836 protein-coding genes, 7 tRNA genes, 1 other RNA gene, 15 pseudogenes and 2 riboswitches (2 of these 861 only partly in view) are annotated in these 922746 nt (G+C 60.0%); of the genes and pseudogenes, 379 read left to right on the top strand and 480 right to left on the bottom strand.

Annotation, left to right across the window (positions count from 1 at the left end):
- From fadA to K0P33_RS09435, 3 genes are all read right to left on the bottom strand, one after another.
- Positions 1 to 412 carry the start of an acetyl-CoA C-acyltransferase FadA gene (gene fadA, locus K0P33_RS09445; protein ID WP_026136849.1) on the bottom strand. 764 nt of this gene lie to the left of the window's left edge, so the window shows 412 of its 1176 coding nt (coding positions 1-412); it begins with the start codon at positions 410 to 412; its stop codon lies off the left edge, out of view.
- Between the two features lie 29 nt (positions 413 to 441).
- Entirely contained in the window at positions 442 to 2589 is a 2148-nt protein-coding gene (fadB, locus tag K0P33_RS09440) for a fatty acid oxidation complex subunit alpha FadB (protein ID WP_083359563.1), read from the bottom strand.
- 494 nt (positions 2590 to 3083) lie between these two features.
- Entirely contained in the window at positions 3084 to 3521 is a 438-nt protein-coding gene (locus K0P33_RS09435) for a hypothetical protein (RefSeq protein ID WP_242154977.1), read from the bottom strand.
- Positions 3522 to 3626: 105 nt separating this feature from the next.
- Between K0P33_RS09435 and K0P33_RS09430 the strand changes: the two genes are divergently transcribed.
- Positions 3627 to 4067, top strand: a complete 441-nt coding sequence (locus K0P33_RS09430) for a universal stress protein (RefSeq protein ID WP_094951165.1) — start codon at positions 3627 to 3629, stop codon at positions 4065 to 4067.
- A gap of 94 nt (positions 4068 to 4161) precedes the next feature.
- On the opposite strand, the gene K0P33_RS09425 is transcribed toward K0P33_RS09430, so the two are convergent.
- Positions 4162 to 6078: an ATP-binding cassette domain-containing protein gene (locus K0P33_RS09425; RefSeq protein WP_094951166.1), complete on the bottom strand. Its 1917-nt coding sequence runs from the start codon at positions 6076 to 6078 to the stop codon at positions 4162 to 4164.
- Between the two features lie 213 nt (positions 6079 to 6291).
- On the opposite strand from K0P33_RS09425, the gene K0P33_RS09420 reads away from it, so the two are divergent.
- Entirely contained in the window at positions 6292 to 8220 is a 1929-nt protein-coding gene (locus tag K0P33_RS09420; protein WP_242154976.1) for a transglycosylase SLT domain-containing protein, read from the top strand.
- Positions 8221 to 8318: 98 nt separating this feature from the next.
- Here the strand turns inward: K0P33_RS09420 and K0P33_RS09415 are convergent, their stop codons facing one another.
- A complete protein-coding gene (locus K0P33_RS09415) occupies positions 8319 to 10106 on the bottom strand; it encodes an ABC transporter transmembrane domain-containing protein (RefSeq protein WP_242156023.1) in 1788 nt (595 codons plus the stop codon).
- A 242-nt stretch (positions 10107 to 10348) separates the two neighbouring features.
- Here K0P33_RS09415 and K0P33_RS09410 point away from each other — a divergent pair, with 242 nt between their 5' ends.
- Positions 10349 to 10522: a PA1571 family protein gene (locus tag K0P33_RS09410; protein ID WP_176462939.1), complete on the top strand. Its 174-nt coding sequence runs from the start codon at positions 10349 to 10351 to the stop codon at positions 10520 to 10522.
- 54 nt (positions 10523 to 10576) lie between these two features.
- On the opposite strand, the gene pdxB is transcribed toward K0P33_RS09410, so the two are convergent.
- On the bottom strand, positions 10577 to 11719 hold the full coding sequence (gene pdxB / locus K0P33_RS09405; protein ID WP_242154975.1) for a 4-phosphoerythronate dehydrogenase PdxB: 1143 nt from the start codon (positions 11717 to 11719) through the stop codon (positions 10577 to 10579).
- Positions 11720 to 12021: 302 nt separating this feature from the next.
- On the opposite strand from pdxB, the gene K0P33_RS09400 reads away from it, so the two are divergent.
- Positions 12022 to 13416: an MATE family efflux transporter gene (locus tag K0P33_RS09400; protein WP_242154974.1), complete on the top strand. Its 1395-nt coding sequence runs from the start codon at positions 12022 to 12024 to the stop codon at positions 13414 to 13416.
- On the opposite strand, the gene tusA is transcribed toward K0P33_RS09400, so the two are convergent.
- A complete protein-coding gene (tusA, locus tag K0P33_RS09395; protein ID WP_094951171.1) occupies positions 13413 to 13658 on the bottom strand; it encodes a sulfurtransferase TusA in 246 nt (81 codons plus the stop codon). The genes K0P33_RS09400 and tusA overlap by 4 nt on opposite strands.
- Before the next feature lie 125 nt (positions 13659 to 13783).
- Positions 13784 to 14860 carry a 23S rRNA (cytidine(2498)-2'-O)-methyltransferase RlmM gene (rlmM, locus tag K0P33_RS09390; RefSeq protein ID WP_094951172.1) on the bottom strand — a complete coding sequence of 359 codons (1077 nt, stop codon included), beginning with the start codon at positions 14858 to 14860 and terminating at the stop codon, positions 13784 to 13786.
- 196 nt (positions 14861 to 15056) lie between these two features.
- Here rlmM and acnA point away from each other — a divergent pair, with 196 nt between their 5' ends.
- Positions 15057 to 17798, top strand: a complete 2742-nt coding sequence (gene acnA, locus K0P33_RS09385) for an aconitate hydratase AcnA (RefSeq protein ID WP_242154973.1) — start codon at positions 15057 to 15059, stop codon at positions 17796 to 17798.
- A gap of 189 nt (positions 17799 to 17987) precedes the next feature.
- Here acnA and K0P33_RS09380 read toward each other — a convergent pair whose 3' ends face one another.
- Together K0P33_RS09380 and cysK are read right to left on the bottom strand one after the other, a co-directional pair.
- Positions 17988 to 18926 (bottom strand): aspartyl/asparaginyl beta-hydroxylase domain-containing protein, encoded by a 939-nt coding sequence (locus K0P33_RS09380; RefSeq protein WP_094951174.1) that lies wholly within the window; start codon positions 18924 to 18926, stop codon positions 17988 to 17990.
- A 230-nt stretch (positions 18927 to 19156) separates the two neighbouring features.
- Positions 19157 to 20131, bottom strand: a complete 975-nt coding sequence (gene cysK / locus K0P33_RS09375; RefSeq protein WP_094951175.1) for a cysteine synthase A — start codon at positions 20129 to 20131, stop codon at positions 19157 to 19159.
- A gap of 122 nt (positions 20132 to 20253) precedes the next feature.
- Here cysK and K0P33_RS09370 point away from each other — a divergent pair, with 122 nt between their 5' ends.
- The 3 genes from K0P33_RS09370 (at position 20254) to K0P33_RS09360 (ending at position 23581) form a co-directional block, all read left to right on the top strand.
- Entirely contained in the window at positions 20254 to 21327 is a 1074-nt protein-coding gene (locus tag K0P33_RS09370) for a DUF748 domain-containing protein (RefSeq protein ID WP_094951176.1), read from the top strand.
- Between the two features lie 230 nt (positions 21328 to 21557).
- Positions 21558 to 22403, top strand: coding sequence for a MoxR family ATPase (locus K0P33_RS09365; protein WP_003189627.1), 846 nt, complete (start codon positions 21558 to 21560; stop codon positions 22401 to 22403).
- Complete coding sequence (locus K0P33_RS09360) at positions 22403 to 23581, top strand: VWA domain-containing protein (RefSeq protein ID WP_094951177.1); 1179 nt, start codon at positions 22403 to 22405, stop codon at positions 23579 to 23581. The genes K0P33_RS09365 and K0P33_RS09360 overlap by 1 nt, the downstream gene beginning before the upstream one ends.
- A gap of 120 nt (positions 23582 to 23701) precedes the next feature.
- On the opposite strand, the gene K0P33_RS09355 is transcribed toward K0P33_RS09360, so the two are convergent.
- From K0P33_RS09355 to K0P33_RS09345, 3 genes are read right to left on the bottom strand one after another with little or no spacing between them, the layout of a single operon-like run.
- Complete coding sequence (locus K0P33_RS09355) at positions 23702 to 24616, bottom strand: biotin-dependent carboxyltransferase family protein (RefSeq protein ID WP_242154970.1); 915 nt, start codon at positions 24614 to 24616, stop codon at positions 23702 to 23704.
- Complete coding sequence (locus K0P33_RS09350; protein ID WP_242154968.1) at positions 24613 to 25317, bottom strand: allophanate hydrolase subunit 1; 705 nt, start codon at positions 25315 to 25317, stop codon at positions 24613 to 24615. The genes K0P33_RS09355 and K0P33_RS09350 overlap by 4 nt, the downstream gene beginning before the upstream one ends.
- Positions 25314 to 26054, bottom strand: a complete 741-nt coding sequence (locus K0P33_RS09345; RefSeq protein WP_094951180.1) for a 5-oxoprolinase subunit PxpA — start codon at positions 26052 to 26054, stop codon at positions 25314 to 25316. Before K0P33_RS09345 ends, K0P33_RS09350 begins: the two co-directional genes overlap by 4 nt.
- Positions 26055 to 26228: 174 nt before the next feature.
- On the opposite strand from K0P33_RS09345, the gene K0P33_RS09340 reads away from it, so the two are divergent.
- Complete coding sequence (locus tag K0P33_RS09340) at positions 26229 to 27149, top strand: LysR family transcriptional regulator (protein ID WP_242154966.1); 921 nt, start codon at positions 26229 to 26231, stop codon at positions 27147 to 27149.
- Between the two features lie 47 nt (positions 27150 to 27196).
- Here the strand turns inward: K0P33_RS09340 and K0P33_RS09335 are convergent, their stop codons facing one another.
- Genes K0P33_RS09335 through K0P33_RS09325 form a run of 3 tightly spaced genes read right to left on the bottom strand, consistent with a single transcriptional unit; the run spans position 27197 to position 29094 of the window.
- A complete protein-coding gene (locus K0P33_RS09335; protein ID WP_094951182.1) occupies positions 27197 to 27739 on the bottom strand; it encodes a DUF2937 family protein in 543 nt (180 codons plus the stop codon).
- An 11-nt stretch (positions 27740 to 27750) separates the two neighbouring features.
- Positions 27751 to 28527: a class II glutamine amidotransferase gene (locus K0P33_RS09330; RefSeq protein ID WP_094951183.1), complete on the bottom strand. Its 777-nt coding sequence runs from the start codon at positions 28525 to 28527 to the stop codon at positions 27751 to 27753.
- Positions 28528 to 28557: 30 nt separating this feature from the next.
- Positions 28558 to 29094, bottom strand: a complete 537-nt coding sequence (locus K0P33_RS09325; protein WP_094951184.1) for an MFS transporter — start codon at positions 29092 to 29094, stop codon at positions 28558 to 28560.
- A 21-nt stretch (positions 29095 to 29115) separates the two neighbouring features.
- Between K0P33_RS09325 and K0P33_RS09320 the strand changes: the two genes are divergently transcribed.
- Both K0P33_RS09320 and K0P33_RS09315 read left to right on the top strand, forming a co-directional pair.
- On the top strand, positions 29116 to 31170 hold the full coding sequence (locus K0P33_RS09320) for a S9 family peptidase (RefSeq protein WP_242154964.1): 2055 nt from the start codon (positions 29116 to 29118) through the stop codon (positions 31168 to 31170).
- Between the two features lie 70 nt (positions 31171 to 31240).
- Positions 31241 to 31714: pseudogene (locus K0P33_RS09315) on the top strand (cyclic nucleotide-binding domain-containing protein).
- Here K0P33_RS09315 and K0P33_RS09310 read toward each other — a convergent pair.
- Positions 31711 to 31995 carry a hypothetical protein gene (locus K0P33_RS09310; protein ID WP_083359588.1) on the bottom strand — a complete coding sequence of 95 codons (285 nt, stop codon included), beginning with the start codon at positions 31993 to 31995 and terminating at the stop codon, positions 31711 to 31713. The pseudogene K0P33_RS09315 and the gene K0P33_RS09310 overlap by 4 nt on opposite strands.
- A 78-nt stretch (positions 31996 to 32073) precedes the next feature.
- Between K0P33_RS09310 and K0P33_RS09305 the strand changes: the two genes are divergently transcribed.
- The gene (locus K0P33_RS09305) at positions 32074 to 32760 is read left to right on the top strand and encodes a hypothetical protein (RefSeq protein ID WP_058411058.1); all 687 of its coding nucleotides are present in this window, start codon (positions 32074 to 32076) and stop codon (positions 32758 to 32760) included.
- 1081 nt (positions 32761 to 33841) lie between these two features.
- Here K0P33_RS09305 and rarD read toward each other — a convergent pair.
- Positions 33842 to 34726, bottom strand: a complete 885-nt coding sequence (gene rarD / locus K0P33_RS09300; RefSeq protein ID WP_242154962.1) for an EamA family transporter RarD — start codon at positions 34724 to 34726, stop codon at positions 33842 to 33844.
- 552 nt (positions 34727 to 35278) lie between these two features.
- Positions 35279 to 36193, bottom strand: coding sequence for a ParB/Srx family N-terminal domain-containing protein (locus tag K0P33_RS09295; RefSeq protein WP_242154960.1), 915 nt, complete (start codon positions 36191 to 36193; stop codon positions 35279 to 35281).
- A gap of 151 nt (positions 36194 to 36344) precedes the next feature.
- Here K0P33_RS09295 and K0P33_RS09290 point away from each other — a divergent pair, with 151 nt between their 5' ends.
- From K0P33_RS09290 to K0P33_RS09280, 3 genes are all read left to right on the top strand, one after another.
- A complete protein-coding gene (locus tag K0P33_RS09290; RefSeq protein ID WP_003210675.1) occupies positions 36345 to 36719 on the top strand; it encodes a YajD family HNH nuclease in 375 nt (124 codons plus the stop codon).
- A 169-nt stretch (positions 36720 to 36888) separates the two neighbouring features.
- Complete coding sequence (locus tag K0P33_RS09285) at positions 36889 to 37356, top strand: RNA methyltransferase (RefSeq protein ID WP_003189607.1); 468 nt, start codon at positions 36889 to 36891, stop codon at positions 37354 to 37356.
- A gap of 68 nt (positions 37357 to 37424) precedes the next feature.
- Positions 37425 to 37766, top strand: a complete 342-nt coding sequence (locus K0P33_RS09280) for a DUF2892 domain-containing protein (protein WP_094953866.1) — start codon at positions 37425 to 37427, stop codon at positions 37764 to 37766.
- Positions 37767 to 38983: 1217 nt separating this feature from the next.
- Here K0P33_RS09280 and K0P33_RS09275 read toward each other — a convergent pair.
- The gene (locus K0P33_RS09275) at positions 38984 to 40204 is read right to left on the bottom strand and encodes a hypothetical protein (RefSeq protein ID WP_242154958.1); all 1221 of its coding nucleotides are present in this window, start codon (positions 40202 to 40204) and stop codon (positions 38984 to 38986) included.
- Between the two features lie 14 nt (positions 40205 to 40218).
- Positions 40219 to 40668, bottom strand: coding sequence for a YcgN family cysteine cluster protein (locus tag K0P33_RS09270; protein WP_094949885.1), 450 nt, complete (start codon positions 40666 to 40668; stop codon positions 40219 to 40221).
- Between the two features lie 153 nt (positions 40669 to 40821).
- On the opposite strand from K0P33_RS09270, the gene K0P33_RS09265 reads away from it, so the two are divergent.
- Together K0P33_RS09265 and K0P33_RS09260 are read left to right on the top strand one after the other, a co-directional pair.
- Positions 40822 to 41406 (top strand): nitroreductase family protein, encoded by a 585-nt coding sequence (locus K0P33_RS09265; RefSeq protein WP_083359593.1) that lies wholly within the window; start codon positions 40822 to 40824, stop codon positions 41404 to 41406.
- Positions 41407 to 41532: 126 nt separating this feature from the next.
- Positions 41533 to 42908 (top strand): annotated as a pseudogene (locus K0P33_RS09260) (IS3 family transposase).
- A 64-nt stretch (positions 42909 to 42972) separates the two neighbouring features.
- On the opposite strand, the gene K0P33_RS09255 reads toward K0P33_RS09260, so the two are convergent.
- From K0P33_RS09255 to K0P33_RS09235, 5 genes are all read right to left on the bottom strand, one after another.
- Positions 42973 to 43905, bottom strand: a complete 933-nt coding sequence (locus tag K0P33_RS09255) for a D-2-hydroxyacid dehydrogenase (RefSeq protein ID WP_094949886.1) — start codon at positions 43903 to 43905, stop codon at positions 42973 to 42975.
- Positions 43906 to 44012: 107 nt separating this feature from the next.
- Entirely contained in the window at positions 44013 to 44306 is a 294-nt protein-coding gene (locus tag K0P33_RS09250) for a YcgL domain-containing protein (protein WP_083359595.1), read from the bottom strand.
- The gene (gene rnd, locus K0P33_RS09245; protein WP_242154956.1) at positions 44303 to 45436 is read right to left on the bottom strand and encodes a ribonuclease D; all 1134 of its coding nucleotides are present in this window, start codon (positions 45434 to 45436) and stop codon (positions 44303 to 44305) included. The genes K0P33_RS09250 and rnd overlap by 4 nt, the downstream gene beginning before the upstream one ends.
- Before the next feature lie 122 nt (positions 45437 to 45558).
- Complete coding sequence (locus tag K0P33_RS09240) at positions 45559 to 46158, bottom strand: class I SAM-dependent methyltransferase (protein WP_242154954.1); 600 nt, start codon at positions 46156 to 46158, stop codon at positions 45559 to 45561.
- A 176-nt stretch (positions 46159 to 46334) separates the two neighbouring features.
- Positions 46335 to 47705 carry a glutamine synthetase family protein gene (locus K0P33_RS09235; protein WP_242154944.1) on the bottom strand — a complete coding sequence of 457 codons (1371 nt, stop codon included), beginning with the start codon at positions 47703 to 47705 and terminating at the stop codon, positions 46335 to 46337.
- Between the two features lie 414 nt (positions 47706 to 48119).
- Here K0P33_RS09235 and K0P33_RS09230 point away from each other — a divergent pair, with 414 nt between their 5' ends.
- The 3 genes and pseudogenes from K0P33_RS09230 (at position 48120) to K0P33_RS09220 (ending at position 51146) form a co-directional block, all read left to right on the top strand.
- Complete coding sequence (locus tag K0P33_RS09230; protein WP_094949890.1) at positions 48120 to 48893, top strand: transporter substrate-binding domain-containing protein; 774 nt, start codon at positions 48120 to 48122, stop codon at positions 48891 to 48893.
- A gap of 50 nt (positions 48894 to 48943) precedes the next feature.
- Positions 48944 to 49780 carry a cache domain-containing protein gene (locus K0P33_RS09225; protein WP_242154942.1) on the top strand — a complete coding sequence of 279 codons (837 nt, stop codon included), beginning with the start codon at positions 48944 to 48946 and terminating at the stop codon, positions 49778 to 49780.
- A gap of 427 nt (positions 49781 to 50207) precedes the next feature.
- Positions 50208 to 51146 (top strand): annotated as a pseudogene (locus tag K0P33_RS09220) (IS110 family transposase).
- A 1023-nt stretch (positions 51147 to 52169) separates the two neighbouring features.
- On the opposite strand, the gene K0P33_RS09215 reads toward K0P33_RS09220, so the two are convergent.
- Together K0P33_RS09215 and pobA are read right to left on the bottom strand one after the other, a co-directional pair.
- Entirely contained in the window at positions 52170 to 53687 is a 1518-nt protein-coding gene (locus tag K0P33_RS09215) for an MDR family MFS transporter (protein WP_242154939.1), read from the bottom strand.
- 67 nt (positions 53688 to 53754) lie between these two features.
- A complete protein-coding gene (pobA, locus tag K0P33_RS09210) occupies positions 53755 to 54939 on the bottom strand; it encodes a 4-hydroxybenzoate 3-monooxygenase (RefSeq protein ID WP_176463002.1) in 1185 nt (394 codons plus the stop codon).
- A gap of 190 nt (positions 54940 to 55129) precedes the next feature.
- On the opposite strand from pobA, the gene K0P33_RS09205 reads away from it, so the two are divergent.
- Positions 55130 to 56005 (top strand): helix-turn-helix domain-containing protein, encoded by an 876-nt coding sequence (locus K0P33_RS09205; protein ID WP_094953222.1) that lies wholly within the window; start codon positions 55130 to 55132, stop codon positions 56003 to 56005.
- Between the two features lie 65 nt (positions 56006 to 56070).
- Here the strand turns inward: K0P33_RS09205 and K0P33_RS09200 are convergent, their stop codons facing one another.
- A complete protein-coding gene (locus K0P33_RS09200) occupies positions 56071 to 56247 on the bottom strand; it encodes a hypothetical protein (protein ID WP_242154937.1) in 177 nt (58 codons plus the stop codon).
- A 99-nt stretch (positions 56248 to 56346) separates the two neighbouring features.
- Entirely contained in the window at positions 56347 to 57252 is a 906-nt protein-coding gene (locus K0P33_RS09195) for a LysR family transcriptional regulator (RefSeq protein WP_094953223.1), read from the bottom strand.
- A gap of 106 nt (positions 57253 to 57358) precedes the next feature.
- Here K0P33_RS09195 and K0P33_RS09190 point away from each other — a divergent pair, with 106 nt between their 5' ends.
- Together K0P33_RS09190 and K0P33_RS09185 are read left to right on the top strand one after the other, a co-directional pair.
- A complete protein-coding gene (locus tag K0P33_RS09190; protein WP_094953225.1) occupies positions 57359 to 58225 on the top strand; it encodes an MBL fold metallo-hydrolase in 867 nt (288 codons plus the stop codon).
- A gap of 34 nt (positions 58226 to 58259) precedes the next feature.
- Positions 58260 to 58874 (top strand): NAD(P)-dependent oxidoreductase, encoded by a 615-nt coding sequence (locus K0P33_RS09185; RefSeq protein WP_242154935.1) that lies wholly within the window; start codon positions 58260 to 58262, stop codon positions 58872 to 58874.
- Between the two features lie 136 nt (positions 58875 to 59010).
- On the opposite strand, the gene K0P33_RS09180 is transcribed toward K0P33_RS09185, so the two are convergent.
- On the bottom strand, positions 59011 to 59883 hold the full coding sequence (locus tag K0P33_RS09180) for a LysR substrate-binding domain-containing protein (protein WP_242154933.1): 873 nt from the start codon (positions 59881 to 59883) through the stop codon (positions 59011 to 59013).
- Between the two features lie 111 nt (positions 59884 to 59994).
- Here K0P33_RS09180 and K0P33_RS09175 point away from each other — a divergent pair, with 111 nt between their 5' ends.
- The 4 genes from K0P33_RS09175 (at position 59995) to K0P33_RS09160 (ending at position 65460) form a co-directional block, all read left to right on the top strand.
- On the top strand, positions 59995 to 61620 hold the full coding sequence (locus K0P33_RS09175; RefSeq protein WP_242154931.1) for a 5-guanidino-2-oxopentanoate decarboxylase: 1626 nt from the start codon (positions 59995 to 59997) through the stop codon (positions 61618 to 61620).
- Positions 61617 to 63059, top strand: coding sequence for an aldehyde dehydrogenase family protein (locus K0P33_RS09170; RefSeq protein WP_242154929.1), 1443 nt, complete (start codon positions 61617 to 61619; stop codon positions 63057 to 63059). The genes K0P33_RS09175 and K0P33_RS09170 overlap by 4 nt, the downstream gene beginning before the upstream one ends.
- Before the next feature lie 137 nt (positions 63060 to 63196).
- Positions 63197 to 64384, top strand: coding sequence for a cyanate transporter (locus tag K0P33_RS09165; protein ID WP_242154927.1), 1188 nt, complete (start codon positions 63197 to 63199; stop codon positions 64382 to 64384).
- A gap of 140 nt (positions 64385 to 64524) precedes the next feature.
- Positions 64525 to 65460, top strand: a complete 936-nt coding sequence (locus K0P33_RS09160; protein ID WP_094953234.1) for a LysR family transcriptional regulator — start codon at positions 64525 to 64527, stop codon at positions 65458 to 65460.
- A 3-nt stretch (positions 65461 to 65463) separates the two neighbouring features.
- Here K0P33_RS09160 and K0P33_RS09155 read toward each other — a convergent pair whose 3' ends face one another.
- The 3 genes from K0P33_RS09155 to K0P33_RS09145 form a co-directional block, all read right to left on the bottom strand.
- Entirely contained in the window at positions 65464 to 65826 is a 363-nt protein-coding gene (locus K0P33_RS09155; protein ID WP_094953235.1) for a 5-carboxymethyl-2-hydroxymuconate Delta-isomerase, read from the bottom strand.
- 70 nt (positions 65827 to 65896) lie between these two features.
- On the bottom strand, positions 65897 to 67084 hold the full coding sequence (locus tag K0P33_RS09150; protein WP_242154925.1) for a low temperature requirement protein A: 1188 nt from the start codon (positions 67082 to 67084) through the stop codon (positions 65897 to 65899).
- Positions 67085 to 67110: 26 nt separating this feature from the next.
- Entirely contained in the window at positions 67111 to 68046 is a 936-nt protein-coding gene (locus K0P33_RS09145; protein WP_242154923.1) for a LysR substrate-binding domain-containing protein, read from the bottom strand.
- Between the two features lie 130 nt (positions 68047 to 68176).
- On the opposite strand from K0P33_RS09145, the gene K0P33_RS09140 reads away from it, so the two are divergent.
- Both K0P33_RS09140 and K0P33_RS09135 read left to right on the top strand, forming a co-directional pair.
- Positions 68177 to 68356 (top strand): hypothetical protein, encoded by a 180-nt coding sequence (locus K0P33_RS09140; protein ID WP_094953239.1) that lies wholly within the window; start codon positions 68177 to 68179, stop codon positions 68354 to 68356.
- Between the two features lie 43 nt (positions 68357 to 68399).
- Positions 68400 to 68792: a VOC family protein gene (locus K0P33_RS09135; RefSeq protein ID WP_094953241.1), complete on the top strand. Its 393-nt coding sequence runs from the start codon at positions 68400 to 68402 to the stop codon at positions 68790 to 68792.
- Positions 68793 to 68917: 125 nt separating this feature from the next.
- Here K0P33_RS09135 and K0P33_RS09130 read toward each other — a convergent pair.
- Together K0P33_RS09130 and K0P33_RS09125 are read right to left on the bottom strand one after the other, a co-directional pair.
- Positions 68918 to 70293, bottom strand: a pseudogene (locus tag K0P33_RS09130) (IS3 family transposase).
- Positions 70294 to 70397: 104 nt separating this feature from the next.
- Positions 70398 to 70655: a hypothetical protein gene (locus K0P33_RS09125; protein ID WP_242156165.1), complete on the bottom strand. Its 258-nt coding sequence runs from the start codon at positions 70653 to 70655 to the stop codon at positions 70398 to 70400.
- An 83-nt stretch (positions 70656 to 70738) separates the two neighbouring features.
- Here K0P33_RS09125 and K0P33_RS09120 point away from each other — a divergent pair, with 83 nt between their 5' ends.
- On the top strand, positions 70739 to 72043 hold the full coding sequence (locus K0P33_RS09120) for an MFS transporter (protein WP_094952682.1): 1305 nt from the start codon (positions 70739 to 70741) through the stop codon (positions 72041 to 72043).
- Positions 72043 to 72801, top strand: coding sequence for a substrate-binding domain-containing protein (locus K0P33_RS09115; RefSeq protein ID WP_242154921.1), 759 nt, complete (start codon positions 72043 to 72045; stop codon positions 72799 to 72801). The genes K0P33_RS09120 and K0P33_RS09115 overlap by 1 nt, the downstream gene beginning before the upstream one ends.
- Here K0P33_RS09115 and K0P33_RS09110 read toward each other — a convergent pair.
- A complete protein-coding gene (locus K0P33_RS09110; RefSeq protein WP_094952685.1) occupies positions 72793 to 73695 on the bottom strand; it encodes a LysR family transcriptional regulator in 903 nt (300 codons plus the stop codon). The genes K0P33_RS09115 and K0P33_RS09110 overlap by 9 nt on opposite strands.
- A 209-nt stretch (positions 73696 to 73904) precedes the next feature.
- Between K0P33_RS09110 and K0P33_RS09105 the strand changes: the two genes are divergently transcribed.
- The 3 genes from K0P33_RS09105 (at position 73905) to K0P33_RS09095 (ending at position 75601) form a co-directional block, all read left to right on the top strand.
- Positions 73905 to 74321 (top strand): type II toxin-antitoxin system ParD family antitoxin, encoded by a 417-nt coding sequence (locus K0P33_RS09105; RefSeq protein ID WP_242154918.1) that lies wholly within the window; start codon positions 73905 to 73907, stop codon positions 74319 to 74321.
- A complete protein-coding gene (locus tag K0P33_RS09100) occupies positions 74318 to 74656 on the top strand; it encodes a type II toxin-antitoxin system RelE/ParE family toxin (RefSeq protein ID WP_242154916.1) in 339 nt (112 codons plus the stop codon). Before K0P33_RS09105 ends, K0P33_RS09100 begins: the two co-directional genes overlap by 4 nt.
- Before the next feature lie 111 nt (positions 74657 to 74767).
- Positions 74768 to 75601, top strand: a complete 834-nt coding sequence (locus K0P33_RS09095; RefSeq protein WP_242156022.1) for a hypothetical protein — start codon at positions 74768 to 74770, stop codon at positions 75599 to 75601.
- Here the strand turns inward: K0P33_RS09095 and K0P33_RS09090 are convergent.
- Both K0P33_RS09090 and K0P33_RS09085 read right to left on the bottom strand, forming a co-directional pair.
- Positions 75514 to 76164, bottom strand: coding sequence for a cytochrome b (locus K0P33_RS09090; RefSeq protein WP_242154915.1), 651 nt, complete (start codon positions 76162 to 76164; stop codon positions 75514 to 75516). The two genes, K0P33_RS09095 and K0P33_RS09090, sit on opposite strands and share 88 nt — an antisense overlap.
- A 167-nt stretch (positions 76165 to 76331) precedes the next feature.
- Entirely contained in the window at positions 76332 to 76586 is a 255-nt protein-coding gene (locus K0P33_RS09085; protein ID WP_242154912.1) for a hypothetical protein, read from the bottom strand.
- A 276-nt stretch (positions 76587 to 76862) separates the two neighbouring features.
- Here K0P33_RS09085 and K0P33_RS09080 point away from each other — a divergent pair, with 276 nt between their 5' ends.
- On the top strand, positions 76863 to 78089 hold the full coding sequence (locus tag K0P33_RS09080) for an MFS transporter (protein ID WP_242154910.1): 1227 nt from the start codon (positions 76863 to 76865) through the stop codon (positions 78087 to 78089).
- A gap of 58 nt (positions 78090 to 78147) precedes the next feature.
- Here K0P33_RS09080 and K0P33_RS09075 read toward each other — a convergent pair.
- From K0P33_RS09075 to dapA, 5 genes are all read right to left on the bottom strand, one after another.
- A tRNA-Ser gene (locus K0P33_RS09075) sits at positions 78148 to 78237 on the bottom strand.
- Positions 78238 to 78320: 83 nt separating this feature from the next.
- Positions 78321 to 79034, bottom strand: a complete 714-nt coding sequence (purC, locus tag K0P33_RS09070; RefSeq protein WP_094952673.1) for a phosphoribosylaminoimidazolesuccinocarboxamide synthase — start codon at positions 79032 to 79034, stop codon at positions 78321 to 78323.
- A 27-nt stretch (positions 79035 to 79061) separates the two neighbouring features.
- Positions 79062 to 79820 carry an MBL fold metallo-hydrolase gene (locus tag K0P33_RS09065; RefSeq protein ID WP_094952672.1) on the bottom strand — a complete coding sequence of 253 codons (759 nt, stop codon included), beginning with the start codon at positions 79818 to 79820 and terminating at the stop codon, positions 79062 to 79064.
- Positions 79821 to 79824: 4 nt separating this feature from the next.
- A complete protein-coding gene (bamC, locus tag K0P33_RS09060) occupies positions 79825 to 80940 on the bottom strand; it encodes an outer membrane protein assembly factor BamC (protein WP_242154907.1) in 1116 nt (371 codons plus the stop codon).
- Between the two features lie 17 nt (positions 80941 to 80957).
- Positions 80958 to 81836, bottom strand: coding sequence for a 4-hydroxy-tetrahydrodipicolinate synthase (dapA, locus tag K0P33_RS09055; protein ID WP_094952670.1), 879 nt, complete (start codon positions 81834 to 81836; stop codon positions 80958 to 80960).
- A 273-nt stretch (positions 81837 to 82109) separates the two neighbouring features.
- On the opposite strand from dapA, the gene K0P33_RS09050 reads away from it, so the two are divergent.
- On the top strand, positions 82110 to 82670 hold the full coding sequence (locus K0P33_RS09050) for a glycine cleavage system protein R (protein ID WP_003172487.1): 561 nt from the start codon (positions 82110 to 82112) through the stop codon (positions 82668 to 82670).
- 10 nt (positions 82671 to 82680) lie between these two features.
- A complete protein-coding gene (locus tag K0P33_RS09045) occupies positions 82681 to 83154 on the top strand; it encodes a peroxiredoxin (protein WP_242154906.1) in 474 nt (157 codons plus the stop codon).
- A 36-nt stretch (positions 83155 to 83190) separates the two neighbouring features.
- On the opposite strand, the gene K0P33_RS09040 is transcribed toward K0P33_RS09045, so the two are convergent.
- Together K0P33_RS09040 and K0P33_RS09035 are read right to left on the bottom strand one after the other, a co-directional pair.
- Positions 83191 to 84261 carry an AI-2E family transporter gene (locus tag K0P33_RS09040; RefSeq protein WP_094952668.1) on the bottom strand — a complete coding sequence of 357 codons (1071 nt, stop codon included), beginning with the start codon at positions 84259 to 84261 and terminating at the stop codon, positions 83191 to 83193.
- A gap of 31 nt (positions 84262 to 84292) precedes the next feature.
- Positions 84293 to 84532, bottom strand: a complete 240-nt coding sequence (locus tag K0P33_RS09035) for a sulfurtransferase TusA family protein (RefSeq protein WP_010212198.1) — start codon at positions 84530 to 84532, stop codon at positions 84293 to 84295.
- A 95-nt stretch (positions 84533 to 84627) separates the two neighbouring features.
- On the opposite strand from K0P33_RS09035, the gene K0P33_RS09030 reads away from it, so the two are divergent.
- Complete coding sequence (locus K0P33_RS09030) at positions 84628 to 86061, top strand: M48 family metalloprotease (protein ID WP_242154903.1); 1434 nt, start codon at positions 84628 to 84630, stop codon at positions 86059 to 86061.
- 56 nt (positions 86062 to 86117) lie between these two features.
- Here K0P33_RS09030 and K0P33_RS09025 read toward each other — a convergent pair whose 3' ends face one another.
- From K0P33_RS09025 to rpoE, 4 genes are all read right to left on the bottom strand, one after another.
- Positions 86118 to 87554 (bottom strand): DegQ family serine endoprotease, encoded by a 1437-nt coding sequence (locus tag K0P33_RS09025; RefSeq protein WP_094952666.1) that lies wholly within the window; start codon positions 87552 to 87554, stop codon positions 86118 to 86120.
- A gap of 234 nt (positions 87555 to 87788) precedes the next feature.
- A complete protein-coding gene (locus K0P33_RS09020) occupies positions 87789 to 88748 on the bottom strand; it encodes a MucB/RseB C-terminal domain-containing protein (protein WP_242156020.1) in 960 nt (319 codons plus the stop codon).
- Positions 88749 to 88764: 16 nt separating this feature from the next.
- Positions 88765 to 89352, bottom strand: coding sequence for an RseA family anti-sigma factor (locus K0P33_RS09015; protein WP_034096393.1), 588 nt, complete (start codon positions 89350 to 89352; stop codon positions 88765 to 88767).
- Positions 89353 to 89384: 32 nt separating this feature from the next.
- Complete coding sequence (gene rpoE / locus K0P33_RS09010; RefSeq protein ID WP_003172477.1) at positions 89385 to 89966, bottom strand: RNA polymerase sigma factor RpoE; 582 nt, start codon at positions 89964 to 89966, stop codon at positions 89385 to 89387.
- 462 nt (positions 89967 to 90428) lie between these two features.
- Here rpoE and nadB point away from each other — a divergent pair, with 462 nt between their 5' ends.
- Positions 90429 to 92045: an L-aspartate oxidase gene (gene nadB / locus K0P33_RS09005; RefSeq protein WP_242154901.1), complete on the top strand. Its 1617-nt coding sequence runs from the start codon at positions 90429 to 90431 to the stop codon at positions 92043 to 92045.
- Here the strand turns inward: nadB and K0P33_RS09000 are convergent.
- Positions 92014 to 92460 carry a protein YgfX gene (locus K0P33_RS09000; RefSeq protein WP_094950995.1) on the bottom strand — a complete coding sequence of 149 codons (447 nt, stop codon included), beginning with the start codon at positions 92458 to 92460 and terminating at the stop codon, positions 92014 to 92016. The two genes, nadB and K0P33_RS09000, sit on opposite strands and share 32 nt — an antisense overlap.
- Positions 92444 to 92698 carry a succinate dehydrogenase assembly factor 2 gene (locus tag K0P33_RS08995; protein ID WP_094950996.1) on the bottom strand — a complete coding sequence of 85 codons (255 nt, stop codon included), beginning with the start codon at positions 92696 to 92698 and terminating at the stop codon, positions 92444 to 92446. The genes K0P33_RS09000 and K0P33_RS08995 overlap by 17 nt, the downstream gene beginning before the upstream one ends.
- A gap of 140 nt (positions 92699 to 92838) precedes the next feature.
- Here K0P33_RS08995 and K0P33_RS08990 point away from each other — a divergent pair, with 140 nt between their 5' ends.
- Both K0P33_RS08990 and K0P33_RS08985 read left to right on the top strand, forming a co-directional pair.
- Positions 92839 to 93780: a folate-binding protein gene (locus K0P33_RS08990; RefSeq protein WP_242154899.1), complete on the top strand. Its 942-nt coding sequence runs from the start codon at positions 92839 to 92841 to the stop codon at positions 93778 to 93780.
- A 36-nt stretch (positions 93781 to 93816) separates the two neighbouring features.
- Positions 93817 to 94638 carry an HDOD domain-containing protein gene (locus tag K0P33_RS08985; protein WP_242154897.1) on the top strand — a complete coding sequence of 274 codons (822 nt, stop codon included), beginning with the start codon at positions 93817 to 93819 and terminating at the stop codon, positions 94636 to 94638.
- On the opposite strand, the gene K0P33_RS08980 is transcribed toward K0P33_RS08985, so the two are convergent.
- Complete coding sequence (locus tag K0P33_RS08980; RefSeq protein ID WP_094950999.1) at positions 94639 to 96024, bottom strand: sensor histidine kinase; 1386 nt, start codon at positions 96022 to 96024, stop codon at positions 94639 to 94641. It abuts the gene before it with no gap.
- Entirely contained in the window at positions 96017 to 96688 is a 672-nt protein-coding gene (locus K0P33_RS08975) for a response regulator (RefSeq protein WP_083359659.1), read from the bottom strand. Before K0P33_RS08975 ends, K0P33_RS08980 begins: the two co-directional genes overlap by 8 nt.
- Before the next feature lie 235 nt (positions 96689 to 96923).
- Here K0P33_RS08975 and K0P33_RS08970 point away from each other — a divergent pair, with 235 nt between their 5' ends.
- The 5 genes from K0P33_RS08970 to K0P33_RS08950 are packed head-to-tail and all read left to right on the top strand — an operon-like array spanning position 96924 to position 102309.
- A complete protein-coding gene (locus K0P33_RS08970) occupies positions 96924 to 98213 on the top strand; it encodes an OprD family porin (RefSeq protein WP_242154895.1) in 1290 nt (429 codons plus the stop codon).
- Between the two features lie 41 nt (positions 98214 to 98254).
- Entirely contained in the window at positions 98255 to 99244 is a 990-nt protein-coding gene (locus tag K0P33_RS08965; RefSeq protein WP_242156018.1) for a tripartite tricarboxylate transporter substrate binding protein, read from the top strand.
- A gap of 60 nt (positions 99245 to 99304) precedes the next feature.
- The gene (locus K0P33_RS08960) at positions 99305 to 99763 is read left to right on the top strand and encodes a tripartite tricarboxylate transporter TctB family protein (protein ID WP_094951001.1); all 459 of its coding nucleotides are present in this window, start codon (positions 99305 to 99307) and stop codon (positions 99761 to 99763) included.
- A 1-nt stretch (position 99764) separates the two neighbouring features.
- The gene (locus K0P33_RS08955; RefSeq protein ID WP_094951002.1) at positions 99765 to 101279 is read left to right on the top strand and encodes a tripartite tricarboxylate transporter permease; all 1515 of its coding nucleotides are present in this window, start codon (positions 99765 to 99767) and stop codon (positions 101277 to 101279) included.
- On the top strand, positions 101272 to 102309 hold the full coding sequence (locus tag K0P33_RS08950) for an AbrB family transcriptional regulator (protein ID WP_242154893.1): 1038 nt from the start codon (positions 101272 to 101274) through the stop codon (positions 102307 to 102309). The genes K0P33_RS08955 and K0P33_RS08950 overlap by 8 nt, the downstream gene beginning before the upstream one ends.
- Positions 102310 to 102432: 123 nt before the next feature.
- Here K0P33_RS08950 and ung read toward each other — a convergent pair whose 3' ends face one another.
- A complete protein-coding gene (gene ung / locus K0P33_RS08945) occupies positions 102433 to 103125 on the bottom strand; it encodes a uracil-DNA glycosylase (RefSeq protein WP_094951005.1) in 693 nt (230 codons plus the stop codon).
- Between the two features lie 135 nt (positions 103126 to 103260).
- Here ung and K0P33_RS08940 point away from each other — a divergent pair, with 135 nt between their 5' ends.
- Positions 103261 to 104373: an enoyl-CoA hydratase/isomerase family protein gene (locus K0P33_RS08940; protein ID WP_242154891.1), complete on the top strand. Its 1113-nt coding sequence runs from the start codon at positions 103261 to 103263 to the stop codon at positions 104371 to 104373.
- Here the strand turns inward: K0P33_RS08940 and K0P33_RS08935 are convergent.
- Positions 104370 to 104729, bottom strand: coding sequence for a hypothetical protein (locus K0P33_RS08935; RefSeq protein ID WP_094951007.1), 360 nt, complete (start codon positions 104727 to 104729; stop codon positions 104370 to 104372). The two genes, K0P33_RS08940 and K0P33_RS08935, sit on opposite strands and share 4 nt — an antisense overlap.
- Before the next feature lie 313 nt (positions 104730 to 105042).
- Positions 105043 to 105144: riboswitch (guanidine-I (ykkC/yxkD leader) on the top strand.
- 61 nt (positions 105145 to 105205) lie between these two features.
- Here K0P33_RS08935 and K0P33_RS08930 point away from each other — a divergent pair.
- The 15 genes and pseudogenes from K0P33_RS08930 (at position 105206) to K0P33_RS08860 (ending at position 119260) form a co-directional block, all read left to right on the top strand.
- Positions 105206 to 106273, top strand: coding sequence for a putative urea ABC transporter substrate-binding protein (locus K0P33_RS08930; protein ID WP_094951008.1), 1068 nt, complete (start codon positions 105206 to 105208; stop codon positions 106271 to 106273).
- A 12-nt stretch (positions 106274 to 106285) separates the two neighbouring features.
- Entirely contained in the window at positions 106286 to 107101 is an 816-nt protein-coding gene (locus K0P33_RS08925; RefSeq protein WP_094951009.1) for an ABC transporter permease, read from the top strand.
- Entirely contained in the window at positions 107098 to 107862 is a 765-nt protein-coding gene (locus K0P33_RS08920; protein ID WP_094951010.1) for an ABC transporter ATP-binding protein, read from the top strand. Before K0P33_RS08925 ends, K0P33_RS08920 begins: the two co-directional genes overlap by 4 nt.
- Entirely contained in the window at positions 107859 to 108584 is a 726-nt protein-coding gene (locus K0P33_RS08915) for an urea amidolyase associated protein UAAP1 (protein ID WP_094951011.1), read from the top strand. The genes K0P33_RS08920 and K0P33_RS08915 overlap by 4 nt, the downstream gene beginning before the upstream one ends.
- A 9-nt stretch (positions 108585 to 108593) precedes the next feature.
- On the top strand, positions 108594 to 109223 hold the full coding sequence (locus K0P33_RS08910; protein WP_094951012.1) for an urea amidolyase associated protein UAAP2: 630 nt from the start codon (positions 108594 to 108596) through the stop codon (positions 109221 to 109223).
- Positions 109224 to 109482: 259 nt separating this feature from the next.
- Positions 109483 to 113106 (top strand): urea carboxylase, encoded by a 3624-nt coding sequence (uca, locus tag K0P33_RS08905; RefSeq protein WP_242156016.1) that lies wholly within the window; start codon positions 109483 to 109485, stop codon positions 113104 to 113106.
- Between the two features lie 28 nt (positions 113107 to 113134).
- The gene (gene atzF, locus K0P33_RS08900) at positions 113135 to 114907 is read left to right on the top strand and encodes an allophanate hydrolase (RefSeq protein ID WP_242154889.1); all 1773 of its coding nucleotides are present in this window, start codon (positions 113135 to 113137) and stop codon (positions 114905 to 114907) included.
- Between the two features lie 51 nt (positions 114908 to 114958).
- The gene (locus K0P33_RS08895) at positions 114959 to 115171 is read left to right on the top strand and encodes a cysteine-rich CWC family protein (protein ID WP_094951014.1); all 213 of its coding nucleotides are present in this window, start codon (positions 114959 to 114961) and stop codon (positions 115169 to 115171) included.
- Entirely contained in the window at positions 115171 to 115863 is a 693-nt protein-coding gene (locus tag K0P33_RS08890) for a 16S rRNA pseudouridine(516) synthase (protein WP_242154886.1), read from the top strand. The genes K0P33_RS08895 and K0P33_RS08890 overlap by 1 nt, the downstream gene beginning before the upstream one ends.
- Before the next feature lie 303 nt (positions 115864 to 116166).
- Positions 116167 to 117051 carry an alpha/beta hydrolase gene (locus K0P33_RS08885; protein WP_242154885.1) on the top strand — a complete coding sequence of 295 codons (885 nt, stop codon included), beginning with the start codon at positions 116167 to 116169 and terminating at the stop codon, positions 117049 to 117051.
- Between the two features lie 164 nt (positions 117052 to 117215).
- Positions 117216 to 117289: transfer RNA gene (locus tag K0P33_RS08880), tRNA-Gly, on the top strand.
- Between the two features lie 198 nt (positions 117290 to 117487).
- On the top strand, positions 117488 to 118012 hold the full coding sequence (locus tag K0P33_RS08875) for a DUF3833 domain-containing protein (RefSeq protein WP_094951017.1): 525 nt from the start codon (positions 117488 to 117490) through the stop codon (positions 118010 to 118012).
- A 23-nt stretch (positions 118013 to 118035) separates the two neighbouring features.
- A complete protein-coding gene (locus tag K0P33_RS08870; RefSeq protein WP_094951018.1) occupies positions 118036 to 118341 on the top strand; it encodes a DUF6482 family protein in 306 nt (101 codons plus the stop codon).
- A gap of 366 nt (positions 118342 to 118707) precedes the next feature.
- Positions 118708 to 118949 (top strand): annotated as a pseudogene (locus K0P33_RS08865) (type II toxin-antitoxin system RelE/ParE family toxin).
- A gap of 2 nt (positions 118950 to 118951) precedes the next feature.
- On the top strand, positions 118952 to 119260 hold the full coding sequence (locus K0P33_RS08860) for an addiction module antidote protein (RefSeq protein WP_094951019.1): 309 nt from the start codon (positions 118952 to 118954) through the stop codon (positions 119258 to 119260).
- Here K0P33_RS08860 and K0P33_RS08855 read toward each other — a convergent pair.
- Together K0P33_RS08855 and K0P33_RS08850 are read right to left on the bottom strand one after the other, a co-directional pair.
- Entirely contained in the window at positions 119245 to 120444 is a 1200-nt protein-coding gene (locus tag K0P33_RS08855; protein WP_242154882.1) for an MFS transporter, read from the bottom strand. The genes K0P33_RS08860 and K0P33_RS08855 overlap by 16 nt on opposite strands.
- The gene (locus K0P33_RS08850) at positions 120441 to 121604 is read right to left on the bottom strand and encodes an MFS transporter (RefSeq protein WP_242154880.1); all 1164 of its coding nucleotides are present in this window, start codon (positions 121602 to 121604) and stop codon (positions 120441 to 120443) included. Before K0P33_RS08850 ends, K0P33_RS08855 begins: the two co-directional genes overlap by 4 nt.
- Before the next feature lie 95 nt (positions 121605 to 121699).
- On the opposite strand from K0P33_RS08850, the gene K0P33_RS08845 reads away from it, so the two are divergent.
- The 4 genes from K0P33_RS08845 (at position 121700) to K0P33_RS08830 (ending at position 124187) form a co-directional block, all read left to right on the top strand.
- The gene (locus tag K0P33_RS08845) at positions 121700 to 122593 is read left to right on the top strand and encodes a LysR family transcriptional regulator (RefSeq protein ID WP_094951022.1); all 894 of its coding nucleotides are present in this window, start codon (positions 121700 to 121702) and stop codon (positions 122591 to 122593) included.
- 168 nt (positions 122594 to 122761) lie between these two features.
- Positions 122762 to 122944 (top strand): type II toxin-antitoxin system HicA family toxin, encoded by a 183-nt coding sequence (locus tag K0P33_RS08840; protein WP_242154878.1) that lies wholly within the window; start codon positions 122762 to 122764, stop codon positions 122942 to 122944.
- Between the two features lie 22 nt (positions 122945 to 122966).
- Positions 122967 to 123377 (top strand): type II toxin-antitoxin system HicB family antitoxin, encoded by a 411-nt coding sequence (locus tag K0P33_RS08835; protein WP_094951024.1) that lies wholly within the window; start codon positions 122967 to 122969, stop codon positions 123375 to 123377.
- A 309-nt stretch (positions 123378 to 123686) separates the two neighbouring features.
- Entirely contained in the window at positions 123687 to 124187 is a 501-nt protein-coding gene (locus tag K0P33_RS08830) for a methylated-DNA--[protein]-cysteine S-methyltransferase (RefSeq protein ID WP_094951025.1), read from the top strand.
- Here the strand turns inward: K0P33_RS08830 and K0P33_RS08825 are convergent, their stop codons facing one another.
- The gene (locus K0P33_RS08825; protein ID WP_242154877.1) at positions 124188 to 124970 is read right to left on the bottom strand and encodes a GNAT family N-acetyltransferase; all 783 of its coding nucleotides are present in this window, start codon (positions 124968 to 124970) and stop codon (positions 124188 to 124190) included.
- A 177-nt stretch (positions 124971 to 125147) separates the two neighbouring features.
- On the opposite strand from K0P33_RS08825, the gene K0P33_RS08820 reads away from it, so the two are divergent.
- Positions 125148 to 125573, top strand: a complete 426-nt coding sequence (locus K0P33_RS08820) for a low affinity iron permease family protein (RefSeq protein ID WP_094951027.1) — start codon at positions 125148 to 125150, stop codon at positions 125571 to 125573.
- 53 nt (positions 125574 to 125626) lie between these two features.
- Here K0P33_RS08820 and K0P33_RS08815 read toward each other — a convergent pair whose 3' ends face one another.
- The 4 genes from K0P33_RS08815 to K0P33_RS08800 form a co-directional block, all read right to left on the bottom strand.
- Positions 125627 to 126154 carry a DUF4142 domain-containing protein gene (locus tag K0P33_RS08815; RefSeq protein ID WP_094951028.1) on the bottom strand — a complete coding sequence of 176 codons (528 nt, stop codon included), beginning with the start codon at positions 126152 to 126154 and terminating at the stop codon, positions 125627 to 125629.
- A 119-nt stretch (positions 126155 to 126273) separates the two neighbouring features.
- Positions 126274 to 126915 carry a LysE family translocator gene (locus K0P33_RS08810; protein WP_094951029.1) on the bottom strand — a complete coding sequence of 214 codons (642 nt, stop codon included), beginning with the start codon at positions 126913 to 126915 and terminating at the stop codon, positions 126274 to 126276.
- A gap of 54 nt (positions 126916 to 126969) precedes the next feature.
- Entirely contained in the window at positions 126970 to 127380 is a 411-nt protein-coding gene (gene fos / locus K0P33_RS08805; RefSeq protein WP_242154875.1) for a fosfomycin resistance glutathione transferase, read from the bottom strand.
- Between the two features lie 13 nt (positions 127381 to 127393).
- A complete protein-coding gene (locus K0P33_RS08800; protein WP_242154873.1) occupies positions 127394 to 128311 on the bottom strand; it encodes a LysR family transcriptional regulator in 918 nt (305 codons plus the stop codon).
- Between the two features lie 77 nt (positions 128312 to 128388).
- Between K0P33_RS08800 and K0P33_RS08795 the strand changes: the two genes are divergently transcribed.
- Positions 128389 to 128877, top strand: coding sequence for a DMT family transporter (locus K0P33_RS08795; protein ID WP_094951032.1), 489 nt, complete (start codon positions 128389 to 128391; stop codon positions 128875 to 128877).
- Here the strand turns inward: K0P33_RS08795 and K0P33_RS08790 are convergent, their stop codons facing one another.
- From K0P33_RS08790 to yiaY, 6 genes are all read right to left on the bottom strand, one after another.
- Positions 128878 to 130209, bottom strand: coding sequence for an MFS transporter (locus tag K0P33_RS08790; protein WP_242154871.1), 1332 nt, complete (start codon positions 130207 to 130209; stop codon positions 128878 to 128880).
- 59 nt (positions 130210 to 130268) lie between these two features.
- Complete coding sequence (locus K0P33_RS08785; protein WP_094951034.1) at positions 130269 to 131210, bottom strand: hydroxymethylglutaryl-CoA lyase; 942 nt, start codon at positions 131208 to 131210, stop codon at positions 130269 to 130271.
- Complete coding sequence (locus K0P33_RS08780; protein WP_242154869.1) at positions 131207 to 132400, bottom strand: CaiB/BaiF CoA-transferase family protein; 1194 nt, start codon at positions 132398 to 132400, stop codon at positions 131207 to 131209. Before K0P33_RS08780 ends, K0P33_RS08785 begins: the two co-directional genes overlap by 4 nt.
- Positions 132401 to 132617: 217 nt before the next feature.
- The gene (locus K0P33_RS08775) at positions 132618 to 133529 is read right to left on the bottom strand and encodes a LysR family transcriptional regulator (protein ID WP_242154867.1); all 912 of its coding nucleotides are present in this window, start codon (positions 133527 to 133529) and stop codon (positions 132618 to 132620) included.
- Entirely contained in the window at positions 133529 to 134203 is a 675-nt protein-coding gene (locus K0P33_RS08770) for an NAD(P)H-binding protein (RefSeq protein WP_094951037.1), read from the bottom strand. The genes K0P33_RS08775 and K0P33_RS08770 overlap by 1 nt, the downstream gene beginning before the upstream one ends.
- Positions 134204 to 134294: 91 nt before the next feature.
- A complete protein-coding gene (gene yiaY / locus K0P33_RS08765) occupies positions 134295 to 135443 on the bottom strand; it encodes an L-threonine dehydrogenase (protein WP_094951038.1) in 1149 nt (382 codons plus the stop codon).
- 123 nt (positions 135444 to 135566) lie between these two features.
- Here yiaY and K0P33_RS08760 point away from each other — a divergent pair, with 123 nt between their 5' ends.
- Positions 135567 to 136583, top strand: a complete 1017-nt coding sequence (locus K0P33_RS08760) for a DUF4917 family protein (protein WP_094951039.1) — start codon at positions 135567 to 135569, stop codon at positions 136581 to 136583.
- 81 nt (positions 136584 to 136664) lie between these two features.
- On the opposite strand, the pseudogene K0P33_RS08755 reads toward K0P33_RS08760, so the two are convergent.
- Positions 136665 to 136805, bottom strand: a pseudogene (locus tag K0P33_RS08755) (cupin domain-containing protein); the annotation flags it as partial.
- A gap of 16 nt (positions 136806 to 136821) precedes the next feature.
- Between K0P33_RS08755 and K0P33_RS08750 the strand changes: the two are divergent.
- Positions 136822 to 137004 (top strand): annotated as a pseudogene (locus K0P33_RS08750) (dihydrodipicolinate synthase family protein); the annotation flags it as partial.
- A 52-nt stretch (positions 137005 to 137056) separates the two neighbouring features.
- On the opposite strand, the gene K0P33_RS08745 reads toward K0P33_RS08750, so the two are convergent.
- Positions 137057 to 137389: a YegP family protein gene (locus tag K0P33_RS08745; protein WP_094951040.1), complete on the bottom strand. Its 333-nt coding sequence runs from the start codon at positions 137387 to 137389 to the stop codon at positions 137057 to 137059.
- Positions 137390 to 137553: 164 nt separating this feature from the next.
- Between K0P33_RS08745 and K0P33_RS08740 the strand changes: the two genes are divergently transcribed.
- The 3 genes from K0P33_RS08740 to K0P33_RS08730 all read left to right on the top strand — a co-directional run bounded on the left by K0P33_RS08740 (position 137554) and on the right by K0P33_RS08730 (position 141745).
- The gene (locus K0P33_RS08740; RefSeq protein ID WP_242154865.1) at positions 137554 to 138093 is read left to right on the top strand and encodes a sigma-70 family RNA polymerase sigma factor; all 540 of its coding nucleotides are present in this window, start codon (positions 137554 to 137556) and stop codon (positions 138091 to 138093) included.
- Positions 138090 to 139058, top strand: coding sequence for a FecR domain-containing protein (locus K0P33_RS08735; RefSeq protein WP_094951042.1), 969 nt, complete (start codon positions 138090 to 138092; stop codon positions 139056 to 139058). The genes K0P33_RS08740 and K0P33_RS08735 overlap by 4 nt, the downstream gene beginning before the upstream one ends.
- 128 nt (positions 139059 to 139186) lie before the next feature.
- Positions 139187 to 141745, top strand: a complete 2559-nt coding sequence (locus K0P33_RS08730; RefSeq protein ID WP_242154863.1) for a TonB-dependent receptor — start codon at positions 139187 to 139189, stop codon at positions 141743 to 141745.
- A 981-nt stretch (positions 141746 to 142726) separates the two neighbouring features.
- On the opposite strand, the gene K0P33_RS08725 is transcribed toward K0P33_RS08730, so the two are convergent.
- Positions 142727 to 144034 (bottom strand): IS4 family transposase, encoded by a 1308-nt coding sequence (locus K0P33_RS08725; RefSeq protein ID WP_242149530.1) that lies wholly within the window; start codon positions 144032 to 144034, stop codon positions 142727 to 142729.
- Between the two features lie 356 nt (positions 144035 to 144390).
- On the opposite strand from K0P33_RS08725, the pseudogene K0P33_RS08720 reads away from it, so the two are divergent.
- Positions 144391 to 145290 (top strand): annotated as a pseudogene (locus tag K0P33_RS08720) (DMT family transporter).
- A gap of 135 nt (positions 145291 to 145425) precedes the next feature.
- On the opposite strand, the gene K0P33_RS08715 reads toward K0P33_RS08720, so the two are convergent.
- The 5 genes from K0P33_RS08715 to K0P33_RS08695 all read right to left on the bottom strand — a co-directional run bounded on the left by K0P33_RS08715 (position 145426) and on the right by K0P33_RS08695 (position 149144).
- Complete coding sequence (locus tag K0P33_RS08715) at positions 145426 to 146643, bottom strand: SAM-dependent methyltransferase (RefSeq protein ID WP_094953061.1); 1218 nt, start codon at positions 146641 to 146643, stop codon at positions 145426 to 145428.
- A gap of 246 nt (positions 146644 to 146889) precedes the next feature.
- The gene (locus K0P33_RS08710; RefSeq protein WP_094953060.1) at positions 146890 to 147507 is read right to left on the bottom strand and encodes a TPM domain-containing protein; all 618 of its coding nucleotides are present in this window, start codon (positions 147505 to 147507) and stop codon (positions 146890 to 146892) included.
- A gap of 31 nt (positions 147508 to 147538) precedes the next feature.
- Positions 147539 to 148270: a YgcG family protein gene (locus K0P33_RS08705; protein WP_242154861.1), complete on the bottom strand. Its 732-nt coding sequence runs from the start codon at positions 148268 to 148270 to the stop codon at positions 147539 to 147541.
- Between the two features lie 18 nt (positions 148271 to 148288).
- The gene (locus K0P33_RS08700; protein ID WP_094953058.1) at positions 148289 to 148900 is read right to left on the bottom strand and encodes a LemA family protein; all 612 of its coding nucleotides are present in this window, start codon (positions 148898 to 148900) and stop codon (positions 148289 to 148291) included.
- A gap of 43 nt (positions 148901 to 148943) precedes the next feature.
- On the bottom strand, positions 148944 to 149144 hold the full coding sequence (locus K0P33_RS08695) for a hypothetical protein (RefSeq protein ID WP_242154859.1): 201 nt from the start codon (positions 149142 to 149144) through the stop codon (positions 148944 to 148946).
- Here K0P33_RS08695 and bglX point away from each other — a divergent pair.
- The 3 genes from bglX to K0P33_RS08680 all read left to right on the top strand — a co-directional run bounded on the left by bglX (position 149143) and on the right by K0P33_RS08680 (position 157875).
- Positions 149143 to 151434 carry a beta-glucosidase BglX gene (gene bglX / locus K0P33_RS08690; RefSeq protein ID WP_094953057.1) on the top strand — a complete coding sequence of 764 codons (2292 nt, stop codon included), beginning with the start codon at positions 149143 to 149145 and terminating at the stop codon, positions 151432 to 151434. The two genes, K0P33_RS08695 and bglX, sit on opposite strands and share 2 nt — an antisense overlap.
- 164 nt (positions 151435 to 151598) lie before the next feature.
- Positions 151599 to 154652, top strand: coding sequence for an autotransporter serine protease (locus tag K0P33_RS08685; protein WP_242154857.1), 3054 nt, complete (start codon positions 151599 to 151601; stop codon positions 154650 to 154652).
- A 283-nt stretch (positions 154653 to 154935) separates the two neighbouring features.
- Positions 154936 to 157875, top strand: coding sequence for an autotransporter serine protease (locus K0P33_RS08680; RefSeq protein WP_242154855.1), 2940 nt, complete (start codon positions 154936 to 154938; stop codon positions 157873 to 157875).
- Between the two features lie 18 nt (positions 157876 to 157893).
- Here K0P33_RS08680 and K0P33_RS08675 read toward each other — a convergent pair whose 3' ends face one another.
- The 8 genes from K0P33_RS08675 to K0P33_RS08640 form a co-directional block, all read right to left on the bottom strand.
- Positions 157894 to 159051: a phosphatidylserine/phosphatidylglycerophosphate/cardiolipin synthase family protein gene (locus tag K0P33_RS08675; RefSeq protein ID WP_094953055.1), complete on the bottom strand. Its 1158-nt coding sequence runs from the start codon at positions 159049 to 159051 to the stop codon at positions 157894 to 157896.
- A 1-nt stretch (position 159052) separates the two neighbouring features.
- Positions 159053 to 159634 (bottom strand): YceI family protein, encoded by a 582-nt coding sequence (locus tag K0P33_RS08670; RefSeq protein WP_242154853.1) that lies wholly within the window; start codon positions 159632 to 159634, stop codon positions 159053 to 159055.
- Positions 159635 to 159761: 127 nt separating this feature from the next.
- Positions 159762 to 160520: a helix-turn-helix domain-containing protein gene (locus K0P33_RS08665; protein ID WP_242154851.1), complete on the bottom strand. Its 759-nt coding sequence runs from the start codon at positions 160518 to 160520 to the stop codon at positions 159762 to 159764.
- A gap of 64 nt (positions 160521 to 160584) precedes the next feature.
- Complete coding sequence (locus K0P33_RS08660; protein WP_242154849.1) at positions 160585 to 162027, bottom strand: amidase; 1443 nt, start codon at positions 162025 to 162027, stop codon at positions 160585 to 160587.
- Complete coding sequence (locus K0P33_RS08655; protein WP_094953051.1) at positions 162024 to 163334, bottom strand: citrate-proton symporter; 1311 nt, start codon at positions 163332 to 163334, stop codon at positions 162024 to 162026. Before K0P33_RS08655 ends, K0P33_RS08660 begins: the two co-directional genes overlap by 4 nt.
- A gap of 59 nt (positions 163335 to 163393) precedes the next feature.
- The gene (locus K0P33_RS08650; RefSeq protein WP_242154847.1) at positions 163394 to 164569 is read right to left on the bottom strand and encodes a M20 aminoacylase family protein; all 1176 of its coding nucleotides are present in this window, start codon (positions 164567 to 164569) and stop codon (positions 163394 to 163396) included.
- Between the two features lie 1208 nt (positions 164570 to 165777).
- On the bottom strand, positions 165778 to 166092 hold the full coding sequence (locus K0P33_RS08645) for an amidase (protein WP_242154844.1): 315 nt from the start codon (positions 166090 to 166092) through the stop codon (positions 165778 to 165780).
- The gene (locus K0P33_RS08640) at positions 166089 to 167171 is read right to left on the bottom strand and encodes a serine hydrolase (RefSeq protein ID WP_242154842.1); all 1083 of its coding nucleotides are present in this window, start codon (positions 167169 to 167171) and stop codon (positions 166089 to 166091) included. The genes K0P33_RS08645 and K0P33_RS08640 overlap by 4 nt, the downstream gene beginning before the upstream one ends.
- A gap of 185 nt (positions 167172 to 167356) precedes the next feature.
- Here K0P33_RS08640 and olsB point away from each other — a divergent pair, with 185 nt between their 5' ends.
- Positions 167357 to 168112, top strand: a complete 756-nt coding sequence (gene olsB / locus K0P33_RS08635; protein ID WP_003172415.1) for an L-ornithine N(alpha)-acyltransferase — start codon at positions 167357 to 167359, stop codon at positions 168110 to 168112.
- Positions 168112 to 168903 carry a lysophospholipid acyltransferase family protein gene (locus K0P33_RS08630; protein ID WP_242154840.1) on the top strand — a complete coding sequence of 264 codons (792 nt, stop codon included), beginning with the start codon at positions 168112 to 168114 and terminating at the stop codon, positions 168901 to 168903. Before olsB ends, K0P33_RS08630 begins: the two co-directional genes overlap by 1 nt.
- A gap of 268 nt (positions 168904 to 169171) precedes the next feature.
- Here K0P33_RS08630 and K0P33_RS08625 read toward each other — a convergent pair whose 3' ends face one another.
- On the bottom strand, positions 169172 to 169756 hold the full coding sequence (locus K0P33_RS08625; protein WP_094951585.1) for an ACP phosphodiesterase: 585 nt from the start codon (positions 169754 to 169756) through the stop codon (positions 169172 to 169174).
- A 155-nt stretch (positions 169757 to 169911) separates the two neighbouring features.
- On the opposite strand from K0P33_RS08625, the gene K0P33_RS08620 reads away from it, so the two are divergent.
- The 3 genes from K0P33_RS08620 to K0P33_RS08610 are packed head-to-tail and all read left to right on the top strand — an operon-like array spanning position 169912 to position 172505.
- Positions 169912 to 170241, top strand: coding sequence for a helix-turn-helix transcriptional regulator (locus K0P33_RS08620; protein ID WP_094951584.1), 330 nt, complete (start codon positions 169912 to 169914; stop codon positions 170239 to 170241).
- A 10-nt stretch (positions 170242 to 170251) separates the two neighbouring features.
- Positions 170252 to 171418: an MFS transporter gene (locus K0P33_RS08615; protein WP_242154839.1), complete on the top strand. Its 1167-nt coding sequence runs from the start codon at positions 170252 to 170254 to the stop codon at positions 171416 to 171418.
- 31 nt (positions 171419 to 171449) lie between these two features.
- Positions 171450 to 172505: an alkene reductase gene (locus tag K0P33_RS08610; protein WP_242154836.1), complete on the top strand. Its 1056-nt coding sequence runs from the start codon at positions 171450 to 171452 to the stop codon at positions 172503 to 172505.
- Positions 172506 to 172927: 422 nt separating this feature from the next.
- Here K0P33_RS08610 and K0P33_RS08605 read toward each other — a convergent pair whose 3' ends face one another.
- Complete coding sequence (locus K0P33_RS08605) at positions 172928 to 173560, bottom strand: TetR family transcriptional regulator (protein WP_094951581.1); 633 nt, start codon at positions 173558 to 173560, stop codon at positions 172928 to 172930.
- Between the two features lie 286 nt (positions 173561 to 173846).
- Between K0P33_RS08605 and K0P33_RS08600 the strand changes: the two genes are divergently transcribed.
- The 3 genes from K0P33_RS08600 to adeC are packed head-to-tail and all read left to right on the top strand — an operon-like array spanning position 173847 to position 179620.
- Positions 173847 to 175001, top strand: a complete 1155-nt coding sequence (locus K0P33_RS08600) for an efflux RND transporter periplasmic adaptor subunit (RefSeq protein ID WP_242154835.1) — start codon at positions 173847 to 173849, stop codon at positions 174999 to 175001.
- A 3-nt stretch (positions 175002 to 175004) separates the two neighbouring features.
- Positions 175005 to 178166 carry an efflux RND transporter permease subunit gene (locus K0P33_RS08595; RefSeq protein WP_242154833.1) on the top strand — a complete coding sequence of 1054 codons (3162 nt, stop codon included), beginning with the start codon at positions 175005 to 175007 and terminating at the stop codon, positions 178164 to 178166.
- Positions 178163 to 179620 (top strand): AdeC/AdeK/OprM family multidrug efflux complex outer membrane factor, encoded by a 1458-nt coding sequence (gene adeC, locus K0P33_RS08590; RefSeq protein ID WP_094951578.1) that lies wholly within the window; start codon positions 178163 to 178165, stop codon positions 179618 to 179620. Before K0P33_RS08595 ends, adeC begins: the two co-directional genes overlap by 4 nt.
- 82 nt (positions 179621 to 179702) lie before the next feature.
- Here adeC and K0P33_RS08585 read toward each other — a convergent pair whose 3' ends face one another.
- Positions 179703 to 180233, bottom strand: a complete 531-nt coding sequence (locus K0P33_RS08585; protein WP_242154831.1) for a hypothetical protein — start codon at positions 180231 to 180233, stop codon at positions 179703 to 179705.
- A 111-nt stretch (positions 180234 to 180344) separates the two neighbouring features.
- Here K0P33_RS08585 and K0P33_RS08580 point away from each other — a divergent pair, with 111 nt between their 5' ends.
- From K0P33_RS08580 to K0P33_RS08555, 6 genes are all read left to right on the top strand, one after another.
- The gene (locus K0P33_RS08580; RefSeq protein ID WP_094951576.1) at positions 180345 to 182042 is read left to right on the top strand and encodes a molecular chaperone HscC; all 1698 of its coding nucleotides are present in this window, start codon (positions 180345 to 180347) and stop codon (positions 182040 to 182042) included.
- Positions 182043 to 182053: 11 nt separating this feature from the next.
- Positions 182054 to 183736, top strand: a complete 1683-nt coding sequence (locus K0P33_RS08575; RefSeq protein WP_242154829.1) for a J domain-containing protein — start codon at positions 182054 to 182056, stop codon at positions 183734 to 183736.
- 154 nt (positions 183737 to 183890) lie between these two features.
- Positions 183891 to 185141 (top strand): OprD family porin, encoded by a 1251-nt coding sequence (locus K0P33_RS08570; RefSeq protein WP_094951574.1) that lies wholly within the window; start codon positions 183891 to 183893, stop codon positions 185139 to 185141.
- Positions 185142 to 185438: 297 nt separating this feature from the next.
- Entirely contained in the window at positions 185439 to 186557 is a 1119-nt protein-coding gene (locus tag K0P33_RS08565) for a hypothetical protein (protein WP_242154826.1), read from the top strand.
- 348 nt (positions 186558 to 186905) lie between these two features.
- Positions 186906 to 188291: a M91 family zinc metallopeptidase gene (locus K0P33_RS08560; RefSeq protein WP_242154824.1), complete on the top strand. Its 1386-nt coding sequence runs from the start codon at positions 186906 to 186908 to the stop codon at positions 188289 to 188291.
- Positions 188292 to 188450: 159 nt separating this feature from the next.
- Entirely contained in the window at positions 188451 to 189335 is an 885-nt protein-coding gene (locus K0P33_RS08555; protein ID WP_242154822.1) for a polysaccharide deacetylase family protein, read from the top strand.
- A gap of 416 nt (positions 189336 to 189751) precedes the next feature.
- On the opposite strand, the gene pcaC is transcribed toward K0P33_RS08555, so the two are convergent.
- The 11 genes from pcaC to pcaR all read right to left on the bottom strand — a co-directional run bounded on the left by pcaC (position 189752) and on the right by pcaR (position 200679).
- Positions 189752 to 190150: a 4-carboxymuconolactone decarboxylase gene (gene pcaC, locus K0P33_RS08550; RefSeq protein WP_056857455.1), complete on the bottom strand. Its 399-nt coding sequence runs from the start codon at positions 190148 to 190150 to the stop codon at positions 189752 to 189754.
- A gap of 89 nt (positions 190151 to 190239) precedes the next feature.
- Complete coding sequence (gene pcaD / locus K0P33_RS08545; RefSeq protein WP_094951570.1) at positions 190240 to 191031, bottom strand: 3-oxoadipate enol-lactonase; 792 nt, start codon at positions 191029 to 191031, stop codon at positions 190240 to 190242.
- Positions 191032 to 191041: 10 nt separating this feature from the next.
- On the bottom strand, positions 191042 to 192406 hold the full coding sequence (locus tag K0P33_RS08540; RefSeq protein ID WP_242154820.1) for a 3-carboxy-cis,cis-muconate cycloisomerase: 1365 nt from the start codon (positions 192404 to 192406) through the stop codon (positions 191042 to 191044).
- A gap of 10 nt (positions 192407 to 192416) precedes the next feature.
- Positions 192417 to 193712, bottom strand: a complete 1296-nt coding sequence (locus tag K0P33_RS08535) for an MFS family transporter (protein ID WP_094951568.1) — start codon at positions 193710 to 193712, stop codon at positions 192417 to 192419.
- A gap of 206 nt (positions 193713 to 193918) precedes the next feature.
- Entirely contained in the window at positions 193919 to 194485 is a 567-nt protein-coding gene (gene pcaG / locus K0P33_RS08530; protein ID WP_094951567.1) for a protocatechuate 3,4-dioxygenase subunit alpha, read from the bottom strand.
- A 1-nt stretch (position 194486) separates the two neighbouring features.
- Entirely contained in the window at positions 194487 to 195191 is a 705-nt protein-coding gene (pcaH, locus tag K0P33_RS08525) for a protocatechuate 3,4-dioxygenase subunit beta (RefSeq protein WP_094951566.1), read from the bottom strand.
- Positions 195192 to 195208: 17 nt separating this feature from the next.
- Positions 195209 to 196414, bottom strand: coding sequence for a 3-oxoadipyl-CoA thiolase (gene pcaF / locus K0P33_RS08520; protein ID WP_242156014.1), 1206 nt, complete (start codon positions 196412 to 196414; stop codon positions 195209 to 195211).
- Entirely contained in the window at positions 196411 to 197190 is a 780-nt protein-coding gene (locus tag K0P33_RS08515; RefSeq protein ID WP_242154818.1) for a CoA-transferase subunit beta, read from the bottom strand. The genes pcaF and K0P33_RS08515 overlap by 4 nt, the downstream gene beginning before the upstream one ends.
- Positions 197190 to 198047, bottom strand: coding sequence for a CoA transferase subunit A (locus tag K0P33_RS08510; RefSeq protein WP_094951563.1), 858 nt, complete (start codon positions 198045 to 198047; stop codon positions 197190 to 197192). Before K0P33_RS08510 ends, K0P33_RS08515 begins: the two co-directional genes overlap by 1 nt.
- A gap of 300 nt (positions 198048 to 198347) precedes the next feature.
- Complete coding sequence (locus K0P33_RS08505) at positions 198348 to 199688, bottom strand: MFS transporter (protein ID WP_094951562.1); 1341 nt, start codon at positions 199686 to 199688, stop codon at positions 198348 to 198350.
- Between the two features lie 148 nt (positions 199689 to 199836).
- Complete coding sequence (gene pcaR, locus K0P33_RS08500; protein ID WP_025855315.1) at positions 199837 to 200679, bottom strand: pca regulon transcriptional regulator PcaR; 843 nt, start codon at positions 200677 to 200679, stop codon at positions 199837 to 199839.
- Positions 200680 to 201226: 547 nt separating this feature from the next.
- On the opposite strand from pcaR, the gene K0P33_RS08495 reads away from it, so the two are divergent.
- Positions 201227 to 201427, top strand: coding sequence for a hypothetical protein (locus K0P33_RS08495; RefSeq protein WP_003189295.1), 201 nt, complete (start codon positions 201227 to 201229; stop codon positions 201425 to 201427).
- A 323-nt stretch (positions 201428 to 201750) separates the two neighbouring features.
- Entirely contained in the window at positions 201751 to 203226 is a 1476-nt protein-coding gene (locus K0P33_RS08490; RefSeq protein ID WP_094951561.1) for an inorganic phosphate transporter, read from the top strand.
- Between the two features lie 305 nt (positions 203227 to 203531).
- Here K0P33_RS08490 and ccoM read toward each other — a convergent pair whose 3' ends face one another.
- From ccoM to K0P33_RS08480, 3 genes are all read right to left on the bottom strand, one after another.
- On the bottom strand, positions 203532 to 203648 hold the full coding sequence (gene ccoM / locus K0P33_RS31325) for a cytochrome c oxidase subunit CcoM (RefSeq protein WP_017137226.1): 117 nt from the start codon (positions 203646 to 203648) through the stop codon (positions 203532 to 203534).
- A gap of 143 nt (positions 203649 to 203791) precedes the next feature.
- Positions 203792 to 203953, bottom strand: a complete 162-nt coding sequence (locus K0P33_RS08485; protein ID WP_094951560.1) for a hypothetical protein — start codon at positions 203951 to 203953, stop codon at positions 203792 to 203794.
- A 101-nt stretch (positions 203954 to 204054) separates the two neighbouring features.
- Positions 204055 to 204540 (bottom strand): lipocalin-like domain-containing protein, encoded by a 486-nt coding sequence (locus K0P33_RS08480; protein ID WP_094951559.1) that lies wholly within the window; start codon positions 204538 to 204540, stop codon positions 204055 to 204057.
- A 158-nt stretch (positions 204541 to 204698) separates the two neighbouring features.
- Here K0P33_RS08480 and K0P33_RS08475 point away from each other — a divergent pair, with 158 nt between their 5' ends.
- From K0P33_RS08475 to K0P33_RS08465, 3 genes are all read left to right on the top strand, one after another.
- Positions 204699 to 205571 (top strand): LysR substrate-binding domain-containing protein, encoded by an 873-nt coding sequence (locus tag K0P33_RS08475; RefSeq protein ID WP_094951558.1) that lies wholly within the window; start codon positions 204699 to 204701, stop codon positions 205569 to 205571.
- Between the two features lie 91 nt (positions 205572 to 205662).
- The gene (locus K0P33_RS08470; RefSeq protein ID WP_242154816.1) at positions 205663 to 206133 is read left to right on the top strand and encodes a RidA family protein; all 471 of its coding nucleotides are present in this window, start codon (positions 205663 to 205665) and stop codon (positions 206131 to 206133) included.
- Entirely contained in the window at positions 206130 to 207311 is a 1182-nt protein-coding gene (locus tag K0P33_RS08465; RefSeq protein WP_094951556.1) for an aminotransferase class V-fold PLP-dependent enzyme, read from the top strand. Before K0P33_RS08470 ends, K0P33_RS08465 begins: the two co-directional genes overlap by 4 nt.
- Here K0P33_RS08465 and K0P33_RS08460 read toward each other — a convergent pair.
- Positions 207308 to 207649, bottom strand: a complete 342-nt coding sequence (locus K0P33_RS08460) for an aspartate-semialdehyde dehydrogenase (protein WP_242154814.1) — start codon at positions 207647 to 207649, stop codon at positions 207308 to 207310. The two genes, K0P33_RS08465 and K0P33_RS08460, sit on opposite strands and share 4 nt — an antisense overlap.
- A gap of 217 nt (positions 207650 to 207866) precedes the next feature.
- On the opposite strand from K0P33_RS08460, the gene rapA reads away from it, so the two are divergent.
- Entirely contained in the window at positions 207867 to 210713 is a 2847-nt protein-coding gene (gene rapA / locus K0P33_RS08455; RefSeq protein WP_094951554.1) for an RNA polymerase-associated protein RapA, read from the top strand.
- 1133 nt (positions 210714 to 211846) lie between these two features.
- Here rapA and K0P33_RS08450 read toward each other — a convergent pair.
- Positions 211847 to 213193 carry an MFS transporter gene (locus tag K0P33_RS08450; protein ID WP_094952951.1) on the bottom strand — a complete coding sequence of 449 codons (1347 nt, stop codon included), beginning with the start codon at positions 213191 to 213193 and terminating at the stop codon, positions 211847 to 211849.
- Positions 213194 to 213445: 252 nt separating this feature from the next.
- On the opposite strand from K0P33_RS08450, the gene K0P33_RS08445 reads away from it, so the two are divergent.
- The 3 genes from K0P33_RS08445 to K0P33_RS08435 all read left to right on the top strand — a co-directional run bounded on the left by K0P33_RS08445 (position 213446) and on the right by K0P33_RS08435 (position 218596).
- Positions 213446 to 213811, top strand: coding sequence for a YkgJ family cysteine cluster protein (locus K0P33_RS08445; protein WP_094952952.1), 366 nt, complete (start codon positions 213446 to 213448; stop codon positions 213809 to 213811).
- A gap of 139 nt (positions 213812 to 213950) precedes the next feature.
- Positions 213951 to 216215, top strand: a complete 2265-nt coding sequence (locus tag K0P33_RS08440) for a bifunctional diguanylate cyclase/phosphodiesterase (RefSeq protein WP_242154812.1) — start codon at positions 213951 to 213953, stop codon at positions 216213 to 216215.
- Between the two features lie 203 nt (positions 216216 to 216418).
- Positions 216419 to 218596 (top strand): hypothetical protein, encoded by a 2178-nt coding sequence (locus tag K0P33_RS08435; RefSeq protein WP_242154811.1) that lies wholly within the window; start codon positions 216419 to 216421, stop codon positions 218594 to 218596.
- Positions 218597 to 218904: 308 nt separating this feature from the next.
- Here the strand turns inward: K0P33_RS08435 and K0P33_RS08430 are convergent, their stop codons facing one another.
- Positions 218905 to 219207, bottom strand: coding sequence for a DUF2288 domain-containing protein (locus tag K0P33_RS08430; protein WP_003211652.1), 303 nt, complete (start codon positions 219205 to 219207; stop codon positions 218905 to 218907).
- Positions 219208 to 219561: 354 nt separating this feature from the next.
- On the opposite strand from K0P33_RS08430, the gene K0P33_RS08425 reads away from it, so the two are divergent.
- The 5 genes from K0P33_RS08425 to K0P33_RS08405 all read left to right on the top strand — a co-directional run bounded on the left by K0P33_RS08425 (position 219562) and on the right by K0P33_RS08405 (position 224558).
- Positions 219562 to 220689 (top strand): branched-chain amino acid ABC transporter substrate-binding protein, encoded by a 1128-nt coding sequence (locus K0P33_RS08425; RefSeq protein ID WP_094952955.1) that lies wholly within the window; start codon positions 219562 to 219564, stop codon positions 220687 to 220689.
- Between the two features lie 228 nt (positions 220690 to 220917).
- A complete protein-coding gene (livH, locus tag K0P33_RS08420) occupies positions 220918 to 221841 on the top strand; it encodes a high-affinity branched-chain amino acid ABC transporter permease LivH (RefSeq protein ID WP_003231100.1) in 924 nt (307 codons plus the stop codon).
- Complete coding sequence (locus K0P33_RS08415; protein ID WP_242154809.1) at positions 221838 to 223091, top strand: high-affinity branched-chain amino acid ABC transporter permease LivM; 1254 nt, start codon at positions 221838 to 221840, stop codon at positions 223089 to 223091. Before livH ends, K0P33_RS08415 begins: the two co-directional genes overlap by 4 nt.
- Positions 223088 to 223855: a high-affinity branched-chain amino acid ABC transporter ATP-binding protein LivG gene (gene livG, locus K0P33_RS08410; RefSeq protein WP_010212365.1), complete on the top strand. Its 768-nt coding sequence runs from the start codon at positions 223088 to 223090 to the stop codon at positions 223853 to 223855. The genes K0P33_RS08415 and livG overlap by 4 nt, the downstream gene beginning before the upstream one ends.
- Position 223856: 1 nt before the next feature.
- Positions 223857 to 224558 (top strand): ABC transporter ATP-binding protein, encoded by a 702-nt coding sequence (locus K0P33_RS08405; protein WP_094952956.1) that lies wholly within the window; start codon positions 223857 to 223859, stop codon positions 224556 to 224558.
- A gap of 51 nt (positions 224559 to 224609) precedes the next feature.
- On the opposite strand, the gene K0P33_RS08400 is transcribed toward K0P33_RS08405, so the two are convergent.
- Positions 224610 to 225902: an MFS transporter gene (locus tag K0P33_RS08400; RefSeq protein ID WP_242154806.1), complete on the bottom strand. Its 1293-nt coding sequence runs from the start codon at positions 225900 to 225902 to the stop codon at positions 224610 to 224612.
- On the opposite strand from K0P33_RS08400, the gene K0P33_RS08395 reads away from it, so the two are divergent.
- The 5 genes from K0P33_RS08395 to K0P33_RS08375 all read left to right on the top strand — a co-directional run bounded on the left by K0P33_RS08395 (position 225796) and on the right by K0P33_RS08375 (position 228583).
- The gene (locus tag K0P33_RS08395) at positions 225796 to 226056 is read left to right on the top strand and encodes a hypothetical protein (protein WP_176462993.1); all 261 of its coding nucleotides are present in this window, start codon (positions 225796 to 225798) and stop codon (positions 226054 to 226056) included. The genes K0P33_RS08400 and K0P33_RS08395 overlap by 107 nt on opposite strands.
- A 69-nt stretch (positions 226057 to 226125) precedes the next feature.
- Positions 226126 to 226425: a DUF2282 domain-containing protein gene (locus K0P33_RS08390; protein WP_083359753.1), complete on the top strand. Its 300-nt coding sequence runs from the start codon at positions 226126 to 226128 to the stop codon at positions 226423 to 226425.
- Between the two features lie 24 nt (positions 226426 to 226449).
- Positions 226450 to 227328, top strand: coding sequence for a DUF692 domain-containing protein (locus K0P33_RS08385; protein ID WP_242154804.1), 879 nt, complete (start codon positions 226450 to 226452; stop codon positions 227326 to 227328).
- Positions 227325 to 228101: a DNA-binding domain-containing protein gene (locus K0P33_RS08380; RefSeq protein WP_242154802.1), complete on the top strand. Its 777-nt coding sequence runs from the start codon at positions 227325 to 227327 to the stop codon at positions 228099 to 228101. The genes K0P33_RS08385 and K0P33_RS08380 overlap by 4 nt, the downstream gene beginning before the upstream one ends.
- The gene (locus K0P33_RS08375) at positions 228098 to 228583 is read left to right on the top strand and encodes a DoxX family protein (RefSeq protein WP_094952959.1); all 486 of its coding nucleotides are present in this window, start codon (positions 228098 to 228100) and stop codon (positions 228581 to 228583) included. Before K0P33_RS08380 ends, K0P33_RS08375 begins: the two co-directional genes overlap by 4 nt.
- On the opposite strand, the gene K0P33_RS08370 is transcribed toward K0P33_RS08375, so the two are convergent.
- On the bottom strand, positions 228574 to 229488 hold the full coding sequence (locus K0P33_RS08370; RefSeq protein ID WP_094952960.1) for a LysR family transcriptional regulator: 915 nt from the start codon (positions 229486 to 229488) through the stop codon (positions 228574 to 228576). The genes K0P33_RS08375 and K0P33_RS08370 overlap by 10 nt on opposite strands.
- Before the next feature lie 103 nt (positions 229489 to 229591).
- Between K0P33_RS08370 and K0P33_RS08365 the strand changes: the two genes are divergently transcribed.
- Positions 229592 to 230191, top strand: a complete 600-nt coding sequence (locus tag K0P33_RS08365; protein ID WP_094952961.1) for a short chain dehydrogenase — start codon at positions 229592 to 229594, stop codon at positions 230189 to 230191.
- Between the two features lie 46 nt (positions 230192 to 230237).
- Here K0P33_RS08365 and K0P33_RS08360 read toward each other — a convergent pair whose 3' ends face one another.
- Entirely contained in the window at positions 230238 to 230597 is a 360-nt protein-coding gene (locus K0P33_RS08360) for a hypothetical protein (protein ID WP_141240606.1), read from the bottom strand.
- Positions 230598 to 230757: 160 nt separating this feature from the next.
- Here K0P33_RS08360 and K0P33_RS08355 point away from each other — a divergent pair, with 160 nt between their 5' ends.
- Positions 230758 to 231429, top strand: coding sequence for a hypothetical protein (locus K0P33_RS08355; RefSeq protein ID WP_242154799.1), 672 nt, complete (start codon positions 230758 to 230760; stop codon positions 231427 to 231429).
- 106 nt (positions 231430 to 231535) lie between these two features.
- Positions 231536 to 233149 carry an NAD(P)/FAD-dependent oxidoreductase gene (locus K0P33_RS08350; protein ID WP_094952964.1) on the top strand — a complete coding sequence of 538 codons (1614 nt, stop codon included), beginning with the start codon at positions 231536 to 231538 and terminating at the stop codon, positions 233147 to 233149.
- Between the two features lie 135 nt (positions 233150 to 233284).
- On the opposite strand, the gene K0P33_RS08345 is transcribed toward K0P33_RS08350, so the two are convergent.
- Positions 233285 to 234379: a PLP-dependent cysteine synthase family protein gene (locus K0P33_RS08345; protein WP_094950008.1), complete on the bottom strand. Its 1095-nt coding sequence runs from the start codon at positions 234377 to 234379 to the stop codon at positions 233285 to 233287.
- 216 nt (positions 234380 to 234595) lie between these two features.
- Between K0P33_RS08345 and nhaA the strand changes: the two genes are divergently transcribed.
- A complete protein-coding gene (gene nhaA / locus K0P33_RS08340; RefSeq protein WP_242154797.1) occupies positions 234596 to 235771 on the top strand; it encodes a Na+/H+ antiporter NhaA in 1176 nt (391 codons plus the stop codon).
- 198 nt (positions 235772 to 235969) lie between these two features.
- Positions 235970 to 237592: a methyl-accepting chemotaxis protein gene (locus K0P33_RS08335; RefSeq protein WP_242154795.1), complete on the top strand. Its 1623-nt coding sequence runs from the start codon at positions 235970 to 235972 to the stop codon at positions 237590 to 237592.
- An 811-nt stretch (positions 237593 to 238403) separates the two neighbouring features.
- Here K0P33_RS08335 and K0P33_RS08325 read toward each other — a convergent pair.
- The 6 genes from K0P33_RS08325 to dinG all read right to left on the bottom strand — a co-directional run bounded on the left by K0P33_RS08325 (position 238404) and on the right by dinG (position 246863).
- Positions 238404 to 238868, bottom strand: coding sequence for a glycine zipper 2TM domain-containing protein (locus K0P33_RS08325; protein WP_003189251.1), 465 nt, complete (start codon positions 238866 to 238868; stop codon positions 238404 to 238406).
- 260 nt (positions 238869 to 239128) lie between these two features.
- Positions 239129 to 239776, bottom strand: a complete 648-nt coding sequence (gene pdxH / locus K0P33_RS08320; protein ID WP_094950011.1) for a pyridoxamine 5'-phosphate oxidase — start codon at positions 239774 to 239776, stop codon at positions 239129 to 239131.
- A 27-nt stretch (positions 239777 to 239803) separates the two neighbouring features.
- Positions 239804 to 240952, bottom strand: coding sequence for an OmpA family protein (locus tag K0P33_RS08315; RefSeq protein WP_242154791.1), 1149 nt, complete (start codon positions 240950 to 240952; stop codon positions 239804 to 239806).
- 143 nt (positions 240953 to 241095) lie between these two features.
- Positions 241096 to 242241, bottom strand: coding sequence for a serine hydrolase domain-containing protein (locus K0P33_RS08310; RefSeq protein WP_242156012.1), 1146 nt, complete (start codon positions 242239 to 242241; stop codon positions 241096 to 241098).
- Between the two features lie 81 nt (positions 242242 to 242322).
- The gene (locus K0P33_RS08305) at positions 242323 to 244620 is read right to left on the bottom strand and encodes a beta-galactosidase (RefSeq protein ID WP_242154789.1); all 2298 of its coding nucleotides are present in this window, start codon (positions 244618 to 244620) and stop codon (positions 242323 to 242325) included.
- 98 nt (positions 244621 to 244718) lie between these two features.
- The gene (gene dinG / locus K0P33_RS08300; protein ID WP_094950015.1) at positions 244719 to 246863 is read right to left on the bottom strand and encodes an ATP-dependent DNA helicase DinG; all 2145 of its coding nucleotides are present in this window, start codon (positions 246861 to 246863) and stop codon (positions 244719 to 244721) included.
- 99 nt (positions 246864 to 246962) lie between these two features.
- Here dinG and K0P33_RS08295 point away from each other — a divergent pair, with 99 nt between their 5' ends.
- A complete protein-coding gene (locus tag K0P33_RS08295; RefSeq protein ID WP_242154787.1) occupies positions 246963 to 247427 on the top strand; it encodes a CopD family protein in 465 nt (154 codons plus the stop codon).
- A 102-nt stretch (positions 247428 to 247529) separates the two neighbouring features.
- On the opposite strand, the gene K0P33_RS08290 is transcribed toward K0P33_RS08295, so the two are convergent.
- From K0P33_RS08290 to K0P33_RS08280, 3 genes are all read right to left on the bottom strand, one after another.
- Positions 247530 to 248288, bottom strand: coding sequence for a hypothetical protein (locus K0P33_RS08290; RefSeq protein ID WP_094950017.1), 759 nt, complete (start codon positions 248286 to 248288; stop codon positions 247530 to 247532).
- Positions 248281 to 248574, bottom strand: a complete 294-nt coding sequence (locus K0P33_RS08285) for a DUF1145 domain-containing protein (RefSeq protein ID WP_094950018.1) — start codon at positions 248572 to 248574, stop codon at positions 248281 to 248283. The genes K0P33_RS08290 and K0P33_RS08285 overlap by 8 nt, the downstream gene beginning before the upstream one ends.
- A gap of 160 nt (positions 248575 to 248734) precedes the next feature.
- Positions 248735 to 249430, bottom strand: a complete 696-nt coding sequence (locus K0P33_RS08280; protein ID WP_094950019.1) for an OmpA family protein — start codon at positions 249428 to 249430, stop codon at positions 248735 to 248737.
- 190 nt (positions 249431 to 249620) lie between these two features.
- Between K0P33_RS08280 and K0P33_RS08275 the strand changes: the two genes are divergently transcribed.
- The 14 genes from K0P33_RS08275 (at position 249621) to pdeM (ending at position 264425) form a co-directional block, all read left to right on the top strand.
- Positions 249621 to 250118, top strand: coding sequence for a DUF6231 family protein (locus K0P33_RS08275; RefSeq protein WP_094950020.1), 498 nt, complete (start codon positions 249621 to 249623; stop codon positions 250116 to 250118).
- 2 nt (positions 250119 to 250120) lie between these two features.
- Entirely contained in the window at positions 250121 to 250591 is a 471-nt protein-coding gene (locus K0P33_RS08270) for a YchJ family protein (protein WP_094950021.1), read from the top strand.
- Positions 250592 to 250610: 19 nt separating this feature from the next.
- On the top strand, positions 250611 to 251093 hold the full coding sequence (locus K0P33_RS08265; protein WP_094950022.1) for an LEA type 2 family protein: 483 nt from the start codon (positions 250611 to 250613) through the stop codon (positions 251091 to 251093).
- Positions 251090 to 251290, top strand: coding sequence for an SEC-C metal-binding domain-containing protein (locus tag K0P33_RS08260; protein WP_003189235.1), 201 nt, complete (start codon positions 251090 to 251092; stop codon positions 251288 to 251290). Before K0P33_RS08265 ends, K0P33_RS08260 begins: the two co-directional genes overlap by 4 nt.
- A 156-nt stretch (positions 251291 to 251446) precedes the next feature.
- Entirely contained in the window at positions 251447 to 253888 is a 2442-nt protein-coding gene (locus tag K0P33_RS08255) for a penicillin acylase family protein (RefSeq protein ID WP_242154785.1), read from the top strand.
- Between the two features lie 192 nt (positions 253889 to 254080).
- Entirely contained in the window at positions 254081 to 255085 is a 1005-nt protein-coding gene (locus tag K0P33_RS08250) for a ligase-associated DNA damage response exonuclease (protein WP_094950024.1), read from the top strand.
- A complete protein-coding gene (locus K0P33_RS08245; protein ID WP_094950025.1) occupies positions 255082 to 256716 on the top strand; it encodes an ATP-dependent DNA ligase in 1635 nt (544 codons plus the stop codon). Before K0P33_RS08250 ends, K0P33_RS08245 begins: the two co-directional genes overlap by 4 nt.
- A 340-nt stretch (positions 256717 to 257056) precedes the next feature.
- Positions 257057 to 257836, top strand: a complete 780-nt coding sequence (locus K0P33_RS08240) for a transporter substrate-binding domain-containing protein (RefSeq protein WP_094950026.1) — start codon at positions 257057 to 257059, stop codon at positions 257834 to 257836.
- 59 nt (positions 257837 to 257895) lie between these two features.
- Entirely contained in the window at positions 257896 to 258624 is a 729-nt protein-coding gene (locus K0P33_RS08235; protein WP_094950027.1) for an ABC transporter permease, read from the top strand.
- The gene (locus K0P33_RS08230) at positions 258621 to 259331 is read left to right on the top strand and encodes a histidine ABC transporter permease HisM (protein WP_242154783.1); all 711 of its coding nucleotides are present in this window, start codon (positions 258621 to 258623) and stop codon (positions 259329 to 259331) included. The genes K0P33_RS08235 and K0P33_RS08230 overlap by 4 nt, the downstream gene beginning before the upstream one ends.
- Before the next feature lie 9 nt (positions 259332 to 259340).
- On the top strand, positions 259341 to 260459 hold the full coding sequence (locus K0P33_RS08225) for a succinylglutamate desuccinylase/aspartoacylase family protein (RefSeq protein ID WP_242154780.1): 1119 nt from the start codon (positions 259341 to 259343) through the stop codon (positions 260457 to 260459).
- A 13-nt stretch (positions 260460 to 260472) separates the two neighbouring features.
- Positions 260473 to 261237: an ATP-binding cassette domain-containing protein gene (locus K0P33_RS08220; protein WP_094950030.1), complete on the top strand. Its 765-nt coding sequence runs from the start codon at positions 260473 to 260475 to the stop codon at positions 261235 to 261237.
- Positions 261238 to 261294: 57 nt separating this feature from the next.
- Complete coding sequence (locus K0P33_RS08215) at positions 261295 to 263775, top strand: ligase-associated DNA damage response DEXH box helicase (protein WP_242154778.1); 2481 nt, start codon at positions 261295 to 261297, stop codon at positions 263773 to 263775.
- Positions 263775 to 264425 (top strand): ligase-associated DNA damage response endonuclease PdeM, encoded by a 651-nt coding sequence (gene pdeM, locus K0P33_RS08210; RefSeq protein WP_242154776.1) that lies wholly within the window; start codon positions 263775 to 263777, stop codon positions 264423 to 264425. Before K0P33_RS08215 ends, pdeM begins: the two co-directional genes overlap by 1 nt.
- Before the next feature lie 30 nt (positions 264426 to 264455).
- On the opposite strand, the gene K0P33_RS08205 is transcribed toward pdeM, so the two are convergent.
- Positions 264456 to 264656, bottom strand: a complete 201-nt coding sequence (locus tag K0P33_RS08205; protein WP_094950032.1) for a hypothetical protein — start codon at positions 264654 to 264656, stop codon at positions 264456 to 264458.
- A 107-nt stretch (positions 264657 to 264763) separates the two neighbouring features.
- On the bottom strand, positions 264764 to 265330 hold the full coding sequence (gene dcd, locus K0P33_RS08200) for a dCTP deaminase (RefSeq protein WP_003189215.1): 567 nt from the start codon (positions 265328 to 265330) through the stop codon (positions 264764 to 264766).
- A 389-nt stretch (positions 265331 to 265719) separates the two neighbouring features.
- Here dcd and K0P33_RS08195 point away from each other — a divergent pair, with 389 nt between their 5' ends.
- Positions 265720 to 265929, top strand: coding sequence for a cold-shock protein (locus tag K0P33_RS08195; RefSeq protein ID WP_002554837.1), 210 nt, complete (start codon positions 265720 to 265722; stop codon positions 265927 to 265929).
- Positions 265930 to 266192: 263 nt separating this feature from the next.
- Here K0P33_RS08195 and rpoS read toward each other — a convergent pair whose 3' ends face one another.
- From rpoS to K0P33_RS08155, 8 genes are all read right to left on the bottom strand, one after another.
- Complete coding sequence (gene rpoS / locus K0P33_RS08190; protein ID WP_242154774.1) at positions 266193 to 267200, bottom strand: RNA polymerase sigma factor RpoS; 1008 nt, start codon at positions 267198 to 267200, stop codon at positions 266193 to 266195.
- A 106-nt stretch (positions 267201 to 267306) separates the two neighbouring features.
- On the bottom strand, positions 267307 to 268143 hold the full coding sequence (locus K0P33_RS08185; RefSeq protein WP_242154772.1) for a peptidoglycan DD-metalloendopeptidase family protein: 837 nt from the start codon (positions 268141 to 268143) through the stop codon (positions 267307 to 267309).
- A 209-nt stretch (positions 268144 to 268352) separates the two neighbouring features.
- The gene (locus K0P33_RS08180; RefSeq protein ID WP_169850588.1) at positions 268353 to 268988 is read right to left on the bottom strand and encodes a protein-L-isoaspartate(D-aspartate) O-methyltransferase; all 636 of its coding nucleotides are present in this window, start codon (positions 268986 to 268988) and stop codon (positions 268353 to 268355) included.
- A 41-nt stretch (positions 268989 to 269029) separates the two neighbouring features.
- Positions 269030 to 269779, bottom strand: coding sequence for a 5'/3'-nucleotidase SurE (gene surE, locus K0P33_RS08175; protein WP_094950035.1), 750 nt, complete (start codon positions 269777 to 269779; stop codon positions 269030 to 269032).
- Positions 269767 to 270825: a tRNA pseudouridine(13) synthase TruD gene (truD, locus tag K0P33_RS08170; protein ID WP_094950036.1), complete on the bottom strand. Its 1059-nt coding sequence runs from the start codon at positions 270823 to 270825 to the stop codon at positions 269767 to 269769. The genes surE and truD overlap by 13 nt, the downstream gene beginning before the upstream one ends.
- The gene (gene ispF, locus K0P33_RS08165) at positions 270822 to 271295 is read right to left on the bottom strand and encodes a 2-C-methyl-D-erythritol 2,4-cyclodiphosphate synthase (protein WP_092487654.1); all 474 of its coding nucleotides are present in this window, start codon (positions 271293 to 271295) and stop codon (positions 270822 to 270824) included. Before ispF ends, truD begins: the two co-directional genes overlap by 4 nt.
- 54 nt (positions 271296 to 271349) lie before the next feature.
- Positions 271350 to 272195, bottom strand: a complete 846-nt coding sequence (fghA, locus tag K0P33_RS08160) for an S-formylglutathione hydrolase (protein WP_078047218.1) — start codon at positions 272193 to 272195, stop codon at positions 271350 to 271352.
- A gap of 8 nt (positions 272196 to 272203) precedes the next feature.
- Positions 272204 to 273316: an S-(hydroxymethyl)glutathione dehydrogenase/class III alcohol dehydrogenase gene (locus K0P33_RS08155; protein WP_012722612.1), complete on the bottom strand. Its 1113-nt coding sequence runs from the start codon at positions 273314 to 273316 to the stop codon at positions 272204 to 272206.
- A 109-nt stretch (positions 273317 to 273425) separates the two neighbouring features.
- Between K0P33_RS08155 and K0P33_RS08150 the strand changes: the two genes are divergently transcribed.
- On the top strand, positions 273426 to 274322 hold the full coding sequence (locus K0P33_RS08150) for a LysR substrate-binding domain-containing protein (RefSeq protein WP_094950037.1): 897 nt from the start codon (positions 273426 to 273428) through the stop codon (positions 274320 to 274322).
- A 69-nt stretch (positions 274323 to 274391) separates the two neighbouring features.
- Positions 274392 to 277430: a DUF6543 domain-containing protein gene (locus tag K0P33_RS08145; RefSeq protein WP_094950038.1), complete on the top strand. Its 3039-nt coding sequence runs from the start codon at positions 274392 to 274394 to the stop codon at positions 277428 to 277430.
- 3 nt (positions 277431 to 277433) lie between these two features.
- On the opposite strand, the gene ispD is transcribed toward K0P33_RS08145, so the two are convergent.
- From ispD to rpsB, 23 genes are all read right to left on the bottom strand, one after another.
- Entirely contained in the window at positions 277434 to 278144 is a 711-nt protein-coding gene (gene ispD / locus K0P33_RS08140; RefSeq protein ID WP_094950039.1) for a 2-C-methyl-D-erythritol 4-phosphate cytidylyltransferase, read from the bottom strand.
- Positions 278141 to 278419: a cell division protein FtsB gene (gene ftsB / locus K0P33_RS08135; protein WP_057723188.1), complete on the bottom strand. Its 279-nt coding sequence runs from the start codon at positions 278417 to 278419 to the stop codon at positions 278141 to 278143. Before ftsB ends, ispD begins: the two co-directional genes overlap by 4 nt.
- Positions 278420 to 278590: 171 nt before the next feature.
- A complete protein-coding gene (gene eno, locus K0P33_RS08130; protein WP_094950040.1) occupies positions 278591 to 279880 on the bottom strand; it encodes a phosphopyruvate hydratase in 1290 nt (429 codons plus the stop codon).
- Positions 279881 to 280036: 156 nt separating this feature from the next.
- Positions 280037 to 280882 (bottom strand): 3-deoxy-8-phosphooctulonate synthase, encoded by an 846-nt coding sequence (gene kdsA / locus K0P33_RS08125; RefSeq protein WP_064451165.1) that lies wholly within the window; start codon positions 280880 to 280882, stop codon positions 280037 to 280039.
- A 5-nt stretch (positions 280883 to 280887) separates the two neighbouring features.
- Complete coding sequence (locus tag K0P33_RS08120) at positions 280888 to 282519, bottom strand: CTP synthase (protein ID WP_094950041.1); 1632 nt, start codon at positions 282517 to 282519, stop codon at positions 280888 to 280890.
- A 273-nt stretch (positions 282520 to 282792) separates the two neighbouring features.
- Entirely contained in the window at positions 282793 to 284112 is a 1320-nt protein-coding gene (tilS, locus tag K0P33_RS08115; protein WP_094950042.1) for a tRNA lysidine(34) synthetase TilS, read from the bottom strand.
- A gap of 164 nt (positions 284113 to 284276) precedes the next feature.
- A complete protein-coding gene (locus K0P33_RS08110) occupies positions 284277 to 285224 on the bottom strand; it encodes an acetyl-CoA carboxylase carboxyltransferase subunit alpha (RefSeq protein ID WP_064451162.1) in 948 nt (315 codons plus the stop codon).
- Between the two features lie 129 nt (positions 285225 to 285353).
- Positions 285354 to 288875, bottom strand: a complete 3522-nt coding sequence (gene dnaE / locus K0P33_RS08105; protein ID WP_242154769.1) for a DNA polymerase III subunit alpha — start codon at positions 288873 to 288875, stop codon at positions 285354 to 285356.
- A gap of 214 nt (positions 288876 to 289089) precedes the next feature.
- Positions 289090 to 289722 (bottom strand): ribonuclease HII, encoded by a 633-nt coding sequence (gene rnhB, locus K0P33_RS08100; protein WP_094950044.1) that lies wholly within the window; start codon positions 289720 to 289722, stop codon positions 289090 to 289092.
- The gene (gene lpxB, locus K0P33_RS08095; protein ID WP_242156010.1) at positions 289719 to 290861 is read right to left on the bottom strand and encodes a lipid-A-disaccharide synthase; all 1143 of its coding nucleotides are present in this window, start codon (positions 290859 to 290861) and stop codon (positions 289719 to 289721) included. Before lpxB ends, rnhB begins: the two co-directional genes overlap by 4 nt.
- The gene (gene lpxA, locus K0P33_RS08090) at positions 290861 to 291637 is read right to left on the bottom strand and encodes an acyl-ACP--UDP-N-acetylglucosamine O-acyltransferase (RefSeq protein ID WP_094950046.1); all 777 of its coding nucleotides are present in this window, start codon (positions 291635 to 291637) and stop codon (positions 290861 to 290863) included. Before lpxA ends, lpxB begins: the two co-directional genes overlap by 1 nt.
- Entirely contained in the window at positions 291634 to 292074 is a 441-nt protein-coding gene (gene fabZ, locus K0P33_RS08085; protein WP_003172281.1) for a 3-hydroxyacyl-ACP dehydratase FabZ, read from the bottom strand. Before fabZ ends, lpxA begins: the two co-directional genes overlap by 4 nt.
- A gap of 111 nt (positions 292075 to 292185) precedes the next feature.
- A complete protein-coding gene (lpxD, locus tag K0P33_RS08080) occupies positions 292186 to 293241 on the bottom strand; it encodes a UDP-3-O-(3-hydroxymyristoyl)glucosamine N-acyltransferase (RefSeq protein WP_242154767.1) in 1056 nt (351 codons plus the stop codon).
- A gap of 3 nt (positions 293242 to 293244) precedes the next feature.
- On the bottom strand, positions 293245 to 293748 hold the full coding sequence (locus K0P33_RS08075) for an OmpH family outer membrane protein (RefSeq protein ID WP_003172279.1): 504 nt from the start codon (positions 293746 to 293748) through the stop codon (positions 293245 to 293247).
- Positions 293749 to 293793: 45 nt separating this feature from the next.
- Positions 293794 to 296181 (bottom strand): outer membrane protein assembly factor BamA, encoded by a 2388-nt coding sequence (gene bamA / locus K0P33_RS08070; RefSeq protein WP_242154765.1) that lies wholly within the window; start codon positions 296179 to 296181, stop codon positions 293794 to 293796.
- A gap of 74 nt (positions 296182 to 296255) precedes the next feature.
- Positions 296256 to 297608: a sigma E protease regulator RseP gene (gene rseP / locus K0P33_RS08065; protein WP_094950049.1), complete on the bottom strand. Its 1353-nt coding sequence runs from the start codon at positions 297606 to 297608 to the stop codon at positions 296256 to 296258.
- Positions 297609 to 297661: 53 nt separating this feature from the next.
- A complete protein-coding gene (gene ispC / locus K0P33_RS08060) occupies positions 297662 to 298852 on the bottom strand; it encodes a 1-deoxy-D-xylulose-5-phosphate reductoisomerase (protein WP_242154764.1) in 1191 nt (396 codons plus the stop codon).
- Entirely contained in the window at positions 298849 to 299658 is an 810-nt protein-coding gene (locus K0P33_RS08055; protein ID WP_094950051.1) for a phosphatidate cytidylyltransferase, read from the bottom strand. Before K0P33_RS08055 ends, ispC begins: the two co-directional genes overlap by 4 nt.
- Entirely contained in the window at positions 299659 to 300414 is a 756-nt protein-coding gene (uppS, locus tag K0P33_RS08050; protein ID WP_242154761.1) for a polyprenyl diphosphate synthase, read from the bottom strand.
- A gap of 17 nt (positions 300415 to 300431) precedes the next feature.
- Positions 300432 to 300989: a ribosome recycling factor gene (frr, locus tag K0P33_RS08045; protein WP_242154758.1), complete on the bottom strand. Its 558-nt coding sequence runs from the start codon at positions 300987 to 300989 to the stop codon at positions 300432 to 300434.
- Positions 300986 to 301729 carry a UMP kinase gene (pyrH, locus tag K0P33_RS08040; protein ID WP_048719949.1) on the bottom strand — a complete coding sequence of 248 codons (744 nt, stop codon included), beginning with the start codon at positions 301727 to 301729 and terminating at the stop codon, positions 300986 to 300988. The genes frr and pyrH overlap by 4 nt, the downstream gene beginning before the upstream one ends.
- Before the next feature lie 211 nt (positions 301730 to 301940).
- Positions 301941 to 302804, bottom strand: a complete 864-nt coding sequence (gene tsf, locus K0P33_RS08035; RefSeq protein ID WP_094950053.1) for a translation elongation factor Ts — start codon at positions 302802 to 302804, stop codon at positions 301941 to 301943.
- A gap of 191 nt (positions 302805 to 302995) precedes the next feature.
- Positions 302996 to 303733, bottom strand: coding sequence for a 30S ribosomal protein S2 (gene rpsB, locus K0P33_RS08030; RefSeq protein ID WP_003219330.1), 738 nt, complete (start codon positions 303731 to 303733; stop codon positions 302996 to 302998).
- Positions 303734 to 304119: 386 nt separating this feature from the next.
- Between rpsB and map the strand changes: the two genes are divergently transcribed.
- The 4 genes from map to K0P33_RS08010 all read left to right on the top strand — a co-directional run bounded on the left by map (position 304120) and on the right by K0P33_RS08010 (position 309903).
- On the top strand, positions 304120 to 304902 hold the full coding sequence (gene map, locus K0P33_RS08025; RefSeq protein ID WP_094950054.1) for a type I methionyl aminopeptidase: 783 nt from the start codon (positions 304120 to 304122) through the stop codon (positions 304900 to 304902).
- Positions 304903 to 304965: 63 nt separating this feature from the next.
- Complete coding sequence (locus K0P33_RS08020) at positions 304966 to 307668, top strand: [protein-PII] uridylyltransferase (RefSeq protein WP_242154756.1); 2703 nt, start codon at positions 304966 to 304968, stop codon at positions 307666 to 307668.
- A gap of 150 nt (positions 307669 to 307818) precedes the next feature.
- The gene (gene dapC / locus K0P33_RS08015) at positions 307819 to 309018 is read left to right on the top strand and encodes a succinyldiaminopimelate transaminase (RefSeq protein ID WP_242154754.1); all 1200 of its coding nucleotides are present in this window, start codon (positions 307819 to 307821) and stop codon (positions 309016 to 309018) included.
- A gap of 120 nt (positions 309019 to 309138) precedes the next feature.
- Positions 309139 to 309903 carry a M12 family metallopeptidase gene (locus K0P33_RS08010; protein WP_094950057.1) on the top strand — a complete coding sequence of 255 codons (765 nt, stop codon included), beginning with the start codon at positions 309139 to 309141 and terminating at the stop codon, positions 309901 to 309903.
- A 489-nt stretch (positions 309904 to 310392) separates the two neighbouring features.
- Here K0P33_RS08010 and K0P33_RS08005 read toward each other — a convergent pair whose 3' ends face one another.
- Positions 310393 to 312036, bottom strand: a complete 1644-nt coding sequence (locus tag K0P33_RS08005; RefSeq protein ID WP_094950058.1) for a Na+/H+ antiporter — start codon at positions 312034 to 312036, stop codon at positions 310393 to 310395.
- A 225-nt stretch (positions 312037 to 312261) separates the two neighbouring features.
- Here K0P33_RS08005 and K0P33_RS08000 point away from each other — a divergent pair, with 225 nt between their 5' ends.
- The 4 genes from K0P33_RS08000 to K0P33_RS07985 all read left to right on the top strand — a co-directional run bounded on the left by K0P33_RS08000 (position 312262) and on the right by K0P33_RS07985 (position 315366).
- Positions 312262 to 312624 carry an ArsC family reductase gene (locus K0P33_RS08000; RefSeq protein ID WP_003189147.1) on the top strand — a complete coding sequence of 121 codons (363 nt, stop codon included), beginning with the start codon at positions 312262 to 312264 and terminating at the stop codon, positions 312622 to 312624.
- Positions 312625 to 312657: 33 nt separating this feature from the next.
- Positions 312658 to 313692, top strand: coding sequence for a 2,3,4,5-tetrahydropyridine-2,6-dicarboxylate N-succinyltransferase (gene dapD / locus K0P33_RS07995; protein ID WP_242154752.1), 1035 nt, complete (start codon positions 312658 to 312660; stop codon positions 313690 to 313692).
- A gap of 64 nt (positions 313693 to 313756) precedes the next feature.
- Positions 313757 to 314962 carry a cysteine desulfurase gene (locus K0P33_RS07990; RefSeq protein ID WP_242154751.1) on the top strand — a complete coding sequence of 402 codons (1206 nt, stop codon included), beginning with the start codon at positions 313757 to 313759 and terminating at the stop codon, positions 314960 to 314962.
- Positions 314959 to 315366, top strand: coding sequence for a SufE family protein (locus tag K0P33_RS07985; RefSeq protein ID WP_242154749.1), 408 nt, complete (start codon positions 314959 to 314961; stop codon positions 315364 to 315366). Before K0P33_RS07990 ends, K0P33_RS07985 begins: the two co-directional genes overlap by 4 nt.
- A gap of 47 nt (positions 315367 to 315413) precedes the next feature.
- Here the strand turns inward: K0P33_RS07985 and tcdA are convergent, their stop codons facing one another.
- Positions 315414 to 316229, bottom strand: a complete 816-nt coding sequence (gene tcdA, locus K0P33_RS07980) for a tRNA cyclic N6-threonylcarbamoyladenosine(37) synthase TcdA (RefSeq protein ID WP_094950062.1) — start codon at positions 316227 to 316229, stop codon at positions 315414 to 315416.
- A 211-nt stretch (positions 316230 to 316440) separates the two neighbouring features.
- Here tcdA and K0P33_RS07975 point away from each other — a divergent pair, with 211 nt between their 5' ends.
- The 4 genes from K0P33_RS07975 to K0P33_RS07960 all read left to right on the top strand — a co-directional run bounded on the left by K0P33_RS07975 (position 316441) and on the right by K0P33_RS07960 (position 321678).
- Positions 316441 to 319032: a glycosyltransferase gene (locus K0P33_RS07975; RefSeq protein WP_094950063.1), complete on the top strand. Its 2592-nt coding sequence runs from the start codon at positions 316441 to 316443 to the stop codon at positions 319030 to 319032.
- A 253-nt stretch (positions 319033 to 319285) separates the two neighbouring features.
- The gene (gene dapE / locus K0P33_RS07970; RefSeq protein WP_242154747.1) at positions 319286 to 320437 is read left to right on the top strand and encodes a succinyl-diaminopimelate desuccinylase; all 1152 of its coding nucleotides are present in this window, start codon (positions 319286 to 319288) and stop codon (positions 320435 to 320437) included.
- A complete protein-coding gene (locus tag K0P33_RS07965; protein WP_242154745.1) occupies positions 320437 to 321246 on the top strand; it encodes a putative RNA methyltransferase in 810 nt (269 codons plus the stop codon). Before dapE ends, K0P33_RS07965 begins: the two co-directional genes overlap by 1 nt.
- 54 nt (positions 321247 to 321300) lie before the next feature.
- Complete coding sequence (locus tag K0P33_RS07960; RefSeq protein WP_242154743.1) at positions 321301 to 321678, top strand: hypothetical protein; 378 nt, start codon at positions 321301 to 321303, stop codon at positions 321676 to 321678.
- A gap of 86 nt (positions 321679 to 321764) precedes the next feature.
- Here the strand turns inward: K0P33_RS07960 and K0P33_RS07955 are convergent, their stop codons facing one another.
- Positions 321765 to 321974 carry a cold-shock protein gene (locus tag K0P33_RS07955; protein WP_032891681.1) on the bottom strand — a complete coding sequence of 70 codons (210 nt, stop codon included), beginning with the start codon at positions 321972 to 321974 and terminating at the stop codon, positions 321765 to 321767.
- Positions 321975 to 322154: 180 nt separating this feature from the next.
- Here K0P33_RS07955 and plsB point away from each other — a divergent pair, with 180 nt between their 5' ends.
- From plsB to K0P33_RS07940, 3 genes are read left to right on the top strand one after another with little or no spacing between them, the layout of a single operon-like run.
- A complete protein-coding gene (gene plsB / locus K0P33_RS07950; RefSeq protein ID WP_242154741.1) occupies positions 322155 to 324674 on the top strand; it encodes a glycerol-3-phosphate 1-O-acyltransferase PlsB in 2520 nt (839 codons plus the stop codon).
- Positions 324675 to 324725: 51 nt separating this feature from the next.
- The gene (locus K0P33_RS07945) at positions 324726 to 325127 is read left to right on the top strand and encodes a YbaY family lipoprotein (RefSeq protein ID WP_094950068.1); all 402 of its coding nucleotides are present in this window, start codon (positions 324726 to 324728) and stop codon (positions 325125 to 325127) included.
- Positions 325128 to 325153: 26 nt separating this feature from the next.
- Entirely contained in the window at positions 325154 to 325843 is a 690-nt protein-coding gene (locus K0P33_RS07940) for a DUF4197 domain-containing protein (RefSeq protein WP_094950069.1), read from the top strand.
- Positions 325844 to 326341: 498 nt separating this feature from the next.
- Here the strand turns inward: K0P33_RS07940 and K0P33_RS07935 are convergent, their stop codons facing one another.
- Genes K0P33_RS07935 through K0P33_RS07920 form a run of 4 tightly spaced genes read right to left on the bottom strand, consistent with a single transcriptional unit; the run spans position 326342 to position 329750 of the window.
- Complete coding sequence (locus tag K0P33_RS07935; RefSeq protein WP_242154734.1) at positions 326342 to 326935, bottom strand: threonine transporter RhtB; 594 nt, start codon at positions 326933 to 326935, stop codon at positions 326342 to 326344.
- 41 nt (positions 326936 to 326976) lie between these two features.
- On the bottom strand, positions 326977 to 327591 hold the full coding sequence (locus tag K0P33_RS07930) for a LysE family translocator (RefSeq protein ID WP_094950071.1): 615 nt from the start codon (positions 327589 to 327591) through the stop codon (positions 326977 to 326979).
- 33 nt (positions 327592 to 327624) lie between these two features.
- Entirely contained in the window at positions 327625 to 328941 is a 1317-nt protein-coding gene (locus tag K0P33_RS07925) for a serine hydroxymethyltransferase (RefSeq protein WP_242154732.1), read from the bottom strand.
- 44 nt (positions 328942 to 328985) lie between these two features.
- Positions 328986 to 329750, bottom strand: coding sequence for an ArpA protein (locus tag K0P33_RS07920; RefSeq protein ID WP_242154731.1), 765 nt, complete (start codon positions 329748 to 329750; stop codon positions 328986 to 328988).
- Between the two features lie 51 nt (positions 329751 to 329801).
- On the opposite strand from K0P33_RS07920, the gene K0P33_RS07915 reads away from it, so the two are divergent.
- Positions 329802 to 330374 carry an Lrp/AsnC family transcriptional regulator gene (locus K0P33_RS07915; protein WP_242154728.1) on the top strand — a complete coding sequence of 191 codons (573 nt, stop codon included), beginning with the start codon at positions 329802 to 329804 and terminating at the stop codon, positions 330372 to 330374.
- Between the two features lie 104 nt (positions 330375 to 330478).
- On the opposite strand, the gene K0P33_RS07910 is transcribed toward K0P33_RS07915, so the two are convergent.
- Positions 330479 to 333544 (bottom strand): efflux RND transporter permease subunit, encoded by a 3066-nt coding sequence (locus K0P33_RS07910; protein ID WP_094950074.1) that lies wholly within the window; start codon positions 333542 to 333544, stop codon positions 330479 to 330481.
- Positions 333545 to 333550: 6 nt separating this feature from the next.
- Positions 333551 to 334654 (bottom strand): efflux RND transporter periplasmic adaptor subunit, encoded by a 1104-nt coding sequence (locus tag K0P33_RS07905; RefSeq protein WP_094950075.1) that lies wholly within the window; start codon positions 334652 to 334654, stop codon positions 333551 to 333553.
- Between the two features lie 93 nt (positions 334655 to 334747).
- Between K0P33_RS07905 and K0P33_RS07900 the strand changes: the two genes are divergently transcribed.
- On the top strand, positions 334748 to 335383 hold the full coding sequence (locus K0P33_RS07900) for a TetR/AcrR family transcriptional regulator (protein WP_094950076.1): 636 nt from the start codon (positions 334748 to 334750) through the stop codon (positions 335381 to 335383).
- A gap of 290 nt (positions 335384 to 335673) precedes the next feature.
- Here K0P33_RS07900 and K0P33_RS07895 read toward each other — a convergent pair whose 3' ends face one another.
- On the bottom strand, positions 335674 to 336456 hold the full coding sequence (locus K0P33_RS07895) for a class I SAM-dependent methyltransferase (RefSeq protein ID WP_242154726.1): 783 nt from the start codon (positions 336454 to 336456) through the stop codon (positions 335674 to 335676).
- A 96-nt stretch (positions 336457 to 336552) separates the two neighbouring features.
- Between K0P33_RS07895 and K0P33_RS07890 the strand changes: the two genes are divergently transcribed.
- The gene (locus tag K0P33_RS07890; protein WP_242154724.1) at positions 336553 to 337173 is read left to right on the top strand and encodes an energy transducer TonB; all 621 of its coding nucleotides are present in this window, start codon (positions 336553 to 336555) and stop codon (positions 337171 to 337173) included.
- 3 nt (positions 337174 to 337176) lie between these two features.
- Here the strand turns inward: K0P33_RS07890 and K0P33_RS07885 are convergent, their stop codons facing one another.
- The 7 genes from K0P33_RS07885 to ppc form a co-directional block, all read right to left on the bottom strand.
- Positions 337177 to 337875 carry an extensin family protein gene (locus tag K0P33_RS07885; RefSeq protein WP_242154722.1) on the bottom strand — a complete coding sequence of 233 codons (699 nt, stop codon included), beginning with the start codon at positions 337873 to 337875 and terminating at the stop codon, positions 337177 to 337179.
- A 3-nt stretch (positions 337876 to 337878) separates the two neighbouring features.
- Complete coding sequence (locus K0P33_RS07880; RefSeq protein ID WP_094949995.1) at positions 337879 to 338706, bottom strand: isocitrate lyase/phosphoenolpyruvate mutase family protein; 828 nt, start codon at positions 338704 to 338706, stop codon at positions 337879 to 337881.
- Positions 338707 to 338733: 27 nt separating this feature from the next.
- Entirely contained in the window at positions 338734 to 339594 is an 861-nt protein-coding gene (locus tag K0P33_RS07875; RefSeq protein ID WP_094949994.1) for a DUF72 domain-containing protein, read from the bottom strand.
- Positions 339594 to 339908 (bottom strand): hypothetical protein, encoded by a 315-nt coding sequence (locus K0P33_RS07870; protein WP_094949993.1) that lies wholly within the window; start codon positions 339906 to 339908, stop codon positions 339594 to 339596. Before K0P33_RS07870 ends, K0P33_RS07875 begins: the two co-directional genes overlap by 1 nt.
- Positions 339909 to 340068: 160 nt before the next feature.
- Entirely contained in the window at positions 340069 to 340755 is a 687-nt protein-coding gene (gene tsaB / locus K0P33_RS07865; RefSeq protein WP_094949992.1) for a tRNA (adenosine(37)-N6)-threonylcarbamoyltransferase complex dimerization subunit type 1 TsaB, read from the bottom strand.
- Positions 340756 to 340845: 90 nt separating this feature from the next.
- Positions 340846 to 341493: an adenylate kinase gene (gene adk, locus K0P33_RS07860; protein WP_242154720.1), complete on the bottom strand. Its 648-nt coding sequence runs from the start codon at positions 341491 to 341493 to the stop codon at positions 340846 to 340848.
- A 279-nt stretch (positions 341494 to 341772) separates the two neighbouring features.
- Positions 341773 to 344418, bottom strand: coding sequence for a phosphoenolpyruvate carboxylase (gene ppc, locus K0P33_RS07855; RefSeq protein ID WP_094949990.1), 2646 nt, complete (start codon positions 344416 to 344418; stop codon positions 341773 to 341775).
- A gap of 184 nt (positions 344419 to 344602) precedes the next feature.
- Here ppc and K0P33_RS07850 point away from each other — a divergent pair, with 184 nt between their 5' ends.
- The 3 genes from K0P33_RS07850 to K0P33_RS07840 all read left to right on the top strand — a co-directional run bounded on the left by K0P33_RS07850 (position 344603) and on the right by K0P33_RS07840 (position 346499).
- Positions 344603 to 344947 (top strand): pilin assembly protein, encoded by a 345-nt coding sequence (locus K0P33_RS07850; RefSeq protein ID WP_094949989.1) that lies wholly within the window; start codon positions 344603 to 344605, stop codon positions 344945 to 344947.
- Between the two features lie 284 nt (positions 344948 to 345231).
- A complete protein-coding gene (locus K0P33_RS07845; protein ID WP_094949988.1) occupies positions 345232 to 345657 on the top strand; it encodes a DUF4398 domain-containing protein in 426 nt (141 codons plus the stop codon).
- A gap of 56 nt (positions 345658 to 345713) precedes the next feature.
- Entirely contained in the window at positions 345714 to 346499 is a 786-nt protein-coding gene (locus K0P33_RS07840) for an OmpA family protein (RefSeq protein ID WP_094949987.1), read from the top strand.
- A gap of 51 nt (positions 346500 to 346550) precedes the next feature.
- Here K0P33_RS07840 and K0P33_RS07835 read toward each other — a convergent pair whose 3' ends face one another.
- The 16 genes from K0P33_RS07835 to K0P33_RS07760 all read right to left on the bottom strand — a co-directional run bounded on the left by K0P33_RS07835 (position 346551) and on the right by K0P33_RS07760 (position 363501).
- A complete protein-coding gene (locus K0P33_RS07835) occupies positions 346551 to 346880 on the bottom strand; it encodes a hypothetical protein (RefSeq protein WP_094949986.1) in 330 nt (109 codons plus the stop codon).
- Positions 346881 to 347003: 123 nt separating this feature from the next.
- The gene (locus K0P33_RS07830; RefSeq protein ID WP_094949985.1) at positions 347004 to 347330 is read right to left on the bottom strand and encodes a hypothetical protein; all 327 of its coding nucleotides are present in this window, start codon (positions 347328 to 347330) and stop codon (positions 347004 to 347006) included.
- The gene (locus K0P33_RS07825) at positions 347327 to 348232 is read right to left on the bottom strand and encodes an alpha/beta hydrolase (RefSeq protein WP_242154718.1); all 906 of its coding nucleotides are present in this window, start codon (positions 348230 to 348232) and stop codon (positions 347327 to 347329) included. The genes K0P33_RS07830 and K0P33_RS07825 overlap by 4 nt, the downstream gene beginning before the upstream one ends.
- A gap of 78 nt (positions 348233 to 348310) precedes the next feature.
- A complete protein-coding gene (locus K0P33_RS07820; RefSeq protein WP_094949983.1) occupies positions 348311 to 349588 on the bottom strand; it encodes a flavohemoglobin expression-modulating QEGLA motif protein in 1278 nt (425 codons plus the stop codon).
- Between the two features lie 21 nt (positions 349589 to 349609).
- Complete coding sequence (locus tag K0P33_RS07815; RefSeq protein WP_094949982.1) at positions 349610 to 350170, bottom strand: hypothetical protein; 561 nt, start codon at positions 350168 to 350170, stop codon at positions 349610 to 349612.
- Between the two features lie 124 nt (positions 350171 to 350294).
- Positions 350295 to 351011 carry a TetR family transcriptional regulator gene (locus K0P33_RS07810; protein WP_242154715.1) on the bottom strand — a complete coding sequence of 239 codons (717 nt, stop codon included), beginning with the start codon at positions 351009 to 351011 and terminating at the stop codon, positions 350295 to 350297.
- Positions 351012 to 351216: 205 nt separating this feature from the next.
- Complete coding sequence (gene lysS, locus K0P33_RS07805; protein ID WP_094949981.1) at positions 351217 to 352719, bottom strand: lysine--tRNA ligase; 1503 nt, start codon at positions 352717 to 352719, stop codon at positions 351217 to 351219.
- Positions 352720 to 352797: 78 nt separating this feature from the next.
- Positions 352798 to 353893 (bottom strand): peptide chain release factor 2 gene (prfB, locus tag K0P33_RS07800; RefSeq protein WP_141240520.1). Its coding sequence is split into 2 segments (ribosomal slippage): positions 352798 to 353820 and positions 353822 to 353893, totalling 1095 coding nucleotides; the frame shifts between segments, so codons are not numbered across the junction.
- 234 nt (positions 353894 to 354127) lie between these two features.
- On the bottom strand, positions 354128 to 355129 hold the full coding sequence (locus K0P33_RS07795) for a diguanylate cyclase (protein ID WP_094949980.1): 1002 nt from the start codon (positions 355127 to 355129) through the stop codon (positions 354128 to 354130).
- Between the two features lie 52 nt (positions 355130 to 355181).
- The gene (locus K0P33_RS07790; protein ID WP_094949979.1) at positions 355182 to 356192 is read right to left on the bottom strand and encodes a chemotaxis response regulator protein-glutamate methylesterase; all 1011 of its coding nucleotides are present in this window, start codon (positions 356190 to 356192) and stop codon (positions 355182 to 355184) included.
- Positions 356189 to 358453 carry a hybrid sensor histidine kinase/response regulator gene (locus tag K0P33_RS07785; protein ID WP_242154713.1) on the bottom strand — a complete coding sequence of 755 codons (2265 nt, stop codon included), beginning with the start codon at positions 358451 to 358453 and terminating at the stop codon, positions 356189 to 356191. The genes K0P33_RS07790 and K0P33_RS07785 overlap by 4 nt, the downstream gene beginning before the upstream one ends.
- Positions 358450 to 359151 (bottom strand): chemotaxis protein CheW, encoded by a 702-nt coding sequence (locus K0P33_RS07780; RefSeq protein WP_242154711.1) that lies wholly within the window; start codon positions 359149 to 359151, stop codon positions 358450 to 358452. Before K0P33_RS07780 ends, K0P33_RS07785 begins: the two co-directional genes overlap by 4 nt.
- Positions 359148 to 360410, bottom strand: a complete 1263-nt coding sequence (locus tag K0P33_RS07775; protein WP_242154709.1) for a protein-glutamate O-methyltransferase CheR — start codon at positions 360408 to 360410, stop codon at positions 359148 to 359150. The genes K0P33_RS07780 and K0P33_RS07775 overlap by 4 nt, the downstream gene beginning before the upstream one ends.
- The gene (locus tag K0P33_RS07770) at positions 360407 to 360919 is read right to left on the bottom strand and encodes a chemotaxis protein CheW (protein WP_094949975.1); all 513 of its coding nucleotides are present in this window, start codon (positions 360917 to 360919) and stop codon (positions 360407 to 360409) included. The genes K0P33_RS07775 and K0P33_RS07770 overlap by 4 nt, the downstream gene beginning before the upstream one ends.
- Entirely contained in the window at positions 360919 to 362541 is a 1623-nt protein-coding gene (locus K0P33_RS07765; RefSeq protein WP_094949974.1) for a methyl-accepting chemotaxis protein, read from the bottom strand. Before K0P33_RS07765 ends, K0P33_RS07770 begins: the two co-directional genes overlap by 1 nt.
- A gap of 249 nt (positions 362542 to 362790) precedes the next feature.
- Entirely contained in the window at positions 362791 to 363501 is a 711-nt protein-coding gene (locus K0P33_RS07760; RefSeq protein WP_242154707.1) for a tellurite resistance TerB family protein, read from the bottom strand.
- Positions 363502 to 363805: 304 nt separating this feature from the next.
- Here K0P33_RS07760 and K0P33_RS07755 point away from each other — a divergent pair, with 304 nt between their 5' ends.
- Positions 363806 to 365431 carry a glucan biosynthesis protein D gene (locus K0P33_RS07755; RefSeq protein ID WP_094949972.1) on the top strand — a complete coding sequence of 542 codons (1626 nt, stop codon included), beginning with the start codon at positions 363806 to 363808 and terminating at the stop codon, positions 365429 to 365431.
- A gap of 98 nt (positions 365432 to 365529) precedes the next feature.
- Here K0P33_RS07755 and K0P33_RS07750 read toward each other — a convergent pair whose 3' ends face one another.
- The 3 genes from K0P33_RS07750 to K0P33_RS07740 all read right to left on the bottom strand — a co-directional run bounded on the left by K0P33_RS07750 (position 365530) and on the right by K0P33_RS07740 (position 369152).
- A complete protein-coding gene (locus tag K0P33_RS07750; RefSeq protein WP_094949971.1) occupies positions 365530 to 365715 on the bottom strand; it encodes a hypothetical protein in 186 nt (61 codons plus the stop codon).
- A 302-nt stretch (positions 365716 to 366017) separates the two neighbouring features.
- On the bottom strand, positions 366018 to 367124 hold the full coding sequence (locus tag K0P33_RS07745; protein ID WP_094949970.1) for an NADH:flavin oxidoreductase/NADH oxidase: 1107 nt from the start codon (positions 367122 to 367124) through the stop codon (positions 366018 to 366020).
- Between the two features lie 126 nt (positions 367125 to 367250).
- Positions 367251 to 369152 (bottom strand): potassium transporter Kup, encoded by a 1902-nt coding sequence (locus K0P33_RS07740; RefSeq protein WP_094949969.1) that lies wholly within the window; start codon positions 369150 to 369152, stop codon positions 367251 to 367253.
- Between the two features lie 300 nt (positions 369153 to 369452).
- Here K0P33_RS07740 and rimO point away from each other — a divergent pair, with 300 nt between their 5' ends.
- The 5 genes from rimO to tsaA all read left to right on the top strand — a co-directional run bounded on the left by rimO (position 369453) and on the right by tsaA (position 373453).
- Positions 369453 to 370781, top strand: coding sequence for a 30S ribosomal protein S12 methylthiotransferase RimO (gene rimO / locus K0P33_RS07735; protein ID WP_242156009.1), 1329 nt, complete (start codon positions 369453 to 369455; stop codon positions 370779 to 370781).
- 112 nt (positions 370782 to 370893) lie between these two features.
- Positions 370894 to 371382: a GNAT family N-acetyltransferase gene (locus K0P33_RS07730; protein ID WP_242154705.1), complete on the top strand. Its 489-nt coding sequence runs from the start codon at positions 370894 to 370896 to the stop codon at positions 371380 to 371382.
- Positions 371383 to 371513: 131 nt separating this feature from the next.
- Positions 371514 to 372224 carry an rRNA pseudouridine synthase gene (locus K0P33_RS07725; RefSeq protein WP_094949930.1) on the top strand — a complete coding sequence of 237 codons (711 nt, stop codon included), beginning with the start codon at positions 371514 to 371516 and terminating at the stop codon, positions 372222 to 372224.
- A gap of 68 nt (positions 372225 to 372292) precedes the next feature.
- Positions 372293 to 372754: a DUF1456 family protein gene (locus tag K0P33_RS07720; RefSeq protein ID WP_083359865.1), complete on the top strand. Its 462-nt coding sequence runs from the start codon at positions 372293 to 372295 to the stop codon at positions 372752 to 372754.
- Between the two features lie 3 nt (positions 372755 to 372757).
- A complete protein-coding gene (tsaA, locus tag K0P33_RS07715) occupies positions 372758 to 373453 on the top strand; it encodes a tRNA (N6-threonylcarbamoyladenosine(37)-N6)-methyltransferase TrmO (protein ID WP_094949929.1) in 696 nt (231 codons plus the stop codon).
- Between the two features lie 149 nt (positions 373454 to 373602).
- On the opposite strand, the gene fpr is transcribed toward tsaA, so the two are convergent.
- Positions 373603 to 374382: a ferredoxin-NADP reductase gene (fpr, locus tag K0P33_RS07710; protein WP_003189055.1), complete on the bottom strand. Its 780-nt coding sequence runs from the start codon at positions 374380 to 374382 to the stop codon at positions 373603 to 373605.
- Positions 374383 to 374506: 124 nt separating this feature from the next.
- Between fpr and K0P33_RS07705 the strand changes: the two genes are divergently transcribed.
- Positions 374507 to 375433, top strand: coding sequence for a LysR family transcriptional regulator (locus K0P33_RS07705; protein WP_169368331.1), 927 nt, complete (start codon positions 374507 to 374509; stop codon positions 375431 to 375433).
- Between the two features lie 3 nt (positions 375434 to 375436).
- On the opposite strand, the gene K0P33_RS07700 is transcribed toward K0P33_RS07705, so the two are convergent.
- The 3 genes from K0P33_RS07700 to K0P33_RS07690 all read right to left on the bottom strand — a co-directional run bounded on the left by K0P33_RS07700 (position 375437) and on the right by K0P33_RS07690 (position 377497).
- Positions 375437 to 375799: a diacylglycerol kinase gene (locus K0P33_RS07700; protein ID WP_094949927.1), complete on the bottom strand. Its 363-nt coding sequence runs from the start codon at positions 375797 to 375799 to the stop codon at positions 375437 to 375439.
- A gap of 75 nt (positions 375800 to 375874) precedes the next feature.
- Positions 375875 to 376525 (bottom strand): response regulator transcription factor ErdR, encoded by a 651-nt coding sequence (gene erdR / locus K0P33_RS07695; RefSeq protein ID WP_094949926.1) that lies wholly within the window; start codon positions 376523 to 376525, stop codon positions 375875 to 375877.
- A gap of 252 nt (positions 376526 to 376777) precedes the next feature.
- Positions 376778 to 377497 (bottom strand): tRNA-uridine aminocarboxypropyltransferase, encoded by a 720-nt coding sequence (locus K0P33_RS07690; RefSeq protein ID WP_242154702.1) that lies wholly within the window; start codon positions 377495 to 377497, stop codon positions 376778 to 376780.
- A 199-nt stretch (positions 377498 to 377696) separates the two neighbouring features.
- Between K0P33_RS07690 and K0P33_RS07685 the strand changes: the two genes are divergently transcribed.
- Entirely contained in the window at positions 377697 to 378137 is a 441-nt protein-coding gene (locus tag K0P33_RS07685) for a PA3611 family quorum-sensing-regulated virulence factor (protein WP_094949925.1), read from the top strand.
- A 376-nt stretch (positions 378138 to 378513) separates the two neighbouring features.
- Positions 378514 to 379626 (top strand): TIGR00730 family Rossman fold protein, encoded by a 1113-nt coding sequence (locus K0P33_RS07680; protein WP_094949924.1) that lies wholly within the window; start codon positions 378514 to 378516, stop codon positions 379624 to 379626.
- Between the two features lie 149 nt (positions 379627 to 379775).
- On the opposite strand, the gene recX is transcribed toward K0P33_RS07680, so the two are convergent.
- From recX to K0P33_RS07530, 31 genes and pseudogenes are all read right to left on the bottom strand, one after another.
- Positions 379776 to 380243, bottom strand: coding sequence for a recombination regulator RecX (recX, locus tag K0P33_RS07675; RefSeq protein WP_242154700.1), 468 nt, complete (start codon positions 380241 to 380243; stop codon positions 379776 to 379778).
- An 8-nt stretch (positions 380244 to 380251) separates the two neighbouring features.
- A complete protein-coding gene (gene recA / locus K0P33_RS07670) occupies positions 380252 to 381310 on the bottom strand; it encodes a recombinase RecA (RefSeq protein ID WP_094949922.1) in 1059 nt (352 codons plus the stop codon).
- A gap of 83 nt (positions 381311 to 381393) precedes the next feature.
- Positions 381394 to 381894, bottom strand: a complete 501-nt coding sequence (locus tag K0P33_RS07665) for a CinA family protein (protein ID WP_094949921.1) — start codon at positions 381892 to 381894, stop codon at positions 381394 to 381396.
- Positions 381895 to 381976: 82 nt separating this feature from the next.
- A pseudogene (locus K0P33_RS07660) lies at positions 381977 to 382069 on the bottom strand (lysis protein); the annotation flags it as partial.
- On the bottom strand, positions 382024 to 382152 hold the full coding sequence (locus K0P33_RS31320; protein ID WP_256589235.1) for a hypothetical protein: 129 nt from the start codon (positions 382150 to 382152) through the stop codon (positions 382024 to 382026). The pseudogene K0P33_RS07660 and the gene K0P33_RS31320, both read right to left, overlap by 46 nt.
- Positions 382140 to 382691 (bottom strand): glycoside hydrolase family 19 protein, encoded by a 552-nt coding sequence (locus K0P33_RS07655; RefSeq protein WP_094949920.1) that lies wholly within the window; start codon positions 382689 to 382691, stop codon positions 382140 to 382142. Before K0P33_RS07655 ends, K0P33_RS31320 begins: the two co-directional genes overlap by 13 nt.
- A complete protein-coding gene (locus K0P33_RS07650) occupies positions 382688 to 382879 on the bottom strand; it encodes a hypothetical protein (RefSeq protein ID WP_094949919.1) in 192 nt (63 codons plus the stop codon). The genes K0P33_RS07655 and K0P33_RS07650 overlap by 4 nt, the downstream gene beginning before the upstream one ends.
- On the bottom strand, positions 382872 to 383225 hold the full coding sequence (locus K0P33_RS07645; protein WP_094949918.1) for a hypothetical protein: 354 nt from the start codon (positions 383223 to 383225) through the stop codon (positions 382872 to 382874). Before K0P33_RS07645 ends, K0P33_RS07650 begins: the two co-directional genes overlap by 8 nt.
- Positions 383222 to 384274 carry a hypothetical protein gene (locus tag K0P33_RS07640; RefSeq protein ID WP_242154698.1) on the bottom strand — a complete coding sequence of 351 codons (1053 nt, stop codon included), beginning with the start codon at positions 384272 to 384274 and terminating at the stop codon, positions 383222 to 383224. Before K0P33_RS07640 ends, K0P33_RS07645 begins: the two co-directional genes overlap by 4 nt.
- Positions 384275 to 384364: 90 nt before the next feature.
- Complete coding sequence (locus K0P33_RS07635; protein WP_094949916.1) at positions 384365 to 384709, bottom strand: hypothetical protein; 345 nt, start codon at positions 384707 to 384709, stop codon at positions 384365 to 384367.
- On the bottom strand, positions 384706 to 385770 hold the full coding sequence (locus tag K0P33_RS07630; protein ID WP_094949915.1) for a hypothetical protein: 1065 nt from the start codon (positions 385768 to 385770) through the stop codon (positions 384706 to 384708). Before K0P33_RS07630 ends, K0P33_RS07635 begins: the two co-directional genes overlap by 4 nt.
- 67 nt (positions 385771 to 385837) lie before the next feature.
- Positions 385838 to 386050 carry a hypothetical protein gene (locus K0P33_RS07625; protein ID WP_094949914.1) on the bottom strand — a complete coding sequence of 71 codons (213 nt, stop codon included), beginning with the start codon at positions 386048 to 386050 and terminating at the stop codon, positions 385838 to 385840.
- Positions 386043 to 386399: a hypothetical protein gene (locus K0P33_RS07620; protein WP_094949912.1), complete on the bottom strand. Its 357-nt coding sequence runs from the start codon at positions 386397 to 386399 to the stop codon at positions 386043 to 386045. The genes K0P33_RS07625 and K0P33_RS07620 overlap by 8 nt, the downstream gene beginning before the upstream one ends.
- Positions 386396 to 387391 carry a pyocin knob domain-containing protein gene (locus tag K0P33_RS07615; protein ID WP_094949911.1) on the bottom strand — a complete coding sequence of 332 codons (996 nt, stop codon included), beginning with the start codon at positions 387389 to 387391 and terminating at the stop codon, positions 386396 to 386398. The genes K0P33_RS07620 and K0P33_RS07615 overlap by 4 nt, the downstream gene beginning before the upstream one ends.
- Positions 387392 to 387462: 71 nt before the next feature.
- A complete protein-coding gene (locus tag K0P33_RS07610; protein WP_094949910.1) occupies positions 387463 to 387789 on the bottom strand; it encodes a hypothetical protein in 327 nt (108 codons plus the stop codon).
- A gap of 2 nt (positions 387790 to 387791) precedes the next feature.
- The gene (locus K0P33_RS07605) at positions 387792 to 388820 is read right to left on the bottom strand and encodes a pyocin knob domain-containing protein (RefSeq protein ID WP_094949909.1); all 1029 of its coding nucleotides are present in this window, start codon (positions 388818 to 388820) and stop codon (positions 387792 to 387794) included.
- Positions 388821 to 388893: 73 nt separating this feature from the next.
- Positions 388894 to 389604 carry a hypothetical protein gene (locus tag K0P33_RS07600; protein ID WP_094949908.1) on the bottom strand — a complete coding sequence of 237 codons (711 nt, stop codon included), beginning with the start codon at positions 389602 to 389604 and terminating at the stop codon, positions 388894 to 388896.
- Positions 389604 to 389873, bottom strand: a complete 270-nt coding sequence (locus tag K0P33_RS07595) for a hypothetical protein (protein ID WP_094949907.1) — start codon at positions 389871 to 389873, stop codon at positions 389604 to 389606. The genes K0P33_RS07600 and K0P33_RS07595 overlap by 1 nt, the downstream gene beginning before the upstream one ends.
- Positions 389874 to 389902: 29 nt before the next feature.
- A complete protein-coding gene (locus K0P33_RS07590; protein ID WP_094949906.1) occupies positions 389903 to 393757 on the bottom strand; it encodes a phage tail protein in 3855 nt (1284 codons plus the stop codon).
- Between the two features lie 56 nt (positions 393758 to 393813).
- Positions 393814 to 394422, bottom strand: coding sequence for a tail assembly protein (locus K0P33_RS07585; protein WP_094949905.1), 609 nt, complete (start codon positions 394420 to 394422; stop codon positions 393814 to 393816).
- Between the two features lie 31 nt (positions 394423 to 394453).
- A complete protein-coding gene (locus K0P33_RS07580) occupies positions 394454 to 395086 on the bottom strand; it encodes a tail assembly protein (protein ID WP_094949904.1) in 633 nt (210 codons plus the stop codon).
- A gap of 33 nt (positions 395087 to 395119) precedes the next feature.
- On the bottom strand, positions 395120 to 395893 hold the full coding sequence (locus tag K0P33_RS07575; RefSeq protein WP_094949903.1) for a Mov34/MPN/PAD-1 family protein: 774 nt from the start codon (positions 395891 to 395893) through the stop codon (positions 395120 to 395122).
- A 2-nt stretch (positions 395894 to 395895) separates the two neighbouring features.
- Positions 395896 to 396579, bottom strand: coding sequence for a phage minor tail protein L (locus K0P33_RS07570; RefSeq protein ID WP_094949902.1), 684 nt, complete (start codon positions 396577 to 396579; stop codon positions 395896 to 395898).
- Positions 396580 to 396638: 59 nt separating this feature from the next.
- Positions 396639 to 396977 carry a phage tail protein gene (locus tag K0P33_RS07565; RefSeq protein WP_094949901.1) on the bottom strand — a complete coding sequence of 113 codons (339 nt, stop codon included), beginning with the start codon at positions 396975 to 396977 and terminating at the stop codon, positions 396639 to 396641.
- 28 nt (positions 396978 to 397005) lie between these two features.
- The gene (locus K0P33_RS07560; RefSeq protein WP_094949900.1) at positions 397006 to 398232 is read right to left on the bottom strand and encodes a phage tail tape measure C-terminal domain-containing protein; all 1227 of its coding nucleotides are present in this window, start codon (positions 398230 to 398232) and stop codon (positions 397006 to 397008) included.
- A 63-nt stretch (positions 398233 to 398295) separates the two neighbouring features.
- Entirely contained in the window at positions 398296 to 398550 is a 255-nt protein-coding gene (locus tag K0P33_RS07555) for a hypothetical protein (RefSeq protein WP_094949899.1), read from the bottom strand.
- A 29-nt stretch (positions 398551 to 398579) separates the two neighbouring features.
- The gene (locus tag K0P33_RS07550) at positions 398580 to 398930 is read right to left on the bottom strand and encodes a phage tail assembly chaperone family protein, TAC (RefSeq protein WP_094949898.1); all 351 of its coding nucleotides are present in this window, start codon (positions 398928 to 398930) and stop codon (positions 398580 to 398582) included.
- A gap of 8 nt (positions 398931 to 398938) precedes the next feature.
- Positions 398939 to 399430, bottom strand: a complete 492-nt coding sequence (locus tag K0P33_RS07545; RefSeq protein ID WP_094949897.1) for a phage tail tube protein — start codon at positions 399428 to 399430, stop codon at positions 398939 to 398941.
- A gap of 82 nt (positions 399431 to 399512) precedes the next feature.
- The gene (locus tag K0P33_RS07540; RefSeq protein ID WP_242154690.1) at positions 399513 to 399710 is read right to left on the bottom strand and encodes a hypothetical protein; all 198 of its coding nucleotides are present in this window, start codon (positions 399708 to 399710) and stop codon (positions 399513 to 399515) included.
- A gap of 63 nt (positions 399711 to 399773) precedes the next feature.
- Complete coding sequence (locus K0P33_RS07535) at positions 399774 to 400112, bottom strand: phage holin family protein (protein ID WP_094949895.1); 339 nt, start codon at positions 400110 to 400112, stop codon at positions 399774 to 399776.
- Between the two features lie 597 nt (positions 400113 to 400709).
- Entirely contained in the window at positions 400710 to 401444 is a 735-nt protein-coding gene (locus tag K0P33_RS07530) for an XRE family transcriptional regulator (RefSeq protein WP_073637233.1), read from the bottom strand.
- 281 nt (positions 401445 to 401725) lie between these two features.
- On the opposite strand from K0P33_RS07530, the gene K0P33_RS07525 reads away from it, so the two are divergent.
- Complete coding sequence (locus K0P33_RS07525) at positions 401726 to 402175, top strand: hypothetical protein (RefSeq protein WP_242154687.1); 450 nt, start codon at positions 401726 to 401728, stop codon at positions 402173 to 402175.
- Positions 402176 to 402344: 169 nt separating this feature from the next.
- Here K0P33_RS07525 and K0P33_RS07520 read toward each other — a convergent pair whose 3' ends face one another.
- Positions 402345 to 403058, bottom strand: a complete 714-nt coding sequence (locus tag K0P33_RS07520; RefSeq protein ID WP_242154686.1) for a hypothetical protein — start codon at positions 403056 to 403058, stop codon at positions 402345 to 402347.
- 217 nt (positions 403059 to 403275) lie between these two features.
- On the opposite strand from K0P33_RS07520, the gene K0P33_RS07515 reads away from it, so the two are divergent.
- Together K0P33_RS07515 and K0P33_RS07510 are read left to right on the top strand one after the other, a co-directional pair.
- Positions 403276 to 403536 carry a DUF3630 family protein gene (locus K0P33_RS07515; protein ID WP_064053293.1) on the top strand — a complete coding sequence of 87 codons (261 nt, stop codon included), beginning with the start codon at positions 403276 to 403278 and terminating at the stop codon, positions 403534 to 403536.
- A gap of 200 nt (positions 403537 to 403736) precedes the next feature.
- Positions 403737 to 404195 (top strand): hypothetical protein, encoded by a 459-nt coding sequence (locus K0P33_RS07510; protein WP_242154684.1) that lies wholly within the window; start codon positions 403737 to 403739, stop codon positions 404193 to 404195.
- Positions 404196 to 404349: 154 nt separating this feature from the next.
- On the opposite strand, the gene K0P33_RS07505 is transcribed toward K0P33_RS07510, so the two are convergent.
- Positions 404350 to 404664 carry a hypothetical protein gene (locus tag K0P33_RS07505; protein ID WP_017530066.1) on the bottom strand — a complete coding sequence of 105 codons (315 nt, stop codon included), beginning with the start codon at positions 404662 to 404664 and terminating at the stop codon, positions 404350 to 404352.
- Positions 404665 to 405158: 494 nt separating this feature from the next.
- Here K0P33_RS07505 and K0P33_RS07500 point away from each other — a divergent pair, with 494 nt between their 5' ends.
- The 3 genes from K0P33_RS07500 (at position 405159) to fdxA (ending at position 408872) form a co-directional block, all read left to right on the top strand.
- On the top strand, positions 405159 to 405440 hold the full coding sequence (locus K0P33_RS07500) for a DUF3077 domain-containing protein (protein ID WP_242154682.1): 282 nt from the start codon (positions 405159 to 405161) through the stop codon (positions 405438 to 405440).
- A 374-nt stretch (positions 405441 to 405814) separates the two neighbouring features.
- Positions 405815 to 408406, top strand: coding sequence for a DNA mismatch repair protein MutS (gene mutS, locus K0P33_RS07495; RefSeq protein ID WP_242154680.1), 2592 nt, complete (start codon positions 405815 to 405817; stop codon positions 408404 to 408406).
- Between the two features lie 142 nt (positions 408407 to 408548).
- Positions 408549 to 408872, top strand: coding sequence for a ferredoxin FdxA (fdxA, locus tag K0P33_RS07490; protein WP_094952854.1), 324 nt, complete (start codon positions 408549 to 408551; stop codon positions 408870 to 408872).
- A 497-nt stretch (positions 408873 to 409369) separates the two neighbouring features.
- Here the strand turns inward: fdxA and apbC are convergent, their stop codons facing one another.
- Complete coding sequence (gene apbC / locus K0P33_RS07485) at positions 409370 to 410464, bottom strand: iron-sulfur cluster carrier protein ApbC (protein ID WP_094952853.1); 1095 nt, start codon at positions 410462 to 410464, stop codon at positions 409370 to 409372.
- 172 nt (positions 410465 to 410636) lie between these two features.
- Here apbC and metG point away from each other — a divergent pair, with 172 nt between their 5' ends.
- The 4 genes from metG (at position 410637) to K0P33_RS07465 (ending at position 415149) form a co-directional block, all read left to right on the top strand.
- Complete coding sequence (gene metG / locus K0P33_RS07480) at positions 410637 to 412688, top strand: methionine--tRNA ligase (RefSeq protein ID WP_242154678.1); 2052 nt, start codon at positions 410637 to 410639, stop codon at positions 412686 to 412688.
- A 269-nt stretch (positions 412689 to 412957) separates the two neighbouring features.
- Positions 412958 to 414121, top strand: coding sequence for an electron transport complex subunit RsxB (gene rsxB / locus K0P33_RS07475; protein ID WP_242154676.1), 1164 nt, complete (start codon positions 412958 to 412960; stop codon positions 414119 to 414121).
- 102 nt (positions 414122 to 414223) lie between these two features.
- On the top strand, positions 414224 to 414862 hold the full coding sequence (nth, locus tag K0P33_RS07470; protein ID WP_094952850.1) for an endonuclease III: 639 nt from the start codon (positions 414224 to 414226) through the stop codon (positions 414860 to 414862).
- A 107-nt stretch (positions 414863 to 414969) separates the two neighbouring features.
- Positions 414970 to 415149: a hypothetical protein gene (locus K0P33_RS07465; protein WP_083359900.1), complete on the top strand. Its 180-nt coding sequence runs from the start codon at positions 414970 to 414972 to the stop codon at positions 415147 to 415149.
- Between the two features lie 82 nt (positions 415150 to 415231).
- Here K0P33_RS07465 and K0P33_RS07460 read toward each other — a convergent pair whose 3' ends face one another.
- From K0P33_RS07460 to K0P33_RS07450, 3 genes are all read right to left on the bottom strand, one after another.
- A complete protein-coding gene (locus K0P33_RS07460) occupies positions 415232 to 415864 on the bottom strand; it encodes a response regulator transcription factor (protein WP_094952849.1) in 633 nt (210 codons plus the stop codon).
- Positions 415865 to 416498: 634 nt separating this feature from the next.
- A complete protein-coding gene (locus K0P33_RS07455; protein ID WP_017738284.1) occupies positions 416499 to 417716 on the bottom strand; it encodes an argininosuccinate synthase in 1218 nt (405 codons plus the stop codon).
- 142 nt (positions 417717 to 417858) lie between these two features.
- On the bottom strand, positions 417859 to 418767 hold the full coding sequence (locus K0P33_RS07450) for an OmpA family protein (protein WP_094952848.1): 909 nt from the start codon (positions 418765 to 418767) through the stop codon (positions 417859 to 417861).
- 156 nt (positions 418768 to 418923) lie between these two features.
- Here K0P33_RS07450 and pyrC point away from each other — a divergent pair, with 156 nt between their 5' ends.
- Both pyrC and rnt read left to right on the top strand, forming a co-directional pair.
- Positions 418924 to 419970, top strand: a complete 1047-nt coding sequence (gene pyrC, locus K0P33_RS07445) for a dihydroorotase (RefSeq protein WP_094952847.1) — start codon at positions 418924 to 418926, stop codon at positions 419968 to 419970.
- Positions 419967 to 420638, top strand: a complete 672-nt coding sequence (gene rnt / locus K0P33_RS07440) for a ribonuclease T (protein ID WP_017137041.1) — start codon at positions 419967 to 419969, stop codon at positions 420636 to 420638. The genes pyrC and rnt overlap by 4 nt, the downstream gene beginning before the upstream one ends.
- 102 nt (positions 420639 to 420740) lie before the next feature.
- On the opposite strand, the gene K0P33_RS07435 is transcribed toward rnt, so the two are convergent.
- On the bottom strand, positions 420741 to 421343 hold the full coding sequence (locus tag K0P33_RS07435; RefSeq protein WP_003172097.1) for a peroxiredoxin: 603 nt from the start codon (positions 421341 to 421343) through the stop codon (positions 420741 to 420743).
- Positions 421344 to 421587: 244 nt separating this feature from the next.
- Between K0P33_RS07435 and K0P33_RS07430 the strand changes: the two genes are divergently transcribed.
- Positions 421588 to 421806, top strand: coding sequence for a bacterioferritin-associated ferredoxin (locus K0P33_RS07430; protein ID WP_010564137.1), 219 nt, complete (start codon positions 421588 to 421590; stop codon positions 421804 to 421806).
- Between the two features lie 201 nt (positions 421807 to 422007).
- Positions 422008 to 422478, top strand: coding sequence for a bacterioferritin (bfr, locus tag K0P33_RS07425; protein WP_017738288.1), 471 nt, complete (start codon positions 422008 to 422010; stop codon positions 422476 to 422478).
- An 82-nt stretch (positions 422479 to 422560) separates the two neighbouring features.
- Here the strand turns inward: bfr and grxD are convergent, their stop codons facing one another.
- Positions 422561 to 422899: a Grx4 family monothiol glutaredoxin gene (gene grxD / locus K0P33_RS07420; RefSeq protein WP_058421605.1), complete on the bottom strand. Its 339-nt coding sequence runs from the start codon at positions 422897 to 422899 to the stop codon at positions 422561 to 422563.
- Positions 422900 to 422985: 86 nt separating this feature from the next.
- The gene (locus K0P33_RS07415) at positions 422986 to 425094 is read right to left on the bottom strand and encodes a molybdopterin oxidoreductase family protein (protein WP_094952846.1); all 2109 of its coding nucleotides are present in this window, start codon (positions 425092 to 425094) and stop codon (positions 422986 to 422988) included.
- Between the two features lie 433 nt (positions 425095 to 425527).
- Between K0P33_RS07415 and argF the strand changes: the two genes are divergently transcribed.
- Positions 425528 to 426448, top strand: a complete 921-nt coding sequence (argF, locus tag K0P33_RS07410) for an ornithine carbamoyltransferase (protein WP_242154673.1) — start codon at positions 425528 to 425530, stop codon at positions 426446 to 426448.
- A complete protein-coding gene (locus K0P33_RS07405) occupies positions 426445 to 427554 on the top strand; it encodes an ABC transporter ATP-binding protein (protein WP_094952844.1) in 1110 nt (369 codons plus the stop codon). Before argF ends, K0P33_RS07405 begins: the two co-directional genes overlap by 4 nt.
- A gap of 272 nt (positions 427555 to 427826) precedes the next feature.
- Here the strand turns inward: K0P33_RS07405 and ybaK are convergent, their stop codons facing one another.
- A complete protein-coding gene (gene ybaK, locus K0P33_RS07400) occupies positions 427827 to 428297 on the bottom strand; it encodes a Cys-tRNA(Pro) deacylase (protein ID WP_094953447.1) in 471 nt (156 codons plus the stop codon).
- 327 nt (positions 428298 to 428624) lie between these two features.
- Here ybaK and K0P33_RS07395 point away from each other — a divergent pair, with 327 nt between their 5' ends.
- From K0P33_RS07395 to K0P33_RS07345, 11 genes are all read left to right on the top strand, one after another.
- On the top strand, positions 428625 to 429479 hold the full coding sequence (locus K0P33_RS07395; RefSeq protein ID WP_094953448.1) for an MIP/aquaporin family protein: 855 nt from the start codon (positions 428625 to 428627) through the stop codon (positions 429477 to 429479).
- 81 nt (positions 429480 to 429560) lie between these two features.
- Positions 429561 to 431066: a glycerol kinase GlpK gene (gene glpK / locus K0P33_RS07390; protein WP_094953449.1), complete on the top strand. Its 1506-nt coding sequence runs from the start codon at positions 429561 to 429563 to the stop codon at positions 431064 to 431066.
- A 95-nt stretch (positions 431067 to 431161) separates the two neighbouring features.
- Complete coding sequence (locus K0P33_RS07385; protein ID WP_049709759.1) at positions 431162 to 431917, top strand: DeoR/GlpR family transcriptional regulator; 756 nt, start codon at positions 431162 to 431164, stop codon at positions 431915 to 431917.
- Between the two features lie 287 nt (positions 431918 to 432204).
- Positions 432205 to 433743, top strand: a complete 1539-nt coding sequence (gene glpD, locus K0P33_RS07380; protein ID WP_242154671.1) for a glycerol-3-phosphate dehydrogenase — start codon at positions 432205 to 432207, stop codon at positions 433741 to 433743.
- Positions 433744 to 434061: 318 nt separating this feature from the next.
- Positions 434062 to 434988: a glutamate/aspartate ABC transporter substrate-binding protein gene (locus tag K0P33_RS07375; RefSeq protein WP_094953451.1), complete on the top strand. Its 927-nt coding sequence runs from the start codon at positions 434062 to 434064 to the stop codon at positions 434986 to 434988.
- Positions 434989 to 435182: 194 nt separating this feature from the next.
- Complete coding sequence (locus K0P33_RS07370) at positions 435183 to 435929, top strand: amino acid ABC transporter permease (RefSeq protein WP_003208731.1); 747 nt, start codon at positions 435183 to 435185, stop codon at positions 435927 to 435929.
- The gene (locus tag K0P33_RS07365) at positions 435929 to 436600 is read left to right on the top strand and encodes an ABC transporter permease subunit (protein ID WP_094953452.1); all 672 of its coding nucleotides are present in this window, start codon (positions 435929 to 435931) and stop codon (positions 436598 to 436600) included. Before K0P33_RS07370 ends, K0P33_RS07365 begins: the two co-directional genes overlap by 1 nt.
- Entirely contained in the window at positions 436597 to 437331 is a 735-nt protein-coding gene (locus tag K0P33_RS07360) for an amino acid ABC transporter ATP-binding protein (RefSeq protein ID WP_003208734.1), read from the top strand. Before K0P33_RS07365 ends, K0P33_RS07360 begins: the two co-directional genes overlap by 4 nt.
- A 209-nt stretch (positions 437332 to 437540) precedes the next feature.
- Entirely contained in the window at positions 437541 to 439433 is a 1893-nt protein-coding gene (locus K0P33_RS07355; RefSeq protein WP_242154669.1) for an ATP-binding protein, read from the top strand.
- A 6-nt stretch (positions 439434 to 439439) separates the two neighbouring features.
- Entirely contained in the window at positions 439440 to 440789 is a 1350-nt protein-coding gene (locus tag K0P33_RS07350; RefSeq protein ID WP_094953454.1) for a sigma-54 dependent transcriptional regulator, read from the top strand.
- Positions 440789 to 441127 (top strand): GlpM family protein, encoded by a 339-nt coding sequence (locus K0P33_RS07345; protein ID WP_094953455.1) that lies wholly within the window; start codon positions 440789 to 440791, stop codon positions 441125 to 441127. Before K0P33_RS07350 ends, K0P33_RS07345 begins: the two co-directional genes overlap by 1 nt.
- A 1016-nt stretch (positions 441128 to 442143) precedes the next feature.
- Here K0P33_RS07345 and K0P33_RS07340 read toward each other — a convergent pair.
- The 6 genes from K0P33_RS07340 to K0P33_RS07315 are packed head-to-tail and all read right to left on the bottom strand — an operon-like array spanning position 442144 to position 449409.
- Positions 442144 to 443541 (bottom strand): sigma-54 dependent transcriptional regulator, encoded by a 1398-nt coding sequence (locus tag K0P33_RS07340; RefSeq protein WP_094953704.1) that lies wholly within the window; start codon positions 443539 to 443541, stop codon positions 442144 to 442146.
- A complete protein-coding gene (locus K0P33_RS07335; RefSeq protein ID WP_242154667.1) occupies positions 443531 to 445309 on the bottom strand; it encodes a HAMP domain-containing sensor histidine kinase in 1779 nt (592 codons plus the stop codon). Before K0P33_RS07335 ends, K0P33_RS07340 begins: the two co-directional genes overlap by 11 nt.
- Entirely contained in the window at positions 445309 to 446433 is a 1125-nt protein-coding gene (locus tag K0P33_RS07330) for a GNAT family N-acetyltransferase (protein ID WP_242154665.1), read from the bottom strand. The genes K0P33_RS07335 and K0P33_RS07330 overlap by 1 nt, the downstream gene beginning before the upstream one ends.
- Positions 446434 to 446448: 15 nt before the next feature.
- Positions 446449 to 447315 carry an alpha/beta fold hydrolase gene (locus K0P33_RS07325; protein WP_094953701.1) on the bottom strand — a complete coding sequence of 289 codons (867 nt, stop codon included), beginning with the start codon at positions 447313 to 447315 and terminating at the stop codon, positions 446449 to 446451.
- Positions 447312 to 448706 (bottom strand): aminotransferase class III-fold pyridoxal phosphate-dependent enzyme, encoded by a 1395-nt coding sequence (locus K0P33_RS07320; RefSeq protein WP_083359925.1) that lies wholly within the window; start codon positions 448704 to 448706, stop codon positions 447312 to 447314. Before K0P33_RS07320 ends, K0P33_RS07325 begins: the two co-directional genes overlap by 4 nt.
- On the bottom strand, positions 448699 to 449409 hold the full coding sequence (locus K0P33_RS07315) for an MtnX-like HAD-IB family phosphatase (RefSeq protein WP_094953700.1): 711 nt from the start codon (positions 449407 to 449409) through the stop codon (positions 448699 to 448701). Before K0P33_RS07315 ends, K0P33_RS07320 begins: the two co-directional genes overlap by 8 nt.
- A 240-nt stretch (positions 449410 to 449649) precedes the next feature.
- Here K0P33_RS07315 and K0P33_RS07310 point away from each other — a divergent pair, with 240 nt between their 5' ends.
- Complete coding sequence (locus K0P33_RS07310; protein WP_242154663.1) at positions 449650 to 450420, top strand: MipA/OmpV family protein; 771 nt, start codon at positions 449650 to 449652, stop codon at positions 450418 to 450420.
- A gap of 980 nt (positions 450421 to 451400) precedes the next feature.
- On the opposite strand, the gene K0P33_RS07305 is transcribed toward K0P33_RS07310, so the two are convergent.
- Together K0P33_RS07305 and K0P33_RS07300 are read right to left on the bottom strand one after the other, a co-directional pair.
- Positions 451401 to 452054, bottom strand: a complete 654-nt coding sequence (locus tag K0P33_RS07305) for a DsbA family oxidoreductase (RefSeq protein WP_242154661.1) — start codon at positions 452052 to 452054, stop codon at positions 451401 to 451403.
- Between the two features lie 55 nt (positions 452055 to 452109).
- Positions 452110 to 453129 (bottom strand): alpha/beta hydrolase, encoded by a 1020-nt coding sequence (locus K0P33_RS07300; protein WP_094950909.1) that lies wholly within the window; start codon positions 453127 to 453129, stop codon positions 452110 to 452112.
- A gap of 227 nt (positions 453130 to 453356) precedes the next feature.
- On the opposite strand from K0P33_RS07300, the gene K0P33_RS07295 reads away from it, so the two are divergent.
- Positions 453357 to 454016, top strand: coding sequence for a hypothetical protein (locus tag K0P33_RS07295; RefSeq protein WP_242154659.1), 660 nt, complete (start codon positions 453357 to 453359; stop codon positions 454014 to 454016).
- A gap of 211 nt (positions 454017 to 454227) precedes the next feature.
- Positions 454228 to 455145, top strand: a complete 918-nt coding sequence (gene metR / locus K0P33_RS07290) for a transcriptional regulator MetR (RefSeq protein ID WP_242154658.1) — start codon at positions 454228 to 454230, stop codon at positions 455143 to 455145.
- 552 nt (positions 455146 to 455697) lie between these two features.
- Here the strand turns inward: metR and K0P33_RS07285 are convergent.
- Both K0P33_RS07285 and K0P33_RS07280 read right to left on the bottom strand, forming a co-directional pair.
- Positions 455698 to 456204: a GNAT family N-acetyltransferase gene (locus tag K0P33_RS07285; RefSeq protein WP_242154656.1), complete on the bottom strand. Its 507-nt coding sequence runs from the start codon at positions 456202 to 456204 to the stop codon at positions 455698 to 455700.
- Positions 456201 to 456614: an NUDIX domain-containing protein gene (locus K0P33_RS07280; RefSeq protein WP_094950912.1), complete on the bottom strand. Its 414-nt coding sequence runs from the start codon at positions 456612 to 456614 to the stop codon at positions 456201 to 456203. The genes K0P33_RS07285 and K0P33_RS07280 overlap by 4 nt, the downstream gene beginning before the upstream one ends.
- A 231-nt stretch (positions 456615 to 456845) precedes the next feature.
- Between K0P33_RS07280 and K0P33_RS07275 the strand changes: the two genes are divergently transcribed.
- Complete coding sequence (locus K0P33_RS07275) at positions 456846 to 461036, top strand: hypothetical protein (protein WP_242154654.1); 4191 nt, start codon at positions 456846 to 456848, stop codon at positions 461034 to 461036.
- Positions 461037 to 461063: 27 nt separating this feature from the next.
- Here the strand turns inward: K0P33_RS07275 and K0P33_RS07270 are convergent, their stop codons facing one another.
- Positions 461064 to 462410: an HD domain-containing phosphohydrolase gene (locus K0P33_RS07270; RefSeq protein WP_094950914.1), complete on the bottom strand. Its 1347-nt coding sequence runs from the start codon at positions 462408 to 462410 to the stop codon at positions 461064 to 461066.
- A gap of 257 nt (positions 462411 to 462667) precedes the next feature.
- On the opposite strand from K0P33_RS07270, the gene K0P33_RS07265 reads away from it, so the two are divergent.
- From K0P33_RS07265 to K0P33_RS07250, 4 genes are all read left to right on the top strand, one after another.
- On the top strand, positions 462668 to 464542 hold the full coding sequence (locus K0P33_RS07265; RefSeq protein ID WP_242154651.1) for a GGDEF and EAL domain-containing protein: 1875 nt from the start codon (positions 462668 to 462670) through the stop codon (positions 464540 to 464542).
- Positions 464543 to 464608: 66 nt separating this feature from the next.
- A complete protein-coding gene (locus K0P33_RS07260; protein WP_242156005.1) occupies positions 464609 to 465556 on the top strand; it encodes a cytochrome c peroxidase in 948 nt (315 codons plus the stop codon).
- A complete protein-coding gene (locus tag K0P33_RS07255; protein ID WP_242154649.1) occupies positions 465553 to 467364 on the top strand; it encodes a DAHL domain-containing protein in 1812 nt (603 codons plus the stop codon). Before K0P33_RS07260 ends, K0P33_RS07255 begins: the two co-directional genes overlap by 4 nt.
- Positions 467361 to 468746, top strand: a complete 1386-nt coding sequence (locus K0P33_RS07250; protein WP_094950917.1) for an ATP-binding protein — start codon at positions 467361 to 467363, stop codon at positions 468744 to 468746. Before K0P33_RS07255 ends, K0P33_RS07250 begins: the two co-directional genes overlap by 4 nt.
- A gap of 6 nt (positions 468747 to 468752) precedes the next feature.
- Here K0P33_RS07250 and K0P33_RS07245 read toward each other — a convergent pair whose 3' ends face one another.
- The 3 genes from K0P33_RS07245 to K0P33_RS07235 form a co-directional block, all read right to left on the bottom strand.
- On the bottom strand, positions 468753 to 469025 hold the full coding sequence (locus K0P33_RS07245) for a type B 50S ribosomal protein L31 (RefSeq protein ID WP_094950918.1): 273 nt from the start codon (positions 469023 to 469025) through the stop codon (positions 468753 to 468755).
- Between the two features lie 100 nt (positions 469026 to 469125).
- Positions 469126 to 470451 carry an APC family permease gene (locus K0P33_RS07240; protein ID WP_242154647.1) on the bottom strand — a complete coding sequence of 442 codons (1326 nt, stop codon included), beginning with the start codon at positions 470449 to 470451 and terminating at the stop codon, positions 469126 to 469128.
- 140 nt (positions 470452 to 470591) lie between these two features.
- The gene (locus tag K0P33_RS07235; RefSeq protein WP_242154645.1) at positions 470592 to 471413 is read right to left on the bottom strand and encodes a carbon-nitrogen hydrolase family protein; all 822 of its coding nucleotides are present in this window, start codon (positions 471411 to 471413) and stop codon (positions 470592 to 470594) included.
- 93 nt (positions 471414 to 471506) lie between these two features.
- Here K0P33_RS07235 and K0P33_RS07230 point away from each other — a divergent pair, with 93 nt between their 5' ends.
- The 7 genes from K0P33_RS07230 (at position 471507) to K0P33_RS07200 (ending at position 477055) form a co-directional block, all read left to right on the top strand.
- Entirely contained in the window at positions 471507 to 472271 is a 765-nt protein-coding gene (locus tag K0P33_RS07230) for a LuxR C-terminal-related transcriptional regulator (protein WP_094950921.1), read from the top strand.
- Between the two features lie 26 nt (positions 472272 to 472297).
- Positions 472298 to 473917 carry an FMN-binding glutamate synthase family protein gene (locus tag K0P33_RS07225; RefSeq protein ID WP_242154643.1) on the top strand — a complete coding sequence of 540 codons (1620 nt, stop codon included), beginning with the start codon at positions 472298 to 472300 and terminating at the stop codon, positions 473915 to 473917.
- An 11-nt stretch (positions 473918 to 473928) separates the two neighbouring features.
- Positions 473929 to 474213: a putative quinol monooxygenase gene (locus tag K0P33_RS07220; protein WP_094950923.1), complete on the top strand. Its 285-nt coding sequence runs from the start codon at positions 473929 to 473931 to the stop codon at positions 474211 to 474213.
- A 58-nt stretch (positions 474214 to 474271) separates the two neighbouring features.
- Positions 474272 to 474568: a cupin domain-containing protein gene (locus K0P33_RS07215; protein WP_094950924.1), complete on the top strand. Its 297-nt coding sequence runs from the start codon at positions 474272 to 474274 to the stop codon at positions 474566 to 474568.
- A 131-nt stretch (positions 474569 to 474699) separates the two neighbouring features.
- Entirely contained in the window at positions 474700 to 475830 is a 1131-nt protein-coding gene (locus K0P33_RS07210) for an OpgC domain-containing protein (RefSeq protein ID WP_094950925.1), read from the top strand.
- Positions 475831 to 475893: 63 nt separating this feature from the next.
- Positions 475894 to 476922: a hypothetical protein gene (locus K0P33_RS07205; protein ID WP_242154641.1), complete on the top strand. Its 1029-nt coding sequence runs from the start codon at positions 475894 to 475896 to the stop codon at positions 476920 to 476922.
- Positions 476906 to 477055, top strand: a complete 150-nt coding sequence (locus tag K0P33_RS07200) for a hypothetical protein (protein WP_242154639.1) — start codon at positions 476906 to 476908, stop codon at positions 477053 to 477055. The genes K0P33_RS07205 and K0P33_RS07200 overlap by 17 nt, the downstream gene beginning before the upstream one ends.
- Positions 477056 to 477130: 75 nt before the next feature.
- On the opposite strand, the gene K0P33_RS07195 is transcribed toward K0P33_RS07200, so the two are convergent.
- The 3 genes from K0P33_RS07195 to K0P33_RS07185 form a co-directional block, all read right to left on the bottom strand.
- A complete protein-coding gene (locus tag K0P33_RS07195; protein WP_242154637.1) occupies positions 477131 to 482335 on the bottom strand; it encodes a DUF6543 domain-containing protein in 5205 nt (1734 codons plus the stop codon).
- A gap of 111 nt (positions 482336 to 482446) precedes the next feature.
- A complete protein-coding gene (locus K0P33_RS07190; RefSeq protein ID WP_242154635.1) occupies positions 482447 to 484471 on the bottom strand; it encodes a M3 family metallopeptidase in 2025 nt (674 codons plus the stop codon).
- A 153-nt stretch (positions 484472 to 484624) separates the two neighbouring features.
- Positions 484625 to 486046 (bottom strand): amino acid permease, encoded by a 1422-nt coding sequence (locus K0P33_RS07185; RefSeq protein WP_094950929.1) that lies wholly within the window; start codon positions 486044 to 486046, stop codon positions 484625 to 484627.
- Positions 486047 to 486443: 397 nt separating this feature from the next.
- On the opposite strand from K0P33_RS07185, the gene K0P33_RS07180 reads away from it, so the two are divergent.
- Entirely contained in the window at positions 486444 to 489566 is a 3123-nt protein-coding gene (locus K0P33_RS07180; RefSeq protein ID WP_242154633.1) for a transglycosylase domain-containing protein, read from the top strand.
- Here K0P33_RS07180 and K0P33_RS07175 read toward each other — a convergent pair.
- Positions 489475 to 494163 carry a hypothetical protein gene (locus K0P33_RS07175; protein WP_242154631.1) on the bottom strand — a complete coding sequence of 1563 codons (4689 nt, stop codon included), beginning with the start codon at positions 494161 to 494163 and terminating at the stop codon, positions 489475 to 489477. The two genes, K0P33_RS07180 and K0P33_RS07175, sit on opposite strands and share 92 nt — an antisense overlap.
- 135 nt (positions 494164 to 494298) lie before the next feature.
- Between K0P33_RS07175 and K0P33_RS07170 the strand changes: the two genes are divergently transcribed.
- On the top strand, positions 494299 to 499365 hold the full coding sequence (locus K0P33_RS07170; protein ID WP_242154629.1) for a DUF6543 domain-containing protein: 5067 nt from the start codon (positions 494299 to 494301) through the stop codon (positions 499363 to 499365).
- A gap of 194 nt (positions 499366 to 499559) precedes the next feature.
- Here K0P33_RS07170 and K0P33_RS07165 read toward each other — a convergent pair whose 3' ends face one another.
- From K0P33_RS07165 to K0P33_RS07100, 14 genes are all read right to left on the bottom strand, one after another.
- On the bottom strand, positions 499560 to 500006 hold the full coding sequence (locus K0P33_RS07165; RefSeq protein ID WP_242154627.1) for a CS1 type fimbrial major subunit: 447 nt from the start codon (positions 500004 to 500006) through the stop codon (positions 499560 to 499562).
- A gap of 47 nt (positions 500007 to 500053) precedes the next feature.
- Positions 500054 to 500794 (bottom strand): molecular chaperone, encoded by a 741-nt coding sequence (locus tag K0P33_RS07160; protein ID WP_242154625.1) that lies wholly within the window; start codon positions 500792 to 500794, stop codon positions 500054 to 500056.
- 41 nt (positions 500795 to 500835) lie between these two features.
- A complete protein-coding gene (locus K0P33_RS07155) occupies positions 500836 to 501861 on the bottom strand; it encodes a hypothetical protein (RefSeq protein ID WP_242154624.1) in 1026 nt (341 codons plus the stop codon).
- A gap of 219 nt (positions 501862 to 502080) precedes the next feature.
- Positions 502081 to 504600: a CS1-pili formation C-terminal domain-containing protein gene (locus K0P33_RS07150; RefSeq protein ID WP_242154622.1), complete on the bottom strand. Its 2520-nt coding sequence runs from the start codon at positions 504598 to 504600 to the stop codon at positions 502081 to 502083.
- 98 nt (positions 504601 to 504698) lie between these two features.
- On the bottom strand, positions 504699 to 505193 hold the full coding sequence (locus K0P33_RS07145; RefSeq protein ID WP_242154620.1) for a CS1 type fimbrial major subunit: 495 nt from the start codon (positions 505191 to 505193) through the stop codon (positions 504699 to 504701).
- 339 nt (positions 505194 to 505532) lie between these two features.
- Positions 505533 to 506489 (bottom strand): fimbrial protein, encoded by a 957-nt coding sequence (locus K0P33_RS07140; RefSeq protein ID WP_242154618.1) that lies wholly within the window; start codon positions 506487 to 506489, stop codon positions 505533 to 505535.
- A gap of 86 nt (positions 506490 to 506575) precedes the next feature.
- Positions 506576 to 507124: a fimbrial protein gene (locus K0P33_RS07135; RefSeq protein ID WP_242154616.1), complete on the bottom strand. Its 549-nt coding sequence runs from the start codon at positions 507122 to 507124 to the stop codon at positions 506576 to 506578.
- An 11-nt stretch (positions 507125 to 507135) separates the two neighbouring features.
- Positions 507136 to 507615, bottom strand: a complete 480-nt coding sequence (locus tag K0P33_RS07130; RefSeq protein ID WP_242154614.1) for a fimbrial protein — start codon at positions 507613 to 507615, stop codon at positions 507136 to 507138.
- Positions 507616 to 507644: 29 nt separating this feature from the next.
- A complete protein-coding gene (locus tag K0P33_RS07125; RefSeq protein ID WP_242154613.1) occupies positions 507645 to 508139 on the bottom strand; it encodes a fimbrial protein in 495 nt (164 codons plus the stop codon).
- Positions 508140 to 508149: 10 nt separating this feature from the next.
- Positions 508150 to 508722, bottom strand: coding sequence for a fimbrial protein (locus K0P33_RS07120; RefSeq protein WP_242154611.1), 573 nt, complete (start codon positions 508720 to 508722; stop codon positions 508150 to 508152).
- Positions 508723 to 508743: 21 nt separating this feature from the next.
- Positions 508744 to 509505, bottom strand: a complete 762-nt coding sequence (locus tag K0P33_RS07115) for a fimbria/pilus periplasmic chaperone (protein WP_094950941.1) — start codon at positions 509503 to 509505, stop codon at positions 508744 to 508746.
- Positions 509502 to 512129, bottom strand: coding sequence for an outer membrane usher protein (locus K0P33_RS07110; RefSeq protein ID WP_155295938.1), 2628 nt, complete (start codon positions 512127 to 512129; stop codon positions 509502 to 509504). Before K0P33_RS07110 ends, K0P33_RS07115 begins: the two co-directional genes overlap by 4 nt.
- Before the next feature lie 19 nt (positions 512130 to 512148).
- Entirely contained in the window at positions 512149 to 512709 is a 561-nt protein-coding gene (locus tag K0P33_RS07105; RefSeq protein WP_094950942.1) for a fimbrial protein, read from the bottom strand.
- A gap of 51 nt (positions 512710 to 512760) precedes the next feature.
- Positions 512761 to 513282 carry a fimbrial protein gene (locus K0P33_RS07100; RefSeq protein ID WP_094950943.1) on the bottom strand — a complete coding sequence of 174 codons (522 nt, stop codon included), beginning with the start codon at positions 513280 to 513282 and terminating at the stop codon, positions 512761 to 512763.
- Positions 513283 to 513808: 526 nt separating this feature from the next.
- Here K0P33_RS07100 and K0P33_RS07095 point away from each other — a divergent pair.
- Together K0P33_RS07095 and K0P33_RS07090 are read left to right on the top strand one after the other, a co-directional pair.
- Entirely contained in the window at positions 513809 to 514330 is a 522-nt protein-coding gene (locus tag K0P33_RS07095; protein ID WP_094950944.1) for a PadR family transcriptional regulator, read from the top strand.
- Complete coding sequence (locus K0P33_RS07090) at positions 514327 to 515094, top strand: siderophore-interacting protein (protein ID WP_094950945.1); 768 nt, start codon at positions 514327 to 514329, stop codon at positions 515092 to 515094. Before K0P33_RS07095 ends, K0P33_RS07090 begins: the two co-directional genes overlap by 4 nt.
- 123 nt (positions 515095 to 515217) lie before the next feature.
- On the opposite strand, the gene K0P33_RS07085 is transcribed toward K0P33_RS07090, so the two are convergent.
- Both K0P33_RS07085 and K0P33_RS07080 read right to left on the bottom strand, forming a co-directional pair.
- Positions 515218 to 515844 (bottom strand): Pr6Pr family membrane protein, encoded by a 627-nt coding sequence (locus K0P33_RS07085; RefSeq protein ID WP_242154610.1) that lies wholly within the window; start codon positions 515842 to 515844, stop codon positions 515218 to 515220.
- A gap of 4 nt (positions 515845 to 515848) precedes the next feature.
- Complete coding sequence (locus tag K0P33_RS07080; RefSeq protein ID WP_048720273.1) at positions 515849 to 516082, bottom strand: VF530 family protein; 234 nt, start codon at positions 516080 to 516082, stop codon at positions 515849 to 515851.
- Positions 516083 to 516406: 324 nt separating this feature from the next.
- Between K0P33_RS07080 and K0P33_RS07075 the strand changes: the two genes are divergently transcribed.
- The 4 genes from K0P33_RS07075 (at position 516407) to K0P33_RS07060 (ending at position 523900) form a co-directional block, all read left to right on the top strand.
- A complete protein-coding gene (locus K0P33_RS07075) occupies positions 516407 to 518425 on the top strand; it encodes a TonB-dependent receptor (RefSeq protein ID WP_242154608.1) in 2019 nt (672 codons plus the stop codon).
- A gap of 548 nt (positions 518426 to 518973) precedes the next feature.
- Positions 518974 to 521391, top strand: a complete 2418-nt coding sequence (locus K0P33_RS07070; RefSeq protein ID WP_242154606.1) for a glucose/quinate/shikimate family membrane-bound PQQ-dependent dehydrogenase — start codon at positions 518974 to 518976, stop codon at positions 521389 to 521391.
- A gap of 219 nt (positions 521392 to 521610) precedes the next feature.
- Positions 521611 to 522456 (top strand): 2OG-Fe(II) oxygenase, encoded by an 846-nt coding sequence (locus tag K0P33_RS07065; protein ID WP_094952988.1) that lies wholly within the window; start codon positions 521611 to 521613, stop codon positions 522454 to 522456.
- Between the two features lie 34 nt (positions 522457 to 522490).
- A complete protein-coding gene (locus K0P33_RS07060) occupies positions 522491 to 523900 on the top strand; it encodes a pyridoxal-dependent decarboxylase (protein ID WP_242154604.1) in 1410 nt (469 codons plus the stop codon).
- 7 nt (positions 523901 to 523907) lie between these two features.
- Here the strand turns inward: K0P33_RS07060 and K0P33_RS07055 are convergent, their stop codons facing one another.
- The 9 genes from K0P33_RS07055 to K0P33_RS07015 all read right to left on the bottom strand — a co-directional run bounded on the left by K0P33_RS07055 (position 523908) and on the right by K0P33_RS07015 (position 534157).
- Positions 523908 to 526244: a GGDEF domain-containing protein gene (locus K0P33_RS07055; RefSeq protein ID WP_094952990.1), complete on the bottom strand. Its 2337-nt coding sequence runs from the start codon at positions 526242 to 526244 to the stop codon at positions 523908 to 523910.
- Between the two features lie 207 nt (positions 526245 to 526451).
- On the bottom strand, positions 526452 to 527627 hold the full coding sequence (locus K0P33_RS07050) for an extracellular solute-binding protein (protein WP_242154603.1): 1176 nt from the start codon (positions 527625 to 527627) through the stop codon (positions 526452 to 526454).
- Entirely contained in the window at positions 527624 to 528598 is a 975-nt protein-coding gene (locus K0P33_RS07045) for a GTP-binding protein (protein WP_094952992.1), read from the bottom strand. The genes K0P33_RS07050 and K0P33_RS07045 overlap by 4 nt, the downstream gene beginning before the upstream one ends.
- The gene (locus tag K0P33_RS07040; protein ID WP_094952993.1) at positions 528595 to 528891 is read right to left on the bottom strand and encodes a hypothetical protein; all 297 of its coding nucleotides are present in this window, start codon (positions 528889 to 528891) and stop codon (positions 528595 to 528597) included. The genes K0P33_RS07045 and K0P33_RS07040 overlap by 4 nt, the downstream gene beginning before the upstream one ends.
- A gap of 13 nt (positions 528892 to 528904) precedes the next feature.
- Positions 528905 to 529654, bottom strand: a complete 750-nt coding sequence (locus tag K0P33_RS07035) for an SDR family NAD(P)-dependent oxidoreductase (RefSeq protein ID WP_094952994.1) — start codon at positions 529652 to 529654, stop codon at positions 528905 to 528907.
- A gap of 138 nt (positions 529655 to 529792) precedes the next feature.
- A complete protein-coding gene (locus K0P33_RS07030; RefSeq protein ID WP_094952995.1) occupies positions 529793 to 530554 on the bottom strand; it encodes an SDR family NAD(P)-dependent oxidoreductase in 762 nt (253 codons plus the stop codon).
- Positions 530555 to 530564: 10 nt separating this feature from the next.
- Positions 530565 to 531905, bottom strand: a complete 1341-nt coding sequence (locus tag K0P33_RS07025) for an MFS transporter (protein ID WP_242154601.1) — start codon at positions 531903 to 531905, stop codon at positions 530565 to 530567.
- Between the two features lie 30 nt (positions 531906 to 531935).
- Complete coding sequence (locus K0P33_RS07020) at positions 531936 to 532814, bottom strand: polysaccharide deacetylase (RefSeq protein WP_053254585.1); 879 nt, start codon at positions 532812 to 532814, stop codon at positions 531936 to 531938.
- 11 nt (positions 532815 to 532825) lie between these two features.
- Complete coding sequence (locus K0P33_RS07015; protein WP_242154599.1) at positions 532826 to 534157, bottom strand: amidase; 1332 nt, start codon at positions 534155 to 534157, stop codon at positions 532826 to 532828.
- A gap of 349 nt (positions 534158 to 534506) precedes the next feature.
- Here K0P33_RS07015 and K0P33_RS07010 point away from each other — a divergent pair, with 349 nt between their 5' ends.
- From K0P33_RS07010 to cmoB, 6 genes are all read left to right on the top strand, one after another.
- Positions 534507 to 535496: a GntR family transcriptional regulator gene (locus tag K0P33_RS07010; protein WP_094952998.1), complete on the top strand. Its 990-nt coding sequence runs from the start codon at positions 534507 to 534509 to the stop codon at positions 535494 to 535496.
- 1231 nt (positions 535497 to 536727) lie between these two features.
- Positions 536728 to 539151, top strand: a complete 2424-nt coding sequence (lon, locus tag K0P33_RS07005) for an endopeptidase La (protein ID WP_094951358.1) — start codon at positions 536728 to 536730, stop codon at positions 539149 to 539151.
- A gap of 181 nt (positions 539152 to 539332) precedes the next feature.
- Positions 539333 to 539722: a protease inhibitor I42 family protein gene (locus K0P33_RS07000; RefSeq protein WP_094951359.1), complete on the top strand. Its 390-nt coding sequence runs from the start codon at positions 539333 to 539335 to the stop codon at positions 539720 to 539722.
- A 1-nt stretch (position 539723) separates the two neighbouring features.
- Entirely contained in the window at positions 539724 to 540380 is a 657-nt protein-coding gene (locus K0P33_RS06995; protein ID WP_094951360.1) for a lysoplasmalogenase, read from the top strand.
- Between the two features lie 36 nt (positions 540381 to 540416).
- Positions 540417 to 541160 carry a carboxy-S-adenosyl-L-methionine synthase CmoA gene (cmoA, locus tag K0P33_RS06990; protein ID WP_242154597.1) on the top strand — a complete coding sequence of 248 codons (744 nt, stop codon included), beginning with the start codon at positions 540417 to 540419 and terminating at the stop codon, positions 541158 to 541160.
- Positions 541157 to 542113, top strand: coding sequence for a tRNA 5-methoxyuridine(34)/uridine 5-oxyacetic acid(34) synthase CmoB (gene cmoB, locus K0P33_RS06985; protein WP_242154594.1), 957 nt, complete (start codon positions 541157 to 541159; stop codon positions 542111 to 542113). The genes cmoA and cmoB overlap by 4 nt, the downstream gene beginning before the upstream one ends.
- Positions 542114 to 542191: 78 nt before the next feature.
- Here cmoB and tadA read toward each other — a convergent pair whose 3' ends face one another.
- From tadA to lptF, 10 genes are all read right to left on the bottom strand, one after another.
- Positions 542192 to 542689, bottom strand: coding sequence for a tRNA adenosine(34) deaminase TadA (tadA, locus tag K0P33_RS06980; protein WP_094951363.1), 498 nt, complete (start codon positions 542687 to 542689; stop codon positions 542192 to 542194).
- The gene (locus K0P33_RS06975; RefSeq protein WP_094951364.1) at positions 542689 to 544065 is read right to left on the bottom strand and encodes a multicopper oxidase family protein; all 1377 of its coding nucleotides are present in this window, start codon (positions 544063 to 544065) and stop codon (positions 542689 to 542691) included. Before K0P33_RS06975 ends, tadA begins: the two co-directional genes overlap by 1 nt.
- A 146-nt stretch (positions 544066 to 544211) precedes the next feature.
- Positions 544212 to 544955, bottom strand: coding sequence for a pyridoxine 5'-phosphate synthase (gene pdxJ / locus K0P33_RS06970; RefSeq protein WP_094951365.1), 744 nt, complete (start codon positions 544953 to 544955; stop codon positions 544212 to 544214).
- Positions 544956 to 545006: 51 nt separating this feature from the next.
- Positions 545007 to 545696, bottom strand: a complete 690-nt coding sequence (gene recO / locus K0P33_RS06965; RefSeq protein WP_242154592.1) for a DNA repair protein RecO — start codon at positions 545694 to 545696, stop codon at positions 545007 to 545009.
- Between the two features lie 194 nt (positions 545697 to 545890).
- Positions 545891 to 546793 (bottom strand): GTPase Era, encoded by a 903-nt coding sequence (gene era, locus K0P33_RS06960; protein ID WP_032886448.1) that lies wholly within the window; start codon positions 546791 to 546793, stop codon positions 545891 to 545893.
- Entirely contained in the window at positions 546786 to 547475 is a 690-nt protein-coding gene (gene rnc / locus K0P33_RS06955; RefSeq protein ID WP_094951369.1) for a ribonuclease III, read from the bottom strand. Before rnc ends, era begins: the two co-directional genes overlap by 8 nt.
- A gap of 152 nt (positions 547476 to 547627) precedes the next feature.
- The gene (gene lepB, locus K0P33_RS06950; RefSeq protein WP_094951370.1) at positions 547628 to 548482 is read right to left on the bottom strand and encodes a signal peptidase I; all 855 of its coding nucleotides are present in this window, start codon (positions 548480 to 548482) and stop codon (positions 547628 to 547630) included.
- Positions 548483 to 548487: 5 nt separating this feature from the next.
- Positions 548488 to 550287, bottom strand: a complete 1800-nt coding sequence (gene lepA, locus K0P33_RS06945) for a translation elongation factor 4 (protein WP_094951371.1) — start codon at positions 550285 to 550287, stop codon at positions 548488 to 548490.
- A gap of 151 nt (positions 550288 to 550438) precedes the next feature.
- A complete protein-coding gene (gene lptG, locus K0P33_RS06940; RefSeq protein ID WP_094951372.1) occupies positions 550439 to 551518 on the bottom strand; it encodes an LPS export ABC transporter permease LptG in 1080 nt (359 codons plus the stop codon).
- Positions 551511 to 552629: an LPS export ABC transporter permease LptF gene (lptF, locus tag K0P33_RS06935; RefSeq protein WP_094951373.1), complete on the bottom strand. Its 1119-nt coding sequence runs from the start codon at positions 552627 to 552629 to the stop codon at positions 551511 to 551513. The genes lptG and lptF overlap by 8 nt, the downstream gene beginning before the upstream one ends.
- 282 nt (positions 552630 to 552911) lie before the next feature.
- Between lptF and K0P33_RS06930 the strand changes: the two genes are divergently transcribed.
- The 4 genes from K0P33_RS06930 to K0P33_RS06915 all read left to right on the top strand — a co-directional run bounded on the left by K0P33_RS06930 (position 552912) and on the right by K0P33_RS06915 (position 558343).
- The gene (locus tag K0P33_RS06930) at positions 552912 to 554402 is read left to right on the top strand and encodes a leucyl aminopeptidase (RefSeq protein ID WP_094951374.1); all 1491 of its coding nucleotides are present in this window, start codon (positions 552912 to 552914) and stop codon (positions 554400 to 554402) included.
- A gap of 51 nt (positions 554403 to 554453) precedes the next feature.
- The gene (locus K0P33_RS06925) at positions 554454 to 554882 is read left to right on the top strand and encodes a DNA polymerase III subunit chi (RefSeq protein WP_094951375.1); all 429 of its coding nucleotides are present in this window, start codon (positions 554454 to 554456) and stop codon (positions 554880 to 554882) included.
- Between the two features lie 7 nt (positions 554883 to 554889).
- Complete coding sequence (locus K0P33_RS06920; protein WP_094951376.1) at positions 554890 to 555285, top strand: DNA polymerase III subunit chi; 396 nt, start codon at positions 554890 to 554892, stop codon at positions 555283 to 555285.
- 211 nt (positions 555286 to 555496) lie between these two features.
- Positions 555497 to 558343: a valine--tRNA ligase gene (locus K0P33_RS06915; protein ID WP_094951377.1), complete on the top strand. Its 2847-nt coding sequence runs from the start codon at positions 555497 to 555499 to the stop codon at positions 558341 to 558343.
- 614 nt (positions 558344 to 558957) lie between these two features.
- On the opposite strand, the gene K0P33_RS06910 is transcribed toward K0P33_RS06915, so the two are convergent.
- Positions 558958 to 559389, bottom strand: coding sequence for a hypothetical protein (locus K0P33_RS06910; RefSeq protein WP_141240562.1), 432 nt, complete (start codon positions 559387 to 559389; stop codon positions 558958 to 558960).
- Between the two features lie 249 nt (positions 559390 to 559638).
- Here K0P33_RS06910 and rlmF point away from each other — a divergent pair, with 249 nt between their 5' ends.
- Positions 559639 to 560658: a 23S rRNA (adenine(1618)-N(6))-methyltransferase RlmF gene (gene rlmF, locus K0P33_RS06905; RefSeq protein WP_094951378.1), complete on the top strand. Its 1020-nt coding sequence runs from the start codon at positions 559639 to 559641 to the stop codon at positions 560656 to 560658.
- 116 nt (positions 560659 to 560774) lie between these two features.
- Here the strand turns inward: rlmF and K0P33_RS06900 are convergent, their stop codons facing one another.
- Positions 560775 to 561056: an HU family DNA-binding protein gene (locus K0P33_RS06900; protein ID WP_003188840.1), complete on the bottom strand. Its 282-nt coding sequence runs from the start codon at positions 561054 to 561056 to the stop codon at positions 560775 to 560777.
- A gap of 396 nt (positions 561057 to 561452) precedes the next feature.
- Here K0P33_RS06900 and yejK point away from each other — a divergent pair, with 396 nt between their 5' ends.
- Both yejK and K0P33_RS06890 read left to right on the top strand, forming a co-directional pair.
- A complete protein-coding gene (gene yejK / locus K0P33_RS06895) occupies positions 561453 to 562457 on the top strand; it encodes a nucleoid-associated protein YejK (RefSeq protein WP_048720332.1) in 1005 nt (334 codons plus the stop codon).
- On the top strand, positions 562457 to 562807 hold the full coding sequence (locus K0P33_RS06890) for a glutaredoxin family protein (protein ID WP_064450852.1): 351 nt from the start codon (positions 562457 to 562459) through the stop codon (positions 562805 to 562807). Before yejK ends, K0P33_RS06890 begins: the two co-directional genes overlap by 1 nt.
- Positions 562808 to 562881: 74 nt before the next feature.
- Here K0P33_RS06890 and K0P33_RS06885 read toward each other — a convergent pair whose 3' ends face one another.
- The 6 genes from K0P33_RS06885 to K0P33_RS06860 form a co-directional block, all read right to left on the bottom strand.
- Positions 562882 to 565122: a TonB-dependent receptor gene (locus tag K0P33_RS06885; RefSeq protein WP_242154590.1), complete on the bottom strand. Its 2241-nt coding sequence runs from the start codon at positions 565120 to 565122 to the stop codon at positions 562882 to 562884.
- 250 nt (positions 565123 to 565372) lie between these two features.
- A complete protein-coding gene (locus tag K0P33_RS06880) occupies positions 565373 to 566350 on the bottom strand; it encodes a FecR family protein (protein ID WP_242154588.1) in 978 nt (325 codons plus the stop codon).
- Positions 566347 to 566925, bottom strand: a complete 579-nt coding sequence (locus tag K0P33_RS06875) for an RNA polymerase sigma factor (protein ID WP_094951381.1) — start codon at positions 566923 to 566925, stop codon at positions 566347 to 566349. Before K0P33_RS06875 ends, K0P33_RS06880 begins: the two co-directional genes overlap by 4 nt.
- Positions 566926 to 566932: 7 nt before the next feature.
- Entirely contained in the window at positions 566933 to 567259 is a 327-nt protein-coding gene (locus K0P33_RS06870) for a DUF3325 domain-containing protein (protein WP_094951382.1), read from the bottom strand.
- The gene (locus tag K0P33_RS06865; RefSeq protein WP_242154586.1) at positions 567260 to 568834 is read right to left on the bottom strand and encodes a PepSY-associated TM helix domain-containing protein; all 1575 of its coding nucleotides are present in this window, start codon (positions 568832 to 568834) and stop codon (positions 567260 to 567262) included. It lies immediately after the preceding gene.
- Positions 568831 to 569133: a DUF3649 domain-containing protein gene (locus tag K0P33_RS06860; RefSeq protein WP_094951384.1), complete on the bottom strand. Its 303-nt coding sequence runs from the start codon at positions 569131 to 569133 to the stop codon at positions 568831 to 568833. The genes K0P33_RS06865 and K0P33_RS06860 overlap by 4 nt, the downstream gene beginning before the upstream one ends.
- A 170-nt stretch (positions 569134 to 569303) precedes the next feature.
- Here K0P33_RS06860 and K0P33_RS06855 point away from each other — a divergent pair, with 170 nt between their 5' ends.
- The 3 genes from K0P33_RS06855 to fecA all read left to right on the top strand — a co-directional run bounded on the left by K0P33_RS06855 (position 569304) and on the right by fecA (position 573157).
- Positions 569304 to 569792 carry a sigma-70 family RNA polymerase sigma factor gene (locus tag K0P33_RS06855; RefSeq protein WP_094951385.1) on the top strand — a complete coding sequence of 163 codons (489 nt, stop codon included), beginning with the start codon at positions 569304 to 569306 and terminating at the stop codon, positions 569790 to 569792.
- Positions 569789 to 570730 carry a FecR family protein gene (locus K0P33_RS06850; RefSeq protein ID WP_242154584.1) on the top strand — a complete coding sequence of 314 codons (942 nt, stop codon included), beginning with the start codon at positions 569789 to 569791 and terminating at the stop codon, positions 570728 to 570730. The genes K0P33_RS06855 and K0P33_RS06850 overlap by 4 nt, the downstream gene beginning before the upstream one ends.
- A 90-nt stretch (positions 570731 to 570820) precedes the next feature.
- Positions 570821 to 573157: a TonB-dependent Fe(3+) dicitrate receptor FecA gene (gene fecA / locus K0P33_RS06845; RefSeq protein ID WP_242154582.1), complete on the top strand. Its 2337-nt coding sequence runs from the start codon at positions 570821 to 570823 to the stop codon at positions 573155 to 573157.
- A 300-nt stretch (positions 573158 to 573457) separates the two neighbouring features.
- Here fecA and K0P33_RS06840 read toward each other — a convergent pair whose 3' ends face one another.
- The gene (locus K0P33_RS06840; protein WP_094951388.1) at positions 573458 to 574330 is read right to left on the bottom strand and encodes a LysR family transcriptional regulator; all 873 of its coding nucleotides are present in this window, start codon (positions 574328 to 574330) and stop codon (positions 573458 to 573460) included.
- Between the two features lie 106 nt (positions 574331 to 574436).
- Between K0P33_RS06840 and K0P33_RS06835 the strand changes: the two genes are divergently transcribed.
- On the top strand, positions 574437 to 575948 hold the full coding sequence (locus K0P33_RS06835; protein WP_094951389.1) for an MFS transporter: 1512 nt from the start codon (positions 574437 to 574439) through the stop codon (positions 575946 to 575948).
- A gap of 59 nt (positions 575949 to 576007) precedes the next feature.
- Here the strand turns inward: K0P33_RS06835 and K0P33_RS06830 are convergent, their stop codons facing one another.
- Both K0P33_RS06830 and K0P33_RS06825 read right to left on the bottom strand, forming a co-directional pair.
- Entirely contained in the window at positions 576008 to 576418 is a 411-nt protein-coding gene (locus K0P33_RS06830; RefSeq protein ID WP_094951390.1) for an HPF/RaiA family ribosome-associated protein, read from the bottom strand.
- A 213-nt stretch (positions 576419 to 576631) separates the two neighbouring features.
- Positions 576632 to 577579: a LysR substrate-binding domain-containing protein gene (locus tag K0P33_RS06825; protein WP_094951391.1), complete on the bottom strand. Its 948-nt coding sequence runs from the start codon at positions 577577 to 577579 to the stop codon at positions 576632 to 576634.
- Positions 577580 to 577716: 137 nt separating this feature from the next.
- Between K0P33_RS06825 and K0P33_RS06820 the strand changes: the two genes are divergently transcribed.
- The 3 genes from K0P33_RS06820 to K0P33_RS06810 all read left to right on the top strand — a co-directional run bounded on the left by K0P33_RS06820 (position 577717) and on the right by K0P33_RS06810 (position 581042).
- Positions 577717 to 579093 (top strand): L-serine ammonia-lyase, encoded by a 1377-nt coding sequence (locus K0P33_RS06820; RefSeq protein ID WP_094951392.1) that lies wholly within the window; start codon positions 577717 to 577719, stop codon positions 579091 to 579093.
- Between the two features lie 61 nt (positions 579094 to 579154).
- Positions 579155 to 580441 (top strand): serine/threonine transporter, encoded by a 1287-nt coding sequence (locus K0P33_RS06815; RefSeq protein ID WP_242154580.1) that lies wholly within the window; start codon positions 579155 to 579157, stop codon positions 580439 to 580441.
- A 286-nt stretch (positions 580442 to 580727) separates the two neighbouring features.
- Entirely contained in the window at positions 580728 to 581042 is a 315-nt protein-coding gene (locus K0P33_RS06810; protein WP_094951394.1) for a DUF3509 domain-containing protein, read from the top strand.
- Here K0P33_RS06810 and K0P33_RS06805 read toward each other — a convergent pair.
- The gene (locus K0P33_RS06805) at positions 581039 to 581527 is read right to left on the bottom strand and encodes a phosphate-starvation-inducible PsiE family protein (protein ID WP_094951395.1); all 489 of its coding nucleotides are present in this window, start codon (positions 581525 to 581527) and stop codon (positions 581039 to 581041) included. The genes K0P33_RS06810 and K0P33_RS06805 overlap by 4 nt on opposite strands.
- A 284-nt stretch (positions 581528 to 581811) precedes the next feature.
- Positions 581812 to 582072: a DUF6124 family protein gene (locus K0P33_RS06800; protein WP_242154578.1), complete on the bottom strand. Its 261-nt coding sequence runs from the start codon at positions 582070 to 582072 to the stop codon at positions 581812 to 581814.
- 273 nt (positions 582073 to 582345) lie between these two features.
- Between K0P33_RS06800 and K0P33_RS06795 the strand changes: the two genes are divergently transcribed.
- On the top strand, positions 582346 to 582606 hold the full coding sequence (locus K0P33_RS06795) for a YebG family protein (protein WP_003188807.1): 261 nt from the start codon (positions 582346 to 582348) through the stop codon (positions 582604 to 582606).
- Between the two features lie 55 nt (positions 582607 to 582661).
- Here the strand turns inward: K0P33_RS06795 and K0P33_RS06790 are convergent, their stop codons facing one another.
- Positions 582662 to 583681, bottom strand: coding sequence for a Glu/Leu/Phe/Val dehydrogenase dimerization domain-containing protein (locus K0P33_RS06790; RefSeq protein ID WP_094951396.1), 1020 nt, complete (start codon positions 583679 to 583681; stop codon positions 582662 to 582664).
- A 187-nt stretch (positions 583682 to 583868) separates the two neighbouring features.
- Here K0P33_RS06790 and K0P33_RS06785 point away from each other — a divergent pair, with 187 nt between their 5' ends.
- Positions 583869 to 584672: a tetratricopeptide repeat protein gene (locus K0P33_RS06785; protein WP_094951397.1), complete on the top strand. Its 804-nt coding sequence runs from the start codon at positions 583869 to 583871 to the stop codon at positions 584670 to 584672.
- 727 nt (positions 584673 to 585399) lie between these two features.
- Positions 585400 to 586775, top strand: a pseudogene (locus K0P33_RS06780) (IS3 family transposase).
- Positions 586776 to 587370: 595 nt separating this feature from the next.
- Here K0P33_RS06780 and K0P33_RS06775 read toward each other — a convergent pair.
- From K0P33_RS06775 to hmgA, 4 genes are all read right to left on the bottom strand, one after another.
- On the bottom strand, positions 587371 to 588741 hold the full coding sequence (locus K0P33_RS06775; RefSeq protein ID WP_242154576.1) for an aromatic acid/H+ symport family MFS transporter: 1371 nt from the start codon (positions 588739 to 588741) through the stop codon (positions 587371 to 587373).
- A 75-nt stretch (positions 588742 to 588816) separates the two neighbouring features.
- Positions 588817 to 589461: a maleylacetoacetate isomerase gene (maiA, locus tag K0P33_RS06770; RefSeq protein WP_094951896.1), complete on the bottom strand. Its 645-nt coding sequence runs from the start codon at positions 589459 to 589461 to the stop codon at positions 588817 to 588819.
- Between the two features lie 12 nt (positions 589462 to 589473).
- Positions 589474 to 590760, bottom strand: a complete 1287-nt coding sequence (gene fahA / locus K0P33_RS06765) for a fumarylacetoacetase (protein WP_094951897.1) — start codon at positions 590758 to 590760, stop codon at positions 589474 to 589476.
- 3 nt (positions 590761 to 590763) lie between these two features.
- Positions 590764 to 592047, bottom strand: a complete 1284-nt coding sequence (gene hmgA, locus K0P33_RS06760; RefSeq protein WP_094951898.1) for a homogentisate 1,2-dioxygenase — start codon at positions 592045 to 592047, stop codon at positions 590764 to 590766.
- A 120-nt stretch (positions 592048 to 592167) separates the two neighbouring features.
- Between hmgA and K0P33_RS06755 the strand changes: the two genes are divergently transcribed.
- Positions 592168 to 592947, top strand: a complete 780-nt coding sequence (locus K0P33_RS06755; protein ID WP_094951899.1) for an IclR family transcriptional regulator — start codon at positions 592168 to 592170, stop codon at positions 592945 to 592947.
- A 1-nt stretch (position 592948) separates the two neighbouring features.
- Here K0P33_RS06755 and dacB read toward each other — a convergent pair whose 3' ends face one another.
- The 8 genes from dacB to K0P33_RS06715 all read right to left on the bottom strand — a co-directional run bounded on the left by dacB (position 592949) and on the right by K0P33_RS06715 (position 601516).
- Positions 592949 to 594400, bottom strand: coding sequence for a D-alanyl-D-alanine carboxypeptidase/D-alanyl-D-alanine-endopeptidase (gene dacB, locus K0P33_RS06750; protein ID WP_242154574.1), 1452 nt, complete (start codon positions 594398 to 594400; stop codon positions 592949 to 592951).
- 143 nt (positions 594401 to 594543) lie between these two features.
- Complete coding sequence (locus K0P33_RS06745; RefSeq protein WP_094951901.1) at positions 594544 to 596964, bottom strand: TonB-dependent receptor; 2421 nt, start codon at positions 596962 to 596964, stop codon at positions 594544 to 594546.
- Between the two features lie 233 nt (positions 596965 to 597197).
- On the bottom strand, positions 597198 to 598133 hold the full coding sequence (locus K0P33_RS06740) for a glutathione S-transferase family protein (protein ID WP_242154572.1): 936 nt from the start codon (positions 598131 to 598133) through the stop codon (positions 597198 to 597200).
- Positions 598134 to 598209: 76 nt separating this feature from the next.
- The gene (locus tag K0P33_RS06735; protein WP_025855645.1) at positions 598210 to 598485 is read right to left on the bottom strand and encodes a GIY-YIG nuclease family protein; all 276 of its coding nucleotides are present in this window, start codon (positions 598483 to 598485) and stop codon (positions 598210 to 598212) included.
- Positions 598486 to 598521: 36 nt separating this feature from the next.
- Positions 598522 to 598992, bottom strand: coding sequence for a nuclear transport factor 2 family protein (locus tag K0P33_RS06730; RefSeq protein WP_094951929.1), 471 nt, complete (start codon positions 598990 to 598992; stop codon positions 598522 to 598524).
- Between the two features lie 100 nt (positions 598993 to 599092).
- Positions 599093 to 599737 carry a DUF1120 domain-containing protein gene (locus K0P33_RS06725; RefSeq protein ID WP_242154570.1) on the bottom strand — a complete coding sequence of 215 codons (645 nt, stop codon included), beginning with the start codon at positions 599735 to 599737 and terminating at the stop codon, positions 599093 to 599095.
- Between the two features lie 226 nt (positions 599738 to 599963).
- Positions 599964 to 600599, bottom strand: a complete 636-nt coding sequence (locus tag K0P33_RS06720) for a response regulator transcription factor (protein ID WP_242154567.1) — start codon at positions 600597 to 600599, stop codon at positions 599964 to 599966.
- Positions 600600 to 600793: 194 nt separating this feature from the next.
- Positions 600794 to 601516, bottom strand: a complete 723-nt coding sequence (locus K0P33_RS06715) for a response regulator (protein WP_242154565.1) — start codon at positions 601514 to 601516, stop codon at positions 600794 to 600796.
- 537 nt (positions 601517 to 602053) lie between these two features.
- On the opposite strand from K0P33_RS06715, the gene K0P33_RS06710 reads away from it, so the two are divergent.
- From K0P33_RS06710 to K0P33_RS06655, 12 genes are all read left to right on the top strand, one after another.
- Positions 602054 to 602683 carry a DUF1120 domain-containing protein gene (locus K0P33_RS06710; protein WP_094951906.1) on the top strand — a complete coding sequence of 210 codons (630 nt, stop codon included), beginning with the start codon at positions 602054 to 602056 and terminating at the stop codon, positions 602681 to 602683.
- A 29-nt stretch (positions 602684 to 602712) separates the two neighbouring features.
- The gene (locus tag K0P33_RS06705) at positions 602713 to 603342 is read left to right on the top strand and encodes a DUF1120 domain-containing protein (RefSeq protein ID WP_094951907.1); all 630 of its coding nucleotides are present in this window, start codon (positions 602713 to 602715) and stop codon (positions 603340 to 603342) included.
- Positions 603343 to 603371: 29 nt separating this feature from the next.
- Positions 603372 to 604010, top strand: a complete 639-nt coding sequence (locus K0P33_RS06700) for a DUF1120 domain-containing protein (RefSeq protein WP_094951908.1) — start codon at positions 603372 to 603374, stop codon at positions 604008 to 604010.
- Between the two features lie 40 nt (positions 604011 to 604050).
- Positions 604051 to 604674 carry a DUF1120 domain-containing protein gene (locus K0P33_RS06695; protein WP_094951909.1) on the top strand — a complete coding sequence of 208 codons (624 nt, stop codon included), beginning with the start codon at positions 604051 to 604053 and terminating at the stop codon, positions 604672 to 604674.
- Between the two features lie 38 nt (positions 604675 to 604712).
- Positions 604713 to 605336 carry a DUF1120 domain-containing protein gene (locus K0P33_RS06690; protein ID WP_242154562.1) on the top strand — a complete coding sequence of 208 codons (624 nt, stop codon included), beginning with the start codon at positions 604713 to 604715 and terminating at the stop codon, positions 605334 to 605336.
- Positions 605337 to 605424: 88 nt separating this feature from the next.
- Positions 605425 to 606054: a DUF1120 domain-containing protein gene (locus tag K0P33_RS06685; protein WP_242154560.1), complete on the top strand. Its 630-nt coding sequence runs from the start codon at positions 605425 to 605427 to the stop codon at positions 606052 to 606054.
- A 2-nt stretch (positions 606055 to 606056) separates the two neighbouring features.
- A complete protein-coding gene (locus K0P33_RS06680) occupies positions 606057 to 606794 on the top strand; it encodes a fimbria/pilus chaperone family protein (RefSeq protein ID WP_094951912.1) in 738 nt (245 codons plus the stop codon).
- An 81-nt stretch (positions 606795 to 606875) separates the two neighbouring features.
- On the top strand, positions 606876 to 609344 hold the full coding sequence (locus K0P33_RS06675) for a fimbria/pilus outer membrane usher protein (protein ID WP_242154558.1): 2469 nt from the start codon (positions 606876 to 606878) through the stop codon (positions 609342 to 609344).
- An 11-nt stretch (positions 609345 to 609355) separates the two neighbouring features.
- Positions 609356 to 610486, top strand: coding sequence for a DUF1120 domain-containing protein (locus K0P33_RS06670; protein WP_242154556.1), 1131 nt, complete (start codon positions 609356 to 609358; stop codon positions 610484 to 610486).
- Between the two features lie 7 nt (positions 610487 to 610493).
- Positions 610494 to 611120 carry a DUF1120 domain-containing protein gene (locus K0P33_RS06665; RefSeq protein ID WP_094951915.1) on the top strand — a complete coding sequence of 209 codons (627 nt, stop codon included), beginning with the start codon at positions 610494 to 610496 and terminating at the stop codon, positions 611118 to 611120.
- 10 nt (positions 611121 to 611130) lie between these two features.
- Positions 611131 to 611781, top strand: coding sequence for a DUF1120 domain-containing protein (locus K0P33_RS06660; RefSeq protein ID WP_094951916.1), 651 nt, complete (start codon positions 611131 to 611133; stop codon positions 611779 to 611781).
- A gap of 36 nt (positions 611782 to 611817) precedes the next feature.
- Positions 611818 to 612429, top strand: coding sequence for a DUF1120 domain-containing protein (locus K0P33_RS06655; protein ID WP_094951917.1), 612 nt, complete (start codon positions 611818 to 611820; stop codon positions 612427 to 612429).
- A 34-nt stretch (positions 612430 to 612463) separates the two neighbouring features.
- Here K0P33_RS06655 and K0P33_RS06650 read toward each other — a convergent pair whose 3' ends face one another.
- Entirely contained in the window at positions 612464 to 613729 is a 1266-nt protein-coding gene (locus K0P33_RS06650; RefSeq protein ID WP_094951918.1) for a CynX/NimT family MFS transporter, read from the bottom strand.
- Entirely contained in the window at positions 613719 to 614378 is a 660-nt protein-coding gene (locus tag K0P33_RS06645; RefSeq protein ID WP_094951930.1) for a FadR/GntR family transcriptional regulator, read from the bottom strand. The genes K0P33_RS06650 and K0P33_RS06645 overlap by 11 nt, the downstream gene beginning before the upstream one ends.
- 159 nt (positions 614379 to 614537) lie before the next feature.
- Between K0P33_RS06645 and K0P33_RS06640 the strand changes: the two genes are divergently transcribed.
- Both K0P33_RS06640 and K0P33_RS06635 read left to right on the top strand, forming a co-directional pair.
- A complete protein-coding gene (locus K0P33_RS06640) occupies positions 614538 to 614849 on the top strand; it encodes a type II toxin-antitoxin system MqsR family toxin (protein WP_242154553.1) in 312 nt (103 codons plus the stop codon).
- Positions 614846 to 615334: a type II toxin-antitoxin system MqsA family antitoxin gene (locus K0P33_RS06635; protein WP_094951920.1), complete on the top strand. Its 489-nt coding sequence runs from the start codon at positions 614846 to 614848 to the stop codon at positions 615332 to 615334. The genes K0P33_RS06640 and K0P33_RS06635 overlap by 4 nt, the downstream gene beginning before the upstream one ends.
- A gap of 52 nt (positions 615335 to 615386) precedes the next feature.
- Here K0P33_RS06635 and K0P33_RS06630 read toward each other — a convergent pair whose 3' ends face one another.
- The 4 genes from K0P33_RS06630 to K0P33_RS06615 form a co-directional block, all read right to left on the bottom strand.
- On the bottom strand, positions 615387 to 616151 hold the full coding sequence (locus K0P33_RS06630) for an amino acid ABC transporter ATP-binding protein (protein WP_003171943.1): 765 nt from the start codon (positions 616149 to 616151) through the stop codon (positions 615387 to 615389).
- A gap of 11 nt (positions 616152 to 616162) precedes the next feature.
- Positions 616163 to 617260, bottom strand: coding sequence for an amino acid ABC transporter permease (locus K0P33_RS06625; protein WP_094951921.1), 1098 nt, complete (start codon positions 617258 to 617260; stop codon positions 616163 to 616165).
- A gap of 10 nt (positions 617261 to 617270) precedes the next feature.
- Positions 617271 to 618452: an amino acid ABC transporter permease gene (locus tag K0P33_RS06620; protein ID WP_094951922.1), complete on the bottom strand. Its 1182-nt coding sequence runs from the start codon at positions 618450 to 618452 to the stop codon at positions 617271 to 617273.
- A 72-nt stretch (positions 618453 to 618524) separates the two neighbouring features.
- The gene (locus tag K0P33_RS06615) at positions 618525 to 619556 is read right to left on the bottom strand and encodes an amino acid ABC transporter substrate-binding protein (RefSeq protein WP_094951923.1); all 1032 of its coding nucleotides are present in this window, start codon (positions 619554 to 619556) and stop codon (positions 618525 to 618527) included.
- Positions 619557 to 619903: 347 nt separating this feature from the next.
- Here K0P33_RS06615 and K0P33_RS06610 point away from each other — a divergent pair, with 347 nt between their 5' ends.
- Complete coding sequence (locus K0P33_RS06610; RefSeq protein ID WP_094951924.1) at positions 619904 to 620560, top strand: alpha/beta hydrolase; 657 nt, start codon at positions 619904 to 619906, stop codon at positions 620558 to 620560.
- 96 nt (positions 620561 to 620656) lie between these two features.
- Entirely contained in the window at positions 620657 to 622126 is a 1470-nt protein-coding gene (gene rhlB, locus K0P33_RS06605; protein ID WP_094951925.1) for an ATP-dependent RNA helicase RhlB, read from the top strand.
- A 62-nt stretch (positions 622127 to 622188) separates the two neighbouring features.
- On the opposite strand, the gene moaE is transcribed toward rhlB, so the two are convergent.
- Genes moaE through moaC form a run of 3 tightly spaced genes read right to left on the bottom strand, consistent with a single transcriptional unit; the run spans position 622189 to position 623353 of the window.
- Positions 622189 to 622638: a molybdopterin synthase catalytic subunit MoaE gene (moaE, locus tag K0P33_RS06600; RefSeq protein ID WP_094951926.1), complete on the bottom strand. Its 450-nt coding sequence runs from the start codon at positions 622636 to 622638 to the stop codon at positions 622189 to 622191.
- 2 nt (positions 622639 to 622640) lie between these two features.
- Positions 622641 to 622883 (bottom strand): molybdopterin converting factor subunit 1, encoded by a 243-nt coding sequence (moaD, locus tag K0P33_RS06595; RefSeq protein ID WP_242154551.1) that lies wholly within the window; start codon positions 622881 to 622883, stop codon positions 622641 to 622643.
- Positions 622880 to 623353 (bottom strand): cyclic pyranopterin monophosphate synthase MoaC, encoded by a 474-nt coding sequence (moaC, locus tag K0P33_RS06590; RefSeq protein WP_056858942.1) that lies wholly within the window; start codon positions 623351 to 623353, stop codon positions 622880 to 622882. Before moaC ends, moaD begins: the two co-directional genes overlap by 4 nt.
- 452 nt (positions 623354 to 623805) lie before the next feature.
- Here moaC and K0P33_RS06585 point away from each other — a divergent pair, with 452 nt between their 5' ends.
- Positions 623806 to 624747, top strand: coding sequence for an IS110 family transposase (locus K0P33_RS06585; protein WP_094953916.1), 942 nt, complete (start codon positions 623806 to 623808; stop codon positions 624745 to 624747).
- A 918-nt stretch (positions 624748 to 625665) separates the two neighbouring features.
- Here K0P33_RS06585 and K0P33_RS06580 read toward each other — a convergent pair.
- From K0P33_RS06580 to K0P33_RS06570, 3 genes are all read right to left on the bottom strand, one after another.
- Positions 625666 to 629403 (bottom strand): autotransporter serine protease, encoded by a 3738-nt coding sequence (locus K0P33_RS06580; RefSeq protein WP_242154549.1) that lies wholly within the window; start codon positions 629401 to 629403, stop codon positions 625666 to 625668.
- Positions 629404 to 629716: 313 nt separating this feature from the next.
- Positions 629717 to 631111, bottom strand: a complete 1395-nt coding sequence (locus K0P33_RS06575; protein WP_012722339.1) for a PhoH family protein — start codon at positions 631109 to 631111, stop codon at positions 629717 to 629719.
- Positions 631112 to 631459: 348 nt separating this feature from the next.
- Positions 631460 to 632584 (bottom strand): polysaccharide deacetylase family protein, encoded by a 1125-nt coding sequence (locus K0P33_RS06570; RefSeq protein WP_094952165.1) that lies wholly within the window; start codon positions 632582 to 632584, stop codon positions 631460 to 631462.
- A gap of 132 nt (positions 632585 to 632716) precedes the next feature.
- Here K0P33_RS06570 and yaaA point away from each other — a divergent pair, with 132 nt between their 5' ends.
- The 13 genes from yaaA (at position 632717) to K0P33_RS06505 (ending at position 650920) form a co-directional block, all read left to right on the top strand.
- Positions 632717 to 633496 (top strand): peroxide stress protein YaaA, encoded by a 780-nt coding sequence (gene yaaA / locus K0P33_RS06565; protein ID WP_242154546.1) that lies wholly within the window; start codon positions 632717 to 632719, stop codon positions 633494 to 633496.
- Positions 633497 to 634398: 902 nt separating this feature from the next.
- A complete protein-coding gene (locus K0P33_RS06560; protein WP_094952169.1) occupies positions 634399 to 635715 on the top strand; it encodes a nucleotide sugar dehydrogenase in 1317 nt (438 codons plus the stop codon).
- Between the two features lie 83 nt (positions 635716 to 635798).
- Entirely contained in the window at positions 635799 to 637280 is a 1482-nt protein-coding gene (gene alg8, locus K0P33_RS06555; protein ID WP_176462977.1) for a mannuronan synthase, read from the top strand.
- 37 nt (positions 637281 to 637317) lie between these two features.
- Positions 637318 to 638484, top strand: a complete 1167-nt coding sequence (locus K0P33_RS06550; RefSeq protein ID WP_094952162.1) for an alginate biosynthesis protein Alg44 — start codon at positions 637318 to 637320, stop codon at positions 638482 to 638484.
- A 14-nt stretch (positions 638485 to 638498) separates the two neighbouring features.
- Entirely contained in the window at positions 638499 to 640016 is a 1518-nt protein-coding gene (gene algK / locus K0P33_RS06545) for an alginate biosynthesis TPR repeat lipoprotein AlgK (RefSeq protein WP_242154544.1), read from the top strand.
- Positions 640013 to 641500, top strand: a complete 1488-nt coding sequence (locus K0P33_RS06540) for an alginate export family protein (RefSeq protein WP_094952161.1) — start codon at positions 640013 to 640015, stop codon at positions 641498 to 641500. Before algK ends, K0P33_RS06540 begins: the two co-directional genes overlap by 4 nt.
- Positions 641500 to 643089, top strand: coding sequence for a mannuronan 5-epimerase AlgG (gene algG, locus K0P33_RS06535; RefSeq protein ID WP_094952160.1), 1590 nt, complete (start codon positions 641500 to 641502; stop codon positions 643087 to 643089). The genes K0P33_RS06540 and algG overlap by 1 nt, the downstream gene beginning before the upstream one ends.
- Positions 643090 to 643100: 11 nt before the next feature.
- On the top strand, positions 643101 to 644546 hold the full coding sequence (locus K0P33_RS06530; protein ID WP_094952167.1) for an alginate O-acetyltransferase: 1446 nt from the start codon (positions 643101 to 643103) through the stop codon (positions 644544 to 644546).
- A gap of 24 nt (positions 644547 to 644570) precedes the next feature.
- On the top strand, positions 644571 to 645680 hold the full coding sequence (locus K0P33_RS06525) for a mannuronate-specific alginate lyase (RefSeq protein WP_094952159.1): 1110 nt from the start codon (positions 644571 to 644573) through the stop codon (positions 645678 to 645680).
- 240 nt (positions 645681 to 645920) lie between these two features.
- Positions 645921 to 647453, top strand: coding sequence for an MBOAT family protein (locus K0P33_RS06520; protein WP_242154542.1), 1533 nt, complete (start codon positions 645921 to 645923; stop codon positions 647451 to 647453).
- 11 nt (positions 647454 to 647464) lie between these two features.
- Entirely contained in the window at positions 647465 to 648649 is a 1185-nt protein-coding gene (locus K0P33_RS06515) for an alginate O-acetyltransferase (protein ID WP_242154540.1), read from the top strand.
- A gap of 16 nt (positions 648650 to 648665) precedes the next feature.
- Positions 648666 to 649319 carry an alginate O-acetyltransferase AlgF gene (locus tag K0P33_RS06510; protein WP_094952156.1) on the top strand — a complete coding sequence of 218 codons (654 nt, stop codon included), beginning with the start codon at positions 648666 to 648668 and terminating at the stop codon, positions 649317 to 649319.
- A gap of 149 nt (positions 649320 to 649468) precedes the next feature.
- The gene (locus K0P33_RS06505; protein ID WP_094952155.1) at positions 649469 to 650920 is read left to right on the top strand and encodes a mannose-1-phosphate guanylyltransferase/mannose-6-phosphate isomerase; all 1452 of its coding nucleotides are present in this window, start codon (positions 649469 to 649471) and stop codon (positions 650918 to 650920) included.
- 137 nt (positions 650921 to 651057) lie between these two features.
- Here the strand turns inward: K0P33_RS06505 and K0P33_RS06500 are convergent, their stop codons facing one another.
- On the bottom strand, positions 651058 to 654774 hold the full coding sequence (locus K0P33_RS06500) for a DUF6543 domain-containing protein (protein WP_094952154.1): 3717 nt from the start codon (positions 654772 to 654774) through the stop codon (positions 651058 to 651060).
- Between the two features lie 253 nt (positions 654775 to 655027).
- Here K0P33_RS06500 and K0P33_RS06495 point away from each other — a divergent pair, with 253 nt between their 5' ends.
- On the top strand, positions 655028 to 655492 hold the full coding sequence (locus K0P33_RS06495; protein ID WP_094952153.1) for a multidrug transporter: 465 nt from the start codon (positions 655028 to 655030) through the stop codon (positions 655490 to 655492).
- Positions 655493 to 655506: 14 nt separating this feature from the next.
- Positions 655507 to 656319: an SDR family oxidoreductase gene (locus K0P33_RS06490; RefSeq protein ID WP_242154538.1), complete on the top strand. Its 813-nt coding sequence runs from the start codon at positions 655507 to 655509 to the stop codon at positions 656317 to 656319.
- On the opposite strand, the gene K0P33_RS06485 is transcribed toward K0P33_RS06490, so the two are convergent.
- On the bottom strand, positions 656316 to 657173 hold the full coding sequence (locus tag K0P33_RS06485; protein ID WP_094952151.1) for a LysR family transcriptional regulator: 858 nt from the start codon (positions 657171 to 657173) through the stop codon (positions 656316 to 656318). The genes K0P33_RS06490 and K0P33_RS06485 overlap by 4 nt on opposite strands.
- 111 nt (positions 657174 to 657284) lie before the next feature.
- Between K0P33_RS06485 and K0P33_RS06480 the strand changes: the two genes are divergently transcribed.
- Together K0P33_RS06480 and K0P33_RS06475 are read left to right on the top strand one after the other, a co-directional pair.
- Complete coding sequence (locus K0P33_RS06480; RefSeq protein WP_242154536.1) at positions 657285 to 658475, top strand: MFS transporter; 1191 nt, start codon at positions 657285 to 657287, stop codon at positions 658473 to 658475.
- Positions 658472 to 658873 carry a DUF4440 domain-containing protein gene (locus K0P33_RS06475; RefSeq protein ID WP_094952149.1) on the top strand — a complete coding sequence of 134 codons (402 nt, stop codon included), beginning with the start codon at positions 658472 to 658474 and terminating at the stop codon, positions 658871 to 658873. The genes K0P33_RS06480 and K0P33_RS06475 overlap by 4 nt, the downstream gene beginning before the upstream one ends.
- Positions 658874 to 660009: 1136 nt before the next feature.
- On the opposite strand, the gene K0P33_RS06470 is transcribed toward K0P33_RS06475, so the two are convergent.
- Genes K0P33_RS06470 through K0P33_RS06455 form a run of 4 tightly spaced genes read right to left on the bottom strand, consistent with a single transcriptional unit; the run spans position 660010 to position 664770 of the window.
- The gene (locus K0P33_RS06470; protein WP_094951313.1) at positions 660010 to 660870 is read right to left on the bottom strand and encodes an HlyD family secretion protein; all 861 of its coding nucleotides are present in this window, start codon (positions 660868 to 660870) and stop codon (positions 660010 to 660012) included.
- Between the two features lie 10 nt (positions 660871 to 660880).
- Positions 660881 to 661081 (bottom strand): DUF1656 domain-containing protein, encoded by a 201-nt coding sequence (locus K0P33_RS06465; protein WP_094951312.1) that lies wholly within the window; start codon positions 661079 to 661081, stop codon positions 660881 to 660883.
- On the bottom strand, positions 661071 to 663248 hold the full coding sequence (locus K0P33_RS06460) for an FUSC family protein (RefSeq protein WP_242154534.1): 2178 nt from the start codon (positions 663246 to 663248) through the stop codon (positions 661071 to 661073). Before K0P33_RS06460 ends, K0P33_RS06465 begins: the two co-directional genes overlap by 11 nt.
- Positions 663249 to 663258: 10 nt before the next feature.
- Positions 663259 to 664770, bottom strand: coding sequence for an efflux transporter outer membrane subunit (locus K0P33_RS06455; protein WP_242156003.1), 1512 nt, complete (start codon positions 664768 to 664770; stop codon positions 663259 to 663261).
- Positions 664771 to 665000: 230 nt separating this feature from the next.
- Here K0P33_RS06455 and K0P33_RS06450 point away from each other — a divergent pair, with 230 nt between their 5' ends.
- The 5 genes from K0P33_RS06450 to K0P33_RS06430 all read left to right on the top strand — a co-directional run bounded on the left by K0P33_RS06450 (position 665001) and on the right by K0P33_RS06430 (position 669475).
- Positions 665001 to 665969, top strand: a complete 969-nt coding sequence (locus K0P33_RS06450) for a LysR family transcriptional regulator (RefSeq protein ID WP_094951310.1) — start codon at positions 665001 to 665003, stop codon at positions 665967 to 665969.
- Between the two features lie 202 nt (positions 665970 to 666171).
- Positions 666172 to 667146 (top strand): D-glycerate dehydrogenase, encoded by a 975-nt coding sequence (locus K0P33_RS06445; protein WP_094951309.1) that lies wholly within the window; start codon positions 666172 to 666174, stop codon positions 667144 to 667146.
- Between the two features lie 91 nt (positions 667147 to 667237).
- Complete coding sequence (locus tag K0P33_RS06440) at positions 667238 to 668140, top strand: chemotaxis protein (protein ID WP_094951308.1); 903 nt, start codon at positions 667238 to 667240, stop codon at positions 668138 to 668140.
- A gap of 3 nt (positions 668141 to 668143) precedes the next feature.
- A complete protein-coding gene (locus K0P33_RS06435) occupies positions 668144 to 668626 on the top strand; it encodes a GNAT family N-acetyltransferase (protein ID WP_094951307.1) in 483 nt (160 codons plus the stop codon).
- Positions 668627 to 668734: 108 nt separating this feature from the next.
- Positions 668735 to 669475, top strand: coding sequence for a YkgJ family cysteine cluster protein (locus K0P33_RS06430; RefSeq protein WP_094951306.1), 741 nt, complete (start codon positions 668735 to 668737; stop codon positions 669473 to 669475).
- Here the strand turns inward: K0P33_RS06430 and K0P33_RS06425 are convergent.
- The 4 genes and pseudogenes from K0P33_RS06425 to K0P33_RS06410 form a co-directional block, all read right to left on the bottom strand.
- Entirely contained in the window at positions 669472 to 670596 is a 1125-nt protein-coding gene (locus K0P33_RS06425; RefSeq protein ID WP_242156002.1) for a transporter substrate-binding domain-containing protein, read from the bottom strand. The two genes, K0P33_RS06430 and K0P33_RS06425, sit on opposite strands and share 4 nt — an antisense overlap.
- A gap of 323 nt (positions 670597 to 670919) precedes the next feature.
- A pseudogene (locus K0P33_RS06420) lies at positions 670920 to 671264 on the bottom strand (PAS domain-containing protein); the annotation flags it as partial.
- Between the two features lie 50 nt (positions 671265 to 671314).
- Entirely contained in the window at positions 671315 to 672097 is a 783-nt protein-coding gene (locus K0P33_RS06415) for a transporter substrate-binding domain-containing protein (protein WP_094951305.1), read from the bottom strand.
- Between the two features lie 161 nt (positions 672098 to 672258).
- Positions 672259 to 672492: a hypothetical protein gene (locus tag K0P33_RS06410; protein WP_094951304.1), complete on the bottom strand. Its 234-nt coding sequence runs from the start codon at positions 672490 to 672492 to the stop codon at positions 672259 to 672261.
- Between the two features lie 215 nt (positions 672493 to 672707).
- Between K0P33_RS06410 and K0P33_RS06405 the strand changes: the two genes are divergently transcribed.
- The 6 genes from K0P33_RS06405 (at position 672708) to K0P33_RS06380 (ending at position 682229) form a co-directional block, all read left to right on the top strand.
- Positions 672708 to 673874, top strand: a complete 1167-nt coding sequence (locus K0P33_RS06405) for an efflux RND transporter periplasmic adaptor subunit (protein ID WP_242154532.1) — start codon at positions 672708 to 672710, stop codon at positions 673872 to 673874.
- Positions 673871 to 676972: a multidrug efflux RND transporter permease subunit gene (locus K0P33_RS06400; RefSeq protein WP_242154530.1), complete on the top strand. Its 3102-nt coding sequence runs from the start codon at positions 673871 to 673873 to the stop codon at positions 676970 to 676972. Before K0P33_RS06405 ends, K0P33_RS06400 begins: the two co-directional genes overlap by 4 nt.
- Before the next feature lie 25 nt (positions 676973 to 676997).
- Positions 676998 to 677675 carry a heavy metal response regulator transcription factor gene (locus tag K0P33_RS06395; protein WP_094951301.1) on the top strand — a complete coding sequence of 226 codons (678 nt, stop codon included), beginning with the start codon at positions 676998 to 677000 and terminating at the stop codon, positions 677673 to 677675.
- Entirely contained in the window at positions 677665 to 679029 is a 1365-nt protein-coding gene (locus tag K0P33_RS06390) for a heavy metal sensor histidine kinase (protein WP_242154528.1), read from the top strand. The genes K0P33_RS06395 and K0P33_RS06390 overlap by 11 nt, the downstream gene beginning before the upstream one ends.
- Before the next feature lie 294 nt (positions 679030 to 679323).
- On the top strand, positions 679324 to 680646 hold the full coding sequence (locus K0P33_RS06385; protein WP_242154527.1) for an OprD family porin: 1323 nt from the start codon (positions 679324 to 679326) through the stop codon (positions 680644 to 680646).
- A gap of 86 nt (positions 680647 to 680732) precedes the next feature.
- Entirely contained in the window at positions 680733 to 682229 is a 1497-nt protein-coding gene (locus tag K0P33_RS06380) for a sensor domain-containing diguanylate cyclase (RefSeq protein WP_242154525.1), read from the top strand.
- 42 nt (positions 682230 to 682271) lie between these two features.
- Here K0P33_RS06380 and K0P33_RS06375 read toward each other — a convergent pair whose 3' ends face one another.
- The 19 genes from K0P33_RS06375 to rsmI form a co-directional block, all read right to left on the bottom strand.
- Positions 682272 to 683321 (bottom strand): hypothetical protein, encoded by a 1050-nt coding sequence (locus tag K0P33_RS06375; protein WP_094951297.1) that lies wholly within the window; start codon positions 683319 to 683321, stop codon positions 682272 to 682274.
- A 251-nt stretch (positions 683322 to 683572) separates the two neighbouring features.
- On the bottom strand, positions 683573 to 684484 hold the full coding sequence (gene lpxC, locus K0P33_RS06370; protein ID WP_003171886.1) for a UDP-3-O-acyl-N-acetylglucosamine deacetylase: 912 nt from the start codon (positions 684482 to 684484) through the stop codon (positions 683573 to 683575).
- Positions 684485 to 684596: 112 nt separating this feature from the next.
- Positions 684597 to 685811: a cell division protein FtsZ gene (gene ftsZ, locus K0P33_RS06365; protein ID WP_242154523.1), complete on the bottom strand. Its 1215-nt coding sequence runs from the start codon at positions 685809 to 685811 to the stop codon at positions 684597 to 684599.
- Positions 685812 to 685885: 74 nt separating this feature from the next.
- Complete coding sequence (gene ftsA / locus K0P33_RS06360) at positions 685886 to 687148, bottom strand: cell division protein FtsA (RefSeq protein WP_017738691.1); 1263 nt, start codon at positions 687146 to 687148, stop codon at positions 685886 to 685888.
- A 15-nt stretch (positions 687149 to 687163) separates the two neighbouring features.
- Entirely contained in the window at positions 687164 to 688033 is an 870-nt protein-coding gene (locus K0P33_RS06355) for a cell division protein FtsQ/DivIB (RefSeq protein ID WP_094951295.1), read from the bottom strand.
- Positions 688034 to 688037: 4 nt separating this feature from the next.
- The gene (locus K0P33_RS06350) at positions 688038 to 688994 is read right to left on the bottom strand and encodes a D-alanine--D-alanine ligase (RefSeq protein WP_094951294.1); all 957 of its coding nucleotides are present in this window, start codon (positions 688992 to 688994) and stop codon (positions 688038 to 688040) included.
- A complete protein-coding gene (gene murC, locus K0P33_RS06345; RefSeq protein ID WP_094951293.1) occupies positions 688991 to 690436 on the bottom strand; it encodes a UDP-N-acetylmuramate--L-alanine ligase in 1446 nt (481 codons plus the stop codon). The genes K0P33_RS06350 and murC overlap by 4 nt, the downstream gene beginning before the upstream one ends.
- On the bottom strand, positions 690429 to 691499 hold the full coding sequence (murG, locus tag K0P33_RS06340) for an undecaprenyldiphospho-muramoylpentapeptide beta-N-acetylglucosaminyltransferase (protein ID WP_242154521.1): 1071 nt from the start codon (positions 691497 to 691499) through the stop codon (positions 690429 to 690431). Before murG ends, murC begins: the two co-directional genes overlap by 8 nt.
- Positions 691489 to 692700 carry a putative lipid II flippase FtsW gene (gene ftsW / locus K0P33_RS06335; protein ID WP_176462946.1) on the bottom strand — a complete coding sequence of 404 codons (1212 nt, stop codon included), beginning with the start codon at positions 692698 to 692700 and terminating at the stop codon, positions 691489 to 691491. Before ftsW ends, murG begins: the two co-directional genes overlap by 11 nt.
- 2 nt (positions 692701 to 692702) lie before the next feature.
- Positions 692703 to 694049, bottom strand: coding sequence for a UDP-N-acetylmuramoyl-L-alanine--D-glutamate ligase (murD, locus tag K0P33_RS06330; RefSeq protein WP_242154514.1), 1347 nt, complete (start codon positions 694047 to 694049; stop codon positions 692703 to 692705).
- Positions 694050 to 694055: 6 nt separating this feature from the next.
- Positions 694056 to 695138 (bottom strand): phospho-N-acetylmuramoyl-pentapeptide-transferase, encoded by a 1083-nt coding sequence (mraY, locus tag K0P33_RS06325; RefSeq protein WP_094951289.1) that lies wholly within the window; start codon positions 695136 to 695138, stop codon positions 694056 to 694058.
- Positions 695138 to 696508: a UDP-N-acetylmuramoyl-tripeptide--D-alanyl-D-alanine ligase gene (gene murF / locus K0P33_RS06320; protein ID WP_242154512.1), complete on the bottom strand. Its 1371-nt coding sequence runs from the start codon at positions 696506 to 696508 to the stop codon at positions 695138 to 695140. Before murF ends, mraY begins: the two co-directional genes overlap by 1 nt.
- Positions 696501 to 697964 (bottom strand): UDP-N-acetylmuramoyl-L-alanyl-D-glutamate--2,6-diaminopimelate ligase, encoded by a 1464-nt coding sequence (locus tag K0P33_RS06315; RefSeq protein ID WP_094951287.1) that lies wholly within the window; start codon positions 697962 to 697964, stop codon positions 696501 to 696503. The genes murF and K0P33_RS06315 overlap by 8 nt, the downstream gene beginning before the upstream one ends.
- The gene (locus K0P33_RS06310) at positions 697964 to 699706 is read right to left on the bottom strand and encodes a penicillin-binding protein 2 (protein WP_242156001.1); all 1743 of its coding nucleotides are present in this window, start codon (positions 699704 to 699706) and stop codon (positions 697964 to 697966) included. The genes K0P33_RS06315 and K0P33_RS06310 overlap by 1 nt, the downstream gene beginning before the upstream one ends.
- Complete coding sequence (gene ftsL, locus K0P33_RS06305; protein WP_003216203.1) at positions 699706 to 699999, bottom strand: cell division protein FtsL; 294 nt, start codon at positions 699997 to 699999, stop codon at positions 699706 to 699708. The genes K0P33_RS06310 and ftsL overlap by 1 nt, the downstream gene beginning before the upstream one ends.
- Positions 699996 to 700937: a 16S rRNA (cytosine(1402)-N(4))-methyltransferase RsmH gene (gene rsmH, locus K0P33_RS06300; RefSeq protein ID WP_242156000.1), complete on the bottom strand. Its 942-nt coding sequence runs from the start codon at positions 700935 to 700937 to the stop codon at positions 699996 to 699998. The genes ftsL and rsmH overlap by 4 nt, the downstream gene beginning before the upstream one ends.
- A gap of 2 nt (positions 700938 to 700939) precedes the next feature.
- Entirely contained in the window at positions 700940 to 701395 is a 456-nt protein-coding gene (gene mraZ, locus K0P33_RS06295; protein WP_122427928.1) for a division/cell wall cluster transcriptional repressor MraZ, read from the bottom strand.
- 355 nt (positions 701396 to 701750) lie between these two features.
- Positions 701751 to 702104, bottom strand: an RNA gene (gene rnpB, locus K0P33_RS06290) — RNase P RNA component class A.
- A 96-nt stretch (positions 702105 to 702200) separates the two neighbouring features.
- Positions 702201 to 703106, bottom strand: a complete 906-nt coding sequence (rsmI, locus tag K0P33_RS06285) for a 16S rRNA (cytidine(1402)-2'-O)-methyltransferase (RefSeq protein ID WP_176462944.1) — start codon at positions 703104 to 703106, stop codon at positions 702201 to 702203.
- A gap of 165 nt (positions 703107 to 703271) precedes the next feature.
- Between rsmI and K0P33_RS06280 the strand changes: the two genes are divergently transcribed.
- From K0P33_RS06280 to K0P33_RS06265, 4 genes are all read left to right on the top strand, one after another.
- On the top strand, positions 703272 to 705083 hold the full coding sequence (locus K0P33_RS06280; RefSeq protein WP_242154510.1) for a penicillin-binding protein activator: 1812 nt from the start codon (positions 703272 to 703274) through the stop codon (positions 705081 to 705083).
- Entirely contained in the window at positions 705083 to 705454 is a 372-nt protein-coding gene (locus K0P33_RS06275) for a YraN family protein (RefSeq protein ID WP_094951282.1), read from the top strand. The genes K0P33_RS06280 and K0P33_RS06275 overlap by 1 nt, the downstream gene beginning before the upstream one ends.
- A 92-nt stretch (positions 705455 to 705546) precedes the next feature.
- On the top strand, positions 705547 to 706140 hold the full coding sequence (locus K0P33_RS06270; RefSeq protein WP_003216190.1) for a phosphoheptose isomerase: 594 nt from the start codon (positions 705547 to 705549) through the stop codon (positions 706138 to 706140).
- Positions 706137 to 706718, top strand: coding sequence for a BON domain-containing protein (locus K0P33_RS06265; RefSeq protein WP_094951281.1), 582 nt, complete (start codon positions 706137 to 706139; stop codon positions 706716 to 706718). Before K0P33_RS06270 ends, K0P33_RS06265 begins: the two co-directional genes overlap by 4 nt.
- Positions 706719 to 706786: 68 nt before the next feature.
- On the opposite strand, the gene K0P33_RS06260 is transcribed toward K0P33_RS06265, so the two are convergent.
- Positions 706787 to 707563: an OmpA family protein gene (locus K0P33_RS06260; RefSeq protein ID WP_242154508.1), complete on the bottom strand. Its 777-nt coding sequence runs from the start codon at positions 707561 to 707563 to the stop codon at positions 706787 to 706789.
- Positions 707564 to 708667: 1104 nt separating this feature from the next.
- Here K0P33_RS06260 and K0P33_RS06255 point away from each other — a divergent pair.
- The 5 genes from K0P33_RS06255 (at position 708668) to K0P33_RS06235 (ending at position 714231) form a co-directional block, all read left to right on the top strand.
- Positions 708668 to 709066 (top strand): hypothetical protein, encoded by a 399-nt coding sequence (locus K0P33_RS06255; protein ID WP_242154506.1) that lies wholly within the window; start codon positions 708668 to 708670, stop codon positions 709064 to 709066.
- Complete coding sequence (locus tag K0P33_RS06250) at positions 709041 to 710357, top strand: FAD-binding oxidoreductase (protein ID WP_242154504.1); 1317 nt, start codon at positions 709041 to 709043, stop codon at positions 710355 to 710357. Before K0P33_RS06255 ends, K0P33_RS06250 begins: the two co-directional genes overlap by 26 nt.
- Before the next feature lie 62 nt (positions 710358 to 710419).
- Complete coding sequence (locus tag K0P33_RS06245) at positions 710420 to 711334, top strand: LysR substrate-binding domain-containing protein (RefSeq protein ID WP_242155999.1); 915 nt, start codon at positions 710420 to 710422, stop codon at positions 711332 to 711334.
- Between the two features lie 606 nt (positions 711335 to 711940).
- Positions 711941 to 712195, top strand: coding sequence for a hypothetical protein (locus tag K0P33_RS06240; protein ID WP_242154502.1), 255 nt, complete (start codon positions 711941 to 711943; stop codon positions 712193 to 712195).
- Complete coding sequence (locus K0P33_RS06235; protein ID WP_242154500.1) at positions 712192 to 714231, top strand: S9 family peptidase; 2040 nt, start codon at positions 712192 to 712194, stop codon at positions 714229 to 714231. Before K0P33_RS06240 ends, K0P33_RS06235 begins: the two co-directional genes overlap by 4 nt.
- A gap of 49 nt (positions 714232 to 714280) precedes the next feature.
- Here K0P33_RS06235 and K0P33_RS06230 read toward each other — a convergent pair.
- A pseudogene (locus K0P33_RS06230) lies at positions 714281 to 714497 on the bottom strand (MBL fold metallo-hydrolase); the annotation flags it as partial.
- Positions 714498 to 714669: 172 nt separating this feature from the next.
- Between K0P33_RS06230 and K0P33_RS06225 the strand changes: the two are divergent.
- The 4 genes from K0P33_RS06225 to K0P33_RS06210 are packed head-to-tail and all read left to right on the top strand — an operon-like array spanning position 714670 to position 718118.
- Entirely contained in the window at positions 714670 to 715260 is a 591-nt protein-coding gene (locus K0P33_RS06225; protein ID WP_242154497.1) for a paraquat-inducible protein A, read from the top strand.
- On the top strand, positions 715257 to 715901 hold the full coding sequence (locus K0P33_RS06220) for a paraquat-inducible protein A (RefSeq protein WP_094953764.1): 645 nt from the start codon (positions 715257 to 715259) through the stop codon (positions 715899 to 715901). Before K0P33_RS06225 ends, K0P33_RS06220 begins: the two co-directional genes overlap by 4 nt.
- Complete coding sequence (locus K0P33_RS06215; RefSeq protein ID WP_242154495.1) at positions 715882 to 717543, top strand: MlaD family protein; 1662 nt, start codon at positions 715882 to 715884, stop codon at positions 717541 to 717543. The genes K0P33_RS06220 and K0P33_RS06215 overlap by 20 nt, the downstream gene beginning before the upstream one ends.
- A gap of 14 nt (positions 717544 to 717557) precedes the next feature.
- Positions 717558 to 718118, top strand: a complete 561-nt coding sequence (locus K0P33_RS06210) for a PqiC family protein (protein WP_242154493.1) — start codon at positions 717558 to 717560, stop codon at positions 718116 to 718118.
- A 1175-nt stretch (positions 718119 to 719293) separates the two neighbouring features.
- Here the strand turns inward: K0P33_RS06210 and K0P33_RS06205 are convergent.
- The 4 genes from K0P33_RS06205 to K0P33_RS06190 form a co-directional block, all read right to left on the bottom strand.
- Positions 719294 to 722023, bottom strand: coding sequence for a LuxR C-terminal-related transcriptional regulator (locus tag K0P33_RS06205; protein WP_242154491.1), 2730 nt, complete (start codon positions 722021 to 722023; stop codon positions 719294 to 719296).
- Positions 722024 to 722308: 285 nt separating this feature from the next.
- A complete protein-coding gene (locus tag K0P33_RS06200; protein ID WP_094953688.1) occupies positions 722309 to 723673 on the bottom strand; it encodes a DUF1329 domain-containing protein in 1365 nt (454 codons plus the stop codon).
- 43 nt (positions 723674 to 723716) lie between these two features.
- Positions 723717 to 725576 carry a DUF1302 domain-containing protein gene (locus tag K0P33_RS06195; RefSeq protein ID WP_094953687.1) on the bottom strand — a complete coding sequence of 620 codons (1860 nt, stop codon included), beginning with the start codon at positions 725574 to 725576 and terminating at the stop codon, positions 723717 to 723719.
- A gap of 333 nt (positions 725577 to 725909) precedes the next feature.
- Positions 725910 to 727592: a fatty acid--CoA ligase gene (locus tag K0P33_RS06190; protein WP_094953686.1), complete on the bottom strand. Its 1683-nt coding sequence runs from the start codon at positions 727590 to 727592 to the stop codon at positions 725910 to 725912.
- A gap of 752 nt (positions 727593 to 728344) precedes the next feature.
- On the opposite strand from K0P33_RS06190, the gene K0P33_RS06185 reads away from it, so the two are divergent.
- Positions 728345 to 728785, top strand: a complete 441-nt coding sequence (locus K0P33_RS06185; protein ID WP_242154488.1) for a hypothetical protein — start codon at positions 728345 to 728347, stop codon at positions 728783 to 728785.
- 277 nt (positions 728786 to 729062) lie between these two features.
- Here K0P33_RS06185 and K0P33_RS06180 read toward each other — a convergent pair whose 3' ends face one another.
- Positions 729063 to 729695, bottom strand: a complete 633-nt coding sequence (locus K0P33_RS06180; RefSeq protein WP_083360097.1) for a LysE family transporter — start codon at positions 729693 to 729695, stop codon at positions 729063 to 729065.
- 84 nt (positions 729696 to 729779) lie between these two features.
- Between K0P33_RS06180 and K0P33_RS06175 the strand changes: the two genes are divergently transcribed.
- The 3 genes from K0P33_RS06175 (at position 729780) to K0P33_RS06165 (ending at position 732619) form a co-directional block, all read left to right on the top strand.
- Positions 729780 to 730745 (top strand): 2-hydroxyacid dehydrogenase, encoded by a 966-nt coding sequence (locus K0P33_RS06175; protein WP_094953015.1) that lies wholly within the window; start codon positions 729780 to 729782, stop codon positions 730743 to 730745.
- A 30-nt stretch (positions 730746 to 730775) separates the two neighbouring features.
- A complete protein-coding gene (locus K0P33_RS06170; protein ID WP_242154486.1) occupies positions 730776 to 731774 on the top strand; it encodes a class I SAM-dependent methyltransferase in 999 nt (332 codons plus the stop codon).
- A 51-nt stretch (positions 731775 to 731825) separates the two neighbouring features.
- Positions 731826 to 731945: riboswitch (yybP-ykoY riboswitch) on the top strand.
- A gap of 89 nt (positions 731946 to 732034) precedes the next feature.
- On the top strand, positions 732035 to 732619 hold the full coding sequence (locus K0P33_RS06165; RefSeq protein ID WP_004372026.1) for a TMEM165/GDT1 family protein: 585 nt from the start codon (positions 732035 to 732037) through the stop codon (positions 732617 to 732619).
- A gap of 123 nt (positions 732620 to 732742) precedes the next feature.
- Here the strand turns inward: K0P33_RS06165 and K0P33_RS06160 are convergent, their stop codons facing one another.
- On the bottom strand, positions 732743 to 733561 hold the full coding sequence (locus K0P33_RS06160) for a M48 family metallopeptidase (protein WP_094953017.1): 819 nt from the start codon (positions 733559 to 733561) through the stop codon (positions 732743 to 732745).
- 226 nt (positions 733562 to 733787) lie between these two features.
- Between K0P33_RS06160 and K0P33_RS06155 the strand changes: the two genes are divergently transcribed.
- Positions 733788 to 735926: a methyl-accepting chemotaxis protein gene (locus tag K0P33_RS06155; RefSeq protein ID WP_242154484.1), complete on the top strand. Its 2139-nt coding sequence runs from the start codon at positions 733788 to 733790 to the stop codon at positions 735924 to 735926.
- Positions 735927 to 736233: 307 nt separating this feature from the next.
- Here the strand turns inward: K0P33_RS06155 and K0P33_RS06150 are convergent, their stop codons facing one another.
- Genes K0P33_RS06150 through K0P33_RS06140 form a run of 3 tightly spaced genes read right to left on the bottom strand, consistent with a single transcriptional unit; the run spans position 736234 to position 737345 of the window.
- A complete protein-coding gene (locus tag K0P33_RS06150) occupies positions 736234 to 736854 on the bottom strand; it encodes an SOS response-associated peptidase (RefSeq protein ID WP_094953019.1) in 621 nt (206 codons plus the stop codon).
- 36 nt (positions 736855 to 736890) lie between these two features.
- Positions 736891 to 737151, bottom strand: a complete 261-nt coding sequence (locus K0P33_RS06145; RefSeq protein ID WP_094953020.1) for a DUF2007 domain-containing protein — start codon at positions 737149 to 737151, stop codon at positions 736891 to 736893.
- Positions 737152 to 737162: 11 nt separating this feature from the next.
- Positions 737163 to 737345 carry a CPXCG motif-containing cysteine-rich protein gene (locus K0P33_RS06140; RefSeq protein ID WP_094953021.1) on the bottom strand — a complete coding sequence of 61 codons (183 nt, stop codon included), beginning with the start codon at positions 737343 to 737345 and terminating at the stop codon, positions 737163 to 737165.
- Positions 737346 to 737476: 131 nt separating this feature from the next.
- Between K0P33_RS06140 and K0P33_RS06135 the strand changes: the two genes are divergently transcribed.
- Positions 737477 to 738640 (top strand): 1-acyl-sn-glycerol-3-phosphate acyltransferase, encoded by a 1164-nt coding sequence (locus K0P33_RS06135; protein WP_176462995.1) that lies wholly within the window; start codon positions 737477 to 737479, stop codon positions 738638 to 738640.
- A gap of 122 nt (positions 738641 to 738762) precedes the next feature.
- Here the strand turns inward: K0P33_RS06135 and K0P33_RS06130 are convergent, their stop codons facing one another.
- Positions 738763 to 739020 (bottom strand): hypothetical protein, encoded by a 258-nt coding sequence (locus K0P33_RS06130; RefSeq protein WP_094953023.1) that lies wholly within the window; start codon positions 739018 to 739020, stop codon positions 738763 to 738765.
- A 183-nt stretch (positions 739021 to 739203) separates the two neighbouring features.
- Between K0P33_RS06130 and K0P33_RS06125 the strand changes: the two genes are divergently transcribed.
- Positions 739204 to 739413 (top strand): hypothetical protein, encoded by a 210-nt coding sequence (locus K0P33_RS06125; RefSeq protein ID WP_083360107.1) that lies wholly within the window; start codon positions 739204 to 739206, stop codon positions 739411 to 739413.
- Positions 739414 to 739472: 59 nt separating this feature from the next.
- Here the strand turns inward: K0P33_RS06125 and K0P33_RS06120 are convergent, their stop codons facing one another.
- Positions 739473 to 740057 (bottom strand): YajG family lipoprotein, encoded by a 585-nt coding sequence (locus K0P33_RS06120; RefSeq protein ID WP_094953024.1) that lies wholly within the window; start codon positions 740055 to 740057, stop codon positions 739473 to 739475.
- 182 nt (positions 740058 to 740239) lie between these two features.
- Between K0P33_RS06120 and K0P33_RS06115 the strand changes: the two genes are divergently transcribed.
- Positions 740240 to 740473 (top strand): hypothetical protein, encoded by a 234-nt coding sequence (locus tag K0P33_RS06115; RefSeq protein WP_242154481.1) that lies wholly within the window; start codon positions 740240 to 740242, stop codon positions 740471 to 740473.
- A gap of 724 nt (positions 740474 to 741197) precedes the next feature.
- Positions 741198 to 742706: a malate dehydrogenase (quinone) gene (gene mqo, locus K0P33_RS06110; protein WP_094953026.1), complete on the top strand. Its 1509-nt coding sequence runs from the start codon at positions 741198 to 741200 to the stop codon at positions 742704 to 742706.
- A gap of 96 nt (positions 742707 to 742802) precedes the next feature.
- Here mqo and K0P33_RS06105 read toward each other — a convergent pair whose 3' ends face one another.
- On the bottom strand, positions 742803 to 743090 hold the full coding sequence (locus K0P33_RS06105) for a PA4642 family protein (protein ID WP_094953027.1): 288 nt from the start codon (positions 743088 to 743090) through the stop codon (positions 742803 to 742805).
- Positions 743091 to 743252: 162 nt separating this feature from the next.
- Complete coding sequence (locus K0P33_RS06100) at positions 743253 to 743738, bottom strand: hypothetical protein (protein WP_094953028.1); 486 nt, start codon at positions 743736 to 743738, stop codon at positions 743253 to 743255.
- Between the two features lie 162 nt (positions 743739 to 743900).
- On the opposite strand from K0P33_RS06100, the gene K0P33_RS06095 reads away from it, so the two are divergent.
- Entirely contained in the window at positions 743901 to 745094 is a 1194-nt protein-coding gene (locus tag K0P33_RS06095; protein ID WP_242154479.1) for a M20 aminoacylase family protein, read from the top strand.
- On the opposite strand, the gene K0P33_RS06090 is transcribed toward K0P33_RS06095, so the two are convergent.
- On the bottom strand, positions 745080 to 745565 hold the full coding sequence (locus tag K0P33_RS06090) for a WbuC family cupin fold metalloprotein (RefSeq protein ID WP_094953030.1): 486 nt from the start codon (positions 745563 to 745565) through the stop codon (positions 745080 to 745082). The genes K0P33_RS06095 and K0P33_RS06090 overlap by 15 nt on opposite strands.
- A gap of 3 nt (positions 745566 to 745568) precedes the next feature.
- Positions 745569 to 746126 carry a hypoxanthine-guanine phosphoribosyltransferase gene (locus K0P33_RS06085; RefSeq protein WP_034102221.1) on the bottom strand — a complete coding sequence of 186 codons (558 nt, stop codon included), beginning with the start codon at positions 746124 to 746126 and terminating at the stop codon, positions 745569 to 745571.
- Positions 746127 to 746290: 164 nt separating this feature from the next.
- Between K0P33_RS06085 and upp the strand changes: the two genes are divergently transcribed.
- Positions 746291 to 746929: a uracil phosphoribosyltransferase gene (upp, locus tag K0P33_RS06080; protein WP_017138223.1), complete on the top strand. Its 639-nt coding sequence runs from the start codon at positions 746291 to 746293 to the stop codon at positions 746927 to 746929.
- A 2-nt stretch (positions 746930 to 746931) separates the two neighbouring features.
- Positions 746932 to 748206: a uracil-xanthine permease family protein gene (locus tag K0P33_RS06075; RefSeq protein WP_094953031.1), complete on the top strand. Its 1275-nt coding sequence runs from the start codon at positions 746932 to 746934 to the stop codon at positions 748204 to 748206.
- A gap of 65 nt (positions 748207 to 748271) precedes the next feature.
- Here K0P33_RS06075 and hisC read toward each other — a convergent pair whose 3' ends face one another.
- The 10 genes from hisC to K0P33_RS06025 form a co-directional block, all read right to left on the bottom strand.
- Positions 748272 to 749324 (bottom strand): histidinol-phosphate transaminase, encoded by a 1053-nt coding sequence (hisC, locus tag K0P33_RS06070; RefSeq protein ID WP_094950442.1) that lies wholly within the window; start codon positions 749322 to 749324, stop codon positions 748272 to 748274.
- 3 nt (positions 749325 to 749327) lie between these two features.
- Complete coding sequence (hisD, locus tag K0P33_RS06065; protein ID WP_094950441.1) at positions 749328 to 750647, bottom strand: histidinol dehydrogenase; 1320 nt, start codon at positions 750645 to 750647, stop codon at positions 749328 to 749330.
- Between the two features lie 127 nt (positions 750648 to 750774).
- Positions 750775 to 751410, bottom strand: coding sequence for an ATP phosphoribosyltransferase (gene hisG / locus K0P33_RS06060; RefSeq protein ID WP_083360118.1), 636 nt, complete (start codon positions 751408 to 751410; stop codon positions 750775 to 750777).
- A gap of 234 nt (positions 751411 to 751644) precedes the next feature.
- On the bottom strand, positions 751645 to 752910 hold the full coding sequence (gene murA, locus K0P33_RS06055; RefSeq protein WP_094950440.1) for a UDP-N-acetylglucosamine 1-carboxyvinyltransferase: 1266 nt from the start codon (positions 752908 to 752910) through the stop codon (positions 751645 to 751647).
- Between the two features lie 23 nt (positions 752911 to 752933).
- Positions 752934 to 753188 carry a BolA family protein gene (locus K0P33_RS06050; RefSeq protein WP_094950439.1) on the bottom strand — a complete coding sequence of 85 codons (255 nt, stop codon included), beginning with the start codon at positions 753186 to 753188 and terminating at the stop codon, positions 752934 to 752936.
- Between the two features lie 114 nt (positions 753189 to 753302).
- Positions 753303 to 753608: an STAS domain-containing protein gene (locus K0P33_RS06045; RefSeq protein ID WP_094950438.1), complete on the bottom strand. Its 306-nt coding sequence runs from the start codon at positions 753606 to 753608 to the stop codon at positions 753303 to 753305.
- Positions 753605 to 754252: an ABC transporter substrate-binding protein gene (locus K0P33_RS06040; protein ID WP_094950437.1), complete on the bottom strand. Its 648-nt coding sequence runs from the start codon at positions 754250 to 754252 to the stop codon at positions 753605 to 753607. Before K0P33_RS06040 ends, K0P33_RS06045 begins: the two co-directional genes overlap by 4 nt.
- Before the next feature lie 11 nt (positions 754253 to 754263).
- The gene (mlaD, locus tag K0P33_RS06035; protein ID WP_094950436.1) at positions 754264 to 754731 is read right to left on the bottom strand and encodes an outer membrane lipid asymmetry maintenance protein MlaD; all 468 of its coding nucleotides are present in this window, start codon (positions 754729 to 754731) and stop codon (positions 754264 to 754266) included.
- Positions 754731 to 755528, bottom strand: a complete 798-nt coding sequence (mlaE, locus tag K0P33_RS06030; RefSeq protein WP_094950435.1) for a lipid asymmetry maintenance ABC transporter permease subunit MlaE — start codon at positions 755526 to 755528, stop codon at positions 754731 to 754733. The genes mlaD and mlaE overlap by 1 nt, the downstream gene beginning before the upstream one ends.
- Positions 755528 to 756337 carry an ATP-binding cassette domain-containing protein gene (locus K0P33_RS06025; RefSeq protein WP_003171811.1) on the bottom strand — a complete coding sequence of 270 codons (810 nt, stop codon included), beginning with the start codon at positions 756335 to 756337 and terminating at the stop codon, positions 755528 to 755530. Before K0P33_RS06025 ends, mlaE begins: the two co-directional genes overlap by 1 nt.
- A gap of 302 nt (positions 756338 to 756639) precedes the next feature.
- Between K0P33_RS06025 and K0P33_RS06020 the strand changes: the two genes are divergently transcribed.
- The 10 genes from K0P33_RS06020 to K0P33_RS05975 all read left to right on the top strand — a co-directional run bounded on the left by K0P33_RS06020 (position 756640) and on the right by K0P33_RS05975 (position 763668).
- Entirely contained in the window at positions 756640 to 757614 is a 975-nt protein-coding gene (locus K0P33_RS06020; RefSeq protein WP_094950434.1) for a KpsF/GutQ family sugar-phosphate isomerase, read from the top strand.
- Positions 757615 to 758139, top strand: coding sequence for an HAD family hydrolase (locus K0P33_RS06015; protein WP_094950433.1), 525 nt, complete (start codon positions 757615 to 757617; stop codon positions 758137 to 758139).
- A gap of 8 nt (positions 758140 to 758147) precedes the next feature.
- Entirely contained in the window at positions 758148 to 758720 is a 573-nt protein-coding gene (gene lptC / locus K0P33_RS06010; protein WP_242154477.1) for an LPS export ABC transporter periplasmic protein LptC, read from the top strand.
- Entirely contained in the window at positions 758707 to 759255 is a 549-nt protein-coding gene (gene lptA, locus K0P33_RS06005; RefSeq protein ID WP_094950431.1) for a lipopolysaccharide transport periplasmic protein LptA, read from the top strand. The genes lptC and lptA overlap by 14 nt, the downstream gene beginning before the upstream one ends.
- Positions 759256 to 759258: 3 nt before the next feature.
- On the top strand, positions 759259 to 759984 hold the full coding sequence (lptB, locus tag K0P33_RS06000) for an LPS export ABC transporter ATP-binding protein (RefSeq protein WP_094950430.1): 726 nt from the start codon (positions 759259 to 759261) through the stop codon (positions 759982 to 759984).
- 184 nt (positions 759985 to 760168) lie between these two features.
- On the top strand, positions 760169 to 761662 hold the full coding sequence (locus K0P33_RS05995) for an RNA polymerase factor sigma-54 (RefSeq protein ID WP_094950429.1): 1494 nt from the start codon (positions 760169 to 760171) through the stop codon (positions 761660 to 761662).
- A gap of 75 nt (positions 761663 to 761737) precedes the next feature.
- Positions 761738 to 762043, top strand: coding sequence for a ribosome-associated translation inhibitor RaiA (gene raiA / locus K0P33_RS05990; RefSeq protein WP_010170586.1), 306 nt, complete (start codon positions 761738 to 761740; stop codon positions 762041 to 762043).
- Between the two features lie 12 nt (positions 762044 to 762055).
- Positions 762056 to 762520 carry a PTS IIA-like nitrogen regulatory protein PtsN gene (gene ptsN, locus K0P33_RS05985; RefSeq protein ID WP_094950428.1) on the top strand — a complete coding sequence of 155 codons (465 nt, stop codon included), beginning with the start codon at positions 762056 to 762058 and terminating at the stop codon, positions 762518 to 762520.
- Positions 762521 to 762522: 2 nt separating this feature from the next.
- Positions 762523 to 763380 (top strand): RNase adapter RapZ, encoded by an 858-nt coding sequence (gene rapZ, locus K0P33_RS05980; protein WP_083360130.1) that lies wholly within the window; start codon positions 762523 to 762525, stop codon positions 763378 to 763380.
- A 15-nt stretch (positions 763381 to 763395) separates the two neighbouring features.
- A complete protein-coding gene (locus tag K0P33_RS05975) occupies positions 763396 to 763668 on the top strand; it encodes an HPr family phosphocarrier protein (RefSeq protein WP_094950427.1) in 273 nt (90 codons plus the stop codon).
- Positions 763669 to 763705: 37 nt separating this feature from the next.
- On the opposite strand, the gene K0P33_RS05970 is transcribed toward K0P33_RS05975, so the two are convergent.
- From K0P33_RS05970 to pmbA, 6 genes are all read right to left on the bottom strand, one after another.
- Positions 763706 to 764599: a ZIP family metal transporter gene (locus K0P33_RS05970; RefSeq protein ID WP_242154475.1), complete on the bottom strand. Its 894-nt coding sequence runs from the start codon at positions 764597 to 764599 to the stop codon at positions 763706 to 763708.
- Positions 764600 to 764631: 32 nt separating this feature from the next.
- On the bottom strand, positions 764632 to 765243 hold the full coding sequence (locus K0P33_RS05965) for a superoxide dismutase (RefSeq protein ID WP_242154473.1): 612 nt from the start codon (positions 765241 to 765243) through the stop codon (positions 764632 to 764634).
- 1 nt (position 765244) lies between these two features.
- Positions 765245 to 765688, bottom strand: a complete 444-nt coding sequence (locus K0P33_RS05960) for a hypothetical protein (protein WP_094950424.1) — start codon at positions 765686 to 765688, stop codon at positions 765245 to 765247.
- A gap of 27 nt (positions 765689 to 765715) precedes the next feature.
- Positions 765716 to 767092 carry a class II fumarate hydratase gene (locus tag K0P33_RS05955; RefSeq protein WP_094950423.1) on the bottom strand — a complete coding sequence of 459 codons (1377 nt, stop codon included), beginning with the start codon at positions 767090 to 767092 and terminating at the stop codon, positions 765716 to 765718.
- Positions 767085 to 767480: a FagA protein gene (locus tag K0P33_RS05950; protein WP_242154471.1), complete on the bottom strand. Its 396-nt coding sequence runs from the start codon at positions 767478 to 767480 to the stop codon at positions 767085 to 767087. Before K0P33_RS05950 ends, K0P33_RS05955 begins: the two co-directional genes overlap by 8 nt.
- A 147-nt stretch (positions 767481 to 767627) precedes the next feature.
- Positions 767628 to 768974, bottom strand: a complete 1347-nt coding sequence (gene pmbA / locus K0P33_RS05945) for a metalloprotease PmbA (RefSeq protein WP_094950421.1) — start codon at positions 768972 to 768974, stop codon at positions 767628 to 767630.
- Positions 768975 to 769082: 108 nt separating this feature from the next.
- Here pmbA and yjgA point away from each other — a divergent pair, with 108 nt between their 5' ends.
- Positions 769083 to 769604 carry a ribosome biogenesis factor YjgA gene (yjgA, locus tag K0P33_RS05940; protein ID WP_064450713.1) on the top strand — a complete coding sequence of 174 codons (522 nt, stop codon included), beginning with the start codon at positions 769083 to 769085 and terminating at the stop codon, positions 769602 to 769604.
- 45 nt (positions 769605 to 769649) lie between these two features.
- Here yjgA and tldD read toward each other — a convergent pair whose 3' ends face one another.
- The 8 genes from tldD to mreB form a co-directional block, all read right to left on the bottom strand.
- Positions 769650 to 771092 carry a metalloprotease TldD gene (tldD, locus tag K0P33_RS05935; protein ID WP_094950420.1) on the bottom strand — a complete coding sequence of 481 codons (1443 nt, stop codon included), beginning with the start codon at positions 771090 to 771092 and terminating at the stop codon, positions 769650 to 769652.
- A gap of 16 nt (positions 771093 to 771108) precedes the next feature.
- Entirely contained in the window at positions 771109 to 771957 is an 849-nt protein-coding gene (locus K0P33_RS05930; protein WP_094950419.1) for a carbon-nitrogen hydrolase family protein, read from the bottom strand.
- 48 nt (positions 771958 to 772005) lie between these two features.
- Positions 772006 to 775821 (bottom strand): YhdP family protein, encoded by a 3816-nt coding sequence (locus K0P33_RS05925; RefSeq protein ID WP_242154469.1) that lies wholly within the window; start codon positions 775819 to 775821, stop codon positions 772006 to 772008.
- Between the two features lie 76 nt (positions 775822 to 775897).
- Positions 775898 to 777355, bottom strand: coding sequence for a ribonuclease G (rng, locus tag K0P33_RS05920; protein WP_053254407.1), 1458 nt, complete (start codon positions 777353 to 777355; stop codon positions 775898 to 775900).
- Between the two features lie 70 nt (positions 777356 to 777425).
- A complete protein-coding gene (locus tag K0P33_RS05915) occupies positions 777426 to 778022 on the bottom strand; it encodes a Maf family protein (protein ID WP_094950417.1) in 597 nt (198 codons plus the stop codon).
- 51 nt (positions 778023 to 778073) lie between these two features.
- A complete protein-coding gene (gene mreD, locus K0P33_RS05910; RefSeq protein WP_094950416.1) occupies positions 778074 to 778562 on the bottom strand; it encodes a rod shape-determining protein MreD in 489 nt (162 codons plus the stop codon).
- Entirely contained in the window at positions 778562 to 779707 is a 1146-nt protein-coding gene (mreC, locus tag K0P33_RS05905) for a rod shape-determining protein MreC (protein ID WP_094950415.1), read from the bottom strand. Before mreC ends, mreD begins: the two co-directional genes overlap by 1 nt.
- 139 nt (positions 779708 to 779846) lie before the next feature.
- Entirely contained in the window at positions 779847 to 780884 is a 1038-nt protein-coding gene (gene mreB, locus K0P33_RS05900) for a rod shape-determining protein MreB (protein ID WP_002555108.1), read from the bottom strand.
- Positions 780885 to 781094: 210 nt separating this feature from the next.
- Here mreB and gatC point away from each other — a divergent pair, with 210 nt between their 5' ends.
- The 6 genes from gatC to K0P33_RS05870 all read left to right on the top strand — a co-directional run bounded on the left by gatC (position 781095) and on the right by K0P33_RS05870 (position 786338).
- On the top strand, positions 781095 to 781382 hold the full coding sequence (gatC, locus tag K0P33_RS05895) for an Asp-tRNA(Asn)/Glu-tRNA(Gln) amidotransferase subunit GatC (protein ID WP_083360145.1): 288 nt from the start codon (positions 781095 to 781097) through the stop codon (positions 781380 to 781382).
- 16 nt (positions 781383 to 781398) lie between these two features.
- A complete protein-coding gene (gatA, locus tag K0P33_RS05890; RefSeq protein ID WP_242154465.1) occupies positions 781399 to 782850 on the top strand; it encodes an Asp-tRNA(Asn)/Glu-tRNA(Gln) amidotransferase subunit GatA in 1452 nt (483 codons plus the stop codon).
- A 10-nt stretch (positions 782851 to 782860) separates the two neighbouring features.
- Positions 782861 to 784306 carry an Asp-tRNA(Asn)/Glu-tRNA(Gln) amidotransferase subunit GatB gene (gene gatB / locus K0P33_RS05885; RefSeq protein ID WP_094950413.1) on the top strand — a complete coding sequence of 482 codons (1446 nt, stop codon included), beginning with the start codon at positions 782861 to 782863 and terminating at the stop codon, positions 784304 to 784306.
- A gap of 173 nt (positions 784307 to 784479) precedes the next feature.
- Complete coding sequence (locus K0P33_RS05880; protein ID WP_242154463.1) at positions 784480 to 784851, top strand: septal ring lytic transglycosylase RlpA family protein; 372 nt, start codon at positions 784480 to 784482, stop codon at positions 784849 to 784851.
- 60 nt (positions 784852 to 784911) lie between these two features.
- Positions 784912 to 785958, top strand: coding sequence for a calcium/sodium antiporter (locus K0P33_RS05875; protein WP_094950445.1), 1047 nt, complete (start codon positions 784912 to 784914; stop codon positions 785956 to 785958).
- Complete coding sequence (locus K0P33_RS05870) at positions 785955 to 786338, top strand: carboxymuconolactone decarboxylase family protein (protein ID WP_094950411.1); 384 nt, start codon at positions 785955 to 785957, stop codon at positions 786336 to 786338. Before K0P33_RS05875 ends, K0P33_RS05870 begins: the two co-directional genes overlap by 4 nt.
- A gap of 134 nt (positions 786339 to 786472) precedes the next feature.
- Here K0P33_RS05870 and K0P33_RS05865 read toward each other — a convergent pair whose 3' ends face one another.
- Positions 786473 to 787414 carry an AEC family transporter gene (locus K0P33_RS05865; RefSeq protein WP_094950410.1) on the bottom strand — a complete coding sequence of 314 codons (942 nt, stop codon included), beginning with the start codon at positions 787412 to 787414 and terminating at the stop codon, positions 786473 to 786475.
- A gap of 160 nt (positions 787415 to 787574) precedes the next feature.
- Between K0P33_RS05865 and K0P33_RS05860 the strand changes: the two genes are divergently transcribed.
- Positions 787575 to 788603 (top strand): IS110 family transposase, encoded by a 1029-nt coding sequence (locus K0P33_RS05860; RefSeq protein WP_242152133.1) that lies wholly within the window; start codon positions 787575 to 787577, stop codon positions 788601 to 788603.
- Between the two features lie 291 nt (positions 788604 to 788894).
- Here the strand turns inward: K0P33_RS05860 and garD are convergent, their stop codons facing one another.
- The 4 genes from garD to kdgD form a co-directional block, all read right to left on the bottom strand.
- Positions 788895 to 790448 (bottom strand): galactarate dehydratase, encoded by a 1554-nt coding sequence (gene garD / locus K0P33_RS05855; protein ID WP_094950409.1) that lies wholly within the window; start codon positions 790446 to 790448, stop codon positions 788895 to 788897.
- 11 nt (positions 790449 to 790459) lie between these two features.
- The gene (locus tag K0P33_RS05850) at positions 790460 to 791824 is read right to left on the bottom strand and encodes an MFS transporter (RefSeq protein WP_094950408.1); all 1365 of its coding nucleotides are present in this window, start codon (positions 791822 to 791824) and stop codon (positions 790460 to 790462) included.
- 183 nt (positions 791825 to 792007) lie between these two features.
- Positions 792008 to 793453 carry an aldehyde dehydrogenase family protein gene (locus K0P33_RS05845; RefSeq protein WP_242154461.1) on the bottom strand — a complete coding sequence of 482 codons (1446 nt, stop codon included), beginning with the start codon at positions 793451 to 793453 and terminating at the stop codon, positions 792008 to 792010.
- A 54-nt stretch (positions 793454 to 793507) separates the two neighbouring features.
- Complete coding sequence (kdgD, locus tag K0P33_RS05840; RefSeq protein WP_064450699.1) at positions 793508 to 794419, bottom strand: 5-dehydro-4-deoxyglucarate dehydratase; 912 nt, start codon at positions 794417 to 794419, stop codon at positions 793508 to 793510.
- A 236-nt stretch (positions 794420 to 794655) separates the two neighbouring features.
- Between kdgD and K0P33_RS05835 the strand changes: the two genes are divergently transcribed.
- On the top strand, positions 794656 to 795813 hold the full coding sequence (locus K0P33_RS05835; RefSeq protein WP_094950406.1) for a phospholipase: 1158 nt from the start codon (positions 794656 to 794658) through the stop codon (positions 795811 to 795813).
- 133 nt (positions 795814 to 795946) lie between these two features.
- Here K0P33_RS05835 and K0P33_RS05830 read toward each other — a convergent pair whose 3' ends face one another.
- The 8 genes from K0P33_RS05830 to rplM all read right to left on the bottom strand — a co-directional run bounded on the left by K0P33_RS05830 (position 795947) and on the right by rplM (position 801744).
- Positions 795947 to 796693 carry a FadR/GntR family transcriptional regulator gene (locus K0P33_RS05830; protein WP_083360156.1) on the bottom strand — a complete coding sequence of 249 codons (747 nt, stop codon included), beginning with the start codon at positions 796691 to 796693 and terminating at the stop codon, positions 795947 to 795949.
- A 159-nt stretch (positions 796694 to 796852) separates the two neighbouring features.
- Positions 796853 to 797272: a ClpXP protease specificity-enhancing factor gene (locus K0P33_RS05825; RefSeq protein ID WP_094950405.1), complete on the bottom strand. Its 420-nt coding sequence runs from the start codon at positions 797270 to 797272 to the stop codon at positions 796853 to 796855.
- A gap of 17 nt (positions 797273 to 797289) precedes the next feature.
- On the bottom strand, positions 797290 to 797907 hold the full coding sequence (locus tag K0P33_RS05820; RefSeq protein ID WP_027604841.1) for a glutathione S-transferase N-terminal domain-containing protein: 618 nt from the start codon (positions 797905 to 797907) through the stop codon (positions 797290 to 797292).
- 149 nt (positions 797908 to 798056) lie between these two features.
- Positions 798057 to 798836 carry a cytochrome c1 gene (locus K0P33_RS05815; RefSeq protein ID WP_094950404.1) on the bottom strand — a complete coding sequence of 260 codons (780 nt, stop codon included), beginning with the start codon at positions 798834 to 798836 and terminating at the stop codon, positions 798057 to 798059.
- On the bottom strand, positions 798836 to 800047 hold the full coding sequence (locus K0P33_RS05810; RefSeq protein ID WP_094950403.1) for a cytochrome bc complex cytochrome b subunit: 1212 nt from the start codon (positions 800045 to 800047) through the stop codon (positions 798836 to 798838). The genes K0P33_RS05815 and K0P33_RS05810 overlap by 1 nt, the downstream gene beginning before the upstream one ends.
- The gene (gene petA / locus K0P33_RS05805) at positions 800047 to 800643 is read right to left on the bottom strand and encodes a ubiquinol-cytochrome c reductase iron-sulfur subunit (protein WP_094950402.1); all 597 of its coding nucleotides are present in this window, start codon (positions 800641 to 800643) and stop codon (positions 800047 to 800049) included. Before petA ends, K0P33_RS05810 begins: the two co-directional genes overlap by 1 nt.
- Before the next feature lie 265 nt (positions 800644 to 800908).
- On the bottom strand, positions 800909 to 801301 hold the full coding sequence (gene rpsI / locus K0P33_RS05800; RefSeq protein ID WP_003216038.1) for a 30S ribosomal protein S9: 393 nt from the start codon (positions 801299 to 801301) through the stop codon (positions 800909 to 800911).
- 14 nt (positions 801302 to 801315) lie between these two features.
- Positions 801316 to 801744 carry a 50S ribosomal protein L13 gene (gene rplM, locus K0P33_RS05795; protein ID WP_003171742.1) on the bottom strand — a complete coding sequence of 143 codons (429 nt, stop codon included), beginning with the start codon at positions 801742 to 801744 and terminating at the stop codon, positions 801316 to 801318.
- 248 nt (positions 801745 to 801992) lie between these two features.
- Between rplM and K0P33_RS05790 the strand changes: the two genes are divergently transcribed.
- Positions 801993 to 803033, top strand: coding sequence for an NADP(H)-dependent aldo-keto reductase (locus K0P33_RS05790; RefSeq protein ID WP_094950401.1), 1041 nt, complete (start codon positions 801993 to 801995; stop codon positions 803031 to 803033).
- A 116-nt stretch (positions 803034 to 803149) separates the two neighbouring features.
- On the opposite strand, the gene K0P33_RS05785 is transcribed toward K0P33_RS05790, so the two are convergent.
- The gene (locus K0P33_RS05785) at positions 803150 to 804286 is read right to left on the bottom strand and encodes an acyl-CoA dehydrogenase family protein (protein WP_094950400.1); all 1137 of its coding nucleotides are present in this window, start codon (positions 804284 to 804286) and stop codon (positions 803150 to 803152) included.
- 220 nt (positions 804287 to 804506) lie between these two features.
- Between K0P33_RS05785 and K0P33_RS05780 the strand changes: the two genes are divergently transcribed.
- Positions 804507 to 805427, top strand: a complete 921-nt coding sequence (locus tag K0P33_RS05780; RefSeq protein ID WP_176462922.1) for a GlxA family transcriptional regulator — start codon at positions 804507 to 804509, stop codon at positions 805425 to 805427.
- 274 nt (positions 805428 to 805701) lie between these two features.
- Positions 805702 to 805935 (top strand): hypothetical protein, encoded by a 234-nt coding sequence (locus K0P33_RS05775; protein ID WP_094950398.1) that lies wholly within the window; start codon positions 805702 to 805704, stop codon positions 805933 to 805935.
- A 60-nt stretch (positions 805936 to 805995) separates the two neighbouring features.
- Here K0P33_RS05775 and zapE read toward each other — a convergent pair whose 3' ends face one another.
- The 3 genes from zapE to K0P33_RS05760 all read right to left on the bottom strand — a co-directional run bounded on the left by zapE (position 805996) and on the right by K0P33_RS05760 (position 809179).
- The gene (gene zapE, locus K0P33_RS05770; protein ID WP_012722199.1) at positions 805996 to 807090 is read right to left on the bottom strand and encodes a cell division protein ZapE; all 1095 of its coding nucleotides are present in this window, start codon (positions 807088 to 807090) and stop codon (positions 805996 to 805998) included.
- 79 nt (positions 807091 to 807169) lie between these two features.
- Positions 807170 to 808525: a tryptophan--tRNA ligase gene (locus K0P33_RS05765; RefSeq protein WP_094950397.1), complete on the bottom strand. Its 1356-nt coding sequence runs from the start codon at positions 808523 to 808525 to the stop codon at positions 807170 to 807172.
- A 24-nt stretch (positions 808526 to 808549) separates the two neighbouring features.
- Entirely contained in the window at positions 808550 to 809179 is a 630-nt protein-coding gene (locus K0P33_RS05760; RefSeq protein WP_242154459.1) for an alpha/beta fold hydrolase, read from the bottom strand.
- A 147-nt stretch (positions 809180 to 809326) separates the two neighbouring features.
- On the opposite strand from K0P33_RS05760, the gene K0P33_RS05755 reads away from it, so the two are divergent.
- Positions 809327 to 809764, top strand: a complete 438-nt coding sequence (locus K0P33_RS05755) for a DUF1043 family protein (protein ID WP_094950395.1) — start codon at positions 809327 to 809329, stop codon at positions 809762 to 809764.
- Positions 809765 to 809944: 180 nt separating this feature from the next.
- Here the strand turns inward: K0P33_RS05755 and K0P33_RS05750 are convergent.
- The 3 genes and pseudogenes from K0P33_RS05750 to K0P33_RS05740 all read right to left on the bottom strand — a co-directional run bounded on the left by K0P33_RS05750 (position 809945) and on the right by K0P33_RS05740 (position 813585).
- Positions 809945 to 811669 (bottom strand): annotated as a pseudogene (locus K0P33_RS05750) (ABC transporter ATP-binding protein/permease).
- A 100-nt stretch (positions 811670 to 811769) separates the two neighbouring features.
- Positions 811770 to 812330 carry a response regulator transcription factor gene (locus tag K0P33_RS05745; RefSeq protein ID WP_003171731.1) on the bottom strand — a complete coding sequence of 187 codons (561 nt, stop codon included), beginning with the start codon at positions 812328 to 812330 and terminating at the stop codon, positions 811770 to 811772.
- Complete coding sequence (locus tag K0P33_RS05740) at positions 812323 to 813585, bottom strand: ATP-binding protein (RefSeq protein ID WP_242154457.1); 1263 nt, start codon at positions 813583 to 813585, stop codon at positions 812323 to 812325. The genes K0P33_RS05745 and K0P33_RS05740 overlap by 8 nt, the downstream gene beginning before the upstream one ends.
- 205 nt (positions 813586 to 813790) lie before the next feature.
- On the opposite strand from K0P33_RS05740, the gene K0P33_RS05735 reads away from it, so the two are divergent.
- The 11 genes from K0P33_RS05735 to K0P33_RS05685 all read left to right on the top strand — a co-directional run bounded on the left by K0P33_RS05735 (position 813791) and on the right by K0P33_RS05685 (position 828577).
- Positions 813791 to 814507 (top strand): SIMPL domain-containing protein, encoded by a 717-nt coding sequence (locus K0P33_RS05735; RefSeq protein ID WP_094950392.1) that lies wholly within the window; start codon positions 813791 to 813793, stop codon positions 814505 to 814507.
- Positions 814508 to 814597: 90 nt separating this feature from the next.
- Positions 814598 to 816199, top strand: coding sequence for an ABC transporter substrate-binding protein (locus tag K0P33_RS05730; protein WP_242154454.1), 1602 nt, complete (start codon positions 814598 to 814600; stop codon positions 816197 to 816199).
- Between the two features lie 258 nt (positions 816200 to 816457).
- On the top strand, positions 816458 to 818086 hold the full coding sequence (locus K0P33_RS05725) for an ABC transporter substrate-binding protein (RefSeq protein ID WP_094950390.1): 1629 nt from the start codon (positions 816458 to 816460) through the stop codon (positions 818084 to 818086).
- A gap of 303 nt (positions 818087 to 818389) precedes the next feature.
- Positions 818390 to 819994 (top strand): ABC transporter substrate-binding protein, encoded by a 1605-nt coding sequence (locus K0P33_RS05720; protein WP_094950389.1) that lies wholly within the window; start codon positions 818390 to 818392, stop codon positions 819992 to 819994.
- A 170-nt stretch (positions 819995 to 820164) separates the two neighbouring features.
- Positions 820165 to 821559 (top strand): OprD family outer membrane porin, encoded by a 1395-nt coding sequence (locus tag K0P33_RS05715; protein WP_094950388.1) that lies wholly within the window; start codon positions 820165 to 820167, stop codon positions 821557 to 821559.
- Between the two features lie 80 nt (positions 821560 to 821639).
- Positions 821640 to 823238 (top strand): ABC transporter substrate-binding protein, encoded by a 1599-nt coding sequence (locus K0P33_RS05710; protein ID WP_242154452.1) that lies wholly within the window; start codon positions 821640 to 821642, stop codon positions 823236 to 823238.
- A 73-nt stretch (positions 823239 to 823311) separates the two neighbouring features.
- Positions 823312 to 824322, top strand: a complete 1011-nt coding sequence (locus K0P33_RS05705) for an ABC transporter permease subunit (RefSeq protein WP_094950443.1) — start codon at positions 823312 to 823314, stop codon at positions 824320 to 824322.
- A gap of 10 nt (positions 824323 to 824332) precedes the next feature.
- Positions 824333 to 825244 (top strand): ABC transporter permease subunit, encoded by a 912-nt coding sequence (locus K0P33_RS05700; protein ID WP_094950444.1) that lies wholly within the window; start codon positions 824333 to 824335, stop codon positions 825242 to 825244.
- Between the two features lie 10 nt (positions 825245 to 825254).
- Positions 825255 to 826223 (top strand): ABC transporter ATP-binding protein, encoded by a 969-nt coding sequence (locus K0P33_RS05695; protein WP_094950386.1) that lies wholly within the window; start codon positions 825255 to 825257, stop codon positions 826221 to 826223.
- Positions 826223 to 827194: a peptide ABC transporter ATP-binding protein gene (locus K0P33_RS05690; RefSeq protein ID WP_094950385.1), complete on the top strand. Its 972-nt coding sequence runs from the start codon at positions 826223 to 826225 to the stop codon at positions 827192 to 827194. Before K0P33_RS05695 ends, K0P33_RS05690 begins: the two co-directional genes overlap by 1 nt.
- A gap of 246 nt (positions 827195 to 827440) precedes the next feature.
- On the top strand, positions 827441 to 828577 hold the full coding sequence (locus tag K0P33_RS05685) for a hypothetical protein (RefSeq protein ID WP_242154450.1): 1137 nt from the start codon (positions 827441 to 827443) through the stop codon (positions 828575 to 828577).
- A gap of 88 nt (positions 828578 to 828665) precedes the next feature.
- On the opposite strand, the gene K0P33_RS05680 is transcribed toward K0P33_RS05685, so the two are convergent.
- Together K0P33_RS05680 and K0P33_RS05675 are read right to left on the bottom strand one after the other, a co-directional pair.
- A complete protein-coding gene (locus K0P33_RS05680; RefSeq protein ID WP_094953912.1) occupies positions 828666 to 828926 on the bottom strand; it encodes a hypothetical protein in 261 nt (86 codons plus the stop codon).
- Positions 828927 to 829023: 97 nt separating this feature from the next.
- A complete protein-coding gene (locus tag K0P33_RS05675; protein ID WP_094953911.1) occupies positions 829024 to 829299 on the bottom strand; it encodes a hypothetical protein in 276 nt (91 codons plus the stop codon).
- 245 nt (positions 829300 to 829544) lie between these two features.
- On the opposite strand from K0P33_RS05675, the gene K0P33_RS05670 reads away from it, so the two are divergent.
- Complete coding sequence (locus tag K0P33_RS05670) at positions 829545 to 829874, top strand: hypothetical protein (RefSeq protein WP_242154448.1); 330 nt, start codon at positions 829545 to 829547, stop codon at positions 829872 to 829874.
- 94 nt (positions 829875 to 829968) lie between these two features.
- On the opposite strand, the gene K0P33_RS05665 is transcribed toward K0P33_RS05670, so the two are convergent.
- Entirely contained in the window at positions 829969 to 831552 is a 1584-nt protein-coding gene (locus K0P33_RS05665; RefSeq protein ID WP_094948977.1) for a peptide chain release factor 3, read from the bottom strand.
- A gap of 330 nt (positions 831553 to 831882) precedes the next feature.
- Between K0P33_RS05665 and K0P33_RS05660 the strand changes: the two genes are divergently transcribed.
- The 5 genes from K0P33_RS05660 (at position 831883) to K0P33_RS05640 (ending at position 836947) form a co-directional block, all read left to right on the top strand.
- Complete coding sequence (locus K0P33_RS05660) at positions 831883 to 832599, top strand: ABC transporter permease (protein ID WP_094948976.1); 717 nt, start codon at positions 831883 to 831885, stop codon at positions 832597 to 832599.
- Between the two features lie 20 nt (positions 832600 to 832619).
- Positions 832620 to 833516, top strand: coding sequence for a glycine betaine ABC transporter substrate-binding protein (locus tag K0P33_RS05655; protein ID WP_094948975.1), 897 nt, complete (start codon positions 832620 to 832622; stop codon positions 833514 to 833516).
- 11 nt (positions 833517 to 833527) lie between these two features.
- Positions 833528 to 834181 (top strand): ABC transporter permease, encoded by a 654-nt coding sequence (locus tag K0P33_RS05650; RefSeq protein ID WP_094948974.1) that lies wholly within the window; start codon positions 833528 to 833530, stop codon positions 834179 to 834181.
- Complete coding sequence (locus tag K0P33_RS05645) at positions 834178 to 835335, top strand: ABC transporter ATP-binding protein (RefSeq protein ID WP_242154446.1); 1158 nt, start codon at positions 834178 to 834180, stop codon at positions 835333 to 835335. The genes K0P33_RS05650 and K0P33_RS05645 overlap by 4 nt, the downstream gene beginning before the upstream one ends.
- 448 nt (positions 835336 to 835783) lie before the next feature.
- The gene (locus K0P33_RS05640; protein WP_083360185.1) at positions 835784 to 836947 is read left to right on the top strand and encodes a type III PLP-dependent enzyme; all 1164 of its coding nucleotides are present in this window, start codon (positions 835784 to 835786) and stop codon (positions 836945 to 836947) included.
- Between the two features lie 67 nt (positions 836948 to 837014).
- Here K0P33_RS05640 and K0P33_RS05635 read toward each other — a convergent pair.
- From K0P33_RS05635 to K0P33_RS05620, 4 genes and pseudogenes are all read right to left on the bottom strand, one after another.
- Positions 837015 to 837212, bottom strand: a pseudogene (locus K0P33_RS05635) (type II toxin-antitoxin system RelE/ParE family toxin); the annotation flags it as partial.
- A gap of 2 nt (positions 837213 to 837214) precedes the next feature.
- Positions 837215 to 837331, bottom strand: a pseudogene (locus K0P33_RS05630) (ribbon-helix-helix domain-containing protein); the annotation flags it as partial.
- Between the two features lie 65 nt (positions 837332 to 837396).
- Positions 837397 to 838182: a tetratricopeptide repeat protein gene (locus K0P33_RS05625; protein ID WP_242154444.1), complete on the bottom strand. Its 786-nt coding sequence runs from the start codon at positions 838180 to 838182 to the stop codon at positions 837397 to 837399.
- A gap of 1 nt (position 838183) precedes the next feature.
- Complete coding sequence (locus K0P33_RS05620; RefSeq protein ID WP_242154442.1) at positions 838184 to 838864, bottom strand: Fe2+-dependent dioxygenase; 681 nt, start codon at positions 838862 to 838864, stop codon at positions 838184 to 838186.
- A gap of 207 nt (positions 838865 to 839071) precedes the next feature.
- Here K0P33_RS05620 and K0P33_RS05615 point away from each other — a divergent pair, with 207 nt between their 5' ends.
- Both K0P33_RS05615 and K0P33_RS05610 read left to right on the top strand, forming a co-directional pair.
- Positions 839072 to 841354 (top strand): TonB-dependent siderophore receptor, encoded by a 2283-nt coding sequence (locus K0P33_RS05615; protein WP_242154440.1) that lies wholly within the window; start codon positions 839072 to 839074, stop codon positions 841352 to 841354.
- Positions 841355 to 841490: 136 nt separating this feature from the next.
- Positions 841491 to 844016, top strand: coding sequence for a sulfite reductase flavoprotein subunit alpha (locus K0P33_RS05610; protein WP_242154438.1), 2526 nt, complete (start codon positions 841491 to 841493; stop codon positions 844014 to 844016).
- A gap of 117 nt (positions 844017 to 844133) precedes the next feature.
- Here K0P33_RS05610 and K0P33_RS05605 read toward each other — a convergent pair whose 3' ends face one another.
- The 7 genes from K0P33_RS05605 to K0P33_RS05575 all read right to left on the bottom strand — a co-directional run bounded on the left by K0P33_RS05605 (position 844134) and on the right by K0P33_RS05575 (position 852667).
- Positions 844134 to 845675, bottom strand: coding sequence for an alkaline phosphatase D family protein (locus tag K0P33_RS05605; protein WP_094948967.1), 1542 nt, complete (start codon positions 845673 to 845675; stop codon positions 844134 to 844136).
- Positions 845676 to 845768: 93 nt separating this feature from the next.
- Complete coding sequence (gene gntB, locus K0P33_RS05600; RefSeq protein ID WP_242154437.1) at positions 845769 to 846755, bottom strand: guanitoxin biosynthesis L-arginine gamma (S) hydroxylase; 987 nt, start codon at positions 846753 to 846755, stop codon at positions 845769 to 845771.
- A 247-nt stretch (positions 846756 to 847002) separates the two neighbouring features.
- Positions 847003 to 848118, bottom strand: a complete 1116-nt coding sequence (locus K0P33_RS05595; protein WP_242154434.1) for an aminotransferase class V-fold PLP-dependent enzyme — start codon at positions 848116 to 848118, stop codon at positions 847003 to 847005.
- Positions 848118 to 849335, bottom strand: a complete 1218-nt coding sequence (locus tag K0P33_RS05590) for an MFS transporter (protein ID WP_242154432.1) — start codon at positions 849333 to 849335, stop codon at positions 848118 to 848120. Before K0P33_RS05590 ends, K0P33_RS05595 begins: the two co-directional genes overlap by 1 nt.
- Positions 849332 to 850636: a hypothetical protein gene (locus K0P33_RS05585; protein WP_242154430.1), complete on the bottom strand. Its 1305-nt coding sequence runs from the start codon at positions 850634 to 850636 to the stop codon at positions 849332 to 849334. Before K0P33_RS05585 ends, K0P33_RS05590 begins: the two co-directional genes overlap by 4 nt.
- On the bottom strand, positions 850633 to 851694 hold the full coding sequence (locus K0P33_RS05580) for a GntG family PLP-dependent aldolase (protein WP_242154428.1): 1062 nt from the start codon (positions 851692 to 851694) through the stop codon (positions 850633 to 850635). The genes K0P33_RS05585 and K0P33_RS05580 overlap by 4 nt, the downstream gene beginning before the upstream one ends.
- Positions 851695 to 851704: 10 nt before the next feature.
- Positions 851705 to 852667 (bottom strand): proline dehydrogenase family protein, encoded by a 963-nt coding sequence (locus K0P33_RS05575; protein WP_242154426.1) that lies wholly within the window; start codon positions 852665 to 852667, stop codon positions 851705 to 851707.
- 559 nt (positions 852668 to 853226) lie between these two features.
- Here K0P33_RS05575 and K0P33_RS05570 point away from each other — a divergent pair.
- Positions 853227 to 854168, top strand: coding sequence for a LysR family transcriptional regulator (locus K0P33_RS05570; RefSeq protein WP_242154424.1), 942 nt, complete (start codon positions 853227 to 853229; stop codon positions 854166 to 854168).
- 108 nt (positions 854169 to 854276) lie between these two features.
- On the opposite strand, the gene K0P33_RS05565 is transcribed toward K0P33_RS05570, so the two are convergent.
- From K0P33_RS05565 to ptsP, 3 genes are read right to left on the bottom strand one after another with little or no spacing between them, the layout of a single operon-like run.
- Entirely contained in the window at positions 854277 to 855986 is a 1710-nt protein-coding gene (locus tag K0P33_RS05565; protein WP_242154422.1) for a PTS fructose-like transporter subunit IIB, read from the bottom strand.
- A gap of 11 nt (positions 855987 to 855997) precedes the next feature.
- A complete protein-coding gene (gene pfkB / locus K0P33_RS05560; protein ID WP_242154420.1) occupies positions 855998 to 856939 on the bottom strand; it encodes a 1-phosphofructokinase in 942 nt (313 codons plus the stop codon).
- Positions 856940 to 859798: a phosphoenolpyruvate--protein phosphotransferase gene (ptsP, locus tag K0P33_RS05555; protein ID WP_242154418.1), complete on the bottom strand. Its 2859-nt coding sequence runs from the start codon at positions 859796 to 859798 to the stop codon at positions 856940 to 856942.
- A gap of 294 nt (positions 859799 to 860092) precedes the next feature.
- Here ptsP and cra point away from each other — a divergent pair, with 294 nt between their 5' ends.
- On the top strand, positions 860093 to 861088 hold the full coding sequence (cra, locus tag K0P33_RS05550) for a catabolite repressor/activator (RefSeq protein ID WP_242154416.1): 996 nt from the start codon (positions 860093 to 860095) through the stop codon (positions 861086 to 861088).
- A gap of 2 nt (positions 861089 to 861090) precedes the next feature.
- Positions 861091 to 861867, top strand: a complete 777-nt coding sequence (locus K0P33_RS05545; protein ID WP_094948955.1) for a TatD family hydrolase — start codon at positions 861091 to 861093, stop codon at positions 861865 to 861867.
- On the opposite strand, the gene K0P33_RS05540 is transcribed toward K0P33_RS05545, so the two are convergent.
- From K0P33_RS05540 to K0P33_RS05520, 5 genes are all read right to left on the bottom strand, one after another.
- Positions 861814 to 862242, bottom strand: coding sequence for a hypothetical protein (locus tag K0P33_RS05540; protein WP_094948954.1), 429 nt, complete (start codon positions 862240 to 862242; stop codon positions 861814 to 861816). The genes K0P33_RS05545 and K0P33_RS05540 overlap by 54 nt on opposite strands.
- A gap of 127 nt (positions 862243 to 862369) precedes the next feature.
- Complete coding sequence (locus K0P33_RS05535; protein ID WP_242154414.1) at positions 862370 to 864400, bottom strand: methyl-accepting chemotaxis protein; 2031 nt, start codon at positions 864398 to 864400, stop codon at positions 862370 to 862372.
- A gap of 196 nt (positions 864401 to 864596) precedes the next feature.
- The gene (gene ampE, locus K0P33_RS05530) at positions 864597 to 865433 is read right to left on the bottom strand and encodes a regulatory signaling modulator protein AmpE (protein ID WP_242154411.1); all 837 of its coding nucleotides are present in this window, start codon (positions 865431 to 865433) and stop codon (positions 864597 to 864599) included.
- Entirely contained in the window at positions 865430 to 865993 is a 564-nt protein-coding gene (ampD, locus tag K0P33_RS05525; protein ID WP_094948951.1) for a 1,6-anhydro-N-acetylmuramyl-L-alanine amidase AmpD, read from the bottom strand. Before ampD ends, ampE begins: the two co-directional genes overlap by 4 nt.
- Before the next feature lie 61 nt (positions 865994 to 866054).
- Positions 866055 to 868211 (bottom strand): DUF1631 domain-containing protein, encoded by a 2157-nt coding sequence (locus K0P33_RS05520; RefSeq protein ID WP_242154409.1) that lies wholly within the window; start codon positions 868209 to 868211, stop codon positions 866055 to 866057.
- 243 nt (positions 868212 to 868454) lie between these two features.
- Here K0P33_RS05520 and nadC point away from each other — a divergent pair, with 243 nt between their 5' ends.
- Complete coding sequence (gene nadC / locus K0P33_RS05515) at positions 868455 to 869303, top strand: carboxylating nicotinate-nucleotide diphosphorylase (RefSeq protein WP_094948949.1); 849 nt, start codon at positions 868455 to 868457, stop codon at positions 869301 to 869303.
- Between the two features lie 145 nt (positions 869304 to 869448).
- Here nadC and K0P33_RS05510 read toward each other — a convergent pair whose 3' ends face one another.
- Complete coding sequence (locus tag K0P33_RS05510; RefSeq protein WP_094948948.1) at positions 869449 to 869754, bottom strand: DUF6388 family protein; 306 nt, start codon at positions 869752 to 869754, stop codon at positions 869449 to 869451.
- A 458-nt stretch (positions 869755 to 870212) separates the two neighbouring features.
- Here K0P33_RS05510 and K0P33_RS05505 point away from each other — a divergent pair, with 458 nt between their 5' ends.
- A complete protein-coding gene (locus K0P33_RS05505; RefSeq protein ID WP_242154407.1) occupies positions 870213 to 871304 on the top strand; it encodes an acyltransferase in 1092 nt (363 codons plus the stop codon).
- A gap of 31 nt (positions 871305 to 871335) precedes the next feature.
- Here the strand turns inward: K0P33_RS05505 and K0P33_RS05500 are convergent, their stop codons facing one another.
- The 29 genes from K0P33_RS05500 to K0P33_RS05360 form a co-directional block, all read right to left on the bottom strand.
- Positions 871336 to 873546: a hypothetical protein gene (locus K0P33_RS05500; RefSeq protein ID WP_242154405.1), complete on the bottom strand. Its 2211-nt coding sequence runs from the start codon at positions 873544 to 873546 to the stop codon at positions 871336 to 871338.
- 26 nt (positions 873547 to 873572) lie between these two features.
- On the bottom strand, positions 873573 to 875186 hold the full coding sequence (terL, locus tag K0P33_RS05495; protein ID WP_242154403.1) for a phage terminase large subunit: 1614 nt from the start codon (positions 875184 to 875186) through the stop codon (positions 873573 to 873575).
- On the bottom strand, positions 875176 to 875508 hold the full coding sequence (locus tag K0P33_RS05490; RefSeq protein ID WP_242154401.1) for a hypothetical protein: 333 nt from the start codon (positions 875506 to 875508) through the stop codon (positions 875176 to 875178). Before K0P33_RS05490 ends, terL begins: the two co-directional genes overlap by 11 nt.
- A complete protein-coding gene (locus K0P33_RS05485; RefSeq protein ID WP_242154399.1) occupies positions 875508 to 877952 on the bottom strand; it encodes a hypothetical protein in 2445 nt (814 codons plus the stop codon). The genes K0P33_RS05490 and K0P33_RS05485 overlap by 1 nt, the downstream gene beginning before the upstream one ends.
- Before the next feature lie 75 nt (positions 877953 to 878027).
- Positions 878028 to 879923: a hypothetical protein gene (locus tag K0P33_RS05480; RefSeq protein WP_242154397.1), complete on the bottom strand. Its 1896-nt coding sequence runs from the start codon at positions 879921 to 879923 to the stop codon at positions 878028 to 878030.
- Positions 879920 to 881941, bottom strand: coding sequence for a hypothetical protein (locus tag K0P33_RS05475; RefSeq protein ID WP_242154395.1), 2022 nt, complete (start codon positions 881939 to 881941; stop codon positions 879920 to 879922). Before K0P33_RS05475 ends, K0P33_RS05480 begins: the two co-directional genes overlap by 4 nt.
- Positions 881941 to 882438, bottom strand: a complete 498-nt coding sequence (locus K0P33_RS05470) for a hypothetical protein (protein WP_242154393.1) — start codon at positions 882436 to 882438, stop codon at positions 881941 to 881943. The genes K0P33_RS05475 and K0P33_RS05470 overlap by 1 nt, the downstream gene beginning before the upstream one ends.
- 22 nt (positions 882439 to 882460) lie before the next feature.
- Complete coding sequence (locus tag K0P33_RS05465; protein ID WP_242154391.1) at positions 882461 to 882904, bottom strand: GNAT family N-acetyltransferase; 444 nt, start codon at positions 882902 to 882904, stop codon at positions 882461 to 882463.
- Between the two features lie 9 nt (positions 882905 to 882913).
- Entirely contained in the window at positions 882914 to 885064 is a 2151-nt protein-coding gene (locus K0P33_RS05460) for a hypothetical protein (RefSeq protein ID WP_242154389.1), read from the bottom strand.
- On the bottom strand, positions 885064 to 885651 hold the full coding sequence (locus K0P33_RS05455) for a hypothetical protein (RefSeq protein ID WP_242154387.1): 588 nt from the start codon (positions 885649 to 885651) through the stop codon (positions 885064 to 885066). Before K0P33_RS05455 ends, K0P33_RS05460 begins: the two co-directional genes overlap by 1 nt.
- Before the next feature lie 72 nt (positions 885652 to 885723).
- Positions 885724 to 886185, bottom strand: coding sequence for a hypothetical protein (locus K0P33_RS05450; RefSeq protein ID WP_242154385.1), 462 nt, complete (start codon positions 886183 to 886185; stop codon positions 885724 to 885726).
- A 45-nt stretch (positions 886186 to 886230) separates the two neighbouring features.
- Positions 886231 to 887097 (bottom strand): phage capsid protein, encoded by an 867-nt coding sequence (locus K0P33_RS05445; protein WP_242154383.1) that lies wholly within the window; start codon positions 887095 to 887097, stop codon positions 886231 to 886233.
- Positions 887098 to 887295: 198 nt separating this feature from the next.
- Positions 887296 to 888144 carry a hypothetical protein gene (locus K0P33_RS05440; RefSeq protein WP_242154381.1) on the bottom strand — a complete coding sequence of 283 codons (849 nt, stop codon included), beginning with the start codon at positions 888142 to 888144 and terminating at the stop codon, positions 887296 to 887298.
- Between the two features lie 2 nt (positions 888145 to 888146).
- The gene (locus K0P33_RS05435) at positions 888147 to 888392 is read right to left on the bottom strand and encodes a hypothetical protein (protein WP_242154379.1); all 246 of its coding nucleotides are present in this window, start codon (positions 888390 to 888392) and stop codon (positions 888147 to 888149) included.
- Positions 888389 to 889984 carry a portal protein gene (locus K0P33_RS05430; protein WP_242154377.1) on the bottom strand — a complete coding sequence of 532 codons (1596 nt, stop codon included), beginning with the start codon at positions 889982 to 889984 and terminating at the stop codon, positions 888389 to 888391. Before K0P33_RS05430 ends, K0P33_RS05435 begins: the two co-directional genes overlap by 4 nt.
- Complete coding sequence (locus K0P33_RS05425) at positions 889981 to 890184, bottom strand: hypothetical protein (protein ID WP_242154375.1); 204 nt, start codon at positions 890182 to 890184, stop codon at positions 889981 to 889983. The genes K0P33_RS05430 and K0P33_RS05425 overlap by 4 nt, the downstream gene beginning before the upstream one ends.
- Before the next feature lie 4 nt (positions 890185 to 890188).
- The gene (locus K0P33_RS05420) at positions 890189 to 890581 is read right to left on the bottom strand and encodes a hypothetical protein (protein WP_242154373.1); all 393 of its coding nucleotides are present in this window, start codon (positions 890579 to 890581) and stop codon (positions 890189 to 890191) included.
- A gap of 71 nt (positions 890582 to 890652) precedes the next feature.
- Positions 890653 to 891105, bottom strand: coding sequence for a lysis system i-spanin subunit Rz (locus K0P33_RS05415; protein WP_242154371.1), 453 nt, complete (start codon positions 891103 to 891105; stop codon positions 890653 to 890655).
- Positions 891102 to 891572 (bottom strand): lysozyme, encoded by a 471-nt coding sequence (locus tag K0P33_RS05410; RefSeq protein WP_242154369.1) that lies wholly within the window; start codon positions 891570 to 891572, stop codon positions 891102 to 891104. Before K0P33_RS05410 ends, K0P33_RS05415 begins: the two co-directional genes overlap by 4 nt.
- On the bottom strand, positions 891569 to 891820 hold the full coding sequence (locus tag K0P33_RS05405) for a holin (protein WP_242154367.1): 252 nt from the start codon (positions 891818 to 891820) through the stop codon (positions 891569 to 891571). Before K0P33_RS05405 ends, K0P33_RS05410 begins: the two co-directional genes overlap by 4 nt.
- A gap of 116 nt (positions 891821 to 891936) precedes the next feature.
- Positions 891937 to 892146 carry a hypothetical protein gene (locus K0P33_RS05400; RefSeq protein ID WP_242154365.1) on the bottom strand — a complete coding sequence of 70 codons (210 nt, stop codon included), beginning with the start codon at positions 892144 to 892146 and terminating at the stop codon, positions 891937 to 891939.
- A gap of 15 nt (positions 892147 to 892161) precedes the next feature.
- A complete protein-coding gene (locus tag K0P33_RS05395; protein ID WP_242154363.1) occupies positions 892162 to 892422 on the bottom strand; it encodes a hypothetical protein in 261 nt (86 codons plus the stop codon).
- A 298-nt stretch (positions 892423 to 892720) separates the two neighbouring features.
- Positions 892721 to 892993: a hypothetical protein gene (locus K0P33_RS05390; RefSeq protein ID WP_242154361.1), complete on the bottom strand. Its 273-nt coding sequence runs from the start codon at positions 892991 to 892993 to the stop codon at positions 892721 to 892723.
- Positions 892990 to 893433, bottom strand: a complete 444-nt coding sequence (locus tag K0P33_RS05385) for a RusA family crossover junction endodeoxyribonuclease (RefSeq protein WP_242154359.1) — start codon at positions 893431 to 893433, stop codon at positions 892990 to 892992. The genes K0P33_RS05390 and K0P33_RS05385 overlap by 4 nt, the downstream gene beginning before the upstream one ends.
- The gene (dnaB, locus tag K0P33_RS05380) at positions 893430 to 894854 is read right to left on the bottom strand and encodes a replicative DNA helicase (RefSeq protein ID WP_242154357.1); all 1425 of its coding nucleotides are present in this window, start codon (positions 894852 to 894854) and stop codon (positions 893430 to 893432) included. Before dnaB ends, K0P33_RS05385 begins: the two co-directional genes overlap by 4 nt.
- Entirely contained in the window at positions 894847 to 895779 is a 933-nt protein-coding gene (locus tag K0P33_RS05375) for a DUF1376 domain-containing protein (RefSeq protein ID WP_242154355.1), read from the bottom strand. Before K0P33_RS05375 ends, dnaB begins: the two co-directional genes overlap by 8 nt.
- 43 nt (positions 895780 to 895822) lie before the next feature.
- A complete protein-coding gene (locus K0P33_RS05370; protein WP_242154353.1) occupies positions 895823 to 895987 on the bottom strand; it encodes a hypothetical protein in 165 nt (54 codons plus the stop codon).
- Between the two features lie 2 nt (positions 895988 to 895989).
- Positions 895990 to 896301, bottom strand: coding sequence for a transposase family protein (locus K0P33_RS05365; RefSeq protein ID WP_223513920.1), 312 nt, complete (start codon positions 896299 to 896301; stop codon positions 895990 to 895992).
- 2 nt (positions 896302 to 896303) lie between these two features.
- Positions 896304 to 896540, bottom strand: a complete 237-nt coding sequence (locus tag K0P33_RS05360; protein ID WP_242154351.1) for a helix-turn-helix transcriptional regulator — start codon at positions 896538 to 896540, stop codon at positions 896304 to 896306.
- A 114-nt stretch (positions 896541 to 896654) separates the two neighbouring features.
- Between K0P33_RS05360 and K0P33_RS05355 the strand changes: the two genes are divergently transcribed.
- The 17 genes from K0P33_RS05355 to K0P33_RS05275 all read left to right on the top strand — a co-directional run bounded on the left by K0P33_RS05355 (position 896655) and on the right by K0P33_RS05275 (position 906149).
- Complete coding sequence (locus tag K0P33_RS05355; RefSeq protein WP_242154350.1) at positions 896655 to 897308, top strand: XRE family transcriptional regulator; 654 nt, start codon at positions 896655 to 896657, stop codon at positions 897306 to 897308.
- A gap of 525 nt (positions 897309 to 897833) precedes the next feature.
- Positions 897834 to 898073 (top strand): hypothetical protein, encoded by a 240-nt coding sequence (locus K0P33_RS05350; RefSeq protein ID WP_242154348.1) that lies wholly within the window; start codon positions 897834 to 897836, stop codon positions 898071 to 898073.
- Between the two features lie 68 nt (positions 898074 to 898141).
- Complete coding sequence (locus K0P33_RS05345) at positions 898142 to 898429, top strand: hypothetical protein (protein ID WP_242154346.1); 288 nt, start codon at positions 898142 to 898144, stop codon at positions 898427 to 898429.
- Positions 898426 to 898659, top strand: coding sequence for a hypothetical protein (locus K0P33_RS05340; protein WP_242154344.1), 234 nt, complete (start codon positions 898426 to 898428; stop codon positions 898657 to 898659). The genes K0P33_RS05345 and K0P33_RS05340 overlap by 4 nt, the downstream gene beginning before the upstream one ends.
- A 256-nt stretch (positions 898660 to 898915) precedes the next feature.
- Positions 898916 to 899146 carry a hypothetical protein gene (locus K0P33_RS05335; protein ID WP_242154342.1) on the top strand — a complete coding sequence of 77 codons (231 nt, stop codon included), beginning with the start codon at positions 898916 to 898918 and terminating at the stop codon, positions 899144 to 899146.
- A 61-nt stretch (positions 899147 to 899207) separates the two neighbouring features.
- Positions 899208 to 899969 carry a recombinase RecT gene (locus K0P33_RS05330; protein WP_242154340.1) on the top strand — a complete coding sequence of 254 codons (762 nt, stop codon included), beginning with the start codon at positions 899208 to 899210 and terminating at the stop codon, positions 899967 to 899969.
- Positions 899956 to 901623 (top strand): YqaJ viral recombinase family protein, encoded by a 1668-nt coding sequence (locus K0P33_RS05325; protein WP_242154337.1) that lies wholly within the window; start codon positions 899956 to 899958, stop codon positions 901621 to 901623. The genes K0P33_RS05330 and K0P33_RS05325 overlap by 14 nt, the downstream gene beginning before the upstream one ends.
- Entirely contained in the window at positions 901623 to 901823 is a 201-nt protein-coding gene (locus tag K0P33_RS05320) for a hypothetical protein (RefSeq protein ID WP_242154335.1), read from the top strand. The genes K0P33_RS05325 and K0P33_RS05320 overlap by 1 nt, the downstream gene beginning before the upstream one ends.
- Positions 901824 to 901832: 9 nt before the next feature.
- Positions 901833 to 902642, top strand: a complete 810-nt coding sequence (locus K0P33_RS05315; protein ID WP_242154332.1) for a DNA translocase FtsK — start codon at positions 901833 to 901835, stop codon at positions 902640 to 902642.
- A gap of 63 nt (positions 902643 to 902705) precedes the next feature.
- A complete protein-coding gene (locus K0P33_RS05310) occupies positions 902706 to 903314 on the top strand; it encodes a 3'-5' exonuclease (protein WP_242154331.1) in 609 nt (202 codons plus the stop codon).
- Positions 903315 to 903673: 359 nt separating this feature from the next.
- Positions 903674 to 904135, top strand: a complete 462-nt coding sequence (locus tag K0P33_RS05305; RefSeq protein ID WP_242155997.1) for a class I SAM-dependent methyltransferase — start codon at positions 903674 to 903676, stop codon at positions 904133 to 904135.
- Positions 904136 to 904209: 74 nt separating this feature from the next.
- On the top strand, positions 904210 to 904503 hold the full coding sequence (locus K0P33_RS05300) for a hypothetical protein (protein ID WP_242154329.1): 294 nt from the start codon (positions 904210 to 904212) through the stop codon (positions 904501 to 904503).
- Complete coding sequence (locus K0P33_RS05295) at positions 904496 to 904873, top strand: hypothetical protein (RefSeq protein ID WP_242154327.1); 378 nt, start codon at positions 904496 to 904498, stop codon at positions 904871 to 904873. The genes K0P33_RS05300 and K0P33_RS05295 overlap by 8 nt, the downstream gene beginning before the upstream one ends.
- The gene (locus tag K0P33_RS05290) at positions 904860 to 905063 is read left to right on the top strand and encodes a hypothetical protein (RefSeq protein WP_242154325.1); all 204 of its coding nucleotides are present in this window, start codon (positions 904860 to 904862) and stop codon (positions 905061 to 905063) included. The genes K0P33_RS05295 and K0P33_RS05290 overlap by 14 nt, the downstream gene beginning before the upstream one ends.
- A 67-nt stretch (positions 905064 to 905130) precedes the next feature.
- Positions 905131 to 905313: a hypothetical protein gene (locus K0P33_RS05285; protein WP_242154323.1), complete on the top strand. Its 183-nt coding sequence runs from the start codon at positions 905131 to 905133 to the stop codon at positions 905311 to 905313.
- Entirely contained in the window at positions 905310 to 905849 is a 540-nt protein-coding gene (locus K0P33_RS05280; protein WP_242154321.1) for a hypothetical protein, read from the top strand. The genes K0P33_RS05285 and K0P33_RS05280 overlap by 4 nt, the downstream gene beginning before the upstream one ends.
- 57 nt (positions 905850 to 905906) lie before the next feature.
- Complete coding sequence (locus K0P33_RS05275) at positions 905907 to 906149, top strand: AlpA family transcriptional regulator (RefSeq protein ID WP_242154319.1); 243 nt, start codon at positions 905907 to 905909, stop codon at positions 906147 to 906149.
- On the opposite strand, the gene K0P33_RS05270 is transcribed toward K0P33_RS05275, so the two are convergent.
- From K0P33_RS05270 to K0P33_RS05260, 3 genes are all read right to left on the bottom strand, one after another.
- Positions 906119 to 907351, bottom strand: coding sequence for an integrase arm-type DNA-binding domain-containing protein (locus K0P33_RS05270; RefSeq protein WP_242154317.1), 1233 nt, complete (start codon positions 907349 to 907351; stop codon positions 906119 to 906121). The two genes, K0P33_RS05275 and K0P33_RS05270, sit on opposite strands and share 31 nt — an antisense overlap.
- A gap of 167 nt (positions 907352 to 907518) precedes the next feature.
- Positions 907519 to 907591, bottom strand: a tRNA-Thr gene (locus K0P33_RS05265).
- Between the two features lie 64 nt (positions 907592 to 907655).
- Positions 907656 to 908069 (bottom strand): pilin, encoded by a 414-nt coding sequence (locus K0P33_RS05260; RefSeq protein WP_277933795.1) that lies wholly within the window; start codon positions 908067 to 908069, stop codon positions 907656 to 907658.
- Positions 908070 to 908272: 203 nt separating this feature from the next.
- On the opposite strand from K0P33_RS05260, the gene K0P33_RS05255 reads away from it, so the two are divergent.
- From K0P33_RS05255 to yacG, 4 genes are read left to right on the top strand one after another with little or no spacing between them, the layout of a single operon-like run.
- Complete coding sequence (locus K0P33_RS05255) at positions 908273 to 909481, top strand: type II secretion system F family protein (RefSeq protein ID WP_242154314.1); 1209 nt, start codon at positions 908273 to 908275, stop codon at positions 909479 to 909481.
- Entirely contained in the window at positions 909478 to 910344 is an 867-nt protein-coding gene (locus K0P33_RS05250) for an A24 family peptidase (RefSeq protein ID WP_277933789.1), read from the top strand. The genes K0P33_RS05255 and K0P33_RS05250 overlap by 4 nt, the downstream gene beginning before the upstream one ends.
- A complete protein-coding gene (coaE, locus tag K0P33_RS05245; RefSeq protein ID WP_094948944.1) occupies positions 910341 to 910964 on the top strand; it encodes a dephospho-CoA kinase in 624 nt (207 codons plus the stop codon). The genes K0P33_RS05250 and coaE overlap by 4 nt, the downstream gene beginning before the upstream one ends.
- Positions 910961 to 911161, top strand: coding sequence for a DNA gyrase inhibitor YacG (gene yacG / locus K0P33_RS05240; protein ID WP_094948943.1), 201 nt, complete (start codon positions 910961 to 910963; stop codon positions 911159 to 911161). The genes coaE and yacG overlap by 4 nt, the downstream gene beginning before the upstream one ends.
- Here the strand turns inward: yacG and K0P33_RS05235 are convergent.
- The 3 genes from K0P33_RS05235 to K0P33_RS05225 all read right to left on the bottom strand — a co-directional run bounded on the left by K0P33_RS05235 (position 911158) and on the right by K0P33_RS05225 (position 912593).
- Complete coding sequence (locus tag K0P33_RS05235) at positions 911158 to 911373, bottom strand: hypothetical protein (RefSeq protein ID WP_003171680.1); 216 nt, start codon at positions 911371 to 911373, stop codon at positions 911158 to 911160. The two genes, yacG and K0P33_RS05235, sit on opposite strands and share 4 nt — an antisense overlap.
- Positions 911374 to 911439: 66 nt before the next feature.
- Positions 911440 to 912129, bottom strand: coding sequence for an energy-coupling factor ABC transporter permease (locus tag K0P33_RS05230; RefSeq protein WP_242154312.1), 690 nt, complete (start codon positions 912127 to 912129; stop codon positions 911440 to 911442).
- Positions 912126 to 912593: an FAD/FMN-containing dehydrogenase gene (locus K0P33_RS05225; protein ID WP_242154311.1), complete on the bottom strand. Its 468-nt coding sequence runs from the start codon at positions 912591 to 912593 to the stop codon at positions 912126 to 912128. Before K0P33_RS05225 ends, K0P33_RS05230 begins: the two co-directional genes overlap by 4 nt.
- A gap of 100 nt (positions 912594 to 912693) precedes the next feature.
- Between K0P33_RS05225 and K0P33_RS05220 the strand changes: the two genes are divergently transcribed.
- The 3 genes from K0P33_RS05220 (at position 912694) to K0P33_RS05210 (ending at position 914945) form a co-directional block, all read left to right on the top strand.
- Positions 912694 to 913323 carry a DUF1780 domain-containing protein gene (locus K0P33_RS05220; protein ID WP_083360208.1) on the top strand — a complete coding sequence of 210 codons (630 nt, stop codon included), beginning with the start codon at positions 912694 to 912696 and terminating at the stop codon, positions 913321 to 913323.
- 89 nt (positions 913324 to 913412) lie between these two features.
- Positions 913413 to 913586 (top strand): DUF3094 family protein, encoded by a 174-nt coding sequence (locus tag K0P33_RS05215; RefSeq protein WP_048724181.1) that lies wholly within the window; start codon positions 913413 to 913415, stop codon positions 913584 to 913586.
- Positions 913587 to 913646: 60 nt separating this feature from the next.
- A complete protein-coding gene (locus tag K0P33_RS05210) occupies positions 913647 to 914945 on the top strand; it encodes an NAD(P)/FAD-dependent oxidoreductase (protein ID WP_242154309.1) in 1299 nt (432 codons plus the stop codon).
- 59 nt (positions 914946 to 915004) lie between these two features.
- Here the strand turns inward: K0P33_RS05210 and K0P33_RS05205 are convergent, their stop codons facing one another.
- From K0P33_RS05205 to rluD, 9 genes are all read right to left on the bottom strand, one after another.
- Positions 915005 to 915892, bottom strand: a complete 888-nt coding sequence (locus tag K0P33_RS05205; protein WP_242154307.1) for a LysR family transcriptional regulator — start codon at positions 915890 to 915892, stop codon at positions 915005 to 915007.
- A gap of 31 nt (positions 915893 to 915923) precedes the next feature.
- On the bottom strand, positions 915924 to 916658 hold the full coding sequence (locus K0P33_RS05200; protein ID WP_094948940.1) for a cysteine hydrolase family protein: 735 nt from the start codon (positions 916656 to 916658) through the stop codon (positions 915924 to 915926).
- A 164-nt stretch (positions 916659 to 916822) separates the two neighbouring features.
- Positions 916823 to 916899, bottom strand: a tRNA-Pro gene (locus K0P33_RS05195).
- 94 nt (positions 916900 to 916993) lie between these two features.
- A tRNA-Lys gene (locus K0P33_RS05190) sits at positions 916994 to 917069 on the bottom strand.
- A 5-nt stretch (positions 917070 to 917074) separates the two neighbouring features.
- A tRNA-Pro gene (locus K0P33_RS05185) sits at positions 917075 to 917151 on the bottom strand.
- A gap of 10 nt (positions 917152 to 917161) precedes the next feature.
- Positions 917162 to 917237 (bottom strand) — tRNA-Asn (locus tag K0P33_RS05180).
- Positions 917238 to 917540: 303 nt separating this feature from the next.
- The gene (gene clpB, locus K0P33_RS05175; protein WP_083360211.1) at positions 917541 to 920105 is read right to left on the bottom strand and encodes an ATP-dependent chaperone ClpB; all 2565 of its coding nucleotides are present in this window, start codon (positions 920103 to 920105) and stop codon (positions 917541 to 917543) included.
- Positions 920106 to 920252: 147 nt separating this feature from the next.
- Positions 920253 to 920978 carry a peptidoglycan editing factor PgeF gene (pgeF, locus tag K0P33_RS05170; protein WP_242154305.1) on the bottom strand — a complete coding sequence of 242 codons (726 nt, stop codon included), beginning with the start codon at positions 920976 to 920978 and terminating at the stop codon, positions 920253 to 920255.
- On the bottom strand, positions 920975 to 921937 hold the full coding sequence (gene rluD, locus K0P33_RS05165) for a 23S rRNA pseudouridine(1911/1915/1917) synthase RluD (protein ID WP_005784662.1): 963 nt from the start codon (positions 921935 to 921937) through the stop codon (positions 920975 to 920977). The genes pgeF and rluD overlap by 4 nt, the downstream gene beginning before the upstream one ends.
- Before the next feature lie 149 nt (positions 921938 to 922086).
- Here rluD and K0P33_RS05160 point away from each other — a divergent pair, with 149 nt between their 5' ends.
- On the top strand, positions 922087 to 922746 hold the 5' portion of the coding sequence (locus tag K0P33_RS05160; RefSeq protein ID WP_094948938.1) for an outer membrane protein assembly factor BamD. It continues 366 nt past the right edge of the window; 660 of the gene's 1026 nt are visible here — the first part of the coding sequence; the start codon lies at positions 922087 to 922089; the stop codon falls past the right edge of the window.

Here is a 922746-nt window from a genome sequence, read left to right as displayed (position 1 = left end):
GGTTAGGGTCAACGCCGTGCATCATGCTGACGTGGCCCATGTGCTCCACGCCGCCGACCACGAACACATCGCCGTTACCGGTCATGATCGCTTGCGCTGCGGTGTGCAGCGCGCTCATCGACGAGCCGCACAGGCGGCTGACAGTCTGGCCAGCGGCTGTGTGCGGGATCTGGGTCATCAACGACGCCATGCGCGCGATGTTCCAGCCCTGTTCCAGGGTCTGGTTGACGCAGCCCCAGATCACGTCTTCGACTTCGTTCGGGTCGACCTTGACGTTGCGTTCCAGCAATTTGCTGATCAGGTGCGCCGACATGTCTTCGGCACGGGTGTTGCGGTGCATGCCGCCCTTGGAGCGGCCCATCGGTGTGCGACCGAAGTCGACAATCACCACGTCTCTTGGATTCAAGCTCATAAATATTCTCGCTCTATTCGTCTGGGCGCTTAACCGAAGAAGCTCTGGCCATTCTTGGCCATTTCACGCAGCTTCGCGGTCGGGTGGTACAGCGGGCCCAAATCAGCGTATTTGTCAGCCAGGGCAACGAACTCGGCCACACCGATCGAGTCGATGTAACGCAGCGCACCACCACGGAATGGAGGGAAACCAATACCGTACACCAGGCCCATATCGGCTTCGGCGGCGGTTTCAACGATGCCGTCTTCCAGGCAACGCACGGTTTCCAGGCACAGGGCGATCATCATCCAGTTGATGATGTCCTCATCGGACACCTCACGCTGTTCGTAGATGACCGGCGCGAGTACTTCGTGAACCGACGGGTCGGCCACTTTCTTCTGCTTGCCCTTCTTGTCAGCCTCGTAGGCGTAGAAGCCCTTGCCGTTCTTCTGGCCCAGGCGCTTGGCCTCGTAGAGCGCGTCGATCGCCGAGCGGCGGTCGTCTTTCATGCGATCCGGGAAGCCTTCAGCCATGACGTCACGACCGTGGTGGCCGGTGTCGATGCCGACCACGTCCATCAGGTACGCCGGGCCCATTGGCCAGCCGAATTTTTCCATGACTTTGTCGATACGCACGAAGTCCACACCGGCGCTGACCAACTTGGCGAAACCGCCGAAGTAGGGGAACAGCACGCGGTTGACCAAAAAGCCCGGGCAGTCGTTGACCACAATCGGGTTCTTGCCCATTTTCTTGGCGTAGGCAACGGTGGTGGCAACTGCCAGCTCGCTGGACTTCTCGCCACGGATCACTTCCACCAGCGGCATCATGTGCACCGGGTTGAAGAAGTGCATGCCGACGAAGTTTTCCGGACGCTTGAGGGCTTTGGCCAGCAAGCTGATGGAAATGGTCGAGGTGTTCGAGGCCAGGATAGTGTCTTCCTTAACCTGGGCTTCCACTTCAGCCAGTACGGCTTGCTTGACCTTCGGGTTCTCGACAACCGCTTCGACCACCAGGTCGACGTGGCCGAAATCGCCGTAGGACAGCGTAGGACGAATGCCATTAAGCACTTCAGCCATTTTCGCAGCGGTCATGCGGCCTTTATCAACGCGGCCCACCAGCAGCTTGGCGGCTTCTGCCAGGCCTTGCTCGATGCCGTGCTCGTTGATGTCTTTCATCAGGATCGGCGTGCCTTTGGACGCCGACTGATAGGCGATACCGCCACCCATGATACCGGCGCCGAGTACGGCAGCCTGTTTCACGTCTTTGGCGATTTCGTCGTAGGCCTTGGCCTTTTTCTTCAGTTCCTGATCGTTCAGGAACAGGCCGATCAGGCTCTGGGCAGCCGAGGTTTTCGCCAGTTTGACGAAGCCTGCAGCTTCCACTTCCAAGGCTTTGTCGCGACCGAAGTTCGCGGCTTTCTGGATGGTCTTGATCGCTTCAACCGGCGCCGGGTAGTTCGGGCCGGCTTGGCCCGCCACGAAACCTTTGGCGGTTTCGAACGACATCATTTGTTCGATGGCGTTGAGCTTGAGCTTTTCCAGCTTCGGCTGACGCTTGGCCTTGTAGTCAAATTCGCCGCTGATGGCGCCCTTGATCAGGTTCAGTGCCGCTTCGGCCAGTTTGTCCGGGGCAACCACAGCATCGACGGCGCCGACTTTCAGCGCGTCTTCTGCACGGTTTTCCTTACCCGCGGCAATCCACTCGATGGCGTTGTCGGCACCGATGATGCGCGGCAGGCGTACGGTGCCGCCGAAACCTGGGTAGATGCCCAGTTTGACTTCAGGCAAGCCGATTTTGGCGGTCGCCGACATGACGCGAAAGTCTGCCGCCAGGCACATTTCCAGGCCGCCGCCCAACGCGATGCCATTGATTGCGGCAACGGTCGGCACGTTGAGGTCTTCGAAATCGCTGAAGATCTTGTTGGCTTCGAGGTTGCCAGCCACCAGCTCGGCATCGGGCAGCTTGAAGTTGTCGACGAATTCGGTGATGTCAGCGCCGACGATAAACACGTCCTTGCCGCTGGAGACGATCACGCCCTTGACCGAAGCATCTGCTTTGATGGTGTCTACGGCCTGACGCAGTTCGTTCAGGGTTAGACGGTTGAACTTGTTGACGGACTCACCCTTGAGGTCGAATTTCAATTCGACGATGCCACTTTCAAGAGCCTTAACCGTGATGGCTTTACCTTCGTAAATCATCAACTGATCTCCACGATATGGAAGCTGAACAGTACTCACTGGACGCTGGCCTATGGTTAAACATTGATAGTTGCGTCAATGCTCACACCCATTCGCCAGGCACACCCGCCAATGCGCTAGTCGGGGTTCTGTATGAGCGGTCTGACAGACAAACGCTCAATTCATACGCCCGTTTGATTTGGGTACGCCACCTTCATCCAATTCTGGGCAATTGTCAATCGCTCGAAAGGCTAGGGAAAACGCGACTTTCCAGTCAGTTCAGAACCCCCACCCTAAGCCCGCGCCTCGTCAATATTCAAATATTCACGAAATCAATAGTCTGAAATTTGTGGGAAAAGGCTGTACACAACGGGATATGCCGCTAGGCTAGCGACAAGCTTAATGCGCCTGGATGAACATCCGACGCGTGAATCACAGATTTCCGGCCTGCCTGGCCAACTCCAGCCCGATGATGATGTCGGGCTTTTTATTGCCTGGCTTTTATCTGACAGACATCAAGCCAGGGCCTTGAGCAACGTATCAATGTCCTTCAACACACTCGCCTCGCCCTTCTCGCCCCAGCACAAGGCGATCATCTGCTTGTCGGCCTCGACCTTGTAGACGTTGTCCGGCAGCGTCGCAAAATGCGCCAACAACTTTTCATCGACGCACACCTCACGCCACTGATTGACCCACACACCCGGCTCCAACTGCCAATAACTCCAGATGGCCGGCGTACGCCCGCGCCGTGGGCGGCAGTACTGCGCGCATGGGCTCGGCGGCTCCTGCTTGAGCCAGTGCGGCCACTCCTGGGGTGCCAACTGCATGGCCAGGCCGATGCGGCGCGCCTCCATCCGCAGGGCCATGCGCCCACTCTGATGGCGTGAGGGGCGCAGCCATGCCAGAGGGCTCAGAACCACTAGAAGGATTGACACCACTATCCAGACCGTCATATCTGTACTCCCGAATTTCTAAATGAGCGGATTTGATTTGACGCAACCCCATCCGCTTGAAAGCAGCCATACTGAACTTATTGCAGTCCCCTGGAGGAACGCCCCATGTCATACGAACATATTCTGGTCGCCGTAGACCTGACCGAAGAGTGCGATCCAGTCATCAAGCGCGCCCGCGCCTTCGCGGTCGCCAGCGACGCCAAACTGTCGCTGGTGCACATCGTCGAGCCGATGGCCATGGCCTTTGGAGGCGACGTGCCCATGGATCTGTCCCAGTTGCAGCAACAACAGTTTGACCAGGCCAAAGAACGCCTGGAGCGGTTGATCCTCAAATACCCGGAAGTGACCAAGGAGAACTCGCACCTCACCTACGGCCAGCCGCGCCAGGAAATCCACCACCTGGCCAAGGAACAGGGCTGCGACCTGATCGTGGTCGGCAGCCATGGCCGCCATGGCTTGGCATTGCTGCTGGGCTCGACCGCCAATGATGTGTTGCACGGCGCGCCGTGTGATGTGCTGGCGGTGAAGCTGGTAAAAAGCGCTTAAGAGCGACACAGCTCCCACATTTGAAGTGTATTTCATACAAAAAAACCGGCGCTCATATAAATGAGCGCCGGTTTTTTTAATGCGCTTGAATCACTCAGGCATCCAGCTCAGCCCAACGCTCAACCAACACTTCCAGCTCCTGGTTCAACGTCTCCAGGGAAGCAATGACCTTGGCGGTTTCGGCCGCCGGGCGCAGGTAGAAACCTGCGTCAGCCATGTCCGCTTCTACTGCGGCAATCTGCTGTTCCTTGGCGTCGATATCACCCGGCAAGGCTTCCAGCTCGCGTTGCAGCTTGTAGCTGAGCTTCTTCTTGGCCGCCGGCGCAGCTTCCTGGGCCGGTTCAGCAGCGGCAACCGCCACCACTGCCGAGGTCAAGTCGGCTTTGCCGGACTTGCTCTCGGTCACGCCCAGCAGGCGCGGCGAGCCGCCCTGACGCAGCCAGTCCTGATAACCACCGACGTATTCACGCACTTTGCCTTCACCTTCGAAGACCAGGGTGCTGGTGACCACGTTGTCGAGGAATGCCCGGTCGTGGCTGACCATCAGCACAGTGCCGTTGAAGGTCAGCAAGACCTCTTCCAGCAGCTCGAGGGTTTCCACGTCAAGGTCGTTAGTCGGTTCGTCGAGTACCAGCAGGTTGGCCGGCTTGCTGAACAGCTTGGCCAGCAGCAGGCGCGCACGCTCACCACCGGACAAGGCTTTCACCGGCGTACGTGCACGCTGTGGGCTGAACAGGAAGTCGCCCAGGTAGCTCAGCACGTGGCGGCTCTGGCCGTCGATGTCGATAAAGTCGCGGCCTTCGGCGACGTTGTCGATCACGGTTTTTTCCAGGTCCAACTGGTGGCGCAACTGGTCGAAGTAGGCCACGTCGATCTTGGTGCCCTCCTCTACCGTGCCGCTGGTCGGTTGCAGGCCATTGAGCATCAGTTTGAGCAAGGTGGTCTTGCCGGTACCGTTGGCGCCCAGCAGGCCGATACGGTCGCCGCGCTGCAGGACCATGGAGAAGTCCTTGATCAGGAACGGGCCATCCGGGTGATGGAAGCTGACGTTCTCCAGCACCATAACCTGCTTGCCCGACTTGTCGGCGGTGTCGAGCTGAATATTGGCCTTGCCAGTGCGTTCGCGACGCTCGCTACGCTCATTGCGCAGAGCCTTGAGGGCACGTACGCGACCTTCGTTACGGGTGCGACGGGCCTTGATGCCCTGGCGGATCCAGACTTCTTCCTGAGCCAGCTTTTTGTCGAACAACGCGTTGGCGGTTTCTTCAGCGGACAGTGCGGCTTCCTTGTGCACCAGGAAACTGGCGTAGTCGCCGTTCCAGTCGATCAGGCCGCCACGGTCCAGTTCAAGGATGCGCGTTGCCAGGCTCTGCAGGAAGGCACGGTCGTGCGTGATAAACAGCACGGCGCCCTGGAAGTCCTTGATGGCTTCTTCCAGCCAGGCGATTGCGCCGATGTCCAGGTGGTTGGTGGGTTCGTCGAGCAGCAGCAGGTCCGGCTCGGACACCAGGGCCTGGGCCAGCAGCACGCGACGACGCCAGCCACCGGACAACTCGGCGAGGGTCTTGTCGGCCGGCAGTTGCAGGCGGCTAAGGGTGCTGTCGACCAGTTGCTGCAAGCGCCAGCCATCACGGGCTTCGAGGTCTTGCTGGACGTGCATCAGCTTGTCCAGGTCTTCTTCGGTGACGCAGTTCTGCGCCAGGTGATGGTATTGCGCGAGCAACTCACCGACGCCGTCGAGGCCTTCGGCAACCACGTCGAACACTGTCCGTCCGTCGGCCACCGGCAATTCTTGCGGCAATTCGCCGATCTTCAGGCCCGGGGCGCGCCAAACAGAGCCGTCATCGGGCTTCTGGTCGCCTTTAACCAGCTTCATCATGCTGGACTTGCCGGTGCCGTTGCGGCCGATGATGCACACCCGCTCACCACGGGCGATCTGCCAGGACACCTTGTCCAACAACGGCATAGCGCCGAAAGCAAGGGACACATCGCTGAATTTGAGCAGGGTCATACGCTTCTCCAAAAACTGGGCGCGCATTCTACCTGACTTGAGGGTTGGATGCGGCCGGCATTTTCGCTATCGACACGTTCTGTAGGACATTTACGCTGAACTTCAGCCAGCCGGCCGGCAAAGCTTTCGCCGGCCGCTGGCAAAAGGCTAAGCTAGGGGTAATCAGTGTCGGCAGTGCCGGTGCTAGTCGTGATTTCTCTGCACGGACGTCTCATGCGCAGTCGCCTTTTCAACTTTTTATCTTGTCTGCTTCTTTCCGCCACCGCCGTTCAATCCGCCCAGGCCGTGGACCTCACCACCCAACGTCAATATTACGATGAAGCCAAACGCGCCCTCGCCAAAGGCGACAGCGGCCCGTACATGCAATACAGCCAGGCGTTGGCCGACTACCCGCTCACGCCGTACCTGGCCTACGACGAGCTGACCGCGCGCCTGAAAACCGCAAGCAACGAGGAAATCGAACAGTTCCTCGCCAAAAACGGCGACCTGCCCCAGGCTAACTGGATGAAACTGCGCTGGTTGCGCTGGTTGGCCGACCGTGGCGACTGGCAGACCTTTGAAAAGTACTACGACGCCAAACTCAATTTCGTTGAACTGGACTGCCTGCATGGCCAGTACCAGCTCACCCATAACTTGAAAGCCGAAGGCTACAAGACCACCGAAAAACTCTGGCTGACCGGCAAATCCCAACCCGCCGCCTGTGACGCCACCTTCGGCCAGTGGGCCGCCGCTGGCCAACTCACCGAACAAAAAATCTGGGACCGCGCCAAGCTCGCCGCCGAAGCGCGCAACTACGCGCTGGCCAACAGCCTGGTGAAAACCCTGCCAACCCTCGGCGCCCAGGGCCGCCTGATGGTCGACGTAGCGCAAAAGCCCGACATGCTCAGCGATCCATCGCGCTTCCTGCCCGCCAGCGAGGCCATGTCTGACGCCGTAGGCCTGGGCCTGCGCCGCTTGGCACGCCAGGACCCGGAGAAGGCCATGGCCCTGCTCGACGGGTATGCCAGCAGCATGCACTTCTCCCGTGAAGAAAAAGTGGCAATCGCCCGCGAGATCGGCCTGACCCTGGCTAAACGCTTCGACCCGCGCGCCCTTGAGGTGATGACCAAGTACGACCCGGAGTTGCGTGACAACACCGTCTCCGAATGGCGCCTGCGCCTGCTGTTGCGCCTGGCCCGTTGGGAAGACGCCTACCAGTTGACCCGCAAACTCCCACAAGACCTGGCCACCACCAACCGCTGGCGCTACTGGCAGGCTCGCAGCCTGGAACTGGCCGAGCCAAAAAACCCGCAAGCCCTGGTGCTGTACAAAAACCTGTCGCGGGAGCGGGATTTCTATGGCTTCCTCGCCGCCGACCGCTCCAAGGCGCCGTACCAGTTGAACAACAAGCCACTGGTGATGAGCCAGGCGCTGATCAACAAGGTGCGTAACACGCCCGGCGTGCGCCGTGCCCTGGAGTTCTATGCGCGCGGCCAGATCGTCGATGGCCGCCGCGAGTGGTATCACGTCAGCCGTCACTTCAACCGCGATGAAATGGTCGCCCAGGCCAAGCTGGCCTATGACATGAAGTGGTACTTCCCGGCGATCCGCACCATCAGCCAGGCACAGTACTGGGACGATTTGGATATCCGCTTCCCGATGGCCCACCGGGACACCTTGGTGCGCGAAGCCAAGGTGCGTGGCCTGCATTCGAGCTGGGTGTTTGCTATCACCCGCCAGGAAAGCGCCTTCATGGACGACGCCCGCTCCGGCGTCGGCGCCAGCGGCCTGATGCAACTGATGCCCGGCACCGCCAAGGAAACCGCGCGCAAGTTCAGCATCCCGCTGGCCTCACCGGCCCAGGTGCTCGACCCGGACAAAAACATCCAGCTCGGCGCGGCCTACCTGAGCCAAGTGCACAGCCAGTTCAACGGCAACCGCGTACTCGCCTCCGCCGCCTACAACGCCGGCCCCGGCCGTGTTCGCCAATGGCTGCGTGGTGCCGACCACCTGAGCTTCGACGTGTGGGTGGAAAGCATCCCATTCGACGAAACCCGCCAGTATGTGCAGAACGTGCTGTCTTATTCGGTGATCTACGGGCAAAAGCTCAACTCACCGCAGCCGCTGGTGGATTGGCATGAGCGGTATTTTGATGATCAGTAACACCTAGGCCGGAGGTCGCCATACTGTTGGCGACTCAACCCCCGTGGCGAGCGGGGGTCTTGTGGCGAGCGGGCTTGCCACAGCAAACCCGCTCGCCATCAGCCGTCGCTATTGGCGACCTCAAGCCCATCACTGAACTGCAACGCCGCCAACCGCGCATACAGCGGATTGCTCGCTATCAACTGCTGGTGCGTGCCTACCGCCACTAGCTTGCCCTGGTCCATCACCGCGATCCGATCGGCGTTCTTCACCGTCGCCAACCGATGCGCAATCACCAACGTGGTGCGGCCCTGCATCAGTTGCGGCAACGCCTGCTGGATCAAGTGTTCACTCTGGGCATCCAGCGCGCTGGTGGCTTCGTCCAACAGCAGGATCGGTGCGTCCACCAGCAACGCGCGGGCGATGGCCAGGCGTTGGCGCTGACCGCCGGAGAGGCCCATGCCGCCGTCGCCGAGATGGGTCTGGTAGCCGTCGGGCATTTGCAGGATGAAGTCGTGGGCGTGGGCGATGCGCGCGGCAGCCTCGACCTGGGCGGTGGTGGCGGACGGGTTGCCGTAGCGAATGTTTTCTTCGACGCTGCCGAAAAACAGCGCCGGGCTCTGGGACACCAACGCGAAGTGGCGGCGCAGGTCCATCGGGTCGAGTTCGGTCAGTGCGTGGCCTTCCAGCAGGATGCAGCCTTGCTGGGGGTCGTAGAAACGCAGCAGCAGGTCGAAAATCGTCGATTTACCGGCACCGGACGGGCCGACCAAGGCCAGGGTTTCGCCGGGATTGATGGTCAGGCTCACACCATCGATGGCGTAGCTGTCGGGCCGCGACGGGTAGGAAAAGCGCAGGTCTTGCAGTTCCATGCGGCCGCTGACGCGCTGCGGCAATTGCACAGTACCGGCGGCAGGCGCCTGAATTTCGTTACTCGACTGCAACAACTCGCCAATCCGCTCGGCGGCACCGGCGGCGCGCTGCAGCTCGCCGAGCACTTCGCTCAGGGTGCCAACAGCGCTGCCGACGATCAGGCTGTAGAACACGAACGCCGCCAGCTCACCACCGGAAATACGCCCGCTGATCACGTCCATACCACCGACCCAGAGCATCACGCCCACAGCGCCCAGCACCAGCATGATCACCAAAGTAATCAGCCAGGCGCGCTGTGCGATGCGCTTGCGCGCCGTGGCAAATGCCTCCTCCACGGTCACGGCGAAGCGCTGTTCGTCCTGCACTTGGTGGTTGTAGGCCTGCACGGTCTTGATCTGGCCGAGGGTCTCGGACACATAGCTGCCCACGTCGGCGATGCGGTCCTGGCTCAGGCGCGAGAGGCTGCGCACACGGCGCCCGAAGATCAGGATCGGCGCCAGCACCAGCGGCAGCGCGATCACCACGATACTGGTGAGCTTGGGGTTGGTGACAAACAGCAACACGATGCCGCCGATGACCATCAAGGCGTTGCGCAGAAACAATGACAGCGACGAGCCGATCACTGATTGCAGCAAGGTGGTGTCGGTGGTCAGCCGTGACTGGATTTCCGAACTGCGGTTGTTTTCGTAAAAGCCTGGGTGCAGGTAGATCAGGTGGTTGAACACCTGCCGGCGAATGTCCGCCACCACCCGTTCGCCGATCCACGACACCAGGTAAAACCGCGCAAACGTGCCCACGGCCAGGCCCAACACCAGAATCATGAACAAGCCGATGGACTGGTTGAGCAGGTGCGGCGATTGCGTCATAAAGCCCTGATCCACCAACAGGCGAATGCCCTGGCCCATGGACAAGGTGATGCCCGCCGTGACGATCAGCGCCAACAGGGCACCCAGCGCGTGCCAGCGGTAGGGCGCAATGAAGCGGCTGGCCAGGCGGATCGCGCGGCGTTGACGGACTGAAAGCATGGAGGGCAGCACCTGTGCAGGAAAAGTATCTACAGCACAACATTGGGGGAACTTGGCTGAATAACAATGAGTCAGGTTAATTATGCCCGCCGATGCTGACCGCTAGAGGCTATCGGTCTAACCCCTGGCTGGAAATTTGTATCGGTTTCTGGTGGACTGGATGTTCTAACCGATGACCTTGTAAGGAGTTGTAATAGCTCGGTCACGCGGGGGAATTAAAGTAGGTACACAACCTGATGAGGAGACAGGCCATGACCTTGCAAAATAGCAGCGATGCCAAGATTGAAGTGATCCGCCAACCGCAGTATCTGCCTTGCTCCGTGATCGACGCCCAAGGCCGCGAAGTGCAGATTACCGAAGAGATGATCCAGCAAGCGTGCCGCGAGCTGGAACAGCGACTGGTCAAGCCTGCCAAGCAAGGCTGATACGCCTAAGCTCTTTGTGACCCGGCCTTGATGGCCGGGTTTTTTATGCCTGTTTTAAAGGGTGATGGCGCCCAATGCCGAGACGATGTTCGACAGCGCCGCCGACTCGCCATTGATGCGCACCTTCAGGCCATCAATCTCACGGCGCTGCGGGTAGTGCTTGCGCAGCAGGTCGAACGCCTTGCGCTGCTCCTGCACGGTGCCTACGAGGCTGCGACGGAAATCCGCATCATCGCGGCGCGGGTCGTACACACTGCGGCACAAGGTCGCCAGCGCCCAGGCCGGGTCGGTCGATGCGTTCAAGTGCACCTCGGCCAGCCACGGTTGCGGCAGCAGATCACTTAAATGAATGCTCGGCTCCTGGCCCAGATGGGCACAGAACGCCTGGTAAATCTGCGCGGTGCCGCGCTGTTTGCCATCGAGACTGTAGCCGGCGATATGCGGAGTGGCCAGCACGCACAGGTCGGCCAGGTCGACATCCACTTCGGGCTCGCCTTCCCACACGTCCAACACCGCTTGCAGGTCCTCACGCTCCAGCAACACTTCCCGCAGCGCAGCGTTGTCCACCACCGGGCCACGGCTGGCGTTGATCAGCCAGGTGCCGGGCTTGAGGCGGTTGAGCCGCTCGCGATCGAATAAGTGCCAAGTGCAGCCGTTGCCGGATTTGGTCAGCGGCGTGTGCAGGCTGATCACGTCGCACTGCTGGATGATCTGCTCCAGGCTGACGTAATCACCGTCTTGGGCAATCTGGCGCGGCGGGTCGCACACCAGCACGTTCCAGCCCAGGCCCTTGAGCACCTTGACCAACCGCCCGCCCACTTCACCGGCACCGACAACGCCGTAGGTACGCTGATTCAGGTCGGCGCCCTCGATCTCAGCCAGGGTCTGCAGGCTGCCCAGCACATAGTCCACCACGCCGCGCGCGTTACAGCCGGGCGCGCTGGACCAACTGATGCCGGCCTGTTTGAAGTAATCCAGGTCCAAATGATCGGTGCCGATGGTGCACGTGCCGACAAAGCGTACCTTTGTGCCTTCCAACAACGCGCGGTTGACGTTGGTCACCGAACGCACCAGCAGCACATCGGCCTGCTCGACCGTGGCGCGGTCGATGGAACGGCCGGGCACCCGGCGAATCTCGCCAAACCCTTCGAAGAATGCATCGAGCAGCGGGATATTTTCGTCGGCAACAATCAACATGGCAGGCTCCTTTCGCGGACCAGCAGTGTACAGGGATGCGATCTGTGTAACACCGCAGATGCCAGGTGGGCAGTGCTTATGTGGGAGCCGGGCCTGTGTGGGAGCTGGCTTGCCTGCGATGCAGACACCACGGTCTATCAGCTATACCGAGATGATGCTATCGCGGGCAAGCCCAGTTCCCACAGGGGTTCAGCGCCTGCCTGAAGATCGCTTACAAATCCCTAACACAGGTTTTTTCCTGACCCGTGCGTCAGCGCGTAGACTTCGCCGTCCTTTGCAACTCTTTTACTGGACAGCCGCACGTGAACACCGCCACCGCCGCCCTCTCCCGCCCCGCCCGCGTCAACCGTGAGGTGCGCAGCCTGCTGACCCTGGCCCTGCCGATCATGATCGGCCAGCTCGCGACCACCGCCATGGGCTTCGTCGATGCGGTGATGGCCGGGCGTGTAAGCCCTCGGGACCTGGCGGCCGTGGCCCTGGGTAACTCGATCTGGATTCCGGTGTACCTGCTGATGACCGGCACCTTGCTGGCCACCACGCCGAAAGTCGCCCAACACTTCGGCGCCGGCCGCCACACCGAGATTGGCCCGTTGGTGCGCCAATCCTTGTGGCTGGCCGTGCTGGTCGGGCTCACCGCGCTGCTGATGCTGGTCAGCGCCGAGCCGATCCTGCATGCGATGAACGTCGACCCCGAGCTGATCAAACCCTGCATGGCCTACTTGCACGGCATCGCTTCCGGCATGCCCGCCATCGCTCTGTATTACGTGTTTCGCTGCTTCAGTGATGGCCTGGGCCGAACGCGGCCGAGCATGGTCATGGGCCTGTGCGGGCTGGCGCTGAATATTCCGCTGAACTACGTGTTCATCTATGGCCATTTCGGCGTGCCGGCCATGGGCGGCGTGGGCTGTGGCTGGGCCACGGCGATTGTGATGTGGGTGATGATGCTCGGCCTGGCCGCCTGGACCCGCTGGGCGCCGGCTTACCAGAGCAGCGAGTTGTTCAAGCGCTTCGACTGGCCAAAATGGTCGGTGATCAAGCGCGTGCTGAGCATCGGCCTGCCGATTGGCATCGCGGTATTTGCCGAATCCAGCATCTTTGCGGTGATCGCCCTGCTGATCGGCAGCCTGGGTGCCAACGTGGTGGCCGGCCACCAGATCGCGCTGAACTTCAGCTCGCTGGTATTCATGATCCCTTACTCGCTGAGCATGGCCGTGACCGTGCGTGTTGGCCAAGCCCTGGGCCGTGGCGAGCCGCGTGAAGCGCGCTTTGCCGCCGGGGTCGGCATGGGTACGGCACTGACCTACGCCTGCCTGTCGTGCAGCCTGATGCTACTGTTTCGCGAGCAGATTGCGACGATCTACACGCCGGACCCGCTGGTGATTCACGTGGCGTCGATGCTGATTGTGTTTGCCGCGCTGTTCCAGTTTTCCGACGCGATCCAGGTCACGGCCGCCGGCGCGTTGCGCGGCTACCAGGACACACGGGTGACCATGGTGCTGACCTTGTTTGCTTACTGGGGTGTGGGGCTGCCGGTGGGTTACGCCCTGGGGCTGACCGACTGGCTGGGCGCCGCCAGGGGCCCGAGTGGCTTGTGGCAGGGGCTGATCGTGGGCTTGAGCTGCGCCGCCGCGATGCTGGTGATCCGCCTGGCACGCAGCGCGCGCCGGCGGATTCGCCACGTTGCGGCGCTGGCTTAATCGACCTTCTTGCGAATCCAGTACAGGTACGTACCGGCCTGCTCCTGCTGATCCACCAGCTCGTGGTCCAGGAACACGCAAAACTTGGGAATATCGCGACGGGTCGACGGGTCGGTCGCGATGACCTTGAGCAAACCGCCGGGCGGCAGGTCGCGGATGTGTTGGTGCAGCATCATCACCGGTTCCGGGCAGTTGAGGCCGGTGGCGTCGAGCGTACCGTCGACAGGTAAATCAACACTCATAGTTCACTCCTGAAACTGGCCCGATCACTGTGGGAGCGGGCTTGCCCGCGATGACCGGGGCACATTCAACATAGACGTCTACTGTTATACCGCTATCGCAGGCAAGCCAGCTCCCACATTAGAACTCAGCGGGCCTTAGGTTTCTTCACATCCACCAGCCGACGCAAATGGCACGTCACTTCCTCACGGTCGTGGTACAGCTGCTTGCAGCCGATCTCAACACGAATGCCACGCGCCTTGAAGCCTTCTTCAATGCGCTCCAGCAGGCGTTTCACCTCGGCGTAACGCTGCTTCATCGGCAACTTCAGGTTCACCACTGCCTCACGGCAATAGCCCTCGCCTATCCAGGTTTCCAGCAGCGCCGCGTTACGCGCCGGCTTCTCGACGATATCGCAGACCATCCAATCCACCGGCTGCTTGGGCACGAAGGTGAAGCCGTCGGCCATCAAATGCTGCACAAGTCCCGTGTCCATGAGGCTTTCGGCCATCGGGCCGTTATCGATGGCGGTCACCAGCATGCCACGGTTGACCAATTGCCAGGTCCAGCCGCCGGGGGCTGCGCCGAGGTCAACGCCAGTCATGTCGCCGTGCAGGCGCTCGTCCCACTGGTCGCGGGGGATGAAGTGGTGCCAGGCCTCTTCCAGCTTCAAGGTCGAACGGCTAGGTGCGTCACGCGGGAACTTGAGGCGCGGGATGCCCATCGGCCACATCGCCGAGTTGTTCGACTCGGCCAGGCCCATGAACACTTCGCGACCGCTCTTGAAGGTCAGCAGCAGGCGCGGCTTGCTCGGGTCGTCAATCAGCTTGCCGGCATTCAACAAGGCTTTGCGCAGGTGCACTTCGAATTTCTTGCAGAAGTTCGACAGTTCCTTGCCGTCGTTGGTGTCGACCATCTCCAGCCACAGGCTGCCGCACAGCGGGAAGCCTTGCAGGTGGGCGAGGATCACGCTGATGCGGTCGGTTTCCGGCAGGTCGATAAACACCCCGCGCGCCCACTGCCTTGGGAAGATCAGCTCGGCAAAGCGCTGGCCGTGCATCAGGCGCTGGGCGCCGTCTTCTTCGGTGCAGACAAATTCGGCGCAGGCGCTGCCGGTCTTGGTCTTGGCATAGCCGGAAACGTTCAGGCGCGCGGCGTGTTCCGCGATCTCGGAACAGACTTCGCCTTCAAAACCCGGGCGGCAGTGCATAAAAAGGGTGTTCATCAACTCTCCTGGTGACTCAACCGGCATTGCGCTATCGCACTACCTGTCATGAAAACGCGCGCATGATAGCCGAGTTCGGAACCTTGGACTTAACGATAGAGTCCAGTTATTAGCCTGCTAATGAAAACAGGGCTAAGTTGAACGCTCTGTTCGTCCCGTCAGGTCCGTAGCCGTGCGGACCATAAGGAGTCATGTAATGCCATCCCTTGATAGCCTGAGAACCCTTAAAACCCTGCAAATTGACGCCAAGACCTACCATTACTTCAGCTTGCCCGAAGCGGCCAAGAGCCTGGGTGACCTGGATAAGCTGCCGATGTCCCTAAAGGTGCTGCTGGAAAACCTGCTGCGCTGGGAAGACGCCAAGACCGTCACCGGCACCGACCTCAAGGCCATCGCCGCCTGGCTCAAAGAGCGCCGGTCCGACCGCGAGATTCAATACCGCCCAGCCCGGGTACTGATGCAAGACTTTACCGGCGTACCTGCCGTGGTCGACCTGGCGGCCATGCGCGCCGCCGTGGCCAAGGCCGGTGGCGACCCGCAGCGCATCAACCCGTTGTCTCCCGTGGATTTGGTCATCGACCACTCGGTGATGGTCGACAAGTTCGGCACCAGCAGCGCCTTCGAGCAAAACGTCGACATCGAAATGCAGCGTAACGGCGAACGCTACGCCTTCCTGCGTTGGGGCCAAAGTGCCTTCGATAACTTCAGCGTGGTGCCGCCGGGCACCGGCATCTGCCACCAAGTCAACCTTGAATACCTCGGCCGCACCGTGTGGACCAAGGACGAAGACGGCCGCACCTATGCCTTCCCCGACACACTGGTGGGCACCGACTCGCACACCACCATGATCAACGGCCTGGGCGTACTCGGCTGGGGCGTGGGCGGGATCGAAGCTGAAGCGGCAATGCTTGGCCAGCCGGTGTCGATGCTGATTCCAGAAGTGATCGGCTTCAAGCTCACCGGCAAACTGAAAGAAGGCATTACCGCCACCGACCTGGTGCTGACGGTCACCCAGATGCTGCGTAAAAAAGGTGTGGTGGGTAAGTTCGTCGAGTTCTACGGCGACGGCTTGGCCGACCTGCCGCTGGCCGACCGTGCCACCATCGCCAACATGGCCCCGGAATACGGCGCCACCTGCGGCTTTTTCCCGGTGGACGACGTAACCCTGGACTACCTGCGCCTGTCCGGCCGCCCGGCAGAAACCGTCAAGCTGGTTGAGGCTTACACCAAGGCCCAGGGCCTGTGGCGCAACGCCGGTCAGGAGCCCGTGTTCACCGACACCCTGGCGCTGGACATGGGCAGCGTCGAAGCCAGCCTCGCCGGGCCGAAACGCCCGCAGGACCGGGTTTCGCTGCCGAATGTGGCCCAAGCCTTCAGCGACTTCCTCGACCTGCAATTCAAACCCACCAACAAAGAAGAAGGCCGCCTGGAAAGTGAAGGCGGTGGCGGTGTTGCCGTGGGCAATGCCGACTTGGTAGGCGAAACCGATTATGAATACGACGGCCGCACCTATCGCCTGAAAAACGGCGCGGTGGTGATTGCCGCGATCACGTCCTGTACCAACACCTCCAACCCGAGCGTGATGATGGCCGCAGGTCTGGTGGCGAAAAAAGCCGTGGAGAAAGGCCTGACCAGTAAACCCTGGGTGAAAACCTCGCTGGCGCCCGGTTCCAAAGTGGTCACCGACTACTACAAGGCGGCGGGCCTCACCCACTACCTCGATCAGCTTGGCTTCGATCTGGTGGGCTATGGCTGCACCACCTGCATCGGCAACTCCGGCCCACTGCCGGAGCCCATCGAAAAAGCCATCCAGAAAGCCGACCTCGCCGTGGCCTCGGTGCTGTCCGGCAACCGTAACTTCGAGGGCCGCGTTCACCCTCTGGTGAAAACCAACTGGCTGGCCTCGCCGCCCCTGGTGGTCGCCTATGCGTTGGCCGGCACCGTGCGTATCGACATCAGCAGCGAGCCGCTGGGCGAAGGCAAAGACGGCAAGCCGGTGTACCTGAAGGACATCTGGCCGAGCAGCCAGGAAATCGCCGACGCCGTGGCCCAAGTCAGCACCGGCATGTTCCACAAGGAATACGCTGCGGTATTCGCCGGTGACGAGCAGTGGCAAGCCATTGAAGTGCCGCAGGCCGCGACTTACGTGTGGCAGAAGGATTCCACCTACATTCAGCACCCACCGTTCTTTGACGACATTGCCGGGCCACTGCCGGTGATCAAAGACGTCAAAGGCGCCAACGTGTTGGCATTGCTCGGCGATTCGGTAACCACCGACCACATCTCCCCTGCCGGTAATATCAAGACCGACAGCCCCGCCGGCCGCTACCTGCGCGAGCAAGGCGTGGAGCCACGTGACTTCAACTCCTACGGTTCACGCCGGGGCAACCATGAAGTGATGATGCGCGGCACTTTTGCCAACATCCGTATCCGCAATGAAATGCTCGGCGGCGAAGAAGGCGGCAACACGCTGTACATCCCCACCGGCGAGAAAATGCCGATCTACGACGCGGCCATGCAATACCAGGCCTCGGGCACGCCATTGGTGGTGATCGCCGGCCAAGAGTACGGCACCGGTTCAAGCCGCGACTGGGCGGCCAAGGGCACCAACCTGCTGGGCGTCAAAGCGGTGATCGCCGAGAGTTTTGAGCGGATTCACCGTTCCAACCTAGTGGGCATGGGCGTGCTGCCATTGCAGTTCAAGCTGGACCAGAACCGCAAAGCGCTCAAGCTCACCGGCAAGGAGAAGATCGACATACTCGGGCTGACCGATGCCGACATCGAACCGCGGATGAGCCTGACATTGGTGATTACGCGCGAGGATGGCAGCAGCGAGAAGGTCGAGGTGCTGTGCCGGATTGATACCTTGAATGAAGTGGAATACTTCAAGGCGGGTGGGATTCTGCACTATGTACTGCGCCAGTTGATCGCCTCTTAAGGCGATCCTCAGATCGATGTAGATCAATATGGGAGCTGGCTTGCCTTAGATGGCGGTGGGTCAGCCTACCTCTGTGTAGCTGGCAGAACGATATCGCAGGCAAGCCAGCTCCCACAGTTTTGATCACATTCCAGGCATAAAAAAAGGCGCTGCATCTTTCGATACAGCGCCTTTTCTATGCCGCGTGGTTTAGCCGAACAACCACTTCCACAGCAGCACCAATACCACTACAGCCAGCACCGGCCGCGCAATGCGGTAGGCCTTGGGATGCTTGCGCTTCCACTGCTTGACCACACCACTGAACTTGTCGCTGAAGGTCTTGCTCCAGGCGTAGGCCTGGTTGATCCCACCCACGCGTTCGTCGTCGAGGTTCTGCGGGGCGGTTGCGCGGCCCAGTTGCTTGCTGACCCAGCGGTTGATGCGGGTCATCACGCGGTTGCTCAGCGGGCGTTCGATGTCGCAGAACAGGATTACGCGGGTCTGGTCGGTTTCGTTTTTCACCCAGTGCACGTAGGTTTCGTCGAACATCACGTCTTCACCGTCGCGCCAGGCATAGACCTGGCCGTCGACGAAGATGCGGCAGTCATCGGAGTTCGGCGTGGACAAGCCCAGGTGATAACGCAGGGAACCGGCAAACGGGTCACGGTGCGGGTTGAGGTGGCTACCGCCCGGCAACAGCGCGAACATCGCGCCCTTGACGTTGGGGATACTGCTAACCAAAGCCACGGTTTTCGGGCACAGCGCCTCGGCCGAGGGCAGCGGTTTGTCGTACCACTTGAGGTAGAAACGCTTCCAGCCCTTCTTGAAGAACGAACCGAAACCGGCGTCGTTGTTCTTTTCAGCGGCGCGGATGTAACCCTCGTCGAACAGGTGCATGGCCTCTTCGCGGATCACTTCCCAGTTGTCCTTGAGCACATCCAGCTCCGGGAACTTGCTGCGGTCCAGGTACGGTTTGGACGGCACGGCCGAGAACAGGTACATCAGGGCGTTATACGGGGCGAACAGCGCCGAATGGTTGACGAACTGACGCAACATCGGCAAACGGGCCTTGCCACGCAAGTGCACATACAGCGTGCTGCCGATAAACAGCAGCAACACCGACAGTTTGGCGGCCAAAGAAAAGGTCATGCAGCAACTCCTGGAAATAAGCGCCTGGCCAGCAACCTCCCGTCAACGGGAAACCAGACGTAGCAGCCGGCCATGATAAACAGTTGAGCCATTATGCAGAAGGCCCAGGCCGACCGGCTGATATAAATCAACACCCTAGGGCCCTTGTGGCTTGCAGGTTTGTTGTGGCTAGCCGGGCTGTCGTGGCGAGCGGGCTTGCCACAACAAGCCCGCTCACTTCACGGAAGCTATCAAGCCTGGTTTTCCTGCTCAGTAAACAAATCACTGAACAGCATGCTCGACAGGTAGCGCTCACCGGAGTCCGGCAGGATCACCACGATGGTCTTGCCCTGCATGTCCGGTTTCTCGGCCAAACGTACCGCCACGGCCATGGCGGCGCCGCAGGAGATACCACACAGAATCCCTTCTTCCTGCATCAAACGCAGGGCCATGGCCTTGGATTCCTCATCGGTCACCAGTTCCACGCGGTCAACCATCGACAAATCGAGGTTCTTCGGCACAAACCCGGCGCCGATGCCCTGGATCTTGTGGGCGCTTGGCTTGATCTCCTCACCGGCCAGCGCCTGGGTGATCACCGGCGAGACGAGCGGCTCCACCGCCACTGACAAAATCGGCTTGCCCGCAATGTTCTTGATATAGCGCGACACGCCGGTAATGGTGCCACCGGTGCCTACGCCGGCGACCAGCACGTCCACAGCGCCATCGGTGTCGTTCCAGATCTCCGGGCCGGTGGTTTTCTCGTGGATCGCCGGGTTGGCCGGGTTTTCGAACTGGCCCGGCATAAAGTAGGTGGCCGGGTCGCTGGCGACGATCTCAGCGGCTTTTGCGATGGCGCCTGGCATGCCCTTGGCCGGCTCAGTCAACACCAGCTCGGCGCCAAGGGCCTTGAGCACTTTACGCCGCTCGATGCTCATGGACGCCGGCATGGTCAGCAGCAGCTTGTAGCCACGGGCCGCCGCGACAAACGCCAGGCCGATACCGGTGTTGCCGGAGGTCGGTTCTACGATGGTCATGCCCGGCTTGAGCTTACCGGTGCTTTCAGCGTCCCAGATCATGTTTGCGCCAATGCGGCACTTCACCGAATAACCCGGGTTACGCCCCTCGATCTTGGCCAGGATGGTCACGCCACGCGGTGCGATGCGGTTGATCTGAACCAGGGGCGTGTTACCGATGGAGTGCGCGTTGTCTGCAAAGATACGGCTCATGGCGGTCCTTAAAGCAATTTCAGGAAGGCCCCAAGGGTATGCCTCAGGGTGGGAGGCGTCCAGTCAGAGGAACGTTGCGCCCGTGCGCGCGGTCCATCGCCTATAACGTTGGAGAACCTGATATGAAACGTCGTTACAGTGGGCTGCTATGGATCGTCGCCGTACTGGTGGTAGTGCTGATCGCCCTGGACCTCGCCCTGCCCTACCTGGTGCGCAACTACCTCAACGACAAACTCGCCGACATGGGCGATTACCGTGGCCAAGTCACTGACGTGGACGTGGCGTTGTGGCGCGGCGCGTACAAGATCAATGGCCTGCAGATCGTTAAAGTCGACGGCAAAGTGCCGGTTCCGTTCGTGAAAGCGCCGGTGATCGACTTGTCTGTGAGCTGGCATTCGCTGTGGTACGACCATGCCGTGGTTGCCGAGGTGCAGTTCATCAAGCCGGAGCTGAACTTCGTCGACGGTGGCAACCAACAGGCGTCCCAGACCGGTAAAGGCACCGACTGGCGCGAACAGCTGGGCAAGCTGTTGCCGATTACCCTGAACGAAGTGCGCATCGAAGACGCCAAGATCGCCTTCCACAACTTCAACTCCAAGCCGCCGGTGAATATCAACGCCACCTCGGTCAACGCCAGCTTTTACAACTTGACCAATGTGGTCGACATCAAAGGCAAGCGCGACGCCAGCTTCGAAGGCAAAGCCCTGCTGCAAGGCCAGGCGCCGCTGGAAGCCAATGCCACCTTTGACCCGCTGAGCAACTTTGAAGACTTCGAATTTCGCTTTCGCGCCAAGGACTTGCAACTCAAGCGCATGAATGACTTCGCCTCGGCGTACGGCAAATTCGACTTCAAGGCCGGCACCGGCGATGTGGTGATCGAAGCCCAGGCCGAAAAAGGCCAACTGAGCGGCTATATCAAGCCCCTGCTGCGCGACGTAGAGGTGTTCGACTGGAAACAGGATGTCGAAAACAAAGACAAAAACATCTTCCGCTCGATCTGGGAGGCCGTGGTCGGCGCCAGCGAGACCGTCTTGAAGAACCAGAACAAAAACCAGTTTGCCACCCGCGTCGAACTCAGCGGCAGCGTGCACCAGCAAAATGTCAGCGCGTTCTCTGCGTTTTTGGCGATTTTGCGCAATGGATTCATCCAGGCGTTCAATGCACGCTATGAACAGCCCAAACCTAGCGCTAATTAAATGTGGGAGCGGGCTTGTGTGGGAGCGGGCTTGCCTGCGATAGCATCAACTCGGTGTAACAGATAACCCGAGTTGCCTGCATCGCGGGCAAGCCCGCTCCCACACAAGCCCGCTCCCGCATGTGGACTGTGATGTGACCGGCCATTCAGAGACTGAATAACCCGTCTGCGTTCACAGTCGCCGGGGCCGCGCGGTATAGTCGGGGCATTGATGAATTCGAGGAATGACCGATGAAGTTCGAAGGCACCCAGGCCTATGTGGCTACCGATGACCTGAAACTGGCCGTCAACGCCGCCATCACCCTGGAGCGGCCGTTGCTGGTCAAGGGCGAGCCCGGCACCGGCAAGACCATGCTTGCTGAGCAACTGGCCGAATCCTTCGGCGCCAGGCTGATCACCTGGCACATCAAGTCCACCACCAAGGCGCATCAGGGCCTCTACGAGTACGACGCGGTCAGCCGTCTGCGCGACTCGCAGTTGGGCGTGGACAAGGTGCACGACGTGCGCAACTACCTGAAAAAGGGCAAGCTCTGGGAAGCCTTCGAGTCCGAGGAACGGGTGATTCTGCTGATCGATGAAATCGACAAGGCCGACATCGAGTTCCCTAACGACTTGCTGCAAGAACTCGACAAGATGGAGTTCTACGTCTACGAAATCGACGAGACTATCAAGGCCAAGAAACGCCCGATCATCATCATTACCTCCAACAACGAAAAAGAGCTGCCGGACGCGTTCCTGCGCCGCTGCTTCTTCCACTACATCGCTTTCCCCGACCGCACTACCCTGCAAAAGATCGTCGATGTGCACTACCCCGACATCAAGAAAGACCTGGTCAGCGAAGCGCTGGACGTGTTCTTCGACGTACGCAAAGTGCCGGGCCTGAAGAAAAAGCCCTCCACTTCCGAACTGGTCGACTGGCTCAAGTTGCTGATGGCCGACAACATTGGCGAAGCCGTGCTGCGCGAACGCGACCCGACCAAGGCCATCCCACCGCTGGCCGGTGCGCTGGTGAAGAACGAGCAAGACGTACAATTGCTGGAACGTCTGGCATTCATGAGCCGTCGCGGTAATCGATAATGTTGCTCAACCTGTTCAATGAAATGCGTGCCGCCAAGGTGCCGGTGTCGGTGCGCGAGCTGCTCGACCTGATCAACGCGCTGAAACAGCGGGTGGTCTTCGCCGACATGGACGAGTTTTATTACTTGGCCCGGGCGATCCTGGTCAAGGACGAGCGGCATTTCGACAAGTTCGACCGTGCGTTCGGCGCCTATTTCAACGGCCTGGAAAAGCTCGACGACCACTTGCAGGCGCTGATCCCCGAAGACTGGCTGCGCAAGGAGTTCGAACGCTCACTGAGCGATGAAGAGCGCGCGCAAATCCAGTCCCTCGGCGGCCTGGACAAGCTGATCGAAGAATTCAAAAAACGCCTGGAAGAACAGAAAGAACGCCACGCCGGCGGTAACAAATGGATCGGCACCGGCGGCACCAGCCCGTTCGGCTCCGGCGGCTACAACCCGGAAGGCATTCGCGTGGGTGACGCTGGCAAGCGCCAGGGCAAGGCGGTGAAAGTCTGGGACCAGCGCGAGTACAAGAACCTCGACGATCAGGTGGAACTGGGCACGCGCAACATCAAAATCGCCCTGCGCCGCCTGCGCAAATTCGCGCGCCAGGGTGCGGCCGAAGAGCTCGACATCGACGGCACCATCGACCACACCGCCCGCGATGCCGGGCTGCTGAATATCCAGATGCGTCCGGAGCGGCGTAACACCATCAAGCTGCTGTTGCTGTTCGACATCGGCGGTTCGATGGATGCGCATGTGAAGATCTGCGAAGAGCTGTTCTCCGCGTGCAAGACCGAGTTCAAGCACCTGGAGTACTTCTACTTCCACAACTTCGTGTACGAGTCGGTGTGGAAGAACAACGGGCGCCGCACCTCGGAGCGCACCTCTACCCAGGATTTGCTGCACAAGTACGGCGCCGATTACAAAGTGATCTTTATCGGCGATGCGTCGATGGCGCCGTATGAAATCACCCAGGCCGGCGGCAGCGTCGAGCACTGGAATGAAGAGCCTGGGTATGTGTGGATGCAGCGCTTCATGGCCAAGTACAAGAAGCTGATCTGGATTAACCCATACCCGAAAGACACGTGGGGGTATACGGCGTCGACGGGAATTGTGCGGGAGTTGGTGGAAGATCAGATGTATCCGCTGACCCTTCGGGGCTTGGAAGAAGGGATGCGCTTTCTCTCCAAATAGGCGGTGAAGCTACCGACGCTATCGCAGCGATGCGGCGACCCGACAAGCCAGCTCCCACAGGTGAGTGCATTTCACCTTGGAATACATTCCCCTGTGGGATCTGGCTTGCCTGCGATGCTTTTATCGATTCAAAAAGCGCTGCAAAAAGTCGATGTGTTGCCGATACGCCGTCTCCTGCACCACTGGCGCCAACTTGACCTTCTCCCCCGGCAAACACTGCGCCAGCCGCGCCAGCGCCAATGGCGTCAACGCGCCTAACCGCGGATAGCCACCAATCGTCTGCCGATCATTGAGCAACACAATCGGCTGCCCATCCGGCGGCACCTGGATCGCCCCCAGCGGAATGCCCTCAGAGATCAACGACGGCCCCTGATACTGCAACGGCGTGCCCAACAAACGCATGCCCATGCGATCCGCACGGCTGTCCAGAGCCCATTCGGTGTTGAACGCATCGAACAAACTCTGCCCGCTGAACTGCCCGATCTGCGCGCCGACAATCACCTCCAGCGGCGCCTTGGCGGGCAAACCAGGCACACTCAATACCTTCATCGCACCGCCCGTGCCGGAATAGGCCAAGCGCCCGCCTTCGGCCAACGCCTTGCCGAAACCGTCCACCCCGCCCAATTCTTCACGAACCACCGTGGCGCAACTGCCGAGCACATCCGGCGCATCAAACCCACCCGGCGCCGCCAGGTAAGCCCGCGCGCCACTGAACGGCTGGGTGAAGCGCAGGCGCTGGCCCTTTTGCAGGATAAAACTGCGCCCCGGGCTGATCGCGCGCTCGTCGATGTACGCGCCCAAATCCGCCCCGGCCAATGCCAGCAGGCAATAATCCTCAGCCTGCACGATGAACCCGCCCAAGGTGATTTCCACCACCGGCGCATCCAGCGCATTGCCCAGCAGCCAGTTGGCCCACGACATCGACACCCAGTCCAGCGCGCCGCCCTGGGTCACGCCCAGGTGGCGCACGCCAAAGCGACCGGCGTCCTGCAACAGGCACAGCGGCGTGCTGGCCTCGATTAACAAGCGGCTCATGCCTGCGCCTCCAACGGCGTGTCATCGCCACCCAGGTGGATAAATTCGGCGTGGCCAACCGCCTCAAAACGCACAGTGTCGCCGGGTTGCATCAGGCTGTAGCCGTCGCGCTCGCGGTCGAACAGTTTCGCCGGGGTGCGGCCGATCAAGTTCCAGCCGCCCGGGGAAACCACCGGGTACGCTGCGGTTTGCCGTTCGGCGATGCCGACGCTGCCGGCCGCCACGCGTTTGCGCGGGGTATTCAGGCGTGGCGTGGCAAGGCTTTCATCCACCAGCCCCATAAAGGCAAAACCGGGCGCGAAGCCGAGGGCGAACACTTGGTATTCGTGGGCGCTGTGGCGACGGATCACTTCGTCTACCGCAAGGCCACTGCGCTGGCTGAGCAAGGTCAGTTCCGGGCCAACACTCAAGTCGTACCACACCGGCAACACGTGACACTGGCCGCTGCCCTGGGCCTGGGGTTGCAGGTCGGTCAGCGCCAGGTCGATCAACTCCCGTGCCTGGGCCGGGCTCAAGGCGCTGAGATCGTAATGCACCATCAGCGTGGTGTAGGACGGCACCAGATCCACCAATGCCGCGCCGAAACCCTCGCGCAGCCGTTGAGTGGCGGCGAGCATCCACGGCATGTTGGCTTCGGCAATTGCATCAAACAGACGCACCATCAGGCAGTCGATCGCTACCACTTCAATGCGTGGCTTCATGCTGGCTTCAACGCCTCGCGGATGCGCTTCACAGCGGCAACCGAACTGGCGTTATCGCCATGCACACACAGGGTGTTGGCTTGCAAAACCAACGCGCTGCCGTCGCTGGCGGTCAAGGCCTCGCCACGGGAAAGGGTCAGGGCCTGCTGCACGATGGTTTCAGCGTCATGGTGGACGGCGCCGGGCAACTGGCGCGAGACCAGGTGCCCTTTGTGGTCGTAGGCACGGTCGGCGAAGGCTTCGAACCACAGGGTCACGCCGTATTCATCGCCCAGGGCCTGGGCCGCGCTGTTGTCGCGGGTAGCCAGCAGCATCAGCGGCAGGTCGCCATAGGCGGCTACGGCCTGGATCACTGCGCGCAATTGCGTGGGGTTGGCCATCATGTCGTTGTACATCGCGCCATGGGGTTTGACGTAGCTGACCCGCGCGCCTTGCGCGCGGCAAATACCGTCGAGGGCGCCGATCTGGTAGTGCAACAGGTCCTGGATTTCCTGCGGCGTGTAGGCCATGGAGCGGCGGCCGAAGCCTTGCAGGTCCTGGTACGCCGGGTGCGCACCCACTTGCACGCCGTGCTTGAGCGCCAGGCTGACGGTCTTGCGCATGATGCTCGGGTCGCCGGCATGGAAGCCGCACGCCACGTTGGCGCAATCAATAAACGGCATGACCTCGGCGTCCAGACCCATGGTCCAGTTGCCAAAGCTTTCGCCGATGTCGCAATTCAATAGCAAGCGGCTCACGGTCAGTGCTCCTGTCGGTTTTGTATTTTTTGTAGTGTGGGATTTTTTACGTAGAACTCGCAACTTGTCCTGACACCCAACGACGCTTATCGTGGAATAGCTCGATTTTTGGCGCTGGCACGGTGCGGCGTCCAACTAATAAAAACCGATCCATGCATAAGAAAAGTTGATCCCATGAATTTGAAGTTCCTCGAAACCTTCGTCTGGGTGGCCAAACTCAAGAGCTTTCGCCTGACCGCCGAGAAGCTGTTCACCACCCAGGCCTCGATCTCCAGCCGCATTGCCGTGCTCGAAAGCGAGTTGGGCGTGAAGCTGTTTCTGCGCGATTCGCGCGGCGTGAGCCTGACCCCGGAAGGCTTGAAGGTGCTCGATTACGCCGAGCAGATGATGGTGACCATGCAGGGTTTGAAGCAGTCCCTGGAAACCACCAGCAGCAAGGTCGGGCGGATTCGCATCGGCGCGATGGACACCGTGATTCACACCTGGCTCAGCCCATTGGTGGCCGAATTGATGGACCATTTTCCGCGGGTGGAGATCGAATTAGTCGCCGATACCGCGCTGAACCTCAGCGATCAGCTGCAAAAAGGCTTCCTCGATTTAATCCTGCAAACCGACCTGCTACGCCTGGAAACCGTGCGCAGCCTGGAACTGGCCAGCCACCCGATGGCCTGGATCGTCGCCAGCCACTCCCTCTACAACCGCGACTACGCCTCCCTCGCCGAACTGGCCCAGGAGCGCATCATCACCTACTCGAAAAACTCCCACCCGCACCAGGACGTGCTGAGCCTGATGCAAGCCAACGGCGTGGCCGCGCCGCGCATGAACTGTGTGAATTCAGTGTCGGCGATTACCCGCCTGCTGCGTGATGGCTTCGGTATTGGCGCGCTGCCACCGGTGCTGGTCAGCGAAGAATTGGCGCGCGGGGAATTGGTGATGCTGCCGATGGCGCAGAAACTGCCGAATTTACAGGTGGTGGTGTCGTGGCGTGTGGGCGTGGAGCTGGTGGAGGAGATTGTCGGGCTGTGCCAGAAGGTGGTGGCCAGGTATGCCGAGGAAGTCGGCGAAGAGCACATGCTACTGGCCAAACCGGATTAAAACTGTGGGAGCTGGCTTGCCTGCTCCCACATTGACCGAGTTGGTTTTTAGAGACCTTTGAGGTCTCGTTCTTCAATCGGCCGGCTCTGGCGCAGGCGCTTGCCGCCCAACACCACCCAGTCGATCAACCGGAACAGGCATTCAATGCCGAACGACAACAGCATCGCCCCGCCCAAGCCCCAGCCCATGGCCTCCGGCGTCAGCAGGATCTGGTAGCTATAGCCGTTCCAGGTTTCCTGGCGAATATCCGGGTCCGCCGCCACCGCCACTTGCAGCACGCGGATGTACCACGGGCCTTGCATGGCCTGAAATTGCTTATCCAATGCCACCTGGCGATCAAGCATGGCGCCCAGGCTGTTGGCGTCGCTCTGGAACACCGGGTCATCACTGGCGCGGTAATGCGCCACCAACGCCTTCAAGTCACCATTGAAAAACTGGCGTGCCGTGGTTTCAAACCCGCTGAGGCCGGTCTGGGCCTCGATCAGGTGGGCCTCGACGCGCTTGGCGTAATCGTTGATGAAACCCGGCACCTGCACACCGACCAACAAGCCAATGGCAAACAGCACCAACCGCAAATAACTGAGCAGCATGGTCGATATCCTTACTCGGTAATGCCCTGGCTGACGCATTCACCGCGTCGCCACAGGCTCCATTGGCCCGGTTCGTAGCGGGTCCAGTTTTCATTGTCGGTCAGCGGCTCGGTGGCGATCACCGTGACCACATCATTTGGCGTGGTTTCGGCCTGAAAATCGACGATCACGTCGACATCCTTCAAGCGTGCCGGGCCAAACGGTGCGCGCCGGGTAATCTGTGCCAGTTTGGTCGAGCAGTAGCAAAACAGCCAATCGCCGTCGCTGAGCAGGCAGTTGAATACACCTTTGCTGCGGTATTCGGCGCAGGCGGCGATCAAGTCAGGCAGCACTTGTTCGATCTCCACCGGCTCCGGGAAAGCTTCGCGCACCCGGTTGAGCAGGTCACAGAACGCCGCTTCGCTGTCGGTATCGCCCACTGGCCGATAAAACGTGGCGCGCGGGTTGAAGTCCGCCAGTTGGCCGTTGTGCGCAAAACACCAGTTGCGGCCCCACAGTTCGCGCACGAACGGGTGGGTGTTGGCCAGGCTCACCTTGCCCACATTGGCCTGGCGGATATGGCCAATCACCACTTCGCTTTTGATGGGGTAACGCTGCACCAGCAGCGCGACTTCCGACTCGCAGCTGGCAGCCGGGTCCTGGAACAGGCGCAAGCCACGGCCTTCGTAGAAGGCGATGCCCCAGCCGTCGCGGTGGGGGCCGGTACGCCCGCCCCGCTGCATCAGCCCGGTAAAGCTGAACACGATGTCGGTGGGGACGTTGGCACTCATGCCCAATAATTCACACATGCCAGGGCTCTCGCTGCAGGGCAGACAACGTTAAAGGCGCGGTTCGACCCGCATACTGCTGGCAGGCGCCGGGCGCCGGAACGGCTCGTCGTCTTCGTCCACGGGCTCGGCAGCCAAGGCTGCGTCGGTAGCCGCCTTGCGCTCGCGGCGGGCGTTGGCGGCGCGTTCGATGGGCCAGCGGATCAACACAAACACGATGTACACGCCCAGCGCGATCATCGTGTACATGAACAGATCGGAAATGGCCCGCCAGGCGTTATTGCCGACATGCAGCACCAGGTCCAGGGCGGTAATCGCCACGGCCGGCGCAAACTGGGTCTTGACCGGGTCGACAATGGTCGGGCTGAGCAGCAGCACCGCCATCAGCAACTGCAGCGGCTCGCGCAGCCAGCGCCAGATCCAGCGGGTCATGCGCCACCACACCAACAGGCAGCCCAAAGCGGCGAAGGCGTAGAGGCCCCAAGCGGTCAGATAGTCGTTCTCGGTCATGGTGTCCATGGCAAGGTAGGCAAACAGGCGGCTATGATAACGGCTTTTGCGTGTCGCGGCTGCAATGCCTGCCACCATCCGCCAGACAGAGAGTGATCCATGCCTTCACCGACCCACATCACTGCCGCCCCGATTGCCCGCAAGGCCGAAGGCCAGGACCCGTACGCCTGGCTGCAAGCGCGTGACACGCCTGAAGTGCTTGATTACCTCAACGCCGAAAACGCCTGGCAGGAAGCCCAGCTCGCCGACCAGCAGGCACTGCGCGAAAGCCTGTTCGAAGAGATCAAGGGCCGCATGCTCGAAACCGACCTGTCGCTGCCCTCGCCGTGGGGACCGTACCTGTATTACACCCGCACCACCGCCGGTGATGAATACGCCCGTCATTACCGCTGCCGCCGCCCGGCAGATGACAGCAACGTGGTGGACGACAGCAGCGAAGAACTGCTGCTCGACCCCAACGTGCTGGCCAATGGCGGCTTTTTCTCCCTGGGCACGTTCAGCATCAGCCCCGACCACCAGCGCCTGGCCTACAGCCTCGACACCAGCGGTGAAGAGATTTACACCCTGTACGTGAAGGAATTGGCCAACGGCAAGGTCAGCGAACTGGAGTTCCAGGACTGCGACGGCAGCATGACCTGGGCCAATGACAGCCTGACCCTGTTTTTCGGCGAGCTGGACGACACCCATCGCCCGCACAAGCTCTACCGCTACCGCCTGGACGGCACGGCGGCGCAGGAAGTGTTCCATGAGCCCGACGGGCGTTTCTTCTTGCATTGCTACCGTTCCAGCTCCGAACGCCAGTTGCTGCTGGCCCTGGGCAGCAAGACCACCAGCGAAATTTGGGCGCTGGACGCCGACCTGCCACACCTGGACTTCACCTGCCTGGCACCGCGGGTCGAGGACCATGAATACGATGTCGACCACGGCCAACTGAATGGCGCGTGGACTTGGTTCATCCGTAGCAACCGTGATGGCATCAACTACGCACTGTTTGTGGCTACCGACATTGGCGACGTGCCGACCGAGGATGAGTGGCAGAACCTGATCCCCCACAGCGATGAGGTGATGCTCGACGGCGTCAGCCTGAACGCCAGTGCCATGACGTTGAGCCTGCGCATCGGAGGCCTGCCGGTGATCGAAGTGCATCCCCAAGGCTTGCCGGCCTATCGCGTGGAATTACCCGACGCCGCCTACAGCCTTTACGTACAAAACAGTCTGGAATTTGCCAGCAACAAGATCCGCCTGCGCTATGAAGCCCTGAACCGTCCGGCGCAGGTGCGCCAGCTTGAATTGGCGAGCGGCGCGCAAGTGGTGCTTAAGGAAACCCCGGTACTCGGTGTGTTCAATGCCGACGATTACGTCAGCCAGCGGCTGTGGGCCACGTCTGCCGATGGCACCCAGGTGCCGATCAGCTTGGTGGTCAAGCGCGACCAGCTCGGCAAGCCTGTGCCTCTGTACCTGTATGGCTACGGCGCTTACGGCCAAAGCCTCGACCCGTGGTTCTCGCATGCACGCCTAAGCCTGCTGGACCGCGGCGTGGCGTTTGCCATCGCGCATGTACGCGGCGGCGGCGAACTGGGTGAAGCCTGGTACCGCAACGGCAAGCAGGAACACAAACAGAACACCTTCAGCGACTTCATCGCCTGCGCCGAGCACTTGATCGCCGAGGGCCTGACCACCTCAAAACAACTGGCCATCAGCGGCGGCAGTGCCGGCGGCCTGTTGATCGGCGCGGTGCTCAATCAACGCCCGGACTTGTTCCAAGCGGCGATTGCCGAAGTGCCGTTCGTCGATGTACTCAACACCATGCTCGACCCCGAGCTGCCGCTGACCATCACCGAGTACGACGAGTGGGGCAACCCTGAAGAGCCTGAAGTGTATGAACGCATCAAGGCCTACGCGCCGTATGAGAATGTCAGCGCCCAGGCCTACCCCGCCACGTTGGTGATCGCCGGTTACAACGACAGCCGTGTGCAGTACTGGGAAGCGGCCAAGTGGGTGGCCAAGCTGCGTGACACCAAGACGGACGACAACCTGCTGTTGCTCAAGACCGAATTGGGCGCTGGCCACGGCGGGATGAGCGGTCGTTACCAGGGATTACGTGACGTAGCGCTCGAATATGCATTTGTGTTCAAGGCGCTAGGGCTGGTTTAAGGAACTTAGTGTGGCGGCCCTGTCTGAACACACAGACCGCCTACTTGATTGATGGACCAAGATTGCAGCTATGCCATTACCGACATTAATGAACAATGAAATCCGCGACATGCTCATGGACTGCGGCCTGTTCGACGCCTTGATGCCGGAAGACTTTCACGTCGCCGCCGGCTACTTCAATATCAGCAGCATTGCCCGCGATGAGGTGATTTTCCTTGAGGGCGATGCCGGCACGTTCATGTGCATCCTCCACAGCGGCCAGGTGGCCGTGCAGAAAACCAATCACGAAGGCCAGCGCCTGACCATCGCCACCCTGCGCAGTGGCAGGGCCTTTGGCGAAATGGCGGTGCTCGATGGCGAGCGGCGTTCGGCCAGTTGTATCGCGGCAAGTGACAGCGTGCTGTTGAACCTGGGCAAGGATTCCCTGGAAAAAATGCTCAACTAAGCGCCCAGGGTTGCGGCCAAGATCATCCGTGCGATTGCGATAGCCTTGTCCAAGCGCCTGCGCATGGCCGACGGGCAACTACTCTCGCAACAGTTTTAACCGCCGGGCGTCTTCGGCTTGCTGTCATTTTGCAGCAGGCCGGGCACGCTCTGGTCTTTGGGCGGCGTGGGCAACACGATCGGCACCAGTGCTGGTGAGCCGTTGGCGGTGGCCTTGGGCGCCACAGGCGGGGTGACTTGCGGGTACAACGTCGGTGTTGGCGTACCCGGCGCACCTGGGGTTGGCGCGGGTGCGACCGGCACGGTTTGCAACTCCTGAGCCTGCGCCGCACCCAATGTGAGCGCGCCAAGCACAATGACCGTTAGAATGCTGCACTTCATCGATGGCTCCATGGCCTGACCGGAATGTCGTAAGGCTACTCCCAACCGCGCAAGAATGCCCTTCCCAATGAGATTTCCATGAAACGTTTCGTTCTGCTGGACACCACCCCGATCCCCGATAACGGCGGTGCCTTATGCCTGTTCGAGTACGGCGAGGATTTTGTCATCAAGATCCAGGGCGGTGACGGCGGCCAGTTGATGAACACGCGCATGCACGGCTCCGAAGACGCGCTGGCGGAGATTCCCTGCCGCAAAGTCGCCGGGCGCCCGGGTTCGCGAGTGCTGATCGGCGGTTTGGGCATGGGCTTTACCCTGGCCTCGGCGCTCAAGCATTTGGGCAAGACCGCCGAAGTGGTGGTCGCCGAACTGGTGCCCGGCGTGGTGGAGTGGAACCGTGGGCCGCTGGGGGAAAAGTCCGGCCGCCCGCTGCTCGACCCGCGCACCGTGATCCGTATGGAAGACGTGGCCAAGGTGCTGCAGGCCGAGCCCCAGGGCTTTGACGCGATCATGCTCGACGTCGACAACGGCCCCGAAGGCCTCACGCAAAAAGCCAACAGCTGGCTGTACTCCGCCGGTGGCCTGGCCGCTTGTGCCAAAGCCCTGCGGCCCAAGGGCGTGCTGGCGGTGTGGTCGGCCAGCGCCGACAAGCTGTTCAGCGACAAATTGCGCAAGGCAGGCTTCAAGGCCGAAGAAGTGCAGGTGTTTGCCCACGGCAACAAGGGCACCCGCCACACCATCTGGATTGCCGAGAAGCTCAAGGGCTAGGCCTCCCGCATAGGTATCTACACATCTTTTTATGGGTTGAATTCTTTGGTTGTCGCGGGGGTGCTGGGTACATATCCGTTATTTGGGTAACGGCTGCTATGGGTTCCGCCCTTACGGCGGGTCACTTTTGGAAAAGAGCCCCAAAAGTAACCAAAAGGGCTCTTGCCCCACCACTCGGCACCTCGCTTAGGCTCGGTGTGCCCTCACTCCGGCTTTGGACCGTGGGCCGCCGCCATGGGCCATCCTTGGCCCATCGCGGCTAAACCGGCGTCCTGCCGGTTTACCCACGCTCCAAAGCCTGCGTTCGGCCAGCGTGGTTTAACGGGGCGCCTAAGATCAAAAGCAGATCAAGATCAAAAGCAAGAGCACGGCGGCCTAGTAGCCGACCTGAGTGGTAGAAGCAAAAGCAGGGCAGAAGCACAGCAAAAGCAAGGCAGTGCACTCTCTGCCTGATGTACTGAGATCCCAATGTGGGAGCGGGCTTTTGACCGAGTTCGACTGCCAGCACCGCAGTGCTCTGCTTTTCTGTGGGAGCTGGCTTGCCTGCGATGCAGACACCTCGGTCCATCAAGTACACCGAGTTGATGCCATCGCAGGCAAGCCAGCTCCCACATTAGATTGAGTTCAGCCTCCAAGATCAGGTCGGCTAGCAGGCCGCCTCGGTTTTGCTTTTGATTTAACCACTCAGGTCGGCTACTAGGCCGCCGTGCTCTTGCTTTTGATCTTGATCTTAGGCGCCCCGTTAAACCACGATGGCCGAACGCAGGCTTGAATCCGTGGGTAACCCGGCAGGACGCCGGGTTAGCCGCGATGGGCCAAGGATGGCCCATGGCGGCGGCCCACGGATTCAAGCCGGAGTGAGGGCATGCCGAGCCTAGGCGAGGCACCGAGTGGTGGGGCAAAGACCTTTTGCTTACTTTTGGGTCTTTCCAAAAGTGAGCCGCTGTAAGAGCGGAACCCTAAGCAGCCGTTACCGCAGCAACGGATATGTACTCATATCTACCTAAAAAACCCTAGCGCAACACAAAAAGTTGCGTAGATACCTATGCCTCCCGAATTAAACCACTGCGCGGGCCGTCGCTCAGATCGACCGGCGCAGTCGGCTCAAATGCCTCAAGCCTTCCAACACCAGCACCACCACTGCCAACCAGATCGGCAGGTAGGTCATCCATTGGCCCGGTTTGAGCGCGTCTCCCAGCATCAGCGAGACCGCCACCAACAGCACCGGCTCGGCATAACTGAGCAAGCCGAACAGGCTGAACGGCAACAAGCGACTGGCCATGATGTAGGAATAACCGGCCGCCGCGCTGACCAAGCCCATCACCGGTACCAGCCAATACAGCGCCGGGCGCTGCCCCAGGGTCTCGCTGATTGACCCATCCTTGAGCACGAACCACAGCGCCACAGGGACCATCAGCGTCATGTCCAACCATAACCCGCCCAGGTTATCGGTGCCGCAGCGCCGACGCAGGACGAAGTAAAGCGGGTAGCCCACGCACACCACCAAGGTGATCCAGGAGAACCCGCCCGTGCGATACAACTCATTGGCCACACCCACCGCAGCCAACGCAGCGGCAATCTTTTGCAAATGTGAAAGGCGTTCGCCATAGACGATACGCCCAGTGATGACCATGGTCAGCGGCAGCAGGAAGTACCCCAGCGACACATCCAGGCCGTGCCCATTGAGCGGGGCCCACATGAAGATCCACAACTGCACGCCCACCAACGCACTGGTCACCAGCACACAGGGCAGCAAGGCGGGCTTTGCACGCAATCGCTGGTAGATCAGCGGCACCCATTTCCAATCCCCGGATAGGCACAGCAGCAGCGTCATGAACGGCAACGAGATGAGCATTCGCCAGCCGAATATCTGCTGGCCATCCAAGGGATCAAGAAGGGAGGTAAAGAAATACAGCACGCCAAACAGGAAGGAAGCGGACACCGCCAGAACAACACCTTTAGACACAACAGCCTCTATAACAAATTGCATTTATTTAATTGAAACAAGCAGGCGCACTCACCGGCGTGAGTACACGCAAGACAACCATCAGAACTTTATTAACGGGCACCGAAAACGTATAACTCATACACAGTATAAAACCTGAGCCATACAGTTATAAACATACAGAGCACGTCGATTTTTTTATTATTCTCACGACAATCATCAGACACTTTAACCCGCCTGACTTCAGTCACTGGAAGCAGCACACGCTGGACGAGTGCCGCTGATTTGAAACGCACGACATCCGCCGCATAGGTTGATGTCGGGTTGGGAAGCCCCGCGCTGCGGGACCTTCACAGTCGTCAGGTAAGACCTGAGGGTTGGAGAACCTGGCACCACCACCGAACACACTAACGGCAGTAGGCCAAGAGACGCCACATTAAAGAAGCTGACAAAGTTAGTCCAACACTTTCTAGCCCGCGAATAACTTTTTTCTTATTTAACCACCCCACGGCATTTAGTTCGATATCTGCCGCACGCTTACTGTATATTTAGCCGCCATACGCCCCAGGCTAATTACTGACCTCTTCTGTCGATAACGTACGGCACTTTCTTTTCGAGCGTATTCTCCAACTCGCTGCGATTAAGTGTGGTGAAGCCGCCCAATTGATGCGCGGTGAAGCCGCTGTCGCCGACCCGCGAGCCCGGCGTCAGGCTGACCATGCGCTGGGCGACGGCTTCGACCGCGGTCTTGTAGCCATCCTTCTTGTTCAGGTTGAAGGCACTCAGGTCGATCTGTGTGCGCAGCCAGTTGCCCCAGTAAAACTCCAGAAACTCCGGTGCAATCGCGCCATCCTCCGGCTTGCCGTAGGCGGCTTTGCGAGTGAAGTACACCAGGCTGCGGAACGTGTCGTCCTGCAGGTTCTTGAAGCCCAGGTGCGCCGGCAGTTGCTGCGCCGGCAGGGTTTGGCCTTGATTGTCTTTGAGCCAGACCTTGCGCGCCGCCTCCATGCGCTGCCAGAAGGTGGCGATGTTGGGGCTGTTGCTGAAGTCGTCGGTGACCTTTACCCACATTTTCAGCTGCGGGCCGCCACCGGGCACTTCCCACAGGGTGGTGAAGCTGTGGTGGCCGTCGGTCAGGTACAACTGGCCACCGGGGCCGACCACAACGGTTTTCATGTCCTGCGGGTGAGTGCCCACCGGGTCCTTGCAGGTGAAGCTGGCGGGTTGCTGCAGGTCGGCCTTTTTCGGCACGTTGTCGGCGGCGCCCTGGCCATTGGTTTCGCAGTATTCATCGAACACCTTGGCCTTCTTGTCGGCAAACAAGCCCAAGCTGTAATAAATCTGGTCGAAGCCCACTACGGCCTGGGTGGGGTGCAGTTGTTCGAGGGACACCTCGATCACCTGGCCGGGTTTTGGCGTCGAGAACGCCTGGGCGTGAGCCGCCAGCAGGCTGAACAGCAGCGCAACGGTCCCTGTGTATAAACGCATAGGTTTCAGATCCTTGTGAGTGAAGTGAGCCGATACTACAAACGACTGCCATCGCCAGGCGGTACTGCTGCTGAAAAAGCCAGCAGTCATTTACCTCGCGAGCGGCTAGAATCAACGTTATCCGTGACCCACCAAATAGCCAGGAGCCATGATGAGCTCGACCAACCCGCCCTCCCACACTGCCAAGCTGGACCGCATCCTCGCCGATGCCCAGCGCGACCGGGAAATGGGCTACCGCGACAAAGCCTTGAAGATGTACCCGCACGTGTGCGGCCGCTGCGCCCGTGAATTCGCCGGCAAGCGCCTGAGCGAGCTGACCGTACACCATCGCAACCACAATCATGATGACAACCCCCAGGACGGTTCCAACTGGGAGTTGCTGTGCCTGTACTGCCACGACAACGAACACTCGCGCTACACCGACCAGCAGTACTTCGGCGAAGGCTCCACCAGCAGCCCGACGATTGCCAAGGCCACGCACAACCCGTTTGCGGCGTTGGCGGGGTTGATGAAGAAGGACGACTGAGGTTCTTCTTTGCCTGTCAGGGCCCCATCGCAGGCAAGCCAGCGCCCACATTTGACTGTATTCACACCGCCAAAATGTGGGAGCGGGCTTGCCCGCGACGGCGATGCCCCAAGCACTCCATCACGCCAAGGCCGTATAATCGCCGTTTTTCTCCAAGGCACCCTTCCCCGTGGGCAATAAACGCTACAGCTGCATCGGTTTGTACAACCCCAAATCCCCCGAAAACGTCGGTTCGGTGATGCGTGCCGCCGGCTGCTACGGCGTGGCCTCGGTGTTCTACACCGGCGTGCGTTACGAGCGCGCCCGGGACTTCATCACCGACACCAAGAAGGTCCACCACGACATTCCGCTGATCGGCATCGATGACCTGAAAAAGATTCTGCCGTTAGGCTGCATCCCCGTCGCCGTGGAGTTGGTCGAAGGCGCCCGCCCGTTGCCCGAATACACCCACCCCGACCGCGCGCTGTATATCTTCGGCCCCGAAGACGGCTCGCTGGACAAAGAGATCCGCGACTGGTGCGAAGACGTGGTGTACATCCCGACCACCGGCTGCATGAACCTCGCTGCCACCGTCAACGTGGTGCTCTACGACCGCCTGGCCAAGGGCAATAACACCCGCTCGGGCCCCAAGTACTGATTTTTCGGGAACATCCGGCGCCCGCAAACAGTCAGCTACTTATCACTTGCCCTTGTTGGAGACAGACCATGAGCGACAGCAAAAACCTGCGACCTATCATCGAACACGCGCCATTTGAAACCCAACCCAGCCAAAACGTGCACGGCTGGGAGCGCATCGGCTCGGTGGCCGGCGGCGTGATGATGGTCGGCAAAGGCCTGCGCCGTGGCGGGATCTTCGGGCTGATCCAGGTGGCGATTGGCGGTGTGGCGCTGGTGCGCGGGGTCACCGGGCACAGTTCGCTCAAAGACAAGCTGGAACAGGGCCGCCAGGAAATGAACAGCGTGCGCACGAAGATCGAGCGCGCTGGGGAAGAGCTGAAAAACCTGAAGACCAAGGCCGAAGTGGCGGCCGAGAAAGCCACCAAATAATCAGGCTGAACCCACTCTCCAAAATATTGGAGATCCAAATGTGGGAGGGCTTGTGTGGGAGCCGGGCTTGCCCGCGATGCAGGCACCGAGGTGTATCAGTTACACCGCGGTGATGCTATCGCAGCATAGGTATCTACCCATCTTTTTATGGGTTGAATTCTTTTGTGGTCGCGGCGGCGCTGGGTACATATCCGTTATTTGGGTGATGGCCGATATTGGTTCCGCTCTTACAGCGGGTCACTTTTGGAAAAGAGCCCCAAAAGTAACCAAAAGGGCTCTTGCCCCACCACTCGGCACCTCGCCTAGGCTCGGTGTGCCCTCACTCCGGCTTTGGACCGTGGGCCGCCGCCATGGGCCATCCTTGGCCCATCGCGGCTAAACCGGCGTCCTGCCGGTTTACCCACGCTCCAAAGCCTGCGTTCGGCCAGCGTGGTTTAACGGGGCGCCTCAGATCAAGATCAAAAGCAAGAGCACGGCGGCCTAGTAGCCGACCTGAGTGGTTAAATCAAAAGCAAAACCGAGGCGGCCTGACAGCCGACCTGATCTCTGAAACTGAACTCAATCTAATGTGGGAGCTGGCTTGCCTGCGATGGCATCGGCTGGTTATGCCTGACACACCGAGGTGCTTGCATCGCAGGCAAGCCAGCTCCCACAGAAAAGCAGAGCACTGCGGTGCTGGCAGCCAAGCCCGCTCCCACAGTTGGATCTCGGTACATCAGACAGAGAGTGTGCTGCTGTGCTTTTGCCCTGCTTTTGCTTCTACCACTCAGGTCGGCTACTAGGCCGCCGTGCTCTTGCTTTTGATCTTGATCTTGATCTTGATCTGAGGCGCCCCGTTAAACCACGATGGCCGAACGCAGGCTTGAATCCGTGGGTAACCCGGCAGGACGCCGGGTTAGCCGCGATGGGCCAAGGATGGCCCATCGCGGCGGCCCACGGATTCAAGCCGGAGTGAGGGCATGCCGAGCCTAGGCGAGGCACCGAGTGGTGGGGCAAGAGCCCTTTTGGTTACTTTTGGGGCTCTTTTCCAAAAGTGACCCGCCGTAAGGGCGGAACCAATAGCCGCCGTTACCGCAGCAACGGATATGTACTCAATCTACCTAAACCATCACAGGCTAAAAGCAACACAAAAAGTTGCGTAGATACCCATGGCTATCGCAGGCAAGCCAGCTCCCACACAAGCCCTCCCCCATTTTTAATTTGCGCATGGATGGAAATCAGCGCAGCAGCTTGGTATCCAACACCACCGACGACTCGCCGATCACGCTTTCGGCCAATTGCACAAACTCCGCCGTGGTGATGCTGTTCGCCCGCATCACCGCCTGCGCGAGGTCATCCAGCGAGCGCTTGTTGTGGGTCTTCACACGGATCTCGCGGTCCAGCTCCTGCAACACCACAACCGCCCGCGCCACCGTCGCACCACTGATGTGTTCGCCACGCAGAGTGCTAACCTGCGCGCCTTCCTTAGCCAACCGCGCCTGGATCGCCGCGTAGCGCTCATCGGTGATCCCGCCCGCGCGGCGTAGCAGTTCAATGGCGTAGTACTCGCCAAGCCCTTCGCTGATCCAATCACTGGTGTCGTGGTCGTTGAAACGGCCGATGGCTTGCACCACCTCACGGATCAATGCACTGCTGCCATTTTCGCTGACCAACGGCGTGCGGCTGTTGAGGTAGATCGAGTCGCGCGCCGAGAACACGCCACGGCGCATTGGGTCGCTGGCGCCCACCACCAGCAGCTTGGCCGGGTGACGCGGGAACGCCGCCTCAACCTGCGGCCAAACGAACGTCAGCAATGTCAGCACATCCATGCGACGCATGGCCTGGCCCTTGGGCGAAGCCACGGTGACTTCGGTTTCGCCCAGGCGCACGCGGCGGCTGCCGAGGGTGCCGGCGAGCATCCAGCCGGTGGGCCGGTCGAGCAAGCGGGAAACATTGTCGATACGGAATTTGTTCTTGCCGATACGCGGCCAGGCGGTTTCGACGCTTTTCCAGCCTGACGGCAGCTCGAACATCAGGCGCGACACCAGCTCAATGCCGTCCTGCTGGTCGAGCCGTGCAGCCGGCACCAGGTCTTCCCCCCGAAACAGCGCCCAGCTCGGCGTCATCCGCGCTTCATACAGGCCTGGCTTGCGCGCGTGGGTGAGGCGCACTCGGTAGGTCAGGCTGGCCTTGTCGGCGCTGGGCTGCCACAGCCCACGGTGACCGGTGACTTTCCATTGGCCATCGGCCTTGAAGTCGCTGTAGTCGCCATCGCGGCCCAGGTCGAAGTCCAGGCTGCGCACCGCCGAGCCTTGGGACAGGCTCACACGCACCTCGGCCTGATCACTCTGGGGCAGCAGTTTGACGTGGTAGTCCAGGTCGACTTTCTTCGCGCACCACGCAGGCAGGCTCAGCGCCAGCAACACGAAAGAGGCCGCCAGCTTGGTTACCACCGTCATACACACTCCTTTTTTCAGCCCGCGCGAAAGATCAGGTAATCCTCCCAGTCATCTTCAGGCACGCTGCCTTCGGCGAGCATACGGCCGGACTGGGAAATGCGTTCGTGGTGCACGGCATCGCGGTCGCCACAGACCAAGTGGTGCCACAGAGGCAGGTCCTTGCGCTCGCTGACCAGGCGGTAGCCGCAGGTCGGTGGCAGCCACTTGAACTGGTCGGCCTGGCCCGGGGTGAGCTGAATACAGTCGGGCACCGAGGCGCGGCGGTTGGGGTAGTCGGTGCACTGGCAGGTTTTCAGGTCCAGCAGTTTGCAGGCGATGCGCGTGTAATAGACGCTGTTGTCGTCTTCATCCTCAAGCTTTTGCAGGCAGCACAGGCCACAGCCGTCGCACAACGACTCCCATTCCTCCTGGTCGAGCTGATCAAGGGTTTTGCGTATCCAGAAAGGTTCGACTTTGGCGGCCATGGCTCTACATCAGTATCGTTAGGTGAAAAGGCCGCCAGTCTAGTGCCCACGGCCTCTGGGGCCAAGCGCTTACGACTGGCGGTGTAACAACACTTGTCAGTCTAGTGGCCGCGCAGTAGCTTTGAGCGCCGAATTGACGATCAGGAACAGCCCATGACACGCGTTGCCGATTACCCGATCCACACCCAGTTCACCGAACGCTGGTCGCCCCGCGCCTTTACCGGCGAGAGCATCCCGCAGGACACCCTGCTGAGCTTTTTCGAAGCCGCGCGCTGGGCGCCGTCGGCTTACAACTCGCAGCCATGGCGTTTTCTCTACGCGCGCCGTGACACGCCGGACTGGGAGCGTTTCCTGGGTTTGCTCAATGAATTCAACCGCGGCTGGGCGCAACACGCCTCGGCCCTGGTGATCATCGCCTCGAAAACCGACTTCACCGCCCCCGGCGCCACCGAAGAAACCCCGGCGCTGTGGCACACCTTCGACACCGGTTCGGCCTGGGGCCACCTGGCGCTGCAAGCCAGCCTCAGCGGCTGGCATACTCACGGCATGGCCGGTTTCGATCAGGAACTGACCCGCAAAGAGCTGAAGATTCCAGCCGGTTATGCACTGCACGCGGCGGTGGCCGTGGGCAAGCTGGGGGACAAGTCGAGCTTGCCGGAGTACCTGCAAGGGCGTGAAGCGCCAAGCCCGCGCAAGCCGCTGAGCGAGCTGGTATCGGAAGGTGATTTCAGCCTGTAAGCCTTACTGAAATCCCTGTGGGAGCGGGCTTGCCTGCGATAGCAGTGGGCCAGTCACTGCATGGCAGGCTGGTACACTGAAGTGCGCCCCAGAAGTTGGACACTCGTCCAACTCCTGAGGCTTTTCATGAGCAAATACACGACGCAGTTCAAGCTTTCCGCCATTACCACTTTCCTTGAGCAGGGCCGAGGCTTTCGCCGCATAGCCGCTCAATTTCAAATGGATCCCACCTTGCTTCGTCGTTGGGTGGAGGCTTACCGATTACATGGCGAAGCCTGTCTAAGCAGAACCGGCGAACGCTACAGTCCCTTGTTCAAGTTTTCAGTGCTGCAACGCATGTGGCGCGACTCCTTATCCTTGCGCCGCGCAGCGGCGCTCTTCAACCTGGGTAACTCAAGCCAGGTGGGCAGATGGCAACAGCAGTATTACAGTGGCGGTATTGAAGCCCTGGAGTCAGGGAAAAAAGGATCGATTACCGCTATGCCCAAGCCGCCTTCTAAACCGCGTAAAACTACCACCCCACTCACCGACGCACAGCTTGCACACAAGGCATTACTCGATGAACTGCAGTATTTGCGCATGGAGAACGCCTACCTAAAAAAGCTTGGAGAGTTGGGCGAGGCGGTGATGAGGCGAGAGAGAGAAGCGAAGAAAAAGCCCGATTAGTCACTGAGCTCAAACAAGCTTTCCCCTTGAGTGATTTGCTCAAGCTGGTAGGTCTTGCGCGAAGTACGTACTACTACCAACTCAAGGCGATGGGCGTTGCGGACCGGTTTATCTCGATCAAAGCCTCTATCCAGACTATCCAAGACGAGAATGAGGGCCGCCTTGGTTACCGTCGGATGACTTTAGAGCTACGTAAGCAAACGCCGTTGATCAACGGTAAAACGGTACGACGGCTGATGGGAGAGTTAGGCCTGAAATGCACAGTGCGACCGAAAAAATACAAATCGTATAAAGGGCCAATGGGAGAGGTATCGCCCAATATCCTGGCTCGTCAGTTCGAAGCTGAGCAACCAAATCAGAAATGGGTAACCGATGTCACCGAGTTCAAAGTGGCCGGCAAAAAGCTGTATCTGTCCCCAGTACTGGACTTGTACAACGGAGAGATTGTGGCCTATAAGACCGCCGTCCGCCCCCAATACGCCTTGGTAGGCGACATGCTGGAGCTTGCCCTTGAGCGCTTGCCCGAAGGCGCCAAACCCATGCTGCACTCGGATCAGGGCTGGCACTATCGACACTCAAAGTATCGGGAAAAACTGGAAAAAGCTGGGTTGGAACAGAGTATGTCTCGCAAAGGGAACTGCTATGACAACGCCACAATGGAAAGCTTTTTCGGTACCCTGAAGTCGGAGTTTTACTATCGGGAAAGCTTCGACAGCGTTGCTCAGCTGCAGGCCGGGCTGGATAAGTACATCCATTACTACAACCATAAGCGAATCAAAACGAAGCTTGGCGGACTGAGCCCTGTGGCTTACAGAACCCGGTCCGCGGTAGCCTAACCATTAGCTGTCCAACTTTTGGGGCGCACTTCACACCGTCATCGCGGGCAAGCCCGCTCCCACATTAATAACCGCGCTCGAAATCCACTTCGCCGCGCAATGCTTCCTTGGCCTGATAAGCCCGCAGGTTCTGCACAAACAACTCCACCATCATGCTCGGCGAGGTCGGCGCGGAACTGTGCCCGGTCAACAACAGACCCCAGGCGGTCCAGAACGGATGACGTTGCGGCAGGGGTTCCTGGCGGCACACATCGATTACAGCGCCAGCCAAATGCCCTTCTTTCAACGCCTCGACCAGATCCGCATCGACCACGGCCACGCCACGCCCAACGTTGATAAACAACCCGGTCGACTTGAATTGCTTGAACAGCGCCGCGTCGTACAGGTCATGGGTGTTGGCCGTGTTGGGCAGCAGGTTGATCACATAATCCACCTCGCCTACCAGGCGGCCCAGCTGATCCAGCCCGGCCACTTCGATAAACGGCGCCTGCTCACGCGCGGAGCTGGCGATGCCGTAAAGCTTGACGCCAAACGGCAGCAGAAAGTCGGCAACGCTTTGGCCGATATCGCCGGTGCCGACGATCAGCGCCTTGCGCCCCGCCAGGCTCTGGCCCATGCGGTTGTCCCATTTGCGCTCGACCTGGCTGACCAGGCGCGCGAGCACTTCGCGCTCGTGGCCGAGCATGTAGGTGAGGACGAATTCAGCCATGACCTGGCCAAAAATGCCGACCGCGCGGGTCAGGCGATAGTCGCGGGGCAAGCCATCGGCGAGCAGCGGCGTGACACCGGCCCAGGTCGATTGCAGCCACTGAGGCTGGTGCCCCTGGCGCAACAAGGTGGCGAGCAGATCCGGCTGGCCCAGCCATACCGGGCAATCGGCGGCCAGGCGCGACAATTCGGCTGAATCGCCGCTGGTCAGCACCTCGACGTCGGGTGCCGCTTCACTGAGCAATTGAGCGTAGAGCGGGTAATCCTGTTCAGCAATCAGAACACGCATGGTTCAAACCTTTCAAAAACACTGCAGACGGCCGCCCGCATCCTTACGGCCACCACCCACTTATACGTTTGCATTGAAGAATGTGCCCTGGGCAGGGCACTGTCCGATCACATCGGGTCGTTGCGGCGCAACAGCTCTTCGGGCAAGTGCTCGATGTACTCGTCCTCGGCCGGTGGCATTTGCAGGTGGTAGCCCTGCTTGTCGAGGTTTTCCAGGACCACGGTGATGTCCTCACGGGACAGCTTGCGCTCTGGCGTCAGGATCATCTCGAACGCGAGATGGGCCTTGCCGAAGGCTTCCATCAACGGTTCCGGCACACGCTCCAGCGCATCGCTTTTCAGCACGTAGAGGTACATCCCGTCTTTTTTCAAGCTGCGGTAGATGGAGCAAATACGTTTCAAGGCTGTTCTCCGGCAGTGGCCAGGCTGTCGAGCAGCGCTTGGCCCATCAACTCGCGGCGCCAGCCACGCAGCGAGTCTGGCAATTTATAAGGCCCATCGGGGTACCCGCTTTTAACCAGGGCTTCGAGGGTTTTCTTGCGCAGCATCAGCTCCGGCGCCATGTCCAGGCGTTCGGCTTCGGCCTGGCCCAAGGTACGCAGTTGCTTGATCAGCGTGGCGGCGTCCACCGGCAGCGGTTCAGCCACGGCGGGTGGCCATTGGTCCATGGACACGCTGCCGGCACGTTTGATCAGGTCCAGCAGAAACTGGCCATCCTGACGCACGGTGCGCGGGTGCATGTCTTCGATTTTGCCCAGCGCGGCGAGGTTATCCGGCTGGGATTTGGCCAGGGGCCACAACGAGTGTTCACGAATGATACGGTTGCGCGGCAGGTCACGGGCGCGGGCTTGCTGCTCGCGCCAGGCGCACAGCTCACGCAGCACGGCGAGCTGGGCGCGGGACAGTTTCCACGCCAACTTGGCGTCGCGGTACACCTCGTACGGGTCCACCTCGCGGCGCAGGTTGGCCACCAGTTCGGCGCCGTCTTCCAGCACCCAAGCGTATTTGTCGTCTGACAGCTTCGGGCGCAGGCGGATGTAGACCTCGGCCAAGTGCACCGCGTCTTCGGCGGCGTAGCTCACTTGGGTCTCGGACAATGGCCGCTGCAGCCAGTCCGAGCGGGTCTCACCCTTGGGCAACTCGATATCCAGCACGGCTTGCACCAGGCGCGAGTAGCCCATGGAGAAACCGAGGTTCAAGTAAGCCGCCGCCAATTGAGTGTCGAACAACGGCACCGGCAGGCTGCCGGTCAGGCGCAGCAACACTTCCAGGTCTTCGCTGCAAGCGTGCACCACCTTGATCACCGCTGGGTTTTCCAGCAAGGCGGCCAAGGGTTGCCAGTTGTCGATGGTCAGGGGATCGATCAGGTAAGCGCGCACGCCATCACCGATCTGGATCAGCCCGGCAATGGGGTAAAAGGTGTCGACCCGCATGAATTCGGTGTCGAGGGCGACGAATGGCAACTGCTGCCATTCGGCGCAATGCTGGCCGAGGCTATCGTTGTCGCAGATCCAGTGAATATCGATGGCCACACGGCTCTCCCTTGAAGAATGGCGCGCAGTATATATCGCGAAAGCCCCTTGCGAGCATCCGCAGTGCACACACCATCATGAAAACTCCGACAAGAGATGAAGAATAGTCGGACAGGCAGGAGTTAGCCTCTCTTACGCAGGACGTAGACCCGCCACAGCTTGGAGCCCGGCAGGAATTCCTGATGGTTGAGTATGTTGAAACCCGCTTGGCGGAACTCGCCCTCGACAGGCGTATGCGCATTCACGGAAACGATCACCGTGTCGCGGCTGACCCGGTGGAACTCGCGCAGCAGCGCCAAACGCCCGTCACTGTTGGGTACATGGCGAAACAATTCCAGGCAGAAAATGCAGTCAACCGCATTCGCCGACAGGCCGATGGAAAACGCCGAGCCCTGGAATGTTTTGACGCGCTTGAGCAATGACGCCGGATGGTGGGTGCACGCGTGGTCGAGCATGGCCTGGGAGTTGTCCGAGGCCAGGATCACCCGGTTGATGTGTTCGGCCAACACCGGCCAGAACCGGCCAGAGCCACAGGCCAGGTCGAGGATCAGCCCCGGCTCGCCGGCCACCTTCAATGCCTGGCGCACCAACCGATCATCGCGCCAGGCCGCTAGGCGCTTGAGCAGCGCTGGCGGGCGTGTGTCGCCGCAGACCCTGGCATGCTCACGGTCACAGCGCTCGGCGAATTCAGTCTCGATAGAGGATAGAGTAGGTGACGACATCACGGGCTCATGTGTGTGGAACGGTAGTGAACGACCTTGATTCGCAGCTTAACGACTGCAACGTGAAAAAAAGGTCGAAGCCGTGAATGACTTGAGATTGCACGCGTTTGGCGGTGCGCTGAGTACCTATCCGTTGCTGCAGCAACGGATATGCCCCCAGCGTCCCCCACACAGACTCACGCCTGATGCAAATACCACAGCCAATCCTGCTCCCCCACCTCCCCCATAAACTGGCGATATTCAGCGCGTTTCACCGCCAGGTACACCCCGAGAAACTCACCGCCAAACGCATCCCGCGCCCAGCTCGAACCTTCCAGAGCACGCAAAGTGGTGAGCCAGTCAGTCGGCAGCAATTCCTTGGCCTGGGCATACCCGTTGCCCTCCACCGGAGCACCAGGGTCACGCTGTTCGCGGATACCCCGGTGGATGCCAGCCAGAATCGCAGCGGCCGCCAGGTAAGGGTTAGCGTCGGCACCACAGATACGGTGCTCAATGTGCCGGGAATTGGCCGGCCCGCCGGGCACGCGCAAGCTGACCGTGCGGTTATCCACCCCCCAAGTGGCGGCCAGCGGCGCATAGCTGTTGGCCTGAAAGCGACGGTAGGAATTGGCGTTAGGACAGAACATCAGCAACGAATCGAGCAACGTGCTGAGCATACCGCCCACCGCCTGACGCAATAGCGGCGTGCCATCGGCAGCCTCGCTGGCGAACAGGTTATTGCCGTGGACGTCCGCCAGGCTCACATGCATGTGCATGCCCGTGCCCGCCAAGTCATCAAAGGGCTTGGCCATGAAACACGCAGTCATCCCGTGTTTATGCGCCACGCCCTTGACCAGCCGTTTATAGCGCACCGCTTCGTCCATGGCTTGCAGCGCATCAAAGCGATGTTCCAGGGTGATTTCAACCTGGCCCGGCGCGTATTCGGAAATCGCCGTGCGCGCCGGGATGCCTTGCAGTTTGCAGGCGCTATAAAGGTCGGCAAGGAACGGCTCGATCTGCTCCAGTTCGCGCAGGCCATACACCTGGGTCGAGCGCGGGCGATTACCGTCCACATCCCGGGCCGGTTGCGGTCGGCCGTTGCTGTCGGGCTTCTGGTCGAGCAGGTAAAACTCCAGCTCTGCCGCCATCACCGGGTAATAACCGTCGGCCTTTAAGCCGTCGATCACCTTGGCGAGCAAATGCCTGGGGTCGGCCACGGTGGCGGGCAGGCCTTCGGTAGGGTGCATGCTGACTTGCACCGCCGCCGTCGGGATCAGGCGCCACGGCATGCGCTGCAAACTGCCGCTGATCGGGTAGGCGCGGCAGTCGATATCGCCGACGTCCCACACCAGCCCGGAGTTTTCCACGTCATCGCCGTTAATCGTCAGGCCAAGGATGGTGCTGGGTAACGGCCGGCCACTTTCGTACACCGCCAACAACTCATCGCGGTGCAGCAACTTGCCGCGTGGCACGCCGTTGTTGTCGAGGATAAACAGCTCGAACATCTCAACGTCCGGGTTCTGCTCAAGGAAAGATTGGGCTTCGTGCAGGCTGGCAAAAACACTCATTGGAATTCTCATACGTTTGCGGCAGGCGGGCGCACAGGCACCGCCGGGCAGATGCGCACAGGTGCGCGTCATCCATGGGGCAGATCAACGTAGGAGAGCAGTATCGGGTGGGCGCGCGTGTCGGCAGTGGAACAAAGCCCAGAAGGCCAGCTCGGAGGGGAGTGCCTCGACAACCGTCGGACAGCTCGGCACTAATGCGCCAGGCAGCGTCGCGGGGTGAGTGTCGGGGGAACCGTCCATGCAGGATTCACAATGAGGTAGATGCCCGGCAGCCTCACACGCCTGGATAGGTGGTTAAATTCAGGGTTGATGGAGTTTGGTTGCAAACTGGCTAAACATTGCGCGGCCCTTGCTACCTGAGCGCGCTGCTGGAAATAATGACCGCCCCCGATCATGCCCTAAGGACTCGACCACATGAAAGCGCCCCTAGCCCTGTGTGTACTGGCGAGTATCGCAACCACCGCCCTGGCCGACACCGCGCCATCGCGCCTGGATGAAGTGCTGCAGCGCGGCACGCTCACCGTCTGCACCACCGGCGACTACAAGCCCTACACGTCACTGCGCGCCGATGGCCGTTATGAAGGCATCGACATTGCCATGGCTGAGTCACTGGCCAAAAGCTTGAATGCGAAAATCACCTGGGTGCCGACCACCTGGAAAACCCTGATGCCGGACTTCCTGGCCCAACGCTGCGACATCGCCGTGGGCGGTATTTCGGTGTCGCTGGAACGCCAGAAAAAAGCCTTCTTCAGCCAGGCCCTGGGCGTGGATGGCAAGATTCCGCTGGTGCGCTGCGCTGATGTACAGCGCTACCAGACCGTCGAGCAGATCAACCAGCCGCAGGTGCGGGTGATCGAACCGGCGGGCGGCACCAACGAAGTCTTTGCCCGCGCTCATCTGGGCCAGGCGCAGATTCGCCTGCACGACAACGTGACGATTTTCGACGAATTGTTGGCGGGCAAAGCCGACGTGATGATCACCGACGCCAGCGAAGCGCGCTTCCAGCAAAAGCTTAAGCCTGGGCTGTGTGCCGTCAACCCAGAACAGCAGATGCAGTACAGCGAAAAAGCCTTCCTGCTGCCCCGCGATGATGTGGCGTGGAAAAGCTACGTCGACCAGTGGTTGCACTTGAGCGTCGCCACCGGCGTGTACGGCGGCATCGTCAATCAGTGGCTCGCGGCGCCCTGAGCCAGAACCGTCTACGCTGTTGCCAAACCTACAATATTGAGGGATGGGTAATGAAAGGACTGCTCCGACTCACCTGGCTGCTGCTGTTGTGTTTCAGTCAGGTGCACGCGGCCACTCAGGATAAGGACGCACAGGCCGCCAAGGCCCTACTGGAAAAGGCTTTGGCCTATTACCAGAGCAACGGCGACAAAGCGTTCGCCGCCTTCAGTCGCCAAGGTGACTTCATCGACCACGACCGCTATGTGTTTGTGGTTGATACCAAGGGCGTGCTGCTGGCCAGCGGCGGGCCCTCCTCCGCGCTGATCGGCCGCGACGTATCCGAGCAGCTCGGGCCGGACTTGCAAGCCTCGTTCAAGCAAGCGCTGGCCGTACCCGAGGGCCAGGGCATCCAGCAGGCCGACTACCGCTGGCAGAACTGGAATGACGGCAAGGTTGAGCACAAGCATGTGTTTTATCAGCGCGTGGGCGAACGGATTTTGGCAGTCGGTTATTACCTGCCTCGAGCCACACCGGAACAGGCGCGTGGGCTGCGCAACAAGGCGGTGAACGCGCTGATGAAGGATGAAGCCGGCACGCTCAAGGCGATCAACGCGTTGCAGGGCGGGTTTCTGCAAGATGATTTGTATGTGTTTGTGGTGGACCTGAATACCGGGCGCTATGTGGCGCATGGCACCAACCTGCGCCTGGTTAACACCGACTTCGCCAAGATCAAGGACCCGGATGGCAAGCCGGTGGGCGAGCCGATCCTCAAGATAATGGCCGAGCAGGATCAGGGTGAGTACAAGTACCGCTGGAAAAACCCGGTGACAGGTAAGGTTGAGAACAAGCACGCGTACTTGCGCAAGGCGGGGCATTTTATGGTGGCGGTCGGGTACTACAGCCCCTGAGCAGAATTGAAATGCAATCCACTGTGGGAGCTGGCTTGCCTGCGATAGCGGTGTATCAGTTTCACCGCTATCGCAGCACAGGTATCTACGCATCTTTTTATGGGTTGAATTCTTTTGTGGTCGCGGGGGCGCTGGGTACATATCCGTTGCTGCGGTAACGGCTGCTATTGGTTCCGCTCTTACAGCGGGTCACTTTTGGAAAAGAGCCCCAAAAGTAACCAAAAGGGCTCTTGCCCCACCACTCGGCACCTCGCTCACGCTTCGGTGTGCCCTTGTAAGATGATTTTCATCTGCTTCAGACCGTTATGCCCTCGGATTTCGAGATCGTGAGTGAGCGTGGGTCGAAGCAGATTCCTTCCTAAACTAGTCCGAACGGTTGCCAGGGCGCGAAGCCCGATTCTGCAAGGTTGGACGTGAGGAAAACACCATGGACCATGACTCTGCGTTTGTCGGAATTGATGTTTCCAAAAACAAGCTCGACTCATTTGTCAGCACCACTGGCCAAGTCGAACAGTTTTTCAATACTCAAGAAGATATCCAGCGTTTAGCTAAACATCTCAAGGCTCAGGAGCCGGTTTTGGTGGTGTTGGAAGCAACTGGGGATATGAGCGGCTTGCGGCTGCGGAGCTTTGCGCTGCGGGACTGCCAGTCGTTGTCGTCAACCCCGCCAGGTGCGTGATTTCGCCAAAGCTACCGGTCGGTTGGCTAAAACCGATGCTCTGGATGCCCAGGTGATTGCGGAGTTTGCCCAGGCGGTCAAACCCGAGATTCGAGAGATGCCAGATGAACACACTCGTGAGCTGGCAGATCTACTCACTCGACGCCGCCAACTCATCGACATGATCGTGGCGGAGGAGTCTCGGCTGAAGCAGGCGGTATTCAAGGCACTTCGAAGAGACATCAAGGCACATATCACCTGGCTTCAAAAGCGGCTTAAAAGCACAGACGATGACTTGCACGAAGCCATCAAGGCTTCCCCGGTCTGGAAGGCCAATTATGATTTGCTACGCGAGGTCGCTGGTGTTGGCAACGTGCTCGCACTTTCGCTGCTGGCGATGGTTCCGGAGCTGGGCAAGGTTAATCGCAAACAAGTGGCTGCCTTGGTTGGTGTGGCGCCTTTAACTGCGATAGCGGCCTCTACAAAGGGCGTAGACGGATATGGGGTGGTCGAGCTGAGGTTCGAAGTGTGCTTTACATGGCCGTCTTGTCCTCGAAGAGCCATAACCCGGTGATCGAGAGGTTCTACAACCATCTGCTTGCTGCAGGAAAGACGAAGAAAGTAGCGCTGGTTGCATGCATGAGAAAGCTGCTGACGATCTTGAATGCGATGGTGCGCGATCAAAAGCATTTCGCTGAAATGGCTTGAATTTCGACACGGTTGCTCACTCCGGCTTTGGACCGTGGGCCGCCGCCATGGGCCATCCTTGGCCCATCGCGGCTAAACCGGCGTCCTGCCGGTTTACCCACGCTCCAAAGCCTGCGTTCGGCCAGCGTGGTTTAACGGGGCGCCTAAGATCAAAAGCAGATCAAGATCAAAAGCAAGAGCACGGCGGCCTAGTAGCCGACCTGAGTGGTTAGATCAAAAGCAAAACCGAGGCGGCCTGGCAGCCGACCTGATAGTGGAAGCTGAAACTCAATCAAATGTGGGAGCTGGCTTGCCTGCGATGCAGACACCTCGGTCTATCAAGTACACCGAGTTGATGCCATCGCAGGCAAGCCAGCTCCCACAGAAAAGCAGAGCACTGCGGTGCTGGCAGCTAAACTCGGTCAAAATTGTGGGAGCGGGCTTGCTCGCGAATGCGGTGGGTCAGTCAGCTCATGTGTAACTGACCCACCGCATTCGCGAGCAAGCCCGCTCCCCACATTGGGATCTCATTACATCAGCTAGATAGGGTGGTGCTCTGCTTCTGCCTTGCTTTTGTTTCAACCACTCAGGTCGGCTACTAGGCCGCCGTGCTCTTGCTCTTGCTCTTGCTCTTGATCTTGATCTTGATCTTGATCTTGATCTTGATCTTGATCTGAGGCGCCCCGTTAACCACGATGGCCGAACGCAGGCTTGAATCCGTGGGTAACCCGGCAGGACGCCGGGTTAGCCGCGATGGGCCAAGGATGGCCCATGGCGGCGGCCCACGGATTCAAGCCGGAGTGAGGGCATGCCGAGCCTAGGCGAGGCACCGAGTGGTGGGGCAAAGACCTTTTGCTTACTTTTGGGTCTTTCCAAAAGTGAGCCGCTGTAAGAGCGGAACCCTACGAAGCCGTTACCGCAGCAACGGATATGTACTCAATCTAACTAAACCATCGCAGGCTAAAAGCAACACAAAAAGTTGCGTAGATACCTATGCCCATCGCAGGCAAGCCAGCTCCCACAGTTCGCTCATCATTGTGTCAATTACTTAGCGTTGTCTTCACGCCCGCGCAGCACGCGGTTAGGCATCGCAAGCGCCGCCGCCAACCCCAGCAACGACACCGCCGCACTCACCATCAACAAATGCCGAAACGTCACCGCCAACTCCCCGCGCAATGCATCCTGCGCAGGCCCTGGCGCGGCGTTCAAGCCGTCCAGCAAGACATTCCCGGAACTGCCTTCGGCCACCAGCGCACCGCTGGCCAAGTGCGCAAAGCTGGAATCCTGCAACAACGCCAGCAACAAGGCCGACATGCACGCCACGCCCACCGCCCCGCCTAACGAGCGAAACAGGTTGGTGGTGCTGGTCGCAACGCCGATATCCCGCTGCTCGACCGAATTCTGCGTCCCCACCAGGGACGTAGGAAACTGCATCCCCGCCGCAATCCCGCACAGCAACATGAACACCGCCGTCAGCCACACCGCCTGCGGCGCACTGTAGGCCATGCCCAGAATCGCAAACGGGCTCAACAACGCGCCCGTCAAGATCATCGGCTTATAACGCCCGGTCACCGAGGTCATGCGCCCGGCAAAATAGGCGCCCATCGGCAAGCCCATCGCCAGCGGCAGCAAGTGCAGCGCGGCACTGTCGGCGCCTGAGCCGGTCACCGTCTGATACCGCAGCGGCATCAGTACGGTCAGGGAGATCGCCTGGAAGCTGGTGAAGAAAATCGTGCACCAGCACAGCACCGCGCTGCGGTTGGCGAACAGGTGCATCGGCAGCAAGGGTTCGCGCGCACGGCGTTCATGCCAGACAAACACCGTGAGCGCCACCAGCGCACAGACCAGCAGCCCCAACACTTGCGGGTCACGCCAATGATGGCCCTGGCCGATTTCAGTAATGCCCAGCAACAAGGCGGTCAGGCCGACGATCATCAGCACGGTGCCGAGATAATCGATGATCGGCTTGCGCTGCGGCACCGGCAGCCCCACCAGCGTGCGATGGGCCACGTACCAGGCGCCGGCGCCCAGCGGCAGGTTGATCAAAAACACCCAGCGCCAGGACAGGTACTCGGTCATGTAACCGCCGAGCACCGGCCCGGCCACGCTGGCCACCGCGTACATGCTGCTGAAGTAGCCCTGATACCGCCCGCGTTCACGCGGTGGAATGATGTCGCCGATGATCGCCTGGCTTACCGAGATCATCCCACCGGCACCGATGCCCTGGAGAATCCGCGCCAGCACCAGTTGCTCCATGCTTTGGGCCATGGCGCAAAACAGCGAGGCCAGGGTGAACACGCCCATGCCGATCAGCATCATCGGGCGGCGCCCATACAGGTCGCCGAGCTTGCCGTAGATCGGCACCGCCACCGTCATCGCCACCATGTAGCCAGAGATCACCCAGGCCAGCAGGTTGACGTCGTGGAACTGCGCGGAGATGGCCGGCATGGACACGGCGACAATGGTCTGGTCCAGGGCGCCAAGGAAGATCGCCATCATCAAGGCGGCCAGCACACTGCGCACGGCGGGGACGGGTTGGGTGGGCTGATTGAGGCGGGTCACGGCAGAACCTTCGAGCAAGGCCCGCAGGAAAGGAAGGGCCTGCGGGAATGCTCGATACGATAGCAGGCTACTCGATAGCTTCGTAAGGAAGCCCGACGTAATTTTCTGCAATGGTTTTGCGACCCGCCTGCGAGTGGATGAAATATGCCAGCTCGCTGTCGGCAATGCGCTGGCTGAAGCCGTCCGCCTCGGGAAACTGGTGCAGCATCGAGGTCATCCACCAGGAGAACCGCTCGGCCTTCCACACCCGACGCAGGCAGATTGCCGAGTACTTTTCCAACAAGTCCACGCGCCCCTCGCGATACACCTTGAGCAGGATGCGAAACAGCGTGCTCACATCGCTGGCGGCCAGGTTCAAGCCCTTGGCGCCGGTGGGCGGCACGATATGCGCGGCATCCCCAAGCAGGAACAGGCGCCCGTATTGCATCGGCTCCACCACAAAGCTGCGCAGCGGCGCGATGCTTTTCTCGATGGAAGGCCCGGTGACCAGTTGTTCGGCCAGTTGGCTCGGCAGGCGAGTTTTCAGCTCATCCCAAAACCGTTCATCCGACCATTCATCCAGCGGCTCTTCAGCCGGCACTTGCAGGTAATAACGGCTACGGGTCGGCGAACGCATGCTGCACAGGGCAAAGCCGCGTGGGTGCTTGGCGTAGACCAGCTCCGCGTGCACCGGCGGCGTGTCGGCAAGAATGCCCAGCCAGCCGAAGGGGTAGACGCGCTCGAACACTTGCAGCGACTCAGCCGGAATCGCCTGACGCGCAACGCCGTGGAAACCATCGCAACCGGCGATGTAGTCGCACTCCAGGCGAAAGGCCTCACCCTGATGTTCGAAGGTCAGCCAGGGTCGATCACTTTTGAGGGCATGGGGCTGCACGTTGGATGCTTCGTACAGGGTGACGGCGCCGGCGGCTGCACGCGCTTGCATCAAGTCGCGGGTGACTTCGGTCTGGCCGTAGATCATCACCGACTGGCCGCCGGTCAAACCCTTGAGGTCGATGTGGCTGAGCTGGCCATTGAGCGCCAGCTCAAAACCGTCATGCACCAGGCCTTCGGCATCCATACGCCGGCTGACGCCGGCCTCGCGCAGCAGGTCGACCATGCCTTGTTCCAGCACCCCGGCACGGATGCGGCCTTGCACGTAATCGGCGCTCTGACGCTCTAGAATCAGGGTCTGGATACCCGCATTGTGCAGCAGTTGGCCAAGCAGCAATCCTGAGGGACCGGCGCCAATAATGGCGACTTGGGTTTTCAGCGTTTTCATTATTTTTATAACCCGTAAGCTTCACCCGAACGGATCAGGTGAAAGAGTTGTCATTCATCATGTTGCTGATCATTTTTCACTTGAGTGGCCGCCATAAGAAGGTGAAAACTGAGACAAAGCCTGCGCTTTTTGCCAATCGGGGCGATTACCGCACCACTATCCTGAGTATCGGATTGAAACCATGACCAAAACTGCCAGTACCGCGATTCCGGTCTTCAAGCTTTACGGGGAAAGCCAGCAATGGCCGACCCCTGATTTGTTGCACTGTGAAACCATTTCCCGGCGCAGCCGGGAGTACCAGTGGGAAATCCAGCCCCACCGGCACGCGGACCTCTGCCAGTTGTTGTACGTGCACAAAGGCCAGGCGCAATTGGAGATCGAAGGCCTGCGCACTACGCTCAGCGAAGCGACCTTGCAGGTGCTGCCGCCTTTGTGTGTGCATGGGTTTCGGTTTGCCGAGGATGTCGAAGGTTACGTCGTGACGCTGTCGGCGCCGCTGGTCAGCTATATGCAGACGCAACTGGGCGCGACGGTGGACGGTTTGCAGACCCTGGGCAGTTACGCGGCAGGCAAGGACAGCGACTACCTCAACAGCCTGTTTGCCCGCCTGCAGGACGAATACGCCGATGAGCAACCGGCGCGTGACATGATGATGCACGCCTTGGTCAGCGTGTTGCTGGTATGGATCAGCCGCCAGGCCATCCAGCGCCGCCACCCGCGAGCACCACGTGGGCGCGAGTATTTCCGGCGTTTTACCCAACTGGTTGAACAGCATTACCGCGAACACCCGAAAATTGAAGACCTGGCCCACAAACTGGGCATCTCGGTCTCACACCTGAACGGCACATGTCGGGAATTGGGCGGGCAGCCTGCGCTGCAGATCATGCATGACCGCCAGTTGCTGGAGGCCAAGCGCCTGCTGACCTACACCAGCATGACCATCAATGAGATGTCGGAGGTGTTGGGGTTTTCCGACCCCACCAACTTCTCTCGGCTGTTTCGCCGACGGGTCGGGTTTTCGCCCAAGGCGTTTCGCGAGCAATTGAAAGCCGATTGATTCGAACGCGGAGCGTGCGTTGCTGCATTCCTTTGCTGCGCGTGGGACCGATCAGGCTGAGCAGCCTACCTGAGCGCGCTGAAACTGCCGGTACGCGGAACACACAGGTCCTGATGGCAGCTAATCGCAAAGGTCGGCTGCATGCGGGTCTGTTCAACCCGGTAGGCGGCCGTGCCGTACAGCGCTGTCGCCACAGCGCACAGGATGAAGATCATTAGGTACTTTCTGATTTTTAGAGTCATGGCACACCTCTGAATGAAACGACTCGGTGCTGTTTAAAGCATAGGTCACTCAGGGCAAGTTGCCATTATGGGGCGCCATTCAACATCTTTATGTCGGGTTCAGAGGCCGATATCCCAAACCGGCTCCTCCGGGAACCGCTGCACCAGGAAATCCAGCAGGCTGCGCAGCGCCGACGGCATGTGTTTGCGCGAGGCAAACACCGCGTAAACATTCATCTGTTGCGGCTCGGCCTCGGGCAGCAAACGGATCAATTCGCCGCTGCGGATGTAGTCACCCGCCTGATAGCTGGGGAGCCGCGCCACCCCAGCGCCCGCCAGCGTCACCCGTAACAGGGTGGTCGCCTCGTTAGCGCTGATATTGCCCTGCACCGCCACCGACACCGGCTCTGCATTTTCGGTGAAGTGCCACAGACTTTTGCCGAAGTAGGAGTGCGTCAGGCAGTTGTGCTCCGCCAGGTCGTGCACGTGCTGCGGGTGCGGATGCTCCCGCAAGTAGGCCGGTGAGGCGCAAATCACCGAGCGGCAGAGCGTCAACTTGCGAGCGATCAGATTGGGGTCCAGCTCAAAACTGGTGCGGATGGCCAGGTCGATACGCTCATCCACCAGGTTCACCGTACGGTCGAGCATCTGCATGTCGATACTGACCAACGGGTAGCGTTTGACGAACTCGACCACGGCATCCGCCAACTGCGCCTGGCCGAACGAGCTGCTGACACTTAGCCGCAGTTGGCCACGCGGCGATTCGTCCGGCTCACTGACGGCCGACTGCATGTCGTTGCACAATTCGAGCATTTGCCGACAACGGGGCAGCATTTCGCCACCCGCCGCGGTAAGGCTGAGCTTGCGCGTCGTGCGGTGCATCAGGCGAGCGCCCACCCAATCCTCAAGCTCGGCCAGATAACGTGAAACCACTGGCCGCGACAGGTCCAACTGATCAGCGGCGGCTGACTGGCTCCCCAGGTCGACTACCGTGACAAACACCCGCATTGCTTGAAGACGATCCATGATTTGCACGCTTTTAGAAACAAACTATGTTTCAGCATCGCATTTTTTGTGGCGTTTAGTGCAACTAAGCTCTGTGCATCCTTTAACGATCACTGGAGCTGCCCCGATGCTATCCACCCTCAAACGCCTGACCCTCGCGACCGCCGCCCTGGCCTTCGCCGCCCAAGCTTCGGCGGCAGCGCTGAAACTCGACGTGTACAACCCTGGTGAAGCTGCGATCTTCCCGGTCAGCTCGGTACTGGTGAGCGGCGAAAAAGACGCGATCCTGGTCGACGCACAATTCGGCAAAGGCCAGGCCGAGCAGTTGGTGCAAAAAATTCGCGCCAGCGGCAAGCACCTGACCACCATCTACATCAGCCATGGCGACCCGGACTACTACTTCGGCCTCGACACCCTGACCGCCGCGTTCCCCGACGCCAAGGTGCTGGCACCGCAACCGGTGGTCGACCATATCAAGGCCACCGTCGCCGGCAAGCTGGAATTCTGGGGCCCGAAAATGGGCGCCGACAAACCGGCAAAAACCATCGTGCCGCACGTGCTTGAAGGCCACAGCCTGACCCTCGAAGGTCAACCACTGGAAATCATCGGCCTGGACGGCCCGCAGCCGGATCGCAGCTTTGTGTGGATCCCCTCGATCAAGGCCGTGGTCGGCGGTGTGGTAGTCGCCGAAAACATCCACGTGTGGATGGCCGACACCCAAAGCGCACAGTCCCACAAGGATTGGCTGGCAACACTGCAACGTATCCAACAGCTGAAACCGACTACCGTGATTCCAGGCCATTTCCTGGGCAGCCCGTCACTGAAGTCCGTGGCCTTTACCGCTGACTACATCAAGGCGTTCGACGTCGAAACCGCCAAAGCCAAGGACTCCGCCGCCCTGATTGCAGCGATGAAAAAACGCTACCCCAACCTCGCCGACGAAAGCTCGCTGGACCTGAGCGCCAAAGTCGCCAAGGGCGAAATGAAGTGGTGAATGGTTTTTTAACCCTGACTGACTGGAGAGCGTTATGAGCAAGATTGCAATTATTGGTGCCACCGGTCGTGCCGGTAGCCAACTGCTGGAAGAAGCGCTGCGTCGTGGGCATACCGTCACGGCCATCGCACGTAATACCGACACGCTGGCGGCGCGCCCAGGCGTTACCGTCAAGCAAGTCGATGCGCTGGATGCCGAAGCGTTGCAACAGGCCGTCAGCGGCAACGATGTGGTGATCAGTGCGGCGCATTTCGCCACGCTGCCGGCCAGTGCCGTGATCGGCCCGGTGAAGAAAGCCTCGGTGAAACGCCTGCTGGTGGTGGGCGGTGCAGGTTCGTTGTTGCTGCCCGATGGCAGCCGCGTGATCGACAGCCCGGGGTTCCCGGCGGAGTACAAGGCCGAAGCCAGTGCCGGTGCTGCGTTCCTGGACACGCTGCGCCAGGAAAAAGAGCTGGATTGGACTTTCCTGTCGCCGTCGGCGGAGTTCGTTGAGACCGAGCGCACCGGCCAATTCCGTGTGGGCCAGGATGAGTTGCTGGTGAGTGCCGAAGGCCGTAGTTGGATCAGTTTTGCTGACTTTGCCATCGCACTGATCGACGAAGTGGAAACGCCGAAGCACTCGCGTCAGCGTTTCACCGTGGGTTACTAAGCCTTACACGGTCAAAACTGTGGCAGCTGGCTTGTGTGGAGCTGGCTTGCCTGCGATAGCTTCACCGCGGTGTGACTGACACACCGAGGTGCCTGCATCGCGGGCAAGCCCGGCGCCCACATTTGAATCTTCGGTATTACGACTGTTGGGCTTGGCTCACTAGCCAATCCATCAGTGCTTCAAGCCCAACCTGAGGCTCCGTCCCCGGCGGATACACCAAGTAATACCCCATCCCCGTCGGCACCCTTAATTCAAACGGCGTCGCCAACCGCCCCGCTTTCACATCCTCGCCTATCAACGCACTGTCGCCAATCGCCACCCCGGAACCCTGGGACGCCACCGTCATGGCCAGATCCAACGTCTCGAAATGGTGCCCCTGGGCCAGGTTGCTCAACCGCGTATTCGCCGCTTTGAGCCACAACGCCCAATCGCGCTCATCCCGCGCGGGGTGCAGCAGCACCTGTTGTTGCAGATCAGCCGGTGTGTGCAAGCCGCCGAGTAAACCCGGCGCGCAGACGGGCGTGAGTTGTTCATCAAACAAATGCCGCGCCTGGGCCGATTGCTCGGCGATGGGTGCATAGATCACCGCTGCATCAAACTGCTCGCGGCGAAAGTCCACGGTGTAGGCCACGGTGGTGGTCAGTTCCACCGGCACATCCGGGCGTTCCTTTTGCCACTGCATCAGGCGCGGCAGCAACCAGCGCATCACGCAGGTAGAAGCCTTGAGTTGCAAGGTGGCGCGGCGGCTGCCGATCTGCTCCACCGCGTCACCGATCAGGCCAAACACTTGCTGCGCGCGCAGCGACCACTCTCGGCCTTCTTCGGTCAGAGCCAAACCGCGCGCCTGGCGCTGGAACAAGGCGTAGCCCAAATGGCTCTCCAGCCCGGCGATCTGTCGGCTCACCGCACCTTGGGTGATGTGCAACTGCTCGGCGGCGCGGGTGAAGTTGCAGCACTGGGCCGTGACCCAGAAGGTGTGCAGCGCGGGCAGCGGTGGCAGGCGTTTCATAGGGGCTGAGCCATGACGTGAGGACATGGCTAGTATGACTTTTTATCGATTGTTGCCGCTACCGGCCAGCCGCTCCAATAGCGCCTCGAATCCATAACAAGAGCGACATGTATGGCGACCTGCGGCGAAGTATTGGTCAACCTCCTGGAAAGCTACGGCGTGGACCAGGTGTTCGGCATCCCCGGCGTGCACACCGTGGAGTTGTACCGCGGCCTGGCGCGCTCGAGCATCCGTCACGTCACCCCGCGCCACGAACAGGGCGCCGGCTTCATGGCCGACGGGTATGCGCGCACCAGCGGTAAGCCTGGGGTGTGTTTCATCATCACCGGCCCGGGCATGACCAACATCACCACCGCCATGGGCCAGGCCTATGCCGACTCGATCCCAATGCTGGTGATTTCCAGCGTGCAATCGCGCAGCCAACTGGGCGGCGGTCGCGGCAAGTTGCATGAGCTGCCGAACCAGGGCGCGATGATCGCAGGCGTGGCGGCGTTCTCGCATACCTTGATGTCGGCGGCAGAGTTGCCTGGCGTGTTGGCGCGCGCCTTTGCGCTGTTCCAGGCCGGGCGACCGCGCCCGGTGCACATCGAAATTCCGCTGGATGTGCTGGTGGAAAATGCCGACGCACTGCTCGGCAGCGAGCCGGTCAGCGTGGCGCGTGCCGGTGCCGCGCCGTCGGCGGTGAAGCAGATGAGCCAATTGCTCGCAGCGGCAACACGCCCGCTGATTCTGGCCGGTGGCGGCGCCATCGATGCCGCCCAGGAACTGACCCGCCTGGCCGAAACCCTCGGCGCACCGGTGGCCCTGACCATCAACGCAAAGGGCATGCTGCCCTCGGCGCACCCGCTGCTGATCGGTTCGACCCAGACCTTGGTCGCCACCCGCGCGCTGGTCGCTGAGGCCGATGTGGTGCTGGCCATCGGCACCGAATTGGCGGAAACCGACTACGACGTGACCTTCGCCGGCGGTTTCAAGATACCCGGTGCGCTGCTACGCATCGACATCGACCCCGACCAAACCGTGCGCAACTACCCGCCGAAAGTCGCATTGGTGGCCGATGCGCACATGGCCGCCGAAGCCCTGCTGGCCGAGCTGAACACCCAGGCCTTGCCCGCGCGCGATCCAAACTGGGGCGCTCAACGCGTCGCCCGCTTGTGGGCCGAACTGACGCCGACCTGGGACGCCGCCACCTGCGCGCAAACCCTGTTCCTCCACACCGTTTTGGAGGAACTGCCCGGCGCCGTGCTGGTGGGCGATTCCACCCAGCCGGTGTACAGCGGCAACCTGACCCTGAACCTCAACCACCCGCGCCGTTGGTTCAACTCATCCACCGGCTACGGCACCCTGGGTTACGCCCTGCCCGCCGCCATCGGCGCCTGGCTGGGACGCGGCGACGGGCAACCGGTGGTGTGCCTGATCGGCGACGGCGGCCTGCAATTCACCTTGCCGGAACTGGCCAGCGCGGTGGAAGCGCGCGTGCCGGTCATCGTGCTGCTGTGGAATAACCAGGGCTACGAAGAGATCAAGAAATACATGCTCAACCGCGCCATCGAACCGGTTGGCGTGGACATCTACACCCCGGACTTTATCGGCGTGGCCCAAGCCTTGGGCTGCACGGCCGAAAGCATCCAGGGCATCGCGCACCTGCGCACGGCATTACGCGCCGCCGCTGATCGCCAGGGGCCGACGCTGATTGAAATCGACCAAGGCCGTTGGATGCTGGAGGTGGCGGTATGAGCGCAGTCGTGAACGGTGTGTTTATCGGCGGTGAATGGCGTGCGGGCCATGACGTGCTTGAGGTGATAAACCCGGCGACTGAAACCACCTTGGCCCACGTCAGCGTGGGTGATGCCAGCGCCGTGGCCCAAGCCGTGGATGTGGCCAGTGCGGCCTTCATCGGCTGGTCGAAAAGCACCGGCCGTGAGCGCGGCGCGCTGCTGCGCAAGATCGCCCTGGGCGTAAGCGAGCAGCGCGAACAGCTGATGCAATTGCAGTCGAGCAACAACGGCAAGCCGCTGTTTGAAGCCGGTATCGATGTGGACGACGTGATCGCCACTTTCGACTACTACGCGGGTATCTGCGAAAACATGGACGCCGGGCAAGACTGCGCGGTGGCGCTGCCCACCGACGATTTCAGCGCGCGCCTGCGCCGTGAACCGTGCGGCGTGGTCGGGCTGATTGTGCCGTGGAATTTCCCAATGGTGACCACCGCCTGGAAACTCGCCCCAGCCCTGGCGGCCGGCTGCTGTGTGGTGCTCAAACCGTCGGAAGTCACGCCGCTGGCGGAGCTGCAACTGGCGCGGATTATTGCTGCGGCGGGTTTGCCGGCCGGGGTGTTCAACGTGGTCTGCGGCACCGGCTTGGCAGTTGGCGCACCGCTGGCAGCGGACCGCCGCGTGGCGAAGATTTCCTTCACCGGCAGTAACGCCGTCGGCGTGCAAGTGATGCAGCGCGCGGCGGAAACCATCAAGGGTGTGAGCCTTGAATTGGGCGGTAAATCCTCGCTGCTGGTACTGGCGGATGCCGACCTCGACCTGGCAGTGGAACTGGCCTGTGGCGGTGGTTTTTTCAACGCTGGGCAGATGTGTTCGGCTACCAGCCGTGTGCTGGTGGCTGACAGCTTGGCGGATGAATTCCTGCGACGTTTGCAGGCACGGGCTGAAGGGATTCGTGTGGCAGACCCGTTTGCCGAGGACGTGGAAATGGGCGCGCTGACCAACCGTGCGCAGTACCAGCGGGTGCTCGGGCATATTCAGCGCGGCATCGCGCAGGGCGCGCGGTTGGTGTGTGGCGGTAATCGGCCGGCGGGCTTGGCGAAAGGCTATTTCATTCGCCCGACGGTGTTTACCGATGTGCCGCTGGGCAGTGCGTTGTGGAACGAAGAAATTTTCGGCCCGGTGCTGTGTGTACGACGTTTTGCCACTGAGGACGAGGCGATTGCCTTGGCCAACGACAGCGATTTCGGCTTGGTGGCCAGTGTGGTGAGCGCCACTACCGAAACCGCCGAGCGCGTGGCCAATGCCTTGCAGGCCGGGCTGGTGTGGATCAACGCACCGCAGGTGATCTTCCCGCAAACGGCGTGGGGCGGCTACAAGCAGAGCAGCATCGGCCGCGAATTGGGGCCGTGGGGGTTGGCGGCGTTTCAGGAGATCAAGCATGTGATCCGGTCTAACTAACGACAAGCCAGCTCCCACACTTTTTGATCGGCGGTGTGTCAGTCAGCTGCAATTTTTAGATAGCGCCTGCGACTTTCTCATTTGCCCCTCTCTCCCATGCGTGGCCTGATTCGCCCCTGTCTATTCAAGGCTCGCCCATGGAAAACGTTCACGCAAAACCCACCACCGCCATCTGGCTGATGATCAGCGTTGTACTGGTCGCCCTTAACCTACGCCCGTCGATGGCTGCCATTGGCCCGCTATTGTCTTCGATTCGCGGCGAGGTACCGCTGAGCTTCAGCGGCGCCGCCTTGCTGACCATGCTGCCGGTCATGGCGATGGGGCTGGCGATGTTTTTTGGCATGGGCCTGGGCAAACGCTTTGGTGAGCACCGCAGCATTGTGCTGTCGTTGCTGGTGATTGGCCTGGCCACACTGTCGCGGCTGTTTCTGGATTCGGCGCTGGAGTTGATCGTCAGTGCCATTGCTGCCGGCGTCGGCATCGCCATGATCCAGGCGCTGATGCCAGCGCTGATCAAGACACGCTTTGGCGATAACGTGTCGCTGTTCATGGGCCTGTATGTCACCGCGATCATGGGTGGCGCGGCACTCGCGGCGTCGTTCGCGCCATTTGTGCAGGTGCAGACCGGCAGCTGGCGCATCGGCCTGGCGATCTGGGCGGCGCTGGCGTTATTGGCGCTGGTGTTCTGGTACGCCCAGCGCGCGACGATGCCGCCGCTGCCACAAGCCGGTTCCGGCGCGCAGGAATCATTTTTTGGTAACCGTCGCGCGTGGTTGCTGGCGATCTTTTTCGGCCTCGGCACCGCGTCCTACACCTGTGTGCTGGCGTGGCTGGCGCCGTATTACGTGGAGCAAGGCTTAAGCGAACAGAACGCAGGGTTGTTGTTGGGGTTCTTGACCGCCATGGAAGTGGTGTCCGGCCTGGTCACCCCGGCCATCGCCAACCGCCGAAAAGATAAACGCGGGGTCGTCGCGGTGCTGCTGGTGCTGATCATCCTGGGTTTCTGCGGCCTCATTCTTATGCCCCAACACTTGAGCCTGTTGTGGCCTTGCCTGTTGGGCCTGGGCATCGGCGGCCTATTTCCGATGAGCCTGATCCTGTCCCTCGACCACCTGGACAACCCGCGCCGCGCCGGTGGCCTGACCGCGTTTGTGCAGGGCGTCGGCTACCTGATTGCTGGCCTGTCGCCATTGATTGCCGGGATGATCCGCGACCAATTGGGCAGCTTCGAATGGGCCTGGTGGTCGCTGACGGCGGTGGTGGTGGTTATGTTGCTGATCGTCACGCGGTTCAATCCTAAGCATTACGCACGACATATCCGCTGACGTCGTGTTGCCAACATTTTTTGTCCCACACCAAACATAGAAACGCCCTATGGCGCTTTCTATTGGCACGACCGTTCCGTTAAGCTTTTGCCCTTGTCGTGCGGCGCTGCCTCAGTGCCAAGGCTTATCGGACGGAACGGATGCTAAACAGTAATTTGCTCAGAAAGCTCGATATGCAGGACTTGATGGTGTTTATCGCCGTCTACGACCAGAGCAGCGTTACCGAGGTGTCTGAAACGCTGTTCGTCAGCCAGTCCACCGTGAGCTACAGCTTGAAGAAGCTGCGCACCAGTTTCGAGGATGAGTTGTTTATCAATACGCGGGCGGGCATGCGGCCAACGTACAAGGCCACCACCATGTACGGGCATGTGCAGAAGATCCTCGAAAGCATCAACCTGTGCCACGCCGGTGGCCAAGCCTTTGACCCCACTTCGACGGCCGTGACCTTCAATGTGTGCGCCCCGGAATACTTCGAACAGTTGATCCTGCCGCGCCTGTTGAAGCACTTCGACCGCGCCGACCTGCCGGTGATCGTCAATGTGCAGAAGCTGGAAACCGACATCCCCGCCGACGACCTGCGCGAAGGCCGCCTCGACCTAGTGATTTGCTTCGGCCCGCACTTTCACCGCGCCCATAAAGACTTCAAGACCCAGATGCTGCTGGAAGATGATTTGGTCTGCGTGTTCGATAAACGCTCGGCCCCGCGCGAACCGGCGTTCAGCCTGCAATCGTTTGTCGAGCGCCGCCACGTGTTCCCCACGCCCTGGACATCCGACACCAACATGATCGACGGCTGGCTGGCGCGCCAGGCCCGCAAGCGCCAAGTGATCGCCCGCGCGAACAGTTACAGCGCGGCCTTGAAGATGATCACCGGCACCGACTTTGTTGTCACCCTGCCCCGCCGCGTGCAAAAGCTGCTGGCGCCGGCCACGGTGTTCGGCCATTGCGAGGCGCCCAACGGTTTACCGGGGTTTACCCTGGACATGCAGTGGAACGAAACCAGTGGCCAGGACAGCGCCAATACCTGGTTTCGTGAGCAGGTGGTGAAGGTGTGTGCGGAGCAAGGGTTGTTGTAACCCTCAGCCGATGGCGACCTTGCTGTAGGAATCGCGATCCATGTCCACCAGCAGCACGCTGAGTTGAACCTGTATATCCGCCGGCCACTCGCACTGGTCCTGCAATGCCGCCAACAGGCTTTCCGACAGCTGCGTCTTGACCTGTGGTGAACGCCCGCTGAGCAGCGACAGCTTCACCGCAATAAAGCCGCGCGGGCTGAGGGAGGTGCCGACCTGGAAGGTCTCGACCTTCACGGCGCGGCTTTTGATATCAAACTCGGAACCGAACTGCCCGGACGCCATCAGCACATTGTTGAGCCGCAAGAGGGTTTTCTCGACGGCCAGGCCGGTGAGATTGGCGGTGTATTCCAGGTGCAGGTGCGGCATGAAAAGCTCCGAATAGTTCTAGGAAAAGAGTCACACGTATAGCATGCAGTTGAACTGAATCAGAGCGCTTTCACTGTGAAACTTCGGTCAGGCTGCGCAGCGCACGGTTTTCCCAGAACGCCACGATCACCAACACTGCCGTGGTCAGCGCACCCAGCAGCAACGCCGAAAACAGTTGCTGCAACCCCAGCGGCAACAGCACCAGCAACATCAGCAGCCCGCCCAGGTGCGAGAACGGTGGCAATGGCCGGTCACTCATCACCCACTTGAACAATGCACTGCCCAACAGAAACAACCACGGCCCAGCGATGATCGCCACCACACCGGCCTGGCTGGCATGCCCCGGGTGCACCAGCACCAGTTCGTCGGCCACCGCGCTGACAATGATCCCGGCGACGATCAACACGTGCAGGTAGGTGTAGGCAATGCGTGCCTGGCGGCCCGGGTCGGCGGAACTGGCAATCCGGTGGTGGGCGCGCTCGGCGCCACTGTCGAAATAGATCCACCACAAGGCGATGCTGCCCACCACCGCCACCAGGAATGCGCCCAGGCCTTCCAGGCTCCAGGGCAATTCGGCGAAGGTGGCGCCGGTCACCAGCAAGGATTCGCCGAGGGCGATGATCACAAACAGGCCGCAGCGTTCGGCCATGTGGTTGCCTTCCACGTTCCAGTCCGTCAGCGTCGAACGCCCCAGGCCCGGCACCCAGAAATACACCGACGGGGAAATCAGCTCGATCAACAGTGCCAGCGCCCAGAACGCCAGGCGCTGCTCACCGTCGAGCAGGCTGCCGGTGATCCAGAACACGCCGGAAAAGACCATCCACGCCAGGATCCGCTGGAAATTGCGGGTCATGTTCAGCGACTCACCGCGCACTGCCCACAACGCAAACAGCGTGCGTCCTACTTGCATGAACACGTAGGCGCTGGCAAACAGCACGCCTCGGTCGGTAAAGGCCTTGGGGATCGACGAGGACAGCAGCAGGCCGGCTACCATCAAGCCGAACAGACCGATGCGGATCGGGATTTTTTCCGGGTCGAGCCAGTTGGTGATCCATGAGGTGAAGATCCACACCCACCACACCGCAACCATCATCAGCGCCACCTGCACCGCGCCGCCGAGGGTCAGGTGGGCCAGTAGCGAATGGGACAATTGGGTCACGGCAAACACGAACACCAGGTCGAAAAACAGCTCGACCATGCCAACCTTGCCACTGTCATGACTGCCGCGACCACGCAGCAAGGAACGCGATGGGCTCATCGGTGGTTCTCCCTGAAGGGTTTATCTCAAGATTTTGGCGCCAGCACCGGCAGCCTGTCGCGCTCGCTCATGAATGCCTCCAGCCGCGAGCGCATCCAGCGTTCCGCCGGGTCGGTATCGACATGGCTGAGCCAGACCATGGACAGGTCCAGGGTTGGGGTTTCGAACGGAAACGGCTCGCAGAACAGGTTCCCGCCGGCGGCCATGGCCTGGGCCGTGTAGTCCGGCAGGCTGGCGATCATGTCGGTGCCGGCAAGCAAGGCCGGCAGCGCGCTGTATTGCGGCACCGACAGCACCACATGGCGCTTGCGGCCGATCTCGGCCAGCCATTCATCGGCAAACCCGGACACGTTGGCGGTGTGGGACACCAGCACATGGGGCCGTGCGCAATATTCGTCGAGGGTCAGCGGTTTGTCCGAGGCGTCGGCGCGCAACAGGCAGGGGCGGATATGCCGTAACAGTTTACGTTTGGCATTCGCGGGCAGGCCGCGGGTCTGGGTGATGCCGACGGTGATATCGCCGGACGCCAGCAGGTCGGGGATGCGCCAGTAGTCCACATGCTGCACCACGAACACCACCAGCGGCGCTTCCTGGCGCAACGCGCGCAGCAAGGGCGGCAGCAGGCCAAACTCGACGTCATCGGACAAACCGATGCGAAAGGTCATGGTGCTGATGGACGGGTCGAAATCGTGGGTCAGGCTCAGGGCCGACGACAATGAGTCAAGGGCGGGCGACAGGTGCTTGATGATCTCCTCGGCCCGCGCCGTCGGCTCCATACGATGGCCGACGCGAATGAACAGCGGGTCATTGAACAGCGTGCGCAGGCGATTGAGCGCCGAACTGATGGTCGGCTGGCCGAGAAACAGCTTCTCCGCCACCCGGGTCACATTGCGTTCGAGCATCAACGTCTCAAAAACGACCATGAGGTTGATATCGGCCTTGCGTAATTCATTGCGATTCATCGGCGCTCGCCCCACTGCCCTAAACAAATGGCAGTGTAGAAACACCCGGGGCCCTGCGTCTATGTGCACACTGTTCAACGCGGGCCTTTGAGACTATAAATCAGCTTTGCTGGGCTACAGGAACACTATCGTGCTGGTCATTCTCGCCTTGGCCATCGTGGTGGCAGGGGTCTGTCTTTGGGTTATCCAGTTCATCGCCAACCCCACTGTCAGGACTCTGATGCGGGTATTTATCGGCTTGTGCCTGGCGGCGGCAGTGGCCTATCTGGTTTTGGCGTGGGGCTTTCCTATTTCAGTGCTGCTTTCATAACCCGTTTTAATCCGCTTACTTTTTCAGCAAGGACCGCTTAATCATGAAATTCGCCTACACCATCATCTATGTGCCGGACGTAGCTGCCTCACTGGCATTCTTCGAAAAGGCCTTCGGTTTCAATCGCCGTTTCCTGCATGAATCGGGCACTTATGGTGAGCTGGAAACCGGCGACACCACCCTTTCATTTGCTGCGCATGAACTGGGCGAGTTGAATTTCGACGGCGGCCACGTAGAAGCGCACGCATCCAGGCAACCACTGGGTATGGAGGTGGGGTTCGTCACTGAGGATGTGTTCGTCGCCCACGCCAAGGCGCTTGTACTGGGCGCGAAAGAGCTGGCGGCACCGAGCACCAAGCCTTGGGGGCAAGTGGTGTCTTATGTGCGCTGCCCGGATGGCACGCTGGTGGAGTTGTGTACGCCGATCGTGGGCTGAACATAGATTCAATGTGGGATGTGCGGGTTTGTGTGGGAGCGGGCTTGCTCGCGAAAGCGGCGTATCAGAGGGAATATCTGTTACTGACACACTGAAGTGCGCCCCAAAAGTTGGACAGCTAATGGTTAGGCTACCGCGGACCGGGTTCTGTAAGCCACAGGGCTCAGTCCGCCAAGCTTCGTTTTGATTCGCTTATGGTTGTAGTAATGGATGTACTTATCCAGCCCGGCCTGCAGCTGAGCAACGCTGTCGAAGCTTTCCCGATAGTAAAACTCCGACTTCAGGGTACCGAAAAAGCTTTCCATTGTGGCGTTGTCATAGCAGTTCCCTTTGCGAGACATGCTCTGTTCCAACCCAGCTTTTTCCAGTTTTTCCCGATACTTTGAGTGTCGATAGTGCCAGCCCTGATCCGAGTGCAGCATGGGTTTGGCGCCTTCGGGCAAGCGCTCAAGGGCAAGCTCCAGCATGTCGCCTACCAAGGCGTATTGGGGGCGGACGGCGGTCTTATAGGCCACAATCTCTCCGTTGTACAAGTCCAGTACTGGGGACAGATACAGCTTTTTGCCGGCCACTTTGAACTCGGTGACATCGGTTACCCATTTCTGATTTGGTTGCTCAGCTTCGAACTGACGAGCCAGGATATTGGGCGATACCTCTCCCATTGGCCCTTTATACGATTTGTATTTTTTCGGTCGCACTGTGCATTTCAGGCCTAACTCTCCCATCAGCCGTCGTACCGTTTTACCGTTGATCAACGGCGTTTGCTTACGTAGCTCTAAAGTCATCCGACGGTAACCAAGGCGGCCCTCATTCTCGTCTTGGATAGTCTGGATAGAGGCTTTGATCGAGATAAACCGGTCCGCAACGCCCATCGCCTTGAGTTGGTAGTAGTACGTACTTCGCGCAAGACCTACCAGCTTGAGCAAATCACTCAAGGGGAAAGCTTGTTTGAGCTCAGTGACTAATCGGGCTTTTTCTTCGCTTCTCTCTCTCGCCTCATCACCGCCTCGCCCAACTCTCCAAGCTTTTTTAGGTAGGCGTTCTCCATGCGCAAATACTGCAGTTCATCGAGTAATGCCTTGTGTGCAAGCTGTGCGTCGGTGAGTGGGGTGGTAGTTTTACGCGGTTTAGAAGGCGGCTTGGGCATAGCGGTAATCGATCCTTTTTTCCCTGACTCCAGGGCTTCAATACCGCCACTGTAATACTGCTGTTGCCATCTGCCCACCTGGCTTGAGTTACCCAGGTTGAAGAGCGCCGCTGCGCGGCGCAAAGATAAGGAGTCGCGCCACATGCGTTGCAGCACTGAAAACTTGAACAAGGGACTGTAGCGTTCGCCGGTTCTGCTTAGACAGGCTTCGCCATGTAATCGGTAAGCCTCCACCCAACGACGAAGCAAGGTGGGATCCATTTGAAATTGAGCGGCTATGCGGCGAAAGCCTCGGCCCTGTTCAAGGAAAGTGGTAATGGCGGAAAGCTTGAACTGCGTCGTGTATTTGCTCATGAAAAGCCTCAGGAGTTGGACGGGTGTCCAACTTCTGGGGCGCACTTCACACCGCTTTCGCGAGCAAGCCCGCTCCCACAATTAGACCGTGTTCCACTTGATTGTCAGGGCTTGAGCGGACGCTCCTGGTCGCGCTCGGAAAGCTCCGTGCCGTCGTCGGGATGCTTCCAGGTCTGCGGTTTTTCCTCTTCACGCTGCCGGGGTTGCTCGCGCTCCCGCTCATCTTGGCGCTTGTGTTCGTTAGCCATTGCCACCTCCCATCCGTAAGAATTGGTCACACCCTCAGCATAGAACAGCCTCGGCATTTTTGACGGAGTGGGGTATTGATAGCCTGAGCGCATCAATACATCCAAATTACTCACTTATCATTTCTAAATGTGTCAGCCACTATCCGCGGTCTTAAGCGAAACAAGCACTTCAAAAAGAACGCTGGAGACACAAAACCATGACTAGCCCTTCCCGGCCCGACTCTGCCCGCTCGAAAATTGGTGCGGTGTTCCGCGTTACTTCGGGCAACTTCCTCGAACAGTTCGACTTCTTTCTGTTCGGTTTCTACGCCACCTACATCGCCGCTGCGTTCTTCCCCGCCGCTAATGAGTTTGCGTCATTAATGATGACCTTCGCCGTGTTTGGCGCAGGCTTCCTGATGCGACCACTGGGCGCGATCATTTTGGGTGCCTATATCGATGACGTGGGTCGCCGCAAAGGGTTGATCGTGACCCTGTCGATCATGGCCAGCGGCACGCTGCTGATTGTGCTGGTGCCGGGTTATCAAACCATTGGCCTGTGGGCGCCGCTGCTGGTGCTGCTGGGCCGCTTGCTGCAAGGCTTTTCTGCCGGTGCGGAACTGGGCGGCGTGTCGGTTTACCTGTCCGAAATGGCCACTCCAGGCCGCAAAGGCTTCTACACCAGCTGGCAGTCGGGCAGCCAACAGATCTCCATCGTGGTTGCCGCCGCCTTGGGCTACGGCCTGAACGTGTGGATGGAACCGGCCGTGGTTGCCGATTGGGGCTGGCGTATTCCGTTTGCCATCGGTTGCGTGATCATCCCGTTCATCTTTGTGCTGCGGCGTAACCTGCAGGAAACCGAAGAGTTCGCCAACCGCAAGCATCGCCCGACCATGCGCGAAGTGCTGGCGACCCTGGTGAAGAACTGGACCATGGTGATCGGCGGCATGTTGATGGTGGCCATGACCACCACCGCGTTCTACCTGATCACTGTGTACGCGCCGACTTTCGGCAAGACCGTATTGCAACTGAGCACCTCCGACGCCCTGCTGGTGACGTTGCTGGTGGCCGTGTCGAACTTTGTCTGGCTGCCGATTGGCGGCACCCTCAGCGACCGTTTTGGCCGCAAGCCGGTGCTGGTGGCGATGACCGCCCTGACCGTGATCACCGCCTACCCGGCGCTGTCGTTCGTGGTGAATGCGCCGAGCTTCAGCCATATGCTCGAAACCCTGTTGTGGTTCTCGTTCCTGTACGGCATGTACAACGGCGCGATGATCCCGGCGCTGACCGAGATCATGCCGGTGGAGGTGCGCGTGGCCGGTTTCTCTCTGGCCTATAGCCTGGCGACGGCGATCTTCGGCGGGTTCACTCCGGCGATCTCCACCTGGTTCATTCACATCACCGAAGACAAGGCTTCGCCGGCCTACTGGATGATGTTTGCCGCGCTGTGTGCGCTGTGCTCGACCCTCGCGTTGTATCGCCGCGCCAATACCCGTGGGCAGGTGATGCAGGGGGCTGCGTAATGAAGGTATTGTTCAAAACCCTGACGGCGCTGGCCCTCGGCGCCCTGGCGCTGACGGCTCAGGCCGAAGAGCTCAAGGTGATGACCTCGGGTGGTTTCACTGCTGCCTATAAACTGCTGGGCCCGCAATACGCCCAGCACAGCGGCGACACCCTAGACACCATCCTCGGCCCGTCGATGGGCAAGGCGCCGGAAGCGATTCCCAACCGCCTGGCCCGTGGCGAACACGCCGACGTGGTGATCATGGTTGGCTACGCCCTGGACGACTTGATCAAACAGGGCAAGGTCGACCCAGCGTCCCGCGTGGAACTGGCGGATTCGCGCATCGGCCTGGTGGTCAAGCAAGGCGCCGCTAAACCTTCGATCGGCACCGATGCCGAGTTGAAGGCGGTGTTGACCCAGGCCAAGTCCGTGGCGTATTCGGACAGCGCCAGCGGCGTGTATGTCGAGAAGGAGCTGTTCAAGAAGCTCGGCATGCCGGCCAAGGGTACGATGATCGAACGCATCCCGGTGGCCGAACAGGTTGCCAAGGGGGATTACGAGGTGGGCTTGCAACAGGTGGCGGAATTGTTGCCGGTGCCCGGTGTGACTTACGTCGGCAAGATCCCGGAAGACGTGCAATCGGTGACGCGCTTTGCGGCGGGCATTCCGGTTAACGCCGAACACCCGGCCCAAGCCAAGGCATTGCTGCAATACTTGGCTTCGCCCGAGGCGCAACCGGTGGTGCAATCCACCGGTTTGGACTCGGTGTCACGCTGACCGAAACGGCATTTCCCGTACCAACCGCTCCAACTCCAGCGCCGCCGGCGGCAGTGTCCGCCCGCGGCGCTTGATCAAGCCCACATTGCGCATCACCTGCGGTTCTACCAGCGGCACACTCACCAGAATCGGGTGCGCGCCCGCCGGCATCGCAATCGACGGCACCATCGCCACACCCAGCCCAGCTTCCACCAGCCCGATCATCGTGGTCACATGGTGGGTCTCGCAGATACTGGGCTTTTTCACCCGTACGCCACGCAAGGCCTGGTCCAGCAGAAAGCGGTTGCCCGAGGTTTTGTCCACGGTGATGTAGTCGTGTTCATAGGCCTCGGCCCAGCTCACGCTGTCACGCGCAGCCAACGGATGATCACGACGACAGGCCAGCACATAGCGCTCCTGCAACAGCAGCTCGAACTCCACCTCATCTGCCAGGCTGCCGCTGAAACTCACGCCGAAATCCGCCTCGCCACTTTCCACCGCGTTGCACACCTCACCCGCGCTGGCGTCCAGCACCCGCAGGCGAATCTTCGGGTACAGCTTGTGGAACTCGGAGATCACGTGGGGCATGAAGTAGTAAGCAGTGGAGGGCACGCAGGCGATGGTGACGTTGCCCATGCGCGTGGACGCGACGTTACTGATGCCCATCAAGGCGATGTCGAGGTCGTCGAGTATGCGCTCGACCTGCGGCAGGAACGCTCGCCCGACCATGGTCAGGCTGACGCGCCGCGTGGTGCGTTCGAACAGCTTTACGTCGAGTGCGGACTCGAGCTTTTCGATACGCCGGCTCAGCGCCGGCTGCGAGATACGGATGGCCTCGGCGGCGCCGCGAAAACTGCCCTTGTCTACCACGGCGCGGAAGGCTTGGAGGTCGTTGAGGTCGAAGTTGATGATCACGGAATGGGCCAGTGTGGTCGATTTGGCGGGCATTATCGTATGGGCGGTGATGAGGCGCCATGCGTGCCTGCGTCGGTGCGACGCTAATAACCCTGCTACAAATATGAAGTCATACATATCAGTGAGTTATTTATGTGGTTGAGCCACACAGCCGCTAAAAAGCGTCAATACTTGCGGCCTGACCTACTCAATTGGAGCGAGAAATACTCATGGAATCCTGCCAGAACCCACAGCCTTTTTGGGCGGATGACGAGGCCCCGGCGCTCGGCATTGATCAGTTGCTTCTTGCAACGCGCCAATGGTCAAGCAGGATTGAATCCTACTCTTCATCGGCGGACTTCGGCATGCGCTCAACCCAGCAAATGAGCATTACCTTGCCCATCGAGATGGCCGCTCTGGTCAAAGCCAAAGTCGCCTCTGGTGAATACGCCAGTGAAAGTGAAGTCCTCCGTGACGGCCTGCGTGCCCTGCTGGCGCGTGATCGTGCGATGGACCACTGGCTGCGCGACGAGGTTATTCCGGCGGCCGCCGCCCTCCAGGCTGACCCTGGCCGAGCACTGTCCGCCGGGCAGGTTCGCGAGCACATGGCGGCCAAACACCAACGAAAAGGTACTGAGAAACCGTGAGTCATTCGGTTGCCTTTTCGCCCGAAGCATTGGCGCAATTGGACGCCCTTGAACACTACATCAGCGATACCGGATCCCCACGTGTAGCGGCACGCTTTATCGACAACATCATCAGTTACTGCGAAAGCCTTTGCGTGTTCCCACTGCGCGGCATCCGCCGTGACGACCTGCTACCCACGTTGCGCATCACTCAATATCGGCATACCACCACGATCGCGTTTATGGTGGCCGCCGATACTAAAACGGTGTCGATTTTGGGGCTGTATTACGGTGAGCGAAACTACGCAGCACTTTTACAGAATGACGGACAGCCCATCCCACCGGGAGACGGTTGAACACATCGCCAACACTGGCCGACAGAGTGATCAATGACCAAGAAGACAATAATGAATGGCGCTGGCTCTCTGCAGCGAGCGTTGCGGTTCGGGTTGTATCTGTTCGGGTTGATGGGTATCGCGACCCTCGGCTTCTTCGCCTGGCAAAGCTTTTACCCCGTCAGCGCGGCAAACGGCTGGAGCGTTCACACCGTTTACAGCGATGTACCGAAAGCCGCCTCGCTGATGCCTTTACCCGACGGCTCGCTGATGATCAGCCAGGAACTCAACGATGCAAAAGGCAGCATCGTGCGAATTTATCCGGATGGGCAACGCGAAGTCGTGGTGGGCAACCTGTCCAAACCTGATGGCATGCTTGCGACCCACGGCGGCTGGGTGTTCAGCCAGGAAACCGGCGATGCGCCCGTGAGCTTTCTCAAGGATGGTGTGGTCACTGAACTGTTTCGCGGCGAAAACGTGCAAGGCCTGTGGGTCGAAGGCGACGACCTCTACGCCATCGAAGACCGCAAGGACAACGGGCGGCTATTGCGCTATCGCTGGAGCGACCAGTCGCTGACCGTGCTGCGCGATCAACTGAACGAAGGCGAGTCCATCACCCGTTGTACCGATGGCCGAATGCTCTACACCGAAAAGAAAAAAGGCGTGGTGCGTGAGCTGACCGATGACGGCAGCGATCCGGTGGTGCTGGCGGGCTTGAACAAACCGACGTTCTTGATGTGTGATGAACGCGGTTTGTGGGTCAATGAAGACTCGACGCATCGGGCACGGTTGCTGCTGATTGATAAACAGGGGCGGCAACAGACGATCTTGTCGTTCTTGAAGGCGCCGCAGTCGATTGTGCGAACAGGAGACGGTACTTATTTACTGGCAGAAGGCGGCCGTGACCGAGTCCTTAAACTGGTGGGCAAGTCGCTGGCAGTTGCCAGCGACGACGTGAAGCACTGACGCAGCCCCGCGAAAGACCGACTATTGTGATGGGACCCAGTCCCCCCAACCGGATGCGTGCCCTTCGGGCATGCCGCCGCGAACATCGGGTTTACCATCAAGACCGCCAGCAGGATGATCGCCCAGGCCACATTGTTATGCAGACCACCCAGGGTGCCCCGCCACGCGTGATCAATCACAAAGGGCGCGGGTACAGGAAACAGTCCGAAAAAGTGGAAGGGTTCACCTTGAGCCCAGCGTAACAGGAAGCCCAAAACAATCTGCGCCAGCAGCAACAGGTACAGGCAACCATGCGCTATTTCTGCCAGCAGGTTAAGCGTCGGGTGACTGTCGGTCTTTGGGCGATTGCCGCCGAACACACGCCATACCATCCGTAGGACGATCAACAGTGCCATCGCAATGCCGAGCGAGATATGCACCGCTTGCAGGCCCTTGCGCAGCGGGGTGCCCTTCTCCAGGTTTTCCCAGATATGGGCACTGGCAAACAGGAAGACCACCACGGCGGCGGTGAGCCAGTGGAACGTGCGGGTCAGGCGGTCGTAGCGGTCGGAGGAGGTGTTCATGGCCGTTCCCTAATGGTCTGTGGGGTGAACACCGCAGCAGGGAAAGTTACTCGGTGAGGTGCGAATAATTTATTCAGGCCGGCCTTGGCAAATCGAACACCCAGAAACGAAAAAACCCGCAGCGTGTTTTGCTACGGGGCGTTTCTATTTACGGGCGGGGCTGTAACTCAGTTTCCCCGCTCTTTATTGGCTTGGGAGAGGACCGAAGCCGCAAGGGATTTCGTTTCCTGGCTGTACTTATCGCTTTGAAGCGCCTTCCCCGCTTTCTCCTCCATCTCTGCACTGGTCTGCTTATCAGTGCTGCTCTGCGCCAATGCTGAAGCGGCAAGGCTTTTGGCAATGGCAGAGGCATTTGGATTATTAAGGGTTTCGGCTGCCAACGTCGCCATCGTGCTGGAGGTTTGTTTGGTGTTTTTACTCATGATGCATGTCCTTTGCAGTGTGGGATTTCCTACTTGGAAATCGCTGAAACCAAGATAGTGAGTTAGCGAAAAACGCGCAACGCACTAGCTGTAAGCAACGTAGGGGAAATATGTACGAAAGACGCAACCGTCATGTAGGGCGTCGAATCGATTGCACTGATGGTTATTATCGAAACGGTCGCCTGTGTCATTGCCAGAACAGGTTCTTATAATCGCCTCCAATTTCCCTTTCCCTCGCCTGGCTTCAGGCGACCGTCACCTCTGGAACCCAACATCATGCCAAGCGCCAGCACGGTCCCTAGCGGCCCTCCCGAACATAATCAACAGAGCGTCAAACAGCAGTGGCTGGCGATTCTCTCGGTCGCCGTGGGCGCCTTCGCCTTGGTCACCAGTGAGTTTCTGCCGGTGGGCGTACTCAACGATGTCGCCAGCGACCTCGGTATCAGCGCCGGCCACGCCGGCCTGATGGTGACCGTGCCCGGCATCATGGCCGCCCTCGCCGCCCCGTTGCTGTCTGTGAGCATTGGCGCCATGGACCGTCGCTACCTGCTGATCGGCCTGACGCTGACCATGATCATCGCCAACTCGGTGGTGGCCTACGCCAGCGACTTCAGCCTGCTGCTGTTCGGCCGCGTATTGCTGGGCATCAGCATCGGCGGCTTCTGGGCGACCGCCATCGCCCTCAGCGGCCGCCTGGCGCCCAAGGGCGTGGGCGTAGCGAAGGCCACGTCGATCATCATGATGGGCGTGACCCTGGCCACCGTCCTCGGCGTGCCCGTGGGCACCTGGCTCAGCGGCCTGATGGGCTGGCGCATGACCTTCCTCGTCACCGCGCTGGTGGGCGTGCCAGTGTTGCTGGCGCAGGTCTTCCTGCTGCCGCGACTCAAACCGGAAAAGGCCATTCACATCAGTGACTTGCCGGCTTTATTTATCAACCCAAGCGCCCGGGTCGGCTTGATCGCGGTATTGCTGATCGGCCTGGCGCACTTTGCCGCATACACCTACGTCGCGCCTTTCTTCAAAAACAGCTCCGGCTTCGACGGCCCCACCATTGGCTCGCTGCTGCTGCTCTTCGGCGTGGCAGGCGTAGCGGGTAACATTTTTGCCGGTTTCGCCGCCAACCGCAGCGTACGTTACACCTTGCTACTGGTCGCGCTGATGATCGGCACCAGCACCGCCCTGTTCCCCTACTTCGCCACCGGCATGACCGGCGCCGCAATGCTGATCGGCCTCTGGGGCTTCGCCTTCGGCGCCTTCCCGGCCTGCGCGAGTATCTGGATGTTTGTGGTAGCGCCCAAGGATGTCGAACGTGGCATGCCGCTGTTTGTCGCGTTGTTCCAGGTGATTATTGCGTTGGGCTCGTTCTTTGGCGGGCAGATTGTCGATCAGATGGGTAGCACGGTATTGTTGAGTTTGGCGACGGCATTGGTGGGATGTGGGTTTATGACGGTGCTGGTGTTGGGAAGGAATGTGAGTAATAGCTTGGTGGCGCAGCCTGGCTAAGCAGACCAAAGCAAAAAAGCCCCGTAGCTTATTCAGCTACGGGGCTTTTTCTATGTAATGGCGGAGAGATAGGGATTCGAACCCTAGGTACCGGTGAAGGTACAACGGATTTCGAATCCGTCCCATTCGGCCACTCTGGCATCTCTCCAACGGCGCGCATCATAACAGTGTGTTTCGCGGAAGCAAACCCCAAAAGCGATTTTTTTCCGTGCTATCAGATGCTTGCGTCGATTAAAGCGGTACGCCGAGACGATTGGCGACTTCTTCGTAGGCTTCGATGACGTCACCGAGGCCCTGGCGGAAGCGGTCTTTGTCCATCTTCTTCTTGGTGTCTTTGTCCCACAGGCGGCAGCCGTCCGGGCTGAATTCGTCGCCCAGGACGATGGAGCCGTCGTGGAATACGCCAAATTCCAGTTTGAAGTCGACCAGCAGCAGGCCGGCGTCGTCGAACAGCTTGGTCAGCACGTCGTTGACCTTAAGGGACAACTCCTTCATGCGCGCCAGTTGCTCAGTGGTGCCCCAGCCGAACGCCACGACGTGGGATTCGTTGATGAACGGGTCGCCCTTGGCGTCGTCCTTCAGGAACAGTTCGAAGGTGTAGGGGTTGAGCTTGAGGCCTTCTTCCACGCCCAAGCGCTTGACCAGGCTGCCGGCGGCGTAGTTACGCACGACGCATTCGACCGGGATCATGTCCAGCTTCTTCACCAGGCACTCGTTGTCGCCCAGCAGTTTGTCGAATTGGGTCGGGATGCCGGCCGCTTCGAGTTTCTGCATGATGAAGGCGTTGAACTTGTTGTTCACCATGCCTTTGCGATCAAGTTGTTCGATGCGCTTGCCGTCGAACGCCGAGGTGTCGTTGCGAAACAGCAGGATCAGGCGGTTGGCGTCGTCGGTCTTGTACACCGACTTGGCTTTGCCGCGGTAGAGTTCTTCACGTTTTTCCATGATGGGCTCCGCTTTGAGTGAGGTGGGCTAGGCGATGTGTCGCCAGTCGAGCCCTGAATCTTGATCGGCCAGTTGCAGCCAGTCCGGGTCGCACCCGAGGGTGTCGACAAAACATTGCCGGGCAAGCGTCGGCAGGTTGTTCTTGCTGCTCAAGTGGGCCAGGACCAAGTGTTGCAGGTCTTGCCAGCCCAACTCATACACCAGGTACGCCGCCTGGTGGTTGTTCAAATGTCCCAGCTCGCCGCCCACCCGTTGCTTGAGAAAGTACGGGTAATGACCACGAGCCAGCAGATCTCGGCAGTGGTTGGACTCGATCATCAATGCATCGAGGTTGCGGTAACCGTCCAGCACCTTGGAGCAGTAGGAACCCAGGTCGGTGAGCACGCCGAAACGCCGCTCACCGTCACTGAATACGTACTGCGTCGGCTCCTGGGCGTCGTGCGCTACGGCAATCACATCGATGCTCAACGCACCAATCTGCAGCTGCTCGCCACCGGCCAGGAAACCTGCGGGTTCTATGGGTTTGCGCATCCCGCGCAGAGTGCCACGACTCAGGTACACCGGAAGATTGTAGCGCCGAGACAGCAAACCCACGCCATGCACGTGGTCGGCATGTTCGTGGGTCACTAAAATCGCGCTCAGCTGCGTGGGGTGAACCCCCAGGCGCAGCAGGCGCCGCTCGGTTTCTTTTAACGAGAAACCACAATCCACCAGCACGTACGTATCGTCGTGGGCGACCAGCGTGCCGTTCCCTTGGCTACCGCTGCCGAGAACGGCAAAACGCATCGGATCAGCCCAAGTTGTCCTGAATCACGCCCAACACTTTGCGCGCCGTTTCTGCTGGCGCAACGGTGTTGATGTTTTTCTCGACGGTGACTTGTACGCTTTCGCCAACCTTGCTCAAACGAACTTGGTAACGCTCGGCACGGGTTTCGATCTCTTCCTTGGTCGGCTTGCTGCCGAACAGTTTGCCGAAGAAACCTGGCTCGTCGTCTTTCTTCTCGGCCTTTTCAGCCACGTTGATGTAGTAAAGGCCCAGGCTGCGGTTGATGTCTTCAACGCGCCAAGGGCCCTGCTCCAACGCGCGACCAACACTGGCCCAGGCACGGTCGAGGTCTTCACCCAGGTTCAGCACCACGTTGCCGCTGCCGTCTTCGGTGAGGCTGACGCGGTTAGGCGTGTCGTAATCACGTGCGGCGAGCAGGGAAACCGAACCGCCCTTCTCGGAGATACGGCTCATGCTGGCCAGCATCTCGTCGACCAGCGCGGCATCAACGCCCATGTTGACCGAACGCGGAGTGAAGTCGACGTTGGCGGTGCTGCCGGCAGGACGCTCGGCGCTGACCACGTAGACTTCACTGGTATTGCGCTGCACGCCAGGCTCGATGCGCACACGCACACGGGCTTCGCTGTCAGCCGCTACGCCACTGGCCTGCAGGCGCTGGGCCATGTTGGCGGACAGTTCGCTGCTGCGCTGCCAGGCAGTGGTGAACTCACCGGTCTGCGGGCGTTGCTGGTCCAGGCGGAAACCGTTGTCCTGGAAGAACTGCACTGCCACAGGCCAGACTTCGGCGGGTGGACGTTGAGCGATGATCCAGCGGTTGTCGCCGCTCTTTTGCAGGCTGTAGTCGCTGGCGTCCGCCACGGCCGAGATCGGCTGTGGACGTGGCACCACGAACTCACCTTTAGTGGTGTCGTCGGCCACGTTACGCGGAATAGGCAGCAACGGGTCAAGGCGCTTGGCGACATTGACGTCCGGCGGCAGCTGCATCGGTTTGGTTGCTTGTGCTTCCAGGTAATCGCTGCCGCGGTCACGGAAGTAGCCTTCCGGGCCCCAAATCCAACCGCAGCCACTGGTGCTGGAGATAATCAAGGCAAGTGCGGAAAGTCCGGCCAATCGCTTCATGCGTAGTGCTTCCTCAATTAAACCAGGACGCCGGACTGGCGCAGGGCCTGTCGCAGCGGTTCGTGACAGGCTTCGCTGAGCCGGGTGAGCGGCAGACGGATACCGTCCGGCATCAAGCCCATCTCAAACAGTGCCCATTTCACGGGAATAGGGTTGGATTCAATAAACAGTGTCTTGTTGAGCGGCATCAGCTTCTCGTGGATCGCGCGGGCGGTCACGGCGTCACCGGCGATAGCGGCGGCGCACAGTTCGCTCATGGCGCGCGGTGCAACGTTGGCGGTCACCGAGATGTTGCCTTTGCCACCCAGCAGGATCAGCTCGACAGCCGTGGCGTCGTCACCGGAATACAGCAGGAAGTCGCTGCTCACGCCGGCCAGGATGTCCTTGGCGCGTTGCAGGTCGCCGGTGGCTTCCTTGATACCGATGATGTTCGGCACCGTGGACAGGCGAATCACGGTCTCAGCCTTCATGTCGCAGGCAGTGCGGCCGGGAACGTTGTAGAGGATCTGCGGGATATCAACGGCTTCGGCAATGGTGCGAAAGTGCTGGTACAGGCCTTCCTGGGTCGGCTTGTTGTAGTACGGGGTCACCAGCAGGCAGGCATCGGCGCCGGCCTTCTTGGCGTTTTTGGTCAGCTCGATCGCTTCACGCGTCGAGTTGGCGCCCGTACCGGCGATCACGGCGATACGGCCCGCGACGCGCTTGACCACGAATTCGATCACCTGGATGTGTTCTTCCACATCCAGTGTGGCCGATTCACCCGTGGTGCCGACCGCCACAATGGCGTTGGTGCCCTCTTGCAGGTGGAAGTCCACCAGTTTGCCCAGGCTATCCCAGTCGAGATGACCTTGTGCATCCATGGGTGTGACCAGTGCCACCATACTGCCCGCAATCATGCAACCGCTCCTGCCGGAAAAAGAGAGCCGTAATGGTACTGGCGCCAAGATGCTTGTACAAGCGAAGTACCGCCTGAGGATGCGTTCTGGGGCAACTAAACGACGGGCAATGCCATCATTGAGCCAAAGCATGGCTTGAAGCACGCTGAAATCAGACTGATCACGCAATGAAAACGCCACCTCCTATCCCTTGGCGACGGTTTTCGCTACCCTTCATCCTTTGATCGATACAGCCCTCACCGTATCGACCGCTCATCGTTTTAGGAAGGCTGCATGTCCACCCCCACAGTTCGCGAACAATTCCTTGTTATCAGTGCCCTTGGCGCCAACCCCATGGAGCTGACTAACGTCCTGTGCCGCGCCAGCCATGAAAACCGCTGCGCCGTCGTAACCTCCCGCCTCACACGCCATGGCGAATGCAGTGCGCTGGTGCTGCAGATTTCCGGTACCTGGGACGCCCTGGCGCGCCTGGAGACCGGCCTGCCGGGCCTGGCCAAGAAGCACGATTTCACCGTCAATGTGGTCCGCAGTGCCGCACTCGAGAACCGTCCACAGGCCCTGCCTTATGTGGCGTATGTCAGCTCGGCCTACCGCTCGGACATCGTCAACGAGCTGTGCCAGTTCTTTATCGACCACAACGTCGAGCTGGAAAACCTGACCTGCGACACCTATCAAGCGCCACAAACCGGCGGCACCATGCTCAACGCCACGTTCACCGTGACCTTGCCGGCCGGCGTGCAGATCAGCTGGCTGCGTGACCAATTCCTGGATTTCGCCGATGCCCTGAACCTCGACGCGTTGATCGAGCCATGGCGCCCACAGAACCCAATGTAAGGAAGTACTCATGCCGGTAGCCATCGACAAACCCGTGGCCGACTTCGAAGCTCAGGCCACCAGCGGCCAGACGTTCAGCCTCGCCGCCCTCAAGGGCAAGCAAGTGGTGATCTACTTCTACCCTAAGGACAGCACCCCGGGCTGCACGACCGAAGGCCAGGGTTTTCGCGACCAATATGCTGATTTCAAGGCCGCCAACACCGAGGTGTTTGGCGTGTCGCGCGACAGCGTGAAGTCCCACGAAAACTTCAAGGGCAAGCAGGAATTCCCCTTCGAGCTGATCAGCGACAAGGACGAAGCAGTTTGCCAGCTGTTTGATGTGATCAAGTTGAAGAAGCTGTACGGCAAGGAATACCTGGGCGTGGATCGCAGCACCTTCCTGATCGACAAGGATGGCGTGCTGCGTCAGGAATGGCGCGGCGTGAAAGTACCAGGGCATGTGGATGCCGTTTTGGCGGCGGCGCAGGCGTTGAACAAGGCTTGAATCTTTGGGGCGAACACTGGGTGTTCGCCCCAATCGTTACAACAAAGGCGCAACCACCGGTTCTTGCCGCGGCCATGCATCCAGTACGGCCTTGAACAACGTCGCCAACGGGATCGCAAAGAACACGCCCCAAAACCCCCACAACCCACCAAACAACAACACTGCACAGATGATCGCTACCGGGTGCAGGTTGACGGCCTCCGAGAACAGCAGCGGCACCAGCACGTTACCGTCCAGGGTCTGGATAATGCCGTACACCGCCATCAGGTAGATGAACTGGTCACTCCAGCCCCATTGAAACAATGCGATCAGCATCACCGGCACCGTCACCACCACCGCGCCGACATACGGCACCACCACCGACACCCCCACCAGCAACGCCAGCAGTGCCGCGTAGTTCAGCCCCAGCGCCACAAACGCGATGTAGGTAACGCCCCCGCAGATAACAATCTCGATGACCTTGCCGCGGATGTAATTAGCGATCTGCCGGTTCATTTCCTCAGCCACGCGAGTGATCAACGCGCGCTCACGCGGTAGATACCCGCTGACCCAGCGACCAATCATTGCGCGGTCCTTGAGGAAGAAGAACACCAGGATCGGCACCAGCACCAGGTAGATCATGATGTTGACCAGCAGCGGCAAGCTGGAGAGGGAAAAGGTCAGCGCCCATTGCCCGAATTTTCCGATCTCGCCGCGCGCCACTTCGATGGCCTGCAGCACCTGCTCATCCGACACCAAGTGCGGGTAGCGTTCCGGCAACAGCAGCAACAGCGATTGCCACTTGGCGAGCATGCCCGGCAGCTCGTTGAACAGGGTGATCAACTGATGCCACAGTAACGGCAGCAGCACCACGATGAACACCACCAACAGCCCCATGAACAAGGCAAACACCAGCCCCACCGCCACCCCGCCCGGCAAGCGCAAACGCTCCAGGGTGGTGACTAGGCCTTGCATCAGGTACGCCAACACCATCCCTGCCAGCACCGGTGCCAACATGCCACCTAAGGTGAGCACGGCGGTAAAGGCCAGGAACAGCAGGACCGCCAGCACCACGGCCTCTTCATCGGAGAAGTAGCGCTGAATCCAGTCTCGTAACACTTTGAACATCAATCAACCTCGGGTGATGGGGGCAAACGGTTCAGGCCTTGCGCAACCAATAGCGGTACACGCCGGCGGCGTCTTCTTCGTGCAACAAGGTGTGGCCGGCCAACTTGGCAAACGTACGGAAATCACGCTGGGAGCCTGCGTCCGTGGCGATCACCTTGAGTACTGCACCGCTGGCCAATCGATTGAGTTCCAGCTTGGCCTTGAGCAACGGCAACGGGCAATTGAGGCCGCTGGCATCGAGTTCGGCATCAAAGGCTACAGCGTCGGTCATGGTTTTACTCCGGGCAAGCGTTTAGGGTGCTTAGAATATCTGGTCCGAAGCTCAGTGTCCGGCTACAGTAACCTCTTTGTCGAAAGGCTCTGTGCATGACTTTTTTGCGCCCCACCCTGCTGACGCTGGCTTGCCTGCTGGCCTCTCCAGGCTTCGCGGACGACCTGCCGTCACTTGGCGACGCCAGTTCTGCCATTGTCTCGCCACAACAGGAATATCAGTTGGGCCGCGCATGGCTGGCCTATCTGCGCGGCCAGGTCTCGCAACTCAATGACCCGCAGCTCAAGGATTACGTCGAAACCAGCGTTTACAAGCTGGTGGAGACCAGCCAGGTCAATGACCGGCGCCTGGAGTTCATCCTGATCAACAGCCCGCAACTCAACGCCTTTGCCGCCCCTGGCGGGATTGTCGGGGTCAACGGCGGCCTGTTCCTCAATGCCCAGACCGAAGGCGAATATGCCTCGGTACTCGCCCACGAATTGGCTCACTTGTCCCAGCGCCACTTTGCCCGCGGTGTGGAAGCGCAGTCACGCATGCAGATCCCGATGATGGCCGCTTTGCTCGGCGGCATTATCGCTGCGGCAGCGGGTGCAGGTGATGCCGGTATTGCCGCGATTGCCGGCAGCCAAGCAGCGGCCATTCAGGAGCAACGCCGGTTCTCGCGCCAGAACGAACAGGAGGCTGACCGTATCGGCATCCTCAATCTGGAAAAAGCCGGTTACGACCCCCGCTCCATGCCGACCATGTTCGAGCGGCTGATGCGCCAATACCGTTTTGACGCCAAACCGCCGGAATTCCTGCTGACTCACCCAGTCACCGAATCACGGATCGCCGACACCCGTAACCGCGCCGAGCAAGCCAAAACCGGCGGCAAGGAAGACAGCCTGCGTTATCAACTGATTCGCGCGCGGGTACAGTTGCAATACGAAGATACGCCGGGCCTGGCTGCCAAGCGCTTCCAGGCACAACTGGATGAGAACCCGAAAAACGATGTGGCGCGCTACGGCCTGGCCATCGCCCAGATCAAGGGCACCCAGCTCAAGGAAGCACGGGAAACCCTGGCGCCGCTGCTGGCCAAGGCACCCAACGACATCATTTACAACCTGGCGCAGATCGAGCTGGACATCACCAACAACCGCTTGCCAGATGCGCAGCAACGCACTGACCGGATGCTGACCCAATACCCCGGCAACTATCCGCTGAATCAGGTACGCGTGGACTTGCTGCTCAAGCAGAACCGTACCACCGATGCGGAGAAGGCCTTGGATGCGTTGCTCAAGTCCCGTCCTGATGATCCGGACGTCTGGTACCAGGTCGCCGAGACACGCGGACTGTCCGGCAACATCATCGGCTTGCATCAAGCCCGCGCCGAGTACTTTGCATTGGTAGGCGACTTCCAGCAGGCCATTCAGCAACTGGACTTCGCCAAGCGCCGCGCCGGCAACAACTTCCCGCTGTCCTCGCGTATCGACGCACGCCAGCGTGAGCTGATCGAACAGGAACGCTTGGTAAAAGGGATGATGAGCTAAACCCGCCGCCCACAAAAAAGCCCCGCTTTCGCGGGGCTTTTTATTGTTCTAGCGGATTACTCGGCCAGCTTGAAGGTGATGAAGCTTGCACGCCCTTGACGCAACACGCGCATCGATACCGAACGGTTCTTCGGCAGCGCCTTGGCGATGTCGGTGAACTGCTTGGTGGTGTCGATGGCCTGATTGTTCAGGTGGGTGATGACATCACCTGGCTGCAGGCCAATCAAGGAGGCAGGGCCGTCCTGCACTTCCTTGATCACTACGCCACTTTTAAGGTCAAAGGCTTTCTTTTGCTCATCCGTCAGCTCGGCTACGGCGATGCCCAGGCGATTGCTGCTGCGCTCGGCGCCCGGCTTGGTGTTGCCCAGGGCATCCAGGGTGGCGCCCTCTTCCGGAATTGCGCCTACGGTCAGCTCAACGGTCTGGCGCTTGCCTTCACGAATCACTTCCAGCTTGGCTTTGCTACCGGCCTTGAGTGCACCTACCAAATGCGGCAGGTCAGCCGACATGATGATCGGCTGGCCATTCATGCTCAGGATCACGTCGCCTACTTGCAGGCCACCTTTGGCAGCCGGGCCGTCACCCTGGATCTGCGCGACAAGGGCACCGGCCGGCTTATCAAGACCGAAGGACTCAGCCAGATCTTTGTTCACTTCCTGGATCACTACGCCCAACCAGCCACGGCTGACTTTGCCACCGCTTTTGAGCTGGTTGGAAACATCCATGGCCACGTCGATCGGGATGGCGAAGGACACGCCCATGAAGCCACCGGAACGGGTATAGATCTGCGAGTTGATCCCGACCACTTCGCCCGCCAGGTTGAACAGCGGACCACCGGAGTTACCCGGGTTGATCGGCACGTCAGTCTGGATGAACGGCACGTAGTTTTCATTTGGCAGGCTACGGCCGATGGCGCTGACAATGCCCTGGGTGACGGTATGGTCGAAGCCGAACGGTGAACCGATCGCCACTACCCATTGCCCGGCTTTCAGGTCCTGGGATTTACCCAGTTTCAGCACCGGTAGATCTTTGCCTTCGATTTTCAACAAGGCCACGTCGGAACGCGGATCGGTGCCAACCAGCTTGGCTTTAAGCTCACTGCGATCAGCCAGACGAACGAGGATCTCGTCAGCGTCGGCAATCACGTGGTTGTTAGTCAGGATGTAGCCGTCCGGAGAAATGATGAAGCCCGAGCCCAAGGACTGCGCTTCACGCTGACCTCCACCGCCCCGAGGGGAGCGCGGTTGCGGCATGCCGCGCTCGAAGAACTCGCGCAGCATGGGCGGCAAGCCCTCAAGGTCCGGCATCTGCTGGTTCGAGACCTTGCGATCCGGCAGTTTTTGCGTGGTACTGATGTTCACCACGGCAGGCGAGGCCTGCTCCACCAGTTGGGTGAAGTCAGGCAGCTCGGCCGCTTGCGCGGGCAGGGCCTGACCCAGCACCAGCACCGTGGCGACTATGGATAGGTAAGACTTCAAACGTGGTATCGACATACAGCTCCCGTTACGACGAGCAGGGTTGAGCGACAGGGTTCAAGAAACGCCGAAAACTGCGACCGACATCTTTGTTCCGCGAACAAAACAAGGCCAGGGCCGGCAGGCCCTGACCTATAAAAAATATGGGGATTTTTTGCAAGTGAAAATACTGATCCAGAGATTTCATACTCTCAGCACCCAACCAAGCTTAGGCGCAGATTGAAAGACCAGGATGAACATAGGATTAACAATTCACGGCTTGGTGGCTGTCTTTTCGCCACGTACCGACAGCGCAATGCGCTCGGCGGTGCCGATGGGGATTTCGCCGACGACCGTCACCACTACTTCGCCATCGACTGTGTTCAGGCGACGGGATACAGCAACGGTTGGGCCTAGCTGGGTGCGCGTTTCACTTACGCTCGCGCCGTCGGTTGACTCGAGAAACACAGAAAAACGTGCAAGCCCGTCGTCATACATCAGGCTGTCGACGGTAGATTGGGTCTGGGTATCTCTACGCGCAATGCTGCTGGTGAGCTGGAAGCCAGGAGGCAACCAATCCAGGTGCCACGCATGGGTGGCGGGCACTTCAGGCGCTTTGTTCTTGGAGGTGGCTAAAGGCGCGCACTCGCTAGTGGGCTGCAAGTCACGATCGGAGGGGGACGGCGAAGTGTTCAGTCGCGTGAACTGGAAACGCTCCAACAGCTGGCCCTGATCATTGAGCAACAAGGATTTGAGCGGCAGCGCGGTTTCACGATCCAGGTGCAACTCAAAGCCATACCTGTACTGGTCACGCGGCGTGATCGCCACAATCACCGCATTACGACCGGCCACGCGCGATTTGCCAATGACGGCCAGTTCATAGAATTGAGTGAGTTTTTGCGGGTCAAGTGCGCGCGACGGCGCATCAGGGGAATTACCAAGGCCTGCGATCAACGTGCCACTGACACATTGCGTGCGGCCATCTACGCGCACGACTTCCTGGGCCGACCCATCGAGCTGCAAAAGCCGCTCTCGGACCTGACCATCCTGGACACGATGCCAGATGTCATGGGTAGAAAAACTGCCATTACGTTCGTAGACAAACGTACCTTGAAAGCTTTGCTGCTGCTCTGCACGCCCAAGTCGAGTAAGCCAGTCTTGGGCTTCATCGGCATGGGCGGGGAGTGCAAACCAGCCACTGAGCAAAAGCGTAAGGAGCGGTATGGCGCGCATAGAGCCCCTTAGCGGTTTAGCGGTTTTCCAGACTTGCTGCACGAGCGTATGGCAGAGCGCTTTCAGTCCCTTTCAAGGCCGATTCCTGTGCGTGTTGGCGCAGGTAACCTGGAAGACGCTGATCCTGCCAGCCGGATTGCCCTTGAAGTACACCGTTAGCCATAGGGCCGGTGGCATCGGAGCTTTCCTTGTAGCCGGCCAGTACGGCTGGACCTTTAACTTGCGGACCGGCCATGACCGGTTGCTGAGTCTGTTGGGCCAGCTCGGCACCCGCGATTTCGTCCTGGTTGTACAGGCGAACACCGGCCAGCACAGCAACGGTTACCGAAGCAGCGACTGCCAGACGACCCAGGCTACGCCATGGACCACGAGCAGCTTTTGCCGGAACGGCTTCATCAGCCAGCGCAGCAGAAACGGCCGCAGCAATATCCAGACGAGGGATTAAAAGATCCTTGTGCATCACCGCCCGAGCGACTTGGTAACGAGACCAGGTATCACGGGTTTCGGCATCATCAAATGCGTTAAGCACTCGACGAAGTTCCAGTTCATCCGCTTCGTTATCCATCACTGCGGACAGCGATTCCTGCAGGGCATCACGACTCATGGCGGTTCCTCTCTTGGCTGTCGCCGCTGTCTTTAGTTTTCCTGCAACAACGGTTGCAAGGCTTTATCGATGGCTTCCCGGGCCCGGAAAATCCGTGACCTTACAGTCCCCACCGGACACTGCATGACGCTCGCAATGTCTTCGTAACTCAGACCATCGAATTCACGTAAAGTTAACGCCGTACGTAAATCTTCTGGAAGTTGCTGAATTGTGCGATGAACGGTGCCTTCGATCTCGTCGCGCAGCAAAGCACGCTCCGGCGACTCGAGATCTTTGAGGCCGTGATCACCATCATAAAATTCTGCATCTTCTGAACTTACATCGCTATCCGGTGGGCGGCGGCCGCGAGACACCAGATAGTTCTTCGCCGTGTTGATGGCGATGCGATATAGCCACGTGTAAAACGCACTATCACCGCGAAAGTTACCAAGTGCACGGTACGCCTTGATAAAGGCTTCCTGTGCAACGTCCTGCGCTTCATGGGTGTCGTGCACAAACCGCACGATCAACCCGAGAATTTTGTGCTGGTATTTCAGCACTAGCAGATCAAATGCTCGCTTGTCGCCGCGTTGAACGCGCTCGACCAGCTGCTGATCCTCTTCCTGGGTTAGCATGAACACTCCTCGTTGTACTTGAAGGAGGCTTGCATAACTAAACGATCAGGCTTGCAAACATAGACTCGGACTTTTCGCAAAAGTTCTCCCCCTCAAAGCAAGTTTCCGGCGCGCACTGATTTGGCACACACGAAAAACGCAGCACGGGCAACGCCGGCTGCGCGAATAATCTTGTCGCCGGTTTTCTGACGCGTCCAATGCTCCCGACGGGCCAATAAACTCAACGTTTTCCCAGCTTTCGGGCAACCTGCTATTGAGTCGGGGCTTATGCAAAAAGTTCCCGCTTCAATAACCCGACGATTTTACCTCGCCGTGCGCCGTAATCTCACATTGCCACGAATGCCCGGCTATTGTGCCGCTCCCCCCCTCTATATACTAGTGGCCCGTGTGACCCTTTGATTCGCCGATCCAGGCGTCCTGTTTGCGCCACCCCTTTGGATCGCTTTTTGCGGAATCCTTCAAATGAGCCAACAGTTTCAACACGATGTCCTGGTGATCGGTAGTGGCGCGGCCGGCTTGAGCCTCGCACTGACTCTCCCCAACCACCTGCGCATTGCAGTGCTGAGCAAAGGTGACCTCGCCAACGGCTCGACATTCTGGGCACAAGGCGGCGTCGCAGCGGTACTCGATGACACCGACACGGTGCAATCCCACGTCGAAGACACCCTCAACGCCGGCGGCGGCCTGTGCAATGAAGACGCCGTGCGCTTCACCGTTGAGCATAGCCGCGAAGCCATCCAATGGCTGATCGACCAAGGTGTGCCGTTCACCCGCGACGAACACGCGGGCAGTGACGACGGTGGATTCGAATTCCACCTGACCCGTGAAGGCGGCCACAGCCATCGCCGCATCATCCACGCCGCCGACGCCACCGGCGCCGCGATCTTCAAGACTCTGCTCGACCAGGCCCGCCAACGCCCCAACATCGAGTTGCTCGAACAACGGGTAGCCGTCGACCTGATCACCGAAAAACGCCTGGGCCTGGACGGCGAACGCTGCCTCGGCGCCTACGTGCTCAACCGCGCCAGCGGCGAAGTCGACACCTACGGCGCGCGCTTCACCATTCTCGCTTCGGGCGGCGCAGCCAAGGTCTACCTCTACACCAGCAACCCCGACGGTGCCTGTGGTGATGGCATCGCGATGGCCTGGCGTTCGGGCTGCCGGGTGGCCAACCTGGAATTCAACCAGTTCCACCCCACGTGCCTGTATCACCCGCAGGCCAAGAGTTTCCTGATCACCGAAGCCCTGCGTGGTGAAGGCGCACACCTGAAACTGCCGAATGGCGAGCGCTTCATGCAACGCTTCGACCCACGCGCCGAACTGGCGCCACGGGATATCGTCGCCCGCGCCATCGACCACGAAATGAAGCGCCTGGGCATTGATTGCGTCTACTTGGACATCAGCCACAAACCCGAAGCCTTCATCAAGACCCACTTCCCCACCGTCTACGAGCGCTGCCTGGCGTTCAACATCGACATCACCAAAGGCCCGATCCCGGTGGTGCCGGCCGCGCACTACACCTGCGGTGGCGTGATGGTCGACCAACACGGCCGCACCGACGTGCCCGGCCTGTACGCGATCGGCGAAACCAGCTTCACCGGCCTGCACGGCGCTAACCGCATGGCCAGCAACTCGCTGCTCGAGTGCTTCGTCTACGCCCGTTCAGCCGCCGCCGACATCCTCGAGCAACTGCCACGCATCCCGGTACCCGCCGCCCTGCCCCGCTGGGACGCCAGCCAAGTTACCGATTCGGACGAAGACGTGATCATCGCCCACAACTGGGACGAGCTGCGCCGCTTCATGTGGGACTACGTGGGAATTGTGCGCACCAACAAGCGCCTGCAACGCGCTCAACACCGCGTGCGGTTGCTGCTGGACGAGATCGACGAGTTCTACAGCAACTACAAAGTCAGCCGCGACTTGATCGAATTGCGCAATTTGGCCCAAGTGGCGGAACTGATGATTCGCTCAGCCATGGAGCGCAAAGAAAGCCGAGGCCTGCATTACACCCTCGACTACCCGCAGATGCTGCCCGAGGCCCGCGACACTATCCTGGTGCCAACCACCTACGGCGGCTGAACTTCAAACGCACCCGCAGGCGCCGATGCACATCGCCAGCCTGCGAATCCCTCGGCACGCAAATCGACCGCACCCACCACGCGCCCGGCACCCGGTAGCGCAGGACCACGATCAACGGTAATGCCAGGCTGTCTGGACGCAGCTGCACACTGTGCCAACCGCGCTCATTGCTGAATAACTGCCAGCCGTCTTCGTCGCGGCGCAGGCCGCGAATCGACGAACGGTGGGTCAACAGAATATGCCGAGGTAACACCCAGGCGGCATGAGCCAGGCACAACAGCAGGCCAAGGCTTGCAAAAGGCAACGCGATAACGAGCAAGGCACCCAGTGCGAACAGCTGGGCAAGCAGATACGCCGCCAGCAGCAGCCGAGAGGCCTGCCAGCGGCATTCGAAGCGATTACTTAGGCTGGACACGGTCCAGAATCTTGCGAACCATGCGCTGCAGCTCCGGATCCTCAGATTCGGCGCGTTCCATGAACCAGCCGAACATGTCCTGGTCTTCGCAAGTCAGCAGCCGCTCGTAGAGTTTGCGATCCACCTCATTGAGCGTCTTGTACACCTCTCGGGTGAAAGGCACCAACAACACATCCAACTCGAGCATGCCACGACGGCTGTGCCAGTAGAGGCGATTGATTTCTACTTCTTCGACCATGGAGCGCTCCTCAAATAGTGCGCAAGTATACAGCCCCGACGGCAGCGGACCAGTCGGCGTTGGTCGCCCCCTACGGAAACTATCCATTTGCCGGGCGCCCCTCTATGATGCACCCATGACTTTTTGACCTGCGATGACCCATGGCCGACTCTGCTTTTTTCTGCCCCCTGTCCCACGAAGGCGTTCTCGCCGTCCGCGGCGCCGACGCTGCCAAGTTCCTGCAGGGGCAACTGACCTGCAACCTCAATTACCTGAGTGACACCCAGGCCAGCCTCGGCGCGCGCTGCACGCAAAAAGGGCGCATGCAGTCGAGTTTTCGCATCCTGCTGCAAGGTGATGGCGTGCTCCTGGCCATGGCCACCGAACTGCTCGAGCCGCAACTGGCTGACCTGAAAAAATACGCGGTGTTCTCCAAGTCCAAACTCACCGACGAAAGCACCGCCTGGGCGCGTTTCGGCCTGGCGAATGCAGATCAAACCCTGGCCGCCCTCGGCCTTGAACTGCCTGCCGAGACCGACAGCGTAGCGCGCACCGAAGCGTTGATCGCCCTCCGCGTCTCCCCCGGGCGTGCCGAACTCTGGGTGCCCGCCGAACAAGCCGAAGCATTGCGCAACCAATTGGCTGCACAGCTGCAACAAGCTGACTTGAATGACTGGCTGCTCGGCCAGATCCGCGCCGGCATCGGCCAGGTCATGCCCCAGACCCGCGAACTGTTCATCCCACAGATGCTCAACCTGCAGGCCGTCGGCGGCGTCAGCTTCAAGAAAGGCTGCTACACCGGCCAGGAAATCGTCGCGCGCATGCAGTACCTGGGCAAGCTCAAGCGTCGCCTGTATCGCCTGCGCCTCGACGGCGCGGAATTGCCCGAGCCAGGCACCCCGCTGTTCGCGCCCAGCCACAACAGCGCCATCGGTGAAGTGGTGATAGCAGCAAAAGCTGACCAATCCGTTGAACTTCTGGCCGTGTTGCAAGCCGAAGCTGCTGACAGTGGCGATGTGCACTTAGGCACCCTGGAAGGCCCCGGCTTGCAACTGCTCGATCTGCCTTACCAACTGGATCGCGATCAAGAGATCCAGCGTTAATCGCCATACCTTTTTGCAACACCCTAGAGAGCATGAATGAACAAGCTGGCGGAAAAAGTCCAACAGGCTTTAGTGACGGCCATCGACAACGATGACCTGGTTCTGCCGACATTACCGGAAGTGGCCCTGAAGATACGTCAGGCCGCCGAAGACCCGGAGATCAGCATCGGCCACCTGAGTAAAGTGATCAGTCGCGATACCGCCCTGTCGGCGCGCCTGATCAAAGTGGTCAACAGCCCGCTGCTGCGCGCGACCCAGGAAGTCACCGACCTGCACACCGCCATCACCCGGCTGGGCACCAATTACAGTAGTAACTTGGCCATCGGCCTGGTGATGGAACAAATCTTCCACGCGCGCTCCGAAGTCGTCGAACTGAAAATGCGCGAAGTGTGGCGCCGCAGCCTGGAAGTGGCGGGCGTGAGTTATGCCTTGTGCCGCAGCCACAGCCATCTCAAGCCGGACCAAGCGGCCCTCGGCGGGTTGGTGCATCAGATAGGCGTGCTACCGATCCTCACTTATGCCGAAGACCATTACGAACTGCTCTCCGACCCGGTCAGCCTCAACCATGTGATCGAGAGCATTCATCCATTGCTGGGCGACAAGCTGCTGGGTGGCTGGGATTTCCCGGAGATGCTGGCGAAGCTGCCGGGGCAATACCTGGACCTGGAGCGGGACTCCGCGAGCCTGGACTACATCGACCTGGTGCAAGTTGCCGTGCTGTACTGCCACCGAGACACCGATCATCCGCTGGCGAACGTGGCGGTTTCAAACCTGCCGGCAATCAAGAAACTGCGTATCGACCCTTACAGCGATGCCCTGCGCGCCGAGTTGGATGAAGCGCGCTCGATGTTCTACTGATCAACCCGCGATAAAACTCACGCGCACCTTCAGCCCCGCCGACTCACCATCATGCAGACTGATCTGCGCCAAGTGCGCGCGGCAGATCTCACCGACAATCGCCAACCCCAACCCCGAGCCCATGCCCTGCTGGCTGCGGCGATAGAAACGCTCAAATACCCGGTCCCGCTCATCCAGCGGGATGCCCGGGCCATCATCTTCCACTTCCAGGATCGCGGGCGCCGTAACCCGCAGGATCACATTGCCACCCGGTGGCGTGTGGGCCAGCGCGTTATCGACCAGGTTACTCAACAACTCATTCAATAAAGTCGGCTCGCCGCGCAGCCACACCGGCTCGTCTGCCTCCAACGCCAGGGCGACACCGCGAGCGTGGGCCAGCGGCGCCATGGCCATGCCCAACTCGCGCGCCAACTGGCTGAGGTCGAGCAATTGCGCACCGCCTTCGGCAATCGCCCGCGCGCCGTTTTCAATGCGCGCCAACGACAGTAACTGGTTGGCCAGGTGGGTCAGGCGGTCGGTGCCTTGGGCGGCGGTTTCCAGGGTGCTACGCCACGTCTGCGGGGCGTCGCTGCGCAGGCCCAGCTCCAAGCGAGCCTTGAGCGCGGCCAGCGGGGTGCGCAGTTCGTGGGCGGCGTCGGCGATAAACTGCGCCTGACGTTCGAACTGGCCGCGCAGGCGCTCGGTGAAGTGATTGAGGGAGCGCACCAGCGGGCCGAACTCATCCTGCACCTCCACCAGCGGCAACGGCCGCAAGTCGTCGGGCTGGCGCTCTTCCACCGCCGTGCGCAGGCGCTCGAGCGGGCGCAACGCCGCGCTCACGGCAAACCACACCAGCATCAACGCGCCGACCGCCAACATCCCAAGGCGCAGCAAGGTGTCGGCCATCAGGCTGCGGGCCATGCTCTCGCGCGCTTCATCGGTTTCCGCGACGCGAATCTCTGCCATGCCATTCATGTTCGGTTCGGAGACAGCCTTGAGCAGGCTGACCACACGGACAGGCTGGCCTTGAAACGTGGCGTTATAAAACCGCGCCAACGCGGGGTAATCGTCAGTACGCGGCGTGCCGGGAGGCGGACCGGGTAGGTTTTCGTAGCCGGAGATCAGCTTCTGATCAATATCGTTGACCTGATAATAGATACGGCCTGCGCTGTCGTAGGCAAAAGTGTCCAGTGCCACATACGGCACATTCGCACTCAGGGTGCCATCCACTTGGGTCAACCCGGCAGCGATAGTGCGCGCCGAGGCCAGCAAGGTGCGGTCATAGGCAGTGTCGGCGGCTTCGCGACCATTCCAGTAAGCACTCATGCCGCTGGCAAGCATCAACACCACCAGCAACAGCGCCAGGTTCCACAGCAGGCGCCAGCGCAAGCTGCTGGGCTTATGCATCGCGGGCTTCCAGCAGGTAGCCGAGGCCGCGGAAGGTCACGATAGCGATGGGCTGGCCGTCGAGTTTCTTGCGTAAACGGTGCACATAGATTTCGATGGCGTCGGGGCTGGCCTCTTCATCCAGGCCAAATACCTGGGAGGCCAATTGCTCCTTGCTCATCACGCGGCCTGGACGGGCAATCAGCGCTTCAAGCACCGCTTGCTCGCGGGAGGTCAAGGTCAACAGTTCGCCGCCCACCGTGAAACGCCGGGTATCCAAGTCATACACCAGCACGCCGCACGCCTGCTGGCGCTCGCCACCCAATACACTGCGGCGCAACAGCGCCTTGACCCGCGCCTCCAACTCGGTCAGTTCAAACGGCTTGGCCAGGTAGTCATCGGCGCCCAGGTTCAGGCCATGCACGCGGTCCTTCACATCACTGCGCGCCGTCAGCATTAACACAGGCAGATTTTTCCCACGCGCCCGCAGACGCGCCAATACCTCGAAACCGTCCATGCGCGGCAGCCCCACATCGAGGATGACCACCGCGTATTCCTCACTGTTCAAGGCCAGGTCCGCGGCCACCCCATCGTGCAGCACGTCGACGGTCAAACCCGTGCTCTTGAGCGCCTGGGCGACACTTTCGGCGAGTTGCAAATGGTCTTCAACCAGGAGAACACGCATGGATTTTCACCTCATTCGGGCATGGTCGACGCCACGCTTTGGCGGGCAGTTTACAGGCGCCACCTGCCCTGTGAAGCCCGAAAACACTGAAATGCAACTGAAAGGTTAGTGAAAGGTTCGCCCTTTAGCATCCAGATACGGTGGGTAATTCCCGCCGAGCTACCTGATCCGTAGCGCCAGAAAAACGCCTAGACGCGTTTTCGCCAAAATAAGAACAATAACGGAGTACACAACGATGCTGTCGACACAGCCCCAGGCTTGCCCGCCTGTTCGTTTTTCTCGCCTTACCCAGACCGCCCTTGCCAGTGCCACTGCCCTTGCCGGCTTTTCGCCGCTGAGCCAGGCTGCCTTCTTCGAAGACAGTAGCGCGACCCTGGAAACCCGCAACATGTACTTCAACCGCGACTTTCGCGACGGCACCAGCGCGCAGCAGTCCAAGCGCGACGAATGGGCCCAGGGCTTTATGCTCAACCTGCAATCGGGCTACACCGACGGCACCGTCGGCTTTGGCGTGGATGCATTGGGCATGCTCGGGGTCAAGCTCGACTCCAGCCCCGACCGCACCGGCAGCGGCCTGTTGCCCACCGACAACGGTCGGGCCGTGGATGAATACTCCAAACTCGGCCTGACCGGCAAAGTGAAAATCTCCGCCACCGAGCTGAAGATCGGTGCGCTGATCCCCGAATTGCCGATCCTCAAGCCCAACGACGGCCGCATCCTGCCGCAAACCTTCAACGGCGGGCTGCTGACGTCCAAAGAATTCAAGAACCTCGTGTTCACCGGTGGCCGCCTGGATAAAGCCAAGGACCGCGACTCTACCGACTACGAAGACATCGCCCTCAACAACAAGAACAGCCGTTTCATCAGCGGCGCTACCGGCAAGCACTTCAACTTCGGTGGCGTGGACTACAAGTTCGCCGACAAGATCACCGGCAGCTACCACTTCGCCCAGCTCGACGATGTCTACCGCCAGCACTTCCTGGGCCTGGTGGCCTCGCGCCCAATGGGCCCCGGCACCTTCGGCGCCGACCTGCGCCTGGCCATCAGTGATGACACCGGTGCAGCCCACGGCGGCCCTATCGACAACAAATCCCTCAACGGCCTGTTCAGCTATGCCCTCAATGGCCATAAGCTCAGCGCCGGCTACCAGCACATGTCCGGCGACAGCGCCTTTCCCTATGTGGATGGCGCTGACCCGTACCTGGTCAACTTCGTACAGATCAACGACTTCGCCGGCGCCGAAGAACGCTCCTGGCAGGCACGCTACGACTACGACTTCGCCAAACTGGGGATTCCCGGCCTGAGTTTTATGAGCCGTTACCTGTCGGGTGACAACATCAAGCTCAGGAACGGCGAGACCGGCAAGGAGTGGGAACGCAACAGCGAGATCCGCTATGTCGTGCAAAGTGGCACGTTCAAAGACGTAGCCCTGCGCCTGCGCAATGCCACGTACCGCTCCAACTATTCGGCACGTGACGCGGATGAAGTGCGTGTGCTGGTCAGTTACAGCCTCGCGCTCTGGTAATAAGTGCCGGGCAGTCACACCTAATAACAACAAAGACGGAGATAAAAATGACCTATTCACTGCGTAAATTGGCCCTCGCCGCCGGCTGCATGCTGTTCGCTGGCCAACTGATGGCCGCCGACGAACCCAAGCGCCCGGAATGCATCGCCCCGGCCTCGCCCGGCGGTGGTTTTGACCTGACCTGCAAACTGGCGCAAAGCGCGCTGGTCAACGAAAAGTTGCTGAGCAAACCGATGCGCGTGACCTACATGCCGGGCGGCGTGGGTGCGGTGGCGTATAACGCAGTGGTGGCGCAGCGCCCGGCAGACGCCGGCACCTTGGTGGCGTGGTCCAGTGGTTCGCTGTTGAACCTGGCCCAAGGCAAGTTCGGGCGCTTCGATGAAAGTGCCGTGCGTTGGTTGGCAGCCGTGGGCACCAGCTACGGTGCCATCGCCGTAAAAAGCGATTCGCCTTACAAAAACCTCGACGACCTAGTACAGGCGCTGAAGAAAGATCCGAGCAAAGTGGTCATCGGCTCCGGCGGCACCGTGGGCAGCCAGGACTGGATGCAAACCGCTCTGGTCGCCAAGGCTGCCGGCATCAATCCGCGCGACCTGCGCTATGTGGCACTGGAAGGCGGTGGTGAAATTGTCACCGCATTGATGGGCAACCATATCCAAGTGGGCAGTACCGACATCTCCGACTCCATGCCCCATATCCAGAGCGGCGACATGCGCTTACTCGCGGTGTTCTCCGAGGAGCGCCTGGACGAGCCGGAAATGAAGGATATTCCGACGGCGAAGGAGCAAGGCTACAACATCGTCTGGCCAGTGGTACGAGGCTTCTACCTCGGGCCAAAAGTCAGCGATGAAGACTACGCCTGGTGGAAAGCCGCCTTTGACAAGCTGCTGGCTTCCGAAGACTTCGCCAAGCTGCGCAACCAGCGCGAGCTGTTCCCGTTCGCCATGACCGGACCTGCGCTGGACACCTACGTGAAGAAACAGGTGGCTGACTACAAAGTGCTGGCCAAAGAATTCGGCCTGATCCAGTAATCGCCCCTTGTTCGCGCGGCCACGCCTCTGTGCATCAGGGGTGTGGCCCAGGAGTTTCCCATGCTCTTACAACGCATTTTTGCAGCCACGCTGCTGCTTGCCTGCGCCGGCCTGGCCTTGATGGCCTGGCCGTATCAGGCGGCATTTTCCTACGAGCCGGTCGGACCCCGTGCCTACCCGCTGTTGATGCTCGGCCTGATGAGCCTGGCACTGATCTATATGTTGTTTCGCCCTCAGCCCACCCAATACAAGGACGACGAACCACCGCTGGACCGAGCGACCCTGATCAAAATCGGCCTATGCGTGGCACTGCTACTGATATTTGCCGGCACCTTCGAGCCGCTGGGTTTCATTCTCAGCAGCATGCTGATCGGTATACCAATGGCTCGGCTATATGGCGGTCGCTGGTTGCCCAGCGTGGTGATTATCACGTTGATGAGCGTCGGTCTTTATCTGCTGTTTGATAAAGCCATGGACGTACCTCTGCCCCTCGGCCTGCTCGACGTTCTGGAGAACTGATATGGATACGCTTGGCTATTTGGGCCAGGGTTTCGGCGTTGCGCTGACCCCCTACAACCTGGTGACCGCATTGTGCGGCACCCTGATCGGTACCGTGGTCGGCCTGTTACCGGGCCTGGGGCCGATCAATGGCGTCGCGCTGTTGATCCCCATCGCCTTCGCGCTTGGGCTGCCGCCTGAGTCAGCCCTGATATTGTTGGCGGCCGTGTACCTGGGCTGTGAATACGGCGGCCGTATCAGTTCGATTCTGCTGAACATCCCGGGCGAAGCCTCGACAGTAATGACCACCCTCGACGGCTACCCGATGGCGCGTAAAGGCCTGGCGGGCGTGGCACTGTCGTTGTCAGCATGGAGTTCGTTCATCGGTGCACTCATCGCCACTTGCGGCATGGTGATGTTTGCTCCCCTGCTGGCTAAATGGGCGATTGCCTTTGGGCCTGCGGAATATTTCGTATTGATGGTGTTCGCGATTGTCTGCCTGGGCGGTATGGCCGGTGAGAAACCGCTGAAAACCTTTGTCGCCGCCTTGATCGGCCTTTTCCTGTCGGCGGTGGGTATCGACGCCAACAGCGGTGTGTACCGCTTTACCGGTGACAATATCCACCTGACCGACGGCATCCAATTTGTGGTGCTGGTCCTGGGCCTGTTTTCCATCAGCGAGATCCTGTTGCTGCTGGAAAAAACCCACCATGGCCAGGAAGCCGTCAAGGCCAGCGGGCGCATGATGTTCAACTTCAAGGAAGCAGCGTCGGTATTCGTAGTCAATATTCGCTGCGGCGTCCTGGGCTTCATCATGGGTGTGCTACCGGGCGCCGGCGCCACCCTGGCCAGCGCCGTGGCCTACATGACCGAGAAACGTATCGCCGGTGCCAGCGGCACCTTCGGCGAAGGTGACAAACGTGGCCTGGCCGCGCCGGAAACCGCCATCGGTGCTGCCGCCTGCGGCGCCCTCGTCCCCATGCTGACCCTCGGCGTACCCGGCTCAGGCACTACCGCGGTGATGATCGGCGCGCTGTCGCTGTACAACATTACCCCCGGCCCACTGCTGTTCCAACAACAGCCGGACATCGTCTGGGGCCTGATCGCTTCGTTGTTTATCGCCAACATCATGCTGGTGATCCTCAACATCCCGATGATCCGCATCTTCACGCGCATCCTTGCCGTGCCAAACTGGGCGCTGGTGCCGGTAATCGCCATCATCACCGCGATTGGGGTGTACGCGGTTCACGCCACCACCTTCGACCTGTTCCTGATGATTGGTATCGGCATCTTCGGTTACATCCTGCGCAAGCTGGACTTCCCGCTGTCGCCGGTGCTGCTGGGCTTTATCCTCGGCGGCCTGATGGAGCAGAACCTGCGCCGCGCGCTGTCGATTTCCAACGGCGCGCTGGAAATCCTGTGGTCCAGCCCAATCACCTTTGGTGTGTGGGTACTGACCGCAATCATGTTGCTTGTGCCGCTGCTGCGCATCTACCGCAAACGTGCCCTGCAGCGTCGCGCCGTGGCCGATGTCTGAGGTCACCTTTAAACAATGGTGGGCAACACCGCTGGTCGGCCTGGCCGGCGGTTACCTGGCCAGCCTCGTCGGCTGGCCTTTGCCGTATATGGTCGGCTCGTTGCTGGCGATCATCCTGGTGCGCTGCCTGACGCCATGGCAATTGGCCGAGATTCCCGGCGGACGCAAATGCGGCCAATGGGTAGTGGGCGTCGGCATCGGGCTGCACTTTACGCCGATGGTGATCGAGCAGGTGATGAGCCACTTCGGCCTGATCTTCTTCGGTGCGCTGATCACCAGCCTGTCGAGCATTGTCGGTGTGTGGTTGATGCGCCGCAGTGGCGAAGACCGCGCCACCGCGTTTTTCTCGAGCATGCCGGGCGGTTCCGGTGAGATGGTCAACCTCGGCGCGCGTAATGGCGCGGTGCTCAGCCGTGTTGCGGCGGGGCAGAGTTTGCGCGTGCTGGTGGTGGTGCTGTGTGTGCCGGCGATCTTCAAGTATTTGCTCGAAGGCGGCGCGCCGCAGTTTCAGCCGGCGCCGGTGAGCTGGGCCTGGCTGGCGGTGTTATTTCCGATTGGCGCGCTGGTAGCCTGGGGATGGCAGCGTTTGCGCCAACCGAACCCGTGGCTGTTCGGGCCGCTGTTGGTCAGCGCCACCGCCAGTGTAGTGTGGGACTTGCATATCGGCCTGCCCGATGGCGGCAGCCAGATCGGCCAATGGCTGATCGGCAGCGGCTTGGGCTGCCACTTCAACCGTCAGTTCTTTCGCCGGGCCCCGTCGTTTATGGCGCGTACGCTGATCGGTACGGCGTTGACCATGGCGCTGGCGACGTTAGCGGCGGTGGGCTTGAGCGCCATGACGCAGCTGGACTTGCGCTCACTGACCTTGGGCATGATGCCCGGCGGCATTGCCGAAATGAGCCTCACCGCCGAGACCTTGCAACTGTCGGTGCCGTTGGTGACGGCGATGCAGGTGATGCGCTTGTTATTTGTGCTGTTTCTGGCAGAGCCGTTGTTCAGGCATTGGAACCGCCAGCCAGACAACGTCTAAACCCTCCACCAAATTCCAATGTGGGAGCTGGCTTGCCTGCGATCCAGGCACCTCGGTGTTTCAGCCAGACCGAGGTGATTCTATCGCAGGCAAGCCAGCTCCCACATTGGACTGTGCTGAGCTTTAGAGTGGCGGTAACCGCCACTCAATCGGCGTCTCGCCATTCTGCTCAAGAAACTTGTTGGTGCGGCTGAAATGCCCGCAGCCCAAAAACCCGCGATACGCCGACAGCGGCGACGGATGCACCGACGTCAGCACCAGGTGCTTGGTCGCATCCACCAGTTTTTGCTTGCTTTGCGCATGGGCGCCCCACAACAGGAAGACCAAGTGCGGTTGATGCGCGCTGACCACTTCGATAATCCGGTCGGTAAAGAACTGCCAGCCCTTGCCCGCATGGGCGTTGGCATTCGCGCGTTCCACGGTCATGGTGGTGTTGAGCATCAGCACGCCCTGGTCGGCCCAGCTTTGCAGGCAACCGTGGTTGGGGATGTCGATGTTCAGGTCGCGCTTGAGCTCTTTGTAGATATTTACCAAGGAAGGCGGCGTCGGCACGCCCGGTTGTACCGAGAAGCACAAGCCGTGGGCCTGGCCTGGGCCGTGGTACGGGTCCTGGCCGAGGATCACCACCTTGACCTTGTCCAGCGGCGTTGAGTTGAGTGCATTGAAAATCAGCGGGCCCGGTGGGTAAATTTCTTTGCCGGCGGCGTGTTCCTGGCGCAGGAACTCGCGCAGTTGAGCCATGTAGGGCTGTTCGAACTCATCCTGCAGGGCGTGTTTCCAGCTGGGTTCGAGTTTGATACGGTCGCCTTCGGTCATGGTGTGTTCGTCGTGTAAAAAAGAATGGGCGAACCCTAGGAAAGCCGACCCCGCTTGTCAATTGATCTGACACACAACCGGCACTTTCTGTTGAAGCGATCATACTGATCGTTCACTTTCTCGATTGAGGTCACGATGAACCTGCACTTCGAAGAGCTGACCGGCAGCGACGGTGCCCGCATCGGCATCGCCAGCCTGGACGCTGAAAAGTCTCTCAACGCGCTCTCCTTGCCGATGATCCTGGCCCTGGGCGATCGCCTGGATGCCTGGGCCCAAGACCCGAACATCGCCTGTGTGCTGCTACGCGGCAATGGCCCCAAAGCCTTTTGCGCCGGCGGCGAAGTGCGCAGCCTGGCCCAGGCCTGCCGTGAACATCCCGGCGCTGTGCCAACCCTGGCCGCAGAGTTTTTCGCGGCGGAATACCGCCTCGACTATCGCCTGCACACCTACCCCAAGCCGCTGATCTGCTGGGGCCACGGCTACGTGTTGGGCGGCGGTATGGGCCTGCTGCAAAGCGCGGCGGTGCGCATCGTGACACCGAGCAGCCGTCTGGCGATGCCCGAGATCAGCATCGGCCTGTACCCGGATGTGGGCGCCAGTTGGTTCCTGTCGCGCCTGCCCGGCAAGCTCGGCGTGTTCCTTGGCCTCACCGGCGCGCACATCAATGGTCGCGACGCCCTGGACCTGGGCCTGGCCGACCGTTTCCTGCGCGATGACCAGCAAGAAGAATTAATCGAAGGTCTGCTGCAACTGAATTGGCAGGAACAAACCGCGATGCAACTCAACAGCCTGCTCAAGGCCCTGGCCCAGGAAGCGGTCAGCCAGCAACCCGAGGCGCAATGGCTGCCCCGCCGTGCACAGATCGACGAATGGTTGGACGTCGGTGATGTGCGCTGTGCCTGGCGCGCGCTGAGCCCATTGCGCGACCACGCCGACCCGCTGTTCAGCCGCGCCGGCAAGACCCTCAGCGAAGGCTGCCCGCTGACGGCGCATCTGGTCTGGGAGCAGATTCAACGCGCCCGGCATCTGTCCCTGGCCCAAGTGTTCCAGATGGAATACACCCTGAGCCTGAACTGCTGCCGTCACCCGGAGTTCGCCGAAGGCGTGCGCGCGCGGTTGATTGACAAGGACCAGACGCCCCATTGGCACTGGCCGGATATCAACACCATTCCCGAGGCCGTGGTGCAAGCGCATTTCCACAAGGCCTGGGAAGGTCGGCACCCACTGGCGGACTTGTCCGACGTCTAACGGTGACCACCACCGTGGCCGCCACCATGCCCGCCGCCACGGTTGCCGCCTTGGTTATGCCCACCGCCATTGCCCCAACGGTTGCCGCCCCAGCCTTGGTTCGGGTACGGCCGGTAATTAGACCTTGGGTAATAGCCCGGCGCTGGCCGGTAATAACGCGGCGCCGGGTAGTAACGCGGTGGCGGCGCGTAGTAGCCACGCCCATAGAGGTAACTGGGGCCGCCGCCGTAGTAATAGGCCGGGGCCGGAGTGGTGTAGACCTCAGAGCGATAGTAAGTACCCCCGCCATCGTAATAGGGCACACACGCAGACAGGGTCAGGCCGAATAAAGCGCTAAGAAGCAGTCGTCGATACATGGCGGCCTCCTGGACCGCTTGAGAGCACCTTCAGCGACGCTGAAGGGCGGCATTCGTCTTTCATTGAATGACGAAATATCTGACATCAAAAACCGAATCTGGTGCGTTTCGGACACAGGTTGAAACATCTGTTTCAGACGAAGCGAGCGCTTCATTGCAGTGCGCCAGCGCACCAGCACAACGCAGCCCAAGCCCCCTGCCCCTCACCCTCCTCGCGCAAACCTTCGGTCTAAAGGCTCGCGGCCTACTTGGCACGACTCTCGCTTTGGCTAACCCGTGCAGGCTTCATCACAGGTTCGCGGCACCACAATTTGCAATGGCTGACTAGGGTTCCGGCTCGCTTGACGCGAGTGGCTGGTCCGAGAGTTGGCGACCTCCAGTTGAGGTTACACGGCGGGATAAAAGCCCGGGAGACAAGCCACCGTTCACGGTGCCGCGTTGCTCCCTGCCCGCCCATGATCAACTGGAGAACCCCCATGCCAACACCCCGTTTACCCGCCCTGCTCGCCGCCGCTTTCGCCGCCGTGTTGAGCTTCCAGACCCAAGCCGCCAGCAAAGACCACTTCAGTGTGTGCTGGACCATTTACGCCGGTTGGATGCCGTGGGAGTACGCCGGCAGCCAGGGCATCCTCGACAAGTGGGCCAAGAAGTACGGCATCAAGATCGACATGGTGCAGCTCAATGACTATGTCGAATCCATCAACCAGTACACCGCTGGCCAGTTCGATGGCTGCACCATGACCAACATGGACGCCCTGACCATCCCCGCCGCCGGTGGCGTGGACAGCACCGCGCTGGTGGTCAGCGACTTCTCCAACGGCAACGATGGCGTGGTGATCAAAGGCACCGGCAAGACCGTGGCCGACCTCAAGGGCATGAACGTCAACCTGGTGGAACTCTCGGTGTCCCACTACCTGCTGGCGCGGGCACTGGAATCGGCTGACCTCACCGAAAAAGACCTGAAAGTGGTCAACACCTCCGACGCTGACATCGCCGCTGCCTTCAACACCAATCAAGTGCAAGCCGTCACGACTTGGAACCCGATGCTCTGCGAGATCAAGGCCAAGCCCGGTGTCACGCAAGTCTTCGACTCCAGCAAAGTGCCCGGCGAAATCATGGACATGATGGTGGTCAACACCCAAACCCTCAAAGACAACCCCGCCCTGGGCAAAGCGCTCACCGGTGCCTGGTTTGAAGTGGTCGCGCTGATGAACGCCAAAAACGCCGCCAGCACCGAAGCCTTGGAGCATATGGCCAAAGCGTCGGGCACCGACCTCAAGGGTTTCCAGGCGCAACTGGACACCACCAAGCTGTTCGCCACGCCCAAGGAAGCCCTCGCCTTCGCCACCAGTGCGCAGTTGCCCGCCACCATGCGCAAAGTTGCCGAATTCTCCTTCCAGCACGGCTTGCTCGGCGAGGGCGCCAAGGACACCAGCGCCGTGGGCATGAGCTTCGCCAATGGCGTGACCAGCGGCGACACCGCCAACCTCAAGCTGCATTTCGACCCCCGCTATGTGCAGATGGCCGCCGACGGCACGCTGTAAGAGGACCCGGCCATGCGCCTGATCAACCGTCACCCGGAACGCTCCAGTCGCCTGCTGTTGGTGATCCTGCCGTTCGCCCTGCTGCTGTTCGCCTACTTCGTGGGCTCGGCCGAGCGCCTGGCAGACAACCCCAACGACAAGCTGCTGCCCAGCGCCGTGCAAATGGGCGACGCGGTAAAACGCCTGGCGTTCAGCGCCGACACGCGTACCGGTGAGTACGTGCTGTGGCAAGACAGCGCGTCGAGCCTGCGCCGCCTCGCCATCGGCTTAGGGATAAGCGCCCTCGCCGGCCTGTGCCTGGGGATTGCCGCCGGTACGCTGCCGCTGTTTGGCGCGCCGTTGTCGCCGTTGCTCACGGTGCTGTCGATGGTGCCGCCGCTGGCGATCCTGCCGATTCTGTTCATCGTGTTCGGGCTGGGGGAATTGTCCAAAGTGATGCTGATCGTCATCGGCATCACCCCAGCCCTGGCGCGTGACCTTGAGCAGCGCGCACGGGAAATCCCCATCGAACTGCTGGTAAAAGCGCAAACCCTCGGCGCCTCCACCTGGACCCTGATGCTGCGCGTGGTGTTGCCGCAACTGCTACCGCGCCTGCTGATTTCGCTGCGGCTGATGCTCGGCTCGGCGTGGTTATTCCTGATCGCCGCCGAAGCCATCGCCTCCACCGACGGCCTGGGCTACCGGATTTTCCTGGTACGCCGCTACCTGGCGATGGACGTGATCTTGCCTTACGTGGTGTGGATCACCCTGCTCGCCTGGCTGATGGACTGGGGCCTGAAAACCCTCACCCGCCGTGCGTTCCCCTGGTACGAAGGAGCGCGGGCATGAGCTTTATCAGCGTCAACAATGTGTGGCAGCGCTACGGCGACCAAGTGGTGCTGGAGGGCCTCAACCTGCACGTCGAGGAGGGTGAGTTTTGCACGCTGGTCGGCACCTCCGGGTGCGGCAAATCCACCTTTCTGCGCCTGCTGTTGGGCCAGGAAACCGCGAGCAAAGGCCAGATCCTGCTGGACGGCCAAGCCCTCGCCGCCGAGCCAGATGCCAGCCGTGGCGTGGTGTTCCAACGCTACTCGGTGTTCCCGCATTTGACGGTACTGGACAACGTCGCCCTGGGCCTTGAACTGCCTCATTCACCGCTGCTGGGCCGGCTGTTCGGCAAAGCCAAAAGACACGCCAGGGAACAGGCGGCCGCACTGCTGCAAAAAGTCGGCCTCGGCCACGCCTTGGACAAGTACCCGGCGCAGCTCTCCGGCGGCATGCAGCAACGCCTGGCCATCGCCCAAGCCCTGATCATGAAGCCCCGCGTGCTGCTGCTGGACGAACCCTTCGGCGCCCTCGACCCGGGCATTCGCAAGGACATGCACCAGCTGTTGCTGGCGCTGTGGCGCGAAACCCGGCTGACGGTGTTCATGGTCACCCACGACCTGAGCGAAGGCTTCAGCCTCGGCACGCGCTTGCTGGTGTTCGACAAGGTCCGCGTCGACCCCCACGCCCCCGGTGCCTATGGCGCCCGCATTACCTACGACATCCCTTTGAACAGCGCGCGCCGCAAAGCGCTCGCCGCCGAACTTGGAGCCTCAGCCCAATGACCGATTCCACTCAACTGTTTGCGCCGTTCGCCGAAGAAATGCTACCCGGCGGCGGCCACCGTTCCTTCGTGCTCAAGCGCGGCCAACTGCTGCGCCTCACCGACATTCGTGGCGGCGCCAACGTCAGCCTGACGCTGCTCAACGCCAATGAAAAAACCGAACGCCTGAACCTGCCCGACAGCCTCAAATGCCAACACACCGCCAAGCTCACCCGCGGCCACTGCCTGTACTCGGACATGGGCCGCGTGCTGGCCGCCATCACCGCCGACACCTGCGGCTGGAGTGACAGCATTGGCGGGGTGTTATGCGCCGCCGAGGTGGCCGAAAAATATGGCAAGGGCCGCTATCAGGAACTGCGCAACGGCTTCTACCGCAACGGCACCGACAACCTGCTGGTGGAATTGGGCAAGTGGGGCCTGGGGCTTTGCGACCTGTTGATGACCCTCAACCTGTTCAGCCGCGTCAGCGTGGACGGCGACGGCGGTTTGCACTTTGTGCCGGGCAATTCCAAGGCCGGCGACTACATCGAGCTCTACGCACCGATGGACACGCTGGTGGTGCTCACCGCCCTGCAACACCCGATGGACCCCAACCCCGATTACGCACCGCAACCGCTGAAGCTGAGCTGGATGAACGCGGCCCCCAGCGTCGCCGAACACTGCCGCACGTCGCGCCCGGAAAACACGCGCGGCTTTATCAACACTGACCGCCTGTTCGCTTGAGGAGCTGCCATGTCTATCGCACTGAAACAACCCGATGCGGCGGTGTACCGCGCAACCATTCCCGCCGGCGAGCCGTGGCTGATGGAGGTCAAGGCCGGCCAGACCCTGCGCATCCTTGACCTTGAGGGCAACCAGGCCGTCGACACGCTGTTCTACAGCCTCAAAAACCCCAAGGAACGCTACGACGTGCAACGCACCCTGCGTCGGCAAAACAACGTGTACCTGAGCACCGGCAGCGTGCTGTATTCCAACCTCGGCCAGCCGATGCTGACCCTCGTCGAAGACACCTGCGGGCGCCACGACACCCTCGGCGGCGCCTGCGCGCAAGAGAGCAACACCGTGCGCTACGCCCTGGAAAAACGCTACATGCACAGCTGCCGAGACAACTACCTGCGCGCCTGCGCCCACGATGGCCGCCTGGGTAAAAGCGACATCGGGCCGAACATCAATTTCTTCATGAATGTGCCGGTCACAGCCGACGGTGGGCTGACCTTTGAAGACGGTATTTCCGCGCCCGGCAAGTACGTCGATTTACGCGCGGAGATGGACGTGATCGTGCTGATTTCCAACTGCCCGCAATTGAACAACCCCTGCAACGCCTACAACCCGACCCCTGCGGAGTTACTGGTATGGAACTGAAAATGAAGCGGTTGCGTAAATGGTTGTTCGCCCTGTGCCAGGCCCGAGCGGGGCAGTGCATGCAAAAACAATGAAGCTTCCCTGTGGGCGCTGGCTTGCCTGCGATGGCGGTTAATCAGCCAATAAATAAGGTGACAGCCCCACCGCCATCGCGGGCAAGCCCGGCCCCCACAGTTGATCACCATCAACTCCAAAGATTGGCGCCATGGACGACCCTGGCGCGTACCCCCACATGCGGGACGGCCCGCAGGGTTTTGCCATGTTCGAAAAACTGTTGATCGCCAACCGTGGCGCCATCGCCTGTCGCATCCTGCGCACCTTGCGCGAGCTCCAGGTCAAAGGCGTCGCCGTGTACGCCGAAGCTGACGCAGCCAGCCTGCATATCCAGCAAGCCGACGAGGCCTACAGCCTCGGTGAAGGCGCGGCGGCCGGCACCTATCTGGCGGTGGAAAAAATCCTCGCCACCGCCAAGGCCTGTGGCGCCAAGGCCATCCACCCCGGCTACGGCTTCCTTTCGGAAAACGCCGCCTTCGCGCAAGCCTGCGAAAGCGCCGGTATTGCCTTCGTTGGGCCGACGCCTGAACAGTTGCGCGTGTTCGGCCTCAAACACACCGCGCGCGCTCTGGCCAAGCAATATCAGATCCCCTTGCTGGAAGGCACCGAACTGCTCGACAGCCTCGACGCGGCCCTGCTGGCGGCCGACACGGTGGGCTACCCGATAATGCTCAAAAGCACCGCCGGCGGTGGCGGCATCGGCATGCGCGTGTGCCGCAGCGCGGCCGAGTTGGGCGACTCGTTCGAGGCGGTCAAACGCCTGGGGCAGAACAATTTCAGCGACGCCGGTGTCTTCATCGAGAAGTACATCCAGCACGCCCGCCACCTGGAAGTGCAGGTGTTCGGCGACGGCGCAGGTGAAGTGATCGCCCTCGGCGTGCGCGACTGTTCCGTGCAGCGGCGCAACCAGAAAGTCCTCGAAGAAACCCCGGCGCCGAACCTGCCCGACGGCATGGCCGAGGCCTTGTGCGCGGCCGCCATTACCCTGGCCAAGGCCGTAAATTACCGCAGCGCCGGCACCGTGGAATTTATCTTTGATAGCGCCGATGGCCGCTTTTACTTCCTCGAAGTGAACACCCGGTTGCAAGTGGAACACGGCGTGACCGAGCAAGTCTGGGGCGTGGACCTGGTGCGCTGGATGGTGCTGCTGGCAGCCGGTGAAATGCCGCCTTTGCATACATTGGCTTTGAACCCCCATGGCCATGCGATTCAGGCACGGCTGTATGCGGAAGACCCCGGCAAGGACTTCCAGCCGAGCCCGGGGCTGTTGACTCGCGTGGACTTCCCGGTCGCCGCAGGCCTACGGATCGACACTTGGGTGGAAGCTGGCTGCGAGATCCCAGCGTACTTCGACCCGATGATCGCCAAGCTCATCAGTTGGGCGCCGAGCCGCGAACAGGCACGTATGGACCTGCATCAGGCGTTGAGCGACAGCCAGCTCTATGGCGTGGAAACCAACCGCGATTACCTGCGCCAGATCCTGCTCGCCGCGCCCTTCGCCAGCGGCCGCCCATGGACGCGCTGCCTGGAAGATCTGGTCTACACCGCCGACACCGTTGAAGTGCTCAGCGCCGGCACGCAAACCAGTGTGCAGGATTATCCTGGCCGCCTCGGCTACTGGGCCGTGGGCGTGCCGCCGTCAGGGCCGATGGACAGTCGCGCGCTGCGCTTGGGCAATCGTTTGCTGGGCAACAACGACGGCGCAGCAGCCTTGGAAATCACCATGAGTGGGCCACTGCTACGCTTCAATTGCGCGGCGGTCATCGCCGTCACCGGTGCAGAAATCCCGCTGCTGTTGAATGACCAGACAGCGCCGATGAATACCGCGCTGTTGATCGAGGCCGGGTCGATGTTGAGCCTTGGCACCCTCGCAGGCGCCGGTGCACGCAGCTATCTGTGCCTGCGCGGCGGGCTGCAAGTGCCCGACTATCTGGGCAGCAAAAGCACCTTCACGCTCGGTCAGTTTGGCGGGCATGGCGGGCGTGCTTTGCGGGCCGGTGATGTGTTGCACGTGTTGCCATTGGCAGACGTCAACGCCGGGCAGCAGTTGATGGCTGAACCATTGGCTGAGGTGCGCACACTGCGGGTCATTTATGGCCCGCACGGTGCGCCGGAATATTTCCTGCCTGAGTACATCGACACCTTCTTCGCCACCCAGTGGGAAGTGCATTTCAACTCCAGCCGTACCGGCGTGCGGCTGATCGGGCCAAAGCCTGAATGGGCGCGCACGGACGGCGGCGAAGCCGGGCTGCATGCGTCGAACATTCATGACAATCCTTATGCGATTGGGGCGGTGGATTTTACTGGGGATATGCCGGTGATCCTCGGGCCGGATGGGCCGAGCCTGGGTGGGTTTGTGTGCCCTGTGACGGTGATTGAGGCGGACCTGTGGCAGCTGGGGCAACTCAAGGCGGGTGACAAAATTCGCTTCGAACCGGTCGACCTCAAAACCGCCCGCGATCTCGCCCTGAACTGGGATCAAATGTGGGCACCGGGCTTACCCGCGATGCAGACGGCTCGGGCTGTCAGTCAAACCGAGGTGATGCATTCGCGAGCAAGCCCGCGCCCACATTTGATCGAGTCGCCAGTGGTGTTGGACACCGGCCACGACAACACCCGCCTCGTCGCTCGCCTCGCCGGTGACACCCACCTGCTGCTGGAGATCGGCGCCGCCGAACTCGACCTGGTGCTGCGCTTTCGCGCACACGCACTGATGCAGGCCCTGCAAACCCGCGCCCTGCACGGCGTGATCGACCTGACCCCGGGCATCCGCTCCCTGCAAATCCACTACCAACCCGAACAACTGCCGCTGGCCGAGCTGCTGCCGCTGATCACCACCGAATGGGCCGCCGTGTGCGCCACGCAAAACCTGCAAGTGCCGTCGCGCATCGTGCATTTGCCGTTGTCGTGGGACGACCCGGCCTGCCAACTGGCCATCGAAAAATACATGACCACCGTGCGCAAAGACGCGCCGTGGTGCCCGAGCAACCTGGAGTTCATCCGCCGTATCAACGACCTGGCGAACCTCGACGAAGTGCGCCACACCGTATTCGACGCCAGCTACTTGGTGATGGGCCTGGGCGACGTGTACCTCGGCGCGCCGGTCGCCACGCCACTGGACCCGCGTCATCGCCTGGTGACCACGAAATACAACCCGGCCCGCACCTGGACCGCCGAAAACTCGGTGGGCATCGGCGGTGCTTACCTATGCGTCTATGGCATGGAAGGCCCGGGCGGTTATCAGTTTGTGGGGCGCACGCTGCAGATGTGGAACCGCTACCGGGAAGTCGCGGCGTTCGACGGCAAGCCATGGTTGTTGCGCTTCTTTGACCAGATCCGTTTCTACCCGGTGAGTGCTGATGAGCTGGTGCAGATCCGCCGCGATTTCCCGCTGGGGCGCTTTGCGCTGAGCATCGAGCACAGCCAGTTGAACCTCGCGGATTACCAGGCTTTTCTGGCGCGGGAAGCGTCGAGCATCGGCGCCTTTCGCGAGCATCAGCAGCAGGCTTTTAATGCCGAGCGCGAGCGTTGGATCGCCAGCGGCCAGGCGCATTACGACAGTGAAGAGCTGGCTGCGCCCATCGGTGAAGACACCCCGCTGCTGGCCAACGAGGTCAGCGTCGACAGCCCTATCGCCGGCAACCTCTGGCAGGTTCAGGTGGCTACCGGGAATCGGGTCTCAGCCGGCGAGGTGCTGGTGATTCTTGAGTCCATGAAGATGGAAATCCCGGTGGTGGCGCCCTTCGCCGGCACCGTGCGCGAGATCCCGGTGCAACCCGGCAGCGGCATTGGCGCCGGGCAACGGGTGGTGGTGCTGGAACGTGACTGACTTTTCTTTTTCAACAGGCGGACAAGCCATGAATCTGCAACTGGACAATCTGCGCAATGCCTACCTCAGCGGCGATACCACGCCGCGCGAATTACTCTTGCAGTTGCGCGAAAAAGCCGCGCAACTGAACCCTGACTATCACCTGTTTATTCATCTGCTCAGCGTGGCGGAACTGGAGCCGTACCTGGCGGCACTGGACGCTCGCGAGCCGTCCGAATTGCCGTTGTTCGGCGTGCCGTTTGCGATCAAGGACAACATCGACTTGGTAGGCATTCCGACCACGGCGGCCTGCCCGGCGTTTGCTTATGTACCGACGCACAGTGCGACGATTGTCGAGCAACTGATCGCCCTGGGCGCGGTGCCGCTGGGCAAGACCAACCTGGATCAGTTCGCCACCGGGCTCAATGGTAGCCGCTCGCCGTATGGCGCCTGCCCCAACAGTGTATTGCCGGAATATCCAGCGGGCGGTTCCAGTGCGGGGTCGTCGTTGGCCGTCGCCCTGGGTGTGGCGAGTTTTGCCCTGGGCACCGACACCGCCGGTTCCGGCCGGGTGCCGGCGGCGTTGAATAACCTGGTGGGGCTCAAGGCGAGCAAAGGCCTGATCTCCACGGCGGGCGTGGTGCCGGCGTGCCGTACGCTGGATTGCGTCACCACCTTTACCCGCACCGCGCGCGAGGCCAGCCAGTTGCTGGCGCTGACCGCCAAGCTCGACCCGCTGGACGCCTACAGCCGCCAGAACCCGGCGTGGAATGACGCCTGCGCGTTCGGTGCACCGAAGCCGTTTCGTTTTGGTGTACCGCGCACTCAGGACCTGGAATTCTTCGGCTGCGAGCAAGGCCCACCCCTGTTCCAGCAGGCCATCGCCCGCGTGATTGCCCTCGGCGGCGAACCGGTCACGCTCGACCTGTCACCCTTCCTCGAAGCCGCGCGCCTGCTCTATGAAGGGCCGTGGGTGGCCGAGCGCTACAGCGTGGCCGGTGAACTGATGGAGCGTGAGCCCGAAGCGGTGCTGCCAGTGATCCGTGCCGTGTTGGCCAAGGCGCCGGCGGTGACGGGTGTCGACACCTTCCGTGCGCAGTACCGTCTGCAAGCCTTGAAAGCCCAATGTGATGTGTTATTGGAAGGGCTCGATTGCGTGCTGACGCCTACCATCGCCCGCCCAGTCACCTTGGAAGAACTGCGTGCCGAACCGGTGTTGCGCAACGCCGAACTGGGCTATTACACCAACTTCATGAACCTGCTGGATTACGCGGCCGTCGCCGTGCCCAGCGGCTTTATGCACAACGGGTTGCCTTGGGGCGTGACGCTGTTTGGTCGCGCATTTACCGATCAATACCTGCTGGGCGTGGCCGATGCGCTGCAGCGCCAGCAGGATGCATCGCTCGGCGCGCCAACAGGCAACGCCAGCCATGACATGACGCGGCTGGTGGTGTGTGGCGCACACCTGCAAGGGCTGGCGCTGAACGGCCAATTAGTGCGCCGTGGTGCACGCTTGTTGGAGCGCACCCACAGCTCGGCGGACTATCAACTGTTCGCCCTGGCCGGCGGGCCGCCTTATCGCCCCGGCATGCTGCGGGTGAGCGAAGGCGGCGTGGCCGTCGAGGTTGAGGTGTGGGAAGTGCCGAGCCGCGAACTCGGCTCATTCCTCACCGGTATCCCCGCGCCACTGGGCCTTGGCAAGGTGCAACTGGCGGACGGGCGCTGGGAAACCGGCTTCATCTGCGAACCCTACGGCCTGGCGGGCGCGGTGGACATCAGCCACTTCGGCGGCTGGCGCGGCTACCTGCACAGCTTGCAATAGCGGGGCGGCGCTGTATCGTGCTGGAAACTGCGCGATACAGCCCGAACCGACATGACCACACCAACCCTCTGCCCCGCCTGCGGTGCTCGCAACGACTGCACCCTGGCCGACCCGCGCACCGCCGACCAAGCCTGCTGGTGCTACAGCGTCACCATCGACCCAGCGGTGCTCCAAGCGCTGCCGGATGAACTGCGCAACACCGCCTGCCTATGCCCACGGTGTGCCCAGGTGGATGCGCAATTGCGTGGCGTTGCGCCTAAGTAATGCGCGTTGATCGTTTCCTCAGCAACCTGCCGCGTTTCAATCGCCAGCAAGTGCGCTTACTGCTGGTTGAGCGACGGGTGACGGTCGATGGCGTGGCGGTCAGCGATCCACACCACGAAGTGCGTGAGTTCAGTTGCGTGTGTGTTGACGATGAAGTGCTGCAAGTCGGCAAACCAGCGCGCTATTTCATGCTGCACAAACCCCAAGGCTGTGTAAGCGCCACGTGCGACCCGCAACACCCCACGGTCCTCGACTTACTGGATGTGCCGGACAAGGACGAACTGCACATCGCCGGTCGTCTGGATTTCAATACCACCGGGCTGATGCTGATCACCAACGACGGCCAGTGGTCGCGCCGCTTGACCCAACCGCAGACCAAACTGCCCAAGGTTTACCTCGTGCAAACCGAACAAGACATCACCCCTGAATACGCGGTGACGTTTGCTGCGGGCCTGTATTTTGCGTTTGAAGACCTCACCACCCAACCCGCCGAACTTGAGCTACTGGGCCCAAGGACCGCGCGGCTGAGCATCATCGAAGGCCGCTATCACCAGGTGAAGCGCATGTTCGGGCACTTTAATAACAAGGTGATCGGCCTGCACCGTGAGCGAATGGGGCCGTTGGTGCTGGATGATGCGCTTGCGCCGGGCGAATATCGGGCACTGACTGACAACGAAATCCGAAGGGTCTGATGACCGTTCGGCCGGTGATGGCAAAAAACCAGTTCGGCGCCTTGCGACCTGGCGTCTGTGCTGCTTGAATCAAGACGCCAGCCAAAATATGACTGGCGAGTCGCCTATAACCTCCAAGAAACACCTTGCCCCGCCCGCGCTTGATCTACGGGCCTTTGCGGCAAACAGCCCGCCCTAACAACAGCCGTCGGCCAGCCGTCATCGGGCCGACATGGGCGTTATCTTCCAGGCGTATGCCTACCTGTCATAAAGCGTGTGCAGACTGATCTGCGCGCCCTACCCGCTTGCCAGGAGTCTTACGACATGAGGCCAGAAATCGCTGTGTTGGATATACAGGGTCAGTATCGGGTTTACACGGAGTTCTATCGCGCGGATGCTGCGGCAAAGACCATCATCCTGGTCAACGGCTCCATGGCCACCACGGCCTCTTTCGCCCAAACCGTGAAAAGCCTGTACCCGCAATTCAATGTGGTTTTGTACGACCAGCCCTACGCTGGCCGCTCCAAAATCCATAACCGCCACGAGCAGATGCTGACGAAGGAAGTCGAAGGCCAGATTCTGCTGGAACTCATCGACCGCTTCGCCGCCGAACACGTGCTGTCGTTCTCCTGGGGCGGCGCTGCCACTCTGGTAGCCCTCGCAGAGCGCCCGCGCCGCGTGGAAAAGGCAGTGATCAGCTCGTTCTCTCCGGTGGTCAACGCACCGATGCGCGACTACCTTGAACGCGGCGTCGACTACCTCGGCAACCTCGACCGCGACCGCGTCGGCCACTTGGTCAACAGCACCATCGGCAAACACCTGCCGTCGCTGTTCAAACGTTTCAACTACAAACACGTCAGCAACCTGGCCGAGCACGAATACGGGCAGATGCACTTTCATATCAGCCACGTACTCAACAGCGACCGGCTGTGCTACCTCAAAGCAGCCCGGCAAATCGACATTCCGGTGCTGTTTTTAAATGGCGAATGGGACGAATACACCAGCGCCGAAGATGCCAAGCTGTTTGGCCAGCATGTGGCCAAGAGCAGCTTCAGCACCATCCAGGCCACCGGGCACTTTCTGGATATGGAGCACAAGGCGGCGTGCCGGGACAGCCGGGACGCGGTGGTCGGCTTTTTGAAACCCGAGCGGCAGGTCAGCCGGTTGCGCAATCACCAGGGCCAGACGCAGCATGCCTTTGCGATTTGAACTAACCGCTGATGTGGGAGCCGGGCTTGCCCGCGATATCGCCGCCGTGGTGCGGCGATCCGACGAGCCAGCTCCCACACCCGCTTGATGAACGCAACTCACACATTTTTCGAAGAAAAACTTCAAATCCCGGCGAACATCTGGTACAAAGTCAGCCGCTCTGAGCGGGTATAGTTTAATGGTAGAACAGTAGCTTCCCAAGCTTCCGACGAGGGTTCGATTCCCTCTACCCGCTCCACTCAGATTTTGCGCTTGCGTCAGGAGGGTTCTGACGGGAGATGCATAAAGAAACCGGTCCTCAGTGGCCGGTTTTTTTATGGGCGTGATTTGAGGTCTCAGTTATTCTTTTCGCACAAACCTGTACAAATCAATATTTCTGTACAAGTATCAGTGCTAAGCGTTGGCGCTTCGCCGCGCATGATCACGGAGCCGGGCAATGACACGTCTACTGGTTTCATTGTTGTTGGCGCTGAGTTTGAGCAGTTGCGGCAACGTCGAAGTGGCCCACTACGCAGACCAGCAACCGCAGTTGGACCTGGAGCGTTTCTTCAGCAAGCCCGTCAAGGCCTGGGGGATTTTCCAGAAGCGTTCGGGCGAAGTGGCCAAGCGCTTTGAGGTCAATATCGCCAGCCGGCGCGAGGGCAACGCCTTGATTCTCGACGAGCGTTTCCTGTACAGCGATGGCACGCGCCAACAGCGGGTGTGGACGCTGACACCGGATGGCCCGGGGCGCTGGCGCGGTCGGGCAGGTGATGTGGTCGGCGAGGCGATTGGCGAAGTGGCGGGCAACGCACTGCGTTGGCGTTACCGACTCAACCTGCCGGTGGATGGCTCAATCTACGAAGTGAGCTTTGATGACTGGATGTACTTGATGGACGAAGACACCTTGATCAACCGTTCCAGCATGACCAAGTTCGGCGTCGAATGGGGCCAGGTCACGTTGTTCTTTCGTCGCCAGTGAGCGACCCGAAGTGAGGGCGAATCATGAATCTGCAAATGCTGACCGAATTGGCGCAAAAAGGAGAAGTTCGTGAGTTGGAACTGCTGTCGCTGGAGGGTGGTTTCTACATCGCGCGCGTCAGGTTGGATCATGTCCAGATGACGCTTTTGGGCGAGGACGCCAAGCCGATGCGCATCGGCTCCACCACGCATTTGCGCGACCTGTTGCAACGCGTTCCGCCGTTTCCCTGTGTGCTGGTGCAACACTGCGTGCACGATGAAATGTGCGGTGTACGGGAAGGGGCAATCGGCGCGTTGCGTATTCCGTTTACGTTGGCTTCGTCTCTTTAAGGCGCTTTGCGGTTTTTGACTCCCCGGCCCCAGATCGAGCTACAGGCCTCGACCGCTGATAGGCAGCGGCAGACAAACCTTAAAGACGTCGACCGAGACACCTAACTCAGACGATTCTGATCGTTGTGTAGGCAATGCCGCAAAATTCATAGCCGTTCTAGCGTTCGCCTTCAGACTGCAAATTTTGGCAATAGGAAAACCTTGAAGAAGGTTTGAAACCGGTACGCCCTCGCATCACTCTCCCCCGCCTTCGACAAAAACATTCTTATTGCCAAGCAGTATCCAAGTGGATACAGTCAAAACCTGTGGGGCTCCGTGAGCTATTTGATCCAGCAAACCCAAACCTTCACTACCTGGCGCTCCGCAATGCGCGACCTGCGAGCAAAAATCGCAATTGCGCGACGCATCGAGAGAGCCAGTATGGGAAATCTGGGTGATTTCAAGACGCTGGGCGGCGGCATTTCAGAGATGCGGATAGACGTTGGTGTGGGTTATCGCGTTTATTCACCCTGCGAGGCAGAGAAATCATCATATTGCTGGCAGGTGGCGACAAGTCTTCACAAGATACCGATATCTGGCGAGCAAAAAAATTAGCAAAGGAGGTTTGATCATGGCTCAAACACTGACGACATTTGATATGGCCGAGCTGCTCGACAGTGATGAGGCCATTAGCGAATACCTTTCTCAGGTTCTGGCTGACGGCGACAACGAAGAGTTCCTCCGTGCAATAGGCTACGTGGCCAAAGCCCGTGGAATGACGAAGATTGCTACCGATGCAGGCGTGGGTCGCGAGAGTCTGTACAAAGCATTTGCCCCTGGCGCTAAACCTCGTTTTGAAACAGTCCTTAAGGTGCTTCACTCACTTGGTATTGATCTACTGGCCCGGTCTGGACACTCCAGCAATCACTCGACTATTTGAGGCGTGCGACCGCGCTGCACCACCCACGCCAACGGCAACGTCACCAACAACATCCCCGCCAGCACCACCACCGCCACCGGCACACCCAACGCATCGCCCACTGCGCCAAATACCACCGGCGCCAGCGCTCCGCCGCCAATCGTGCCGGTGTAAAACACTGCAAACGCCTGCTCGCGTTTGCCGGCCCCCGCCAGGTCCGGCACTGCGCCGTAGAGCACCGAAGACGTGCCGTTCAACGCCAGGCCCAACACCGGCAAAATTACCATCAAGCCACTCAGCGGCAGGTACACGGCTGCGACGATCAGCAGCGCTGTGCTGGTTTCCGTCAGCCAGACGGTTTTCATCATGCCGACGCAGGCACCCAGGTAGCCGCAGAGCAATTTGCCGAATGCACCGCCGATGAACAGCATAGTCAGGGCCAGGCCGATGCCCGCTGTGCCAGCACCTTTGGCCTGCAACAGGAATGGCAGGAACGTGAGAAACCCCATGCGCACGGCGCTATCAAGGGTGCCGGTGAGAATCAATGCACGCAGACCTGTGACGGAGCCCGTCCCACTGAGCGGCTTGGCTTTTTTTGCAGCGGCGGATTCGGAAACGGGAGCAGGCACCCACCACCACAGCAGCCCTGCTGCCACCAGACCGAGCAACCCAAGGAGTGTCGCACTGACGCGCCAGCTGATGACGGTCAGTAGCAGGCCAACCAACCCAGGAATCAGGGTTTTGCCGATGTCGCCGGAAAAGTTGTACTGGGACAGCGCCTGCTTAACGCCACCACCGGCCTCATAAGCGTCGGTGATCATCGAGGACGCCAGCGGGTGCTGGGTGCTCGCTCCCAGCCCACCCAATAGCAACGCCAGCAGCAACAGGCACAGCCCGGTGGCTTGTCCCACCAATAAGTAAGCCAGACCCGCAAGCGCGGTGCCACCCACCAGCAGCGGCACGCGGCCCCAGCGTGTGGCGGCGCGGCTGGCCATGAGTTGGAACACCGCCATCATCCCGGAGTAGGCGCCACGCAACAGGCCGATCTGGGCGTAGGACAAGGCGAACTGCGCTTGCCAGATTGGCAGCAGCACATAGATAACGTCGGTGAGCCCATCGTGTACGGCATGGGCGCTGCAACCGGCAATCAGCGAACGGCGGCGAGTGGATGTTTCGCGGGCGGCCACGGCGACGGAGTCGTTCATGGTGCCTGGATCAGCTCAGGTTTAAAGGGCTTCCAACCGGTCAGGGCGATCAGCAGGGTCAGCAATTGAAAGCCGATAATCAGCGCCACGCAGCCGGCCCAGCCCCAACGTTCCCAGATCAACGCAGGAACGATGGCACCGCAACTGCCGCCCAGGTAATAACAGGTCAGGTAAACCCCCACGGCGCCCGACTTGTGGTTACCGGCTGTGGCGCTGATGAAGGCATTGGCGGCGGCCTGGGCGAGAAAGACGCCGGTGGAACTCAGCGCCAGGCCCACCACAATGCACCACAACGACGGCGCCAGGGTCAGCGCCGAACCGCTGACGCCAAGCGCGGCGGCGACCGCCAGCAGCTCGGCGTGAGGCCTGGCTTTGCTGAGGCGCCCGGCGATGGGAATCACGATCAAGGCCAGCAGAAACACCATGTAAAGCGTCCCCAAGGCCGCTGGCCCCAGGTTGAACGGCGGCAGGCCAAGGTACAAACCCGCGTAAGTAAATGCCGCGACTTGGCAGAACAGCACGCAAAAACCTACGGCGTAAGCAGCCAACAAGGGTTTACGCAAAACACCAGAGGAAGCGGCTTTAAGCCGCTCGGTTCGAGGCCGGTTGGCAGGCAACAGAAACTGGATAAACCCACCGACCATCAGGCTCAATACCGCCAGCAATTCGAAGGCTTCCCGCCAGCCGACGTATTGCGTCATCACTCCGGTGACGAAGCGCCCGGCGAACCCGCCCAACACGGTGCCCGCCACATACAGGCTGGTGACTTCAGTCACCGTCCCGCCACTCCAACGGTCGCCGATGTAGGCGACGCTGGTGGCAAACACCACAGGTATCAACATGCCTTGCACAAACCGCCACACCAACACTTCGCCAAAACTGCCGGCATAGGCGGTCATCAGCGCGGGCACCGCCAACAGCAGCGCGGCCACGGCGATCACCGTGCGCGGTGGGAAGCGGCCGGTCAGCCGGCTGACAAAGGGCGCAGTAATCGCCACAGCCAAAGTGGTGACCGTGATACTCCAGCCCGCGTCCTTGGCGCTGATATGAAACTGCGCGGCGAAGGTCGCGAGGATGCTCTGGGTCGCATAGAGATTAAGAAACGCCGCGCAGCCACACAGGAACAGGGCAAGGCGGGCACAATGCAGGCGCGGCTTCATGAAACCTCTCGTTTTATTTTGTGAGGTCTTTATAGAATGGCCGACGGGTCTTAAACCAATACCGATTTTGAACCGATCAATACCCAAGGATCAGGATGCTCGACCTACGCAAGCTGCGTTACTTTCTGACGGTCGCCGAAGAATTGCACTTCGGCCGCGCAGCACTTCGCCTGCACCTGGCCCAGCCGCCACTGACGCGGCAGATATCGGCGCTGGAAGCGGAGTTGGGGTTCAAGCTGTTTGATCGCACCAGCCGCACGGTGTCCCTTACCGCTCAAGGCCGTTCGTTCTTGCCTTACGCGCGTGGCGTGTTGGAGCAGGTTGAGTTGGCGCAGGTCATCGCCAGCAAATTGGCAGCGGGCACCGCAGGCCAATTGGCACTCGGGTATGTGAGTTCAATCGCGCTGTCGGACCTGTTCAGCCAGGCGATCCAGGCCTTCGCCCAGCGCTTTCCCGATGTGCAGTTGACCTTGGTGGAGTGCGCCTCCGGCAGCTTGGGCGCGCAAGTGGCGGATGGGCGGCTGGATATCGGGCTGAGCCGCCTGTTGCCGCAAACAGGGGAAGTCCACGCGCTGTCGCTGGGCGAAGAGCGGTTGGTGGCAGCGGTGTCCAGTGACAGCCCGTTGGCCAGGCAGGCTGCCGTCAGCGTGGCGCAGCTCGGTGCTTTTCCGTTGATACTGTTCCCGGCGGATTACGGGTCGGGGTTGAACCAGTCCATCGAGCAACTTTACCGCCACCACGGCCAGCCCTTGCGCGCCGGGCCGACCGGGCGGCAGATCACTTCGATCATTGCGCTGGTAGCCGCCGGGCAAGGCGTGGCGCTGGTACCCGAATGCACGCAAAGTTTGATGAACAAAGGCGTGACGTATCGCCCGTTGGTGGAGGCGGATGCGTGCGCGCAGTTGCTGGCGCTGACCCCGGCGATAAGAAAAAATAGATTGGCTGAGGCATTTCTCAGTGTGCTGGCAGAGGTTTTACACACTCGGTAACGCCTTCGAAAAACCCCGCAATACCTCTCTCCGGCGCCATTCCTGCGCGGTCATACACTTCATTCAACGCTTACTGAAACGCCGGTCATCGACCGTCGGTAGGTAGAGTGTTGATAATTCATTTTAAGTGGTTATAGTCACCACCAACACACACCACAAGGAGGTGATGTGGATAGCCGATATTTGATAGGTCACATTGTTGCGCACGGCTGGTACCTGATGCGCACACGGGGCAGTCATCACCACTTCAAACACCCGACAAAACCGGGGTTAGTGACGATTCCTCATCCCAAGAAGGACCTGTTGGACAAAACCGCCAAGCGCATTTTGAAACAGGCTCTGCTCAGTTGACCGTCCCCGGAGGGCAATAGACATGCTTTACCCCATCGCAATTTCAACCGGTGACGAGAACCATGCCTGGGGCGTGGAAGTCCCGGATATTCCTGGCTGCTACTCTGCCGGCGATGATTTGGACGACGCCATGGCCATGGCCCGTGAGGCGATCGAAGGGCACTTCGAGATCCTTGCGGAAGATGGCGCGCCGATTCCCCGCGCGCAAAAAGTTACCGTGCATGCGGCCAACCCACAGTACGCCGGCTGCACTTGGGCCGTGGTGGACATTGATGTCACCAAGTACCTGGGCAAGGCGCAGAAACTCAACATCACCCTGCCCGGCTATCTGTTGAACCGTATCGATGAATACGTGCTGCATCACCCCGAAGAAAAAAGCCGCTCGGGGTTTCTGGCGTCGGCAGCGCTGAAGGTGCTGCAAAAAGAGGGATAGTTGCCATTCAGCATCGTCTGACGGTGGCGACGAACGAGCAGCGTAATCAGGCCCGTTCGTCAGCACTCAGTGCTTCGCTTTAGTCGTCACGCTGACCGATGTGATTTTGTGGGTGGCCATTGGTGAAATTTCACCACTCATGGGGCTTCATAGAGCCTCCAGGCCCTACGGGTACCCGCACTACGCCGATTGGGTTTACTGGAACCTCTAAGCTCCGGGAGAATTTGATCGCAAGAAACGTAGTTTCCAGTCCGACGGGTAAAACTACAGTAGCGCTGTGCCTATAAATGCCTTTCGAGGAATCAGCTCATGTCCTACGAATACAAGCTCATGCCCTCCCCCGTTGGCCAGCTCACCCTGGTCGCGCGCGACGGCAAACTCAACGCCATCCTGTGGGAAAAAGAGCGCGCCAACCGCGTGCGTTTGGGTGAGTTGCAGGAGGCCAACGACAGCCCGGTGCTGTTGGAAGCCGAGCGCCAGTTGCGAGAGTATTTCGCCGGCACCCGCAACCAGTTCGAACTGGCACTGGATTTCACCGGTACAGCGTTTCAGAAACAAGTCTGGCAGGCGCTGTTAACCATCCCCTTTGGCGAAACCCGCAGCTACAGCCAGATCGCCCAGCAGATCGGCAACCCCAAAGCGGTGCGTGCGGTGGGCGCTGCCAACGGGCGCAACCCGATCTCGATCATTGCGCCTTGCCACCGCGTCATCGGCGCTTCAGGCGGGTTGACCGGGTTTGCCGGAGGGCTTGAGGCCAAGCAGTATCTGTTGGCGCTTGAGGATCGCGGTCAAGTGAAACTTGCCTTGTGATTACGCGACTGCAAGCAGTCCACGGGTAAAGGACTGGTAGTCGAACAAACACTCGAAACCCAATTTTTGATACACCGAGAAGCCCTCCACCGACGCCTCAAGAAAGCATCGTTTGGCCCCCAGACTCGACGCGAAAAGCAAGGCGGCATGGATCAATCGAGTGGCATAACCTCTGCCACGAAAGCCCATGAGTGTGCCGACATCGTTTAGCCTGGCCTCGCCATCGCATAGAGACAGCGTCAGCGAGCACCTCACCTGCCCCTCGTCGGCCAAGGTGAAGTGGTAAAGCCCTTGACCCGCTTCAAGAGCACGCTGGTGCCGGGCCTGATAACACGCAACAATCTCGGCCGGTTTCAAGAACGCACTGGCAAAGGATTCAGTCCAATCGTTCATGGTGCGAGTCAGATTGATCTGCACATCGCTATCGTTTACCCAAGGAGCGAGGTTTGACAGTTCGAAGGCCATCGCGGTGCTCTTTTCGGCAGGCTGAAAGCCGAGCGCCGTGAGCACCGCGCTTAACCCCTTGACCTTTTCCTCGTGAATTACGATGCGTATTTCCTGCACAGTACGCCGGATCAGGTCCAGCAACGCAGTCGGTAGCTCATCCGACGAAGTGCTGCCGACTCGGATAAACAACAGGCTAAACGGGTCGAAATGTTCGTCGGTGAAATAGGCGTTGAGACAGGCGCCGTATCGGCGATGCGCTTGGCAGATTGCGGCGAAAAAATGCTCTTCGGTCTGATGGCAGAGCGCGACCAAGTCGCAGCCGGCGTTAGCATGCATGGGGATTATCCGGATAAAAACGCAGTCTTGCGCCCGCGGCTAAAAGGCGCCGTAGGCCCATTCCTAAAATCCGGGAAGAAAAAGCACAACTTTGTTCAACTATCCCAATTGTAAAAAGAAATTTCACCGTGTAGCTGCGGTCAGTATTTTCATCACCCACCTATTAGGAAAACGGTCATGAAATTCTCCGCAGTCTCCCAATCTCTGTCGCGCTGGGCAGGCAGTGCCCGGACGTTTTATGCGGCCGTCGCGTTGATTTTTCTGTGGAGCCTGAGCGGGCCGTACTTTCACTACAACGACACCTGGCAACTGATCATCAACACCTCGACCACCATTATTACCTTCCTGATGGTGTTCCTGATCCAAAACACGCAAAACCGCGACAATGACATCCTGCATATCAAGATTGATGAGCTGCTGCGCGTGTCCAAGGATGCGCAGAACGCTGTGTTGAGCCTGGATGGGCTAGACCGCAAAGAGTTGGAGCACCTGCGCGGGCAATATCGCAGCATCGGCGACACCGGCAGCGTCAGCCTAAACAGCAATTGCGGTGAAGTGGTGGACGATGCGCTGCCGAGTAAAACCGACCTGAACCAGGCATAAAAAACGGCGATTGGAAATCATCCAACCGCCGTTTTTCATTTCATGTGACGGATTCAACCGTCGCCTTGATGACCTTTACCGTAGGTCGACGCCAGGGCACGGGCTTTTTGCAAACGCTCTTGCAGCTTAGGCAGCGTCTCGTCCACCAGCGCTTTTATCTCGGGCACATCCGAGGCCGCGCCTTCTTTCTTGAACAAGGCGATGGCGTCTTCGTTTTCCTTGACCTGCTGCGCGGTGTAAGCGGCGTCAAAGGAGTCGCCATCCTTGAGTTCGGGCATCAAGGTTTCGGCTTTGTCGACGATCTTCTCGCGCGGGGCCACCGGCAAGTCGAGCTTCTTGGCGATCGCCGCCAGATGCTGATTGGCGAGGGTGCGCTCGTTGATCACCTCGATGGTGTAGTCCTTGATTTCCTGGGACGAAGTTTTGGCGTGGGCCATGCGACTGGTTTCGATATCGGCCATACCTTTGGCCGAAGCCTGCTCGATGAATTCAGCAGGCGACTGGGCGAAAGCATTGCTGGCGCCGAGGCCCAGCAGCATCGCGAAACTGGCGGTGCGTAACCGGATAGCCATGCGGCTCATGATGGGTTCCTCCAGGGCAAAAATAGGTGCGGGGAAATACACCCCGCCCTGAATTCGAATTTTCAGGGCGGCAAAGGTTTAGAAAAAACTTCCCAGTGCGACGAACGGTCGCCGTCACATCAGGCCGGTTTGCTGCCGAACAGCCCTGGCAATGCGTGCGCCAGCGCATTGATGGCGAAGCCGATGAACATCACACCGCACAGTTTAGTGATCAGGATTTCATGGCGCTGATACACCGTGCGCACGCGCTGGGCGCCCACCACGCCGATCAGAATCGCGTAGGCCAGCAGGCCACCGATGAAGCTCAGGAAGATCAACGACGGCAGCATCGCCCAGGTCAGCAACTCGGCACGGCTGGAAAGCAGCGCGGTAAATGTCGCCACCGCCACCGGGTAGGCCTTGGGGTTGGTCAGGCCGAACAGAATGCCGTGCCAGAACGGATGCCGCGCCGCGCCCTGAGGTGCATCACTGCTGCGACGCTGGGTGCGAATGGCTCGCCAGCCGAGCCAGAACAAATACAAGCCGCTGAGCACACCGAGTACATCAAAGGCACTGCTGCCGACTTCCCGCGCACCAACAATGGCGATCAGCGCAGTACTGCACCACACCACGTCCCCCAGCAAATGCCCGCACAGAAAACCCGCACCGGCGCGGCGGCCACGCGCAGCGCCAATGCCGAACACGGCCAGGACGCCCGGGCCTGGGGTAATCCCGTAGATAAAACCCGAAGCGAGGACGGCGAGCAGCAAGGATGGGGTCATGGGCGCGACTCTGACAGACGGTTGAGAGGTGCAAGGATTCTGCACGTTCTGGGGCTATGGGTAAAACTTCATTCCTGCATAAGGCTTGGCGCGACAGGCGTGCAGACGCGAGGCTAAATCGCCCACATGCAGTTCGAGTTTGTGGCCATCGGGGTCGAGAAAGTAGAACGAAGCGCCTTCGCTGCGGTTGTCGCGCCACTCCTGGACCTTTGCCGCGCGCAGGCGCGACACCAGCGCGGGGAAATCACTGGCAGCGGCGGTGAACGCGTAGTGGGTGTACTCCGCTGCGGGTTCTGACGGGCGCGACGGGTCGAGCGACAAACACAGCCACAAACCGGGCAATGAGAGGTAGGCGCCGTTGTCCCAGGTCGCATCGAGCTGAAGGTGCAGCAGCTGATGGTAGAAGTTGACGCTGCGGTTCAAATCGGCGACGGCAAGGGTCAGGTGGTTGAGGCCTGAGAGCATGGTGGGCTTCCTGTTATCGGTGGCTTTCGGACAATACACCCTGCACCTGCCCAATCAACCACTGCAATCCCGAATCCCCACCCCGCCGTGCATGCCACGCCAGCTCAAAGGCAAACGAGGGAATATGAAACGGCGGCGGTACGGCCAGCAAATGCTGCTGATCAATGTTGGGTACGCCTCTGGATGACACCGTCAAAATCAGGTCGGTGCCCTGGATCAACTGCGGCGCCACGCCCCAATGCGGCAGGCTGATCGCCACATGCCGCCGCTCACGAATCGCCGTCAACGCTCGCTCGATTTCCGGCGTGCCGCTGCCGCGCATTTCCAGCAGCACATGGGGGCGCGACAAGTAGGTGGGCAGGTCGAGCGTGCCGTTTGCCGGCAGGCTGTCGCGGTCCACCAGGCAGGTGTAATGCTCCTCGAACAACGGCGTGGTGCGCAGTTCAGCGGGCATGTCGGGGAATACCCCAGCGGCCAAGTCAATGTCGCCATTGAGCACGCCGTCCACCATGCCTTCGCGGCTGGCCTGGATGATTTGCAGGTCGATACCGGGCGCCTCATGACGCAGAACGCGAACCAAACCGGGTAGCAAAATCGCCGCACTGTAGTCCGACATTGCCACGCGAAACCTACGCTTGGCCGACGCCGGGTCAAATCGGTTCGGCGCCAGCAGCGCCTGCACCTGAGCCAAGGCTTCAGCCAGCGGCGTCGCCAACTCCAGCGCGCGCGCCGTCGGCACCAACGTGCCGCCCTGGCGCACCAGCAACGGGTCATTCAACACATCCCGCAGGCGCGCCAACGCATGGCTGACCGCTGGCTGGCTAAGGTGCAGACGCTCAGCGGCACGGGTGACATGTTGCTCGCTGAGCAAGGCATCCAGGACCACCAGCAGGTTGAGGTCGATGCGGCGCAGATCATTCATCAGCTGCATGCTCGGCATAAGAAATTGGAATTTAAATTTGCGCGACGAATAGCCTAGAGTCCAGCAAAACCTCTGGGAGATTCGCAATGACGACGTTGCATTGGTTGGGTTTGTTGGCGCTGGCGGTGATCGCCGGCGCAGTAGTACCGTTTCAAAGCGCGATCAATGCCAACCTCGGGCGCGGGCTCGGCCACCCGTTGTGGGCCACGCTGGCGTCACTGTTGGTGAGCATTATCGTGCTATTGCCGGTGATTCTGGCATTGCGTTTACCACTGCCGAGCCTGGCGTTTATCACTAAAGCGCCGCTGTGGATGTGGGCCGGCGGTGCATTTGGCGTGTGCTTTATTTCCCTGGCATTGGTGCTGCTACCCAAGCTCGGTGCGTCGGGGTTTATCGCCTTGGCCATGGCCGGGCAGATTCTCGCTTCGCTGCTGCTTGATCACTTTGGCCTGTTCGGCCTGGTGGAACGCCAACTGACAACGCCCCGGGTGCTGGGGGCGTTGCTGTTGATCGGTGGGGTGGCGTTGATTCAGTTCAGCAGCACGCCCGCCCGTGCGTTGGCAACGGCGGGCTGATCAGGCCTTGTCCAGCGTGCGCAGTTTTTGCGGCAAGCCCCACAGCAATAGCGCCGCCGCCAACAGCGCGCACACACCGATCACGTACAGCGCCGGGGTGGTGCTGCCGGTAAGGTCCTTGATCCGCCCCACCATCACCGGGCTCACAATGCCGCCGAACTGGCCAAGGGTATTGATCACCGCAATGCCACCGGCGGCACCGGCACCGGCACCGGCCAGCAGTTTGGGCGGCAAGGTCCAGAAGGTCGGGATTGCGGCGATGATGCCAGCGCCCAGGAGGCCCAAGGCGATGATCAGGAAGGTGGTGTGGTCGGCAAAGATCCCGGCACTGAAGAAACCCACCGCACCTAACACCACCAGGCCGCAGACAAACTTGCGCCGCTCGCCAGTGGCGTCCGACAACCGCCCGATCACCAGCATGCTGATCGCACCGCACACATACGGAATCGCAGTGAGCAGGCCGATCATCACCGGGCTCTGGGTGCCGGCGCTGCGGATCAATTGGGGCGCCCAGAAGTTGAGGCCGTAGGACGCGACCTGGATCAGGAAGTAGATAAACCCGAGCATCAGGAAGCCTGGAATGCGGATCGCCGACAGCAGCGAGCCACCGTGCTGGTTCGGCTCGTGCTTGGCGATGCGGCTCGACAGCAAGGTCTTTTCCGCCGGCGTGAGCCACTGCGCGTCTTCAATGCGGTCCTTGAGCAACGTCAGCACCAGAAAGCCCAGGCCGATGCAGGGCAAGCCGCCGAGCAGGAATAGCCAGTGCCAGCCGCGCATCTGCAGCACGCCGTCGAGATGCTCCAACACCAGCCCCGAGAACGGCGCGCCGACCAAGCCTGCGAAGGCCGAAGCCAGAAACAGCAGCGAGGTGATGCGCCCACGAAAGTGCTGCGGGAACCACAAGGTCAGGTAATACAACACGCCCGGCGCAAACCCTGCCTCCATCGCACCGATGATGAAACGCAGGCCGTAGAACTGCCACTCGGCGGTGACAAACACCATGGCCGCCGTGGCCAGGCCCCACGACATCATGATCCGCGCGATCCAGCGCCGCGCGCCGACCTTGTACAGCATCATGTTGCTGGGCACTTCGAAGATCACATAGCCGACCACGAAAAGCCCGGCGCCCAAGCCGTAAGCGGTGTCGCTCAGGCTCAGGTCGGTTTGCAGTTGGAACTTGGCAAAGCTGATGTTGATGCGGTCGAAAAACGCGAACAGGTAGCACACCATGATCAGCGGCATCAGGCGCCAGGCGACCTTGCTGACCAGGGCTTTTTCGGCATCGATCTCAGCAGCCGGGCGCAGGCCTGCCTCTAACGTATTAGTGCTCATGCATTTTCTCCAGCGGGCTGCTCAAAGGCGCCCGATTGTTTTTGTTGTCTGGTGCGGCGTTACAGCGTGGCGATATAAGCCGGTGGCGGGTGCAGGTCGCCATTGCGCCCGGCCTTGGCCACTTGGCCGGGCAGCGCATGGCCGAGCAGAGCCGGCAGGCGGCGGGACATGTGCAGCAGGTGCGGCAGGTCGATGCCGGTGTGAATACCGACTTCGTCACACAGGTTGACCAAATCTTCGGTGCAGATATTGCCCGACGCCCCCGGCGCGAATGGGCAGCCACCCAGGCCACCTAACGCCGCATCAAAACGCCGTGCGCCAGCTTCATAAGCCGCCAGCACATTGCACAACCCCAGGCCGCGCGTGTTGTGAAAATGCAGGGTCAGGTCGCTGGCCGGAACGCGCTCCAACACGCGTGTGACCAGACGCTGCACCTGGCGCGGGTTGGCCATGCCGGTGGTGTCGGCCAGGGTGATGCCCTGGATGCCCAACTCGCGGTAGGCATCGACGATTTGCAGCACACGGTCTTCAGCAATCTTGCCTTCGAACGGGCAACCGAAGGTGGTGGCGATGCTGCCGTTGAGGCGCACCGAGTAGTCGGCGGCGAAGCTGACGATAGCGCCAAACGCGGCCAATGACGCTTCGCAACGCATGCGCATGTTGGCCAGGTTGTGGGTCTGGCTGGCGGACATCACCAGGTTCAGCTCATCGGCGCGGGACTCGATGGCGCGCTGGGCGCCTTTGAGGTTGGGGATCAGCGCCACATAGATCACACCGGGTTTGCGCTGGATGCCCTGGAACACCTGCTCTCCATCGCGCAACGCGGGGATGGCCTTGGGGGAGACGAACGAGCCGGCTTCGATCCGCGAAAACCCGGCCAAGGCCAGCTCATTAATCAGCGTGATCTTGTCGGCGGTTTCGACCCAGGTGGGTTCAATTTGCAGACCATCGCGCGGGGACACTTCCTGCACGATCAGCGGGTCGGAATAATCGGTGATCATTGCACCACTCCCAAGGTTCTCAAGTGTTGGATATCGGCCCCGGTCAGGCCCAGGCCGGCGAGGATGTCGTCGGTGTGCTGGCCCAGTGTCGGGCCTTGCCAGTTCACCGCGCCTGGGGTTTCGGAAAGTTTGGGCACAATGCCGGGCATTTTTACCGACACGCCGCCGGGCAGTTCGGCATTGAGCAGCATGTCACGCGCCTGGTAGTGCGGGTCGCTGACGATATCGGCCACCGAGTAGATGCGCCCGGCCGGCACTTCTGCCGCTTCCAGAGCGCTGAGCACTTGTTCGATGGGCAGGCTACTGGTCCAGTGGGTGATCGCGGCGTCGAGCAAACCGCTTTTCGCCGCACGGCCATCGTTATGGGCAAACTCCGGCGCTTCGGCCAAGTCGGCGCGGCCGATGGTGGTCATCAGACGCTTATAGATCGGGTCGCTGTTACCAGCGATCACCACGTAAGCGCCATCGGCGGTCAGGTAGGTGTTGGAGGGCGCGATGCCGGGCAAGGCGCCGCCGCTGCGTTCGCGCACATGGCCGAGCATGTCGTATTCGGGCACCAGGCTTTCCATCAGGTTGAACACGCTTTCGGCCAGGGACACATCGACAACCTGCCCGTCGCCCTGCCCGGTCTTGACCCGCAGCAGCGACATCAGCGCGCCGATCACGCCATGCAGGGAAGCGAGGGAGTCGCCCAGGCTCACACCCACTCGCGCCGGTGGCGAGTCCGGGTTGCCGGTGGTGTAGCGGATGCCGCCCATGGCCTCGCCGATGGCACCGAAGCCTGGGCGGTCACGGTAAGGGCCGGTCTGGCCGTAGCCGGAGATGCGTACCAGGGTCAGCTTGGGGTTGAGGGCGTGCAACACATCCCAGCCCAGGCCGAGTTTTTCCAGGCCGCCGGGGCGCAGGTTTTCGATCAGCACGTCGGCGTCGCCGAGCAGTTGCTTGATCACGCCCAGGCCTTCCGGGGACTTGAGGTCCAACGCCAGCGACTTTTTGTTGCGCGATTGCAGGTACCACCACAATGAGGTGCCTTCGTGCAGTTTTCGCCATTTACGAAGCGGGTCGCCCTGGCCCATGGCTTCGATCTTGATCACCTCGGCGCCGAACTCGGCCATCAGCCGGGCGGCGAACGGCGCGGCAATCAGGGTGCCGATCTCAATCACCTTGATACCGGTCAATGGAGCCGTCATGGGGTGAGCCTCTTATTCTTGGAATGTGAGGGCAAGGCTAGAGGATAGGCGTAGGAGAAATCCAACCGTCAGTTGGCAAGGAGCGTTCGCGAAACACGAACAACAATACAATCACGGCGTTGACTCGATCGCCATCGCGGGCAAGCCCGCTCCCACCAGTGATCGCATTCATGTGTGGGAACCGGGCTTGCCCGCGATGAGGCCGTCCGTGTTTGAATTACTCTAGCGTCCTGCGCAGATAGTCAAACAACAATCGACTGACCGGCGACAACTGCGCCTCATCGCGCACCACTACGATCAAGCTGCGATCCGACCAAGCATCCGTCAGCGGCACCGCGTGCAACCCCAACGCGCGGCCAAACAGTTCATAGGCTTTTTGCGGCAGGATGCCAATGCCCATGTTCGCCTGAACCATCCGGCACATCGCATCAAACCCCGGCACATGGATGCGCAGGCGCAGCATCTTGCCCGCCTCGCGCGCAGCCGCATGGGTGCGCATATTGATCGAGCTGGCGGCATGTAAACCCACGTAATCACTGCCTAACGTTTCGGCAAAGGCCAAGGACTGGCGGGTAGCCAACGGATGATCTGCCGGCATCAGCACCACCAGTTTGTCGTGCCGATAGGTCACGCTCGGCAGGCCTTTAGTGTCCGTGTCGCTGGAGCAAATGCCCAAATCGGCCACGCCATCCAGCACACCCTGCACCACGCCATTGCTGGGGCGTTCCTCCAGATCAGTTTTCACCTCAGGATGCAGCGCGGAAAAATCCCGCAGGTCTTCCGGTAAGAACTGAATGATCGCCGACAGATTGGCCAGCATGCGCACATAACCGCGCACGCCATGGCTGTGTTCGCCCAATTCCAGGCCCATTTTTTCGACGTTGAACAGCATCTGCCGCGCATGGTGCAACAGGGTTTCGCCCGCCGCCGTCAGGTCCATGCCCTTGGCCCGGCGCACGAACAGGCTGACGCCCAGCACCTGTTCCAGTTCCATCAGGCGCTTGCTCGCCGCCGACACCGCAATGGCTTCACGGGCCGCAGCGCGGGTCAGCGTGCCTTCCTCAAACACCGCAACGAACAGTTGCAAAGTGATCAGGTCCAGGCGACGCACCAGGCTCTTGTGCAGCATCAGCGACGCTCAGAGGCCAGGCGATTGATCTCGGCCTGCTCCACCACCGCGTTCGGCGCGCCATGGCGTACCGCCGCCAACATTGCCTGGCCGACGGTCTCGGTGCTCACGACCCAGCCCGGCTTGACCCGACGTACGAAAGAGAGCGCCGGCCCGAGTACGGAATAGAAGGATTGGTACAGCGGCGTTTTCGAACGCACGCCATGCAGCGGCTGAATCACCCCTGGCCGAAACAGGTACACCGCCTTGAACGGTAGGCGCAGCAACGCGTTTTCAGTCTTGCCCTTGATCCGCGCCCACATCGACTTGCCCGCCTCGGAGCTGTCGGTGCCGGCGCCGGACACGTAGATAAAGGTCATCTGCGGATTAAGTCGCGCCAAGGTGCTGGCCGCAACCAGCGTCAGGTCATAGGTGAGGTGGGTGTACTGGGTTTCATTCATGCCCGCCGACGAAACGCCGAGGCAGAAGAAACAGGCATCAAAACCTTGCAGCAGGTTTTCCAGGGGATGGAAATCCAGCATGTCGCTGTGCAGCACCTGGTGCAGCTTGCCGTGCTCCTGGGTCAAGGGCGTGCGGCCGACCGCGACAACTTCCTGCACGTCAGCGGCCAACAGGCACTCGCGCAGCACGCCCTGACCGACCATGCCGGTGGCGCCGAATAACAGAACTCTCATGGGTGGACCTCAGCGGCAAGCCGCAAGCTTCATGCTCAAGTTAAATGCAGTTCGGCTTGTAGCTTACCGCTTGCAGCGTGCGGCTGCCCCTTTAGAAAGCGCTGCGAAAGATCTCCTCAATCTGACGCTGATCGGCCCGCCGCGGGTTGGTAAGGCCACAGGCATCCTTCAACGCATTAGTGGCCAGCAGCGGAATGTCCTGCAACTTGGCGCCCAGTTCACGCAAGCCGGCGGGAATCTCAACGTCGAGGGCCAACGTGCGAATGGCGGTGATGGCAGCCTGGGCGCCCTCTTCCGGGGTGATGCCCTTGATATCAGCGCCCAACGCGCGCGCCACGTCGCTCAAGCGCTTGGCGCAGACACTCGCGTTGAAGCTTTGCACATGCGGCAGTAACACCGCGTTGCACACGCCGTGGGGCAAGTCGTACAGGCCGCCGAGTTGGTGGGCCATCGCATGTACAAAGCCCAGGGACGCATTGTTAAAGGCCATCCCGGCGAGAAACTGCGCATACGCCATGTTTTCCCGCGCGGCCTTGTCGGTACCGTCGCGCACGGCCAGGCGCAGGTTGGCGCTGATCAGTTCGATGGCCTTGATCGCGCAGGCGTCGGTGATCGGCGTGGCGGCGGTGGACACATAGGCTTCGATGGCGTGCGTCAGCGCGTCCATGCCGGTCGCGGCGGTCAGGCCCTTGGGCATGCCGACCATCAGCGTCGGGTCGTTGACCGACAGCAGCGGCGTGACGTTGCGGTCGACGATGGCCATTTTCACGTGACGGGTTTCGTCGGTGATGATGCAGAAGCGGGTCATCTCGCTGGCGGTGCCGGCGGTGGTGTTGATGGCCACCAGTGGCAGTTGCGGCTTGCTGGACTGATCGACGCCTTCGTAGTCGCCGATATGCCCACCATTGGTGGCGCACAGCGCGATGCCCTTGGCGCAGTCATGGGGCGAGCCGCCGCCCAGCGACACCACAAAATCGCAAGCATTGGCCTCCAACATCACCAGGCCTTTCTCGACGTTTTCCACATTGGGGTTGGGCTTAGCGCCGTCGTAGATCACCGAGTCGATGTCCTGCATCGCCAGCTTCTCGGCGATCATGCTGGCCACGCCCGCTTTGGCCAGGCCCACGTCGGTGACGATCAGCGCCCTGCGAAAGCCGTAATTGCGGATGGCCGTCATGGCTTCGTCGAGGCAGTCGGTGCCCATGATGTTGACGGCGGGAATAAAGAAGGTGCTGCTCATGGTCAATCCTCAGAGGCGTTATGCCTACAGGATCAACCTGACTTGCCTGCGCCATCTTGATCAGGATCAACGCCCGCTCGTGATAAAGTCATCACCCAGCCGATTTTGAGTAGACCCGCCGCAATGAAGGATTTCCAGGATATTGACGCCCACCTTGAAGACTGGAGCGCGCTGCGCAGCGCCGTCGATTTCAGTGGGATTCTGATCGGCAACGGCGCGAGCCGTGTGATTTGGGAAGACTTTGCCTACGATTCGCTGTTCGAAAACGCCCGTACCGTCGAAGAAAAACCCCTCAGCCAATCCGAGCTGAGTGTGTTCGACGCCCTGCAAACCCGCAGTTTCGAACAGGCGCTGGGCGCGTTGAAGACCACCAGCCGGGTCAACAAGGCCCTGGCGGTCAGCTCGGCGGCGCCGCGCAATCGCTACTACGCGATCAAGGAAGCGCTGATCAATACCATCCACGCCGTGCACATTCCGTGGCGTCTGGTGCAGCCGTCGACGCTGGCGACGATCAACGCGGAACTGGCTCGCTACCCCACGGTATTCACCAGCAATTACGACCTGCTCAACTACTGGGCGATCCTGCACACGCCAGGCATCGACGACTTGTTCCGCAGCGCCGATGCCAGCTTCGACCTGCGCAACACCCGCACCGAGGCCACGCGCATCCTCTACCTGCACGGCGGCCTGCACCTGGTGCGCAACCTCGACGGTACGGCGCGTAAATTGCCGTCCACCGACAGCACTCTGCTCAGCAGTTTTGCGATCAACAACACGATCAAGACGTTGGACGACGTGCCGCTGTTTGTCAGCGAAGGCAAGGTGGAAGAGAAGCTCAAGACCATCCGCAGTTCGGACTATTTGTCGTTCTGTTATGAGCAACTGCTGACCCATGAGGGTGCGCTGTGCCTCTTCGGCCACGACCTGGGCCCTCAGGATAGACACCTGGTGGATGCGCTTCGCCAGGCCAAACTGACCACACTGGCGATTTCGGTATCGGGCCGCAGCGACGGGTTTATTCGCCAGCAGAAGCGTCGGTACTCGGCGTTGTTTGAGGGCAGCGGTGTGGCGTTGAAGTTTTTTGCGGCGCGTACGCACCCGTTGGGTCATTCGGCGTTGTCAGTGCCGGTCGAACGCTGAGCCCCCCGAACAAAGCAGATCAACATGTGGGAGCAGGCTTGCCAGCTCCCACATTGATTGCATTTCAAATAACGGTCACCGTCATTCTTCCGAACTGTGCACCACCACCAACAACTGCGCCTGTACTTCCCCGACCGAACGAATCCGGTGGGGCTTCTGCGCATTGAAGTGCAGCGCATCGCCCCGCTCCAGGATCACCCGCTCGTTCATGAAATCCACTTGCGCACCAGGCTGACTGGCGCGGGAACTGTTCTATCGCCAGTTGCCGCTGCTGGAATTCATCCTCAAGGGTGGTTTGCCGGCGACGATCAAGGCCGGGTTGCGCATGAGCGGGTTGGAAGCCGGCGACCCACGTCTTCCGGTATTCCCGTTAGGCGACAGCGCACGCGATCCGCTGAAGACGCTGTTGGCAGCCGTCTGAATAAAAAATGCCCCGGCACTTGCGCGCCGGGGCATTGGTTTTTACACCACTGTCATGTCTTGTCTTTGATGGTGGTGCTCGGGCCATTGGTCTTGACACTGGCAATGCCATTGTCTCGCGCCGCTGTCGAAGAATACTGCTCGCTGGTGCCGATCACTTGATGATTGGCAGCCTTGAGGTTGAAGTACGACTGGCCATTGCTGGCCACCTTTTTCTCATAGCGCTCGTCATGCGGGCTGTTGGTCTGCACGGAAACAATGCCGCTTTCAGCTGCGCTGCGGGTGGTGTAAAGCTCGCTGGTCAAAATAGTCTCAGCGTTCGCCGCCTTCAGCACAAAACGAAACTGCCCGTTGTTGCTGTTACTCAACTCATACCATCCAGCCATGCCGCTCTCCTTTTGAGTAGGACTTTATTCACTAGCCCGTAGGATTAAAGGCTATGCCCAGCGTATTGCCAGCCAGGCATCAGCATTTACCACAAGACAAATGACAATAATTCTCGATATCATTCGCGACTTCTCTACGTCGTGCTTCGTCAAGAAGGATATCCATGCCTCGTCCCAAGCCCGACCCGTTGTCGGCCGATACCTTTCGCGGGTTTTATGCAGACATTCTGTATTTCCTGCGCAAACGCACGGACAACGCCAGCGACGCGGCAGACATGACCCAGGATGTCTTCACCCAATGGCTGGGCTACCGCGACCGGGCCAAGGTCGAGCAGCCACGGGCGTTTCTGTTCCAGATGGCGCGCAACCTGCTGCGCGATCACTGGCGTAAGCAGAAGGTACGGCAGACCGTCCACTCTGACCCGACCGAAAGGGACGCCGAGCCGGTCACCGATGAGCAAAACGACCCCATGGCCGCCACGCAGCGTTTGCAGCGCCTGGAACAGTTGAAAGAAGTCCTCGCCGAACTCTCGCCCCGCAGGCGAGAAGCCCTTATGCTGCATCGCTTCGAAGGCCTGAACCAGGCGCAGATCGCCGAGCGCATGGGCATTTCGACCAGCATGGTGGAAAAGCACATCGCTTTTGCCCTGCTGCATTGCAAGCGACGCCTTCAACAAGAACCCGGCACGGAGCAGCCAGAATGAACCGCCTGAGCGACATCGACGCCCTGGATATCGAAGCGAGCGACTCCATCGATGCCCAAGCCGCCAGCTGGTTTGCCCGCAACCGCAACGATGCGGGGCGAACCGAGCGCAAGGCCTTTGCCGCCTGGCTGGCCGTGCCCGCCCATGCCCGCGCCTATGCCGAATTCGAGCAACTGTGGGCCGACCTCGCCCAGTTGCAGCAACTGAGCAAACCCGTGCCGCTGCCCAAACGCAAACCCTCTCTCTGGCGCCCGGCCCTGGCCGTGGCTGCCGCCGTGGTCTGTGCTGTGCTGGCCACGCACATCGGCGCACCGCGCGAGCTGTATCACAGCCAAATTGCCGCGCACGCCAAAGGCATGCGCACCTTGAACCTGCCCGACGGCAGCACCCTGTTTGTGAATGCCAACACGCGCCTGCGCGTGGATTTCAGCGCCCACCAGCGCATCCTTCATTTGGACAAGGGCCAGCTGTACATCGAAGTCGCCGCCGACAAGGAACGGCCGCTGTACGTGCAAGCTGGCGAGGCGAATGTGCGGGTGGTCGGCACCGGTTTCGACGTGCGGCGCAGCCAGCAGCAACTGGTGGTCAGCGTCGCCCATGGCCAGGTGGCCTTCGCGCCGGACGCCAAAAGCCCGGTGACCTTGCTCGGCGCCCAACAGCGCGCCGCCTATAACTACGCCAAGGGCACTGTGCAGCAACAAACCCTTAGCGCTGGAGAAGTGGCGGATTGGCGCAGCGGGCACCTGTCGTTTCGCAACCGCGACCTGGCCAGCCTGATCGACGAGCTGAGCCTCTACCGGCCCCAGGCCCCCTTGCACGTCAGCAAATCAGTGGCGCAACTGAAGGTCTCGGGCAACCTGGATGTAAATGACCCGGACGCCCTGCTCAACGCCCTACCGGCCCTGCTGCCGGTGAAAACCGTGGCCTCGGCCGATGGTGTGATGAGAATCGAACCGAGCAAGTAAGGCCCGCGAACCCTCATTTGAGAATATTTTGCATTCGCATGTGTGGTTTTTTCAACCTGCCCCGTCTTCCTCCGGACTGTGTTTGATCTGCACACCTTTTTGGCTATTTAGCCACCCCGGGGGATTCCATGTTTCGCGCGCCTTGCCACGCTTCGCACCTGTTTCTTCGACCGACGCTGATTGCCACCTGCCTGGCGTTCAGCCTCAGTGCCCAGGCTGAATCACTCAAGCTGCAACTGCCTGCCCAGTCACTGGCCACGTCCCTGAGCCAGGTGGCGCAGCAGGCGAAAATCCAGCTGCTGTTCGATGAAACACTGCTCAAGAACGTACAGGCGCCGGCGCTCAACGGTGAGTTCACCCCGGAAGTGGCGATTCGCAGCCTGCTGAAAAACGGCGCGTTCACCCTGATCAAGGTCGGCACCACCTACGTGGTGCGCCCCGACGAGGGCAAGACCACCCACAGCGGCGCCATCCAATTGGACGCCCTCAGCGTGATCGGCACCGGTAACGAGGTCGACTCCGCCACCGTCAACCGCTCCACCCTGAGCCAGGCCGACATCGATCGGTACCAGTCCAATAACATCCCCAGTTTGCTACAGACCTTGCCCGGCGTGAGCCAGGGCGGTTCGCTGAAACCTGGCGGCCAGACCATTAACATCCGGGGTTTCGGCGATGCCGAAGACGTGCCGCTGACCGTCGACGGCGCCACCAAAAGCGGCTTTGAGCGCTACCAGCAAGGCACCGTGTTTATCGAGCCCGAGCTGATCAAAAGCATCGAAGTCGAAAAAGGCCCGACCTCCCCGTTCACCGGCAACGGCGGCTTCGGCGGCACGGTGAACATGACCACCAAGGACGCCCCGGATCTGCTCAAAGACGGCCGCAACAGCGGCGCGATGCTCAAGTACGGTTACTCCAGCAACGACCACGAACAGGTCTACAGCGGCGCCGTGTATGGCCGCACCGACGACGGCCGTTTTGACGCGCTGGCCTACCTGACCCAACGCGACGGCGGCGACATGAAGGTGGCCGCTAAGCTGCCCAACGAGGACAACCTGTTCCCGATCAACCCCCAGCGCCTGCCCAACAGCGCCCAGGATGTGGACGGCAAATTGTTCAAGGTCAACGCGCACCTGACCGATGAGCACAGTGTCGGGCTGTCCTACTCGCGCTCCCACAGCAACCGCTGGACACCGTTTTCCGCCGCCAGCTACCCGGCGCCGCCGACCCAGGCCCAGATCGACCGCTACGGCTACGAAGGCGCGTTGACGCGTTTTTTAGCCCACCGCGACACCGTCGACACCACCTGGTCGGGCAAGTATGAATACCAGCCGCTGGACAACCCGCTGGTAGACCTGACCGTCAAGTATTCGCAGTCCAACACCGACCAGACCGACGAGCGCAACGCCAGCGCGTTTTTCCAACTGGCCACCGGCGGGCGCAAGATGGACACGTCCTATACCGACAAGAACCTCGACATCCGCAACGTCAGCCTGTTTGACACCGGCCCCTTGCAGCATGCAGTCACCGTCGGCGGGCAGATCCGCAAACACGCGCGAGAAACCGAGATGTGGATACCCGGTAAAACCTACGACACCGCGCGCTACAACTACGGGCATTTCCAGCCGGGATTCATGCCCCACGGCAAAGTCGACACCAATAGCTTCTTTGTCCAGGATGCGGTCACCGTGGGCGATGTAACCATCAGCCCGTCCCTGCGCTACGACCATGTGCGCAACCGCGGCGAAGCCAACGATGCGCCTTACTACAGCAACCCGAACCCGGCCGTCGGCCACGATTACAGCGACCGCACCTACACCGGTTGGTCACCGCGCCTGGCGCTGTTCTGGAACGTCACCCCGCACCTGGGGCTGTTCGCCAACTGGAGCAAGACCTGGCGCGCGCCGGTCATTGATGAACAATATGAAGTGCAAGGCCTGGGCAGCCGCACCGCCACCAGCGTCGACCTCGACCCCGAGCGCATCACCTCGATCAGCGTCGGCAGCGTGACCAGCTTCGACAACCTGATCGCCGAGGACGACAACCTGCAAATACGCACCACGTTGTTCCATAACAAAGTCGAAGACGAAATCTTCAAGGCCACCGGCGTCGGCTGCCAGAACCAGGCCATCAACGGCGGTACGATTGCCAATGCTTGCCCATCGGGTGCGATGCCCAACTACCGCAATATCGGCGGCCTGACCATCAAGGGCGTTGAGCTGGAATCGTTCTACAACTCCACCTACCTGTTTGGCTCGGTGTCGTTCGCCTACGCCAAAGGTGACCACGAAGGCGCCTACACCAACCCCTGGGGCCCGAACGTGGCAGCACGCGACATTCCACCGACCAAATGGGTGCTGGTACTGGGCACCAACATTCCCGCCTGGGATGCCCAAGTGGGCTGGACGGGCCAGTTCATCGGCGCCACCGACCGCTTGCCCAGCGACAAATATTCCGGCGGACCGGGCAGCAGCTTAGGCGATCTGTTCTATGACCAGTACGGCAACAAGGCCTACAACACCCAAGGCCTGTTCGCCAAATGGAAGCCGCAACAGGCCTACCTGAAAGGCACCGAAGTGAACTTCACCGTGGACAACCTGTTCAACAATAACTTCCGCCCAGCCTTGAGCGGCGATCGCGCCTATACCAAAGGCCGTGATGCGAAGATCAGCGTTACGCGGTTCTTCTGATTGTGGGAGCTGGCTTGCCTGCGATACAGGCGACTCGGTGTATCAGGCATCTCGAGGTGATGCTATCGCAGCATAGGTATCTACACATCTTTTTATGGGTTGAATTCTTTGGTTGTCGCGGGGGCGCTGGGTACATATCCGTTATTTGGGTAACGGCTGCTATGGGTTCCGCTCTTACAGCGGGTCACTTTTGAAAGAGCGCAAAAGTAACCAAAACGCTCTTGCCCCACCACTCGGCACCTCGCTTAGGCTCGGTGTGCCCTCACTCCGGCTTTGGACCGTGGGCCGCCGCCATGGGCCATCCTTGGCCCATCGCGGCTAAACCGGCGTCCTGCCGGTTTACCCCCGCTCCAAAGCCTGCGTTCGGCCAGCGTGGTTTAACGGGGCGCCTAAGATCAAGATCAAAAGCAAGAGCACGGCGGCCTAGTAGCCGACCTGAGTGGTTAGATCAAAAGCGAAGCCAAGGCGGCCTGACAGCCGACCTGATCTCTGAAACTGAACTCAATCTAATGTGGGAGCTGGCTTGCCTGCGATGGCATCAACTCGGTGTACCTGATGGACCCAGGTGTCTGCATCGCAGCGGTGCGGCGATCCGACAAGCCAGCTCCCACAGAAAAGCAGATCTGCTTCTGCTGTGCTTTTGCCCTGCTTTTGCTTCTACCACTCAGGTCGGCTACTAGGCCGCCGTGCTCTTGCTTTTGATCTTGATCTGAGGCGCCCCGTTAACCACGATGGCCGAACGCAGGCTTGAATCCGTGGGTAACCCGGCAGGACGCCGGGTTAGCCGCCATGGGCCAAGGATGGCCCATGGCGGCGGCCCACGGATTCAAGCCGGAGTGAGGGCATGCCGAGCCTAGGCGAGGCACCGAGTGGTGGGGCAAGAGCCCTTTTGGTTACTTTTGGGGCTCTTTTCCAAAAGTGACCCGCCGTAAGGGCCATGCCTTTCAAGGTCTGCGTTTAAAAGTTCGTTTAAAGCAGTGTTTAAGTCTGTTTATCCGACTTGGCAGCCTTAAGCACCCGAGCTGTTGAAACATGAGCCCGTGCGGCCTTACCTTCCAGCCACTCCTTGGGTTTGGCGATTTTAGGGCCGCGCGGGCTTTTCGCGACGGCCTTAGGTTTGATCAACCTCGCCAGGGCCAGTAACCGCTCTGCCAACCCTTGCGAGGTCTTTTCGAGAGGGAAGTTTTCCGCCGGTAATGCGATCTGCATTCCCTCATAACCGCTGCGAACGTGCACCGCCAAATGGTAAATCGAAGCCTCCCAACTCGCTGGCTGCGTTTCGCGGTGCGCCTGTTCCACACTGCGTTTGAGAACCGACAAAACGTTGTAAGCCAGAACCGCCGAGGCGAAGCCCAGCAGCGCGGCTTTAGGGCTACCAAGGCTCTTAATCTCACTGTCGAGCACCGATTCAAGGCGTTGGAACATCCCTTCAATACTCCAGCGGCGGCGGTATAAATCAGCTATTTGTCGAGCGCTGATGGTGTCGGGCAAATTGCTCCAGAACCACATCACCAAATCACCTGAGTCATTTGCCGTTTGCAGGCTCAACTCAACGCGTCGCCAGCGGCGACCGCCTTTTACTTCGATGGTTTGTTCGCGAACGGTTCCGGTGTCGACGGTCCCTGACTCTTGCCAGTCGCCTTCCTGGATCACACGTGGATGTTTGCTGTGTTGGCGAACGATGAACGAGGCCCCTGTGTTTTCGCAGGCTTGCAGGACAGGCAGCGTGCAATAAAGTCGGTCAGCCATCCATAGTTGACCCGCGCTTGCGCGGGCCAACAGCGGTAGAACACTGACCCGCTCGCTGGCATGGGCGTCTTCCCAAGGCTGAAGATCGACGACTAAATCCAGATCAGGATCGTAGGCCACTACGGAAAACCCTGGGCGAGCCGCAGCTCGCTCGCTGCGCAAAGGGCCTAAACGTTTTTCAGTGGCCGGTAGGTGGTTGCCATCGACAATGCGCAACTGCCAGCCGGGTAGTATCGATGAGTGGCCGAGCGTTTTGATGGTTGGTTCTAAACGCTCTGCGCTGCCTGAGATGAGGGCTCGAAGCACCTCGGGTTCGGTCCGATTGATCTTGTCATAGAGCGCCGCAACGCTCACCGAAAGGCCCTCCATCTTACGCGCTGCAGCGTGCAGTGATGGCCTCAAGCCCAATGAAACAAGGGACATCAGCTCTACAACGGTTGAAAACAAGAGCTCACGGGAGTACTGGCGTTGTCGGTGGTCATTGAACACCTTGTCAACCCACTCGGCAGGTACGGCCTGCTCCAATACCAGCTTGGTCATGACACTGGCCGGCGCCTGCTTTTCAAACCGTTCTAGAACCTTTTCCCACATCGTTTCGTCATCCTGACTAAAGTATTTGTTTATGTTTTAAACCAAGACCTTGAAAGGCATGGCCGTAAGGGCGGAACCAATAGCAGCCGTTACCGCAGCAACGGATATGTACTCAATCTACCTAAACCATCACAGGCTAAAAGCAACACAAAAAGTTGCGTAGATACCCATGGCTATCGCAGGCAAGCCAGCTCCCACACGACCTCAACTGTACGGATAAATCCGTACCCAGCTGTAGGCCCGCAATCGGCGGGGGTTGTGGCTAGATGGGCTTCCCTTGAAGCCCTCTCGTTTCGGTCCCCATCATGAGCTCGCGCGAAAACACCGGCATGGCCCTCGGCCTGCTGGGTGTCATCATCTTCAGCCTGACCCTGCCCTTCACCCGCATCGTGGTGCAGGAAATCCACCCATTGCTCAACGGCCTGGGTCGCGCCTTGTTCGCGGCGATTCCGGCGGCGGCGCTGTTGCTGTGGCGCCGTGAGCGCTGGCCGACCTAGCACCAGGTGCGCGGTTTGTGCCTGGTCATCGCCGGTGTAATCCTCGGTTTCCCGGTGCTGTCGGCCTGGGCCATGCAGACCTTGCCGGCCTCCCATGGCGCGCTGGTCAACGGCTTGCAACCGCTGTGCGTGGCGCTGTATGCGGCGTGGCTGTCCCACGAGCGGCCGTCAAAAGCCTTCTGGGCCTGCGCGGCGCTGGGCAGTGCGTTGGTGTTGAGCTACGCCTTGATCACCGGCGCGGGCAGTATTCAGGCGGGTGATTTGCTGATGCTCGGCGCAATTGCCGTGGGCGGCCTGGGCTATGCCGAAGGTGGCCGGTTGGCGAAGGAGATGGGTGGCTGGCAAGTGATCTGCTGGGCGCTGGTGCTGTCGACACCGGTGCTGATCGGCCCGGTGTGGTACCTGGCGGCGCAGCACCAAGGCGCGATTTCGATGCGCACCTGGTGGGCGTTTGGGTATGTGTCGCTGTTCTCGCAGTTCCTGGGGTTCTTCGCCTGGTACGCCGGGTTGGCCATGGGCGGAATTGCGCGGGTCAGCCAGATTCAACTGCTGCAGATTTTCTTCACCATCGCGTTTTCGGCGTTGTTCTTTGGTGAACATATCGAGCCGATTACGTGGGTGTTTGCCTGTGGGGTGATCGTGACGGTGATGCTGGGGCGCAAGACGGCGGTGCAGCCTGCGCCGGCTCCCAAGCCAAGCACTATCTAATGTGAAAGCTGGCGTGTGTGGGAGCTGGGCTTGCCCGCGATCGCATCACCTCGGTTTACCTGAAAGACCGAGTTGCCTGCATCGCAGGCAAGCCAGCTCCCACCCAAGCCAGCTCCCACATTTTTGGTGCTGTGCTCAGCTCAAATAACCATCCGCGCGCAGCAAGGTTTCCAGGCAGTGCTCGGTGATGTGGTAGAACGCCTTCAGCGCTTGGATTTTCTCCAGCAACTGCGCATTGTCCACCGGCTCGTTGCGTTTGACCGCGAGGATCATCTTGTTCTTGTTGGTATGTTCCAACGAGATGAACTCGAACACCTTGGTCTCATAACCGCAGGCCTCAAGGAACAACGCGCGCAGGCTGTCGGTGACCATTTCCGCCTGTTGGCCCAGGTGCAGGCCGTATTGCAGCATCGGCTTGAGCAGCACCGGGCTCTGGATCTGCAGGCGAATCTGTTTGTGGCAGCACGGCGAGCACATGATGATCGACGCGCCGGAACGGATGCCGGTGTGGATCGCGTAGTCGGTGGCGATGTCGCAGGCATGCAGCGCGATCATCACGTCCAACTCGCTCGGCGCCACGCTGCGCACATCACCGCACTTGAACACCAGCCCCGGGTGTTCCAGGCGCGCGGCAGCGGTGTTGCACAGGGTCACCATGTCTTCGCGCAGCTCCACGCCGGTCACTTCGCCCTCAGCCTTGAGGGTGTTGCGCAGGTAATCGTGAATGGCGAAGGTCAGGTAGCCCTTGCCCGAACCGAAATCGGCGACCCGCACGGGTTGGTCCAGTTTCAAGGGTGACGAGGTCAGCGCATGGCTGAACACTTCGATGAACTTGTTGATCTGCTTCCACTTGCGCGACATCGACGGGATCAGCGCCTGCTTGGCGTCGGTCACGCCCAGGTCGGCGAGGAACGGCCGGCTCAGGTCGAGGAAGCGATTTTTCTCACGGTTGTGCTCGGCGGAAGGCGCCTCACGCAGTTGCTGCGGCTTGCTTTTGAACAACGAGCTTTTGTTCTTCTTGCTGTATTCCAGCTGGGCTTCGTCGGTCAGCGACAGCAAGTGCGCGTTCTTGAACGACGCGGGCAGCAGCTCGGCAATCGCCGCAACGCCGTCGGCCAGGGGCAAGTTCTTGGTGATGTCGCGGGTCTTGTAGCGGTAGACGAACGACAGGCACGCCTGCTCCTTGACCGTTACCGGCTTGATGATCAGCCGTTGCAGCTCGGCTTCCTCGCCGACGTACTTGGCCAGCACCAGCTTGATAAACGCATGCTGCGCCAGGCTTGCGCTCAGCAGTTCGATGAACTGGGCGTGATGATCCGGCGCAGGGCGGGCAGGTTGAGCGGTGACGGACATGAACAAAAACGCCTCGGGCTGGGAATGCCGGGCATTTTAGGGGGGATAGTGCTTCAGGGCACGGGGTTATTTGATCAACGGTCGCTCAGCCGCCGCAAATCAAATGCGGGAGCTGCTTTTCTGTGGGAGGTGGCTTGCCTGTGATGCTGGCACCTCGGTCCATCAGGCCAACCGAGTTGATGCCATTGCAGGCAAGCCCGACTCCCACAGAAAAGCAGTTCCCGCATGGGTTCTGAGGGGTGTGGGCTATTCCAGCACGATCAGGCGGTTGGGCAACTCATTACGCGCCTGCGTCACCGGCACATGCACCTTGAGCAACTCGCCGCAGGCCTCGATACACGCAATAAACCCCGCCAACGTCTGCCCCTGTTTCACCTGCTGGGTAAACGCCTTGACGATGCCATCCCAGCTCTCGTCATCCAGCCGTTTGGAAATACCCTCGTCCACCAGGATCTCCACATACCGTTCCGCCTCGCTGACAAAAATCAGCACACCCGTCCCGCCCACCGTGTGGTGCAGGTTCTGCTCCAGGAACTGCCGGCGCGCCAGGTTGGACGCGCGCCAATGACGCACCGAACGCGGGATCAAGCGGGTGGTGACCTTGGGCAAACGAAACACCAGGCACAACACGATAAACGTCGCCCACTGCGCCAACAGCAAGGTGTACATGGTCAAGTAGCCCGACAAGTAATGCACCACGCCGGGCACCACCAAGGCGATCAGGCTGGCCCACAGCAGCGGGATGTAAGCGTAATCGTCAGCGCGGGCCGCCAGCACCGTGACCAGTTCGGCGTCGGTGGTTTTCTCGACCCGGGCAATCGCTTCGGCGACTTGGCGCTGCTCGTGTTCACTCAGTAATGCCATGGTTGTCGATGCTCTGTTCTAGTTATTGTCATTACCAGCCACCTGAGGCCCCGCCACCGCCAAAACCACCGCCGCCGCCTCTGAAGCCACCACCGCCGCCTCCCCCGCCACCGCCGCCGCGCCCACTGCTGCTGAGGATTGCCAAGAGGATAGCGCCAACCGGCAGGCCCAGGCGATTGCACAGCCACAACACGCCGATCAGCAGGATGAACAAGCCGATGGACAACCCTGGGTTGTCCTTGGCGAAATTCGCATCCGCCACATGCGCTGGCACCGCCAGCGGCTCGCCGCCCACCACCTGCACCATCGCCGTGACGCCGTCGCTGATGCCCTGGCTGTAATTGCCAGCCTTGAACTTAGGCGCGATCACCTGATTGATGATCACCCAGGACTGCGCATCGGTCAGCACGCCTTCCAGGCCATAGCCGACTTCGATGCGCAATTTTCGCTCATCACGGGCGACGATCAACAGCGCGCCGTTGTCCTTGCCCTTCTGGCCGATGCCCCACTGGCGGCCCAATTGGTAACCGTAGTCCTCAATCGGCACGCCTTGCAGGTCGGGCACGGTGACCACCACGAGCTGGTCGCCGGACGTTTGCTCCAACGCCTGCAACTGCTGGGTTATTTGCGCCCGGGTTGCCGGGTCGAGCATCTGGGCGCTGTCCACCACCCGCCCGGTCAGGGCCGGGAACGTCAGCGCCGCCTGGGCCGCACCGACGCACGCCAGCAAGCACAGCGCCAGGCCTATCCGTAATAAACGCATCGACACCTCAACGCAGCGTTATTTGAACTTCACTTGCGGCGCTTTATCGGCATCAGCGCTGGTGGCTTCAAACGTAGCGCGGATCGGCAAGTCGCTGTACATCACGCTGTGCCACAGGCGGCCAGGGAAGGTGCGGATTTCAGTGTTGTACGCCTGCACGGCCTGGATGAAATCGCGACGGGCCACGGCAATACGGTTTTCCGTGCCTTCAAGTTGCGATTGCAGGGCCAGGAAGTTCTGGTTGGCTTTCAGGTCCGGATAACGCTCAGACACCACCATCAAGCGGCTGAGGGCGCCGCTCAAACCGTCCTGGGCTTGCTGGAACTGCTTGAGTTTCTCAGGGTTGTCGAGGGTGCTGGCATCTACTTGGATCGAGGTGGCCTTGGCCCGCGCCTCAATCACGGCGGTGAGGGTGTCTTGCTCATGGGCCGCGTAGCCCTTGACCACTTCCACCAGGTTGGGGATCAGGTCGGCACGCCGTTGGTACTGGTTCTGCACCTGGCCCCAGGCCGCCTTGGCCTGTTCATCCAGGGTGGGAATGGTGTTGATGCCGCAACCGCTCAGTACGCTGCTGATCAGTAGCAAAGCCGCGGCTTTCAAGCCCCAGCGGTAACCTTGTGCTGCTTGCATGGTGTTTCTCCTGCCCAAACTAGATGGAATGTGACGACTAACCCTATAAACCGCGCACTTGGGGCATAATCCGCCACCACTGGATTGCGTCGAGCCAATCAGCTACAAAGATGCCCAGCGCGAAAAAGAGTTCAGAGTGTGCTGCATTTATCTGAACAACACCCGAACAACAATAGACGCTCCCCACATTTTGGCCGATGGCATTCTCTTGATGCTGTGCAGTGAGCCGAAAAAGGATATTCATGAAAAAGCTGTGTTTGCTCGGCCTTGTTGCCACTCTGGCCACCCACCCCGTCTGGGCAGAAACAAAGCCTGCTGCGCTTAAAGACAAGGACGCCTTCGTCAGCGACCTGCTCAAGCAGATGACCCTGGATGAAAAGATCGGCCAATTGCGCCTGATCAGCATCGGCCCCGAAATGCCCCGCGAGCTGATCCGCAAGGAAATCGCCGCCGGCCGTATCGGCGGCACCTTCAACTCGATCACTCGCCCGGAAAACCGTCCGATGCAGGACGCGGCCATGCGCAGCCGGTTGAAGATCCCGATGTTTTTCGCCTACGACGTGATCCACGGCCACCGTACGATCTTCCCGATCAGCCTGGCCCTGGCCTCCAGCTGGGACATGGACGCCATCGGCCGCTCCGGGCGCATCGCCGCCCAAGAAGCCGCCGCCGACAGCCTCGACATCACCTTTGCGCCGATGGTCGACATCTCCCGCGACCCGCGCTGGGGGCGTACTTCCGAAGGTTTCGGCGAAGACACCTACCTGACGTCGCGCATTGCCGAAGTGATGGTCAAGGCCTTCCAGGGCACAAGCGCGGCCAATGCCGACAGCATCATGGCCAGCGTCAAGCACTTTGCCCTGTACGGCGCGGTGGAAGGCGGTCGCGACTACAACGTGGTCGACATGAGCCCGGTCAAGATGTACCAGGACTACCTGCCGCCCTACCACGCGGCGATCAAGGCCGGTGCCGGCGGCGTGATGGTGGCGTTGAACTCGATCAACGGCGTGCCCGCCACCGCCAACACTTGGCTGATGAACGACCTGTTGCGCAAGGACTGGGGCTTTAAAGGCCTGGCCGTGAGTGACCACGGCGCGATATTCGAGCTGATCAAGCACGGCGTGGCCAAGGACGGGCGTGAAGCCGCTAAGCTTGCAATCAAGGCCGGTATCGACATGAGCATGAACGACTCGCTGTACGGCAAGGAATTGCCCGGGCTGCTCAAGTCCGGCGAGATCGAGCAAAGCGACATCGACAACGCCGTACGCGAAGTGCTCGGCGCCAAGTACGACATGGGCCTGTTCAAAGACCCGTACCTGCGTATCGGCAAGGCCGAGGATGACCCGGCCGACACCTATGCCGAGAGCCGCCTGCACCGTGCCGACGCACGGGATGTCGCGCGCCGCAGCCTGGTCCTGCTGAAAAACCAGAACAACACCCTGCCGCTGAAAAAATCCGCGACCATCGCACTGGTCGGCCCGCTGGCCAAGGCGCCGATCGACATGATGGGCAGCTGGGCCGCCGCCGGCAAACCGGCACAATCGGTGACCCTGCTCGATGGTCTCAACGCGGTGATCGGCGAAAAAGGCAAAGTGATCTACGCGCGTGGCGCCAACATCACCAACGACAAGGCCGTGGTCGACTACCTCAACTTCCTCAACTTCGATGCCCCGGAAGTGGTGGATGACACCCGCTCCCCGCAGGTGCTGATCGACGAAGCGGTGAAGGCCGCCAAGGATGCCGACGTGGTGGTGGCGGCTGTGGGCGAGTCCCGTGGCATGTCCCACGAGTCCTCCAGCCGCACCGACCTGAACATCCCGCAGAGCCAGCGCGACCTGATCAAAGCCTTGAAAGCCACCGGCAAACCGCTGGTGCTGGTACTGATGAACGGCCGCCCGCTGTCGATTCTTGAAGAGAACCAACAGGCCGACGCGATCCTGGAAACCTGGTTCGCCGGCACCGAAGGTGGCAACGCCATCGCCGACGTGCTGTTTGGTGACTACAACCCGTCGGGCAAGCTGCCGATCACCTTCCCACGTTCGGTAGGGCAGATTCCGACCTACTACAACCACCTGACCATCGGCCGGCCGTTCACCCCAGGCAAGCCGGGTAACTACACCTCGCAATACTTCGATGACACCACCGGGCCGCTGTTCCCGTTCGGTTATGGCCTGAGCTACACCACGTTCAGCCTGTCGGACATGGCGCTGTCGTCCACCACCCTGAACAAGACCGGCAAGCTCGACGCCAGCGTCACGCTGAAAAACACCGGCAAGGTCGAGGGCGAAACCGTGGTGCAGTTGTATATCCAGGACGTGGCCGGCTCGATGATCCGCCCGATCAAAGAGCTGAAGAACTTCCAGAAGGTCATGCTCAAGGCCGGTGAGGAGCGCACGCTGCACTTCACCATCACCGAGGAAGACTTGAAGTTCTACAACACCCAACTCAAGTTCGCCGCAGAACCCGGCGAGTTCAATGTACAGATCGGCCTGGACTCCCAGGATGTGCAGCAGCAGACGTTCGAGTTGCTGTAACACTTGCAGCCCCCCTCTTTTTTTGAAGAGGGGGCTTGCGCGCTGGCCCACCGTAGCCAGTAAAAGTTAACTTTCACTCCTCGATACAAGCCTAATCCTACATCACTCCCCCTGCTCACTCGCACACCCTATCAGCCCAATTTTTTTGCAGGTGTGTGTGGACTATGTCGCCCACGAAAAACGCCCAAGCGGCAGCCAAGAAGGCACCCGCTCAATCATCGTTCAAACGAAATGCTATCGCCCTTTTTGTGCTCGGCTGCCTGTCGGGCATGCCTGTTGAAGCCGCGAGCTATGTTGAACAAGGCCGATTGCACGATGCGGCCAGTTGGCGCAGTGACGAGTTCAAGAGTAATTGGGGCCTTGGCGTAGTCGGTGCTGATTACGCGTATGCACGGGGGTTGAGTGGCGCCGGGATACGATTAGGGGTTTACGATTCTGGAACAGACCTGCGCCATAGTGAGTTCGCCGGAAAGCCAGCCATCGGCGTGCTTATGGCTGATACCGGCTGCATGAGTGGGACCGTGCTGGAGAACGGCTGCTTCTACACCGAAGGTGATCGCGCGGCGGTAACCGTTATCGACTCATTGCCACCTGAAGCATTGGCCGCCCTTGAAGAAGCTATTACCGATGGCATCCTTACCCGTGAGCAACTTGATGAATATCTCAGAGTGGTAGGTACTGCATACGACGCGCATGGCACGCACGTTGCCGGCACAGCACTGGCCAATCGTGATGGCTACGGAGTCCAGGGTGTGGCTTACGCGGCTAACTTGAGTGCAGTGCGCAAGTACGGTAATACCTACCTGGGAGGCCCCCTTGCCATAACAGCAATTTCGCGCGCGCCCCTTCCGACAGATGCAGCGGTAAACACCGCCTATGCCCAATTGCACAGTCAGAATGTGCGTGTCGTCAATAACAGTTGGGGGAGCGCATTTTCGCCTGCGAATGAAACAGAGCTTGACCTGGCATTAAGCGAAACCGAAACCTCCGTTTATTCAGAACTCAAGGCCATAGCAGACAACGCTATCAAGTATGGGATGCTGCAAGTATGGTCAGCGGGCAACGTAACCACAGCCAACGAATCCCCTCAAACAGCGCTAAACGCCGGGCTTCATCCCAGCCTGCCACGTGCCATTGCAGAGCTGGAGCCCTATTGGTTGACCGTCGTCAACTTAAGTAAAGAGCTGACCTTGGGCGACTATTCCAAGCGCTGCGGCTTCAGCAAAGACTGGTGCCTGGCCGCGCCCGGAACGGATATCAACTCATCCTGGGTTGCAGGTTCCATACAAACCGAAAACCACCTTGACCAGGACGATGGTGTCAATGGTTTCGCAGTGACCGGTGATAAACCCGAGTTAGGCTATATGCTAAGTTCCGGCAGTTCCATGGCCGCTCCCCACGTCACCGGCGGGTTGGCCCTGCTGATGCAACGCTTCCCCTACCTCGACAACCCGCAAATCCGCGACGTGTTGCTGACCACCGCCACCGACCTCGGCGAACCGGGCGTGGACAACGTCTACGGCTGGGGCCTGATGAACCTGAAAAAAGCCATCGACGGCCCCGGCCAGTTACGGGTCGATACCAGCGTCAACATGGACCGCCCTGCCGGCGGCGCCATCGTCTGGCAAGGCGGTGCCTGGGACGATTGGCGCAATGACATCAGCGGCCCCGGCCGCCTGGAAAAAACCGGCATCGGCTGGCTGCGCCTCAGCGGCAATAACAGCTTCGCCGGCGCCACGCTCAAGGAAGGTATTCTGGAGCTGGACGGCACCAACCAGCTCAAGGGCGACGTCAACATCGACGGCGGCGTTCTGCGCCTGAACGGTGCGCTGGCCGTCGCGGGCGACTACACACAAGCCGCCGGTTCAACCCTGATGACCGGGTTGGCCAGCCCGGCAGCGCCGGCCAAATTGCAGGTGCAAAACCAGGCATCTATCAACGGCGGCTCGCTGTACCTGAGCGCACAACCCAACAACTATTACCTGGGCCAGCGTTACAGCATCCTCCAGGCCCAAGGTGCGTTGACTGGCGAATTCACTTCGATTGACCGCCGCGAGTTCTCGCCCTTCCTCAGCGTTTCCCAGGTCAAACAAGGCAACGCCTTGCTGGTGGAGTTCGGGCGTGGTCGGTCACTGGCATCGGCGGCGGAAACCGCCAACCAGCGCGCCGTCGCCAATGCTGCGGATACTGAGGCTCAGCCTTCGCCGCTGCTGCAACGCCTGACCGCGCTGTTTCCCGAGCAGGCACCTTCGGCACTCGACCAACTGAGCGGCGAATTGCATGCCAGCACCCAGGCGGTGCTGATCGAGAACAGCCGCGTGTTGCGTCAGGCGGCATTCGACCGCCAGCTTAGCGCGCAAGGCAATCGCGGCAATCAGCCCAAGACGCTGAACCAAGGCGTCTGGGTGCAACTGCCGCGCCAGTCCGGCCAGCTCGCAGGCGACAGCAACACCGCACGCACTTCCCACAACAGCACGGGCCTGCTGCTTGGGTTCGATCACACACTGGAACAAGGCACACGCCTGGGTGTAGTTGCCGGCAGCAGTCAAACCGAGGTGAAGACCGGAGCGCGTGGCAAGGCGAGTGTCGACACCTATCAACTGGGCCTGCACGCGGGCCACAACTGGGACGCTTTTGGTCTCTACGGCGGCATCGCGTATGCACAACATGAAATCGAGACAAAACGCCGCGTCAGCTTCCCTGGCGTAGAGAACCGCCTGAGCGCCAAGTACGCCAGCCGCACCGTGCAGACATTTGCCGAGGCCAACTACACGTTCAGCCATGACTTCTGGGACTGGCAGCCGTACCTGCAACTGGCCAATGTGCAACAGCGCAGCGAAGGCTTCAAAGAACGCGGCGGCATGGCCGCACTGAAGGGCAAACGCTCGAAAGAAAACGTCAACCTGACCACCGGTGGCGTGCGTGTCAACATAGACCTGGGCAAGGCGCAGATCGGCCCGTCATGGCTGAGCCTGCGCGGTGGCCTGGCCTACACCCATGCCAGCGGCGACCTGCAACCCACCACTCAGGCAGCTTGGGACGGCGGGCGGGTGATGAGTGTCAGCGGCGCACCGTTGGATCGCCTCAGCACCCGACTGGAACTGGGCGCCACCGCACGCCTGACACGCGACAGCACGTTGGACTTCGGTTTCAGCCAACAACGCGGTGAACGCACGCGGGACCAAAGCATCACGGCGCAGTATTCTCTGCAGTTTTAAGCACTGTTGTGAGCAAAGGCGGGGGTGCCCTACCCCCGCCGACCCAACGCTGCACACTTGTTCGAGTTAACCTGATAAAAGCTCCATTTCCCTCTTTCCGCTAAGACAAGTCCTACATCTGCCCCCTGCCTACTCGCACACCCTATCAGCCCAAATTTTATGTGCAGGCGTGTCGACTATGTCACCCCAGGAATATGTCCTACCGACAGCTAAAAGTGCCCCCATTCAATCATCGTTCAAACGAAATGCCATCGCCCTCTGGGTACTCGCCTGCCTGACGAGCTTGCCCGTTCAAGCCGCGAGCTATGTCGAACAGGGCCGACTGCACGACGCGGCCAGTTGGCGCAGTGAAGAATTCAAGAAAGACTGGGGGCTGGGTGCGGTAGGCGCTGACTACGCCTATGCCAGAGGCCTGAGTGGCGCGGGAGTGCAGGTAGGGGTTTACGATTCTGGGGTCGACTTGCGCCATAGCGAGTTCGCCGGCAAGCCACATTCCGGTGTGCGCCTGGCAGATCCCGGTTGCATGAGTGACACGGTGCTGGCCGATGGCTGCTTCTTCAGCGAGGGTGATCGCTCCCAAGTGAATGTTGTCGAATCACTGTCTCCTGAAGCATTGCTCGGCCTGGAGGAAGCCATTGGCGATGGTCACTTCACCAGAGAGGAAGTTGATAATTATCTCAAAAGTATGGGCACTCGATACGAGCCGCATGGCACCTTTGTTGCTGGCACGATACTCGCCAATCGTGATGGCTCCCGTGTTCAGGGTGTGGCCTACGGCGCCAACATGAGTGCGGTGCGCAGATTCAGTAATACCTATCTTGGGGGCCCTGGCGTAAAAACGCTTGAACGCTTTGTGACACCGGAGGCAGTCAACATCACCTATGCCCTTCTGCACGAGCAAAATGTGCGAGTCGTCAATCATAGTTGGGCAGCCTCATTGCCTTTTGAGGATGAAGCGGCACTGGACAGGGAATTAAGCCAAGTCCATACCGGCTCATATCTAGAGCCCAAAGCCATAGCGGACAGCGCGATCAAATACGGCATGCTGCAAGTATGGGGAGCGGGTAATTCAACGACAGCCTACGTCTCCCCGCAAACAGCACCGTTTGCCGGACTTCATTCGAGCCTGCCACGGGAATTCAAGGAACTGGAACCCTATTGGCTGACCGTGGTAAACCTTAATCAAGAGTTGACCTTGAATAGAGGATCCTACCGCTGCGGCTTCAGCAAAGACTGGTGCCTCGCGGCGCCCGGAACCGATATCACCTCAGCTTGGGTCACAGGTTCCGTCAACACCGAAATTCACTATGACACCGACGACGACGTCGACGGTTTCAAAGTGACTGGCGATAATCCCACCTTCGGTTATATCACAGCCTCAGGCACCTCCATCGCCGCCCCCCACGTCACGGGTGGCCTGGCCCTGCTGATGCAACGCTTCCCCTACCTCGACAACCCGCAAATCCGCGACGTGTTGCTGACCACCGCCACCGACCTCGGCGAACCGGGCGTGGACAACGTCTACGGCTGGGGCCTGATGAACCTGAAAAAAGCCATCGACGGCCCCGGCCAGTTACGGGTCGATACCAGCGTCAACATGGACCGCCCTGCCGGCGGCGCCATCGTCTGGCAAGGCGGTGCCTGGGACGATTGGCGCAATGACATCAGCGGCCCCGGCCGCCTGGAAAAAACCGGCATCGGCTGGCTGCGCCTCAGCGGCAATAACAGCTTCGCCGGCGCCACGCTCAAGGAAGGTATTCTGGAGCTGGACGGCACCAACCAGCTCAAGGGCGACGTCAACATCGACGGCGGCGTTCTGCGCCTGAACGGTGCGCTGGCCGTCGCGGGCGACTACACACAAGCCGCCGGTTCAACCCTGATGACCGGGTTGGCCAGCCCGGCAGCGCCGGCCAAATTGCAGGTGCAAAACCAGGCATCTATCAACGGCGGCTCGCTGTACCTGAGCGCACAACCCAACAACTATTACCTGGGCCAGCGTTACAGCATCCTCCAGGCCCAAGGTGCGTTGACTGGCGAATTCACTTCGATTGACCGCCGCGAGTTCTCGCCCTTCCTCAGCGTTTCCCAGGTCAAACAAGGCAACGCCTTGCTGGTGGAGTTCGGGCGTGGTCGGTCACTGGCATCGGCGGCGGAAACCGCCAACCAGCGCGCCGTCGCCAATGCTGCGGATACTGAGGCTCAGCCTTCGCCGCTGCTGCAACGCCTGACCGCGCTGTTTCCCGAGCAGGCACCTTCGGCACTCGACCAACTGAGCGGCGAATTGCATGCCAGCACCCAGGCGGTGCTGATCGAGAACAGCCGCGTGTTGCGTCAGGCGGCATTCGACCGCCAGCTTAGCGCGCAAGGCAATCGCGGCAATCAGCCCAAGACGCTGAACCAAGGCGTCTGGGTGCAACTGCCGCGCCAGTCCGGCCAGCTCGCAGGCGACAGCAACACCGCACGCACTTCCCACAACAGCACGGGCCTGCTGCTTGGGTTCGATCACACACTGGAACAAGGCACACGCCTGGGTGTAGTTGCCGGCAGCAGTCAAACCGAGGTGAAGACCGGAGCGCGTGGCAAGGCGAGTGTCGACACCTATCAACTGGGCCTGCACGCGGGCCACAACTGGGACGCTTTTGGTCTCTACGGCGGCATCGCGTATGCACAACATGAAATCGAGACAAAACGCCGCGTCAGCTTCCCTGGCGTAGAGAACCGCCTGAGCGCCAAGTACGCCAGCCGCACCGTGCAGACATTTGCCGAGGCCAACTACACGTTCAGCCATGACTTCTGGGACTGGCAGCCGTACCTGCAACTGGCCAATGTGCAACAGCGCAGCGAAGGCTTCAAAGAACGCGGCGGCATGGCCGCACTGAAGGGCAAACGCTCGAAAGAAAACGTCAACCTGACCACCGGTGGCGTGCGTGTCAACATAGACCTGGGCAAGGCGCAGATCGGCCCGTCATGGCTGAGCCTGCGCGGTGGCCTGGCCTACACCCATGCCAGCGGCGACCTGCAACCCACCACTCAGGCAGCTTGGGACGGCGGGCGGGTGATGAGTGTCAGCGGCGCACCGTTGGATCGCCTCAGCACCCGCCTGGAACTGGGCGCCACCGCACGCCTGACACGCGACAGCACGTTGGACTTCGGTTTCAGCCAACAACGCGGTGAACGCACGCGGGACCAAAGCATCACGGCGCAGTATTCTCTGCAGTTTTGAACAAAAGGCGGGGGTGCCCTACCCCCGCCGATCCAACAGATTTACCACCAACCGATCAATCCATCCCCACACCCGCTGCTTCACCCGCCGCCACAACGGCCGCGACTTCCACGCCTGCAGGCTCACCGCCTGGCTCTGGGTAAAATCGCGCTCGAAACTGCCGGCCACGGCCAGCGTTAACGCTGGGTCCAACGCTTCCAGGTTGGCTTCCAGGTTGAAGCGCAAATTCCAGTGGTCGAAATTGCACGAGCCGATGCTCACCCAGTCATCCACCAACACCATTTTCAGGTGCAGGAAACACGGCTGGTACTCAAAAATCTGCACGCCCGCCCGCAGCAAACGCGGGTAATAACGGTGCCCGGCGTAACGCACGGAGGGGTGATCGGTGCGCGGGCCGGTGAGCAGCAAACGCACATCGACCCCACGCCCAGCCGCGCGGCGCAAGGCACGCCGTACGCTCCAGGTCGGCAGAAAATACGGCGTGGCCAGCCAGATACGCTGCTGGCTGCTGTTCAACGCGCGGATCAGCGACTGCAAAATATCGCGGTGCTGACGGGCATCGGCATACGCGACGCGCCCCAGGCCCGGCCCGGTCGCCGGCACCTTGGGCAAGCGCGACAAACCGAAATGGGTGGCGGGCTTCCACTCCCGCCGCGCCGCATTGGCGTGCCATTGGCGGTCGAACAGCGCCTGCCAGTCGAGCACCAGCGGCCCGCTGATTTGCACCATCACTTCATGCCACTCGGCGGTGTCTTGCCCCGGTGTCCAGAATTCATCGGTCACGCCGGTTCCGCCCACCACGGCGATGCTCTGGTCAATCAGCAACAGCTTGCGGTGGTCGCGGTACAGATTGCGCATCCAACGCCGCCAGCTCAGGCGATTGTAGAAACGCAGCTGCACGCCCGCGTCGGTCAGGCGCTTACGCAAGCCCAAGGTAAAGGCCAGGCTGCCGTAATCATCAAACAAACAGCTCACCCGCACACCGCGCTCGGCCGCCAGCACCAACGCCTGAACCATGGCATCGGCACAGGCTCCGGCTTCCACCAGGTACAACTCCAAGTCGACTTGCTGCTCAGCGCGGGCAATGCCCACCAGCATCTGCGGGAAAAAGCTCGGCCCGTCGATCAACAACTCGAAACGGTTGGCGCTGCGCCACGGGAACACTGCGCCGCCCACGTCAGCGCGCCGTAAAGATCAGTACCGCACCCACCGGCACCGACAAACTGATCGACTTGAGCCCCGCCGCCTTGCGCAGCATCGCCACGCCCGGCGCCAGCTCGAAATCCTCGGCATGCAACACCACCGGCTCCAGGGTCACCACCTGAAAGCGCCGGTCATCCAGGCGCGTGGCCAACAGCTCGGCGCTGTAGGTTTGGGTCTTGCCGTGCAGGGTGACGCTCAATGGCAGGCGCAACTCCAACTGCGCGCCGGGGGCCAGGTCGTTGATGGGCTGCAGATTGATCTGCGCGCTGATCAGCGCTTCGGGGAAAGTCTTGATCTGAAACAGATCATTGCGCATGCGCTCATCGCGCAGCGGGATGCCGCTGTTGATCGACTCCAGCTCCACTTGCAGTTCCGCCGCGCCCTGACTGTCGACCTTGCCGTGCAACACCAGGAAACGATGCACTTCGGCGATCTCGGTGTTTTTGGTGGTGACGAACGACAGGCGTGAGGATTCGTTATCCAGGTACCAGTTGGCGTGGGCGGGCAGTGCGGCACAAGTCAGCAGTGTGAAGGCCAGGGGTTTGACGTTGAACATAGAAACTCATGGGGCAAAAAACCTGGATGAACCTTAACTGTGCCGGGTGCCGGGCGCAATGCAACTGACAAAGCCGATCAGGGTGGGCGCTGGCTTGCCTGCGCCCACATTGGTTCGGCGGCGATTATCAGATCAACGCCCGCTGCACATCGCGCACTGTCGCTTCCAGACTGGCCATGTGCAGGTTCAATACGCGCTCCACCGGCGCCTGATGCATCGGCCAGTGCAACGCCATGCTGCCCACCAGCCGCCCATTGGCCTGCACCGGCAAGGCCACCGCGCGAATCAGGAACGGCAGGCGCACCGTGTATTCCCAATAGCCTTCGGTGCGCTGACCGAACCCTTGATGCTGGGTTTGCTCGCAGGTATGCACCTGCTCATCGGCCGCTACATGATCACGGCCTGCGAGGCGTTGCACCTCCTCCGGGGGCAATTGCGTCAGGCACGCCTTGCCCATTGCCGAGTGAAACAGGCTGGCGTGCTGGCCGACGATCTGGCAATTGTTTGGGTACAGCTTGCGCAACACGTTGGGAATCGCGCTCTCCATGACTTCCAGGCGCTCGCCATCGAAGCAGGATAAATCCACCACCAACCCGGTGCGCTCGCTGAGCTCCAACAGCCAGGGCGCGGCGCGTTCCACCACCTGGCGCTTGAAGCGTTGCTGGGTGTCACCGAACAAGCGCTGGGCGCGCAGTCGGTAACGGCGATCGCTGAGGCCGCGATAGACCCAGCCTTGGTCCTGCAAGGTCAACAACATGCGCGACACCGTGGCCTTGGGCAGGCGCGTCAGGTAATGCAACTCCTCCAGCCCCAAGGCCTGGTGTTCGCCGAGCAGCTCGACGATGGCGAGTGCGCGCTCAACCGACCTGACGGTGCCTGTCTCCATGTTCGATCTCCCTGTTGCCGGTGGATGATCATTGTTCGCAGCAAAATACAGGCCCGATTGCCGCTCAACGCGTCGATTCAAGACACGCCGGCGGCTGGCGCTGCACCCACTGCGTCAGCTGTTCGTGGGCGTAAGCCAATTGCAGCACCGCCCGGTCGGCCTGGGCCGGGCCGATGATTTGCAAGCCCATGGGCAGACCCTGCGGGTTGAAGCCCACGGGGATGCTCATGCTCGGCAGACCGGCGAGCGTGGGGCCGATCACCACTTCCATCCAACGGTGATAGGTGTCCATTTCACGCCCGCCCACGAGGCGCGGCCAGGGTTGTTGTGCATCGAAAGGGAACACTTGGGCGGTGGGCAGCAACAGGAAATCGTAACGCTGGAACAGCTTGGCCAAGGCGCGGTACCACTCGCTGCGGTCCACCGACGCCTGATACACCTGCTGGGCGCTCAAGCCCAGGCCTCCCTCCACTTCCCATTGCGCCTCAGGTTTGAGCAATGCGCGCTTTTGCGGGTTGGCGTAGGCCGCGCCGAGGTTGCCGTGCACCAGCCAATGGCGATGCACCAACCAACTGCGCCATAGGCGCGCCATGGAAAAGTCCGGCTGGCAGCTTTCCACTTCGCAGCCCAGTGTGGCGAAATCAGCGAGGGCAGATTCACACAGGCTCAGCACGCCGTCGTCCATCGCCAGGTAGCCGTTGTAATCCCCCAGCCAGCCGAGGCGCGCGCCCTTGAAGTCGCGCTGCAAGGGTTGGCCCAGTACCTTTGGGTCGTCCTTGGAGGACAACGGCACCCGAGGGTCGTAACCGGCCTGGATGCTCAGCAACCGCGCCACATCCGTCACGCTACGGCCCATCGGGCCTTCGGTGCCGAGTTGCTGTACAAACAGTTCCGGCATCGGCCCATGGGGCACGCGCCCTTGTGATGGGCGCAGGCCAAACACGTTGTTGAAGGCCGCCGGGTTGCGCAGCGAGCCCATCATGTCGCTGCCATCAGCCACCGGCAGCATACGCAGCGCCAGCGCCACTGCCGCCCCACCACTGCTGCCGCCGGCGGCCAGGCGTGGGTCATACGCATTGCCGGTGGTGCCGAACAAGGTGTTGTAGGTGTGCGAGCCGAGGCCAAACTCCGGCACGTTAGTCTTGCCGATGATGATCGCGCCACTGGCCCGCACGCGTGCCACGCTGATGGCGTCTTCGGTGGGCACATGCTCGGCAAACAACGGCGAGCCTAAGGTGGTGCGCAAGCCCTGGGTGGCCGCCAGGTCCTTGATCGCCTGGGGCATGCCGTGCATCCAGCCGCGCGACTGGCCCTGGTCCAGCTCGCGATCACAGGCGCGGGCCTCAGCCAGCACGTCATCGGCATCGCGCAACGACACCAGCGCATTGACGCTTGGGTTGAAACGCTGGACCTGCGCCAGGTACGCCTGCATCACCTCTTCACACGACACCTGCCGCGCATGGATCGCTCGCGACAGCTGCGTGGCATCCCAATCAACAATGCTCAAGGCTTCACCTCACTTGAAAACGGCAGCGGTTTTTTCGCCCGCGGGGCCTCATGCATGCAGTAAGTGCCCAGCAGCGTCAGCACGCAAGCGAACAACACGTAAAACGCTGGCGCAACCGGCGTACCGAGCACTTTGGTCAGCCAGGTCACGATCAACGGCGCAAAGCCGCCAAACACCATGACGGCCACGTTATAGGCGACCGAGACGCCGGTCGAGCGTACCTCGATGGGAAACTGCTCGGCCAATGCCGTCGGCGCCGGGCCGAAGAAGCCGCCGATGGCCGTGCACAGCATCACTTGCATCACCAGCAAGCGTTCGATGGACGGCGCCGCGGCCACCCACGCATACAACGGGTAGACCATCACGAAGAACGCCAGGGTGAAGGCCATCAACACCGGCCGCCGTCCCAGGCGATCCGAAAGCAGGCCGGACAGCGGAATCACCACGGTCATCAACGCCACCGCAAACATCTGCACCATCAACACTTGGTCCAGCGGCAAGCCGAGGCTCTTGTGGGCGAAGGTCGGCATGTTCACCAGCACCACGTAAAACGACACCGTCGCCCCGCAGGCCAAACCCATGGAGACGAGGATGCTGCGCCGATGCGCGCGAATCACGTCCATCAAGCTCGGCGCCGGGCCGGTCGCCTGCTTGCGCGCTTCGATGAATTCCTCGGGGTCCTCCATGTGCCGGCGAATCCACAACCCCACCGGGCCGATCAGCAAACCCAACACGAACGGCACGCGCCAGCCCCACAGGTCGAGGGTTTCGGGGGAAAAGAAATGCGTGACCAACGCCACCATCGCCGCGCCGCCAAACACCGCCAGGCACTGCCCCACCAACTGCCACGAGCCATACAAGCCCTTGCGATGGGCCGGAGCACTTTCCACCAAAAACGCCGTGGCACTCGCGTATTCACCGCCGGTGGCAAAGCCCTGAAGCATGCGCGCCACCACGATCAGCAGCGGCGCGCCCATGCCGATAGCGGCGTAATTAGGCGCGAAGGCGATCAGCGCGATGGACACGGTCATCAGCCGGATAATCAGTTGCATCGCTGCCTTGCGGCCTTTGCGGTCGGCGTAAATCCCCAAAAGTACGCCGCCCACCGGACGCATGAAAAAGCCCACGCCAAAAGTGGCCAAGGCCATCAACAGCGAAGCGTACTCATCCTGCGACGGGAAAAACTGCCGAGCGATGATGCTGGCCAGAAAGCCGTAAACGATGAAGTCATACCATTCCAGCGCATTGCCGATCACGGCCGCCACCACCTGGTGGGTGCGGGAAACACCGGGTTTTGAAATCTGCATGAGGAACACTCCATTCAACCAATAAGGGAAAGGGGCCAGCGGCAGAAAAGGTGAGGTCGTCAGGCAGGCTTGAGCCAGCTCTCGGCCAGCGCGCCCCAATAGGCGGCGCCGGTCAGCAGGATGTCGTCGTTAAAGTCATAGGCGGGGTTATGCACCATCGGCCGCGACACGCCGTTGCCGATAAACAGGTAGCTGCCGGGGCAGCGTTGCAGCATCCAGGCGAAGTCTTCGCTGCCCATCAGCGTGCGGGTGTTGCCGTCCACCGCATCGGCGCCGAGCAAGGCGACGCCGACTTGCCGGGCGAATTCGGTTTCTTCGGCGTGGTTGACCAGCACCGGGTAGGCCGGGCGGTGTTCGATCTGCACCGTGCAGCCGAAGCTCGCGGCCTGGGTCTGGATAATCGCGTTGACCCGTTCCAGCATCTGTTCGCGCACCTTGGGGTTGAGCGCGCGCAGGCTCAAGCGCAACAGGGCTTGCTGAGGAATCACGTTGGCCGCCTGGCCCGCTTGCAGCGCGCCGACCGTGACCACGGCGGCTTCCTGGGTGTCGATATTGCGCGCCACCACCGTCTGCAACGCCATGACCATACTCGCGGCCGCGACCAACGGGTCCACGCTCAAATGCGGCATGGAACCATGGCCGCCGACGCCTTCCAGCGTCACGGTGAGCAAGTCCTGGGAGGCCATCATCGGCCCGACTCGCAAGCCCAGATGCCCGGCCGGTAAGCCCGGCATATTGTGCATGCCGAACAGGCCATCGCACGGGAAACGCTCCAGCAAACCGTCCGCCAACATAGCCTCGGCGCCGCCCTGGCCTTCTTCAGCGGGTTGGAAAATCAGGTTCACGGTGCCGTCGAATTGCCGCGTCGCCGCCAGGTAGCGCGCGGCACCGAGCAACATGGTGGTGTGGCCGTCATGGCCGCAAGCGTGCATGCAGCCGGCGTGCTGGCTGGTGTAGGCCGCGCCGGTATTTTCGATGATGGGCAAGGCGTCCATATCGGCACGAATGCCGAGGGTGCGCGGGCTGCTGCCATTGCGCAGCACGCCGACTACACCGGTTTTGCCGATGCCGGTGTGTACTTCATAACCCCAGCCTTTCAAGGCTTGCGCGACGAGCGCCGAGGTACGGTTCTCTTCAAAGCCGAGTTCGGGGTGGGCGTGGATGTCCTGACGCACGGCGTGCAAGTCGCTGGCGACGTCGCTGAGCCAATCCAGAATGTGCTGGTGTGGGCGCATGGTGATTCTCCTCACAGGCGGGTGTTCCCGTTCTTGTTTGCGACACATCGCCAGCTAACCGCGATGTGGGCGGGAGGACAATCAAAGGTGGTTCCACTGGGTGGAACCTGAGGGCAGTTAGCGCACATCTAATGTGGGAGCTGGCTTGCCTGCGACAGCGGGAGGTCAGTCAACATCACTGTTGTTTGTGCCGCTGTCATCGCAGCATAGGTATCTACACATCTGCGGTTGTCGTGGGGGGCGCTGGGTACATATCCGTTGTTTGGGTAACGGCTGAAATGGGTTCCGCCCTTACGGCGGGTCACTTTTGGAAAAGAGCCCCAAAAGTAACCAAAAGGGCTCTTGCCCCACCACTCGGCACCTCGCCTCCGGCTCGGTGTGCCCTCTCTCCGGCATTACTCCGCGGGCCGCCGCGACGGGCCGTCCCTGCCCCGTCGCGGCTAAACCGGCGTCCTGCCGGTTTACCCGCTCCGTAATACCTGCGTTCGGCCAGCGTGGTTTAACGGGGCGCCTAAGATCAAAATCAAGATCAAGATCTACAGCACGGCGGCCTGACAGCCGACCTGATCCTGGAAACTGGACTGGGTTGAATTGTGGGAGGGGCGGTGCGACGGTTCGACTTGCTCCCGATGGCGGTGTGTCAGTTGATGTATCTGGTGAATGGCCCACCGCATTCGCGAGCAAGCCCGCTCCCACATTTTGAGCTCAGTACATCAGGTAGATGTGTGTACTCGGACAAATGTGGGAGCTGGCTTGCCTGCGAAGGCATCAGCTGTGTCTTACTGATGTACCGAGGTGTCTGCATCGCAAGCAAGCCAGCTCCCACAGAAAAGCAGCTCTGCTTCTGATCTGTTTTTGCCCTGTTTTTGCCCTGCTTTTGCTTCAACCACTCAGGTCGGCTACTAGGCCGCCGTGCTGTAGATTTTGATCTTGATCTGACAGGCCCCGTTAACCACGATGGCCGGAGTGCGGGCATGCCGAGCCTTAGCGAGGCACCGAGTGGTGGGGCAAAGACCTTTTGGTTACTTTTGGGGCGTTTGCCAAAAGTGACCCGCTGTAAGAGCGGAACCATACGAAGCCGTTACCGCAGCAACGGATATGTACTCAATCTACCTAAACCCATCACAAGCTCAGCACCACACAAAGCGTTGCGTAGATACCTATGCCCATCGCAGGCAAGCCAGCTCCCACAGGGGATTTGGGGTGTATCAGGGACTCAGGCGGCAGCCTTGGCGATCACCTAGCCAGCGCGCCGTATGCGTGCGCCCCAACCCACTCGCCGTCACTTCACTGCGCTGCGGCTTATCGGTAAACGCACTGGTCGGCACGTACTGCTTCACATACCCCAGGCAATACTCCGCCGGATTGTTCTCCACATACCGGCACGAGCAGTACTCCTTGGCCGTATACGCCGCGATGATGTCGGGGAAGGCTTGCAGGTTGACGCGCTCATGCCACACCCAGCCGAACAAGGCGAGTAACAGCAGCAGAAAAACGCTGATAAACGGGTGACGACGAATCATGGTTGCACCGCCGCAAGCACGCGTTTGAGCAGTTCGTTATGGCGGTAGCTGCCGTCGCGGTCATCGCCGTAGCGCACGATCACCAGGTGTTTGTCGGGTATCACAAACAGCGCCTGGCCCCAGTGGCCGAGGGCGGCGAAGGTGTCAGCGGGGGCGGCGGGCCACGGGCGGGGTGCGCCTTGCACTTCGAGGTTTAGCCACCATTGGCCGCCGGGCACGGCTTCGTCCTGGCCGGGTTTGTAGTTGTCGAAGGGCTTGCGGTTGAAGGCGACCCACTCTTTGGGCAGCAATTGCTGCTCGCCCCAACGGCCGTCACGCGCCATCAGCAGGCCGACGCGCGCGAGGTCGCGGGCGGTGAGGTAGGCGTAAGAGGAAGCGACGAAGGTTTCGTCGGCATCGGTTTCCCAGATGGCGTTGTGGATGCCCAGCGGCTTGAACAGCGCATCCCACGGGTAATTCATATAAGCCTTGTGGCCGAGCATACCTTTGAGGGCGGCGGACAGGATGTTGCTGTCGCCGCTGGAGTAGCGGAAGGCCTGGCCCGGTGCGGCGACAGCCTCGGTGTCGGCGGCGAACTCGGCCATGTCGGCGCGCCCACGGGTGTAGAGCATCGCCACGACGGAGGATTTCAGCGGGGCGTATTCGTAGTCTTCTTGCCAGTCGAGGCCCGAGGCCCAGTGCAGCAAGTCGGCCAGGGTGACTTTGGGGTGTTGTTTCATCGGCGGGTAGAAGCGTGCGGCGGGGTCGGTGAGTTTGAAGCGGCTTTCGCCATAGGCCACGCCGAGCACCGTGGCCATCAGGCTTTTGCTCACCGACCAAGTCAGGTGCGGCGTGCTGGCGGTGGTGGGCGCGGCGTAGCGTTCGTAGATGACTTCGCCGTCGCGGATCACCAGCAGCGCGTCAGTGCGAATGCCTTGGCGGGTGGCGTCGTCACGGGTTGGAAACGCGTAGGCATTCAGAGCATCGACAGCGGGTCCTGAGAGTGCTGTGCCCTGGGCCCAGTCCTTGTCAGGCCAGGTTTCGGCATGGGCGGCAACGGTGAAGAACAGCAGGGCAACGCACAACAAGCCTCGGACCATGGACGCAAACTCAAGGGGGCATTCAAGCCCGCGAGCCTAGCCGAGGCGCATGACAGATTTGCTACATCGGGGGCTGTCATCTAAGCGTCACCGTAACTTCATGGCGCTGACACCGAGCCTACATAGCCTGAGTTTGGACAAACAAGTCGACCGGCCGAAACGTGGCCGGCACTCGGAGATTCGCCATGACTCAGATCGCCCGCATCAGCGACACCGGCAATGAACGCCGTCTGCAAGCCGAACGCCTGGTTGGCGCACAGGCGCTGCAGGAAGCTCAGGCCCTGCGGTTCAACGTGTTCAGCGGCGAGTTCAACGCCAAGCTGAAAGGCGCGGAACTGGGTCTGGACATGGATGACTATGATGTTCACTGCAGCCACATTGGCGTGCGGGATTTGAACAGCGGTCGACTGGTCGCCACCACCCGTTTGCTCGACCACCAGGCGGCCAGCACCTTGGGCCGGTTCTACAGCGAAGAAGAATTCAGCCTGCACGGCCTGCTGCATCTGCAAGGCCCGATCCTGGAGATCGGCCGCACGTGCGTCGACCCGGCCTACCGCAACGGCGGCACCATCGCCGTGTTGTGGGGCGAGTTGGCCGAAGTGTTGAATCAAGGCGGCTACAGCTACTTGATGGGCTGCGCGAGCATCCCGATGCACGACGGCGGCATCCAAGCCCACGCGATCATGCAGCGCCTGCGCGAACGCTACCTGTGCAACGAACACCTGCGCGCCGAGCCGAAAAAGCCGCTGCCGGCGCTGGATCTGCCGTCCAACGTGATCGCGGAAATGCCGCCGCTGCTCAAGGCGTATATGCGCCTGGGCGCGAAGATCTGCGGCGAGCCGTGCTGGGATGAAGATTTCCAAGTAGCCGACGTATTTATCCTGCTCAAGCGCGACGAGCTGTGCCCGCGTTACGCCCGCCACTTCAAGGCGGCCATGTGATGGGCCGCCTGCGCGTGTACGGGCGCATTGCCCGCGTGCTGCTGGTGGTGGCGCTGGGCTTGAGCATGGCCAGTGTGTTTGGTGTGTTCGAGCGTTTGGGCGTGGCCAACTCGATGGTACGGCGCCAGCGTTGGTCGCGGTTTTTCATGGCGCGGCTGACCCACGCCCTGCCCTTTCGCGTAACGGTGCACGGTGAGTTGCCGCAAACGCCGATGCTGTGGGTGAGCAATCACGTGTCCTGGACCGACATCCCGTTGCTGGGCATGGTCACGCCGCTGTCATTTTTGTCCAAGGCCGAAGTGCGCACCTGGCCGGTGGCGGGTTGGTTGGCAGCGAAGGCTGGTAGCCTGTTTATCCGCCGGGGTTCGGGCGACAGCCAGCTCATCCGCAAGCAGATGACTCGCCACCTGGAACACCAGCACCCGCTGCTGATGTTCCCCGAAGGCACCACCACCGACGGGCGCAGTCTGCGCACCTTTCACGGGCGTTTACTGGCCAGTGCGATTGATGCCGATGTGTCGCTGCAACCGGTGGCGATTCGTTATCTACGCGATGGGCAAGTGGACCCGCTGGCGCCGTTTATTGGCGACGATGATTTGCTCTCGCACCTGATGCGCCTGTTTGCCAATGACCAGGGCGATGTGGAAATCCATGTGCTCACGCCAATTGCCTGTGCCGGGCAGGAACGCGCGGCGCTGGCGTTCCAGGCGCAGCAGGCGGTGCAGAAGGCGTTGTTTGGGCCGTTGCCGGAGACGGAGCAAGTGGCGGCTCGGCCTGCATTTGCAGCATGAACACACTTTAAAATATGGGAGGTGGCTTGCCTGCTATGGCCATGGGTATCTACGCAACTTTTTGTGTTTCTTTTAGCCTGTGATGGTTTAGGTAGATTGAGTACATATCCGTTGCTGCGGTAACGGATATGCACCCAGCACCCCCGCGACAACCAAAGAATCCAACCCATAAAAAGATGTGTAGATACCTATGCTGCGATGGCGGTGAGTCAGCAACACCATTATCGACTGACAGACCGCTATCGCAGGCAAGCCAGCTCCCACAGGTTTAAATCTCAACCGTCAGGTGGGATTGTGCAAATTTCTGCAACTCAGGATAGAACAGCCGAAAGTCTTCACTCAGCGGCTCATACAGAATCCGCAACTCGTGCATGGCATGCCTCAATTCCTCGGGCTGGGTCAGGCGCCGCGAAATCCCGCGCAACACCTGCTCCATCACCGCGAACTCACGGTACGAACCCAGCCAGTCATCCTCCGCCATATACGGTGCAATCTGCGCCAGCCGCCCAGGCAGCTGCGGTTCGGCCGCCAGCACGCGGTACACCTGCGCAGTAAAGTGTTCCAGGGGCTGGTTGGCATACAGCGCCCAATCCCGCGCCAGGCAGTGGTCGAAAAACACATCGAGGACAATACCGGCATAGCGCTTGCGGGTCAGGCTGAAGCGTGACAACGCCTCGCAAACCAGCGGGTGGCTGTCGGTGAAGCGGTCGATGGAGCGATGCAGTTGGATAGCCGACTCGATTTGCGGGCTGAACTGGCCCTGCAGGCGGCCTTTGACGAAGTCACCATAGAGGCTGCCCAGCAGTTGTGCAGGAAGTTGGCCGCCCAGGTGCAGATGTGCGAGATAATTCATGCCGCGCAGTCTAGCACTGCCATCCACGTATCGTTATAACCCGATATACCGAAATGGCCGGTCCTAAGATCAAAAGCATATTGGTGTATCGGAATGTAACGATTTAAAGTTCGCCTCATCGCGATATAACGTTTTACGCAACCGAGCACCCTGCCATGCCCATCGACCTCGACGAAATAATAAAAGCCCTGGCGCACCCAGTACGACGAGACATCCTCACCTGGCTGAAAGACCCGAAAGTGCAGTTCCCCGAGCAAGTGCACAACCATGAATACGGCATCTGCGCCGGGCAGATCGACCAGCGCTGCGGCTTGTCCCAGTCGACCGTGTCGGCCCACCTGGCGACCTTGCAACGGGCCGGGTTGATCAGCAGCCAAAAGGCCGGGCAATGGCACTTTTTCAAACGCAATGACGAAGTGATCCAAGCCTTCCTCGCGGCGCTCACCACCGAACTCAGCGCTGATATCAGCGCAACGTTGTTATAAAGGAAAGATAATGCCCCTCTCGCTACTCATACTGGCCCTGAGCGCCTTCGCCATCGGCACCACCGAGTTCGTCATCATGGGCTTGCTGCCCGATGTGGCGGCGGACTTGGGCGTGTCGATTCCCGGCGCTGGCTGGCTGGTCACCGGCTATGCCTTGGGCGTGGCCATCGGCGCGCCCTTCATGGCACTGGCCACCGCCAAGCTGCCACGCAAGGCCGCCCTGGTAGCGTTGATGGGCATCTTTATTGTCGGCAACCTGCTCTGCGCACTGGCCAGCGACTACAACGTGCTGATGGTTGCCCGTGTAGTCACTGCGCTGTGTCACGGCGCGTTCTTTGGGATTGGTTCGGTGGTTGCGGCCAACCTGGTACCGGCCAACAAGCGTGCTTCGGCTGTGGCCTTGATGTTCACCGGCTTGACCCTGGCCAACGTGCTCGGCGTGCCACTGGGTACCGCGCTGGGCCAGGAGGCCGGCTGGCGCTCGACCTTCTGGGCGGTGACCGTGATTGGCGTGATCGCCTTGATCGGCCTGATCCGCTTCCTGCCGGCCAAGCGTGACGAAGAAAAACTCGACATGCGCGCCGAACTCGCCGCCCTCAAAGGCGCCGGCATCTGGCTGTCGCTGACCATGACCGCACTGTTCGCCGCTTCCATGTTTACCCTCTTCACCTATGTCGCCCCACTGCTCGGCGATGTCACCGGCGTGTCGCCCAAAGGCGTGACCTGGACGCTGCTGCTGATCGGCCTGGGCCTGACCGTGGGCAACATCATCGGCGGCAAGCTGGCGGACAAACGCCTGGCGGCCACCTTGATAGGCGTGTTCATCAGCATGGCGGTGGTCTCCACCGTGCTGACCTGGACCAGCGTCGCGGTAATCCCAACTGAAATCACCCTGTTCCTGTGGGCCACTGCGTCGTTCGCCGCCGTACCGGCGCTGCAAATCAACGTGGTGACCTTCGGCAAGGCCGCACCGAACCTGGTGTCGACCCTGAACATCGGCGCCTTCAACATCGGCAACGCCCTCGGCGCCTGGGTCGGCGGCAGCGTAATTGCCCACGGCTTTGGCCTGACCAGCGTGCCTTTGGCGGCTGCGGCCCTGGCGATTCTGGCCCTGCTGGTCACCCTGATTACTTTCCGTCAGAGCGGCGATGCCGGCCTGGCCCCTGCGACCCACTGAGCAATTCACTTAAAGAGAAGGGTGTTATCCCATGACGACTATTTTCGATCCAATCAAACTGGGCGACCTGGAACTGTCGAACCGCATCATCATGGCGCCGCTGACCCGCTGCCGCGCTGATGAAGGTCGCGTACCCAACGCGATGATGGCTGAGTACTACGTGCAGCGCGCCTCAGCCGGGCTGATCCTCAGCGAAGCCACCTCCGTGACGCCGCTGGGCGTGGGCTACCCGGACACTCCGGGCATCTGGTCCAACGACCAGGTACGCGGCTGGGCCAATGTGACCAAGGCCGTGCACGGCGCGGGTGGCAAGATCGTTCTGCAACTGTGGCACGTCGGCCGGATCTCCCACGCGTCCTACCTGAACGGCGAAACCCCAGTGGCACCGAGCGCCATCCAGCCCAAAGGCCACGTGAGCCTGGTGCGTCCATTGGCGGACTACCCGACCCCACGCGCCTTGGAAACCGCTGAAATCGCCGACATCGTTGACGCTTACCGCGTCGGCGCCGAAAACGCCAAGGCCGCCGGTTTTGACGGCGTGGAACTCCACGGTGCCAACGGCTACCTGCTCGATCAGTTCCTTCAAAGCAGCACCAACCAGCGCACCGACAACTACGGCGGCTCCCTGGAAAACCGTGCCCGCCTGCTGCTGGAAGTGACCGACGCGGCCATCGAAGTCTGGGGCGCCGGCCGTGTGGGGGTGCACCTGGCACCACGCGCCGACTCCCATGACATGGGCGACGATAACTTGGCCGAGACCTTCACCTACGTTGCCCGCGAATTGGGCAAACGTGGCATCGCGTTCATCTGCTCGCGTGAAAAAGAAGCCGGCGACAGCCTTGGCCCACAACTGAAAAAAGCCTTCGGCGGCGCGTACATCGCCAACGAACGCTTCACCAAGGACAGCGCCAACGCCTGGCTGGCCTCGGGCAAAGCCGATGCGGTGGCCTTCGGCGTACCGTTCATTGCCAACCCGGACCTGCCGGCGCGTCTGAAAGCCGATGCGCCGCTGAACGAAGCGCATCCGGAAACCTTCTACGCCAAGGGTCCGGTCGGTTACATCGACTACCCGACGCTGGCGATCTAAAGCAACAAGCTGAAACGAAAAAGCCCCGGCTCGCAGGAACCGGGGCTTTTTACTGCGCTTTGGAATACACCAGAGATCGAATGCGGTCTGTCAGCTAAATATGTGCTGACTGATCCACTACTTTCGCGAGCAAGCCCGCTCCCACATTTTGACGCTGTCCTGGGCGCTCTGCGTCTGCTGCTAAAGCGTGACGCGGAGCGTCACAGGATGCATTCCCACGCGGAGCATGGGAACGATCGTACAAAGGTCGGGAAACATTCCTTCACAGCATTGCAACAATATCGCTACAAAATACTTAGTCGGCTACCTATCAACCGCCCGCGTGCACGTATATAAAGTCACCCCACAAATCCTGCGAAGGGACGATTGACTGTCTCTGGTCTTTACTATTGACACACTTGGATGTAATTACGCATTTTGTCTTAATTGCGTAGGCTGGGGCTCAAGCGCAGCATGTCCAGCCCCGCATCAACCCAGCGTTCGGCATCCTGATGCAGTTGGAAGCTGTCGGGTACCAGTAGCCACTGGCCAATCAAGCCGTGGATGAAGGCATGGATGCACACCGCGCCACGCGTAGTGTCCAGATTTTCCGGAAGTTGCCCGCGATGGACCGCGTTGCGCAAGGTCAGGCCGATACGCAGGTTGCATTCCAAGCTGTGGGTTTGACGTTGGCGCCGCATGTCACACATTTCATCCGTGAACTCGCACTTATGAAACAGGATTTCGTTGATGCGCCGGGTTTTCGGGTCCAGGGCCACTTGATGATAAAGATGAATCAACAGCTTGCGCATACAGCCCAGCGGGTCGGCTTCTTCCTCACTTTCACTGGCCCGGGCCAATTCATCCAGGGGTTCGTGCAGCGTGTCGAGCAGTGCCTGCAGCAAATCGGACTTATTGCTGAAATGCCAATAGATAGCACCGCGCGTCACACCCGCCAGCGCCGCAATGTCCGCCAACGTGGTCCGCGCGACGCCGCGCTCATAAAACGCCTGTTCGGCGGCGGCAAGAATTTGGCTGCGCGTTTCCTGAGCTTCCTCTTTGGTGCGACGAACCATGGCAGTAAAACCTCAATCAGAATACTTGGGACGCTCGGTAACGCTGCTTTAATAGGCGGTAACGATCATCTGAATAATTGTGGGACGACACCGTCATGGGCACCGAACGTACTAAAATCGAGGCTTTGGCAGCTGCTTTGTCAACAATCTGCGAAGCCTGTCAAGAGTTTACAAACAACCATGAACGTAAGTATATTGCGTAGCAAGCTACTTATCCACTCACACCTTGATTTTTACCCTTCCACCCTTCTTGTGCGCATTCTGCGCGCCTGACCCGAGGATCTTCATGCAACTTAAGCCAGCTGTTACCGCTCTGGTCACTGCCGTCGCCCTGGCATCGCTGCTCAGCGGATGTAAAAAGGAAGAAGCGGCTCCGCCCGCTCAAACCCCTCAGGTCGGCGTGGTCACTATTCAACCGCAAGCCTTTACCCTGACCTCCGAACTGCCGGGCCGCACCACGGCCTATCGCATTGCGGAAGTTCGGCCGCAGGTCAACGGCATCATTCTCAAGCGCCTGTTCAAGGAAGGCGGCGACGTGAAGGAAGGGCAACAGCTCTACCAGATCGACCCGTCGGTGTATGACGCCACCCTGAAAAGCGCACAAGCGAGCCTGACCCAGACCAAATCCATCAGCGACCGCTACAAGCAGTTGGTCGATGAGCAAGCCGTCAGCCGTCAGGAATACGACACCGCCGTCGCCAATCGCATGACCGCCGAAGCCAACGTTCAAACCGCCCAGATCAACGTGCGTTACACCAAAGTATTCGCGCCGATCTCCGGGCGGATTGGCCGTTCTTCGGTCACCGAAGGCGCGCTGGTCAGCAATGGTCAGACCGATGCCATGGCCGTGATCCAGCAACTGGACCCGATCTACGTCGACGTCACGCAGTCTTCGGCTGAAATGCTGAAACTGCGCCGCGACCTGGCAAGCGGTCAGCTGGAAAAAGCCGGCGACAACGCTGCCAAGGTCAAGCTGACCCTGGAAGACGGCACCGCTTACGGTCTGGATGGCAAGCTGGAGTTCTCGGAAGTGTCGGTCGACCAGACCACCGGTTCCGTGACGCTGCGCGCCGTGTTCCCTAACCCTGAGCACACACTGTTGCCAGGCATGTTCGTACACGCCCAACTGCAAGCCGGTGTGAACAGCAAGGCCATCCTGGCTCCGCAGCAAGGCGTGACCCGTGACCTGAGAGGCATTCCAACGGCGCTGATCGTCAACGCCGACAACAAGGTCGAGCAGCGTGAACTGGTGGCCAACCGCACTTACGGCGCCTACTGGCTGGTGGAAAAAGGCCTGAACGCCGGTGACCGTGTGATCACAGAAGGCTTGCAGTACGTCAAGCCGGGCGTCGAGGTCAAGGTCAAGCCGGCCGACAACGCCAAGCCTGCCGATGCTGGCAGTGCTGCTGCTCCTGCTGCCGCTGCCGGCAAAGGGGAGTAACCCATGTCGAAATTTTTTATCGACCGTCCCATTTTCGCCTGGGTAATTGCCCTGGTGATCATGCTGGTCGGGGCACTTTCGATCATGAAGTTGCCCATCAACCAATACCCGGCCATCGCGCCGACCGCCATCGACATCCAGGTGACCTACCCAGGCGCGTCTGCACAAACCGTGCAGGACACCGTGGTGCAGGTGATCGAGCAACAGCTCAACGGTATCGACAACCTGCGTTATGTTTCCTCGGACAGTAACTCCGACGGCAGCATGACCATCACCGTGACGTTCAATCAGGGTACCAACCCGGATATCGCCCAGGTTCAGGTGCAGAACAAGCTGAACCTGGCGACCCCACTGCTGCCGCAAGAAGTGCAGCAGCAGGGTATCCGCGTGACCAAGTCGGTGAAGAACTTCCTGATGGTGATCGGTCTGGTGTCGGAAGACGGCAGCATGACCAAGGACGACTTGTCCAACTACATCGTGTCGAACATCCAGGATCCGATTTCGCGGACCGCGGGTGTGGGTGACTTCCAGGTGTTCGGTTCGCAGTACGCCATGCGTATCTGGCTGGACCCGGCCAAGCTGAACAACTACCAGCTCACGCCGGTGGATGTCAGCACGGCGATCTCGGCGCAGAACGTGCAGGTGGCTACCGGCCAACTGGGCGGCCTGCCAGCCCTGCCCGGCACTCAGTTGAACGCGACCATCATTGGCAAGACCCGCCTGCAGACTGCGGAGCAGTTCGGCAATATCCTGATGAAAGTCAATACCGACGGCTCACAGGTACGCCTGAAGGATGTCGCGCGTATTGAACTCGGTGGTCAGAACTACAGCATCGCTGCGCAGTTCAACGGCAAGCCGGCTTCCGGTATGGCGATCAAGCTGGCCTCGGGCGCCAACGCCTTGGACACCGGCAAGGCCATCCGCGCCACCGTAGCGTCGCTTGAACCGTTCTTCCCGCCAGGCATGAAGGCGGTGGTGCCGTATGACACCACCCCGGTTGTGACCGAGTCGATCTCTGGTGTAGTCGACACCCTGGTCGAAGCGATCGTGCTGGTGTTCCTGGTGATGTTCCTGTTCCTGCAGAACTTCCGCGCCACCATCATCACGACCATGACCGTACCGGTGGTGCTGTTGGGCACCTTCGGGATCCTGGCCGCGTTCGGTTTCACCATCAACACCCTGACCATGTTCGGCATGATCCTGGCCATCGGCTTGCTGGTGGATGACGCCATCGTCGTGGTGGAAAACGTCGAGCGGGTGATGGCCGAGGAACACTTGTCGCCCAAGGAGGCGACGGTCAAATCCATGGGCCAGATCCAAGGCGCCCTGGTGGGTATTGCCCTGGTTCTGTCGGCGGTACTGTTGCCGATGGCGTTCTTTGGCGGCTCTACCGGTGTGATCTACAAACAGTTCTCCATCACCATCGTTTCGGCCATGGCGTTGTCGGTACTGGTTGCCCTGATCTTCACCCCGGCCTTGTGCGCCACCATGCTCAAGCCGATCGACCCGGAAAAACACGGCCAACCCAAGCGTGGTTTCTTTGGCTGGTTCAACCGCACCTTCGACCGTGGCGTACTGAGCTACGAGCGCGGCGTGGGTAACATGATCAAGCATAAGATCCCGGCGTTCCTGGTGTACGCGCTGATCATCGTCGGCATGATCTGGCTGTTCATGCGCATCCCTGCTGCGTTCCTGCCCGATGAAGACCAGGGCGTAATCTTTGCCCAGGTGCAGACGCCGGTCGGTTCTACGGCTGAACGTACGCAGAAAGTCATCGACGATATGCGTGCGTACCTGCTCAACGACAAAGAAGGCGAGCCAGGCGAAGGCAAAGGCGTGAAATCGGTGTTTACCGTAAACGGCTTCAACTTCGCCGGTCGTGGCCAAAGCTCCGGCCTGGCATTTGTGATGCTCAAGCCGTGGGGCGAGCGTGACGCCTCCAACTCGGTGTTCGAGATCGCCAAGCGCGCCCAGGGCTACTTCATGCAGACCTTCAAGGACGCCATGGTATTTGCCATCGTTCCGCCGTCTGTACTGGAACTGGGTAACGCCACCGGCTTCGACGTGTTCCTGCAAGACCAGGGCGGTGTTGGCCATGACAAATTGATGGCGGCGCGTAACCAGTTCCTCGGTATGGCAGCACAAAGCAAGATTCTGGCAGGTGTGCGCCCCAACGGCGTGAACGATGAGCCGCAGTACGAGCTTACCGTCGACGACGAGAAGGCCAGCGCCCAAGGCATCACCCTGTCGAATATCAACCAGACCCTGGCGATTGCCTTGGGTGGCAGCTACGTCAACGACTTCATCGACCGCGGTCGTGTGAAGAAGGTGTACGTGCAAGGTGACGCCGCCAGCCGCATGTCCCCTGAAGACTTGGAAAAATGGTACGTGCGTAGCGACTCGGGGAAGATGGTGCCGTTGTCCTCCATCGCTTCGGGCAAGTGGATCTTCGGCTCGCCGAAACTCTCGCGCTACAACGGTGTAGCGGCGATGGAAGTCCTTGGTACGCCGGCTCCGGGCTACAGTACCGGTGACGCCATGGCCGAAGTCGAGCGTATTGCCAAGCAATTGCCGGCGGGTGTTGGCTATGCGTGGACGGGTTTGTCGTATGAAGAACGTCTGTCCGGCTCCCAGGCACCTGCGCTGTACGCCTTGTCGCTGCTGGTGGTGTTCCTCTGCCTCGCAGCACTGTACGAAAGCTGGTCGATCCCGATCGCCGTTATCCTGGTAGTGCCGCTAGGGGTTGTGGGTGCGTTGATTGCAACCAGCATGCGCGGGTTGTCCAACGACGTGTTCTTCCAAGTGGGCCTGTTGGTAACGGTGGGCCTGGCCGCGAAGAACGCCATCCTGATCGTGGAGTTTGCCAAAGAGCTGCACGAACAAGGCAAGGGCATCGTCGAGGCAGCCATTGAAGCGTCCCGCATGCGTCTGCGACCGATCATCATGACCTCCATGGCGTTCGTCCTCGGCGTATTGCCACTGGCGATCTCCACCGGTGCAGGTTCAGGCAGCCAGCACGCGATCGGTACCGGCGTAATTGGCGGTATGATCACCGCCACCGTCCTGGCGATCTTCTGGGTGCCACTGTTCTTCGCAACCGTATCGGCTGCTGGCGAGCGTAAAAAGAAAGTTACTCCTGAAACTCCTAAAGAGGCTGGCCAATGAGCAAGTCGCTACTTTCCCTAGCCGTCACGGCATTCGTGCTCAGTGGCTGCTCGCTGATACCTGACTATCAGCGCCCAGAAGCACCGGTGGCTGCCCAGTTCCCGCAAGGGCCGGCGTATTCGTCGGCCCAGGCGCCGGGCCAGGCCGCTGCCGAGCAGGGCTGGAAGCAGTTTTTCCATGACCCTGCCCTGCAACAGCTGATCCAGACCGCGTTGGTGAACAACCGTGACCTGCGTGTCGCGGCCCTGAACATCGACGCCTACGCGGCGCAGTACCAGATCCAGCGTGCCGACCTGTTCCCGGCCATCTCGGCCACGGGCAGCGGCAGCCGTTCGCGCACCCCGGCCAAACTGTCGCAGTCTGGCGAGGCGACCATCGCCAGCCAGTACTCGGCTGGCCTGGGAATCAGCTCGTATGAGCTGGACCTGTTCGGCCGCGTGCGCAGCCTGAGTGAAGAAGCACTGCAAAAGTACTTCGCTACTGAAGAAGCGCGACGCAGCACCCAGATCAGTTTGGTGGCCAGTGTGGCCAACGCCTACCTGACCTGGCAGGCCGACAAGGAGCTGCTCAAGCTGACCCAAGACACCCTGGGCGCGTTCGAACAGAGCTACAAACTGACCTCGCGCAGCAACGAAGTCGGCGTGGCCTCGGCCCTCGACCTCAGCCAGGCGCGTACCTCAGTGGAAAACGCCCGGGTTGCACTGGCGCGCTACACCCGCCAGGTGGCCCAGGACGAAAACAACCTGACCCTGCTGCTGGGCACCGGCCTGCCGGCGAATATCGCCAGCAAGCCGCTGTCGGATAACCTGCTCAGCGAAGTGCCAGCCGGGTTGCCATCGGACCTGCTGCAACGTCGTCCCGACATTGTGCAGGCCGAGTACAACCTTAAGGCCGCCAACGCCAATATCGGCGCGGCACGTGCAGCGTTCTTCCCAAGCATCAGCCTGACCGCCAGTGCCGGTACTGCCAGCCCGACCCTGGGCGGCCTGTTCAAAGGCGGCTCGGGCACCTGGTCGTTTGCCCCGCAGATCAACATCCCGATCTTCAACGCCGGTAGCCTGCGCGCAAGCCTGGACTACTCGAAGATTCAGAAAGAGATCAACGTGGCGACCTACGAGAAGGCGATCCAGACCGGCTTCCAGGAAGTTTCCGACGGCCTCGCCGCGCGTGAGACCTACAAGCAGCAGTTGGATGCCCAACGTGGCTTCGTCGCGGCCAACCAGGATTACTACCGCCTGGCTGAGCGTCGCTACCGCATTGGTGTCGACAGCAACCTGACGTTCCTCGACGCCCAACGCCAGCTGTTCAGTGCCCAGCAATCGCTGATCACCGACCGCCTGGCGCAGCTCAACAGCGAGGTCAACCTGTACAAGGCCCTCGGCGGTGGCTGGAATGAGCAGACCGCGAAGAACGAGCCGTTGAAAGAAGAAGCACCGGCACTGAAGTTGTTCTGATCGTGCTGTCGTAAAAAAACCGCTTCCCTCACAGGAAGCGGTTTTTTTATGTCTCGGCTTTTTGTTCACCCTCAAAATGGGTTCATGTACTCAACTTAAGCGTCGAGAACTTGACCTCCATTTCCTCTCCATAATAGAGAGAGAAACTCACAGTCAAACCAATCTTGCCATTCTCGTCCTCAGAGATGTCTTCGATACTCAAACTCCCCGAGTAGTCCGGCGGGAGGTACTCGATATAGCCCTCCCACCCAAAGCTGGCCTTTATGGGCAGTTTTGGACCGATGGGGTATGTCTGCCTCGGTTCAAGCTGGAGCTTGCCCGCTTCAAGGGTCAGTTCATTTTTCGAACCAGGATTGTCCTCAAGGCCTAAGCTAAAGGAAAATTGATAATCCTCAATGTAGCTCAACTTGACGCTATCGAAATCAAGCGCGATCTTCTCGCCATCTGCGTTGATCAATTCCCCACTGAACTTATTCACAGTGGTTAAAAAACTCCCTATACCTGATCCAAAGCTCATGATCCATTCTCTCTTCAAGACCTGATAGTAACTGCCACCCTCCCCAAAATAGGCCTTTGAAAGCAGGTGTCTACTGTCAACCCTGACAGTAGACACCTGCCCCTGAACACCTGAACCTGACGAGTTGAGTGCACCTTGCGCTCCCTTCAACCTTTCAGGGTAAAATTGGTAACAGATTCTTACAGACCACAGAGGGAGCTTGTCGTAATGATCGTAGGAATCGACCTGGGAACGACCAATAGCCTGGCCGCCGTATGGCGCGGCGATGCCGCCGAAATGGTGCCCAATGCCCTTGGCCAGTTGCTGACCCCAAGCGTGGTCGGCCTGGATGATCAAGGCCGTATCCTGGTCGGCCAAGCCGCCAAGGAACGCCTGCACACCCACCCGCACCTGACCACGTCGCTGTTCAAGCGCTACATGGGCAGTGCCACCGAAGTGCGCCTCGGCGACCGCTCGTTCCGCCCCGAAGAGCTGTCGGCGCTGGTCCTCAAAAGCCTCAAAGAAGACATCGAGCGCACCTACGGCCACACCGTCACTGAAGCGGTGATCAGCGTGCCCGCCTACTTCAGCGACGGCCAGCGCAAAGCCACGCGCATCGCCGGTGAACTGGCGGGGCTCAACGTGGAAAAGCTGATCAACGAACCCACCGCCGCTGCCTTGGCGTATGGACTGCACCAGCGTGACAAGGAAACCTCGTTCCTGGTGTTCGACCTCGGCGGCGGCACCTTTGACGTGTCGATCATCGAGCTGTTCGACGGTGTGATGGAAGTACGCGCCAGCGCCGGCGACAACTTCCTGGGCGGCGAAGACTTCGACACCCTGTTGCTGGAACACTTCGTCGACAGCCAGCGCAACGCTCAGGGTTTCCCGCCCACCAGCAGTGTGTTGCAGGCCCTGCGCCGCGAAGCCGAGCGCGTGCGCAAAGCCTTGGGCCAGGACGACAGCGCCGAGTTCGCCCTGCGCGTCGACGGCCAGCAGTGGGCCAAAACCATCACCCAGGCCGAACTCGCCAAGCTCTACACGCCGCTACTGGAACGCCTGCGCGCCCCCATCGAACGCGCCCTGCGTGATGCACGAATTCGGGTGGGCGACCTGGATGAAATCCTGCTGGTCGGCGGCACCACGCGCATGCCGCTGGTGCGCAAACTGGCCGCTGGTTTGTTCGGGCGTTTCCCGTCCATCAGCCTCGACCCGGACCAGGTGGTTGCCCACGGCGCGGCGATTCAGGCGGCGCTCAAAGCTCGTTCGGCGGCACTGGAAGAGATCGTGCTGACCGACGTCTGCCCCTACACCCTGGGCATCGAAACCTCGAACCAGTACGGCGGCCATATCGAAAGCGGGCATTACCTGCCGCTGATCGAACGCAACAGCAGCGTGCCGGTGAGCCGGGTCAAGAGTGTGGTCACCCTCTACGACGACCAGACCCGCGTGTTGCTGAAAATCTACCAGGGCGAAAGCCGCCTGGTGAAAGACAACATCGAACTGGGCCAGCTGGAAATCACCGTGCCCAAGCGCAAGGCCGGCGAAGTCACACTGGACGTGCGCTTCACCTACGACAACAACGGCTTGCTCGAAGCCCAGGTGAACATCCCGCTGACCGGCGAGCAGCATTCGCTGGTGATCGAGAACAACCCCGGCGTGCTCAGCCCGCAGGAGATCCAGCAACGCCTGCAAGCCTTGGCGCTGTTGAAGATTCACCCACGCGACCAGCAGGTCAACACGGTGCTGACCGCCCGCCTCGAACGGCTCTACCAGGAAAACCTCGGCGAATTGCGTGAGCAGCTCGGGCACTGGGCCGCACAGTTTCAGCAAGTGCTCGACACCCAGGACGAACGCCGGATCCGTGAGGCCCGCAGCGAGCTGACCCGTCAACTTGAGCAACTCGACAACGGGTTCTGGCGCTGAGAGATAACGACATGGACTGTTGGACAGTGTTGCAACTGGCAGACGATGCCGACGAGCGCACCATCAAGCGCACCTACGCGCGGTTGCTGAAAAGCTGCCGCCCGGACGATGACGCCGAGGGTTTCCAGCGCCTGCGCGAGGCCTATGAACAAGCGCTGAGCGAAGCGCGCTGGCGGGCCGACAACGAGGAGCTGGAAACCGTCGAAGCGCCGGTGGCCGAACAGGCTCACGGCAACCTCAGCGACCTGGCTGAGCTGATGGACGTTCGCCCCTTGGGCCCTGCGCCGTTCGAACCGCCGGTGGTGAAAAACGCGTATGACCTCGCCGAGCTGATGAACATCAGCCCGCTCAGCCCCGCCGCGTTTGAAGCGCCAAAGCCAGACCCGGCCCTCGCGCTGCTCACCGGCCTGAACGTGCACAACCTCGATGAACGCTGGGCCCTGGCCCAACAGCAGGGCTGTGAAGAGGCGTTCCAGGCCGGCCTGCTGCGCCATTGCTTCGAAGCCCCCGGCGAGCGCAGTGCAATCGTCAGTTGGGCGATGCAACACCTGGAATGGCTGACGCCCTGGCAACGGGTGACCATGACGCCCTGGCAGCACGAAGCCCTCACCAGCGAGCTGCTCCAGGACTATCGCAGCACCTTGCAGGAACTGCTGGAGCAAAAAGCCGAGCGCGAGTTCGTCAACCAACTGACGCAGTACAACAGCCAGCCCTGGCTGCGGGTGTTCGACCAGCAGCAACAGTGGCAGCGCATCGTCTTGCAACTGCTGCACGAAACCCAATGGAGCGTGCCGCTGTTCGAACGCGTGTGCTCGGCGTTTGGCTGGGACGACCAGAAAGGTGTGTACCCGGAACCGGCCTGGATGTGGCGTGGCCTGGTGTCGCGCTGCGAGCAGGAAAGTTTTTATGAGCACCTGCAAACCAAGGCGCAGGACACCACCTGGAAGTCCGCCGATGCCATGGCCGCACGTCTGCTGCTGACACCCCTGTCAGAGACGCAACAACACCGGATGACGGCAAGTTTCAGCAACAACGATTGGAACGCTTGCCAGCAGTTGGCCGAAACCTTGAATTGGCGCTACCCGCAGTTGCTGGAACGTCTGCCACAGACTGATGTGTTTTTCTGGCGCAAGTTTCTCCCCCGTCCGATGTCCCATCACTCCTGGGTACAGGTGTGGAGCAGCCTGGCATTGGCTACCGCCCTGGCCGTTACTCCACATACCACGTCGAACCGGGCTGCCGAAGCGATCATGCTGGTAGCGCTGACCTTTATCCCAGCCTTCATCGCGATCCGCAGCACCCAATTGTGGGCAGACTTTACCGCACATCTGATCGTCCCGGACCTCTGGCTGAGCAAGCATATGCTGCCGGAACGCTTCAACCCGCATCAGCATTGGCTGGTATTGCGCCATGGTATCCCGCAGTTATGCCTGCTACTGACATTCGGCTTGCTGCTGGGGTTGATGGGCATGGCGACGTACCTCGGGATGATTCTGATCCACCTGTTTCACTGCAAGAGGATCGGTAAAGTCAGCGAAAATATCGAACACTTTTACCCTTGGATCAGCGGCCTGCATTGGGCGCATTGGAGCCCGCTGCAGCCCGTATTTTTAACGGTAATGGTGCTGGCCACCCTGCTTTGCCAGCGCTATCTGCCCGAAGTTCCATGGACCAGCCTGATCCATTTTCTATAAACCCTTGAAGCCTGGCCGCCCTGCCGAAAGGGCGGCCCGTCAACTTGCGTTCGATCATCGCCCACAACCCGCCTCTCCCCACTTTCATCGCACCCACACTGCCAAGCAACATGGCCGGCACCTGCATAACCCCAATAACAACAGGTCCTACACCATGAGCACTTTCAACCCGCGCCGGCTGCTGCTGGCGACTGCTGTCGCCAGTCTTGCCATGCCCGTCGTCGCCGAAGAACACGGCTTTCTCGAAGACGCCAGCGCCAACCTCAACCTGCGCAACTTCTTCTTCAACCGCAATTACACCAACCCGACCAAAGCCCAGGGCGGCGCACAGGAGTGGACGCAAAGTTTCATCTTCGACGCCAAATCCGGCTTTACCCAGGGCACCGTGGGTTTCGGTGTGGATGTGCTGGGGTTGTACTCGCTGAAACTGGATGGCGGGCGTGGCACCGGCGGCACCCAGCTGTTGCCGCTGGACCACGATGGCCGCCCGGCGGATGAGTTCGGACGCCTCGGTGTGGCGTTCAAAGCGCGGATCTCCAAGACCGAAGTCAAGGTCGGCGAGTGGATGCCGGTGCTGCCGATCCTGCGTTCCGACGATGGCCGCTCCCTGCCGCAAACCTTGCGCGGCGGGCAGATCACCTCCAAGGAAATCGCCGGCCTGACCCTTTACGGCGGCCAGTTCCGCGCCAACAGCCCGCGCGACGACAGCAGCATGACGGACATGTCGATGGTCGGTAAAACCGCCTTCACCTCCGACCGCTTCAACTTCCAGGGCGGCGAGTACGCGTTCAACGACAAACGCACCCAGATCGGCCTGTGGAATGCCCAACTCAAGGACATCTACCGCCAGCAATTCGTCAACCTGACCCACAGCCAGCCTGTGGGCGACTGGACCCTGGGCGCCAACCTTGGGTTCTTCTACGGCAAAGACGACGGCAGCGCTCGCGCGGGTGACTTGGATAACAAGACTTTGTCCGGCTTGTTCTCCGCCCGCTATGGTGGCAACACCTTCTACGTCGGCCTGCAAAAACTCACCGGCAACAACGCCTGGATGCGCGTCAACGGCACCAGCGGCGGCACCCTGGCCAACGACAGTTACAACTCCAGCTACGACAACGCCCAGGAAAAATCCTGGCAGGTGCGCCACGACTACAATTTCGCCGCCCTCGGCATACCCGGCCTGACCTTGATGAACCGCTATATCAGCGGCAGCAACGTGCACACAGGCACCGTCACCGACGGCAAGGAGTGGGGCCGCGAGAGCGAATTGGGCTACACGGTGCAGAGCGGCGCGCTCAGGGACTTGAACGTGCGCTGGCGTAATTCCAGCATGCGCCGCGACTACAGTAACAACGAGTTCGACGAAAACCGCTTGATCGTCAGCTATCCTATTTCGCTGCTTTAACACCACTAAAACATCAGTCGCCATAACAGGGCTATATTCATACAGCCTCAATATATGGCGACCGGTTTTCTAACGGCACACTGCCTACACTGCTTGAGAATATAAACCTTCAGCCATTGCTATGAATCATTGAAGTAAAAACCCCCAACCTTAATCGTTCATCGCACCGCTCCCTGTAAGAATATGAAATAAGCCACGCAGGAACCGAATCTTCTGTCGGACCAATTACAGGGAGCAAGACGGAGCCTTACTGTCGAGCCAGCGACATCACTCAACGATTAAACAGGGAACGAATTCATGACCATCAATGCTTCTAGCAATCCAGTTAATCCAATCTGGCTTGCCTGGCAAGAATCAATTCAAAAACCTTCAACAACTACCCCCGCCGCTGCCATTCAGGACACTCAACCACACACTCAAATGGAGAGCAGCAAAAATACTGGCCGCCTCCGTCCACAGCAGCAGCCCGCCAACAGCCTTACTCAGCAAAAACTTAATCAGCCCCAAGCCGGCGCGGCCGAGCCCGTCAAGGAACCTGCAGCTATTTTTACAACCCTTGTAAAAATACCAAAGTCGCTGACGGGCGCACCGGTTACGCATGAGTTTGACAATGGCAACGTCAAGATAACGTCCTCTCCCCTGCACCAAGGGAGTTTCAATGGCATTGAAATTCAGCGAAACAAAGTCACCATTGAAACGGGTAATAAAGATGACCTTGTTGAAATCAAGACACTTACCACGGGCGGCGTAGTTGCCGAAATTAATGGAAAAGCTTATGAATTGCCCATTACAAACATAGGCGCCATGAGCCAACATCTCGAAATAAAAACCAACGGTGGTAACGATGAGGTTAACGTCGCTGACAATATATGGTTCGAAACCACCGTCAGCCTCAATAACAACCATCGGGTCGCCGGGGTCAATGGCTACATTTCCGCGCCGGAATCTGCCAACAAGAAAACCTTCCTGGAACCGGGTGTCATCCCGGTACTCTCGCAGATGCGACCAAAAGGTGATGACTACGTATTTAAACACGGTGATGTAATCATCAATTTCACCCCGAATACAGACGCCCTCCAGTTCGGTGACGGCGTTGTTTACATCCAGACCGGCAAAGAAGCAGACAACGTCCGAATTATGGCGGCTGAAGACGGCTCCATGGTTGCAGACATCAATGGCGAGAAATTCTTGCTGCCGATTAAAAACGATGCAACCGGTCACTCAAGGCTATTCATCTCAACGCAGGACGGTGAGGATAAAATCATCATCGATTCCAACGTCAAAAACTATTCGTACATCCTCCCGGGCGAAGACAAAAGTGGTTCGCTGTACAGGGGCGGTGGTTTCACTTCCCGGGCCGAGGAGGATCGCCAGGCTCAACGGTACACGTTCCAGAACTACAACCCTGTGTCGTAAATACTACTCGGCTGTTCAGGGACCGCGCCTGGGGGAGCAGACGAACCGAGTGATCGTCAGCTGCCCGATCAGCCCGCGCTACAGCCGCGCACGTTAATTGTTCGCGGCTGTTTTTGTAGCAAATAGCCGCCCTTAGAGCAGGAACGTTTCCTGCCCATAGCTCGACTGAAGGATGTGCACCTTTGCGGCAAATGCCGACTCAGAAAATCACACCATCCGACAAGAGGTTAACCGCCTATGACCACAGCCACTTCACATCACAGCCACTCCATGGCGCCCCCGCTGCCCCCAACCGACAGTCAACCTAGCTCGCGCCCCGGCCCTCCCCCCATTCGTACCAACACACAGATGTTGGTGGATGACGGCTACCTGCGTGTCAGCCAGAAGCTGATCGAGGGTCTCAAAAAACCTGAGCATCCTGAGACCCTAGCGAATATTTTGATCATCGAAACAGGTGACAAAGCTGACCATATCCATATCAGCCAGCGCCCTGACGGCCAGCTGTACGCGCGGATAAACGGGCGCGACTATGCCTTCAATACCTTCGACGGCCGCTCTAACGTTCCGACCTTTCTCCACATCAAAACCGGAGCGGGTGACGATCGAATTACCCTTGACCCCAATGTCACCGTGCGAGTGGAGATCGAGGCCGAAGATGGCGACGACTTCGTCCAGGCAGGCGGCGGCCCCACCAGCATCTATGGCGGGCGCGGCAATGACCATATTCGTCTTGGCAGCGGCATAGGCTATGCAGAAGGCAATGAGGGCGACGACACGATAATGGGTGGCACCGGCCACGCGGTCATGTACGGCAATGCTGGCAAAGATCGCCTGTACGCAGGCAGCGGGCCGGCGAGTAAACGCAGCCACCTGGATGGCGGCGCCGACGACGACCAGCTGTACGCGGGCAATGGGCATACGGTGCTTAATGGTGGCCGGGATAAAGACCTGATGGTGGGGTACGACCAGACCACTTTTTACACCGGGCCGGGCCGCGACACTGTGCGAGCCAACGCACTCAAGGCGCGTATCTATGCACAAAAGACGGATCGCCTGATCGGTACTCAAGGTTCAACGATTACCCACGTAACGCCGACCGAAGCGGGCCGACAAGCCTTCAAAATCATAGGGCCACCCGATTTCATCCAGCGGGTCGAAGATGACCTGGAACTACTTCGCGCATCGCCCGCAGGGCAGAAACTGCTGGAGGCGCTGGATAAAGCAGCAGAGAGAAATGGCGCACCCATCACCCTCGAAAATATGCCCCTGCCCACCAATTTTATCCTGTTCATTAGTACTCAACTGCAAGCAATGAGCGAAGAGGAGAGCAATGCCCTCGAAGACTTTGATCCGAAACAGGGCTTTATAAAGGATGGGGTGGCGGGCGCCCACATGGATCAAATTAAAATTCTCTACAACCCAAGCCTAATTAATAAAATCGACAACGAAGTAACGGTGTCTCCGATTGTCCAGCTCTTCCATGAAATGGTACATGGCTGGAACGCCTCCAACGGAACGTTGCTCCCAGGTCTGAGTGCACCGACGACCGATGAACCTGAGCATCCCGGCCCACCCAATTTCGAATTGCAGGCTGTCGGCCTGCCCACTGACGCGCCGGGATTCGATTTCGATAACGACCCTGCTACCCCACCCACTGCTACCAACCCCGCCCCCTTTACTGAAAATAGTCTGCACGCAGAAATGGGCAATCCACTTCGAACACGCTATGCATGACACCTGAAAAGCGGGCTGAGACAACGGCCCGCTACCCTTAAGACAAGCGGCAGCATTTACCCGTTATAGCCGGCGCAATCATGCTGTATCGTGCACGCGCCCTTCACCCGGCACACGGACCTCAACGAAACGGATGACTCTCTCTGAACCCAGGCTGCCATGAAATACCTGATTGTCATTCTGTCGACTCTGCTCACCGGCTGCATCAGCGCGCCCATTGCCCTGACTCCGCAGACCGCACAACGCCTGCAAACCCAAGCGCCGATCCGTTTCCTGCTGACGTTTGATGACGGCCCCAGCGCCTCGGGCTACAACAACCCGAGCCGCTCGGTGATCGCCGACCTGGCGAAAAACCCGGTATTGCCGAGCATCAAGGCGGTGTTTTTCCTGCAGACCGCAGCGTCCCGTTCCGGCGGCAGCGCGCGCGGGCGCAAGACCATGGAACGCGAGTACGCGGCCGGGCACGTCCTGGCCTTCCACACGGCCACAGGGTTTCATACCAATCACCGCTGGCTCAGTGATGCCGAACTTGAACGCGCCCTCAGCCTGGGCGCGGCGGATATCACCTCGATCACTGGCGCGCCGCCCACGCTGGTGCGCCCGCCCTTTTGGAACTACGACAGACGCACCTTCGCCGCCTACCAGCGCCACGGGATGCACGTATTGCTGACAGATTTGAGTGCCAATGACGGCAAAATCTGGGGTTTCAACGGCAGCCCGCGTCGACGGGCGAACTTGTATCGGCAACTGTCGGTGGTGCGCGAACGCATAGCCTTGGGTGAACTGCCTACCGTGGATGGCGTGATACCGGTGGTGGTGACCTTCCACGATATCAACCGCTACACCGCGCGGCACTTGCAGGAGTACTTGCAGATCCTGATGGACAGCGCCCGCATCAACGGCATGAAAACCGCCGCCGAGCCGTTCTACACCGACCACGCCACACTGGAACGCGCAGCAATGGCGCGTACGGTGAAGGATGTGAGTGAAGAGGTGCACTTGCCGGGTGTGTGGAACTGGATATGGGATGCGGATTCTCACTGATCCAGCAGGCCCATGTAGATCTAATGTGGGAGCTGGCTTGTCGGTGATGGCCTCAACTGGTTATGCCTGATACACCGAGGTGCCCGCATCGCAGGCAAGCCAGCTCCCACAGAAAAGCAAAGCACTGCGGTGCTGGCAGCCGAACTCGGTCAAATTGAGGGAGCGGCGGTGCGACGATTCGACTAGCTCCCACATTTAGATCTCGGTACATCAGACAGAGAGTGTGCTGCTGTGCTGTTGCCCTGCTTTTGCTTCAACCACTCAGGTCGGTCAACCTGAAGAAAATGGCCAGCCCAGAGCCCGTTACGGGAGCAAGCTCCCTAGCCACAGGTCTACTCGTGCAACACCAAAGAGTTGCGTAGATACCTTTGGCTATCGTAGGCAAGCCAGCGCCTACAGTTGAGCGCATTTCAGGTTCAATCTTGCTGACGCGACTCCACGCCCAACTCATCCCACACCGACTCCGCCAGGTGAAACGTCGCGTTCGCCGCCGGAATCCCGCAGTAGATCGCGCTCTGCATCAGCACTTCCTTGATCTCGGCGCGGGTCACGCCATTGCTCGCGGCGGCACGCAGGTGCAGCTTGAGTTCTTCACTGCGGTTCATGCCGATCAGCATGGCGATGGTGATCAGGCTGCGGGTGTGACGAGGCAGGCCGGGGCGGGTCCAGATATCACCCCAGGCGTGGCGGGTGATCATTTCCTGGAACTCGCTGTTGAACTCGGTCAAGGCATTGAGGCTGCGGTCGACATGGGCATCACCCAGCACTTCACGGCGCACTTGCAGGCCGTCGGCGTAACGTTGTTTCTCGTCCACAAAAAGCTCCTGGTTCAATTAGATATCAGCCCGCTCATCTGTAGTTGTGGCAAGCGGGCTTGTTGTGGCGAGTGGGTTTGCCACAAGGGTCAATCAGCCAGCAAGAATTCCAATACACGCTCGCTGAACTCAGCCCCGGCCTGGACGTTGGACAGGTGCGCCGCGTAAAACTCAGCGTATTCGGCACCCTTCACGTTGTTCTGGATAAAGTGACCACCGGCCGGCGGCGTGACGGCATCTTCAGTGCCGGCAATCACCAGTGTCGGCACTTTGATCGAGGCCAGTTGCTCACGAAAATCGGCATCACGCACCGCTGCGCAGTTGGCGGCATACCCCTGGGGCGATGTGGCCGCAAGCATGTCGGTAATCTGCTTGGCCTGGTGCGGGTTGGCAGCAGCGAAATCGGCGGTAAACCAACGTGCTATAGACGCGTCACGCAGCGCCACCATGGCCGCCGCGCCATCGCGCAGGACCGTCTCGATACGCGGGTTCCATACATCCAGTGTGCCGATCTTGGCCGCGGTGTTGCACACCACCAGCCGCTGCAAACGCTCACCGGCATTGATGCCCAACCATTGGCCGATCAAGCCGCCCATGGACAGCCCGCAGAAATGCGCGCGTTGAATATCCAGCGCATCCAGCAGCGCAATCACGTCGTGGCCCAGTTGCTCGATGCTGTACGGCCCCTCGGTCACCAGGGATTTACCATGGCCACGGGTGTCGAAACGCAACACGCGAAAATGCTCGGTGAACGCCGGGATCTGGATGTCCCACATATGCAGATCGGTGCCCAGGGAGTTGGAGAGCACCAGTACCGGCGCTTCCACAGGCCCATCCAGTTGGTAATGCAGTTCGCCCTCGGCGAGTTGTACAAAAGCCACAGCGTTCTCCTTACGCGATCAATGCAAAATGGTCGGTCACCGCGCGAGTGACCCAAGTGTGTGCCTGGCCCAGGTAGTGCGCCGGGTCAAGCAGGCGATCCAATTCAGCCGCTGATAGCTCGGCGGTCACGTGCGGTTCGTCCGCGAGTACCGCGCGCAAATGGCGGCCCTCTGCGACGGCGCGCTTGCAACATTGCTCCAACAGATGGTGCGCGGTGTCGCGGCCCAGGCGCTGGGCCAGCACGATACTGACGGCTTCGGCCAGCACCAGGCCTTGGGTCAGATCGAGATTGTGCGCCATGCGCTCAGCGTCGACTTCCAGCCCTTCGCTCACCACCAGCGCGTGCTTCAAGGCGCCGGACACCAACCGGCAAATCTGCGGCAAGGTTTCCCATTCCGCGTGCCACAGGCCCAGGCTACGCTCGTGCTCCTGAGGCATGGCGCTGAACATCGTCGCCACCAACCCTGGCACACGGGTGGCGGCGCTAATCAGCACCGCGGCGCCCACCGGGTTGCGCTTGTGCGGCATAGTCGACGAACCGCCCTTGCCTGGCGCCGAAGGCTCGAACACTTCCGCCGCTTCGGTCTGCATCAGCAGGCTGATATCACGGCCCACCTTGCCGAGGCTGCCGGCGATCAGGCCAAGCACGCTGGCAAACTCCACCAATCGATCCCGTTGGGTGTGCCAGGGTTGCTCGGGCAAGCTCAGTTGCAACTCAGCCGCCAAAGCTTCGGCCACCGGCATAGCGTGTTCGCCCAGCGCCGCCAAGGTGCCGGATGCGCCGCCGAATTGCAGCACCAGCAAGCGCGGTTTCAACTCGGCAAGGCGCTGGCGACTGCGCGTCACCGCCCCCAGCCAACCGGCGATTTTCATTCCCAGGGTGACCGGCGTCGCGTGCTGCAACCACGTGCGCCCGGCCAACGGCACGCCGGCATAACGTTGGGCCTGCGCAGCGAGAATCTCGCCCAGCTGCGCCAAGTCCGCATCGATCAATTCCAAAGCACGCCGTAATTGCAGCACCAGGCCGGTGTCCATCACGTCCTGGCTGGTCGCACCCAAGTGCACGTAACGTTCGGCGCCGGCATCTTCACTGGCGATCAACTTGCCCAGCGCCTTCACCAGCGGAATCGCCGAGTTGCCTGCCGTGGCAATCGCCACGCCGAGGGCATCCACGTCGTACAAAGACGCCAGGCACGCCTGAGCAATCGGAGCGACGGCGGCCTGCGGAATCAACCCGACCTGGGCCTCGGCCCGGGCCAGCCCCGCTTCGAAATCCAGCATGCCCTGCAGGCGTCCCTGGTCGCAGAACACCTCAGCCATGCTGTCAGCGGTGAAGTAAGCGTCGAACAATTGGTTGCTCGTGCGCAGTGTCATAACTCATCCCTTACAAATCGTGGTGCAAGTACGCCGCCTCTTTCGGCAGGCGCAAGCTAAACAGGAAGGCCACCGCCATCATCACGGTGACATACCAATAGAAGGCGTTTTCCAGGCCGATGGATTTGAGGCTCAGCGCGACGACTTCTGCCGAACCGCCAAACACCGCATTCGCCACCGCATAGGCCAGGCCCACGCCCAACGCACGCACCTGCGGCGGGAACATTTCCGCTTTGACCAGGCCGCTGATGGAGGTGTAGAAGCTGACAATCGCCAAGGCCAGGGTGATCAGCACAAAGGCCAGGAACGGGCTGCTGACGGTTTTCAAGGTCAGCAGGATCGGCACGGTGCACAGGGTGCCGAGCGCGCCGAACCACAACATGGAATTACGCCGGCCGATCTTGTCCGCCAACATGCCGAACAAAGGCTGCATGCACATGTACAGGAACAGCGCGCCGGTCATGATGTAGCTGGCCGTCTTGGCATGCATCCCGGCCGTGTTCACCAGGTACTTCTGCATGTAAGTGGTGAATGTGTAGAAAATCAGCGAGCCACCCGCGGTGTAACCCAGCACCGTGATAAAGGCTGCCGTGTGGTTGCGCAGCAATGCGCGAATGCTACCGGCGTCTTTGTGCTCACGCATTTCCTTGGTGGTGGTCTCTTTCAAGGTGCGGCGCAGCAGTAGAGAGATGAGCGCTGCGACGGCACCGACCACAAACGGAATCCGCCAGCCCCAGGCGCGCAGTTCATCTTCGCTGAGGAATTGCTGCAGGATCACCACCACCAGCACCGCGAGCAATTGCCCGCCGATCAAGGTCACGTACTGGAACGAGGCAAAGAACCCGCGCTGGCCCTTGAGGGCCACCTCACTCATATAGGTGGCGGTGGTGCCGTACTCGCCGCCCACCGACAAACCCTGAAACAGGCGCGCCACCAACAGCAGCGCAGGTGCCCAGATCCCGATGTCTTTGTAGGTCGGCAAAAACGCAATAACCAGCGAGCCGGCGCACATCATCAGCACCGAGATCATCATCGAATTTTTTCGGCCGTGCTTGTCGGCCAAACTGCCGAACACCCAGCTGCCAATAGGTCGCATCAGGAAACCGGCAGCGAACACCCCGGCGGTGCTGAGCAGTTGTACGGTGGGGCTCTCCGACGGAAAAAATGCCGGGGCAAAATAGATCGCGCAGAAGGCATAGACATAGAAGTCGAACCACTCGACGAGGTTGCCGGAGGATGCGCCGACAATGGCAAAAATCCGTTTGCTGCGTTCTTCTCCGGTGTAGTGAATCGTTTTTGTTGTCATGTTTTTTCACTCAGTGGAAACGGTTATAGCCTAGACATACTTTGCAACAACCATGTTCCGCAAGCAGACTTTTCGATATTTGATGATCGTTCCCACGCTCCGCGTGGGAATGCCTCTTGTGACGCTCTGCGTCACGCTTTGGGACGCGGAGCGTCCTCGGCTGCATTCCCACACAGAGCATGGGAACGATCAGATCTCAAGCCAACTCAATAGTCGAAGAACACCGTTTCCTTATCTGTGCCCTGCAAAACCACATTCCACTGATACACACCGCCTGCATCCGTCTTGGCAATCAACGTGCTGCGCCGCTCAGCAGGCACACACGCCAACAACGGGTCATCCGCGTTCAACGCCTCACCGTCAAAATAAATCCGCGTCAGCAAGTGCTTCACCAACCCACGCGCAAACACCAACACCACCAGATGCGGCGCCTGGGTCGTCCCCGCCAGCCCTGGCACGCTGCCCGGCTTGATGGTGGTAAAGCGAAAACGCCCTTCGGCATCCACCGGCACGCGGCCAAAGCCTTCGAAGTTGGGGTCGACGGCTTTGTCCTGTTCATCTTCCGGGTGGTCGTATTTGCCGGCGGCGTTGGCCTGCCAGACTTCGAGCATGGCGTCGTTGACGACATCACCGTTGCCATCCACCACTTGCCCGCTGATCGCCACGCGCTCGCCCAAGGTCGCAGGCACGGTCAGGTCTTCGCGGTTCAGCCAGGTCAGGCCGATGTGGTAATACGGCCCGACGGTGTGGGACGTGGTCGCATAGAGTGTCATCTCATTTCTCCATCGGCGTGGCGTCGCGGCCGCGCAGGACGATGTCCCAGCGGTAGCCGAGGGCATAGGAAGGAATGGTTTTTTCCAGGTCGAAGCTGGCGATCAGGCGCTGCTTGGCCGAGGTGTCCGGCACACAGTTGTAGATCGGGTCGTATTCCAACAGCGGGTCGCCGGGGAAGTACATCTGCGTGACCAGGCGGGTCAGCACGCTTGGGCCGAACAGCGAAAAATGGATATGCGCCGGGCGCCACGCATTGTGGTGGTTGCCCCACGGGTAGGCGCCGGGCTTGATGGTCTGGAACTGATACCCGCCATCGGCGTCGGTCACGGTGCGGCCGGTGCCGGTGAAGTTTGGGTCCAGCGGCGCGTCATGCAGGTCGCGCTTGTGGTTGTAGCGGCCGGCGGCGTTGGCCTGCCAGATCTCCACCAGAATGCCCGGCACCGGCAGGCCGTTTTCATCCAGCACGCGGCCGTGAATGATGATGCGTTCGCCCACAGGCTCGCCTTCATGCTGGGCGGTCAGGTCATTGTCCTGCTCATTGACGCGCTCGGCGCCGATGCTCGGGCCGGTGATTTCCGACAAGGAATGCGGCAGGAACACCAACGGCTGGGACGGCGAACGCAGGTTCGTCGACTGGTAGGCCGGGTGCAGGTAATCAGGTTGAGTGCCCGCTTGCGGGCGCCGATATCCGGGCTTGTCACTCATGGAGCAATCCTCTCTTATTAGGTGCGTTCAATCGCCAGGGCCAAGCCTTGGCCGACGCCCACACACATAGTCGCCAGGCCTTTGCGGCCGCCGGTTTTTTCCAGTTGGTGCAGTGCCGTCAATACCAGCCGTGCGCCGCTCATGCCCAGCGGATGGCCGAGGGCAATGGCGCCGCCGTTCGGGTTCACCTGCGGGGCGTCGTCGGCGATGCCCAGCTCACGCAGCACCGCCAGGCCTTGGCTGGCGAAGGCTTCATTGAGTTCGATGACATCAAAGTCGGTGACCGCCAGGCCGAGGCGTTCCACCAGTTTGCGCACCGCCGGCACCGGGCCGATGCCCATCACTCGCGGCGCGACACCGGCACTGGCCATACCCAGCACACGGGCGCGGGCGGTCAGGCCATGTTTCTTTACCGCGTCGGCGCTGGCCAGTATCAGTGCCGCCGCACCATCGTTCACGCCGGAAGCATTACCAGCAGTGACAGTCTTGTCCGGGCCATTCACTGGCTTGAGTTTAGCCAGAGCCTCCAGAGTGGTGTCGGCGCGCGGATGCTCATCCTGCTCGACCACGGTCTCGCCTTTTTTATGCGCGACGCGCACCGGCACAATTTCTTCGGCAAAGAACCCGGCGGCTTGCGCGGCGGCAGTCCGTTGCTGGCTGCGCAGCGCGAAGGCGTCTTGGTCGGCGCGGGACACGTTGTAGTCGTCGGCGACGTTATCGGCGGTCTGCGGCATGGCATCCACACCGTATTGGGCCTTCATCAACGGGTTGATAAAACGCCAGCCGATGGTGGTGTCTTCCAGCTTCATGTTGCGTGAAAACGCTGCGTCGGCCTTGCCCATCACAAACGGCGCACGGGACATCGACTCGACGCCACCGGCAATCGCCAGCTCCATTTCGCCGCTGGCGATAGCGCGGAAGGCGGTGCCGATGGCGTCCATGCCCGAGGCGCACAGACGGTTGAGGGTCACCCCGGGAATGCTTTGCGGCAGGCCCGCCAGCAACAGCGCCATCCGCGCGACGTTGCGGTTGTCTTCACCGGCCTGGTTGGCACAACCGAGGAACACTTCGTCGACGGCGCTCCAGTCAACCGACGGGTTACGTTCGATCAGCGCCTTGATCGGCAGTGCCGCCAAGTCATCGGCGCGCACCGTGGACAAACCACCGCCAAACCGGCCGATGGGCGTGCGGATGGCATCACAGATAAATACGTCACGCATCAGGCGTCTCCTGGCGCTTGGCCATGGGCGGCGGCGGTGCGGGCTTCGAGATCACGCAGGGCCGTCAGTTCGAGGTCCGTCGGTTCGTCGGTGGTGCTTACGTGGTCTGCAAACCGAATTGCCCAACCGGTGGCCGCGACCACTTGCTCGCGCGTCACGCCAGGGTGCAGCGCAGTGACCACGAATTCATGGCTGCCCTCTTCCGGCTCCATGATGCACAGGTCGGTAATAATCCCTACGGGACCTGCGCCCGGCAGGCCCAAGCGTTTACGTGAATCGCCGCCTTCGCCGTGGCCGACCGAGGTGATGAAGTCCAGTTTGTCGACAAACGAACGCGCCGACTGCTTAAGGATGATCAGCACGCTCTTGGCCGAGCCGGCAATCTCCGGCGCGCCGCCGGCACCCGGCAAGCGCACTTTGGGCTGATGGTAATCGCCAACCACGGTGGTGTTGATATTGCCAAACCGGTCGACCTGGGCCGCGCCGAGAAAGCCCACGTCGATGCGCCCGCCCTGCAGCCAGTAGCGAAAAATCTCACCGGTCGGCACCACGGTGTCAGCGGTTTCCGCCAGCTCACCGTCGCCGATGGACAACGGCAGTACGCTGGGCTTGGCACCAATCGGGCCGGACTCGTAGATCAGCACCACATCGGGCGATGAGGTCAGGCGCGCCAAGTTGGCGGCCTTGGAGGGCAAGCCGATGCCGACGAAGCACACCGAGCCGTTCTTGAGGCGGCGCGCGGCGGCGACGGTCATCATTTCATTGGTCGAGTAAGCCATTACTTGGCCTCCTGCGCGGCGGCCAGCTTGGCCTGGAATTCACTGAAGTCGGCGGTGCCGTGGATGTATTCGTCGATCCAGGCGGTAAAAGTCCCACGGTCGCGGGCGATCGGGTCCCACGCCTGGTAGAAGCGGTTATCACGCTCGTTGTAGCCGTGGGCGTAGGACGGGTGTGCGCCACCGGGTACATGGCACACCGCCGTCAGCGCCCAGGTCGGCAGCACGCAGCTGTTCATCGGTGCATTCAGGTCGTCGACGATTTCTTCGACGGTGACGATGCAGCGCTTGGCCGCCAACGCCGCTTCCTTCTGCACACCGAGAATGCCCCAGAGCAACACGTTGCCCTTGCGGTCGGCCTTCTGTGCGTGGATCACGGTGACGTCCGGGCGCACCGACGGCACTGCCGCCAGCACTTCGCCGGTGAATGGGCAGGTCACGGTCTTGATCAGCGGGTTGACCTTGGGCAGGTCGGAACCGGCGTAGGCGCGCAGCACGGCGAACGGCAGGCCCGATGCACCGGCAACGTAGGCATTCGCCAGGTCGGCGTGGCTGTGCTCTTCGATCTCCAACGGTTGCGGCCAGTGTTTTTCCACCGCATCACGCAGGCGATGCAAAGAGCCCACGCCGGGGTTGCCGCCCCAGGAGAAAATCAACTTGCGCGCGCAACCGGCACCGATCAACTGGTCGTAGACCAGGTCGGGCGTCATACGCACCAGCGTCAGGTCTTTCTTGCCCTGACGAATGATTTCATGACCCGCTGCCGTAGGGATCAAATGGGTGAAGCCTTCCAGTGCGACGGTGTCGCCGTCATTCACGAATTGCTTCACCGCGTCACGCAGCGCAAGAATTTCAGCCATGGGGGTTGGGCTCCCGGTGTTGATCGAAAAAGGCGCTGAGGTGGCGCCGAAGTGCTTGAAGATTAAGCCGGGGCAATGGGTCGAACAATCCGATAATCGACTCAGTGTTCGATTATCGAACAGATTGTTATCTAGCTAATCTTTTGTGCAAAACCGTCAACTCAACTGGGCACGGACAATGTGGGAGCTGGCTTGCCTGCGATTGCATCAACTCGATTTACCTGTTGGGCCGAGTCGTCTGCATCGCAGGCAAGCCAGCCCCCACATAGCCTCCTGGCTGCCACAAAATGGGGTCAGGCCTCAGGTCGCATCCGCATGGCTGACCATGCCTTTGATCAACACGGCTGCCGTGGCCAATGCGGCTGGAATCACCAGTGCAGTCAGCACTTGCTCGAAGTTCCAGCCCAGGCCCAGCAACGTCGCGCCCATCCACGCACCCAGGATCGCGCCGAAGCGGCCGATGCCGAGCATCCACGACACACCGGTAGCGCGGCCCTGGGTCGGGTAGAAGCGCGCGGCCAGGGACGGCATCGCCGATTGCGCGCCGTTGACGCACATGCCGGCCACCAACACCAAGGTCGCCAGTACCGTGATATTGCCCAGGCTCTGCCCTACGGCGTAGGCAAACACCCCGGCCAGCAGGTAAAACGTGCCGATGACTTTGTGCGGATTGAAGCGGTCCATCGCCCAGCCCACGCCGACTGCACTCAGCACACCGCCGAACTGGAACAACGCACCGATAAAAGCGGCCTGTTCCATGCTGGCGCCGCTGTCGCGCATCAGGGTCGGCAGCCAACTGGTCAGCAGGTACACAATCACCAGGCCCATGAAGTAGGTGAGCCACAGCAATAAGGTGCCGGCGCTGTAGGTACCGGAGAAGATCACCGCAAACACGTTGCGCGCCTTGACGGTTTTTTGCTCGGGCACGCTGAAGCTGGTGGCTTGGGCGACGAGGTTGGGCTCGATGGGTGACAAGGTCTTGCGCACTTTGTCGGTGCCGCGGTTGCGCACCACCAGGTAACGCGCCGACTCCGGCAGCCACACCAACAGCACCACCGTCAGGATCAACGGCAGGATGCCACCGATCAGCAGCAGGCTGTGCCAGCCGAACGCCGGGATCAGCTTGGCGGAAATAAACCCGCCACCGGCCATGCCCAGGTTGAAACCGCAGAACATGCTGGTCACCAGCAACGATTTGTGGCGCTCAGGGGTGTATTCGGACAGCAGCGTGGTGGCATTCGGCATGCCCGCGCCCAGGCCCAGCCCCGTGAGAAAGCGCAATACCAGCAACTGGTCGACGTTAGTGCTGTAGGCCGAGGCCAGGCTGAACGCGCCAAACACCAACACCGCACTCACCAACACCACTTTGCGCCCGAAGCGGTCAGCCAGCGGTCCGGAACCCAGCGCGCCGAACACCATGCCGATCAACGCGGCACTCATCACCGGGCCGAGACTGGCGCGGTCAATGCCCCAATCCTGGGACAGCGCGGGGGCGATAAAGCCCATGGCCGCGGTGTCGAGGCCGTCGAGGAAGACGATGAGGAAACACAGGATCACCACGCGCCACTGATAACGCGACAGTGGCTGGGCATTGATAAAGGACTGCACGTCCAGGTTGGTACCGACAGAGGGTTGATTCATTATTTTTATTTCCACACCGATGGCGGGCTGACGACCTGAGGTCGTCATTACTTATTATTGGGCGGCGCTAACAGCGCTGCCGCACATTAATAAGCCAGGGGAATCACCGTCAATTGATCAAGCCGGGATCTGTGCGGTCACCGAACACTTAGGCAAACAGCTGCGCACTCAACTCGCGGCTGGCGCTGAGCATGCTCGGCAGGAAACGTTGCTCAAGCTCACTGCGACTGACCCTTCCCGCGTGGGTACTGACATTCAGCGCGGCCAACACCTGGCCGGACGCGTCGTACACCGGCACGGCGATGGAGCGCAGGCCCTGCTCCAGTTCCTGGTCGACGATGCACCAACCTTGCTGACGCACTTGTTGCAGGCATTCGAACAAGGCTTCGGGGGTGGTCAGGGTGCGGCTGGTCTTGGTTTGCAGGTCAGCGTGATCGAGGTAGTCCTGCAGCGAGGCATCGTCCAACGCCGCGAGCAGGATACGGCCCATCGACGTGCAATACGCCGGCAAGCGCCCGCCCACCGACAGGTCCACGGAAATCAGGCGCTGGGTGGTGGCGGAACGGGCGATATAGAGAATGTCGTCGCCTTCCAGGGTCGCCATGTTGCAGGCTTCGTGCAGTTGTTCGCTCATGCGGTCCAGGTACGGCTGGGCTGAGACCGCCAAGGGCGTGGAGGATAGGTAGGCATGGCCCAAGGTCAGGACTTTGGGCAACAGCGAGTACGTACGCCCATCGGTGGTGGCGTAACCGAGCTTGATCAAGGTGTGCAGGCAACGGCGCACGGCGGCGCGGGGGATTTCGGTGCGGTGGCTGATTTGGGCGATGGTCAGGTGGCGCTTGCGCTCCTGAAAGGCCTGCACCACGGCCAGGCCACGGGCCAGGGAGGTCATGAAGTCCGGATCACCGGTAAACGCCTGGATGCGCTTGGCCGGGGAAGCCACGATCGGCGGCGCCACTGACGCGAAGGAGTTGCGCAATTGATCGTTCATTTCAGGGTCCTTTCTCTTATTTTCAACCGCTGGGAGGGTTGGCCGCTATTACAAGCCGCGCAGACATTGATGTACAAGGCGGGGCCGGCAACATTGGGCGATTATCGGACGATCATTCGATTATCGCAATTTGCGCGACACGTCACGTTTTCACCCGCGCCGTAGGATTTATCAAGTTGGAGTAATCATGCTGACATTTAGAAGAGTACAGATTTTAAAACGCTGACGTTTCCAAAGACTGACGCCTGCATGTAACAAAAGCCTCACTCGGCGTTGACGCTTTTTAACTTCACGGTGATAGTGTTATTCAAATGCGCCGCTATAATGCAGCGTGTGCAGAGGTCAGCCCGGTACCACAATCGGGATTAGAGCTCGCCAGACGTTGCGGGCTGTATGCAGCGTCGGTCACAAGTAGTCGCTAAAAGTTTTGCCCTCCGGCCCCTCTTTCAAACTTGGACGGCTGCACTGTTCAATGTGAAATAACCCGAGGACGGCTTTCAGGCATGACGCTGCACAATCTATAAACTCAACTCAATTAGGTAACACTGTGACGAAAGACGAACTGCGCGCGGAACTTGAGCGCCAGGAGCAACGTTACAAGGACGTTTACGGCGGGGAAGTCACCACCTACGCCGCCCAGCCTGAGCCTGAGCGCAAGCCATGGCGCAAGCGAGCCAGCTTGCTGGATCAGGCATTTGCCCAGGAAATCCAAAAGATTGAACAGGAACTCAAAACAGAAGAGCCATAAGCGCTTCGATTTGGGCTTCAAGGTTTTGCCACCACTGCTGGCGCATTGCCAGTGGTGGGCAGCCTGATTTTCGCCAGGCTCCTACCACCCCTAGCGAAATTTCGTACAAATGTTTCAAACGTCACATTTCGGTCAGAAAAAACCGTCTTTACGAGACCTCGCTTTATAAATCAAAGACTTGCCAAAGCCCCGAAAACCCTGGGATGCGTGCCTGTGCGTCATGATTTTTCAGTGAAGATTGTTACCGATGAGCAGCTAATGCATCGATTACTGAGGTTTTCTGGCATAATCGCGCCCCCTTACGAACGGGTCAGAAAACCTTCATGATCGATTTATTCAGCGGACTGGATGCTTGGGTTCTAGTGAGCCTGTTGCTCGCCCTCGCCTTTGTCCTCGCCTTCGAGTTCATCAATGGCTTTCATGACACCGCTAACGCGGTGGCCACAGTCATCTATACCAAAGCCATGCCGCCGCATCTGGCCGTGTTCTTCTCCGGGGTGTTCAACTTCCTCGGCGTGTTGCTCGGTGGTGTGGGTGTCGCCTACGCCATCGTGCATTTGCTGCCGGTGGAGTTGCTGATCAATGTGAACACCGGCCATGGCTTGGCAATGGTCTTCTCTTTATTGGCCGCGGCGATCACCTGGAACCTGGGTACTTGGTACTTCGGTATCCCCGCCTCCAGCTCGCACACCCTGATCGGCTCGATCCTCGGCGTGGGCCTGGCCAACGCCCTGATCAACGATATTCCCCTGGCTGACGGTGTGAACTGGCAGAAAGCGATCGATATCGGCGCGTCCCTGGTGTTCTCGCCGATGGCCGGTTTCCTGGTCGCAGCCCTGGTGCTGCTCGGCCTGAAATGGTGGCGCCCGCTGTCGAAGATGCACAAGACCCCGGACCAGCGCCGCAAGGTCGACGACAAGAAGCACCCGCCCTTCTGGAACCGCCTGGTCCTGGTGATTTCGGCGATGGCCGTGAGCTTCGTGCACGGCTCCAACGATGGCCAGAAAGGTATCGGCCTGATCATGCTGGTGTTGATCGGTATCGTGCCGGCGCAGTTCGTACTCGACCTGGGCAGCACCACCTACCAGATCGAGCGCACCCGTGACGCCACCGTGCACTTGAGCCAGTTCTACCAGCGCAACAACGCCACGCTTGGCGAGTTCCTGGCACTGGGTAAAAGTGTTAAGGATGACCTGCCGGGCAAGTTCCGGTGCAACCCGCAGCAGACGGAGCCAACCATCAGCGCGCTGATGGACACGTTGAAAGGGGTTTCCGACTACCACTCGTTGACCTCTGATCACCGTATTGAAGTGCGCCGCTACCTGCTGTGCCTGGACGACACTGCGAAGAAAGTCGGCAAGCTGCCGGGCCTGGATGCGCGTGAGAAGTCCGACCTGGACAAGCTGCGCAAAGACCTGACCGCCACTACCGAGTACGCGCCGTTCTGGGTGATTCTCGCGGTCGCACTGGCCTTGGGCCTGGGCACCATGGTGGGCTGGAAGCGCGTGGTGTTGACCATCGGTGAGAAGATCGGCAAGCAAGGGATGACGTATGCCCAGGGCATGTCGGCGCAGATCACCACGGCGTGCATGATCGGCCTGGCCAACATCTTCAGCCTGCCGGTTTCCACGACTCACGTGTTGTCTTCGGGTGTTGCCGGGACCATGGTTGCGAACAAAAGCGGCCTGCAAGGTGGCACGGTGAAGACCATTCTGATGGCTTGGGTATTGACCTTGCCGGCGACTGTGGGCCTGTCGGCCGGGTTGTTCTGGCTGGCTTCCAAGGCGTTGGGTAGCTGATAGGCTGCGGCTGAGAAAGAAGGCGCGATCTCTTTGGGGGTTGCGCCTTTTTTTATGGGCGGTTGATTGAGTACATATCCGTTATTTGGGTGATGGCTGATAGGGCTTCCGCTCTTACAGCGGCTTACTTTTGGCTGGGCCGGCATTCCGGCCTTTCCAAAAATGAGCCGCTGTAAGAGCGGAACCCTAAGCCGCCGTTACCGCAGCAACGGGTATGTACTCGCTACAACAAAAAACGCAGCCCAAAAAAAAGGGCGACCGAAGTCGCCCAAAATGCCTTGCGTGCTCATGTAACCCAGAAGAACTTACGGTTCTTTACGCTTATTAGCGTCCTTCCAGATAAAAATCCCAAATCCTACAAAAAACAGCACCATGAGGCTGACAGTCAACACTCCGGCAAACACCACATTATCGAAAAACATGACCGGCCTCCTGCTCGTGCCCTGTTGCGATAGGGCTAAGTTAATAGAGAAGGCCGATTGGAAAATTGACGGGGATCAATGTCGCCCGCAACGGGGCGTAAAGAAGGGCAATAACTGACCTGCATCAACAGATTCAGGTCAGTTCATCGCTTTTTCGGCTTGTTTTTCGACTTTTTCTTAACCTTGCCCAGTGGCATCGCCTGCTCAAACGCCTGGCGAACTTCATTCAGGCGTTTGTCATTCAGGTCATGCACACGTTTGGCACGTTCGGCATTCAGGTCGACCAGCTTGTCGTCATCACTCATGGCTTGGCTTACGTAGTGGCGGGAATACCTCAATAATGCGGCCTCCCCCGCCCGACGGCAAATACCGGGATAAAAATCCCCAACGCGCCCCACCCATTGGCTTACTTATCGCGCTCAAACGTGATGATGGAACGCGTGATCCCCGGCCAGTTCGGCATTTGCCGCCAAGGCGTCAGCACTTCAAGCGTGTCGCCCTCGATGTGAAAGTCGCGACACTGCACCGTGCCGACCCACTCCGGGTTCCAGGCAGCATCGACTTGCGTGCACCATTGGTTCCCCTCGACCCGCTCAATACCGGTGTAGGCAACCAAGGTACTCAACAGCGCTGATTTTTCCGCGTCCGTAGAGCCCGCCTGCCTTCCCTCGCCGGTCAACACGAACGCCACCCGATGATCCGCCGTAAAAATAACCCGGCCGGCAGGACTGCTGCCCATCGCGGGGATTTTCTTACGGGTCTCCTGGGATTCGACCTGATAACCGATCAGCTTCCAGGCGCCGACCAGCGGTGATTCACTCGCTGCTGCGGCCCCGCAAAGGCCGACAGCCATGGCCAACCCGATCACATTTGCCTTCATAGGGTTTTTCATCGCTCTACCGTGTCAAAAAAAGACACAAAGCTTTGCGCACTAATGCCCGAGGGGATGTAAGAAATATCGACTAGCTTCGACAGCAGAATCAGAGGGCGACAAAAGGTAGGACATCGCCCAAAATCGAAACTTCCCCCCTTTTCTGTAGGCGCATTCAGTTGGCACTGCACAATGACCTTCCGCCGCTGCTGGCTCTGCGCGCTTTCGAAGCCGTGGCGCGGCACTTGAGTTTTATCAAGGCGGCGAACGAGTTGTCGGTCACCCAGAGCGCCCTCAGCCACCAGGTGCAAAAGCTCGAACAGCATCTGGGCAAACCGCTGTTTATCCGACGCACCCGAGCGATTGATCTGACCGCCGATGGCCAACGTTACTACGCCGAAATCCGCCCCGCCCTCGACGCCATCGCCGCCGCCACACGCGCCCAGAAAGTAGCACCCAGTACCACCGTGCTTCGCGTCGGCCTGCTGGCATCCTTTGCTACCCTGTGGCTGGCGCCGCGCCTGGCCGGGTTTCTCAACCGTTACCCGCACATCCAGGTGGAGTTGCTGCCGGCGATTCAGTTTGCCAACGTGGCCGCCGCCGAGGTCGACCTGGCCATCCGTTACGGCAAGGGTGATTGGCCCGATGTACAGGCCACGCGGCTGATGCCTGAGGTGATCTCGCCGGTGTGCAGCCCGGCGTTCAAGGCCAGCCAAGTGCACAACGGCGCATTATTGATGGCCACCTCGCACCGCCCGTTCGAGTGGACCGATTGGTCCGCGCATTATCAAGTCGACCTCGAGCGCCACCCCCGTGTGATGCTGCACGACTACAACATCGTGGTCGAAGCCGCCGTGGCCGGCCAGGGCATCGCCATGGGCCGCCACTGTTTGATCGAACGCAAGCTGCAGGACGGCAGCCTGGTGGAAGCCTTCGACTGGCCGCCCTATCACAGCGAAATCGCCTACTGGCTGATCGCCCCCCAAGGCCCCGCCAGCGATGCGGCCGAATGCTTCAGCCAGTGGTTGAAGGAAGCCTGCAGCGACGCATGAGTTTTTTAGATACGTCAGATGAGATCTATCCGTTTGTCGCCCATCGTCGCAACCAACATGCTGAAAACCTCTCAACCCTCGAGGATTCAACATGAGCGACTCCATCCGCCAACGCGTGCAAGCCCTTGGCCTGACGCTGCCTACGCCCAGCCAGCCGGCGGCCAATTACATCAATCATGTGATCAGCCAGAACCAACTGTTCATCTCCGGGCAAATTCCCATGGTCGAAGGCAAACCCGCCTACGTCGGGCGGTTAGGCGACACCCTCAGCGATGAAGAAGGCGCCCAGGCGGCGGAACTCGCGGCGCTGGGCCTGCTCGGGCAGTTAAGCGATGCAGTGGGTGATGACCTGTCGCGTGTGGTGCGCATTCTGCGCCTGGGTGTGTTCATTGCCAGCAGCGGCGACTTCCAGCACCAGAGCGTGGTCGCCAATGGCGCATCAAACCTGGTGGTCAACGCCCTCGGCGACAAAGGCCGACATGTGCGCACCGCCGTGGGTGTTTCCAGCCTGCCGGCCGGTGTGGCCGTGGAGGTTGATGCGATTTTCGAGTTGCAGCCGTGAGCCCGCTCGACGTCCAGCACCTGCGTGACGACACGCCCGGCTGCCAGTCGGGCATCGTGCACTTCAACCACGCCGGCGCCTCGCTGCCCAGCCAGGCCACGCTCAATGCGATCATCGACCAGTTGCAACGCGAAGCCCGCGACGGCCCGATGGAAGCCAGCGAGCATGGCGCCATCCTCGTCGAAAAAGCCCGGCGCGCAGCCGCGCAATTGCTCAATGCGCCAACCGCGTCCATAGCCTTTGCCAGCAGCGGCTCAACCGCCTGGAGCATGGCATTTCAGGCACTGGGCCCATGGCAACCGGGCGAGCGCATTCTGGTTGGTCGTCATGAATGGGGCGGCAACCTAGCGAGCATGCAACTGGCGGTGCAAGCGGGGGCGCGGATAGAAGTCATTCCCTGCGATGCAACCGGCGCAGCCTGCCCGGTGGCGTTGGCGTCGATGATCGATGCCAACGTCAAGCTGATCGACCTGACTTGGCTGCCGGCCAACGGTGGGCTGATCAACCCCGCCCAGGCGATCGGAGAAGTGGCCCGGCGTCACGCCATCCCCTATTTCATCGACGCCGGCCAAGCCGTCGGCCAATTGCCGGTGGATGTGCAAGCGCTGCACTGTGATGTGCTCAAGTCGGCCGGGCGCAAACACCTGCGCGGGCCACGCGGCACCGCGTTGTTGTATGTGCGGCCGGAGTTTCTCCAGCGGCTGAATCCCGCCCAGCGCGACGTATTTTCGGCGCCATGGAGCGCCGAAGGCTACAACCTGCGCGACGACGCACGGCGCTTTGAAACCAGCGAAGTGTCGTTTGCCTTGTTGGCAGGCTTGGGCAATGCGTTGCAGGAGGTTAATCGACTGGGCGTGGCGCGGACGTGGGAAAGGGTCTTGCAGCTCAGCGAGGGAATCCGTGAAGCGTTGCGTCAGATTCCGGGAATTTCCCTGCATGATTTAGGCGCGAGTCACTCAGGGCTGATCGCCTTCAACCTTGAGGGTTGGGACGCCTTTGAACTCAAGCGGCGCCTGGGATTGCAGCGCATCAATATCGGCGCGAATGGCGTGGCGTATACGCCGTTGGACATGCAGGCGCGTGGCCTGAGCAGCATTGCACGGATTTCGGTGAGCCCGCTCAACACCGAGCGCGACATTGAAGTGCTGATCGCGGCGCTGCGCGAATTGCGCGATTAAACCTCGACGTCCACCCACAAACCCTGGCGCGGCGCATCTTCGATCAATGGCACCACCGGCACGGTGTTGTCGGCGTTGAGCACATCGCCGGGGATCGCCAAGTGCTCCTCAGGGTCTTCGTCGGCTTCACGCCGGCGTTTCTGCTGTTCCTGCTGGCGGCGTTGTTCTTCGCGCAACAAGAACGTCGACTGCTCGGCGTCGCCCTTCTTAAGGTCGATCGTGCTTTCATTCGAGCCTGGCTGTACTGGCACCACGGGCGGGATATCCGGCTTCTGGCGCACCGGATCAAGTTGCGATGTGACCGGCACAACACTCAAGGGCAGCATGGGTGGCAGCATGGGGTTTAGTCTCCTGTTCAGCAGACTGTCGGCTGCGAGGGTGGCGACTTGAGCACCAAGCCGCCAACTTGTGAACCAATCGTCATCTATAGGGCCAACCTAACACCCTTTTTCTTGCCGCTTGTAGCTTAAAGCTCGAAGCTGCACCTAATCCTTTTGGTCTGGAAGCCGTGTTCCGTTAGAATAGTCGGCTTTTTCACGGCGGGAGTCAGGCAGCATGGCGCAGCAGTATCAACCGGGGCAACGCTGGATTAGTGACAGCGAAGCAGAGCTGGGGTTAGGCACCGTTCTGGCACAGGACGGGCGCTTGTTGACCGTGCTCTATCCGGCCACTGGCGACACTCGTCAGTATGCGCTACGGAATGCGCCCCTCACTCGCGTGAGGTTTTCGCCGGGTGACAGCATCACCCATTTCGAAGGCTGGAAAATGACCGTACAGGAAGTCGACGACGTCGATGGCCTGCTGGTCTACCACGGCCTCAATGGGCAGAACGAGCAGGTCACCCTGCCGGAAACCCAACTGTCCAACTTCATCCAGTTCCGTCTGGCCAGCGACCGTCTGTTCGCCGGGCAGATCGACCCACTGGCCTGGTTCTCGCTGCGCTACCACACGTTGGAACACACCAGCCGTCAGTTGCAGTCCTCGCTGTGGGGCTTGGGTGGCGTACGTGCGCAACCGATTGCTCACCAACTGCACATCGCCCGTGAAGTCGCTGACCGTATCGCGCCACGGGTATTGCTGGCGGACGAAGTGGGCCTGGGCAAGACCATCGAAGCCGGCTTGGTGATCCATCGCCAGCTGCTGTCGGGCCGCGCCAGCCGCGTGCTGATCCTGGTCCCGGAAAACCTGCAGCACCAGTGGCTGGTGGAAATGCGCCGCCGCTTCAACCTGCAAGTTGCGCTGTTCGACGAAGAACGCTTCATCGAAAGCGATGCCACCAACCCGTTCGAAGACACCCAGCTCGCGCTGGTGGCCCTGGAGTGGCTGGTCGACGACGAGAAAGCCCAGGACGCGCTGTTCGCCGCCGGCTGGGACCTGTTGGTGGTCGACGAAGCGCACCACTTGGTCTGGCATGAAGAGAAAGCCAGCCCTGAGTATTCGCTGGTCGAGCAGTTGGCCGAGGTGATTCCCGGCGTGCTGTTGCTCACCGCCACCCCGGAACAACTGGGCCAGGACAGCCACTTCGCACGTCTGCGCCTGCTGGACCCGAACCGCTTCCACGACCTGCACGCCTTCCGCGCCGAGAGCGAGAACTATCGCCCTGTAGCCGAAGCCGTGCAGGAGCTGTTGGATAAAGGCCGCCTGTCGCCGACCGCACACAAGACCATCCAGGGTTTCCTCGGTGATGAAGGTGAAGCGCTGCTCACCGCCGTCAACGATGGCGACACCGAAGCCAGCGCGCGCCTGGTGCGTGAACTGCTCGACCGCCACGGCACCGGCCGCGTGCTGTTCCGTAACACCCGCGCCGCCGTGCAAGGTTTCCCGGAGCGTAAGCTGCACGCTTACCCGCTGCCGAACCCGGACGAATACCTCGAGTTGCCGCTGGGCGAACACGCCGAGCTGTACCCGGAAGTCAGCTTCCAGTCGCAGCCGGACGTTGAGGAAGAAAACCGCTGGTGGCGCTTCGACCCACGCGTCGAATGGCTGATCGACCAGCTGAAAATGCTCAAGCGCACCAAAGTGCTGGTGATCTGCGCCCATGCCGAAACTGCGATGGACCTGGAAGACGCCCTGCGCGTGCGTTCCGGCATCCCGGCCACGGTGTTCCACGAGGGCATGAACATCCTCGAGCGTGACCGCGCCGCCGCTTACTTCGCCGATGAAGAGTTTGGCGCCCAGGTGCTGATCTGCTCGGAAATCGGCAGTGAAGGCCGCAACTTCCAGTTCTCCCACCATTTGGTGCTGTTCGACCTGCCGTCCCACCCTGACCTGCTGGAACAGCGGATCGGGCGTCTGGACCGGATCGGCCAGAAACATGTGATCGAACTGCACGTGCCGTACCTGCAAACCAGCCCGCAAGAGCGCCTGTTCCAGTGGTACCACGAAGCGCTGAACGCGTTCCTCAACACCTGCCCGACCGGCAACGCCTTGCAGCATCAGTTCGGCCCACGCCTGCTGCCGCTGTTGGAAAACGCTGACGACAGCGAGTGGCAGGCCCTGATCGACGAAGCCCGTGCCGAGCGCGAGCGTCTGGAGCAGGAGCTGCACACCGGCCGCGACCGCTTGCTGGAGCTCAATTCCGGCGGCGCCGGTGAAGGCGATGCGCTGGTGGAAGACATCCTGGAGCAAGACGACCAGTTCGCCCTGCCGATCTACATGGAGACCCTGTTCGACGCCTTTGGCATCGACAGCGAAGACCATTCGGAAAACGCGCTGATCCTCAAGCCCAGCGAAAAAATGCTCGACGCCAGCTTCCCGCTGGGCGACGACGAAGGTGTGACCATCACCTACGACCGCAACCAGGCGCTGTCGCGCGAAGACATGCAGTTCATCACCTGGGAACACCCGATGGTGCAGGGCGGCATGGACCTGGTGCTGTCCGGCTCGATGGGCAACACCGCCGTGGCGCTGATCAAGAACAAGGCGCTCAAGCCAGGCACCGTGTTGCTCGAACTGCTTTACGTCAGTGAAGTGGTTGCACCGCGCTCGTTGCAACTGGGCCGCTACCTGCCACCGGCCGCGTTGCGCTGCCTGTTGGATGCCAATGGCAATGACCTGTCCGGGCGTGTGTCGTTTGAAACCCTGAACGACCAACTGGAAAGCGTGCCACGCGCCAGCGCCAACAAGTTCGTCCAGGCCCAGCGCGACCAACTCACGCCGCGCATCAATGCCGGCGAAGAGAAGATCACCCCGCGCCATGCCGAGCGTGTGGCCGAAGCCAAGCGCCGTCTGGCGGCGGACACCGACGAAGAGCTGGCACGCCTGACCGCGTTGCAAGCGGTCAACCCGACCGTGCGCGACAGCGAGCTGGTTGCCCTGCGCCAACAGCGCGAGCAAGGGTTGGCCATGCTCGACAAGGCGGCGCTGCGACTGGAAGCGATTCGGGTGTTGGTGGCGGGCTAATCACTGCCCTGCCCTGCTAATAAAAAGGCCCGCACAATGCGGGCCTTTTTTTGTTTGGCTTGCGGGCCTCATCGCGGGCAAGCCCGCTCCCACAGGGGAATGCATTTCCAAGCTGCAACTCAGTCACCTGTGGGAGCTGGCTTGCCTGCGATGGGCATAGGTATCTACACATCTTTTTATGGGTTGAATTCTTTGGTTGTCGCGGGGGCGCTGGGTACATATCCGTTATTTGGGTAACGGCTGCTATGGGTTCCGCTCTTACAGCGGGTCACTTTTGAAAGAGCGCAAAAGTAACCAAAACGCTCTTGCCCCACCACTCGGCACCTCGCCTCCGGCTCGGTGTGCCCTCACTCCGGCTTTGGAGCGGGGGCCGCCGCCATGGGCCATCCTTGGCCCATCGCGGCTAAACCGGCGTCCTGCCGGTTTACCCCCGCTCCAAAGCCTGCGTTCGGCCAGCGTGGTTTAACGGGGCGCCTAAGATCAAGATCAAGATCAAAAGCAAGAGCACGGCGGCCTAGTAGCCGACCTGAGTGGTTGAAGCAAATCAAAAGCAAAGCCGAGGCGGCCTGAAAGCCGACCTAATCTTGGAAGCTGAACTCAATCTAATGTGGGAGCTGGCTTGCCTGCGATGGCATCAACTCGGTGTACCTGATGGAACCAGGTGTCTGCATCGCAGCGGTGCGGCGATCCGACAAGCCAGCTCCCACAGAAAAGCAGATCTGCTTCTGCTGTGCTTTTGCCCTGCTTTTGCTTCTACCACTCAGGTCGGCTACTAGGCCGCCGTGCTCTTGCTTTTGATCTTGATCTGAGGCGCCCCGTTAAACCACGCTGGCCGAACGCAGGCTTGAATCCGTGGGTAACCCGGCAGGACGCCGGGTTAGCCGCGATGGGCCAAGGATGGCCCATGGCGGCGGCCCACGGATTCAAGCCGGAGTGAGGGCACACCGAGCCTAAGCGAGGTGCCGAGTGGTGGGGCAAGAGCCCTTTTGGTTACTTTTGGGGCTCTTTTCCAAAAGTGACCCGCTGTAAGAGCGGAACCCTACGAAGCCGTTATCGCAGCAACGGATATGTACCCATATCTACCTAACCCCGAGTTGCGTAGATACCTATGCTGCGATGGAGTCACCTCGGTCTCAAGCGGTAGCCGCAGCCGCTGGCACCTCCACCGCCCCCAACCCATCCTTCATCCGCTTGGCATCACGCACAAAACTGCGCGACGCCTGAAACAGAAACAACATGGTCAGGAACAGCGCCACCGGGATCAGGTACATGGCGTCATGCAACCCCACCGCTTTATACGCCTCAGTCATCTGCGCCGCGCCATCGGCATACATGGCCGAATGGGCAAAGTGATCAGACAGCCCGCCCACCACAATCGGCCCCATGCCACCGCCGAGCAAGTACAGCCCGGCAAAGAACAGCGCCATCGCCGTGGCGCGCAGGCGCGGTTCAACCACGTCTTGGATCGCCGTATACACGCAGGTGTAGAAGTTATAGGCAAACAGCCAGCCGACACTGAACAGCGCCACAAACACGCCAATCTCGACTCGCCCGGCATGCAATGCCCAAGCGGTGGTGACGGTGGAGATGATCAGGCTGCACGCCGCGAACAACAGCCGGCCATTGGCGACGCGCTGATGGATCTTGTCGGCAATCCAGCCGCCCAAGGTCAGGCCTACAAGACCGGTGATACCCACAATGACGCCAGTGGCGACGGCCGCATCCTGCAACGGCATCAGGAAGTAACGCTGCAACATCGGCACCAGGAACGAGTTACACGCATAGGTGGCGAAGTTGAAGCACAGTCCGGCCAGCACCAGCCACAGGAAGGTCGGCACCGCCAGCACGCGGCGGATCGGGCGGTCGACGCGCTCCTGGGAGACTTGCACGGTTTCCGCCGCGCCGCGCTTGGGTTCTTTGATATAGAACATGAATACCGCCAGGATCATCCCCGGCACGGCGGCGATGAAGAACGGCGCACGCCAGCTGTCGAACGCCTTGACCATCCAACCGATAGTAAAGAACGCCAGCAACAGCCCCAACGGCAGCCCTAGCATGAAAATGCCCATGGCGCGGGCGCGGCGGTGGGCGGGAAACAGGTCGCCAATCAGCGAATTAGCGGCCGGCGCATAGCTGGCCTCGCCGATGCCGATGCCCATGCGCACCAGCAGGAAAGTCCAGAAACTGCCGACCATGCCGTTGATCGCTGTCAGCCCGCTCCAGGCAAACAGGCCCCAGCCCATCAGTTTGCTGCGCGAGCCGGTGTCGGCCATGCGCCCCAGCGGCAGGCCGGCGATGGCGTAAACGATGGTGAAGGCGGTGCCGATGATGCCGAGCTGGAAGTCGCTCAGGTGCCACTCCATGCGGATGGGTTCGATGATGATCGCGGGAATGGTGCGGTCGAAGAAGTTGAACAAGTTGGCGAGGAACAGCAGGAACAGAATGCGCCAGGCATTCGCCGCTTGGGTCGAGTTCTGCATGGGTCCGTCTCTTTTATTGTTATGAGAGCTGCGATGCCCGATGCATCCTGCCCGGTCTGTGCAACATAGTCAGGCAGGGGGCGGTTGTCTGTAATGATTCGTAAAGCTGATAGGGCATGATTTCACCCGGTATCACGGGACTTTGCCTACAAAAATATAAGTTCGCGCCCCCCTTCCCAACCGCCATGGCACGGATAGAATGGCGAGCCTTCCGTAACACCCCCAATCCTACTTTTCTTATCGATGACGCCCATGTCCGAAGCCAGTCCGTGTCTGAGTTGCGGTGCCTGCTGTTCACACTTTCGTGTGTCTTTCTTCTGGGGTGAGTGCGCCTCATCGGGGGGCACGGTGCCCGATGATTTGGTGGTGCAGATCAATCCCACGCGGGTGGCGATGATCGGTACCGACCAGAAACCCGCGCGTTGCTGCAGCCTTGAAGGTGAAGTCGGTAAGGGCACCCGTTGCACGATCTATGAGCAGCGCTCAAGCCCGTGTCGCGAGTTCGATGCGTCGTGGAGCCAGGGTGAACAGAACGTCGATTGCGATAAGGCACGCGCCGCCTTTGGCTTGCCGCCGCTGCCGGCACCTTTCGAGTTGGACCTGCCGATCAGCGCTTAGCATCAAACGCTATGGCAGGCATGCCAAAATCATTGAGAGCAAAGTGCCATTATTCCTGGCAAATCCCGCGAGGCTTCTATACTCGATGTCATAGGCCATTGTTGCAGGCAATGACGTACTGACTTTGACGGGACATGCTATGGAATGGCTAGGTATGCATTTTTTTACCGAGCTTCCAGATCACGGGCATTTATTACTCAATTGCAGTCATAACCCTTTTCTGGTGTTGCTGGCCTACCTGGTCGCGTGTGCGGCAGGGTTCGGTACGTTGGACATGGCCGAACGCGTCAGCCATGTCGAAGACCCTACCGCCCGGCGCCACTGGCGCTGGGTAGGCGCCGGTTGCCTGGCAGGCGGCATCTGGTCGACTCACTTCATCAGCATGCTGGCCTTCCAGGCGCCTATCGCCATTCATTACGAATTACTCATGACGTTTGCCTCGCTGGTGATCGCCCTGATTGCCTCGCTGTTTGCCATGCAAACCCTCAGTCATGCGCAGTTACGGTTCCATCAGTACCTGTTGGCATCGGTGTGGATGGGGCTCGGCATCGCCTTGATGCACTACGTCGGCATGTCGGCGATGCGCTCCCAGGCCCAGGTGTACTTCGATTCGGGGCTGTTCATGGCCTCGGTCGGCATTGCGATTGGCGCCAGCCTGGCGGCGTTATTGCTGTCGTGCTACCTGCGTAACGGCGCCGGCGTGTTCTATCAACTGCTCAAATACGGCGCCAGCCTGGTGCTGGGCGCCGGTATCCTGAGCATGCACTTCACCGGCATGGCCGCCATGCAGATGCTGGTGCCCAGCGGGGCTGACCTCGCATTGCCGCTGGACAACAACCCTATTCAGCTCGGCCTGTCCGTGGCGGTGATCACCCTGCTGGTGATCGGCAGCAGCGTCAGCGCCGCCTTGGCGGACAAAAAACTGCAGCACAAGGAGCGTGACCTGCGCCGGGTCAACGCTCTGCTCAGCGAACTTGACCAGGCCCGCGCATCACTGCAACAGGTGGCCCATTACGATGCGCTGACCAGCCTGCTTAACCGCCGGGGTTTTAACCAGATCTTTGCAGAGAAGGTCGCAGAAAAAACCACTTACAACGGCATGTTGGCGGTCATCTTCCTCGACATCGACCACTTCAAGCGCATTAATGACAGCCTCGGACATGACGCCGGTGACCTGTTACTCACCGTGCTGGCCGGGCATATCAAAAGCTCGGTGCGCAGCCATGACGACGTGGTCGCACGGTTTGGCGGTGATGAATTCTGCATCTTGATCAACATTCACCATCGCAACGAAGCGCGGCACATGGCGCAGCGCATCATGCAGAAAATGAAGGAACCGGTTGAATTGGCGGGCCGGCGCATGGTGATGACCACCAGCATTGGTATCAGCCTGTTCCCCGACGATGGCCTGACCTGCGAAGAGCTGCTGAAGACCGCCGACCTGGCGCTTTACCAGTCCAAGGACGCCGGGCGCAACAGCCTGAACTTCTTCAGTTCCAACCTTAAAACCCGCGCCTTCATGGAACTGCAATTAGAAGAGGAATTGCGCGCGGCCCTGCGCGGGCGTAACGAATTGGTGCTGTTCTATCAGCCAATTTTTGACATGAAGCTAGGCAAGGTCACGCGCCTGGAAGCCCTGGTGCGCTGGCAGCATCCGCAACACGGCCTGCTGGCCCCCGAGCGGTTTATCAGCATCGCCGAAAGCAACGGCTTGATTGCCGATCTGGACCACTGGGTGTTGCGCCAGGCCTGTCACGATTTGAGCCTGCTGTCCGACCGTGGCTACACCGAGCTGACCATGGCCGTGAACTGCTCAGCCCTGAACCTGGTTCGTGATGAGTTGGCGGATGAAATCGAAGCCGCCTTGCGCTTCGCCGGGATTGGCGCCAACCGCCTGGAACTGGAAGTCACCGAAAACGCGCTGATGGGCAATATCAGCAGCACCCTGGCGCTGTTGCGGCAAATCCGCGCCTTGGGTGTGTCGCTGGCCATTGATGATTTCGGCACCGGCTACTCATCGCTGGCGTACCTCAAGCGCCTGCCGCTCAATACCTTGAAGATCGACCGTTCATTTATCCAGGACATCCCCAAGTCCACCGCCGATATCGAGATCGTCCAGGCGATCATCGGCATGGCCCACACCCTGCACCTGCAGGTCGTCACCGAAGGCGTGGAAACCCAGGCGCAATTCGAACTGCTGCTCAAACATGGCTGTGATTTTGTTCAGGGTTACCTGCTAAGCCCGGCGGTGCCTTTCAGTGACATCGTCGGCGTGATCCAGGGCATGCAGATGCGCAACCCGCTCTACCCGTTCAGCGTGGAGGGCAACCGAGAGTCCCCTGCGCCGAAAGACCCCACCCCAGGCCGTATCGGGCCTACGTCTACCGTCAGGCCAATTCGCTGACGCCGAATCTTTGGCATTTCGCCATCACTTGGCTAAAGAACGCCGACGAACGGCCGATTCATCAGAGTCCGGCCCGGATTCCCCTTGAGAAATAAGGGTTAAACCCGACCATCCCGGACTCAGACGCACTGTAAAGTCGCGAACTCTCATTCAGTGATGGCTGCCTGATTTTTCCGGCCATCCGTCCAGGCACATGGCGCCCAATGACCTCCAAAAATAACTCTGCCACCGTGGTATCCGACGTGTTGCCCACAGCTCCTGCGGAAAAACCCTCAGGTTCAAAGTCATTGAGCAGCCCCCGCACGCTGGCTACCCAGCAGTACCTGTACTTCACCGAAACCAATACCGACCGCATCCTCGACAACCTCGACGGCCTGCGCGACATGGTGTTCCCGCGCCTGCCCCAGCAGGAAGGCGACGCCGATGCGCGCAGTGAGCAGGAATTCCCCTCGGTGTGCCTGATCGGCCTGGGCCGCTGCGGCTCCAACATTGCCTTGGACGTGGCGGAGTTGGTGTACAACGCGCGCAAGTTCTACCTGAACGAATTCAGTACCGAAGACAAGTCAGCCGATAAAGGCTACAGCCCGGCCCAGTGGCTTCGTAACAACCTGCGCCTGGGCGGCGGCAAGGCCACCAAGCCGGTGTTTCTGGTCGAGCCGCTGGTGATGCTGGGCGACCTGGACAAGGACATCGCCGGGCGCATCCGCTTCTCGCGCAAGGGCGAAAAAAGCGGCTTCCTGCGCGACTACAGCAAAATGAAGATCATGGACCTGTCGGAAGTGCATGCCGGCGGCGCCGGTAACGCGCCGATCCTCGGCCAGTACCTGGCCAAGATCATCCTCAACAAAGACACCCAACGTTTTTCCAGCCCCGACTGGAAGATGATCCACTCGTACCTGATCGACTCCTGCGGCATCAAGGCCAACCAGTCGCGCCTGTACTTTTCGATCTTCAGCGCCGGCGGCGGCACGGGTTCGGGCATGGCCTCCGAATTCGGGCTGGCCCAGCAGCACTCGTACATGAACAAGACGTTCGACACCAAGCCCGCCGACGAGCACGACAGCAAGAGCGGCCACGCGTTTGTCTTCGAGCCGATCTTCACCAGCGGCATCTGTGTGCTGCCGAATATCTCCGACCACCGCAGCGAAATGTCCGAGGCGCTGCACATCAACGCCGGGCGACTGCTGTGCAAATACCTGTCGGAAGAATGGGACTTTTCGTACAACTTCGACAATGAAGACAGCAGCGAGGCCAGCGTGAAAGGCCGCATCCGCCCGTGGAACGCGATGATGCTGATCTCCAACGACATCATGCGTTACGCCGAAGAGAGCGATGACGGCAATATCCAGAACATTGACGTTAATGCGATGGAAAAACACGCCAACCAATACATCTCCCAGCAGATTTTCAACATCCTCACGGCCCAGGCGGTAACCACCGACTACGACCAGAACTACTTCCGTCGCGCCGGCATCGACATCGGCGAAACCATCCGCCTGGATGCCAACGACCTGTTCATGAGCCTGGCGGGGCCGGTGGCGATTGCCTACGCCGAATCGGTGGTGCCGGAAACCCCGGCGCCGTCGAACGACAAGTTCAAGGTGTTCGATAAAGAGCCGCAGCGGCTGAACATTGATGACCTGTTTTTCCGCTCGATTGACCTGCCGCACTTCAACAAAGTCACCCAGGCGATCGAGGGCATCAGCCTGTTGCCGATTGAATCCAAGCGTTACAAGGCGTCGTTGGAGCAGTACAAGAACTCCGGGTACGACGCGGCGGCGCTGCATGACCTGCACTTCTTCAAGAACTGCTCGTCGGTGGTGTCGATTGTGTCGTTGCCCAAGGACTACAAGCTGTCCTACATGGACTTGAACCGGCTCAAGACTCACCTCAACAGCCTGTTCCCCAACACCACGCTCAAGCGTTACGCGCTGGTGATCGGCGCCTCGGCCAACTTGTCGCTGACCACGTTGATCGCCAAGAGCCCGTGCCTGTCGGACGACTTCCTCACGCTGATTGTGGCGTTTATCAAGCGCTGCTTTGCGCGTAATCCGTATCGGTTTGATGACACGCTGGACAACTCGATCCTGGATTTCATCATCCATGAAGACTTCGATGAAGGCCGTATCGATGAACTGCTCAATGAGTTTGAGAACCCGGCGAAGATTCTGGATACCAACTGGTATGCGATCAAACCGATGTACGAGAAGAAGTATCGGGAGTTGATCAACGACAAGGAGAAGTTCGTGTCGATCAACGATATTCGCTTGTCACGGGACTGTGTGAAGAAGGCGATCAAGTATTTGCGCGAGATCTATCGTCATCGGATTGGGAAAACCAAGGTTATTTCGTTGAATAACCATACCGGTAAGACTGCGTAGACCGCGGCGCGGCCATCGCAGGCAAGCCAGCTCCCACATTTGACCGCATTCCAACGGTGGAACCCGATCAAATGTGGGAGCTGGCTTGCCTGCGATAGCGGTCTGTCAGGCAAGGAAAACCCAGATCCCCGCCACACCCAGAAACAATTCCCCGAGCCTTCGGCCCCGCGCAAAACTGTTCCCGTGACGTGCACGTCACCCTCACCTGTGACCTTTCTCTACGGCAAGATGCCATCACCGCGTCAGCGGTTACTCAGCTACACACTTACACCGGCGAAAATCACGCACCTTTTTAGGGCGCTCGTTTCTTACACTGCCCTTTCCTGGATCAGAATCCACGGCGAAACCACCACCGCCCACAAGCTCGGATCACGCTCAACCAGGTCCAACGCCCGCGTCGCAGACACTTCGCCAAGGCTCCCCGCAGCCAGCCACGCAGCGACTTTCTCGCGGTTGTCCTCAGCCATTCCCTCGGCGGCTTCGATCAAATCCAGGCCAGCGTCGACCCACAATAGGGCACCCTTGGCAAAGAACGGCTCAAGCTCCTTCCAGGAAATTTCGGCGGTTTCACCGAGCAGCTTGGCATAGAGGGTGCTAGGTTCTTGCGTCATGGGAATTCACCTGAATAAAAAATCGGCGCAATCATAACGTCGTGCCTTTCGTAGCAAAAGCCAGGTAGAAAAACCCTGTTGCAAATGAGGCACCGAGAGAACGTGTCAGAAAAGCCAAGGATTGCCCGAGATTCTGGCATCACCCCGCCGCAATTCTGTCTTTTTCTTTCATTTAAGCGACACGCCCGGGTTTTGCCCCCAGCAGCCAGCTTTTCAAGCGATCAACCGGCGCTCTACACTGTACCGGTACAGTTGCCAGGGCATGCCGGGGGGATATCCGAGATATCTGATCCGGTTCTGCAGCTCACAAGGCCGCTAGAACTATAAAAAATACAACAGTAAGAGTGGAGCACTATGAATAAGGCTACTAAGCAGATTTCCAAACTGTTTGCCGCTATGGTCCTGGCTGGGGTTGCTGGCCATTCGTTCGCAGCCGACACCATCAAGATCGGTATCGCCGGGCCTAAAACAGGTCCTGTGACGCAATACGGCGACATGCAATTCATGGGTGCCAAGCAGGCAATCGCCGACATCAACGCCAAGGGCGGCGTCGATGGCAAGATGCTTGAAGCCAAAGAATACGACGACGCTTGCGACCCTAAACAAGCCGTGGCCGTCGCCAACAAAGTGGTCAACGACGGCGTCAAGTTCGTGGTCGGTCACCTCTGCTCCAGCTCCACTCAGCCTGCAACCGATATCTACGAAGACGAAGGCGTGATCATGATCACTCCGGCGGCTACCAGCCCGGAAATCACCGCCCGTGGCTACAAGCTGATCTTCCGTACCATCGGCCTGGACAGCGCCCAGGGCCCGGCGGCCGGCAACTACATCGCCGATTTCGTGAAGCCTAAGGTTGTTGCCGTTCTGCACGACAAACAACAATACGGTGAAGGCATCGCCACCGCCGTTAAACAGACCCTTGAGAAGAAAGGCGTGAAAGTCGCTGTCTTCGAAGGCCTGAACGCCGGTGACAAAGACTTCTCCTCGATCATCCAGAAGCTCAAGCAAGCCAACGTCGACTTCGTCTACTACGGCGGCTACCACCCAGAGCTGGGCTTGATCCTGCGTCAGTCCAAAGAAAAAGGCCTGAACGCCAAGTTCATGGGCCCAGAAGGTGTCGGCAACGACTCCATCTCGCAAATCGCCCAAGACGCTTCCGAAGGCCTGCTGGTAACCCTGCCGAAATCCTTCGACACCGACCCTGCCAACAAAGCCATCGTTGAAGCGTTCGCCAAGAACAAGCAGGACCCAACCGGTCCATTCGTGTTCCCGGCCTACTCGGCCGTTGAAGTCATCGCAGGCGGTATCGCTGCCGCGAAGAGCGAAGACACCGCCAAGGTGGCAGCCGCCATCCACGCCGGCACCTTCAAGACCCCTACCGGCGAACTGAGCTTTGATGCCAAGGGCGACCTGAAGGACTTCAAGTTCGTGGTCTACCAATGGCACTTCGGCAAACCAAAAACCGAAGTTTCCCCTCAGTAAGCCAGGCCTTACTGGTCAACAAGCCCACTGTGAAAGCAGTGGGTTTTGTTTTACGAGGTTTATGGGCCTGACACCCGCGATCCGGGCGCTGGCTCACCTGAAAATCTTAAAACCGTCACCAGCGGTTCGCTGGCAAACGCTTTGTGCAAATGTGCTCATAGAACACAGCGCAGGGCCGGAACATGACTCCACCAGTGAAATGCGTATCGGGTTTTTAGGAGCGCTGTAATGCCTGAGATCTATCATTTTTTCCAACAGCTGGTTAATGGCCTGACCATTGGCAGCACCTATGCCTTGATAGCCATTGGCTACACAATGGTTTACGGCATCATTGGAATGATCAACTTCGCCCATGGCGAGGTGTACATGATTGGTTCCTACGTGGCCTTCATCGCCCTTGCCGGGCTGGCCATGATGGGGATCCACTCCCTGCCGCTGTTGATGACCGCCGCGTTCCTTGCGTCGATCGTCGTGACCAGTGCCTATGGCTACAGTATCGAGCGGGTTGCCTACCGTCCCTTGCGTGGCAGCAACCGTTTGATCCCGCTGATTTCCGCTATCGGCATGTCGATTTTCCTGCAGAACACTGTATTGCTGTCCCAGGACTCCAAGGATAAGTCCATTCCCAACCTGATCCCGGGGAGCTTCTCCTTCGGCCCAGGCGGCGCACAAGAAGTGCTGATTTCGTACATGCAGATCCTCGTATTCGTCGTCACCCTGGTGGCGATGCTGGGCCTGACCCTGTTCATCTCCCGCTCCCGTCTGGGGCGCGCCTGCCGGGCCTGCGCCGAAGACATCAAGATGGCCAACCTGCTGGGCATCAACACCAACAACATCATCGCCCTGACCTTCGTCATCGGTGCTGCGCTGGCGGCCGTCGCGGCTGTGCTGCTGAGCATGCAGTACGGCGTGATCAACCCCAACGCCGGTTTCCTGGTAGGCCTCAAGGCCTTTACCGCGGCGGTCTTGGGCGGCATCGGCAGTATTCCGGGCGCCATGCTCGGCGGGCTGGTGCTGGGCGTGGCTGAAGCCTTTGGTGCCGATATCTTCGGCGACCAATACAAGGACGTCGTGGCGTTTGGCCTGTTGGTTCTGGTGCTGTTGTTCCGTCCGACCGGCATTCTGGGCCGTCCGGAGGTTGAGAAAGTATGAGCAGATATCTTAAATCGGCGTTTTTCAGCGCCTTGCTGGTATGGGCCGTGGCCTTTCCGGTACTCGGCCTCAAGCTGAGCATTGTCGGCATCAACCTGGAAGTGCATGGCACCGGTCCTGTGACCCTGACCATCATCGCCCTGTGCTCGGTGCTGATGTTCCTGCGCGTGCTGTTCACCCAGCAGGTCGGTGCCTTGTTCAAGGGCAACCGTGGGCCGTTGGTGTCGCCCAAGGTCAGCCAATTCCTGACCCTGCCGCGCACCCAGCGCTACATCATCATCGGCCTGATCGTGACGGCGTTGATCTGGCCGTTCTTCGGCTCGCGCGGCGCCGTCGACATCGCCACGCTGATCCTGATCTACGTGTTGCTGGGCCTGGGCCTGAACATCGTGGTGGGCCTGGCCGGGCTGCTCGACCTGGGTTATGTGGGCTTCTATGCCGTGGGTGCCTACACCTACGCGCTGCTCTCGCATTACCTGGGCTGGGGCTTCTGGATCTGCCTGCCGCTGGCGGGTATGGCGGCGGCCACGTTCGGCTTCCTGCTGGGCTTCCCGGTGCTGCGCCTGCGCGGTGACTATTTGGCGATCGTGACCCTGGGCTTCGGTGAAATCATCCGGCTGTTCCTGCGTAACCTCACCGATATCACCGGTGGCCCCAACGGCATCAGCAGCATCCCCAAGCCGACGTTCTTCGGGCTGTCGTTCGACCGCACCGCAGCCGAAGGCATGCAGACCTTCCACGAGTACTTCGGGATCGACTACAACCCGGTGAGCAAAGTGGTGTTCCTGTACCTGGTGGCCTTGTTGCTGGCGCTGGCGGCCTTGTTCGTGATCAACCGTTTGCTGCGCATGCCGATCGGCCGTGCGTGGGAAGCGTTGCGCGAAGATGAAATCGCCTGCCGTGCGTTAGGCATGAACCCGACAGTTATCAAACTTTCGGCATTCACCCTCGGGGCAACATTCGCCGGTTTCGCCGGCAGCTTCTTCGCCGCGCGCCAAGGCTTGGTGACCCCGGAGTCGTTCACCTTTATCGAGTCGGCGATCATCCTCGCCATCGTCGTACTGGGTGGCATGGGCTCGCAGTTGGGCGTGATTCTGGCGGCGATCGTGATGATCCTGCTGCCGGAAATGATGCGTGAGTTCAGCGAATACCGCATGTTGATGTTCGGCGCCATGATGGTGCTGATGATGATCTGGCGTCCTCAAGGCCTGCTGCCCATGCAACGTCCACACATGGAGCTGCGCAAATGAGCCGCGAGATCCTGAAAGTCGAAAACTTGAGCATGCGCTTCGGCGGCTTGCTGGCGGTCAACGGCGTGGCCCTGACCGTGAAAGAGAAACAGGTAGTGGCGCTGATCGGCCCCAACGGCGCCGGCAAGACCACGGTGTTCAACTGCCTCACCGGCTTCTACAAGCCGAGCGGCGGCAGCATCCTGCTGGACGGCCAGCCGATCCAGGGCCTGGCCGGCCACGAAATCGCTCGCAAGGGCGTGGTGCGCACCTTCCAGAACGTAAGGTTGTTCAAGGACATGACGGCGGTCGAGAACTTGCTGATTGCCCAGCACCGTCACTTGAACACCAACTTCTTTGCTGGCCTGTTCAAGACCCCGGCGTTCCGCAAGAGCGAGCGCGAGGCCATGGAATACGCCGAGTACTGGCTGGACAAGGTCAACCTCACCGAGTTTGCCAACCGCCCTGCCGGTACCCTGGCCTATGGTCAGCAACGTCGCCTGGAAATCGCCCGCTGCATGATGACCCGCCCGCGGATCCTCATGCTCGACGAACCGGCCGCCGGCTTGAACCCCAAGGAAACCGAAGACCTCAAGGCGCTGATCAGCGTGTTGCGTGAGGAAAACAACGCCACGGTGCTGTTGATCGAACACGACATGAAACTGGTCATGAGCATCTCCGACCACATCGTCGTGATCAACCAGGGCACGCCGCTGGCCAACGGCACGCCGGAGCAGATCCGCGACAATCCTGAAGTGATCAAAGCCTATCTGGGGGAAGCGTAAAATGCTGCAATTCGAAAACGTTTCCACTTTCTACGGCAAGATCCAGGCCCTGCACGGCATCAACGTGGAAGTGCGCCAAGGTGAAATCGTCACGCTGATCGGCGCCAACGGCGCTGGCAAATCGACCTTGCTGATGACCCTGTGCGGTTCACCGCAGGCCCACAGCGGCAGCATCCGCTACATGGGTGAAGAGCTGGTGGGCCAGCAGTCCTCGCAGATCATGCGCAAGAGCATTGCGGTGGTGCCCGAAGGCCGTCGCGTGTTCTCGCGCCTGACCGTGGAGGAGAACCTGTCCATGGGCGGGTTCTTCACCGACAAGGGCGATTACCAAGAGCAGATGGACAAGGTGTTGCACCTGTTCCCAAGGCTCAAGGAGCGCTTCAGCCAGCGCGGCGGCACCATGTCCGGCGGCGAGCAGCAAATGCTCGCCATCGGCCGGGCGCTGATGAGCAAGCCCAAGCTATTGCTGTTGGACGAACCGTCCCTGGGCCTGGCGCCGATCATCATCCAGCAGATCTTCGACATCATCGAACAACTGCGCAAGGACGGTGTAACGGTGTTCCTGGTGGAGCAGAACGCCAACCAGGCGCTGAAAATCGCCGACCGCGCCTACGTGCTGGAAAACGGCCGGGTGGTGATGCAGGGCACGGGTGAGCAATTGCTGACGGACCCGAAAGTGCGTGAAGCTTATCTCGGTGGCTGAGCCATTGGCGTCAACCAAAAACGGCCTTCGGGCCGTTTTTTTTATTGCGGTTTAGAGCGTCGCGGCAAGTTGACCTTTGCTGGCCCGTTGGCCGGCCAGCATCAACCCACCCCCCGTGAGCAGCAAGCCCGCAGCGAGAAAGATAGACAGGCCATACACGTCCAGCGGCATATCGAAATACCCGATAACGCTCTGCGCCAGGTTCAACGTCTGGGAACACACCAGCGTACCGGTGAGCGATGCGATGGCCAGCACGGGCGTGACCGTTGCCGATACACGCCCCATATAACCCTCAGGCACAGCTTCTTGAAGCATCGGCCCTTGAACAATCGCAAACACCGAAAAGAACAGCCCGCAGCAGAACATCAGCGCCCAAGCCAGGTAAAACGGCGGATGCAGCGAGTACGCCAGGTAGCTGAAACCCATGCACAGCAACGAAATAGTAAATGCCTGACGTGTACTCAATGACTTCAGCAACGGCCGCACCAGCACGGCGGCAATCACCCCCCCCACGGGGAACGCCGCCAGTATCAGCCCGTATTCATAAGGGCTCAGGCCCAGGGTTTTGAATGCATACAAGGACAATGCAACGTTGTTCACCCCGAGCGAAAACCCATACAACGCAACACCGACCAGCAGCGTGCGAATGGAAGCGTGCCGCCACGAAAACCGCAGCCCCGCGAGCAGCCCGTGCCAGAACGGCAACCGTTGCTGCTCGGCCAGCAACGTCCTGCGCAGGCCTTGAGTGGAGGCGATACAGAGTGCCGAACACGTAAAGGCCAGCACATTGATCAGCAGTGCCACAGCAGGCCCTACCCACACAAATAACGCCGGCCCAAGAGACGCCGACAACACTGAAATACCCGTCAAAGAAAACATCGCCTTGGCTGAGGCTTCAACGCGTCGCGCAGACGGGATGACCACCTGCATGATCGCCTGACGCGACGGGTTGAAAAATTGCGCAGCGGTGCTGTTAACCAACAACAGCAGCAGAACCCCGGCAAGCACTTGCATCTGATCAAGCCCTGCCAGCGAATAGATCACAAAAAAGATCAGGAAGTTGAGCACCCGGATAGCATCCGCGGTGATCATCACGTACAGCGGGGCCATTCGATCAACCCAGGCTCCGGCCAGTGGCGCCACCAACACACGCGGGATGGCCGAGGCCGCCACTGCCAGGCCCACCGCCGTCGGTAAAAAGGCACTGTTGTGAAACAAGTCCGTCACCAGCCAGACGATGACCGTGCTTTCAAAAACAAACTCGCCAAACGATGCAAGCGCTTGCCCCAGCCATAGGAATGAAAAATTCCTGCTGATGAAAAAATCTGTAAACCGCTTGTTCAACGCCAAAGCTCCTTATTGGTCGCAAGCACTTTCGCCCGTTGCTCGATCGTACAGCAAGCGCCAGCAGGACCGCCGATACCTGAAGACTGAGGCTCGCTGCACTATTTTGCTGCCCATCGAAGATTTATTTGCTACCTGCTGTAACGCAACCTGAAGCCTTGACTCTAGAGGGGTAAGCAAGCAAAAACGCTTCCTTACCCACCCTCAATGCTGGAGATACACCATGACCACGAAACTGTCCGCCGCTACCCTGATCCTGGCCCTCGGTTCGGCCCTGAGCCTGTCCGCAATGTCGAACATGGCCCACGCCGACGACGCCAAAATGGACAAATGCTTCGGCATCGCTGAAGCCGGCAAGAACGATTGCGCCGCAGGCGCCGGCACTTCCTGCGCCGGCACCTCCAAAGTCAAAGACCAGGCCAACGCCTGGAAACTGGTCCCAGCCGGCACCTGCGCTAAAACCCCAAGCTCCACCTCGCCAACCGGTTTCGGCCAGGAAGCGGCCTTCACCGCCAAATCCTGAAAACAGCCCGCAGCCTGAGTACTGATGATGACGCTTTTTCCCCAGCACACGGTCTCACCGGCTCAGGTGCCCGGCCTCCCTCACAGGGCCGGGCTTGGGCTGAAGAACGAGCACTTCATTGAAGTGCTCGAGACCTCGCCCGACATCGGTTTTTTTGAAGTACACGCCGAAAACTACATGGTGGCCGGCGGCCCGTTCCATCACTACCTGGGTTTGATCCGCGAACAGTATCCGCTGTCGCTGCACGGCGTAGGCCTGTCCATCGGCGGCGAAGGGCCGTTAAATCGTGAGCACTTGGCACGGTTGGCCACGCTGATCGAACGCTATCAACCCCAGTCTTTTTCCGAACACCTGGCCTGGTCCAGCCACGGCCCGGTGTTTCTCAATGACTTGCTGCCCCTGGCCTACGACGTCGCCACCTTGAACCGGGTGTGCGAACACATCGACCAGGTGCAAAGCACGCTCAAGCGGCCGATGCTGCTGGAGAATCCGTCGACCTACTTGCAATTCCAGCGCTCCACGCTGGACGAGACGGACTTCATCAGCGAGATCATCCGCCGCACCGGTTGCGGCCTGCTGTTAGACGTCAACAACGTCTACGTGTCGTGCATCAATCACCAGCGCGATCCACTGTCCTACATTGACGCGCTGCCCTTGCACGCCGTCGGTGAAATTCATCTGGCCGGCTTCGCCGAAGACACTGACAGCCTGGGTGACCGCCTGCTGATCGATGACCATGGCGCGCCCATCGATAACGCCGTGTGGCAACTGTACGAACAGGTCCTCACGCGCACCGGCCCGATGGCCACGTTGATCGAGCGAGATAACCAAGTGCCAGCGTTCAGTGTGCTGCACGCCGAAGCCCAGCAAGCCGACTGGCATCTGGCGCAGGTGAGCGTATGAGCCTTCACGCTGCGTTTGCCAATGCCTTGATTGATCCCAGCCAGGCCTGCCCCGACGGTTTGTTCAGCAGCAACGGCGCCGACCCGGCCAGCCGTTTTGCGGTGTATCGCAACAATGTCCACAGCGCGTTGATCAACGCCCTGGCGACGGCTTACCCGGTGACCTTGCAGTTAGTCGGCGATGAGTTTTTTCGCGCCATGGCTGGGCTGTTTGTACAGGCGTGCCCGCCCACCAGTCCGCTGATCAGCGAGTACGGCAACGAATTTGGCGCGTTCATCCAGGACTTTGAACCGGCCGCCAGCGTGCCCTACCTGGCCGATGTCGCAAGGCTTGAGCGCCTGCGGGTGCGCGCCTATCACGCGGTGGATACCCAGCCGCTGGAACAGCAAGCCATTGTTCAAGCACTGCAAGGCCAGACAGACCTGGGACAACTGCGCCTGCAACTGCATCCATCCCTGGCCACGCTGAATTGCGCTTATGCAGTGGTAGCAGTGTGGGCTGCGCACCAGACCGAGGGCGGCCTGGCCACCTTGGACCCCTGGCACGCCCAAAGCGCGCTGGTGTTGCGACAAGGCCTGGCCGTCAAGGTCTTCGCCATCGACAGCGGTTCGGTCGCGTTCATCAACAGCCTGAACCACGGCACGCCGCTTGAAGAGGCAGTGGAACATGCCCTCCAAGCCTCAGCCGAATTCGACCTTAACCAATGCCTGACCCTGCTGATCAGCCACGACGCCATCACTCATTTGCACACAGAACAAAAGGTATCGCCATGAACGCCACCCCTTCCTGCCTGGTTAAACGGGCCATCGCACTGCTCGAGAAAATCCCCTACAGCCTGATCGCCTTTGTCGCACGCTTTTCTATTGCGGCGGTGTTCTGGAAGTCCGGGCAAACCAAGGTTGAAGGCTTTGCCATCGACCTGATCAGCGGCACCTTCCAGTTCGGCGAGCCGCGACTGGCCGCATCAACCTTGCCGCTGTTTCGCAGTGAATATCACGTGCCCTTGTTGTCACCGGAAGTGGCCGCGCACATGGCCGCGTTTGCCGAGCACTTTTTCCCGGTGCTGATCCTGGTAGGCTTTGCCACACGGTTCTCGGCCCTGGCCCTGATCGGCATGACCCTGACCATTCAACTCTTCGTTTACCCGGACGCCTACCCAACCCACGGCACCTGGATCGCCTTGCTGTTGCTATTGGTCGCCAAGGGCCCAGGCTGCTTGTCCATCGATCACCTGATTGCACGCCGCTATCGCTGAAGACGATCCAGCGCTTCGCCGCTGCGCTTGAACCAATCCACCAAGTAGTCTGCAAGCACTTGGGTGCGGCGCGGCAAGCCGCCTTGGTAAGGGTGAACCAAGTACATCGGCATGCGCCGCGTCTGATAATCACGCAGGAGCCAGCGCAATCGGCCGTCAGCCAGTTCCGCGGGTAAAACGTAGGACGGCAGGCGGGCGATACCGGCCCCCACCAGCGCGGCTTTTTTCAACAGGTTGTAGTGGTTGGAGGCAAACGTGCCGCTGACCCGCACCCGCAGCAGTTCATGTTGCTGGTGGTACAGCCACTCTTCACGCCCGCTGTAGTGGCTGTTGAGCAAGCAGGTATGGGCGGCCAGGTCCGCCGGGGTCAGCGGTTCGCCGTGTTGCTCCAGGTAGGCCGGGCTGGCGCAGGTCATTTCGTGCCAGGCCAGCAGCGGCTTGGCCACCAAGCGCTCATTTTCGATAGCCCCCGAGCGCACGCCTAAATCAAACCCATCGCGCGCCAAGTCTCGGTAGTTGTTGTTCAATTCCAGCTCGATCTGCACCTGGGGGTACTGCTTGGAAAACTCCAGCAGCAAGCCATCGAAGAAGGTTTCCCCCAACGAGACCGGAACCGTCATACGTACCGGCCCAGCCAAATCGTCCTTGAGCCGCGCCAATGCCTGACGTGCGCGTTCCACCTGTACCACCAGCGCCTGAGCCTGGGGCAACAGTGCCGCACCGGCTGCGGTCAGGCTGAGCTTACGGGTGGTGCGGTGCAGCAGCACCACGCAAAACTGCGCCTCCAACTGGCTGATGCGCTTGGACAACTGCCCCTTGCTGCACCCCAGTTGCTCGGCTGCCACGGTGAAACTGCCGGCTTCGATCAGAACGGCAAAGGCCGCCAGGTCATCCATCTCGCTCATGGATTGTTTCCATTTGAAAACCAAAGGTTGCCTATTAGCAGGTTTATCCACAGGAAAAGCCACACTAGACTGAAACTTCACTTACCCCTGGAGGAACAGCACGATGAAAATCCTATTGATTGGTGCCAGCGGCACGGTCGGCTCGGCAGTCAAGGCAGAACTGGCTCAGCGTCACGAAGTGATCAGCATCGGTCGCACCAGCGGCGACTTCCAGGTGGATATCAGTGACAGTACTTCGATCCGCAAGCTGTTCGAACAGACAGGCAAGTTCGATGCCTTGATCTGCGCGGCGGGCAGCGTGAAGTTCGTGGCGTTGGGTGAAATGAGCGAAAGCGATTTTGAACTGGGCCTGCGCGACAAGCTAATGGGCCAGGTCAACCTGCTGTTGATCGGCCGTGAATATGCCAACGATGGCGCCTCGTTCACCTTCACCAGCGGCATTCTCAACCGTGACCCGATCCGTACTGGCGCCTGCGCGGCACTGGTGAATGGCGCACTTGACGCCTTCGTCAAAGCGGCGGCAATCGAGTTGCCACGCGGACTGCGCGTGAACTCCGTGAGCCCGACAGTCCTGCTGGAAGCCATGGGCAGCTACGCGCCGTACTTCCGTGGCTACAAACCCGCTCCGGGCGCCGATGTGGCATTGGCCTACGCGAAAAGCGTCGAGGGCTTGCAGACTGGCCAGACCTTTATCGTCGGTTAAGGTTTTTACGAAGCGCTGCCAATAGGCCAGGCAGCGCTGGAAACCTCTATCGCATCAGCGACGGCATCATCTCCACGAGGCTTTCCTTCGGTATCTGCAATCGTAATTGCCCAGTGTCAATTACGCCTCTGACGGTGGCCGTACTCAGTGGCCGGCCATTGAGGTAAATCGTCAGTGGCTGGTTCATTGCCTGCGCACTCAACGCCGCAGTGCGGGCGCTGGCTTCAGGGCTCAGGACCACACTTAAGCCGATATAGCCCGGGTTTGGCTCCCCGGGCGCTTTCAGTGCCAGGCTCATTTCGACAAAGTCAGTCTGCGAGTTGTAAAACAACTTGGCAGGCTGTTCAGCCCATGCGCTGGAGGTGAGTAACAACAAGCCGCATAGCGCAGCCGGCATCTTCATCATTTATGCTCCCGATACAAACCCCGAGCGTTTCACACAACCCCGCGCGGCGCATGAGGAAAACGCTCTCCTGGCTTTATCCTACGTCATCCGTTCATATAACTGACTTGTGATGCTACGCCAGCCTGCGTAACGTGGCGGCACTTGTTTGGAGACCCAATAAATGCGCGCCGCCCGTACCCTTGTTCTGTTCGCCCTGCTGCCCCTGTTCACCGCTTGCCAGATGTTCGAAAGCGAGCCGGCCAAGCCGTCGACCGTTGGCATGACCCGTATGCAGGGTGAGCTGACGGCAGTCGGCGACAAACTGTTGTTCAAGCCTTGCGGCGACAAGCGCAACTACGTGGTCAACGACACCGGTGGCACCAGCATCCTGCAGGAAGCCGCCTCATTGGCCGGTCAGCAAGGCGCGCTGTTTGCCGACTTGCGCGGCAAGTTCTCCGGGGTCGCCACCGGCACCCAGGGCTCGGTGGAACTGCAACAACTCTATCGCATGGAACGTTCGACCTCGGCCTGCAACGACCCGGACTTCAAGCGTATGATTCTACGGGCCAACGGCCATAAACCGGCCTGGGCGATGAACGTCACGGCCAAGGGCATGGTGCTGCAGCGCGAAGGCCAGCCGCCATTGGCGGTGCCTTTTGTGGAAGAACAACTGGGTGACGGCCGTTTCAACCTGATGACCGAAGCCAATAACCAGCACATCGAACTGTGGGTGGCCCCGCAACGCTGCATCGACCCAGTGAGCGGCAGCTTGCAACACATGACCGCCGAGTTGCGTGTCAACGGCCAGGTACAGCGTGGTTGCGCAGCGTTTGGCGGTTCGCGCGACGACTGATTCAACCCTGCGCTGTTTTAACATGACGAAAAACCGCCATTGGGGCTTATAATCGCCGGTTTGCAAAACAGCCGGCCTTTTTGTCCGCCGCCTACCGGATCCCGTCATGTTACGAATCACCGAACTCAAGCTGCCCATCGACCATCCCGAAGAAGACCTGCGGCCAGCCATCGTGCAGCGCCTGGGCGTCGCCAGTGATGACCTGCTCGATTTCACCCTATTCAAGCGCAGCTACGACGCCCGCAAGAAGTCGTCGGAGCTGTGCTTCATCTACACCGTCGACCTGAACGTGAAGGGCGAAGCCGCCCTGCTGCTCAAGTTCGCCGATGATCGCAACATCAACCCGGCGCCGGATGTCAGCTACAAAGTAGTAGGCCAGGCACCGCTGGGCCTGGTCGAACGCCCTATCGTGGTGGGTTTTGGTCCGTGCGGGATCTTCGCCGGGCTGCTCCTGGCGCAGATGGGCTTCAAGCCGATCATCCTCGAACGCGGCAAGGAAGTGCGCCAACGCACCAAAGACACATGGGGCCTGTGGCGCAAAAACGTACTCAACCCCGAGTCCAACGTGCAGTTCGGCGAAGGCGGCGCCGGGACCTTCTCCGACGGCAAGCTCTACAGCCAGATCAAGGACCCGAAATTCCACGGTCGCAAAGTGCTGCACGAGTTCGTCAAAGCCGGTGCGCCGGAAGAAATTCTCTACGTTAGCAAGCCGCACATCGGTACCTTCCGCTTGACCGGCGTGGTGGAAAACATGCGCCAGCAAATCATCGCCCTGGGCGGTGAAGTGCGTTTCGAACAGCGCGTCACCGATGTGCTGATCGAAGACGGCCAGTTGAATGGCGTAGTGATCGACGGCGGCGAGCAGATCCTCTCCAAGCACGTGATCCTGGCCCTGGGCCACAGTGCCCGCGACACGTTCCGCATGCTGCACGGGCGTGGCGTGTACATGGAGGCCAAGCCGTTCTCGGTGGGTTTCCGTATCGAACACCCGCAGTCGCTGATCGACGCCGCGCGACTGGGCAAATACGCCGGGCACCCGAAACTCGGCGCGGCCGACTACAAACTGGTGCACCACGCCAAGAACGGCCGCTCGGTCTACAGCTTCTGCATGTGCCCGGGCGGCACGGTGGTGGCGGCCACGTCCGAGCCGAACCGCGTGGTGACCAACGGCATGAGCCAGTACTCGCGTAATGAGCGCAATGCCAACTCCGGCATCGTGGTCGGCATCACGCCTGAAGTGGATTACCCAGGTGGCCCGCTGGCGGGTATCGAGTTGCAGGAGCGCCTGGAGTCCCACGCCTACATCCTCGGTGGCAGCAACTACGAGGCACCGGCGCAACTGGTAGGTGACTTCATTGCTGGCAAGCCGTCCACGGCTATCGGCAGTGTGGAACCGTCCTACAAACCTGGCGTGTCCATGGGTGACTTGGCCTTGGCTCTGCCGGATTTTGCCATCGAAGCGATTCGTGAAGCGTTGCCGGCGTTCGAGAAGCAGATCAAGGGCTACTCGCTGCATGACGCGGTGCTGACCGGTATCGAAACGCGCACTTCGTCGCCGCTGCGGATTACCCGTGACGAATCGATGCAAAGCTTGAACGTGAAAGGCCTGTTCCCAGCCGGTGAAGGCGCCGGTTACGCCGGTGGGATTCTGTCGGCGGGCGTTGACGGGATTCGGATTGCCGAGGCGTTGGCGCGGGATATGCTCGGCATCGAAGCCTGACGCAAAAGCTGAAAATGCCGCAGCTCCAGTGTGGGAGTGGGCTTGCTCGCCAAAGCGCAGTGTCAGTCAATACATCAGTGACTGATGGATCGCATTCGCGAGCAAGCCCGCTCCCACATTTGTTTTTGTGTTGGGTCAGATATTGGCGCGCAGGATGGTATCCGGCAACGGCTCACCCCGTTCAACACTGGCCGCTACGGCCGCAATCAAACCACCCAGCTCATACCCTTGCCCTGTGAGCCACGCCTGATCGTAGTAAGTGGTGGCATACCGCTCACCGCCGTCACACAAGATCGCCACGATCGAACCCGTCTCCCCCGCCGCTTTCATCTGCTGCGCCGCCACCAGGGCGCCAATCAGGTTAGTCCCGCTGGAACCCCCAACCTTGCGCCCCAACCGCTCGGCGAGGTAATGCATGGCCGCCAATGACAGCGCATCCGGCACCTTGACCATCGCATCAATGACCTTGGGCAAAAACGACGCCTCGACCCGTGGCCGACCGATCCCTTCGATTCTCGAGCCGCAATCGAGGCGCAGACTGGCGTCGCCGCTCTGGTAATAGTCAAAGAACACCGAGCGCTCGGCATCAGCACACAGCACGCGGGTGCAATGCTGGCGATAGCGCACGTAGCGCCCCAGAGTCGCGGTGGTACCGCCGGTGCCGGGGCTGGAAATCAACCAGCTCGGCTCGGGGTAATGCTCAAAACGCATTTGCTGGAAGATCGACTCGGCGATGTTGTTGTTCGCCCGCCAGTCCGTGGCGCGCTCGGCATAGGTGAATTGGTCCATGAAGTGGCCGCCACTTTCCTTCGCCAAGCGTTCGGACTCGGCGTAGATCTGCGTCGGATCCTTCACCAGATGGCTCTTGCCACCGTAGAAGGCGATCTGGGCGATCTTCTCCTGGGATGTGGTCGCCGGCATCACCGCAATAAACGGCAGGCCGAGCAAACGCGCAAAGTACGCTTCCGAAATCGCCGTGGAACCGCTGGACGCCTCGATCACCGGCGCGCCGGGCTTGAGCCAGCCATTACACAGCGCATAAAGGAACAGCGAACGGGCCAGGCGATGCTTGAGGCTGCCGGTGGGGTGGCTGGACTCATCCTTGAAATACAACTCGATACCCGGCAACCCCGGCAATGGCAGAGGGATCAGGTGCGTGTCGGCGCTGCGTTGAAAGTCCGCTTCAATAATACGGATGGCTTCGCGGGCCCAGGTACGGTGGTCACTCATAGGGTGCGTCTCTAAAGATTTCAGCCCTGATTTTAGGGGGTTTCCTACACTGCACACAGATACAGTGACGTCTCAATTAGTCACACAATTGCTAGGCTTTGACGCAACATCAACTCTGCCCGCCCCTTATAACAAATAAGAATATAACTTTTGTTTTAACAACTAACCGTACGGGTTAGGGTACCCACCTATTGAACCTTGATTGGAGAGCATCCCTTGCCTCTGCGTAGCACTTTCACCCGTTTCTTCCAGCTGGAAGCCGCCAGCGGTCTGTTGTTGATCGCCGCTGCCGCCTTGGCGCTGATCATCAACAACTCACCGTTGTCGCACCTGTACAGCGCCTTCCTTGACGTACCGGTGGTGGCACAAATTGGTGCGCTGAAAATCGCTAAGCCCGCTCTGCTGTGGATTAACGACGGCCTAATGGCTCTGTTCTTCCTGCTGATCGGCCTGGAGGTGAAGCGCGAGCTGCTCGACGGCCACCTGTCCAAGCCATCGCAAGTGGTCTTGCCCGGCGCTGCGGCCATTGGCGGCATGGTGGTGCCGGCACTGATCTACTGGGCAATCAACAAGGACTACCCTGCCGCGCTTTCCGGCTGGGCGATCCCGATGGCCACCGATATTGCCTTCGCACTCGGCGTGCTGGCCCTGCTGGGCAAGCGTGTGCCGGTGTCGCTGAAACTGTTCCTGATGACCCTGGCCATCATTGATGACCTCGGTGCGATCATCGTCATCGCCGTGTTCTATTCCGCCGACCTGTCGGGTGCGGCCTTGGCGGGTGCAGGCGCCTGTTTGATTGCCTTGATTGCGATGAACCGCCTGGGCGTGATCAAACTTGGGCCGTACTTGATCATCGGTCTGATCCTGTGGGTGTGTGTGCTCAAAAGTGGTGTACACGCCACCTTGGCCGGTGTGACCTTGGCGTTCTGTATTCCGCTGCGCACCAAGAACGCCGAAACGTCGCCATTGCTGACCCTGGAACACGCCCTGCACCCGTGGGTGGCTTACGCCATCCTGCCGCTGTTCGCGTTTGCCAATGCTGGCGTGTCCCTCACCGGGGTCAGCGTGGAGAGCTTCACCCATCACGTGCCTCTGGGCATCGCGGCCGGCCTGCTGATCGGTAAGACCGTCGGCGTGTTCGGCCTCACCTGGCTCGCCATCAAGACCGGCCTTGCGGCCCTGCCCAGCGGCGCGAACTGGGGCCAGGTGTTTGGGGTGGCGATCCTGTGCGGTATCGGCTTTACCATGAGCCTGTTTGTCGGCTCCCTGGCGTTTGTGCCGGGCGCCAGTGAATTCGCCGGGGAGGATCGAATGGGGATTCTGACCGGGTCGATCCTGGCAGCGTGTATAGGTTATGCGGTGACGGCGATGGCGAGTCGCAAGAAAGCCTGAGCGTTCTGAAAGCACTACCAAAAACCCCAACCGGTCACCCGGTTGGGGTTTTTCTTTTTCCGCAGATGACACTTTTCTCAAACGCCTAAAGACTTCGCGCTCGCCGCCGACTAGTGATTGTGGCGCTCCAACTGTCCCCGCCCGGGACACACGCCCGAGAATGCTCCCCAACGCGTTTCCAGCCCGAGCGAAAACCCCATGTTCCTGAGAAATATGAGAATCGCCGCCAGAGCCTTTATCGGCTTCGCGGCTATTGCGTCGCTGAGTGTGTTTCTCGGTCTGTTCGCCCTCAAGCAGATAGGCGAAGTCCAGTCACAGGCTGCCGACATTCAGAACAATTGGATGCAGCGCGTCAGGCTCCTGGCCCTGGCCAATGCCTCGCTCGACCGTTTTCGCCTGGGAGAAATGGCGCACATCCTGTCGTCTGGCGATGCGGACATGCAGACCTATGAAGACAAATCCGCCGGCCGCCTGAAAAGCGTCAAGGAACAGCTCGCGCAATATGCAGCGCTGCTGCGCACGCCTGAGGAACAATCACGGCTGGAGGTGTTCAACCAAAGCCTGGATGCCTACGCGAAGAACCACACCGAAATGCTCAAACGCTCACGCTCAGGCGATAAGGCCGGCGCCCGCGACTTTCTCAACAGCATTCGAGAAAGCTATGAGCAGATGACCAAGAACTTCGATCAACTGATAGACCTCGCCAACAAAGGCGCCGAACAAGCCGGGCAGACCTCTGTAGGCGCCTACCAGCATGCGGTGAGCGGCATCACGATCGTCATTCTGCTGGTGAGTGGCGGCACAGTGCTGGTCGCCTGGCTGCTGACCCGAAGCATAACCGGGCCGATCATTGAAGCCGTGCAGGTGGCCGAAACCATCGCCAAGGGCGATCTCACCCAGCCCATCAACCCGACAGGCAACGATGAGGCCACTCGCCTGCTCAGGGCTCAAGAGACCATGCGTAACAACCTGGTGCAGACCCTGCGGCAAATCACCGGCTCATCCAGCCAACTGGCCGCTGCGGCCGAGGAGCTTAACGCCGTGACCGCCGAGGGCAGCCGCGACCTGCAGCAGCAACATGGGGAGATCGAGCAAGCGGCCACGGCCGTCACCGAGATGACCACCGCGATTGAAGAGGTGGCGCGCAATGCCGCCTCGACCTCCGACCTTTCCCAAGAGTCGCGAAGCATCGCCTTGAAAGGCCAGCAGCGCATGGTCGAGGCGTTGAATGCCATCCAGGCGCTGACCCGTGGTGTTGAGGTCAGCTCCAGGCAAGTCGGTGGCCTGGCTGAGCAAGCCAAAGGTATCGGCAAAGTACTTGATGTGATCCGCACCATTGCCGAGCAAACCAACCTGTTGGCCCTGAACGCGGCCATCGAAGCGGCGCGTGCCGGTGAGGCCGGGCGTGGTTTTGCGGTGGTCGCCGATGAAGTGCGCGCCCTAGCCCACCGAACGGCCCAATCGACCCAGGAAATCGAACAAATGATCGGCAGTATTCAGACCAATACCGCCAGCACCGTCCACACCATGCTCGACAGCAGCACCATGACCCAGCAGACCCTGGCGTTGGCCGAGCTGGCTCAGCAAGCGCTGGCGGATATCCTGGCGGCTAACGATGAGATCAACGACCGTAACCTGGTGATTACCACGGCGGCGGCAGAGCAGGCCGACGTTGCACGGGCGGTTGATCGCAACTTGCTGAATATTCAACAGCTGTCGATTCAGTCGGCGCAAGGCTCGACCCAAACGACGGCCGCCTCGCAATCCCTCGCCAGCCTGGCGCATGAATTGAACACGATGGTGAAGCACTTTCAGGTTTGAAGTGAGGCTTTAAAACTTCACAATGCCTGACCGAATGCTACCCCCTCGCCACAGGCAAACTTCGACATACTCGGCCCTCCATGAGTTGGGCCTTAAATCCAGCAAAAAAAACCGCCCGACTAAGGGTGTTTTATTGCCTGCGTTTCTTGCGCTACCGGAGAAACCCATCAGACATTTCCCACGAGTCGCCAGGATTGCCTTGCAGCAAGTGACGCACTAGTCTCCCCCATTCGCTGACACTCAGCGATCAGGCGTCGCGGCCTGTTAACTTGATGCATAATTGCCATCGCTTTTCGTCAGCCACTCCTATGGCTGACGCTTCGTGTTATGGCAGCTGTGCGCGGGATACCTTCGGTATGCCGAGTTCCAAGTTCTCGGTCCGCGAACCTGCGTACAGCTGCCACCTTCCATCGCGTCGCGGCGATCAGGGGCGGCTCCACCCATGTACAAGGTCACACCGAACCCACCTCCGTTAGACACTCAGGCACTGCGCCACCCAATGGTTACGAACCACTGTTTTCGATTAACTCAGCCGCCGACACAGAGGCCTTATTGGTAAATGCATACGAAACCCTGATAGGCGCAGGCGGGCTGACCTCTGATTTAGCAGAAACAACGGACGGAAAACTACGCAGCCAATTGTTAGCAATTGGGCAGCTACTCGGACTGGCGGGACTGTTAGTAGATCGTGCAATGGAGCAGCGGTGCCCGACATAACAGAGCTAGAAATGTTATCGGCAATCCCAGCCCACAAAACCAAAAAACCCCAACCGGTTACCCGGTTGGGGTTTTGTGTTGCTACGGCCGACGCTTAACGCGTAACGCGGCTGGTACCGTCAACGGTCATGATGCGTACGCGATCGCCGATGCGGAAGATTTCATTTTCCTGCACGGCTTGTACGTAGGCGCGCATGCTGCCGTCGTCTTCGCGAACGGTGATTTCCACGCCCTGGGTACGGGTCAGGCCTTCTTCGGTGGCCGAGCCCAGCAGGCCACCGGCTACGGCGCCGATCACCGCGGTGACGATACTGCCACGGCCACCGCCAATGGCGCTGCCGCCAACGCCGCCGATGACTGCGCCAGCAGCGCCGCCGATTGGGGTCTTGGTGCCTTCGATTTTCACCGGACGCAGGGATTCAATGGTGCCCATGCGAACGGTTTGTACACGGCGCGCCTCGTCACGGGAGTACGAGTCGCCGGTCAGACTCGAGGCGCAGCCACCCAACAACAACGACAGGGTGGTAAAGCAGGCAACTAGTAAAACGGACTTACGCATAGCTTCAACTCCAAAGGACAGGTATTCATTAGACGCCGCAGCTTGGCGCCTGTCACGGCAAGCACGTCAGAAAATTGCTTTCATTCAGCCTCAGTACAGACTGCCAGTACCAGAAAAATAGACGAACGGTAGCTCTCACCCTTGTTCCAAAGACGGCCATGGGCCCGTTCATTGTAGTCGTGCAGCAGCACACGCGAAGCCTCTAGGAGAGAGACTTCGTGTGGTAGGCAACATTCGGGGGATGTGACGAGAGGTGCAGCTCAGGGCGCCAGGCGCTCGCGCGTCCACTCGCCGGCTTGCAGGCGATAGTTCAGGCGGTCATGCAGGCGGCTGGCGCGGCCCTGCCAGAACTCGATGCGCTCGGGCAGCAGGCGATAGCCACCCCAATGCTCAGGACAGTCGGGTTGGGTGTCGCTGAAACGCTGCTCGGTAGCCTTGAGCAAATCCTGCAGCTCTTCACGGTCACGAATGACTTGGCTCTGCGGCGAGGCCCAAGCACCAAGTCGGCTGCCCAACGGGCGGACCTGATAATAAGCATCCGACTCTTCAGGCGTGACCTTGACCACCCGCCCTTCGATACGCACCTGGCGCTCCAAGGTGGGCCAGAAGAACGTCATGGCCGCAAAAGGCCGCGCCGCAAGCTGTTCGCCCTTGGCGCTCTGATAATTGGTGAAGAAGGTAAAGCCCTGTGCATCCAACCCCTTGAGCAACAGGATGCGACAGTGCGGGCGACCGTCCTGGTCGACCGTGGCCAGGGTCATGGCATTGGCCTCCACCGGTGGCTGCTCGGTTTTCACCGCGTCGCCAAACCACTGGTGGAACAACGCAAACGGCTCGCCCGGGGCCTGGGCCTCGCTCAAACCATCGCGTGTGTAGTCACGGCGCATATCGGCCAGTGCCTGGGTCATGCGGCTTTATCCTTATGGTTCAGCAGATCAGTTTTTCGCCTGGTCGTTGGCAGCCGGTGTCGCGGCCTTGGCTTTGGCTGGGGCTGGCTTCTTGGCAGCTGGCTTAGCCGGGGCTTTTTTAGCGGCGGGCTTGGCAGCGGCTTTCTTCGCTGGAGCCTTTTTCGCCGGAGCTTTTGCAGCAGGCGCCGGGGCAGGCACATTCTGCACAGCCACCATTTCGGCTACAGGCGGTGTCTTGCCCGAGTTGTACTTGCTCAGCAGGGCCAACATAGTTGTACGCTGAGTGAACATGATTTCCATGCGACGGTTCAGCGCACGCCCCTGATTGCTGTCGTTGGCAGCACGCGGCATAAGGTCGCCCATGCCGCGCAGCATCAGGCGGTCTTGCTTGAGGCCGCTGAGGCTGAAAATCGAGGCGATCGATTGCGCGCGCTCTTTGGTCAAGGCCTGGCTCGCCGGGGCGGCGCCGGTGGCATCAACGTGGCCCAGGACCAGTACGGCGGTCTTTGGGTCAGCTTCAACAGCCTTGGCAACACGGGTGAACGGGCCCAGGGTAACCGGCAGCAGCATCGCCGGGCGTTTCGGGTTGTAGGAACCGTCTACCGGGGCAATCACCACCAGTACGTTGTCGCGACGTTCCAGTTGCAGGTTGCTGTCCTTGATAGCAGCGCGCAAGCGCGGCTCATAGTCGTCCAGCCAGGCTTGGGTGATTTTCGGGTCGGGCATCGGCACGTTGGTCACGTCGACCTTGGCCAGTGGCTTTGGCTTGCTCTCGAACGGCCACCACCAGCGTGGCTCGCTGTCAGTCTTGGCGACTGCAGGCGTCGCCGGGTCAGCGGCCTTGAGGTCGGCTTTCAGGTCAGCCTTGGCATCGGCGGCCTTTTCGTCGGCGCTTTTGGAAGAGAACGGCCACCAGCTAGAGCCGTCGGCATCAGCCTTGGCTACCGGGGCAGCAGCGGGCGCAGGAGCAGCAGCAGCCACCGGCGCGGCAGGCTTGGCGCCAGCGGCTGGTTTTGCATCCGGCTTGACGTCGGTCTGGGTTACTGCGTCCTTGGTAGCAGCCTTGTCAGATCCAAATGACCACCAATGCCCGCCTTCGGCATCATTTTGTGGAGTTTGTGCGCAGCCAGTAATAGTGAGGCACAGCGCCAGTGCCAAGGACTTGTTCGATAACATGAGATATCCACAAAATGAGAAAAAACCGGGGGGTCTGGTTGACCCGTTAAACAGACGCTTACAGAACATTAAAGTTACAAAATTTCGTTCAGCGCCTTCTTATAGTTGCCTTTGTAACAAAAAAACGTGAAACAGCAAGCTCTTTACAGACAACCGGCCAATATTCCGACCAACTTCTGTGCACGCGGGTCCATAAGTACGTAAGGCCCCAGTGTATTAGTCACGAAACCGAACGCTACATCATGTTCCGGGTCGGCAAACCCCACCGCCCCCCCAGCCCCAGGATGGCCAAACGCACGTGGGCCAAGGCCGAACGTGGCATTGGGCAAGTGCGGTTGATCCAACATGCAACCCAAACCGAAACGGGTTTGGGTCAATAAGGTTTTATCCGGCCCGACACTGTGTTCGCGGGTCAATTGTTCGAGCATGTCGCTTTCCAGCAAACTACCGTCCAACAATCCGCTATAAAAACCCGCCAGGCTGCGCGCATTACCGTGACCATTTGCCGCTGGCTGCTGCATGCGCCGCCATTCGGGCTTATTAGTGCTGGTCAGAATAGACGGTGGGTTGGCAAATGCACGCGTAGTCATGGCCGCAGGTTCGCGCATCATTACTTGCAGTAATCGTTGCGCGGCCTCATCGCCCATATTGCCTTTGCTGCGCGCTATATGGGCAACACGATAAAACTCTTCATCCGCCAAGCCCACGTGGAAGTCCAGGCCCAATGGCCGCGCAACCCGCGCGACGATCGACTCACCCGGCCCACGCCCGTCGGCACGGCGCAGCAATTCACCGACCAGCCAGCCGTAAGTGATGGCCTCATAGCCATGCCCTTCGCCCGGCGTCCACCACGGAGCTTCGGCCGCCAGGGTGTCGACCATCAGTTGCCAGTCGTACAAGGCTTGGGCCGGCAGCATCTCGCGGATCGCCGGCAGCCCGGCCTGATGGCAGAGCAGCTGGCGCAGCGTGATGGTTTCTTTACCGGCCGCCGCAAACTCGGGCCAATAGTCAGCCACGGGCGCATCGAGTTTCAACTTGCCCTCGGCCACCAATTGCAGGGCGGTGACGGCGGTGAAGGTCTTGGTGCAGGAGAACAGGTTGACCAGGGTGTCGCTGTGCCAGGCTTCAGCACCGTCTTTGTCGGCGGTGCCGGCCCACAGGTCGACGACGGTTTCGCCGCCGATCTGGATACACAGCCCAGCACCACGCTCCTGCGGGTCATCGAACAACGCGGCGAACGCTTCACGTACCGCTTCGAACTGAAGTTCGTAATGACCCTGAATCTGCACCTGACCCGCCTCGGAAACCCTGTAAGAAGTGGCCGTCATTGTTCCAGTCATTAGGGGTTTTGTGAACCCGTCATCGATGAATCAATGGCCGTTTCCAGAGTGACCGCCGGCGTGCCCGGCGCCCTGCCCCGCGCCTTTGCCTGCACTCCCCGACCTGCCGCCTTCGCTCTCACGAACCGCGCTGGCGGCCTTGGCCTTTTGCGCCTCTTTACCCAACTGGTCGACCGCCGCCAGGTTGCTTTTACGCACGCTGTCGACAAAGCCCTGGAACGGCACATCGGTGATGCCGACAAGACCGAAGTGGCCGTTTTCACCGTCCAGCAGACGCCCGGTCACCGGTTGGTCCAAGTACTGGAACCAGTGCACACCGACAATCGACGGCTCAGCCATGGCCTGCTTGAGGAAGTTGTTGTAGGCCACGCCACGGTCTTCTTCCTTGGCCAACTGCGTCACGCCGCCCCAGAACGGGCCACGGTCCGCCGAGCCAAAGTTGAACTCGGTGATCAGCACCGGCTTATCCAAGGCTCGCAGAGCGGCAAAGTCATAACCATCCTGCGGCTTGAGGGTGTACATGTTGAAGCTCAGCACATCGCAATACTGCGCGCAGGACGCCACGGCCTCCGGGGTGCTCACGGCATAACGGCCGCCCAGCAGCAACTGGTTGGGCGCGTGCCATTTCAGCGAATCGGAGATGGTCTTGAAATACGCATCGGCGAAGGTCTTCTGGAAGTATTTAAAGTCAGCTTCGATCTCCGGATGCTCAGGGTTTGGCATCGGCGGCTCGAAGCCTGGGTCTTCCATCAGCTCCCAGCCCGCCAGGTGAATGCCCCAAGCCTTCGACAGGCCGTCTTCATTGCGGTACTTGTCGCGCAGTTGCTTGAGGAATGCGCGCTTGGCCGGTACGTCGGTGGTCATGCGCAGCGTGCCGTAGGCCAAGGCGTAACGGGATTTTGCATCGTCGCCGGGACCGGCCCAGGCCAGCTCGTTGTCGGCAAAGAAGCCGATCAGCCACGGGTCGTCGCGGTGATCGCGAGCAGCAATGGCCACCGCACGTTCAGTGGCCATGGCAAAACGCGGGTCGAACGGGTCGGGCATGCCGCCCCACCAGTCGGTGCCGGTGCTGATGCTGGCGTAGTCACCGACAATCGACAGCGGCAAGGTGTACGGCACGCGGTCGGCGCGGGCCAAATCCTCGTCGCTCCAGTTGCCCACAGTATTGAAACCCCAGGCTTGCAGGCGGTCTAGGGTGTGCGTGACCCAGCGCTTCTGATCAAAACCGTCGGTGCCGTAAGCACGCTGCAGGTTGGCGCCGTAGAAATCGTACCAACGCCCCACATTGAAGCCCCGGCCTTGGTCGGCGCCGTTGCCGCCGCGGTTATCACCACTGCCGTAGTACGTGTCGAACGGCTCGCCGGCCTTGGGCAGCGCGGCAAACATCCACTCGCGACCGGCCACATAGGTCTGGTTGTTGTCCGGCGCCACGGTGTTGACGCCCAAGGAGTAGAACGGATGGCCTTCCGGCGTCACCAAGAACCAGCGACCGTCGCGTTTCTCGGTGCGGAAAAAACCGCTGGCTTCAAACGCCGGGCCTTTGTTCCAGCCGCCGTATTGGTCCAGGGAAGACTTGTCGCGCTCAGCCAGCCAGCCCTTGAGTTGTAGCTGCTCTTTGGCTGCTGCGGCCTTGAGTTGTTCATCGTTGCTGACCTTTTCGGGCCAGCGCGCGCGGGTGGACTGGCCATACGCATCCACCAGTTCGCTGTAGGCCACCTTCAGCACCGGCTCGCTGTCCTGAACCCCGAAGCGTTCCAGCAGGATGCTTTGCGCGGCGTTGGGCTTGACCATCGACAGGGTGACCGACGCCACCTGGCTGCGGTCGATTTCCCCGGCGCTGCCCGCCAGCAATACACGCTGGCCGTCCACGGTGATCGGCATCGGCGGGCCGGCTTTCATGCCTTGGCTCAGCGGGGTGTTGGCTTGCAGCGGTATCAGCAGGGTCTGCGCTGGCCCGGCTGGCAGGTCGATGCGGCTGACCAAGGTTTTACCGTCGGTGCTTTGCACTTTGACGTAGAGGGTCAGCGCCCAGTCCATCGCGCTCTGGATACGCAGGCTCATGGCGCCGGACTGCGACCAGTCCCACACGCCGGTCTGCGGGCTGAGCACCAGGCTCGGCTCAGCCGCCGGGTTGAAGGTGATGCGGCGCAGCACTTCACCTTCAGCAGTTTGTTCGGCGTTGTATTGCGGCAGGCTGGCGTCCAGGGTCGCCACCTTGACCACATCGGCAGGCCGGACGAAATTGAACAGCGTTTGTTGCCCGGCAGGCGCGGCCATCAGGGGCGCAGCGAACAACAAGGCAAAAAGAGCGGGCAGCGTGCGAATCATACGAACAAGGTTCTCCCAAACGGCCGGTGACTGGCCTGATGACATACATCGATAGCAGTGAGATAGACCACGAAGTGGGCGAATTCGCCCACGGCGGCTTAAGAAATTTCGCGCCTGAACGGCGGCAAAGCATTGAGGATGGCTTTGCCATAGCGCTGCGTGACCAAACGGCGGTCGAGCAAGGTGATGGTGCCCCGGTCTTCCTCGGTACGCAGCAAGCGCCCGCAGGCCTGAACCAGCTTCAAGGAAGCATCCGGCACCGAGATCTCCATGAACGGGTTACCGCCACGGGCTTCGATCCATTCGGCCAAAGCCGCCTCGACCGGATCATCCGGCACCGAGAACGGGATCTTGGCGATCACCACGTGCTCACAGTAGGCACCGGGCAAGTCCACGCCTTCGGCGAAACTGGCCAGGCCGAACAGCACGCTGGAATCGCCCCCATCGACGCGCGCCTTGTGCTTGTTCAGGGTTTCCTGCTTGGACAGGTTGCCCTGGATAAACACCTGCTTGCGCCAGTCGCGGTCGAGGCCGTCGAACACGTCCTGCATCTGTTTGCGCGAGGAGAACAGCACCAGGGTGCCCCGCGAGCCTTCAACCAACGCCGGCAGGTCGCGGATGATCGCCGCCGTGTGCGCCGGCGCGTCCCGTGGGTCGGCCTTGAGGTCCGGCACCCGCAGCACACCCGCATCGGCGTGGTGGAACGGGCTCGGCACCACGGCGGTGACGGCTTTTTTCGGCAGGCCGGCACGCATGCGGAAGCGGTCGAAGGTGCCCAGGGCCGTCAGCGTGGCCGAGGTCACCAGGCAACCGTAGGCCACGTTCCACAAGTTGCGGCGCAACATTTCGGCGGCAAGGATCGGGCTGGCGTTAACCTCGATATCAAACAGCGCGCCGCTTTCTGACAAGGTCAGCCAACGCGCCATTGGCGGGTTGTCTTCCGGGTCTTCGACGGTGAAGGCGGTCCACAACTCCCAGTTGCCCTGGGAACGCGACAACAGGCTACCGAACAGCGGATACCATTCTTCAGCCTGGTTGCTGGCGATGCCGATGTTGACCTCGCCGTCCATGCCTTCCTTGAGCAAGTCGGTCAGGCGGGTGAACAGGTCGGTCAGGCGCGAAAAGCCCTTCTTGAGCTCGATGCCCATTTCACGCATGTGCTCGGGGATCAACCCGCCGACAAAGCGGTGACGCGGCCGCTCGCGGCCCTCCACGTCTTCGCCGGGCTTGAAGTCGGCGACCTGTTCGCAGGCGCTGAACATGAACTGCTGCTGGGTCTTGATCTCGCGCGCCAGCTCCGGCACCTGCTCGATCAGCTTGCCCAGGTCGCCGGGCAGCGGGTGCTGGGCCAGCAACTTGGTGAGGTTCTTGGCGGTGGTTTCCAGCCAGTCGGCAGTGGAGCGCAAGCGCGTGTAGTGGGCGAAGTGGCCGATAGCCTTGTCGGGCAGGTGATGGCCTTCGTCGAATACGTAAAGGGTGTCGCGCGGGTCCGGCAGCACGGCGCCGCCGCCCAGGGCCAGGTCAGCCAGGACCATGTCGTGGTTGGTGACGATCACGTCGACCTTGCCCATGCCTTCGCGGGCCTTGTAGAAGGCGCACTGGCCGAAGTTGGGGCAATGGCGGTTGGTGCACTGGCTGTGGTCCGTGGTCAGGCGTGCCCAGTCGGCATCTTCCAGGGCGGTGGGCCAACTGTCGCGGTCGCCGTCCCATTTATTGCCGGCCAGCTTTTCGATCATGCTGGTAAACAGCTTCTGGCTGACTTCATCAACCTCGATCTTGAAGCCTTCTTCTTCGAACAGCGACGCCGTGGCGGTTTGCGCGTGACCTTCCTGCAGCAATACATCGAGCTTGGACAGGCACATGTAGCGGCCACGCCCCTTGGCCAGGGCGAAGGTGAAATTCAAGCCGCTGTTGCGCATCAGGTCAGGCAGGTCTTTGTAGACAATCTGCTCTTGCAGGGCGACGGTGGCGGTGGCGATCACCAGGCGCTTGCCGGCGGCCTTGGCAGTCGGGATCGCGGCCAAGCTGTAGGCCACGGTCTTGCCGGTGCCGGTGCCGGCCTCGACGGCCACGATCGCGGGGTCGCCACTGCGCCGACCTTCGTCGTCGGTGTCGATATCCCCGAGGACTTTGGCGACTTCGGCGATCATCAGGCGTTGGCCGTAGCGCGGTTTCAAGCTCTTGGCTTCGAGAAAACGCGAATAGGCGCCCTGGATCGTGGTTTTAAGTTCAGTGCTGATCATGGATAGTCGGGCGCAAAAAACGCTGGATAAATTTTCAGTGGTTCGGATCGGCCGCTATCATACCCCGCTAATTAATCCCGCGCAGAACGGAGTACCACAATGACCGCGTTTAGCCTCGCTTACACCCTGCATGTATTGGCCGCCCTGGTTTGGGTCGGCGGTATGTTTTTCGCCTGGATGATCCTGCGCCCCGCCGCCATGGCGGCACTTGAGGGCCCTGCCCGGCTCAAGCTGTGGGCGAATGTGTTTCAACGTTTTTTCGTGTGGGTCTGGGTCGCGGTGGCGGTTTTGCCGATCAGCGGCATCGGCCTGCTGCAACTGCGCTTCAGCGGGTTTGAGACCGCGCCGCGCTATGTGCAAGTGATGATGGGCTTGTATCTGGTGATGACGGCGCTGTTTATCCGTATCCAGGCGTTGAAGTTCCCGGAACTGCGCAAGGCGGTGGCGGCTGAGGATTGGCCGACAGGTGCGGCTGCGCTGGGGCAGATTCGCAAGTTGGTGGGGATTAATCTGATTGTTGGGTTGGTGGTGGTGGCGATTGCTTCGGCTCGGCCGATGTTCTGAGGCGATCTTTATTCCGCCATCGCGGGCAAGCCCGGCTCCCACAGGTAATCGCATTTCAATGTGGGAGTCGGGCTTGCCCGCGATGGCGTCAGACCAGGCGACTCAGAGCCGCTGAATAGTCACAGCCCCCGCAGGCCCTGCCGGCCCCGGTTGCCCTTCCAAGCCAGGTCGGCCCTTGTCGCCACCATCGGCGCGATACACCACGCAGCCTTTGGATTGCCCACCTTTACCCGGCTTACCCGCCGTGCCGGCCAAACCGCCGGCCCCGCCATCCACCCAGACTTTGATCTGCTCCGCCGGGAAGCTCTGCGGCAGCTCGACACGCACGGTCGCGCCCGCCGCGCCTGGCAGGCCATCGCCACCGTTATCGCCATTGGCGCCGCGCCCGGCCGAACCCCAGGTGCAGCCCGGGTCCACGCCGTTGGCGCCATCCAGGCCCGCATAACCTTGGGCACCGGCGCCGCCACGGGCATCCACCGACAGCTCTTCGGCGCTCAGGGCATTGATGCGCAAGACCAAATCACGCCCGGCCTTGGCCGGCCGTTCGTGGGTCCCGGGAGCGCCGCGCGAGGTGATCTGGCTGCCATGTTCCAGCTGCGCATTGCGCACCTGCAATTGCAGCGCGGTATTGCCGGGGGCGATGGCGATACGCGCCTCACGCCCCAAATGCAGCTCATCCACCGTGACTTGGCTGATGGTGGCCGGCACCAGCAACGTGCCGTAGTCCGCCACATCCAGGCGTTCGAGCTGCAACACGCTGGTACTGCTGGGCAGGCGCATCAGCGAGTTGGTTTCGACACTGACGCTCTGGGCCAGGGCAATGGGGCTGACCAACAGGGCCAACAGAAAAACCTTACGCATGATTGGCCTCCTTGTTCGTTTCATCAATTGCGGCAGGCGCCGACAGGCCCCGCACATGGAACATCCCCACCAGCAGAATCTGCAAGCGGTCACGCCAAGGGTGGGCACGGTGTTTCAAGCTGCTGTTGAACAACAGCAGTTCCAACAGATGGGTCAGGAACAACAGACTGCCGGCCAGGCTGACCAACAGGTGAAACGGATTGGCGAGCGGCCGGAACAGATTGACCACTACCACGACCCAGAACAGCAACGTCAGAAACTTTCCCAACCCCCAAAACACCTTCATCCCGCATGCCCCTGCCTATTATTCTTTGGGCGCACAGTACCGACTTCTGCAGGCGATTTGCCAGTGAAGGTTGAAAAAACTTGATAAAGGGCTGGTTTGCCTGCGGTTTCGACGAGGATCGCCAGCAATGCCCCTGTGGCTCCCACAGGGGCAAAGGCCGTCAGCGGCTGATTTTGATTTCCACACGGCGGTTCAACGCGCGCCCGTCAGCGGCGTTGTTATCGGCCACCGGCTGGCTTTCGCCCGCACCGACCACCGATACAAAGTTGCTGCGCGGCACGCCCGCGCTAACCAGGTAATCCGTCACCGAGTGCGCGCGTTTTTCCGAGAGTTTCTGGTTATAGGCGTCTTTGCCGACGCTGTCGGTGTGCCCACTGACCCGCAGCTGCGCACTTGGAGCTTCCTGTTTCAGGCGCGTGGCGATGGTGTCGAGCTTGGTTTTGTCCGCCGCCGTGAGCTTGGCCGAGTCGAACTGGAAGTGCACATCGCGGATCACGATGGTTTCTTCCTTGACTACCACCACCTCCTCAACCACGGCCGCCACCGGCACCGGAGGGCAACCGTTCACATCCACCTGCATGCCTTTTGGTGTGCCCGGGCACTTGTCACGGCTGTCCGGTACGCCATCGCCATCTTCGTCGCCATCGCCGTGCACCCAGCAATAGGCGCCAGCCATGCCGCCGATCAGCAGCGCGCCAGCGCCGGCGTACGCCGAACTTTCAGTGGCGCCAATCGCAGCGCCCGTCACACCACCGACTGCGGCACAGGTGGGCCAATCGGTTTTTTGCAAACCTGCGCAACCTGTCAATACTCCGGTTAGCAGAACCAAGGGTAGAGCTGTCCGCATGATGCTCATTTGATTTCTCCTGAGGGGGTCGGCGAGGGCCGACAGGTGGAGTAAAGACGGCTCTTTTCATCTGCGCCACTGCGCCGCACCCCCGTATTTATTGAGGTTGGCCGTTCACGCAGGACTTTTCGCCGCCGCCCGCTCTAGGCCCGCAGGCTCAGCCGCGCTAGTCTCTAGGGTCCTGATGTGAGGATCTCTGATGATCGCTGGTATTTCTTCCCGTACGCCACAGCAAGCGCTGGCCGCTTTGCTGGATCTGCACCAGCCCAAACGCCTGTTGCTGTTGGGCGCCAGCCAGTTTCCGGCGCTGGAGGCGTTTCAAGCCGAGCACCCGGGCACCGTTGTCGCCATCGCTGCGCCCGGGCCATTGCCGGCAGAGCTGGCGGCGCAGCGTTTTGACTTGGCGCTGGTGGTCGATTGCCTGGAGCACCTGTCAAAACCGCAAGGCCTGACCTTGCTCGGCGGCATTCGCAACCTCAATGCCAGCCGCATTGCGGTGCTGGCCGATCTGGGCGCCTGCGGCTGGAAGGACACCGACTTCTTCTCCCTGGCCCTGCAGGCCGGCGAACGGTTCCAGCGCGATGATCAGGTTCTGACGCTGTTTACCTATGATCTGCTTGACTATAAACAGGTGCCGGACTGGCTCAACGCCCGCTTTTGGGCCAACCCGGAAAACTTCGGAAAGTATTGGTGGTAACCATGAGTACATCCATTTGCCCCTGTGGCAGCGGCAATCTGCTGGAGGCCTGCTGCGGCCATTATCACGCCGGCCACCCGGCGCCCTGCGCCACCGCGCTGATGCGCTCGCGCTACAGTGCCTATGTGCTGGGGCTGGTGGACTATCTGGTCGCCACCACGTTGCCCGCGCAACAAGCCGGCCTGGACCGCGTCGCCATCGGCACCTGGAGTGCCCAGAGCACCTGGCTCGGCCTTGAAGTGGAAAGCTCCGAGGTGTTTGGCGGCCAGCCGGAGCATGCCTTTGTGACCTTTACCGCGCGCTGGCACGACAGCACCGGCGAACACAGCCACCGTGAGCAGTCGTCTTTCGTACAGAATGAGGGGCGCTGGTACTTCATCGACCCGACGGTGGAGGTGAAGGCCGGGCGCAATGATGTATGTTTGTGTGGCAGTGGGCAGAAATTCAAGAAGTGCTGCTCCAGCTACCTCTAACCACCACAGGACTCACGCCATGCTTCGGATTTACAGCTTGATGCTGGCGTTAACCCTGGGCCTGAGCGGTTGCGCCTCGTGGTTCGCAGACGATGCGCCCGCGCCCCATGTATCGCTGGTGAAAGTCGAAGTGGTGCGGGCCAAGTTACTGGAGCAGAAATTCAAGCTGTACTTTCGCGTCGACAACCGCGACGACGCCGACCTCACAGTGCGCGGCCTGATCTACAAGGTCAGCCTGGACGATTTTGTGCTGACCGAAGGCGAGTCCAACGAATGGCTGACCGTGCCACCGCGCGGCCACGCTTTTTTCAGGGTGACGGTGCGCACCAACCTTTGGCCGCAGATACGCGATGTAGTGCAGATGCTGAAGAATCCGAGCAAGCCCGTGCCCTATCGCCTGGAGGGCGAGCTGAAAACCGGATTATTCATCGGTAATGACGTGCAGGTGGCCCACAATGGCGAGATAATCCCCGGCGATTTTATTCCGGAGCGACATCGATGACTCAGCAACCCCATGTCCATGGTCCTGACTGCAACCACGATCACGATCATCATGATCACGACCACGGCCATGTCCACGGCCCGAACTGCGGCCACGCTCACCAAGAGCCGGTGCGCAATGCGTTGAAGGACGTTGGCCGCAACGATCCTTGCCCGTGCGGCAGTGAAAAGAAATTCAAGAAGTGCCACGGGGCATAAGCCGCGCTGAAGATCCAAATGTGGGAGCGCCGCTCCCACATTGATTTGCGCAAGACTTAAGTTCTCACGCTTAACCCAAAACTCCTGCTTGCGTCGTTTCGCCGCGCTCACTAACGTAGCGCCTTTAATGACGCTACCCCCCGCAGGAGCTTTGCCATGGCCTCGCCAGCCCTCTCACATTTTCTTCCCCGGTTCGGCGTTGCCGCGGCAGTGGCCAGTGCATTAAGCCTGGCCGGTTGCCAGCTCCAGAGCACCCAGGACACCCTGCCGCCCGTTGCCGGCGTGCAGCCGATCAAAGGCCTGGCCCAGAATGTATCGGTACGCCGCAATGCCCAGGGCATGCCACTGATCGAAAGCAACACCTTCCATGACGCGCTGTTCAGCCTCGGTTATGTACACGCCAGCGACCGCATCACGCAGATGGTCACCTTGCGCCTCTTGGCCCAGGGCCGTCTGGCGGAAATGTCCGGGCCGCAAGTGCTGGACGTCGACCGCTTCATGCGTGCCGTCAACCTGAAAAAAAGCGCCGGCGAGCTGTATAACGCCTCGTCGCCGCGCCTCAAGCGCTTCTTTGAAGTGTATGCCCGTGGCGTCAACGCCTACCTGTTCCGCTACCGCGACAAGCTGCCGCCGGACCTGGCCCAGACCGGCTACAAGCCTGAGTACTGGAAGCCGGAAGATTCGGCGCTGTTGTTCTGCCTGCTGAATTTCAGCGAGTCGAGCAACCTGCAGGAAGAACTCTCGTCGCTGGTGCTGGCGCAGAAAGTCGGGGTCGACAAGCTCGCCTGGCTCACCCCTAGCGCGCCGGATGAGCCGATCCCACTGGCCGAAACCGACAAGCTCAAGGGCGTGAACCTGGGGCAGATCACCGGCCTCGCCGGGTTGGACGCCGTCGGCCAGCAACTCAACAGCCTTAATGCACTGGCGGTGACGACCTCGAGTAACTGGGCGATCGGCCCACAACGCAGCCGCAGCGGCAAAAGCCTGCTGGCCAGCGACCTTGCCGCCCAGCCGCAAGCGCCGTCGCCGTGGAGCTACGTGCAGATTCGCGCACCGAAATACCAAGCGGTCGGCGCCTCGATTGCCGGCCTGCCGACCCTGTTGTCCGGCTTCAACGGCAAAGTGGCGTGGAGCATGAGTGCGGTCAAAGGCGACACCCAGGACCTGTTCCTGGAAAAGGTCAAACGCCAAGGCAGCGCGTTGTACTACGAGAACAACGGCAAATGGCTACCGGCCACCGTGCGTAACGAAACCTTCTTCGCCAAGGGCCAGCGGCCACTGCGCGAAGTGGTATACGAAACCCGCCACGGCGCCCTGCTCAACAGCAGCCAGGCCCTGAACACCGGTTTCGGCCTGGCCCTGCAAACCGCCGACTTCAAGGACGACAAGAGCCTGGATGCGTTCTTCGACCTGTCCCGTGCGCAAAACGCCGGCAAGGCCTCGGACGCAACCCGGGAAATCCGCGCGATTGCCCTGAACATGATCTTCGCCGACGCCAGCAACATCGGCTGGCAAGTCACCGGCCGCTTCCCCAACCGCCGCGAAGGCGAAGGCCTGCTGCCCTCGCCGGGCTGGGACACACGCTTTGACTGGGACGGTTACGCCGACGCGATGCTGCACCCGTATGATCAGGACCCGGCCCAAGGCTGGATCGGCACCGCCAACCAGCGCACCGCGCCGCGCGGCTATGGCATGCAGTTGTCCAACTCCTGGGATGCGCCGGAGCGCAGCGAGCGCCTGGCGCAACTGGCCAATGCCGGCAAGCATGACAGCCGCAGCATGATCGCCATGCAATACGACCAGACCACCACGTTCGCCGCCAAGCTCAAGACTATGTTCCAGGCGCCGGGTATGGCTCAGCCGTTGAAACAGGCGATTGATGCACTGCCGGCGGCCGACGCGACCAAGGCCCGCGAGGCGCTGAACCGCCTAATGGCGTTTGATGGGCGCCTGGCGCCGACTTCCGCCGACGCGGCGATCTACGAGCTGTTCCTCCAGGAAAGCACGAAGCAGATCTTCCTCGACGAACTCGGCCCGGAAAACAGCGCCAGCTGGAAAGCCTTTATCAGCAACGCCAACCTGTCCTACTCCGCCAACGCCGACCACCTGCTGGGCCGCGAAGACAGCCCGTTCTGGGACGACGCGCGCACCGCGCAGAAAGAAGACAAACCGGCGATCCTGGCCCGCAGCCTGGCTGCCGCAATCACAGCTGGCGACAGTCAGTTAGGTGGCGACCACAAGGCTTGGCAGTGGGGCAAACTGCACAGCACCACCTGGAAAAACACCAACGGCCAGGTGATTCGCGGCCCGCTGGCCAGTGGCGGCGACCACAACACCTTGAACCCGGCGCCGTACAGTTGGGGCCAGGACTTCAACACCACCCAGGTGCCGGCGCTGCGCATGATTGTCGACTTCGGCCAGGTGGAACCGATGATAGGCCAGGGCGGCATCGGCCAATCCGGCAACCCGGCCAGCCCGAACTATGCGAACGGCATCGATGCGTCGCTCAAGGCGCAATACCTGAGCTTCCCGATGCAGCCGCAGAATTTTGAGAAGGTGTATGGGAAGACTCGGTTGACCCTCACTCCCGGCAAGTAATGATCGTTCCCACGCTCTGCGTGGCAATGCCTCCTGTGACGCTCCGCGTCACGCCATAAAAAAGCGGACGCAGAGCGTCCAGGGCTGCATTCCCACGCTCTGCGTGGGAACGATCCCACTGCATGCATTCCGATAGAACTTCTGTGCTGCGCCTCTCCTCCTATTTGATAAGCCCATTGCCCCGGCACGCCCATGGACCTTGTCATTGCCCGGCCCGAAGGCCTCTACTGCCCCGCGGGAGATTTTTACATCGACCCCTGGCGCCCGGTGGAACGCTCAGTCATTACCCACGCCCACGGCGACCACGCCCGCACCGGCAACCAGCATTACCTGGCCGCCGCGCCCGGCGAAGGCATCCTGCGCTCGCGCCTGGGCCAGGACATCAACCTGCAAACCCTGGCCTATGGCGAAAAACTCGTGCACCACGGCGTGACCCTGAGTTTTCACCCTGCCGGGCATGTACTGGGCTCAGCCCAGGTGCGCCTGGAATATCAGGGCGAAGTCTGGGTCGCGTCCGGCGACTACAAGGTCGAACCCGACGGCACCTGCGCGCCGTTCGAACCCGTGCGTTGCCACACCTTTATCACCGAATCCACCTTTGGCCTGCCGATCTACCGCTGGCAGCCCCAAGCGCAGATCTTCGCCGGGATCAATGACTGGTGGCAGGCCAATAGTGCCGCCGGCAAGGCCAGCGTGTTGTTCTGTTATTCGTTCGGCAAAGCCCAGCGCATCCTGCATGGTATCGACGCCAGCATCGGCCCGATCCTCAGCCATGGCGCGGTCGAACCCTTGAACCGTGTGTACCGCGAGGCCGGGGTGTATATCCCCGAAACCCTCTACGCCGGCGACTTCAAAAAGACCGACCCGTTACTGCGCCAAGCGCTGATCATCGCCCCGCCGTCCGCGGGCGGAAGCAGTTGGATCAAGCGCTTCGGCGACTACAGCGACGCCTTCGCCAGTGGCTGGATGCGCCTGCGCGGCACACGGCGGCGGCGCGGTGTGGACCGCGGCTTTGTGCTATCGGACCACGCCGACTGGCCGGGGCTACTGTGGGCCATCGAACACACCGGCGCCGAACGGGTGATGGTCACCCACGGGTCTGTCGGCGTATTGGTGCGCCACCTGCGGGAAAAAGGCCTGGATGCCCAGGGCTTCAGCACCGAATACGGCGATGACGAAGAAGAGGCCACGGCATGAAAGCCTTCGCCGAGTTGTATGCCAACCTCGACGCCACCACGTCCAGCAATGCCAAGCTCGCGGCGCTGCAAGCCTACTTTCGCCAAGCCCCGCCTGAAGATGCCGCATGGGCGGTTTACTTTCTGTCCGGCGGGCGGCCTCGGCAACTGGTGCCCACGCGCCTGCTTAGGGACATGGCCACCGAAGCATCGGGCATCGAACCGTGGTTGTTCGAAGAGAGCTACCAGTCGGTGGGTGACCTAGCCGAAACCATTTCCTTGCTGCTGCCGGAATCCACTTACACCTCGCAGGACGGCCTGGCGGTGTGGCTGGAAGAAAAACTCCTGCCCCTGCGTGGTTTGCCGCCGCTGGAATTGGCCGAGCGCCTACCCGCGTTATGGGCACAATTGGATCAGCCGAGCCTGATGGTGTGCATCAAGTTGATCACCGGCAGCTTTCGCGTGGGCGTGTCCAAACTGCTGGTGACCCGCGCCCTCGCGGCCATGGCTGACCTGGACAGTAAACGCGTTGCCCAGCGGCTGGTGGGCTACACCGACTTGTCCAATCGTCCTACGGCAGAGGGCTACCTCAAGCTGATCGCCGCCGAATCGTCCGACGAGCATGCGCAACGCGGCGGGCAGCCTTATCCGTTTTTTCTCGCCCATGGCCTGTCGCAACCGGTGGAGCAATTCGACGCCCTGCTCGGTTCGCCCGCCGACTGGCAGGTGGAATGGAAGTGGGATGGCATTCGCGCGCAACTGGTCAAGCGTGAGGGCCGGCTGTGGGTTTGGTCCCGGGGTGAAGAGCTGGTTACTGAACGTTTCCCGGAACTGCACAGCCTGGTCAGCGGCTTGCCGGACGGCACAGTCATCGACGGCGAAATCGTGGTGTGGAAGGCGTCGGTGCAACCCTTCGCCCTGCTGCAGCAGCGGATTGGCCGTAAGACCCTGAGCAAAAAAATCCTCGAGGACGCGCCCGTCGCCGTCCTGGCCTACGACCTGTTGGAACATCAGGGCGCCGACTGGCGCAACCGCACCCAGGCCGAGCGCCGCGCCCAGCTTGAGCAGGTGATTGCTCAGTGCAAGCAGCCGGTGCTGCTGCCATCACCGTTGCTGACGGGCACGAGTTGGGCCGACCTGGCCCAGCAACGTGAAGACTCTCGCCGCCTCGGCGTGGAAGGCATGATGCTCAAGGCCAAGGATGGCCTGTACGGCGTGGGCCGCACCAAGGACATGGGCGTGTGGTGGAAATGGAAAGTCGAGCCGTTCAGCGTCGATGCGGTGTTGATCTACGCCCAGCGCGGCCATGGTCGCCGCGCCAGCTTATATAGCGACTACACCTTTGCGGTGTGGGACGGCCCGCCAGGCACGGAGCGCACGTTAGTGCCATTCGCCAAGGCCTATTCAGGGCTGACCGACGAGGAAATGCGCAAGGTTGACGCTATCGTGCGCAAAACCACGGTAGAGAAATTCGGCCCGGTCAGCAGCGTGACGCCGAGCATGGTGTTTGAACTGGGGTTTGAAGGGATTGCCCTGTCCAAGCGGCATAAGAGCGGAATTGCGGTGCGGTTTCCCAGGATGTTGCGGTGGCGGCAGGATAAGGCGGTGGATGACGCTGACAACCTAGGAACTTTGCAAGATCTATTGGCCTGACTGGTCACTTACAAACCATGCAAAACCATGTGGGAGCCGGGCTTGCCCGCGATGGCGGTGGGTCAGGTAAATAGATTGGGCCTGATCCACCGCCATCGCAGGCAAGCCAGCTCCCACATTTTGATCTGCGTCAGATCCAAAATGGTGCACTGAAAAATCAACGCCCATTTTCGGGCATCTCCTACACTCAGATCTCCCTTATCCCACCTTTTAAAAAGCTCATTCGGAACTACATTCGGAACTATGGTGCAGAAATTGCTACTTGTGATCCGTCTGACACCGTTCAGTAACAGTCCTAAACGCGCCACAAGCGCTTATCTTGGTTTCCAGGGATTACATAATGAAAAAAGCATTGCTGACCCTTTCTGCACTGGCTCTGTGCATGGCTGCTGGTGTTGCGACAGCCAAGGAATACAAGGAATTGCGTTTTGGTGTCGATCCTTCCTACGCGCCGTTCGAATCCAAGGCCGCCGATGGCAGCCTGGTGGGCTTCGATATCGACCTGGGCAATGCGATCTGCGCCGAGCTGAAGGTTAAGTGCAAGTGGGTTGAAAGTGATTTCGACGGCATGATTCCAGGCCTCAACGCCAACAAGTTCGACGGCGTGATTTCCTCGATGACAGTGACCGAAGCCCGTGAAAAGGCGATCGACTTCTCCAGCGAGCTGTTCTCCGGCCCAACTTCCCTGGTGTTCAAAAAAGGCGCGAACTACTCCACGCCTGAGTCCCTCAAGGGCAAATCGGTAGGCTACGAGCAAGGCACTATTCAGGAAGCCTACGCCAAGGCGGTACTGGACAAGGCCGGTGTGACCACCAAAGCCTACGCCAACCAGGATCAGGTGTATGCCGATCTGACGTCCGGCCGTCTCGACGCTTCGGTGCAGGACATGCTGCAAGCCGAACTGGGCTTTTTGAAGTCGCCGGCAGGCGCTGACTACGAAGTCAGCAAGGCCATCGACGACCCATTGCTGCCGTCCAAAACGGCGGTCGGTATCAAACAAGGTAACAAAGACCTCAAGGCCTTACTCGATAAAGGTATCAAAGCGTTACACGATGATGGCACCTACGCCACTATCCAGAAGAAACACTTCGGCGATCTGAACCTGTACAGCGGTAAATAACACCCTGGCGCCCACCTGTTTCAGGTGGGCGCTTTTTTATCGCCATAGGTCCTGAATTCATGTTTGAAGATCTTTTGCAAACCCTGGGGCTGAGTGCCTTCAGTTTGAAGGGGTTCGGCCCGCTGTTGCTGCAAGGTACGTGGATGACCGTGAAACTGTCGGTCGCCTCCCTGGCCGTCAGCGTCCTGCTGGGCCTGATCGGCGCCAGCGCGAAACTGTCCAGCGTCAGCCTGATCCGCATCCCCGCCCAGCTCTACACCACCTTGATTCGCGGCGTGCCCGACCTGGTGCTGATGTTGCTGATTTTCTACAGCCTGCAAATCTGGTTGACCGGTTTTACCGACTTTATGGAATGGGACTACATCGAGATCGACCCATTCAGCGCCGGGGTCATCACCCTGGGCTTCATTTACGGTGCCTACTTCACCGAGACCTTTCGCGGCGCGATCCTCGCGGTGCCGCGTGGCCAGTTGGAAGCGGCGACCGCCTACGGGCTCAAGCGCGGGCAACGGTTTCGCTACGTGACCTTCCCGCAGATGATGCGCTTTGCCCTGCCGGGCATCGGCAATAACTGGATGGTGATGCTCAAGGCCACGGCGCTGGTGTCGATCATCGGTCTCGCGGACCTGGTCAAGGCGGCTCAGGATGCCGGCAAGAGCACCTATCAACTGTTCTATTTCCTGGTCATCGCAGCGTTTATCTACCTGCTGATCACCAGCGCCTCCAACTTCGTCCTGCGTCGGCTTGAACGTCGCTACTCCGCTGGGTCCCGGGAGGCCGTGCGATGATCGAACTTGTGCAGCAATACTGGCGCCCCTTCCTTTATAGCGACGGCCAAAACATCACCGGGCTGGCGATGACCCTGTGGCTGCTCAGCGCCTCGCTGGTGATTGGTTTTCTGGTGTCGATCCCGCTGTCCATCGCCCGCGTTTCGCGCAAGCGCTACATACGCTGGCCGGTGCAGTTCTACACCTACCTGTTTCGGGGTACGCCGCTGTATATCCAACTGCTGATCTGCTACACCGGGATCTACAGCATTGCGGCCGTGCGTGCGCAACCGGTGCTGGATGCGTTCTTTCGTGATGCGATGAACTGCACCATCCTCGCCTTCGCCCTGAACACCTGCGCCTACACCACCGAGATTTTTGCCGGCTCGATCCGCAGCATGGCCCACGGTGAAGTCGAAGCGGCCAAGGCCTACGGCTTAAGCGGCTGGAAGCTGTACGCCTATGTGATCATGCCGTCGGCCCTGCGCCGCTCGTTGCCGTACTACAGCAATGAAGTGATCCTGATGCTGCACTCGACCACCGTGGCGTTTACCGCGACGGTGCCGGACATTCTCAAGGTAGCGCGGGATGCTAACTCGGCTACCTACATGACCTTTCAATCATTCGGCATCGCTGCGCTGATCTACCTGACTGTGACCTTTGCCCTGGTGGGGCTGTTTCGTCTGGCGGAGCGCCGTTGGCTGGCCTTTCTCGGGCCGAGCCACTAAGGAGTCGTTATGCGTCATCAGGTACATGAGCTGATCGCGCCGGTGCCCGGCACGGCGCGGCAGATTCACAGTTTCCACTTCGGCCCGGAACAGGCTGAAGGCAAGATCTACATCCAGTCATCGCTGCATGCCGACGAACTGCCGGGCATGCTGGTGGCCTGGCACCTCAAGGTGCGCCTGGCTGAGTTGGCGGCGGCCGGAAGGCTGCTGAGCGAAATCGTGTTGGTGCCCATTGCCAACCCGGTGGGCTTGGAACAGGTGTTGATGGACATTGCGCTGGGCCGCTACGAGCTGGAAAGCGGGCAGAACTTCAATCGCCTGTTTGTCGACCTCAGTGAGCAAGTCGGTGACCAAGTCGAATATTTGCTGGGCAATGATCCCCAGCACAACGCGCGTCTGATTCGCGCCGCCTTGGCCACGGCCTTGGCCGCGCAAACCGCCGACACCCAGCTGCAATCCCAGCGCCTGGTACTGCAACGCCTGGCCTGCGACGCCGACATGGTGCTGGACCTGCATTGCGACTTCGAAGCCGTGGCGCACCTGTACACCACGCCCCAGGCGTGGCCACAGGTGGAGCCGCTGGCGCGCTATATCGGCTCGGAAGCCAACTTGCTCGCCACCGATTCCGGCGGGCAGTCCTTCGATGAGTGTTTCACCCTGGTGTGGTGGCAGTTGCAACAACGCTTCGGCGAGCGCTTCCCGATTCCCCTGGGCAGCTTTTCGGTGACCGTCGAACTGCGTGGCCAGGGCGACGTCAATCACGGCCTCGCCAGCCTCGACTGCCAGGCGATCATCGACTACCTGATCCGCTTCGGCGCGATTGCCGGCGACGTCGCGCCACTGCCCGAGCTGCCCTACCCGGCCACCCCGTTGGCAGGCGTGGAACCTGTGACCACGCCAGTCGGCGGTTTGCTGGTGTTCAGCGCCCTGCCGGGTGAATACCTGGAAGCCGGGCAATTGATCGCCGAAATCATCGACCCCATTACCGACCGCGTAACGCCCGTGCACTGTAAAAACGCCGGCCTACTTTACGCCCGTTCGCTGCGCCGCATGGCCACTGCCGGGATGGTCATCAGCCATGTCGCCGGTACTGAAGCCTACCGCAGCGGCTACCTACTTTCGCCTTGAGGATGCACGCCCCATGTACAAATTGACCGTTGAAGGCCTGCATAAAAGCTATGGCGACAATGAAGTGCTCAAAGGTGTCTCGCTCAAGGCCAAGACCGGCGACGTGATCAGCCTGATCGGCGCCAGCGGCTCGGGCAAAAGCACCTTTTTGCGCTGCATCAACTTCCTGGAAACCCCCAACGACGGCGCAATGACCCTCGACGGCCAGCAGATCCGCATGGTCAGCGACCGCCACGGCATGCGCGTGGCCGACGACGCCGAGTTGCAACGCCTGCGCACACGGTTGGCGATGGTGTTCCAGCATTTCAACCTGTGGAGCCACATGAACGTGCTGGAAAACATCACCATGGCCCCGCGCCGGGTGCTGGGTTGCAGCAAGAAAGACGCCGAAGACCGCGCCCGTCGCTACCTGGACAAGGTAGGTTTGCCGGCACGCGTGGCCGATCAGTACCCGGCATTCCTCTCCGGTGGCCAGCAGCAACGGGTGGCTATCGCCCGCGCCCTGGCCATGGAACCGGAGGTGATGCTGTTCGACGAACCGACCTCGGCCCTCGACCCGGAGCTGGTCGGTGAGGTGTTGAAGGTGATCCAGGGGCTGGCCGAGGAAGGCCGCACCATGATCATGGTCACCCACGAAATGAGCTTTGCGCGCAAGGTGTCGAGCCAGGTGCTGTTCCTGCACAAAGGCCTGGTGGAAGAGCAAGGTGCGCCTGCCGATGTGCTGGGCAATCCAAAGAGCGAGCGCCTGCAGCAGTTCTTGAGCGGCAATTTGAAGTAAACCTTTGCGGCGCCTGGAGGGTCTCTGGAAGAGAGCCCCCAGAGCGTCAGCCACCGCATGGCAAAACCCTTCGACTTCGCCAAACACTGGTTTGCCGCCAAAGGCTGGAAACCGTTCGCCTTTCAGAAAGCCGTGTGGGCGGCGGTCAAGCAGGGCCAGTCAGGCTTGCTGCATGCCAGCACCGGCGCGGGTAAAACCTATGCACTGTGGTTTGCTGCCCTCAATCGCTTCGCCATCACCCGCCCACCCACCACCGATAAACGTAAAGCACCGGCTGCGTCGCTGACGGTGCTGTGGATCACGCCGATGCGTGCGCTGGCCGCCGACACCGCACGCGCCCTTGAAGCGCCGCTGGCGGCCTTGCAGATTCCCTGGAGCGTCGGCCTGCGCACCGGCGACACCAGCAGCAGCGAACGCGCACGCCAAACCCGCCGCCAGCCCACTGCGCTGGTCACCACGCCGGAAAGTCTTACGTTGATGCTGGCGCGTGCCGACAGCGAGACGAGCCATGCGCACGTGCGCATGGTGATCGTGGATGAATGGCATGAACTGATCGGCAATAAACGTGGCGTCCAACTGCAGCTGGCGCTGGCGCGACTGCGGCGTTGCCATCCGGAGCTGATGGTGTGGGGGATTTCCGCGACGCTGGGCAATCAATCCCACGCCTTGGAGGTTTTGGTCCCACAAGGCGGCGGGATCAATGTGCAGGGGCAAACAGCCAAAAAGTTGCACGTGGATACGTTGTTGCCGCCCGCCACCGAGCGCTTTCCTTGGGCCGGGCACATCGGTTTGAAAATGTTGCCGCAGGTGGTGGCCGAAGTGGATGCCAGCAGCAGTTGCCTGGTGTTTACCAATACGCGGGCGCAGTCGGAGATTTGGTATCAGGCGTTGCTCGAAGCCCGTCCGGACTGGGCGGGGTTGATTGCTTTGCATCATGGCTCACTCTCGCGGGAGACGCGCGACTGGGTGGAGCGGGCCCTGAAAGACGGTCAGCTAAAAGCCGTGGTGTGCACCTCCAGCCTGGATCTGGGTGTGGACTTCCTGCCGGTGGAGCGCGTCTTGCAGATTGGCTCGGCGAAAGGTGTGGCGCGCCTGATGCAGCGCGCCGGGCGCTCCGGCCATGCGCCGGGGCGGCCGTCGCGGGTGACGCTGGTGCCCACCCACAGTCTGGAGTTGGTGGAGGCCGCCGCCGCCCAGGATGCGATTGCGCAGCGACGCATCGAAACCCGTGAATCGCCTTACAAACCGCTGGATGTGCTCGTACAGCACTTGGTGAGCATGGCGCTGGGCGGCGGTTTCACGCCGGATGCGCTGCTGGCGGAAGTGCGCGGCGCCTGGGCGTATCGCGACCTCACGCAGGCGGATTGGGCCTGGGCGCTAGGGTTTGTGCGTCATGGCGGGCTGTCGCTGACGGCTTACCCGGATTATCGCCGGGTAGAGCCCGATGAGCAGGGCATCTGGCGCGTGCCGGATGCGCGGTTGGCCCGCCGCCATCGCATGAGCGTGGGCACTATCGTCAGTGATGCGAGTATTGCGCTGAAATTCTGGAGCAAGGGCGGCGGCGGCAAGAACTTGGGCAGCGTCGAGGAAGGCTTTATCGCACGGCTCAAACCCGGCGATGGCTTCCTGTTTGCCGGGCGTTTGCTGGAGCTGGTGCGCGTGGAAAACATGACCGCTTATGTGCGCCGCAGCACCGCGAAGAAAGCCGCTGTGCCGCGCTGGAATGGCGGGCGCATGCCGCTTTCCAACGAGCTGGCCCAGGCCGTAGTCGAGCGCTTTGACGCGGCGGCACACGGGCACTTCGATGGCCCGGAGATGCGGGCGGTGCAACCCTTGCTGCAAACCCAGCTGCGCTGGTCCGGCTTGCCGACGCGTGCGCATCTGCTGGCCGAAGCCCTCAAGTCGCGGGAGGGCTGGCACCTGTTTCTTTACCCGTTCGCCGGGCGCCAGGTGCATCTGGGGTTGGCGAGCCTGCTGGCGTGGCGGGTCAGCCAACAGCAGCCGGTGACCTTTTCAATTGCCGTGAATGATTACGGGCTGGAACTGTTGAGCGCCACGCCGGTGGATTGGCCACTGTTGCTGAACGCGGCGTTGCTGAGCCCGCAAAATTTGCTGACCGACGTCGCGGCCAGCCTGAACGCCGGAGAACTGGCCCTGCGCCGCTTTCGCGAAATCGCCCGCATCGCCGGGTTGGTGTTCCCCGGCTACCCCGGCGCGCCGAAAAGCACGCGGCAGGTGCAGGCTTCCAGCGGTTTGTTCTTCGAAGTGTTCAAACAATATGACCCGCAGAACCTGTTGCTGACCCAAGCTGGGGAAGAAGTCCTGCGTGATGAGTTGGACATTCGTCGGCTGGAACAGACATTGCGCCATCTGGCGGTGCTGCAATTGGACCTGCATGTGATCGAACGGCCTACACCCCTGGCCTTCCCGCTGCTGGTCGAGCGAATGCGCGAGAGCATGAGTTCGGAAAAACTCTCGGAGCGCATTGCGCGGATGGTCAAGGACCTGGAAAAAGTCGCGGATAACGGGAAACGCTGATGCATTGTTCAGTGACGCTTGAGGGAGAAGAGCTTTGGCTGCTGGCGGATAAGGCCATGTTCTGGCCCGCTCGCCAGTGCCTGCTGATTGCCGACGCGCACTTTGGCAAAGCGTCTGCCTATCGCAGCCTGGGGCAACCGGTGCCACAAGGCACCACCACTGAAAACCTGCTGCGCCTGGACCGGCTGTTATCGGCCTTACCGTGCGCGCAGGTGATTTTTCTCGGCGACTTCCTGCACGGCCCGGGATCGCACGCCAGCGGCACCCTGAGCGCCTTGAGGGGCTGGCGTGAGCGCAATCCCAAGGTAGCCATGACGTTGATTCGCGGCAATCACGATAAACGCGCAGGCGACCCGCCTGCCGACTTGAGGATTGAGGTGCTCCCCGAGCCGCTGCTGATGGGGCCGTTTGCCCTGCAGCACGAACCGGATGCCCATGCCAGCCACCACGTGCTGGCGGGGCATGTGCACCCGGTGTTTCGCTTGCGCGGCAAGGGCCGCCAGAGTTTGCGCCTGCCGTGCTTTCAGCTGGGGTCGCGGATCAGCCTGTTGCCGGCATTTGGCGCGTTTACCGGGGGGTATTCAGTGGAGCAGAGCAACGATCGGCGGATCTTTGTGATCGGCGACGAGCAAGTATGGCCGGTGCGCTGAAAAGCCGGCCATGTCTCTTGCCCTGACTGATCAGGCGACAGGCGCGGGTGGCGGCTCATCCGGAAGGGTTGGCTCACCGGGCTCGGTGGGCTGTTGGGGCCAATCTTCGTCAGGCTGGCCGGGAATGCCACCTGCAAAGGCCGGATCAGCCATCAGGGACCAGGCCAGAACACCAATCTGGTTGGGTTCAAGCCGGGCGAGTTCGGCGCTGATTCGCGGGTCGATCTTCATAAAGTACTCCTCAAGCGTGGCTCGGTGCGTTTTGCACGCACCGAGGCAGTACACCCAATAGAGTCACTTCCCGCAGACTAATTCCCTTTACGTGTAAGACCTTTCGATCAAGCGCGTGGGAGTGTGACGCCGCGCTGGCCCTGGTACTTGCCGGCGCGGTCTTTATAGGACACTTCACAGGCCTCGTCGGACTGCAGGAACAGCATCTGTGCCACGCCTTCGTTGGCGTAGATCTTCGCCGGCAACGTGGTGGTGTTGGAGAACTCCAGGGTCACGTGGCCTTCCCACTCCGGCTCAAGCGGCGTCACGTTGACGATGATGCCGCAGCGCGCGTAGGTGCTTTTACCCAGGCAGATGGTCAGCACATCGCGGGGAATGCGGAAGAACTCCACGGTGCGCGCCAGGGCGAAGGAGTTTGGCGGGATGATGCACACGTCGCTCTTAACGTCGACGAAGCTCTTTTCGTCGAAGTTTTTAGGATCGACGATCGCCGAATTGATGTTGGTGAACACCTTGAATTCATCGGCGCAACGCACGTCGTAGCCGTAGCTGGAAACGCCGTAGGAAATCACGCGCTCATCGCCTTCGCCACGAATCTGGCGTTCAACGAACGGTTCGATCATGCCGTGCTCTTGCGCCATGCGGCGAATCCACTTGTCCGATTTGATGCTCATGGCGGGTGTCCTGAATAGCGAGGTGGAAAAATTCTGTTGGGCATCTTACCGGGGCCGGCGTTGGGGTTCAAAGGGCGCCGGGGTTTTCTTGACGAATGCACTGCCTGCTATAGGCCGTAGCCAGTGGGGCCGGGGCTCACATAGCAGCCATCAGGGACTGTAAATACCACCGCCAGTCACGAATTTAGAGAAACCTTGGGAAATACCATTGGCACGTTCCGGAAAAAGGGTTAAGGTGGCGCCACTGTGCTGCTTGTGTCACTGAGAATCTCTACACGATATGTTGAATTTCGATCCAACCATCTCCAAGAATTTTTCCTGCTCTTTGCACTCAGTCTCGGCCAGGGCTTTTCCTGAGTCGCAGTTAACTTTGTCCAAGGAGATACACCATGTCTAATCGCCAAACTGGTACCGTTAAGTGGTTCAACGATGAAAAAGGCTTCGGCTTCATCACTCCACAATCCGGTGACGACCTGTTCGTTCACTTCAAAGCTATCCAATCCGACGGCTTCAAAAGCCTGAAAGAAGGCCAACAGGTTTCTTTCATCGCTACCCGCGGTCAGAAAGGCATGCAAGCTGAAGAAGTTCAAGTTATCTAACTTGTACTGACTTAGTCGAAAAAACCCCGCCCTTAAAAGCGGGGTTTTTTTATGCCTGGGATTTAGCGCTACGCCAAGGGAATAGGCGATCGCTCCTACGCTCTGCGTGGGAACGCAGCCAAGGACGCTCTGCATCCCAAAGCGTGACGCAGAGCGTCACAGAGGCGTTCCCACGCAGAGCGTGGAAACGCTCACGGCGCACAGCAAAACGCCCGGTGCATTCCCATGCACCGGGCGTTTTGTCGTAACGGCCTTATTAATCGTTACTGGAACAACGACTCACTCGACAAGCCGTTCTTCTCGAGGATCTCACGCAAGCGCTTGAGGCCCTCTACCTGGATCTGCCGCACACGCTCACGGGTCAGGCCGATCTCCAGGCCTACGTCCTCCAAGGTGCTGCTCTCATGGCCACGCAGACCGAAGCGGCGAATCACCACTTCACGCTGCTTGTCCGTAAGCTCTGACAGCCACTGGTCAATGCTTTGGGAAAGATCATCGTCCTGCAACAGCTCGCAAGGATCCGTCGGACGATCATCCGTCAGGGTGTCCAGCAGGGTTTTATCCGAATCCGGACCCAGCGAGACATCGACTGAAGACACGCGCTCGTTCAAGCCGAGCATGCGTTTAACCTCGCCTACCGGTTTCTCCAACAGGTTGGCGATTTCTTCAGGCGAGGGTTCATGATCGAGTTTTTGTGTCAGCTCACGCGCCGCCCGCAGGTAGACGTTAAGCTCCTTGACCACGTGGATCGGCAACCGGATCGTGCGGGTTTGATTCATGATCGCCCGTTCGATGGTCTGGCGGATCCACCAGGTGGCATAGGTTGAAAAGCGGAAGCCCCGCTCAGGGTCGAACTTCTCCACCGCCCGGATCAAGCCCAGGTTACCTTCCTCGATCAGGTCCAACAGGGACAGCCCACGATTGACGTAGCGTCGGGCGATTTTCACCACCAGCCGCAGGTTGCTTTCAATCATGCGCTTGCGCCCAGCCGGATCGCCTTTTTGCGACAAGCGCGCAAAATGGACTTCTTCTTCGGGAGTGAGCAGAGGGGAAAAGCCGATTTCATTGAGATACAGCTGCGTTGCGTCGAGCGCCCGCGTGTAGTCAATGTACTTGTGCTGCTTTAACGCAGTGGAGCTCTTGGATTTGGTGCGAACTGAAGGCGTTGCAGGCCCTTCATCATTTGACATCGAATCCGTAGCGATGCCGGTCTCCATAAGGAGAACCTCATCGTCGATGTCAAACTCCGGCGCTTCTTTACTGAGAGCCATTGTTATAGTCCTTTGGTGAGTTCGACCTCAAGCTCAAGCGACGCCTTTATCCTTGGCAACGCTGGAGCCTGTTCCTTCTACGTGAGGGAACAGGCTGTGCAACCTATCAACGACGGGGTAGGAATTGCAGCGGATCTACAGGCTTCCCTTGACGGCGAATCTCAAAGTGCAGTTTCACCCGGTCTGTGCCAGTTGATCCCATTTCGGCAATTGTCTGTCCGACTTTGACCTGCTGCCCCTCCCGAACCAACAGCCTACGGTTGTGGCCGTAAGCACTGACGTAGGTATCGCTGTGTTTGATGATGACCAGTTCGCCGTAGCCCCGCAAACCACTCCCGGCGTACACCACTGTCCCATCAGACGCAGCTAAAACAGGCTGTCCCAAATCCCCGGCGATATCAATGCCTTTATTCAAACTACCGTTTGAAGAGAATTTTCCAATTAATACCCCGTTGGAAGGCCATCCCCAACCGGTCGGCGCAGGCCCTGCAGGCGGCAACGGCGCGGCTGCCGGCTTGCTCGCAGCCGTAGACGCGGCGGTGCCTGCAGGCCGGGTGATGATGGTAGTTCTGCTCGAAGACGAGGGCGAAGATCCGGACTTTGTCACAACTGCCGTAGGCGCCGAACCGCTGCGCCCATCGAAACGAATGGTCTGCCCCGGATGTATCGTATAGGGCACAGGAATATTGTTACGCGCTGCGAGCGCCTTGTAATCCCAGCCGTAACGGAAGGCGATCGAGAACATCGTGTCCCCCTTTCGCACTACATACTGCCCGGTGGTGACCGTCGGTTTTTGCGGCACTGCATTATTACGGTCAACTACCCGCGCGCCCCCGGAAGGCGTGCTCGAACAAGCAGCCAATAAGGAACTCAAGACAAGGCCAAGCACCAGTCGCTGAAAGCTTGTTTTACTCATACGCTGCGCAAGACCTGTGAGACTCACCCGCCGCTCCCTTTGTGGTGGCTGAACATGAACGCCTGTATCAGGCTTGAAATATGACGCAAGTATAACTGGGCATTGAATTTTTACCGGCACACGACTGAAACGAAAAATTCATCATGTTTAAACCCGGCCTCCAATCATGTTGACTCTACAAGCCCCGCCGTAAGACACATCCCCACTCACAGAATTCACTGCTAGCGAATAAATGATCAAGCCAGCGGGCCGTTGAGCAACGGTACGAAGCGCACAGCCCCCAGCACGTGCCGGGAAAAGCCTTCGTCCTCGCGGATAATGAGCATCAATTGTTGCACTTCGCCGGAGCCCACGGGGATCACCAATCGGCCACCAGGCGCCAACTGATCGAGCAACGCCTGCGGCACATCGGTGGCAACAGCCGTGACAATGATGCCGTTATACGGCGCCAGCGCCGGCCAACCTTCCCAACCATCGCCCCAGCGGAACACCACGTTGCGCAGGTTCAGTTCCACCAGGCGCTCCTTGGCACGGTCCTGCAGGACCTTGATGCGCTCCACCGAGAACACACGCTCCACCAGTTGTGACAGCACGGCGGTCTGGTAACCCGAACCGGTGCCGATTTCCAGCACCTTGTCCAACGGCCCCGCCGCCAGCAACAGCTCACTCATGCGCGCAACCATATAAGGCTGCGAGATGGTCTGGTTGTGGCCGATGGGCAATGCGGTGTCTTCATAGGCGCGGTGCGCCAGCGCTTCATCGACAAACAGGTGGCGTGGTGTACGCCGGATCACTTCCAGCACCTGAGCGTTTGACAGCCCCTCTTCGTACAGACGTTGGATCAAACGCTCGCGAGTACGCTGGGAGGTCATCCCGATGCCACGGCGCAACAGGTCGTCTTGTTCACGCGCCATCAACGCAGCCCCTCGAGCCAGCCATCGAGACTACTGAAGGCATCACTGAAGGTGCGATCAAGCTGCAACGGGGTAATCGAAACATAACCTTGCATCACCGCATGAAAGTCCGTGCCCGGGCCACCGTCCTCGGCGTCGCCCGCTGCCGCGATCCAATAACCTTCCTTGCCACGCGGATCGACCACCTTCAATGGCGCCGCCGCGCGGGCGCGATGGCCCAGGCGCGTCAGCTGGATGCCGCGAATATGGTCGAGGGGCAAGTTGGGGATATTGACGTTGAGCACGGTGCGCGGCGGCAAGTCCAGGGAGCCGTGGGCTTGCACCAGCTTGCGCGCGAAATACGCCGCCGTCGCCAGGTTATCCAGTTGCCGCGAGGCAAACGAAAAAGCGAACGAAGTTCGCCCCAGGAAACGCCCTTCAAGGGCCGCCGCCACGGTGCCGGAATACAACACGTCGTCGCCCAGGTTGGCGCCGAGGTTGATGCCCGACACCACCAGGTCCGGCTCATGGTCCAACAAGCTGTTGATCGCCAGGTGCACGCAGTCGGTGGGGGTACCGTTTACGCTGATAAAGCCATTGGCCAGAACCTGCGGGTGCAACGGACGGTCGAGCGTCAGCGAACTGCTGGCGCCGCTCTTGTCCTGGTCCGGGGCAACCACCACACACTCGGCATAATCTTGCAGCGCAGCATAAAGCGCGGCAAGGCCAGGTGCGGTGGCACCGTCATCGTTTGATATCAGAATACGCATGGGCTGTCCGTCTGCCCCACCGGCACCAGATCAACAAGCTCGCGCACCAACACAGTGGCGAAGCATCCGGCCGGCAGGACGAATTCCAATTGCAGAATGTCAGGACCGGGATAATGCCACGTCAACCCGCCAATGGGCAGTCGAAGAATGCGCCGTTCCTGGCTCATGCCGGCATTCACCAGCCAATCGCGCAGGTCGGCTTCGCTGGCGGCAATCGTTTGCTCAAGCTCATGGGTGATGCCGCTGGCCGGCGAATCGCCCTCGCCCCACTGCGGCCCGGTCGGGTGCAGGTCCAGGATCGCCAGGCGCGGGTCGCTGCATTCCGCTTCCCCGGCCGGGAAAAAACTGCGGCTGTCGGTAAAGGCCAGCAGGTCGCCGACTTGGGCGCGCTGCCAGGAACCGTCTGCGACACGTGCCGCCAAGACTTTGTTGAACAGGAAACTGCGCGCCGTGGACAACAGCCGCGAACGCACATTGCGCTGCTCCGGCAAAGCCTTGCGCGCCGCCCATTCACGCGCATCCACTACGTTGCCGCCGTTGTGGCCAAAGCGTTGGGCGCCGAAGTAGTTGGGGATGCCGTGCTGAGCAATCAGTTGCAGACGCGCATCGATGGCGGCGGTATCGCCGGCCAACTGGGTCAGGCGCAAGGTAAAACCGTTGGCCGCATGTGCACCGCGCTGCAGCTTGCGCTTGTGGCGGGTCATTTTAAGGATCTTGAGGGTGTCGTTTTCCGCACCGCTCATGTCCGGGTCGGCCTTGCCCGGCAGTTGCACGCTGAACCACTGGCGGGTCAACGCCTGGCGGTCCTTGAGCCCGGCATAGCTGACGGTGCGCAACGGCACGCCGGCAGCCTTGGCGATACGCCGCGCAGCCTCTTCAGTATTCAGACCACGCTTTTCGACCCACAGCCACAGGTGCTCACCGTCGCCGGTCAGCGGGATATCCAGGACTTCGTCGACCTGAAAATCTTCAGCCGTCGCCTTCAGGACCGCGCTGCCCAAGGCCTCGCCATAGGCACGCGGGCCCAGCAATTCCAAGTCATTCATGCGCGCAGCAACAAGGCAACGGAGTGCACCGCGATGCCTTCTTCCCGGCCGGTAAACCCGAGCTTTTCGGTGGTGGTGGCTTTCACGTTGACTTGATCCAATTCAATTTGCAGGTCCGCGGCAATCAATGCGCGCATCGATTCGATATGCGGGGCCATTTTCGGGGCCTGGGCGACGATGGTGTTGTCGACGTTGCCAACCTTCCAGCCTTTGGCGTGGATCAGGCCGACCACGTGGCGCAACAGCGCGCGGCTGTCCGCGCCCTTGAAGGTTGGGTCGGTGTCCGGAAAGTGTTTGCCGATATCGCCCAACGCCGCCGCGCCGAGCAAGGCATCGCTCAAGGCATGCAACACAACGTCGCCGTCAGAATGAGCCAGCAACCCATGGTGGTGTGCAATGCGCACGCCGCCCAAGGTGATGAAATCGCCTTCAGCGAAACGGTGCACATCGTAGCCGTGGCCAATACGCATAAAAAAACGCCCCGATTTAATTCAGGGCGTGATTCTACCTACTTTTGCCTCACATTAACCGAGCAAAGCACGACCATGATGTCGCAAATGATCTTCGATGAAGCTGGCGATAAAGAAGTAGCTGTGGTCGTAGCCAGGTTGCAGGCGCAGTTCGAGCGGATGGTTGGCCGCCTTGGCTGCTTGCTGCAGCGCCTCTGGCTTGAGCTGCACGGCGAGAAAATCGTCGCGGTCGCCTTGGTCCACCAGCAATGGCAGTTTTTCCGAGGCTTCGCTGATCAGCACGCAGGCATCCCATTCGCGCCACTTCGAGCGTTCTTCACCCAAGTAACGGGAGAAGGCTTTCTGGCCCCACGGGCAATCCATCGGGTTGTTGATCGGCGAAAACGCCGACACCGACTGGTAACGCCCCGGGTTGCGCAAGGCACACACCAACGCCCCGTGGCCGCCCATGGAATGGCCGCTGATGCCGCGTTTATCCGAGGCCGGGAAGTGCGCTTCAACCAACGCTGGCAATTCCTGCACCACGTAGTCATGCATCCGATAGTGCTTGGCCCAAGGTTCCTGGGTGGCATTCAGATAAAAGCCCGCGCCGAGGCCGAAATCCCAGGCGTTGTCCGGGTCGCCCGGCACACCCGGCCCACGCGGGCTGGTGTCCGGTGCGACGATGATCAGCCCCAGCTCAGCGGCCATGCGCTGCGCGCCGGCTTTTTGCATGAAGTTCTCGTCGGTGCAGGTCAGGCCGGACAGCCAGTACAACACCGGCAACTTGCCGCCCTGCTCCGCTTGCGGCGGCAGGTACACGGCAAAGGTCATGTCGCAACCGAGCACATCGGAATGATGCTTGTAGCGTTTATGCCAGCCGCCGAAGCTCTTCTGGCAGGACAGGTTTTCCAGACTCATGGCCGACCTCAGAAGTGGATGACGGTACGAATGCTCTTGCCTTCATGCATCAGGTCAAATGCTTTGTTGATGTCTTCCAGGCCCATGGTATGGGTGATAAACGTGTCTAACGGGATCTCGCCGGTCTGGGCCATTTCCACGTAGCTTGGCAATTCGGTACGACCACGCACGCCGCCGAACGCCGAACCGCGCCAGACGCGACCGGTGACCAGTTGGAACGGACGGGTGGCGATTTCCTGGCCGGCACCGGCCACGCCGATGATCACCGACTCGCCCCAGCCTTTATGGCAGCACTCAAGGGCGGCACGCATCAGCTGTACATTGCCGATGCACTCGAAGGAAAAGTCCACGCCGCCGTCGGTCAGGTCGACGATCACGTCCTGGATTGGGCGGTCGTAGTCTTTCGGGTTGATGCAGTCGGTAGCACCTAGTTGTTTGGCGATTTCGAACTTGGCCGGGTTGATGTCGATGGCAATGATGCGACCGGCCTTGGCCTTGACCGCGCCGATGATGGCCGACAGGCCAATACCGCCGAGGCCGAAGATCGCCACGGTGTCGCCCGGTTTGACCTTGGCCGTGTTGATCACCGCACCGATGCCGGTGGTAACGCCACAACCCAGCAAGCAGACTTTTTCCAGCGGTGCTTCTTTAGGAATCTTGGCTACGGAGATTTCCGGCAGCACGGTGTACTCGGAGAACGTCGAAGTACCCATGTAGTGGAAAATCGGCTGGCCTTTGTAGGAGAAACGCGTGGTGCCATCGGGCATCAGGCCTTTGCCCTGGGTGGCGCGAATGGCCTGGCACAGGTTGGTCTTGCCCGACAGGCAGAATTTGCACTTGCCGCATTCCGGGGTGTACAGCGGGATCACGTGGTCGCCGACGGCCACCGAGGTCACGCCCTCGCCGATCGCTTCAACCACCGCGCCGCCTTCATGGCCGAGGATCGACGGGAAGATGCCTTCTGGGTCGGCGCCCGACAAGGTGTAGGCGTCGGTATGGCACACGCCGGATGCGACCACCCGCAACAGCACCTCGCCGGCCTTGGGCATGGCGACATCCACTTCAACGATCTCAAGGGGCTTTTTCGCTTCGAAGGCTACGGCGGCGCGGGACTTGATCATCCGGGTTTCTCCATGGAATTAAAAACTGAGGCGGTGAGTGTAAAACATGGCCCAGTGATTAATAATCCGGGCGAAAGCAAAACTTTATTGCTGTACAGGGATAATCGACATGCTGGAGAACCGCTGGGAAGGCATCGATGAGTTTGTTGCGGTGGCCGAATGCAGCCAATTCACGGCAGCGGCCGAGCGGCTTGGGGTGTCGTCGTCACATATCAGCCGGCAGGTGGCACGCCTGGAGGAGCGCCTGCAAACGCGGTTGCTGTACCGCAGTACGCGCAAGGTGACCCTGACCGAAGCCGGCCAGACCTTCCTGCAACACTGCCAGCGCCTGCAGGACGGTCGCGAAGAAGCGCTGCGCGCCGTCGGCGACCTCACCAGCGAACCCAAGGGCATGTTGCGCATGACCTGCGCGGTGGCGTACGGCGAGCGCTTTATCGTGCCGCTGGTCACGCGGTTTATGGGGCTCTACCCGCAATTGCGTGTGGATATCGAGTTGAGCAATCGCCAGTTGGACCTGGTGCATGAAGGCCTCGACCTGGCAATCCGCCTGGGCCGTTTGCAGGATTCGCGCATGGTCGCCAGCCGCTTGGCCCCTCGGCGCATGTACCTGTGCGCGTCGCCGTCCTACCTGGCACGGTATGGCCGACCACATAGTTTGTCGGAGTTGAGTCGGCATAACTGCCTGATCGGCAGCTCGGATATTTGGCAACTGGCCCAGGACGGGCGCGAATTTTCTCAACGGGTGCAGGGAAACTGGCGCTGCAACAGTGGGCAAGCGGTATTGGATGCGGCGTTGCAAGGGGTTGGGTTGTGCCAGTTGCCGGACTATTACGTGCTGGAACACCTTCACACTGGCGCGTTGGTGTCGCTGCTGGAAGCGCATCAGCCGCCGAACACGGCGGTGTGGGCGCTGTATCCGCAGCAGCGGCATTTATCGCCCAAGGTCAGGAAACTGGTGGATTTTCTCAAACAGGGCTTGGGTGAACATCCGGTCTATCGGCAATAAACAGCTACCACTTGTTCATGGCCTGGTTGCCGGTAAATAGCCGCACCCACTGCATAGCCAGGCCACCCCATGACATCCAACACCTACCAGCTTCAGCGCATCAATCAATTTGTCCGCAAGGTCCTGGCCGATTTTCCAGTGCCCTGCGAAATCGCCGCCCGGTTACTCGACGACCGCCTGCAACCGTTCAGCCAGGAACAATTGGACCCGGACACCACGTTCCTGACCACCATCGAGTACAACACCGATAAGCCCAACGCGGCGTATACCGGGGTGATCGTGCAATCCATGACCCTCACCGAGGCCATGATCAGCAACGCCCCCCACGCCCCGGGCGGCATGATCAATACCACTGGCTTTTCCACCACCGCGCCGTACTTCAACATCGTCAGTGAACTGCCGCGCCTGATGGATAACCGCATCCCGGAGATGTTCAACGAAGAGTTCATTACCGCCGGCTGGATCCCGCCCAGGCGCTATGAAGCGCTGTATCGACAGAGTGAGCCGCAAGTTTACGACCCGAGCACCCAACTGGACATCGCCCCCGAGGACTTGAGAAATGCTATTCGCTCAAGCCATTTCGAACAGGCCTACGACAGGGCAATCACACAGTTCTGGAGCGCACATCGGGATAATTACAACACCCTGATGCGCATCGCGTTTACCAAGGCCTACCTCGATCAGTTCGAGGAGTTCACCCTGACCGTGGCAGAAAGGGAGCTGGCTGCCCGGGCGGCCGGCCTGGTCGACAAGGATTACAGCAACCTGACCCTGGAAGACTTTCAGGCGCCCTACCAGGCGGACAGAAACCTGTCGGTGCGTTTACTGCGCATTCATCAGGCCGAAGCCACGGACATCCTGACGATCACTGACAACCAGAGCCAGATCACCCTGCTGTACATTCCGGGCAACTCCTCGCCCTTCCACGGTTTCAACGCTGTGGCAGAAATGCGCATGGCATTGGTAAACGTGGCGAAGGATCCCACCCAGCGCAAAGCCTTGGTCAACCACTTTGAACCCGATACCGTCGACTCCGGCCTGATGTACAGCGGCGTCGAGGAAGCGCTGATAGGCATGGCGCTGTACCCAAACGTTTCCAGCCCACCTGGTTTTTTCAATAGCCTGCTGCACAACGGCTATTGGGACCCCGAGCAATACATCAACAACCCGATGTACCCGGTGCTGAACAGCAACCCGTTTGAATTCATCGCTCGGCAGATCAGGACACGTATTGCAAAGATGGCGGCAAAAACCATTGTCTCGCCCCTGGATACCTTCAAGGCCGACACCCTCGACGCCCTCGAAAAAGCCTGCCTGCTGGCGATTCCTGTGGCGCTGACGATGGGTTCCGCGCTACTGGCGGAGTTTTGTTTCGTGACGTCTGGCTTGGCCGCAATGGCAATCGGTGCCGACGACTTGCTCAAAGACAAACCACAAGCCATGGAGCGCATCGTGTTTGGCGCCCTGAATGCGCTGCCGGTGGTGTTCCATGGCATTGCCAAAGGCGCCAACAACTTGGAGCGCCTGCGCCCCACCTTGAGCCAGGCCTCACGCGAGCGGGGCGGCCGGATCAGTGTCGAGGTGCAAAGCGAAGCAGCACTGTCGTCGCCCACCGAAAGTCGCCCGCTGGTTACCGCCTCCGCTCCCAGCGGTTTACAGCGCATAAAGATTCAGGGCGAGATGTTCCTGACCTACACAACACCGAATGCCTGGGGCTCTTTTGAACTCTTCGTGACCGCCCCCAACGCACCCGAGACCCTCCAGTCCACGGGTCTCTACGCCATTCAGAGCGCGGACAAACAATGGCGGAGTGCCGGGCTGGCTGGCGGCGGGGGCTTCCGTAATGCCTGGCAACGGATTTACACATGGTTTGGCGGCACAGACAACTCGAGCTTCTTCGCGGCCTACCAAATGCCACCGCCCGTGCGCGACACCCTCTCGGACATGCTCACCGACAAAGGCTTGTTTTCGCAAGACTACGAACCCGTTGGCGATAGCGTAGAGTCGATCAAGAATACCCGGCAAGTGTTCTTCGAGAGGCGAGCCAAATTGGACAAAGATTCGGCTACGTTCTTCAACGACCAGACCTTGTCGCCCATACAACCGGTGCTCCCCAGATTCAGCTTGAACGAATCACAACAGGTCATTATCGAGAAACTGTTCCTCGCCAGTGATGGCCTCGTTATAGGCGAAAACCACGCAGCGGCATCGAGCAAAGCCCTCCTGATCGACAACATGCAGCTATTCGCCAGCCAAGGCGTCAAACGCATCTACTTCGAGCATTTACTGACAGATGTGCATGTGCCCTTGTTGAAGGCGTTTTACCGGTCAAGGACCGCGCCGATGGCCGATGAACTGAAACAATATCTGGACGGGATCTACCCGATCCTGCGCAACCGCTATTACTCGTTCAGCAACATCATCATCAAGGCCCGTGACGCGGGGATCAAGATCCAGCCGATCGACTGCATCGCGAGCTACATTCTTCGCGACATGCAAGACGCCGCCGGCACACTGCGTCAACGGATGATGAACTACTACGCCACCGAGGTGATTCAATGGCTTCAGACCACCAAGCGCCGCCCAGGAAAATGGGTGGCACTGGTGGGCAACACCCACACCAATACGTTCAAGGGCATCCCCGGGCTTGCGGAGCTCACCGGCAGCATCAGCCTGCGGGTCGAAGATGCAGTGGCGACCCAACGCCTGGGTATCGAAGCCGATCCGGGGCGCACCGCCAGCCTGGGCATCAACAGAGGGGAAGGCACGGTCAAGGCCAACCTGGTCTTGCGCGTGGACACGGCCACCTTGCAGCATTCGGTGGAATCACAGCCCGGTGCGTCGCACAGTCAGGTGGTGAAGTCTCCCCAAACCCTGCTGAACCGGCCGGGCCAGTTCATGCTCACGCAGGACGCTACCACTCAGGCAGCGCAGATTCACTATCGCTCGCGACGCGGGGATTTGCGCAGTGTCAGGATCAATCAGCAGGGCCGCCGGTACGTCATCAGCGTGACCGGCTGGCCATTCGATGAGAAACCGTTCGAGAGCATTCAGGCCTTGGTGAGCGCGCTGAAAACCCAGCCCGGGTTGGAGGAAGTCAGTGCTTGAAGGTCAGGACGCTTGATAAGCCCGGCGCTGGCGCAGCCACTCGAGGTCTTCGGGGCGGGTGACCTTGATATTGTCCGCGCGCCCTTCGATCAGGCGTGGCGCCTGGCCGGCCCATTCCATGGCCGAGGCTTCGTCGGTGATCACGGCGTCAGCCACCAGGCTGTCGGCCAAGGCCCGGTGCAAGGCGCCCAGGCGGAACATCTGCGGTGTATAGGCTTGCCAGATCAGGCTGCGGTCCACGGTTTCGACCACGCGCCCGTGCTTGTCGGCGCGCTTGAGGGTGTCGCGTGCGGGGACGGCCAGCAAGCCGCCAACTGGGTCGTGCGCCAGTTCAGCCAGGAGTTTGTCCAAGTCATCACGGCCCAGGTTCGGCCGCGCCGCATCGTGCACCAACACCCAGTCGTCGTCATCGGCGCCCAGGGCATTCAGGTGCAGCAGCGCATTGAGTACCGAACCCGAGCGCTCTGACCCACCGTCGGCACGTTGGATACGTGGGTCGGTGGCGCACGCCAGCGTGGGCCAATAAGGGTCATCAGACGCCAGACTGACCACCAGACCCTTAAGCGCTGGATGGTCGAGGAAACAGCCGAGGCTGTGTTCGAGAATAGTGCGCCCGCCCAGTTGCAGGTACTGCTTGGGACGGTCCGCGGCCATACGGGCACCGACGCCCGCGGCAGGAATCACGGCCCAGAAGGCCGGCAAAGGGTGATTCATTGGGCCAACTGGTAGAGGGTTTCGCCCTCCTTGACCATGCCCAATTCATGACGGGCCCGCTCTTCAACGGTCTCCGTACCTTTTTTCAGCTCAAGCACTTCGGCATCGAGGACGCGGTTGCGCTCCAGCAGACGTTCGTTTTCGGCGTGCTGGTCGGCAATTTGCTGGGTCAACTCTTCCACCTGCGCAAAGCTGCCATTACCCACCCATAGGCGGTACTGCAGGCCAGCCAGCAACAAGAGCAAGACGAGGAACAACCAATTGGGACTGCGCATCGAAATCCGGGTATCCAGTAAAAAAAGACAGCCATGCAAAACTTGTTAAGCAACTGATAGCACGAAGCCTGGAAGAACCAGGCTTGTGCTTGGTAGCCATCAGATTAGCGCCGAAAACTACTCTATCGAGATTTTTCGGCTGCGACCTGTCGACTTTTTACCATTTAACAATCAGCCGCGAAACTCGCTGCGACCGTTGTACTTGGCTTTACCTGCCAGTTGCTCTTCGATACGCAGCAATTGGTTGTACTTGGAAACGCGGTCGGAACGGCACAGGGAACCGGTCTTGATCTGCCCAGCCGAAGTGCCCACGGCCAGGTCGGCGATGGTCGAATCTTCGGTTTCGCCGGAGCGGTGGGAGATCACGGCGGTGTAGCCCGCAGCCTTGGCCATCTGGATGGCTTCCAGGGTTTCGGTCAGGGTGCCGATCTGGTTGAACTTGATCAGGATCGAGTTGGCGATCTTCTTGTCGATGCCTTCTTTCAGGATCTTGGTGTTGGTCACGAACAAGTCGTCGCCAACCAGTTGGATTTTCTCGCCGATCTTGTCGGTGAGAACTTTCCAGCCCGCCCAGTCGGACTCGTCCAGGCCATCTTCGATCGAGATGATCGGGTAGCGCTCGGTCAGGCCTTTGAGGTAGTCGGCAAAACCTTCGGAGGTGAACACGTGGCCTTCGCCGGCCAGGTTGTACTTGCCATCTTCGTAGAACTCGCTGGCAGCGCAGTCCAGAGCCAGGGTCACGTCGGTACCCAGCGTGTAGCCAGCATTGGCAACAGCTTCGGAGATCACTTTCAGTGCATCTTCGTTGGACGCCAGGTTCGGTGCGAAACCACCTTCGTCACCCACGGCGGTGCTCAGGCCACGAGCCTTCAGCACAGCTTTGAGGTGATGGAAAATCTCGGTGCCCATGCGCAGGCCTTCGGAGAAGGTCTTGGCGCCAACCGGCTGCACCATGAATTCCTGGATGTCGACGTTGTTATCGGCGTGCTCGCCACCGTTGATGATGTTCATCATCGGCACCGGCATCGAGTAAACACCCGGAGTGCCGTTCAGGTTGGCGATGTGTGCGTACAACGGCAGGTCCTGGTCCTGGGCAGCGGCCTTGGCAGCAGCCAGGGACACAGCGAGGATGGCGTTGGCGCCCAAGCTGCCTTTGTTTTCGGTGTTGTCGAGCTTGATCATCGCGTGGTCCAGGGCTTTCTGGTCCAGCGGGTCCTTGCCCAGCAACAGGTCACGGATCGGGCCGTTAATGTTGGCTACAGCCTTGAGTACACCTTTGCCCAGGTAACGGCTCTTGTCGCCATCACGCAGTTCCAGCGCTTCGCGCGAACCCGTGGAAGCACCGGACGGCGCGCACGCGCTGCCGATGATGCCGTTATCGAGAAGCACGTCGGCTTCGACGGTGGGGTTGCCACGGGAGTCGAGAACTTCACGACCTTTGATGTCGACGATTTTTGCCATTGTTGTAAACACTCCAAAGTTGACGAAAACGACGCAGCTGAAGGAAATCTTTTGACCGACCGCAAGGGTGGAACAACGGGCAGGCTTGCAGGCGACAAGGCTCAGGCCCGCAGGCCTGAGCGTAAAGCGAGGGAAAGTCTACCGGAGAAATGGCGCTTACGCGGTCTCTACTGTCGGAAAACTCTTGACCAGTTCGTCCAACTGCTTGAGCTGGGCCAGAAACGGCTCCAGCTTGTCCAGGCGCAGAGCGCATGGGCCGTCGCATTTGGCATTGTCCGGGTCCGGGTGGGCTTCCAGGAACAGGCCCGCCAGCGACTGGCTGATGCCTGCCTTGGCCAGGTCCAGCACTTGGGCACGCCGCCCGCCGGCGGAGTCGGCGCGACCACCGGGCATTTGCAGCGCGTGGGTCACGTCGAAGAAAACCGGATATTCGAACTGTTTCATGATGCCGAAACCGAGCATGTCCACCACGAGGTTGTTGTAGCCGAAGCTCGAACCACGCTCGCAGAGGATCAACTGGTCGTTACCCGCTTCCACGCATTTGCTCAGGATGTGCTTCATTTCCTGGGGCGCGAGGAACTGGGCTTTCTTGATATTGATCACAGCGCCGGTCTTGGCCATGGCGACCACGAGGTCGGTCTGGCGCGACAGGAAGGCTGGCAGCTGGATGATGTCGCACACCTCGGCGACCACGGCAGCCTGCTCAGGCTCGTGGACGTCGGTGATGATCGGCACGCCGAAGGCTTGCTTGATGTCCTGGAAGATCCGCATGCCTTCTTCAAGGCCCGGGCCGCGATAAGAGGTCACGGACGAACGGTTGGCCTTGTCAAAGCTGGCCTTGAACACGTAAGGGATACCGAGTTTCTCGGTCACCTTTACGTACTCTTCACAGACCTGCATCGCCATGTCGCGGCTTTCCAGCACGTTCATGCCGCCGAACAGCACCATGGGCTTGTCGTTGGCAATCTCGATGTCGCCTACGCGAATGATCTTCTGGGCCATCAGGTTTACGCCTTCTTCTGATGTTGCGTCAGTGCAGCTTTAACGAAACCGCTGAACAATGGGTGACCGTCGCGCGGGGTCGAGGTGAACTCAGGGTGGAACTGGCAGGCCACGAACCACGGATGATCCGGAGCCTCGACCACTTCAACCAGCTTGCCATCACCGGAGCGACCGGAGACTTTCAGGCCGGCTTCTTTGATTTGCGGCAGCAGGTTGTTGTTCACTTCGTAACGGTGACGGTGACGCTCGACGATCACGTCCTTGCCATAGCAATCGTGAACCAGCGAGCCAGACTCCAGCAGGCAATCCTGCGCGCCAAGGCGCATGGTGCCGCCCAGGTCGGAGCTTTCGGTGCGGGTTTCAACGGCGCCGGTAGCGTCTTCCCACTCGGTGATCAAGCCCACGACCGGGTGGCCGCTGGTGTGATCGAACTCGGTGGAGTTGGCGTCTTTCCAGCCCAGCACGTTACGGGCAAACTCGATAACGGCCACTTGCATGCCCAGGCAGATACCCAGGTACGGCACTTTGTTTTCACGGGCGAACTGCACGGCGGTGATCTTGCCTTCCACGCCACGCAGGCCGAAACCGCCGGGCACGAGGATCGCGTCAACACCTTCGAGCAGCGCGGTGCCCTGGTTCTCGATGTCTTCGGAGTCGATGTAGCGCAGGTTGACCTTGGTGCGGTTGCTGATACCGGCGTGGCTCATCGCTTCGATCAGCGACTTGTACGCATCCAGCAGCTCCATGTACTTGCCGACCATGGCGATGGTGACTTCATGCTCAGGGTTGAGCTTGGCGTCGACCACGGCTTCCCACTCGGACAGGTCCGCACCGTTGCACTGCAGGCCGAAACGCTCGACCACAAAATCATCCAGGCCTTGCGAGTGCAGGATGCCCGGGATCTTGTAGATGGTGTCGGCGTCTTCCAGGGCAATCACCGCACGCTCTTCAACGTTGGTGAATTGCGCGATCTTGCGACGCGAGGAAATGTCGATCGGGTGATCGGAGCGGCACACCAGCACGTCCGGCTGCAGGCCGATGGAACGCAGTTCCTTGACCGAGTGCTGGGTAGGCTTGGTTTTGGTTTCGCCAGCGGTGGCGATGTACGGTACCAGTGTCAGGTGCATCAGCATCGCGCGCTTGGCGCCGACTTCGAAACGCAACTGGCGGATAGCTTCGAGGAACGGTTGGGATTCGATGTCACCCACGGTGCCACCGATCTCGACCATCGCCACGTCAGCATCGCCTGCACCCTTGATGATGCGGCGCTTGATTTCGTCGGTGATGTGCGGGATCACCTGAATGGTTGCACCCAGGTAGTCACCACGGCGCTCTTTGCGCAGCACGTGCTCGTAGACGCGGCCGGTGGTGAAGTTGTTGTTCTGGGTCATGGTCGTGCGGATGAACCGCTCGTAGTGGCCCAGGTCCAGGTCGGTTTCGGCGCCGTCGTGTGTGACGAACACTTCACCGTGCTGGAACGGGCTCATGGTGCCCGGGTCAACGTTGATGTACGGGTCCAGCTTGAGCATGGTGACCTTAAGTCCCCGCGCCTCCAGGATGGCCGCCAATGAAGCGGAGGCAATGCCTTTCCCCAATGAAGAAACAACACCGCCCGTGACGAATATGTAGCGCGTCATGAAAAACCCTAGAAGTCTGCGTTAAAGCGGTCCGAGCCGCCGGGGAAAGCGAAGGAAGGCCGAAGCCCCCGATCACCTGCATTAATCACAGTGCACCTTTCAAAAAAACCGCCGCGTTGTGACAGACCAGCAATGAAACACCGGTACGTTGATCGCTACACATTTTTTGGAATCGCCCAGCAAAGACTGCTTGGTAATCGGCAACTGCTGCGATTCAGTCGAATCCACAGAAGTTGTATCAAGAAGGGAGCGTAGTCTACCGGAAAGGCTCTATCAGCTCAAACCTTGATCGCAAGTCTGTGGCATCCAATCCAATTGCCAGTCACGCGGCGGCATGGCCCATAGCCCCGCAAGGCTTGGGACAGCCAGCAATTGCTCACCCTGATAGAGCAGCGGCAATCTGCCACGCACGAAGCCCGGCAACCCACATTCGTTAAGCAGACGCTTCAAGTCACGCCGGCCCCGACCTGGCACTTCAATGATTTCGCCGCCCTGGCGGTAACGGACCGCAAACGGGCCTTCGGGGGCCTTGCCGATAAATTTCAGCTGGCCATTGCCGGGTAACTCTAGTGGGTTTTGCGGGCAGGGCCAGCTCACCGATGCGTCGGAAAATTCCGACCAAGTGGTGGGCAACCACCAAAGGCGTTCGCCGCAACGATGCAACTGACCATCGGCCAGGCGCCACAGCGGCTGTGCGTCGCCCTTGGCGTCACGCAGGGAATACCAGCCGGCCCAGTGGTCGCTGTCGGGTAAACGGGTCAGCGGTATCAGCCAGTGGCGCAGGACGTTGCGTTGACGGGCGTCGGAAAGTTCGCGCAATGGCGCAAGCACCAGCGACGGCAAAGCCAGCCAGGGAAACGGCGAAGGTTGATCGGCGGCTTGCAGGTCCATGCGCGCCAACTCGTCGAGCAGGCCTTGGGCTTCGCTCAGATGCTCAGCAGTGCGAGCCAGGCTGGAAACTGCTTGGGGCCAACGCTGCGTCAGCGCGGGGAAAACACGGTGACGCAGGTAATTACGCGAGAAGCGTGGATCAGCATTGGAGGGATCTTCGATCCAGGCCAACTGATGCTCACGGGCGTAGGCTTCCAATTCAGCACGCGAGGCTTTCAGCAGCGGCCGCACCAAGTGGCCACCCGCCAAAGGGCGATGTGCGGGCATTGCCGCCAACCCGCGCACGCCGGCCCCACGCAGCAGGCGAAACAACAAGGTTTCAGCCTGATCGTCGCGATGCTGCCCGGTGAGCAACACCTCCCCTGCCCCGGTGGCCTCACTAAACGCCTGATAACGCGCGTCACGCGCTGCACGCTCAAGGCTGGCGCCGGGCTGGACGTGCACGCGCATCACCCGCAAGGGCACGCCCAGGCGGTCACATACTGCTTGGCAATGACTGGGCCAGGCGTCGGCGGCAGCTTGCAGGCCATGGTGGACATGGATTGCGCTGAGTGGTGGAAGAGTGTCGGTGTTTGCCAGGGTGGCCAGGAGGTGCAGCAGAACGGTGGAGTCCAGACCACCCGAGAATGCGATATGCCAGGCCGAGGCGCTGCGCCAGGGAGCCAGGGTTTGCAGAAGTTTGGCAGATAGGACCGATGTCATCGAAGCACCCCGAGCATGATCGTTCCCACGCTCTGCGTGGGAATGCATCGCGTGACGCTCCGCGTCACCTATGCGCAGGGCTCAAGCCTTGCACCGCCCTCGGGACGCGGAGCGCCCCAGCCGGCGTTCCCACGCAGAGCGTGGGAACGATCGTAGCGTCGACTTTAGAGACCGTAGCTCATCAGGCGCTCGTAACGACGGGCCAGCAGCGCCTCGTTATCGAACTTCTTGAGCATCGCCAGTTGCGAGCCCAGCTCCGCGCGGATGGTCGCGGCCGCGGCGGCCGGGTCGCGGTGGGCGCCGCCCAATGGCTCGGCGATGACTTTATCAACGATACCCAAGCCCTTGAGGCGATCAGCCGTGATGCCCATGGCTTCAGCAGCGTCCGGCGCTTTTTCGGCGGTTTTCCACAGGATCGAGGCGCAACCTTCCGGCGAGATCACCGCGTAGGTCGAATATTGCAGCATGTTCAGTTGATCGCAGACGCCAATGGCCAGTGCACCGCCGGAACCACCCTCACCAATCACGGTGGCGATGATCGGGGTTTTCAGGCGCGCCATGACACGCAGGTTCCAGGCAATCGCTTCGCTCTGGTTGCGCTCTTCGGCGTCGATACCTGGGTAAGCACCCGGGGTGTCGATGAAGGTCAGGATCGGCATCTTGAAGCGCTCGGCCATTTCCATCAGGCGGCACGCCTTACGGTAGCCTTCAGGGCGCGGCATGCCGAAGTTGCGACGAACTTTCTCGCGCACTTCACGGCCTTTCTGGTGACCGATCACCATCACCGGCTGGTCGTCCAGGCGAGCGATACCGCCCACGATGGCCGCGTCGTCGGAGAAGTGGCGGTCGCCGTGCAGCTCGTCGAACTCGGTGAAGATGTGCTGAATGTAGTCCAGGGTGTACGGACGGCGCGGGTGGCGAGCCAGGCGCGCGATCTGCCAACTGGTCAGCTTGCCGAAGATGTCTTCGGTGAGCGTGCTGCTCTTGTCTTGCAGGCGAGCGATCTCATCGCCGATATTCAGCGAATTGTCATTGCCGACCAGGCGCAATTCTTCAATCTTGGCTTGCAGGTCAGCGATCGGCTGTTCGAAATCAAGAAAATTCGGGTTCATAAGCGTCCGTCTTGGGTCGACGGCCAAGGAGTGCCTGGCCAGCCGGTTGTCTATTCGCGCCCTACCTTAAGGGAGAGGCGTGTTTAGGTCGAGATTAAATGTTCAGTCGAGATCAGACATATCTGACCGTCAACGGTATTGGAGGAAGACGTTGTCTCGCCCGAACTGGTCACGCAAAGCTTGAATCAAGCCATCAGCGGGATCAATTCGCCACGTCTCCCCGAACTGCAACATCGCCTTGGCGTCATTGCCGGTGTACTCCATGGTCACCGGGCACGCGCCACGGTGGCGCTTGAGCAGGTCACCCAACCAGCGTAGCTGATCGCCCTTAAGGGCTTCGGTCTTGACCTTCAAACGCAGGCTTTCGGCGAGGTTGGTGCGCGCATCTTCCATGCTCATCACCCGCTTGATTCGCAGGCGCAGGCCGCCGGAGAAGTCGTCGTTGCTGACCTCCCCTTCCACCACCACCATCGCATCAGTCTGCAGCAACGACTGTGCGGAATGGAAGGCGTCGGCAAACAGCGAGGCCTCGATCCGGCCCGAGCGGTCGTCGAGGGTGATAAAGCCCATCTTGTCGCCCTTCTTATTTTTCATCACCCGCAGGGCGATGATCATGCCAGCGACGGTCTGAGTGTCTCGCGCCGGTTTCAGGTCAATGATGCGCTGACGGGCGAAACGGCGGATTTCGCCTTCATATTCGTCAATCGGGTGACCGGTAAGGTACAGGCCCAGGGTGTCTTTCTCGCCCTTGAGCCGTTCCTTGAGGGTCAGCTCCTTGGCCTTGCGGTGGTTGGCGTACACATCCGCGTCTTCTTCAACGAATAACCCGCCAAACAGGTCGGCGTGACCGCTGTCGTGGGTGCGGGCAGTCTGCTCGGCGGCCTTGATCGCTTCTTCCATGGCGGTCAGCAACACTGCACGGTTGCGGTCGATATTCGCTTGGTAAGCCTTCGGCTCATCATGGAAATACGGGCCGAGACGGTCGAGTGCGCCGCTGCGGATCAAACCATCGAGGGTGCGTTTGTTGATGCGTTTAAGGTCAACCCGCGCACAGAAGTCGAACAGGTCCGTGAACGGCCCATGCTGGCGCGCTTCGGTAATGGCTTCCACTGGGCCTTCGCCCACCCCTTTGATCGCGCCCAGGCCATAAATGATGCGGCCTTCGTCGTTCACCGTGAACTTGAACTCAGAGGCGTTCACGTCCGGCGCGTCGAGGCGCAGCTTCATGGTGCGCACTTCCTCGATCAAGGTCACGACCTTGTCGGTGTTGTGCATATCCGCCGAGAGTACCGCGGCCATGAACGGCGCCGGGTAGTGGGCTTTCAGCCAAGCGGTCTGGTACGACACCAGGCCGTAGGCGGCGGAGTGAGATTTGTTGAAGCCATAACCGGCGAATTTTTCTACCAGGTCGAAGATGTTACCGGCCAGGTCCGCGTCGATATTGTTGGTGGCGCAACCTTCAATGAAACCGCCGCGCTGCTTGGCCATTTCCTCGGGCTTTTTCTTACCCATGGCGCGACGCAGCATGTCTGCACCGCCGAGGGTGTAACCGGCCATGACCTGGGCGATCTGCATCACCTGTTCTTGATACAGGATGATGCCGTAAGTCGGCGCCAGTACCGGCTTGAGGCCTTCGTATTGGTAGTCGGAGTGCGGGTACGCCAGTTCGGCGCGACCGTGCTTACGGTTGATGAAGTCATCCACCATGCCCGATTGCAGCGGGCCGGGACGAAACAGTGCCACCAGTGCGATCAAGTCTTCCAGGCAGTCGGGCTTGAGCTTTTTGATCAGCTCCTTCATGCCGCGCGACTCGAGCTGGAACACCGCCGTGGTTTCGGCTTTTTGCAGCAACTGGTAGGTCGGTTTGTCGTCCAGCGGGATAAAGGCAATATCCAGCGGCTCTTCGTTGACCTTAGCGCGCTCGCGGTTAATCGTCTTCAGCGCCCAGTCGATGATGGTCAGGGTCCGCAGGCCGAGGAAGTCGAACTTCACCAGGCCGGCGGCCTCAACGTCGTCTTTGTCGAACTGGGTAACCAGGCCGCCGCCTTCTTCATCGCAATAAATCGGCGAGAAGTCGGTGAGCTTGGTCGGCGCAATAACTACACCGCCGGCGTGTTTACCGACGTTACGCACCACACCTTCGAGCTTACGCGCCATGTCCCAGATTTCGGCAGCTTCTTCATCAACCTTGATGAAGTCACGCAGGATTTCTTCCTGCTCATAGGCCTTTTCCAGGGTCATGCCGACTTCGAACGGGATCATCTTCGACAAGCGGTCCGCCAGGCCGTAGGACTTGCCCTGCACCCGCGCCACGTCACGAATTACCGCCTTGGCCGCCATGGAACCGAACGTGATGATCTGGCTGACCGCGTTGCGGCCGTATTTCTCGGCCACGTACTCAATCACGCGGTCGCGACCGTCCATGCAGAAGTCGACGTCGAAGTCGGGCATGGAAACCCGTTCCGGGTTCAGGAACCGTTCGAACAGCAGGTCATATTCCAGCGGGTCGAGGTCGGTGATCTTCTGCACGTAGGCCACCAGCGAACCGGCACCTGACCCCCGGCCCGGACCTACCGGCACGCCGTTGCTCTTGGCCCACTGGATAAAGTCCATCACGATCAGGAAGTAACCGGGGAACCCCATCTGGATAATGATATCCAGCTCGAAATTCAGCCGGTCAACGTAGACCTGGCGTTTGGCCTCGTAATCTTCAGTGGTGTCCTTGGGCAGCAGAACGCTGAGGCGATCTTCCAGACCATCGAAGGACACTTTGCGGAAATACTCGTCGATGGTCATGCCATCGGGAATCGGGAAGTTGGGCAGGAAGTGCTTGCCCAGCTTCACTTCGATGTTGCAGCGCTTGGCGATTTCGACGGAGTTTTCCAGGGCCTCGGGCAGGTCGCTGAACAGCTCGGCCATCTCGTCGGCGCTTTTGAGGTACTGCTCTTCGCTGTAGTTCTTCGAGCGGCGCGGGTCATCCAGGGCCCGGCCTTCGCCGATGCACACGCGGGTTTCGTGGGCCTCGAAATCTTCCTTCTTGATAAAGCGCACATCGTTGGTCGCGACCAGAGGCGCACTCAGCTTGTCAGCCAGGCCCACGGCGGCGTGCAGATGCTCTTCATCATTGGGGCGGTTGGTACGTTGGACTTCCAGGTAGAAGCGGTCGGGGAAAACCGCCATCCACTCGCGGGCCAGCACTTCGGCTTCCTGCGGGTTGCCGCCGAGCAGCGCGATACCGATCTCGCCCTCTTTGGCCGCCGAGAGCATGATCAAGCCCTCGCTCGCTTCGGCCACCCACTCGCGCTCGATGATGATCGAGCCGTTACGCTGGCCGTCGATAAAACCGCGGGAAATCAGTTCGGTGAGGTTGCGATAACCCACGCCGTTCATCGCCAACAGGCTGATGCGGCTCAGGGGGTTATCCGGGTCTTTGTTGGACAGCCACAGGTCGGCGCCACAAATCGGCTTGATGCCGGCGCCCATGGCGTTCTTGTAGAACTTGACCAGGGAACACATGTTGTTCTGATCGGTCACCGCTACCGCAGGCATGTTCATGCCCACCAGGGTTTTGACCAGCGGTTTGATCCGTACCAGGCCGTCGACCAGGGAGTATTCAGTGTGCAGGCGCAGGTGAACGAATGAAGCCGGCATAGTGATCCTGTCTTAAACTTAGAAACAACAAAACCCGGAAATCCGGCATTTAAAGCTACTGCGCTTGGTAATGCTGCGTTGAACAGCGCCTCGAAATGCTCATTGGCTAAAGCCAACTCCGCTTTCTCGCTGCTGCTCGCCTTGCCTTACCGGCGCTCGCTACGCTTTAAAGGCCGGATTGTACCGGGCCTTAAGCAAAACATCAGCCTCGCGACTAAACCTCGCCGAGGCTCTCACGCAGCTCGTAAGCCTGACGCACCGGGGCGAACGAACGGCGGTGGATCGGTGTAGGGCCGAGGCGAGCCAAGGCTTCCAGATGAACGGGCGTCGGGTAGCCTTTATGGCCGCCGATGCCATAGCCGGGGTAGATCAATTCGAACGCGGCCATTTCACGATCACGGCTGACCTTGGCCAAGATCGAGGCCGCGGCAATGGCTGGAACCTTGCTATCGCCCTTGACTACCGCCTCTGAGGGCATTGCCAATTTCGGGCAACGGTTGCCGTCGATCATTGCCATTTTTGGCGTGATGTGCAGGCCTTCCACCGCGCGCTGCATGGCCAGCATGGTGGCGTGGAGAATATTCAGCTCGTCGATTTCTTCGACTTCGGCCCGAGCGATATGCCAGCTCAGGGCTTTTTCGCAGATCTCGTCGTACAGTTTTTCACGACGGGCTTCGGTGAGTTTTTTCGAATCGTTGAGGCCGAGAATCGGGCGGTTCGGATCAAGAATCACCGCCGCCGTAACGACTGCGCCACACAACGGGCCACGCCCTACTTCGTCAACACCCGCCACCAGTTCGTGGGCTTGGGCAACCAGGCTGAAATCCAGGCCCATTTGCTTCGTCATAAGGCTTCCTGTTTATGGCCGATCAAGGTCAGCACAGCATCTGCCGCCTGGTTCGACGCATCACGGCGCAGGGTACGGTGAATGTCGTCGAAACCACGGGTCTGCTCTTCGCCGCCATCGATCAAGGGTAGTAGAGTTTGCGCAAGCGCCTCAGGCGTTGCATCGTCCTGCAACAACTCCGGCACCAGCAGACGCTGAGCCAGCAGGTTGGGCAAGGAGATGTAAGGACTTTTGACCATACGCTTGAGAATCCAGAAGGTCAGCGGCGCCAGGCGATAAGCCACAACCATTGGGCGCTTGTAGAGCAAGGCCTCCAGTGTGGCGGTGCCCGATGCGATCAGTACCGCATCGCAAGCCGCCAGGGCCAGGTGTGATTGACCGTCCAGCAAGGTCACCGGCAGGTTGCGTGCTTCAAGCAGCGTTTCGATTTGTGCACGGCGTTGCGGGCTGGCACACGGCAACACGAAACGTATGCCAGGCTTCAACGTCTGCAGGCGCTCGGCGGCATCAAAAAACAGCGCCCCCAGACGGCCCACTTCACCACCACGACTGCCCGGCATCAGCGCGACGAGAGGACCGTCGGCCAGGCCTAGCTCAGCACGGGCGGCGGCGCGGTCGGCCTGCAAGGGAATGGTGTCGGCCAGGGTGTGGCCGACAAATCGGACCGGTACGCCCTTCTCTTCGTAAAACTTGGCTTCGAACGGCAGCAAAGTCAGCATCAAGTCGCAGCCTTCACGAATCTTCAGCACCCGCTTCTGACGCCACGCCCATACCGATGGGCTGACGTAGTGCACGGTCTTGATTCCGGCCTGACGCAACTTGAGTTCGATATTGAGGGTGAAATCCGGCGCATCGATTCCGATAAAAACGTCAGGCTTTTCTTCGATCAGGGTCTGAATCAGCAGCTTGCGGCGAGCCAGAAGCTCACGCAGACGGCCCAACACTTCGACCAGCCCCATGACCGACAGACGCTCCATGGGAAAGTAAGACGTGAGACCTTCGGCCTGCATGAGCGGGCCACCCACGCCGATAAACTCCACCGCAGGGTGCTGGGCCTTGAGGGCCCGCATCAAACCGGCGCCCAGAATATCGCCTGAAGCTTCTCCGGCGACCAGCGCGATACGCAGACTAGCCATGATTAGCGAGTGATGCCGCGAGTCGAAGCCTGGATCGAGTCACGGAATATCGCGACTTCCGGGAACAACGCGGCAGGCTCGGTCAGTTCGGTCAGCGCTTGGTCAACCGTCAGCCCCTGGCGGTAAACCACTTTATAGGCCCGGCGCAGCGCGTGAATCGCCTCTTCGCTGAAACCGCGACGGCGCATGCCTTCGAAGTTCATGCTGCGCGCCTCAGCCGGGTTGCCGAACACGGTGACGAATGCAGGAACGTCCTTGCCTATCGCAGTGCCCATGCCGGAAAAGCTGTGGGCGCCGATATGGCAATACTGGTGCACCAGGGTGAAGCCGGACAGGATCGCCCAGTCGTCAACGTGCACATGGCCTGCCAGCGCAGTGTTGTTGACCAGGATGCAATGGTTGCCGATCACGCTGTCATGGCCGATGTGCGCATAGGCCATGATCAGGTTGTGATCACCCAAGGTAGTTTCTGCACGATCCTGCACCGTGCCACGGTGAATGGTCACGCCTTCTCGGATGATGTTGTGGTCACCGATTACCAGGCGCGTTTCTTCACCTTTGTACTTCATGTCCGGAGTGTCTTCACCTACCGAGGAAAACTGGTAGATGCGATTGTGTTTGCCAATCCGGGTCGGACCTTTAAGGATCACGTGTGGCCCGATGACAGTCCCCTCGCCGATTTCAACACCTGCGCCGACGATCGACCAAGGGCCGACCTCAACGTCGGCGGCCAGAACGGCCGACGGATCGATGATTGCGCGAGGGTCAATCAAACTCATAGTTTGCGTTCCGCACAGATGATCTCAGCGGAGCACACCGGCTTGCCGTCCACCGAGGCCTGGCATTCGAACTTCCAGATCTGGCGCTTGCAGCTGATGAACTTGGCTTCCAGGATCAACTGGTCACCCGGGGTGACCGGGTTGCGAAAGCGCAATTTGTCGGAGCCCACGAAATAGTAAAGCGTGCCATCGGCAGGCTTGAGGTCGAGCATTTTAAAACCAAGGATACCGGCAGCCTGGGCCATCGCTTCGATGATCAACACGCCCGGCATGATTGGATGCGCAGGGAAGTGACCGTTGAAGAATGGTTCGTTGATGCTGACATTCTTGTAGGCACGAATGCGCTTTTCCTCGACGTTGAGGTCCACTACACGGTCCACCAGCAGGAACGGGTAACGGTGAGGCAGGTATTCGCGAATCTCGTTGATGTCCATCATTTCGGGGGGAAGCCTGTAATAAAGATTGGGGGCGGGCGGACTAAACGCACGCCCCGCTAGCAAATCAAGGAGGCAGTCTAGCGGCTGTGCACACTTGATATGGAAATGGTATCAGCCTTCTGATGAAGCATTACCGCCAGGGGTCACGTCCCCAACACGCTTTTCCAGCTGTTTAAGGCGTCTAGCCATGTCGTCAAGCTGCCTCAAGCGCGCTGCACTTTTGCGCCATTCAGCCGCAGGCTGCATGGCGGTACCGGATGAGTAGGCGCCTGGCTCGGTAATCGAGTGGGTCACCATGGTCATGCCGGTAATGAAGACGTTGTCGCAAATATCGATATGCCCCACCAGCCCAACGCCACCGGCGAGCATGCAATGCTTGCCGATTTTGGTGCTGCCGGAGATCCCTACGCAGGCGGCCATGGCGGTGTGATCGCCAATCTGCACGTTATGGGCGATCTGGATCTGGTTGTCGAGCTTCACACCGTTACCGATCACGGTATCGGCCAAGGCCCCGCGATCCACAGCAGTGTTGACGCCGATTTCCACGTCATCGCCGATCAATACGCCGCCGACCTGAGCAATCTTGTGCCAGACACCTTTGGAGTTGGCAAAGCCAAAACCTTCGCCACCGATCACAGCGCCGGACTGAATGACTACCCGCTCACCGATACGCACGTCGTGGTACAGGGTGACGCGAGGCGCCAGCCAACCATCAGCACCGATTTCGCAGCGCGCGCCGATAAAGCAATGCGCACCCACGGTGACGCCGGCAGCAATGCGGGCACCACTCTCGATCACCGCAAATGCGCCAATGCTGGCCGCAGGGTCAACCTGGGCATCATCGGCGATGACGGCCGATGGATGAATACCACCCGCGGCCTTGGGCTTTGGATCGAACAGGTGCGACGCCCGGGCGTAAGCCAGGTAAGGATCGGCCACCACCAGCGCATCCCCGGTAAACCCTTCAGCATCGGCGGCCTTCAGCAAAACGGCTGCGGCTTGGCTGTCGACCAGGTATTTACGGTATTGGGGATTTGCGAGGAAGCTCAACTGAGCTGGGCCAGCCTCCTGCAAGGTGGCTAGCCCAGTGATTTCTTTCTCCGGGGAGCCACTCAAGGTGGCCCCCAGGAACTCGGCCAACTCGCCGAGTTTGATAGTCGCGGTCATGGCTTACTTCAGCTGGTTCATGCGCTCGATCACCTGGCGGGTGATGTCGTATTGAGGCTTGACGTCAATGACGGCGCCGCGCTCGAACACCAAGTCAAAGGCACCTTTCTTGATGACTTCTTCCACAGCGCTGTCGAGTTTCGGCTTGAGCTGCTTGAGCATTTCACGGTCAGCAACGGCTTTGGCTTCGTTCAGCTCCTTGGACTGGAACTGATAGTCACGGGCCTTTTGCTTGAATTCAAGCTCCAGACGCTCACGCTCGCCTTGCTGCATTTTGTCGCCACCGGCTACCAGACGGTCCTGAATGCCTTTGGCGCTGCTTTCCAGCGTCTTGAGCTTGGTCAGTTGCGGACCAAACTTCTTCTCGGCATCCACGGCGTATTTCTTGGCCGCGTCAGATTCCAGCAGAGCCATCTGATAGTTCAGGACGGCGATTTTCATTTCGGCGAAGGCCGGGGTGGTTACCAGCACGGTGGCCAGCAGAACCAATTGAGTCAACTTACGCACGATGTACTCCTACAGAATCCGTTGTCGTTATCTTGGGTCAGACGCTTAGAACGTCTGGCCGAGGGAGAATTGGAAAATCTGGGTTTCAGCGTTATCCGGTTTCTTGATCGGCATGGCCAGAGCAAAGCTCAGCGGGCCAAGCGCGGTCACCCAGGTCACACCAACACCCACGGAGCTGGCCAAGTTACTCAGGCTGACGTCGTTGCACTGAGTCTGGGACTTCACGCCGCTCGGGTTGGTGACCTGCTGACACTTGGAATCGAACACGTTACCCACATCCCAGAACAGCGAAGTCCGCAACGAACGCTGATCCTTGACGAATGGCAGTGGGAACAGAAGCTCCGCACCACCCTGGATCAACACGTTACCACCGAACGCCAGAGGGTCATTGTTGGAGTCAACGGTGGTGCCCTGGTTACCGGTTACAGCCTGACCACGGCTTGGGGTACCACGTGGGCCCAAGGTGCTGTCTTTGAAGCCACGCACCGAGTTGAAGCCACCGGCATAGTAGTTCTCGTAGAACGGCAGCCCATTGGTCGAACCATAACCGTCGCCATAACCCAGCTCAGTGTGCAGGCGCATGGTGTAGTTATCGCTCAGCGGCTGGAACAACTGGCCACGGTAGTCGAGTTTGAAGAACGACAGGTCGCTGCCCGGCGTAGTGGCTTCCGCAGTCAAGCTTTGGGAATGGCCACGGGTTGCCAGCACACCTTTGTTCAGGGTGGATTCCGACCAACCGACCGAAGCCTTGAAGTTCAGGAACTGATCACCCTCGCGACGCGTGAAGTCGAAAATCTCGTCCGTGGTGTAAACACCAGTCTTGATTTTGTCCTGCTGTGCAGTAAAGCCGAAGGTCAGGCGCGAAGTTTCGCTGATCGGGTAACCGATGTTGACACCGGCACCAAGACTGTCGATCGCATAGCTCGCAACGTCAACGTTAAGGTCTTTGTAGTCAGTGGTGCGGTAAAAGGCGTTGTAGCCCAGGCTCACACCGTCAGCAGTCCAGTAGGGGTCCACATAACCGAAGTTATAGCGGCTCTGGTATTCGCTTCGGGTCAGGCCGATGGAAACTTTGTTACCGGTACCGAGGAAGTTGTTCTGGGTGATCGAGCCACCGAGGATCAGGCCGGCACTCTGTGCGAAGCCGACGCTGGCGGTGATCGAGCCCGACGCTTGTTCTTCAACGGCGTAGTTCACGTCGACCTGGTCATCCACACCCGGTACGGCCGGGGTTTCAACGTTGACTTCTTTAAAGAAGCCCAGGCGTTCAAGACGGGTCTTGGACTGGTCGATCAGGTAAGTCGACGCCCAGCCACCTTCCATCTGGCGCATTTCACGACGCAGCACTTCGTCCGCAGACTTGGTGTTGCCACGGAAGTTGATGCGGTTCACGTAGGCACGCTTGCCTGGGTCGACGACGAAGGTGATGTCCACAGTGTGGTCATCATCGTGCGGAGTCGGAACGCCGTTGACGTTGGCGAAGGTATAGCCTTCGTTACCCAGACGACGGGTGATCAGCTCGGAAGTAGTGGTCATCAGCTTGCGCGAGAACACTTGGTTCTTCTGCACCAGCAACAGCGCCTTGACCTGGTCTTCAGGTACTTTCAGGTCGCCGCTGAGCTTCACGTCACGAACGGTGTATTTCTCGCCTTCGTTGACGTTCACAGTAATGTAGACGTGCTTCTTGTCCGGGGTGATGGACACCTGGGTCGAAGCGATATCCATGTTGATATAGCCACGGTCCAGGTAGTAGGAACGCAGACGCTCCAAGTCACCAGAGAGCTTTTCACGGGCGTACTTGTCATCGTTCTTGAAGAACGACAGCCAGTTGGTGGTCTTGAGCTCGAACAGGTCGATCAGGTCGTCATCAGCGAACTTGGTGTTGCCCACCACGTTGATGTGCTGAATTGCCGCCACGGTGCCTTCGTTGATGTTGACATTCAGGCCGACACGGTTACGAGGCTGGGGGACCACTTCAGTTTCCACTGACGCTGAGTAGCGACCCTGGGCAACGTACTGACGTTGCAGTTCGTTACGCACACCTTCAAGGGTGGCGCGCTGGAAGATCTCACCCTCGGCAAGGCCGGATTGCTTGAGACCCTTCATCAAGTCTTCAGTGGAGATCGCCTTGTTACCCTCGATCTCGATACTGGCGACGGAAGGTCGCTCGACGACAGTGATGACCAGGACGTTGCCTTCGCGACCCAGTTGGATATCTTGAAAGAACCCGGTTTTGAACAGCGCACGAGTGGATTCCACCAGGCGACGATCATCCGCCTGTTCCCCGACGTTCAACGGCAAGGCACCAAACACGCTACCGGCGGAAACCCGCTGGAGGCCGTTGACGCGAATATCGGAGATAGTGAAGGACTCGGCGTGAACTTCGGCGATCATCAATACGGTGAGAACCGCAGTTAGCAGCAGACGTTTCATGAAGTCCTTTCTTATTCCAACTGGCAATAAACAAACTGCCGCAAAATGCGGCAGATTCGCAATTCAGCGAAGCGTTACAGTCGTCCCAGATCGTTGACCAGAGCTAACAACATCACTCCGACCACCAAACTGATACCGATCTGTATCCCCCAACCCTGCACCCGATCCGACAAGGGGCGACCACGCACCCACTCGACCAGATAAAACAACAGATGCCCCCCATCCAATACTGGGATGGGCAGCAAATTCAGAACTCCAAGGCTAATACTCAGATAAGCCAGGAAATTCAGGAAATCCGCGACACCCGACTGGGCAGAAGCGCCCGCCACTTTAGCAATGGTTATCGGTCCACTCAAGTTTTTTACCGAGAGCTCGCCGAACAACATTTTCTTGAGCGATTCGAGGGTCAGCACACTCATGGTCCAAGTGCGCTTTGCACCCTCACCAATCGCCGCCAAAGGCCCGAAACTGACCTCGCGCACCATCGACGGTGGCCACTCGACACCTTTCACCCCTGCACCGAGATACCCCCCGGCTGCCTTGGCTTCCCCACGAACCGACAAGGTCACGGGGACGTCGATTTGAGCACCATCGCGCTCAACTTTCAGCACAATTTTGGTATCAGGGCGTACACGCACCAGATCGACCACTTGCTGCCAGTCACCCAGCGCCTGACCATCAAGGGCCAACAGACGGTCGCCGGTTTTCAGGCCGGCAGCCTGCGCCGGGCCCTTCGGATCCAGCTCGGCGAGCACCGGCGGCAACGCCGGGCGCCAAGGACGAATACCCAGGGACTTGATCGGATCAGGTTCGTCCGCCCCTTTAAGCCAATGGTCCAGAGCCAATTCGCGCGGCGTCTCGGCAGTGGAATCCTGTTCGCGCACCACTACATTGATGGTGCCGCTTTCACCCATGCGGCGCACCAACTGCAAATTGACAGCGCCCCACCCGGTGGTCGGCTCGCCATCAATAGAAACAATTTCCTGCCCTGCGACCAGGCCAGCCTTGGCCGCCATGCTGTCCGACTCGACTGCGCCGATGACCGGGCGCACCTGCTGGCTGCCCATCATGGCCAAGACCCAGAAAAACACTATCGCCAACAAGAAGTTGGCGATCGGGCCGGCCGCAACAATAGCGATACGCTGACGAACGGTCTTGCGGTTGAAGGATTGGTCCAACTGATCAGCAGGCACTTCGCCTTCGCGCTCATCGAGCATCTTGACGTAGCCACCCAACGGGATGGCCGCAATCACGAACTCAGTACCACGCCGGTCGTGCCAACGTAGCAACGGCATGCCGAAACCGACGGAAAAGCGCAGTACCTTGACGCCGCAACGACGCGCCACCCAAAAGTGGCCGAATTCGTGGAAGGTAACCAGCACACCCAGAGCAACCAGGGTGCCGACGATCATGTAGAGCGCACTCATCTAATTTCTCCGCATTCCAATCCAGTGCCTGAGGGCTCAAACCTGCCCACAGACTAACGCGCGTTGCGGTTCAACCACTGCTCAGCCAGCGCACGGGCCTTGGTATCCGCCTCGAACACTGCGCCCAAATCATCCACTGCTACCACCGACTCAAGACTCAGAACGTCCTCGATGATACTCGCGATCTGCGGAAAGCGAATACGCTGCTCGAGAAACGCCGCCACCGCCACCTCATTGGCCGCATTGAGCATCGCCGGCGCGCTGTTACCCGCCTCGGCCGCCTGACGCGCCAGGCGCAGGCATGGAAAGCGCTGCTCGTCCGGCGCTTCGAAGTCCAGGCGTGCAATGGCGAACAAATCCAACGGTGCCACGCCGGAGTCAATCCGTTCCGGCCACGCCAGGGCGTTGGCGATTGGCGTACGCATGTCGGGGTTGCCCAACTGAGCCAACACCGAACCATCCACGTAGTCGACCAGGGAATGAATCACACTTTGTGGATGGATTACCACCTCGACCTGATCAGGCCGCGCGTCGAACAGCCAGCACGCCTCGATCAACTCCAAGCCTTTGTTCATCATGCTCGCCGAATCCACGGAGATTTTGCGCCCCATGGACCAGTTCGGGTGTGCACAGGCTTGATCTGGCGACACATGTTCAAGATCAGCCAGCGGAGTCTGCCGGAACGGGCCACCGGAAGCCGTAAGAAGAATCCGCCGCACACCCACCTGGCTCAGACCACGGGCAAAATCACCGGGCATGCATTGGAAGATCGCGTTGTGCTCGCTATCCAGAGGCAGCAGAACGGCACCGCTTTTGCGTACCGCCTGCATAAAGAGTGTGCCGGACATGACCAGCGCTTCTTTATTCGCCAGCAGGATCTTCTTGCCCGCGTCGACTGCCGCCAGCGTCGGGCGCAAACCTGCCGCCCCGACAATGGCCGCCACAACGGTGTCGACTTCGGAGTCCGCCGAGACCTGGCACAAGCCCTCCTCGCCCACCAACACCTGCGTGGCAAGGCCGGCGGCGCGCAGATCATCCTGCAAACCACGTGCGCCAGCTGCTTGCGGCACGACCGCAAAGCGTGGCGCATGGCGCACGCACAGAGCCAGCAACTCACTTAAACGCGTGAAGCCGGTCAGGGCGAACACTTGGTAACGATCCGGATGACGAGCAATCACATCCAGCGTGCTCAGCCCGACCGAGCCGGTCGCACCTAGCACGGTTACCTGCTGCAGGCGGCTCACGAAGCGGTCATCCACAACAGCACGGCAAAGACCGGGATCGCCGCGGTAAGGCTGTCGATACGATCCAGCACGCCGCCATGGCCCGGCAGCAGGTTGCTGCTGTCCTTGATCCCGGCCTGGCGCTTGAACATGCTTTCAGTGAGGTCGCCCACCACCGAGATAAACACCACGACAGCCGTACCCAACAGGGCCAGGAGTATTTCCTTCACCGACCAGTCGCGCACAACCCCCACAACCAGCGTGATCACCAATGTGAATGCCAGGCCGCCGTAAACACCTTCCCAGCTCTTGCCCGGGCTGACTGACGGCGCCAGCTTGCGCTTGCCGAAAGCCCGGCCCGAGAAATAGGCACCGATATCAGCCCCCCAGACCAGCACCATCACCGCCATGATCAGCCAGTTACCCATTGGCGAATTCTTGATTTCCACCAACCCTTGCCAGGCCGGCAGCAAAATCAACAAACCAATCACTAACTTGCTGGCCACACTCGACCATTGGCTACTCGTACGCGGGTAGGTCAGCACCAGGAAGGTCGCCAGCGCCCACCACAGTACCGCCGCGCCCAGCACCCAAGGCACGACAATGCTTGAGAGCGTATGCATGAGAAACAGCAGCAGCGCCACCACAGCGGCGTACACCACACGCGGCAACTGCTCGCTGAAACCCGCCAGGCGCGCCCATTCCCAGGCACCCAGGGTCACGACCAGGCCGATAAACAGCGCAAAGCCGGAACCGTCGAGCAGAAAAAAACCGCACAAGGCAATCGGCAGCAGGATCAGTGCTGTGATGATTCGTTGTTTAAGCATTTAAACCCGGGCTCCAGCTTCGATCTGCTCGCTCGTTTTACCGAAGCGACGCTGACGGGAAGCGAAATCGGCCAGCGCATTGCGCATGGCATCGTGTTTGAAGTCCGGCCAGAACAGGTCGGAGAAGTACAGCTCGGTGTAGGCCAGTTGCCACAACAGGAAGTTGCTGATGCGGTGCTCGCCACCGGTACGGATGCACAAGTCTGGCAACGGCAGGTCGCCGGTTACCAGGCAGGTTTGCAACAGTTCGGGCGTGATGTCGTCGGGCCGCAGGTGCCCGGCCTGCACTTCGCGGGCAAGCCGCTGCGCTGCCTGGGCGATATCCCACTGGCCACCGTAGTTGGCTGCAATCTGCAGCACAAAACGGTTGGCACCCGCAGTAATGGCCTCGGCTTCGCGCATGGCCGCTTGCAGCTCCGGCTGGAACCGCGAGCGATCACCAATGATGCGCAGGCTGATGTTGTTGTCGTTGAGGCGCTTGGCCTCACGACGCAGCGCCTTGAAGAACAGGTCCATCAAGGCACTGACTTCTTCGGCGGGCCGCTGCCAGTTCTCGCTGGAGAAGGCAAACAGGGTCAACACTTCAACCTTGGCCTCGGCGCACACCTCAATCACGGCGCGCACCGCATCGACACCCGCTTTATGCCCGGCAACGCCCGGCATAAAGCGTTTCTTCGCCCAGCGATTATTCCCATCCATGATGATCGCGACATGGCGCGGCACCACGGAGGGCACAGTCTGCTTGGTCTTTTCCATGAAGGCGTCCTGACCCCTTATACGGCCATCAGGTCCTTTTCTTTTTCTTCCGTGGCCTTGGTGATCTGGGCCTCAGCGTCTTTGGTCAGCTTGTCGATATCAGCGACGGCACGACGCTCTTCGTCTTCGCTGATTTCTTTATCCTTGACCAGTTTCTTCAGGTCACCCAACGCATCGCGGCGGATGTTACGCACAGCAACGCGAGCATCTTCGGCTACGCTGCGCGCCTGCTTGGTGAAGCCCTTACGGGTTTCTTCGGTCAAGGCTGGCATGGAGATCAGCAACAACTCGCCCAGGTTGGTCGGGTTGAGGTTCAGACCGGCGCTCTGGATCGCTTTGTCGACAGCGCCGAGCATGTTGCGCTCGAAGGCGACGACTTGCAGGGTGCGCGAGTCTTTTACGGTGATGTTGGCCACTTGGGTGATCGAAGTGTCTGCGCCGTAGTACGGCACCATCACGCTACCCAGGATGCTTGGGTGGGCCTTGCCGGTACGAATCTGACCAAATGCGTGGTTCAGAGAGTCCAGGGATTTCTGCATACGCTCTTGAGCGTCTTTCTTGATTTCGTTGATCATTGTTGGCCTTCCTCGATCAGAGTCCCTTCCGCGCCGCCGTGTACGATGTTCAGCAGGGCGCCGGGCTTGTTCATGTTAAATACGCGCAGCGGCATCTTGTGGTCGCGGCACAGGCAGATAGCCGTCAGGTCCATCACGCCCAGCTTGCGATCCAGCACTTCATCATAAGTCAGATGATCGAACTTCTCGGCATGCGGGTCTTTGAATGGGTCTGCAGTGTAAACACCGTCAACCTTGGTGGCTTTGAGCACCACGTCCGCGTTGATCTCGATACCACGCAGGCACGCAGCCGAGTCGGTGGTGAAGAACGGGTTGCCGGTACCGGCAGCAAAAATCACCACCTCTTTGGCATCCAGGTGACGCATGGCTTTGCGCCGATCATAGTGATCCGTTACGCCAACCATGGAAATAGCCGACATGACGATAGCGGTGATATTGGCGCGCTCGAGGGCGTCACGCATGGCCAGGGCGTTCATCACAGTGGCCAGCATGCCCATGTGGTCGCCTGTTACCCGATCCATCCCGGCAGCGCTGAGCGCCGCACCGCGGAACAGGTTGCCGCCGCCGATCACCAGGCCCACCTGAACACCGATACCGACCAACTGGCCGACTTCCAGTGCCATGCGGTCGAGTACCTTGGGATCGATCCCGAACTCTTCCGAGCCCATCAGGGCCTCGCCGCTAAGCTTGAGTAGAATGCGTTTATAGCGAGCCTGATAACCACTGCCCTGCTGAGCCATTGCGAATCTCTCCTGCGGCGTATTTTTTAAAAATTCTTGGCGAGCCGTTTACGGCTTGCGTTCACTCTAGCTGGACGCTATCACAGCGCCATCGGAACACGGCTTTGTAAGCCAGTTCCGAAAGGAAACCAAATAAAAATTGGCCTTCCCATTTGAAAAGAGGCTGCGCGCGTGAGCGGGCAGCCTCTTTCGGCGACAGTTAAAAACTGTCTTATTGCTTGGCGGCAGCCAGCTGGGCAGCAACTTCTTCAGCGAAGTTGTCGACCGGCTTCTCGATGCCGTCGCCTACTTTGTAGTAGGTGAAGGAAACGATTTCAGCACCGGCTTTCTTAGCCAGCTCGCCAACCTTGATTTCAGGGTTCTTGACGAACGCCTGCTCAACCAGGCTCGCTTCAGCCAGGAACTTGCTGATACGGCCTTTGATCATGTTTTCAACGATGTTTTCTGGCTTGCCGGCGATCTTGTCGGCGTTCAGGCTCAGGAACACAGCTTTTTCGCGCTCGATTGCGTCAGCAGACACTTCCGATGGCAGCAGGAACTCAGGGTTGCTGGCTGCTACGTGCATAGCGATGTCTTTAGCCAGCTCAACGTCGCCGCCTTTGAGGGCAACCACAACGCCGATTTTGTTGCCGTGCAGGTAGCCACCAACCACATCACCTTCGATGCGCGCCAGACGACGGATGTTGACGTTTTCGCCAACCTTGCCGACCAGTACCAGGCGAGCAGCTTCTTGAGCTTCGATCAACGGCTCGACGGTGGTCAGCTTGTCGTCGAATGCTTTCTTGACGCTGGCAGCAACGAACGCTTTGAAGTCGTCCTGCAGAGCCAGGAAGTCGGTCTGCGAGTTCACTTCCAGCAGAACTGCGGCTTTACCGTCTTCAACCAGAGCGATAGCGCCTTCAGCAGCTACGTTGCCTGCTTTTTTGGCAGCCTTGATGGCGCCGGAAGCACGCATGTCATCAATGGCTTTTTCGATGTCGCCGCCGGCCTTGGTCAAGGCCTTTTTGCAATCCATCATGCCTTCGCCGGTACGCTCACGCAGTTCTTTAACCAACGCTGCAGTAATCTCTGCCATTTCAAAATCCTCTTGGATAGGTTTTCAACCATTCCACCCGATCAAACGGGCGATCAATTCTTCCCGAATCACCCTTGTAGGCCGCTGCACGTTACAGAAGTTGTAGCTGCGCTGCCGACAAATGGTTTTCGAGGTGGCAAAAAGGGGGCCAAGCCCCCTTTTTGCTTACTGAGTCAACGCCAGGGCGTCAGTTACTCAGCGGCAGCTACCGGAGCTTCTTCAACGAACTGCTCGGTACCACCAGCAACGTGGTTGCGACCACGGATTACAGCGTCAGCCATCGAACCCATGTACAGCTGGATAGCGCGGATTGCGTCATCGTTGCCTGGGATGATGTAGTCAACGCCTTCCGGGCTGCTGTTGGTATCGACTACGCCGATAACCGGGATGCCCAGCTTGTTGGCTTCGGTGATCGCGATGCGCTCGTGATCAACGTCGATAACGAACAGTGCGTCAGGCAGACCGCCCATGTCCTTGATACCACCCAGGGAACGATCGAGCTTTTCCAGGTCGCGAGTGCGCATCAGCGCCTCTTTCTTGGTCAGCTTGGCGAAAGTACCGTCTTCGGCTTGCACTTCAAGGTCACGCAGACGCTTGATGGAAGCACGGATGGTTTTGAAGTTGGTCAGCATGCCGCCCAACCAGCGGTGATCGACGTACGGCGAACCGCAACGTGCTGCTTCTTCAGCAACGATCTTGCCAGCGGAACGCTTGGTGCCGACGAACAGAATCTTGTTTTTGCCCTGGGCCAGACGCTCTACGAAAGTCAGAGCTTCGTTGAACATTGGCAGGGTTTTTTCAAGGTTGATGATGTGGATCTTGTTACGCGCGCCGAAAATGTATTTACCCATTTTCGGGTTCCAGTAACGGGTCTGGTGACCGAAGTGCACACCGGCCTTCAGCATATCGCGCATATTGACTTGGGACATGATAGTTCCTTAATAAGTCGGGTTTGGCCTCCACGTATCCCAATGACCAACCAGCGGCATTCGCCTCCGGCACCCAGGTCATCGTGTCGACACGTGTGTGGATTTAAGCTCTGCGGGGCATCCCCGGAAAGCGGCGCATTTTATACCACACGAAGGACAAAAACGAAACCCGCAATCACAGTTGCCGTGTTCGGCTTTTGTGTAAGCCTTTGAATAGAGCCAACATGCCCCCACCTTATAGAGAGAAGCGATCGTCAGACGCTCATGATTTGCCGCCAGCGTCTGGTAGAATCACGTTTTTTTGGGGCTTGTGCGAATTCTGCAACCTTTTGTCGCACACCCGTAAACCGTATTGATTTCAGCGCCTCGCGCTAGAGAGAGTCTGTATGACCGTTACTTTGAAAACCGCCGAAGACATCGCCGGCATGCGCGTTGCCGGCAAACTGGCTGCCGACGTGCTGGAAATGATTGCCGAACACGTCAAGCCAGGCGTCACCACCGAAGCCCTGGACCGCATCTGCCACGACTATATAGTCGACGTGCAAAAGGCCATCCCTGCGCCGCTGAACTACAAAGGCTTCCCCAAGTCGATCTGCACCTCGATCAACCACGTGGTCTGCCACGGCATTCCGGGCGACAAGCCGTTGAAAGACGGTGACACCCTGAACATCGACGTCACCGTGATCAAAGATGGCTACCACGGCGACACCAGCCGCATGTTCCACGTCGGCAGCGTGCCGGTCTGGGCTGAGCGCCTGTCCCAGGTCACCCAGGAATGCATGTACAAGGCCATCGAGATCGTCAAACCCGGCTGCCGCCTGGGCGATATCGGTGAAGTGATCCAGAAGCACGCTGAAAAGAACGGCTTCTCGGTAGTCCGCGAATTCTGCGGCCACGGCATCGGCAAGGTGTTCCACGAAGAGCCGCAGATCCTGCATTACGGCCGCGCCGGCACCGGCATGGAACTCAAAGCCGGTATGACCTTCACTATCGAGCCGATGATCAACCAGGGCAAGGCTGACACCAAGGTGCTGGGCGACGGTTGGACTGCTATCACCAAGGACCGCAAGCTGTCGGCCCAGTGGGAACACACCTTGCTGGTCACCGAGACCGGCTACGAGATCTTCACATTGCGCGCCGACGACACGATCCCACGTATTTCGGCCTAATGTTTGCCTCGGTTTTCCCCCGTAACCCTGTGACCGCTTATAGATAGAAAGGAAAGCCGATCAATGCCCCAGGTGGATCCCGAACTCTTCGACCGTGGCCAGTTCCAGGCTGAACTGGCATTGAAGGCAAGCCCCATCGGCGCCTTCAAGAAGGCTATCCGCCAGGCCCGCGAGGTGCTCGATGCGCGCTTTCGCAGTGGCCGAGACATTCGTCGGCTGATCGAAGACCGTGCCTGGTTCGTCGACAACATCCTGCAAAAGGCCTGGGAACAGTTCAGCTGGAGCGAAGATGCCGATATCGCCTTGGTGGCGGTCGGCGGCTACGGCCGCGGCGAACTGCACCCTTACTCCGACATCGACCTGCTGATCCTGCTGGACAGCGCCGATCATGAGATCTTTCGCGATTCCATCGAGCGTTTTCTGACGCTGTTGTGGGACATCGGCCTGGAAGTCGGCCAAAGCGTACGCTCGCTGGACGAATGCGCCCAAGAAGCCCGCGCCGATCTCACCGTGATCACCAACCTGATGGAAAGCCGCACCATCGCCGGCCCCGAACGCCTGCGTCAGCGCATGCTGGAAGTCACCAGCACCGCACACATGTGGCCAAGCAAGGATTTCTTCCTGGCCAAGCGCGCCGAGCAGAAAGCTCGGCACCACAAGTACAACGACACCGAATACAACCTGGAGCCCAACGTCAAAGGCTCCCCGGGCGGGCTGCGGGATATCCAGACGATCCTGTGGGTCGCGCGTCGCCAATACGGCACCCTGAACCTGCGCGCCCTGGCCGGCGAAGGCTTTCTGGTAGAAAGCGAAAACGCTCTGCTGGCCTCGTCCCAGGAGTTTCTGTGGAAGGTACGTTACGCCCTGCACATGCTCGCCGGGCGCTCCGAAGACCGCCTGCTGTTCGACCATCAGCGCTCCATCGCCACCCTATTGGGGTTTGAAGGCGAGGATGCGAAGACCAGTATCGAAAGCTTCATGCAGCAGTACTACCGGGTGGTCATGAGCATTGCCCAGCTCAGCGACCTGATCATCCAGCATTTCGAAGAAGTGATCCTGGCCCCCGAAGACGAAGCGCCACCACAGCCGATCAACTCGCGCTTCCAACTGCACGACGGCTACATCGAAGCGCGCAACGACAACGTGTTCCACCGCACGCCGTTCGCCATGCTGGAAATCTTTGTGCTGATGGCCCAGCAGCCGGAAATCAAAGGCGTACGCGCCGATACCATCCGCCTGCTGCGCGAATACCGTCACCTGATCGACGATGACTTTCGCAACGACATCCGCAACACCAGCCTGTTTATCGAGCTGTTCAAGTGCAAGATCGGCATCCACCGCAACCTGCGGCGCATGAACCGTTACGGCATCCTCGGGCGTTACCTGCCCGAGTTCGGCTTTATCGTCGGCCAGATGCAGCACGACCTGTTCCACATCTACACCGTGGACGCCCACACCCTGAACTTAATCAAACACCTGCGTAAGTTGCAGTACACCCAGGTGTCAGAGAAATTCCCGCTGGCCAGCAAGCTCATGGCCAAGCTGCCCAAGCCGGAGCTGATCTACCTGGCCGGCCTGTACCACGACATCGGCAAGGGCCGGCATGGCGATCACTCGGAAATCGGCGCGGTCGATGCCGAGGCCTTCTGCCAGCGCCATCAACTGCCGTTGTGGGACAGCCGCCTGATTGTGTGGCTGGTGCAGAACCACCTGGTGATGTCGACCACCGCCCAGCGCAAGGACTTGTCCGACCCGCAGGTGATCCACGACTTCGCCGGGATCGTCGGTGATGAGACACGCCTGGACTACCTCTACGTGCTCACCGTCTCCGACATCAACGCCACCAACCCGACGCTGTGGAACTCGTGGCGCGCCAGCCTGCTGCGCCAGCTCTATACCGAGACCAAGCGCGCGCTGCGCCGTGGCCTGGAAAACCCGGTGGACCGCGAAGAGCAGATCCGCCGCACCCAAAGCGCAGCCCTGGATATCCTGGTGCGTGGCGGCAATGACCCGGACGATGTCGAGCAATTGTGGTCGCAACTGGGTGACGATTACTTCCTGCGCCACACTGCCGGCGATGTGGCCTGGCACAGTGACGCGATCCTGCAGCAGCCGGCCGATGGTGGCCCGCTGGTACTGATCAAGGAAACCACCCAGCGCGAGTTCGAGGGCGGCACGCAGATCTTCATCTACGCGCCCGACCAGCACGACTTCTTCGCCGTGACCGTGGCCGCCATGGACCAGCTCAACCTGAACATTCATGACGCGCGGGTCATCACCTCGAGCAGCCAGTTCACCCTCGACACCTACATCGTGCTCGATACCGAAGGCGACTCCATCGGCGATAACCCGGTGCGCGTGAAAAAGATCCGCGAAGGCCTGACTGAAGCCCTGCGCAACCCGGACGACTACCCGACGATCATCCAGCGTCGGGTACCGCGCCAGCTCAAGCATTTTGCCTTTGCGCCCCAGGTGACCATTTCCAATGACGCCCAGCGCCCGGTCACCGTGCTGGAACTCAGCGCCCCGGATCGTCCGGGCTTGCTCGCGCGCATCGGTGGAATCTTCCTGGAGTTCGACCTGTCGTTGCAGAATGCGAAGATTGCGACCCTCGGCGAGCGCGTGGAAGACGTGTTCTTCATTACCGACGCCGACAACCAGCCGCTGTCCGACCCGGAACTGTGCCGACGCTTGCAGGATGCCATCGTGCAGCAATTGAGCGTGAGCCAGGAGCCCGGCGTCGAGCTGTCCAGACTGACTATATGAATTGATTTAACTTCCCAGTGCGCACGACCCCTGTGGGAGCTGGCTTGCCTGCCATAGCGTCGACCCGGCATGGCTTATACACCGAGGTGCCCGCGTCGCAGGCAAGCCAGCGCCCACAAAAAGGCCGTACTCATCTTGATCGAGGCTTACATGAACAACGCCCTGAACCAGCTGCAGCCCTACCCGTTCGAGAAACTCCGTGCCCTGCTCGGCAGCGTCACGCCGAACCCGGACAAACGCCCGATCGCGCTGTCCATCGGCGAGCCCAAGCACAAGTCACCGGCCTTCGTGGCCCAAGCGCTGAGCAACAACCTCGACCAGATGGCCGTGTACCCGACCACCCTGGGCATCCCGGCATTGCGCGAGGCCATCGGCGCCTGGTGTGAACGCCGTTTCAACGTGCCCAAGGGGTGGCTGGACCCGGCGCGCAATATCCTGCCGGTCAACGGCACCCGCGAGGCACTGTTCGCCTTCACCCAGACCGTGGTCAACCGCAGTGACGATGCACTGGTAGTCAGCCCGAACCCGTTCTACCAGATCTACGAAGGCGCCGCGTTCCTGGCTGGGGCCACGCCGCATTACCTGCCGTGCCTGGACGCCAACGGCTTCAACCCAGACTTCGACGCTGTGTCGCCAGACACCTGGAAACGCTGCCAGATCCTATTCCTGTGTTCCCCAGGCAACCCGACCGGCGCGCTGATCCCGGTCGACACCCTGAAAAAACTCATCGCCCTGGCCGACGAATACGATTTCGTCATCGCCGCTGACGAGTGCTACAGCGAGCTGTACTTCGACGAACAAACCCCGCCGCCGGGCCTGCTCAGCGCCTGCGTCGAACTCGGCCGCCAGGATTTCAAACGTTGCGTGGTGTTCCACAGCCTGTCCAAGCGTTCCAACCTGCCAGGCCTGCGCTCCGGTTTCGTCGCCGGCAATGCCGATATCCTCAAGGCCTTCCTGCTGTACCGCACCTACCACGGCTGCGCGATGCCGGTGCAAACCCAACTGGCGAGCATCGCAGCCTGGCAGGACGAAGCCCACGTGCTGGCCAACCGTGACCTGTACCGCGAGAAATTCGACGCTGTGCTGGCGATTCTCAAGCCGGTATTAGACGTGCAAAGCCCGGACGGCGGATTTTACTTATGGCCGAATGTGAACGGCGACGATGCCGCATTCTGCCGGGACTTGTTCGTGGAAGAACACGTAACCGTGGTGCCGGGCTCATACCTGTCGCGGGAAGCGGATGGCGTGAACCCGGGGGCCGGGCGTGTGCGCATGGCACTGGTTGCGCCGTTGGCGGAGTGTGTGGAAGCGGCTGAGCGGATTCGGGATTTTATCCAGCGCAAGCGCTAACTCAGTGCCCGCTCCTGACTGGCAGGAGTGGGCCCCACCTGGCAAACCCAGGTACATATTTCATGGAACGCCTCTGCATAAGTTCCCACCAAGGATTACTGATTCTTCCTTGGTGAAAATATGACTATCAGCAACCTCTCCACTCTCTCGCCGCCTCTCGACCCACACTTATATACGGGTAGCCCTTCTGATGCTGTAACACCCCACGCTCGAAAAAAACGTGGCGTCGCGGATGAAAGCAAGGCTTGGCCACAACACTCAACGGTAAAAATCTCTCTGTCGAATATGACGCCAGAGCAAACGTCCTTGGTCAAGAAAGCCATTAACGAATGGAGCCCGCACACTAACCTTCACTTTAAGTTTATTAAAGGCAATGACGGCGACATCAGAATTGCTGGAGACAACATAGGCCTCGGAAGCTGGTCCGCACTCGGAACGGATGCCCTTCATCTGCACCGCTCCGAACCCACAATGTCCATCGACTTTACAAACCCTGATGACACCGCACGAGCGCACGTATTACATGAGTTCGGCCACGCCCTGGGCTTACTGCATGAGCACCAACACCCGGAGTGCTCCCTGAATATTGATGAGCAGGCCGCCTATGAGCATTTTACTTCGCAGAATTTTACAAAGGACGATGTAGGCAATAATATACTGGGGCAGTTCGACGCCTCTGAAGTTAAAACGTCGGAATATGATAAAGACTCCATCATGCATTACCCCTTCCCCGCCTCATTACTCAATGGCGGTGACGAGATTGTATTTCAAACTAAACTTTCAGTCGGCGATAAAAAATTCATGAGGTCCATGTACCCCATAGATGAATCACCGGCGGGTAAGTTTCTATACAGCCTTACGCAATTTTTTATCAGCCGATCCTGACGTTATTTCGAATTCAATGGACGCGCCCCACATTCGCCTTACTCATATCCAGATCCGCCAACACCTCTCTCAATACCTCATCACCCATTTGGTGATGACGACTCAAGCTGTACAACTCCAAGTGGCGCGCCCGCAGGGCCTGAGGCGCAGTTTGCGTTCAAGTTTGTCATCTGTATCACCTTAGCTTCGGCGATGCAGTGGAGATCAAAGCAACTCGCCCCTGTCAGCGACGTAATGCTCGCAAGTAGGCACACATGCCAAAAGCACGGATATTTCAAGCCCAACAATGGGTATTCATTGGGACAGTGACAAAAAGAAAACCGCTCGAGCCACCAAGCACACCTTTGCCAAGGCGTTAGGTTTCACCAACATTATCCTTCCCAAAAAAGCTGCCTAACGATTCAACTCTGTGTATCCGTACAAGAAAGCCATAACGCTCGTTACCCTTGGCGGGGTGTCATCTTGGGCATGAGCATTAAAACCCCATCATTAATGGACTGAGCCCAAATTCGCTTCGCTCATGTCCAAGTCCGCCAGCACCTCGCGCAACACGTCATCACCAATCTGGTGATGACGGCTCAAGCTGTACAACTCCAAGCGTTGCGCGCGCAGGGCTTTGAGCCGAAGTTTGCGTTCAAGCTGGTCCATCTGCTGCGCCAACGCCTGGGCTTCGGCCGAGTCATTAAACACTTCCAATTGATGGCGATATTCCGACATCAGCCGCGCCTTGAGCTCAGCGGCCAGGGCCGCTTGGGCGGCGTCCGGGGTTTCGCTTCCTGCGGGTTCTTCCGCCTCAAGGGCATGGATGGCAGCCACGGCGGTTTTCTTCCAGGCCTCGCGCACTTCGTTATGACGCTTTTCGTCCGGACTCTTTTCGATGCCGCGCAATAGCAACGGCAAGGCGATGCAGGCGGCGATCAATGACAGCAGGATCACGCCCGCAGCGATAAAGATCAGCAGGTCTCGCTCTGGAAAGTCCTGCCCCGGCGCCAACAGCAACGGCACCGACATCACGCCCGCCAGGGTCACCGCGCCGCGCACGCCCCCGACGGTCAGCAGCCAGCAGGAACGGGCCGTCGGCACCAGAGTCAGTTCGCTTTTCCCACGCAGCCGTCGCAGCAGGCCTGACAGCCGCCAGATGCTCTGCACCCAGATAAACCGCAACACCACCAGCACCAGAAAGATCGCGATCACATCCAGGCAGCGATACAACAGGGTTGGCCACAGTGTCGTCTCATGGCTCACCACCGCCTTGATGATGTCTGGCAGTTGCAAGCCCAACAGCAAAAAGATCAAGCCATTGAACGCGAACTCCAGCAGCGACCAGACACTGCGATTGAGCAGCCGGGTGCTGGTCTGGCGCGGCAACAGGTCGAGCCAGCTTTGCATCATGCCCGCCGCGACCGCCGAGAGAATGCCCGATGCGCCCAGGCGTTCAGCCAGCACATACGCGGCAAACGGCAGCAGCAACATGAACACCACGTGGGTGGCCGGGTCGTCCCAGCCCCGTGCGATCATCCAGGCACGCAAACGCCCGACCAGCCAGCTCAGCGCCACGCCCACCGCCAGGCCACCCACGGCCACCAGCACAAAGGTCAGGCTGGCGTCCGCCAAGGAAAACACCCCGGTCAACGCCGCCGCCAGGGCGAACTTGAAGGTCACCAGGCCCGAGGCATCATTCATCAACGCTTCGCCCTGAAGCATGTGCATCAGCGGCTTGGGCAACCGATTTTGGGAAATGGCCGACACCGCCACGGCATCCGTCGGTGATAAAACAGCCGCCAGGGCGAAGGCCACCGGCAACGGGATCGTAGGCAGTAGCCAATGAATGAAGTAGCCGGCCCCGACCACGGTGAACAACACCAGGCCCACCGCCAACGTCAGGATGGGCCCGCGCAGGCGCCACAACTCACGCTTGGGCATGCGCCAGCCATCGGAGAACAGCAGCGGCGGCAGAAACAGAAACAGGAACAACTCAGGGTCCAGGGCCACGTGCAGCCCCAGCGTCGGCCACGCCAGCAAGGCGCCGGCGGCGATCTGCACCAAGGGTAACGGCAGAGGAATGATGCGCCCGACCAGGCGCGAAACGCTGACCAACATCAGCAGGATAAGAACGGTGTAGGCGGTTTGCATAACACGGGTTTCCCGGACAAGCGACTTGCAACGACACATATCAGGCAACAACTGGCCGTTGAAGTGCCATATTACCCGTCTATGTTACTCGCCTATGCTGTGCGATGGCTTTTGCACAAAAGTCGCACTGAGCCATAAGCAGGCATGACGAGCGGCACCCAAACCCGCTGGTCGTGGCATAATCCGTGACCTTTAGTTTCTATTTGTCCAAAGGGGGGCAATTCCTTGACCGCTTCAAGCAAAACGTTGCACCTTTTCGGCATCAAAGCCTGCGACACCATGAAAAAAGCCCGTACCTGGCTCGATGAGCACGGCGTGAGCTATGAATTCCACGACTACAAAACGGCCGGTATCGACCGCGAACACTTGACCCAATGGTGCAACGAGCACGGTTGGCAGGTGGTTTTGAACCGTGCGGGCACCACCTTTCGCAAACTCGAAGACGAACGCAAAGCCGATCTCGATCAGTCGAAAGCCATTGAATTGATGCTCGCACAACCCTCGATGATCAAGCGCCCCGTGCTCGATCTCGGTGACAGAACCCTGATTGGCTTCAAGCCAGATAGTTATTCGGCGGCCCTCAAGTAGGCCAGCCCTTTCCATTTTTGTAGAGGTAACAGCATGTCCAATTCCCTGTTCAGCCTGGGCTTCGGCGTCGGCACTCAGAACCGCCAAGGTGCTTGGCTGGAAGTGTTTTACGCACAACCCTTGCTCAACCCGTCGGCTGAAATCATTGCCGCCATTGCACCGATCCTCGGTTACACCGAAGGCAACCAGGCCATCACCTTCACCGTCTCCCAGGCCCTGCAACTGGCTGACGCGCTCAAAGGCGTCGACGCAACCCAAGCCGCCCTGCTGAGCCGCCTGGCTGAAAGCCACACCCCGCTGGTCGCCACCCTGCTGGCCGAAGACGCTGCACTGACCTCCACGCCTGAGGCCTACCTCAAGCTGCACCTGCTGTCCCATCGCCTGGTCAAGCCGCATGGCCTGAGCCTGGCCGGTGTGTTCCCACAGCTGCCGAACGTGGCCTGGACCAGCCAGGGCGCGATCGACATCAGCGAACTGGCTGAACGCCAACTGGAAGCGCGCCTGCGTGGCGATCTGCTGGAAGTGTTCTCGGTGGACAAGTTCCCGAAAATGACCGACTACGTGGTCCCAGCCGGCGTGCGCATCGCGGACGCCGCGCGTATCCGCCTGGGCGCCTACGTGGGCGAAGGCACCACCGTGATGCACGAAGGTTTCATCAACTTCAACGCCGGCACTGAAGGTCCGGGCATGATCGAAGGCCGCGTGTCGGCTGGCGTGTTCGTGGGCAAGAATTCGGACCTGGGCGGCGGTTGCTCCACCATGGGCACCCTGTCGGGCGGCGGCAACATCGTGATCAAAGTCGGCGAAGAGTGCCTGATCGGCGCCAACGCCGGTATCGGCATCCCGTTGGGCGACCGTAACAAGGTGGAATCGGGCCTGTACGTCACCGCTGGGACCAAGGTTGCGCTGCTCGACGAGCAGAACCAACTGGTCAAAGTGGTCAAGGCGCGCGAGCTGGCCGGCCAGCCGGACCTGCTGTTCCGCCGTAACTCCGAGACCGGTGCCGTGGAGTGCAAAACCCACAAATCGGCCATCGAACTGAACGAAGCGCTGCACGCTCACAACTAAGCAGCCACTCGATGCCACTAGCGGGCCCCGCTCCTGGGGCTCGCTTATACGAGTCTTGAACACCATGCTTGTGCCCTCTCCCTGGCGCGCCGATTTCCCGGCCATCGCCACCCTGCAACGGCAAGACCAGACCTACCTGGACAACGCCGCCACCACGCAAAAACCCCAAGCCCTGTTGGATGCCATCAGCCATTACTACGCCAATGGCGCAGCCAATGTGCACCGTGCCCAGCATTTGCCGGGCGCCCATGCGACCCAGGCCTTTGAAGACAGTCGCAGCAAGGTCGCGCAGTGGTTGAACGCGGGGGACAGCGGGCAAATCATCTTTACCCACGGCGCAACCTCTGCGCTGAACCTCCTGGCCTATGGCCTGGAGCACTTATTCAATGCGGGCGATGAGATTGTCATCAGCGCCCTGGAACACCACGCCAACCTGCTGCCTTGGCAGCAACTGGCCAAGCGTCGCGCGCTCACGCTGGTGGTAGTGCCGCTGAGCGATGACGGCGTGATTGACCTGCGCGCCGCCGCCGAACTGATCGGGCCGCGCACGCGCCTGCTGGCGGTGAGCCAGTTATCCAACGTGCTCGGCGCCTGGCAGCCGCTGGAGGCCTTACTGGCGATGGCCAAAGCTCACGGCGCGCTGACCGTGGTCGATGGCGCCCAGGGCATCGTGCATGGCCGCCACGACGTGCAGGCGCTGGGTTGCGACTTTTACGTATTTTCCAGCCACAAACTCTACGGCCCGGATGGCGTTGGCGTGCTGTATGGCCGCAACGAAGCCCTGCATCACCTGCGTCACTGGCAGTTTGGTGGCGAGATGGTGCAACTGGCGGACTACCACAGCGCCAGCTTTCGCCCCGCGCCATTGGGTTTTGAAGCGGGCACACCGCCGATTGCCGGCGTGATCGGCCTGGGCGCCAGCCTGGATTACCTCAGCTCGCTGGATCAAACCGCCGTGGTCGCCCATGAAGCGGCGCTGCACGACTACCTGCTACGCGGGCTGACCGCGCGCAAAGGCGTTCGCGTATTGGGCTCGCCGCAGGTGGCGCTGGCAAGCTTTGTGGTGGAAGGCGTGCACAACGCCGACCTTGCGCACCTGCTGACCGAGCAAGGCATCGCCGTGCGTGCCGGCCATCACTGTGCAATGCCATTGCTCAAGGCGATGCATTTGACCGGGGCGATCCGTGTGTCCCTGGCGCTGTACAACGACTCCGATGACCTGGAACGCTTCTTTGAAGCGCTGGACCAGGCGTTGGATATGTTGCGATGAGCCTGCCGGTGGAAGCAGTGGCCGCGCTGGAGGCTTTTCAGGCGGTAGGCAGCTGGGAGCAACGTGCGCGCATGCTGATGCAATGGGGCGAGCGGCTGCCGGCTTTGGCGGATGAGGACAAGGTTGAAGCCAACCTGGTGCAGGGCTGCGAAAGCCTGGTGTGGTTGGTGGGCCGTTTGCAGGACGGCCATTGGCAGTTCGCAGCGAGCAGCGATGCGCGCATGATTCGAGGGCTGGTGGCGTTGTTGCTGGCGCGGGTTAATGGGCTGTCGGCGGCCGAGTTGCAGGCGGTCGATTTGCCGGGTTGGTTCACTCAGTTGGGGCTTTCCCGCCAGTTGTCACCTTCGCGCAGCAATGGCCTCAATGCAGTCCTGCAGCGCATGCGCGAATTAAGCCTCATATAAAACTAAATGTGGGAGCTGGCTTGCCTGCTCCCACATTTAAGTGAAATTCAGGCAGGCTTGACCCGCTCTGAAGGCCTGCGTACCCCCGCCACGATCTTGTCCACCGCCTTGGTCGCCGCCACCATGCCGAAGGTGGCTGTCACCATCATCACCGCGCCAAACCCACCGGCGCAGTCCAGCTTCACCCCATCGCCGACAAAACTCTTCTGCAAACAGATGCTGCCGTCCGGCTTCGGGTAGCGCAGTTGCTCGGTGGAAAACACACACGGCACGCTGTAATGGCGGGTCACGGTGCGCGAGAAACCGTAGTCACGGCGCAGCGTAGAACGCACTTTCGAGGCCAATGGGTCGTTGAAGGTGCGGTTCAGGTCGCAGACCTGGATCAGCGTCGGGTCGATCTGCCCGCCCGCGCCGCCGGTGGTGATGATCTGGATCTTGCGGCGCTTGCACCAGGCAATCAGCGCGGCCTTGGCGTTGACGGCGTCGATGCAGTCGATCACGCAATCAATGTTCGGGGTGATGTACTCGGCCATGGTGTCTCGCGTGACGAAGTCCGCCACCGCATGCACGGTGCAATCCGGGTTGATGCTGCGCAGGCGTTCGGCCATGACTTCGACCTTGGGCTTACCCACCGTGCTGTCCAGGGCGTGCAACTGGCGGTTGCTGTTGCTGACGCACACATCGTCCAGGTCAAACAGCGAAATTTCGCCCACCCCGCAACGGGCCATGGCTTCCGCCGCCCACGAGCCCACGCCGCCGACGCCGACGATCGCCACATGGGCCGCCTTCAAGCGTTCCAGGCCTTCAATGCCATATAAGCGGGCAACGCCTGCAAACCGCGGATCTTCTGTGCTCATGACCATTACCCCAAAAACCGGCGCGCATTATGGACTACACGGCGACAAGATCGAAGCGACAAGCTACAAGTAAAGAACTTCGATGGTCTTTCGCTGACTAACGTCCGGCTTTTCTCTGTCTGCTGTACGCTCAGGGAAAGGCCGGTGTAGGATGCGCGCCGTTCGGTGTAGGCCGACACCTCTTTTCGTTCCACACCTTTTGGAACCCGAAATAGCCATGTCATCGCGTAAATTTGGACTCAACCTGGTAGTGGTGCTGGCAATTGCCGCGCTGTTCACCGGCTTCTGGGCGCTGATCAACCGCCCGGTCACTGCTCCCAACTGGCCTGAACAAATCTCCGGGTTCTCCTACTCGCCGTTCCAGCAAGGCCAGTTCCCGCAGAAAGACCAGTACCCAAGCGACGAAGAAATGCGTCGCGACCTCGAAATCATGAGCAAGCTGACGGACAACATCCGTACCTACTCGGTCGACGGCACCCTGGGGGACATCCCTAAGCTGGCGGAAGAGTTCGGCCTGCGCGTGACCCTCGGTATCTGGATCAGCCCGGACCTGGAACGTAACGAGCGCGAGATCCAACGCGCCATCGAACTGGCCAACAGCTCGCGCAGCGTGGTGCGGGTGGTGGTCGGTAACGAAGCCTTGTTCCGTGAAGAAATCACCCCTGAAGCGCTGATTGTGCTGCTGGACCGCGTGCGCGGCGCCGTGAAAGTGCCGGTGACGACGTCCGAGCAATGGCACATCTGGGAAAAGAACCCACAGCTGGCCAAGCACGTCGACCTGATCGCCGCGCACATCCTGCCGTTCTGGGAATTTATTCCGATGGACAAGGCCGGCCAGTACGTACTCGACCGCGCCCGGGACCTGAAGAAATTGTTCCCGAAAAAGCCGCTGCTGCTGTCGGAAGTTGGCTGGCCGAGTAACGGCCGTATGCGCGGGGGTAATGAAACGTCCCCGGCAGACCAGGCGATTTACCTGCGTACGCTGGTCAACAAGCTGAACCGCCAAGGCTATAACTACTTCGTGATCGAGGCGTTCGACCAGCCGTGGAAAGTCAGCGACGAAGGCTCGGCGGGCGCTTATTGGGGCGTGTACAACGCAGCGCGCCAGCAGAAATTCAACTTTGAAGGCCCTGTCGTCGCGATCCCGCAGTGGCGGGTGCTGGCCATCGGCTCGGTGGTGCTTGCGCTGCTGTCGCTGACCCTGCTGATGATCGACGGCTCGTCGCTGCGCCAGCGTGGCCGTACGTTCCTGACTTTTATCGCGTTCCTTTGTGGATCGGTACTGGTGTGGATCGGCTACGACTACAGCCAGCAATACAGCACCTGGTTCAGCGTGACCGTCGGTATCTTGCTGGCACTCGGCGCCCTCGGCGTGTTTATCGTGTTGCTGACCGAGGCCCACGAACTGGCAGAAGCCGTGTGGACCCACAAACGCCGGCGTGAATTTCTGCCGGTGGAAGGCGATTCGGACTACCGCCCGAAAGTGTCGATCCATGTGCCGTGCTACAACGAGCCGCCGGAGATGGTCAAACAGACCCTCGACGCCCTGGCTGCCCTTGATTACCCGGACTACGAAGTCCTGATCATCGACAACAACACCAAGGACCCTGCGGTGTGGGAACCGGTGCGCGACTACTGCGAAACCCTCGGCCCGCGCTTCAAGTTCTTCCACGTCTCGCCCCTGGCCGGTTTCAAGGGCGGCGCACTGAACTACCTGATCCCGCACACCGCCAAGGATGCCGAAGTGATCGCGGTGATCGACTCGGACTACTGCGTGTCGCCAAACTGGCTCAAGCACATGGTGCCGCACTTCGCCGACCCGAAAATCGCCGTGGTGCAGTCGCCGCAGGATTACCGCGACCAGAACGAAAGTACCTTCAAGAAGCTCTGCTACGCGGAATACAAAGGCTTCTTCCATATCGGCATGGTCACCCGTAACGACCGCGACGCGATCATCCAGCACGGCACCATGACCATGACCCGGCGCTCGGTGCTCGAAGAACTCGGCTGGGCCGACTGGTGCATCTGTGAAGACGCCGAACTGGGCCTGCGTGTGTTCGAGAAAGGCCTGTCGGCGGCGTATTACCACGACAGCTACGGCAAAGGCTTGATGCCGGATACCTTTATCGACTTCAAGAAACAGCGTTTCCGCTGGGCCTACGGTGCGATACAGATCATCAAGCGCCACACCGCCAGCCTGTTGCGCGGCAAAGACACCGAGCTGACCCGTGGCCAGCGCTACCACTTCCTCGCGGGCTGGTTGCCGTGGGTCGCGGACGGCATGAACATCTTCTTCACCGTCGGCGCGCTGTTGTGGTCGGCGGCGATGATCATCGTGCCGACCCGTGTCGACCCGCCGTTGCTGATTTTCGCGATCCCGCCATTGGCGCTGTTCGTGTTCAAGGTTGGCAAGATCGTTTTCCTCTACCGCCGTGCGGTGGGTGTGAACTTGAAAGATGCGTTCTGCGCGGCGCTGGCCGGTTTGGCGTTGTCCCACACCATCGCCAAGGCGGTGCTGTATGGCTTCTTCACCACCAGTATTCCGTTCTTTCGTACACCGAAAAACGCGGATAACCACGGCTTCTGGGTAGCGATCTCCGAAGCTCGCGAAGAAATGTTCATCATGCTGCTGTTGTGGGGCGCGGCGCTGGGGATCTACCTGGTGCAGGGCCTGCCGAGCAATGACATACGCTTCTGGGTGGTGATGCTGCTGGTGCAATCGCTGCCGTACGTCGCTGCGCTGATCATGGCGTTCCTGTCGTCGTTGCCAAAACCTGCGCCAGCGGGTGAGCCGGCAACGGCTGAGTAAAAACTTGCGCAATGCACTAAACGGCGGCCTCTGGCCGCCGTTTTGCTATAAGATAACGGCCGTTTTGTGAGACTTGGCCTAGCCCTGCTTTCTACGGGAACTGGCTTGCCTGCGATGCAGACGCCGCGGTCTGGCAGGTACGCCGCGGCGATGCTATCGCAGGCAAGCCAGCTCCCACATTGAACCTGCGCCGATTCAGGTTCTGTATTCCACATTCGTCCAGCGCCCATTACACGCTTCCCGGAGTTTTCCCATGACGGCCCACGCCGACCTTTCGCCGACCCTTCAACTCGCTATCGACCTGATCCGTCGCCCCTCGGTGACGCCGATCGACGCCGACTGCCAGAAGCTGATGATGCAGCGCCTGGGCGACGCCGGCTTTGCGCTGGAGCCGATGCGCATCGAAGATGTGGACAACTTCTGGGCCACCCATGGCAAGCATGACGGCCCGGTGCTGTGCTTTGCCGGCCACACCGACGTGGTGCCGACGGGCCCGGTGCAGGCCTGGCAAAACGACCCGTTCGACGCGTTGATCGATGAAAATGGCATGCTCTGCGGCCGTGGCGCGGCGGACATGAAAGGCAGCCTGGCCGCCATGCTGGTGGCGGCCGAGCGTTTCGTCAGCGACTACCCGGACCACAAAGGCTCGGTGGCCTTTTTGATCACCAGCGATGAAGAAGGCCCGGCGCACCACGGCACCAAAGCTGTGATCGAGCGCCTGGCCGCCCGCAAGGAACGCCTGGACTGGTGCATCGTCGGCGAGCCGTCGAGCACCACGCTGGTGGGCGATGTGGTCAAGAACGGCCGTCGCGGCTCCCTCGGCGCGACCCTGACCGTTCGCGGCGTGCAAGGCCATGTGGCCTACCCACATCTGGCGAAGAATCCGATCCACCTGGCCGCCCCGGCCTTGGCGGAACTCGCCGCCGAGCATTGGGATGACGGCAACACCTTCTTCCCGCCGACCAGCTTCCAGATTTCCAACCTCAATTCCGGCACCGGCGCCACCAACGTGATCCCCGGTGACCTGACGGCGGTATTCAACTTCCGCTTCTCCACCGAATCCACCGTCGAAGGCCTGCAACAGCGCGTTGCGGCGATTCTCGACAAACATGGCCTGGACTGGCACGTGGAGTGGGCGCTGTCGGGCCTGCCGTTCCTCACCGAACCGGGCGCTCTGCTGGATGCGGTTTCCGCCAGCATCAAGGCGATTACCGGTCGTGAGACCAAGGCATCCACCAGCGGCGGCACGTCCGATGGGCGATTCATTGCCACCCTCGGCACTCAGGTCGTTGAACTGGGCCCGGTCAACGCGACGATTCACCAGGTCAACGAACGTATCCTGGCCAGTGACCTTGATGTGCTGACCGAAATCTACTACCAGACCCTGATCAAGTTGCTCGCCTGATGCTCGCTTGCCCCATTTGCAGCGCACCGCTCAACGCGGTGGACAATGGCGTGGCCTGCCCGGTCGGGCACCGTTTCGACCGTGCGCGCCAGGGTTACCTGAACCTGTTGCCGGTGCAGCACAAGAACAGCCGCGACCCCGGCGATAACCTGGCCATGGTCGAGGCGCGCCGCGACTTCCTCAACGCCGGGCACTACGCGCCGGTGGCCAAGCGCCTTGCGGAACTGGCCGCCGAACGCGCGCCGCAGCGCTGGGTCGACATCGGTTGTGGCGAGGGTTACTACACCGCGCAGATCGCCGATGCCCTGCCCCATGCCGACGGCTATGCGCTGGATATCTCCAAGGAAGCGGTCAAACGTGCCTGCAAGCGCAACCCGGCGCTGACCTGGTTGATCGCCAGCATGGCGCGTGTGCCACTGGCCTCGGGCAGTTGCCAATTTCTCGCCAGCGTTTTCAGCCCCCTGGATTGGGAAGAGGCCAAGCGCCTGCTCAGCCCCGGCGGCGGCCTGATGAAGGTCGGCCCGACTGCCGGCCACCTGATGGAGTTGCGCGAGCGTTTGTACGACGAGGTACGCGAATACACCGACGACAAGCATTTGGCCCTGGTGCCGGACGGCATGAGCCTGGCGCATAGCGAAACCCTTGAGTTCACCCTGCGCCTGGCCGAACCCAAGGACCGCGCCAACCTGCTGGCGATGACGCCCCACGGCTGGCGCGCAAGTGCCGAGCGCCGCACCGAAGTGATCGAGGCTGCCGAGCCGCTGCAGGTCACGGTGTCGATGCGCTACGATTATTTCGTGCTTCAATAACCCACTTTTAAGTATCCGCGAATGGATTTTCGAATCCCGCAACGAGGAACATCCATGCGCCAACCTGATATCGAGATTTACCTGAAGGACGCCGACGTCGACCACAAGGCCATCGCCGCCTGGCTGGGCGCCGCCCTGGGCCCGTGCACCGACTGGGTCCAGAAAGGCCAAACCTACAAGTGTAAAGCCGGCAGCGTGCCGGTTACCTGGCTGCCTAAGGCAGTAGGCAAGTGGAACAGCCTGTACCTGGAAAGCGACCAGACCCCGTGGGACGACGACATCGCCTGCGCCCGCGCTGCGTTTGCCGCGCTGAACGTAGAAGTGCGCTGCGCGCCGGGTACGTGGGTTGAGGAAGAAGGTGAAGAAAGCGCCGATCGCTGGATGCGTATCAGCGTGGACGGTGAAGAAGAGATCACCTGGAAAACCGCCTGATCTAAACCTGCAAACCCAATCAATGTGGGAGCTGGCAAGCCAGCTCCCAGCGTTGATTGGGTTATCAAGGCAGGATGTGGTCTGCCTTACAGCCCCACTACATCCTCCGCCTGCAACCCCTTCTCGCCGGTCACCACGGCGTATTCCACCTGCTGGCCTTCGGCCAACGAGCGGTGGCCGTCACCGCGAATGGCGCGGTAGTGTACAAACACATCCTTGCCGTCCTCACGCTGAATAAAGCCGTAGCCTTTTGCATCGTTGAACCACTTCACATTGCCGGTTTCGCGCGTTGCCATCTGTTTTACTCCCACATGCTTTTATTGTTGAGTCGCTCGCATTGAACTGCCGAGTATAAGACAGGCTCAAAAACGATCAACTCAAGTTTACATCGCTGCTTTTTTGCCGATTTTCGGCGAATACGGCACACTACCCGCCCGAGCACCTGCTCGGTTTTTTCCACTTGAAGCAGCACGCCTATGACCCGCTCCCCGTTCCGCCGTCTAGTGTTTGGCACCTTGCGCCGACTGTTGTACCTCTGGGTTCGCTCCGAGACGATCAACCAGTCGTCCCTAACCCTTAACCTGGACCGCAGCCGGCCGGTGTTCTACGTCCTGCAATCGCCCTCCCTCACCGAATTGGCCGTGGTCGATACCGAGTGCACCAAGGCCGGCCTGCCGCGCCCGGTGCTGCCGGTATCGGTAGGCCCGCTGATCGAACCGGCGGCGTTCTTCTACCTCACGCCGGAGCCCGACTGGCTCGGCCGTCAGGACAAGCGCGGCGCGCCGCCGACCCTGAACCGGCTGGTCAACACCCTGAGCGAACACGCCGAAGAGAATGCACAAATCATTCCCGTCAGCGTGTTCTGGGGGCAGTCGCCCGAGAGCGAGTCCAGCCCGTGGAAACTGCTGTTTGCCGACAGCTGGGCCGTCACCGGGCGCCTGCGCCGGTTGTTGAGCATCCTGATCCTGGGGCGCAAGACTCGTGTGCAATTCTCCGCGCCTATCAACCTGCGTGAATTGATCGAGCACAATAAAGGTCACGAACGCACCGTGCGGATGGCCCAACGCATCCTGCGGGTGCACTTTCGTAACCTGAAAACTGCGGTAATCGGCCCGGACCTGTCGCACCGCCGCAATCTGGTGAAAGGCCTGGTGAACATGCCACTGGTGCGCCAAGCCATCCTGGATGAAGCCGAACGCGAAAAGATTTCCCCGGAAAAAGCCAAGGCCCTGGCACTGCGATACGGCAACGAGATCGCCTCGGACTACACCTACACCGCGATTCGCTTCCTCGAAGTGGTGCTGAGCTGGTTCTGGAACAAGATCTACGACGGCATCAAGGTCAATAACATCGAAGGAGTGCAAAAGGTTGCCCAAGGTTATGAGGTGATCTACGTACCTTGCCACCGCAGCCATATCGACTACCTGCTGCTCTCCTACCTGCTGTTCAAAAACGGTTTGACCCCGCCGCACATCGCCGCGGGTATCAACTTGAACATGCCGGTGATCGGCAGCCTGCTGCGTCGTGGCGGCGCGTTTTTCATGCGCCGCACCTTCAAGGGCAACCCGCTGTACACCTCGTTGTTCAACGAATACCTGCACACCCTGTTCACCAAGGGGTTCCCGGTGGAGTACTTCGTCGAAGGCGGGCGCTCGCGCACCGGGCGCATGCTGCAACCGAAAACCGGGATGCTGGCGATCACCCTGCGCAGTTTCTTGCGCTCCTCGCGCATGCCGATCGTGTTTGTGCCGGTGTATATCGGTTATGAACGTGTGCTGGAAGGCCGCACCTACCTTGGCGAGCTGCGCGGCGCGAGCAAGAAGAAAGAGTCGATCTTCGATATTTTCAAGGTGGTCGGCGCGCTCAAGCAGCGCTTTGGCCAGGTCGCGGTCAACTTCGGCGAGCCGATCAAACTGGCCGAGTTCCTCGACGCCGAGCAACCCGACTGGCGCGCCCAGGAGCTGGGCCCGAACTACAAACCGGCATGGCTCAACGAAACTACCAACCGCCTCGGCGAACAGGTGGCCCGCCACTTGAACGAAGCCGCTGCGGTGAACCCGGTGAACCTGGTGGCCTTGGCGCTGCTCTCCACCACGCGCCTGGCCTTGGATGAACAGGCCATGGCGCGCCAGTTGGACCTGTACCTGGCGCTGCTGCGCCGCGTGCCCTACTCGCCCCATACCACCTTGCCGGAAGGCGAGGGCTTGGCCCTGATCAAGCACGTCAAGGACATGGACCTGCTGTCGGAACAGAGCGACGCACTGGGTAAGATTTTGTACTTGGACGAGCAGAACGCCGTCCTGATGACCTATTACCGCAACAATGTGCTGCACATCTTCGCCCTGCCGGCGTTGCTGGCGAGCTTCTTCCAGAGCAGCTCGCGCATGAGCCGCGAACAGATCCTGCGCTACACCCGCGCGCTCTACCCGTACCTGCAATCGGAGCTGTTTATCCGCTGGTCACTGGACGAGTTGGACGCGGTGGTCGACCAATGGCTTGAGGCATTCGTTGAACAAGGCCTGCTGCGTTTCGAGAATGACGTGTACCTGCGCCCGGCGCCGAGCTCACGGCATTTTGTGCTGCTGACGCTGCTGTCCAAGAGCATCGCCCAAACGCTGCAACGCTTCTACATGGCGATCTCGCTGCTGCTCAACAGCGGCCAGAACAGCATCAGCGCCGAAGAGCTGGAAGACCTGTGCACGATCATGGCCCAGCGCCTGTCGATCCTGCACGGTCTCAACGCCCCAGAGTTCTTCGACAAGAGCCTTTTCCGACATTTTATCCAGACGTTGCTGGAGCAAGATGTGTTGCGCCGCGATGAGGCGGGCAAGTTGAGCTACCACGACCTGCTCGGTGAATTGGCCGAAGGTGCGGCCAAACGCGTGCTGCCGGCCGATATTCGCCTGTCGATCCGCCAAGTGGCCTTGCATCGCGTGGATGGCGCAGCCGAGGCGCCAGCCGAAGCTCAAGCTGTCAAACCTGAAGAAAGCCGCTAGATTGAATGAGGCGTCGGGCGGTTTCCGGCGCCGTTGAAAAGGAGCTGTACCATGAAAAAGATCATCCTCCTGGGCCTGACCGCCCTGCTCGGAGCCTGCCAATCTATGACCCCAGCCCCAAAGGCCAGCCTCGACGGCGAAGTGTTTTACCTGCAACGCATCGCGCTGCCGCCCGCCGCCACCCTGAGCGTCAGCCTGCAAGACGTGTCCTTGATGGACGCCCCGGCCGTGACCCTCGCCGAACAGAAAGGCCCGGTCAAAGGCCAAGTGCCGCTGGCGTTTCACCTGAGCTACGACCCGGCCCAGATCAAGCCCGGCCACACTTACTCGGTGAGCGCTCGCATCGAGCTGGATGGCAAGCTACTGTTTATCACCACCGAACGGCACGCGGTGCAGCTCAACGGCCAAGACCCACAACCGCTGCGCCTGCGGGTTGATGCGGTCGCACACTGATCAGTCCATTTTTAAAGGAAGCGCTCATGCTCCGTAACTCCCTTCGCCTCACTGCCCTGTGCGCCGGCCTGTTGTTCGGTGCCAACGCCATGGCCCTGGACCTTGGCAGCCTGTCCCAAGGTGACGCCAGCGGCGGCCTCAAGGATGCACTGACCCAAGGCGCACAGATCGCCGTGAAACAACTGGGCAAACCCGGTGGATTCAGCAGCAACCCCGAAGTGAAGATCGGCCTGCCCGGCAAGCTGGGCAAAGTCGCCGACAAACTGAAAATGTTCGGCATGGGTGATCAGGTCACGCAACTGGAAACCAGCATGAACAAAGCGGCAGAAACCGCCGTGACCCAGGCTCAACCGATCCTGGTCAATGCTGTGAAGAACATGAGCGTGACCGACGCCAAGGGCATTCTCACTGGAGGCCAGGACTCGGCCACGCAATACCTGAACAAAAGCAGCCGTGAAGAGATCCGGGCCAAGTTCCTGCCGATCGTCAAGGCCGCCACCGACAAGGTCGGCGTCGCCCAGCAGTACAACGCTTTGGCCGGCAAGGCGGCAGCGTTTGGCGCAGTTGATGCCAAAAGTGCCAACGTCGAAAGCTACGTGACCGAACAGGCGCTGGACGGCTTGTTCAAGATGATCGCGCAGCAGGAAGAAACCATTCGCAAGAACCCGGCGGCGGCGGCCACCAGCCTGGCGAAGAAGGTGTTTGGCGCGCTGTAAACCTCAACACTGTGCATCAATCACTGCGCCAAGGCCGCTTATCACGGGCCTTGGCGCAGTTGTTTCAGGCTAAGCCTCTTAGCGGTTCAGCGAAAAAAGCGGGGACAAAGGCTGGTAGGGCAACTGATGCTCACTGACCGCAAACGGGTGCAGGTGCGGCGTGTGGTGATGCGGTTTGGCAGGGTGGGTATGACCGACGGCTGGCTGGGATGGATGAGTGTGGCCAATGTTGGGTTGCCCAGACACTGGCGTGCGCGGCCTTGCCGGCTCAGACCCTCGAGGGGACACAGTATTGCCCAACAAAGCCCCAAGAAACGCACCTTTGAAAGCAGCAATCGCATTAAAAAAAGACATGTAACACTCCATTAACTCATTGAAATAGCCTCGACCGCCAACAGGCAAAGTCGAAACCTGTGCCTGTCCATCAGGCATTTCTGAGTGGAGTAAAAAAGGTGAGCGTTCCACATGACTCGATGCCGCTTTGCATCGGCATGTAAATCAATGAATAACCGAGTCCGCCAACCGCCCCATCATGAGCGTGGCAAAACAGCCGATCGCCACGGACGTCGCGCGGTTGATCTTCAACGGCGTCAACCACGCCTGCTGCCCCCCTTCGAAGCGACTGCCCAGCACGATCCAGGCAGACCCTACGGGTATCACCACCAGCGCGAGCGTGGCCATGAACCCGACATAGCCTTGCAACGAGGTAAAGGCGCTGAGCGGTGCGATAAACGAAACGATCAGCAAGCCTTTTGGGTTCATCACGGTGAGCCAGAAGAAGTACAGGCCGGAGAAACGGTCACGGCTCGAATCGACGGCGCTGTTGTGACGTTGCCACAACGTGTAAGAAAGCTTGAGCAAGTAGCAGACAGCCACTAATTGCGTGGCTTTTACGGCCCATGGAGACCAGGCCGAAAGGTAGAACAACGCCGCCCCCCAGGCAGAGACCTGAAGCAGATAAGCCAGGCATTCGATAAATGCCATGCGCCACGACGCGGCAAACCCAAACAGCAACCCCGCACGCATCAACAGGGTGTTCGTCGGCCCCGGCACGACCAGCAGTAACAGCAATGCAGAAACGGTCCCAAACATGGGGATTATCCTCGGCCGCAAATGACTCTGCGTCAGTGCGACTACGTCAATGTGAATGACCAGGCGACCGTCGCTACCATCAGAATTGCGAAGCTTACGTTAAGTCGTCGACTCCACGTGGGATGGATAAATAACCTACGCATCTTGCTGCCCGCTAAGAGCCACAAAAAGTCGAATACCACGCACACCAATAGACAGATAAACGCTTTTACAGCCTGTTCCCAGGCGGGTGTCGCGCCCAGGGTAAAACTGCCCAACAACGCCGCAAACGCGGCATACGCTTTTATGTTCGCAGCCCCCAACACAAATCCGGCACCCCATCCCGGCGTGATGACGGACTGTTCGTCGTTTATGGGCGGCGCAGTACCAATGCGATAGGCCAGCCAAAAAATATAAACAATGGAAATAACCGCCAGTGCCGTGGCCAGTACCGGGAAGCTGTGCAAGACCACATACAGGCCCGTGGCAACCCATGCCATGGCAATGACTAACCCCAGCGTGATGCCGAGGAAAAACCGCATCGAGCGCTTCATCCCATAGGCTGCCCCACTCGCCGCCAACGCCAGGGTAGCGGGGCCAGGGCTGGCGAGTAAGGCGATGGCTGCGACGGTAAAGGTGAATGTCGCCTGGTACATGGAAAGCGGGGAATCGGGCATCGATGAATCCTCCACAACAGCGCTCGCGACGACTTAGCGGGGCAGTCCATTTTCGTGACAGTAATAGACGGTCCTATGGTTTTTCATGAAGTCGATCACACCATTGGCAACCGCCATCGGGTCCTCTTTGTGCAGCAGTACCTTGGCTATCTGCTCGGCGATCCAGGCCATCTCGGGCTCTTTCATGCCTAGACGTGTGGCTTCAACGGTGCCCAGTCGAATGCCCGTTTCTCTGTAAGGGTCGGTGTCCCAGGGCAGCGGCATCTCGTTGGCGATGATATTGGCCGCCTCCAGGCACTGCACAGCTTCGCGACCGCTGGCAAAGGGTTTGGAATCAATCACGATCTGATGGGTTCGGGTGTATCCCTGCTCTCGATAGAAGGCGGTCACGCCTCTACGGTCCAGCTCCAGCGCCAACACCTGTGCGTTGCTCACCACTTGCTTCATATAAACCTGCCCGAACGCCAACATCTCGGTGGAAGCCACCGCCAATGCAGCCACGCGGTTGATCTGGTGGCTGCCGGTCAGGGTGGGGAAAATGGCGTCGTGCAGAGGCGCGGTCAATGCTGCATCGTTCCATGCGATGACTCCGCCCTGGGGGCCACTGAATGTCTTACCAGAAGAGCCTGTCATAAGGTCGGCGCCCTCTGCCAACGGGTCCTGAAACAAACCAGCGCTGATCAGGCCCAGTTGGTGGGCCGCGTCGAAATAGACCTTTCCATCCCAGGGTGAAACGATCCCTTTGATATCGGCCAGGGGCAGCGGAAACAAGGTCAGCGTCATGCCCAACCCAATCACCGCAGGCTTCAGGGCCTGGGCGACTTCGCTGAAACGTGTGAGGTCGATGTCCGCAGTTTTGTGCACAAAGGGAATGTCCCACACCTTGAGCCCACGCACACCGGGCGGCCCATTGGTGCGATTGCTGGTATCACCGCCCCTGATCACCGGGACGGTCATAACATTGTCCTCGGGCCGCGCCAGTGCCGTGTAGGCGGCCATGACAGCCGCCATTCCGCCCATCAATCGATGATCGGCGTGCTCGACGCGCAACGTCATTTTCAGCAGTTCCACGCACAGCGATTCCAGCTCGTCGATATTCTTCATGCCGGAGAAAAACCGGTTGTCACGTCCGATATTCCCGCCCGATGCACGCGTGCCGACTTCACTGGACAGCAGCGCGCGCACGGACGGGCTGGTAGGTGACTCAGCAGCCACGAGATTGATGCACTGCTGAGCGCGCCACTGTTCATTTCGAACGACTGCCGCCCGGACCAGATCGGCCATGGCTGAGTGTGATTGCGCCTGTTTGAGCAAGGCATTAGCGCGCCGGAGACAGTGAATGTCATGCATGATCATGATCCCGTGGGTTTATGTAACAACCAGACAGCCGCGTTTTACGTCAGGTTTTTAGCGGCCTCTGCATGCTGGTCTTCCCACCAGCGATCATTGCCGTGCAGATTTCGGACAAGGTCTTTTTCAGCCGCCCACGTCATGTTGAGGATGATCCGGGTGGCATCTTCATTGAGTGGAATGGTGCGATGCAGCGTGGTGTCGGTGCGCAGGAAATAAATATCCCCAGTCTTAAAGCCGTACGTCGCAATCGGGTTACTGCACAGCAACTCGTGAATCCTCGGGTTGGCTTTGTCCCACGAGGTATGAGGCACGCATTGCAGCATTCCTCCCTTGGCAATCGGCGGTGTTTCGATAATCCATATCAGCGCGAAGCTGTAATCGCCCCAGTGCCAGCCGTGGGTATCACCTTTGCGTTCCTGCTTGGTGATCAAATACTCCTCGTCCCTGGAGACGGAGGGGACAACACGGGTACCTGCGATCACGGATAAGGTATCGAGCAGCACTTCGGACTTCGACAGCGTGTTGATCAGCGGGCTGTTCTCAGCGATAAATTCACTGCGTACCACACTCATGTAGCGCGGCGTGTTATCGGTCGTTGCCAAATGCAAGTCACGACGTTCAAGTGGGTGCTCGATCAAACTATTGACGGCAGCCGTTATCTTTTCGCGCACACCGTCATCGACAATATCGCGCAACTGTATAAACCCATTGCGCGCAAACTCATGACGCAGTGAAAACACTCGCTCTTCGGGAAAGTTATTATCATGGTGTTTTTTCAGGCGAGCCTCATCAAGTACATCGTTCATTTCAATCCCTCGACAAATAGATCAAGTTGAAATAGCAGCACAGTACTGCGTATGACTGCAGGCAAAACAATAGGTAGGGATTTCCTAAAAATCCATTTTTTTTTGATGGATCTGTGGTATGTAAGATTTTCACGCTATTTCATCAATGTTCGTAAGGTCCATCTAATGAAAAGGCTTACAAAAAACGATCAGACACTCGACCCCGTTGATCGCGCGCTGATTGTTGCCCTGCACCAGAACGCCCGCGCGTCTATCCGTGCGCTTAGTCGGCAGGTGGGGCTTTCCGCCCCAGGATGCAGCGAGCGCCTCAAGCGCCTGGAGGTCGCGGGCGTTATAACGGGGTTCAGCGTGGAGTTGGACGCGCAGGCCCTGGGGTTTGCGCTACAGGCACTTGTACGGATAAAACCGCTCACTGGAAAGTTTCAAGAAGTGGAACAACTACTGTCAGAAATGGCCGAGTGTATTCTTTGTTACAAAATTACCGGAGAGGACAGTTTTGTCTGTCATCTGTATACCGAATCCGTCAACCACCTTGACCACACACTGCAACGCATTACACCGTTAGCCGATACCAACACATCGATTATTAAAACCGTTGATAAAAAACTGCCCTTTTTTAAATAAACACCTGGGAGACATTCAGGCATTAACGGCAGCTATCGGATTTCAGGCTTTTCCCACGCCCCCTCCTCCTCAACCGAAAAGCCTTCACGCCTCCCCCCAGGAAACTAGTGTGCGTCCTTCTTGACGCGGAACCATGCCGCGTAAAGTGCCGGCAGGAACAATAGCGTCAACGCCGTCGCCACAATCAACCCGCCCATGATCGCCACGGCCATTGGCCCGAAGAACACGCTGCGTGACAGTGGAATCATCGCCAGCACCGCCGCCAGGGCCGTCAGCACAATCGGGCGAAAGCGTCGCACGGTGGCTTCGATGATCGCTTGCCACGGCGCCAGGCCGGCCTTGATGTCTTGTTCGATCTGGTCGACCAGGATCACCGAGTTACGCATGATCATCCCCGACAAGGCAATGGTCCCGAGCATGGCGACAAAGCCGAAGGGTTGGCGGAATACCAGCAGGAACAACGTCACGCCGATCAAGCCCAGCGGCGCCGTCAGAAACACCATGGCGGTGCGTGAGAAACTGCGCAGCTGCAGCATCAGCAACGTCAGTACCACCACGATAAACAGCGGCACCCCGGCCTTGACCGAGTTCTGGCCACGGGCAGAGTCTTCGACGGTACCGCCGACTTGCAGCAGATAGCCATCCGGCAGTTCGGCGCGCACACCTTCAAGGGTCGGCAGGATTTGCTGGACCAGGGTTGCCGGTTGCTCCTTGCCATAGATATCGGCGCGCACGGTCACCGTCGGCAGGCGATTGCGGTGCCAGATAACGCCTTCTTCGAAGCCATATTCGAGGGTGGCGATCTGCGACAGCGCCACGCTTTTGCCGTTGTCGGTCGGCACGGCCAGGCTCGGCAACAACGACAGCTCGGTGCGCTCGTGCACGGTGCCGCGCAGGAGGATCTCGATCAACTCGTTGTCCTCGCGGTACTGGCTAACGCTGGAACCGGTGAGTGAACTCTGCAGGAATTTCGACAGGTTGGCGGTGCTCACACCCAGTGCGCGCGCACGGTCCTGGTCGATATTGAGGTAGACGATCTTGCTCGGTTCCTCCCAATCCAGGTGCACGTTGACCACGTGGGTATTTTCGCGAACTTTGGCCGCGACTTTGCGCGCCAGGGCGCGGACTTCTTCAATGTGTTCGCCGGTCACACGGAACTGCACCGGGTAACCCACGGGCGGGCCGTTCTCCAGGCGTGTGACCCGCGAACGCAGCTCGGGGAATTGTTCGTTGAGGGTTTCGATCAACCAGGTGCGCAGGCTTTCGCGCTCCTCGATGGTCTTCGCCAGCACCACAAATTGCGCGAAGCTGGCGGCTGGCAGCTGCTGGTCCAATGGCAGGTAAAAGCGCGGTGAACCAGTGCCGACATAGGCCACATAGTTGTCGATGCCGGCGTGTTCCTTGAGCAAGGCTTCCAAGCGTTTGACCTGGTCAGCGGTGTTGCTCAGGGAGGCGCCTTCAGCCAGTTTGAGGTCGACCATCAACTCCAGGCGACCAGAGGCGGGGAAGAACTGTTGCGGCACAAAACGGAACAGCGCGACCGAGCCGATAAACAGCAGCAGGGTCAGCACGATCACGGTTTTGCGCCGACGCACACACCATTCAACCAGACGTCTTACACGCTGATAGAACGGTGTGCCGTAGGGATCTGGCCCATCGGTGCCGTGTTTGGCGGCATGAATTTTTGCCAAATCCGGTAAGAGCTTTTCTCCGAGGTAGGGCACAAACACCACGGCGGCAACCCATGAAGCCAGCAACGCAATGGTCACCACTTGGAAGATCGAGCGTGTGTATTCACCGGTGCTCGATTGCGCAGTGGCAATCGGCAGGAAGCCCGCAGCGGTGATCAACGTACCGGTGAGCATCGGGAACGCGGTGCTGGTCCAGGCGAAGCTCGCGGCCTTGAGCCGGTCGTAACCCTGTTCCATTTTGATCGCCATCATTTCAACGGCGATGATCGCGTCGTCGACCAGCAAGCCCAGGGCCAATACCAATGCGCCAAGGGAGATCTTGTGCAAGCCGATGCCGAGGTAATACATGCTCGCAAAGGTCATCGCCAGCACCAGCGGAATCGCCAGAGCCACGACCATGCCGGTGCGCACGCCAAGGGAGAAGAAGCTCACCAGCAAGACGATGGCCAATGCTTCAGCCAGCACTTGGACGAACTCGCCGACGCTGGTTTTCACCGCTGCCGGTTGGTCCGACACCTTGCGCAGCTCCATACCTGCCGGAAGGTTCTTTTGCAGGCGTGCGAATTCGCCTTCGAGGGCTTTGCCCAATACCAGGATGTCGCCGCCGTCACGCATGGCCACGGCCAGGCCGATGGCGTCCGCGCCCATGTAGCGCATGCGCGGTGCCGGTGGGTCGTTGAAGCCACGGTGGATGTCGGCCACGTCGCCGATACGGAAGGTGCGGTCACCCACACGAATCGGGAAATTGCGAATCTCCTCCACTGTCTTGAAGTTGCCCGACACGCGCAGTTGCACGCGCTCGGTCGGGGTTTCGAAGAAGCCGGCGGTCGAGACCGCGTTCTGCTCCTGCAGGGCCTGCTGCACGGCGGCCAACGGCAGGCCGAGGGTGGCGAGCTTGAGGTTGGACAGCTCGATCCAGATCTTCTCATCCTGCAGGCCAAGCAACTCGACCTTGCCCACATCCGGCACGCGTTGCAGTTGAATCTGGATGCGGTCGGCGTAGTCCTTGAGCACGGCGTAGTCGAAGCCGTCGCCGGTCAACGCGTAGATATTGCCGAAGGTAGTGCCGAATTCATCGTTGAAAAACGGCCCTTGGATGTCCGGCGGCAAGGTCTGGCGAATGTCGCTGATCTTCTTGCGCACCTGGTACCACAAGTCAGGAATCTGCGCCGAATGCATCGAGTCGCGGGCGATAAAGGTGACCTGGGATTCACCGGGCCGCGAGAAGGAGACGATGCGCTCATATTCGCCGGTCTCCATGAGTTTTTTCTCGATGCGCTCGGTAACCTGGCGCGAGACTTCCTGAGCCGTGGCCCCGGGCCAGTTGGTCTTGATCACCATGGCCTTGAAGGTGAACGGCGGGTCTTCGCTTTGCCCAAGCTTGGTGTAGGACAGCGTGCCGACCACCGCCAGCAGGATCATCAGGAACAGTACGATCTGGCGATTACGCAACGCCCATTCGGAAAGATTGAAACCCATCGGGGACTACTCCTTGTTGGCCGCCAGATTCACCACACGGTTGGAGCGATCCACCGGGCGCACTTGCTGGCCCTCATGGAGCACATGCACGCCCGCTGCGATCACCCAATCAGTGGCGGTCAGGCCTTCCAATACCGGCACAGTTTTTTCACCGAAAGCACCGATGCGCACCGGGGTGCGTTTGAGCGTGTTGTCCGGTTGCACCAACCAGACGTAGGACGCGCCGTTCTCCGCACTCAGGGCCGACAGCGGCACCGACAGCGCAATCACGCCATCGGCCTGTATGAATACGCGGGCACTCTGGCCCAGTTCGGCCGGGACTTTACCGCCGGTGAACGCGACGCGGGCGGCAAAGGTGCGCGATTTCGGATCGGCAGCGGGTGACAGCTCACGAATGCGCCCGGCAAAACGTTGGTCGGGCTGGCTCCACAATTCCACCGACACCGGCTGGCCGATCTTGAACCGGCCAAAGCCTTGTTCCGGCAGGCTGATCAGGACTTCACGCTCGCCATCGGTGGCCAGGGTGAACACGGTCTGGCCGGCCGCTACCACTTGGCCGACTTCCACCGCGCGCTTGGCAACCACGCCGTCCTGGGGCGCACGCAACACAGCGTAACCGGCCTGGTTGCTGGACACGTCGAACTCGGCCTTGATCTGCTTCAGGCGTGCTTCGCCTGCCCGGTAGAGGTTTTCGGAATTGTCGTACTGGGAACGGCTGACCATCTGACGGTCCATCAGGGTCTTGTAGCGATCGCGCTCGGCGCGCACCAGGCTCAGGTTGGCCTCGGCGGCAGCGACCTGGGCACGGGTGGCTTCCAGTTGCAGGCGCACGTCCTGTGGGTCGAGTTCGGCCAGCGGTTGGTTGGCCTTGACCCGCTCACCCTCCTCCACCAGGCGTTTGCTGACTTTGCCGCCAATGCGAAAGGCCAGGTCCGGCTCATAACGGGCACGCACCTCGCCAGGGAAACTGTCCATCGCCTGCGCCGAGGGCTGCGGCTGCACCACCATAGCGGGGCGGATGGTGGTTTGGGCCGCTTCTTCATGGCCGCAAGCGGCCAACAGGAAGACCAGGCTGACAGGCAACGCAAGGGGCAGGAAAGTGCTGCGCATGCTGAAGGACCTTTCGCAAATGGAGCTAGGAATAATTATACTTGCCGGTATGTTATTAATACCAAACTCGCCAGTCCAGTATTAAAGGTGAAAATGTCCGACAATCCTGTAAACACCAATAGCCCCGGGCGTCCCAAGGACATGGCAAAACGCCAGGCAATTCTCGAAGCAGCGAAAATCCTGTTTTTGAGCAATGGCTACGCCAGCACCAGCATGGATGCCGTGGCCCTTGAGGCCGGCGTGTCAAAACTGACCGTCTACAGCCACTTCACCGACAAAGAGACCTTGTTCACCGCCGCCGTTGTGGCGAAATGCGAGGAACAGTTGCCGGTGATGTATTTCGAGCTGCCCGCAGGCATGCCCGTGGACACCGTGCTGCTGAACATCGCACGCGGCTTTCATCGGCTGATCAACAGCGAGGAGTCGGTAAACCTGCACCGCCTGATGATGACCACCGGCAATCAGGACGTGAAACTCTCACAGATCTTCTTTGAAGCCGGCCCCATGCGCATGCTGCAAGGCATGGAGCGCCTGCTCAGCCGCATCGACCAGAGCGGCGCCCTGAGCATCGATAAACCGTTTACGGCGGCCGAGCACTTCTTTTGCCTGCTCAAGGGCACGGCGAATTTCTGTTTGCTGTATGGCTGTGGTGGGCAACTGAGTGAAGAAGCCGCCGAAGCGCATGTGCAGGAGGTGGTGGGGTTGTTTATGCGGGCCTATAGGGCCTGACGCCGGGTTGTTGAGGGGCTGCTGGGTGAATATCCGTTATTTCGATAACGGCTGATATGGGTTCCGCTCTTACAGCCAGCCCTTTCAAGGTCTTTGCCTAAATCGCGTCCTACGCCAATTCCAGGCTGAAATTAAGAAAAAAACGAGTTGAATTTGGTTCAGTCAGCCTCTCTCTTGGTCAAAAAATGATCATTTTTTGAGGCTTTTTCCAAAGACCTTGAAAGGGCTGGCTGTAAGAGCGGAACCCTAAGCAACCGTTACCGCAGCAACGGATATGTACTCAAACCAATTCAAGGCTTGAGCGCTTTCTTCGGATAAATGTCATACCGGCTCGACTTCCCATCCAACGCATGGCTCGGCTTGGGCCCCTCAATGCACGGCGCCTTGCGCGGGCGCTTGACTACCACACGGTGGCTGGCCAACGCCAAGGCAGCAGCGAGCAACGCCGGCGCATCCGGATCATCGCCAACCAGTGGCCTGAACAGGCGCATCTCCTTCTTCACCAACGCAGTTTTCTCACGATGAGGGAACATCGGGTCCAGGTAGATCACCTGCGGCGGCTCACCTTCCCAGTTGAGCATCACCTCGATGGAGTTGCCCTTGAGCAGCTTCATGCGCGCCACAATGGGTGCCACCTCAAAGTCATCCGCACCCCGGGCCAGGCCGTCTTCAAGCAAGGCGCCAATCAACGGCTGACGCTCGATCAGGCTCATCTCACACCCCAGACTGGCCAGCACAAACGCGTCCTTACCCAAACCCGCCGTGGCATCCAGCACCCGTGGACGCACGCCTTGAGCAATACCCACAGCCTTGGCGATCATCTGCCCACTGCCACCACCGTACAAACGCCGGTGCGCCGAGCCACCCTCGACAAAATCCACACGCACCGGCCCCGGCGCATCAGGCCCGAGCTGTTGCAACTGCAGGCCGTGCTCGCCGACTTGCAGGGAAAAATCCGCCTCTTCCAGCTGCAAAGGCAGGCCAAGCTGCGACGCCCAGTGCTCGGCACGCGCCTGGAAACCTTCGGCCAAAGCCTCGACCCGAATGCGGCTGGCCGCTGGTTGTTCGCTCATCAATCGCTACGCTCAAAAATATTAAGGATCGGCAAACAGCGGCCGATAAAAACAACAGTCAGGTATTTTGCCAGAGCTGAGCGTCGACCGAGAAAAATGTCAGACATTCTTCCCCTAACCATCGGTGTACTGCCGACCCACAACCACTACGGCCTGCGCAATACTCAAGCGCTGGCCGGGGTGAGTCATGTGTGGCAGGACTTCTTTGCCCGTGCGTTGGCCGAACAGCTCGGCGATACGCCGGATGCGCTCGCCGCCAAAGCACCGGCGCCGAAGGACCCGGCGGTAGAGCCCAGCGAAGGCGCCGACCTGCTGTCGCAGATCCTCACCCAGCGTGAATGCGACGTGAAAGACACCGAAATCGCCCCGCCGGAGCCGTTGTTCCTGCCAATCGCCGAATTTGAAACCGAATTACTGCCGCCGCCCGCCACGCCATTCCCAGATGAAGAAATTGTCGCCCAACAGCGCCAGCAGAACTTCGACAGTGGCTGGGTACGCCCGATCGTACTGAGCGCCGGTCAACCGCTGCCTAAGCCGGGCCCCGCGCCAGACCCCCAGCCGTTGCACCTGCCGATTGCCGAGTTCGAACTGGACCTGTTGCCACCGCCTGCCACGCCGTACCCGACCGAAGCACTGGTGGCGCAACAGAAAGCGTTGGACTTCGACTACCACTGGGCGCGCCCTCTGATCCTCAACAACCTGCGCCTGGCCGCCTGAGCCTCAGCGACACACCCACCAACGGCCCATGTCCAGATGGAAATGGTTGCGATGGGCGGCGTTGTAGTCCGGGCTCAACACCACATTGAAATCATCGCAGGCACCGTCGCGTACCTGTCGCAAAAAGCGCGCGCTGTCGCCCTCCCCCGGCCAATCCTTAAGCACACTGATGCTGCGCCCATCCGCCAGACGAAAGCCGGCGATGTCCAGGGCATTGGCCGAAGCATGTTGACTGAGCCGCCCGTCTGCGCGGTTATACATGTTGCGACAGGCAAAGCTGCCGAGGTGATCGACCCGCGTCACCGCCTGGCCAAACACCGCCTGGGCCGCCGGTTGCAGGCTATGGCGCTCGAACAGGGCAAACGCCACGGCCAGCGGGCAACTGGCGAGAAAGCTGCTGCTCAAGGCCACGTCGGCGCCCTGCACGCGCAAGACGTTGCGCAATGGGCACGCAGCGTCAGCAGGACTATCTGCCTGATGGCTGACGCGCAAGCCGGAGGTGTTCAGCACGTGGTCGCACAGCGCCGGATCATCCTGCAGCCGGCCGAGCTTGAAGCGCGTCAGCAGGTTCGGGTTGGCGCGCACATCCAGCGGCGCCCAGGGGTTCCACTCAGCAGGCAACGGCACCCAGCCTCGCCACACACCCACTGCGAACACACCCGCCAGCAACAGCAGCGCACCGATCACGTTGAAAAAGCGCACGGCTTAGCCCTTGAAGAATTGGTTGGCCTGACTGAACGGCATCTTGCGCTCGGTGAAGGTAAAGGTGCCCAACTCATACACTTCCTGTGCGGCGCGGTAGAACTCGCCATACGCGGCCAGCGCCATGGCCGAGCCGACACTGATACGGCGCACGCCCAGCTCGCTCAACTGCGCGACGCTGAGGTTCAAGCCACCGGACATCAACACGTTGACCGGTTTGGGCGCGACGGCCTTGACCACTGCCAGTATTTCCTCGGCGCTGCGTAGCGCTGGGGCATACAGCACGTCGGCACCGGCTTCGGCGTAGGCCTGCAAGCGGCGGATGGTGTCAGGCAAATCCAGGCGGCCATGCAGGAGGTTTTCTGCGCGGGCCGTCAGGGTGAAAGGGAATGGCAGACTGCGGGCAGCGGCAACCGCCGCTTCTACGCGCTCAACAGACAAATCAAAAGGGTAGATGGGGTCGACGGCGATACCCGTGGCGTCTTCGATGGAGCCGCCGACGATGCCCGTGGCTGCCGCGCGCAGGATGGTTTGGGCGCAGCCCTCAGGGGTATCACTGAAGCCGTTTTCCAGATCAGCCGCCACCGGCAGCGCGGTCGCCCGAACAATCGCTGAAGCATTGCCCAATGTGTCCTCCAGCGACAACGCACCTTCTGCATCCGGCCGCCCCAGGCTGAACGCATAACCTGCACTGGTGGTGGCCAAGGCTTCAAAGCCGAGGCTGGCAAGCATGATGGCTGAGCCTGCATCCCACGGGTTGGGCATCACGAACGCGCGATCACGCGCGTGCAAGGCTTTGAAGGTTTCGGCGCGAAGGGTTTGGGCATCCATGTCTGACTCCTGGCGGAAAAAGGAGCCTTAGAGTAACCCCAGTTGCTCCGCTGCGGGTTCTCGATGCAAGGTCGGCAGCGGCGGCAGGCCCGGCAAACGCGCCATCAGTTTTTCATGAAAGCGCAGCGCCAGTTGCGCAGCCAGGCGGTTATCCGAGGTGTGCAGGAACACGTAGGGCGTGCGGCCTTCCTCGATCCAGCCGGCGACTTTTTCTACCCACGGCAGCAGAAACGGGTCGTTGGCTTCCAGTTCCGGATGACCGATAAAGCGCACTTGGGGAAACAGCGTCAGCGCGGCCGGGCGCGGCGGCACCTTGGGCTTTTTCGATTGGGCGTGCAGCACGGCGGCTGAGGTTGAGGTGCAACTGAACAGCGCGCGCGGGTCCAGGCAGATTCGCTCGACACCACGGTCACGCAGCAAGCGGTTGAGCATGCGCTCGGCATCGCCCTTGGCGAAGAATTCCGGGTGGCGCACTTCCACGGCCAGCGGGCGCTCCAGGCCATCAATAAAACCTGCCAGCTCACCGAGGCGTTGTGGCGAAAAGCTCGCCGGCAGTTGCAGCCACAGCGGCGTAACACGCTCACCCAATGGGCTCATCAAACCGACAAAACTTTCTGCCGCCGGCAACTGCTCGCGCAAGTCGCCACCGTGGCTGATGTCGCCTGGGAATTTGGCGGTGAAGCGAAAATCCTCAGGCATGATTTCGGCCCAGCGCTGCACGGTGGCGGCCGAGGGTCGGGCATAAAACGTGGTGTTGCCTTCAACGGCGTTGAAGACCTGGGAATACAAGGCGAGGTAATCGCCGGAGCGCGCATCAGCCGGGTACAGGTACTCGCGCCAGGCATTTTCACTCCAGGACGGGCAACCAATAAAGTAAGGCAGACGCATCAGATATGGATGTCGAGACCCAGCACTTCCATATCCCATTCGACAAAGCCGGCGGTGGTCAGGTAGCTGGCCAGGGCGGTGGCGACGCTTTTGCTCATGGAGCGGGGGAAGACCATGTCTTGCTGACGGGCGGGAAGACCACTGATACGTGCACCGGCGGAACCTTGAGCGCTCGAATGCGTGTTGGCATGCGACTCGGACTGGACTTCGATGAAGTCTGGCGAATCCTCGACGGAATCGTCTACCGTCACGTTAGCCTTACGCGGCTTACGCTTGAGTGGGTAGGACTGTGAGGAAAAGCCGTCTATGCGCATACATGCAGACTCGGTATCAATGATGGCAATTTAGCGGCACTTTCCGTAGTGCGCAAATGCTCTGGTGATAACTAGAACACATAATTTGTAAAAGGTTTAGAAACAGGGGCAAATTCTGACGATTGGAGATTTTTGCCTCAAAATGCCAGCATTTTTGACGTCAAATAATCCCGCGTTCAGCCTTGGTTTGCGCAACTTTATCGCGCAGGTAAACCGGTGCAGCCTGATCAGCCGGAATCGCTTCGCCGCGTTCAAAAGCGAAGCGCGCCAAGGTCAGTAAATCTTCAGCATGGGGCAACATCGCGGCGTCCTGGCCGACCAGCTTCACACCGATGCGTTCGGCATAACCCCAGCCGGTGCCCGCGCCGAACCAATCACCGCTGGCATCTGCGGGCAATACAGACGCCTGCGGCGGCTGCACCGCTTCCACGCCTACCAGGCGCATCTCGCCGGCGGTCTCGCGGTAGCAACCCCAATACACTTCATCCATACGCGCATCGATAGCCGCTGCGACTTGCGAGGCACCGTGCTCGCGCAGGGCGCGCTGGGCCAGCACTGCCAGGTTGGAAACCGGCAACACCGGGCGTTCCAACGCAAACGCCAGGCCCTGCACCACGCCGATGGCAATACGCACACCGGTAAACGCACCGGGGCCGCGGCCAAAGGCAATGGCGTCGACAGCAGAAAGCGTGGTGCCCGCGTCTTCAAGCAGTTGCTTGATCATCGGCAACAGCTTCTGCGCATGCAGGCGCGGGATCACCTCGTAGTGGCTCGTTACCTTGCCATCGTGCAGCAAGGCAACGGAGCAAGCTTCAGTCGCGGTGTCCAGGGCCAGCAGGGTGCTCATGGGTGCAGGTGTCCAAATCGAAAAAAAGTGCGCCAGTATAAACAACAACGGCCCGCAAGCGGGCCGTTGTGCGTGCAGCTAATCGTTTGATCAGCTCAGCGCTTGCAACACCTTGGCGGTGATGGCTTCTACCGAACCAACGCCTGGGATGTGGCTGTACTTCGGCTTGCCATGGGCAGCGGACAGCTTCTGGTAGAAATCCACCAGTGGCTTGGTCTGCGAATGGTAGACCGACAGGCGATGACGTACGGTTTCTTCGGTGTCGTCTTTACGCTGCACCAGGTCGTCGCCGGTGACATCGTCTTTGCCGGCCACTTTAGGCGGGTTGTAGACGATGTGGTAAACGCGGCCCGACGCTTCGTGAACGCGACGGCCAGCGATACGCTGGACGATTTCTTCGTCTTCAACCGCGATTTCAACCACCGCATCCAGCTCTACGCCGGCTTTCACCAGGGCTTCAGCCTGGGGAATGGTGCGTGGGAAACCGTCGAACAGAAAACCGTTCTTGCAGTCGTCCTGGCTGATGCGTTCCTTGACCAGGTTGATGATCAGGTCATCAGAGACCAGACCGCCGCTGTCCATCACGCTTTTTGCGATCAGGCCCAGCTCGGTGCCGGCCTTGACCGCAGCGCGCAGCATGTCACCGGTGGAAATTTGTGGAATGCCGAATTTTTCAGTGATGAACTTTGCCTGAGTACCTTTACCGGCCCCGGGAGCTCCCAGCAGAATGACGCGCATCGATGTGCTCCTCAATTTTTTATAGAGATGACGCTCGGATTCGCCGCGTGGGGCCAATCTCGTAGAAATGTGGGTCTAGCCGATCAAACGGCCAAAGGCTGATCAAGATACACAGCAGGCTCTATCCATACAAGCCGCCGAAAGTCGCAAGAACCCGCGCCGCGCATGCGTCACAGGTCGGGTGTGACTGAGTGCAACCCTACCCCTTGAACGCCGACCGCCCGTTTCAGGGCGGCCGTCATGGTTTATCTGCAAGCCGTTGAGAACACGCAAGAAACCTTAGCCGGTATTGCGCAAACCGGCGGCAATACCGGCCACGGACACCAGCAGCGCCTGTTCCAGAGGGCTGTCCTGCGCCGCCTCTTGCTGACGCGAGCGCGCCAGCAACTCGGCCTGCAGCAAGTGCAAAGGGTCGAGGTAGGTGTTGCGCAAGCGGATGAACTCAAGTGTGTCTGGGCTATGGGCCAACAGTTGCGACTGGCCAGTCAGGCCAAGCACCACGCTGCACGCCTGCGACAATAGGTCGCGTAAGTGCGCGCCCAATGGCAGCAGGTCAGGCTGCACCAGACGCTCGTCATACAGCCGCGCAATATCGGCATCCGCCTTGGCCAGCACCATTTCAAGCATGTCGATGCGGGTGCGGAAGAACGGCCACTGCTCACGCATCTGCCCCAGCAGCTCGCCTTCACCGCGCTCCAGCGCCTTGCTTAATGCCGCTTCCCAGCCGAGCCAGGCGGGCAGCATCAGGCGGGTCTGGGTCCAGCCGAAGATCCACGGGATCGCCCGCAGGCTTTCGATACCGCCAGCGCGGCGCTTGGCCGGGCGGCTGCCCAGGGGCAAGCGACCCAGCTCCTGCTCTGGGGTGGACTGGCGGAAGTACTCGACGAACTGCGGATTTTCCCGCACCACGGCGCGGTAAGCGCTGACACCGTCTGCTGCCAATTCATCCATCAAATGGCGCCAGGCAGGTTCGGGTGGTGGCGGTGGCAACAGCGTGGCTTCCAATACGGCGGCCAGGTAGAGGTTGAGGTTCTGCTCGGCGATGTCCGGCAGGCCGAACTTGAAGCGGATCATCTCGCCTTGTTCGGTGGTGCGAAAACGCCCCGCCACCGAGCCCGGTGGCTGCGACAGGATCGCCGCGTGCGCCGGGCCGCCGCCACGGCCGACAGTGCCGCCACGACCGTGGAACAACAGCAATTGCACCTGTTGTTCGCGGCAGATATCCACCAAGCGTTCCTGCGCCCGGTACTGCGCCCAGGCGGCGGCGGTGGTGCCGGCATCCTTGGCCGAGTCGGAGTAACCAATCATCACTTCCTGCGGGCCTTGCAAGCGTGCGCGGTAGCCTGGCAATTGCAGCAGGGTTTCCATGACCGGCCCGGCGTTATCCAGGTCGGCCAGGGTTTCGAACAGCGGCACCACCCGCATCGGCCGTTGCACGCCCGACTCTTTAAGCAGCAGTTGCACGGCCAACACGTCCGAGGCGGCGCCGGCCATCGAGATGACATACGAGCCAAGCGACGCGGCGGGCGCAGCGGCGATTTCCTTGCAGGTGTTCAACACCTCGGCAGTCTCCGCCGACGGCTTGAAATAACCCGGCAGCAGCGGCCGGCGATTGGCCAACTCCTTGGTCAGGAAGCTGATGCGTGCCTCTTCGTCCCAGTCTTCATAACGACCCAGGCCCAGGTAATCGGTGATTTCGGTCATGGCCGATGAATGCCGGCTGGAATCCTGGCGCACATCCAGGCGCACTAGGAACAGGCCAAAGGTCACGGCACGGCGCAAGCAATCGAGCAGCGGGCCATCGGCGATCACGCCCATGCCGCACTCGTGCAGCGACTGGTAGCACAGCTCCAGCGGGTCGAGCAGGTCGCGGTTGTTCTGCAACACGTCAGCCGGCGCCGGGGTGTTGGCGGTCAACGCTGTGTGCGCCCATTGGCGCGTAGCACGCAGGCGTTCACGCAGTTGCTTGAGCAAGGCGCGATACGGCTCGACGCTGTCACCGACCTTGGCTTGCAACGCCGGGCTGGCCTGCTGCATCGACAGCTCGGATGCCAGGTGGTCGATATCGCGCAGGTACAAATCCGCCGCCATCCAGCGCGCCAGCAGCAGCACTTCGCGGGTCACCGGCGCGGTCACATTCGGGTTGCCGTCACGGTCGCCACCCATCCACGAGGCAAAGCGAATCGGCGCTGCCTCCAGGGGCAAATGCAGGCCGGTGGCCGCGTGCAAGGCCTGGTCGGCCTTGCGCAGGTAATTGGGGATGGCATGCCACAACGAATGCTCGATCACCGCAAAGCCCCATTTGGCTTCGTCGACAGGCGTCGGGCGCACGCGGCGGATTTCTTCAGTGTGCCAGGCTTCGGCGATCAGCCGTTGCAGGCGCTCGCGGATCTGCTCGCGTTCAGCGGTGGTGAGGTCACGGTGATCCTGCAGCGCCAGTTGCGCGGCAATCGCATCGTATTTCTGGATCAGGGTGCGACGCGCCACTTCGGTGGGGTGCGCGGTGAGGACCAGTTCAATCTCCAGCCGCGCCAACTGGCGAGCCAGGGATTCGTTGCTGTGGCCTTCGCGTTGCAGGCGGGCGAGCAACTCCGGCAATACGCGGGCTTCGAAAGGTGCCGGTTGCGACTCATCGCGCCGGTGGATCAACTGGTATTGCTCGGCGATGTTGGCCAGGTTGAGGAACTGGTTGAAGGCCCGCGCCACAGGCAGCAGTTCACTTTCCTGCAACTGGTTCAAGCTGGCGCTGAGTTCCTCGCCGGCGGCTTGCTCGGCTACGGCACCCCGGCGGTCAGCCTTGGCGCCTTTGCGGATCTGCTCGATCTTGTCGAGAAAATCATCGCCGTACTGCTCTCGAATGGTGTTGCCCAACAGCTCACCCAGCAGGTGAACATCCTCACGCAAGCGTGCATCGATATCACTCATCAGCCAATCTCCAGCCAGAAATCCGGGACGCGCAGGGGTTCCAGAGTGCCGCCCGCGCCGGTTTCTGACAAGACACTTTAAACCTTGTGACTTGCAGCTAGTCTCAACTGTGAGTCACCGCGTTATCCACGCAGCTGACTGGACACTCATCACCGCCTGCCATCGCGGGCCTACTGAGGTTGCCATGAAAATCCGAGAACTGGCCCAGCATTGGGAAGAGAACGCCAAGGGTCGCCTGACCAAAACCGAGTACGCGATCCACCTGGACGTGGAGTCGGCCGCAAGGCTGGCCGCCATCGCCGAGATGTACCCCAAGCGCCACACCGAAGAACTGCTCGGCGAGCTGATCGGCGCCGCCCTCGAAGAGCTGGAAGCCAGCTTTCCTTACATCAAGGGCCAGCATGTGATCGCCACCGATGAAGAGGGTGACCCGCTGTATGAAGACGTCGGCCCTACGCCACGCTTTCTGACGCTGTCACGCCGCTATCTGCATGATTTGTCGGCCAGTGCTGACGAACAGAAGCACTGATAAACATCCGTAAAAACCAACCTAACCCCTTTATTCCGGGCCTCCTAGAGGCCCGGAATACCTCTACGCGTTGCAAAAGTTCCAACTATTAGGCACTGACCACTCAGTCAGATATTTTTTTAGGCAAATCGCCATCTTCTCTGAACTTTTGAAAAAAGGCTCCGGTCACAGCCAGTAAGCCATCACTTGGAACGGCCGTTTGAAAAGGTAGTTCGAGCTTTACCCGCCCGACCTAAAACCGCTGACCAGTGACATGGATTTTGATGTTTTTCAGGAGTTACCCAATGGAGTTGAAGACGATGAAGACCAGCACTGCCAAATCCTCGTTTAACCACCTGCGCGGGCTGAAATTGGCCGCGCTGGCAATCGGCACCAGCTTCGTTCTGGCGGGCTGCGCCGGTAACCCGCCGACCGAGCAATACGCTGTGACCCAATCTGCAGTGAACAGCGCGGTCAGCGCCGGCGGCACCGAGTTCGCAGCAGTGGAAATGAAGTCGGCTCAGGACAAGCTCAAAGAAGCCGAAATCGCCATGCACGACAAGAACTACGACAAGGCTCGCCAACTGGCTGAACAAGCCGAGTGGGACGCTCGCGTCGCTGAGCGTAAGTCCCAGGCTGCCAAGGCTCAACAGGCAGTGAAGGATTCCCAGAAGGCCGTTGACGAGCTGCGCAAGGAAGGCATGCGCCCTGCTCTTATCCAGCAGAAGTAAGCCACTGCCTCTTGACTGCATCGCACCTGATATCGAATTGAAAGGACGACACGACTATGCGTAAACAATTGATGATCCCTGCTCTGCTGGCGATGAGCGTTGCCCTGGCGGCCTGCTCCACCCCGCCGAACGCGAACCTGGAAAACGCACGGACCAACTTCTCGGCCCTGCAAACCAACCCACAAGCCACCAAGCTTGCGGCGCTGGAAACCAAAGACGCCAGCGAGTGGCTGGACAAGGCTGACAAAGCCTACCGTGACAAGGAAGACGAGAAGAAGGTCGACCAACTGGCCTACCTGACCAACCAGCGCGTTGAAGTGGCTAAAGACACCATCTCCCTGCGTGAATCCGAAGCCAAGCTGAAAAACGCTGGCGACGAACGTGCCCGTGCCCTGCTGGACGCCCGTGACGCGCAGATCAAGCAACTGCAAAACAGCTTGAACGCCAAGCAGACCGAGCGCGGTACTCTGGTGACATTCGGTGATGTGCTGTTCGCCACCAACAAGTCCGACCTGAAATCCAGCGGTCTGGTTAACATCACCAAGCTGGCGCAGTTCCTGCGTGATAACCCGGACCGTAAAGTGATCGTCGAAGGCTACACCGACAGCACCGGTTCCGACTCGTACAACCAGAGCCTGTCCGAGCGTCGTGCAGCTTCGGTACAACGTGCACTGGCGCAACAGGGCGTGGATATCTCGCGCATCGTGACCCAGGGTTACGGCAAGGAATACCCGGTTGCCGACAACGGCAGCGTTTCGGGCCGTGCCATGAACCGCCGCGTTGAAGTGACCATCTCCAACGACAACCAGCCGGTCAAGCCACGGTCTTCCGTTGCTAACTGATTGATTGGCGCTGCATAAAAAAACCCACCTTACGGTGGGTTTTTTTATCTATCAGACTTCTATTTTACGGTTGGTGTCATCGGCAGGCATCCTAGCTTCCATGCCTTGGCGACCCCTCATCATTTTCTCAAGTTGCTCTGGATCCATCTGCTCATCAGCGCCACCAGAGCCTGAGGAACCGCCGCCCTGGGCACCACCCGCCGCCTTCGCCAGCATGTCCATGAGCAGCTTCATCGCGTCTTGTTTCTGAGCACCTTGCCCACCTTGCCCACCTTCCGCACCTTGCGCACCCTCGCTCGCGCCCTTGGCCATCTTCGAGGCGCCCTGAGCCATCTCCAAGAACTTACTTAACGCGCCAATTCCGCCAATCCCATCAATCATGATCACACTCCAGAGTCGTTATACGTAAGTTAACTATCAGCAACACTGACAAACCAATCAGTGGCGTCTTACGCAATACGGTTCCAGATATTTCCGTAATCAGGCGATTTAATAACCAGCGAGCTACTCTTGCAGCTGCGGCGTCTCTTGGCCCATGCAGCGCACCGCCTGCTTCTTGTTGTTCACCAGCACACCGCTCAAGCCTTTCTGTTCGGTATCAAACATCACCAGCACGCCATCGACGCACTGCGCCACTTGCGCAGCCGGGGTCAGGGAGATCTTGTAGTCCTCACCCGGAACGGTCTTGAGCATGGTGAAATCACTGAGCAGCAACGCATCCTCCGGCTTGGCGAAGTGCAGGTAGCCGTAAAACCACAGGCAGCCGACGGTGCCGATGATGGTGCCGATGCCGGTGAGGATCAGTGGGATCATGTTGCGTTCTTGGCTCATTGCGGGCTCTCTGATGAATCAACTGTAGGGTTGGGGTAGTTGGGGATTTCCCCCAGGCGACGCAGACCATTGAAGTGCTGCGGGTCGTCCAGATAACGCAGCATCACGGTTTGCCAGGTCTTGTCGGCAAAGGTCTGCACATGGCCGCCACGGGTCAACTGCAGCACCCTGGGCGGCGGCGCGGCCTGGTACAGGCGAATGCCATTGGCCAGCGGCACGATCGGGTCATCCAGGCTATGAAACAGCAGTTTCGGCACGCCGGTCAGCTGAGGCATGGCATTGATCGCACTGTCGCCGTCGGGCACCAGCCAAGACAGGGGCACTTGAAACGGCCATGTTAACCAGGAGGTGCTGAGGGCGAATTGTCCCACGTCACGATAACTGGCGGGCACGCCGTCCAGTACCAGGGCCTTGAGCTTCGGCTGACGCTCCGGGTGCGCCGCCAGGTAATGCACCGCCAGTGCGCCACCCAGGCTTTGGCCTAACACTATCAGCGGTTGGCCTTGGGTCTCGGGCGCCGTGTCAATCCAATTGAAGGCCGCATCGATGTCTTGATAGATCGCCGGCAATGACGGTTTGCCTTCCGACAGGCCATAACCGCGATAGTCCAGCAGCAGCACTTGATAGCCCTGTTCCGGCAGCCACCAACTGCCGCCCAGGTGCCAGGCCAGGTTGCCGCCGTTGCCATGCAGGTGCAGCACCGTGCCTTTGACGGGCACGCCGGGTTTGGCCGGCAGCCACCAGGCGTGAAGTTTTACCCCGTCAGCGGTGGTGATCGTCACGTCACGGTATTGCAGGTGGGCTTTTTCCGGTGTGAACGGCAGGCCGGGCTCGGGGTAGAACAGCAATGAGCTGCAGCCGTTCAATGTGAGTAGCAGGCAAAGAATGCCGAGGATTCTCATCCGTTGAAGCCTCGTGAGCAGGTTGGAAAACAGTTCTTGAAACCCACATTTTTGATTCGGTTGTGCCGGTCATATCCTCTACAGGATATTCGAGTAATCCGCCTCGATCCGGTCCAGGCTCAAGTGGTTGAGGAAGTTGGAGAAGCACATCCACGCCGCCAACGCGTTCATGTCGCGAAACTGCTCGGGCAGGTATTTGGGCGGCACCACCAGGCCTTCATCCACCAATTGGCGCAGGGTACGCATGTCTTCCAGGGTGGTCTTGCCGCAAAACAGCAGCGGCACTTGTTCCAGCTTGCCTTTACGCACAGCCAGCTGGATGTAGTTGTAGACCATGATGAAGCCCTTGAGGTAGGACAAATCTTTGGTAAACGGCAGACCGGTCGGTGTTGAGCCACGGAAAACCCGGCTGGCGTTGCCGTAGCTTTCGGCCATTTCAAAGCCTTGCTCACGGAAGAACTCGAACACCTGCAAGAAGTCAGCGCCCTCCTCCACCATATGGATGGCGCGGGTGCGGTTGGTCAACTTGCGCAAGCGGCTGGGGTAGGAGGCAAAGGTGATGATCTCCATCAGAATCGCCAGGCCTTCCTGGGTCACGGTCGACGACGGCGGCCCCTTGGACAGGAAGGTGCAGATCGGCTGGTTCTGGCCATTGAGCGTGGTGCCGACGTGCACCAGGCCTTCATGCACTTCCAGCGCGCGCACATCCCGGTCGTTGAACATCGCGTCGGCGCGGATCTTGATGTAGTCGGCGCCCGCCGCCGCATCGGCGACGATACCGTCGGACTCAAATACCCGAATGGTTTCTTCCGCCTCGCCAAACACTTTGTTCAGACGGGTTTGCAGCAACGCAACGGCATCCTTGGCGGTCAGGGTCTTGGCTTCGTCTTTGAGGTCGCCACGGCCGTCGATGTTGTTGAGGTAGTCGGACAGCATTAGGCCGAGGTCAGCCAGGGTCGGGTCGCCGGCGTGAAACGCATCGGAGGCGGCGCCGTAGAGTTCCTGGGAGATCAGGCCGAAGTCCTCGGTGCCGCGCGCCTCAAGCATGCGCACCACCATGCGGTACTCCTTGCACATCCGCCGCATGATCTGCCCGACCGGGTTGAATTGGCCAAGCTGGCGGGTGATGTCGCGCTCGATGTTCTGGAACTCCAGCTTAACCGCGCTGGAGTCGAACGACAGTGGCCGGCTCAGGTAATAATCACGGTCTACGGCGGGCATGGCCTTGCCCTTGGCCTTGAGGAAACCCTGACGAATGTTCTCGTCCCATTTCACGGCGTCGAGGACGCGAATCGGTGTTTGCGCCAGCACAATGCGATCAGACAAGGTGCGTATCGTCTGCTGGTAATCGTCCACCCGGTGCTTCCTCTTTAAACGTTATTTGCCCGCGCGCTGGTAGCGCACGGCTTCAACGAACACGTCGGCATTGGCCGGGTCATCCAGGTAGGCAAACACCTGGTCCATAGGGCTGTCCACCAAAACACCGGCGCCTTCGACGGTGTCCACGGTGCTGCCGTGTAAAAGCTTTTGGCCGATGGCTTGATGGATCTGCTCAACGTCGAGGTTGTAGACCACCAATTCAGGCGTTTTGTCGCTCTCACCTTCAAAGTCAAAGCCTGTGAGGATGAAATGCCCGCCGAGCGTGTCCGGCAACGGCGCCGACAAATACCAACGGCTACCATGGCGAGAGACAGTAAACAGGTACTCATCGCGCTGGCCCGGCTTGGCTTTAGGGTAGCTCACGGCTTTATAACGGTGCTCACCCGCGCGAGTGATCTGCAAGTTGAGCGGCTCGCCCCAGGCATTCTTGCTCGACCAGTGGCCGAGCAAGGCATCCGGCGCTGATTCGCGCGCCGGCAACGGGTCCTTGAAGGTCACCAGGCAACCGCTGAGCAATAGGAACGACAAGGCGATTAGCGCGACACGCCAGGCTTTCATTGCGTACTCCATCAAGTGTGGGAGCTGGCTTGCCAGCGATAGCATCACCTCGGATTACCTGTTGCACCGAGGCGCCTGTATCGCAGGCAAGCCAGCTCCCACATAAAGCGGATCGCACATTGGGCTAGACCGAGGCCAACACCAAATGCATATAACGCTTGAGAATCTCAAGCATCTCTTCACCGGTCAGAGGCTCTGGGCCGCCAAGCAGGCCCTGATATTCCATCCGACTGATAATCGCCGTCAACACTTTGGCATCCTGTTGCGGCTCCCGGGAGCCCAGCACCTGGAAAAACTGCTCGGTGCCCTGCAACAGAATCTGCTGATGGGAACGCACCAGCTCAGCCAGGCGCGGGTTGAGCAAGGCCTCCTGGTGAAAAGCTTGTTCGGCCATCAAGTGTTCGCGGCGGTTGGTCAGTTGGCGCAATACATAGTCGGCGGTCAGCCGTGCGATGTCATCGGCCAATTGCGCGCGCGACTGCGGGCTGCCATCACCATAGGCGACCATCTCGCGCAGCAGGCTTTCGTTGCGCACCCACAGTTTGCCCATGAAGGCGGCGCTGCGTTCGACGTATTGGGCAAAGGTATCGGTAAGCAGGTCATCGATATCCTTGAAGTAGTAAGTGGTGGCCGACAACGGCACGCCGGCCTCTGCCGCCACCGCGCGATGGCGCACACCACGTACGCCATCGCGCACCACGATGCGCATGGCTGCATCAAGAATGTCTTGCCGGCGCTGCTCGCTGCCCCGGCGGCTGGCCTTGCGGCCCTGGTACTGGACGCTTTCAGCCACGGCAGCAGCAATGCCGGCGGCACCTTCTTGAGCCATTACGCGGTTCACGACAGATCTTCCTTTTACACCGATAAATGATCGTTCCCACGCTCTGCGTGGGAATGCCGTCTACTTGTGACGCAGAGCGTCACGGGATGCCTTCCCACGCAGAGCGTGGGAACGATCACCGATTACCTGGCGCCGTTCTCTTGACGGCTGAATACGCCACATAAAAAAGCCGCCTTATAAAAGGCGGCTTCGGGTTTCGCTACGGTTACGCTTGTGGCCGCATGTGCGGGAACAAGATCACGTCGCGGATCGACGGCGAGTTGGTCAAGAGCATCACCAACCGGTCGATGCCGATCCCTTCACCGGCAGTCGGCGGCATGCCGTATTCCAAGGCGCGAACGAAGTCGGCGTCGTAGTGCATGGCTTCGTCGTCGCCGGCATCCTTGTCGGCCACCTGGGCCATGAAGCGCTCGGCCTGATCTTCCGCGTCGTTAAGCTCGGAGTAAGCGTTGGCGATTTCGCGCCCGCCGATGAACAGCTCGAAACGGTCAGTGACGTTCGGGTTGTCGTCGTTGCGACGGGCCAGCGGCGACACTTCGAACGGGTACTGGGTAATGAAGTGCGGCTGTTCCAGCTTATGCTCCACCAGTTCTTCGAAAATCATCACCTGCAGTTTGCCCAGGCCTTCGAAGCCCAGCACCTTGGCGCCGGCTTTCTTGGCGATGGCGCGGGCCTTGTCGATGTCGGTCAGGTCGTCAGCGGTCAACTCAGGGTTGTACTTGAGGATCGAATCAAACACCGACAGACGCACGAACGGCTCGCCGAAGTGGAACACCTTGTCGCCGTACGGCACGTCGGTGCTGCCCAGAACCAGCTGCGCCAGTTCGCGGAACAGTTCTTCGGTCAGGTCCATGTTGTCTTCGTAGTCGGCGTAAGCCTGGTAGAACTCCAACATGGTGAATTCTGGGTTGTGACGGGTCGAGACGCCTTCGTTACGGAAGTTGCGGTTGATCTCGAAGACCTTTTCGAAGCCGCCAACAACGAGGCGCTTGAGATATAGCTCAGGCGCGATACGCAGGAACATTTCCATGTCCAGCGCGTTGTGGTGGGTTTCGAATGGCTTGGCTGCGGCACCACCGGGGATGGTTTGCAGCATCGGGGTTTCCACTTCCAGGAAGTCACGCTGCATCAGGAAGCTGCGGATGTGCGCGATAACCTGCGAACGCACACGGAAGGTCTGACGCACTTCTTCGTTGACGATCAGGTCAACGTAGCGCTGGCGATAGCGCTGTTCGGTGTCGGTCAGGCCGTGGTGCTTGTCCGGCAGCGGGCGCAGCGACTTGGTCAGCAAGCGTACGGTGGTCATTTCAACATACAGGTCGCCCTTGCCGGAACGCGCCAGGGTGCCTTCGGCTGCAATGATGTCGCCCATGTCCCAGGTTTTCACCGAGGCCAGGGTTTCTTCAGACAGGGTTTTACGGTTGACGTAAACCTGAATGCGACCGGTCATGTCCTGGATCACCATGAACGAGCCACGGTTGAGCATGATGCGACCTGCCACCTTGACCGGGATTGCAGCCTCTGCCAGCTCTTCCTTGGTCTTGTCCGCGTACTGTTTCTGCAAGGCATCGCAGTAGTTGTCACGGCGGAAGTCGTTCGGGAAGGCATTGCCCTTGGCGCGCTCGGCGGCAAGCTTTTCCTTGCGCAGGGCGATCAGGGAGTTTTCTTCCTGTTGCAGGGCTTGCGGGTCGAGTTGTTGGTCGCTCATGTCTTTTGAAATTCCATCACAGGTTCGTTGCCCCAGGCGTAGGCCGGGGATCGCCGGCAAGCCGGCTCTACACAGTCTTTAAAGCCCCGATTTCAGGCTGGCTTCCAGGTATTCGTCGATATCACCGTCGAGCACCTTGTCGCAGTCGCTGCGTTCGATGTTAGTGCGCAGATCCTTGATCCGCGACGCATCGAGCACATACGAACGGATCTGGTGACCCCAGCCGATATCCGACTTGGTGTCTTCCAGCGCCTGGGAAGCGGCATTGCGCTTCTGCATTTCCTGCTCGTACAACTTGGCCCGCAGCATTTTCATGGCGGTGTCCTTGTTCGCGTGCTGGGAACGTTCGTTCTGGCAGCTGACCACGGTGTTGGTCGGTACGTGGGTAATACGTACGGCCGAGTCGGTGGTGTTTACGTGCTGGCCACCGGCACCGGAGGAGCGGTAGGTGTCGATCCGCAGGTCAGCCGGGTTGATCTCGATTTCCACCTTATCGTCGATCTCGGGCGAGACGAACACGGCGCAGAATGAGGTGTGGCGACGGTTGCCGGAGTCGAACGGGCTCTTGCGCACCAGGCGGTGCACGCCGATCTCGGTCCGCAACCAACCAAAGGCGTATTCACCCTTGATGTGCACGGTGGCGCCTTTGATACCGGCGACTTCACCGGCCGACAGCTCCATGATGGTAGCGTCAAAGCCGCGTTTGTCAGCCCAGCGCAGGTACATGCGCAACAGAATGTTGGCCCAGTCCTGGGCTTCGGTACCGCCGGAGCCGGCCTGGATGTCCAGGTAGGCGTTGTTCGGGTCCATTTCGTGGCTGAACATGCGGCGGAATTCAAGCTTGGCGAGGTTTTCCTCGAGACGGGCCAGCTCGGCGACGACATCGCCCACTGCGCCTTCGTCATCTTCTTCGACGGCCATGTCCAGCAGGTCGCGGCAATCGCCCAGACCGGTGTTCAACTCGTCGAGGGTATCGACGATCTGCGCCAGCGCAGCGCGCTCGCGGCCCAGTTCCTGGGCGTATTCAGGTTTGTTCCAGACAGCCGGATCTTCAAGCTCGCGATTGACTTCGGTCAGACGCTCATGCTTTTGATCGTAGTCAAAGATACCCCCGAATAGTTTCGGAGCGCTCGGACAGGTCCTTGATGGTGTTAAGGATCGGGTTGATTTCCATGGCGGGCAGCACTCGTTGGCGAACTTTTGAAAGCCGACGAGTATAACGACAAACCGGGGCTAACGGCAGCCCGCTTGGCGAAAAGGCGGGTATATGCCCGATCTCAAGAACGATTGCGATCAAATGTGGGAGCTGGCTTGCCTGCGATTGCGGTGTATCAGATACGGAGGTGATAACTGACAGGCCGCTATCGCAGGCAAGCCAGCTCCCACAGAGGATCAGCGTCGTTCTGAATCACTCGATACCGACCTGATTGCGCCCATTATGCTTAGCCGTGTACAAGCCCTTATCCGCCGCCATGATCAACAGCCGGCAATCGCTGCTCTGCTGCGGCGTCATCGTCGACAAACCGATGCTGATGGTCAGGCTCGCGCCTTCTGCCGGGGCAATGTGCGGGATTTTCAGCGCCGCCACCGCCATGCGCAGCTTTTCGGCCACCAGCCGCGCACCGCCCGGCGAGGTATTGGGCAACACCAGCGCAAACTCTTCCCCGCCGTAACGCGCCGGTAAATCCGAGGGGCGACTGCTGGCTTCGCGAATGGTCGCCGCGACTTTACGTAGGGCTTCATCGCCCTCGACATGGCCGAAGCTGTCGTTGTAGGTCTTGAAGAAGTCCACATCGATCATCAGCAACGACAGTTGGGTCTGGTCACGCATGGCACGGCGCCATTCCAGCTCCAGGTATTCGTCGAAGTGGCGGCGGTTGGACAACCCAGTAAGGCCGTCGGAGTTCATCAACCGTTGCAGCACCAAGTTGGTGTCCAACAGCTGCTGCTGGCTGACCCGCAGCGCCCGATACGCCGCGTCCCGCTGCAACAGGGTCATGTAGGAGCGCGAGTGATAGCGAATGCGCGCGACCAGCTCGATGTTGTCCGGCAGCTTGACCAAGTAATCATTGGCGCCCGCCGAGAACGCCGCGCTCTTGATCAGCGGGTCCTCCTTGGTCGAAAGCACGATGATCGGGATATTCGCCGTGGCCGGATGGTTGCGGTATTCACGCACCAGCGTCAGGCCGTCGAGCCCGGGCATGACCAAGTCTTGCAGGATCACCGTGGGCTTGATGCGAATCGCCTGGGCAATCGCCTGATGGGGGTCGGCGCAGAAGTGGAAGTCGATGTTTTCTTCATGGGCCAGGCCACGCCGCACGGCTTCACCGATCATGGCTTGGTCGTCGACCAGCAACACCATGGCGGCATTTTCGTCGGTTTTGATGCCGTCGATCTGTAAATCACTCATGTGCAGTCACCTGAATTACTTTCCTGCAAGCCGGCACTGCGGGAGGTTTTGATCATTTTGCAAAGACCTCCAGCAATCGGGGCGCAATTCTGTCCAGTGGGCGAATTTCAACAGCGGCATCAATTGCCGCCGCCGCTTTGGGCATGCCATACACCGCCGAGCTCTGCTGATCTTGGGCGATGGTCAAATATCCTTGTTCACGCAGCAATTTGAGCCCCTGGGCACCGTCGCGCCCCATGCCGGTCAGCAATACGCCGACAGCGTCGCCGTTCCAATGGCTGGCGACGCTTTCAAAAAATACATCAATGGAAGGCCGGTAAATCTCGTTCACCGGCTCTGCGGTATAGGCTAGCGTGCCGTTTTTCAACAAGCGAATGTGGTGGTTGGTGCCGGCCAGCAGGACCACGCCACTTTGTGGCGGTTCGCCCTCCCGCGCCAGGCGCACCGGCAGGCCTGACGCGCTGCTCAGCCATTCAGCCATGCCGGCGGCGAACACCTGGTCCACATGTTGCACCAGCACGATGGCCGCGCAAAAGTCCCGGGGCAACCCCTTGAGCAGGGTTTCCAGGGCAGCCGGCCCGCCGGCCGACGAACCAATCGCCACCAGGCTTTGGCGCTTGCCGGTGCTGCGCTGCGGCGCGGTTTCGGTGCGTACCCGGCTGCCACGCTGGCCGACCAGCCAGCCAATATTGAGGATCTTGCGCAGCAACGGCGCCGCCGCATCCTTGGCATTGCCCACGCCCAGCGCCGGCGTATCCACCACATCCAGGGCGCCATGGCCCATGGCTTCGAACACCCGGCTGACATTGGCCTGGCGGTCCACGGTGACGATCACAATCGGGCACGGGGTCTGCGCCATGATCTGCCGGGTGGCTTCCACGCCATCCATCACCGGCATGATCAGGTCCATCAGGATCAAGTCCGGGGTCAGCTCGGCGCAACGCTGCACCGCTTCCTGGCCATTGCCGGCCACCCACACCACTTGGTGCGCGGGCTCGAAACTCAAGGCACGGCGCAACGCCTCCACCGCCATGGGCATGTCATTGACGATCGCAATCCTCATGCCCGGGCGCCTCCGATCAGTTCCACCACGGCGTCCAGCAAGGCGTCGTCATGGAAACTGGCTTTAGCTAAATAATAGTCGGCCCCAGCGTCCAGTCCACGACGTCGGTCTTCTTCGCGATCCTTGTACGACACCACCATCACCGGCAACGATTGCAGGCGACTATCACGACGCAAGAGTGTGACCAATTCAATACCGTCCATACGAGGCATATCAATGTCAGTGATGAGCAGGTCGAAGTCTTCGGAGCGCAAGGCGTTCCAGCCATCCATGCCATCGACAGCGACGGCCACTTCGTAACCACGATTAAGTAACAATTTGCGCTGCAACTCACGCACGGTGAGCGAATCATCCACCACCAACACGCGTTTGCGCGGCGCTTCGGCGGCCTGCTGGCTGCGCCGGGCGATGCGCTCAAGGCGGCCGGTATTGAGTAGTTTGTCCACCGAGCGCAGCATGTCTTCGACATCAACGATCAATACCACCGAGCCGTCGTCGAGCAACGCACCGGCGGAAATATCCTGGACCTTGCCCAGGCGATCATCCAGCGGCAACACCACCAAGGTGCGCTCGCCGATAAACCGCTCCACCGCAATGCCATAGATCGCATCGCGCTCGCGGATCACCACAACTTTCAGGGTTTCTTCGTTGCTCTGCCCGGCCGGGCGCTGCAACAACTGGCTGGCGGCGACCAGGCCGACGTGGCGGCCTTCGTGCCAGAAATGCTGGCGCCCCTCCAACTGCACAATGTCATCGGGCGCCAGGTCGCACATGCGTTCGATGTGCGCCAACGGGAACGCGTAGGCTTCTTCGCCGACTTCCACCACCAGGCTGCGCACCACCGAGAGGGTCAACGGCACCTCGAGGTGGAAGCGGCTGCCCTGCCCCGCCGTCTGCTCCAGCACCACCGCGCCGCGCAGTTGGCGGACCATATGTTGCACCGCGTCCAGGCCAACACCACGGCCGGACACTTCGGTGACCTTGTCGCGCAGGCTGAAACCCGGCAGGAACAGGAACGTCAGCAGCTCCTCTTCGCTCAGGCGCAGGGCGGTTTCCAGCGGTGACAAATGCCGGTCGACGATGGTGCCGCGCAGGCGCTCCAGGTCGACGCCATTGCCGTCATCGCTCAATTCCAGCACTAGCAAACCCGCCTGGTGCGAGGCGCGCAGGCGGATCAAGCCTTCAGCCGACTTGCCCGCCAGCAGGCGCTGCTCAGGCATTTCGATGCCGTGGTCGACGGCATTACGCAGCAAGTGGGTGAGCGGCGCTTCGAGTTTTTCCAGCACATCACGGTCGACCTGGGTCTTTTCGCCCTCGATCTCCAGGCGCACCTGCTTGCCCAGGCTGCGGCCCAGATCGCGGACCATACGCACCTGCCCGGCCAACACATCGGCAAACGGGCGCATGCGGCAGGCCAGCGCGGTGTCGTACAGCACTTGGGCGCGCTGCCCGGCCTGCCAGCCGAACTCGTCCAGCTCGGCGGTTTTTTCCGCCAGCAACGCCTGGGCTTCGCTGAGCAGGCGACGGGTGTCAGCCAGGGCTTCCTGGGCTTCGAGGTTCAACACCACAGCCTTGAGGTGGCCATCAAGGGTGTCCAAGGCGCGGGCGCTGTTGTTTTGAATACGCTTGAGGCGCTGCATGCTCGCCAGGTACGGCTTGAGCCGCTGGGTTTCGACCAGGGATTTACTGGACAGGTCGAGCAGGCTGTTCAAGCGCTCGGCGGTGACGCGCAGCACGCGCTCGCCGCCTTCGGTCATGTGTTTGTTCTGGCGCGGCGGCTCGCTGGTGACCGGCGGCTCGGGCTCGGGCGGCAGCGCTTCGACCATAGGCGCCGCAGCCGGCGGGGGCAGCGCAGGTGAAGCGACGGTGGCGGACGGATCGAGCAGGCGCTCCATCAGCGCTACATACGCCTCGATATTCGCCGGGCCCACGTCATTGCCCGGCGTGGCGATGCGCATCAGCAGGTCGGTGCCTTGCAGCAAGGCGTCGATATGTTCGGGTTGCAGGTACAGGCGGCCTTCCTGAGCAGTGACCAGGCAGTCCTCCATGACGTGGGCCACGCTGACCCCGGCATCCACCCCGACGATCCGCGCCGCGCCCTTGAGCGAGTGCGCGGCGCGCATGCACGCCTCCAACTGGTCGGCCTGGGTCGGGTTGCGTTCCAAGGCCAGCAAACCGGCGCTCAATACCTGGGTCTGCGCATCGGCTTCCAGGCTGAACAGTTCCAGCAGCGAGGCATCGCGCATCTGGTCGGGGGTCATGTGAGGCTCCGGGTCACGGCGGACAACAATTGCGCCTCGTCCAGCCAGCGCAGGCTGCGGCCCTTCCACTGCAAAACGCCCTGGGTGAAGCGCGCACTGGCCTGGGCGCCGGAGGCCGACGCCGCCTTCAAGGTGCGCTCATCAATGGCATGGATGCCGTCGACTTCATCGACCGGCACCACCACCGGGCCGTCCTGCGCGGCGATGATCAACATGCGCGGCATGACCCGCCCACCACTGGCCCCGCCGGTGGTGGCGTCCAGCCCCAGCAACTCGACCAGCGACAGGCACGCCACCAGCGCGCCCCGCACATTGGCCACGCCGAGCAGCGCCCGCGAGCGTTGGTGCGGCAGCGAGTGAATCGGTTGCAATGGCGCCACTTCCACTAGGCAGCGGGTGGCAATGCCCAGCCATTCCTCGCCCAGACGAAACATCAACAGGGAGCGCGTGACCACATCGCCGTGGTCCTCGGTTGCCGCCTGTGGCCGCCGGTCGTCCTGCTGCAAGGCATAGCGGTCGAGCAAACGCGTGGCGGCGGCGGAATACACCGAGCAGTTACGGCAATGGATATGCTCCGCCAGTAACGGGCAGGACTTGTCGCCATGGATGCCGATGCGGTTCCAGCAGTCGTCGATGGCTTGGGTGTCGGTCAGGGTCAGGTCCAGGCCCGCAGTATCGAGCGCGTCGTTGCTACTCATCGTTTGGACTCACTGTCAGCTCGCTCGCTACGCGCGGCCCGCGCTTGCAAGCGGCGCGCCCCCGCACTGTCGCCCTGGGATTGGAGCAACGCGGCCAAATGCATCAAGGCCTGCGGGTGCTGCGGTTCCAGGTACAAGGCTTTTCGATAATAACCCTGGGCTTCCAGGGCGCTGCCGGCCACATCGCTGAGCAGCCCCAGCCAGTAAAACACCTGGGCGGCCGGCGGGTGGTTACTCAAATACTGCTCACACGCGGCACGGGCTTCAGCACTTTTGCCTTCGTTGGCAAGCGTGGCGATGCGGCTGAGCAGGTCGCCTGCATCGGTCTGCGCCACCTTGATCGGCGTCACGTGGCTGCTGAGCGTGCTGAACGGGCGTGGCTTGAGAGGCATCGGCGCCGCACTGCGCGGCACGGACATCGGTACAGGCATCAGTACAGGCACCGGCTCGGGCTTGACCGGTTCTACATACCGGCTGAAGGCAAAGGACTGCGGCACACCAATCGAACGCATGCCATGGCGCCCCAGCAGGCTGCCCTCGGCCGGGCCGATAAACAGCACGCCATCCTCGTGGGTCAGGCCCTTGAGCACGTCGAACACTTGCTTCTGGGTCGGCTGGTCAAAGTAGATCAGCAGGTTGCGGCAGAACACAAAGTCGTAGCTTGGCTCATTCGCCAACAGGCCTGGGTCGAGCAGGTTGCCGACTTGCAGGCGCACTTGCTCGCGCACGCGGTCGGCGATGCGATAACCCTCCACCTCTTCGGTGAAGTGGCGCTCGCGAAACTCGATATCACTGCCGCGAAACGAATTCTTGCCATACACCCCGCGCCGCGCGCGTTCCACCGACAGCGGGCTGACATCCAGGCCCAGCACCTTGAATTGGTGCGGCGCCAACCCGGCATCAAGCAAGGCCATGGCAATCGAGTAGGGCTCTTCGCCGGTGGAACACGGCAGGCTGAGGATACGCAGCGCGCGCATCTGCTTGATCTCGGCCAGGCGCGCCTTAGCCAGGCGCGCCAGGGTCGCAAAGGATTCGGGGTAACGAAAAAACCAAGTTTCGGGGACGATGACCGCTTCGATCAGCGCCTGCTGCTCATCCTGGGAGCTTTGCAAGTGCTGCCAGTAAGCCTCTGGCGTCTGCGCCTGCGTGGCCTGGCTGCGTTGGCGTACCGCGCGCTCGATGATCGCCTCGCCCACCGAGGCGACGTCCAGGCCAATGCGTTCCTTTAAGAAGGCAAAGAAGCGCGGATCATTACTCATAGGTTCAGCTCGGCGCAAAATAGCAAGGCGCGCACGGGCTCGGTGAGCAACTCGTTGACGCCAATCCACTGCATCAAGCCCAAGGCATCTTCACGCACCAGCCCCAAGTACGGCGCCTCGCGATTGTCCAGCCCATACGGCTGGAACTCCTCAAGGCTGCAACGCAGGGTGTCGGTGGCTTGTTCCAGGATCAGCCCCAGCCAGCGTGCTTCAACCCAGGGTTGCGGCTGGTAATTGACCAACACCAGCCTCGTGCTGGTGCGGGCCTGGGCCGGCGTGCCAAAGGTCAGCGCGCTCAGGTCGATCACCGGCACCAGCGCGCCACGGTGGGCAAAGATCCCCGCCACCCAGACCGGTGCATGGGCGATGGGCTTGAGCGGCAGGCGCGGCAGCACCTCAGCCACTTCCGTGGCCCTGAGGGCATACCGTTCGCCGCCGATGTGAAACACCAGGAACAACGCCTTTTTCGCTGCCGGGACGGCGCCGCGTTTAGCGGCAAGCTCGCTCATCAGACTTTGAAACGCGAGACGCCGCTGCGCAGGCCGACCGCAACCTGGCTCAGCTCATCAATGGCAAAGCTGGCCTGGCGCAGGGATTCCACGGTCTGGCTGCTGGCATCACCCAGTTGCACCAGCGCGTGGTTGATCTGCTCGGCGCCAGTGGCCTGAGCCTGCATGCCTTCGTTGACCATCAACACACGCGGCGCCAACGCCTGCACTTGGTGGATGATCTGCGACAGTTGCTCGCCCACTTGCTGCACTTCAAACATGCCGCGGCGCACTTCTTCGGAGAACTTGTCCATGCCCATCACGCCCGCCGACACCGCCGACTGAATCTCACGCACCATCTGCTCGATGTCGTAGGTGGCCACGGCGGTCTGGTCCGCCAAACGCCGCACTTCGGTGGCGACCACGGCAAAACCGCGCCCGTATTCACCGGCCTTTTCAGCTTCGATGGCGGCGTTGAGCGACAACAGGTTGGTCTGGTCGGCGACCTTGACGATGGTCACCACCACTTGGTTGATGTTGCCAGCTTTCTCATTGAGGATCGCAAGCTTAGCGTTGACCAAGTCGGCGGCGCCCATCACCGAGTGCATGGTTTCTTCCATGCGCGCCAAGCCTTGCTGGCCAGAACCGGCGGCGACCGATGCCTGGTCAGCGGCGGTGGACACTTCGGTCATGGTGCGGACCAAATCCTTGGAAGTGGCGGCGATCTCCCGCGAAGTGGCGCCGATCTCAGTGGTAGTCGCGGCAGTTTCGGTGGCCGTGGCCTGTTGCTGCTTGGAGGTGGCGGCAATCTCGGTGACCGAGGTGGTGACCTGTACCGACGAACGTTGGGCCTGGGACACTAGGGCCGTCAGCTCGGTCATCATGTCGTTGAAGCCGGTTTCGACGGCGCCGAACTCATCCTTGCGTTCCAGGTTCAGGCGCTTGCTCAAGTCACCCGTTCGCATGATGTCGAGGATCTCGACGATGCGATTCATCGGCGCCATGATCGCGCGCATCAGCAGCAGGCCGCAGAGGCCCGCGGCAAGAATGGCCAGCAGCAGCGAAACGCCCATGCTGATTTTGGCAGCCGAGACGGCTTCGTCGATAGCGGCGGTGGCGTTATCGGCAACCTGCTTGTTCTCATTGATGATGTCATTGAGCTTCGCGCGGCCTGCGGTCCAGGCGGGCGTCAGTTGCTCGTCGAAGAGCTTTTGCGCCTCGACGGGGTTGTTGGCCTGATGGGCGTCCAGGACTTGGGCGAGAATCTTGTTGTAGTTCTGATGGAGTTTTTCGAAGGCATCGAATTCGCTGCGATTCTGGCCAATATTGATGGTGCTGGCGTAACTGGCCATGTGCTGTTCAAGACGCGCCTCGAAGGACTTGTAGTCCTGCTTGTCGGCCTCTGAGATGCCCTGGCTTTGGTGCGCGCCGACCAATTCCTGGGTTTGCAAATAGCTGTCGACCCAGGCGCTGCGAATCATCGAACTGAAAAACACCCCGGGCACGGCGTCGTCGCGAACGGAGGTTTCGCTGACTTCGATTTTCAGCAAGCGCGAATACGAGACCACGACCATCAGCAGCATGATCGCGATAATTACCGCAAAGCTCGCCAAAATCCTTTGGCGCAAGGTCCAGTTCTTCACAGTAATTCCTCGAAGGGCCATTCAAATGGAGGGGAGTATAGCTGAGCAGATGGCCTCACTTATCAATGGCTTTTGATGCAGTGCACACAGAATGCAAAAACACCTGTGGGAGGGCTGGCTGGGGATCGTTTCCACGCTCTGTGTGGGCATGCAGCCCGTTACATTGGCAGGATTCAAGCGGTGTTGCAGAGGGCGGGACGCGGAGCGCCCCGCAAGGCATTCCCACGCGCGAGCGTGGGAATGATCAGGTCAGAGGGTGGCTTGGCGTACTTGTTTTTCCAGTTCGAGCTTCAAGCCAGGCTCCAGTTTGAGCTGGCGGGCCAATTCGTCCAGATAGGCCTTTTCCATGAAGTTCTCTTCATCCACCAGCATCACGCTGGCGATGTACATTTCGGCGGCCATTTCCGGAGTGCCGGCTGCGCGGGCCACGTCGGCAGGGTCGAGGGGTTTGTTCAGCTCGGCGTGCAGCCAGCCTTGCAGCTCGCGGTCGTTGTCGAGCTTGGTGAACTCGCCTTCGATCAGCGCGCGTTCGCGGTCGTCCACATGCCCATCGGCTTTGGCGGCCGCGACCAGCGCTTTAAGAATGCCCTGGCTGTGCTGCTCGACCTGCGCCGGCGGCAAGCGGTCGATGGTCTGCGGCTCGCCCTGGGGTGCATTGGCCTGTTGCGCCTGCCAATTGCCATAAGCCTTGTAGGCAATCACGCCCAAGGCCGCCAAGCCACCATAGGTCAGGGCTTTACCGCCAAATTTGCGCGCCTTCTTGTTGCCCAGCAGCAAGCCCATGGCACCTGCCGCTAGGGCTCCACCGCCCGCACCGCCAAGCAAACTGCCGAGCCCGCCACCGCCGAGCAGCCCGCCGAGGGCGCCTTTATCATTCGGTTTGCGCGGGTCGCCGGCCTTCTTCTGCAACATGTCCTGGCCAGACTTGAGTAACTGATCGAGCAATCCACGGGTATTCATATATAGCCTCCAGACACTTGGGTTCGTAGGACCAATAGGCCCCCAGCGTAAAACTAAGTGCCAAAAAACCCAGATCTAGAGTGCTTCGAGTTGTAACGTCACCTGCTAATACCGGAAACGTCTTGTTTCATATGCGACGCCATCATCCCGCTATCAATCAATTTTCCTTCCTCATCGAACCGCTTAAGCTAACCGGCGTCTGTTTATAGTCCGTTGCGTTTGGCCGAAGGCATGTCCGAACCGTTATTTCTGATCCAGCACGTGCCAGGAACGGCGCGGGATTTGCTCACGACAGGTTGTCTCTATGCACCGCAGGAATTTGCTCAAAGCGTCCATGGCCATTGCGGCTTACACCGGTTTGTCGGCCAGCGGCCTACTCGCCGCGCAGGCCTGGGCTGGGAACCGTGCCGCCGATGGCAAGGCCGTGGCGTTTGATTTTGAAACGCTTAAAGCCCAGGCCAAGCAGCTCGCCGGCACCGCCTATAAAGACACCAAACAGGTGCTGCCGCCGACCCTGGCGACCATGACGCCGCAGAATTTCAATGCCATCGGCTACGACGGCAACCACTCGCTGTGGAAGGAATTGAACGGCCAGCTCGACGTGCAATTCTTCCACGTCGGCATGGGTTTCAAGACGCCGGTGCGCATGCACAGCGTCGACCCCAAGACCCGCGAAGCACGCGAGGTGCATTTCCGCCCCTCGCTGTTCAACTATGAAAAGACCACAGTCGACACCAAGCAGCTGACCGGCGACCTGGGTTTCTCCGGCTTCAAGCTGTTCAAGGCGCCGGAACTGGATCGCCATGACGTGCTGTCATTCCTCGGCGCGAGCTACTTTCGCGCGGTGGATTCCACCGGCCAGTACGGCCTGTCCGCACGCGGCCTGGCGATTGATACCTACGCAAAAAAACGCGAAGAATTCCCCGACTTCACGCAGTTCTGGTTCGAAACCCCGACCAAGGACGCCACGCGTTTTGTGGTCTACGCCCTGCTCGACTCGCCGAGCGCCACCGGCGCCTACCGCTTCGACATCGACTGCCAGGCCAACCAGGTGGTGATGGCCATCGACGCGAATATCAACGCACGCACCACCATCGAGCAACTCGGCATCGCGCCGATGACCAGTATGTTCAGCTGCGGCACCCATGAGCGCCGTATGTGCGACACCATCCACCCGCAAATCCATGACTCGGACCGCCTGGCGATGTGGCGCGGCAACGGCGAGTGGATCTGCCGCCCGCTGAACAACCCGGCCAAGCTGCAATTCAACGCATTCGCCGACACCGACCCGAAAGGCTTCGGCCTGGTGCAGACCGACCATGAGTTTGCTAGCTACCAGGACACCGTGGACTGGTACAGCAAGCGCCCAAGCCTATGGGTCGAACCCACCACGGCATGGGGCGAAGGCTCGATCGACCTGCTGGAAATCCCCACGACCGGCGAAACCCTGGACAACATCGTGGCCTTCTGGACCCCGAAAAAGCCCGTGGCCGCCGGCGATTCGCTCAACTACGGCTACAAGCTGTACTGGAGCGCGCTACCACCGGTGAGCACACCGCTGGCGCAAGTCGACGCCACCCGCTCCGGCATGGGCGGCTTTACCGAAGGTTGGGCACCGGGCGAGCACTACCCCGAAGTATGGGCACGCCGCTTTGCGGTGGACTTCAAAGGGGGCGGCCTCGATCGCCTGCCCGCGGGCACCGGCATTGAGCCGGTGGTGACCTGTTCCCACGGTGAAGTGAAAGATTTCAGCGTGCTGGTGCTCGACAACATCAAGGGCTATCGCATTCTGTTCGATTGGTACCCGACCAGCGACAGCGTGGAGCCGGTGGAACTGCGTCTGTTTATCCGCACCCAGGACCGCACCTTGAGTGAAACCTGGCTGTACCAGTACTTCCCGCCGGCGCCGGACAAGCGCAAGTACACCTGATACCCATTGTGGGAGCGGGCTTGCCCGCGATAGCCTGGGGTCAGTCGCGCCTGTGTTGACTGACACACTGCAATCGCGGGCAAGCCCGCCCCCACACGTTAAAAGCGCGACACGCTTTTCATCGCCCCAATCAAGTACCGCATCGCCACCTGATCGTTCTCGGTCAGCGCGCGGTACTGCTCCAGTAATTGCACCTCATCCGAGCTCAACCTTCGACCACGCAAAGACATTTTGCCGGTCAGAAAACTCACCACCGCACCCGCAACATCATAGGACTTGGCCATGGACTGTTTCTCCTGATATCAAACTAAGACGCTTGGCGCCCATCACCTGCCTTCCCTGAGACGCGATGCCTTCACGAACAAGCTGACTGACTCCCTGGGCCAGAAATCAGACTTACCCTAAGCGTAGAAACAATCGGCTCCCGTGTGGGATTTTTTTAGAGTATTAACTTAAATAAATCGCCAAAGTAACAAAGACCTACAGCACTTTCCCACGCGGCGGCCGGCGCAGGTGAGGCCGCAAAAAACAACAGCAAGAAAAAACCCACCGGGTCAGGGTGGGTTTTGGTGGATCAGGTGTGGGATCAATCCCTCAGATCAGACTCATGGATCGGCTGATCGCGATGGGTCGCCCGTTGGTACTGCGCCGGCCAGATCGCCTTGCGCCCACCCAAGTCATCATCGGCATGCAGCGGCCAGTACGGGTCACGCAACAGCTCACGGGCCAGGAAGATGATGTCGGCCTGGCACGTGCGCAGGATGTGCTCGGCTTGGGCCGGCTCGGTAATCATGCCGACGGTGCCGGTGGCGATGCCCGACTCTTTGCGTACACGCTCGGCAAAGCGCGTCTGGTAACCGGGGCCGGTGGGGATCTCGGCGTTGGCGGCGGTGCCGCCGGAGGACACGTCGACCAGGTCCACGCCCAAGTCTTTGAGGCGGCGTGCCAGCTCCACGGTTTCATCCGGGTTCCAGCCGTCTTCCACCCAGTCGGTGGCCGATACCCGCACAAACAGCGGCAGCTCCTGAGGCCAGACTTCACGCACAGCCTTAGTGACTTCGAGCACCAGGCGGATACGGTTTTCAAACGAGCCACCGTAGTGGTCCTGACGCTGGTTGCTGATGGGCGAGAGGAATTGATGCAGCAGGTAACCGTGAGCAGCATGGATTTCCACCACTTCAAAACCGGCAGTCAGCGCGCGTTTGGCGGCGGCCACAAAGTCGGCGATCACGTGTTGGATCTGCGCTTCGTCCAGTTGCTGGGGTTGCGTGTGATTGGGGTCGAAGGCAATCGGCGATGGGCCTACCGGCACCCAGCCGCCCTCTTGCGGCTTGACGCTGCCGTGCTTGCCGATCCACGGCCGATGCGTGCTGGCCTTACGCCCGGCATGTGCCAGTTGAATGCCCGCCACCGCGCCTTGGGCGGCAATAAACCGCGTGATGCGTTGCAGCGGTTCGATCTGTTCATCCTTCCACAGGCCCAGGTCCTGGGCGGTGATGCGGCCATCGGCGGTCACGGCGGTGGCTTCGGTGAAAATCAGCCCGGCGCCGCCGACGGCGCGGCTGCCAAGGTGCACCAGGTGCCAGTCATTGGCCAAGCCGTCCTCGGAGGAGTACTGGCACATTGGCGAGACGGCGATCCGGTTGAGCAGGGTCAATTGACGGAGGGTGTAGGGTTCGAGCAGCTGACTCATGGCGCACCTCTTCTGGGTTCTGTGGGCACTATTCAAACAGTGCTTAGAGCCTAGTCGACAACGGTGGCTTGCATAGGGTTCAGAAGGAAAACGGGAGCCGATTGCCGGCTCCCGTGTCGCAGCAGCTTACATTTCGACCTGGGTGCCCAGCTCGATCACGCGGTTTACCGGGAGCTTGAAGAAGCGCAGGTTGCCGTTGGCGTTCTTCAACATGAACGCAAACAGGCTTTCACGCCAACGGGCCATGCCCTTGATGCGCGAGGCGATCACCGTTTCGCGGCTGAGGAAGTAAGTGGTGCGCATCGGGCTGAAATCCAGGTCGTCCAGATGGCACAACTTCAGTGCCTCGGGCACGTCCGGCTCATCGGTAAACCCGAAGTGCAGGATCACCCGGAAGAAGCCTTCCCCGTAGGCGTCCACCTCAAAGCGTCGTGAGGCAGGCACGCGCGGAATGTCTTCGTAGACCACCGTCAGCATCACCACCTGCTCATGCAACACCTGGTTATGCAGCAGGTTGTGCAACAGCGCGTGAGGCACGGCGTCGGGCCGCGCGGTGAGGAACACGGCGGTGCCCTGCACGCGATGCGGCGGCTGCACGCGGATGCTGCTGATAAAGATCGGCAAGGGCAGCCCGCCCTCGTCGAGGCGGTCCATCAACAGTTCTTTGCCGCGCTTCCAGGTGGTCATCAGTATAAACAGCACAATCCCCGCCAACACCGGGAAGGCACCGCCCTGCACGATCTTCGGCACGTTGGCGGCGAAGAACAGGCCGTCCACCAACAGGAAGCCGATCAACACCGGAATCGCCAACACCGGTGGCCATTTCCATAGCAGCAACATCACCGCCGACACCAGGATGCTGGTGATCAGCATGGTGCCGGTCACTGCCACGCCGTACGCCGAGGCCAAGGCGTTCGAAGATTCGAAGCCCAGCACCAGCAGGATCACGCCGACCATCAGCGCCCAGTTCACCGCACCGATGTAGATCTGGCCTTGCTCGGCGCTGGAGGTGTGCTGGATATGCATGCGCGGGATGTAACCCAACTGGATCGCCTGGCGGGTCAGGGAGAACGCACCAGAAATCACCGCCTGGGAGGCAATCACCGTGGCCAGCGTCGACAGTGCCACCAGCGGGATCAACGCCCACTCCGGCGCCAGCAAGTAGAACGGGTTACGCGCCGCTTCCGGGTTTTCCAGCAGCAAGGCGCCCTGGCCGAAGTAGTTGAGCACCAGCGCCGGCAGCACCAGGGCGAACCATGCGCGAGCAATCGGCTTGCGGCCGAAGTGGCCCATGTCGGCATACAGCGCTTCGGCACCGGTCAACGCCAGCACCACCGCGCCGAGAATCGCCACGCCCATGCCGGGGTGGACGATAAAGAAACGCACGCCCCACACGGGGTTCAGCGCGTTGAGCACCTCGGGGTGTCGCAGGATGCCGTGCACGCCGAGGCCGCCCAGCACCAGGAACCACACCACCATCACCGGCCCGAACAGCTTGCCGATGCGATCGGTGCCGTGTTTCTGGATCAGAAACAGGCCCACCAGCACCACCAGCGACAGCGGCACCACCCAGCGCTCCAGGCCATCAAAGGCCAGTTCCAGGCCCTCGACCGCCGACAACACCGAGATCGCCGGGGTGATCATGCTGTCGCCGTAGAACAGCGCGGCACCGATCAGGCCGAGGATCACCAGCACCGAACGTAATTTGGGGTACGGCGCCGCCGCCCGCCGTGCCAGTGCCGTCAGGGCCATGATGCCGCCCTCGCCCTGGTTGTCCGCGCGCAGGATAAACAGCACGTACTTGATCGACACGACCCACACCAGCGACCAGAAAATCAGCGCCAGAATGCCGAAGACCCCGTCATGGTTGACCTGAACCCCGTAACCACCAGAAAACACTTCTTTAAGGGTATAGAGCGGGCTGGTACCGATATCGCCGTACACCACCCCGACTGCTGCCACTAGCATGCCAATCGGCTTTGCATTGGAATGCTCGGCACCTGCCGCCTGACTATTTGCCTGACCCATCAACCACTCCTGCCCTTTGACCCAAGGTCTTTTATAAACAACGCGTCTAAGCTGACCGTAGCATGCGCTGTTTTACTTCTCGTAACAGACGTTTTATTGACCCAAGGGTTTTACCCGTGCGCAACGGCGCGAAGCATAGCGCAGCACTCGTCGCATTTCCCTGCATAAAGCTGGTCAAGTGCGTTGCCCGTCGCTAGAATTGCGCACTTTTTGATCAGAGGCACACCAAGTGCCCATCCGCTGCCCTGCCCTTCTAGCCGGCGGCGTCATTCAATACCGAGGTTAGACATGTCCACCACCATCGCAAAAGCCAACCCCAAGGTCGGCTTTGTATCTCTGGGTTGCCCAAAGGCTCTGGTCGACTCCGAGCGCATCCTCACGCAATTGCGTATGGAAGGCTATGACGTCGTGTCCACGTACCAGGACGCCGACGTGGTGGTGGTCAACACCTGTGGCTTCATCGACTCGGCCAAGGCTGAGTCGCTGGAAGTGATTGGCGAAGCCATCAAGGAAAACGGCAAGGTCATCGTCACCGGCTGCATGGGCGTGGAAGAAGGCGCTATCCGCAACGTGCACCCAAGCGTACTGGCCGTGACCGGCCCGCAGCAGTACGAGCAGGTGGTCAATGCCGTGCACCAAGTGGTGCCGCCGCGCCAGGACCACAACCCGCTGATCGACCTGGTGCCGCCGCAAGGCATCAAGCTGACGCCGCGCCACTACGCGTACCTGAAAATTTCCGAAGGCTGCAACCACAGCTGCAGCTTCTGCATCATCCCGTCGATGCGCGGCAAGCTGGTCAGCCGCCCGGTGGGTGATGTGCTGGACGAGGCTCAGCGCCTGGTTAAATCCGGCGTGAAAGAGCTGTTGGTGATCTCCCAGGACACCAGCGCCTACGGCGTCGACGTGAAGTACCGCACCGGTTTCTGGAACGGCGCGCCGGTGAAAACCCGCATGACCGAACTCTGCGAAGCCTTGAGCAGCCTGGGCGTGTGGGTGCGCCTGCACTACGTTTACCCGTACCCGCACGTGGACGAGCTGATCCCGTTGATGGCCGCCGGCAAGATCCTGCCGTACTTGGACATCCCGTTCCAGCACGCCAGCCCGAAAATCCTCAAGGCCATGAAACGCCCGGCCTTCGAAGACAAGACCCTGGCGCGTATCAAGAACTGGCGCGAGATCTGCCCGGACCTGATCATCCGCTCCACCTTCATCGTCGGCTTCCCTGGCGAGACCGAAGAAGACTTCCAGTACCTGCTGGACTGGCTGACCGAAGCGCAACTGGACCGTGTCGGTTGCTTCCAGTACTCGCCGGTGGAAGGCGCTCCGGCTAACCTGCTGGACGCTGCCGTCGTTGCGGACGACGTCAAGCAAGACCGTTGGGAGCGTTTCATGGCACACCAACAGGCCATCAGCTCGGCACGCCTGCAACTGCGCATTGGTCGGGAGATCGAAGTGCTGATCGACGAAGTCGACGAGCAAGGCGCCGTAGGCCGCTGCTTCTTCGATGCGCCGGAGATCGACGGTAACGTGTTTATCGACGATGCCAGCAGTCTGAAGCCGGGCGACAAGGTCTGGTGCACGGTAACTGACGCTGACGAATACGACCTGTGGGCGCAAAAGCGCGACTGATCGTCACTGGCGTGTAAAAAAAATACAAAAGCCCCGCCTCTAGACAAGATGCGGGGCTTTTTTAGGTCTATCGTTTGCCCATTGGCGAAGATCTAGGCAAGGGGCAGCGGGCATGCGTCAGCTTTCGGTCATCCACACACCCAAAATCAGCGACTTCGCGCACTTGGCGCAACTCTGGGAAGACTCGGTGCGGGCAACCCACGATTTCTTGCCGGACAGCTACATCGTCCTGCTCAAAGAGCTGGTGCTGACGCGTTACCTGGATTCGGTGATGCTGATCTGCACCAAGGACGCACGCCAACGCATCACCGGGTTTGCTGGGGTGGCAGCGGGAAAAGTCGAAATGCTGTTTATCGACCCGCAGCACCGCGGCCAGGGCCTGGGCCGGCAACTGCTGCGTTATGCGATCGAGCACATGAACGCCGACCAGCTGGACGTCAATGAACAGAACCCGCAGGCCCTGGGCTTTTACTTCAAGCAGGGCTTCGAGGTAATCGGCCGCGCGGAGCATGACGGCCTGGGCCAGCCGTACCCGCTGCTGCATATGCGTTTGCGCACATCTGTGGGAGCTGGCTTGCCTGCGATGCGGGCGACGCGGTAGCTCAGGTCGACCGAGGTGATGCCATCGCAGGCAAGCCAGCGCCCACAAAAAGCCACCCTGCTGAAATAGGGCCGGGATTAACCGGCGCCAGGCAGGTACAATAGCCGCCCCCTTTTGTTACGGCCCTTGTCATGACTGACCCCATACGCCTCTCCAAACGCCTTATCGAACTGGTCGGTTGCTCCCGTCGGGAGGCTGAGCTGTTTATCGAAGGCGGCTGGGTCTCGGTGGACGGAGAAGTGATCGACGAGCCGCAGTTCAAGGTCACCACCCAGAAGGTCGAGCTGGACCCAGAGGCGAAAGCCACTGCGCCGGAGTCGGTAACCATTCTGCTGCACGCGCCGGTGGGTGTGGATGCCGAAACGGCGATGGCCTCGATCAGCGCAGAAACCTTGTCCGAAGAACACCGCTTCAGCAAACGCCCGCTTAAAGGCCACTTCCTGCGCCTGACCGCCAGTGCCGACCTGCAAGCCAAGGCCAGCGGCCTGCTGGTGTTCACCCAGGACTGGAAGATTCTGCGCAAGTTGACCGCCGATGCCGCCAAGATCGAGCAGGAATACGTGGTGGAGGTTGAAGGCGACATGGTTGCCCACGGCCTCAATCGCCTGAACCACGGCCTGACCTACAAAGGTAAGGAGCTGCCGGCCGTAAAGGCTAGCTGGCAGAACGAAAACCGCCTGCGCTTTGCGATGAAGAACCCGCAACCGGGGGTGATTGCCCTGTTCTGCGAAGCCGTCGGCTTGAAAGTCATCGCCATCCGCCGCATCCGCATTGGCGGGGTATCCATCGGCAAAGTGCCGGTCGGCCAATGGCGTTACCTGTCCGGCAAAGAGAAGTTCTAAGCCGTTCCCCTTTTCTCGACACCGCCTGATTAGGCGGTGTCTTCAGTTGAATACCAGGATTGCCCACCATGATTCACAACGACGTATTGCGTAGCGTGCGCTACATGCTCGACATCAGCGACAACAAGATGGTCGAGATCATTAAGCTCGGCGGCATGGACGTGACCAAGGAAGACCTGCTGACTTACCTCAAGAAAGACGAGGAAGAAGGCTTTGTGTTCTGCCCGGATGACGTCATGGCCCACTTCCTCGATGGCCTGGTGATCTTCAAGCGCGGCAAAGACGAAAGCCGTGCGCCACAGCCGATCGAAACCCCGGTGACCAACAACATCATCCTCAAGAAGCTGCGCGTGGCCTTCGAACTGAAGGAAGACGACATGCACGCGATCCTCAAGGCTGCCGAGTTCCCAGTGTCCAAGCCTGAGCTGAGCGCACTGTTCCGCAAGTTCGGCCACACCAACTACCGCACCTGTGGCGACCAGTTGCTGCGTAACTTCCTCAAGGGCCTGACCCTGCGGGTTCGTGCGTAAGCCATGAGTTACCACGTCTCGCCCGTCGGTTTCGTGCGCTCCTGCTTCAAGGAGAAGTTCGCCATCCCACGCCAGCCCCAACTGGCACCGGCCGCCCGTGGCGTGCTGGAACTGGTGGCGCCGTTCGACCAAGGTGAGGCGGTGCAGGGCCTGGAGCAGGTCAGCCATGTGTGGTTGCTGTTTCTGTTCCACCAGGCCTTGGAAGACAAACCACGCTTGAAAGTGCGGCCGCCACGGTTGGGCGGCAACACGTCCATGGGCGTGTTTGCCACCCGCGCCACTCATCGGCCCAACGGCATTGGCCAGTCAGTGGTCAAGCTGGACAAGGTCGAGCCGGGGCGGCTGTGGATTTCCGGGATTGACCTGCTGGATGGCACGCCAGTGCTGGATATCAAGCCGTATGTGCCGTACGCAGACATCATTGACACCGCCACCAACAGCATCGCCAACAGTGCGCCACAGCTGATTCCTGTGCAGTGGCTGAAGACAGCCCTGCAACAGGCACAGGGCCATGCGCAGCGCCTTGACGAACCATTGGTGGCGTTGATCGAACAGTGTCTGGCGCAGGATCCACGGCCGGCGTATCAAACGCCGGGGCCGGAGCGTGAATATGGTGCGCAGTTCTGGGATGTGGATGTGCGGTGGCACTATCCGGAAGCCGGGATGATTTGCGTGCTGGAAGTCATTCCGGCCAAGTAAACGTCGAAAACAAATGTGGGAGCTGCTTGTCTGGGAGCTGGCTTGCCTACGATGCAGACACCTCGGTCATTCAGTAGAACCGAGGTGACGCTGTCGCAGGCAAGCCAGCTCCCACACAAGCCAGCTCCCACATTCATTTGGATCGGCGGTTATTTCTCGACGAACGCACGCTCGATCAGATAATCACCCGGCTCACGCATACGGGGCGAAACTTTCAGGCCGAAGCTGTTCAACACTTCGCTGGTTTCGTCCAACATGCTTGGGCTGCCGCACAGCATGGCGCGGTCGTCCTCGGGGTTGATCGGTGGCAGGCCAATGTCGCTGAACAGCTTGCCGCTGCGCATCAGGTCGGTCAGGCGGCCTTCGTTTTCGAACGGCTCGCGGGTCACGGTCGGGTAGTAGATCAACTTGTCACGCAGGGCCTCGCCGAAGAACTCGTTCTGCGGCAGGTGCTCGGTGATGAATTCGCGGTAGGCGACTTCGTTGACGTAACGCACGCCATGGCACAGGATCACTTTTTCGAAACGCTCGTAGGTTTCCGGGTCCTGGATCACGCTCATGAATGGAGCGAGGCCAGTACCCGTGCTGAGCAGGTACAGGTGTTTGCCCGGCTTCAAATCGTCAAGCACCAAGGTGCCTGTCGGTTTTTTGCTGATGATGATCTCGTCGCCTTCCTTCAAGTGCTGCAATTGGGAAGTCAGCGGGCCATCGGGCACCTTGATGCTGAAGAACTCCAGATGCTCTTCCCAGTTCGGGCTGGCAATGGAGTAAGCGCGCATGAGCGGGCGGCCATTAGGCTGTTGCAGGCCGATCATCACGAACTGACCGTTCTCGAAGCGCAAGCCCGGGTCGCGGGTGCACTTGAAGCTGAACAGAGTGTCGTTCCAGTGATGAACACTGAGGACACGCTCGTGGTTCATGTTGCTCATGTACGGGGAACTCCTGGAAATGGGTCTGCGCCAAAATTGAAGTGCGCAATTGCACAGCATTCTAATGGCGGCGACAATATCTGTTAACTGGATTATTAAGATAAGGGTTATCGGTTATATCGATATGCGATTTACTCTCCGTCAACTGCAAGTCTTCGTCGCCGTCGCCCAGCAGGAAAGCGTCTCCCGCGCTGCTGGCCTTCTGGCCTTATCTCAATCCGCCGCCAGCACCTCGATTACCGAGCTGGAGCGTCAATCCAGCTGCCAATTATTCGACCGCGCGGGCAAACGCCTTAGCCTCAACGCCCTCGGCCATCAGCTGTTGCCCCAGGCCGTGGCGCTGCTGGACCAGGCCAAGGAGATCGAAGACCTGCTTAACGGCAAGTCCGGCTTCGGTTCCCTGGCGGTCGGCGCCACCCTGACCATCGGCAATTACTTGGCGACGCTGCTGATCGGCAGCTTTATGCAGCAGCACCCCGAAAGCCAGGTGAAGCTGCATGTGCAGAACACTGCACATATCGTGCACCAAGTGGCGCACTACGAAATTGACTTGGGTCTAATCGAAGGCGACTGCAGCCACCCGGACATCGAGGTGCAAACCTGGGTGGAAGACGAACTGGTGGTGTTTTGCGCACCGCAGCATCACTTGGCCAAGCGCGGCGTGGCGACCATGGAAGAGCTGACCCACGAAGCGTGGATCCTGCGCGAGCAAGGTTCCGGCACGCGCCTGACCTTTGACCAGGCCATGCGGCATCACCGCAGCGCGCTGAATATCCGCCTCGAGCTGGAGCACACCGAGGCGATCAAGCGTGCCGTGGAATCGGGGTTGGGGATTGGCTGTATTTCCAGGCTAGCGCTGCGCGATGCGTTCCGCCGTGGCAGCTTGGTACCGGTGGAAACCCCGGACCTGGACCTGGCGCGACAGTTCTACTTCATCTGGCATAAGCAGAAGTACCAGACCTCGGCGATGCGCGAGTTTCTGGAGCTGTGCCGCGCCTTCACCGCCGGGGTTCAGCGCAGCGACGAGATCGTGCTGCCGAGCATCGCCTGATCCTCAGATCAGAATCACGGCCCACACCAGGGTGATCATGGTCAGCGCGACGAATTGCGCGGCGCTGCCCATGTCCTTGGCGTTTTTCGACAGTGGGTGCAGGTCGAGGGAAATCCGGTCGATGGCCGCTTCCACCGCCGAATTGAGCAACTCGACGATCAAGGCCAACAGGCACACCGCGATCAGCAAAGCGCGCTCGACCCGGCTGACGTGCAGGAAAAAGCTCAGCGGGATCAGGATCACGTTGAGCAACACCAACTGACGGAAAGCCGCCTCGCCAGTGAAAGCCGCACGCAGGCCATCCAGGGAATAGCCCCCTGCATTGAAGATACGTTTGATACCGGTTTGACCCTTGAAAGGCGACATAGATGTAGGCAACTGAACCAAAGGAGTGGGGAAACTAGATCACGCAAAGTCAAAAAAGCGTGAATCAGTAACAACTTAATGCTGCGAAATTGACTCAAGTTGTTGCAAGAGCAGCGCCGCCTGAGTGCGCGTCCGCACGCCCAGCTTGCGGAAGATCGCTGTTACGTGGGCCTTGATGGTCGCTTCTGACACGCTCAGTTCGTAGGCAATCTGCTTGTTCAGCAAGCCTTCGCAGACCATGGTCAGCACCCGAAACTGCTGGGGCGTCAGGCTGGCGAGGCCATCACGGGCGGCCTTGGCTTCGTCGGACACGTTGATTTCTTCAAACGCCTGCGGCGGCCAGGACACGTCGCCATCCAGCACGGTACGCACGGCGTTCTGGATCGCTTCCATTGAGCTGGACTTGGGAATAAACCCGCTGGCGCCAAACTCCTTGGAGCGCACCACCACGTCAGCGTCTTCCTGGGCCGAGACCATCACCACCGGGATCTGCGGGTATTGCCCGCGCAACAGCACCAGCCCGGAAAAACCGTAGGCGCCGGGCATGTTCAGGTCGAGCAGCACCAGGTCCCAGTCGGATTTTTCGGTGAGGCGGGTTTCCAGCTCGGCAATGCTGGCCACTTCGACCAGGCGCACGTCCGGCCCAAGGCCCAGGGTTACGGCCTGATGCAGCGCGCTGCGAAACAGCGGGTGGTCATCGGCTATCAGGATTTCGTATGTGGCCATTGATTAAATGATCCTGTTTTTTATGGCAGCCCTGATGGGTTCAGGGTTCGCCAGTACACAAGGTAACGGCCAGGCAGCCATCACCACAGGGCATGCTCAACGTCAAAAACACCTGCAACGACGCTGAAAATTCACGGTTACGCCCCAATCGGCGCCCAGCATGCCCAGCGTAGCCTAGAGGGTCAAGCACTACGCCCGCGGGCATTTTAGCGGCGCGCGGGTTTACGGTGCCATCATGCAAACGTCGTGTGGTTATAGCACCGGAATATAGGGTGCAAGGCGAGTATGGACGATGTCCGTCGGGTCCAGCGGTAACTGGAACTTAGCAGCCAGGTAATGGGTGCTGAAGACGTCGAGGTAGGCATCCAGCACTTCACTGGCGGCTTGGTCACTGGCCAGCTCCAGGCACAGCGCCGCGACTTCGGCGGTGCAGAAATGGTCATCACGTTTGGAGCGGCGCAGCTTATAGCGCGACAGCTGCTCGGGCGCCAGGCTCAACACCGGCAAGTGTTCCAGGTAGGGGCTTTTGCGGAACATCTTGCGCGCTTCGCTCCAAGTGCCGTCCAGCAGGATAAACAGTGGGCGCTTGCCCGCCGCCGCCGTGACTTCGCCGACGACCCGCTCAGGCGCGACGAATTCGCCGGGGAACACGATATAGGGCTGCCATTGCGGGTCGGCCAGCAAGGTCAACAGTTCGGGGTCGACCTCAGTGCGCGACCAGGCGAACGCGGTGGTGTCTTCGATCACATCGGCGATCAGCCAGCCGGTATTGCTCGGTTTCATCGGCTCAACATCGTGCATCAGCAGGCACATGGCCGAGCGCGCCTCTACCTTCGGCCGCCAGGCACACAGGCAGTACTCGGGAATCACCCGACAGCCGGGGCAGCGTTCGGCGCGCGAACCACGGTTGAGAAAAGGCCGCACGGCCCGCGCCAGGCGCTGAGTACGCAAACGGGAGACGGCGTGACTCATCGGGTGCAACCCGTAAAAGGGGAAATCGACACTGAGGAAACTCGAGGCAGGCTTTAAGTGGCCGCAGTTTACCAGAGCCATCCGCACTTCCGAGCGATACGCCTGGCTGTAGTGGCAACGGCTCACCTATAATTGCGCGCCACTGAACGCACAGCGCAGTGGCTGGTCTATGCACCAGTAACCGAATCAGGAGAGTTTCATGCTGCGTTCCATGCTGCGCGTTGTTGCCCCATCCGTCGCCCTTGCGTTGGTATTGCCTATGGGCGCCCACGCGGCCTCGCTGCTGGAGGCCCAAATGAACCGCAAGCTGCAAAGCGTCGCGGCTGAAAGCAACAAGGACCTGCCCCGGGAAATCGACGAAAAAACCCTGGAAGTTGCCTACACCGTTGAAGGCATGCAGCTGATCGACCACCTCAGCGTACAGCCCGACCGCGCTGAACAGATGCGCGCCAACCCCAAGGCCGTGTACTTCCAACTGGGTCAAAGCGTGTGCCTGAACAAGGGTTACCGCGAATTGATGGCCAAGGGCGCAGTGATGCGCTACGAAATCACCGAGAACAAGACCAACCGCCCTGTGGCGTCGGTCAAGTTTGTAGAAGCGGATTGCCCGGCACCTGCGGCAGCCAAGAAGAAAAAGTAACGTTTGCTCGACCGTCGCGCGCTGCTGTCCAGTGGCGCGCACTTCCCTCGCAGCCTCTGCCTGCCAACAACTAAACTGCCTGATGTGTTGCCAATAACCGGTTGCCAGCCAAGGGTTTTTCGGCTCATGATCACGTTATCTCGGCAGCCCTTCCACCGCGTTTTCCACGCCGTTCTGTAACATTTTCAGGGCAAAAGAGGGTTGCCCTCCTGCGACTTGCAGTGCAAAGGTTTCCAAATCACAAGGAACATACAGAGCCCGCTTTGCCGCTCGGCGAACACCGTGCAAGCCTTCGGTATGCAGCGACACACGCAGTGTCGAGGCCGCAGACGAATTCTCGTCGATGGCCCTGGCTCTGTGAAGAAGGAGAAGTTGAATGCCTTACGAATCGAATGACCACCTGCTCCGTCATTTTGAAGAACACGGGGCCGACCTCACACAGCAGGTCGATGCGCAACTCCAGCTGATCGCTCCCAACAGCTCGAATATCCCCCTTTATCGCGACATGATCCTCACCGTTCTGCGCATGGCCCAGGACGACCGCAACCGCTGGAACGCGAAAATCACCTTGCAGGCGATCCGCGAACTGGACAATGCCTTCCGCGTATTGGAACAGTTCAAGGACCGCCGCAAGGTGACGGTATTCGGCTCGGCGCGAACGCCGGTCGAAAGCCCGCTGTACGCCCTGGCCCGGGAAGTCGGCGCCAAGTTGGCGCAATCAGAGCTGATGGTGATCACCGGCGGTGGCGGCGGCATCATGGCGGCAGCCCACGAAGGTGCAGGCCTGGAACACAGCCTGGGGTTCAACATCACCCTGCCGTTTGAACAGCACGCCAACCCGACCATTGATGGCACTGAGAACCTGCTGTCCTTCCACTTCTTCTTCACCCGCAAGCTGTTCTTCGTCAAGGAAGCCGATGCATTGGTGCTGTGCCCGGGCGGTTTTGGCACGCTGGATGAAGCGCTGGAAGTCCTCACCTTGATCCAGACCGGCAAAAGCCCGCTGGTGCCGGTGGTACTGCTGGATGCTCCGGGCGGCGGCTTCTGGCAAGGCGCCTTGGACTTTATCCGCAGCCAGCTGGAAGCCAACCGCTACATCCTGCCCACCGACCTCAAGCTGGTTCGCCTGGTGTACAGCGCTGAAGAGGCGGTGGACGAGATCAACCAGTTCTACGCCAACTTCCACTCCACCCGCTGGTTGAAGCGCGAGTTTGTGGTGCGCATGAATCACCCGCTCAGCGAGCGTGCCTTGGCCCATTTGCAGAGCGAGTTTGCCAGCCTGCGCCTGAGTGGGGAGTTCCAACAGCAGGCGTATACGGGCGAAGAACATGATGAGCCGAGGTTCGGCCATTTGACGCGGTTGGTGTTCAACTTCAATGGGCGTGATCAGGGCCGTCTGCGGGAATTGGTGGATTACATCAACTTGCCGGAGAACTGGGCGCAGGCTCAAGGGAAGACCCAGCAGCGAGTGACGCCCGAGCCAGCGTGACTTGTTGAAGGCAAAAAAAAAGGCCCACTATTTTCATAGTGGGCCTTTTTTGTGGTGTTTCAGGTGACCTTACAGTGAAGCGAATGGGGCTGCTACGCAGCCCAGCGGGAGCAAGCTCCCTCGCCACAAAAGCTCGCCTATCGTCCCGGTCAGTCGTCCATGTCTCGGCCACTTAATAGGCGGCTGATCATCTCCATCGAAAACCCGCGATAACTCAGAAAGCGACCTTGCTTCGCACGCTCCCTGGCATCAATCGGCAGATGGCCGGCAAACTTGCGGCGCCAAGTGTCTTCGAGCTGCGACTGCCAACTGATACCGCACTCACGCAGGGCGAGATCAATATCGACGCGTTGCAGGCCGCGCTGGCTAAGCTCTTCGCGAATTCGCGCCGGGCCATAGCCGGAGCGCGCTCGGTAGGAAACAAAGCTTTCGAGGTAACGGGCTTCCGACAGCAGCCCTTCTTCCGTCAAGCGGTCGAGGGCAGTGTCGATCATCTCGGGCTCTGCGCCGCGCTGACGCAGTTTACGCGTCAGCTCGACTCGACCATGCTCGCGTCGAGCGAGCAGGTCCATTGCAGTGCGCCGGACGGCGACGAGTGTATCCAGTACAACAGTCATCGTTTGCTTCAGATGTCAGTATCGGCTTCTGCTACTTCTTCAACCGGCTCGCGGTTGGCTGCAGCTTTCACGTCAGGGGCTGGGGTCAACAGCTTGTCGCGGATCTGCTTCTCAAGCGTGGCAGCGATATCCGGGTTATCCGCCAGGAACTTGGCCGAGTTGGCCTTGCCCTGACCGATCTTGCTACCGTTGTAGGCATACCAGGCACCGGACTTCTCGACGAAACCGTGCAGCACGCCCAGGTCGATCATCTCGCCGTTCAGGTAAATACCCTTGCCGTAGAGAATCTGGAACTCAGCCTGACGGAATGGCGGGGCCACTTTGTTCTTCACGACTTTAACGCGGGTTTCGCTACCAACAACCTCGTCACCTTCTTTAACCGCGCCAGTACGGCGGATGTCCAGACGGACCGAAGCGTAGAACTTCAGCGCGTTACCACCGGTGGTGGTTTCCGGGCTGCCGAACATCACGCCGATCTTCATACGGATCTGGTTAATGAAGATCACCAGGCAGTTGGCGTTCTTGATGTTACCGGTGATTTTACGCAGCGCTTGGGACATCAGACGGGCTTGCAGGCCCACGTGCATGTCACCCATTTCGCCTTCGATTTCAGCCTTGGGTACCAGGGCGGCCACGGAGTCGACCACGATCACGTCGATGGCGTTGGAGCGCACCAGCATGTCGGTGATTTCCAGGGCTTGCTCGCCGGTGTCCGGCTGGGAAACCAGCAGGTCGTCAACGTTGACGCCCAGCTTGCCGGCGTATTCAGGGTCGAGGGCGTGCTCGGCGTCGACGAACGCGCAGGTGGCGCCCATTTTTTGAGCCTGGGCAATCACCGACAGGGTCAGGGTGGTTTTACCGGAAGATTCAGGGCCGTAGATTTCAACGATACGGCCTTTTGGCAGGCCGCCAATGCCGAGCGCGATGTCCAGACCCAGAGAGCCAGTGGAAATAGCCGGGATCGCCTGACGGTCGTGATCGCCCATACGCATTACGGCACCCTTGCCGAATTGACGTTCGATCTGACCCAGGGCCGCAGCCAAGGCTTTCTTCTTGTTGTCGTCCATTAAAGTCCTCACGTAATCAATAAGGCCTGACGGCCAACACCTGTATAAGTAGACAGTATTGTTCCACAAAGATCGAAGATCGCCTACCCCTGATTTTCTATTTCTGCTGCAGCTCGTCGCAACAAGCCCTCTAACGCGGCTTTTACCGTTTGTCGGCGGACCTCGTCACGGTTGCCGGGGAAGTGCGCCAGCTCCGCCGTCACCTCCTCGCCCACACCAAAGGCCAGCCATACGGTGCCGACCGGTTTGTCCGGCGACCCCCCATCGGGCCCCGCCACGCCGCTGACCGCCACGGCATAGCGCGACAGGCTTTTTTCCTGCGCGCCCCGCACCATCGCCTCGACCACTTCCTGGCTGACGGCGCCGACTTTGGGGAATAACGCCTCCGGCACATTCAATTGCCGGGTCTTCTGCCGATTGGAGTAAGTGACATACCCCGCCTCGAACCAGGCCGAACTGCCCGGTATCCGCGTGATGGCTTCAGCGATACCGCCCCCGGTGCAAGACTCGGCGGTGGTGACGTGGGCATTGAGCACCTGCAAGCGGCGCCCCAATTCAGCGGCCAGTTGAGTGATTTCCTTCACAGTCGTCTCCAGAAGTCGGCGGGGGATTTGCCTACCCTACAGGAGCAAATCGCGCGCGCAAGCCACAGACTGGATCAAGATGCTAACGCCCGACGGCGCGTACATACGCCTGGCAGGCACGCAAGGCGATCAGGGCGCTATCACCGTCGTCGGTGATGGCGAGAATTTGCGTTGCAGGCTGAGTGCCTGGGCATGTTCAACCGATTGCAGCTCAAGCTGCGCGCCATAACGCCAAGCCTGCACCTCTAGGACGCGCATAACACCGCTTTCACACGTGCACACAATTGCAAACGATCCTCCAGGCCATTGAGCCCGCCGTTGATGCGCCGGGTAATGGTGGTGAACTCGTCTTGGTCAGCGAGTTCATTCAAACCATTGCTCTGCCAGAACCACGCGGCCGACTCACACGCCCACTGCGGTTGCTCCAGCAGCTCGGGCTGGCGCAGCAAACGATCATCACCAAACAGCGCTTGGCTGCAGGCCAGGTAGTTACGCCGCCCGGTGATTTGGATAAGCCCCCTGCCCCGATACTTCGCGCCATCGCCATCCGCCTCGGGGGTGTTACCGAGGCGCTCGGCCAAGGCGCCGGTGTCGTATTTACTCAGGTATTGATCGCTGCCCAGTTCGCGAACGTAGCGCAGTTCGCCGGATTCGTGACCGACCTGGGCAAGGAAGGCAGCAGTGCGTTGAGGCGTGTTAATTTGCCGGTTCAGCATGGCTGCATTGAGCGCAGATAGGAAAACGCCCGCTAAGGAGCGGGCGTGCGGGAACACTTGCTGAAGCTGCTCAAGCGTCACGGGATGACCTTTGCGCGAGCCGTCGCCCGCGCCGCAAGAACCGCTTCGGGCACCGGCGTCTGCTCCTCGATGAACCGCAAGCTGTACCAGTCGGTAGAAGCCAGATAGGCAAGCGCCTCGCGGGACTCCGCTTGCGCCTGGAGTTCTTGCGGCGTTGGGGTTTTTTCCAGCTTCGACAAGTCAAACATCCTGCTTGCCCTCCTGGGGCTTGGCTGCGTGGGCTGAGGCCTCGACGGGCTCAACGGGAAAAGGCACAGGCCCGGCCGATACTTGGAGCCTTCCGCTCAGCCACATATAGGCCGGCGCGCCCGCGTTGACCGCAAGTTTCAAGGTCAACTCGACTTCACCGTTGCGACGGCTGACGGGCCCTGCGAACAACTCATGCCCGATCGCAGACATAGGCAAGGTCATGCCCTCGGGAATCAGCGAAAGATCAATCCTTTGGTCATTCAGGATCAGCGTTTCACCCTCGACGAAGGCCGTCGTCGGCGTCGCGGTGCCAAGCGGCCGAAAAGGTACGTGGTGAATAATCATGCGTGCCACCTCCCGATTGCAGTGACCGTCACGATATTGTTCAGGGTGACGTCGGAGGTAAAGAAATAGGAGCCGACATTGCCGTAGCACCGGGCCGTCGAATCCCAACTAACTGACGGGTAGATGTTGTGAAACACCGCCACCGGCGTATCTGCGAAAGCCGCCAACCAGGCGACGTTGCGCGTGGCGCCGGCGGTGTAACCGGTGAACCGCTGCTGACAGATTTGCAGGCCGCCGGCAAAACGGAAATACCAATTGTCGAGCGCACCCCCACGCTCGATGAGCCCGGAGTTGATCGGTAAAGCCCCCGAGGGGCCAGCATTGAGCACGCCGGAAATCGCATTGCCGTTATGAAGAACGCTGCGCCAGTTCGGTGCCGGGGAACCCGGATTAACGCTGAACTGGCGAAAGTGCAGACCGTCCCCGGATACCGCCATCGACAGCTGCGCGCGCCATTGCGGGTCATGCCCCCATGCCTGGGACAGCACACTGATTGCGCCAAAACCCGGTACGCCGTCGGGGTGCAGGTAGTAGCTGTAGAGCCCCGTATTGGCTTTGTTCGGTGACGCTGTTTGCGCAGCCGACAGGCCTATCAGTTCCCCTGGCACTGTGCCCTGCCCGGTGCCCAGCGCGAAAACCGACGAATTAATATCAGCACGCCATGGAGACCACGCGCCATCCCCGCGCCGACCACGCGTATAAACCGATTCATCAAGCATGGCCTTCGCGGTTTGCCAGACATACCCGCCGGAGTTGGCGATCTGCAGGATCTGCACAAACGGGTTGGGCAGATTTATGCCGCCATTGCCAAATTGAAACAGGCCGCTGACGCGTGGCAACTCGTTGGCATCATCGGTGGGCGCTTTTGAAATCGGCGAGCTGCCCCACCCTGCGTGGCCCATCAGTGAGACCCGGCCGGGTGTGAAATCATCGCTGCCGGTCACGGCGTCTAAAGTGGCTGCCGTCCCCAACTGTGCCTGCCGGGCAAACAGTTCTTGAGTCATTGCGTTGATTTTGATGCTTGCACTGCGCGGGGTGTCGCCGCCCACGCCGGTGGGTGCCGTACCAATGTTGATTTCCTGTCGTGCCATTTGGACTCTCCATAGTCGAGGCGATAGATGGGCGCTCGCCGAAGTCGGTCAGACCTGCGGCGCAACCGTTCTTTCAAGCTTCTGCGGCTCAGCAGAGGGAAACCTGACGTCACCACGCGTGATTGCTAGAACGATAGGCTCCGGGGGAATACGCAAAGCGTCCGGGCTGTCCCATGTCACGGGAAACTTGAGCGTCAAGCTGATCACGCCTCCTACTCGTTCGATGGGGTCAGAGGCCGAGAGCCAAGGACTGTCTATCGCGCAAGCGGGAAGCCGATACCCCTCCGGAATGGCGGATAAATCGATTTCCTCGTCGTTGAGCCACAGCGAGTCACCGAACACACTGGCAACGAGTGTTTCATTGGTCAGAAAGGGGAATAGTTTGATTTTCATGGTTTCCAGTACCCTGTTACACACACGCGGATTGCACCGAATCGCTGAGCAACCGGCCCATTACGGATGGCGTAGGTGATGACCGAAGGGGTTGAGGCGTACTTCGCAATCACTCCGAAATGATCCCAGGTCGCCGAGGGCTGGCATTGGACGTCGACACTGACCCTGCCGTAATCATCAAAGGCGACGGGCAACTGGATATTGGTATGCACAATCCCAGAAGCCGGAAGCTCAACGTCCGGATTGACAGAGTTGGTGAGCACGGTGAAGCCGTTCTGGAATCTGGCGATACGCCAGGTGCCGATGTAGTTACTGTCCATCAGGCCCGCGCCACCCGCTACTTGGGTAAACGCGTTGGCACCGGTGTAGATCAACGCCCACTCAGACCAAGCACTGCCGTTAAAAAAACGGGTGTAGTTGGAGCCGCCGAGGTACAGGTTCTGCATGGCAGTGTTGGCATCCCATGAATGCGCTTCAAGCAGCCCTCCATGCAGCCCAGGCCATCCTGCAGGACGCGTCCCGGTTGTTTCGCCGGTAAGCTGGAAGGTCGAGAAACCACCGTTGGTGGGGTTGCCAATCTGATCGATATTGCCGGTGAAAAAATTTCTGCCGGCGAGGCCGAATGTTCCTTGCCTTAATACCCTGCCCCACGGGCTCCACGCGGCGTCATGCCAACTTCGAGTGAACATCACACCGTGATTGCTTGCATGGTGATAGGCCTGTACGGCGATCTGGGTCTTACGCCCGGCGATACCCCGCGTCTCGATGTTCCACCACACAGGCCCGTCACTGCCGGGATATAGAACCGGCCAGTTAAGTGTGGCTGCCTGCGAGTCACTGCCGTTGTAGGCATAGCAGGTTCCGGTCGGCTGATCATTGGCGTTGATTGCCCCCACGCTTCGCGAGTCACCCACCACGCCCATGGCCTGTAGTTCAGACTTGGCAATCTTGGTGTCGTACAACTCCTGGGTCATCGCATTGAGTTTGATATTGGCACTGCGGGGTGTATCACCCCCTGTGCCTGTGGGCGCCGCGCCCAGGTTGATTTCCTGTCGTGCCATAGGACTCTCCATCGTCGAGGCAACAAAAACCCGCTGATAAGCGGGTTCAAAGTGAGTAGGCCTCTCTTCAGGGCTTTGGTTTTTCGCCCAGCCTGTAAATCGTGGCACGCGCGGCATTGCGAGCGGCCTGGATATCAGCCGGAACTGGCGTGCCTTCTTCCAGTTGAGCAAGCGCGTACCAATCACTTTCCCGCAGGTAGCTACGGGCCTGGTCGAGGGCCAGATCATTCTCCTGATCCTGGGCGCTCTTAATTTTTTCCAGCTTACTGATATCAATCATGGGTTAGGCCCTCGACCGGCGGGACCGGCGGCGCTTTAGGTAGAGAAGATGCCGGCAGTTCAACCGGACCGTTGGTTGTCACCTCGATAACCAGGGGCTTGGCGGGGTTGCGCAGGGACTCCGGGGAGTTCCACCTGACCGGTAATTTCAGCGTCAAGCAGAGTGTCCCGTTGATGCGCTCGACGTATTCGACAAAGTGATCACACCCTGTCGCAGACGCAGGCAGGCGATAGCCTTCGGGAATGACGGAAAGATCGATAACCTGACCACAGAGGGTCATCACTTCCTCTTCGACGCAAACCGTCAATGGCTCATCCGTCAGAAAGGGAAACAGCTTTATTTTCATCATTTCCAATACCCCCACACGGTGACCGCGGGTTGGAACGCCTGGCTGCCAGGGCCATTCCTGATAACGATGTCGACAGCGGCGGCGCCATTGACGTAGCAATTCAATGCCCCGTAGTGGTCGTAGGTATTTTGCGGTTGTGCGTTGACGAACACCCGGCCGGTTCCCGGCAGGATCGCAACCGGCATTGAAACCGTCACCAACGTCGACTGGTTCGGCGGCAGTACCGCGGTTACCGCGCCCACACCCTGGATACAGATTTGGCCATTCGCGTACTTACTGACGGCCCAGCCACTCACTACCGTTTTATTCATCAGGCCAGTGCCTGTGGACGGATCGGTCAGAGCATTTGCCGCTGTATACACGCGTGCCCAGTCCGTCCAGCTGCCGTTTGCATTGACCCTTCTGAATAACGTATTCGTGGTATCCGGATTGACCCACTCCTGGGTGGCGTACTGGGCTGACAAGTATTTATGCGACAAAAAACCATAACTGTTGGGCCCATTTGGGCCGGGGATATTGTTGCCGTAGTACTCGCCGGTGGCTTGCACGTCGTCCGCACTGGTTGTCAGCAGTTTAACGGCGCCGCCGTAGCCAAAATCGCCCGCCTTAACCACCTGAGTCCAGGCCTTGCCTGCGGCCGCGCCCTGTCGGAACTGTCGCTCCCATGTCATGTTGTCGACAAGGCTGTAGGCGACCTGCCTGACATACCCACCCGCCCCCGAAAGCATCTGAATGATGTAAACGTAAGGGAATGGCAGCGATACACCGCCGTCACCAAACATGAACAACCCATTCACTACCGGCAATCCATCGGCACTTTCGGTGGCCTTCATCGGGATAGGCAAGTTTGCGCCCCAGCCGCTGGCCTTTGCCAATGCATCACCTTTGTACAGCTCGTCGGTCATCGCGTTGATTTTGATCATGGCACTGCGCGGCGTATCACCGCCGACCCCGCTGGGGCGCGTGCCTACATCGATTTCTTGTCGTGCCATTTGAACATCCTAAAAAATAGGCCAAAAAAAACCGCACTCGGGCGGGTTTTGGATAGGTGTCGGGGATTCGATCAGAATGCAGGCAGCATCACAGGCGCAGATTCTGCGATCTCACAATGCACAGACATGGCCCCGACCAACTCATAGGGCTGCCCGTCTTTTTGCAGCTTGATGGTCATGACTTTTCGCGCGTACGTGACGACGGCCAACACGTCTTTCTCACCCACGCCCATGCTATAGCCCCACCCGTTGCCTTCGGGTGCGAGAGGGATAAGCCCCAGTGTGCCGCGCACTTCATAAATACCTTGAGCCTTTCGCTTGGCGGTGACTTTTTGACTGCTGAACGGAACGACCGAGCAAGCCCCCTCAGCCCCGCGTAGTTCAATAACTGCTCGCATACTCAAATCGCCTTTATCAAGCCATCCGCCTGCCTTGCGCAGTTGGCCGTGTTCAGAGTGGTGATGACCGTCAGCGCGCCCATGTTCATGGCCGCGGTTGGCGGTGCGATGTCGGCCACAGTGGTCCAGTTCGCTGTATAGGCTGCGGGCACCTCAAGGGCGCCGGTCTGGATCGAGTACATGGCAAATCGCGGCAGATAGACCGCACCCGGAAAACCGATGTAAATGGACATCAGGCCCGTCTCCGGACGCCGGTACACAATGATCTTCAATCGCGGCACGCCTTGCACGCTGCTGATGCCTGGCGATGCAGAATTCAGCAGCGCAACACCCGAGTTGAACGAGCCCTGGTAGTAGTACCAGGAGAGATCGAGGGTAAACGGCGACGTGTAGCCGTTGATGCAGCCTACGCAGCGAATCAACGGCGATTCGCTTTCGGTATAGGGCATGGTGGTGTGGACAGTCAGCGAAGAAACTAACCCGCCACTGGCCTTGCCCGCCTCGGTAATGTTTAGCCCGAGCAGGCGCTCGCCATCCGCCTGAAAGGCGCGTGACTTGAGGCCCAGCCGTTGCTGTGTGGAGGCAAGGCCCGGGCCGTCGGTGAGGACTTTTTGCCAGGGTTGCCACACGCCGGCAGCCTCGATCCGCACCCATTTGGCACTGTCAACGCCGACGTACTCCTGCAGGGTGTAGCCACGGCCGGCTTCGTTGACGGTTACCCAGCCATTTGTTGCGTTTGGCGTATTCACGCCGGACATCGAATAATAGGTACCGATAGCACGCAGGCCATCCAAGTCAACGCCTACTATCGAGTTGACTGCACCTACGCCAAAGTCGCCGACGCGGACTACTCGGCCCGGCGTGTGATCATCGGTGCTGGTAGTAAGCGTGCCCGAAGCGGCTGTGCCCAGTGCATCGACCCGGTTGTATAGCTCTTGGGTCATTGCGTTGATTTTTACATTGGCGCTGCGCGGGGTATCGCCGCCGACGCCAGCAGGCCGCGTGCCTAGGTCAATTTCTTGTCGTGACATCCCTGCCTCCCAATAAAAAGTCCATTTCCTCATTCAGCAATACACCGTTGGTACTGCCCCTGTTCGATAACAATCAAATCCCGCTGACGTCCACAATTAGATAACTGTAGGCTTCCGCCCGATAATTAAACTGCTTGACCTCGTGCTGCTTTGTGTAGCCATTGAAATAATAAATCTTCACTTTGAAACTCACCTTACCCGGGCTCTGCGAGGCATAGTTAGTACTCGCATACTCATTAATCCTGTAATTCCCGCCGCCGCCGGTGAATTGCGTTGTTCGCCAACTTCGTCCACAGCGACCACCGAAAACCACTGCATACTTTCGGCCTGGATCATAATTATGATCACCGACAACAGCCTCAAAGTTTCCGCTCCCGACCAATACATCCCTGACAATCAATTGCGGCGTGGTCGCGTCGTACGCCAGTTCGCCATGCTCATTGAATATTTGCATGCCGAACGTGCCACCCGCCGATACGCCCGGCCGGAAACGATAAACGTCGAGATTAACGATCGTTGAGCCGTCGGTTACATAACGCTGAATATAACCACTGCCACTGCGCGATACATTGGCCAGGCAGACTGAGTGGGCTTCATTCTGCGCTCTGACGGCGACAATTTCCTCAGCGTCCGCAATCCAGACATCCAAGAACTGTCCCCACGCCGGATTACTGCTGGTCGCCGTACTGACCTGAGTGGTTTTACTTACGAACCCATAGGTTTTGAAGTTCTGATCCAGCAGTACGCTGCGATCGGCGTTGAATACTTGAAAGCCAATACTCATTATGAAATTCCGTAAGTAATAAGCCCAGGGTTAACGGATGCACTCCACGTGAGCGTATTACCGGTAATACCGCACTGCGGGCCATCTGTGACATTGATGCCGGCTTCAAGCGTCACCATGTACCAGGGACGGCCTTGAGCGAAAGCATCGACGACTAAAGAACCCGCTTGCGCTCCGCTGCTTATCCTGCCAATCACCCGGGCGAGCCGTGTGTTGACGTCCACCAACACTTCGCCCTGGGCATTGAACGCTTGAAACCCTGCCGTCATGATAATGCTCCTGTTAGTTACTTCAGGGATTAATCCCAAATACCGAACCGAACACGCAACTTCTGATTGGCGTCGAATACCTGAACCAGTTGGTTGCTGATCGTCATACGCCCGCCGCCGCCGACGCCGTTAAGTTCCAGCCCACCGGCCTTATCAAGTTTCCAGCCGCGCGCACCCGCCTCGTAATCATTGGACTGAATAACCTGGCCAATTTTTGCGTTGGTGATAGCGCCGTTCTGAATAAACGCACTGTCAATAAACGTCTCAGTGCCTTTGACGGCGAAGGGTGTGGTGGGCTTCCCCGGTGTATTTTCGTTATAAATCGCGAACTGATCTGCCGAAATCAAAAACTGGCTCTGCAATCCGCCAGGACCGTTCTCGATCCCCAACCCGATACCGGCGAACTTGTAACCGCCCCCCGCAGCCACCTGCATCCGCACCGACCAATTCGCCGCCAACTTCCCGTTGGTGTCCGCAATCGCCGTAGCGTTAGTTTGAATACTCACCGACTGCTGATTCACTTTGGTTTGAACCGTGTCGATGCTTTGCGCGAGTGTTTTGTCTACAGTGGCTAACGTGGTCAACTTGGTTTCAATCGAAGCCGAATTGTCCTTGACCCGCGCATCCAACCGCGTAACCCGCTGCGCAAGCGCTTCGTCCCGCGAAGCCGAGGCCGTATCCACATTAGTAATGCTGGCCCGGTTCTGATTGACCTTCACCTCCAACGCATCGGTCTTCATCGCCTGGGCAATATCACCCTCGGCAATCGCCGACATCACCGACCAGGCGCCCGCAAGGGAAACGTCATCCCCGGCGAAAGAGGTTTTCTCATCACCGGCCATCTTCGGATTGACCTGGGCATACACCCCATCGGTTTTTTCCGAGGTGCTGGTGACCTTGCCATCCAAGGTGGTGACTTGGCTTTTCAAGCCATTCAACGCGGTAGAAGTTGCCGTCAAACCGCTGACCGGGTCCTCCACTTTGGCCCGTACGCTGTTGAGTTGCGAGGCTTGGGCGGTGAGCTTGCCGTCCACCGTTTCAATCGCGGTTTTGTTCTGCTGGATTTGCAGTGCCAAGGCATGGGTGGTTTGCACCAGGGAGCCGATGTCCAACCAATAGGCCGCATTCGGTGGCGGGCTGCTGGCCGGCACGGCCTGGATTGCCTGATAAAGGTGGCTGCCCTGGCGTACAAACTCGCCACTCGCATAGGTTTTGGTCGCGTCATACAGCAACGCATCCGTCACTTGATCCACCAGCGCTTGCAGCTCCTTGCGGGTTGTGTCCAGGCGCGCGTTGACCGAACCGGCACCCGTGCCGTCGATCAGCTCGATGCGATCGAGCAGATGTTTGCCCAACTGCGTCTCGCTGATTTGGCCGGCAATCAAATCCAGGATCGGCGAAGCATCGGAGCTGGCCTGCCCGTTGACGCCCGCACCGGTGGGGAACCACGGCCCGATATTGCCCGTACGATCCACCAAGCGCGCCCAGAAGAACAACGACGTGCCCGCGCCCAAGCCCATCAGCGTCACGTCGGTCTGTGGATAGGCGTAATCGCCCAACTTGGTCGCCAGCGCCAGGTCGCGCGTCTTGCCGTACCAGATCTCGGTGCGCTGCAAATCCGCCGTGCTCACGTCCTGCGGAATCTGCCATTTGACCTTGATCGCAAACACCAGCGACTCAGTCGTCAGCGCGGCAACCGTCGGTGGCAAGGTGGTTTTGCCGTTGAGCACGGTCTCGATGGATTCGCTGTACAGCGAGCCAATGTCCAGCGCGTTGATCGCCCGCACCTTGGCGACGTAGCGCCCGGCGTAGATCCCGGAGACCTCAATCGAGGTGCCACCGGTGCGCCCTGCGTACACCCACTCGCCATCGTTTTTGCGCCAGTAAGCCTCGAACGCAATCGCATTCGCCGGGCGTTGCCAGGCGATGGTCATCACGTTAACCGCACTGCCCTGCGCGACAAAATGGTCATTGCTGACCGTCACGTCGGTGGGCGCCGCTTGCACACTCGGCGGAATCACGGTGATCGGCGGCCTGTCGATTTTTGCGCCGTTGTCGATGGCGGCGAATTTGCTCGGCACGTGCTTGACCGCGCTGAGGCTGTACTTGATTTCGTTGTCCGCGAAGTCTTCGGAAATCGACAGTACACGGAACTGTTGCAAGGCCAAGGTGGCCGAGTCGATGGCCCAGATCGACTGCGTCGGCGGCACTTCGTCGAGTTTGCTGTGCAGCACAATCTGCTGCTCGTCGGCGTTCCCGGCGCTGGCGGATTTCACCACGCGCGACACCGCCTTGCCGTTAGGCATCACCAGGGTGATGGTGTCGCCGGCAGCGGCTTTGACTTCGGCATCCAAGGTTAGGGTGTCGAGGGTCGCAGCCCGCAAGCGCCCACCAATACGGCGGCCGGCGCGGTCGTTGTCGGCCACGCGGATGATCTGGCCGGGGCGGGCCAGCGTGCCGTCGAGGCCGACCGAGAAGGTCACGCTTTCGGTTTCCAGGCGGTTGGTCAGCAACGCCCACTTGCCGATGCGCTGGGCTTGCGCCTGGGAGGTGCAGCCGGTGGCGCTGATTTCGGTTTGCTGGATGCCATAGCGGGCGATGCCTTCGGCATCGTCGACGTATTGCACCTTCTGGCGATAGAAATCGGTCGGGTCATTCCAACTGACCAGGGCGACGGTGTAGCGGGTTTTTTTCGCCGAGCCGCCGTAGATGAACTGGCCGCCGATCACGTTGGCGTTGGAGTAGGTGTAGACCGGGTCTTCCGGCATATCCGCCACGGCCATCACCGAACCTGCGCCCCAATAGGACATGCCACGGAAGGTGGTCGCCAAGTCCTGCAAGACTCTCAAGGCATCGGCACGTACCGACAGGTACAGGTTGCAGGTGAAGCGCGGTTCGGTGCCGCCCTTGCCGTCGGACACCGGCTGGTCGCAATACTGGCCGATGCGGTACAGCTCCCACTTGTCCACTTGGCCGGCGTTGAGCAGGTGGCCGAGGCCATAGCGCTGGTGTAGCAGCAAGTCGTAGTAGATCCACGCCGGGTTGTCGGTCCAGGCGGATTTGAACGTGCCGTCCCACACACCGCTGTACACGCGGGTTTGCGGGTCGTAGTTGCTCGGCACCTTGATGATCCGGCCGCGCAGTTCGAACGAGCGCGAAGGAATCGACTGAAATTGCGCGGCATCAAATTGCAGGCCGATCAGCGCCGAACCTGGGTAGCGCAACTTGGCGTCAATCACCTCGGTGGAGGATTCCACGGTGGTGGTATCGGCAATCGCGCCGCTGGTGGAGTTGGGTGTGATCCGGCGCACGCGCACGGCCCAGCCACTTTTGGCGGGCGGCAGGTCAACCCGGTGGGAGCGCTCGTATTTGGTGGTGGTTTTACCGCTGAACGCCGCCGCCAATACCTGCACGAATGCACCGCCGTCGGTTGAAAGATCAATCGCGTACTGCACGGTGTAGCCGTTGGTGTCACCGTTGCTGGTGTTGGTCTGCGACAGCCGTGTGACCGCCAGGCGCACGCGCACTGCCGACAGTTGCAGGTTGGAATAGGACTTGGTCCACGGCTGATCACTGCGCAGCTCGATGGACACCGGGCTTTCGTTTTCCACCGCGGGGAAGCCCGGGATGTGGGTCTGGTCCTGGCTGCCGTTGCGGGTGTCGAGGGTGACACCGCTGAAGTTGAGGCTGCCATCAGCGTTGGCCAAAGGCGTCTCGTCGAGAAACACCGAGCGCTTATCGTTTTTCAAACCGACAATCTCGCCTTCGCTGACGAGATCGAGGATACGGGCATAGGCCGTACTTTGCAGGCTGTCTGGCGCCTCCACGGAGGGACGGGGCTTGGAGCCACCGCCTTTACTGCCAGCGAGAGTGAAGTCAGTCATGGCTTTCCTTCAGGCGAAATAAAGCCCGCGCAAGGCGGGCTGGGTGAAGAGGACGGTTAGAGTTGGTCTTGGGCGTAGATGCCCGCGCTGATCACAGCACTGCCGACCATCAACTGGCCGTAGAGCAAGCTCACCGGATTGCCCTGCGCGTTGGTGTTGACCGGGCCATTGAAGCTGTAGCTCGGGCGGTTATTGGGGCTGTCCTGGGCGCCAAGCCCTTTGGGCGGCGGCGACAACATTTGCATGACGCCGCCCATCGCCATTGACGCGCCTGCCATCATCATCATGCTGGCGGCGGGCCCGGTGAGGTAGCCGAACGGGTTGAAATACGCCACCGCGATGAGTACCGCGCCAACAATCGTCTGCAACCCACCAGCACGCTTGGAGCCGGTCAACACCGGCGCGATGCGGATCACGTCCTTGCCCAGCGGCTTTTGGATATCGTCTTCGGCCATGTTGCGTTTGCCGTTGAACACGGCGAAGCGCAGGCCTTTATCTGCGCTTTGCAGCATGTAGCGTTCAAAGCCTTGAAACTGTTTGAAATAGCCCATCACATCCCTGAAACCACCCGAGGTGGTCACGCGGTGTTCTCGACCGAAAAGTCTGGCGAGCGAACCTGATAGCAGGACCGTTCGCATTGTCTGGTGTTCGACTGCCAATCCCATGAGTGCTCTCCTGGTCATTTCAAAGCGATGGCTAGAGTTGGTCCTGTGCGTAGATCCCTGCGCTGACCACGGCACTGCCCACCGTCAGCTCGCCATACAGCAGGCCCACCGGGCTGCCCTGGATGCTGGTATTGACCGGGCCGTTGAAGCTGTAGCTCGGCCGGTTTTCCGGGCGGTCCATGGTGCCCAGGCCTTTGGGCATGGGTGATATCAGTTGCATGACACCGCCCATGGCCATGGACATCCCCACGCTCGCGGCAAAGGTCCATCCGGTGGTGGATGTGGCACCGATCAAGGTCGAAGAACCACCGGAAGCGGCGAGGCCGCCGGAGAAATACGACGCGGCCACAATCAGCGCCACGCCGATAATGGTTTGCATCGACCCTGCGCGCTTGCTGCCCATCAGCACCGGGGCGATGCGAATGTCCGACGCCCCGGAAGGCGCCCTGAGGCGGTCGTGGCCAATATTTTCCCGGCCGAGGAAGACCGAATAGGTCACGCCCCGGTCCTTGGACTCCATCAGGAAACGCTCAAACCCGGGTACCAAAATGCACAGCGCGTGAATCGCTTCCGAGGCATTCCTGACCGCCAACCGATGCACGCGCCCGAAGCTGGCGCCCAGGCTGCCGTAGAGGCGCACCGTCCTGACTTTTTCATGATGCATGGCATCCTCCGGGCGAATGAACCGCCCCTGTGATTAGTGTTTGACCCGCAGGTGATGTCGCCAAAAACTCACCGTCACCTCGCCCCAATAGCCGCCATAGGTGTCGCGTTTGCTGTCGCGGCCATAGAGGTGGTGCAGGATCGAGCAGGGGGCCGGGTAATGCTCAGGTTCGCTTTGCAGCACGCCATCGGCCAGGTAGATCGCGGCATGGTTAGGCACGGGTGAGCGAATCTGCATCAGTACGATGTCGCCGTGCTGCACGTGGTTGACCTGCACAAAACCGGCGGCCGGCAAATTGTCCAAATAGAGGTTGCCGCCCTTGTCCCACCAACCGTCTTCGCGCTGGTAATCGCCCAGCTCAATGCCCATTTCCCTGCGGTAGTAGTCCAGGATGATGCTCAGGCAGTCATGCACGCCGTGGGCAAAGGCGCGGCCGATCAAGGGCGCCTGGTAGCCATTGGGTGTGCAGCTGGCCCATTCACCTGTGCGGGCCTGCCCATCGTCGCCCCTGCACACTTGGACAATGTGCCAAGGCAACCCGCTGGCCTCACAGGCCACGCGATCCGCCTCGCTGGGGGCCGCCGGGCAATCTGGATGGCTGTGCACCACCGCGAGGATTTCGCCGCGCTCTTCGGCGGCGGCATAGTCCTCGGGCGCCAGGCGAAAGTGTTCGCTGGGCGTGCTCGCCGTGTTGCGACACGGCACGTACACGCGCTTGCGCCCTTCGCGAATCAGCAGGCCGCAGCACTCGTGCGGGTAGTCGGCCACGGCATGCCGGGCAATCGCCGCCAGGTTGGTCTTGTTCATACTCAGCTCCGCAACAGGCCCGCTGCCGGAAACGAACCGTAAGGCAGTGGGTTGTTCTCGCCGAAACGCAGCTTGCAGCTGGTCAGCCGCCCACCGCATTTGTCCTTGGCTGCATCCGTGACAATCACGTCATTGGCATCCGCCACCGGCCCGCCGTTGTAACCGCAGTAAGGGCCGCGATAACCGCCGCAGCTGAGCCACCAGCACACGTTGGCGACGATCTGCCGGCGCGGCAGTTGCACGCCGTTAAAGTCCAGCGCACTGGCCAACTCGAACTTCACCGTTTCGCTGCTTTCGGCGACCTTGCGTTCGATGTACCAGATGTCCGGCGGCAGCTCCTCTTCCGGGTCGGCCTCAGGCTGGCCATCGAGGTACTTGCCCAGGGTGCGGTGACGGATCAGCCGCGCGCCCACCAGGTCTTCGAAATACAGCACCAGCGCCGTAATGAAACCGCCGACGTTACCCACGGCCAATGTCGGCGTGGGCTGCGTGCCTTGCCCCGACATTTCAAAGCCTTCGGCCTGGATCGGCCAGGGTGAATATTCATGGCCCTGCCAGAAGATCGGCGACGCTTGGGCGTAACCGTGAAACCGGTACAACTCGGCGCCCAGGGCGGTGGCGTCGAGTTCAAAAAGCTCCACCCAGGCCCCGGGTTCCAGGGTCTGGATATCTGCGGTAATGGACATGTGATTCTCCGCGCAAAGAAAACCCCGTACGGGCCGGGGTGTGGGCGCCGCTGTTGGCACTAGGGATGAAAAGCCTGCTCGAACGTCGCCGTGAGGGAGTAGAGCCCGGCGCCCATCGGCGTCGGTTGGTACCCCTTGCAGCGAAACAGCGCAGGCGTGGCCAACGGCGCGGTCCAGTTGAATGCTTTGGCGCCGGCGTGGCGGTCGAGGAACGCGACAATCGCCTGGATCCGCGCCTCATCGCCGACAAACGTCAGTGGCCACGATTGGGTCTTGCTGTTGATGCCGTCAGCGGCTGTTTGCTGGTAGCCATCGCCAAACTTGGCCGTTTTCAGGCGAAACTCGACGCTGCCGACCGGCTCCACTTTGGGCTCCCAGGTGAAGGTTTCTGTGCTCATGTTTTCTCCAGGCGTAAGCCGTTGGTTGTCAGCGGCCGTTGATAGCCGACCAGATTTGCCCGCCCGGTTTGAGGTCGCGTGCAATTTGCTCGGCGGCGCCTTGGCGGGCGGAGCCGGCATAGGCACGCGCGACGTTCTGGGCATTGCCATCGGTGCCGGAACCCTGGCCGTCGGCAACGTTGATGGTTTGCGAAATCACCACCTGGTTGCTGCTGGTGCTGCCCGACTGGCCAGCGCCCAATGCGCGCACGCCCAGGGAACCATCGGAACCACGGCTCAGCGGCATGATGGCTTCAGGGCCGGCTTCGCCGAAGAGCGCTAAAGGCGCCAAGGTCGGGCCAGTGGCGATGGCGTTGGTAAACGCTCCGCCGTTGGCGAACGCTTGGACACCCGCGTTCCACGCGCTCCCTTTCGCGTGATAACTGAGACCCGCCGTATTGACTTGGGGGGTGAAGGTGTTGCTGAAGGGGCCGACACTGGTAGTCGTCGAAGTGGGCGCACTGCCCCCGCTCCACCATGCGCTGATCGCGGAACTGGCAAGCCCGAACAACGAACTCAACGCACTCGACGCCGCCGTCTTCGCCGCCATCGCGGCCATGTCTTTGAGCACGGACGTGGCAAAGTCCGAAAAGTTAAATTTTCCCGTGGTCGCAAACGTCAGGACAGCTTGGTCCATCTTTTCGAAAGCACTGGCAAACACCGCTTTCGATTGCTCGGCCGCCGTGCCGGCCTTGTTCGAATACTCTTCGAACGCAGCACTTGCGCCCTGTTGCCAATCATCCAGCAAACGCGTCATCTCGGCGAAGTTGCCCTTCACTTGGCGAGTTTTTTCATCGTCCAGAAATGCCATCACCTCTTCGTCACCCGAAGGCTTCGGCGCAGCATCCCCATACGGCCCACCCGTGGGGAACTTCAAACCCGCCCGCTCGGTGTAACTCGACGGCCCATCCAACGCGCCGACAAAATTACTCTGCGCCCCCTGGCTCTGCTTGAGCACCTCCACCAGTTGCGCATTTTTCTGGATAAATTTTTCCGCCGCATCCGTGGCCGGGTCATAGGACTTTTGGAAGTCCTTGAACTGGCCGGACGTGACCTGTAGCGCCGCTGCAGCAGACGCGCTGACCTTTTTACCGGCGTCCTCGATCTTCTGCTGCATCTCGCGCATGCTTTGTTCGGTAATCCGTGACGCCTTCGCCAGGGCCTGCTCCAGGCTGCCGAGGTTGAGCGTCAGATTACCCTGGGAAGCAGTTGCCATAGGTTTCTCCGGGTCATGGATAAAACCCGCTGGACGCGGGTTTCAAGGAAAGTGGCGTCGTCCTTAACGCCACTCGTTCATCGCACGTTCGAGTGACACGCCCCGGCGCAGCTCATGGGGCATAAAATCAATCAACTCGGCCGTACCGCCGCCCAGCCGGTGGGTCTGCAGCGCCACCAACGCGCTGCCCGCCTCCAGCCGCCTACCGGCATGCAGGGAGCCATATCGGTCGATATAGCGGCCCCAGGCCAGGGCTTCGTGGTAGGTCATACGTTCCTTGGCTTGCGCAATCGTGCGGCCGCCCACTCCGTTCAGCACCAGTTCGTGCCAGAACTCATCGGCGACCGTCAGCTCTTTGCTCCGCCACCGCTGGTGCCATTCACCTCATTGACTGCATTGAGGATCACAAACCCCAATGACGGCTCAAGCCCGAAGGCATCGTCGTAACTCAGCGCTTCAGTGCCGTCGGTACCCAACGACACCGACGCGGCGAGGTAACTGGCGTTGCGGCTCTGGGCAGATTCACCCTGAGTAAAGAGGCGCTCGATCACACCGAACGACTGGCGGCGGATGTGCAGCGTGAAGGTGTCGGTCACTTCCTTGCCGGTTTTGCTGTCCAGGTGCGTCCAGCTGATTTCTTTCTTTACCGGCTGGCCATCAACGATGCCGCCCTTGGCTTTCAGTTGTTTGAGGTTCATGGCATTTCTCAGGCTTTCTTGATCCAGGCGCTGCCGCCGGTACGTTGGATGGTGACGGTGGTGGTCACGACCGCGTTCAGTGCGAAGTTGAACGGGAAGTCCGAGACGTAGCCGTCAAAGGTGAACCAAGTACGGGTCGCCGGCAGTTCAAAGCCATCGCCCTTGGTGTTGACGGCAGGCAGTACGCCATTGCCGTCGGACCAGCCCACGGCCCATTTCACGCCGGTATCACCCTTGGCTTCGGACAACTGGTGCAGGCGGATATGGCTGGCGTTGGTCGGGTCGGCGTTCAAGCCCAGGCTTGCGGTGCCAGGGGTGCGCAAACCTTTTTTGTAGCTGCGCTCTTCGGCATTGAGGCTGGTGTCTTCGATCTGTTCGGCCGGCGCACCGCCCGGTTCGAACGAGGTGGCGTGCTCGATTTCCAGCACGGTGTAAGGCCCGGTACCGGAGACCGGCGGGACGAGGGCAAAAATCTGGGTACCTTGGGTAAGAATCGACATCGAGTGTTCTCCATGAACATTAAAAAACCCGCAAAGGCGGGCTGTGGGGGTGCAACGGCTGTAGGGCGGTGGTCGAGGTGAATCAGGGTGCCGGTTTGCCATCCAGATAAGGCGGAGCATTCGGGTCCGGTTCACGGCTCTTGATCAGGTCGACCAATGCCTGGTTGCTCTGGGCCAACAGCCGAATGGCAGCGTTGAGCGCCACTTGGCCGTCGGTTTGGGTTTGCAGGGCGGCGATCAAACGGTTGATCGCGGCCAATTCTTCGTCAGTCATAGGCATCTGGGTTCCTGTGTAAAGCCTTCATACAAGCGGCGATCACGCCGTATCATTTTTTGCGAGTGCTCACTGTTTATCCGAGCGCGAGGCTTCCTCGACGCCGATGCGCTTGGCCGCCCACCGCTCATAAAGGCCGATGGCTACATCCGCACCGGCCATGGCGGTCAGGCAACCAATGGCGCCGGCCGTCCAGATCGACATGCCGGCGGCGTAACACAGCATCAGGGCTGACACCCCGCAGACCATGCACGCCCCGGACCTCAAGGCCAGGCGCCGAATCAGCGACCAACCCCGCGCGCCCTCCTTGTCGGCGCGCCACATTTCGCCGGATACACCGCCGATCACGGCCAGTGCGATCACCAGCCAGATAGGCATTTCCGCTAACGCTTGCTGCTCGTTTGTCATGTCACGCCTCCTGGCTGAGCATTACCGGCGCGGTGCCGGCTTTGTTGGGGTAAATCCATTTATCGGTAGGCATTCCAAAAAGCCCGGTTGCCCGGGCTTTTCAGTAATGATGTCCTCGAACCTTCGGCGCTACTGGCGCGGTACGGTTCTTTCCTCAATGTTTTTCCGACCACGATCCCTGTCTGCCGGATAACTGCTTCTGGTGCTTTACGCTGCACACCCGGGTCAGTTGCCAACCCTCTGAACCGTTAAGGCCGGTTCATCGCTGCCTGTTTTTTGAAGCGGTGAAACTAAAGAGCGTCGGCATCCTTGCCGGTGTTGCCTGGCATCCCTGCCATCGCTTCGATGGCGTCCTTGCCGAAGTTGCGTGCCTTCCTTGTCTTCCTTGGCAGCATCCTTGCCGCCGCCACCAAGCCTTGTTGGCTGGCTTGAGATGAAGAATATGCATGTATGCATACACAGTCAATGCACAAATGCATTTATTTTTCCCAGTCAAATGCATCAATGCATTTACAGCCTTGTGGGGTAAGGGTTTGACGGTTTTCTACAGGCGAAAAAAAGCCCGCTCGTTGGCGGGCTTGGTCTTACGGCAGAAGGTTAACGAGCGTACATGCCCCACCAGAACACATGACCGAGGATGCTGATCTGCTCATCCTGGATATCCTGGAAGCTGTAGTCCTCGTCCGGGTGCTCATCGCGATTAAAACTGCGCAGGCGAATCCCGGAAGGCAGACGGTAGAGCTGTTTCACCCGCAACTGGCCATTGTGGTTAATGGCATACAAGTCGCCATCAACGATGTCGCCAATGCCGCTTTTGCCGGCATTCACGCCCACCGTGGCGCCGTCGCGCAGTACCGGCAACATACTGTTGCCGCGCACCGTCACACACTTGGCCTGGTCGAACTGCACACCGTTATGCCGCAGGCTGCGCTTGCCGAAACGCAGGCTAGCCTTCTCGCTTTCCTCGATGACGAATCTTCCTGATCCAGCAGCCAATTCAACCTCGCGCAGAAAGGGGATCGACACCTCGTCATCATTAACGGGCGTGTCGTCGTCCCACAGGCTTATGTCCTTGAGTTCCGAATGCATCGGGTCGCGCCCGTCATCGCGCAAAGCGCCCACCGCCGCGCGCCCGCGCAAGTGGTCGGTGCTGACGCGGAAGTACTCGGCGATGCGTGAGATGTGCTTGTCCGACGGGTCAACGATCTTGCCGCTGAGGATCCGCGAGAGTGTGGATTGAGGCACGCCGGTACGCCGGTGAAGCTCCGTGGGGGAGATCCGGTCGCGGTCCAGCAGTTCTCTTAAGACGATAGAAACGTTGCGTTTTTGCATAACGGGGATAGTGCCGGGTGTTTTCAGGGTTGGCAAATGCTAATTTGCATATTTAATGCAAATCCAGAAGGCGTTAGCCAACACGTCAGTAAGCAATGGGGGCCTAGGCACTCGTCAATTTCAAAGTCTGAGAGGCTGCTATCGGCCAAAAGCGGACGTCGAGCATTCCCCAGACCGTGTGTAAATCGCTCCTTAGAATGATCGACAACGCCTTAACGGCGAAGTAACGTTGCCTCAGGGCGGGCAATGGATGAGCTCGGCGGCGTAGATGGAGGGTCAGCATGCAAGGCAAGCTAATTTATGAATTAACTGAGGAAGACTTCCGAGAGCACGGTGTCTGGTATTTCCCGATGGACGATGATGACTGGGAAATTGTTCGCCCCTGCCTGGAAGAGAGCGATACGACTGTGCTGGTGAGAACAGTTTTTCGCGGCGCTGATGGAGCCAGTTACGCTGGGTATGTGTACTGGAGTCTTACCGACGACATCGGTCATATCCAACCTAACCTGTTTTTACCCGATGGGTCCTCCATGACCTTTTGGGGAGGAGTTATCAAAGCTGTATGGGAGGACTGGATTCAGGGTGAAGCCGCACGCTTGGTTTTTCCGATCACGTTTGAATCCGAGCCTTTGCTTGGAATGGCACAGATGACGGGGCAAATCGACGGACTCTATTATCTTGATGATGACAAGCGCACGCAGTGCTTAACTCCGCCGCTTCAAATTCATTAGCGGACGTTTAGAGCCTATCCGCGAGCGAATTTGATGATTTAGCTAGCGCTATTGAACGATCCGTCCCTGTTTCATTTTAACCGTGCCCAAAGCAGTCTACCTGCAGGAGCTTCTAGGTCCGCTAATGGCCGATTGCCGCCCCTTCAAGCCCCAACTCTAATTCAACGATTCATAGCTTGGCATACGCAGCTTCAAAATCACGGAGCGCTTGGTTTACCTTGTATCGAAGCATCAGCGAAGCGGAAAGCTTTACCATTGCCTCGAACAAGACATGTCCTGATTGAATCTCACACTGACCGACGCAACGCCCGGCATACTCCCCAGGCTCATAAGCGTAGACAGTGTAAAAAACCCTGCCAGACTCGCGATTCAGTCCTGCCGAGACACGAGTGGCAGAACTCTCTGTCACGCTCAAGTCAGGAAGTGAAAACTCCAAGACATCATCGAATGGAATGAACATAGCTGAGGCGGACATAACAAATAGGCTCGCGATATCCAACGCCTCTTCAACTTTTTCAAGCTCAGGAGTCGCATACTCGTGCTCAAGAATATTTCGTATATCGACGACTTTACGCAACAGACTCGGCGCCAATAACCCAAGTGCCCTTAGCCGTTCGATCTTCTTCGGCACGTTCCATCGAAGTGACGGGTAACCAAAAGAGATCAACAACTGATCAAGCTGACAGACAATGGCGCGTTTTGCATTGGTCGTTGCATTGACGAGAGCCGCCAAACCGCCCCGTTCAAAATCGTCTTCCGCTAAGGTCAAGAATTCGACAGGTGAGGTTTTCAACTCTGTCATTCCAAAACCACCACCGCCTAACGCGACTCCACATTTGCTCATATCAAATCTATGAGCAAGGCAAAACTCTTTGATATCCATCTCACGCCCTAGTGTTTTGGCGGCCAACAGGTGTACGGTTAAAAATAGTGTATCAGCGATAACACAGGAAATGTCTGCCGACGCTAGTGATCAGCGTCGAAGCCCTCATCACCCTGATCCCAGCAGCCAATGCACCGCTAAACCGGCCGCTATCGACCCATTGCGACCATTCGCAGGAGCCACCAGAATCGGGGGACTTCTGGTGGTGAGGTGACGCATGGTGAGGATTGAAGTATCAGAAGAAGCCGACTGGACGCTTTTCGAGGACGTGGCCCGGGTGCTTGAGCAAGGGCTGGGAGGTTGCTGGAAAGAGAGGCTCAATGGCCAAGACCAGCGCTACTGGGATCTGTTGGTAGATGAACACACGCTCACCCTACACCTTGAACACTATTTAGGCATTTCAGTGGACATTCCCGATGGCGCAGATGACATCGCTCGAAGAGTATGTGCGTTGCTCAAGCAGCCTCTTTGCGGGTAAGCCCGCTCCAACAAAGATCACATCTGATCTAGACGGCTGCAGTGGGTCGATTTCTGCCTGTAGCCACCGTCAGCTTTTGGCCGATTGCTGCCTGTCATGAGGGGCAGCATTCGGCCATGAGCCGCCGTTCGCAGATGAGCGCCGTAGCGGTCAATCGATCAGTTTAAAATGCTATCTTTCATCATTCGTTGAGGCTCTTCATGGCTGACTTTCACAACATCACGGAAGCTCGGGCGCAAACCATCATCGATGAAGGCATCCAATCAGAAGAGATGCTTCGCGCACTGCTTATTCTTTGCTGGCACTCATCCCAAGTAGCAGACTTGTTCTTTCTATCTCACGCCAACTGCACCCGTTTTCTCGTCCAACTGGCGGAGATCGCAATTGACGAGAAAGACTATCAAGGCGACGCACCGCCCGCTGCTGCTTACTACCTTGGGAAGCTGCCACCTCCAATGTTGAAGGACGTGGCGGATATCCTGCTACGTGGTTTTCCCGTCGAGGAGTGCGGCCACAACAATTCACTAGCTCTAGCAATTGCACTCTCTGGGGTCGAAGGTGGCAAGACAAAAGTTCAGGGCGCATACGAGAATGATTTCCTCAGCACCGACAGCTACGAAAAGGCCATGGCAATCTATGCCGAGCACTCGGAGCCCTAACCCTACGCTCAAGTTCGCTCCCTTTGGTCGCATAGCTTGATTGTCGCCTTCGGGTCGGAAGCAGTCAGTCGCATGTACCTATAAATACTTGGGCCAATTCACCCTAAAGAGTTCAATGCCGACTCCCTCAATACCGTGCGACGCCTTTATGGCTTCATTGCGCCGACTCACAGGCCTTCAACGGCTCCTTCGGGTGCAATGCACAGATGTCGAAACCGTCACGCCGGGTATAGCCCGCACGCTTCATACATACAAATCGCTGGGCCATCTCTTGGAAGCTGGCATTAGGATCGATGCCGGAGCCATTTTTCTCACCGCAAGCTAGCATGGACGCCAAGACATCATTCCTGCTCGCTCCCGGCTTCTCCCATAAATCAGCATCAGCCGTAGGGGGCTGAAAAGGCTCGCTGAAACATGCGGTGACGAGGGGGCAAATCAACAGCGCAAATGCCACATTCTTGAGCCACATGATCAATCTCCTTATTTTCTGGTGCTGACGGGCATCAGCGCGGGCTCGCCTTCCGGCTAATAATCTTGCACAGGCTCGTGTATCACTTTCATAACAGCTGTGCATAGTCGTGACACCGATGAAGATGTCACCCAACTCCTTTAACAAGCTACTGCCCTCAGGTAGCACGCTGAATCGTCCAAAATTTCGTAGGGACGACTGACCGCTTTTGGCCGAAAGCTGCCTTCACCTTTAAGCCACTGACCAGAGGTCTTACATCTTTAGGTGATCATTTCCGGGGCGTATCCTTCCGCCTGGGTCCGATGGCAACTGGCGAAGCACGGAGGTTACCCATTTCCCAGTTGCACCCACCCCACCACCACGCTACCCTCCCTCCGTCGCTGCCAATTCAGCGACCGGGCCTGATAACCCGTCTAGATGCAGGCGCCAAAAGCGCCACGCATTCGTTCAAACAACGAACGTGGTAGCTCTCAATTGATATGGGAGTTTTACCGATGACCGCTACAAATCCGTCTGCGTTAACCACCCTCGGCGTCACCCCCTTCTCCTTTCACTCCGACCAACCTCTATTCCGCGTCAACAGCGGTGTTTCCCTGCACCAAGCCTTGCATCACGCCTCCGACCTCCTCCACGTTGCCAAGCAGCTTGCAGAAGATGCGGCGATGACCAAGGAGACGGACCGTTATGCCTGGGCATCGCATTACTTGCAGGAGATGGTGAAAGCGGTGGTTGATGATGTGGTGAAGGTGTTGGATTCGCCTGTTAACAATCATTAAGGGCCGACAGTAAAAAAGGGCGGCGCTTATATAAAGGCGCCGCCCTTTTTTGTGTTTTACCTAGCCGTTTACGACCTGCGAAGCCCCGACTTCACGTGTTAACCTTGCGCCCATCGCAACAAATGCTGGGCCAAGCGCCCAATGCCGATCAGTTAAGCGACCCCGATTGGGCACGATGTTGAGCTTTCGAACTTCAGCGATGCAGGGGCTGCGGCCTGTAGGTACAGCGCGGCGATCCCTTCGCAGCCTCGCTAAGGCTCGACAGCTCCCACATTCGGCCTGCGTCGTTGGGAAGTCCGGGCTCCGCAACTGATCGACACTGGACCACGCGCGCCCTTTGCCCCATCACTTTCAACGAATTTGCCTACTATCCAATGAGTAAAAACACGTCCGATCTGTCCTCTCACACGCCGATGATGCAGCAGTACTGGCGCCTGAAAAACCAGCACCCTGATCAGTTGATGTTCTATCGCATGGGCGACTTCTACGAGATCTTCTACGAAGACGCGAAGAAGGCCGCCAAGTTGCTGGACATCACCTTGACCGCGCGCGGGCAGTCGGCGGGGCAGTCGATTCCGATGTGTGGGATTCCTTACCATTCGTTGGAAGGCTACTTGGTCAAGCTGGTGAAGCTGGGCGAGTCGGTGGTGATCTGTGAGCAGATCGGCGACCCGGCGACCAACAAGGGGCCGGTGGAACGTCAGGTGGTGCGCATTATTACGCCGGGCACGGTGAGTGATGAGGCGTTGCTGGATGAGCGTCGTGACAACTTGATCGCGGCGGTGTTGGGCGATGAGCGTTTGTTCGGCCTGTCGGTGCTGGACATCACCAGTGGCAATTTCAGCGTGCTGGAGATCAAGGGCTGGGAGAACCTGCTGGCGGAGCTAGAGCGCATTAATCCGGTGGAGTTGTTGATTCCGGATGATTGGCCTAAGGACTTGCCAGCGGAGAAGCGTCGTGGGACCAAGCGTCGTGCGCCGTGGGACTTTGAGCGTGATTCGGCGCTGAAGAGTCTGTGCCAGCAATTCTCAGTGCAAGACCTTAAAGGTTTCGGTTGCGAAAACCTGACCCTGGCCATCGGCGCCGCCGGTTGTTTGCTCGGCTATGCCAAGGAAACCCAGCGCACCGCCCTGCCGCATTTGCGCAGCCTGCGCCATGAGCGCCTGGACGACACCGTGGTGCTCGATGGCGCCAGCCGTCGCAACCTGGAGTTGGACACCAACCTGGCCGGTGGCCGCGATAACACGCTGCAATCGGTGGTCGACCGTTGCCAGACCGCCATGGGCAGCCGCTTGCTGACCCGTTGGTTGAACCGCCCACTGCGCGACCTGACTGTGCTGCAAGCGCGCCAGACGTCTATTACCTGCCTGCTGGATGGCTATCGCTTTGAAATGCTGCAGCCGCAGTTGAAAGAAATCGGTGATATCGAGCGCATCCTGGCGCGGATCGGTCTGCGTAATGCGCGGCCGCGTGACTTGGCACGCCTGCGCGATGCCTTGAGCGCGCTGCCGCAACTGCAAGTGGCGATGACTGAACTGGACACACCGCACCTGCAACAACTCGCCGTGACGGCCGGCACTTACCCGGACCTCGCGGCGCTGTTGGAAAAAGCCATTATCGACAACCCGCCGGCGATCATCCGTGACGGCGGCGTGCTGAAAACCGGTTACGACACCGAACTGGATGAGCTGCAATCGCTGAGCGAGAACGCCGGGCAGTTCCTGATTGACCTGGAGGCCCGCGAAAAAGCCCGCACGGGCTTGGCCAACCTGAAGGTCGGTTACAACCGCGTGCACGGCTACTTTATTGAGTTGCCGAGCAAGCAGGCCGAGTCGGCGCCGATCGACTATCAGCGGCGTCAAACCCTTAAAGGTGCCGAGCGCTTTATCACGCCTGAGCTCAAAGAGTTTGAAGACAAGGCACTGTCGGCCAAGAGCCGCGCTCTGGCGCGGGAAAAGATGCTGTATGAAGCCTTGCTCGAAGACTTAATCAGCCGTTTGGCGCCGCTGCAAGACACCGCCGCCGCCCTGGCGGAACTGGATGTGTTGAGCAACCTCGCTGAGCGCGCGCTGAACCTCGACCTGAACTGCCCGCGCTTTGTCAGTGAGCCGTGCATGCGCATCGTGCAGGGGCGCCACCCGGTGGTGGAGCAGGTGTTGACTACGCCGTTCGTTGCCAACGACCTGTCGCTGGATGACGATACCCGCATGCTGGTGATCACCGGTCCCAACATGGGCGGTAAATCCACCTACATGCGCCAGACCGCGCTGATCGTGTTGCTGGCGCATATCGGCAGCTTTGTACCGGCGGCCAGTTGCGAGCTGTCGCTGGTGGACCGCATTTTCACCCGGATCGGTTCCAGCGATGACCTGGCTGGTGGCCGTTCGACCTTTATGGTGGAAATGAGCGAAACCGCCAACATCCTGCACAACGCCACCGAACGCAGCTTGGTGTTGATGGATGAAGTGGGGCGCGGCACCAGCACCTTTGATGGTCTGTCCCTGGCATGGGCGGCGGCCGAGCGCTTGGCGCATCTGCGCGCTTATACGCTGTTTGCCACGCACTATTTCGAGCTGACCGTACTGCCGGAAAACGAGCCGCTGGTGGCTAACGTGCATCTCAATGCCACCGAGCACAATGAGCGCATCGTGTTCCTGCACCACGTGCTGCCGGGGCCGGCCAGCCAGAGTTACGGCCTGGCCGTGGCGCAACTGGCCGGTGTGCCGAGCGAGGTGATCACCCGTGCCCGCGAGCACCTGAGCCGCCTGGAAGAAACCGCCTTGCCCCACGAGATGCCCGTGGCAAGCCCAGCTAAAGCCAGCAATAAACCGAGCGCGCCGCACCAGAGCGACATGTTCGCCAGTTTGCCGCATCCGGTGCTGGATGAGTTGGCTAAGCTTGACTTGGACGGCTTGACGCCGCGCAAAGCGCTAGAAATGTTATATGCACTGCAGACTCGGATATAACGCAGACGCTTGCAAGCTGGTAGACTCTCGCGCGGTTTGGGATGCTGCAGGCTTTTAGCCTGGCCTGCAGACTATCGCTCCCGAACCTCGCGAACCCCACCACAAGGGGTTTCGCTGCCGCCGCCTGAGGAGAGAATTAGAAATGACCTTCGTCGTTACCGACAACTGCATCAAGTGCAAGTACACCGACTGCGTCGAAGTGTGTCCGGTGGACTGCTTCTACGAAGGCCCGAACTTCCTGGTTATCCACCCGGATGAGTGCATCGACTGCGCCCTGTGTGAACCAGAGTGCCCGGCCGTCGCTATTTTCTCCGAGGACGAAGTCCCGGCAGAGATGCAGGAATTTATTCAGTTGAACGTTGATTTGGCGGAAATCTGGCCGAATATCACTGAGCGTAAAGATCCGATGCCTGATGCAGCGGAGTGGGATGGCAAGAAAGGTAAGATTGCAAACCTCGAGCGCTAAACGCGCCGCCGCCCAATAAAAAGGCCCTTTGCGGGCCTTTTTGCGTTTCTGCAGGGTGAGTTTCACTTTTCTACAGGCAAAAAAAAGGGGCGGTATGACCCGCCCACATTTTTTCCCTAGTCCCTGTATTCCTTTTCATCGTCCTGATGAATCGCATCCTGCGACGTTCCTTCAACCATCGTTCCTTGATGGCTGTGTCAATCCGTGGACACAGGGCTGATGTTAGAGACTTCCAAGGGAAGTTCAACGGGATCCAACCGCTGAGCTGACAGACTTCAGCACTCGAATTGAAATAAATAATTGTTTAATTTCAATAAGATAGAAAAGTCTTTCGCCGATTCAAGACGTACACGCGCGGTAAAAAAACCAAACACTTACCCAAAAGTAGGCGAATGCTTACACGCGCCATTGCGTAAATGCGTATTTGGAAACCGTTGACGAATCCTCAGGCATGAAAAAGCCCCGACACAGTCGAGGCTTGTTTTCCTTCAAACCGATCAGTCGTCGCTGACCGTAATCGTCGGCATTGCCGGCGCTGCTGCTTCTTGCAAGACGATCCGCGCGCCCACATGACGGGCCAACTCTTGGTAGATCATTGCAAGCTGCCCGTCGGGCTCGGCCGCCACAGTGGGCTTGCCGCCGTCAGCCTGCTCACGAATTTCCATCGCCAGCGGCAACGAGGCCAGCAGTTCGACGCCGTATTGGGTTGCCAGCTTCTCGCCGCCGCCCTCGCCAAACAGATGCTCGGCATGCCCGCAGTTGGAGCAGATGTGTACCGCCATGTTTTCCACAACGCCCAGCACCGGGATGTTGACCTTGCGGAACATCTCCACGCCTTTTCTGGCGTCGAGCAGCGCCAGGTCCTGGGGCGTGGTCACGATCACCGAGCCGGCCACCGGGACTTTCTGCGCCAGGGTCAGCTGGATATCGCCGGTGCCTGGCGGCATGTCGATCACCAAGTAATCCAGGTCGCCCCAGGCGGTCTGGGTGACCAGTTGCAGCAGCGCGCCGGAGACCATCGGCCCGCGCCAGACCATCGGCGTGTTGTCATCGGTGAGAAAAGCCATGGACATGACCTCAACGCCCATCGACTCAATCGGTACGAACCACTTCTGGTCCTTGACCTTGGGTCGGGTGCCTTCGGCAATGCCGAACATCACGCCTTGGCTGGGGCCGTAGATGTCGGCGTCGAGAATACCCACGCGGGCACCTTCGCGGGCCAGCGCCAGCGCCAGGTTGGCGGCCGTGGTGGATTTACCCACGCCGCCCTTGCCGGACGCCACGGCGACCACGTTCTTGACGTTGGCCAGGCCCGGGATCTGCGCCTGGGCCTTGTGCGCGGCGATCACGCACTGGATGTCGACCTTGGCCGAACGCACGCCGTCCAAGCCCTCAATGGCCATTTGCAGCATCTGCGCCCAACCGCTCTTGAACAGACCGGCGGCATAACCCAGTTCCAACTGGACTGAAACCTGGTCGCCCTGGACCTCGATGGCGCGTACACAGCCGGCGCTGACCGGGTCCTGGTTCAAATAGGGGTCGGTGTATTGGCGAAGAACGGCTTCCACCGCTGCGCGATTGACGGCGCTCATGGGCTACTCCCGAAAAAAGACTGACTGAAACAGGCGGCTATCCTAACCGTTCCAGGCGCCCAACGGCATGCTTTCCAGACTTAGGAATATTCAGAAACCGCGTCACGGGGTGAAATATATTTCCCGGCGCTTTATAGTGGCCGACCTCCGTTTCATCAAGTAGCCGAGCCCCATGTCAGAGCCACGCAAGATCCTCGTCACCAGCGCCCTGCCCTATGCCAATGGTTCTATCCATCTTGGCCATATGCTTGAGTACATCCAGACCGATATGTGGGTGCGCTTCCAGAAGCATCGCGGCAATCAATGCATTTATGTCTGCGCAGACGACGCCCACGGATCGGCCATCATGTTGCGCGCCGAAAAGGAAGGGATCACCCCGGAACAACTGATCGCCAATGTGCAGGCTGAACACAGCGCCGACTTTGCCGAGTTCCTGGTGGATTTCGACAACTTCCACTCGACCCACTCCGACGAAAACCGCGAGCTGTCGAGCCAGATCTACACGCGCCTGCGCGACGCCGGGCACATTGCCACGCGCTCGATCACGCAGTATTTCGACCCGGAAAAGAAAATGTTCCTGGCCGACCGCTTCATCAAGGGCACCTGCCCGAAATGCGGCACCGAAGACCAATACGGCGACAACTGCGAGAAGTGCGGTGCCACTTACGCACCGACCGACCTGAAAAACCCAAGGTCGGCCATCTCCGGCGCCATTCCGGTGCTCAAGGATTCCCAGCACTTCTTCTTCAAGCTCCCGGATTTCCAGCAGATGCTGCAAACCTGGACCCGCAGCGGCACCCTGCAGGACGCCGTGGCCAACAAGATCGCCGAGTGGCTGGATGCCGGCCTGCAACAGTGGGACATCTCCCGCGATGCGCCGTACTTCGGTTTCGAGATCCCGGACGAGCCGGGCAAGTACTTCTATGTGTGGCTGGACGCGCCGATCGGCTACATGGCCAGCTTCAAGAACCTCTGCGACCGCACCCCGGAGCTGGATTTCGACGCGTTCTGGGCCAAGGACTCCACCGCCGAGCTGTACCACTTCATCGGCAAGGACATCGTCAACTTCCACGCGCTGTTCTGGCCGGCGATGCTCGAAGGTTCAGGTTACCGCAAGCCAACCGGCATTGCCGTGCACGGCTACCTGACGGTCAACGGCCAGAAGATGTCCAAGTCGCGTGGCACCTTTATCAAGGCGCGCACCTACCTCGACCATCTGTCGCCGGAATACCTGCGCTACTACTACGCGTCCAAGCTGGGCCGTGGCGTCGACGACCTCGACCTGAACCTGGAAGACTTCGTACAAAAGGTCAACTCGGACCTGGTGGGCAAAGTCGTCAACATCGCCAGCCGTTGCGCCGGGTTTATCCACAAGGGCAATGCCGGCCTGCTGGTGGCCGAAAACGCTGCGCCGGAACTGACCGAAGCGTTCCTGGCCGCCGCGCCAAGCATTGCCGACGCCTATGAAGCCCGCGACTTCGCCCGTGCCATGCGCGAGATCATGGGGCTGGCCGACCGTGCCAACGCCTGGATCGCCGACAAGGCACCATGGTCGCTGAACAAGCAGGAAGGCAAGCAGGCTGAAGTCCAGGCGATCTGCGCCACGGGCGTCAACCTGTTCCGCCAGTTGGTGCTCTTCCTCAAGCCGGTGCTGCCATTGCTGGCTGCCGACGCCGAGGCGTTCCTCAACGTCGCGCCGCTGACTTGGAACGACCACACCACCTTGCTCAGCAACCACCCGTTGAATGAGTTCAAGCCGCTGATGACCCGTATCGACCCGGTCAAGGTGCAGGCGATGACCGATGCTTCGAAAGAAGACCTGGTCGCCAGCCAGACCGACACCGGCGAATCTGCACCTGCCGGCAACGGCGAACTGGCCAAAGACCCGCTCTCCCCGGAAATCGACTTCGACGCCTTTGCCGCCGTGGACCTGCGCGTCGCGCTGATCATCAAGGCCGAAGCCGTGGAGGGTGCCGACAAGCTGCTGCGCCTGACCCTGGACATCGGTGATGAGCAACGCAACGTGTTCTCCGGGATCAAGAGCGCTTACCCGGACCCGTCCAAGCTCGATGGTCGGCTGACCATGATGATCGCCAACCTCAAGCCACGGAAAATGAAGTTCGGCATTTCCGAAGGCATGGTGATGGCGGCGGGTCCTGGTGGTGAAGAAATCTACCTGCTGAGCCCGGACAGCGGCGCGAAGCCGGGGCAACGGATCAAGTAAAACTAGGTGGCGAGCGGGCTTGCCCCGCGCTGGGCTGCGTAGCGGCCCCATCAGGGACACCTTATTCCTGTAGATAGAACAAGGTGCCTGGTTTAGGGCCGCTGCGCGCCCCAACGCGGGGCAAGCCCGCTCGCCACGACAGCCCCGCTTGGCGCAACAGCCCGGCTCGCCACAGTAAGCGGGCTCGCCACAACAAGCCCATCTGCCACAACCAGCGGGCTCACCCCAACCGGCCCTGTTTGTTCAACCGGCATGCCAATGATCACCCCATGACGCTGATTCAACGTATCGACGCGCTGCTGCCGCAGACCCAATGCGGCAAGTGCGGGCACCCTGGCTGTAAGCCTTACGCCGAGGGCATTGCGCTTGGCGAGGCGATCAACAAGTGCCCGCCCGGTGGGCAGGAAACCATCGCGGGCCTTGCGCAATTACTGCGTGTGCCAGTGCTGGAACTGGACACCAGCCGAGGTGAAGCCCCAGCCCTGGTCGCCTATATCCGCGAGGCCGAGTGCATCGGCTGCACCAAATGCATCCAGGCCTGCCCGGTGGATGCGATTGTTGGCGCCGCCAAATTGATGCACACCGTCATCATGGATGAGTGCACCGGTTGCGACCTGTGCGTCGCGCCCTGCCCTGTCGATTGCATTGAGATGCGCCCAGCGGCCAGCGCGCTGCCGATTGTGGGCGACCTGGCGGCCAGTGATCACCAGCGCCACGAGCGTGGCCTCAAGCGCGATCGTGCGCGGCGGCGCTTTGAGCAACGCAATACGCGGCTGCAACGGGAAGAAGCACACAGGCTCGCCGAACGCCTTGCACGCGCCAAGCGCTCACTGCCTGTTGCGCCCGTGCACGCTGACACCGCTCAGGCGGCCAGGGATGCAGCCGTCAAGAAAGCCAAAATCACGGTCGCGATGAGTCGGGCCCAACTGCATAAGTCACTGAAGGCGTTTGGTCACCCGCCGACCTCTGAGCAACAGTCGCAGCTGATTGTTCTGCAGCAACAGTTCGAAGCAGCGGAGCAGGCGCTCAGTGCACTGGAGGTGGGCAATCCGCCGCCACCGCCAACCCTGAAAGACCCTGAACTCAAGCGTGCGAAAATCCAGCTAGCCATGCGCCGCGCCGCGTTAAAAAAGGCTCAGGACCAGAACGCTGACGAACAGCAACTGGCCACCTTGAATGCTGCACTGGCCACTGCCGAGCAAACCTTGCATGACGCAGAAGCTGCCAGCGAGCAGCCACGACCCGACTTGCAGCGTGTTGAAAAGCGCCCCATCGACGCCCAACTGCGCCAACTCAAAACCGCCCTGGCTTATGCACGGGCCGATGTGAGCAAGTTGCAACGCCAACCGGGCGCCAGCGTGGATGAGCTGAATGCCGCACAACACAAGCTGGATGAAGCGCAGCGCCAAGTGGACGCCCACACCGACGGTTGATCCACCACAGGCGCTGCCGGGCGTGGTGGCGATGGTTTATCCTGCCAAGCCTGCACTCACTTTTGAAACCACGTTGACCGTCTGCAAGGAAATGCCTGCCCCATGAACGCCGCAAAACGCCTGGAAATTTTCCGCAGGTTTCACGAAGACAATCCAGAACCCAAGACCGAGCTGGCTTACTCCTCGCCGTTCGAGTTGCTGATTGCGGTGATTCTGTCGGCCCAATCCACGGACGTTGGCGTCAACAAGGCCACGGCCAAACTGTATCCAGTAGCCAATACGCCAGAGGCCATCTATGCCTTGGGCGTGGCCGGGTTGTCCGAATACATCAAGACCATCGGCCTATACAACAGCAAGGCCAAGAATGTCATCGAGACCTGCCGCCTGCTCGTGGAGTTGCACGGCAGCGAGGTGCCACAAACCCGCGAAGCCCTGGAAGCCCTCCCCGGCGTAGGCCGTAAAACCGCTAACGTGGTGCTCAACACCGCGTTTCGGCAGCTGACCATGGCGGTGGACACGCATATTTTCCGCGTCAGCAACCGAACCGGTATTGCTCGCGGCAAAAACGTGGTGGAGGTGGAAAAGCAGCTGATGAAATTCGTGCCCAAGCCGTATTTGCTCGATTCCCACCATTGGCTGATTCTTCACGGGCGCTACGTTTGCCAGGCGCGCAAACCTCGCTGCGGGAGCTGCCGCATCGAAGACCTGTGCGAATACAAGGACAAGACATCCGACGATTGAGGGTTCATTGGTTTTCTCGATCAGTCGATTGAAAAAATCTTTTTTACCCTTTCATGGATTATCGTTATAAGGAGCGCCAACGGCAGTCTTAGCCTGGAGTTAACTTTATGAGCACTGGCAAAGAACAACTGGATGTAGAAGACGACCTCGTTGAAGCGGATGACGACGGGGAAGCCCCCGTTGCAGAGGTGGCCAAGACCAATTTAAGCAAACGCCGCACCATCGATAACCTTCTGGAAGAGCGACGCTTGCAAAAACAGCTGGCCGATTACGACTTCGATCTCTGATCGAGCCGTTGGCGACCGGAAGCCTCCCTGACGGAGGCTTTTTTTTGCCGGTTGTACGAGCTCGTCTGGGACGACGCCCTCCTTATACGAGGCCGTTGCGCTGGGCCAGCTCGATAAGATCCACGAGCGAACGTGCATTGAGCTTGAGTAGCAGACGCGTCTTATAGGTACTGACCGTCTTGTTGCTCAGGAACATGCCGTCGGCGATCTCCTTGTTGGTTTTGCCACGCGCCAGTTGCTGCAACACCATCATCTCTCGACCCGACAAGCGCTCGACCATATCCGCTTCACTGGCGTTACCCATGGTGGAGCGCACGGAGTTGAGTGCCTGGTTAGGGAAATAGCTGTAGCCGGAGAGCACCGCCTTGATGGCGCTCAACAACTCAGTCAGGTCCTGCTGCTTGCACACGTACCCAGCCGCCCCCGCTTGCATGCAGCGCATGGAAAAATGCCCGGGCGCCTGCGACGTCAGCACCAACACCTTGACAGGCGTGGCCTGCTTGGTAGAGGCCAGGCGGCAAATAACTTCCAGGCCATCGAGTTTGGGGATACCGATATCCAGTATGACAATATCAGGCACATGCTCGCGCGCAAGTTGCAACGCATCGACGCCGTTATCAGTCTCGGCAACGACTTCATAACCATGACGCTCCATTAGCATGCGCACAGCAAGACGAATGACGGGATGATCATCCACGATCAGCACTTTATTCATGAGAAAGTCCAATTTCGCTGTTCGAATTATTTAGAGTAAGCACAATAGCCTAGTCGTTTCCTAGTTGGCATACCGTTCCACCCCAAGCAACAGCAAGCAGAGACCCAACCCACAACGATATAGGAATTGGCCTACAAAAAAACACTAACTCAGACGTGTCCGCTTTTACGGAGACTTTCAGACCTTTCCGGCGGCATACATATTCTGAGTGAAATATCCGCAGCCGTTGAGACGCAAGGTAAACGTAACGCACATGACTTTCAGGAAATACCCATTGCGTGCCGCTGCCAGGCGAATGAACAGGTGAGAAAACTCCTACTCTTTTAGTTCCATCCAACATATTTTCTAACATCCTTAATTCCTACAGAATTTTCATCATCTTGCATACCATTCTCAGGTACATAGTGAATCTTCTGTAAGACATAGTTCCTATGTCAGGTGTTAAAAATTCATTCATGCACGTAAAACAAAATTCCAAAACAAAAATACAATCCAATAACTTCCAATCTGAACTCCGATAAACATTTGCCAAACAACTTTTAAACACTGCGTTGTAGTGCGGCTAGCGCGTTGAATATGCAGGCAAAAAAATGGCCCCTTAAACAAGGGGCCACTTTTTACAACGAGAGGTCACTCAGAACAGCTTACGACCCTTGTTGGCAGCGATGCGCATACGCAAGGCATTCAACTTGATGAAGCCTGCTGCGTCCGCCTGATTGTAAGCGCCGCCATCTTCTTCGAAGGTGGCGATGTTGGCGTCGAACAGCGACTCATCGGACTTGCGACCGGTAACGATCACGTTACCCTTGTACAGTTTCAGGCGCACAACGCCGTTCACGTGGGCCTGGGAGGCATCGATCATCTGTTGCAGCATCAGACGCTCAGGGCTCCACCAGTAGCCGGTGTAGATCAGGCTGGCGTACTTAGGCATCAGCTCGTCTTTGAGGTGAGCCACTTCGCGGTCCAGGGTGATGGACTCGATGGCGCGGTGAGCGCGCAGCATGATGGTGCCGCCCGGGGTTTCGTAGCAGCCACGGGACTTCATGCCCACGTAACGGTTCTCAACGATGTCGAGACGGCCGATACCGTGTTCACCACCGATGCGGTTCAGGGTCGCCAGCACGGTGGCCGGGGTCATTTCGACGCCGTCCAGCGCGACGATGTCGCCGTTGCGGTAGGTCAGTTCCAGGTACTGTGGTTTGTCGGGCGCGTTCTCCGGGGAGACGGTCCATTTCCACATGTCTTCTTCGTGCTCGGTCCAGGTGTCTTCCAGCACGCCGCCTTCATAGGAGATGTGCAGCAAGTTGGCGTCCATCGAGTACGGGGACTTCTTCTTGCCGTGACGCTCGATCGGGATTGCGTGCTTTTCAGCGTAATCCATCAGCTTTTCACGGGACAGCAGGTCCCATTCGCGCCAAGGGGCAATCACTTTCACGCCGGGTTTGAGTGCGTAGGCACCCAGCTCGAAACGCACCTGGTCGTTACCCTTGCCGGTAGCGCCATGGGAAATGGCGTCGGCGCCGGTTTCGTTGGCGATTTCGATCAAGCGTTTGGCGATCAGCGGACGCGCGATGGAAGTACCCAGCAGGTACTCGCCTTCGTAGACGGTGTTGGCGCGAAACATCGGGAAGACGAAATCGCGGACGAATTCTTCGCGCAGGTCGTCAATGTAGATCTCTTTCACGCCCATGGCTTGCGCCTTGGCACGTGCAGGTTCGACCTCTTCGCCCTGACCCAGGTCAGCGGTGAAGGTCACCACTTCACAGTTATAAGTATCCTGCAGCCACTTGAGGATCACCGAAGTGTCCAGGCCGCCGGAATACGCGAGAACGACCTTGTTTACGTCGGCCATGCCATCACTCCACGGGGTTGTACGGAAAGCCGTCGATTCTACCGACCAAAACCGTGAATTTACAGAGGCGCGACAGCAAATGAAGATAAAGCGACAGATTATGTCGAACGGGCGACCGATGGTCGCACCTTATGGCTGCACTTTATGACGTGTGTGCGGGGTTACTCGGGCCCGTGGCCTGCGGCGCCGGTTTCTCGGGGGCTGCCACGCGTTCGAGCTGAATATTCACGCGACGGTTGCGCGCGCGGTTGGCGGCATTGGTGTTGGGCGCCAGTGGGTAACTTTCACCGTGGAACCGCATCGTGATCTGCGATTCCTGGATGCCGTTGGCCTTGAAGTAGTCCATGACCGCCAGCGCACGACGCCTTGAAACATCACGGTTAGTCAGGCGGTTGCCGCTGTTGTCCGAATGGCCATTCAACTCGACGTGGTTGACCGTGGGGTCGGCTTTCATGAACGCAAGAATCACGTCCAGCCTCTTCTTGGCGGCCGCGTCCAGCTCAATTCCACCGCCGGGGAAGCCGACTTCGGTCTGCTTGACCTGATCGTAATTCATCGGCAACAGCTTGGTGGTACACACTTGATAGTCGTTGTAAGCCTTGTTGAATTTTACCGGCAACAGACGGATTTCCGAGTAGCCGCCTTCGCGCCCGTAATGCCGCACGGTGGGGCTGCGCCCTTCCAGCAACCCCGTGAACAACCGCCCGGCCTGGGCCTGGGAGCTGTTGAAGAGTACATCGCCACTGCCGGCACGCACGGCGCCGAGGTTGATATCACCGCGGCCCGGCTGCCAGGGCGCAGCGGCAGCCAATAAGGTTGCCGAGCCCGCGCCCAGGGAGCCGTTGTAGGCTTTCAGGCGAAAGGTCGCCTGCTCGCCGGCCCGACGCACGAACTCACCCGAGCCGAAATCGGTGATCGGCTGGGTCAGGCGGCACTCGAATTGGTCACCTTCCACCTTCCACTCAATGTTCTCCAGGCGTGTCTGGAATGTGAGTGCCATCGCAGGCAGGCTGGCGAACACACTGAGCAGGGCTAGATAATGCTGGCGCACGGGCGGCTCCACTGGTTTCTACAACACTTCAAAGCGTCATACGTCGTTAAGGCATACTCAGGGATATCGGACACCTGCTGCAAAACTTGATAGCGAGTGCCTGCAAGAGTCTTTTCCGGTAGCATTCCCACCAGATTGACCCGCCTGGAATCCCCAATGTCCGACCGCCTGACCCTGCTGCGTCCCGACGACTGGCATATTCATCTTCGCGATGGTGCTGCGTTACCCCAAACCGTGGCCGATGTAGCGCGCACGTTTGGCCGCGCGATTATCATGCCTAACCTGGTACCTCCGGTGCGTAATGCCGCTGAGGCCGACGCCTATCGCCAGCGCATCCTCGCTGCACGGCCGGCCGGCAGCCGCTTCGAACCGTTGATGGTGCTCTACCTCACCGACCGCACCCAGCCTGAAGAAATTCGCCAGGCCAAGGCCACCGGTTTCGTGCACGCCGCCAAGCTGTACCCGGCGGGCGCGACCACCAACTCCGACTCCGGCGTGACCAGTATCGACAAGATCCTGCCGGCGATCGAAGCCATGGCTGAAGTCGGCATGCCGCTGCTGATCCACGGGGAAGTCACCCGTGGCGATGTGGACGTGTTTGATCGCGAAAAAATCTTCATCGACGAGCACATGCGCCGTGTGGTCGAACTGTTCCCGACGCTCAAAGTGGTGTTCGAACACATCACCACCGCTGACGCCGTGCAGTTTGTCACCGAGGCTTCGGCCAACGTCGGTGCGACCATCACCGCGCATCATTTGCTCTACAACCGCAACCACATGCTGGTGGGCGGGATTCGGCCGCACTTCTATTGCCTGCCGATCCTCAAGCGCAACACCCACCAAGTGGCCTTGCTGGATGCCGCCACCAGCGGCAGCCCGAAATTCTTCCTCGGCACCGATTCCGCGCCCCACGCCCAACACGCCAAAGAAGCCGCGTGTGGCTGTGCCGGTTGCTACACCGCTTATGCGGCGATCGAGCTGTACGCCGAAGCGTTCGAGGCGCGCAATGCCCTGGACAAACTCGAAGGCTTCGCCAGCCTCAATGGCCCGCGTTTCTACGGCCTGCCGGCGAATACCGACCGCATTACCCTGGTTCGTGAAGACTGGACCGCCCCTGCCAGCCTGCCGTTTGGCGAGCTGACTGTTATCCCGCTGCGCGCCGGTGAAACACTGCGCTGGCGCCTGCTGGAGGAAAGCAAGTGAGTGAAGACCATTACGATGACGAACACGAGCACAGTGGTGGCGGTTCCCGTCACCCAATGGCCGAGCGGTTTCGCGGCTATCTGCCGGTTGTCATCGACGTAGAAACCGGTGGTTTCAACTGCGCCACCGACGCCTTGCTGGAAATTGCCGCGACCACCATCGGCATGGATGAACAGGGTTTTGTGTTCCCGGAGCACACCCACTTCTTCCGCGTCGAGCCGTTTGAAGGCGCGAACATCGAAGCAGCCGCTTTGGAATTCACCGGTATCAAGCTCGATCACCCGCTGCGTATGGCGGTGAGTGAAGAAGCGGCGCTGACCGATATCTTCCGTGGCGTGCGCAAGGCGTTGAAGGCCAATGGCTGCAAACGCGCGATCCTGGTCGGCCACAACAGCAGCTTCGACCTGGGCTTCCTGAATGCCGCCGTGACGCGGCTGGACATGAAGCGTAACCCGTTTCACCCGTTCTCCAGCTTCGACACGGCGACCCTCGCAGGCTTGGCGTATGGCCAGACCGTGTTGGCGAAAGCCTGCCAGGCAGCCGGTATCGACTTTGACGGCCGTGAGGCTCACTCGGCTCGCTACGACACCGAGAAGACTGCCGAGCTGTTCTGCGGCATCGTCAACCGGTGGAAGCAGATGGGCGGCTGGGAAGATTTCAACGACTGAGGTCTGGGCAGGCTTTGTGGTGAGCCCGCTCGCCACAGGGTTTTATCCCACGCATAAAAAAACCGGCCATCTCAGGCCGGTTTTTTTTGCTTCGAACGTGGCTTACAGCTTGCCAGCGTTCTCGGTCAGGTAAGCCGCAACGCCTTCTGGCGAAGCGTTCATGCCTTTGTCGCCTTTTTTCCAGTTGGCAGGGCAGACTTCGCCGTGCTCTTCGTGGAATTGCAGGGCGTCAACCAGACGGATCAGCTCTTCCATGTTACGGCCCAGCGGCAGGTCGTTGATGATCTGCGAGCGCACAACGCCCTTGTCGTCGATCAGGAACGCGCCACGGAAGGCCACGCCGCCTTCGGACTCAACGTCGTAGGCCTTGGCGATGTCGTGCTTCATGTCGGCAGCCATGGTGTATTTGACTTTGCCGATGCCGCCATCATTGATGGCGGTGTTGCGCCAGGCGTTGTGGGTGAAATGGGAGTCGATAGAAACGGCGACCACTTCAACGTTGCGCGCCTTGAAATCGTCCATGCGGTGGTCCAGAGCGATCAGCTCCGAAGGGCAGACGAAGGTGAAGTCCAGCGGGTAGAAAAACACCAGGCCGTATTTGCCTTTGATGGCTTCAGACAGTTTGAAGCTGTCTACGATTTCGCCATTGCCAAGGACAGCTGGTACGTCGAAATCCGGGGCTTGTTTGCCGACGAGTACGCTCATTGGTTATCTCCTGATGTAGGGGGTGACGATTGAAGTAAAAGGACCGGCCCAAGTCTGGCGCAGATAAGCGACAGCCCTGTGACGCAGTCACGCTTCGTGAAGACCGACCATCATACACTGAAAAAACCGTTCGTCAGCGCGCCGGCAGCACCCAGCAATACCCTACGAATCTACTTTGACAATCATTCTCGTTAACATTAAGATCCATCGCACTTAAGCCTTAAACCCGCGATGGTTCTCCCTTATGTATGTCTGCCTCTGCACTGGCGTCACCGACGGACAAATCCGCGAAGCAATCTATGAAGGTTGCTGCAGCTACAAGGAAGTACGTGAAACCACCGGCGTTGCCAGCCAGTGTGGTAAATGTGCTTGCCTCGCCAAGCAAGTGGTACGGGAAACCCTGACGCAGCTGCAAACAGCCCAGGCCGCGCTCCCCTACTCAGCAGAATTTACGCACGCTTAAATAGGCGTGTTTTGAAGAACCGGACTTAGCGTCCGGTTTTTTTATGCCTGCAATTCAATTAGTTAGCGCCAAGACGCGGAACACAAACATTCTTATTCCGATTAATTTTCATTTATTATTCAATAACTTAGGTTTGACACTAGCGTTTTCGCCGCTCAAACTCCGCCCTATACACAGCTATTACAGGGCAGGACCCCAGTCATGAAAGGCGACATCTCAGTCATCCAGCAACTCAACAAAATCCTTGCCAATGAACTGGTCGCGATCAATCAGTACTTTCTGCATGCACGCATGTATGACGATTGGGGCCTGGAAAAGCTCGGTAAGCGTGAGTACAAAGAATCGATCAAGGCGATGAAGGACGCAGACGCGCTGATCAAGCGCATCCTGTTCCTGGAAGGCCTGCCGAACGTGCAGGACCTGGGCAAGCTGAACATCGGCGAGCACACCCAGGAAATGATCAGCAGCGACCTGAAGTTCGAACAGAAGAGCCACAGCGACCTCAAGGCCGCCATTGCTCACTGCGAAACCAAGGGCGACTTCGGCAGCCGTGAACTGCTGGAAGATATCCTGGAAGACCAGGAAGAACACATCGACTGGCTGGAAACCCAGCTGGGCCTGATCGACAAAGTCAGCCTGGAAAACTACCTGCAATCGCAGATGGGTGAATAACCCGTAGTTCTACCGGGTACAAAAAAGCCCCGCTCTCTTTCGAGAAGCGGGGCTTTTTATTGCAGGCCGACTCTACACAGGATCAAGCGTCAGTCTTAGCTGCCGCGTTTACCGCTGCTTCTTTGATCAACGCTTGCAACGAACCATCCGCAGCCATCTCAGTGATGATGTCGCTGCCGCCGACCAGCTCACCCGCTACCCACAGTTGTGGGAAGGTTGGCCAGTTGGCGTACTTCGGCAGGTTGGCGCGGATTTCAGGGTTTTGCAGGATATCCACGTAAGCGAACTTCTCGCCACACGCCATGATGGCCTGGGAAGCCTTCGCGGAGAAACCGCACTGAGGAGCGTTTGGCGCGCCCTTCATGTAAAGCAGAATGGTGTTGTTGGCAATCTGCTCTTTGATCGTTTCGATGATATCCATGGAACACCTCGGCTGGAACTTTGCGACTCACAGGTCGGCACGGTGGCGCATTGTAACGCAAAATTCCAGCCCGGTGGTCGGGCTCCTTAGGCAGCGGCTACCTGCACCGGCACGCCGTTCAACGCGGCGTTGCCGGATAACTCGTCCAACTGCCGCTCGTCGGTGAGGTCATTGGCACTCGCCCCCGGCTGCCCGCTGGCAATCGTCATCTGCACGCCCGGGCGCCCGTGGCCCCAGCCATGAGGCAGGCTGACCACGCCGCGCATCATGTCCAGGCTGGCCACCACTTCCACTTCGATCATGCCGATGCGCGAGCTCACGCGCACGCGCTGCCCATCACTCAACTGCCGGCTGGCCAGGTCATCGGGGTGCATATGCAGCTGATGGCGCGGCTTGCCCTTCACCAGGCGGTGATAGTTATGCATCCACGAGTTGTTGCTGCGCACATGGCGGCGGCCGATCAGCAGCAGCTCATCCACCTCAGGCCCAGGTTGCGAGGCGAAGCGCGCCAAGTCAGCGAGTATGACTGCAGGCGCCGCCTGCACCTGGCCGCTGACGGTTTTCATGCGCGCGGCAAGGTTGGGCTTAAGCGGGCCCAAGTCCACGCCATGGGGATGATCCGCCAGCATTGCCACCGACAATTTGTGATCAGAGGCATCACCGTAAGCCCCCGCGCGCAACCCGAAGTCGATCATCTGCGCCGGTGCCATGGTCGGTTTAAGCGCCACGCCCGTCTGCGCCGCAAAGGCCTTGGCCAGGCCGACAAAGATCTCCCAGTCGTGCAGCGCGCCCGCAGGCTTAGGCAGGATCGCGCGGTTGAAGCGGGTGACGTTACGCACGGCGAACATATTGAAGGTGGTGTCGTAGTGGTCGTTTTCCAGCGCCGACGTGGACGGCAGGATCAGGTCGGCGTAGCGCGTGGTCTCGTTGATATAGAGGTCGATGCTGACCATGAACTCCAATCCGTCCAAGGCTTGTTCCAACTGCCGACCATTAGGCGTCGACAACACCGGGTTGCCGGCCACAGTCACCAAGGCGCGGATCTGCCCTTCGCCTTCGGTGAGCATTTCTTCCGCCAAGGCTGACACCGGCAACTCGCCGCCATATTCCGGGCGCCCGGACACACGACTCTGCCAGCGATTGAAATGCCCGCCTCCGGTGGAGGCCACCAGATCCACCGCCGGGCTGGTGCACAGTGCACCGCCCACTCGGTCGAGGTTACCCGTCACCAGGTTGATCAGTTGCACCAGCCAATGACACAAGGTGCCAAACGCCTGGGTCGATACGCCCATGCGCCCGTAACACACGGCCTTGTCCGCCGCAGCAAAGTCCCGCGCCAACTGGCGGATCTGCTCGGCAGGCACTGCACATTGGCGGCTCATGGCCTCAGCGGTGAACCCGGCGATCGCGCGGCGCACGTCCTCAAGGCCTTCAACCGGCAAATGGCTCTCACGCGTCAGGTTCTCGGTAAACAAGGTGTTGAGCAGCCCGAACAGCAGCGCCGCATCGCCACCGGGCCGCACGAACAGATGCTGATCAGCTATCGCCGCCGTTTCGCTGCGCCGTGGATCGACCACCACCACTTTGCCGCCCCGCGCCTGGATGGCCTTGAGGCGCTTCTCCACATCGGGCACGGTCATGATGCTGCCGTTGGACGCCAGCGGGTTGCCGCCCAGGATCAGCATGAAGTCGGTGTGATCGATATCCGGGATCGGCAGCAACAGGCCGTGGCCGTACATCAAGTGGCTGGTGAGGTGATGGGGCAACTGGTCCACCGAGGTCGCGGAAAACCGATTGCGTGTCTTGAGCTGGCCAAGGAAGTAATTGCTGTGGGTCATCAGCCCATAGTTGTGCACACTGGGATTGCCTTGGTACACCGCCACCGCGTTTTGCCCATGGCGGGCCTGAATGCCCGCCAGCCGCTCGGCGACCAGCGTGAAAGCCTCATCCCACGGGATCGGCTGCCATTCACTGCCCACCCGCAACATGGGCTGGTGCAGGCGGTCCGGGTCATTCTGGATATCCTGCAGCGCCACGGCCTTGGGGCAGATGTGCCCACGGCTGAAGGTATCCAATGGGTCGCCCTTGATCGAGGTGATCGCCAGGCTGCCGTCGTCGGCCTGGGTGGTTTCCAGGGTGAGGCCGCAGATGGCTTCACACAGATGGCAGGCACGGTGGTGGAGAGTCTTGGTCATGGCCAGTCTCTTTATTGGGCTTTGGCATCACTATGGGCCGCGACTGGTGCGGGTGCCAGCAACGTCAGTGCTGTGAATCGACAAGCATCAGGCCAGGACATGGCTAAGCGTGAGCAAATGTTTCAGAAACCTTCGAACAGCCGCTGAAACCGACGTAGCCTGGCCTGAGCCCGCCTCCACAGATTGCAAAAGGTCTCGGCGCCAGTGTACAAATGGGCCGCTGCTGTCAGGAATCAGTCTTCAAAAGCGCTCTCGCGCCCTGCATGAACACCCTTAAAAACCGTAGCCCTATTGGTAAGACGCGACATTTAATTATAAGATCGCGCCTTCCCCTATTTCGTCGCCCCGTGCGGCTTTCGCCGCAGGTCTCGCCCGTTGTCACAATAAACAAGGCTTTGAGTATCTGCGGTCTGTTGCAAAAAGGTAGTTAATGATGAGCGCAAGGCACTTTCTCTCCCTGATGGATTGCACGCCCGAAGAGCTGGTCAGCGTGATCCGTCGAGGCATTGAGCTTAAAGACCTGCGTAACCGCGGCGTACTGTTTGAGCCTTTGAAAAACCGTGTACTCGGGATGATTTTCGAGAAGTCGTCGACGCGCACCCGCGTGTCGTTCGAAGCCGGCATGATCCAGCTGGGTGGCCAAGCCATCTTCCTGTCCTCGCGCGACACCCAACTGGGCCGTGGCGAGCCGATCGCAGACAGCGCCCGCGTAATGTCGCGCATGCTCGATGCGGTCATGATCCGTACCTTTGCCCACAGCACCGTGACCGAATTTTCCGAGAACTCCCGGGTTCCGGTGATCAACGGCCTGTCCGATGACCTGCACCCCTGCCAGTTGCTGGCCGACATGCAAACCTTTCTTGAGCACCGTGGCTCGATCCAAGGCAAGACCGTGGCCTGGATCGGCGACGGCAACAACATGTGCAACAGCTATATAGAAGCGGCGATCCAGTTCGACTTCCACCTGCGCGTTGCGTGCCCGGAAGGCTACGAGCCTGATGCGCGCTTCCTGGAACAGGCCGGCGACCGAGTCACCGTGGTGCGCGACCCGCGTGACGCGGCGGTCGGCGCGCACCTGGTGAGCACCGACGTCTGGACCTCCATGGGCCAGGAAGAAGAAACCGCCAAGCGCCTGGCCTTGTTCGCGCCATTCCAAGTGACCCGCGCCCTGCTCGACCTGGCCGCGCCGGACGTGCTGTTCATGCACTGCCTGCCTGCCCACCGTGGCGAGGAAATCAGCCTAGACCTGCTCGACGATGAGCGCTCGGTGGCCTGGGACCAAGCCGAAAACCGCCTGCACGCGCAAAAGGCACTGCTCGAATTCCTCGTCCCGCCGTCGTACCACCACGCATGAGCCAGCCATTACTGCTGAACCTGCGCAATCTGGCATGCGGCTATCAAGATCAACGCGTGGTGCAGAACCTCAACCTGCACCTCAACGCTGGCGACATCGGCTGCCTGCTCGGCTCCTCAGGTTGCGGTAAAACCACCACTTTGCGCGCGATTGCCGGGTTTGAACCGGTGCACGAAGGTGAAATCAGCCTGGCCGGGGAAGTGATCTCCAGCGCTGGGTTCACGCTCGCGCCGGAGAAACGCCGGATCGGCATGGTGTTCCAGGACTACGCTCTGTTCCCACACCTGAGCGTGGCCGACAACATCGCTTTCGGCATTCGCAAGCACCCGCAAAAAGACCGCGTGGTCGCCGAATTGCTGGAGTTGGTCAACCTGAAGAACCTGGGCAAGCGTTTCCCCCACGAGCTTTCCGGTGGTCAGCAACAACGCGTCGCCCTCGCCCGCGCCCTGGCGCCGGAACCGCAACTGTTGTTGCTGGATGAGCCGTTCTCCAACCTCGACGGTGAACTGCGGCGCAAACTCAGCCACGAGGTGCGCGACATTCTCAAGGCGCGCGGCACCAGTGCGATTCTGGTCACCCACGACCAGGAAGAAGCCTTCGCTGTGAGTGACCACGTAGGGGTGTTCAAAGAAGGCCGTCTTGAGCAATGGGACACGCCCTACAACCTCTATCACGAACCGCAAACGCCGTACGTCGCCAGCTTTATCGGCCAGGGTTATTTCATCCGTGGCCAACTGAGTTCGCCGGAGTCGGTCAGCACCGAACTGGGCGACCTGCGCGGCAATCGTGCCTACACCTGGCCCACCGGTGGCGCGGTGGATGTGCTGCTGCGCCCGGATGACATCGTGTACGCGCCGGACAGCGCACTGAAAGCGCGGATCGTCGGCAAGACCTTCCTCGGCGCCTCGACCTTGTACCGCCTGCAACTGCCGACCGGTGCACAGCTGGAGTCGATTTTCCCCAGCCATGCTGATCATCAGGTCGGTGCCGATGTGGGGATTCGTGTGGCGGCTGAACACTTGGTGTTGTTTCAGGCCTCGGGCAGCGTTGCGGCGCAGGTTTCTAAATCCGACTCCGGCGTACGCCGTTACAGCCCCGCTAGCTGAGCCACTGACGAAACCAGATCAAAATGTGGGAGCGGGCTTGCTCGCGAATGCGGGTCAGCCAGCTCGTGTGTAACTGCCCCACCGCCTTCGCGAGCAAGCCCGCTCCCACAATATTGACCGAGTTTAGCTGCCAGCACCGTGGCGCTCTGTTTTTCTGTGGGAGCTGGCTTGCCTGCGATGCAGGCACCTCGGTGTATCAGGCATAACCAGGTGATGCCATCGCAAGCAAGCCAGCTCCCACATTAGATCTCGTCGCATTCAAAATGCGAGTTTCACACCCGACCAATCGGCGCAAATTTAGCCTGCGTATGCTCAGCCAGCACCGCCGCCGGCAGTTCAACTTCCAACCCCCTCCTCCCGGCACTCACAAAAATGGTCGCGAACGGTTGCGCCGTCTCGTCGATAAACGTGCGCAAACGCTTCTTTTGCCCCAGCGGGCTGATACCGCCCAACAGGTAACCGGTGGAGCGCTGCGCCGCTGCGGGATCAGCCATCTCGACTTTTTTCACCCCGGCCGCATGGGCCAGCGCTTTTAAATCCAGACTTCCGACGACCGGCACCACTGCCACCAACAATTCGCCCTTCTCACTGCTGGCCAGCAAGGTCTTGAACACCTGCGCTGGGTCGAGCCCCAACTTTTCCGCGGCCTCCAAGCCATAGGACGCTGCCTTGGGGTCATGTTCGTAACTGTGGATATGATGTTCGGCGCGAACTTTTTTCAACAGGTCCAGTGCGGGGGTCATGGCTACTCCGGGCGTGGCAAACAGAGGGCCAATTCTAGGCCAAGCCCAAGCAAAACGCTCTAGTGCGCGCCTCGCGCAACGCGTGCAGGTTGAGGCAAGCGTGATCATTCATGAGACTAATAGTTTGAAAATGACCGCCGGTTCACTTTCGACCTTTGACAGCCGTCATTCTTGTCTATATTTTTTCGTTTCCGAATACTGTAGGAATAGCACCTGCGGTACTCCAGCAGTAAGCCGTGTCTTGGATGGGGATCCACGCCACGGTGAAAATCGCGCAACAGCCCGTTGAGGCTGCGCGCCAAACAAGAACAACAATCGAGGTTTTCCATGACAACTGCTCTTCAACAGCCTTCACTTTCGAGCCAATGCATGGCCGAATTCCTGGGGACTGCGCTTCTGATCTTCTTCGGTACAGGATGTGTCGCTGCGCTCAAGGTCGCGGGTGCCAGCTTTGGGCTGTGGGAAATCAGTATCATCTGGGGGATCGGCGTGAGCATGGCGATCTACCTGAGCGCCGGTATTTCCGGGGCTCACCTCAACCCGGCGGTGAGTATCGCCCTGTGCATCTTTGCCGATTTCGACAAGCGCAAACTGCCGTTCTATATCCTCGCCCAAGTCGCCGGCGCCTTCTGCTCCGCCGCGCTGGTGTACACGCTGTACAGCAACCTCTTTTTCGATTACGAACAAACCCACCATATGGTGCGCGGCTCCCAGGCCAGCCTGGAGTTAGCGTCGGTGTTCTCCACCTACCCCCATGCCCTGCTGAGCACAGCCCAGGCGTTCTTGGTGGAAATGGTCATCACCGCCATCTTGATGGGCGTGATCATGGCCCTCACCGACGATAACAATGGCCTGCCACGCGGCCCGTTGGCCCCGCTGCTGATTGGCCTGTTGATCGCCGTGATCGGCAGCGCCATGGGCCCGCTGACCGGCTTTGCGATGAACCCGGCACGGGATTTTGGACCCAAGCTGATGACCTTTTTCGCTGGCTGGGGTGAAATGGCCTTTACCGGCGGTCGCGATATTCCTTACTTCCTGATTCCGATTTTCGCGCCGATTGTCGGTGCGTGCCTTGGTGCCGCGGCCTATCGCGGGCTGATTGCCCGTCATCTTCCGAGCGCCGCACCTGCTATAGATGAAACACCTGACACGGCTGTCAACGGCAAGACGCGTATTTCCTGATAGCGCCGGCCTGGTCCGCACTGCCCCTTTGCGGCCCAGGCTGATTCCTTACTTCCTTATTTTTCGTCTAAGGCAATCGACATGACCGACATTCAGAATAAGAACTACATCATTGCCCTTGATCAGGGCACCACCAGTTCGCGGGCGATCATTTTTGACCGTGACGCCAACGTGGTCTGCACCGCGCAGCGCGAATTCACCCAGCATTACCCGCAAGCCGGCTGGGTCGAACATGACCCGATGGAAATTTTCGCCACCCAGAGCGCGGTGATGGTCGAGGCCCTGGCACAAGCCGGCCTGCACCATGACCAGGTCGCCGCCATCGGTATCACCAACCAGCGTGAAACCACCGTGGTTTGGGACAAAATCACCGGCCGCCCGATCTACAACGCGATCGTCTGGCAGTGCCGCCGCAGCACCGAGATCTGCCAGCAGCTCAAGCGCGACGGCCACGAGCAATACATCAACGACACCACCGGCCTGGTCACCGACCCGTACTTCTCTGGCACCAAGCTCAAGTGGATCCTCGACAACGTCGAAGGCAGCCGCGAGCGTGCACGCAATGGCGAGCTGCTGTTCGGCACCATCGACAGCTGGCTGATCTGGAAATTTACCGGCGGCAAAACCCACGTCACCGACTACACCAATGCCTCGCGCACCATGCTCTTCAACATCCACACGCTGGAGTGGGATGCGAAGATGCTGGAGATTCTCGACGTACCGCGCGAAATGCTGCCAGAAGTGAAGTCCTCCTCGGAAATCTACGGCCGCACCAAAAGCGGCATCGCTATCGGCGGCATCGCCGGTGACCAGCAAGCGGCGCTGTTCGGCCAAATGTGCGTAGAAGCCGGTCAGGCCAAGAACACTTACGGCACCGGCTGCTTCCTGCTGATGAACACCGGCGACAAAGCGGTCAAATCCAAACACGGCATGCTGACGACCATCGCTTGCGGCCCACGCGGCGAAGTGGCCTACGCCCTGGAAGGCGCCGTGTTCAACGGTGGCTCCACTGTGCAGTGGCTGCGTGACGAGCTGAAGATCATCGCCGACGCCACCGACACTGAATACTTCGCCGGCAAGGTCAAGGACAGCAACGGTGTGTACCTGGTGCCCGCCTTCACCGGCCTAGGCGCTCCGTATTGGGACCCGTATGCCCGTGGCGCGCTGTTCGGCCTGACCCGTGGCGTACGCGTGGATCACATTATTCGTGCAGCCCTGGAGTCGATTGCCTTCCAGACTCGCGACGTATTGGACGCCATGCAACAGGACTCGGGCGAACGCCTCAAAGCCCTGCGCGTGGACGGCGGCGCGGTCGCCAACAACTTCCTGATGCAGTTCCAGGCCGACATCCTCGGCACCCAGGTCGAGCGCCCGCAAATGCGCGAGACCACCGCACTCGGCGCGGCTTACCTGGCAGGCCTGGCCTGTGGTTTCTGGGGCAGCCTGGACGAATTGCGCGGCAAGGCGGTGATCGAGCGCGAATTCGAACCTACGCTGGATGAAGCCACCAAAGAGAAACTCTATGCCGGCTGGCAGAAAGCGGTGAGCCGCACCCGAGATTGGGAACCGCACGAAGGCGCTGAATAAGCCAAGCGCCGGACCCACATAGGGTTGTAACTGGCGGGGAGCCGCTTGCTGCGTCATCATGGGCCACTTTTGTACGGCAGCCCAAAGGACGCCCCATGAATCTGCCTCCCCGCCAGCAACAAATCCTCGAACTGGTCCGCGAACGCGGCTACGTCAGTATCGAGGAGATGGCGCAGCTATTCGTTGTCACCCCGCAAACCATCCGCCGCGATATCAATCAGCTGGCGGACGCCAATCTGCTGCGCCGCTACCACGGCGGCGCGGCCTATGACTCCAGTGTCGAGAACACCGCGTACGCCATGCGTGCCGACCAGATGCGCGATGAGAAACAACGCATCGGCGAAGCCATTGCCGCGCAAATCCCTGATCACGCCTCGCTGTTTATCAATATCGGCACCACCACCGAGTCCATCGCGCGCGCGTTGCTTAACCACAATCACCTGAAAATCATCACCAACAACCTCAACGTCGCCACCATGCTCAGTGCCAAGGACGACTTCGATGTGCTGTTGACCGGCGGTAACGTGCGCCGTGATGGCGGTGTGGTCGGCCAGGCGAGTGTCGACTTTATCAACCAGTTCAAGGTCGACTTTGCGCTGGTGGGCATCAGCGGTATCGATGAAGACGGCAGTTTGCTCGACTTTGATTATCAGGAAGTGCGGGTTTCCCAGGCGATTATTGCCAATGCGCGCAAAGTGATCCTGGCGGCGGACTCAAGCAAATTCGGGCGCAATGCCATGATTCGCTTGGGGCCGATCAGTCTGGTGGACTGTTTAGTGACGGATCAGCAGCCGGTGCCGGCGCTGGTGCAGTTGTTGAATGAGCATAAGGTCAGGCTGGAAGTAGTTTAGCGCCTGCTCCGCCGCCATCGCGGGCAAGCCCGCTCCCACATTTGACCGAGTTCCCACATTGGAATGGTTTCAACTGTGGGAGCCGGGCTTGCCCGCGATGGCGATGGACCCGACACCACATTTCTAGCGCCTTTCCCAGGCTCATGTTCACAAATTTTCCTTTTCCCGCCCTTCGATGAGTTTTTTCAATCGAAGTCGGGTGGCTGTGCGCGCGTTTATCAGCTACCATTTTCGCAAATGAACATTAATGTTCGAATTCCAAGACGAAAAATTCGCGAGGCCTGCCGATGAACCCTTCCACCTTGCCTGCCCCACCGCTTGCCGAAGTCTATGACGTTGCCGTAATCGGTGGCGGGATCAATGGCGTCGGCATTGCAGCAGACGCAGCCGGGCGCGGTTTGTCGGTATTCCTTTGCGAAAAGGACGATCTGGCCAGCCACACCTCTTCCGCCAGCAGCAAGCTGATCCACGGCGGCCTGCGTTACCTCGAACATTACGAATTCCGCCTGGTGCGCGAAGCCCTGGCCGAACGTGAAGTGCTGCTGGCCAAGGCCCCGCACATCGTCAAGCAGATGCGCTTCGTGTTGCCACACCGCCCGCACCTGCGCCCGGCGTGGATGATCCGCGCCGGCTTGTTCCTGTATGACCACTTGGGCAAGCGCGAAAAACTCGCCGGCTCCAAAAGCCTCAAGTTCGGCCCCGACAGCCCGCTGAAAAGCGAAATCACCAAAGGCTTCGAATACTCCGACTGCTGGGTCGACGACGCCCGCCTGGTGGTACTCAACGCCATGGCCGCCCGCGAAAAAGGTGCGCATATCCACACCCAGACCCGTTGCGTCAGCGCGCACCGCAGCAACGGCATGTGGGAAATGAACATGGAACGCGCCGATGGCAGTCTGTTCTCGATCCGCGCCCGGGCACTGGTGAACGCGGCCGGCCCATGGGTCGCCAAGTTCATCAAGGAAGACCTGAAGCTGGATTCGCCTTACGGCATCCGCCTGATCCAGGGCAGCCACCTGATCGTGCCGAAACTGTACGAAGGCGCCCACGCGCACATCCTGCAGAACGAAGACCAGCGCATCGTCTTCACCATTCCGTACCTGAACCACCTGACCATCATCGGCACCACCGACCGCGAATACACCGGCGACCCGGCCAAAGTGGCGATTACCCAGGGTGAAACCGACTACATGCTCCAAGTGGTCAATGCCCACTTCAAGAAGCAACTGAGCCGTGACGACATCGTCCACACCTATTCCGGCGTGCGCCCACTGTGCAACGACGAATCGGACAACCCGTCGGCCATCACTCGCGATTACACCCTGTCGCTGTCGGGTGGCACGGGCGAGGCGCCAATCCTGTCGGTGTTCGGCGGCAAGCTGACCACCTACCGCAAACTCGCCGAGTCGGCGATGGCCCAACTGGCCCCGTACTTCACGCAGATGCGCCCAAGCTGGACGGCAAAAGCCAGCCTGCCTGGCGGTGAAAACATGACCACGCCAGAAGCATTGGCCGAAGCCATCCGCGCCAAGTTCGACTGGGTGCCAAGCGAGATCGCCCGCCGCTGGTCCACCACCTACGGCAGCCGCACCTGGCGCCTGCTGGAAGGCGTGCAATCGCTGGCTGATTTGGGCGACCACCTCGGTGGCGGCCTGTACACCCGCGAAGTCGATTACCTGTGTACCGAAGAGTGGGCGACGCAACCGCAGGACGTGCTGTGGCGCCGTACCAAACTTGGCCTGTTCACCACCCCAGAGGAACAGGACAACGTGCAGCGTTACCTGTCCAAGGTTGAGCAGAACCGCGCAAAGATTGAAGCGGCCTGACAGTCAAGCCTCACAAAAAGCCCCTGCACCGTAAGGTTCAGGGGCTTTTTTTATAGCGCTCCCGCTATTCGGTTTTCCGAACGGCATACCCCGCCCTATTCGGTTTGCCGGACCTTCTAGTCACAACTCTTCCACAACAAAAAGTTAATCTCTTTATAAATCAAATAGATAACCTTTTATTCCAGGTATGGCACGACTCATGCTCTACACTCCCTGACGATTGCTTGCGACGCTTCAGGAGCCGTCACGGGCATTCGCTGTACAAAAGAGAGCCGTTTAGCCGGCTTCATAAAAAAAACAAATGTCGAGGAAGTATTGATGCGCATCGTTCCCCATATCTTGGGCGCAGCTATCGCTGCTGCTCTGATCAGCACTCCAGTTTTCGCCGCCGAACTCACCGGCACACTGAAGAAAATCAACGACTCCGGCACCATCACTCTCGCTCACCGCGACAGCTCCATTCCGTTTTCCTACATCGCGGATGCCTCGGGCAAACCCGTGGGCTACTCCCACGACGTTCAGTTGGCTGTCATTGAAGCCCTGAAAAAAGACCTGAACAAACCCGACCTGAAGACCAAGTACAACCTGGTCACCTCGCAAACCCGTATCCCGCTGATCCAGAACGGCACCGCGGACCTCGAGTGCGGCTCCACCACCAACAACGCCGAACGCGCCCAGCAAGTTGATTTCACCGTCAACATCTTCGAAATCGGCACCCGTCTGCTGGTCAAGAAAGACAAGGATGGCAAGCCGTCCTACGCTGACTTCGCCGACCTGAAAGGCAAAAACGTCGTGACCACCGCCGGCACCACGTCCGAGCGCATCATCAAAGCGATGAACGCCGACAAGCAGATGGGCATGAACGTCATCTCCGCCAAAGACCACGGCGAATCCTTCCAGATGCTGGAAAGCGGCCGCGCCGTCGCCTTCATGATGGACGACGCCCTGCTGGCCGGTGAAGAAGCCAAGGCCAAGAAGCCGGACGACTGGGTCATCACCGGTACTCCACAGTCCTTCGAAGCCTACGCGTGCATGGTTCGCAAAGGCGACCCAGACTTCAAGAAAGCCGTGGATGACGCCATCGTCGCCCTGTACAAGTCCGGCGAGATCAACAAGATCTACAGCAAATGGTTTGAGAGCCCGATTCCACCAAAAGGCCTGAACCTGAACTTCCCGATGAGCGAAAAGGTTAAGGAGCTGATCGCTAACCCAAGCGACAAACCAGCGCCTGATGTAAAAATCTGATACCTGACTAAGCTTATGTCCTGAGGGAGCCAACCCTCCCTCAGGCGTCTGTTACTACCTGCTGGCTTTAATTTTGGAACACTCGACCTGGCGGTTTTCGAGCCGATCGCGTGTGCCCGGCGTTCAACGCCAGGCGGGAAAGGATCTCCCCAGGCAGGTGCTTGTACATTGATCGATCTTGAGGGGAGACCCTAATGAATTACAACTGGGACTGGGGCGTGTTCTTCAAGTCCACTGGCGTGGGCAGCGAGACTTATCTCGACTGGTACATCGCCGGTTTGGGCTGGACCATTGCCATCGCTGTCGTGGCATGGATTATCGCCTTGTTGCTGGGGTCCATTCTGGGCGTCATGCGCACCGTGCCAAACCGCATCGTATCGGGCATCGCGACCTGCTATGTGGAACTGTTTCGTAACGTGCCGCTGCTGGTTCAGCTGTTTATCTGGTACTTCCTGATACCCGATCTGCTGCCGCAAAACCTGCAGGACTGGTACAAACAAGACCTCAACCCCACCACTTCGGCCTACCTGAGCGTTGTCGTGTGCCTGGGCCTGTTCACCGCCGCCCGTGTGTGCGAACAAGTGCGTACCGGTATCCAGGCGCTGCCACGTGGCCAGGAATCGGCGGCACGCGCCATGGGTTTCAAGCTGCCGCAGATCTACTGGAATGTGCTGCTGCCCCAGGCCTACCGCATCATTATTCCGCCGCTTACCTCGGAATTCCTCAACGTGTTCAAGAACTCCTCTGTGGCGTCCTTGATCGGCTTGATGGAGTTGCTGGCGCAAACCAAACAGACCGCCGAGTTCTCGGCCAACCTGTTTGAAGCCTTCACCCTGGCCACACTGATCTATTTCACCCTGAACATGAGCCTGATGTTGCTGATGCGCGTGGTCGAGAAGAAAGTTGCCGTGCCCGGCCTGATCTCTGTGGGGGGTAAATAATGGAACTCGATTTCAGCGGTATCATCCCCGCCATTCCCGGCCTGTGGAACGGCATGGTCATGACCTTGCAGTTGATGGTCATGGGCGTGGTCGGCGGCATCGCGCTGGGTACGATCCTCGCGCTGATGCGCCTGTCGTCCAGCAAACTCATGTCGCGCCTGGCCGGCGCTTATGTGAACTACTTCCGTTCGATCCCGCTGCTGCTGGTGATCACCTGGTTCTACCTGGCGGTGCCGTTCGTGCTGCGCTGGATCACCGGCGAAGACACTCCGATCGGTGCGTTCGCATCCTGCGTCGTGGCCTTCATGATGTTCGAAGCCGCGTACTTCTGTGAGATCGTGCGGGCCGGCGTGCAGTCGATCCCCAAGGGCCAGATGGCCGCCGCACAAGCGATGGGCATGACCTATAGCCAGACCATGCGTCTGATCATCCTGCCCCAGGCGTTCCGCAAGATGACCCCGTTGCTGCTGCAACAGTCGATCATCCTGTTCCAGGACACCTCGCTGGTTTACACCGTGGGCCTCGTGGACTTCCTCAACTCCGCCCGCTCCAACGGCGACATCATTGGCCGCTCCAATGAGTTCCTGATCTTCGCCGGTGTCGTCTACTTCATCATCAGCTTTTCCGCCTCGCTGCTGGTCAAGCGTATGCAAAAAAGGTTTGCCGTATGATCTCTATCAAGAATATCAACAAGTGGTATGGCGACTTCCAGGTGCTGACCGATTGCAGCACCGAGGTTAAAAAAGGCGAAGTGATCGTGGTGTGCGGGCCGTCTGGCTCGGGTAAATCCACCTTGATCAAGTGCGTCAACGCGCTGGAACCGTTCCAGAAAGGCGACGTGGTGGTGGATGGCACGTCCATCGCCGACCCGAAGACCAACCTGCCGAAACTGCGCTCGCGCGTGGGCATGGTGTTCCAGCACTTCGAACTGTTCCCGCACCTGACCATCACCGAAAACCTGACCATCGCGCAGATCAAGGTGCTCGGCCGCAGCAAGGAAGAAGCCACCAAGAAAGGCCTGCAACTGCTTGAGCGCGTGGGCCTGTCGGCGCATGCCCACAAGCACCCGGGCCAGCTGTCCGGCGGCCAGCAACAACGGGTGGCGATTGCCCGCGCCCTGGCCATGGACCCGATCGTCATGCTGTTCGACGAACCGACCTCGGCGCTCGACCCGGAAATGGTCAACGAAGTGCTCGACGTGATGGTGCAACTGGCCCAGGAAGGCATGACCATGATGTGCGTGACCCACGAAATGGGCTTCGCCCGCAAAGTGGCCGACCGCGTGATCTTCATGGACGCCGGCAAGATCATCGAAGACTGCCCGAAAGAGGAGTTCTTCGGCGACATCAGCGCCCGCTCCGAACGCGCGCAGCACTTCCTTGAGAAAATCCTGCAGCACTAAGCCCTATATAGCTTCCACTGTGGAAACCGCGCCCATATGGGAGCGGGCCTGTGTGGGAGCTGGCTTGCCTGCGATGGCATCACCTCGGTGCCCCTGTGATACCGAGGCGTCTGCATCGCGGGCAAGCCCGGCTCCCACAAAAGCCAGGCTCCCACACAAACAGGTCCGTGCCAGGGCTGGCAAGCTCTGGTTGACCCAAGGCATCTGTGATGAAATGCGACCCCAACCAATTTCGCGCCGCACCGCCATCACTTGCCGTGAAACCTCGTCTGATTCGCCAACTGTTCCTGCCGCCGTTGATCATCGCCCTGATGATCGGCTTGGGTTATATCGGCTTCTGGGTCAGTGAGTACTATGGCATCCGCACCCTCAGTGACAACGGCGAACGCCAGTTGGAGCTGCACGCGCGCACCGTCGAAAGCGAACTGAGCAAATACACCTACCTGCCCAGCCTCCTGGAATTGGAGTCCAGCGTCTCCACGCTGCTGGCCGACCCGAGCCAGGAAACCCGCAAAACCGTCAACGGTTACCTCGAAGGCCTGAACCGACGCAGTCGCAGCCGGGCTATCTATGTGATGGACACCACCGGCCGGGTGCTGGCCACCAGTAACTGGCGCGATGCCGACAGTTACCAGGGTGAAGACCTGTCCTTCCGCGCCTATTTCCAAAATGCCGTACGCGGCCAGCCGGGGCGCTTCTATGGCATTGGCAGCACCAACGGCGAACCCGGCTACTACCTGGCCCACGGCCTGGAAGAACACGGCAAGATCATCGGTGTTGCCGTGGTCAAGGTGCGCCTCGAAGCCCTTGAGGAACGCTGGCAGCGTGCGCGCCTCGAAGCCTTTGTGAGCGACGAGAACGGCATCATCATCCTCTCCAGCGACCCGGCGCGCCGGCTCAAGGCCGTACGCCCACTGAGCGATGACACCAAGGAACGCCTGGCCCACAGCCTGCAATATTACTGGGCGACGCTGAACGAGCTGGAGCCCCTGGCCCGTGAACGTCTGAATGAAGGCACCGAGAAGCTGACCTTCCTGGCCAACAGTGAAGTGGTCAACGACGACCACGAGGTCAGCTACCTCGCACAAACCCGCCCGCTCTACGACACACCGTGGAATTTCACCCTGCTGACCCCGCTCAATGACCTGCGCCGAGCGGCGATCAACCAGGGCATTCTGGTGGCCGTCGCATTTGGCCTGGTCGCGTTTTTGCTGATCGCTTGGAACGAGCGGCGCAAGGTCATCGCCACCCGCCTCGCCGCACGGGAAGCCTTGCAGGAAGCCAACAGCCAGCTGGAACGCAGAATTGCCGAACGCACCAGCGACCTGCGCGCCAGCAACGAACGACTCAAGGGCCAGATCCGTGAACGGCGCCAGGCCGAAGAAACCCTGCGCCGCGCCCAGGATGAGCTGGTGCAGGCCGGTAAGCTGGCAGCCATCGGCCAGATGTCGACCAGCATCGCCCATGAATTGAACCAGCCACTGGCGGCGCTGCGCACGCTGTCGGGCAACACCGTACGTTTCCTCGAACGTGGCGCCCTCGACACCGCCAGCGCTAACCTCAAGACCATCAACGAACTGATCGACCGCATGGGCCGCATCACCGCCAGCCTGCGCTCCTTTGCCCGGCGCGGCGATGACCAGGGCGAAGCCAACCTCGGTAAAGCCGTGGACGCAACGTTCCAGGTGCTCAGTGCCCGCCTCGACAGCCTGCCGCTGACCGTGCACCGCGACTTCGCCAACGCCCACTTGCAGATCGACCAGACGCGCCTGGAACAGATCCTGGTCAACCTGATCGGCAATGCGCTAGACGCGATGCAGGCCCAACCTGCGCCCGAACTGTGGTTGGATGGCCACGTGTTTGAGGGCAAATACCGCCTGCGCGTGCGTGACAACGGCCATGGTATCGACCCCGAAACGCGCAAACATTTATTCGAACCGTTCTTCACCACCAAACCCGGCGAACAAGGCCTGGGGCTGGGCCTGACCCTTTCCGCCAGCCTCGCGGCGGCCACCGGCGGCAACCTTGCCGTGGAACACCCAGCCAGTGGTGGTACTGCCTTTGTCTTGTGCCTGCCGTTGGTGGGCGCTCAAAAAAGCTGAGTCGACATGAATACAGACACGACAGCCGCAAAAGACGACCTCACCGTTCTAATCGTCGAAGACGACCCCCATGTGCTGCTCGGCTGCCAACAGGCGCTGGCGCTGGAAGACATTCCCAGCGTGGGCGTGGGCAGTGCCGAAGAAGCGCTCAAGCGCATCGGCGAGAACTTCGCCGGCATCGTCATCAGCGATATTCGCCTGCCGGGCATCGATGGCCTGGAACTGCTGACACGCCTCAAGGCCTTGGATAAAAGCCTGCCGGTGGTGCTGATCACCGGGCATGGCGATATCTCGATGGCCGTCGGCGCCATGCGTAACGGTGCCTACGATTTCATGGAGAAACCCTTCTCCCCCGAGCGCCTGGTCGACGTGGCGCGCCGCGCCCTGGAGCAACGCGGGTTGGCGAGAGAAGTGTGGTCTTTACGCCGCCAATTGGCCGAACGCGATTCCTTGGAAGGCCGCATCATCGGCCGCTCGCCGGCCATGCAGAACCTGCGCGAACTGATCGCCAACGTCGCCGACACATCGGCCAACGTGCTGATCGAAGGCGAAACCGGCACCGGCAAGGAATTGGTTGCACGCTGCCTGCATGACTTCAGCCGGCGCCATTCCCACCAGTTCGTCGCCTTGAACTGCGGCGGCCTGCCGGAGAACCTATTCGAAAGCGAGATATTCGGCCACGAAGCCAACGCCTTTACCGGCGCCGGCAAGCGGCGCATCGGCAAAATAGAGCATGCCCACGAGGGCACGCTGTTTCTCGATGAAGTGGAAAGCATGCCGATCAACCTGCAGATCAAATTGCTGCGGGTGTTGCAGGAACGCACCCTCGAACGCCTGGGCTCGAACCAGAGCGTGGCGGTGGATTGCCGGGTGATCGCCGCCACCAAATCCGACCTCGACGAGCTGAGCCGCGCCAGCCAATTTCGCAGCGACCTTTACTACCGCCTCAACGTGGTAACCCTGGAACTGCCGCCCCTGCGCGAGCGCCGCGAAGACATCCTGCAATTATTCGAACACTTCCTGCAGCAGTCCTCTTTGCGTTTCGACCGCACCGCGCCGGAGCTGGACAACCAGACCGTTTCAACGCTGATGAGCCATGACTGGCCAGGCAACGTGCGTGAACTGCGCAACGTGGCCGAGCGCTTCGCCTTGGGCTTGCCGGCCTTCAAGAAAACCGGCAACGGCACCGTCAACCATGGCCTGGCCTTTACTGAAGCCGTGGAAGCCTTCGAGCGCAACCTGCTGGTGGATGCCCTGCAACGCAGCGGTGGCAACCTGACCCAGGCCAGCCAGGAACTGGGCATGGCCAAGACCACCCTGTTCGACAAGGTCAAAAAATATGGGTTGAGTCACTGATGGATCTACTCCTGAAGGCCGCCATTGGCGCGGCAGTGGTGCTGATCTTGGCGGCGTTGGCCAAGACCAAAAACTATTACATCGCAGGGTTAGTACCGTTGTTTCCGACCTTTGCGTTGATTGCGCATTACATCGTCGGTAAGGGCCGTTCGGTGGAGGATTTGAAGACCACCATCGTGTTTGGGATGTGGTCGATCATTCCGTATTTTGTGTATTTGGCGACGTTGTATGTGATGGTCGACCGGATGCGCCTGGAAGCCTCACTCGCCGTGGCGGCGGTGGCGTGGTTGATGGCGGCGACGGTGTTGGTGAGTGTGTGGGTGCGCTTCCATACCTGATGTGGTTATCGCGGGGTCGCTGGGTACATATCCGTTATTTGGGTGATGGCTGATATGGGTTCCGCTCTTACAGCGGCTCACTTTTGAAAAGCGCAAAAGTAAGCAAAACGCTCTTGCCCCACCACTCGGCACCTCGCCTCCGGCTCGGTGTGCCCTCACTCCGGCTTTGGAGCGGGGGCCGCCGCCATGGGCCATCCTTGGCCCATCGCGGCTAAACCGGCGTCCTGCCGGTTTACCCCCGCTCCAAAGCCTGCGTTCGGCCAGCGTGGTTTAACGGGGCGCCTAAGATCAAAATCAAAAGCAGATCAAGATCAACAGCAAGAGCACGGCGGCCTAGTAGCCGACCTGAGTGGTTAGATCAAAAGCACGGCCGAGGCGGCCTGACAGCCGACCTGATCTTGGAGGCTGAAACTCAATCAAATGTGGGAGCTGGCTTGCCTGCGATGCAGACACCTCGGTCTATCAAGTACACCGAGTTGATGCCATCGCAGGCAAGCCAGCTCCCACAGAAAAGCAGAGCACTGCGGTGCTGGCAGCCGAACTCGCTCCCACATTGGGATCTCATTACATCAGCTAGATAGGGTGGTGCTCTGCTTTTGCTTCAACCACTCAGGTCGGCTACTAGGCCGCCGTGCTCTTGCTGTTGATCTTGATCTGAGGCGCCCCGTTAAACCACGCTGGCCGCACGCAGGCTTGAATCCGTGGGTAACCCGGCAGGACGCCGGGTTAGCCGCGATGGGCCAAGGATGGCCCATGGCGGCGGCCCACGGATTCAAGCCTGCGTGCGGGCATGCCGAGCCTAAGCGAGGCACCGAGTGGTGGGGCAAGAGCCCTTTTGGTTACTTTTGGGGCTCTTTTCCAAAAGTGACCCGCTGTAAGAGCGGAACCCTAGGTAGCCGTTACCGCTGCAACGGATATGTACCCATATCTACCCAACCCCGAGTTGCGTAGAAACCTATGGCTATCGCAGGCAAGCCAGCTCCCACATTTAGAACAATGATGGGATGCCTGGAAAATCAGCGCACGATCTTGTCGACCTGAATCCCCAACTTCTTCAACCGATACCAAAAGCTCCTCTCGGAAATCCCGATCTTAGCCGCAGCCGCCGCCTGCACGCCGTTGCTCTCATTCAACGCCGCCAGAATGTAGGTTTTCTCGACTTCTGCCAGCGCCGCGTCCAGGTCCGCAGGCACGCTCGGGTTGTCACCCAGCAGCGCCGTAACGCCATCTCCAGCAGGCCTGGACGCAAACAGATACGCCGGCAGGTCAATGTCTTCGATCACAGGCGATGCCGCCACAATGGTCGCGCGCTCCACACAGTTCTGCAGTTCACGAATGTTCCCCGGCCAGCTGTAGGCCGCCATGGCCTGCAACGCCTCAGGGCTGAAGCCAGTGACGCGTTTGCCGGCGGTGGCGCTCAGGGTCTGGGCAAAGTGTCGGGCCAGCGGCACGATGTCCTCGGCGCGTTCGCGCAGGGCCGGCAGCGGGATCGGGAACACGTTGAGGCGGTAATACAGGTCTTCGCGAAATTCTTTATTGGCCACCGCGTCCAGCAGGTTTTTATTGGTGGCGGCGATCACTCGCACATCCACCTTACGCTCACGCGGGTCGCCCACCGGCTCGATCACCCGCTCCTGCAAGGCGCGCAGAATCTTGGCCTGCAAGGCCAGGGGCATATCCCCCACTTCATCAAGGAACAGCGTGCCCTTGTCGGCCTGCATAAAGCGCCCGACCCGGTCCGCCACGGCGCCGGTGAACGCGCCTTTGCGATGGCCGAACATCTCGCTTTCCAGTAAACCGTCGGGGATGGCCGCGCAATTAACCGCCACGAACGGCTTGTCGGCGCGGCTGCCGTGCTTGTGGATAGCGCGGGCGACCATTTCCTTGCCGGTGCCGCTTTCGCCAGTCAGCAGGATGGTCGCGTTGCTGTCACGCACCGAGTCGATTGCGTGCAGCACCTGGCGAAACGCCGGGCTGTCGCCCACCAGGCTGTCGAACTGCGCATGGTGGTCAAGCTCGGCACGCAGCCGCGCGTTGTCGCGCATGATGTCGCGAAACTGCAAGGCCTTGGCCACGGTGATGTCCAGCTCGTCGATGTCGAACGGCTTAGCGATGTAGTCATAGGCGCCGTTGCGCATCGACTGCACAGCGTTCTTTACCGTGCTATAGGCGGTCATCACGATCACCGGCAGTTCTGGAAAACGCACCTTGATCTCAGCCAGCAGCGCCGGCCCGTCCATGCCCGGCATGCGCCAGTCACTGATCACCAGGTCGATGTCTTCCTGCTCCAGCACCTTGAGTGCGTGCAGGCCGTTGCTCGCGGTGAATACCTGAATGCCGTTCTGGCTCAAGGCCGAGGACAGCAAGTCGCAGAGCTTGGGCTCGTCGTCGACTACCAATACGTTATGCGTCATGACCTTCCTCATCGTCGCCGTCGTCTTCACCGTGGGCCGGAATGTACAGGCTGAAGGTGGCGCCGGCATCTTTCTCACTGGCACATTCAATGCTGCCGTCGTGACTCTCCATGATCGAATAGACTTTTGCCAGGCCTAAGCCTGTGCCCGAGGCCTTGGTGGTGACGAATGGCGTGAAGATCCGCTCGACCATATCCACCGGGATGCCTTGGCCGGTGTCGGCGATGCTGATCACCGTGTTGCCGCCCACGCTGCGAATGCCCAGGGTCAGGCGCCCGCCTTCGGGCATCGCATCGATGGCGTTGAGAATCAGGTTGAGGCACGCCTGCTTGAGCTGCTTGGCATCGGCATAGATGGTCGCACCGGGCGCCTGATCATCGATGTGCGCGTCGATGTTATGGGTGGCCAGTTCCGGGCCGCAAAAGCCGAGTATTTCCTCCACCAGCGGGCGCACTGCCTGCAACACGCGCAACGGCGGGTTGGGCTTTGCGAAATCGAGGAATTCGGTGATCAGGTCGTTGATGCGGCTGACCTCGCTGATCACGTATTCCAAGTGGCGCTTGTCGGTTTCCGGCAAGTCAGCGCGACGGTGCAACAACTGGGTGGCGGTCTTGATAATGCCCAGCGGGTTGCGGATTTCGTGGGCCAGGCCCATGGCAACTTCGCCCAGGGCGTGCAGCCGGTCGCGGCGGCGCAACTGGGCTTCAAGGTGATGCAACTCGCCCAGGCGCTCGGTCATGTGGTTGAAGGTGCTGCTCAGTTGGGCCAGCTCATCGCCGCCGGTGACCAACACGCGGTGCTCGTAATTGCCCGAGATCACTGCCCCCACGCCTTGAGACAAATCGCGCAGCGGCTTGGTCAGGCGCCGTGACACCAGCACACCGGCGCCCAGGGACAGCGCCGAGCTGAGCAGGAAAATCAGCACGAACAGGTTGCTCTGGTTCACCAGCCCCACCAGGCTGGTGTGACGCAGCAGGCCGCTGAAGATCACGCCTTGCAGTTCGCCGGCGTCATTGAAGATCGGCCAGTACAAACCGCTGTAATTGTTGGTGAACTGCTCGCTCGGCTGCTTGGTGCTGCGCATCGCCGTCTCGACATCCTTGGGGATGCGCGAGGGGTGATTTTCGAACCGTTGGGTCGAGAAGATTTCGTTAAAGCCCGACGGGTTGGCCAGGTACAGGCGCAGGTCGAGGGAGTGCACATCGGCCACGCTGGTGAGGAAGCTGCTGTCCAGGTAAGTGGCCACCAACAATACGTAGTCGACGCCTTCCTGGTTGCTTTCGAACGTCGAGACCACCAGGCCCGTATTCACGCCGGCTACCTGGATGGTTTGCAGCACCGCATTGCTGGTCAGGCTGATCTGCTTGACGACATCGTCAGGCGCCGTGCTGAACACGATCTTGTGGTCACTCACGCGAATCAGCGAGACCACGTCTATATCCGTGGCCTGGGCAATGTCGGCCGTGAGTCGGTCATGCTTGGCAGCCTGCCGGCTCGAAGGCGGGCTGGTGTAGCGCATGAACAGCTTGGCCATGCGCGCGTTGTCATGAAGGATATCGCCAATCTCGTCCTTGACGATCTTGGTCGACTCTTGCAGCCAGATGCGCACGTTGCTGTCGAAAATCTGCGACAGCGTGGTCGCGGCCAGCTCGGCGGCGATCATGGTGGGAATGACGCTGACCAGCCAGAACGCCAGCACCAGCTTGCGCTGGACGCTCCAGCGCGAAATGGCAAAGGGGCGGGCTTTCTGGCGGGTTTTGGTGATCATCAGGTTTCGCTTATCGCAGCAGCCATGGCAGGGTCGGAACGATCCGGTCTTATGTACATTTTCACGAGTTTGAGCAGGCCATTGACCAGCCGGTTACGGTGACGGAAGAACATACTGTTGCCCCGGAACTCGCAACCCAGGCGCAGCTTGCTCGCGTACCCGTCCTGACCGCACTCGTACACGGGAATATTGTGCGCAATACAATAGCCGACATTGGTCAGCCAGTATCTGAAGTACAAGCTGTATTCGCGACTGAATTGCATGTCATGCCCGAAAAACTTGTCGATCAAACGGTGCTGGTCCAACAGGATCAGGTTGAACGCCACCAGACGCTCGTCCACCCAATACAAAACACAGACCGCACGCCCTTCAAGCCGTTCGAGGACGCCGGTGAAGTAAGTGGCCGGCAGGCGTTCGAATTGCAAATCGGCGCGGCTGAGCGTGGCCTCGTATAGGCGCATCACCTCAGGCAGCACGTCATCGATATTATGCCGCCACTCCACGCGCGGTCCCGGCGCACGCAGTTTACGGCGCAGGTCCTTGCGGGTCGATTTGCACAACGAGCCCAGGTAGGCGTCCACCGAACCGTAAGGCACCGTCAGCAAACCGCTGGGCAAGCTGGGCATAGTTTGAAATCCCGCAGCGCGGCAGCTCGCCGCCCAGTGCGGGTCTTTGGTCGGCACGTCCTTGACCGCCACCAGGCCAATCCCAAATGCGTGGGCATCCTGGCGTGCAGCCTCAAGCAAGTGCTTGATCAACAGCGGGCGCTGCCCCTCAGGAACGCTACTGGCAATTCCCGCATCGCAACGCTCGGCCACCGGAGAGCCGATGGCATACAACTGCAAACGCAAAACACCCGGCCACAGTCGCTCCAGGCGCTCGGTAAAGCGCTTACCGGCGCCCGACACCGTGGTGTCGAGGCGATAATGGGTGATGAACGCGGCGGCGACGGCCACCAGCGTTTCATCGTCGTATACAGCCAGGTAACGCCATTTGAAATCATCGATGGCGGCGTTTTCCACGGCGACGTAAAAATCCCAATCCTCCAGAGCTCCGGGAAAACAGTCGTTCCAGGCACTGCGCTGGATGGCCCGGATGGTTGAAAAGGCTTGGGCGGTGATCACGTCGCGTCCTTAGGCTTATGCCCGCTGCCGATAGTCTACGGGTGCCTGGATAGCCTCGGCGTGTTGCTCGACAAACTCAGCGCTCAACTCAATCACCCGGCGGTATTGCAGGTCGACGGTGATCATGTGGTAGCAGTTGTCCAACAAAATCTTGGTCACGGGGCCGCCCAAGTGGCGTTCCACGTAGTCGGCGTTCCAGCGGCTGGTGATGTCGTCCTCGATGGAGTGCAACACCAGGGCCGGCACCTTGATCTCGGGCATGCGCTTCTTGACCACGGCGTTCATGCGGTGCAACTCGCGCACCGTGATGCCCTCCATGGTCAGCAAGCCGGCCTCGCTGCTCTCGCCTTCCTTCATCTGGCGCTCGACGATGGCCCGCAGGCGCTCGTTCTTGATGCCGTAAGGCGGCTTTTCTTCAAAGCGGCAGATGTGCACGCCGAAGGGAATCTTCATCAGCAACGGCGTCAGGAACGCCAGCTTGTGAATGCTCCAACCGTCGTACTTCAAGGTGGTGGAATACATCAACAGCCCGGCGACTTGGCCAGGGTGCTCGGCGGCCACGTACATCGACATCACCGCGCCCATGGACAAGCCACCGACAAACACCTGCTCGTGGCGTTGCTTGACCTGTACGAAGGTCTTGCGCACGCCTTCGTACCAGTCCAGCCAGCCGGTGGCCTGCAGGTCACTGTTGTCACCGCAATGCCCGGCCAGGGTGGGCACGTACACCGTGCAGTTACCCGCTTTGGCCAGCCCTTTTGCCACCTGACGCAATTCCGTCGGGGTGCCGGTCAGGCCGTGGATCAACAGGATCCCGACCGGACCTTCACCGAGAACGAAGCCGGCATCACCTTCGCCGAGGTCGAACCCGGAAGTACTCACCGTTTTGTCGCTCGCACCAGCAGTTGCTCGAGCAGCTTCAAGCCCAGGTCGATTTCCGGGTAGCTGATTTCCAGCGACGGTGCCAGGGTGATGACGTTTTTGTAGTAGCCGCCCACGTCGAGGATCAAGCCGAGTTTCTGGCCATCCACGACCATGTCGCCCTTCATGCCTTCCTCGACCATGTAGTCCAGGGTCGCCTTGTCCGGGGTGAAACCATCCGGGCCACAGATTTCGCAGCGCAGGGCCAGGCCCAGGCCGTCGACATCGCCGATGATCGGGAAACGTTTCTGCAGGTCTTGCAGACCTTCCAGGAAGTATTTGCCCTTGGCCATGACCATTGCGCCGTAGTCGACTTCGCTGGTCATCTTGAACATTTCCAAACCGACCGCCGTACCCAGTGGGTTGGAGGCGAAGGTGGAGTGGGTCGAACCTGGTGGGAAGATCTTCGGGTTGATCAACTCTTCACGCGCCCAGATGCCGCCCAGCGGGTTCAGGCCGTTGGTCAGCGCCTTGCCGAAGACGATCACGTCCGGCTGCACGTCGAAGTGCTCGATCGACCACAGCTTGCCGGTACGGTAGAAGCCCATCTGGATTTCGTCCGACACCATCAAGATGCCGTGCTGGTCCAGCACGTGCTTGAGTTCGCGGTAGAAGTTCATCGGCGGAATCACGTAGCCACCGGTGCCCTGGATCGGCTCGACGTAGAAGGCTGCGTACTCGCACTGGTTGGTTTTCGGGTCCCACACGCCGTTGTATTCAGTCTCGAACAAACGGGCGAACTGCTGCACGCAGTGGCTGCCGTATTCTTCCTTGGTCATGCCTTTGGGGCCACGGAAGTGGTACGGGAACGGGATGAAGTTGGCGCGCTCGCCGAAGTGGCCATAGCGGCGACGGTAGCGGAAGCTCGAGGTGATCGACGAGGCGCCGAGGGTACGGCCGTGGTAGCCGCCTTCGAAGGCGAACATCAGGCTCTTGCCGTTGGAGGCGTTACGCACCACTTTCAACGAGTCTTCGATGGACTGCGAACCGCCAACGTTGAAGTGCACACGACCGTCGAGGCCGAATTTTTTCTTGGCGTCGACCGCGATCATTTCCGACAGCTCGATCTTGCCTTTGTGCAGGTACTGGCTGGCGATTTGCGGGAGGGTGTCGATCTGCTGTTTCAGTGCGTTGTTCAGGCGCGGGTTGGCGTAACCGAAGTTAACCGCCGAGTACCACATTTGCAGGTCGAGGTAGGCCTGGTCTTCGGTGTCCCACACGTAGGAGCCTTCGCAACGGCTGAAAATACGCGGCGGCTCGATGTAGTGAACGGTGTCGCCGTAGGAGCAGTACTTGGCTTCTTTATCCAGAAGGATCTGGTCTTCGGCAGTGGCGATACGGATATCAGACATGGTGGAAGAGTTCCTGATTTTCAATAGAGAGGTCGGCAGTAAAGCTGCCAGCGTTGGCGGCGATGCCCTGAGGCAGCTTGGCCAGCAATGCGGTCACTTCGGCGAAAGTGTCGAAGCGCGCGTGAGGAATGTTGTTGGTTTCGCAGTAGTCGGCCAGGCTGCCTTTGGCAAAGACGAAGTCAGCGGTGGAGGCCACGCACATGTCGGACTTGCCGTCGCCGATCACCAGCACGCGCTTGTTGCGCGGGGTGGATTTGCACTTGCAGTTGCCGGAAGCGGCACGGCAGGCATCGCTGGAATACGGGAAGTCGATGCGCCAGCTGTTCTGGTCGACCTGGCGCAAGCGGTTGGCGAGGATCGGCAGCAAGGTCACGTAGTTGCGCGACAAGATGCGCGCGATGCCTTGTTCGATGCCGTCGCTGACCACTTCGATGGTCGCGCCCAGGCCCATGACGTGATCGACGAAGTCCGGGAAGTCCGGGTCGATCTCAACGCTGTCGAAGTACGCCAGCAGTTCAGCCGGGGTCGCCTTGATCAGCGCCAGTTGGCGGCTCAGGCATTCGCGTGAACCGATATGCCCATCCAGCCATTCCTGTTCGATGGTTTCCCACTCTTCGCCTGCGAAGCGTTGGAGGACGTTGTCGATGACGTCGGTGGGGGTGATGGTCCCGTCGAAGTCGCACACGATATGCCACTGGATCATTGCCTGTCCTTGAGTTGGAGGGCTTGAAGAGGAGCGCGCTAAATGCGCTTGCTACAGGGATATAGCAGGGACTGTGCCAACTGGTTAAAGCCCAGCGGGGCTGGGGCTTTGGCCGTTACTGCGGGTAAAATGTGTCGCAGGAGCTACAATTTTTGTAGCTTGCTACAAACAAGATGAGTGCTTGCGTCAGGGATGCCCTTCGCGCGTGAATGCGCGCAAGTTCAGATAAGGAAACGCTCCATGGTCAAGGTTACTTCTGCTGTATTCGCCGGCTTGCTTGGGCTGTGGAGCTTTTCCAGCTCGGCAGCCGCCGAAGGCATTACCGGCGAAGTGGGCGCAGGCGTCAGCTACCAACCCCACGACCCCACTGGCAGCCGCTACGAAACCCAGCCGATTCCCTACTTCGACCTGGACTGGGGCAATGTCAGCCTGGGTACCGACGACGGCCTGACTTGGAGCGCGCTCAATACCAATGGCATCACTGCCGGCCCGTACATCAACTACCTGCCGGGCCGCACGGCCAATGGCTCACTGCGCGGGTTGCGCGATGTACCGGATATGGCGGAGGTCGGGGGTTTCATTCAATACGCACCGGCTGAGTTTTGGCGTGTGTATGCGCAGGTCGGCCAAGCGGTGGGCGGCAGCCGTGATCACAGTGGTGTGCTGGGCAAACTCGGCGGCGAGCTGGGCTACCCGCTCGGTGGCGGCATCATCGGCAGCACCGGGCTGATGGCGCACTTTGCCGATGCTCGTCAGACGCAGGCCTTTTTTGGTGTTGATGACAAGGAGTCTGCGGCTTCGGGTATTCGCGCCTATAACGCCAGTGCGGGGTTCCAGAACCTGACGTTGACCCAGAGTTTTGAATTTCCGCTGGCGACGCATTGGTCGTTGTTGGCCAGCGCCAGTTGGACGCACTTGGTGGGGTCGGCGGCCAACAGCACCATCGTCAAAGAGACGGGTAATGTGAATCAGGGACAGGTGCAGACGGCGATCAGTTACAAGTTTGATTGAAGGGCTGGATGTTGGTGGCTGGTGGCTGGGTACATATCCGTTATTTAGGTAACGGCTGATATGGGTTCCGCTCTTACAGCGGCTCACTTTTGAAAAGCGCAAAAGTAAGCAAAACGCTCTTGCCCCACCACTCGGCACCTCGCTTAGGCTCGGTGTGCCCTCACTCCGGCTTTGGACCGTGGGCCGCCGCCATGGGCCATCCTTGGCCCATCGCGGCTAACCCGGCGTCCTGCCGGTTTACCCACGCTCCAAAGCCTGCGTTCGGCCAGCGTGGTTTAACGGGGCGCCTAAGATCAAGATCAAAAGCAGATCAAGAGCACGGCGGCCTAGTAGCCGACCTGAGTGGTTGAAGCAAATCAAAAGCAAAGCCGAGGCGGCCTGACAGCCGACCTGAACTTGGAAGCTGAACTCAAGCCAGCTCCCACAGAAAAGCAGAGCACTGCGGTACTGGCATCTGAACTCGGTCAAAACTGTGGGGGCGGGCTTGCTCACGAATGCGGTGGTTCAGTTACAAATAAGCTGACTGACCCACCGCATTCGCGAGCAAGCCCGCTCCCACAATTGGATCTCGGTACATCAGACAGAGAGTGTGCTGCTGTGCTTTTGCCCTGCTTTTGCTTCAACCACTCAGGTCGGCTACTAGGCCGCCGTGCTCTTGCTTTTGATCTTGATCTTGATCTTGATCTTGATCTTGATCTGAGACGCCCCGTTAACCACGCTGGCCGAACGCAGGCTTGAATCCGTGGGTAACCCGGCAGGACGCCGGGTTAGCCGCGCTGGGCCAAGGATGGCCCATCGCGGCGGCCCACGGATTCAAGCCGGAGTGAGGGCACACCGAGCCTAAGCGAGGTGCCGAGTGGTGGGGCGAGGACCTTTTGGTTACTTTTGGGTCCTTCCAAAAGTGACCCGCTGTAAGAGCGGAACCCTAGGTGGCCGTTACCGCAGCAACGGATATGTACTCAAACCACCAAACGAAACCATCAGCCCTTAGCCTCACTGATAATCTGCCGAATCGCCCCAACAAAAGCCTCAGCCGGCTGCCCCCCACTCACCGCATACTGATCGTTAAACACAATCGTCGGCACCGAAGTCACCCCCCGAGAAATCCACAGCTGCTCCTGCTCACGCACTTCTGCCGCATATTCATCGCTGGCCAAAATCTCAGCAGCACGCTTGATATCCAACCCAACACCTTCAGCAATAATCGCCAAAGTCGCATGGTCGGACGGATCCTGCCCATCAGTGAAGTAAGCCTTGAACAGCGCTTCCTTAAGGTTGTACTGCAACCCCTCCAACCCCGCCCAATGCAGCAGACGATGCGCATCAAAGGTGTTGTAGATACGGCTCTGACCGTCATTGCGAAAAGCAAAGCCCAACGCCGCCCCCATGTCACGAATACGCGCACGGTTAGCCTGCGATTCCTCAGCAGTGGAGCCGTATTTCTCAGTAATGTGCTCAACAATGTTCTGCCCAATCGCAGGCATATTCGGATTCAGCTCAAACGGCTGAAAATGAATCTCAGCCTGCACCTCAGCGCCCAACTGGTCCAACGCCTCGGTCAACCCACGCAGGCCGATAATGCACCAGGGGCAAGACACGTCGCTGACGAAATCGATTTTCAGGGGAGTACTCATGGTAGGCAACCTCGCTGGCATTAATGTGCCGCAAAAGTTGCACGATACACCAACTTCACAACACCTTCGAAGGCTGCCCCAAGTCAATCTGCGCCCAATGCGCGGCATCTTCGCGGTGGGCTTGCAGGTACGGCAACACCGCCGCCAGCAACGGCGCCTTGAACGCCTCCTGAAAACGATGCGCCAAGCCGGGAATCAACTTCAACTGGCTGCCCTGGATATGCGCAGCCAAGTGCACGCCGTGCATCACCGGCAGCAACGGGTCGGCGGTGCCATGCACCACCAACGTCGGCACGCGCAACTGGTTGAGCAACGGCACGCGGCTGGGCTCGGCGAGGATCGCCATGATCTGGCGCTTGACCCCCTCCGGGTTGAAAGCGCGGTCGTAGGACAGCGCCGCCTGATGCAGCAACACCTGGCGATCATCTTTCACATTCGGGCTGCCCAACGCCGCCAGCAGGTCGGCCTGTTGCTCCAGCGCCACCTCACGGTTGGGTGCACTGCGCCGCGACAACAACTGCACCAACGCCGCATTGGGCGCCGGCAGGCCTTCGGCGCCGGAGCTGGTCATGATCAGGGTCAGGCTCTCGACCCGTTGCGGCGCCATGGCCGCCAGGTGCTGGGCGATCATGCCGCCCATGCTCGCACCCAGCACGTGGAATTGGCGGATCTGCAAGGCGTCCATCAGCCCCAAGGCATCGTCGGCCATGTCGGTCAGCGTATACGGCGCCGCTACCGGCAGGCCGAGCTTGTAGCGCAGCACTTCAAAGGTCAGGTTGGCGCTGGCCGGTGCCTGACGCCAAGTCGATAGGCCAACGTCACGGTTGTCGTAGCGAATCACCCGAAAACCTTGTTCGCACAAGGCCACCACGACTTCATCCGGCCAGTGGATCAACTGCCCGCCCAGGCCCATCACCAGCAACAAGGCAGGGTCGGACGCACGGCCGATGCTCTGGTAAGCGATGCTCACCTGAGCCAGGTCGACCGTTTGGGTCGGAACATTGACATCACATCGAGACGCCGCAAAAGACGGCAGGCCGACTAATAGAGCGGCCAGTAAAAGCAACACGCGCATGAAAAACACCGAAACGCAGAACCCCAGTAGAGCGCGAGTCTGATGAAGTTTGTTCAAGCGCGCTGCCACGGTTACGTGACAGTTTGATGAAGGCCGCTCAACGGTCGTCCGATAGTTACATCCCACCCTGGGGCATGGCGATCGCTCTGTAATCATTGTTTAAATGAATGAGCCTCCACCATGACCGACACCCAAGCACGCAACGCTGGCAAGGCTGCTGCCTGCAAATGCGCGAGCTGATGGCGGGCACCCCATCGGTACGCAACACCATCAACCAGAGGCTCCAAGAACACTTGCAACTGGATGGCGAACGCACTGGGGTGAAATTTTTTGCCACCGGCAAACGTGGGGCATCCCGGTTGTCCATGACCGAGGCCTGCCTTTACCAGCAACAGCGTCCCACCCTAGACCCGCGGCAAATACTCGAAGGCAAAACCCTCTATTTGCCGCCCCACCACCGATTGACGAATTACACGCGGGCCATACTGTTTGATGAGCTCAAGACACTGAACCTGGAGCAAGCGATCAAGGACAACTGGCGACGCTACCTTTGGACCCAGCGGGCCACTCACTCTCCCCTGTCATGGCGTGCCAAAGCCGGCGAACGCTATAAAATCCACTTCGAAGCGTCCGGCCTGACGCTGCTGGCCCAAGGAAACGTGCAGACACCTGCACTCCAACCGCTACTTGCTCTTTTTCATCCGCCTACGCCTGGGCCTGAAGGGCACAAGGATTATGCGGAGCAAATTTTCCTCACGCTTGCCACGGCCAGCACGCTCACCCTGCCCGGGGCCTGGGTGCTGACACGCGACGGCAATCCGCCAGTCAGCCAACGTTTGTACCTGCCGACCAAGCGCCTGCCTGGAGGTGTTTCGCCCAGCGCATAGACATGGAGCGCTGGCTGCTCGACCACCAGCAAACCTTGTTTTCAACCATCGAACTCGATCCCCAGGCAACCATTGGGTACCGCGTCGACAACACGCCCCCATCGCCGAGAAGCACTTCCTGCCACGGACATAATCCGAATGGCACCGTGGCCAACATGAATAATGTTCAATGCTTTATCATTGAGCACAAAATTTATTCATGGAGGCCGCCGTGCTGGAAATCCGCCACCTCAAGACCCTGCATGCCCTGCGCGAAGCCGACAGCCTGGTGGAAGCCGCCGAGCGCCTGCACCTGACGCAGTCGGCGCTGTCCCACCAGTTCAAGGAACTGGAAGAACGCCTGGGCATGCAATTGTTCGTGCGCAAGACCAAACCGCTGCGTTTCACCAGCGCCGGTTTGCGGCTGCTGCAATTGGCCGACGCCACCCTGCCGCTGCTACGGGGCGCCGAGCGTGACATTGCACGCTTGGCCGGCGGTACCGCTGGGCGCCTGCACATGGCGATCGAATGCCACAGCTGCTTCCAGTGGCTGATGCCGACCATCGACCAGTTCCGCGATGCCTGGCCGGAAGTCGAGCTGGACCTGGCATCCGGTTTCGCCTTCGCCCCACTGCCGGCGCTGGCGCGGGGCGACCTGGACCTGGTGGTGACCTCCGACCCGCTGGAACTGCCGGGCATCACCTATGTGCCGTTGTTCACCTACGAAGCCATGCTGGCCGTGGCCAACCAGCACGCGCTGGCGAACAAGTCGTACATCCTGCCCGAAGACCTGCTCACCGAAACCCTGATTACCTACCCGGTGGAGCGCGACCGCCTGGACATTTTCACCCGCTTCCTGGAACCGGCCGATGTGGAACCGGCCCAGGTTCGCACCTCGGAACTCACGGTGATGATGATGCAACTGGTGGCCAGCGGCCGTGGCGTATGCGGCATGCCACATTGGGCGCTGCATGAATACAGCTCGCGCGGGTACGTGAAGGCCAAGCGGTTGGGCGAGAAAGGTTTGTTTGCGACGTTGTATGCGGGGATTCGTGCGGACATGCTGGACGCGCCGTACATGCGCGACTTTTTGCTGACGGCCAAGGACACGTCGTTTTCGACGTTGGACGGCGTCAGCGCCGTGCGTTAGACAACACCGATCAACCTGTGGGAGCTGGCTTGCCTGCGATAGCCATAGGTTGAACGCAGAATCTGTAGCAGGCGAGCTTGTTGTGGCGAGCGGGCTTGCCCTAATGCCGTTCAGTTAAGCGCAGATCCCCTGTGGGAGCGGCGGTGCGACGATTCGACTTGCCCGCGAAAGCGGTGAGTCAGTCAACATCAATGTTTGCTGGGCCGACGTCATCGCGGGCAAGCCCGCTCCCACATTTAATCTTCGCTGCTTTGGGCATTGCGTTCGCTTAACTGAACGGCATTAGGGCTTGCCCCGCGTTGGGCTGCGTAGCGGCCCTAAAACAGGCGCTGAGGTTTATCAGGAACATCTCAGTGTCTTTACTGAGGGCTGCTACACAGCCCAACGCGGGCGGTGCGACGAGCCCGCTCGCCACGGAGGAATGTGACGGCCGTTGAAAGCCGTGTACATACCTATGCTGGGACGGCATCGCCGCGGTGCTACAGCCAGACCGCGGGGTCTGCATCGCAGGCAAGCCAACGCCCACATTGGCTTGAGTGGGCACCGGGGATTTCAGTCAGCGTTGAGTTCACGCCACATGTGGATCTTGTCGAAATACTCCTCACCCACCCGCACCGCCAGCGGCTCCAGGCCGTACTGGATAAAGCCGCAGCGCTGGTACAACGCAAAGGCGGCGTCGTTACCGGCAGTGACGGTCAGCTGAATCACTTGAAGGCGCGGATGTTTGCGCGCCTCGGCCAGTGCCGCCTCCACCAACTGGCGGCCCAGGCCTTTTTGCTGGTAAGCCCCATTCACGTACATGCCGAACAAGGTCACCTTGTGGCGCGCCTTCTCACGCGGCTCGAAGGCCAGGCCGACAATACCGGCCAACACTTCACCTTCAAAAGCGCCGAGCAATTGATCCAGCGGGTTGTCCAGGCGCTTTTCCCACCAGCTCAACGGCATCCGGGCGCGCTCCGCCACGCTGGAGGTGAACGCCTCGGGATAAGCACCGTAGGCTTCAAGCATCAACGCCCGATAAGCCTCGGCGTTACTGGCCCCAAGCGCGCGAATAATCATGCGTCGCAGGTCAGCGATTGGCGATAGAACGGCAGGATCAAATCGCGCGTCAACGGCGCCAGTTGCAGGCCGCCATCACCGGCTGGGTCGATCCAGCGCACTTCTTCGATTTCAGCAGCGGGCATCACCGCCACGTCGATGTGAACCTGGAACAGCTCGGCTTGCACGGTAAACCCCGGCTCATTGGCAGCCGGTGCCGAGAAGTGGCCCAGGTACACGGCGTCGCTCGGCTCAATGCGCAGGTTCAACTCCTCAAACAGCTCACGGGCCAAGGCTTGGGCGGGTTGTTCGCCGGCGTCGATCTTACCGCCCGGCTGCATGAACGCCTGGGTGCCGCGCTTGCGCACCAGCAGAGTTTGACCGTCGCTGCCAATCAGCAGGGCAGCGGCGATGCGGATAGTCATGGGCATGGAATAAACGCCTCGGATTGAAAAGCGCCAAGGATCACATGCGCTCCATGCGCAGGCAACCGCTTACTTTTGGGGCCACTGAAGTGTCCACCCAGACACGCTGCCAAGGCTGCTTCTATCCGACAGACATATACCACTAAGCCCTATACCGGCGCTCCTACACTCGCAAACTCATATTCAGCCAGGCACGCAGTACCTGCGATGCGCTGCCCCAGTTATAAGAGTTTACCTATGCATAGTTCACTGCCCTCCTCCCAGGAATCTCTGGTTGACGACCCGCAATCGGTCCAGGCCGACAGCGCCCCCCTTGATCCCTCATCCCCCTTGACGCTGCCAGTGGTGCCGCCGGCTTCGTTATCGACCGACGAACAACAGATACACCTTATCCGTGAGCTTGATAGGCTCAGTTCCCGAACCCATGAACTGCTACGACAACAGCCAAGCCCAGACAGCCTTTACCAGCAGCAATTGGCCGCGATTTTTCCCGACATGCATCGGCCCATCAATCCAAACCAGATTTTTTACAGCTGTTACCGGGAGGACCAGCAGGGGCAAAAGCAACGCCTGTCCAGCGAACCGTTGGGGTTGCTACTGAAGCGTTTGCGCGCGCCTGACGCAGAGGCCTATCTGGCCCAAGAGGCCGGCGCCTTTTTCCGAGAGAGCGGCACCCTTGACGCCGATAAACGCCTCCCTTCGGTGGTGCCGACAGCGACGCTGGCGAGCGTTCTGGAAGTAGCCATCACCGTAAGCCTGAATAGTTTCTGGAGGACAGCGCGCGATGCACACCCTAATCCAGAGGAACAACTGGTCGCACTGCGCCGGCAACTGCTGGCCCATCAACTGGCATTGCGCTCAGTTGACGGCACGCTGTCGGCGAATGGACGAACACTGGCCGACAATGTGCTCAAGTACCCAAGTGCTGCGGCGCGGGAACAGGCGTTTAGCGCCGACAACAGGCCTGCGGTACACCGGTTGACGCTGGAGGGTGGCAGTGATTTTGCCGGCGCATTCATCCTCAGCACTGGCGACGGCACGCCTCCCACGGGCAGCGTGATGCTGTATAGCCCGAGCGAGGAATTTGAGGAGTTTGAAAGCCTGGAGCGCCTGAATGAAACCGTCTCCACTCGTCTACAGGCTGGCGGATCGGCGGGGAAATTGCTGATCGCAAGCCTGCCGACTGCCGCACGTGCAGGGCTGAGTAACAGGCCCATGCTGGCAGCGCATCCGTCGCAGATAAGTGCTGATGTCATGACAGATAGCATCCGTTCACTGCGGATCCGGCAATATTTTGCCATCCGCGAAGCCTTGCGCCAGGAGACATTACCCTCGACAGGCGCGCTCGATCAGGTCGCGGATCTGACGCCGCAGTTAAATGCCACCGATGCGTTTACGCAGCGCAACCTGCGCCTGATAGAGGTCGAGCCCTCCTGGCTGAAAACGGCCGATGGGCAAGATCAGGTGCGGTACAGGCAACTGGAAAAGGCGATGATTGAGAGCAATCAGGCGCTCGCGCCTCTTCTCGAGAAGGTCTCGACGCTGGAAGCGTTCTCCCAGGAGGAGACCGACACCGTGTTGAAACAGCAAAAGCCGGCCTATGCCAACGTGGACATTGCCCCCTATAGAAGCCTGGTACGCCTGCGTGTATCGGCTTCCAGCGCTTACAAGGCGACGGGGTATCGTGACGAGGAAACCGCCACTGTCTATGTCAGTGAAGACCGCAAGATAAACATCCCACAGTTTATGTCGGGACGAAAACTGACATGGGGCACCTGGAGTACCCAGGTCATCGTGGACCTGCGGACACTGGGAAGTTATACCCAGCGCAATGTCGACCCCTGGTCTGCGCATGACATACACAGAACCATCAGCGCCACCGCCACTGTTGTCGACACCGCCGGTAAACAGTGGGGCACGCTCGACAACGCAGATTTGCGTGCGCTCGCCACAGAGGCCGACATCGGCAGAAAATACGCCGAGTACCTGAGATCAGCCTTCTCGCACACCGGCGCGGGAAACACTTTTGCGACGGCCTGGCAGCGCGCCTACGCAGCGAAAATAAACCAGGACTCCCTCGAGAGCCGGCTGAATCCTGACGCCTCCAAGCTGTTTATATTCCAGACACCCGGCAGTGGGTTTGACTGGATCAAAGCCATTACGGAACACCCCGACTCAACCACGCGCCCCCGGGTTAACGCGTTCGAGATAGTGGTCAACCTGCTAGTGATGGGCGGTGCGCAGGAAAGGGGTCAAGGGGGACAGGTCATCAATAACGTCCTCGTCATCAACCGAAAAGGTACAAAGCCCCAAGGGGTCAGTGTGCTGCATACCCCAGATGCTCCGGATGGCGTGCCCTTCAGGGAACTGGTCAACGGGCTGGCGGAGTTGGACACACTGAAAGCCAAGCCCGAATGGAAGGCCTACTTCATCCCGCGTATGGCCACTAAAGATGCGCAAGAGATAACGCGGATCTTCAACGATACGCGCGGTGTACACCGCTACGCCCTGACGCCGATCACCGGTCATTTCCATGCGTACCTGTATTCGGCGCAACTGGGCTTTCAACTCGCACACGCCGATCACCGCTCACGGAGCAATGCTGAAATTTCCCGGGAGTCAGCGGTAAACGCTTTTATGTTTGGCGCTGAGATAGCCGACAGTCTGCTCGGGCTGATACCCGGCAAACCCGCATTGTCGCTTTTGCGCCAGAGTATCCATAAAGGGTTAGCCCGGGCCAAACAGCTGGGGCACCGGATCCCGGGGCTTGTCAATAAAATCGACCCGGGCAAAAAAGCCAGCATCGCAATGTCAGGGGCCTCAATCCGGCCGTTGGAGCCCGCCTGGATCGATGTCGCACCGTATCGGCTGCCCAAACAAACTGACTCGTTCTTTGACGTAGAAAGATTTGCCCGGATGAACCAATACGCGTTGTCGCGCCAGTCGGGCAGCGCCCCGATTTTTTTCGACCGGCACAATAACCCACTTATCGCGATGCGGGACGACGCCGGGCGCTATCACCTGTTTCAGTCCTATGCAGAGGGCGGCGCGCGCTATGTAAAAGACCCGGCAGGCAACAACGTGGACTTTATGGTCGTGCCGGGAGACGCAAAAAGCTGGAAGCCGCGTTTCGAAAGAAACGCTAAAGGGGGAGGCTCCGTGTTGGGCGCCCTGCGCCCTCTCACCGCGGCACAGCAAGTGGATGCCGACCTGATCGCGGCACTGCGGGTTTACTCAAAAGAATCGGACATCCGTATTTCCGAAGAGCTCATTGAAAAGCTAAGTGAATCCCAGAAAAAAAACTTACTCACCAACGCCCGGCAACAGGTGGGTGGCCATGTAGATGAAGCCGAGTTTCGCCGCAGGCTATCGGAACACCACCGTTTAAGCCCACGCGCTAAAAATGTATTACGCAACGCCCTGTTAAACCTACAGTCTGAACTGGACATTTATTACCACCTGAACGGCTCCGCACGATTCTTTATCCCGCCTCTGTCTGCCTCAGAACAGGACCAACTGTTTAACAAAGTAAAAAGAATCATTGGAAAAAATGAGAACTTTTCAAAACAAATCAGGTACTCGATCAGCATTACAGACACCGACACTGGCGCACAATTTGCCGGCTACGCCATCACCCAAAGACAGCTGAACGCGCTGAAGAAATTCTCGGAAAAATACGAGCTTTCGACCTGGGAAAGGGACGTGTTCGAGGCTTTTCTGGGTGAACATGGACGGCAAGCAACGATTAACAAAATAGCGTCAGATCACAACATCACACCTCAAGCGGCACTGGATCAACTTCTGGCAGACGGTGAGACCCTGCAGGTTTATCGCGCTTTCAGGGCAAAAAAATTCAAGGAGAAACTCGAACGGCTTCAGGTACCTTCCTATTCAGAGGATTTTAAAAAATCCGGCGTTCCTTATGTCGTGATATCGCGAGGCAACCCCTCAGGTCCGCAGGCGGGTGCACACATGGTCGACAGTAACACCATCACAAAATTTGAAAATGAGCTGCCTCAATTCTCAACGCCTTTAGAATTTGAAACACCCCGCGTTCAAACACACAAAATTGATAAACCCTCCACTCGGCCAAAGCCCTCGACCGTCCCAGATCCAATCCCTATCCGCGATCCCGCCATCAACATCGTGAAACTGGATGAGCTGGCAGACACTCAAAAAGGGCTCCTGCCAGACAATGCCAAAGCCAAACTTGAGCACATCATTCAGGATATTGAAGCCGGTCGTGTCAGCCGAAAAAAAATAGGTAACTACACCTATGTAGATTTACCGCAAGCGCAGGAGGGCGCGGGCCGTGGTCGATGGCGAGTGGCGATTGAAAGAGCCGGACAAGAAAACGAAAAAGATCTCTTTATAATCAGAGGCGTTTTTGATTATCACGCCAGTAAACCAGTCGCCTGGGGCGTATAGAAGGTCAAAACACCCACACCGTCGCCGCTACGTCAGTAGCGGCGCATCATCCGGCTCCTTGATAAACACGGAATACTTGGCCCCTTCCATCGCCTCAAACGCGATCAACTTGTCCACCAGCGGCAGGTTCAACACCTTGCCGGCGTTGAGCAGCAGCATGCCGTTATCGGCGTTGAGGTTGCGCGCCAGCACCATGCCCTCGGCCAGTTCGCGGGTGGTCAAGACCTTCACGCTCGGGTCACCCAAGGTCACGTCACTTAAAAACGCGGCGCAGGCCTGCACGAAGTCTTCGACCATGTCCGGGTCGTAGAGCTTGCCGGCGTATTTACGGATGTACAGCAGCGCTTCATCGCTGTTCATATGGCGCTCGAGGATCAAGCCCTTTTGCAGCTCGATAAAGTCGACGGCCAGCTTCAATAAGCGCGCGCCCGAGGGGATCAGCTCGCCCTTGAGGTGGTCCGGAAAACCCGTGCCGTCCCAGCGCTCCTGGTGATGACGAATCAGGCGGGCGGCGTCCTTCATCGGCTCCAGGGTCATCAGCAACGACTCACTCTGGGCCGGGTAAGCCCGATAACGCTCGCGGTCGGTACTGTGCAGCAGGTCCGAGGGCGCGACCATCATGCTGTCGCTCCAGCTCAACTTGCCGATGTTATACAGCGCGGCGGCCATGGTCAGGTCGCGGGCGCTGGCTTCGTCCATCACCTGGGCTTTGCAATACACGCGTATCAGCTCGATCAACTGGCGGTTGGTCTGCTTCTGCTTGGGCAGGCGCAGGTTGGCCAGCAGTGAAAACACTTCGGTGCCGGTCACGTAGCTGCGCTTGAGCTCATCGTAGGCCAGGTCGAGCATGTCGGCGGTTTGCTGCAGCTCGCTGGTGCGGGCGTCGACACGTTTTTCCAGGGTGGCGTTGAGGGCCTTCAACTGGTCGTTCTGCTCGCGGGTCAACTGTTCAAGACGCAGGCGTTCGCGCTCGGAATGCTGGTGCTCCAGGGACTGGCGCAACGTCAGGAGCATTTCCTCATCGTTCCAGGGTTTGCTGATGTAGCGGTGAATCTGCCCCTCGTTGATCGCCTTGATCATCATGCTCATGTCGGCATAGCCGGTCAGCAGGATGCGGGTGGTGGACGGGTACAGGCGATGGGTCTCGGCCAGCAGCATCGCACCGTCCATGGCCGGCATGCGCGCGTCGGTCATCACCAGGTCGATGGGCTGGGCGGCCATGATCTCCAGGGCCTGGGCACCGCTGCCGGCCAGCAGCACGTCGTAGGGTTGGCCACGCAGCAGGCGGCGCAGGCTGTTGAGGATCGACTCTTCGTCATCGACCAGCAAAATAGTGGGGGTGTAGGGGGACGTAGTAGCAGTTTTTTCATCCATGGCGACACCTCCTGACAATGACACATAATTGCTTCATTGCGCCCCGACATGATCAATCGCTGTACTTGCGCAAGCATTGAGCGCTAGATGAATGCCGGGGTAATTGGTGTTGATTTGACGCCAACTGGCCGACTTATTCAAGGGAGCCAACTATGCTTGTGCCATGAAGCCCGTGACCCGCCCTGTTTACTGAAGCATTCACGGTAAGGAAGCCCTATGCGCCAGAAATCGCCGTCACGCGCCTCTCGGAACCAGCCATGAACCCGCGCTCGGGACGCGCCAATCGACGGGTTCTGATCGTCGACGACACGGCTTCGATCCACGCGGACTTCCGCAAGATCCTGTGCGCCGACGCTAACGGCCACGCGTCCCTGGCCAGCATCGAAGAAACCCTGTTCGGCACCGCCCCGGCCGTGCGCCAGACCTTTGTGCTGGATTCCGCCTATCAAGGCCAGGAAGCCCTGGCACTGGTGATCCAAGCCCTGGCCGACAACGCCCCGTATGCCCTGGTGTTCATCGACATGCGCATGCCGCCGGGCTGGGACGGCCTGGAAACCATCGAACAGCTGTGGAACGTCGACCCTCACCTGCAAATTGCCCTGTGCACGGCCTACTCTGACTACTCTTTCGAAGCCATCGAGGCGCGCCTCAAATACGACGACCAACTGCTGATCCTGAAAAAGCCCTTCGACGACCTGGAAATCCGCCAGATGGCCACCGCCCTGACCTGGAAATGGCAGCTGGCGCAGGACGCGGCACTTAAACTGCAGGGGCTTGAGCGCACAATTGAGGAACGCGTGCAGGAACTGCTCAAAGTTTCGCACCTGCTGCAATACGACGCCCTGACCGAACTGCCCAACAGCACACTGCTGGGCGACCGCCTGAGCCAGGCGATTGCCGTGTGCAGGCGCCATGACACCCAGTTGGCCGTGATGTTTATCGGCCTGGACCGCTTCAAACGCATCAACAACGCCCTGGGCCACCCGGTCGGCGATGAAATGCTCAAGCACGTCAGCCAAAGCCTGGTGGCCACAGTGCGCGAATCGGATTCAGTGTTTCGCTACGGCTCCGACGAATTTGTGCTGATCCTCAACGACATCAAGCACCCCCAGCAAACCCAGTACATTGCCGAAAAACTCCTCGCCGCCGTCAGCACCAGCCGCTATGTGGCCGGCCACGACCTGAGTGTTACGGCAAGCCTGGGCATCAGTGTGTACCCCGATGACAGCAGCAGCGCCGTGGAGCTGATCAAAAAAGCCGAAACCGCCATGCACGCCATCAAAGACCACGGCCCCAACGATTTCAGTTTTTTCATCGACGAGATGAACCTTCGCGCCCAGGAACAGCAAAGCCTGGAAAGCGCCATTCGGCAGGCCCTGCAGCGAGATGAGTTTATCTTGCACTACCAGCCGAAACTGGACCTGAACAGCGGGCAGATCGTCGGCGCCGAAGCGTTGATCCGCTGGCACCAGCCCGACCATGGCTGGATCTACCCGTCGGCGTTCATTCCCGTGGCCGAAGACAGCGGCCTGATCGTACCGTTGAGCCAATGGGTGTTGCGCCAGGCCTGTGAGCAGGCCCGTGCCTGGCAAGCTGCCGGCCTACCGCCCATCTGCATTTCGGTGAACATCTCAGCGATTGATTTTCGCCAGCGTAACTTTGTCGCCAACCTGGCGACGATCCTTGAGCGCACGGGCCTGGAGCCGCGCTTGCTGGAGCTGGAAATCACTGAAAGCGTGCTGATGCAAAACGTCGAGGACACCCTCATCACCCTGCGCGGCATCAAGACCCTGGGCGTGCGCCTGTCCGTCGACGATTTCGGCACCGGGTATTCCAGCCTCAGTTACTTGCGACGCTTTCCGATTGATGTGCTGAAGATTGATCAATCGTTCATCCGCGGCTTGAACGACAACAGCCAAGACGCGCAACTGATCAGTGCAATCATCAGCCTGGGTAAAAGCCTGGACATGAACATCGTCGCCGAGGGCGTGGAGACGCTTGAACAACTGGCATTCCTCAAAGCCCACCAGTGCGAGGAAGGCCAGGGTTTCCTGTTCAGCAAAGCCGTGGCGGCCGATGAGTTCGCCCAATTATTGCAAACCGGGCACCACAGCCTGATGCCCGGCCACTGACCTTTTGCCCCAAGGAGCGAGCGCTTGAGCCGCACCCCGCCACGTTCTCTGCGCCTGTCGCCACAGGTGCTCGGCATTGCCATTGCCCTGGGCTATGGCGCCTGCTTGCCCGCCACCGCTGCGCCGCTGGATGAACCGCTTAAACCGTTGCCGCCGGTGCCGACGCTGGATGCCGCCACCGTGGAACTGGGACGCCAGCTGTTCAATGAGACACGCCTGTCGGTGAATAACACCCAGTCCTGTGCCAGTTGCCATAACCTGCAAGCGGGGGGTGACGACAACCAGGCGTTTTCCCTGGGCTTCGATGGCAAACCGGTCGGGCTCAACACCCCGACGGTGTTCAATGCCAGCCTGAACTTCAAACAATTCTGGAACGCCCGGGTCGACACCCTGGAGGCGCAGGTTGAGCAGGTGGTCACCAGCCCCATGGAAATGGGCAACGACTGGAAAACCGTGGTCCAGACCTTGTCGGCACTGCCCACTTACCAGGCCGCCTTCCAGCGGATCTACCCCGACGGCGTGACGGCCGCCAACGTTCAAAACGCCCTGGCCACCTATGAGCGCACCCTGCTCACTCCCAACTCACGCTTCGACCAGTACCTGCAAGGCAACACCGAGATCCTCACCGTTCAAGAGAAATACGGCTACCAGCGTTTCAAGGACTATGGCTGCATCGCCTGCCACCAAGGCGCCAATATCGGCGGCAACATGTACCAGAAGTTCGGCGTGATGGGCGATTACTTCAAGGCCCGTGGCAACCCGACCGAAGCCGACCTGGGCCGCTACCTGCTGACCCAGGACGAAGATGACCGCAACGTGTTCAAAGTACCGAGCCTGCGCAACGTGGCGGTCACCGCCCCGTACTTTCACGATGGCTCGGCCAAGACCCTCGAGGAGGCTGTCGACGTCATGTTCACGTACCAGCTGGGGCGAATCCCCACGGCTGAAGACAAGACACTGATCATCCAATTCCTCAAGACACTGACCGGCGAATGGGCGGGCAAGCCCTTATGAAATCATCCCGCCTCGCCAGCCTACTCACGCTCAGCGGTATCGCCCTGATACTGGCCTCGGTGCTGGTGTTTCTGTACCTCAAGTCGATCGGCGACCAGTCCACCACCTACACCGAGTCCCGCGACCTGATCAGCCAGATCAAGCAACTCAACTCCCAATGGGACGTTGAAGTGCTCAAGGCCCGGATCGCCCTCACCCACAACTATGACCCGCTGGTGGTCCCGTTCAAAGAGATGAGCGCGCTGTGGGCCACCCTGGAAAGTCGCGAGGGGCAACACCGCCACGCAAACCTGGCCGAATGGCAGGCCGAGCAGAATGCGTATCGCCAGTCGTTCCAGGAAAAGGCGCGGCAGGTGGAACAATTCAAGTCGCACAACGCGGTGCTGCGCAATTCCCTGGCCTTTTTGCCGACGGCCGAGGACGACATCCAGGCGCATTTCCTGCAACTGGACGACGCCGAAAAACTGCAACAACAAAGCATCGCCACCGACACCTACGACTTGCTGCTCAGCGCCCTGGAGTTTGCCCAGGTGACGAGCGATGACAAAGCCGCAGACATCCTCGTGGGCCTGAACAAGCTGGCGGTCAACAAACAAAGCCTGCCGCCAGAGTTTCAGGTGCCAGTGGAGATTCTCAGTAACCACATTGCGCTGATCCTGCGCGAGCAACCCCTCGTCAATGACCTGCTTGATCGCATTGCCGCGATCCCGTTGTCCGATCAACTCGACGCCATGACCACCCAACTCAATCAGGACCAGGCCGCCGCCGACCTGATTGATCAGAAGTACCACCGCTACCTGCTGGTGTTTTCCGCACTGTTGGTGGTGGTGCTGTTGTACTTAGCGATTCGCTTGTTGCGCAGCTTTGCCGAGATCAACCGGGTCAACCGCGCCTTGCAAGCGGTCAATGAAAGCCTTGAACAGCGTGTAGAGGCGCGCACGCGCGAACTCAAAGACGCCCAGAGCGAACTGCTCGACAGTGCGCGCCAGGCCGGCATGGCGGAAATCGCGACCAATGTGCTGCACAACGTCGGCAACGTGCTTAATAGCGTGAACATCTCCGCCGAGCTGGTCACGCGCAAGCTGCGCACCAGCAAGGCCTTGGGGTTGGGCAAAGCCATGCAACTGATCAACGAGCACCCGGATGACCTGGGCACCTACCTGCGCGAAGACGAGAAAGGCAAATTGCTGCCCGGCTACCTCAACCAACTGGTGGAGGCCATCGCCATTGAGCAGCAGGGCCTGACCGACGAACTGGCGCAGTTGAGCAAAAGCGTGGACCACATTAAGGACATCGTTTCTACCCAGCAATCCTACGCCGGCGTGTCCACCCTGCTGGAGCCGGTGCAGATCAGTGCGTTGATGGACGACGCTCTGCGCATGAATTCCGGGGCGCTGAATCGTCACCATGTGACGGTGGTCAAGGAGTACGCCGAGGTGCCGGAACTGATGGCGGACAAACACCGGCTGTTGCTGATCATGGTCAACCTGATCAGCAACGCCAAGTACGCCATGTCGAACCTCACCGACCGCTCGCGACAGATCACCTTGTCGATCAGCACGGTGGAGGGCAGCCTCTTGCAGATCAGCGTCAAAGACGAAGGCGAAGGCATCCCGGCCGAGAACATGACGCGGATCTTCACCCACGGGTTCACCACGCGTAAGGAAGGCCACGGTTTCGGCCTGCACAGCTGCGCCCTGGCGGCCATTGAAATGAATGGCCGCCTTACCGCCCACAGCGATGGACCGGGCAAAGGCGCCGTGTTCACGTTGCAAATCCCCCTCAACGATGCCGCAGGCCAAGCATGAACCGCCCCCCCAATCGACGCATTCTGCTGATCGACGACACGCCGTCAATTCACGACGACTTCCGTAAAATCCTCATGCCACCCATGGAGCAGAACCAGGCACTGGACGATATGGAAGCCGCACTATTCGGTGCCAGCGAGCCCCAGCACGGACCCGTTTTTGAGCTGGACTCGGCCTACGGTGGCCAGGAAGGGTTGAAGTTGCTGGAGGTGGCCATGGCCGAGCAAAAACCCTATGCCCTGGCGTTTGTCGACATGCGCATGCCCCAAGGCTGGGACGGCGCGCAGACCATTGAAGAACTGTGGAAAGTCGACCCAAGCCTGCAAGTGGTGGTGTGCACGGCCTACTCGGATTATTCGTGGGAAGAGCTGCTGTTCCGCCTGCACGCCCACGACCGGCTGCTGATCCTGAAAAAACCATTCGACAACATTGAAGTGCAGCAGATGGCCAATACCCTGGCCGCGAAATGGGACATGGCGCGACACGCGTCCTTGCAAACCAGCCACCTGGAACACTTGGTGGAACAGCGCACCCTGGCACTGACCCAGGCAAGCCAGGCGTTACAGCTGGAGATCGACGAGCGCAAACAACTGGAAAGCCAGCTGGTGCAATCGGAAAAACTCGCGTCCCTGGGCCAACTCGCGGCCGGCGTGGCCCACGAAATCAATAACCCGGTGGGGTTTATTTCCTCCAACCTCGGCACCTTGGGCGGCTACTTCAACCAGCTGCAAGAGATGCTCGATGCCTATCGACAGGCAGAAACCGCACTGGGCAGCGACCAGTTCGAAGCCCTGCGTCGGCGCCTGGACCTGGATTTTCTCAAGGAAGACATTCCCACGCTGCTGCGCGAATCCAAGGAAGGCATTGGCCGCGTGGTGCAGATCGTCAAGGATTTGAAAGATTTTTCCCGGGTGGACAACGACCAGACCTGGCAATGGGCAAACCTGCAACAGGGCATCGATTCGACCTTGAACATCGTCGCCAGCGAACTCAAGTACAAGGCCGACGTGATCAAGCACTACACACCGCTGCCGGACATCGAATGCCTGGCATCGCAGCTTAACCAAGTGGTGATGAACCTAGTGATCAACGCCGCGCAGGCCATGGGTCCGGAACGCGGCACCATCACGATCAGCACCGGAGTGGAAAGCGAGAATATCTGGTTGGAAGTCGCCGACAACGGCTGCGGGATTGCCCCGGACAGCGTGCAGAAAATCTTCGACCCCTTCTTTACCACCAAGCCGGTGGGTGAAGGAACGGGGTTGGGCTTGTCACTCTCCTACGGCATCGTCAAAAAACACCGTGGCACTATCTCCGTGAGCAGCGAAGTGGGCAAAGGCACCACCTTTAGGGTGGTGCTGCCCATTCGCCAAACAGTTTAACCGCCCTCACGCCTCGGCGTTTTTCGGGCTCGAACCAAACGAAGCGAAACGCTTGTTGAACCCGGCAATCCGGCCTTCGGCCTGGGTCTTGCGCTGCTGGCCGGTGTAGACCGGGTGCGAGGCGCTGGAGACGTCCAGCGGGATGTATGGGTAGGTGTTGCCGTCGCTGTGTTTTTGGGTGCGGTCGCTGTCGGCGGTGGAACCGATGAGGAAGAACACGTCGGCGGCGGTGTCGTGGAACAGCACGGTGCGGTAGTCAGGATGGATACCAGCTTTCATAGGGCCTCCGGGGCGTCTGGGTGCATTTGATGTGTTATACAGTAACACAAATCATGCACTCAAACGAGAACGGATTGCAATAAGAATAGACCTCGGGCTTCTATGCGGATTCCTGGAAGTCCATTTCCGGCGGCTGTTGCGAAAAGCCACGGGTGAGCAAACCCAGGTAAACCAGGCCGATCGCCAGCCACGCCACGCCCAGGTAAATCGCCAGATGATCCAGGCTGACCATCAGCCAGAGGTCCGCGAGCAGGCCGATGGCCGGGAACAGCAGAAACAGGATCAGCTCGCGCACACCACGCGCTTTCGCGCCGACCCAGTAGTGAAAGATCACCGACAGGTTCACCAGGCTGAAGGCCAGGAATGCACCAAAGTTGATGAACGAAGTGGAGGTGGTCACATCCAGCTTCAGCGCCAGCAACGCCACAACCGCACACAACAAGATGCTGTTAACCGGCGTGCCGAAGCGCGCATGCAAGGTGCCGAAGAACGACTTGGGCAACACACCGTCACGGCCCATCGCGAACAACAGGCGCGAACCACTGGCCTGGGCCGATAGCCCCGAGGCGAACTGGCCGACAATCAGGCCGATCAAGAAGATCGACACGAACAGGTCACCGCCGATATTGCGCGCGATTTCATACGCGGCCGAATCCACGTTGGCGAACTCGAACGACGGATGGGCGATCTGCACAAAGTAGGACACCGCCACGAAGATCAGCCCGCCGATCAAAGTGATCAGCATGATCGCCCGTGGGATGGTGCGGCGCGGGTCGCGGGTTTCTTCGGTGAGGGTACTCACTGCGTCAAAGCCCAGGAACGAATAGCAGGCGATAGCCGCACCGCTCATGATCAACGGCATGTGCATCTGGCCGTTGAAGAACGGGGCGAGGGTCCACAGCGGTTTGCTGGCGTCACCGCCGATGTAGTGGATGCACAGCACGACAAACGCGCTCAGCACCAGAAACTGCACGAGCATCAGCAAGGCATTGATGCCGTTGGCCAACTTGAGGCCGACAATATTGATAGCGCTGGTGACGCCGATAAACGCCAAGACCCAGACCCACTGCGGCACCGCAGGGAACGCCGAGTTGAGGTACGCCGCACCAATCAGCCAGATGGCCATGGGCAAGAACAGGTAGTCGAGCAGCACCGCCCAGCCGGCGATAAAACCCAGCTTGGGGCTGATGGCCTTGCGCACATAGCTGTAGGCGGAACCGGCCACCGGGAAGGCAGACGCCATGCGCCCGTAACTCATGGCGGTAAAGAACATCGCCACCAGCGCCGCCAGGTACGCGGCGGGGACCATGCCTGCAGTGGATTGCGCCAGGATGCCGAAGGTGCCGAGCACAATGATCGGCGTCATATAGGCGATGCCAAACAGCACCACCGACCCTAACGACAGGGTGCGTTGCAAACGAGCCATGAGCGATTCTCCGCTGATTTATTAGATTTATGGCAGAACTGAAGTCGGTGAAGCGGATGTCATTTTTCTTATGGTTAAGCCTGTTTATGTGGCGAGCGGGGCTTGTTGTGGCGAGCGCCCTCGCCACATGGGGGTTAGCGTTAAACTTGTGGAATCAGCAGTTCGCGCGTCCCGTCTGCGCGCTCAATCACCTCACCCGGCAATTTCAAGCGCTGGTCATCCAGGTAGCGGTAGTCCTTGCGAGCCGCTACCAGTTGGTCGAGGTCCAACTCGACCGCGAACTGCCCTTCCTCGCGCCCTGCTTCAAACAGCAGCGTGCCAATCGGGTCGACCAAGGCGCTGCCGCCGGCAAACAGCAGGCCGCCATCGCCCTCTTCCACCCGATTGACCATCAGCGCAAACGCCTGGTTTTCTTGGGCGCGGGCCATGATCGCGGTGCGGTGCGTGGGGCCGTAGGGGTCCATGTTGCCGTTGGTCACGATCAACAGTTCGGCGCCCAGTTGCGCCAAGGCGCGGGCGGTTTCCGGGAACTCGATGTCGTAGCAGATCAACAGGCCGACGCGCACGCCGTTCCACAGGCACGTGGCGTAGCGATCCCCGGGCGTGAACACGCCGCGATCCGAGGCCCACAAATGGGTCTTGCGATAACGCAGGGCGATGCCTTCGGGCGTGATCAACAAAGTGGTGTTGTAGAATTGGCCGCCATCGCTTTCGGCTATACCGATCACCACGGCGATAGTGCGCGCACGGGCGGCCCGGATAACGGCCTGTACGGTGGGCCCATCCACCGGCTCGGCGATGTCGGCGACGGTCTCGGCCGACGGGAAGCCCATCAAGTGGGTTTCCGGGAAAACGATCAGTTGTGTATCGGCGGCGCAGGCCGCAATTGCCGCCAAGGCGCGCTCAAGGTTATAAGCTGTACCGTTATCACGACCTGCCAACTGGGCAAATTCGACCTTCATGGGTATTCCTTGTTCTCAATCTGTGCCGCAGTATGCGCAGCCACACCCCGCCAGGGAATTACGCGGCAGGGGTAACCCGATAGGGGTAGATCAATGACCATGTCGCTGCAAGACATCGCCTGGCACCGTTCGGTGGGGCAAATGATAGACGCCTTGGACCAGGCCAACTTCTGGACCCAACTGGTGCGTTTATTGGACCAATACGTGCCATTCGACAGCTGGGTGGTATTGCTGTTCAGCAGCGCACACCGCCCGCTGGTGTTCGCCGAATGCCCAGGCGCGGACGGCACGCCAGACCAGTTGTTCCAGGATTACCTCAACGGCCTGTACCTGCTCGACCCCTTCTACATCGCCAGCCGCGAGCACTCACGCACCGGGCTGTTTCGCCTGGCTGACGTCGCGCCCGAGCATTTCGAACTCACCGAGTACTACCAGCGTTATTTCCGCCTGAACGTGGTGGCGGATGAAATCCAATTTAATTGCCACCTGCCGGATGGGCGTACCCTGTGCCTGTCCCTGGGCTCGAAACAGCGTTTTGACCCGCAGCAGATTGCTTTGCTGTCGCTGATCCAGCCCTGGGTGCTGAGCCTGCTGCGCCAGCGCCTGCCCTATGAGCTCCATCAGGTCAGCGCCCCACAGCCGCCGATGCACAATGATGATTGGGGCGCGCAACTCACCGCCCGAGAGCTGGATGTAGGCCGCTTGATGCTCAGTGGTTGCTCCAGCAAGGAAATCGCTCGTAAGCTGCAAATCTCTGTTGAAACCGTGAAAGTCCATAAGAAACACATCTACAGCAAGCTAGGGATCAAATCCCAGTCGGAGCTGTTCTCGATCTTTCTTCAGGCGCAAAGCGCCTAGCCGATGAGTGAACCAAGGAAAACCGTATGAGCCTGTCGTTACTAAGCCGTTACGCCTTCTTTGCCGTGTGCGTCATTTTCACCCTGGTAAGCCTCCCTTTTATTGAACATGAATGGCTGTGGCCGATCACCGTGGTCACCGGCATTCTCAGCCTGATCGGCCTGTTCGACCTGCTGCAAAGCCCCCACGCGGTGCGCCGCAACTACCCGATCCTGGGCAATATTCGTTACCTGGTGGAAGCCATACGCCCGGAAATCCGCCAGTACCTGCTGGAGTCCGACAGCGATGCACTGCCCTTCTCGCGCTCGCAGCGCTCGCTGGTTTACTCGCGCGCCAAGAACGAAACCGCCGACAAGCCGTTCGGCACCTTGATCGACGTCTACCAGTCGGGTTTTGAGTTTATCGGCCACTCCATGCGCCCCGCGCCGTTGAGCGACCCGAGCGCGTTTCGCGTAATGGTCGGCGGCCCGCAGTGCAAGCAGCCGTACTCGGCGTCGGTGTTCAATATCTCGGCGATGAGCTTCGGTTCGCTGAGCGCCAACGCGATTCGCGCGCTCAACCAAGGCGCCAAGCTCGGCAACTTTGCCCACGATACCGGCGAAGGCAGCATCAGCCCCTACCACCGCGAAAACGGCGGTGACCTGACCTGGGAACTGGGCAGCGGCTACTTTGGCTGCCGCACCAGCGACGGCCGTTTCGACCCGGAACGCTTCGCCGTGCAGGCGCAGAACCCGCAAGTGCGCATGATCGAAATCAAGATGAGCCAGGGCGCCAAGCCCGGCCATGGCGGGATCTTGCCCAAGCATAAAGTCACCAAGGAAATCGCCGAAACCCGCGGCATCATGATGGGCGAAGACTGCATCTCGCCGTCGCGTCACAGCGCGTTTTCCACGCCGATTGAAATGATGCAGTTCATCGCCCAACTGCGCGAACTGTCCGGCGGCAAACCCGTGGGCTTCAAGTTCTGCCTGGGCCACCCGTGGGAATTCATGGGCATTGCCAAGGCCATGCTCGAAACCGGCATCCTCCCGGACTTTATCGTGGTCGACGGCAAGGAAGGCGGCACCGGCGCCGCACCTGTGGAGTTCACCGACCATATCGGCGTACCGCTGCGTGAAGGCCTGCTGTTTGTGCACAACACCCTGGTCGGCCTGAACCTGCGCGACAAGATCAAGCTGGGCGCCAGCGGCAAGATCGTCAGCGCGTTCGATATCGCCAGCGTCCTGGCCATCGGCGCCGACTGGGCCAACTCCGCGCGCGGCTTCATGTTCGCCATCGGCTGCATTCAGTCGCAAAGCTGCCACACCAACAAATGCCCGACCGGCGTCGCCACTCAAGACCCGTTGCGCCAGCGCGCCCTGGTAGTGCCGGACAAAGCCCAGCGCGTGTTCAACTTCCACCGCAACACCCTCAAGGCCCTGGCGGAAATGCTCGCAGCGGCCGGCCTGGATCATCCGTCGCAGCTGTCGGCCAAGCACTTGGTGCGGCGTATGTCGGCGACTGAGATCAAGCTGTTCTCGCAGCTGCATGTGTTCCTCAAGCCGGGTGAATTGCTCACCGGTGAAGTCAGCGGCGAGTTCTATTCGCGCATGTGGCAGATGGCGCGGGCGGACAGTTTTGAGCCACATGAAATCGCGGCGGCGTGAGGGCACCGACCATGCTCAACGTCATCGCTGAAGACTTCATCAAGCCCGAACACCTGGAAACCGTGCGACCGTGGTACGCCGAGCTGGTCGAAAAAACCCGCCTGGAACCGCTGTGCATTGCCTACGCGTTGTTTGTCGATCAGAAAGACCCGGGGCACTTCACTTTCATCGAGCAATGGCCCGATCAGGCCGCGCTCGATGCTCACTGCCAAACCGAACACTTCACCCGGCTGGTGCCGCAAATCAATGCGCACCAAGCCAAGCCCTGTCGGGTACTGTTGATGGATGCGTTCTAAACACCCTATTGCTGCTGAACCGGACCACCGACGGCATCGTTGAAACCAGGAGATTCACATGCCGTTACTCGACTTTGCCGCCATCGCCGGGCAACTGCCCAGCAGTTGGACATCCACGCGCCTGGGCCAGGTAGGCCCGGCGCGGATCAAGGTGCTGCGCATGGATGAGCAGGCGTATGAGGAAGAAACCCATGATTACAACGAAGGGTTATTGGTGGTCAGCGGCCTGTTGCGCTTGAGCGTCGGCGCAGAGGAAATCCGTGTGGAAGCCGGCCAGATGTACCTCGTTGAAGCCGGTACCGCCCATGGTGTGCTTGCAGGCAGCTACGGCACGTTGGTGATCATTGATGTCTAGAGACATTCAGTAATACCCAGCCTTTGCAATTGCTTACAAATACCGCCAACCTGCGCCCGCCCGACGTTCGGCGTGCGAAAACCTTCCGTTCGCCGGTCATTACTAAACCATTTGTTCAAGAGCCCGCTGCCATGCTGAACGGACGCGACCCGCGCATCGATTTTTTTCGGGGCCTGGCGTTGATCTTCATTTTTTGGGACCACGTCCCCCACAATCCCCTCGGTTTGATCACCCTGCGAAACTTCGGCTTCAGCGATGCGGCGGAAGTCTTCGTGTTCCTCGCCGGGTTTGCCTCGGTGCTGGCCTACGGCAAAGTCATGCAACGCGAAGGCTACTGGATGGCCTGCCTGAAAATCCTGCGTCGCACCTGGGTGCTTTACGTGGTGCATATCTTCTTACTGGCGCTGCTGATGGGCATCGTGTTTTACGCCAACAACCATGTGCAAACCCGCGACCTGGTGGCGGAGATGGGCCTGACGCACTTCATCACCCACCCACAGCAGGCGCTGACCGATGAGCTGCTGTTGCGCTTCAAACCCAACTTGATGGACCCCTTGCCGTTGTACATCGTGTTGCTGGCAGGCTTGTCGGTGGTGCTGCCACTGATGGTGCGCGCCACGTGGGCGGTGGTCGGCGTCTCGCTGGCGGTGTACCTGATGGCGCCGTGGATGGGCTGGAACCTGCGGGCCATCGCCGATGGCGTGTGGTACTTCAACCCCGTCACCTGGCAGTTGCTGTTTGTACTGGGCGGCGCTGCGGCGATCTACAGCCAGCGGCCAACCGTGCCCGACACGCGCCCCTTGCAACGCCAGCCGCTGTTTGTCGCGGCGGCGGTGTATGTGGTGGTCGCCGGGGTGATTACAGTGTCGTGGCTGTGGCCGCACCTGCATGACGCGGTAATGCCAGAGGTGCTCAGCAATTGGCTGTACCCCATCAGCAAAACCGACCTGTCACCGGTGCGCCTCATCCATTTCCTGGCGCTGGCCTATGTGACAGCCAAGCTCCTGCCCGGCCGGGAATGGACGCAAAACCGCCTGGCCGAACGGGTCTGTCAAATGGGCCGATATTCCCTGGAAGTGTTCTGCCTGGGCGTGGTGCTGGCGCCCCTGGCGGACATGCTCAATGCACTGGCGGATGACGCCGTGGCCATGCAATTGCTGACCGCCGTGGTCGGTGTGTTGCTGATGTCGGGGCTCGCCGTGTGGTTAGAGTTCATTAAGCGCCTCAACCAGGCGCCACGCTCGACAGGGCTACATAGCTAGCGCCCGCCGGTACCCACTGGGTGTTTCCATTTGCCTTCCACTCGATTGTGAAAGGAAATGCCCTTGGCTACCCATCTACGGCTCAACGGCCTGTCGGGCAACCTGCAGTCCAACCAATCCTGGCCCCGGCAAGAGGCCCTGGAACTGATTCACCAGATCCTCTCGCGCAACCTCTCCAGCCTGACGCCCAGCCAACAACGCACGTACGTGCGCCTGCAACGCGAAGCACTGCAGGCACTGAAGGCGGTGGACACGGCAAACACCGCCCTGATCAACGCCTTCAAGACCAAGGGTTTGGCGCAATTGCGCAGCAAACTCGGCGGCCTGGACCCGCAGGCGATTTTTATCCACACCCGCTACCGGGAGGAAGTGGGCGTGCCCCTGCCGTGGGAGCTACGAACCAGCACGGCCAAGCCGGTTTCAGGCTCACGCTTTCGCCGCCCCTATGATGAATGGAAATACCGCCCTCACCTGTCCACGCTGTCACTCTGGGATGCCGCCTGCCTGAATTTCGATTTTGCCACGCAGGTGAAGCAGAGGTCCGGGCACAGTTTTGTCGATTCGACCTACCTCACCGGCGTCGAGAAACACCAACTGGATGTGCCACGCTTTGTCACCATCAGCCGCGAGCTGAACCTGGGTGGCCAGTTGCACGCCAGCCTGCAACCGGCGCTTGACCCAGGCGGCACACTCCAGACGCTGATCGAAACCAGCGCACGTACCTGCCTGTGGCTCCAAGCGCTGGAAGCCTATCGCAACCGCGACAGCACCGGGGTCACGCGGGCCCTCTACGACACACTGGTCAAGGCCATCGACGGCACCGGCACCGCCTTGCCCTTTGACACCCAGAGCATGGATGCCACGCCCTACGACCTTGCAACGCCGTTGCCGCTGTTGCTGATCCGTGTGGCCATCCAAGCACGCGCTGACCACACGGGTCTGGACCTTGCTGCTGGCCATGGGCGAGTCCACGGCCCTGCAAGAGTTTCTGTTGATGGAGGCGTTCTGGATCGAGTACCTGGCGAGGAGTCACCCGGGACCCTTTTCCACAGTCAAGGACAGCATCAAGCACAAAGTGCGAGCGTTGGATGAAGAGCTAACAGACAAGCGTTCGGAAGCCTACCTGGAGCGGCGCCAGTCACTGATTGACTTGGGGCAGGATGAACAAAACCGCCTGGTGCGGCAACTGACCGAGGCCACGCAGGCGGCTTTGCTGCGCGCGTGAGCCGGCGCCCTGGAGCTTGCACAGCGGGCAAGCTTCGGGGCGATGACCTGGCACCTCGATAATACCCACCTCGAATTATGGCGAATTGCCGACTTGGCCAATCGGTGTCTCTTTTCTACGCCCCAACTGTGCGATCAGGTAAGCAACGGAATCGGCATTGTTGAGCACCGTGATGACACGTTTGAGCGGATCGGTACGGAATACTCGCCGAGCATCGCTGAGGGTTTGGGTGCCCGTGACGGTGAGCAGCCTGTTGAGAACAGGCTCGGTTGACGTGCCCATGGATGGGTCTGTTTTGATGCCGGTTGCGATGTCGACCACTTGGAATAACTGCTGGATCGGGGTGTTGAGCGACAGCCTTGAAAGTTGACGGTTTTCCAGGACCGCTTTAGTGGTGCGGCCCGTAGAAGTTTGAGCATCGATCAGGTCATGAAAAGGATGAGTGGCGTTCACATAAGCCAAGTCCAACGTCAGGCCTACATGATGGGAGACTTCATGAATGAGGGTGGTCGCACGGGCATGGACGTTGACGTAGAACGGTTTTATCAACAGATGACTGTAATTCAGACCGGGGTTAAAAAATGCCTCGGTCAAGTACAGCAATTGAAGGGGGTCGGGGACAATCGTAAACGCCATCACCTTGTAGGCCCCCGCAAGCGCTGGCATTCGCGAGCGGCCAATGACAAATCGCGTTGAGTTCGGGGAGGTCAGTGAAGGCTCCATCAACGCGTTGCACATCTTGTCGACGGTCTCCTGAATTTTTTCAAGGTGTTCGACTTCGAGCGTATGCAGGCCAAAAAACGTTTGGACTTGTTTGACGAGCTCAGGGGCGGCAAGGGGCGTTTGCACGAGCAGGCGTAAATTTTCCTGGGCATTTTTTGTATAAAACGTGGCCAATGCCAATGCCTCGGTGATCATCAACGATTCTTGAGCATACAGCGCTCGAATGTCGCGCATGCCAATGGCCAATATATTCATATTGGGCCGCGCAAATGGCTCGGAGTAGAAGCGATTGGTCAATCGCGCAATGGTTCTTCGGCCCATCAGCAGCGGATCACTGCTACTGAGCATCCACTGTTGTCGTGTGTTGCTTTGCACCAAAGGGCCGACCTCTCCATTGCCAGTAATGTGCCAATCCACGCTGTGTTGGATGACCTGAAACACTTTCCCAGCCACTGCTGCGTAGTAGCGGTTAGAGTCGGATCGGTAAAGGTTAAGCGTGGTGTCTTTAATCAAGCTGTTCAAGGTCGGCTCAAGGACATCGAAACGTTGTAGCCGGGTGCGTGGCGCAGCCGTTATGTCGAGCGCGGGCCAGGACACCAGAGAGGTCGCAGGTACAGGAGGTGCCGGGCTCGGCTCGGGCGTCGGGGATATACCGCTCTCTGGCACGGAGGGCATGGAACGGCGTAAACCGGCCATCAAGGCGATACCGGCGATGAAATGGCCAAGTGCCTCATGCCACTGGTGGCTTTGCAGTTCTTCAGCCGAGGCTTTGAACAGTTTGTAGCTGCGCCAGACGATCAAGGGATAAGCCAGTTTGCCGGCAAAAAACATAACGGCCTCATGCACCCCCTCTGAAAATACGGCTTTTACCGTATCCCAAGCGGTATCCGCATTGTCGACTTGCTGGCCACTCAGCAAGGTTGTCAGCAACTCGAGATTATCGGTGTACAACTGTTTGAACAGGGGCGTGTTTATGGGGGTGTGTGCCAGCTGCATGGGAGTGCCGTCTTGGGGTTGCCCCAACGCCTTTGTCAGTGCGGCCTGGTCTACTGCCGGGACCACCTGCTGGACCCAGCTTTGTAAGGCCCCGGGCGCCGTCAGCTCGGCGAGCAGCCCAGCCTCATCGGCATATTCTTTGAGGGTATGGCCTGGGCTATAAGGGGCATAGAGAACGTGAGGCGTCTTGTCAGCTGAGGCGGGGCTGATCACGTAGCTACCAGGCACCTTGATCGTTTTCTCCCCGGCATCGATCAGCAGCTCCAGAGGGCGGATCATGGCGCTGGCGTCTACCACGGTCGCACGGGCGATAGCATCCGGCATATCCATGACCTGTTGAATGAGCCCGAAGGTCGCCGGTGAAAGCTGGCCTTGCAACGTCAGGCTGTGAGCGTACTGCATCAGTTGCCAGGGCAGTTGCTTGGCGAATCGCGTAGAGCGTTGCTCAAAGTCCGGGCTGGCAGGGCCCAGGGAAGATTTGACGTAAGTTTGATAAGCCGCATTGATGTTCAGCGCCTGTATCCGCGTTTTTAGCGTCTGCGCATCCATAGTATTGGGCAGCGGCGTTGTGCCGGTGCTGGCGAAGAGCGGAACCGCATCGTTCCAATACGATTGGTGGCTCAAGGCATAGTCCAGCAGCGCCTGGCTGCGGGCAGGCATGTTGCCCTGTGCCGGAAGCCCGACTTCGATTTCATCAGCAGTGACGCTACTCTGGCCGTCAAGTTCCTTTAGCAAAGCGCTGAGCGTGTTTCGCGTGAACTGAGCCAGCGAGTCGATCCCGTGCAGGTAATCCTGATTGTCGATGACGTTGTTTCGATACTGCTCCAACAGTTCAGCATAGAGCTGTTGATCGATCGCGCTGGCTTGGCCCAGCCATTGCGTGCCATGTTGCACAATCATCGCCTCGACCATGTCCATGGCTCGCCGCAGGTTAGTAGGCGCCAGGGTTTGCGTGACTTGAACCTGCCACAGGTTGCGCAACTGTTCGACCGACAGTTTCTTGGACAGGATTTGCTCCAGTTCACGGTCTTTTTGTTGGACGTAAGTCCGTTGCAAGTACTCGACGAGGTTGGCTTCGATCAGCTCAAGGCCGCTGAATGCATAGGTCGGATGTGAATGCCAGTCCGGTTGCGCCAGGTTCGCCAGGAAAGCCTGTCGTTCGTCCAGGGTTGCCAGGCGTCGATCTACCTCTGCCTTGAAGTGACTCAATGAATGAAAACTTTCCAGCCCCAACGCAGGCGTCCATAGCAGCGTGCGACCGCAATATTGAGGGTCAAGCCCGCCGCGCTCGGTCAGCACGAAACAGTTATTAAGCGGTTGCGAGGTCGTTTGCCCCACGGTCGCGACCTTCAAGCAAAACGCGTCAGGGCGGAACCCATTGACACTCAGGCGCAGGTCTCTGGCGTAAATACCTAGTACGGCTAAAAGAACTTCGTAGTCCAGGGGCAGTAAAGCGTTATTCCAGAGCCTGAGTTGCATTTCCCCGGTCAAGCCCATCTCCATTGCCTTTCTCAGCAAGGGCTGCATGTCGGGGTACACGCTGTGGGTTCTGCGCAGATACTGGGTAAAACCGCCGATGGCAGTGTCGATCAGCGTATTGAAGGCCGTGACATCCACGCCTGGAATTCTAGTGGCGGGTCTTTCAGCAGCCGTTGAGTAGAAGTGGATGTGCGGCGAATCGGGGAGAGGCTCCACTTCGCCACATAAACGTTCCAGAAAATGCTCGACCATGCTGCTTGATGTCAGCAACTGAGGTTTTTCATCGGTGCCCGAGGGGTTGCTGTAATGGTGCACCCAAAGGCATGCAGCCTGCAGGTGTTGCTGTTTGATGGCGTACAGCTTGGTGTTGAGGTAGGTGGTGGCGGAGCGCTCCAGCGAGGGGCGAGAAGCTAGTTGTCGTTCGACTTCGGTGATTGTATTTTCGAGCGAATGCTGAGCGCTACGCATTGCCAACAGTGTGGGCGGGACCCTGGGCTGTGTCGCAGACGCTGTCCAGAGGGGCGCCAATTGTGTACTCCAACGGCCCATGGGCTCGAGGGTCAATAATTTTTGTTCAATCATGGCCCGCACATCCAGCACATGATCGACCAGGGCATCGAGGTCCATCGTGCCTTGGCTCAGGCGATACTGATCGAGGGCGTATTCAAGGTTGCGAGCTTGTTTTTCAATGACGCCCTCTATGAGGCTTTGGAAAATGACCCCGGTGATGGGCGCGGTAGTGACGTCGCAGGCCTGCAGATCTACTTCGCTATAGCGTTCGGGCCTCGACAGATGCTTTCTCCAGGCATCGGGATGCTCCCCAGGGTTGAGACTCTCCAGAAGACGGGTTTTCAGTGAGTCCAACTCGGTAAACGCCTGCAGCCCATGGTGGGGGCTATACAGCAGCCAGGGCGAGTCATCGTCGCCTTTGTTGCTGATGATCAGTGTACCGGCCAGCTCGGTGGGGGGCTGTTCGGGCTCGTCCAGCATTGCTTTTTCAACATCCAGGGCTGGAGGCAGCGTCGTCTCGGGGAGTGCCGTCCTGAGCGGCAGGGCCTGTAGTTGCAGACGCTGGTCAACCGTAATCGTGGATTGCTGTTGTCGGTCCAGTAACACCGTTAAAAAGGCATTGGCCATGGCGTGCGTAAAAAGTTGCAGCCGCGAGAGCCCGGTGGAAGCCGGCAGCGCCCAGAACGCCTTGGGCCGTTGCTTCATGTGTGTTTTCAAACCCTGGGCCAGTCCTTGGACTGATACCTCCCAACGCAACTGATCATCGGCCTCCTGCGTGGACGATTGGGAGACCGGGGTGCGTTGGGGGTTGTCGTAGCGTCGGGTTTCACCCGTTGGCCAGCCATTGGCGACGAAATACCTGAGGACGGTATCGCTCAACGAGCGGGTAGCGATGTGTCGAGGTGTTGACGTGTCAGTGTCACCCGATTGACTGGAGGTGCCGACGACATAGCTCTGTACCTGGATTTGGCGCAAGTCGACACCTGCAAAAGACTGGGCCAGTTCAGCGCAAATGTAGTCATCCAGCAGAGAAGTGAAACTGGGCAGCTTGAGCAATTCCTCGCGCATCAGCCGGGCATTTTCAAGCAGGTTATTGGAGAGGGTATTTTGCTGTGCTTCGAAGACCGCTCCAGCCACGGGCTGTAGAGTAAAGGTCATAACCGCAGTGGACTTTAGCGTGGCTTGCTGGGAGATCGACAGGTAATCGAGCAAAGCCTGGCGCTGCACCGGGTCTTTGAACCAAGTGCCCAGTTGCGTCTTGAGTGTTTCATGGCTTTCGAGCTTTTCCAGGCCACGCGCAGGCGAGTAGAGAAAAACCCCACCTTCCGGGGCGGGGCCCATGACGAATGCGCCCGCAAGTTCAACTGCCGGTTGGCCGGGCACGTTCACTTGCAGGGTTTGGACGTGCATCGGTGCGGTGTGTGCCCGTCGCAAAGCATCGGTTGCCAGATAGACCGAGTCGAGCCAGTCCAGGTCCTTGAGGGTAAAGTTACGCGTGCTTTGGCGCTGGCTTAGCTGTGTGCGATCGGCTTGAGTTTCGCTGAAAAAATACGGTCGGTTGTCATTGTCCATCGAGTGCTCTCCAAACAGGCTCGGCTGCCGGCAGTGCAGCTACGAGTGACCTGAAAGGATCAACTCTGGCATTTCAGATTTCAGTCCAGGCGTTACATATGCAGCAACGCCTCAGGCCCCGGTGGAGTGATCGGCGTATAGGTCGCCTTCGCCACGGAAAAGCGCAAGTGACTTCAACAGCGTACGGGTGTCCCCCGCAGTAATAAACGCTTCACGGAAGGCTTTCCCGGTTTCAGGGTTGAGCAGGCCGTCACGCTCAAATCGTTCAAAGGCTTGTTTGGCCAGGACACCCGACCACTTGTAGGAATACATTTTGGCGCCATAGTGACCCACAAGTTGTTCGAGGCAGTTGAGCGGGCGAGCGCCATCAGGCCACTGCACAAACCCGACGTCAGCGCTGGCACGGGTGAAAACCTCATGAGGTGTGCGCCCGTCACCATAAGTACGGTGCAACTCGAAGTCGACCAGGCCCGTGAGTAAAACCCGGGCGGTTTCCTGGCTGGTTTGAGTGTGAATAAATCGGCTCATTTTGTTGGCCATATCCTCAGGCAACGATTCTCCCGTCTGGAAATGGCCTGAAAGCCAGATCAGGGACGCTGAAGTAAAACAAAACTGCTCCAGCACTTGGCTAACGAATTCCGCCGCGTCATGGCTTAATTGACCAATACTGGAGAGCACCCGGTAGGGGGCGGCGGTCAACAGGTGCTGCAGGCAATGGCCAAATTCATGCAATAAGACCCTCAATTGCAGATGATCCAGCAAGCACGGTTGGGTCGCTGTCGGTCGTGGCAACTGGGTACGTAGTACTGCGATAGGCCGTCGTGGTCGCCCCTCGGCAGTCATCCGATGGCTGCGCAGGCTCGACATGGAGCCAAGCCCTGCGTCCGCCTTGCGGCGATAAGGGTCAATGAACAAATGGCCGATCGGCTCCGCGTACTCCCTGACTTCAAACACCCGCACATCCGGGTGCCAGGTATCGACAGTGGTTTGTTCGACCAGGTCAACGCCGAACAGTGTTTTGGTGAACATGCCCAAGCGTTGCAGTACCGTCTCCAACGGGAAGTAGTTGCGCAATGCCTCCTGAGAGACGCCAGCCAGATCCTGGCGAATTTTTTCCGCGAAATAGTCGTTATCCCAAGGTTCCAGATCATCGATACCTCGTTGCGCGGCATAGTGCTGCAGTTGTTGCGCGTCATAGGAAGCCGTCGTTCGTGCCTGCTCAATCTGTTGATGCACAAATGCAATGACCTCATCGGTCGTCTGCGCCATCTGATCGACCAGAGCCAGTTGGGTGAAATTGGGATAGCCCAACAGCTGTGCTTTCTGGTGACGGCTGGAGAGCAGCACTGTCAGGACCAGTTCATTGTCGGTGGCAAAAGCGTCAGGGCCGGTACCCACGGCACGGCTGTAATAAGCCACCATCATTTCCTGGCGCAAAGCTCGATGATCGGCATAGGTCATCACCTCGCGAAAGGATTGATCCGAAAGAGTCAATAACCAGCCTTCCAGGCCTGCGGCTCGAGCGGCGTCCTCCATGCGTGCCTGGGTCGCATCAGGCAATCCGCTCAGCAGCGACTTGTCGTCGATGTGCTTACGCCACGCCCTGTTCGAGTCTTCTATACGGTCCAGAAACTCCTGGCCCAATGTGCCGATTTCCAGGTTCAACGTTTTCAGCTGTAACTGCTTGTCGCAGGACAGATCAAGGCCGGCCAAGTGGTACTTGCGCAGTATTTTCTGCAGCGCGCTTTTGCGTTGTTCATTGAAAAGAGCCGCGATCGGGCTATTGGCAAGTTGTCGGTGAAGCTGATACAGGTCGTTGTTCTCAGTCAACTCGGCTTTGTACTGCATTGCCAGATCGTGACTACGGACTGATTCCTGCTGCCAGGCCGGCCCTTGGGAAATGGAGTTAAGCAGTTCAATGATTTGGAGAACGCCATCCAAGCGAGCCTCCAGTGCCTCCACGGCCTGCACCAGGTCATCCCAGGTTGGGAATGGCGCCTGGCTGGCGATAATCGTGGCGGTGGTGCCGCGGCTTTCGGTGATGATCTGTTGAATGGCGGGCACCAAGTGTTCTGCCTGGATAGACGAGAACGGCGGCAGATCGTAGGGCGTTAGAAGTGGATTGCTGTCAGGCATGGCGTCACTGTTCAAAGAGGGCAGTCGAAGCAGTCAGCCTAAAGAATGAATAACCGATGGGAGGGATAGATAAGTAGGCAAGCAGGGAGAAAGGCAATAACGCGGGGAGCCCGCGTTATTCTCAAGCGCATCCGAGCACTCTCGCTCAGTGGCTCATATCTGCCTGAGCGTCGCACCTTCGCCAGCCTGACTCGGCTGCAACTTGAACACGTAGAACAGCACCGTCAGCAACACCAGGAACACCGGGCCGACGTACAGCGCAATACGCGTTTGCGGGAAGTACGCCATCAGGCCCACCACCAGCACCAGGAACGCCAGCGCCAGGTAGGAGCTGACTGGGTACAGCCACATGCGGTACTTGAGGCCAGCCACCTCGGCTGGGCTCAGGCTTTTGCGGAATTTGAGCTGGGCCAGCAGGATCATCAGCCAGGTCCAGATCGCACCGAAGGTGGCGATGGAGGTGACCCACACAAAGACTTTTTCCGGAACCATGTAGTTGAGCAACACGCCCAGCAGCAGCACGAAAATCGACAGCAGCAGCGCCCGGCGCGGTACGCCGTTGCTTGAGGTCGTGCCGAACGTGGCCGGCGCCTGACCATTCTGCGCCAGGCTGTAGAGCATGCGCCCGGTGCTGAAGATGCCGCCGTTGCAGGAGGACAGCGCCGCCGTGATCACCACGAAGTTGATGATGCCGGCGGCCGTCTTGATACCCAGCCGCTCGAAGGTCATCACGAACGGGCTGCCTTGGGTGCCGATTTCGTTCCATGGGTAGATCGACAGGATTACGAACAGCGCCCCCACGTAGAACAGCAGGATGCGCCAGAACACCGAGCCGATGGCACTGGGGATGGTCTTCTGCGGGTTCTTCGCTTCACCGGCGGTGAGGCCGATCATCTCGACGCCCAGATAGGCGAACATCACCATTTGCAGGGACATCAACACACCGGTGACGCCATTGGGCATAAAGCCGCCGTGGGCCCACAGGTTGGAAATGCCCAGCGCCACGCCGTCATTGCCGAAGCCGAACGCGATGATGCCGACGCCGCCGATGACCATGGCAATGATCGTGACGATCTTGATCAGCGCGAACCAGAACTCGAATTCACCGAACGCCTTGACCGCGATCAGGTTGATGGTGCCCATGCTGACCAGGGCCGCCAAGGCCCAGATCCAGCGCGGCACGTCGGGGAACCACACGCCCATGTACACGGCGACGGCGGTGATTTCCGCCACGCAGGTCACCAGCCACAGGAACCAGTAGTTCCAACCGGTGAGAAAGCCCGCCAACGGGCCGAGGTAGTCCTGGGCGTAACGGCTGAACGAGCCGGCGACGGGGTTGTGCACCGCCATTTCGCCCAGGGCGCGCATGATCACCAGGATCGCCAGGCCGCCAATGATGTAGGACAACATGATCGCCGGGCCGGCCATTTCAATGGCCTTGGCCGAGCCCAGGAACAGGCCGACACCGATACAGGCGCCAAGGGCCATCAGGCGAATATGCCGTTCACCGAGTTCGCGTTTGAGCGGGCCGCCTTGAGCGGTCTCGCCATGGGGCAGTGGGTTGCCGACTGGCATAGGGGTACAACCTCATTTTGTTATTGGAGTGTCCGTCGAGTTTCCGGGGTGCAGGCCGGTAAGCCTGTGCCCTTGTTGAAACGGGACCGCCTCATGGACGGGCCCTTCTTGCCAGGCAAGATCAGCGGGGCGTCAGTATAAAAAGCCCAGAGCAGGGTCTTTCACTATAAAAATGGGCAAATTTAGGGGAAGCACCGGTCAAAATGCCATTTTACAGGAGCATCTTACCTGCATTGAGCGACAAAACGTCGCACAGCACCACGCTGACAAATGGTTTGCCACTGCAAGCCCGCTCGCCATAAGAACCCGCGCACCACACACAAATCCCTCACAACCAGCCCTCAGCGACTACGCTTCAAGCAGGTCCGATCTATCTGCGTGAAGGGATCAATCGACTATGGGCGCACTCTGGCAAACCGAATCGAGCAAGGCTGCGAAACTACAAGGCAGTTCGGACCCAGCGCCCTTACCCAAAAATAAACCCAGGCCCCGCCATGGGCGGCGCCTGTTCTGGTTGATCGTGTTGATGGCACTGATAGCGCTGGGGTTTGCCGCCGCCAAAGAGCTGCGCACCTCCCGCCTGCAAGCCCAGGAGCTCAGCCGCCTGGCCCGCAGCCTCACCTACCAGGTTGAGCCCGGCCCCAGCCAGGCCATGGTTTATCCGGGGGCCGGCCCCTTCGACCGGCGCCTGGGTTACAGCAACCTCGGCAGCTTCCTGCCGCGCCTGCTCAAGCGCGGTTATGTGATTGAGGCCCAGGCGCGCTTTTCGCCCGCGTTGATGGACTACACCGCCAAGGGCCTGTTCGTGCCCTACGCAGAGAAGATCCAGGCCGGGCTGACCATCAGCGACTGCCGCGCCGTGCCGCTTTACCAGTACAACTACCCGCAACAGCTGTACGAAAGCTTCGCCGCGATCCCGCCCGTGGTGGTCAACAGCCTGCTATTTATCGAAAACCGCGACCTGCTCGACCCCAGCCAGCCCCAGGCCAACCCCGCCGTCGACTGGCCGCGCTTTGCCAAGGCCGCGTGGTCACAAGTCGCCAAGGTGCTGCACCTGCCGGGCCAAAGTGCCGGCGGCAGCACCTTGGCCACCCAGCTGGAAAAATACCGCCACTCCCCGGACGGCCTGACCGTGTCGGGCGAGGAAAAACTGCGGCAGATGTTTTCCGCCGCTGTACGCGCCTATCGGGATGGGCCGCAGACCTTGCCGGCGCGGCAGAATATCCTACGTGACTACCTCAACAGCGTGCCGCTGTCGGCGGTGCCCGGCCACGGCGAAGTGCATGGCCTGGCCGAGGGTTTGCGGGTGTGGTACGGCGCCGACTTCAACCACGTCAACCTGGCGCTGGTGGGCTCGGTAAACGCCGAGCAAGGCCTGGCACTGCGTCAGGTGTTGTCGTTGATCATTGCCCAGCGCCGACCTTCGCACTACCTGGCCAAGGGTCGCGAAGAACTCGCCGAACTCACCGACAGCCACCTGCGCCTAATGGCGCAAAACAGTGTCATCACCCCTGCTCTACTCCAAGCGGCACTGGCGGCCAAGGTCAACTACCGCGACTGGTTGCAACAACCGACGCTGCAAACGGTGGAGACCAACAAAGGCATCAGCATGGCCCGCGCGCGCCTGGCCACCCTGCTCGACCGGCCGCTGTATGACCTGGACCGCCTCGACCTTGCGGCGACCACCACCCTGCAAGCCCCGTTGCAGGGCCAAGTCAGCGAATACCTCAAGCACCTGGCCGACCCCGACTTTGCGCGCCAGGTCGGCCTGCTCGGCGAACGCCTGCTGAGCGAGGCCAACACCGCGCAAGTGCGCTACAGCTTCACCTTGTTCGAGCTGACCCCGGACGGCTCACGGGTGCGCGTGCAAACCGACAACACCGACCAACCCTTCGATATCAACGAAGGCAGCAAACTGGAACTGGGCTCCACCGCCAAGCTGCGGGTACTGACCACCTACCTGCAAATCATCACCGAACTGCACGATAAGTACGCCGCCCAAGCCCCCGCTGCGCTGAAAAAAATCACGGTCGACGACCAGGACCGCTTGAGCCGCTGGGCCCTTGATTACCTGATCCAGACCCCGGACAAATCCCTGGCAAAAATGCTCGAAGCCGCCCTTGATCGCACCTACTCGGCCAGCCCCGGCGAAAGCTTTTTCACCGGCGGCGGCCTGCATCACTTCCATAACTTTCGCAACGAAGACAACGGCCGCAGCCCCAGCTTGCGCGACGCCCTGCGCGAGTCGATCAACCTGCCGTTCATTCGCCTGATGCGTGATGTGGTGCGCTACACCACCTATTCCGGCGCCAATAACAGCGCCCAATTGCTCAAGGACGACAATGACCCGCGCCGCCAGGAATACCTCGCCGATTTTGCCGACCGCGAGGGCACGACCTTCCTGCGCAAGTTCTGGAAGAAGTACCAGAAAAAAGACACCCAGGCGCGCCTCGACACCTTTCTGGACGGCCTGCGTCCCACGCCAATGCGCCTGGCCGCCGTGCACCGCTATTTGTTGCCCAACGCTAACCAGGAAAGCTTCAACCTGTTCGTGCGCGCGCACCTGACCGGGGTGAAAACCAACGAGAAGCTCAGCGACGAACGCCTGCAAAAACTCTACACCGCGTATGGCCCCGGCACCTATGACCTGCCCGACCAAGGCTACATCGCCAAGGTCCACCCGCTGGACCTGTGGCTGATGGGCTACCTGCTAAACCACCCCGAGGCGACCTTCAGCGAAGTGGTCAAAGCCGGCCAGTTCGAGCGTCAGGAGGTCTACAGCTGGCTGTTCAAAAGCCGCCATCAGAGCGCGCGCGACAGTCGCATCCGGACCATGCTCGAAGTGGAAGCCTTCCTCGATATTCACCAGCGCTGGCAGGCGGTCGGTTACCCGTTCGACCACTTGGTGCCGTCACTGGCCACGGCCATCGGCAGCTCCGGCGATCGCCCGGCGGCGCTGGCGGAATTGATGGGGATCATCCTCAACGATGGCGTGCGCGCCAAAGTGGTACGCATCGACAGCCTGCACTTTGCCGCCGATACGCCGTATGAAACCCGGGTGATCAACGACCCCGCCACCGGCAAACGAGTGTTGCCGATGGAAGTGGCGCAGGCGCTGCGCGGGGCCTTGTCCCAAGTGGTGGACGCCGGCACGGCCAAACGCGTGGCCGGCAGCTTCAAGCTGGATGACGGCACACCGCTGGCCATGGGCGGCAAGACCGGCACCGGCGACAACCGCATCGAAGCCATCGGCGCCGGTGGGCGGGTGCTCAGTTCCAAGGCGATCAACCGCACCGCCACCTTTGTGTTCTATATCGGCGAGCGCCACTTTGGCACCCTCACCGCGTTTGTTCCGGGCAGCTCGGCGCAAGGCTTCAAGTTCACCTCGGCGCTGCCCGTGCAGGTGCTCAAAGGCATGGCGCCGATTCTTATGCCGTACTTGAAGCCGGGGAGCCAAACGCTGTGCCTGCCGGTAGAGGGCCCGCACGGAAAAACAGCCGCCGGGCAAAAGGCCGGGTAATCGTTGCCCGGTCAATGTCCAGGGTCTGGCGCACACGCCCGGTTTGGCCGGTGCGCATACGGGCGAACGCCTCGGCCTCGACCCGGGCTTGGGCCTGGCGCCCCAGGCGCTCCTGCTCAGGGCGCTTGAGATGAGGCTCACCCTCGTAATGATCATCCGGGCTGTCGCGTCGTTTGTAGTGGAAGTGGGCATAACACAACGCCTGTTGGGTATCCCGTGCGTCGGTGACCACATAGACCTGCAAATAATCATCGACGGTGCCCTTGAGCAACACGCGTTCACCCTGCCGGAAAATCCGCACTTCACCGCGTGAGAAAAGAAAATCGACGCCGCCCTGAGTCGCTGGCCGACGCCGAGTCGCGCGGGTTCGTGCGTTTACCCCGGCAGCGCTCAGCCGGGCTTGCGCCAGCCGCAGATCACGCTCCATTGTCAGTGCCTTGGCCTGTTGCGGGGCCACCAGCCGGGTGTTTTCCATGCCCTGGCGTCTGCGGGCAATCGCCTCGGCAGTCCACCGGCGCATATTGGCCTGAGCCTCCAGCAGGTACTCCAAGGACGACGGATCGTTGGCCCGCTCAATCAAGGCTTCGACCTGCTGAATAGCCCTATGCTCGTCGTCCAACAGGCCCTGGCCCTTTTGCAACAGGCTACCGAGTTGCGCATCCGCCTTGGGCGCCGGTTTCACCGGTTCCCACACCCCATCATCCGCCTCGGTGAACGAACCAATGACCTCGCCGCCCGCCTCGTGCAGCGCTGCGGTGACAGGCCCCGGCTGGGTGGCCTCACTGACCTGTGCCACATACATATCGTGATTGCGTGTACGGATGATTTTTTTGCGCCGGCTGCCTTGGGGCGCGGGGGCAGGCACCGCCGGCGGTGCTGCCTGGGGTGGCACTTGCAGGAGGTCTGCAAGGTCTTTTTCGGCCTGTTGGTGCAAGCTGGCCAGCAGCTCCTGCAGTTTTTGCAGAAACTCCAGATCGAATGTGTCAGGCGCCATGGCACGCCAGAACTCAATCTGATCGTCGGTTTGCGCATAAACGTGGTCAATGCTTTTGAGCAGTTCAATACGCTCTGCCGACGTTGCTTGAAGCTGCTGCAAATCCGCCAGGGATCGACTCGCCAGACGTGCACGGTTAACGGTTTCATCGACACTGTTGAAGAAATCTTCGCTGAGCACAGGCCCTGCCACATCGATCGAGATGCGCCACAACGTCGTCAGTAGCAAGGATTGCAGGTCCCGTATCGAAGGACGTACGCCCAGCGTCAGCGCCCCAGCTTTGTCGCGCCCCAGACGGGGCACCTGGCTCAGGTCATCCAGATAGCCCGCTTCCAGGGTTCGCCAGCGGATAGCCTTTTCTTGCACCGCGGCCAATTCACGCATGATCGTGTCCAGTTCGGCGTGATCTTCACGGTTGATAGCCGATTCGGCCTCCTCCGCGGTTTCCCCGCTCAGCCGATCCACGACTGGCCTGAGCCGGGTATTGAGGGCAACGATTTGTCGTCGCGACTGTGCATCCAACAGCTGCGCGGTCAGAATCACTGACTCCAGCGCCTGGCACAGATGCGCCTCATAGCCGGGTCGCGGCCCCAGCTCCCGCAGGTACTTGAGTCGTTGCAGCTCCAACTGCCCATGCTCGAATTTGTTGCTCATTTCCCGGCCATAAGTCTCCCATGCCTGCGCGCGCTGCTGCTCAGTGATCTGCCCGGCCGGCTGGGTCGCCAACGTGCGCGCCAGTCTCATCGCGCGGTCGGCCCTGGCCCGGTCCGCCACCGTCTTTTCATAGTCGACCTCAAGCGAAACGCGGGTAGCCAGCTGCGCTTGCCGGGTACGCTCAATCGCCTCGTCAGCATTGCCCCCCGGCAAACGCAGGCCCAGGTCAAAATCCCACTGGCCCTGCCCCAAGTGCCTGAGCCAAGGGCCAAGGGTGGCGCCATCCGCGCTGACCACCCGGACCAGGCCCTGCATGACGTTAACCCGGTACAACGCCCCTTGAACCAGTGCCTGCCATTGCTGCGGGACCTGCGAGGTATCGCGCAGCAAACCTTGGGTCGGGCCACTGGCATCGGCATTGTCCAGGGTGACCGGCCAGGGCTCGGCAAAGGTCTTGAGCCGCAACGGCTGAATCAGCGCCTGTTGTTGTGTGCTAAGCACCTGCCGGGCGTTAGCCCAGCGCGTAGGTGCGTAGAAGGTCACGGGTGCGGGAATCGGCTTGAGCGGCACTGCGATTGGCTCGCCAGCGGCGGGTTCGACACGCGCCAGGGGCGCAAACACTGGGTGCTCGAGCGCCACATGCTGCTGGGTATCCTGGGGCGTGGCTTGATGGGCGACAATCGCCATCAGGTTCGCCAGCATGTCCGTCAGGGCGGCGTTGCGGGTTTGCCCGTCCTGGCTCTGTAAACCGTCGATATCGCGCTGCGCACTGTCCACCACCTGCAGCAGCCAACCGCCCAGCGCCAACGGCCCGTTGAGCAACGGCAGCACCGTACCGAACAGCAGCCATCCAGCCTGCTTCAAGTTAGCCCAACGCTGCTCGGCATTGGACACCGCCTGGCGATCGGCCAAGGCCACAAGGGCCTTGGCCGTGGCCTCGAACACTTGGTGCGCAGGGTCTGTGTTGCTCACCTGTTTGCTCAGTTGAGCCGGCGCAGGCGCTTCATACACGGTGAATTCATCGCCCTGCAAAAAGCGGCGGATATGCGGCTGGTTAAAACCCTTGTTGGCATACACCGCCCGGCGCGCGTGCGCGAGCCAGGTCAGCACGTTGTCCTGTAAGGCGCCTGGGTTCTTGATCGCTGTGAACAAGGCCTCCAATGACTCATATTCCTGCAGCATCGGGCTGAACAACGGCCGGTACAGCAGGTGCGGCCCGCTTTGCCCCAGCAATGGGCCAATGATGAACATGTTAGCGACCCCATCCGCGTGGGCGTCCGCCGTGGCCTTGAACGCCAGCGGCCACAGCGCAACAGCCTGTGTGCCGACCTTGCGTTCGGCGGCGCTGGCCTGCAAGGCCGCCCGTACTCGCTGAAAACCGACCCAGGTCACACCGTGCTCGCCCGTGAGCTTCGACGCCAGCGCCCACAGCGGCAGTTGCACACGCAGTTGCCGGCTGAACTGTTGCCGGCGGCGGGTGGCCTCGGCGGTGTCGTCGATCAGCATTTTTTTCAGCAGGGCGGGATAGGTCTGGCCTACGTCCGCCTCCTCTACGCACCGTTTGATCAGGGTGTAGGTCAGCCACGTCGGCGCCGCTTTGCCGTTCAGCGTAATGCGCTTGGCGGTATGCGGGAAACCGGCCAGGTTTTCCAGGGCCAGTTCGGTCAGCGTCACCGTGACCGGGTCCACCTCGCCGGCAATGAACCCGCCCTGCACCGGCACGGGTGCGGCAATCACCCGATCAAAGGTCAGGGAAACCTCGCCCGGCTTGATACGCGTCGCGCCAGGTTGCGCCTTCAGGCAATGCTGCAACTGGCGGTCGGCACAGGCTTGAATCGACTCGATACCCGCCAGGAAATGCGTGGCCCCGCTGTCGTGCTGAGCCAACACCCACTGCTGCAACAAGCGCGCATAGGCGATGCTGTCCTCGGCACCCGCCTGGGCCAGCCACAACGGCATGGCTTGGCGCAGGCGCTGTTGGCGCGCACTCAGTTCGCAGACGAACCAGCGCCGTGGATCAACGATGTAATCGAGCAGCGCCTGGCATGCCTCAACGGTGCGCGGCACGTCACGCTCGATGCTGTCGATTTCCAACTGCTGGCGGGCCAGGTAGCTCGCCGCCAAAGCATCGAAGGGGTCGCCCTGGGCCTGCTGGGTGAACCACTGGTCAGCCGCGCCCGTCAGTACCGGGCTGGTGTAGGCCGGTAACAACGCGCCAACGTCGTCAAGGCTATTGAGTTCGTGCACACCGCTGGCCGGGCTGAACAGCAGGGTTTTCGCGGCATGGCTGAGTATCAGCAGCGGCAACGTCTGCGCCTGATCGCCCGCCAGCCCCGCGCCCAGCAGGTGCACGGTCCGCACCTGCAGCGGGCCGTCATGCAGGCTCCATTGCACAGAGGGCCGCAGGGGGCGCAGCAGGGTCTTGGGGAACAGCGCGGCGAAGCCCTTTTCGTCCATACCGGGTGGCTTGGGTGAGTCGTAAAGCAGCCCCAGCAGGTGATCGGACAGATAACGCCAACGGGTCATGTTGATCGGCACAGGCTCACGCCACCAGGCTTGCAAACGGTTGCCAAAAGACCTCAGGAGCACCGCGCCGCAGTGATTGATCAGCTTCTCGACATCGGCGAGGCTCGGCCCACCGGGCTCGAACACCTCGCGAACCCGGCAGACCACGAGGTGATAGCCCTCGACCAGCAACGTAGGCCTGGCATTGGCCAGGCGCTGCACCAGCAGCTCGGGCAAAGGCTGGTAGGTAGAGCTGTCAGCCGTGGGGGTGCCCAGATGGATCAGGCCGGCGGTCCATTTTTGCGCCGCAAAATACTGGTCCAAGTAGGCCTGGGCAGCTTCTTGCGCCACCGCTTGCAACGGCGCGGGGCTTAAAAATAGCGTCTCGATTTGCTCGATATGCACTTGGCGCGCAGACGTTGCGCGAGGCTCGGAGGGCGTCATGACAGGGCTTCTCAGTGATATAGACCCGCGGACGCTACACGCTGCCAGGCGCCCGATGACCATACACAGTTACTGCCAGACCAGCCCCTGTACGGGCCTAGTCTGAGTGCCCTATTTGCCACAGAACACCACGCCATGAGCGCACTTGTTTCACAGGCCCCCGAAGATAAAGGCCAACACTACGAACTCATCCGGGATGCTTTGCCCGACTGGGTCAAAACGCTGTCCGCTGCAAGAATCAGCGCCTTGAAATCCAGCCGAAAAACCATTGCGCCCTGGTACAAAAGTGCCTTGGCGCAGCCGCATCAACTGTTGAAAACCGCGATTGCCGAACAGTGGAAAACCCAATCCCACGTCGACAAAAAACTCTCAGCAATCACCGACCTCAAACGCTTTGCCGAACCCGTGTTAAAAGCGGCACTGAAGCAGCACTACAACCTCGATGTGGACGTTCACAGCACCTACCTGCGCCTCTATGCGCCGGTCAAACAAGCCTGGTGGGTCACTGACATTCGCCCAGGCGTAAAAAGCCGCACGGTCTCGCTGCTGGAGGCGGCGTTGCACAACTTTGCCGATTCAGAGGTGTTCACCGACGACTCGCAGTTCATCACCCGGCCTGACGCCCTCGACCATTTCGAGGTGCTCGCGCTGAAAAAACAGCTGTCGATCCAACAGTTCAAGACCCTGGTGCGCACCCTGGACATCGGCGCCCAGTACCAACAGCACCTTGAGCGTTACCTGGGCCGTTCCGAACCGGTGGTGGACGGCGTGCTGCGCGCGCATGTCACCCGCAACCACCAGGCGGCCCTCAAGGTCGCAGCGCAGATGGCGCTGATGAAAGGCGATATCCAGCCGCAGGACCATAGCCTGATCACGCAGCTGATTGCCGGTCGCCAAGGGCTGACGCTGGACGGCAAGGCTGTGCATTGCCATGGCCTGAGCCTGATGGACGCGACCTTGACCGGTGTTGTACTGATCGCCGCCGACCTGGAGACCAGCCGCCAGGCGCTTCCTGTCATCGTGTATGTACCGGATGACCCGCAGCACCCACTCAAGCGCTACGCCTCCACGCTCGAGTTCATGCTGGCGCTGACCCGGCAACTGCGCCATCCCGACTATCAACAGTTTTTCAGCCGGTTCATCGACCATTCATACCAAGGGCTTTTTTTCAGCCAGTTAGGCGCGCGCCTCAGCCAGGTGAAATGGCACCAACATGTGCCGGGCGATCCCCAGCCGACCTGGCACGACACGGCGCTCGACAACCCCAACCTGCAGTTCAGCGTGACCCGTATCCGAACACCGTTGTGGGAGCATCTGTACCAGCAACAAATCAACAAAACCCTCAACGATGCGTGTGAACTGGCCATCGCCACCGCCTACGCCGACCGCATGGCACGCTGGGCCTGGTGGGACAACCTGGAGAAAATCCTCTCGGACGTGCTTAACCTGGCGTTACTCGTCGTGACGCCGTTCGTGCCTTTTTTAGGCGAATTGATGCTGGCCTATACCGCCTATCAACTCGCGGACGAGGTCTTCGAAGGCCTGTTGGATTGGGCTGAGGGCCAGGGCACAGAAGCCATTGAACACGTGGTTGGGGTCGCGGAAAACGTGTTGCAACTGCTCGCGTTCAGCGCTGCCCACCTCACGCTGTCACCCTTCGTCGAGCGTTTGAAGCGTGTGGCCCTGAGTGACGGAAAACTGCGTTTATGGCATGCGGACTTGAGCCCCTACGAACAAAAAAACCTGACCCTGGCGCCCGCATCGCAGCCCGACGCGCAAGGGTTTCATCAGCATGAGGGCAAAAAAATCCTGCGTCTGGAAGACAAGCACTACGCCGTCAGCCAGGAGCCCGACACCGGCCTTCAGCGCATTATTCACCCACAACGCCCCGAGGCTTATCGCCCCGAAGTGGTGCTTAACGGTCGCGGGGCCGTGGTGCTCGAGGGCGAGGAACCCAGGCGCTGGAACGACTCGCAGTTGTTCCAGCGCCTAAGCCCGTTGACCGCCAACTGGCCAGAGGCACGCCTGCAACAATTGCGCGATATCAGTGGCATCGAACCCGGCGCGCTGAGGCATATGTACAGCGAAAACCAGCCACCACCACCGCTGTTGGCCGACACGCTGGACCGTCTCGAACTCAGGCAGCACATTGATACGCTCAGCGAGCCGTCCGGCGACACCGGGGAAGCCGCCTATTGGTCCGCCGACATGGTCACGCGAATGGACGGCTGGCCCAGCGACAAAGCCATCGCCGTGTTCGAGGCCGCCGACCTGAGCGGCGAGTCGATGCAACATGGCGCAAGCCAGGCAGCGCCGGATGCGACATTAGCCATCAGCCGTGAAGACTTGGCGGCCGGTCGGCTGGCGGAACGGGTGGTGGGCTTTCTCGACGAAGCCGAACTCGCGGGGCTGATCGGCGCGCCCTTGCCCGCCGCCCCCAGCGCGCGGGTCCACACGCTGCGGGAGCAACTGAGCCGTTACGTGGCCTCGCGCAAAGACGACATCTTCGAGCATCTGTATGGCTTCAAACGCCAGTCATCCAGCGCCCACGGGCAGTTGCTGCAAAGACAATGCCCCAACCTGCCCGACAGCCTGGCACAAGCGATACTGGCCCAGGCCCGGCCCGCTGAAGTGCAGTTGATGAACGACGCGAGTCGTCTGCCGTTGCGCCTCAAACATCAGGCCCGAGAGCTGCAGTTCGAAGCCCGCGCCACCCGCGCCTATGAGAGCATCTACCAAGGCAGCACCCCCACACCCGACACCGAGCGGATGCTGCTCAACACCCTGAAAATCCACAGTAACGCCTTCGGCAACCAGCGCCTGAGCATCCGCGAGCAACTGCCCAGCGGGCAACTGCGCTGCCGTGTCGGCCCGGACGATGCGAGCACCGATACGCTGCTGATCCGCACCGCGCCAGGGCGGTACGCACTCGACGGCGCAAGCCTGCAGACCACCTGGGACCTGTATGAAGCCGTGCTGCGCAACGTGCCGCGTAACACCCTGGGCTTCGCGCCGGGCGAAGGCGAAGGGCTGCGCCAGTGGCTCAAGCAGACCCTGCAACCGCCCGCAGAACGGCGTACCGTGCTGGCCGCCCCGCCGACCCTCGCAACCGCCTCCAGAGAGACCCAGTTGCTGCTGCAAAAGCCCCTGTTCAGCGCCCTGCGCCAACGGCTGGGCCGCACCCGTGTTGAGGATCGGCTCAAGCTGCTCTACCCGACGCTGAGCGAAGAGGACGTGACGGCCTATGCCGAGTCCTTGAACACGGCCGATGGCAAACGCCTGCTGCTCGCACTTGAAACCCAGAAGCGAAGCCTGCTCAACGCACTGAAAAAATGGCAGAACCAACCTGCCGCAGGCACCCAGCAACGCCGACCGCCCCTGCCGGAGAAACTGTTCAGGAAGCGTTTGACCACACTCATTCAGGAAAGCTGGGAGCAATCGGCCAAGGGTTACGAAACCGATTTCGGCGGCCGCCGATTGGGCAGCGAACTGGACCTACAGGGCGAAACCATCTTCGGCTTTTTACAGAATTTCCCCACCCTTGAAAGACCCTTGGAGCACATCACCAGCCTCAACCTTGCGGGCACCGATTTCACTGACGCCGACAGCCCGTTCCTGTGCAACTTTCCCAACCTGCGCAGCTTGGATATCACCGGCAAGCGCCTGGTCAGCTTGCCCGAGGCCGTCGCCGGCCTGCGCCGGCTGACGCACTTGGGCCTGGCCGAAAACCCGATCCGCTGGAGCACGCAGCACCTGGAACAGCTCAAGCAATTGAACCATCTGCGCGTGCTGATCCTCTCGCACAACCCGCATCTGGTGGCACCGCCGGACATCAGCCGCATGCCGGAACTGCGCATACTGGTGCTCAATAACACCCCGCTCAGCCAATGGCCTACGGGCCTGTTCGAGTTGCCGCGTTCGCCGGACTTCAACCTGAACCTGCTGAACACGCCCGTCACCCAGGTGCCCACCGTCGAGCCCGGCTCCGCGTCGGCGGAGCTGGTGGCCCGCACGCGTTTGGACCGCAACAAGCTTGAGCCGGGCGCCGAGGACCGCCTGGTCAGCTACCGCCGCGCGGCGGGCCTGGACCCTTATCGCACGTACCCCCCGCGAGGCGAGCTGGACAGCCAACACTGGCTCAGCCACTTGCCGGAGGAGCTGCGCCCGTTATGGCAGGAGGTCTGGGATGATCTGGAACGGGAACACGGCTCCCAAGGCTTTTTTGAGGTCATCAAAAGCCAGCAGCACCCGTCTCCCGAAGTCGTCCAGGACCCGGATGACCTGACGCGCTATGAGCTCAACCGGGCGCATCTGCGCACCAATGTGCTGCGCCTGCTGAGGGCGGCTGACAGCGATGAGCCCACTCGCACTGCGCTGTTCAACCTTGCCGCCACCCCCACCCACTGTGCCGATGCGGGTGCTCAAGTGTTCAATGCCATGGGCATCGAAACCCTGAAGCTGGAGGCGTGGAACAAGCCTTCCCCCCAAACCCGGACTGACGCGCTGGTGCTGCTGGCAAAACAGAAAGCGCGACTGGACAAGGTCAACCGGATTGCCCAAAAAGATATTGAGGCGCGCCTTCGCGCACCCACGCGCAACAGAGATGGCAGCGCAGGCCCCGCCTTGCGCCTGACCACCGATGTCGTCGACGGCGTGTCGGGCACCCTGGATGAGGTCGAGGTGTACAGCGCCTACCAGACCGGTCTAAAGACGCAGCTGGACCTGCCCTGGCTGGCGGACCACATGCTCTACCGCGAGACCGGCAATGTCCAAACCCGGCAACTGATCAGTGCCTACAACAAGGTGATCGAGGAGGAGCAAGGCGATGGGCTGGTGGAACAAATGCTCGAGCAGTACTTCTGGAGCGACTATTTGCGCGGTACCCATCCCGATGAGTACCGACAGATCAACTGTCAGCACGAACAGGTCAGTGAAAACATCGACGATTTGCGCCTGGCTCAGAACGCCTGGGCGGCCCATGAACAACTGCCGCCGGAACAGCAAAACCCGGCCACCGGCGCCCCACTCAAGCAGCGCCTGGTGGAGCTGGCCGACGCGCTGCAGGTGGCCCGAGCGCAGGTCTTGACCGGCGAACCCATGAGCGAGGAGCTGTACCTGAGCCTGTTTCTCAAGAGTTTCTACGACGAACAGGAACTGGGGCGACGCCTGACTCGCCAGGCCATGGTGGCCGCTGGCGTTTAACACCCTTCTGTTGCCGTACACCCGCGACAACAACGAACGGCGCGATGTAGGGGTTATTGGGGCTGTCTCGCGGGTCATTAGTGTGGGCATTCGCGTGGGGTGCCCTCACAACTGACACCGGCCGGCACGGATAACCCTATCGCTACACAAAACCCAGGTTATGCCTTCGCAACCACTCGCCTCTATCGAGGACCTCAAGGGCTCAACGCATCAAAGATGATTTGCACATTGCCGAAGTACTGGCCCGGCAGGTAACCGTCAGCGGGTTGCTCGGCGGCAACCACCAGCGGCACGCGCTTGCCGACCTTGGCCTCGTCTTCCGGCACCACGAGGGTGTCGACCACATCCAGGCGATGGCCATTGAAGGTCACTTGCAGGGTAATCACGTCAGTGCCATTGGACAGCACCGGCGCAAAGCCCAGGCGCGCATTGATACCGCCCAGCACGTTCTTCACATCAAAAGGTTCACGCAACGAGCTAAGGCGCCCGGTCACCAGGTTGTAGCTCATGACCTGCTCGCGCTCGAGAAAGCCTGGGTTGACCGGCAGCACGTAAAAGGCGCTAGTGGGCACCTGAACCGAGACATGAAACACCGCTTCCTCTCGAACAGCGACGGCTGAAAAACTGAGCAGTGCCAACACACAAAACAGCACTATCGCGGACAATCGCCACTGCGGCACCCTCCGGCTCACCCTTTCACCACTTGGTCTTTGCTGGCCTGGCCCTCGACGAGTTTAAAGCGATATTCACGGCCCGCTTCCTTGTCGAACGAAAAAGTGCGACCCGGCAACACATGGTTTTTGGTGGTGGGGTGACAGTCGTCGGCCTTGCCGACCACGCAGTTTTTGAACTCATCCACCTCGATCACGCTGTTGCCGTTGTTGTGCAGAGCGTATTGAGCACCGCTGTTTTCAATGCGGGTGTCGTAGCGGGTGTCCTTGGGCCGCACAAAAAATACCGTGCCATAACCGGCCAATACACTAACCCCGGCCTGCAAGGTGCTTTGGTAAGCCTCACGTTCCTCCTCGGTGACGGCAAACGCGTCCTCCTTCTCCGGCACCACGGGGATGTAACGCACGCGAAAATAGCGCTCGTTATTGCGCTCACCCAAGAACACCAGGCGTGTGCCCTGCATGCCGTTGGCCGGCACGATCAGCCTGGCCGGGCTGGCCATCAGGCCGTCACGGGCGCTGCTGTCGAGCTGGGTTTGAAGCGGCACTTCCTTGGCAACGCCCTGTTCGTCGTAGAGAATTTCCAGCACCTCGACCTTCACAAACGCGGTGCTGGTGCCGCCGTTGAAAATGCGCTTGAGATAAGTACTTTTGTCGCCGTCGAGGTAGTCATAGACCACCCCCACGTTGATGCTCGGCCCGGCATGGGCAGCATGGGCAAACAAACACAACCCCAGCAATGACAGTAAACTTTTCATGACAATCAAACCTCATGTGAATGGCAGGCAGCACGACTGCCCTAGACTTCTGAATCCCATATAACCGTGACGTTGCCGGTGTACTTGTTCGGCGCGCCAGGCACGAACATCTGCGGCATCGCGTCAGCCGGCACTTCGAAATGCAGGGTGCCCGGCCGGCGATCAACGTAGTGGGTTGGGGCAAACAGGCTGGTGGTGCTGCCGTCGAGCAGCAAGGGCAATCGGCTGACCCTCTGGCCGCTTACATCACCGATACCATTGGGCAGGCTGACGCTGATATTCAGCGGTACACCGGTGCCGTCTTCGGACTCGATTGCGCAGGTGTTGCCGCTGGGGAACTGGCATTGCAGTTCCATCTTGAAGCGCCCCGAGGACCAGATATTGAAGGTCTGGTCACGGAACAAGCGCGTTGGCCGTCGGCCTTGTTGAACCCAGGATTGCCAGCCGCCCTGGGGCACCAGCTCGACGTTATTGCCCCCCGGCGGGATTTCGACTTTGAGGATATGCTCTACGCTCAGGGTAAAGTTGAAAACCAAGGTGTCGTCGTTGGGGATCATGATGTCACCGAAATCAAAATCCTGATTCGGGCCTAGCGAATAGGCGATGGTTCCCCGGTAAGTCCCGGTGGGCATGGTCAAAGGATTGGGCGTCCTCAGTTCATAGGCGTATTCGAAGTTGACATAGTCCAACCCCGGCACATCCACTCTGTGAACAAGGTTGCAGGCGCCTACGGCCTCAGGCACCAGCCAGAACCACAGCGCATATTGGGTAGTGCCTGTAAGAAACCCGGTGCTCAAACAAGGTGCTGGCGCGTACTGCCAGGTTCTGGGGCCCCACGAGTTAATGGTTGCAGGACCGGCGACGTTAAACCGGTTACCAATTCCCGCGATACGCACTTCGACAGTTTCCTTCGCCCCACCCTCTGACACCACCTCCAGGCTGCGCCATTCGGAGGGCATCTTGAACATCACTCCTTTACGCGCATCCGCAGGGCCGCTGGGGTCGACCAGCATCGGACCATTGGAGCGAAAAGTGATGTCCCACGTGCGGATACTGAAAATCCCCAACTGCTTGCATCGCGCAGGTATGTGCCCCGGGCAGACCCCACTTTGCGGTGTGGTATTGATAAACTTGTTGTTCTGCGGATTTTGCGGGTCCGGAGAGAACACCGCCGTCAGCTCTTGTGTTGCGGCGCTGACTGAAAACGCGACACACCAGAGTAGCGCGGTACTGAACAGGCCCCCGACAGGGCTATTTCTGGATCGTTGTTTCAAGAACATAGGATATCAACCTGCTGCTTCAGTGGTGGCGGTGGCATCGGCCAAGGTGTCTGGGGTACAGCGCAGATCACCGATCATCAGCACATCGTTCTCGCTGAGGGCCTTGCTCGGGTCGAGACGGAACTGGCACAGCAACTCGGTGCCACGGCGGACTTCCAGGGTCGGTGAACCGGCGTTCATTTCCATCGAGAAGAACCCATCCACCTCACTGACGCCCCGACTGGCGTGGTTGATGATGTGGTGGCCCTTGAGCGGGCGGCCTTGCGGGTCGACCAGGCGACCGAGCACGGTCACGGTTTTCATCACGCTGATCTTGCGATAACCGACGCCACCCTTGTTCATGTGGTAAGCAGTGCGCGCCGGCTGGATGGTGGCGGCCGGTGGGTGATTGCCCTCGAAGTCGAAGGCGACCGAGCTGCTCTTGTAAGCGGTGATAGGCACGAAGTTACGCCCGGGCCGCAGCGCCACGCTGGTGCCGGTCATGTCATCGGCGCGCAGGGCGATGTCTTCCACATCGGTCTCCACGTCAATGATCATTCCCGAGCCGCTGCCGTGGTACTGGCTGGTCAGGACCATCTTTTGCGCCCCCACTGCGAGTGTGTTGTTGAGGTTGAGGCCGCCGGTCAAATTGCCGTTAAAGGACGAGCGCTGCGCAAAGGCATCACCCGCCAGGGTGTCGGTGGCGAAGCTGGTCATGCTCGACAGGCCCATGCCGTAGACATCGGTCAGGGCCGTGACCGAGACGTTTTGCAGGGCGTGATCTTTGAGCTCTTTGCGGTAGGTCAGCGAGGCATTGTTGTCGCGCTGGCCTTCGCGCGCGGTGCGCGAACCGATGCTGCCTGACCAGCTTTCGCCCGGGCCACCGAGGGCCAGGTTGAGGGTCAGGTCGACGCCACGGTTACGCTTGTCGCCAGTACTGCTGCTGGAGGGTCGATCGAACACCGACAGGCGCCAATTGGCATCACTGCCGAACAAGGTGTCGTGACGCGTCCAACCCAGGTCCAACCCCACCCCTTCGACATTGCCCTGGCTGTGGGATACGCGAGCATTCACCGAATTTCGGTTGCCCAAACGGTGGTTGATCGACAGCGACGATGTACTGGTTTGGCCGACAAACGTGTTGCGCTGGCGCAGACGCGTGCCGTCGGGCAGGGTCTCGTAGGTGTTACGGGTGTCGAGCCAGCTGCGGTTGTGGCTGACAATCACACTGCCCAAGCCGTAGCTGTAGAGCCCTTGCACATCCAGGCCGGTGCCGTAGTCGCGAGTCTGGTAGACATTGGCATACACGCTGGCGCCCTGGGCCAGGCTCCAGTCGATGGAGGTGCCCAGCTGCAAACGGTCCTGCACTTGGCGGCCGGACACACCGAGCACCGCGCGTGGGTGCAGCAGGTAGTTGACCGAGGCACCGGCGGTCATGTCGCCTTTGTCGCGCTGCTCCCAGTTGTTGAGCAAGGTGCTTTCGCGCCCGGCAAACAGGTTGTAGCGCCAACGCTCGTCATGGTTACGCCAGTTGTTGGGCTTGTACACCAGCTCCTGGCTGGTGGAGGTGACTTGGCCGTCTTCGACCAAGCGCACTTCCACTTCATAGATGCCGCCAGGCAAGGGCCGGGTATCGAGGGTCTGTAATCCGGCCGGCACACGTTGAGTGTTGATCAGCAAGCCGTTACGGAAGATCTCCACCGAGCCCTGGCGGTTGGCGGTGACGTAGATCGGGTAGACGCTGGGCTTGGGGTTGTTCATCGCCAGGCTGTCGGAGCTGCCAACCATGACCCCAACCGCCACGTCCGGCGCCGCGCCGAACGCACGGGGTTGGCGGTTCAGGCCCTCGGAGTTGGGGGTGAAATAACCCAGGCGCAAAAATTGGCCCTCGAACTCGCGCTGGGCGTAGGCCGAATAAAGTGCGTGGTAAAGCTGGGTGTCCGGCCCGCCCAGACGTGCCAATTGAACGTTCAGGGTTTGGCTCCAACTGCCCAGGCTGCTGCTGGCTTCAACGCCAAAACGCCCACCCAGGTCCTGGTTCTGCCCGCCATTGAGGTTCAGTTGGTTATTGATGATGAGCCCGGTGCTGCCGCCGTCGGGCTGGGTGTAATACTGCTGTGGAGCAGCATCGCGCTCGGCATTTTCGGTGAGAATGGAGACTAGGGAGTTTTCCAGGTTGTAATGCACCGCCAGCAGTTGCCCGGGGCAGCTCTGCGTGCATGGCCCCAAGGGAATACTCGGCTTGAGGTAGTCCTCCCAGGTATCGCGCTCGGTGCCGCTGATCGGGCTGTCACTATGGTCGGTAAACTCCAGCAGGGTGAGCCGGTCATCACGGGTCAGCACAACCATCGCTTCGCCCACGAACTGTTGATCCCGTTCAACCCGAACCGCCAGAGGCACATCAAAAAAATGCGCTTCGAAATCGCTCGGCAACCCTTTGGCCTGAGCCAGCAAACTGCGAAGGGTGTGATTGTTATCAGGCGCGGCCATAACGACCGAACAGGTGGCCAGCGCTATGGCTGCCACGAGGGGTCTCAAAGGGAACATGAACTCGATACTCTGTTTGCGAACGACAGACAGGTTGAATACCGACCGCGCAGCGGCCGGCAACTTCAATAAGGTGTGGGCTTATTTAAAGCCGGTGATCAAGGCGTGACCGTGCGTGGGTTGTTATCGAAGATCACGGTAGCCACCGCGGTAAACCGGCCGGTCTGCGCAGCGGTTGGCTTGTCGGCCCTGATCGTCATGGTTCTCTGCAGCCCTGGGTTGGACTCCTCGTCTGCGGCCACTTCCTTAGGTGTGCCATCCAGCGCCACGGTGCCCATGGAGATGGTCAGTGGGATAGCTTGGGTACCGTTGGTCAGTGACGCAGGGCCGTCCTGCAGGTAAGCGTCAATCGAGCCCCCCGTGTTTTTCAGCGCGTACACCGTCGACAGCGGGCTCAGTTCGCTGGTCACGGTGTTGAAGGTCATGACCTCGTCGCGACCAAAGTTAGGGTCCAGGGGCTGGGCATGGAACTGCTGAGTCGGAATATCGGCTCGGATGTTGATGAGCGTACTGGCGTCGTTGGCGGCCATAACAGCTGTAGACCCCAATACCGCAACAGCCAGAGGAAGAGAGAGAGCGAACGTCTTGAACATGGTCATTACCCTTTATTAGCGATGCGTTGAGAGGCTGCAAGTTGACACCCAGGAAAACTTGCAGCGCAGGGCGATCATCGCCTAATTAAAAAGGTAAACATGCAAGCCACGTCCTTATCGCGCGTGGCTTTTGATCACTATTAACTTACGAAAAAGATGGCATTTTGACCAAACTTTAAAAGCAACTGTAAGAAGCAGACTACATGCAGGCAAACGAGAATATTTTACTGCGGGATGTCACTGCAAGAATAAGCGCACAACCCGCTCTAAAACAATAACTACCCACCGTTAACAGGGCACAACGTTATACCTGCTTTAAACCTGAATAATGAATCTAGTTCATGGCACGCCCATCACCAGTACACCGCTGCCACTGATGGCGCCAGGCGTCGGCAAGGACCCCGCTCGCCGAACCAGAGAAAACGTCACATCGTCCCCACCCACGCTGTTGGTGATGCGCGTCAGGAACGAGCCGCCGACTTGAACGGCACTGCCCCCACGGACCATGGCTGTGCCCACGTCAGCATTGGTCATCCGCAGCAGGCGGTTGTCGAACGACGATGAGGTGCCTTTGTAAGTGATAGTGATCGGCGTAGTAATCCCGCCGTCCGGGCAGGCATAGGTAAGCCTGCGGTCGCTTCGGATGGAGGTTGTCAGCGGATCGCTGCCGATGGCCCGCTGGTGTACGTCACCGAAGTTGATCTCGATGGGGTTGTTGTTATTGATCGTGCAGGTTGATGGCGAGACGGTGAAGTTGTTGGCGGCGGTGTACGTCACCGTAAGATCCGCCGAGGCTCCGTTGTAGTTGTTGGTGGCGGTGAGGCGCAACAGCCCGAGGGTGTCGCCGATTCGAACATCGATCGGAGTGGACGGATTGTTACGCATCAGAATATAGGGCGTGATATTGATCGGGTAAGCGGCCCCATTGTTGGGAATCGTGACCACCCGTATACCCGTCTGAACCGGGGTGTTGAGGAAAGCACCATTGATTCGCAAACCGGTCCTTTCGCTGCCAAATTTTGGCCCGGCCGTCCAAGGGGCGCCTGCGCGACTCCCCGTCGCCCAATAGTCCTGGCCCCCAACGGGGCCCTGGTTAAGGCTGTATCGACATTCCAGCCTTGCCCCTTCCAGCATGATCCGAGTGCGATCTGCGGTCAGGGTAACCGTGACAGGCACCCGCTGGTTGGGATTGCCCGTCTCCCAGGGGCCGCCATTAACTCGACAATCAACCGCCTGTGCGGTCGTCGCCGCGCCTGATAGAACCAGAAGCACAGTGGCTCCATAGAGTCGTTTCATTTTGATCTCTCGTTGCTCACCCACCCAGACACCGCCCCACGAACATTCGGTTCGTGCCTTGAGGCTGCCCAGAAGAGAGTTGAGGTTTAGGGATAGTCCAGCGTAAAAGTAGAAGTCACCGTGAACGTCCCATGCCCGATGGTTTCATCCCGGATGGCCTGCGGCTCACCCTGCACATAAGCCTTGAGGTCGATCACATTGTTGCCGTCAATCAATACCTGTTCGTCACTGACGGCATTCAAGGGCAACGGCTTGTTGGCGACGGTCTCCAGGCCCACGCCAATGCCTGAGGCGCCACTGCCACCATCGAGCGCGAACAAGCCGGGCAGCGCGGTGTTTTCCGTGCCGCCAAAGAGGATGGTGACCGTCTTGCCGATGGTGGTGTCGCAGTCCTCCAGGTGCAGCTTGAAACCCTTACCTTGCGTGCGCGTGTTGATGTAGAGGTGCTTGCTGGTCACGTCCCACAGTTCCAGCGTGATGGCTTCGTCGCCCGGCCGGATAGTGCAGGCCTCTTCCACCAGGTTGCCCTTGAAACTCAGATTGTCCGCTGCTTGCCCCTGGGCGATCAGGCCAACGCTGAGCAGTACGGCCAGCCCGGCGCGTGGCCACCCCTTATGAACCCTTTGATATCGCATAGATGTGACTCCTACTCGTATTCCGCCAGCAGCGTGGCCACCGCTGTAAACCTTGCGGGGGTCAGGTTTGCACCGGGCTGTTTGACGGGGACGGCTTCCAATACCGGCGGTGACGACACGGTGATGTCCAGTGGCGTATTGAGTAAAAACGGCACGTTGTTCTGAAACAGCCGAATGCCCAGCGCAGGCACGCTGCTCTGCACCGCTGCGCCGTCAAACGTCGTGGCGGTACCGTTGACACTCAACTTCAGTTCCCACGGCAGCGTGGCGGCGCTACAGCTGATGGTGTAGGCAACCGCCCTGCGGTATCGCTCACCGTCGACACGCTTGACCCCCACATCGCCAAAATCCACTTCAATCGTGTTGCCCGCATCAATCGTGCACGGCGGGGGCTCGTTCAACGTACCGCTGAACGTCAGGTTGGCCGACGCACCGCTGCAAAGGCCGATGGAACACAAGGCGAGCAACGCTCGCTGCTGCCAACAGGTCATGGGTCATTTCTCTTCATGGGTAATCGACTTCATTGGTAATCGACCACAAGGGTGGCGGCGGCATCAAAAGCCCCGCCCGTCAGCGTGCTGCCAGCCCGCTTGACGGGCACCGCCTGCACGGTTGGGAAGTTTGGGTGAGTAAAATTCACCGCTGTGTTCAGCGGCCAATCGGCACCGTTCACGAACAGCTTCACCCCAAGGTCCGGCTTGCGCGTCAACAGCACGTTGCGGTCAAACGAAGCCGCTGTGCCCTTGAGTTCCAGGGTCATCGCGTTGTTGAAGGGCGAATCACAGACGACGGTGTAAGGCACCGCTCGACGGTAATTGACCCCGTCAATCCGTGACGTCAGCAGGTCATTGCCAAACGGCACATCCAGCGTACCGCCGCTGTTAATGACACACGGCGGAGGCGCGATGATGACCGCGCGGATGGTCAGGTTGGTGTCGGCCTGCACACCTTGGCTGGCCGCCCACAGCAGGCCGCCCGCGACAAGAATGGCCCACGAGCCGGTTGACTTAGCCATTGTTCTGCCCTCACTCATAATTGAGCCTGAAATCCACCACGGCCCGAAATGCCCCGCTGGTCAACGGCGCGGAGGTGCGCGTGGGTTGGACATTCCAGGTCTGGGTGCTGCCGCCCAAGGGCAAAAACAGCGGTTGGCCCCTTGAGCCCAGCTGTACATCCCGGCCTAGGGAATCGGTCAAGCGCAGGCCCATCCCGGTGATGCCTTGCACTTTGACCAGCCGTGGGTCATCGGCATCGGCGGGCGCAAAAAACATCACCGACACCACGGGTTGATGGGCACTCCACGTCAGGTTCCCCGTGCGTTCATTACGGATGCCGCCCGCGCTGCGTTGGCAATCGGCAAACCGTAGTTGAAAGACCACCGTTGCGGCCTGATCACCGGGCCGCTGCAGGCGGCTGGTTGATAGAGCGCCCAGGTCAATCGTTTGATGCTGCGAGGTCATCTCCAGGCTGCACAGCATTTCGTGCATGGACCCGCTCACGTTGAGCATTCCATTCATGCCTTCGACATCCTCGGCGTAGGCGCGCCCTGCCAAGGCCAGTAACACACCGCCCAAGAGCTTCACGTTATGCGACTTCATGATTTTCTCCGGCAGCAGGCGCTACTCATTAGGCGCGGATACTTGCGTGTTCACCGTGCACGTACTGTCGGTGCAGGTGAAGGCCATCAACGGGCGTCCGCCGTAGTCATTCACGTAGGCCAGATAAGGTTTGGCGCCGAGAGCCTTGGCCGTTGGGCCCATGGGCAGCGAGCCTTTGGGCGGGATCATCAGCGGCTCAAAGCCGGCCACGGTCTTGCCGTCCTTGGTGCTGCGCGCATCCACCAGGGTCACGTAGTAAGGCGTCGGGTTGTTCACCTGATAACGCTCGCCTTGCAGGGTGAGGGTCAGCTTTTCTTGCCACGGGTTGGACAAGTCTTGCTGGCTGGGCGTAATAGCTTGCGGGCGGTAGAACAACTTGATGCGGGTTTGCAGCGCAATCTGCAGGGTATTGGCCTTATCGCTGCGTGGCGGAATTTCCCTCAGGTTGAAGTAGAAGACCGTCTCTCGGTCCTGCGGTAGCGATTTGGCGGCCGGCAGCGCCTGCACTTTCACCTGGCTTTGTTTGCCCGGCTCCAAGCGTTGCACCGGTGGCAGCACGATCAAGGGTGAGGTAATTTTTTTACCCGCTTCATCCTCAATCCAGCCCTGAGCCAGATACGGCAACTGGGTGTTGTTGTTGGTGATGTTCACGCTGGTGGCGTCTTTGCCGCCGTCAAAAATCACCCGGGTGCGGTCCAGGCCAACGGCGGCGTAAGCGCCCTGGCTCAAGCCTAGAACCAGCAGCGCAAAAGCCTGTGCGGTAAGGCGTGTGTTGAGCATCATGAGGATGTGTTCTCCGTGTCGATAGAGTTGCCAGTCAGCGCGGCTGGTTGGGGCAAGGTGGGTTCGGGCAAGGACGGCTCAGCAACGACTCTTTGGCAGTGCAGTTGCAAGGCGTCGGTCAAGCCATCAGCGGGCAAAATGACCGGAAGCGTGAGCCTGCATTGCTCGGCACCGCCCCAACTGACAACCATCTGATCGCCGGCCTGAATGCCGCTGAGGTAGACGTTGCCGCCGTCATTCACAATCCCGGTGTCCTGCTGCTTCAGGTTTTTCACCGTGGCGCCGAAGGGTGGTGAACTGCCATCGCTCAGGCGCAGAACCGCCATGGCCTTCGCACCGGAAATCACCTCCAGCGAGCGGTAACCAATAGCCCCTTCAGTGAGGGTCAGTTGAGTGACGGATTGCGTGGCTTCGACGTTGCTCGGCAGGCTCGCCAAATCAACACTGGCCGCCGTGCGTTGATAGCTGCTGACATCGGCAATGACGGCCTTGCCGAAGGCGTTACTGCGGGTCGGTGTGCCGTAACCGCGCACCGGCACATCGGCCACACCTGCGGTATCGACCATCAGGCGGGTGCCGCCGGTACTGGTGGAACGATGCAACGCGCCCCCGTCAGCCGTGAGCGTGCCGCCGCCGCGAGCCGACATACTCAGGCTGCTGTAATTGCCTTCTTGCTGGCTGACGCTGAGATTGACGTCGGCCTGTTCGCCAACATGGCTCAGATAACCACTGGCGGAGTTGTTGGCGGCTGTGAGTTGGTAGCTGTTGCGCTCATCGATTCGATCGCTGTAGCGCGTTGAAAAACGGTTAGTGCCTGCGCCTCGGTTGGCATCCAGCGACAGTGTGCCGGTAGGCCCCAACGGCAGGCTGACCGTCAGCGACACGCCGTTGTCCTTGTAGTTGTAATCCCGGGTGCGGTACGTGTTCAGGGACAGGCTCATGTTTTTGACCGTGCCCAGATTGAAGTAGCGCGACACCGACAGGTTCCAGCGATGAGTGTCCGGCCGATCCCAATACGTCTGCTTGTTGTAACTGGCGTAGACGGTGGCGCCCAGGTCACGAAACTGCTTGTTGACCGTCACCGTATACTGCGCCTTGCTGCCGCCAATCGGCCTCCAGTTCTCGATGTAGTTACCGTACTGGTCGTACACGCCCTCCCCACGGCGTTCACCGTTCATCCCGTAATGCCGGGCGTCCAGGTACTCACTCATACTCAAGTAGTTTTTTTCGGAGAACCGGTAACCGGCGAAGGTCACTTGGCTGTCGTACTCTTCAAAGTTCTTGGAGTATTGAAGGCGGTAGGATTTACCCGACAGCGTCTGGTTCCACACCTCGGCGCGGGACTGTGTGGCATCCAACGAAATGGCCCCGAACGCCAACAAGTCTCGACCCACCCCAACGGAAAGCGCTCGATAGTTGTTATCGGTGATGCCCCCGCCAAACAGCGACCAGCCATTACTCACGCCCCAGGAGAATTCACCCGTGCCGAAAAAGTCGCCCTCGGCGCCGTACTGGAGATTGGACGGCCGCCCCGTCGCCAGTTTGTAGCGAACGCGACCCGGGCGTGTCAGGTAGGGAACACCGGCCGTATCGACCTGAGAGGTGTGCACCGAACCATCCTGCTCTTCCACCCGCACATCCAGCCTGCCGCTGACGGCGTCATTGAGGTCTTGAATGCGAAAAGGGCCTGCTGCCACCAGGGTTTCATACAACACACGTCCCTGTTGGCTGATAACGACCTTGGCATTGGTCTTGGCCACGCCGACCACTTCCGGGGCGTAGCCGCGCAGGTTAGGTGGCAGCTGGCTTTCATCCGAATTGAGCGCGGCACCGGTAAAGCGGAAGCTGTCGAACAGGTCCGAATACAGGTAATCCTCGCCCACCACCAAGCGCGCTTTGAGCGCTGGAATGGCGCGATAAGCGTAGTAGCGACTCCACTCCAGCCGTTGCGGCCTAGACCCGCCATCGCGTGTTTTTTCGACACGCCCCTGCCAATCGGCACGCAGGCGCCAAGCCCCGGCATTGGCGCCAATTGTGCCGTTACCTGAGAGATTATTACGGTTGCCGTTGTCCCTGCGGTAGCTGGTCAGCGCCGTCAGGTTGTAGTCAACCAACAGCCCCGGCACGCCTTCATCCCAACGCGAGGGCGGGTCCCAATTAATGTCGCTGTATTCAAGGTAGGCTTGGGGCAGGCTGATGCTCAGTGTGGAGGTGGCCAGGTCGCCACTGACCTCCATGCCCGGCAAGCCTTCTGTGTCCAGGCACTCCCCGCCTTTCCACCACGTCAGTTTGTCTGCGTCGGACTCTTTAAGCCCCAACTGCTGCACGAGCGCGGGCGATATACAGGCCTGACTGCCTTTGGGATCATTATCGGGAGGGTAGAACGCCACCGACTGCTCAGAGAGCGCCTGTGAATTAATCTGCACCACCATCGAGTAAGTACCCGGCAGAATAAAACCACTGCGCGCGAACTGGGACAAGTCAATATTGGAGCGATCACTCAGATCAAGAACGTCGGTATTAAACTCGATATCCCCGGCACCCAATGCCGTTCCCGCCAGTGATATCAACCCGCCAAACAAGCTTGGGCGCAGCGTATTTTTAACTTTCGACGTATTCAACATGAAAGCAGTCCATCAATGTTCAAAAGTATTCCAACTTGAACCGCACTGCGGCGCTGTGAGGCCCGGCCGTCAGTGGTGATCCGTTGCCGACCAACCACATCGTGTAGCTAAGCGTCATGTCGCCATCCACCAATGGAACCAACGCCATTGGCACGCCCGGCACACTCTCCTGGCCCAAAGCGTCGGCAATATGCAGCGCCACCCCCTCTGAGTTGCCAAACAGCGCAAAGGATTGCCCGGCTCGGTCCGTCGGTGCGTCAAACGTCACGCGCATATGCTGCCAATCCGGCAGGCTTGCACCGGGGCGCGACGGGTCGGGACGACTCAGTGAGCAATTGACCAAACGCAGCTCGAAGGGATGTACCTCGCCCCTCGCGTTGCGCAACAGCCGGCCGATCGGTTCAGGGGTCATATCGATGGCTTGATCGACACTGGCCAATTCCAGCCCGCAGGCTGAGTCAACGACCTCGCCTCCGAGCGTGACCACACCCTCGCCTTGCGCAGGCGCCTGGGCGAAAGCGCAAGGGCTGAGGAGCAACATCAAGGAAGAGGCAATAGCGAGACTTATGAATGTGTTCACCTTTATCTCCCGCCAAGTTGCCCCCCACCACCGAAGTGGCGGGGGCAAAACTTACTGATAAGCCAAGGTGAAGTTGGTGACTGCGCTGAAACCACCTGGGACGATTGCGCCGGTTGCCGCGCCTTGTACATAGGCACCGAATTCCAACGTGTTATTACCGGTGGAAATGGCCTGCGGGGTGGTCGGTACGCCCAGTTCAATGGCTTTACCGCCATGGCTCATCATGATGCCCACGCCGCCCGCGCCACCCACGGTGCCAATCGCACCCGGAACAGCGCTGGAAGGTGCAGCGGTGAAGGTGGTCGTCACCGTGTTATCGGTGAGGCCAGTCAGGTCGCAGCCTTCAAGTTCGATCAGCACGCGCCGGGCTTCAGACTTGCCGCCCGATTCCAGCTGATGCTTGGCGATCGCACCCAAGTTAACTGTCTGGTCAACAGAGTCAGGCTTGATAGAGCAAGCACCGGAGTGGACCGAACCCAAAAACGTAACCGTTCCATCGGCCGCAAGAGCAACGGAAGTCGAACCCATCAGCAGCCCGATAGACAACAGCGCAGTTTTCATTTTGGTTTTCATTAGCAAGTACTCACACATTGATAAATGTCATAAAAAACCCTGCCGCAATGGTGCGTAGGACTTATTCAGCAAGCGCCGAGCGGTGGTAGTGCCTGATATCAACTCAGCAAACGTTTGGATCACGCTGTGGTGCGTGAAGCGTTTCTCCAACTATTTGTATTGCTAATCAGGACCCGTTCGAGGCGAGGCAAGTTTCTATTTCAAACCAGCGGATGTAAGCCGGGTAATTCGCTGAATGGCGTAGCCGGGTTACATCAAGACACATAGGAAAATTATGGCAATGTGCCAAAACTTTAAAACCGGCTGTAAGAATTGAACTACATGAGGATTAATGAGAATTTTTTAGCGTAAGACCCGTATGTAAGAACAGGATTACATAGACTAAAAAACAATAACATTTACTTGGGCAAAGCAACTAACGAAGCACGAGCATGCATGAGCAGCAGCAGACCGTCTGTCAGGAGCCCTTGCGTAGCTCGTAAGATATATCTTACGTTATATCTAGACACACATAGAGGCGCCTACCATGCGAGACCATCCTCACCAGCGCGACGGTTTTGACCCCCGCGCCGGCCGCGGTCGCGGCCCCCGGGTGTTTGCACCCGGTGATTTGAAACTGCTGCTGCCAGCCCTCATCGCCGAACAGCCGTGCCATGGCTATGACTTGATCCGCCAGATCGAAAGCTTGTTCGACGGCGCCTACACCCCAAGCCCCGGCGTGATCTACCCGACCCTGACCTTTCTGGAAGAGAGCGATTTGATCCAGGGCGACGCCGATGGTGGAAAAAAACGTTACACAATCACCGACGCCGGTCGTCTCTTCTTAAGCGAGCAAGCCGTTGCGCTGGACGGTGTGCGCATGCGCATCGACGTGAGCAAGCGCGCGCTGCGGGGCCAGGACCGCCCACCCGAGATCCACGAAGCGGTGCACAACCTGCGCCACGCCTTGCATTCGCACCACGGGCAATGGAGCCCGGAAGAAATCGTTCGTGTCGCGGCGCTGCTCAACGGCACCGCTCAAGCTATTGCCGACGGGAAAAACCAATGAATACGCAAGCTATCCACCGCGTTACCCACGAAATCAAACGGCGTCGCCTGCACGTGCTGCGGGTGGTCGACATCACCCCGCGCATGCGCCGCATCACCTTGGGCGGGCCGGAACTGGCAGGGTTTATCAGCCTGGGCAGCGACGACCACATCAAGCTGCTGTTCCCGCAGAACGCCGCCGAACAGGCCGCACTGCAAAGCCCGACCTTCAACATTAAGGGCGAGGGCCCGCAACCGGCCATGCGCGACTACACGCCACGGCGCTTCGACCTGAGCCTTGGCGAGTTGGACATCGACTTCGTGCTGCACGGCGATGGCCCTGCCTCAACCTGGGCCGAGCAGGTGCAGGTCGGCCAGCACCTGTACATCGGCGGGCCACGCGGCTCGATGATCGTGCCGGATATTTTTGACAGCTACCTGCTGATCGGCGACGAAACCGCCCTGCCCGCCATTGCGCGGCGCCTGGAAGAATTACCGGCGGGCCGTAAGGTGCTGGCAGTGATTGAAATCGCCAATGCGGCGGAACAGCAATCGCTGAAAAGTGCTGCGGATGTGGAGGTGATCTGGGTGATACGCGGCCAGGGCGACCTGCTCGAGACCGTTCGCACACTGACACTGCCGAGCGGTTCGCTGTACAGCTTCGTGGCGACGGAAACCAAGCTGTCGCGCCAAGTGCGGCGTGTGCTGCTGGACACGCATCAGGTCAATGAAGCGTTCCTCAAGGCCGTGGGTTACTGGCGTGCGGAAGGTAGCGAAGAAGAGTAAAGCCGGACTCAAATCAACTGTGGGAGCCGGGCTTGCCCGCGATGCCGACAACTCGGTTTATCTGTTACACCGAGTTGATGCTATCGCAGGCATGCCCGCTCCCACACAAGCTTGCTCCCACATTTAATGTCGGGTTGGCTTCAAGATTTTATCCAGCCCCACCACTGCCAATGCGATCACGATAAACCCCGCCAGAATCCCCCCGGCATTCACAAACACTTGTGGATAACCGAGCGTGTCCACGTCAATGAACGGGTACTGATACTGCCCAAGCAAATGCCCACGCAGTAGCACATAGGCGAAATACACCACGGGGTAAATCACCCAGGCGCCGATGTGCTTGAGGCGCAAAAACCCCTTGGGCACGCACCGCCACCAGTACACGACAAACAGCACCGGCATCACGTCATGGAGCAATTCGTCGGCAATAAATTGAAAGCCTTGGGGGCTCCACAAATGCCGCAGCAGCAGGTTGTAGGCCAGGCTCACCACGATGATGCTTGCGGCGATTGCGCTGCTGACCGGGGGCGCCAGGAAAAATCGTTTTGCCGCTGAATCCCGACTGACCAGCGCATAGCTCAACACCACCACCACCAAGGTGTTGGTCAGCACAGTGAAGAAACTGAAGAAGCTGATCAGCCCGCCCAGCAGGCTGGCGCCTGCGTCCCAGCGCGAATACAGAATCAGGTATTGCTGGATCGCCAACCCCACCCAACCGGCCAGCGCCGACGCCGCGATAAAGCGCTTCATTGGCTCAGTCCAACGGGCGTTTGGTGCGCATCAGCTTGACGTACAGCCCTTCGACTTTCTCCCGCGCCCACGGGGTTTTGCGCAGAAATGTGAGGCTCGACTTGATGCTCGGGTCGCTCTTGAAACAGCGCACATCAATGCGCTCGGCCAGGCCTGCCCATTCGTAATGTTCCACCAGGGTGGTGAGGACGTGCTGCAGGGTCACACCGTGGAGCGGGTCGTTGCTTGTCGCGGTCATGCCGGGCCTTTTGCAAAAAGAGGAAACACAGCCGCGCACCTTAGCCGACGGGGCGTACCGGTGGAAGCACTGCATTAACTGTAGTCGCATGATCATTCCCACGCTCTGGGTGGGAATGCCGCCTGGGACGCTCTGTGTCCCGCCATTCGCGCAAGGATCAAGGCAGGCGTACGGGTAACGCGGAGCGTGGGAATGATCATCAGCAGAAAGTTCCGCTTCACGGCCAAAAAGAGATGTTATATTGTAACCATACCTATCAAAAGTAACGTGCCCGATACCGTTTTAAGCCTTCTCTTTTCTGCCGTTTTGCCAAGGAATGTACCGATGTCCCTCTCTTCCCTGTGGCGCTTGACCCCGCTCGCTGCCGCTCTGCTGATCTGCTCTGAAGCCCACGCCCTTGAGCTGCAACCCCAAGTCATCACCGGCAACCCGCTGGGCAGCGAACAACTCGCCTCGCCCACCACGGTGCTGGAAGGCGATGACCTGACCCTGCAACAAAAAGGCAGCCTCGGCGAAACCTTGAACAAGCAGCCGGGTGTGTCGTCTTCGTACTTTGGCCCAGGCGCCAGCCGGCCGATCATTCGTGGCCAGGACGGCGACCGCATTCGCATCCTGCGCAACGGCGTGGGCGCGTTGGATGCGTCGTCGCTGTCCTACGACCACGCGGTGCCGTTGGACCCGGTCAACGTCGAGCGCATTGAGATCGTGCGCGGCCCGGCCGCCCTGCTGTACGGCGGCAGCGCCATCGGCGGCGTGGTCAACACCTTCGATAACCGCATCCCCACCGAAGCCATCGAAGGCATCCACGGTGCCGGTGAATTGCGCTACGGCGGCGCCGACACCACCCGCAGCAGCGCGGGCAAACTGGAGGCCGGCAACGGCACCTTCGCCCTGCACCTGGACGCGAATGCGCGGGAATTCAACGACCTGAAAATCCCTGGCCAGGCGCGTAGCCGCCACGCCCCGCCAACCGACGACGGCCCCGGCAAGAACGGCCGTCTGGGCAACAGCGACGGCCGTCAGGACGGCGGCGCAGTCGGCGGTTCCTACACCTGGGACGACGGTTACGCCGGGCTGTCCTACAGCAACTACGACGCCAACTACGGCTCACCCGCCGAGCAGGATGTGCGCATCCGCATGAAGCAGGATCACTACGCCTTTGCGTCCGAGATCCGCAACCTGCAAGGCCCGTTTACCTCGGTGAAACTCGACGCGGGCTACACCGACTACGAACACCGCGAAATCGAAGGCGGCGAAACCGGCACCGTCTTCAAGAACAAAGGTTATGAGGCCCGCGTTGAAGCGCGCCACCAGCCGATCGGCCCGTTTGACGGCGTGGTCGGCGCACAGGTAACCCGTAACGAGTTCTCGGCCCTGGGCGAAGAAGCCTTCGTACCGCAGACCGACACCAACGCCGGTGCGCTGTTTATCCTCGAAGAAATGCAAGCCACCGAACGCCTGAAACTCAGCCTCGGTGGGCGCCTGGAACACACCAACGTCGACCCGAACGCCAAGGGCAACGCGCGTTTCGCCGGTGCCGACAAGTCCAAAGACTTCACGGCCGGCAGCCTGTCATCGGGCGCGGTCTACACCCTCACGCCGATCTGGTCCCTGGCCGCGACCCTGGGCTACACCGAGCGCGCACCGACCTTCTACGAGCTGTATGCCAACGGTGCCCACGTTGCCACCGGCACCTACGAGCTGGGCGACGCCAACCTGAAGAAAGAAAAAGCCGTGTCCAGCGACCTGGCGCTGCGCTTTGACAATGGCACCCACAAGGGCAGCTTCGGCGTGTTCTACAGCCGCTTCTCCAATTACATCGGTCTGTTGGGCACCGGTCGTACGCTGAACGACGAAGGTGAGCAAGACGCAGGCGGCATCCCTGAGTACACATACTCCGGCGTGCGTGCACGTTTCGCAGGCTTCGAAGCCCAAGATCACTGGAAACTCGGCGAAGGTGCCTACGGCAAGTTCGCCCTTGAGCTGTCGGGCGATTACACCCGTGCCACCAACCTCGATACCGGCGAAGCCTTGCCACGCATTGCACCGCTGCGCTTTAACAGCGGCTTGCTGTGGGAACTGGACCGCTGGCAGGCGCGGATCGACGTGGAACACGCGGCGGGCCAAGGGCGTGCGCCGGCTAACGAAAGCGGCACCGATGGCTACACCACCTTGGGCGCGAGCGCGGGTTATCGCTTCAATGTCGGCGGCAGCCAGTGGCTGGCATTCGTCAACGGCGAAAACCTGACCAACCAGACCGTGCGCTATGCCAGCTCGATCCTGCGCGACATCGCCCCGGCACCGGGCAGAAGCGTGCAAGTGGGTCTGCGCACCACCTTCTAAGCCCCTGTGAAAGCGGCTTCCGCTGGCAAGTGCAGTTTGTCGTGGCCAGCGGGGCTGTCGTAACGAGCGGGCTTACTGTGGCAAGCCCGCTCGCCACAACAGCCTCCAATGATCGTTCCCACGCTCCGCGTGGGAATGCCGCCTTGGGCGCTCCGCGTCCGCCCTGTAAACCGTGACGCAGAGCGTCACAAGCGGCATTCCCACGCAGAGCGCAGGAAAGATCTGTCGCGCGACGTTCTGTCACTGTTACCAAATCTGAAATGATGCATCTTGCGATTTGTGCTTTCTCTTGGTGCACCAGCCCTTTATCCTTGCGGCAACAAACTGAAACGTTTCACTTCCGCGGTCGACCCCATCTTGCTGAAATTCTCTCTCTTCGAAGACAGCGCTGTCTCTTACCAGCCTGCACCCGGGGATAAATCGCCCGCCTGTGGATAACCCTCTTATCCCCAGAAAAACCGAATTAACGCTGAACCAAGCCCGCGCTGAATCGTCATCTACAGTGAAGCACGGGGTTACATAATTCCAACGTCACGGAGAAACACACTATGAGCACTGATGGTGCTTCAAGTCCAAGCCGCCTGCTGCCCAGGCTGCTAGGCGTCTTGCTGCTGATCATGGGGCTGGCCTTGCTGGCCGGCGGCGTTAAGCTGAGCATGCTTGGCGGTTCGCTGTACTACCTGCTGGCCGGTATCGGTATCGCCCTCACCGGCGTCCTGCTGCTGGCTACCCGCCGCGCTGCGCTGGGCTTGTACGCATTGGTGTTGTTCGCCAGTACCGTGTGGGCACTGTGGGAAGTCGGCCTGGATTGGTGGCAGTTGGTGCCGCGCCTGGCGCTGCTGTTTGCCTTGGGCATCGTCCTGCTGCTGCCGTGGTTTCGCCGTCCGTTGCTGCGTGGCCAACCCGCGCCGCTGGGCACTGGCGCCCTGAGCGTCGCCGTGGTGCTCGCCGGTGCTGCCGCCCTGGCCAGCCAATTCACCAACCCGGGTGAAATGGTCAAGACCGGCCAACTGGACCGCGACGCCGTGCCTGGCATGGCCAGCGCTGCGCCGACCCAGGCCGATGGCGACTGGAACTCCTATGGCCGCTCGGCCTTTGGTGATCGCTACTCACCATTGGCGCAGATCACTCCGCAAAACGCCCACACGCTGGTACCAGCGTGGACCTATCGCACCGGCGACATTCCTGGCCCAGGCGACCCCGGTGAAACCACCGCGGAAAACACCCCGCTGAAAGTCAACGGCATGCTCTACGTGTGCACCCCGCACAGCCAGGTGATTGCCCTGGACCCGGACACTGGTAAAGAAATCTGGCGTTTCGACCCGAAGATCAGCAGCGAAGGCGCCGCGAACTTCAAGGGTTGGGCACACATGACCTGCCGTGGCGTGTCGTATCACGATGACGCTGTGTACGCTTCCGAGCAAAGCCCTACCGGCAGCGCCAGCGCTGCTCCGGTTAGCGCTGTATGCCCAAAACGCATTTTCGTACCGACTGCCGACACCCGTCTGATCGCCCTGGACGCCGACACCGGCAAAATGTGCGAAGACTTCGGTGACAAAGGCCAGGTCGACCTGCGTGCTAACATCGGCAGCTTCGCACCCGGCGGTTACTACTCCACCTCGCCACCGGCCGTGACCAAGAACCTGGTCGTGATCGGCGGTCACGTGACCGACAACGTCTCCACCGACGAGCCGAGCGGCGTGATCCGTGCGTTCGACGTGCACACCGGCAAGCTGGTGTGGAACTGGGACAGCGGCAACCCGGACGACACCACCCCGTTGGCCGAAGGCAAAACCTACACCCGCAACTCGCCGAACATGTGGTCCATGTTCAGCGTTGATGAAAAACTCGGCATGCTCTACCTGCCGATGGGCAACCAAATGCCCGACCAATACGGCGGCGACCGTACCGAAGATTCGGAAAAATACAGCGCCGGCCTGACCGCCCTGGACATCGACAGCGGCCACGTGAAGTGGACCTTCCAGTTCACCCATCACGACCTGTGGGACATGGACGTGGGCGGCCAGCCTTCGCTGATCGACATCAAGACCGCTGACGGCGTCAAGCCAGCCGTCATGGCGTCGACCAAGCAAGGCAGCATCTACGTGCTGGATCGCAGCAACGGCAAGCCGGTGGTGCCGATCAACGAAATCCCTGTACCGCAAGGCGCAGTGGCCGGTGATCACACCTCGCCGACTCAACCGAAGTCCGACCTGAACTTCATGCCGCCGCCGTTGAAAGAACGCGACATGTGGGGCGTAACCCCGTTCGACCAGATGCTGTGCCGGATCGATTTCAAATCCATGCGCTACGACGGTCCGTTCACCCCGCCATCGCTGCAAGGCTCGATCGTTTACCCAGGTAACTTCGGCGTGTTCGACTGGGGCGGCATTTCCGTCGACCCGGTTCGCCAGATTGCTTTCGTGAACCCGAGCTACATGGCGTTCAAATCGAAACTGATCCCGGCCGCCGACATTGCCAAGCAAGGCCCACGCGTCAGCGAAACCGAAGGCGTACAGCCGAACAAAGGCGCGCCGTACGGCGTGATCCTCGAAGCACTGCTGTCGCCTCTGGGCCTGCCGTGCCAGGCACCGGCGTGGGGTTATGTGGCCGCGGTCGATTTGACCAACCACCAAACCATCTGGATGCACAAGAACGGCACCGTGCGTGACAGCTCGCCGGTTCCAATCCCGCTGACCATGGGTGTGCCTAGCCTGGGCGGTACGTTCACCACTGCCGGTGGCGTGGCCTTCCTCAGCGGCACCCTCGACCAGTACCTGCGTGCCTATGACGTGAAAAACGGCAAGCAATTGTGGGAAGGCCGCCTGCCTGCAGGCGCGCAAACCACACCGATGACCTACACCGGCAAGGACGGCAAGCAGTACGTGCTGGTCATGGCCGGCGGTCACGGCTCGCTGGGCACCAAGCAGGGTGACTATGTGATGGCGTTCAAACTGCCGGATTAAGTAGAACCGGCGGTAAAACAAAGGCGGCTACCTGATGGGTAGCCGCCTTTTTTTCGCCCTGAAAAAATAAAAACACATTAACGAGCGGGTCACTGGCCCGCAAAAACTGGCAGTTGAAGAAAAATCCTATCCTCCCTCTGTGCCCTTAAAACTAATTTAATGCGCACGCCCTGCGTAATACAGGTGCGCACAGATAAATTTTAAAGGGAGCTTCTCTACATGATGGACCATACCGCGCTAAACCCAACCCTGTCTAAATCAGCAAAAGTCATAGAACTTAACTATCTCGACACTTCAAGTTTGGAAAAACTTATCAGCGGAGCCGTACTCGCTATTCGAGTCCCCCAGTTTGCGAGCGAGAAAACCAGCGCACAGTTAAGTCACACCCTCGACGAAACCGCCACGCTGGAACAATACAGTCATGAAACCTACGAGAATGGCCGCGTCGTACAGCACTTCTATGGTGTACATCGTTGGGGAACACCGTTCAACTCCACCTACGGCAAGGCCGCAGGCAGTGATGCGCAACACAAATATTATGCTGACGCGGCCCATATGCGCAGCGTGATCGACAGCATCTGTGCCCCAGAAAAGCCGCCCATCCAGTTGCTGATGGAACAGCTCCAGGACATCTGGCCGCAAGGCGCAGTAGCCGCTGCGTTTCAAGGCCAACCGATGTTTTGCGGGATTATCCGCGCCATGTTTCCCGAGACGGCGCACCTCTCGGAAAAGGTGCCCCATGTTGATTGCCTGCCCCTCTCAATTGCTGAACTGGAACATCAATTCAGCGCCAATATTTATATTGAAACGCCGCCTGCGGGGGGAGAGTTGGTCATCTGGGATACCGAGGCTTTTGCCTATGACGAGGTGAAGCGTTTCGAGGGCGCTCAACTGCCCGAGCACCGCTTACAAAAGCCACTGCGAATCCAGCCACGAAAGAACGAACTCGTGATCATCAATACCCGCCGCCCCCACGCCATTTGCGGGTTCGATTCGGGAAAACGCATCAGCATGCAGTCGTTTATCGGCTACAACGCTGGCGAACCGTTTTATTTCTGGTGCTAATACTTTTAACACGCTTGCATATGGACATCTTTTTATGACACCCGAGGAATTCCGTCGCCATGGCTACGCCATGATCGACCTGATCGCAGACTATCGACAAAATATAGAGCAGCGCGGCGTACAGCCCACCACGGTACCTGGCGAAATCAAAGCCGCCCTGCCGGTGAGCCCACCTGAAAGCTCCGAACCGTTCGAACACATCATGGGCGATGTGGAAAAACTGATCATGCCCGGGCTGCTGCATTGGCAGCATCCGAGTTTTTTCGGTTTCTTCCCGTCCAATGTGGAGCTGTCCTCAGTGCTGGGCGATTGCCTGAGCACCGGCCTGGGTGTCGTGGGGTTGTCTTGGCAATCAAGCCCGGCGCTCACCGAAATTGAAGAAGTCACCACCGATTGGCTGCGCGACATGATCGGCCTGAGCCGTGAATGGAGCGGTGTGATCCAGGACTCTGCATCCACCTCCACCCTGGTGGCACTCATCAGCGCCAGGGAACGTAGCTCCCAGTACGCACTGATGCATGACGGCCTGCAAACCCGCGGCGCACCGCTGATCGTCTACACCTCCGCCCACGCGCATAGTTCGGTGAACAAGGCGGCCATCCTGGCCGGATTCGGCCAGAACAATATCCGCACGGTAGCCACCGACGAACACAACGCTATGTCGCCGCAGGCATTGGCGCAAGCGATCGAACAGGACCTGGCCGCCGGCAACCGGCCCTGCGTGGTGATTGCCACCACGGGGACCACGGCGGCCATGGCGATCGACCCTCTGGATGCGATTGGCGAACTCACCCAACGCTATGGCGTGTGGCTGCATGTCGACTCGGCCATGGCCGGCGCCGCGATGATCCTGCCGGAATGCCGGGCACTGTGGAATGGCATCGAAAAAGCGGATTCCCTGGTCCTCAACCCGCACAAATGGCTGGGCGCAGCCTTCGATTGCTCGGTGTACTTTGTTCGCGACCCCGAGCATTTGATTCGCATCATGACCACCAACCCGAGCTACCTGCAGTCCAACGCCGACGGCCAAGTCAGAAACTACCGCGACTGGCGGATTTCCCTGGGCAGCCGCTTCCGCGCCCTGAAGCTGTGGTTCCTGATACGTGAGCAGGGCGTCAGCGGCCTGCAAGCACGGCTACGGCGAGACCTTGCCAATGCACGCTGGCTGGCGGAGCAAATTGAAGGCAGCGAGCACTGGAAGCTGGTGGCCGCGCCCGCCCTGCAAACCTTGTGTATTCGCCATGAACCGCCAGGGTTGAACGGCGAGGCGCTGGATAATCACACGCGTGCCTGGGCAGACAGGCTTAACCAGTCAGGCAGCGCCTACGTCACCCCCGCCATTCTCGACGAACGCTGGATGGTGCGCGTGTCCATCGGCGCTCTGGGCACCGAACGGGCGCATGTCGAAAGGCTATGGGCGTTATTGCAAACCCTGGTGGTTTAAACCGCGGTTAAGTCGGTACGCGCTCACGCCGCATCCACATCTCAAACGCCATGGCAGTCAACGGCCGGCTGATCAGGTAACCCTGGGCCGTGTCGCACTTCCACTGTTTGAGCAGCTTCAGGCTGGGCTCAAATTCCACGCCTTCGGCCACCACCTTGAGCCCCAGGTTGTGGCTCATTTCGATGGTCGAACGCACGATCACGCCGTCACCGCTGGCGCTGTCGAGGTTGCGGATGAAGGACTGGTCGATCTTCAATTCCTGCACCGGCAAACGCTGCAATTGCGCCAGGGATGAATAGCCGGTACCGAAGTCATCCACCGACAGGCTGATGCCACAGCCGCGCAGTTGCTCCAGCACGCTGAGGGCCTGCTGCGGGTTGTGCATGATCGCACTTTCGGTGATCTCGAAGATCAACTGCTCGGCCAATACGTTGTATTGCACCAGCAACGCGGTGACGCGAATGGCCAGGTCATCATCGCCCAGGTCGTCCACCGAAATATTCACCGAGAGCTGCATGTGCAAACCACGCTGTGCCCAATCGGCGATTTGCCGGATCGCCTCCTCGATCACCCACAAGGTCAAGCCACCCATGCTGCCGGTGCGCTCGGCCAAGGGAATGAATTCGGTAGGGGACACCTGGCCCAGGGTTGGGTGCTGCCAACGCAGCAAGGCTTCGGCCTGGTGCACATGGCCATGGTTGAGGTCGAGTTTGGGCTGGTAGCACAGGAACAATTCGCCTTCGATGGCGGCGCGGCGCAGATCGCGGATCAAGGTGATCTGGCGTTGGTGCGCCAGGTCGCGGTCCTGCTGGTAGATCTGCAGATGCCCGGGCAGGCTCGCCGCATCATGCCGGGCGATCGCGGCGCGGCTGATCAGCTCTTCCACCTGCTGGCCGTCGGTGGGGTATGCGGCAATGCCGATGCTGACTTCATGACGCACTTCGTCATGGCCGATGCGCTGGGGTTCGGTGAGCAGCCCGTACAAGCGGTCGGCGCGGGCCACGGCACGGTCGATCTCGGTATTTTCCAGCAACAGCAGAAACTCACTGCCGGCAATGCGCGCGGCGGTGTCGCTGGCCAGCAGGCTCATGGACAGGCATCGGCTGGCTTCACGGAGCATTTCCTCTACACCCTGGGGGCCGAAGCCTTCGTTGATCACCCGGTAGTTTTCAATCCCCAGGTACAGCAACACCACGGGCCGCCGCGCACTGATCGCACTGCCCAGGCGTTCCATGGCCAGGGCGCGATTGGGCAAGCCGGTGAGCGGGTCATGCAGGGCGTTATGCGCCAGTTGGCGCTCGCGCACGGCAATACCGCTTTGCATGGCATTGAAGGCGCGGGCGAGCAAACCGAATTCATCGTGGCTGCGCACCCGCACCGGCGTGCGGTAGTCACCGGCGCCAATGCGTTCGGCGGCCTCGACCAAGGCGTTGAGCGGGCGCGATACGCGGCGCGCGAGCAGCAACGCCGCCGCCAGCGACACCAACAGCACCGCCAGGGCGATCCCGAGGAACTGCCGGTCCAGCGGCGCAAAGGACTCCAGCGCATGGTCGAGCGGGCTTTGCAGCAACACGCGCACCTCATCACCATCGCCGGTGTTGGCCAACGGCAGCACCTGGCTGAGCACACGCTGCCCATAAAACACGGAGATCTGGGCTTCAGGGTTCAGGTGTGCTTCGCGCAGCGTACTGATGACGGTGGTCTGGTAGGCCTCGGGCTGGGTACTGAACAGCTCGCCCGCGCGGCCGTCCTGCACGCTGAGGAACGACACTTCAAGGTTGCTCATGGAGCGCAGCTCATTGGCGAACAACTTGCCCATGGGGAAACCCATGACCACGCGAGCGATGGGCTCGGGGTCGAGCACTTCATCCTGCACCAGCAAATACGGTTGCCCGTCCAAGGCGACGATGAGCATCTGCTGGCCACTGCGCCGCGCATGGCGCAAAGCCTCCTCATAGGGAAACGACTGGCCGTAGGTCAGTACGGGTAAGGTGCTGACGATCACCTTGCCATCCAGGCTCAACACAAATACCTCACTGGAGTGCAGGCCCGTGCCATGGCGACGCAGCGCCGCCTGAATCGATTCGGTCTTGCCCTCGATCACCGCTTGCTTGAAGGGCCCGTCGACAGTCAGCCAGTCCAACCCGTATTGCAGGCGCCGCCCGCGCAGGTCCAGCAGGCGCTCGAACACTTGGCTGCCGGTCGTGAGTTGCACCTGTGCCTGGTTTTCTACCGCGCGAGTAGTGGCGGCCTTGACCGCAAAATAGGTGGCGGCCATAACCACCAGCAGCAATAGCGCCAACACCCCGGCTATGCGGGTTTGGAAGGTGTGGCGCCACTGCATTGCCGTGCCCTCCGGCAGCGTTCGCCGTTCTTTGCCAATCCGTCCCTTTGTCATACGTGTTCCTGGCGACTGCTGCCCTGGCGTCAAAAAAACATCTATTTTTATTGGATATTTTGTTTTAGCAGATTAGCTGGGACTTGGGATAAGTACACCCAACAAAGACAGGAACATCATCGTCAGTCTATTGACGCCATGGCACTCATTGATCTAAGCGGTGCGCGCCCGCATGAAGTCCCCCCACCGGCGCACCAGATAATTGTGCTCATCCATCACCGAGTTCCACACCGCAATGTGCCCCATGCGTTGCGCATAGGAACCTCCATCGCGCACATCGCCGACATCAATCAACGGCAAACCATCACTGCCCAACAACTCCTCCCGGGCAGGCTTGCCAGCATACCAATAATCCCACTCGGCACTGCTCAAATGATCGCGCGTACGCGCCGGGTTGCCGATGTAATAGCCCTGGCGCGCCATGACCGCCCCAGGCCAGCCGGACAACCACCAATTCAGATAAGCGTAAGCCGCATCCAGCACCGGGCCCTGGGCATGGCGTGACAACGACAACCCGCCAAACCAAGCCCGATAGCCTTCGCGGGGCACCGCCAGCCGGTATTTCACCCCGGCACGGTGCAAACGCATCAAGGTCGGCGACCACAGGCTCTGGATATCGATGCTGGGGCTGAGCATCAACTGCGCCGCCTCTTCATCGTCCGACCAGAACGCCGCAAAGTGCCCTCCCTTCTGCTTGCGCACCAGGATGTCGGCGAGCACATCGATCTCTTCGATGCTCATATTGCCGATGTCCTTGAACTGCGCCAGCCCCGCGCCTTGCACTGCCAACGCGGCGTCCAGGGCGCCAATCGCGGCATCACTTTGCAACGCGGTGCGTGCACGCCAGGCCGGGTCAAGCAGCCAGCCCCAGCTTTCATTGCCGTGGCTGAAGCCTTCGGGCAAACGTTCGGGGCGGTAGGCAAAACTGTCAGCGTTGTGGGTCAGCGGCAGCATGCTGATGCGATCGGTCACGGTGCTGCCGAGGCTGCCGTCGTGCTGCACGAACAGGCGCTCACTGGGCACGCTGCCGCTGCCCAAGCGATCGTTGGCCGACAAGCGACCGCGCTTGGGCAGGTCGTTGATCTCATGCCACAGCGCGATTCGCCGCGTGTCGATAGGCTGGATCGCGCGCGCCGGCCACACGAAGTCGACGTTGTGGAACCACTGGTCGTACAGGTCGTAGCTGTCGGGCTGCATCACCGCGATGCGCTGGGCCTGCGCAACGTCGTGTACCTGGTACACCAGGCGAATACCCAATTCCTGTTCGGCGCGCACGCGCAAACATTCCAGCAAGGTTACGGAGGTACCGAGCACGCGTAACGTGATCATGCGGCAAACCGTCGGGAGAACACTTCAAAGGAACGCCGCAACAGCGCCGGGTCGAGGCCACGCAGGATAAACACCAGCCGCGATTGGCGGTCGGTGCCCGGCCACGCGGGCAAGTGCACCGGGGCATGCAGGCAATGCTGCACGCCATGAATGACGATAGGGGCCGAGCTTGCGTTCACGTTGAGCAGTCCTTTGACGCGAAGGATTCGTTCGCCGTGGCATCTTAGCAGCATCGACAACCACACCCCGAAGCCAACCCAGTCCAGCGGCTGGTCGAAGCTCAGGCAGCACACTTGCGCCGCGCCGTGGGTGGCGGTGGTGGTTTGGTGCAATTGCCAACGGCTGACTTCAACAGCCGGTTCGGCGCTGCGCAACCCTTCGCCGAGCAGCAGTTGGTCGCCGCTGTGAACCTCATGGGTATTGAGGATCGGCGTACCGGCGTTGAGTGCCTGCAAGTGCGCGCGCAGTGCGTCACAGTCGCCGGCCAGGTCGGTCTTGCTCAGCAACAGGCGGTCTGCAGCGGCGACCTGGGCCAGCCATTCCGGGTGCAGGCGTTCTTGCAGGGTAGCGTGGCTGGCGTCGACCAACGTAATCACCAGGCCAATATGGAAACGCCCACGCAGCTGCACGTCGTTGTTCAGCGTGGCGAGGATTGGCGCCGGATCAGCCAGGCCGGTGGTCTCAAGAATCACCCGCTTGAACGCTGGGATTTCGCCGCGCTCACGCCGTTGTAGCAAGCCGAGCAACGCGTCTTTCAGCTCGCCACGGATCGAGCAACAGACACAGCCGCTGGGCAGCAGCACGGTGTCCGGCGCCACTTCTTCCACCAGCAGATGGTCGATGCCGACATCGCCGAATTCGTTGATCAGCAACGCGGTGTCGCCAAGGCTTTCGCCTTGTAGCAGACGCTTGAGCAAGGTGGTTTTGCCGCTGCCGAGGAAACCGGTGATGACATTGAGGGCGATGCTCATGATGACTCCAAGTGATCAAGCAAGCGCGGATCCAGCGGGTCCAGCGGGCGCCCGAGCATGTTTTCAGCCGCCTGCCACAGTTGATCCAGGCCACTCGCCAGTTCTTGCTTGCCGGTGGCGCCCAACAGCAGGTACGACGCGCCCTGGAAGTCTTCGACCTTGAGCCGGAACACCGCCAGCACTTGGTTGATCGCAGCGATCCGGCGCAAGCGTTCGCGGCGCCGTGGCAGTTCATCACCTAAGGGGTCGCTCCAGTGCAGGTCTTCACCGAGCAAGCCGCAGAGTCCGCACATGGCTACACCTCGCTCATGGCATGACATCGCCGGAGTTCGGGCCCAGGGTCTGGCCGACGAACAGGTTGCCGCCCGGCTCACTGGCGAGCAGCACGGCGGTGGGCGCCACTTCATCAGCCAGGCCGAAACGGCCCAGGGGCAACTCGGCGGCCTTGGCGCGCTTCCAGTCGGCGCTGATGCCGCCCACCAGCGGCGTTTCGATAGGGCCCGGCGCAATGGCGTTGACCAGCACGTTGTCCTTGGCCACTTCCAGCGCCAGGGATTTGGTGAAACCGATCACGCCAGCCTTGGCGGCGGCGTAGTGGGTCAGCTCGGCGCCGCCCTTGATGCCCAGTTGCGAGGCCACATTGATGATCCGCCCCCAGCGCTGCGCAAGCATGTGCGGCAAGGCGCGCTGGCTGGCCACGAACACACTGGTGAGGTCGACTCGCAGCATGTCGTTCCACATCTCGATAGAGAGGTCGACGCAACGCGCCTGGGTAAGCATGCCAGCATTATTGACCAAAATATCGATGCCGCCGAAGTGCTCGACACAGCGGTCGACGCTGGCCTGGGCGCCTTCGACAGTGCCGACGTCAGCCAGGCATTCGAACACTTCGGCACCGAGGTTGCGGCAGGAAATGGCGGTTTCGGCAAGGCTGGCGGCATTGCGGTCGGCCAGCAACAGCCGCGCGCCTTCGGCGGCGTAGGCGCGGGCGATAGCAGCGCCGATGCCGCTGCCGGCACCGGTGATGACGGCGCGGCGGTGGGTGAGTTGATGCATGCAGAATCTCCTAAGGCAAACACGGTCCACTGTGGGAGCTGGCTTGCCTGCGATAGCGGCGGGTCAGCTACAAATATTTCAACTGACCCACCGCCATCGCAGGCAAGCCAGCTCCCACCTTTTTTGCAGAGCGTGGAGTCAGTCCGGCCAGCGCACAGTCAAGCCACCGTCGATGACGATGCTTTGCCCGGTCAAATAACTCGACGCATCGCTGGTCAAGAATTGCACCAACGAGGCCACCTCATCCGCCCGCCCAACCCGGCCCAACGGAATCGCCCGCGCCGCCTTCGCCAACCCCTCAGGCCCCAACGAGTTCTTCGCATCCAACGACTGCGGCGTCTCGATCAACCCCGGAATCACCGCATTACAACGGATCCCCAACGGCGCCAACTCCACCGCCAGCGACCGGCACAACCCCGGCACGCCGGCCTTGGCCGCGGCGTAATGGCTGTGCTCCTGCCAGCCATACACACCGCCGGCAATCGACGAAATCGCCACCAGCGCCCCGCCCTCGCCCATATGCCGGGTGGCCGCGCGGAAGGTGCGCATCACCCCCGTCAGGTCGACATTGAGCATCTCGTTCCACAACGCATCGGTCATCTCCAACAACGGCGCGCGGCGCAATAAACCGGCATTGGCCACCGCGTAATCGAGGCGGCCAAAATGCTGCACGGCTTGCGCGGCCAGCGCGTCTACCGAGGCGGTATCGCCCACGTCCAGCGGCAACATCAGGCATTCACCACCGGCTTCTTCTACCTGGGCCACGGTGGTGTGCGGGTCATGCGGGTCAGCCGGGTAATACCCGCCCACCACCGCCACGCCGCTGCGCGCATAGGCCACGGCGAGGGCTTGGCCGATGCCGCTGGCGGCACCGGTAATCAAGGCAACTTTACGGCTCATCAAACACTCCTTACTGAACGGTTTCCGGGCGCACATGGCGGGCGGCAAACATCAAGGCGCCGGACAAAAAGCACGGCAGCGCGCCGAACCACAGCGCGGCGGTCTGCCAGTCACTGCCGGCGGACAACACTTGGGTGGCGCCGAAGCCGGCGACCACCGCACCAATCGGGCCCATGGCATGGATGATCGCGCCGCCGGTAGCGCGGATGCTGGTAGGGAAACTCTCGCTGATAAAGAACAGCGCCGCCGAGTACGGCCCAATCAGGAAGAACAGGCCCAGGCTGTACAGCCCGACCACCATGGGCATATTGCTGGGGCCAAACAGCATCCCGGCAAACGCCAGGCCGCCGAGCATCCAGCCCAAGCCGATAACATTGCGACGGCCGATCTTGTCGCCCATCCAGCCGTGGGTCAGGTAGCCGCAGTAACCCACCAGGTTCGACAGCACAAGGATGATCAGCGAGTTCTCGAACGAGAGGTGGTGCACGCTGACGATCACCGAAGTCCCCAGCACGCTGAACACCTGGATCGCCGCCCAGTTGAGCAACAGCGCGGCGCCGATCACCAGCGTGGCGCGGCGAGCCGGGCCACGGAAGGCGGCTTTGAGGCCGGCCTTGCTGTGTTCGTCATAGTCCACGCCGTAGGTCACGGCGACGTTTTGCGCTTCTTTCACCGCGCCGCTTTTACGCAGCTCGCTGATGCGCTGGTGTATCTGGAACTGCGGGCTTTCCTTGAGCTTGCGCGCCATGATCGCAATCACGATGGCCGGGATAGCGGCAAAGATGAAGCAACCCTGCCAACCGATAATCGGCAGCAGCAGCGCGGTCAAACCGGCGGCGATCAATGCACCGACCGGCCAGCCGCCCTGCACCAGGCTGTAGATAAACCCGCGACGTTTGGTCAGGCGCGGGTCTTCAGAAGCACCATACAGCTCGCTCAAATACGTGGCGTTGACGGTTTCCTCGGCATAGCCCAGGCCGCCCAGCGAACGGATCAGAATCAGCGGCGACTTGCCCCACGCCCCGCCAATCGCCGTCAGCGCCGAGCACAGCGCGGAACCGGCCACGGTGACAATAATGCCTGTGCGCCGCCCCAACTTATCGACGACAGGGCCAATCGCAAAGGCGACCACCGCCGTGCCCACCGCCACCCAGGTCGCGATCTCAGCTTGCTCCACTTCACCCCAGCCAAAGTGCCGGCCGATCTCCGGCAGCAAGGTGCCAAACAGAATGAAGTCGTACACCGCAAACACCCAGGCGAAAAACGCGATCCAGGTGGCGAAGCGCACCTCCTTGGACGTCAGTTGCCGGGGTTTCCAGCCAGTCAGGTCAAGCTTGTTGTAGATGGACATAGATCGCGCCTCGGGGGTGTGGGCTAAGGGTCAGGAACGCGGTTGGCGACGGATAAAGTCGTCGGCGATTTCGTCGAAGGTGACGAAGCGCACGCCGGCATGGCTCTGGATGTGTTCGATCAAACGCTCGAGCATCAGCAGCACTTGCGGGCGGCCGGACACGTCGGGGTGGATGGTCATGGTGAACACCGCGTGTTCGTGCTCGCGGTAGACCCAGTCGAACTGGTCGCGCCACATTTCTTCCAGGTGGCGCGGGTTGACGAAGCCGTGGCTGTTGGGGGCTTTTTTGATGAACATCATTGGCGGCAGGTCGTCGAGGTACCAGTTGGCCGGGATCTCCACCAGGTCGGTTTCTTCGCCGCGCACCAAGGGTTTCATCCAGGTGTCGGGGTGCTGGCTGTAGTCAATCTTGGTCCAGCTGTCACCCTTGCGCACGTAGTAGGGGTGGAAGTCGTTGTGCATCAGGCTGTGGTCGTACTTGATGCCTTTTTTCAGCAGCAGCTCGTTGGTGACCTTGCTGAATTCCCACCAGGGCGCGACGTAGCCGGTCGGGCGTTTGCCGGTGACTTGGGTGATCAGTTCGATGGACTTATCCAGGACGATTTCTTCCTGCTCGGCCGTCATCGCGATGGGGTTTTCGTGGCTGTAGCCGTGCACGCCGATTTCGTGACCGGCATCGGCCACCGCCTTCATCTGCTCCGGGAAGGTTTCCATCGAGTGGCCAGGGATAAACCAGGTGGTGCGCAGGCCGTAGCGTTCGAACAATTTGAGCAGGCGCGGCGCGCCGATTTCACCGGCGAACAGGCCACGGGAGATGTCGTCCGGCGAGTCTTCGCCGCCGTAGGAACCGAGCCAGCCGGCGACTGCGTCTACGTCGACGCCAAATGCACAGAGGATGTCTTTAGCCATGGTGTGTCTCCTTAAATAGTCATTACGGATTCGACGGACAACGCCGCGCGCAACAGCCGCGCGTCTTCCCCCGTCGGGGCACTGAGCAGCAGCCCGGTGGGCAAGCCCTGGGCATCACGACCGCTGGGCAGGGCAACGCCCGGCATGTCGAGCAAGCTGCCGGGCATGGTCAGGCGTAGGGTGGCGAGGTTGGTTTTCACGAACAGGTCATCGTCTGCCTCTAGCGCGGCCAACGGCGGTGCGACATGAGCGACGGTGGGGGTAATCAGGAAGGCGCCGTCGAGCTCGTCGACCAGTTGGTATTGCAAGCGGCAGCGCGCGTCGATCAGGTGCAGCAATTGGCTGGCGGGCAGTGCGCGCGCGGCTTCAAGGCGGCGGCGTACGCGCGGGTCGAGTTGCTCGGCGTCGCGGCTGTCGAGCAAGGCTTCGTGCAGGGCGAAGGCTTCGAATGAGCCGAGCCAGCCGTCCTGCTTGATCAGGTTGAGGGTGGCCTGGAAGGTGGCGGACGCACGCACCTCGATCAGCGCGCCCGCGGCCTTGAGTTGGTCCACCGCGCGCAGCAGGTTATTGCGTACGGCCGGCTCGATGTCTTCCAGCGTGCCCTGCTCAAGCACAAAGCGCTGGCCCTTGAGGCTGCGGGCAGTGTGGGTTTGCGCACGGCCGTTGAGCAGGTCGTCGATCGTCAGCGCATCGCGCACGCTGCGGGTCAGCGGGCCGAGGCTGTCGAGGGTGTGCGCCAGCGGGAAGACGCCGTCGCGGCTGTAGCGCCGGCTGCTGCTGCGGTAGCCCACTACGCCATTGAATGCTGCGGGGATGCGGATCGAACCGGCGGTGTCAGTGCCCATGGCGATCGGCACGATACCGGCGGCCACGGCAACGGCCGAACCCGAGGATGAACCGCCGGGAATGCGCGGTTGATCGCCGCCGCTCGGGTTGTAGGGCGTGCCGAAATGCGGGTTCAGGCCCAGGCCGGAATACGCCAGTTCACTGAGGTTGGTCTTGCCGATACTGACCATCCCGGCGCGACACAGTAGCCCCACGCTCGGCGCGTCGAGCAACGCGGCTGGCGCCTCGCGACGGTAGTTGGCGCCGGCGGTGGTAATGCTGCCGGCGACGTCAAACAGGTCTTTCCAGGCCAGCGGCACACCATCGAACACGCTCAACGGCTGGCCGGCACGCCAACGAGCGGCGCTGGCTTCAGCTTCTCGGCGGGCACGCTCGGCCGTCAGGGAGATAAACACGCTGGGGGCCAGGCTCGCGTGAACCAGTGCCTGTTCGAGGACCTGCACCGGGTCGCTGCGACCACTGGCAAAAGCTTCGGCCATTGAGGTGGCGTCTGACATCAAGATGACCCTCTTAAAACGTACATATTATTAAAATGTACGTTTTACAAAGGCAGCTTTCGTGCCAGTCTCTCAACACGCATTTTTCGCGAATGCGCTTTATTGCCTGGAGCTACGGACTAGATGGTTTTGTAGGCGGCAAAAATATCGGATGAAGGTGCTGGAACAGACCTTGAATGAAATAATGTATCTTTTATTAATCAATACATTTTGGTGCAGAAAAGTAACAACGTGACGGGTAAGGCCCCAAAAAAGTGCCACCACCGTGGCGCAGAGTGACAGCGGCAACTATGAGAGAATCCGTAGCCACTTTCCTACAAACCCATCCACTCTTTACCTAGAGAAGCAGATGAAAGCAGCGTCCGCCTCCGCTTCCCGTTACGCGATGATTCACACCGTGTTGCGTGACGCCATCGTCAACGGCACCGCCCGCCACGGGCTGGTCTTGCTGGAAGCGCCGCTGGCCGAGCTGTTCGGCACCAGCCGCGTGCCGGTGCGCAAGGCGCTGGACCTGCTGCACGATGAAGGCCTGATCTGCCGCTTCAACGGACGCGGTTACCTGATCAACCCCGAAGGCCTGGTCATGGAGCCGCTGCGCCTGCCGCTGAGCCATGCACACCTGGGCCTTAATGGCGACGACGAGCTGGTAGACACCCGGCCGCTGGGCGAGCGGATTGTTGAGGAAATCGGCGCGGCGCTGTCCACCTGCATAGCCTTCGGCCATTACCGCCTGGACGAGCAAGCCGCCGCCGACCACTACGGTGTCAGCCGCGCCGTGGTGCGTGAAGCGCTAATGCGCCTGCGCGACCGTGGCCTGGTGGAAAAAGAGCCTTACTCCCAATGGCTGGCGGGGCCGCTGACCGCGCGCGAAGTCACCGAAGACTATGAACTGCGCGCCTGCCTGGAACCCGAAGCCCTGCGCCAGAGCGCGCCAAACCTGGACCGCGAGATGCTTGAGGCCATGTTGCAGCGCGTGCTGGAGGCCCAGCAAAGCCCGCAGTGCAGCCTGCAAGCCATCGAGCAGATCGAGGAGGACTTGCACCAGCGCTGCCTGGCCGGCCTGCAAAACCGCAAGATCGCCGCGCTGATTCGCCAGGGCCAGAGCCCGATGATCATCAGTCGAATTTTCTACCGTTTACTGGGGATAGGCGCAGATCCCGCCATGCTCGCCGAACATCGCTTGATTCTGGAGCTATTGCTGCACGGCGCCTTCGATGCGGCGGCGCTGAATTTGCGTGAGCATTTGCAACGGGCCAGTCAGCGTATGTTGCAGCGTTTGAAGGTGTTGTCGGTGCTACCGGAACAGCCGATTCCCGCCTACCTCCACAAGATCAGCTGACCCCACGTGCTCTGAAATGTGGGAGCTGGTTTGCCTGAGATAGCGGTCTGCCAGCCAACACATCAGTGGCTGATGCACCGCCATTGCAGCATAGGTATCTACACATCTTTTTATGGGTTGAATTCTTTGGTTGTCGCGGGGGCGCTGGGTACATATCCGTTATTTGGGTGATGGCCGATATTGGTTCCGCTCTTACAGCGGGTCACTTTTGGAAAAGAGCCCCAAAAGTAACCAAAAGGGCTCTTGCCCCACCACTCGGCACCTCGCCTAGGCTCGGTGTGCCCTCACGCAGGCTTTGGACCGTGGGCCGCCGCCATGGGCCATCCTTGGCCCATCGCGGCTAAACCGGCGTCCTGCCGGTTTACCCACGCTCCAAAGCCTGCGTTCGGCCAGCGTGGTTTAACGGGGCGCCTAAGATCAAGATCAAAAGCAGATCAAGAGCACGGCGGCCTAGTAGCCGACCTGAGTGGTTAGATCAAAAGCAAAGCCGAGGCGGCCTGACAGCCGACCTGATCTTGATGGCTGAACTCAATCTAATGTGGGAGCTGGCTTGCCTGCGATGGCATCAACTGGTTATGCCTGATACACCGAGGTGCCTGCATCGCAGGCAAGCCAGCTCCCACAGAAAAACAGAGCGCCACGGTGCTGGCAGCTAAACTCGGTCAAAATTGTGGGAGCGGGCTTGCTCGTTCCCACAGTTGGATCTCGGTACATCAGACAGAGAGTGTGCTCCTATGCTTCTGCCCTGCTTTTGCTTCTACCACTCAGGTCGGCTACTAGGCCGCCGTGCTCTTGCTTTTGATCTTGATCTTGATCTGAGGCGCCCCGTTAAACCACGATGGCCGAACGCAGGCTTGAATCCGTGGGTAACCCGGCAAGACGCCGGGTTAGCCGCGATGGGCCAAGGATGGCCCATGGCGGCGGCCCACGGATTCAAGCCGGAGTGAGGGCATGCCGAGCCTAGGCGAGGCACCGAGTGGTGGGGCAAAGACCTTTTGCTTACTTTTGGGTCTTTCCAAAAGTGAGCCGCTGTAAGAGCAGAACCCTACGAAGCCGTTACCGCAGCAACGGATATGTACCCAATCTACCTAAACCCAGGCAAACCAGCTCCCACAGGTGTAAAGCGCCGCTGTCGAAAATATTATGCAATATGTTGCTAACTGCGCCCGGCCATTGAAACCACCGCTGCACCGCCCCATCTAACTTGCATACTTCCTTATGCAGGTGCCCCATGAGCGACCAGCAAGAATTCCCGGACATCGACCTGAACGATTACGCCGATCCGGAAAACGCTGAACACGAAACATCGTCCAACACCGGCCTGGCCCTGCCCGGGCAAAATCTGCCAGACAAGGTTTACATCATCCCGATCCACAATCGGCCGTTCTTCCCGGCGCAAGTGCTGCCGGTGATCGTCAATGAAGAACCGTGGGCCGAGACCCTGGAGCTGGTGAGCAAATCCGACCACCATTCCCTGGCGCTGTTCTTCATGGACACCCCGCCAGAAGATCCACGCCACTTCGACACCTCCAGCCTGCCGCTGTACGGCACGCTGGTGAAGGTGCACCACGCCAGCCGCGAGAACGGCAAGCTGCAATTCGTCGCCCAAGGCCTGACCCGTGTGCGCATCAAGACCTGGCTCAAGCACCACCGCCCACCGTACCTGGTGGAGGTCGAATACCCGCACCAGCCGACCGAGCCGACCGACGAGGTCAAGGCCTACGGCATGGCGCTGATCAATGCGATCAAGGAACTGCTGCCGCTCAACCCGCTGTACAGCGAAGAGTTGAAGAACTACCTCAACCGCTTCAGCCCCAACGACCCGTCGCCGCTTACCGACTTCGCCGCCGCGCTGACCTCGGCCACCGGTAACGAGTTGCAGGAAGTGCTGGACTGCGTGCCCATGCTCAAGCGCATGGAAAAAGTGCTGCCGATGCTGCGCAAGGAAGTCGAAGTCGCGCGCCTGCAAAAGGAAATCTCTGCCGAGGTGAACCGCAAGATCGGCGAGCACCAGCGCGAGTTCTTCCTCAAGGAGCAGCTCAAGGTCATCCAGCAAGAGCTGGGCTTGACCAAGGACGACCGCAGTGCGGACGTCGAACAGTTCGAACAACGCCTAGTGGGAAAAGTGCTGCCGACCCAGGCGCAAAAGCGCATCAGCGAAGAAATGAACAAACTGTCGATCCTGGAAACGGGTTCGCCGGAATACGCCGTAACCCGCAACTACTTGGACTGGGCCACCTCAGTGCCGTGGGGCGTGTATGGCGAAGACAAGCTCGACCTGAAACACGCGCGCAAGGTGCTGGATAAACACCATGCGGGCCTGGATGACATTAAGAGCCGCATCCTCGAGTTCCTCGCGGTGGGCGCCTATAAAGGCGAAGTCGCCGGCTCCATCGTGTTGCTGGTAGGCCCGCCGGGCGTGGGCAAGACCAGCGTCGGTAAATCCATCGCCGAGTCCCTGGGCCGGCCGTTCTACCGCTTCAGCGTCGGCGGCATGCGCGACGAGGCCGAGATCAAGGGCCATCGCCGTACCTACATCGGCGCCCTGCCGGGCAAGCTGGTGCAGGCGCTCAAAGATGTGGAAGTGATGAACCCGGTGATCATGCTCGACGAGATCGACAAGATGGGCCAGAGCTACCAGGGCGACCCGGCGTCGGCGCTGCTGGAGACCCTCGACCCGGAACAGAACGTCGAATTCCTCGATCACTACCTGGACCTGCGCCTGGACCTGTCCAAAGTGCTGTTCGTGTGCACGGCGAACACCTTGGACTCAATCCCTGGCCCGCTGCTCGACCGGATGGAAGTGATTCGCCTGTCGGGTTACATCACTGAAGAAAAAGTTGCCATCGCCAAGCGCCACCTATGGCCCAAACAGCTGGAAAAAGCCGGCGTGTCGAAAAAGAGCCTGAGCATCAGCGACGGCGCCCTGCGCGCGTTGATTGACGGCTATGCACGCGAAGCCGGGGTGCGCCAGCTGGAGAAACAGCTGGGCAAACTGGTGCGTAAAGCCGTGGTCAAGCTGCTGGATGAGCCGGACTCGGTGATCAAGATCGGCAACAAAGACCTGGAAAGCTCCTTGGGCATGCCGGTGTTCCGCAATGAACAAGTGTTGTCCGGCACTGGCGTGATCACAGGCCTGGCCTGGACCAGCATGGGCGGCGCGACCTTGCCGATCGAGGCGACGCGCATCCATACGCTCAATCGCGGCTTCAAGCTCACCGGGCAGTTGGGTGAGGTGATGAAGGAGTCCGCCGAGATTGCCTACAGCTACATCAGTTCGAACCTGAAGTCGTTTGGCGGTGACCCGAAGTTCTTCGACGAAGCCTTCGTGCACTTGCACGTGCCGGAAGGTGCCACACCGAAAGACGGCCCGAGCGCGGGCGTGACCATGGCCAGTGCGCTGCTGTCGCTGGCGCGTAACCAGCCGCCGAAAAAAGGCGTGGCCATGACCGGCGAGCTGACGCTGACCGGGCATGTACTGCCGATTGGCGGGGTGCGTGAGAAGGTCATCGCGGCGCGGCGCCAGAAGATTCATGAGCTGATCTTGCCGGAGCCGAACCGCGGTAGTTTTGAAGAACTGCCGGAGTACCTGAAAGAAGGCATGACCGTGCACTTTGCCAAGCGCTTTGCGGATGTGGCGAAGGTGCTTTTCTGATCGATCGTTCCCACGCTCTGCGTGGGAATGCCTCTCTGGGCGCTCTGCGTCCGCTCTTGGGACGCGGAGCGTCCCGGGCTGCATTCCCACGCAGAGCGTGGGAACAATCAAATCCCCCGCTGTCACACCTTGTCTCATCTTCGGTTATGCTCGCCCTTCGTCGCCAAACAACGGAGCCCCTATGACCGCTGCCCGCCTGCTTCTCCCCTTGAGCCTTACCCTGCTGGCCGCGTGCGCCAGCGCACCGAAGCAAAACGTCACAGTGGAAAACCAGAGCGCCTGCCCGCTCCAGCTTAAAACAGGGCAAAACCTGACCCTCACCTTGCCAAGTAACCCCACCACCGGCTACCGCTGGGCCATCCAGGATTCCGCCGGCGGCGTGCTGCGCGCGCTCAGCCCTGAGGTTTACAGCAGCACAGAATCCGGTGTGATCGGTGGCGGTGGCCAGTCGACCTGGCGCTTCCAGGCGTTTGCTGCCGGCCAAGGCCGTCTGCGCCTGACCTCCCAGCAACCCTGGGAACCGGAAGCCGAACCCGCCGAAACCTTCGACTGCGCCATTACGGTGAACTGATATGCCTTGGTTGATTCTTGCGTTAATGGGCGCTGGCACCTTTTTCTACGGTTTGGCCACTCATGCAGCGCTGTTGTGCCTGCTGGTTAAACCGCTGCCGGTATTGGCGCTGCTGGGCTGGCTGCATGATGCGCCGCCCACCGACTATCGACGCTGGATCAGCCTGGGGCTGATTTTTTCCCTGGTGGGCGATGTGTTGCTCGCATGGCCGGGCGACCTATTTATCTTTGGCCTCGGCGCCTTTCTGTTTGCGCACTTGGCGTACTTGAAAGCCTACTTCAGCGATTGCCGCCGCCTGGCGGTGTTGCCACTGGTATTGGCGCTGGGCGTGGGCGCTATCTTGCTGGGCATCCTGATTTCCCATGGCCTGGGCGATTTGCTGATACCCGTCGTGGTTTATGCACTGGTGATCAGCGCCATGCTCTGGCGTGCATTGGCACGGCTGGGCAGTAACGTACCCAAGCAATCGGCCCTGCTGGCGGCGGCGGGTGCGGTGTCGTTTGTGTTTTCCGACACACTCATCGGCATCAATCGGTTTGTGGTCGCCTTTGAAGCGGCACCGTATTTGTTGATTACCACGTATTGGCTCGGTCAGTGGGGCATCACCGCCTCGGCTTTCCATCAGACAACCCGCGCATCCGAGGGCCAATTTGGCTAAAATGCCGGCCTTTCCCCCTTCGTCGCCGGAACAGCCGTGAGCAAAGAACCCGATCGCCTATTCGCCCAGCCCCTGCCCCAGGTGCCAGACTTCGCCTTTAACGAGGACGTGGTGCGGGTGTTCCCGGACATGATCAAGCGCTCGGTGCCCGGTTATCCGACCATCGTCGAGAACCTCGGCGTGCTGGCGGCGCAATTTGCCCAACCCAACAGCGTGCTCTACGACCTGGGCTCGTCTCTGGGCGCAGTCACTCAAGCGCTGCGCCGCCATGTGCGTACCGACGGCTGCCGGGTGATCGCGGTGGATAACTCGGCGGCGATGGTCGAGCGTTGCCGCCAATACCTCAATGGCCAGGACTCGATGTTCCAGGAGCTGTTGCCGGTGGAGGTGATTGAGGGCGATATCCTCGCGTTGCAGTTCCAGCCGGCCTCGGTGGTGGCGCTGAACTTTACCCTGCAATTTATCGCCCCCGATGAGCGCCTGGCGTTGCTCGGGCGCATCCGCCAGTCACTGTTGCCGGGCGGTGCGTTGATCCTCTCGGAAAAGCTGCGTTTCAATGACCCACAAGAGCATGCGCTGCTCACCGATTTGCACATCGCGTTCAAACGCGCCAACGGCTACAGCGAACTGGAAATCGCCCAGAAGAGCAGCGCCATCGAAAACGTCATGAAGCCCGACAGCCTCGAAGAACACCGCGAACGCCTGCTGGCCGCCGGGTTCTCGAAAGTCGTGCCGTGGTTCCAGTGTCTTAACTTTGCCTCGTTGATTGCCTTGCCATGATTGATTTGTCTCCCCTCGCCCGCCACTTGGTCGGCACTCCTTTGGCCGTTTGGGCCCAGGGCCTGCAAGCGCAACTCGATAGCAAGATGGAAAAGGGTCACGGCGACCTGGAGCGTTGGCAGAGTGCGCTGGATGCGTTGCCGAACATCCAGCCCAGCGAAGTCGACTTGCTCAACGGCTTGACGCTGGATACCGATTGCGACGACGCCACCCGTGCACAAATGCACACCGCGTTGATGGGCTTGAGCCCGTGGCGCAAAGGCCCGTTCCACCTGTTCGGCGTGCATGTGGACACCGAATGGCGTTCGGACTGGAAGTGGTCGCGCGTTGCGCCGCACCTGGATTTGAACGGCAAGCGCATCCTCGATGTGGGCTGCGGCAACGGCTACTACATGTGGCGCATGCTCGGCGCCGGGGCTGACAGCGTGATTGGCGTAGACCCGAACTGGCTGTTCTTTTGCCAGTTCCAGGCCGTGCAGCGCTACCTGTCGGCGCCGAACGCCTGGCACCTGCCGTTCCCGTTTGAAGACTTGCCGCCAAACATGGAAGGCTTCGACACGGTGTTTTCCATGGGCGTGTTCTATCACCGTCGCTCACCCATCGAGCACTTGCTGGCACTGAAAGATTGCTTGGTCAAAGGCGGCGAGCTGGTCCTGGAAACCTTGGTGGTGGAAGGCGATCAGCAGCAAGTACTGGTGCCGGAAGACCGCTACGCGCAGATGCGCAACGTGTGGTTCCTGCCATCGGTGCCGGCGCTGATGCTGTGGCTGCGACGTGCGGGGTTCAGTGAGGTGCGCTGCGTGGATGTGAGCGTGACCACGGTCGAGGAACAGCGCGGGACGCCGTGGATGAAGTTCCAGTCGCTGAGTGATTTCCTGGATCCGGAGGATCACAGCAAGACCATTGAAGGGCTGCCGGCGCCGATGCGGGCAGTGATCATCGCGAAGAAGTAACCCGAATCTCCCTGAAAAAAATGGAGATCAACATGTGGGAGCTGGCTTGCCTGCTCCCACATTGGTTTTCAGTACTCTTTAGAGTGCGGGTTTGGCTCGGCGAGCCTTAAAGAACTCACTCAACACCGTCCCACATTCCTCGGCCAACACCCCACCTTCAAACAGCACCCGATGGTTAAGAAACCCTTGGGTAAAAAACTGCCCCTGGCTTTGCACGATCCCAGCCTTGGGCTCCAGCGCACCGTACACCACCCGCGCGATGCGCGAATGCACGATCAGGCCCGCGCACATGCTGCAGGGCTCCAGGGTCACATACAGCGTGCTGCCGACCAGACGATAGTTGCTGATGGCGTGCGCGGCGGCGCGGATGGCGACCATTTCGGCATGGGCGCTGGGGTCGTTGCCGCTGATCGGGCAGTTGAAGCCACGGCCGATGATTTCACCGTCCTGCACCAGCACTGCACCCACGGGCACTTCGCCCAGTGCCGCGCCTTGGGCGGCGAGGGCCAGGGCCTCACGCATGAAGTCCTGGTCGCGGCTGCGGTCGATGATCGCTGTAGGGCGAACCTGGCGCATCACGCCACCTCGATGGCGGCCATCAGGCCGGTTTCCATGTGGTCGATCACGTGGCAGTGGAACATCCACACCCCTGGGTTATCCGCCACCAACGCCACGCGAGCGCGCTCGTTCTTGCCCAGCAGGTAGGTGTCGGTGAAGTACGGGATCACCTTGTGGCGGTTCGAGGCGATCACCTTGAAGCTCATGCCGTGCAGGTGGATCGGGTGTTGGTACTGGGTCATGTTCTTCAATTCAAAAATGTAGCTCTTGCCCTTCTCAAGCTTGGCAATCGGGCGGTCGGCGCAGGTCTTGTCGGTGATGTCCCAGGCCTGGCCGTTGATCTGCCATAGGCTTGGCGGCTTGCCGTTGTCCACTGATACAGTGCCGACCCACTCGAAATTGAAGTTGAGTTTCTCGGCATTGGCCAGGTCCGGCTCGGCAATCGGGTTGGCCGGCAGCGCCGGTGGCCATTCGTTGGGCGCGTCGGTGTTGACCACCGAGCGAAAGGTGCCCAGGCGCACCGGGCCATTGCGGATCGACAGTTCTTCACCGGCCGGCGGCGCTTTGATCGCCAGGCAAATGCGCATGCCCGGGCCCAGCCAGTATTCCTTGCCCATTGGGCGCGGCTCGATGGGGTTGCCGTCCAGCGCATAGATCTGCGCTTCGACGCCGGGAATGTTGATGCGATAAGTCAGCGTGTTGTCGAGGTTGAGCAGGCGCACGCGGGTGATCTGCCCGGCAGGCAAATCGACGACCGCCTGGGACACGCCATTGATCGTCGACAGCCGCCCGGCCGTGCCGCCACGCGCGGCTTCTCGGGGCACGCTGAAGGCGACAAAGGCACCCTCTTCGTCCACATGCCAGCTTTTCAGGCTCAGGGTGCGTTCGTGTTTGAAACCGGTGGGTTCACGCTCTTCGATGATCAACGGGCCGACCAGGCCACGGCCGAGTTCTTCGCTGCTGTTCACATGCGGGTGATACCAGTAGCTGCCGGCGTCCGGCACGCGGAATTTGTAGTCGAAGTATTCGCCAGGCAGCACCGGCAATTGCGAGACGTAAGGCACACCGTCCATTTCCAGCGGCAGGCGGATGCCGTGCCAGTGGATGGTGGTGGCGACCGGCAGGTGGTTGATAAAGCGCACCCGCAGCCATTCGCCCTGACGCACACGCAACTCGGTGCCCGGCGCCGATGGGCCGAACGCCCAGGCTTGGGTTTTATGCCCCGGCACCAGTTCCACGTCGAGCGGCGCGGCGATCAGCTCGTAATCGTGACCCGCTTCGGCCTCGGCGACTTTTCCCAGCCAGTAGCGGTAGGCGCCACCGGCACCGACGCCCACTACGGCCAGGCCTGCAAGACCACCCAGGATTTGTCGACGGGAAAAAGTTTGGGACACAACAACCTCACGTATCTGCCGCGAGCCATAGGCCCGCAAAGGGCAGATACGATACACCTGACCCGGCTAAACAGTAAGGCTTCGCATTGCCGCACTGGCGATTTCATTGGGTCTTGTGGCAAGCCCGCTGACCATAGGTTGTGGTATCAGGCCTTGGCGGCAGCCAGAATCAGGGCTTTCATCTCGGCGACCGCGCCTTTGAAACCGACGAACAGCGCATGCGCCACCAGCGCGTGGCCGATGTTCAGTTCGTTGATGCCTTTGATCGCCGCCACGGCTTCGACGTTGTGGTAGTGCAGGCCATGGCCGGCGTTGACGATCAGGCCTTCATTCAGGCCGCACTTTACGCCGTCGATGATGCGTTGCAGCTCGTCAGCCACTTCGGTGGGCGTGGTGGCATCGGCGTAACGGCCGGTGTGCAGTTCGATGGCCGGCGCGCCTACGCGACGCGAGGCTTCGATCTGGCGCTCGTCGGCGTCGATGAACAGCGAGACTTCGCTGCCGATCTTCGACAGGCGTTCCACGGCAGCTTTGATCCGCGCTTCCTGGCCGGCCACGTCGAGGCCGCCTTCGGTGGTCAGTTCCTGGCGGGTTTCCGGCACCAGGCAGATATGCGCCGGGCGGATGCGCTCGGCGAACGCCATCATTTCTTCGGTGACGCCCATTTCGAAGTTCATGCGGGTTTGCAGCACGTCCTTGAGCAGCAACACGTCGCGCTCCTGGATGTGGCGGCGGTCTTCGCGCAGGTGCACGGTAATGCCGTCGGCACCCGCTTCTTCGGCGTCCAGCGCGGCCTTGACCGGGTCAGGGTAACGGGTGCCCCGGGCCTGGCGCAGGGTAGCGACGTGGTCGATGTTCACGCCAAGAAGAATGCGATTGCTGGTGGTCACGGAAGCGCTCCTGAAAAGGGAAAGAAACGCTGCACAGCATACACGGGGTTGTCAGGGCTTTCGAAACAACTCGCGACTGACCAGCGGCCGGCCACCCAAGTGCACGGCCAGCGCCTGGCGCATCAAGCGCTTGGCGGCAGACAAAGCGCCCGGAGCGGTCCAGTCGGCTTCGCTCATGGCCAGCAACTCAGTGCCGCGGAACAGGCCCGGTTGCAGCAGGTACACACGCTCAAGGCCAGCGTCGACTTGCAGGCGGTACATGCCGTCTGCGGCGATGGGATCGCCGTGCAGGTCGTTGCTCAGTTCAAAGCCGTAGCCCAAGTCGTCGAGCAGACGCCATTCGAAAGCGCGCAGCAGCGGCTCCAGGGGGCGGCCTTCGGCCAGGGCTAACAACGTGGCGGCGTAGTGATCGAACACCGCCGGGTGCGGGTCTTCGGCGGGCAGCAGGCGAATCAGCAGTTCATTGAGGTAGAGGCCGCTGAAGAGTGCTTCGCCATTGAGCCAAGCGGAGGTGCCGACGCTTTCCAGGCGACCGACGTTCTTCAGCTCGCCCTTGCCACGAAACTCCACATCCAAGGCCACGAATGGCCGGGCCAACGTGCCGGCCTTGCCTCGGGCGCTACGCAAGACTGCGCGCAGGCGGCCTTGGGGCGTGATGAAGTCCACCAAGGCGCTGGTCTCGCGGTAGGCGCGGCTATGCAGCACGTAGGCGAGTTGACTGGGAGGTGGGGTTTGGGGCATGGGGTTCTCGCTGACAAGCACGGCCTTGAAAACTGCGACTATCCAATGCGGGAGCGGGCTTGTGTGGGAGCCGGGCTTGCCCGCGATGCAGGCACCTCGGTCCTTGAGTTGTACCGAGGTGATGCTATCGCAGGCAAGCCAGATCCCACACAAGCCCGCTCCCACATTTGTCTTGCGGTGTTACTGGAGGCCTATTACAGGTCGCCGTAGCCGAGGGAGCGCAACGCGCGCTCGTCATCGGACCAACCACCCTTAACCTTCACCCACAGGTTAAGCATGATCTTGGAATCAAACAGCAATTCCATGTCCTTGCGCGCTTCGGTGCCGATGCGCTTGATGCGCTCGCCCTTGTCGCCAATGATGATTTTCTTCTGGCCGTCACGTTCAACGAGGATCAGCGCATGAATATGCAGGGTTTTGCCCTGCTGCTTGAACTCTTCGATTTCAACGGTGATCTGGTACGGCAGCTCGGCGCCCATCTGGCGCATGATTTTCTCGCGTACCAGTTCGGCGGCGAGGAAACGGCTGCTGCGGTCGGTGATCTGGTCTTCCGGGAAGAAGTGCTCGTTCTCCGGCAGGTAACCGGCGATCACGCGTTCCAGCGCCTCAAGGTTGTGACCGTGCTGGGCCGAGATCGGCATGATCTGGGCGTTCGGCAGTTGTTCCTGCAACCACGTCAGGTGCGGCATCAGCTCGGCTTTGTCTTCGATGCGGTCGGTCTTGTTCAGCGCAACGATCAACGGGCCGGTGACGTACTGCACACGCTCGAGAACCATCTGGTCTTCGTCGGTCCACTTGGTGCGGTCGACCACGAAGATCACCACGTCGACGTCTTTCAACGCCGCCGAAGCGGTCTTGTTCATGTAGCGGTTAAGCGCCTTCTCGCCACCTTTGTGCATGCCCGGGGTGTCGACGTAGACCGCTTGCACGGCGCCTTCGGTCTTGATGCCCAGCATGTTGTGACGGGTGGTCTGCGGCTTGCGCGAGGTGATCGCCAGCTTCTGGCCCAAGATGTGGTTCAGCAGCGTGGACTTGCCCACGTTCGGGCGGCCGACGATGGCAACATAGCCACAGCGTGTTGCGGTTGAATCAGTCATGGCCATTCTCCACGCCCAGGGCAATCAGTGCTGCAGCCGCCGCTACCTGTTCGGCAATACGACGGCTCACACCCTGACCTCGGCTTTTTTCATTCAATAAGGTGATTTCACATTCCACGAAGAACACGCGGCAATGCGGCTCTCCCTGGATATCCACCACTTCGTAGCGTGGCAGTTCGCAACCGCGCGACTGCAGGAATTCCTGCAGGCGGGTCTTGGGATCTTTGTTGGTGTCGACCAGCGTCAGGCTTTCGATCTCCGAAGCCAGCCAGGCGACCACGCGCTCCTTGGCCGTCTCCATGCCGGCATCCAGGTAGATCGCACCGATCAATGCTTCGAGCGCATCGGCCAGGATCGACTCACGACGGAAACCGCCGCTTTTCAACTCACCGGAACCCAGGCGCAAGTATTCGCCCAGGCCGAAACCACGGGCCAGCACGGCCAGGGTCTCGCCTTTCACCAGGCGTGCACGCAGGCGCGACAGCTGGCCTTCGCGCGCTTGAGGGAAACGCTCGAACAGCGCCTCACCGGCGGCAAAGTTGAGAATGGCATCACCGAGGAATTCGAGGCGTTCGTTATTACGCCCCGCGAAACTGCGGTGTGTGAGGGCAAGGACCATCAATTCCTGATCCTTGAAGGTGTAGCCGAGCTGGCGCTCGAGACGACTGAGAGAAACGGTCACGGTTTATCCATATCTAGTTGGTGGCACCGGCGGCCATCGAAGATTGACGCAGTGTTCAAATTCAAATCCTGGTGGGTGCCGCATGAGGCCGGACGATGCATTGTCCCAACCCCAGAAAAGCATTCGGCGCTGTGTTCACAGCGCCGCCTGTATTACTTGATCAGCCCGACCCGCGAGAAGTTCGGCAGGTGGCTGAGTTTGGGTTCCGGCCAACTCATCCAAACCGCAAAGGCCTTGCCGACAATGTTCTCGTCGGGAACCATGCCCAGCAGGTCCTTGGGAATATTAGGGTCATCCCAGTAACGGCTGTCGTTGGAGTTGTCGCGGTTGTCGCCCATCATGAAGTAGTGCCCGGCAGGCACTTTCCACTCGCCATCAGGCATCGCGCGGTAGCGGCTCATTTCCTTGCGGATTTCGTGCTCTACCGTACCGAGTTTTTCCTGGTACAGCTCAGCGCTGCCCAAGGTGTTCGGCTCAGCGCCAATCAGCTTCTCGGCCACCGACTCACCGTTGATGAGCAGGCGCTTGTCGCTGGTGTAGCGAACCACATCACCCGGCAGGCCCACGACGCGCTTGATGTAATTGACGTTCGGGTCGCTTGGGTAGCGGAACACCATCACATCGCCGCGCTGCGGGTCACCGACCGGTATGACTTTCTTGTCGATTACCGGCAAGCGGATCCCGTAGGAAAACTTGTTCACCAGGATGAAGTCGCCCACGTCCAAGGTAGGTTTCATCGACCCCGAAGGGATCTGAAACGGCTCCACCAGGAACGAACGCAGTACCAGCACGATGAACAACACCGGGAAGAACGACTTGCCGTATTCAACCAGCAAAGGCTCTTTGTTCAGCTTCTCGACCACCACCGCATCAGGCTGGCTGACGCTGCCCTGATAGGAAGCGATAGCCGCCCGACGACGCGGGGCGAAGAACACCAGATCGAGCAACGCCAGGAGACCGCAAACGGCAACGGCGATGACCAGCAACAGCGGGAAATTTAGCGACATAGGACCTAACTATCCAACCTGAGCACCGCAAGGAAGGCTTCTTGTGGAATTTCCACGTTACCCACTTGCTTCATGCGTTTTTTACCGGCCTTTTGCTTCTCAAGCAGCTTGCGCTTACGGCTTACGTCACCGCCGTAGCATTTGGCCAGTACGTTCTTTCTGAGTGCCTTGACGGAGGTCCGTGCAATGATCTGCCCGCCAATGGCGGCCTGGATCGCGACGTCGAACATCTGGCGCGGAATCAGTTCTTTCATCTTTTCGGTCAACTGCCGACCTTTGTAGTGGGCGTTGTCCTTGTGCACGATCAGTGCCAGGGCATCGACCTTGTCGCCATTGATCAGCACGTCCAGTTTCACCAGATTAGCCGATTGGTAGCGATCGAAATGGTAATCCAGCGAAGCATAGCCGCGACTGGTGGATTTGAGACGGTCGAAGAAGTCCAGGACCACTTCGTTCATCGGCAAATCGTAGGTCACTTGCACTTGGGTACCGAGGAACAACATGTCGTGTTGTACGCCACGTTTTTCGATACACAGGGTAATCACGTTGCCCAGGTGTTCCTGCGGTACCAGGATATTGGCCCGCACGATCGGCTCGCGCATGTCTTCAATGGAGGACAGATCTGGAAGCTTGGACGGGTTGTCGACGTAAATCGTTTCACCGGTTTTCAGCAACAGTTCAAAAATAACCGTTGGCGCGGTGGTGATCAGGTCCAGGTCGTATTCGCGCTCCAGGCGCTCCTGGATGATCTCCATGTGCAGCATGCCCAGGAACCCGCAACGGAAGCCGAAGCCCAGCGCGTCGGAGCTTTCCGGGGTGTACTGCAACGACGAGTCGTTGAGGGTCAGCTTTTGCAGGGCTTCGCGGAAGTCCTCGAAGTCGTCGGAGCTGACCGGGAACAGGCCAGCGTAAACCTGCGGCTGGATGCGTTTGAAGCCCGGCAGCACGTCGACGTCAGGGGTGGAGCTCAAGGTCAGGGTGTCACCAACCGGTGCACCGTGAATGTCCTTGATACCGGCGATGATGAAGCCTACTTCACCGGCCTTAAGGTCAGTGGTGGCGGTGTGCTTGGGGTTGAATACGCCGACGCTGTCCACCAGGTGGATCTTGCCGGTGGATTTAACCAGGATCTTGTCGCCCTTCTTCACCCGGCCGTGGCGTACACGTACCAGGGAAACAACGCCCAGGTAGTTGTCGAACCAGGAGTCGATGATCAACGCTTGCAGCGGATCTTCGTAGTTGCCGGTTGGCGCAGGAATGGTCTTGACCAGGCGCTCGAGCACTTCGTCAACGCCCAGGCCGGTCTTGGCGCTGCACTCGACGGCGTCGGTGGCGTCAATGCCAATGATTTTTTCGATTTCTTCTTTGACGCGGTCCGGATCGGCCTGAGGCAGGTCGATCTTGTTCAGTACCGGCATGACCTCAAGGCCCTGCTCGATCGCGGTGTAGCAGTTGGCTACGGACTGGGCTTCAACGCCCTGGCCCGCGTCGACCACCAGCAAGGCGCCTTCACAGGCTGCCAGCGAGCGGCTGACTTCGTAGGTGAAGTCAACGTGGCCGGGGGTGTCAATGAAGTTCAGCTGGTACCTGATACCGTCTTTGGCGGTGTAGTACAGGGTAACGCTGTGGGCCTTGATGGTGATGCCGCGTTCACGCTCGAGGTCCATGGAGTCCAGTACCTGGGCTTCCATTTCACGCTCGGCAAGGCCACCGCACATCTGGATGAATCGATCGGCCAGCGTCGACTTGCCATGGTCAATGTGGGCGATGATGGAGAAATTGCGGATATGACTCAAATCACTCACGGATCAACACTCAAAAAGGCTGCAGGCAGATTGCCCGCTGAAAAATAGCCGGGAATTGTACCTGATGCTCAGGCCAAACGTCATCTTTGCTGACCAGAACAAAAATGCCCCGATCTCTCGAACGGGGCATTTTTTGTTCATAAGCGCGGTATCAACCGGCTCGGCGCAACAGCCAGAACCCGGCCAGGGCGCAGATAGCCGTCGGTACCAGCACCGCAAACAGCGGCGAGAAACCGAATACCAGGCTAGACGGGCCGAGCAGGTCCTGGGCGATGCGGAAGGTGAAGCCCACCAGCACGCCGGTAAACACCCGCTGGCCAAGGGTCACGGAACGCAGCGGGCCGAAGATGAACGAGATCGCCATCAACACCAGCGCAGCAGTCACAACCGGCTGTAACACCTTGACCCAAAATGCCAACCAATAGCGGCCGTTATTCAGGCCCTGATCCTTAAGGTAGTGGATATAGCTCCACAAACCGGAGATAGGCAGACTTTCCGGGATCATCACCACGGTATTGAGCAGTTCCGGCTTCAGGGCGATATCCCATGGCTCGGTCGGCACATTGATCACTTCGGTGCTGGCATTGTTGCCTTGGCCCACATTGCGGAAGTGAGTGGTGCTGACGTCGCTGAGCGTCCACTTCTCGGCATCATACTGCGCGCGCTTGGCGAAACTGGAGGTCAGCATGTGGCGTTCTTTGTCGAACGTGTAGCGCGTCACACCAATCAACAGGCCGCCCGGCTGCACGGCGTTGATGTGGATGAATTCATCACCTTGGCGGTGCCACAGGCCGTGCTTGGCGCTTTGCGCATCGCCCGAACCCTGGGCCAGGGCACGATTGGCCTGGGCCGTGGCTTCGGACGGCGGCGCCACGTACTCGCCGATCAGCACGCTGCAGGCCATCAGCAGCAGCATGGGTTTCATGACCGCCCAAACGATGCGACCGATGGAAACACCGGCGGCGCGCATGATGGTCAGTTCACTGTTGCTGGCCAGGCTGCCCAGGCCGATCAGGCAGCCGATCAAGCCGGCCATCGGCATCATGTCGTACAGACGACGTGGCGCGGTCAGCGCCACGTAGCTCAGCACGTCGGTGACCGTGTAGGTGTCGGTGACGTTGCTCACTTCATCAATAAAGGCGAACAACGAGGCCAAGCCGAGAATGATGCCCAATACCGCCAGGATGGCGATCAGTACGCTGCTACCAATGTAGCGGTCGAGCTTAGTCACGAGCCAACTCCTTCAGGCCACGACGGCTCTTCATTTTCAAACGGATAGGTTCCCAGTAGAGCAGCCCCAGGCCGATCATCAGGAAAATCCCGTGTACCCACCACAGCCCCAGGACCGGCGACAACTTGCCTTTTTCCAGGGAGCCACGGGCGGAAATCAGGATGGTCAGGTAGGCCATGTACAGCAGGATCGCCGGCAACAGCTTGAGGAAACGGCCCTGACGCGGGTTTACCCGGGACAGCGGCACGGCCATCAAGGTCACGATAAACACCAACAGCGGCAGGGAAATGCGCCATTGCAGCTCGGCGATGGAGCGCAGTTCCTGGCTGCCGAACAGTGACGCCGTCGGGAGCGCGTCGCGGTCGGTAACTTCTTCACTGATCTCAGGCTTGGCGAGCATGACGCCATAGAGGTCGTACTTGATCGCTCGATAATCCGCGAAGCCGGGGCTGCCGTCGTAGCGATAGCCATTTTCCAGGATCAGGTAGCGGGAACCGTCAGGGCGTACTTCCTGGCGCCCACTGTTGGCCACCAGAATCGAAATACCGCGATCTTTCTGGTTCTCCCCGAGGTTTTTCTGCGAAATAAACACACCACCGAGGTTGGCACGGTCATTGGTCATGGTTTCGGTGTAGGTCACCCGCGAACCATCGTTGAGCGCCTGAAAGCGCCCTGGCTCGAGGGTGTCGAACTCGGTCATCGCATCCTGCTTGTTCAGCAGCAGCTGGAACTGCATGGCCCCCTGAGGCGCCAGGCTCATGCTCAACCACGCCACCACCAGGGCGACGCCGGTGGCCGGCACCATGGTCATGGCAAGCAAACGCTGCTGGCTCATGCCGGTGGCGGAAAGCACGGTCATTTCACTTTCAAGGTACAACCGGCCATAGGCCAGCAGAATGCCGAGAAACAGGCCAAGTGGCAGGATCAGCTGCAAAAAGCCCGGCAGACGAAAGCCCATGATCAGGAATAACGAGCCCGGATCCAGGGCGCCGGAAGCGGCCTGGGCGAGAAATTTGACGAAACGACCACTCATGGTGATGACCAACAGCACCGCACTCACGGCACTCAGGGTCAACAGGACTTCGCGGGATAGATAACGGAAGACGATCAAACCAGACACTCCAGGGTTGTCAGGCTAAGGCGGCCAAACAAGCAAGCATACCGAGTCGACCCGTTTACACAGGCCGGCTAAAAAGATGGCGCATTATCCTGTGATTGACCGCGCCTGTCACTGCGCAACCTCATGCGCGCGCACAAAGCGTGCGCCAAGGGTTGTCAGGTTCCGCCGGCGAGGTTCAAACTGCGGCCTTTGTCGCGGGCGGTTTACAGAGCTGCCACGCTTGAAAGCCTGCGTACAGACTCAGGCTCACAGACCTTTATAAGGGACCCGAAAATGGAATTGGTTGTAAAAAGCGTTAGCCCCGAAACGTTGAAAACCGCCACCCTCGTGGTCGCCGTCGGCGAAGGCCGCAAGCTCAGCGTCGCCGCCAAGCAACTGGATGAACTGAGCGGTGGCGCCATCAGCGCCGTGCTCAAGCGCGGCGACCTGGCCGGCAAAGTCGGCCAGAGCCTGCTGCTGCAAAGCCTGCCTAACCTCAAAGCCGACCGCGTGTTGCTGGTGGGCGTGGGCAAGGAAGCCGAACTGGGCGACCGCCCGTTCCGCAAGATCATCAGCGGTATCCTCACCACCCTCAAGGGCTTGGGCGGCAGCGATGCAGCATTGGCACTTGATGAAATCGTCGTAAAAGGCCGCGACAGCTACGGCAAGACCCGCCTGCTGGCCGAAACCCTGGTGGATGGCGGTTACATTTTCGACCAGTTCAAGAGCCAGAAAGCCGAACCGCGCGCCCTGAAGAAAATCACCCTGCTGACTATCAAGGCCGCCCAGGCTGAAGTCGAGCGCGCCGTGACCCACGCTCAGGCCATCGCTGCAGGCATGTCGTTCACCCGCGACCTGGGCAACCTGCCACCAAACATCTGCCACCCAACCTACCTGGGCGAGCAAGCCAAGGCACTGGGCAAAGAGTTCAAGGGCCTGAAGGTTGAAGTGCTGGACGAGAAGAAGATCAAGGAACTGGGCATGGGCTCGTTCTATGCCGTAGGCCAGGGCAGCGACCAGCCACCCCGCCTGATTGTGATGCAATATAACGGCGGCAAGAAGTCCGAGAAGCCTTACGCCCTGGTCGGCAAAGGCATCACCTTCGACACCGGCGGCATCAGCCTCAAGCCGGGCGCAGGCATGGATGAGATGAAATACGACATGGGCGGCGCCGCCAGCGTGTTCGGTACCCTGCGTGCCGTGCTGGAACTCAAGCTGCCGATCAACCTGGTGTGCATCCTGGCGTGTGCCGAGAACATGCCGAGCGGCGGCGCAGCCCGTCCGGGCGATATCGTCACCACCATGAGCGGCCAGACGGTGGAAATCCTCAACACCGACGCCGAAGGCCGTCTGGTGCTGTGTGATGCGCTGACCTACGCCGAGCGCTTCAAGCCGCAAGCCGTGATCGACATCGCCACCCTGACCGGTGCCTGCGTGGTTGCCCTGGGCGCCCACACCTCGGGCCTGCTGGGTAACAACGATGAGCTGATCGAGCAACTGCTCAGCGCCGGCAAGGCCGCCGACGACCGCGCCTGGCAACTGCCGCTGTTCGATGAGTACCAGGAACAGCTGGACAGCCCGTTCGCTGACATCGCCAACATCGGCGGGCCGAAAGCCGGCACCATCACCGCTGCCTGCTTCCTGTCGCGTTTTGCCAAGAACTTCAACTGGGCGCACTTGGACATTGCCGGCACGGCCTGGACCAGCGGCGGCAAGGACAAGGGCGCCACTGGCCGTCCGGTGCCACTGCTGACCCAATACCTGCTGGATCGCGCCAAAGCCTGAAACTGAAGATTCCGGGGCGGCCCCCATGGCGCCCCGGTCTCAGGAACCGCAATGACCCAAGTCGACTTCTATATATTGCCCAGCGCCGATCCCTCTGCGCGCCTGGACTTTGCCTGCAAACTCACCGAAAAAGCCTGGCGCATGGGCCACCGCATCTACCTGCATTGCAGCGATGCCGCCCAACGTGACGACCTCGACGCCCGTCTGTGGCGCTTCAAGGGCGAAAGTTTTGTGCCCCACGGCCCTGCCGAGTCCGAACCCGAAGGCCTGATTGTGTTGGGTCTAGGCGACAGCTGCGGCGATCACCATGACCTGCTGGTCAACCTGGACCTGAAAGTACCGGCTTTTGCCAAAGCGTTTGCCCGTGTGGCGGAAGTGGTGGTGGAAGACCCGGCTATTCGTCAAGCCGCGCGGGAGAGTTTCCGTTTCTACCGCGAACAGGGCTATTCTCTGCAAGATCACCGGCTACAACGACTTTGAGTACATGATGGACACGCCAAAACCTACAAAAAAAGACGACCACCTGCTGGACGACCTTGAGTCGATCCGACAGTTGCTCGGTGATGATGGCTTGCAACCGCCGCTGCTGACCGAAACGGTCGACGGTGAGGTACAGATTCCGCTGTTGTTCGACATGGTCGGTGGCAAGCCCGCCGTACCGCAGCCTGTCGCCAAAGCCCCGATTGTAGAGCCCGCGCCGGCTGCGACGGCTACCGAAAAGGCGCCAGACGCCCTGCTGCTGCACCTGGACAACGAGCTGCGCGCCGCTGCGCAACTGATCATGCAGGATGTGATCGACGACTTTGCGCCGCATATCGAAACCGAGATCAAACGCAGGTTGGATGCGCGGATGGAACGGTTGCTCAGCCAATACCAGTCCTGAGCCACACCTGGATCTACTGTGGGAGGGGGCTTGCCCCCGATAGCGCTGGGTCAGCCAGCTTATCAGTCACTGACCCACTGCTATCGGGGGCAAGCCCCCTCCCACATTTGCACTGCGTACATCTCAAGCCTGTCTTCACCTCGCCCTGCGCCCTATCCCCCGTTATACTTGCCGGCTTTCCTGAATAAATGCCAATAGGGTCCCGCCGCGCATGGATAAGACCTACCAGCCGCACGCCATTGAAACTTCCTGGTACAACACCTGGGAGTCCGAGAATTATTTCGCCCCACAAGGTGCCGGCGATTCCTACACCATCATGATTCCGCCACCGAACGTCACTGGCAGCCTGCACATGGGCCATGGCTTCAACAATGCGATCATGGATGCGTTGATCCGCTTCCGCCGCATGCAGGGCCGTAACACCCTGTGGCAACCGGGCACCGACCACGCTGGCATTGCCACCCAGATGCTGGTGGAACGCCAACTCGAAGCCACCGGCCAGAGCCGTCACGACCTGGGCCGCGAGAAATTCCTGGAAAAGATCTGGGAATGGAAGGATCAGTCCGGCGGCAACATCAGCCGTCAGATCCGTCGCCTGGGTTCGTCCGTCGACTGGAGCCGCGAGCGCTTCACCATGGACGACGGTCTGTCGGAATCGGTGAAAGAAGCCTTCGTGCGCCTGCATGAAGACGGCCTGATCTACCGCGGCAAGCGCCTGGTCAACTGGGACACCAAGTTGCACACGGCGATTTCCGACCTCGAAGTGGAAAACCACGACGAGAAAGGTTTCCTGTGGAACCTCAAGTACCCGTTGGCCGACGGCGCCAAGACCGCCGAGGGCAACGACTACCTGATCGTCGCCACCACCCGTCCGGAAACCATGCTTGGCGATGCTGCCGTCGCGGTTAACCCGAACGACGAGCGCTACCAGGCGCTGATCGGCAAGTTCGTTGAGCTGCCGTTGGTGGGTCGTCGCATCCCGATCATCGCGGACGACTACTGCGACCCTGAATTCGGCACCGGCTGCGTGAAAATCACCCCGGCCCACGATTTCAACGACTACGAAGTCGGCAAGCGCCACAACCTGCCGCTGCTGAACATCTTCGACAAGAACGCCGCCGTACTGTCAGCCTGCCAGGTGTTCAACCTGGACGGCACGCTGAACGAGAGCATCGACGGCAAAATCCCGGCCGAATACGCCGGCCTCGACCGTTTTGAAGCACGTAAGCAGATCGTTGCAGCCTTCGACGCCGCCGGCTTGCTGGTGAGCGTCGACGACCACGGCCTGAAAGTGCCGAAGGGCGACCGTTCTGGCACCATCATTGAGCCTTGGCTGACCGACCAGTGGTACGTGTCGACCAAGCCGTTGGCTGAACCTGCGATTGCTGCCGTGGAAGATGGCCGTATCCAGTTCGTGCCTAAACAGTACGAAAACATGTACTTCTCGTGGATGCGTGACATCCAGGACTGGTGCATCAGCCGTCAGCTGTGGTGGGGCCACCGTATTCCAGCCTGGTACGACGAGTCGGGCAAGGTCTATGTGGGCCGCGATGAGGCCGAAGTACGTGCCAAGCACAACCTCGGCCCGGACGTTGCGCTGCAACAGGATAACGACGTACTCGACACCTGGTTCAGCTCGGGCCTGTGGACGTTCTCTACCCTGGGCTGGCCGCAGCAGACCGAGTTCCTGAAAAAATTCCACTCCACCGACGTGCTGGTCACCGGCTTCGACATCATCTTCTTCTGGGTTGCCCGGATGATCATGCTGACCATGCACTTGGTGAAAAACGAAGACGGCACGCCGCAGGTGCCGTTCAAGACCGTTTACGTGCACGGCCTGGTACGTGATGGCCAAGGCCAGAAGATGTCCAAGTCCAAGGGCAACGTCCTCGACCCGCTGGACATCATTGACGGTATCGACCTGGAAACCCTGGTGCAGAAACGCACCTCGGGCCTGATGCAGCCGAAACTGGCGAAGAAGATCGAGAAGCAGACCCGCGACGAGTTCGCCGACGGCATCGCCAGCTATGGCACCGACGCCCTGCGCTTCACCTTCTGCTCGCTGGCCTCCACCGGTCGCGACATCAAGTTCGACATGGGCCGCGTCGAAGGCTATCGCAACTTCTGCAACAAGATCTGGAACGCCGCGCGCTACGTGCTGGACAAAGGCGAAGACTGCGGCCAGAACGGCGAAGCCTATGAGCTGTCCCTGGCCGACCGCTGGATCATCTCGCAACTGCAGCGCACCGAAGCCGAAGTGACCCGCCAACTCGATCAGTTCCGTTTCGACCTGGCCGCACAAGCCCTGTACGAGTTCATCTGGAACCAGTATTGCGACTGGTACCTGGAACTGTCCAAGCCAGTGCTGTGGGACGAAAACGCGCCGGTCGAACGCCAGCGTGGCACACGTCGCACCTTGGTACGCGTGCTCGAAGTGGCGCTGCGCCTGGCGCACCCGTTCATGCCGTTCATCACCGAAGAAATCTGGCAGCGCCTCGCGCCGCTGGCCGGTATCGAAGGCAAGACCATCATGCTGCAACCTTGGCCGGTGGCCAACGAAGCACGCATTGATGAGGCCGCCGAAAGCGATATCGAATGGCTCAAGACCCTGATGCTCGGCACGCGCAACATCCGCGCCGAGATGAACATCGGGCCGGGCAAGCCACTGGCCGTGTTTGTGAAGAACGCCAGTAGCGAAGATCAGCGCCGCCTCACCGAGAACGATGCGCTGCTCAAAAAGCTGGCGAAGCTGGAGTCGATCACCGTATTGGCTGACGGCGCTGAAGCACCATTGTCCGCGACCGCGCTGGTCGGCGACATGGAAGTGCTGGTGCCGATGGCCGGCCTGATCGACAAGGGTGCGGAACTGGCCCGTCTCGATAAGGAAATCCTGCGCCTGCAAGGCGAAGTGCAGCGGGTTGGCGGCAAGCTGTCCAACGCGGCGTTCGTCGACAAGGCACCGGCTGAGGTGATCGATAAGGAGCGCGCCAAGTTGGCCGAGGCTGAACAGGCGCTGGGCAAGTTGGCGGAGCAACATGCACGGATTTCCAGTTTGTAAATAAATACTGGATTAAAAAGAGAGACCTTCGGGTCTCTTTTTTTTGCTCAAAATTAACGGTATCAAAGCACAAACAAGGGTCATCGCAAACATTATAAATAACTGTCAAGATTGACAGTATTGGCGCACTGGAAAGCCGTATTACTCTGGGATAAAGCCTCTGCACCTTTAATTGTTTTTGGCCAGGGCAATCTTTTTCAGGAGATCCCAAATGACCAAATAAAAGAGTGGTGAACATATATTAATGAATGCAGTCTAAGCTTTCACAGAGTCAATCACTTTACAGGCGGATTTTTTTCATTATCCCTATAGCATAATTAGTTGGAAATAATGGTTTAGCCCCGAACCCAGACTTGAAGTTTTATTACACACCTTACTCCGCAGATGGGACGCAGCTGGAAACTGCAGCGTCCAATTTAACTGTACTCGACATGCCCCCCAACAATGCCACGATCAGATCAGCCAGCAACGTACTGTTAAGCGATTTGATTAATGAATTGACGCAACAAGGCTTTCACTATGATCGCATCGATCACTCTAAATCGATCGCAGATCGTTAATATCTGCGACCGACCACCCTAGACTTAAGGTGTTAACCCCTCACCGCCTCACCCCTAATTCGACACAGGCGGAACATTTACCTGACCTGACGCGGGAGCCCCCGGTGGTGGAGGTGTGTTATCCGACATGACACCATGGGACACCCACCCGCCAGCCGTATTAATAAATAAAACACCGCTTTTTGCTGGAAGAGTGAGCGGTGCAGCCAGCGTGGTATTTTTAGTACCAATTGTCGTTGCCTTTGAACCTCGATTTTTAATTTCGAGTTCCTTGCCCACTCGAATAGCAGACCCGGCCACATCAATACTAAGAGGGCTGGCATAGCCAACGGTTGGATCAGTGTCGCTGACATAAAAAGAACTAGCGCCTGCGTTTTCTACAATGATGCTCCCCTCAGCCACACCCTGCATCTTATTTTGCGAAGGGCTCGTGCCAGCCGCCCATGCGTTCATCGCCAGCAACATCGCTCCCGCCAACGTCATCACAGAGTACTTATTCCTTTAAGTAAATTGAAGTCAGTTTTTTTTTGCGTTGCAACTAAAAAACTTACACGCTCAAACGGCGGCAATCTACTGTCAGAAATCACAGGTCAGCTAACCCTTAAGGAATAACTAGGCTTTCTATTATTTCGAATAGGCTGCCCACTCTGGTTTTGCTCCACCGGTAGATATTCCTGTTTTCCCTCATGAATGTGGGATAATACCCGCCATTTTTGAGCCTACTCCAGAGTCAACATGACCGCCCCCAGCACACCTAAACCACCGCGCAAGAAGCCTAAAACCGCAGCCACGGCCAAACCCGTCGCGCCGCGCAAAGAGGCCACCTTGCACCCGCGCAACCGCCACACGGGCCGTTACGACTTCCCGGCGCTGATCAAGACCACGCCGGAACTGGCGAAATTCGTGATCATCAACCCTTATGGCAAGGAAAGTATCGACTTCGCCAGCCCGGACGCGGTGCGGGTGTTCAACCGGGCATTGCTGAAGTCCTTTTATGGCATCCAGCATTGGGACATCCCGGCGGATTACCTGTGCCCACCGGTGCCGGGGCGTGCGGATTACGTGCATTTCCTCGCCGACCTGCTGGCCAGCGTCAACGACGGCAAGATTCCGCGCGGCTCCATCGTCAAGGTGCTGGACATCGGCATGGGCGCCAACTGCGTCTATCCGCTGATTGGCTACATGGAATACCGCTGGAACTTCCTCGGCTCGGAGGTCGACCCTATTGCCGTGGCTGCCGCCAAGGCCATCGTGCAGTCCAATGACCTGAGCAAGGTTATTCAACTGCGTCAGCAATCCAATCCCAAGCAGATCTTGCTGGGCCTGCTGGAGCCAGGTGAGCGTTTTGACCTGACCATGTGCAACCCGCCGTTCCATGCGTCCATGGACGAAGCCACCAAGGGCAGCGAGCGTAAGTGGCGCGCCTTGGGCAAGGCCGATCCCAAGCGCAAGCTGCCGGTACTGAACTTCGGTGGCCAATCGGCGGAGTTGTGGTGTGAAGGCGGTGAAGCGCGCTTTGTAACGCAGCTTATCGCTGAGAGTGCGCACTTTGCCCACAAGGTGCTGTGGTTCAGCACCCTGGTGTCAAAAGCGTCGAACTTGCCCGCGATCGAGACCGCCCTGAGAAAAGCCGGCGTGCTGGAAAGCCAGGTGGTGGAGATGTCCCAGGGCCAGAAGCAAAGCCGTTTTGTGGCCTGGACCTTCCAGACCAAGAACGAACAGCAGTTGTGGCGCCAGCGCTGGGTGCGCGACTAAACGTGCGGCGAGGGAGCTTGCTCCCTCGCCACAATAAATCCGCCACTACCGCCAAATCGCAGGCAACAAAAAACCGTGCCCGGATCTCTCCGGAGCACGGTTTTTTTTGCTGCGTCTTACTTGTTAACAGCGTCGGTCAGGCCTTTGGCCACAACCAGCTTGATAACTTTCTTGGCAGCGATTTCGATGGCAGCGCCAGTCGAAGGGTTACGGCCAGTACGGGCTGGACGCTCGGTCACTTTCAGTTTGCCAACGCCTGGCAGAGTGATTTCGCCGCCGTTTTCCAGCTGATCAGCAACAACTTGGCTCAGTTGGTCCAGCAGAGCGCGCACGGTAGTTTTCGGTGCGTCTACTGCTTCAGCCAGGTCAGCGATCAGTTGGTCTTTAGTAATAGCCATTGTGGTGTTCCTTCCCTATCAAATTCATATGGATTGCAGAGTGCAGTGTCAGCCGTCGAGCCCGACCGTCATGGCCTGGCACCCCCGGCCATAACCACGGAGATCGGGGTTATAGATGCTTGAAACGGGGATTGGTTCGACCTGACAGATGCTGAATGCACGCTTAACGCCGAGTCTTGGCGTAAGACGGGGCAAAACTAGCACAGAGACGGGGAAATATCCGCTTCAACATACCCATTTGGTCAGCTTTATCGCTCTAAACCGTGAAAAAAGGGCATATAGGGCGTCGGAGGGTAGCCAAAACACCCTTCGGAGCGCGTCATGCCCAACGGGTGCGGTACACTGGGCGACTTTTCGGGGAGGCCAACCGCTCCCCTTCAACCAGCCGAGAAGCCCATGCCGATCCGTCATTGCATCGTCCACCTGATCGACAAAAAACCCGACGGCACACCTGCAGTTCTCCACGCCCGCGACTCCGAACTTGCCGAGTCGGCCGCCATCGAGAACATGCTTGCCGACCTCAACGAGAGCTACAACGCCAAACAAGGCAAGGCCTGGGGTTTCTTCCATGCCGAGTCCGGCGCGCACCCGTTCAGCGGCTGGTTGAAGGAATATTTCGACGGTGGCCAGGATTTCACCACCTTCAGCCGCACGGCGGTCGAGCACCTGCAAAAGCTGATGGAGGAGTCCAACCTCTCCACCGGCGGCCATGTGCTGTTTGCCCACTATCAACAAGGCATGACCGACTACCTGGCCATCGCCCTGCTGCACCACAGTGAAGGCGTGGCAGTGACCGAGGACCTGGATGTGACCGCCTCGCGCCACCTGGACCTGGGCCAACTGCACTTGGCGGCGCGCATCAACGTCTCCGAGTGGCAGAACAACAAACAGTCCAAGCAGTACATCTCCTTTATCAAGGGCAAGAACGGCAAGAAAGTCTCGGAGTACTTCCGCGACTTCATTGGCTGCCAGGAAGGCGTCGACGGCCCGGGCGAGACCCGCACCTTGCTCAAGGCGTTCAGCGACTTCGTCGAAAGCGAAGACCTGCCCGACGAATCCGCCCGCGAAAAAACCAAAACCCTGGTGGATTACGCCAGCAGCCAGGCCAAGCTCGGCGAGCCGATGGGCCTGGAAGAACTCTCAGGCCTGATCGATGAAGATCGACCAAAAGCGTTCTACGACCACATCCGCAACAAAGATTACGGCCTGTCACCGGAAATCCCGGCCGACAAACGCACCCTCAACCAGTTCCGCCGCTTCACCGGCCGCGCCGAAGGCTTGTCCATCAGCTTTGAAGCGCACCTGTTGGGCGACAAGATCGAATACGACGAAGCCGCCGGCACCTTGATCATCAAGGGCCTGCCAACCCAACTGACCGACCAGCTCAAGCGCCGTAACTGATGCTCGGCGGGGTTCTCAAGAAAGTCCTGTTGGTGTTGCTGGTCGTGGTGGTGATCCAGAACTGGGGCAAGATCGAGCGGCTGTTCAACCCCTCACAGGTGGTTTCGGAGCAGGTACGCGCCTCGGCGCGCGTGGTGCTCTATTCCACCGAGTGGTGTGGCTACTGCAAGCAGATCCGGCGCTTTCTGGACCAGAAAGGCATTCCGTACCAGGCCCTGGATATCGAGAAGGACGCCCAGGCGCGCAAGGCGTATGAGGCGTTGGGCGGAGGCGGAATTCCGTTTGTGGACGTGAATGGCACGCTGATTCGCGAGTTCAACCCTGAAGCAATCATGGCCGCGTTGAAGTAACCCAATCGGTATGAGAGCCAACTGATGTGGGAGCTGGCTTGCCTGCTCCCACATTTAGCCCAGCGGTGGCCTTATTAGAAGTTAGCTTCCAACGACACCATCGCCGTACGCTCTTCCCCCACGTTGTAATACGCCGTACTCGGCGCCAAGCCATTCACCGGTGCCGAGTTGAACGCCACGGTGCGTGCCGAGCTCAAGTATTCTTTATCGAACACGTTAAGCATTGAAAACCGCAAGGTCGCTGACTTGATGACCTTCTTGTCCACCGGCAAGTAAATACCCGCGTTCAAATCAAACACCGTACGGCCGTCGATTTTTTCTTTGTTGGTCAAATCACCATAAAAGCTGCCGACGTACTTGCCCGCGATGTTGCCGTAGAAGCGCGAGTCGTCATACCCGAACACCAGGTTGAACATGTTTTCCGGCACGTTAGCCAGCTGCTTGCCCGCCGTTGGCAACAACACGTTCTTGCTGAGCAAATTGTCTTGCTGCTCCGACTTCGTATAGGTGTACGAGGCGTAGTAGTTGAAGTTGTGCGGCAACAAACCGCTCCACTCCAATTCCAGGCCTTTGTTCTCGACGCTGCCGACGTTAAGCACCATGTAGTCACCGGCGGAGTCGGTGGTCGACACTTGGCGATCCTTGAAGCTGATGTAGAACAAGGTTGCGCTCAACGCCATGTCGTCTTCGCTGTAGCGCCAGCCGAGTTCCTGGTTCCAGCTCAACTCGGACTTCAGGCTCACCGAGTCGCCCTTGTTGTACAGCACGTAGTTCGGCGGCGTGCGCATGTTGCGGGTGACGTTGTAGAACGTCTGGTTGCTTTCGTCGACCTGGTACTTGGCGCTGAAGCTGGGCAGGAACTGGTGGTAGCGGGTGTTACGTTTTTCCGCTTTGTCGTACAGGCTGCCGAGGTTGTTGCCGTCACGCTCGACGTATTGGTAGGCCAGGGTACCGACGAAACTCAGGTCCGGCGTGGCTTGCCAGCTGTCCTGCACCCAGAGTTTCTGCGACGGGGTGACCGTGTAGTAGTGGCGGCCTTGGACGGTGGCGCCGTTCTTGTCGACCACCTGACCGCCGCCGTTGTAGTCGCCCCACACATCACTGGGCGCGCCTTCACTGTTGATCCCGATAAAGGGCTGGGTCTGGCGCTGGCGTGCGCGTTCATACCAGTAGCCGTAGTCCAGGCTGTGTTCTTCGTTGATGTCCCACTTCATTTTCGCGGTGACGCCAGGGCGCCAGGTTTCGGTCCACGAAGGGCGGTAGTAGTTGGCCGATTTCAGGTTGCTCAGGTCGTAATTGCCGGCCTTGTCGGATTTGGGCCCCAGGTTCGACGCGGTCTGGCCGCTGAAGCTGCCACCGTTGGCCCAGTAGTAATACGGGGTGACCGTCAGCGCCAGGTTGTCTTGCAACTGCCAGCGCTGCGTGAGCGTGGCGTTGACGCTTTCGAACGGGTTGCGGTTGAGCTTGTAGGACGACGACAGCAAACCCGACTTGTACACCGGCGTTTGCGCGTAGTCCTTGCGTCGCCCTTCGTTCTCAAATTGCGCTTTGCTCAGGGTGTTGTAGTTGTAGTTTTCCTGGTTGTTGTACTTGACTGTCGCCTGCGTGGAGTTGCCGTTGCCGTCTTCAAACAGGCTGCTCCACTCGACTTTGTCGCTACGCAGCGTGCCTTTGCCGCGCCACTTGTCACCTTCCAGGTGCGATGCCGACACCCAGGTCCTGAGGCCGCCGAAATCGCCAGTGTTCAAACGCACGAAAGTCTTGCGCAAGTCATTGGACCCGACGGTCTGTTTGGCAAACAACCCGGACTCTTTGGTTGGCCGAATCGTGATCATGCCGATGTTGCCGCCGCTGGAGCCGATGTGCGGGCCGTCGGCCTCGGAGGAGCCTTGGGTGGCAAACACTTCGGCGAGGTTTTCCGGGTCGCCCAGCTGGTTTGAATAGACGCTGTAGTTGCCCGAGTCGTTGATTGGCACGCCGTCGACGGACACCCCGACCTGGTCGGAGCTCATGCCACGCATGGTGAAGTTGGTGCCACTGGTGCCGCTGGCGTCATCGCTGGAAACGTTGATGCCTGGCGTGTATTTGAGCTTGTCGATGGCGTTGGCGGTCGCCGACATTTGGTCCATGGCTTCCTTGGTCACCGTCGACCGCGCCTTGGCACTTTCTTCGCGAATCATGTGCCCGTTGCCCAGGGTTTGTTTGCCGGCGATATTCACCGAACCCACATCCTGCGCGTCGTCCGCCAAAACCAGCGGCGCAAAGCCACCCAGGCCCGAGGCTAAAAGTAGGGCATAAAGATTGTTGTAGTTCACCTGTAGATCCCTTACTGACGTTGCTCTGTGGTATGGGGCAGTCGCGCCGGAACTTGGTTGGCTGACGACGCCGAGGTTCCTGACCACTCACTCAGGAACCCGGCGATGATCCGCGCCACGTGTAACGGTTTGGTGACAGGTTGGGGTGATTGCGATGAAGGTTCGGTGAAAGGTCCGCAGGCACCGCGAGGCGTGGCCTGCGCAGACCTGGCGGAGAATTGCGAAAGGAAAATTGAAGCCTGATGTATCGCTAACGCAACACAATCATCCGGCCCAACAGGCTGTGCTGCTCAAACCCCAACACCGCCTGCAAGGCATTCAACACCGCCTGCGGGTCGTTGCTCGGAAAGCTGCCACTGACGCGTTTGGCGGCCATCTCGTCGTTAAGCAGCAGGATGCGGCCCGGGTAATAACGGCCCAGGTCCTGGACCACTTCGGCGAGCGGCGCCTTGTAGTAATTGAGCCAGCCGTCACGCCAGGCTAGGCGTGATTCGCTGTCGACGGCATGCAAGGGCTCAGCCACACCTTCGGCGTAGGCCACTTGCTGGCCTGCCGTCAGAACTTGCTGCGAGCCCTGCTTGGACGGCGTCACACCCACCCGACCGGACAGCACCGTCACCTGGGCGCCCGCCGGTTGCAGGCGCACTTCGAACTGGGTACCCAGCACTCGCGCTTCACCGCTGCCGGCCTCGACCACAAACGGTTGGCCGGTGTGGGTCACATTGAAAAAGCCCGCCCCGCGACGCAACTGAATGTGACGCTCGCCCTGGCTGAAATCCACGGCGATCGCGCTGTCGGCATCCAGGGTGACTTGGGATTGATCGGCCAAGGTCACGGTCTTCACCTGCCCCGGCGCCGTCACATAATCGGCGCCGAAGTCATCGACCCAGCGCGACGGCTGCCAACCGGCGCCCATCGCGACCATCACCAGCAGGCACGCAGCCATGGCCAAGGCGCTGCACCTGCGCACAATACGTGAGCGCTTGGAGGTGTTCATCGCATTGAGGTAGCCCTGCAAGGCCAAGGCGTCCTCGTCCGCCAGTGCGCGCGCCGGCACCTCGCTCAACTCCCACAACACCTGGGCCTGGGCATAGGCCTCGACGTGCGCAGGGTCGGCACGCAGCCAGCGGCTGAAGGTGGCTTGGTCGCCACTGCTGGGCTGATCGTGCAGCAGGCTCAGCCAGTCAAGTGCGGCCTGCTCCTGGGCGGGCGTGGGGGTGACGGTCACGGTGCTTTCCCTGGCGTACGTGGGCAAGAGGGTTCGCGAAGGCTGGCTTTGCAGGCTTCGAGGGCACGCATCATATGTTTTTCCACGGCACTTTGGGACAGCCCCATGGCCTTGGCGATTTGCGCGTATTTGCGCCCGTGAATGCGGTTGAGCAGGAAAATCTGCCGGGTGCGTTCCGGCAAGCTGCGCAAGGCGGCCTCGACATGACGCAGGTCATTGCCCGCTTCGAGGGCGGCCTGGGGCTCGGAGCCCTGATTGTCCTGCTGCTCCGGCAACCAGCCTTCGCTGCTGCGTGCGCGTGCACCTTCGCTGCGCAGGTGGTCGATGGCGATGTTGCCGGCGCAGCGCAACAGGTAAGTGCTGAGCTCTTCGACCTGCACCAGTGGCCGGCGCCAGAAGCGCAGGAACAGGTCTTGCACCAGGTCGGCCGCGGTGGCGCGGCAGCCCACGCGTCGGCTGACCAGCGCTTCCATTTGCGAGCGCTGGGACAAAAACACCTGCAGGAAATGCGCACGTCCACCGGCCGCATCGGTGTGCGGGCTGTCTTGGGATTCCGGCGGAGTGCTGATCATCATGGAACGCTCAGAATAAGGCGAACGCCGCAACCGGGCTGGCCAACAGGCCGACGCCCGCCAGGGTCAAGGCCAGCCTTGGCCGATACGGCAGCAGCAACACCAGCAGCAGTGCACTGAGCATCAAGACGGCGCACCACTGCACCAAACCCTGGGCCCAACCCGAGCCAGCGACGGCCGGCCAGATCGCCAGCATCAGCAGCAGCCAACCGCATGCGCGCAGGCTCAAGCGCCGACTGGGCGATGGTTTGCTGTGCAGCAATTCACCGTGATGGCGATCGGTAGACAGGCACAACGCGGCAAACCCGGCGTAGCACATCAACAGGGCGAGCAGCATTCAGTTCGCCTCCTGCTTGAGCGTCAATGCCTGCGCGCGTTCGGCCTTGGGCTGCGGCGCCATGCGGCGCTGCATCTTCCAGGCCGCCCAGGCCAGGAACAGGCCGCTGGCCAGGCACGTCAGGTCGAAGCCGGCCATGGCCCAGTCACCGCTGAGCAGTGACACACCCAAATGCTGCGAGGTGGTCAGCGCGTTGAGTAGGGGAATCGCCACAAACAGCAACGCGCCGACGCTCAGTTGCTCAACCCAGCCTTGGCGGCCTCGACGCAGCACGGCGTGCAGCAGGCTCAAGCCCCAGGCGATAAAGAAGGCCTGCACTTCCCAGTCGGAGCGCTCGGCGAAGCTCATCGGCAACAAACGGTTGGCCCAGAAAAACGCCGCAATAGCGATCATCAGCCCAGACATGCTGGCGATATTCAGCACTTCCACCAGCCGCAGCTCAAACGGCATCACACCGGTTTTGGCGTGCTTGAGCTGGCGCTTGCCGAGCCAGATCACCAGGCCGGTGCCGATCATGGCTGTACCCGCCAAGCCGCAGATAAAGTACAACCAGCGCAGCACCGGGCCGGCGAAATGGCCCATGTGCAGGCCGTAGAAACTGCCACTAATCGCCGCCGGCAGCGACTGCTCGCCACTGACCCGCAACAACTCGCCGGTGGTGCCGTTGAACGACACACTGCTGCCAAAATCATGCACCACGCGGTCGGAACCGGACCGAACCACATTGACCGAGGCGTTCACATCGCCCGGGTTGTTGACCACTAAACGGCCAACATGCCCGCCTGCCCATTGCTCGCGCGCTAGCTGGTACATCGGCAATAACGGCAGCAATTTACCCGGCTGGCCGAGCGCCGGCGCATTGTTGGTGTTGGGGAACACTTCATTGAAAAACCCACGGCTGTCGTCGCCGTAGGAAGCCACGATCGGCGCGGGCATCACCATGCTCATGAAGATCACCAGGCTGCTGTAGGTGATCATCAAATGAAACGGCAGTACCAGCACGCCCACCGCATTGTGCCCGTCGAGCCAGGAACGCTGGCCTTTGCGCGGGCGAAAGGTGAAGAAGTCCTTGAAGATTTTCTTGTGGGTGATGATGCCGGTGATCAACGCGACAAACATCACCATCGCGGCGATGGTCGACAGCCAGCGGCCCCACGGGTAGGGCATTTGCAGTTGGAAGTGAAAGCGGTAGAAGAACTCGCCGCCCATAGTTTCACGGGCCTGCACGGGCTGGCTGGTGACTGGGTCGAGGACTTTCTGGATGAAGTTGCCGCGCTTGCCGGGGTCGACTTTGTCTTGCCACATCACCGACAGGCCGGGGTCGCGGCTGCCAGGCAGGGTGATAAACCAGCGCGCGGCGTTGGGCGCCTGGTGCTGCAGATAGGTTTGCGCGGCGGCCAGGCTGCGCGCATCGTCCAGTGGGTGGGCCTGCACTTCAGGCTGCATCCAATGGGTAATTTCGTCTTTGAAATAGGCCAAGGTGCCGGTCAGGAAAATCGCAAACAGCAGCCAGCCAAAAATCAATCCGGCCCAGGTGTGCAACCAGGCCATCGCCTGGCGAAAGCCCTCTTTCATGTGCGTGCCATCCAGAAACCCACGCCGGCCAGGGTCGCAAACAGCGCGCTCGGCAGCATCACACCCGCCCAGGCGCGCCACGCCGTGCGGCAGGCAAAACACCAGAGCACCGCCAACAGGTAGAACACAAACGAACTCATCATCCCGGTGATCACCGCGTCGGCGCGCGACGTCGGCATCCACAGCGCCAGGCAGACGGCTGCCAGGGACGCCATCAGATAACCGCCCACCACGGCAGCCAGCACCCGCGAGGTGACGGCTAGACGGTAGGTAACGGGAAGTGTGCGTTTGCTTTTCATGCAGGAGGCGCCAGGTTCATCAGCGCGCAATATTAATGATAAATATTCTCATAAGCAAAAGAGAACGGATGAATCACCGGCCTTACCGGATTGCCGAACCTTGTCACGCACCCTACAATGCGAACAATTCTTGTTCTCTAAAGCATGCCGATGCTTGTGGAGTGATTGCGTTGCAGCCGTCCAATACCGTCGAAGTTCTGTACAACGACCATCATCACTGGCTCACCGGCTGGTTGCGACGCAAGCTCGGCTGCCCGCAAAGCGCCGCCGACCTGGCCCAGGACACTTTTATCCGCGTGCTCACCGCGCGGGAAATACCGACGCTGATCGAACCCCGCGCCTTTCTCACCACCGTGGCCAAGCGCGTACTGTTCAACTTCTACCGCCGCCAGGACCTGGAGCGCGCCTACCTCGACGCCTTGGCGCAAATGCCCGAACACGTGGCGCCGTCGGAAGAAGAACGCGCAATCATCCTGCAGACGCTGCTGGAGCTGGACCAACTGCTCGACGGCCTGCCCGTGCAGGCCAAACGCGCCTTCCTGCTGGCCCAGCTCGACGGCCTGACCTACGCGCAAGTCGGCGCCGAACTGGGCATCTCCATCGCCACCGTCAAACGCCACCTGAACAAAGCCGCCATGCGCTGCTACTTCGCCCTATGAACTTCTCCACGCAAGTCGCAGAGCAAGCCGTGCACTGGCTGATGGAAATGCAGCAAGGCGCGCTCAACCCGCGCCAGCAAGCTGCGTGGCAGCAATGGCTCCAGGCCCACAGCGAACATCAACGCGCCTGGGACCATATCCAGCGCGTCAACCAACGCCTGCGCGGCATGCCCTCGCCGCTGGCGCACGCGGCGTTGAACGCGCCGAAATCCAGCAGCCGGCGCCAGGCCCTCAAGCTGCTGCTGATCCTCGGCGCCGGTTCGGCTGCGGCCTGGAGCCTGCGCCAACAGCATATTCTGCCGCCGCTGAGCGCCGACTACCGCAGCCCCGTCGGCCAGCGTCGCAAGGTGCAATTGGCCGATGGCAGCCAATTGCAGCTCAACACCGGCAGCGCGGTGGATGTGCATTTTGATGGCCGCCAACGGTTGGTCCGCCTGCTTGAAGGCGAAATCCTGCTGACCGCCCGCCCCGGCGATACGCCGCTGCACGTGCTGACCGGGCAAGGCCTGCTGAGCAGCCAGGCTGCACGGCTGAACGTGCGCCAGTTCAACGACCATACCCAACTGGCGGTCTTCGATGGCCATGTCGACGTGATGCCCAACCGCTACAGCGGCCTAGCTCTGACGGTCGAGGCCTCGCGCCAAGTCAACGTCACCCGCAAAGGCTGGGACACCCCGCGCCCTACCGATGCCAACAGCGGCGCCTGGGCAGACGGCATGCTGGTGGCTGCGCACATGCGCCTGGAAGAATTCCTCGCCGAGCTGGGCCGTTATCGCCGCGGCCAGGTTAATTGCGACCCGCAAGTGGCTAACTTGCTGCTGTCCGGCAGTTACCCATTGGATGACAGCGAACGCATCCTCGACCTGTTGGAAGTCAGCCTGCCAGTGAAAGTGCGGCGATTTACCCGCTACTGGGTGACCGTCCAGGCACGCGCGTAAATTATTTTTAAAAAATATGAGCCGTTTTCCACACCTCGCGTGACAGAGAAGGAAAGCCACCTTGATCCTTCCTTCTCAGGACCGCCCTTCATGCCCCAGCAACCGACGCTCCTCGCCCGTACCTTGCGCCAACTCCTACTGGGCGCCAGCCTGAGTCTTACGGTGCTGTCGCCTGTAATGGCGGCGGATGCCAAGCCGTATCACATCGCCCCGGCGACGCTGGAAGCGGCGCTTAATCAATTCGGCAGTGAGGCCGGCGTGCTGATTTCCTTTGGCTCCGAGGTTACGGCGGGTATGCAAAGCCGTGGTTTGTCGGGCAACTACAGCGCCGACGAAGGCCTGCAAAAACTGCTCGAAGGCACCGGCCTGCAAGCCCGCGCCGAGGGCGAAAACGCCTACAGCCTGCAACCGGCGAGCGCCCCTGCCACGCTCGAATTGCAAACTTCAAACGTAGTCGGCGACTGGCTCGGCGACGCGGCGCAAACTAACGTGTTCGAACACCCCGGCGCGCGTGATGTGATCCGCCGCGAGGAATTCGAGCGCCAGGGCGCGACCCAGGCGCGTGACGTGCTCAACCGCATCCCCGGCGTCAACGCACCGGAAAACAACGGCACCGGCAGCCATGACATGGCGCTGAACTTCGGCATTCGCGGGCTCAACCCACGCCTGGCTTCGCGCTCTACGGTGCTGATGGACGGCATCCCGGTGCCCTTCGCGCCGTATGGCCAGCCACAACTGTCCTTCGCGCCGATCAGCATGGGCAATATGGATGCGGTGGACGTGGTTCGCGGCGGCGGCGCGGTGCGCTACGGCCCGCAGAACGTCGGCGGCATCGTCAACTTCGTCACCCGCGCAATCCCGGATGCACCGACCGTCAAAGGCGGTTTACAGACCGAGACCAGCCCGTCTTCCAGCCACGATGGCTTCAAGACCACCGGTAACCTGCTGGCCGGCGGCACGGCCGATAACGGCCTGGGCGGCGCGATTCTGTACTCCGGCACCCGTGGCGGCGACTGGCGCGAAAACAGCAACACGCGCATCGACGACTTGATCCTCAAGGGCAAATACCAGCTCGACGATGCCAACAGCTTCAACGCCATGGCGCAGTACTACGAAGGCCAGGCCGATATGCCCGGCGGTTTGAACGTCAAGGACTACAAGGCCGACCCGTACCAATCCACGCGCCCCTACGACAAATTCTGGGGCCGCCGTACGATGTTCAACGCCGGTTACCGCTACCAGGAAGACCGTCGCGAATTCACCGCCAATACCTTCTTCACCACCACGTTGCGTAATGGCTACCTGGATCAGGGCAACTTCCTCTCGCTGTCGCCGCGCGAGTACTGGGTACGCGGCCTGGAAACCCGCTTCGCCCAAGGCTTCGACCTCGGCCCGACCAGCCACGAAGTCGGCGTCGGCTACCGCTACATCAACGAAGCCGGCCACGAGTTGCGCTACCGCACGCCGATCAGCGCCAACCAGCAACTGCCCGACACCAACAGCCGCAACGACCGCGATACGCGTGGCGCCACTGAAGCCAATGCATTTTTCCTCGATGACCGCATTGATATCGGCAAGTGGACCATCACCCCGGGCATTCGCTACGAGATGATCGAGTCCCAGCAGACCAACAACCTGACCAACGTGAAATACAAGGGCGACTACAACACCGCGTTGCCGGCGTTGAACGTGCTTTACCACCTCACCGAAGACTGGAACCTCTACGCCAACACCGAAGGCTCGTTCGGCAGCGTGCAGTACAGCCAGATGCCCAACCGCGTGACCAGCGGCGAAGTGAAACCGGAAAAAGCCCGCACCTGGGAACTCGGCACGCGCTACGACAACGGCACCCTGCGTGCGGAAATCGGCGCGTTCCTGATCAACTTCGACAACCAGTACGACAGCAACCAAACCAACGATTCGGTAATCGCCCGTGGGGAGACCCGCCATCAGGGCATCGAGTCGAGCATCAACTACGCCCTCGACGGCTTGAGCCCGGCGCTGGCCGGTTTTGATGTGTACGCCACTTACGCCTACGTCGATGCAACCATCCGCGAGGACGGCTCGAACAAAGGCAACCGTGTGCCCTTCTCGTCCAAGCACAAAGGCACCTTGGGCGTCGGTTACACCGAAGGCCGCTGGAAGCTCAACCTGGACAGCAGCTACCAGAGCAGCCAGTTCGCCGACAACGCCAACACCCAGGCCGAAACGGCCGACGGTGCCAATGGACGCATCCCCGGCTACATGCTGTTCAGCAGCCGCGCGGCGTATGACTTCGGCCCACAGCTGTCGGATTTGAACGTGGCAGTCGGGGTGAAAAACATCCTCAACAAGCAGTACTACACACGCTCGTTCGACGATAACAACAAGGGCAAATACGTCGGCGAGCCGCGCACGGTGTACGTGCAGACGTCTATCGCGTTCTGATTGCCTGAGTCATAGAGCTCCAGTTAAGGAGTGGGACCTTACAAACGGTGCAAAACCTGGGGGAGCTGTCGAGCCCCAGCGAGGCTGCAAAGGCGGCGGCACAGGCTCTATCTAAGGTGCCTGACCCACCGCTTTCGCAGCCTCGCTAAAGCTCGACAGCTCCCACAGGGGATCGGTTGTGTCGGTCAGATCTCGGCTCGCAAAAGCATCGCGACAAGTCCAAATCTCACCCACGAAGAAGATCAACTGGGGGAGCTGTCGAGCCCCACAGGGGATCGGCTGACCTGATGGCAACGGGGTCTAACTACCTGCCAAACAACTCGGCGTGCCGGCGACCAAGGCATCGATGGCGCAGCGAGTCTTGGCCGGCATGTGTGCGGCCGTGGGCCAAATCACATGGATCGGCGCAGGCTGGTCGCGGTAGCTCGGCAGGACCGCTTCCAGTTGGCCGCGCAGTACATAGTGCGCAATCAGCCAGCTCGGCAACCAGGCCAGGCCCACGCCCGCAATGGCGGCGTCGGCCACGGCCTGGAGGTCGTCCAGCACCAAGGGCGACGGCACACCCGAGCGATGCGAGGTATTGCAACGGTAGGCAATGCCTCGGTGTGCGGCGAGGTCATCGATGCACTCAATCCGCCCGACACGCTGCAAGTACGCCGGTGAAGCGGCCAGGCACACGGACTGCTCGCCCAGGCGGCGTGCGCTCAGGCGGTCGGTGTCCGGTAGCGGGCCGATGCGCACGGCAACGTCGAAACCTTCCTGAGCCAGGTCTATCAGCCGGTCAGAGAACGAAATCTCGATCTCCAGCTCCGGGTAACGGTCCATCAAGCCCCACAAAGCAGGCGCCGCATAGTGATGACCGAACGCCAACGGCAGGCTCGCCCTCAACCTTCCACGCGGCTGTTGCCGGCCACTCTCCAGCACCGATTCGGCGGCTTCAAGTTCGGCCAGCGCACGCAGGCAATGTTCGTAGTAGGCCTGCCCGTCCTCGGTCAGCCGTTGGCGGCGCGTGGAGCGCTGCAACAAGCACGTGCCCAGGCGAGCCTCCAGTCGCGCCAACCCTTTACCCACGGCCGAACGCGTGAGGTTCAGCCGTTCGGCGGCCTCGGTCAGGTTGCCGCTTTCGACGATTTGCAGAAAGAGTTCAACGCCATCAAAACGCGGTGTGGCCATGATTTCATTGTCGCTCTTGATTCCCTTATCAACGGAAAACTTATCACGAATAAAGAATCTTGTTCCCGTGAGAATAGTGCGCTCACCTAATCGAAAGGAATATCCCATGCCGCCCGCCGCCGCCGTATCGGCCGTCAGCGCACCGCGCACCGCCAAAGATGGCCTGGCCCTCACCGCCGTCTGCCTCGTAGCCCTGATGTTCGGCCTGGAAATTTCCAGCGTGCCGATCATCCTGCCAACCCTGGAACAGCAACTGGGCACGGGCTTCCAAGACGCGCAATGGATCATGAATGCCTACACCCTGGCCTGCACCAGCGTACTGATGGCAGCCGGCACACTGGCCGATCGCTTTGGGCGGCGGCGCATGCTGGTGTTGTGCCTGTGGCTGTTTGGCTTGGCCTCGCTGGCGTGTGGCTTGGCGAACGATGCGCCCACGCTGATCGCGGCGCGGTTTGTCCAGGGCGTGGGGGCCGGGGCAATGATGATCTGCCAGTTCGCGATTCTGTCGCACCAGTTCCGTGAGCCGGCAGCGCGGGCTCGGGCCTTTGCGATATGGGGCGTGATCGCAGGTGTGGGCCTGGGCTTTGGGCCGATGGTGGGGGCGTTGATCCTGGCGGTCGCGGACTGGCGCTGGGTGTTCCTGGTGCATGTGCCGCTGACCTTGCTGACACTCGTGCTGCTACGCATCAGCGTGCAAGAGTCCCGTGACCCGGCCGGCCATCGCCTCGACATCGCCGGCATGCTGACCCTGACGCTGTCGGTGTTCGCGCTGGTTTACTTCATCACCCAGGGCAGCGAGAACGGCTTTGGCACGCCGGCCATGCTTGGCTGGGCAGGCTTGTCGTTGGCCGGGCTGCTGTTGTTCATCACTGTCGAGCGACGCAGCGCGCACCCGATGTTCGATTTCTCGGTGTTCCGCATCCAGCGCTTCAACGGCGCGCTGATGGGCTCGATCGGCATGAATTTCAGCTTCTGGCCGTTCATGATCTACCTGCCGCTCTACTTCCAGGCGGGCCTGGGCTACGACACGCTGACCACCGGCGGCGCCCTACTCGCCTACACCTTGCCGACCTTATTGGTGCCGCCGCTGGCCGAGCGCCTGGCCCTGCGCTACGGCGCCGAGCGCATCATTCCTTTGGGCCTGGGCATGATGGGCGCGGGGTTTATCGTCATGGCGGCGATCAATACGGCCGAGCAGCCAACCATCGTATGGGTACTGCTCAGTTGCGTGATAACCGGCGTCGGGTTGGCGCTGACCAACTCACCGACCACCAACACCACCACCGGCTCCGTCTCGGCCGACCGCGCGGGCATGGCCTCAGGCATTGACCTCAGCGCGCGGCTGATCACCTTGGCGCTCAACATCGCGCTGATGGGCCTGGTGTTGTTGCTGGGCATCAGCCATCACCTTTCCAGCCTGCTGCCCCAAACTTCGGCGCTGGACTGGCCCGCGATCAGCCAGAACATTGCGGCAGGCAAGCTGGACGCGTTGGTGCTGCCCCCCGCAGATGCCCGGGCGGCGCTGCGCCAGGGTGCCGGTTGGGCCATGCTCTTTGCAGGCCTTGGCGCGGGCGGGTTGGCGATGTTGAGTGGGTATTTCTTCCGACGCGGGCGGTAAACGAAAACGGGCCTGCAGATGCAGGCCCGTTTGATTGGGGTTGAAAAAACACTCAGCTATCAGCTGTTAAGCGCAGCCTGTTCGTTTTCCAGAAATTCCTCTTCGAGCTCGGCCTCGTCGACCTTGGTATTAGGCAATGCTTGCCCGGCGGCGCGTGGTTTGCCGCGTAATTTGCCGTAAAGATGTTCCAGCGCATGCTCAAGCTTGGTAGCTGCGCCATCAATCGCCTGTTCCAGGGTATCGGCCTTATGCAGGACCGACAGTGGTTGATGGCCTTTTGGCCGCGCTTCCAGGCGGCAACTTAGATCGTGGGGACCGGGCTTGTCGCCATTCTCATCCTTCAGGTAGACCTCGACGCGGGTCAGGTCTTCTTCATAACGTTCGAGCGTGCTCTCAATGGTAGTACGTACCCACTCCTCCAGTCGGATGCTGCTTTCAATATGGTTATCGCTATTGACTTGGATTTGCATAGTTCTTCCCTTATTTCAGCTAGCTCGCGGGAGGTCACAAACTGCAACACCGGGGTGGTGAAACCATGACCTCTTGACTACACAATTGAGCAGTCAGAAGAACATTTCAAGCCCTTTGCAAAGATAAATCCCACATTACAAATTAAGTCTGACGACGAGCAAAAACGCTGTTAGGGTGGGGAGTTAGTTACATCTTCTTACGCCCAGCGAACCTCATAATTGCCCCTCTCCCAACGGGTGCAATCCGCGAAAAATCCCCGCTTCCTCCACCAGCCAGTCATGTACCGCGCGTACGCCCGGATGGCTCAGTGCGCCCGGCGCATACAGCAGCACGTAGCGTTTGTGATTGGGCACGGCCAGGCCGAACGGCACGATCAAGGTGCCACGCTCCAACTCATCATTGAGCAAAGTGCGCCGCGCGATGGCCACGCCCATGCCGGCGATGGCGGCTTCGATGGTCAGGTGGTTGCGGTTGAAGGTGTGGCCGCGCCGTACGTCGGCCTGGTGGTAGCCGATGGCATTCAGGTAAAACTCCCACTCGGCGTATTCATAACTCCCACGCCAGGCGGTGATGTCGTGCAGCAGCGGAAAATGCACCAGGTCGGCCGGGCCATGCAGTGGCGGGCGGCCGCGCAACAGGCTGGGGGCGCACACCGGAAAAATCTGCTCATCGAGCAGGGCTGTGGATAACAGGCCGGGGTAGCTGCCGTCGTTCAAGTCGATGGCCAAGTCGAAGTCGCCTTCGTGCAGGGCAATGCTGCTGTCTTCGGCGACCATGCGCAGCTGGATATCCGGAAAGCGTTGCTGCAAACGCGGCAAACGCGGGGTCAGCCATTTGCCGAGAAACGACGGGATTGAGCGCAGGCGCAAGGTGCCGCTGATCATCCCCGCGTCCAGCCGCTGCAACTCCGCATCGATGCTGCCGTAAGCCTCCCCCACCGTCGCCGCCAGCCGTTGCCCCTCGGCACTCAACTCCACACCGCGCGCACGCCGATGGAACAGCCGGAAACCCAAACGCTCCTCCAGCTGGCGGATTTGCTGGCTCACCGCCCCCGGCGTGATGTGCAGTTCTTCGGCGCAGCGGGTGAACGACAAATGCCGCGCAGCGCAGGAAAAAACGTGCAGCCAGACGTAGGTCTGACCATGAAGGGGCCGGGTCATAGAGTTTAGTCCTGCTAAAGGGTGTCTTAGGATAATTCGTTGGTCAGTGCCGATCCAGAGGCTCAGTATCGCGCCAATTCCGCCTGCTCTACAAAACATGGCAGCGATTTCTACTCCATTGCTTGTAAGGCTTTAGCATGGCTATCAGTGTTTTCGATCTATTCAAGGTGGGCATCGGCCCTTCCAGCTCCCATACCGTCGGCCCGATGCGGGCGGCGGCGACCTTTGCCCAGGCACTCACCGACCAAGATTTACTGAGTGACACGCGCCGTGTCGAGGTGCGCCTGTACGGCTCGCTGTCCGCCACCGGCGTGGGCCATGCCACCGACCGCGCCTGCGTGATGGGCCTGATGGGTGAATGGCCAGACAAAGTCGACCCCACCTCGATCAACGCACGTATCCAGCAATTGCGCGAATCCGGCCAACTGTTGCTCGCGGGCACACAGGAAATTGCCTTCAACTGGCACACCGACCTCCTGCTGCTGGACGAAAGCCTGCCCTACCACCCCAACGCCATGTCCCTGCACGCCTATGGCGACAATGGGTTGCTGAGCGAACAAACCTATTACTCGGTAGGCGGCGGTTTCATCATCGAGGCGGCCGAAGCAGCTTCCGGTATCGCGCCGACCAGCGATGTTGAATTGCCCTACGACTTTTCCAGCGCCGTCGAACTGCTGGCCTTGTGCAACAAGCACGGCTTGCGGGTTTCCGAGCTGATGATGGCCAACGAACGCGCGTGGCGCAGCGACGAAGACATCCGCAGCGGTTTGCTGCATATCTGGTCGGTGATGCGCGAATGCGTGGAGCAAGGCCTGCGCGATGAAGGCATCTTGCCCGGAGGCCTGGATGTGCCACGCCGAGCGGCGAAATTGCACCGCAGCCTGTTGGAAATCGGCAAGCCCAACGTAATCACCTCGACCTTGTCGGCGATGGAATGGGTCAACCTGTTCGCCCTCGCCGTCAACGAAGAAAACGCCGCCGGCGGGCGCATGGTCACCGCACCCACCAATGGTGCGGCAGGCATCATCCCGGCGGTGCTGCATTACTACATGAAGTTCAACCCGGACGCGTCTGACGACGACGTGGTCAATTTCTTCCTGGCAGCCGCCGCTGTCGGCATCCTCTGCAAGAAAAACGCCTCGATCTCCGGCGCCGAAGTCGGCTGCCAGGGCGAAGTGGGTTCAGCCTGCGCCATGGCCGCCGCCGGCCTGGCCGATATCCTCGGCGCCACCCCGGAACAACTGGAAAACGCCGCCGAAATCGGCCTGGAACACAACCTCGGCCTGACCTGTGACCCGGTCGGCGGCTTGGTGCAAGTGCCGTGCATCGAGCGCAACGCCATCGCTGCGGTCAAGGCGATCAACGCCACGCAAATGGCCCTGCGCGGTGACGGCAAACACTTCATTTCCCTCGACCGGGTGATCCGCACCATGCGCGATACCGGCGCCGATATGCATGACAAATACAAAGAAACTTCACGGGGCGGCCTGGCGGTCAGCTGGGTGGAGTGCTGATCGGAGCACCTCTACCCGCCCCAACGTGAGCCCGCGCAAAAATAATAACGAGGCAATATCGATGACCGATGTACGTACACCTGCTGCCGAAAATCCTGCTATAGCAACAACCGTGACCAAAGGCTGGACCAAACACGACACCACCTGGATGCTCGGCCTCTACGGCACGGCCATCGGCGCAGGCACCTTGTTCCTGCCGATCAATGCCGGCGTCGGCGGCTTCTGGCCACTGATCGTGCTGGCACTGCTGGCCTTCCCTATGACCTTCTTCGCTCACCGTGGGCTGACGCGCTTTGTGCTGTCAGGCAAATCCGGCGACATCACCGACGTGGTCGAAGAACACTTCGGCGTCGGCGCCGGCAAGCTGATCACCCTGCTGTACTTCTTCGCCATCTTCCCGATTCTGCTGGTGTACAGCGTGGCGCTGACCAACACCTTGAGCAGCTTCATGGAACACCAACTGCACATGGCCCCGCCGCCGCGGGCGATCCTGTCGCTGGTGCTGATCCTCGGCCTGATGGCCATTGTGCGCTGCGGCCAGGGCGTGATCGTCAAAGCCATGAGCGTGCTGGTGTACCCGTTCGTCGCCGCCCTGCTGTTGCTGGCCGTGAGCCTGATCCCCAACTGGAACGGCGCGTTCTTCGCCTCCGCCAGCGAGGGCATGCCGCTGCCGGCTTTCTTCAAGACCTTGTGGCTGGCGATCCCGGTGATGGTGTTTTCGTTCAACCACTCGCCGATCATCTCCGCCTTCGCCGTCGACCAGAAGCGCGTATACGGCGCCCAGGCCGAGCGCAAAAGCAGCGGCATCCTCGCCACGGCCCACGGCATGATGGTGCTGACGGTGATGTTCTTCTGTTTCAGCTGCGTGCTGGCCCTGTCGCCAGCTGACTTGGCGGCTGCCAAGGCGCAGAACATTTCGATCCTGTCGTACCTGGCCAACCACTTCCAGACCCCGGTGATCGCCTACGCCGCGCCGTTGATTGCGCTGGTGGCAATCACCAAATCCTTCCTCGGCCACTACATCGGTGCCAGCGAAGGCTTCCAGGGTTTGATCGTCAAATCCCTGCGTGGGCGTAACCGCTCAATGTCGTCCAAAGGGCTGGAACGCTGCACCGCGTTGTTCATGGTGCTGACCTGCTGGGCCGTGGCCACTTTCAACCCAAGCATCCTGGGCATGATCGAAACCCTGGGCGGGCCGATCATTGCGTGCCTGTTGTTCCTGATGCCGATGTATGCGATTCGCCGCGTGCCCTCTCTGCGCCAGTACTCGGGCCAGGTGTCGAATGTATTTGTGGTGGTGATCGGGCTAATTGCGCTGTCTGCGATCGTTTTCTCTGTGTTGCCCTGAAATAGCCCACAACACCAATCCAATGTGGAAGCGGGCTTGCCCGCGATAGTGGTCTGTCAGCCAGAAATTATTAAGCTGATCCACCGCAATCGCGGGCAAGCCCGCCCCCACAGGGGTTAGAAACAGTCAGATAGGTCGCCATACGGCACGCCCTTTGCTGTACAGCCTATGAGGCAAACGGACTTTGTGAACCCTCAGCGACGGAGTGGCCGGTGGTCAGGCAATGCGAACTATTCCAGACACCGGTCGTCAATGAATGCATGTTCTTATCAGGCGGTAACGCACCATGGACAATCCTTTTCAGATCATCACCGACACCTTCACGCCTAAATACCGCGTCAACCTAAGCATCCAACGGCTGGATGGCAGCATCATGCTCACCCTCTCGAATGAGGACGGCGTGGTTGCCAAACGCATGATCAGCGCCGAACAACGCAACGACCCGCAACGGCTCAAACGGCTGGTGCAAAGTATTCAGTTCGGCATCGCCATCGAGCAGGGCCACAGCGCCATGGAAATCCTGGCGGTGATGACGGACGGCGACCACAAGCTCCTGCAGCGACCGCCCGCCCACACCCTGCCCTTCAGCGTCGGGCTTTAAAGCTCGCCCTTCTCGGTCTCCAGGCTCGCCTCGCCTTTGCGACGCGGGCCTTCGACTTTCACCGAGGGGAACGCCGACGAAGCGTAGCGCACGACCAGAATCGCAAACGCCAACAGCAGAATGCCGCCGCACAGGTAGATGATGCCGATGTCCGGCGGGTTGTGGTGGGACACGTTGGAGATCAGCAGGCGCGTCAGCGCAGTGATCGCCACGTAGATCAGGAAGCGCACCGGCATGTGGTTGGTCTTGAAATAAATCCCGACCATTGCGCCCAGTTCCAAGTAGATGAACAGCAGCAAGATGTCATCGATCTTGATGTGCCCGGTTTCCAGCATTCCCAAAAATTCCATCACCGCCGCCCAGGCGGTCACCGCACCAATGGCGAACAACGCCAGGTAGTGGAACGTCTCGACAAACAGATTGCCCAGCGACTCAGCCAGCCCATGGACATTTTGACGCAGCTTTTCGGCCCAGTTGAATTTCACGATGATGCTTCCTTAGGTCGGCTCGACCGGATAATGCGGGTTGGACGTAACGGGTGTTCTGCATGCAGAAAAAAGGCCAGAGGCAGGTATAAGATGATGGCGACGTGACGTGAGGCACAGGGTGACAACACAACTTGCTCCCGTTGGGCCGGGCTGACGCTCCAGCACGTAGCGCCCCTAAAACCTGCAAATGGGTTTTAACTGGAAGAATACCTTCGCCTGAATTGGGGCTGCCTCGCAGCCCAACGCGAGCAAGCTCGCTCGCCACAGTTACGCGCTTTGCCTCAGGCGGGTGCGACTTGCTCCAGCGCTCGGTCGACTAATAAGCCGCCCATTTCGACCAGTTGGTGAATCGCCAAGACCAGGCTTCGCTGCGGGCCTTCAAGGTCGAATGCCAGCATATTGGCCATTTCACGGGCGCTGCTTAGGGTTTCGCTGGCGTTTGCCAGAAGGGTTTCTGTGTCCACTGTAGGTGTGACGCTGAATAGCGTGACGGGCGGCTCGGAATTCAAAGCATCGGCGGTACGGTGAGTATTGTTTTCCATGGTGCGGCTCCGGTATTAATCAAGAAAGTTCTCTTTTTCGTGTTCGAGCCGCCAAGCTCGGCCCCGCGATGCAAGGCCCGGAGAAGGTAAGCCACCGTAGGATTACTCGGCAACCTCAGCGTGTTGTCAGAAATTTCCGTTCTAGCAAACCCCTATTTCCCAGCTACATTAAAAAACTGCTACCCAAACCCCGTGGTTTGGCTTACCCTTTTAGCTGTATATAAATACAGTAGTCGCAAAAGACAACTATCGTGAAGGCATGTGAGGTGGTGAATGGCCGTCGAAGTGGTATACCGCAGCAGCCGAGATCTGGAGCGTTTGTTCATGGATAAAGCCGAAGCTGACCGTCATGACAAGATGCTTGAACTCGCTGAGTTGCTGGCAGAAGTGTTGCAAAAAGCCGTGCCGTCCCTGAGCGAGCAACAGGTGGAGGAAGCCGGGATCTACATGGCGAAGAACCGCGATGTATTTGCCAAGGCGTTCAAGAGCCAGCCGGACGCGCTGTCCGAGTTGCTGAACCCGGCAGCGGAATAAAGCCCGAATTGAACAGGCCCTGAATCATTGATTCAGGGCCTTTTTAATGCCTGGCTTATGGGTAGAGCAGGCGTTCGGCCAGCTCATCCGCCACCCGTGCGGGGGAGCGTTTTTCGGCTTGGGCGTGGGCGAAGATTTCCGTCAGGCGTGTGCCGATGTTGGACAGATGGGCGGTGATACCTGCCAACTCCGCGCCGCTGTGTTTGAGGGCGACGTAGATCAGGCCGCCGGAGTTGATCACGTAGTCCGGGGCGTAAAGGATGCCGCGCCCCTCCAACTGGTCGGCGATGTCCAGGTTGGTCAGTTGCGCGCTGGCGGAACCGGCCACGGCGGCGCAGCGCAGTTGGCCGACGCTGTGGCGATTGAACACGGCGCCGACGCCGCAAGGCGCGAGGATGTCGCACGGGGTGCTGAGCAAGGCGTCGTTGGCGATGGGGTGCGCGCCGAATTGCTCCATGGCCAATTGCACTTTGCCGTGGTCAATGTCGCTGACCAGCAGTTCGGCGCCAGCGGCGTGCAGTTGCTCGGCCAGGGCGTAACCGACATTGCCCAGGCCCTGGACGGCCACGCGCAAGCCTTCGAGGTTGTCACTGCCCAGGCGCGCCATGGCAGCGGCGCGGATGCCGGTGAACACGCCCATGGCGGCATGGGGCGCCGGGTCGCCGGCGGCGGTGGTGCTGGTGACGAAGCGGGTGTGCTGGGCGATGCAGTCCATGTCGGCGACCGAGGTGCCACTGTCGATGGCAGTGATGAAACGGCCGTCGAGTTTTTCGATGCAGCGGCCAAACGCTTCAAACAGTGCCGCACGGCTCTCCACATGCACGGGGCGGATGATCACTGCCGTGCCGCCGCCCACCGGCAAACCGGCCAGGGCGGCTTTGTAGCTCATACCTTGGGCCAGGCGCGCGGCATCGGCCACGGCACTTTCATCGTCGGGGTAGGCGAGGTAACGGCAACCGCCCAAGGCAGGTCCCAGGCGGCTGTTGTGGATGGCGATGACCGCCTTCAGCCCGGTCGCCGGGTCGATGCTCAGGTGCAGCGATTCAAGGCGGGTGCTGTGCATGAGAGCAAACATCGTCGGGCTCCCGAATCACTTCTGGTAGAGGCCCAAGTATAGGCTTACGCCAGGAAACTGCCGAAGTGCGCTGGAATAAGCCGCCCGATTTCACAGCCCCAGCGACATAAGCAGGTCGGATATTGCTTAAGTCACTGGACGAAAATTCACCGCAAGGCTAAAACAGGGGCATCCGTCGGAGAATGCAATGAATCCCCGCACAGCCTTTTTCGCCTGCCTGGACCGTTCCCCCCCTGCGCTGTTTGAAGCGGCGCTGTGGATTGCTGCCGAGCATGACCCGGCCGTGCAGCCGCAGGTGATCCTGCAAGACCTCACCGTGCTGCAGCAACAGGTCAGCGTGGGCATGCCCATGTTGCCGGCGGATGAACTCGGCCAGCCGCTGCTGCGGCGCCTGAATGACCTGGGGTTCGCCCAGGACGACTTCACCCCCCTGCGCCCCGCCGCCGCCCTGCTCGACAAGGTGCTGCAGCGCAAACGCGGGCAGCCGCTGGCGATGGGGCTGATCGCGCTGGAGATGGCGCGGCGCCTGGATATCCCGATGGCGGGCGTGAACTTCCCGGGGCATTTCCTGCTGCGGGTGCCCGGTGCCGATCACCTGCTGGACCCGTGCGGTGGGCGGCGTTTGTACCCCAATGACTGCCGCGAGTTGCTGCACCGTCAGTACGGGCCGAATCTGAAGTTGCAGGCCGACCATCTGCTCAGCGCCGAACCACGCTCGATCCTGCAACGCTTGTCACGCAACCTGCGCCAGTTGCACCTCTCCAACGATAACCCATTGGCCGCTCTGGTCGATGCCGAACGTGTGTTGGAGCTGGGCAATGCCAGCGCCGCCGACTACCTGGCGCGGGCCAGTCTGTACCAGCGCCTGGATTGCCCAAGCGCCGAGCGCTTTGACCTGGAACACGCCTTGTTGCTCAGCGAAGACCCGATCCAGCGCCTGCGCCTGACCGAGCGGCTGGGGCACCTGCCGCCCAACTCAGTGGTGCATTAATGGGGTGGGAGCTGGCTTGCCTGCTATAGCGGTCTGCCAGCCAACACATCAGTGGCTGATGCACCGCCATTGCAGCATAGGTATCTACACATCTTTTTATGGGTTGAATTCTTTGGTTGTCGCGGGGGCGCTGGGTACATATCCGTTATTTGGGTAACGGCTGCTATGGGTTCCGCTCTTACAGCGGGTCACTTTTGGAAAAGAGCCCCAAAAGTAACCAAAAGGGCTCTTGCCCCACCACTCGGCACCTCGCTTAGGCTCGGTGTGCCCTCACGCAGGCTTTGGACCGTGGGCCGCCGCCATGGGCCATCCTTGGCCCATCGCGGCTAAACCGGCGTCCTGCCGGTTTACCCACGCTCCAAAGCCTGCGTTCGGCCAGCGTGGTTAACGGGGCGCCTAAGATCAAAAGCAGATCAAGAGCACGGCGGCCTAGTAGCCGACCTGAGTGGTTAGATCAAAAGCGAAGCCAAGGCGGCCTGACAGCCGACCTGATCTTGATGGCTGAACTCAATCTAATGTGGGAGCTGGCTTGCCTGCGATGCAGACACCTCGGTCCATCAAGTACACCGAGTTGATGCCATCGCAGGCAAGCCAGCTCCCACAGAAAAGCAGAGCACTGCGGTCTGGCAGCCGAACTCGGTCAAAATTGTGGGAGCGGGCTTGCTCGCGAAGGCGGTGTGAAGTGCGCCCCAGAAGTTGGACACCCGTCCAACTCCTGAGGCTTTTCATGAGCAAATACACGACGCAGTTCAAGCTTTCCGCCATTACCACTTTCCTTGAACAGGGCCGAGGCTTTCGCCGCATAGCCGCTCAATTTCAAATGGATCCCACCTTGCTTCGTCGTTGGGTGGAGGCTTACCGATTACATGGCGAAGCCTGTCTAAGCAGAACCGGCGAACGCTACAGTCCCTTGTTCAAGTTTTCAGTGCTGCAACGCATGTGGCGCGACTCCTTATCTTTGCGCCGCGCAGCGGCGCTCTTCAACCTGGGTAACTCAAGCCAGGTGGGCAGATGGCAACAGCAGTATTACAGTGGCGGTATTGAAGCCCTGGAGTCAGGGAAAAAAGGATCGATTACCGCTATGCCCAAGCCGCCTTCTAAACCGCGTAAAACTACCACCCCACTCACCGACGCACAGCTTGCACACAAGGCATTACTCGATGAACTGCAGTATTTGCGCATGGAGAACGCCTACCTAAAAAAGCTTGGAGAGTTGGGCGAGGCGGTGATGAGGCGAGAGAGAGAAGCGAAGAAAAAGCCCGATTAGTCACTGAGCTCAAACAAGCTTTCCCCTTGAGTGATTTGCTCAAGCTGGTAGGTCTTGCGCGAAGTACGTACTACTACCAACTCAAGGCGATGGGCGTTGCGGACCGGTTTATCTCGATCAAAGCCTCTATCCAGACTATCCAAGACGAGAATGAGGGCCGCCTTGGTTACCGTCGGATGACTTTAGAGCTACGTAAGCAAACGCCGTTGATCAACGGTAAAACGGTACGACGGCTGATGGGAGAGTTAGGCCTGAAATGCACAGTGCGACCGAAAAAATACAAATCGTATAAAGGGCCAATGGGAGAGGTATCGCCCAATATCCTGGCTCGTCAGTTCGAAGCTGAGCAACCAAATCAGAAATGGGTAACCGATGTCACCGAGTTCAAAGTGGCCGGCAAAAAGCTGTATCTGTCCCCAGTACTGGACTTGTACAACGGAGAGATTGTGGCCTATAAGACCGCCGTCCGCCCCCAATACGCCTTGGTAGGCGACATGCTGGAGCTTGCCCTTGAGCGCTTGCCCGAAGGCGCCAAACCCATGCTGCACTCGGATCAGGGCTGGCACTATCGACACTCAAAGTATCGGGAAAAACTGGAAAAAGCTGGGTTGGAACAGAGTATGTCTCGCAAAGGGAACTGCTATGACAACGCCACAATGGAAAGCTTTTTCGGTACCCTGAAGTCGGAGTTTTACTATCGGGAAAGCTTCGACAGCGTTGCTCAGCTGCAGGCCGGGCTGGATAAGTACATCCATTACTACAACCATAAGCGAATCAAAACGAAGCTTGGCGGACTGAGCCCTGTGGCTTACAGAACCCGGTCCGCGGTAGCCTAACCATTAGCTGTCCAACTTTTGGGGCGCACTTCAGTGGGTCAGCCAGCTCATGTGTAACTGACCCACCGCCTTCGCGAGCAAGCCCGCTCCCACATTGGGATCTCATTACATCAGCTAGATAGGGTGGTGCTCTGCTTCTGCTCTGCTTCTGCCTTGCTTTTGCTTCTACCACTCAGGTCGGCTACTAGGCCGCCGTGCTCTTGCTCTTGCTTTTGATCTTGATCTTGATCTGAGGCGCCCCGTTAACCACGATGGCCGAACGCAGGCTTGAATCCGTGGGTAACCCGGCAGGACGCCGGGTTAGCCGCGATGGGCCAAGGATGGCCCATGGCGGCGGCCCACGGATTCAAGCCGGAGTGAGGGCATGCCGAGCCTAGGCGAGGCACCGAGTGGTGGGGCGAAGACCTTTTGCTTACTTTTGGGTCTTTCCAAAAGTGAGCCGCTGTAAGAGCGGAACCCTACGAAGCCGTTACCGCAGCAACGGATATGTACTCAATCTACCTAAACCATCGCAGGCTAAAAGCAACACAAAAAGTTGCGTAGACACCCATGGCTATCGCAGGCAAGCCAGCTCCCACATTTGATTCGCGTTGAATCAGTGATTGGCCGGCGCTTTGAGAATATCGCTGTGCAGCGGTTCCTTCGGCGCATTTGAGCCAGGCGAACGCACTTGAATGATCAACAACGCGGCGATCACCGCCGGAATCGCGCAGAAGAAGAAAATCTGCTCCACCGGAATATGCATTGCCAGCAACAGGCTGCCAAACAGCGGCCCCAGGATTGAACCAAATCGCCCCACTCCGAGCGCCCAGCCGGTGCCGGTGGCGCGCACATGCGCCGGGTAGAAATTACTGGCGAACGCATTGAGGGTCAGCTGGCCGCCGATAATGCAGAACCCCGCGGCGAACACACAGGCCACCAGATAGCGCGGATTATCGTGGTTCAAGCCGAGCAGAACGGTGCACACGGCAGCCGCCGCCAACACACCGGACAGTAGCCGCACTTTGCTTTTCAGGCGGTCGGCAAACCAGGCCATGCCAATCGCGCCCAAGGTGCCGGCAAACAGGAACATTGAGGTCACCAGATTGGCTTCCTTCAATTCCAGGCCGCTTTCCAGCAGCAGCGACGGCAACCAGCTGATCATGAAATACAGCAGGATCAGGCTGACAAAAAACGTCGCCCAGATCAGCAGGGTCGGGCGCGCGTAGCCGTTGCGGAACAGCTCCACCACCGTGAGTTTGCTGCCTTGTTCCTGGCGGTTTTCGGCCTCGCTCGCCGGCGGCGGTTGCCAGTCGGGCAGCATGCGCGCCGTGACTGTGCGCAACCGCGTATATGGCGATGCATCGCGCAACAGGCGCGGCAGCGACTCAGGCAGCCGCCACACCAGGAAAGGAAACAGCAGCAACGGCGTCACACCACCGGCCAGGAAGACCGCCTGCCACCCGTAGCCTTCGATAAACCCCGCCGCCACGAAACCGCCCGCTGCGCCGCCGAACGAGAAACCACAGGCTGCCAACGTCACCATCAAGGTGCGCATGCGGGGCGGCGAATAGTCCGACATCAGCGCCATGGCGCTCGGCATCGCGCCGCCCATGCCGATGCCGCAGATAAACCGCGCGGCCATCAGGCTGGTCAGGGAATTGGCGAACACCATCAGTACCGTGAGGCTTGCGTAGATCAACACGCAGCCAAGCAGGATACGTCGCACGCCGAACCGGTCGGCCAGCGGCGTTACCAGCAACGAGCCCAACGTCAGGCCCAGCAGGTTGGCGCTGAACACGGGGCCGAACGCGGCTTTTTCCAGGCTCCAATCCTTGGCCAATGCCGGCACCACATAACCCAGCACCTGGGCATCATAGCCATCGGTTACCAGCAGCAACGCCAGCAACAGGAGGATTAACCACTGGTAGCGCGACACCGGACGGGCGTCGAGTGCCGCGCGAAAGCTGGCAATCTGATTGTGCATCGCAAGGTACCTGTTATTTTTATAAGGATGACGCCGATCAACTGTGGGAGCTGGCTTGCCAGCTCCCACATTGATTTAGGGTGTGGCAGGGGTATCGGGTTGATTAGCCGGATGCGCCTGCACAAATGCCGGATGCTGCGCCGCCAACGCCGCTACCCGCCCGATGCGCGGGTACGCCGCCAGCGGCACTTTGAAGCGCTCCGCCGCGTACAGCTGCGGAATCAGAAACGCATCCGCCAGCCCCGGCTGTTCGCCAAAGCAATAACCCTTATCCCCGATCAACTGCTCCACGGCGCCCAAGCCCTGGCTGATCCAGTGCCCGATCCATTCGACCACGTGCGCCTCATCGTGCCCCCACTGGCGCAGCAGGTTCTGGGTGCTGGAGTTGTGCAGCGGATGGATATCGCAGCCGATAATCGACGCCACCGCACGCTCATGGGCGCGGGTCGCCAGGTCTTTGGACAGCAGCGGCGCCTGTGGATAACGCTCCTCCAGGTACTCGATGATTGCCGGCGACTGAATCAACAGTTCGCCGTCATCCGTACGCAAGGCCGGCACCCGACCTTGTGGGTTAATCGCCAGGTATTCAGGCTGGTGGTTGGCACCGCCCGGTGGCACCAGCAGGTTGACTGGCACTGCAGTGAAATCCAGCCCCTTGAGCGCCAGCGCGATACGCACCCGGTAGGACGAGGTAGAGCGGTAGTACGTGTAGAGTTCCATCGCCCTGCCCTCTTAGCGTGCCGCGACCACGGTGCCACGGCATTCGCCGAAGCCGATGGAGGCAAACCCTTCGCGGCTGCAACGCGCACGCAGGATGATTTCGTCGCCGTCTTCGAGGAACTTACGCACCTCGCCGGAGGCCAGTTCAATCGGCTTTTTGCCGCCTTCGGTGATCTCCAGCAGGCTGCCGAACTGCCCCGGCTGCGGCCCGGACAAGGTGCCCGAACCGAACAAGTCACCGGCCTGCAATTGGCAACCGTTGACGCTGTGGTGCGCAACCATTTGCGCCACGGTCCAGTACATGTGCTGGGTATTGCTCAGGGTCAGGCGATGTTCCGGCAGGTTTTGCTCACGCATCGCGGCGGTGCTCAGCAACACTTCCAGTTCGATATCAAAGCCGCCGGCCGCCTGGTCACGCGTGTCCAGCAGGTACGGCAGCGGTTGTGGATCGCCCTGCGGACGCGCCGGTTGCGCTTTACGGAACGGTTCCAGCGCTTCGGCCGTCACCACCCATGGCGAGACGCTGGTGATGAAGCTTTTCGACAGGAACGGCCCCAACGGCTGGTATTCCCAAGCCTGGATATCCCGCGCCGACCAGTCGTTGAGCAGGCAGAAACCGGCGATGTGCTCGGCGGCGTCGCCAATCGCAATCGAGTCGCCCATGGCATTGCCCTGGCCGATCCAGATGCCCAGTTCCAATTCGTAATCCAGGCGCGCGCAGGGGCCGAAGGTTGGCTCGGTCTGGCCGGCCGGCAGGGTCTGGCCTTTAGGGCGACGTACCTCGGTGCCCGAGGGGCGAATGGTTGAGGCGCGGCCGTGATAGCCAATCGGCACGTATTTGTAGTTGGGCAGCAAGGGGTTGTCGGGGCGGAACAGCTTGCCGACGTTCTGCGCATGTTCGATGCCGACGTAGAAGTCGGTGTAGTCGCTGATTTTTGCCGGCAGGTGCATCTGGCAATCAACGGCGCGGTGCAGCACCTGCGCGTCACGGGTTTGCAGCTTGCTGCCTTCGGCGAGCAACTCCAGCAGGCGTTCGCGCAAGGCCACACGCGGGCCACGGCCGAGTTCGAAAAAGGCGTTCAGTTGGCCGCCAACGGTGGCTTCGACAGCGCGACGCGCCTCACCGTCAAACTCGTCCAGGGCAGCATGCAGGTCGAGGATCGCGTCGCCAATCGCTACGCCGCTGCGCGGTGCCGAGCCGTTGATGCTGAACACGCCCAGCGGCAGGTTCTGCAGGGGAAAATCGCGGTGACCGTTGGCGGAGGTCACCCAGCTGCGGGTTGGCATGGGTTGAGTCATCGGTTATCTCCGGTTCGGGTTGAAGGTGGCGGGCAGCGAGGCCCAGCACGCGTCGTAAGAGGGTTGCAGTTGCGGGCATTCCAGGGCGAACTGAGTCGGGCGCAGCACTTGGCTGGTCTCGAACATGAAGGCCATGGTGTTATCGATCTTGTGCGGCGCCAGTTCCACGTTGATGGCCTTGGTGCACGTCTCGCCGTCCGGGCCGTGGGCGCTCATGCAGCTGTGCAGCGACGCGCCGCCAGGCAGGAAGCCTTCGGCCTTGGCATCGTAGGCGCCCAGGATCAGGCCCATGTATTCGTTCATCAGGTTGCGGTGAAACCACGGCGGACGGAAGGTGTTTTCGGCGACCATCCAGCGCGGCGGGAAAATCACAAAGTCGAGGTTGGCCAAGCCGTGCACGCTGGTGGGCGAGGTCAATACGGTGAAGATCGACGGGTCCGGGTGATCGAAACTCACCGTACCGAGGGTGTTGAAACGGCGCAGGTCGTATTTGTACGGCACGTTATTGCCGTGCCAGGCGACCACGTTCAGCGGGGAATGGTCCAGCTCGCAGGCCCACAGTTCGCCGAGGAACTTCTGCACCAGCGTTGTCGGTTTTTTGTGGTCTTCATAGTGGGCCACCGGGGTGAGGAAGTCGCGCGGGTTGGCCAGGCCGTTGCTGCCGATCGGCCCCAGGTCCGGCAGGCGCAGTGGCGCGCCGTGGTTTTCCGCGACGTAGCCGCGCGCTTGGGCGTCCAGCAGTTCGACGCGGAATTTCAGGCCACGCGGCAGCACCACGATTTCCAGCGGCGCCACTTCCAGCACACCCAACTCGGTGGCGATGCGCAGCCGGCCCTGCTCCGGCACGATCAACAGTTCGCCATCGGCGTTGAAGAACACGCGCTCCATCGAGCGGTTGGCGCGGTAGTTGTAAATGCTGATACCTGAGGGGTTTTCCGACCCCGAGTTGGCGACCATGCCTACCAGCCCGTCGATAAAGTCCGTTGCCTCGGCGGGAATATCCAATGGGTTCCAGCGCAACCGATTCGGCGTCACCGCGCCCAACGGCCCACCGGCCAACTGCCGCTCAAGCTTGACGAACGCCGGGTGATTGGCCGACGGCTGAATGCGGTACAGCCAGGTGCGGCGGGCTTCGCTGCGCACCATGGTGAAGGCAGTGCCGGAGAACAGCTCGGTGTACAGGCCGTAAGGGGCTTTTTGCGGGGAGTTCTGGCCGACGGGCAGCGCGCCAGGCAGGGCTTCACTGGCGAATTCATTGCCGAAGCCCGATTGGTATTCGAGGTGCATGGATCATCCTCTGAGCGGAAGTTGTTTTTATCGTAATCCAGTTACGCATAACGTAATTTGATCACTATCGACCGTCAAGCTATAAAGACGCCCATTCATCTCTCGGATTCTCGCCCTTCCATGGAAAAGCCCCGCGACACCGGTAAACAGAAAGTCCGCTCGGCCGAAGTCGGCACCGACATCCTCAAGGCCCTTGCGCAACTGTCCCCGGCCACTTCGCTGTCGCGCCTGGCCGAGCATGTGCAGATGCCGGCCAGCAAGGTCCACCGCTATTTGCAGGCGCTGATTGCCTCAGGCTTTGCTGAACAGAATACCGCCACCAACCACTATGGCCTGGGCCGCGAGGCATTGCGTGTGGGCCTGGCCGCGCTGGGCAGCATGGATGTGTTGAAGGTCGGTGCCCTGCCCCTGGCGGAGCTGCGCGATGAACTGAATGAAACCTGCTTTTTGGCGGTGTGGGGCAACCAGGGCGCGACCGTGGTGCACATCGAGCCTGCGGTGCGCGCGATCACCGTGGTCACACAATTGGGCTCGGTGTTGCCGCTGCTCAGCTCGTCCACCGGGCTGGTGTTCAGTGCTTACCTGCCATCGCGGGAAACCGTGGAATTGCGCGAGCGTGAGATTCAGGCCGGTATCGCCCATGCGCTGGCGGACGATCAGGCGTATGCCACCGCCTGTGAACAGATCCGCAGCCGTGGCCTGCACTTTGTGCATGGTTTGCTGATGCCCGGCGTCGATGCGTTGTCGGCGCCGGTGTTCAACGCGGTCGGGCACGTGGCGGCGGTGATGACCGTGGTCGGCCCCACTTCACTGTTCCATGCCGACGAGGATGGCCCGGCGGCGCAGCGCTTGCTGGCGGCGACCCGGGCCGTGAGTTGGCGCATGGGCTATCAGCCCTGAATCAATCGCCCCAGCGTGACAGGGCCACCGCCACGCGGTTCTCCAAGGCCTTCACCTGCGCGCCGGCGACCACGTAGTTGTTGCTGAGCATCGAGAACACCAGCTGGCGCCCATGGGCGTCGGTGATGTAGCCGCTCAAGGACGACACGCCGCCCATGGAGCCGGTCTTGGCGTGCAGGTTGTTTTCAGCCGGCGTGCTGCGCAGGCGATAACTCAGGCTGCCGCCGGTCATGCGGTCGGTGTTGCCGGCAATCGGCAGCGCGTTGTACCAGGCGTTGAACCACGGCTGTTTGCTCGCGGCCAGCAGCAGGTCGGTGAGGGTTTGCGCCGACACCAGGTTCTGCCGCGACAGGCCGGAACCGTCGACCTGCTTCAGCGTCGCGGTATCCACACCCTGGCGCTTGAGAAACCCGGCCACTGCCATCGCCCCCGCCGCCGCTGTGCCGCTATTCGCGGTCTGGCGGCCCATGGCCTTGAGCAACGCTTCGGACATGTTGTTGTTCGAGAGTTTCAGCAGCGGCGTGATCAGTTCCTGCAACGGCGCCGATTGATGCTCAGCCAGCACGGTCACGCCGGCCGGGCTGGTAGCCCCCATCACTCGACGGCCCAGCACGGTGATGCCCTGCTGCTTGAGGGCTTGTTCAAACAGATTGGCCACCAGTTGCGTCGGTTCCCAGACGCTGACCAGTTGTGGGCTCTGCCGGCCCGGTGCCACGGCGCCGCTGAGCTGCAGCAGGTTGGTGCCGTGGCGGCGGTTGATGCCATAGGTGTTACCCGGCCCACTGACGGCGCGGTTGCTCAATTGCAGGTAGTCGGTGGGCGGGAAGATCTCGACGTTCACAGGCACGCCGACGCGCACCGGCGCCTTGGCCGTGACCAGCACACTGCCTGCATCAAAATCCGAATTGGGGGACACGGTCAGCGCTGAAATCTGCGCGCCGTAGTAGGTGGTTTCATCGTCATGGGACCAATCGACGCCCAGCCGCTCGGCGTCAAACCAGGTGTCGTCGAACACCAGATCGCCTTGCACCTGGCGAACGCCTTGGCTGGCCAGTTGCGCCGCCAGGGCCTGGTAGTCGGCGAACTGAATGGTCGGGTCGCCCAGGCCGCGCAGGTAGAGGTTGCCGGTCAGGCGATCGCCCTGGCGTATGCCGTTGCTCAGCAGTTGCGTGGCGAACCGGTATTGCGGCCCCAATACGTCCATCGCTGCGGCGGTGGTCAGTAGTTTGAGGTTGGAGGCGGGCACCAGCCGGGTGCGTGGGTTGTGTTGGTAAAGCGTGTTGCCGCTGCGCGCGTCACGCACCATCAGCGACACCGTGGCGCCCTGCAGCGCCGGGTCGGCAAGCAATTGATCAAGGGCGTTGGAGGTCGGCGAAACACTCGCGCAGCCGCCCAGTAAAAAGCTCAAGCCCACCAACAGGGTGCTGGTGTGTATCCATCTGCCCAACTGCATCAGTACCGTTTTCCCGCAAAGTCTTCAGTGGCGGCAACGCTACCAGCTCCTTACCTTTGTGGCGAGCGGGGGCTGTCGTGGCTAGCGGGCTTGTTGTGGCGAGCGGGCTTGCCCGCTCGCCACAACAAGCCCCGCTTTACACATTAAAACTGAAGCGTACTGGACACCGACACCTGCCGCGCATCACCCAGCGACACAAACACCCGGCTCGCGGCGGAGGCGTAGTAAGTGCGATCAAACAGGTTCTTCACATTGAGCTGGAACTTGACCTTCTGGCCTTCGATCTTGGTGTCATAGGTGGCAAACGCGTCTGCAACGGTATAGCCGGGCAGGTTGAAGTCGTTGGCGGCATCGCCAGCGCGTTCGCCGACATAACGGGCGCCCGCGCCAACCCGCAGTTGATCACCCCCGAACACATTGCCGAAGTCGTAGACCGCCGAGAGAGAGCCGGTGTGTTTGGCCACGTTTTGCAGGCGGTTACCCTCAAGTGTCGGGTCTTTGTCCTTGATGTCTTCGGCATCGGTGAAGGCGTAGCTGCCGATCACGCTCCATTGGTCGGTCAACTGGCCGGTGGCGTCCAACTCCAGGCCACGGGAACGCACTTGGCCAGCAATGCTGTAAATGGTGTTCGCCCCAGAACCCACCGACACCAACACGTTGCGTTTATCGATATTGAACAACGCCGCGCTGGCGGTAATCCGCCCAGGAATGTCGAGTTTGGCCCCCAATTCCCAAGACTTGGATTCCTCCGGTGTGAGGTCGCCGGTCAAGGTGCTGCCATCGGCCAACGCGGCAATGGTGGAGTTGGGTTTGAACGACTCGGTGTAGCTGCCGTAGAACGACAACTCATCCGTGTAGCGGTACACCAGGCCGGCACGCGGCACCCAGGCTTGGCCATTGCCGTTGGTGTTGGCCTTGAATGGCACACCTTTACCGGCGTATTGGTCGTACATCTGATAGCGCACGCCGCCCACCAGGATCCACTGATCGGTCAGGTGAATGGCGTCCTGGAAGAACAGTGAGTCGCTGCGCAGCAGGTCGGTCTGAGCGCTGTCCTTGGCGCTGACGGTGGTGCCTTGCACATCCTTGCCGTAGACCGGGTTGAGGTAGCTGAAGGCACTGCGTTGCGACTGGCGGATCAGGTCGGCGCGATAGATCTTGCGGTACTCATCGTCCAGGCCGAATACCAGATCATGCTGCATGCCACCGACGTTCACCTTGCCCTCCAGGCTCATCGTGGTGAAGCGGTCGGTGGTCAACGCGCCCCGGGTGCCGTCCATACTGCGGGTCAGGGTGCCGTTGGGGTTCACCGAAACAATGCGCACTTGGCTGGCGTCGTAGGTCTCGCGGTTCCAGCTGTAGCCGAAATGCGCCTTCCAGTCGTCGTTCAGGTCGTGGTCGACTTCCAGGCGGTACAGGTCGGAGCGGCCCTCCATGTTGTTGAAGGGTTCATCCAAGCGACGGGTTGTGGGGATGTTCAGCGGGCGGTTGGTCTTGGGGTCGATGGCGGTACCACGGTCGAACGGCGAGAGGAATTCGCGGTGTTCATAGGCGAACACCACCTGGGTGGTGTCGCCGTACCAGGCCAGGGACGGTGCCACCAGCGTTTCGCGGTGGGTGCCGAAATTGCGCCAGTAATCTTCGTCTTCATGGTCGACGATCAGGCGATACGCCAAGCCGCTGTCGCCAATCGGGCCCGTGGTATCAAGGTTGCCGCCGCTGCCGTTCTTGCCACCACCAAAGGTCGAGCCGCGCGCGGTCAGGGAAGTGGACTGCACCAGCTCGGGCTTTTTGCTGACGATATTGACCACGCCACCTGGGTCCTGAATACCGTAAAGCAGTGAGGACGGGCCTTTGAGCACTTCGACGCGCTCGGCGGTGGCGTTCAAGGCACGGCCCTGCACCACCGGCATGCCGTCTTTCATAATCGAGCCGTTACGGTTATCGCCAAAGCCGCGCAGCATCACCGCGTCCTGGGTGCTGGCCAAGGTGTTGGCCTGGGTGATGCCGCTGATATTGGCGAGGGCGTCATCCAGGTTGCGTGGGGTCTGGTCGCGCAGCACTTGGGCGGGCACTACGTTGACGGTTTGCGGGGTTTCCAGCAGCAGGCCATGGGAGCGCATCACCGAGCTGGTGGGCGGTGGCTGGTAGCTGGTGCTGTCCTGGGTCTGGCCGGCGCCGCTGATGGTGGTGGCGCCGAGGTTGACCGCGCCGTCGGTGGGCACGGGCTCCAGGGCCAGGGTGCGGGCGTCGATCTGGCGGAAGGTAAAGCCTGAGTGACCGAGCAGGCGTTGCAGGGCCTGGGTCGCGCTCATCTGCCCGCTGACCGCCGGGGCACTGAGGCCGTAGGGCGCTTCGTCGGTGTAGATCACGCTGATGCCGGTGACCCGGCTGAAATCACTCAGGGCCTGGGGCAGCGGTTTGGCCGCCAGGGCAAAGTTGAACTGGGCGCTTTGCTGCTCCTGCGCGCGCGCCACGCCGAGGGGCAGCAACGCCAGCCCCGACACCGCCAATACCGAGGCTCCCAGCCACTGTTTTACCCAACCGCCCGCCGTCGATTTCATGCTGTGAGAACCCGTGTAGAAAACGCTGTTAATGCGAATAGATCGCAGTTTCAAGCACTACACGGATGGGCGGTGGATTTACCTCACCTTTGTTTGCAAATATTTTTATCACGATCGTTCCCACGCTCTGCGTGGGAATGCCGCTCAGGACGCTCCGCGTCCCGCCGTTGACGCCTGCGCAGGGGCGACGCAAGCGTCACGGGCTGCGTTCCCACCCAGAGCGAGGGGAACGATCATTGCGCTTGAATGCGGAAAGCCAGGCGTGGAAAGTGCACATGCACGGTGCCGCCGCGCTCGTCGGCGCGCCGCAGGATCAGCTCTTCGCGCCCGGCAAACAGCAGCTCGCCGGCCACCAGGTCGGTGCCGTAGTCGGTGGCGCAAATGCTGACTTGCTGGCCGGGCTTGAAGCCGTTCAAGTCTTCGAACTGTTCATCCGGCAAGGCCGCAGGTGTCGCGTTACGCGCCACTTCCAGGGCTTGCTCGGCGCTCATCTCACTGGCGGTGCCATGGCCGAAGCTCAGCACCCGGTTCAACCAGGTGGCGACGGCCGGATAGGCATCCACCCACGGCGCCGTCACCGACGAGCCTTTGAGGAACCACAACGGGTGCGCCAGGGCAAAGTCGGCAATCGACGGCTCCCCGAACAGGAAGTCGCCCGCCTGGTGCTGCAATTGCTGATCGATGCGGCTGATGATCGTCGGCCATTGATGCTTGGCGAGGTCCAATTGCACGCGGGCGGCAGTGCCGCCGCTGAACAATTTGGCGCGGTCAGCCACCAGCACTTCCAGCATCTGCGGCGCCACCTTGGCGAACTTGACGGCCAGGGATTCGGGTTGGAACACCAGTGCGACGGCATGCGAGAACACCAACGAATCGGCCCAGGCGGCGAAGCTTTGGGTGACCAGTTCCAGGCCTTGAGGAAACAGCGCCGGTGTGGACTTTTCCTGCTCCAGGCGGCGGGCGATCAAGGCGGTGTCGCAGTAGATATCGGCGCCGACTTGCAGCACCGGCGTCTTGCGGTAGCCGCCGGTCAGCGCGATCAGGTTCGGTTTAGGCATTACCGGCGAGATAAATACCGAGCGCCAGGACAAGCCTTTGAAACCCAGCAGCAGGCGGGCTTTTTCAGCGAAGGGGGACTGCGGGTAGTGGTGCAGGATCAACTCAGACATGCTTGGCTCCGCTCAAGTCAGTGAGCCGCTAGCTTAGCCCGCAACACTCAGCGCGGGGGCGATGGGAACCCATCAGTCAAATCAATGAGCCACTCGCCGCCAGGCACTCCTTGGCGCTTTTCTTCAACTTTTTGATCAGCCGCTCCTGGCGCAGCGCCTCGCCCTTGCTCGCGCATTGCTCGGTGTATACCAACGCCACGGCCGGGCTGGACAGGAAGAACCGCGCACCCTTGCCGCTCTGGTGCGAGGCAAAACGGCGCACCGGGTCATTGCTGATGCCGCAATACAGCGAGCCATTGGCGGCGCGCACCAGGTAGACGAACCAGGGTTTGGGTTCAGGAAGATCAGTCACAGGTCATTTCGGCAAACCAGAGGAGCGCCAATCTTATCAACGACTGGCCTGGAATGCCTTCAAGCCTTTGAGCGCCTGGGCGCGCACGGCGTTTTTCAGCGCCGGCGACCAGCCCAGCAGCAGCCCCTTGAGGCCCAACGCCTGGCGCGACCAGCGCCACAGGTCGAAGTGGTCGTGGTGCTCGCAGATCTTGCCATCGCGAAACACGAACCGCGCACCGATATCGTTGACCACGGTATTACCGGTGGCGCTGAACAAGTAGGTCGCCACCCAGTGCGCGCTGCCGGTGGCTTCATCGCTGCGCACATGGTCGAACGTCAGGGAAAAATCCTTGGCGCGGGTGGTCAGCATGCGCCACATGTCCCCGGCATCGCGCCCGCGCAACTCGCCGAACGCCGGGTCGCTGAACAGCACATCGTCGGTGTAACAGGCCGCCATCGCTTCAGCGTCCAGGCGCTGGAAGGCACTGTAGAACTCGGTGATCAGGGCGTTGTGGGCATCACTCATGGGCAGGTTTCGCACGATGGTCAGGGGTGCTGAACGATAGTCCGCGCCACGCCGGAAAGCCATGGCTATTCGCCACGGGAATGAGTGACGCCCGGCGGGGTTACAGGTACTTGACCTCCAGGGTGGCGCTGCCGTCTATCTTTGTTTCTTCAGCCGATGGCAGATACTGCTTACGCGTGAGGGTTGTGCTCACGACGACATCGACTTTGAAGGCCGTCATTGTCAAGGGCGTAAGCCCTGCGCTACTCGGGTCTCTGACGGTGCGCCTGAACCCCGGCTGCCAGACCGCATTGTTGGCCTCCAACCACGTATCACTCCCCTCCCAGGATTCGATCAGGCTACCGACTTGACCATCGGCGGTAGCATTGGCCATTTTCAATTGGTACCGACCGATCTTTTGACCGTTGCTCGCCAAGTTCAAACCAAAACTTGACGTATCCCCTCCCCCATTCGTAGACGTCGCGGTACCGGGGCGGTTATCCGTAATTTTAACGGCCATCATCATCGGCCCATTACAGCTAACCTCCAACTGCAGCGTTGCGTCTGGCAGTTCTTTCTCGTTCGCAGGGAACTCCTGAAGCGAGATTTTGCCGTAATCCACCACCCCGTTGTTGGACAAGATTGGCGTACAGGCCGAGGGTGTGATCACACCGACGACACCGAGATCCACGCTGGACGCGGCCATCACATTTGAAACACCGGCCAGCAATAATGCGGCGGAAATAGGTACACGAGACGCTTGCATTCACTGCTCACTTTCGGTCGATTATTCACAGGTTGAACAGGCACAAAAAGGCGCGTCGCCAACCTGAAAGTTCGACTCATCTAATAGACTAGGAATGGATGCCGCCCACACGACTGGCAGGGCAACGGCGTCAAGTTAAAGGATGGTTTGTTCACGCTGAATACACGTAATACGAATCCCACCGGCGCGCGCGGTTAGTTAACGGTCGTGATCTATCTGCAACGTTCTACGGCACCATCCCAGCGGCACGCGCATAGGCGAACAAGTCCACATCCGTCGAGATACACAGCCGGTGCATGGCCGTGCTTTTCTGCTTGCTGATCGTGGAAATGCTGCGGTTGACCCGCGCCGCAATCTGGCTGACGGTCATGCCGCTGGCGAGCATGCGCACCACCTCGCGCTCCTTGCCGGACAACTGCGGCGTTTGCGATTGATCCCCCGTACCGGCCTCGATCAACTGCTCGCGCAAGCACTCACTGGCGTAGGTCTGGCCCTTGGCAACCGCCTTGATTGCCAAGGGCAGCTCCTTGGCCGAGGCTTTTTTAGCGACGATGGCCCGCGCGCCATGGGCGAAAGAGGCACGCAAGGTGGCGACGTTGGCGAACATGGTGACCAGAATCACCGGCAGCGTCGGGTACTGGCGCCGTAGCAGGCTCAGCAACACATAGCCGTCGGCTTGAAGCCCGCCGGGCATGGCGAAATCGGTCACCAGCAAGTCACAGGGTGTGGTGCTCAGCAGTACCAGCAATTCATCGGGGCCGCTGGCTTCACCGACGACTTTGCACTGGCCGCTCGCTTCAATCACCACCCGTTGCCCGATGCGGACAATGGGGTGATCGTCGGCAATGATTACTCGAAGCATAGATACTCACGGATGATGGCAACTTGAATCCGGGCAAAATACCCCCGCCGGCGATCTTCAACAACCGCCGGTCGCACGCACTTTTCAGCCGCGCCCAATGCCCTGTAGCGACTACCTATAAACCTACAAAATAAAAAGAAAGCACCCACATACAAAAGCCACAACAGAAGGAATGAATTCCTACAAAAAGTACGTCATAGCGCACTGACGTACGCGAAATAGCGTTCGAGGTCGTGCTCAAACACCTCCAGGCTCAACAGGTGCACCGCCACGCCATCGGTGCGGACCTGCTCAATCAGCACACTGCCCCGCACCTCCAGATCATCGCAGCCTAAGAACGCCAAGCCGCCCAACAGACGGTGCAGCCGATCCAACACGACTTGGGTGTTCGAGGTGATGCGCGCATGCGCAAGGTCCGCACAGTCGTTGCGGGCTTCGTACAACAGGCTGGCGAGCATCTGGTCCACCACCTGTTCGCTGCCAAAGGTTTGGACCATGCCCGCGCGAGTTGGCCAGCCCATGGCGGCCTCAGACTCCGGTGCCGACATTTCGCACGGCGGGCCAGGCAGCCACCGCGCAAGCACCTCGCACAGCTGTGCAAACGTGAGTGGTTTGAGCAGCCAGGCATCCATTCCGGCATCGCGGCAGCGCTGGGGGTCATCAGGCAGCAGGTTGGCGGTGAGCGCGATAATCGGTACCCGTCGGTGACCGTTTTCCAGCTCGTGAAGGCGTATTGCACGGGCCAGGGCATAACCATCCATGCGCGGCATATGGCAGTCGCTGATCACCAGGTCGAAGCGTCTGCGGGTGATGCAAGCCAAACCTTCACAGCCATCACCGACCACCTCGTGACCCAGCCCGAGCTTTTGCATGAACCAGCCCAGCAGCAGCCGATAGGCCGAATGATCCTCCGCCACCAATACCACCAGGTGTCGCCAGTGTTCTGGGGGGACGAAACGCGATGGACCCTGCTGCGAAGAGACATCGCTCGAAAGCACTCTCGCTCACCTCGTAGTTGTTGTCGGTGGTGCAGCGCCCGTGGTTCAGCGATAAGCCTGGAACTGGATGAGGAGCGCTGACGCGACAGTTGAAGGCTGAGCACGCTGTGGCGTCTCAAAAGCACTCAAGTGACTGTCATCGCGCAGCGAAGCTAGCCTTTCGAATGCCAGCTTGGCGATACAACAACTACGAAACTGATCTTTTGCCTACATTAAGCCGTTAACTATTCTGACACGGAACAGGCTGTTTTCCCTCCTCAGCGTCATTGTCGTAATAGTTGTATGTCCCCCATAACCCCCCCTCGCTAGATTACCGCCCACTCTTGCCGGGGACGGTGCGCCGCCCCCGGCAACTCTTAAAAAGTGAACAGCCGCCTAGCAACCGTTGACCCCGTTCCAGCAGCAACTGGCAGCGAGTGTCCCCACGGCGTGGCTCAACGTACTGGAGCGCCCTAAATGAAAAACCTCTTCGCCCTGCTGAGCACCACCTTGTTGGTGACCGGCGCCTCAAGCGTGTTTGCCGCCAGCAGCATCGACCTGACCGTCCAGGGCCTGATTACCCCCAGCGCCTGCGCGCCCAGCCTTTCAAGCGGCGGGATCATCGACCACGGAAAAGTCGCGGCCAAGGATTTGAAGCTGGACAACTGGACGCTCCTTAGCAAGCACAGCCTGCAACTGGAGATCACTTGCGATGCGCCAACCCTCCTGGGCCTGCAGGGCATCGATAACCAAGGCAATTCCCATGACCCGCTGAACAGCTATGGCCTGGGCCTGGTCGATGGCAAAAAACTGGGCAATTACGTCTTGGTATTCGTCAACCCAACAGCCGACGGCGCACCAATCTCCGTGCTCGAGTCCCGGGATAACGGCCTCACCTGGCGGGAAAACTTTCCAGGCGATATCTGGCCGGCCTCCTACCTCGCCTCGTTTGGTGATCGTTCAACGGGCAACTGGGCACCTACACCGGTCCAGCACCTGACCTCAGAACTCAGAGTGGAAACCCTTATCGCCCCGACTGCGGGGATGAACCTGACCAACGAGGTCCCCATCAACGGTTCCGCCACCGTTGAAGTGAAGTACCTGTAAACCACCGCTAACCACAAGGATGCAATGCCATGATTCGTCCCTTCAGCGCCCTCGCCACGACCCTGTTGATAATCGGCGCCGGCCCTGTATTCGCCGCCAGCAGCATCGACCTGACCGTCCAGGGCCTGATTACCCCCAGCGCCTGCGCGCCCAGCCTTTCAAGCGGTGGGATCGTCGACCACGGAAAAGTCGCGGCCAAGGATTTGAAGCCGGACAACTGGACATCGCTTGACACCCACACCCTGCAACTGGAGATCACCTGCGATGCGCCAACCCTGTTGGCCCTGAAGGGCATCGATAACCAGGGCAATTCCCATGACCCGTCAAACACCTATGGCCTGGGCCTGGTCGACGGAAAAAAACTGGGCAATTACGCCTTGGTGTTCGCCACCCCAACAGCCGACGGCGCACCGATCTCCGTGCTCGAGTCCCAGGATAACGGCCTCACCTGGCGGGAAAACATTCCCGGCGATCTGTGGCCGGCCTCCTATCTCGCCTCGTTTGGTGATCGTTCAACGGGCAGTTGGGCCCCCACTCCGGTCCAGCACCTGACGACAGAGCTCGGCATACACACCCTTATCGCCCCCACTGCGGGGATGAACCTGACCAACGAGGTCCCCATCAACGGTTCCGCCACCCTTGAAGTGAAGTACCTGTAAACCACCGCTAACCACAAGGATGTAATGCCATGACTCGCCCCTTCAGCACCCTCGCCGCGACACTGTTGATGATCGGCGCCGGCACTGTATTCGCCGCCAGCAGCGTCGACCTGACCGTCAAAGGCCTGATAACCCCCAGCGCCTGCACACCGATGCTGAGCCAGGGCGGCATGGCCGACTATGGAAAGATCGCCGCCAAGGACCTGCAGGAAAACCAGGCCACCCCATTGCCGACCACCACCTTTCAATTGAGCGTGAACTGCGAGGCCGCGACGCTGTTTGCACTCAACGGTGTGGATAACCGCGCAGGCTCGGCCAGCAGCCCTGGCGATGATTCCTATGGCCTGGGCTTCATCAATGAAACAGAGCGGCTCGGCGACTTCCTGATCGTTCTCACCAACTACCGCGCCGACAACCAGCCGGTCAGCAAGCTGGCCTCAAGGGACAACGGCGCCACCTGGATCGAGAACAGCGAGGACGCTATCTGGATGCGCAGCAGGCTCACCGCCTTCGGTAATAACGCCGGCGGCAACTGGGCGCCCATCGCGATCATGACGCTCAACAGCGACTTGACGATCCATCCCTCTATCGCCGCCACCAGTGGCCTGACGCTGACCCAGGAACAACCGATCGACGGCTCCGCCACCCTGGAACTGCGCTACCTGTAACCCACCGGCTTCACTGCATCGCTCACAAGGACCTGTGCCCATGGAAAGATTCACGCCCGCCGCTCTTGCCCTGCTGCTGGCTGCCTGCGCCCCCGGCGCATTTGCGGCCAGTAATACCGACTTGAGTGTCACTGGGATCATTACCCCCAATGCCTGCACCCCAAACCTGTCCAATGGCGGCGTGATCGACCATGGAAAAATGACCGCCAAGGACCTGCAACAGACTAAACCCACGTTGTTGGACCCCTCCGAAATGCAGTTTGAAGTGCACTGCGACGGCGAGACATTTTTCACCCTGACCACCGCGGACAATCGCGCCGGCACCTCGGCCATCAACCCGGCGCACCACGGCCTGGGGACCACGCCTGAAGACCAAAAACTGGGGAGTGTCGCCTTCACGTTGTTCGATCCGATTGCGGATGAAACCGCAGTCAACGTGATCGTCTCGCGCAACGGCGGCGCTAACTGGAGCTTATCGCCCTACTTGGGGCACGAAGCACTGACCTCGTTCGCGGCAACGGGCGGCCCGAACACGCCCATCGCCATTAAAGACCTCAGGGCGCGGCTGCGCGCCTTTACCGTCATCGTGCCGTCCCGCGACCTGACCCTGCTCGATGAAGTGCCCATCGACGGCCAGGCCACGCTGCAACTCAAGTACTGGTAATTGAGCTTCTCCTCAGTCCCTCATTTAGGAGCAACACCATGAGCAAGTCCCTCAATACCGTGCTCGGCGGCCTGATGCTCGCGGCTGCTGGCACTGCCTTTGCCGCCTCCAGCGTCGACCTGACGGTCAAAGGTCTGATTACCCCAAGTGCCTGCGTCCCGGCGCTGTCCAACGGGGGCGCGGTGGACTACGGCAAAATTTCGGCCAAGGATTTGAACGCCGACAAACAGACCGCTCTGCCCCTAAACATCCTGCAATTCACCGTCACCTGTGACGCCGCCACCCTGATGGCCATGGAGGCCAAGGACAACCGCGAAGGGTCTGACAGCAACAACGATTTGATGGAGTTTGGCCTGGGCCTCATCAACGGCACGGAAAAACTCGGCAACATGACCCTGCAGCTGTTGAATTCGGTCGCCGATGGCGTGCCGATCAACAGCGTCGGTTCCTACGACGGTGGCGTCACTTGGAGCTCCGAGCGCAACCTGATGCGCGACAACCTCCTCGCACCCGCCGTGGCCGGCGTCAATTCGCCGATCCCAGTCCAACTGTGGGCCGCGGACTTGTACGTTCAGCCCCAGATCGCCAAAACCAGTGAGCTGACCCTCACCAACGAAGTCGCCATCGACGGTTCGGTGACCCTCACCGTGCGCTACTTGTAACGGCATCCGAGTCGAGCAAAGGCAGGCCTTAAAACGTCTGCCCTTGCCCTGTACACACACGATGAATCAGGCAGCCGGCCCCCATCCCATGAAGCATATTTATTCACGCTTTATCGCCACGTTTTGCCTGCTCGGTGCCAGCTCGCTGGTGCTGGCGTCGTCCAGCATTGAGCTCAACGTTACCGGTCTGATCACACCCAGCGCCTGCATCCCCACGTTGTCTGCCAATGGCATCGTCGACCACGGCAAGGTGCCGGCACGCAACCTCAACCAGCACGAATTCAGCCCCTTGCCCACTCAAACGCTGGACCTGAGTGTGAGCTGCAACGAGCCGGTGCTGTACGTATTGGTGGGTGTGGACAATCGCGCCGACTCCTCGCTGGGGCCGGGCTTTTATTACGGCCTGGGTACCAATATCCATGTGCCTTCCGAGCGGCTGGGCACGGTTTCCCTGGGATTTCGCGAGGCCATGGGCGACGGCGAGCGCCTACTCGTGCTGGCCTCCAGCAACAAAGGGGAGACCTGGTTTCCAGAGTCCAATGCCTTCCCGAACATCTACATGGGGTTCGCCCGCCCGGGCACGCTGGTGCCCGAACCCCACCGCCTGGTGAACGCCAGCCTGCAAATCAACACGTCCATCAATGCCGCCGCCTATTTGACTCTCAAACAGGAAGTGCCGTTGGACGGTTCCATCGTGCTTGACCTGAGGTACTTGTAGCCATGCCTGCCCTACCCTTTTTCACCCGCGCCTTCATCTTCGCTCGCGTGAGCGGTCTTTACTTCGCTGCGCTCACGCTGGCAATCGGCGGCCCTGCCTTGGCGCTGGCCGACGGCATGGTGCCCGACACCTCGGTGGTGATCGTTAACGAGGCCGATGGCGAAGCGTCGGTGACCGTGACCAACACCGACGATAAGCTGGCCCTGCTGCACGTCACCCTTGAAGACATTCCCGAAGACAAGGCGACGCTGCTGTTTGTCACCCCGCCCCTGGCCCGGGTCGAACCGGGCAAGAGCCAGCTCATCCGCTTCATCCTGCAATCGCCCGAGCCCTTGGCCACCCAACGCTTGAAACGGGTGATCTTCGAAGGCATGCCCCAAGGTCGTTCAGCGGCCCAGGCCGGCCACGCCCAAGTCGGTGTGACGGTGCGCCAGAACCTGCCGGTGATTGTGCATCCCAAGGGCCTGGCCCCCAACCGCACGCCCTGGACCGGGTTGGAGTGGCGCCTGAACCGTGACCAATTGAGCGTGCACAACCCGAGCCCTTACGTGGTGCGCCTGGCCCAGGAACTGCGACTGCTGCCCGGCAGCGGCTCGGCCCTGCTGCCGCGCACCTATGTGCTGCCGGGTGAAACCCTGAACGTAACAGCCAGCGGCACCGGCGCAAACCGCGTGCAACTGCAGCCGGCCACGGTGTATGGCTTTGCCGTGGCACCTTACGAAGCACCCCTCACCCTCTAAAAACTCATCACCTTATAAAAACTCATCGCCCTATAAAAAAGAGTGGCTTGCCAAAGCCACCCAACACTTGAGTACGACCTTGTGAGCACAGTAATAACTGACCGCGACGGCAGCGCCGTGCCTGGCGTTTCACCGCACCGCGCACGCACCCTACTCACCGGGCTGGCACTGACCCTGGGCGGCGCACTGCCGTGCGAAGCAGTGCTGGCGGGTGACGCGCTGATCGCCGGTTCCTTCGACCCCCAGACCTTGTCACGGCGCGGCATCGACCCGGAACTGGCCAACCTGCTGCTGCAAGCCCCGCGTTTCACGGCAGGCCGGCATGCCGTCAATTTGAGTGTCAACGGCCTGCGTCGCGGCCGAGTGGATGTGGAGTTCGACCGCCAGGGCAGCCTCTGTTTCAACCGCGCCCTGCTGGATGCGGGCAACCTGACAGTGCCCGATGAGAACGGGGTGCCCACCTGCCAGCGGTTTATCGAACGCTACCCGCAAACCGTGATCGAGCAAGACCCCGCCGCCCTGAGCCTGGCCCTGGTGGTGTCAACCGACGCCCTGCGCCCTGCCCAGCAAGACATCTCCGGCTACCAGACCGGTGGCCAGGCCTTGCTGCTCAACTACGACTTGACCGGCCTCTACAACGAGTTCGGCGACACCACCAGCCGCTTCGGCTCAGCCAACACCGAAGTCGGCTTCAACGCCGGCGACTGGATCGTGCGCAGCCGCCAGGTGAAAACCTGGCAGGACCGCCGCTCGCGCACCACCCACTTGGATGCCTACGCCCAGCGCACCTTCGCCGAGCAGCAGGCAGTGTTGCAGGCCGGGCAAATCAGCCTCTACAACCCGGTGCTGGCCGGCACGCAGATTACCGGCGCCCAAGTGCTGACCGAAACTGCGCTGCAAGACCAGAACCAGGGCGCGACTATCACCGGTATCGCCAACAGCCCGGCCCAGGTGGAAATCCGTCAGAACGGCGCGTTGATCCACTCCACCGTGGTACCCGCCGGGCCGTTTGCCCTGCCCGATGTGCGCCGCTTGAACAGCCGTTCCGACGTGGAAGTCACGGTCAAGGAAACCACCGGCGAAGAACGCCGCTTTACCGTGCCCGCCGCCATGCTCGGCCTGGGCCTACCGGCGCCGGGCTATTCGGTGGCGGCCGGGCGTGTGCGTCAGATCGGCGACAGCGATGGCCGCGAGCCCTGGGTGGTCAGCGCGGGCTGGAGCGGCCCGCTGCACCCGCAACTGAGCCTCAGCGCAGGCGGGCTGGTGGCGGACGCCTATCGCTCAGCAGGCGCAAGCCTTGGCTGGTTGCCCTGGCAGGACAGCCAACTGCAGTTCTCCGCACAGGCAGCCCAAGCCAGCCCCAAGCGCGAGGGCACAGAGCGCGGGGTGCAAAGCGATGTGTCCTGGTCGCAGCGCTTGAATGACAGCTGGTCGGTGAGCACCGCAGCTTCCTGGCGTTCCCAGGGTTACCGCGACCTTGAGGATTCAACCTACGTCGGCAATAGCGACGATCAACAGCGCTCGCGCTACCGCGACCAGCAGAGCGCTACTGCGTCGTGGGCGCATCCGGCCTTGGGTGCATTCAGCGCCGGGGTCTCACGCACGGCGTCTTACAACGGTGAAAGCAGCAGCCGCGCGCTGGCGTCCTGGGGCACCAGTTTTGGCCGGGTATCGGTGTCGGCCAGCGCCGAATGGCAGGTAGGCGGCCGCCAGCAGAACGACGACAGCATTTACCTGAACATCAGCGTGCCGCTGGGTGAAACCCGCCGTGGTCGCGCGTGGGCACGCAACGCCGGCGGCGAGCACCGCCTGGGTGTGGGCGTGAACGAGCAACTCAACGATCAACTGAGTTACCGAGTGGGCGTGGAGCGTGACAGCCGTGACCGTGAAGTCGAGTCGTCGGTCGGCGTGTCGGCACTGCCGTGGTACAGCCAGCTGGACTTCAACTACACCCGCAGCGACGACGAACGAGCCAGCTACCAAGGTGGCGCGCGCGGCGGGGTGGTGTTGCATGGGGACGGCGTGACCTTCTCGCCGTACCCGGTGCGCGACACGTTTGCACTGGTGTCGGTGGGCGAAATGGCCGGCATCAAGGTCACCACCCCAAGCGGCCCGGTATGGACCGACTGGCAAGGCCAGGCCGTGGTGCCGCAAGTCAGCGCTTATGGGCGCAGCCCGGTGGAAGTGCAGACCCGTTCGCTGCCGCGCAACGCCGATATCCACAACGGCCTGGCAGTGATCGCCGCCGGCCGTGGTGCCGTGGACAAAGTCCAATTCGGTGTGGCCATCACCCGGCGTGCGCTGCTGAACGTGACCACCGATAACGGCCAGCCGCTGCCACGCGGCGCAACCGTGAGCACCACTGAAGGCGAGTTCATCACCCTGATGCAGGAAGGCAGCCAAGTGTTCCTGCCCGACGTGCTTGACCCGCGCCCGCTGTGGGTCAAGGCACCGGGGCAGCCACGTTGCCGACTCACCTTTGAACTGCCGGAAGACGCCGACCCCGAGGTGTATTTCGAAACCGCACCGGCCCGGTGCCACCAGCCATGAGGACTCACACCATGGGCCTGAAATACACGTTTTACCCCCTGAGCCTGGTGCTGCTGAGCGCCAGTGCCTGGGGCGCCGAAGAATGCCAGCTCAACCTTAGCCAGGCGCAACTGGACTTCGGCCTGATGAACCGCGCCGTGGCGTTGGCCCCCGCGCCCGAACGCTTGCTGGGCGAGCGGCGTATCAGCCTGACGCTGAACTGCCCGCAGCCCACCGACCTGGGCGTGTTTTATCGCGGGCTGGGCGCGGGGCCGGAGCGCTTTCTCTTTACCGAGCGCGGCAGCTACGGCCTGCGTGTCAGCGAAGCCGTGCTGGACGGCCAGGCGGTGGAGTTGGGTTTGATTGCGGGCCAGGGGCAGCCGCCCTCCGCTGTCAGCGCCCAACTGCACTGGCAACCGGACCACGGCCTCGTGCCGATGCGCGGCGGCGTGGCAGTGACCGGGCGCAACTTGTCGATGCAAATCAACGCCAGTGCCTGGGCCCGCGAAGACGCCGCGCGGGTGCGCGATGCCGTGACTTGGGATGTCGCCGGGTTGTTCGACGCCGTCGCTGCCGGGCGCTCGCGGGAACTGCGCCTGCAAGCGCGCTTTGCCCCGGCGGCGTGTACACCCGTGCTGTCCAACGGCGGCCATGTGGAGCTGGGCAAGCTGTCGGTCAGCGACCTGAATCTGGACAAGGACACCGTCCTGGCCCCACGCCCCTTGTCACTGAGTGTGACGTGCGACGGGCCGACCGCCTTCGCGTTGCGCATGCAAGACAATCGCCTGGGCTCAGCCACCGGCGGCGCCGATGAAAGCGCTTATGGGCTGGGCCTGGACGCGCGCCGACAGAAGATCGGCCGCTACCGGCTGTTGTTCGACCCTGCGCGCATCACCGCCGACAACTTCGCTCGAGTATTCCAAACCGACTCCGCCACCGGCACGCAGCCCTGGAGCAGCGCCAGTGCAAGCGTCGCTGCCGTGGGCGCCAATCGCTACCTGGGTTTTAGCGCTGCATCCGGCAGCACCGGCGGCCCCAGCGCCATTCAAAACCTCAACGCCACGTTGAGCCTGGAAGCGGTCATAGCGCCCTTGGGCTCACTGGATCTGAGCAGTGAGGTGCGGCTGGACGGTGCGGGCACTCTCGAAATTCACTATTTATAGGCACACGATGAAACCGATTCTGATCTTACTGACCGCCTTTTCATGCCTGGCCACCGGCTTGGCAGCACAGGCGGCCTCCAGCGTTGACCTGAGCGTCACTGGCCTGATAACCCCTAGCGCCTGCGAACCGAGCCTGTCCAATGGTGGCGTGTATGACCTGGGCAAGATTGCTGCCAGCGACCTGAACCTCGATCAACCTACCAAGCTGCCCCCTCACAGCCTGCAACTGTCGATCAACTGCGCAGCATCGACCTTGTTGGCCCTGGAGCCACGGGACAACCGCCTTGGCTCCAGTTACGCCGGCGATGAAAGCTTTAAGTTCGGCTTGGGGTTGATCAACGGCACCCAAAGGCTGGGCTCAGTGATATTAGAAGTCGATTCGATCATGGCCGACGGCGTCCAGATGTACCCCATCGGCTCGAGTGGCCCCTCTAGCTGGGCTCCGACGACCATCCTGTCGCCGCACTTCCTGAGCGCATTCACCCCCAACAAAACAGTGACAGCCCCGGCGCCGATACAACGGTTGACCGCGGTGGTGTCGATCGAGCCCAGCATCGCCCCGGCCAACACGCTGTCGTTGACGCAAGAAGTCCCCATCGACGGCTCTATGACGCTGACCGTGAAGTACCTATAGGAGCTTAACTATGAAAACGTTGTTGATGGCGTTAACTGCCTGTGCGTGGTTGACCAACGCATCCACGGCCCAAGCCGCCTCCACCGCCGAACTCACTGTCGGCGGCCTGATCACGCCCATGGCCTGCACCCCCGTGCTGTCCGCCGGCGGTGTGATCGACTTCGGCAAGATCTCCCAGAAGGACCTCAACCAGGCCACGGGCACTCGGCTGCCGCTCAAGTCGCTGACCTTGACCATCAGTTGCAACGCCCCCGGCCGTTTCGCCCTGCGCATGCGCGATAACCGCGACGGCAGCGCCCACGTCAGCAGCGAGATCTATTACGGGCTGGGGCTGGACAGCGCGGGCAACAAACTCGGCGTGTACTCGGTGAGCTTCGATCCCAAACAGACAGTGGCCGATGCCCTGCCGGTGACCTACGGCACCGAATCCACCACCGGTGGCCTGGCGTGGCGCACGTCCAACAGCAACCCCATCGATATCGGCTCCAAGAGCTTGCTCGGCTTTACCGATGTGGCCGGCAGCACCGCCGGGCCTTCGGCTATCCAGAACCTGACCAGCACCTTGACGCTGGAAGCGGTGATCAACGCCAAGCAGAACTTGGACTTGAGTGTGGAGACGCTCATGGACGGCTCCGCCACGCTGGAAGTGGTTTACCTGTAGTACCCACCTCTTTCAACCCCCAGGAGTACCCAACAAATGAAAATGCTTTTCCCTGCCGTCACCGCCGCGGTGTTACTGACTGCTGCCACCGGTGTTTCAGCTGCCAGCAGTGTCGACCTGGCAGTCAAGGGCCTGATCACGCCCAGCGCCTGCACCCCCAATATGTCCAACGGGGGCGTGATTGATCACGGCAAGATCGCCGCTAAAGACTTGAAACCGGACAACCCCACCGTCATCGGCAATCACACCCTGACCCTGACCATAAGCTGCGACGCAGCGCTTGCATTTGCTTTTCGTTCCACCGACAACCGCGCCTCGGGCGTTCAATCCTACTACCGTCTGGGCATGCTCGAAGGCACGCAAACATTGGGCGCTTACTTGCTGTGGCTGGAAAAACCTATCGCCGACGGCGTGGCGGTGCAGACCATTACGTCCTGGGACAACACCACTTGGTCCAAGGAAGACGACTGGGCGCCAAGCTACTATATGTCCGTTGCCACTATCGACGGGGACAACCTACCGCTGCCGACGAAGGAGCTGGTCGTCGACCTGCATGTACAAAGCATCATCTACGGTACCGAGGACATGGACCTGAGCAGTGAAGTGACTATCGATGGTTCGACAACAGTGGAAGTGAAGTACCTGTAACGGCGACCTCAAACCGGACACGCGCGGTGTAGCCTCAGCGCTTCTCGCAGGTAGCCTGCACATACCGTGCGCGTCCGGCGCCAAGCCCGGCGATGATTGCGCCCAAACCGAGCACCGCGAAAATCCAGCCGACCGCCGACCAACCACCGGTCCAATCGTGCACCAGGCCAACCGCCAGCGGCCCGAGGGACGCCAGCGTGTAGCCGATGCCCTGGGCCATGCTCGACAGGTTGGCGGCCACGTGGGCGTCCCGCGAGCGCAACACGATCAAGGTCAGCGCCAGGCTGAAGGTGCCGCCCTGGCCCAGGCCCAGCAAGATCGCCCAACCCCACAGGCCGTCGAGCGGTGCATACAAGCACCCGAACAGGCCGCCGAGGGTCAGCAGCATCACCACCACGATCGCCAGCCGCTGGTCCTTACCCCGCGTAGCCAACCACGGCGCGGCGAGGGAACTGGCCAGTTGCACGATGACCGAGCCCGACAGCACCAGCCCCGCTTGAGTCGGCGTGAGCCCACGGCCGATCAGGATCGACGGCAACCAGCCGAACACGATGTAGGCCAGCGACGATTGCAGGCCCATGTACAAGGTCACCTGCCAGGCCAGCGGGTCGCGCAGCAAACCCTTCACGCGATAGGCGACTTGATGCGCGCCGTGTTTCTGCCCGACTTGCGGCAACCAGAACAGCGCCGCCACCAGCGCCGGCAGAATCCAGAAGCCCAGGCCGATGCTCCAGCTGTCGCCGAAATACCGGCTCAGCGGCACCGTCGAGCCGGCCGCCAACGCGGCGCCCAGGCACAGCGCCATGGTGTACACGCCGGTCATGGTGCCGGCCTGTTTGGCGAAGTCACGCTTGACGATACCCGGCAGCAACACGCCGATGATGCCGATGCTCGCACCGGCAATCAGGCTGCCGGCGAACAGGCCGACCTCACCGAACGAACTGCGCAGAATAATGCCGGCAGCCAACGTCAGCAGAATCCCCAGCACCACCCGCTCGGCGCCAAAACGCCGGGCCAGGATCGGCGCCATGGGCGCAAACAGCCCCAGGCACAACACCGGCAAGGTGGTCAGCAAGCCGGCTTTGGCCGCCGACAATCCGAGACTGTGCGAGACGTCAGCCAGTAGCGGCGACAGGCTCGACAGCGCCGGGCGCAGGTTCAACGCCACCAGTATCAGGCCCAACAGCAACAGCCATGGCCGCGCGACCACCGGCGGGGTGTGCTGCACCACGTCGTCGTCGGCTTCGGCGTCGATCAGCAGCGTTTTGAGTTCGGTAGTGCGTTTGGCTTCAAGGTTCATTGATCAACTGCCGGCAGAGGGATTTGGCGCGTTCCGGGTCTTGGTGCTCCACGGCGTCGAGCAGGGCGATATGCAGGTCGAACACGGCCTGGCGACGCGGTGAGATATTCAGGGTCTGGCGCAACTGGGCGCCGACAATGGCGGAGAAATACTGGTACAGCTCGCTCAAGGCCGGGTTGTGCGCGGCATCGACCAAGTGTTTGTGGAACACCAGGTCTGCGCTGATGTAGGCCTCCAGGTCACCGTGGTACAGCTCGGCGCTGACGCTTAAGGCTTGGCGTAAATGTTTCAGATCGTCTTCAGTACGGCGCAGTGCCGCGAGCCCGATGGCCTCCACTTCCAGAATCTGCCGCGTCTCCTGCGCCTGCTCCAAGGTGCAGTGGGACAATGCGCGCATCGCGCCCAGCGGGTCGGTCATCGAGCGTAAATAACTGCCGTCGCCCTGGCGGATTTCGATCAAGCCGCAGAACGCCAACACACGCATGGCTTCGCGCACGGTGTTGCGGCTGATGCCTAACTCGGCAGACAGCTCAGGCTCGGTGGGCAGGCGCTCGCCGATGGCCCACTTGCCTTCGGTGATGCGCCGACGCAACTGCTCCAGGGCCTGGTCAACGAGGGAGCGTTTGATCAGAGGGGCGATGTCTGTCATGGGTTTTTCGCTTTCGTCCAATCATAGGATGAATTTTCCTACAGCCTATTCGGAATTGCCTACAAAGGCAACGCACTAGGGTTCGGAGGCAACAAAAGGAACTGAATTTTCGATTGGTAAAATTACCCTCTGAGGGTAATTGTTGGACTCAGGTGTCTTATGGAAAAGTACACACTTCATTACGATCTGACAGTGGTCAAGGCAGATGTGAGGCGGCTTGGTGCCAAGGCTTTCACACGTGCGGCAAAGAAAACCGGCGAGGCTCTCGACCTTGATCTCACTGAGATGCAAGCGGTCGTCTTCGAACTGCAAAACAGGATGTTGTACCAGTCGATGACCACTTATGCCGATCACCGCGTCTGGCATGACGTCTACCACATCCATTCACACGGTCGGGAGATTTACATCAAGGTCACTTACTGCTCCGGTAGTAACCCACCGGTGATCTCCTTCAAAGGGATGAACCCATGAACACCCAACACTGCTATATCTGTGGCGCCCCCGACGCCATGACACGCTTTGAAGGCCGCAGCGAAACCCTGTGCATCAAAGGTATGGAGCGGCGCATTGATGATCTGTCGGGCTGGGAATGCCAGGTGTGCGAGGACGGCATGTATGACCCCGATAGCTGCGAACGCCATGCCAAGGCAGGTGATGATCTGCTCCACGCCGCACGACGGATGATGGGCGCCGAACTGAAGCGCATCCGCCGCAAACTGCACCTCACGCAAAAACAAACCGTGGAGTTGCTATCCGGTGGCGGGCACAACGCATTCTCACGCTACGAACGCGGCGAAATAGCACCGCCCAAGCCGTTGATGGTGCTGATGCGCCTGCTGGATCGTTACCCCTACTTGCTCACCGATGCCAAAGAACTGGCCGAAGGCGCAGACCTGCGCAACGCCTTCACCTACACCCTCAACAACGAAACGCAAGACGCCCTCAAAGCGTCCTAGACAAGCAAAAATAAACCCGGCACCAGGCCGGGTTTATCGCTTCAAACGTCGATCAATGCAAAATCTGGCTCAAGAACAACTTGGTCCGATCATTCTGCGGGTTGTCGAAGAAGTCATTCGGCGCCGCCTGCTCGACGATTTCGCCCTTGTCCATGAAGATCACGCGGTTGGCCACGGTGCGGGCAAAGCCCATTTCGTGGGTCACGCACAACATGGTCATGCCGTCTTCGGCCAGGCCGATCATGGTGTCGAGTACTTCCTTGACCATTTCCGGGTCCAGCGCCGAGGTCGGTTCGTCGAACAGCATGATTTTCGGCTTCATGCACAGGGCACGCGCGATGGCCACGCGCTGTTGCTGGCCGCCGGACAGTTGCCCCGGGAACTTGTGGGCCTGCTCCGGGATGCGCACACGCTCCAAGTAATGCATGGCGATTTCTTCGGCCTTGCGCTTGGGCATCTTGCGCACCCACATCGGCGCCAGCGTGCAGTTTTGCAGGATGGTCAGGTGCGGGAACAGGTTGAAGTGCTGGAACACCATGCCGACTTCACGGCGGATCGCTTCGATCTGCTTGAGGTCGTTGGTCAGTTCCACGCCATCGACCACGATGCGGCCTTGCTGGTGCTCTTCCAAGCGGTTGAGGCAGCGGATGGTGGTGGACTTGCCCGAACCCGACGGGCCGCACAGCACGATACGCTCGCCCTGCTTGACGTTGAGGTTGATGTCTTTCAACACGTGGAACTGGCCGTACCACTTGTTGACGCCCTGCATCTGGATAATGCCTTCAGGGCTCACAGGCTGTTTGATCGCTTCGCTCATAACAACAACTCCTAACGCTTGTGGCCTGTGTCGAGCTTGTGTTCCAAATGAATGGAATAGCGCGACATACCAAAACAGAAAATCCAGAACACCAGGGCGGCGAACACGTAGCCTTCAGTGGCCATGCCCAACCATTTCGGGTCGGCGGCGGCTTGTTTGACGCTGTTGAGCAGGTCGAACAGGCCGATGATGATCACAAGGCTGGTGTCCTTGAACAGCGCAATAAACGTGTTGACGATGCCCGGGATCACCAGCTTCAAGGCTTGCGGCAGAATCACCAGGCCCATGCTGCGCCAGTAACCCAAGCCCATCGCCGCGGCCGCTTCGTACTGCCCCTTGGGAATCGCCTGCAAGCCACCGCGCACCACTTCAGCCACGTAGGCCGACTGGAACAGGATCACGCCGATCAACGCGCGCAGCAGTTTGTCGATGCCCATGCCTTCGGGCAGGAACAACGGCAGCATCACCGACGACATGAACAGCACGGTGATCAACGGCACGCCGCGCCAGAATTCGATGAAGGTCACGCAGACCACTCGAATCGCCGGCATGTTCGAGCGCCGCCCCAACGCCAGCACAATGCCCAACGGCAACGCGCCGGCAATGCCGACCGTGGCGATGACCAGGGTCAGCATCAGGCCGCCCCATTGGCTGGTGGCCACGTTGGTCAGGCCGAAGATGCCGCCGTGCAGCAGGAAGTAGGCAATGATCGGGTACAGCACCAGAAAGCTCAGGCCGTAGATCGCCTTGCGTTGAAAACGCGAGATGAACAACGGCGCCACGCCGACGATGGCCAGCCACACGGTCAGGTCCACGCGCCAGCGCAGATCGCCCGGGTAGTAGCCGTACATGAACTGCCCGAAGCGCTGTTGGATAAACACCCAGCAGGCGCCCTCTTTGGTGCAATCAGCGCGTGTGGTCCCGACCCAGTTGGCGTCGAGGATGGCCCAGTGCAGGATCGGCGGCACAATCAGGTAGATCAGGTAAAACGCCAACAGCGTCAGCAGGGTGTTGAGCCAGCTGGAAAACAGGTTGGCGCGCATCCATGCGATCGGCCCGAAGACTTTGCTCGGCGGTGGCATATCAGGTTTGAACGTATGCGAACTCATGTGTGTTTCCTCACCGCTCGATCAGCGCAATGCGCTTGTTGTACCAATTCATCAGCAGGGAAATGCTGATGCTGATCGCCAGGTACACGCTCATGGTGATGGCAATAACCTCGATCGCCTGCCCGGTCTGGTTGAGCACCGTACCGGCAAACAGCGACACCATTTCCGGGTAACCGATACCGGCGGCCAACGACGAGTTTTTCGCCAGGTTCAGGTATTGGCTGGTCAGCGGCGGAATGATCACCCGCAGGGCCTGCGGGATGATGACCTTGCGCAGCGTCGGCCCAGGGCGCAGGCCCAGGGAGCGCGCGGCTTCGGTCTGGCCGTGGCTGACGGACTTGATGCCCGAACGCACGATCTCGGCAATAAACGCTGCCGTATAGACAGTAAGCGCGAGGGTCAACGCCAGCAGTTCAGGGATCAATACCCAGCCGCCGACAAAGTTGAAACCTTGCAGCTTGGGCATTTCCCAGTGCAGCGGCGCGCCGAACATCAAGGCGCACAACGCCGGGATCACGATGAGCAATGCCAGGCCAGCCCAGAACTTGTGGAACGGCACCCCGGTCGCTTCAAAGCGCTTGTTGGCCCAACGCGTCATCAGCACGATTGCCACGATGGCGATGACCACACTGACCACAAACGGCCAGAAGCCGTCAGCCGCCAATGCAGCCGGCATGTTCAGGCCACGGCTGCTGACAAAGAACGTGTCACCGAAATTATGGCTGGCACGCGGCCCCGGCATGGTCAGGAACACCGCGAAATACCAGAACAGAATCTGCAGCAGCGGCGGAATGTTGCGGAACACCTCCACATACACCGTCGCCAGTTTGTTGATCATCCAGTTCGGCGACAGACGCGCCACACCGATGACGAAACCCAGCAGCGTCGCCAGGACCACGCCGATCACGGTCACCAGCAAGGTGTTGAGCAGGCCGATCACAAAGACGCGGGCGTAGGTGTCCGATTCGGTGTAGTCGATCAGGTGCTGAGCAATGCCGAAGCCGGCACTGCGTTCAAGAAAGTCGAAACCCGAGGTAATGCCCCGGTGCTGAAGGTTGGTTTGCGTATTGTTGAAGAGGTACCAGCCCAGCGAGACCACCGCCACAATCGTGATGATCTGGAAGAGCCACGCACGCACTTTGGGATCGCTGAAGCTGAGCTTCTGCTTTGGTGCGCCGATTTGATTTTGCATGAAGTGCCCCGGAAATAATGGAACAGAACATCACCCGGCGGTTGGCCCACCGGGTGATAGAACCATCAGCGATCAGCGCACAGGTGGTGCGTATTGAATGCCGCCGTTGTTCCACAGCGCGTTCAGGCCACGGTCGATTTCCAGCGGGGTGCTCTTGCCCAGGTTGCGCTCGAACACTTCACCGTAGTTACCGACTTGCTTGACGATCTGTACAACCCAGTCTTTTTTCACTTTCAGGTCTTTGCCGTACTCGCCGTCAGCACCGAGCAGACGCGCAACATCCGGGTTCTTGGTGGACTTGGCTTCAGCTTCAACGTTTTTCGAGGTGATACCGGCTTCTTCAGCGTTGAGCATGGCGTAGCCAACCCAGCGCACGATGGCCAGCCACTCGTCGTCGCCGTTACGCACGACTGGGCCCAGTGGTTCTTTGGAAATGGTTTCCGGCAGCACCACGTAGTCTTTCGGCGAGGCCAACTTGCTGCGCTGGGCGAACAGTTGGGACTTGTCGGAGGTCAGCACGTCGCAACGGCCCGACTCCAGCGACTTGGCGCTTTCATCAGAGGTGTCGAAGGTGATCGGGGTGTATTTGAGGTTGTTGGCGCGGAAGAAGTCAGAGACGTTCAACTCAGTGGTGGTACCGGCCTGGATGCAGATGGTTGCACCGTCCAGTTCCTTAGCACTTTTTACGCCCAGTTTGTTGTTAACCAGGAAGCCAATGCCGTCGTAGTAGGTAATGAAGCCTGGGAATTTCAGGCCCATGCCCGAATCGCGAGAGCTGGTCATGGTGGTGTTACGCGACAGGATGTCGACTTCGCCGGATTGAAGCGCGGTGAAACGCTCCTTGGCATTCAACTGGCTGAACTTGACCTTGGTCGCATCACCGAAAACGGCAGCGGCCACAGCGCGGCAAACGTCAGCATCGATCCCAAGGATCTTGCCGCTGGCATCCGGCACCGAGAAACCCGGCAGGCCGTCACTCACGCCACATTGCACGAAGCCTTTCTTCTGCACGGCGTCCAGGGTGGCGCCGGCTTGGGCAAAACCACTGACACCCAGTACAGCGGCCGCGGTCACAATGGCCAGGGTGGATTTCAATACCTTCATTCAAACCTCCAGTTTTGCTCTTGTTGTGTCGGAGCTCCAACCTCAGCGCACCCTTATGAGGCGATATCAACCCGTGTTGGCTTTTTTTGGGGTCAAGCGGCATGAAGTTGTCGCGGTAATTCCAGTGGCTATCCCACAAGCGGCAGTCACTGATAGTGTTACCGTCATGGGATAGTTCTGACATCGACCTACACATAGCAAGGCCCGTACCAGAGTGATGGCTGAGCCGTTTCAGCCCATGGTCAATAGAAAAACTTTCACCCTTGCGACATTCTCTTAACAGATCAACCTGTCGCGCACCGTTCCGACGCACCCTATCGGAGCGCACGCACATATATGGAGCAGACATGACCGAACCCTTGATTCTTCAGCCCGCCAAGCCCGCAGACGCCTGCGTCATCTGGTTGCATGGCCTGGGTGCCGATCGCTACGACTTCCTGCCGGTGGCCGAGGCGCTACAGGAAACCTTGCAGTCCACACGCTTTGTATTGCCCCAGGCGCCGACGCGTCCGGTGACCATCAATGGCGGTTACGAGATGCCCAGCTGGTACGACATCAAGGCCATGAGCCCGGCCCGCTCGATCAGCCTGGAAGAGCTGGAAGTGTCCGCCAAAATGCTCACGGACTTGATCGAGGAGCAGAAGAGAACCGGAATAGACGCCTCGCGGATTTTCCTCGCCGGATTTTCCCAAGGTGGCGCCGTGGTCTTCCACACCGCCTTCCTGAAATGGCAGGGACCACTGGGTGGCGTTATCGCCCTCTCCACCTATGCGCCGACCTTCGGTGACGAGCTGGAAATTTCCGCCAGCCAGCAGCGTATTCCGACCTTGTGCCTGCACGGCCAGTACGATGACGTGGTGCAGAACGCCATGGGCCGCAGCGCCTACGAGCATTTGAAGAGCCGTGGTGTCACCGTGACATGGCAGGAATACCCAATGGGCCACGAAGTGTTACCTGAAGAGATACGCGATATCGGCACCTGGTTGAGCGCCCGGCTGGGCTGAAATCCATACATTATGTAGCCGTATGACCAACGCACTACGCCGCGCCCGATTCTTGCATTACACTGGCCGGCGTACATTCCTTAACCAATTAATGAGATCACCGTGCTCAAAGCACTTAAGAAGATGTTCGGCAAAAGCGAGGCTGAGCCGCTCGCGCCTGTTCCCAGTGCTCCTGCCCCCAAGCCCGGCAACCGCAACGACGGTCAACAGCCAGAACGGACCGCACCTGTCGCCGCGCCGAAGAAGCCACCGGTGACACCGACTGAACCGGTAAAAGCCGCTGAAGCCGAGCCTGCACCTGCGCCCAAAGCACCGCGCCGCGAACGTGCACCCAAACCGCCCGTGACGCCATGGAAGCTCGAAGACTTCGCCGTCGAGCCCCTGGAAGGTAAAACCCGCTTCCACGATTTCAAGCTGGCCCCGGAACTGATGCACGCCATCCAGGACCTGGGTTTCCCGTACTGCACACCGATCCAGGCGCAAGTGCTGGGCTTCACCCTGGCGGGCAAAGACGCCATTGGCCGCGCCCAAACCGGCACCGGCAAGACCGCCGCGTTCCTGATCTCGATCATCACCCAGTTGCTGCAGACGCCGCCGCCCAAAGAGCGCTACATGGGTGAGCCGCGCGCACTGATCATCGCCCCGACCCGCGAACTGGTGGTGCAGATCGCCAAGGACGCCGCCGACCTGACCAAGTACACCGGCCTCAACGTCATGACGTTCGTGGGCGGCATGGACTTCGACAAGCAGCTCAAACACCTTGAAGCCCGTCACTGCGACATCCTGGTCGCCACCCCTGGCCGCCTGCTCGACTTCAACCAGCGCGGCGACGTGCACCTGGACATGGTCGAAGTGATGGTGCTGGACGAAGCCGACCGCATGCTCGACATGGGCTTCATCCCGCAAGTACGCCAGATCATTCGCCAGACCCCGCCGAAAAACGAGCGCCAGACCCTGCTGTTCTCCGCGACCTTTACCGAAGACGTGATGAACCTCGCCAAGCAGTGGACCACCGACCCGTCCATCGTCGAGATCGAAGCGCTGAACGTCGCCAGCGAAAACGTCGAACAGCACATCTACGCCGTGGCCGGTGCCGACAAGTACAAGCTGCTTTACAACCTGATCAACGACAACGGTTGGGAGCGCGTCATGGTGTTTGCCAACCGCAAGGACGAAGTGCGCCGCATCGAAGAACGCCTGGTGCGTGATGGCGTCAACGCCGCGCAACTGTCGGGCGATGTGCCGCAGCACAAGCGCATCAAGACCCTGGAAGGCTTTCGCGAAGGCAAGATTCGCGTGCTGGTGGCCACCGACGTGGCCGGGCGCGGGATTCACATCGACGGCATCAGCCACGTGATCAACTTCACCCTGCCGGAAGTGCCGGACGACTACGTGCACCGCATTGGCCGTACCGGCCGTGCAGGCGCTGCGGGTGTGTCGATCAGCTTTGCCGGTGAAGATGACTCGTACCAGTTGCCGTCCATCGAGACGTTGCTGGGCCGCAAGATCAGCTGCGAAACGCCGCCGACGCACTTGCTGCGGGCTGTGGAGCGCAAGCGCCCTTAAGGCTCAAATGCGGTAAAAAATGTGGGAGCTGACCAGCGCCCACATTTGGTTTTGCATCAGGCTTATTTCCAGCGATCCGCCGCCGCGTGATCGCTGCCCCGCCCTTCCACCCAGCGCGGGCCTTCCGGGGTGTTTTCTTTCTTCCAGAACGGCGCGCGGGTCTTCAGGTAGTCCATCACAAATGCGCAGGCATCAAACGCGGCCTGGCGATGCGCACTGGCGGCGGCCACGAACACAATCGGCTCGCCCGGCTCAAGTGCGCCGATACGGTGCAGCACTTCCAGCTTGAGCAACGGCCAGCGTTGCTCGGCCTCCACGGCGATCTTAGCCAGGGCTTTTTCGGTCATGCCGGGGTAGTGCTCAAGGAACATCCCCGACACATCGCGCCCATCATTGAAGTCGCGCACATAGCCGACAAAACTCACCACCGCGCCCACGCCAACATTCGCCGCGTGCATCGCGTTGACCTCGAAGCCTGGATCAAATGCCTCGGCCTGTACGCGAATCGCCATGATCAGCCTCCGGTCACGGGCGGAAAAAACGCGACTTCATCGCCTGCTTGCACCGGTTCATCGAGGCCACACAGCTCCTCGTTGCGCGCGCACATCAAGCTGGGTTCGTTGAGCACTGCAAACTCAGGGTCTGCCGCCAGCGCCTGGCGCACCGCATCAACCGTGGCGAAATCACCTTCCATCTCCAGCGAGTCAAAGCCGACCGCCTCGGCGTAGCGCGCAAAAAACAATACGTTGATGCTCATGCCTGGTCCGCCTTGAAATGCCCGCTTTTGCCGCCGAGCTTTTCCAGCAGGCGAATACTTTCGATGGTCATGCCACGGTCCACGGCCTTGCACATGTCGTAGATCGTCAGCGCCGCGACGCTGGCGGCGGTGAGGGCTTCCATCTCCACGCCGGTCTGGCCGCTGAGTTTGCAGCGCGCGAGGATATGCACAGCGTCCACACCATCGGCGCGCAGCTCGACCTTGACGCCGGTGAGCATCAGCGGGTGGCACAGCGGGATCAGGTCACTGGTTTTCTTGGCCGCCTGGATCCCGGCAATACGGGCCACGGCAAATACGTCGCCCTTGGGGTGGGCGCCGTCGACAATCATTTTCAGGGTGTCGGGCAGCATGCGCACCCGCGCTTCGGCCACGGCTTCGCGGAACGTCACGGCTTTGTCGGTGACGTCGACCATATGGGCGCGACCTTGGGAATCGAGATGAGTCAGCACAGGGATACTCCTGATCAGGAGCGGCAATTGTAAACCCGTGGGTCAATTTTGCGCAGGCTGTTTATCCCATGAATAAAGGGGCGTAGTGCGCCCTTTATAGCATCGGTATCTACACATCTTTTTTTCGGGTTGAGTTCTTTGGTTTTCGCGGGGGCGCTGGGTACATATCCGTTATTTGGGTAACGGCTGCTATTGGTTCCGCCCTTACGGCGGGTCACTTTTGGAAAAGAGCCCCAAAAGTAACCAAAAGGGCTCTTGCCCCACCACTCGGCACCTCGCTCACGCTTCGGTGTGCCCTTGTAAGATGATTTTCATCTGCTTCAGACCGTTATGCCCTCGGATTTCGAGATCGTGAGTGAGCGTGGGTCGAAGCAGATTCCTTCCTAAACTAGTCCGAACGGTTGCCAGGGCGCGAAGCCCGATTCTGCAAGGTTGGACGTGAGGAAAACACCATGGACCATGACTCTGCGTTTGTCGGAATTGATGTTTCCAAAAACAAGCTCGACTCATTTGTCAGCACCACTGGCCAAGTCGAACAGTTTTTCAATACTCAAGAAGATATCCAGCGTTTAGCTAAACATCTCAAGGCTCAGGAGCCGGTTTTGGTGGTGTTGGAAGCAACTGGGGGATATGAGCGGCTTGCGGCTGCGGAGCTTTGCGCTGCGGGACTGCCAGTCGTTGTCGTCAACCCCCGCCAGGTGCGTGATTTCGCCAAAGCTACCGGTCGGTTGGCTAAAACCGATGCTCTGGATGCCCAGGTGATTGCGGAGTTTGCCCAGGCGGTCAAACCCGAGATTCGAGAGATGCCAGATGAACACACTCGTGAGCTGGCAGATCTACTCACTCGACGCCGCCAACTCATCGACATGATCGTGGCGGAGGAGTCTCGGCTGAAGCAGGCGGTATTCAAGGCACTTCGAAGAGACATCAAGGCACATATCACCTGGCTTCAAAAGCGGCTTAAAAGCACAGACGATGACTTGCACGAAGCCATCAAGGCTTCCCCGGTCTGGAAGGCCAATTATGATTTGCTACGCGAGGTCGCTGGTGTTGGCAACGTGCTCGCACTTTCGCTGCTGGCGATGGTTCCGGAGCTGGGCAAGGTTAATCGCAAACAAGTGGCTGCCTTGGTTGGTGTGGCGCCTTTTAACTGCGATAGCGGCCTCTACAAAGGGCGTAGACGGATATGGGGTGGTCGAGCTGAGGTTCGAAGTGTGCTTTACATGGCCGTCTTGTCCTCGAAGAGCCATAACCCGGTGATCGAGAGGTTCTACAACCATCTGCTTGCTGCAGGAAAGACGAAGAAAGTAGCGCTGGTTGCATGCATGAGAAAGCTGCTGACGATCTTGAATGCGATGGTGCGCGATCAAAAGCATTTCGCTGAAATGGCTTGAATTTCGACACGGTTGCTCACTCCGGCTTGAATCCGGGGGCCGCCGCCATGGGCCATCCTTGGCCCATCGCGGCTAAACCGGCGTCCTGCCGGTTTACCCCCGCTCCAAAGCCTGCGTTCGGCCAGCGTGGTTTAACGGGGCGCCTAAGATCAAGATCAAAAGCAAGAGCACGGCGGCCTGACAGCCGACCTGATCTCTGAAACTGAACTCAATCTAATGTGGGAGCTGGCTTGCCTGCGATGGCATCAACTGGTTATGCCTGATACACCGAGGTGTCTGCATCGCAGGCAAGCCAGCTCCCACAGAAAAGCAGAGCACTGCGGTCTGGCAGTCGAACTCGGTCAAAATTGTGGGAGCGGGCTTGCTTGCGAAGGCGGTGTGGCAGTTACACATGAGCTGACTGACACACCGCCTTCGCGAGCAAGCCCGCTCCCACATTGGGATCTCATTACATCAGCTAGATAGGGTGGTGCTCTGCTTCTGCTCTGCTTTTGCCTTGCTTTTGCTTCTACCACTCAGGTCGGCTACTAGGCCGCCGTGCTCTTGCTTTTGATCTTGATCTTGATCTGAGGCGCCCCGTTAAACCACGATGGCCGAACGCAGGCTTGAATCCGTGGGTAACCCGGCAGGACGCCGGGTTAGCCGCGCTGGGCCAAGGATGGCCCATCGCGGCGGCCCACGGATTCAAGCCGGAGTGAGGGCATGCCGAGCCTAGGCGAGGCACCGAGTGGTGGGGCAAGAGCCCTTTTGGTTACTTTTGGGGCTCTTTTCCAAAAGTGACCCGCCGTAAGGGCGGAACCAATAGCCGCCGTTACCGCAGCAACGGATATGTACTCAATCTACCTACCCCCCCACAGGCTTAAAGCTACACAAAGAGTTGCGTAAATACCTATGCCCTTTATAACAACAGCGCCAGGATTAGAAGCGGAAGGTAAACCCGGCATTGATCCCGTTGTTGTTACCCCGGTTGGAGAGCAAACCGCTGTAGCTCAAGGACACCAGCGTGTCTTTGGTCAAGGCCATTTCCGCGCTGGCCTTGATCACCGCACCGTCACGCGCCACGGGCACGCTGTTGACGGCAAAGGCGGTGTCGCTACCGGCGAACTTCAGCGAAGCGTCACGATCGGTGTCGCCAAACTGATGCTCCCAGCCCAGCTCACCGCGCAACGTGACCGCCGAGGTCGAGCTGACCGGCACTTGGGTATGCGCGCGCAAGCCCAAGGTCGAGAGCGTGGCGTCCTGGCTTTGCTTGCTGGCATGCAAGGCGGCGGCGCCGCCTTTCTCCTTGAACGAATCGCTCTGGTAGTTCAGGTACGTGAGGTTGGCGAAGGGTTCGAACAGGTTCCACTGGGTGTAACCGATCTCGGCAAACACTTGATCGGTGCGCGCGCTGTAGTCGGCTTTGTCGTAGTCCGACTGGTTGGCGTAAGCCACGCGCCGCGAGCTGTCGATGCGGTGCCAAGTGGTGGCGCCGCCCAGGCGCAAGGCAATCGCGTCGAAACGCTTACCGCCGTAAACAGACAGATGATAGTTGTCGCTATCGGCCGAGGCGAAAGCGTCTCCGTTGAGGTGGCTTTGGGTGTAACCGGTAGCCGCGCCCACACGCCAACCGTCGCCGACCTCGGTGTCCAGGCCCAGCAGCACACCGCTGGTGGACGAGGAATAACCGCTGGCGTTGTTGTCACCACTGACGTTATTGCGACCGCCCAGTAACTGCACCCAACCACCGTTGTCGCGGGTCTCGATTTGCGCGCTGGAATCCAGCGCCTGTGCCTGTTGCAGGCGGCTGTTGACCGCTTCACGGATGTAGCGACTGTCAGCCATTTGCGCCGCCGCCACGTCCGAGTGCAATTGCCCCGAGAGTTGCTTGAACGCCTCCCGCGCCTGGACGGCCGAGTCCGACGCCAGAAGGCTTTCATACACCGGGCTGCCGCTGCCTAACGCCTCGGCGGCCGTCGCCACGGCACGTTCGTTGCGGGTTTGCGCAATGCTGGCAAAGGTCGTCTGGTTGCGCTCCACCGCCAGGCTCAGTTGATTCGGCTGGTAGTTCAGTTGGGCGCCGATAAACAGGTAGTTGGGCGTGATCGCCGTAAACTGCCCATTGATGCCCTGGCTGGCGCTGAGGATATTGAACGGCTGACCCAGCAAGCTACGGGCTTCAGTGGCGGACAACAGGTTGGGGCTGTTTTCCAGGGAAACGGTCACTACACCGCCGTTGAGGGTGGCGACGCCGCTGCTCTGGATCTGGTCGCTTTGCCCGTTGGGGCCAACTTCCACGGCATACACAGAGCCCGGGTTGAAGGTCACGTCGCCGGTGTGCAGAGTGCCGATCGAGTGCCCCGGTGCCACGCGGCCACCGGTGTTGACCGTCAACGCACCCACCGTGCCGTTGCCGGCCAGCGTGCCGCCCAGCGTGGTCATCACGCCGTTGTCGGCATTGCGTGTGCCTACGGCGCTGCCATCCACGGTCACGGCAGAGGTCAGCGAACCATCTACCGACAGCTTGCCACCGCGCACCCAAGTGCTGCCCGAGTAGGTGTTCTGGCCTTCCAGCACCAGTTCGCCGTCGCCGGACTTGGCCAGGCTGCCGACGTAGGTGGTGCCGGTGAGCAAATCCTTGCCGCGTGCCAGCGTCGCCTGTTCCCGGGCGTGGCCGATGTCGTATTCAAACTGATCATCCGCCGAAGCATTGGCCGGCAAGCCGTTCAGCCAGCCTTTTTGCTGCTGGGTGGCCGCCCAGGTGGCCTGCTCGGTGGCGTCCTCTACACGGAGGGCGCGAATGGCTTCGTCGGAAATCGGGTTGGCCCAAATATCGCGTGTGGCGGAGGGCAAAGCCACTGCCACCGAGCCGAGAAACTGCCCTGGCCCCTGCATGGCTTTTTGCAGGTTGGGCAAGCCCCAACCGCTGACCACGCCCGGCACTTGCGGCGTGCCTGGCGCGGCATCGTGCACCGGTTGCAGGTTGTCGTAGGTGCGGCCACCGGTCAGGGTGCCCACCGGCGTGTCCGGCCCATCCGGCGTTTGCAGGCTGGAGGTGGTCAGCAACACATCCCGAGCCTGGCTGGCGGTCATGTAGGGGAAGCGCTGAATCACCAGCGCCAAGGCCCCGGACACGCTCGGCGCGGCCGCGGAGGTGCCGTTGGCATTCGGGATGATTTCGCCTTCAGGCCCGGTCGACGGAATGCCCGAAACGCCCATCACACACCACCACTTCGAGGTGCCACAGCGGTTGTAGACCTGGGCGCTGGTCTCGTCGTAGCCGGTGATCGAGAGGAATTTGCCTTCGATATCCGGCTTGAAAAACGGCAGGTTGGCGTTGGTGTCCGGGTTGGCACCGTGGCTGTCGTTGCCCGCCGAAATGATCTGGATAAAGGTGTTTTGCCGTGCGGCGTCGGCCATGGCGTCCATCCAGGTTTTCTGCCCGGCGTGGGCCTTGTCCCAGAACGGGCGATAGGCCGCCTTCATATCGCGCACGTTGTCCGCCGCGCTGTCGCCGACATTGCCGAAGTGGTTTTCCACCTCGTTACGCGAGTTCTGCCCCCAACTCTGGTTGACGATCGACACGTTCTTCGCCGCCAGGGCGTTGTAGCTGGCCATGAACGCGTTGTAGTCCAGATCGTTGGAGCCTTGGAAGCGGTTGTCGTCGGTGCCGCCGGTATTGGCGACAAAAATATTCGCGTCAAACGCGATGCCGTGCATGCCGGTGCCATTGCGGCTGGCGCCCAGCACGCCGGACATTTCCGTACCGTGACCGTCGTTGATGGTCGGGTCGTACTCACCGGAAATACTGAAATGCTCGCCTTTTTGAAACTCCCCGTCCGGCGTGTCGTGGATGTAACGCGGATGGGTGGCGTAGTACTCGCCGGTGGACGTCACCGCCTGCACGCGATCCTGGCCCTGGGCATTTTTGCCCTGGAACTCGAAGTGTTCGGTGAGGATGCCCGAGTCCAGCACGCCCACGTTCACGCCCTTGCCGGTCATGCCCAAGGCATAGGCGTAATACGCGTTGGTGCGGTCCAGGCCGGAGTTGACCTGGGCTTCGGGGGTTTTCCAGGTTTGCGCGTTGGCGCTCCAGTCACGGGTGGCGGCGGCCCAGGACTGGCCGGCGTTGAGTTGCCCGTTGAGGTTGCTGCTGACGCCCGGCTCTACGTAGGTGTAGGGCTTGGCAGCCGGCAGGTTGGCGATGATGGCTTTGGAGAAGTCGAGAATATTAGTGGTGTAGCGGCCGTTGTTGCTGAAGAGCCGGCTGCGGTAGTAATCCAGCCGCGAGGCATAGTCCAGCGGCCGTTTGGTATCGCCAAGCATGGCGCCGATGGTCAGGTTTTCCGGCTGCAGCTCGTAGTTTTGCTTGAGGGCTGAATCGAACTTGCCCGATTGGGCGGCAAAGTCCTTGGCGGCGAGGTCGACGATATCGGCGTAGGCAAACCGCAGGTTCTTGTAGACATCGGTGTCGGGGCCAAACGATGCAACGGCTTTCCTGAACGCCGCATCCAACACTTGAGAGGTGTAGGGGCTGGCGTCATCGGCCATGGCCATCGGCCCCTGGCTTAGCCATAAAGCCAGCCCGAGTGCGATGGGCGTGAGGGGTATCGATTTGAAACCTGTAGCGCGCTTGCTTTTTTGAGACAAAGTGAAGCCATTACCTGCTACGTCCATTATTCCTTTCCCTTTGGATATGTGCGTCGTCAATGAGCGATGTATCGGGCTTTTTGTAATAGGCAGGGTCACGCGAAAAACCCATAGGTTTTTTAAAACATCGTCGAATCAATGAGGTGGTGTTCCGACGGGGTCACACAGCGTTCTTATTGTTTTTGCGGCGCGAAAAAATGTAACAAAATAATTACAAACCCCACAAGCACCCACGGCGCATTAACGAAGACAAATGTCGCGCACAACAAAAACCCCGGATTTCGCGAGAAATCCGGGGCGGTTCGTGGCATTTAGCCACCAACTGCGACATCAGTGTGTTTTACAGATGGGACTCGGCGTACTCGGCGAGTATCGAACGAGGTACCCCTTGCAGCGCGATATGCACGCCGTTGGGGAAGTCTTTGAAGCGTTCCGTCAGGTAAGTCAGCCCGGAGCTGGTCGCGGACAGGTAAGGGGTGTCGATCTGTGCCAGGTTGCCCAGGCACACCACTTTGGAACCGGCGCCGGCACGGGTGATGATGGTTTTCATCTGGTGCGGCGTGAGGTTCTGGCATTCATCGATCAAAATCAGGCTTTGCTGGAAGCTGCGACCTCGGATGTAGTTGAGGGATTTGAACTGCAACGGCACTTTGCTGAGGATGTAATCGACGCTGCCATGGGTGTTTTCATCATCCATGTGCAAGGCTTCGAGGTTGTCGGTGATCGCCCCCAGCCACGGCTCCATTTTTTCCGCTTCGGTGCCGGGCAGGAAGCCGATCTCCTGGTCCAGGCCCTGCACGCTGCGGGTGGCGATGATGCGGCGATAGCGCTTGGTCACCATGGTCTGTTCGATGGCAGCAGCCAGGGCGAGGATGGTTTTCCCTGAGCCTGCGGCGCCGGTCAGGTTAACCAAGTGAATATCCGGGTCGAGCAGCGCGTACAGCGCCAGGCTCTGATAGATGTCGCGCGGTTTCAGGCCCCAGGCTTCCTGGTGCAACAGGGGTTCCTGATGCAGGTCGAGGATCAGCAATTTGTCGACCTGGATCTCTTTGATCCAGCCCACAAACCCCTGTTCGTCGATGATGAATTCATTGATGTGCACGGCCGGCAGGTTGTCGATCAGTTGTACCTGGTGCCAGGTGCGGCCATGGTCCTGACGGGTTTCGACCTTGCTGACGAGGTCCCAGAAGGAACCGGTCACGGTGTGATAACCCCGCGACAGCATCGACACGTCGTCGACCAGTTGGTCGGTACTGTAGTCCTCGGCAGCGATCCCACACGCTCGTGCCTTGAGGCGCATATTGATGTCTTTGGTCACCAGCACCAGGCGCAGGTCCTTGTCACGCGCGTGCAGGTCGATCAATTGGTTGATGATTTTGTTGTCGTTCAGGTTTTCCGGCAGCAGGCTGTTGGGCTCGCTGCGCTTGCTCATCAGAATCGACAGCAAGCCCTTGGGCCCGCTTTTGCCACGCTGGATCGGCACGCCGACTTCAACGTCCTCAGGTGAAGCTTCACCCAGGGTCTTGTCGATCAGGCGGATGGCCTGGCGGCATTCGGCGGCAACGCTGTGGTGGCCGCTTTTGAGCTTATCGAGCTCCTCAAGCACGATCATCGGGATGGCGACGTGGTGTTCTTCGAAATTAAGCAGTGCGTTTGGATCGTGGATCAATACGTTGGTATCAAGCACATAAAGGATTGGCTGGTCGGAAGAAGGGTTACGTCCATGATCATCCATACTCGGTCACCTTTGTGGGAGCCAGTCGACGCAATACCTGGGCGGTGCTGCGCCTCGATTCGACCACCGACTGCACCGCAGTGACGTCAAGTGCAGTGCTCACATGAGGAGTCTTGGAAGACGCCACCTGTGTTGCAGGTTTCGGCGATCTGACTTCGTAATACCGCAAAAACCATGACAGGAAAAAGCACTTTGACGCTTTTTTGAAGTTTATTTTTCAGGATGACGAATAGCACTAGCCGAGTGCCAGCCACCCCGTTAAAGTCGGAAGTCCGCCTGCATCGAAATGTCGCACAAAATCACCCCCGAAACGCCTCATCCCCAACAGGGCCGGGCATTTGCGCTTTTTCAGCGAAACGCCTCCCGGCAGTCCTGCCAACCCAGCCCACTTTGCGCCGTTGCCTGCAGCAACATCGGTAATGCGACCCGCGCCTTGTCCTGGGTGTCGTGAAACACAATCACACCTTTGCGCCACAACAGCATCAGTGTCAGCACCCGCTGCGCCGACTCATCAGCCTTGAGTTTGCCGGGCTCGTCCTGGGAGTCGATGTCCCATAGCGCTACCTGCAAACCTTGCGACTGGAAGAAGCCCTGGCTGTCGGCGCGACGCTGGCCGTATGGCGGGCGAAACAGCGGCACGTAGTTTTCCGGCATCAGGTTCTGCGCCAGCGCGGCACTGCGGGTGATCGAGCTTTGCCAGTCGACCCAATGGCTGTGGGAACGGTATTGCCAACCTTGGGTGCCCACGCACTGGCCTTGGTAGAGCGCCTGCACATCGGCGGCGGAACTTCGTTCTACGCGGGTTTGCAGGCTGCTGCCGAGGGCGAAGAAGGTGGCGTTCATCTTCTGCTTGCGCAGGTAGTCGGTGAGCCAGTCGGTATGGCCGCTGACCGGCGCGGGGCCGCCGTCGAACGTGAGCAGGAACAGGCGGTCGTTGAATTCGTCGCCATTGCGTTCGTGGTCGCCGAAACGGGCGATTTCGCTGCTGATCTGTGGGAACAGTGCGGCTTTGCGCAGGAGTTCGTCCAAGTAGCGTTCGTGGAAGTTATGGCTGGGGCCAGCCCAGCCTATGTAGAAAGAGTTGTCGCTGACCTGGAATTTGCCGGCTTGCTCGCGCAGGTCGTCCATGCTTTCGACCAGGTAGCAGAATGAGGCGTCTTCTTCGCAGCTTTGCTGGGCGAAGGTGTAGTTTTCCAGCAGGCGCTGCCAGAGCTGGCGACGCAGGTCGTCGATGGCCGCCAGGTTGATGATCTTCAGGCCCAGGCGTTGCTTGAGTGCGGCTTCGTCCTGGGCTTCGCTGGCGATCAAGCTGTGGGCGAACATCAGGATTTCGGCGCGTGAGGCGACGTCGAACAGCGCGGGGCTGCTGAGTTTTTCTGGCCAGGTGGTGCGGTCCAGGCTGGCTACATCAACCGGCGCCGCGTTGGCGGTCAGGCATAACAGGCAAGCAGATAATAAAAGCGCGATTCGCACCTAGGGTCTCCCTCTCCAGAGTCACCGCCCATCATAGCGGATCGCGCCTATCGCCATCATAGGTGGAGTCAAACCGCCCCAACCCCTAGAATCCCGCCCACGCTACACGCCACGATTACAGGAGCCAACCTCATGCTGATGGTGATTTCCCCCGCCAAAACCCTCGACTTCGAGTCCAAGCCGGTAACCCCGCGCTTCACCCAGCCGCAGTACCTCGACCACTCCCAGGAGCTGATCGAACAACTGCGTGAACTGAGCCCAGCCCAAATCAGCGACCTGATGCACGTCTCCGACAAGATCGGCGGCCTCAACGCCGCGCGCTTCGGCAGCTGGAACCCCGCTTTCACACCGGAGAACGCCAAGCAGGCCCTGCTGGCCTTCAAGGGTGACGTCTACACCGGCCTCAACGCCGAAACCTTCAGTCACGCCGACTTCACCTACGCCCAGGACCACCTGCGCATGCTCTCCGGCCTGTACGGCCTGCTGCGCCCGCTGGACCTGATGATGCCGTACCGCCTCGAGATGGGCACCAAACTGCCCAATGCCCGTGGCAAAGACCTCTACGCCTTCTGGGGCACTCGCATCAGCGAGTGGCTCAACGAAGCCCTCGCCGAACAAGGCGATGACGTACTGCTCAACCTGGCCTCCAACGAGTACTTCTCGGCAGTCAAACGCACGGCCCTGAACGCGCGGATCATCAACACCGAGTTCAAAGACCTGAAGAACGGCCAGTACAAGATCATCAGCTTCTACGCCAAGAAAGCGCGGGGCATGATGAGCCGCTTTGTGATCGAAGAGCGCATCAACGACCCAGCCAAGCTCAAGCAGTTCGATGTGCAGGGTTATCGCTTCAATGCCGAGCAGTCCAAGCCGGATAACCTGGTGTTCCTACGCGATCACGCGCCGGAATAAGGCCCTGCACCCGCCTCACAGACGCTAAAAAACCAATGTGGGAGCTAGCTTGCCTGCGATTACGGTGTTTCAGTCAGAGATAAGTCGACTGATACTCCGTCATCGCAGGCAAGCCAGCTCCCACATTTTCGTTCGCATTCGATAACTGTAATCGTCATTTATTTGGCGCCAAAAAACATACTGGCGAATTCCTAACGAATCTTTCACTCGACATTTCTCTTTTTTTTTCGTAGTGGCACCCATTTTTTAAAACACTGGTGGCACAAAACTATCCCGTCGCACCAACTCCCTATAACTACTGGCCCAAATAGCAAGTGCTATCAGTATAGTACCAGTGCCATCTTTTCTAATATTTCAAGAAATTTCCGGAAACAGGATGAGCGGCTAGGAACTTCACCCCAAAGCACTGCTCATACCACCGGTAACGAAATTCTCTGTTGCTGTAAGAGATGACTTACATGACCGACCAACGGAAGTAGCAAAGTTGTCATATTGAACTTTGACTCAGGAGTCATATTACCAACCGATTAGTTAATAGCGGCGATAAGGATGAATCGCCAGCAACTACAAGGCCAAGGCTCAGCTTCCCCTAATGGGTCAGCGATATAACCCAAGGCATTGATACTTAAAGGCTAATTGCCTCAATCTATGCCCTGCGGCGCTGGCGCCAAGCCCTTCCCCCAGGAAGGCTGGCTGCATTTCAGGGCAAGTGCCAATAACAAGGCCACGTTTCGCACAACTTGAGTGCACTCGTTAGTCACTCGTTATTTAACATGCCTGCACACGGTAAGTCGGCGTCTATTCGCCCAACTTTCGCGGCATCAGTGACGCTTGCAAACATGAACTCCAGCCATCTAATTGGCATGATTAATATCGTCTTCAATGACAAAGAGGTAAATGCGATGCGCATCAGCATATTTGGTCTCGGTTACGTTGGCGCAGTCTGTGCCGGTTGCCTGTCTGCCCGTGGCCATGAAGTGGTCGGCGTAGACATCTCCAAGGAAAAGATTGACCTGATCAATGCGGGCAAATCGCCAATCGTTGAACCGGGTCTGGGTGAACTGTTGAGCCAGGGTATTGAAACCGGCCGACTGCGCGGCACGACCAACTTCGCCGAGGCCATCCGCGACACCGACCTGTCGATGATTTGCGTCGGTACGCCGAGCAAGAAAAACGGCGACCTGGAACTCAACTACATCGAATCGGTATGCCGCGAGATCGGTTTTGTCCTGCGTGACAAAGCCACCCGCCACACCATCGTAGTGCGCAGCACCGTGTTGCCAGGCACCGTGGCCAATGTGGTGATCCCGATCCTCGAAGACTGCTCCGGCAAGAAAGCCGGCGTCGACTTCGGCGTCGCGGTCAACCCGGAATTCCTGCGTGAATCCACCGCCATCGCCGACTACGACCTGCCACCGATGACCGTCATCGGCGAGTTCGACAAAGCCTCCGGTGATGTCTTGCAGTCGCTGTACGAAGAACTCGACGCACCGATCATCCGCAAGGACATCGCCGTTGCCGAAATGATCAAGTACACCTGCAACGTGTGGCACGCCACCAAAGTCACCTTCGCCAACGAAATCGGCAACATCGCCAAGGCCGTCGGCGTCGATGGTCGCGAAGTGATGGAAGTGGTCTGCCAGGATAAAACCCTCAACCTGTCGCAGTACTACATGCGCCCAGGCTTCGCGTTCGGCGGCTCGTGCCTGCCCAAAGACGTGCGTGCCCTGACCTACCGCGCAAGCACCTTGGACGTGGAAGCGCCGCTGCTCAACTCGCTGATGCGCAGCAACGAGTCCCAGGTGCAAAACGCCTTCGACATCGTCGCCGGCCACGACAAACGCAAAGTCGCCCTGTTGGGCCTGAGCTTCAAGGCCGGCACCGACGACCTGCGCGAAAGCCCATTGGTGGAGCTGGCGGAAATGCTGATCGGCAAGGGTTTCGACCTGAGCATCTACGACAGCAACGTCGAGTACGCCCGTGTCCACGGCGCGAACAAAGACTACATCGAAGGCAAGATCCCGCATGTGTCGTCCCTGCTCAACTCGGACTTCGATGATGTGATCAACAACTCCGACGTGATCATCCTCGGCAACCGCGATGAGAAGTTCCGTGCCCTGGCGCAGAACGCGCCGCACGGCAAGCAAGTCATCGACCTGGTGGGCTTCATGTCCAAGGCCACCAGTACGACAGGCCGCACCGAAGGCATTTGCTGGTAACAGCAACGGCAAGTTTCAGGCTGCAAGCGTACCCATCCCCAGCGCTTGCAGCCTGGAGCCTTCTTCACCTTCGGATGACGCTTATGTCCAAGTTAAAACACGTACTGCTCCAATCCGCCGGCTGGCTGTTCTTTCTGAGCCTGCTGATGGGACTCGCCCTGCTGTTACCGGCGAGTACGTTCGACTCCGAGTCGAAGAATTTTATTTTCCTGATTGGCGCCGTCGGTATCTGGCGCTACTCGATGGGTGCTACGCATTTCTTTCGCGGCATGCTGTTCCTGTACGTGGTCTACCCGCACCTGCGCCGTAAAGTGCGCAAGCTGGGCAAGTCGGCGGACCCCTCCCATGTGTTCCTGATGGTGACCAGTTTTCGTATTGACGCGCTGACCACCGCGCAGGTCTACAGCTCAGTGATCCGCGAGGCCATCGAATGCGGCTTCCCCACCACCGTGGTCTGCTCGCTGGTGGAAATGTCCGATGAGCTGCTGGTGAAAAGCCTGTGGGAACGCATGAACCCACCGGAACACGTGAAGCTCGATTTCGTGCGCATTGCCGGCACCGGTAAGCGCGACGGCCTGGCCTTTGGTTTCCGCGCCATCTCCCGCCACCTGCCGGATGACCGTGCCGTGGTTGCGGTGATCGATGGCGACACCGTGCTCGCCGAAGGCGTGGTGCGCAAGACCGTGCCGTGGTTCCAACTGTTCGGCAATGTCGGCGGCCTGACCACTAACGAGTTCTGCGAAGTGCGCGGCGGCTACATCATGAGCGAATGGCACAAGCTGCGCTTCGCCCAGCGTCACATCAACATGTGCTCCATGGCCCTGTCCAAACGCGTGCTGACCATGACCGGGCGCATGTCGGTGTTCCGTGCCAGCGTGGTCACCGACCCGGGCTTTATCGCCGATGTGGAAAGCGACTCGCTGCAACACTGGCGCCTGGGCCGCTTCAAGTTCTTGACCGGTGATGACAAGTCCAGCTGGTTCAGCCTGATGCGCCTGGGTTACGACACCTTCTACGTGCCGGATGCCGCGATCAATACCGTGGAACACCCACCGGAAAAGAGCTTTATAAAGGCAAGCCGCAAGCTGATGTTCCGCTGGTACGGCAACAACCTGCGTCAGAACTCCCGTGCCCTGGGCCTGGGTGTGCGCCGGCTCGGCCTGTTCACCAGCGTGGTGCTGTTCGATCAGCGCGTGTCGATGTGGACCTCGCTGCTCGGCCTGACCGTGGCCGTCATCGCCACCTTCAAATACGGCGGCGCGTTCATCCTCGCGTACCTGCTGTGGATCGGCATCACTCGCCTGATCCTGACCCTGCTGCTGTCGTGCTCCGGTCACAAGATCGGCCCGGCTTACCCGGTGATTCTCTATTACAACCAGATCATGGGCGCGCTGGTGAAGATCTACGTGTTCTTCCGCCTTGATCAACAGTCCTGGACTCGCCAGGACACCAAACTGACCCGCGATTTGGCCAGCTTTCAACGTTGGTTCAACACCTGGTCGTCTCGGACCATGACCTTCTCCGCCGGCAGCATTTTCGTCGCCGTGTTGCTGATGATGGTCTGACCCTGCCAAGCCTGAATTAACTAGGAACTAAAGCACCATGAATAGCCAAGTAAACGCCAACGTTGTCCACGAATCCGAAGCCCAGCGCCAACATGCCCGGGTCAAAATCCCGGCCAAGCTGCGCTTTTTCAACACCGACCGCACCCAGACCGAAGCACGGGTGATCGACCTGTCTGCCGGCGGCCTGGCGTTCACCGCCACCCAGCCGTTGACCGTCGGTGAAGTGCACAAAGGCCGCCTGCAATTCGTCATCGATAACCTCGGCCTGGCGATGGATGTCGAGCTGCAGATTCGCTCCTACGACCGCCAGACTGGCCGTACCGGTTGCCAGTTCCAGAACCTCGACGCCCAGGATATTTCCACCCTGCGCCACTTGATCACCTCGCACTTGTCCGGCGACATCGTGACCATGGGCGACGTGCTGGCGACCCTGCAACGTGACAACTTCACCAAGGCGCGCAAGGTTAAGGACGGCGGCAGCAACATGAGCGCCGCGGGCCGCTTGCGCGCCGTGGTGTTCAGCGCAGGTATCTTCATCGTCGGCCTGGCAGCCTTCGGTTTCATCTTCAAATCGGTGTACGGCATGTACTTCGTCAGCCATGCCCAGGCTGGCCTCGTCAGCGTACCCGGCATGAACGTGACCATGCCGCGCGACGGCACTGTGCAAAGCCTGCTCAAAGGTGACGCGGTCGCCGCCAAAGGCGCACCACTGGCGACCTTCAGCACCAGCATGCTCGATGTGCTCAAGGGCCACCTGGACGAAGAGCAGCTGCAACCGGCCAAGGTGGAAGAGCTGTTCGGCAAGCAAATGACCGGCACCCTAACCTCCCCATGCGATTGCATCGTCGCCCAGCAACTGGTCGCCGACGGCCAGTACGCCAGCAAGGGCGATGTGATTTTCCAACTGGTGCCACGCGGCAGCCTGGCCAACGTGGAAGCGCGCTTCACCTACCGCCAGTTCGCCGACGTTCGCCCAGGTACACAGGTGAACTTCCAGATCGCCGACGAAGAACAGATCCGCACCGGCACCATCGTCAGCAGCACCAGCCTGAACAGCGCAGACCTGTCCTCCGACATCCGCGTGCAAATCAAGCCGGATGCCCCGCTGGACAGCACCTACGCCGGCCGCCCGGTAGAAGTGACCAGCGACCGTGGCCCATCGCTGAACTGGCTGATCGATAAAGCCATGGCTCACGGTCTGTAAGCGAGGACATGCCTGTGAACCCTATTTCAAAAACAGCACTGACCCATGTGGGAGCCGGGCTTGCCCGCGATGCAGGCGACTCGGTTTTTCAGATGCACCGAGGTGAGCCCATCGCAGGCAAGCCAGCTCCCACACAGAGCAGATCGCACTTCGCCGCGGCCTACTGCGCGCTGGCACTGGCAGTTTCTTTGGCCGGTTGCGCCGGCCTGCCCGACCAGCGCCTGGCCAACGAAGCCCTCAAGCGTGGCGACACCGTCACCGCCCAGCAGAACTACCAGCAGCTGGCGGACCTGGGTTACAGCGAGGCCCAAGTAGGCCTGGCCGATATCCAGGTGACCACCCGCGACCCCGAGCAAATCCGCCAAGCCGAAGCCACTTACCGCGCGGCCGCCGATACCTCGCCACGGGCCCAAGCCCGCCTGGGTCGCCTGTTGGTGGCCAAGCCGGGTGCCACCGAGGCCGAGCAGCACGAGGCTGAAGGTTTGCTGAAAAAAGCCTTTGCCAATGGCGAAGGCAACACCCTGATCCCGCTGGCCATGCTGTACCTGCAATACCCGCACAGCTTCCCCAACGTGAATGCCCAGCAGCAGATCACCAAATGGCAAGCAGCGGGTTACCCGGAAGCAGGTCTAGCCCAGGTGCTGCTGTATCGCACCCAGGACACCTACGACCAGCACTTGGATGATGTAGAGCGCATCTGCAAGGCTGCGCTGAACACCACCGACATCTGCTACGTCGAGCTGGCCACGGTCTACCAGAAAAAAGCCGAGCCGGAAAAACAGGCCGAACTGCTCAAGCAAATGGAAGCAGGCTACAGCCGTGGCACCGTCACCGCCCAGCGTGTTGATAGCGTTGCGCGTGTCTTGGGCGATGCGACCCTGGGCAAGACCGATGAAAAAACCGCGCAAGCCCTGCTGGAAAAAATCGCCCCCGGCTACCCCGCTTCCTGGGTCAGCCTGGCGCAACTGCTCTACGACTTCCCCGAACTGGGCGACGTCGACCAGATGATGAAATACCTGGACAACGGCCGCGCCGCCGACCAGCCGCGCGCCGAGCTATTGCTGGGCAAGCTCTACTACGAAGGCAAGTGGGTGCCGGCAGACGCCAAGGCCGCCGAAGCGCATTTCGAAAAAGCCGTGGGCAAGGAAGTCGCCGCCGATTACTACCTCGGCCAGATCTACCGCCGTGGCTACCTGGGCAAGGTCTACTCGCAAAAAGCCCTCGACCACTTGCTGACCGCTGCGCGCAACGGCCAGAACAGCGCCGACTTCGCCATCGCGCAATTGTTTTCCCAAGGCAAGGGCACCAAGCCCGACCCATTGAACGCCTACGTCTTCAGCCAGTTGGCGAAAGCCCAGGACACGCCAGAGGCCAATGACTTGGCCACGCAGCTCGAAGCCCCGCTCACGCCAGAGCAACGCGCCGAAGGCCAACGCCTGGTGCAACAGGAGCTGGCGACACGCGGCACCCTGGCCCAGAGCACGCTGCAACTGCACGCCCTGCAAGAAGAAGACGGCGAGGAATCCCTATGAAGCTCAACCCATTCGTCAAGGCCGGCATCGGCCTGACCTTCGCCCTGCTGTGGTCGTGCCCGACCCTGGCCGCGCTGACCGAAGCCAAGAACTTCGGCCTGGAAGTCAAAGCCACCGCGCAGTCCGAAGATGACCGCGACCTCGGTACCCAGAAAGGCGGCGACGTCAACGGTATCGGCCTCGACCTGCGCCCGTGGGTCTACGGCGAAAGTGGCGCGTGGAGCGCCTACGCCATGGGCCAGGCGGTCGTGTCGAGCGACATCATCGAGACCGACCCCCTGCAACAATCGGCCGATGACGAAAATCAGCAAACCACCAACAACGACCGCAAGTCCAAGAAAAACTACCTGGCCATGCGCGAGTTCTGGGTCGGCTACAGCGGTTTCACGCCTTACCCGGGCGAGCTGCTCAAGCTGGGTCGCCAACGCCTGCGCAATGACGACGGCCAATGGCGCGACACCAATATCGAAGCGCTGAACTGGACCTTCGACACCACCCTGCTCAAGGCCAATGTCGGCGTTGCCGAACGCTTCAGCGAATACCGCACCGACCTCAAGGAGCTGTCGCCCAAGGACAAGGACCGCCAGCACCTCTACGCCGACGCCGCCTACCAGTGGACGCCCGGCCAGTGGATCGGCCTGCGCGCCCACCACACCCATGACGACGGCAAGCTCGACTACCCGGAACCGGGCGTGGCCACCGACTCGTTGGACAAACGCGAAAACGGCGACCTGACCTGGCTCGGCATCGAAGCCAACAGCGACGCCTACAACTGGCGCAACACCAACACGGTCAATTACTGGGCCAGCGTCACCGGCATGAGAGGCGACCGCAACACGGTCAACGCCTTGAACGCCGACGGCTCACGTCCGACAGAAGCCAAGCGCAGCGATGACGTGAGTGGCTGGGCTACCGACCTGGGTATCCGCCTGCGTCTGGATCCGCAGTGGCAAGTCGGCGCGGCTTATTCGCGTGCGAGTGCCAACTACGAGCAGAACGGCCTGCAGAGCAACCGTTCGAACTGGACCGGCACCCAGTCCCGCGTGCACCGCTTCGGCGAAGCGTTTCGCGGCGAGATGAACAACGTGCAGTCCATGAGCCTGTTCGGTTCCTGGCAACTGCGCGAGGACTATGACGCCAGCCTGGTCTATCACAAGTTCTGGCGCGTCGACGGCAACAAGCCGGTGGGCAGCAACGGTATCGATGCCGTGCAGAACAACACCGACGACGTGACCGGCGCGATCCTGTCCAGCACTTCCCTGCCGCTTGAAGACGGCAAGAAAGACTTGGGCCAGGAGATGGACGTGGTAGTCACCAAGTACTTCAAGAAAGGCCTGCTGCCGGCCGCGCTGAGCCAGTCGATCGACGAACCGTCGGCCCTGGTGCGCTTCCGGGCGGGTGTGTTCAAGCCGGGTGATGCCTATGGCAGCCAGGTCGACTCGTACATGCACCGCGCGTTTGTCGACGTGATCTGGAAATTCTGATGGGAGCCTGCGCAATGAACCCTCAAGCCCTCAAAGGCTCGGTCAGCCTGCTGGTCGCAGCCATGCTGCTGGCCAGCACTTCGGCCTTTGCCGACGGTGCGGCGGTGAAGGCGCCGACCATCGCCAAAGAACTGCAACAGGCCAAGACCTACACCATTTCCAGCCCGCCAACCGCGCCGCTGGAAATGGCTAAACCGGCCCTGCCGGACCTGTCGGGCTACACCGCCGCAGCGATGGAAAAGAAGATCGTCAGAAGCAAGACGGGCAAAGTCAGCATCCGACGCATGATGCAGGAAGACGCCCTCAAGGACTTCATCGGCGGCGACAACAAGATGGCCGAATGGGTGGTTCGCCAGCACGGCATTCCCCAGGCGATCTTTGTCGACGACGGCTACATGAACCTCAAGGACCTGCTCGGCAAAGTGCCCAAGCAGTACCTCAGCGAAACCTCGCCGGGTGTGTTCCTGGCCAAGTTGCCGATCGTGGTCGGGCGCAAGGGCATCCTCGAAATCGACAAGAAGACTCAGGAGTTGCGCCTGTCACAACAAGCCGGCTCGTTCCTGATCAACGACGGCCAGCTGTTTGTGCGTGACACCAAGATCACCGGCTGGAACGAAAAAACCAATGGCCCGGCGCTGTTCCAGTCGCCCAAGGAATTCCGCCCGTTCCTGCTGGCCTGGGGCGGTACCGAGACCTACGTCGCCAACAGCAAGATGGCCAGCTTCGGCTATGCCAACAGTAAGTCGTACGGGGTGAGTATTTCCCAGTACACGCCGAACATGGCCAAGGTGCTCAAGCGCCCTGAGCCGACCGGTTGGATCATCGATTCCGAGTTCTCGGACATGTGGTACGGCTTCTACTGCTACGAAACCACAGGTTTTGTGCTCAAGGGCAATACCTACAAAGACAACATCGTCTACGGCATTGACCCGCACGACCGTTCCCACGGCCTGATCATCGCCGACAACACCGTCTACGGCACCAAGAAGAAGCACGGCATCATCATTTCCCGGGAAGTGAACGACAGCTTTATCTTCAACAACCGAAGCTACGACAACAAGCTCTCGGGCCTAGTGATCGACCGTAACAGCGTGAACAACCTGATCGCCGACAACGAGATTTACCGCAACCACACCGACGGCATCACGCTCTATGAGAGCGGCGACAACCTGCTGTGGGGCAACAAAGTGATCGCCAACCGTCGCCACGGCATTCGCATCCGTAACAGCGTGAACATTCGCCTGTACGAAAACACCTCGATGGCCAACGGCCTGACCGGCGTGTACGGCCACATCAAGGATTTGACCGACACCGACCGCGACATCGCCCTCGACCCGTTCGACGCCAAGGTCTCGCTGATCGTGGTTGGCGGTGAGCTTGCCGGTAACGGCAGCGGGCCGCTGTCGATCGATTCGCCATTGAGTGTCGAACTGTATCGCGTGTCGATGCTGGCGCCGACCAAATCCAGCGGCATCAGCTTCAACGGCGTGCTGGGTGATCGGCAGGAAGAAATTCTCGACCTGTTGGTGCGCCAACAGAAAGCCGTGCTGATCGACCCTGTCGAACGCCAGACCGAAATGCAGGACTGAGGATGACCCTTATGCACCCACACATGATCAAACTGCTGAGCCTCTCGGGTCTGACCCTCGGCCTGCTGGCGGCCAGCCAAGGCGTACGCGCCGACGAAATCAAGGCGCCGACCTTCACTGCCGAACCGTGCTGCAGCCTGTGCCCGGCTGCCCACGACGCGAAAAACTACACCACGCGTTACCAGCAGAACTTCACCACTCTGGTGCAAGCCCAGGGCGACTGGCTGTTCCGTACCCAGGAAGACCTGCGCACCGAATTCGACACCAGCCCCGCCGGCTACAAACGCATGCAACAGCTGCACGATGCGTTCAAGGCCAAGGGCGTGGAGCTGGTGGTGGTGTACCAGCCGACCCGTGGCCTGGTAAACCGCAACAAGCTCAACCCCGACGAGAAAGCCAAGTTCGATTTCGACAAGGCGCTGGGCAACTACAAGACCATGCTCGGCCGTTTCGCCAAGATGGGTTACGTGGTGCCGGACCTGTCGCCGCTCACCAATGAGCAACTGCCGGATGAACTGCCGGCCCACGATTTCTACTTCCGTGGCGACCAACACTGGACGCCATACGGTGCCCAGCGCACGGCGAAAATCGTCGGTGCCAAAGTGCGTGCCATGCCCGAGTACGCCGAGATTCCCAAGCGCGAATTCGAGACCAAGCGCTCGGGCCGCATGGGCAAGACCGGCACCCTGCACAACATGGCCGGGCAACTGTGCGGCACCAGCTACGCGATCCAGTACATGGACCAGTTCACCACTGAGCCCAAGGGCGAAGCGGGCGACGGCGACCTGTTCAGCGATTCGGGCAACCCGCAGATCACCCTGGTGGGCACCAGCCACAGTGGCAAGAACTACAACTTCGCCGGTTTCCTCGAACAGGAAATCGGTGCCGACATCCTCAACGTCGCCTTTCCTGGCGGTGGCCTCGAAGGTTCGATGATCCAGTACCTGGGCAGCGAAGAATTCCAGAAAACCCCGCCAAAGATTCTGATCTGGGAGTTCTCGCCGCTGTATCGCCTCGACCAGGAGACCATCTACCGCCAGATGATGTCGCTGCTCGACAACGGCTGCGAAGGCAAGACTGCGCAGATGACCGCCAGCACGACGTTGAAACCCGGCAAGAACGAATTGCTGGTTAACAGTTCGAACAAAGACCTGCGCAACGCCAACCATCAGGTTGATATCCGCTTCGCCGACCCGTCGGTGAAAACCCTGCAAGCCACCCTCTGGTACATGAACGGGCGCCACGAGGACATCAAGATCGAGAAACCCGAAACATCCGACACAGACGGGCGTTTCGCCTTTGAACTGCGCACCGATGAAGACTGGGCCTCGCAGAACTTGCTGGCCGTGGAAGTACAAGGCCCCGAAGCGGGCGCTGCCGCGCAGAAAGTCGAAGCGAAAATTTGCACACGCAACGTATTCCCGGCCAGCGGTCAACAGACCGCTTCAAGGCCGTGAAATAAGCGCGCAATGAGGTTACCTATGCAGAAGTTATTGATTCCATCGTTGCTGGGCCTGGCGATCTTCGCCGGCGCAGCCAACGCCGCCGCCCCGCTGCGTCCGCCTCAGGGCTACTTCGCACCGATCGAAGCGTTCAAGACCGGCGACTTCAAAAATGACTGCGACGCCATGCCGGCGCCGTACACCGGCTCGCTGCAATTTCGCAGCAAGTACGAAGGTTCGGACAAAGCCCGTTCCACCCTGAATGTGCAATCCGAAAAAGCCTTTCGCGACAGCACCGCCGACATCACCAAGCTGGAAAAAGACACCAGCAAGCGCGTGATGCAGTTCATGCGCGACGGTCGCCCGCAGCAGCTGGAATGCACGCTCAATTGGCTTACGAGCTGGGCCAAGGCGGATGCGTTGATGTCCAAGGACTTCAACCACACCGGTAAGTCCATGCGCAAATGGGCGCTGGGCAGCATGGCTTCGGCCTATGTGCGACTGAAGTTCTCCGACTCGCACCCGCTGGCCAACCACCAGCAGGAATCGCAGTTGATCGAAGCCTGGTTCAGCAAAATGGCCGATCAGGTCGTCAGCGATTGGGACAACCTGCCGCTGGAAAAAACCAACAACCACTCCTACTGGGCCGCCTGGTCGGTGATGGCCACGTCCGTCGCCGTCAACCGCCGTGACCTGTTTGATTGGGCGGTGAAGGAATACAAGGTCGGCGCCAACCAGGTCGATGACCAGGGCTTTTTGCCGAATGAATTGAAGCGCCAGCAACGGGCTTTGTCGTACCACAACTACGCACTGCCGCCGCTGTCGATGATCGCCAGTTTTGCCTTGGTCAACGGTGTGGATCTGCGCCAGGAAAACAACGGCGCGTTGAAACGCCTGGGCGACAAAGTGCTGGCCGGGGTCAAAGACCCGGAGATCTTCGAGAAGAAGAACGGTAAAGAGCAGGACATGAAGGACCTCAAGGAGGACATGAAATTCGCCTGGCTTGAGCCCTTCTGCACCCTCTACACCTGCGCCCCGGATGTGATCGAGCGCAAGCACGGCATGCAGCCGTTCAAGACCTTCCGGCTGGGCGGTGACCTGACCAAGGTCTACGACCCGACGCATGAAAAAGGCAACAAAGGCAACTGATACACAGCTCCCACACCTGGACTCGGTCCAAAAGTGGGCGCTGGCTTTATGTGGGAGCTGGCTTGCCTGCGATGCAGACACCTCGGTGATTCAGACAAATCGAGTTGATCCCATCGCGGGCAAGCCCGGCTCCCACACAAGCCAGCTCCCACACTGAAACGTGTACACCCTCCCGAATTTGATGGGGGGTTTGGGGGGGCCGTTGGCCCTTGACTGTCTGTTAAACATGGAGAGATCGGGATGGTTTTCTCGTCCAATGTGTTCCTGTTTCTGTTCTTGCCGATCTTTCTCGGCTTGTATTACTGGAGCGGGCAACGCTATCGCAACCTGCTGCTGCTACTGGCCAGCTATGTGTTCTACGCCTGGTGGCGAGTGGACTTCCTGGCGCTGTTCGCCGCCGTCACGCTGTGGAATTACTGGATCGGCCTCAAGGTCGGTGCGGCCGGCGTGCGCACCAAGCCGGCTCAACGCTGGCTGCTGCTCGGCGTGGCAGTCGACCTGTGCATCCTCGGCTACTTCAAGTACGCCAACTTCGGCGTCGACAGCATCAACGTGATGATGAAGTCGGCGGGCCTGGAGCCGTTCATTCTCACTCACGTGCTGTTGCCGATCGGGATCTCGTTCTACGTCTTCGAGTCCATCAGCTACATCATCGACGTGTACCGCGGCGACACCCCGGCCACCCGTAACCTCATCGACTTTGCGGCGTTCGTGGCGATCTTCCCGCACTTGATTGCCGGCCCCGTGTTGCGCTTTCGCGACCTGGCCGACCAGTTCAACAACCGCACGCACACCCTCGACAAATTCTCCGAGGGCTGCACGCGGTTCATGCAGGGTTTCATCAAGAAAGTCTTCATCGCCGACACCCTGGCGGTGGTGGCCGACCATTGCTTTGCCCTGCAAAATCCGACCACGGGCGATGCGTGGCTCGGCGCGCTGGCCTACACCGCGCAGCTGTACTTCGACTTCTCCGGCTACAGCGACATGGCCATTGGTTTGGGCTTGATGATGGGTTTTCGCTTCATGGAAAACTTCAAACAGCCGTACATCAGCCAGTCGATCACCGAGTTCTGGCGCCGCTGGCACATCAGCTTGTCGACCTGGCTGCGTGACTACCTGTACATCACCCTGGGCGGCAACCGTAAAGGCACGCTGACCACTTACCGCAACCTGTTCCTGACCATGCTGCTCGGTGGCCTGTGGCACGGTGCGAACATCACCTACATCGTGTGGGGCGCCTGGCACGGCATGTGGCTGGCGATTGAAAAAGCCATCGGCCTCAACACCGCGCCGCGCAGTTTCAACGTGGTGCGCTGGGCCTTCACCTTCCTGCTGGTGGTGATGGGCTGGGTGATCTTCCGCTCGGAGAACCTGCACGTCGCCGGCCGTATGTACGGTGCGATGTTCAGCTTTGGCGAGTGGTCACTGTCGGAGCTCAACCGCGCCAACCTCACTGGCCTGCAAGTGGCAACCCTGGTGGTGGCGTACGCAACGCTGGCGTTCTTCGGCCTGCGCGACTTCTACACCAACCGCCCTGCCGAGAAAGCCAAGCCGGCCGACCCGAGCCTGATCAAGGCCGTGCCGGGTGACAACCCGGACAGCATCCACCAGCCAGGTTTCACCGTCGGCCAGGACGCCGCCGTGCAACCGGCTTACTGGACCGCTGACTGGCCACGCTACGCCATGCGCGCTGCGGTACTGCTGCTGTTTGTGGCATCGATCTTGAAACTGTCGGCGCAGAGTTTCTCGCCGTTCCTTTACTTCCAATTCTGAGGGAGCCGACCATGACCCGTTCATTCCGCGTCCTCTATATCGCGCTGTTCCTACTGGTGCTGCTGGCCCTGGGCGCCTGGTCGATGCGCAGCTTCTTCGGCTTCAGCACCAATGCCGACGCGACGGTGCTCAACGGCCGCTGGACCAAGGCCGTCGAGACCCACTACGACGACCAGTTCCCGATCAAGCGTATCGGCACCAACCTGTGGGCGGCGCTGGACTACAAGCTGTTCAACGAAGGCCGCCCTGGCGTGGTGCTGGGCCGCGATCACTGGCTGTACAGCGACGAGGAGTTCAACCCCGCCGTCAATGAAGACCAGAACCTTGAGGGCAACTACGCGCTGGTCGAAGGCGTACGCCAGAAACTCAAGGCCCAGGGCATTCAATTGGTGATGGCGATTGTGCCGGCCAAGGTGCGCTTGTACCCAGAACACTTGGGCGAAGTGAAACCAGCGAGCATCCACGCCAACCTGTACCAGGACTTCCATGCCCGTGTCGCCGCCGACAAGATCATCGCCCCTGACCTGCTTGGGCCCCTGCAACAGGCCAAGCTGGGCGGCCAGCAAGTGTTCCTGCGTACCGACACCCACTGGACGCCGGACGGCGCCGAAATCGCTGCCAAGCAATTGGCCAAGGTGATTAGCGAAAAGACCCCGCTCAGTGGCGAGCCACAGCGCTTTGTCACCGAAGCTGAAAAGACCGAACCGCACAAAGGCGACCTGCGTCTGTTCCTGCCGCTGGACCCGCTGTTTGAAAACCTGATGCCGCCCAAAGAACCGCTGCAAAAACGCGTGACGCATTTGGCTGAAAACAAAGGCGACGACGCGCTGTTCAGCAACAGCGAAACCCCGGTGGCACTGGTCGGCACCAGCTACAGCGCCAACCCTAACTGGAACTTCGTCGGCGCGCTCAAGCAAGCCTTGCACAGCGATGTCATCAACTACTCCGAAGACGGCCACGGCCCGATTCTGCCGATGCTCAGCTACCTGAAAAGCGACGACTTCAAGAACAGCCCGCCACAGGTGCTGATCTGGGAGTTTCCTGAACGTTATCTGCCCGTCAACAACGAAATCGGTGACGCCGACCCGCAGTGGGTTGCGCAGCTTAAAAAAGCCGGTTCGCGCCAACAGAACATGGCACTGAATACACCCGCTAAACACCAAAAATCCGAGACGCCCGACCGGGCGCAAAACTGAAAGAGAGGTAACTCACATGACTTTCACTACTACTGCGCGTCATCTCGCTAAGACTCTGGCCCTGGCTGCCGGTATGAGCTTGGTATCCCTGTCCGCCTTCGCCGGTGACGCTGCCTTGTACGGCCCTGTCGCACCGAAAGGCTCAAGCTTCGTGCGTGTCTACAACGCTTCCAACCAAGAAGTGAGCGCCACCGTCGGCGCGACCAACCTGAGCGACGTTGCGCCACTGGCCAGCAGTGACTTCAGCTTCATGCCCGGCGGCGACTACAGCGCCAAGGTCGGCAGCCAGACCGTGCCGGTCAAACTCGCCGCCGACCACTACTACACCCTGGTCAACAGTGGCAGCGGCCAGCCGCAACTGATCGAAGAACCTCCATTCAAGAACAAGCAGAAATCCCTGGTACGCGTGCAGAACCTCAGCGACAAGGCCCTGACCCTGAAAACCGCCGACGGCAAGACCGACGTGGTCAAGTCGGTGGCCGCCAAAGGCCGTGGCGAGCGTGAAATCAACCCGGTGAAGGTGAGCCTGGCGTTGTATGACGGCGACAAGAAAGTCGGTGATGTGAAGCCGGTTGCGTTGGAACGTGGTGAAGCGGCGGTGCTGTATGTGACCGGTTCTGGTTCGAGCATTTCGCCAGTCTGGGTCAAGCGCCCAGTGTCGACCCGCTGATTAGCTTTTGAAATTGACGCTCCCCCTGTAGGAGCCGGGCTTGCCCGCGATGCTGACACCTCAGTGCATCAGTGACACCGAGGTGATGCCTTCGCGAGCAAGCCCGCTCCCACAGGCTCTGACCCAAATCGATTCAAGGAGAAACATCCATGATCCCAGTAATCCTTTCCGGTGGTAGCGGCTCACGTCTTTGGCCGCTTTCCCGTAAACAGTTCCCGAAACAATTCCTGGCCCTGACCGGTGAGCACACGCTGTTCCAGCAAACCCTGGAGCGCCTGGTGTTCGAAGGCATGGACTCCCCAATCGTGGTCTGCAACAAGGACCACCGTTTTATCGTTAATGAGCAACTGAGCACGCGTAAGCTTGAGTGCCAGCGCATCCTGATGGAACCGTTCGGGCGCAATACCGCACCGGCTGTGGCCCTGACCGCGATGATGCTGGTCAACGAAGGCCGCGACGAACTGATGCTGGTGCTGCCGGCCGACCACGTGCTCGACGACCAGAAAGCCCTGCAGCGCGCCCTGGCCCTGGCCACCGTGGCGGCCGAGCGTGGCGAGATGGTGCTGTTCGGCGTGCCAGCAACCCGTCCGGAAACCGGTTATGGCTACATCAAGTCCACCAACGATTCGCTGCTGCCCGAAGGCGTGAGCCGCGTACAGCAGTTCGTGGAAAAACCCGATGAAAAACGCGCCGTCGAGTTCGTTAAAAGCGGCGGTTACTTCTGGAACAGCGGCATGTTCCTGTTCCGTGCCAGCCGCTTCCTCGAAGAGCTGAAAAAGCACGATCCGGACATCTACGACACGTGCCTGCTGACCCTGGAACGCAGCGAGCAAACCGCCGACACCGTGACCTTCGACGAAGCCACCTTCGCTTGCTGCCCGGACAATTCCATCGACTACGCCGTGATGGAAAAAACCCAGCGCGCCTGCGTGGTGCCGCTGAGTGCGGGTTGGAGCGACGTGGGTTGCTGGGCTTCGTTGTGGGCGGTTAACGACAAAGACGCCAACGGCAACGTCAGCAAAGGCGACGTGGTGATCCAGGACAGCCGCAACTGCATGATCCACGGCAACGGCAAGCTGGTCTCGGTGATCGGCCTGGACAACATCGTGGTGGTGGAAACCAAGGACGCGATGATGATTGCCCACAAGGACAAGGTCCAGGGCGTCAAGCAGATGGTCAGCACCCTCAACGAGCAGGGCCGCAGCGAAACCCAGAACCACTGCGAAGTCTATCGCCCATGGGGTTCCTACGACTCGGTGGACATGGGCGGGCGGTTCCAGGTCAAGCACATCTCGGTAAAACCGGGCGCGTGCCTGTCACTGCAAATGCACCACCACCGCGCCGAACACTGGATCGTTGTCAGCGGCACGGCCGAAGTCACCTGTGACGAAAACGTGTTCCTGCTCTGCGAGAACCAGTCCACCTACATCCCGATCGCCTCGGTGCACCGCCTGCGCAACCCAGGCAAGATCCCGTTGGAGATCATCGAAGTGCAATCGGGCAGCTACTTGGGCGAAGACGATATCGAGCGGTTCGAAGATATCTACGGCCGCTCCACACCAGTTGAGCGTGGCGTGTCGGTGAAAACTATCGCGCAGTAAAACAGTCGTAAAAGAAGCCCTCACCCAGCCCATTGCGTCCCCTATCCGCAGTGGGTTGGGTGGGGGCTTTTTCTTTCTGTTTACGCTGACTGCGAGGCCATGATTGGCCCCACCCAATACCGGCCAGTGCTATAGGCTCATATTTTTAAGCGCGTTAGACCACTACTAATAATGCGACTGACGGGGTCACGATCAGGACCGCCCCTGTACTTCAAAGGGATGGAGTGCGGTACATCCACATAGAAAATATGCGGGTTATCAGGGGTTTGAATCACGTTTAACCCTGACGTATTGATTTCATAGTAGTGCGACATTTTATCCAAGGCATTGCCATGTTTACGTTGTCCAAAAATGGTCTGTGAAATCTGCTTGGTCGGCATATCTCCTGGCGCCAGGTCCGTAAAGTAATGCCTGCCCCGGCCTCGGGGCAGATCAACACCTCTGAAGTCCTTACCTGACGAAGAAAGCATGTAATCGACGTTGATCGTGTCATGCGCCTTACGGCTGGTGTAGTGATAAAAAATATTTTTCCCTTTGACGGGTGGTTCCATCAGCGCCTTTTCGCCCGGAAAACTTTCAGGCACATTAGGCCGCTTAAAGGCAGGTTGACCGTTTGCCGCGCTACTGGAGCCGGAGCTGCCTGAAGAACTGCCCTGGCCCGCCGCACGTTTGGTCCCTTGGGACGTCACCGTAGGATTGGGAGCGCCTCCCGGCAATTGGCTCGATCGCCATTGACCGTTTCCGGCGCCCTGCAAAAACGCCTGTATTCTATAAATTTTTGGCGTAGTCAAGGGCAGGCTGGGGTCTACGATGGCAACGCGTTGATCCCGTGCATGGAAGGCCGAATCAATCTGGTACACCCTTTCAACCATGGTTTTGTCGGTAAAGCGCACGTACCAATTGTCGCCGACGTTGTAGGTGCCGTCTGGCCGCAAAGGGCGGCCTTTGATGACGTCATCCGACACGGCGACGGCGCTCAGGTCGAGCTGTGGGCCCGCAGTCGTCTTGGGCGTCGGGACGATGCCTGTAGAGGGCTGCAGGACCACCGGGTTTTTGAATACCGGCCGCAACGGTGCGGCACGAAGGGTGGGGATACCCGATGCGGTCACGGAAAAATCCGAATAGAGCGCACGCGCCACGCCCGGGTTTTTGATCAGCCTCGGCAGGATTCGAGTACCGGCGCGCAAAGCCGTCACGCCGGCCTTGCCTAAGCGAACGCCCATAGACACGCCTTTGCCAATAACTGGCAACAAGTCCATAAAGATCAAGGCCACTTCAACGCCAAACAAGGCTTTGTTGGTTTTCGATTGAGCCGCGACCTCTGCGCTGCTGACGGATTGGTGGTCCGCTTGGTCGATGACCAACGCTACTTTCTGCTTGTACAGTTCATCCTGAAAATTGCCATTAATGGGCGTGAGTGTGATGGGATCTTTCGTCAATTTGAGTATATTGACGAGCGCACCAACGGTGCGGCCTGGGCTTTTAGTCACATCGAGCGCGTATTCCTTGACTGCCCTGCCCGCCTTAACCACATCATCTTTACTAACCGGTGTTTTTCTACTCGCGGTGTAGAGCTTCCACTCTTTTTTATCCATCAAGGCATTCAGGGCACTCATATCGGCCACTTCGCGAATAGAAATACCGTCGGGTGCATCTGGCGTGTGCAGCACCAACTGCGGGTCAGTGGTATTGCCAATTACCATGACGCCCTGAACCGGCAAACCACGTTGGACAAGGGTATTGGCGACAATGTTTTTTCCATCAACCTGAGGTCGGTTGGCCGGGTCAGGATAATCAAGAACAGCCGCAAGCCACTGCGCCCCCCGTTTGCTGCTGGTGTCTTGGGTAGCCTGTGCCTTATAGGTGTCCGGGTTGAGTGCAGAGACAAACGCCTCTTTATCCAAACTGTCGCTCACGTTGGCTTTCCACGCTTTACGCAGCTCGCCTGCAGCCCCCGACTCGGCGTCCGTAGCCAACTCCTTTTTAAGCAGTTGGGTATACGCGCCTCCCACATCAACGGTATTGACCACACCCCTGAGCTGCGAGTCCTCCAGGACCACCTGCTTACCGTCATCTCCCAGGATGGGCTGGCCGTGAATATCGATCAGCGGCAGTTTGTAAACGGCTTGGGCGAAACGACCTCTCTGGAGCTCCGGAAATTCGCTGGGGTTTTTCAGCGCCAGATCCGTCAGCGACACTTCGTGGTTTCGGACACTGACCGTATTAGAACTACTGGACCCGCCACCGTGAAGATTAGACCTGACTTGCACCTGCACCATTAGCTTGTCCGCATCCACCTGCGCGGAGGGGTACAGCGTTTTGATGGCTTTGTTCATCTGATCTCGGGAAAAGACGCCCAAGGGCGGAATTTTTTCAAGCAACGGTGTCAGTGCCCGCCTGCTGTTTGCCTCGGAAAGCTCCAGGACATCAAACAGTTCGTTTTGCGCAGGGTTCAGGTTTTTCAGCCACTCAGGCGCCAACTTATCGGCCAGCTTTTCATCCCGCGCCGCCATGGCATTATCGCCACTGAGCAAGTACGACCAGTCAGCGGCATCATCGACTGTCTGCAATGCCTTTGGATCGTCCGCTAGTCGGGCAAAAGCCCCTTTGACTTCCTCTTGCTGGCGCTTGAGCATCCAGGGTATCCCCTCCGCCAGCACATCCCCCGTCAAGGGTTCAGCGCTCAACGTCACATCGTTACCAGAAGGGGGCTCCGGCCTGTTTTGCAACGACAATGGCAGCGTTTGCAGCAACAGTTCAGCACTGGCTCCGCCCGCATCAATGCGCTGTGCAACCGCCTGGCGTGCCTGAGCTGGGGTCGCGAACTCTTCGAGCCCTTCGCCGGGGGTGTAGAGTACGACCGGCCCATTAGCATCATCGAGTGGCAGGGTCCGCCCGTTCGTCCAGGTGGGTGGCGTGGCGTGGGAACCATCGGTGCTGGTGATGAGGAAGCTGCCCGCCATCAACGCACCCCGCTCAGTACCGTCATCGATGGTCAGCGGGTAGACACCAGGGCGTGCACCATTAGGAAAGGCTTGTTCCCGTTCGGCCAGCGTTGGGTATTGCAGCGCGACGTCGATCAATCGCTTGCTCGCATTGCTCATTGTTCCATCGCTGACGCGCAACGCGGCCAGGGTCGACAGTTGCTGCTTGTGCAACGTCAACACATGGTTTTGAGGAGATTCCACAACGTCGGGATCTCGCAACGTCGGGCGGGGGGTTGTCCAAAATGCCTGAAGGGCCTGCGCAAATTGCGTGACAACGCGCTGGGCAAGCTCATCCAGCGAGAATTTCGTTGCGACTGAGGCCCTCGTATAGGTAGCCGTGCTTGGGGCGAATACATCGGAACGCACAGCGCTGTCGTCTTCGACCTTCTTGTCAGGACTGGCCAGGCGTGCCGCAACCTTTCGGTTCAAGGCGTCCAGCAGCGGTTCCGAAGACAGCGTTTTCACGCTGCCATCGCGCAGTGTGGTCCGTTGCTCGAAGGTCAGGTCTTCTGGCTTCAGGTTCGGCCGGCCCGCCAACATTTGGGCCAGTTGCTGGTTCAGGAAATCTTGAAATTTCGGTTGCTGACTGTGCAAACGTTGCATGTCATGGGTTAGGTTGCGGTGCTGATAGTTGAATGCTTCCTGATTGCTGACATTGAATTGACTGACCAGTTGAGGGTACTGCACCTTGACCGGTGGTATTGCGGGGGAAGTGGGTAGAGGAATGCCCCCAGGCGCGTAGGTCAAAACAGGTGGAGAAGGCGCCAGCCTGTGTAAATTATTGGCAAGGGGGGCTTCGATTTCGTTTGAATCGTCGTGAGCGTGCGGGGTGATAAGGCGAGACGAATTTTGAGTGGATTGCAGCATAAAAGAGCCTTAATTGGAGGAATGGATGTCATCGCTACGCTCCCTGTAGGTCGCCAGATAAGTGACGGTTCAATGCGTGACGGTTCCCTCGCAAATGTAAGACGAAGTACCCTGGCACTATCAGCCAGCACCTGATGCCCTTGTAGGCACACTTGCGTAAAGTCCGTTCACTCCCCTTCCTCCTGGGACATGTACATAGGCAACCGCGCCCGACGACGGGTAGGATGGTTCATCCATTCGCGAGGCTGCCCCCATGTTCTTCGGCGTTCTTCTGATCATCACCTGGCTGATCCTGCTGCTGCGCTACCCCGCCAAGGCCTTGCCGGTATCCCTTGCCGCCGCCGTCGGCCTGGGCTTTGTGGCGATTTGGGTGGTGTGGCTGGACAACCGCGAAGCCTCACAACTGTCGCGCCTGGAACTGCGCATCAGCTATGCACCGCAGGAATGCCCGGCTGATCGCCCACTTAAACTGATCCTGAGTAACGGCAACGACGTACCGCTGACCGAGCTGCGCTGGCGCGTCGCGGCTTATGCGCCAGGCGACTCGGTCAACCTGGCCGACAACGTCTACGCTGCACCACGCTACCGCGGCCCAGGCGAGCTGCAGGCCGGCGCTACTTGGGACGACTGCCTGCCGACGCCACCGCTGCGCCCTGGCTACCGCCCGCAAACCCTGGAATTTCGCGCCGAGCACCTGCAAGGCAGCTTCTCGGACTGACAAAGGATTGATCCATGCCCAACGTACTGATCACTGGTTGCTCCAGCGGCATTGGCCGCGCCCTGGCTGATGCGTTCAAGTCCGCAGGCTTCGACGTGTGGGCCAGCGCGCGCCGCGAAGACGACGTCGCCGCCCTCGCCGCCGCCGGCTTCAACGCGGTGAAGCTGGACGTCAACGACAGCGCCGCCTTGCAGCACCTGGCCGAGCAGTGGGGCGAGCTGGATGTGTTGATCAACAACGCCGGCTACGGCGCCATGGGCCCGCTGCTCGACGGCGGCACCGAGGCGATGCAGCGCCAGTTCGAGACCAATGTGTTTTCCATCGTCGGCGTCACCCAGGCACTGTTTGCGGCGCTGCGTCGCAGCAAAGGCCTGGTGGTGAATATCGGCAGCGTTTCCGGGGTGCTGGTCACGCCGTTTGCCGGGGCTTATTGCGCGTCGAAAGCGGCGGTGCACGCATTGAGCGATGCCTTGCGCATGGAGCTGGCACCGTTTGGTGTGCGGGTATTGGAAGTACAGCCGGGGGCCATCGATACGCGTTTCGCGAAAAACGCCGGAGCCCAGGCTGAGCTGTTGATCAACGAAAAATCGCCCTGGTGGCCGTTGCGCGAAGGCATTCGCGCGCGCTCCCAGGCCTCGCAGAACAACCCGACCTCAGCCGAGCAATTCGCGGCGCAGGTGTTGAAGGCTGTGCAACAGCCCACGCCGCCACGGCTGCTGCGTGCGGGCAATGGCAGCCGCGCGCTGCCGTTGATGGCAGCCTTGTTGCCCAAGGCATTGCTGGAGACGGTGTTGAAGAAGCGCTTTGGGCTGACGGGTTCACTCTAACCCTTCATAAAATCAATAAACGCCCGCACCTTCAGCGGTAAATGCCGGGTGTCCGGGTACATCGCGTAGATCCCCTGCGGCGCAAAGCGATGGTCGGCCAGTAACCGCACCAGCCGCCCCGCGTCCAGATCCTCCTGCACCAGCCACTGCGGCAGCACTGCCACGCCGTGGCCGCGCACGGCGAACGCTTGAAGCACGGCGGCGCTGTCGGCCACCAGCGCCGTAGGGCCGGGGCGGTATTGATGCTCGCCACCGGCCGGGTCGGTCACGCTCAGTTCGGTTAAACGGCCATGGCCCAGTTTGGGCACCTGCTCCAACTCATCCAACGTTTGCACCCCGGCAAACTCGGGCGCCGACACCGCAAACACTTCGAAGGTCGACAACTGCACTGCGCGGTGGTTGGAGTCCAGCAGGCGGCCCAACCGAATCGCCACGTCAAAGCGTTCCGAGATCAAATCGGCGTGGGTGGAGGATGTGGATAAGTGAATGTTCAGATCCGGGTGCAAGCGGCGGAAGGCTTCCACCGCCGGGGCGACCACGGCCAGCGCGTACTCCACGGTGGTGGTGATGCGCAGCGTGCCTTTGAGCTGGGCGTGTTCGGAGCGCGCTTCTTCTACCGCCAGTCGCGCTTCTTCGAGCATGCGCGTGCAACGCAGGTAGAAGCGTTCGCCGGCATCGGTCAGCGCCAGTTGGCGGGTGTTGCGGGTCAGCAAAGTGACACCCAGTTCCGCTTCCAGGCGCTTGAGGTTGAAGCTGACTACGGCGCGGGTCTGGCCCAGCATATCCGCCGCAGCGGTGAGCGAACCGGCTTCTACTACAGCCTTGAAGGTGTCGAATCGGTCCAGGCTGACCATCGGCCGCGCCCTCCTTTGTCAAAATATTTTTGACAAACTAACAGGCAAACCGGCGTATCCCAAACCCTGCAGGCGGCCTACCCTGCCCGCTTCACTCGCAGGATCGCGTTCATGACCTACCGCTCGAAAGTCGCCTGGATCTTCTTACTCGGCTTCGCCCTGGACCTGGTGAACATGTTTGTCGCCACGGTCGCCTACCCGGACATCGCCCGCGAGCTGCATGCCTCAGTGACGCAACTGGCCTGGATCAGCAACGCCTACATGCTGGGGCTGACCGTGATCATCCCTTTGAGTGTGTGGCTGGCGGCGATACTGGGTGAACGCACGCTGATCGCGGCGAGCCTGCTGTTATTCGCGGGGGCTTCGGTGATGGTCGGCCAGGCGGGTTCAATCGAAACGTTGATTGGCTGGCGCGCGCTGCAAGGCTTGGGCGGTGGTTTGCTGATTCCCGTGGGGCAAGCCATGGCTTACCGGCATTACCCGGCGGCAGAACGCAGCCAACTCACGGCGCGGGTGATGTCGGTAGCCCTGCTGGTACCGGCGCTGTCCCCGGCGTTGGGTGGGCTGATCGTCGACAGCGTGTCATGGCGCTGGATCTTCTACGCCAACCTACCGCTGGCGTTGCTCACGCTGCTGCTGGCACTGCTGTGGATAAAACCTGACGCGCCGGCAACGGTGCACCCGGCCTTGGCCCTGGGCAGTATTTTCAAACAGATCCGCAGCCCGATGCTGCGCGTGGCGATGCTGGTCTATCTGTTCATCCCCGGCGTATTTATCGGCACCAGCCTGATCGCCATCCTCTACCTGCGCGGCCTGGGCTACGACGCCACACGCACCGGCGCGCTGATGTTGCCGTGGGCGCTGGCGTCGGCGCTGGCGATTTTCCTGAGCAAAAAAATGTTCAACCGCAGCGGCCCCAAACCCTTGCTGCTGGCGGGCATGGCCCTGCAATGTGTCGGCATTCTGCTGCTGACAAAACCCGAACCGGCCTTGATTATTCTGGCCTATACGTTGATGGGCCTGGGCGGCAGCCTGTGCAGCAGCACCGCACAGACCCTGGCGTTTCTCGACATACCCGCCGAGCGTATGGGCCATGCCAGTGCCCTGTGGAACATCAATCGGCAAGTCAGCTTCTGCCTGGGCGCTGCCGCCCTCAGTGCGTTGTTGTCGGCCTTGGATTCCTTTGCCATAACCTTCACGATGGCCGCAGCCCTGACATTGTTGCCCCTTTTTGCCGTGTTGCGCCTGGATGCGTCCAGGGTACGCACACTGCTTCACCCTGCCAGCGAGTCCCAGCAATGATTGATTACAGCGATTTTTTTGAGGAAGTGATCCAGACCCACGTCGAGATCGAACAATGGTTTGCCGGCGTTGCGCCCCAGGAAACTCTGGAAACCTTGCTTGCGCGGTTCTCACCTGAATTCAGCATGGTCGCGCCCGCCACGGGGACTAGGGTGAATGCAGCCGGCGTTAAAGCGCTGTTCACACGTTTGGGCGGCATGCGCCCGGGGTTGAAGATCACCTTGAGCGAAATGGCCGGTATTGACCGGCATGCACGCGGCGCGACGGTGACTTACCGCGAGCATCAGGTTGACGACAGCGGCACGCAAACCGATCGCCGCGCCACCGTGGTGTTTGAAAAACAGGCCAGCGGCGCGCTGTTGTGGCGCCATTTGCACGAAACCTTCATCAAGGCCTGACGCGGTCAAAAAATGTGGGCGCTGGCTTGCCTGCGATAACGGTGGGTCAACTGCACATCCTTCAACTGACAGTCCCCCATCGCAGCATAGGTATCTACACATCTTTTTATGGGTTGGATTCTTTGGTTGTCGCGGGGGCGCGGGGTACATATCCGTTATTTGGGCAACGGCTGCTATGGGTTCCGCTCTTACAGCGGGTCACTTTTGGAAAAGAGCCCCAAAAGTAACCAAAAGGGCTCTTGCCCCACCACTCGGCACCTCGCTCACGCTTCGGTGTGCCCTCACTCCGGCTTTGGAGCGGGGGCCGCCGCCATGGGCCATCCTTGGCCCATCGCGGCTAAACCGGCGTCCTGCCGGTTTACCCCCGCTCCAAAGCCTGCGTTCGGCCAGCGTGGTTTAACGGGGCGCCTCAGATCAAGATCAAAAGCAAGAGCACGGCGGCCTAGTAGCCGACCTGAGTGGTTAAATCAAAAGCAAAACCGAGGCGGCCTGACAGCCGACCTGATATTTGAAACTGAACTCAATCTAATGTGGGAGCTGGCTTGCCTGCGATGGCATCGGCTGGTTATGCCTGACACACCGAGGTGCTTGCATCGCAGGCAAGCCAGCTCCCACAGAAAAGCAGAGCACTGCAGTGCTGACAGCCGAACTCGCTCCCACATTGGGATCTCATTACATCAGCTAGATAGGATGGTGCTCTGCTTCTGCTCTGCTTTTGCTTCAACCACTCAGGTCGGCTACTAGGCCGCCGTGCTCTTGCTTTTGATCTTGATCTTGATCTGAAGCGCCCCGTTAAACCACGCTGGCCGAACGCAGGCTTGAATCCGTGGGTAACCCGGCAGGACGCCGGGTTAGCCGCGATGGGCCAAGGATGGCCCATGGCGGCGGCCCACGGATTCAAGCCTTCGTTCTGGCATGCCGAGCCTAGGCGAGGCAACGAGTGGTGGGGCGAGGACTTTTTGGTTACTTTTTGGTCCTTCAAAAAGTGACCCGCTGTAAGAGCGGAACCCTAAGCAGCCGTTACCGCAGCAACGGATATGTACTCATATCTACCTAAAAAACCCGTCAAAAGCTTAGCGCAACAAAAAAAGTTGCGTAGATACCCATGACTATCGCAGGCAAGCCAGCTCCCACATTCAGTTTTGCGTCGGGTTGACGATGACGGTGCAAGTAATCCCCGCCGCCAGCAGCACGCCTTCAGGCACTTCATCAATGTGAATCCGCACCGGCACGCGCTGGGCCAGGCGCACCCAGTTGAAGGTCGGGTTCACATCGGCGATCAATTCGCGACTCTCCGGGTTGTCACGGTCGTAGATGCCGCGCGAGATGCTTTCCACGTGGCCCTTGAGCGTCTCGCCACTCATCAGTTGCATATCGGCCTTGTCACCAACTTTGACGTGGGGCAACTTGGTCTCTTCAAAGAAGCCATATACCCAGAACGAGTTCATATCGACCACGGCCATCTTGGCTTCGCCGATGCGCGCGTAATCGCCGCGGTGCACGTTGAGGTTGGTGACGTAGCCGTCCACCGCCGCCACCACCTGGGTGCGCTTGAGGTTGAGTTCGGCCGCTTCCAGTTGCGCCAGCGCATGCTGGTAATCAGCCAGGGCCGAGTCGGCGATGTTGCTGGCATCGTCGCGGTTTTCCTTGGAAATCACCAGGGCGTCGAGGTCGGCGCGGCGGTGGGCGTTGACCTTGCGCATCTCCCAGGTGGCTTTGCGCGAGGCGACCAGCGATTGCGCCTGCTTGACCGCGATGCGGTAGTGCTCGGGGTCGATCTGCATCAGCAGGTCGCCCCTTTTCACCAACTGGTTATCACGCACCGGCACATCCACCACTTCGCCGGTGACGTCGGCCGCCACGTTGATGATGTCGGCGCGCACGCGGCCGTCGCGGGTCCACGGCGTTTCCATGTAGTGCACCCACAACGTGCGGCCAATCCAGATCGCCAAAGCCAATACCAGCAAGGTCGCGAGCAGGCTGAAAAACTTTTTCATCGGGGCATTCTCAACGGTAGACGGTCAGCGCCAGGGCGCCGAACAAGCAAACGAACAGGCTCAGGCGCAGCAACGCCGGGTGCCAGAAAAACCGGTACAGGTCCAACCCGGCCAGGAAGCGGTCCAAGGCCCAGGCCAGCCCTGCGGCGATAAAAAACATCAGGGTCATGGTCGGCATGTAGACGCCGTGGAATGCGATTTCACGAGGCATGCGGGGCTCCTTTAAGGGCCGCCAGGGGTGATTGCGGGTCCAGCAACGAGGTGCGGATAAAGTGCAGGTAGCTTTTCACCCGGCGCAGGGCCGAGGTGTCGAAGTGCGGGGCGAAGGGTTCATCGGTGGCCTGCACGCGGCTAATCGCATGGTCGACGGCAATCAGGCCGCGCTCCAGGTTGCTCGCGCTCGGTTGCAGGAACAGCCGCACCAGCGAGCGGCCCATCACGCGGATCGCCTGGCGCCAGGGTTGGGACTCGGCATACGCCGGGTGCACCGGCAAAATCGCCTGCTCCTTGCGCAACTCGATAATCGCGTGGCCGACTTCCAGCACCACGAACATCCAGCGCAGCAGGTCGCGCTGCACGTGCGGCTGGCCGACGGCGAGGCCGTAGGCCTGGTGCAGCAGGTCGCGGGTGCGGCTTTCGAAACTTGACGCCAGGCCCTTGAGCTTGCCGCTGATCGCGTACACCACTTGCTCACGCAGGTCCTGTTCCAGGCGGCGCCATAACCAGCGGCTGTTCGGCGGCAGGATAATCGCGCCCGCCGCCGCACACACCAACATGCCGATAACCATGGCGATGTAGTCGTTGATAAAGGTGTAGGGGTTGTAGACCGTGAGGTTGTCCGGCACCGAACCGGTGCTGAAGAAAATCAACAGGCCCACACCGACGCCGGCGTACTGCGGACGTGAGGCGAGGAAGGCGCCGAAGATGATCACCGGCGCAAGCATTACGCACAGCAGCGGGAAGCCGTCGATCCAGGGGAACACGAAGAACATTTCGACGAAGCCCACCAGCGCACCGATCAACGTGCCGCAGGCCATCTGGAAGGCCATGCGTTTGGGGTTGGGCGTGGCGGCGGACAAGCCAACGGTGGCGGCGGCGATCAGGGTCATGGTCGCGCCGCTGGGCCAGGCGGTGGCGACCCAGTAACTGCCCAGCACAATCAGAATAAACGACGCGCGAATCCCCGAAGCGGCGCAGGCCAGCCAGTTGGTTTTCGGCGTGTAGGCTTCGTCCCACTGCTCGCGCGCGTGGGTGTGATCGGCCAGCGATGCGTGGGTTTGCGCGTAGTTGTGCAGGTCGTCGACGAAGCGGTACAGCAGCTCGTAGGCGGTATGGAAATCCAGCTGCTCGGCCTCGCTCGGGTTACCCTCCTGGAAGGTCGCACGCAGGCTGCGCACCTTGGCGGGCAGGCCATCTTTATAGGCACTCAGTTGATTGACCAAGCGCCCAGCGTCGGGGCTGGTCAGGGCGCGGCCGGAGAAACCATCAAGCACTTCGGCCAGGTCTTGCAGGCCCGGTTTGATCGCGGCGACCACGTGATCCGCCGCATCCGTGCGCAGCCGCTCAAGCAACTGGTGCAAGGCGTTGAAGCGCGTGGTGATGCTCATGAATTCGCTGTTGAGGCGACTGAGCCGGCCATTCCTTCGGCGCATATGCGGGTCTTCAAACACGGTGACGCTGCGCAGCCCTTCCAGGCCCACGGCTTCGGCAATAAAGCGCACGTTGCTGGCCTCGAACCCTTCGCGCTGGCTACGCCCACGCAAGCCGTCGGTGACGAACAATGCGAACACGCCAAAGCGTTGATACAAGGCATTGCGCATGGCGGCGCTGCTGGTTTGCGGCAGGATCGCGGCGCTGACCACGGTGGAGCAGAGAATCCCCAGTGAAATTTCCAGCACCCGCCACACCGCCGCCATAAAGGCGCCGTCCGGGTGCGCCAGGGCGGGTAAACCGACCATCGCCGCCGTGTAGCCGGCCAACACAAACCCATAGGCGCGAAAGTTGCGATTACGCGTCGCGCCTGCGGTGCAAATGCCCACCCAGATCGCCAGTGCGCCGAGGAACAGTTCGGTGTTCTGCGCAAACAAGGCGATCAACAAGACCATCACCGCCGACCCCGCCAAGGTGCCGAGGAAGCGGTAAAAACTCTTGGCGAACACCTGGCCGCTCTGCGGTTGCATCACGATAAACACGGTGATCATCGCGGTGCGCGGTTGCGGCAGTTCCAGGCGCATCGCTAGCCACAGCGTGAGGAACGCGGCGATCAGCACCTTGAAGATGTACACCCAGGTCACGCCATCGCTGCGTGCCCAGTCGAAAAAACCACGGCGCCACTCCAAGGAGTGCAACCAGCGCAGCGGTGCAGGCAAGGGCGTCATTAAAGGCTACTCAGTGATCAAACACGGCCAGTGCCGCCGGGGTTTTGCTCGGGAGGGTCTTGGCGTGTTGCGGTACATCGTCGCCGGCACCGAGTCCGCCGCCGAGGGCGGTGACCAACTCGGCATGCGCACTCAAGCGCGCGGCCTGCACCTGTTGCTCGACCTGTTGCTGGCGAAACAGCAGGGTCTGGGCGTTCAACACGTTCACGTAATCGGTGAGGCCGCGCTGGTAGGCGATCATCGCGATGTCGTAGGTTTTCTGCGCCGAGGCCACCGATTGCGCGGCGAAGCTCGACTGCTTGTCCATGGATTCGCGGCGGATCAACTGGTCGCTGATGCCCTTGAGCGCGTTGACCAGGGTCTGGTTGTACTTGGCCACAGCGATGTCATAACCGGCGCTGGCTTCGCCCAATTCTCCACGCAAACGGCCGCCGTCGAAGATCGGCAAGGTGATCGCCGGGCCGACGTTGTAGTTGAATTTCTTGCCCGCCAGAAACGCCAGCATGCCGCCGCCGGTGGCCATATAGCCAAGGCTGCCGACCAGGTCGACGTTGGGGTAGAAACCGGCGTGGGCAACATCGATGCCTCGGGCCTGTGCGGCGACCTGCCAACGGCTGGCAACCACGTCCGGGCGTTGGCCGAGCAATTGCGCCGGTAAGCTCGACGGCAATTTCAGCGGGGCGGCCAGGGACAAACTCGGGCGTTGCAGTTGCGCGCCTTCACCCGGGCCCTTGCCCGCTAAAGCAGCCAGCTGGTTACGGCTCAGGGCGATTTCTTCGTCCAAGGCGTCGAGCTGGCGATGGGTCTCTGGCAACGGCGTTTCGGCCTGGCTCACGTCGAAGTGGGTGCCGATCCCGGCGTCCAGGCGTTTGTTGGCCAGGTCGAGAATCTGCTGTTGCTGGGCCAAGGTCGCGGCGGCGATATCACGGTTGGCGTAATGCAGCGACAGCTGGATATAGGCGCGCACCACGTTGTTTTGCAGTTCGAGCTGGGCCTGGCGCGCTTCGGCGGTGCTCATATGCGCCAGGTCGACGGCGCGTTCGGTGGCATTGCTTTCGCGGCCCCAGAGGTCGAGGGCGTAGCTCAGGCCCAGGGACGAATTATTGTCCCAGGTGTTGGCGCCACTCAGTTCGCCCGGGCCGTAGAACTGATCTTTGGGCCAGTTGTGGCGCTTGAGGGTGGTGTCACTGTTGATCTGCAACGACTCGGCCGACTCGGCAATCCCGGCCATGGCCCGCGCCTCACGCACCCGCGCGGCGGCCATGGCCAGGCTCGGGCTGTTTTGCGTGGCGAGTTGGACCCAACGATTGAGTTGCGGGTCACCGTAGGCTTGCCACCATTGCGTGGTGGGCCAGTGGGCGTCTTGGGCGGCGCTTTGGATGGCTTCGTCGGTGGCCAGGTTATTGGCGTTTAGGGCCTGGCCTTGGGGGGCGATTCCTCCGGTTCCGATGCAGCCGCTGATTGCTAACGATAAGGCGCAAACACTGAGAGCCTGCTGCCCTCTGTTGATGAGAGCCTTCAGCTCTAGGTTAATAAGAGTCTTCGGCTCTCTGCTGATGCGACGCGGCACGGCAAGCGTATTCCTGAGGTGGTGTTGCGGGAGAGGTGGCGCAATTCTAGGGGGCGCGATGGAGGACGATAAGCTGGCATTCCTGTGAATCTTTATTACCGTTCAGGCGATAATCCGTTGGTAGGGATCACTGAACGGCGTAACTTTCTGTCACAATTTGTTATCTCCCCTGAGAACACTCCATGGACACTTTGCAAAACATGCGCGCTTTCAGTTGCGTGGCCGAAGCTGGCAGCTTCACCGCCGCCGCCGGGCAACTGGACACCACCACTGCCAACGTCTCGCGCGCGGTCTCCAACCTTGAGGCCCATCTGCAAACCCGCTTGCTCAACCGCACCACCCGACGCATCGCGCTGACCGAAGCCGGCAAACGTTATTTGCTGCGCTGCGAGCAGATCCTCGCCTATGTCGAGGAAGCCGAGGCCGAAGCCAGCGATGCACACGCACGCCCCGCCGGGCAGTTGAAAGTGCACACCATGACCGGCATCGGCCAGCATTTCGTCATCGACGCGATTGCCCGCTACCGCCGTACCCACCCCGACGTGACTTTCGACCTGACCCTGGCCAACCGCGTGCCGGACCTGCTCGATGAGGGTTATGACGTGTCCATCGTGCTAGCCAGCGAACTGCCCGACTCGGGTTTCGTGTCTCAGCGCCTAGGTATCACCTACAGCATCGCCTGTGCCTCGCCGGATTACGTCAAGGCCAAGGGGTGTGCGCAGCGGCCGCAGGACTTGCTCAACCACGCCTGCCTGCGGTTGGTGAGCCCGGTGATCCAGCTGGATAAATGGACCTTCAACGGGCCTGAAGGCCAGGAAAGTGTGGCGATCAACACTTCACCGTTTCTGGTGAATTCGGCCGACGCGATGAAAACCGCGATTACCAGTGGTATGGGCGTCGGCCTGTTGCCGGTGTATGCCGCCATCGAAGGCCTGCGCAATGGCACCTTGGTGCGGGTGATGCCGACCTATCGCTCGCAAGAGCTGAACCTGTACGCCATCTACCCGTCGCGCCAGTACCTGGATGCGAAGATCAAGACGTGGGTGGAATACCTGCGTGGGTCGTTGCCGGAGATTCTGGCGGCGCATCAGGCCGAGTTGGTGGCGTATGAATTGAGCGGCAGCCTGAGTGGGGCGCGGTTGGCGAACTGATTTTGGATTGCTACCCCACAACCACCATCAATTTACTGTGAGAGCTGGCTTGCCTGCGATAGCGGTGGGCCAACTGCAGATGTATCACTGACAGATTGCTATCGCAGGCAAGCCAGCCACCCGTTAAAGGGTCGCCCTGACAATTGTCGGCAGGAATGTTAGCGTGCTTACCATTCTTCCGTAGTCGATGAGCCCGCCTGCAATGAAAAAGACCGTCCTCGCCTTCAGCCGCATCACCCCGCACATGATCGAGCGCCTGCAACAGGATTTCGAGGTGATCGCCCCCAACCCCAAGCTGGGCGATATCAACGCTCAATTCAGTGAAGCCCTGCCCCACGCGCACGGCCTGATCGGCGTAGGCCGCAAGCTCGGCCGCGCACAGCTCGAAGGCGCAAGCAAACTGGAAGTGGTCTCCAGCGTGTCGGTAGGCTACGACAACTACGACGTGCCATACTTCAACGAGCGCGGGATCATGCTCACCAACACTCCCGATGTGCTCACCGAAAGCACCGCCGACCTGGCCTTCGCCCTGCTGATGAGCAGCGCACGTCGCGTAGCCGAACTGGACGCCTGGACCAAGGCCGGCCAGTGGAAAGCCAGTGTTGGCGCACCATTGTTTGGTTGCGATGTACACGGCAAAACCCTCGGCATCGTTGGCATGGGCAACATCGGCGCGGCCATCGCCCGTCGCGGGCGCCTGGGTTTCAATATGCCGATCCTCTACAGCGGCAACAGCCGCAAGACCGTGCTGGAACAGGAACTGGGCGCGCAATTTCGCAGCCTCGACCAGTTGCTGGCCGAGTCGGACTTCGTCTGCCTGGTGGTGCCATTGAGCGACAAGACCCGCCACTTGATCAGCACCCGCGAGCTGGGCCTGATGAAATCCAGCGCGATCCTGATCAATATCTCCCGTGGCCCGGTAGTGGACGAGCCGGCGCTGATCGAAGCCCTGCAAACCCAGAAAATTCGTGGCGCCGGGCTGGACGTGTATGAGCAGGAACCGCTGGCTGAATCGCCGTTGTTCCAGCTGAGCAACGCCGTGACCCTGCCGCACATCGGCTCGGCCACCCACGAAACCCGAGAAGCCATGGCCAACCGCGCCCTGGACAACCTGCGCAGTGCCTTGCTGGGTCAGCGCCCGCAGGACTTGGTGAACCCACAGGTATGGAAGGGCTGACACACTCCCCCACACAAATCCGGTTAAAGCCTGGCGCGCCCAAGTCGATAACCCTCTATAGATCGTCATCCCTGATCCACAGAAGGTTTTTATGTCCACCACCAAAGCCCGCGCAGATTCACTCTCGCTTCTGCTCTTTACCTTGCGCAGCGGCAAGCTGATGGCGATCAACCTGCTGAAAGTCAGTGAAATCATCCCCTGCCCGCCGCTGACCAAGCTGCCCGAGTCTCACCCTCACGTTAAGGGCATCGCCACGCTGCGCGGTGCTTCGCTGTCGGTGATCGACCTGAGCCGAGCCCTGGGCGAAATGCCCCTGGCAGACCCGAATGGCGGCTGCCTGATCGTCACCGACGTCAGCCGCTCCAAGCAGGGCCTGCATGTGCAGGCGGTGAGCAAGATCGTGCACTGCCTGACCACCGATATACGCCCGCCACCGTATGGCTCCGGCGGCAATCGCTCGTTCATCACTGGGGTCACCCAAGTCGAAGGCGGGCTGGTGCAGGTGCTGGATATCGAAAAGGTCATCCACGGCATCGCCCCGGCACCGGCTGAAGCGGCGCCGACCGACCTGACCATGGAAGAGGCCGAAGTACTCGGCAATGCGCGGATTCTGGTGGTGGACGACAGCCAGGTCGCCCTGCAGCAGTCGGTACACACCTTGCGCAACCTCGGCCTGACCTGCCACACCGCCCGCAGCGCCAAGGAAGCCATCGATGTGCTGCTCGAGCTGCAAGGCACGGCCCGGCAGATCAACGTAGTGGTGTCGGACATCGAAATGTCCGAAATGGACGGTTACGCCCTCACCCGCACTTTGCGCGAAACCCCGGACTTCCAGGAGCTTTACGTGCTGCTGCACACCTCCCTGGACAGTGCGATGAACAGTGAAAAGGCGCGGCTGGCAGGTGCCGACGCAGTGCTGACCAAATTCTCGTCGCCTGAACTGACCAAGTGCCTGGTCGTCGCTGCAAAACACGTGGCGCAAAAGGGCCTGTAGCCGGTGGCGGAATACTTCCAACTGCTACGCCGCGACCTCACCACACGCCTGCCCGCGCCGCAGTGGCCGGTGGGCACGCAGCTGGATCATTACCGCGCAGAGCTGGCCCCAGCGATTCATGCCGTGTTGCGCATGGCCCAAGACCAAGGCGGCGGCCGCGTCGACAGCCTGGAGCAATGGCAACACCGGTTCGTCACCGATGCCGAATTCGACCCGACGCTGTGCCTGGTGGTCAGTAATGGCGACGGCATTCTCGGCGTGGCCCAATGCTGGACCAGTGCGTTTATCAAAAACCTCTGCGTACATCCCTGCGCCCAAGGCCAGGGGCTGGGCCGCGCCTTGTTGCTGCACACCTTTGAGGTATTCAAGCAGCGCGGCGAACCCTACGTCGACCTCAAGGTGCGCGAGAGCAACCTGCGCGCCCGGCAACTGTATGAAAGCGCCGGCATGGTCTTTGTGTTGCGCGACCGGGTACCCGAGGGCTGACCGGCACTGGCGCATAACTTGCTTCGCAAGAGCCTGAACAGTGCATAGAGGCAAAAACCCGTCACTGTTCAAGAGTGCCCTCTGACCTAGCCTGGTGACAGATCCTCCATGAACACTCACTTTTCCTGTGTGGGTTGCGGCAAATGCTGCACCGACCACCATGTGCCCCTGACCCTCGAAGAGGCCCGCAGTTGGGCGGCTGACGGCGGTAACGTCATCGTGCTGGTGGAGGGTTTTCTCGGCAATGGCCTGGGTTTGCCCCCGCAACAACGCGAGCACGCCGAGCGCCGTTCGGTGGTGGTGCCCAGCGGTACTACCGAGGCGTTCGTGGCAATCACCTTTGCCGCTTACAACGCCGGGCGCTGCCGGAATCTTGACGAAGACAACCGCTGCGGCATTTATGAACGTCGCCCGCTGGTGTGTCGCATCTATCCGATGGAAATCAACCCGCATATCCCGCTCAACCCTGGCGCCAAAGACTGCCCGCCGGAGTCCTGGGAGCAAGGCCCCGCGTTGATCGTCGGTGGCGAGTTGATGGATCAGGAGCTGGCTGAGCTGATCCGCCGCTCGCGCCAGGCCGACCGCGATGACGTGCAGACCAAGGAGGCGGTGTGCGCTTTGCTGGGCATTTGCACCACCGCGCTCAAGGGCGACGGGTTTACCGCGTACTTGCCGGACATGAACGCCTTTGCCCAAGCGATCGAATTGGCGCTTGAACAACCGTCCGTGGCCAATGAGTGGGTGTTTCATGTGTCCGGCATGGACATCGCCGAACAACTGCTGGATGCCGGCGCCCAGATTGCCACCCAGGTGCCGGCCAACTACGCGTTTATTTCGTTGCGGGCTTAAAGGCTGGCCAGGCACTCGATTTCGATCCGCGCGCCCGCCAACAGCTTGCCGGCAGCGAAGGTCGTGCGGGTCGGAAGGCGGTCAGCCGGGAAGTAGCCGGCATAGACGCTGTTCATCGCAACAAACTCCTTAATGTCGGCCAGAATCACCGTGCATTTGGCGACTCGGTCCATCCCCACGCCGTTTTTTTGCAGAATGCTGCGCAGAGTAGTCAACGCCTGGGCGGTTTCTGCACGAATGCCACCGCGCACGAGCTTGCCGTGGTCATCCAGCCCCAGCAAACCCGACACATAGAGGGTTTGCCCCACTTGCACGGTTTCTGAGAACGGCAAACCACCGTCTGCCGGCGTGTAAATCATCTTTGCCGAGGCCGGTTTACTTGCGGCCGGCGCCAGGTAAGGCTGGGTAATGGCCGCGTACTTGCCATTGTCCTTCAAGCGCTGCAATGCCTTGTTCAGCGCCACCGTCAATTCAGGGGTGTTCTTGCGCGTGGCAATGGCGACGCCGCCGCCCAGCATTTCGTCGACAACCGCGGGCCCGGCAAAAGCGAACGCGGCGCCCTGAGGCGTGTTCAACAACGCTTCGGTGATTTCAATGGTGTTTTGCAAGGTGGCGTCAATTTCCCCGGCCAGCAGGCTCTTGATCAACTCACCATTGAGGTTGAAGCTGCGCACGGTCACGCCTTGAGGTGCCCACCGCGCCTTGGCGAACGCTTCCCGGCTGGTGCCCGCCAGTACGCCAATACGTTTGCCCTTGAGCGATTGGGGATCTGGCAGCAGGCTTGAACCCGTGCGGGCGACCAACTTGCTTTCAAGGGCATAGAGGTCGTGGGTGAAGTCGACCACTTCGCGCCGCGCCGGGGTTGCGGTCATCGGCATGATCGCGTCGAAACGCCCAGCCTGGAGCGCGGCAATATTGGTCGCATAAGGCTGATCGACCCACACACAACGCGCGTTGAGCTCAGCGCACAGGGCGTTACCCAACTCGATATCCAACCCCACAAGCTCGCCTTGCGCAGTACGGTATTCAAAGGGCGGTACATCCGCCTCGACTCCAAACCGTATCTCGCTCCACGGGTTCGGGCCAGGGGGAGTTACAGCACACCCGCTCCCGGCGAACATAAGCAGAGCGAGCGCCAGCATTCTTGTTGCCGTAGTCATAAACCAGTCCTATGCAAAAGTGGTGTGAGGCATCCGGGCTCGGTCACTCATGACCCAAATGCACCCAGTGTTCTAACAAGCACTGACCGGTCTTTAACTACGACACGCCTGTATGTTGAGTAGGAGAATTCCCAAAGTCATAGTAGACAGCTTTTTGCTTTAGCGCCTCAGGCCCCAAAACTCTTGTGCCAACTGGCGCAAATCTTCCGCCAGCGCGACCACCTCCCCCGAGCTGCGCGGGCTTTGCTGCCCGGCGCTGACGGTGGCCTCACCGGCGTCGCGGGGCGCACCAACTGATACTCCACCGCCGCCCCTTCCCGATTGACCGGCGTGGCATAGGCGCTGACCCAATAATGCTCGCCGTTCTTACAACGGTTTTTCACCATGCCCATCCATGAGCGGCCGCTTTTCAGGGTCTGCCAGCTATGCGCAAACGCTGCGGGCGGCATGTCGGGGTGGCGCAGCAGGTTATGCGGCGAACCAATCAACTCGTCACGGCTATAACCGCAAACGTCGATGAAACCCTGGTTGGCATAGGTAATCGCGCTGGTCAGGTCAGTGGTCGAGAGGATATTGGCGTCGGGGGCTAAGTCCACATGTCGACCGGTGACCGGCAGATTGATTTTCACGGGAGGGGCAAATACTGATCCAGCTCATATTCCGCACAATTAATTAGCCATCATGGCGTGGCCAGGTGTTCGTAGAGGCGGTAGGGCTGGATGATTCGCTGGTACTCGCCGTTCTGTACCAACTGTTCAAGGGCACCGTTGAGATCATTGAGCAGTTCGATATCAGATTTGCGCAGCGCGATCGCCACGCCGCTGCCCAATAGATCTGCCGAGACTTCGGGGCCAAGGAAGGCAAAATCGCGACCGTGGGAGGTGTCGAGCAGTGACTCACGCAATTCCACGGGGCCTTGCAGGGTAGCGTCGATTTCGCCTGCCACCAGGCTGCGGATCACCTCGTCAATCAGCCAGAAGCTCTTGATGATGACCCCCTTGGGCGCCCACTGCGAACGGGCGAAAGCTTCACGATTACTTCCCAGTAACACTCCGACACGCTTGCCCTTGAGCGAGCGTACGGTAGGCGTCAGGCCTGACGCCCTGCGGCCAACCAGCCGCGTGGTGAACGCATAGAGTTCATCGGTAAAGCTCACCCATCGCCGCCGATTGGACGTAGGCGCTATGCCCATGATCGCGTCAAATTGCCTGGCTTCAAGGGCGGAGAAATTCTCGACAAGGACCTGGTCGACCCAGGTACAACGCACATTCAACTGCCTGCAAAGGGCATTGCCCAATTCGATGTTCACACCGACCAGTTGCCCTTGCGGGCTGCGGCTCTGGAAGGGGGGGAAGTGCGCAACAACCGCGAAGCGGATTTCGCGCCGCGGGGGGTCACTGGCCGCAACGGTATCGACCGACAGCAATAGCGCAAGCGCTGCATAGAGGCAAATCAGAGCCACGGGAAACGTCCTTTTCCGGAAAGACCAACCTCCTTCCCCTGTAAAAACGTGGGGGTGGTAAAGAGGCAGTGCAAACTTTCAAGAAACGGTCGTGGACCTACAATCAGAAACGTCAGCGAACCACGTAGGCAAAAGCCGATACAGCGTCCGACACATTACTCTCAGCGTTTACCCATCGAACGGCGAGTGCCTGGCGGGGCCATGCCTGGGGACTTGGTATGGCCGTTTTTGGCGCCATTCTTGTACCAAGGCTGGGCGGCATTCTTGGCTCCAGCCAACTCACCCGGTTTAAACGGGAACTTGAACGCCGGGATCTCGGCTTGTTCAACGCTTTGAGCGTCGGCCGGATCGACGAGGTCGGCCGCTTCAACAGGGGATTGTGTCGGGGAAGTCATGGAAGCTCCGGAGCGTGCAAAAAATGAGGCGGGGCCGGCTTGCGGGCCACACTGGCGCGCAGTATACCTGCGCGCTTCGGATCTTTAACCACCGCTGGTACGAATGGTTGGACTTTACTGACAGCGCTGTCAGTTAGCAGTCACCGTGCTGACCGGGTTGGCGGGCTATAAAGACCTTTCATTCTCCCAACCCTTTGCCCCGGCGCCCCATCCCCATGCACATTCAACGAAAAACCGCCCTGATCGTGGGCGTCCTCGTGGTCGTGGCGATTGCAGCCTGGGCCCTGACCCGGCCGGCCAAGACCAAACTGGCGGCGCCGACCGCCATCCCGGTACGCGTGGTCAGCGTTGTACAGCAGGACATCCCCCGTTTTGTCAGCGGGATCGGCTCGGTGCTGTCGTTGCACAGCGTGATGATTCGCCCGCAAATCGACGGCATCCTCACGAAATTGCTGGTCAAGGAAGGCCAACTGGTCAAAACCGGCGACCTGCTGGCCACCATTGATGATCGCTCGATCCGCGCCAGCCTCGACCAGGCCAGGGCGCAACTGGGGGAAAGCCAGGCGCAGCTGCAAGTGGCGCAGGTCAACCTCAAGCGTTACAAGGAACTGAGCATCGACGACGGCGTGTCGAAGCAGACCTACGACCAGCAGCAAGCCTTGGTCAACCAACTGAAGGCCACGGCGCAAGGTAATCAGGCCGCGATTGACTCGGCTCAGGTACAGCTTTCCTACACCCAGATTCGCTCTCCCGTCACCGGCCGTGTCGGCATTCGCACGGTGGATGAAGGCAACTTCCTGCGCATGAGTGATACCCAGGGCCTGTTCTCCGTCACGCAAATCGACCCGATTGCCGTGGAGTTCTCATTGCCGCAACAAATGCTGCCAACCCTGCAAGGCCTGATCGCAGCGCCTACCCCGGCCAGCGTCGATGCCTACATGGGGGCCGACACCGACGGCCAGACCGGCGACTTGCTCGGCGAAGGCCACTTGAGCCTGATCGACAACCAGATCAGCTCCACCACCGGCACCCTGCGCGCCAAGGCCGAATTCAAGAATGCCTCGCAGCGCCTGTGGCCGGGCCAGTTGGTAACCATCAAGATCCAGACCGCCCTCGACAAAAATGCCCTGGTGGTCCCACCCACCGTGGTGCAACGCGGCCTGGACTCGCACTTTGTGTACCGGGTCAAGGGTGACAAGGTCGAGAGTGTGCCGGTGCAAGTCACTTATCAGAACAGCGATGTGAACATCATCAAGGGCGTACAGGCCGGTGATGTGCTGGTCAGCGATGGCCAGTCGCGGCTCAAAGCCGGTGCCCAGGTAGAAGTACTCAAGGAACCGCCGCAAGTGATCCAGACCGTCGACGCCAAGGTGCAGCCATGAGCGCCAACCGCTCGCCGTCCGCCTGGTGCGTTGATCACCCGGTCGCCACCCTGCTGCTGACCTTTGCCCTGGTACTGTTGGGCATCATTGCCTTCCCGCGCCTGGCCGTTGCGCCACTGCCGGAAGCGGAATTCCCGACGATCCAGGTCACCGCGCAACTGCCCGGCGCCAGCCCGGACACCATGGCCTCGTCGGTGGCAACGCCCCTGGAGGTGCAATTCAGTGCCATCCCTGGCATGACCCAAATGACTTCCAGCAGCGCCTTGGGCTCAAGCCTGCTGACCCTGCAATTCACCCTGAACAAGAGCATCGACACCGCCGCGCAAGAAGTGCAGGCGGCGATCAACACCGCCTCCGGCAAGTTGCCCAGCGACATGCCGAGCCTGCCGACCTGGAAGAAGGTCAACCCGGCAGACAGCCCGGTGCTGATCCTCAGCGTCAGCTCCGACAGCATGCCCAGCACCGAGCTGAGTGACTACGTAGAAACCTTGCTGGCCCGCCAGATCAGCCAGATCGACGGCGTCGGCCAGATCAACATCACCGGCCAACAACGCCCGGCGATTCGCGTACAGGCCTCGCCCGACAAACTCGCGGCGATTGGCCTGACCCTCGCCGACGTGCGCGTGGCGATCCAGCAATCCAGCTTGAACCTGGCCAAGGGCGCGATCTACGGCGAGAACAGCGTGTCGACCCTGTCCACCAACGACCAGCTGTTTCACCCGGATGAATACGGCCAGTTGATCGTTTCCTACAAGAACGGCGCGCCGGTTCAACTGCGTGACGTCGCAAAAGTCATCAACGGTTCGGAAAACGCCTACGTGCAGGCCTGGTCCGGCGACACACCTGGGGTCAACCTGGTGATTTCGCGCCAGCCCGGCGCCAACATCGTAGAGACCGTGGACCGCATTCAAGCCGAACTGCCGCGCCTGGAAGGCATGCTGCCCGCTTCGGTGCAGGTCAGCGTGTTAACCGACCGTACTAAGACCATCCGCGCGTCCCTGCATGAAGTGGAAGTCACCTTGCTGATCGCCATCTTGCTGGTGGTGGCGGTGATGGCGCTGTTCCTGCGCCAATTGTCGGCGACGCTGATTGTGTCCAGCGTGCTCGGCGTGTCGCTGATCGCCAGTTTCGCCTTGATGTACCTGATGGGTTTCAGCCTGAACAACCTGACCTTGGTGGCGATCGTGATTTCCGTGGGTTTTGTGGTGGACGACGCCATCGTGGTGGTGGAGAACATTCACCGGCACCTGGAAGCGGGCCTGAGCAAACGCGAGGCGGCGATCAAAGGTTCCGGCGAGATTGGCTTTACCGTGGTGTCCATCAGTTTCTCACTGGTGGCGGCGTTTATTCCGCTGCTGTTCATGGGCGGCGTGGTCGGGCGGTTGTTCAAGGAGTTCGCGCTGACGGCGACCTCGACCATCCTGATTTCAGTCGTGGTTTCGTTGACCCTGGCGCCCACCCTCGCCGCGCTGTTCATGCGCGCCCCCACCCATCACGCCCACGACAAACCCGGTTTCAGCGAACGCCTGCTCGCCGCCTACGCCCGCAACCTGCGCCGTGCGCTGGCCCATCAACGCACCATGGCGGCGATCTTCATGGTCACCCTGGCGTTGGCGGTGGTCGGCTACGTGTTTATCCCCAAGGGTTTCTTTCCGGTGCAAGACACCGGTTTTGTACTCGGCACCAGCGAGGCGGCGGCCGACGTGTCGTACCCGGACATGGTCGCCAAGCACAAGGCCCTGGCCGAGATCGTCAAGGCCGACCCAGCCGTGGAGGCGTTTTCCCATTCGGTGGGCGTCACCGGCAGTAACCAGACCATCGCCAACGGCCGCTTCTGGATCGCCTTGAAAGACCGCGGTGATCGTGACGTGTCAGCCAGCCAGTTCATCGACCGTATCCGCCCGAAACTGGCCGCGGTGCCGGGCATTGTGCTGTACCTGCGCGCAGGCCAGGACATCAACCTCAGCTCCGGCCCCAGCCGCGCCCAGTACCAATATGTGCTCAAGAGTAACGACGGCCCGACGTTGAACACCTGGACCCAGCGCCTGACTGAAAAACTGCGCGCCAACCCGGCGTTCCGCGACCTGTCCAACGACCTGCAGCTGGGCGGCAGCATCACCCACATCAGCATCGACCGCCAGGCCGCCGCGCGTTTCGGCCTGACCGCCACCGATGTCGACCAGGCGCTGTATGACGCGTTCGGCCAGCGCCAGATCAACGAGTTCCAGACCGAGATCAACCAGTACCAAGTGGTGCTGGAACTCGACAGCCAACAGCGCGGCAAGGCCGAAAGCCTGAACTACTTCTACCTGCGCTCGCCGTTGACCAACGAGATGGTGCCGCTGTCGGCAGTGGCTAAAGTCGATCCACCCACCGTGGGGCCGTTGTCGATCAGCCATGACGGCATGTTCCCGGCGGCCAACCTGTCGTTCAACCTGGCGCCCGGCGTGGCGTTGGGCGATGCGGTGATCATGCTCAACCAGGCCAAGAACGAAATCGGCATGCCGGCGACCATGATCGGCACCTTCCAGGGCGCCGCCCAGGCGTTCCAGAGTTCGTTGGCCAGCCAGCCCTGGCTGATCCTTGCGGCGCTGGTGGCGGTCTACATTATCCTGGGTGTGCTGTATGAGAGCTTTGTGCACCCGCTGACGATCATCTCCACCCTGCCCTCAGCGGGCTTGGGTGCGCTGATCATGCTGTGGCTGCTGGGCCAGGATTTTTCGATCATGGCCTTGATCGGCCTGGTGTTGCTGATCGGTATCGTGAAGAAGAATGGCATCCTGATGATCGACTTCGCCCTGGACGCCCAGCGTGTGCGTGGGCTGCCGCCCGAGGAGGCGATTTATGAAGCCTGCGTCACGCGGTTCCGGCCGATCATCATGACCACCCTCGCCGCCTTGCTCGGCGCGGTGCCGTTGATGCTGGGCTCCGGCCCGGGTGCGGAACTGCGCCAGCCGCTGGGGATCGCCGTAGTAGGCGGCTTGCTGGTGAGCCAGGCGCTGACGCTGTTCACCACACCGGTCATATACTTGTACCTTGAGAAGTTTTTCCACAGGCCCAAACCAGCCAACGAGCTGGCGACCACACACAGAGGCTGAAGCCCCGCCTTGGAGCAAAAGGCTTATGCGCGTCCTGATTATTGAAGATGAAGAAAAAACCGCGGATTACCTGCACCGCGGCCTGACGGAACAAGGCTACACCGTCGATGTGGCACGCGAAGGCATCGAGGGCCTGCACCTGGCGCTGGAGAACGATTACGCAGTGATCGTGCTCGACGTGATGCTGCCCGGCCTCGACGGCTTCGGCGTGCTGCGTGCGCTGCGTGCGCGCAAGCAGACGCCGGTGATCATGCTCACCGCCCGCGAGCGCGTGGAAGACCGCATTCGTGGCCTGCGTGAAGGCGCCGATGACTATTTGGGCAAACCGTTTTCATTCCTGGAACTGGTGGCACGCCTGCAAGCGCTGACCCGGCGCAGTGGCGGGCATGAACCGGTGCAGGTCACCGTCGCCGACCTGTGGATCGACTTGATCAGCCGCAAAGCCAGCCGCAACGGCCTGCGCCTGGACCTGACCGCCAAGGAGTTCTCGCTGCTCAGCGTGTTGGCGCGGCGCCAGGGTGAAATCCTCTCCAAGACCGCGATTGCCGAGATGGTCTGGGACATCAATTTCGACAGCGATGCCAACGTCGTGGAAGTGGCGATCAAGCGCCTGCGCGCCAAGCTCGACGGGCCGTTCGATACCAAGCTGCTGCACACCATTCGCGGCATGGGCTATGTGCTGGAGAACCGCAGTGTCGGCTAACTCCATCGCCCTGCGCCTGAGCGGCATGTTCACGTTGGTGGCGTTGCTGATCTTCGTGTTGATCGGCGGCGCGTTGTACCAGCAAGTGGACCGGGGCCTGGGGTTGTTGCCGGGCGCCGAGCTGGATGCGCGCTACAGCGTGCTTGAATCCTCGGTGAACCGCTTCGGCACGCCGGAGCACTGGGCGAAAATCACCGCCAAACTGAAATTGCTTGGTGAGGAAGACCAGCGCATTCGCTTCTGGGTGGTGAGCAGCGATCCAAACTACGAGTACGGCAACCCGGATGCGCAGATCCGCGCGTTCGCTGCAGGGCCGACCGGTAAGCGCGACTTGCGTCTGCCGGAGCGTGAGTACCCGTTCAAGGTACTGGTGAGCCAGTTCGCGGCGAAAGAACAGCGCCCGCCGCTGCGTTTTATGATCGCCATCGACACCGAAAACTTCCGCACGACCCAACACCAATTGCTGGTGGCGCTGATCAGCCTGGCATTTGTCGGCGTGGTGCTGGCGGCGCTGTTGGGGTTTTGGGTCTCGCGTATCGGCCTCAAGCCGTTGAGCAAACTCTCGGATGAAGCGCAGAAACTTGCACCGCCCAAGCTCTCGGGGCGCTTGCAACTGTCGCCGTTACCGCCGGAATTGAGCCAGTTCGTCAATTCGTTCAACTCCACGCTGGACCGGGTGGAACAGGCTTATTCGCGCTTGGAGTCTTTCAATGCCGACGTGGCGCATGAGTTGCGTTCGCCGCTGACCAACCTGATTGGCCAGACCCAGGTAGCGCTGACGCGCGGGCGTTCGGCCGAGCATTATTTCGAGGTGCTGCAATCTAATCTTGAAGAGCTGGAACGCTTGCGTTCGATCATCAATGACATGTTGTTTCTTGCCAGTGCTGACCAGGGTAGCAAGGCGACCAAGCTGATCGAAAGTTCGCTGGCGGATGAGGTGGCTACCACGCTCGACTACCTGGACTTCATCCTCGAAGACGCCCAGGTCCAAGTGCGAGTGCGCGGTGACGCTTTGGTGCAGATTGAAAAAGCGCACTTGCGCCGTGCGCTGATTAATCTGCTGAGCAATGCGGTGCAGCACACCGCGCCGGGGCAGGTGATTGAGGTGGCTATCGAGGTGCAGGCGCATCAGGTGGCGATTGCGGTGACCAACCCTGGGGATGAGATTGCCAGTGAGCACTTGCCACGGTTGTTCGAGCGGTTTTATCGGGTGGATGCGTCGCGCAGTAACAGCGGGGCGAATCATGGGTTGGGGCTGGCGATCGTCAAGGCGATTGCGTTGATGCATGGCGGGGATGTGTTTGTACGCAGTGATGGCAGCGGCAATACCTTTGGCATCACGTTGCCGGTTTAACACCGAGCTCCCACAGTGGATCTCTGCCACCTTGACTATTGCGGTTTGGGCAACAGTCATTATCTTGTTACACTCTGTATCACACCGCTCACCTGCGTTAATTTGACGCACCGATGAGCGCAATGGCAAAGACAGCTCCCCGCTCACCCCAATTCCCCTCGACTTTTTTCCAGGGCTCTACACTGGGAATCTGTCTTAAAGCCGCTGACTTCAGCGGCTTTTTTTTGCCGTAAAAAAGGCCAGGCACACCCCCACGACATTGGCCGTTTACGATTGACCAAAGGAGCTCCACCGGTGAAGAACTCGCTGACGTTTACCCCGCTATTCCTCGCAATTACAGCAACGATTGCCCCTTTCGCCCAAGCAGCAGACACCACCCCCGCCGATGGTTTCGTCGAAGGCGCAAGCCTCAAGATCAACACCCGCAACTACTACATGAACCGCGACCGTCGCGACATTCACACCGATGACAGCAAGGAATGGGGCCAAGGCTTCATCGGCACGTTTGAATCCGGCTACACCCAAGGCACCGTCGGCTTCGGCCTGGACCTCAACGCCATGCTCGGCCTCAAGCTCGACGGCGGTGGCGGCACCGACGGTTCCAGCATCCTGCCGGTGGGTTCCGGCAACGGCAAAGCGCCCGGCTCGTTCTCCACCGCGGGCGGCACCTTGAAAATGCGCGCCTTCGACACCGAGCTGAAGGCCGGGGACCTGTTCCTCAATAACCCGGTGATCGCCGGCGGTATGACCCGCATGTTGCCGCAGGATTTCCGTGGTGTAAGCCTGACCAACCACAGCTTCGACGGCTGGATGCTCGAAGGCGGTCAGGCCAGTTTCACCAAGCTTTACAACCAGAGCGGCCACCGGCGCATCGGCACCAGCTATGGCGCGCTGCCGGAGCATGCCGACAGCCAGCACCTGAACTGGGCCGGCGCGTCCTTCAGCGGCATTGCGGGCTTGACCAGTAACCTGTACGCCTCCGAACTCAAGGATGTGTGGCACCAGTACTACTACGACCTGGACTACACCTACGCGCTGAACGACTTGGTCAGCCTCAACCCAGGCCTGCACTACTACCACACCCAGGACACCGGCCAATCGCTGCTGGGCAACATCGACAACAATACCTACAGCCTGCATTTCACCGTAGGCGTGGGCAACCACAGCGTCACCGCCGCTTATCAGCGGGTCAACGGCAACACGCCGTTCGACTACATCAGCCAGGGCGACAGCATCTACCTGGATAACTCCCAGCAATACTCGGACTTCAACGGCCCTAACGAGCGCTCTTGGAAACTCAAGTATGCCTATGACTTTGCAGGCCTCGGCATGCCTGGGCTGACGTCCGCCGTGTCCTACATCAGCGGCAAGACCGACCTGACCAAGGTCGACCCGCAAAGCCGTGGCTACAGCGCCTGGTACAGCGCCGACGGCAAGGACGCGAAACATTGGGAGCGCGATATCGACCTGAAATACGTGGTGCAAGGCGGCAAAGCCAAAGACCTGGCCGTGCGCCTGCAGTGGGCGACCAACCGCGGCGGCAACGGCTACGCGGCGGTGGATCGGGACGTGGACGAATACCGGGTGATCGTGGACTACCCGATCAACGTGTTCTAACCCGCTGATCTTTCTTTTTTAGCCCATGCTCTAATTTTCATCGCGTAGAACTAAACTGCCAGTATCTTCCTGTTGAAGCCTGCGCGATGAGTCAACTCCGCCCTCCTTCTTTACCTGCACGCTCGGAGCTTCTGCTGATTCTGGGCAGTGGCCTGACCGTCATCCTGATCGTGGTTATCGTCGCAGCCTTGCTCACCCGCGAACACGCCAGCACCCTGCAGGCGGCCAAGCGCGAGACCACCAATATCACCCAACTGATCAATGCCGATGTGCTGCGCAACGCCGAACTCTACGACCTGGCGCTGCAGGGCTTGATCACGGCCACCACACGCAATGACCTGTCGCGGACGCCGCCGGACATCCGGCACATGGTGCAGTTTGATCAATCCACCGCAGCGCCGTTCAAGGGTGAAGTGCTGTTGCTGGATGCCAATGGTGCGGTGGTTGCCGATTCTTCGACGTTGCAGCCGACGCCGCGCAATTTCGCCAACCGTGACTATTTCCAGGTGCATAAACAAAATGCACAGGCAGGGCTGTTTATCAGCCGCCCGTTCAAGATCCGCTGCGATTGCGATCAAGTGTGGCGCATGGCATTCAGTCGCCGAGTGGAGGGCCCCAACGGCGAGTTCGCCGGCGTGGCCGTGGCGACGATTCGCCTGGCGTATTTCGATCAACTGTTCAACCGCCTCACCATCGGCAACGGCAGCTCCGTCAACCTGCTGAACACCCGTGGCATTCTTCTGGCCCAGCAGCCGCTGCTGGAGCGCGACATGATTGATAAGGACCTCAGCGACCGGCCCAATTTCAAACGCATACTGCGCGAAGGCGAAGGCAGCTTTCAGGCCATCTCCGCCCTCTCTGGCACAGAGCGTTTATATACGTTCACCAAGGTCGGTGAGCTGCCGTTGATTGTGGTGGTGGCACTGGCCAGCGAAAACGTGTTCGCCCCCTGGCAACGTGCCGCGCTGCTGACCAGTGGCGCTACCGGCGTGCTGTGTATCGGCCTGTTGTGGCTGACCTGGATGTTGCGCCGCGAACTGCGCCGTCGCCATCGTGCCGAACAGGTGCTGTCAGAACTGGCAGCCACCGATGCGCTCACAGGCCTGGCGAACCGCCGCACCCTGGACCAGCGCCTACGCCTGGAATGGGACCGCGCGCAGCGCTCGACCGAGCCGCTGACACTGTTGATGATCGATGTGGACAACTTCAAGGCCTTCAACGACCGTCATGGCCACCATAGCGGCGACGAGGCATTGCGCGCGGTCTCGCAGGTGATCGGTGGCAACATCCGACGCCCGGCCGACCTGGCCGCGCGGTATGGCGGGGAAGAGTTTGCCGTGGTGCTGCCGAATACCGACGCCAAGGGTGCGTGGGTGATCGCCGAGCACATCCGCAGCAGCGTCGAGCATTTGCCACGGGTGGCCGGTGCCGAGCGGCCGATTACCGTGAGTATCGGCATGAGCACTTGGGATAAACGCAGCCGCACTTCGTTGGAGGCGTTGTTGCTGAGTGCGGACCAGGCGCTGTATGAGGCCAAGCACAGCGGACGCAATCGGATTGTCGATGCCAAAGCCCGTTCCTGAAAGGGTAACGCCTGCTCCAATGGAGTCAGGCGTGAAGGAACGCTATACCGTGTAACTCCCGCGCGCTGTCGCCGTTGCCCTCGGATCGACACCGATTTCTGCGGTAAGGCTCACCGGCCATTCGCGAGGAAGCAGCGAGACTCGGAAACCGAAGGAACCATCAACAGCTACCCCCGGCACCACAGAGAACTCGTGCTTGGGCGTTATCTTGCTGCCAAGGTCGGTACTGAAGGTAACCCTGTGCTGAACGGTAAATGTCGGTGTCACGCCCCCTCCCGTAGTAACGGTTAACGGACCTGCTTGAACATTCGCGTTAATACTCGTTCTTGGGAAGAAGGTATAACTGTTTGCGACAGAAACAGTACGATCAAAGTTCTGCGTTATTGATGGCTGCCCGGTGGGAGACAATGCGAACTCCACGCCAGGACCACCGACTTTTATTTCATGCCCGGGGCCGCCCGTAATACTTTGGTTTACACCACCGCCGGCGCCTACACTTAAACCTGGAATAGGGCCAGGGATCGGGGCCGAGACATTACCCTCCAGCCCACCATTCACCCCAGCAAACTGTTGAGTGCTAAGGGTGGGATTAAAATTAGCTTTAGCTTTGAATTCACCCGTTGGTTCGACCGTCGCGCTGAACTCTGGAGCACTGAAATTAAGCACCTGTGTCAGGCGAGCACCTGCATTGATACCAAGCCCCGTATTTAGAATATTGGGAATGCCTGCCCTGACATCGCCGCTTGCGGCTAACTGCATCCTGGGTACAAAACTGACTTGGAAGCCACCGGCGTCTGTTGGGCGCAAGGTGATTGCCGGGTCAAAACGTGCTGTTGCGCTCACGCCCACGCTGGGGCCGCCAGGAATTGGGGTAAGCCTGGCCGCAATAGTGGCATACGCCCGGGGATAAAAAGACAGCGTGGGAATCGCTTGAAACTTAGCCTCACCGCCGAAAACATTCGCCGTGAAGGGCGCGGCAAAGGAACGCGGCGGCTGATTATTAACGTTTTGCTGCTGGCCGCTAACATAGCCGCCATTTTGTTGCTGAGGGGCTGGGCCACGGTAAGCGTAGTTTGGAGATACATTATTCAAGGGTAATACCCGCTCACAGTAAGTTTGATGTATTGGCTTCTCTTGCTTTACTCATCAATCGCTCGGCCTTCGGCTCACTCGCTACGATGTCGCCAATTCAACGGCCTCACAAACCTATTGTGGTACGCGGCTAGGTATCAGTTCCTACAGGCAAACCATTGATAACCCACATTAGTATCATGGTGTGTTAGACACAAAAAAAAAGGCCACCCGAAGGTGGCCTTTCAAAACTAAAGAAAGAGAGTTGTTACTTACACCGCCGCAACGGGACGCATGTAAGAGATCGGTGCGGTGCTGGCATCTTCGAAGGTCACGACTTCCCAAGCGTCTGTCTGCTCAATCAACTTGCGCAGCAGCTGGTTGTTAAGGGCGTGGCCCGACTTGAAGCCTTTGAACTCGCCTATCAGGCTATTGCCCAGCAGGTAGAGGTCACCGATTGCATCGAGGATCTTGTGCTTCACGAATTCGTCTTCATAGCGAAGGCCGTCTTCGTTCAGTACACCATCCGCGTCGACCACAATGGCGTTTTCAACGCTGCCGCCGAGTGCGAGGTTGTGCTTGCGCAGGTACTCGATGTCACTCATGAAACCAAAGGTACGGGCGCGGCTGACTTCTTTTACGAACGAAGTGCTGGAAAAATCCACGCTTGCACTTTGGGTGCGGTCACGGAATACCGGGTGATCGAAATCGATCTCAAAGCTCACTTTAAAGCCTTCGAACGGGACGAAGGTGGCGCGCTTGTCGCCGTCTTCTACTGTCACTTCCCGCAGAATGCGAATGAACTTCTTGGCTGCGTCCTGTTCTTCCAGGCCGGCAGATTGAATCAAGAATACGAAGGGTCCGGCGCTGCCATCCATGATTGGGACTTCGGACGCGGAGAGCTCGACGTAGGCGTTATCGATGCCCAGGCCAGCCATGGCCGAGAGCAAGTGCTCCACCGTGTCCACTTTGACGTCACCGTTGACCAACGTGGTCGACATGGTGGTTTCGCCAACGTTTTCCGCGCGAGCAGGAATCTGCACCACAGGGTCCAGGTCGGCACGAACAAACACGATGCCGGTGTCGACAGGTGCGGGCTTGAGGGTCAGGTATACCTTCTCCCCGGAGTGCAGACCTACACCTGTGGCACGAATAATATTCTTCAGGGTGCGTTGTTTAATCATGGCTTGGACCGCTTCAGCGCAAATTGCGAACTGGTATCAACAAAGGCTGGCGATAATAACAGACCAGACCTTTGCTGAACACCAATCACCTTCATAGCCCTGATACATTCCATTAATCGGCCTGACGACGCAGGAATGCCGGGATGTCCAGGTAGTCCAGATCATCTTGCGGATTCGGGCTACGGGACGCCGCAGCACCGGCCTGAGCCTGGTTGCGCATCACGGTCGGACGGTCCAGGTCACGGTAGTTAACAGACGGCAGTTCCTGGCGCGAAGGCGCTGGAGCGGCAGCTTGCTGGCTGGCGTGGCTAGCATGGCTGTTGTGACCGGTGTGAACGGTATTGTCGATGACCTTCACAGGCTTCTCGATTTTTGCGCCCAGGCCGGTAGCAACGACGGTCACGTGCAGCTCGTCGCGCATGTCCGGGTCGATAACGGTACCGACTTTGACCATCGCGTGCTCGGAAGCGAAGGCTTCGATGATGCTACCCACGTCGGAGTACTCACCCAGGGACAGGTCAGGGCCGGCGGTGATGTTCACCAGGATGCCGCGTGCACCTTGCAGGTTCACGTCTTCCAGCAATGGGTTGCGGATCGCCGCTTCAGTCGCTTCACGTGCACGGTTCGGACCGCTGGCGCAGCCAGTGCCCATCATCGCCATGCCCATTTCGCTCATCACGGTACGTACGTCGGCAAAGTCGACGTTGATCATGCCTGGGCGCTTGATGATGTCGGAGATACCGCGAACGGCACCGGCGAGTACATCGTCAGCCTTGGCAAATGCGGACAGCAGGCTTGCGTCCTTGCCCAGGATGGTCAGCAGCTTCTCGTTGGGAATAGTGATCAACGAGTCGACGCTTTCAGACAGCAGACGGATACCTTCGTCGGCGATCTGCATGCGCTTGCGGCCTTCGAACGGGAACGGACGCGTCACAACAGCAACGGTCAGAATCCCCATTTCCTTGGCCACTTCGGCAATGATCGGCGCAGCACCGGTACCGGTACCGCCGCCCATGCCCGTGGTGATGAACACCATGTTGGTGCCTTGCAGCACTTCAGCAATACGCTCGCGGTCTTCCAGGGCGGCTTGACGGCCGACTTCCGGATTGGCGCCAGCGCCGAGGCCCTTGGTCACGGCTGTGCCCAATTGCAGGATGGTCCGCGCGCCGATGCTTTTCAGCGCTTGGGCATCAGTGTTGGCGCAGATGAATTCAACGCCTTCAATGTTGCTCTTGACCATATGGTTGACAGCGTTGCCGCCGCCACCGCCGACACCGATTACTTTGATAACCGGGCTTGCGGGGATGTTGTCTACGAGTTCGAACATGTTCCCTCTCCTTTCGTTTTCTCTAGTTTTTTCGCCTACTGCTTGTTGCGGTGTTGCGGTGTCACGGTAAATCTTTAGAAATTGCCTTTTACCCAAGCCTGCAACCGCTCGAACAACGGCGCTTTGGCCTCGTCATCGCTGCGGTAGCTGTCACGGATGCTCGGGCCCGACAAGGAAATGCCGTCGGTCTGCTTTTGCAGCCCGTACAACAGCAAGCCCACACCGGTGGAATAAATCGGGTTGCGCACCACGTCGCCCAGGCCTTTGACGCCATGGGGCACGCCCAGGCGAACCGGCATGTGGAAGATTTCCTCGGCCAGTTCGACCGCGCCTTCCATCTTCGAGGTGCCACCGGTCAGCACGATGCCGGCCGGGATCAAATCTTCGTAGCCGCTGCGGCGCAGTTCAGCCTGGATCAGGGTGAACAGCTCGTCGTAACGTGGCTCGACCACTTCGGCCAGGGCCTGGCGCGACAGCTCACGCGGTGGGCGATCGCCCACGCTTGGTACCTTGATGGTTTCACCGGCGCCGGCCAGTTTGGCCAGGGCGCAGGCGTAACGGATCTTGATTTCTTCGGCGTACTGGGTCGGTGTACGCAGCGCCATGGCGATGTCGTTGGTGACTTGGTCGCCAGCAATCGGGATCACGGCGGTGTGACGGATCGCACCCTCGGTGAAGATCGCGATGTCGGTGGTGCCGCCGCCGATGTCCACCAGGCACACGCCCAGTTCTTTTTCGTCGTCGGTCAGTACCGAGTAGGCCGAAGCCAACTGCTCGAGAATGATGTCGTCGATTTCCAGGCCGCAGCGGCGCACGCATTTTTCAATGTTCTGTGCCGCGTTGACCGCGCAGGTCACCACGTGAACCTTGGCTTCCAGACGCACGCCCGACATGCCCAGCGGCTCGCGAACGCCTTCCTGGTTGTCGATCACGTAGTCCTGCGGCAGGGTGTGCAGCACGCGCTGGTCAGCCGGAATTGCCACAGCCTGGGCCGCGTCGAGTACACGCTCAAGGTCAGCCGCGCTGACTTCACGGTCGCGGATCGCCACGATGCCGTGGGAGTTCAGGCTGCGGATATGGTTGCCGGCCACGCCGACGAACGCCGAGTGAATCCGGCAGCCAGCCATCAACTGCGCTTCTTCGATAGCGCGCTGGATCGATTGCACGGTGGACTCGATGTTGACCACCACGCCCTTCTTAAGGCCCCGGGACGGATGCGTGCCGATACCGACGATTTCGATAACACCGTCTTCCCCGACCTCGCCGACCAGGGCCACCACTTTGGAGGTGCCGATATCGAGACCGACGATCATTTTTCCGCTTTGCACGTTTGCCATGGGTCCTGCCTCTTCTTAATTCTTCGCGACAGCGGGTTTGGCTGTCGTCGGCGCAGCTGGTTCACGCCAGCCGACGGCCAGGCCGTTGGCGTAACGCAGGTCGACGCTCGCAATGTTCGTAATCTGTTCTTTCAAGGTCTTGTCATAGATGGCAATAAAGCGGCGCATCTTTTCCACCAAGCGGTCGCGTCCCAGCAACAACTCGATGCCCGGGCCGGAACTGCCGGCCCCGGTGGTCAAAAACCAGCTGCCCCGCTCACGCAATTCCAGGCGCGCGATGGAGAAACCCAGTGGCCGCAGCATCTGGCTCAAGGCCTGGTACTGCTGCATCACTTGCTGTTGCGCCCGCTGCGGCCCGAACAACTGCGGCAGGTGCTCGTAGTTGGCCAGCTCACGCGGGGTGAATGCCTGGCCCTGGTTGTTCAACAGCGCACCATCGCCCCAACGGGCCACGGGCAGTTGCTCTTCCAGGCGGATCGTCACCTGGTCCGGCCAGACGCGGCGGACTTCGGCGTGAGCGATCCACGGCATCTGTTCCAACTCCGAGCGCATACCGGCCAGGTCGATGGTGAAGAAGCTCGCCGCCAAGTACGGGCCAATGCGCTGCTGCACCGCTTGCTGGCTGATGTAGCTCAAGTCGCCCTGCACGCTGATCTTGGTGATCGGACGGTCGGCATACGGCAACAAGCGCTGTGCACCTTCGTAAGTACCGAAGCCCAACGCCACCAGCAGTACCGGCCAGAACAGCGCTTTGATAAAACCAAAGTTGGCTTTCGGCAGGCGCGCCGACATCGGCTCTTTAGCCACCATGCGGCTGGCACCCCGTGGCACCGGCTTGCGGCTCGGTGCTTGTGGGGGCTGATGACGAAGCGATGCGCCGTTCATGTGTTTAGCCTCTTGGCTCAATGCTGTCGGCCAGGATCGCCAGCACCAACTGCTGGAAATCCAAACCGGCGGCACGGGCTGCCATAGGTACCAAGCTGTGATCGGTCATGCCGGGAGCGGTGTTGACTTCCAGGAACCAGAAATTCCCTTGGTCATCCTGCATCACGTCTGCCCGCGCCCAACCGGCGATACCCAGCGCCTCACAGGCTTTCGCCGTGAGGTCCATCAATTCCTGTTCCTTGGTTGCGTCGAGGCCACACGGGATGCGGTACTGAGTATCGCAAGCCACATACTTGGCGTCGTAGTCGTAAAAGGTGTGGGGCGTGCCCAATGCGATAGGCGGCAATACCTGGCCACGCAGGGTGGCGATGGTGTACTCAGGGCCTTGAATCCACTGTTCCACCAACACTTGCGAATCGTAGGTACTTGCCGCTTTCCATGCGTCGATCAATTCGGCGGCCGAGTTCACTTTAGCCATGCCGATACTGGAGCCTTCATGGGCTGGTTTGACGATCAAAGGCAGGCCCAGTTCCTTGGCTGCAGAAATACAATCGTCTTCGCTGCACAGCACGCTGTGACGCGGGGTTGGAATACCCAGGCTGTGCCACACCTGCTTGGTGCGCAACTTGTCCATCGCCAGTGCCGAAGCGAGAATGCCGCTGCCGGTGTAAGGGATGCCGGCGCACTCGAGCAAGCCTTGCATGCTGCCATCTTCACCGCCACGGCCGTGCAGGATGATGAAAGCACGGTCGATCTTCTCGGCCAACAGGCGGGCGAGGAAATCATCGCCCACGTCGATACCGAACGCGTTCACACCGGCGCTTTGCAGTGCTTCAAGCACGGCATTGCCGGACTTGAGCGAGACTTCGCGCTCAGCGCTCTTGCCGCCGAACAGCACGGCCACGCGGCCGAAGTCCGCAGGCGCGAGGGTGGAAAACAGGGCGTCGTAATTCGTGGTCATTTCGACTTCCCCTGCGCAGCGGCAAACAACGGGCTCGCCAGCAATTTAGGCGCAAGGCCACCGATGTCACCGGCACCCTGGCACAGCAGGATGTCACCGGCACGCAGCAGCGGCTTGACGATCGGCGCCAGGTCCACACCGCGCTCGATGTAGATCGGGTCCAACTGGCCACGCTGACGGATGCTATTGCACAGCTTGCGGCTGTCGGCGCCCGGGATCGGTTCTTCACCGGCCGGGTACACTTCCATCAGCAGCAGCACGTTGGCATCGGCCAATACATTGACGAAATCGTCGTACAAATCACGCGTGCGGCTGTAGCGGTGCGGCTGGTAAACCATCACCAGGCGGCGCTCCGGCCAGCCACCGCGCACAGCTTTGATCACGGCCGCGACTTCGGTTGGGTGGTGACCGTAGTCATCGACCAGCATCACGTCGCCGCCTTCAACCGGCAGTTGGCCGTAGACCTGGAAGCGACGGCCAACACCGGCAAAGCGCGACAGGCCTTCAACGATGGCTTCATCGCTGACGCCCTCATCGGAGGCGATGCAGATGGTCGCCAAGGAGTTGAGCACGTTGTGATTGCCCGGCATGTTCACCGAAACGTCCAGCGGCTCGCGGTCAGGGCGCAGTACGGTGAAGTAGGTTTGCATGCCTTCCTGGCGCACATTGATCGCGCGCACGTCGGCGTCTTCGCTGAAGCCGTAGGTCACGGTCGGACGCTTGACCTGCGGCAGGATTTCACGCACTACCGGATCGTCCAAGCACACCACGGCCAAACCATAGAACGGCAGGTTGTGCAGGAACTCGACGAAGGTTTTCTTCAATTTGTTGAAGTCACCACCGTAGGTCGCCATGTGGTCTTCGTCGATGTTGGTGACCACCGCGACCAGCGGTTGCAGGTGCAGGAAGCTGGCATCACTTTCATCGGCTTCGGCAATCAGGTAACGGCTGGTGCCGAGCTGAGCATTGGTGCCCGCTGCATTCAGACGGCCACCGATGACGAACGTCGGGTCCAGGCCACCGGCGGCGAACACCGAGGCGATCAGGCTGGTGGTGGTGGTTTTACCGTGCGTACCGGCCACGGCGATGCCGTGGCGATAGCGCATCAGCTCGGCGAGCATCTCGGCGCGCGGCACCACAGGAATTCGGCGCTCAAGGGCTGTGGCCACTTCCGGGTTGGAAGTGTTCACGGCACTGGAGACCACCAGTACATCAGCCTCGGCAGCGTTCTCGGCGCGGTGGCCGATAAAGATCTGTGCACCGAAGGACTTCAGGCGGTCAGTGACCGGCGACTCTTTCAAGTCGGAGCCGGACACTTGGTAGCCCAAGTTCAGCAGGACTTCGGCAATCCCGCACATGCCCACGCCGCCGATACCGACGAAGTGGATACGACGGATGCGGCGCATTTCCGGTTGCGGCATGGCTTTCTGATTCTCAACCATGGGCCACCTCCAGGCAGATATCGACCACGGTGCGGGTTGCGTCAGGTTTGGCCAGGCGGCTTGCGGTGCTCGCCATGCTATTGAGTCGTTCCGGTTGCATCAAAACCTCGGTCAGGCGTGCGGCCAAATCGGCGGCGCCAGTCGTTCTTTGCGGCAGCAGGAAGGCAGCGCCCTCCCCGGCCAAATATTCGGCGTTGCGGGTCTGGTGATCGTCAATCGCGTGGGGCAAAGGCACCAGCAAGGACGGCAGACCGGCGGCGGCCAGTTCACTGACGGTCAACGCACCAGCGCGACAGACCACCAGGTCGGCCCAGCCATAGGCTTGGGCCATGTCTTTGATGAACGGCTGTACATCCGCCTCGACACCGGCCTCGCGATAGCGGGTAGCGGTGATTTCATCGTGGTTCTTGCCAGCCTGGTGGAAGATCTCCGGGCGCAACTCCACAGGGAGTTGTGCCAGCGCTTGCGGCAGCAATTTATTCAGTGGCTCGGCGCCCAGGCTTCCGCCGAGAATCAGCAGATGCGCCTTACGCCCGGCCAGTGCCTCACGGTCAATGTCCATAAACAGTTCAGTGCGCACCGGGTTGCCGGTGGTGCGGCGCTTATCCGAGGCGCTGAAGGTATTCGGGAACGCTTCACACACCCGCGCGGCCAATGGCACCAGCAAGCGGTTCGCGGTACCGGCGACGGCGTTCTGTTCGTGCACGATCACCGGCACGCCAGCGAGCTTGGCGGCGACACCGCCAGGGCCGGTCACATACCCACCGAAACCAAGCACACATACCGGCTTCAATTCGCGGATGACTTTGCGCGCCTGCCACACGGCCTTGAGCAACACGAACGGCGCCTTGAGCAGGGACAATTTGCCCTTGCCACGCAGGCCGGTGACGTTGATCAAATGCAGCGGCAAGCCGGCATTCGGGACCAATTCATTTTCAATGCCTCGCGGCGTACCGAGCCAATGCACGGTGTAGCCACGGTTCTGGAATTCGCGGGCGCACGCCAGGGCCGGGAACACGTGGCCCCCGGTGCCGCCCGCCATGATCAGCACGTTAGCGCCCATGGTTCGGCTCCTCGGCAAAATCGCTCTCGCTGAATTCCATCTCTTCGCTGCCCAGGTGGGTTCGACTCTCCCACTCGATGCGCAGCAACAAGCCGAGGCACACGCAGCAGATGACCAACGAACTGCCGCCGTAGCTGAGAAACGGCAAGGTCAAACCCTTGGTCGGCAGACGACCGATGTTTACCCCGATGTTGATCAGCACCTGGCCAATCCACAAAAACGCCAACCCGTACGCGACATAGGCGGCGAAAAACTGTTTGGCTTTCTCGGCCCAAAGACCGATGTAAAGGGCGCGTACGCAGACGAATACGAACAGCGCAACGGTGCACAGCGAGCCCACGGCGCCGAGCTCTTCGGCAAGCACGGAGAACACGAAGTCGGTGTGCGCTTCCGGCAGGTAGAACTGCTTCTGCACGCTGTTCCCCAAGCCGACGCCCAGCCACCCACCGCGACCAAAGGCGATCAGCGCCTGGGTCAACTGGTAGCCAGAACCGAACTGATCGGACCAAGGGTCGGTAAAGGTAATCAGGCGCGCCATCCGATACGGTTGTGCCTCGACCAGCAGGTAAACGGCAACCACCGCCAGCACCACCATCAAGGCGAACCGGAACAAGCCCACGCCGCCGAGAAACAGCATCGCCGCCGCCGCGCCCATCATCACCACGGTGGCACCGAAGTCGGGCTCCATCAGCAACAGGCCGGCCATCGGCAGCAACACGATGAATGGCTTAAAGAAGCCCATCCAGCTTTCGCGCACTTCTTTCTGGCGACGTACGAGGTAGCCGGCGAGGTAGATCACCACGAACACCTTGGCGATTTCCGACGGCTGCACGTTGAACGCACCGAAGCCGATCCAGCGCATCGAACCGTTCACCTCACGACCGATGCCGGGGAGGATCACCATGATCAGCAGGCCGAACGCACCGATCAGCATCAGCCAACCCAGGCGCTGCCAGGTGGCGATGGGGATCATCATGGTAACGAAGCACGCGCCGAGGCCGATCACCAGGTACACCAAGTGACGGATCATCATGTACAGCGTGTTGCCCGACTGCACGGCGGCCACTTCGGAAGAAGCCGACGTGATCATCACCAGGCCCAGGCCCAGCAGCGCGAGGCAACCGGCGAGCATCGGAAAGTCGAGGTCGACGCCACGGCCAGTGATGATCGGCGACGGGTACGGCTTGATGATATCTCGCAAATTCATGCCAAGGCCTCCACGCCGCGGGCGAACAGTTGGCCGCGCTCTTCGTAGTTCTTGAACATGTCGAAACTGGCGCACGCCGGTGACAGCAGCACTGCGTCACCCGGCTGGGCCAGGGCTTGGCATTGGGCAATGGCGTCGTCCAGGGACGTGGCGCGCACTTGCGGCACGCCGTCACCGAGGGCGGCGGCGATCAAGTCGCTGTCACGGCCCATCAGCACCACGGCGCGGCAATGCGCAACCACCGGGCTTTTGAGGTCCTTGAAGTCAGCGCCTTTGCCGTCGCCGCCGGCGATCAGCACCAGCTTGCCTTCGATGTCGGCGCCAAGGCCTTCAATAGCAGCCAATGCAGCACCGACGTTGGTGGCCTTGGAATCGTTGTAATAGCTGACGCCATTGAGGTCGCGGACCCACTGGCAGCGGTGCTCAAGGCCGGCGAAAGTGCGCAGGCTGGAAAGCATCGCATCGAAGGGCAGGCCTACAGCATGGCCCAGCGCCAAGGCCGCCAGGGCATTGGACTGGTTATGCGCACCACGGATTTTCAGTTCGCGCACCGGCATCAGGTTCTGGAATTCGAAGGCCAGGTATTTCTCGCCGTTCTCTTCGCGAATGCCGAAGGCTTTAAAATCAGGTTTACCCAGGCCGAAGGTCCAGCATGGCAAGCCCTCGCCCATCAGCGGACGGCTCAAGGCATCCTGGCGGTTGACCACCACTTGCTTGGCACCCCGGAAGATCCGGTGCTTGGCCAAGTGGTACGCCGGCAGGCCGCTGTAACGGTCCATGTGGTCTTCGCTGACGTTCAACACGGTGGCGACTTCGGCGCCCAGGTCGTGGGTGGTTTCGAGCTGGAAGCTCGACAGTTCCATCACGTACAGCTCGACGTCATCGCTGAGCAGGTCCAGCGCCGGTGTGCCGAGGTTACCGCCCACGGCCACGCGCTTACCGGCGGCAACGGCCATCTCACCGACCAGCGTGGTCACGGTGCTTTTCGCGTTGGAGCCACTGATCGCCACGATTGGCGCCTTCGCGTTACGTGCGAACAGATCGATGTCGCCGGACAGCTTAACGCCACGCGCCGCAGCCGCTTGCAGGGCCGGTGTCGCCAAGGCCAGGCCCGGGCTCACGTAGAGCTCATCAGCGCGGCACAGAAACTCGACATCCAACTCGCCACAACGCACTTCCACGTGCGGGTAGTCACGGCGCAGCGTGACCAGCTCCGGTGGATTTTCCCGCGTATCAGCCACGGCAAACGACGTGCCCCGGTTCGCCAGGAAGCGAACCAGGGACATGCCGCTCTTGCCGAGGCCGACAACGATGCGGAAGTGGTCTGAAGCGATCAGGGACACTCGTTTCTACCTCAGTTTCAGGGTGGCAAGGCCGACCAGTACCAGAATCACGGTGATGATCCAGAAGCGGACGATCACGCGTGGCTCGGGCCAGCCCTTGAGTTCAAAGTGGTGGTGAATCGGCGCCATGCGAAATACGCGGCGCCCGGTCAATTTGAAGGAAGCCACCTGGATGACCACCGACAGGGTTTCCATCACGAACACACCGCCCATGATGAACAGCACGATTTCCTGGCGAACGATCACCGCGATGGTGCCCAAGGCCGCGCCCAGCGCCAGTGCGCCGACGTCGCCCATAAAGACTTGTGCCGGGTAGGTGTTGAACCATAGGAAGCCCAGGCCAGCACCGATCAGCGCGCCGCAGAACACAATCAGTTCACCCGCGCCCGGTACATACGGAATCAGCAGGTATTCAGCGAATTTCACGTTACCCGACAGGTAGCAGAAGATGCCCAGCGCACCGCCAACCATCACCGTCGGCATGATCGCCAGGCCGTCGAGGCCGTCGGTCAGGTTCACCGCGTTACTGGAGCCGACGATCACGAAGTAGGTCAGCACCACGAAGCCGATGCCCAATGGGATGCTGGCGTCCTTGAGCATCGGGATGATCAAGGTGGTCTCGACCGCGCTTGGCGCTGTCGTGTAAAGGAAGATCGCAGCGCCGAGGCCGAACACCGACTGCCAGAAATACTTCCAGCGGCTTGGCAGCCCCTTGGAGTTTTTCTCGATCACTTTGCGGTAGTCATCGACCCAGCCGATGGCGCCGAACAACAGGGTCACCAGCAGCACCGTCCAGACGTAGCGGTTATGCAGGTCAGCCCAGAGCAAAGTGCTGATGCCGATGGACGACAGGATCAGCGCGCCGCCCATGGTCGGGGTGCCGGATTTTGACAGGTGCGACTGCGGGCCGTCATTGCGAACCGATTGACCAATTTGCAGGCTCTGCAGGGTGCGGATCATCCACGGCCCCAAGAACAGCGACAAAGACAGCGCAGTCAGCACACCCAGGATCCCGCGCAGGGTCAGGTACTGAAAGACCGCGAAGCCTTTGTGGAACTGTTGCAGATACTCAGCCAGCAGCAGCAGCATTAATGTCTCTCCGTACTTGAGCCACACAAGGCCGCGACGACGTTTTCCATCACCGCGCTGCGCGATCCCTTGATCAAAATGGTTGTGTTTTTGTGTTGTTCAGTCGAAGCCAGTGCCTGGATCAGCTCGGCCTGGGTTGCGAAATGCCGTGCACCAAGACCGAAGGCGTCAACGGCGTAAGCCATGTTCGGGCCGACGGCGTAGAACGCGTCGACTTTGCCGCTAGCGTAAGCGCCGACTTCACGATGGGATTGTTCGGCCCAGTCGCCCAGTTCGGCGATATCGCCCAGCACCAGCACCTTGCGCCCGTCGAAGCTTTTGAGCAGATCGATGGCCGCGCAAACCGAGGACTGGTTGGCGTTGTAGGTGTCGTCAATCACGCGCATGCCGTTGGTCGCCAGTTGCGCAACCGTGCGGCCTTTGACCGGCTGCACCGCGCCTAGACCGGTGGCGATACCAAACAGCGACACACCCAAGGCATGCGCGGCAGCGGCAGCGGCCAAGGCATTGGCGACGTTGTGGTTGCCCAGCAGATTCAGTTGCACGTGCTCGCTACCTTGCGGGGTGTGCAAGGTGAAGGACGGGCAGCCACGGGCGTCGACGATGATGTTGGAAGCGTGGAAGTCAGCTGCCGCGTTCAACACGGCAAACGTCAGTACCTTGCGACCGGCGGCGCGTATACGCCAGGTCTCGAAGGCTTTGTCGTCGAGGTTCAATACAGCTGTGCCGGACGCATCGAGGCCTTCAAGGATTTCGCCCTTGGCTTCAACGATTTTCTCCGGGCCACCGAACTCACCCACGTGGGCGGTGCCGGCGTTGTTGATAATCGCAACGTGGGGCTTGGTCAGCGCCACGGTGTAGGCGATTTCGCCGACGCGCGAAGCACCCAGTTCGATCACCGCCGCCGTATGTTCCGGGGCCAGTTCGAGCAGGGTCAGCGGGGCGCCGAAATCATTGTTCAGGTTGCCACGGGTGGCAAGCACCGGCCCGCGCGTGCGCAGGACACCGGCGAGCAATTCCTTAACCGTGGTTTTGCCGCTGGAGCCGGTGATGGCTGCAACCGGCTTATTAAAGGCGGCGCGGTTCAGTGCACCCAGCTGGCCTAGGGCCAGGCGTGTGTCAGCGACCAGCAATTGCGCCAAGGTGGAGTCCGCCACTTCGCGCTGCACCAAGGCACCCACGGCACCTTTGGCGGCGACGTCGTTCAGGTAGTCGTGACCATCAAAACGCGGGCCCGCCAAGGCTACAAACAGTTGCCCAGGCTTGATGTTGCGGCTGTCGATACTGACGCCGTCGAAACTGCAGTCGCTCGACACTACGCGGGCCGACAAGGCCTGGGTCAGTTCGCTGAACGTCATCGCTTTAAGCATGGGCGACCTCCCAGGCGGTCAGGGCGTGATCGGCCTCGACCAGATCGGAGAAGGCATGGCGTTCGCCGTTGATTTCCTGATAGTCCTCGTGACCTTTACCGGCCAGCACCACCACGTCGTCAGCACTGGCGCTGGCGATCAGTTGGGCAATGGCAGCGCCACGGCCGGCGACGAAAGTAGCCTTCGACGCATCTTTGAAGCCAACGCGGATATCGTCGAAAATCTGGCTCGGCGCTTCGCTGCGTGGGTTGTCGTCGGTGACGAGTACGCCATCGGCCAGGCGCTCGACGATCTCGGCCATCAACGGACGCTTGCCGCGATCACGATCACCGCCGCAGCCGAACAGGCACAGCAGCTTGCCCTTGGCGTGTGGGCGCAGGGCTTCGAGAACTTTTTCCAGGGCGTCCGGGGTGTGGGCGTAATCGACCACTACCAGCGGCTGCGAGCCGCCACCCAAACGCTGCATGCGACCGACCGGGCCTTCCAGCTTGGGCAGCACACGCAGGATTTCATCCAGCGCGTAATCCAGGCCAAGTAGTGCGCCAATGGCGGCCAGCACGTTGCTCAGGTTGAAACGCCCCAGCAAGGTGCTGCGCAAGTGGTGTTCGCCCTGAGGCGTGACCAACGTGGCGAGCACGCCTTCGTCATTAAATTGGGCATCGCGGCAGTACAGGTACGCGCTGGAATCTTCCAGGCTGTAGCTGATCAGGCGCGCTTCGCTGTCTTGCGCAGCCAACTGGCGACCGAATGCGTCATCCAGGTTAACCACCCGGCACCTCAGATCATTCCAGGCAAACAGCTTGGCCTTGGCGGCGGCGTAGGCCTCCATGGTGCCGTGGTAGTCGAGGTGATCGCGGGACAGGTTGGTCATCACCGCCACGTCAAAGGCCAGTGCCGTCACGCGGCCCTGGTCCAGGCCATGGGAGGACACTTCCATAGCAACCGCCTTGGCGCCGGCCTTTTTCAGGTCGGCCAAGGTGGCTTGCACGGCAATCGGGTTCGGCGTGGTGTGCAGGCCGCTTTGCAGCGCGCCATAAAAGCCGGTGCCCAAGGTGCCGACAATGCCGCAATGCTGGCCCAGCAGGTCAAGGGCTTGCGCGACAAGCTGGGTCACGCTGGTCTTGCCGTTGGTGCCGGTCACGCCGATCAGGTTCAGTTGACGGCTCGGGTCACCATAGAAGCGCCCGGCGATATCCGACAGCTGCGCAGCCAGGCCCTTGACTGGAATCAAAGGCACGTCAGTGATCGGCAGCACGGTGGCGCCTTCCACTTCGTACGCCACGGCGGCAGCGCCGCGTTGCAGGGCATCGGCGATGTGCGCACGGCCGTCGAACTTGCCGCCAGGCACGGCCAGGAACAGGTCACCGGCGCGCACATTACGGCTGTCCAGGCTCAACTCGCGAATTAGCAGATCGCGTCCGGCGTGGGCAAAAATCTTGTTCAAGCTAAGAGACATCAGCCGCGCCCTCCATTGGCTTTGGCAGCGGCGGCCGGTGGTCCGGCGTTCGCTTGTTGGGTGGGCGGCAGGTTGTCCGGCGTGATGTTCATCAGGCGCAACGTCCCGGACATCACTTTGCTGAACACCGGCGCCGACACCAGGCCACCGAAGTAACCGGCCTTGCTCGGTTCATCAATCACGACAACGATGGCGTAGCGCGGGTCGCTCATCGGGCCGAAGCCGGCGAACAGCGAGCGGTACGAGTTTTCGGCGTAGCCCTTGGTGCCCACCGACGTTTTACGCGCGGTACCCGACTTGCCTGCCACGTGATAGGCCGGCACCTGGGCACGGAATACACCGCGCGGCGCTTCGATCACTTGTTGCAGCATGCCTTGGATGGTCTTGGCGACGTTTTCCGGAATCACCTGGGTGGCTTTCGGCGCTTCGTCGACGTGAATAAGGCTCAGTGGAACCATGCGGCCATTATTGGCCAATACAGAGAAAGCATGGGCCAGCTGGATCGCGGTTACCGATAGGCCGTAGCCATAGGAAAGCGTGGCGGTCTCAGCTTTTTTCCACTCGCGGTAGTTCGGCAGGTTGCCCACGCGCTCGCCGGGAAAATCCAGGCCGGTAGGCTGGCCCAAGCCGATTTTTTGCGCCAAGTGGTAAATGGTTTCGCCGCCGATATCAAAGGCAACTTTACTCATGCCCACGTTACTGGAGTTGATCAGGATACCTGTCAAATCCAGCACCGGACCTTCGGTGCGGGACACGTCACGAATGGTGTATTTACCCAGTTGCAGGGTGCCCGGGTATACCTCGACTTTGTCGCTCGGCTTCCAGCGCCCGGTCTCCAGGGCGGCACTCATGGAGATGGCTTTCATGGTCGAACCGGGTTCGAACACGTCGATCATCGCGCGGTTGCGCATCATCGCCGGTTGCAGGTTGCGACGGTTGTTCGGGTTGTAGGTCGGCTGGTTGACCATGGCGAGGATCTCGCCGGTCTTCACGTCCATGATCACCAGGCTGCCGGCCTTGGCGCCGTTCTCGATGATTGCGTTACGCAGCTCGCGGTTGGCCAGGTATTGCAGGCGCAGGTCAATCGACAACGCCAAGGGCTTACCGGCCTTGGCGTTTTTGGTGACTTGGACATCCTTGATCAGTCTGCCGCGCCGATCCTTGATGACCTGCCGTTTACCAGGAACCCCGGCCAGCCATTCATCGTAGGCGAGCTCCACCCCTTCACGGCCGTGGTCATCGATGTCGGTAAAGCCAACCATATGGGCGGTGGTTTCACCGGCCGGGTAGAAACGACGAAATTCCTCGATGCCATAAACACCGGGGACTTTAAGGTCGAGCACTTGCTGACCTTGTTCAGGGGTGAGCCCGCGAACCAGGTAGATGAATTCTTTATTGGCCTGGGCTTCCAGGCGTTCAGACAAGGCTTTTGGGTCCTGGCCCAGGGCGGCGGCGAGCGCCGGCCACTTGTCCTTGGCCACCTGCAATTCTTTGGCGTTGGCCCACAGGGTGGTCACCGGCGTACTCACGGCCAGAGGCTCACCGTTACGGTCGGTGATGAGGCCGCGGTGCGCAGGGATCGGGATATGCCGCATGCTACGGGCATTGCCCTCGCCGATCAGGAACTCACGGTCGATCACCTGCAGGTCGATGATCCGCCAGGCAATCGCGCCCACCATCAATGCCAGCAAGCCCAGCATGAGACGGAAGCGCCATGGGTAGAGTGCGCCCTCAAGTTTCATCATGGCGCCACCATGCGAACTTCGGCCGCGCCCGGAATGTGCATTTTCAGCTGCTCGGTGGCCAGCACTTCGATGCGGCTGTGCGCGGTCCAGGTGCTTTGCTCGAGGATCAGCCGGCCCCACTCCGCCTGCGCTTTATCACGCACGCTCAATTCCCCGTACAGGGTATTGAGCAATTGGCGGTTGTAGTGGGCGCTGTAGGACACCGCAATCGCGGACACCAGCACGCCGACAAACAGCAGCAACATAAAGAAGCTGCCGCCCGGGAGGGGCTTGGCGAAAAGCTTGCTCACCGCAGCTTCTCCGCGACGCGCATAACGGCGCTACGGGAACGTGGGTTGGCCTTGAGTTCCGCTTCGGAAGCGAACTGCGCTTTGCCATGGATTTTGATTTTCGGCACAAAGGCTTCGAAACGTACCGGCAGGTTACGCGGCAGGTTATCGGACTCGCCCTTGACCAGACGACGCATGAACAACTTGACGATGCGGTCTTCCAGGGAGTGGAAGCTGATCACAACCAGGCGACCGCCCACTTCCAAGGCTTCCAGTGCGGCTTCGAGGCCGGCTTCCAGATCGCCCAATTCGTTGTTGACGTGAATGCGCAGGCCTTGGAACGCGCGGGTCGCCGGGTTCTTGCCCTTTTCCCAGGCAGGGTTGGCGACTTTCAGCACTTCGGCCAAGTCGGCGGTGCGTTCGAACGGCTGGATTTCGCGGCGCTCGACCACGGCACGGGCCATGCGACCGGCGAAGCGTTCTTCGCCGTATTCCTTGAATACACGGGTAATTTCTTCATGGGGCGCGGTGGCGATGAACTCCGCCGCACTGATCCCACGGGTAGGGTCCATGCGCATGTCGAGCGGGCCGTCGTTCATGAAACTGAAGCCGCGCTCCGGGTCATCGAGCTGCGGCGAAGACACGCCCAGGTCGAGCAAAACCCCGGCCACCTTGCCTGCCATACCGCGCTCGGCGACTTCGGCACCCAGCTCGGCAAAGCTGCGCTGCACAACGACAAAGCGGCCGTCTTCGGCCGCTAGCGCTTGCCCGGTGGCAATCGCTTGGGGGTCTTTGTCAAACCCGAGGAGTTTACCGTCGGGCCCGAGCTGACTGAGGATCAACCGACTGTGCCCGCCCCTGCCGAAGGTGCCATCCAAATAGCAGCCATCCGCGCGTACGGCGAGAGCCTCAACGGCTTCGTCAAGCAGTACGGTGATGTGGTTAAAGCCGCTATCAATAGTCACAGGATCAAATCACGCAGTTCATCAGGCATAGCGCCCGGTTGTTGAATAGCAGCCAGGTCAGCTGCAGAAACAGCATCCCAGGCATCTTCGTCCCACAATTGGAACTTGTTCAGTTGGCCGACCAGCATTGCGCGCTTATCCAGCTTGGCGTAATCGCGCAGACGCGGAGGCACCAGGAAGCGCCCACTGCCATCGAGTTCGAGGTCGACGGCATTACCAATCAGCAAACGCTGCAGGCGGCGGTTTTCTTCACGCAATGAAGGCAGAGCGCGCAACTTGGTTTCGATCAACTCCCACTCATCGAGCGGGTAAACACATAAACAAGGGTCAACGGCATCGATCGTGATGATCAACTGCCCGGAACTTCGCGAAATCAGCTCGTCGCGATACCGGCTCGGCATAGCGAGACGGCCTTTTGCATCGAGACTGATAGCGTTAGCTCCGCGAAACACAGATGCGTTTCTCCAAATTTTAGCGTTTTACGTTCAAAAAACCCACTTTGTGCCACTTTCCGCCACTTGCGCACACTATAGGAATGCGCCCACCACACCGTCAAGGCACGGATTCAAGGAAAAGCCTTACAGAACGGAGATTTAGGAACGCAAAAGGAGGAGAAACGCGAGTTCTGCGATGTTTTTGACTCAACAATCGCAAATAGCTCATAGAGCTACGGCTTGAAGTTAAAGTAATTTATTAAGAGTAAGATTTTTTTGGTATTACGAAGACGCATCTGCCAATGATTTGGCAGGGAGGGATTCTTGCGTTACTACCGGGTTTCTGCCCGAGATTCGGACAAAAGGAAAAAAGGTGGAGAGTCGATCTGTAAGCCGGGTTCTGTCTTGAACAGTCATTCGTCTACGATGGCCATCACTGGACATCTTTAGCAACCTACCCGGTCCCAGCGCGGGCCACGCCTTGGGACCCTATTTGGTCTTGCTCCAAGTGGGGTTTACCTAGCCACGAACTGTTGCCAGTCGTGCGGTGCGCTCTTACCGCACCTTTTCACCCTTACCGGCACCGAAGTGCTTAGGCGGTTATTTTCTGTGGCACTTTCCGTAGGCTCACGCCTCCCAGGCATTACCTGGCACTTCGCCCTATGGAGCCCGGACTTTCCTCCCCCCCCTAATTTTCATAGAGGGCAGCGACTGTCCAATCGACTCTCCGCCGCGAAGGTTAACGGCACGGCGGGCTGAGGACAAGTATTAAAAGTGCGCCAATGCCATCACGTTCAGACGGAATACCGCTTTGCCCCCGGAACTATTCGGCCTTCTGTTTATCCAGCGCGGCTTGATACAACACATTCTTGCGTACGCCGGTAATTTCGGCCGCCAAGGCTGCAGCCCGCTTGAGCGGCATTTCCTTGAGCAGCAAATCGAGAATACGCATGGCCTCGCTGCCCACCGCATCTTCGTCTTCCGGAGCCGTCCAGCCAGCCACCAGCACCACGCACTCGCCGCGCTGCTGGTTGCTGTCGCCCTCGACGAAGGCACGTAGCTCCTCCAGCGGCAGGCCTTTGAGGGTTTCGAAGGTTTTAGTCAGCTCACGCGCCAACAGCGCAAGGCGCTCGCCGCCGAAGACCAGTTCCATGTCTTGCAGGCATTCAAGGATGCGGTGCGGGGCTTCATAGAAGATCAGCGTGCGCGGCTCTTCCTTCAAGGCCTGCAGACGCGCGCGGCGCCCAACGGTCTTGGCCGGCAGAAAACCCTCGAAGATAAAGCGATCCGACGGCAACCCGGCTGCTGATAATGCAGCAATCAGCGCGCACGCCCCCGGAACAGGCACTACATTGATACCAGCAGCACGCGCCTGTCGGACCAAGTGGTAGCCAGGATCGGAAATCAGCGGAGTACCGGCATCGGAGATCAGCGCCACATCGTCACCGGCCAGCAAGCGCGTGATAAAACGGCTGCCCTCTTCGCGCTCGTTATGCTCGTGGCAGGCGGCAAGTGGCGTGCTGATACCAAAGTGCTGCATCAAACGCTGGGAGTGTCGCGTATCTTCCGCCGCGATCAGTTTTACCTCGCGCAACACTTTCAGCGCCCGAGCACTGATATCGTCCAGGTTGCCAATGGGCGTCGCCACGACAAAAAGCGAGCCTGCAGTGGAATTCAAAGGACCTGGAGCAGTCAAAACGCACACCTCGATGGTTGGGAAAAGTCGCATTGTAGCGCGTAGACGCCTCGATACTATGCCTCCGAGGTCGGCCGTCTATACCTGCCGGCAACATTTGTACGACCTAAATTGACGGTTTCACGCCAGTAACATCGCGCCTGGGCCAGTGCTTGGGTACAATTCCACGCTAACTTGATCGGTATCAGGAACACTTACATGATCGCTTGCCTGCGGCTGCTCTCCGCCCTCTGCCTCGCTGCCTTATTGGCCGCTTGCGCCAGCTCGCCCTCGTCCAGCCTTGGCGAACTCCCCCGGACCCCGGATGCCAGTATCGAGCAACTGCTCGAACAGGCGACCTCCGCCAATACGCCAGAAAAGGCCGCGATGTTGCGTCTGAGTGCGGCAGACCTGGCCTACCACCAGAACAACCCAGGCCGTTCGTCGCAGATTCTTGCGCAAGTGCCCCTGGATGTCCTGAAGCCTGCCGCGCAAGTATTTGCCAGTACGCTGGCTGCCGAACTGGCGATGACTCGCAACCAGCCCAAGGCTGCGTTGACGGCGCTGAACCATCCCAGCCTGCAAAGCCTGAAGGAGCTGCCGACCGACCAGCAGATCCGTACGGGCACCGTGCATGCCCGCGCCTATGAAGCCGATGGCCAGACCCTGGCTGCCGCGCGTGAGCGTGTCGCCATGGCCCCGCTGCTGACGGGCGACGCCGCGGCCAGCAACCACGACGCCATCTGGTCGCTGATTGCGGCGCTGCCGGCTGAACAACTGCAAGCCAGTGGCAACCCGACGCTCGACGGCTGGATCAGCTTGGCCAAGGCGGTCAAGGGCGCCGGAACCCTGGAGCAACAACAAGCCGCCATCGATACCTGGCGCGCGCAGAACCCAGGGCATCCAGCGGCCGTCAATCTGCCAACCCCGCTGACCAAGCTCAAGGAACTGGCCAGCCAACCGCTGAACAAGATCGCTTTGCTGCTGCCGCAAGAAGGTCCGCTGGCAGGTGTCGCCAAGGCGCTGCGCGAGGGCTTCATGGCCGCTCACTACCAGGCCGAACTAGCCGGGCAGAAGCCGCCGGTCATCGAGTTCTATGACAGCTCGCGCATGTCCTCCATTGACGACTTCTATGCCAAGGCCCAGGCCGCTGGCGTGCAACTGGTGGTCGGCCCGCTGGAAAAACCGCTGGTCAGACAACTCGCCTCGCGTGGGCAATTGCCGATCACAACCCTGGGGCTGAATTACAGCGAACTGAATGAAAACCCGCCGCAACTGTTCCAGTTCGGCCTGGCCGCTGAAGACGAAGCCCGTGAAGTCTCGCGTCGCGCCCGCGCCGACGGCCTTCACCGCGCCGCCGCCATGGTGCCCAAAGGCGAATGGGGCGAGCGTGTCTACAAGGCCTTCCGCCAGGACTGGGAAGCCAATGGCGGCACCGTCGTCGGCGTCGAGTACGTCGACCAGCCAGTGGCCCTCGCCCAGCAGATTGCCGAGCTGTTCCAACTGCGTAAAAGCGAAGGCCGCGCCAAGAGCCTGCAAAACACTGTTGGCACCGACGTAGCGGCCCAACCATCGCGCCGCCAGGACATCGAGTTCATCTTCCTGGCTGTGACGCCGCAACTGGCCCAGCAGATCAAGCCGACCCTGAACTTCCAATACGCCGGTGACGTGCCTGTGTATGCGACGTCCCACGTGTTCAGTGCCAGCGGCGACAAGAACCAGTACCTGGACATGACCAACGTCATGTTCTGTGAAACCCCTTGGTTGCTCAACACCACTGACCCGCTGCGCAACCAGGTTGCCGCACAATGGCCACAGGCCAATGGCAGCCTCGGCCGTTTGTACGCGATGGGCGCCGACGCCTACCGCCTGGCACCTCGCCTGGGCCAACTCAAGGCGCTGCCGGATACGCGCGTTGACGGCCTCTCAGGCAGCCTGGGCATCGGCGGCTACCAGCGCGTTGACCGCCAGATGCCGTGGGCGAAGTTCGTCGGCGGCGACATTCAACGCCTGCCGGACACCCCGCGCTGATGCCCGAGCGGTCCAGTGCACAAAGCGGCAAGGATGCCGAACTTCAAGCTCTCCAGTATCTGCAACAACAGGGCCTGCGCCTCCTGGCGCAGAACTGGTTGTGTAAACGCGGTGAGCTTGATCTGGTCATGCTTGACGGCGATACAGTAGTATTCGTCGAAGTCCGCTACAGAAAACACGCACAATGGGGTGGCGCGCTCGCCAGTATCGACGGGCGCAAGCGTCAGAAGCTGATACTCGCCGCGCAGTTTTTCCTGCAAAAAGAGCATCGCTGGGCTGACTCCCCCTGCCGTTTCGATGTGGTTGCCATAGAAAGCACACCGTCTGGCCACGCTGATCTGAACTGGCTGAAAGATGCCTTCGACAGCTGATTCACCGGACATTTTCACCACACACTTTTGCTCTTTGCTTTGCGGGCTGCACACACCTGTGCCAAACAGCCGCGCTACTTAAGGTCACACAGATGGACATGCAATCCCGAATTCGCCAGCTTTTCCAGGCCAGCATCGACACCAAGCAACAGGCGATGGACGTACTTGCACCGCACATCGAGCAAGCCAGTCAGGTCATGGTCAATGCCTTGCTCAACGAGGGCAAAATGCTTTCGTGCGGCAACGGCGGTTCGGCCGGTGATGCCCAGCATTTCTCCTCCGAGCTGCTCAACCGCTTCGAGCGCGAGCGCCCGAGCCTGCCGGCCATCGCCTTGACCACCGACACGTCGACGATTACCTCGATCGCCAACGACTACAGCTACAACGAAATTTTCTCCAAGCAGATCCGCGCCCTGGGCCAACCGGGTGACGTGTTGCTGGCGATTTCCACCAGCGGCAACTCGGCCAATATTATTCAAGCGATCCAGGCCGCACATGATCGCGAAATGATTGTCGTAGCATTGACCGGACGCGATGGCGGCGGCATGGCCTCGCTGCTGTTGCCGGAAGACGTGGAGATTCGCGTCCCGGCCAATGTCACCGCACGCATTCAGGAAGTCCACCTGCTGGCGATCCACTGCCTGTGCGATCTGATCGACAGCCAACTGTTCGGGAGTGAAGAATGACCGTTAACCGCCTCAGCCTTTTGGCCATTACGCTGTGCCTCGCCATTAGCGGCTGCAGCACGGCAATCACCGCGACACGCGACACACCCATTCAGGATGACCGGGGCACACGCACTTTCGGCAGCAAGATTGATGACTCGCTGATCGAAACCAAGGTAGAAGTCAACGTCGCCAAGGCTGCTACAGACCTGGGCAACGGCGCATCGCGCATCGTCGTGACCAGCTTCAACGGCGTGGTGCTGCTCGCTGGCCAAACCCCGCGTGCCGACCTCAAGGCCCAGGCTGAACAAGCAGCCTCGACCGTGCAACGGGTGAAGAAGGTCCACAACGAACTGCAAGTCATGGACCCGATCACGCTGCTGGCGATCAGCAACGATGCCTTGCTGACCACCAAGATCAAGGCACAGATGCTCACCGACAACGCCATTCCGGGCTCGCGCATCAAGATCGTCACCGACAACGGCATCGTCTATATGATGGGCCTGCTGACCCAGGCGGAAGCCACTCGGGCGTCCAACTTGGTACAGGGCGTGTCAGGCGTGCAGAAGATCGTGAAAGTGTTCGAATACATCGATTGATGTAAACGACAGCCACAAAAAAGGGCGCCGTGCATTGACTGCACGGCGCCCTTTTTAGTGGCCTGCGTTTATTGGTACTGCTGGTACGGGTTGCCTTGGAACTGGTTGTTCTGCGCAGGCGCCTGCTGCTGCTGCTGGCCAGGCTGGCCGTACTGCTGGCCTGGGATCGGGCCGAGGTTAACCTCGACGCGACGGTTCTGGGCGCGGCCATTCACGTCGGCGTTGCTGGCAATCGGGTTATCCGGGCCGGCACCGCGTGCGCTCAGGTTGGTCGGGCTAACGCCTTGGGACGTCAGGTAGTTGGCCACGCTCTGCGCACGGCGCTGGGACAGGTCCATGTTCAGCTGGCGGCTGCCAGTGCTGTCGGTGTAGCCGACGATCTGGATAGTGTTCTGGTTGAACTGCTTGAGCGAGTTGGCCAGGTTGTTCAGCGGGGTGTAGAAACTGCCGGCAATATCCGCCGAGTTAGTAGCAAACGTGATGTTGCCCGGCATGATCAGCTTGATCTGGTCGCCTTGGCGCTGCACTTCAACCCCAGTGTTGGCCATGCTTTCACGCAGTTTCTTTTCCTGCTGGTCAGCGTAGTAGCCGTAGCCGGCAGCACCGAGGCCGGCGATGGCACCCCCTATCAGCGCGCCCTTGCCGCGGTTGTTATGGTCGATGGCTGCACCGGCTAATGCACCGGCGAGGGCACCCAGGCCGCCGTACTTGGCGGTTTTGCTGATACCGCCTTGCGAACCGTTATTAGCCTGCCCCTGGCTGCCGTCATAAGGATTGGGTGAGGCGCAGCCGGACAACAGGGCTACAGCGGTAGCAACAACAAGAAGACGACGCGGAGTAAACATGAAGGGAGCTCCTACTTTTTCATTCTGTGGTGCAGAGGACATTGGCAATGGGCCTGTGCCGAGTTTTGAACGCGACAAACGGTAAAAATTCCGTGGCGGTTTCCAGAGCAGCGACAAAAGGCCGGCCACGTTTGCTGCTTTGGAAAACGTAGCAGACGTAGGCTGAACGCGGGCTGTGTTTTCGCAAGCGGGGTGTATTTACGTGATGGCGGATATGGGCTGAGCCCTTACGGCGGGTCACTTTTGGAAAAGAGCCCGATTCGAAGCTCAGTACATCCGGTAAAGGGTGTACTGCTCTTTAGGCTGTACTCGGTCAAATGTGGGTGCTGGCTGGCCTGCGATGCAGACACCTCGGTGTATCAGGCATAACCAGATGACCTCGAATGGAACAATTCGATAACAATCAGGATGACCCATTCAACCACATGGCAGTGCGGGCGGGAGATATCATCTTTGTTCTTCCTCCCACGTCCGGAGCAAGACACTTAGGTGCAGCCATCTTTGTTGAGTAACGTCAGGCAGATCGTCTAAGACAGAGTCAAAAGACTTTGCTTCTTAAGATCGTGATGCGGGGATGTCCTTCCATGCTCACTGAACCTGATGAGCATTTTCCGTTGCATGCAAATTTCGCATGCAAACCAGAACGCCTTTACGTTTCCACCTTCAGCTAATTATGGGTAACGTTTCCCTGGCAGCAGGTGTCCGCCCGCGTCCATTCGACATAACAATAATTCAGTTGAGGTAAGCCCCATGGAAAGTTTCCCCCGCTATCCACCTAGCCCATTGGGTGCTCAAACATCTGAGTACCAAAGCCCGAGCATTCTTTCCACGCCAACTATATCGGCCCTACTACTGGCTTGGTACAAAACTTATTCCCTGGGCCCATGAGCGCGAAAGGAGTTGCGATTCTACTTTTTGTTGCCCGTTTTGCGAAGCTTGCGAGAGTTCCACAATTAATAGGATTTCTCTCAGACGCCCTGCCCACCTAATTAGTGAACCCGAAAGTTCGCTACGATTCGTCCTTTTAGGCTGCGCATTTACTGGATCCTGGGCTGCCTATCACTACTGGGCAGCAGCGTACTATCTAAACATGGAGCTTAGAACATGATTAAACCTATCTTGCCTTTGCATATTCCGCATGCTGACATCGCCTATTTATCTAGACCCTTGTCCGGTAGCGCACACGTCACGTTGGGCTGGAGTATACCGGATAACGGCGTGTCGCCACTGTGCGCGGGTTTTACCAACTGGGATGGCGATGAGTCTCCTTTCAAGACCTTGGATTACGATGAAATTATTTTAGTGCTTGAAGGTTGCTTTGGTTTTGAACTTGAGGACGGTCAACGGTTTGTAGGTGGACCGGGCGACACGTTGAGAATATCGAAGTGGACACGGGTACGCTATTTTGGTGAGTGTGCCAAAGCATTTTTCGTCATTACTCCACCCGCCCAGTTAAACTTAGCAGAGCGAAAAATATATGCAGATCAAACTTCGCCCGAATGACGACTGTACTAATGGCTGGTCGGCAATTCTGCATCCCCGAACGCCTGCTCCTGCTCTAAAAGAAGCGATCAATGCCGACTGGCTGGTCATCGGCGCAGGTTTTGCCGGGTTGGCGACGGCACGTCGTCTTGCGCAAAACTGTCCTAATGATCGTATTATCATCTTGGAAGCGGGTGTTGCCGGCGACAATGCCTCAGGGCGTAACTCGGGTTTCGCGATCGACGTGCCGCACAATGTCGGGAGCTCAACCGCCGAGCTTGAAAAAGCCGTCAACTACAAGCGTTTAATGAACGCCGGCATCGCTCACCTCAAAGAGGTCGTTGATACGCATTCCATTGACTGTAGCTGGAGTCAACGCGGTAAATATCACTGTGCTGCATCCGCTAAACTCGTTGACTCTCTGCTCAAACACCATGCTGAAGAATTGGAGAGGCTCAAAGAACCTTACGTATGGTTCGATCGCGATCAGTTGCGCGAAAGGCTTGGGACGTCCTTTTTCCGTTCGGGCATCTACACGCCGGGATGCATTCTTTTAAATCCTGCTGCCTTGACCCGAGGCTTGGCGGACACCTTACCCAATAACGTTGTGTTGTATGAAAACAGCCCTGTTACGTGGCTGGATTTCGAGGGGAAAGTGCATGCCAAAACAGCGTTCGGAGAGGTGCGGGCTCGGAAACTCATTCTTGCGAATAACGGAAGTATCGGCCAATTACCCGGCTTCGAACGGCAATTATTTACAGTGGCTTCATATGCAAGCCTGACGCACCCTTTAAGTGAAGAACAAAGGTTGCGACTGGGCAACATCGAAGAATGGGGCGTCACACCTGCTAATGCTATTAGCGGGGCAACAATGCGCTTTACGCAGGATCATCGTCTTCTTATTCGACAGCAATTCGATTACACCCCATCAATGAGCGTCACCGAACAATCAAGAATTCACGTTCGCGGGCAGCATCGGGACGTTTTTCTTTCGCGTTTTCCGGAGTTGAGCAATGTTCAAATGGAACATTTCTGGATGGGTTTTTTTAGCATTACACGAAATGGATCCCCGCGTTGGGGGCGGGTAAGGTCCAATACTTATGCGGCGGCGGGCTGTAATGGCGTGGGAATCTCAAAGCAAACTGTTTCTGGGGTAACACTCGCGGATCTGGCGTGTGGCATTGAAAACCCGTTGATTGACGACATGTACGCTTTGGGGGAGCCTACACGCTTGCCTCCCCGGCCATTATTGGATTTGGGTGTAAAAGCCTACCTCGCCAAGGAGTGTTGGAAAGGGCGAAAAGAATACTGACGAACCCAGAGGCGCGTGCCAATTTGAACAGCCATCGAAAGCGATTGCCTCCCTTGCAGACCATGGAAGCCTTTGCGGCTGCCGCCACTTATCTCAGTTTTACCAAGGCGGGGGTAGAGCTGAACCTTTCTCAAAGCGCTGTCAGTCGTCAAGTGAAGCAACTGGAGGACAGAATAGGCGTGCCTCTGTTCCTGCGACGTCACAAGGTTCTCGAACTTACCAAAGCAGGGCAAATTTTACTGGAGGGGGTGGGGCGTAGCATTGATGAATTAAGGCGAAGTATAGACGCTATCCATTCTATCCTGAGCCCTACCATTACCATTTCTGCCAGTACCGCTATCGCGAGTTTCTGGCTACTGCCTGGCATTGCGGAATTCAAAGCTGCCTACCCAGAAATGCGCGTGCGTGTCATCGCCGCTGACGAGCATGGTTACTCAGGACTTCTCAATGGTGAGACAGATTTCGCCATTATTTATGATCAATTGCCATCGTACGGCTTTGAGGGAACAGAACTGTTCGACGAATTAATCTTCCCGGCCTGTTCACCGCTCTATCTGCCCCCCCGTACTATCGCAGCTGCGGCTGATTTAATGAGCGAGACACTGATTGATTTTGAGATCAAGCATTTACGAACTGTCAGGGGATGGTCTGATTGGTTTCGTCAAATGGGTATGCCGATCGGAGAGGCGAGATACTCATTAATGGTATCCAACTACGACTTGGCATCACGGGCAGCTCAAGCAGGTCAGGGCATCACGTTAATGTGGTCATATGTTGCGCCGCTACAGGAATTCCGAGCCGGACGTCTGATCCGGCCCATCGACGTTTTTGTGAGGACGGGCCACAAAGAATATTTGATCCACGCACCGTTACTCCAAAAGTCATCGGCTCACGAAGTGTTCAGAAATTGGCTCGTCGCTTACGCTCAAAAAACGAGGGAGGATATCGATGCGTTTTTTTCTGAAGCAGACGCTTGAGCACTGAGCTGATTAACCACATAGAGAGATGAATCTATTACAGGAATAATGACTGCATTCATGGCTTGCAACTCAAGATTAAGCTTCTCTTTATCTAAGTGAGAACAATCCGTCGCTAGGACTGTTTGAGTCCTGAACTAAAAGGCCATCTGCTACCGAACTGTAAATACCCCGAAACGCGATAGAGCGCTAGTATCAGCCTCGAATGTTTCGTCGAAATAGCCCTCAAGGCTTTTTTCGAATTCATGCGGCAGTTTCTGTTGACAGAGAGGACAGTCATGTCAGTAAGGCCCAAGGACTTCATACTGAACCTGATGACCGTTTTCCGTTGCCTGCAAATTTTGCATGCAAACCAGAACGCCTTTGCGTTTCCACCTTGAGCTAATTGTGGGTAACGTTGCCCTGGCAGCAGGTGTCCACCCGCGCCCCTTCGACATAACAATAATTCAGTTAAGGTAACCCCCATGGAAAGTTCTCCCCCGCTATCGACCTAGCCCATTGGGTGCTCAAACATCTGAGTACCAAAGCCCGAGCCTTCTTTCCCCGTCAACGCTGGTTGCCTAACTGGGTCTGCCCGCATCGGAGGTTATGATGTCGATACACACCGTGACTGACATACCCGCTTCATCAAGCGCCGAACATCCCGGTATTCTCCGTGTTGCTGGCGCGTGGATCACACTTTTCCTATTGACCATCGTATACATCATAAATATGGCCGACCGTTTTGTGCTTTCCACGTTAATAGAACCCATCAAGCACGCGTTTAATTTGAGCGATACTTCTGTCGGTTTTCTTACCGGTGTTGCGTTGACTATTTTTTATGCAGTCGGTCGTGATTGTTTTTGGGGGGGCTTGAAATGAAGAAGCCAGTGAATTTGGTTGACCCCGCATTGGCAGCTGGTGTGGCGTTTCCGGCGTTTGCTCAGGCGGCAACGAATGGCAGCGCCGTACCCAATGGCAGCATTGCAATGAGTCGCGACGCGGCCGCTGACTCCAACTCGGACATCGTAGTAACCGCGCAAAACCTGCACTGCTTCGACCAGATCGCGCTCGATCCCGAAGGCAGGCTTGTCGCCAGTATCGAGGGCGACGTAGCCGCGACCGGCGTCCAAGCGACGCACAATGCCGTCGTCCTGCGTCGGCTCGGCGAAGCGCGGCTGGCGCCGGTCCGGCAGGTTGCGACCTGCGACCATTGCACCTTTTCGGGGGTCGCGGTGGCCAGCAACGGTGCGGTCACCTACCTGATGCGACGTCCCGACGGGCGCACGGACGTGATCGTCGATACCGCCGGCCAGCAGCGCACGCTGGCGAGCATCGATGGCAATGCCTCGACGCCGCGCTGGTCGCCATCGGGATCGGCGCTCGGCCTGCTCGTCACGATTGCGCCGCGCAAGGAAACCGGCCCGACCCAGCCGGGCGCGCGCACGATCGGTGAGCAGGGAGCGAACGAAGATCGCCAGCGGCTCGCGATCGTCGATGAAGCAACAGGCGCGATCCGGTTCGCCAGCACGCCCGAGCTGTTCGTATTCGATTTCGACTGGGCGCCCGACGGTGCAGGCTTGGTCGGCATCGCGGTCGCGGGCGATGGCGACAACGACTGGTATCATGCCGAACTGCTCGCATTCTGCGCGAATACTGAAAGCGCGGGACGGTTGGTCGTGGCCCCGCAGCGGCAGCTCATGGGTGCCCGCGTCTCGCCGGACGGTACGCAAGTCGCGTTCATCAGCGGTCTGATGTCGGACTATAATCAGGGCGGCGGCGACATCTACACCGTCCCTATCGCCGGCGGACCGGCGCGCAACGTCACGGCAGGTGCCGACGCGACGTTTAATGCAGTCCAGTGGCAGGGGCGGCAGCTGGTTGCAGCGGGCGTTCGCAAGAACAGCGTGATCGTTGTCAAACTCGATCCTGCAGATGGCCGGTTGAAGACGCTCTGGTCCGACGCCACCTCCGCCGTCTCAGCCAATGGCGGTCACAACCGGATCGTTCTGTCGCAGGACGGCAAAAGCATCGCGGGCATTTACGAGGGCTATGATCGTGCGCCCGAGCTGATCGCGGGCGATATACCGCATCCCACGGTCGTGTCGGATGCCAACCGCGCGATGGCAGGTATTGCCAGCGGACAAAGCATCACCTGGTCGAGCGACGGCTACGACGTCCAAGGCTGGCTGGTGACGCCTCTGGCGTCCACCCAGCACAAACGCAGGCCGCTCGTCGTCGTCGTCCATGGCGGGCCGTCGGACTACGGCGGACCAGAATTCATCTGGGAAGGCTGGCGTCGCGGCCTGATTGAGCGTGGCTATGCGCTGTTCTTTCCCAATTTCCGTGGCAGCGCCGGCCGGGGCGAAGCGTTCCGACAGGCCAATCTGCTCGATCTGGGCGGCGGCGACCTACGCGACATTCTGTCGGGCGTGGACAAGGTCGAAAAGACGATATCGATCGATCCCGACCGGATCGGAATCACGGGCTTCAGCTACGGAGGTTTCATGTCTATGTGGGCCGTGACGCAAACCCAACGTTTCAAGGCGGCGGCAGCGGGCGCCAGCATCGCCAACTGGGTCAGTTATTACGGGCAGAACGGGATCGACAAATGGTTGCTGCCCTATTTCGGCGGCACCCCCCATGACAACCGCAAGGCCTATGAAGCGGCATCGCCACTCAACTTCGTCAACACCGTCACGACGCCCACGTTCATCTATGTCGGCGAGCGGGATATCGAGACGCCGCCGGTCCAGTCCCGCGAATTCTGGAAGGCTCTACGCGACAAAGGCGTCCCCACGACGTTGATGATCTACGCCGACGAAGGGCATCGGCTGCGCAATCCGAGCAACGCCGCCGATGCCGCACGGCGCATCGTCGACTGGTTCGATCACTACATGCCCTGCCCGGACTGCTGACGCTATCGCCGAGTGGTCACCGGGCGCCCGCCCTCTGTTTCAACTGCCCCGACGCCAGGAGGTGCTCAAGGTGCGCGTGAGTATGGATAATACTCACCACCTTCAACCCCAACGCATTAAGGCGCGCCAGGATCAGCTCATGATGACCGCCCGGGTCAACCACAATGGCTTTTTTTGGTAACCGGGTCACCCATGATCGTGCAGTTGCACTGCAACGGCCCGACGGGAAAGGTTTCACGGATCAGCGCGCCTTTTTCGATATTCATGGGCGTTTCTGCAAGCGCTATGGCACATTCCAGGCGCAGTATGGTTGACCTTACCCCCGCCCCGCTCCGGAAGGGATCAAACCTGCGGCATCTCAACTGCTAAGCTGTTCAAGCGCCATTGAATCAGTAGCACTGTCCAAGACCGCAGCGCATCGCGTTTGGAGCAAGACATATGGCGAATCAAAGGGTCATCTGCGAACACTGCGACTGCGTGTACGAAAAAGTTACGCTCGCCAAGCATCAAAAAGCCCTGTGCACACGCTGCGAAGGCGTATTGCAGCGCTACAACGGCCTGTCGGTGCAACAGCGCCTCGCCCTGAGCGTCACCGCCGCCGTCCTGTGGACGTTTGCTAACTTCTACCCAGTGATGAGCATCAGCCTGCAAGGTTTGAAAAACAGCGCGACCCTTTGGGATTCAGTGGTTGCGTTGAGCCTGGGGCCGATCACTTTTATTGCGTTGGTGGCAGCAATTTCCATCATCATCGCGCCGGTGTTCCAGCTGCTGTTGCTGATCTGGGTCTTGAGTTTCGCCCTGTCCGGCAGGCGCTCACCGGCGTTCAAGCTGTGCATGCGCTGGCTGGAAGCGCTGAGGCCGTGGAGCATGCTTGAAGTCTGCCTGCTCGGCGCCATGGTGGCGGTGTTCAAGCTGGCAGGCATGCTCGACGTGATACCCGGCACCGGCCTGTTTGCGTTAGCGGCCCTCAGCCTGTTGCTGATCCGCATCGCCGGGCGGGATGTGCGCGACCTGTGGGACACCTTATGAACTCACCGCCGACCGCCCGCGAGCTCAACCTGTGCCTGTGCCACACCTGCGGCCAGCCCTGCGACATGAGCGCCGCGCCCACCGAATGCGACCGCTGCGGCGCGGCCCTGCACTGGCGCAAAGAGCACTCGCTGACCCGCACCTGGGCCTACCTGCTCACGGCCCTGGCGTTTTATGTGCCGGCGAACTTACTGCCGGTGATGAAAACAACGATGCTCGGCTCTGGCGCAGACAGCACTATCATGAGCGGCGTGCTGGAGTTCTGGCAGCATGGCGCCTGGGACATTGCCCTGATCATTTTCATCGCCAGTATTGCGGTGCCGGGCATCAAGTTCGTGTCGCTGGCCCTGCTGCTGATCACCGTGCAGCGCAACAGCCTGTGGGCGCGCAAGGAGCGCTCGAAGCTGTTCCGGTTTGTCGAGCTCATCGGCTACTGGTCGATGCTCGATGTGATCGTGGTTGCGCTGGTGGCCGCACTCGTCCAGTTCCAGGCGCTGGGCACCATCGAGCCGCGCCTGGGTATTTTGTTTTTTGGCCTGGTGGTGGTGTTTACGATGCTGGCGGCCATGAGTTTCGACCCCCGGTTGATCTGGGAAAACCCACACAACGAGGAGCGCTTGGATGACGCCACACAACACTGACACGCATACAAGCACATCTGCTGGCACGCCCGCGATCAAGACGCGGCGCTTCAGCGTTTCGCTGGTGTGGATCGTGCCGATTGTCGCGGTGCTGGTGGGCATCTCGCTGGTGGTTCACAACGTCCTGCAACAAGGCCCGACCATCACCCTCAACTTCAAGACCGGCAGCGGCCTGGTCGCCAACAAAACCGAGGTCAAATACCGCAACGTGGTGATCGGCCAGGTGTCCGACGTTGCCTTGAGCGATGACCAGAAAAGCGTCAACGCCACCATCAAGCTGGCCAAGCAGGCGGAAAGCTTCACCCGCGAAGACTCGAAGTTCTGGGTGGTGCGCCCGCGCATCGGCGCCGGTGGCGTGTCCGGCATCGATACCTTGCTGTCCGGCGACTACATCGGTGCCGACATCGGCCAGTCCGATACCCGCGCCAAACAGTTCAAGGGCCTGGAAAACCCGCCCCCCATCACCTACGGCGAGCCGGGCAAACGCTTCACCCTGCACACCCAAGGCCTGGGGTCGCTGGATATCGGCTCGCCGGTGTATTACCGCAAAATCCCCGTGGGCCAGGTCGTGGCCTATGAGCTGGATGCCGAAGGCAAAGGGGTGAATATCGAGGTGTTCGTGCATGCGCCCAACGATGTGTATGTCACCGAAAACACGCGGTTCTGGAATGCCAGCGGCATTGACCTGAGCGTCGGCGCCAATGGTTTCGCGCTGAAAACCGAATCCTTGTCGTCGATGCTGGCCGGCGGCATCGCGTTCCAAGCGCCGCCCTACAGCCCCAATGACAAACCCGCCGACGAAGACCATGCCTATGAGCTATTCGACGACCAGCAAAGCGCCCTCGCCCCTCCCAACGGCAAAGGGCAATACATGGCCTTGCGCTTTGATCAGGCATTACGTGGCCTTAAAGTCGGCGCGCCGGTTGAGTTCCTCGGCGTTGAATTTGGCAAAGTGGTGTCGATCAACCTGGATTACGACGCTAAGAAACGCAGCTTTCCGATCAACGTCGGCATCGTGATTTATCCACAATTGCTCGGGGAGGCCAATACCAAGCTGCTCCAGGCCACCAACCATGACCCCAACGATGAGGCCGGCGGCGTGCGCTTGATCGGCACGTTCATCGAAAATGGCCTGCGCGCCCAGGCTCGCAGCGGCAGCCTGCTGACCGGTCAGTTGTACATCGCCCTGGATTTCTTCCCGAAAGCCGAGAAAGTCGCGTTTGACTCGAGCCTGCGCCCGATCAACATCCCGACAATCCCTGGCAACCTGGAGCAACTGCAGGAAAAACTCGAAGGCATCGTCAACAAGATCAACCAACTGCCCATCGAGCGCATTGCCGGTAACCTCGACAGTAACCTGGTCGAGCTGCGCAAGGGCCTGACCCAGTTCAATGCCAAGACCCTGCCGAGTGTGCAGAACACGCTGTCTGACGTGAGCAAAACCTTGCAATCAGCCAACTCAACCCTGGCCGAAGACTCGCCGCAACGCGAACAACTGACCCAAACCCTGGATGAACTGGGCCGCATGTCGCGCTCCTTGCGCGAGCTGTCGGATTACCTCGGCCGGCACCCCGAATCGCTGATTCGCGGGCGCCCCGACAACGCCGCGCCGACCGGCCTGCAAGGCCCACCCCGCAAATGAGCATTGGAGCAGCCATGACGTTTCCGTTGAAAATCACTTGGGTCACCGCCTTGCTGTTACTGACGGCCTGCAGCAGTGAGCCGATTGCGTTCCACACCCTGACCCCGGCGCACTGGAACAACAGCACGCGCGCCGAAGCCGCCGGTATCCGCATCGAAAGCATCAGCGTGCCGCCGCAGGTCGACCGGCCGCAGATCGTGATTCGCCAAGGCGACAGCGGCGTGGCGATTCTTGAAACCCAATGGTGGGCCGCCAGCCTGGCGGATGAGCTCAAAAGTGCGCTGGTGGATCAACTGGCCAACAGCAACGCCCGGCAAGCCATGTCGTTGCGCGTTGAAGTGCAGCGCTTCGACTCGGTGCCCGGGCAGTACGCGTTGTTCGACGTGAGGTGGCGGCTAAGGCCGACCGGCGGCGGTGATCGCCCTGCCCTGAGCTGCCGCACCACCTTGCAGTCACCCGCAGGCCCGAGCATCGACGACGTGGTGGTTGCGCACCAGAACAACGTCAAACGCTTCGCTGCGCTGATCAGCCAAACGGTCGACAAGTCCCTGCAAGCGTGCCCTACGGCGCCGTAAACCTTAAGTAATACGCGGTAAACATGTGAGAGCTGGCTTGCCTGCGATACGCATGGGTATCTACGCAAATTTTTGTGTTGCGCTGAGCTTTTGACGGAGTTTTTAGGTAGATATGAGTACATATCCGTTGCTGCGGTAACGGCTGCTTAGGGTTCCGCCCTTACGGCGGGTCACTTTTGGAAAAGAGCCCCAAAAGTAACCAAAAGGGCTCTTGCCCCACCACTCGGTGCCTCGCCTAGGCTCGGCATGCCCTCACTCCGGCTTGAATCCGTGGGCCGCCGCCATGGGCCATCCTTGGCCCATCGCGGCTAACCCGGCGTCCTGCCGGGTTACCCACGGATTCAAGCCTGCGTTCGGCCATCGTGGTTAACGGGGCGCCTCAGATCAAGATCAAAAGCAAGAGCACGGCGGCCTAGTAGCCGACCTGAGTGGTAGAAGCAAAAGCAAGGCAGAAGCAGAGCAGAAGCAGAGCACCACCCTATCTAGCTGATGTAATGAGATCCCAATGTGGGAGCGGGTTCGGCTGTCAGCACTGCAGTGCTCTGCTTTTCTGTGGGAGCTGGCTTGCCTGCGATGCAAGCACCTCGGTGTGTCAGGCATAACCAGCCGATGCCATCGCAGGCAAGCCAGCTCCCACATTAGATTGAGTTCAGTTTCAAATATCAGGTCGGCTGTCAGGCCGCCTCGGTTTTGCTTTTGATTTAACCACTCAGGTCGGCTACTAGGCCGCCGTGCTCTTGCTTTTGATCTTGATCTGCTTTTGATCTTAGGCGCCCCGTTAAACCACGCTGGCCGAACGCAGGCTTTGGAGCGGGGGTAAACCGGCAGGACGCCGGTTTAGCCGCGATGGGCCAAGGATGGCCCATGGCGGCGGCCCACGGTCCAAAGCCGGAGTGAGGGCACACCGAGCCTAGGCGAGGTGCCGAGTGGTGGGGCAAGAGCCTTTTGGTTACTTTTGGGCTCTTTCAAAAGTGACCCGCCGTAAGGGCGGAACCAATATCAGCCGTTACCGCAGCAACGGATATGTACCCCGCGCTCCCGCGACAACCAAAGAATTCAACCCATAAAAAGATGTGTAGATACCTATGCTGCGATACGGACGACTGGAGACATCAGGCACACAGCGTTGATGCCATCGCAGGCAAGCCAGCGCCCACAGGAAAGCAGATCGGCTATCAGACCAGCAAGCCCATCGACTTGGCCCGCGCCACCGCCTGGGTGCGGCGCTCCACGCCCAGCTTGCTGTTGATGTGGCTGGCGTGGGTTTTCACCGTGTGCAGGGAGATGAACAACTGATTGCTGATCTCCTGGTTTGAGCAGCCTTGGGCGATCAGTTGCAGCACCGCCAACTCGCGGGTGCTGAGGGTTTCGTGAGTGGGCGAGGTCTCGACAGCAGCCACCACCGGCAGCAGCGCCAACAGGCTCTGGCTCAACAAACCGTGCGGGTCTTTGCGCAGTTGTTCGCGCATCCAGTCCGGGTAGCCTTCCAGCAGGCGCTGGAACGGTTGCAGTGCGCCGCCGGCGCCCGCCTCAAGCGCCAGGGCCACGATCGGCCGCGCCTTGGCTTCCTGCCCACACTCCAGCAGTAAATGCGCCTGTTGGGTCAGGGCCATCAAGGCAATCATCTGGCGCCCGCTGTTGTGCGCCTGCTGCGCCAGCTCTTCGAGGCGTTGCAGGGCCGCCGCCGGTTGATGACGAATCGCATCCAACGCCGCCTGTTGCAGCCCGATGTGTTGCGGCAAATGTGGATGAAACTCAGGCGCGGCAGCGGCGTGCTCGCCGTTGTAGGTCTGCCCCAGGCGGGTCAGCCAGGCGTCGGCAAGGTCGGTACGGCCTTGGGCCAGCCACAATTCGCATTTGATCAGCGTGATCATCGCCAGGTAGTAGATCGGCGGCACGTCCCAGATATGCATCAAGCGCTCGGCTTCGGCGAGTTCGGCGAAGGCTTTGGGGAAATCACCGCGCCGCCCTTCAAAGCTGGCGATCACGCAGTGCCCGATCAACACGCTGATATCCCGACAGGCGCGGGCCTCGCTCAAACCGGCACGCAAACGCGCCAGGCCGGCTTCGGGCTGATAGCGCACCAGCAGCAAGTAGCCTTCGTAGAGCGACAACCGCGCGCGCACGGCGTAGAGCCGCTGAGGCGCAAGGCCGTGCAGGCGTTGCAGGCCTTGGCGCACTTCGTCCAGGGAACGTAGGATTTCGCCGCGCGCCTGCAACACTCGCGCGCGGTCGTAATGGGCCAGGGCTTCAAATAACGGGTTGCCGACGCGTTGCGCCAGCTCCAAGGATTCGCGATTCAAACCACGGGCGCGCCACAGGTCGGCATCGACGATGGCCAGGTTGGACAGGGTCGACAGGCACATCAGGCGCTGGCCGTAGCGTTTGTGCGGCAGGCTTTCCAAGGCCTCGCTGCAATAACGCTGGGTCAGCTCGCGGTCGCCACGCCCACGGGCGATGATCCCGCTCAGCGCCAGCCATTGGGCCAGCATCGACTTTTGCGCGGTGGCCGACGGCGCCGGCAGGAAGCGGCTGAGGTAGCCGGACAACTCTTCGGCCGCATCCAACTGGCAGGCCAGCCCCAAGGCCCAGCTGTACAGCACGATCAAGCGCGGCGTGCTGATCAGCAGGCTGTCGGGCAAGTCCATCTTCCAGCGCAGCAGCATGCCGACATTCTGCTCGGCGAGCAGTTGCTCCTCCGACAGGTTCTGCACCAAGTTGGCGGCCACATCGAGGTGACCGGCGCGCAACGCCTGCTCCACCGCTTCGTCGATCAAGCCCTGGGCGTTGAACCAGCGGCAAGCCCGCAGGTGCAGGCTGGCAATCGGCAAGGTGGCATTGCTCGCTCGGCGGGTGCGCAGCAAATCGGAAAACAGGTGGTGATAACGGTACCAGTGGCCTTGTTCGTCCAGCGGCACCAGAAACACTTGGTGGGCCTGCAAGTAGCACAGGATCTCAGCGCTGTCGTGGGCTTCGCGCACGGCGTCGCACAATTCGCTGCAAAAACGATCCTGAGGCGCGGTGTCGTACAGGAAGGCTTGAACCTCAACCGGCAGGCAGTCGATGACTTCTTCGAGCAGGTAATCACGAATCAGCCCTTCGCCACCGTGCAGGCTTTGCGGCAGCGCGCTTTCATTGCCGGCTTCGGCGATGGCCAACAACCAGAAACGCAGGCCGGCCACCCAACCTTCACTGCGCCGGATCAAGTTGTCCAGGGCCTCGCCGCGCAACGAGCTGCTGTGACGATCCAGCACGGCCAGCGATTCGTCATGGGTCAGGCGCAGGTCTTGTTCGTGCAGCTCCAGCAGGTGCCGCGACAGCCGCAGCCGTGCCAAGTGCCAGTCGGGGCGCTGGCGGCTGGTGACCATGACCACCAGCCCATCGGGCAAGTGATTGAGGAAAAACTGCAGGCAGCGATCCAGCACCGGGCCCTGGGCCAGATGGTAGTCATCCAGCACCAGCAATAATGGCGCGCGCGTGGACAGGTGCAACGTCAGCTCATCGAGCAGGCCGTCGAGCCATTCTTCAAAGGCAAAGGGTTGGTGACGCTGGCGCATTTTCAGCAGGCCCAAGGATTGGGCACCGAGTTGCGGGAAGTACTGTTGCAAACCGTCGAGCAGGCGCTCGAGGAAACGGCCCGGGTCGTTGTCCCGTGGGCTCAGACCCAGCCACAGGCTTTGCCAATGCGCCGGCAAGCTCTGGCAGAACTCCACCGCCAACGAACTCTTGCCGAACCCGGCCGGGGCACTGACCAATAACAATCGCCCCGCAAGCCCCGCACTCAGCCGTTCGCACAGGCGCGGGCGCAGCACATAGCCGTCAGGCAAAGGTGGCCTGTAGAAGCGCGCTTCCAGGGTCGGAATTACCGCGCTTGCAGGCCCTTGGATTCGGGACAGATCAGTCATCGCCGGGCTCTTGTAGAAGGCTGTTGTCGGCATTGCAGATGTCCGCAGACTAGCGGTAAAAGCGGCGGGTTTGTAGATCTTTGCAACATTTGACTGAAAAAGAACTGCGACAAAAAATGTGGGAGCTGCCTTGCACAAGGCTGGCTTGTGTGGGAGCTGGCTTGCCTGCGATAGCATCAACTCGGTGTAACTGATACACCGAGGCGCCTGCATCGCGGGCAAGCCCGACTCCCACACAAGCCAGCTTTACACAAGCCAGCTCCCACATTGTCGAGCGAGTGCTGCTTAGCGAACACCATCCTGGCGCAAGGCCGCTGGGGTGAAGTCGCTGGTGCTGGCGGTGAAGCCGAAGTCATACGCCTGTTTCTCTTCGTTCTTCATGCCCAGGGCCAGGTAGCGGCCGGACTGCAGGTCGTAGAGGGTTTCGATGGCGTACCACGGCACTTGCTTGTCGTAGTAGTTCTCGGCATGCGCTTCAGCAACGCGCCACAATTGGCCACGGCCGTCGTAGTGGTCGATCACCGCCGCTTGCCAGGTGTCTTCGTCGATGAAGAAGTCACGCTTGGCGTAGATGTGGCGCTGGCCTTCCTTCAGGGTGGCGACCACGTGCCAGACGCGGCGCAGCTCGTAGCGAGCCAAGTCCTGGTTGATGTGGCCGGCCTTGATGATGTCGGCGTACTTGAGCTTTGGATCGTCGATCTTGTAACTGTTGGAGGCGATGTAGATTTCTTTCTTGCCTTCCAGCTTCCAGTCGTAGCGGTCCGGTGCACCGTTGTACATGTCGAGGTTGTCGGACGTACGCAGGCCGTCGGCCGCAGTACCCGGCCCGTCATAGGACACTTGCGGCGCCCGACGCACACGGCGCTGGCCGGCGTTGTAGACCCACGCCGAACGCGGCTCTTTCACCTGGTCCAGGGTTTCGTGCACCAGCAGCACACCACCGGCCAGACGTGCCGGCGCGGTCACTTGCTGCTTGAAGTAGAACAGCACGTTGCCCGGGTTTTTCGGGTCGTAGTCCTTCATTTTGTCGCGGAACACGAACTGGTCGCGGAAGTACACCAGGCTGTACGAGCCGTTGGTTTGCGGGGTGGCTTGGGTGACCAGACGGGTCACGCTGCCGCCGCGATAGCGGGTGATGTGGTTCCAGATGACTTCCACGCCGCTTTTCGGGATCGGGAACGGAATCGCGGTTTCGAAGTTTTCCAGGCCGTTACCGCCGGACACCAGGTTGGTGTTGGTGGCGTTCTTCTTGATGGCGGCGAACACATCAGCCGGCACCGTGGCGCCGCGATGGGTCGGGTAGACCGGCATCTTGAAGGTGTCCGGGTAACGCTTGAACATCGCGTACTGCCCCGGCGCCAGCTTGTCTTTGTACTGCTCGACGTTCTGCGCGGTGATGGTGAACTGCGGTTGTTCGCTGGCATACGGGTTGGCCAGGAAACCCCGGGCATCCACGGCACCGGCATTGGTGGGCAGTGGCGACCATTTCGGGATGGTGCCGGCTGCGTTACCGGCCATTTCAGCGCCCATCGGGGTCAGGCTCGTGCCCAGCTTGGCGGCTTCATCCGCCGAGACTGCCGCCATGACGCTACCCGCCAGGATCGACAGCCCAAGCACACCCACGTGCAACAGACTTTTAGTTATTTTCATGTTCTGGTTCTTCCTGAAAACAGACTGCTTAAAGAGAGTGTGCTTAGAAGTTCATGCCTGCGCTCAAGGCGATAAAGTCACGATCGTCCACGGTGCTGAACTTGCCACCAAAGAAGTTGGTGTAGTTCAGGCCAACGGTATAGGTGTTTTGATACTCGGCATCGACACCCAGGCTGACAGCCTTGCGACCTTCTTCGAAGTTGCCGCCAGGGCCCGGCGAGTAACCTTTGACGTCGTGGGACCAGGCCACGCTAGGCTTGAGGTTTACACCGGCAAACGTGTCCGGGTATTCCCAGATCGCCCGGGCGCGGTAACCCCAGGACGTAGCCGTGGTATAGCCATCGTTGTTGCAGTTGGTGTTCAGGCCGGACGCATTGGGCAGGCCTGCACCTTGACCGGTCGAATTGTTCAGCCCGTTACAGAAGCCGCCAGGCAGGCTGCCGGGACCGAAGACCGGATCACGCCCGTAGCGCGCCTTGTCTCTGCTCTCCAAGCCGCCTACATGAGTCACGCCGATTTCACCCACGGTGGTCAGGCGGGTGGCGCCCATAACCTGGTCGAAGAAGTGCGTGAAGGTGGTCTGGAACTGGGTGACTTCCTTACGGTTGTAGCCGTGCAGGTCCTGCCCCGGCCTGCCCTTGAGCACCGAAGCATTGCCAAAGCCCGGAATCGGCGTGACGCCCGCATACAGAATATCGGTGGTGCTCAGCTGTACCGGAGCGTTTGGCCGGTAGCTCAATTCACCACTCCAGGCGGTGCCGGTCGGCAACGTGGTGGAGAAGCTCAAGCCATACAAGCGGATATCTTCCGGGTACTCGACGAAGTACTGGGAGCTGCCCGCCACAATCAACGGACGCAATGCCGCCAGTGGTCCCAGCGGACGGGTGTAGGCCGAGTTTGGCGCACCTGTCGCGCTGAAGATCGGCGCACGGCTGTGGTAGTTCATGAAGTACGCGCCGAACTCAGTGTCCAGCGGCTCGAAGTTGTAGTGCATGGCCACGCCGAACTGGCCGCTGTCGCGTGCATCACGGTCACCGCCGCGACGTACCAGCACGCCTTCGTTGTTCACATCGACGCCGAGCGCGTTAAGGGTTGGCAAGGCCGCGCCAGGAATGGTGGAACGTTTGTTCAAGACCCGCAGGTTGTTACTGCAACCGTCGGCAATCACGTCCGGCTGGGAGAAGAACGTACCGCAGTTATCCACCACGGTCTGGTCCCACTCCAACTGGTAGAACGCCTCTGCGGAGAGGTTGTCGGTCAGGGTCTGGGACACGTAGAACATATTGACCGGAATCAAGCCTTCCTTGATCTCAGCGCCCGGGCGACGGAACGCAGACACGTCGATCGGGTTGATCGAGTTGATACCGCCGCCAATAAAGGTACTTTCGCCCCAGCTCACTACCTGCTTGCCAAGACGCACGTTACCCGGCTGATCGGCGATGGTGTAGTTGTGGTAGACGAAAGCATCGAGAATCTGCCCGCCAGAGGACTTGGCGCCCTCTTTACGGTTGTCGTTGCTGACGTTTTTGAAGTCGAGGTCTTCGTTCTGCAGCGCAAAGTCATACCAGTACTTGCCACGCACAAAGATGCCGGTATCGCCGTATTTCAACTCAAGGTCATGGATACCCTTGAAGATCTTCGAAAAGGCATCACCCTTGTCGAAGTTCAGGCGGCCGTCGTCGGAGGTTTGCGAAAGCCCCTTGCCACCGTTGTTGGCACCGATCAGGTCTTTATTGCGACCGGCAGTCGACCAACTCGCCCCCACCGACAGGGATGAGTCAAAGCTACCTTCGATTTCACCGATGTTGAAACTGACGCCGAATGCGGGCCCGGCGAGCGTAGAAGCGAGACTGACGGCCAGGGGCAGTCTTGCCCGGCGCCAGAACTGGTTTACTGAGGTCATCGACGCTACTCCATGTGCATTATTGTTATGGCAGTGAGTTCTGTCTTCTGGATGCATGTACCGGCCGGAATACAAAGATTCCAATGCCGAACGGCAACCGAGCCCCCTTGGCTCGAAGCGCAACATCCTTGAAAAACTCTGAGAGGGACTATAGCCAGCAGGGGGTACCGCTTGATCCCTCTAAAGTGTGATTTGCATCACCAACCCGTCTGCCACAGTCCTTTCGCCACGCCGACGAAGGCCGGCGAGGCAAGGATGGCTGAAAATTGGCAAATCACAAGTGAAGGCGCGAGATAGAGCATTGCCGCGCCCGAACGGGCGCGGCGAGGTGCATCACAGGGTCGAGAGGAAGGTGCTGTTGTTGGCCTGCCATTCAATGATGTCGATGCGGATACGTTTTTTGTCGAGTTTTCCTACGCTGGTCTTGGGAATTTCAGTAACAACGGCGATCTGGCTCGGAATCGCCCACTTGCTCAAATGGCCCAGCTCGACAAAAGGCTTGAGGTGTTCCTTGAGCTCGCGAGCACCTATCACATGGCCATCACGCACCACCAGCAGCGCAAACGGGCGCTCGCCCCACTGCGGGTCGGCGATGCCCACCACCGCTACTTCGCGTACCGCCGGGTGACGGCTGACCAGGTCCTCGAGGGCCAGGGAGGAGATCCACTCGCCGCCCGTCTTGATCACGTCCTTGATGCGGTCACGAATATCGATCACGCCAAACGCGTCGAGGGTGGCCACGTCGCCGGTGTGCATCCAGCCGCCTTCCCACAGCTCGGCGCCCTTTTGCGGCTCGTTGTAATAGCCCTCGGTCAGCCACGGTGCACGCAGCACCAGCTCCCCCTGGGACTCGCCGTCGGCGGGCAGGAAGTGCCCCTCGGCGTCGACAATCGCCGCTTCTACCAACGGCCCAGGCACGCCGGCCTTGATGCGGTAGGTGGTGCGCTCGTCTTCGGTGCCGGCCATCAGTTCTTCGTTGAGGTGGGCGCAGGACACCAGCGGCCCGGTCTCGGACATGCCGTACGCGGCGGTCAGTTGAATGCCACGCGCCTTGGACGCTTCGTACAACGTGCGATTCAGCGCGCTGCCGCCGATGACGATTTTCCAGCCGCCAAAATCCACGTCTTGGGCAGCCTTGGCATTGAGCACCATTTGCAGGATGGTCGGCACGCAGTGGGAGAAGGTGACCTTTTCCTTGCGCCACAACTCCACCAGGTATTCCGGGTCGTAGCGGCCGGGGTAGACCTGTTTCAAACCGAGCATGGTCGCCACGTACGGCAGGCCCCAGGCGTGTACGTGGAACATCGGCGTGATCGGCATGTATACGTCGTTGGTGCCTAGCAGGCGCACGCTGTCGACGCTGCCCATGATGGTCGCCACGCCCATGGTGTGCAGCACCAGCTGGCGGTGGGTGAAGTACACGCCCTTGGGGTTACCGGTGGTGCCGGTGGTGTAGAAGGTGGTGGCGACGGAATGTTCGTCGAAGTCCTGGAAGTCGTACTTGGGGCTGGCGGCAGCCAGCAGGGTTTCGTACTCGCCGACCAAGTTGGGCAGCTCGGCGGTCTTGGCGTCGCCGTCGGTGAGCAGCAAAGTCTTGTCGACGGTGGTGAGTTGCCCGGCAATGGCCTGGTAGAGCCCCACGAACTCACTGTTGACCAACACAAAGCGGTCCTCGGCGTGGTTCATGGTGTAGAGAATCTGTTCCGGCGAGAGGCGCACGTTGATGGTGTGGATCACCGCGCCGATCATCGGGATGGCGAACATGCACTCCAGGTAACGGTGGCTGTCCCAGTCCATCACGGCGACAGTGTCGCCGGCCTTGACCCCGGCTTCGGTCAGCACATTGGCCAAGCGCGCAACGCGCTCGATCAGGGTCGGGTAGGTGTAACGCAGTTTGTCGCGGTAGATGATTTCCCGGGTCTTCTCGTAGCGCGCCCCGGACATCAGCAGGCGTTTGATCAACAGTGGGTATTGGTAAGCGCCTTCGGCGGGTGGGATAACACGGGTCTGCAACATACTAATCCCTTATCTGACTGCACGGTCGTGGCTTGAAGACCAGCACTGTAGAGCGCTTATGTGTCAGCTAAATCAGCCAAAGGAATGATTTGGAGACTCCATCAATTACTAGCCTTTTGCCATCGCCTGGATCTTACGGCGATCTAATGTGGGGAGTTTCCTGCTATCGACCACTCTCATTCCGGCTGCCTCCGACAGTAAATTCGTATTCTCCACACCCTCAGCTTTCAACGGTCGATGCTGCAGATTTTGCTGCGCAGGTTCCGCGCCAATACAAACAACAACAACAAGAGAATGAAAACGCCTGAAAAACCAACCGCGCGTCTGTCATCCCGCCCCTTAATAGCACTCGCGAACTGCCCGCCTGCAAGCGCACAACCAACCACAGCGGCGAAATAACGATGAAGAGCGGAAAGACGTTAAGAAAAATGTTAGCGCTTGGAAAGACGACGTTTTTTTGATGTTTATCCGTTGCATCGTTTTATGGCACGGGAACCATTAAACAATGGGAGCATAAAAAGCGATGAAAACCTCAGTATTTCCCGTTATCGCGAACCATCATTCAGACAAATAAATCTCCCATTTTATTTTTTTCATAGCTGCGCGCAACACGCGAGAATAAAAAACACATTCTAAGAATCCTCCTATTTAACTACTACCCCATAATGACTACTCTTAAAACTCACTTAATAGCCCGAGCTTGCCACCGGCAACAGGTGCCTTCTCTGATCAGATAGTAAGGAAACATCGTCGTGAAAATGCTGTTTAAATTCGTCGCACTTTCCACGCTCATTGCCGCCGCCAGTGGTTGCGTGAGCTACAACGCAAGCCAACCTTCTTCGCCTATCGACAGCCAGGTCAAGACCTCTTTAAAAGCAGACATCGCGGTTGGCGAAGCCATCTCCGGCGCTTCCTCGGTCAACATTCTGTTCGGTGTTCTGAAGTTCGGTGGCGACAGCCAGTTTGCTGACGGTGTTAGCTACGGCGGCGACACCGGTGGTTCCTTGGGTGGCCTGGGTCTGGACCCAGTAAGCTCGGTTAAATCTGCTGCTGCATTTAAAGCAGTTAAAGCCTCAGGTGCCGACATGATTGTCGCACCGCGCTACGAAGTAACCGAAGAAAACTACTTCATCTTCAAGAAAGTGAGCGTTATCGTCAAAGGCAACAAAGGCAACATCCGCAGCATCAACTAAGCAGGTACAAAGCACTACAGCAAAGTTACAAATTATCTGGTGATTGCAACATTTAAGGCCCGCCTCCCCAGCGGGCCTTTTTTACGTACTGCTAATAGAAGCTGGGCGGATGCTGGCGCTGAGCGTGATCCGAATACGGCAAAATAGCTAATAAGCAACCGCTTACGCGACTCACCCGTGTCGAAGAGCCCTTGCTGACCGGCAAGCGCCTATGGCAAAAGTTGCAGAAAGAAGCCGAAAACTGGAACGCCCCCTCGAAACCATTACCTGATAATCGTTATTTCATACTGGTAAACGCCAGCTTCACGCCAATCGCAATCAGCACCGCGCCCATCGTCCGATCGAACCAATGCCCCATCCGCGCAAAACCAGCACGCACCCGCTGCTGGCTGAACAACATCGCCACCATGCAAAACCACAATGCCGTCGCCACCGCCAGGTACAGGCCGTAACCGGCCTGGATCGCCAGCGGCGTGTGCGGGTTGATCACCACGGTAAACAGCGACAGGAAGAACAGCGTGGCCTTGGGGTTCAAGCCATTGGTCACAAACCCTGCGGTGAATGCCCCGCGTGGGGTGCGTTCGCCCACTTCACGGTGCAACTCGCCCTCGGCAACAGGCTTGGCCGGCTGCGCGCGCAAGGCCTTGAAGCCGATGTACAACAGGTACGCCGCCGCCGCCCATTTCAGCGCGTTAAACAACACGATGGACTGCGACACGATCAAACCAATGCCCAGCAACGAGTAACCCACGTGCAGGAAAATCGCCGAACCCACACCCAGCGCAGTCCAGGTCCCGGCGCGGCGGCCATGGGTAACACTCTCGCGCACCACCACGGCGAAATCCGGGCCGGGGCTGGCCACCGCCAACAAGTGAATCAGGGCTACGGTCAAAAACTCGGCGGCGTACATACTCACTCCATTAAGTAACGGATTATTTCATCTGATAGGCTCGGCAGATTACGCCTTCGAACCCTGTCGCAAAAGGTACAGTTGATGACGAACAATCGCCGCGCCGTCTTCCTTGATCACCCGTCCCTGGACCTGGGGGACCTCGACCTCAGCGCATTGCGCAACAGCTTCAGCGACCTGCAGCTGTACGCGCACACCACGGCGCAGAACGTGATCGAACGCCTGCAAGGCGCCCAGGTGGCGATCAGCAACAAGATCGCGCTCAACGCCGAGACCCTGCAGGCCTGCCCCGAACTCAAGCTGATCCTGGTGTCGGCCACCGGCACCAACAACATCGACCTCGCGGCCGCCCGCGCCCTGGGCATCACCGTGAGCAACTGCCAGGGCTACGGCACGCCGTCGGTGGCGCAGCACACGATCATGCTGTTGCTCAACCTGGCGACACGCTTGAACGACTATCAACGAGAGGTCGCCGCCGGCAAATGGCAAGAGGCCAAGCAGTTCTGCCTGCTGGACTACCCGATTGTCGAGCTACAAGGTAAAACCCTTGGCCTGCTCGGCCACGGCGAACTGGGCAGCGCCGTCGCACGCCTGGCCGAAGCCTTTGGCATGCGCGTGGTGCTTGGCGCGATTCCAGGGCGCCCTGCCCGCGCCGACCGCGTGCCGCTGGATGAACTGCTCGCGCAGGTCGATGCGCTGACCCTGCACTGCCCGCTCAATGAACACACCCGCGACTTTATCGGCGCTCGCGAATTGGCACTGCTCAAACCCGGCGCATTTATCGTCAACACCGCGCGCGGCGGTTTGATCAACGAACAGGCGCTGGCAGACGCCTTGCGCAGCGGCCATCTGGGCGGCGCGGCCACCGATGTGCTGAGCGTGGAACCGCCAGTGAATGGCAACCCACTGCTGGCCGGCGACATTCCTCGCTTGATCGTCACGCCGCACAACGCCTGGGGCAGCCGCGAAGCGCGGCAGCGCATCGTCGGCCAATTGGCAGAAAACGCCCGGACCTTTTTCAGCGGCGCCCCGCTGCGCGTCGTCAGTTGATAAACTGCGCCCCTTTTCAAGGAGCAGACCATGGATCCGCGCAGTGAAGTACTGCTTCGTCAGGCCGAACTTTTTCAAGGCAACCTGCTGCTGGTAGGGTTGCCCGCCGACGACTTGCTCGGCCGCCTGCCCAATGCCCACGGCTGGAGCTGGCATGCCGGCGACCAGGCGGCGCTCGATGCGCGCTTCCCTGAGCGCAGCCAGTTCGGCGTGAACGTGCCCGAGCGTGGGTTTGATGCGGCGGTGATTTTCCTGCCCAAGTCCAAGGACCTCACCGACTACCTGCTCAATGCCGTGGCCGCGCGCCTGCCCGGCGCCGAGCTGTATCTGGTCGGCGAGAAAAAAGGCGGTATCGAAAGCGCCGCCAAGCAGATGATCCCGTTCGGCAAGCCACGCAAGCTCGATAACGCGCGGCATTGCCAGCTGTGGCAAGTCACCGTGGCCAACGCCCCGCAAGCGGTCGAGCTGGAAAGCCTGGCGCAAGTGTTCGACGTGCCATTGGCCGAAGGGCCGCTCAAGGTGGTGAGCCTGCCAGGCGTGTTCAGCCATGGTCGCCTGGATCGCGGCACCGAGCTGTTGCTTGAGCATCTGGACAAACTGCCCAGTGGGCATTTGTTGGACTTTGGCTGCGGCGCCGGCGTGCTGGGAGCTGCGGTCAAGCGTCGCTACCCGCATAACACGGTGACCCTGCTGGACGTGGATGCCTTTGCTGCCGCCAGCAGTCGCCTGACCTTGGCAGCCAATGGCCTGGAAGCCGAGGTGTTGACCGGTGACGGCATCGACGCCGCGCCGATGGGTTTGAACGCGATTTTGAGCAACCCACCGTTCCATGTCGGCGTGCATACGGATTATTTCGCCACGGAAAACTTGCTGCGAAAAGCGGCGAAACACCTGGCAAAAGGCGGCGAACTGCGCTTGGTCGCCAACAGTTTCCTCAAGTACCAACCCCTGATCGAAGAGCACTTGGGCGTGTGCGCAATCAAGACCGAAGGCAATGGTTTTCGCATTTATCGTGCCAAACGCGGCTGATGGTTTTTTGAAAAAGAAGGCTTGCCGAATGGGTTTTGCCTAGGCAAAATCCGCTCCGTCCTAGGGGAGTAGTCTCCCACGAGCGCCATGCTCGTCCGGCATACGTCAACATACTTGGTCAACAGACCATGGCGTATGCGACCCAGGAGTCCGCACAGACGGACCGGGGTTTGACAAGACCTATGACACGCACACCTTACCCGGGGCGGGAAGGCTGTACGTGTCATAGCCGTGTCGACCCGCCCCTGGAAACTTACCTGATGCTGGATTCATTACTCGTACCTACCGCAATCGTTGCCTTGGCCGAAATCGGCGACAAGACGCAGCTGCTCGCGCTCATCCTTGCCGCACGCTTTCGCAAACCTTGGCCGATCATCGCCGGCATCGTCGCCGCGACCCTGGCCAACCATGCGGCCGCCGGTGCCGTCGGGGCCTGGTTCGGCAGTTTCTTCTCGGATGCAGTGTTGCATTGGATCCTCGCGGCAAGCTTCTGTGCCACGGCGCTATGGACCTTGGTGCCGGACAAACTCGACGATGACGAAGCCAGTACCACGCGCAAGTTCGGCCCGTTCCTGACCACGCTGATTGCGTTCTTCCTTGCAGAAATCGGTGACAAGACGCAGATCGCCACGGTGATGCTGGCGGCGCAATACCCTGAGCTGTGGCTGGTGATTATCGGCACCACCTTGGGCATGCTGATTGCCAACGTGCCGGTGGTTCTGGCGGGGAATTTCGCGGCGGAAAAACTGCCGTTGACCTTGATTCGTCGACTGGCGGCTACGGCGTTCTTCATCCTGGCGATTGTTGCGGTGTACAAAGCCATGCAAAGCAGCGGCTGGATCTAGCCCGACCTGATCATTCCCACGCTCCGCGTGGGAATGCATTCTGTGACGCTCTGCGTCACGCTTTTAAGAGCGGACGCAGAGCGTCCAGAGCGGCATTCCCACGCAGAGCGTGGGAACGATCAATCAGGACTTTTTGGCCTGCTGGTAAAGCGGCATCACCTTCGGAATCGCCGCCTGCAACGAGGCGATTCGGCTGTCGGAAGCCGGGTGTGTGCTCATGAACTCCGGTGGCGCACCTTCCGAAGCCTTGGCCATCTTGTTCCACAACGTGATGGCCGCGTTCGGGTTATAACCAGCCCGGGCCGACAGCTCCAAGCCGATCAGGTCCGCTTCGTTTTCATTGGCGCGACTGTTGGGCAAGGTCATGCCGTAGTTGGCCACGGTATCGGCCAACGCCAGGCTGTCCTGACCCAAACCGAACAAGGCACCGGCGCCCTGCTTGGCCATCTGAATGCCGTAGGCCTTGGACATGGCCTCACGCCCGTGCTCGCGCAAGGCGTGGGCGATTTCATGGCCCATCACCGCAGCCAGTTCGTCATCGGTGAGCTTGAGGTTGTCGATCAACGCGCTGTACACAAAGATCTTGCCGCCAGGCCCGCAATTGGCGTTCATCTCATCGCTTTTGATCAGGTTCACTTCCCACTTCCACTGCGCCGCATCCGGGCGGAACGTCGGTGCCTGGGCGATCAGACGCTTGGCAATCGCCTGCACGCGCTTGGCGTTGGCGCTGGTCTTGTCGAGCATGCCTTTGCCGCTCGCCTCACCCAGCGTTTGCTGGTAGGACTGGGCATACATCTGGTCGACTTCTTGGCTCGACAGCATGCTGAACATGTACTGCTTGCGCTCTACCCCAACGGCACCGCCGCTGGTGGTATTGACCGACTGACAACCGGCCAGCAGCATCGCTGCACTGAGTACGCTTACTGCCAATGATTTTTTCATGACGCTCTCCCTAGAATCCTGGCGCGTATCGTAGGCGGTCAAATGTATCTGCGCCAGATACACAAGACGTGTAACCGCAGATTTTCAGATACGCCCCACACGCCCACTGCGGCGGCGAACAGCCCATTTGCGACATCCGGCGCTCTTTTACCGGCCCACCCTTAAGCCTCCCGAGCCCGCGGCCGATACAAGAAGGCAGCCCTCTGCCCCTGCGCCCGGAGCCTTCATGAAATTCAAGTCGATTCAGTTTTCTGTCGCAGCACTGACCGGCGCCATCGTGCTGAGTGTGGTTGCCGTGTTGGTGCTCTACGCCGTGTTTGCCGGCGCGCGCACCCAGGAACTGGTGCAGGACCGCACCCAGGCGCAGTTTGAGCAGGTCATCGAGCAGCGCCTCACAGCGTTGGCGCAAACCCAGGCCACGCTGATCCAGCGCGAATTGGAAGCACCCCTGGTGACCGCCAAAGGCCTGGCCACCGCCAACGCCCTGCTCGGCATGAAAGACGCCAAGGGCGAACCGGCGCTGCAGGTCGGGCGCGAACAACTGATCAACCTGCTGCACGAGACCGTGGTGCGCAACCCGAAAATCCTTGGCGCTTATATCGGCTGGGAGCCCAATGCGATTGACCATAACGACGCCGCCTACGTCAACACGCCGATTGTCGGCATGGCCGCCGACGGGCGCTTTCTGCCGTGGTGGTACCGCAACGCTGATGGCAGCCTGGGCCTGGATAAACTCGCCGACGTCAACGACCAGAACATCCTCGCCACCGGCGTGCGCGCCAGCGAGTACTACCTGTGCTCCAAAGAGAGCAAGAAGCCCTGCGCCATCGACCCGGCACCGTATAAGGTCGGCAATGCGATGGTGATGCTGGCCTCGTTTATCGAACCGATCATGATTGACGGCGCCTTCCAGGGCATCGTCGGCGCCGACCTGTCAGTCAATTTCATCCAGGACATGCTCACCCGCGCCGACCAGAACCTCTATGACGGCGCCGGCGAGCTGGCGCTGATCTCCAGTAACGGTCGCCTGGTGGCCTACACCAAGGACGCCAGCAAGCTCGGCGAAAAGGCCACCGACCTGCTCGACAGCAACGAACTGGCCAACCTCAGCCAGCTGAAAGTCGGCGAAGTGCGCTACGACATCGACAAGGAACACGGGCATATCGTGCTGTTCCTGCCCTTCAACATCGGCCAGGCTGAAGCGCGCTGGACCTTGATGATGCAACTGCCGCTGAGTGCAGTAATGGCCGACTCGCAGAAACTGCAAAGTGACCTGCAAGCCCAGCGCAAAACCGACACCTTCGGCATGGCCATGGTTGGCCTGTTGATCGCTGGCATCGGCTTGCTGGTGATCTGGCTGGTGGGCCACGGCATCGCCCGCCCGCTCAAGCAAATGGTGGCCATGCTCAACGACATCGCCCAAGGCGAAGGCGACCTGACGCGCCGCCTGACCAGCGACCGCGCCGATGAACTGGGCGCGATTGCCACGGGCTTCAATACCTTCCTGATCAAGCTGCAGGGCATGATTACCCAGGTGGTGAGTTCGGTGCAGAAGGTCAGCGATTCGTCGGAGCACACCGCCGACATCGCGATCCGCACCAATCAGGGCGTGCACAAACAAATGGTCGAGATCGACCAAGTGGCCACCGCCGTGCACGAGATGACCGCCACCGCCCAAGACGTGGCGCGCAACGCCACCCAGGCTGCGCAAGCTGCCAGCCACGCGGACCAAGCCGCGAGCCAAGGCATGCGCGTCGTGCGCGACACCTCGACGTCAATCGGCGCGCTGGCGCAAGAAATCGGCCGCGCGGTCGTCGTGGTGCAAACTCTGGCCAAGGACAGCGAGAACATCAACGCGATCCTCACGGCGATTCGTGGCATTGCCGAGCAGACCAACCTTCTGGCGCTCAACGCCGCCATCGAGGCGGCGCGGGCTGGCGAGCAAGGCCGTGGGTTTGCGGTGGTGGCGGATGAAGTGCGCAACCTGGCGCAGAAAACGCAGAAAGCCACCGAAGAAATCCAGACCATGATCCAGCAACTGCAACAAGGCACGCGGGACGTGGTGAAGGTGATGGAAGACAGCCAGAACCGCACCGATGAAAGCGTGCAACATGCGGCCAAGGCCGCTGAGGCACTGGAAACGATTACGCAGGCAGTGTCGGTGATCAACGACATGAACACCCAGATTGCCAGCGCAGCTGAGGAGCAGAGCGCGGTGGCTGAGGACATCAATCGCAATGTGATCAATATCGGCCAGGTGGCCAATGAAGTGGCGGGCGGCGCGGATGAGTCCAGCGCGGCCAGTGCGGATTTGACCAAGTTGGCAGAGCAGCAGCGGCGGTTGATCAACCAGTTTAAGGTTTAGGGATTTGCGGTGGTTTTGAGGGCGCTATCGCAGGCAAACCAGCTCCCACGCTTGGATCTGTGAATACAGTCAAAGTGGGAGCGGGCTTGCTCGCGAAGACGTCGGCCCAGTAAACATTGATGTTGACTGACCCACCGCTTTCGCGAGCAAGTCGAATCGTCGCACCGCCGCTCCCACAGGGGATATGCGCTTAGCTGAACGGCATTCGGGCAAGCCCGCTCGCCACAAAAGCTCGCCAGCTACAGATTTTGCGTTCACCAGCAGTTGCGTAGATACCTATGCTGCGATGAGGCCCGTGAATCCAACCTCAGCCTGGGGTCAGGCATTCAGGCCCATTGAGCTTCGGATCATTGACCATATTGGCCAGAACCCGCTCGCGCAGCGCAGCCGGCTCACCGGCCAACAACCCCTGCAACACATGCAACGGCGTCTGCGGATTCAGCCAGGCCTCTTGCCCCGCAGCATCGAGGATCAACGGCCGCCGCTGGCTCTGCGCCGCCTGGGTCACCACCGCCGTACTCAGCCACACCTGTTCCTGCACCGGATACGCTTCCCAGATTGCCGCAAAAAACAGCGTCGACCCCTCCCCCGGCGTCAGCCAGTAGGGTCGCTTGCGCTGGGTGCCGCGCCATTCGTAAAAACCGTTGGCCGGCAGCAAGCAGCGGCGCTGGCGGAAGGCTTCGCGGAACATCGGTTGCTCGGCCAGGGTTTCGGCGCGGGCGTGGGCTGGGGTGCGGGAAAGGTCGGTCAGCCAGGGCGGCGTCAGGCCCCAGCGGGCGCGCGCCAGGGTGTGCTGGCCTTCGCTCAAGCGCTGGATCAGCACCGAATCATTCGGGGAGATGTTCCACTGGGCCTGCTGGTCGGCCGGAAAGCCCGGCAAGGCAGCAAACGTAGGGTTCCAGCGAAACAGGGCATAACGTCCACACATGGGGTAACACGACTCTTGGGTAAACCGACCGACAGCCTAACAGACCAATACGTCGGGGAAGCTGTCGGGTTCATCGCCGGGCAGCGGTTGCGCACCGTTGTAAGCGGTAATCAGCTCACGGGCGTAGGCGGCCTGGTCGTTGTCCACTTCCAGCCCGAGCAGGCCGAAAATCGGCAATTCGCCGGTGCCACCGAGCAAATGGCGCCCCACCAGGTGCGCCTCGATGCCTTCGCTGGCGAGCATCTGTTGCAGCAGCTCGCCCTCCATCAGGTTTTCCGGTTCATAGATTCGCTGCATGGGCGTACCTGTCACTCGTTCTCGCTGCGGACCGTGAGCATCCATTCTTCATCGTGTACCTGCAGATCAAAGATAATTGGCCGGCAACACACCGGGCAGTCTTCAATGTATGACTGATCGCCGCCGGAAAGGTCCAGCACGGCCTCGGCCGGTTCACCACAATAAGGACAATCGTACGACTCGGTTTCCAGCATCGCGGTCTCCCAGGTGACTTGTGCGTATAATCGCCGGTCTATTTACAGGGCTATTCACGGCAGAGCCAATATTGCGGCCGCACCCTGATACTTCCTTTACTTACCCTAGCCGTTTCTAACAAGAGAGCATGATGGGCGAATTCGATACCATCCGACCTTACAACGACAGCGAAGTCCCGGCAGTGCTGGCACGTCTGTTCAGTGACAAGGCCTTTCTGGACATCCTGACCCACTTCCGCTTTCCGCGCTTTGCCGGCGCCTTGGGCTGGTTGCTCAAGCCGATGATCGCCCGCAAGCTGCGCCGTGAGTTCGCCGGCGTCACCACCGTGGCAACGCTGCAGGACAAAGTCGAATATTACGTCGACCACACCATTGATCGCGCGACCGACGGCGTCACTTATACCGGCGTCGAGCAGCTCAAGTCCGGCACCGCCTACCTGTTTCTGGCCAACCACCGCGACATCGTGATGGACCCAGCCTTCGTCAACTATGCCGTGTACCACGCCGGTCTGCCGACGCCGCGTATCGCTATCGGCGACAACCTGCTGCAAAAGCCGTTCGTCAGCGACCTGATGCGCCTGAACAAGAGCTTTATCGTGCACCGCTCGATCACCGGGCGAAAGGAAAAGATGGCGGCGTATAACCTGCTGTCGGCCTACATCAACCATTCGATCCGCAACGACTGCCAGTCGATCTGGATCGCCCAGGCCGAAGGCCGTGCCAAGGACGGGGATGATCGCACCGAGTCGGCGATCCTCAAGATGTTCCACGTCAGCCGCAAGGACGAGCCGTTTGCCGAGGTGATCCAGTCGTTGAACCTGACGCCGGTGTCGATCAGCTATGAATACGACCCGTGCGACACGGCCAAGGCCCGCGAGCTGTATATCCGCGCCACCACTGGCACCTACAGCAAGGCGCCGGGCGAGGATGATGTGAGCATTGCCTTGGGCATCACCGGCTACAAGGGCCGTGTGCATGTGAACTTTGCGCCGCCGATTACCGAGCGTTTTGAAGACACCAAACTGCTGGCGGTGGAAATGGACCGGCAGATTCTCGGCGGCTATCGCTTGTTCCCGGTGCACTACCTGGCGTACGCGCAGTGGAGCGACGCCGACCCGCAATTGCAGGTGCCGACAGCGGCCGAGGTGTTCCCGGCTGATGAGTTGGCCAAGGCGAAGGCGGAGTGGGAGCGGCGTTTGAACGAGTGCCCGGCTGAGCACCGGCCGTTTCTGGTGGTGCAGTATGCGACGCCAGTGCGTAATCAATATCGGGTTAAAGCGGGCATCCCGCTGTAAACACCGGGACAAAATGTGGGAGCCGGGCTTGCCCGCGATGACGGTGTGTCAGAATCGAATCTATCGACTGACACACTGCTATCGCGGGCAAGCCCGCTCCCACATTTAGTTTTGCAGTGTTTTTACAAACGGGTGCTGAGCCAAGAAGCGACCAGCGCCAGCCCGAGGCAGGCAAACCCGACGCGGTAAGCCAGGCGATGCGCCCGTTCGGTGCGCACATCCAGAAACAACATCGGTTGATCGATCGCGCGCTCTTCGCTTTGCGCGCTCAGGTCAGCCAGTGCGCGTTGCTCGCGCAGGCGGGTAATGAACAGCAGCGCTGCACCCGGGCAGGCTACCAATAAAGCCACAGCATTGATCAGCAGTGCGGGCAGCGCCATCGCAAACCTCAGTGGTACAGTGTTCTGGTATCCATTCAGATACAAACCTGAACGATATTGGCCTCCTGCCGCAGAAACGTTCCATCCCCCATGTACGATCAATGTATCCAGTAATTTACAGCGTCACCTGAACGTCACCTTAACAGGCCACTCTGTTGCCCTTCGAACGTTCGGGAGCTTGTCATGTTGCATGCGCAGAACCAGGATCGGCTGTATCTGATCGCCCAGACCGATGAGCAAGAGGCGCTGGTCGGCGGCTTGGCGTTTAACGTTCAGGATCGCCACTGGCTGGTGTATTGCGCGCTGGGCGGGCACCAGCATGCCGACTTGCCGGAGCTGGACTTGCTCACTGGCGTGAGTGTGCTGGACTTTTATGTCGAAACAGCTGCATGAACGCAACAAGCATAAAAAAGCCGGGCTCATCGCTGAGCCCGGCTTTTTGTTGAACGGTATTACTGCGAGCTGAGCAGTTGACCGATGCTTGGGTCTTTGAACAGGCGCGTCAGGGCGTCGCTCAGGACATCGCTGACCAACTTGGTGTTGGTTTCCTGGTTCGGCGACATACCGAAGCGTTGGTTCAGCGAAGCGCCGTAGCGGCCACTGTAGCGACGGGTACCGGCACTGACGTCGGACTTGAACGTTGCGCCGATGGAGGCTTCAGTCACATACAGGCCATCTTTGGGCGACTGGTATTTCAGCTCGGCCAGGGTGATGGTCAACTGAGGCGCGCCCGGCGAGTTGGCCGGGGTGAAGCCCAGCAGGCGCACGGCGGCTTCAGCCTGGGCTTGCAGCTTGGGCAGCACGTCTTGACCGGTGACCGAAATGAGCGCGGTCTCCGGGTACAGGCCACCGCGCGAACCCAGGGTCGGCGACGGGCGACCATCCACTACACGCACCGACACCGGCTGGCCATGGCCGACAGGCGCCAACTGCGCGGTGACTTTAGGTTGCGGGCTGAGTTGTTGCGGGCTGTTGGCGCAGCCAACCAGGGTCAAACTGGTCACAGTGATCAAACCGAACAACAGGCGTTGCAACATACTCATTTCTCCAGGACTAGATGCAAACAGGCCGCCAGTATAACGGTGCGCACGCGCCACCCACCAGCCATCCTGAACGGCAGCTGAAGGCATGCTGAAATTACAATTTCACATAAATCCGTCATTCCAGTGTCATGGCACACTGGCAACCTTCAAGCATGTAACGTAACAGGTACAAAGCCATGCGCCTTCTCAAGTCATTGTTCATGCCCCGCGCCCGTCATCGCCACTATGCCCTGCTGGACGCCCGCGGCCATTGCCAGGCCTTCAAGCAGTGCAGCTTGCCGCCCGTCGGTGAAGGCTGGGTGGAGGTCGCAGAGACCCACCTGGCCTGGATGCACCGCCCGCTGCCAGCGAGCGCCCGGGTCAGCCCGAAAGTTACGCACGCGCAAACCCGGCATGCGTTGGCCTCCTGACCGAGACACGAATTAAAGTCATAAAACACGCCCATTTCCCTGGCGTTCTTCGCTACAATCTCCCCCCGATTATAAGGACGTCTCCTGATCGGGCCTCGCAGCATCGTTAATGCCTCGGTATTAACCCCCAAATCGCCCACAGAGAGCCGCCCACACAGATCGAGTGAAGCTGGCGCGCTTGCTGTTTTCTTTGCAAACCACCCGCCTTACCGAATCTGCCAGAGCTGCCATTGCGCTCGGCCACTTGAGTTGTTTGCCCGTTTTGCCGCGTGTCGGCAGAGGTTTGCGGGCCAGGTGCCAGGCTGGGGCAGCCCTTTTTTGAGGTTCACGTCTTCAAAAGAGCGTGAAAAAACGGGTTTTCACAACTTCACAAGAGTGTGGCGAGCAAATGAATAGTTTTGCGTTTGTACAAGCACCATCAGCGTCTGTAACAGCCCAACCACACAGGACCGAGTACTCCTCAAACACCGGAGCTTGAGCCTGTCCGCTACGGATTGGTTGCACAAATCGCACGCGTTGACCATAAGTCGAATTGCCACAGGCGCCCATGAATGCGTTCATAGGCAGATTAGCCCGGCAGGAAGCGTGCGCTGAAGTTGCAAAGAATTGCGAAACGGACATGGCGATCCTGGCCATGGGTAACCTGGGGCAACACGTGAACCGCCCCGTCACTCCTGGCAGCCATGCCGTCAATTTGGTGCTGCAGATTTTGGAGACGCGTTAAATGGCGCATAACGAAGCAGTCGACGTAGTTCTGGTAGGGGCCGGCATCATGAGTGCCACCCTGGCCGTACTGCTCAAAGAGCTCGACCCCGGCCTCAAGCTGGAAGTCGTTGAGCTGATGGATTCGGGTGCCGCGGAAAGTTCCAACCCGTGGAACAACGCCGGTACCGGCCACGCCGGGCTGTGTGAGCTGAACTACACACCGCAGGCCGCCGATGGCTCCATCGACATCAAGAAAGCTGTGCACATCAACACCCAGTTCGAGGTGTCGAAGCAGTTCTGGGCGTACCTGACCAAAAAAGGCACCTTTGGCTCGTCCAAATCCTTTATCAGCCCGGTGCCGCACCTGAGCTTCGTGCAGGGCGACAAAGGCGTGTCCTTCCTCAAGAAGCGCTTTGAAACCCTCAGCCAGCACCACGCGTTCTCGGACATGCACTACACCGAAGACCGCAGCGAAATGGCCGAGTGGATGCCGCTGATGATGCCGGGCCGCCCGCTCGACGAAAAAATCGCTGCCACCCGCGTGATGAACGGCACCGACGTCAACTTCGGCGCCCTGACCAACCAACTGCTGTCGCACCTGACCAGCGCACCGGATGCCCAGGTCAAGTACAGCAAGCGCGTCACTGGCCTCAAGCGTAACGGCGCGGGCTGGACCGTGAGCATCAAGGACGTCAACAGCGGCAACAGCCGTGAAGTGGACGCCAAGTTCGTGTTCCTCGGCGCCGGTGGCGCGGCCCTGCCGTTGCTGCAAGCCTCGGGCATCGAAGAAAGCAAAGGTTTCGGCGGCTTCCCAGTCAGCGGCCAGTGGCTGCGTTGCGACAACCCAGAAGTGGTCAAGCACCACCAGGCCAAGGTCTACAGCCAGGCCGCCGTGGGTTCGCCGCCGATGTCCGTGCCGCACTTGGACACGCGCGTGGTGGATGGCAAGAAGTCCCTGCTGTTCGGGCCATACGCCGGCTTCACCACCAAGTTCCTCAAGCACGGCTCGTTCCTGGACCTGCCACTGTCAATTCGTGCCGGCAACATCGGCCCGATGCTAGCCGTGGCCCGCGACAACATGGACCTGACCAAATACCTGGTCAGCGAAGTGCGCCAGTCGATGGAGCAACGCCTGGAATCCCTGCGCCGTTTCTACCCCGAGGCGAAAGCCGAAGACTGGCGCCTGGAAGTGGCTGGCCAACGGGTGCAGATCATCAAGAAAGACCCGAAAAAAGGCGGTGTGCTGCAATTCGGCACCGAGCTGGTTGCGGCCAAAGACGGCTCGCTGGCGGCGTTGTTGGGCGCATCCCCGGGCGCTTCGGTGACCGTCTCGATCATGTTGGAACTGATCGAGCGTTGCTTCCCAGAGAAGACGGCCGGTGAGTGGGCAGCCAAGCTGCACGAGATCTTCCCGGCCCGGGAGAAAATCCTCGAGACTGACGCCGAGCTGTACCGCAAGATCAATACGCAGAACAACATCAGCCTGGAACTGGTTGAGCAAAGCAACGAAGCCGAAAGCTACGCTTGAGGACCTGACGCAGAGCGTCACAGGATGCATTCCTACGCAAAGCGTGGGAACCATCAGAAAAACGCCCCTCGGGGCGTTTTTTTATGTCTCGGATAATCAGCTGCGAGCGTTGTCGATCAGCGCGATGTACTCGGCAGCGTTACGCTGGTCCTTGATCAACTCGACGAACGTCTGGCCATGCTCGTCCTTGCCGTCCAGATCCAGGCCTGCTTGCTTGAAAAAGCCCAGGAAGCGCTCGAAGTCGTCGATACGCAGGCCGCGGTAGGCCTTGATCAGTTTGTGCAGGGACGGTGAAGTCGCATCAACCGGCTCGAAGTCCAGGAACAACTTGATCTGGTCGTCGCCGATCTCGTCACCAATCACCTGTTTCTTATCTTTACGCATTACCGACTCCAGCCTGCAGACATTTACACGGGAGAGGAAGTCTACCTGCCAGACACCACCTTCGAAAACAACCAAACACTCATGTGGGCGCTGGCTTGCCATCGCAGGCAAGCCAGCGCCCACATTGACTGCATTCACATGGATGAGCGTGTGCCGGCTTAATTACTTTGCGCGAACGGCGCCGGTGTGCAGGTCCGCCCAGATATGCCCGTTGGCATAACTGAGGAACTGCACATACACCGTGTCATTGCGCAGCAGGTCGACAATCACGCGGTACTGCGCCAGTGGGTAGGACAAGGTCAGGGTTTTGCTGGTGTCATCGAACACCGGTTTTTTCAGGCTTTTGCTTTCAGCATCAAAATTGAGCACCACCTGGCTGATGGTCGCGCCTTTGTTCAAGGACTTGCCCTTGAGGCGGATCATCAACGGCGACGTCACCGGGATCGGCTGCTGGGTCGATTGCCGCTGGTTGCCCACCACCACCGCGTACTCGGTGACTTGCAGCAGTTGCTGCTGGTCAGGGATGTCGGCGCGCAGGGTGAGGTCGTCCGGCGGCAGGAATTGGCTGTGCATCGGCGCGGGGGCCGCCGCGAGGGGCAGGCTGAGGGTCAGCGCCAGGGCGGCGCAGCTGCAAATCAACGCTCTCATTTACACCTCCAAAGGGGCAACCATGCTAGCACGCAGATCACGCATAAACGGCCGAGATAACCCCTGACACCTCTGGTTGCATTGAATCAAGCCACCATGGTTGAAAGAACGCCTGAACGCTGTAGATTTTCCAGCTCAATCAAAATAACAAGAGTCCCGCCCATGACCACCCATCCTGTTGACGCCATCCAGGCCCATCTTCAAGCACTTACCGCCTTGAGGCGCGATCTCCACGCCCATCCAGAGCTGGGTTTCGATGAGCACCGTACCAGCGCAATTGTTGCTGACTTTCTTCAACAGCAAGGTATCGAAGTCCATCGAGGGCTGGCCGGCACCGGGGTTATCGGCATCATTGAAGGCGCACAACCCGGCGGGAGCATGGGCCTGCGTGCCGACATGGACTGCCTGCCCATGGTCGAAGCCAATGATTTCGCGCACCGTTCCATCCACCCAGGCCTGATGCACGGCTGCGGGCACGACGGGCATACGGTGATGTTGCTGGCGGCGGCGCGCTATCTGGCGCAGACACGCCGGTTCAGTGGCAAAGTGATCGTGATCTTCCAGCCCGCCGAAGAAGGCGGCGGCGGCGCCAAAGTGATGATTGAACAAGGGCTGTTCAAACAATTCCCAATGGATTCGGTGTATGCACTGCACAACAACCCCGACTACCCCGCCGGGGTCATCGCCGTGCAGCCGGGGCCGGTGGAAGCGGCGGCCGACAGCTTTGAAATTATCGTCACCGGCCTTGGCGGCCACGCGGCGATCCCTCACGCGGCAATCGACCCGGTACTGGCTGCCAGCCATATCGTTGTTGCATTGCAAAGCATCGTCAGTCGCAACCTGCACCCACTCGAGTCCGGTGTAGTGACGGTGGCCAGCCTGCAAACCAGTCAACTTAACGCTAACAACGTTATCCCCGCCCACGTGAAGATGATCGGAACCGCGCGTAGTTTTACCAGCGCCAATCGAGACCTCCTGGAACGGCGCATCGGTGAAATCGCCCAGGGTGTTGCAACCGCGTTTGGCGCCACCGCCAGCTATGACTATCAGCGAGGTTACCCCGCAACCGTCAACCACACTGAGCAGGCGCTGTTTGCCGCTGAGGTTGCACGAAGCCTGGTTGGCGAAGCCAACGTGAGGTGCAACGAACCACTCACCATGGGCGCCGAAGATTTCTCATACATGCTGCAGGAGCGGCCGGGCGCCTATATTTATCTCGGCCAGGGTGGCTCGCCAAGCGAAGGGGTCGGTCATTGCCAACTGCACAATGACCGTTATGACTTCAATGACAGCGTTATTCCACTGGGCGCCGGCCTGTTGGCCTCACTGGTCGAACAAGGGCTACCGCTGAGCTGAAACCCAATCAAATTGTGAGCGCATCCATGCCTGATAGCGTTCCACCTCGGCATCGCCTTCGCGGGGTGCCCAGTCAGCCAACTCGCCCTCGCCTACCGGGCGATACGGCCCGGCTTTGCACTCGAACATCACGCTGTCGGGCTCCAGCACCACCAAACCATGAAACACGCCGGGGGGCAGGTCAACGCCCGAGCATTCACCGCCCGCCTGCATCACGCGCTTGGCGATGACCTCGCCGGTGTCGCTGAACACCAACACGCCCAGGCTGCCCTTGAGCACCAGCAGGGTTTCCGCCTTGTCCGCGCTCAGGTGCCGATGCGGCGGCACATAGGTGTCAAGTTGCAGGCCAACGGCCAGGCGATGGCACGGCTCTTCCATCTGATGAAAGTTGTGGTGGTGCCGACCACGGGGGCTGGCGGCCGCTTTCTCGGCCAGTTCGGTGAACAGGGACTGATCAAGAAAGCGGGCCATGGGTTACATCCCTTTAACGGCGAAGATCCCATTGGCGTTACGCCAGTAGCCTTTGTAGTCCATGCCGTAACCAAAGATGTAGCGGTCGATGCACGGCAGGCCGACGTAATCAGCTTTCAGGTCCGGGCGAGCCTTGCGGTCGTGGTCTTTGTCGATCAGCACGGCGGTGTGCACTTTGCGCGCGCCGGCGTGTTTGCAGAAGTCGATGATCGCGCCCAGGGTGTGACCTTCATCGAGGATGTCGTCGATGATCAGCACGTCGCGGTCGATGAACGAGACTTCCGGCTTGGCTTTCCAGAACAGGTCGCCGCCGGTGGTTTCGTTGCGATAACGGGTGGCGTGCAGGTAAGAGGCTTCCAGCGGGAACTGCAGGTGAGTCAGCAATTTACCGGCGAAGATCAGGCCACCGTTCATCACGCAAAAGACCACCGGGTTGGTGTCGGCCATTTCGCGTGTGATGTGAGCGCCGACCTTGGCGATTGCCTCTTCGACTTGCGCTTCGGTGTACAGGCAGTCAGCCTCGCGCATGATTTGACGGATATGCTCGAGATCAGCAGACATGGCGCTCTCCAAGGGGGTGCTGTGGCAAGAAAAGCGGGCAAAGGTACGCATGTGAGGCGCAACGATCAAGCCTTAATGGACTAACGTACTAGATGTCTATAGGACAACACCCTCGGATAGATTAATCTAGGCCGGTTTTTTTGCCCGCCGCCGGAGCTTTTCCCATGCCCACTCGCGAGATCCGCCACCCGCTGATCAGACACAAACTCGGCCTTATGCGCCGTGCCGACATTAGCACGAAGAACTTCCGTGAGCTTGCTCAGGAAGTCGGAGCGCTGCTCACTTACGAAGCTACCAAAGATTTGCCTCTGGAAACCTACGAGATCCCCGGTTGGGCCGGTCCCGTCCAGGTGGAGAAAATCGCCGGTAAGAAAATCACGGTGGTGCCGATCCTGCGCGCCGGCATCGGCATGCTCGAAGGCGTACTCAGCCTGATCCCGGGCGCCAAAGTCAGCGCCGTCGGCGTGGCCCGCAACGAGGAAACATTGCAGGCGCACACCTACCTGGAAAAACTCGTCCCGGAAATCAACGAGCGCTTGGCGATGATCATCGACCCGATGCTCGCCACCGGCAGCTCCATGGTTGCCACCATCGACTTGCTGAAAAAGGCCGGTTGCAAGGACATCCGTGCCATGGTGTTGGTGGCTGCGCCCGAAGGCATTGCTGCCGTCGAGAAGGCCCACCCGGACGTGCAGATCTACACCGCGTCGATTGATGAGCGCCTGAACGAACACGGCTACATCATCCCAGGCCTGGGCGATGCCGGTGACAAGATCTTCGGCACCAAGCAGAAGGACGCGTGAGCATGCAGGATGAATTCAACGACCCGCTTTGGCGCCAGATCCTGTCTGGCGCACAGATGCTCTTCGTAGCATTTGGTGCGCTGGTGTTGATGCCGCTGATCACAGGCCTCGATCCAAACGTCGCCCTGTTTACCGCAGGCTTGGGGACCTTGTTGTTCCAAGTGGTCACCGGCCGCCAAGTGCCGGTGTTCCTGGCGTCGAGCTTTGCGTTTATCACCCCGATCATTCTCGCCAAGCAGCAGTTCGGCCTGGCGGCGACGATGGGCGGGGTGATGGCGGCCGGTTTCGTTTATACGTTCCTGGGCGCTGCGGTGAAGATCAAGGGCACCGGTTTCATCGACCGGCTGCTGCCACCTGTGGTGATCGGGCCGGTGATTATTTCCATCGGCCTGGCCATGGCGCCGATCGCCGCGAACATGGCGATGGGTAAAGGCGGCGACGGTGCCGAACTGATCCCCTACAAGACAGCCATGCTGATCTCGATGCCGGCGCTGCTCACCACGTTGATCGTGGCGGTATTCGGCAGAGGCATTTTCCGCCTGGTGCCGATTATCTCCGGCGTACTGGTGGGTTTCGCCATGGCGTTCTACTTCGGTGTGGTGGACACCGCGAAGATCGCCGCCGCACCGTGGTTCGCCCTGCCCCACTTTACCGCGCCGGAATTCAACTGGCAGGCGATCCTGTTTATCCTCCCGGTGGCCCTGGCCCCGGCGATCGAACACATCGGCGGTGTAATTGCGGTGGGTAGCGTGACTGGTCGCGACTACCTGAAGAAGCCCGGCCTGCATCGCACGCTGCTCGGTGACGGCATTGCCACCACGGCTGCTGGGCTGTTTGGCGGCCCGCCGAACACCACCTACGCCGAAGTGACCGGCGCGGTGATGCTGACCAAGAACTACAACCCCAAAATCATGACCTGGGCGGCAGTGTTTGCCATCAGCCTGGCGTTTATCGGCAAGTTCGGGGCGCTGCTGCAGAGCATCCCGGTGCCGGTGATGGGCGGGATTCTGTGCTTGCTGTTCGGCTCGATTGCCGCTGTGGGCATGAACACGCTGATCCGCCACAAGATCGACCTGGGGGAGGCGCGCAATCTGGTGATTGTGTCGGTGACGTTGGTGTTCGGGATTGGCGGTGTGCTGGTGGGTACGGGCACCGGCCCGGATGATTTCGGCCTCAAGGGCATCGCCCTGTGCGCGGTGGTAGCGATTGGTTTGAACCTGCTGCTGCCGGGTAATGATGGTTGGAAAAACAAGAAGCCGGATGAGCCGCTGCTCTAACTGACCCAACGCAAATAAGTGTGGGAGCTGGCCTGCCAGCTCCCACACTTGTTTTTCAGCGCAGCTTAAAGCTCCCCGAGCCCATCAATCAGCGCCTGGTTCTGCTCTGGCGTACCAATGCTGATCCGCAAGAACTGGGCAATCCGCGCCTGCTTGAAGTGCCGCACGATCACACCCTGCTCACGCAACTTGGCTGCCAACCCGGCGGCATCGTGCTGCGGGTGACGGGCAAAGATGAAGTTGGCCGCCGACGGCAACACTTCAAAGCCTTTACCCTCCAGCTGTGCGACCAGCTTGTTACGGCTGTCGATCACCAGCTTGCACGTCTTCTCGAAATATTCACGGTCCTCGAACGCCGCTGCCGCGCCGACAATCGCCAGACGGTCCAACGGATAGGAGTTAAAGCTGTTCTTGACCCGCTCCAGCGCCTCGATCAGGTCGGGGTGACCCACCGCCAGGCCCACACGCAAACCGGCCAGTGAGCGCGATTTGGACAGGGTCTGAGTCACCAGCAGGTTCGGGTAACGGTCCACCAGGCTGATAGCGGTTTCACCGCCGAAGTCGATATAGGCTTCATCTACCACCACCACTGAATCCGGGCTGGCCTTGAGGATCTGCTCCACGGCGTCCAATGCCAGCACACAGCCGGTGGGCGCGTTCGGGTTGGGGAGGATGATCCCGCCGTTAGGCTTGGCGTAGTCCGCCACACGGATCTGGAACTGCTCATCCAGCGGCACCGGGTCGGACGTGATGCCGTAGAGGCCACAATAAACCGGGTAGAAGCTGTAGCTGATGTCCGGAAACAGCAGCGGCAAGTCGTGCTGGAACAGGCCGTGGAAAATGTGCGCCAGGACCTCATCGGAACCGTTGCCGAGGAAGACCTTGCCAGCGTCGATAGCGTAATACTTGGCCACGGCCTGCTTGAGCAGGTCACTGTTGGGGTCCGGGTACAGGCGCAAGTTGTCGTTCAACTCGGCCTGCATCGCCGCGAGCGCCTTGGGCGACGGGCCGTAGGGGTTCTCGTTGGTGTTGAGCTTGACCAACTTGGTCAGCTTCGGCTGCTCGCCGGGCACGTAAGGCACGAGGTCCTTGACGAAGGGGCTCCAGAATTTGCTCATGTCTTATTTCCCCTCTTCAAGGATGCGGTATTCGGCGCTGCGAGCGTGGGCGCTCAGCGATTCACCACGGGCCAGCACCGAAGCGGTCTTGCCCAGTTCGGAAGCGCCTTGTGGCGAGCAGAAGATGATCGACGAACGCTTCTGGAAGTCATACACCCCCAGAGGCGACGAGAACCGTGCGGTGCCGGAGGTCGGCAACACGTGGTTGGGGCCGGCGCAGTAGTCGCCCAGGGCTTCGCTGGTGTGGCGGCCCATGAAGATCGCACCCGCGTGGCGAATCGACGGCAGCCAGGCTTGTGGGTCGGCAACGGACAATTCCAAGTGCTCCGGCGCGATACGGTTGGCCACTTCGATGGCCTGTTCCATGTCACGCACCAGAATCAGTGCACCACGGCCATTGATCGACTTTTCGATGATCTCGGCGCGGTCCATGGTCGGCAGCAACTTGTTGATGCTGGCGGCGACCTTGTCGAGGAACGCGGCGTCAGGGCTGACCAGGATTGCCTGGGCGTCTTCGTCGTGCTCGGCCTGGGAGAACAGGTCCATGGCGATCCAGTCCGGGTCGGTCTGGCCGTCACACACCACGAGGATTTCCGAGGGGCCGGCGATCATGTCGATACCGACCTGGCCAAACACGTGGCGCTTGGCGGTGGCCACATAGATATTGCCGGGGCCAACCACTTTGTCGACCTTCGGCACGCTCTCGGTGCCATAGGCCAGCGCGGCAACGGCTTGAGCGCCGCCGATGGTGAACACGCGGTCCACACCGGCAATGCACGCGGCCGCCAGCACCAGCTCGTTGATTTCACCGCGCGGGGTTGGCACCACCATGACCACTTCGGTCACGCCCGCCACCTTGGCCGGGATCGCGTTCATCAGCACCGACGATGGGTACGAGGCTTTACCGCCGGGCACGTACAGCCCAGCGCGGTCCAGCGGCGTAACCTTCTGGCCCAGCACCGTGCCGTCGGCCTCGGTGTAGCTCCAGGAATCCTGCTTCTGTTTTTCGTGGTAGCTGCGCACCCGTGCTGCCGCGACTTCAAGGGCTTCACGCTGTGGCGCAGTGATGCGCGTCAAAGCCAGCTCCAGACGCTCGCGCGGCAGGATCAGGTCGGACATCGACGCCACGTCGAGGCCATCGAACTGGCGAGTGAAATCCACCAGCGCCGCATCGCCGCGCTCGCGCACGGCCTTGATGATGTCGAGCACCCGCTGGTTGACCGAGTCGTCGGACACGCTTTCCCAGCTCAGCAGATGATCCAGATGATGGGCGAAATCCGGGTCGGCAGCGTTGAGTCGGGCAATTGCAGTGGACGTGGTCATAGCGAGGGCCTCATAGGATTGGCAAAAATACTCAGGCGCCGAAAGTTAGCAGTCGATCCGCTTGGGCACCTGAGAATTCTGGCTATGAGGCGGATAGACGGGCGCGGCCTAGGGCCGCGCAGGTGAGTCAACCGCGGTGTCGAGACTCCACTGCCTTGCGCAGGGTGTCGATCAACGCCTGGATTCGGGCGTGTTGCATCTTCATTGAAGCTTTGTTGACGACCAGACGGGAGCTGATGTCGGCAATAAAATCCTGGGGTTCGAGACCGTTGGCACGCAGGGTGTTGCCGGTGTCGACCACGTCGATGATCTTGTCGGCCAAGCCGATCAGCGGGGCCAGTTCCATCGAGCCGTAGAGTTTGATGATGTCGACCTGACGGCCCTGCTCGGCGTAGTAACGTTTGGCGACGTTGACGAACTTGGTTGCCACGCGCAGGCGGCCCTTAGGTTCGACGTCACCGACGCGGCCGGCGGTCATCAACTTGCACAGGGCGATACGCAGGTCCAGCGGCTCGTACAGGCCCTGGCCGCCGTATTCCATCAGCACGTCTTTACCGGCCACACCGAGGTCGGCCGCGCCATGTTCAACGTAGGTCGGCACGTCGGTAGCCCGAACGATCAGCAGGCGAACGTCGTCCTGGGTCGTAGGGATGATCAGCTTGCGGCTCTTGTCCGGATTCTCGGTCGGCACGATGCCCGCTTCAGCCAGAAGCGGCAAAGTGTCGTCAAGGATGCGGCCCTTGGACAGTGCGATGGTCAACATGGGAAACGTCAGTCCTTCATCAGGCTATTGCTGTCCGGTCGCAAACGGCGCCAGACACAGATCGAGGCCATTACAGCCTCGATTTGAAACAAACCATTTAACAACAAACACCTTCCTGTGGCGAGGGAGCTTGCTCCCGTTGGGTCGCAAAGCGGCCCCCAAGAGCGGGACTGCTGCGCAGCCCAGCGGGAGCAAGCTCCCTCACCACAGTAAAGGTATTTGCAGTTCCGGGGACTAGCCCGGTACGCGGCGGATCTTGGCGCCGAGCATCTGCAGTTTTTCTTCGATGCACTCGTAACCACGGTCGATGTGGTAGATGCGGTCGATCAGGGTATCGCCGTCAGCGCACAGCGCCGAGATCACCAGGCTGGCCGAGGCACGCAGGTCGGTGGCCATGACTGGCGCGCCCTTGAGCTTCTCGATGCCGGTAACGATGGCCGTGTTGCCTTCGACCTGGATCTTGGCGCCCATGCGGTGCAGTTCATACACGTGCATGAAGCGGTTTTCGAAGATGGTCTCGATCACGGCACCGGTGCCTTCGGCAATCGCGTTCAAGGAGATGAACTGCGCTTGCATGTCGGTCGGGAACGCCGGGTACGGAGCAGTACGCACGTTGACAGCTTTTGGCCGCTTGCCGTGCATGTTCAGCTCGATCCAGTCGGAACCGGTGGTGATTTCAGCACCCGCTTCCTTGAGTTTTTCCAAGACGGCTTCAAGGATGGTCGGATCGGTGTCCTTAACCTTGACGCGACCACCGGTCACGGCGGCAGCCACCAGGTAGGTGCCGGTCTCGATACGGTCGGGCATCACTTTGTAGGTGGCCGAGTGCAGGCGTTTAACACCCTCGATGGTGATGGTGTCGGTGCCGGCGCCGGTGATGTTGGCACCCATGGCGATCAAGAAGTTGGCCAGGTCGACCACTTCAGGCTCGCGCGCGGCGTTTTGCAGCACGCTGCGACCGTTGGCCAGGGCAGCGGCCATCATGATGTTCTCGGTACCGGTCACGCTGACGGTATCAAAGAAGAAATTGGCACCGCGCAAGCCGCCTTCTGGCGCCTTGGCCTTGATGTAGCCGCCTTCGACGTCGATGGTGGCGCCCATGGCTTCAAGGCCACGGATGTGCAGGTCGACCGGACGCGAACCGATGGCGCAACCGCCAGGCAACGCCACTTCGGCTTCACCAAAACGGGCAACCATCGGGCCCAGTACCAGGATCGACGCACGCATGGTTTTCACCAATTCGTACGGAGCGATCAGGGTCTTGATAGTGCGCGGGTCGATTTCGACAGACAGCTTCTCGTCGATCACCGGCTCAATGCCCATGCGACCGAACAGTTCGATCATGGTGGTGATGTCGTGCAGGTGCGGCAGGTTGGCCACAGTCACCGGGCCATCGCACAGCAGGGTCGCTGCCAGGATCGGCAAGGCGGAGTTTTTCGCACCGGAAATGCGGATCTCGCCATCAAGGCGGACACCGCCGGTAATAATCAATTTATCCATAAGAATCTCGACGCCTTGGGGGCTCAGGTGCGCTCGGCCCAGGCCGCGCGGCTGAAAAATTTCATAGTGACCGCGTGGATGCTGCCATCGGTGATCCACGGGTTCAAATGGGCATAGATCTGCTGTTGACGCTTGACCGGGCTCAGTGCCGCCAGTTCATCGCTAATCACATTCAGCTGGAAGTTGCAGCCTTCGCCTTCAACTTCAACCTGCACTTGTGAAGGAAGGCTATTCGACAGCTTTTCTTCAAGGAAGCTCTTAACTTCGTAGGCCTGCATGCTCAACCTCTATCGGCGCCAAGTGCGCACGGGTCGCACATCATACAAAAAAGCCCCGCGCCTGCGAACCCCGCATAGCAGGACTCTGACGGGGGGCCTCTTTAATAATGTGTATTAAGGATGCGCCAACAGTTCGGTAATACCGGAAACCTCGGCAATTTCGCGCATGTGCTCGGGCAACGCACGGATGCTGAACGGCTTCTTGACCGCTTCAGCATCGCGCATGAAACACAGCAACAACGACAGACCGACGCTGCTGGACTTGGTCACCGCCGAGCAATCAAGCACCAACGCAGGCGCGTTGCTGCTGTTGATCAGCGCCTGGCCCTGCTTGCGCAGGTCAGGCCCGGAGCGGTAATCGAGCACGCCACTGAGAAACAACTCACCGGCGTCGCCAAGACGAACAGCCGACTCGGTCATTGCGCAGGCTTCCCAGCTTGTTTGTCGGTTTCTTCCTTGGCCTTGGCGACTTCACCGGCCCAACCATTGATGGTTTTGTCCAGGTTGTTGCCATTGCGCTGCATCGCGTCAGCGAACTGATCGCGGAACAGCTTGCCAATGTTGATGCCGTTGATGATCACGTTACGCAGTTTCCACTCGCCGCTGATCTTCTCCAGTGTGTACTGCACAGGATAAACGGCGCCGTTGGTGCCCTTAACGGTCATGTTAACGCTGGTGCGGTCACCCGACTCATCCCCGGCCGGAGCAACGGTAATGCCCTGGTTGTTGTACTCCAGCAGGGCGTTGCCATAGAACTGGAACAGGCCCTTCTTGAAGTTTTCCTGGAATGTTTGCATCTGCGCAGGCGTAGCTTTGCGTGAATACTTGACCGTCATGATGCTGCGGGAAATGCCTTCGGCATCGACCACTGGGCCCACAATGGTATTCAGCGCATCGTAGAACTTCGTTGGGTCTTGCTTGTACTGCTCTTTGTTGGCAGTCAGGTCAGCCAACATTTTGTTGGTCGTGTCCTGCACCAGATCGTGCGCAGAACCCGCCGCGTTGGCCATCATCGGCAGTGCTGCAAGCAGCACCAGCAGGCCACGTCGCAAGGTAGAGATCATGAACAGATTCCTCATTTGGCGTCTTTATTGACCGTATTGAGCAGGAATTTACCGATCAAGTCTTCAAGCACCAACGACGACTGTGTGTCGTGGATTGTCGAACCATCCTTGAGCAAGGCTGTTTCCCCGCCCACGCTGATACCGATGTACTTCTCGCCCAGCAAACCAGCAGTGAGGATAGATGCAGTGGAGTCAGTCGGCAGATTATCTACCTTCTTATCGACTTGCATGGTCACTCGGCCGGTGAAGCTGTCGCGATCCAGATCGATTGCCGTGACCTTGCCGACGGTTACACCGGCCATGGTCACTTTGGCTCTGACAGTCAAACCGGCGATATTATCGAAGTACGCGTAAAGTTTATAAGTGTCGGCGGTGGGGCTGGCCGACAGGCCGCTGACTCGCAGGGCCAACAACAGTAAAGCCAGGATGCCAGCCAGCAAGAAAAGGCCGACACCGATTTCCACAGTGCGGTTTTGCATCAGAAATCTCCAAACATCAAGGCGGTCAAAATGAAGTCAAGGCCCAGTACCGCCAGCGAGGCGTACACAACGGTCTTGGTGGTGGCGCGACTGATCCCTTCTGAAGTGGGCTCACAGTCATAGCCTTGGAATACGGCGATCCAGGTCACTACAAAGGCGAAGACGATGCTCTTTATGATGCCGTTGAGCACGTCGCCGCTGAAGGTCACGCTGTTTTGCATGTTGCCCCAGTACGAGCCGTCATAGACGCCCAACCAGTCAACCGCCACCCACGAGCCGCCCCAGATACCGACCACGCTGAAGATCATCGCCAGCAGAGGCAGGGAAATGAAGCCGGCCCACAGGCGCGGGGCAACAATGTATTTGAGCGGGTCCACGCCGATCATTTCCAGGCTGGACAACTGCTCGGTGGACTTCATGTTGCCGATCTCGGCGGTCAATGCAGACCCTGCGCGCCCGGCAAACAGCAAGGCGGTGACAACCGGGCCGAGTTCACGCAACAGCGTCAGGGCGACCATCTGCCCCACCGCCTGCTCCGAACCGTAGCTGGAGAGGATATTGAACCCCTGCAACGCCAGCACCATGCCGATGAAAATCCCGGACACCACGATAATGACCAGGGACATCACGCCGATCGAGTGCAATTGCTTGAGCAGCAGGCCAAAACCGCCGCCGATGCCGCCGCGACCGAGCAGTGCGTGAAACAGAAAAATGGTCGAACGCCCCAGCACTTCGACCAGATCGATGCCGGAGCGACCGAAAAGGCGAACCTTCTCGAGTAAAGATGTCTTGCGCATCAGCGCTTCCCCAGAAGATCTGAGCGGTAGTCCGCTGCCGGAAAATGAAAAGGCACCGGGCCATCGGGATCGCCGGTCATGAATTGGCGAATACGCGGGTTATCAGCGTTCATCAGTTCTTCAGGCGTGCCCTGCCCCAGCACCTGACCATCGCCTACTACATAAAGGTAGTCGGCAATGCTCGCGGTTTCGGCCAGGTCGTGGGACACCACGATACTGGTAATCCCCAACGCGTCGTTGAGCAGGCGGATCAGGCGTACCAGCACGCCCATGGCGATCGGGTCCTGGCCTACAAAAGGCTCGTCATACATGAGGATTTGCGGATCCAGCGCGATGGCACGCGCCAACGCGACACGACGCTTCATGCCGCCGGACAATTCGTCAGGCATCAGGTCGATGGCGCCGCGAAGGCCGACGGCCTGCAGCTTCAGCAACACAATGTCACGAATCATCTCATCGGACAGTTGCGTGTGCACCCGCAGCGGAAACGCCACGTTTTCGAACACATCGAGGTCAGTGAACAGCGCGCCACTCTGGAACAGCACGCCCATATGCTTGCGCGCATCGAACAGATCGCTGCGCGACAGGGTCGGCAGGTTCTGGCCGTTGACCCACACTTCGCCGGCGCTAGGGCGCAATTGCATACCCATCAGGCGCAACAGGGTGGTCTTGCCGCAACCGGAAGGCCCCATGATGCCCGTGACTTTTCCGCGGGGAATGCGAATATCGACGTTATTGAAGATGCTGCGCGTCCCGCGCTTGAAGGTAAGGCCCTTCAGCTCGACCGCGTAGGCGTTATCGGCACTCATCTAATCTCCTTGGGATGCAGCCTTTCACTCAGACACCATGTTTGCGACATTCGTTTGCGACAGATGCGCAATAAATAGTTAGCCACATGGGTTGGGCGGACCGAACTGACGGCGAACTATATCACTGCTGGTACAGCGCCCCCAAGGCCGGAACAGCGCTCGTTCAGATTCGGGACAGGGAAAAAACGTTGCTGTGCACTAATCTTAGGCACTTGCAGAATAAACCCTGACGAACTTGCGTGAGGGAATTGATCATTACCGCTATAATCGCCGACTTTTCGTCAGGCTATACGATTTCAGACATGAGCCAATCCAGCGACCTTATTCAATCCGCACAACGCACCATCCGCCTCGAGCTTGAAGCCGTAGAAGGTTTGCTGGCCCATATCGACGCGGATTTCGTACGCGCCTGCGAAATGATTCTGGCCAGCAAGGGCCGCGTTGTCGTGGTCGGCATGGGCAAATCAGGCCATGTCGGCAACAAAATCGCCGCCACCTTGGCAAGCACCGGGACCACGGCTTTTTTCGTGCACCCGGCCGAGGCCAGCCACGGCGACATGGGCATGATCACCAAGGATGACATTATCCTGGCGCTGTCGAACTCCGGCAGCACTAATGAAATCGTGACCCTGCTGCCACTGATCAAACGCCTGGGCATCCAGATGATCAGCATTACCGGCAACCCGGACTCGACGCTGGCCAAGGCCGCCGAGGTCAACCTGAATGTTCACGTGGACCACGAAGCCTGCCCGCTGAACCTGGCACCGACCTCCTCCACCACCGCAGCGCTGGTGATGGGCGATGCCTTGGCAGTGGCGCTGCTGGAGTCACGCGGGTTTACCGCCGAGGATTTCGCATTTTCCCACCCGGGTGGCGCCTTGGGCCGCCGCCTGCTGCTGAAAGTCGAAAACGTCATGCACTCCGGTGATGAATTGCCTCACGTCCCGCGCGGTACCCTGCTTAAGGACGCCCTGATGGAAATGACCCTCAAGCGCCTGGGCATGACAGTCATCCTGGAATCCGATGGCCGCCTGGCCGGGGTGTTCACTGACGGCGACTTGCGCCGTACCCTGGACCGTAACCTCGACATTCAAACGGCTACGATCGACGAAGTCATGACCCCACGCGGCAAGACCGCACGCCCTGAAATGCTGGCGGCCGAAGCGCTGAAGATCATGGAAGACCACAAGATTCTTGCGCTGGTGGTCGTCGACGGTGACGATCACGCGGTCGGCGCCCTGAACATGCACGACTTGCTGCGTGCGGGAGTGATGTAAATGTCCAGCGACCTGTTGCAACGCGGTAAAAACATCAAACTGGCGATTTTCGACGTCGACGGCGTACTGACCGATGGCCGCCTGTACTTTCTCGAAGACGGCAGCGAGTTCAAGACGTTCAATACCCTCGATGGCCAAGGCATCAAGATGTTGATGGCTGCGGGCGTGCAAACGGCGATTATCAGCGGTCGAAAAACACCGGTTGTGGAACGCCGCGCACAAAACCTGGGGATTCCTTACCTGTATCAGGGCCGCGAGGATAAACTGGTGGTTCTGGACGAGCTTCTTGGACAGCTCAACCTAAGCTATGAGCAGGTCGCCTACCTGGGCGATGATCTGCCTGACCTGCCGGTCATTCGCCGGGTAGGCCTGGGCATGGCCGTCGCGAACGCCGCGGCATTTGTGCGCGAACACGCCCATGGCATCACTACCGCACGTGGCGGTGAAGGTGCTGCCCGCGAGTTCTGCGAGTTGATCCTGCGTGCCCAGGGCAGTCTTGAAGCGGCCCACGCCGCCTACCTATAGAGCTTTTTATGCTGAGCAAAAAGATTCGCAAATTTCTGTTATTCGGGGTGATCGCCGCGCTGTTCCTGGCGGTGGGCTACTGGAATATCAGCCCGGAGCGCTTTCTCGACAAGCCTGTAGTGGCCGTCGACGAGAGCGCTATCGCCTATTACGCCATCAACGCCCACACCATACAGTTCCTGCCTGACGGCAAGGTTCAGTACGAAATGACCGCCGATAAAGTCGAAAACCTCAAGGCCACGGACGTCAGCCTACTGACCAACCCCGACCTGAACCTCTACCGCGGTACCGAGTTCCCATGGCATGTCACCAGCAAGCGCGGTGAGGTGAACAAGGGTGGCACCCAGGTAGAACTGATCGACTCGGTCCGCGTTGCACGCACCGACGATAAGAACCGCGACACCATCATTACCAGCAGTCGCATGACCGTTTTCCCACAACAGCAATATGCGCAGACCGAGCAAGACGTTAGAATCGACGGCGCTGGCGGTGTATCGACTGGCAAGGGAATGAAAGCGTATTTGAAAGAAAGCAGGATACACCTGCTATCGAACGTAAGAGGACAGTATGAGGCTCGTTAAAACCCTCCCTATTTTGCTCGGTCTGGGCGCAGCACTGGGAAGCGTGAGCGCCTGGGCTCTGCCGAACGATAGCCAGCAACCGATCCACATTCAGGCTGACGATGCGCAGCTGGATGACAAACAAGGTGTGGCCACCTACACCGGCGGCGTGATCATCACCCAAGGCTCGATGAAAATCACCGGCAACACGGTGACGCTCACGCGTACCCCGGCCGGCGATATTGACGTGGTGACGTCGGTGGGCAACCTGGCCTATTTCGAACAGAAGCAGGCGCCCGCCGATACCGCCCCGATGAAGGGCTACGGCAAGACCATCCAGTACCACGCCCAGCAGAACCGCATTGTCCTGATCGATCAGGCCAAAGTGGTCAGCACCGATGGCAACACCACGGAAGGTGAAAAAATCACCTATGACACCGTGAAGCAGATCGCTCAGGCCGGCCGCGCCAATGGCAGCAAGGTCACCGCACCTCGCCCGCGTATCGACATGGTTATCCAGCCGAAGCAGAAAGCTGACGCGAAGAAGGCGAACTAACGAATGGCAACCCTGAAAGCCCAGCATCTGGCCAAGGCCTATAAAAGCCGTCAGGTCGTACGCGACGTGAGCCTGTCGATCGACAGTGGCCAGATCGTCGGCTTGCTTGGCCCGAACGGTGCCGGCAAGACCACATGCTTCTATATGATCGTCGGGCTGGTTCAGGCGGATCAAGGGCGTGTACTGATCGACGACTTGGACGTCAGCCATCAGCCCATGCACGGTCGTGCACGCGCAGGTATCGGCTATCTTCCCCAGGAAGCGTCGATCTTCCGCAAACTGTCAGTGGCCGACAACATCATGGCGATCCTTGAGACCCGCAAGGAACTCGACCGTGATGGCCGCCGCAAGGAGCTGGAAAGCCTGCTGCAGGAGTTCCATATCAACCACATTCGCGACAACCTCGGCATGAGCTTGTCCGGTGGTGAGCGTCGCCGTGTGGAAATCGCCCGCGCCCTGGCCACTGCGCCTAAGTTCATCCTGCTGGACGAGCCGTTTGCCGGCGTCGACCCGATCTCGGTCGGCGACATCAAACAGATCATCTATCACCTCAAGGCCAAGGGTATCGGCGTATTGATCACCGACCACAACGTCCGTGAGACCCTCGATATCTGTGAAACAGCTTATATCGTCAACGATGGCCAGCTGATCGCCGAAGGCGATTCCGCCACTATCCTGGCCAACGAACTGGTCAAGGAAGTGTACCTGGGCCATGAGTTCCGCCTGTAAGCACTGTGGTGTCTGGCCATTCGCCAAGGCGCGCGGGAGTCAATAAAAACCTCGTTTTTTTTATTGTTACCGCGCTCTAGGCAAAGCCCCCGATATCAGGCATATAATTTGCTTATGTTTGGCGCTCACGCGCCCTGTCGTGGATGGCGCATTGCGCCGGCGAATAAGGTGTTAAGCCCCTGCCATGAAACCATCGCTAGTCCTGAGAATGGGCCAGCAGCTGACGATGACACCGCAGCTGCAACAGGCCATCCGCCTGCTCCAATTGTCGACCCTGGACCTGCAACAGGAAATCCAGGAGGCCCTGGAGTCCAATCCGATGCTCGAACGCCAGGAAGAAGGCGACGACTTCGATAATGCAGACCCGCTGGCCGACAACATCGAGCAAAAACCCAACGCCGACGTGCAGGAACCCTCTTATCAGGAAACCGCCCCGACGGTGGATAACCTTGAGGAAGGCGAATGGAACGAGCGCATTCCCAACGAGCTTCCCGTGGACACCGCGTGGGAAGACGTCTACCAGACCAGCGCCAGCAGCCTGCCGAGCAATGATGATGACGAGTGGGATTTCACCACCCGTACGTCCGTCGGCGAGAGCCTGCAAAGCCATTTGTTGTGGCAACTGAACCTCGCGCCGATGTCGGACACCGATCGCCTGATCGCCGTCACCCTGATCGACTGCATCAATAACCAGGGCTACCTGGACGAAACCCTTGATGAAATCCTCGAGGCCTTCGACCCTGAACTGGACATTGAACTGGACGAAATCGAAGCCGTCCTGCACCGCATCCAACAATTCGAGCCCGCCGGTATCGGCGCTCGCACGCTCAGCGAGTGCCTGCTGCTGCAACTGCGCCAACTGCCGGCCAAGACCCCTTGGCTCGCTGAGGCCCAGCGCCTGGTCACCGACTACATCGACCTGCTGGGCAGCCGCGACTACAGCCAGCTGATGCGCCGCATGAAGCTCAAGGAAGACGACCTGCGCCAGGTCATTGAGCTGGTACAGAGCCTCAACCCTCGCCCGGGCTCGCAGATCGAGTCCAGCGAAGCCGAATACGTGGTTCCCGACGTGATCGTGCGCAAGGACAACGAGCGCTGGCTGGTGGAATTGAACCAGGAATCGGTGCCGCGCCTGCGCGTCAACCCGCAATACGCAGGCTTTGTGCGCCGCGCCGACACCAGCGCCGACAACACCTTCATGCGCAACCAGTTGCAGGAAGCGCGCTGGTTCATCAAGAGCCTGCAGAGCCGCAACGAAACCCTGATGAAAGTGGCCACCCAGATCGTCGAGCACCAGCGCGGCTTCCTGGAATATGGCGACGAGGCCATGAAACCGCTGGTGCTGCACGACATCGCTGAGGCGGTGGGCATGCACGAATCGACGATTTCCCGGGTGACCACGCAAAAATTCATGCATACCCCACGGGGTATTTATGAGTTGAAATACTTTTTCTCCAGCCACGTCAGCACCTCCGAAGGCGGCGAATGCTCGTCCACGGCGATCCGCGCGATCATCAAAAAACTGGTTGCCGCGGAAAATCAGAAAAAGCCGTTGAGTGACAGCAAGATCGCTGGTTTACTGGAGGCACAAGGCATTCAGGTCGCCCGTCGAACCGTCGCCAAGTACCGCGAGTCCCTCGGGATCGCGCCTTCCAGCGAGCGTAAGCGTTTGATGTGACGGGCGGGCCATAGCGTTCCAGTGGCGGGTATTCCTACCCGCCGCTTTATGCACTGGCAACGAAGGAGAAGCTGTATGCAAGTCAATATCAGTGGACACCAACTGGAAGTGACCGAACCGCTGCGCGCCTATATAGGCGAAAAGCTCAAAAGAATTGAGGGGCATTTCGACAAGATCACCAATGTGCAAGTCATCATGACTGTCGAAAAGCTGAAGCAGAAAATCGAAGCCACCTTGCGTATACCCGGCGGGGAAGTCGTCGCCAATGCTGAGCATTCAGATATGTATGCCGCCATTGACGACCTGACCGACAAGCTGGATCGCCAAATCAAAAAGCATAAGGAAAAGCAGCAGAGCCTTCTTCAGGGCACAGGCCGCTAACACTCCCCACCCATGATCCGACTTGAAACCATCCTGACCCCCGGCCGTTCCCTCGTGAACGTGCCGGGCGGCAGTAAAAAGCGCGCCCTAGAACAAATTGCCAACCTGATCGGCCGCGAAGTGCCCGAACTGGATACGCAAGCTGTGTATGAGGCACTTATCGCCCGTGAAAAACTCGGTTCAACCGGTTTTGGCAACGGTATCGCGATTCCTCACTGCCGCCTGCAAGGCTGTGAAGCCCCAGTGAGCGCCCTGCTGCACCTCGATGCACCAATTGATTTCGACGCCATCGACGGCGCACCGGTCGACCTGCTGTTCGTTCTGCTGGTCCCGCAAGCCGCCACCGATGCACACCTGGAACTGCTCCGGCAGATCGCCAGCATGCTCGACCGCAAGGAAGTACGCGACAAACTGCGCAGTGCCAGCACCAACGAGGCGCTCTATCAGGTTGTCCTGGATGAACAAAGCGGGCAGTAATCATGCGTTTGATCATCGTCAGCGGCCGTTCCGGCTCGGGTAAAAGCACTGCCCTCAACGTTCTTGAGGACAACGGCTTCTATTGCATCGACAACCTGCCTGCGGGCCTGCTGCCTGAACTGGCGGAGCGCGCGCTGATCCACACTGAATTGGCACAACCCCTGGTTGCCGTTTCGATTGACGCCCGCAACCTGCCCAGCCACCTTGAGCGATTCCCGCAATTGCTCGAGGAAGTGCGCGCCAAGCACATTCATTGCGATGTGCTCTACTTGGATGCGGACGAAGAAACGCTGCTCAAGCGCTTTTCCGAGACCCGCCGACGCCACCCCCTCAGCAGCCCGCATCGCTCCCTGGCCGAAGCCATTGAGGACGAGACCACGCTGCTCGGCCCGATCATTGACCTCGCCGACCTCAAGATCAACACCACCAGCCTGAACCTGTATCAATTGCGGGATGCCATCAAGCTGCGCCTGCTGAACCAGCCGGAGCCCGGTACCGCTTTTCTGGTCGAGTCGTTTGGCTTCAAGCGCGGCATGCCGGTGGACGCCGACCTGGTCTTTGATGTGCGTTGCCTGCCTAACCCTTATTGGAAGCCAGAACTGCGCGAACAGTCGGGGCTGGATCAGCCTGTAGCCGAATACCTGGCCGCGCAGCCGGATGTAGAGGAGATGTTCCAAGACATCTCCAGCTACCTGCTCAAATGGTTGCCGCGCTTTGCTGCGAGCAATCGGGCCTATGTCACCATTGCCATTGGCTGTACCGGCGGCCACCATCGCTCCGTCTACCTGACCGAACGCCTGGGCCAGGTGCTGCAGCAAACCCTCAAGAACGTCCAGGTTCGCCACCGCGACCTTAGCTGAAAGGACCACCCCGCGATGCCCGCTCTGGAAATTGAAATCATCAACAAGCTGGGCCTGCACGCTCGCGCTTCCGCTAAATTCGTCGGCGTTGCCGGACAATTTCCTTGCGAGATCTACGCCGGGCGCACGCCGGAGTCCATGGTCAACGGCAAGAGCATCATGTCGATGATGATGCTGGCCGCCGGCAAGGGCACCAAGATTCACCTGAAGACGCAAGGCGAGCAGGAACAGGAAGCGATGGATGCCTTGGTGGCGCTGATCAACAACTACTTCGACGAGGGTGAGTAAATCCACCCTTTGAGAGGGATGTGAGGCTGCAACAGCCTCACCCCAGAGCTGTATCCATCACCATCATTAAACAGAACCCGATGCACAACCCCAAGCTGGCAAGCTTTTCGTGACCATTGCGGCGCGATTCGGGGATCACTTCGTGAGTCACCACCAGCAACATCGCACCAGCCGCAAGCGCGAGGCCCAGCGGTAACAAAACTTCTGCCAGGCTCACCAGCCACGCGCACAACACAGCGAATACCGGCTCTACCAACCCTGACGCGGCGCCGATCAGGAACGCTTTGACCCGCGACATCCCGGCCCCGGCCAAGACCAGCGCAATCACCAAACCTTCCGGCACGTCCTGCAGGGCAATGCCCATGGCCAGGCTATCGGCATCCGGCATGCCGCCACCGGCAGAGACGCCCACCGCCATGCCTTCCGGAATGTTGTGGGCAATGATGGCGAACACAAACAGCCAGATGCGGGGTGGGATCACCGGTTTATCCGGCGTGCCCACCAGCATTTCCGGGCTGGCGCCGGAGACCTTGCGGTCGACCAGGTACAGCCCGAACGCTCCCAGCATGATCCCAAAGCTGATCAAGCCGCTGGCGCCCCAGGGCGAAAGCCCCAGGCCTTCAGCGGCAGTGATACCCGGCACGATCAGCGAAAAGGCAGTTGCTGCCAACATCACTCCAGCACCAAAGCCCAACAATGTATCGCTGAGCGCTACCGGCATCCGACGAATCACCAGCACCGGCACCGCGCCCAGCGCCGTGCCGAGCGCGCAGATCGACCCGCCCTGCAAGGCACGCAGGATGCGCGGTTCAAGGTCCAGCCAGGCCAGCCCGTGGGCCACCAGCAATGCAGTACCTGCCAATAGCAGCAGTGAGCCAAACGCATAACGAAACATTCGTCCGCTGCTGATCGCCAGTATTTCAGTGCCCATAGTCGGCCTTAGGTCGTGTTATAGGGTCAATATCAGGCCAAGGCGGCCTGGTAGCGTGCGGCGACTTCCGGCCAATTGATCACGCTGTAGAAGGCGTTGATGTATTCCGGACGACGGTTCTGGTAGAGCAGGTAGTAGGCGTGCTCCCAGACGTCCAGACCGAGGATCGGCGTATTGCCGTTCATCAGCGGGCTGTCCTGGTTGCCGCTGCTTTCGACCACCAGGGTCTTTTGTGGGGTAACGCTCAGCCAGGCCCAACCACTGCCGAAACGCGTCAGGGCAGCCTTGGTGAAGGCTTCCTTGAAACTGTCGAAACCACCCAACTGTTCCTCGATCGCTTTGCCCAGCACGCCCTCAGGTTTGCCGCCGCCTTTGGGCGACATCACCGCCCAGAACAGCGAGTGGTTAGCGTGGCCGCCACCTTGGTTGATCACTGCGGCACGCAGTTTTTCCGGCAACTGCTGGACGCTGGACACCAACTTCTCAACCGGCCAGCCCGCAAACTCAGTGCCCTCAACCGCCGCATTCAGGTTGTTGATGTAGGTCTGGTGATGCTTGGTGTAGTGGATTTCCATGGTTTGCGCATCGATGTGCGGCTCCAGGGCATCGTAGGCGTAAGGCAGGGCAGGCAAGGTGTAGGACATATCAATGTGCTCCGTAATAAGGACTGTTGCGGATCGACGCATCCGTTTGCACCGCAGCGCCACCCAACAAGCGATGGGTTCGCGGGTACTCGCCGTGATCGCTGATGAAGTTCAACAGTTCGACGTAGGTCTTGCTGCTCTGGCGCAGCGCCGCCTCGCGCAATTGCCGGCTCAGGCGCGGGTCCTGCAGGGTCTGCAGCAGGCGCTGGTGGATAGCACACAGGTACTCCGCGCTTTCCTCAGGCTGGTTCAGGCGCAGGTGCAGGTCCGCCAGGTTGTGATGGGAAATGACGCAAGCCGCCACTGCTTCGTCGGCATCCGCCCAACGCTCGAATAACACTTGAGCCAGGGCCAGGGCTTGCAAATAGGCCTCGCGAGCGTCGACCAGTTCGCCCTGCATAAAGCAGCGATTGGCCCGTTCGATCGTGCGTTTCCAGTGCTCCATGGTGAGCCTCCAAAGCAGAGTCGGTGATTACACGCCGCCCGCCGTAAGCTTTTCCGGATCCAGCAGGATCTCCAGTTGGCTACGTGACAAGTCAGTGTGCTCGAGAGCGACATCAATTACCGGACGGCCTTGCTGATAGGCCTTCTTGGCGATTTCAGCGGCTTTTTGGTAACCAATGATCGGGTTGAGTGCGGTGACCAGGATTGGGTTGCGCGACAGCGCTTCCTTGAGCTTGGCTTCGTTGACCTTGAAGCTGGCGATGGCCTTGTCGGCCAGCAAGCGGCTCGAATTGGCCAGCAGTTCAAGGCTGCTGAGCAGGTTTTGGGCGATGATCGGCAGCATCACGTTCAGCTCGAAGTTGCCGGATTGCCCCGCGACAGTAATCACCGTGTCATTGCCGATCACTTGGGCCGCGACCATGGCAGTGGCTTCCGGGATCACCGGGTTGACCTTGCCCGGCATGATCGAAGAGCCCGGTTGCAGGCCTTCCAGCTCGATTTCACCCAGGCCTGCGAGCGGTCCGGAGTTCATCCAGCGCAGGTCATTGGCGATTTTCATCAGCGAGACGGCGGTGGCTTTCAACTGGCCGGACACGGCAACGGCTGTGTCCTGGGAGCCGATCAATGCGAACAGGTTCCTGCCCGGGGTGAATTTCACGCCAGTCAGGTTGCTCAGTTGCTGGCTGAAACGCGCGGCGAATTCCGGGTGTGCGTTGATCCCGGTGCCGACCGCCGTGCCGCCCTGAGCCAGGGCCTGCAAGCTCGGCAGCAAGTCCTGCAAGTGACCGATATTGGCCTTGAGCTGCTGCGCCCAGCCGTTGAGCACCTGGCTCATGCGCACCGGCATGGCGTCCATCAAGTGGGTGCGGCCGGTCTTGATGAACGGATGCACTTGCTCGGCCTTTTGCTCGATCACCTGCACCAAGTGCAACAGCGCCGGCAGCGTTTGCTCATGCAGCACCAAGGCGGCACTGACGTGGATGGTGGTGGGAATGATGTCGTTGCTGCTTTGGCCGCAGTTCACGTGGTCGTTAGGGTTGACCGCCTCGCCCAACAAACGTGTGGCCAGGGTCGCAATCACTTCGTTGGCGTTCATGTTGGAGCTGGTGCCGGAGCCGGTCTGGAAGATATCCACCGGGAAGTGCGGCATGTAATCGCCCTCCAGCAAGCCCTGGGCGGCATCGACAATGGCTTTGCCCTGCCCTTCGCTGATCTGCTTTAGGTCGACGTTGGCCTTGGCCGCAGCGGCTTTGGCCAGGATCAGGGCGCGGATGAATTGCGCCGGCATGCGTTGGTTGCTGATCGGAAAGTTGTTCACCGCGCGCTGGGTTTGTGCGCCATACAAGGCCTCGGCCGGTACTTGCAGTTCGCCCATGCTGTCGCGTTCGATACGGGTGTTACTCATCGGAAGATCCTTGCACCAGGTCAGAAACAGAAATGGAAGGCAGCAATTCGCAGGTCGCCAATTGCCAGGCAAAGGCCTGCCAGCGCTTAAGGCGGCAGGCACAGTGGGAGAGGTTTTCCAGGTCGCGCAGCGGGCGCCACGCCTGGTCCAGGCACATGGAGCGCCAATGCCAGGGCAAGGCGATATCGCGGGCGGTGTCGATCAGCAGGCGCAATGAGGTTTCGGCGATCGTCCACGGATGGGTCGCGGTGCAACACGCCAGGTACCGACCCTCATTGAGGTAATGTTCGATCAGGCGAGGTTCATTGGGATCGAGGCCGCAGCGAATCTGACGACTCATCCAGCGCCAGCTTTCCAGGTACGGATCCTCATGCAGGACAGAACTCATGATCCACACTCATTCGATAATGATATTTATTATTAAATGATATTGAGAATCAAAACAAGTACAGCACGTTAATCCACCTGTGACTCGGCCATAAAAAAAGGCACGCCATCTGTACGATGGCGTGCCTTTTTTTGAGCGCGAGAGTGATTAGCTGCCGGCGACAGTCATCCGCTCGATCAACACCGAACCGGTGCGAATGTTGCTGCGCAGTTCCAGGTCGTTACCCACGGCAACGATCTGCTTGAACATGTCGCGCATGTTGCCGGCGATGGTGACTTCCTGCACGGCGAATTGAATTTCGCCGTTTTCTACCCAGAAACCCGCCGCGCCGCGGGAATAATCACCGGTGACCATATTCAGGCCACTGCCCATCAGTTCGGTCACCAGCAGGCCACGGCCCATACGACGCAGCAACGCCGCCTGGTCTTCGTCGCCATGGGTCACGAACAGGTTGTGCACGCCACCGGCGTTGGCGGTGCTTGGCAGGCCAAGCTTGCGGCCAGCGTAAGTACCGAGAACGTAGGAGACCAACTCGCCCTTTTCGACAAACGGTTTGGCATAAGTGGCCAGGCCATCACCGTCGAACGCCGAACTGCCCATGGCGCGCATCAGGTGCGGGCGCTCATCAATGGTCAGCCACTCAGGAAACAGTTTCTGGCCGATTGCGCCCTCAAGGAACGAAGACTTGCGGTAGAGGTTGCCGCCGGAAATCGCGCCCAGGAAGCTGCCGAACAACCCGCCGGCCAGCTCTGCCGAAAACAGCACCGGCACTTCACAGGTCGGTACCGGGCGCGCGCCCAGGCGGCTCGCCGCACGCTGGGCTGCGCGCTGGCCAATGCTGACCGGGTCAGCCAGCAATTCGCCTTGGCGGCTCACGTCATACCAGTAATCACGCTGCATCTGGCCATCGGCCTCGGCAATCATCACGCAGCTCAGGCTATGGCGAGTGGAGGCGTAACCACCGATAAACCCGTGGCTGTTGCCATACACGCGGCAGCCCTGATGGGTACTCAAGGTGGTGCCGTCAGCATTCTTGATGCGAGGATCAGCATCAAACGCTGCCGCTTCGCAGATCAGCGCCTGCTCGATAGCCTGTTCAGGCGTGATGTCCCAAGTGTGAAACAGATCGAAATCCTTCAAGTCCTTGGCCATCAGTGCCTTGTCAGCCAAGCCTGAGCTTTCATCTTCGGAGGTGTGCTTGGCAATCGCCAACGCAGCGGCGACCGTCTCGCGAATCGCTTCGGGCCCGCTGGCCGACGTACTCGCCGAGCCCTTGCGCTGCCCTACATACAAGGTGATACCAAAACCCTGGTCGCGATTGAATTCGACGGTTTCCACTTCCCGCTGGCGCACCGACGTCGACAACCCCTGCTCCAGCGACACCGCCACTTCACAGGCGCTGGCCCCCTGGCGCTTGGCCTCGGCAAGGATCTGCTCGACTTGTTCCTGCAGTGCCGGTAACGCTTGCGGACCGACGCTTTGGGCTGCACTCATGGTTTTCTCCACTCAAATTCTGCTTTCGGTTAAGGCCATCGAGCGACCGGGCCGGACAAGCGGCCCCCGACTGGTTATCATGGCGGCGTTTCTTTGCGGACTGCCACCATGGTTGATTCTTACGACGACTCCCTCGATGGGGAGAAAAGCAAAACCCAGGTCAAACGCGAGCTGCATGCTCTGGTTGACCTTGGCGAGCGCCTTACAACGCTCAAGCCTGACTTGGTTGCAAAACTGCCACTGACCGACGAAATGCGCCGGGCCCTGGCTGATGCACCTAAGCACACCGCGAATATCGCGCGTAAACGGCACATCATGTTTATCGGCAAACTGATGCGCGATCAGGACACTGACGCCATTCTGACCCTGCTCGATCAACTCGATGCCTCCACTCGCCAATACAACGAACGTTTCCACAACCTGGAACGTTGGCGTGACCGCCTGATTTCGGGCGATGACGCTGTATTGGAGAAGTTCGTGTTGGACTACCCGGACGCGGACCGCCAGCAACTGCGCTCCCTGATCCGTCAGGCCCAGCACGAACTGGCGCAAAACAAGGCTCCGGCCACCAGCCGTAAAATTTTCAAGTACATCCGTGAGCTGGACGAGACTCAACGCGGCCTGCGCTGATCCTCTTCCCCGGGTGGCGTTCTGCGCCACCCGAAGCTCCACCTTTTACGACCCCGTGCCACCCACGGTGATCGCATCAATCTTCAAGGTTGGCTGACCAACGCCGACCGGCACCGACTGCCCATCTTTACCGCACGTGCCCACGCCGCTGTCCAGCGACAGGTCGTTACCGACCATCGACACCTTGCTCATGGCTTCCGGCCCGTTACCAATCAACGTTGCCCCTTTGACCGGCGCGGTAATCTTGCCGTCTTCGATCAGGTACGCCTCGCTGGTGGAGAACACAAATTTGCCGCTGGTGATGTCCACTTGGCCGCCGCCGAGGTTGGCGCAGTAGATCCCGCGTTTTACCGAGGCGATGATTTCCGCCGGGTCGCTTTCGCCACCGAGCATGTAGGTGTTAGTCATACGCGGCATCGGCAGGTGCGCGTAGGACTCGCGGCGGCCGTTACCAGTACGCGCCACGCCCATCAGGCGGGCGTTGAGCTTGTCTTGCATGTAACCCTTGAGCACACCGTTTTCAATCAGCGTGGTGCACTCGGTCGGCGTGCCTTCGTCGTCGATGCTCAGCGAACCACGACGACCGGCCAGGGTGCCGTCATCGACAATGGTGCACAGCTTGGACGCGACCATCTCGCCCATGCGCCCGCTGTAGGCGGAACTGCCCTTGCGGTTGAAGTCGCCTTCCAGGCCGTGGCCCACCGCTTCGTGCAGCAAAACCCCAGACCAGCCCGAGCCCAGTACCACCGGCAAGGTACCGGCTGGCGCCGGAATGGCTTCAAGGTTGACCAGTGCCTGGCGCAGCGCTTCGCGGGCGTAGCCCATGGCGCGGTCTTCAGTGAGGAAATAACGGTAGTCGGTGCGCCCGCCGCCGCCATGGCCACCGCGCTCGCGGCGACCGTTCTGCTCGACGATCACACTGACATTGAACCGCACCAGCGGCCGTACATCCGCCGCCAACCCGCCGTCGGTGGACGCCACAAGAATGCGCTCCCACACACCGGCCATGCTCACGGTGACTTGCTGGATACGCGGGTCGAGGGCACGGGTGGCCGCATCGATACGCTTGAGCAAGTCGACCTTTTCCGCACGGCTGATCACTTCCAGAGGGTTATCCGGCGCGTACAACTGAGCCACATCCTGGGTGCTGAATGCCTGCACCGTGCCGTTCTGGCCGGCGCGGGAGATCGAGCGTGCCGCACGCGCCGCCAGGCCCAGGGCTTCAAGGGTAATGGCGTTGCTGTAGGCAAACCCGGTCTTCTCACCAGATTGCGCGCGCACGCCCACACCTTGATCAAGGTTGAAGCTGCCTTCCTTGACGATGCCGTCTTCGAGGGCCCAAGACTCGGAAATCTGCCCTTGGAAATACAGGTCGGCCGCGTCGATGCCTGGCCCGGCCAGATCGCCGAGCACGGTTTGCAAGCTTTCGATGGTCACGCCACCGGGTGCCAGGAGGTGTTCACTGACTGAGGACAACAACTCGCTCATAGGTTTGGCCTTAAATTCATCGTTCCGAAGCAGGCCGCTGCGCGCCCTGCGAGAAAAAGCGCCGATGGTTGACCACCGGCATGCGCGCCCGTATCGACGCCTGTTCACTGCTATCGCGTTCGGCCAACAACACCGCTTCGCCTTGATCCTGTTGTGTCAGCACGCGCCCCCAAGGGTCGACAATTGCTGCGTGGCCAAAGGTTTCCCGTGGGCCTGGGTGTACGCCGCCTTGGGCGGCTGCCAGCAGGTAGCACTGGGTTTCGATGGCTCGCGCACGAATCAGCACATCCCAATGTGCAGCGCCGGTCACCGCCGTAAAGGCCGAGGGCGCGGTAATCAATTCAGCCCCCGCCGCACGCAATTCGCTGTACAACTCGGGGAACCGCAAGTCGTAGCATACCGTCAGGCCCAAGCGCCCCACCGGCGTGTCCGCCACGACAACATTGCCACCGAAAGCATAGTCGTCGGATTCGCGATAACGACCTCGAGCATCCGCCACGTCGACATCGAACAGGTGCAGTTTGTCGTAACGGGCGACGATTTCACCCCGATCATCGATCAAGAGCGAGCAGGCGTTGGATTTGGCGTTCGGTTGGTCCTTAGGCGGCAACGGCAATGTGCCGGCCACTATCCATAAGGTGAGGTCGCGGGCGGCCTGTTTCAACCACGGCAGGATCGGGCCTTCGCCCAAGGCTTCGGCGCGACCAATGTCGGCGACGTCACGACGGCCCATGGCGGCGAAGTTTTCCGGCAGTACCGCCAGCTTCGCACCGCCCGCCGCCGCTTGCTCCAGCAAGCGCCGGGCCTGAGCCAGGTTGGCCAGGACGTCACTCTGGCTGACCATTTGAATTACCGCAAAGGACATAGGCCAACACTCCGTAAAGGGCATGCGGCCATGCTACTCCACAGGCTCTCAGTTTGGTTTTTCAAATGGCTTGTCGAAGGTGATTTTTGGATCCTTCCATGGACCTTGCACCTTGTATTGCACACTGGCGAAGCGCGACACACGGTCGCCGATCAACTTGTCGATCAGGAACAGCGCGCCACCAATGGCCGGCGCACCGACAATCAATGCGGCAATCGGCAGGTTGTTGGTCACCGGCAATGTGACCAGCAACTTGGCGTCGACCCGGTCGGCCACCAGGTCCAGCGTGCCATTGAGCTCAAGGTTAGTGGATGGCCCGGTCATGGTGATCGGCTCACGGGTCACGAACACGCCATTACTGGCCGCCAGCAAGCCTTTGACCCGGTCATAGCTCAAACCTTTGCCGAGCAAGTCCGAGAAGTCCAGGCGCAAACGGCGACCGATGGAGTTGAAGTTGAGCAAACCAAATACCCGCAGGGCCTGGGCGCCGCCTTCCACTTCAACGAACTGGCCTTTGCGGAATGCAGCGTCCAGGCTACCGGAGAAACGCTTGGGCCCGACCCAGGCTGGCGAACCCGGCCAGCGACCGTCCACGTCCAGATGGAAGTCTTCACTCGTCACGGTCGGCGCAAAGCCCCAGCCCTTGAGCACATCGGCGATGTTCTTGCCATCCAGGCGGCCTTTGTACCAACTGCTGCTGTCACCCGGCGCGCCTTCCCAACCACCGGCACCCTTGAGCTGCATGCCTTTGAGGCCCAGGTCCAGGTTGTTGAAGGCCAGGCCCTTGGCGGTTGGGCGGATCTTCAGCGACCAGGCACCTATCAGATCAGGCCCCTGGAACAATTGATCGATGGCGATATCCAGTGCCGGAATGTCTTTGGGATCAATATCAGCCAACGGGTCCGGCGCGTTCTCATTCGCCTGCACCGTCGGGTCCACCGCCGGCAATTTCACGTACTGCAAGTTGATCGCAATAGGCGCACCCTTGGCATCCGGCAGGTTCACCGCGCCTTTGGCTTGCTGGCTGTCAAACTGCAAACCCCACGCAGCCGGCTTGCGACCCAGTTGCAAGTTGACCCGATCAAACTGGGTACCGAAGCCAGTCAACTTGCCCACCTTGAAATCAGCGCCACTGAGCAGTTGCTTGGCACTGCCGCCCGGATCATTGCCGGCGTAGCGGTTTACCAGTTTTTTCCACGGGTCGATGTCCAGCTCCGACAGCACGCCGCGAATACGTAGGCCTTTGCTAGCTGGCAACAAGGCAGCGCCATCGCCAAGGAACAATTCCCCACGACCGTCATTGAACTTGTCTGGAGGCGAGGCAAAGGTAAAGCTCGCCAGCTCGCCGTAATCAAACCAGTAGCGCCGCTCGGCGCCCTGCAAGGTCATACGGAACACGCTGTCACGGCCCTGACTGGCAGGCATGCCAAACGGTGCCGGCAGATCCACTGCTACGCCCTTCATGGTGGAGCTGACCATCAGTTGGCTGTCGGCGCCGTCCAGGGTCAGTTGCAATTGGTAAGGGATATCACCGGACACCGGCAGCGGCTGGCTGACTTTTAACCAATCCGTCAGGCGCTTGACCGTGACCTGGCCCTTGGCGCTGACGCGCGTACTGATTTTGCCCGGTTTGCCATCGGCAAAAATCTGCGCAGTGATCGGCCGGTCGAACGCCTGGGCCGAGATGTTCTGGCCACTCAGGCCTTTGGCGCTGTCGAAGCGGAAATTGCCTTTGAGCTGGGTCAGGTCCAGGGTCGGCTCGGCCAATTGCAGGCGGGACTTGTCGGTCTGGAAGTCCACCACGATCTTCGGATCGGCGCCTTTGACCAGCGCAATGTCCAGGTCCAGTTTGCCTTGCAGGTCGCCCTCGCCCTTCCAACCGGCGAAGGTCGAACCGGTGCCTATCGGCGCTTCCTGGAGGATCTTCAAGCCATCGCCCAAGCCGCCAGCAAACCCACCGGTAATCAGCAGGTGGCTGTCTTGGCCGGAAGGCGCATGAGGAATATTGACGTAGATGTCCTTGACCTTGGTGTCGAGTAACTGGCCCTTGCTCGCCAGGATACGCACACCGCTCTCCTCGACAAACACTTCGCCATTGACCTTACTTACGTGCGGCCAACCCGGCTGGAACGCCAGTTCGGCATCATGCACCTTGAAGAACAAGCTGATATTGCGTGCAGCCGGCAGCGCGTCGTGGTTCAGCGAGCCTTGGTACTGGAAGAAACCTTCGTCAACCGCGCCTTTGAGAATCGCCGTGCGCAGCCACTCATCCAAGGACGGGCTTAACACGGCCGGCAAATACTTGGCCGTGAAGCGCCCGTCGCCATCGACCATGCCGACCCGCAGGTCCATGTAGTCTTCCTGGCTGTGGTCGAAATGCAGGCGAATCAGGAAGTCCGCAGCGACCTTGCCCTCTTCGCCCAGCACTTTGATGTACGGTGCGATCAGGGTGAAACCTTCCTTATCCAGCTTCCATGTCAGGCGCGCATTGGCCTGGATGTACTGCCATGGCTTGGCGAAGATCGGGTCCAAGTGCAAGGAAAAGTCCTTGCTGTCCATGCGCAACTCGCCGTGGCCCAGGTCGCCGCTGATGCTGCCGGACACGTTCCGCGCAGCCGGTGCGCCGAAGTAGGCATTAAAGCCGATACGCTCAAGGTTGGCGGCAAAGCTGACCTTTTGGTCAGTGGTGTCCTGGGGACGCAAATCCACCAGCACGTTACGCAGCACGCCAGTGGCCTTCAGGTGTTCAATGGTCTTGGCAACGCCTTCCGGCAAGGGCGCCAAGGCATTCAGCAGCGGCGTGATCGGGGTCAGGTCGAGGCGGTCGGCCTGCAGCTTCCAGACTTCCAGAGCGCTATCGGTGGCCAGGCTCTGTTGCAATTGCAGGCGTGATTCCCAGCGCGTCTCACCGATGTTCATCGCCAGCGAATCAAACAGCACTTTAAGGCCGGTATCACTGCGTTGCAGGTAAGCCGTGAGGGCAAGGTTTTCGATATGCACCGGTTTGCGGTCAGCGTAGCTGCCCTTCACCTGAGGCGAGTTGAGGCGCACCACGGCGTTTTGCACGGTACCCTTGGCCCAGTCGAGCCAGAACTCACCGCCCGCCTTGAATTGCGAAAGCTTCCATTGCTGGGTCAGCTTGGCCGGGATCCATTTGGCCCAGTCGCTCTGGGGAAGGCTCAGGTAGGCCTGGACTTGCGCGTCTTTCCATTCGCTCGCGCGGATACGCGTGCGCAGGCTCACGGCCAGTGGCTGGCCGTCCGGCAAGGTCACGCGGGCGTCGAGGCGTTGGCGCGTGGCGCCGGTGTGCAGGCTAAGGCCCACGTATGTCAGGGTCAGCGGCGCCTGAGCGAACGGTTGCAGCGTGACCTGGCTATCGAGCACCGACACGCGCTTGACCATCTGCATGCGTGTCAGCAACTGCTCCGGGTCCAGCGGCTGATCATCTTGTACCGGCAGGCCTTGCAGCGCCCAGTGGCCGTCCTTGTCTTCCTTGATGCTCAACTGCAACCCGCTGACTTCCAAGTGGGCAATGCGCACCTCGCGCGCCATCAGGCTGGCCCAGATAGCCGGTACCACTTCAACCTGGTCCAGGCGCAAGGCACTGCTGCCCTCGCCGACCATCACATCGTGGGCCAGCAATATCGGTGCGAAACCGCTCCAGCGCCCTTCCAGGCTACCGATGCGCACAGGCATATCCACCGCGGCCTGGGCCTTGGCTTCGATTTCGGCGCGGTATTCGGCCACCAACGGGGTGAGTTCACGACCCAGGCTCACGTACACCGCCGCCAGTACCAGCAGCAAGGCGCACAAGCCCAGGCCCCAGCGGGTCAAAGCGGCAAAAAAGCGTTTCAGACGCTCCATGTCAGGCGACCCTCAAGGCAATTAGCGGACGGCAGATCAAGGTCTGCCGGTCTCGAAGAAAGAAAGCGATTGGGGATCAGAGCAGCACCACGTCGTATTGTTCCTGTGAATACATGGTTTCGACCTGGAAACGAATGGTACGCCCGATAAAACCTTCCAATTCGGCGACGTTACCAGACTCCTCGTCCAGCAACCGATCGACCACTTTCTGGTTGGCGAGCACTCTATAACCTTCGGCCTGATAGGCACGCGCCTCCCGTAAGATTTCGCGGAAAATCTCGTAGCAAACCGTTTCTGGGGTCTTCAACTTGCCCCGCCCCTGGCAGCTGCTGCAAGGCTCGCAGAGCACTTGTTCGAGGCTTTCGCGGGTACGCTTGCGGGTCATCTGCACCAGGCCAAGCTCGGTGATGCCGATGATATTGGTCTTGGCGTGATCGCGCTCCAGCTGCTTCTCGAGGGTACGCAGCACCTGGCGCTGATGCTCTTCGTCTTCCATGTCGATGAAGTCGATGATGATGATGCCGCCCAGGTTGCGCAGGCGCATCTGGCGGGCAATCGCGGTAGCCGCTTCGAGGTTGGTCTTGAAGATGGTCTCTTCAAGGTTGCGATGCCCCACGAACGCACCGGTGTTGACGTCGATGGTGGTCATGGCTTCCGCCGGGTCCACCACCAGATAGCCGCCGGACTTGAGCGGCACCTTGCGTTCCAAGGCTTTCTGGATTTCGTCTTCGACGCCATACAGGTCAAAAATCGGCCGTTCACCAGGGTAATGTTCCAGGCGATCGGCAATTTCAGGCATCAGTTCGGCGACAAACTGCGTGGTGCGCTGGAAGGTTTCCCGCGAGTCGATGCGAATTTTCTCGATCTTCGGGCTGACCAGATCGCGCAGGGTGCGCAGGGCCAGGCCCAAGTCTTCATAGATGACGCTGGGTGCGCCGATGGTTTTGATCTGCGCGCCGATCTGATCCCAGAGGCGTCGCAGGTAACGGATGTCCATGAGGATTTCATCGGCGCCGGCGCCTTCTGCGGCGGTGCGCAGGATGAAGCCACCCGCTTCCTTGATGCCCTCGGCAGCCACGCAGTCGCTGACCACCTTTTTCAGGCGCTCGCGCTCGGCTTCGTCTTCGATCTTCAAGGAAATGCCGACGTGAGCAGTACGCGGCATGTACACCAGGTAACGCGAAGGAATCGACAACTGAGTCGTCAACCGCGCGCCCTTGGAACCGATGGGGTCCTTGGTGACTTGCACCACCAGGCTCTGCCCTTCGTGCACCAACGCACTGATGCTTTCGACCGCAGGGCCTTCGCGCAGGGAGATTTCCGAAGCATGGATGAACGCGGCGCGGTCCAGGCCGATATCGACGAATGCAGCCTGCATCCCCGGCAACACGCGCACCACTTTGCCTTTATAAATATTGCCGACAATGCCGCGCTTCTGCGTGCGCTCGACGTGCACTTCTTGCAGAACACCGTTCTCTACCACCGCCACGCGCGATTCCATCGGCGTGATATTGATCAGAATCTCTTCACTCATGGCTGGGTCTCGTTCAGGCGTTTTCACAATAGTGACCGATCGCTTAAGGCTTGGCGCGCAAGTAAGGCGTTCAGCGCGCGGTAAGGTTTTGCCAACAGGGTATGCCGAATTGCTCGAGCAGTTGCGCGGTTTCGCACACCGGCAGGCCAACCACGGCGGAGTAACTGCCATTGAGCCCGGCGACAAACACCGACCCGAGCCCTTGGATAGCATAGCCGCCAGCTTTGTCCTGAGGTTCGCCACTGTGCCAGTAGGTCGTAGCCTCCTCGACAGAAATCCCGCGAAACAGTACGCGACTGCTTACACATCGGGTTTCGCAGCGCTCGCCGTCGGTGAGCGCAATGGCCGTGAGCACTTCATGTTCACGCCCTGCCAAAGCCATCAACATGGCCAAGGCATCCGCTTGATCCATCGGTTTGCCGAGGATATGACCCTCCACGATCACAGCCGTGTCGGCGCCTAAAACGCAGGCGCCCGCCGTTTTTTCAAGCGCAGCAAAACCCGCCGTGGCCTTGCCGCGCGCAAGGCGCTCGACGTAGGCAACAGCAGATTCGTTTGTAAGAGGCGTTTCATCAATGGCGGCGCTGACCACGGTGAAGGGCACACCGATCTGGGTCAGCAATTCACGCCGCCTTGGGGAACCCGAGGCCAGATAAAGCAAATTCATTGCAGACTCTCCCTGTAGGGTTCGATAACCAGGCAGAGCCTCGCAATCCATTCAATTGATTTTATAGCGACGAAGTAACCCACGCAGACCAAAACTGACCCATGGCCACAGCAATGCACTGACCAGCGCAGGCAGCACCAACGCCAGGGTTGGCTGGCGGTTACCGGTCAAGGCGCTGAGCCACAGTTGCACCAACTGCGCCAGGCCGAAGATCACCAGGATCACCAGGCACTGCTGCCACATCGGGAACATGCGCAAGCGCTGCTGCAACGACAGCACCAGAAAAGTAATCAGGGTCAGGATCAACGCATTCTGACCGAGCAAAGTGCCATAGAGCACATCTTCCGCCAAGCCCAGGCACATTGCGGTGACCATTCCGACTTTATGCGGCAAGGTCAGCGACCAGAACGCCAGCAGCAGGGCCAGCCATAAAGGACGCAGGACTTCCATGAATTGCGGTAACGGCGAAACGCTGAGCAGCAGGCCGACGGCGAAGGTCAGCCAGACGATCCAGCCATTGTGCGAATGAGTACCGGCCATTATTCCTCCCTCTGCCGTGTGGTGGCCGGGGCTGCGGCCGCTGGCCGGGCTGCCGGGGTGGTAGCAGCAGGCGGTTTAACCGCCGGAGTTGCAGCAGTTGGCGTCGTCGCGGGTGGCTTGGCCGCAGCCGGTTTGGCCGGGCGAGCGTTGTGGGCCGCAGGTTTGACTGGCGTTGCCACTGGCGCTGCCGCGGCGGCCACAGGGGCTGGTGGCCCCACGAACGCAGGTTTTGGCACCGTGGCAGGAATGGTCGGCGCAGCGCCGTTCTGCTTGTCTTCCGCTTCCTGCGCCTGAGCGGCGTCGTTGGCACGCTCTTCCGGCGTGCGGTTGTCGCTGAAGACCAGCAGCAGGTAACGGCTGCGGTTCAAGGCGGCAGTCGGCACGGCACGTACAATGGCGAAGGGCTGGCCGGAATCGTGGATCACTTCCTTGACCGTCGCCACTGGGTAACCCGCCGGGAAGCGCTGGCCCAAGCCGGAGCTGACCAGCAGGTCGCCTTCCTTGATGTCGGCAGTGTCCGCCACATGACGCAACTCCAGACGCTCCGGGTTACCGGTGCCGCTGGCAATGGCGCGCAAGCCGTTACGGTTCACCTGCACGGGGATGCTGTGAGTCGTGTCCGTCAACAACAATACACGCGAGGTGTAGGGCATCAACTCGACCACCTGACCCATCAGGCCACGGGCATCAAGCACCGGCTGGCCGAGGACCACACCGTCGCGCTCACCTTTGTTGATGATGATGCGGTGGGTAAACGGGTTAGGGTCCATGCCGATCAACTCGGCCACTTCCACCTTCTCGTTGACCAGTGCGGAGGAATTGAGCAACTCACGCAGCCGAACGTTCTGCTCGGTGAGGGCCGCCAGCTTTTGCATGCGCCCCTGCAACAGCAGGTTTTCAGTCTTGAGTTTTTCGTTCTCGGCGACCAGCTCAGTGCGGCTGCCGAATTGGCTGGCCACGCCCTGGTAGAGACGTTGCGGCAGGTCGGTGATCCAGTAAGTCTGCATCAACACCAGCGACATCTGGCTGCGCACGGGCTTGAGCAGTGCAAAGCGGGCATCGACCACCATCAGCGCGACCGAAAGCACGACCAGCACCAATAAGCGCACGCCCAATGAGGGGCCTTTGGCGAAAAGCGGTTTAATAATCCGCTCCTCCCAGGCAAATGTTCTCTTTATTCATACGGCATCAAACCGGCCTGGATGCAGATTGAAGAAGATAAACGCCAACAGGCAGCACTGCAAAGTGCTGCCTGCGGGCGAAGCATGAACCATCCAAGCGATCTTATTCGCTGGAGAGCAGGTCCATGGTGTGTTTATCCATCATTTCCAGTGCACGGCCACCGCCACGGGCGACGCAGGTCAGCGGGTCTTCGGCGACGATCACCGGCAGACCGGTTTCCTGGGCCAGCAGCTTGTCGAGGTCGCGCAGCAAGGCGCCACCACCGGTCAGCACCAGGCCACGCTCGGCGATATCGGAAGCCAGTTCCGGAGGCGATTGCTCCAGTGCGCTCTTCACGGCCTGAACGATGGTGGCCAGGGACTCTTGCAGAGCTTCCAGCACTTCATTGGAGTTCAGGGTGAAAGCACGTGGAACGCCTTCGGCCAGGTTGCGACCGCGAACATCAACTTCGCGAACTTCGCCGCCCGGGTAAGCGGTGCCGATTTCCTGCTTGATGCGCTCGGCGGTGGATTCGCCGATCAGGCTGCCGTAGTTACGACGTACATAAGTGATGATCGCTTCGTCGAAGCGGTCGCCGCCTACACGCACGGATTCGGCATACACCACACCGTTCAGGGAGATCAGGGCGATTTCAGTGGTACCACCACCGATATCCACCACCATCGAACCGCGCGCTTCTTCAACCGGCAGGCCAGCACCGATCGCAGCAGCCATTGGCTCTTCGATCAGGAACACTTCACGGGCACCGGCGCCAAGGGCCGATTCACGGATGGCACGACGCTCAACCTGGGTGGACTTGCACGGAACGCAGATCAGCACACGAGGGCTGGGCTGCAGAAAGCTGTTTTCGTGAACCTTATTGATGAAGTACTGCAGCATCTTCTCGCAGACGCTGAAGTCGGCGATCACGCCATCTTTCATCGGACGAATGGCAGCAATATTGCCTGGTGTTCGGCCGAGCATACGCTTGGCCTCGGTGCCAACGGCAACAACACTTTTCTGATTACCATGGGTCCGAATGGCCACAACCGATGGCTCATTCAGAACGATACCGCGCTCGCGCACGTAAATAAGGGTGTTGGCAGTGCCCAGGTCAATGGAAAGATCGCTGGAAAACATGCCACGCAGTTTCTTGAACATGGGGAAAGGACCCTAGGCAACGCGTGGGTAAAAAAGTGCGGCAAACTCTAACAACGACAGGGATTTTGGGCAAGGCGCCAATGTGCTAAATTGGCCGACTTTCTGTGCACCAACCCCCACAATCGCGGCCTTATGACCGTAGAAATGCGGTAGTGTTCCGACAATCTAACACACGGACGCCCTCCGTTCTGTTTTCCACTGGAGAATCCCATGGCGCTTGAACGCTCCGACGTGGAAAAAATCGCTCACCTGGCCCACTTGGACCTGGTTGAAGCCGATCTTCCACAGACCACCGCAGCCCTGAACAGCATTCTCGGGCTGGTCGACCAAATGCAGGCCGTCAATACCGACGGCATCGAGCCCCTGGCTCACCCACTGGAAGCCAGCCAGCGCCTGCGCGCAGACGTTGTGACCGAGCGTAATAATCGCGAGGCCTACCAGTCCATCGCGCCAGCGGTCGAAAACGGCCTGTACCTGGTTCCGAAAGTCATCGACTAAAGGGAAAGAGCCTGCAATGCATCACATGACTCTGGCCGAGATCGCCCGCGGTCTCGCCGACAAAAAGTTTTCTTCCGAAGAGCTGACCAAGACCCTGCTTGCGCGCATCGCCGAGCACGATCCCAAGGTCAACAGCTTCATCAGCCTCACCGAAGAACTGGCCCTGAGCCAGGCCAAGGCCGCCGATGTGCGTCGCGCCGATGGTGAGAATGGCGCGCTGCTGGGCGCACCGATCGCCCACAAAGACCTGTTCTGCACCCAGGGCATTCGCACCAGCTGCGGCTCGAAGATGCTCGACAACTTTAAAGCGCCCTACGACGCCACCGTGGTGTCCAAGCTGGCTGCCGCCGGGGCCGTGACCCTGGGCAAGACCAACATGGACGAGTTCGCCATGGGTTCGGCCAACGAGTCGAGCTACTACGGCGCGGTGAAAAACCCGTGGAACTTGGAACACGTGCCAGGCGGCTCGTCGGGTGGTTCGGCGGCGGCCGTTGCCGCGCGCTTCCTGCCGGCGGCTACCGCGACCGACACCGGTGGCTCGATCCGTCAGCCCGCCGCGTTCACCAACCTCACTGGCTTGAAGCCGACCTACGGTCGCGTTTCCCGTTGGGGCATGATCGCCTACGCCTCCAGCCTCGATCAGGGCGGCCCATTGGCACGCACTGCCGAAGACTGCGCAATATTGTTACAAGGTATGGCAGGGTTCGATAAACAGGACTCCACCAGCATCGATGAGCCCGTGCCGGACTACAGCGCCAGCCTGAATACGTCGATCAAAGGCCTGCGCATCGGCGTGCCGAAAGAGTATTTCAGCGCCGGCCTCGACCCGCGTATCGCCGAGCTGGTCCACAACAGCGTCAAGGAACTGGAAAAGCTCGGCGCCGTGATCAAGGAAATCAGCCTGCCGAACAACCAGCACGCGATTCCTGCGTACTACGTGATCGCCCCGGCTGAAGCCTCCTCGAACCTGTCGCGTTTCGACGGCGTACGTTTCGGCTATCGCTGCGAAAACCCGAAAGACCTCACCGACCTGTACAAACGCTCGCGTGGCGAAGGCTTCGGCAGCGAAGTACAACGCCGGATCATGGTCGGTGCCTACGCCCTATCGGCCGGCTACTACGACGCGTACTACCTCAAGGCGCAAAAAATCCGTCGCCTGATCAAGAACGACTTCATGGCGGCCTTTGAAGAAGTCGATGTGATCCTCGGCCCAACCACGCCAAACCCGGCCTGGAAGATCGGCGCCAAGACCGGCGACCCGATCGCCGAGTACCTGGAAGACCTGTACACCATTACCGCCAACCTCGCGGGCTTGCCGGGCTTGTCCATGCCCGCCGGCTTCGTCGATGGCCTGCCGGTCGGCGTGCAATTGCTCGCCCCGTATTTCCAGGAAGGCCGCCTGCTCAATGTGGCGCACCAGTACCAGTTGAACACCGACTGGCACACTCGCACCCCTACCGGCTTCTGAGGAGAACACTATGCAATGGGAAGTTGTGATCGGGCTGGAGATTCATACCCAGCTCGCCACCCAATCGAAGATTTTCTCCGGTAGCGCCACCACGTTCGGTGCAGAGCCCAACACCCAGGCCAGCCTGGTTGACCTGGGCATGCCCGGCGTATTGCCGGTGCTGAACCAGGAAGCGGTGCGCATGGCGGTGATGTTCGGCCTGGCGATTGACGCCGAGATCGGCCAGCACAACGTGTTCGCGCGCAAGAACTACTTCTACCCGGACCTGCCCAAGGGCTACCAGATCAGCCAGATGGAGCTGCCGATCGTCGGCAAGGGCTACCTGGACATACCGCTGGAAGACGGCACCATCAAACGTGTCGGCGTGACCCGCGCGCACTTGGAAGAAGACGCCGGCAAGAGCCTGCACGAAGAATTCCCAGGTGCCACCGGTATCGACCTGAACCGCGCCGGCACACCGTTGCTGGAAATCGTGTCCGAGCCGGACATGCGCAGCGCCAAGGAAGCCGTGGCCTACGTCAAGACGATCCACGCGCTGGTGCGCTACCTGGGCATCTGCGATGGCAACATGGCCGAAGGCTCGCTGCGTTGCGACTGCAACGTGTCGATCCGGCCAAAAGGCCAGGTCGAGTTCGGCACCCGCTGCGAGATCAAGAACGTCAACTCGTTCCGCTTCATCGAAAAGGCGATCAACAGCGAAGTGCGTCGCCAGATCGAGCTGATTGAAGACGGCGGCAGGGTGATCCAGCAAACGCGCCTGTACGATCCGAACAAAGACGAAACCCGCGCCATGCGCAGCAAAGAGGAAGCCAACGACTACCGTTACTTCCCCGACCCGGACCTGTTGCCGGTGGTGCTTGAGGACTCGTTCCTCAATGACATCCGCGCCACCCTGCCGGAATTGCCGCAGCAGAAACGCGAGCGCTTCCAGGCGCAGTTCGGCTTGTCGGTCTACGATGCCAGCGTGTTGGCGTCCAGCCGTGAGCAAGCCAACTACTTCGAAAAAGTCGTGAGCATCGCCGGCGACGCCAAACTGGCGGCCAACTGGGTGATGGTTGAGCTGGGCAGCCTGTTGAACAAACAGGGCCTGGAAATCGACGATGCGCCTGTTACCGCCGAGCAACTGGGCGGCATGCTGCTGCGCATCAAGGACAACACCATCTCCGGCAAAATCGCCAAGACCGTGTTTGAAGCGATGGCCAGCGGCGAAGGCAGTGCGGACGAAATCATCGAGAAGCGCGGCCTCAAGCAAGTCACCGACAGCGGCGCGATTTCGGCCGTACTCGATGAGATGCTGGCGGCCAACGCCGAACAGGTCGAGCAATACCGTGCGGCAGACGAAGCCAAGCGCGGCAAGATGTTCGGCTTCTTTGTCGGCCAGGCGATGAAAGCCTCCAAAGGCAAGGCCAACCCGCAACAAGTGAACGAACTGCTGAAAAGCAAGCTCGAAGGCTGATCGCGGTGAAATGGTCCGGGTGGGCTTTCATGCCCAACTCGGACCCCTTGTGGGAGCGGGCTTGTGTGGGAGCGGGCTTGCCTGCGATAGCATCGCCTCGGTGCAACTGAAATACCGAGGTGCCTGTATCGCAGGCAAGCCAGCTCCCACATTTAATTGGGGATTTCCTGAAAATGAAGCGTCTACTCGGCCTCCTGGCCCTGTTCTCTCTGTTGGCCGGTTGCGCCAGCGGCCTCATCGACCCCAACGGCTACGACGAAACCGGCACCGCCTCGTATTACGGCGCCAAGCACCATGGCAACAGAACCGCCAGCGGTGAACCCTTCAACCAGAACGCCCTGACCGCCGCCCATCGGCGCCTGCCCTTCGGCACTCAGGTCAAGGTGACCAACCTCGACAACAACAGATCCGTGGTGCTGCGCATCAACGACCGCGGCCCGCATACCCGTGGGCGCCTGATCGACGTTTCACGCAAGGCTGCCGAACAACTCGGTATGCTGAGCAGCGGCACTGCACGGGTTCGCGTGCAAGCCATGAGCAACTAAATCAAGGGAGCTTTGGCCATTTCCGCATTAACTGCCCTCTCGCCCTGGAGCCTGATCGAACTGATCAGCGGCCTGGTGCTGCTGATCGTCGGCGCCGAAATCCTGGTGCGCGCCGCCGTGCGCCTGGCAGCCAGCCTCAAGGTGCGGCCGTTGATTATCGGCTTGAGCATCGTCGCCTTCGGCAGTAGCGCGCCGCAAATGACCGTGAGCCTGCAAGCCACCTTGGCCGGCAATACCGATATCGCTGTGGGCAGCGTGATCGGCAGCAGTATCTTCAACACCCTCGTCACCCTGGGCCTGGCTGCGTTGATCATTCCGCTGCGGGTCTCGCGGCAACTGGTGCGCCTGGACATCCCCGTAATGATTTTCGCCGGCTTGCTGGTGTTTACCCTGGCGGCCAATGAAACACTGACACCGTTCGACGGCCTGTTGCTGCTGCTTGCTTTGGTTGCCTACCTCGGCGTGCTGCACTACCAGACCCGCCATTCGCGCCGCCCACGCACGCTGGATACGGTGGCCAGGGCGCCCTGGCTGAGCAGCGCGTTGCTGATGCTCGGCGGGCTGTTGATCCTGGTACTGGCCGGGCATTTGCTGCTGGGTGCGGCAGTGGATGTAGCCAGCGATCTGGGCCTGTCGGAGCGCATCATCGGCCTGACGCTGATCGGTGTCGGCACTTCGCTGCCGTGCCTGGCGACCTCGCTGATTGCCGCGCTGCGCGGCGAGCGGGAGATTGCCGTGGGCAACGTGATCGGCAGCAACCTGTTCAATCTGCTTGGAGTGCTTGGGTTTACCGCGCTGGTGGCACCCTCGCCACTGTCGGTGTCACCCAACGCCCTCGACTTCGACCTGCCGGTGATGCTCGGCGTGATTGTGTTGTGCCTGCCAGTGTTTTATACCGGCTACCGGGTCACCCGTGCCGAAGGCCTGGTGTTCCTGGGCCTGTACCTGGTGTATGGGCTGCATGTGGTGTCGTTCACCTTTGGCATGCCGCTGGCCACCCAGCTTGAACAATTGATGCTGTATTACGTCCTGCCAGCGCTGGTGGCCTTCCTGTTGTTCACCTCGCTGCAAGCCTGGCGCCGCCAACACAAGAGGGAACCGCAATGACCGATCAGAAAAAAACCGGGGTTGAAATGCGCCGCCAGGTCATGGGCGATGTGTTCGTCGACCGCGCCTTGGGCAACGCCACCGCGTTCACCCAGCCGCTGCAGGATTTCGTCAACGACCACGCATGGGGCAGCGTGTGGAACCGCGAAGGCCTGCCGCTGAAGACGCGCAGCCTGATCACGCTCGCCGCCCTTACCGCCCTCAAGTGCCCGCAGGAACTCAAGGGCCACGTGCGTGGCGCGCTGAACAATGGGTGTACGGTGGAGGAGATTCGCGAAGCGCTGCTGCATTGCGCGGTGTACGCGGGCGTGCCGGCGGCGATTGATGCGTTTCGGGCGGCTCAGGAAGTGATTGAGGCGTATCAGGCAGATAAGCAGTGACTGTTAGATAGCTATCGCAGCGGCGCGGCGACCCGACAAGCCAGCTCCCACACTTGACCGAGTTGCAGCATGAGCATGCGGTCGAATGTGGGAGCTGGCTTGCCTGCGATTGGCCTTCAACCCCACCACAACCTTCAGATCCAACCACCCGCCTGCAACACAAAAATCCCGATATTGGTGGTCACCGCCGCCATCAAGGTAGTAATCACAATAATCGCCGCCGCCAGCTCATGATTACCCTCGGCCGCGCGGGCCATGACAAAACTCGCTGCCGCCGTCGGCGCGCCAAAATACAGAAACAAAATCCCCAGTTCCGGCCCCCGAAAGCCCAGCAGCCATGCGCCCAGCGTCGCGAAGAGCGGCAGGCCGATCATCTTCACCAGGCTGGCACTCAACGCCATGCTCCCGCTTTTGCGCAAGGCCGCCAACGACAAAGTGCCGCCGATGCAGATCAACGCCAGCGGCAAGGTCATGTCCGCCAGGTACTGGCCGGACGACTCCAGCCACCCCGGCAGACCGATCTTGAAGATCGCGAACGGTGCGGCGGCAATCACGCTGATGATCAGCGGGTTGGCCACCACACTTTTGAAGATGCTCCACGGGTCGGACTTGATCACCGGGCTGTACACCGCCAGCACGATGGTCGACAGCGTGTTGTAGAACAGGATCACCAGCGCGGCGAGGATCGCTCCGAGGGAAATGCCATAGTCGCCGTACATGCTGGCCGCCAGGGCCAGGCCGATCACGCCGTTATTGCCGCGAAACGCGCCCTGGGTGTAGATGCCGCGGTCTTCACGCGGGCAACGATAAAGCGCCCAACCCCAGGCCAGGGCAAAGCTGAGCAACGTGGCAACGGCGAAATAGATCAGCAGCCCCGGCTTGAGCGCCGAGTGCAGGTCGGCATGCAGAATGCCCAGAAACAGCAGCGCCGGCATGGTGACGTTAAACACCAGTGACGACGCGGTGTGGATAAAGTTGTCGTTGATCCAGTTGATGCGCTTGAGCAGCACACCAAGGAACAGCATGGCAAACACCGGCGCGGTGATGGTGAGGGTGGTGAGGAAGATAGCCAGCATGCCGGGGAGAACCTTGGTGGGTGTCGTCAGGTGGCTAATGATAAGCCATGCGGCCCGGTTCGTCCGGGCAACACCGATCAAATAATGAGATGGCTACCCCCGCCGCCCCCTGTGAACGCCCACTAAGCTTTCACAGGGGGATCTATCGGAGACCGCAGCCATGAGCAAAGTAGACATCACCGCCGTTGACCTTGGTAAGCACAGCTATCACGCTCACGAACAAGATGAGCGTGGCCATGTACTGCTGCGCAAAAAGTTTAATCGAGCAGGATTGCTCCAGCATTTAGCTTCCATCGAGCCTTGTACTGTTGTGATGGAAGCCTGCGGCGGCGCCCACTTCATGGCGCAACAAGTCGCCATGCTGGGACACACCCCCAAACTTATTGCTCCTCATCTCGTGCGCCCTTACGTAAAAAGCAATAAAAACGACTTCGCTGATGCCGAAGCGATTTGTGAGGCAGCTAGTCGCCCAACGATGCGTTTCGTACCAGTAAAAACCCAAGCTCAGCAAGCGTTGGCCATGCTCAACTCGGTCCGCGACTCGCTTATCAAGGAACGCACAGCCGCCGTTAATCGAATTCATGCAGGGCTTTTGGAGGTGGGTGTCAGCTTGGCACCGGGCTTTAAATCAGTCAAAGAGGTGCCCGCGTTACTCGAAACAGCCTCATTTCATGGGCTGATCAAAAAGCTGCTGCAAGGGCTGTATGACCACTACGTCTACCTGGATCGTCAGGTTAAGGTTCTCGACAAAGAAGTTGAGAGCCAAGTCGCTGAAGATGATCTGGCTTCTCGTTTGATGACAATTCCCTGCGTTGGCCCGATCACCTCCAGCGTCTTGGCTGCGGAGTTGGGCGATGGCAAGCAGTTCAAATGTGGTCGAGGCTATTCAGCCTCGATAGGACTTGTGCCAAAGCAGCATTCTACTGGCGGTAAAACCGTACTTTTGGGCATCAGCAAGCGCGGAGATCGAAACCAGCGACGCTTGTTTGTTCAATGTGCCCGTATCTACTTGATGCACTTGGATAAGCAAAAAGGGAGTTTGGCCGATTGGGTTCGCAAGCTGCTGGCAGGCCATCGGCACTCCAATTTAGTGGTCTGCGCGCTAGCCAACAAGCTGGCAAGAATCGCTTGGTCGATCGCGGCAAACCACACTGAATTTGATGCAGGGCCAAGCGCGATGAACGCTTGACCCTGCTGTCACCCAAGCACCACCCACCTGGTTTTGCGATGCTGGATAACAGATGACGTGAACGGCCAACCGGCCTGACGACAACCCTGAGCTCCCACACGGCTGAAAGGCCGTCCAAATAATTAGGGTCGTTGGGCATCAATTCTCATCGAGGCGCGGGGCCAATACCCCACTCAGACGCCGAATAGATGAAAGCAAGCCATACACGCCATCAAAGACAGTATTGCAGAAAAGGGGGTAACCATAGATGTGGGAGCTGGCTTGCCTGCTCCCACAACGTACGGGTAGGTCTCAGGTAATGGGCGCCGGGTTGAACAAGGTGATGTCGTTATGCAGCTTATGCTGCTCCGCCCACGTCTGCTTCTTGCCGCTGGCCACATCCAGGTAGAAGTGGAACAACTCCCAGCCCAATGCCTCAATGCTCGCACGCCCGGTGGCGATGCGTCCGGCGTCGATATCGATCAGGTCCGGCCAGCGCTGCGCCAATTCCGTACGCGTGGAAACCTTCACCACCGGCGCCATCGCCAGCCCGTACGGCGTGCCACGCCCGGTGGTGAACACATGCAGGTTCATCCCAGCCGCCAATTGCAAGGTGCCGCACACAAAGTCACTGGCCGGCGTGGCGCAAAAGATCAGGCCTTTGCGCTTGAAACGCTCGCCCGGGCCGAGCACGCCATTGATCGCGCTGCTGCCGGATTTGACGATGGAGCCCAGAGACTTCTCGACAATATTCGACAACCCGCCCTTCTTGTTACCCGGCGTGGTGTTGGCGCTGCGATCCGCCTCGCCTTTGGCCAGGTAACGGTCGTACCAGTCCATTTCTCTTACAAGGGCTAGGGCAACTTCTTTGCTTTCAGCGCGCGACGTCAGCAGGTAAATCGCATCACGCACTTCAGTGACTTCGGAAAACATTACCGTAGCCCCAGCCCGCAGCAGCAGGTCCGAGGCGTAGCCCAGCGCGGGGTTGGCGGTGATGCCGGAAAACGCATCACTGCCACCGCACTGCATGCCCAGGATCAACTCCGACGCTGGCACGGTTTCGCGGCGGCGCTGGTCGAGTTTCTTCAAGCGCACCTCGGCCAGCGCCATGATCTGCTCGATCATCTCGGTAAACCCATGGCTGGAATCCTGCAGCCGATACAGCCACGGCTCGCTCAGGTCGACGGAGCTGTCGTTGTCGTGCATCACCTGCCCGGCCTGCAGTTTCTCGCAGCCCAAGCTGATCACCAGCGCTTCGCCGCCCAGGTTCGGGTTGCGCGCCAGGTTGCGCACGGTGCGGATCGGGATATACGCATCCGTCGCAGTGATCGCCACGCCGCAGCCGTAGCTGTGGGTCAGCGCCACCACGTCATCGACGTTCGGGTACTTGGGCAGCAACTCCTCCTTGATGCGTTTGACCGCATGGTCCAGCACGCCGGTGACGCACTGCACCGTGGTGGTGATGCCCAGGATATTGCGCGTGCCCACGGTGCCGTCGGCGTTGCGGTAACCCTCAAACGTGAAGCCTTCCAACGGCGCCTGGGCTTGCGGCACTTCGGTGGACAGCGGCAGGCTGTCCAACGGTGGCGCGGTGGGCATGCGCAGTTGGTCTTCCTGCACCCAACTGCCGCGTGGAATCGGCGCCAGGGCGTAACCAATGGTCTGGCCGTAGCGAATAATCTGACCGCCTTCGGGGATGTCTTCCAGGGTCACCTTGTGGCTCTGTGGGATGAAATCCACGGTCACCAGGCCGTCCGGGAACTCGGTGCCCGCCGGTACGCCCTGGTCGTTGACCACGATCACCACGTTGTCGCGCGCGTGCAAACGGATCGAGCGCGGCGAGTCGGCATGTTCAATCAACTGCATTACATCGCCCCTCAGGAATGCGCTTCGGTAAGTTGGGTCAGCTCAGGGCCTTTGCTGGGCGGTTCTTTGAGCACCACACGCTTGATCGGGCCGACAATCACCAGGTAGCTGAATACCGCCAGCAGCGCGTTAGCGCCGACGAACACCAAGGCCCACTTGAACGAGCCGGTGGTGGCGATGATGTAGCCAATCACGATCGGCGTACTGATCGACGCCAGGTTGCCAAACATATTGAACAGGCCGCCACTGAGCCCGGCGATTTGTTTCGGCGAGGTGTCAGACACCACCGCCCAACCGAGTGCGCCAACGCCTTTACCGAAGAAGGCCAAGGCCATGAAGCCCACCACCATCCATTCGATATCCACGTAGTTGCACGCCACGATGCTGGACGACACCAGCAACCCACCAATGATCGGCGCCTTGCGCGCGAACGTCAGGGAATGGCCCTTGCGCAGCAGGTAATCGGAAATCAACCCACCCAATACCCCGCCGATAAACCCGCAGACCGCCGGCAGCGAAGCAATGAAGCCGGCCTTGAGAATCGTCATACCACGCTCCTGCACCAGGTACACCGGGAACCAGGTGAGGAAGAAATAGGTGATGCCGTTGATGCAGTACTGGCCCAGGTACACGCCGAGCATCATGCGATTGGTCAGCAACTGGCGGATGTAATCCCACTTCGGGCCGTCGATTTTCTGGCCTTTGGCCTTGTCTTGATCCATGTCGACCATCGCACCGTTCTCAGCGATGTACTTGAGTTCGGCCGCGTTGATCATCGGGTGCTGGCGCGGGCTGTGGATAAGTTTCAGCCAGATCAGCGAGAACAGGATGCCGATGCTGCCCATCACGATAAACACGTGCTGCCAGCCGAAGGTATAGACGATCCAGCCCATCAGCGGTGCAAACAGCACCGTAGCGAAGTACTGCGCCGAGTTGAAAATTGCCGAGGCCGTGCCGCGTTCAGCCGTAGGAAACCACGCCGCAACAATGCGGGCATTTCCAGGAAACGACGGCGCCTCAGCCAGGCCCACCAAAAAGCGCAGCATGAACAACGCGACGATGGCGGTGGAGACCCCGAATTCACCCACATAGCCTTGCAGCACGGTGAACAGCGACCAGGTGAAGATGCTCAGGGCATAGATTTTTTTCGAGCCGAACCGGTCCAGCAGCCAGCCACCGGGAATTTGCCCGGCCACGTAGGCCCAACCGAATGCGGAGAAGATGTAACCGAGGGTGACCGCGTCGATGCCGAGGTCTTTTTGCAGGCTGGAACCGGCGATGGCGATAGTTGCCCGGTCGGCGTAGTTGATCGTGGTCACCACAAACAGCATGAGCAGGATCAAATAGCGGACGTGGGTCGGCTTGGTCGCTTGCATGAAGAAGTACTCCCACTAATTATTTTTTTTGCGGGTAATCATTTCTGTTTTAACTGCAGGAGCCGCTTTCTGTGGGAGCTGGCTTGCCTGCGATAGCATCGCCTCGGTCTCATTGAAGCACCAAGGTGACTGCATCGCAGGCAAGCCAGCGCCCACACAAGCCGGTGCCTACCGGGGCGTTTCCTACGAACCGATGTAGCTGGTCTTCACCACGGTGTAGAACTCTTGCGCATAGCGACCCTGCTCGCGCGAACCATAAGACGAGCCCTTACGGCCACCGAACGGCACGTGGTAGTCCACCCCGGCGGTCGGCAGGTTGACCATCACCATCCCGGCCTGGGAGTGGCGCTTGAAGTGGTTGGCGTACTTCAGCGAGGTGGTGGCAATGCCCGCCGACAGGCCGAACTCGGTGTCGTTGGCCATGGCCAGCGCCGCCTCGTAATCCGCTACGCGCACCACGTTGGCCACTGGGCCGAAGATCTCTTCACGGCTGATGCGCATGGCGGCTTCGCTGTCGGCAAACAACGTCGGCGCCAAGTAGTAACCTTCGGTGTCGCAGGTCACCAAGCCACCACCGCTGACCAGTCGCGCGCCTTCGCTTTGGCCGATGTCGATGTACTTCATGTCCTGGTCCAACTGGGCCTGGGAAACCACCGGGCCGATGTCGGTGCCGCTTTTCAGCGCGTGGCCAACTTTGATCGACTTCATGCGCTCGGCCATGGCCGCGACGAACTGGTCGTGGATACCGGCAGTAACAATCAAACGGCTTGAGGCGGTGCAACGCTGACCGGTGGAGTAGAACGCGCTCTGTACCGACAGCTCGACGGCCTGCTTGAGGTCGGCGTCATCGAGGATGACCTGTGGGTTTTTGCCGCCCATTTCCAACTGCACTTTGGCCTGGCGCGATACGCAACTGACGGCGATCTGACGCCCCACGCCGACCGAGCCGGTAAAGCTGATGCCGTCGACTTTCGGGCTGTTGACCAGCACGTCACCCACCACACGGCCGCTGCCCATCACCAGGTTGAACACACCGGCGGGGAAGCCGGCGCGGGAGATGATTTCGGCCAGGGCCCAGGCGCAGCCGGGCACCCATTCGGCCGGTTTGATCACTACGCAGTTGCCGTAGGCCAGGGCCGGAGCGATTTTCCAGGCGGGGATTGCAATCGGGAAGTTCCACGGGGTGATCAAGCCGACCACACCCAAGGCTTCGCGGGTCACTTCAACGTTGACGCCCGGGCGCACCGACGGCACGTAGTCACCAGACAGGCGCAGGCATTCACCGGCGAAGAACTTGAAGATGTTACCGGCGCGGGTCACTTCGCCGATGGCTTCGGGCAGGGTCTTGCCCTCTTCCCGGGCCAGCAGGGTGCCGAGTTCTTCACGGCGGGCAAGGATTTCGCTGCCGACTTTATCCAGGGCATCGTGGCGAGCCTGGATGCCGGAGGTCGACCAAGCCGGGAAAGCGGCACGGGCGGCGTCGATGGCAGCGTTGACTTGGGCTACGTCAGCCTTGGCGTATTCGCCAATAACATCGGACAACTCCGACGGGTTGATGTTGTTGCAGTAGTCGGCACCGGCCACCCACTCGCCGTTGATGTAGTTTTCAAAACGTTTGGCTTGGGACACACATCTTCTCCTGACGCAAAAGGCCGCTGATCTCTCAGCGGCCTTGTTGATAAGTTACTGCGGACCTTGCTTGTCTATCAGCGCGGCCAGGGCTTCATATTCTTCCGGCAGCAGGTCGGTCAGCGGCGTGCGCACCGGGCCTGCGTCGTAGCCGGCGATTTTTGCACCGGCCTTGACGATGCTCACGGCATACCCGGCCTTACGGTTGCGGATATCGAGGTAAGGCAGAAAGAAGTTGTCGATGATCTTGCCGACGGTGGCGTGATCGTCTTTGGCAATCGCGTGGTAGAAGTCCATCGCGGTTTTCGGGATGAAGTTAAACACCGCCGAGGAGTACACCGGCACGCCCAAGGCCTTGTAGGCAGCGGCGTAAACCTCTGCAGTCGGCAAGCCGCCGAGGTAGCTGAAACGGTCGCCAAGACGACGGCGGATCGACACCATCAACTCGATGTCACCCAGGCCGTCTTTGTAGCCGATCAAGTTAGGGCAGCGCTCAGCCAGGCGTTCCAACAAAGGCGCGGTCAGGCGGCAGACGTTGCGGTTGTAGACCACCACACCGATCTTGACCGATTTGCACACCGCTTCTACGTGAGCGGCAACCCCGTCCTGGCTGGCTTCGGTCAGGTAATGCGGCAGCAGCAGCAAGCCTTTGGCGCCCAGGCGCTCGGCTTCCTGGGCGTACTCGATGGCTTGGCGGGTCGAACCACCGACGCCGGCAAGGATCGGCACGCTGGTGGCGCAGGTATCAACAGCGGTCTTCACCACTTGGGAATATTCGCTGGCGGCCAGGGAGAAAAACTCACCGGTGCCGCCGGCGGCGAACAAGGCGGTGGCGCCGTAAGGGGCCAGCCATTCCAGACGCTTGATGTAGCCAGCCTGGTGGAAGTCACCCTGCGCATTGAAATCGGTCACGGGGAAAGACAACAGACCGTGGGAGAGGATGGACTTCAGTTCTTGTGGATTCATTATTCGAACACCCTGGGCGAAGACTTTCTGTCGAAAGGTTGTTGTTGGTTGTGGCGATGTCGTACGTCATCGTACAACTATAAAACTATTCGTCAACTGCAATTCATCGGGCCTCATCTGCGGCTAAGTGTTTAAACGTGGCTTCTTGACGTAGGACTTTTTTCCTCTATGCTCGACACAACTGTATATACATACAGTTATCAAGGAAGATTCCTACGACATAGCAAGGAGCTAACATGTCAGATCTTGAACTCGCAGCACCCGAAAAAATCCCACCGGCCCTGCGCTTCGAAGGCGGTGAACACACTGCTATCGGCGATGAAACCCTGCTGCGTTTCGTCAAGGACGCCCCGGCGATTCCAGCGCACCAAGTCGAACTGCACTTGCCCAACGGGCTGGCACTGACCTACGGCCAGGTGATCGCCCTGGGCGGTGACTTCTATGGCATTCCCGGCCAGCCCATCAGCGATGGCGCCTCCCCCGCAGAGCGTGTGCAACGCTTTAGCGCTGCGTTCAATTCGTTGGCTGTGCTGCCAGCCTCACGGGCAGAAGCCGGGAAAATCCTCGCGGTGATGCAAAAGGAGATCAACGCGGTCAAGCAGGCGATCAAGGACGGCAAACAACCCCATGAAGCCTATGACGCGCTGGGTGATACGTTGTCCGAGGAATGGAACCGCATCACCGGCGGTGGCAGTGCGGTGTCGGCCTTGATTCCGCTGGGGCGCTATCTGAAATTGGCGGCAGACAACGCCGACCACTTTGGCGAGTGGGCGCTGTCAGCCTATCTGGCCGGCCATACGGCGGCGCTGCAACAGGCGGTGGTGGCGCATCAAACCGGCACCGACCAAGCACTGGAATTGGCCTATGCCATGAACAGCTTTGCTGATCATTTTTTGACCGACCTGTTTTCCGCCGGCCACCTGCGCGTGCCGCGTAAACAATTGGCGGCCGTGGTGACGCCAGGGGAACTGGGCTCGCTGATCAGCCGCTTCATGCACGATGAAGACAGCAAGTTTGGGCTCAAGGTGCGCAACGCCAAGGGTGATCAATGGCATGCCTATGGGGATAAACGCTACTTCGATGCCATCGACGCGGACAATCGGGCGATGGTCAAACGTGCGGTGCAGGCGTCGGCAGATGAAATCTTCGAGACCTTTATCAGCGGTGTCGCGCCCTCCCCGGCCAACTTCAAGGCGCCGCTGTATGTGCCGGATTTGAACGCGGCGCAGAACCCGGCGAATAACTTTTCGCCGCTGTTCAAGATGGAAGGCAACAAGGTGCTGCGCCGCAAGGACGTGAATGACCTGAACGACAAGCACTGGACCAATGATTGGTGGGGTTGGAGTACGTACCTGCTGCTCAAGGACTACAAGCCAAACCAACCTGCGAGCTAAGTAGGTTTGATCATTCCCACGCTCTGCGTGGGAATGATCACTGTGGAAGCTGGCTTGCCTGCGATGCGGGCGACTCGACCTGTCAGACAGACCGAAGTGATGCTATCGCAGGCAAGCCAGCTCCCACACTAGATCAGCGCTGCGCTTGTGCCTCTTCATGGGCATGGCGCAGCCGTTCGCGGCTGTTAGTCAGATGCAGGCGCATGGCCGCGCGTGCCGCGTCCGAATCCTGGCGAGCAATCGCCTCATAAATCTCTTCGTGTTCGCGGCTCAGGCGGCCCATGTAGTGCTGCTGGTCATCATGGGCCAGGCGCGCTGAATTCAAGCGGGTACGCGGAATGATGCTGGTGCCCAGGTGGGTCATGATGTCGGTGAAGTAGCGATTGCCAGTGGACAGCGCAATTTCCAGGTGGAACGCGAAGTCTGACGCGACAGCATCGCCAGCGTGGGCGGCGCTTTCATTCAAGGCGTCGAGGGCAGCACGCATGGCGGCCAGCTGTTCGTCGCTACGACGCAAGGCTGCGAGGCCGGCGGACTCCACTTCCAGGCTGATACGCAGCTCCAGAATCGCCAGCACATCACGCAGCGTCACCACCGTGGCCGGGTCAATCCGGAAGCCGCTGGGGCTTGGCGTGTCCAATACAAAAGTGCCGATACCGTGGCGGGTTTCCACCTGCCCCGCCGCCTGCAAACGCGAGATGGCTTCACGCACCACGGTGCGGCTGACCCCATGGGCTTCCATGATTGCGGATTCGGTAGGCAACTTGTCGCCGCGTTTGAGTTGGCCGTCGCGAATCTGCTCGGACAACACCGTGACCAATTCCTGGGCAAGGCTGCGGCGCTTGCGGGGAAGACGAGGGGCGGTGTTGGCATTTTCCATGATGAATCCATCTTTCTCGGCGAACTTGAGCCCGCATCATAGCCCATGGCGGTTGTACGATCACCGTCCGGTCGCGACTTTCACCCACATCCTTCGCGCAAAAAAATGCCCCGACACAAGTCGAGGCATTTTTCAGGCTCACCCTAGGGTGAAAGCCGCTTACTTCACCACTTTCAGGCTCGGCCGGCCGCTTGGACGCGGAGGCTCGGAGTCTGGTGGTGGCACATCATCACCGCCTTCGCCTTCGATCGCTTCGTCGTCCTCGAAAGGCGACTCCAGATCGAACACCATGCCCTGGCCATTTTCCCGGGCATAGATCCCGAGGATGGCACCAATCGGCACGAACAGCGTATGCGGCACACCGCCGAAACGCCCTTCGAAGCTGACAGCTTCATTGTCCATATGCAGGTGGCGCACAGCACTGGGTGATACGTTCAGCACGATCTGCCCATCACTGGCGAAACCCTGCGGCACATCAACCTTGGGGAATTCAGAGTTGACCAACATGTGCGGGGTGCAATCGTTGTCCACAATCCACTCATAGAGCGCGCGGACCAAGTAGGGTCGACTGGAGTTCATCAGCGGCTCCTTAAGCCTTAGCGCATATCGCGTTCGACGCCAGACAGACTCGCCTGGAAAGCCTCACGCGCAAACTGGCGCTCCATGTAATCAAGCAACGGCTTGGCCGGCCGTGGCAGTTCAATGCCCAGGATCGGCAAGCGCCAGAGTATGGGTAATAGGCAGCAATCCACCAAGCTTTGTTCCTCGCTGAGGAAAAAAGGTTTGTCGGCGAACAGCGGCGAAACACCGGTCAGGCTCTCACGCAATTCCTTGCGCGCCTGCACTCGAGCGGCTTCTTTACTGCGTGTATCCAGAATCAAATCCACCAGCCCGCACCAGTCACGCTGAATCCGATGGATCAGCAGGCGGCTGTTGGCACGCGCCACCGGGTAGACCGGCAGCAAAGGTGGATGCGGGTAACGCTCATCCAGGTATTCCATCACCACGGTTGACTCCCACAACGCCAGGTCACGATCGACCAGGGTGGGCAAGCTGCCGTAAGGGTTCACTTCGATCAGTTTCGGCGGATGACGACCCACCTCCACACTGATGATCTCGGCGCTGACACCCTTCTCTGCGAGCACGATGCGTACTCGGTGGGAATAGTGGTCGGCGGGGTCGGAGTAACAGGCCAACCGGTTGGTCACGCCCATGGCGGTCCTCCTCGCTTGTTGAAATTATCGAAAGCTCAAAAACGAGCGCGCCCAGAGAGCATCTCTGCAGTGCCTGGTTCAACCAGAGCGCTACGTGTTCAGAGATGCCGCTGGGCGCGCAAGATTAACAGCAATTGCTTACAGTTGGATCAATGCACATCCTTCCAGTATTCGCGTTTGAGCAGATAGGCGAACACAAAGAAGAAAGCCAGGTACAGCAATACATAGGTACCGATGCGCTGATGTTCCAGTTTGACCGGGTTGGCCGAGTAGGCCAGGAAGGTCACCAGATTCTTGACCTTCTCGTCAAACTGCTCTTCGTTCAGCGCGCCAGTCTTGGGCACGATGGTCAGTTGATCGCACGCTTCATGAGTCAAAGGCGTACCGGTCAACGGATCATATTGCTTCTTGCCGTCTTCGACGACCTGAACCTGCTTGCATCCTACCACTTGGCGACCCTGCAGGCCGACCAGAACGTTAGGCATACCGACGTTCGGGAAGACTTTGTTGTTGACGCCATAAGGGCGCGCCGGGTCTTCGTAGAAGGATTTCAGGTAACCATAGAGCCAATCGGTGCCGCGAACACGGGCCACCAGGGTCAGGTCGGGCGGTGCAGCCCCGAACCAGGCCTTGGCATCAGCCGGTTGCATGCCGATGCTCATGTGGTCGCCGATCTTCGCGCCGGTGAACACCGCGTGGCTGAGCATCACGTCATGGGGGATGCCCAGGTCATCGGCGACACGCTCGTAGCGCTGAAACTTGGCGCTGTGGCAGCCCATGCAGTAGTTGCTGAAGGTACGCAGCCCGTCCTGCATGGCGGCCTTGTCAGACACGTCGATATCGACTTTTTCCAGCTCGGGGCCATGCTCGGCCGCGAAGGACAGTAGCGGCAGTGCCGCAAGCATCAAAGCAACAAATAACTTTTTCATCAGCCAGTCACCCTTTCCGGAACCGGTTTGGTCTTCTCGAGCCGGGTGTAGAACGGCATCAGAATGAAGTAGGCGAAGTACAGGAAGGTGCAGACCTGCGACAGCAACGTTAATTGCGGCGTCGGCGCCTTGACGCCCGTCCAACCCAGCAGCACGAAGCAGATGCAGAACACCCACAGCCAGATCTTGCTCAACCAGCCCTTGTAACGCATGGACTTGACCGGGCTACGGTCGAGCCAAGGCAGTACAAACAACAGAGCAATCGAAGCCCCCATGGCAACTACGCCCATTAGCTTGTCTGGAATCGCCCGCAAGATGGCGTAGAACGGTGTGAAGTACCAAACCGGGGCGATGTGCTCAGGCGTCTTGAAGGCGTTGGCCTGTTCGAAGTTAGGCTTTTCGAGGAAGTAACCGCCCATCTCCGGGAAAAAGAACACGATCGAGCAGAAGATGAACAGGAACACGACCACGCCGACAATATCTTTCACGGTGTAGTACGGGTGGAACGGAATACCATCCAGCGGGATACCGTTTTCGTCTTTGTGTTTCTTGATATCCACGCCATCTGGGTTGTTCGAACCCACTTCGTGCAGCGCCAGAATGTGCAGCACCACCAAGCCCAGAATCACGATCGGCAAGGCCACCACGTGCAAGGCGAAGAAGCGGTTCAGGGTGATGCCGGAGATCAGGTAGTCACCGCGGATCCACTGGGTCAGGTCGTTACCGATGACCGGGATCGCACCAAACAGCGAGATGATCACCTGGGCGCCCCAGTACGACATCTGGCCCCACGGCAGCAGGTAGCCCATGAAGGCTTCGGCCATCAGTGCCAGGTAGATCAGCATGCCAAACACCCACACCAGCTCGCGTGGCTTCTGGTACGAACCGTAGAGCAAGCCACGGAACATGTGCATGTAGACCACGATAAAGAACGCTGAAGCGCCGGTGGAGTGCAATAGACGCAAGATCGAGCCGTACTCGACATCGCGCATGATCCCTTCAACGGACGCAAAGGCCTCTTCTGCCGACGGCGTGTAGCTCATCGTCAGCCAGACGCCGGTGACGAGTTGGTTGACCAACACCAACAGCGCCAGGGAGCCGAAGAAGTAGAAGAAGTTGAAGTTTTTTGGCGCGTAATATTTGCTGAGATGGTCTTCCCACATTTTGGTAGCGGGGAAGCGCGCATCCACCCAATCCATGAACTTGCTCATCAGGCTTTCTCCCCCTCGTCGACGCCAATGACAATGACACTGTCAGTCTCGTAATGATGCGGCGGAACTGGCAGGTTCAGTGGTGCGGGTTGTGACTTGTAGACGCGGCCAGCGAGGTCGTAGTGGGAGCCGTGGCAAGGGCAGAAATAGCCCCCAACCCAGTCTTTTCCCAGGTCTGCTGGAGCAACTTCGGGGCGGAAAGTAGGCGAGCAACCCAAGTGGGTGCAGATACCGATCAGCAGCAGGATCTCTGGCTTGATCGAACGAATTTCCTTATCGACGTAGGCGGGTTGGTCGGAATTCTTCGAGTCGGGGTCAGACAGCTGACCTTCGATTTTCTTCAAATTCCCCAAGATTTCCTCAGTACGACGAACGATGAAGACCGGCTGACCGCGCCACTCAGCAATCATCTGCTGGCCTGGGTCGATCTTGCTGACATTCACCCTCACCGGTGCACCAGCGGCTTTCGCCTTGGCACTGGGAAACCATGACCCCACGAACGGGACCGCAGCCCCCACCGCTCCTGCAGCACCCACCACGGATGTGGCTGCTACTAAGAAGCGACGCCGGCCTGCATTCACGCCGTCATTGCTCATTCAGTCCTCTCCCATCAGCTTTTTGGCCTGTTAAATCAGGCGTCTACTAAGTGTTGAATCTTTACTTATAAAAATTTTGCCGAATGGTAATGAAAAGCCCCACGTATGACAAGGGAATTGCCCAAGGCTCCCTCCCCAGGCCTTGTAGTATAGGGGGTCTACGGATGTGGCAAGTTGTCACGGCGAAATTTATGCATAAATCGTAGGCAATAAAAAACGCCCAGCTCCGTGAGGAGTTGGGCGTTTTTGTGGAACGTAAAGCGAATTAACGCTTCGAGTACTGCGGACGCTTACGCGCTTTACGCAGACCGACTTTCTTACGTTCAACTTCACGAGCATCGCGAGTTACGAAGCCAGCTTTGCGCAGAGCGCCACGCAGGGTTTCGTCGTACTGCATCAGAGCGCGAGTGATACCGTGGCGGATTGCGCCAGCTTGACCACTTACACCGCCACCGATAACGGTGACGTAGATGTCGAACTTTTCAACTGTCTCGGTCAATTCCAGCGGCTGACGAACTACCATGCGGGCAGTTTCGCGACCGAAGAAGTTTTCCAGAGTGCGGTTGTTGATCGAGATGTTACCAGTGCCCGGACGCAGGAAAACGCGTGCGGTTGCGGTTTTGCGACGGCCAGTGCCGTAATTTTGAGTCGCCGACATAATGAACTATTCCGTTAAAACTTCAGTTCTTGGGGCTGCTGAGCAGCATGAGGGTGTACAGCGCCCGCATAGACTTTCAGCTTGCGAAACATATCGCGACCCAGTGGGCCCTTCGGCAGCATGCCTTTGACCGCGATTTCGATCGGGGCTTCAGGCTTCTTGGAAATCAGGCCTTCAAAGTTGGAAGACTTGATACCGCCTGGGAAACCGGAGTGACGGTAGTACATTTTGTCTTGCGCTTTGTTGCCGGTAACACGTACCTGCTCAGCGTTGATGATCACGATGTAGTCACCGGTGTCAACGTGAGGGGTGTACTCAGGCTTGTGCTTGCCACGCAGACGGCTGGCGACTTCAGTGGCCAGACGACCCAGGGTCTGACCAGCGGCGTCGACGACAAACCAGTCGCGCTGAACTGTTTCCGGTTTTGCAGTAAAAGTTGTCATTCTTTAATAGCCTCAGGGGCCGCCCTGTAAATTAGACGGCGGATCTTACTGAATAGTGCGTACTTTGACAAGTCAAAGGCAGCCGGATACAGACGCTATCGGGGGCTCGGGTCGGCGCGTCCGTTCAACGGCAAGATTCTTCGGCAGGCGGCGCATCACTTCCACTGCAGAAAGAGGTGGGCAATTATGCAGATTGCGAAAAAAAATTCAACCTGCTTTTATGATTGTTTTCCCCGAAGGAGTACCGGATGGATTATCGACAGCTGGGCCGCACCGATCTGAACGTAAGCGCGATAGCCTTGGGCACCATGACCTGGGGCGAGCAGAACAGCGAGGCAGAGGCCTTCGCGCAGATCGAACGGGCCAAGGCCGCGGGGATCAACTTCCTCGACACGGCAGAAATGTACCCGGTGCCGCCCAAGGCCGACACCTATGCCACCACCGAGCGCTACATTGGTAATTACTTCAAAAGCCGCGGCGACCGTGCCGACTGGATCCTCGCCAGCAAAATCGCCGGCCCCGGCAACACCATCGACTACATCCGCGACGGCCACCTGCGCCACAACCGCAAACACATCGTCGACGCCCTGGATGCCAGCCTCAAACGCCTGCAAACCGACTGGATCGACCTCTACCAGCTGCACTGGCCGGAACGCAGCACCAACTTCTTCGGCCAACTGAGCTACAAGCACAAAGACGAAGACGACCTGACCCCGCTGGAAGAAACCCTCGAAGCGCTGGACGAACAAGTCAAGGCCGGCAAGATCCGCCACATCGGCCTGTCCAACGAAACCCCTTGGGGCACTATGAAATTCCTGGCCCTGGCCGAAGCCCGTGGCTGGACACGCGCGGTGTCGATCCAGAACCCCTACAACCTGCTCAACCGCAGCTTTGAAGTGGGCCTGGCGGAAGTCGCCATGCGTGAGCAGTGCGGCCTACTGGCCTACTCGCCGCTGGCGTTCGGCATGCTCAGCGGTAAGTACGAAGGTGGCGCACGCCCGGCAAAGGCTCGCCTGACCGAATACAGCCGCTTCAGCCGTTACTTCAACCCGCAGTCGGAAGCGGCATGCAGCCGTTATGTGGCGCTGGCGCGGGAACAGGGTCTGGACCCGGCACAGATGGCCCTGGCCTTTGTGACGCAACAGCCGTTTGTGACCAGCAACATTATTGGTGCCACGACACTGGAACAGCTGGACAGCAACATTGCCAGTGCTGACCTGAAGCTGTCGAAGGAAGTGCTCGAAGGGATTGAGGCGATTCAGAAGGATCATCCGAACCCCGCGCCTTGATTGATCCCTAAACCCCATCGCGGGCAAGCCCGGCTCCCACATTTTGAACTGTGAACACAGTCAAATGTGGGCGCTGGCTTGCCTGCGATGGAGCCTTACGCAGCACTACAAAACCATCAAAGCGCCCGCGCGATAATCTCCTTCATGATCTCATTGGTCCCCGCATAAATCCGCTGCACCCGCGCATCCGCCCAGGCCCGCGCAATCGGGTATTCCCACATGTAGCCGTAGCCGCCGTGCAACTGCACGCACTCATCGAGCACCTTGCACTGCAGGTCCGTGGCCCAATACTTGGCCATCGCCGCCGTAGGCACGTCTAGCTTGCCCTCCAGGTGCAACGCCATGCACTTGTCGACGAACACACGGCCAATCTGAATCTCAGTCGCCATCTCCGCGAGCTTGAACCGGGTGTTCTGGAAATCGGCAATCGCCTTGCCGAACGCCTTGCGCTCGCGGGTGTATTCCAAGGTCCACTGCAGCGCCGCCTCGGCCGACGACAGCGCGCCAATCGCCACGGTCAGACGCTCCTGGGGCAACTCCTGCATCAAATACGCGAAGCCCATGCCCGCCTGACCCAACAGATTTTCCTTGGGCACGCGCACGTCCTGGAAGAACAACTCCGACGTGTCCTGAGCCTTCATGCCTACCTTCTCCAGGCGCTTGCCCTTGTCGAAGCCCGGCGTATCGGCTTCCACCAGAAACAGGCTGGTGCCCTTCGCACCGGCCTTGGGATCGGTCTTGGCCACCACGATCACCAACTCGGCGAGAAAGCCGTTGGTGATAAAGGTCTTGGAGCCGTTGATCACGTACTCATCGCCCTCCAACACGGCGGTGGTCTTAACGCCCTGCAAGTCGGAACCGGCCCCCGGCTCGGTCATGGCGATGGCCGTGACCATCTCGCCAGAGATCAATTTGGGCAGGTATTTGTGTTTCAGCGCTTCACTGCCGTAATGCAGGATGTACGGCGCGACGATGTCCGAATGCAGCGAGAAACCGATGCCGGTCAAACCAAGGCGGCTGATCTCCTCGATCACTACCGCGCTGTAGAGAAAGTCCGCGCCCAGGCCGCCATATTCCTCCGGCAAGTGGGAGCAGAGCATGCCCGCCTCCCCTGCCTTGCTCCACAGATCACGGTCGATGTAGCCCTGTTTCTCCCATTGCCCATGGAACGGCGCAGCGTGTTTTTCGAGGAAGGTGCGCACGCTCTCGCGGAAGAGTTCGTGCTCCGAGCTGAACAAGGTTCTGGGGATCATGGGTCACCTGTGGGGATTGTCGGACAAAGACCAGACCACAGAGACTAAGCCGCGAAGGCGTCACGGGACACTGGACACATGCGACAAAAAATAAGACGATCCAGCCGTCTGGTGACCACTTTCCCCTATAAGAATAAATGAAATTATGTCTAACCAAATCTCCACGCCCCTGCGGCGCGTCAGCATTTTGGCCATTGATCGGGTATTCGCTTCAACCCTCATGCAAGCCAAGGATTTCTTCCATCTCGCCAGCCTGCGATATGGCAAGCAACAAGGCCTGGGCCTGACCCCAGCGTTTGAAACGCGCCTGGTCAGCCCCGACGGGCAATCGGTGCGCAGCTTCAGTGATGTGATCATGCCGGTGGACGGCGGCCTGGAAGACGCCGACATCATCGTCTTACCGGCCTTCTGGGATGACTTCGACGCGCTGTGCACGCGCTACCCGCAAGTGATGCCTTGGCTGCGCCAGCAACACGCCCGTGGCGCCGTGCTCTGCGGCGAAGCCACCGGGGTGTTCTGGCTCGCTGAAGCCGGGCTGTTGGATGGCAAGGAGGCAACCACTTACTGGCGCTTCTTCAATGCCTTCAGCGAACGCTTCCCCAAGGTGCAGCTCAACCAGGACAAGCACCTGACCGACGCCGACAACCTGTATTGCGCCGGTGGCACCACCTCGGCGTGCGACCTCTACATCTACTTGATCGAACGTTTCTGCGGCGCCAACATCGCCCAAGCCGTGGCCCGCGATATTCTTTACGAAGTGCAGCGCAGCTACGCGCCGGGGCGCATCGGGTTTGGTGGGCAGAAGCTGCACCAAGACGTGATCATCCTGCAGATCCAGCACTGGCTCGAAGAGCATTTTGCCGACAAGTTCCGCTTCGAAGACGTCGCCCGGGAACACGGTATGAGCATTCGCAACTTTATGCGCCGCTTCCAGACAGCGACGGGTGACAAGCCGCTGCATTACCTGCAACGCCTGCGCATCGAGACCGCCAAGGGCTTGCTTTCGGGCAGCCGCAAGAGTATCAAGACCATCAGTTATGAGGTGGGTTACGACGATGCGAGCTTCTTTGCGCGGTTGTTCCGCCAGCACACGGAGTTGTCGCCAAACCAGTACCGGCAGCAATTTCAGCAAGCCGCGTAGATACAGCCCCTGACGATGCAAACGACCCTGCCATACCGCAATGGTGCAGGGTCGAACTGAAAACCCCATGCAGCCTTAACCAAGGCCTTAAGCAATACCTGCCTGCAAGACCTCCAATTCCTACAGCTAGACAGGACGAGGACGAACCCGCAACGCCCGGGACCTCTGGCATTTTAAGCGAGGAAAAAGTCGCCTATTTCTGCCGAACTGCGCTGCGGATCACGCAGGGCTTTTTCTAAATTCACTTGGCTCAAACTAGGACGGAGACTCAATCATGTCATCCATAGGAAGCAGCTCTTTCAGGTCGGCTGTACAGCCGAACGAGACAGGCGCAATTACATCCAAGGAAAATGAGACTGAACAGTTAAAAAAGGATCGAAAAAAGAAGGAAGAGGAAGCGGCGCCCGAATTTGTTAAGGGGGCGGACGGCGCGATCTACAAGGTGGAGGGTGACATAAAGACGCTCGTAAAACCGGCGCCGCCCACTGAAGACCAGATCACTTTTTAACCAACACCCAAAATAAAAAGGCCCGCAATCGCTGCGGGCCTTTTATATCAATCACACCGCTTACGGCTTATGCCCACGCGACAGGAACTCGTGGGACTGCATTTCCAACAAGCGGCTCAACGTGCGCTGGAATTCAAAGTTCAAGCGACCGCCGGTGTAGAGGTCCTTGAGTTCGACTTCCGCCGAGATGATCAGCTTGACGTTGCGGTCGTAAAACTCGTCGACCATGTTGATAAACCGGCGCGCGATGTCGTCGGTGGTGACGCTCATCTGCTCCACGCCGCTCAAAATCACCGCGTGAAAGATCTTGCCCAGTTCGATGTAGTCGTTCTGGCTGCGCGGGCCGTCGCACAGTTGGCGGAATTCGAACCAGGCCACGTCATCGCAGGTGCGCAGCGCGATGATTTCGCGGTTCTCGATCATCAACTTGTCGTTTTCCACCGCCTGGGTGCATTCCGGCGTGAGCGCGCGGAAGCTTTTTTTCAGGCTTTCGTGCGCCGCTTCGTTCAGCGGGAAGTGGAACAGCTCGGCCTGCTCAAGGTGACGCAGGCGGTAGTCGACGCCGCTGTCGACGTTGACGATCTCGGTGTTCTGCTTGATCAGCGCGATGGCCGGCAGGAAGCGCGCGCGTTGCAGGCCGTCCTTGTACAAGCCGTCGGGCACGATGTTCGAGGTGGCAACCAAGGTCACGCCGTTCTTGAACAGCTCTTCCATCAGGGTGCCGAGGATCATGGCATCGGTGATGTCGGAGACGAAGAATTCATCGAAGCAGATCACCCGCGCTTCGTCGGAGAAGCGCTTGGCGATGATGGTCAGCGGGTTTTTCTCGCCCGGCAAGGTCTTCATTTCTTCGTGCACGCGTTTCATGAAGCGGTGGAAGTGCGTACGTACCTTTTCCTTGAACGGCAGCGCTTCAAAGAAGGTGTCGACCAGGTAAGTCTTGCCGCGGCCCACGCCACCCCAGAAGTACAAGCCCTTGACCGGCGTGTGGTCTTTCTTGCCAAACAGCTTGCTGAACATCCCTGGCTTGCTTTGCGAGGCCGCGACCAGGTCGTCGTACAGGCGCTGCAAATGACGCACCGCAGTTTCCTGGGCAGCGTCATGGAAGAATTCAGGACGTTTCAGATCAGCTTGATATCGTTCTAGGGGCGTCATAATTTCGTTAGCAAGGCAACAAAAACGGGCCGTCACTGTAACGACGGCCCTGGAGAATGGCAATCAACCCTTGGTCGGGTTAATCCTCGATGGGGGTCAACGCGACGCGCAGGGCTTCGATGGCAGCATCACGCGATGCCATATCGGCGAAGGTCGCACTGTCGGCCACAGCAGCGCCGTCCAGCCACACGCTGAAGCTCAGCACTTCAGTTCGCACGTCCAGCGCGTCACCACTTTGCAATTGCTTGGTTACCGCACCGGCCGCTTTGCCGTCGGCAAAGTTGCGCGACAGCAGCAGTTGCTCGCCATCGGCCGCCAGCAAGCGGAAGCGGAAACTGCCGTCGTCTTCGCGAAAGCTCACAAAGCGCGCGGCTTTGGCGGTTTTCTTCTTGGTCGCCACCGGCGCCGCAGCCTCATTGACGAATGAACGCAGGCCCACCGCCTCACGCAGCTCGGCCAGGAACGGCGCCGCTACGGCACGGGCCTTCTTGGCGCCGATCAGCAGCAGGTCTTCCATGTCCGAAGGGCGCGACATCAACTGGTGATAACGCTCGCGCGCCTCACCCAGTTGGCTGTCGAGCAGTTGGAACAGACGGCTCTTCGCCTCGCCCCAGCCCAAACCTTGCAACAACTCAGCGCGGAACTCTTCTTCCTGGGCCTTGGTGGCAAACGCCTGGAACAGGGTGAACAGGTGCGAGTTGTCCGGGTCTTTGGCTTCGCCAGGCGCGCGGGAATCGGTGACGATCCGCGAGATGGCGTCTTTCATGTCCTTGGCGCTGGTGAACAACGGGATGGTGTTGTCGTAGCTTTTCGACATCTTGCGGCCATCCAGGCCCGGCAAGGTGGCGACGCTTTCTTCGATCAACGCCTCGGGCATGGTGAAGAATTCTTTACCGTTGCCAAACAGGTGGTTGAAACGCTGGCCGATGTCGCGGGCCATTTCCACGTGCTGGATCTGGTCGCGACCGACCGGCACTTTGTGTGCGTTGAACATCAGGATGTCCGCCGCCATCAGTACCGGGTAGCTGTACAGGCCCATGGTGATGCCCGCGTCCGGGTCTTCACCGGTTTCCACGTTCTTGTCCACCGAGGCCTTGTAGGCATGGGCGCGGTTGAGCAGGCCCTTGGCGGCGACGCAGGTCAGCAGCCAGGTCAGCTCGGGAATTTCCGGGATGTCGGACTGGCGATAGAAAGTCACCCGGTTCACATCCAGGCCACCGGCCAGCCAGGTCGCGGCGATTTCCATACGCGAGCGCTGGATGCGCTGCGGGTCATCGCACTTGATCAAGGCGTGGTAGTCGGCCAGGAAGTAGAAGGAGTCGGCATTCGCGTCTTGGCTGGCAAGGATCGCCGGGCGGATCGCGCCAGCGTAGTTGCCCAGGTGCGGCGTGCCGGTGGTGGTGATGCCGGTGAGGATACGGGTACGAGTCGTCATGGGTAATCGCTTATCAGACTGCTATCAATTCGAGAGGCGCGGCAGCACCAGATCCTTGAGATCGGTCAGCTTGCCATGAAAAAAGTGACCGCATTCTGCCACTTTCAGCAGCTCATGGGGGCGTTTCAAGGCGCCAGACCAGTCGTAGACCAGCTGCGGGTCGACCACTTCGTCGGTTTCCGGCTGGATCAGGGTCAATGGGCAGCCTTGGGGCAGCAGGTCGGTATCGCGCAGGCGCATCACGGCGGCGGCAACCATGAACAGGTTCGCGAGCTTTTCACCCTTGGCTTCCAAACGGCCGCCGAGGCTGGCGGCCACGTAACCGCCAAAGGAAAAACCGAGCAGGGTGATCGGCAGGTCGGGGTGTTTTTCCCGCAGCCAGGTGGCAGCCGCTTCGGCATCGTCCACTTCACCGGTGGCCATATCGTGTGTACCGGCGCTGGCACCGACGCCACGGTAATTGAAACGTAAAGTAATCAAACCGGCATCGCGGGCGGTGCGTTGCAGGGTCGAGACAACTTTATTGAGCATGGTCCCGCCCTGCACCGGGTTAGGGTGGCAGATCAGCGCCAGGCCACGTGGCTCGGGGTGATCAAGGTACAGGGCTTCCAATTGGCCAACCGGGCCATCGATCAAAACGGGGGTTTCACGCATGAGCAAGGAATGAACTCCGTGACCTCTCAAAGGGTCGACTCGTCTAGCTAAAAGTCTGTGCATGGCATCATTGCGAGCTTAATCGCGGTATACAGCGCAGGTTTGAGCCGTTAACGTAAAGCAAAGCCGTTTATAGAGGAAGGACTCGTGGAACACTCGCTCTTAGTTTGGTTGTTGCCGACTCTCGCCTTGGTTGCCGGTGTCGCCATTGGATTCCTGGTTGCCCGTCTGCTGCCGAATGCCGCGCCTAACCGCACGCAGCGTCAGTTGGATGACATTCAGGAACGTTTTGACAGTTATCAGAACGAGGTTGTTACCCACTTCAACAGCACCGCGACCCTGGTCAAGAAGCTCACCCAGAGCTACCAGGAAGTACAGGATCACCTCGCCGATGGCGCCAACCGCCTGGCCCTCGACGACATCACCCGTCAGCGCCTGCTGGCTGCGTTGCATTCCGATGCCCCGCAAACTGCGCGGGAGCGCCTGACCCCACCGCGGGAAAACCAGGAGCCACCACGGGACTACGCGCCAAAAACGCCGAACGCCCCGGGCATGCTGGATGAGCATTACGGCTTGAAGAAGTAAGTCATTTTCAAGCAATAAAAAAAGCCCGGCTGATCGATGATCAGCCGGGCTTTTTGTTGGGCACTCACTTCATCAGCCAACACCGATCAAATGTGGGAGCTGGCTTGCCTGCGATCGCGGTGTGCCAGCTTACACCGCCATCGCGGGCAAGCCCGGCTCCCACATTGATCGAGTTCGGCCTCAGGAGACGAGTTGCTCCTGAAGATGCCCACCCTCGATCCGCACATGCCGCCCATGGAAGCGCTTGAGGCTGCTGCGATGGCCGACGCTGACGATGCTCAGCCCCGGCAACTCATCGATCAAGGCTTGGTACAACGTTGCCTCATCCTCTTCATCCATCGCCGAGGTGGCTTCGTCCATGTACAGCCATTGCGGTGCAAACAACAGCGCGCGGGCAAACGCCAGGCGTTGCTGCTCACCCGGCGAGAGCATGCGTTGCCAGTGGCTGGCTTCGTCCAGACGGCCGACCAAGTGCGGCAAGCGGCAGGTTTCGAGCACCTGTGCATAACGTTCCGGCGGGTAGACGCTGTCGGCCTGTGGATAACTCAGCGCGGCCTTCAGGGTGCCAATCGGCAGATACGGTTTCTGCGGCAGGAACAGGTAACGCGCCGCCGGCAGGCGGATGCTGCCGTGGCCCGCCGGCCACAAGTGCCCCATGGCGCGCAGCAAGGTACTTTTACCGCTGCCGGAACGCCCGCTGAGCATCACACGCTCGCCCGGCTCCACGGTCATGTCGCCATCGGTCAGCAAGTGGCGACCGTCGGCCAAGTCCATGCCCAAGTCTTTCACCACCAGACGCTCGCCTTCCGGGCGCACATCAATGGCCGGGGCACGCTGCTCGTTTTCACTCATGGCCTGGTGGAAGCTGAGCAGACGATCACTGGTCGCGCGCCAGCTGGCGAGGTCAGCGTAAGCGCTGATAAACCAGCTGAAGTTGCCCTACACATTGCCGAACGCCGAGTTGATTTGCATCAGCTCACCCAGTTCGATCTTGCCGGCGAAATAGCGCGGCGCAGCGACGATAAAGGGAAAGATGGTTGCGATCTGTTCATACCCGGCGGTGAAGAAGGTCAGGCGCTTGGACACTTTCATAATGTCCCAGAAGTTGCGCCAGACCTTGCCGAAACGTGCGCTCAAGCGCTGGTTTTCATTCGGCTCGCCGTTATACAGGGCGATGCTCTCGGCATTCTCGCGCACGCGCACCATGGAGAAACGCAGGTCCGCTTCGAAGCGTTGCTGTTGGTTGCTCAGGCCGATCAAGCGACGGCCGATCAAGTGGGTTATCCAACTGCCGATCCCGGCGTAGACCAGCGCACACCAGAACATGTAACCCGGGATGGTAAAGCCAAACACCTCGATGCTGCCGGAAACGCCCCACAAAATAATCGAGAAGGACACCAGGCTGACGATATTGCGCAGCAGACCCAGGCCCAGGCCCAACGTATTCGAGGTGAAGTTATTGAGGTCTTCGGATATCCGCTGGTCCGGGTTATCGGTGTAGCCGCCCTGCTCCAGCTGGTAGTAGTTCTTGTCGGCGAGCCACCGTGCGAAGTGCTTTTCGGTGAGCCAGGCACGCCAGCGAATGGTCAGCATCTGGGTCAGGTACAGGCGGTATACCGCGCCGAGAATCGCCACGGCGGCAATCCCGCCAAAATAGCCGATCAACTGCCAGAAGGCGGCGGTGTCCTTCTTCTCCAGGGCGTTGTAGAAATCCTTGTACCAGTGGTTGATCCACACCGAGATCGCCACGCTGAACAGCGACAGGCCAACCAGTGCGACCAGTAGCAACCAAGCCTTGCCCTTCTCTTCACTGCGCCAATAGGGCGTGATCATCGCCCAGGTTCGGCGCAAGAATTGCCCACGCACCGCGTCATTGACCGCGCCATAGTCAGCGTTCTGATTCATCGTTCAGGCTCGATAGGGAAAAGATGACAGGCGTTTGAACCGATCATAGACGATCGGTTCAGAGCTCCCTGCGGCCTGAAGCGGATTGTTCAGACTTTGTTCAGCGCCGTACTGGGCGCTTCTGCAGCTTGCGCTGCAAAGTCCGTCGGTGCATGCCCAGGGCGCGGGCGGTGGCGGAGATATTGCCTTCGTGCTCGGTCAGTACGCGCTGGATGTGTTCCCACTGCAGGCGGTCCACCGACATCGGGTTTTCCGGCACCAGGGTATCGAGGTCAGCGTGCTCGGAGAGCAAGGCGGCCAGCACGTCGTCGGCGTCTGCCGGCTTGCACAGGTAGTTGCAGGCGCCGCGCTTGATGGCCTCGACAGCGGTGGCGATGCTGGAGTAGCCGGTGAGGATCACCACGCGCATTTCCGGGTCGAGTTCCAGCAGTTTAGGCAGTAGCACCAGCCCGGAGTCGCCGTCCATTTTCAGGTCGAGCGCGGCGTAGTCCGGCAAATCGGCCTGGGCGATGGTCAGGCCTTCTTCGGCCGAGCCTGCGGTGCTTACGCGGAAACCACGGCGGCTCATGGCACGCGCCATCACGCGGGTAAAGGTGGCATCGTCATCTACCAGCAACAGGTGCGGCAGTTCTTCGCCTTCGACTTGGATCTCGTCACTCATCGATATCTCCTCGTGCGACACGGGGCAGGCGCAGCTCGGTGAGCGTGCCACCTTCCTCATGACTATAGAGCTTCACTGAGCCGCCCGCGCGGGTCACGCTGGCCTTGCTCAAAAACAGGCCGAGGCCGAAGCCTTTGCCCTTGGTGGTAAAAAAGGGTTTACCGATCTGCTCGGCAATGGCCAGCGGCACGCCAGCGCCGTGGTCACGGATACTGATGGTCACGTCTTCGGCATCCCAATCCAGCTGCACGCCCAGCCCTTCGGGGCAGGCGTCGGCAGCGTTGTTGAGCAGATTGAGCAAGGCTTGGGTCAGGTCCGGCGGCGGCGCCATGCGCGGCACGCTGCCCTGGCCCAGCAGGTTGAAGCGGTAACTGGCTTCGGGGCGCATCAGGTGCCAGCGGTTCAGGGCTTCGTCGAGCCATTGGGTCACGTCCTGCATTTCCACCGCCAGGCGGCGATTGGCTTCGGCGGCCCGCACCAGTTGCTGCAGGGTCAGCTTGCACTGCTTGACCTGTTCCTGCAGCACGCTCAAGTCTTCTTGCAGGGCCGGGTCGTGATGGTCCTGGGTCATTTCCTTGAGCAGTACGCTCATGGTCGCCAACGGCGTGCCCAGCTCGTGAGCGGCACCGGCGGCCTGGGTGGCGACGGCCAGGAGTTGCTGGTCACGCAGGCCTTCTTCGCGGCGAATGGCGCGTAATTCTTCCTGGCGACGCAGCTCTTCGGCCATGCGCGCGGCAAAGAAAGTAATCACCGCCGCAGACAGCGCAAAGCTCAGCCACATCCCATAAATCTGCAGATTTTCCCTAGCGATAGGGAAGGTCTGCAACGGGTAGAACTGTGCCAGCAGCAAGGTGTACAGCATCAGCGCGATACCCGACAGCACCACCGAGTAGCGCCATGGCAAGGTCACGGCGGCAATCGTCAGTGGCACCAGGTAATACGAGACGAACGGGTTGGTGGAACCACCGGAGAAATACAGCAGCACACTGTGGATAAACAGGTCGCAAGCCAACTGCAGGGCGTATTCCAGCTCGGTCACCGGCCAGGTGGTACGCAGCCGAATGGCCGTAAACACACACAGCACGGTGGAAAAGCCGAGGGTCACGGCCAGCTGCAGCCACGGCAATGGCAGCAGGTCGAACCAATACGCGAGCCCGACGGAACCGGCCTGTGCGGCCAGTACCAGGGTACGAATGAACGTCAGGCGCCAGAGGTTCTGGCGGGTGGCGGAAGTCAGTTTTACGGCGGCGAGCATGAGCTCTCCCGGTGAGCGCTGCAGGCGGATCGCCAGGAGTATAAACGAAGCAGGCCGCCTGGCACGGCGCGTGTGGCTCTTTGACGCAGGCCGAGCGAATGACCGTTCGTCGGCGCCCCCACAACTTGTAGCGAATGTGTAAACCCGAAGAACCCGACAGCACCGTCTACAGTCATACCGAACACGACTATCCCAAGGAGCTTCCATGTCTCGTTTCACTCGCAGTGCAGCCGTACTGACCCTGAGCGCCAGCGCCCTGGCCACCCTCCCGGCGATGGCCGCCGATGAGCTGCATTACAACCAGATTTCCCTGCGCGCTGAGGTCAGCCAGGAAGTGGCCCGCGACAAGATGATCGTCACGCTTTATACCGAGTCGCAAAATACCGACCCGGCCAAGCTCGCCGCCGAAATCACCACCACCCTGAACAAGGCCCTTGGCGAAGCGCGCGAAGTCAAAGGCGTGACCCTGCGCCAGGGCAGCCGTAGCAGCTACCCGATCTACGACAACAAGAACCAGAAGATCACCGGCTGGCGTGAGCGCGCCGAGCTGCGCCTGGAGAGTGCGGACTTCCCGGCGCTGTCCAAGCTTACCGGCGAGCTGCTCAATACCCTGAAAATGGAAAACATGGACTTCGCCATCGCCGACAACACGCGCAAGGCCAGCGAAGATGCATTGCTCAAAGACGCGGTTGCCGCCTTCAAAGCGCGCGCCCAACTGGCCACCGATGCGCTGGGCGGCAAGGGCTACAAAATCGTTAACCTGAACTTCAACACCAATGGCTATCCGATGCCTTACGCCCGCAGTGGCGGGATGATGATGAAAGCAGCCATGGCGGATTCGGCGCCGACGCCGGAAGTCGAAGCCGGCACCAGCCAGGTCAACATGAGCGCTGATGGCGTGATCGAAGTACAGATGCAGTGACCCCTACCTGACAAACCTGAACGGCGGTAACCTCGGTGACCGCCGTTTTTGTTTGGGCGGCTTTATAGGCCTGCTACTTCAGGAGTTTCCATGCAAAGTTCTGCGTTCAAACCGCTACTCCTGGCTGCAAGCCTGCTGGCTTTTATGCCGATGGCCCAAGCGGCCAGCACCCTGGTCTACTGCTCAGAAGCCAGCCCCGCCGGCTTCGACCCCAGCCAGTACACCAGCGGCACCGACTTCGATGCTTCCGCCGAAACCGTGTTCAACCGTCTGACCCAGTTCAAGCGCGGCGGCACCGAAGTCGAACCCGGCCTGGCGACGAGCTGGGAGGTATCCAAAGACGGCCTGACCTACACCTTTCATCTGCGCGATGGCGTCAAGTTCCACACCACCGACTACTTCACCCCTACCCGCGACTTCAACGCGGATGACGTGCTGTTTACCTTCAACCGCCTGCTGGATGCCGACAGCCCCTTTCGCAAGGCCTACCCGTCCGAGTCGCCGTACTTCACCGACATGGGCTTGAACACCACGATCAAAAACCTCGAAAAACTCGACGATCACACCGTGCGTTTCAACCTGAACAACGTCGATGCCTCGTTCGTGCAGAACCTGGCGATGAGCTTTGCTTCGGTGCAATCGGCCGAATACGCCGCGCAGCTATTAAAAGAAGGCAAGGCTTCGGATATCAATCAAAAGCCCGTAGGCACCGGGCCGTTTGTGTTCAAGCGCTACCAGAAAGACTCGCAGATTCGCTACGCGGCCAATAAACAGTATTGGAAGCCCGAGGATGTGAAGCTCGACAACCTGGTGTTCGCCATCACCCCGGACGCGGCCTCGCGCTTGCAGAAACTCAAGGCCGGCGAATGCCAGGTCAGCGGCTACCCACGCCCCGCCGACATTGAAGTGATGAAGCAGGACCCGAATCTGCGCGTGCTGCAGCAAGCCGGTTTCAACTTGGGCTTTCTGGCGTACAACGTCACTCACCCGCCGCTGGACCAGCTCAAAGTGCGCCAGGCCCTGGACATGGCCATCGACAAACCGGCGATTATCAAGGCCGTTTACCAAAGCGCCGGGCAATTGGCGCAGAACGCACTGCCACCGGCGCAGTGGTCTTATGACCCCAACATCAAGGACGCGCCGCACGACCCGATCAAGGCGCGGGCGCTACTAAAAGAAGCAGGGGTTGCACCAGGTACCACCATCAATCTGTGGGCGATGACTGTGCAGCGCGCCTCGAACCCCAACGCGCGAATGTCGGCACAAATGATCCAACAGGATTGGGAAAAAGTCGGTATCAAAGCCAATATCGTTAGCTACGAGTGGGGCGAATACATCAAGCGCGCCAAAAATGGCGAGCACGACGCGATGATTTACGGCTGGACCGGCGACAACGGCGACCCGGATAACTGGCTTGGCGTGCTCTACAGTTGTGCCGCGGTCAAGGGCAGCAACTACGCTAAATGGTGTAACCCGGCCTACGACAAACTGGTGCAACAGGCCAAGGTCAGCAGTGACCGTGAGCAGCGCATCAAGTGGTATCAACAGGCACAGAAAATCCTTAAGGAACAAGTACCTATAACGCCTATCGCAAACTCGACGGTTTTCCAGCCTATTCGCAAAGAAGTGCAGAACTTCAAGATCAGCCCGTTTGGCCTGACACCGTTTTATGGTGTCAGTCTAGATAAGTAACAGCGACGCCCCAACCGAGTGCGCCAGACGCCTCGGTCGGGCTTTTTTGGTGCGTCAAATGCACTGAAAAAACCCTCTATATATATGCATTTATGTACAAACTTTCATAAATGCGACATTCCTGTACGTTCGTACCACAGTTTGGCTCTCGCGACGGTTCAGCATCTTGCAATGGGTATGGCGCCTGCATAAGTATCCGCAGGCCGACTCACGAGGTCGCCCTCACCACCAAAAATGACAACAAATCATGAGGCCAACATGCTTAAACACGCAGTCATTCCGCTTTTAGTGAGCGCTGGCCTTATGGCCGCAGCCCCATTCGCCCAAGCGGCGACTAACCTGGTGTTCTGCTCCGAAGGGAGCCCGGCTGGTTTCGACGCCGCCCAGTACACCACCGGAACAGACTTCGATGCTTCGGCCGAAACCATGTTCAACCGTCTGACCCAGTTCGAACGCGGCGGCACCGCTGTTGTTCCTGGGCTGGCCACCAGCTGGGACGTGTCCCCGGATGGCCTGACGTACACCTTCCACCTGCGCGAAGGCGTCAAGTTCCACACCACTGCGTACTTCAAGCCGACCCGTACCTTCAATGCCGATGACGTGCAGTTCACGTTCAACCGCATGATCAACAAGGACGACCCGTTCCGCAAAGCCTCCCCCACCGAGTTCCCGTACTTCACGGACATGGGGATGGACACCAACATCAAGAACATCGAGAAAGTCGATGACCACACCGTCAAGTTCATCCTTGGCACCGTGGACGCTGCTTTCATCCAGAACATGGCAATGAGCTTCGCTTCGATCCAGTCGGCTGAATATGCCGCCCAACTGTTGAAGGAAGGCAGAGCCCAGGACATTAACCAGAAGCCGGTCGGCACTGGTCCGTTCGTGTTCAAGAGCTACCAGAAAGACTCCAACATCCGTTTCACCGGCAACAAGGATTACTGGAAACCTGAAGATGTGAAGATCGACAACCTGATCTTCGCCATCACCACTGACCCGTCGGTGCGTATCCAGAAGCTCAAGAAAAACGAATGCCAGATCACTCTGTTCCCACGTCCAGCCGACCTGAAGACGCTGAGCGAAGACAAAGACCTGAAAATGCCGAACCAGGCCGGTTTCAACCTGGGTTACATCGCCTACAACGTAATGCCGGTGCTCAAAGGCCAGACTGCGCCTAACCCGCTGTCGGACCTGCGCGTGCGCCAAGCCCTGGACATGTCGGTAAACAAGCAGCAGATCATCGATTCGGTTTACCAGGGCGCTGGCCAACTGGCCGTCAACGCCATGCCACCAACCCAATGGTCCTACGACACCACCATCAAAGATGTTCCGTTTGACGTGACCAAAGCCAAGGCTTTGCTCAAGGAAGCCGGTATCAAGGAAGGCACCGAAATCACCCTGTGGGCGATGCCGGTTCAGCGTCCGTACAACCCGAACGCCAAGCTGATGGCTGAGATGCTGCAGAACGACTGGAAACAGATCGGCCTGAAGGTCAACATCGTCAGCTACGAGTGGGGCGAGTACGTCAAGCGCGCCAAAGGCGGCGAGAACCAGGCCATGCTGATTGGCTGGAGCGGCGACAATGGTGACCCGGACAACTGGCTGAACGTAATGTTCGGTTGCGACTCGCTGGCCGGTAACAACTTCTCCAAATGGTGTGACAAAAAATTCGATGGCCTCGTGAAAGATGCCAAGGCCACATCGGATGTCGCCAAACGCACCGAGCTGTACAAGCAGGCGCAACATATCCTCAAAGATGCAGTCCCGTTGACACCTATCGCGCACTCGACGGTGTATCAACCCATGCGCAACACCGTGCAGGACTTCAAGATCAGCCCGTTTGGCTTGAACTCCTTCTACGGCGTGAGCGTAAGCGGCAAGTAAGGATTAGTAACGGCGACGCGTCATAACGTCGCCGTTATTGCATCCGCCTGGACCATAGGAAACAGACCACATCCGAAACGTTGCCGTCCTACAGCAATGAGCCGCGACCTGTGCATCCGTTACCTACAAGGTCAATCCGTTTTGGCGTATTTACTGCGAAGTCCGAGACCCATAACGTCGTAGGACAGCAGAAGCACCAAGCACGGAAAGGCACTTGCTGTGTGTGGGATCAGTGATGTCTCCCAGGCAAAAGCCTGGGTGATTGCTCGCTGATGACAACAACAAACAAGGATTGGGATCGTCATGCGCCATACCACCGTTCTATCCGCAATTTTTGGCACCAGCCTGCTGGCTGTGGCTACGATGGGCCAAGCCGCCGACAAGAAGAGCCTGGTGTTCTGCTCTGAAGGCAGTCCGGCAGGGTTTGACACCGCGCAATACACCACCGCCACCGACAACGATGCCGCCGAGCCGCTGTACAACCGCTTGGTTGAATTCGAAAAGGGCTCAACCAATGTGGTACCTGGGCTGGCAACCAAGTGGGATATTTCCGAAGACGGCCTGACTTACACCTTCCACCTGCGTGAAGGGGTGAAGTTCCACAGCAACAAGGAGTTCAAGCCGACGCGCGACTTCAACGCCGACGACGTGCTGTTCACCTTCAACCGTATGCTTGACCCTGAATACCCGTTTCGCAAGGCCTACCCCACCGAGTTCCCGTACTTCACCGGGATGAGCCTGAACAAGAACATTGCCAAGGTCGAGAAAACCGACCCTTACACCGTGGTGATGACCCTGAACACGGTCGACGCCGCGTTCGTACAAAACATCGCCATGAGCTTTGCCTCGATTCTGTCGGCCGAGTACGCCGAGCAGCTGCTTAAAGAAGGCAAACCGAGCGACATCAACCAGAAGCCGATCGGCACTGGCCCGTTTGTGTTCCAGCGCTACCAGAAAGACTCGCAGATTCGTTATGTGGGCAACAAACAGTACTGGGACCCGAGCCGCGTGAAGCTCGACCAGCTGATTTTTGCGATCAACACCGACGCATCGGTGCGGGTACAGAAGCTCAAGGCCGGCGAATGCCAGATCACCCTGCATCCGCGCCCGGCCGACGTCGACGCTCTCAAGGCCGACCCGAATCTGCAATTGCTGACCAAGCCGGGCTTCAACCTCGGCTACATCGCCTACAACGTGCGCCACAAACCCTTCGACCAGCTCGAAGTGCGCCAGGCGCTGGACATGGCGGTGAACAAGCAGAGCATCCTCAACGCCGTGTACCAGGGCGCCGGTCAGCTGGCGGTCAACGCCATGCCGCCGACCCAGTGGTCCTACGACGACACCATCAAGGACGCCGCCTACGACCCGGAAAAAGCCAAGGCACTGCTCAAGGCTGCCGGCGTGAAGGAAGGCACCGAGATCACCCTGTGGGCGATGCCGGTGCAACGGCCGTACAACCCCAACGCCAAACTGATGGCCGAGATGCTGCAAAGCGACTGGGCCAAGATCGGCCTCAAGGTCAAGATCGTCAGCTACGAGTGGGGCGAATACATCAAGCGCACCAAGAACGGTGAGCACGATATCAGCCTGATCGGCTGGACCGGCGACAACGGTGACCCGGACAACTGGTTGGGCACCCTGTATAGCTGCGACGCCATCGGCGGGAACAACTACTCCATGTGGTGTGACCCGGCGTACGACAAGCTGATCAAGCAAGCCAAGGTCGTCACCGACCGCGAACAAAGGACTGTTCTGTACAAACAGGCGCAGCAACTGCTTAAAACACAGGTGCCGATCACGCCAGTCGCCCACTCGACGGTCAACCAGCCGTTAAGCGCCAAAGTTGAAGGGTTCAAAGTCAGCCCCTTCGGCCGCAACGTGTTCTCGGGCGTCAGTATCACCCCATAAGAAAATAACCGGATTTGCAGGGAGCGAAGTTAGCTCCCTGGCAAACGTGCAGCCTTTTGTTGGGAAATTTCCTACGGCAAACGTTTGCAAGGCTTGAACGAGTTACACACCCAATAGCCGGTTCACCTAAAAAGACCGGCATTAAAAAGAGAACCAAAGGAGCTTCACCCATGAAACTGAGCAGCAAAGCGCTTCTGGCCTTGGCCATCAGCAGCATCACGGCAACCGCCTTCGCTGAACCTCAAAGCCAGGACTTCGTTCCTACCACATTGGCCGGCACCAGCGCCCAAAGCGAGGCCAAAGGCTTTGTCGACGGTCAAAGCCTGGGCGGTACTACCCGTAACTGGTTCTCCAGCGAGCGTAAATTCCGTGGCCAGCGCTTCTCTTACAAGAAGCACGGCGTGACAGAAACCGACGCGAACCGTACGAACTGGCTGCAAGGCACCATCCTTAACTACTCCTCGGGCTTCACCCAAGGCACCGTGGGCGTGGCGACCGAAGTGGCGGCTTACAACGTTGTGGCCCTGGACCGCAGCAAGCGTGACATCAAGGGCGGTTCCAACCGTACGCTGGCTGACTCCGACGGCGATGCCGTCGGCCAGTGGAGCAAACTGGGCCTGGCCAACGTGAAGTTCCGTGTCTCGAACACCACCTTGACCGCCGGTCGCCAGAACTTCAGCAGCGGCATTGTCGACACCATCGGTAACCGTGCACTGCCTTCAAGCTTTGAAGGTGTGTCGTTCGACAGCCAGGAACTCAGCAACCTGTCGTTCCAGGGCGGTATCTTTGACCGCGTTTCGCCACGTACCGAACAGAGCCTGTCGAAATTCCGCTCCGAGTACGGCAATGGCCAGGAAACCGACAAGGTCAAAACCCTGGGCTTCAACTACCAGCCGTTCAAAAGCCTGAAAACCAGCGTTTTTGCCGCTAACGTCGAAGACTTCTGGAACCAGTACTACTTCGGCGCTACCCACGAACTGGGTGATGCCCAGACTCTGGCACTGACCACCGGCTTGAACTACTACAAAACCACCGACACCGGCAGCAAGAAGATGGGCAAAATCGACAACGACACTTACTCGTTGTCTCTGGGCCTGACTCACCAAGCCCACAGCCTGACCTTCTCCTACCAGGCCGTTAACGGTAACGAGTACTTCGACTACCTGCACGAAACCAACGGCATCTACCTGGCCAACTCCCTGACCTCTGACTTTAACGGTCCGAACGAGAAGTCCTTCCAGGTTGCCTACGGCCTCAACATGGCTGAATACGGCGTGCCAGGCCTGAAGTTCAACATCTACTCGGCTCGCGGCTGGGGCATTGATGGTACTCACTACACCGGCGACGGCGGCGTGAAAGGCTTCGCTTACAACGGTATTCAGTCCCAAGACGGCGAGAAGCACCAGGAATACGGCGTAGGTACTTCCTACGCTATCCAGAGCGGCCCTCTGAAAGCCACCACCATCCGTGGCACCTACGTCACTCACCGTGCCAGCGCCCAACAGGCTGACGGCAACATCCGTGAGTTCCGCCTGGTCACTACCATCCCGTTCAACATCCTTTAATTAGCGCCAGGTAGACGGCGGGTTCATGACGAACCCGCCGTCTACGCTTGTCTGGTTCAATCGATTGCAGAGGGCTCTGAATGAAAATGCTCCCGCTACAAGCTGCCATTGCCGCTGCGCTGTTGAGCGTCGCGATCGGCGTTTCGGCCAAACCGCTGGTGGTCTGCACCGAAGCCAGCCCGGAGGGTTTCGACCCGGTCCTGTACACCACGGCCGTCACCGCTGACGCCGCTGCCGAAACCATGTTCAACCGCCTGGTGGACTTCAAGCCCGGCACCACCGAAGTGATTCCTGCACTGGCCAAGGCCCTGCCGGAAATCAGCGCCGATGGCCTGACCTACACCTTTCACCTGCGTGACGACATCAAGTTCCACACCACCGACTACTTCAAACCCACGCGCAACATGAATGCCGACGACGTGCTTTGGAGCTTCCAGCGCCAGCTGGACCCGAACCACCCTTGGCATAACAAGTCCGCTGTGGGCTACCCGTACTTTGAAAGCATGGGTTTCAAGGAACTGCTCAAGAGCGTAACGAAGACCGACGACCACACCGTTGTCTTCACCCTGACCCGTCCTGAAGCACCGTTCCTGGCCGACCTGGCCATGGCGTTTTCCTCGATCCACTCCGCCGAATACGCCGACCAGTTGCTCAAGTCCGGCAAGACCGATGACCTGAACGCCAAGCCGATCGGCACCGGCCCGTTCATCTTCACCCGCTACGCCAAGGACGCCCAAGTGCGCTTCAAGGCCAACCCGGATTACTTCCGTGGCAAGCCGCCAGCTGACCCGTTGATCCTGGCCATCACTACCGACAGCAACGTGCGCCTGCAAAAGCTCAAGGCCAACGAATGCCAGATCGCGCTGTATCCCAAGCCCGATGACGTGCCGAGCGCCAAGGCTGATCCAAACCTGAAAGTCGCGGAACTGGCGGCCATGACCACCAGCTACACCGCCATGAACACCACCCACAAGTACATGAGCGACGCGCGGGTGCGTCACGCGATCAACATCGCGTTCGACAAGAAAGGCTACAACGAATCCCTGTATGGCAAAGGCAACGCCATCGACGCCACTGGCCCGTATCCACCGACGCTGCTGGGTTTCAGCGACAAGCTGAAGAACCCACCGCGCGACCTGGACAAGGCCCGCGCCCTGCTCAAGGAAGCCGGCGTACCGGAAGGCACCGAGTTCACCTTGTTCACCCGTAATGGCGGTGGCCCGACCAACCCTAACCCAATGCTCGGCGCCCAGCGCATGCAGGCGGATCTGGCGCAGATTGGCCTGAAGGTCAACATCAGAGTCATGGAATGGGGCGAAATGCTCAAGCGCGCAAAAAACGGCGAGCACGACATGGTGTCGGCTGGCTGGGCAGGCGATAACGGTGACCCGGATAACTTCCTCACGCCAAACCTGAGTTGCGATGCAGCCAAAAACGGCGAAAACTACGCCCGCTGGTGTAACAAAGAGTTTCAAGACTTGATCGATAAGGCACGCGCCATCGAGGAACCCTCGAAACGGGCTGCACTCTACGAACAAGCCATGGACGTTTTCGAGAAGGATCAACCCTGGATTCCCATGGCTTACCCGAAAATGTTCACCGCCATGCGCAAAAACGTCGAAGGCTTTACCCAAAGCCCTCTGACTACAAATAACTTCGCCACCACCCAGGTGAAGTAATAAGAGACGCTCGGCACCGTCGACATTGACGGTGCCGAACCTGCCTAACCGGCTGATTGAGGTACACAACAAGATGTTTAGCTTTATTGCCCGCCGATTGGGGTTATTGATCCCCACGTTTTTCGGCATCACGTTGCTGACGTTTGCGTTGATTCGCATGATCCCCGGCGACCCTGTCGAAGTCATGATGGGCGAACGACGAGTCGACCCAGAGATGCACGCACAGGCAATGGAACGCCTCGGCCTTAACAAGCCGCTGTACGCGCAATATTTTGACTACGTAGGCAAGCTCGCCCAGGGCGACCTCGGTGAATCCCTTCGCACCCGCACCAGCGTGTGGACCGAATTCACCGCCCTCTTCCCCGCGACCCTGGAACTGTCCATGGCCGCCCTGTTGTTCGCCGGTATCCTGGGCCTGTTGGCCGGGGTGATCGCGGCCTTGAAACGAGGATCCCTGTTCGACCATGGGGTGATGGGCATCTCCCTCGCGGGATATTCGATGCCGATTTTCTGGTGGGGCCTGATCCTGATCATGTTCTTCTCGGTAAGCCTGGGCTGGACCCCGGTTTCCGGGCGTATCGACCTGCTCTATGACATCGAGCCACGCACCGGCTTTATGCTGATCGACACCTTGCTGGCTGACGAGCCGGACGCTTTCTGGGATGCCTTGCACCACCTGATCCTGCCGGCCATCGTGCTCGGCACCATCCCGCTGGCGGTGATCGCCCGGATGACCCGTTCATCGATGCTCGAAGTACTGCGCGAAGACTACATCCGCACTGCCAAGGCCAAAGGCCTGTCGCCGGCGCGCGTGGTGTTCGTACACGGCCTGCGTAACGCGCTGATCCCAGTACTCACCGTGGTCGGCCTGCAAGTCGGCACCCTGCTGGCCGGTGCGGTCCTGACCGAAACCATTTTCTCGTGGCCCGGCATCGGCAAATGGCTGATCGAAGCCATTGGCGCGCGAGACTACCCGGTGGTGCAAAACGGCATCCTGCTGATCGCCTGCCTGGTGATCCTGGTGAACTTCGTGGTGGATATCCTCTACGGCTTCGCTAACCCACGCATCCGTCACCAGCGCTGAGATCATGACCATGACCCCATCTACACAAGCGGTAGCAGTCGATCAAAGCCTGCTGTACCCGTCCCCTTACAAAGAATTCTGGCAAGCCTTCTCCAAGAACAAAGGTGCGGTTGCCGGCCTGCTATTCATGACCCTCATCGTGTTTTGCGCGATCTTCGCCCCGTGGGTTGCGCCGCATAACCCCAGCGAGCAATACCGCGATTTCCTGCTGACCCCGCCGTCGTGGCTGGAAGGCGGGCAGATCCAGTTCCTGCTCGGTACCGACGAGCTGGGCCGTGACCTGCTTTCGCGCCTGATCCAGGGTTCGCGCCTGTCCTTGCTGATCGGCTTGTCGTCGGTGGTGATGTCGCTGATTCCAGGCATCCTGCTAGGCCTGTTCGCTGGCTTCTTCCCGCGCCTGCTTGGCCCAACCATCATGCGCTTGATGGACATCATGCTGGCCCTGCCGTCGCTGCTGCTGGCTGTCGCCATTGTCGCGATCCTCGGCCCTGGCCTGATCAACACCGTGATCGCTATCGCCATCGTGTCGTTGCCATCCTATGTGCGTCTGACCCGTGCTGCAGTGATGGGCGAACTGAACCGCGACTACGTGACGGCCGCCCGCCTCGCCGGCGCCGGCCTGCCACGCCTGATGTTCATCACCGTGCTGCCTAACTGCATGGCGCCGCTGATCGTACAGGCCACTTTGAGCTTCTCTTCGGCGATTCTCGATGCCGCGGCCCTGGGCTTCCTTGGCCTTGGCGTACAACCGCCAACCCCTGAGTGGGGCACCATGCTGGCTTCGGCCCGTGACTACATCGAACGCGCCTGGTGGGTCGTGAGCCTGCCGGGTCTGACCATTTTGCTCAGCGTGCTGGCAATCAACTTGATGGGTGACGGCCTGCGCGATGCGCTGGACCCGAAACTCAAGAACGCCGCCTGAGGAGATTCCCATGTCACTGTTAGAAATCAAGAATCTCAATGTGCGCTTCGGCGACAAGACCGCCGTGCCGGTGGTCGATGGCCTCGACATTTGCGTCGACAAAGGCGAAGTACTGGCGATCGTTGGCGAGTCGGGCTCGGGTAAATCCGTGACCATGATGGCGCTGATGGGCCTGATCGAGCACCCCGGAATCGTCACCGCCGACGCGCTGAACTTCGACGGCAAGGACATGCTCAAGCTGAGTAACCGTCAGCGCCGCCAGATCGTCGGCAAAGACCTGGCGATGGTGTTCCAGGACCCGATGACCGCGCTGAACCCCAGCTACACCGTGGGTTTCCAGATTGAAGAAGTGCTGCGCCTGCACCTGAAAATGTCCGGCAGACAAGCACGTAAACGCGCTATCGAGCTGCTCGAAAAAGTTGAAATCCCAGGCGCCGCCAGCCGTATGGATGCCTACCCGCACCAACTGTCCGGCGGTATGAGCCAGCGTGTGGCCATCGCCATGGCGATTGCCGGCGAGCCGAAACTGCTGATCGCCGACGAACCGACCACGGCCTTGGACGTGACCATCCAGGCGCAGATCATGGAGCTGCTGCTGGCCCTGCAGAAAGAGCAGAACATGGGCCTGGTGCTGATCACCCACGACCTCGCCGTGGTGGCCGAAACCGCCCAGCGTGTGTGCGTGATGTACGCCGGCCAAGCCGTGGAAGTCGGCCAGGTGCCGCAGTTGTTCGACATCCCGGCGCACCCGTACAGCGAAGCGCTGCTCAAGGCAATCCCGGAGCACAGCCTGGGCGCCACGCGCCTGGCCACGCTGCCGGGGATTGTTCCCGGTCGTTATGACCGGCCGCAGGGTTGCCTGTTGTCGCCGCGCTGCCCGTATGTGCAGGAATCCTGCCGTGCCCAGCGGCCAGGCCTTGACCCGAAAAGCAACAGCCTTGCGCGCTGCTTCTACCCCTTGAACCAGGAGGTGGCGTAATGGCCGTCGTTCTTACCGCCCGCGACCTGACCCGTCACTACGAAGTGTCCCGTGGCCTGTTCAAGGGCCACGCGCTGGTACGCGCGCTTAATGGTGTGTCGTTTGAGCTGGAAGCCGGCAAGACCCTGGCGGTCGTTGGCGAATCCGGTTGCGGCAAATCCACCCTGGCCCGCGCCCTGACGCTGATTGAAGAACCGTCGTCAGGCTCGCTGAAAATCGCCGGCCAGGAAGTCGCCGGCGCCAACAAGGCCCAGCGCAAGCAATTACGCAAAGACGTGCAGATGGTGTTCCAGAGCCCGTACGCGTCGTTGAACCCGCGCCAGAAAGTCGGTGATCAACTCGGCGAGCCGCTGCTGATCAACACTAATCTGTCCGCCGCTGAACGCCGCGAGAAAGTCCAGGCGATGATGAAGCAAGTGGGCCTGCGCCCTGAGCACTATCAGCGCTACCCGCACATGTTCTCCGGTGGCCAGCGTCAGCGCATCGCATTGGCCCGCGCCATGATGCTGCAACCCAAAGTGCTGGTGGCGGATGAACCGACCTCGGCGCTGGACGTGTCGATCCAGGCCCAGGTGCTCAACCTGTTCATGGACCTGCAGCAGGAATTCAACACCGCCTACGTGTTCATCTCCCACAACCTGGCGGTGGTGCAACACGTCGCCGACGACGTGATGGTGATGTACCTCGGCCGCCCGGTGGAAGTCGGCCCCAAGGACGACATCTACGCCCGCCCTCTGCACCCGTACACCCAGGCGCTGCTGTCGGCCACCCCGACCATCCACCCGGACCCGAACAAGCCGAAGATCAAAATCGTCGGCGAACTGCCCAACCCGCTGAACCCGCCACCTGGCTGCGCGTTCCACAAGCGCTGCCCGTATGCGACCACGCGGTGCAGCAGCGAGGAGCCGCAGTTGCGTGCCTTGGATAACCGTCAGGTGGCTTGCCACTATGCGGAGCAGTTTGTGGCCTGACCGATAAAAGATGCCTTGGGGGTCAACCCAGGGCATTAAGTGTGTTCTACAAGCCCTTCCCATCAGGTTGCGCATCAGCCTGTTGGGAGGGGTTTTTTTCGGCTTATCACCGAGTGCTTTCTGTTAACAAACCCCATTAAGTATTCGAAAGCAATCTAATCACCTGTGAGTTCTCACAGTAGCCAGCACGACCTGTTTAACCTTTCATGAGCGCACGACCTTTATCCAACGGAAGGGTATGTACTCATGACAACTTTTACGGTTTTTTTCTGCGGCACCGGCTCAACTAAATTTGATGATAGCAACGCCAATTATTGGAATGGCGAACTCATTTCTACCTTGGCGCAAAATACCCAAAGCCTCAGTAAGGAGTTTGCCGAATGGATCGTCATTGACGGCCCCGGCAGCGGAAACTTGCAAGCAGACGAGATGTTCACTGCGTCAGGTAACTACCTTCAGCTGAAGGGAACAGCCCTGGGTTCCGGTTGGGAAGAAAATGTGGCACACGCTGTCAACATCATGAAGGGAACGGTTTTGTGGCAGCGCTTAAAACTGACCGAGGAAAACTACAACCAACTGCAGAACGCCGGCGTCCCCATTGAAGAAGTCAACGTCACAGGCAGTTGGTATTGGCGCACGTACGATTACGGTACGCGCAAAGTGACGCAGCAACAGCTGCAACAACAAATCATCAAGACCTTTCGAAAAGACGGCATTATTCCGACCCAAGTGAATCTGGTCGGTTGGAGCCGCGGCGGGATCAGCTGCCATATGCTGGCCAATGCCATGCTGAATGACAGCGCCTTAAAAAATGTGCCTGTCAACATTTTTGCTGTGGACCCTGTTCCCGGGCTGCTGAACTTCCAGGACAGCAGGGTAAGACTCGGTAGCAACGTCAAAGAGTATGTGGCGTTTTACGCCAGAGATGAGCGCTCCCTGGGGTTCGCCTGTGTTGTTCCAGAATGTGATAAAACTACCCAGGTTCATATTTACCCCATGCCCGGCCGCCATGCGACTTTAGTGGGTAATGCTGCCGCCAATGGGAACGAAGGTGCAAAGGTTTATGCAGAACCCGGCCAGCTTGTTCGCCACTTTGCGGAAACATGCCTGACGCGCTGGGGCGTTCGCTTGGAAAAGAAACTCAACCTCACGCCCGAGCAGATAGAAGAACGGCTCGCAACGATCAAAAATGATCTGGGCGGCTATATGAAAATGCGCAGTACCGTTTACACCACCTCGACCCAAACTGCAGGTGAGCGGAGTATTACAAAGGGCAGTAAGGATATTAAGTTTACTGCCGCAAAGGGCGCCGACTATATCCCAGAGCCAGGGCTTTCAATTGAACACATCCTGAGCAACGACCATTTCAAAGAAATCGGTTGATTCACGCGTGGGGTGAGTTTGGTTGTCGAAAGCCCTTCCGATCAGGTGGCGCATAACCCTGGCGGGAAGGGCTTTTTTCTACGGCGACTCAGGTATCGCTGTCACCTTGCGTGTCATCGTCGTCTGGCGGGACTTGCTGGTCGTCATCGTCCTTGGAGCCACCCTGATCTTCGTCACCCGCTTCGGATTCAGACTTGGCCAACTGCAACCCTTTCCCCTGCGTCGTCTGCACCGCCGAAAAGCCCGCCTGGCTGCCCTGCGCCGGGTTATGCGCCCAGGCCGTCGACATCCCCAACGACAACAGCACCAACACCTTTAGCAACAGCACAACTCGTTGAAAAATACTCATGGTCGATTTCCGTCCAGTCAGTAGATGAATCCTGCACGACAGCTGTTTACCGTCGCCCAGTAAGAAGCTAGTCCCAATGCCCGGTTTGCGCCAGGCTTCAGGTGTCGCCGTCATCGTAGGTTTCGCTGTCTTCACCTTCGTTGTAGGGGTTTTCTGCGTCCTCCTTGGGAGCAGGTTGGGCTTGTGGTTGCCAACTGCCGGAATTGACCTCGTTCTGCTTTTTCTTGGTGACTGGGCCCGTGTCTTTCCACTGGGGCGTTCCCGCATCCGCAAATAGCAGGCCGGAGACCGGCACTGGGGTGTGCGCCCAGGCGTTGGCTACGCCCAAGGTTGCCAGCAGCACCAGTTGGGTAGCACGTTGAATTCTCGGCACGACGGCCTCCTTTTCAGTCGATGGGTGAACTGTTTCAGGCCCCTTTATCAACCTAGTCGCGCATCAGGGTTTTCGCAATTGAGGCCATGCGCCACCCGGCCTGCCGTAAAGGTTACGCACACAACCATTTCCATCCCACCCGTAGGACGATTCTGAAAGTTTTAACTATTCAACGAGTTTATTGCATCTAGCGAACACCCATCACTAAAGTCTTAGCTCCACGAACTCCTATCGAGAAAAACAAAGTGAAGCCTATCCTTGTCGCCTGTGCACTCATCGCCGTCTTTGTGAATACCACCGCCTGCGGAGGCCTCTACAACACGATTTACAATGACAACTGGGACTATTCCGATCGAAATAAAGATGGACAACTTTCAAGACAGGAATGGAACTTATATATGGATGACCGCTACGTTAAAACAGCAACCGAATTGGGTTACTCGAACAAGTCAGAATTTGATGACGTTGCCTTTAAGGCTGCAGACAAAGATGCTAACGGCTTTATCTCACGCCCCGAATACGACCGTTTTATCAATGAGGCAAAGACCGACAGTTACTTTCCAACTAAACGATAGTCAGTTGAATGCCAGCCTGAGTCGTTTGCGTAGTTGTCGCTGATACGAAACACTCCAAGACGGGCCATACGTAGCGTATGGCCCGCATCGGTTTTTAGTGATGCTCGCGGGTCGCGCGGAATTTCACATCCGGCCAGCGCTCTTCCATCAACGCCAGGTTCACCCGCGTCGGCGCCAAGTAGGTCAGGTGACCACCGCCGTCGATCGCAAGGTTTTCCACAGCCTTGTTGGAGAACTCTTCCAACTTCTTCTTATCACTGCAATCGATCCAGCGCGCGGAGTACACGGTGATCGGCTCGTAAGAGCATTCGACCTTGTATTCCTCTTTCAAACGGCTGGCGACCACATCGAACTGCAGCACACCGACGGCGCCGAGGATGATGTCGTTGCTGCGCTCGGGGAAGAACACCTGGGTGGCGCCCTCTTCCGCCAACTGCTGCAAGCCTTGGCGCAGTTGCTTGGATTTGAGCGGGTCACGCAGGCGTACGCGGCGGAACAGTTCCGGGGCGAAGTGCGGGATACCAGTGAAGCCCAGCGCTTCGCCTTCGGTGAAGGTGTCGCCGATCTGGATGGTGCCGTGGTTGTGCAAGCCGATGATGTCGCCGGCAAACGCCTCTTCCAGTTGCTCGCGCTCGGAGGAGAAGAACGTCAGGGCGTCGCCGATGCGCACGTCCTTGCCGGTGCGCACGTGGCGCATCTTCATACCTTTTTCGTATTTGCCCGAGCAGATACGCATGAAGGCGATACGGTCGCGGTGCTTGGGGTCCATGTTCGCCTGGATCTTGAACACGAAGCCGGTGAATTTCTCTTCGACCGGTTCCACGGTGCGCTCGTTGGCAACCCGGGCCAGAGGCTTGGGGGCCCAGTTCACGACGGCATCCAGCACGTGGTCGACACCGAAGTTGCCCAGTGCGGTACCGAAAAACACCGGCGTCAGTTGGCCGTCGAGGAACTCTTGCTGGTTGAACTCGTGGCAGGCGCCCTGCACCAGTTCCAGCTGGTCGACGAAGCGGTCGTACTCGTCACCCAGGTGGTCGCGGGCTTCGTCGGAGTCGAGTTTCTCGATGATCTTGACGTCGGTGCGCTCGTGACCGTGGCCGGCGGTGTAGACAATGATGTAGTCGTCAGCCAGGTGGTAGACACCCTTGAAGTCGCGGTAGCAACCAATCGGCCAAGTGATCGGCGCGGCCTTGATCTTCAGGACCGCTTCGATCTCATCGAGCAACTCGATCGGGTCGCGGATATCGCGGTCGAGTTTGTTGATAAAGCTGACGATGGGCGTGTCGCGCAGGCGGCAAACGTCCATCAGCGCGATGGTACGTGGCTCAACGCCCTTACCGCCGTCGAGGACCATCAAGGCCGAGTCCACTGCAGTCAGGGTGCGGTAGGTGTCTTCGGAGAAGTCTTCGTGGCCCGGGGTGTCGAGCAGGTTGACCATGTGGTCGCGATACGGAAACTGCATGACCGACGTGGTAATGGAAATACCCCGTTGTTTTTCCATTTCCATCCAGTCGGAGGTGGCATGGCGGTCGGATTTGCGGGATTTCACCGTGCCGGCCACCGCGATTGCCTTGCCCATCAGCAGGAGCTTCTCGGTGATGGTGGTTTTACCGGCATCGGGGTGGGAAATAATGGCGAAAGTGCGGCGTTTCGCGACTTCGGCGGCCTGGTGGGTCATGGGAAATCGCCTGGCAGGTGAGTCAAAAAAGGGCGGCGAGTATAGCGCAAACCCAGGGAGCCGGACCACCGTTCAGCCCATTGAGGGTGGCTAAATGCAGCCAAGTGTGGAACCTTTTAAAAGGTAGAGACGTCCACTCCCCTGCTATCGCACTCGGAACAGGGGCTGATAAATCAGCAAGTTAGCCTGACGAGGCTGCGCTCATGGCTTGACCTCATGCCGTCTTACCGGCATTGGCGAGCTGCTTTTCGCGACCACATTTAGAGGCAGCCAGCAATGGCATGCCACGAAGAAATGTGTTCGCCGACAAAAGAAAAAAGGAGTCCGCCTGTGGCTATTCGCTATGGCAAAGGGCTGATAGGTGGAGCGGTTGTCGTCGCTCTCCTGGCCCTGCTGGTCCACTGGATCGGCATCAACACGATCGAACTGTACCGCGACGATTTGTTGTTTTACCTGCAAGCACACCTGATCCTCGTTTTTGTCTCCATGCTGGCAGCCCTCGTTGTAGGGATCCCCGCCGGTATCCTGCTCAGCCGACCGAACATGGTCGGGCGCGCAGAACGCTTCATGCAGATCTTCAACATCGGCAACACCGTCCCTCCCCTGGCCGTACTGGCCATCGCCCTCGGCGTCCTCGGCATCGGCAGTGGCCCGGCCATCTTCGCGTTGTTCCTCGCCTCGTTGCTGCCCATTGTGCGCAACACCTACGAAGGCCTCAAAAACGTTCAAGGCTCGCTGAAAGAAGCCGCCACCGGCATCGGCATGACGCCGCGCCAGGTGCTGTTTCGCGTGGAGTTGCCCAACGCCGTGCCGATCATCATCGGCGGTGTGCGCGTGGCCCTGGCGATCAACGTCGGCACCGCACCGCTGGCGTTCCTGATCGGCGCCAACAGCCTGGGCAGCCTGATTTTCCCCGGCATCGCCTTGAACAATCAGCCGCAATTGCTGCTCGGCGCCGCGTGCACCGCGTTGCTGGCATTGCTGCTCGACGGTCTGGTGACCATGGCCAGCCGCCTCTGGCTGGAACGCGGGTTGCGTCCGTCTTAAGGCTTGGCAAAGGAAATCACATGAAAAAACTGACGTTGATATTAAGCTGCGTCCTGCTGTTTGCAGGCATTGCGCAAGCCGCCGAAAAACCGGTCATCCGCATCGGCGCCCGGGTGTTCACCGAACAGACCCTGCTTGCAGAAATCACCGCCCAGTACCTGCGCACCAAGGGTTACGACACCCGTGTGACCGGCGGCCTGGGCAGTAACCTGGCACGCAGTGCCCAGGAAAGCGGGCAACTGGATATGCTCTGGGAATACACCGGGGTGTCGCTGGTGAATTACAACCATGTAGACGAGAAGCTCGACAACGAGCAGTCCTACGCACGGGTGAAAGAACTCGACGCAAAGAAAGGCCTGGTCTGGCTGTCGCCGTCGAAATTCAGCAACACCTACGCATTGGCGCTGCCAGAAAACGTGGCCAAGGAATTCCCGCAGATCAACAGTATCAGCGACCTGACCCAAGCCCTGGCAGAAAAAAACACAGGCACGCGCCTGGTGGCCCTGGACACCGAGTTCGCCAACCGTTCCGACGGCATGGCCGGCATGGTCAAGCTGTATGACATGAACCTCACGCGCAAAAACACCCGGCAGATGGACGCCGGCTTGGTCTACACCGCGCTGCGTAATGGCCAGGTGTTTGCCGGTCTGGTCTACACCACCGACGGTCGCCTGGATGCCTTCAAGTTGAAGCTGCTGGATGACGACAAGCACTACTTCCCGGACTACACCGCCGCACCGGTAGTGCGCCAGGTTTATCTGGACGCCCACCCGCAGCTGGAAGCTGACCTCAAACCTCTTGCCGCGCTGTTCGACGACGCAACCATGCGCCAACTGAACGCACGGGTCGACGTCGACCACGAAAGCCCGTCCGCTGTCGCTGCAGATTTCCTGCGCCAACATCCGATCAATCAATAAGAGGAGAAGACATGGAATTCCTGAACGCCTTTTCCCATCTTGATTGGGCACTTGTCCTGCATCTGACCTGGCAGCACATCACGTTGGTCGGCATTGCCGTCATCCTGGCAATCGTCGTCGGCGTACCGCTCGGCGTGCTGATGACGCGCTTCCCGACCCTGGCCGGCCCGCTGCAAGCCAGCGCCACGGTACTGCTGACGGTGCCGTCCATCGCCCTGTTCGGCCTGCTGCTGCCGTTCTACTCCAAGTTCGGCCAGGGCCTGGGCCCGATGCCGGCGATTACTGCGGTATTCCTCTATTCCCTGCTGCCGATCATGCGTAACACCTACTTGGCGTTGACCGGGGTTGATCCGGGTATTCGCGAAGCCGCGCGGGGTATCGGCATGACCTTCGGCCAGCGCCTGCGCATGGTCGAACTGCCCATCGCCGTGCCGGTGATCCTCGCCGGTGTGCGCACCGCCGTGGTGATGAACATTGGTGTGATGACCATCGCCGCCACCATCGGCGCCGGTGGCCTGGGTGTACTTATTCTGGCTTCCATCAGCCGCAGCGACATGTCGATGCTGATCGTTGGCGCCGTACTGGTCAGTCTTCTGGCCATCTTCGCCGACCTGCTTCTGCAATGGCTGCAACGCTCGCTGACTCCAAAAGGACTGCTCAAATGATCGAACTTCAAAACCTGACCAAGACTTTTCAAAGCAACGGCAAAACAGTCTCTGCCGTGAACGACGTAAGCCTGACCGTCAACGAAGGCGAAATTTGCGTATTCCTCGGCCCGTCGGGTTGCGGCAAGAGCACCACGCTGAAAATGATCAACCGCCTGATCAAGCCCACCTCGGGCAAGATCCTGATCAACGGCGAAGACACCACCGACCTCGACGAAGTGACCCTGCGCCGCAACATCGGTTATGTGATCCAGCAGATCGGCCTGTTCCCGAACATGACCATCGAGGAAAACATCGTGGTCGTGCCAAAGCTGCTCGGCTGGGACAAGCAGAAATGCCACGACCGCGCCCGCGAGTTGATGAGCATGATCAAGTTGGAGCCCAAGCAGTACCTGCATCGCTACCCGCGTGAACTGTCGGGCGGCCAGCAACAGCGTATCGGTGTGATCCGCGCGCTGGCGGCCGATGCGCCACTGCTATTGATGGACGAACCGTTCGGCGCGGTCGACCCGATCAACCGCGAGATGATCCAGAACGAGTTCTTCGAGATGCAGCGCGCGCTGAACAAGACCGTGATCATGGTCAGCCACGACATCGACGAAGCGATCAAGCTGGGTGACAAGATTGCGATCTTCCGTGCCGGCAAGCTGCTGCAGATCGACCACCCGGACACCTTGCTGGCGCATCCGGCTGATGAGTTCGTGAGCAGCTTCGTCGGTCAGGACAGCACCCTCAAGCGCCTGCTGCTGGTGAAAGCCGAAGACGCGGCGGACAACGCGCCGTCGGTGAGCCCGGAAACCCCGGTGGCCGAGGCGCTGGAGCTGATGGACGAAACCGACCGTCGCTACGTGGTGGTCACCTGCGCCGAGAACAAAGCGCTGGGTTATGTACGACGTCGCGACCTGCACCGCCAGACCGGTACCTGCGGCCAGTACCTGCGCGAATTCAACGCCACGGCGGCGTATGACGAGCATTTGCGCATCCTGTTGTCGCGCATGTACGAGTTCAACCGTTCGTGGTTGCCGGTGATGGATGCGGAGCGGGTGTTCCTGGGTGAAGTGACTCAGGAGTCGATTGCTGAGTACCTGAGTTCTGGTAAGTCGCGTGGCGGTAAGACCAGCATTGTTTCGCCCGCCGAGACAGCGTTGGCCTGATAGACCGCTATCGCGGGCAAGCCCGGCTCCCACAGGGAAATGCATTCCAACAGATGAATGCAATTCAAATGTGGCAGCTGGCTTGCCTGCGATGAAGGCACCGCAAATCCTCCTGATTTACCCCATCCGGGGAACATCAATCCGTCACACCTGTCGGTTACATAAGTAGCTGCACGAGGTCGCGCGACGAACGCGTGCAAAAACGCGACATTTTTAGTTGATCTATAGCCCCTCACGTCCTAAAGTTCGCGCCGAACGTCCATGCTGGAAACGATCCATCCGGCTCAAGTACTGACGACGAGACAGCAAGGCCAAGGGCAGCGTTTATTCCCATGGCCTTTTTGCTTTCGGCGACATGCCTTGGGAAGTAGGCGAACCAAAGTGGGGATACGGAGGACGTTCATTTGCACCCATTGCTAATTTTAGTTTGCCCTTAGGAGTCCCCAGCATGTCGATCAACGTCGAAGATTATTTCGCGCGCGCCACTTTTGACAAAATGAAGGCGTTCGCCGACAAGCAAGAAACCCCGTTCGTGGTGATCGACACCGCGATGATCAGCCAGGCCTACGATGACCTGCGCGCCGGTTTCGAATTCGCCAAAGTCTATTACGCGGTCAAGGCCAACCCGGCCGTCGAGATCATCGACCTGTTGAAAGACAAGGGGTCGAGCTTCGACATCGCCTCGATCTACGAGCTGGACAAGGTCATGGACCGTGGCGTCAGCGCCGACCGTATCAGCTACGGCAACACCATCAAGAAATCCAAAGACATTCGCTACTTCTTTGATAAGGGCGTGCGCCTGTTCTCCACCGACTCCGAAGCCGACCTGCGCAACATCGCCAAGGCCGCGCCGGGTTCGAAAGTTTATGTGCGTATCCTCACCGAAGGCTCGACCACGGCTGACTGGCCTCTGTCGCGCAAATTCGGCTGCCAGACCGACATGGCCATGGACCTGCTGATCCTGGCCCGCGACCTGGGCCTGGTGCCTTACGGCATTTCGTTCCACGTCGGCTCGCAACAGCGCGACATCAGCGTGTGGGACGCAGCCATCGCCAAGGTCAAAGTGATCTTCGAACGCCTGAAAGAAGAAGACGGCATTCATCTGAAGCTGATCAACATGGGCGGCGGCTTCCCGGCCAACTACATCACCCGTACCAACAGCCTGGAAACCTACGCCGAAGAAATCATCCGCTTCCTCAAGGAAGATTTCGGCGACGACCTGCCGGAAATCATCCTGGAACCAGGCCGTTCGTTGATCGCCAACGCCGGTATCCTGGTCAGTGAAGTGGTATTGGTGGCGCGTAAATCGCGCACTGCCGTCGAGCGTTGGGTGTACACCGATGTGGGCAAATTCTCCGGCCTGATCGAAACCATGGACGAAGCCATCAAGTTCCCGATCTGGACCGAGAAGAAAGGCGAGATGGAAGAAGTGGTCATCGCCGGCCCGACCTGCGACAGCGCCGATATCATGTACGAAAACTACAAGTACGGCCTGCCGCTGAACCTGGCAATTGGTGACCGGATGTACTGGTTGTCGACCGGTGCGTACACCACCAGCTACAGCGCGGTTGAGTTCAACGGGTTCCCGCCGTTGAAGTCTTACTACGTGTAAGCACTTCGCACACAAAAAACCCATGACATGTCATGGGTTTTTTTATGGATGCCTACTATTAACGGTCTTAGCGGACGTGCCACAAGCGCAGAATATAGAGTGTTGATGTTTGAATTTCGTACCGCATTTCGTAGGGGCCGACCAATAGTGTTCTTACGTCTCGCGGCTCGAACTCTTCAACTCGTTCACCTATGCGCGGATGACTCAATAAGCTCGTAGGTGCCCGGGAAAGTGACTGCACTGTGCACGCCGCCGCGATCCGATTTCGAGGGCTTGCTTAACAAGCAAGCCACGCGGACGATCCATTCGCGCCGCCATCTGATCGACTTTTTGCGCCAAGGCCGTGGGGACGTGAGCTGTCAGTACTTTAGTGTCGGCGCCCATGCATCCTATATTCGCAACATCGCGAAATTTCTGATTAAAATTGAATCAGCCTCAATCATGGTGATTTAGGCTTGTGCAGCAACCTCTGCGCGAGGACGTTCATCGCTTAATAGAATTGCTCGATGCTCAAAATCCTTCGCCAAGCACCTGATCTCAGGCTGCACTGCATTCAATAGCGCGATATGCGCCACCCGCAAAAACTTCAAATTGCCGCCCACCAACGCCTTGCGCAACCATGCCAACGCCTCTTCGACCTGGCCTCTATCGGCCAACACTGCCGCATAACTGAACTGCCCGCGAAAATCCCCGCCTTCGGCTGAGCGGCGATACCACTCGACAGCCGCCTCCAGATCCCTTGGGCAATACTCGCCATCTTCCAGATAACGCCCCAACAGGTTCATCGACTTGGCGTGGCCCTGCTCTGCGGCCAGCCGATAAAACCCCAGCGCTTGCGGTGGGTCTTGCGCGACACCACGACCGGTGGCCAGCAGGTTGGCGTAGTTGTACTGGCCCCAATCCAACCCGGCCTCTGCCGCCAGGCGGTACTCGCGCACCGCCGCTGCTTCATCGACGGCGCAACCCCAACCATGCTCCAGGCAACGCCCGGCCATGTTGCGTGCCATCAAGTGCCCGCCATTGGCCGCGATCTGGAACCAGCGCAGCGCCAGCGCTTCATCGCGTGCGATGCCGCGCCCTTCCAGCAGGATTTGCCCCAGCAATGCCTGAGCGTCGACCACGCCCTCTCTCGCCGCCATCAGAATCGCCTGGGCCGCACGCACCGGGGAGTCGTCGAGCATGCTTTGCAGTTGCTCAACATTGAGCACTTCTTCACGGCGCACTAAAAAGCCCATCTCAGACCTCGACCCAGCGGCGCAACAAGTTGTGGTAGGTGCCGGTGAGCTGGATCAGCGCCGGGTGGTCAGGGACATCGCGGGTCAGTTGCTGAATCGCGCCGTCCATCTCGAACAGCAAAGTGCGCTGGCTGTCTTCACGTACCAGGCTTTGGGTCCAGAAGAACGAGGCGTAACGCGCGCCACGGGTCACGGCGTTGACTCTGTGCAGGCTGGAGCCGGGGTACAGCACCATGTCGCCGGCCGGCAGTTTGACCCGCTGCAGGCCGAAGGTGTCCTGGATCTCGAGTTCGCCACCGTCGTATTCATCCGGGTCGCTGAAGAACAGCGTCGACGACAGGTCTGTTCGCACGCGCTCGTGACTGCCCCGCGCCTGGCGTACAGCGTTGTCGATATGGAAATCGAAACTGCCGCCCGCTGTGTAGCAATTGAGCAAAGGTGGGAAGACCTTGTGCGGTAACGCCGCTGACATAAACAGCGGGGTTTTCCACAAGCGCTCCAGCATCGCCGCGCCGATTTCCTTGGCCAAAGGGTGCCCTTCAGGCAATTGCAGGTTGTGTTTGGCTTTGGCGGATTGGTGCCCGGCGGTGATTTTACCGTCGGCCCACTCGGTGTTTTCCAGGGCTTGGCGAATGCGCAGCACCTCCTCGCGAGAGAACAGGCCGGGAATGTGCAGCAGCATGGGGCAGTACCTGAATGCAGAGAGGTGCCAATGGTATTGATTCTTATCCGCCCTGTAAAACGCGCGAGACGAACGAGTTGGTAAAAACCGTAAGCAAAAAGTGTAAAGAATGTAAATTCAGTGCGAATAGTAATGTATCGCAATTGATAGAAACTCTTATTGATCCTATATTCCGCGGCCTCACAACCTTGGGGAAGGGACACGTCGATGTCGCGCACAATGCTAAAAACACCTGCCAGTTCACCACGTATGTTGGCTTCGGCCATCGGCGTCGCGCTCAGCGCCAGCTCTGCCGCCCACTTGGCGCAAGCAGCGCAAAACACTGAACAAAAAGGCGAGCGCAACAGCATCTCCCTCGGTGCCACGAGCATTACCGGCCAGGAACAGGACAACACCTCCTACCAGGTGGAAAAAGCCTCATCGCAGAAGTACACCGCGCCACTGGTGGACACCCCGCGCTCGGTAACCGTGGTGCCGCAACAAGTGCTCAAGGACACCGCCGCCACCTCGTTGCAGGATGCCTTGCGCACCGTACCGGGGATTACTTTCGGCGCCGGTGAAGGCGGTAACCCACAGGGCGACCGTCCATTTATCCGTGGCTTTGACGCCCAGGGCGACACCTACCTGGACGGCGTACGCGACACCGGCGGCCAAAGCCGCGAGATCTTCGACATCGAATCGATTGAAGTCAGCAAAGGCCCGAACTCCTCGTTCGGCGGCCGCGGTTCGGCCGGCGGCAGCCTCAACCTGGTGAGCAAAACCCCACAAGCGCGCGACTTCACCAACGGCGGCTTCACCTACGGCTCCGACCAGACCCGTCGCTACGTGCTCGACGTGAACCGCCAGTTCCTCGACAACGCCGCGTTCCGTCTGAACCTGATGAGCCACGAGCAGAATGTGGCGGGTCGCGACACGATCAACTATGACCGCTGGGGCGTGGCGCCCTCGCTGACCTTCGGCCTGGGCACACCGACCCGCGTCAACCTCAGCTACTACCACATGGAAAGCGACGATCTGCCAGATTCGGGGATCCCCTACGGCTACGGCTCGCCGACCGCCACCGCCCACGTGCATGACAAACCCAATGACGGCGGCGACAGCAACAACTTCTACGGGCTCAAGAGCCGCGACTTCCGCAAGACCCGCGCCGATATCAGCACCGTCTCCATCGAGCACGACCTGAACGACAACATGACGCTGAAAAACACCCTGCGCCATGGCAGCACCGGCCAGGACTATGTCCTCACCCAACCGGACGACAGCAAGCTCAACGTCAACAAGTTCGGCACTGTATGGCGCCGCGCCAACAGCCGCGTGTCCACCACCACAACCACCACCAACCAGACCGACCTGTTCGGCAGTTTCCAGGCGCTGGGCTTCAAGAACACCTACTCCACCGGCCTGGAGTTCACCGGCGAAGAAACCCGCGTGAGCAGCTACACCGTGAGCCCGAACGCCAACCCGACCTGCACCATGGCCAAAGGGAGCCTGGGCGGCCAGTGCACATCGTTGAGCAACCCGACACCAGACGACGCCTGGACCGGCAGCGTCGCACGTAATTACTACGGCACCAACACCAAAGCCGTCAGCCGCGCCGCCTATGTATTCGACACCATTGAGCTCGACCCGAAATGGCTGCTGAACGTCGGCTTGCGCTACGACACCTTCGACACCGAAGCCAGCACCAATGCCGCCGCCGGGCGCAGCAAAATCAAGGAAGACAGCCAGTTCTTCAATTGGCAGGCCGGCCTGGTCTGGAAGCCGATGGAAAACGGCAGCATCTACGCCTCGTACGCCACCTCGGCTACACCGCCCGGCGGCCTGGTGGGCGAAGGCTCCGACGGCAATCCACTGACTGCTGGTGCCGCCAGCAGCGATTTGCAGCCGGAAGAAACCGTCAACTATGAACTGGGCACCAAGTGGGACCTGTTCCACGATCGCCTGTCGCTGACCGCCGCTGTGTTTCGCACCGAGAAGAAAAACACGCGCATCCTAGTCGACGCCTTCACCTACCAGAACGCCGGTGAGTCGCAGGTCGATGGCCTGGAATTGTCCGCCAGCGGCAAAATCACCGATCAATGGCAAGTGTTCGCCGGCTACAGCTACCTCGACAGCGAACTGGTCAGCGCCGGTCTCAATGGGCGTAACGGCGTAGTCAGCAAAGGTTCGAACAAAGGTAACCAGATGCCGAATACGCCGAAGAACACCTTCAGCCTGTGGACAACTTACGACATCACGTCGAAGCTGACCATCGGTGGCGGTGCGTTCTATGTCGACGACGTGTATGGCGATGTAGGCAACACCGTGTACGTGCCGTCCTACACCCGCTACGACGCCATGGCCAGCTACAAACTGACCAAGAACGTCGACCTGCAATTGAACGTGCAGAACCTCACCGACAAGACCTATTACGACAAGGCCTTCTCGACACACTTCGCCAACCAGGCCGCCGGTCGTACGGCGCTGTTGACCACCAGTTTCCACTTCTAAACAGGGCACTCCTTCAGCCCAAAGCCCCACGCATCGGATGCGCGGGGCTTTTGCGTGTAAAACAGAATTTTTCTCGTTAACCCACGGCATAATGCGCGCCGTGACCTAACTATCCAGCTCAGCGAGGCCGTCAGACGTGTTGAAGAAAACCCTGTTCCAGTTGCACTGGTTCTTCGGCATTACCGCCGGGCTGGTGTTGGCGTTGATGGGGATCACCGGGGCTGCGGTCTCGTTTCAGGATGAGATTCTGCGCGCGCTCAACCCCACGGTATTGAGCGTGCAAAAACGCGAAGCCGGTGTGCTGCCGCCCGCCGAACTGGTGCGCAAGCTCGAAGCCACCGAAGGTAAAACCGTATCGATGCTGTGGGTGGAAAACGAAAGCGGCAACGCCGCGCGCGTGTTCTTCACCCCGCCGCCGGGCGAGCGCCGTGGTCAGATGCGCTACTTCGACCCGTACACCGGCGACTACATGGGCGACGCCGTCGGCCAGGATGTGTTCGATTTCATCTTGCAGCTGCACCGCTTCCTGGCCGCTGGCGACACCGGCCGGCAAATCACCGGCGCCTGCACGCTGATCCTGGTGTTCTTCTGCCTCTCGGGCCTGTACCTGCGCTGGCCGCGCCAAGTGGCCAGCTGGCGTGCCTGGCTGACGCTGGACTGGCGCAAAAAGGGCCGCAGTTTCAACTGGGACCTGCACTCGGTGTTCGGCACCTGGTGCCTGCTGTTTTATCTGTTTGCCGCACTGACCGGCTTGTATTGGTCCTATGACTGGTACAACCAGGGCGTGACCAAACTGCTCTCCGACGCCCCGCATAATGAGCGCATGCGCAAACGCGGCCCGCCGCCCGCAGGCCCGGCGCCGGTGGCCGACTACGCTGCGATCTGGAGCAGCATCTACGCTAACGCCGGCCCTGGTTTGAGCGCTTACAACATCCGTATGCCGGCCGTCGCCGGGCCGCCGGCCATCGTCTATTACCTGCTCAAAACATCGCCCCATGACCGCGCGCAGAACCAGATCAACCTCGACCCGGCCACCGGCGAGGTCAAGTCTCACGACCGCTACGCCAGCAAAAGCTTCAAGTCGCAATTGCTCACCAGCGTTTACGCGCTGCACACCGGCAGTTACTTCGGCTTGCTAGGCCGCATCATCCTCACCGTCAGTGCGCTGTGCATGCCGCTGTTCTTTATTACCGGCTGGCTGCTGTACCTCGACCGGCGCCGCAAAAAACGCCATGTGCGCGATGCGCGCAAAGGCCTCGGCGCCAACCACAGCGATGCCCCGGCGTGGCTGATCGGCTTTGCCAGCCAGAGCGGCTTCGCCGAACAGCTGGCGTGGCAGACGGCTGGGCAATTGCAGGCCGCCGGCCTGCCGGTGAAGGTGCAGCCCTTGAGCAACGTCAGCCAGGACGACCTGCGCCAGTCAGAAAATGCACTGTTCGTGGTCAGCACCTTTGGCGACGGCGAAGCCCCCGACAGCGCCCGTGGTTTTGAGCGCAGCGTGCTCGGCCAGGAGCTGTCGCTCAAAGGCCTGAACTATTCGGTACTGGCCCTGGGTGATCGCCAGTACCAACACTTCTGCGGTTTTGCCCGGCGCCTGCACTTCTGGCTGACCAACCAGGGCGGCAACCCGCTGTTCGCCCCAGTGGAAGTCGACAGCGGTGACACCGAGGCCTTGCAGACCTGGCAACAGCAACTCGGCCAGATCACCGGTCACGCGCCGGCAGCAGCCTGGCAGCCCGCCCAGTACGAAAACTGGACCCTGAGCCAGCGCACCCTGCTCAACCGCGACAGCGTCGGCTCGGCCATCTACCTGCTGGGCCTCACACCGCCCTCGCCACACAGCTGGTTGGCCGGTGACTTGGTGGAAATCCTGCCACGCAATTGCACATGGGCCATCGAGCACTTTCTCGCAGGCCTGGGCCTGGCCGGCAGCGACGGCGTGCTGATCGATGGCCTGGCGCAAACCCTCAACCAGGCACTGGCAACCCGCCAACTGCCGGACAACCGCGCGCACTTGGTCGGCCTGCATGCCCAGGCACTGGTGAACGCATTGGTGCCGCTGGGCATGCGCGAATACTCCATCGCCTCGATTGCCGCTGACGGTGTGCTGGAGCTGATCGTACGCCAGGAACGTCACCCCGACGGCAGCCTAGGCCTGGGTTCCGGCTGGCTGACCGAACACGCCGCCCTCGGTTCCAGCATCAGCCTGCGCCTGCGTCGCAACAGTGGCTTCCACCTGCCGGACGCGCCGGTACCGCTGATCTTGCTGGGCAACGGCACCGGCCTAGCCGGCCTGCGCAGCTTGCTCAAGGCGCGCATTGCCGATGGCCAGCAGCGCAACTGGTTGCTGTTCGGCGAACGCAATATCGCCCACGACTACCTGTGCCAGGACGAGCTGCAAGGCTGGCTGGCCAGCGGTGATCTGGCGCTGCTGGACCTGGCGTTTTCCCGCGACCAGGAAGAGAAGATCTACGTACAGGATCGCCTGCGCGAGTCGGCGGATGTGCTACGTCGATGGCTGGCGGATGGCGCCGCCATTTATGTCTGCGGCAGTTTGCAGGGCATGGCGACAGGCGTGGATCAGGTGCTGCACGAGGTGCTCGGCAGCGAGGCGGTGGAGCGCTTGATTGAGCAAGGGCGCTATCGTCGCGATGTGTATTGACTGATCGTTCCCACGCTCTGCGTGGGAACGCATCCTGTGACGCTCCGCGTCACGACCTTAAGAGCGGACGCAGAGCGTCCAAGCCGGCATTCCCACGCAGAGCGTGGGAATGATCGTCTATACGGGCTGCAGTTTTTGCTCGAACACGGAGACTCCATCCAGGTCGCGCAAAATCACCGTCAACTCAGCCGTCTGCCCATCAATCTGCACCTCACCAAAAAACTGAAACCCGGCAAACGGCGAGGTGTTTTGCGCAGGCGGCGCCTTCTCGAACACCACCTCGGGGCCAAAAGTTTTATCCAATGGGTTAGGCCCAAAACTCCCCGCATTTAACGGCCCCGCGACAAACTCCCAAAACGGCTCGAAATCCTGAAACGCCGCCCGGTCCGGGTGATAGTGATGCGCCGCACAGTAGTGCACATCCGCCGTCAGCCACACGTGGTTACGCACCTGTTGCGCGCGCAAAAAACCCAACAATTCGGCAATCTCCAGTTCACGGCCTTGGGCCGGGCCAGGGTCGCCGTTGGCAATCGCTTCCCAACGCGGTACGCCGGGGCTGACCTCGCCGTCGGGCACACCTAGGCCGATAGGCATGTCAGCGGCGATGACTTTCCACTGCGCCTGGGAGGCCTTGAGTTCGCGCTTGAGCCAGTCCAGTTGCTCACGGCCAAGGAAGGGTTTTTCAGCGCCCAGGTTGTCATCGTTGGGGCCGCGATAACTGCGCATGTCCAGCACGAACACATCCAGCAACGGGCCGTAGCTGAGCTTGCGATAAATCCGCCCGCCGCCGTCGGCGCTTTGCCTGCGCATCGGTGAATATTCCAGCCAGGCCTGGCGTGCACGGCCAACAAGGGTGTTGATATCCCGGGTTTGATAACGCTCATCGAGCTGCTTGCTCGGCGACCAGTTATTGACCACCTCGTGATCGTCCCACTGCCAGATCTGCGGCACCTCGGCGTTGAAGCGGCGCACGTTTTCGTCGAGCAGGTTGTAGCGGTAGTTGCCGCGATATTCATCCAGGGTTTCGGCCACTTTGCTCTTGGCTTCGGTGGTGATGTTGCGCCAGATGCGCCCACCTTCGGTGGTCAGCTGCGCCGGCACTGGGCCGTCGGCGTAGATGGTGTCGCCACTGTGGATAAAGAAGTCCGGCAGGCGCAGGCGCATGGCTTCGTAGATGCGCATGCCGCCGATGTCGGGGTTGATGCCGAAGCCTTGGCCGACGGTGTCGCCACTCCACACAAAACGGATGTCGCGACGTTGCTGCGGCACACTGCGCAAGTGGCCGAACCACGGCTCGCTGGCAACGCCGGTCTGGGCGTCTTCAAAATGCACGCGGTAAAAGATCGCCTGGTCGACCGGTAACCCAGTGAGCTCGACGCGCGCGGTGAAGTCGGTGCGGCTGTCGGCCAGCGGCGAAATGAATTTGCGCGGGTTACTGAACACGCTGCGGGTGTCCCACTCCACCACCATTTTTGCCGGGCGGTCGCTGCGGCTCCAGATCATCGCGCGGTCGCCCAGCAGGTCGCCGGACTGCACCCCATCAGTGAGTTGCGGCCGGTCCTTGACCGACGCGATCACAGCCGGAGCGAGGCCCGGCAGCAACAGGCCAGCGCCGACGGCTTGCATCACGCGGCGACGGCCGAGGTCGAAGTGGCTCATGCAGGTGCCCTCTGAATATTCAAAAGGGCAACTTAACCATGCCCGGATGAAGCGGTTATGACAGCCCCAGTGTGGGATGCAGCCGTCAACGCATTACTCGGCGACGAAGACTGCGCTGATTTTTCCGCTGCGATAAGCCTCGAATATCTGGCCAATGCTGGATTGGGCATCGCCCTTCGCCGTGAAAATCCCGCCGCAACCTTGGTTGGCAGCGGCGTAACGCTCATCGTCCATCAGCACCTGATGGGCTTTCTTCAAGTTCCAGAACGGAATACCGGCAAACAGGTGGTGGGTGAGGTGGTAGTTATCGCCATGCATACCGATGATCAAGCGCTCAAGCAGCACGGGGAAGCGGTTACGGGTGAGCTCCACCTCTTCGTTGTAGAGACCGAACCTGCCGAAGTGCTCAGAGACTTCGGATAACCAGCCAATCACCTGGAACACCGTGAAATACGGCACCAGCCAAAACAATACATAGGCCCATGGCCCGATGAAGTAGCTGAAAACCAGCAGCAACACCGCGTGAGCAGCCAACAGTTTCAAGCCCTGCGACGGGTTGGCCACAACGTCCCCAGCTCGGTTTTTCACGAGGTAGAGGAAGTAGCGATAGGTATTGGCCAGTGTCAGGCTCTTGAGCAAATGCCCGATCAAGAAATCGAAGCGGTCGGTCGCGTTATACAAGCCCGATTCAATGTAATAGCGATGGTCCGGATCTTTATCGGGGTCACCGAGGTTGTGATGGTGAAGCTGCACATGCGAGCGACGGTAAGCCTCATAGTTTTGAAAGATCGGGTACCCGAGCAGGTACTCGCCGATGATTTTGTTGAGCTTCTTACTTTGGGTCAGCGTCATGTGCGCCGCTTCGTGCAGCAGCGAAGCCAAGGCGCGTTGGCGGGACCCTATAAACAGCAGCGCCAGCGGGTATAGGTAGTGGTAGCGATCGGCAAAAAACACCGCCAGCGCGATAACGGCCACGTCGGCCAATACTGCCAACATCCAATGCCAGTTGTCCTTTTGGTAAAGTGCACGCAGGCGCTGTTTCACTTCATTGGAAGGCTTAAATCTTTTTACGTTACCCATCAGAATTCCTTTTCCTCAACTCGAGGCGCTCAGTGCAATTAACGCTGATGCGCGACACTATGGCAACAAGTCACACCCCACGAGATTGATGGTCACCCATTAATACCCGAAGTAACTTCCGACGTTTATAAATGCTTTGCCTGATCGATTCATTCACATAAGGAGACTGCTTTGATTGGCACTTGGTCATCCCACATGACCGGCGACGCTGGCGCGACACCTCCCTCAGTTTTATAACATGCGATTATTACAACTTGGCCAACAACGCCATAAACACACCGACATCATCAAGATTATTCTTGTTATTAATTGACAGGCGCACGAAGCGATCATGGCCTTGCCCCAACATATAATATGGCGTGTGCGAGGCATAACCTGGCCAGCTGTTCACACCCTGCGTGCGCATATAAGCCACCAGTTCGGTAGCCGAACAGCGATCATGGGTAAATGCAATGATTCCCGCCTGTTGCGTACCCGGGGCGATTACATGGATGTGCGCCGTCTGTGCCAATTGCTGATACAGGTGTCGGTAGACCCCACGCTCAACGCTGTAAGCCACCGATAGACGCTCTTTGATCGCCTGATTCAACCCAACAACGGCCGCGTTATTGCGCTCGGCATATTCATAACGCCGGGCATCATCGGCCCCCAGGCTTACGCCCCCTTGGGCGTCCACACTGGCCCTGCTCAGGTCGGTGAAGCGCGGTTGTGCAGCCGCCAGAAAAGCATCGGACAGGTAGGCAAACCCCGTACCTCGAGGCCCGCAAAGAAACTTCCTGCCCGCAGCCGTCAGCACATCAGCGCCAATCGCCAGCATGTCCAGAGGCAGCAAGCCCGCAGATTGACAGGCATCGACAAAGTAGTAGCACGGGAAATCGCGCAGGATGTGACCCACCGCCTCAACATCATTCACGATGCCGCAGCACGAAGGCACATGCACCACCGAGACCAGCATGACTTGCGCACTCATGTGCTGCGCCAGCCATTGCAGATCCAAGTCGCCATTGGGCAGCAGTGGCATGACGTCAATCACGATACCGTAGCGGCGCTGTAACTCGGACAGCGCGATCAGGTTGCCGGCGTACTCGTAAGGCGTGACCACGACACGCGCACCGGGGGACCAGTTCAGCGCGTTCAGCGCAGTGATCCAGGCCTTGGTAGCACCGTCGAAAAGTGCAATGTTGCGTGGTTTGGCGCCGAGCAACCGAGCGATGTTTTCATACACTTCGCCGTCCAGCGTTGCCGCGTAAGACAGTTCGGTTTCATAGGCGCCGATTTCATATTCCTCTTGCAGGTAAGTCTGCATCAAACGCAATGTTTCAGAGGAAATTCGCCCCGCGCCTGCCGTATTGAAATGGATCATTAATCAGCCCTGTGCCGTGAACCCATAAAATAGAAACCGCTCGCCAACACGATACACATGGACAACACATAGAACATCGCCTGAGGCGCATAAAACGACAACGCCACGCCACAAAGTACCGGCCCGAGCGCCGCGCCCAAGTTCGACAAGTTCTGCGCGCCGTAATAAACGCCACGCATATCTTCCGGCGCGATGTAATCAATAAACAAGTATTCCGCCGGTATGATGATGATCTCGCCCACGGTGAAAATAATCATCGCGAGTACCCAGACAACCGGTACCTGTGCGTGAGCGAAGCCCATCAGCCCAACCACAAAGAACAGCATCCCCAGCATCAACATGCGGAACATGTTGTGCTGATTAATCCGAGAACCGATCAGGTATTGCAGGCTGATAACCACACAGGCGTTAGTGGTCACCAGGTAGTTGATAATTTGATAGGCGTTTTGCGGGTCACTCGTCACGATCAGGTATTGCGACAAGTAGGCCGTGAATTGCCCGAAGACGATCGCACTGAGAATGCCGCCGACGGTGAAACACACCAGCCGGTAGTTCCTCAGCAAATGCATCAACACGTTGGCAAAACTCGTCCCGGCCGCGTCACTCGCCACGGCCAATGGCCGAGGAATTCGCGCCCCAACCAGCCCATACAGTACGACAAAAACCGCCCCGATCAGCGCGGCCGCCGCAAACGGCAGGCCGGGACTGACTTTGGCAAACAGCACACCCAGAAAAGGGCCGATGGCATAGCCGACGTTGGTCAAGGTGTACTTGAGCGAGAACACCCCGCCGCGCTTGTCCGGCGCCACCAGGAAACCTATGCCGGATTTCACCGCGATATCCACCACCGCGTAGGCCAGGTTCACCACCACAATCGCGATGATGAACGGCACCAGGCTGGTGACCTGGAAGGCCACCGCAAACGCGAGCGCGAACACCGTGGCGGCAGCGAGCATGATCCGGTAGTTGGAGAACCGGTCCACCAGAAACCCACCATAGACCCCAAGGACTGAACTGACGATCAACGCCCCGCCGACGGCAAGGCCAATATCGGCCACTCCCAGACCGAACGCCTCAGAGAAGTAAATAACCAGATAGGGCAGCGCCAACGCCCGGGCAATGGTCAAGATAAAGGTCGCCGACAGCAGCAGGATCACTGGCCGGTCATAGACTTTGGCTTGACTCTGGGTTACCAGCCCCTCCGAGACTTCTTTCATATCAACATTTCCCTGTAGACGCTTGGCTCGTGCTCACGCAGCAGCTCAATGCTGTTCTGAATGTTCGCGCGGTTGCTATCGAGGATGAATACATGACCGGGGCTGTTTTCCAGGGAGATGGTTGGCTTGAGCACGCCTTCATCCTGGATCTTTATGCTGTGTACGCCGGGGATCGCCTTCCACGCTGTGATGTCCGGTGTACGTTTGATCGGCCCTGCCTGGCGAGCAATAAGGAACACACAGCTGGAATGAAAGTAGAGCTTTTTTCGCGGCCGCTGGCGGTAATCGAGAAACGCTTGAGGGTTAACTAGCGAGTCGATCCACAAGCTCAACTGGTTATGCCCCAAAGCGCGGGTATAGGCCGACAGATCGATGCCACCCGGCATGCGTGCAGCCGTCTCAAGCAACACGGGCTGATCATCGACAATCATCAATTCGCTATGCCCGACACCGTGCCGGATGCCCAAGGCGTCGAGCACGCAAAAGATGTAACTCGACAGTCGGCTGTAGACGTCAGCATTGTCCACCGGGCACATCAGCTGGTTGTAGTCATGCACCGGCGAGGCACCGATACGGGTGCGGTAAACGCGGATAATTTCACTGACATAGTGCAGGCCATCGACACTCACGGTATTCACGCAGTATTCGATGTCGACATCTTTGGATTTGCTCAGCAACAACTCGGATTTGAAATCGGAGTTATCCAGGTATTGCTGCACCAGAATCGTTTCATTACTTTCCAGAAAGATGTTGCGGCTGGATTTGATGACCTCAAAGGCGTGTTCAATTTCGCTGACTTGCGTGCAAATATGAATATTATCGGAGCCCGCGCTTTTCACCGGTTTCAACACCACCGGCAACATGTTGTGCTCCTTGACCCACTCCAGAATGCTCGGCAGCGAATCTGATTTGAAGTGTTTGATCGAACGCACACCCGCCTGCGACAAGGCCTCATGCATTTGATACTTGTCGCGCCAGCGCACGGCGTGGGCCGGATTGTTGTGGCGCTCGACATTGAATAGCGCAGCCAGATGCGCAGCCATTTCAACCCCGAACTCACAACCGGCCAGTACGAACTGCACGTTGTACTCGGACAATGCCTGCTGCAGTTCGGCATCCGAACGGTAAAGCAGGTCGTGGATAAAGTCCCCGGTACGCAACCAGGCTTGGTAAAACCCATTCACTTCGGCGGTCGAGCGCACGTGCACACATTCATACCCACGTGAGATGAACGCGGGCGCGATCAAACTGCCAATCGAATAAGCATCGACGATCAGTACAATATTTTTCTTATAAATCACTGGGCGACCTCCCGCGCTGAAGCGAATTCACGCACAGCGGCCTTAATAATGCCGGCCGCCTTAAGGACATCGGCACGACTAATATTGATGTGCGGCATGAAGCGCATTTCCCGCGCGTTATAAGGCAAGCCGGCGACACCTTGTTGACTCAGGAACGTACTGAATTGCATCGGCGTGACACCCAGCGAAGAAACATCCAGGGTCACCATATTCGTGCCTTTGTAATGCGCAGGGGTCTCATCGATATCGCTGAGCAAACGATGCAGCAGGGCCGCATGCTCATGATCTTCGGCCAACCGCTCAATATTGTTGTGCATCGCGTAAAGCCCGGCAGCGGCCATCATGCCGGCCTGATGAAGATCGCCGCCAAACCACTTACGGTATTTTTTGGCACGCTGAATCAACTCTTTGGAGCCGACCATGATCGAGCCCACAGGTGCGCCCAATGCCTTGGACAGGCACATGGACATGAGGTCGGCGTTTTCCGTGTACGACGTCACGTCAATGCCGGAGGCGATAGAGGCATGGAGGATGCGTGCACCGTCCAGATAACGATAGGCATCGATCGACTTGGCATAACTGAAGACGTCGTTCATCTGCGCCAAGGGAAAGATCGCGCCGCCTTTGCACCCCAGGGTATTTTCAACCACCACCACGCGCGGCAAGGCATAGTTCTGATTCCAGCGGCAGCGGGAGGCGTAGAGCTTTTCCAGGTCACTGACGTCGAACAAGCCGTTTTCATGGGATGACAGCGAAAAGTTGACCCCCGAAAACGCCGACGTCGCCGCGGCCTCGTAATAGTTGATGTGATAGGAGGCATCCAGAAAAATCTCATCACCTGGCTGGGTGAGGGACTTGATAGCCAACTGATTACTCAAGGTGCCACCCGTGGTGAAGAGCGCCGCTTCCTTCTGGAAGTAATTGGCACAGAACTCTTCAAGCGCACGCACACTCGGGTCTTCACCGAAACATTCATCCCCGACTTCCGCCTGGTAAATAGCCTTGCGCATGCCTTCCGTTGGCTTGGTGACCGTATCGCTTCTGAGATCGATAAACATAAATGCTCCGTTAATAACCTGCGCCAAACGTGATACGGGATGGGTCGTAGAAGTCGGCAAGAGCCTCGAGGACGTTGTCCGGTGACTCCGCCAGGCGGTGCAGGAAATGCAGGTACCAACTGTCACCATAGACCGCCGCAATGCGGCAGGTCAGGCCGGCCTCTCGGGCGCTGCGCAATACTTCAGGTTGGACGCCGTGGAGCATTTCCAGCTCCTCGATCTTCGAGTGGTAACCCCCCTCGAACAGGCGCTTGATCAAGTTGGGATCTTGCGTTGCACAACTCACTGGAACATGGGCGGCCAGTAAATCATCAAGCAACATCAAGTAACGGTTATCCAGTTCTTCACCACGGGGCAAAGCAATGTCGTGCGCTTCGTTATAGACGCCTTTGACCAATCTGACTTTTCGCCCATAACTAATGAGGCGAGGCAAGTCATTGACGGTTCGGTGCAAGTGCGCCTGTACGGTCATACCCACATTGTGATGAGCCGGCGCAAGTTCGGCATACACTTCTAGAATTTTATCGACGGCCGAAGAGTGCTCCATGCTGATCATTATCGGGATATCGTGCTGAGCCGCCGCCGACAAAATAGTCGCAGCGTTGCGATAAGCCGTCTCCTGAGAAATGAGCATGCCCACAGCACTTAAATCAAAGCCCAACTGTGGTTTTAAACCAGCGTCGGCAAATCGTTGAACAGCACTCAGGTACTCGCTGACGAAGCGCTGGACAACCTGCGGGTCGTGATTCTCTTCCCCCACATACTCCACACCAAGCTGATAGCCTTTAGCCGCCAATGTGTGCAACTTACGGTTCAGTTCCTGCGCGTCCGAGGCAATAATGTAGCGATGGGCAGCCTGCTCGAACAATTTGAAAAATAAAGAGTCTTTATTGAATGCGTCACGACATTCCTGATTAAGCGCCAACTTCTTAAGCCCTGCACACGCCAGTGTATAAATTTCCTTGGACGGCACTTTTTTCTCCTTACTAACGAGGGTTGCGCAACTACAAGCTTCTTATAAAACAGCACATTAACGTATTACAAATGCCTCTACCTATATCCACTAACCGCTGCGCTTTAGACAAAGCGCTGCCTGCCGGACAAATGCCTTTATTCGGCATAAGACGGGAATATTAATTCATGAGGAAACGTGGGCTGTCGATGCCGAACGGCGCGCTATTAATCAGCTGCGCCGCAGCAGAGGTAGGCGTTCTCACCCCAGCCCTGATACAAAAGAGCGTCGGGGGAGCAAAACAAAGCCGCCCCATGAACAGGCAACCAGAGCAAACAAGTTGCGGGTTCGAAAAGGGTTCAATATCAGAAGTGCTGAAAACAGGACACTGACTGTCACCCGATATCTTTTTAACGCCACCAGCATCCTTGCCTCGTCGATCAATAGGTCACTTTTATAACAGCGTTTATAGCCAATCACTGACAGATGTTCATGCACTTAGATTACCGCCGTGCCACGTTCTGATTTATGATCTTTTTTACCAGATAGGTGGAACTGAATTCATGGATACAGGGTGTGTATGTTTTCCTCAGAACGCTTGAAAGGGATTGATGTGTTCGTCTGCGTCTCGGAGACCGGTAGCTTCAAGGCTGCTGCCGAGAGAATGAATTTGACAGGCTCCGCCATCAGTAAAAGCGTCGCCCGGCTGGAGAGCCGATTGGGCACCCGACTCTTCCAACGCACCACCCGAAGCCTGGCGCTGACAGATGCGGGGACCGCGTTCTACAGCACCTGCATCGGTGTGCTCGCCGACCTTGAAGAGGCCGAGCTGTCACTGCAAATCGAAAATACCGAACCGCGTGGCCGGATTCGAATTGACCTTCCAGGCGCGTTCGGCCGTGCGCAAGTGCTGCCCACCCTCCTGCGATTTATGCAGGATCATCCGCTGCTGATTCCGCACGTGACGTTCTCCGACGGTTTGATCGACCCGTTCCAGGAGGGAGTGGACGTGGTCGTGCGCATTGGTGGCACAGACATCTGGCCCGAACGCGTGGCGCATCGTTACCTGGCCAGTGAATGGCATACCTTCTGCGCATCCCCGGCCTATTTGGCCAAGCACGGCACGCCTCTCACGGATCAGGACCTGGAGCACCACCAGTGCATCGCCTATGGCTGGGTGGACGGCAACATCACCCCGTGGGGTTTCGCAGGCGCACACCCCGGCGCCATAAAGCGCCAGCCAGTACCCGCCCAGTTGGTGATTGGCAATGGAGAGGGGTTGTTGATGGCGGTCATGGCGGGCTGTGGGATCGCGCAACTACCCTCGTGGCTGATTAATCAGCAGCTGGAAGAGGGAACATTGGTGGAGGTGCTGCCCCATTTGGCGACCGAGGGCATGCCGATCAACCTGGCCTGGGTCAAAAGCCGTCAGGCGCTGCCAAAGGTCAGCGCTCTGCTGGATATGCTGACTGCCAGCCTGACGCCAGCGGGCGGCATATTAGGTGGGCTTAGGCGAACGTAACACCGTTGAGATGCCAGGCGACCCCGAGGTCGCCTTTCCACGCCGATGGGCAACTGCGATCACCCAGGCTCAGCTACCACGCCGTAATCCCATTGCCGGTTCGCGCCGTCAGGTCGGTACGGCCGCCAGCTCGACGGCTTCCGGGCGCTTGATCAGCGCGTACACCAACCCCGTCAACAGGCTGCCGGCAACGATTGCCAGCAAGTACAGCAACGCATGGTTCATGGCATTCGGGATCACCAACACAAACAAACCGCCGTGGGGCGCTGCCAGCTTGCAGCCAAAGTACATCGACAGCGCGCCGGTCAAGGCGCCACCGGCGATGCTGGCCGGGATCACGCGCAGCGGGTCTTTGGCCGCAAACGGAATCGCGCCTTCGGAGATAAAGCACAGGCCCAGAATCATCGCGGCCTTGCCGGCTTCGCGCTCGGTCTGAGCGAACTTGCGCCGTGCCAGGAACGTGGCGATGCCCATGCCAATCGGCGGCACCATGCCAGCGGCCATGGTAGCGGCCATCGGCGCACCGCTGGAAGCCGCCAGCAAGCCGACGGAAAACGCATACGCCGCCTTGTTGATCGGCCCGCCCAAATCGACGCACATCATGCCGCCCAACAGGATGCCCAGTAGCACCGCATTGGTGGTGCCCATGGTGCTGAGAAAGTCCGTCAGGCTAGTGAGCAGCCGCGCGACCGGCGGCCCAACCAGATAGATCATCGCAAGACCGGTGAACAAACTCGCCAGTAACGGAATGATCAGAATCGGCTTGAGCGCCTCCAGGCTCTGCGGCAACTTCACCGCACGGGTGATCAGCTTCACGCAATAACCGGCGAGGAAACCGGCGAGGATGCCGCCGATAAAACCCGCGCCCAGAGTACCCGCCAACAACCCGCCAATCATGCCTGGCGCCAGGCCAGGACGGTCGGCAATCGAGTAGGCGATGTAGCCCGCCAGCAGCGGCACCATCAGCATGAAGGCCTGGTCGCCGACGGTCTTAAGGGCGGCGGCCAAGGTGCCTTTTTCTTCAAAGGCATGAATACCGAACACAAACGACAAGGCGATCAACAAACCGCCCGCCACCACCATCGGCAACATGAACGACACGCCGGTGAGCAGGTGTTTGTACACACCGGTTTTTTCTGACTTCTTGGCCACCGCGCCGCTGGCGGCACTTTCCACCGCACCTTCGGCCAAGGCCTTGTTGAGCGTGGCTTCGGATTGTTTGAGGGCAATGCCGGTGCCGCAGCGATAAATCTTCTTGCCGGCGAAGCGCTCGGTGGCGACTTCGATGTCGGCGGCCAGCAACACCACGTCGGCATTGGCGATGGACTCCGGGCTTAAAGGCGTGCGCGCGCCCACCGAGCCTTGGGTCTCGACCTGTAAGTCGTAGCCCAGGCGCTTGGCGGTTTGCTGCAAGGCTTCGGCAGCCATAAAGGTGTGGGCCACGCCCGTCGGGCAGGCAGTGATTGCAACGATACGCGGCGCGTTTTTAGCGGTTTGCGCAGTCGCCACATAGACCGCGGCCTCTTCGGCGCCGCGACGCAATACCGCGTCCACATCCGCCAGCGCCTGGGCCGGCGTGCTCTGGAACACGCGCTTGCCGACAAACCGCTGCATATCCACCGGCGTGCTGCTGACCAGCAACACCCACTCGGCCTCATCGATCGTGGCCTGGGACAACTGGCGTTCCGGGCGCTGCACGTCCACCACTTCGACGCTGGTGCGCAAGCCTTGGCGCTGCGCGGCAGCGTCCAACAAGCGGGCGCACAGCACACTGGTGACCATGCCGTTCGGGCAGGCGGTAACAATGGCTAACTTCATCACAAACCCTCTTATTGTTCTGTCAGCGCGCGCACGTGGACGCCGCTTTCGAGACGCGCCAACTGCGCGTGATCGCTGATGCCAAACCCGATCTGCGTGACCGCCATCGCCGCAATCGCCGTGGCGCGCCGCAGGGTGGTTTCCGGCAGATCAACACTGAGCAAACCGTGCAGCATCCCGGCCAGCAACGAGTCGCCCGCGCCCACCGTGCTGGCGACGCTGACCTTGGGCGGTGTGGCGTGCAGCGCAGTGCCCGGGCTGAACCAGTTCACACCGTCGGCGCCGTGGGAGATCACCACATGCTCCACGCCTTGGGCGTGCAGGCGTTCGGCGGCCAGGGCCTGTTGCGCGAGGGAATCGGTGGAGCAGTCGAGCGCTTCAGCTAATTCTTCAGTATTGGGTTTGATCAACCACGGGCCAGCCTTGAGGCCTGCGCGCAAGGCTTCGCCGCTGGTGTCGAGGGCGACTTTCAAACCGAGGCTTTTCAGGTGCTCCAGCAAGCCTTGAAACCACTGCGCGCTGATGCCACGCGGCAAGCTGCCGGCGACCACCACCGCATCGTGACCCGGTGCGATCAGCGTCAACTGATTGAGCAACGCCTGCTGGGCCTGCTCAGTGACCTGCGGCCCTGGCGCATTGATGTCGGTGACCCGACCGTCCTGCTCGGCGATCTTGATATTGCTGCGGGTTTCACCCGGCACGCGGATGAACGCATCGGCAAAACCACGCCGGGCGATCAGCGCCTCAAAGGCTTGTGGATTGTCTTCGCCGAGAAAGCCGCCGACGGTGACTTGATGGCCGAGGTCCGCCAGCACTTGGGCGACATTCACACCCTTACCAGCGGCATGGGTCAGCAGGGTTTCGCTGCGGTTGACGTCACCCGGTGCCAGGTGCGCCAGGCGCACCGTGAGGTCCAACGCCGGGTTCAGCGTCAGGGTCAGAATCTTCGCCATTTACACGGCCTCCACTAGGGCTCGCACTTGCGCAGGCGAACCTACCGCAAGGGCTTTTTGCGCCAGGCCCTGGGCCTCGCTCAGACTGAATTCACGTACCCGCGCTTTCACCTCAGGAATGCTACGGGCAGACACACTCAACTCATCCACACCCAGGCCGATCAGCACCGGCACCGCCAGTGGGTCCGCCGCCAGTTCGCCACACACGCCGACCCATTTGCCATGGGCATGGGCGGCGCGCACGGTGATGTCGATCAGTTGCAGCACCGCCGGGTGCAGGCCGTCGGCTTGGGCCGACAAGGTCGGGTGGCCACGGTCGATGGCCAGGGTGTACTGGGTCAGGTCGTTGGTGCCGACGCTGAAAAAGTCGACTTCCTTGGCAAGTACCGGCGCCAGCAACGCGGCGGACGGCACTTCGATCATGATGCCCAGCTGCAAGTCGGCCACCGGGATTTCCAGGCGCAGGCGCTCGGTCATGTCACGGGCGGCGCGCCATTCATCCACGCTGCCGACCATGGGGAACATGATGCGCAACGGCCGGTTATCCGCCGAGCGCAGCAGTGCACGCAATTGCGCTTCCATGATCTGCGGGCGTTGCAACGTCAGACGAATACCGCGCACGCCGAGGAACGGATTCTCTTCCCTGGCAATCGGCCAATACGGCAAGGGTTTGTCGCCGCCCACATCAAGGGTACGCACCACCAACGGGCGACCGCCGAGGCCGTCGAGTACGCGACGGTATTCGGCTTCCTGGGTGGCCTCATCCGGCGCTTGCGGGTGGGCCATGAAAATCAGCTCGGTACGCAGCAGGCCAATGCCTTCGGCGCCCTGCTCCACCGCAGCGGCGACGCCGGCGCTTTCGCCGATATTGGCGAACACTTCCACGGCGTGGCCGTCGCGGGTCAGGGCCGGCTCATGGCGCTGGGCCGAGGCGGCTTGCAGGCGTTGTTCGCGGGTGTCGCGTTCGACCGTGGCGCGTTGCAAGGTGGCGGCGTCGGGGGCGACGTGCAGGCGACCGCGTTGGCCATCAAGCAACAACGGCGTGCCGGACGCCAGCAGCAACACCGCCGCGCCCGCGCCAACCAAGGCGGGAATGCCCAAGGCGCGCGCGACGATGGCGCTGTGCGCCGTGGCGCCGCCACGGGCGGTGAGAATGCCGGCAACGCGGGCCGGGTCCAAACGGGCGACGTCGGAGGGGCCGACTTCGTCCATCACCAGGATGTAGGGTTCATTCGGCTCCTGGGCGGTGTCGAGGCCACACAGTTGCGCCAGCACCCGGCGGCCAATGTCACGCAAATCGGCAGCGCGCTCGGCGAGCAAGGCATCCTGCAACGACTCCTGCTGCTTGGCGGCGGCTTCGATCACGCTCATCCACGCGGCTTCAGCGCTTTCGCCTTGCTTGAGCCGGGTGTCGACTTCGTCGGTCAGTTCCGGGTCGTCGAGCATTTCCTGGTGGGTGATGAAAATCTCGCGAATGGCTTTAGATTGACTGCGCTCGATCAAGCCTTGGATATCAGCGCGCACATCGCTGAGCGCGGCGTGCAAGCGCTGGCGTTCAACCGCTGAGGATTCGCCGCGCAGTGGGTAGTCGAAGACTTGCTGAACCTGGATATGCGCAGGGCCAATGGCGATGCCCGGTGCGGCGGCGATGGCCTGGACCTGGCTGCCGGCCTGCGGCGCGCTGATCACCGGTTCAATATCGAGTGTTGCCGGTTGGGCACTGACGGTCGGCAGCGCTTCGACCTCTTCACCAAGGCCTTCTTCGACCGCCGCCAGCAACGCCGGCAGTGCATCGCCGGCAATCGTCGGCTCAGCGACAAACTCCAGCACCTGGCCGCGACGCGCGCCAAGGCTCAGCAGCTTGCTCAGGCTTTTCACCGACACGGCGCCCACCGGGCCATCTATGACGCGCACGCGGATATCGCCGTCAAAATTTTTCGCCAATTGCGCAAGGATCTTCGCCGGCCGGGCATGCAGGCCGTGGGCGTTGGCCAGGGTGATGCGCGCACTCGGCCAGTCCGGCGGCAGTTCGCCGCCGAGCACTTCGAGCACCGCACGGCTGCTGGTGGCGCGGCCGAGTTCCTGGCCGCGCCCTTCAATCAGCAACGCGCATAGGCGTTCCAGCAAGGTCTGGTGCGCTTCGCCGAGGCTGGCCAGGCAGAACAAGCCATTGAGTGGCTGGCCGAGGTAGCGCATCGGTTTGTCCGGCGTCACGAACGCAAGGCCCGGGCGCTTCACGGTCTGCTCGCTGTGCAACCACCACAGGCCATCGCCCAGCGGCAGCGCGTCAACTTGTTGCAACACGGCGGCAAAGCCGTTGCTCACACAGTCAGCCTGGCGCAGCAGGCGTGCACCTCGCCAGACCAGCTCTTCAAAATCATCGGCGGACACGCCGAGGCTGATCATCTGTGCATCCAGCGCCAGTTCCTGCGGCGCACCTTGCAGCAGTTTCAGCAAGGCTTCGGCGGAACTGGCACGTCGCAGCGCCTGGCCCAGGTCGGTCTCGCCGAGGGCGCGGGTCAGCAATTGCAGCAGGCGCAGGTGTTCATCGGATTTGGCCGCGATGCCAATGGCCAGGTAGACGATCTGGCCGTCGCCCCAGTCCACCCCTTCGGGGAACTGCAGCAGGCGCACGCCGGTAGAAAACACTTGGTCGCGGGTTTGCGGGGTGCCATGGGGGATGGCAATACCTTGGCCGAGAAAGGTCGAGCCTTGGGCTTCACGGGCTTGCAAGCCACTGAGGTAACCCTCGGCGACCAGGCCATCGGCCACCAATTTGTCAGCAAGCAGGTGCAAGGCAGCAGATTTATCCACAGCCACCTGGCCCATGGATATCTGCTCTACAGTGAGCTCAAGCATGCCGTTCTCCTAGTTAGTGCGGTGTGCGCACTAGGTATTGTTTTGAATAAATCAGCGTACGGGCGTTCATAAATAACTGACTAAGTGGTCAATTGGCAGTAGCCACTCAGCGGCGAACATCGTAAAAATACGCCTGCTGAAACGTTTAATCTAGAATTTATGGCAGATTACGCGTTAATTGCGCAAGCTTGAAGGACCACTCGGCACTTGAGCTCAGACAATAGTCGTGTGCAGTAATCGGTTACGATCGGACAAAATGTCGGGGCAGGCTCTAAAAAACAAGGAAATCCCGGTTTGAAACTCAGTGATATCGCACGTCTGGCCGGTGTGTCCGTTACCACCGCAAGCTACGTCATCAATGGCAAGGCCGCACAGCAACGCATCAGCCCCACAACCGTGGAGCGGGTGCGGGCGGTGGTCGACGCTCATGGTTTTACTCCAAACCCCCAGGCGGCCGGGCTGCGCAGCCGGCATACACGCACCTTGGGCTTTATCCTGCCCGACCTGGAAAACCCCAGTTACGCACGGATCGCCAAGCTGTTGGAACAAGGCGCGCGAGCACGCGGCTATCAATTGCTGATTGCCAGCTCCGATGATGAAGCCGACAGCGAGCGTCAGTTGCTGCAACTGTTCCGCGCGCGGCGCTGCGATGCGTTGTTCGTCGCCAGCTGCCTGCCGGCCAGCGATGACAGCTACCGCGAGCTGCAAGCCAAAGGCCTGCCGGTGATTGCCATCGACCGGGTGATGGAGCCGGGGCAATTCTGCTCGGTGGTCAGCGACGACCGCCAGGCCTGCCAGCAATTGACCAGCAGCCTGCTGCAACCGGTGCCCAAGGAGATCGCATTAATAGGTGCACGGCCCGAGCTAAGCATCAGCCAGGAGCGTGCCGCCGGTTTCCGCGAAGCCCTGCAGGGGTTCACCGGTGACGTCATCATCGAAGAGGGTGAAGCCTTCAGCCGTGATTGCGGCCGACAGCTGATGGAGCAACTTCTCCAGCAACTGGGGCATTTGCCTGACGCACTGGTGACCACCTCCTACGTGCTGCTGCAAGGCGTGTTTGACGCGTTGCACGACTTCCCGCTCAAATCCCGACCGCTGCGCCTGGGCACCTTTGGTGACACCCAATTGCTGGACTTTCTGCCGTTGCCGGTCAACGCCATGGCCCAGCAACATCAGCTGATTGCCGACACCGCGCTGCGTCTGGCCCTGGCCGCCATCGAAGAAGAACAGTACCAACCGGGCGTGCACGCCATCGGCCGGACCTTCAAGCAGCGTATTCACGAGGCTTGAGCGTGGAACTGATCGACACCCACACCCACCTGGACTTCCCGGACTTCGACATTGATCGCCGGGAAGTGCTGGCGCACAGCCGCCAACTCGGCGTGCAGCGCATGGTGGTGTTGGGGGTGTATCAGCAAAATTGGCAACGGCTGTGGGACCTGGTGCAAGCAGATGAAGGCTTGTTCGCCGCCTTCGGCCTGCATCCGGTGTACCTCGATGAGCATCGCCCCGCCGACCTGACCGCGCTGGGCGAATGGCTTACCCGCCTGCACGGCCACCGCCAACTGTGCGCCGTCGGCGAGATCGGCCTGGATTACTTTCTCGAACAGCTGGACCGCGAGCGCCAGCAAAGCCTGTTTGAAGCCCAGTTGAAACTGGCGGTGGACTTCCAGCTTCCGGCCTTGCTGCACGTACGCCGCAGCCACGCAGCAGTGATCGCGACCCTCAAGCGCATCCGCCTGCCACGCGGCGGCATCATTCATGCGTTCGCCGGCAGTGTTGAGGAGGCTCGCGAGTACATCAAGCTCGGCTTCAAGCTGGGCCTGGGCGGCGCGGCCACCTGGCCCCAGGCGCTGCGCATGCACAAAGTACTGGCCCAACTGCCCCTGGAAGCCGTGGTGCTGGAAACCGATTCGCCGGACATGGCGCCCGCCATGTACCCGGGCCAGCGCAATAGCCCGCAACACTTGCCGGACATCTGCACCGCCCTGGCTGAACACATGGGCATCAGCCCTTTATTGTTGGCCGAGTCGAGTACGCGCAACGCGTGCGAGCTGTTCAATTGGTAGCGTGTTGACCGCCTGCAAGTCCAACGTCAGCCGTTGCCGGTGACGGGCATAACGCAGCACCAGAAAGTGCACCAGCACCACTACCAATGAAATATTCAGCTGCCCGATCACACTGATCAGCCCTACCCACTCGGCCACCAGCGCCACGACCATCACCACGCAAGTCAGCACGATCATGCTCGGGCGCACCATCGCCCAGTGGTCCAACGACTTGAACTGGCGCTGTTGTTTGGGGCAGTTCAACTGCAAGATGCGCTGACAGTACGGGCATCCAAAGGGCTCATGGATAGCAATGGCGTTCAGTTGCCAAGGCTTGAGTGAAAACGTGATGTCGCAATGGGCGCAGTGCCCTTTGACGCCGATAACAGCGGTCATCGCCGTGCCTCCCTTGGTCTGTGACTGGTTGAAACAAACTCTCACCCCTTCACGCACTCAGAAAAGATCCACAGGCAAATCAGGACGGGCACCACACCACACAAGGATAAATTCCTACGCCCCGGACCTACACGCGAAACGCCCCAATCAGTTGCTTCAACTCGATGACCTGTATTGATAGCAGTCGGCTGGCGGCCTCGGTCTGATGCGCACCTTCGGCCGCATGCTCGCCGGCACGATTGATTTCGACGATGTTCTGATCGATATCGTGGGCGACGGCGGTTTGCTGCTCCACGGCCGCGGCAATCTGCTGGTTCTGATCGACGATCATGCCGACGGCACCGTGGATGTTTTCCAAGGCCTGCTGGACCTTTTCCGACTGCCCCACGGTGCCATTCGCCATCGCATGGCTGGTGCCCATGGCCTTCACTGCCGCACCGACCCCGCTGTGTAATCGGCTGATCATCTGTTCGATTTCTTCGGTGGACTGCTGGGTGCGCCGGGCCAGGGTACGGACCTCATCGGCCACCACCGCAAAGCCTCGGCCCTGCTCGCCGGCACGCGCCGCCTCAATCGCGGCATTCAGCGCCAGCAGGTTGGTTTGTTCGGCGACGCTCTTGATCACCTCCAACACGCTGCTGATGGACTGGCTGTCGGTGGCCAATTGGTTGATGACCCGTACCGACTCATCAATCTCCGACGCCAGGCGCGCGATGCTGCTCTGCTGGGATTGCACCAGGCCACGGCCGCTGACCGTTTCATCGTTGACGCTGTGGGCACTGCTGACCGCCGCCGCCGCGCTGCGCGCCACTTCCTGGGCGGTGGAAGACATCTGGTTCATGGCCGTCGCCACCTGTTCGATCTGACTGCGCTGCCCGGATACCGCCTGGTTGCTCTGAGCGGATACGGCCTGCACCTGGCCGGCTTGCAGCTCGACCTGGCTGACGGTGTGGCCGACACGCTCGATCAGGTCATGAATCTTGGCCACGGTGCCGTTGAATACCTGGCCCAAATCCCCCAGTTCATCGCGGCTGTCGGCGACAAAGGTGACGGTCATGTCGCCGGCCGCAACCTTGCCCATCATCGCCCCCAAGCGCCGCAAGGTGGTGCGGGTCGAGGCGTAGAAACCGGCATACAGATAAAAAATCAGCAAAAATACCGCCGCCAGGGCCGAGACCAGCACCACCATGTGCGTTCGGTTTTGCGCCAGGCGCTGCTCAAGTTGCTGCTCGAGGAAGGTCAAAGTCGCTTCATTGAGCCGGTAGGTCTGGGCCATCAGCTTGCTGACGTCTTCGTAGAAGGCCTGCCAGGGCGCATCGAGGGTTTCGGCCATCACCACCTGCTCTTCAAACACTTCACTGCCTTGCTTGAGGCTCGCGCTGCTGGCCTTGGCCTGGCTGTCGAGCGCGGCATGCGCGGCACCGCTGCCGCCCAGGGCATCCTGCAACTTCAAGGCGTATTCGGCCTGGAGTTTCTCCACCTGTTGCAGCAGTTCGTCAAAGCGCGTACTGGAGGATGAATTGAGAAAGCCTTGGCCCAGGGAATACGCGCCCATCGCGCGCCCTTCGCCCAACGTTTGGGTGACTTGCGGGGTGATACTGGTGACCAGCTCGCAGAGTTGGCGCACATCACTCTGGGCGTCACGGCTCAAGCCAGACTGGCTGGCGATGATCTGGCTGAGCATCTGGGCCTTGTTGAGCAATTTGCCGATCAGCGCGCTTTTGCTCAGCAGCGAGGTTTCTTGTTGCTGAGCCTTGAACGCGGCGATCATCTCGTCACGTTTGCCGTCAAAGGCGCTGATTTGCTCAGGGTCGGTGGTCATCGCATTAAGGCTTTGCAAGCGACTCAGCACGCTTTGTTCCAAAGCACTGATCTGGCTTTCAAGATCGCCGGCCTTGCCGGATTGGCCGAGCACCGCGTTGATCTGCACCTGGTTGTTGAGGGTTTCCAGATCGCGGCGTAGGGCTAGGCTGCTGCCGAGCAGGTCGAGACTTTGCAGCTCGATGCGGGTGCCCTGGAATTCAGACCAGGAATCGCGCACCAGGAAATAATTGGTTGCCAGCATCGGTAGCAGGAACAGCACGCTGATCAGGCTGAATTTCATGCCGAAACTCAGGCGGTTCATCAGCGCTACGGCGGGATAGAGCAAGCTCTTCACAGGTGAACTCCCTTTCTTATTTTTATTGAGGCGCAGGGGCACGGCAGATAGCCACTATTTGGCGCTGTGTCTGTATAGCTCAATTTGAAAGGGAGTTTTGTAACGTAAGGTTAACGACTTTAAACAACGGTGGGAGCGACGGTGCGAGTCGAATCCTCGCACCGCCGCTCCCACATTTTTGACCGCGTTCGCTTAATTACGGCAACACAGTCCAGATAGCAAACCCGGCATACCACAGCACCGCCGCACGCAGCAGCAACTCCCACAGCCGATCCAGGCTATTGATACCGTCAGCCCCCACCACTGGCGCCGGAATTTCAGCGGCCACCAGGCCAACCTTCTCCACCAGTTGTGCGGCGCTGATGTCCCAGCTCAGCAGCTCATGCAGCATCACCCGACCGACCGCAACAAAATTACCCACCAGCGCAAAACTTGCCGCCAGCAGGCGCACCGGCAGCCAGTCAAACGCGTGGCGCAACTGCCCGGCACGTTCGGCGACCAAGGGGTTCTGACTATGCTCGCTGGCCAACGCCAGCAGTCGATAGGCCAGTGCGGCGACCGGGCCCAACAGGAAATACCAAAAAATCACCGCGAAAAAGCTTTGATAGGCCTGCCACAGCAGATGGCCCTGCACCCGCTCCAGCAGCTGCTCGCCACTGTCGGCCGCCATCTTCAGGTCGCGCTCGGCCACGTGTTCGGCGGCCTGCAGATCGCCGCGCCGCCAGGCATCGCGAAACGGTCCAAGCCCGGCCAATAGATCGCCACGCCCCAGGCTATAAATCACCACCAGCAAGTGCACCGGCAGCGCCAACAGGCCATAAGCCACCGGCTCCAGCACCATCAGCAACAGGGCTAGCAAGGCCACCGGCAACAACACCAGCAGTACTAAAATCAACCAGGGCCGCTTGCCCATGCGCGCGCTAGATTCCAGCTTGGCCAGCTCACGCAGCCATCCACCGTCACGCTGCAACCGCCGACGCAGGGCCGAAAACTTCTCGATCCAGACCGCCAGCACTAACACCAGGAAACTCATCGTGCGTGTCCTCCATCCTGCAGGGCGCTGCGAAAGCGCGTCCAATCAAAAGCCTGGCCCGGGTCAGTCTTGCGTCCCGGGGCGATATCACTGTGGCCACAAATACGCTGCTGGGTAATGTCCGGATACGCCACCAGCAGCTGGCGGGCCAGGTCGATCAGGGATGCATATTGGGCCTCGGTAAACGGTAGCTCATCGGTCCCTTCCAGCTCGATGCCTAAAGAGAAGTCGTTGCAGACTTCACGCCCCCCAAAGCTGGATATCCCGGCATGCCAGGCGCGGTCCAGGCACGATACAAATTGCGTCACGGTACCGTCGCGCTCAATCAGAAAATGCGCAGATACCCGTAGGTCGGCAATACCTTCAAAGTAGGGATGTTCCGTGACATCCAGGCGATTCTGGAAAAACTCATGCACCTTGCCGGTGGCAAACTGCGCCGGGGGCAAACTGATGTTATGCACCACCAACAGTGAGATTTCGCCTGCGGGGCGCTCGTTGTGGTTGGGCGAAGGGCAATGACGAATGCCCTGGCACCAACCGCTGGTGGGGTCCAACTGCATACAGGTTCCTTGAATGAGACGAGGTATCACCAGTATGCCGCGTTCAGCCCTGCGGTTGCGATCACTTGCCGCGATTGAGTTGACGCAGGTTACCCACTACGCACGCCAACGCGCGGTCGAACAGCAACCCATCGTCCAAGGTGCGCAGCGCGCCGCGCTTGAACGCCATGGCCAATTGGCCGGCGGTTTTGTCCAGGACTTTGAGCCCGGTACGGCTGACAAAAATATAGCGGTTGGCCGGTGCCATGATCGCCGTCAGCTTGCATCGCAGGGTGGCGACTGCCTCTTGCTGGAACTCAACCCAGCCGCCAATGCGCAGTTGATGAGCCTTGAGCAGGTCCGGGTCATCGCTGGGCAGGCCTTCCATGGCGTCAGGCAACACGGCACCGAATGAAAACGGCTCACGCACCTTGATCAGCACATCAAGGGGCTCGCCTTCGCACGATTGAACATGCATGGCCTGCAAGCGCACAAAAAACTCACGGGTGCTGAAGGAATCGAACGCCGCGCGGGTCAAGCCGTTGCGCAACGCCGTGAGCAACCCAGGCAGTTGCTCCAGCAGGTGCCGCCCGGCCTCGGTGTCTTTCTGCAGGCCCACGCTCCAGATCAACTCGTCCATGGTCCGTACTGCCGACTGCCACTGCACCGACTGTTCGCCTTGCTTGAGGCTGGCCAACAACAGCACCTGGCTCCAGGCCTGCTGCAGAAACTCCACCACGGATTGCGGCAACACCTTGCCGAGCAAGCGCCGGTTAAGCAGGTCAGCCACACGCTCACGGGCGGCTTGCGTACGCACACGCCCTTCTTCGGCTTCGCGGGTGTGCTGTTCAAGCAGCTCGCTACGGCGGCGTTCATCCAAGGTAAACGCACTGAACTGCGCCAGCAGTTGGGAAAAAATCGCCAGATCTTCGACGAAGTCATTCAGCAAGCACTGCACCACTTGCTCGATCTGCAGGTACAGGCTGTCACGCTGATAGTCCGCGTGCGGGCTCCAACCCATGGCGGCAGCCGCGATCTCGTTGAGCAACCGCCGCGCTGGGTGATTGCTACGGCTGAGGAAACTTTTGTCCAGGACCGCGACTTTCAGCATCGGGATCTGCAAGCGGGCAATCAAGCCCTTGAAGGCATCCGGCACGGTACGGTCGTTAAGGATGAAATCGAACAGCAGCGCGATCAGGTTGATCACATCCTCATCGGCGTCTTCCACAACACGGGATTTGCCACTCTTGACGCTGACCCGGGTCAACAACTGCCCAAGCTGGTTGCGCAGGTCAAAGTCGTCTTCGGCCTCGGGTTCCGGCACGTATTGTTGCAAATGGGAGAGCAGGCGCAGCAGGTCGCGGGTGGCAATGGGTTGCGGCTCGGCGCAGGCCTCAAGGGTGGGCGCTACGCTGCCACGTACCGCCGCCAGCAACTTTTGCAACGCGGCGAAGGCTTCCTGGCCGTTTTCATCCAGCGGCGGGTCGATGCTGGGCAGGCTGCCTTCTTGCTGTTGTTCGCGCGCCGCACGCCCGCCGGGCCGACGTGACGGCACCGCCTTGAGTTCAGGCAGCACCCCGGTGGCAACCAGCAACTGGTTGGCTTCGCCGAACAGTTGATCGGCGTCGCTGAGCACGTACTTTTCAAACAGCTTGAGCATGATCAGCTTGACGCGGATCTCCACCCCCAAGCTGCGCCCCGCGCGCAAAAAGAACTCACAAAGCAGCGCCGGGCCCAATGGGTTATCTCGCTCGTCCAGGGGCTTGCCGAGCACAGCGCCCAAGCGTGCAGTCAGTTGCCCCAGCGCCAGGCCATCGCGGTGCCGCACCCGGCCCAGCATGGCCTCCAGTGCAACGGCTTTTTCCAGGGCATCGCTGGAAGTGCCGGGCGCCGCCTCGTAGGACACTACCGGCACCAGGTGCGGCTCGCCCGGCCCGCTGGGGTCCAGATTGGCGAAGGCGGCGAACAGTTGCTCCATGAATACGCGTTCGAAGTTCTTACGCTTGAGGCGCAAGTCGCGCATGGCTTCAAAGAAAATGTGATGGTCAACATTACTGCGGGCCTTGTCGGCCATTTCGAACAGGGTGTCGTCGGCGTTATCGAACAGCTCCTGCAAGCCTTGCTGCAACTGTTGGGCAGCCTTGTCGCGAACCTGCATCAACACCACCGGCAGGCGCGCGAGCGGGGATGGCGTGGCCTGTGCCTTGTTGATAGGCACCACCTTTCCGTCAATGTGCATCCTGGCCTCCTGAAACGGCGATGTTGGGGTGGGGAAAAATCGGCGACAGGTCCAATTGGGCTGCAAAAGCCGGTTACCACCAAGACGTCAAAGCTATGACGCCAATTGCAAGGCGCGAGATTATCTTGCAAACGAGGGTAGTTGCGCCAGCAAACTCTGCCATTGCGGTGTAAATGAGTGGGGAGCCTGGGTTCAAAGGCGCACAGCCCCTATAATCGAGGCACCTTGTTTGTGGAGCCTGTTATGCCGAATCTCCGTCTTGCCGACCTTACCGCCGAAATCGAAGCCAACGTGCGCCGTGCACTGCTGGAAGACATCGGCAGCGGCGATATCACTGCGCAATTGATCCCCGCCGAACGACTGGCCAAGGCCACGATCATTACTCGTGATGCCGCCGTTATCGCCGGTACTGCCTGGGTGGACGCCGTCTTCCGCCAGCTCGACCCTCGGGTCGCGGTGCATTGGCAGGTGGCCGACGGTGAGCGCGTCAGCCCCAACCAGGCGCTGTTCCATCTGGAAGGCCCGGCCCGTTCGCTGCTGAGTGGCGAACGCTGCGCACTGAATTTTCTGCAGATGCTGTCAGGCGTCGCCACCCGCGCCCACTACTTGGCGGATTTTGTCGCCACGACCCAGGTCAAGTTGCTGGACACCCGCAAAACCCTGCCAGGCCTGCGCCTAGCGCAGAAGTACGCGGTCACCTGCGGCGGTTGCCACAACCATCGCATCGGTTTGTATGACGCGTTCCTGATCAAGGAAAACCATATCGCCGCCTGTGGCGGTATTGCCCAGGCGATTTCGGCCGCCCACAAAATCGCCCCGGGCAAGCCGGTGGAAATCGAAGTGGAAAGCCTGGATGAACTGCGCGAAGCACTGGCGGCGGGTGCCGATATCATCATGCTCGACGAGTTGAGCCTGGATGACATGCGTGAGGCCGTGCGCCTGAACGCCGGCAAGGCCAAGCTGGAAGCAAGCGGCGGGATCAATGAAACCACCCTGCTGCCCATCGCTGAAACCGGGGTGGATTACATCTCCATCGGTGCGATGACCAAGGATGTGAAGGCGGTGGATTTGTCGATGCGCCTCAGTATCTGAGGCGCATGACCGAAATTTGTGTGGCGATTTGTTGCGGTGAGCGGGGCTGTCGTGGCGAGCCCACTCACCAGTTCAAGCCTCACCACAACAAGCCCACTCGCCAACCAAGCGAGCCTCCACAACAAGCTCGTTGCAGGCTTAGTGCTTAGATCGCGAGATTATTCATCCCGCAATACTCGTTCCAGTCGACACCCAGCACCTCGGCAGCCTCTTTGTGCAAGGCCAGTCGCGCCGCCTCGAACTCTTCAGGGGTGGAGGTGTACTTGAGGCTCAGCTCCCATGGCTGCAGGCCCTGGGCCTCAGCCTCATCCTCAAATGCCCATTTGATCTGGTCCTTTTGATCATCGGCGCTCAGGTCCTTGATCTCATGCAGCAGTTCCGGCGACTCCGCGACGTACTTTTTGAGGGCTGCTTCGTGCCGCGCTTCCTGGGTCATCTCTGATGTGGTCATGTTGTTCTCTTAGATCGAGGAATGGGGATGCATCTGGGTCATCAAGGTTGCGCAGATACGAAAGAGCGGGCACGAATGCCGGCTCGTCTGGCCTTCAGAACCATTCTGGGATCATCTGAAAACGTTGCCTTTGAAACAGTGTTGCCTTTGTGCCCGAGACAGGAATCGCATTTGGCGATCAATCACCAGCGTTTGCTGGCTGTCTTCGGTCGTCGTCTAAACCGCTGTACTAGCCAGTGTACTTTTCAGGCTTCGCTGGGCCTTTCCGAACCAGGCTAGCCAAACGATAATAGGCACTCTGCTGATTGAGCGCCACCCGGATAATTTCTCGCCGCGCTTTCATAGAGGCGGACCGAGCCTGACGCAGCGCACGCATTGATGTGCTTGGTCATTGATACAATCTCACGCCGATTGCCAAAGCCTGGGCATGTCTTATAACAAAACATAAGGAAATAGCTTTGATTAAGCCATTAACCTCGCTGCGCTTTTTCGCAGCGCTCGCTGTTTACATTGACCATCTTGGCACTGACACAGACACCGGTGGCCTGGGCGTCGTGTTCTTCTTCATTCTTTCTGGCTTCATCATCACCTACACCTATGCCAGCAAGATCAACAGCATCGACCCGATAAGCTTGGCCAGCATCTACGTCAAGCGGATCGGCCGAATTTTCCCGGTTCACCTACTGACGCTGCTTTTTGCCTTGCCGCTGGTGTTCATCACTGACGCCCCCACCACCTTCATGATGGGCGTGTCCAATGCTCTGTTGATGCATAGCTGGTTTCCCAGCCATAGCGATTTCTTCTCGCTGAATTCCGTTTCGTGGACGCTATCGGTCGAATGGGCGTTCTACTTGGCGTTCCCGTTCCTGATTGTGCTGATAAAGAAGCTAGGGTTCGACAAGAGTGCAGCTGCTGGGCTGATGCTTTCAGGAATATGCTTTGCAATCCTACTGACGTTCAGCCTATGGCTTTATCTTGATCCGGCGCGCGTGGGATCCTCGACATGGCTGATCAGGGTTTCCCCTATGAACCTGTTCATATTCCTTATCGGTACGGGTATCGCGTTCTACGTATCGAAAGAAACGCGTAGCCGTGATTTCTCAGTTGGTTTCGCCACAGTGCTTGAGGTTGCCGCGCTGGTGATTATTGCTGCCGCCTATTACTGGACCATCGTGGACAACGCGAAAGCACGACTGCCACTTGATTACGTGCAAATCTATCTCCCGGCATTTGCTTTCTGCATATACATTTTTTCGGTGGCAAAAGGCTGGGTATCGAAACTGCTGTCCAACAGCTTCTTGGTGCACCTGGGTAACTTGAGCTTCTCGATGTACATGATTCACCTGCTTGCGATCATTTACGCTGACCGATACTTGATGCCGGTGATCGGTGCAAATGGCGTAACCGCTAACAGGGTCTACCTGTTTGTTTTGATTATGATCGCCTGCGAGGTTGTGTATCGACTGGTTGAAAATCCATATCGGGATTATGCAAGACAGGTTGCATCTAGCCTGTCCGCGAGACGTAAGGTCGCAGCAAAAACAGCATAAAAAACGGCGCCAAGGAAGGCGCCGCTTTCATTTAGTTAGGAACGATCAGGGCTCTAAACCCTGTCCCGCCGCTGTTTGTAACGCCCACCCCAACGCTCTTTAGCGACCCTCCTACGTACATGTCTACGCGGTCACTGCCGCTGCCACGCACCACTATGCAATTTGCTCCTGCAGCGTTCTGAATTAAGAGCCCCAATGTGTCGTCAACCATAGCCAGACGGCCCAAAGATTCTCGCTCATATTTCGAAAACATCCGCACTCCGGACTGATAGCAGGCGTATGTATCAGTACCGCGAACATTGTATGTATCAACGGTATTTAGAAAGAACGGGTCTGTCATCGTTGTAGATTTGTTGAATGAATCAAAAACTAGGCCGTCAAGGTCGACGTCCGTGCAATACGATATTGCCATCAGCTGCGATGCTGCATGGTTAGCGCCAGCTATAAGTTTGCACTTGGACATCTGCACCTTTTGACTAAATCTGCCAGTCGGCTGATCAGCGTTAAACCCCGTAGAGTTAATCAGCGGCTGTGTTACCCCTGGAGTGTAGTTGACATACTCACAACCTATAGCGGTCCAGCTGTGAGGCTCGACAACGGCATTGCCGCCTGCAACTGTTCCAGAAATATAAGGCTCGGAGAAGAACGCGGTACCAACGGTAGGCGGTGCCGTGTAGCCCGGCATTGACTCCAGCGAGCCTTGTTTTGACGATCCGAAATAAGTATCTGAATACTTCTGGTATAGGCAGCCAGTAGACCACACAGGGAGGCCGCAATAATCGAAAAGCGAGTTATCGACCGTGCACCACTGTGTACGAATCTGGCGCAGGCCGACTGTGCAAACTGCAAACTCGCACAGGCTAAGTTTGTGATTCTCGCCACCCTTGCGGCCTGGGTTTGCAGTGTTAGGCCGGAATATCATTCCATAACGAGCCGCTTGGCGGAATCGCTGTTCGCTGTAGGTCCAGTTAGTGCAGCCTTCTTGGATGATGCCTGCAATGGTGGTGTAGAAATCGTTGTCCGACATTACACCGCCAATCAGATGGGTGCCCTTGAAGCCGAGCTGACCATAGAACTTGTTCTTGTTCAGGTTGCAAGTATCAATAAATTTGTCACCGTATTGCGCCTGCACATCCAGTGCAAAATCACCCTCCAAAGCCTTCCAGGCCATCCCTCTAGAATCGAAGTATGGGTCTGTGTCTGTGACGGGTGTAGTAGTGTCGGCGGCTGGCGGAAAGGTCAGGCAAATGTATTTCAAGTTGCCGGTGAGAGACGCGTTGTTATGCCCCTGTAATAGCATCCGCCCGCCCATAACTTGGGCGCCTGCCACGTAATACTGCCCGTTTAGGTGAAGCGTAGTGAAGTTCTGGGCTGCAAATTTGTGCGCCGCCGAGAACGCTTCGGGGTCTCTGTAGGCACCACCACACATTCCGAAGAACTCGCCGTACAGATCATCGTACCGACGAATCCAGCAGCCACTGCCGGTCGGATTTGTCTCGCCAGTGCCTGCCAAAAACGCAGGCAGCGCGGCCTGCAGGCCACTGAACGGGACGGATGGGCTGATGATGGTGCCGCCGTTGTGTTTGCTCTTGAGTGTGCCTGCCGACCAGTAAAATACACCGCCCCCCTTACTGGTACCGCTGATGTACTCGCGCAGGTTGTACTCGACGTTGTCCACTGCTGGCGTGGTCAGCATCAGGTTGCGCATTGTGGAAATGGTAGCGACGTAATTAATCGGCAGGCCAGGGCCTGGAATCAACGATACCGCCTGCAAGACATCGCCATAGGTCGCAGCATTAGAGCTGACCCCTTCGGCAGATCCAAGTCCTGAGATCCTGTTGCCTTTGGCCTGGTATGCGCCTGCACCGTCGACATCAAAAAAACCAAGCGTCAGCGACCTTGTTGAAACCCGGAACAACTGTTTCAGGGCTTGCCAGATCCGGTCAAAGTCTCGGTTCACGGTTGACGACAGAAAGTCGCCGTTTTCCTGGTAGTCGTTCACGCGCTCAAACGGAACGTTTAAGTTCAGCAAGATGCTCGAAAGGTTTGGCGGGGCCGCTGTGAACGTGATGGTGCTTGTCGGGTTTCCTACGCCGGTGATGGTGAAGCCCGATACAACCTCAACCCCATTGATGAAGACATCAAGGTCGGATGCAGCCAGCAGCAGAAAAGGGATGGTGAATATCGTGGTTACACCGTTGCCGGTGTAACGTTTCTCGGTTGGTCCTGCTGGAACTGCCATGGTGCGCCCCCTGGGTGGTGGCGGGCCTAGTAGTCCACTTGAACCTCATGAACGCCCGCATCTGGACGCCAATTGTCACGACGGGTCTCTGTCGGTTTCCCGACTATTCGGCCAATGCGCACAGGGGTTTGGGCGATAGCGCCGGCACCAGAATCGATGTAGTCGTCTTCCTGGTTGGTGAGTGCCGGATTGAAGTCGCGCATCTGGTCCCAGATCGTGCGCAGCACATCGACGTGCGCCCACAGGAAGCGCGCCGATAGCGGAGATTCGAAAGCGTCGAGGATGCGCTTTTGCTTGTTCGTGCTGGAGTGCTCCTCACCAACCCCACAGCCCGTGCCCTTTAGGGCCTGTTTTAGGATTGAAGGCGCAAAGCCGCCGGGGCCATTGGTCTCGATGATCACGCGGGGAATCTGGTGTTTGATGACCAGTTCGCGGATCTGGTGCACCTGGCCACCAATGATCTGGTCCTTGGGGCCGAACTCCGCAATTTCCCCGGTGAGCCCAACGGCCAGGTGCCAATACAACTGGCCGCGCGCGTCTGTGAGGATCAGCGAGAAAGCCGAGGCATCAGACTTGATCTTGCCCAGTGAGCAGTCCCAGTACGCCACGGCGCCGACGATCTGTGTGGCGCCCAGGTACATAGCCGCCGCGTTGTTGGCGTAGCGCATGATGGGCTGAACGTCGTACGGGATGATACGCGCAGGGTCCAAACGAACCTCCGTGACGGGTTTCGAGTGGAGCTGGTACTGCGAATCCCATTCGTTGATGGTGCGGGTTTTCTTGCGGCGCTTCTCAAGCTCCAGCAGGTCGAAGCGATCAACCCAGGCAATGCCGGCATAGCAGTCAATCAGCGTGCCGGGAGGCGTAAAGAAGGCGATGCCGCTTTTCGTCTGCTGGTAATCCTTGCCCAGCGCCAGGGCGCGGGCGTGCTTACCAATCCCGGAAAGCACAAACTCCGGCACGAACGGCAGGTCATAGGCCGTCAACTTGGCGTCTTCAATCCGATGCTCACGGGCAAACATTCGAATGGTCAGGCAGTCGGCGCCCAACGCTTCCTGTTCGTCGTAGAGGCTGTCATGGGTGTGTGGTGTGCCTACGAACAGCAGACGTGCACCTGGCACCATGATGTGGATCTGCTCGCCCAGGCGGTAGCGCAATTTCTCACGCGCCTCGGGCGTGGCGATGTTCTTGGGAACCTCAACGTCATCGTTCTGGCACTCGTCGGCGCGCGAACTGGTGATGTTCGACATGATGCCGGATGCCTGCATGGAAGGGTTACGCTCATCCACTGCGCCAGGAACCCACCAGAACGCGGTGTCGCCCTTCATCTTGCGGTGGGCATCCATCGTCAGTGGGTGCCGCATCAAGATCGCCTTGGTGTCCCGGCTTGTCTTGTAGGCCGTGGGGTCGGTGTCACCCTGGTGCAGGATTCGGTACGTCGGGTTCAAGTAGAACCGCCAGGCGTTATACAAAGCCAGGATGGTGGACTTGCCGAACCCACGGAAACAGCGAAGCACCGCATGATCACCGCGGTGCTCAAGCCAATGGCAGGCCCGGATATGGATGTCCGGAACCTCCCACTTCATGCGTTTTGCCCAGATCAGGAAAAACGCCAGGAACGAGATGTACTTAGTGGACATGCACGCCCGCCTGTGCGCGCTCCAGTAGTGCTACCGCCTCGCGCTCGGCCTGGGCCTGTACCTTATCCAAATCGTCCTCGGTGCTGTCCTTAGGCAGCGTACCGCCCTGGATATGTCCTGTGATGCTGATCACCTTGACAAGAAGCGTCATGGTGGCGGCGGCGTTCTTCTTGCTCCAGTGCCTATCGCCTCGTTCTTCTCGGGTAAGGTCGGCCATGGTCTTGCCGTTACCCGGCCAGTTTTTAGGGTTCGCCTCGTTAAGGACGACATCCGCCAATCCCTCAGAAAGCGCTTTCAATCGTTCAATTTGGTCGACTCGCATTACTTCGCCCCCACTGCTGCGCCCATGTTCGGTGCGCGATCTGGCGTTGCTTCGCCCGGCTCCCACCAGAACGACTGACCAAAGTCCTTTTGGGCGCGGCGCTTCATCCGGCGCAGGTATCCAGGCGATAGCAACTCTTGCATGTCGTGGAACACTGCGTGCTCAAAGGCAGCCTTGGTGTACCAGTTGCGAATAAAGGGAGTGTTCTGGTAGCCGATCCGTAAAAGGTTCGCTCCCACATCTGCGGGCTCCGTCTTCTCCTTAAAAACACTGCCGGCCGTCAGGCCTACGTCGGCGGCGGTGCCATATACCGGCCCAAGCAAGCCCGTCAGGTTCGACTGTCCGCCACGGTTGTCGCCGCCAAGTCCGGTGTTCAAGATGTCGCCGAAGATGCCCACGCCCCCGCCGCGCAGCATTGCTTGCACCCAAAACTTGCCGTCGTTCATCTTGCGAGGATCGCGCCCGTTCATGATGTCCATCAGTTGGTTGGTCATCGCCCCAGCCATCAGCAGGCCAGTGAACAGGGACGCCGAATAGGCCAGCTTTCCGGCGGTGGATTCGATCTGTGAGGCGCGTTTCCAGTGGCGTTCGAACATCGCCACGCCGAAGGACTTGAACAGCGTCAGGTGGCGCAGCGACTCCCCGCCCAAGCTGCCCGACTGGGTACCCTGGCGCATCGTTGCCCGGGTCATGAGGCCCGGCAGGATCGAGGTAAATTCGGATTCGTTCTGGATGTAACCCAGCAGCTTGCCCACGGCATCGTTCTTCTGCTTGGCGCTGAATCCTTGGAGCGAGGCGATGGATTCGGGCGTCAGCATTGCCTGCCCGCGCCAGTCCTCCGGCGTTGCGGCCTGCCACACGTCCCAGTCATCCTTTCCGATGCCGTATACCTCCAGCCGCTTCTGTAGCTTAGGGTCAGCCCCCCAGGCGCCGCGCGTGTCGGCCGCCATCCGGGACATAATTTCAACCGAGAAGCCGCGCCGCATGGCAGTGGTCCACTGTTCCAGCAGGGTCACTTTCATCGTGGCGTTGGCAAGTTTTGAGGTCCAGCCCGCCGACAGGTTGTCGGTGTGGAACGTCACCATGTCGTTGGTGATGCTGTCCAGGCCGATGGCCATGCGATTGGCTTCGGCGCGGTAGTCCTTGGAAACGCTCTTGAGGGCACTCACCAGCGTCTTGCCGATGGGCAGCCCGTGATAAGCGCTGGTGATGGCCAGGGATTGGATGTCACCGACCACCGAGGATATGAGGGTTGCCTGTAGCTTGGCTGCGACCATGAAGTTGCGGATACCTTGATTGAATTCAGCAAAGCGGGCATTGACCGGAACGCCCAGGCTTCCGTTCAGCACGTTCCATACCATGTCCGGGGTGGCGCCAAACTCGGTACCGGAGAAAAAGCCATCGCCAATCCCGTCTTTCATTTTGGCAGTGTCATGCAGCAGGCGATAAGTCTGCGCAGAGTTCGGCCCAAGCTGCTCAATCATCACGGTGTCTTTGATCTGGGCGTGGACAGAGCCTTGCATTGCCTCAAACACAGACGTAGGGCCGAAGTCGCGCATGTACTCAAGGTAGGCGTCACCGTCTTTAAAGTGGATCTGCCGATGGGCTTCGTCGTGCTTGGCTGCCCGACTGGCGTTGCCGCCGACACCGGGCGTCATCTTGTTCAGTCCATCGGTCTTTAGGGTTTCATGGGCAGCCAGCAGGAAGTCCGTTACCTGGGCGTCATTCATCTGCGTACCGTCTTCATTCAGGTAGCGCTTTCGGTCAAGGCGATTCAGCACGAACCCGGCCCAAGCGTCCGGGGTTTCGGCGCGAACCTTCACAAGGCTGTGCGGCTGCGGCAGCCATCCGTAATCCAGGCGCCCGATGTTTGCGCCGGCGGCGTTCATTCGCTCGCGGACTGCGTCCATTTGTTCACGCCAAGCTTTCGCGCCCTTCGCGGCCACCTGATTTCCGGTATCGCGGCCAAACACCTCATGAACAAAATCGCGCTCGGCGGCCTTGTTGGTGATCATGCCCAAGAACTTTGGGGCTGCTGCCTCAATGGTTTCCATGATCGAGCTGAACGCCCGGTTCCGCTCACCCTTGATTCGGACGTCTACCTGCCGCAGGCGCTCAAACAGTGCTGACGTAAACGGCTGCTTTCCGCCGATGACCGCCGCGCGCGCCTCCTGATTAGCAAGTTCACGGGTTTGCGCCAGCAAGTTCTGCCCTTTGCGCTGAGCGGCCTTATCGACAGACGCAATGTGGTCAGCCATAGCGGCTTGAGCGGCGGCCAGCTGGCGCTGCTGCTCGGTCATGGCATTGAATTTAGCGGGATCAGTACGAGCAAGGTCGCGAATGTGAAAGCTGATCTTGTCCTCAATGGCCTTGGCTTCTGCCGCTTTGAGGGGGCGACCTATAGCCGCTTCAACTTGCTTGATGCAATCGGCACGCATGGCCATGGGCTTGCCTCCAGTGAGAATGGAAGCAAGCCTATGGGGTCGAGGTAGACGGTTTCCCGACTATTTGGGATGGCGTTACAGGCCGAGAAGGCAGCCAACAGCGGCGGCGTACGAATTGGCCTCGCGAATGCCGGCGGCGTGTTCGGCTTCAATTTCCGCCAGCACTTGGTCAGCCCGGGCGCTGGCTGGGCTCCCGTCAGCGTCGTACCCTGTGCGCACCATTGCCTCCGGATTCTTGGCCACCGCGCCGCGCAGTAGCTCAAGTTCTGGGGAGGTCTCGGCCGCCGGCTTGCCATCGCCTGCTGGCTTCGCTGCACTATTCGCCGTGTCAGGCCCAGACCTATCCGGGGTGGCTGCCGCTGGTTCAGCAGGTTTTCCACCTGGTCGAGGCTCAGCTCTCAGAGCGGGCGCCGCCTCAGGCTCACGCGGCAACGTCGCTTCGTGCTCACGTACCAGGGTGTCTATTTCCTCTCGAGCTACACGCTCATTGACTTGGCGCGGGGTTGGCGTCCGGCGGGCCTCGGCAACTCCTGCGGCCAACGGCTTGCGCTGGAAGCCTTGGATTATTTCGTCGGCGCGCGCATTAAAGCGCTCAGCAACGCGGGCGGGAATCTCGCCACGGTCTAGAGCATTCAGGTCGGCGCGGGCCTGCTCGGCCGAACGGTTGCCGCTAAGACTTTCGTTGAGCGCTGCTTTGCGGTCACCCAGTTGTGCACGTTCATCAGCAATGGCCTGGCGTGCAGCTTGCTCGGCCTGTTTGCGCCCCATGCCCTCGCCCTGTAACTCTTTTGCACGAGCACGAAAGGTGTCGTCCAAGGCATCAATACTGCGGGCTACAGCGGACAACTCGGCTTTCACGTCCTTCACGTTGGGAAGGCTGCCGGCGGCGGCCTGCTCAGCCTCTGCGCGGATGACTGGCAACAGCTCTTCACGAGCGCTGGCCAGGGCCTTGTCACGGTTTGGGGCAGTTACCGGTAACTCATCGATGTCGCGCAGGAATCGGGCCGACTGGATGTTGTCCGGAAGTACCACCGGCTCGCCCCTGTTGATCGAATCAATAGCGGCACGTAATGCATCCTGGTGGGCCACAGCGGATCGGGCGTCAATCGGTGCGCCTGGCGCGGTATCGATATCGGCGTGCTGTGCGTTGCGATCCGCCAGGGCCGCATCAATCTGTTCAGTGGTCGGCCTGCGCATGGTGGCGCGCCCGATCCCGAAGAAGGCAGCGCCCAAGATGGCGTCAGTGGCAATGGCCGTCGCATCCATTGCGCGGTACTGCGCGGCCTGGGCCTGGTATCCGCCGGACTCAAGGAGTGCCGCCGATACACCACGGTGCGCCATCCCCAACCCAACGTTTGCACCAATGGCCAGGGCAGCGTCACCGCCCACCGATTTGGCGAATCCGGCAGCCGGTATAGCGGCACCGACAGCCGTAACAGCACCCTCGGTGACGCCAAGCCAGGTGGCGGTGTTCTCGTCGATACCATCTTCCATTGCCGTCCGCTTGCGCGAGTAGCCGGCAGGCCCGCCAGCAGCGGCAGCGGCGCCAACAGGGCCAGCCAGCACGGCGCCCGCAACTGTTCGCGGAAGAATCGCGGCAGCCTCTCCGATGATCTGGCCCGCGACGCCAACCTCTGTAGGGTCTGGCCGATACGCCTTGGCCATTTCGCCAACACCCTCACCTAACGTTTCCTGGCTGGATTCCTCGGCGCTGGTAACATTGGGCTTTCCGCCAAACTTAGGCTCAGGCAGCAAAAGGCTGGCGGCGGCGTCAAGGCCGCCTTGCCATACCGAACTAAGCCCAGACTCAATAGCAGTACCGGCCTCGATCCCGCCGCGCAGTAGGTTCGGGCCGACCACGTCCAGGGCACCAGTAAAGAATCCAGGTTTGAGTTTTTCAGCCGTGCGCCCAAGGCGCTGGTCCTGGCTGGCGGCTTCGCCGTCTTCGACCATCCCGTCTAGCCAGCTCATTTGACTTTCACCACCATGGGTTGATTTGTTTTCGGGTCGACCTGCACCCGGCCTGCATTCATCAAGTAATACGACCCTTCCTTCCCAGGCACCGGCGACAGCGGCATATCCTCAAGCTGACTGATCGGGAGCTTGCTGTGCATGGAAAGACCTTCAATCTGCATATCAACTAGGGCGTTGAAGGTCCCCTCATCCATTTCGTAAGGCTTGATTACCTTGGCGCCCCCCCGCTCCATGATGCCGCCGGTAGCCATTTCGGCGGCCTGTTCGGCGAGGTCTTTATTCAGCTCCGGCGCCGGGCCGTCATGCTTGACCCCTTTGGGCCCAGCCATACCGGCGTAAAGCGACTTGTAGGCCAAATAGGCCTGCTCCCGCTGTGGCGTACCAGGCACCAAAGAATTGCCCACGGCGCCGTCGAAGGCCTCGCGGAACATCGCATCTTTCGGCATCGGCGTTGATTTATCGGTCAGTACCTTGGCCCCGGCCAGTAGCGTTCGCGGCACGTCGGTACCGTCTGCGCCCTTAAGCCCACGGAACTGGGCCATGCCTGCAAGTGTGGCGATTGGATCATCCGCAACCAGGGGCTTGATGGCGGCGGCGAAGTCGGCGCCCGATGGCGATGAACCCGCGATAGCGCCGAACAGCTGCAGCTTGGTGCTGTCGTCGGCCTGCTTGATCAGCGATGACAGCATGACCTGCTCTTCGGGTTTCCAAGGGTTGCGGTTGACCTCTGGGCCGTAAGCCTTGCGAACAGCCCCTACCTTGTCGAAGCGCTCGGCAACCTGCTCACCCAGCCTTTGCTGGCCTTCTGGCGTTGAAATGCCGGAAACGTCAAGCGGCTCAGAAGTCTGGCCGGTGCGCAGGTCGCTGAACGTGACGGGGTTGTCGCGCATCAACTTGAGGTTGTTGTCCACGGCTGTCTGCAAGCGATTCAAGTTTGCCTGATCGGCAACGCTGCCACCGCTTGCCTGCATCTGCTGGCGCTTCTGGTCGATGTATTGCTGTTGCTGCTGGATCGGGGCGCGCAACAGCTTCTGGGATTCCTCCATTTCCTGCATGCGGGTGTTGAACTCACCGGCGGCAGACGTTCCGGCCAGCGTGGATTTCCACCGCTGCTGATCAGCCGGGGTCGGCGGGACACCCGTGGCGGCCTGGCGATCCATCTGCGTGAGGATGCGCTCTGCCTTCATTTCCCGCATTTCGGTCTGGCGCTGCTGGTGCTCCTGCACCTGGAAGATACGACCGGTCACCGTGTTGAGCAGCTGATTACGCTTCTCCGGGTCCAGCTTCTTGGCGTAGAAACCATCCTCGGCGGTCAGGTCATGCTCAAGCTTTTGCAGGCTGCCGATGCTTTCGCGCGACTCAATGACACGCTGAGTAGCGTGCGTGGTCCAGTTGCCGTCCTTGAACTCCTGCTTCTTGCTGGTCCAGGCTTCGCCGTAAGCCAGGTGCCCGGCGGTGTCGATGTCTTCGGCATCCATGCGCGCGTTGATCTGCTCGACGTTGGCGCCAGGCATGGCCGCGTCCTTACCAAGCATGTCCATGCGTGACACCAGATCGCTCTGCGCAGAGAGGACGCGCCCCTTGGCGGCGGCAACCTTGACGCTATCCAGCCCGCCCAGCTGCATGCGCTTGAGTGAATTGCCAATCTCGCCCTGCTGGGCCTGGTCAAGACCTGGCGTTTCGATTGGGTCAAGCTTTCCAACGGCTGCGGTATAGGCCTCCTCGGATTTGTCATAGCTCAGTTTGCCGGTGCGGATCTGCTCGTCCAGGTCCGTAGCAATGGTCTTGATTTGCGACTCTCGGTCGATCAGCGCATTGCTGGCCTTGACCCTGGCCAACGCCTGATCTTCCTTGTTGATGTTGTCCAGCACGCCAAGAGCAGCGTTCTGCACGGTGGACGCAACCTGTTGCGCGGCCTGGGCCTGCCCGCGATTGTCCACGGTAATGACGCGGTTTTGTGGTGCCTCAGGTACGGCGCGCGCTTGCGCGAAACTGCCCAGCGGAATCTGCGCCATCAGGAAGCCCCCCCTACTTTCGGAACTGTGGCATTCGTGCCGGCAGCGGACGCCTTCCAAGCCATGCCAGCCTGCGCGCCAGCGGACAGAACGGTGCCGATGGATTGAGCGTTGGCATTGCCGCGCGCCTGGGTGCCCGCCAGGCTGTAGTTACTGGCGTCGGTGTAGCCGCGGGCCTTCTGGTTTTGCCCGTTGAAGATGGTTAAGGCCGCATCTTGCTCGGCGTTTCCGATGATTTCTTCGTTGATATTGATCGCGGTACCCGCACCTATCTCAACGCCAGAAGCTGCCAGAGAGGCGTTGGCTTCGCTCGCCTGGTTGCGGGCAAGGCGACGGATACGATCGGCCTGCACTACCGCTGCGCTGGCTGCCGCATCCGCATCGCTTTGGGCCTGGTCGGCCTGGGCATTGGCGTTGAGCTGCGACTGTTTGCCGGTTTGCTGAGTGGTGTAGACCGAGTACACCGTCGCCGCCGCGAGAGCCGCATAAGCGGCCATTCCTACTGCGCCTACAGCCATGTCAGATCTCCATCATCAAAAGCGGACCGATGTTGCGCAAGCCCTGAGACTCATAAAGCCGGGTGGTTCCCTCGACACTGACGCCGGTCCCGATACCCATGTAAATTTGTTTCGCACCCTTGAGCTTTGCCCACTCTTTGAACGTTTGGATCAAGCGGACCGCAATCACACCGTTACGCTTGGATGGCTCGACAAACAGCGAGTAGTCATAGGCGATCAAGTCATCGCTGAACCACTGATCAACGACGGCCCCAGCCATTCCGCCAACCACCTCGCCGCGCACCTCTGCAACGAAGACAACACCCTGCCCATTGATCAGTTCATGAAGAAAGCGAGCCGACTTGTCTGGGCAAAAACTCATGCTCGAGTAGCTGGTTGTTGCGTGCAGCAGAATCCCCAGCTCGATCAGCCGGGGAACGTCGGAGTGCTTGGCGGGCCTGATCATGGTGTTACCTCAATCGTTGATCGTGATTTTCTTGATGACGCTCAGCAGGTGGAACGGCAGCGGCTGGTCCTGGGTAATCTCAAGCGTGGCTTGGCCCCGCTCCCATCCGAGGTTTTCAAGCCGATGCACGCCAGTGAATAAAACAGGTGGCTTATCGAGGATCTGCGGCCCAAGGTCGCGAAACGCGATGATTTGGCCGTTGATCTTGCAGCCGATGGTTTCGAGGAATCGCAGGGTAATTTCACCAATACGCATGCTATTGCCCTGGGAGCTGCCAGTGTTACCAGCAGCTTCAGGTGTCAGCGTCTTGATCCTGGTAACGAAATTTAGGCCAATTGATGTGGCGAAGGCCTTGCGCAGGATAGTGACCTGCCCACCAGCGACGAGCTGCTGCTGCATCACAACGCCATCGGCAACGATGTCGACCATCTTGCCTTCCAGATGCGAAAGTCCGCCCCATACCGTGGAACCTCCAACGCTGGTGGCGTTTACTCCGGAGTCGACCCGCACGCCGGAAGCGAAACGCTCGATGTAGCGCACGTTCTGACCATTAACGGTGCGGCGCACCACTACCCACACCTGATCACCGTTTTCGGTAGGGATGGACGCGGCAGACTCAAAAGCCCCATCGGTGATCTGGCGGGCCCAGCCAATCACGTCCTGGTCACGGTCGACGGTCATGGTTGCCATAACGCCGTCAGCCCGAACCATGAAAAGAATGGATTCGGGCTCTTGCTGGTAGGCCATGTCGATGATGCCGGACTTGGTCGCATGCTCAGACAGCACGGACATATCTGGAGAGCCAAACGTATCGGAGTCGTACTTGTAGGCCATGGCGCGCAGTTTTCGCCCTGCGCGTTGGATGAAATACAGCTCGTTGCCGATCCGTACCGGGCGCACCTTGTTGCAACCGTACACCGATGGGTTCTTGGCGCGGATGTTGGTCGGGGTAATTGCCTTCTCGACACCGCCGCTCACGGTGAACTCGCCGCCATAGGTCAGCGGGATAAGCGCGTTGATCTGCCCCATGTGCAGGATTGGATTGATCTGGTCAGACGACAGGTTGTACGAAATGGCGTCATCGTCCTTGGTGCCAAGTTCGTAGTTCAGGTACTCCCCGGTGCGCGATTCCCAGATAGTTTGGGGAAAGTTTGGCGAGCCGCCGAGGGCTAGACGCTGCTCAAACAGAGTTCCGGTGCCTGGGTATCCATCAATGTCATTCCACACCGAAGCCTCAAGCGACCAAGCATTGGCAGGGGATGCAACCGCCGATGTCGGCGCCGATCTGATGATCCCGGACGCAGCTGTAGGGCTCGTGTAGGTGACAATCTCCAGAAGCCCACCGTTGACCTTCACAAACTTGCCGACGTCAGATATGCGCCACCCGGCAGCTCCTAGCGTCATGCTTACCGATGCGCCAACAGGGGTGGCGGCGCTCAGGGTGTTGGTGGTCTGCGGCGATCCTTTCAACGACCAGGTCGGGCGAGTCGTGCCACTGAATGCATTGGTCACTTCCACAGTTGCCACGGTAGCGCTCACAACAGCTGTGACCTTGGCCACACCGCCACCGGACCAGATTTCACGGCCAACGTCGGCAGCCAGGAATGCAGCTTCTGCGGCGGTGGCGGTGCGGCCAGCGCCAACGGATGGGTCGCTGATGGTGAACACGGTGAGGAAATCTATACCTTTCTCGTCGAAAGGCTTGGTCACAAACGGCGCCGGCGCAAGGCTCCACTCGATGTTGGTGATCCTGCGTAGCCTGCCCACGGGCACCGTGTTGTGGAAGATAAACATGGTGTCGGCGCCCTGCACGTAATCCATGTGGTCAAGGATGGTATGTGCGTATGGGCTGACCAGCTCAATCCCGCTGTAGGTGCCATCGGGGAAGTGGATGCGTACGTACAGATCGCCAAACTCAACCATGAACGCCTGAGAGGCATTGAACACATACGGGATTAGCCGGCAGTTCTTGTCGGGGAACTTGGCCGGCGAACACATCAGCGTGCCGTCACGGCGAACACAGCCACCGTGGATTACCGGCCAGGCGTTCTGGATAATCTCGGCGCCGTTCTGGTACCGGGCGATATCGACACGGCCCAGCATGCGCGGGGAAACCTCACCGGCGGTGAAGTTGGTTTGATTCAGCGTCAGGCGGGGCATTACCAGTAACTCCCAAAGCGGGCCGCGTACAGGCGCTCATCACCCAAGGTCTGCGGTGGATCCTCCTGGCCGTCCACGGCTTTGGCCCGGCGCAGCATCAGCTCAAGCTTTTGCTCCTCGCCTGCTTGCTTGGCCGTGGATTGGGTAACCGGGTAGGCCAGCGCCGCACACATCGCCTGGGTGGCCAGCGCTACAAGGTGTGCGTCCCAGGTGTTCTCAATCTCGTTGCGGAACACGTAACGCAGCTCCAGCACGGTGGTGTTGGCAAGGATTGAGCGACCCTCTACCAGGTGATCGATGATGCAGCCGCTGCTGCTGACCTCCAGAACCCGAGAGAAGTCGGCCGGAAGCTCAAAGGAGTGCGAGTAACCGAACAGCGGAGCGTCTGCGTCAGGCGCCAACACCGCACGCTTGATGCAGCAATTCCAAGGATGGGACCGCAACAAATCATCACGCACGGTCGGGTATAGGTTTGCGCAGAGCTTCGCCCGGTCCAGGTTTTCCTGGTCGGCAAAATCGTTGATGGTCTGCGAGCCAAGCATCAGCAGCGCGTTGGAGCAGATCGAAACACCGGTGGCCATTGTCATTCCCAACCTCCAGATAAAAAGACCGGGGCGCTAGGCCCCGGTAAAGTTTTGCCTTCCTTGGCGGCCCGTGAATCAGTTCTGGCCGGCGTATTGCGCAACCAGGGTGATGACTTGGCCGGCCTGCAGCGCGGCGCCAGCCACGGTGGACAGCAACTCACTTTGGTCGGTGGCGAGACCCTGCTGGGCGACCGACACTTCAAACAGAGCGCCAGCAGCGAACTGGGCTTCGGCTACCGCGTTACCAGCAGCCGCAACCGAGGTGGCAGCCAGGTAGCGAGCAGGCGCAACTACGTCACCCAGGTTGAGCGTCGAAGACGCAGCGCCGGCGCCGAAATACAGCTTGGTGCCGGGCATCAGACGAGAGCCGAACGGCAGCAGACCCCAGCTGATCTTGTCGCCGATAGGGGTGCCGCCGACGGGAACGGTGAAGGTGCTGACCAGGATCTGAATGTCAGCGCCTTGCAGGTTGGGCTTTACCAACTGCTGCGGGAGTGCCGCGCGTGCGGCCGAGACGGAAGCGTTTACGGTTGCCATGGTTTGAAACTCCTAAGCCGGGAAAGGGGGTGAAGCCGAAGCCGCTTACGCAGCCTCAGTTACTGCGATCTCAACCACCTTTTCTTCCTCGACGCGCACAGAGCCGATGGACATCTTGGCGTAGACGCGGACGTTGAAGCCTTTGCCTGGATCCTCGCCAACCTTGGTGGTGATGTCGGCGCCCTTGCCCAGGGTGACGCCCGACTTGGCCCATGCGTACAGGCGGCGGGTGCTGCCGTCGTATGGGGTGCGCTCGGACGGAATCCAGGTGAAGCCCATCCATTTGCCTTCTACGTCGCCTTCCTGGAGGAACTTGCCAGCCATGTAGTCAGCGCTGGTCAAGGTGGCGTCAGCCAGGATGTCGGCAGCGGCAGCGGCGGTGTAGGTGATGAACAGCTCTTCGCCGTTGTGGTTGTCGGCCTCGTTGCGGCGGAACAGCTTGCGGGCCTGGATGATCTTGGCCCTGGTCAAGCCGGTACCGCCAACAACGATCTTCTGGGTGTTCGGCAAGATGATGTTGCCGGTGGTGGCGCGGGAGTTTCCGCCCATGGATGCGATAACCACGTCATCCTTGGCGCGATTCAGCGAACTGACCATGGCCTTGACGTAATCCGAAGTCGGGTCAACCAACATACGGATCTTGTCCTGGTCGTCGATCATGTCGCCGTCGTCCCAGTCGAACAGGTCCACAAACCGGGTGCTGTGTGGCTGGTCGTTGATCGGGGTGTCGGCGTGGCGCTGGGTGCGACGTTGCGCGGTGCGCTGGCCCAAACGGTTGATCGACTTCGACATACCCACGATGTTTGGCTCGATGGTTACGTGCGATTCGAAACGAGAGGTCATTTGCTGGGCAACGTGGCGGAAGTTATCCGCGAACTGCTGAACAAACGCTTCGGTGATTTGCTGAGACATGCGGTGCACTCCAATGCAGATAAGGGATTGCCTGCCGGGTATCCGCATCGCGGGCCGGTATTACCTGGCGTGCATCGGCTTTGCTGCGCCTCGGGGCTTTCCGGGTGTCTGCGTGCCATCGCAGGCCGGCCCATTGCTGGGATGCCTGCGATGTTTGTGCATGGAGGGTGTCGGTTTCCCGACTATTTGAAGCGGGGATCAGCCAAGGCGGGATTGCTGCTTGCTGTACTTGCGGTTGTACATGTCGTCCAGCTGGGCCTGGATGCCTGGACGCTTCGGATCGTGCGCCGGCAAGGCCTGCAGCTGGCTGCGCAGCTCGGCCGATTTGACGGCGAAGTCCGCTTCACTGGCCTGGGCGCCGCCGTTGATGGCGCTATCCTCCTTGAGTTCCTTGCCGATGTTGGCGGTGAACGCGATGAAGTCAGGGTCATTGCCATACTTGGCCTGGAGCGCAGCGAAGTTGCCAGGCTTGCCCGGTTCGCTGGCGAAGGCCTCAGCGGCACGGTAGGACGCACGCACGTTCTGGGTCATGGCCTGCTCATCACCCCACGCAGCCTTGAGCGTTGCCGCGCAATCCTGCTGGCTCAACTGCACACCACCTTCGACCAAGCCCGGCGCCGCCTTCATGTACTCGCCGATGACGTACTCGACCTGGGCATTGGTCAGGCCCTTGGCGTGCGCACCTTTGAGGAACGACTGGGTGCCCTCGTCGGCCTTGAATTCTTCCCAGTCGAAGCCCTCGACGCCTTCCAGCTTGACCGTGTATTCGTCGGCAGTCTTGGGCGGCGCATCGCCAGAGCCCAGGCGGGTTTCAAGGTGCTTGTACGCTTCGGCAACCTTGCGGCTCGACGCTTCCAGATCAAGGGTGCCGTCCTCTTTGTTGGTGCGGTACTTCTCCGGGATGTAGTCGTTGCCGGTGTTGCCGGCGTCCAGCACAGAGCCTGCTGTGGGCGCTGCTGCTGGGGGAGCAGCAACCGAACCCGGCTCGCCCTCGGTTGTTTCAGCCATGAAAAAATGGCCCAGGCGGCCATGGATAAACATGTTCATCGTTATTCCTCTTGCTCGTTGGGATCGGCTTGGACGCCGTTGGCGCGGTTGATGCGGTTTACAACGTGGTCCAGGACTTCACGGGCCCCGGCCTGTTTGTATGTGGTGAGGATTGCGTCGATGCCTCCGACGGTGCATGCGTTCTTGGCGAAGCGCTGAATCAGCAGCTCCAACACGATGCGGCCTTCGTGGCGATCCTCGAAAACGCGCTTGAACATCGCGTCGATCTGTTCCGGCGTCATGCTCATGCTGCGGCCCCTTGCTGTTTCAGTGCTGCGTCACCGGCCTGCTGCATCATGGCTGCCTGCTGCTCCTGCTCCATGGCCTGCTGTTGAGCCTGGGCGCGGTCGGCGCGGATCTTGTCCCGGTCGGCGGAACTGCGAATGATCGAGCCAGGAACACCCAAGGCTTCACCCTTGAAGCGCTGGGCCTCATCCATGTCGATGTTGTCCATAACGGTTGGGTCGGTCGCGGCGATGATCAGCGCGCCGTTGATGAACGTGTCGATTGCGCTGACCTCTTCCAGCTTCTGGGAGCGGGCCAGCGGCGACAGGTAGCGCACGGTGAAGTTGCGGCCAGCCAACGACTCAGGTGCAGCGCCCAGCACGCCAGCGCGGTAAGCGATGCCGAAACACCGCTCGATCATCGGTTGCAGGTACTCGGTTTGCAGCCGGCCATACACCGGCCCCAGTAGTTGGCGGATCAGGTTCACGCGCACGTGCACTTCGGTGGCGGTCATCGCCGGGCCGTCCTGGGCCTGGAGCTGGTCAGCCATCAGGATCTTGCGGATAGAGGCCTGCAACCGCGCAATCTTGGTCTCGGCGTACTGGAAGTTAGAGCCGCTTTGCAGGGGCTTCATGCTGTCTACGGAGTTGGCCACGATGATCTTGCGCGGCCCGACCTTGACGGTACGCGGGTTCAGCACGCCGTCATCCTCGGCAATCCACATACCGGCGATGGCCAGGTCACCGGCTGCCAGGTCCATCCGGCAAAGTTCGTTCAGGGTGCGAGCATCGGGTAAGGCATCAAACACCGGGCCCACGGCGTACGCACTGTCCGGGATCATCATCCAGCGCGGCACGACGACGGGCATCTCGTGGTAACCCGACTCGCTGACCAGCTTCTTAGCCTTGACCTCGACCTTGCACGACGCCACCGGCATGTTCTTCGCCAGTCGAGCGCCAACCATGTGCGTGGTGCGCGGGTAGATCGCATGAACGAAGTCCACCATTTCCTGCGGCTTGTCCTTGGCCAGCTTGCGCGTGGCATCGCTCAGGTTCTCTTCGCCGAACTCGTTTACAGCCTGCTCAGCGGTGAGCTTGTACTCGCGGTAGACGGTATCGATCTTGCCGCCAGCCTTGGATGCAGAGCAGTACACGCTCGCAATAGGCCAAAGATCGAACGTGAAGCCACCCTTCTCCATGTCCTGATCGATGTACAGGGCAAACCACCCAGCACACACAACGTCAATCAGCCCCTCAAAGGCGGCTGCGTCGAAGTTGGATGCGTGGATGTTCTGCCAGAGGATATCGGCCGAGTCGTCCAGCCAGCGGCGTTCGTCCTCGCTTTCCTGGCCAACGTCCATGCCGAACCACAGCGAGTTGGCCGGGGTCAGGCCCGACATGATCCCGGACGACAGAATCCGCGCCGCGTCCGTGGTGGTGCCATCGATCATCCTGGCCTTGCGCATCTGCGCCTCAACGGCGCTTATCTGCTCGGTACAGAAGCCGCTACCCCGGATGGGATAGCTGTGGTCGAAGCAATCGCGCCAGACCGTCTCATGCGGGACGCGCAACGACTTCAACGTGCTCAGCGTTTTGGCGATCTGGTCTGCATTCATGCGCCGAGTGTCCTTTTGCCCGAGTCAAGGACGCTGCCCGCCGCGCCGCCGGTTGAGAGCAAGCTGCTCTCGGCTTTGCGCTTCTTGCGGGTGGCGGTTTCTTCGTTGGCCTTCTGGGCTGCCAGGTCGGCAGCCTTCTGCGCCTCGATCTGCGGATCAGGCGCGGCAACGGTCTTGGGCTTGCTTGGCTTGCTTCCCATGGTGTCAGTCCTTTGCTTTGGGCTCAGGGCACAACCAGCCTTCGGGCGTCATGACTGCCTGCTTGAGCGTGGTTGCGTCTATGGCGTCGGTGCTGGCGGTTGCCTGGGGGGCAGGCTCGTTCTCGCGCTGCGGGTCCAGCACCAAGGGTTCACCACCGGCATTCAGGCGGTCCGCCTCAACTTCGGCCTGAGTCTTCGCGCCCTCGCCAACGACAAGGAAGTCGCTAAACCAATCATCGGTAGCGGTCGACCAGATCTTCCAGCGGCCGGCGCCGTTGTGCTTGGCGGAATAGACCGGAATCGCTGGCGTGGCGGCCGGACTTTCGGTGCTGGCGGTTGCCTGGGTGTTGGCGGCGGGATCGCCTGGGGTTTGAACGTTGAGTTCTGGAGCTGGCATTGGGCTGGCCTCGATGATGGTTGTTGATCAACGAGGGCCAGAATCAATGGGGAGGGCTGTCGGGTTCCCGACTATTTGAGGGGCTTGCAACCAGCGTTGACGTAATCAATCAGGCTGTTCAGGGCGATGATGGCTTCGTCTCCGTCGTTGGTGATGGCGACAATTCGTTGACCAGCCGCTGGGTCAAGTTCGGCTCGCGCTTCTGCATCATCCACGCGGACGGGGCCTGGGCTGGCTCGCACGACGGGACACTTGGCTGGGACTGACAGCCGCTGAGCGCCAGTGCCAACGCGAGCAAGCTGGTCTTTGTTCTTGGCTTGAGCATCGGTGAGTACCTTGGTGTTGTCGGTGTCGAGCTGGGTCAGCAGCTTTTGGGTGTTCTTGCGTGAAGTGTTGGCGCTCTCCAGCTCGCTCACACGCTGCGATGCTGTGTCTAGGCTGGTGCTGATATGGTCTAGACGCCAAAGCGCCGCCACCAGCGCTATCAATAGCCCTGCGGTGATTGCCAGCGCGTACTTGGTCACAGCCCAACCTCGCACAGCTCACGCTCAGCTGCGCGACGGTTGACCAGGCCTTGCAGCTTCTGGCCCTTGGCGTACACCCACCGGCTCAGCTCGGCACAGGCTCCGCGTGCGTCGCCGGCGTTCAGCTTGCGCAACAGGGTGGATGCCTTGAACTGGGGTTCGCCGACGTTGTAGACGAACGATGCGAGGGCGGCGCGGCGGGTCTCGGGCTGGGGCTTGGTGACGTTGCGGTCAACGCCAGCCATGGCGACGGACAGCTCAGCGCGCAGCAGGTCGTCACACTGCGCCGGGGTCTTGCTCTGGCCAAGCCGCACACCACGGGTAACGCCTTCGCAGATGGTGGGAATGCCAACAGGATCAAGGTATGCCACCAGGCTGCGGCCTTCGAAGTTGGAGACCAGCACACCCGCCATGCCAGTGGCGCCTGCGAGTGACGCGGCGAGGATTCGTTGCTTGAGGGGGCTCATAATCGGCACTGCTCGCGCAATGCCTTGATGCGCTCGACACTCTCGGCGTGCTCACGGCGGTCCTTGCGGATCTGGAAGTACGTGCTGATCACCAAACCCAACACGGCAACCGCCACACCCGCCATACCTATCCAGTTGACCTGGGACAGCCAACCCACCAGACCGACAGCGCCGCCGGTGATCATCCCCTTGCTGGCGACTGACACGCCCACAGCCTCAACGATGCTTTCCGGTGCTGGGTTGGCCATGCTGTTACTCCTGACTGGATGCTTCATGTCGCCTCCAGGGTCAAAAAAAAAGCCCAGCACGGTGGCTGGGCATCGATGACCGCAAGAGTCGTCGGGGTCAGGTGTCGGAATCCCGACTATTTCCCCCCTCCAAGTTCGGCATCGGCGATCTTGACGGCGGTCAGCGCCACCAAATAGAACATCGCAGTTGTCTGATCTGTGGCGTGAGCAGTGATGCAGCGCGTCCCGCCGAGGCTTTCAGCAAGGTCATTAGCGGTCTCCGCAAACACGGGCCCAGCTTGCTGGCCGCTCTCAAAGCGCCTGATGAGTTCCTTTATGTTGCTCATGATTAATCCCCTTGGTTATGCCTTGGAATGGTACGCCCACCAGTCGCCGACGGCGACCATGGGCAGCTTTGAACGATCCCAGCCAGTGGCCTGGGACCAAAACAACACAAGCCGCTCACCTTCGGTGTAACGCGGCTCGGCGCCCTGCTTCCAGCCCAGCAACGTCGTGCGCGCCACCCCAATCGCATCAGCAACCGACTGCGGGGAGTAGCCGGCACGCGAAAGCCCGGTGATCACCGTGAACCAATCAACCCGCTGTTCGACCAGGGCGAGCATGGCTAGGCGCTCACTGCACGCGACACAGCATCGGCAAGGGTGCTAAGGGGGAAGTCCTCTAACTGCCACACCGTTGGATCACGCGGATTGAGGGCGAGCAGAAAATCCCGCGCCCACAACGTGTTAATCCTGATTAGTTCGCCACGCCCATATTGTTCAGTCGTGAAAGTTGGCCACTCAAAGCTCACGTAGTCGGAGCCGTGAGTGCAGACCCGATTCCACAACGCCTCCCATTCAGCGTGGGGGCCCGCCATTGCCAGTTCGTGCCGTAAGCGGAGCTGATCCATCGTCGGTAATTTCACTGGACACCCCCAAACGCGCACGCGCGCGAGGTAGGGTGAGTTGTCGGGCCCACCCCCGCCCCTCGACGTATCAAAACATCCATTTCGGATATAACCGCCGCAAACGCTATAACCGGGTCGTTGGCTTCATCGAACTGGAACGGATGCACGGCTCTGCGCAGCCCCATCAGCACTTCCGGCTCTTCGGGCGAAGACAGGTCCACGTCGACGCCGATCATCACCCAACCGTCGTTCAGTTCGCGGCAGGACCACTTGAGCAATGGTTTCATGAGCAATCCCCCACCAGCGGTACGACTTTGACGGTGACACCAGGCGTTGCGCTGAATCGCTTGCTGAGCGAGACGTTGACCACCTGAACGTCATCCTTGAACACGATGCCGTTGATGCCGTCGCAGATCGCTTTCAGCACGTTGTCGGCGTCGGGCTTCTTGGTGGGCATGACATCGCCGTCGAGGGCTGCAGCCGTTTTCTTCTTGGACCAGGACGCGGCCACGGCCACACGGATAGCCAGCTCCATCATCACTGGGCCGGCAATCAGTTCGCGGCCTTGCATGGCTTCGTGCGCGGCCATGGCGATTAGGGTTTCGTAGTTGGCGGTTTTCTTCGGCGTGAACATGCGTGCATGCCCGCCGATGGTGGTGACACGGGGCCTGCCCTTGCCGATGGCCTCACCTGGCACGAAGAACGACACGGGGTTGAGGTCAGTCATGTCCGGTGACTCCCGTAATTTTTGTATCGATCCGCCATGCTGGTGACCTTGGCGAGCGCGCTTTCTGGCTTCGGCGAATAATCCGCGTCCTCGTCGAACAGGTCAGGCGGTGCGCTATCGGCCTGGGCTACGAGTTCAATAAACCGGCTGTAAGCACCCTGGTACGACACGCGCACGGTGCAAGCCTGGATGCCACGGGCTGCGCCGATGATGATTTCGGCAATGCCGCGCTGCTGGGTGTTTGGCTCGTAGACCTCGTCGCGGTACACGAAGATGATCATGTCGGCGTCTTGCTCGATTGAGCCGGAGTCGCGCAGGTCAGACGGGATTGGGCGCTTGTTCGGGCGTTGCTCCAACTGGCGGTTGAGCTGCGACAGTGCGATGACAGGCACGTCCAGTTCCTTGGCGAGCAGCTTGAGCTGGCGGGTGATTTCGCTGATGCGCTGAACTGCGTTGGCGCGGGCGTCGTCCACGTCCACCAGGCCGATGTGGTCCACCACGATCAGGTCGAGACCGAAATTCATCTTCTGCCGGCGGGCAACTGAGCGGATACGGTTCACGGTCACGCCGCTGCGGTCGTACAGCTCGATGGCGGCGCCGTGGATCAGGTTGGAGGCTTCAAGCATCTGGGTCGGGTGAGTGCTGAGAGCCGACCCGTCCTTGAGCGCCTTGAGTGGGATGTTGCCCAGGGATGACAGGGATTTATCCATGAGCTCGCCGTGGGACATTTCCTGACTGAACACCAGCACGCGCTTGTCACTGCGTACTGCGACGTTGTCCACGATGTTCATTGCCAGGGTTGTTTTGCCCATCTTCGGGCGGCCGGCGATCACGATCAGTTGGCCGCCCTTCAAACCCATGATCTTGGCGTCGAGCGATGGAATACCGGTTGGCAGTCCATCCATCTGCCCGCCAAGGGCTTCGCGGCGCTCCAGTTCCTCGATGTGTTTGCGCACCGCTTCGCCGGCGGTGATGGTTTCCGATCCTGCGGAGCTGCTGCCGATGGCGTTGATTTCGGCCTGGGACTGCGTGATTTTGTCTTCGGTACCGGAATCACCCTGAGCGATTTCGTGGATGGCCTGGGCGGCGGTCATCAGGGCGCGGACGGTGCTGCGCTCCAGCACGGTGTTGGCGTATGCCCTGGCGTTGGCAGCGCTTGGAGTGTTGCGGTGCAGCTCAGCGCAGTAGGCCAGTGCTGAAACGTCTTCGGCCAAGTTGCCGATCTGCTCGGCCACGGTCAGGAAGTCAATCGGGGTGCCCTTGGCTTTCAGAACCTGGATGGCTTCGAACACAGAGCGGTTGTCGGCGAAGAAGAAATCCGAGGTCTTGAGATCCGCCGACAGGATGTCGATCAGCTCAGGTTTGATCAGCATTGCGCCCAGAACGGCATGCTCGGCTTCGAGGCTGTAGGGGTCACGCATGGTAATTACCCTCGATGACTTTCACGAAGTTGCTGGCGTTGATCAGCCAGTCGAACGTGGCGCGGAATGGTTTACCGCCATCGCGGCCAGCGGCGTTGCCCAGCAGGAATGGGGATTTTTTGACGTGCACGAAGTAATCGGCCCAGAACTGCAGGTCCTGGTGCACCGGGTTTTCACGCCAGCGGGCTTGCAGATGGCGACGGCGGGTGTCGTTGAGCTGGGAAACACTCGGGAGTTCGGGAAGGGCCTTGTGATACAGGTCGACAATGGCCTGGGCTGGGCACGATGGAACACGCGAATCGGGATTTTCAGAATCGTCGTTCTGGTCCGGTTGACGCCCAGCGTCGACGAGTGTCTTTTGATCTTTAATCCCTGTCCCTGTCCCTGTCCCTGTCCCTGTCCCTGTCCCTGTCTTAGCCGTGTCCTGTGCGTGACCTGTCACAGTGACAAGTTCGTGACCTGTCACGCCATCGTCATTGGATTTTATGAGGTCGTATTGAGACCTTAGCTCGGAGGTTGTCACGTTGTAAGGAAGGACGATTCCAGCAGCTCGAAGCCCTTCGAACATGCGCTTGCGATCCTCTCTCTCCCTTTGTTTACGGGACTTTTCGTTCTCTTTTATTTCGCGGTACTCGACGCGCTCAGCCCACGCTTCCATCGCCTTTTCGGTGACGACTGAGTGGTACAAGCGATCATCAGAACACTCGATAAATCCACGAAGCGCACCTACTTTTACCTTTTTCCAACCCTTAACATCACGACCAAAACCAGCGTAAGCAGCCAGCGCCGTGTCGGAATTTGGTAGAGAACCTGCGGGAATTTGGTTCCAAGACGCACACCAAAGCATCACGGCGGCGCGAAATTCTTCGCCAGTTGCCTCAATTGCTAGGTCGCTGTCGCGCAATCTGTTGACGTCAAGGGGCATAAACGGCATGCCGCGAAGGTCAACATCAGCTGAAATTGGTGGCTCAGGCCTCATGAGACTGGCTCCCATTGAACCGTGCAGCCAGCACCTGGTAGTAACGAACCATGTGGCGTTGCAGGGATTGGCGAAGCGCTGATTCAGGCACCGGCAGCACGGCAGTAGCCATGGCGGCGTAATCGGCGGCAGTGAATGGTTTGCGAGCGGCCATGATCAGTCCCATCCCAGCGGGCCGGGCCGCTTCTTCTCGGCCTTCAAACCGATTTCAGCCAGGGTTTCCAGCGAGTGCAGGTATGCAGGCGTAACGACGATGGCGGACTGGGGAACGACGCGCAGGCCCAGGAACGAAAGCACCTTGGCCCATCTTGCGTACTCGCCCTCATTCCAGCGGGACACGGTCGACTCACTCAACCCAGTTTCACGGGCTATCTCTTTCTGACCGACAGACAAAACCCGCTGCAAGATCAGGGTTTCCGTCTCCCGTGCGGTTTCATCGCCTTCTTGGCCTAATGAGTTCGTCGACATGGCTATGCAGCCTCAGAAGCGCCTGTGAAGCGCTCCGGGTAAAGGATGTGGATTTCAGTGATCTCCCCATCAAAAACCTGGCTCAGCTTCTCGGCCAAGGTGGTTGAGGCGCGTTGCACGCCGCGCTCTACGCGAGACAAGTTGCCGGAATCGATGGTGTCGCCGAGCTGAGCAAGACGTGCCGCGACATCGGCGAGCGTCCATTTCCTGGCGGTTCGTGCACGTTTTAAAGGAGTCATGGCGGGGCCCTGAATTGATTTCAAGGGTGATTCTGCGATTAGCGCAGATTTAAAGCAAACAAATTCTGCGCCTATCGCTTTGCGCACAACGCAGCAACACCGGAAAATCAGTTCATGGAAATAGGTCAGATCATCAGAACCGCGCGGAAGGCCAAAAAGCTTTCCCTCGAACAGCTCGCTAACCAGGTCGATTCGGACACGGGCAACCTGTCACGCCTGGAGCGAGGGCAGCAAGGCACTACGCCTGAGAAGCTCAAGCGGATCATGGACGTGCTTGGCATTAAACTGGCCCAGGCGGGCCAGGGAATGGACTCGCCCCAAGACAGTGGAATGTCGAATGTGCAGATGGCCCTGCAACCAAGCCGGGGCTCTAAGGAATATCCTTTGATCAGCTGGGTGATTGCTGGCGAATGGGCGGAGTCTTGCGACAACTTCCACCCAGGCGATGCGGAAACGTGGCTCGCCTCCACCGAGAACGCAGGTGAAAACGGCTTCTGGCTGGACGTTCGCGGGGATTCAATGACCTGTGCCGGAAACCCAAGCTTTCCAGAGGGGTCGCGCATCCTGGTGATGCCCGAAGCGGACCTGATCAGCGGCAAGTATTACGTGGTGAAGCTGGAAAACGGCGAAAGCACTTTTAAGCAGTACATAGAGGACGCGGGCTTGCGATACCTGCGCCCCCTCAACCCCAGCTATCGAACCATCCAGATTGATGGCGACTGCAAGGTCATAGGTCGCGTGATAGACACCAAGATGACCGGCCTATAACAACCAAGGGAGGACTCAGCACATGTATAGGACTATTTTTACTCTGATGGCAGCTGTCGCCCTTGCCGGCTGCGCCAACAGGGAGGCCATGACCTCAGGGATAGTTGGGTGCCCAGTCAATGAAGTCATCGTGACTAACATCGAGACTCAGCTAACAACCGGAACCTGGACCGCATCATGCCGCGGGAAAACGTTCCACTGCACGGCCACTGAAATAAACACAGTCTGCTCGCCGGAATTAAAAGGCTCTTAACAGTCTTCCCACCCGTTCCCAGATAAGCCCGCCAATGCGCGGGCTTTTTTGTGCCTGAATTTTATAATCTGCGCTTGACGCAGAAAGCAATCTGCGCATAATGCAATCCATGTTCTGCGATTAGCGCAGATTGACAGCCGCTCTTTAACAACCAGCTGCAACAAAGCGTCGACCGGGAAAGGCTTTGACGCATCGGGCGTGGGCGACTCCCACCCTGATGCGCCGTATAGACCTCGGTACGTCGGCGTGCAAGACAACGGAAATTTTCACTGATGCACCTGGCGACGGGTGCATTGGGAAAACAACCGGAGGAATACCCGATGAACGAAGCACAAACAGAAGCAACCGTTAAATGCGCTCGATGCCGCCAGCCTGTGGATAAGCCGATCTACCGAAACATCATTGATCAGGCCTACGACCCAGTTCGCCGCAAGAAGTATGTGCGCACCCAGAACCTGCCGTTCTGTAGCGAAGAGCATTACAGCCACGAGCAAATGAGCCGCGAAGGCTGACCGACCGCATCACCTCTGTCCATTCCACCGAGTGGGCAGACGGATGTAATCACCGCCCTGGAGGCACCATGGAACACGAAATAGTTGTTGAGGAGCTTGTCCTCCACGTGGAGGTTACCCACTGCGTGAATGAACCGCCCTGCCCTGGAAGCTGGAACAGCGACTGGGACGCCCAGGGCGAACGTGAGCTGGAATTCAACCTAGTGTCGGGCATCTGCTACGACGAAGACGGCGTCCGTATGGATGTGCCGGACTATCAACTGCCGGTGCTGGCTCACCAGCACGGGCCACAGATCACTTTGGCGCTGTGGGTTGAGATTGATGCCATCAAGCGCCGGCAACGGTGGGCAGCATGAGCAACCAACATCAGATCGCCGTGGACATGATTGATTCACGGTTTGCCCTGTTACAGGCCGGTGAAACGTCGGCGGTGGTGCACGCCGAAGCGAGCATGGCCGTGGAGCTGGCTTACTCGCTGGGTGCCATCGATATAGATGAACACCGGCATTACGTTGAACGCCGTGACCGCATCTATGCCAGACAGGCCGAAGCATTCGCGGCAGACATTCGGAGGTGTGCACCATGACGATCGTTTGTCGAACAGCCAAAGAGTTGAAAGAGGCCCTGCATAAGCGGGGCTTTTTCTTGGTCACTGATTTGCCGCGCCCTCTGCGGGTTGAGATTCGCCGCAGCATGCTGATTGCGAGGATGGCATGACCGCCCGCCAGCGTGACCGGCGGCGCGCCATCCGCTGGACCTCGGCCATCGTTGGCCTGACCTTCCTCACCATCGTTCTACTGGGACCCGCAATCGGCGGCCTGATCACTCAATAGGTAAACACCATGTCCACGAAACCAGAAGTGAACAACAAAATGTTGGGCCGCGACCTGTACCTGCGCCTCACTGATCCGACCGGCAAGCACGCCCCGGTCATCAACTGCCACCGCGTGTGGGATCGGGAGAAATTCCACGCTGCGCAGGTGAAGCTCTACGAACACCCCAAGAATGAGGACGACAAGCGCCTTGTTTCGATTGCTACCGAAGCCGAATGCCGCGCCGCCCGCGCCATCTAACTCCTTCCCCAACCCCCTTTAACTCCTTCAATGCTGCGCAAGTCGCGGCAAGGAAACTCTTGTGTCCGAATTAGTCATCAAGCCCACGTTTAGCCTGGCGCCGCAGAACCTCGACGAGGCGTTGAAGTTCGCCGACTACCTCGCCAACTCCGACATTGTCCCCAAGGACTTCCAGAAAAAGCCCGCCAACATCCTGGTGGCCGTGCAGTGGGGCATGGAGCTGGGCCTGCAACCGATGCAGGCCATGCAGAGCATCGCGGTCATTAACGGGCGCCCATCGCTTTGGGGTGACGCGGTGATCGCCCTGGTGCGCAGCTCGCCGCTATGTGAATACGTGTACGAGACCGACGACGGTAAAGCGGCCACTTGCCGGGTAAAGCGCGTCGGCGAAGATGAGCAGGTCCGCACGTTCAGCGTGGAAGATGCCACGGCGGCCGGGCTCAGCAACAAACAGGGTCCGTGGACTCAGTACCCGAAACGTATGCGCCAAATGCGCGCCCGGTCGTTTGCCCTGCGAGATGTGTTCCCCGACGTGCTGCGCGGCATGCCGATGGCCGAAGAGGTCCAGGACATCCCGACCGAGCGCGAGCTCAACCAGTCCCTGCCCCGCAAAACCGAAGAGCCCAAGGTGCTGCCGGCTTACCCCGACAGCAAGCTCGACGAGAACGCGGACAAGTGGCGCGCAATGATCGCTGCCAGCCGTACCAGTCCCGACCACCTGCTCACCAACCTGGTCAGCAAGTACACCGTCACCCCGGAGCAAGAAGAGCGCATCCGCGCCCTGGCCCCAATCGAAGGAGAAGCCACCAATGAAAGTGCATAACGTCCAGCAGGGCACGCCGGAATGGCTGGCCCTCCGCGCAAGTCACTTCACCGCCTCGGAGGCGCCCGCGATGATGGGCGCTTCGAAGTTCCAGACCCGCAACGATCTGCTGGCGATGAAAAAGACCGGCATTGTTCCGGACGTCACCCCGCAGCAACAGGCCGCGTTCGACCGTGGCCACGCCACCGAGGAAATGGCGCGCCCCCTGGCCGAGGAAGATATCGGCGAAGAGCTGTACCCAATCGTCGGCACCAGCGGCAACCTGCTGGCCTCGATGGATGGAGCCACGATGCTGGGTGACGTCCTGTTCGAACACAAACTGTGGTACGAGAAGGTCGCAACGCAGATCCGCGCCGGCGAGCTGGACCCGCACTATTACTGGCAGCTTGAGCAGCAGCTGCTGGTGAGCGGCGCCGAACGCGTGCTGTTCGTCTGCTCGGATGGCACCCGCGACAAGTACGTCAGCATGGAATACACCCCTGTACCGGGCCGCCGTGAAGCACTGATCGCCGGTTGGGCCCAGTTCGAACAGGACCTGGGCGAATTCGTCCCCCAGGAAACCAAGGTCGAAGCAATCGGCGCAGCCCCTGATCAACTGCCAGCGCTGCGCATCGACGTCACGGGCATGGTTACCGCCAGCAACTTGGACGCCTTCAAGTCGCACGCCCTGACCGTTATCAGCAACATCAGTACCGAGCTGAAAACGGACAAGGACTTTGCTGATGCTGACGCCACGGTCCAGTGGTGCGGCGAAGTCGAGGACAAGCTCAAGGCAGCGAAAGAACACGCCCTGAGCCAAACCGAGAGCATCGACGTGCTGTTCAAGGCGATTGATGACATCACGGCCGAGACCAAGCGCAAGCGCCTGGAACTGGAAAAGCTGATCAAGGCGCGCAAGGAAATGATCCGCAGCGATATCGTCATGGATGCGGCCAAGGCCCTGCAGGACCATATCGACCAGATCAATGGAACGCTGGGTGGCCGTATTCGCATGCCGCGTGTGGCTTCTGACTTTGCAGGCGCCATCAAGGGCAAGCGCACCATCGACAGCCTGAGGGAAGCGGCCGATGCCGAGCTGGCACGGGCGAAGATCGAGGCCAGCCGGATCGCCGATGGCATCCGAGTCAACCAAGCCAGCCTGAACGAGCTGGCAGGTGACCACAAGTTCCTGTTCCAGGACTTCCAGGATTTGGCCCTCAAGGCAAATGATGACCTGGTGGCGTTGATCAAGGTCCAGATCAACGAGTACAGCCAGCAACAGGCCGAACTCAAGCGCCAGGAAGAAGAAAAGGCGCAGCAGTTAGCAGCCCAACAGCAGCAGCAGGTTGTTGAGCCGGGTGTTGAGCAGCAGGCAGTGCAGACGATTGAACCCGCACCGCAGGCTGGCGAACAGGTTTTGGTTGCTACACCAGCCACGGCTACGGTCGCGGTCATCGCTCACGCCAATGCCGACGATGGCCGGCACTTCAAGCTTGGAGACCTGAGCGACCGCCTCGGCTTTGTCGTGTCGGCCAGCTTCATGAGTTCGCTGGGCTTCGAAGCGGCTGCCCGTGAGCGTGGCGCAACGCTGTACCGGGAATGCGACTTCTCGCGCATCTGTGCCGCCCTGGTCAATCACATCCAGGCAGTACAGGCCCAACTGGCAGCAGCCTGATGGCTGCCCAGTCCATCCTCGACATCTACGACAGTGTCGAGGAGTTCGCTTCCATCCTGGTCGCCGCTGAGCTGCACGCCAGCGGGGAGTGGGAACTGGAATTCGTCGAGAACATCCGCGCCAGCTTCAAACGTTACGGCGCCCATACCAATCTGAGCCCGGCTCAACAATCGAAGCTTGAGCGAATCGCCAAGCACTGAGGAATGCCCATGAAACTTGAACACCGAGCCATTATTGAGCGCGCACAACTCCACGGCTGCATGCCTTCGGAAATCGCCAGCGAGTTGCTGGAGCATGATTTGATCAACATGGTTATCGATCAGATCCCGAACTTTGGTGATTGGAGCGAGAACACCCAACAGCTGACCATCGAGCGCGTGACGCTCGGGGTTAAAGATGCGGTCAACGTGGCAATACGCACCATTGCAGCCAAAGGTGTGATCACTATCCCGCTCACCGTCCAGGATGCGAAATTCAAACCGAAGGCCATCACGATCGCGGCGTCGATCGACGTGGGCGACCCCAATGGTGTGGCCCTGTCTAGGGTGGCCGGTAAGCTGTGCCTGTTGGCGCTAGCACCAAACGAATATGGCGATGGAATCGACGCCATCCATCCAGATCGCGACCAGAAGGACTTGCCCCTGCATGTCAGCGACCTGACCGGCAGCCTGTTCGAACACCAGGCTACAGGCCCGGACGAACCGGACGGTGAGAGCCAGCTGGGCACAGCCGAAGAACTGGCGCAGCGCACTGGTGGCGCTGGCAACGCTGGTGCTGACCTTGAAAAAGAGTTCGGCGACTTCACCTACGACGATGCCAAGCAGCTGATCGTTCTCAAGGCCAACAAGAAGGCGTTCAAGGGCCACTGGGTGCAAAGCCGCCTGGCCATCGACAGCGACAAGACAGCCACCCTGCTGCTACGCCTGCTCGATGACAAGGTGCTTGAAATCGAAACCGAGGGTGAATCGGCCTTTGACCACAGCTTCAAGGTCATCGCCACGCTGGAAGAAGTCGTCTAACCCAACCCGCAACACCATCAGGCGCCTACGGGCGCCTTTCTCTCGCCCAAAGGAAAGTGCCCCATGAACCTGCTGACCCCGTACGACACCGAAACCACCGGCCTGCCGCTGTTCCGCGAACCAAACGACGATCCGCGCCAGCCCCACCTGGTAGACATCTGCATTCTGGCCTACGACGCCAACGGCGCCCTGGTCGATTCCTTCGAGGCGATGGTGCGTCCTGATGGCTGGGTGATCCCCGCCGACGTGACCGCGATCCACGGCATCACCAACGAAATGGCAATGGACTTGGGCATCAGTGAGGCGGAAGCGCTGGATGGCTTCATGGCCATTCACGACCGCGCCGGCCTGCGCATTGCCCACAACATCGCCTTTGATGACCGGATCATGCGCATTGCCCTGTCACGGTACCGGGGCAAGGAAGCGGCCGACGCCTTCAAGGCTACGCCCGGCTACTGCACCTGCCAGTCGAGCAAGAACATTGTTCAGTGCCCGCCGACGCCCAAGATGATCGCCGCCGGATTCGGCAAGCAGTTCAAGGTTCCTACCGTAGCCGAGGCCCTGCGCCACTTCACCGGTGAAGAGCTGGTCGGTGGCCACCGCGCGCGGCCCGACACCGAGGCCTGCGCCCGCGTGTACTTCGCCATGAACCCGCCTGCTCAGGTGGCTTAATTCTGCTGGCGCCCCGCGTGGGCGCCCTTGAGGTATCCATGAACTCAACAGCACTCAAGGCGCTGGCGGATGCGTTTGATCGCCAGTTCCAGGCGCCCGCGCCGAAATCAAAGCTTCTCCCACCAATCGTGGCCAACGAGCCGCTTCCCGAACTGGTCATTACCGGCCCTATAAACCGCGTCATGCAATTGCAGGGCAGGCGTTGGGCCGTGGAGTTCGTCCAGGCGCTGGGCGCATCGATCCGGCGCGAGCCCGTACGGACAAAGGCCATTGCCGACCTGACTCGGTACGCCGTGCAGCAACCGGCCAGCGTGGCCAGCGGCGTGAAGATCGTTATCGATATGTTGAGGGGGGGCGTGATGATACTCGACCCTTGCTGCGGCTCCCGGATGTTCTGGTTTGACAAGGGCGACCAGCGCGCCCTGTTCGGCGACATCCGCGATGAAGAGCATGTGCTGTGTGATGGCCGGGTGCTGAAGGTTGAGCCGGACGTGATCATGGACTTCCGGCACCTGCCCTTCCCTGATGCCAGCTTCAACATGGTGGTGTTCGATCCACCGCACCTGGTGCGCGCCGGCCGCGAAAGCTGGTTGCGTTTGAAGTACGGCATCCTCACAGACGACTGGCGGGATGATCTCCGCAAAGGCTTCTCCGAGTGCTTCCGTGTTCTGCGGCCCGGCCAGTTCCTGATCTTCAAGTGGAACGAGACCCAGATCCGGGTCAGCGAAATCCTGGCGCTTACCGACGAGCAGCCGCTGTTTGGCCACAAGTCCGGCAAGCGCGAGAAAACGCACTGGATCAGCTTCATGAAGCAACCCTAACCCCAATCCCCCTACATGCCTGCCGGTGAGCGGCGGGCGAGGTTGATAGTGAGTGTTTCTGCGTAGAGCATGGCTTGCATATCGAGGAGTTGAAGAAAGAGCGCGACACCCTGCGTGCGCTGATGGCCGAGCGGGATGCATTGCTCACTGACTTAGGCGTAGAGCCTGATGGGGTGAGCGATGTTTACCAGCGGTTACTGCTCAACGCTGAGCGTTACGAATACCTGCGTGAACACATGGCCGTAGAGAATTTCCCTTCTCCACATCCTGAATGGTCGCAGCCTTCCGAATACGAAAGTCGCCGTATCGACGACATGTGCGACGCCGCCCTATCCACCACCGCAAAGCCGGAGGCTGATCATGAGTGAAGTTAAGCGTTACCACGTAACTGAGGCCGGTCTCGTTGAGGGTCAGGCCCTTGGCCGAATCAACGTGGTGCTGGGGGCTGATCACGATCGGGTGACCGCCGATGCTGAACGGCTACGCGCTGAGCTTGAGTGTTCGCGCGGTGACTTTGCGCAGCTGGAGCGAATCAGTGAAGCCCTGCAACAGCGCCTGACCGCAGCGGATGAGCGGGCGGATGTGCTGGAGACTGCACTTTCGGGCATGTTGTTCGCGTTCGATGACGGCGTGGGCCGAGAATGGTCTGAGGAACTTCTCGACTTCGCCCGCAAGTTGACGACCGCCAGGGGGTTTAAGGCCGCACTCAAGCCAGCAGAGGGTGGTGGCGATGAGTGAATATTCTGAACGTTACAACGCGCTGCCAGATGATCAGCGCTTCATGATCAATGCCATGTTGATTGAGGCCGAAATCAGGATCATCGAAGCGGAAAAGAAACGCATGCTTTCGGAGTACCGGCGGGCGATCAAGGCGCACAACGCCCGAATCAAAAACATGCAGCACCACCTGCGGGGCATCAAGCCATGAAATCCCAACTCCCCGCCTACTGCTGGTGCCTGATGGCACTAGCACAACTGATTTGCTGAGGTGATTTATGACGAATGAACAAGTGCAGCTGCTGGCCCTGATCTACGCGGCAAACGCTCGCGTTGTAGGGATGCAGGCGGCGAACCAGCAGCGCGCGCATCAAGGTGATTCTGTCGCCTACACCGAGGATCACTTTCAAGACGAAGCTAACCATCTTGAACACCTTTCCGTACAGGCGATCAACTCATGACCACCAACCAAACGATTGACGGCGTGCCGCGCGAGCTGCTGGAGCGTATTGCGACCGAAGCAAATCACATGCTTGGCTTCACCTATGCGGCGAACTACGACGAATGCCGAACAGCTGTAGATGAGCTGCGCGCCCTGCTGGATGCGCCCGTAAAAAGTTTTGCTCAGACAGCAAGTGAATCGGCTTACTGCCAGAAAGTGCCATCCGCAAAGCCCCTGGGCGATCCGGTGGCGCCGTTCGGGTATTGGCTCTCACCAAAGGATCAGCCTGCACTGGGAAGGTTCCACCGGGTCACGTCTGACGATGCGATCATCGACAGTGATTCAGTGGTGAGTTACTTCGATATTACTGCGCTCTACGCCGAAAAGCCCGCGCCGGTAGCGGTGGTGCTGCCGGAGCGCACTTTGTTTGAAGCTGCTTACGAGCGTGGTGACTTCTACGTTGAAGAGCGGCGCCAGTCCGTAATATATCAAGACTATCGCAAGCACCAAGCCTGGACTGTTTGGCAAGTCCGGGCCCGCCTCAACACCAAGTAACCCCCCCACTATCAAGCCTAAACAATCCACCCGGCAACGGCGTGGCGAGGTATCCCTATGAACACTGCGCGCACCGACGAGCAACAAGCGAAGCACATCGAGTACATCAAACTCCCCGAGGTCCGCAAAATCTCGGGGCTCAGCACCACCAGCATTTACCGCATGGCGGTGGCTGGCGACTTTCCCAAGCAGCGCAAGCTTGGCGTCAAGGCCGTGGCCTGGGTGCGCGCCGAGGTTGAGCAATGGGCGGCATCGCGCACGGTGGCCGGTCAGACGCCAGTCGCCACCGAGTCCAAGTAATCCGCCCACTCCTGCATCATCACCCGCCTCTGCTCCACGTACTCGGCATGGTTGTAAGACCTGCGCACCTGACTCCCGCTGGCGTGCGATAGCTGTGCCTCGATCCAATCCGCGTTGTACCCCATCTCGTTTAAGGCTGTAGATATCGTTGCACGGATACCGTGCCCGGTGAGCCTCCCCTCGTACCCCATGCGTTTCAGTGCTGAATTGACCGTGCCGTTACTGATCGGCTGTCGTGGATCATTGCGACCCGCGATCAGCAGGCGGTAACCGCCGGTCAACTGGTGCACCTTGCGCATTTCTTCGACCGCCTGCCGCGACAGTGGCACCAGATACGGCGGCACTTCATCCTCCTTTGATTGCCTGCGAACCCTTTTTTTAAGCTGCTTTACCGCGTCCGGCGGAATCGACCACAACCCGGCCTCAAGATCAATATGCGCCACCAGCGCGTTGCGCAACTCAGTGGTGCGCACGCCCGTCAGGAACAGAATGCGAATAGCGCATCTGACGTACGCCGCTGTTGTCGAAGCCTCAAGCGTGCGAAAGAACTCGGCCAGCTCGCTGCGCACAAGCATTGGGTTATGCCTCACCGGCGGCTCAGGCTGGGCTACGATGTCTAGGTCCGAGGCCGGGTTGATGTCCAGGTATCCGGAGACCATACCGTAACGGAAAATCTCGTTCAGCCAAGAGCGGCACTTGCGGGCCGAATTGAGCGATCCGCGCTTTTCAATCCTGCGCAGCGCCGCCAGTACATCGGCCCGTTTCACGTCAGCTATCGGAATCTTGCCCAGGGCAGGGATCAGATCCTTGTCCAAGTAGAACCGGGCCTGCACCGAGCCGCCGCGAACCGCCGCAGCCATGCGGGGCGCCTTGAAGGCATGCCATTCATTGGCGACAGCCTCAAACGTGTGCAGAGCCTGCGCCGCTGCTTCGTCCTTCTCGGCTCGACGCTGGGCGCGCGGGTCTATGCCCTTTGCCACCAACGCACGCGCTTGGTCTCGCAGCTCGCGGGCTTCCTTGAGGGTTATTTCTGGATAGGTGCCGAGGGAATAGCGCGGCTGCTTGCCGAGCCAGGAGAATCGGAAGTGCCACGACTTCGTGCCGTTGTTGGCAACGAACAATGACAGGCCGCTGGCGTCCGTGAGCGAGAAGTCCTTGTCGGCCGGCTTGGCCTGGCGAACAGCGGTATCAGTGAGGGTCATTTAGTACATCGCCTGAGCAATCGAATTAGCATGTGCTGCGCAATGTACTAAAAATATCGGGAAGATGTGGGAAGATGTGAAAAGAGGCGGGAATAAGAAAGCCGCTTAAAGCGGCTTCTTATTTGGTTCGGTGGGAATGCTTGGTAAAGCGTGGGAAGTTAGCACTGTGCCCGAGACAGGAATCGAACCTGCGACCTTCGCGTTACGAGTGCGCTGCTCTACCGGCTGAGCTACACGGGCAGTGGGCTAAAGCTAGCACCGCATTGGGCGGGCAGCAACTAACTCGCATGCCGCCCAGCAGCCGCTAGGCCCCGTCGGCGCCGCAGCCCTTGGCGATGTATTGCGCATCAGCCGTAGTGGCACACTTCCAGCCCGTGGTGGCGCTGCGCGTCAAGGTGATGGTCTTGCCTTGCACGGGCGCCGGTGCATCGAGGATTTCACAGCTGATGGAACCGACGCCAGTCGCCACATCGCCTGCCACGTCAATCTTGCAATTGGCGGTGGGGCTGTTGCCACCGATCAAGGCCAGGGTCGGCACGGTGCCTTGGTTGAAGGTATCTTCGAAACCGGCCTTCAACGCGGAGATTTCAGCCAACCCCGCCGTGAACTTGGCCTTGGCCTGGTTATTGGTGTACATGGGCAAACCGATGGTTGCCAAAATGCCGATGATTGCCACGACGATCAACAATTCGATCAAGGTAAAGCCTTTCTGACGCATCACATTCACTCTCCAGATATAGAACCCATACCAAGGCGCGTCCTGCGCCTCGCGTTGTGCAACGGCGCCAGTGTACTCATCCGTGGGCAACCAATCGCGTGCAAGACGCACAATCTGACATTTTATCCTTCGCCACCGGCCTGTCCGAATCCATGACCTGACTAAGCTATAAATCTTCAACCACCCGCGTGCGGAAACGTGACATGAATGACGCTGCAACGATCTACGCCTGGGAAGGCATCAACCGCAAAGGGCGCAGGGTGTCCGGGCAAACCGTCGGCCATGACCTGGCGCTGATCAAGGCGCAGTTGCGCCAACAAGGAATCTTCCCCGGCCGCGTGCGCAAGAAAACCACGCGCCTGCCGAGCTTCGCCCCGCCGATAAAACCCGCCGATATTGCGCTGTTCACTCGCCAACTGGCGACTTTGCTGAAGGCTGGCATACCGCTGCTGCAAGCCTTCGACATTATCCGCGAAGGCTTCGACAACCGCCTGATGCGCGAACTGGTAAAGGGTTTGAAACAGGAAATCGCTGCCGGCAACAACCTGGCGGCGGCACTGCGCAAGCAACCGCGTTACTTCGATGACCTGTATTGCAACCTGGTGGCTGCCGGGGAACAAGCCGGCGCCCTGGAAACCCTGCTGGAGCGGGTGGCGGTGCACCTGGAAAAAAGCCAACAGCTCAAGGCGCGAATCAAAAAGGCCATGACCTACCCCATCGCGGTGATCGTGGTCGCGTGCGTGGTCAGCAGCATCCTGCTGATTCATGTAGTGCCGCAGTTCCAGATCCTGTTTGCCGGGGTCGACGGCAAACTCCCCGGGTTTACCTTGGCCGTCATCGTCCTGTCCGAATTCCTGCAGCAGGCCTGGTGGATGCTCGTGCTGGGCCTGGGCGCTACATTTGCAAGCTTGCGCCAGGCCTACCGAGCCTCTCCTGGTTTTCGCCACTGGCTGGACGCAGGTTTGTTGAACACGCCCCTGGCAGGCACACTGCTGAAAAAAACCGCCGTCGCCCGTTATGCCCGCACACTCTCGACCACCTTCGCAGCAGGTGTGCCTTTGGTGCAGGCGCTGGACTCGGTAGCAGGCGCGGTGGGCAATGGGTTGTTCAAACAGGCGATCGAGCATATGCGTCACGATGTATCCACAGGCATGCAGTTGCATCAATCCATGGCCGGCAGAGGGCTGTTTCCCAGTATGGCGATCCAGATGACCGCGATCGGTGAAGAGTCAGGCACGCTGGACCGCATGCTGGAAAAAGTCGCCAATCACTTTGAGTCAGACGTGGAAAATCTGGTCGACAACCTCACCAGCCTGATGGAGCCACTGATCATGGTGGTACTGGGCGGCATTGTCGGCGCGTTAGTCATCGCCATGTACCTGCCGGTGTTCCAATTGGGGTCGGCATTTTGAGCCTGCTGCTGAGCGAGCAACCTTGGGTCTTCGTTGGGATGGCGCTGGTACTGGGCTTGATCGTCGGCAGTTTCCTCAACGTGCTGGTGTGGCGCCTGCCGAAGATGCTCGAGCGCGAATGGCGCGCCCAGGCCCAAGAGGTGCTCGGCTTACCTGCCGACCCGGCGGGCCCAACTTACAACTTGATGCACCCCAATTCCTGCTGCCCGCAATGCAAACAGCCGATTCGCCCGTGGGAAAATATCCCGCTGCTCAGCTATCTGCTGCTCAGAGGGCGCTGCGCCCAATGTCGTGAGCCGATCGGTGCGCGCTACCCCTTCACGGAGCTTGCCTGCGCGCTGATCTCGGCGACGGTCGCCTGGCATTTCGGCTTCGGCTGGCAAGCAGGTGCGGTGATGTTGCTGAGCTGGGGGTTGCTGGCGATGAGCCTGATCGATGTGGATCATCAACTGCTGCCCGACGTTCTGGTGCTGCCGCTGTTATGGCTGGGGTTGATCCTCAACAGTGCCGACATGCTGGCGACGCTGCCCGATGCGCTATGGGGCGCGGTGATCGGCTATATGAGCCTGTGGACGGTGTTCTGGCTGTTCAAGATGATCACCGGCAAGGACGGCATGGGCTATGGCGACTTCAAGTTATTGGCCCTGCTCGGCGCCTGGGGTGGTTGGCAGATCCTGCCGATGACGCTGCTGATGTCATCGCTGCTCGGGGTGCTCGCCGGGTTGATCCTGATGCGCTTGCGCAAGCCCCAGGCGTCGTTACCGATGCCGTTTGGTCCGTGCCTGGCGATTGCCGGCTGGATTGCATTGCTCTGGGGTGGTCAAATAACCGACTTCTATTTGCAGTCTGTCGGTTTCAGATGACCACTTCTGTTGCAACACCTTGGATTCTTGGCCTCACCGGCGGCATCGGCAGCGGTAAAAGCGCGGCCGCCCAGCACTTTGTCGACCTGGGCATTGACCTGGTCGACGCCGACCATGCCGCCCGCTGGGTGGTCGAACCCGGCCGGCCGGCCCTGGCGCGCATCGCTGAGCACTTCGGTGCAGGCGTGCTGCTGCCCGACGGCCAATTGGACCGCGCGGCGTTGCGCAACCTGATCTTTGAGGTGCCCGAAGAGCGCCGCTGGCTGGAAGCCCTGCTGCACCCGCTGATCGGTGAGGAAATTCGCAGCCACCTGGCCCGCGCTCGGTCGCCTTACGCGATCCTGGTATCACCGCTGCTGATCGAATCCGGCCAGAACAGCATGACCCAGCGCATCCTGGTGATCGACGTGCCGCAATCACTGCAGATTCAGCGTACCCTGCAGCGCGACGGCATCAGCGAACAGCAGGTGCAGGCGATTCTGAAGGCTCAGTCCAGCCGTGAAGACCGCCTGAACCATGCCGATGACGTGCTGGTCAATGACCAGGACCTTGCCTGGCTGCACAGCGAGGTCGAGCGACTGCACCACTTTTACCTTACTTTGCGTGGAGGCCGATCATGAGCCAACCTAAGACCGTCGACTGCCCAACCTGCGGTGCACCCGTGGAATGGAAAACAGACAACGCCAACCGGCCGTTCTGCTCGGACCGTTGCAAACTTATCGACCTGGGCGCCTGGGCGTCGGAAGAGCACAAGATTCCGGTCAGCCCGGATGCCGAGGACGACCTGTTCTCCGAAGACCTGCCGCCGCGCCACTAAGGCCGCATAAAGGCGTATTCCTGCTGGTCGTCGAGGTTCTCTGCAAGGTATTGCAGCTCGTCGGCCAAGTCTTCAAAACTGCGTACGCCCTTGCTCTGCTGCACCACCGCACTGAGCATGGCGCGCAGGGTCAAGCCTGGGTCAAAACCGATTTCCTGTGCAGCGTCCTGACTTCTGCGCAACTCCTGCCGTGCCCATTCGTACACACTCATGCCTAAAGCCCCTTCAAGATTTTCGCAAAGCATGGGCCTGCGCAGGTGCCCGGGATTTGATCTGGATCAACGCCGCGAATCGTCATCCTTCCACGGCGCCGACAAGTAGCGCGTGCGGTTAAAGGTCTCCAACCATTCAGGGCAGAACACCACCAGGGCGCTGACGACCATGCCGTTGATAAAGGCTTCGGGGAAGATGATCAGCCACAGGTAACCGACAAAATCCTCCAGCCATTCCGGCATTGCGAAACGGCCGTCGAACCACAGCAGGCCCAATGCGGCCAACAGGCAGAGCAGCGCCGACAGCGCGGCGGCAAAAAAACCCGAGCAGAAGATATACACAAAGGGATTGCGTGGTTGCGCCCGCTCAACCAGCACGGCGCAGGCCTCCGTGACCAGCACCGGCAACACAATCAGCAGCAGACCGTTGATGCCGACGGCGGCCAAGTCCTGGCGCCCCAGCAGCACCAGACCGAACTGCGAAGCCAACCCGCCGACGATTGCCAGAGGCCAATCGAGCAGCAGGGTCACAGCGGTCATGCCAATAAAATGGTAAGAAACGCCCGTATCAAAATCCCGCCGCACCAGCCACAACATGAACAGCGCAAACACCGTACCGAACAGCAGATGCTGGCGCCGTCGGTCGGCAAACAGCTCAACCCAGGGTGAGCGCAGGATTGCCCACATCACCACCGGCGCATACAACAGCCAGCCGACGCTGAGGGTTTCCGGCGCCAGCACGGCGGCGCTGATCACGGCTTCACCTGCTCCAGGGCCTGGCGCAGTTCAGCGGCTGAGCTGTATTCGTGTTGCGCGACCAGCTTGCCGCTATCGAGTTGCAGCCACAGCACTTTATCCACAGCCCCCGGATAACGCGGGGCGATACGCGCGTCACGGTCGAGCATGACCAGGTAGTTGTAGGCTTGCATGGCCGGCACGGCGAACAGCTTGGCGACCAGCCGGGGCATGCGCTGGATATCCGCAACAAACACCGCATGCCGCGCTTCGAGGTAGCCCTTGGGCTGGCCTTGCAACGCCGCGTCTAGCAACTTGGCGGCGTCCATGCTGCGAGCTACCAGCAGAATCTGTGCCTGATCATCCAGGGTGTAGGCTTGGTCGAACTGGTCGAGCAAGGTCCACGGCGCCACGCGCTCACCCACCTCGACGGCTTGGGCCCACAACGGTAAAAGGCTTAGAAACAGCACTGCGAAAAACTTCACTGCTTACTCCTTGGTTTGGATGATGGTCGAGTAGCCAGTCTACACCGGCCTTTTAAAGCAAGACTTCCTGTGGTCATCATTTGAACGCTAAGCTGCAAATATGGATGACTCAGATTATTTGCGCCTGCTCACCGTAGCGGCCGAACAAGCCAATGCGTTCCTGTCCAATGCCCGCAAATGGGAGCGTGAGCGTTGGGTCTGCCAGCGCCTGCTGCAAGGCTTGAATGTGCCCTACCGCGCCGAAGAGTTTCATGCCGCCGGTCAAGAGCCGCCGGATGTGCTGTTTCGCGACGCCAGTTTTGAGGTGTTTTTCGTGCTGGATGAAGGCCGACGCCTGAACGACGAATGGCGCGATGAACTGCTGCGCCGACGCAGTGCATTTTCCCTGAGCCAACTGGTACGCCGCGAGGCCAAGCCGCGGCGCATTCCGGCCCATGAGTTCCTACTGCGCCTGGCACCGACGCTGCGCAAAAAAGCGCATAACTACAAAGAGCGCGGTATGGACCTGGGCGAGTTAGACCTCATCGCCTTCACCAGCCTCAAACGCGAAGTGCTGGACCTCAACAGCCACTTCCCGCCCCCCACCGAATACCTGCGCCAGGGCTGGCGCTCGTTGTCCCTGGTAGGGCCGACCTTTGCCCGGGTACTGTTCGCCCACCCCGACGCACCGGATTTCTTGCGCAACAACCTGGGGCGCAGCATAGTATTCGACGTGGGCATCAGCTTGTGACTCGGGTACAGGCTACGCTTGTGGCAATACCGCCAACCCCCTGACTGTAACGTGGCGCCCTTTTGCAACGTCTATCTGACGAGGCCTTTATGACCAGCCGCCTGAACCCCGATGACCAACAGCATGTCGAAGAGTACCTGCAACTCTCCCAGAACCAAGTCGAGCGCAAGCCTTTCCGGCCGTGGCTGCTCCTTGGTGTGGTGCTGGTAGTGGTGATCGGGCTCGGTCTGCTGAGCCGCCTTTTGAGTTACCTGACGCTATGAGCTGCCTGGCGCTCGCGGGGGTAACTGCTCCGATTTCTTTTAGCCTTGCGAGATATCCCCATGACCCATCGTATTATTATCGTCGGCGGCGGCGCCGGCGGCCTGGAGTTGGCTACCCGCCTGGGTAAGACTCTGGGCAAGCGCGGCACCGCCAGCATCACGCTGGTGGACGCCAACCTGACCCATATCTGGAAGCCGCTGCTGCATGAAGTGGCGGCCGGTTCGCTGAATTCTTCGGAAGACGAACTCAATTATGTCGCCCAAGCCAAATGGAACCACTTCGAGTTCCAGCTGGGGCGCATGAGCGGGCTTGACCGTGAAAAGAAGAAAATCCAGCTGGCCGCCACCCTTGATGAAGAAGGCCGCGAACTGGTGCCTGGGCGCGTGCTGGGCTACGACAGCCTGGTGATCGCGGTCGGTAGCACCACCAATGACTTCGGCACCGAAGGCGCGGCGCAACACTGCCTGTTCCTCGACACGCGCAAACAAGCCGAGCGCTTTCACCAGCAGTTGCTCAACCACTATCTGCGCGCCCATGCCGGGCAGACCGATACCATTGAGCAGATCAGCGTCGCCATCGTCGGTGCCGGTGCCACCGGTGTTGAGCTCGCCGCCGAGCTGCATAACGCCGCCCATGAGCTGGCGGCGTATGGCCTGGACCGGATCAAACCGGAAAACATGCACATCACCCTGATCGAGGCCGGCCCACGGGTATTGCCTGCGCTGCCGGAGCGAATTGGCGGGCCGGTGCATAAAACCCTGGAGAAACTCGGCGTCACCGTGCTGACCAACTCAGCGGTCAGCGAAGTGACCGCCGACGCGCTGATCACCAGCAGCGGCCAGGTCATCCCTGCCAGCCTGAAGGTGTGGGCCGCCGGGATTCGCGCGCCAGGTTTCCTCAAGGATATCGATGGCCTGGAAACCAACCGCATCAACCAGCTTCAAGTGCTCCCAACGCTGCAGACCACTCGCGACGAGAACATCTTCGCCTTTGGCGACTGCGCCGCCTGCCCGCAACCGGGCACCGACCGCAATGTGCCACCACGCGCCCAGGCCGCTCACCAGCAGGCTTCGTTGCTGGCCAAGTCGCTGAAGCTGCGCATTGAAGGCAAGGACCTGCCGTCCTACAAGTACACCGACTACGGTTCGCTGATCTCGCTGTCGCGGTTCTCCGCGGTGGGTAACTTGATGGGCAATTTGACTGGCAGCGTGATGCTCGAAGGCTGGCTGGCGCGGATGTTCTATGTGTCGCTGTACCGCATGCACCAGATGGCGCTGTACGGTTTTTTCCGCACGGCGATGCTGATACTGGGCAGCAAGATTGGGCGCGGGACTGAGCCTCGGCTCAAGCTGCACTGATCGACTGAACGGCCACAAAAAAATCCCCCTATCGAGCGATAGGGGGATTTTTTATTGGGCTAACTCTGCTGGTAGAACTCGGCCATATAGTCGACAAACGCTCGCACCTTGGGCGCCAGATGCCGGGACTGTGGATAAAGGGCGTAGTAGTGCCGCTCGCCCAATGAGCAATTGGGCAGAATGCGCACAAGCTGGCCTAGCGCCAAATCATTGTGCACGGTGGCCTGGGTGAAGCACGCAATGCCCGCCCCCGCCAACGTGGCCGCGTGCAGCGCGCTGATAGTGTTGGTACTGAACCGCCCCGACGGCGTGACGTTGACTACAGCGCCGCGTGCCGCGTTCAGCTGCCAATCCGACGACGCCCCCACAAAGCTCAGCAAGTGATGCTTGTCGAGCTCCTGGGCCGAACGCGGTAAACCATGACGGCCGATGTAGCCCGGCGAAGCCACCAGAACCTGACTGGAAACCGTCAACGTGCGTGCAATCAGCGACGTGTCCGCCAAGGCGCTGGAGATGCGTATCGCGACATCAAACCCATCGGCAACCAAATCGACGAATTGATCATCGCAACACAGTTGCAGCTCAATATCGGGATAGCGCCGCTGAAAACCCGGCAGCCAGTGCGGCAGATCCAAGGTCCCCACCACCAGCGGCACACTGACTCTCAGCACGCCTTCAGGGCGTTGGTGCCCATGGGCGATGGCTTGGGATGCGGCGTCGAGACGGTCGAGGATATCCACGCACGCAGCGTAGTACTGCTCCCCGGCCGCCGTCAGACTGAAGCGCCGCGTGTTGCGGTTGATCAGCTGGGCGCCCAGCTCAATCTCCAACTGCTGCAACTGCCGGGAAATCGTCGAGTGCGTGGTGTCCAGGCGCTCTGCTGCGGCAGAAAAGCCTTTTGCGTCAACGATGCACCGAAAGGCGCGCATGGCGGATAACTGGTTCATGCAACAGGCGGTCCCTGCGGGTTTTGGGGAATCAGTTAACCGGCAACGCGATAATTTGCGAGGTGGTCAGCACCGAGCCGAAAGTGTCTTCAATTTCCGCCAGCGCCGAGTTGTGCAACTCATCCTTGGTTACCGAATGGCCATCGGCGCGGGTAATCGCCCGGGTGGCACTGGCATCGGATGCTACCACAACGTCATAACCCAACGGCGCGGCGTCCCGGGCGGCGCCGGCGACACAGGCGTGGGTCATCAGGCCACTGATAATCAGAGTCTTGACGCCGGCCTTCTTTAATTGCGCATCCAGGTCAGTGCTGGCGAATACGCTGACGGTGGTCTTCTGCACGAGCGTGTCTTGCGCACGCGGCTTCATCAGCGGGTGAAAATCAACGGTCTTGCCGTTCTTGGCGAATACCGCCGCGCCATCAGGGGCGATGTGCTGCACGTGAATGACCTGGATTTTTTCTTTGTCAGCGAATTTGATCAGGCGCTGGGTGTTTTCCAGAGCCTTCATGCCGTCCGGGATCGGCATGCGGCCGGTGAAGTATTCATTCTGGAAGTCGATTACCAGCAGGGCGGTGGTTTTCGGGTCCAGGCGTTCTGTGGGTTTGGCACCCAACATGGCGCGAATGGTGGGCTGCTGATTCGCGGCGGTGTCGGCGGCGACCGCGTAGTGGCCGAACCCCATCATCATGCCGAGGCCCACCAGTGTGGACTTGAGCATGGCAGGTAATGAGCGGACGGGATGAGTGGCAATAGCGAGGGTCATGGTGCGAGTTCCTGAGGTGAGTAAATTGACGAGACCCAGTCTAGGAGCCCGTCATCACCGCACCAACGCACTAATCAGCACAATATTTGTTTGGAATTCGCACAAGCAGGCTAACCAACGGGCAAAAAAAATCCCCGTATCTTTCGATACGAGGATTTTTAATATGGTCGGGGTAAGGGGATTCGAACTCCTGACATCCTGCTCCCAAAGCAGGCGCGCTACCGGACTGCGCTATACCCCGGTAAAAAAAAGGCGACCTTTCAGTCGCCTTCTTCGATCAGTGCTTTTGGCCTCTGATCTTAAGATTCGATTCCAGCGTTAACTGGTCTCAAAAATGGTGGGTCGTGTGGGATTCGAACCTACGACCAATTGGTTAAAAGCCAACTGCTCTACCAACTGAGCTAACGACCCAAAAATGGTCGGGGTAAGGGGATTCGAACTCCTGACATCCTGCTCCCAAAGCAGGCGCGCTACCGGACTGCGCTATACCCCGGTTTTGAAATTGGCTCCGTGACCAGGACTCGAACCTGGGACCCAATGATTAACAGTCATTTGCTCTACCGACTGAGCTATCACGGAACTACATATTTCAAATGTACAACTTTTACCGCTTTGTAACCTTCTCTTCGACCCGTCCGTATCGCTACGTTCATGTCTCTGAGGCGCGCTATTCTACAATCTTAAAAACCCCTGTCAACCCTTTAAATTGCTTTTAAGACAATGATTTGCGCTTCTTTCTGATTTCTTCTTGGGGAGAAGAAACCCGTGGGCTGACGTTGCTGCGGGGCGCACTTTACAAGCCTTTGCCTTACAGTTCAACGCCCTATCGAAAAAAAAGGCCCCGCAATGCGGGGCCTCCTCTTATCGCCATACAGGCTGGGCTCAGTGGAAGACGATTTCGTCGTTTTCCACCGTGGCCGCGACGCTGGTCCCCGGCATGAAGCTGCCCGACAAGATCAACTGCGCCAGCGGGTTCTCTATCCAGCGCTGAATCGCACGTTTGAGAGGCCGTGCGCCATACACCGGGTCGTAACCCACCGCGATCAGCTTGTCCAACGCCTCGCTGCTCAGCTCCAGGTCGAGTTCGCGCTCGGCCAGGCGGCTGCGCAGGCGGCCCAACTGGATCTCGGTGATGCCCGCGATCTGATCCCGCGCCAAAGGCTCGAAGATCACCACTTCATCGACCCGGTTGATAAATTCCGGGCGGAAGTGCGAGGTCAGCGCATCCATGACCGCAGCACGCTGCGCCTCACGATCGCCGACCAGTTCCTGGATTTGCGAGGAGCCCAGGTTGGAGGTCATCACGATCACCGTGTTGCGAAAATCCACGGTACGCCCGTGGCTGTCCGTCAAGCGGCCATCTTCCAGCACCTGCAGCAAGATGTTGAACACATCCGGGTGGGCCTTCTCGACCTCGTCCAGCAAGATCACCGAGTAAGGCTTGCGCCGCACGGCTTCGGTCAGGTAACCGCCCTCCTCGTAGCCCACATAGCCTGGTGGGGCACCAATCAAGCGCGCCACCGAGTGTTTCTCCATGAATTCGGACATATCGATCCGCACCATGGCCTCTTCGGTATCAAAGAGGAACTCGGCCAAGGCCTTGCACAGCTCGGTCTTACCCACGCCGGTCGGGCCGAGGAACATGAACGAGCCGCTCGGACGGTTCGGGTCGGACAAGCCGGCCCGGGAACGGCGTACCGCGTTGGACACCGCCACCACCGCCTCTTCCTGGCCAATAACGCGCTGGTGCAACAGGCTTTCCATTTTCAGCAGCTTGTCGCGCTCACCTTCGAGCATTTTCGACACGGGTATGCCGGTCCACTTCGAGACGACTTCGGCGATTTCTTCCTCCGTCACCTTGCTGCGCAGCAACTGGTTCTCGCTTTTGCCGTGCTGATCGACCATTTGCAGGCTGCGCTCCAGGTCCGGGATAACCCCGTACTGCAACTCAGCCATGCGGTTCAGGTCGCCTTTACGGCGTGCCGCTTCCAGTTCCTGACGGGACTGCTCGATTTTTTGCTGGATCTGAGCAGAACCCTGCACTTCGGCTTTTTCCGAGGTCCAGATTTCCTCGAGGTCCGAATACTCACGCTCCAAGCGCAGGATTTCTTCCTGGAGTTTTTCCAGGCGCTTCTTCGCCGCCTCGTCCTCTTCCTTCTTCAGTGCCTGGGATTCGACTTTCAGTTGAATCAGGCGCCGATCCAGGCGGTCGAGCACTTCCGGCTTGGAGTCGATCTCCATGCGAATGCGGCTGGCCGCTTCGTCGATCAGGTCAATGGCCTTGTCCGGCAACTGACGGTCAGTGATATAGCGATGGCTCAATTTGGCCGCCGCAATGATCGCGCCGTCAGTGATCGCCACCTTATGGTGGACCTCATAGCGTTCTTTCAGGCCACGCAGGATCGCGATGGTGTCTTCTTCACTCGGTTCTTCCACCAGTACTTTCTGGAAACGACGCTCAAGGGCTGCGTCCTTTTCAATGTACTGGCGGTATTCGTTGAGCGTGGTCGCACCAACGCAATGCAACTCACCCCGAGCCAGGGCTGGCTTGAGCATGTTGCCCGCGTCCATCGAGCCTTCGCCTTTACCGGCGCCGACCATGGTGTGCAGTTCGTCGATAAACAGAATGATCTGCCCGTCCTGCTTCGACAGCTCATTGAGCAGGGATTTCAGGCGCTCTTCGAACTCGCCACGGAACTTGGCACCGGCGATCAGCGAGCCCATGTCCAAAGACAGCAGGCGCTTGCCTTTAAGGCCGTCCGGCACTTCACCATTAATGATGCGTTGGGCCAAGCCTTCGGCAATCGCGGTTTTACCCACGCCAGGTTCACCGATCAGCACCGGGTTGTTCTTGGTGCGGCGTTGCAGCACTTGGATAGTGCGACGAATTTCGTCGTCACGGCCAATCACCGGGTCAAGCTTGCCTTCTTCGGCGCGCTTGGTCAGGTCGACGGTGTATTTATCCAGGGCCTGGCGCGACTCCTCATGGTTGGGGTCATTCACCGCTTCGCCGCCACGCAGGTTGTTGATGGCGTTTTCCAAGGCTTTCTTACTCACGCCCTGGCCCAGCAACAATTTGCCAAGCTTGCTGTTGTCGTCCATCGCGGCGAGCAGCACCAGTTCGCTGGAGATGAACTGGTCACCTTTCTGCTGGGCCAGACGATCCGCCTGGTTAAGCAGGCGCGCCAAGTCCTGCGACATGTTCACGTCGCCGGTAGGGTTTTGGATTTTCGGCAGTTGGTCGAGCTCTTTGCTCAACTCCTTGCGCAGGCTGTTGACGTCAAAGCCCACCTGCATCAGCAAGGGCTTGATAGAACCACCTTGCTGCTCCAGAAGCGCCTGCATCAAGTGAGCAGGCTCGATGGCCGGGTGGTCAAGGCCCACCGCCAAGGATTGAGAGTCAGATAAAGCCAACTGCAATTTGCTGGTTAAACGATCAATACGCATTAGTCACCTTCCTTTTGAGCAGGCCGGAGCTATAAACACATCCTGAATGAAGAAACCTGCCAGATACCCCTATAGATGGGGTGGATTCTGGAAGATTCAAGCGATCAATGGTCGATATGGACCAGGGTTGACCCAGATCAAGAGAGTCTAGCGGTCAAGCCAGATTAGGGAGGCAAACCGACCGGTGCGAGGGCTGCGGCGGTAAGAAAAGAAGCGCGGATCGGTCACGGTGCAGAAACCGCCACCATATATAGCGGTGACACCGCGCGCGGCCAGGCGCAGGCGTGCCAACTGGTAGATGTCGGCCAAGTACTTACCGGGGTTGTGGCTTGGAACGAAAGCTTCGGCGGTAATCGGCAGTTGCTCCATGAAGGCTTCACACACTTCCGGGCCAACTTCAAAAGCTTGCGGCCCGATTGCCGGGCCCAGCCAGACCAACACTTCGCCGGGTTCGGTGTTCAAGCTTTCAAAGGCTGCTTCCAATACGCCTGCTGCCAGCCCTCGCCAACCGGCATGGGCGGCCGCCACGCGAGTGCCGGCACGGTTGCAGAACAACGCGGGCAGGCAATCGGCGGTCATTGCTGTGCAGGCAATCCCAGGCGTGCTGGTCCAACTGCCATCGGCTTCGGCGATGCGCGACGGGTCAGCCTCGACCACGGTTGTCCCGTGGACTTGGCGCAGCCACGCAGGCTGAATATCAAAGGCATCGGTCAGACGACGGCGATTCTCAAGGACGGCCTCAAGGCTGTCTTCGACATGATCGCCCAGGTTAAGGCTGTCGAACGGCGCCAGACTGACGCCGCCCGCTCGGGTGGTAACGCAGGCTTTCACCCCGGCCGGCGCGGGCCAGTCAGGAATCAGCCAGTCACTCATCCGATAAACGCCTCACGATCCTGCTTGAGCAGCGACAACAACCAGACCAGATCGTCCGGAAGAGGCGATTCCCAGCTCATCCGCTTACCGCTCGTCGGATGGTCCAGTTCCAAGAACCGGGCATGCAGTGCCTGGCGCGGGAAGGACTTCAGCGATTCAACCATGGTCTGACTCGCCGCCGGCGGAATACGGAAGCGACCGCCGTAGGCCGGATCTCCGACCAACGGGAAGTTAATGTGCGCCATGTGCACGCGAATCTGGTGCGTACGACCGGTTTCCAGCTTGACCCGCACGTGAGTGTGGGACCGGAAACGCTCGAGTACACGGTAGTGGCTGACGGCCTGTTTGCCGCCCTCCATGACCGCCATACGCTGGCGCTGCTGGCCGTGTCGGCCGATAGGGGCGTTGATCTTGCCACCCGCTACCACCACGCCGATCACGATGCATTCGTAGATGCGGCTGACGCTACGGCTCTGCAATTGTGTGACCAACTGCGTCTGGGCCTGGATAGTCTTGGCCACCACCATCAAGCCGGTGGTGTCCTTGTCCAGGCGGTGCACGATGCCGCAGCGCGGGACATTGATGATGTCCGGCACGTGGTGCAACAGGGCATTGAGCAAGGTGCCATCAGCGTGCCCGGCCGCCGGGTGAACCACCAGGCCTGCGGGTTTATTGATGACCAGGATGTCGTCGTCTTCATAGACGATATCCAGCTCGATGTCCTGGGCGACCCATTCTCCCTGGGCTTCCTGCTCGGCAGTCAGCTCAAGAATCGCACCACCATGAACTATGTCTCGCGGGCGGATAACCGCTCCATCCACAGTCAGGCGGCCGTCTTTGATCCAGGCGGAAAGGCGCGAGCGCGAGTGCTCAGCGAATAATTGTGCGGCGACTTGATCGAGGCGTTGGCCGCCCAATTCGGACGGCACCTCTGCGCGAAGTTCAATTTTATCGGACATGCTCAGACTAGGCGTGGCACAGCCTTTGGTTTCGGCTGCGCGCTTGTGGTTAAATACGGCGTCTTTTGCCCCGAGGCTTTCAACGGGGCGCTCATCATAACAGGACGGCCCCGCCCAAGACAGCGGCCGTCATAGGGACGCAAGCCGCCATGCAAGTGAAACACCTGCTGCTGATCGCCATCCTCGCCATGACTGCTGCTTGCTCGTCAACAAAGGAAGTCGTCGACGAAAACCTGAGCGAAGTCGAGCTGTACCAACAAGCTCAAAAAGACTTGGACAATAATAGCTACACCAGCGCCACAGCGAAGCTGAAGGCCCTGGAGTCGCGCTATCCGTTCGGGCGCTACGCCGACCAGGCACAGCTCGAGCTGATCTACGCCAACTACAAGAACGCCGAGCCTGAGGCTGCCAAGTCTGCCGCCGAGCGTTTTATCCGGTTGCACCCGCAGCACCCGAACGTGGACTACGCCTACTACTTGAAGGGCCTGACCTCGTTCGACCAGGACGTTGGCTTGCTGGCGCGCTTCCTGCCGCTGGACATGACCAAGCGTGACCCGGGCGCTGCCCGCGACTCCTACAACGAGTTCGCCCAGCTGACCAGCCGCTACCCTAACAGCCGCTACGCGCCGGACGCCAAGCAGCGCATGATCTACCTGCGCAACCTGCTGGCGTCCTACGAGATTCACGTGGCCCACTACTACCTGACCCGTCAGGCGTACGTCGCTGCCGCCAACCGTGGCCGCTATGTAGTGGAAAACTTTCAGGAAACCCCATCCGTGGGTGACGGCCTGGCAGTGATGACCGAGGCT

Source organism: Pseudomonas sp. ArH3a, from assembly GCF_022648765.1.
GTDB lineage: Bacteria > Pseudomonadota > Gammaproteobacteria > Pseudomonadales > Pseudomonadaceae > Aquipseudomonas.
Note: the sequence above shows the minus strand (reverse complement) of the source record. Positions and strands in the feature narration are given on the sequence as shown.

Coding starts and splice junctions, on each gene's coding strand:
- K0P33_RS08305 (WP_242154789.1), bottom strand. CDS start 244,620: ATGATTCGCACGCTGCCCGCTCTTTTTGCCTTGTTGTTCGCTGCGCCC.
- K0P33_RS09150 (WP_242154925.1), bottom strand. CDS start 67,084: ATGAGCCCATCGCGTTCCTTGCTGCGTGGTCGCGGCAGTCATGACAGT.
- K0P33_RS05360 (WP_242154351.1), bottom strand. CDS start 896,540: ATGACTCCTTTAAAACGTGCACGAACCGCCAGGAAATGGACGCTCGCC.
- K0P33_RS08535 (WP_094951568.1), bottom strand. CDS start 193,712: ATGACAACAAAAACGATTCACTACACCGGAGAAGAACGCAGCAAACGG.
- K0P33_RS08430 (WP_003211652.1), bottom strand. CDS start 219,207: ATGACGCAAGAACCTAGCACCCTCTATGCCAAGCTGCTCGGTGAAACC.
- K0P33_RS05975 (WP_094950427.1), top strand. CDS start 763,396: ATGCCCGCTCTGGAAATTGAAATCATCAACAAGCTGGGCCTGCACGCT.
- K0P33_RS06870 (WP_094951382.1), bottom strand. CDS start 567,259: ATGCTGCTCGCCCTGTTGATGTGCTACGCCGGGTTTGCCGCGTTGTGC.
- frr (WP_242154758.1), bottom strand. CDS start 300,989: ATGATCAACGAAATCAAGAAAGACGCTCAAGAGCGTATGCAGAAATCC.
- K0P33_RS06025 (WP_003171811.1), bottom strand. CDS start 756,337: ATGAGTGCCGATAACGCCTACGCGGTCGAGCTGAAGGGCCTTACCTTC.
- K0P33_RS07990 (WP_242154751.1), top strand. CDS start 313,757: ATGCTTGTGCCCTCTCCCTGGCGCGCCGATTTCCCGGCCATCGCCACC.
- K0P33_RS06810 (WP_094951394.1), top strand. CDS start 580,728: ATGGACAATCCTTTTCAGATCATCACCGACACCTTCACGCCTAAATAC.
- moaE (WP_094951926.1), bottom strand. CDS start 622,638: ATGGCGATTCGCGTACAGGCCGAGGCATTTGATCCAGGCTTCGAGGTC.
- K0P33_RS06485 (WP_094952151.1), bottom strand. CDS start 657,173: ATGGTCAGCCTGGACCGATTCGACACCTTCAAGGCTGTAGTAGAAGCC.
- glpD (WP_242154671.1), top strand. CDS start 432,205: ATGAACCCTTCCACCTTGCCTGCCCCACCGCTTGCCGAAGTCTATGAC.
- pdxB (WP_242154975.1), bottom strand. CDS start 11,719: ATGTTGATTGTTGCCGACGAAAATATCCCGCTGCTCGATGCATTCTTC.
- K0P33_RS07635 (WP_094949916.1), bottom strand. CDS start 384,709: ATGAAAATCAAACTATTCCCCTTTCTGACCAATGAAACACTCGTTGCC.
- K0P33_RS06915 (WP_094951377.1), top strand. CDS start 555,497: ATGGATAAGACCTACCAGCCGCACGCCATTGAAACTTCCTGGTACAAC.
- K0P33_RS05430 (WP_242154377.1), bottom strand. CDS start 889,984: ATGAATGCAGACCAGATCGCCAAAACGCTGAGCACGTTGAAGTCGTTG.
- K0P33_RS08405 (WP_094952956.1), top strand. CDS start 223,857: ATGCTGCAATTCGAAAACGTTTCCACTTTCTACGGCAAGATCCAGGCC.
- K0P33_RS05595 (WP_242154434.1), bottom strand. CDS start 848,118: ATGATCCATTTCAATACGGCAGGCGCGGGGCGAATTTCCTCTGAAACA.
- K0P33_RS08935 (WP_094951007.1), bottom strand. CDS start 104,729: ATGTATCGACGACTGCTTCTTAGCGCTTTATTCGGCCTGACCCTGTCT.
- K0P33_RS06720 (WP_242154567.1), bottom strand. CDS start 600,599: ATGCTTCGAGTAATCATTGCCGACGATCACCCCATTGTCCGCATCGGG.
- K0P33_RS05850 (WP_094950408.1), bottom strand. CDS start 791,824: ATGCAAGCGACCAAGCCGACCCACGTCCGCTATTTGATCCTGCTCATG.
- K0P33_RS08670 (WP_242154853.1), bottom strand. CDS start 159,634: ATGTTCAACGTCAAACCCCTGGCCTTCACACTGCTGACTTGTGCCGCA.
- K0P33_RS06815 (WP_242154580.1), top strand. CDS start 579,155: ATGACCGATGTACGTACACCTGCTGCCGAAAATCCTGCTATAGCAACA.
- K0P33_RS06215 (WP_242154495.1), top strand. CDS start 715,882: ATGACGCCACACAACACTGACACGCATACAAGCACATCTGCTGGCACG.
- K0P33_RS09430 (WP_094951165.1), top strand. CDS start 3,627: ATGTCATACGAACATATTCTGGTCGCCGTAGACCTGACCGAAGAGTGC.
- K0P33_RS06820 (WP_094951392.1), top strand. CDS start 577,717: ATGGCTATCAGTGTTTTCGATCTATTCAAGGTGGGCATCGGCCCTTCC.
- K0P33_RS09310 (WP_083359588.1), bottom strand. CDS start 31,995: ATGAAGTGCAGCATTCTAACGGTCATTGTGCTTGGCGCGCTCACATTG.
- K0P33_RS08270 (WP_094950021.1), top strand. CDS start 250,121: ATGAGTACATCCATTTGCCCCTGTGGCAGCGGCAATCTGCTGGAGGCC.
- K0P33_RS08570 (WP_094951574.1), top strand. CDS start 183,891: ATGAGCACTTTCAACCCGCGCCGGCTGCTGCTGGCGACTGCTGTCGCC.
- K0P33_RS05790 (WP_094950401.1), top strand. CDS start 801,993: ATGGATTATCGACAGCTGGGCCGCACCGATCTGAACGTAAGCGCGATA.
- K0P33_RS07705 (WP_169368331.1), top strand. CDS start 374,507: ATGCGATTTACTCTCCGTCAACTGCAAGTCTTCGTCGCCGTCGCCCAG.
- K0P33_RS06495 (WP_094952153.1), top strand. CDS start 655,028: ATGTTCTTCGGCGTTCTTCTGATCATCACCTGGCTGATCCTGCTGCTG.
- K0P33_RS06470 (WP_094951313.1), bottom strand. CDS start 660,870: ATGAAAAAGTTTTTCAGCCTGCTCGCGACCTTGCTGGTATTGGCTTTG.
- K0P33_RS07150 (WP_242154622.1), bottom strand. CDS start 504,600: ATGTTCCCTTTGAGACCCCTCGTGGCAGCCATAGCGCTGGCCACCTGT.
- K0P33_RS09410 (WP_176462939.1), top strand. CDS start 10,349: ATGACCTTGCAAAATAGCAGCGATGCCAAGATTGAAGTGATCCGCCAA.
- fdxA (WP_094952854.1), top strand. CDS start 408,549: ATGACCTTCGTCGTTACCGACAACTGCATCAAGTGCAAGTACACCGAC.
- K0P33_RS09350 (WP_242154968.1), bottom strand. CDS start 25,317: ATGAAGCCACGCATTGAAGTGGTAGCGATCGACTGCCTGATGGTGCGT.
- kdgD (WP_064450699.1), bottom strand. CDS start 794,419: ATGAATCCACAAGAACTGAAGTCCATCCTCTCCCACGGTCTGTTGTCT.
- K0P33_RS08335 (WP_242154795.1), top strand. CDS start 235,970: ATGTTCCTGAGAAATATGAGAATCGCCGCCAGAGCCTTTATCGGCTTC.
- K0P33_RS06800 (WP_242154578.1), bottom strand. CDS start 582,072: ATGGAAAACAATACTCACCGTACCGCCGATGCTTTGAATTCCGAGCCG.
- K0P33_RS08245 (WP_094950025.1), top strand. CDS start 255,082: ATGAAAGCCTTCGCCGAGTTGTATGCCAACCTCGACGCCACCACGTCC.
- K0P33_RS07250 (WP_094950917.1), top strand. CDS start 467,361: ATGAACCGCCCCCCCAATCGACGCATTCTGCTGATCGACGACACGCCG.
- dapE (WP_242154747.1), top strand. CDS start 319,286: ATGACGGCCCACGCCGACCTTTCGCCGACCCTTCAACTCGCTATCGAC.
- K0P33_RS07740 (WP_094949969.1), bottom strand. CDS start 369,152: ATGGGTCAGGCAAATAGTCAGGCGGCAGGTGCCGAGCATTCCAATGCA.
- K0P33_RS06135 (WP_176462995.1), top strand. CDS start 737,477: ATGGGCGAATTCGATACCATCCGACCTTACAACGACAGCGAAGTCCCG.
- K0P33_RS07845 (WP_094949988.1), top strand. CDS start 345,232: ATGGAGTTGAAGACGATGAAGACCAGCACTGCCAAATCCTCGTTTAAC.
- plsB (WP_242154741.1), top strand. CDS start 322,155: ATGACCCGCTCCCCGTTCCGCCGTCTAGTGTTTGGCACCTTGCGCCGA.
- rpsB (WP_003219330.1), bottom strand. CDS start 303,733: ATGTCCCAAGTCAATATGCGCGATATGCTGAAGGCCGGTGTGCACTTC.
- ispF (WP_092487654.1), bottom strand. CDS start 271,295: ATGCGTATTGGCCACGGCTACGATGTGCACCGTTTCGCTGAAGGCGAT.
- dacB (WP_242154574.1), bottom strand. CDS start 594,400: ATGCAGTTGGGCAGATGGATACACACCAGCACCCTGTTGGTGGGCTTG.
- K0P33_RS08460 (WP_242154814.1), bottom strand. CDS start 207,649: ATGCTGCCACCCATGCTGCCCTTGAGTGTTGTGCCGGTCACATCGCAA.
- K0P33_RS07055 (WP_094952990.1), bottom strand. CDS start 526,244: ATGCAGTGGCGCCACACCTTCCAAACCCGCATAGCCGGGGTGTTGGCG.
- K0P33_RS07455 (WP_017738284.1), bottom strand. CDS start 417,716: ATGGCCGACGTAAACAAGGTCGTTCTCGCGTATTCCGGCGGCCTGGAC.
- K0P33_RS09270 (WP_094949885.1), bottom strand. CDS start 40,668: ATGGCCGCCAAAGTCGAACCTTTCTGGATACGCAAAACCCTTGATCAG.
- K0P33_RS09045 (WP_242154906.1), top strand. CDS start 82,681: ATGCCGGTAGCCATCGACAAACCCGTGGCCGACTTCGAAGCTCAGGCC.
- K0P33_RS05285 (WP_242154323.1), top strand. CDS start 905,131: ATGACGAATGAACAAGTGCAGCTGCTGGCCCTGATCTACGCGGCAAAC.
- K0P33_RS09020 (WP_242156020.1), bottom strand. CDS start 88,748: ATGCGCGCCATACCGCTCCTTACGCTTTTGCTCAGTGGCTGGTTTGCA.
- rsxB (WP_242154676.1), top strand. CDS start 412,958: ATGACGCTGATTCAACGTATCGACGCGCTGCTGCCGCAGACCCAATGC.
- K0P33_RS08315 (WP_242154791.1), bottom strand. CDS start 240,952: ATGTTATCGAACAAGTCCTTGGCACTGGCGCTGTGCCTCACTATTACT.
- K0P33_RS06575 (WP_012722339.1), bottom strand. CDS start 631,111: ATGGATGATCATGGACGTAACCCTTCTTCCGACCAGCCAATCCTTTAT.
- tsf (WP_094950053.1), bottom strand. CDS start 302,804: ATGGCAGAGATTACTGCAGCGTTGGTTAAAGAACTGCGTGAGCGTACC.
- raiA (WP_010170586.1), top strand. CDS start 761,738: ATGCAAGTCAATATCAGTGGACACCAACTGGAAGTGACCGAACCGCTG.
- K0P33_RS07010 (WP_094952998.1), top strand. CDS start 534,507: ATGAAAGCAGCGTCCGCCTCCGCTTCCCGTTACGCGATGATTCACACC.
- K0P33_RS07875 (WP_094949994.1), bottom strand. CDS start 339,594: ATGCGTCTGCCTTACTTTATTGGTTGCCCGTCCTGGAGTGAAAATGCC.
- K0P33_RS07190 (WP_242154635.1), bottom strand. CDS start 484,471: ATGCCTGACAGCAATCCACTTCTAACGCCCTACGATCTGCCGCCGTTC.
- K0P33_RS09160 (WP_094953234.1), top strand. CDS start 64,525: ATGCTAAACAGTAATTTGCTCAGAAAGCTCGATATGCAGGACTTGATG.
- K0P33_RS08280 (WP_094950019.1), bottom strand. CDS start 249,430: ATGAGCATCATGCGGACAGCTCTACCCTTGGTTCTGCTAACCGGAGTA.
- K0P33_RS05590 (WP_242154432.1), bottom strand. CDS start 849,335: ATGAAAGAAGTCTCGGAGGGGCTGGTAACCCAGAGTCAAGCCAAAGTC.
- K0P33_RS07510 (WP_242154684.1), top strand. CDS start 403,737: ATGGCTGACTTTCACAACATCACGGAAGCTCGGGCGCAAACCATCATC.
- K0P33_RS06825 (WP_094951391.1), bottom strand. CDS start 577,579: ATGACCCGGCCCCTTCATGGTCAGACCTACGTCTGGCTGCACGTTTTT.
- K0P33_RS08355 (WP_242154799.1), top strand. CDS start 230,758: ATGCGCGCCGCCCGTACCCTTGTTCTGTTCGCCCTGCTGCCCCTGTTC.
- K0P33_RS05420 (WP_242154373.1), bottom strand. CDS start 890,581: ATGCCAGCTCCAGAACTCAACGTTCAAACCCCAGGCGATCCCGCCGCC.
- K0P33_RS05340 (WP_242154344.1), top strand. CDS start 898,426: ATGAGCAACCAACATCAGATCGCCGTGGACATGATTGATTCACGGTTT.
- K0P33_RS07245 (WP_094950918.1), bottom strand. CDS start 469,025: ATGAAAGCTGGTATCCATCCTGACTACCGCACCGTGCTGTTCCACGAC.
- K0P33_RS06550 (WP_094952162.1), top strand. CDS start 637,318: ATGAATAGCCAAGTAAACGCCAACGTTGTCCACGAATCCGAAGCCCAG.
- K0P33_RS07265 (WP_242154651.1), top strand. CDS start 462,668: ATGAACCCGCGCTCGGGACGCGCCAATCGACGGGTTCTGATCGTCGAC.
- hisG (WP_083360118.1), bottom strand. CDS start 751,410: ATGTTGACCATCGCACTGTCCAAGGGCCGCATCCTTGACGACACTTTG.
- K0P33_RS06480 (WP_242154536.1), top strand. CDS start 657,285: ATGACCTACCGCTCGAAAGTCGCCTGGATCTTCTTACTCGGCTTCGCC.
- K0P33_RS07760 (WP_242154707.1), bottom strand. CDS start 363,501: ATGAATACCCGTGGATTGCTCGATCAGTTACTCAAGTCTGGCCAGGAC.
- upp (WP_017138223.1), top strand. CDS start 746,291: ATGCCCACTCGCGAGATCCGCCACCCGCTGATCAGACACAAACTCGGC.
- K0P33_RS07830 (WP_094949985.1), bottom strand. CDS start 347,330: ATGAGCCAAGAACGCAACATGATCCCACTGATCCTCACCGGCATCGGC.
- K0P33_RS08735 (WP_094951042.1), top strand. CDS start 138,090: ATGAACCGCCTGAGCGACATCGACGCCCTGGATATCGAAGCGAGCGAC.
- K0P33_RS06660 (WP_094951916.1), top strand. CDS start 611,131: ATGAAAACGTTGTTGATGGCGTTAACTGCCTGTGCGTGGTTGACCAAC.
- K0P33_RS07895 (WP_242154726.1), bottom strand. CDS start 336,456: ATGAGCGAACAACCAGCGGCCAGCCGCATTCGGGTCGAGGCTTTGGCC.
- K0P33_RS08275 (WP_094950020.1), top strand. CDS start 249,621: ATGATCGCTGGTATTTCTTCCCGTACGCCACAGCAAGCGCTGGCCGCT.
- K0P33_RS07910 (WP_094950074.1), bottom strand. CDS start 333,544: ATGGGTTTCAATCTTTCCGAATGGGCGTTGCGTAATCGCCAGATCGTA.
- K0P33_RS07110 (WP_155295938.1), bottom strand. CDS start 512,129: ATGTTGAATACGTCGAAAGTTAAAAATACGCTGCGCCCAAGCTTGTTT.
- K0P33_RS07375 (WP_094953451.1), top strand. CDS start 434,062: ATGCGCATCGTTCCCCATATCTTGGGCGCAGCTATCGCTGCTGCTCTG.
- K0P33_RS08930 (WP_094951008.1), top strand. CDS start 105,206: ATGCCAACACCCCGTTTACCCGCCCTGCTCGCCGCCGCTTTCGCCGCC.
- K0P33_RS07755 (WP_094949972.1), top strand. CDS start 363,806: ATGCACCGCAGGAATTTGCTCAAAGCGTCCATGGCCATTGCGGCTTAC.
- fabZ (WP_003172281.1), bottom strand. CDS start 292,074: ATGATGGACATCAACGAGATTCGCGAATACCTGCCTCACCGTTACCCG.
- K0P33_RS07595 (WP_094949907.1), bottom strand. CDS start 389,873: ATGACGGCAGGGTTTCAAGCGTTCAATGCCCAGGGCGAAGTGTTGGTG.
- K0P33_RS08515 (WP_242154818.1), bottom strand. CDS start 197,190: ATGGCTTACTCGACCAATGAAATGATGACCGTCGCCGCCGCGCGCCGC.
- K0P33_RS06265 (WP_094951281.1), top strand. CDS start 706,137: ATGACCGTTAACCGCCTCAGCCTTTTGGCCATTACGCTGTGCCTCGCC.
- K0P33_RS06875 (WP_094951381.1), bottom strand. CDS start 566,925: ATGATGATCAGCACTCCGCCGGAATCCCAAGACAGCCCGCACACCGAT.
- K0P33_RS08920 (WP_094951010.1), top strand. CDS start 107,098: ATGAGCTTTATCAGCGTCAACAATGTGTGGCAGCGCTACGGCGACCAA.
- K0P33_RS08730 (WP_242154863.1), top strand. CDS start 139,187: ATGTTTCGCGCGCCTTGCCACGCTTCGCACCTGTTTCTTCGACCGACG.
- K0P33_RS08940 (WP_242154891.1), top strand. CDS start 103,261: ATGAACCTGCACTTCGAAGAGCTGACCGGCAGCGACGGTGCCCGCATC.
- K0P33_RS07610 (WP_094949910.1), bottom strand. CDS start 387,789: ATGCGAGCAGTTATTGAACTACGCGGGGCTGAGGGGGCTTGCTCGGTC.
- K0P33_RS07725 (WP_094949930.1), top strand. CDS start 371,514: ATGACTGACCCCATACGCCTCTCCAAACGCCTTATCGAACTGGTCGGT.
- rnhB (WP_094950044.1), bottom strand. CDS start 289,722: ATGACGAAGCAAATGGGCCTGGATTTCAGCCTGGTTGCCCAAGCCCAC.
- K0P33_RS06105 (WP_094953027.1), bottom strand. CDS start 743,090: ATGCGTAAAGATAAGAAACAGGTGATTGGTGACGAGATCGGCGACGAC.
- K0P33_RS06860 (WP_094951384.1), bottom strand. CDS start 569,133: ATGAAAAGCAAACGCACACTTCCCGTTACCTACCGTCTAGCCGTCACC.
- alg8 (WP_176462977.1), top strand. CDS start 635,799: ATGTCCAAGTTAAAACACGTACTGCTCCAATCCGCCGGCTGGCTGTTC.
- K0P33_RS07590 (WP_094949906.1), bottom strand. CDS start 393,757: ATGACTGACTTCACTCTCGCTGGCAGTAAAGGCGGTGGCTCCAAGCCC.
- K0P33_RS08700 (WP_094953058.1), bottom strand. CDS start 148,900: ATGCAAGCAGCACAAGGTTACCGCTGGGGCTTGAAAGCCGCGGCTTTG.
- K0P33_RS07305 (WP_242154661.1), bottom strand. CDS start 452,054: ATGAGTACTCCCCTGAAAATCGATTTCGTCAGCGACGTGTCTTGCCCC.
- pfkB (WP_242154420.1), bottom strand. CDS start 856,939: ATGGCGAAGATTCTGACCCTGACGCTGAACCCGGCGTTGGACCTCACG.
- K0P33_RS07945 (WP_094950068.1), top strand. CDS start 324,726: ATGAAAAAGATCATCCTCCTGGGCCTGACCGCCCTGCTCGGAGCCTGC.
- dinG (WP_094950015.1), bottom strand. CDS start 246,863: ATGATCAGCACTGAACTTAAAACCACGATCCAGGGCGCCTATTCGCGT.
- K0P33_RS09265 (WP_083359593.1), top strand. CDS start 40,822: ATGACACGCGTTGCCGATTACCCGATCCACACCCAGTTCACCGAACGC.
- pmbA (WP_094950421.1), bottom strand. CDS start 768,974: ATGAGTGCAGCCCAAAGCGTCGGTCCGCAAGCGTTACCGGCACTGCAG.
- K0P33_RS07310 (WP_242154663.1), top strand. CDS start 449,650: ATGGTCAAGGTTACTTCTGCTGTATTCGCCGGCTTGCTTGGGCTGTGG.
- lptA (WP_094950431.1), top strand. CDS start 758,707: ATGAGGCTCGTTAAAACCCTCCCTATTTTGCTCGGTCTGGGCGCAGCA.
- K0P33_RS05650 (WP_094948974.1), top strand. CDS start 833,528: ATGGAATTCCTGAACGCCTTTTCCCATCTTGATTGGGCACTTGTCCTG.
- ispD (WP_094950039.1), bottom strand. CDS start 278,144: ATGAATCACCCTTTGCCGGCCTTCTGGGCCGTGATTCCTGCCGCGGGC.
- K0P33_RS09040 (WP_094952668.1), bottom strand. CDS start 84,261: ATGTTCAAAGTGTTACGAGACTGGATTCAGCGCTACTTCTCCGATGAA.
- K0P33_RS07360 (WP_003208734.1), top strand. CDS start 436,597: ATGATCTCTATCAAGAATATCAACAAGTGGTATGGCGACTTCCAGGTG.
- K0P33_RS08645 (WP_242154844.1), bottom strand. CDS start 166,092: ATGATTCGTCGTCACCCGTTTATCAGCGTTTTTCTGCTGCTGTTACTC.
- metG (WP_242154678.1), top strand. CDS start 410,637: ATGTCAGAGCCACGCAAGATCCTCGTCACCAGCGCCCTGCCCTATGCC.
- K0P33_RS05740 (WP_242154457.1), bottom strand. CDS start 813,585: ATGCTCGCCGCCGTAAAACTGACTTCCGCCACCCGCCAGAACCTCTGG.
- K0P33_RS06490 (WP_242154538.1), top strand. CDS start 655,507: ATGCCCAACGTACTGATCACTGGTTGCTCCAGCGGCATTGGCCGCGCC.
- K0P33_RS05730 (WP_242154454.1), top strand. CDS start 814,598: ATGCAAAGTTCTGCGTTCAAACCGCTACTCCTGGCTGCAAGCCTGCTG.
- rpoE (WP_003172477.1), bottom strand. CDS start 89,966: ATGCTAACCCAGGAAGAGGATCAGCAGCTGGTCGAGCGCGTTCAACGC.
- K0P33_RS06140 (WP_094953021.1), bottom strand. CDS start 737,345: ATGCTGGAAACCGAGTCGTACGATTGTCCTTATTGTGGTGAACCGGCC.
- K0P33_RS08985 (WP_242154897.1), top strand. CDS start 93,817: ATGAACAAGCTGGCGGAAAAAGTCCAACAGGCTTTAGTGACGGCCATC.
- K0P33_RS08250 (WP_094950024.1), top strand. CDS start 254,081: ATGGACCTTGTCATTGCCCGGCCCGAAGGCCTCTACTGCCCCGCGGGA.
- K0P33_RS07215 (WP_094950924.1), top strand. CDS start 474,272: ATGCCGTTACTCGACTTTGCCGCCATCGCCGGGCAACTGCCCAGCAGT.
- K0P33_RS05970 (WP_242154475.1), bottom strand. CDS start 764,599: ATGGGCACTGAAATACTGGCGATCAGCAGCGGACGAATGTTTCGTTAT.
- rapZ (WP_083360130.1), top strand. CDS start 762,523: ATGCGTTTGATCATCGTCAGCGGCCGTTCCGGCTCGGGTAAAAGCACT.
- K0P33_RS09035 (WP_010212198.1), bottom strand. CDS start 84,532: ATGACCGACGCTGTAGCCTTTGATGCCGAACTCGATGCCAGCGGCCTC.
- K0P33_RS09145 (WP_242154923.1), bottom strand. CDS start 68,046: ATGAATCGCAATGAATTACGCAAGGCCGATATCAACCTCATGGTCGTT.
- K0P33_RS06380 (WP_242154525.1), top strand. CDS start 680,733: ATGAGTCAACTCCGCCCTCCTTCTTTACCTGCACGCTCGGAGCTTCTG.
- K0P33_RS09120 (WP_094952682.1), top strand. CDS start 70,739: ATGACTAGCCCTTCCCGGCCCGACTCTGCCCGCTCGAAAATTGGTGCG.
- K0P33_RS06115 (WP_242154481.1), top strand. CDS start 740,240: ATGCGCCTTCTCAAGTCATTGTTCATGCCCCGCGCCCGTCATCGCCAC.
- K0P33_RS06075 (WP_094953031.1), top strand. CDS start 746,932: ATGCAGGATGAATTCAACGACCCGCTTTGGCGCCAGATCCTGTCTGGC.
- mlaD (WP_094950436.1), bottom strand. CDS start 754,731: ATGCAAAACCGCACTGTGGAAATCGGTGTCGGCCTTTTCTTGCTGGCT.
- K0P33_RS08925 (WP_094951009.1), top strand. CDS start 106,286: ATGCGCCTGATCAACCGTCACCCGGAACGCTCCAGTCGCCTGCTGTTG.
- nth (WP_094952850.1), top strand. CDS start 414,224: ATGAACGCCGCAAAACGCCTGGAAATTTTCCGCAGGTTTCACGAAGAC.
- K0P33_RS05500 (WP_242154405.1), bottom strand. CDS start 873,546: ATGGCAGTTCCAGCAGGACCAACCGAGAAACGTTACACCGGCAACGGT.
- K0P33_RS07645 (WP_094949918.1), bottom strand. CDS start 383,225: ATGATTATTCACCACGTACCTTTTCGGCCGCTTGGCACCGCGACGCCG.
- K0P33_RS05220 (WP_083360208.1), top strand. CDS start 912,694: ATGGATGACTCAGATTATTTGCGCCTGCTCACCGTAGCGGCCGAACAA.
- K0P33_RS05605 (WP_094948967.1), bottom strand. CDS start 845,675: ATGAGCCACTTCGACCTCGGCCGTCGCCGCGTGATGCAAGCCGTCGGC.
- K0P33_RS09355 (WP_242154970.1), bottom strand. CDS start 24,616: ATGAGCCGCTTGTTAATCGAGGCCAGCACGCCGCTGTGCCTGTTGCAG.
- K0P33_RS08785 (WP_094951034.1), bottom strand. CDS start 131,210: ATGATCACCGATTATTCCGACCCGCTGATCGTGCAGGAAGTGTCCCCG.
- K0P33_RS07525 (WP_242154687.1), top strand. CDS start 401,726: ATGCAAGGCAAGCTAATTTATGAATTAACTGAGGAAGACTTCCGAGAG.
- K0P33_RS09255 (WP_094949886.1), bottom strand. CDS start 43,905: ATGCGTGTTCTGATTGCTGAACAGGATTACCCGCTCTACGCTCAATTG.
- K0P33_RS06460 (WP_242154534.1), bottom strand. CDS start 663,248: ATGACGCCCTTGCCTGCACCGCTGCGCTGGTTGCACTCCTTGGAGTGG.
- bglX (WP_094953057.1), top strand. CDS start 149,143: ATGAAAAAGCTGTGTTTGCTCGGCCTTGTTGCCACTCTGGCCACCCAC.
- K0P33_RS06925 (WP_094951375.1), top strand. CDS start 554,454: ATGACCCAAGTCGACTTCTATATATTGCCCAGCGCCGATCCCTCTGCG.
- clpB (WP_083360211.1), bottom strand. CDS start 920,105: ATGCGTATTGATCGTTTAACCAGCAAATTGCAGTTGGCTTTATCTGAC.
- K0P33_RS08450 (WP_094952951.1), bottom strand. CDS start 213,193: ATGCAGAACTCGACCCAAGCGGCGAATGCCTGGCGCATTCTGTTCCTG.
- K0P33_RS09235 (WP_242154944.1), bottom strand. CDS start 47,705: ATGAGTGTTTTTGCCAGCCTGCACGAAGCCCAATCTTTCCTTGAGCAG.
- recA (WP_094949922.1), bottom strand. CDS start 381,310: ATGGACGACAACAAGAAGAAAGCCTTGGCTGCGGCCCTGGGTCAGATC.
- K0P33_RS05720 (WP_094950389.1), top strand. CDS start 818,390: ATGCGCCATACCACCGTTCTATCCGCAATTTTTGGCACCAGCCTGCTG.
- K0P33_RS06775 (WP_242154576.1), bottom strand. CDS start 588,741: ATGCACAATCAGATTGCCAGCTTTCGCGCGGCACTCGACGCCCGTCCG.
- K0P33_RS05305 (WP_242155997.1), top strand. CDS start 903,674: ATGATACTCGACCCTTGCTGCGGCTCCCGGATGTTCTGGTTTGACAAG.
- argF (WP_242154673.1), top strand. CDS start 425,528: ATGAGCGCAAGGCACTTTCTCTCCCTGATGGATTGCACGCCCGAAGAG.
- K0P33_RS05455 (WP_242154387.1), bottom strand. CDS start 885,651: ATGACAATGGCCACCGGTGTTTCGATCTGCTCCAACGCGCTGCTGATG.
- K0P33_RS07540 (WP_242154690.1), bottom strand. CDS start 399,710: ATGCCTATGACTGACGAAGAATTGGCCGCGATCAACCGTTTGATCGCC.
- K0P33_RS07140 (WP_242154618.1), bottom strand. CDS start 506,489: ATGAAACGACTCTATGGAGCCACTGTGCTTCTGGTTCTATCAGGCGCG.
- K0P33_RS06630 (WP_003171943.1), bottom strand. CDS start 616,151: ATGAGCGAAGCGATCAAACAGCCTGTGAGCCCTGAAGGCATTATCCAG.
- K0P33_RS07365 (WP_094953452.1), top strand. CDS start 435,929: ATGGAACTCGATTTCAGCGGTATCATCCCCGCCATTCCCGGCCTGTGG.
- murA (WP_094950440.1), bottom strand. CDS start 752,910: ATGGATAAATTGATTATTACCGGCGGTGTCCGCCTTGATGGCGAGATC.
- K0P33_RS06465 (WP_094951312.1), bottom strand. CDS start 661,081: ATGCCTCGTGAAATCGCATTCCACGGCGTCTACATGCCGACCATGACC.
- K0P33_RS08435 (WP_242154811.1), top strand. CDS start 216,419: ATGACCTCCAAAAATAACTCTGCCACCGTGGTATCCGACGTGTTGCCC.
- K0P33_RS05405 (WP_242154367.1), bottom strand. CDS start 891,820: ATGGCCAACCCAGCACCGGAAAGCATCGTTGAGGCTGTGGGCGTGTCA.
- K0P33_RS06540 (WP_094952161.1), top strand. CDS start 640,013: ATGAAGCTCAACCCATTCGTCAAGGCCGGCATCGGCCTGACCTTCGCC.
- K0P33_RS08385 (WP_242154804.1), top strand. CDS start 226,450: ATGATGACGCTTTTTCCCCAGCACACGGTCTCACCGGCTCAGGTGCCC.
- recO (WP_242154592.1), bottom strand. CDS start 545,696: ATGCCCCAAACCCCACCTCCCAGTCAACTCGCCTACGTGCTGCATAGC.
- K0P33_RS07615 (WP_094949911.1), bottom strand. CDS start 387,391: ATGGCACGACAAGAAATCGATGTAGGCACGCGCCCCAGCGGGGTCGGC.
- K0P33_RS06695 (WP_094951909.1), top strand. CDS start 604,051: ATGGAAAGATTCACGCCCGCCGCTCTTGCCCTGCTGCTGGCTGCCTGC.
- K0P33_RS07060 (WP_242154604.1), top strand. CDS start 522,491: ATGACACCCGAGGAATTCCGTCGCCATGGCTACGCCATGATCGACCTG.
- K0P33_RS07015 (WP_242154599.1), bottom strand. CDS start 534,157: ATGTCAGACGCCACCTCAATGGCCGAAGCTTTTGCCAGTGGTCGCAGC.
- K0P33_RS08265 (WP_094950022.1), top strand. CDS start 250,611: ATGCTTCGGATTTACAGCTTGATGCTGGCGTTAACCCTGGGCCTGAGC.
- K0P33_RS07775 (WP_242154709.1), bottom strand. CDS start 360,410: ATGAGTAATGATCCGCGCTTCTTTGCCTTCTTAAAGGAACGCATTGGC.
- K0P33_RS09225 (WP_242154942.1), top strand. CDS start 48,944: ATGAAAGGACTGCTCCGACTCACCTGGCTGCTGCTGTTGTGTTTCAGT.
- lon (WP_094951358.1), top strand. CDS start 536,728: ATGAGCGACCAGCAAGAATTCCCGGACATCGACCTGAACGATTACGCC.
- K0P33_RS07070 (WP_242154606.1), top strand. CDS start 518,974: ATGAGCACTGATGGTGCTTCAAGTCCAAGCCGCCTGCTGCCCAGGCTG.
- K0P33_RS08365 (WP_094952961.1), top strand. CDS start 229,592: ATGAAAATCCTATTGATTGGTGCCAGCGGCACGGTCGGCTCGGCAGTC.
- rseP (WP_094950049.1), bottom strand. CDS start 297,608: ATGAGTGCGCTCTACATGATCGTCGGCACCCTGGTTGCTCTGGGTGTG.
- K0P33_RS06850 (WP_242154584.1), top strand. CDS start 569,789: ATGAACTTCTCCACGCAAGTCGCAGAGCAAGCCGTGCACTGGCTGATG.
- K0P33_RS08725 (WP_242149530.1), bottom strand. CDS start 144,034: ATGACCAAGCTGGTATTGGAGCAGGCCGTACCTGCCGAGTGGGTTGAC.
- K0P33_RS08120 (WP_094950041.1), bottom strand. CDS start 282,519: ATGACGCGCTACATATTCGTCACGGGCGGTGTTGTTTCTTCATTGGGG.
- garD (WP_094950409.1), bottom strand. CDS start 790,448: ATGCAGTTGATTGAACATGCCGACTCGCCGCGCTCGATCCGTTTGCAC.
- K0P33_RS05210 (WP_242154309.1), top strand. CDS start 913,647: ATGACCCATCGTATTATTATCGTCGGCGGCGGCGCCGGCGGCCTGGAG.
- rpoS (WP_242154774.1), bottom strand. CDS start 267,200: ATGGCTCTCAGTAAAGAAGCGCCGGAGTTTGACATCGACGATGAGGTT.
- K0P33_RS05540 (WP_094948954.1), bottom strand. CDS start 862,242: ATGACCGCTGTTATCGGCGTCAAAGGGCACTGCGCCCATTGCGACATC.
- K0P33_RS07175 (WP_242154631.1), bottom strand. CDS start 494,163: ATGACGCCCTCCGAGCCTCGCGCAACGTCTGCGCGCCAAGTGCATATC.
- K0P33_RS05760 (WP_242154459.1), bottom strand. CDS start 809,179: ATGCGTGAAACCCCCGTTTTGATCGATGGCCCGGTTGGCCAATTGGAA.
- K0P33_RS06015 (WP_094950433.1), top strand. CDS start 757,615: ATGTCCAGCGACCTGTTGCAACGCGGTAAAAACATCAAACTGGCGATT.
- K0P33_RS09030 (WP_242154903.1), top strand. CDS start 84,628: ATGACTTTTTTGCGCCCCACCCTGCTGACGCTGGCTTGCCTGCTGGCC.
- K0P33_RS09175 (WP_242154931.1), top strand. CDS start 59,995: ATGGCGACCTGCGGCGAAGTATTGGTCAACCTCCTGGAAAGCTACGGC.
- K0P33_RS05695 (WP_094950386.1), top strand. CDS start 825,255: ATGTCACTGTTAGAAATCAAGAATCTCAATGTGCGCTTCGGCGACAAG.
- K0P33_RS07680 (WP_094949924.1), top strand. CDS start 378,514: ATGCCTTACGAATCGAATGACCACCTGCTCCGTCATTTTGAAGAACAC.
- K0P33_RS06200 (WP_094953688.1), bottom strand. CDS start 723,673: ATGAAAATAACTAAAAGTCTGTTGCACGTGGGTGTGCTTGGGCTGTCG.
- K0P33_RS08605 (WP_094951581.1), bottom strand. CDS start 173,560: ATGGTTCGTCGCACCAAAGAGGAAGCTCAGGAAACGCGCAGCCAAATT.
- K0P33_RS07210 (WP_094950925.1), top strand. CDS start 474,700: ATGCTGAACGGACGCGACCCGCGCATCGATTTTTTTCGGGGCCTGGCG.
- K0P33_RS05950 (WP_242154471.1), bottom strand. CDS start 767,480: ATGAGTTCTGTCCTGCATGAGGATCCGTACCTGGAAAGCTGGCGCTGG.
- K0P33_RS05280 (WP_242154321.1), top strand. CDS start 905,310: ATGACCACCAACCAAACGATTGACGGCGTGCCGCGCGAGCTGCTGGAG.
- K0P33_RS05410 (WP_242154369.1), bottom strand. CDS start 891,572: ATGAGCCCCCTCAAGCAACGAATCCTCGCCGCGTCACTCGCAGGCGCC.
- K0P33_RS07185 (WP_094950929.1), bottom strand. CDS start 486,046: ATGCCAGTCGGCAACCCACTGCCCCATGGCGAGACCGCTCAAGGCGGC.
- K0P33_RS07285 (WP_242154656.1), bottom strand. CDS start 456,204: ATGATTATTCGCGCGCTTGGGGCCAGTAACGCCGAGGCTTATCGGGCG.
- K0P33_RS07230 (WP_094950921.1), top strand. CDS start 471,507: ATGACCATGTCGCTGCAAGACATCGCCTGGCACCGTTCGGTGGGGCAA.
- ung (WP_094951005.1), bottom strand. CDS start 103,125: ATGACCGAAGGCGACCGTATCAAACTCGAACCCAGCTGGAAACACGCC.
- K0P33_RS05390 (WP_242154361.1), bottom strand. CDS start 892,993: ATGAAACCATTGCTCAAGTGGTCCTGCCGCGAACTGAACGACGGTTGG.
- era (WP_032886448.1), bottom strand. CDS start 546,793: ATGACTGATTCAACCGCAACACGCTGTGGCTATGTTGCCATCGTCGGC.
- K0P33_RS05370 (WP_242154353.1), bottom strand. CDS start 895,987: ATGGCCGCTCGCAAACCATTCACTGCCGCCGATTACGCCGCCATGGCT.
- K0P33_RS07160 (WP_242154625.1), bottom strand. CDS start 500,794: ATGAAAAGTTTACTGTCATTGCTGGGGTTGTGTTTGTTTGCCCATGCT.
- tadA (WP_094951363.1), bottom strand. CDS start 542,689: ATGCGCCAGGTTCGCCCTACAGCGATCATCGACCGCAGCCGCGACCAG.
- rplM (WP_003171742.1), bottom strand. CDS start 801,744: ATGACAACTTTTACTGCAAAACCGGAAACAGTTCAGCGCGACTGGTTT.
- K0P33_RS05725 (WP_094950390.1), top strand. CDS start 816,458: ATGCTTAAACACGCAGTCATTCCGCTTTTAGTGAGCGCTGGCCTTATG.
- K0P33_RS07620 (WP_094949912.1), bottom strand. CDS start 386,399: ATGATGAAAATAAAGCTGTTTCCCTTTCTGACGGATGAGCCATTGACG.
- K0P33_RS09195 (WP_094953223.1), bottom strand. CDS start 57,252: ATGGATCGTCTTCAAGCAATGCGGGTGTTTGTCACGGTAGTCGACCTG.
- K0P33_RS06690 (WP_242154562.1), top strand. CDS start 604,713: ATGAGCAAGTCCCTCAATACCGTGCTCGGCGGCCTGATGCTCGCGGCT.
- K0P33_RS08830 (WP_094951025.1), top strand. CDS start 123,687: ATGTCCTACGAATACAAGCTCATGCCCTCCCCCGTTGGCCAGCTCACC.
- apbC (WP_094952853.1), bottom strand. CDS start 410,464: ATGAGCGCCGTCAATCGCGCAGCGGTGGAAGCCGTTCTTCGCCAATAC.
- K0P33_RS06665 (WP_094951915.1), top strand. CDS start 610,494: ATGAAACCGATTCTGATCTTACTGACCGCCTTTTCATGCCTGGCCACC.
- K0P33_RS09365 (WP_003189627.1), top strand. CDS start 21,558: ATGAAGTTCGAAGGCACCCAGGCCTATGTGGCTACCGATGACCTGAAA.
- K0P33_RS06655 (WP_094951917.1), top strand. CDS start 611,818: ATGAAAATGCTTTTCCCTGCCGTCACCGCCGCGGTGTTACTGACTGCT.
- K0P33_RS08600 (WP_242154835.1), top strand. CDS start 173,847: ATGCAACTTAAGCCAGCTGTTACCGCTCTGGTCACTGCCGTCGCCCTG.
- K0P33_RS07580 (WP_094949904.1), bottom strand. CDS start 395,086: ATGCATCATGAAAAAGTCAGGACGGTGCGCCTCTACGGCAGCCTGGGC.
- K0P33_RS07535 (WP_094949895.1), bottom strand. CDS start 400,112: ATGACAAACGAGCAGCAAGCGTTAGCGGAAATGCCTATCTGGCTGGTG.
- K0P33_RS08395 (WP_176462993.1), top strand. CDS start 225,796: ATGACCGTGCTTTCAAAAACAAACTCGCCAAACGATGCAAGCGCTTGC.
- fecA (WP_242154582.1), top strand. CDS start 570,821: ATGCCCCAGCAACCGACGCTCCTCGCCCGTACCTTGCGCCAACTCCTA.
- K0P33_RS05475 (WP_242154395.1), bottom strand. CDS start 881,941: ATGGCGCAGATTCCGCTGGGCAGTTTCGCGCAAGCGCGCGCCGTACCT.
- K0P33_RS08490 (WP_094951561.1), top strand. CDS start 201,751: ATGATCGATTTATTCAGCGGACTGGATGCTTGGGTTCTAGTGAGCCTG.
- rlmM (WP_094951172.1), bottom strand. CDS start 14,860: ATGAACACCCTTTTTATGCACTGCCGCCCGGGTTTTGAAGGCGAAGTC.
- K0P33_RS07815 (WP_094949982.1), bottom strand. CDS start 350,170: ATGAAAGCCTGGCGTGTCGCGCTAATCGCCTTGTCGTTCCTATTGCTC.
- K0P33_RS06275 (WP_094951282.1), top strand. CDS start 705,083: ATGCCCGAGCGGTCCAGTGCACAAAGCGGCAAGGATGCCGAACTTCAA.
- K0P33_RS07275 (WP_242154654.1), top strand. CDS start 456,846: ATGCATAGTTCACTGCCCTCCTCCCAGGAATCTCTGGTTGACGACCCG.
- rng (WP_053254407.1), bottom strand. CDS start 777,355: ATGAGTGAAGAGATTCTGATCAATATCACGCCGATGGAATCGCGCGTG.
- K0P33_RS09230 (WP_094949890.1), top strand. CDS start 48,120: ATGAAAGCGCCCCTAGCCCTGTGTGTACTGGCGAGTATCGCAACCACC.
- K0P33_RS09185 (WP_242154935.1), top strand. CDS start 58,260: ATGAGCAAGATTGCAATTATTGGTGCCACCGGTCGTGCCGGTAGCCAA.
- acnA (WP_242154973.1), top strand. CDS start 15,057: ATGCCATCCCTTGATAGCCTGAGAACCCTTAAAACCCTGCAAATTGAC.
- K0P33_RS06050 (WP_094950439.1), bottom strand. CDS start 753,188: ATGCAGGCCTACGAAGTTAAGAGCTTCCTTGAAGAAAAGCTGTCGAAT.
- K0P33_RS06705 (WP_094951907.1), top strand. CDS start 602,713: ATGATTCGTCCCTTCAGCGCCCTCGCCACGACCCTGTTGATAATCGGC.
- K0P33_RS05465 (WP_242154391.1), bottom strand. CDS start 882,904: ATGATCAGGCCCGCCAAGCACTCCGACGTTCCCCGGCTGATCGAGCTG.
- K0P33_RS07350 (WP_094953454.1), top strand. CDS start 439,440: ATGAATACAGACACGACAGCCGCAAAAGACGACCTCACCGTTCTAATC.
- K0P33_RS08260 (WP_003189235.1), top strand. CDS start 251,090: ATGACTCAGCAACCCCATGTCCATGGTCCTGACTGCAACCACGATCAC.
- K0P33_RS08440 (WP_242154812.1), top strand. CDS start 213,951: ATGGAATGGCTAGGTATGCATTTTTTTACCGAGCTTCCAGATCACGGG.
- K0P33_RS06520 (WP_242154542.1), top strand. CDS start 645,921: ATGGTTTTCTCGTCCAATGTGTTCCTGTTTCTGTTCTTGCCGATCTTT.
- K0P33_RS09165 (WP_242154927.1), top strand. CDS start 63,197: ATGGAAAACGTTCACGCAAAACCCACCACCGCCATCTGGCTGATGATC.
- zapE (WP_012722199.1), bottom strand. CDS start 807,090: ATGACGCCCCTAGAACGATATCAAGCTGATCTGAAACGTCCTGAATTC.
- lpxA (WP_094950046.1), bottom strand. CDS start 291,637: ATGAGTTTGATTGACCCTCGCGCAATCATCGATCCGTCGGCCGTTCTG.
- dapA (WP_094952670.1), bottom strand. CDS start 81,836: ATGATTGCGGGCAGTATGGTGGCACTGGTCACACCCATGGATGCACAA.
- K0P33_RS09370 (WP_094951176.1), top strand. CDS start 20,254: ATGAAACGTCGTTACAGTGGGCTGCTATGGATCGTCGCCGTACTGGTG.
- K0P33_RS08685 (WP_242154857.1), top strand. CDS start 151,599: ATGTCGCCCACGAAAAACGCCCAAGCGGCAGCCAAGAAGGCACCCGCT.
- K0P33_RS08370 (WP_094952960.1), bottom strand. CDS start 229,488: ATGAGCGAGATGGATGACCTGGCGGCCTTTGCCGTTCTGATCGAAGCC.
- K0P33_RS07395 (WP_094953448.1), top strand. CDS start 428,625: ATGACAACTGCTCTTCAACAGCCTTCACTTTCGAGCCAATGCATGGCC.
- K0P33_RS07560 (WP_094949900.1), bottom strand. CDS start 398,232: ATGGCAACTGCTTCCCAGGGTAATCTGACGCTCAACCTCGGCAGCCTG.
- K0P33_RS07770 (WP_094949975.1), bottom strand. CDS start 360,919: ATGAGCGAGCTTGCCGCTAAACGCGGCGCCGTCCCGGCAGCGAAAAAG.
- K0P33_RS08470 (WP_242154816.1), top strand. CDS start 205,663: ATGAGCGACTCCATCCGCCAACGCGTGCAAGCCCTTGGCCTGACGCTG.
- K0P33_RS07550 (WP_094949898.1), bottom strand. CDS start 398,930: ATGAACCTCAAACAACTGAAAGCCAAGGGCGGCATCGTTGATGGCCAG.
- K0P33_RS06930 (WP_094951374.1), top strand. CDS start 552,912: ATGGAATTGGTTGTAAAAAGCGTTAGCCCCGAAACGTTGAAAACCGCC.
- K0P33_RS09205 (WP_094953222.1), top strand. CDS start 55,130: ATGACCAAAACTGCCAGTACCGCGATTCCGGTCTTCAAGCTTTACGGG.
- K0P33_RS05965 (WP_242154473.1), bottom strand. CDS start 765,243: ATGTCCTACACCTTGCCTGCCCTGCCTTACGCCTACGATGCCCTGGAG.
- K0P33_RS08150 (WP_094950037.1), top strand. CDS start 273,426: ATGCTGGAGAACCGCTGGGAAGGCATCGATGAGTTTGTTGCGGTGGCC.
- K0P33_RS09115 (WP_242154921.1), top strand. CDS start 72,043: ATGAAGGTATTGTTCAAAACCCTGACGGCGCTGGCCCTCGGCGCCCTG.
- K0P33_RS05700 (WP_094950444.1), top strand. CDS start 824,333: ATGACCCCATCTACACAAGCGGTAGCAGTCGATCAAAGCCTGCTGTAC.
- K0P33_RS07965 (WP_242154745.1), top strand. CDS start 320,437: ATGCTCGCTTGCCCCATTTGCAGCGCACCGCTCAACGCGGTGGACAAT.
- K0P33_RS08710 (WP_094953060.1), bottom strand. CDS start 147,507: ATGGCATTACTGAGTGAACACGAGCAGCGCCAAGTCGCCGAAGCGATT.
- K0P33_RS06835 (WP_094951389.1), top strand. CDS start 574,437: ATGCCGCCCGCCGCCGCCGTATCGGCCGTCAGCGCACCGCGCACCGCC.
- K0P33_RS05565 (WP_242154422.1), bottom strand. CDS start 855,986: ATGAAGTTAGCCATTGTTACCGCCTGCCCGAACGGCATGGTCACCAGT.
- K0P33_RS05295 (WP_242154327.1), top strand. CDS start 904,496: ATGAGTGAAGTTAAGCGTTACCACGTAACTGAGGCCGGTCTCGTTGAG.
- K0P33_RS05205 (WP_242154307.1), bottom strand. CDS start 915,892: ATGAACCAGTTATCCGCCATGCGCGCCTTTCGGTGCATCGTTGACGCA.
- K0P33_RS07295 (WP_242154659.1), top strand. CDS start 453,357: ATGCGCGAGCTGATGGCGGGCACCCCATCGGTACGCAACACCATCAAC.
- K0P33_RS07920 (WP_242154731.1), bottom strand. CDS start 329,750: ATGAACGATGTACTTGATGAGGCTCGCCTGAAAAAACACCATGATAAT.
- K0P33_RS08425 (WP_094952955.1), top strand. CDS start 219,562: ATGAATAAGGCTACTAAGCAGATTTCCAAACTGTTTGCCGCTATGGTC.
- K0P33_RS07170 (WP_242154629.1), top strand. CDS start 494,299: ATGAGCGCACTTGTTTCACAGGCCCCCGAAGATAAAGGCCAACACTAC.
- K0P33_RS05200 (WP_094948940.1), bottom strand. CDS start 916,658: ATGACCCTCGCTATTGCCACTCATCCCGTCCGCTCATTACCTGCCATG.
- K0P33_RS06315 (WP_094951287.1), bottom strand. CDS start 697,964: ATGTCTCTTAGCTTGAACAAGATTTTTGCCCACGCCGGACGCGATCTG.
- K0P33_RS08760 (WP_094951039.1), top strand. CDS start 135,567: ATGAAGGATTTCCAGGATATTGACGCCCACCTTGAAGACTGGAGCGCG.
- ptsP (WP_242154418.1), bottom strand. CDS start 859,798: ATGCTTGAGCTCACTGTAGAGCAGATATCCATGGGCCAGGTGGCTGTG.
- K0P33_RS08895 (WP_094951014.1), top strand. CDS start 114,959: ATGACCACACCAACCCTCTGCCCCGCCTGCGGTGCTCGCAACGACTGC.
- lptC (WP_242154477.1), top strand. CDS start 758,148: ATGCTGAGCAAAAAGATTCGCAAATTTCTGTTATTCGGGGTGATCGCC.
- K0P33_RS06610 (WP_094951924.1), top strand. CDS start 619,904: ATGACCGAACCCTTGATTCTTCAGCCCGCCAAGCCCGCAGACGCCTGC.
- K0P33_RS06625 (WP_094951921.1), bottom strand. CDS start 617,260: ATGAGTTCGCATACGTTCAAACCTGATATGCCACCGCCGAGCAAAGTC.
- K0P33_RS05780 (WP_176462922.1), top strand. CDS start 804,507: ATGCAAGCCAAGGATTTCTTCCATCTCGCCAGCCTGCGATATGGCAAG.
- K0P33_RS06145 (WP_094953020.1), bottom strand. CDS start 737,151: ATGCAGCGAATCTATGAACCGGAAAACCTGATGGAGGGCGAGCTGCTG.
- nadC (WP_094948949.1), top strand. CDS start 868,455: ATGCCGAATCTCCGTCTTGCCGACCTTACCGCCGAAATCGAAGCCAAC.
- grxD (WP_058421605.1), bottom strand. CDS start 422,899: ATGGATATCATCGAAACGATCAAAGAGCAGATTGCCAACAACACCATT.
- K0P33_RS05960 (WP_094950424.1), bottom strand. CDS start 765,688: ATGGAGCACTGGAAACGCACGATCGAACGGGCCAATCGCTGCTTTATG.
- K0P33_RS06725 (WP_242154570.1), bottom strand. CDS start 599,737: ATGCAAGCGTCTCGTGTACCTATTTCCGCCGCATTATTGCTGGCCGGT.
- K0P33_RS07025 (WP_242154601.1), bottom strand. CDS start 531,905: ATGTCCATCTACAACAAGCTTGACCTGACTGGCTGGAAACCCCGGCAA.
- yjgA (WP_064450713.1), top strand. CDS start 769,083: ATGGTTGATTCTTACGACGACTCCCTCGATGGGGAGAAAAGCAAAACC.
- tldD (WP_094950420.1), bottom strand. CDS start 771,092: ATGAGCGAGTTGTTGTCCTCAGTCAGTGAACACCTCCTGGCACCCGGT.
- K0P33_RS05365 (WP_223513920.1), bottom strand. CDS start 896,301: ATGTCGACGAACTCATTAGGCCAAGAAGGCGATGAAACCGCACGGGAG.
- K0P33_RS09425 (WP_094951166.1), bottom strand. CDS start 6,078: ATGACCCTGCTCAAATTCAGCGATGTGTCCCTTGCTTTCGGCGCTATG.
- pcaG (WP_094951567.1), bottom strand. CDS start 194,485: ATGACACTCTATGCGACCACGTCCCACACCGTCGGGCCGTATTACCAC.
- K0P33_RS06095 (WP_242154479.1), top strand. CDS start 743,901: ATGACCACCCATCCTGTTGACGCCATCCAGGCCCATCTTCAAGCACTT.
- K0P33_RS07085 (WP_242154610.1), bottom strand. CDS start 515,844: ATGAAGCGCTTTATCGCGGCGTCGGCGCTGGCCGGTTGGGTGGGGTTG.
- K0P33_RS07625 (WP_094949914.1), bottom strand. CDS start 386,050: ATGATTGATATCAGTAAGCTGGAAAAAATTAAGAGCGCCCAGGATCAG.
- K0P33_RS08565 (WP_242154826.1), top strand. CDS start 185,439: ATGACCATCAATGCTTCTAGCAATCCAGTTAATCCAATCTGGCTTGCC.
- K0P33_RS07700 (WP_094949927.1), bottom strand. CDS start 375,799: ATGTCGCCTTTCAAGGGTCAAACCGGTATCAAACGTATCTTCAATGCA.
- K0P33_RS06090 (WP_094953030.1), bottom strand. CDS start 745,565: ATGGCCCGCTTTCTTGATCAGTCCCTGTTCACCGAACTGGCCGAGAAA.
- K0P33_RS08835 (WP_094951024.1), top strand. CDS start 122,967: ATGCTTTACCCCATCGCAATTTCAACCGGTGACGAGAACCATGCCTGG.
- K0P33_RS08745 (WP_094951040.1), bottom strand. CDS start 137,389: ATGGCTGGATGGTATGAGTTGAGTAACAGCAACAACGGGCAGTTTCGT.
- lpxD (WP_242154767.1), bottom strand. CDS start 293,241: ATGACCGCGACTATCAAACTCGGCGAGTTGGCCGAGTTCCTGGGGGCC.
- K0P33_RS07035 (WP_094952994.1), bottom strand. CDS start 529,654: ATGCATCAACTCACCCACCGCCGCGCCGTCATCACCGGTGCCGGCAGC.
- K0P33_RS08180 (WP_169850588.1), bottom strand. CDS start 268,988: ATGACCTCCCAGCGTACTCGCGAGCGTTTGATCCAACGTCTGTACGAA.
- tsaA (WP_094949929.1), top strand. CDS start 372,758: ATGAGTTACCACGTCTCGCCCGTCGGTTTCGTGCGCTCCTGCTTCAAG.
- K0P33_RS08255 (WP_242154785.1), top strand. CDS start 251,447: ATGGCCTCGCCAGCCCTCTCACATTTTCTTCCCCGGTTCGGCGTTGCC.
- K0P33_RS08145 (WP_094950038.1), top strand. CDS start 274,392: ATGACATCCAACACCTACCAGCTTCAGCGCATCAATCAATTTGTCCGC.
- K0P33_RS05735 (WP_094950392.1), top strand. CDS start 813,791: ATGTCTCGTTTCACTCGCAGTGCAGCCGTACTGACCCTGAGCGCCAGC.
- gatA (WP_242154465.1), top strand. CDS start 781,399: ATGCATCACATGACTCTGGCCGAGATCGCCCGCGGTCTCGCCGACAAA.
- K0P33_RS06410 (WP_094951304.1), bottom strand. CDS start 672,492: ATGACTTCCCCGACACAATCCCCTGTTGAAGCGGCCGACCTCGTCGAT.
- K0P33_RS09170 (WP_242154929.1), top strand. CDS start 61,617: ATGAGCGCAGTCGTGAACGGTGTGTTTATCGGCGGTGAATGGCGTGCG.
- K0P33_RS05260 (WP_277933795.1), bottom strand. CDS start 908,069: ATGCGTCAGAAAGGCTTTACCTTGATCGAATTGTTGATCGTCGTGGCA.
- K0P33_RS07570 (WP_094949902.1), bottom strand. CDS start 396,579: ATGTCCATTACCGCAGATATCCAGACCCTGGAACCCGGGGCCTGGGTG.
- K0P33_RS09420 (WP_242154976.1), top strand. CDS start 6,292: ATGCGCAGTCGCCTTTTCAACTTTTTATCTTGTCTGCTTCTTTCCGCC.
- mutS (WP_242154680.1), top strand. CDS start 405,815: ATGAGTAAAAACACGTCCGATCTGTCCTCTCACACGCCGATGATGCAG.
- tilS (WP_094950042.1), bottom strand. CDS start 284,112: ATGACATCGGTCCTATCTGCCAAACTTCTGCAAACCCTGGCTCCCTGG.
- K0P33_RS06740 (WP_242154572.1), bottom strand. CDS start 598,133: ATGTCTGAGTTGATCCTGCACCACTACCCGCAGTCCCCCTTCGCTGAA.
- K0P33_RS09290 (WP_003210675.1), top strand. CDS start 36,345: ATGAGCTCGACCAACCCGCCCTCCCACACTGCCAAGCTGGACCGCATC.
- K0P33_RS07565 (WP_094949901.1), bottom strand. CDS start 396,977: ATGAGCACAGAAACCTTCACCTGGGAGCCCAAAGTGGAGCCGGTCGGC.
- K0P33_RS09085 (WP_242154912.1), bottom strand. CDS start 76,586: ATGAGTAAAAACACCAAACAAACCTCCAGCACGATGGCGACGTTGGCA.
- K0P33_RS05880 (WP_242154463.1), top strand. CDS start 784,480: ATGAAGCGTCTACTCGGCCTCCTGGCCCTGTTCTCTCTGTTGGCCGGT.
- K0P33_RS07345 (WP_094953455.1), top strand. CDS start 440,789: ATGGATCTACTCCTGAAGGCCGCCATTGGCGCGGCAGTGGTGCTGATC.
- K0P33_RS05705 (WP_094950443.1), top strand. CDS start 823,312: ATGTTTAGCTTTATTGCCCGCCGATTGGGGTTATTGATCCCCACGTTT.
- K0P33_RS08235 (WP_094950027.1), top strand. CDS start 257,896: ATGTTTGAAGATCTTTTGCAAACCCTGGGGCTGAGTGCCTTCAGTTTG.
- K0P33_RS07600 (WP_094949908.1), bottom strand. CDS start 389,604: ATGAGTATTGGCTTTCAAGTATTCAACGCCGATCGCAGCGTACTGCTG.
- K0P33_RS09015 (WP_034096393.1), bottom strand. CDS start 89,352: ATGAGTCGTGATGCCCTGCAGGAATCGCTGTCCGCAGTGATGGATAAC.
- K0P33_RS06205 (WP_242154491.1), bottom strand. CDS start 722,023: ATGACTGATCTGTCCCGAATCCAAGGGCCTGCAAGCGCGGTAATTCCG.
- K0P33_RS08510 (WP_094951563.1), bottom strand. CDS start 198,047: ATGGCTGAAATTCTTGCGCTGCGTGACGCGGTGAAGCAATTCGTGAAT.
- K0P33_RS05775 (WP_094950398.1), top strand. CDS start 805,702: ATGTCATCCATAGGAAGCAGCTCTTTCAGGTCGGCTGTACAGCCGAAC.
- dcd (WP_003189215.1), bottom strand. CDS start 265,330: ATGAGCATCAAATCGGACAAGTGGATTCGCCGCATGGCGCAAGAGCAC.
- K0P33_RS07730 (WP_242154705.1), top strand. CDS start 370,894: ATGCGTCAGCTTTCGGTCATCCACACACCCAAAATCAGCGACTTCGCG.
- K0P33_RS08995 (WP_094950996.1), bottom strand. CDS start 92,698: ATGGTCGAAGAAGTAGAAATCAATCGCCTCTACTGGCACAGCCGTCGT.
- livG (WP_010212365.1), top strand. CDS start 223,088: ATGAGCCGCGAGATCCTGAAAGTCGAAAACTTGAGCATGCGCTTCGGC.
- K0P33_RS07415 (WP_094952846.1), bottom strand. CDS start 425,094: ATGACCAAGACTCTCCACCACCGTGCCTGCCATCTGTGTGAAGCCATC.
- K0P33_RS05470 (WP_242154393.1), bottom strand. CDS start 882,438: ATGGCCGCTTATGCGGCTCTCGCGGCGGCGACGGTGTACTCGGTCTAC.
- K0P33_RS05615 (WP_242154440.1), top strand. CDS start 839,072: ATGTCGCGCACAATGCTAAAAACACCTGCCAGTTCACCACGTATGTTG.
- olsB (WP_003172415.1), top strand. CDS start 167,357: ATGACTCAGATCGCCCGCATCAGCGACACCGGCAATGAACGCCGTCTG.
- K0P33_RS05865 (WP_094950410.1), bottom strand. CDS start 787,414: ATGCTGGCTATCTTCCTCACCACCCTCACCATCACCGCGCCGGTGTTT.
- K0P33_RS06270 (WP_003216190.1), top strand. CDS start 705,547: ATGGACATGCAATCCCGAATTCGCCAGCTTTTCCAGGCCAGCATCGAC.
- K0P33_RS06650 (WP_094951918.1), bottom strand. CDS start 613,729: ATGAACCTTGAAGCCAAACGCACTACCGAACTCAAAACGCTGCTGATC.
- K0P33_RS09065 (WP_094952672.1), bottom strand. CDS start 79,820: ATGCGTTTTGCCGTTCTCGGCAGCGGTAGCCAAGGGAACGGCACGCTG.
- K0P33_RS06165 (WP_004372026.1), top strand. CDS start 732,035: ATGCTGGATTCATTACTCGTACCTACCGCAATCGTTGCCTTGGCCGAA.
- bfr (WP_017738288.1), top strand. CDS start 422,008: ATGAAAGGCGACATCTCAGTCATCCAGCAACTCAACAAAATCCTTGCC.
- K0P33_RS08505 (WP_094951562.1), bottom strand. CDS start 199,688: ATGAATCAACCCTCTGTCGGTACCAACCTGGACGTGCAGTCCTTTATC.
- rsmI (WP_176462944.1), bottom strand. CDS start 703,106: ATGCGACTTTTCCCAACCATCGAGGTGTGCGTTTTGACTGCTCCAGGT.
- livH (WP_003231100.1), top strand. CDS start 220,918: ATGCCTGAGATCTATCATTTTTTCCAACAGCTGGTTAATGGCCTGACC.
- K0P33_RS09305 (WP_058411058.1), top strand. CDS start 32,074: ATGAAACGTTTCGTTCTGCTGGACACCACCCCGATCCCCGATAACGGC.
- K0P33_RS05710 (WP_242154452.1), top strand. CDS start 821,640: ATGAAAATGCTCCCGCTACAAGCTGCCATTGCCGCTGCGCTGTTGAGC.
- K0P33_RS06530 (WP_094952167.1), top strand. CDS start 643,101: ATGCACCCACACATGATCAAACTGCTGAGCCTCTCGGGTCTGACCCTC.
- K0P33_RS08375 (WP_094952959.1), top strand. CDS start 228,098: ATGAACGCCACCCCTTCCTGCCTGGTTAAACGGGCCATCGCACTGCTC.
- K0P33_RS06350 (WP_094951294.1), bottom strand. CDS start 688,994: ATGACCACGAATTACGACGCCCTGTTTTCCACCCTCGCGCCTGCGGAC.
- K0P33_RS07870 (WP_094949993.1), bottom strand. CDS start 339,908: ATGCGCATAGACGGCTTTTCCTCACAGTCCTACCCACTCAAGCGTAAG.
- K0P33_RS09200 (WP_242154937.1), bottom strand. CDS start 56,247: ATGACTCTAAAAATCAGAAAGTACCTAATGATCTTCATCCTGTGCGCT.
- K0P33_RS09325 (WP_094951184.1), bottom strand. CDS start 29,094: ATGGTGGCAGGCATTGCAGCCGCGACACGCAAAAGCCGTTATCATAGC.
- K0P33_RS07430 (WP_010564137.1), top strand. CDS start 421,588: ATGTATGTCTGCCTCTGCACTGGCGTCACCGACGGACAAATCCGCGAA.
- K0P33_RS07780 (WP_242154711.1), bottom strand. CDS start 359,151: ATGAGTAGCAACGACGCGCTCGATACTGCGGGCCTGGACCTGACCCTG.
- K0P33_RS09155 (WP_094953235.1), bottom strand. CDS start 65,826: ATGCCGCACCTGCACCTGGAATACACCGCCAATCTCACCGGCCTGGCC.
- K0P33_RS06210 (WP_242154493.1), top strand. CDS start 717,558: ATGACGTTTCCGTTGAAAATCACTTGGGTCACCGCCTTGCTGTTACTG.
- K0P33_RS06525 (WP_094952159.1), top strand. CDS start 644,571: ATGCAGAAGTTATTGATTCCATCGTTGCTGGGCCTGGCGATCTTCGCC.
- K0P33_RS08620 (WP_094951584.1), top strand. CDS start 169,912: ATGCCCATCGACCTCGACGAAATAATAAAAGCCCTGGCGCACCCAGTA.
- K0P33_RS07585 (WP_094949905.1), bottom strand. CDS start 394,422: ATGGGATTGGCAGTCGAACACCAGACAATGCGAACGGTCCTGCTATCA.
- adk (WP_242154720.1), bottom strand. CDS start 341,493: ATGCGCGTCATTCTGCTGGGAGCTCCCGGGGCCGGTAAAGGTACTCAG.
- K0P33_RS06700 (WP_094951908.1), top strand. CDS start 603,372: ATGACTCGCCCCTTCAGCACCCTCGCCGCGACACTGTTGATGATCGGC.
- adeC (WP_094951578.1), top strand. CDS start 178,163: ATGAGCAAGTCGCTACTTTCCCTAGCCGTCACGGCATTCGTGCTCAGT.
- K0P33_RS05690 (WP_094950385.1), top strand. CDS start 826,223: ATGGCCGTCGTTCTTACCGCCCGCGACCTGACCCGTCACTACGAAGTG.
- K0P33_RS07240 (WP_242154647.1), bottom strand. CDS start 470,451: ATGGCTCGTTTGCAACGCACCCTGTCGTTAGGGTCGGTGGTGCTGTTT.
- K0P33_RS06260 (WP_242154508.1), bottom strand. CDS start 707,563: ATGTTTACTCCGCGTCGTCTTCTTGTTGTTGCTACCGCTGTAGCCCTG.
- K0P33_RS05425 (WP_242154375.1), bottom strand. CDS start 890,184: ATGGGAAGCAAGCCAAGCAAGCCCAAGACCGTTGCCGCGCCTGATCCG.
- nadB (WP_242154901.1), top strand. CDS start 90,429: ATGAGCCAACAGTTTCAACACGATGTCCTGGTGATCGGTAGTGGCGCG.
- K0P33_RS06710 (WP_094951906.1), top strand. CDS start 602,054: ATGAAAAACCTCTTCGCCCTGCTGAGCACCACCTTGTTGGTGACCGGC.
- K0P33_RS05520 (WP_242154409.1), bottom strand. CDS start 868,211: ATGCACATTGACGGAAAGGTGGTGCCTATCAACAAGGCACAGGCCACG.
- K0P33_RS06795 (WP_003188807.1), top strand. CDS start 582,346: ATGGCCGTCGAAGTGGTATACCGCAGCAGCCGAGATCTGGAGCGTTTG.
- K0P33_RS08875 (WP_094951017.1), top strand. CDS start 117,488: ATGACACGTCTACTGGTTTCATTGTTGTTGGCGCTGAGTTTGAGCAGT.
- tsaB (WP_094949992.1), bottom strand. CDS start 340,755: ATGAGCACCCTGCTGGCCCTGGACACCGCGACTGAAGCTTGCTCCGTT.
- K0P33_RS06585 (WP_094953916.1), top strand. CDS start 623,806: ATGGACCATGACTCTGCGTTTGTCGGAATTGATGTTTCCAAAAACAAG.
- K0P33_RS07460 (WP_094952849.1), bottom strand. CDS start 415,864: ATGAATAAAGTGCTGATCGTGGATGATCATCCCGTCATTCGTCTTGCT.
- K0P33_RS05400 (WP_242154365.1), bottom strand. CDS start 892,146: ATGAGCAACATAAAGGAACTCATCAGGCGCTTTGAGAGCGGCCAGCAA.
- K0P33_RS08610 (WP_242154836.1), top strand. CDS start 171,450: ATGACGACTATTTTCGATCCAATCAAACTGGGCGACCTGGAACTGTCG.
- K0P33_RS08445 (WP_094952952.1), top strand. CDS start 213,446: ATGTCCGAAGCCAGTCCGTGTCTGAGTTGCGGTGCCTGCTGTTCACAC.
- K0P33_RS07915 (WP_242154728.1), top strand. CDS start 329,802: ATGACTGCAGGCAAAACAATAGGTAGGGATTTCCTAAAAATCCATTTT.
- K0P33_RS07065 (WP_094952988.1), top strand. CDS start 521,611: ATGATGGACCATACCGCGCTAAACCCAACCCTGTCTAAATCAGCAAAA.
- murG (WP_242154521.1), bottom strand. CDS start 691,499: ATGGGCGCTAACGTGCTGATCATGGCGGGCGGCACCGGGGGCCACGTG.
- moaD (WP_242154551.1), bottom strand. CDS start 622,883: ATGAGCATCAACGTATTGTTTTTTGCGCGCTACGCCGAGGCGGTCGGC.
- dapC (WP_242154754.1), top strand. CDS start 307,819: ATGAACAACGCCCTGAACCAGCTGCAGCCCTACCCGTTCGAGAAACTC.
- K0P33_RS08155 (WP_012722612.1), bottom strand. CDS start 273,316: ATGATCAAGTCCCGCGCCGCCGTAGCCTTCGAAGCGAAAAAGCCCCTT.
- K0P33_RS08205 (WP_094950032.1), bottom strand. CDS start 264,656: ATGAAGATCGACCCGCGAATCAGCGCCGAACTCGCCCGGCTTGAACCC.
- K0P33_RS09340 (WP_242154966.1), top strand. CDS start 26,229: ATGAATTTGAAGTTCCTCGAAACCTTCGTCTGGGTGGCCAAACTCAAG.
- K0P33_RS05350 (WP_242154348.1), top strand. CDS start 897,834: ATGCACCTGGCGACGGGTGCATTGGGAAAACAACCGGAGGAATACCCG.
- rluD (WP_005784662.1), bottom strand. CDS start 921,937: ATGTCCGATAAAATTGAACTTCGCGCAGAGGTGCCGTCCGAATTGGGC.
- K0P33_RS07280 (WP_094950912.1), bottom strand. CDS start 456,614: ATGCCCATGACTATCCGCATCGCCGCTGCCCTGCTGATTGGCAGCGAC.
- K0P33_RS08225 (WP_242154780.1), top strand. CDS start 259,341: ATGCGTCATCAGGTACATGAGCTGATCGCGCCGGTGCCCGGCACGGCG.
- dnaB (WP_242154357.1), bottom strand. CDS start 894,854: ATGCGTGACCCCTACAGCCTCGAAGCCGAGCATGCCGTTCTGGGCGCA.
- rapA (WP_094951554.1), top strand. CDS start 207,867: ATGGCGCAGCAGTATCAACCGGGGCAACGCTGGATTAGTGACAGCGAA.
- gatC (WP_083360145.1), top strand. CDS start 781,095: ATGGCGCTTGAACGCTCCGACGTGGAAAAAATCGCTCACCTGGCCCAC.
- fghA (WP_078047218.1), bottom strand. CDS start 272,195: ATGAGTCTGGAAAACCTGTCCTGCCAGAAGAGCTTCGGCGGCTGGCAT.
- K0P33_RS06175 (WP_094953015.1), top strand. CDS start 729,780: ATGACGAACAATCGCCGCGCCGTCTTCCTTGATCACCCGTCCCTGGAC.
- K0P33_RS05215 (WP_048724181.1), top strand. CDS start 913,413: ATGACCAGCCGCCTGAACCCCGATGACCAACAGCATGTCGAAGAGTAC.
- K0P33_RS09330 (WP_094951183.1), bottom strand. CDS start 28,527: ATGTGTGAATTATTGGGCATGAGTGCCAACGTCCCCACCGACATCGTG.
- K0P33_RS07650 (WP_094949919.1), bottom strand. CDS start 382,879: ATGTTTGACTTGTCGAAGCTGGAAAAAACCCCAACGCCGCAAGAACTC.
- K0P33_RS05820 (WP_027604841.1), bottom strand. CDS start 797,907: ATGGGCGTGACCAACCGGTTGGCCTGTTACTCCGACCCCGCCGACCAC.
- K0P33_RS07930 (WP_094950071.1), bottom strand. CDS start 327,591: ATGCCCGATTCCCCGCTTTCCATGTACCAGGCGACATTCACCTTTACC.
- tcdA (WP_094950062.1), bottom strand. CDS start 316,229: ATGGTCATGAGCACAGAAGATCCGCGGTTTGCAGGCGTTGCCCGCTTA.
- K0P33_RS07335 (WP_242154667.1), bottom strand. CDS start 445,309: ATGATCACCAAAACCCGCCAGAAAGCCCGCCCCTTTGCCATTTCGCGC.
- K0P33_RS08295 (WP_242154787.1), top strand. CDS start 246,963: ATGACCGCGTTTAGCCTCGCTTACACCCTGCATGTATTGGCCGCCCTG.
- K0P33_RS07850 (WP_094949989.1), top strand. CDS start 344,603: ATGAAAATCCGAGAACTGGCCCAGCATTGGGAAGAGAACGCCAAGGGT.
- purC (WP_094952673.1), bottom strand. CDS start 79,034: ATGGAAAAACGTGAAGAACTCTACCGCGGCAAAGCCAAGTCGGTGTAC.
- K0P33_RS06745 (WP_094951901.1), bottom strand. CDS start 596,964: ATGAAATCGACGGCGGGCGGTTGGGTAAAACAGTGGCTGGGAGCCTCG.
- K0P33_RS06190 (WP_094953686.1), bottom strand. CDS start 727,592: ATGTTGCAGACCCGTGTTATCCCACCCGCCGAAGGCGCTTACCAATAC.
- K0P33_RS05275 (WP_242154319.1), top strand. CDS start 905,907: ATGAACACTGCGCGCACCGACGAGCAACAAGCGAAGCACATCGAGTAC.
- K0P33_RS06045 (WP_094950438.1), bottom strand. CDS start 753,608: ATGACCGAGTCGGCTGTTCGTCTTGGCGACGCCGGTGAGTTGTTTCTC.
- K0P33_RS06685 (WP_242154560.1), top strand. CDS start 605,425: ATGAAGCATATTTATTCACGCTTTATCGCCACGTTTTGCCTGCTCGGT.
- K0P33_RS06865 (WP_242154586.1), bottom strand. CDS start 568,834: ATGAAAGAGGGCTTTCGCCAGGCGATGGCCTGGTTGCACACCTGGGCC.
- lptB (WP_094950430.1), top strand. CDS start 759,259: ATGGCAACCCTGAAAGCCCAGCATCTGGCCAAGGCCTATAAAAGCCGT.
- rlmF (WP_094951378.1), top strand. CDS start 559,639: ATGACCGCCCCCAGCACACCTAAACCACCGCGCAAGAAGCCTAAAACC.
- lysS (WP_094949981.1), bottom strand. CDS start 352,719: ATGAGCGACCAACAACTCGACCCGCAAGCCCTGCAACAGGAAGAAAAC.
- K0P33_RS08665 (WP_242154851.1), bottom strand. CDS start 160,520: ATGGAGACAGGCACCGTCAGGTCGGTTGAGCGCGCACTCGCCATCGTC.
- fadB (WP_083359563.1), bottom strand. CDS start 2,589: ATGATTTACGAAGGTAAAGCCATCACGGTTAAGGCTCTTGAAAGTGGC.
- K0P33_RS09090 (WP_242154915.1), bottom strand. CDS start 76,164: ATGAACACCTCCTCCGACCGCTACGACCGCCTGACCCGCACGTTCCAC.
- K0P33_RS08350 (WP_094952964.1), top strand. CDS start 231,536: ATGTTACGAATCACCGAACTCAAGCTGCCCATCGACCATCCCGAAGAA.
- K0P33_RS06635 (WP_094951920.1), top strand. CDS start 614,846: ATGAACACCCAACACTGCTATATCTGTGGCGCCCCCGACGCCATGACA.
- K0P33_RS08325 (WP_003189251.1), bottom strand. CDS start 238,868: ATGCGTAAGTCCGTTTTACTAGTTGCCTGCTTTACCACCCTGTCGTTG.
- K0P33_RS05375 (WP_242154355.1), bottom strand. CDS start 895,779: ATGCCCCTTGACGTCAACAGATTGCGCGACAGCGACCTAGCAATTGAG.
- K0P33_RS05955 (WP_094950423.1), bottom strand. CDS start 767,092: ATGAGTAACACCCGTATCGAACGCGACAGCATGGGCGAACTGCAAGTA.
- K0P33_RS06580 (WP_242154549.1), bottom strand. CDS start 629,403: ATGGACGTAGCAGGTAATGGCTTCACTTTGTCTCAAAAAAGCAAGCGC.
- K0P33_RS08655 (WP_094953051.1), bottom strand. CDS start 163,334: ATGCAGATTTCAAAACCCGGTGTTTCCCGCACCCACCAGGTGGTGGCG.
- hisC (WP_094950442.1), bottom strand. CDS start 749,324: ATGAGCAAATTCTGGAGCCCCTTCGTCAAGGACCTCGTGCCTTACGTG.
- K0P33_RS06515 (WP_242154540.1), top strand. CDS start 647,465: ATGACCCGTTCATTCCGCGTCCTCTATATCGCGCTGTTCCTACTGGTG.
- K0P33_RS06680 (WP_094951912.1), top strand. CDS start 606,057: ATGCCTGCCCTACCCTTTTTCACCCGCGCCTTCATCTTCGCTCGCGTG.
- mreD (WP_094950416.1), bottom strand. CDS start 778,562: ATGGCCGGTACTCATTCGCACAATGGCTGGATCGTCTGGCTGACCTTC.
- K0P33_RS05570 (WP_242154424.1), top strand. CDS start 853,227: ATGTTTTCCTCAGAACGCTTGAAAGGGATTGATGTGTTCGTCTGCGTC.
- K0P33_RS07125 (WP_242154613.1), bottom strand. CDS start 508,139: ATGGCTAAGTCAACCGGCTCGTGGGCCATTCTTGTCGCGGGCGGCCTG.
- fpr (WP_003189055.1), bottom strand. CDS start 374,382: ATGAGCAACATGAACCACGAGCGTGTCCTCAGTGTTCATCACTGGAAC.
- K0P33_RS05460 (WP_242154389.1), bottom strand. CDS start 885,064: ATGCCCCGCCTGACGCTGAATCAAACCAACTTCACCGCCGGTGAGGTT.
- K0P33_RS06235 (WP_242154500.1), top strand. CDS start 712,192: ATGAAGAAGCCAGTGAATTTGGTTGACCCCGCATTGGCAGCTGGTGTG.
- K0P33_RS09320 (WP_242154964.1), top strand. CDS start 29,116: ATGCCTTCACCGACCCACATCACTGCCGCCCCGATTGCCCGCAAGGCC.
- K0P33_RS05255 (WP_242154314.1), top strand. CDS start 908,273: ATGAATGACGCTGCAACGATCTACGCCTGGGAAGGCATCAACCGCAAA.
- K0P33_RS05815 (WP_094950404.1), bottom strand. CDS start 798,836: ATGAAAAAGTTATTTGTTGCTTTGATGCTTGCGGCACTGCCGCTACTG.
- K0P33_RS07720 (WP_083359865.1), top strand. CDS start 372,293: ATGATTCACAACGACGTATTGCGTAGCGTGCGCTACATGCTCGACATC.
- hisD (WP_094950441.1), bottom strand. CDS start 750,647: ATGACCACGTCCACTGCAATTGCCCGACTCAACGCTGCCGACCCGGAT.
- K0P33_RS05870 (WP_094950411.1), top strand. CDS start 785,955: ATGACCGATCAGAAAAAAACCGGGGTTGAAATGCGCCGCCAGGTCATG.
- K0P33_RS06130 (WP_094953023.1), bottom strand. CDS start 739,020: ATGGCGCTGCCCGCACTGCTGATCAATGCTGTGGCTTTATTGGTAGCC.
- K0P33_RS08010 (WP_094950057.1), top strand. CDS start 309,139: ATGACTATCAGCAACCTCTCCACTCTCTCGCCGCCTCTCGACCCACAC.
- K0P33_RS05625 (WP_242154444.1), bottom strand. CDS start 838,182: ATGGGCTTTTTAGTGCGCCGTGAAGAAGTGCTCAATGTTGAGCAACTG.
- K0P33_RS06160 (WP_094953017.1), bottom strand. CDS start 733,561: ATGAAAAAATCATTGGCAGTAAGCGTACTCAGTGCAGCGATGCTGCTG.
- K0P33_RS06430 (WP_094951306.1), top strand. CDS start 668,735: ATGAACACTCACTTTTCCTGTGTGGGTTGCGGCAAATGCTGCACCGAC.
- lpxC (WP_003171886.1), bottom strand. CDS start 684,484: ATGATTAAACAACGCACCCTGAAGAATATTATTCGTGCCACAGGTGTA.
- K0P33_RS08885 (WP_242154885.1), top strand. CDS start 116,167: ATGAGGCCAGAAATCGCTGTGTTGGATATACAGGGTCAGTATCGGGTT.
- K0P33_RS06150 (WP_094953019.1), bottom strand. CDS start 736,854: ATGTGTGGACGTTATGCCCTGTTTCGCTGGAACCCTACGTTTGCTGCC.
- K0P33_RS07255 (WP_242154649.1), top strand. CDS start 465,553: ATGAAATCATCCCGCCTCGCCAGCCTACTCACGCTCAGCGGTATCGCC.
- K0P33_RS06170 (WP_242154486.1), top strand. CDS start 730,776: ATGGATCCGCGCAGTGAAGTACTGCTTCGTCAGGCCGAACTTTTTCAA.
- K0P33_RS08625 (WP_094951585.1), bottom strand. CDS start 169,756: ATGAATTATCTCGCACATCTGCACCTGGGCGGCCAACTTCCTGCACAA.
- dnaE (WP_242154769.1), bottom strand. CDS start 288,875: ATGCCGGCTTCATTCGTTCACCTGCGCCTGCACACTGAATACTCCCTG.
- mraY (WP_094951289.1), bottom strand. CDS start 695,138: ATGCTGCTGCTGCTGGCTGAGTATCTGCAACAGTTCCACAAAGGCTTC.
- K0P33_RS07880 (WP_094949995.1), bottom strand. CDS start 338,706: ATGGATGCCCAAACCCTTCGCGCCGAAACCTTCAAAGCCTTGCACGCG.
- K0P33_RS05640 (WP_083360185.1), top strand. CDS start 835,784: ATGTCGATCAACGTCGAAGATTATTTCGCGCGCGCCACTTTTGACAAA.
- K0P33_RS05825 (WP_094950405.1), bottom strand. CDS start 797,272: ATGAACTCCAGTCGACCCTACTTGGTCCGCGCGCTCTATGAGTGGATT.
- K0P33_RS06120 (WP_094953024.1), bottom strand. CDS start 740,057: ATGTTGCAACGCCTGTTGTTCGGTTTGATCACTGTGACCAGTTTGACC.
- ampE (WP_242154411.1), bottom strand. CDS start 865,433: ATGAGTTTCCTGGTGTTAGTGCTGGCGGTCTGGATCGAGAAGTTTTCG.
- K0P33_RS08910 (WP_094951012.1), top strand. CDS start 108,594: ATGTCTATCGCACTGAAACAACCCGATGCGGCGGTGTACCGCGCAACC.
- K0P33_RS07090 (WP_094950945.1), top strand. CDS start 514,327: ATGAATACGCAAGCTATCCACCGCGTTACCCACGAAATCAAACGGCGT.
- K0P33_RS08195 (WP_002554837.1), top strand. CDS start 265,720: ATGTCTAATCGCCAAACTGGTACCGTTAAGTGGTTCAACGATGAAAAA.
- K0P33_RS07520 (WP_242154686.1), bottom strand. CDS start 403,058: ATGGATATCAAAGAGTTTTGCCTTGCTCATAGATTTGATATGAGCAAA.
- K0P33_RS07685 (WP_094949925.1), top strand. CDS start 377,697: ATGCTGCGTTCCATGCTGCGCGTTGTTGCCCCATCCGTCGCCCTTGCG.
- K0P33_RS08415 (WP_242154809.1), top strand. CDS start 221,838: ATGAGCAGATATCTTAAATCGGCGTTTTTCAGCGCCTTGCTGGTATGG.
- K0P33_RS07960 (WP_242154743.1), top strand. CDS start 321,301: ATGCGCCAACCTGATATCGAGATTTACCTGAAGGACGCCGACGTCGAC.
- K0P33_RS07235 (WP_242154645.1), bottom strand. CDS start 471,413: ATGAAGGTCGAATTTGCCCAGTTGGCAGGTCGTGATAACGGTACAGCT.
- K0P33_RS05715 (WP_094950388.1), top strand. CDS start 820,165: ATGAAACTGAGCAGCAAAGCGCTTCTGGCCTTGGCCATCAGCAGCATC.
- K0P33_RS08955 (WP_094951002.1), top strand. CDS start 99,765: ATGGATACGCTTGGCTATTTGGGCCAGGGTTTCGGCGTTGCGCTGACC.
- K0P33_RS06840 (WP_094951388.1), bottom strand. CDS start 574,330: ATGGCCACACCGCGTTTTGATGGCGTTGAACTCTTTCTGCAAATCGTC.
- K0P33_RS07040 (WP_094952993.1), bottom strand. CDS start 528,891: ATGTGCGGACTCTGCGGCTTGCTCGGTGAAGACCTGCACTGGAGCGAC.
- K0P33_RS08020 (WP_242154756.1), top strand. CDS start 304,966: ATGCCCCAGGTGGATCCCGAACTCTTCGACCGTGGCCAGTTCCAGGCT.
- recX (WP_242154700.1), bottom strand. CDS start 380,243: ATGACTGTTGTACTGGATACACTCGTCGCCGTCCGGCGCACTGCAATG.
- K0P33_RS07465 (WP_083359900.1), top strand. CDS start 414,970: ATGAGCACTGGCAAAGAACAACTGGATGTAGAAGACGACCTCGTTGAA.
- K0P33_RS09360 (WP_094951177.1), top strand. CDS start 22,403: ATGTTGCTCAACCTGTTCAATGAAATGCGTGCCGCCAAGGTGCCGGTG.
- K0P33_RS07120 (WP_242154611.1), bottom strand. CDS start 508,722: ATGAAGTCGCATAACGTGAAGCTCTTGGGCGGTGTGTTACTGGCCTTG.
- murF (WP_242154512.1), bottom strand. CDS start 696,508: ATGCTTAAAGCGATGACGTTCAGCGAACTGACCCAGGCCTTGTCGGCC.
- K0P33_RS09240 (WP_242154954.1), bottom strand. CDS start 46,158: ATGTCGTCACCTACTCTATCCTCTATCGAGACTGAATTCGCCGAGCGC.
- cmoB (WP_242154594.1), top strand. CDS start 541,157: ATGATTGATTTGTCTCCCCTCGCCCGCCACTTGGTCGGCACTCCTTTG.
- yejK (WP_048720332.1), top strand. CDS start 561,453: ATGCCGATCCGTCATTGCATCGTCCACCTGATCGACAAAAAACCCGAC.
- K0P33_RS07220 (WP_094950923.1), top strand. CDS start 473,929: ATGCTCAACGTCATCGCTGAAGACTTCATCAAGCCCGAACACCTGGAA.
- maiA (WP_094951896.1), bottom strand. CDS start 589,461: ATGGAACTCTACACGTACTACCGCTCTACCTCGTCCTACCGGGTGCGT.
- K0P33_RS06445 (WP_094951309.1), top strand. CDS start 666,172: ATGAAAAAGACCGTCCTCGCCTTCAGCCGCATCACCCCGCACATGATC.
- K0P33_RS06790 (WP_094951396.1), bottom strand. CDS start 583,681: ATGTTTGCTCTCATGCACAGCACCCGCCTTGAATCGCTGCACCTGAGC.
- K0P33_RS09095 (WP_242156022.1), top strand. CDS start 74,768: ATGGGTATCGCGACCCTCGGCTTCTTCGCCTGGCAAAGCTTTTACCCC.
- K0P33_RS07795 (WP_094949980.1), bottom strand. CDS start 355,129: ATGAGTGATTTACAGATCGACGGCATCAAAACCGACGAAAATGCCGCC.
- K0P33_RS09275 (WP_242154958.1), bottom strand. CDS start 40,204: ATGACGGTGGTAACCAAGCTGGCGGCCTCTTTCGTGTTGCTGGCGCTG.
- pcaR (WP_025855315.1), bottom strand. CDS start 200,679: ATGAACGATCAATTGCGCAACTCCTTCGCGTCAGTGGCGCCGCCGATC.
- K0P33_RS08860 (WP_094951019.1), top strand. CDS start 118,952: ATGGCTCAAACACTGACGACATTTGATATGGCCGAGCTGCTCGACAGT.
- K0P33_RS05440 (WP_242154381.1), bottom strand. CDS start 888,144: ATGAACATGTTTATCCATGGCCGCCTGGGCCATTTTTTCATGGCTGAA.
- K0P33_RS05490 (WP_242154401.1), bottom strand. CDS start 875,508: ATGCGAGTCGACCAAATTGAACGATTGAAAGCGCTTTCTGAGGGATTG.
- K0P33_RS09135 (WP_094953241.1), top strand. CDS start 68,400: ATGAAATTCGCCTACACCATCATCTATGTGCCGGACGTAGCTGCCTCA.
- K0P33_RS08845 (WP_094951022.1), top strand. CDS start 121,700: ATGCTCGACCTACGCAAGCTGCGTTACTTTCTGACGGTCGCCGAAGAA.
- K0P33_RS05580 (WP_242154428.1), bottom strand. CDS start 851,694: ATGTTTATCGATCTCAGAAGCGATACGGTCACCAAGCCAACGGAAGGC.
- K0P33_RS08795 (WP_094951032.1), top strand. CDS start 128,389: ATGACGACGTTGCATTGGTTGGGTTTGTTGGCGCTGGCGGTGATCGCC.
- K0P33_RS06890 (WP_064450852.1), top strand. CDS start 562,457: ATGCTCGGCGGGGTTCTCAAGAAAGTCCTGTTGGTGTTGCTGGTCGTG.
- K0P33_RS06730 (WP_094951929.1), bottom strand. CDS start 598,992: ATGAGTGATGCCCACAACGCCCTGATCACCGAGTTCTACAGTGCCTTC.
- K0P33_RS05830 (WP_083360156.1), bottom strand. CDS start 796,693: ATGGAAAATGCCAACACCGCCCCTCGTCTTCCCCGCAAGCGCCGCAGC.
- K0P33_RS07900 (WP_094950076.1), top strand. CDS start 334,748: ATGTCCGACAATCCTGTAAACACCAATAGCCCCGGGCGTCCCAAGGAC.
- pyrH (WP_048719949.1), bottom strand. CDS start 301,729: ATGGCTCAGCAGGGCAGTGGTTATCAGGCTCGCTATAAACGCATTCTA.
- K0P33_RS06785 (WP_094951397.1), top strand. CDS start 583,869: ATGAATCCCCGCACAGCCTTTTTCGCCTGCCTGGACCGTTCCCCCCCT.
- murC (WP_094951293.1), bottom strand. CDS start 690,436: ATGGTTGAGAATCAGAAAGCCATGCCGCAACCGGAAATGCGCCGCATC.
- K0P33_RS08740 (WP_242154865.1), top strand. CDS start 137,554: ATGCCTCGTCCCAAGCCCGACCCGTTGTCGGCCGATACCTTTCGCGGG.
- K0P33_RS07315 (WP_094953700.1), bottom strand. CDS start 449,409: ATGATCCAGTGGCATATCGTGTGCGACTTCGACGGGACCATCACCCCC.
- rpsI (WP_003216038.1), bottom strand. CDS start 801,301: ATGTCGGCGACTCAAAATTACGGCACTGGCCGTCGCAAAACCGCAACC.
- K0P33_RS06500 (WP_094952154.1), bottom strand. CDS start 654,774: ATGCTGCAATCCACTCAAAATTCGTCTCGCCTTATCACCCCGCACGCT.
- K0P33_RS08650 (WP_242154847.1), bottom strand. CDS start 164,569: ATGCGCCCACACCAGCACATTCTGGATTGGCTCAGCGACGTCGCCAGC.
- K0P33_RS05930 (WP_094950419.1), bottom strand. CDS start 771,957: ATGTCCTTTGCGGTAATTCAAATGGTCAGCCAGAGTGACGTCCTGGCC.
- coaE (WP_094948944.1), top strand. CDS start 910,341: ATGACCACTTCTGTTGCAACACCTTGGATTCTTGGCCTCACCGGCGGC.
- K0P33_RS05480 (WP_242154397.1), bottom strand. CDS start 879,923: ATGAGCTGGCTAGACGGGATGGTCGAAGACGGCGAAGCCGCCAGCCAG.
- ampD (WP_094948951.1), bottom strand. CDS start 865,993: ATGCAGTTGGACCCCACCAGCGGTTGGTGCCAGGGCATTCGTCATTGC.
- K0P33_RS05345 (WP_242154346.1), top strand. CDS start 898,142: ATGGAACACGAAATAGTTGTTGAGGAGCTTGTCCTCCACGTGGAGGTT.
- K0P33_RS08870 (WP_094951018.1), top strand. CDS start 118,036: ATGAATCTGCAAATGCTGACCGAATTGGCGCAAAAAGGAGAAGTTCGT.
- K0P33_RS08110 (WP_064451162.1), bottom strand. CDS start 285,224: ATGAACCCGAATTTTCTTGATTTCGAACAGCCGATCGCTGACCTGCAA.
- fos (WP_242154875.1), bottom strand. CDS start 127,380: ATGCTCTCAGGCCTCAACCACCTGACCCTTGCCGTCGCCGATTTGAAC.
- K0P33_RS06255 (WP_242154506.1), top strand. CDS start 708,668: ATGATTAAACCTATCTTGCCTTTGCATATTCCGCATGCTGACATCGCC.
- K0P33_RS08485 (WP_094951560.1), bottom strand. CDS start 203,953: ATGAGTGATGACGACAAGCTGGTCGACCTGAATGCCGAACGTGCCAAA.
- K0P33_RS09190 (WP_094953225.1), top strand. CDS start 57,359: ATGCTATCCACCCTCAAACGCCTGACCCTCGCGACCGCCGCCCTGGCC.
- K0P33_RS08825 (WP_242154877.1), bottom strand. CDS start 124,970: ATGCATGCTAACGCCGGCTGCGACTTGGTCGCGCTCTGCCATCAGACC.
- K0P33_RS08580 (WP_094951576.1), top strand. CDS start 180,345: ATGATCGTAGGAATCGACCTGGGAACGACCAATAGCCTGGCCGCCGTA.
- K0P33_RS05485 (WP_242154399.1), bottom strand. CDS start 877,952: ATGGCCATGCGTGCCGATTGCATCAAGCAAGTTGAAGCGGCTATAGGT.
- K0P33_RS08950 (WP_242154893.1), top strand. CDS start 101,272: ATGTCTGAGGTCACCTTTAAACAATGGTGGGCAACACCGCTGGTCGGC.
- K0P33_RS08240 (WP_094950026.1), top strand. CDS start 257,057: ATGAAAAAAGCATTGCTGACCCTTTCTGCACTGGCTCTGTGCATGGCT.
- pcaH (WP_094951566.1), bottom strand. CDS start 195,191: ATGAGTGACAAGCCCGGATATCGGCGCCCGCAAGCGGGCACTCAACCT.
- K0P33_RS08800 (WP_242154873.1), bottom strand. CDS start 128,311: ATGCAGCTGATGAATGATCTGCGCCGCATCGACCTCAACCTGCTGGTG.
- K0P33_RS06125 (WP_083360107.1), top strand. CDS start 739,204: ATGTTGCATGCGCAGAACCAGGATCGGCTGTATCTGATCGCCCAGACC.
- K0P33_RS07515 (WP_064053293.1), top strand. CDS start 403,276: ATGGTGAGGATTGAAGTATCAGAAGAAGCCGACTGGACGCTTTTCGAG.
- ybaK (WP_094953447.1), bottom strand. CDS start 428,297: ATGACCCCCGCACTGGACCTGTTGAAAAAAGTTCGCGCCGAACATCAT.
- K0P33_RS05620 (WP_242154442.1), bottom strand. CDS start 838,864: ATGCTGCTGCACATTCCCGGCCTGTTCTCTCGCGAGGAGGTGCTGCGC.
- algG (WP_094952160.1), top strand. CDS start 641,500: ATGGGAGCCTGCGCAATGAACCCTCAAGCCCTCAAAGGCTCGGTCAGC.
- K0P33_RS08285 (WP_094950018.1), bottom strand. CDS start 248,574: ATGAAGGTGTTTTGGGGGTTGGGAAAGTTTCTGACGTTGCTGTTCTGG.
- K0P33_RS08975 (WP_083359659.1), bottom strand. CDS start 96,688: ATGCGTGTTCTCCTGGTTGAAGACCATTTGCAACTCGCCGAAAGTGTC.
- K0P33_RS06195 (WP_094953687.1), bottom strand. CDS start 725,576: ATGACCTCAGTAAACCAGTTCTGGCGCCGGGCAAGACTGCCCCTGGCC.
- K0P33_RS05765 (WP_094950397.1), bottom strand. CDS start 808,525: ATGACGACTCGTACCCGTATCCTCACCGGCATCACCACCACCGGCACG.
- ftsZ (WP_242154523.1), bottom strand. CDS start 685,811: ATGTTCGAACTCGTAGACAACATCCCCGCAAGCCCGGTTATCAAAGTA.
- K0P33_RS06040 (WP_094950437.1), bottom strand. CDS start 754,252: ATGATCTCTACCTTGCGACGTGGCCTGCTGGTGCTGCTTGCAGCACTG.
- K0P33_RS08390 (WP_083359753.1), top strand. CDS start 226,126: ATGACCACGAAACTGTCCGCCGCTACCCTGATCCTGGCCCTCGGTTCG.
- K0P33_RS08915 (WP_094951011.1), top strand. CDS start 107,859: ATGACCGATTCCACTCAACTGTTTGCGCCGTTCGCCGAAGAAATGCTA.
- K0P33_RS08855 (WP_242154882.1), bottom strand. CDS start 120,444: ATGAACGACTCCGTCGCCGTGGCCGCCCGCGAAACATCCACTCGCCGC.
- K0P33_RS06830 (WP_094951390.1), bottom strand. CDS start 576,418: ATGCAAATCCAAGTCAATAGCGATAACCATATTGAAAGCAGCATCCGA.
- K0P33_RS07905 (WP_094950075.1), bottom strand. CDS start 334,654: ATGCGCAGCACTTTCCTGCCCCTTGCGTTGCCTGTCAGCCTGGTCTTC.
- bamA (WP_242154765.1), bottom strand. CDS start 296,181: ATGAAACGTCTGCTGCTAACTGCGGTTCTCACCGTATTGATGATCGCC.
- K0P33_RS07045 (WP_094952992.1), bottom strand. CDS start 528,598: ATGAGCATCGCCCTCAATGTCATCACCGGTTTCCTCGGCAGCGGCAAA.
- K0P33_RS09050 (WP_003172487.1), top strand. CDS start 82,110: ATGTCCACCCCCACAGTTCGCGAACAATTCCTTGTTATCAGTGCCCTT.
- cysK (WP_094951175.1), bottom strand. CDS start 20,131: ATGAGCCGTATCTTTGCAGACAACGCGCACTCCATCGGTAACACGCCC.
- K0P33_RS06755 (WP_094951899.1), top strand. CDS start 592,168: ATGGAAAAGCCCCGCGACACCGGTAAACAGAAAGTCCGCTCGGCCGAA.
- K0P33_RS08480 (WP_094951559.1), bottom strand. CDS start 204,540: ATGAAAAACCCTATGAAGGCAAATGTGATCGGGTTGGCCATGGCTGTC.
- K0P33_RS07785 (WP_242154713.1), bottom strand. CDS start 358,453: ATGACCCCCGACCAGATGCGCGATGCCTCGCTGCTGGAACTGTTCAGC.
- K0P33_RS07955 (WP_032891681.1), bottom strand. CDS start 321,974: ATGGCAACGCGCGAAACCGGCAATGTGAAGTGGTTCAACGATGCAAAA.
- ccoM (WP_017137226.1), bottom strand. CDS start 203,648: ATGTTTTTCGATAATGTGGTGTTTGCCGGAGTGTTGACTGTCAGCCTC.
- K0P33_RS08005 (WP_094950058.1), bottom strand. CDS start 312,036: ATGCAAACCGCCTACACCGTTCTTATCCTGCTGATGTTGGTCAGCGTT.
- hmgA (WP_094951898.1), bottom strand. CDS start 592,047: ATGCACCTCGAATACCAATCGGGCTTCGGCAATGAATTCGCCAGTGAA.
- K0P33_RS05325 (WP_242154337.1), top strand. CDS start 899,956: ATGAAAGTGCATAACGTCCAGCAGGGCACGCCGGAATGGCTGGCCCTC.
- K0P33_RS07745 (WP_094949970.1), bottom strand. CDS start 367,124: ATGAGTCAGCTGCTCGAACCCTACACCCTCCGTCAATTGACCCTGCTC.
- K0P33_RS07020 (WP_053254585.1), bottom strand. CDS start 532,814: ATGGCTAAAGACATCCTCTGTGCATTTGGCGTCGACGTAGACGCAGTC.
- K0P33_RS09380 (WP_094951174.1), bottom strand. CDS start 18,926: ATGACCTTTTCTTTGGCCGCCAAACTGTCGGTGTTGCTGCTGTTTATC.
- uca (WP_242156016.1), top strand. CDS start 109,483: ATGTTCGAAAAACTGTTGATCGCCAACCGTGGCGCCATCGCCTGTCGC.
- K0P33_RS05665 (WP_094948977.1), bottom strand. CDS start 831,552: ATGACCCACCAGGCCGCCGAAGTCGCGAAACGCCGCACTTTCGCCATT.
- K0P33_RS07000 (WP_094951359.1), top strand. CDS start 539,333: ATGACCGCTGCCCGCCTGCTTCTCCCCTTGAGCCTTACCCTGCTGGCC.
- yaaA (WP_242154546.1), top strand. CDS start 632,717: ATGCTGATGGTGATTTCCCCCGCCAAAACCCTCGACTTCGAGTCCAAG.
- K0P33_RS08215 (WP_242154778.1), top strand. CDS start 261,295: ATGGCAAAACCCTTCGACTTCGCCAAACACTGGTTTGCCGCCAAAGGC.
- K0P33_RS07790 (WP_094949979.1), bottom strand. CDS start 356,192: ATGAGGATTGCGATCGTCAATGACATGCCCATGGCGGTGGAGGCGTTG.
- K0P33_RS08345 (WP_094950008.1), bottom strand. CDS start 234,379: ATGAGTGACCACCGTACCTGGGCCCGCGAAGCCATCCGTATTATTGAA.
- K0P33_RS08055 (WP_094950051.1), bottom strand. CDS start 299,658: ATGCTTAAACAACGAATCATCACAGCACTGATCCTGCTGCCGATTGCC.
- atzF (WP_242154889.1), top strand. CDS start 113,135: ATGAATCTGCAACTGGACAATCTGCGCAATGCCTACCTCAGCGGCGAT.
- K0P33_RS07825 (WP_242154718.1), bottom strand. CDS start 348,232: ATGAGAATCCTCGGCATTCTTTGCCTGCTACTCACATTGAACGGCTGC.
- K0P33_RS07545 (WP_094949897.1), bottom strand. CDS start 399,430: ATGTCGATTCTTACCCAAGGTACCCAGATTTTTGCCCTCGTCCCGCCG.
- K0P33_RS05450 (WP_242154385.1), bottom strand. CDS start 886,185: ATGGCAACCGTAAACGCTTCCGTCTCGGCCGCACGCGCGGCACTCCCG.
- K0P33_RS05510 (WP_094948948.1), bottom strand. CDS start 869,754: ATGACCACATCAGAGATGACCCAGGAAGCGCGGCACGAAGCAGCCCTC.
- K0P33_RS05925 (WP_242154469.1), bottom strand. CDS start 775,821: ATGGAGCGTCTGAAACGCTTTTTTGCCGCTTTGACCCGCTGGGGCCTG.
- K0P33_RS08820 (WP_094951027.1), top strand. CDS start 125,148: ATGAAATTCTCCGCAGTCTCCCAATCTCTGTCGCGCTGGGCAGGCAGT.
- K0P33_RS08230 (WP_242154783.1), top strand. CDS start 258,621: ATGATCGAACTTGTGCAGCAATACTGGCGCCCCTTCCTTTATAGCGAC.
- K0P33_RS09025 (WP_094952666.1), bottom strand. CDS start 87,554: ATGTCGATACCACGTTTGAAGTCTTACCTATCCATAGTCGCCACGGTG.
- K0P33_RS06355 (WP_094951295.1), bottom strand. CDS start 688,033: ATGAACGGCGCATCGCTTCGTCATCAGCCCCCACAAGCACCGAGCCGC.
- pdeM (WP_242154776.1), top strand. CDS start 263,775: ATGCATTGTTCAGTGACGCTTGAGGGAGAAGAGCTTTGGCTGCTGGCG.
- K0P33_RS08990 (WP_242154899.1), top strand. CDS start 92,839: ATGGCCGACTCTGCTTTTTTCTGCCCCCTGTCCCACGAAGGCGTTCTC.
- lepB (WP_094951370.1), bottom strand. CDS start 548,482: ATGTCGCTAAATTTCCCGCTGTTGCTGGTCATCGCCGTTGCCGTTTGC.
- K0P33_RS07500 (WP_242154682.1), top strand. CDS start 405,159: ATGACCGCTACAAATCCGTCTGCGTTAACCACCCTCGGCGTCACCCCC.
- K0P33_RS08360 (WP_141240606.1), bottom strand. CDS start 230,597: ATGATGAAGATGCCGGCTGCGCTATGCGGCTTGTTGTTACTCACCTCC.
- K0P33_RS08575 (WP_242154829.1), top strand. CDS start 182,054: ATGGACTGTTGGACAGTGTTGCAACTGGCAGACGATGCCGACGAGCGC.
- K0P33_RS06400 (WP_242154530.1), top strand. CDS start 673,871: ATGAGCGCCAACCGCTCGCCGTCCGCCTGGTGCGTTGATCACCCGGTC.
- K0P33_RS05445 (WP_242154383.1), bottom strand. CDS start 887,097: ATGTCTCAGCAAATCACCGAAGCGTTTGTTCAGCAGTTCGCGGATAAC.
- K0P33_RS07750 (WP_094949971.1), bottom strand. CDS start 365,715: ATGGCCAAGTCCTATGATGTTGCGGGTGCGGTGGTGAGTTTTCTGACC.
- K0P33_RS07300 (WP_094950909.1), bottom strand. CDS start 453,129: ATGCGCGTGTTGCTTTTACTGGCCGCTCTATTAGTCGGCCTGCCGTCT.
- K0P33_RS08615 (WP_242154839.1), top strand. CDS start 170,252: ATGCCCCTCTCGCTACTCATACTGGCCCTGAGCGCCTTCGCCATCGGC.
- K0P33_RS06245 (WP_242155999.1), top strand. CDS start 710,420: ATGGAAGCCTTTGCGGCTGCCGCCACTTATCTCAGTTTTACCAAGGCG.
- K0P33_RS07130 (WP_242154614.1), bottom strand. CDS start 507,615: ATGACCTGTTGGCAGCAGCGAGCGTTGCTCGCCTTGTGTTCCATCGGC.
- K0P33_RS07630 (WP_094949915.1), bottom strand. CDS start 385,770: ATGGCACGACAGGAAATCAACCTGGGCGCGGCGCCCACAGGCACAGGG.
- K0P33_RS09105 (WP_242154918.1), top strand. CDS start 73,905: ATGGAATCCTGCCAGAACCCACAGCCTTTTTGGGCGGATGACGAGGCC.
- K0P33_RS08790 (WP_242154871.1), bottom strand. CDS start 130,209: ATGAGCACTAATACGTTAGAGGCAGGCCTGCGCCCGGCTGCTGAGATC.
- K0P33_RS08555 (WP_242154822.1), top strand. CDS start 188,451: ATGAAATACCTGATTGTCATTCTGTCGACTCTGCTCACCGGCTGCATC.
- uppS (WP_242154761.1), bottom strand. CDS start 300,414: ATGGAAAAGACCAAGCAGACTGTGCCCTCCGTGGTGCCGCGCCATGTC.
- K0P33_RS09435 (WP_242154977.1), bottom strand. CDS start 3,521: ATGACGGTCTGGATAGTGGTGTCAATCCTTCTAGTGGTTCTGAGCCCT.
- K0P33_RS07575 (WP_094949903.1), bottom strand. CDS start 395,893: ATGAACAAGACCAACCTGGCGGCGATTGCCCGGCATGCCGTGGCCGAC.
- K0P33_RS07095 (WP_094950944.1), top strand. CDS start 513,809: ATGCGAGACCATCCTCACCAGCGCGACGGTTTTGACCCCCGCGCCGGC.
- K0P33_RS07100 (WP_094950943.1), bottom strand. CDS start 513,282: ATGAAAACCAAAATGAAAACTGCGCTGTTGTCTATCGGGCTGCTGATG.
- K0P33_RS07320 (WP_083359925.1), bottom strand. CDS start 448,706: ATGTCTGATATCCGTATCGCCACTGCCGAAGACCAGATCCTTCTGGAT.
- K0P33_RS07145 (WP_242154620.1), bottom strand. CDS start 505,193: ATGTTCAAGACGTTCGCTCTCTCTCTTCCTCTGGCTGTTGCGGTATTG.
- K0P33_RS05785 (WP_094950400.1), bottom strand. CDS start 804,286: ATGATCCCCAGAACCTTGTTCAGCTCGGAGCACGAACTCTTCCGCGAG.
- K0P33_RS06615 (WP_094951923.1), bottom strand. CDS start 619,556: ATGAAGGTATTGAAATCCACCCTGGCCATTGTGACCGCGGCCGCTGTA.
- K0P33_RS06450 (WP_094951310.1), top strand. CDS start 665,001: ATGGACACTTTGCAAAACATGCGCGCTTTCAGTTGCGTGGCCGAAGCT.
- K0P33_RS08775 (WP_242154867.1), bottom strand. CDS start 133,529: ATGCTGCACAAGAGCCTGGTGCGTCGCCTGGACCTGATCACTTTGCAA.
- K0P33_RS09295 (WP_242154960.1), bottom strand. CDS start 36,193: ATGCGTTTATACACAGGGACCGTTGCGCTGCTGTTCAGCCTGCTGGCG.
- K0P33_RS06505 (WP_094952155.1), top strand. CDS start 649,469: ATGATCCCAGTAATCCTTTCCGGTGGTAGCGGCTCACGTCTTTGGCCG.
- K0P33_RS07270 (WP_094950914.1), bottom strand. CDS start 462,410: ATGGATGAAAAAACTGCTACTACGTCCCCCTACACCCCCACTATTTTG.
- K0P33_RS07840 (WP_094949987.1), top strand. CDS start 345,714: ATGCGTAAACAATTGATGATCCCTGCTCTGCTGGCGATGAGCGTTGCC.
- K0P33_RS07030 (WP_094952995.1), bottom strand. CDS start 530,554: ATGAGCCGTAAAGTTGCCTTGATTACCGGTGCCGCCAGCGGCATCGGC.
- K0P33_RS07405 (WP_094952844.1), top strand. CDS start 426,445: ATGAGCCAGCCATTACTGCTGAACCTGCGCAATCTGGCATGCGGCTAT.
- K0P33_RS05995 (WP_094950429.1), top strand. CDS start 760,169: ATGAAACCATCGCTAGTCCTGAGAATGGGCCAGCAGCTGACGATGACA.
- K0P33_RS06620 (WP_094951922.1), bottom strand. CDS start 618,452: ATGCAAAATCAAATCGGCGCACCAAAGCAGAAGCTCAGCTTCAGCGAT.
- pyrC (WP_094952847.1), top strand. CDS start 418,924: ATGTCCGACCGCCTGACCCTGCTGCGTCCCGACGACTGGCATATTCAT.
- K0P33_RS06220 (WP_094953764.1), top strand. CDS start 715,257: ATGAACTCACCGCCGACCGCCCGCGAGCTCAACCTGTGCCTGTGCCAC.
- K0P33_RS07195 (WP_242154637.1), bottom strand. CDS start 482,335: ATGGACAATGACAACCGACCGTATTTTTTCAGCGAAACTCAAGCCGAT.
- K0P33_RS06670 (WP_242154556.1), top strand. CDS start 609,356: ATGGGCCTGAAATACACGTTTTACCCCCTGAGCCTGGTGCTGCTGAGC.
- truD (WP_094950036.1), bottom strand. CDS start 270,825: ATGAATGACTTGGAATTGCTGGGCCCGCGTGCCTATGGCGAGGCCTTG.
- K0P33_RS08850 (WP_242154880.1), bottom strand. CDS start 121,604: ATGAAGCCGCGCCTGCATTGTGCCCGCCTTGCCCTGTTCCTGTGTGGC.
- K0P33_RS08695 (WP_242154859.1), bottom strand. CDS start 149,144: ATGAATATCCTTTTTCGGCTCACTGCACAGCATCAAGAGAATGCCATC.
- K0P33_RS06020 (WP_094950434.1), top strand. CDS start 756,640: ATGAGCCAATCCAGCGACCTTATTCAATCCGCACAACGCACCATCCGC.
- mlaE (WP_094950435.1), bottom strand. CDS start 755,528: ATGCGCAAGACATCTTTACTCGAGAAGGTTCGCCTTTTCGGTCGCTCC.
- gatB (WP_094950413.1), top strand. CDS start 782,861: ATGCAATGGGAAGTTGTGATCGGGCTGGAGATTCATACCCAGCTCGCC.
- K0P33_RS05810 (WP_094950403.1), bottom strand. CDS start 800,047: ATGAGCAAGTTCATGGATTGGGTGGATGCGCGCTTCCCCGCTACCAAA.
- K0P33_RS07225 (WP_242154643.1), top strand. CDS start 472,298: ATGAGCCTGTCGTTACTAAGCCGTTACGCCTTCTTTGCCGTGTGCGTC.
- K0P33_RS06475 (WP_094952149.1), top strand. CDS start 658,472: ATGATTGATTACAGCGATTTTTTTGAGGAAGTGATCCAGACCCACGTC.
- K0P33_RS07385 (WP_049709759.1), top strand. CDS start 431,162: ATGAATCTGCCTCCCCGCCAGCAACAAATCCTCGAACTGGTCCGCGAA.
- K0P33_RS07435 (WP_003172097.1), bottom strand. CDS start 421,343: ATGAGCGTACTCGTCGGCAAACAAGCCCCGGATTTCGACGTACCAGCT.
- K0P33_RS05335 (WP_242154342.1), top strand. CDS start 898,916: ATGTCCACGAAACCAGAAGTGAACAACAAAATGTTGGGCCGCGACCTG.
- K0P33_RS06310 (WP_242156001.1), bottom strand. CDS start 699,706: ATGAAACTTGAGGGCGCACTCTACCCATGGCGCTTCCGTCTCATGCTG.
- bamC (WP_242154907.1), bottom strand. CDS start 80,940: ATGAAGCGATTGGCCGGACTTTCCGCACTTGCCTTGATTATCTCCAGC.
- glpK (WP_094953449.1), top strand. CDS start 429,561: ATGACCGACATTCAGAATAAGAACTACATCATTGCCCTTGATCAGGGC.
- K0P33_RS06395 (WP_094951301.1), top strand. CDS start 676,998: ATGCGCGTCCTGATTATTGAAGATGAAGAAAAAACCGCGGATTACCTG.
- ptsN (WP_094950428.1), top strand. CDS start 762,056: ATGATCCGACTTGAAACCATCCTGACCCCCGGCCGTTCCCTCGTGAAC.
- K0P33_RS06995 (WP_094951360.1), top strand. CDS start 539,724: ATGCCTTGGTTGATTCTTGCGTTAATGGGCGCTGGCACCTTTTTCTAC.
- K0P33_RS08970 (WP_242154895.1), top strand. CDS start 96,924: ATGCTGTCGACACAGCCCCAGGCTTGCCCGCCTGTTCGTTTTTCTCGC.
- K0P33_RS07135 (WP_242154616.1), bottom strand. CDS start 507,124: ATGCGATATCAAAGGGTTCATAAGGGGTGGCCACGCGCCGGGCTGGCC.
- K0P33_RS08290 (WP_094950017.1), bottom strand. CDS start 248,288: ATGCGTAAGGTTTTTCTGTTGGCCCTGTTGGTCAGCCCCATTGCCCTG.
- K0P33_RS08220 (WP_094950030.1), top strand. CDS start 260,473: ATGTACAAATTGACCGTTGAAGGCCTGCATAAAAGCTATGGCGACAAT.
- K0P33_RS07835 (WP_094949986.1), bottom strand. CDS start 346,880: ATGATTGATGGGATTGGCGGAATTGGCGCGTTAAGTAAGTTCTTGGAG.
- gntB (WP_242154437.1), bottom strand. CDS start 846,755: ATGGGTAACGTAAAAAGATTTAAGCCTTCCAATGAAGTGAAACAGCGC.
- yiaY (WP_094951038.1), bottom strand. CDS start 135,443: ATGAGCAGCACCTTCTTTATTCCCGCCGTCAACATCATGGGCACCGAC.
- K0P33_RS05395 (WP_242154363.1), bottom strand. CDS start 892,422: ATGCTCGCCCTGGTCGAACAGCGGGTTGATTGGTTCACGGTGATCACC.
- K0P33_RS06920 (WP_094951376.1), top strand. CDS start 554,890: ATGGACACGCCAAAACCTACAAAAAAAGACGACCACCTGCTGGACGAC.
- ppc (WP_094949990.1), bottom strand. CDS start 344,418: ATGAGTGATATCGATGCACGCTTGCGTGAGGATGTTCACCTGCTGGGT.
- K0P33_RS05385 (WP_242154359.1), bottom strand. CDS start 893,433: ATGACTGACCTCAACCCCGTGTCGTTCTTCGTGCCAGGTGAGGCCATC.
- mreB (WP_002555108.1), bottom strand. CDS start 780,884: ATGTTCAAGAAACTGCGTGGCATGTTTTCCAGCGATCTTTCCATTGAC.
- K0P33_RS09280 (WP_094953866.1), top strand. CDS start 37,425: ATGAGCGACAGCAAAAACCTGCGACCTATCATCGAACACGCGCCATTT.
- K0P33_RS07985 (WP_242154749.1), top strand. CDS start 314,959: ATGAGCCTGCCGGTGGAAGCAGTGGCCGCGCTGGAGGCTTTTCAGGCG.
- K0P33_RS05435 (WP_242154379.1), bottom strand. CDS start 888,392: ATGAGCATGACGCCGGAACAGATCGACGCGATGTTCAAGCGCGTTTTC.
- K0P33_RS07355 (WP_242154669.1), top strand. CDS start 437,541: ATGAAATGCGACCCCAACCAATTTCGCGCCGCACCGCCATCACTTGCC.
- K0P33_RS07690 (WP_242154702.1), bottom strand. CDS start 377,497: ATGAGTCACGCCGTCTCCCGTTTGCGTACTCAGCGCCTGGCGCGGGCC.
- K0P33_RS08715 (WP_094953061.1), bottom strand. CDS start 146,643: ATGTCCGTCACCGCTCAACCTGCCCGCCCTGCGCCGGATCATCACGCC.
- K0P33_RS08595 (WP_242154833.1), top strand. CDS start 175,005: ATGTCGAAATTTTTTATCGACCGTCCCATTTTCGCCTGGGTAATTGCC.
- K0P33_RS08780 (WP_242154869.1), bottom strand. CDS start 132,400: ATGACGGCTCCATTGACCGGTATCAAGGTGATTGAGATCGGCACCCTG.
- ftsB (WP_057723188.1), bottom strand. CDS start 278,419: ATGCGCAGTCCCAATTGGTTGTTCCTCGTCTTGCTCTTGTTGCTGGCT.
- K0P33_RS07975 (WP_094950063.1), top strand. CDS start 316,441: ATGTCATCGCGTAAATTTGGACTCAACCTGGTAGTGGTGCTGGCAATT.
- K0P33_RS05315 (WP_242154332.1), top strand. CDS start 901,833: ATGAAACTTGAACACCGAGCCATTATTGAGCGCGCACAACTCCACGGC.
- K0P33_RS09080 (WP_242154910.1), top strand. CDS start 76,863: ATGCCAAGCGCCAGCACGGTCCCTAGCGGCCCTCCCGAACATAATCAA.
- K0P33_RS08890 (WP_242154886.1), top strand. CDS start 115,171: ATGCGCGTTGATCGTTTCCTCAGCAACCTGCCGCGTTTCAATCGCCAG.
- fahA (WP_094951897.1), bottom strand. CDS start 590,760: ATGACTCAACCCATGCCAACCCGCAGCTGGGTGACCTCCGCCAACGGT.
- K0P33_RS08980 (WP_094950999.1), bottom strand. CDS start 96,024: ATGCATAAGCCCAGCAGCTTGCGCTGGCGCCTGCTGTGGAACCTGGCG.
- K0P33_RS07340 (WP_094953704.1), bottom strand. CDS start 443,541: ATGACGCATAACGTATTGGTAGTCGACGACGAGCCCAAGCTCTGCGAC.
- K0P33_RS08770 (WP_094951037.1), bottom strand. CDS start 134,203: ATGAGAGTTCTGTTATTCGGCGCCACCGGCATGGTCGGTCAGGGCGTG.
- K0P33_RS07075 (WP_242154608.1), top strand. CDS start 516,407: ATGTCCCTCTCTTCCCTGTGGCGCTTGACCCCGCTCGCTGCCGCTCTG.
- K0P33_RS05320 (WP_242154335.1), top strand. CDS start 901,623: ATGGCTGCCCAGTCCATCCTCGACATCTACGACAGTGTCGAGGAGTTC.
- K0P33_RS06640 (WP_242154553.1), top strand. CDS start 614,538: ATGGAAAAGTACACACTTCATTACGATCTGACAGTGGTCAAGGCAGAT.
- K0P33_RS07890 (WP_242154724.1), top strand. CDS start 336,553: ATGTCAGACATTCTTCCCCTAACCATCGGTGTACTGCCGACCCACAAC.
- K0P33_RS05235 (WP_003171680.1), bottom strand. CDS start 911,373: ATGAGTGTGTACGAATGGGCACGGCAGGAGTTGCGCAGAAGTCAGGAC.
- petA (WP_094950402.1), bottom strand. CDS start 800,643: ATGAGCAATGACGGCGTGAATGCAGGCCGGCGTCGCTTCTTAGTAGCA.
- K0P33_RS06405 (WP_242154532.1), top strand. CDS start 672,708: ATGCACATTCAACGAAAAACCGCCCTGATCGTGGGCGTCCTCGTGGTC.
- surE (WP_094950035.1), bottom strand. CDS start 269,779: ATGCGTATTCTGATATCAAACGATGACGGTGCCACCGCACCTGGCCTT.
- K0P33_RS05835 (WP_094950406.1), top strand. CDS start 794,656: ATGTCAGATCTTGAACTCGCAGCACCCGAAAAAATCCCACCGGCCCTG.
- K0P33_RS07940 (WP_094950069.1), top strand. CDS start 325,154: ATGCTCCGTAACTCCCTTCGCCTCACTGCCCTGTGCGCCGGCCTGTTG.
- K0P33_RS08960 (WP_094951001.1), top strand. CDS start 99,305: ATGCTCTTACAACGCATTTTTGCAGCCACGCTGCTGCTTGCCTGCGCC.
- K0P33_RS08560 (WP_242154824.1), top strand. CDS start 186,906: ATGTTGGTGGATGACGGCTACCTGCGTGTCAGCCAGAAGCTGATCGAG.
- K0P33_RS06280 (WP_242154510.1), top strand. CDS start 703,272: ATGATCGCTTGCCTGCGGCTGCTCTCCGCCCTCTGCCTCGCTGCCTTA.
- K0P33_RS07180 (WP_242154633.1), top strand. CDS start 486,444: ATGGGCGCACTCTGGCAAACCGAATCGAGCAAGGCTGCGAAACTACAA.
- K0P33_RS05310 (WP_242154331.1), top strand. CDS start 902,706: ATGAACCTGCTGACCCCGTACGACACCGAAACCACCGGCCTGCCGCTG.
- mqo (WP_094953026.1), top strand. CDS start 741,198: ATGGCGCATAACGAAGCAGTCGACGTAGTTCTGGTAGGGGCCGGCATC.
- yacG (WP_094948943.1), top strand. CDS start 910,961: ATGAGCCAACCTAAGACCGTCGACTGCCCAACCTGCGGTGCACCCGTG.
- K0P33_RS07925 (WP_242154732.1), bottom strand. CDS start 328,941: ATGCATGACATTCACTGTCTCCGGCGCGCTAATGCCTTGCTCAAACAG.
- K0P33_RS06900 (WP_003188840.1), bottom strand. CDS start 561,056: ATGGCTATTACTAAAGACCAACTGATCGCTGACCTGGCTGAAGCAGTA.
- K0P33_RS05915 (WP_094950417.1), bottom strand. CDS start 778,022: ATGAATTTGCTTTATCTGGCCTCGGGTTCCCCAAGGCGGCGTGAATTG.
- ftsA (WP_017738691.1), bottom strand. CDS start 687,148: ATGGCAAACGTGCAAAGCGGAAAAATGATCGTCGGTCTCGATATCGGC.
- K0P33_RS05645 (WP_242154446.1), top strand. CDS start 834,178: ATGATCGAACTTCAAAACCTGACCAAGACTTTTCAAAGCAACGGCAAA.
- K0P33_RS07505 (WP_017530066.1), bottom strand. CDS start 404,664: ATGTGGCTCAAGAATGTGGCATTTGCGCTGTTGATTTGCCCCCTCGTC.
- K0P33_RS05270 (WP_242154317.1), bottom strand. CDS start 907,351: ATGACCCTCACTGATACCGCTGTTCGCCAGGCCAAGCCGGCCGACAAG.
- K0P33_RS08640 (WP_242154842.1), bottom strand. CDS start 167,171: ATGGTCCGAGGCTTGTTGTGCGTTGCCCTGCTGTTCTTCACCGTTGCC.
- map (WP_094950054.1), top strand. CDS start 304,120: ATGACCGTTACTTTGAAAACCGCCGAAGACATCGCCGGCATGCGCGTT.
- eno (WP_094950040.1), bottom strand. CDS start 279,880: ATGGCAAAAATCGTCGACATCAAAGGTCGTGAAGTTCTCGACTCCCGT.
- K0P33_RS07115 (WP_094950941.1), bottom strand. CDS start 509,505: ATGATGCTCAACACACGCCTTACCGCACAGGCTTTTGCGCTGCTGGTT.
- K0P33_RS06225 (WP_242154497.1), top strand. CDS start 714,670: ATGGCGAATCAAAGGGTCATCTGCGAACACTGCGACTGCGTGTACGAA.
- K0P33_RS05745 (WP_003171731.1), bottom strand. CDS start 812,330: ATGAGTGACGAGATCCAAGTCGAAGGCGAAGAACTGCCGCACCTGTTG.
- K0P33_RS07935 (WP_242154734.1), bottom strand. CDS start 326,935: ATGTTTGGGACCGTTTCTGCATTGCTGTTACTGCTGGTCGTGCCGGGG.
- K0P33_RS07605 (WP_094949909.1), bottom strand. CDS start 388,820: ATGTCACGACAAGAAATTGACCTAGGCACGCGGCCTGCTGGCGTCGGC.
- K0P33_RS05860 (WP_242152133.1), top strand. CDS start 787,575: ATGAGCAAAGTAGACATCACCGCCGTTGACCTTGGTAAGCACAGCTAT.
- terL (WP_242154403.1), bottom strand. CDS start 875,186: ATGTCCACTAAGTACATCTCGTTCCTGGCGTTTTTCCTGATCTGGGCA.
- K0P33_RS09180 (WP_242154933.1), bottom strand. CDS start 59,883: ATGAAACGCCTGCCACCGCTGCCCGCGCTGCACACCTTCTGGGTCACG.
- K0P33_RS06155 (WP_242154484.1), top strand. CDS start 733,788: ATGAAATTCAAGTCGATTCAGTTTTCTGTCGCAGCACTGACCGGCGCC.
- K0P33_RS08540 (WP_242154820.1), bottom strand. CDS start 192,406: ATGACACTGCGCACGAGCAACCAATTGTTCGACGCTTACTTCACCGCT.
- K0P33_RS07080 (WP_048720273.1), bottom strand. CDS start 516,082: ATGACCGCGACAAGCAACGACCCGCTCCACGGTGTGACCCTGCAGCAC.
- K0P33_RS08810 (WP_094951029.1), bottom strand. CDS start 126,915: ATGACCCCATCCTTGCTGCTCGCCGTCCTCGCTTCGGGTTTTATCTAC.
- K0P33_RS06250 (WP_242154504.1), top strand. CDS start 709,041: ATGCAGATCAAACTTCGCCCGAATGACGACTGTACTAATGGCTGGTCG.
- dapD (WP_242154752.1), top strand. CDS start 312,658: ATGTCCAATTCCCTGTTCAGCCTGGGCTTCGGCGTCGGCACTCAGAAC.
- K0P33_RS07530 (WP_073637233.1), bottom strand. CDS start 401,444: ATGCAAAAACGCAACGTTTCTATCGTCTTAAGAGAACTGCTGGACCGC.
- pdxH (WP_094950011.1), bottom strand. CDS start 239,776: ATGACCCAGGCACTGGCCGATATGCGCCGTGACTACACACGCGATGGT.
- K0P33_RS06560 (WP_094952169.1), top strand. CDS start 634,399: ATGCGCATCAGCATATTTGGTCTCGGTTACGTTGGCGCAGTCTGTGCC.
- K0P33_RS31320 (WP_256589235.1), bottom strand. CDS start 382,152: ATGCGCGTCCTAGAGGTGCAGGCTTGGCGTTATGGCGCGCAGCTTGAG.
- K0P33_RS07050 (WP_242154603.1), bottom strand. CDS start 527,627: ATGATCACGTTACGCGTGCTCGGTACCTCCGTAACCTTGCTGGAATGT.
- K0P33_RS06100 (WP_094953028.1), bottom strand. CDS start 743,738: ATGAGAGCGTTGATTTGCAGCTGCGCCGCCCTGGCGCTGACCCTCAGC.
- K0P33_RS06425 (WP_242156002.1), bottom strand. CDS start 670,596: ATGTTCGCCGGGAGCGGGTGTGCTGTAACTCCCCCTGGCCCGAACCCG.
- K0P33_RS07370 (WP_003208731.1), top strand. CDS start 435,183: ATGAATTACAACTGGGACTGGGGCGTGTTCTTCAAGTCCACTGGCGTG.
- K0P33_RS05355 (WP_242154350.1), top strand. CDS start 896,655: ATGGAAATAGGTCAGATCATCAGAACCGCGCGGAAGGCCAAAAAGCTT.
- K0P33_RS06180 (WP_083360097.1), bottom strand. CDS start 729,695: ATGTACGCCGCCGAGTTTTTGACCGTAGCCCTGATTCACTTGTTGGCG.
- K0P33_RS08705 (WP_242154861.1), bottom strand. CDS start 148,270: ATGCGTTTATTACGGATAGGCCTGGCGCTGTGCTTGCTGGCGTGCGTC.
- K0P33_RS06085 (WP_034102221.1), bottom strand. CDS start 746,126: ATGTCTGCTGATCTCGAGCATATCCGTCAAATCATGCGCGAGGCTGAC.
- K0P33_RS06510 (WP_094952156.1), top strand. CDS start 648,666: ATGACTTTCACTACTACTGCGCGTCATCTCGCTAAGACTCTGGCCCTG.
- K0P33_RS06645 (WP_094951930.1), bottom strand. CDS start 614,378: ATGACAGACATCGCCCCTCTGATCAAACGCTCCCTCGTTGACCAGGCC.
- K0P33_RS05680 (WP_094953912.1), bottom strand. CDS start 828,926: ATGAGTATTTTTCAACGAGTTGTGCTGTTGCTAAAGGTGTTGGTGCTG.
- K0P33_RS06440 (WP_094951308.1), top strand. CDS start 667,238: ATGTCCACCACCAAAGCCCGCGCAGATTCACTCTCGCTTCTGCTCTTT.
- K0P33_RS08815 (WP_094951028.1), bottom strand. CDS start 126,154: ATGAGCCGCATGGCTATCCGGTTACGCACCGCCAGTTTCGCGATGCTG.
- tusA (WP_094951171.1), bottom strand. CDS start 13,658: ATGAGTGTTGATTTACCTGTCGACGGTACGCTCGACGCCACCGGCCTC.
- pgeF (WP_242154305.1), bottom strand. CDS start 920,978: ATGAGTGACTGGCTGATTCCTGACTGGCCCGCGCCGGCCGGGGTGAAA.
- K0P33_RS05655 (WP_094948975.1), top strand. CDS start 832,620: ATGAAAAAACTGACGTTGATATTAAGCTGCGTCCTGCTGTTTGCAGGC.
- K0P33_RS08630 (WP_242154840.1), top strand. CDS start 168,112: ATGGGCCGCCTGCGCGTGTACGGGCGCATTGCCCGCGTGCTGCTGGTG.
- K0P33_RS05685 (WP_242154450.1), top strand. CDS start 827,441: ATGACAACTTTTACGGTTTTTTTCTGCGGCACCGGCTCAACTAAATTT.
- kdsA (WP_064451165.1), bottom strand. CDS start 280,882: ATGGCCCAGAAGATCATTCGCGTAGGCGACATCGAGATTGCCAACGAC.
- K0P33_RS09335 (WP_094951182.1), bottom strand. CDS start 27,739: ATGCTGCTCAGTTATTTGCGGTTGGTGCTGTTTGCCATTGGCTTGTTG.
- erdR (WP_094949926.1), bottom strand. CDS start 376,525: ATGGCCACATACGAAATCCTGATAGCCGATGACCACCCGCTGTTTCGC.
- K0P33_RS08380 (WP_242154802.1), top strand. CDS start 227,325: ATGAGCCTTCACGCTGCGTTTGCCAATGCCTTGATTGATCCCAGCCAG.